Source organism: Streptomyces coacervatus, assembly GCF_029223485.1.
GTDB lineage: Bacteria > Actinomycetota > Actinomycetes > Streptomycetales > Streptomycetaceae > Streptomyces > Streptomyces coacervatus.
Genome location: NZ_JARHTP010000001.1, coordinates 1 through 858,767, shown reverse-complemented (window position 1 = coordinate 858,767; position 858,767 = coordinate 1). Strand labels below are relative to the sequence as shown.

The following is an 858,767-nucleotide window of genomic DNA, read 5'->3' as shown; positions in this document are numbered from 1 at the left end:
TTTCCCCTTGGGGGGGTGGGCGGGCATGCCGGGCGGAGCGTTCGAGTTGCCGTACGGCATGGTCCGGCTCAACCGGACAGACCCCGCACACCTGATCGGCCCATTCCCGGGACAGGGTGATCACCGGGCGGCACAATGGCGGCGACGGCCGCAGGCGTGCGCAGAAGGAGCAGAGTCGTGAGTGAGAGCCACACCCCGGGCGGGTCGGCGAGGCTGAACACCGGTGTGGCGCACAACGCGCGCGTGTGGAACTACTGGATCGGCGGCAAGGACAACTACGAGGTCGATCAGCAGGTCGGCGAGCATGTCGCCGGGATGTTCCCGATCATCCGGGAGATCGCCCGCGCGGACCGCTGGTTCCTGGGCCGTGCGGTGCGCTTCCTGGCCGAGGAGCGCGGGATACGGCAGTTCCTGGACATCGGCACGGGGCTGCCGACGGCGGACAACACCCACCAGATCGCCCAGCGGGTCGCGCCCGACGCACGGATCGTCTACGTCGACAACGACCCCATCGTCCTCGCCCACGCCCGCACCCTGCTGACCGGCACCCATGAGGGCGTCACCGACTACATCGACGCCGACGTCCACGACCCCGAGGCCATCCTCGAACGCGCCTCCCGGACCCTCGACTTCACCGAGCCGGTCGCGGTGATGATGCTGGGCATCCTCAACTTCGTGCTGGACACGGAGAAGGCGCGGGAGATCGTACGGAGGGTCATGGCGGCGATGCCCGCGGGCAGCTTCCTGGTCCTCACCCACCCCACCTTCGACGACGACCTGGGCGGCGCGGGCCAGATCCCGGCGATGAAGTTCTGGAACGAGAACGCCACCCCGCCGATCACCGCCCGCAGCGGCGCGGACATCGCCGCGTTCTTCGACGGGCTGGATCTCCTCGACCCGGGCCTGGTGTCATGCTCGCGCTGGCGCGCCGACTCGGAATCGCCCGCCGTGGTACCGCAGTTCGGCGCGGTGGCCGTGAAACCCTGACGTACGGCACCAGTTGGGCCGAGCCCGTCGAGGAGGACGTATGACCACCCTTGCCGATCCCATCCCCGGCGGGCGCCCAGGTGACGTCGAGCGGGCCGGGGCGCTCACCGAAGAGCTGACCGGGCGGGGCGTGCACGGCGTCGTCCTGGCCTACGTCGACACCGCGGGCGTCGGCCGGGTGAAGACGATCCCGACCGCGAAGCTCGCCTCGGCGGCGGCCTGGGGCGTCGGTATGTCACCGGTGTTCGACACGTTCCTGGCGAACGACTCCATCGTCTCCACCGACGTGCTGGGTTCCCCGGACGGCGATCTGCGCCTCTACCCCGACCTCGACCAACTCGTCGTCCTGGCCGGGCAGCCCGGCTGGGCGTGGGCGCCGGTGGACCGGATCACGCAGGAGGGCGAGCCGCATCCGGGGTGCAGCCGCACGGTGCTGCGCCGCGTCGTCGCCGAGGCCGCCGAGCGGCACGGCCTCAGCTTCAAGGCCGGCATCGAGATCGAGTGGGCCGTCGGGCAGGGCCCGGCGGAGGGCGGCGACTTCGTGCCCGCGCTCTCGGGGCCCGCGTACAGCGCCACCCGCCAGGTCGAACTGAGCGACTACACGGCCGACCTGCTGGCCGCGTTCGCCGCGCAGGGCGTGGACGTCGAGCAGATCCATCCCGAGTACGCGGCCGGGCAGTTCGAGATCTCGGTGGGCGCCCTCGACCCGGTCGCGGCCGCCGACCGGAGCGTGCTGGTGCGGCAGACGATCCGGGCGGTGGCCCAGCGCCACGGGCTGGTGGTCTCCTTCGCCCCCGCGGTCTTCGCACAGGGCGTCGGCAACGGCGGCCACGTCCACCTCTCCGCCTGGCGCGACGGCGTCAATCTGCACTCCGGGGGCGAGGCCCGGTACGGCATGACGGCCGACGCGGAGTCGTTCGCGGCCGGTGTGCTCGCCCGCCTCCCTGCCCTCACGGCCGTGACCGCACCCAGTCCGGCCAGCTATCTGCGGCTCAAACCCTCCCAGTGGGCAGGGGTGTTCACCGCATGGGGCCGCGAGACCCGCGAGGCCGCGGTGCGGATCGTCACGGGCACGGCAGGCCTGCGCGACCAGGCCGCCAACCTGGAGGTCAAGCCGGTCGACCTGGCCGCCAACCCCTATCTCGCCCTCGCCTGTCTCATCACGGCCGGGCTCGACGGCCTGACATCGTCCACGCCCCTGCCCGAGGAGATCACCGGCGATCCGGCCCGCCTGGAACCCGCGGATGCGGCAGCCCGGGGCGTGCGCCGCCTGCCGGTCTCCCTGAGCGAGTCCGTCGAGGAGTTCCGCAAGGACGAACTGCTGCGAGCCGCGCTCGGCCCGGTCCTCGCGGACGCCGTGATCGCCGTACGACAAGGGGAGATCGCCGCGGTCGACGGACTGGACGACGAGCGGGTGGCGGCGGCCTACCGCTGGAAGTACTGACCATGGGCGGCCCCGTCCAAGAGGCGCTCGACGCACTGGAGTTGGTGGACCACCACTGCCACGGCGTGGTCACCGCCGACCTGACCCGGGAGGGCTTCGAGGAGCTGATCACCGAGGGCGCGGCCTGGCCCGGAATCTCGTCCTTCGACAGCCCCGTCGGCGTGGCGATCCGCCGCCACTGCGCCCCACTGCTGGACCTGCCGCGCCACGCGCCGCCCGATCAATACCTGGCCCGGCGGGCCGAGTTGGGCCACAACGAGGTGCACCGCCGCCTCCTCACCGCCTCGGGCACCGGCACGTTCTGCGTGGACACCGGGTACGCGCCGGACCGCCTCACCACTCCCCCGGAACTCGCCGAGACCGCGGGCGCGACAGCGTACGAGGTCGTACGGCTGGAGGGCGTGGCCGAGACGGTGGCGGCGAAGGGAGTGGAGCCCGACGACTACGGCGACGCCTTCCAGGCGGCCGCGCTGGAGGCCGTGCAGCGGCCGGGCGTGGTGGCGGTGAAGTCCGTGGCCGCGTACCGCACCGGCTTCGACCTGGACCCGGCCCGCCCCTCGGACGCGGAGGTCACCGAGGCGGCCCGGCACTGGCTCACACGGGGCGGCCGCCTGGACGACCCCGTTCTCGTACGCCACCTGCTGTGGACCGCGGTCGACCTCGGCCTCCCCCTCCAGCTCCACACCGGCTTCGGCGACAACGACATCCGCCTGCACCGCGTCGACCCGACCCACCTCACCGACTGGCTGCACCTGACCACCGGCACCATCCCGGTGCTGCTGCTGCACTGCTGGCCGTACCAGCGCCAGGCCGCCTATCTGGCCGCGGTGTTCGAGCACGTGTACCTGGACGTGGGCCTCACCCTCCACTACGTCGGCCCGGCGCGCGCCCGGGCCGTCCTGGAGGAGGCCCTGGAGATCACGCCGTTCCGCAAGCTGCTGTACAGCTCCGACGCGTACGGTGTGGCCGAGTTCTACCGTCTGGGCGCGCTCGCCTTCCGCCGCGGTCTGGCCGGTCTGCTGCAGGACCGGGTGGACGCCGACGAACTGAGCCTGTCCGACGCGCTACGGATCGCCGAGTGGGCGGGAGCACACAATGCGCGCCGGGTCTACCGCTTTTCCGGCCCCTCCTGAAAGTATGATCAAGCAATGTCTGACATGACCGAAACCACGCCGGGCTGGCTGAGCCCCGACGACCTCGAGCTGGCACGCGCCCGTATGCCGATCCTGTACGTCGAGGCCGTGCCCGTGCGCGTCGACGACAGCGGCGAAGTCACCAGCGTCGGCCTGCTGCTGCGCATCGGCCCGGACGGGACGGTCAGCCGGACCCTGGTCTCCGGCCGGGTACTGCACCACGAGCGGGTCCGGGACGCCCTGCTGCGCCACCTGGAGAAGGACCTCGGCCCGGTGGCACTGCCCCGGATCCCGGCCTCGCTGCAGCCGTTCACCGTCGCGGAGTACTTCCCGACGCACGGCGTCACGCCGTACCACGACCCGCGCCAGCACGCGGTGTCCCTGGCCTACGTCGTCCCGGTCACGGGCGACTGCCGGCCCCGGCAGGACGCCCTGGACCTGGTGTGGTTCAGCCCGCAGGAGGCCGTCTCGGAGACGGTGCAGAGCGAGATGCCGGGCGGGCACGGGGTGCTGCTCAGGCAGGCTCTCGCCCACGTCGGCTGCTCGGTCTGAGCATCGCGCTGAACGGTGTGACGGGGCGCTCCACCCGCTCCCCGTCCACGGTGATGTCGACGACCTCGTTGTAGAACGCGAGGAGATCCCTGATCGGGCCCACGGCGGGCAGCGGCTCCGGGTAGCTCCAGACGAGGTTCGGCGGCACATCGGCCTCGCCGCGCCACGACCAGTACTGCGCCGTGCCCTTGTAGGGGCAGCCGGTGTGGTGGTCGGTGGATTCGAGCAGGTCGAGGCGGACGTCCTCGGACGGAATGTAGTAGCGGGTGGGCAGACCGGTCTCGAAGAGCAGCACGGGCCGGTGGGTGTCGGCGACGAGCATGCCGTCGACCGAGACCTGGACGTGCCGGCTGCTCGGGATGGCATCCACCCGCTTGTGCGGGTCGCGGGGGTGGATGAAGATCTCTTCCTCCTCCTCGTACCAGTGGTCCAGGCCCCTGCCGCTGCGCCGGAACCACTCGAAGGCGATGTATTCGGCCAGGTCGGCGGCCGGGAAGGTCCAGGCGGCGTTCTCCAGCAGCTCGCCGTCGGCTTCGAGGTCGTAGAAGATCTTCGATCCGGTGTGGGATCCCGTGCGCGGGTTCTTCGCGGGGCGCAGGAGGTCCTCACGTACGTCGCCTCGCGGGAAGGCGTACTGCGGTACGGGCAGCGCGGGCTCCCAGACGAGGACGGGGCGGCGGCTGTCGACGACGGTGATGTCGCCCTTGCGGCCGCGCACCCAGCGCTCGCTGGGCTCCCACAGCAGGCCTTCGGGAGTGGAGCGGAGGGACCGTTCGGTGGGGAGTGCACTCATGACCGCTCTCCTTTCCTCGGTCCATGATGAACCCCATGGACCTTGAGCCGTACCGGAGCGAACTGGTCGCGTACTGCTATCGGATGTCGGGCTCGTTCCACGAGGCCGAGGACCTGGTGCAGGAGACGATGCTGCGCGTGTGGAAGGCCCGGGACCGCTACGACGCCTCGCGCGCGGCGGTGCGGACCTGGCTGTATCGGATCGCGACCAATGTGTGCCTGACCGCGCTGGAGGGGCGGGCGCGGCGGCCACTGCCGTCGGGGCTGGGTGCGCCGAGCGAGGACCCGGGGGCGCCGCTCACGCCGGCCTTCGACATCCCGTGGCTGCAGCCGTTCCCCGATGCGCGCTACGACGTCGAGGTGCGGGCCGATCTGCGGCTGGCGCTGGTGGCGGCGATGCAGGTGCTGCCGGCCCGGCAGCGGGCGGTGCTGGTGCTGCGGGAGGTGCTGGAGTTCAGCGCCGCCGAGGTCGCCGAGCAGCTCGGGACGACGGTCGCCGCCGTCAACAGCTCGCTGCAGCGGGCCCGTGCGGCGGTCGCGGACATGGGCGACCCGGGCGAGGTTGCCGAGCCGGACGACGCCGAGGCGCGGGAGGTCGTGCAGCGGTACGCGCGCGCCTTCGAGGCGGCCGACGTCCCCGCACTGGTGCGGCTGCTGACCGACGCGGCCGTGCTGGAGATGCCGCCGGTGCCGCTGTGGTACCGCGGCCGCCGCGACTACGGCCTGTTCATGGAGCGGGTCTTCGAGCTGCGCGGGACGGGGTGGGCCACCCGGCAGCTCACCGCGGGCGGACAGCCCGCTCTTGCCGCCTACGCGCCCACGCAGGACGGCGGGCACCGGCTGCACTCACTGCAGGCGTTCACGGTGGGCGGCGGGCGGGTCGCACGGAACGTGGTGTTCGCGGACCCGCGGGTCTTGGAGGCATTCGACCTGCCTGACGAGATTTCTTCCGACGAATCTCACGGCACGCGATGAGTCCGGGCGGTGGCGCCGGTACATACCGGTGACCACCGAACGAGCAGGCCGAGAGGACATCGCCATGAGCGTCATCGTCATCGCATTCACCACTCTGGACGGCATCGTGACCGACCCGGACGGCCGCGGGGGCACACCCGGGGGCGGCTGGATGTTCCGGCACGGCCCCGAGGCGGTCGCCGGGGACAAGTTCCGGCTCGGGGCCGCCCTGGACGACGGGGTCATGCTGCTGGGTCGCACCACTTGGGAGCAGTTCTCCCGGCTGTGGCCGGGCCGCGACGACCCGTTCTCCGCGCGCATGAACGCCGCGCAGAAACTCGTCGCCACCCGCACCCTCACCGACGTCTCGGCCTGGGCGAACTCCCGGATCCTCGACGGCGACCTGGTGGACGCGGTCAAGCAGGAGCGGCGCGACGTGGTCGTCGCCGGCAGCCTGAGCGTCGTCCACACCCTGATGGCGGAGGACCTGGTCGACGAGTACCGCCTGATCACCTTCCCCACGATCCTCGGCACCGGCGACCACCTCTTCCCCGCAGGCGGCCGGCCCGTCCACCTGGAGTGCGAGTCGGCGGAGCAGACCGGTGCGGTCGTCTTCACGTGCTACCGGAGGTCCGGGCGATGACGGCACGCTTCCTCGTCCTCTACGAGACTCCGCCCGACCCCACGGCATTCGACCGGCACTACCGCGAGATCCACCTCCCACTCGCCCGCAAGCTGCCCGGCCTGCGCCGGTACACGGTCGGCCGCGAGACCACGGCCGTGCGCGGGGGCGATGCGTGCCACCTGGTCGCCGAACTGGAATGGGACACCATGGCGGAGCTGCGCGCCGCGTTCGCCTCCCCCGAGGGCCGCGCCTGCGCCGAGGACTCGGCGCGCCTGCAGGAGCTCGCGCCGGTGCGCAGCATGGTCTTCACCGTGGGCGAGGCCTGACGCCGTCCCTGGTCATGGGGGTCACGCCTGGTCCTCCGCCTTGCGCTGAGTGGTGCCGGGAGCGCCGGTGTCGCGGTGCCATTCGACGACCAGTTCGTCCTTGGTGCCGAAGCGGACCAGGTGGCGGCCGACGACGTCCTCCAGCAGGTCGAGGTGGTCGGCGTCGGTCTCCACCGAGAGCAGCAGGGCTCCCTCGGTCGCGGTGAGGGAGCCCGTCCCGTTCTGGAAGACGAGACTGCCCTCCCCGCTCTCCTCGTCCCAACTGGTCTGGCTGCGGCGGCCGAGGTGGGAGGCGAGCTGCTTGGCGTAGCGGTGGGGGCGGTCGGTTGAGACGCGGGCTTCGGAGCGGGGCATGGCGTACTCCCGGGTTCGCGGTGGGTCGGTTGGAGTCGATGGTGCCGGAGGGTCGGCCCCGATGCTCCGGTTGTCCGCCGCCGGGCACCGCAAGATATGGATTCAGCGGTGTTCGGGGTTCTCCGCGTCGAAGCGGCAGCCGGCGTCCCACTCGGAACGCTGGTTGCCGTGAGCGGGGATGCCCTTGGCGCGCTTCAGCATGGCGGCCAGATGCATCAGGTTCCAGGTCATGAACGTGGTGTTGCGGTTGGTGAAGTCGTTCTCCGGGCCGCCCGAGCCGGGGTCCAGATACGACGGTCCGGGCCCCGCCGCTCCGATCCAGCCGGCGTCGGCCTGCGGCGGGATGGTGTAGCCCAGGTGCTGGAGGCTGTAGAGGACGTTCATCGCGCAGTGCTTCACGCCGTCCTCGTTGCCGGTGATCAGACAGCCGCCGACCCGGCCGTAATAGGCGTACTGTCCCTCGGAGTTGAGCAGCGACGAACAGCTGTAGAGCCGCTCGATCACCTTCTTCGTCACCGAGCTGTTGTCCCCGAGCCAGATCGGCCCGGCGATGACGAGGATGTCCGCGTCCATCACCCGCTCGTACAGCGCGGGCCACTCGTCCGTCGCGAAGCCGTGCTCGGTCATGTCCGGGTAGACGCCGGGGGCGAGGTCGTGGTCGACGGCCCGGACCTCGGACGTCGTGACCCCGCGCGACATCATGATCTCCGCGCTCTTGTCGATCAGCCCCTGGGTGTGGCTGACCTGGGGTGACGGCTTGAGGGTGCAGTTGATGAACAGGGCGCTCAGGTCGTCGAAGCGGTACGCGTCGTCGGTCTGGGGCGATGCGGTCATGGACGCACTCCTTCGCACGGGACCGCCGGGGCGGATGCCGGGGCCGGTCCGAGCCGCGGCTCAGCAGCAGCGTCTCGCCCGGGCGGCGTTTTGTCCTGCTCTGGCGCAACGACGTAAGACACCCGTCATATCGACTCGGCGTACGCCGCGCGCCCGCAGCCCGGCCCGGGGATCCTGGAAGGATGACGATCGACGTGTCCGTGGCGCGTGTGATCCCGCTGCCGCCCGAGCAGGTGGCCGCGTACGCCATGGACTGGCACCACGACGCCGACTGGACCCAGGGCATTCGCACGGCCGAGCTGACCCGGGAGGCGGACGGCGGCGGCTTCGGCATCGGGGCCGAGGTCACCCGGACTGCGTTCTTCCTCGGCCGGCGCATCGACTACGTCCTGCGTGTGGCCGCGCACGACTTCCCGCGGCTGCTGGACATGGTGTCGGTGGCGGGCCCGATGCCCATGCACGTCACCTACTCCTTCGACCCGGACCCCACCGGTACCCTCGCCCGCATCCGGGTCCGGGGCGGCCCGGGCGGCTTCTACCGGCCGGCAACCCCGCTCCTGGCCCGCCAGGTCCGCTCCTCCCTCCGCAAGGACCTCCGTGACCTGGAGCGCAGACTCACGCAACGAACGGAACACCCGGAACCCACGGATTGAGGGGCCCCATGGCGTACGACGAAGGACTCGCCGAACGGATCCGGCAGCACCTGGGCGCCGATCCGGACATGGCCGAGAAGCGCATGTTCGGAGGCATCGCCTTCCTGCTGCACGGGAACATGGCCGTCGGTGTGAGCGGCGACGACCTGATGGTCCGCGTCGGCCCCGACGCGACGGACGCCGCACTGGCCCGACCGGGTGCCCAGCTGTTCGACATGACGGGCCGCCCGATGCGCGGCTGGGTCGTCGTGGACTCGTCCGCCCTCACCGAGGACGAGGCGCTCGCCGAGTGGATCGACGAGGGGTACACCTTCGCCGCGGGGCTGCCGCCCAAGTGAGGGCGGGGGTGCGTTCACGAGCGCTCAGTGCCGGCCTTCACCGGTGCGGGTTTCCGGATAACGGTCACCCGAACCGCGGCAGCCGGCCCTGCAGTTGCCCTGGGCCTCACCGGCCCGGCTGCCCTCCCTGCTGGCGCCAGACGGCACCGTGTTACCTTGCGCCCCATTGATCGTGAAGGTTGTGTGGGTGGGGGGCCTTTCATGAAATCGGCGCGATTCTCGCCGTCGATCGCCACGTCGGTCGCCGGGGCGCTGCTCGTCGGGATGACGGCCGCGACCGTCGTCGGTCCCGGCGCGGTCGACTCGTACGCGGCGTCGGGTACGGCGCTGCCGATCGCGCACTTCGCGCACATGGTCGTGGACGCCTCGCACGGGCACCTGTACATCAGCGGTGGCGCCGGCACCGATGGCATCGTCGTCACCGATCTCGACGGCGGCAACCCGACGACGATCAGTGGTGAGCCGGGTGCCACCGGTCTCGCCCTCTCCGCGGACGGGTCCGCGCTGTACGCGGCTCTCCCGGACCAGGACGCGATCGCGGCGATCAGTACGGCGAACCTGACCGAGTCGGCGCGTTACGACACGAGCTCGGGCACTCACCCGGACTCGCTGGCCGTCGCCGACGGGACGCTCTGGTTCGGGTACGGCACGGCGGGCGCCGGCGGCATCGGTTCCGTCGACGCGGCCGGCACGGTGAACCTCGGGCAGGATGCGGGCAGTTGGGCGGCGCCGCCGACGCTGGCGACGACCCCGACGCCCTCCGGCGTCCTCGCGGCCGCCGTGCAGACGGGCGACACCTCGGCCGTCGTCACATACTCGGCCCAGGACGGTGCGCTGACCCGGCAGGCGGCGAAGTCGCTGCCGGTGCCCGACCTGACCGACTTCGCGGTCACGGCGGACGGACAGCACCTGGCGGTCTCGTCGTGGCTGCGCGCGAGCAGCAACCGGTATCGCGTCTCGGACCTGACGGTGGACGGGCAGTTCGCCACGCCGGTGGCCGCCAGGGCTGTCGCCGTGGCTCCGGACGGCACTCTCGCCGGCTGCGGCTGCAACTACGAATTCGAGGCGTTTCCGGAAACGGGCGAGGGCTACTACCACCTGTACGAGATCGAGTCTCCGATGCGCCTGGCCGCACACGGCCTCGCCTGGGCGCCGGACGGCAGCCGGCTCTACGCCGTGACCGTGGACGCCGCCGGCGGAACACCGACGCTCCAGACAGCCCGTAACCCCGAAACCGCGTGGGTCAGGCTCTCCGGCACCTCGACCACCGCCCCGCTCGCCCCCGGCGAGGCCTATGCGTTCCGGGCGAACTTCGATTCGCCGCTCAGCCTCGGTGCCGGGGAACCCATGATTCCGGGCACCGTACGGATCACGCGCTACGACGACACCGATCCGGATGGTGTGCTCGTCCCGGACCCGACGGCCGCCCCGGCCCGCCCGCCGGTCGATTTCTTCGGCTCCTACCAGGTCTCCGGCACCGCTCCCCTCACCGGCGCCCTGAGCTTCCGCGTCGACTACTCGGGCGGCGGCCACTACGGCCCGGCCATCCAGACCTTCGACGTCCCCGTCGCGAAGTACGCGCCCACCCTGGTGCTGACCGCCCCCGACACCGGGGGCCGGGCCGCGCCGCTGACCGTCACCGGGCGGCTCGTCTGGCCGCATGCGCATGTGAAGACCGGTGCGGTGCACGTCGTCAAGACCGATCTGGCACACCCCTCGGGGTACTCGGTGGGCACCGTGCCCGTCGCCGCCGACGGCACCTTCGCCCTCCACGACACCCCGCAGATCGGCGGCGCGAACACCTACTCCTTCACCTACGACGGCGGTACGTCCTACCTCCCGGCCAGTCAGTCGGCGACGGTTCAGGTGGCCCGAGCCACTCCGGGCCTGAGCGTGACGACCGACGCGAAGTCGTACCACTCCGGCGCGACGGCCAAGGTCACCGCGCACCTGGGGACCACGCACAACTCCCGGCTCGTGACGCTGTACGCCCAGCCCACGGGCAAGTCGCGGACGGCACTCAAGAGCGGCAAGGTCGACACGCACGGCAACCTGGTCGCGTCGTACAAGATCACCCGCAACACCGTCTTCAGTGCGGCCTTCGCGGGTGACTACCGCTACGCACCGCGCACGGTGACCACCAGTGCGACCCTCACACCGACGGTCCGGACACAGATGCAGTATCCGGTGAAGACCACCGGCATCGGATCCATTACCTACCAGGTCTTCTACAAGTCCGAAGTCACCATGGGCTTCAACCTCCAGGTCACTCCCCGTCAGACCGGAGGCTGCACGTCGGTGTACGTCGAGCACTACTCCTCGGGGGCCTGGCACCAGGTCACCTCTCAGAAGTGCGTGCCCCTGTACTCCGACGGCTGGTACGGCTACGGCCGCGCTCTGAAGCTCTTTACGAGCAACGATCGTTACCGCGTCCGCGGTCTCTACACACCGCCGGCCAAGGGCGCGCAGACCGGCGGTGCGCAGAGTGGGTGGACCTACTTCACCGTCCGTCCCGGCAGGCCGTGAGGTCGAAGTCGGTGGTTTTCCTTCCACATCTCCTCGGGACGGGAGCCGCTATTGAGGCCGACTTCGGAGGTGCTGCGTCGCGGCTGCGCCCACCTTGAAGTGGGCGCAGCCAGGGACTGACCAGCACAACTACCAACTCACCGCCTGAGCGATGAAGCCACTGCGGAAGAGCTACACCCAAGCAGAACTCCGAGTCGGCTGCGGTGGCCGACCACAGGCCAATGGTGGTCATGCTGGCCCGTAGGTCCTCGATTTCGGTCGATATTCAGGACAGGAGCCTGTGCAAGACCCCGCCCCAGGCATCCATGGCCGGATGACTCCACGGCGGCGTTCCTCTGGGGGCGACTGCGCGGCTTGCGCGAGCTCTCCGACGTTGTCGAGCAGATCGCTCCGCTCCGTGTCGCCCAGATCCTCCTGGCTCAACACCGCCTGCGTCAGCGCCTTGAGCGCCTCGCCAATGTCTGAACTGCCGTTCTGAACCACACCCGCGATCGTCGAGTCGATGTTCGCGAGCTGGGCGGCGAACTGACCGCCGTTGACGGTGCTGTTGTTGAAGGTGAACGAAACCGGGGGCTGTGGTCCGATCTGCCCAGACGCCTCCGCACAGTCGGACACGCGTTGTTCCACCCCTTCCAGATAGGCCAGACCCAGCGCCATATAGGCCCGGCGCAGCGCGGCGGCATCGGCGATGGCGGGATGGTTGCAGTGGTCGGCGCCTTTGATCAACTCGCGGAAACCTGCACCCACCTCCCGCGTCAGGCCGACCAGTAGTCCTTCCACCTTCCTGCGCCAGTTCTGAACGGCAAGCTACGCCGGCGCTCCAGCGATCAGGTCGTGACCGGCATCGATCTGGTCGGCGAGGTCCAGGGTGAAGAGCCGGGCGAGCACTCCGGGGGTGAAATGTGCCACGGTTTCCCCGGAGATTCGCAGCTTCGCTCCAGACCATCCCGCGGGTGAAGTGCAGATCATCGGCCTGACGCAAGCGTTCGCCGGTGGTCTCGGGCACGGCAATCCGAACGTTGAGCGTTGCTGCGCGACACGAATGGGCAGGTCGTATTGCTCTCAATCCCGGTTCTTCCCCCTCGACGAGGGTTTCGGGAAACCGGCGGTGGGACGCAAGGTCTGCCGGTGTTCCATAGCCACGTCCAGCGGTCTCCGGCCTCGGGGGTGCGGATCTTCGGCCGGGTCCACCCCAGGGTCTGCTTCATCAGCCGGAAGGTGTGCTCCAGGTCGAAGCGCCGCAGGAACGCCTGCCTCGCCCGGGCGACGACCGGCCGCAGCAGACGGTCGACCTGGAGGCGGATCAACGTGCCCTCGATGACCGGGAGTTCGCCGGCGTGGTCGATCCACGCGGATCGGGTGGTCAGCCGCGGGTGGATGCCGTCCCAGGCCATCGCGCGGGCGGTGCCGTACCGGTCGGTGACCTGCATTGTCGCCGCCTCCGGATCGCCCCAGGTCTCCGGCTTGGCGAAGCGGAACTCCCTCCTGCGCCGGATGATCCGGGAGGGCAATCTGCCGCCTCGGTGACCCACGCGAATCGGGCCGGGCCACCGAGGATGGCCCGGGCCCGCTCGCTTACTGGTCGCCGAGCGGAATGGCCGCGAGCCGCTCCCAAGTGATCGTCTTGGCGGTGCTGTCCGCGATGACATCGACCAGCTGCACCTCGGTGACATGCAGCGGCACGTGGCTGGGGCGGACCCGGCGCAGAATGCGCTGGGCATCGTCGGAGGACGCCTGCTGGATGTGTTACTGGCGTAGCCGGCGGGTGTGCCCGTCACCACTGTCGCTTCGTGTCGTTGGTGCTCGCGTGGGGTTGTCGTTCGGCTACAGGCATCGTGGCTGCGCTCCAGCAGGTGGTGCATTCGGGAGGCCGGCCGTGTGAGGAGTGTTCCGCATGGGGGATGCAGTGGTGTCGGCCGGCGAGCCGGTGTTGCGGATCCGGGATGTATGCAAGAGCTACCGGCGGCGTCCTGTCCTGCGGGGGGTGTCGCTGGATCTCCGTGCGGGCCAGTTGGTGGGCATTGTCGGCGAGAACGGGGCGGGCAAGAGCACCCTGCTGCGCATTCTCGTCGGGGATCTCGCCGCGGACAGGGGCGTGGTGGAGCGGGTGGGAGTGCTGGGCAGTTGCCCGCAGGACGCGGTGCTCCACCAAGCCTTCTCCGTTGACCAGCATCTGAGATTCTTTCAGGCCGCTTACGGCATGGCCGGCCTGGACAGAGCTTTCGAGCTGCTGGAGCAGTTGCATTTCAGCAGCTACCGGAACGAGCGGGTGGCAGCGCTCAGCGGTGGCACGCGCCAGAAGCTCAACCTGGTCCTGGCTTTGATGCACGATCCCCAGGTGCTGCTCCTGGATGAGCCGTATCAGGGCTTCGACTGGGAGACCTACCTGCGGTTCTGGGACCTGGCGGCGGCCTTGCGGGACCGGGGCTGCGCGGTGCTCGTGGTCTCGCACCTCGCCTACGACGCCTCGCGTCTGGACACTCTCTACCGCCTTCAGGCAGGAGTGCTGCAGGAGACGGAGCAGACCGGATCGGAGGCGGTGCCGGTATGACGCGGTGGTGGTCCTGCTTCCGTACGGCCTTGCGGTTCGCGCTGATCGAGCAGGCCCGTAACAGGCTGGCGCTGCTCATCGTGGTCCTGTTCGTCCCGCTGTGGGCCACGTTGGCGTTCACGGTGGTAGCCCGTACCCCCTTGCGGTTCCGGATCCGGTCGGTCGGGCGCACGGTGGTCATGGACGGCAACATCGTGGTCCAGATCAACGGCGCACTGCAGGCCCTGTCGCTGGTCATCGCGTTCATGATGTTCGTCGCCACAGCCCGCTCCGCACTGTTCGACCAGCGACTGGTGCGGGCCGGCTATCCCCGCTCGTGCCTCGCGCTCGCGAAATGCACCGCGCTCGTTCTGGTCTCGGTCCTGGTCGCCGCCTACGCCACCGCGTGGATGCGTCTGTTCTGGCGCCCCGAGCAACCCTGGCTGCTTGCCGCGGGAATGTTCACCGGTGCTCTGATTTATGGCGGTATCGGGATCGTGCTGGCGGCTGTGCTGCGCAGCGAGCTGGCCGGCATGTTCCTCGCCATCATGATCAGCTCCATCGATCTGGTGCTGCAAAATCCCCTGGTCAACCCCAACGCAGACAGTCCCGTGGTGCGCTTCCTGCCAGCCTGCGCAGCGGTGCAGACCTCGGTGACCGCCGGCGGTCTGCAGGTGGTGCCGACCAGCTGCCTGCTGCTGGGTATGGGCTGGGCGGTGGGCATGACGGCGCTCGGCATGGCCGCCTTCGCCGTGCGGACCCGCACCCACCGCCCGCGCACGACCCAGGGAAATCTGGCGGGTGTCGAGCAGGCCGCGCCGGTGCCGTGACCGGCTTTGAGAGAGCGTCGTTTCGATGATGGACGCCACGCACGGCGGCAGCACGATCATGTAAGGGGCGGGGGCTTTCAGAGGTGCCGGAACAGAACACCGCGACTTCGGCTGCTTCACCCGTCGCATCAGCCGCGTCGGCCCGCTCTGCCGGCCCGGCGGTGGGGGACGGGGTGTCGCGTGGTAAGGCGCGCTGGGCGTGGCTGCTCAGTGACGGCGGCGAGCCGCGGAACTGGATGCTGGTCCTGGCCCCGTTGCTGGGCTGGCACGACGGTGGCTGGGCAGGCATCGAGTGGGGGCTGCTCGCGGCGGTGTTCACGGCGGTGCTGCCCACGCTGATCCTGGGATTCGGTGAACGCCGCAAGTACTGGGGCGACCGTCATGTGCGGCGGCGGCAGGACCGTATCGCGGCCGCCCCCGGGGTGATGGCCTCGGTCATCACCGGCACCATGCTGCTGTACGGGCTCCAAGCTCCCGCCGAGGTGGCGGCCCTGGTGACGGCGATGCTGTCCGTCCTGCTCGCGTTGCTGGTGATCACCTTCTTCTGGAAGGTGTCGGTTCACTCCGCTGTCGCTTCCGGCGCCCTCGCCATCCTCACGTCGGTCTTCGGCCCCTGGATGCTCGTGCTGACTCCCTTGGTGGTGCTGATCGGCGGGTCCCGTATCCGGCTGCGTTGTCACACCGTTGGCCAGGTGATCGTCGGGGTGCTGATCGGCGCGGCAGTCAGTGCACCAGTCTTCGACATTCTGAGGTGATGGGTATGAGCCGGTTCCTGGATCCCAGCCCTGCCGATCTGGTCATGGTCACGGCTGAACGGCTCGCGGACCATCCGGACGCCAACGCGACGGTCGGGGCGGTGCTGCACCTGACGGGCGCCGTGCCCGCTCTGGCCGCTCTGCGCGAGCACGTGGCCTTGCGCCTTGCCGGCCTTCCCTGTTTGCGGCATGTCCTGACCGGCGACGGGCCGACGGCACGGTGGATGCCTGCCGTCCCGGACATGGCCCGGCATGTTCGCGATGAGCGGGTGGCCGGTGAGCCGGAGGCTCTTGAGGCAACGGTGCGGCTCCTCCTGCGAGAGCCTTGGACCGAGGGGGCCCCGGCCTGGCGCATGATCCTCCTGCACGGTCACGTGCCCGACGGCTTTGCTCTGCTGTATCTCACCCACCATGCCGTCCAGGACGGCGCCAACGTAGTCACGGTCCTGGAGGCGCTGTTCGGGCCGCGGCTGCTGCCGGGAGAGTTTTCGGTGCTCACCCGGGACTTCTCCCCAACCCCTCGGCCCCGCCTTCACCAAGCCCTGCGGAGCACCGTGACCCTGATGCGCCACGCGCGGCGGCACCATCTGTGGCAATCCGCCTCGCATCCGCTGTCCAGCCGCCGTCACACGCTGTGGGCCCAGGTGCCCTCCGCCGGCCTGCGCACCGCGGCGCGCGTCAGCGGAGCCAGCACCAACGACGTCTATCTCACCGCCGTCGTGCACGCGATCACCCAATGGGCCGAAGAGGCTTGGCCCCGCGCAGTCGACGTGCCGGTCCCCGTGATGGTTCCCGTCAACCTGCGCACGCCCGACGAAGTAGGGGCGCCCGGCAACCGGCTGTTCCTGACCAGGATCGACCTGCCCGGCGGCACCATGCCTGTGGGTCGGCGGCTTGCGCGCACGAAGGCCGTCACCCCTGCCCTGAAGTCCGCCGGACACAAGACGGTGCTTCGAGCGGCTCTCACCCGACTTCCCTGGCGGCTGTTCCAGCGACTGGTGGCCGCGAGCACCGTCCCGGGCCGACTCACCGTCTGCGCCTCGTATGTCGTGGTGCGTCAGCGTCTGCACTACGGCGAGGCGGCAGTGCACCGAATCGACCCCATCATCTGCTGCCCGCCCGGCGTCCCCATGGCCGTTGTGGCGGTCAGTTACGGGGACACGACCAGCGCATGCTTCCGTATCGACCAGGCCCTCCCCGACGCCGACAGCCTTCCCGCACACTGGCGCCGGGCCCACGCGGACCTGGCGGCCACAGCCCCGCCAACCCTGGGTTCCGATCCCGCGCCCGTGGGACGCGTACTGGCCGGACGCGCCACGTCTGGGGCGCGTGCCCTGGTCACTTGGCTCGCTCGACGCTCCACAGCGGCAGGTGCTCGAAGAAGGTGACCGCCTCCTCACGCCACCTTGACCGCCAGTCGGCGGCCACCGCGGAAGCCTGCTCGGCATAGCGCCGCATATCCGTCTGCATCCTGGCCGTCACACCACGGTTCTCGCCGATCTCCCGGACGGCGGCGACGGTTTCCGCTGTGCAGGACGGGTCACCGAGTGCGGCCTGCACCACCACACGCTCGGTGTCCGAGACGGCAGACAGCAGGGCGCTGACGGTGTAGCTGTGCTTGCCGTCGCGGATGTCGGTGCCGGTCGGCTTGCCCATGGTGGCCGCGTCCCCGAACAGGTCCAGGTAGTCATCGCGCATCTGCCCGCAGATCCCCACCAGCCGCGCGTAGTCGCGCAGTTCCTGCATGAAGAGGTCTGGTTGCTCACCTGCGGCCAGGAGTCCGAGCCGCATGGGTGCGAGGATCGAGTAGCGGGCGGACTTGTAGTCGGCCACGCAGTGCAAGGTCTCCTCGCCGACGGTGGCGGTGAAGTCGCGTTCCAGGTCGATGATCTGGCCCACGAACGTGTCGGCTGCCGCCCGTGTCTGCACCTCGACCATGGCCTGCCGCACCGCGACAGGCAGCGTCGCATCGAGCAGTACCTGCAGGGACAGAGCGAGTGCGAGGTCGCCCGCGAGCACGGTGAGACCGAGGGCCGCCTGCGGGTGGCCGGGGAACCGTTCACGGTAGGCGTAGTAGGTGGAAGGGCCGCCGCGGCGGGTGGGGCTGTCGTCGATGAGATCGTCGTGCACCAGACCGTGGGTCTGCAGCAGCTCGATACTCAGCGCCGCGGCGTCCAGTCCTGCGACCGGCTCGGCAGTAACCAGACGGGCTGCCTCATGCAGCAGAACGACCCGCATCCGCTTGCCGCCCCGCAAGGACAATTCCCGCAGCAACTGCAGGCACTCCGGGGTGAAACGGCTGAACGACGGCGCATCGACCCCGGTGCTCAACGTGTCGAAGTAAGCCTCGAAGAGCGTGTTGAACCGGCGCTCGTACCCGGCGACACGATCGAGGACCTGCTCGGTCATGAAGAGTTCTCCCTGCTCGGGGTTGGGTGACACAGCTGTGGACACGTGACGGTGAGGGCTGGTGCCCCGGGGCACGCGGCCTCGGCAGGGTCAGGAGGTGTACTGGGTGGCGGTGACCGCCAGGCCGCGCAGAGCGCGGTCCGCGGCCTGCGGGAAGCCGGCCCCGTCCAGGACCTGCAGCACTTGATCGTAGCGGGAAGCGATCATCCGCTCGGTGTGCTCCCGCGCGCCGGTGTCCTGCAGGATCGTCCGCGCCTCGGTCGCCTCGCGCTCCCCCAGGTCGGCCCGGCCCACGAGGTGGCCGAGCCGCTCCCGCTGGACCTCGTCGGCGCGCTGCAGACCCAGCGCCAGCAGAACGGTCCGCTTGCCTTCCCGCAGATCGCTCAGGCCCGGCGCGCACGCGCCGTCCGGGCTGCCGAACACGTCCAGCAGGTCGTCCCTCAATTGGAACGCCTCCCCCAGCGGCAGGCCCAGCCGCGTGAAGACATCCATCGTGGCCTCACCGGCCCCGGCGACGGCAGCCCCCAGCTGAAGAGGCCGCTCGATGGTCGCGGTCGCGGTCTTGTAGTGGATGATCCGCAAGGCTGCCTCGACGTCGTCGGCGCCACGGCCGGTACCCATCACGTCCAGGTACTGGCCGTACATCACCTCTTCCAGCATCGCGTCAAACAGTCCATGCACCAGCCGCTGCCGCCCCGGCTCCAACCGAGCGGTATGCAGTAACTCCTGTGCCCACATCAATGCGAGGTTCCCCACCAGCAGCGCGCCGCCCGCACCCAGCCGCTCAGCCCGCTCGTCCTCCCCCAGCCGGGCACGCATCACGCGGTGGACCGCGGGGCGGCCCCGGCGGCTGGCCGAGTCGTCCATGATGTCGTCGTGGATGAGAGCAAAGGCCACGAACAGCTCCAAAGACGCCGCGACACGCAACACCGACGTCGCATCCCCGTCTCCGCCTGCTGCATGCCAACCCACCACACACAGCAACGCGCGGATCCGCTTCCCGCCGGCTGCCAAGAAGTCCCGCACGGTCTGCACCACCTCTGGCGGATGCCCCCGGCCCGCCGCCGAGCGGGTCTTTTCGGCCAGGAAGTCCTCAAGTGCTGCATCGACCCGGCGCTGCACTGCGCGCAGATCGATCGCTTGCGCGTCAACCACACCCGAAGTCACCGATTCACCACTCCCAACCGGGCAGTGTCAACCCACACCGGGACGGAGGAAGGTGATCGTAGGGGCTGCGCCCTGCGTCAGGGCGCTGGCGACAACCTGGGCTGTTGGCCGACCGCGTCACCCATTTGGTCTGCATGATCCGTCCAACGACCCGGACCGCTCAAGAACACGCGCGGCGCCACCGCCGACTTCGATCACCCGGCCGTCGCGGGCCCACCCGGGCGGCACACCTGCCCGCAGGTAGCGATCTGAGCCGCCGGCAGTTCCCGCGCAGTACGTGCAGACCGCTGCGTGCATCCGTGCAGCAGTCGCGCGATTACCTCGTCGTGAGGACCGGCCAGCGGTCAAAGGTCAGGAGGATGTGCCGAGTTGGGAAGAGACAGGAGATGCGGGAACGAACAGGGCTGAACACCCAGTCAGTGTGCGCCGTCCAGCCGACCCCGCTGGTCCGCCGTCAGTTCCACGTCCACCGCGGCCAGGTTCTCCTCCAGTTGGGCCGTCGACGAGGCTCCGGCCAGCGGGACGATCGGTAGGGCGCCGCCCAGTTGCCAGGCCAGGACGACCTGGTTGACGGTTGCACCGGTCTCGCGGGCCACCTCGCGCAGGGCTGTGAGGCGGGGCGGGGTGCCGGGGTGGTCGTAGTCGGCCGGGAGGCGGTCCGGGCGGACGTAGGCGCCCTTGAGGAGGGGTGAGTACGAGACCAGGGTCAAGGCGGGTTCGGCGCGCAGGTAGCTCAGCATCTCCGGGCCCACGGCGCCCAGGGTGCCGTCGGGGAAGAGGCCGCTGGGGACGTCGACGCGGGGGCACAGATAGCTGTGCTCGTACTGCAGGACCTCGTAGCCCGGCAGGCCGGCTGCCGCTGCGATGGCTCGGGCCCGCTCGACCCGCCAGACGGCCTGGTTGCTGACGCCGAGCAGGCCGACCATGCCCTCGGCGACGAGTTCCGCGAAGGCCTCGACGGTTTCGCGCTGGGGGACGGTGGGGTCGTCGATGTGGGCGTAGAGCAGGTCGAGCTTGTCGACGCCGAGGCGTTCGCGGCTGCGCTCGGCCGACTCGCGGATGACCTTGGCGGAGAGGCCCTCGGGGTTGTCGATGAAGCCGGTGCCGGGAGCGAGGGGGCGGGCGCCGAGCTTCGTCGCGATGACGATCTCGTTGCCGATGCCGCGGCTGCGCCGCCAGCGGCCGAGGAGTTCCTCGCTCTGGCCGCCCTGGCCGCCGTCCTCCCAGAAGGCATAGTTGTCGGACGTGTCGATGAAGGTGCCGCCGGCCTCGACATACCGGTCGAGGAGCGCGAAGGACGTCCTCTCGTCGGTGCGGGAGCCGAAGAGCATCGCGCCGAGCGCGATGACGCTCACCTCGCGGCGGGTGTCCGGGGCGGTTCCGATGGTGCGGTACTTCATGGGTGTTCCTCCCGTACGGGCCCGGGTTCTCGGGCACGTACGGGAGTCTTCTGCTTGAAGCGCACTTCAAGTCAAGCCTTCGCGAAGGGACCTTCCAGCGCGGCCCACTGCAGCAGCATGATCGTCTTGGCGTCGTTGATCTCGCCGGTGCGGATCATCTCCAGGGCGCGGCGGAAGGGCAGTTCGACGATCTCGATGTCCTCGCCCTCCTCGTCGAGGCCGCCGCCTTCGTGGGTGCGGGTGGAGGGGCCGTAGGCGGCGGCGTAGAAGCTGACGCGTTCGGTGACCGAGCCGGGGCTCATATAGACGTCGAAGACGTGCTGGATCTCGCCGATGGTGTGGCCGGTCTCCTCCACGACCTCGCGGCGGACGGCGAGTTCGGGGTGTTCGTCATCGTCGTCGAGGAGTCCGCCGGGGGTCTCGATGAGCATGCCGTCGGGGTGGCCGTTGACGTAGACCGGGAAGCGGAACTGGCGGGTGAGCAGGACCGTTTCGCGTTCGGCGTCGTAGAGCAGCATGGTCGCGCCGTTGCCGCGGTCATGGGTCTCGCGCTGCTCGGTGCTCCAGCTTCCGTCGGTGTGCTGGATGTCGAAGGTGGTGGCGCGCTCGACGTACCAGTGGCTGGAGAGCAGTTTCACCTCCCGCACCTTCACGCGCGGGTTGCCGGTCAGGTCGAGGCCGGTGCGGTCCAGGCCGGTGCGGCCGCGGCGGTCCGGGGTGTCGATGCCGGCTGTCATCGGAGACCTCCGGCCGTGCGTGAGTAGGTCATGGTCGCTGTTTACCACGGCCGTCGGTCAGGTCAGGCGCAGTACGTGGGCATGCCAGGCCGGCAGGTCGACGAAGAGGCCCGGGGTGAGCAGGGCGTCGCCGTCGCGGTCGTACGTCTGGTTCGTGAGGAGATCGGTGAGGTGGCAGGGGCGGCCGGTGAGGTCGGGCCAGGGCAGGGGCACTTGTCCCTGGGCGGGGGTGTCGGAGAGGTTGACGATCACGAGGTGGCGGGTGTCGGGGGCGGTCCAGCTCCAGGCCAGCAGGCCCCGGCGAGTGTCGTTGTCGGGCCAGCCGGTGGTGGCGAGCAGGTGCCAGTCGCCCTCGCGTACGGCGGCCGCGGCGGGGAGCAACTGGCCGTAGAAGGCGCGGAGTTGCTCGTCGAGCGGCTCCTGCGGGCGGCGGGAGAGGAAGACCGGTGGGCGTACCTTGCGGCCCTCGAACTGGCCCTCGTGCCAGAGCGTCGCGCCGGGCAGGGTGGCGATGGTGACGGCTACGGCACGGTGTCGGTCGGGCGGGAGGGTGGCGGCGGCGCGGGGTTCGTCGTGGTTCTCCAGGAAGCGGACCAGGCCGCGCTGGTAGGCGAGGTCGGCCTGGAGGTGGCTGCGGGTCGACTCGGCGGTCTCGTGGAGGAGGCGGTCGTAGAGCCGTTTGTCGTAGCAGTGGTCGAAGCCCTGTTGCTGCAGGGCCCATTCGAGGTCCCAGTACGCCTCGGCGACGAAGAGCAGGTCGGGGTGGCGGGCCCGGACCCGCGGGACGACGTATGGCCAGAAGTCCTCGGCGGGCGCGGGTCCGGCCCGGTCTCCCCAGGTCTTGGCGAAGACGTCGTTCATCAGCAGCATCGCCATGTCGCAGCGCACGCCGTCCGCCTGGTCGCCGATGGAGACGAGGGTGTCGACGGCCGCGGTGCGCAAGTCGTCGCTGAAGGCGTCGAGTTGGACGACGTCCTGCCAGGGAGCGAAGTAGGGATCGCGGCCGTTGGCGTAGATGTGTCCGCCGATTTCCAGGAAGGCCTGGGGCGCGCGGGTCAGGTCGTCCACCGTGCCCTTGATCAGGCGGTCGGGGTGGTCGGTGAGCCAGGGGTGGTCGGGGGCCACGTGGTTGGGCACATAGTCGAGGATCAACCGCACGCCCCGGGTGGCCAGTTGGGCGCGGGCCTCGGCCAGGCCATCGGGTCCGCCGAGGCCCGCGTCGACCACGTAGTTGCGTACGCAGTACGCGGATCCGGCGATGTCCGCCTCGGTCAGGTCGGGCAGCGCCTGACGGAACGACGCGAGCAGGGCCGTATCGCGCAGGGCGATCGCGAGGCCGGCCGGGCTGCGCTCCCAGACGCCCATCAGCCAGACCGTGTCGATGCCGGGCCGGGCGACCTCGTCCCAGACCTCGCCGGGTACGTCGCCCAGGGTGACGCGGCGTCCGTACCGGCCGCTCAACTCGCCCAGCCAGACAAGGGTGTTGATCTCGTAGATGACGGTCATGACAGGGGCTCCTCTCCACCCGCGCCCTCGAACCGTTCGTCCACCGGCTGTTCGTCCACGGACCGCAGGGACTCGCGGCCGCCGCGGTGCCAGTCGTCGGCGCTGATGGCGTGGAACAGGGTCGCGGTGGCGGCCACCAGTCCGGTCCAGCCGGTCTGGTGGGAGGCGCCGAGGCCCGCGCCGTTGTCGCCGTGGAAGTACTCGTAGAAGAGGATCAGGTCCTTCCAGTGGGGGTCCTTGGCGAACTTGGGCTGTGCGCCGTGGACCGGGCGGTGGCCGTCCTCGCCGGTCAGGAAGGTGGCGGTGAGCCGGTCGGAGATCTCGCGGGCGACCTCGTAGAGGTTCAGCCGGCGTCCGGAGCCGGTCGGGCACTCCACGGTGAAGTCGGGGCCGTGGTAGGCGTGCAGGTTCAGCAGGGCGCGGATCAGGAGGAGGTTCATCGGGAACCACACCGGGCCGCGCCAGTTGGAGTTGCCGCCGAACATGCCGGAGTCGGACTCCGCGGGCAGATAGCCGACGCCGTACGTCTGCCCGTTGACGTCGAAGTGGTACGGGTGCTCGGCGTGGTAGCGGGAGAGGGAACGGATGCCGTGCGGGCCGAGGAATTCGTTCTCGTCGAGCATCCGGGCCAGGATGCGGCGCAGCCGGTCCTCGCCGAACAGGGCGAAGAGGTAGCGGCCGTTCTCGTCGGCCGTGCCCAGGTCGTGCTGCTGGACGACGGCCTCGACGGCCGGGTGCCGCCTGATGAACTCCTTTGCTCCCTCGACCAGTTCGGGGAAGGTCCGGTCGGCCCGGCCGCCGATCACGCTGGTCGCCGCAAGGGGTATCAGGCCGACCAGCGAGCGCACCCGCAGCCGGGTGGCACTGCCGTCGGGCAGCCGCAGCACGTCGTAGAAGAAGCCGTCCTCCTCGTCCCACAGGCTGGCGTTGTCCTTGCCGATGCGGTTCAGGGCGACCGCGATCCAGGCGAAGTGCTCGAAGAGCATCTGTGCCTGCTCGACGTAGACCGGGTTGTCGACGGCGAGTTCGATGGCGATGTCGAGGAGGTTCTGGCAGTACAGCGCCATCCATGCGGTGCCGTCGGCCTGGTCGAGGTGGCCGCCGGTGGGCAGGGGGGCGCTGCGGTCGAAGACGCCGATGTTGTCGAGGCCGAGGAAGCCGCCCTGGAAGACGTTGTTGCCGTCGACGTCCTTGCGGTTGAGCCACCAGGTGAAGTTCTTCATCAGCTTCTGGAAGGCGTTCTCCAGGAAGGCTCGGTCGGCACGGCCCGTGCGGTGCTTCTCCAGTTCGTAGACGAAGAGGACCGCCCAGGCGTGGACGGGCGGGTTGACGTCGCCGAAGTTCCATTCATAGGCCGGGATCTGGCCGTTGGGGTGCAGATAGAGGCGGCGCAGGAGCAGTTCCAGCTGGCCCTTGGCGAAGCCGATGTCGACCATGGACAGGGCGAGGGTGTGGAAGGCGAGGTCCCAGGCCGCGAACCACGGGTACTCCCAGGTGTCCGGCATCGACATGACCTCGTCGTTGACCATGTGGTACCAGGCGCTGTTGCGGACGCTCGGGTCGGCGGAGAGCGGATCGACGCCGTGCTCGGCCAGCCAGCGCTCGACGTCGAGGTAGTAGTACTGCTTGCTCCACAGCATCCCGGCGAGCGCCTGGCGCACCAGTCGGCGCTCGTCCTCGCCCATGCCGTCCGGGACGACGTCCTCGTAGAAGGCGTCCGCCTCGGTCCGGCGTGCGTCCATGACGGCCGCGAACTCGCCCCACGGTTCTGCGAGTTCGGTGTCGGACAGCCGGAGCCGCACGGTCGCGCTCTCGCCGGCGGGGATGGTCAGGGTGTGGTGGACGGCGGCCTTGGTGCCGGTCTGCGCGGGGTTGACGGCCGTGGTCTCGCCGTGGACGACGCAGCGGTGGATGCCGTCCTTGACGTAGGGCGTGCTGTTCGGGCTGCCGAAGATGCGCTCGTTGTTCGTCTCGTTCTCGGTGAAAAGTGCGGGGGCGTCGGTGTCGAAGTACAGCCATCGCGGGCCGAGCTCCTCGTGGTCGGCGCGGAGGGCGCTCCCGGTGCGGTGCAGGCTGGGGACGGCGGTGCCGCCCGCCCAGGACCAGGTGTGCCGGAACCAGAGCGTCGGCAGCAGGTGGAGGACGGCCTCGTCGGGGCCGCGGTTGTGCGCGGTGATCTCGACGAGCAGGTCTTCCGGTCCCGCCTTGGCGTACTCGACGAACACGTCGAAGTAGCGGTCCTCGTCGAAGATGCCGGTGTCGAGCAGCTCGTACTCGAAATCGCGGCGGCCGCGGGCCTTGTTGGTGTCGACGAGGTCGGCGTAGGGGAACTCGCCCTGCGGGTACTTGTAGAGGTACTTCATGTACGAGTGGGTGGGCGTGCTGTCGAGGTGGAAGTAGTACTCCTTGACGTCCTCGCCGTGGTTGCCCTCGGTGTTGGTCAGGCCGAACATCCGCTCCTTGAGGATCGGGTCGCGGCCGTTCCACAGGGCGAGCGCGAAGCACAGCCGCTGCTTGTCGTCGCTGATGCCGGCGATACCGTCCTCGCCCCAGCGATAGGCGCGGGAGCGTGCCTGGTCATGGGTGAAGTACGACCAGGCGTCGCCGCCGGGGCTGTAGTCCTCCCGGACGGTCCCCCACTGGCGCTCGCTGAGGTAGGGACCCCAGCGGCGCCAGGCCGCCCGGGACGCGTCGGCCTCCGTCAGCCGCTGCCGCTCGGCGCCCACCGTGCCGCTGTCCGCCGCCATCGCCGCCTCCTTGGCCCAGCCCGGCATTGTTCCCAGACTCGGGCGTCCCGGGCGGGCCCGCAATGGGTGGGCGGCGGAGGGGGGACTTCCCTATCCGGCGGTGACGGCGGCCGCCGGTTCCGGCTCCGCGACCGGCGGATGCGCGAGGTCGTAGGCGCTCTCCGCGTGCAGGTGGACGTCGACGCCGCCCTCCTCGACCTCGGGGCGCACCCGCAGGCCCATGGTCCTGTCGAGGGCCTTGGCGATCAGCCAGGTGACGCCGAAGGAGTACGCCAGGACGGCGAAGGCGCCCACGGCCTGCTTGCCGAGGAGGCCGAGACCGCCGCCGTAGAGCAGACCGTCCACGCCGTTGGGGGCCCCGGAGGTGGCCAGCACGCCCACGAGCAGGGTGCCGGTGATGCCGCCGACCAGGTGGATGCCGACGACGTCGAGGGAGTCGTCGTAGCCGAGCCGGTACTTGAGGCCGACGGCCAGCGCGCACACCGCGCCGCCGATCGCGCCCAGCAGCAGCGCGCCGAGCGGGGAGACGGCGCCACAGGAGGGGGTGATGGCGACGAGGCCGGCGATCGCGCCCGACGCGGCGCCCAGGCTCGTCGCATGGCCGTCGCGCAGCTTCTCCACGACCAGCCAGCCGAGCATGGCGGAGCAGGTCGCGGTGAAGGTGTTCAGCACGACCACCGAGGCGGCGTTGGACGAGGTGAGCGCGGAGCCGCCGTTGAAGCCGAACCAGCCGAACCAGAGCAGGCCCGCGCCCAGCATCACCAGGGGCAGGTTGTGGGGCCGTTCGGCGCCGCCGTCCTTCTTCCAGCCGATGCGCTTGCCGAGGACGAGGATCACGGCGAGGGCCGCCGCGCCGGAGTTGATGTGGACGGCTGTGCCGCCCGCGAAGTCGATCGCGCCGAGCTTGTTGACGATCCAGCCGCCGACCACGCCCTTGCCGTCGAAGGCGAACACCCAGTGCGCGACCGGCAGATAGACCAGCGTCACCCAGATGCCGGTGAAGGTCATCCAGGCGCCGAACTTGATGCGGTCGGAGATCGCACCGCAGATCAGGGCGGCGGTCAGCGCCGCGAAGAGGGCCTGGAAGGCAGCGAACACGGAGAGCGGGATGACGGCCTTCGGGTCGTCCTTCATGACGCCGCTCATACCGAAGTACTCGGTGATGTCACCGAGGATTCCGGCCCCGCCGATCGAGTCCCCGAACGAGGCCGAGAAGCCGTAGACGACCCAGATGCAGCCGACGAGGGCGACGGAGCCGAAGGTCATCATGATCATGTTGAGGACGCTCTTGGCGGCGACCATGCCGCCGTAGAAGAGGGCGAGGCCCGGCACCATCAGACAGACGAGTGCCGTGCTCGCGAGCATCCAAGCGGTACTTCCGGTGTCCATGCGCACACTCCGCAGAGAGGTCCAGCCGAGGGAAACGGTGTTTCACGGCAGTAGACCGAAGGTGCGTTACGGGACAGCTCCATGGCTGATTAAAGCCGGGTTTCAGTGGTGGGGGCCCTGGCGCCTGTCCGGCGAGGGGATGCCTTCACGTCTCGGCGCGGCGGAACTTACGGTTTGTGGGTTACCCAGAGCAGTTCCGCCGGCCAGCGGTGTGCCCAGTCGGGCGGGTCGGTTTCGTTGTAGCCGTTGGCTGTTCCGAGTTCGGGCCGCGGCTCGATGAGGTCGTCGATGACGAGACCTGCGCCGCGCAGGACCTTGACCCAGTCGCCGTAGGTGAGTTGATAGCTGGTCGCGCCCTGGTCTTCGGCGATGGTGTTCAGCCCGAAGTAGTCCTGCTGCAGCGTCGTGGTCACGCGGCTGGCGGCTTCGTCGTAGCAGGCTTCGAACCATGGGCTGGCGACGTTGAACACCAGGCGCCCACCGCGGCGCAGGATGCGTGCGGCCTGCGGGACGGCCAGGTGCGGGGGCGCCCAGCTGAGCCCGCCGTAGTCACAGAACACCAGGTCGAAGCTGTCGGCGGCGAACGGGAGGTGTTCGGCGGCGCCTTGCACCAGCGGGTAGCGGGCCGCTCCCATCGCGCGAGCTGCCGCGGCGAGCTGGGCTTCGGACAGGTCGAGCCCGACCACGGTGGCGCCCTCAGCGGCGAGCGCCCTGGACCACTGGCCGGCACCGCAGCCGAGTTCGAGGACGCGCTTGCCGGTGACGTCGCCCAGGGCGTGCAGGTGCGCGTCAGGGATGGAGTACATGCCCCACAGCCGGGGTGCGGCGCCGATTTGCGGGTCGTGCTCGTGCTGGTAGGCGCTGCTGATCCGGTTCCAGAGCCGCCGGTTGGCGGGGATGCTGTCCACGTGCCGACTCCAGCACTGCCTGCCGGGGGCGGTCAACACGATTAGGGCACTGGCCGGCCCTCGCCTCGGTCCGGCCCCGGCTCGGCCTACGATCCGCCGGACGGGCCCTAAGGGCCTGTCCGGCGGATCAGCCCGGCGTCGCGGGCGGCCAGGACGCGCTGTACCTTGTAGCCGGCCTGATCCGCCGGACAGACCCTAGTGGTGGGGGCTGTCCCCGAACGCCGTCACCGTCAGGAAGCGGATGGGCAGTTCGACCAGCCGCTCGGGGCCGTGCGGGGCCTCGCCGTCGAACTGGAGGGCGTCGCCGGGGCGCAGGGTGTAGCTGGACTTGCCGTGGCCGTAGACCATGACGCCTTCGAGCATGTAGAGGAGCTCGGTGCCGGCGTGCTGGAAGAGCGGGAACACCTCGCTCTCCTCGGTCAGGGTGACCAGCAGGGCGTCCATCCGCTTGTGGGCGCCCCGGAGCGAGCCGAGCTGGGCGTACTCGTGGCCGACCTTGGTGCCCCTCCGGACGATGCGGGCGCCGTGCCCGGCGGGCACGAAGACCGCCTCGCGTTCGTCGTCCATGCCGCGGAACAGGGCGGTCACGGGGACGTCGAGACCGCGTGCGAGCCGGGAGAGGGTGGTGAGGCTGCACGCGGTCTGGGCGTTCTCGATCTTCGACAGCATGGCTTTGGAGATGCCGACCCGCTGTGCCATCTCACCGACCGAGAGCCCGGCAGTCTGCCGGTACTCACGGGCCCGGACCGCGATGATGCGCTCCAGGGCCTTGTCGTCGGCTTCCGCTGCGGGTTCGGGGTGCTCGCTCACCGGCGCATCCTATGCCGAGCGCCCCAGGCGGAAGCGCGAGTGGGGCTCGGCGCTGCCGCTGGCGAGGTCGGCGGCCATCGCGCCGATGAGCGGGGCGAATTTCGCGCCGTGGCCGGAGCACGGCGAGGCGATGACGAACGGGCCGTGCCGGTCGACGACGAAATCCTCGTCGGGGGTGGTGGTGTAGAGGCAGGTCGCCTCGGCCACCGAGTCGGGTTCGAGGCCCGGGAGGCGGTCGCGCACGAAGCCGCTCACGCGGGTGCGCGACGACGGGTCGACCACCCCGGTGCGGGTGCGGGCGGTGGTGGGGGTGCCGCGGTCGTGCTCGGCGACCTTGACCGCGGGCAGCGGGCCTCCGTCGCTTCCCGACGGCAGGCCGTACAGGTGCAGGTCGCCGTCCCAGATCAGGGTCGGCCACTGGACGGAGGGGTCCCGCTGCCGGAAGTGGAAGACCTGCTGCTGGGTCACCTCCAACTGCGGTAGGGCGAAGGGCAGTTCGAGCTCGGGCAGCCAGGCGCCGGCTGCGATCACCACCGTGTCGGCGAGGATCTCGCGGCGGTCGTCGGTGCGCAGCAGCACCTTCTCGGGGGTGCCCTGGACGTCGATGCCCGTGACGCGCGAGCCGATGATCGCCTCCGCGCCGTGCTCGATCGCCCGCCGTACGCAGGCCGAGACGGTCTGGTCGGCGTCGACGACGCCCGCGTCCGGGTGGTACAGCACCGGGCCCGTGATGCGGATGTACGGCCAGCGCTCCGAGGCCTCTTCCGGGCCGAGGAGTTCGTGGGGCACACCGGCCGCGGCGAGGAGATCGGCGATCGCCTTCGTGTCCCGACCCTCGCCCATGTCGAGGCCACCGGTCTTACGCAGCAAGGGAGTTGAGGCATCGTCCTGCAGTTCCCGCCACTGCTCGTACGCCTGCCCGGTCAGTCCTACGTAGAAGGGGTCGGCGTACGCCCGCCGGATGATCCGTGAGCTGCCGTGCGAGCTGCCGTGCCCGTGGCCGATGTCGTACGCCTCGATGAGCGTGACGTCGTGGCCGCGCCGGGCCAGTTGCCAGGCGGTGGCCGCGCCCATCAGCCCGGCACCTACGACGGCGATCACAGACCCTCCCCGGGGATCCAGTTGGTACCCGCGAGGGGGACGCGGGCCATGGCGGCGGATTCGATGGTAAGGGCAACCAGGTCCTCCGGTTCGAGGTGCAGGAGGTGGGCCTTGCCGCAGGCGCGGGCGAGGGTCTGGGCCTCCATGGTCATCACGCGCAGGTAGTTCGCGAGGCGGCGGCCGGCCTCCACCGGGTCGAGGCGGGCGGCGAGCTCCTCGTCCTGGGTGGAGATGCCGGCCGGGTCGCGGCCGTCCTGGTAGTCGTCGAAGTAGCCTGCCGCGGAGCCGAGTTCGCGGTACTGGGCGTCGTACTTGGGGTGGTTGTCGCCGAGCGCGATCAGCGCGGCCGTGCCGATGGCGACGGCGTCCGCGCCGAGCGCGAGGGCCTTGGCCATGTCGGCGCCGCCCCGGATGCCGCCGGAGACGACCAGCTGGACCTCACGGTGCACACCCAGCTCCTGCAGGGCCCGCACGGCTTGGGGCAGGGCGGCCAGAGTGGGGATGCCGACGTGCTCGATGAAGACGTCCTGGGTGGCGGCGGTGCCGCCCTGCATGCCGTCGACGACCACGACGTCCGCGCCCGCGTGCACGGCCAGCTTCACGTCGTAGTAGGTCCGGGTCGCACCGACCTTCACATAGATCGGCTTCTCCCAGTCCGTGATCTCACGCAGCTCCAGGATCTTGATGGCGAGGTCGTCGGGGCCGGTCCAGTCGGGGTGGCGGCAGGCGCTGCGCTGGTCGATGCCGATGGGCAGCGTGCGCATTCCGGCAACCCGTTCGGTGATCTTCTGCCCGAGCAGCATGCCTCCGCCGCCGGGCTTGGCGCCCTGGCCGAGAACCACCTCGATGGCGTCGGCGGCCCGCAGATCGTCGGGGTTCATGCCGTACCGGGACGGCAGGTACTGGTAGACGAGGTGCTTGGAGTGCCCGCGCTCCTCCGGCGTCATACCGCCGTCACCGGTTGTCGTGGACGTACCGACCTCGCTGGCGCCACGACCGAGGGCCTCCTTGGCCTGGGCGGAGAGGGCGCCGAAACTCATGCCGGCGATGGTGACGGGTGTCTTCAGGTGCAAGGGATACTTGGCGTGCCGGGCACCGAGGACCACGTCGGTGTCACAGCGCTCGCGGTAACCCTCCAGCGGATAACGGGACATGGAGGCACCGAGCAGCAACAGATCGTCGAAGTGCGGCAGTTGGCGCTTGGCGCCCCAGCCTCGAATGTCGTAGATACCGGTCTCGGCAGCACGCTGGATGGCATGAATGGTGGCTCGATCGAAGGTCGCAGACTCACGCAGACCGTGGGATGCGGGTTCCAAGGTTCAGCTCCTAACAAGCGGGTGTGGGGCGCCCCCTGCTTTTAGGGGCGCGGGGAACTGCGCGACCAGCCACATCCAGCCCGCAGCCAAATACAGCCCCCAGCGGAGCTAATAAGCCGTCGTGTTGTCGACCTTGAAGTGGTACAACTCCCGGGCCGAGCCGTACCGCCGAAACCCCGTAGGGTCCTCGTCTCGCTCAGCGGCCTTCAGCAACTCGGCCACCTCCGCGAGGTGTTCGGCCCGCATCTCCTTCTCCACGCAGTCCGCGCCAAGCGACTTCACCGTGCCGCGCACGTAAATCCGGGCCTCGTACAACGAGTCCCCCAACGCATCCCCCGCGTCACCACACACCACCAACCGCCCGGCCTGCCCCATGAACGCGCTCATGTGACCGACATTGCCGCCGACAACAATGTCCACGCCCTTCATGGAAATCCCGCACCGCGCAGACGCATCCCCGTCGATGACCAGAAGACCCCCGTGGGCGGTGGCCCCGGCCGACTGGGACGCATTGCCGCGCACCCGCACCGTGCCGGACATCATGTTCTCGGCGACTCCTGTGCCCGCGTTGCCATGCACGGTGACCGTGGCGCGCTGGTTCATCCCGGCGCAGTAGTAGCCGACATGGCCTTCGATGTCGACGGCGAGATCCTCCCGTATGCCACACGCGACGGCATGCGCACCACGTGGATTCAGCACCCTCCAGGAACCGGCCTCCGGAGCATGCAGGGCCTGGTTCAGATCCCGTACTGGCGTCTGCGCCAGGTCGATCAGCGTCGCCATACGTACACCTCTTCCGGCTCGGGTTCGAAGATGCGGGCGTTCTCGATGCCCGGCAGGACGTCCAGCGCCCGGTACTCGGAGGCCATCGCCACCCAGTCCGCCGTCTCCGCGACCAGCGCCGGCTTGCAGGCGATGGCGTCGCGGACGACCGCGAAGGAGTCGCCGGTGGACACCAGCAGCGTGTAGAAGCCGTCGAAGCGTTCGCACAGCAGCCGCAGCGCCTTCTCCAGGTCGGCGCCCTGCGCCAGCTGGTGCGCGACGAAACGGGCGCCCACCTCGGAGTCGTTCTCGCTGTCGAACTTCACGCCCTGGGCGCGCAGTTCACGGCGGATGGTGGCGTGGTTGGCGAAGGAGCCGTTGTGGACGAGGCACTGGCCGGGCCCGACGGAGAAGGGGTGGGCGCCCTCGGGGGTGACGGCTGACTCGGTGGCCATGCGGGTGTGGCCGACGCCCTGCCAGCCGGTGACCGACGCGAGCCCGAAGGACTTCGCCAACTCCACCGGATTCCCGGTGCCCTTGAGTACGGCCATGTCGGTGCCGGAGCCGATGACGGTGGCATGCGGCAGCGCATCGGCCACCGCGGTGAGAAGACCGGTGCCCGCGTGCACGACCGTCGTCGCGTCGGCCGCGACTGCGACCGCGCCCGGCAGCGCGGCCTCGGCTTCGGCGGGCGTGACCCCGAGCAGCGACACGACCTCGCGGCCCGGCGGGGACAGTCGAGGGTCGCCGTAGACCGCGACACCGGCCGAGTCCGGGCCGCGCTCCACAACCTGGCCGAGCATCGCGCTCAGCAGCTCACCGAGCCGTGGTTCCAGTGAGGGCTCACGCAGATGCAGCCCCACGATTCCGCACATCTCAAGTCCCTTCGGAATGCGGTCGGGTGATGGTCAGAAGGCGGTCAGATAGCGGTCCAGCTCCCACGGCCCGACCGTGGCATGCCAGTCGAAGAACTCCTCGCGCTTGAGGTCCGCGAAGTACCGGCTCACACCGGGACCGGCCGCGTCCAGGGCGCCGCTGATCACGTCGTCGGCCTGCAGCGCCTCCACGGCGTGCAGCAGGGTGGGCGGGAGTTCCGGGCCCTTGCCGGCCGCGCCGGGCTCGCCCGGGTCGAGGCCGCGTTCGATGCCGTCGAGGCCGGCGGCGAGGGCGGCGGCCGCGGCGAGGTAGGGGTTGGCGGCGCCGTCTCCGCCGCGCAGTTCGATGCGGTTGCCGTCGGGGACACGGACGAAGTGCGTACGGTCGTTGCCGCCGTAGCCCGCCAGGCGCGGTGACCAGGTCGCGCCGGAGCGGGTGGAGACCGCACCCGTGCGCTTGTAGGAGTTGACCGTCGGCGCGATGACGGCCTGCAGCCCCCGCGCATGCTCGACGATCCCGGCGACGAAGGAGTAGGCGAGCGCGGAGAGGCCGAGGCCGCGCTCGTCCGTGGCGTCGGGGAACGTGGGCTCCTCGCCCCGCCACAGCGACATGTGCAGGTGCATGCCCGTGCCGGTGCGGTCGGTGAACGGCTTCGGCATGAACGTGGCGGTCATGCCCCGCTGTTCGGCCAGTACGGACACCAGATACCGCAGGGTGATGACCCGGTCGGCGGTGGTGAGGGCGTCGGCGTGCTTGAAGTTCTGCTCGAACTGGCCGTTTCCGTCCTCGTGGTCGTTGGCGTAGTTGCCCCAGCCGAGGGAGTTCATGGCGCTGGAGACCGCGGTGAGGTGGTCGTACATACGGGTCAGCCCGCGGGCGTCGTAACAGGGCTGAGCGGCGGTGTCCCGGGCGTCGGCGACGCTGAGCACCCCGTGCTCGTCGCGGTTGACGAGGAAGTACTCGACCTCGGCGCCCACCGACAGGGACAGCCCCTGCGCCGCGGCCCGCTCCAGCAGCCTGCGGAGGATGACACGCGGGGCGTAGGGCCAGGGTTCGCCCTCCACGTACGGGTCGCAGTGGACGAGGGCGAGGCCGGGCTTGATGAAGGGGACAGGTGTGTACGACGAGACGTCCGGCCGGGCGATGACGTCCGGGTCGCTGGGCTGCTGGCCGAGCGCACCGGCCGCGTACCCGGCGAACCCGACGCCCTCGTCACAGAGTTCCTCGACGGCCTGAGCCGGGACGAGCTTGGCGCACGGCTTGCCGGTCAGGTCGACGAAGACGGCCAGCACGAACTCGATGCCGTCGGCGCGGACACGCTCCGCGAGATCGGGGGCGGTCACCATGGACCCCTCCTTGGGTGTCTACTGCCATGAATCACTGTTGCCTAAGAGTAGACACTCTTGGCGTTACGGGGGGATTTCCGCCAAGGAAGGTCCCGGTAAGCCGAAGGGCCGGGTACCGCCCCGAAGAGGCGGAACCCGGCCCTGGCGTGCTGTCAGGAGGCGATGGCGGACGGCTCACTGGACGTCAGCTCGCCCGGACCCCCGGAAGGGCCCCGCACCCACAGGGGCTTGAGCCGGTACGTCAGCAGGTACAGCACCGCACCCGCACCGGCCGCGACGAACATGCTCAGGTCGCCCGCGCCCGGGTACGCCTTCGAGAACGGCCCTGTGTAGAAGCTGGACTGCCAGAACGGCACTGAGGCGGCCACCCCGCCCGCCCAGGCGACGAAGCCCCAGTCCAGTACCCGGCGCCGGTCGTAGAGCTCGGCGATGCGGGACGGGTCGGAGCGGCCGCCGAGATAGAAGTCGAGCAGCAGGACGGCGGCGAAGGGGGCGATGAAGTAGGCCGTGAGGTTGAGGAAGACCTTGAACTTGGCCTCCGTGCCCGACTCGCCCCACAGGCTGATCGCATAGGCGAGCAGACAGATGACGGTGACCGCCTGGGAGCGGCTGACCGGGATCTTCAGGGTCTGGACGGAGATGGCGCCGCCGTAGACGTTGAGGAAGTTCTGCGCGAGGGCGGACAGGCCGACGGCGAGCAGGGCGGGGATCGCGAAGGGGCCGGCCAGTTCATGCAGGGCGGTGATCGAGTCGGAGCTGCTTGCGCTGCCGCCGACGACCACGCCGAGGATGCCGAGCCAGCAGATGGTGACGAAGTTGCCGAGGCCGGTGTACCAGGCGGTGCGGGTGACGACCTCGGGGGTGTCCGGCAGATAGCGGGAGTAGTCCGAGGCGAACGGCGCCCACGCCACCAGGAAGGACAGGAACCAGCCGCCGAAGGTGACCCAGCCGCCGGTGGAGCCGATGTAGCCGGAGGCCTTCGGGTCGGCGTGGAAGAGGCTGCCGCCGCGCACCACCGCGACCACGGTGATGAGGAGGAACAGCGGGGTGAGGACGTAGGTCAGCACCTTCTGGAGGTAGTTGATCATGTTGTAGCCGTAGATCGACACCACCAGCTCGGCCGCCGTGAGCACCCCTGCGCACAGCCAGAACGGCAGATGGGTCAGCTCCGCGAACGCCTTGCCGCCCAGGATGACGGTGACCGCCGCCCAGCCGACGCCGGCGAAGACGTTGATGTATGCCACGGGCAGGAAGTTGCCGAAGAAGCCGAGCGGGCCGCGGGCCTGGATCTGCTGCGGGACCCCCAGCCGCACACCCATCCGGGACATCACGGCCATCAGCAGCGAGCCGAGCGCCGCGCCGATGACGATGGCGGTGACGGCGGCGGAGAAGCTCAGCCCGAACCAGGCCGCACTGAAGCCGAGCAGGATGATCGGGAAGTTGAGGCCGGCCGCGAACCACACGAAGAACTGCGAACTCGGCCTGCCGTGCCGCTCGTTGTCGGGGATGTGGTCGACACCGAACGGCTCGACCTTGGTGACCGCGCTGCCGTAGACCGGTGCCGGTGTTCCTTCTGTCATGGCGTGCTCCTGAGGGAGAGGGTCACCACGGCAACGGCGCCGTGTGCGAGATGCCGAAGGCGGGTCCTCAATCAGCTCTTGTATGGCAGAGGACCGTAGGGAGGGGGTAAGGCGCTGTCAACACCTCGCACAAAAAAGCCTTGCGATTACCGGCTCGGCGATCAAATTCACAGGTCAGACTTGTTTCCGGGGCGTTACCCATTGACGCCCCTCACTCAGTCTCCTAGCCTCACTGCCATGGCACAGGGTGCAGTTGACGTCACACGGGCGCGCGCATTACGTTCACGTACCATGCAAGAACCCACGGGACGGGCACGGAAGCCGTTGCAGCAGACCAGCATGCAGGCCAGGGTCGCCGAAGAGCTGCGGCAGATGATCATCAGTGGCGAGCTGCCGCCGCGCTCCAGCCTGTCCGAGATGGCGTTGTCGGAGACGTTCGGCGTCAGCCGCACCCCCATCCGCGAGGCGCTGAAGCAGCTGCAGATCGAGGGGCTGGTGGAGGTGCGGCCCCGGGTCGGCACCTTCGTCGCCGTGCCGTCGCGCCGCGAGATCACCGAGTTGTTCCAGATGAAGGAGCTGCTGGAGGGTGCGGCAGCCCGGCTGCTGGCCTTCCGGGGCAATGTTCCCGAGGTGGAGCGGCTGGCGGAGAACATGCGCGAGGCCGACGAGGCCGTCCGCGCGGGCGACGCCGAACGGTACGCGAAGCTGGTCCACGAGTTCCACGACCTGATCGTCGCCGGAGCGGACAACAGCAAGCTCGATGCGCACTACCGCACGCTCATGAACCAGCTCGCCTACGCGCGCCTGGTGCGCACATCACTCGCCCAGCCGGGCCGGCTCAGCGAGTCCGACCACGAGCACCACCGCGTCCTCGACCTGATCCTCGCCAAGGACGGCGACGGCGCGGAGCGCGTGATGCGCGAACACGTCCGCCGCAGCCACCAGGCCCTGATGGCCGGCATGGACGACCGGCAGGAACAGGGCTGAAAGGTACGGGAGTCGGGCCTCAGGCGCCCGGCACCGGGAACAGCATGCAGCTGCTCGTGGCGTGCGCGAGCAGGCGGTCCGCCGGGTCGAAGAGCTGCGCCTGGGCGAGCGCGGTGCGCCGGCCGCTGCTGACGACGCTGCCGACGGCGCGGACCTTGCCCGTGTCGGCCGTGATCGGGCGCAGGAACTTCACCGTCAGGTCGAGCGAGGTGTAGGCCATGCCCTGCGGCAGGGTGGACTGGACGGCGCAGCCGGCCGCCGAGTCGAGCATCGTCGCGTAGATGCCGCCGTGCACGCTGCCGATCGGGTTGTAGTGCTCCTCGCCCGGCACCAGCGAGAACACGGCGTGGCCGTGGTCGACCTCTTCGAGGTCCATGCCGAGGGTGGCGGCGATCGGCGGCGCGGGCAGCCGGCCGGCGAGGATCTCACGGAGGAAGTGCAGGCCGGAGCCCTGCCCGACCGTGCCCGCCGAGATCGCGGGGTCGTCCCAGTCGTACGTACGAGAGCGTTCCATGCGGCTGCGCTTCCTCCTCGGCCTCCTGGGCCCTCTGACTCTGTTTCTTGAAGCTAGCTCCGTCGTCGGCTGACTGTCAATGTCGAAGCCAGGTGGCCTACGATGACGGCATGAAGTGGCTCGAGATGAGCACCGAGAACTGCACGGTCCAGCGCACCCTCGACCTGGTCGGCGAGAAGTGGACGCTGCTGCTCCTGCGCGACGCCTTCAACGGGGTGCGCCGGTTCGACGACTTCCGCCGCCATGTGGGGCTCTCCGAGGCGGTCCTCTCCGACCGGCTGCGCAAACTGGTCGCGGCCGGGATCCTGGCCGCCGTCCCCTACCAGGAGCGCGGCAGCCGGACCCGGAACGAGTACCGCCTCACCCCCAAGGGCCGCGATCTGTGGCCCGTCCTGGTGGCGCTGCGGCAGTGGGGCGAGACGTATGTCGCCGATCCCGAGGGCCCGGTCCTGGAGATCCGGCACCGCGACTGCGGCGCCCCGGTGCGCGTCGTGGTCGAGTGCCCCGACGAGCACACCGCGCTCTCCCCGACGGAGGTCAGAGTGGTGCCGGGGCCGGCGGCGCGCCCGCGGGCCTAGTGTCCGATGCCGAGCGGCGGATGTTGCCCATGCAGTACGCCCTACCTGGGCGCCTGGAAGCCGCCGATCTTCTGCTCGAGCAGTTCGGCCAGTCGCAGCGGGGTGCGGTCCTCGAACATCGGACCGATGAGCTGCACGCCCACGGGCAGACCCTCGGGGGACCGGCCTGCTGGTATGGCAGTGGCGGGCAGGCCGGGCATCGTGGCCAGACCGGCCCAGACGAGCTGGTCGAGGTACGGGTACCCGACGCCGTCGATGTCGATCCGGCGTTCTCTCGGATCGGGGTTGTGATCGTGCGGGAACGCGGGAGTGGGCGTGATGGGACACACCACCGCGTCGAACTCGGCGAAGAGCTGCCGCCAGCCGTGGCGATGGAGCTCGCGAAGGGTGTTCGCCTCTATCCAGTCGCGGTGACTGAACACCATGGCGCGCAGCCGCGCCGCATCGAGACTCTGGTCGTCCGCGCTCAGTCCGGCGGCCCGGGTCCGCAGCTGCTCGTACGCTTCGACGGGAAAACGTGCAGTGACGCTCGAAAACAGCAAGTGCGTGTAGATCAACGCGGCTTCGGTCAGACCGGGCAGCAGCGGGCTCTGCCGTTCGACGCGGGCGCCGCCGTCGACGAGCGCGTCGGCCACCCGGTTCACGCCCGCCCGCACGGCGGACCCGGTCGGAATGAGCGGATGCTCGTCGAGGACCAGGACCCGGAAGTCGCAGAGCTGCTCGTGGCGCGCGGGCGGCAGCGTCAAGTCGTGTGCCACACCGAGCGTCAGCGGGTCCGGTCCGGCCATTACGTCGAGCAGGAGCGCGAGGTCGCGGGCAGTGCGCGCCATCGGACCGACGACGGCGAGGTCACCGTCGGCCGGCAATGCCGGCGCGGGCGGCGGGACCATACCGCGGCTCGCCGCCAGCCCGAGCGTCGGCTTGTGTGCGTAGACACCGCAGAAATGTGCGGGGGTGCGCAACGAACCGCCGATGTCGGAGCCGATGGACAGCGCGCCGAATCCCGACGCCAGTGCCGCCGCTGATCCGCCGGAGGATCCACCCGGCGTGCGAGCGTGATCCCACGGATTGTTGGTGGTGCCGTAGATCTCGTTGAAGCTCTGCACATCGTGCAGTCCCAGGGGCACGTTGGTCTTACCGAGCACCACCGCGCCTGCGGCCTTGAGCCGCGACACCTGCACCGCGTCCTCGGCGGGCATGTGGTTCCGGTGCAGCGGGATGCCCCAGGTCGTGGGCAGCCCGGCGATGTTGTAGGACTCTTTGACCGTCACCGGAATGCCGAGCAGCGGCCGGTCCTCACCGCGGGCGCGCGCCTGGTCGGCACCTCGCGCGGCGGCCCGTGCACGATCGAAGTCCGGCACACAGATCGCGTTGATCGCCTTGTCGTCCCGCTCGATACGGGTGATCGCCGCGTCGGTCAGTTCCGCCGAGGTCACTTCACCGGCGCGCAAGGCGGTAGCGAGTTCTTCGGCCGTCTGAAAATTCCACTCCATGAATCCGACCGTATCGGCCACTGGGAGAGGCCATGAAATGCCGCTTCGCGCAACGGGGTTGATGTCTCAAGTTCAGTAGCTAGCTGTCGATGACCAGCCCCTTCGCCTCCAGCACGGCGGCGAGGTTGCTGACCTCGATCACGCTCTTCCCGGAGCGGTAGGCGGCGATGTAGGCGTCCTCGGCCTCGACACGCGCCTGGGACTTGCTGATCACCTCCGCCACGTCGTCGCGCCGTACCACCACCACACCGTCGGCGTCGGCGCGGACCACGTCTCCCGGGTTGACGATCTCGCCGCCGATGAGCACCGGTTCGGCCATCGGGCCGACCGTCTCCTTGACGGTGCCCTTCATGCAGACGCTGAACGAGAAGACGGGGAAGCCGAGTTCGCGGAGTTCCCGGGTGTCGCGGACGCCGGTGTCGGTGACGAGGCCGCCCAGGCCCTTGGCGACACACGCGTTGGCGAGGACGTCACCGAAGGAACCGGCTTCCGCGTACTCGCCGGCGGAGACCACGATGACGTCGCCCGGCTGGGCGTGGGCGATGGCGACCTGCAGCATGATGTTGTCGCGGGGAGCGCAGCGCACCGTGAAGGCCGGGCCGCACAGGGACATCGCGGGGTCGACCGGCTTGATCATCGAGTCGAGGGCGCCGAGGCGGCCCTGTGCCTCGTGGATGGTGGCGGCGGAGTACTTGCCGAGTTGCTCGACGAGTGCCGGGGCGGGACGGTCGAACTTGGTGTTGACGCGGATCATGTTGCTCCTTCAGCGCAGGGCCGCGCACGCGCGGGCCATGCGCTCGCATGCTTCGGTCAGGACGTCGGTCGAGGTGGCGAAGGAGATACGGAAATAGCCCGGCGAGCCGTAGGCCGCACCGTGGATCACCGCGATCTGCTCCGAGTCCAGCAGGTACCGGGCAAAGTCCTCGTCGGTGCGGATCTCCTCGCCCGCCGGGGTCCGTTTGCCTTGTACGCCCGTGCAGTTGACGAAGGCGTAGAAGCCGCCGCTGGGTGGTGTGCAGGACAGGCCGGGGATGTCGTTGACGAGTTTCACCGTCAGGTCGCGGCGCCCGCGGTAGGCGGCGACGCACTCGCGTACGAAGGTCTGGTCGCCGGTGAGTGCGGCGGCTGCCGCGGCCTGGCTGATGGACGACGGGCAGGAGGAGATCTGCGACTGGAGGGCGTTGACGGCAGTGACCAGCTCGGCGGGGCCGGCGCCGTAGCCGATGCGCCAGCCGGTCATCGCGTAGGTCTTGGAGACGCCGTTGGTGAGGAACACCCGGTCGTTGAGGCGGGGTTCGACGGCGGCGAGGCTGGGGACCTCGCCCGGCTCGTACCAGATCTCGTCGTAGATCTCGTCCGTGAGGACATGGACGTGCGGGTGGGCGAGCAACACCTCGGCCAGGGCCTTGAGTTCGGCGGTGGTGTAGGCGGCCCCGGTGGGGTTGCTCGGGGCGTTGAGGATCACCCAGCGGGTGCGGTCGGTGATCGCCGACTCCAGCCGCTGCGGGGTGAGCTTGAAGCCGTCCTCCTCCGGGCAGTCGACGACGAGCGGTGTGCCGTCGTTGGCGAGAACCATGTCCGGGTACGACACCCAGTACGGGGCCGGGATGATCACCTCGTCGCCCGCGTCCAGGGTGGCCATCAGCGCGAGGAAGATGACCTGCTTCGCTCCCCCGCCGACCGCGATCCGGCCGGCCGGAATGTCGAGTCCGTGGCGCTCCTTGAGCTTCTGCGCGATGGCGGCTCGCAGTTGAGGGGTGCCGTTGACCGGGGTGTACTTCGTGTCGCCCTGCCGGATCGCCTGGATCGCGGCGGCCTTCACATGGTCTGGGGTGTCGAAGTCGGGCTCGCCCACGGTGAGGTCGAGGATGGCGAGGCCCTGGGCCTTGAGTTCACGGACGCGCTGGGCGGCCGCGGTGCTCGGGGACGGCTTGATGCGCCGTACGCGCTGAGCGGTCGTCATCAGTCGGCCCGCCTCTCGAAGTTGAGGCCGCCCGGCACCTGGAAGGTCGGCAGGATCTCCACATGGCCGATGTTCACGTGCCGCGGGGAGCCGACCGCGAACTCGATGGCATCGGCGATATCCTCGGGCTTCAGGGACTCGTAGCCGTCGTAGAACTGGCGCTGGGCCTCCTCCATGTCGCCGAGGAGACGGCCGAAGATCTCCGTCTCCACCCGGCCCGGGCAGATCTCGGTGACCCGGATACGACGGCCGTACCCGTCGACCCGGAGCTGGCGGGAGAGCGTGTGCACGGCCGCCTTGGTGGCGTGGTAGATCGTGTTGCCGCCGAAGTTGTAGATCCCGGCGATCGAGCTGATGTTGACGATGTGGCCGCGGTCGCGCTCGACCATCCCTGGCATGAGCAGACGTACGAGGTGCAGTACGGCCTGGATGTTGACGGCGATCTGCTCGTCGACGGCGAACTCGTCGGCGGTGAGGATGTTTCCGGTGCGGGAGACCCCGGCGTTGTTGACGAGGACGTCGATGTCGAGGTCCCGCACGGTCTCGGTCAGGGCCGCGGTGTCGGTGATGTCGACGGAGTGCGGGGTGCAGCCCGTGCGCCGGGCGAGGTCGTCGAGCCGCTCGGCGTTACGGGCGATGGCATGGACCTGGAGCCCTTGTTTGGCGAGCCGTTCGACGACCACTGCTCCGATTCCGGTGGAGGCACCGGTGACCAGGGCAGTCCTGTAGTCGGAAAAGGGCATGGGGGTGTGTCTCCTACCGGGTTGAGGGGGGTTGGTTACGCGTCGCGCAGCGGCAGATGTGCCCTGTCCTGCACCCGGGACACGGCGAGCAGCGTGCCGAGGGCGGTGACGACGGCGTAGAAGGCAGGCATGTTGGTGTTGCCGGTCTTGTCGATCAGGTACGTCATCAGCAGGGGTGCCGTGCCGCCGAAGAGGGCGGCGGAGACGTTGTAGCCCAGGCCGTAGGCGGAGTAGCGGACACGGGTGGGGAAGAGCTCGACGAGCAGGATGTGGATGACGCCGGTGTGCCCGGCGAAGATGACCGCCATCACGCAGGCGCCGAGGATCGCGAGCGGGACGCTGCCGGTGCCGATGAGCAGGTAGCAGGGAACTCCCGCTATGGCCATGGCGATTGCGGCACCCGCGAGGACCTTCTTGCGGCCGATACGGTCGGAGAGGCGGCCCATGTAGGGGATCGCGAGGGAGATGGCCACCAGGCTGGTCGCGGTGACCAGCAGGCCCTGCACCTTGCTGAAGTGCAGTTCGGTGTTCATGAAGGTCGGCATGTAGCTGAACAGGACGTAGTAGCCGGAGCCGTTCATCAGTGGGATGAACAGGGCGAGCAGCATCGCGCGGCGGTGTTCGGCGGAGGAGAAGGCCTCCTTGAGGGGGTTCTTCGCGAGGCCGCCGCCTTCTTGCAGACGGGTGAAGTTGGGGGTGTCGCTGATCCGCTTGCGGATGTAGATGCCGGTGATGCCGAGCGGGATCGCGAGCAGGAACGGGATGCGCCAGCCCCACGCCTCCATGCGGTCGGCGCCGAGGCCGCTGGTCATGGCGGCGGCGATCAGCGTGCCGGTGAGCAGGGACAGGAACGAGGCGATCTGGGCGTAGCTGGTGTACTGGCCGCGCTTGCCCTCGGGGGCGTGCTCGGCGAGGAAGCTCATCGCACCGGAGGCCTCGCCGCCGACGGAGAAGCCCTGCGCGACGCGCAGCAGGATGAGCAGGACGGGTGCCGCGACGCCGATGCTCGCGTGCGAGGGCAGGATGCCGATGGCCGCGGTCGCGACACTGATCAGCATGATGACGAAGACGAGCATGCGCTGGCGGCCGATGCGGTCGCCGAGGTGGCCGCAGATGATGCCGCCGAGCGGGCGGAAGAAGAACGAGACGGCGTAGCCGATGAAGACGAACTGGACGGCGGTCGCATTGTCCGAGCCGGGGAAGAAGACCGCGGCCAGGGTGCCGGCCATGAAGCCGAAGATGCCGTTGTCGTACAGCTCGGCGAAGATGCCGACGCAGCCGGCGAGGGTGACTTTCCTGGCTGTTCTCGGGTCGACTGTGTTGGGTACCGGCTGAGCGGCGGCCACGGTACTCATGGCGTCTCCTGTCTGGAGGTGGGACGGGGAGGGGGTGCTCACGGCTCGGTGCGGGTGTCTGATCCAGGGGGTGGTGCGGGTGACGGGGGACGGGGATGTCGTCGGGTTTATGGAGGGACGGGGATGCGCAGGGCCTCGAAGACCGTGCGTACGCGTGCCTTGAGGGCGTCGACGGCGTGGCGTTGGGCGCGGTGGGCGGTCACCGCCTCGCTGATGCTGCGGCGCCGGAAGCGCAGCGACTGGCCCGGCCGGACCTGCCCCAGTGCGGACAGACCGGTCGCCGTGACGACCGCGAGGACCGGGTAGCCGGCGGTCACACCGCGGCCGCGGTGCAGGACGAGCAGCTCGTCTCCGGCAGGGACCTCCACGGCACCGACGGGGACACCGCGGGAGAGCACCTCACCGGTCGCCACCCGCCGCGGTACGTCGCCGCCAAGACGCAGCCCGATGTGGTTGCTCTGCGCGCTGACGGTGTACGGGGACCGGAAGAGCCGCTCGGCGGTGTCGCCGAACTCGGCGCGGTCCGGGCCGTCCGTGACGTCGATCGTCGCGCACGAGTCGTGGAAGCGCGGGACCGGGGCCTTCAGTCGGAACAGCGGGAGGCTGAAGTGCGGGTGGTCGAGGGGCGGGCAGGGGGTGCGTAGGCCGACTTCGTCGCCGTCACTCAGGGTGTGGCCGAAGCCGAGGATGGTGTCGGGTGCACAACTGCCTTGCAGCATCGGGGCGTTGAGGGAACCGAGCACGGCCAGGTAGACGCGGATGCCGAGCCGGATGCCGGTGATGCGGATCGTCTGGCCGGAGCGCACGGAGACGGGCTCCCACCGGGGGCGGGCGACGCCGTCCACGGTCAGGTCCGCGGGTGCGCCGGTCACGGCCACGAGCACATCGGTCGAGGGGGTGCAGCCGAAGTCCAGGGCGGTGATCTCGATCAGCGGTGCGCCCTCGTCGTTTCCGCACAGTACGTTCGCCACGCGGGCGGAGTGCTGGTCGAGGGCGCCGTTGACGGGAAGGCCGTAGCGCGAGCGTCCGAAGCGGCCGAGGTCCTGCACGGTGGCCAGTCCGGCCCGTTGAATGGTGACGGTGTCAGCCATGGGCCGCCGCCAGGGGTACGCCGACGTGGTCGTCCCACTCGTCGGGGGTGATCGGCCGGAAGCGGAAGGTGTCGCCGGGCCGGTACGGGGTCAGCGGGTCGGCGTCGAGGTCGAGCACGGACAGCGGGGTACGGCCCAGGAGCGGCCAGCCGCCGGGCGACGGCATCGGGCAGATGACCGCCTGCCGGCCCGCCACCGCGACCGATCCGGGCAGGACGCGCGTGCGTGGCGAGGCCAGGCGGGGAACGGGTTTCGGGAACGCCGGGCCGTCCATCATCGGGGCGCCCGCCGGTGCGCCGAGACATCGGACGGTCAGGTCGGCACCGGAGTGCAGCTCCACGACCTCTTGCTCGCTGAGCCCCAACTGCTGGGCCACGACGGGCAGATCGGGGCCGTGGTCACCCCCGTAGACCACGGGAACCACGAATCGCCGTGCCGCGACGGCCCGTTCGGGCCGCTCGCCGAGCCGGTCGACCTCGCGCCGCAGCACTCGTCGTACCGTCTCGTGGTCGGTATCCGCGCAGTCGAACTCGACGAGCAGCGCGTCGTATGTGGGCACGATGCCGTGCACCCCGTCCGGCCGGACCGCGTCGAAGGCGTCGGCGAGGGCGTGCACGAGCTGCCAGTCGCGCTGTGCGTCGCCGCTCACGGCGCGGGCCACGACGGCCGAGTCTCCGCAGTCGACGATCACGACGCCGCTGTTCGTTTCAGGCATCGCGTCCGTGTCAGACATCCCGGCCCTCCGATACGTCGGCATCCCGGCCGTCCAGGACGTCGGAGAGTGCCGTGATCTTGATGTCGGCGGCGAGCAGTTCCTCGCGGATGCGGTGGGCGAGGGCGATGGCTCCCGGGGTGTCGCCGTGCAGCAGTACGGTGTCGCAGCGGACGGGGAGGTCCTGGCCGCCGACGCTGCGGATGACGCCGTCGGTGACCATCCGTACGGTCCGCTCGGCGATCTCCTGCTCGTCGTGGAGGACGGCGCCGGGCTCGCTCCTCGGCACCAGCGTGCCGTCGTCGCGGTAGGCCCGGTCGGCGATCCCGACGATGCCGACGCGCAGGCCACGCGCGCGTGCCGCGTCGGCGAGTTCGCCGTCCTGGGCGAGCACGATCAGCGAGGGGTCGAAAGAGGCGACGGCGTCGGCCACCGCGGCCGCGTAGTCCGGGCGGACCGCGACCAGGTTGCCGAGCCGTCCGTGCGGGGCCATGTGCTGTACGCGCGTGCCGTGCGCTGCCGCGAAGGCCTGCAGCGCACCGATCTGATAGAGCATGTCGGTGCGGACCTCGTCCGGGGACAGGTCCATCGCGCGGCGGCCGAACCCGACGAGATCGGGAAAGCTGGGGTGCGCGCCCACGGCGACACCGCGCCGTACGCAGTGGCGGACGGTGGCGTCCATGATCCGCGGGTCGCCGGCGTGAAATCCACACGCGATATTGGCCGAGGTCAGCACATCGAGGAGCGCCTCGTCATCGCCCATGGTGTAGGCGCCGAAACCCTCGCCGAGGTCGGCCACGAGATCGACCGTGTGGGTCATGGGTTTCCTCCAGAAAAAGGAAGGGAACGGCGCCTGCAAGGCCGTCGGAAATTCATTCGTAACGCGCGGGGGCTGCCCGGCATAATATGCGCGGACTTCCCGGACGGGCGGCCGGAAATCTGCGTTTCGGTGAACGTAATCCCAACGGGACGTGGCGGCAAATATGCATTCTGCGTGACGTAATCACCGCTGGATATGACCCGCGTCACCACTGCGAGGGCCGGTCCGGCGGTCCGGCCCCTACGATGAGGCACCGCTCCAGATGGAAGGCCGCGCATGGACACCAGGCGTCTCTACTCGTTCGTCAAGATCGTGGATGCCGGGAGCATCACGCGCGCGGCCGACATCCTGCATATCGCGCAGCCCGCGCTCAGCCAGCAACTCTCGGCGCTGGAAGCCCAGTTCAAACAGCAGCTGCTGATCCGCAGCAAGCGCGGGGTCGCCCCGACCGAGGCCGGCCGCGCGCTGTACCGGCACGCGCAGCTCATCCTGCGCCAGGTCGAGCTCGCCCACGCGGCGGTCGACGTCTCCGGCCGGGCGCCTGCGGGCAACGTCTCGGTGGGCCTGGCCCCGTACAGCATGGGCGCGGCCCTCGCGCTGCCGCTGCTCAGGAGCGTGCGCAAGCGGTACCCCGACATCCTGCTGCACATCAACGAGAACTTCGGCGGCGTCATCAGCGAGGCGATCATGACGGGCCGCATGGACATGGCGTTCATCTACGGCGCCGGTCCGCTGCGCGGGGTGCAGTTCGAACCGCTGCGCACCGAGGACCTGTTCCTGATCGCCGCGCCCGGCTCGGCCGCGCCGCCCGGAGAGGGCGACGTCCCCCTGGAGGCGCTGGCCGATGTGGGCCTGCTGCTGCCCAGCCGTATCCACACCATCCGGCAGGTCGTCGAGGGCGCCTTCCAGCAGGCGTCGATGAAGCCGCGGGTGATCGGCGAGATCGAGTCGGTGCTGACCCTGGTCAGCGCGGTCGGCGCCGACCTCGGGGCGACGGTCCTGCCCCGGTCGGCGGCGCGCGCGATCCTCGACGTACGGAATCTGGTGGTACGGCGGATCGTCGACCCGGCCATCCCGGTCAAGCTGTCGCTGTGCACGTCGGACAGCCAGCCGCTGTCGGAGCCGGCGCTCGCGGTGCACGACCTGTTTCACGAACAGATACGCATTCTCGATAGCGTCACGTAAAACTTCTATTTGTTGCCCTGCAGTGCGCTGCCTAACGTTTGCGCCAATCGCCGTCATTCAATTCGTACGGCGCGGAAGGCAACAGGAGAAACAGATGCGGCAGCGTGTGCTCGTCACCCGTGTGAGCCTTCCCGGCGGGGGCCTGACCCGCCTGGCGTCCCACGCGGATGTCGTAGGTCCCGGTCCGGTGGTAGGCGGCGTGAGCGGGATCCTGGCGCTCGGCAACGACCGGGTGGACGCCGCGCTGCTGGACGCCGCAGGTCCTTCGCTGCGGGTCGTGGCGCTGGCGAGCATGGGGTACGACGCGGTCGACCAGGAGGCGGCGGCCGAGCGCGGTGTCGTCGTCACGCACACCCCGGGCGTGCTCGCCGAGACCACCGCCGATCTGACCTTCGCCCTCGTCCTCATGGCCCGCAGGCGGCTGGGCGCGGCCCGCGACTCGCTGGCCGCCGGGCAGTGGGACATGTTCCGGATGGGCGACTACCTGGGCCTGGACGTGCACGGCGCGACACTGGGCCTGGTCGGCTACGGCCAGATCGGCCGAGCGGTGGCCCGCCGGGCCCAGGGCTTCGGCATGCGGCTGCTGCACCACGACCCGTACGCCCCCGCCGACGCCCTCTCCACCGCCGTGGACCTGCCCACGCTGCTCGCCGAGTCCGACGTGGTCTCGCTGCACGTCCCCCTCACCCCGGGGACCCGCCTCCTCATCGGCGCCGCCGAACTGGCCGCCATGAAGCCCACCGCCACGCTGGTCAGCACCTCACGCGGCGGCGTCGTCGACGAGGACGCGCTCCTGAAGGCCCTGCACGACGGAGTCATCCACTCAGCGGGGCTGGACGTCTTCGAGCGCGAACCGATGGGCACCGAGCTGTCACCGCTGGTCGGCGACCCCCGTGTGGTGACGCTCCCCCACATCGGCTCGGCCACCGAGGCGACCCGGGCCGCCATGGTGGACCTCGCGGTCGACAACATCCTCCAGGTGCTCGCCGGCCGCCCGGCCAGAACCCCGCTGCCGGGCAGCGCGGCAGCGCCGGGCGGGCGGGGCCTCGCCTGAGACGCGTAGTGCGGCAGCAACAGACCGGCCATCAGACCCAGGCGTGCGCGACAGCGAAAAGGCTTCCGCCGACGAGGGCTCTGGTCCTATCGTCTGAGCCCGTGATCAGAAACGGCGTTCCGCTGCCCCCGACGGTCTACCCGCTCGCCAAGGGACGTGTGTGGGCCATGCTGGCCGGCTCTTTGGTCTTCGTCGCTGTGGGCATTGTTTTCCTGGTCGCCCACAGCACCCTGAAGATGACGGTGGCAGGGGCGCTGGCCGTGCCCTTCTTCGGGTTCTGCTCGGTGCTCATCATCCAGCGCCTGCTCCGCGCCCGACCGGAGTTGGTGCTGGACGACGCGGGAGTGGACCACGTGCGGCTGGGCCGGTTCGGCTGGGACGAGATAGCCGCCGTGCGGATGCGCGAGCAGCGGGTACGTAACGCCTCGCAGTGGTTCATCGAGCTGGTGCTGCATGATCCGGACGCCTATCTGGCTCGAGCACCCAGGCTCGTCCGCAGCACCGCGTCCATGAACGCACGACTCGGCTTCGGTCCGGCCAACATGGCCACAAACACCCTGCCGGTGCCGCCTGAGGCGGTCCTGGACGCGATGCGGCGTCACTGCCCCGGACTTGCAGTACAGCACTGAGCGCGCCCGTCGGCCGACCGCCGCCCGCGGACCGGATCGGCCGGCATCAGCGGCAAGATCCGGTCCCACACAGCAGCAGTGATCAGTAGTCGGACAGGCCGATTCGATCAACTGGTCAGCGCATCGGAGAGACGCGCGCTAGGCGTCCTGGCCGTCCGGCTGCCGGACCACCGGCCGGCGCTCGGCGGAGCGGCGGCGGCGCAGCAGCAGCCGTCTCGCGGGGCGTTCCACCGCCTCGTACAGGACCCAGGACAGGCCGAGGGACACGGCGAAGGCGACGGTGGTCACGGCCAGCCCCGCCGTCGGGCCGTAGAGCGGTTTCGTGCCGAGGAGGTTGGTCCCGGCCCGCAGTACGAGCAGGTGGACCATGTAGAAGGCGAAGGAGAGCTCCCCCAGCCGTACCAGTCGCCGGTGGCGCCACATCGAGGGCAGACCGTGCAGATCCGCGACGGCCGCCGCCGCGATGAGCAGGGCGAAGCCGACGACGGTGCAGGTGGTGGGCGCGTAGCCGTCGGTGACCTGCGGGACGAGGAAGTAGCCGATGATCGCGAGGGCGAGCGAGGCCTCCAGGCCGGGTCCGCGCCACCGGTCGAGCAGCACCAGCCGGGCGACGGCGACGCCCAGGACGAACTCGGGCAGCCGTGCGGCGGGGAGGGACGCGATCGGCTGGTCCAGCCAGTGGTGCGCGTCCACCCACGCCAGTGCCAGGACCGCCAGCACCGACACCCCGGCGAGCGCCGCCGACCCCCGGGCGCCGAGACGGCGCAGAAGCAGCGCCAGCAGCGGGAAGACGGCGTAGAAGAAAGCCTCGCAGGCCAGTGACCAGCTGACCGGGTCCAGCGTCTGCCACCAGGGGCGCCACCAGGAATGCACCAGCAGGACATTGGCCAGCCCCTGGCTCAGGGTCGGCTTCGACTGATGCGCCAGCGTGTAGGCCATGAGCAGCGCGATGGCGGCGGTGACCAGGTGCACCGGCAGGATGCGGGCGATGCGGCGGCGCCAGAAGGCGGGCGCGCGGTCGCCCGGCCGGGCGGACCAGGTCAGGACGAACCCGGACAGCACGAAGAAGAACGACACCCCGGTGGCGCCGGCGCCGAACGCCCAGTTGACGAGGGAGCCGGCCCTGCCGTCGAAATAGTGGAAGTTGTGCACGTGCAGTCCGAAGACCAGCAGCGCGGCAATCCATCTCAGCCCGGTGAGGGACGGCAGCGAGGGCGCCGGAGCGGTCGGGGCGCTCTTGGTGGAGGCGGGGGGTGCGGTGGCGGACGGCGACCGGGGCGCCCTGGTCGCCGTCGTCATCGAATCACCTGCTGGGGACTGTAGGTGCTGGGCTTGAAATGGAGCATGAAGGGGAACGTTGCCCGTTCAGCACCTTTCAATCACTCGCGTACCCAACGTCACACCAATGGGGCGCACATCGGCGCCGCAGCCGCTCAGTCCTGGTGGTTTCGCTTGCCCAGACGTTCGAGAACGGCACGCGCCATCGCTTCCTCGCCCTTGGCGTTGGGGTGCGCGGGGGCGGCGGGTGAGGTCGGCTGGAGCGGTTCGAGCCAGCGGACGTCGGGCGCCTTGCACATGTCGTGGCCCACCGTGGGCCCGTAGGTGTCGACGTACTCCGCACGGTCCCACGCGGCCACCAGGCGAAGCATCAGGTTCAGCCGCTTGCCGGTGTCCCGCAGATAGGGGAAGTCCCCTGCAGCGAACGGCACCGAGGGGTAGCAGCCGCTGCCGTCGTCGGGCAGCAGGTCGGGGTAGCCGACGACGAGCACCCGGGCGTGCGGCGCCCTGGCGTGCACGGCCCGCAGCACCGCGTCGATCTTCGGCGCCGTCCGCGCGATGTCGAGGGACAGCTGGTCGATCCCGGACGAGGAGTAGTAGCGCCGGCAGGGATCTCCCGTCGGATCCTGGGAGCTGAGCTTGGCGCAGGTGCCGATGATGGAGCTGAAACCGACGTCGTTGCCGCCGATCTGGACCGTCACCAGGTCGGTGGCCCGGTTCAGCGCGTCCAGCTGGGGCCCGTTGGTGCCCTGCGCCTTCCACATGTTCTCGGTGGTCGCTCCGCTGCAGCTCACGTCCTTGAACGCGGTCACCCTTCGCGCCGCCGCCACGATCGAGGGGTAATTGTGGTCGGAGCGGGCGCAGTTGGCGTCCACCTGCTGCGGGATGAGGGGGCCCGCCGTATAGGAGTCCCCGAGCGACACATAGCGTGTGTCCCGGCCGTACCCCCCGCCGCCGTCCGCCGCGGCCGGCGTCGTGGACGCCGCGACGAGGGCGCAGCCTCCGAGCGCCGCCCCCACCGCGATCCCCCGCCTGCGACGTCTCGCCGCTGAGCCCGAACGCGTCTCGTCCGCCATGCGATTCCTCCCCCTGAGACCCGGACGTCGCGCGGAACCGGCACCGAGAGCACGGGCATCACACGCGACGGAGTCTGTATACCGCCCGGTATGTCTCCGCGGCCAGAGGCAGGAAGCAGGCAACTGCCCTTTCCGTAGAGGGAGTCCAGCGCAGTCCGCCGATTGCACGAAGCCGAAATCCCCGGCGGTCGGGGCCGGCGGCGACTCTGCGGCGCGAGCCGAATCGACATGCCCGTTGGGTCCCCGCCCCAGGTAGGTCTATCGTCTGAATCGTGGGCCAGAACATAGGAGAGCGGCCATGATGCCGCAGGACGAAGCCGTGATCGGCTGCACGGGGAAGGTGCTCGTCGGAACCCGCGGATCCGCGGGGCCCGGCGAAATCCTGGTGCGGGTGAGAGGCGGCTCCGAGACCTTCCTCGCCTGGTCCGAAGATCCCCTGCCCACGGGGGCGACCGTGCTCGTGATCGAGTCGCGCGGATGCCGAGAGGTCGGCGTCATCGAGTGGGTGGATCCATTGGACGCGCTGGGCGGCGACACCGTCGGCGCAGACTGAGGAGTAGAAAGAAACATGTTCGGATACCGCGTTCCCGCTCCCGACGAGGCGATGTTGATCTCGGGAGGCCGGCGGGGACTGGGGGGCGCGCCGTTCCGAGTGGTGACGGGGCACGGCAAGTTCGTGCTCCCGATCTTCCGCAAGACCCGTTTCCTCACCCTTTCGATGTGCGAGTCCGAGGTCACCGAGACCTGTGTGACCCGGCAGGGCATCGCCCTGCACGTCCGCGCCGTCATCGCGTTCAAGGTCGGCAACGACACCGAGAGCATCATCAACGCGGGCCAGCGCTTCCTCTCCGACCAGGACCAGATGTCGGTGCTGACCGGCCGGATCTTCGCCGGCCACCTGCGCGCCATCATCGGCTCGATGACGGTCGAGGAGATCGTCACGGAGCGGCAGAAGCTCGCCGCGGAGGTCCTGGACACCTCGAAGACCGAGATGGCGAAGATCGGCCTGATCGTGGACTCGCTGCAGATCCAGTCGATCGACGACGGCGACGTCGGCTACATCGACGCGATGTCCGCACCGCACAAGGCGGCCATCCAGCGCCAGGCCCAGATCGCCCAGGCGCAGGCCACCCAGGCCTCGGTCGAGGCGGAGCAGGCGGCGGCCCGCAACCAGGCCGAGTACGCCCGGCAGACCGCCGTGGTCAAGGCGGAGTACTCGGCCGAGGTGGACCGCGCCCAGGCGAAGGCCTCCCAGGCCGGACCGCTGGCGCAGGCGCATGCCCAGCAGGAGGTGCTCGACGCCCAGACGGATCTGGCCCTGCGCCAGGCCAAGCTCCGCCAGCAGCAGCTGGTGGCCGAGATCGTGAAGCCCGCCGAGGCCGAGGCCGAGCGGATCAAGGTGCTCGCCGCCGCCGAGGCGCAGCGCATGAAGATCCAGGCCGAGGCGGCGGCCTCCTACGACCGGGTCGCGCTCGACCGGATGCTGATCGACCAGCTCCCGCAGATCGTGAAGGAGGCGGCCGGCGGCCTGGCGGGCGCCAACGTCAACGTCCTCAACGGCGCGGACGGCCTGGGCGAGATCGCCGCCGGACTGGTCTCCCAGGGCCTGACCATCCTCGACTCGGTCCGGCAGAACCTGAACGGCCAGGACGCCACGGAAAACCGCCGCCCCGAGGAGGGCGGCGTCAGCGGGCTGCTCCAGCTGCACTCGGGCAAGGAGCAGAAGTCGGACGACGGTCCGGTCGACGTCGAGTAGGCGCTCCGCTGGTGGTGCCGCGATGGGCCGTCTGTCGTCCGCGGCGCCGTCGTGGCTGGTGGCGCCCCGCGGCGGAGCCGCAAATCGATGCTGCCCCGCGCCCCTTAAGGGGCGCGGGGTTGCACCGGACTTCGGCAAGTGGGCGGGGCCTGCCATAACGTAGATGGTGATCACCACCTGCCCGGGAGTCCCCATGACCGGTAGCCGCCGGAAGAGACCCGCCGAAGTCTCCGACGCCATCGCGCCCCCGCGCAACGCCGAACTGGTCGTGGGCGTGGTGTCGGTGACGCTCCTGGTGGAGGTCCTGGGCGTGCTGTCCGGGTCCGAGGTGTGGCTGCTGGGGCTGCTGGTCTTCCTGCCGGGGACGGCGTCGGCGCTGTGCACCGTCCGGCAGACGGGGTTCGTCGCGGCATGGACCTCGCTGGTCGTCACCACCACCGCGCTGGTGCGGGCCCCGGCGGGCGGGCACTGGCTCGACCGGCTCCTGCTGGTGCTGTTCACCCTCGCGCTCGGTGTGACCTCCGGCTACGCCTGTCATCGGCGCATCAGGCGCGAACACGAGATGCTGCGGCTGCGCTCCACCGCCGCGGCCATGCAGCGGCACATCCTGCACCCGCTGCCCCTGGTCACCGACGACGTCCTGGTCAACGGCGTCTACGAGCCCGTGCAGGAGGACCGGCTCGTCGGCGGCGACATCTACGACGTGGTCGCCTCGCCCTTCGGCACCCGGGTGCTGATCGGCGACGTACAGGGCAAGGGGCTGGCCGCGGTGGGCGCCGCGTTCGCCGTCATCGGCGCCTTTCGCGAGGCGGCCCACCGGGAGCCCACCCTCACCGCGCTCGTCGACGCCCTGGACGCCGCGGTGGTCCGCCACAACTCCTACGCCGAACAGACCGGCGACGACGAGCGGTTCGTCACCGCGCTGATCGTCGGCGTCGACGCGGGCGACGAGGCGCAGGTCGTCAACTGCGGGCACATTCCTCCCCGGTTGATGCACGAGGGCCTGGTCACCACGCCGCCGCTGGACTCGGGTGTCCCGCTCGGTCTCGCCGAGCTGGCCGCCGAGCCCACGACCGTGAACTGGTTCGAGTTCCCGGCCGGTTCGACGCTGCTGCTGACCACCGACGGCCTCACCGAGACCCGCGCCGACGACGGCTCGTTCTACCCGCTCGACGAGCGACTGACCAAGCACCTCGGCCTCTCCCCCACCGAACTGCCCCGGGCACTGCACGAGGACGCCCGCGCGTTCACCGACGCCGACCGCAGCCACGACGACATCGCCGTCCTCACCGTCCGCCGCTCCCCGCGCCACTGAGCACGGCTGCCCCGTTGGGTCCCCCTGACCCCTCCGGTTGGCATCAGAGCTCCGCCATGCCTCCGTGCTCGGCGAGACGGCCGCGGCGAACCCGAGCTCCGGCTCCTTCTCCGCCTACACGGACCGGGCGCCCGGCCGCTGGGCCGGGTTCTCCTCTTCGGGGCTCCCTGCCGCTGCTGCGGGGAGCCCCGATGCGGGTCAACTGCCCGTATCCGGACGCGGTTTGACCAGGCCGCTCTGGTACGCGATGACGACGAGCTGGGCCCGGTCGCGGGCGTCGAGTTTGGTCATGGCCCGCTGGATGTGGCTGCGCACGGTCAGCGGGCTCAGGACGAGTCGCTCGGCGATCTCGGCGTTGGACCTGCCGTGCGCGGCCAGCGCCACGACCTCGCGTTCGCGGTCGGTCAGGGCCTTGACCGCCTCGGGCAGGGCGAGGAAGTCGTCGGTGTCCGGGGTGGCCAGGAAGCGGGTGATGAGGGTCCGGGTGGCGGCCGGGGAGAGCAGGGAGTCGCCGGCCGCGACGGTGCGGATGCTCGACAGCAGGACCTCCGGGCTGACGCCCTTGCCGAGGAAGCCGCTCGCACCGGCCCGCAGGGCCTTGGCGACGTTCTCGTCGTTCTCGAAGGTGGTGAGGATGAGGATGTGCGTCGCCGACAGCTCCGGCCGGGAGCAGATGGCGGCGGTGGCCGCCACTCCGTCGACGTCCGGCATGCGGATGTCCATGATGACCACGTCGGGCCGGTGGGTCGCGGTGAGGTCGACGGCCTCCTGTCCGTCGGCGGCCTCCGCCACGACGGTCAGGCCCGGATCCGAGTCGATGAGGATGCGGAAGGTGGCCCGCAGCAGGGCCTGGTCGTCGGCGAGCAGGACGCGGATGGTCATGTGGCGGGGCCTTCGTCGTGGCGTGAGTCGTGGCGTTCGTCGTGGCTTTCGTCTGGGCTGTGGTCGCGGCTGTCGTCGTCGGCGGCGGGGTGACCGTCGGCGTGGCCGTCGAGCGGAAGCGTGCAGGCGACCTCGAAGCCGCCATGCGGCCGGCGGCCGGCATGGAAGGTGCCGCCCACGGCGGTGGCGCGCTCGCGCATGCCGAGCAGACCGAAACCGCCTCCGGGGCCGCGGGCGGGCGCCGGGCTTTCGGCGGCGGTGTCGTTGCTGACGGTCAGGGTCAGGTGGTCGGGTGTGTAGGAGAGACGGACCTGTGCGGTGCGGGTGGCGGCGTGCTTGGTGACGTTGGTCAGTGCTTCCTGGATGATCCGGTACGCCGTCAGGTCGAGTACGGGGGTGAGCCGGCGCGCCTGTCCTTCGACGGCGACCGTCACCTGCAGTCCGGCCGCCGAGCAGGCGTCGACCAGCTCGGGCAGTTGGCGCAGTCCGGGCGCGGGGGCCAGGTCGGCGGTGTCGGTGTCCTCGCGCAGCAGTCCGACGGTTGCCTTGAGTTCGCGCAGTGCCGCGGCCGTGGTCCCGGGCAGCTTGCCGATGATGTCGAAGGCCTGCTCGGGGTGGGTGCGGGAGAGGTGGGCCGCGGTGGCGGCCTGGGCGTCGGCCAGCGTCAGATGGTGGGCGACCACGTCGTGCAACTCCCGCGCGATGCGCATACGTTCCTGGATCACCCGGTGGCGGGCCTCCTCCTCCCGTTCGCGGGCGGCGTGCTCGGCGCGGGCCGCCGCGTACTCGCGACGCACCCGGATGTAGCTGCCGAACGCCGCGGACAGCAGCACCCATGCCGCCGGGTTGACGACGGCGAGGATCAGTGAGCCGTGGAAGGCCTTGCCGAACAGCCCCGCGCCGACCATGCCGGCGGCGGCCGCCAGCGCGCTGTTCCAGGTGGTGCGGCGGGGTGTGTGCACGCTCGTGGCGTACTGCGCGACCAGGAGCGGACCCATCACCCCGGGGGTCAGGAGATAGCCGACGGCACCCAGGCCCATGGTGCACAGCAAGGCGACCGCGAGCGCCTGGAGGGGGCGGCTGCGGCGCCGGTGCAGCGCGCCGCAGGCGACGGCGGACAGGAGGAGGCCGGGCCACAGGGCCGGCCGTTCGGGCAGGACCGCCCGGGTGAGGAGGACACCGGCGACCGTGAGGGCGAAGAGCAGGACCAGCTTCGCCGCTTCGACGGCTTTCGGACGGGTCGCTGCCCGGCGCTGCCAGTTTGTGCTCATCACGCTCCGAGATGGTTCCCAAGGCAGATTACTCGCGCATCAGGTACGGGCCGGCTCCTGCGGGGCGGGCTCGACAGCTGCCGGACCGGTGCCGGGCGCGGACCGGGTGGTGAGCCCGGTGCCCTCGACGTCGACGTCGGGCAGCAGCCGGTCCAGCCACCGCGGCAGCCACCACGCCTTGTCGCCGAGCAGGGCCAGAACCGCGGGCACGAGCGCCATCCGTACCACGAAGGCGTCGAACAGCACCGCGACGGCGAGACCGAAACCAATGGTCTTGATCATGGACTCGCCAGAGCCGATGAACCCGGAGAAGACCGCCATCATGATCACGGCTGCGGCCACGACCACCCGTGCGCTGTGCCGGAATCCCGTGACGACCGCCTGCGGGGCCCGGTCCCCGTGGACGTATGCCTCCCGCATACGGGCGACGAGGAACACCTCGTAGTCCATGGCCAGCCCGAAGACGATGCCCACCAGGAAGATCGGCATCAGGCTCATGATCGGCCCGGACTGCTCCACGCCCAGCAGCCCCGCTCCCCAGCCCCACTGGAAGACCGCCACGACCGCGCCGAGCGCGGCCAGCACCGACAGCAGGAACCCGAAGGCGGCCTTGACCGGCACGAGCAGGGAACGGAAGACGACCAGCAGCAGGACCATGGCCAGGCCGACGATGACGGCCAGGTAGGGCACGAGTGCGTCCTGCAGCGCCTGCGCGACGTCGATGTTCATCGCGGTGGAACCGGTGACCTCGAACGTCGCCCCCGTCCTCCGCTCCAGGCCGGGGCGTTCCGCACGGATGCTCTGCACTAGGTCCTTGGTCTTCTCGTCGTTCGGGCCGGTGGCCGGAACCGCCGAGAACAGCGCGGCGTCACCGGCCTTGTTGAACTGTGCGGCGGAGACGGACACGACCCCGCGGGTGACGCCGACCTCCTCGGCGATCTCCTGCACGGCCGCCTTGGGATCGGCCGCGCCCCTGACGTCCGCCACGATCGTCAGCGGCCCGTTGAAGCCCGCGCCGAAGCCGTCCGCGAGCGCGTCGTAGGCACGTCGTTCCGTCGACGAGACCGGCTTGGACTCGGCCCCCGGCATGCCCATCTCCAGATGGGTGACGGGAAGGGCGAGAGCGCCCAGGCCGGCGATACACGCCACCAGCACCGCCTTCGGGCGGCGCAGCACGAACCGCGCCCACCGGGAACCGCCGTTGTCGGACCGCCCAACTGCCGGGCCCCGCTTGCGAGTACGACGGGAGAGTACGGCCTCGGGCCACATCCCGAGCAGCGCGGGGACCAGGGTGAGGGCGACCAGGACGGCGACGATCACGGCGCCCGCGGCGCACAGCCCCATCTTGGTCAGCATCGGAACGCCGACCACCGACAGTCCGGCCAGCGCGATGACGACCGTGAGGCCGGCGAAGACCACCGCGGAGCCGGCCGTGCCGACGGCAAGGCCGGCCGCCTCACACGGCTCGTGCCCGTTCGCGCGCTCCTCCCGGTAGCGGGAGACCACGAAGAGGGCGTAGTCGATGCCCACCGCGAGTCCGAGCATCGTGGCGAGCGTCCCGGTGGTCATGGACAGACCGAAGGTGCTGCCCAGCGCCATGATGGCAGCCATGCTGACCCCGACGCCGATGATGGCGGTGAGCAGCGGCAGACCGGCGGCCGCGAGGGACCCGAAGGTGATCAACAGGACTACGGCGGCGAGCGCGATGCCGATGGCCTCGGCCGAGCCGCCCGCCGCGGGCTGCTCGGCGAGCGCGGTGCCTCCGACCTCGACGGTGAGGCCGGAGGCGCGCGCCTTGTCGATGGCCTTTTCCAGGGCGGTCTTGTCGGCGTCGGTGAGGTCGTCGGCCTTCACCTTGTAGTTCACCGTGGCATAGGCGGTGGAGCCGTCCTTGCTCACCGCGCCCGCCGTGAACGGGTTCACGGCACCGGAGACCTGCGGGTCGTCGGCGGCGTCCGTCACGAGCGAGCCGATGGCGGCACGGTTGTCGGCCGCGGTCACCTTCTCCCCGTCGGGCGCGATGAACACGATCCGCGCGTTCGCCCCGTTGGCCGCCGAGCCGGGGAAGCGCTCTGCGATCAGGTCGAAGGCCTTCTGCGCCTCGATGCCGGGCATGAAGGACGTGCCGTCGTCGGAGGCGGCGGGAGCCTTGGCGGCCCCGAGGCCGACGGCGCCGAGGAGCACGGCCCACAACAACGCCACGAGCCAGCGCCGTTGGAAGGCGGTCCGGCCCATCCGATAGAGCAAGATAGCCACGAGAAACGGATCTCCAGGTCTGGGTTCGGGTGAACGACCAGCCTGGCGGGAGAAGGTGCGCCGGGGCATCGTGCCCGTGCCCGCACTCTTGCCTGGTGGCACTGCACGAGGTGGCGCGCTCATCTCCTCCTCGAGGCGGAGCACCGCATACGGCGTGGGTATGAGGGCGAGCCATTTCGCACCTTGTAGCTGGTGCGCGCGGCATCACCCGACAAGACGTAGGGTGATTGTCGAGGCACGCCTTCCGAGCGAGGAAGGGATGGCTGATTGATGCGCGACTTCGGGCAGCCGGCATCCCCGGTCGGTCGACGGACGGTACTCCTTGCGGTGGGTGGCTTGGCGTTCGGCGCCGCAGCCTGTTCGAGCGGCGGCCGTCATGTCACCGCGTCGGGTACCCGGCAGACAGGGGTCCCCCCGAGCCCGCGGTCGACGTCCGGTGTGGGCACCCCCGGAGCCCGTTCGGCACTCCCGCGCGCCACCCTCTGGCGCCCCAGCCGCGACGATGTCGATCCGCAGGTCAAACTGCGCGCCGTACAGCTCATCGAAGCTCTCGGCAGCTGGCGCACCGGAGAGCAGGGCACGGTCGCGGGGCGGAGCCGGGTGTCCGCCCTCGGGCTGGCTCCGGGCCTCGCCGGCCAGGCCGGACCGCTGTTGGCCTCCGCCGACGAGGCCGTGCTGCAGGTGGTGGACGCCCAGTACGGCGGGATCCTGACCGACACGGCCAGTGTGCTGGTGGTCTGTCGGCAGTGGACCCGCCGGGCGGACGCCGTCACTGCGGGCGGTACCACCGTGGACGTGCGGCTCAGCCGCGCGCAGCCGCGGTGGACGGTCACCGCCCTGCATCCGGCCCGCCCGGGCCCGGCGGCCTCGTCGCTGCCTCCGGCCGCACGCAAGGTGCTGGACGACTCGCGTATCGGTCTGCCGCCCGCCGCACGGGCCGACGTGCGCAGCGGGCACATCCACACCACCGTGCTGGAGGCGATGCTGCGGCTGGCGGGCACGTACCGGATGAACCTGAGCGTGATCCGCTCGGGCCATCCGCTGGACGTCTTCGGCACCTCCCGCCCCAGCGACCACCCGCACGGCCGGGCGTTCGACGTCTGGCAGATCAACGGCCGCTCCGTGGTCGACTCGGCCACCCCCCGCCGGCTGATCGAGTCGTTCATGCGTGACGCGGCGGCGACCGGCTCCTACAACGTCGGCGGCCCGGTACAGCTCGGCGGCGGCACCCTGGGACAGTTCTTCAGCGACCCCACCCATCACGACCATGTACACGTCGGCTTCCGCTCCTGATCGGCCGCCGGGCAGCCGCACCCGTCGTGCGCTGACGGGCGAGATCGTGAGGTTCGCTCTGGTCGGCGGTCTCGGCGTGGCGGTGAACTTCGCGGTGTTCAACCTGTGCCGCGCGGCCACGCACCTTCCCGTGGTGCGGTGCAGCGTCATCGGCACCAGCGTGGCGCTCCTCGTCAACTACCTGGGCTTTCGCTACTTCGCCTACCGCGACCGGGACAAGCACCGGCCGGCCCGTCAGTTCACGCTGTTCTTCGTGTTCAGCGTCATCGGCCTGGTCGTCGAGAACGGCGTGTTGTACGCGGCCACCTACTGGTTCGGCTGGGACAGCGCCCTGCAGAGCAACCTGTTCAAGGCCGTGGGCCTGGCCGCCGCCACCGGCTTCCGCTTCGGGGCGTACCGGACCTGGGTGTTCCGACCGCGGGACCCCCTGGACCAACCCGGCCCCTCTCCGTCGCGGGGCGATCCCGCAAGGACCCGTAGGCACTGACCATTCCCGTACGGAGCTGCCGCGGCCGTCGCGAACCGGTCCAAGAACCCGTTACCTCACCGGGTCGACGGCCGGGCGGGCGGGATAGGGGCGGTGGTGATCGTCATCGGGGTGCCGGTGACGGCGATGAGATAGGTGCGTTCATGCGTGCCGCTCGGGAGGGCGCGGAAACCACCGGGGGGTTCGACCACGTATTCGGCGGAGGCGTGCGGGGCCAGGCCGGCCGGACCGGAGGCGATGGTCCACCAGTTGGAGGCGCCCTGGCCGGTGCGGCTGGCGAAGTGCGGGGCGAGGGTCGTGCCCGTGATGTTGACGGCCCGTACGTCGATGGCTGTGACGCCGGCGCGCGACTCGTGCGTGGCGTAGCGGGGCGCGAGGCTCATGCGCAGGGGCGGTGGGCTTGCGGCGGCGATCGCCACGCACGCGAAGGCGGGTACGAGCAGCCCCGCGGCCACGGCGGCCTTCGCGCGGCGGCCGGTGACGCCGGGCAGACGCGGCTGCCAGGCGGTGGCGAACGCGGCGGCCGGGACGGTGGCGGCGACCGCGAGCCACAGCGGGGTCATCATCAGGAAGTAGCCGTCCTGGGAACGGGTGGCCAGGTAGAACGAGCACCAGGGCAGCACGGTGATCGCGGGGCCGAGGCGCCGGACGAACAGCAGCGTGGCGGCGAGCAGGCCGAACAGAAGCAGCAGACTGCCGTAGGAGTAGTAGTCGAGGCGGCTGCTGCCCGCGGTGAAGTAGTAGGAGATGCCCATCAGGCCCTGGCCGTGCAGGATCGCCTTCTGGTCCAGGGGCAGCAACACACCATGCAGCCAGGCGGAGAACTCCTGGACGGCGAAGTAGGCGTTGACGGCGGCCCAGGCGAGTCCAGCCGTGGCGGCATATCGGGCGATGACGGCAAGCGCCCGCCTGGGGCCGAGTTCGCCGCGTCTGACGGCGTACAGGCCGATCAGGAGGAACGGGGCGAGGAACCAGGCGAGTTGCTGGGCGGCGCAGGCGGCGCCCAGACAGGCCGCCCGCAGCACTCCGCCCGGCCCGAGACGGCCGCCGGAGCCGGTGGCGGGCCAGCGGACCGCCACGGGGATGAGGAGGGCGAGGGCCGTGATCGCCGGGTAGCCGGCGTAGGCGTAGTGGGGCAGGAAGCCGAAGCCGAGACAGACCGCGGTGGCCGCGGAGCGCCAGGGTGCCGGCAGCAGGAACCACAACAGGACCGCGGAGACGAGGAGCGCACTGGTGGTCACCAGGGTGGCGGCCGCCGTCGAGTGGACCACGGCATGCACCGGGGCGGCGAGCAGGGCGGTCAGCGGCGGGTAGCCGTAGGTGTAGTCGGCACCGCCGGACATGGTCTTGGTGATCCCGACGCGCGCAGTGCCGAAGAGCCAGGGCCAGGGTTGGCCGTAGACCGGATGGCCGTGCAGGATCTGGTTCGCGGCCTGGGCGGTCAGTACGCCTTCGTCGGTGCCCGCGTGGTCGAGCAGATAGCCGCAGGTCACCAGGGCCACAGCGGTCACCAGCACCGCCGCGTCCACCCGGACCAGGGCTCGTAGGGTGCGTACGAAGAGAGCGAGGACGGCACAGACCAGGATCGAGGCGTAGCAGACGGAGATCGCCCCAGCGATGGCCGGGCGGGATTCCATTGCGGTGGTCCAGGCCGCACGCGTCCCGATGAACAGGCTGATCGTGGCCACCAGCGTCATCCCGCGATGCAGCTGCTGGGGGCCGGCCTCCGGAACGCCGAGCACCGCGACCCGGGTCGGAGGCGGCGCCATCAGGTCCGTTCCGGCGCGATGGGCGTCCATCACGCGACCGCCTCCTCCGCCGTGTCTCCATTGGGCGGCACCCACGTGCGTTCAGCGACTCAAAACCATCTACTACAGCGTGTGGGTAAGTGCTTGACGGGAGAGGTTCCACGAGAGCGGAGGCCATCCGCCGGCGGTAGCTCCGTCGCCTGCTGGGCGGCCTTGTGGAGGGGCCGGCTTCTTCTCACCCATCTCTCACCCTACAAACCGTAGGGCCGCCCTCAGACATCCAGCAGCGCGCGCCCGAGCCAGTCGGAGGAGTGCCTGGCGCCGGGCAGGGCGTAGAAGTAGCCGCCACCGGTCGGGGAGATGTAGTCGACGAGGGGTTCGTCGATCAGGCGGGTCTGGGTGGCCTCGAACTGCCGCTTGACGTCCTGCTGGTAGCAGCAGAAGACCAGGCCCATGTCGAGGTTGCCGACGCTGTCGATGCCCCGGTCGTAGTTGTAACCGCGGCGCAGGATGCGGGAGTTGTCGGTCCTGGCCGTGCGTGGGTTGGCCCGGCGGATGTGGGCGTCCAACGGGATCGCGTTGCCCTTCGGGTCCTTGGCGTAGTTGGGGATGTCGGTCTCCGTGGCTCCGTCGAGCGGGGCGCCGGTGTCCTTGCGGCGGCCGAACATCAGCTCCTGCTCGCTGAGCGAGACCCGGTCCCAGAACTCGACCAGCATGCGGATGATGCGGATCACCTGATAGCTGCCGCCGGTCGCCCAGGCGGGTTCGCCCTGTCCCTCGCCGACCCAGATCAGACGGCTGGTCTCACGGGCGGAGCGGACGTCCGGGTTGGCGATGCCGTCCTTGAAGCCGAGCAGGTTGCGCTGGGCGCCGGTGGGGCGCGGTGCGTTCTGGAAACCGTCGATCCGCCACTTGATCTGCATGCCGCCGCGGGTGTGCTTGGCGATGTCGCGCAGCGCGTGCAGCACGGTGTCCTGGCGGTTGCCGCAGATCTGCAGGGAGAGGTCCCCGTGACATTCGGCGGCCTTCAGGTTGTCGTTGGGGAAGGTCCGCATCGGCGTGAGGCGGGTCGGCTTGGCCTTGGCGAGACCGTAGCGGTCGTCGAAGAGGGAGGCGCCGACACCGACGGTGACGGTGAGTGCGTCGGCGGGGACGACGGGGCCGAGGATGCCGTTGTCGGAGGGCGGGGCGCCCACCCCGAGGTCGGTGGGGGTGCCGCCCTCGGTGAGGAAGCGGGCCCGTTCGCTGATCGTCCTGAACAGGTCGGCCAGTTCCGTGCGGGACCGGGCGATGACGTCGAAGGAGACAAAGGTGGCCGCCGTCGGGGTGGGGGTGAGGATGCCCGCCTGGTGGACTCCGTGGAAGGGCACCTTCGCCGCGTTCGCGGTGTCCGCGGCCTGCGCCTGGGTCGCGCCGGCCTCGCTGAGAGCGAATCCCCCGCCGGCCAGGACCGCACCGGCGGCCCCGGCACCGAGCGCCGACTTCACGAAGGAGCGGCGGCCGTGACCGGCGGGGCAGCCGCCCGGCGAGGCGGGCGTTTCGGCGGACGGCATGGGGTGGTTTCCTTCCATGGGCGCGGGGTGCTGGGCGGTCATCAGGCGGCCTTCCTGATCTCCAGCAGGTCGGGGACGGGCGACAGGTCCTCCAGGAGCTGCCCGGTGACGCCGTTGATCTGGGCCCGGGTGGTGGCGTCCAGCTGGTCCACGGGGGTCCAGGTGGTGCCGTGGTGTACACCGTCGAGGAGCTGGTGCAGGCGGGCGATGTCGGCGTCGACGGTCGGCAGCAGCTTCGGTGCGCGAGTGGTCAGCAGCGGTCTCAGTACGGTGAGCAGTTCGCGGGTGCCGGCCAGGTTGGCGGTCGCGGTGGCGAGGTTGGTGCCGCTGCCCTCGTCGGTGTCGCCGGTGAGCTCGAACTGCAGGGTGTTCTCCAGGATCTCGTGGGCGCGCAGCGGCAGGTCGGAGGGGTCGAAGTCCTGGGCGGGAAACGCCTTTTGGAGCCCGGCGGCCGAGGCGACGAGCCGGCCGGCCGGGGCCTTGAGACCGGCCGCCGACTCGCCGTGCCACAGGCCGTACTCAAGACGGTGGAACCCGGCGAAGTCCTTGTCCCGCACGCCGTCCGGAAGCCCGTCGGCCCTGCCGTTGATCTTCTTGTCGAAGTCCTCGAAGGTGCCGTAGGCGGCGCCGAGGGAGGAGTAGGTGAGGTGCGCGGTGAGCCAGTCGGTGCGGGCCCTGTCGAGGTGGTCGCCCTTGATGTCGTCGTCGAGGGTCCGCGTCTGCGCGACGAGGGTGGCCAGGCCCTGGTCGACGTACGACTTGTACTGCCGGAGCGGGACGGCGAGGTCCCTCTCCGAGACCGGCACGACGGCCTTGGCGCTGCCGCCGCCGGTAACGCGGACGGCCTTGGAGGTGACGGCGGTGCCGCCGGTGGGCACGCAGCGCCAGGCGTAGGTGCCGCCGGCGACGGTGGCGACCAGGGCACGGGTGGTGCCCGGGGCCAGTCCCTCGATCTCACCGTAGACGGCACTCGTCGACGGGTCGATCAGGTACACCTCGGAGGTCTTGCCGCCGGTGTTGTGCATCTGGAAGATCTGCCGGCCCGGCTTGGGCGCGGTGAAGCCGCTGCCGCACTCCTTCTCGGAGACCGCGATCGTCTGCGCGGAGGCCGGCTTGGAGCGGCCGAAGGCGACGACCAGCGAGGCGATCACCGCCGGGACCGCGACGACGGCGACGGGGACGACCCAGGCGGGGCGCCGGAGGCTCTTCGCGGGCTTCTTCCCGGCCTTCCCCGCCGTCTCCCCCGGCTGCTTCGCCGGCTCGGGCTGTGCGGTCCGGGTCGTGGCGCGGACACCGCGGACGAACAGGGTCATGACGACGGCGAGATAGCCGACGTAGCCGATGACCTGGAGCCAGGTCATCGTCGGGGTCAGGTTGAAAACGCCCTGGACGAGGGTGCTGTACCAGGAGCCGGCGTCGACGCTGCCGCTCAGGTCGACGGCGTAGGCCGTGTTGCCCGGCAGGACGCCGCCCTCCTGGAGGTCGCGCAGGCCGTAGCCGAGGACGCCGGCGGCGATCACGATGAGGACGACGCCGGTGGCGGTGAAGAACTTCGTCAGGTTGATCTTCAGCACCCGGCGGTACAGGCCCCAGCACAACCCGCCGGCGAGGACCAGTCCGATGCCGGCGCCGGTGAGAGGGCCCGCGGACTCGCCCGCCGCCTGAGCGGTGGTCCACAGGAACAATGCGGTCTCCAGGCCCTCCCGGCCCACCGCGAGGAAGGAGGTGACGACCAGCACGCCCGCGCCCATGCCGAGTGCACCGGTGACCCTCTCCTTGATCTCACCGGAGAGGCTGCGGGCCGAGCGGCGCATCCAGAAGACCATCGCCGTGACGAACGCGACGGCGATCACGCTGAGGGTGCCGCCGAACGCCTCCTGGGCGGTCGCCGACAGGGACGCGGCGGTGAAGGTGAGAACCGCACCGAAGCTCATCGACAGGGCGATGGCGGCGAGTACGCCCGTCCACACCTGCGGCAGACGGGACTTGGCGCCGGCCCGGACCAGTGTGGCGACCAGGATGGAGACGATGAGTCCCGCTTCGAGTCCTTCTCGCAGTCCGATCAGGAAACTCGGAAACGCGTCGTCCCACATACGGCCCTTCCCCTGCCTGGTCCCGGCCGAGCCGGCACAAGTTAGCGAAGGCATGCCTTACCCATGCCCGGACCATCATGACTACACGTCTGTAGTCATACGGTCATGAAGGGGCAATGGCAGGGCAAACTCCGACGGGAGTGTGAGGCCCGTCAACCGCCGCAGGCCGCGCGGATCTTGTAGAAGGTGCTCAGATACTTCGCGTGGTACGACGCGCTGACGATCCGTACGAGTGCCTCGTCGGCCGAGCGCAGCGACGACCCGGCCAGATTGGCGCTGCCCGTGTAGACGCGCGGTGTGATGCTGCCGCCGTAGTCGCCGTCGATCAGGATCTCCTTGTTGTGCGGACGGACGTCGATTCCCGGGCCGTTGGGGATGCGGCACCTGCGGTGCTGGATGCCGGCGGCGGTGAGCTTGCTGGTGATCTTGGAGTCGCTCTCGGCGTAGATGATGTCGATCCAGCAGCCCCTGCCGCGCAGTTGGGCCAGCTTGTCCGCGACCTGGACGCGCGAGCCGTAGAAGGCGTGCACCACGATGCGGATGTCGGTCTGGTGCCGCAGCCCGTCCGTGCCGGTGTAGGCGCAGCTGACCTCGTTCAGGGCGTTGACGATGGTGTCGGTGGCCGGGTTGTTGTACGAGGCGTCGCCGCGCGGGAAGAAGAAGGCCCGGTAGGTCGAGCCGGTCGGGGTGGAGAAGTACACGTGGTTGTTGCCGCCTGCGAGGTAGCGTCCGGCGCGCTGCTTCTCGTGGTACGACGCGTAGCCGTCGTACACGGTGGGGTTCACGAAGGTCACGGCGTCGTTGAAGGACTCGACCTTGTACCAGTCGGAGAGGTTCGAGGAGGTCTGGAAGACGACCTTCGAGTAGCTGGTGCCGTCGTCGAAGGGCCCGATTTTCGAGAAGATGAAGTACTTGTTGTGGTTGTACGCCGGTGCGGGCGGGGCGACGCTCAGGCAGCCGCGCACGACGTCGTCCACACCGTCGTCGTCCTCGAACTTGTCGTCGCAGACGACGATCCAGGAGCGGGCGGCGTCATTGTTGCCCAGGCCGTCCTTGAGGGCCCGGTACACCGGGTTGTCGTACGCGACGCCTGCGGTGCCCTCATAGGTGGACTCGTCGACGATGAGCTTGACGTTGACGCCGCGCCGGTCGGCGGCGAGCAGCGCGTCGGCGACCCCCTGGTCCTGGAACTCGTACATCGAGCCGCGGATCGTCGCCCCGGCGGGCGTCGCGTCGATCAGCCGGACCAGCTGGGTGAAGATCGCGCTCTGTTGCGCCGGCGAGCCCAAGGGGTCGTTGAACACGGGCCCGTTGATCACCGGCTTGGTCAGTGCGGCGGCGGGCGTCGCGGTGCCGACGAGGAGAGCGGCCACCAGGTAGAGGACGACGGCGACGGGCGCCAGCATGCGGAAGCGGCGAGCCGGCTGCGGGCTCACGGTCGAGCGGGACATCTTCGCCCTTTCCTCGAAAGTTCGGGAGGGAGCACGGAAGCGAAGAGATCACTCTGTGCCGGGCGAGGCCACTTCGTGTGGCAGGGGTACGGCAGACGGCCGGAGTCCAGGCATTCGGAGCATTGGGGGAGCTCGACGAGTGGCGGGCGCGCACGGGCCCGGAGCGGAAACCGACGCATACGAAAAGGGCCCCCGCAGGCTTCCGCCTGCGAAGACCCTTCACACCGTCGGGACGACAGGATTTGAACCTGCGACCCCTTGACCCCCAGTCAAGTGCGCTACCAAGCTGCGCCACGTCCCGGTGCCTGTCTGACCTGGGGTTTCCCCTGGCCGAACGTGCATGGAAACCATACCGCACTCGGGTCGATGGTCGCGCATGGCTTTAATCCGGGGCCGAGAAGGGCAGCCGGCGGCGACGCTTGACCTGAAGTTTGGTTGAGGTTGCACGATCGTCGACATGACGATCACCGAGGAAATGCGGCGCACGTACGCATACGAGGACCTGCCCCGGCTTATGCGGTTGATGACGGGCGACGAGAAGCACGGCCCGGCGGCGACGTCCACGCTGGACGTGCTGTGGGTGCTGTACGACCGGGTGCTGCGGGTGGCGCCGGAGCGGATGGGCGATCCGGAACGCGACCGGTTCCTGCTGTCCAAGGGACACGGCCCTATGGCGTACTACGCGGTGCTCGCCGCCAAGGGCTTTGTGCCCGTGGACTGGCTGCCGGGGTTCGGCTCGTACGACTCTCCGCTCGGACACCACCCCGACCGCGTGCTCGTGCCGGGGGCCGAGATCGGCAGTGGGTCGTTGGGGCACGGGCTGCCGATCGGGGTCGGCACGGCGCTGGGGCTGCGTGCGCAGGGGCTGCGCGAGCCGCGGGTCTGGGTGCTGATCGGGGACGCCGAGCTGGACGAGGGCAGCAACCACGAGGCGATCGCCTTCGCGGGGCCCGCCCGGCTCGAGCAACTGCACACCGTCGTCGTCGACAACTCCTCCGCCAGCCATGCCCGGCCCGGCGGCATCGCCGCCCGTTTCGAGGCCGCGGGCTGGTCCGCGGTCACGGTCGACGGCCGCGATCACGACGCGCTCCACGCCGCCTTCACCGCTCCGCATCCCGGCCGCCCGCATGTCGTCGTGGCCCGGGTGGAGCCGAAGAACGCCTGAGTCCCGCTCCTCTTCTCCCCCCTTTCCTCCTTTGGCATCTCCTCGATCTCAAACCCTCAAGACCACAAGAAAGGCCTGGCCTTCCATGGACACCATGCGTGACCGTTTCGCCCCCGTCGTCTCACGGCTGCTCGACGAGGATCCGCGGGTCGCGGTCGTCCTCGCCGAGATCGGCAAGGACGGGTTCGCCGAGGCGCGGCGGCGACATCCGGACCGGGTCCTCAACGTGGGCATCCGCGAGCAGCTGCTGATCGGGGCCGGTGCGGGGCTGGCACTGACCGGGCTACGGCCCGTTGTGCACACCTTCGCCAGCTTCCTCGTCGAGCGGCCCTTCGAGCAGGTCAAACTGGACCTCGGGCATCAGGACGCGGGCGCGGTGCTGGTCAGCGCCGCCGGGTCCTTCGACTGGCCGGCCGGCGGATACACGCACATGGCTCCCGGGGACGTGGCCCTCCTCGACACCCTCGACGGCTGGACCGTGCACGTGCCCGGGCATCCCGACGAGGCCGAGACCCTGCTGCGGCATGCGGTCGCCGCGGGCGACGACAAGGTGTACGTGCGGTTGTCCGTGCAGGCGAACGCTGAGGGGCTTCCGGTCGACGGCCAGCGTTTCCTCACTGTCCGCGAAGGTCGCTCCGGCGTCGTCCTCGCCGTCGGGCCGGCGCTGGACGCCGTGCTCGCCGCCACGGAGGGACTCGACGTGACCGTGCTGTACGCGACGACCGTACGGCCCTTCGACTCGGCCGCCCTGCGCCGGGCCACGGAGACGGCCGGGACCGATGTCGTCCTCGTCGAGCCGTACCTGGCGGGCACGTCGACGGCGGCCGCGAACGACGCGCTCTCCGACCTCCCCCATCGCGTACTGGGCCTCGGCGTGGGCCGCCGTGAACTTCGGCGGTACGGCCGCATCGAGGAGCACGTGGCCGCGCACGGCCTGGACGCCCGGTCACTGCGGGAGCGGATCGGTGGGTTTGTATCGGGCGGGCCGGTGGCTGAGCAGGTCGCTTGAGGCGGGGGCGTCTCCGGGTGTCTGTGCGCGTCGGGTGTCGGAGAGAGCGAGCCCAGCGGGTGGATGTCCGCCGTCAGCCCGTCGTCTTCGAGCACGACCGCTCGCCGCCCCCGCACCCGGGCCCGCCGTCGGTGCGTCGGCGCGTATCAGGTTGCGTATCGCCGGTACCGAGAGCAGGGAGATCGGGATGGCGAAACTCATCGCTGCGGCGGCGAGCAGGACATGGTCGGCGCCGAGGGCCGTGGCGGCGGGGCCGGCGAGGGCCTGGCCGACCGGCATCATCGCGAGGGAGCCCGCGACGTCGTACGCATGAATGCGGTTGAGGACGTCGGGCGGGACCTGGGTCTGCACACTGGTCGCCCACATCACGCCCCAGAACGACATCCCGGCCCCGGCCAGCGCCGCCCCGGCAGCCATCGCCGGTATGCCGACTCCGGCCCCGACGGTCGCCGGGAACCCCGCGAAGGCGAACAGGGAGAGTGCACCCGCGCGCAGCATGCGGCGGGGGCGCAGGCGCAGCGCGAGGAGGCCGCCGATGACGGTACCGGCGCCGAGGGCGGAGTTGACCAGGCCGTAGGCGCGCGGGCCGTGCTGCTGCACCACCTCCGTCGCCACCAGTGGGACGGAAGGGCCCCACACGGCGATCATGTACACGCACCAGACGGCGATCACGCCCCACAGCCAGGTGCGCGCCCTGAACTCCCGCCATCCTTCGACCAGATCGGCCCGGAAGGCACTGCCGCCGACGTGTCCCATGGGGCGGCTTCCGGGGGCGAGCGGGGGGAGGCGGAGCAGCAGGAGGCACAAGGCGCTCACCGCGTACGTGGCCGCGTGGGCCGCGAAGACGCCGCCCGGCGAGGCGAAGCCGACCAGAACACCGGCGAGCGCGGGGCCGGCGAGCTGCGCTGCGGACTCGGCGATGCGTATCGCCCCGTTCGCGCCCTGGATGTCGGAGGCGAGCCGGGGGACGGTGCTCGCGACGCCCGGCTGGAACACCGCGCCCGCCACGCCGTTGACAAAGCCGATGGCGCAGACTTCCCAGAGCACGACGTGGCCGGAGTAGAAGAGCGCCGCCGCGAGGGACTGGGTACCCAGGCGCACCAGGTCGGCGCCGATCATCAGCTTCTGCGTGCTGAAGCGGTCTGCGATGACCCCGCCGAAGACCACCAGCCCGGCGAAGGCGACGGAGGTCGCGGCCATCGCGAGGCCGACCGCGCCCGCTCCGTACCCGTGCTGCAGCAAGCCCGCGGCGAGGGCGACGGGCAGCATGGTGTCGCCGAGCCGGGCGACGGCACGGGCGACGAAGAACAGCGCGAAGTCCCGCGACCACACCGGCCGTACATCCCCCTGGTGTCCCTTGCCCCCACCGGCCTCGCTGCCGGCCGCCCGGGCAGCCTCGGCAACGATGTCATCCCCTCCGGCTCCGCTCCCCGCCCGATCCCCCACCAGCCACGCTCCCCACGTCTCGGTGCCGGCCGAAGCCCCCGCCGCCCGGCTCCCACACCCGACTTCGGATCATGCCACGCGCCACCGACAACGCTCGAAGCGTTTTCGGTCCGTGGCCCCGGGCCCAGATCAGTCCGTGTCCGGACGCCCCAACTCCGGGTAGGCGTCCAGCAGTCGGGGCGGGGCCGCCTGGCGCCAGGAGTCGGCGAGGATGTCGCGCAGTTCGCCGTCGTCCTCGATCTCGGCGAGCCGGGCTCTGACCCAGGCGAACTGCGCCTCGTGGTCGGCGATCCAGAACTTGGCCGGCTCGGCCAGCACCAGTTCGTTGCGCTCCTCCTTGGGGCAGCGCACGGCGATGGAGGTCTCGTCCTCGGGCAGCGTGGCGAACATCTTCCCCGCGACCCGGAACGTGGGCATGCTCCAGGCGATCTTCTCCGTCGTGTCCGGCAGAGCAAGGCAGATACGGCGTACGTCTTCGGCATCCGGCATGCCTCGCACCGTAGCGGCTCCCACTGACAATCACCTGGTGAGGGCATCAGCCGGCTACCTGGTGAGAGCGGCGGGCCCCAGCTTCTTGTAGTAGATCGACGTCGGCCGCAGCACGCCGTCGGGGGCGGCCGCGTAGTCCGGTATCGCGCCGGTCCGGGTCCAGCCGGTCGCGCGGTAGAGGTGCTCGGCGAGGCTGTCGGTCTCGGTGTCCAGGTGCAGCAGGGTGATGCCCGCCGCGGCGGCCGCATCCTCGGCGGTGGTGAGGAGTCTGCGGCCGAGACCCTGCCCTCGGGCGTCCCGGTGCACCATCAGCTTGACCAGTTCGGCGCGGTGGCGGCTGTTGGGCTTGTCCGGGAAGGCCAGGCTCACGGTGCCCACCGTCCGCTCCCCGTCGTGCGCCGCCCACACGGCGAGCTGCCCGGCGGCAACGCCCGCGGCACGCTCCTTCCACCAGGCGAGGGCCTCCGCGCGGTCGAGCGGTGCGAGGAATCCGACGGAGGCGCCGCCGTCCACAGTGTCGACGAGGAGGTCCGCCAACGCGTCCACGCGCGCGTGCAGTTCATCGCAGTCCAGCCGGGTCACACGGGTCACGGCAGCACCACCGCCAGCACGTACCGCACGTCGTCCGGTCCTGCGCACCGGAACCGCGTCGGCCCCCACACCCGCAGCCGCAGGCAGTCCCCGGTGTCGAGGTGGTGCTCCACATCCTGTGCCGTCACGTCAAGTGCTCCTTCCAGAACCCAGATGTGCTGTTCCAGGCCGGGCACGGGCGGCCGGTCGTAGCCGATGTCGGCGCCCGCGGTCAGCCGTCCCTCGACGAGTTCGCCGCGCAGCCCGGTGTGCGGCGGTGACACGGAGCGTCGTACGAAACCGGAGGCCCGGTCCTCCCAGACCTGCTGCTCGGCGGCCGGTACCAGCAGTGCCGGCTCTGCCTCCACCTCGCTGAGCAGCTGCGACATGGTCCGCCCGTAGACGCTGCACAGGCGGTTCAGGAGCGAGGCGGTCGGGCTGATCTCCGCCCGTTCGGCCCGGGACAGCGTCGACCGGCTGACCCCACTGCGCTCCGCCAACTCCCCCAGCGACCAGCCCCGTTCGGCCCGCAGCTCGGCCAGCCGGGCCCCGAGCCGGGAGTCGACCGGGTCGGGCCCCGTCTCAGCGACGTCCTGTTTCATATTCGGGATTCTATCCCAGATACGAGAGGGCACGCCGCAGCCGTACGTGCCTGCCCGGCCGGGCGGCGGCGCCCCGCCAGATGTTGGACCTACGCCCGGGCCGCCTCGCCGAGCGCCTCCAGCACCGGCCTGATCAGCGGGTGCTCCTCCGCTCCCCGCCGCACCGCGGCGAAGACCCGGCGGGTGGGCGCGACCCCGTCCACCGGCCGTACGACCACGCCCGCGAGGTCCATGCCGCGCAGCGCCGAGCGTGGCACGAGGGCCACGCCCGCGTCCGCCGAGGCGAGGGCCACGACGGCCCGGAAGTCGTCCGAGGAGTGTTCCAGGCGTGGCTGGAATCCGGCGCTCTCGCAGGCCAGGACGACCACTTCGTGGCAGGGATTGCCGGGGTAGGGGCCGATCCAAGAGTCCTTGGCCAGGTCGGCCAGCGGGATCTCGGTGGCCTCGGCCAGCCGATGACTCACCGGGACGACCGCGTCGAAGGGCTCGGCATACAGCGGTACGTGGGTCAGGCGCGGGTCGTCGGCGGGCGGCGCCCCGCGGTACTCGACCGCGACCGCGACGTCGACCTGACGGTCCAGGACCATCGGCAGGCTGGCGTCGCCCTCGGCGTCCTGGACCCGGATGCGGATGCCGGGCGCGGAGGAAGCGAGGTGTGCCACGGCCGGAGCGACGACCAGGGCGATGCCGGTCGCGAAGGAGGCGACGGTGACCGTGCCGGCGGCGCCCGAACTGTAGGCGGCGAGCTCGGCCTCCGCCCGCTCCAGCTGGGCGAGGACCGCGTTGGTGTGGCTGAGCAGGATCTCCCCGGCCGGGGTCAGCCGTACGCCCTTGGCGCCGCGCTCGACCAGGCGGTGGCCGGTCTCCTGTTCCAGCGCCGTCAGCTGCTGGGAGACGGCGGAGGGCGTGAGATACAGCGCGGCGGCAGCCGCCGTCACCGTGCGGTGGTCGGCCACCGCACGGAGGATGTGGAGCCGCCGCGCTTCGATCATGGGATCGATTATCTCAATATGTCCGGGACCGGCCGGATCAGGCCTCCAGTTCGGCCCGTGCCGCCACGAAGGCGTCCACGGCCCGGTTGACATCGTCCGTCGAGTGCCCGGCGGACAGCTGAACGCGGATGCGGGCCTGGCCCTGCGGCACCACCGGGTAGGAGAAGCCGATCACGTACACGCCCCGCTCCAGGAGCAGCTCCGCGAGGCGGCCCGCCCTGGTCGCGTCGCCGATCATCACGGGTGCGATGGCGTGGTCGCCGGGGAGGATCTCGAAGCCCTCCTCGGTCATCCGGCGGCGGAACAGCGCGGTGTTCTCGGCGAGTCGCACGCGCAGGTCGTCCGCCGACTCCAGCAGGTCGAGCACCTTGAGCGAGGCGGCGGCGATCACCGGGGCGAGGGTGTTCGAGAACAGGTACGGCCGCGAGCGCTGGCGCAGCAGGGCGACGATCTCGGCGCGGGCCGCCACATAGCCGCCCGATGCTCCGCCGAGCGCCTTGCCCAGTGTTCCCGTGATGATGTCGACGCGGTCCATGACGCCGTGCAGCTCGGGGGTGCCGCGGCCGCCGGGGCCGACGAAGCCGACGGCGTGGGAGTCGTCGACCATGACCATGGCGTCGTAGCGGTCGGCGAGGTCGCAGATCTCGCGCAGCGGGGCCACATAGCCGTCCATGGAGAAGACGCCGTCGGTGACGATCAGTCGGCGCCGGGCGTCGGACGCGTCCTTCAACTGCCGTTCCAGATCGGCCAGATCACGGTTGGCGTAGCGGAAGCGGCGGGCCTTGGACAGGCGGATGCCGTCGATGATCGACGCGTGGTTGAGAGCGTCGGAGATCACGGCGTCCTCGGGGCCGAGCAGCGTCTCGAAGACGCCTCCGTTGGCGTCGAAGCAGGAGGAGTAGAGGATCGTGTCCTCCTGGCCGAGGAAGGCGGACAGCCGGGCCTCCAACTCCTTGTGCACCTCCTGGGTGCCGCAGATGAAGCGGACGGACGCCATGCCGTAGCCCCAGCGGTCCAGGGCCTGGTGTGCGGCGGCGACGACCTCGGGGTGGTCGGCGAGGCCGAGGTAGTTGTTGGCGCAGAAGTTGAGGACCTCGCCGGGGCGGCCGCCCGCGGTGACGTTCACGGTCGCGGACTGCGGGGTGCCGATGACGCGCTCGGGCTTGTGCAGGCCGGCGGCGCGGATCTCGTCAAGGGTGGCGCGCAGGTCGTCGCGCACGGAGTCGAACATGGGGAAGCTCCTAAAATGCCTTCGCCGAAAGGGAGTTGCGCAGTCGAGCCACGCAGTCCGGTTACGCGGTCCAGTCGAGGATGACCTTGCCGCCGCGGCCGCTCGCCGCGTCGGCGAACGCCGCCTCGAAGTCGCCGTACGCGTACCGGCCGGTGATCACGGGCGACAGGTCGAGGCCGCCCTCCAGCAGCACCGACATCGCGTACCAGGTCTCGAACATCTCGCGGCCGTAGATGCCCTTGACGGTGATCATCGAGGTGACGATCCGGGCCCAGTCGACCGGGAACTCCTGGGCGGGCAGGCCGAGCATGGCGATCCGGCCGCCGTGCGTCATGTTGGCGATCATGTCGCGCATGGCCTCGGGGCGGCCGGACATCTCCAGGCCGATGTCGAAGCCCTCGCGCAGCCCCAACTCCCGCTGTCCGTCGACAATCTGAGCCTCCGACACATTCAGCGCCAGGCTCACGCCGATCTTGCGGGCCAGCTCCAGCCGCTCCTCGCTGACGTCGGTGACGACGACATTGCGGGCGCCCGCGTGCCGGGCCACCGCGGCGGCCATCAGACCGATCGGGCCGGCGCCCGTGATGAGCACGTCCTCGCCGACCAGCGGGAAGGACAGCGCGGTGTGCACGGCGTTCCCGAACGGGTCGAAGATCGCGGCCACATCGAGGTCGACGGGCACGCGGTGGACCCACACATTGCCGGCGGGCAGGGCGACGTACTCGGCGAAGGCGCCGTCCCGTCCGACGCCGAGCCCGATCGTGGCCCGGCACAGGTGCCGCCGCCCGGCGAGGCAGTTGCGGCATTTCCCGCACACCAGATGCCCCTCGCCGCTCACGCGGTCGCCGACGTTGATGTCCTCGACATCACGCCCGGTCCCGACCACCTCACCGACGAACTCGTGCCCGACCACGAGCGGGGTGCGGATGGCCTGCTGCGCCCAGCCGTCCCAGGCCCGGATGTGCAGATCGGTGCCGCAGATGCCGGTGCGCAGCACCTTGATCAGCACGTCGCCGGGTCCGACGGCCGGCTCCGGGACGTCCGCGAGCCACAGCCCGGGCTCCGCCTTCTCCTTGACCAGCGCCTTCAACGCTACGGCTCCTGTGGGTGCGACCCCGGGTCCGGGCATGCCGAAGGCGCCCGTATCCGGGGAGAGGGGTGGAATCGCGTAGCAATCTGCCGTACGACACCACCCCGGGTCCATCGAGGTTTTCTTAACCCGCGCCGCAGCTCCGCTTCACACCCATCCCGCCCGCCTCACACCGCCCCCTTCGGGAGTGCGGCCTGGTCGAGGCGGGAGACCTGGTAGTGGCTGATGTACCAGTCCTCCCCCACCCGGGTCACCAGAACCGAGAGCTTGACCTGCAGCGCGGGCCGGTCCGTGAACGAGAACTCCACGTCCAGGTAGCCGAGGACGAGGCCGTCGGCCGGCCTCCTGGTCTCGAGGATGCGGTACGCCACCTGCAGGCCGAGGGGCTGGGAGTCGTAGTACTCGGCGATGCCCTGCCGTCCGACGCTGTAGGGGTGCAGCCCCTGGAAGACGGCGTCCTCGGTGAAGCGGGCGGCGACGCGCTCGGGTCGGTGTGCGTCGACGTCGGCCTTCCACTCGTCGAGGACCGCGCCAAGGATCGCCTTGTCGTCCGCCGTGGTGGTCATGTCCGCTCCTTGGTCACTGATCTGACGGGATGTCAATGTCCTGCGCTCATACCGCCGTCGACGTGCAGGATCTCGCCGGTGACGAACGGTGCCGTCTCCAGGAAGAGCACGCCGTCGACGATGTCGCTCACTTCGCCCATCCGACCGACCGGGTGCAGTGCGGCGAGGAACTCATGGGTCTCCTCCGCGTGCATGGGGGTCTTGATGGTGCCGGGCGAGACGGCGTTGACGCGGATGCCGCGGGTGGCGTACTCGACGGCGAGGGACTTGGTGGCGGACTGCAGACCGCCCTTGGTCAACGAGGCCAGGACGGAGGGGACGTTGGAGTCCGCGTTGTCGACCAGGCTGGTGGTGACGTTGACGATGTGGCCGCCGCCCTGCGCGAGCAGGTGCTCCACGGCGAGCTGGGTGATGTGGAAGAAACCGGCGACATTGATGCCCGTCACGGTGGCGTAGTCCTCGGCCGTGTACTCGGTGAACGGCTTGGCGACGAAGACGCCCGCGTTATTGACCAGGGTGTCGATACGGCCGAACCGCTCGACGGCGGCGGAGATGACGCGCTCGGCGGTGGCCGGGTCGGCGATGTCGCCCTGGACGGTGAGGACGTCGGCGTCGTCGACGGGGGCGATGGTGCGCGAGGTGGCGACGACGGCGTATCCGAGCTTGCGGTAGCCCTCGACGAGAGCGGCGCCGATGCCCTGCGAGGCGCCGGTGACGATCGCGACCTTCTGGTTCCTGGTGCTCATGATGACCTTCTTCCGAGGGACTGACCGGCACTAGCCGACCGGTCGACTATTTGGAAGGTAGGTCGGGTGGCTCGGCGGCGGAAGGATCGGCTTCCTTCTGTCTGATAGGCGCAGGCTTCCAGACCAGGTCAGCCCGGGAGCGTGTAAGGATCGTCGGCGGGCAGCCAGGCGTCCGGGGCGTGAATCCCGAGGTCGCCGACACGCTCGCACAGGGCGTCGACGACGGCGAGGACCCCGGCGCGGTCCTCGGCCTCGCGCCACACCAGGGACCAGGTCCAGTAGACCTTCGGCGCGACGATCTCGCGGCGGATCAGATCGGGCGGGAGCGGAGTGGTCTGCCCCTTGGGCGAGTTGAGGACCGGGCGGCGGCTGCGGCGGACGTGGTCGAAGAAGGCGGGTCCGGTGACGCCGCCGTCGGAGATACGCACCGTACGGGCCCCGGTGGACTGCGCCAGCTCTTCGGCGTACGCGTCCCAGGCCGCCCAGGCGGTGACGTCGTCGTCGATGAGGACGTCGGTGTCCCGGGCCGCCACATCCGGTACGTCGCTGCTGTCGCCGCCCTTGGCGACGGCGTACAGCCGGTCGGCGCCGAGCAGTCGGGCCCGCAGCCCGAGCCGCTTGAGGTCCTCGGTCCGTACCCAGCAGACGGCGAGGTCCAGGCTGCCGTCGGCGACCCGGGCGGCCTGGGTGTGCGACGGGGCGACCCAGGCGTCAACGTGCACCTGGGCCACCGCGGCCGTACGTGAAGTCAGGTCCGGGGGAAGCCAGTTGACGTAGCCGAGCCGTACCGACACCGAGCCGGACAGACGGCCGGCCCGGCGCTTGAGGTCGTCGGCGCGGTCCAGCAGGGCGCGGGTGTGCGGGAGGAGGGCGGCGCCGGCCGGGGTGAGGGAGACCTTGCGGCGGTCGCGGTCGAACAGCCGGACGCCCAGGTCCCGTTCGAGGGCCTTGATCTGCTGGGAGAGCGAGGGGCCCGCGATGAGCAGCCGCTCGGCAGCCCGGCCGAAGTTCAGTTCCTCGGCGACCGCGACGAAGTACCGCAGCTGGCGCAGTTCCACGGGCGCCATGGTACGCGCGCTGGGAGGCTGCGCCTATCAGCAGCGAGGCAGCCGGTCGTGGCATCGATGCTGGTCACGGGCGCACGATGAGCTCAACAACGGCGAACGGAGCGCATCATGCAAGAGTTCCTGGTCGAGATCACCACCACCGTCCCCGAGGGCACCGGCCAGGACGAGGTCGACCGGCGGCGTGCCGCCGAGGCCGTGCGCGCCAAGGAGCTGGCCGCGACCGGCAATCTGGCCCGACTGTGGCGCCCCGTGGGCGAGTTGCGCAGCATCGGCGTGTGGCGGGCCGCCGACGAGGCCGATCTCCACGAGAAGGTGCTCGGCACGCTGCCGCTGCGCCCGTGGATGACCCTCACCGTCACCCCGCTCCAGGCCCACCCCAACGACCCGGCGCGGGTCGACGGCACCCGATGAAGACAACCTCCTCCCCCTGGACCCATGTCGCCCAGGCCGCGGCGGCACTCGCCGCGGGCATGGGCGTCGGCCGCTTCGCCTACACGCCGATCCTGCCCCTCATGCACACCCAGGCGGGCCTGTCCGCCGGCGACGGCGCGAATCTGGCCACCGCCAACTACGTCGGCTATCTCGTCGGGGCGCTCGCGGGCATCCTGCTGCCCGCACTGGTCCGTTCGCGCGCCGTCCTGCGCGGATCCCTGCTGGTGCTGACCGCGACACTCGCCGCGATGCCTCTCACCCACAGCGCCGCGGCGTGGGCCGCCCTGCGCCTGCCGGCCGGGGTGGCGAGCGCCCTGGTGTTCGTCGTCGCGGCCAGTTCCCTCCTCCACCACCTGCGCGGACACCCGGCGCACCTGCCCGGCTGGGCCATCGGCGGCGTGGGCGCCGGGATCGCCCTGTCCGGCCTGCTGCTCCTGGCGCTGCGGTCCGTCGAGGACTGGCGGGTCGCCTGGTGGGCCTCGGCCGCGCTCACGGCGCTGCTCACCGTCGGCTCATGGAACCTGCGGCCGGAGGCGGCCCCGTCCGCGAACAGCGAGAAGACCGGGAGTACGGCACCCCGTACGTACCGCTGGTTCAGCGCGCTGTTCGTCAGCTACACCCTGGAGGGCATCGGCTACATCGTTGCCGGAACCTTCCTGGTCGCGGCGATCGGCCAGGGTTCCCCCGGCTGGGTCGGCAACGGCGCCTGGGTGCTGGTGGGGCTGGCCGCCGTGCCGTCCCCGGCGCTGTGGGCGCGGCTGGGACGCCGTTGGTCCCGTCCTGTTCTGCTGCTCGCCGCGCTCGTGGTGCAGGCGATCGGCATCGCGCTGCCCGCCCTGATCGGCGGAACTGCTGCCGCACTCATCTCGGCGGTGCTCTTCGGCGGCACGTTCCTGGGCATCAGCATGCTCGCCCTGGCCGCCGGAGCCCATCTGCGCTTCCCCCGCTCGGTCGCCCTGCTGACCGCCGGATACTCCGTCGGCCAGATCCTCGGCCCGCCGGCCGTCGCCCCGCTGCTGCACGACGGCTACCACCAGGCGCTGCTGCTGGCCGCCGTCGTGGTCCTCGCCGCGGCCGCGGCCGCCGCCGTGCTGCGGATCGGCTTCCCGCACCACATGGTCGTAGTACGACACACAGTCCCAGAACGGCAGCGAGAATCGACCGAGGACGCCCGGCCCGTACAGGGCCTGTCCGGCGGATCAAGGCAGCTGTAGAGGTAACGTCGCCTTGTGGCCGACCCGAGCGGGGTCCGGGGCGCGTGCCAGGCCCCGCGACGCCGGCATGGTCTGCCGGACAGGCCCTGAGGCCGGCCCCGACGCTCTCGCCCCGCACTCGGCCAACTGACGTGGAGCCGCTCATGAACACCGCACGGGACCTTGCGATCGTCGCCCTGGACGCGGCGCCCAGCCGCCAGGTCGGGCAGGGCGACCTGTCGCTCGCACTCGCGGGAGCCGAGGTGCTCGACCTCATCGAGGCCCTGGCGCTCGCCCTGGACGGTGACCGCATCCTCCCCAGCGCCCCGTCGCCCACGGGCGACCGTCTGCTGGACGAGGCCGCCTCGTCGCTCGTACGGCACGAGCCGTACGAGACGGTCGAGGAATGGCTGTGGCGCCGGGGCCGCGGGCTGTCCTCCGCCTACGTCGACGACCTGGAGCGGGTGGGGCTGACCGCCCGGCCGCGAGGGCGCCGGATTCCGCTGCGGACCGGGCGGGCCGAGCTGGTCGACTCGCCCGTCCGGCGCCGGGCCGAGGAGCGCTGGGCGTCGGGCGAGCCGGTCCTGGCCGCCCTGGCTGCCGCCGCCGGGATCCACGAGGAGCCGGGAGAGGAGCGCGAGGACCTCTCCGGTGAGGCGGTCACGACCGTGCTGGCCGCCATCGGTGACGCGGTGATGGAGCTGGAGGCCGTACGGCAGCGGAAGGCGATCGAGGACGCCGCGTTCGACAATGTCTGGCGCGGCTACTGAGCGCCCCAAAGGGGCGCGGGGCTGTATCGATATGCGGCTCCGCCGCGTGGGCGCGACCAGCCACGACGATGCCGCAGACGAAAGACGACAGATCACCGCACATCCCGCGGAGCACCCAACAGCGCCCGGCAGTTGTCCCACAGCGGGCTCAGCCGCCGGGTGTTGTTGTACAGCTTGGCGAACATCACCTGGCCCTCCAGCTGGGCCACCACCGCCTGGGCCGCCTCCCGGGTGTCGGTCACGGTGACGTCGCCGCGCTCCCGGGCCTCGGTGATCACCGCTTCGACCATGTCGACCTGCGCGTCGAAGATCTCCTGCAGCCGGCCGCGGACGGCCTCGGTCTGGTTGCTCAGCTCCAGGGTGAGGTTCCCGAACAGACAACCCGAGACGGTGCCGCAGCCCTGCTGGACGGCGCGCTGGCCGGCCTCCGTCTCCTCGAAGAGCCGCCGGAGCCGCTGCAGCGGTTCCGCGTCGCCGCCCAACACGCCTGCCCAGTCCCGCTGTTGGGCCGCCCAGTGCTCGTCGACGACGGTGAGCGCGAGGGCCTCCTTCGACTCGAAGAAGTAGTAGAAGCTGCCCTTCGGCACCCCGGCCGCCTTGCAGATCTCGGCCACGCCGAGCGCCGTGTAGCCGCGTCCCTCGATGAGCGAGCGCGCGGCTCCGAGGATCTTCTGCCTGGCGTCACTGGTGCGTCCCACGGCGCAAGTGTACGTAGGTAATAGACCGGTCGGCTAGTGAGCGGCGGCCCCGTCGGAGGCGGCCCCCGTCACAGGAGCGGGAGCCCGTCCGCCTCCCGTCGCTCCAGCCGGGCGACCAGATCGGCCGCCGACGACTTGATGGCCTCCAGACCGGGCCTGCCCCAGGGCCGCGGCTCCACGTCGACGACACACACGGTGCCGAGCACCATCCCCGTACTGTCGATCAGGGGCGCGCCCAGATAGGAGCGGATGCCGAACTCGTCGACCACCGGATTGCCCGCGAACCGCGGGTAGTCGCAGACGTCCTCCAGGACCAGCGCCTTGCGCCGGACGACCACATGGGGACAGAAGCCGTGGTCGCGGGCCAGCTCGCGCCCCAGGACCGGTTTGGTGCCGTCGGCCTTCACCACCGGCGGTGCCACGTCCGAGAGGTGCAGGCCCGCGAAGAACTGCCGGTTCTCGTCGATGAAGTTGACCATGGCGTACGGCGTCCCGGTGAGCTCGGCGAGGTGGTCCGCATAGGCGTCGAGGGCGGGGTCCGGGTGTACGGCAAGGCCCAGCTGGCCGAGGCGCCGGGCCCGGGCGGGGGCCTCCTTGTCCTCCGGGGTGAGCAGCAGACGACCGGCCGGGCGCGCCGGGTCGTATCTCATGGGCGGGCTCCGTCACTGTGGACGCAGGGCATATATGGGCTCCATGGCGGGTGTGCGGTGATCACATGTGGGCGCCATGGCTCGGCGCGTGCGCCGGGGCATGGGCGATGAGGTGCCGGACGAGGGTGAGCAGGGTCTGGACTCCGGAGCTGGAGATCCGGGCGTCGCAGCGCACGACGGGGATCTCCGGGTCGAGGTCGATGGCGGCGCGGACCTCCTCGGGGTCGTAGCGGTACGAGCCGTCGAACTCGTTGATCGCGACGATGAAGCCGAGGCCGCGCTGCTCGAAGAAGTCGACGGCCGCGAAGCACTCCTCCAGGCGGCGGGTGTCGGCGAGGATGACCGCGCCGAGTGCGCCCTCGGAGAGCTCGTCCCACATGAACCAGAAGCGCTCCTGTCCGGGTGTGCCGAACAGGTAGAGCACATGTTCCGGATCGAGGGTGATGCGGCCGAAGTCCATGGCCACCGTCGTCTCGACCTTGTTCTCGATCCCGTCGAGGGAGTCGGTCGCGGCGCTGACCGTGGTGAGCAGTTCCTCCGTGCTCAGGGGCGCGATCTCGCTCACCGCGCCCACGAAGGTCGTCTTGCCTACTCCGAACCCTCCCGCGACCAGGATCTTCAGTGCGGTGGGGAAGGGGTCAGAGCTGTCGTCGTAGTCCATCGAGCACTGCCTCCAGAAGGGCCCGGTCAGTCGGGTTGTGGTGGAACTCGGGGGGCTTGGTGGTCAGCGCCCCGCAGTCGACGAGGTCCGACAGCAGCACCTTGGTGACCACCGCCGGCAGCTTCAGTTGGGCGGCGACCTCGGCGACCGAGACGGGCGCGCGGCACAGGTCGAGCGCCTGCGCGTGCTCGGGGCCGAGGTAGCCGAGGGGGGTGGCTCCGGTGGCCATCACGTGCGACAGGAGGTCGAGCGCGATGGTGGGCCGGGTGCGTCCGTTGCTGACCGTGAAGGGGCGCACCAGCCGACCGGCCGCGTCGTCGAGCCAGGGCCCGTCGCCGACCGCCGCCACGCTCAAGGCCTCATCGCCGTGGGTTCGACGGCGTGCTGCCGGGGCGCGGTGACCAGGTAGGGGCGGACGCTCTTGACCAGCATCGCCATCTCGTAGCCGAGCACAGCCGCGTCGGCATCGCGGCCGGCCAGCACGGCGAGACAGGTGCCGGAGCCGGCGGTGGTCACGAACAGCAGGGTCGAGTCGAGTTCGACGACGACCTGCCGCACGTCCCCGCCGTCGCCGAAGCGGACCCCGGCGCTGCGGCCGAGGGAGTAGAGGCCGGAGGCCAGCGCGGCCATGTGGTCGGCGCTGTCCGGGTCGAGGCCGTGGACCGACTTCACGAGCCCGTCGCAGGACAGGAGTACCGCACTGGTTGTGTGGGGTACGCGCTGCACGAGGCCGCTCATCAGCCAGTCGAGATCGGATACATGGCCGGTCGGCGCATCGCTCGCCATGGTGGATCGACTCCTTGGGGTACGAAGGTCCGCGGGAGCGGTGGGGGCGGGGGCGGAAACGGGGGTGGAGGCAAAGGTGGTCATCCGGCTGGTGCGCTCCCGTCGTGCCGGGTGGGGTGGTCGGTGCCGCGCGCGGACGCGGGGCGCGCCTCGGCTATGTGGGCCGGGTCCATGGGCGATACGTCCATGTGCGAAACGTCCATGGGTTGCGGCGGGGTGGTGGCGGTGACGTCCGTGTGGAGAACGTCGAGACGCGAGGTCGGGAGCATGGGTGCGGCCTCTGTGTGAGCCGGGTCCAGGAGGGGACGCGACTCCATGCGCGCGGCCTGCTCCATGGGCTCCGACGCCATGTGTGTCGATGCCGTGTGTGTCGAATCCACATGGTTCGACTCCGCGTGTGGCGAAGCCATCTGTGACGAGGCCATGTGTTCCGGCTCCAGGTGCGCCGACGCCGTGTGTGCCGCTCCCGTGTACTCGGTGTACTCCGAGTGGTCCGAGTACTCCGAGTGGTCCGAGTCCAGGTTCTGCTGGGCCTCCGCCAGGCCGATGCCGCGCTGGAAGGCCGCCATCAGGCCCGGGTCGTGGCCGGCCACGTACTCGGTCTCCTGACGTGGCGCCGGGCCGTCCCGCAGCTGGGGTGCGATGTGTTCCTGGGCGCGGCGGCGCGGCAGTTGGGGCTTGCCCATGGTGCCGCGGACGGTGCCGGTGCGGGGTGTGGGCGGCGTGGCCGCGTTCTCCGCGACGAGCTGCCGGTCGTCCGGCCGGATGCCGGGCAGGGCCTCTGCGGGATTGGCCCGCTCCTCGTTGGCACCGCGCACCGGAAGCGGTACCGGTCCGCTGCCGTTCGGCACGGCGGCCGTGGGCCGCGCGGCCTCCCGCTGCTGCGCACGCGGCGGTGCGGGCGGCACAGGCGCGACGCGTGGCCCGACGGCCTCGTACCGGGGCCCGGACGACGCCTGCGGCTGGGGCTGAGGCTGCTGGGAACGCGGCGGTGCAGACGGCTCGGGCACTCCCATCAGGCCCGTGGCCCCATGCGGCTGCTGCGCTGCGCCCCCGGGAACGCCCGGTGTGGAGCCCAGCAGCCCCTGCGGTACGACGAGCACCGCCTGCACCCCGCCGTAGATGTTGGTCTGCAGGCGGACGTTGATGCCGTGCCGCCGGGCGAGCTGTGAGACGACGAACAGTCCGATGCGGCCGTCCGCGAGCAGGCTGGCGACATTGACCTGGTCGGGGTCGGCGAGCAGGGCGTTCATCTTCTTCTGCTCGCCGACGGGCATGCCGAGTCCGCGGTCCTCGACCTCGACGGCGAGTCCCGAGGTGACGAGGTTGGCGCGCAGCAGGACCTGGGTGTGCGGGGCGGAGAACACCGTGGCGTTCTCGACGAGTTCGGCCAGCAGGTGGATGACGTCGGCGACGGCGTGGCCGCGCAGGGTGCCGTCGATCGGGGGCACCAGCTTGACCCGGGAGTACTGCTCGACCTCGGCGATGGCGGAGCGCAGCACCTCGGTCATGGAGACGGGGTTGCTCCACTGCCGACGGGAGACGGCGCCACCGAGGACGGCGAGGTTCTCGGCGTGGCGGCGGATCCGGGTGGCGAGGTGGTCGACGTGGAAGAGGCCCTTGAGCAGGTCGGGGTCCTCGATCTCGTTCTCCAGCTCGTCGAGGATGGAGATCTCCCGGTGCACCAGCGACTGCAGGCGCCGGGCGAGGTTGACGAAGACCTCGAGCTTCTGTTCGCTGCCCGCCTGGCTGGAGAGCTGGGCGGCCTGTACGACGGCGTTGATGGCACCGTCGTGCGCGCGGGTCAGATCGGCGGCGAGGAGCTCGAAGTCGTCGGCGTCGTCGGGGGGACCGCTGCGCGGCTTGCGCTGGGGCGGGGCCTCGCCGCGGCGCAGCGACTCGACGAGTTCGCGCAGGTCTGCCTCGCCGCGGGCGCTGATGCGGCGCAGGGCGGCGATGCGTTCGCTCACCGACTTGGCGGCGCGGTCGGCGGCCACGGAGGCGATCAGGATTCCCGCGAGGGCCACCGCGGCGGCGCCGGCTAGCACACCCCACAGGGTGAGGCCGGGCCGTGCTCCGGTGGAGCGCACGGTGAACAGGACCGCTGCACTTGCACTCAGGGCGACCGCGATCGGTGGCAGCAAGGCGAGCCGCAGCAACTGGGGCCGTATGTGGGTCTCGGGCAGCGAGGGCACGGGACGGGCAACCGGCCGTCCGTGCCGCCCGCCCTCGCGGCGGTCTGCGCGTGCGGCCGGTGCGCGAAGGTGAGACATCGGTGTCCTCGTCGTACTGATCCGTCGGTGCCTGGGGCGCGGGCTGCGCGGTTCGGGCATGCGTTGCCCGATGGACACTCACAGTAGTCGCCAACCCATCATGTGCGGTGGGCAGTTGACAAAGTCCCACGCACAGCGTCCCGCTCTGGTATGAGGCTTCGTACGACAGACCGATAAACCCAACGGGCCGATGATCCCGCTGCAGAACGGATCGATCAGAGCTGGTCAGAAGCGGTCGCGGTGAAATGTCGAGGGCCGGGGAGCGATTGCTCCCCGGCCCTCATCGATTGCCGTTTTCCGTCCGGTCGCGGACCCCTCGGGACCGTTTCGGGACCCTCCGCGCTCTCGTGAACCCTCCCCTGAACATCACTGTCCGTGTCGACGACGGGGTGGTCTCACGCCTTCGGCTGGGTGAACCTGATGCTGTTGCCGAAGGGGTCCCTGAGTCCGCAGTCGATTCCGTACGGCCGCTCGGTGGGCTCCTCGGTGAACTCGACGCCCTTGGCCTTCAGGGTCTCGTACGTCTTGCGGCAGTCCTCGGTCCGGAAGATGAGGAAGCCGCCCGTCGCGCCCTTGGTCAGCAGCTCGCGGACCTGTTCCGCCGTCTCCTCCGACAGCCGCGGCGGGCCGGGCCGCTCCAGCAGGACCTCGCGGTCCGGCTGGCCGGGGACGTTGATGGTGAGCCAGCGCATGAAGCCGAGGTCGGCGTCGGTGTTGACCTCCAGGCCGAGCTTGCCGACGTAGAAGTCGAGCGCCTCGTCCTGGTCGAGGACGTAGATCTGCGAGTGCGTGATTGCTGTGAACATGTGCATCACGCTACGAGCCCGGCACCGCGAAAACTTATCCAAAACTGCTCCGTCGGCCGAAGGCCGGGCGGACTGTCAGGCGCTCGGCCGCATCCACGCCATCGTGAAGCACGTGGGGACGTCCAGGGCGACGGCCTGCTTGCGGTACTCCCTCGGCGAGCGGCCGACGATGTCGCGGAAGGTGCGGCTGAAGGTTCCCGGGCTGCCGAAGCCGACCTCGAAGCAGATGTCCGTGATGCTGCGGTCGGTCTCCCTGAGCAGGAACATGGCCCGCTCGACGCGGCGGCGCTGCAGATAGCGGTGCGGTGTCTCGCCGAACGTGGCGCGGAAGGTGCGGGCGAAGTGCGCCGGGGAGACATGGGCGATCCGGGCCAGCGCGGGCACGTCCAACGGCTGCGCGTAGGCCCCGTCCATCGCGTCCCGGGCGCGGAGCATGCGGCGGTTGGTCTCTTCTGCGGCGCGGCTCACCGCGCCATCACACCACGGTTCGCCGGCCGGTTCTCCGCTGGGGCCGACGGACCGCGGCTAGCCTGGTGACCGGACGGGGCCGCCGCTCGACGGCCCGAGCGGAAGGAGCCGTGATGGACCTTCGACGCGATGAGGTTCTCCTCGCCCGCCCCGGTGACCGACGGCCCGGGCCCATGACCGCGGGGATGGACCGGCAGGAGGCGTTCGCCACCGACGGAATGTGGTCGGGATTCGTCCGCACCGAACCCGGGATGGAATCGGGCTGGCATCACCACGGCGAACACGAGTCGGTGATCTACGTCCTCACCGGGGCCCTGAGGCTGGAGTTCGGGCCGGACGGCTCACACACGGTCGAAGCCGGGCCCGGTGACTTCATCTACGTGCCGAAGGGCGCCGTGCACCGGGAGAGCAACCCCTCGTCGGTACCTGCCGACATCATCGTCACCAGGGCGGGGACGGGGCAGTCCACGTTCAACGTGGACGGGCCCGCAGGGCAGTGAGGTTTCCGCCCGGCAGGTGGATCCAGCCCTCCTGCCGGGCGGCCATGCGCTCGGCCGGAGTGCCCGGCCACCGGGTGTCCCCGACCAGGACAGCGCGGGCGACCAGCGCGCAGACCAGGGCGTCGAGATGGTCGTGGCTGTCGGCACACGTCGAGCGCACGGGCTCGGGGACGGCCAGTGCCAGGCCCGCCTCGACCGCTTGAAGGATGTGCTCGCGGACCGCGCGCGCTTCGGCGGTGGCGTTCTTGTAGCTGCGGGCCGGACGGATCCCCCACAGCCGCAGCGCCGCGGCCGGATACACCTCGGCGACCTGGCCCGACCCGTCCCTGGGCACGGGGGTGCCGGCGGCCGCGAGGGTGTCCAGGAGACGGGCCGCACGCAGTGCCACGACGCCCAGCAGATCGGTGGACACCGACAGCGGAGGGCGCATCGAGGTCGCCTTCCAGGTGAGGTCGTCGGTCAGCCGGTACCGCATCGGGTCGAGCCCGGGCCGGCCGTCCGTGCGCGCCTCGAAGCGCGCCGGCGGCGGCAGCCGTAGCCCCTGATGGTGGGCCAGGACCGTCGCCACGAAGCTCGACGGCCAGCCGAGCGGGCAGTCGAGGCCGGTCTTGTCGGCGGCCCGGACCAGCGCCAGCAGGCCCTCGTCCCCTTCCGGCACGACGAACTCCGCCGCCAGGGCGCCCTCGGCACCCCACACCACACGACACACCGCGGTACGCCGTGCACTCGCGGCCAGGTCGACCCCGACCGTCACCGCCCGCACCCGCGCCTGCCTCATGCCGGGATGCTTCCCGTCGAGGTCAGCCCGCCGATACCGTCTCGGGCTCCCCCGTGCCCTCCGCGGACTGGCCGGGTACGACGCTGTCCGCGTCGGAGGAGGCCCTGATCGCCGCCTCCGTCAAGGCGTCCCCGGCCGGCCAGCCGCCGGCCGGGGCCTGGGCGACGGCACGCCACCACGGCTCGGAGGGGACGGTCTCGGCGGTGGGCTCGAAGGGCTCTCCGGGGCGGGGCACAGCGATGCGGGAGCCCGTCGCACGGGCGGCCGCGACGGTTCCCTCGCCGGGCTCCGCCCAGGGGTGCGTGGCCAGGTTGAAGGTGGCCCAGTGGATCGGCATCATCACGCCGCGCGGTCGGCCGCCCTGCAGGTCGAGGTGGGCGCGCATGCCCTCCTCGGGCGTCATGTGGATGTCGGGCCAGAAGTCGGAGTACGCGCCGATCTGGATCATCGTGGCGTCGAACGGTCCGTGCTCGGCGCCGATGTCCTTGAAGCCGTCGAAGTAGCCGGTGTCGCCGCTGTGGAAGATCCGGTGCTCGTCCCCGGCGACGGACCAGGAGGCCCACAGGGTGTGCTGGGTGTTGCGCAGGCCGCGGCCGCAGAAGTGGCGTGCCGGGGTGGCGGTCAGGGTGAGGCCGCCGACCTTGGTCGCCTCGTGCCAGTCCAGCTCGCGGATCCGGTCCACCGGCACGCCCCAGTGTTCGAGGTGGGCGCCGACGCCCAGGGGGACGGCGAACAGTGTGTCCGTGCCGGCCAGGGCCTTGATGGTGGGCAGGTCCAGGTGGTCGTAGTGGTCGTGCGAGATCACGACGACGTCGACGGGGCCGAGCGCGGCGAGCGACAGCGGCACCGGGTGCAGCCGCTTGGGTCCGACGAAAGAGAACGGGGAGCAGCGCTCGCCCCACACGGGGTCGAAGAGCACCCGCTGCCCGTCGATCTCGGCCAGCACGCTGGAGTGCCCCATCCAGGTCAGCCGCAGTCCGGTGGCCGGGGGCTTCGCGATGTCCGCGAGCGTCGTGGGATGTACCGGCACCGTGCCCTTGGGGGCACGCCGGGGCCGCTCGTCCTTGTCGAAGAAGACCTTCGCGAAGTCCAGCGTGGAACCGGAGGGCCGGGTCCGGGCGGTGCCTCCGGGGTTCTGGAAGACCCCGTCCTTGAAGTGCGGTGATCTGCGGATGCGCGCGAGGCGCTCACCGCTCGGGTCCGCGCCGAAGGCCGCGGGCTGCAGCGCGCTGAGCCCGGAGCTCAGGGAACGGAAACCGGGCACGGTACCTCCAGGTGGAGTCGATGAGGCATTCCATTATGGTCGGCACCTCCGACAACACCGGCGTCGTCCGGGTCGCTGCGGGCTCATTCCAAGGAAAGCCCAAGGATCCGGGCTCGCCTACTGCACCGCCGCACCCACCTCCCGCAGGAATGGGGCCCACCGCTTGGTGAACGGCGGATCATCGGCGTCCATTCCCGTCCCGAGGCCGTCGCGGCGGACGGTGCGCTGCGCGGTGTGTGCCGCCTGCGGCTGCTGTTGAGCCCGTTCAGCACGTTGACACAGTGTGTCCCCGATTCCAATACTGACTCGTGGTTCAGTAAATTCCGTCGTCGTTCCGCGAGGAGATCGCATGACCGCCCCCCTGATGTCGCTCACCTGGACCGACCACCTCACCGGCCGCCAGGGCTTCCTGGTGGTCGACCGGCTGGTGCGCGGCGTCTCCAGCGGCGGACTGCGCATGCGCGCGGGCTGCACCCTGGACGAGGTCGCCGGGCTCGCGCGCGGGATGACCATGAAGGAGGCACTGCACTACAACCCCCAGGGTCGCTACATCCCCCTGGGCGGCGCCAAGGGCGGCATCGACTGCGACCCGCGGGACCCGGGAGCGTACGCACTCCTGGTGCGCTATCTGCGCGCCATGAAGCCGTATGTCGAAAGCTTCTGGACGACCGGAGAGGACCTCGGTCTCACCCAGGACCTGGTGGACCGGGCGGCGGCCGAGGCGGGGCTCGTCTCGTCCATTCAGGCGGTGTATCCGCTGCTCGACGACGAGGCGACGGCGCGGCGGCGGCTCTCGGACGCGTTCGCGGTCGAAGTGGACGGCATCGGGCTCGATGAACTGGTCGGCGGGTGCGGGGTCGCCGAGTCGGCGCTCGCGGCTCTGGACCGGGCCCGGGTGGCGTACGCCGGGACGCGGGTCGCCGTGCAGGGGCTGGGCACGATGGGCGGAGCCACGGCACGCTTCCTCGCGCGCGCGGGACTCACCGTGGTCGCCGTCGCCGACATCAAGGGCACGGTCGCCAACCCCGCGGGCCTCGACGTCGAGGCGCTGCTCGCCGCGCGGGACGCGTACGGCACCGTGGACCGTGCGGCCCTTCGCCCCGACGACTGTGAACTGCCCGGCGACGCCTGGCTGTCGGCCGAGGCGGAAGTGCTCGTACCCGCGGCGGTCTCGTACGCGATCGACACCGCGGGCCAGGAGCAGATCACCGCCCGCTGGATCGTCGAGGCGGCCAACATGCCCGTGCTGCCCGAGGCGGAGGAGCTGCTGGCCGCGCGCGGGGTGACCGTGCTGCCGGACGTGGTCGTCAACTCCGGGACCAACGCCTGGTGGTGGTGGACCCTGTTCGGCGACATCGGACCGGACGCGGAGGAGGCGTTCGCCCACACCCGCCGCTCGATGCGCGCCCTGACCGAGCAGATGCTCGCCCGCGCGGAGGCCGACGGGACGACCCCGCGGGCGGCCGCGCACGCCATCGTCGCGGACCGGCTGCCGGTGATCGCGGAACGCTTCGGCTGGTACCGGTGAGGGCGGTCCGGCATTCCGCCCTTCCCTGTCGGACACCCCGTCGAACCCGCCGGACCCGCCAAGTGCTGACCTCACCCGGCACCGTCACCGGCCACGGAATAGGGTGACCGGGTGGCGAGAGTGCGGTTGAGTGTGGCCGAGCGGCGTGAGGAGTTGCTGCGGGCCGCCATCGGGCAGATCGAGGCGCGGGGCGTGGCGGCGGTCAGGATCTCCGACGTGGCCTCGTCGCTCGGTGTGAGCAACGCGCTGGTGCTGTACCACTTCTCGACGAAGGAGAAGCTGGTCGCCGCCGCGTTCACCTTCGCGGCCGAGGACGACCTCGGGCATCTGCGCAAGCTTCTCGGCCGCCGTACGACGGCGCTGCGGCGGCTGCGGTCGGCGGTGCGCTGGTACGCGCCGACGGGGCAGGCCAAGGGCTGGCGGCTGTGGATCGAGGGCTGGGCGGCGGCGCTGCGCGAGCCCGCGCTGCAGGAGGTCACCCGCGGCCTCGACAAGCAGTGGAAGGCCGCGATCGCCGAGGTCATCGCGGAGGGCGTCGCCGCGGGCGAGTTCCGCTGCCCGGATCCGCACGGCGCGGCCCTGCGGCTGACGGCCCTGCTGGACGGGCTCGCCGTGCAGCTGACGTCGTACGCCGGTGCGGTGTCGCGGGCCCGGACCCAGGAGTGGGTGGACGAGGCGCTGGCCCGGGAACTGGGGCTGGAGCGGGCGGCGTTGACGGCTTCGGAGCGCTGAGCCCCCGCACTCGACGGGGGCTCAGGCCACCTGGCCGTTCTCGGCCCGCCGAAGTGGGGGGCCGTTCTCAAGCCACGTTCAGGCCACTGTCAGGCCACCGAAGAAATCCGCATCTTGATGTCGTCCGGCGACAGGGCCCCCTTCGCCGTGACATGGTCCCCGGACGACTCGCCGCGCAGCCGGCGGCCGATCCACGGCACCAGGTACTCGCGCGCCCAATGCACGTCGTCCCGCCGGACCTCGAGGGTGCCGCGCGGCGGGAGCGGCGGCCAGGGCTGGTCGGGGTCGGCCGGTACCTCCAGGCCGAGGACCTGTCCGGCACGGAGCGCCACGCGCGTGTGCCCCTCGGGCGAGAGATGGAGGCGGTCGCCGTCCCAGGCCCTGCGGTCCTGAACGGTCTTCAGGGACCACAGGTCGAGGACGGGACAGCCGTACCGGTCGGCGATGGCCCGGACATGGCCGTTGTAGGTGGCGATCTTGCCGCGCAGGTGCTTGAGCACGGGGACGCCACGGGTGTCGAACCCGGTGGTCACCAAGACCGTGCCGGCAGCTTCGGTGAGCGGGACGATCGCCCGCTCGAAGCGCTCGGCGACCTCGTCGGGGTCGGTGCCTGGTCGGATGATGTCGTTGCCGCCCGCACAGAAGGAGACCAGGTCCGGCGCCAGTGCGACGGCCTGCGGGAGCTGGTCCTCCACGATCTGGTCGAGCAGTTTGCCGCGCACGGCGAGGTTGGTGTAGCCGAAGTCGCCCTCGGGTCGCCGGTCCGCGAGGAGTACCGCGAACCGGTCGGCCCAGCCGACGAATGCCCCGTCGGGGCCGGGATCGCCGACGCCCTCGGTGAAGCTGTCCCCCACCGCGACGTACGACCCGATCACTGATCTGCTGTCACTCTTCGAATCGTCTGTCACATCGGCCATGATTCACCTTCGAATGTGACCTACGCGACCGTAGGAAAGGGTTGACGCGCGGTGAGATAAGCCACTTCTAAAGTGTTCGCCAAGCCCGGAATAACCTTCTGATCAGGGATGTTGAGGGGTCATCGCGACACCCGTCAGACCCATCAGACCCTCCGGACGCTGAAGTCGGCGATCCGGAAATGGCTCCAAGTGGTCCGGAAGGCGAAGTGGCCACTTATGTATGGCTCCGGGTCGGTGTAGTCGAACACCAACTGCCCGTTGTTCCACCAGCGGACGGTCGAGCCGTCGGAGACGATGCGGACGCGGTTGGGTTCGTTCGGGACGAGCAGCGGCTGCGTGTAGTCGTAGATCAGTGGGCGGACCCCGGGCTCGCCGACGTAGCGGCGCAGCCTGGTCGTGGTGTTCGTGTTGGCGCCGTATCCGACGTAATACGTCTTGAGGTAGTCGTACTCGGCCAGGGCTCCGCCGCGCCGGGTGGCGAAGAGGTCGTCCGGGGAGCGGACGTCGGTGGCGTTCCAGAAGTTGTTGAGGTCGGAGACGCGGTCGTTGACCCCGCCCGCCGAGACGGGCGTGGCGGTGTACTCGATCACGTAGGGGCCTTCGAGCCGCTCCCTGAACCAGACCGTGGCACCGGCGGGTACGTCCACCTCCAGGATCCCGTGGGAGGCGGTGACGGTCCCGCCCCGTTCCAGTTCGACGACCCACTGGCCGAGACCGTGACAGAAGTCGTCGCGGGCGATGAGGCGGCGGCGGGACGCGGCACTGGCGGCGGGCGCGGGGGCGAGGGCGGCCAGGACAGTGCCGGCGGCCAGGGCTCCGAATGCTCTACGGGTGCTCGTCACGGGAGGCGGCTCCTTCGGGAGTGGTGATCGACGGCGCGGTCGGTCGCGGTGGGCGCCCAAGGACTGCGAGCAGACGGGCCGCCACCTTGCGATGGCCCTGGGCGCTGGGATGGACGGTCCCGTTGAAGTCCCCGTCGGCCGGGGAGAGCCAGTCGGTCGTGTCGACGAACTCCGTGCGGGCATCGGCGAGTTCGGCGACGACAGCGGCGATGTCGTCGGCGTGCGTGCCGTTGAACGGGCGCAGCGCAAGGATGCGGGCGTGCGGTGCGGCGGCTCGCAGCCGGGCGAGGTAGGCGCGGTAAGCCGCCCGGAACTCCGCCGAGCCGTACAGGGCGTCGTTCGTGCCCTGGTTCACGACGATCACATCGGCACGGCGGTCCGAACCAGCGCTGGAGCCCGCGTAGTTCCAGCCGTACGAGTCCGCCGCGTCCGGCACTCCCCCGTTGCCGGTCTGCGGCACGCCCTGCCTCCCGAAGCTCACCGGGCCGCTGAAGCGGACGCCCAGCCGGGAACCGGAGTTCACGGTGATGGCGGCCTCGTCGGTGATGCCCCAGTGCCCCTCGTAGGCGATCCGCCTGTCGTCGGGGCGTACGACGCCCGGCCCTTCGGAGGCGGAGACGGGCTGCTGGGCCTCGCCGAGCAGCGCGCCCGCAGCCAGGAGCACGGTCAGGACCTCCGTAGGCCTCGAAAGATGGAGAAAGCGCTTGCATCGCTACGGAGATCACTGTGTCCCAATTCCCCCGCACTGTCGACACCTCCTCACTGTCGACACCCCCTGCGGCACACGAGTCACGAGTGCAGCCGGACACACCGAAGGCCGGACCCGGGGATCGAGGTCCGGCCTTCGGCAGCGTGTCAGGCAGGTGGTTCTGGGCGGGGACGTCAGCTGACGCCGACGCCCTTCGAGCGGAGGTAGGCGACCGGGTCCACGTCGGAGCCGTAGTCCGGCGTGGTGCGGATCTCGAAGTGCAGGTGCGGGCCGGTCACATTGCCGGTCGCGCCGGAGAGGCCGATCTGCTGGCCCTCGGTCACGGTCTGGCCTGCCGAGACGGAGAGCTGGGACATGTGGCCGTACTGCGCGTAGTAGCCGTCGGCGAGCCTGATGACGACCTGGTTGCCGTACGCGCCGCCCCAGCCGGCGGAGACGACCGTGCCCGCACCGACGGCCTTCAGGGCGGTGCCGGTCGGGACGACGAAGTCGACGCCGGTGTGGTACCCGCTGGACCACATGCTGCCGGCCACGTGGTAGCCCGTGCCGATGGTGGCACCGGTCACCGGAAGCGTGAAGCCGGTGGGGGCGGACTCGGAGGTCTGGGTGGCGGTCGTCCTGTTCGAGGACGAGGACGTCTTCGAGGCGGACGGAGAAGAGGACGAAGACGTCGACGACTTGGTGGTGCTCGTCGCGGCCTTCCTGCCGATCGTCAGCTTCAGGCCCGGGTGGATCAGCGACGGGTCGTCGCCGACGGCCCGGCGGTTGTCCGAGTAGAGCTTGTGCCAGCCGCCGGTGACATGCTGCTCTTCGGCGATCTTCGAAAGGTAGTCGCCGGTGCGCACCGAATAGGTCCGCACGCCCGCATTGTTGGCGGCGCTCTTCTTCTGGGCCGCCTTCTCGGCGACCCGAAGGGATTGGACGGCCTTTTCCGAAACCGACTGGGAAGCGGACTGCGTGGTGGCGGCATGGGCGCCGGTGGCCCCCATGAGCGGGAGGGCGAGCGCGGCGCCACCGGTTCCGGCGACGGCGATGGAGCGGGTGAAGCGCTGGGGCTTCGGACGGCGGTGCTTACCCTTCGCGGGCATGACGAATTCCTCTCCGGCGCCTACGAGGTGAGCTGTCGGGTGCGGACTGGAGATGCCCGGCCGCGCAGTTGACGCGGCTTTACCCCTAGCCGTTCCGGAGACCGGAACAGGCATTTGTACCTGTGGGTCCCCCGCTCCTGCCGTTCACGGGTGAGTTCTGCGGGCACCGGGCGGCGGCAGGATTGGGCGTCCGTCCGGATTGGTGGCGAACGTAAGCGACCGGGACGCAAAGGAACAAGTGACGGTTCCCTGTGAATGCGTTTCTGTTGATCCCTTGAGAGAAAACCCGGTGACCGTGCGTGAATTCCAGGGTGTCCTGCTCACCCAAACGCCCTTGTAAGGCACGCGAATTACGTGAACATGACGCGCCACGCACGGTCACGGATATGACGCTCCTCACGCGCCTCTGCCTCTGGAGCCCCCATTCCGGAGCGAGTTGGAATGAAGGAGCCAATTCGGGCAGAAGGCTCAGATGCGACGCAGTCGGAAAACTGCCGCGTCGAGGTCGCCACGCAATCCGGTGCGCAGCCCGTGATGCAGCAATACGGCACCTCTGTGGACTTCGCCCGTTTCGCGGCATTCATACGAGGCTGCCGGGTCGAGGCCCCGCAGCCGAAGCGCCGGTACGGGTTCGCCGTAACTCTGCGCCTGGAGCCAGGCGAGGACGACCGCCTCGTCCCCGCGCACGTACTGCACCGCACTCAGCCCGCCCCGCGGAGGCCGCAGCCGGTAGAGGTCTCCGTGCTGCACCAGCGGCCGGATCTCCTTGTAGAGCCCCACCCACTCGCCGGCCTCGGCGAGCTCCTCCTCGGTCCACTGGGCAAGGTCCCCGCCGACCCCGAGCACGCCGGCCATGGCACTCACGAAGCGGAAGCGCAACGAGCTGACCCGGCCGTTGAGCTGGGTGTTCGGGCTGTCGGTGACCCAGGCCGCCATCACGCGCGCGGGGTGGATCTGGCTGAAGCCGTGCTGGATGGCGAGCCGGTCGAGCGGGTCGGTGTTGTCGGAGGTCCACACCTGGTCCGTGCGGCTCATGATCCCGAGGTCGATACGGCCGCCGCCGCCCGAGCAGGACTCGAAGGCGACGTCCGGGTGGGCCGCCCGCAGTCGGTCCAACAGGGCGTAGAGGGCGCGGACATGATCGACCCAGAGGCGCTGCGGGTAGGGCTCGCCCGGCCAGCCGACATCGGTGAAGCAGCGGTTGAAGTCCCACTTCACGTAGTCGATGGGGGCGCTGGAGAGGAGGGCGTCGAGCTGCTCCCAGAGGTATTCCTGGACGTCTTCCCGGGCCAGGTTCAGTACGAGCTGATTGCGGAATTCCGTCCGCTTTCGTCCCGGTTGGAACTGCACCCAGTCCGGGTGGGCGCGGTAGAGCTCGCTGTCCGGGTTGACCATCTCGGGCTCGACCCAGATGCCGAACTGCATGCCGAGGGCGTGCACATAGTCCGCGAGCGGCTTGAGGCCGTTCGGGAAGCGGTCCCGGTTGACCGTCCAGTCGCCGAGTCCGGCGCGGTCGCTGGTGCGCTTGCCGAACCAACCGTCGTCGACCACGAACAGCTCGACGCCGATCGCCGCGGCCCGCCGGGCGAGGGTGCCCTGCTGCTCCTCGGAGATGTCGAACTCCGTGGCCTCCCAGGAGTTGAACAGCACCGGCCGGTCCCGGTCCGCGTCCGGGATGACGTAGGCGCGCTGGTAGGCGTGCCAGGCGCGGCTCGCGCCGCCGAAGCCGCCGTCGCTCCACAGCCCGGCGAAGACGGGGGTCGTGTACGACTCTCCCGCGTCCAGGCGCAGCAGCCCGGAGTCGTCGTGACCGGCGCCGCCGGTGATCTGCACGCGCGCGTCCGGGAGTTGCGCGACCGCGATCCGCCAGGAACCCGACCAGCCCAGGGCGCAGCCGTAGACCTCGCCGTGCTCCTCGGTGGCGTCGGTGTCGAGGGCGACCCAGGGCAGGTGCTGGTGTCCGGTGTGGCCGCGGCGGCTGCCGATGATCTTCTCACCGTAGGTGAGAAGCGAGGCGGTCAGCCGGGACTCGGCGGCCCAGCGGCCGTGCAGCTGGGACAGCCGCCAGTCCTCGCGCTCGGGCAACGTCCAGGCGGCGGAGTCGGCCCGCAGCAGCTCCAGGGCGGGCCCCTCGTTGTCGAGGGTCACCCAGCGCTCTACGACGTCGTCCCGCATCCGGTAGTGCAGGGTGATCGCGAGTCCGCCGTCCCGGAAGCCGAGGCGGAGGTGGTCGCCCGCCGCCTCGTACGTCTCGAAGTGCCACTCGGTGCCGCGCCGCTCCTCGGTGCGTACGGACAGGGCTGGCCGTACGAAGCGGGGGCCGCCCTCGACCGGGTACTCCTCGCATCCGTCGAGCGGGGACTCGAAGGGCCGGTAGTCGGGCAGCGGCCGGACGGCGAGGGCCTCGGCGTCGGCGAGCGCGATGCGGGGACCCCAGTGCAGGTGTAGGAGCTCGTCGTCCTCGGTGAGGTGGACGGCGTAACTGCTGTCCGGCCCCGAGAGGAGCCACGTACGGCCATTGTCGGCAATTTCCAGCATCGAGCCCTCACACATTCGAACAGGTGCGACCAATCGCCAACATCATCAAGGGACGAGAGGCCTGGTCGCAACGCCTGTGGACAACTCATTGCCCAAGGAATCCATGTCGTATCGTCGGGAGAGTGCCCGTCGACGAGCCGCGCCGGCCGGGCGGACCGTGAGGAGCCCCCGTGACGCAGCAGATCCCGTCGACCGAGCCCGAGCTGGCCGGAGTCCGCAACTTCCGTGACGTGGGTGGGCTTTTGACCGTGGACGGACGGCGGGTGCGGTTCGGGGTGCTGTTCCGCAGCGGCCACCTCGCGCACGCGACCGAGGAGGACGCCGAGTTCCTGTCCTCCCTGGGGCTGCACACGATCTTCGACTTCCGCAACGCGGCGGACCAGAAGCTGGAGGGTCCGGACGTGGAGCTGCCGGGCGTGCGCAATGTGAACCTGCCGCTTTCGGACCCGGCGGACGGCTCCGGGTTCTGGAAGATGGTCCGGGACGGCGAGATCGACCAGCTGCGCGAGCTCCTCGGCGACGGCAAGGCGGCGAACCGCATGATCGTCTCCTACCGCACGATCATCAAGGAGCGCACCGCCGAGCACGCGCGCGTGCTGGCCTCGCTCGCCGACGACAGCGTGCCCGCCCTGATGCACTGCGCGGCGGGCAAGGACCGCGCGGGCCTGTCCATAGCCGTGACGCTGCTCGCCCTGGGCGTCGAGCGCGAGGCGATCGTCGCGGACTACCTGGAGTCGAACGCCAAGCACCGCCGCTACAAGGTGCACCGCAGCAGCAGCTCCGCCGCGGCCTACTCCCCCGAGGTGATGGAGCTGCTCGGCCCCCTGTTCGAGGCGCGCGCCGAGTATCTGATGGCCGCCTTCGACACGATCGAGGAGACGTGGGGCGATGTCGACACCTACCTTGAGCAGGGTCTGGGGCTCACCCCGGAACTCCGCGAGGTGCTGCGCGAGCGACTGCTCGACTGACCGCGCGCTCTACTTCGCACCCACCGCGAACAGCAGGTAGATGAAGGCCGCGAAGAGGTGCCCCACCGCGATGTAGATGATCAGGCGCACCCACAGGGCGCGCGGGAACTTCTCCTCCATGTCGCTCATGGCATGTCTCCGGTGATCGGGCCCAGGCACAGCGTGGCCGTGGGGCTCTGCAGAAGGGTGTGGACGAACAGGAGCTCCACGCCGTCGGGATCCTGGGCGGCGATCCGGTGCGGGGTCAGCGAGTCGAAGTGGGCGCTGTCGCCGGGGGCGAGCCGGTGCGTGGTGTCGCCGAGGCGCAGCCGCAGCCGTCCCTTGAGGACATACAGCCACTCCTCGCCGGGGTGCACCCGCACGATGTCGCCCTGGGAGCCGTGCGGTACGTGCACGCGCAGGGCCTGCATGCCGCGGCCCGGCGCGCCGGCCTGGAAGTACGTCCAGCCGCCGGCCGCGGTCGGTTCCATGTCGGCGGCGCGCACGACGGCGTCCCGGTCGGCGACCGTCTCGCCGAGCAGCTCCGACACCGTCGTACCGTAGATACGGGCGAGCGCGAGCAGCATCGGCAGCGACGGCTGACGCTGCCCGGTCTCCAGCCGGGAGAGGTGTGCCGGCGACAGCCCGGCAGTGCTCGCCGCGGCCTCCAGGGTCAGGGAGGCACGGCGGCGCAGCGCACGGAGCTGGGGTGCGACGGCGGGCAGGACCTCGTCCGGCCCGGCCGACGAACCCGCCGACGCGGGCTCGGTCTCGGGAGAGCTCATGCCCTCCATTCAGCCGGAGCCTTGCCTGTGCGGCAAATTTCTTGCCTCAGAGGCAAGAAACCTTGGATGGTCGCCGCGACCTGTGGTCTCGGGACGTCACTCGCTCTCCGTCATCGTCTGGTGTGCCTGGTGCCGTACGTCAGGGTCCGGATGCCTGCGCAGCGTCCTCAGCAGTGACCGCCATTCGTCCGGCCAGCCGAGGGTACCGGCCGTTCCGGTCACCAGTCGGACCGCGAGCAGCCCGGTGACGGTGCCGCCGTCCCGGGCCAGCCGGTCGGCCGCCTCCAGCAGCGCTGCACTGCGCGCGGGCCGGGCCGCATGCCCCCAGCCGCCCCCCAGTCGGCCCGTGACATGAAGGGCGACTGCCGTCCCCGCGCCCTCCAGCGCATCCGCCAGGTCGCGCAGCCGGCCGAGCAGGTCGGCGGGCTCCTCGGTCCGCTCGACCAACCGGCGCAGCACGTCCGCACGTTCGGCCGCCAAGAGCGGCTCCGCCGCCAGCAGGGCACCGATCGCCTCCAGCACCTCGGGCTGCTCGGCCCCGTTGAAGGACGCCGACACCAGAGTCCGCAACCGCTGCAGCGCCGGCAGATCCCGGTCCTCCAGCGCCTCGCAACCGCCCCGGGGCGTGTGCATCGCGGTCAGCAGGTCGGTCACGGCACCGTGGAAGGCGCTGCCGTCAGCCGCGCCGCCCACCGGATGCGGCAGGTCGGAGAGCGCCAGGTCACGCAGTACCCAGGCCGCGTGCTGCCAGTGCACGCGGCTGCCGAGGTCGCACACCGTGCCGGCGATCCGGGCGCCCAGCCCGGGCGCATACCGGGTCCAGGGGGCCAGCCCCCGCAGGAAGCCGTAGCCCATGTAGCCCTCGTACGACGCCAGGCCGGCGTCGTAGACCGTGTCGACCACAGCCGCGTACCCTCCGCGGTGCGCCTCGGCCAGTTCCCAGGGGCCGACTTCCACGACCGCCTGGAGCACGGCCGGGGTGTCGTCCTGTGCGGCCTCTTCCAGGAGGCGCCATGCCTCCGGCGCGCCCAGCAGCGGCGGCAGGGCACGGATGACGGCGGACCGCACATCGGGGTGTGCGTCGGGGGAACAGAAGCCGTGCGTCAGCAGCGCCACGGCCTGTTGCGGCGGCAGGAAGCGGGCCGCGAGGCGTACGGCCTCCTTGCGGGAGGTCACCTTCGCGGGCCGCTTGCCCGTCAGCAACTCCCCCAGCGCCGAGGCGAGTTCGGCGGGAGCGGTGAAGCGGGCGGCGCGGCTCGCCGCGTATACGGCGACCCGGGCCCGGTCGCCGCCGGCCTGCTCCAGGAGCACGGGCAGGACGTCCTGGGGGCGGTCGGTCCAGGCCAGCGCGGAGAGCGCCGCCTCGGCGACGACCACCTCCTCGTCGTCCTTGTGCCGCAGCGCCAGGGCGCGGCCCAGCTCCGGGAGGTGTGCGGCGGTCCGGATCACGGCGGCTCGGTCGTCCAGCGGCAGGGAGCAGTCCGCCGCTGTTCGTTCGGCGAGCCGTGCCGCGGCCCGCTGCTGGCGGGGCAGCCAGCGGTCGGCGGCGCCGAAGTCCGGCAGCGGGCGGGCGGCACCGGGGACCAGGAAGCGCCCGTGCGGCGGTGTGTCGGCGAGCAGCGCGTCCAGCAGATCCGTACGCTCGCGGGCCAGCACGCGCCGTACGGGCGAGAGGACGACTGCCGACGGCTCCTGCCCGACGATCCGGGCCACCCGTTCCCCACGGGTGGCCGGCGCGGCCAGCCACAGCTTCGCGGCCGCCTCGAACGTCATGTCGTCGCCGCGCTCCAGGGCCGTGGCCAGCATGTCCTGCACCTCGGGCATCCGCCGGGCGCGCGGTCCCAGAGCGGTGGCAAGGCCGAGCAGCAGCCGGAAGTCAGATCTCTGTGCGGCGGCCTCCAGCCAGGGGCGCAGCGCCTCGACCACCTCGTGCTCCTGGCCGCGCCGCAGGACCCGGTGCAGCGGACCGAAGTCCGGTACGCCGACCCGGCCCGCCATCCGCTCCAGGACGCCCAACGCCCAGGTCCGCAGGGCCGCATCGCTGTCCCGGGCGTGCTCGACCAACACACGCTCGGCAAGGTTCCGCAGGGCGGCGAGGCTGTCGGCCGAACAGTCCCGGGCCTCAAGGGCGCCGACGGCGATCCGGTCGAGCTGCGTGGCGTCGTCGGAAGCGAACAGGCGCGGATGCACCGCGGCGAGCGCCTCCAGCGCGGCGGCACGCACGGGATCCTGATCGTTGCGCAGACGGCCCGCTGCACTCAGCACCTCGGCCACGGCCTCCCGGCCGCCGTCCCGGGCGGCACACGCCACCACCAGCGGCCATGCTGCCGCACGGTCGCCGGGGTCGGACCGCCGGGCGGCGGCGAGCAGGGCGGACCGCGCCTCGTCGTACGGGCCGTGCGCGAGTGTGTCGAGGTCGTCCCAGAAGTCTGTCCGGCCGTCGAAGTCGGCCGCCGCCCGCCGCACTTCGGCCCAGCGGCGTTCGCGCGGGAGCAGGTCGAGAACGCCGAGCGCCGGGTCCCAGCTCGTCCCGTCCGCAACGACGGCGTCGAGGAAGGCCGCCCGCCGCCCGGGAGCCATGGCCTTCAGCAGCGCGGCGAAGTGGCCGCCTCGGTGCAACCAGTGGCGGCCCAGCAGCGGCAGCGACTCCGGCTCGGCCCGCACCAGCCTGCGCAGCACGCCGGGCGACGGCGTGGGCTCGTAACGCGGTGTGTGGCGGTCGAGGGAGACGATCCAGCGGACGAGACGCTCGGCGTCGGCGTCGGCCAGTGCGCCGAGCCCGCCGTGGAGCCCGGGCGGCAGACTGGGCGGACCGTACCGTTCCAGCAGGCCCAGGACGCCTTCGGGGCGGCGAGGCGCGAGCGCGGCGACCGTCGTGGCGTTCAGACGCCACCACTCCTCCCGCTCCCGTCCGTCGGTCCGGTCGGCCAGAGCGCGTTCGGCGTGGTCCAGCACCGGGCCGGGGTGGCGCCGGGCGAGCCGTGTCCAGCCGTCGACGGCGTGCCCGAGCCGGGGCAGTTCCCGTGCGACGAAGGGTGTGGAGCAGGCGGGCAGCAACCGGGCGGCTTCGACGTCACCCCATGCCGCGCCGAGCCGGGCCACCAGCCGCTCGGCGAGCGCGGTGCGGCCCCCGGCAACGAACACGCCGGCCAGCCGGTGCCGCAGCACGGCGGGTGCGTTGTCGTACGCCGCCTCCACCGCCTCGTCCGGCACGGGCAGGATGCGAGCGGCCCGCAGGGCATATGCGGAGACGACCGCGTCGGGGTCGGCCAGCCGCTCGGCGAGGAAGCCGGCGTCCCGGCCGACGAGGGCGGCCAGCGCCGCGAGTCGCCGCTCATAGGGGCCGCGCGCGTCGAGTTCGGTGAGGAGCGGGGCGAGTCGTCCTTCCTCCGTGAGCCGGCGTGCGGTCGTGGCGGTGAGCGCGAGGCGGGCCGGGAACGGAAGTTGTTCAAGTGCGGAGAGCAGTTGCTCCGCGGTGGTCGGCATCCGGCGATTGTGCCCGAAGGTGATCGTTCAGGCGATCGATTTATTACGTGCAGAGGCTCAGCGCCGGGGCCCGGCAGAGCCCCGGCCTGCAGGGCGGCCTACCGGTTGGCGACCGCCTGCTTGACCAGCGTCTTGCTGAAGTCCCACATGAGGCCGCCGCCGCTGTGCGCGTCGTCCATGACGGCCGTGAAGGCGTCGACGAACCGGTCCACGTCCTGCTCACCGATGATCAGCGGCGGGATCAGCTTGATCACCTCCAGGTGGTCGCCGGAGACCTGGGTGAGGATCCGGTGCCGCTGCAGCAGCGGTACGACGACCATCTGCGCGAACAGGCCCTTCCGCGCGGCCTGCAGCATCGTCCAACGGCTGCGCAGCTTCAGCGACTTGGGCCTGCCGAACTCGATGCCGATCATCAGGCCCCGGCCGCGCACGTCGGCGAGCAGCTCGTACTTGTCGATCAGCGCAGCGAGCCGCGACTTCAACTGCTCACCCGTCGCACGGGCGTTGGCAACGATCTGCTCGTTCTCCATGACCGACAGCACGGCCAACCCCGCCGTCATGGCCTGGGCGTTGGAGCCGAAGCTCGCCGAGTGGACCAGCACCCGGTCCATCGACGAGTAGACCTTCTTGAAGATCCAGTCCTTGCCGAGGGTGGCGCCGACGGGAACGTAGCCGCCGGACAGCGCCTTGGCCACACACACCAGGTCGGGCTCCACACCTTCCTCGTGCTGGTAGGCGTAGAAGTCGCCGGTCCTGCCCAGCCCCGTCTGCACCTCGTCGGCGATGAGCAGCGCTTTGTGCTTGTGCAGCAGCTGCTGGGCGGCGCGGAGATAGCTGGGCGGGGCCTCGTGCACGCCCTTGCCCTGGATCGGCTCGACGATCAGGGCGGCGACGTCGCCCTTCTTCAACTCCCTTGCCAGGGCGTCGAGATCGCCGAGCGGCACGGCCGTGTCGGGCAGCAGCGGGGCGAAGCCGTCGCGGAAGCCGTCCTCGCCGTTGACCGACAGGGACCCGGTGGTCAGGCCGTGGAAGGCGTGATCGCAGTACAGGATCCGCGGCTTCCCGGTGACGTAGCGGGCGAACTTCAGCGCGGTCTCCACCGCCTCCGTACCGCTGTTGCCGAAGAACACGCGGTCCAGGTGCGGGCTGTACGTCAGCAGCTTCTCGGCCAGCAGTCCGGGCAGCGGCTGGCAGTCGAAGCGGGTGAGGTCGGCGAGAGAGGCGTCGAGGACGTCGTGCAGTGCCTTGCGGACGACGGGGTGGTGGCGCCCCAGGCCCATCACCCCGAACCCGGCGAGCATGTCCAGGTGGTCGTTGCCGTCCGCGTCCCAGAAGTGGGCGCCCTCGGCGCGCTCGTAGACCTTGTCGAAGCCGATGGTGTGCAGCATGCGCGGGAGCTGGTGGTTCAGGTACTTGCTGTGCAGCTCGTAGCGCTCGGCTCCGCGTTCGGCCAAGAGTGCGCCGAGGTCGAACTCCTTGGTCATTCAGCCTTCTCCTTGACTTGAACGGCCGCCTCGCCGCTGTCGGCCGCCTCCTTGACGGCCAGGGTGTCCTCGGCCTCCTTGACGGCCAGACTCGCGCTGATCCGTCCGGCGACCTCCACCGGCGTGAGCCCGATGTCGGCGAGCACCTCGCCGCGCTTGGCGTGCGCGAGGAACTGCTCCGGGATGCCGAACCGCCGTACGGGGACGTCGACTTCGGCATCGCCCAGCGCCAGCGCGACCGCGGCGCCGACCCCGGAGGCGCGGCTGTTGTCCTCGACGACGGCCACCAGCCGGTGTTCGGCGGCGAGGCCCGGGAGCGCCGGGTCGACGGGCTTGACCCAGCGGGGGTCGACGACGGTGCAGGAGATCCCGCGCGCCTCCAGCAGCTCGGCGGCCTGCAGGCAGACGGGCGCCATCACGCCGACGGCGACCAGCAGCACCTCGGGGACGTCCGGGCCGCGGTGCAGGACGTCGAGGCCGCCCAGCCGGTCGATCGCCGGGATCTCCGGCCCCACCGACTCCTTCGGGAAGCGGACCAGGGTCGGCGCGTCGTCGACGGCGACGGCCTCGCGCAGCTGCGCCCGCAGCTGGTCGGCGTCGCGTGGCGCGGCGATTCTGAGCCCCGGCACGACCTGCAGGATCGACATGTCCCACATGCCGTTGTGGGAGGGCCCGTCGACGCCGGTGACGCCGGCCCGGTCCAGCACGAACGTCACCCCGCAGCGGTGCAGCGCCACATCCATCAGGAGCTGGTCGAAGGCACGGTTGAGGAAGGTGGCGTAGACGGCGACGACCGGGTGCAGGCCGCCGGTCGCGAGACCGGCCGCGGAGACGGCGGCGTGCTGCTCGGCGATCCCGACGTCCCACACGCGGTCCGGGAAGCGGGCGGCGAACTTGCCGAGCCCCACCGGGTGCAGCATGGCCGCCGTGATCGCCACGACATCCTCACGTTCCTCGCCGATCGCGACGATCTCGTCGCCGAACACCGAGGTCCAGGAGGGCCCGTTGGAGGGCGCGAGGGGTTCGCAGGTGAGCGGGTCCATCACGCCGACGGTGTGGAAGTGGTCCTCCTCGTGGGCGATCGCGGGCTCGTAGCCGCGGCCCTTCTCGGTCAGGCAGTGGATGAGCACCGGCCCGTGGAAGCGTTTCGCGCGTCTGAGCGCGGACTCGACGGCCCCGATGTCATGTCCGTCGATCGGGCCGACGTACTTCAGGCCCAGGTCCTCGAACATGCCCTGCGGGGCGAACGCGTCCTTGAAGCCCTTCTTCGCGCCGTGCAGCGACTCGTAGATGGTGTTGCCGACGACGGGCGTGCGCAGCAGCACGTCCTTGCCCCAGGCGAGCACCTTCTCGTACGAGTCCGTGGTGCGCAGGGTGGCCAGGTGGTTGGCGAGGCCGCCGATGGTCGGCGCGTACGAGCGCTCGTTGTCGTTGACGACGATGATCAGCGGCCGGTCCTTGGCGGCCGCGATGTTGTTCAGCGCCTCCCAGGCCATGCCGCCGGTGAGCGCGCCGTCGCCGATCACCGCGACCACATGGCCCTTCTCGCCCTGCACCTGGCGGGCCTTGGCGAGGCCGTCGGCCCAGCCGAGCGCGGTGGAGGCGTGGCTGTTCTCGACGATGTCGTGCTCGGACTCCTCCCGCGAGGGGTAGCCGGACAGGCCGCCCTTGCCGCGCAACTTGGAGAAGTCCTGACGACCCGTCAGCAACTTGTGTACATAGCTCTGATGGCCGGTGTCCCAGACGATGCGGTCGACGGGTGACTCGAAGACCCGGTGGAGTGCGATGGAGAGTTCCACCACCCCCAGGTTGGGCCCGAGGTGTCCGCCGGTCCTGGCCACCGCGTGCACCAGGAACTCCCTGATCTCTTCGGCCAGTTGACCGAGCTCCGCTTCGGACAGCGCCTTCAGGTCGCGTGGTCCCCGGATGTTCTCCAGAATGGTCACGCTCGGGCCCCCTTCGGTCCGTGCTGTTCAACTCACGGTGACGGCCGGCTCCCCCGCCGCGACGCCGTCCTGTTCCAGCTGTTCGGCGATCTTCATCGCCTCCTCGATGAGGGTCTCCACGATCTTCGACTCGGGTACGGTCTTGATGACCTCGCCCTTGACGAAGATCTGCCCCTTGCCGTTGCCGGAGGCGACCCCCAGGTCCGCCTCCCGCGCCTCGCCCGGGCCGTTGACCACACAACCCATCACGGCTACCCGCAACGGGACTTCCATGCCCGTAAGGCCCGCCGTGACCTGGTCGGCCAGCTTGTAGACGTCGACCTGGGCACGCCCGCAGGACGGACAGGAGACGATCTCCAGACGCCGCTGCTTGAGGTTCAGGGACTCCAGGATCTGCAGTCCGACCTTGACCTCCTCGGCGGGCGGGGCGCTGAGCGAGACCCTGATGGTGTCGCCGATGCCCTGCGACAGCAGCGCCCCGAAGGCGACCGCCGACTTGATCGTGCCCTGGAAGGCGGGCCCGGCCTCGGTCACCCCGAGGTGCAGCGGGTAGTCGCACTGCGCGGCGAGCTGCTTGTACGCCTCGATCATCACGACTGGGTCGTTGTGCTTGACCGAGATCTTGATGTCCCGGAAGCCGTGCTCCTCGAAGAGCGACGCCTCCCACAGCGCGCTCTCCACGAGCGCCTCCGGCGTTGCCTTGCCGTATTTCTGCAGCAGCCGCCTGTCGAGTGACCCGGCGTTGACCCCGATCCGGATCGGCGTGCCGTGGTCCCCCGCGGCCCGCGCGATCTGTTTCACCTGGTCGTCGAACTTCTTGATGTTGCCGGGGTTCACCCGCACCGCGGCACATCCGGCCTCGATCGCGGCGAACACGTACTTCGGCTGGAAGTGGATGTCCGCGATCACCGGGATCTGCGACTTGCGGGCGATGGTCGCGAGGGCGTCCGCGTCGTCCTGCGTGGGGCAGGCGACGCGGACGATCTGGCAGCCGGACGCGGTGAGTTCCGCGATCTGCTGCAGGGTGGCGCCGATGTCGGACGTACGGGTCGTCGTCATCGACTGCACCGACACCGGGGCCCCGCCCCCGACCGCCACCGGCCCGACCTGGATCTGCCGCGACAGGCGCCGCTCGGCGATCGGACGGGCCGGCACCTCGGGGACACCCAAGGGAATGGCGGTCATGACGTCACTCCCGGTTTCCGGAGACCGTCTCGCGCATGGCGCGCAGGGACTCCTTCAGGGACCCCATCGTGGCGAGGACGGCGGTGGGCTCGTAGCCGCAGTGCGCCATGCAGTTGGCGCAACGCGGGTCCTTTCCGCGGCCGTACTTGTCCCAGTCGGTGTCCTCGATCAGTTCCCGGTACGTCGGCACGTACCCGTCGCTCATCAGGTAGCAGGGGCGCTGCCAGCCGAAGAGCGAGTAGTTCGGGATCGCCCAGGCGGTGCACGGGAAGTCGACCTTGCCCTCCAGGAAGTCCAGGAAGAGCGGCGAGTGGTTGAGCCGCCAGCGGCGCCGGTTGCCGCCCGCGAAGGCCTTCTTGAACAGCTCGCGGGTCTGCTCCACGCCCAGGAAGTGCTCCTGGTCGGGCGCCTTCTCGTAGGCGTAGGCGGGCGAGATCATCATCTCGTCCACGTGCAGATCGTCATTGAGGAAGTTGAGCACCTCGATGATGGTCTGCGGGGTGTCCGTGTTGAAGAAGGTGGAGTTGGTGGTGACCCGGAAGCCGCGCCGCTTGGCCTCCTTGATCGCCTCCACGGCCTCGTCGAAGACGCCCTCCTTCGCCACCGACTCGTCGTGCCGCTCGCGCAGTCCGTCGATGTGCACGGCGAAGGCGAAGTAGGGAGAGGGCTTGAACTTGTCCATCTTCTTGCGCAGCAACATCGCGTTGGTGCACAGGAAGACGTACTTCTTCTTGGCCACCAACTGCCGCACGATCTCATCGATCTGAGGGTGCATCAGGGGTTCGCCGCCCGCGATGGACACCATCGGCGCACCGGATTCGAGCACCGCCCCGACGGCCTGCGCAACCGGCATGCGCTGCTTGAGCACACCCGCCGGATGCTGGATCTTGCCGCAGCCCTCGCACTTCAGATTGCACGCGAAGAGCGGTTCCAGCTCCACGATCAGCGGAAACTTGTCCCGCTTGCGGAGCTTCTGTTCAGCCAAGTACGTAGCGACCTTGATGGACTGACGCAGCGGCATGGCCATCTGGCTCACCTCCTGGGGAGCAGCAAAGAACGGTGCCATTCGACGAAAGCTGGAAGTACGGCACGAAGGACGCGGAAAGCCGATATTCCACCGCGGACCGTGCCGATTCGAACAAGTTCATGTTCAGGAGCGTCCACGACCACCCGCACGGCCGCAACCGGGCGCGCGCCGGTGCGCACGGCGCTCAGGAGCGTGGCCGCGGACTCCATGTCGACCGCGATTGCGCCGGTCGAGAGCAGATCCGACCGTTCGTGACCGCGCACGACATGATCGGAGCCGGTGAGGGGGCCGGTGTGGACGGTGCGCCCGGGCACGGCGCGCCCGAGCTCCTTGACGAGAAGGTCGGTCCCCACGCACGGAACGGTTCCGTCCGGGTCCCGGGTCTCCTCGGCGACGACCAGATCGCCGGGGTGCATGCCGGGGGCGAGCCCCGCGCAGAAGCCGGTGGCCAGCACGGCCGCCTCGCGCAGAGCGGGGTCGGCGAGGAGCCGGGTGACGGAGCGCTCGGCCGCCTTGGGCCCCATGCCCGTACGGAGCACGGTGACGGGCCCGACGGCACCGCCGCGATCCCGCCTGCGCAGGGCGAGGTGCTCGATGCCGAGCGCGCAGGCGATCAGCAGCGGGGCCGGGGCGGGCTGGGTGCTCATCAGCCCCCCTTGGCCTCGGCGAGAGGCTTCTTGGTGAAGGGCTCGCCGTTGACGTACCGGCCCAGCGCGGTGAGCGGGAAGACCTGCCGGTAGAGGTGGTAGTTGATCGAGAAGTCCCAGGGGAATCCGGTCCCGGTGAAGTACGGCTCGTCCCAGGAACCGTCGTCCAGCTGGGTGGCCGCGAGCCACTCGACGCCGCGCTCGACGGCCTTGGAGTCCTTCTCTCCCGCCGCCAGCAGCGCCATCAGCGCCCAGGCCGTCTGGGAGGCGGTGGAGGCGCCCTTGCCGCTCCACTCCTTGACGTCCTTGTAGGAGCGCAGGTCCTCGCCCCAGCCCCCGTCGTCGTTCTGGACGGACTCCAGCCAGGCCACCGCCCGCCGGATCGCCGGGTGCGAGCCGGGGAAGCCGGCCGCGACGAGGGCGGGTACGACCGAACCGGTGCCGTAGACGTAGTTGACGCCCCAGCGCCCGAACCACGAGCCGTCCGGCTCCTGCTCGGCGAGCAGCCACTCGATGCCGCGCCGGGTGCGCGGGTCGTGGGAGAGGCCCTCGACGGCCAGCATCTCCACCACGTGCGCCGTCACGTCCGCCGACGGCGGGTCGATGACCTCGCCGAAGTCGCAGAACGGCAGCCGGTTGGGGAACGGGCTGGTGTTGTCGACGTCGAAGGCGCCCCACGCCCCGTTCTTCGACTGCATCCCGAGGTTCCAGCGCACCCCGCGCCCGATGGCCTTGTCCACCCGCGCCGGGTCGTGGTGCCGGACGCGGCGCAGTGCGAGGACGACCTCGGCGGTGTCGTCGATGTCGGGGTAGTTGTCGTTGTGGAACTCGAACGCCCAGCCGCCGGGCGGCAGCCCGGGCCGCTTCACGGACCAGTCCCCGGGCCGGACGATCTCCTCGCCGAGCATCCAGTCCGTCGCCTTGACGAGCTGGGGATGGTCGGCGGGCAGGCCCGCGTCGGCGAGCGCGATGGTGGCGAGGCAGGTGTCCCACACGGGCGACTGACAGGCCTCGATCATCCGGGCCCCGTCCTCGCGCCACACGGCGAAACGGTCCAGCGACGCCAACCCCTCGCGCATCACCGGGTGCTGGAGGTCGTAGCCCAGCAGATACAGCGCGATCACCGAGTACACGGCCGGCGGCTGGATGCCGCCCCAGCAGCCGTCGTTCTCCTGCCGCTCGATGATCCAGCGCGCGGCGGAGTTCATGGCCGCCTTGCGCAGCCTGCGCGGTGCGACCTTGCGCAGCTGGTGCAGGCCCTTGTCCAGGCGCTGGAACGCGCCGTCCCAACTCGCCACCGGGGCAAGGGGCTTGGGCGGGTTCGGGTGGTCCGGGTCGGTGTGCAGCTCGTCGAGCGGGAAGGGCGCGGGCCGCACCGGCCGCTTCGCGGACACGATGGTGAGCGGCACGATCGTCTGCCGCGCCCAGCACCCGAAGTCGTAGATGTTGAGCGGCACCCACTTGGGGAAGTAGATGAGCTCCGGCGGGAGTTCGGGCAGGTCCTCCCACTTCCACCAGCCGAACAGCGCGAGCCAGATCCGGGTGAAGACACGGGCCGCGGCGATGCCGCCCCGATCACGGATCCAGCCGGAGGCCTTCGCCATGTGCGGGGCATCCGGCTCGTCGCCGGCCAGGCGCAGCGCGACATACGCCTCGATGGTGGTGGAGAGCTCGCCGGGTCCGCCGTAGAAGGTGGCCCAGGTGCCGTCCTCGCGCTGCTCGCCACGGATGAACAGCGCGGCGGCGTGCGCGGTGTCCTCGTCGAGGATGCCCAGGAACTGCCGTAGCAGAAGATCCTCGGCGTCCATGGTCACGTTCGTCTCGAGGTCGCCCTTCCACCAGCCCTGGGCGTCCTGCCGGGACAGCAGGAAGTCGGTGGAGCGTTGTACGGCGCGTACGGCGGCATCGCGTACCCCTGCCGCCACGGGGCTCGTGCTGTCGGTTTCGCTGGCCGCGGCAGCGCGGGGCGACGCGGCCCCGGTGCTTCCGTCGGTCGTCGCTGTCATGGCTTCCCCTTCGTGCAGTCGTTCACATCGTGCTGCTGTGGGTCCGCCGTCGGCCGGTGCTCGTGTTCCCGCGACACCGGCCGGCGACTACGCGAGGGCTATTCGACCGATAGTGATCATCTCTTTCGTACGACGACGAAGTCGGCGAGCGCCGTGAACCGGTCCCGCACCCGGTCGGGCATGTCGATGGCGTGCAGGGCCTCGATGGCGACGGTGTGCTGTCGGCGTGCCTCCTGCGCCGTCCACTCGCGGCCGCCCGCCTCCTCGATGAGCGCGGCGCGGAAGGCGAACTCCTCCTCGGAGAAGTTCTCGAAGTCGCTGCTCTTGGCATCCTCGGCGAGGATCTCGCCGAGCCGCTCGGAGGCGGATCCGCCCGCCGCTAGCGCGGCCACGACCGGCAGGGACTTCTTGCGCTGCCGCAGGTCGCTCCAGGTCTGCTTGCCGGTGGAGACGGGGTCGCCCCAGATGCCGAGCAGGTCGTCGACGGCCTGGAAGGCGAGACCCAGGTGGTAGCCGTACTTCTCCAGGGTGTCGGCGGTGCGGTCGTCCGCGCCGCCGAGCACCGCGCCGATGGAGGAGGCGCAGGCGAGCAGGGCGCCGGTCTTGTTGCCCTCCATCTCCAGGCACTCCTCGACGCTGACGCGGTCGCGGTGCTCGTAGGAGATGTCCTGCGCCTGGCCGTCGATGAGGGCGCGGGTGGCGGTGGTCAGGCGGCGGGTGGCGCGGCCGGCCTCGACGGTGCCGAGTTCCAGCAGGATTTCGTTGGCGAGGGCGAACAGGGCGTCGCCGACGAGGATCGCCTGGGCGGGGCCGTGCACCTTCCAGACGGTGTCGCGGTGGCGGCGCTGTTCGTCGCCGTCCATCAGGTCGTCGTGCAGGAGGGAGAAGTTGTGGACGAGCTCGACGGCCACGGCGCCGGGGATGCCGACCTCGGGTGCGGCGCCGGTGACCTCGGCGGAGAGCACCGCGAGAGCGGGGCGCACGGCTTTGCCGCCGTCCCCGTCGGCGGGGTTGCCCTCGGCGTCGATCCAGCCGAAGTGGTAGGCGGAAACGGTGTCCATGGGAGGGGCCAGGCGGTCGACGGCCGCCCGCAGTACCGGTGTGGCAAGGGTCCGGCCGCGCTCCAGGAGCGCGGTCACGTCCACCGCGTCGGCAGCCGTCTCGGCCGGGGGCACAGTGGGCACAGTCTCTCCTCTTGTTGCGGTACCGGGGGTGCGGGGACCTGCCGCATGCTGATCGAGCATCAGGCCGCCTCCTCGAACTCGAAGAGGTGACTCGGGCGGGGCCGGCCCAGGGCGCTCAGCGCGGCGTCCGCCGCACTCACACCACTGCGGACCGCACTCTCCATGGTCGCGGGCCACCCTGTGGCGGTCCACGCTCCGGCCAGGTAGAGGCCGGGGGCTTTGGTACGGGCGCCGGGCCGCAGCCGTCCGACGCCGGGGACGGGAGCGAACGTCGCCGTGCGCTCCCTGGTCACGAAGAAGTCCATCACCTCTGCGCCGCGGGTGCCGGGCAGCAGCCGCTCCAGCTCGGGCAGATAGCGCTCGCGGAGCGCTCCGACCGGCTCGTCGATCTCGTCGTGCGCCGCCGACTGGGACAGCGCGAGGTACTGGCCCTCGCGCAGCCCGGAGGCGTCGGTGCGGTCGAAGACCCACTGCACGGGGGTGCCGAGGGCCGCGAAGAACGGCCGGTTCAGCACCTTCCGGTCGTAGACGACATGCACATTGAGGATCGGCGCGGTGCCGATGTCGAGCAGCTGCTCAGGGGCGTCGAGGGCGCCCGCCGGCAGCAGATCGTGGGCCTCGCGCTGGGGTACGGCGAGCACGACCGCGTCGGCCTGGAGCGTCTCGCCGGGAACCTGAACGCTCCAACGCCCGTTCTCGTCAGTAGAGATGGAGGTGACGCGTGTACGGACCTCGGTACGGACGCCCGTGGAGTCGAGCGCCTTGCGGGCCAGCCGGTCATGCAGTTCACCCAGCGGGACGCGCGCCCAGCCGATGTCGGCCGCGCCCGGGTCGGACAGCAGACCGGTCTTGAACACCATCGCGGCGAGCCCCAGCGAGGCGTCGCCCGCGACCGCGTTGAGGGTGGCGACCCCGACCAGGTCCCACAGGGCCTCGACGGCACGCGCCGACTGACCGTGCGCGGTCAGCCAGCTGCCGAAGTCCTGGGTGTCCAGGGTCGGATCGGCGAGGTCGAGCCCCTTGAGCGCGAGCGCGGCACGGCCCACCTTGGCCCGCTCGGCGAGCGAGAGATGCGGATAGGTCGCGAGGCTGCGCCCCAGGTGCAGAGGCACCGGCAGGGCATCGCGCCGCAGCCTGCCGAGCCGCCGTCCCTCGGGCTTGTCGACGTCGAGTACGGGCACGTCGAGACGATCCTGCAGCGGCGCCAGCGCCGTCCCCTCGATGCGGTCGAGGAACCAGCGGTAGGCGGTGCAGCAGCGCAGGTACACGTGCTGTCCGTTGTCGACGGTCAGTTCGCCGCGCTGGAAGGAGAAGGCCAGGCCACCCAGTCTCGGCCTGCCTTCGATCAGGGTGACGCGGATGCCCGCGTCGGCGAGCGCGAGCGCTGCGGTGATGCCGGCGAGCCCGCCGCCGATCACGACGGCGTCCCGCCCGGGTCGTCCCGGGACGTCGGCGACCGGTTCGTCGGGCTGTTTGCCGTCGCTCATCGTGCACCCTCCCCTGCGCGACCGCCGTGGTTGAACCGTGCACGGTCGGCCGTCGCAGTCAGGGACGCCGTCCTCGTCCGGAGGGTTGCGTGCCGCTTTTCGCCGGTGGAATCACCTTGGACCGTTTTGTCCATCAGGTGCGCCTCCTGACGGTTCTCCGCGTCACATGCCGGGCGTCCAGCCCGGACAGCCCGCGGACGGCGACGTACGCCTTCTCCCGCCCGGGCAGCGAGACCCGGCCGCGCAGCACGGCCTCCGGGTCGCGCTCGATGCGGTCGAGCAGCCGGCGGTAGATGCCGGCCATGGCGGCGACGCAGGCGCCGCTGCGCCGGTCGAGCATGGGGAGCAGCCGGTAACCCTCGGCGAAAAGGGCGCGGGCCCGTCGCACTTCGAAGTGCACGAGGCCCGCGAAGTCGGAGCCCTCCGGTGGGGTCGGGCCGTTGAACCCGGCCGAGCACCCGAATTTCGCGAGGTCGTCGGCGGGCAGATAGGTGCGGCCGCCCTCGGCGTCCTCGCGGATGTCTCTGAGGATGTTGGTGAGCTGCAGCGCGAGCCCGAGCGTGTCGGCGTACTCCGGGGCGCGATCGGCGCCGCGCGCTCCCGGTTCCGTGCCGAACACGCCGAGCGAGAGCCGCCCGATGGCGCCCGCGACACAGCGGCAGTAGACCTTCAGGTCGTCCCAGGTCTCGTAGGTCTCGCCGCGGACGTCCATCAGCACGCCGTCGATCAGCTCGTCGAGCCCGTCGAGCGGGACCGGGAAGGTCTCGGCGGCATGGGCCAGAGCGACGGCGACCGGGTCGATGTCGTCCTCGGCGACCGCCCCGTCACGCACCCGGGCCAGCAGCGCCCGGGTGTCCTCGAGTCTTGCCGCCTTGACCTCGCCGGCCAGCGCGCCGTCGCCGATGTCGTCGACGCGCCTCGAAAACGCGTAGAGCGCCGACATCGCGCGGCGCTTGGGCGTCGGCAGCAGCCTGATGCCGTAGGCGAAGTTTCGGGCCTGCTGTCCGGTGACGGCCTCGCAGTAGCTGTAGGCGGCGAGTACCGGTGCGGACACGTGTTGTTCCGACTCCACGGTCCGGATCACCCCTCTCCTCGCAGAGTCACGCCCACCTCGCGCAGCAGCTGGACCTTGCCGGGCTTGGGCGGGCCGGGAAGTACGTCGTATTCCGCGGCGGCGATCGCTTTGACCGCCGCCCTTCCCCCCGCCACGAATCCCGCGAGCAGCAGCTTCAACCTGCCGTGGACGCTACCCACGAGGGGGGCGCCTTCATTCAGGAGATCGCGGGCGCGTTGTGCTTCGTATGCAACCAGTGCGCGCAACGATGCGCCCGCGGTGGGCGTGGCGAGATCCGCCTCCTGGACATGGAAGTGCTTCATGTCCTCGGCGGGCAGGTAGATGCGGTCGCGGCCGAGGTCCTCGGCGACGTCCTGCAGGTGTTCGACGATCTGGAGGGCCGTGCAGATCGCGTCCGAGAGCCGGATGCGTTCGGGGGTCGAGGTCCCGGTGACGGACAGGACCAGGCGGCCGACGGGGTTGGCCGACAGTTCGCAGTAGGCGAGCAGGTCGTCGTAGGTCTCGTAGCGGCTGACGAGCTGGTCCTGGCGGTTGGCGGCGATCAGGCCGAGGAAGGGCTCGGGGGTCAGCGAGTGGCGGCGGACGGTCAGCTGCAGGCGGCGCAGCAGGGGGTGGCACGGGACCCCGTCGAAGACCCGGTTCAGGTCGGCCTCGAAGGCGTCCAGGAGCAGCAGCCGGTCCTCGGCCTCCTTGGGCGACACGCCGAGCAGACGGGCGTCGGCGCCGCCGGGCGCCAGGTCGCCGTCGCCGATGTCGTCGACGAGACGGGCGAAGCCGTAGATGGCCATGAGGTCGGCGCGCCAGGCCTTGGGCAGGAAGAAAGGTGCCACGGGGAAGTTCTCACCCGCGGCCTTGTCGAGCGTGCCGCGCTCCGGATCGCCGGCGGGCGACAGGCCGGTTCCCGTCACCGGTGACTACCCGGGGCGGGGACGGCACATGCTGCGTTCAGCTGGGGAGTTTCCGTAGCCATTGCCGTCACATCTCCCGTTCTACACTGCCGACCCAATGCATACTATTTCGGACACGCCGCCCTGCTGTCCGTGCGGTTGTCCCGGTTGTGGGTGTCGCGCATTATCGCCCCACTTGCCGCGTTTCGGGACCGGTACAGCTTACGTTGTACAACGCAGCGAGGTTCCCCGGGGTGTCCTGCACATCACAACAACACACCGATTGGTGTCAAGATTCCTGGGGCGAGCGCCAGTTGACGTTTCCTTTGCAGACGCGGGGCCCCGCCGCAGAGGTTGCGGCGGGGCCCCGCGATCCGTTCTGGCCTGTGCGTCCAGTTGGGGGTGGACTACTTGCCGGTGAACTTCTCGTACTCCTTGAGGACCTCTTCGGTGGGCCCGTCCATGCGGAGCTCGCCGCGTTCCAGCCACAGGACACGGTCACAGGTGTCGCGGATCGACTTGTTGTTGTGACTGACGAGAAACACCGTGCCGGCCGACTTGCGCAACTCACGGATGCGTTCCTCGGAGCGGACCTGGAACTTGCGGTCACCGGTGGCCAGCGCCTCGTCGATCATCAGGACGTCGTGGTCCTTGGCGGCGGCGATGGAGAAGCGCAGGCGGGCCGCCATGCCGGAGGAGTAGGTGCGCATCGGCAGGGTGATGAAGTCGCCCTTCTCGTTGATCCCGGAGAAGTCGACGATGTCCTGGTAGCGCTCTCTGACCTGCTCGCGGGACATGCCCATGGCGAGACCGCCGAGGATGACGTTCCGCTCGCCGGTGAGGTCGTTCATCAGGGCGGCGTTCACGCCCAGCAGCGAGGGCTGGCCATTGGTGTAGACGCGGCCCTTCTCCGCCGGGAGCAGACCGGCGATGGCACGCAGCAGCGTCGACTTGCCGGAGCCGTTGGAGCCGATCAGGCCGACGGCCTCGCCGCGGTAGGCGACGAAGGAGACGCCCTTGACGGCGTGCACCTTGCGCACACCGCGCTCCTCGCCCCGCTTGACTATGCGGCTCAGGGCCGCGGTCGCGCTGCCCTTGCCGGTCTTGGCGCCGTGGACGCGGTACACGATGTGCAGCTCGTCCGAGATGACGGTGGGGATGCGCTGCTCCCCGGAGATCTGCTCAGCCACGTCCGTACCGCTCCTCCGCCTTCCAGAAGTACACGAAGCCTCCCACGAACACGACCACGGCCCAGAACAGGGCGATGGCCCAGACATGCGGGGGAAGGTTCCCGGCGCCGTATCCGTCGATCAGCGCGAAGCGCATCAGGTCCATGAAGACGGCAGCCGGGTTCACCTGGAGTGCGCGGGCGAACGCCTCGGAGCGGCCGGCCATCATGTGCTGGATGGAGAACATGACGCCGGACATGTACATCCAGGTGCGCAGGATGAACGGCATCAGCTGGGCCAGGTCCGGCGTCTTGGCGCCCATCCGCGCCACGATCAGCGCGAGCCCGGTGTTGAAGAGGAACTGCAGGAACAGGATCGGCACGATCAACAGCCAGGACAGACTGGGATAGCTGCCGAAGCCGATCACGATGACGAACAGCACGATCATCGAGAACAGCAGCTGCTGGAGCTGCTGCAGCGCGAAGGAGATCGGCAGCGAGGCGCGCGGGAAGTGCAGCGCCCGCACCAGGCCGAGGTTGCCGGAGATCGCGCGCACACCCGTCATGATCGAGCTCTGGGTGAAGGTGAACACGAAGACGCCCGTGACCAGGAACGGGATGTACACGTCCCGCGAGAAGCCGCGGCTGGCCTTGAGGATGACGCCGAAGATGAAGTAGTACACGGCCGCGTTGAGCAGCGGAGTGGCGACCTGCCAGAGCTGGCCGAGCTTGGCCTGGCTGTACTGCGCGGTCAGCTTCGCCTGGGAGAAGGCGAGGATGAAGTGACGCCGTCCCCAGAGCTGGCGGACGTAGTCGACGAGTCCGGGGCGGGCGCCGCTCACGGACAGCCCGTACTTCTCGGCGAGCTGTGCCGCCGAGAAGCCCTCGTCGGGCGACGCAGCCGCGCTCACCGCGACTGCGCCGTCATGCGTTGTGTCACTCACTGGTGGAAACTTTCGTCTTCGGGAAGGCGCTGCCCGTGCGGGCCGCGCGCTCTCAGCTTCGAGCTTGTCAGATGACGGGAGGCCGGCCCAGTCGAGTAAGCCGCCAAACGGTGCGCCACTTCATGGGCCTGCGCGGTCCGCACGATGTCGTCCAGCCTTCCCGGAAGCCGCCGAACCAGGCCCGCAGGGCCGGGCGCGAGGGGCGGCGCAGCAGGGTGAGCAGCATCCAGACCCCGAGGTAGACCGGGACCAGGAGCGCGGGCAGGTTGCGGCGGGCCAGCCAGACGCGGTTGCGGGCCACCATGCGGTGGTAGACCGCGTGCCGCGAGGGCGCGGTCGTCGGGTGGAACAGCACCATGTCGGACCGGTAGTCGATCATCCAGCCCGCGTCGAGGGCCCGCCATGCCAGGTCGGTTTCCTCGTGGGCGTAGAAGAATTCGTCCGGGAGCCCGCCGACTTCGGCGAAGACCTTCGTACGGACGGCGTTGGCGCCGCCGAGGAAGGTGGTGACCCGGGAGGAGCGCATCGGGTCGGCGGCGCGCAGGCGCGGGACGTGGCGGCGCTGGGTGACCCCGGTGTCGGGGTCGGCGATGCGGAAGCTGATGATGCCGAGCTTCGGGTCGGCCTCGAAGGCCTGGCGGCACAGCTCGGCGGTGTCGTGCTGGGCGAGGAGCCCGTCGTCGTCGAGGAACATCAGGACATCGACGTCGCGGCCGCTGGGGCCGAAGGCCTCGATGCCGACGTTGCGGCCGCCGGGGATGCCGAGGTTCTCGGGCAGCTCGATCGTACGGACGCCTTCGGGGACGTCCGGGACGGGCGAGCCGTTGCCGACCACGACCACCTCGACCCGGTCGCCGTCCTGCTTGGCGACCGAGTCGAGCAGGGCGCGGAGCTCGTCGGGGCGGTTGCCCATGGTGATGATCACCGCGCCGACCTTCATGCCGCTCACTTCAGCCTGCTGGAGGCGAGGATGGACACGAGGTGCAGCAGGGTCTGCAGCAGGGCGATGCCGGCCAGTACGGCCACGCCGAGCCGGGAGAAGAACAGGTCGCCGCGCATCTGGTCGGCGATCGCCAGAACCAGGATCAGCAGGGACGCCTCGATACCGAGGATCAGCCGGTGGAACTTGAACGCGGCGGCGGCCCGGCGGGCCAGCGCCATGCCGGAGGAGCGCATCTCGGCGGCGGCCTCCTGGACCGGGGGCTTCCCGCCCTGGTGCCGGGCGACGCCGACCAGGTCGGTCTCGGCCTTGATCAGGATCGCGCCGAGCGCGGCCAGCGTGCCGAGGAAGGCCCACAGCCAGTCGATACGGCCGCTGCCCCAGATGTCGGCGGCGCGCAGCCCGAAGCCGACGAGCACCGCGGCGTCGGTGAGGTAGGCGCCGACCCGGTCCAGGTAGACGCCGCTCAGCGAGTACTGCTTCTTCCAGCGAGCGATCTCGCCGTCGACGCAGTCCAGCAGCAGATACATCTGCACGCAGAACACGCCGAGCACGGCGCCCGCGATCCCCGGCACCAGCAGGGCCGGGGCCGCGAGCACGCCGAAGACGGTCATCAGATACGTGAGCTGGTTGGGCGTGACCCTGGTGTTCACCAGGTAGCGGTCGACCCGCAGGGACACCTCACGCATGTAGAGGCGTCCCATCCAGTGCTCACCGCTGCGCCGGTCCTTGACCCCTGCGGGGTGGACGACCGGGCGGAGTTCAGCTACCGATGGCCTTGACATAGTCGGCGTAGGTGTCCTTGATCTGGTCGGTTTTCAGGTCGAGGTGTTCGAGGATGGTGTAGCGGCCGGGCCTGGTCTCCGGGGCGAACTCCACGGCGCGGACGAACTCGTCCACCGTGAAGCCGATCTCCTCCGGCAGCACCGGAAGCCCGTGCCGGCGCAGCACCTCGGCCATGTACGCCGACTCCTCGTGCGCGCCGCGCAGATACATGGCGAAGGCGGCGCCCAGGCCGCACTGCTCGCCGTGGCTCGCGGCGCGCTTCGGGTACAGCAGGTCGAAGGCGTGGTTGATCTCGTGGCAGGAGCCCGAGGCGGGGCGCGAGTCGCCGGAGATCGACATCGCGATACCGGTGAGGACCAGCGCCTCGGCGAGCACCTGGAGGAAGGCGTTGTCCCCGATGCCGCCGGGGTGGCGCAGCACCGCCTCGCCGGCCTGGCGGGCCATGGCGGCGGCGAGGCCGTCGATCTTCTCGCCGGTGACGCGGTTGGACAGCTCCCAGTCCGCGATCGCGTTGATGTTGGAGATCGCGTCGCCGATGCCCGCGCGCACGAATCGCGCCGGGGCCTCGCGGATGACGTCGAGGTCGATGACGGCCGCGATCGGGTTCGGCACGCCGTAGGAACCGCGGCCGGCGTCGTTGTCGAGGGTGGCGACCGGCGAGCACAGGCCGTCGTGCGCCAGGTTCGTCGGCACGGCGACCAGGGGCAGGCCGACACGTGCCGCGGCGAACTTGGCGCAGTCGATGATCTTGCCGCCGCCGAGGCCCACGACCGCGTCGTAGTGGCCGGCCTTTATGTCGCCGGCCAGCCGCACCGCGTCGTCGAGGGTGCCGCCGCCGACCTCGTACCAGGTGGCACCGGGAAGCGTCGGGGCGATCCGCTCGCGCAGCTTGGCGCCGGAACCGCCGCTGACGGCGACGGCGAGGCGACCGGAGGTCGAGATGCGCTCATCGGCGAGCACGCAGGCCAGATCGTCGAGGGCACCCGGGCGGATGTCCACGACGAGCGGCGAGGGAATGAGCCGGGTCAGTACTGGCACGCGATCTCCCGTCCACGGGCGAGGTCGTCGTGGTTGTCGATCTCGACCCACTTGACGTCGCCGATCGGCGCCACGTCGATCCGGAAGCCGCGGTTCACGAGCTCCTGGTACCCGTGCTCGTAGAACTGCTGCGGGTCGGTCTCCCAGACCGCCTTCAGGGCGTCGGCCAGCTCGGGGGCGGCGTCGCCCTCGATCAGCGTCACGCCGATGTACTCGCCGGTCGCCTCGGCGGGGTCCATCAGCTTGGTGATCTTCGTCATGCCCTTCTCGGGGTCGACGACGACCTTCATCTCCTCGTCGGCGAGGGACTTCACGGTGTCGAGGGCGAGGATGATCTTCTTGCCGTCGCCGCGGGCGGCGAGCAGCGTCTTCTCGACGGAGACCGGGTGGACGGTGTCGCCGTTGGCGAGGATCACGCCGTCCTTGAGGGCGTCACGGCCGCACCACAGGGAGTAGGCGTTGTTCCACTCCTCGGCCTTGTCGTTGTCGATGAGGGTGAGCTTGAGGCCGTACTTGGCCTCCAGCGCCGCCTTGCGCTCGTACACGGCCTCCTTGCGGTAGCCGACGATGATCGCGACCTCGGTCAGGCCGATCTCGGCGAAGTTGCCGAGGGTCAGGTCCAGAACCGTCGGTTCGCCCTCTATGCCCGCGGGCCCCACCGGCACCAGCGCCTTGGGAAGGCTGTCGGTGTAGGGGCGCAGACGCCGTCCGGCGCCGGCCGCCAGCACGAGGCCGATCATGCGGGTTCTCCTTCATCGTGTACGGCGGGGGCCCCGGAGGACACCCAGAAGCGGATGCTCTCGGCGAGCACCACCAGGGCGACGGCCACGGCGAGCGCCGTGAGCGCGACCTTGAACTGCGAGGCGGTGAGCACCGCGGCCAGGACGGTGACGAGCAGCGTCCGCCCTTCGTGCCCCCCAATGGCGCGCACCAGCCAGGCCGGCGGCGCTCCGGCGTTGCCGCGGATGCGGTACACCGTGTCGTAGTGATGGTAGGCGACGGCCGCCACCAGCCCGAAAGCTGCAGGAAGGGCTCCGTTCACATCCGCTTTGGCTGCCAGGATCAGGACGGTGCCGTATTCGGCGGCGCGGAACAGCGGGGGGACGAGCCAGTCGAGAGCGCCCTTGAGAGGCAGGGCGACAGCGGCGGCCGAGGTGATGAGATAGAGCACAGCCATGCCGACGGGCAGCGCGCTGCCGTACGAGGAGGAGCCCGCGGCGGCGACCAGCAGCGCGGCACCCGGCAGCGCCACGAAGGCGCGCGAGCCGAACGGGGGCTTGGCAGGCAGCTTCCCCAGCAATGCCACAACGCCCTCGGCCAGCGGCCCGCTGTCCGCAAGGTCCGCCAGCGCCTGCGCCGCCCGGTCGGTGCGCTGCGCCTTGCGGGTCAGCGAGCGAAGGACGCGGCCCGCCGTCGTGTACGTCGCCGCGAACGCGCAGCCGATGAGCAGGACGTAGAAGGTGATCCGGGGCGTGGTGACCGCCGTCAGGACCGCGATCATCGCCCAGCGCTCACCGATCGGCAGGACGATCATGCGGCGCACCCACACCGTCCAGCCGACGCTGTCCAGCTTGTCGGAGAGGGCCGCGGTGGGGCTGGTGTTGGCGGTGGCGTCGTGGTTGGCCTCGTTGAAGGAGAAGTCGACGACGTGCCGGCAGGTCTGCAGGATCATCGCGCCGAGCGCGAGGGCCCATACGTCGTCGCCACCGCGGGCCGCGCCCAGGGCGAGGCCGGCGTAGTAGGCGTACTCCTTGGCCCGGTCGAAGGTGGCGTCGAGCCAGGCACCGAGCGTGGAGTACTGCAGGGAGTAGCGGGCGAGCTGGCCGTCGGTGCAGTCCAGTACGAAGGACGCGATCAGCAGGACGCCCGCCGCTATGAAGCCGACGCGGGTGCCGGTGGCCGCGCAGCCCGCCGCGATCAGCGCGGTGAGCAGGGAGGCGGTGGTGACCTGGTTCGGGGTCAGGCCGCGGCGGGCGCACCAGCGGGCGATGTAGCGGGAGTACGGGCTGATGCAGAACGTGGTGAAGAAGCCGTCGCGGGACTTCACGGCCGACTTCAGACGTACGGCCTCGTCGTCGACGTTCGCGACGGCCTGCCGCGCCTCGTTGCGGGACTGCGGGTCGGCGGGGACCGCGGCGACCAGGCTGCCGAGCTCCGGGCGGTGCACGTCGGCGCCGTCGGTGTCGAGGGCGGTGACGATGCGGTCGGCGAGGCTGTCGACGGCGACTGCCGTGCCGCCGCCGGCCGAGTTCTCGCGGGCCATCGCCCGGGTCAGGGCCTGGCGGCCGGCCGGCTGGGCCGTCACGGCGCCCGGGATCGCGGCGAGCGGGAAGCGGGGATCGGTCAGGCCGAGGCGCAGCGCGTGCAGATGTCCCACGAAGCGGGCGTCGACGACGGCGACTCGCTGGTCGCCCGGCGCCTGGGCCAGCAGCGCCTCGGCGTCGGCGGTGTCGGAGGCGGTCCGTACGTCGAAGCCGAGGGACCGCAGATCGCCCTCGATCGACGATCCGGGGACCGGCTGACCGGTCAGGATGGCGGTCGACAACCGAACTCACTCCCTGGGTGCCGACGCGCCGGCGCCGGTCATGTGCACGATGGGGGACGCCCCTTGGCTGGACCAGGCGGGCGGCATGTCGGCAGAGGCTATCGGATGCCCGGAGAGCGGAGTTCACCGCCCGTTCACGGGCCGATCAACGCCGTCTCCACTGGCCTTTGCCACGATCATCATCGGTGATCCGGGGTCTCGCCGACAAACCGCGCCGCCCAGATCAGGCATCCGGGACATTGGGGATCGCCGGGTGGCGTCGGCATAGGGTGGGCGACCATGACATGGCTGATCACAGGCGGAGCGGGATACATCGGGGCCCATGTGGCGCGGGTCATGAGGGACGCCGGAGAGCGCGTCGTGGCGCTGGACGACCTCTCGGCAGGGGTGCCCGCGCGGCTCCCGGCGGACGTACCGCTCATCGAGGGCTCGACGCTGGACGGCGGCCTGCTGAAGCGGGTGTTCGCCGAGTACGAGGTGACGGGTGTCGTTCATCTCGCGGCACGCAAGCAGGTCGCCGAGTCCGTGGCGCAGCCCACCCGCTACTACCGGGAGAACGTCGGCGGTCTCGCGACGCTCCTGGAGGCGGTCGCCGAGGCCGGGATCGGGAAGTTCCTGTTCTCCTCGTCCGCGGCCGTCTACGGCAACCCCGATGTGGACCTCATCACCGAGGACACCCCGTGCGCGCCGGTGAACCCGTACGGCGAGACCAAGCTCACCGGCGAGTGGCTGGTCCGGGCGGCGGGCCGGACGCACGGCATATCGACGGTCTGCCTGCGGTACTTCAACGTGGCGGGCGCGGCCGCGCCCGAGCTGGCGGACACGGGCGTCTTCAACATCGTCCCGATGGTCTTCGACCGGCTCACCCGCGACGAGGCCCCCCGGATCTTCGGCGACGACTACCCGACACCGGACGGCACCTGCATCCGCGACTACATCCATGTCGCCGACCTGGCCGAGGCGCACCTGGCGGCGGCCCGGCGGCTCGCCGACCGAAGCGGTGACCTCACGGTGAACATCGGCCGCGGGGAGGGCGTCTCCGTCCGCGAGCTGATCACCGTCATCGGCGAGGTCACCGGCGACCGCCGCCCGGCCCTGGTCGAGGCCCGCCGCCCCGGGGACGCGCCCCGCGCGGTCGCCTCTGCCGCCCGGGCCGCCGAGGAACTGGGCTGGACCGCCCGGCGCGGGGTGCGCGAGATGGTCGCATCGGCGTGGCAGGGCTGGCTGCTGCACCACGGCAGGTGACGCCACGGCAAGGGAACTGAGGGCGCCCTGACCTGCGTATCGTTTCCGCAGGTCAGGGCACATGACAACGGTGTTCAGTGCCGCGTTGCCCAGTACCCCCCACCCGTAGTTCACTGTGATCCCGGACGGAACACAGGAGGGCGGCTGTCATGGGGGCTGGGCACGATCACGGGCACGGGCACTCGCATGCCCCGCCCACCGGTACGGCCGCTGCGGCGTACCGCGGGCGGCTGCGCGTCGCGCTGTCGATCACGCTCACCGTCATGGTGGTCGAGATCGTCGGCGGCATGCTCGCCGACTCGCTCGCGCTGATCGCGGACGCCGCCCACATGGCGACCGACGCGCTGGGCCTGGGCATGTCCCTGTTCGCCATCCACTTCGCCAACCGCCCGCCGAGCGGCAACCGCACCTTCGGGTACGCCCGCGCCGAGATCCTCGCCGCGCTCGCCAACTGTCTGCTGCTGCTCGGCGTCGGCGGCTATGTCCTCTACGAGGCGATCCAGCGGTTCGTCACGCCGGCCGACACCGAGGGCGGGCTGACCATCGTGTTCGGTCTGATCGGCCTGGTCGCGAACATGGTCTCCCTGACGCTGCTGGTGCGGGGCCAGCAGGAGAGCCTGAACGTGCGCGGCGCGTTCCTGGAAGTGGCCGCGGACGCCCTGGGTTCGCTCGCGGTGATCATCTCGGCGCTGGTGATCCTCGCCACCGGCTGGCAGGCCGCCGACCCGATCGCCTCACTCGTCATCGGCCTGATGATCGTGCCCCGCACCGTCAAGCTGCTGCGCGAGACCCTGGACATCCTGCTGGAGGCGGCCCCCAGGGACGTGGACATGGTGGCCGTACGGACCCACATCCTGGAGCTGGACGGTGTCGAGGACGTCCACGACCTGCACGCCTGGACGATCACGTCGGGTATGCCGGTGCTGTCCGCGCACGTCGTCGTGCGCTCCGACGTCCTCAGCGCGATCGGCCACGAGAAGATGCTCCACGAGCTCCAGGAGTGCCTGGGCGACCACTTCGACGTGGCGCACTGCACCTTCCAGCTGGAACCGGGCGGGCACGCGGAGCACGAGGCGAAGGTGTGCCATTGAGGCAGGTGGGGCGCACCTTGGCCGGAATGCAGCCGTCCGGCGCGGCTCTGCGTCGTTAAGCCTCACAGCGCTGCCCGGACGGTTCCCCGCCGATCGCACCGGGCACGATCAACTACCGGGCCCCTCGTTCGGCGTTCGACCGGTGACGGCCGCGGCCGGCGCCGCGCGCGGGACATGCGGCACTGCCGTGAAGTGCCGGGAGTGCCGGTTTCGTACGGCAGACTTGGGGCGCGAAGACCGATGTGAAGGATGGGTATGCCGATCACACCTGCCACCGCGACGCACACTCCGTCGAGCGGCACCGCAGACGCGATTTTGCTGGAACTTGTCGACGAGAACGGCGTCACGATCGGCACCGCGGAGAAGCTCGCCGCCCATCAGCCGCCGGGGCAGCTGCACCGCGCCTTCTCCGTCTTTCTCTTCGACGAGCGCGGCCGGCTGCTGCTGCAGCAGCGGGCGCTGGGCAAGTACCACTCCCCCGGTGTGTGGTCCAACACCTGCTGCGGCCACCCCTACCCCGGCGAGGCGCCCTTCGCGGCGGCGGCCCGGCGCACCCACGAGGAGCTGGGTGTGTCCCCCTCGCTGCTCGCCGAGGCGGGCACGGTCCGCTACAACCATCCGGACCCGGACTCGGGCCTGGTCGAGCAGGAGTACAACCACCTGTTCGTCGGCCTGGTGCAGGCCACGCTGCGGCCGGACCCGGAGGAGGTCGGCGCGACGGCCTATGTGACCCCCGCCGAACTCGCGGAGCGGCACGCCAGGGACGCCTTCTCGTCCTGGTTCATGACGGTGCTGGACGCGGCCCGTCCGGCGGTCAGGGAGCTGACGGGCCCGTCGGCCGGCTGGTGACCCTCAGGCCGGGTCGGGCGAAGTACGCTGCGGTTCGGCAGCGCCCTAAAGGGGCGCGGGGCTGTGTCGATATGCGGCTCCGCCGCGGGGCGCGACCAGCCACGACGGCTCCGCAGACGACCGACGGCCCATCGCGGCACATCCAGCGGAGCGCTTAGAGCACCCGTACGGGTTTGAGCGGCAGGGCGGCCCAGATCACCTTGCCGCCGCTCGACGTGTGCTCGACGTCGCAGACGCCGCCCGCCTCCCGGGCGACCTCGGTGACCAGGAGCAGCCCGCGGCCGCCCTCGCCTCCGTGGTCGGCCTCCAGGGCGGTCGGGCGGTAGGGGTGGTTGTCCTCCACGGACACCCGCACCCACTCGGCGCCGACGGCGACCTCCACGGCGAGCATCGGCGACAGCAGCGCCGCGTGCCGGACGGCGTTCGTGACCAGCTCCGAGACGATCAGCAGCAGCCCGTGGACGAGGTCTTCGGAGACGGGCACGCCTTGGCGGTACAGCAGGTCGCGTACGGCGTGCCGCGCCTGCGGGACCGAGGCGTCGACGGCGGGAGCGGTGAACCGCCACACGCCCTCGTACGGCAGCGGATCGGCGGGCCCCGGATGGAGGGGCTCCTCGTACGCGCCGCCTTCTGGGCGTGGGCCGGACCCGCGCCCATGGTTGTCCATCGTCCGGTCGCCACCCTTGCGCTCGATTGTCACCACACGTCGAGTGTTGGTAACGACCTGCCACCCTCCGGATGACTGAACACAAGTCAGCAGGTATCGAGCACTTATGACCGTTGGCGTATGACACGGTCAGTTGTGGGACTGCTCCTGTCACGCTTGAGCCGACTTCGCGAACTCTTCGGGTTGTACGGGTTTGACGCCCCTTCTTGATCACGTGACCGGTGCGGCGGCTAGCATCCGGCCCATGGAGCCCCAGCTGCTGCACGATGTCACCGACTCGGTGGCCACCGTCGTCATCCACCACCCGGCCAAGCGCAACGCCATGACGGCCGCGATGTGGGCCGCCCTGCCACCGCTGCTCGACGCCCTCGCGGCCGACCCGGGCGTACGGGCGCTGGTGCTGACCGGGGAGGGCGGGACGTTCTGCGCCGGGGCCGACATCTCCACCCTGCAGGGGTCGCCGGAGGAGGCGCAGGGGCTCGCGGTGCGGGCCGAGGAGGCCCTGGCCGCGTTCCCGAAGCCGACGCTGGCCGCGATCCGTGGGCACTGCGTGGGGGGCGGGTCGCAGCTTGCGGCGGCCTGCGATCTGCGGTTCGCCATGGAGGGGGCGCTGTTCGGGGTGACGCCGGCCAAGCTCGGGATCGTGTATCCGGCTTCCTCCACCCGTCGGCTGGTGTCGCTGGTGGGTCCGGCCGCCGCCAAGTACCTGCTGTTCTCCGGCGAGTTGATCGACGCGGAGCGGGCGCTGCGCACCGGCCTGGTGGACGAGGTGCTGCCGCAGGGCGAACTCGCCAAGCGGGTCGCGGAGTTCACCCGGATCCTCGTGTCCCGTTCGCAGCTCACCCAGGCCGCGGCGAAGGAGTTCGCGAACGGGCACACCGACCGCGACGCGTACTGGACGGAGCAGGCACGCAGCGGCGGCGACACCGCGGAGGGCGTCGCCGCGTTCCTGGAGCGCAGGCAGCCGCGCTTCAGGTGGACTACACCAGGCTGAACCGGCTGTTGGTGCGGAACTCCTCGACAAGGTGTGCGGGCGCCTTCTCCGGGGAGCCCGCATCGTACGGCGGCTGTGGGTCGTACTCGGTCAACAGCTGGACGGCCTGGGCGTGTTCGTCGCCCGCGATCCGGCCGACCAGGGTCAGCCCCATGTCGATGCCGGAGGAGACACCGGCGGCGGTGAGGTACTTGCCGTCGGTCACGACGCGCTCACCGGTCGGCTCGGCGCCGTACTGCTTCAGGAAGTCGAGGGTGAGCCAGTGCGAGGTGGCGCGGCGGCCCTCCAGGAGCCCGGCGGCGGCGAGCAGCAGGGACCCCGAGCAGACCGAGGTCGTCCAGGTCGTGGTCGCGTCGACGGCACGGAGCCAGTCCAGGAGGGCCCCGTTCTCGATCTGGGTGAAGGTCCCGGGGCCGCCCGCCACGACGACGATGTCCGGGTGCGGTAGCTCGCCGAGGGCCTTGTCCGCCGTGACGGCGAGGAATCCCGTATCGGCGCGCACCGGCCCGGCCTGTTCGGCGACGAAGTCGACCCGGGCGCCCGGCAGGCGGCTGAGCGTCTCATAGGGCCCCACGACGTCCAGGGCGGTGAAGCGGTCGTAGACGACCATGGCGATCTGCATCGGCTTCCTCTCCATGCTCAATGAGTGGGTGCGGGGCGGAACCGGCGCCGGTATTCGGCGGGCGCCGCGCCGAGCGTCCGTACGAAGGCGCGGCGCATCGCCTCCGGGGTGCCGTAGCCGCAGGTGCGGGAGATCTCCTCGACCCCGTCGGAGGTGTCCTCCAGCAGCCGGCGGGCGTGTTCGAGGCGGACGCGGTCGACATAGCGGCCGGGCGTCATCCCGGTCTCGGTCTGGAAGGCGCGGGCGAAGTGGCGGGGCGAGAGCCGGGCGCGGGCGGCGAGCGCCTCCACCGTCAGGTCCTCGCCCGGGTGTTCCGTAATCCACTGTTGGACTTCGCGCAGCGGCTCGCGCTGCGCCGTCTGCGCGGCGAGCTGGGCACTGAACTGGGCCTGGTTTCCCGGCCGTCGCAGAAAGACGACCAGATGGCGGGCGATGGAGAGGGCGACCTCGCGGCCGGCGTCCTCCTCCACGAGGGCCAGGGCGAGGTCGATGCCGGACGTGACGCCGGCCGAGGTGGCGAGGTGTCCGTCGCGGATGTAGATGGGGTCGGGGTCGACCTCCACGGCCGGGTGGTCGCGGGCGAGCCGGTCGCACACCGACCAGTGGCTCGTCACCCGGCGGCCGTCCAGCAGGCCCGCCTCGGCGAGCAGCAGCGCCCCGGTGCACACGGAGACCAGGCGCTCGGCCCGCGGGCCGTGTTCGCGCAGCCAGGCCACCAGGCGCGGGTCGGGGCGCCGGGTGCCCGCGCCGCCCGGTACCAGCAGGGTGTGCGCGGCCGGGGCGTCGGCGAAGGAGTGGTCCGGCACCAGGGTGAGGCCGCTCGATGTGCGCACGGCCCGGCCGTCCGCGCTCACCGTGGCGATGCGGTACGTGCCCGGGCGGTGCAGCTCGGCGCCGTTGAAGACCTCCACCGGGCCCGTGACGTCGAGGCTCTGCACGTCGTCGAAGAGGACGACCAGGACGGTTTGCACGCCTTCTTGCATGCCTTCTTGCATGCCTTCGATTCTTGGCGGTCCGCATGATGGCCGCAATGACGGGCAACCCACCTTTCCTGCCATCCGGCACCCACCCCTGGAGTCCGTACCGACCAGTCGGTAACGTCCTCGTCATGACTAATGCCGCCATCGAGCCGCGCGCCGGCCGACGCTGCCACAGCATGCTCAACTCCCTGCACGCGACGCTCTACTTCTCGCCCGACCTGGGCAGGGAGCTGGGCGACCTCGGAATCACGCATCCCAGGGCCGTCAACTTCGCCGTGCGGGCGGCGGCGATGGGGCCGGTCGGACCGGGCACGGTGACCGCGGCCTTCTACAACTACAAGTACGAGCTGGTGGCCCGGCATGTGCCAGCGGTGTGGTCGGTCGCCTCCCCCGGGGACGTCCTGGCCGCACGCGCGCGTGCCGTCGACGCGACCATGCGCCGTCTGCTGGGCGAGGAGACCGTGGCGTCCGAGGAGCTGGCTCAGGCGGCGCGGCTGGCGCTGCGGGCCGCCGAGGCCTGCACCCGCTCCGCCCGGCCGCTCTACGCCGCGCACGCCGACCTGCCGGTGCCCGAGGAGCCGCACCTGGCGTACTTCCATGCCGCCACACTGCTGCGCGAGCACCGGGGCGACGGGCATCTCGCCGTTCTGATGTCCGCGGAGCTGGACGGTCTGGAGGCCGTGGTCACCCACACCGCGACCGGCAAGGGCATGGCGCCGAAGTGGGTGTTCGGCAGCCGCGGCTGGAAGCAGGAGGACTGGGACGCGGCCTGCGGGCGGCTGCGGGAGCGCGGGCTGCTGGACGAGGCGGGCGAGTTGACGGAGCGGGGCATCGCCCTGCGGGCGGAGATCGAGGCGGAGACGGACCGGCTGGACCGGGCGCCGTACGAGCACCTGGGCGCGGAGGGTGTCGCGCGCCTGACGGAGCTGGGCGCGGCCTTCGCGAAGACTGCGCTCGCCGCGGGGGCCTACCCGGCGGATCTGATCGGCAAGCGCTGACGAAGGCCGGGTGTCGTCACCCTGCCCTTCCCTGCCCCGGCCCGGGTGTTCGGCGGCGTCCCGGCCGCCACGCCCCGCCAGGGCGCCGCCCTGATCCCCGACTGTCGGTGCCACCTGCCACAATTGCGGCGCAACCTCAGTGAGAAGGCGGTACGGGATCGTGACGACACCCGGGTCCAGTGGGTCCACCAACGCAGGGTCCATCGAAGGCAGGATCGCCGAGGAGCTCGGCGTACGGGAGCGGCAGGTCAAGGCTGCCGTGGAGCTGCTCGACGGCGGTTCGACGGTGCCCTTCATCGCCCGCTACCGCAAGGAAGCGACCGAGATGCTCGACGACGCGCAGCTGCGCACGCTCGAGGAGCGGCTGCGCTATCTGCGGGAGCTGGAGGAGCGGCGGACGGCGATCCTGGAGTCGGTGCGCGAGCAGGGCAAGCTCACCGCGGAGCTGGAGGCGCAGCTCCGCGGCGCCGAGACCAAGGCGCGGCTCGAGGACATCTACCTGCCGTACAAGCCCAAGCGGCGTACGAAGGCGCAGATCGCGCGCGAGGCCGGTCTCGAACCGCTCGCCGAGGGGCTGCTCGGCGACGCGACCGTCGAACCCCTCGCGGCCGCCGCCGCGTTCGTCGACGCGGACAAGGGCGTCGCCGACCCGCAGGCCGCCCTCGACGGCGCCCGCGCGATCCTCACCGAGCGGTTCTCGGAGGACGCGGACCTGATCGGCGAGCTGCGCGAGCGCATGTGGGTGCGCGGACGTCTGGCCGCCAAGGTGCGGGACGGCAAGGAGGAGGCGGGCGCCAAGTTCGCCGACTACTTCGATTTCGCCGAGCCGTTCACCGAGCTGCCCTCGCACCGCATCCTCGCCATGCTGCGCGGCGAGAAGGAAGAGGTCCTCGACCTCGTCCTGGAGCCTGAGGAACCCACGGACGGCCCTTCGTCGTACGAGGGCATCGTGGCCGGGAAGTTCCAGATCGCCGACCGCGGTCGTCCCGCCGACAAGTGGCTGACGGACACGGTCCGTTGGGCCTGGCGCACCCGCATTCTGGTGCACCTCGGCATCGACCTGCGGCTGCGGCTGCGCACGGCCGCCGAGGACGAGGCGGTGCAGGTGTTCGCGTCGAACCTGCGCGACCTGCTGCTCGCCGCCCCGGCCGGCACGCGCGCGACGCTGGGCCTGGACCCCGGGTTCCGTACGGGTGTGAAGGTCGCCGTCATCGACGCCACCGGCAAGGTGGTGGCCACGGACGTCATCTACCCGCACGTCCCGGCGAACAAGTGGGACGAGGCGATCGCCAAGCTGGCCCGTCTCGCCAAGGAGCACGCGGTCGAACTGGTCGCGATCGGCAACGGCACGGCGTCCCGCGAGACGGACAAGCTCGCCGGTGAACTCATCACCAAGCACGCGGAGTTGAACCTCACCAAGGTGATGGTGTCCGAGGCGGGCGCGTCCGTGTACTCGGCGTCCGCGTTCGCCTCGCAGGAGCTGCCCGACATGGACGTGTCGCTGCGCGGCGCCGTCTCCATCGCGCGCCGGCTGCAGGACCCCCTGGCGGAGCTGGTGAAGATCGACCCCAAGTCGATCGGCGTCGGCCAGTACCAGCACGACCTGTCCGAGGTGAAGCTGTCGCGCTCGCTGGATGCGGTGGTCGAGGACTGTGTGAACGGCGTGGGCGTGGACGTCAACACGGCCTCCGCCCCGCTGCTCGCCCGCGTCTCCGGCATCACCTCCGGGCTGGCCGAGAACATCGTGGCGCACCGCGACGCCAACGGCCCCTTCAAGTCGCGCACCCAGCTGAAGGGCGTGGCGCGGCTCGGCCCAAAGGCGTACGAGCAGTGCGCGGGCTTCCTGCGGATCCGCGGCGGCGACGACCCGCTGGACGCCTCCAGCGTGCACCCGGAGGCGTATCCGGTGGTGCGGCGCATGGTGAAGACGTCCGGGCAGGAGGTGGCGTCGCTCGTCGGCAACACGGGCGTGCTGCGCTCGCTGAAGCCGAACGACTTCGTGGACGAGACGTTCGGTCTGCCGACCGTCACCGACATCCTCAAGGAGCTGGAGAAGCCCGGGCGCGACCCGCGGCCCGCGTTCAAGACGGCCACCTTCAAGGAGGGCGTCGAGAAGATCTCCGACCTGTCGTCCGGGATGGTCCTGGAGGGCGTGGTCACGAATGTGGCGGCCTTCGGTGCGTTCGTGGACGTCGGTGTCCACCAGGACGGGCTGGTGCATGTGTCCGCGATGTCGAAGACGTTCGTGAAGGACCCTCGGGATGTGGTGAAGCCGGGGGACATCGTCAAGGTCAAGGTGCTGGACGTCGACATTCCGCGCAAGCGGATCTCGTTGACGCTGCGGCTGGACGACGAAGCCGCACCGCAGGGTGACGGAGGCGAGCGTCGGCAGCGGGGTGCGCGTCCGCCTCAGCAGCGACAGCAGCAGCAACGTCAGGGCGGGGGCCGGGGCGGGCAGGGCGGCGGTTCGCGGCAGGCGGCGCCGCCGGCGAACAGTGCGATGGCCGATGCTCTGCGCCGGGCCGGGTTGGTGGATCCGAAGGGTAAGCGCTGAGTCTGAGCCTCCGGCGGGGGGGCCGTGGGGAACTGCGGGTCGGTTGTGGCTGGTCGCGCAGTTCCCCGCGCCCCTGAAAGAGGCGCTGCGCGCCCTTTCAGAACTAAGGTGGCCGGCGTGGTCGCATCGCACGCCGTCACCTGGACAACGGCTCCCTACGGGCCCACGGACGGGCCGTTGCGACCGTTCCGGAGCCGTACTGGATCTCGTACGAGCTGGAGACGGGTGAAGGGTTCGTGACCCGGCGGCTGATGGTCACGGCGGAGACCGAGACCAGTACCCGCACGCTCGACCTGCGGCGCGACGACGCCGGGCGGTGGACCGCGGACGGTGAACCGCTGCGTGGCGTCGACGGTGCACTCGACTGCGATCTGGGGCTGTGCCCGCTCACCAACAGCATGCCGGTGCTGCGCCACGGCCTCCATCTGGCGCCTGGTGAGCGGGAGTTCCTGATGGCGTGGGTGTCGGTGCCGGGCCTGGTGGTGCGGCCGTCGCGGCAGACCTACACCCATCTCGGCGCGCCGACGGCGGCGGCCCCGTCCGGTTCTCGTCCGGGGATGGCTGTGCGCCTGCGCTGAGCGGCTCGGCTCAGCTCTGCTCGGGAGGTCGAGCGGTGCCGTTCATCCTGGCGTGGTTCTCCGCGAGCAGCTGCTGAACGCGCTGCTCGACCTCCACGGGGTCCACCCCGAGGGAACGGCCGATGTGGACGGCCCACACCTCCGAGCGCACATTGGTCTCGAAGTCCAGGTCGGCGCGTACGTTCTCACGGGCGGCCTGGCGGTTCTGGCTCACCATCACGAAGGTGGACAGGAAGATCGCTTCCAGGCTGACGATCATGGTGAGCAGCCCGAAGGGGTACGGATCCCAGACCGCCCCCTTGCCGAACACCCCCTCGTTGCACACGATCCACACCGCGAACCACAGGGCGTGCAGATACACGAACGCCATGGTTCCGGCGAAGGCCGTGATCGCGTCAGCGATCCGGTCCTGGGTCCCGCGCATCCGTGCAACGACGTCCTGCTCGTGCACGATCCGCACGGTCGGCCGCTTCGCCGCAGAGCCCATGGCCTCCCCCTTGTCCTGGTCCTGCCCGGTGTCCGACGAGGAATCGCCGTCAGCGTACGCGGCGGACGACCATGGTCCCCGCACGGGTCCCGCACGGGTCCCGACTCGTAAGACACTTAAGTCGCGAAAGAGACGGACGGCGCGGGCGTCGAGGCCTAGCGCTCCGTAACCTTTCCGTCCGCCACCTCCAGGCGGCGGGTCACATGGACCGCATCCAGCATGCGGCGGTCGTGGGTGACCAGGAGGAGGGTGCCCTCGTAGGCGTCGAGGGCCGACTCCAGTTGCTCGATGGCGGGCAGGTCGAGGTGGTTGGTCGGCTCGTCCAGGACGAGGAGGTTGACGCCCCGGCCCTGCAGGAGCGCCAGGGCGGCGCGGGTGCGTTCGCCCGGGGAGAGGGTGGCCGCCGGGCGCAGGACGTGGTCGGACCTCAGGCCGAACTTGGCCAGCAGGGTGCGTACTTCGACCGGCTCGGTGTCCGGGACGGCGGCGCAGAACGCGTCGAGCAGGGCCTCCGTGCCGTGGAACAGCTTGCGGGCCTGGTCGACCTCGCCGACCAGGACGCCGGGGCCGAGGCTCGCGTGGCCCGCGTCCAGGGGGATCCTGCCGAGCAGGGCGCCCAGCAGGGTCGACTTGCCGGCGCCGTTCGCTCCGGTCACCGCCACCCGGTCGGCCCAGTCGATCTGCAGGGAGACCGGGCCGAAGGTGAAGTCGCCACGCCGGACCTCCGCGTCCCGCAGGGTGGCCACGACGGCGCCCGAGCGCGGGGCCGACGCGATCTCCATGCGTAGCTCCCACTCCTTGCGGGGCTCCTCGACGACGTCGAGCCGCTCGATCATGCGCTGGGTCTGGCGGGCCTTCGCGGCCTGCTTCTCACTGGCCTCGCTGCGGAACTTGCGGCCGATCTTGTCGTTGTCGTTGTTCGCCTTGCGGCGGGCGTTCTTGACGCCCTTGTCCATCCAGGAGCGTTGCATCTGGGCGCGGTCCTGGAGGGCGGCGCGCTTGTCGGCGTACTCCTCGTAGTCCTCTCGGGCGTGCCGGCGGGCGACGTCCCGCTCTTCCAGGTAGGCCTCGTAGCCGCCGCCGTAGAGGGTGATCTGCTGCTGGGCGAGGTCGAGTTCGAGGACCTTGGTGACGGTGCGGGTGAGGAACTCGCGGTCGTGGCTGACGACGACGGTGCCGGCGCGCAGGCCCTTCACGAACCGTTCGAGGCGTTCCAGGCCGTCCAGATCGAGGTCGTTGGTCGGCTCGTCGAGGAGGAAGAGGTCGTAGCGGGAGAGGAGGAGGGAGGCGAGGCCCGCGCGTGCCGCCTGGCCGCCGGACAGGGATGTCATCGGCTGGTCCAGGTCCACGGCGAGGCCGAGGGAGTCGGCGACCTCCTCCGCCCGCTCCTCCAGGTCGGCGCCGCCGAGGTCGAGCCAGCGCTCCAGGCTCGTCGCGTACGCGTCATCGGCACCGGGGGCGCCGTCGACCAGGGCCTGCGTGGCCTCGTCCATCACGCGCTGCGCCTCGGCCACGCCGGTGCGGCGGGCGAGGAACTGGCGGATCGTCTCGCCCGGGCGGCGCTCGGGCTCCTGCGGAAGGTGGCCGACGGTGGCGGTGGGCGGGGAGAGCCTGAGCTCGCCCTCCTCCGGCGCAAGGAGCCCTGCGAGCATCTTGAGCAGGGTGGACTTGCCCGCGCCGTTGGCACCGACCAGCCCGATCACGTCGCCGGGGGCGACGACGAGGTCGAGGGCGGTGAAGAGGGAGCGGTCGCCGTGGCCGGCGGTGAGGTTCTTGGCGACGAGGGTGGCAGTCATCAGGGGGTGATTCTAGCGAGCGGTGGGCGGGTGGTGCGGTGTGCCCGCTGGTCAGGGGGTACCGGGTGGGGTGGTGGGGGCGCCGGTGGGGAGGGACCTGAGTTCGGTTCCGGTCAAGGGGTTGAGGCATGTCCCACCGGTCCAGATTCACGGGGTGGCGATCCGAGTCGGCGCGTCATGAGCGCAAGGCCCCGCGCACGTCAGCGAGCCATCGCCTCCACCAGTACGCTCCCGGCCGTCCGCGCCACCACGAAGGCCTCGCCCTTCACCGCCTTGGCGTCCAGGGCGATGCGGTGGCGGCCCGGTTCGAGGACGCCGTCGAAGACCTCGTGGGTGTGGGTGCGGTAGAGGCGGTCGAGGCGGTACGCGGTGAGGCGGACCCGGCAGGGTGAGGTGACCTCGACGCCCGCCTCGCCGTCGGCCGCCACCAGGCCGGTCAGGCGGCGCTGTGCCACCGGGCTGCGGTCCAGGGCGTGTTCGATCTGGGCGACCAGCAACGGGACTATCGGGGCGAGGCCCTCGACATAGGTGACCTCGACGCCTGCCTGCTCGAAGGAGCTGCGTACGGCGGCGCGTTCCTGCTGGGTGATCGCGCGGCCGAAGGCGACGGCGCCGTAGGCGCGCAGTTCGTCGGCGTGGACACCATTGGCGTCGTGGGCGATGTCGGCGCCGATGCCGATGGTGCGCAGGGCGGCGGCGAGCTTGGCGAGCAGGGCGACTCGGGCGCCGATGAGCAGGACACGGCGGCGGGTGCCCGGCGGGTCGGCGTCGAGGAGGGCGGCCAGCGCCTCGCGGTACTCGGCGCCGTGGAAGCGGAAGGGCCCGATGCCGTGGTAGCCGTTGAGTTCGAGGTCGGCGTGTTCGTCCGTCTGCCAGGCGAAGTCCCGCCAGATGTAGTCCTCCCCTTCTTGGCCCTCCCGCTCGATGATCGCGGTGACCGCGCCGCAGGCCAGGTCCGCGCACTCGGGACAGCCGTAGATGATGTAGCGGCCGTCCGGAAGCGGTGGCTCCGCCTCCAGGAGGAGGCTGCGGACCTGTTCGCTGAAGATGGCGGGTGGGACGTCGGAGGCGAGTGGGGAGACGGCGTCGAGGTCGGAGAGCTGGAACAGCAGCGGGCGTCCGTCGACGATGAAGTCCACGAAGTCCCGGTGCACTTGGTAGTCACCGTTGGCGAGGACTCCACCGGCACGCATCGCCGGTGCCAGGCCGAAGGTCGCGTACTCGGCAGACATGCTGTGAGTATCCCCAGAGTGGGAGCTGTCTGAGCACGGCATGACACATTCCGCTAACGTCCCCGCGTGGAGAGCGCACGGAACAACGATGTCATCGTGGTCGGCGCCGGGGTCGTCGGGCTGACCACGGCCGTCGTCCTCGCCGAGCGCGGCGTGCGAGTGCGGGTGTGGACACGGGATCCCGTCGAGCGGACCACCTCTGCGGTTGCGGGCGCGCTGTGGTGGCCGTACCGGATCGAGCCGGTCGCGCGGGCGCGCGCCTGGGCGCTGCAATCGCTCGATGTGTACGAGGATTTGGCTGCGCGGCCCGGGCCGACCGGCGTACGCATGGTCGAAGGGGTACTGGGCGAGGCGGATCTCGACCGGGCCGAGGCCTGGGCGGCCGACCGGGTGCCCGGGCTGCGGGCGGCGACGGCCGAGGAGTACGCCGGGACCGGGCTGTGGGCGCGGCTGCCGCTCATCGACATGTCGACTCATCTGCCATGGCTGCGGGAGCGGTTGCTTGCGGCGGGCGGGGTGGTCGAGGAGCGTACGGTCGCCGGGTTCGCGGAGGTGGACGCGCCGGTCGTCGTCAACTGCACCGGGCTGGGGGCTCGTGAGCTCGTTCCGGACGCGTCCGTGCGGCCGGTGCGGGGGCAGTTGGTCGTCGTGGAGAACCCCGGCATCCGCACGTGGCTCACCTCCACCGGCGCGGACGGGGAGATGGCGTATTTCTTCCCGCAGCCGGGGCGGCTGCTGCTGGGCGGCACGGCCGATGAGGACGCCTGGTCGCTGGAGCCGGATCCGGCGGTGGCCGAGGCGATCGTACGGCGGTGTGCGGCGCTGCGGCCGGAGATCGCGGGGGCGCGCGTACTGGAGCATCGGGTGGGGTTGCGGCCTGTGCGGGGTGCCGTCCGGCTGGAGCGTGAACTGCTGCCCGGGGGACGGGTGTTGGTGCATAACTATGGGCATGGCGGGGCCGGGGTGACTGTGGCGTGGGGGTGTGCGGAGGAGGCGGCCGGGCTGGCTTGCCCGGCCGCGTAGCGCTCCGCGGGATGTGCCGTTGTTCGTCTGCGGCCTCGTCGTGGCTGGTCGCGCAGTTCCCCGCGCCCCTTCAGGGGCGCGGTTTCTCACGGCACGCGATGTGCGCCGCTCGGGGCGCGGACCCCCTTAAGGGGCGTGGCCTCGGATGCTGCCGACGACTTGCCGGAGGTGGCGTGGGCGAACGCCGCCGCGCCTCCGACGAAGGGGACACGAGCCGACGTACCGGACAGGTCCAGGCTGAGTGTCGGTTTGTCGGCCGGAGGGTCGATGAGGTCCTTGTCGGTGCCCGCGACGATCAGGGCGAGGCGGTGGCCTGCCGGGACGACGTGGTCGGTGGCGGCGAGATCCAGGGTGATGGTGTACGCCTGGCCCGGGGTGAGCGGGACGCCCTTGAGGTCGGAGGCGTAGTTGCCGAGGTCGGCCCAGCCGCGGCTGAACACCGTGTAGTCGACGGCCGCCTTCTTGGCCTCGGTGGCCTTGAAGCAGGCGCTGTCGCCCGTGGTGCTCGCGCCCCAGCAGGTGCGGTCGGTGAGGGTGGTGATGCCCTCGGCGGAGTCGGCGTAGTCACGGATGGTGTCGGGGCCGAGGTCCACGAGGACGGCGGAGAGAAAGGCCGTCTTCGTCGTCGGCGTTGCGGTCACGGTGACCTTGGAGGAGCCGGACAGGCGCAGGTCGTGGGTGAGGGGCTTGGTGACGAAACCGGCCTTGTCGGGGGTCGATGTGTCGATCTTCGACGCCCAGTCGGTCTCGCTGAGCTGCGGGTTGTCGGTGAAGGTCTCGGTGCCGTCGCCCTTGGTGAGGCCGAGGGTGCCGACGCCTGCCTGGGTGCCGGTGGCCGGGCGCAGGGTCGTGGTGGCCGTACCGGTCGGGGGCCAGACCTTCGAGGTGACCCACTGGTCGGGGTGGCGCTCGATGTCGGCCATGGGCGCGCGGTCGATGCCATTGTCGTAGCCGAGGAGTTCGTGGTCGAACCAGCGGTGCAGGGTGTCGACCCAGGCGCCGCGCCGGTAGTCGAAGGGGTCGACGTGGCCGGTCTGGGAGAGCCAGATCTTGCGTTCGACGCCGTTCTTGGCGAGGGCGTCCCACCACTGGCCGAAGTGCTTGGTGCGGACGTTGAGGTCCTGCATGCCGTGCACGAGGAAGACGCTGGCCTTCACCTTGCCCGCGTCCTTGACGTAGTCGCGCTCGGTCCACAACGGCGTCCAGTCGCCGGTGCGCGGGGCGCCGTCGACGAGCTTCTGCTGGACGGTGGCGCACTTGGCGCGGGCGTCGGGACTGTCGACGTAGTCGGCGAGCGAGTCGGGGCCCGAGTCGTAGAGCGCGGCGCCCTTGGCGAAGTAGTAGTCGTACCAGGAGGAGATGGCGCTGATCGGGACGACGGTTTTGAGGCCCTTCACGCCCGTCGCGGCGACGCCGTTGGCGATCGTGCCGTCCCAGCTCTTGCCGATCATGCCGGTGCTGCCGTTGGTCCAGGTGGCCTTGGCGGTCGTCGTCCCGGTGCGGGTGGTGTATGCCTTGGCCCGGCCGTTCAGCCAGTCGACGACCGCCTTCGCGGACTGGATGTCGGAGCGGCCGCCGACGTCGATGCAGCCGTCGGAGCGGTTGGTGCCGGCGAGGTCGACGCCGACGAAGGCGTAGCCGCGGGGCACGAAGTAGTTGTCGTAGAAGAGCGGCATCTGGACGACGTTGCCGTTCGCGTCGTACGTCTTCTTCTGGCTCTCGTTGCCGCGGCCGCAGCAGGAGTAGTAGGGGCTGGCGTCCATGATGACCGGTACCTTGCGGCCCTGCTGGGCGGGTTCGCGGGGGCGGACGATGTCGACGGCGACCCGGTCGGCCTTTCCGTCGCCGTCCGAGTCGAGTCCGGTGTCCACCCATACGGCCTCGCGGATGGCGTGGTCGTAGGAGTAGACGGGGCGGCTCTCCTGCGGGGCGCTGTGGGCCGCCGCGGGGGTGAGGAACGCTGCCATGAGGGCGGCGACGGCCGCCGCTGCGAGCGGTCTCCAGGTCGTGAAGCGCGTGCTTATCGGCATGCGCGGACGGTACATCGGTCAACTCCCGTGCAGAAGAGTGCAATCGGTCGCCTGCGAGGCCGGTGGGGAAGCGGAGGCGGCTGCTCATGACGGCCGAATGGCGATCGTGTGACACATGGGGCCATGGACATGCCCGGGGACACAGGGACTCAATAGGCTCCGAACAGACTTCGTACCCCTACGACTTGGAGCTTTCGTGCACCGCAGAATCATCACGCCGGGCGCACTCGCTGCCGCGTCCCTGATGCTGGCGATCCCGGCGTCGGCCGCGAGCTACTCCCCCGGCGCTCCGGGCATCGGCGACCCCTACTACCCGGACTACGGCAACGGCGGATACGACGTCTCCCACTACGACCTGCGCCTGCAATACCAGCCCGCCACCGACGAGTTGGCCGGTACGGCGACGATCCTGGCGAAGACCACCCAGGACCTGTCGAGCTTCGATCTGGACTTCCTGCTCGACGTCAGCGAGGTGCGGGTCAACGGCGCCAAGGCGTCCTTCGCGACCTCGGGCCAGCACGAGCTGGTGGTGACGCCGAAGACGCCGCTGGCCAAGGACACGCCGATCACCGTGGTGGTGCGCTACAGCGGAGTGCCGTCGACGAAGACCGCATACGGCTTCAACACCTGGCACCGCACGCCGGACGGGGCGGTCGCCGCGGACGAGCCCGAGGCGGCCTGGTGGTGGTTCCCGAGCAATGACCACCCGCTGGACAAGGCGACCTACGACGTGTCGGTGGCCGTGCCGGACGGCACCCAGGTCCTCTCCAACGGCACGCTGCAGTCGACGAGTTCGAAGCTGGGCTGGACCCGCTACAGCTGGCGCGAGAACAAACCGCAGGCGACATATCTGGCCACGCTGGCCGTCGGCAAGTTCGACATCACGACCGGCACCTCCGAGGGCGGGGTGCCGATCGTCAACGCCTACAGCAAGGACCTCGGCGACAACGACGGGGCCGCGCGGGCGAGCGTGGAGCGCACCGGGGAGCTCGTCGACTGGCTGAGCGGCTACTTCGGGCCGTATCCCTTCAGCTCGGCCGGCGGGTATGTGCCCAACACGACCACCGGGTACGCGCTGGAGACACAGACCCGCGTGTACTACAGCCCGAAGCAGTTCGCGAAGGGCGCCAACACCTCGTTGGTCGTGCATGAGCTGGCCCACCAGTGGTACGGCGACGACGTGTCGCTCAAGGGCTGGAAGGACATCTGGCTCAACGAGGGCTTCGCGAGCTATGCGCAGTGGCTGTGGTCCGAGCACGAGGGCGAGGGCACGACGCAGCAGCTCGCCGACTACGTGTACGCCTCGCACCCGGCGGACGACGCCTTCTGGAAGGTCAAGCCCGGTGACCCCGGTCCGGACAACCAGTTCGACGCGGCCGTCTACGACCGTGGCGCGCTGGCGGTTCAGGCGCTGCGCAACGAGGTCGGTGACGACGCGTTCTTCGCCATCCTGAAGGGCTGGCCGAAGGAGCATGCGTACGGCAACGCCTCGATCGCCGACTTCCAGGCCTACGCCGAGCAGGTGTCCGGAAAGTCGCTGTCCGCGCTGTTCGACACGTGGCTGTACCAGCCGGTGAAGCCTGCCGCACCTGCGGCGCGGGCTGCGTCGATCGCCGGGGCGGCGGCTCCTGTCCAGCCGAAGTCCTGGAAGAAGATCGCGGCGACCAACGACGTGCACTAGGGATTTGCCGGGTTCGGTGGTCGGGGGACTGCGGGTCGTTTGTGGTTGTTCGCGCCCACGCGGCGGAGCCGCATATCGACACAGCCCCGCGCCCCTGATCGGGCGCTCCCCTCGCCGTCTCTAGATCGGCGCCCTGGACAGGAGTTCCTCGCGGTCTATCGCCACCGTCTCCGTCGACGGCACCGTGCAGGCGTATGCACCGGCCACCGCGCCGTACAGGGCGCAGCGTTGCGGTGCCTCGCGGTTCAGCCAGCCGTAGAGGAAGGCGGCGGCGAAGGCGTCGCCCGCGCCGTTGGAGTCCACCACCGGCGCGGGCGGTGTGACGGGCGGTATACGGGTCAGCTCGTCGTCGGCCAGCAGGTACGCACCCTTCGCACCGGCCGTGGCCACGACCACCTCGGCCCGGCCGCGGTCGGTGATACGGCGCATGGTCCGCTCGGGGTCGGCCAGGGCCGCGGCGGACAGGAAGACGACGTCAGCTGCCTGGGCGAACGGCTCGTGGTACGGATTCTCGCCGTCCCAGTCGTGCAGGTCGGTGGAGATGGTCGCGCCGGACTCGGGCAGGAGCTCAAGCGCGTGGGCGCAGGGTTGGGTGATGGCGACGTGGACGTGCCGGCTCGCCCCCGCCAGCGCCCGCACCGTCGGTTCCGGGAGACGGTCGTCGGCGTGGGCGCGGCTCGTGTCGTACAGGGACAGCCGTCTGCCGTCGGGGCTGACGAGGTTGACCGCGCGCTTGGTGCCGGCGGGCTGGGGGACGGCGGTGAGGGCGATGCCGTGCTCACGGTGCAGGGCGCGGACGAGGTCGCCTTCGGGGTCGTCGCCGAGCATGTCGAGGTGATGGACGCGCAGGCCGAGGGCGCTCAGACCGAGGGCGACGAAGTCACCGGTCTGCCCGGCGCGGGTGCGGATGCCGCGCTCGATCATGTAACTGTCGGCGTACGGCAGCGGCAACTCCGGCACGTACACGATGGTGTCCACGCCTGCCCCGCCCAGCACGAGGACGTCGATGTCACGGCTCAACTCTGGGCCTCCCCATGGTCGTAGACGGTGACCTTGACACCCCGATCGATGAGTTGCCAAGGCCCCTGGCACGTGAGTGTCTGCGGGTCGTACGTGGCTGGTCGCGCCCACGCGGCGGAGCCGCACATCGATACGGCCCCGCGCCCCTTCAGGGCGCTTCCCTGCCCGTGCGCCGCCTCCACCTCCCCATGGCGTCGCGAGAGCATCACCACGGTGACGTCACCCCGGACGCAGCTGATCTCCGACATGACGCCACCGTAGGCGATGCCACTGACAGTGGCCCTGACCTGCTACTTCGTCAGCTCCGTCAGCTCCCGGTCCTCGTCCCGACCGACCCTGCGGCGGACCGCGAACCAGCCGCCGACCAGCAACGCGGCGATCACCGGGATCAGGAGCAGGGTCTTGCGGCCGACGTCGGGGTCGTTCCACATCAGGGCGAGCACCGCGAGCAGGAAGGTGATCGTGGTGATCTCCGTGACCGGGCTGCCGGGGAGGCGGAAGGTCGGGCGGGTGAGCAGGCCTGCCTTCGCCCGGCGGACGAAGACCAGGTGGCAGATCATGATGATCACCCAGGTGGAGATGATGCCCAGCGAGGCCACGTTCAGGACGATCTCGAAGGCCTGGCTCGGCATGAGGTAGTTGAGGCCGACGCCGAGCACGCAGACCGCGCAGGTGAGCAGGATGCCGCCGTAGGGGACCTGGCTGCGGTTCATGCGCGCCGTGAACTTCGGGGCCGAGCCCGCCATGGCCATCGAGCGGAGGATGCGGCCGGTGGAGTACAGGCCCGAGTTCAGGGACGACATCGCGGCCGTGAGGACCACAAGGTTCATCACGTCGCCGGCGCCCGAGATGCCGATCTTCGACAGGACGGTGACGAAGGGGCTCTCGTCGGCCGAGTAGACCGACCCCGGCAGCAGCAGGGCGAGGAGGACGACCGAGCCCACGTAGAAGAGGCCCACCCGCCACATGATCGAGTTCACCGCGCGCGGGACGACCTTCTCCGGCTCCGCGGTCTCGCCCGCGGCGACGCCGACCAGTTCCAGGGCGGCGTAGGCGAAGATCACGCCCTGCATGACGAGGACGACCGGCATGAGGCCGTGCGGGAAGATGCCGCCGTGGTCGTTGATCACGCTCAGGCCGGGGGTCCGGCCGTCGACCTTGTGCTGGGTGGCGAGCAGGAAGATGCCGATCAGCATGAAGCCGACGAGGGTGGCGACCTTGATGATCGCGAACCAGAACTCCATCTCGCCGAAGATCTTCACCGAGATCAGGTTCACGGCCAGGACCACGGCGAGGGCGATCAGGGCGAGCACCCACTGGGGAATGCTCGTGAACATGCTCCAGTAGTGCGTGTAGAGCGCGATCGCGGTGATGTCTGCGATTCCGGTCGTCGACCAGTTGAGGAAGTACATCCAGCCGGCGACGTACGCACCCTTCTCGCCGAGGAACTCGCGCGCGTACGACACGAAGGAACCGGAGGAGGGGCGGTAGAGGACCAGTTCGCCCAGCGCCCGCACGACGAAGAAGGCGAAGATGCCGCAGACGAGGTAGGCGAGCGCGAGGGCCGGGCCCGCGTTGTGCAGGCGGCCGCCGGCGCCCAGGAAGAGGCCGGTGCCGATCGCGCCGCCGATGGCGATCATGTTGACGTGGCGGGCCTTGAGGTCCTTGCTGTAGCCGGCATCGCCCGCGTCGGCGGGCGCCTGGGCCGCGTCGGTCCGGGTGGCGGCCTGTGCCGTGTGCACGGCGTCCTTGCTCACAGGTGGTTCACTCTCTGGTGCGCCCGAGCGGGTCGCGCTCGGGTGTCCGGACGTACTCGGCCGGCGCGCTGGGTGAAAGGCGCAGACCAACGCGGCACCTTCCCCCAGGTGGCGGTGCGTATGCGATGGCGTAGATCACACAGCGGCACTTCTCACAAGCCCCACGAGCCACACGAGCCCCTGGCACCCGGGTATCGCAGTACTGGTGTTACAGCGATACTGCTGCACATGACGACCGACACCGACAGCGACACCGGGGAGCCGACGCTCACGATCGACGAACTGGCCGCGCGGGCCGGCATCACCGTGCGCACGGTCCGGTTCTACGGCACGAAGGGGCTGCTCCCGCCCCCGGTGATCGGTCCGCGGCGGGTGGGGCACTACGGGCAGCAGCACGTGGCGCGGCTGGCGCTCATCGAGGAGCTGCAGCACCAGGGCATGACGCTGGCGGCGATCGAGCGCTACTTGGAGCAGCTGCCGCAGGACCTGAGCCACCATGACCTGGCCATCCACCGGGCCGTGGTGGCCTCCTGGGCGCCGGACACGGTGGCGACGGTGACGGCGGAGCAACTGCAGCGCCGGGTCGGGCGGCCGCTGGATGCGGACGACGTCGAACGGCTCACCGCCATGGGCGTGGTCCGGCCCGACGGGGACGGGTACCGCATCGACTCGGGCCTGCTCCGGCTCGCCGTCCAGCTGCTCGACGTACCCCTGTCGCAGGACGCGATCCTGGCCGCGCGCAGGGTCCTCATCGCGCACTCGCGCGCCGCTGCGCACGAGTTGTCGCAGCTGTTCAGGGTTGAGGTGTCCGAGCGGGCCGAGGAGGACGTGAAGTCCCTGTCCGCGCACATGCAGCCCATCGTGGTGCAGGCGCTGCTGACCACCTTCCAGCGGTCGCTCAAGGAAGAGGTGCACCAGTGGCTCGCCGCCTCAGAGGAAGGCCGACCCTCCTGACACATTGAGCGTCTGCCCGGTCAGGAACGCGCTGCCCTCGTCCACCACGTAGAGGAGCGTGGAGACCAGGTCGGAGGGCTCCTGGGTGCGCTGGACAGCCTGCCGGTCGCGGATGAACTCGAAACCGCCGTCCGCGCCGACCGTCCGCTCGGCGGTCGCGGTGCGCACCATGCTCGGCGCGATCGCGTTGACGGTGATGTCGTACGGGCCGAGGGCCGCCGCCAGCGCGCGCGTGAAGCCGATCAGGCCCGTCTTCGAGGCGACATAGGGAACCATCGCGGGCGGCGCGGTGAACACGGCGGCGGAGGCGATGTTGACGATACGGCCCCACCCGGCCGCCTTCAGATACGGCAGCGCGGCCTGCGTGACCAGGAACGGCGCCTCCAGGTTGACGCGCATGACCCGCCGCCAGTCCTCGGCGGTCGTCTCCTCGAAGGGCTTGGCCGGATAGACGCCGGCGTTGTTGACCACGACGTGCAGCGCGCCGAACTGGTCGATCACGCGCTCCAGTCCGGCCCGTACCTGCTCCTCGTCGGTGACGTCGCCGACCAGCTCCAGGTAGTCCAGGACCTTGCCGGCGGTCTCCGGCTGCGGGACGAGATCGAGGCCGGCGACCCGGTAGCCGCGCCCGGCGAGTGCGACGGCGAATTCCTGTCCGAGGCCCTGTGCCGCTCCGGTCACCAGGGCGGTACGCGTCTCCATGGGCCGAGTGTGATGACCCGTCAGGCGCTCGGCAAGGGTGCATTTCACTCGCTGAAACGCGTCTGTTGCCGCCTGGCCCCGAGGGGTCGACGCTGCGGGGCGACCCAGTACGGGCCGTGCACCGGCCCTGGCACCAGCCGTACGGGAGCCGTGCCCGATGACCGAGACCGAGCGTGCCGTGGACGACGCCGAGCGCGCCCGCGAACAGGGTGGCGGACTGCGTCGGTGGCGCCCGCTGCCCCGGCGGATGGTGCGGGACGAGTTCGGCGTACTGCTGGTGCTGGGGCTGCTGATCGCCGGGATCGGCATCCCGTACCCGGCCTTCCTCGACACCGACAATCTGCTCTCCACCGCGCACAACTCCGTCTATATCTCGCTGATGGCGTGCGGCATGGTCTTCGCGCTCTCCATGCGCGAGGTCGACCTGTCGGTGGGCGGCACCTATGCGATGTGCCTGGTCGTCGGGGCGCTGCTGGTGCGGGACGGGCTGGATCCGTGGCTGGCGGTGCCGGTGATGCTGGTGACCGGGATGGTGCTGGGTGCGTTCAACGCGCTGGTGACGACGCTGCTCGCGCTGCCGTCGTTCATCGTGACGCTGGGCACGCTGATGCTGTACCGGGGTGTCGGGCTCGCGCTCGCCGACGGCAAGCAGATCACCGATTTGCCGTTGGGCAACTCGTTCTTCACGGTCGCGGGCGGTGATCCCGGCGGGGTGCCGTTCGCCCTGTGGGTGCTGCTGACGGTGCTCGTCGTACTGGGCGTGGTGCTCGCCCGCACCCGCTTCGGGGCCCGGGTGCGGGCGATCGGGTCCAATCCCGACGCCGCCGCGTTCAGCGGCATCCCGGTCGTCCGCACCCGCGTCCAGGCCCTGGCCCTGTCCGGGCTGACCACGGCGTGCGCCGCCGCGCTCGCGCTCGCCTTCTACGGCGCCGGCGACCCGACGCTCGGCCAGGGCTACGAGCTGCAGGCCATCGCCGCCTGCATCATCGGCGGCACCCCGCTGGCCGGCGGACGCGGCTCGGTCGTCGGTGCGGTGGCCGGGGCGCTGATCCTTTCGGTCGTCGCCTCCGGGCTCGTGTTCTTCGAAGTACCCATCAACTGGACGTCGTTCGCGACCGGAGGGGTCATTCTCGTCGCCGTCGCTGCCGACAGCGCGCTGCGGCGCACCGGACGCCGACGCAAGTGAACACCCAGCCTGCGCAAGGCTTTTGGAGGCCCGTGATGCACGCCCGACTCCGTACGACCGCCGCCGCACTCGGCGCCCTGGTGCTGCTCGGCGCCGTCGGCTGCGGCAACAACAGCCCCGGCAAGAACGGCAAGTTGAACATGGGCATCGCGGTCGCCAACATCTCGCTCAACTTCGCCCACGAGATGGTGCTGGGCGCGCAGAGCGCGGCGGACCACGCGGGCAAGGTCGACTTCAAGGCCGTGGGCCCGCCGAACACCGACGGGCCAGCCGAGGCGCAGCTGTTCCAGAACCTCACCGCGCGCTCCAGGGACGGCATCGTCCTGGAGAACCTCGACCCGCCGATCTTCACCCGTCCCGCCGCACAGGCTGTCGACAAGGGCATTCCGGTCGTCGCTCTCGACACCTCGCCCACCGATGGCAGCAAGGTGAACTTCTATGTGGGCAACGACAATTACGCCCTCGGTGAGCTGATGGCGAAGGAGGCGCTGAAGCGGCTCGGCACCGCCCCGAAGGGCGAGATCGTCATCGGCGTGCCCAACCCCGGGACGCCTGTGCTGGACAACCGGGCGAAGGGGATCGCCGACACCTTCAAGAAGGAGGCGCCGAACGTCAAGGTGCTCGGCCCCTTCCAGACGTACAGCGATCCGGGACAGAACTACAGCTCCTGGTCGGCGCAGGTCAACGCGCACCCGAACGCCCTGGCCTTCCTGGGTGTGGGCGACGCCGACAGCTACAACCTCGCCAAGATCAAGAAGGCGGAGCACGGGAAGTGGCTGACCGCCGGCTTCGACGTCGACCCGAAGACGCTCGACGCGGTCAAGGACGGCTCGAACTTCGTCACCATCGACCCGCAGCACTTCCTCAAGGGCTATCTCTCCACGGCCATGCTGATCGACGCCGTACGCAACAAGGACGGCAAGCTGCCCCAGGGTTGGTTCCTCTCCCCCGGCGGGGTCGTGGACTCCTCCGACATCGATGAGATCATCGCCCGCCAGAAGTCCGCGACCGCGGCCTACGCCTGGTACAAGCCGACGATCGACAAGCTCCTCGCCAACCAGAAGGCCAACCTCAAACCCCTGAAGGACGCCCGCTGAGATGGCCTACGGCGACATCCTCGTGGCCCAGGGACTGGTCAAGTCGTACGGCGGGGTACGGGCCCTGGACGGCGTCGGTATCCGGCTGCGGGGCGGCGAGGTGCACGCGCTGGTCGGGGAGAACGGGGCGGGCAAGTCGACGCTGGTGCGGATCCTGTCGGGGACGCTGACGGCGGACGCGGGGACCGTGCGGTCGGCCCGGGACACCCGGATCGCCGTCGTCTCCCAGGAGTTGAGCCTGTTCCCGGACCTGAGCGTGCGGGAGAACCTCTTCCCGCTGGGGCCGCCGCGGCGCTTCGGCCTGCTCGACCGCGGCGCGATGGACCGGGCGGCCCGGCCGGTCCTGGCCGAGCTGGGACTGGACGTCGACCCGGGCACGGAGGTGGGCGAACTCCCCCTCTCCGACCAGCAGTTGACGGAGATCGCGCGGGCGCTGCTGCTGGGCCCCCGGCTGCTGATCCTCGACGAGCCGACCTCAGCCCTGCCGGCCGCTGCCGTCGACCGCCTCGAACGTGTCCTGCGCGCCCTCACCGGGCGGGGCATCGCCGTCCTGTACGTCACCCACTTCCTGGACGAGGTGATGCGCTTCGCCCAGCGCGTGACGGTCCTCAGGGACGGGCAGGTCGCGCTGCCCGGCGCCCGCCGGGCGGACGTGGACGTGCCCGAGCTGGTCACGGCCATGCTGGGCGGGCGCCCGCCGCAGCCGGCGCGCCGGACGCGGGCCGTGGTGGATCTGCCGCCGCCGGTGGTGCTGTCCGGGGTGGACGTGCCCGGCCGGCTGACGGACGTGACGTTCACCGTGCGGGCAGGCGAGGTGGTCGGGGTCGCCGGGCTGCAAGGGGCCGGCCATCTCACCGCGTTGGCGGTGGTCTGCGGGCGTACGGGGATCTCGGCGGGGCGGGTCGACGTCGGCGGCCGCGGGCTGCCCCGCTCGCTGCGGGACGCGGTGCGCGCGGGCGTCGCCTTCGTGCCGAGCGACCGCAAGCGGTACGGGCTGATGGTGGACCGGGCGGTGTGGGAGAACACGACGGCGGTGAGCTGGCTGGCCCTGGGCCGCGGCGGCGTCATGCCCTCCCGCGCCGAACTGGTCCGCCGCAGCGCCGACTTGACGCAGCGGCTGCGGCTGCGCGGCGGCCCGTACGACGTCGTGGCCCGGCTGTCGGGCGGCAACCAGCAGAAGGTGGTGTTCGCAAAGTGGCTGGCGACGGAACCGAAGATCGTGGTCCTGGATGATCCGACGCGGGGTGTCGACGTCGGCGTACGGGCCGAAATGCATCGCATCGTGGGCGAGTTGGCGGCGGGGGGCGCGGCCGTGCTGCTCGCGTCCACCGATCTCGCGGAGCTGACGGAGGTGTGCGACCGGGTGCTGGTGTTCGTGCGCGGGCGGATCACCGGCGAGGTGCACGGGGAGCGGCTGACGGAGCATGCGTTGGCGGTGGCGATGCAGCAGGCGGTGCCGGAGTCGGGCTGAGAGATACGGGGCGGGCAGCAGGCGGCGCACGCCCGGGCGTGACCACCGGGCCGCGCCCCCGCCAGGCCGACCCACAGTGTCCGCGTCAGCAGGCGATACCGGAATCAGGCCGAAAGGTGGTCGACGGGCAGCAAGCGGCACCCGCCCGGGCGTGACCACTGGGCCGAGCCCGGGTCAGGCCGACAGTGTCCGCGTCAGCGCCCTCGCCGCCGCGCACACCCGTGCGCCCATGCGGGCCATGTCGAGGCGGCGGGTGCCGCCGGTGACGGAGATCGCGGCGATCGGGCGGGGGCCGTGGTCGCGGAGGTAGACGGGGGCGGCGACGGCCGAGACGCCGACCTCGGCCTCCTCCAGGTTGACGGCGTAGCCGCGGGCGCGGGTCAGGGCGAGGTCGCGGGCGAGCTGGCCGGGGAGGACGAGGGTGCGCGGGGTCAGCCGGGGCAGGGTGCGGTGCAGCGGGCCGGGGTCGTGGGCGAGGAACAGCTTGCCGGTGGCCGTGCAGTGGGCGGGCAGCCGGCCTCCGGTGCGGGAGACGATCGGGGTGGCGCGGCGGCCGGTGATCTTCTCCAGGAAGAGGGTGTCGGTGCCGTCCGGGACGGCCAGGTGCACGTTCTCCTGCGTCGCCTCGTGCAGGTCCCCGAGGTACGGCAGCGCCGCGTCCCGCAGCTCGCGCACGGTCGGCGCCGACTGACCGAGCACGAACAGGCCGAGCCCGATGCGGTAGCTGCCCTCCTCGGTGCGCTCGACCAGGCCGAGCCGGACCAGCTCGCCGAGCAGCCGGTGCGCGGTGGGCTTGGGCAGTCCCGTGCGCTGGGCCAGCTCGGCGAGGGTGAGAGCGGTGCCGCAGTCGCCGCAGGCGCGCAGCAGCATGGCCCCGCGGGCGAGTACAGACTTCGGCGGCCGACCGTCCGTCATGGACCGATGGTCGTCGTTTCCGGGTGGGGTGACAAGGAGGGGGCGGCGCTGTCCGCGCCGGCATTGCACTACCGCAGGTAGTCACTCGCCTGGGCGCCGAGGACGTTGAGAAGAGCCAGAGCCTCGGCGCCGGGGGATCCTGGCGGCGCGCTGTAGAGCACGAGGTGCTGGTCGCGGTCCGTGAGCGAGAGCGAGTCGCAGTCGACGGTGATCTGTCCGACGACCGGGTGGCGGAAGATCTTCGTCAGCATCGGCGCAGCCTGCACGTCGTGTTGCTCCCAGAGCCGGGCGAAGTCGGGGCTGGTGTTACGGAGTTCGTCGACGAGGCCGGTCACCGCGGGATCCGTGGGGTAGCGGGCGAGGGTGGCGTGGAGCTGCATGACCACTTGGTGGCGGAACTCTGCGGTGTCGGAGATCCCGTACAGCGTCGCCTCTGCGCGCTCGGCCCCGAGGAACGCCCGGCGCGCGAGATTGCGGTCCTCGGGGGCGAGCACGGCGAAGTCCTCCATGAGCGCGGCCGCGAGGTCGTTCCACGCGAGCACCTCGAACGCGGCCGAGATCACCAAGCCGGCCGTCTGCGGCAGCCGGTCGAGGAGGGCGAGGATGCTCGGGCGGACGTCGCGCCGGTGCAGCCGGGTGCGGGCCGGCGCGGTACCCGCGAGGACGTGGAGGTGGTCGGACTCGGCGTCGGTCAGCCGCAGCGCGGCCGCGATCCCGGCGAGGACCTCGCCGGACGGGCGCGGCGCGCGGCCCTGTTCGAGCCGGACGTAGTACTCCGTGGAGATGTGCGCGAGGACCGCGATCTCCTCACGACGAAGCCCCGGGGTCCTGCGTCGCGGGCCTGAGGGGAGGCCGACGTCCTGCGGCCTGAGCCGCTCGCGTCGGCTGCGGAGAAATGCCCCGAGCTCCTGCCTGTCCATACGTGAAGTGTGCGCGCTGCCCGGCGGCGGATCGTAGTACTGGCTGTGCCTGTATCCGGTCCCGGACCGGATCGACAGTGACGGCATGACGGAAAACACCACCAGCACCGCACCCATCGGCCTGCTCACCGGCAAGGTCGTCTTCATCACCGGCGCCAGCCGCGGCATCGGCGCGGCCGCGGCCCGGCTCTTCGCCTCCGAGGGCGCCGCCGTCGTGCTCGCCGCCCGCAGCACCGACGCCCTGGACCGCATCGTCACCGAGATCCGCGCCGACGGCGGCACCGCCGACGCCGTCCCCCTGGACCTCGCCGACCGCGCGAGCATCCGCGCCGCCGTCGACCACGTCGAAAGGCTGCACGGACGGCTCGACGGCGCCTTCAACAACGGTGCCGTCGTCCAGCAGCAGCCCGGCCCGCTCGACACCACGAGCGACAAGGACATCGACGAGCAGTTCGCCGTGAACTTCCGCTCGCACTGGACCGCCATGACCGCCGAGGCCGCGCTCATGCGGCAGAGCGGCGGCGGGGCGATCGTCAACACCTCGAGCATCGGCAGCCGCCGGGCGAACCCGGCCCTGCCCGCATACGGCGCCATGAAGCGCGCGCTCAACAGCATCACCGAGACCGCCGCGGTGACCTGGGCCCCTGAGAGCATCCGGGTGAACGGCATCACCCCCGGCGGCACCGCCACGGAGATGATGGAGAAGTGGGAGGCGGCGACTCCCGGCATCATCGAGGCCAACAACGCGGCGACACCGCTCGGCCGGATGGCCGAGCCCCGCGAGATCGCCGAGGTGGCCGCCTGGCTGCTCAGCGACCGTGCCTCGTATGTGACCGGCGCGATCATCCCGGTCGACGGGGGCGCCGGCGCCTGACAGGACCGGCCCCGGCCGCTGTCCGCCGGTGCCCCCTGCCTCCCCGCGATGAGCAGTCGATCCGGCGGACCGGCCCGGCCGGCCGACGCCTACCGCAGTGGTACGTCGACCAGCAGCGGTCGCGTCAACTCGCCCGCCCCTGCGACCAGTTCGCGCAGGTGGTCGGCGTCGGCCGCGCGTACCGCGTCGACTCCGAAGAAGCCGGCTGCCTGGGTGAAGTCCAGCTGTCCCAGGTCGGTGCCGGGGCAGACGCCCGTGCCGCCCGTTGCTTCATAGGTGTCCTGGAGGGTGCGGTAGGCGCCGTTGCTCATGACGACGAACAGGACAGGGGCCGCCTGGCGGGCGGCGCTCCACAGTCCCTGCAGGCCGAACAGGGTGCAGCCGTCGCCCAGGACGGCGACGACCGGGCGGCCGGGTTCGGCGAGTGCGCGGCCGACGGCGGCGCCGATGCCCCAGCCCAGGCCGCCGCCGACGGTGTGGGTGTAGCTGCCGGGGCGGTCGAGGCGGACGAGGCGGCGGAGCAACAGGCCGACGGTGATGGCCTCTTCGACGACCACGGCGTCGGGCGGCAGACCACGGGCGACGGCGTGGGCGGCTGCCCAGGGGGCGAGCGGTGCCGGGGAGTAGGCGGCGCGGGCGGCGGACTCGGCGCGGTCGCGGTCGGCGGTGTGGCGTTCACCGGCGTGCAGGATGCGGGCCTTGGCCGTGTGGGCGGGGACGCGGTCGCGGAGGAGTTCGGCGAGGCAGTGGAGGGAGGGGGCGAGGGCTCCCACCAGTCCGGCCGCGGCGGGGAAGTTACGGCCGATCTCGTGCGGGTCCGAGTCGAGCTGGACGACGGTGAGACCGGGCGGCAGCGCAGGTCCGGGCGTGTAGTGGTGGGGCGTGAAGGCGTGCGCTCCGGCGATCAGCACGGTGTCGTACGCGGCGAGGGCGGCGCGGATCGCGTCGTGGCGGGGCGGCAGCATCCCGGCGTGGAGCGGGTGGGTGGTGGGGAAGTTGAGGCAGTCGGCCATGGGCTGGTGGTGGACGACGGCGCCGCACGTCTCCGCCGTACGAACGAGTGCGGCGAGGGCGTCCTCGCGGCCCACGCCGTCGCCCGCGACGATCGCGGGGCGGGTTGCGGCGCCGAGCAGGAGGGCGGCGCGTTCGAGGCCCGGGGCCGGTCCCGGCGGGGGTGTGGGGGTGCGGGCCGGGATCTCGACCTCGGTGTCCTCGGCGAGCACGTCCATGGGGACGGACAGGAACACCGGTCCGGCGGGCGGCCGTACGGCCAGGGCGAAGGCGCGGCGCAGGGCGAGGGGCAGGTCGTGGGCGTGCTGGACGTCGTACGTCGCCTTCACGGCGGGTGTGGCGAGGCCGATGAGGTCGCCGGTGAGCATGGGGTCCTGCTGGAGGTGGCGGCGATCCTGTTGGCCGGCAGTCACGACAAGGGGGGTGCGGGAGCGGCGGGCGTTGAGCAGGCCGATCAGGCCGTTGGCGAGGCCGGCGGCGATGTGCAGGCTGACGAAGGCGGGGCGGCCGGTGCCGCGGGCGTAGCCGTCGGCCATGGCGACGACGGCGCCCTCGTGGACACCGAGTACGTACTCGGGGCTGCCGTGGGCGTCCGCCAGGGCCGCCAGGAAAGGGAGTTCGGTGGTGCCGGGGTTGCCGAAGACGCGGTCCACGCCCTCGCCGCGGAGGATGTCCAGGACGGCGAGGGCGGGACGGTATCCCATGGGGGGCTCCTCGGGACGGGGACCTGGCGAACCGGCTCGCCGGTCAGCGTGCGGGTCCCGTGGGCCGGGGGGCAAGGGGGCCGTGTCGCTCAGCGGTATGCGCCTGCGACGAGGCCGTTCAGGCGGAAGCGGGGGTCTGGGGGCGGCAGCCCCCAGGGACAGCTCACGCGTCCGTGAACCGCTCCCCCTTCTCCGCCTTCTCCACCAGCAGCGCAGGCGGGGTGAACCGCTCCCCGTACCGCTCCGCCAGCTCACGCGCGCGTGCCACGAAGCCCGGCAGCCCGCCCTCGTATCCGTTGATGTACTGCAGTACGCCGCCCGTCCAGCCGGGGAAGCCGATGCCGAAGATGGAGCCGATGTTGGCGTCGGCGACGGACGTCAGGACGTTCTCCTCCAGGAGCTTGACCGTGTCGAGCGCCTCGGAGAAGAGCATGCGCTCCTGCATGTCCCTGAAGGGGATCTCGGCGCCTTCGCGTGTGAAGTGCTCGCGCAGGCCGGGCCAGAGCCGCGCCCGCTTGCCGTCCTCCCCGTACTCGTAGAAGCCCGCTCCCCCGCTGCGTCCGGTCCGCCCGAACTCGTCGACCATGCGGTCGATGACCGCCTCGGCGGGGTGCGTCGGCCAGGTGCCGCCTGCCTCCTCGACGGCCCGCTTCGACTCGTTGCGGATCTTCCGCGGGAGCGTGAGCGTCAGCTCGTCCATCAGGGAGAGGACCTTCGCCGGGTAGCCCGCCTGCGCCGCGGCCTGCTCGACGGACGCGGGCTCGATGCCCTCGCCGACCATCGCGACGCCCTCGTTGATGAAGTGGCCGATGACACGGGAGGTGAAGAAGCCGCGCGAGTCGTTCACGACGATCGGCGTCTTCTTGATCTGGCGGACCAGGTCGAAGGCGCGGGCGAGGGCCTCGTCGCCGGTCCGCTCGCCCTTGATGATCTCGACGAGCGGCATCTTGTCCACGGGAGAGAAGAAGTGCAGGCCGACGAAGTCGGACTGGCGCTCCACTCCCTCGGCCAGCGCGGTGATCGGCAGCGTCGACGTGTTGGAGCACAGCAGCGCGTCCGGCTCGACGATGTGCTGGATCTCCTGGAACACCTTGTGCTTGAGCTCCGGGTTCTCGAACACGGCCTCGATGACCGCGTCGCAGCCGGCCACGTCCTGCGGATCCGCCGTCGGCGTGATGCGGGCGAGCAGCGCGTCCGCCTTCTCCTGCGTCGTACGGCCCCGGGAGACGGCCTTCGCGCAGAGCTTCTCGGAGTAGCCCTTGCCCTTGGCGGCCGCTTCCGGGGACACGTCCTTCAGGACGACGTCGATGCCGGCGCGGGCGCACGAGTACGCGATGCCCGCGCCCATCATCCCGGCGCCGAGGACCGCGACCTTGCGGACCGGGCGGGGCTCGATGCCCTTGGGGCGGTTGGCGCCGGAGTTGACGGCCTGGAGGTCGAAGAAGAAGGCCTGGATCATGTTCTTCGAGGTCTGGCCGGCTGCCAGCTCGACGAAGTAGCGCGCCTCGATGACCTGTGCGGTCTCGAAGTCGACCTGGGAGCCTTCCACGGCCGCCGCGAGGATGTTGCGCGGCGCCGGGTAGGGCGCGCCGTTGGTCTGCTTGCGCAGGTTGGCCGGGAAGGCGGGCAGGTTGGCCGCGAACTTGGGGTTGGCGGGGGTGCCGCCCGGGATGCGGTAGCCGGGCTTGTCCCAGGGCTGCTGCGACTCGGGGTTGGCGTCGATGAACGCGCGGGCCTTGGCGAGCAGTTCGTCCGGGGTGGCGGCCACATCGTCGACCAGGCCGTTCTGCAGGGCGCGCTGGGGGTTGTACTGGGTGCCCTGGAGCAGCACCTTCAGGAGCGCGTCGGCGATGCCCAGCAGGCGGACCGTACGGGCGACGCCGCCGCCTCCGGGGAGCAGGCCCAGGGTGACCTCGGGGCAGCCGATCTTCGAGCCGGGCGCGTCGAGGGCGACCCGGTGGTGGCAGGCGAGGGCGATCTCGTAACCGCCGCCCAGGGCCGCGCCGTTGATCGCGGCGACGACAGGCTTGCCCAGGGTCTCGATGCGGCGCAGGTTGCGCTTGATCGCCATGCCGCCGTCGAAGAGGTCCTGCGCGGTCTCGGGGGTGACCCGGATGAGGTCGCGCAGGTCGCCGCCGGCGAAAAAGGTCTTCTTGGCGGAGGTGAAGATGATGCCGCGGATGGAGTCCTTCTCGGCCTCCAGGCGCTCGGTGACCGCTGCAAGGGAGTCGCGGAACGCGGCGTTCATGGTGTTCGCGGACTGGTTCGGGTCGTCGAGGACGAGGGTGACGACGCCGGTGCGGTCCTGTTCCCAGCGGATGGTGGTGCTCTGAGTCATGACGAGGGTCTCCGTTGAAGTCTCTGAAGTCTCTTGGTTCCGCCGGGTGTTCAGATGCGCTCGACGATCGTGGCGATGCCCATGCCGCCGCCGACACAGAGGGTCGCGAGGCCGTAGCGCTTGTCCTGGCGCTCCAGTTCGTCGACGAGGCTGCCGAGGATCATGGCTCCGGTGGCGCCGAGCGGGTGGCCGAGGGCGATCGCGCCGCCGTTGACGTTGACCTTGTCCAGGGACAGGCCCATGTCCCGCACGAAGCGCAGGACGACCGCAGCGAAGGCCTCGTTGATCTCGACCAGGTCGATGTCGTCGATGGTCAGGCCGGCCTTGGCGAGGGCCTTGCGGGTGGCGGGCGCGGGGCCGGTGAGCATGATCGTGGGTTCGGAGCCGGAGACCGCCGCCGACACGATCCGCGCGCGCGGGGTGAGGTCGTAGCGCTCGCCGACCTCTTTGGAGCCGATCGCGACCAGCGAGGCGCCGTCCACGATGCCGGAGGAGTTGCCCGCGTGGTGGACGTGGTCGATCTTCTCGACCCAGTGGTACTTCTGCAGGGCCACGGCGTCGAAGCCGCCCAGGTCGCCGATGTCCGCGAAGGACGGCTTCAGCTTGGCGAGGGAGTCGGCGGTGGTGCCCGGGCGCAGGTGCTCGTCGTGGTCGAGGACGACGAGGCCGCCGCGGTCCTTGACCGGCACGACCGAGCGGTCGAAGCGGCCCTCCTTCCAGGCCGTCGCCGCCCGCTCCTGGGAGAGCGCCGCGTACTCGTCGACGTCACGCCGCGAGAAGCCCTCAATGGTGGCGATCAGGTCGGCGCCGATGCCCTGCGGCACGAAGTTGACGGCCAGGTTGGTCATCGGGTCGTTGAACCAGGCGCCGCCGTCCGAGGCCATCGGCACCCGGGACATGGACTCGACACCGCCCGCGAGGACCAGGTCCTCCCAGCCCGAACGGACCTTGGCGGCGGCCATGTTGACGGCCTCCAGGCCCGAAGCACAGAAGCGGTTCTCCTGTACGCCCGCGACCGTGTCCGGCAGCCCGGCGGCGACGGCGGCGATCCGGGCGATGTCGGAACCCTGGTCGCCGACCGGGCCGACGACGCCGAGCACGATGTCGTCGATCGCCGCCGGATCCAGGCCGGGGAAGCGGTCGCGGATCTCGTGGATGAGTCCGACGACCAGGTCGATGGGCTTGGTGCCGTGCAAGGAGCCGTTCGCCTTGCCGCGGCCGCGCGGGGTGCGGATCGCGTCGTACACATACGCTTCGGTGCTCACTGGAAAGCCTTTCAACGAGGGTTAGCCGAGCAGGGAACGGCCGATGATCTCCTTCATGATCTCGGTCGTCCCGCCGTAGATGGTCTGGATGCGGCCGTCGGTGAAGGCCCGGGCGACGGGGTACTCGGTCATGTAGCCGTAGCCGCCGTGCAGTTGGAGGCAGCGGTCGGCGACCCGCTTCTGCAGCTCGGTCGCCCACCACTTGGCCATGGAGGCGTGCACGGCGTCGAGTCGCCCGTCCGAGTGATCCTCGATGCAGCGGTCGAGGAACGCGCGCGTGACGGCGCACTCGGTGGCCATCTCGGCCACCTCGAAGCGGATGTGCTGCTTGGTGGCGAGCGGCCTGCCGAAGGCCTCGCGCTCCTTGACGTACTCCGTGGTGATCTCCAGGAGGTGCTCGGCGGCGGCGATCGCGGAGACGGCGATGCTCAGGCGCTCCTGCGCAAGGTTCGTCATCAGATGGACGAAGGCACCGTTGAACGTGCCCAGGAGGTTCTCCTTCGGGACGCGCACATCATGGAAGAACAGCTCGGCCGTGTCCTGCGCCTTCTGGCCGATCTTGTCGAGGTTGCGGCCGCGCTCGAAGCCCTCCGCGCCGCGCTCGACGACGAGGAGGGACAGTCCGTGGGCGCCGCCCTCCGGGGTCGTCTTGGCGACGACGATCACCAGGTCGGCGAGGATCCCGTTGGAGATGAACGTCTTGGAGCCGTTCAGCACCCAGTGGTCGCCCCGGTCCTCCGCGTGCGTACGGATGCCCTGCAGGTCGGAGCCGGCGCCGGGCTCGGTCATGGCGATGGCGGTGATCAGCGAGCCGTCGCAGAAGCCGGGCAGCCAGCGCCGCTTCTGCTCCTCGGTGGCGAGGCCGGTGAGGTACGGGCCGATGACGTCGTTGTGCAGTCCGAGGGCGAGCCCGGGCGCACCCGCGCGCGTGAACTCCTCGGCCAGGACGGTGGCGTAGCGGAAATCGGACGTGCCGCCGCCCCCGTACTCCTCGGGCACGGCGAGCCCGAGGAGCCCCTGCTTGCCGGCCGCCCGCCAGGCGTGGCGGGAGACGATGCCGTCCTTCTCCCACTGCTCGTAGTACGGCAGCACCTCCCTGGCCAGGAAACTGCGCACGGTCGCGCGGAACGCGTCGTGCTCGGGGGCGAAGATCTGCCGCTTCATTCGGAGCCCTTCATGAGTTCCTGGTCCTTCAGGAGGTCGGGTACGTCCCAGTCGCGCGCCACGTCGGTGGTGTCGGCGCCCGGCTGGGCGGGGCCGGTGCGCACGGCGGTGGGGGTCGCGGAGAAGCGGGGTGCGGGCGCGGGCTGGGTGATGCCGCCGTGGTCGGTGAAGGTGCCGCGGGCGGCGAGATGCGGGTGGCGCGGGGCCTCGCTCAGCGACAGCACGGGAGCCACGCACGCGTCGGAGCCCTCGAAGACGGCCGTCCACTCGTCCCGGGTGCGGGACTTGAAGCGGGCCGCGACCGCCGCGCGCAGCTCGCCCCAGCGGGCCCAGTCCTTGCGGGCGTCGGAGTGCTCCGGGATGCCGAGAAGGCGCACGAACTCGTCGTAGAACTGCGGTTCCAGGGCGCCGACCGCCATGTGCTTGCCGTCGGCCGTCTCGTACGTGCCGTAGTACGGGCAGCCGCCGTCCAGGAGGTTGGCGCCGCGCCGGTCCTGCCAGCCGCCGGCGGCGAGCATGCCGTGGATCATCGCGGCGAGGTGGGAGGTGCCGTCGACGATGGCGGCATCGACGACCTGGCCGGTGCCGGTGGCGCGCGCGTGGTGGAGGGCGGCGAGGACGCCGACGACCAGATACAGGGAGCCGCCCGCGTAGTCGCCGAGGAGGTTGGCGGGGACGGCCGGGGGCGAGTCCGGATCGCCGATCATGCCGAGGGTGCCGGTGAGCGCGATGTACGCGATGTCGTGGCCGGCGCGGTGGGCCAGCGGGCCCTCCTGGCCCCAGCCGGTCATGCGGCCGTAGACGAGTGCCGGGTTGCGGGCGTGGCAGGCCTCGGGGCCGACGCCGAGGCGTTCGGCGACGCCGGGGCGGTAGCCCTCGATGAGGATGTCGGCGCGTGCGGCGAGGTCGAGGACGCGCGCGGGGCCGTCCGGGGACTTCAGGTCGACGATCACCGAGCGCTTGTTGCGGTTGGTGATGTCGTACTCCGTGTTGATCGCGAGTCCGACGCCGCCGGGGCGGTCCACGCGGACGACGTCGGCGCCCAGGTCGGCGAGGAGCATGGCGGCGAACGGGCCGGGCCCGATACCGGCCAGCTCCACCACGCGCACGCCGGTGAGCGGGCCGTGTCCAGGCGTCTTTGCCTCTGCCATGCAGTCCCCAGGGGTTGTGACACAACTGCTGTAACACTAGTGATGTTAGGAACAGGTTCCAGCGGACACAAGACCCGGGCGAGCAAGCGCTTAGCCAATTATCGGGACCCGGCGGCACCCGGCGGCCGGGCTCCGCACTCTTCACGCTAGCCTCGGCCACCGACAACGGCGCGTGCTGCAGACCGAGGGGTGTCATGAGCAGGCTGAACAGGACGGACCGTCCGTACGACATCGTGCTCTTCGGAGCCACGGGCTTCGTCGGGACGCTCACCGCGGAGTACCTCGCCGCGCACGCGCCGGACGATCTGCGCTGGGCGATCGCCGGCCGCAATGAGCAGAAGCTGGAGCAGCTGCGCGACCGGCTGCCCGGCACCGGGAAGGTCGGGGTGCTGCGGGCGGACGTGGGCGATCCGGCCTCCCTGCGCGAACTCGCCGAGCACGCGCGCGTGGTGGCCACGACGGTGGGTCCGTATGTGACCTACGGCGAGGAGCTCGTCGCCGCCTGCGCGGACAGCGGTGCGGACTATCTCGACCTCACCGGTGAGCCCGAGTTCGTGGACCTGATGTACGTCCGGCACGACGCACGCGCGCGTGAGACCGGTGCGCGGCTGGTGCACGCATGCGGCTTCGACTCGATCCCGCACGACCTGGGCGCGTACTTCACGGTCCGGCAGCTGCCGGAGGGGGTTCCGCTGACGGTCGACGGGTTCGTGACGGCGGACGCCACCTTCTCGGGCGGTACGTTCGCGTCGGCGCTCAACCAGTTCTCGCGGGTGCGGCCCATGCTGGCCGCCGAGCGGGACCGGAAGCGGCACGAGCCGCGCCTGGTGGGGCGGCGGGCCGGCGCTCCCACGGGGGTGCCGCGGTTCGCGAAGGAGGTCGGTGCGTGGGCGCTGCCGCTGCCGACCATCGACCCGCAGATCGTGGGCCGGTCCGCGAAGGCCCTGGAGCGCTACGGCCCCGACTTCCGCTACCGGCACTACGCGGCGGTGCGGCATCTGCCGCTCGCGCTGGGCGGGGCCGCGGCCGTCGGCGGCCTCTTCGCGGCCGCCCAACTGCCGCCCGCACGGCGCTGGTTGTCGGACCGGCTCAAGCCGGGCGACGGACCGAGCGCCGAGAAGCGGGCGAAGAGCTGGTTCAAGGTCCGCTTCGTGGGCGAGGGCGGCGGCCGTCAGGTGCTCACGGAGGTCGCGGGCGGCGACCCCGGCTACGACGAGACGGCCAAGATGTTCGCCGAGTCGGCCCTGTCACTGGCCTTCGACGACCTTCCGCCGACGGCCGGCCAGGTCACCACGGCGGTCGCGATGGGCGACGCACTGACCGAGCGCCTGCGCAGGGCCGGCATCACCTTCCGGGTCGCCGCGAGCCGCTGAACCCGCCCTACATCGACCACCCGGCCACCGTGTAGAGCATCCCGGCGATCCAGCCGACCCCCGCCAGCACGGCGAGGACCAGCGCGGCCGTCACGGCACGCTCGACGGGACGGTTGGGGTCGGCGAGGGGCTTAGGGGCGCGGTGCGTCGTCATACGGCACAGCCTGCCGACCGGTGCGCCGCGCCCACATCCGTACGGGTACTCAGTCCAGGTACTCAGACGGCATCCGGCCTCATCCGTGTTCCGTCGCCTCCCGCAACGCCTCCCGGCACAGCGCGTCCGCCCTGCGGGTCGTCTCCGGGAGGCGGTACTTCGGGGTGAGGGCCAGTACATGGGCGCAGGCGTTGTCGAGGTCCGTGCGGTGGCCGACCGACACGAAGACCGGCTTGACGCCGTCCCGGGTGCGCAGCGCGCGGCCGACCTCCTCCGAGTCCGCGAGGAGCGGTGACGTGCTGCCGCGCGAAGCGTCCGGGTCGTCGTACGTGAACGTGAAGGGGTTCTTCGCGACGCCGATCGTGGGCAGGCCCGTCAGGACGCCGAGGTGGCCGGCGAGGCCGAAGCGGCGCGGGTGGGCGAGGCCGTAGCCGTCGCAGACGACCAGGCCGGGCCGGCACGGCAGGGCGTCGAGGGCGGCGAGGACCGTGGGGATCTCGCGGAAGGCGAGCAGGCCGGGGACGTACGGGAACGAGATCCGGCCGACGGCCGTGGCTTCCGCGACGACCTCCAGGGTCGCCGCGTCCAGCACGACCGCCGCGGCCGCGACGACGTCCCGCTCGTCGTCGTAGGCCACGTCGACGCCGGTCACATGGCCCGTGCCGGGCGGCGGTCCCGGCTCGTCGAGCAGCACCCGGGTCCGGAGTTCGTCCTGTACCGCGCGGGCCTGTTCCTCGGTCGCGGGCCAGCCCGCGGGGATGCGTACGGTCGTCATGATGGGACGAGCGTACGGGCCTGCGCCGCGCCGCGTAGGCTCGCGATCATGTTCGTACTGGAGCTGACCTACACCGCCCCGCTCGATGCCGTCGACGCGGCACTGGACGCCCATGTGGCGTGGCTGGACGAGCAGTTCACGAAGGGGGTGTTCCTCGCGGCAGGGCGCAAGAACCCCCGCGACGGCGGGGTGATCATCGCCGTCGCGGACGACCGCGCGCAGGTCGAGGAGATCGCCGCGGGTGATCCGTTCCGCACCGCAGGGCTGTGCGAGTACCGCATCACCGAGTTCGTCGCGAGGATGACGGCACCGGCGCTGGAGCAGTACCGCGAGACGCTCGGCTGAGCTCAGCGTTTCCTGCCGTCCAGCGCCCGCGGTGCGCTCACTCCGCTCGCAGTCAGCACCTGGGTGCCCGAATTCGAGCCCCGTGCGTCACAGCTCCAGGCGCGCCACCCGCCCCTGCTCCCCCGCCGCCCAGCAGCCCAGGTCCGGCGTGCAGTCCACGGTGTCGTACGAGCCCGTGTCCACCGTGTGCCAGGTGCGGCCGCCGTCCGTGGTCAGGTCGGTGCCCGTGGGGCCGACCGCGAGGGCGGCCGTGCGGCTGTGCGGGAGCCAGGCGGCGCCGGAGCGGTAGGCGGACGGCGGCTCGGCGGCGGGCTGCCAGGTGCGGCCGCCGTCGGCGGTGCGGGCCGCGGCCCGCGGTGAGGACTGGTCGGGGCGGTAGTCGCCGCCGACCGCGAGGCCGTGGGTGCGGTCACGGAAGGCGAGCGCGAAGACGCCCTTGGCCGGGTCGCCCACGGGGACGGGTGTGTCGCCGGCCGTCCAGGTGAGCCCGCGGTCGGCGGAGTGCAGCACGCGCGCGCGTGCACCGCCGCCGGTGGCCAGCCAGACGTCCGACGGGCCGGAGGCGACCAGGCACTGGCCGCTCGCCGCGAAGCCCGCCTCTCCGTCCAGGGCGGCCGGCATGCCGTCGCCGGGGAGCACCTTCCAGGAGCGGCCGCCGTCGCCGGTCGACAGGATGCGGAACTTTCCGTCGACCGGGTCGCTCACGGCGAGGCCGTGGCGGCGGTCGAAAAAGGTGAGGCAGTCGTAGAAGGCCTTGGTGTCGGTGTTGCGGAAGGACTCGGTCCAGGTCACCCCGCCGTCGTCCGTGCGGTACACCCGGGAGGCCTCGCCCTCGCCGATGGCCAGCACCACGGCGCGCCGCGCGTCGAACGCCTCGATGTCCCGGAACTGCAGGTCGGAGGCGCCCGGCGGCGAGACGTTCCGCCAGCTCGCCCCGCCGTCGGTGGTGCGCAGCACGGTGCCGCCGGTTCCGGCCACCCACGCGGTGTCCCGGCTGACCGCCGACAGCCCGCGGAAGCGCACGCCACTCGCGCCGGTGTCCTTGAGTTCCCAGTGCGGCGCCCGGTGCTCCGGCTCCTGTGCCTGTGCGGGTACGGCGGTCAGGGCGGCCAGCGCCGCCGAGCACACCGCCCCCGCGGCCACCGTGCGAAACGTACGTCTCATTCGTCGCGTGTTCCCCATACGCCTCATGGCGGGCGAAGCTATCCGACGCCCCGGACCTCGTCCAGATGGCGGTCCTCGCCACAAGTGCCCGTCGAGGCACGGGAGATGGCCTCCGTCACTCCTGTGCATGAACGCGGTGACGCAGCTCACTCGAAATCGGTGTGCACGGATTGGCTGATTCCAGCGTCTCTAGCAGTGCCCGGCCCAATCCGCCCGGACGTTCGTCCAGTCGTCACAAGGGAGCAAGGCGTTGTCCACCGTCATCGAGCAGCCCGTGGAGGCCCGCCTCGTCGCCGCCGCGCCGCGGATGCCGAACATCCCGGCGAAGCTGCACTACGACCGTAGCGACCCGTTCGCGGTCCGAATGACCTTCCCCGCCCCGGCCACCCTGGAGGGCGTGGAGGTCTGCTGGACGTTCGCGCGCGACCTCCTCGCCGCCGGTCTGCACGGGCCCGAGGGCCACGGCGACGTGCGAGTGCGGCCGTACGGCTACGAGCGCACCGTCCTGGAGTTCCACGCCCCCGAGGGCACCGCCGTCGTGCACGTCCTGTCGAACGAGATACGCCGGTTCCTCGACGCCACCAGCGCGCTGGTGCCGGTGGGCCTGGAGCACCTGCAGCTGGACCTGGACCACGACCTGGCGGAACTGATCCGGGACGCGTAGCGCTCCGCTGGGTTGGGCCGATGTGGGTTGTTTGTTGTCTGCGGGGCCGTCGTGGCTGGTCGCGCCCACGCGGCGGAGCCGCATATCGACACAGCCCCGCGCCCCTTGAGGGTGTTGCCGCTCAGCGTGGTGTTCCCAGCAGGGTGTTGAGCTTGCCATAGTCCAGCCCGTCCGCCAGTGCCCCGTACGTCCCCGCCTCCAGCAGCTCCCTTGCGGCGCGGTGGACCAGTGCGTGTGCGGCCTGTGCGATGCCCGAGCCGATGCTCACGCGTGCGACGCCGAGTGCGGCCAGGTCGGCGACCGGCGGTGCGCCGGGGCCGGCCATCACGTTCAGCGGCCCGTCGATCCCGTCGACGAGGAGCTTGACCGTCCCCGGGTCGACGACCCCCGGGACGAAGATCCCGTCGGCTCCCGCGGCGAGGAACGCCGCCGCCCGCTCCAGAGTGTGATCCACTCCGCCCGTGCCCCTGAGGAAGGTGTCGATCCGGGCGTTGACGAACAGCGGCACCCCCACCTCGTCGGCGGCCTCGCGGGCGGCCGCGATGCGCTCGGACTGCTCGCCGACCGGACGCAACGGCCCCGTTCCGGCCTCGTACAGGGCGTCCTCGATGTTCACGCCGACCGCACCCGCCGCGAGCACCGCACGGATCGTGTCGGCGACGCCTGCCGGGTCCTTCGCGTAGCCGCTCTCGACGTCTGCGCTGACGGGCACGTCGACCGCGGCCGCGATGTCCGCGACGGCGGCGAGGGCGCGGTCGCGGTCCAGCCGGTCGCCGTCCGCCGAGCCCAGGGCCCAGGAGAGCCCCGCGCTGGTGGTGGCGACCGCGGCGGCACCGGCGTCCTCGATGACTCGGGCGCTCGCGATGTCCCAGGCGTTCGGCAGGACGAGCGGGCTGCCCGGGGCGTGCAGGGAGCGGAAGGTGAGGGCTCGGTCGCGGAGAGGATTCTCGGTCGTCATACGGCTCACTCAACCAGCCGCGGCCGGACGGCGGCTGGCAGAAATCCGACATCTACGTGAGGCGTCGAGGACGCGTTGCACGTGGCCGGGGACGGCTCAGTCGCCGGTCGCCGCGGGAACCGCCGTCAGGGATGCGGTCACCGCCGTGTGCACCTCGGTGACGATCTTCCGCAGCGCGGGCGCCGCCGCCCCGCTGCGCTCGGTCAGCTCCGCCACGCGCGCGTGATGGCGTTTGCGGTCCTTGCCCGGCTCCGGCGTGCTCAGCTCCGCGGTGGCGGCGAGGGCGACGACGGCCGCGTCCCGGGCGGAGACCTCCGCGACCGGCACCGGACCCTCCAGAATCTGCCGCGCCTCCTCGCGCAGCGCGTCGACGACGGCCGGCTGCGCCAGTACGTGCTCCACGCTCGGGAACACGCCGAGCACCCGCTTCTTCTCCGCCCGCAGATATCCCTCGGCGGTCAGCTGCTCCCGTACGGCGTCGAGGGTCACGCGCGCGTGCAGCGTCACCCACGTCCGCCAGCGGTGCGGCCGGGATTCGCGGACGAGTTCCAGGAGCCCGTCGAGGACGGCGTCCCCGGTGAGGGAGTCCATGTCGGCGGGCGTGGCGATGCCGTCCTCGTCGACGAGCAGACCGCGCTGGGCCAGTTCGGTGAGGGCGCCGGCCCGCACCAGGTGGTGGAGGCGGGCGGTGGCGGTGACCTCGTTCCTGTCGGTGTCCCAGGCCAGCAGGTAGAGCCGGGCGGGCAGTGAGAGCGAGCCGTCGGGCACAGGGCCTCCTTCGCGCGGTGAGGTCGGGGATCACGTTAATTCGTTGACAGCCCTTGAGCCCGCTCCTACGGTGTACAGCGGTTCTGTTGCCGTCGATTGGAGAAGGACGTTGCTCGTCTGAGGTCCTGAGACACCGTGTCACACACGTGAGGTGTGTGCGCAGCGTGCGACCTCGGCGTTTCGAGCCGTCCTGACGGAGCAGGGCCTTTTCCGTGCCCCGGCGCTCCTCGGATTCTCCTCTCCCGCTGCAGGTCTCCGGTGTCTCGATACGCGTTTGCCCCTGACCGCACCAAGCAACCGCGAGGCCCGTATGTCTACTTCCATCACTTGTACGTCCCTCTCCTTCACCTGGCCCGACGGCACCCCCGTCTTCGAGGGCCTCGACGTCGCCTTCGGCCCCGGCAGGACCGGGCTCGTCGGCGTCAACGGGTCGGGTAAGTCGACCCTGTTGAAGCTGATCGCCGGTGAACTCGCCCCGGCCGACGGCGCCGTGCGCGTCGCGGGCGAGGTCGGTTACCTCCCGCAGAACGTCACGCTCGACACACACCTGCGTGTCGACGCGGCGCTCGGCATCGCCGCGAAGCGGGCCGCGCTGCACGCCATCGAGGCGGGCCACGTGGCCGAGGAGCACTTCGAGACGGTCGGCGACGACTGGGACGTAGAAGAACGCGCGCTGGCCACGCTGGGCGAACTCGGCCTCGGCCACATCGAGTTGGACCGCACCATCGGCGAGGTGTCGGGCGGCGAGTCGGTGCTGCTGCGGCTGGCGGCGCTGCTGCTGCGCCGCCCGGACGTCCTGCTCCTGGACGAGCCGACGAACAACCTCGACCTGTACGCGCGCAGGCGGCTGTACGCGGCCGTCGAGTCCTGGCCGGGAGTGATGGTCGTGGTCAGCCACGACCGCGAACTCCTGGACCTCGTCGACCAGATCGCCGACCTGCGCTCCGGGGAGGTCACCTGGTACGGCGGCAACTTCTCCGCCTACGAGGAGGTCCTCGCCACCGAACAGGAGGCGGCCGAGCGGATGGTGCGCGTCGCGGAGGCCGACTTCCGCAAGCAGAAGCGTGAACTGGTCGACGCCCAGGTCAAGTTGGCCCGGCGCAAGCGGTACGGGCAGAAGATGTTCGAGCAGAAGCGCGAGCCGAAGATCGTCATGGGGGCGCGCAAGCGCGCGGCGCAGGAGTCCGCGGGCAAGCACCGCATCATGCACGAGGAGCGGCTCAGCGAGGCGAAGGAACGGCTCGACGAGGCGGTGGACGCGGTACGGGACGACGACGAGATCCGCGTCGATCTGCCGTACACGGCCGTGCCGCCGGGCCGTGACGTCCTCACGCTGATGGACCTGGAGCTCGCGTACGGTGCCCGCGTGGCGGGCGGGCTGGATCTGCGTGGTCCGGAGCGGGTCGCACTGATCGGGCGCAACGGCGCGGGCAAGACGACGCTGCTGCGGACGATCGCCGGAGAGCTGGCGCCGGTGTCGGGCGAGGCACGCGCGCACGTGCCGCTGCGTTTCCTGCCGCAGCGGCTCGACGTGCTCGACGGCGAGCTGTCCGTCGCCGAGAACGTGGCCCGGTTCGCGCCGGGCGCCACCAACAACCGGGTCCGGGCGCGGCTGGCCCGCTTCCTGTTCCGGGGCGCCCGCGCGGACCAGAAGGCGGCGACCCTGTCCGGCGGTGAACGCTTCCGGGCGGCCCTGGCCGCGCTGATGCTCGCCGAGCCGGCCCCGCAGCTGCTGATGCTCGACGAGCCGACCAACAACCTCGACATGGCGAGCGTGCGGCAGCTGACGTCGGCCCTGGAGTCGTACGAGGGGGCGCTGATCGTGGCCAGCCACGACCTGCCGTTCCTGGAGTCGATCGGGATCACCCGGTGGCTGCTGCTGGACGGCGAACTGCAGGAGACGACGCCGGAGGCGATCGGATAGCTCCCGATTGCGCATCTCAGGAGGGGCACAGCCTGGCAACGAGGGTTTTGCCGTCGTGGATCGGGGTTGCATGATGGCGGACCGGGCGTCGCGTCTTGGACGCCCGGTCTGCCGTCCCGCCGATTCGGAGTCCCTCCAGTGCCCAGCAAGAAGGCCCTCGTCCGCCGCCCGAGCCCCCGCCTCGCCGAAGGACTGGTGACGCACATCGAGCGGGAGAAGGTCGACTTCGATCTCGCGGTCGAGCAGTGGGAGGCGTACGTCGAGGCGCTGCGCGAGCACGGCTGGGAGACGGTCGAGGTGGACCCGGAGGACGACTGCCCCGACTCGGTGTTCGTCGAGGACACGGTCGTCATGTACAAGAACGTCGCACTGATCACCCGGCCCGGCGCCGCGTCCCGGCGGGACGAGACGGCCGGCGTCGAGGAGGCCGTCGCGCGCCTCGGCTGCTCGGTGAACTGGATCTGGGAGCCGGGCACCCTGGACGGCGGCGACGTGCTGAAGGTCGGCGACACGATCTACGTCGGCCGCGGCGGCCGCACCAACGCGGCCGGCGTCCAGCAGCTGCGGGCCGCCTTCGAGCCGCTGGGGGCGCGGGTCGTCGCCGTACCCGTGAGCAAGGTGCTGCACCTGAAGTCGGCGGTCACGGCGCTGCCCGACGGGACGGTCATCGGGAGCATCCCGAAGGTGGACCGGCCGTCGCTGTTCCCGCGCTTCCTGTCGGTGCCCGAGGAGTCGGGCTCGCACGTGGTGCTGCTCGGCGGCAGCAAGCTGCTGATGGCGGCGAGCGCACCGAAGTCGGCGGAGCTGCTCGCCGATCTCGGTCACGATCCGGTCGTGGTGGACATCAGTGAGTTCGAGAAGCTCGAAGGCTGTGTGACATGTCTCTCGGTACGACTGCGCGAGCTCTACGCCTGACGGGCGAGCCGATCACCGCTTCAGCCCCCGGGACCTGCGGGTCCCGGGGCATTCCGGCGTTCCTTGGAAGTCCTAGGAAACGTGGCCTGATCAGGGATCTTTACACCGCGCTTAACCTACGGCTTCGTAACCTACGGTTTCGTAGCCTACGATCCCGTAGGTTCCGGCGCCGCTCGCCGGTTCGTCCCCCTTTGTTGCTCGTCCCCCTGGAGTTCCCGTGACGATCACTTCCCCGCACCTCGGCAGTCCTGCCGTCTGGACCGACGCCAAGCTGCTGTACGCACTGGAAGAAGTCGTCGAGACGGAACTCAACCGGCATCTGAAGGTCGCCAAGGACTGGATGCCGCACGAGTACGTGCCGTGGTCGGACGCCCGTAACTTCCCCGGTCTGTTCGAGGACGGCGAGGCCTGGGACAAGGAGCAGTCCAAGGTCACCGAGCTGGGGCGCATCGCCCTGGTCGTGAACCTCCTCACCGAGGACAACCTCCCGAGCTACCACCACGAGATCGCCTCGCTCTTCGGCCGCGACGGCGCCTGGGGCACCTGGGTGCACCGCTGGACCGCCGAGGAGGGCCGCCACGGCATCGTGATGCGCGACTACCTGCTCGCCTCGCGCGCGGTGGACCCGGACAAGCTGGAAGCGTTCCGCATGGCCCACATGAGCGAGGGCTTCGAGTCGGACAACCGCCACTCGATGCTGCACTCCGTCGCCTACGTCGCCTTCCAGGAGCTCGCCACCCGCGTCTCGCACCGCAACACCGGCCACCAGTCCGGCGACCCGGTCTGCGACCGCATGCTGGCCCGCATCGCGACCGACGAGAACCTGCACATGGTCTTCTACCGCAACCTCCTCAAGGCGGCCTTCGACCTCGCGCCCGACCTCACCATGCAGGCCGTGCGCGACGTGATCGTCAACTTCCGGATGCCCGGCCACGGCATGCCCGGCTTCGAGCGGGCCGCCGCGCAGATGGCGATCGGCGAGGTCTACAACATGCGCATCCACCACGACGACGTGCTGCAGCCGGTCCTGCGCTTCCTGAAGGTCATGGAGATCGACGGCCTCGGCCCCGAGGGGCAGCGGGCCCAGGACGAACTCGGCCTGTTCATGGGCGGCCTGGACGCGGAGGCCCTGAAGTTCGACGAGAAGCTGGCGGCACGCAAGGCGCGGATGGCGGCGCGCGCCGCGGGCTGACGGCACACCTGACTGCGGCCCTTGACGCGGCCGGTACGCACGCGCGTACCGGCCGCGTCAGTGCGTCGTCCGCCTGAGTTCCAGCCGCTCCTTCTCCGACAGGCCGCCCCAGACACCGAAGCGTTCGTCGTTCTGCAGGGCGTACTCGAGGCAGGCGGGGCGCATCTCGCACATGCCGCAGATGCGCTTCGCCTCACGCACCGAGCTGCCCGGTTCGGGAAAGAAGAAGTCCGCCCCGGTCTGCGCGCACAGTGCCTGGGCCTGCCAGTCGAGGTCGGCCGGGATGATGGTGTCGATGTGCATGGGCGAGATCGTGCCGCGGGGCGAAAAACGTTCGATCAACGCCTCATCAACGCCGCCCCGCGGAGCCTCCGGCCACCCTGATGGTGGCGTCCCCGCACACCGCGGCGCACGGCGGCGCGCGGAAGAGAGGCCGGAAAGAACGCTCCGGCAGCGATTGTCAGTGGGCGGTGCAAGACTCGGCAGTGCAGAGAACAGGACCCTTCCGAGGAGGGCGATGATGCTCACCACCCGTTTCGTCAACGGCGCTCCCAACTGGATCGACGTCGGCACCTCCGACATCGACGGCGCCATCTCCTTCTACGGCGGTCTTTTCGACTGGCGGTTCCAGTCGGCGGGGCCCGACGCCGGCGGCTACGGCTTCTTCCAACTGGACGGGAAGACCGCGGCGGGCGGTATGCAGACCAAGCCGGAACAGGGCCCGCCGTCCTGGACCGTGTACTTCCAGACCGGGGACGCCGAAGCCACCGCCAAGGCGGCCGAGCAGGCGCACGGCAGTGTGCTGATGCAGCCCATGGACGTGATGGGCGAGGGACACATGGCGATCCTGGCCGACAAGGCGGGCGTGCCGTTCGGCGTCTGGCAGCCCGGCCGCACCAAGGGCGTCGACGTGGCGAACGAGACAGGCGCCCTGTCCTGGGTCGAGCTGTACACCCCGGACATCGCCGCGGCCGCCTGGTTCTACCACGAGACGCTCGGCCTGGAGACGGCGGCGGTGCCCTTCCCAGGTGGCACCTACACCACGGTCAACCCCGCCGGAGGCGGCGAGGACTCCATGTTCGGCGGCATCGTCCCGCTCGCCGAGGACCCGTCGGAGGACCGCGCGTACTGGCTCCCGTACTTCGAGGTCGCCGACACGGACGCCACGGCCGCCAAGGCACAGGAGCTGGGCGGCACGGTCCGCGTCCCGCCCACCGACATCGAGGGCGTAGGCCGCTTCGCCAAACTCGCCGACCCGTACGGCGCCCGCTTCGCGGTGATCAAGAGCGCGCCGCAACAGGCGTGAGGAATCGCGCCCCATAGGGGCGCGGGGAACTGCGCGACCAGCCCCCACCGGCCCGCAGTGTCACACGCACCCCCAGCGGAGCGCTCACGCGGAGGCGCGCCGTACCAAGGTGGTCGGCAGGACCACGCTGGGCGGTGCGCCGCCCGCGTCCGGCCCCGTGCTGCGACGGTCGAGGCGCCGCAGCAGCAACCGGGCCATCAGCCGGCCCATCTCCTCGATGTCCTGCCGGACCGTCGTCAGCGGCGGCTCGGCCTGCTCGGCGACGGGCAGCATGTCGTCGAAACCGATCACGGCGACGTCCTCGGGCACCCGCCGCCCGCGCTCGCGCAGTACGCGCAGGGCGCCCGCGGCGGTGAGGTCGTTGGCCGCGAACACGGCGTCCAGGTCGGGGCGGCGATCGAGGAGTTCGCGCATCGCCCGCTCGCCGCCGGCGGGGGTGAAGTCGCTCTCGACGATGAGCCGGGGGTCGGCGTCGACCATGACGTCCCGGAAGCCGTCGAGCCGGTCCGCCGCGGACGTCTGGTCGAGGGGGCCGGTGATGTGCGCGACACGGGTGCGGCCGAGGCCGACGAGGTGGCGTACGGCCTCCCGGGCGCCGCCGCGGTTGTCGCTGTCGACGTACACCACTCCGCTCCGGCCGTCGCTCCAGCCGGGCCGGCCGCCGAACACCGTCGGCACTCCGGCGTGCTGGATCAGGCCGGGCAGCGGGTCGTCGAGGTGCAGGGAGAAGACGAGCGCCCCGTCGACATGGCCCCCGGCGAGGTAGCGGCCGACGCGGGCGTGGTCGTCGCGGCCCTCGGTGAGCAGCAGCACGAGCTGGTTGTCGTGGGCGGTCAACTCCTTGCTGATGCCCCGGAGTTGCAGCGCGAAGAAGGGGTCGGCGAAGACGCGGGTCTCCGGCTCGGCGATGACCACGGCGACGGCGTCGTGCCGTCTGGTCACCAGGCTGCGGGCCGCCTGGTTCGGTACATACCCGAGTTCCTCGACCGCGCGCCGCACCCGTGCGACGAGCGGTTCGCGCACCCCGTCGCCGCCGTTCACCACCCGGGAGACGGTGGCCCGGGACACGCCCGCCCGGGCGGCCACGGCCTCCAGCGTGGGGCGCGGGGCTGTGTCGGTCACTTCGGGCTCCTGCTCCTGCTCGGCGGTTGCCGATCAGGATAGCTCCGGGCGGGCGGGGTTGTGAGAGCGCTCTCGCAGCATCGAAGCCGCTTGCGCCGGGGCGTCAAGGAGCTGCAGGCGGCTGCTTCTTCGCCCGGCTCGGCTGTACCCGCTTCGGCTCGCCCGGCATCTTCGGGTACTCCGGCGGATACGGCAGATCGCCCAGTCCGTGGTCGTGCTCGTCCCGGCGGGCGAGTTCCAGCAGGGCCTCCAGCGAGAAGCGGTGGTCGTCCATGTCCGCGTGCACATCGCCGAGTTCGGCGAAGCGCGCGGGCATGGTCGCGATGTCGAAGTCCTGCGGGTGCGCGACGCCCACCTCGTCCCAGCTCAGGGGTGCCGAGACGGGGGCGTGCGGGCGGGGCCGTACGGAGTAGGCGGAGGCGATCGTGCGGTCCCTGGCCGTCTGGTTGTAGTCGACGAAGATGCGTTCGCCGCGCTCCTCCTTCCACCACTTGATGGTCACCTGGTCCGGCATGCGCCGTTCCAGCTCCCGGCCCACCGCGATGGCGGCCCGCCGGACCTGGGTGAAGGTCCAGCGCGGCTCGATCGGCACGAAGACGTGCAGGCCGCGGCCGCCGGAGGTCTTGGGGAAGCCGCGCAGGCCGCCGAACTCCTGCAATACGTTGCGGAGTTCAAAGGCCGCACGCACCGCGTCGTCGAAGTCGGTGCCGGGCTGCGGGTCGAGGTCGATGCGGAGTTCGTCGGGGCGGTCGACGTCGTCGCGGCGCACCGGCCAGGGGTGGAAGGTGAGCGTGCCGTACTGGGCGGCCCACAGGACTGCGGCCTCCTCGGTGGGGCACATCTCGTCGGCGCTGCGGCCGCTGGGGAAGGTGATGTGGGCGGTCGGGATCCAGTCGGGCATGTTCTTCGGCGCCCGCTTCTGGAAGAAGTTCTCGCCGTTCACCCCGTCCGGGTAGCGCTCCAGGGTGGTGGGCCGGTTGCGCAGGGCGCGGAGGATGCCGGGGCCCACGGTGACGTAGTACCGCGCGAGGTCCAGCTTGGTGAAACCGCGCTCGGGGAAGAAGATCTTGTCCGGGCTGGACAGCCGGACGGTGCGGCCGCCCGCCTCCAGTTCCACCGCTTCACCCATACGGCAACGGTAGGCACACCTCGTAAACCTCGCATACCGGGCGACAAGCGGCGTATGCGAGCAGAATCGAATCCATGGATCTGCCGGTGATGCCGCCCGTGAAGCCGATGCTCGCCAAGTCGGTGGCGAAGATCCCGCCGGGCATGCAGTACGAGGCGAAGTGGGACGGGTTCCGGGCGATCGTCTTTCGCGACGGGGCCGAGGTCGAGCTCGGCAGTCGAACGGGCAAGCCGCTGACCAGGTACTTTCCCGAGGTCGTCGCAGCGCTGAAGGAGCGGGTGCCCGAGCGGTGCGTGCTGGACGGGGAGATCGTGATCGCGCGGGAGGGCCACCTCGACTTCGATGCGCTCACGGAGCGCATCCACCCCGCCGACTCCCGGGTGCGGATGCTCGCCGAGAAGACCCCCGCGTCCTTCGTGGCCTTCGACCTGCTGGCGCTCGCGGACGAGTCGCTGCTGGACGTGGAGCTGACCGACCGGCGGGCGCTGCTGGAACGGGCGCTGTCCGATGTCACCGCGCCGGTCCATCTCGCGCCCGCGACGACCGACATCGACGTGGCGCAGAGCTGGTTCGAGCAGTACGAGGGGGCGGGCCTGGACGGTGTCATCGCCAAGCCGCTCACCGGGCGCTATCTCCAGGACGAGCGCGCCATGTTCAAGATCAAGCACGAGCGCACGGCGGACGTCGTCGTCGCGGGCTACCGCTTCCACAAGAGCGGCCCGATCGTGGGGTCACTGCTGCTCGGCCTGTACGACGACCGGGGCGCCCTGCAGCACGTGGGCGTGTCGGCCGCGTTCCCCATGAAGCGGCGCGCGGAGCTGGTCGAGGAACTGGAGCCCTTGCGGATGGCGGACGCCGAGGGGCACCCCTGGGCGGCCTGGTCCGACGAGGCCGCCCATGAGACGGCCCGGCTGCCCGGCGCGCCCAGCCGCTGGTCGGGGAAGAAGGACCTGTCCTGGGTGCCGCTGAGGCCGGAGTGGGTGGCCGAGGTGGCGTACGACCACATGGAGAACGGGGCGCGCTTTCGGCACACGGCCCGCTTCCGCCGCTGGCGCCCGGACCGGACCCCGGAGAGCTGCACCTATGCGCAGTTGGAGGAGCCGTTGCGCTACGACCTGGGCGAGATCCTCGGCTGACTCCGAGCCCCTGGGCCGGCTCAGGGGCTCATGAGCACCTTGACCGCGCCGTCCTGCTTGCGCTGGAACATCTCGTACGCGTGCGGCGCGTCGCTGAGCGGCAGCCGGTGGGTGGCGAAGTCGTCGACGCCGAGGGGGTCCTCGTCCGTGAGATACGGGAGTATCTCGTCGCTCCAGCGGCGTACGTTGGCCTGGCCCATGCGGATCTGGAGCTGTTTGTCGAACATGGTGAGCAGGGGCAGCGGATCGGCCGTGCCGCCGTAGACGCCGACGAGAGAGAGCGTGCCGCCGCGGCGGACCAGTTCGATGGCGGTGTGCAGGGCGGCGAGGCGGTCGATGCTGAAGCGTTCGGTGAGCGGGCCTGCGATCTTCTGGGGCAGCAGGGCCGAGGCCTGCTGGGCCAGTCGTGCGGCCGCGCTGCCGTGGGCCTCGATGCCGACCGCGTCGATCACGGCGTCGGGGCCGCGGCCGTCGGTCCGGTCGCGGATCGCGGCGACCAGTTCCTTCTCGCTGTCGAAGCTCCTCAGGTCGTACGTCTCCACACCCTGCGCATGTGCCCGTCGTAGCCGCTCGCTGACCAGGTCCACCCCGAACACCCGCTCCGCGCCGCGCACTTGGGCGACACGGCAGGCCATGTCACCGATCGGCCCGAGGCCGAGTACGGCGACGCTGCCGCCCTCCGGGACACCCGCGTAGGAGACCGCCTGCCAGGCGGCGGGCAGGACGTCGGAGAGGTACACGAAACGGTCGTCGGGCGGCCCCTCGGGGACCTTGATCGGGCCGTACTGCGCCTGCGGCACGCGCAGGTACTCGGCCTGGGCGCCCGGCACCGCGCCGTACAGGCGGGTGTAGCCGAACAGGGCGGCGCCCATCCCCTCCCCGGTCACCTGCGTGGTCTCGCACTGCGTGGGCAGCCCCGTGAGGCACATCCAGCAGTTGCCGCAGGCGATCTGGAACGGCACCACGACCCGGTCGCCCGCCGCGAGGTCCGGCACCCCGGCCCCGACCTCCTCGACGATGCCCATCGGTTCGTGTCCGAGGATGTCGCCCGGGGTCATGAACGCCGTGAGCACCTCGTACAGATGCAGATCGGAGCCGCACAGCCCCGTCGAGGTGATGCGGATGACGGCGTCGGTCGGCTCCTGGATCCTCGGATCGGGCACGTCCTCCACCCGCACGTCCCGCTTCCCCTGCCAGGTCACAGCCTTCATGGCGTGGCGCTCCCTCCGTCGCATCGGTATGTCCGCTCCTGCGGTGCGGCCCGGGTACCCGCGGGCCCACGTCCCGAAGCAGGGCAGGGCCAATGGGCGGATTCAACGCGCGCAATCAGAACCGAGCGGGTATGGCCACCAATGAACGTATAAGCGCACAATCATTAACACGGGATGTGGTGGCCACGGTGAGTACGGAACGGATGGCGCGCCAGAGACGCGCCTCGATGACAGTGGTGCTGCTTGCCGCCACGGCGACGGCCGCCCTGGCGGCAGGCTGCACGAATGAGCACGGCCCGGCGCAGGACGGACGCGGCCGGCCGCAGACGCCTGTCCCCAACCAGTCGAAGCAGAGCGCCGGCGGCGCCCACGTACTCGCCGTGAAGATCGACAACGCGCCCGCGGCCCGGCCCCAGACAGGACTCGACTCGGCGGACGTCGTGTACGCGGAGCAGGTCGAGGGCGGGCTGAGCCGGCTGATGGCGGTGTACGCGAGCACACTGCCGAAGGTCGTCGGGCCGGTGCGCAGCGCCCGCGAGTCGGATCTGGAGCTGCTGCGCCAGTTCCACGATCCGCTGCTCGCCTTCTCCGGGGCGCAGCACAAGCTGCTGCCGCTCATCGACAGCGCGCCGCTGCAGGCCGAGCCGCCCGAAAAGGCGTCCGCCGCCTACTTCCGCGGCACCGGCAGACCCGCACCGCACAACCTCTACCTGCGCCCCGCCCGTCTGATGCCGTCGCCACCGGGCATGAACGCGCTGACGACCGGTTTCCACTACGGCGCCGCACCCGCAGGCGGCAAGCCGGAGAACACACGCACGATCCGCTATCCGTCCGCCGGCTTCACCTTCACCTGGTCCGCGAGCCTCCACCACTACCTGGTCTCGATGGACGGGCGGCCCACCGTGACGACCGACGGGAAGCGGGTGGCGCCGGCGACGGTCGTCCTGCAGTACGTGAAGGTGCGCCAGTCCGCCTTCCACGACGTCCTCGGCAACAACACGCCCTACACCGAGACGGTGGGCTCGGGGAAGGCGCAGGTCCTGCGCGACGGACGGGTCTACGACGTCAGCTGGCAGCGCGGGAAAGCCACCGGCGGCACGCAGTTCACGACGAAGGACGGCAAGCCGGTCGACTTCGCCAAGGGCCAGGTGTGGGTGGTCCTGGCGAAGGCAAAGTGATCAGCCCGGCCTGCTCATCCCTGCGCCACGAGGGGTTCCGCCGGGTTGCGGAGCCCCTCGGCCGCATCGGCGACCCGCCGGATCAGCTCGAAGAACACCGACTGCTCCGCGGCGGACAGCGGGGCCAGGAAGACCTGGTTCATCCGGGCTGTGCGCACGGTCAGCTTGCGGTGGGTGCGCACACCCTCGTCGGTGAGACGCAGCAGGAAACGGCGGCCGTCCTGCGGATCACGCACCTTGTCGAGCAGCCCGCGACGGCCGAGCCGGCTGATCACCTCGGCGATCGTCGACCGGTCGAGCCCCACCCGCTCCCCCACCGTGCGCTGGTCCAGGCCCGGCTCGGCGACGAGCGCGTTGAGGACCGCGAACTGCGGCGAGGTGATCTCCTCCGAGACCATCGTGTTCCACAGCAGGTAGTGGGCCTGCTGCAGCCGCCGGGCCAGGTGCCCGGGGTGGGTGGTGAGGTCCACCGCGGCCATGTGCGCTCCCGAGGTCGAATTCGTTTGTGTACTGAACGATACTCGGCCGGACCATCGACTGTCTGCAGGGCTGCACACACGGCTGGCCTTGCCCTTCCCCCGGGTCTTGACGCTGCGCCGCGACAGTGGCAGCGTGAAAGAAACTTCACCGAAATACTCAGTGCCCTGATTAATTCGTGACCGGGCGCTCGGACGGGATGGGGCTTCACGGATGGACAAGGTGGTCGCCACGGCCGCGGAGGCGGTGGCCGATGTGCCGGACGGCGCGTCGCTGGCGGTGGGCGGGTTCGGGCTGAGCGGTGTGCCGAACGTCCTCATCGGGGCGCTGTACGAGCGCGGTGTCGCGGGCCTGAGCGTGGTCTCCAACAACTGCGGGGCGATGGAGACCGGTCTGGCGGTGCTGCTGGCCGCGGGGCGGATCGCGCGGGTGACCGGTTCCTACATCGGGGCGAACAAGGAGTTCGCGCGGCAGTACCTGGCCGGTGAGCTGGAGGTGGAGCTGATCCCGCAGGGCACGCTGGCCGAGCGGTTGCGGGCCGGTGGGGCCGGGATTCCCGCGTTCTATACGCCCGCGGGTGTGGGGACGCAGGTCGCCGACGGCGGGCTGCCCTGGCGCTACGACGGTGAGGGCGGCGTCGCGCTGGCCTCACCGCCCAAGGAGGTGCGGGAGTTCGACGGCACGGAGTACGTGCTGGAGCGCGGCATCCGCACCGATTTCGCGCTGGTGCGGGCCGCGAAGGGCGACCGGCACGGCAACCTCGTCTTCAACAAGTCCACCCGCAACTTCAACCCCCTCGCGGCGATGGCCGGGCGAGTGACGGTCGCCGAGGTGGAGGAGCTGGTCGAGCCCGGGGAGATCGCCCCGGACGCGGTGCATCTGCCGGGCATCTTCGTGCAGCGGGTGGTGGCACTGACGCCCGAGCAGACGGCGGACAAGAAGATCGAGCAGCGGACGGTGAGCAGCTGATGGCCTGGACACGTGAACAGATGGCCGAGCGGGCCGCGCGCGAGCTGGAGGACGGGCAGTACGTCAACCTCGGCATCGGCCTGCCGACACTGATCCCGAACTACCTCCCCGAGGGCGTCGAGGTGATCCTGGAGTCGGAGAACGGCATCCTGGGCACCGGCCCCTACCCGGCCGAGGACGCCGTCGACCCGGACCTGATCAACGCCGGGAAGGAGACCGTGACGGTCCTGCCAGGCGCCTCCTTCTTCGACTCGGCACTGTCCTTCTCGATGATCCGGGGCGGGCACATCGACGTGGCCGTGCTCGGCGCGATGCAGGTCTCCGAGAAGGGCGACCTGGCCAACTGGGCGATCCCGGGCAAGCTGATCACCGGCATCGGCGGGGCGATGGACCTGGTCCACGGGGCGCGCACGGTCATCGTCGTCATGACGCACACCGCCAAGGACGGCTCGGCGAAGATCCTGGCGGAGTGCGCGCTGCCGCTCACAGGCAAGGCGTGTGTGAACCGAGTCATCACCGATCTCGGCGTGATCGACGTGACACCCGAGGGCCTGGTGTTGACCGAGGTCGCGCCCGGTGTCGCCGTTGACGAGGTCGTCGCCAAGACCGACGCCAAGCTGACCGTCGTGGAGGACCTGCTGTGAACACGGTTTACATCGTCGACGCCGTACGCACCCCGATCGGCCGCTACAACGGCGGCCTCGCGTCGGTGCGCCCGGACGACCTGGCCGCCCACGCCATCCGCGAACTCCTCGCCCGCACACCGGACTTGGACCCGTCCCGGATCGAGGACGTCTACGTCGGCAACGCCAACGGCGCCGGTGAGGAGAACCGCAACGTCGGCCGGATGGCCGCCCTGCTGGCCGGGCTGCCCACCTCTGTGCCCGGAGTCACCGTTAACCGGCTGTGCGCCTCCGGCCTCGAAGCCGTGATCCAGGCAGCCCGCGCCATCGCGGTCGGCGACGCCCATATCGCCGTAGCAGGTGGTGTGGAGTCGATGACCCGCGCCCCGTACGTGCTGCCCAAGAACGACAAGCCCTTCCCGGCCGGACACGCCGAGCTGTACTCCACCACCCTGGGCTGGCGCATGGTCAACCCGAAGATGGACCCGCAGTGGACCGTCCCGCTCGGCGAGTCGGCCGAACTGATCGCCGAGAAGCACAAGATCAGCCGCGAGCAGCAGGACGAGTTCGCGCTGGCCTCCCACCAGAAGGCGGCCGCCGCTCGGCAACAGGGCCTGTTCGAGGCCGAGTTGGCGCCCGTGTCGATCCCGCAGCGCAAGGGCGACCCGGTCGTCTTCGCCGCCGACGAGTGCATCCGCCCGGACGCCTCCCTCGCGGCGATGGCCAGGCTCAAGCCGTCCTTCCGCACCGAGCACGGGACGGTGACGGCCGCAAACGCCTCGCCGCTGAACGACGGGGCCGCCGCGCTCCTCCTGGTCGACGAGGAGGGCCTGAAGGCCACCGGCCGCGAACCCCTGGCCCGCATCTCCGCCACCGGGGTCAATGCCCTCGATCCGCACTACTTCGGCCTCGCCCCGGTCGAGGCCGTCAACCGCGCCCTGGCCAAGGCCGGCAAGACATTTGACGACCTGTCGGTACTCGAACTCAACGAAGCCTTCGCCGCCCAAGTACTCGGCTGCGTCGCCGAATGGCCGGAGTTCGACCCGGCCGTCCTCAACCCGCAGGGCGGTGCCATCGCCCTGGGCCACCCGCTCGGAGCGTCCGGGGCCCGGCTCGCCGGGACCGTCGCCCACCAGCTTGCCCGCAAGGGCAGCGGCGTCGGCATCGCCACGTTGTGCATCGGCGTCGGCCAAGGACTCGCCCTGGTCCTGGAGCGTTGAGCACCGTTTGCGACTGCGGGCCGTCCTTGGCTGGTCGCGTCCACGCGGCGGAGCCGCATATTGATACAGCCCCGCGCCCCCCTTACAGGGCACGGCACAGCCCCCCGACTTCGATGTGACCGTCAGGAATCCCCAGGAACGCCCATGACTCTCACCCAGCACGACATCGACCAGGAAATCGCCGCCGAGCACGCGGCGTACGAAAAGCGCATCGCCGACGGCGCGCCCGTCGAGCACCAGCCGCGTCGCGACTACGCGCCGTATCGCTCCTCCGTCCTGCGTCACCCCAAGCAGCCGCCGATCACCATCGATGTGACGAAGGACCCGGAGCTGGTGGAGCTGTCCTCCCCCGCCTTCGGCGAGCGCGACATCACGGAGATCGACAACGACCTCACCAAGCAGCACACCGGCGAGCCGATCGGTGAGCGCATCACCGTCTCCGGCCGGCTGCTGGACCGCGACGGCCGCCCGATCCGCGGCCAGCTGGTCGAGATCTGGCAGGCGAACTCGGCGGGCCGCTACGCGCACCAGCGCGAGCAGCACGACGCCCCGCTGGACCCGAACTTCACCGGCGTCGGCCGCACGCTGACCGACGACAACGGGCACTACCACTTCACCACCGTGCAGCCGGGCCCGTACCCGTGGCGTCAGCACGTCAATGCCTGGCGGCCGGCGCACATCCACTTCTCGCTCTTCGGCACGGCATTCACGCAGCGGCTCGTGACACAGATGTACTTCCCGAGCGACCCGCTGTTCCCGTACGACCCGATCATCCAGTCGGTGACGGACGACGCGGCCCGGCAGCGGCTGGTCGCGACCTACGACCACAGCCTGTCGGTGCCGGAGTTCTCGATGGGCTACCACTGGGACATCGTGCTCGACGGGCCGCACGCCACCTGGATCGAAGAAGGACGCTGACCTGCCATGACGAAGATCGACACAAGCCGTCCGGAGACCGTGCTCCCGACCCCGTCGCACACGGTCGGCCCCTTCTACGGCCACGCGCTGCCCTTCCCCGGCGGCGGCGACATCGCCCCGGTCGGCCACCCGGACACGATCACCGTCCAGGGGTATGTGTACGACGGCGAGGGCACCCCGCTGCCGGACGCCTTCGTTGAGCTGTGGGGCGCCGACGCCGACGGCAACATCCCCCAGGTGGACGGCTCCATCCGGCGCGACCCGGCGAGCGGCGGCTACCTGGGCCGCAACGGCGTGGAGTTCACGGGCTGGGGGCGCATCCAGACGGATGCGGGCGGCCACTGGTACGCGCGGACGCTGCGACCCGGCGCGCGCGGGCAGAGCGCGCCGTACATCAGTGTGTGCGTGTTCGCGCGCGGGCTGCTGGTGCACCTGTTCACCCGGATCTATCTGCCGGGTGACGAGGCGGCCCTCGCCGCCGACCCGGTGCTGTCGCAGGTGCCGGGCGAGCGACGCGGCACGCTGGTCGCGAAGGACGACGGCAAGGGCACATACCGTTTCGACATCCGCCTTCAGGGCGAAGGCGAGACGGTCTTCCTGGAGTTCAAGTGACTTCTGTCGGTTCCGACGACACCGGTCTGCTCGCCCCGGGGTGGGCGGGCTCCCCCGCCGCCTCCGCGACCGGCGACGCGGCCTTTCTGCAGTCCCTGCTCGACGCGGAGGCCGCCCTCACCCGGGCCCAGGCCGCTCTCGGCCTCGCTCCGGCCGAGGCGGCGACCGCGGTGACCGAGGCGGCCGACGCCGCCCGTTTCGACGTACGGTCCCTCGCCGAGCGCGCCCGTGGCGGCGGCAACCCGGTCATCCCCCTGGTCGCCGATCTGACGAAGGCGGTCGGTGCGGAGTACGGGCCGTACGTCCACCGGGGTGCGACCAGCCAGGACATCATGGACACGGCGATGATGCTGGTCGCCGTGCGCACCCTGGACCTGATCCTCGCCGACCTCGACCGCACCGAACGGGCGCTGGCCCGGCTGGCCGCCGAGCACCGCGACACCGCGATGCCGGGGCGGACGCTCACCCAGCACGCCGTACCGACGACCTTCGGGCTGAAGGCGGCCGGCTGGCGGTCGCTCGTCCTGGACGCGCGGGACCGGATCAAGGCCGTACGGGACTCGCTGCCCGCCCAACTGGCCGGTGCGGCAGGGACGTTGGCAGCCTTCGCGGTGTACGGCGCCCGGGACACGCAGGCGCTGACAGCGGCCTACGCCCACGAACTCGGGCTCCGCAGCCCGCTCCTGCCCTGGCACACCCTCCGCACTCCGATCGCCGATCTCGCCGGCTGCCTGGCCTTCGCGGCCGGGGCGCTCGGCAAGATCGCAACGGATGTGCTCGTCCTCGGCCGTACCGAGATCGCGGAGGTTGCCGAAGGCAGCGGCGGCGGCTCGTCCGCCATGCCGCACAAGGCGAACCCGGTACGGTCCACCCTGATCGCGGCCGCGGCCCGGCGGGCCCCACAGCTCGCGGCCACGCTGTACGGGTCGCTGGTCGCCGAGGACGAGCGGCCGGCCGGGGCCTGGCATGCCGAGTGGGAGCCGCTCCGGGACCTGCTGCGGCTGGTCGGGGGCGCCGCCCGCGACGCCGCCGATCTATCCGAAGGGCTGCGCGTGCACACGGACGCCATGCGTGAACACCTGGACCTCACCCACGGGTTGATCGTCTCGGAGCGGCTGTCCGCCGAACTGGCCCCCCTGCTCGGCCGCACCCGCGCCAAGGCCCTGCTCACCGACCTCGCCGGGCGCACCTACGCCGAGGGCCGCCCACTGGCCGAACTGCTCGCCGAAGAGCCCGAGTTGAAGGACATCGAAAAGGACATCAACAAGAACATCGGCCAGGACATCGACCTCGACGAGCTCACCGATCCCGCCCGCTACACCGGCTCCGCCGGAGTCCTCACCGACCGTGCACTGGAGCGACGTTGACCGAGAAACTCCTCAACCACCGTGCCGAGGGGCCCACTTCCGCTCCCCCGCTGCTGCTCGGGCCTTCGCTCGGGACGTCGTACGCCCTGTGGGACAAGGTGGCGCCCGAGCTGTCCATCACCTACCGGGTCGTCCGCTGGGACCTGCCGGGGCACGGCGGGTCCGCGCCCGGTCTGATCGGCCCGGGGGCCGGCGTCGGCGACCTCGCCGACCTGGTGCTCGCGCTCGCCGACTCGCTCGGCATCGATCGGTTCGCGTACGCGGGGGTGTCGCTGGGCGGAGCCGTAGGCCTGCATCTTGCCCTGCACCACCCGGAGCGGGTGTCGTCGCTGGCCGTGATCTGTTCGTCGGCGCATTTCAACGGCTCGAAGCCATGGGAGGAGCGGGCCGAGCTGGTGCGGCGCGAAGGCCTGGACTCGCTCGTGGCGAGTGCCGACGCCCGCTGGTTCACGCCCGGCTTCACCGTGCCGGAGCTGGTGCGGGACCAGGCGGAGGCCGACCCCGAGGCGTACGCCGCCTGCTGTGACGCGCTGGCCGCCTTCGACCTGCGCGACCGGCTGCCGGAGATCTCCGTGCGCACGCTGCTGATCGCCGGGCGCGAGGACCGGGCGACTCCGCCACCGCATCTGCGGGAGATCGCGGACGCCGTGCCGGGCGCTGCGCTCGTGGAGCTCCCGGGAGCCGCGCACCTGGCGCCGGCACAGTGCCCGCAGGCCGTGCTGACAGCCCTCCGTACCCACCTCGGCGGGGGTGCCAAGCGCGGGATGGAGGTACGGCGCGAGGTGCTCGGCGACGCGCATGTGGACCGGGCGCAGGCCCGGCAGACGCCCTTCACCGCCCGTTTCCAGGACTTCATCTCGCGCTACGCCTGGGGCGAGATCTGGACCGACCCGACGCTCTCGCGCCGCGAACGCAGCATGATCACGCTGACGGCGCTGGTTGCACACGGGCACTACGACGAGCTGGCCATGCATGTGCGGGCGGCCCGGCGCAATGGGCTCACCCCCGAGGAGATCGGCGCCGTACTGCTGCAGACGGCGGTGTACTGCGGGGTCCCGGCGGCGAACTCGGCGTTCGCGGCGGCTCAGCGGGTGCTGGCGGAAGAGGACGACCTCTAGACACCCCTGGGCACCTCTGAACAGGCCCTGAGGGTGACCCTGCTGGTCGTAGCTTCAGCAGCACCTCGCACATGCCCCCACCCCGTGCCTACGGTGGAGGCATGTCCACCATCCTGATCACCGGCGCCACCTCCGGCCTCGGCCGCTATGTCGCCTTCGAGCTGGTCCGCTCCGGACACGTCGTCCTGGCCCACGGCCGCGACCCGGGCCGTACGGAGCGGCTGGTCGAGGAGCTGCGCACGGAGGGCGACGCGGAAGGCTTCGTCGCCGATCTGGCCTCGCTGACGCAGGTGCGCGAGTTGGGCGCACACGTCGCCGACGCCCATCCCGACCTCGATGTCCTGATCAACAACGCGGGCGTGGGAGCGGGCGGGCCCGGCGCGGGGCGTGAGCTGAGCGCCGACGGCCACGAACTGCGCCTCGCCGTGAACTACTTGGCACCGGTCGTACTCACCCGCGCCCTGCTGCCGGTACTGCGCGCGAACACACCCGCCCGAATCGTCAACGTCGGCTCGGTCGGCCAGGACCCCCTCGACTTCGACGACATCGAATTCCGCCGCGGCTACGACGGCTTCGCCGCATACCGCCGCGCCAAGTTCGCCCTGGCGGCCCATACGTTCGCCCTGGCCGAGGAGTTGGCGGGCACGGGTGTCTCGGTGAACGTGCTCCACCCGGCAACGTTCATGGACACAGCGATGGTGCGCGAGGGCGGAGTCACCCCCTGGAACACAGTGGCCGACGGCGCCCCCGGCGTACTGGCCCTGGCAACCCAAGATCGGGGCACGGGCGCCTACTTCGACGGCACGAGCCCGTCGAGGGCACATGAGTCAACGTACGACAGCGCAGTACAGAAACGCCTGTCAACGGCCACAGACCAACTCCTGGCGCTGTAGCGGCTTTTGTTTTTTGGGGGCGCGGGGAACTGCGCGACCAGCCACATACGGCCGGCACTCGCCGTACTACCCGCAGCGACCGAGCTCTTCAGCGCAACCCGCGGCCGGCCTCCAGCGCCTCCTCAGCCTGCGCCACCAACCCATCCGCCCCACACGAACGAGCCAGCGCCAACCCCCGGTTCAGCTCGGCAACAGACCTCGCAGCGATCCCGTACTCGATGCGGGCCGCCGCATGCTCGTACTGACAGGGCGAGGCCTCCAGATACGCCACGGCCTGCGCCGCCAGCCGAACAGCTCGGCCTGCCGGCGGGTGTCCGCGGCGAGCCGGCCCGCTCGCACCGGGTCCTCCGAGGCGAGGGCCCGGGCGAGATCGAGGGCCCAGGGGACGAGCACCGGGTTGTGGTGACCGCGCGCGGCCACGGCCTTCTCGACCTCTTCCAGTTCGTTGATGCCGTCCTTGGTGCGGCCGACGGCGAGCAGCAGCCGGCCGCGCACGGACCGCGGGTCCGGCATCACCATGGCGGACGTGTAGGGCGGTGCGAAGCCGGTCTGGTCGGCGATCGCCCAGGCGTCGTCCACATGGCCACGGGCGAGCAGGACCTCGACGAGGTTGCAGCTGATGCACCAGTACAGGGGCAGTCCGCGGCCGACGCGCTCGGCGAGGCGCAGCGACTCGCGCAGGGAGTCCTCGGCCTCCCGCAGCCGGCCGCGCCTGCGGTGTCCGATGCCGACGTGGGCGTGGGCCAGGGCGAGGTGGCCGCCGCTCCAGCCGGCCGACTCGTAGGTGCGCAGCGCCTCGTTGTAGAGGCTCTCGGCGCGGTCGAGGCGGTCGGTGTAGGTGTAGGAGTTGGCGAGCATCAGCAGGAGTTCGATGCCCCACTCGGTGTCGGTCCAGCCGAGTCCGGGTGCGAGGCGGCCGTTGACGAGAGCGCGGTCGCACAGTTCGACGACCTCCTCGGCGTTCTCGCCGCGGAGCAGGGCGTCGAAGCCGCGCAGCATGAGCAGGGCACGCTCGGAGTTGTCGCGGCCGGTGCAGGTCGAGGCGAGGTCGGCGAGGCGCTGGGAGCGTCCCGGCGAGGTCGCCTCGCCGGCGTAGATGCCCTCCCACATGTACTGCACGGCCTGCAGCCGCATCTTGGTGGGCCCGGCCTCGTGCCGGGCGGCCTCCGCCTCGACCGTGCGGACGGCCTCCTCCATCTGGTCGTTGTGGAGGAGGGCCTGGGAGAGGCGGTAGACCGCGTCGACGCGCTCGTCGCCGTCGAGGCCGGGCATGCCGAGGGCGGACTGCAGGTGGTCGATGGTGGTGGCGGGTGCGGTCAGGAGGGTGGCGCAGCCGAGTTCGAAGAGCACGCGCGCGTGGACTTCCGGAACAGGGGGTTCCAGGAGGGCGCGTTCGAGGCAGCGGCGGGCGGCGTCGGGGGCGCCGACGGCGAGGTGTTCGCGGGCGGCCTCGCGCAGCTGCCAGACGAGTTCCTCGTCGTCGTCCGGGTGCACCTGGAGGAGGTGCCGGGAGGCCATGGCGGCGCCGAGTCCGGAGTCGGCGACGACCGTGGCGGCGATGCCGTGCATGGCGGTGCGCAGGGCGTCCGGGATGGAGTTGTAGACGGCGGTGGCGATCAGCGGGTGCACGAACTCCAGGTCGCCGTCGCCGACTTGGGCGTTCGCCGGGTCGGGTTCGGTGAGGATGCGGGCGTCCTGCAGCAGTTCGGCGCAGCGCAGTGCGTCGTCGTGGTCCATGGTGGCGAGCTGGGCGACCAGGCCGACGGAGATGCCGGTGCCGAGGATCGCGGCCGCCCAGGCGAACCGGGTGGCGTCGATGCCGAGTTCCTCGAGACGGGCGACGAGGCCGCCGCCACGGGCCGAGCGGTTGAGGGCACGCAGTTCGGCGGCCGCGCTCTCGGTCGGTTCCAGTTCGCTGTCCTGGACCTTGGCGAGGAGTTCCACCGTCTCATACGGGTTGCCGCCGGTGACGGCCCAGACCTCGCGGCAGAACGGGGCGTCGGCGTGCGCGCCGAGGGTGGCGCGGGTGAGGCCGGCGGTGGCGCCCGGAGTGAGGGCGCTCAGGGTGGCGTCGGGGCGGCCCGCGGCGGCGGCGATCGCGTCGAGGTGGCGGGCGCTCTCGCCGCTGACCTCGCCGGGCCGCCGGGCGACCACGACCAGGACGGACAGGTCGTCGAGCCGCTCGGCGAACGCGGCGAGCCAGCGCAGCGTCTCCTGGTCGGCCCAGTGTGCGTCGTCGACGAGCAGGACCAGCGGCCAGTCGCGGCGGGCCAGTCGGCGCACTCCGGCGACCAGGCCGTCGCACACGCCCTGCGGGTCGGCCTGGCGTTCGCCCGGTTCCGTTATGCCGAGGGCGGGGCCGGCGATGTCGTACCAGTCGCCGAGGTATTCGCGGGCCTCTTCCGGCATCAGCGACACCAGCGCGGGCTGCAGCAACTGCCGTACCACATTGAAGGGGACGGATTTGAGGGTCTCGCCGCCGCGGGCCGACCACACCGTGCAGTTGCGCCGTTCGGCGATGCGGCGGATCTCGGCCAACAGCGCGGTCTTGCCGATTCCCGCCTCGCCCCGGACCATCAGCAGGCTGCCCGTGGACGAGTCGTCGGCGGACAGGGTGTCGATCGCCTGCACGACGGCGGCGATCTCCTCCTCGCGCTCCCACAGGGAGGCCGAAGCGGCCTCCATGGGCCGGACCTCCGTCATCCCGCTACCTCCCCAAGTCGCCCGAATGACGTACAGACATCGAGCGTAGCCGTCCGATTGCGGAAGTGGAGGCCGGTCCGGGTAGGTGTTGCCGTGATGGGTGACAGCGGGTGCGGGCAGGCGACGCATGAAGCCGGTGATCTGCCTGTGTGAAGGTAATCGACAGTCAAAAGGCGCTGAAATGACGCTGTTTTTCGGACAACGCCGGGCCGTGCGGGACTCGTCTGCGGTACGGGCCCTGGCGGCGGGGTCGGTCGGCAATTTCGTCGAGTGGTACGAGTTCGGGGTCTACGGCTGCTTCGCGACCGTGATCGCGGCGCGGTTCTTCACTCCGCAGGGGGGCGGCGAGGCCGAGGCGCTGGTGAGGACGTATGCGTCGTTCGCGCTGGCGTTCTTCTTCCGGCCGGTCGGGGCTGCCTTGTTCGGGCGGCTGGGCGACCGGATCGGCCGGCGTCCGGTGCTGATCCTGGTGATCGTACTGATGACGGTCGCCACGACGCTGATCGGTGCGCTGCCGACGTATGCGACGGTCGGGGCCCTGGCTCCGTGGCTGCTGACGTTTCTGAGGGTGCTTCAGGGGCTGTCCGCGGGCGGGGAGTTCGGTGGTGCGGTGGCGGTGATGACGGAGTTCGCGCCGCCGGGCCGGCGTGGGCTGTACGGGTCGTGGCAGTCGTTCACGGTGGCACTGGGGCTGCTCGGTGGTGCGGGGGCGGCGGCGCTGCTGAGCTCCGTCCTGACGGAGGAGCAGCTCGGCGACTGGGGCTGGCGGGTGCCGTTCCTGCTGACGCTGCCGCTCGGGCTGGCGGCGCTGTGGCTGAGGCTGCGGCTGGAGGAGACGCCCGCGTTCCGGCAGGAGACCGAGGCCGTGAGCCCGCCGCCGCGCGAGGTGGCCGGTGCCATTGCGCTGGGCGCCGCGCGGATCATGGGCTGGGCGGCGGCCGGGTACACCTTCCTGGTCGTGCTGCCCTCGTATCTGCAGAGCACGCTCGACGCGAGCTTCCAACAGGCGCTGATCGCCACCGTGTTGGCCAACGTCGGCTTCGCGGTCACCATCGTCCCGGCGGGCCTGCTCAGCGACCGCGCGGGGCGGCGGGCGGTGATGCTGACGGGGGCGCTCCTCGTGGTGCTCCTCTCTCTGCCGCTGCTCAACCTCCTTCAGGACACGGGGACTTCGAACACCGTGAAGGGCGCGGCGGTGTTCGCGGCGGGTGCGGTGGTGGGGCTGATGGCGGGGCCGGGACCCGCGATGCTGTCCGAGCTCTTCCCCACGAACGTGCGCTACACGGGCCTGGGACTCGCCTACGCCCTTGCCAATGCCGTGTTCTCGGGCTGCGCCGGGCTCATCATTACGGAAACCGTCAAGCGGACGGGGAACGTCGACATCCCCGGGTACTACGCGGCGGCGACGTGTGCGGTGAGCGTCCTCGCCCTGGTCAAGGCACCGAAACGGAAAGCGAGTTGAGCGCATGCGGGTGATCGGCCTGATGTCGGGCACGTCCTACGACGCCATCGACGCGGCGGCGGCCGACCTGAGCCTCGCCGGTGACAGCCTCGTACTGGAGCCGCTGGGGATGGTGAGCGAGGCGTACGACGAGGAGCTGCGGGAGGTGCTCGCGGCCGCACTGCCGCCGGGCGTCACATCGCTCGCGGAGGTGTGCCGGCTCGACACGGGGATCGGGCAGGCCTTCGCGGCGGCGGCTGTGCGCGCGGACCGTGAATTGTGCGACAGCAGCGCCGAATTGGTGGCCTCCCACGGGCAGACCGTCTACCACTGGACGGACGGCGGCAAAGTACACGGCACGCTGCAGCTCGGGCAGCCCGCCTGGATCGCCGAGGCGACCGGGCTGCCGGTGGTCGCCGACTTCCGGCCGCGCGACATCGCCGCCGGCGGCCAGGGCGCACCCCTGGTCGGCCTGGTCGACCTGCTGTGGCTGCGCGGCCGCCCGGGCACCCCCGTCGCCCTCAACCTCGGTGGCATCGCCAACCTCACCGCACCCGACGGCACGGCCTTCGACACGGGCCCTGCGTGTGCGCTGATCGACGCGGCGGCGCGGGGGTTCAGCGGCGGGACCATGGCCTACGACGTCGACGGCGCGCTGGCCGCGCGCGGCACCGTCCACGAACCGCTGCTGCGTCGGCTGCTCGACGAGCCGTACTACGCGCTGCCCGCACCGAAGACGACGGGCAAGGAACTGTTCCACCTCGGCTATCTGCGGGACGCGCTCGCCGGGTTCGGGACGCTCCGGGCCGAGGACGTGGTCGCCACGCTGACCATGCTCACCGCGCGGACGGTCGCCGACGCCGTGCTCGCCCTGGGCGCCACCGAGGTGATCGTCTCGGGCGGCGGGGTCGCCAACCCGGTGCTCATGCGGATGCTGGGGCAGCGGCTGCCGGGGCCGGTGGTGCGCACGTCCGACGAGCTGGGGCTGGCGTCGGACGCGAAGGAGGCGTATGCGTTCGCGGTGCTCGGGTTCCTGACCGCGCACGGTCTGGCGGGCACCGAGCCCGGGGCCACCGGGGCACGGCATGCGAGCGTGCTCGGTTCGATCACCCCCGGCCGGGACGGACTGCGGCTGCCGCCGCCGGGTGCGCGGGCGCCGAAACGGCTGGTGGTGGCCTGAATCCGGAATCCTCTCATCCCGCTTTCACCGAGGCCTCATACGGTGGGGGCATGACGCAGGTGACTCCTCCCGGGTGGTATCCCGACCCGGGGCAGACAAGTGAGGGTCCCGCCACCGAGCGCTGGTGGGACGGCAAGGCATGGACGGACCGGACCCGCCCCGCGGGGTCGGCCGCCGTATGGGGTCCCCCGGCGCAGACGCCGACGGCCGGGGCGGATCCGGCGAGCACCGTCCCTCCGGCGGATCAGGCCTATACGGCATATCCGACCTACCCGGCGTTTCCCGCCCAGCCACCGGCCGCCCCGCGGCGCGGTCTGCGCACGGGCATTGCCGTCGGGGCGGCCGTGGTCGTCCTCGCGTGCATCGGTGTGGGCGTGTACGCGCTGGCGGGCAACGACAGTTCGGGCGGCGGCAACGTCAACTCGCAGCAGGGGCCGGGCGGCGCGGGCGGCCAGGGCGGTACCGGCGGCCAGGGCGGCCCGGGCGGCGGCAACGGCGGGTCCGGTGGCTCGGGCGGGTCGGGCGGTTCCGGTGGCTCGGGCGGGACCCAGTCGCCCGCCCCCGGCCAGTCCGATGCTCCGAAGATCGAGAGCGGTTCGGTGACCGACGCGATCAGCGGGATCAGCCTGCCCATCCCGGACGGCTGGTACGGCCAGCAGACCGGGGCGGGCGCGCAGGTCTCGTCCAATGACTCCTACAAGTGCCCCGGCGACACCACCCAGACCTGCACGAAGGGCGGGGCGTACTCGGCGCCCGCGCCGGCGTTCAAACACCAGGAGACCACCGCCGAGGCGGTCGCGAAGGCCGACATCTCGGCGAACGCCGAACAGAACTACGGCGGCAAGATCTACGGCTCGATCACCTCGCACGACGTGCTTGAGTCCAAGGCGGTCACCGTGGCCGGGCAGAAGGGCTACCTGGTCCGCTGGAAGGCGGTCACCAGCAAGGGCGCCGACGGCTATGTCGAATCGCTCGCCTTCCCCTCACCCGCGGACCCCCAGCAGATCGTCGTCGTCCGCTTCGGCCTCGACGTCGGCCAGCAGGTGTCCATGATCGACACCATCACCAAGGGCATCGCGGTGTCGACGGGCAGCGGCAACGGCCAGAAGGTGTGAACCACCCCGGACACCGGTCGGCCGGGTGGGGCTCCCCTCCGCTCAAGAGGAGCCCCACCCGGCCGGGGGTGCGCGCCGCCCCCGTCCCCACGGTGCGGCGCGAGCAGGTCACCGTCCAGTCATCCCATGGACGGCGGCCTGATTCTCAGGTGAGTCCGAGTGCCGGCAGCACTGCGGCCTCCACGAAGCCGACCAGGTAGTCGGGGTCCGCGTACTCGCCGTCCACGACGGGCCGGGCGCGCACGACGCCGAACATCTGCGCCGGGATATATGCCAGCGCCGGGTTGTCGGCGGTGATCTCACCCCGCTCCACCCCGCGCTGCAGCATCTCCTTCAGCGCGGCGATCTCCGGGTCGACGAGCGCCTCCCGCAGCGCCTTGGCGAGGTCGGCGTCCTGGGTGACGGCATGCCCGAGGGCCTGCAGCAGTTTGGTGTCGTTCAGCGACCAGCGGCCCGCGGTCCGCGCGGCCTCGCGGAGGTCGTCCGCGAGCGATCCGGTGTCGATGCCTGCGAAGCGGGCCTTGCGACGGGCGCGCAGGGCGGCGACCACGAACTGGGGCTTCGTCTTCCACTGCCGGTACAGCGTGGACTTGCTGCAGCGCGTGCTGGCGGCGACCCCCTCCATGGTGACCGCTTCGTATCCGCATTCGCGGATCTGCTCGAGGACGGCGTCGAAGAACTCCTGCTCCCGCTCGCGCGAGATCTTGGAGCGGCGCGAGGCGGCGACCGTGTCCGGTCCGTCCGCGGCCTGCGACGTCATCTGCTCTTCTCCTTCGCCTCTGGTCCCGCTCTGTTCGCTGCATCGGTTGGATCCGCCGGATCCGCCGGATCTATTCCCTGGATCCAGTGTGTCCTACCTCAATCGATACGCCAGTGTACCGGAACGGCTTCGTATCGGTACACTGCCGTATCGGAACGCTTTCGTTTCGGCACGCAAGCGTACCGATGAGTCCGGGCTCCGGCCCGGGTCTCACCACGTACCAGCACACGCACCACCGTCAGCGAAGGGGCCGGGGTATGAATGCCCGCACCGAGCCTGCAGAAGGAGAGACCGGCGCGATAGCGCGGCCTCCGGTCGTCCGTGAGTTCCTGCTCGTCGCAGGGCTCTTCCTCGTCTACAAGTTCGGCCGTCAGCTGGCGACCGGCCACACCGGTGAAGCCCTGCGCAACGCGCACCGCGTGTGGGACCTGGAACGGACGCTCCATCTGCCCGGTGAGGGCGCGGTGCAGTCGGTGCTGCTGCACAGCGACACCCTGGTGCGCCTCGCGAACACCTACTACGCGACCGTCCACTTCCCGGCGACCGCGGCCTTCCTGATCTGGCTCTATCTGCGGCGCCCGGCGCACTATGTGTGGGCCCGACGGGTCCTCGCCACGGTCACCTCCGCGGCTCTGGTGCTGCCCTTCGTCCTCCCGCTGGCGCCGCCGCGGATGCTGGCCGCCACGGGTCTCGTCGACACGGCGCACGTGTACGGGCCGTCGGTGTACGGCCCGCCCTCCTCGGACCATCTCTCGAACCAGTTCGCGGCGATGCCGTCACTGCACTTCGGCTGGGCCCTGATGGTCGCGATCGGCCTGATCGCGGCCACCCGGTCCCGCTGGCGCTGGCTGTGGCTGCTGCACCCGCTGGTGACGCTGCTGGTCATCGTGGGGACGGCGAACCACTACTGGCTCGACGCGATCGTCGCGACCGCCATGCTCGGCGCCGCGCTGGCACTGATCCGCCCCCGGACTTCGTCCGGGAGGACCCCCATCTCGCTTCGCTCGCCGCAGCGCACCGTCAGCACGGCCGGGCGCGGCAGCGAGCAGCTCGCCGCACCTGTCGCCGACGACAACGCCCTCGTAGGAGCGGACCGATGACCGCCACACTCGTCGCCGTCGCCCTGTCCCTGGTCTCCGCCGTCGCCTACGCGGCCGCGGCGGTGGCCCAGGAGCGGCTCGCCTCCCGCAGCTCCGACGCCGGCATGCTGCGCCTGCTGGGCACGGGCGCCTGGTGGGCGTCGGTCGGGCTGAACGCCGGCGCGGCGCTGCTGCACGTCGTGGCCCTCAAGTACGGTCCGCTCACCGTCGTTCAGCCGCTCGGCGCGCTCACCCTGGTCGCCGCGGTGCCGATGGGGGCGCGGGTGGCCGGACGGAAGGTCAGCGCGACCGAGTGGCGGGGCACCGCGCTGACGCTGGCCGGGCTGGCCGCACTGCTGGTCACCGCGTCCGGCTCCGCGCCCGAGCAGGTGCTGAGCCTGACCGAGGCGCTGGCGGTGGCGGGGAGCACGGCCGCGCTGATCGGGCTGCTGTCGCGGCCGGGGGCCCGGCCGGGCCTGCGGCACGCCACGGCGTCCGGGTTCGCCTCGGGCGTCGCGTCGGCGCTCACGCAGACCGTGACGGTGGCCGCGACCGACCGGTCCGGCTCCGTGCTGAGCCTGCAGGTCGTCCTGGTGGCGGTACTGGTGGCCGCCTTCGCGGTGGGCGGACTGCTGCTGTCCCAGACGGCGTACCGGGGCGGGCTCGGTGCCCCGCTCGCGGTGGTGACGCTGTCCAACCCGGTCGCGGCCTCGGTGATCGGCCTCACCATGCTCGGCCAGGGGCTGCGCGGCGGCGCGGAGGGCATACTGCTCGCCCTCGCGGGCGCGGCACTTGCGTCCCGGGGCGTCGTACTGCTGACCCGGGCAACCCCCGCTGTCGTCGCTCCGGTTGCTCCCGTCATCACGGTCGACGAGGAGCACCCGGTGGCCGCGGTCCTGGCCCTACGGCCGGAAACGGCAACTCCGGAACCGGCGTTGATACCCCGGCAGCCTTCAGATCCGGGACACCTCACACCGCTCTGAGTAAGCCGGCGGTGCGAGCAACGCCCTTTATGGGGCGCGGGGAACTGCGCGACCAGCCACGACGAACCCGCAGCCGGCCGACCACCAATCGCGGCTCTAACCCAGTCCGCGCGAGTCCTGCTTGAGCGCCGTGTCCACGGTCAGCGCCGTCGCCACGACAAGACTCAACAGCGGTTCCGGCAGCTGGTAGTGGATCTGCAGAACGTAGTTGTCCGCGGTCGTGAACATCGTCTTGGCGAGGCCTTCCCAGGTCTTGGTGATCCTGGCGACCTCGTTGTCGGCGTGATCCACGATCGCGAAATTCCAGGCCCGCCAGTTCTCCGCCTTGATCGCACCGACCTGCTGGCCGTTGGCGTCGTTCATCGCAAAGTTGATCTTCCCGATCATGTTCTGCTGAACGATCTCGCCGACGGACGAACCGTCCGGACGCGACACGAGCACACGGGACTTGAAGACCTTGGCGGGCCGGGTCAGCAGCAACTGCGGCTGGCCGTAGGCGTCGCGGATCTCCAGCCGGTGGGTCATGAACTGGTCGAGGCTGGAGACGAAGCGCGCCACCTTCTTCAGCGTGCTCTGCCCGACTTCGGTCACCGAGCCGATCTGATGGCCGTTCTGATCCATGACCGTGTACTCGTTGGTCAGCTCGATCAGCTTGGCCTTCTGGTTGACCACCAGAACCGGCTCGGTGAACAGGCTGCCGCCGCCGGGGCCGCCGGCGGCGACCCCGGCCTGCTGCTGCACCTGACGCTGCACACGCGGGTCCGGCCCGGCGGCCTGCTGCGGCACCTGCTGCTGAGGTGCCTGGTGCTGAGGTGCCTGCTGCTGGTCCGTGTTGGTGTGCTGGGTCCACTGGGTGCCGTCCCAGTAGCGGAGGGTCTGGGGCGCTCCGTGCGGATCCGGGAACCAGCCTGCAGGGGTGTTCGAATGCGTGGTCACCGGGGCACACTACCCCGGGCCCACCCGCACCCCACCAGTCCCCGCGATCCGCTGTTCACCATCCTTTACCCGACAGTTCAGCCGGCGATGATCGCCGGGTCGCTCACCCCCGGCTGCCCGTTCTCGACATGTCCGGCGAATCGCCGCAGGAACGTCGCGTCGGCCGCGGAGGTGACGGTGAGGTCGTACCAGCGCCGGCTCGCGGCGAGGTCGACGGTGTACTTCGCCGTGGCGCCGGAACGCACGGTGAAGGTCCGGGACTTGAATCCGTATCCGCCGGACAGCTTCAGACCGACCGTGCCGGAGCCCTTGTTGGTGAAGGTCAGCTCGATGTTGTCACCGCTGTGGCGGGCGGTGACCTCGGGCCCTGCCACCTTGTTCGGCCCCTTGAAGACGCGCAGGAAGCCGTTCGGACCGTGCACGGCCAGGTCGTACGAGCCGTTCGAGTACGCCGAGTTCCAGGTGTCCGAGACGGTCTTGCCGGCCTCGGTGGTGTAGCTCCACGGCCCGTCGGTGCGGTTGCCGGAGGTCACCAGGAAGGCGGCGCCCGCCTTGGCGCCCGAGGCGAAGGCCAGCGTGAACTTCCCGGAGGCCGTGTCCGCCGAACCGTCCACGTACGGGGCGTACTTGAGGGGACGCGCCGGGCGCAGGCCGGGCTCCTGCTTGGGCAGGACCGGGTTGGCCGGCGGGGTCGGCACATAGTCGGGGTGGCGGTTGTGGTCCGGCGGCTGGTAGCCGTCGGTGCCCGGCAGGGCGACCGGCTTCGTGTCCGTGCGGGAGAAGTCGAACGCGGAGGTCAGGTCGCCGCAGATGGCGCGCCGCCAGGGCGAGATGTTCGGCTCGTGCACACCGAAGCGGCGCTCCATGAACCGGATGATCGAGGTGTGGTCCATCGTCTCGGAGCAGACGTAACCGCCCTTGCTCCAGGGCGAGACGACGATCATCGGCACGCGCTGGCCGAGCCCGTAGGGGCCGGCGGGGTGGCTGCTGTTGCCCGTGAACAGGTCCGGGCCGACGTCGACCGTCGACTTGCCCTGCGCGGCGGAGCCAGGTGCGTACGGCGGGATCAGGTGGTCGAAGAAGCCGTCGTTCTCGTCGTACGTGATGAACAGGGCCGTCTTCGCCCACACCTCGGGCGAGGAGGTGAGCGCGTCGAGGACCTGGGAGACGTACCAAGCGCCGTAGTTGGCAGGCCAGTTGGGGTGCTCGGTGAAGGCCTCGGGGGCGACGATCCAGGAGATCTGCGGCAGCTTGCCGCCCTTGACGTCGGCCTTCAGCTGGTCGAAGAAGCCCTCGCCCTTGCGCGCGTCGGTGCCGGTGCGGGCCTTGTCGTAGAGCGGGTCGCCGGGCTTGGCACCCCGGTACGCGTTGAAGTAGAGCAGCGAGTTGTCGCCGTAGTTGCCGCGGTAGGCGTCCTGGATCCAGCCCCAGCCGCCGTTCGCGTCGAGGCCGTCGCCGACGTCCTGGTAGATCTTCCAGGAGACGCCGCTCTTCTCCAGCCGCTCGGGGTAGGTCGTCCAGCCGTAGCCCGCCTCGTCGTTGCCGAGGACCGGTCCGCCGCCCTGTCCGTCGTTGCCCGTGTAACCCGTCCACATGTAGTAGCGGTTGGGGTCGGTCGAGCCGATGAACGAGCAGTGGTAGGCGTCGCAGATGGTGAAGGAGTCGGCGAGCGCGTAGTGGAACGGGATGTCTTTGCGGTTCAGATACGCCATCGTCGTGGAGCCCTTGGACGGGACCCACTTGTCGTACTTGCCCCCGTTGAAGGCGGCGTGTCCGTCGTTCCAGCCGTGCGGGAGGTCCTGGATGAAGGCCAGGCCCAGATCGTCCGCGTCCGGGTGGAAGGGGAGGATGTCCTTGGTGCCGTCCGACTGGTACCAGACCGGCTTCCCGTCCTGCCGCGTCACGATCGGGCGCGGGTCGCCGAAGCCGCGGACGCCCCTGAGCGAGCCGAAGTAGTGGTCGAAGGAACGGTTTTCCTGCATCAGGACGACGATGTGCTCGACGTCCTCGATGGAGCCCGTGCGGTGGTTCGCGGGCAGCGCGGCGGCGCGCTGGATGCTGTTGGACAGTGCGGTGAAGGCCGTGGTCGCGCCCGCGAGCTGCAGGAATCGGCGCCGGTTGACTTCGGGCATGGGTGAAGGACCTCTCGCCTTGAGGATGTTCGACCGGTCGGATGTGACGGATTGCGCGCGGAGCGAGTGTTCCAAGAGCACCAAACGTCAGGGAAGGGTCTGGTGGCGTCTGTGTGAAAGTCGTCGGTACGTGAGGTGGGCCGGACATCCTGCGGCACGACGGCACGGCCCGCCGGCGGGAAGCCGGCGGGCCGTGGGCCTCAATCAGGTGTCAGCCAGGTGTCAGCTGATGAACGAGCCCGGGGCGCAGGCGCTCGCCGCCACCCAGGTGTGCGACACGATGTTGTCGTTCATGTTCTCGTTGTTGGTGAACTTGTTGCGGCCGAGGTTGTCCACGTACAGCTCGCCCGGCTTGAGGCAGCCGTACGCCCTGTCGTCGTAGTCCGCGTAGTAGTAGAAGGCCACGACATCCTTGCCGCCGACGTAACCGCTGTTCATCACGGACGACGCCCGATTCACGTCCGTGCCCTGGAAGGGGCCGAAGCCGTCGGCCCAGTTGGGGTCGCTGCCGGGGGTGACGCCGAGGAGCGTTCCGCCGCAGTCGGTGCCGTCCCAGGCACGGACGTTGCCGTCGCGGCCGTGCGAGTTCCAGTTGGCGTTGCAGCCGGGGCCCGCGTGGGCGGCGGCCGGCAGGGCGATGCCGAGGGCGGCCAGGCCGAGGGTGGCCACGGAGACGGTCAGTTTGCGCATGGCGGATTCCTGTTCTGCTGACGCCTCGTCGGAGGCGTGGGGATGGGGTGGCGATCCGCGAACGGCGTCGCGGAGCTCCGTCCGTGACGCGGGGGCACGGAAATCAAGGGGTGGGCGACGGCCCGGTCAGGTCCGGGCGGGGACGATCCGTTCGGCGCGGGCGAGGGCGTGCTGCTGCATCCGCCGGTGGGCGTCGAGGGCGTCGCCGTACTTGCCGGCCAGTTCGCCGACGTAGTGGGCCTCGCGCCGCTCCCCGACGGAGCGCAGCGAGACGGCGCGGGCGCAGGTGGCGTCGGCGACCGCGATCCGGGTTTCGTTCGCGAAGGTGCCGGCCTCCTCGGCCCGTGTCTGCTGCGCGCTGTGCTCGCGCGTGGCCTGACGTGCCGCGTCGGGGTCGGGGTAGGGGTGTCCGGCCCTGCTCATGCAGCGCGACCAGGTCCGCACCGCGCTCTTGAACTCCTTGTCGCGCAGCAGCTTGCCCACGTACAGGGGGCGCAGGTTGCTGACGGTTGCGTCGGCCCGGAACCATGCCGCCGGGTCGCCGTACAGCGTCCTTTCGGCCTCGCCGGTGCAGCCGCCGGACTGCTTGGTGATCGTGCCGCCGGAGGGCGCCCGCGTCCTGAGCAGTGCGGTGTCCCGGCCGCCGTCCAGCGCGGTGTCATAGGCGCTCTGTCGCGGGCGGGAGAGGGAGTTGCGGTAGGCGAGGTTGGGGTTGCGCAGGCGGGCGCGGTCCTCCTTGGCCATGATCCTGCTGCCGTAGCCGTGGCTGCGCGCCCACTCGACGTCGTCCTGGACATAGCCGACCGGCCGGCTCTCCTCCAGGCTCAGCGTCCGGTCCTCCCGGAAGCGGAAACCGTGCTTGGTCATGCACTGCGTGATCAGGTGCTGCTCGGCGTCCGAGATCCGCAGGTCCTCGGCGTAGGTGAGGTCCTTGACGTGCGCGGCGGCCTCGGCTCCCGCGGCCGGCGCGGTGCGGTGGGACGAGTCGGCGCCTACTGAGCAGCCTGTCAGGACGGCAGAGGCCAGTGCGGCGATCACGCCCACGGTGGCGGTCGTGCGTCGCATGGCCGCCGTCCGGCGTGGGGCGTCGGTGCGCTTCATCGGCATGCTCCCGGGGCGTGGTCGAACTGACGTGGTGCTTTCGAGCCGTTGACGCCCCGGGAGGCGCGTCCGTATGCCCCTCGGACCGCGGGTTTTTTTCTCGCGTCGGCGGTCATACGACGACGGCGCGCGAACCGTCTCCCCTGGAAGCGACCCGGTTGTCCGGGTGGCGGAATCCAGCCAACCGGCCATGGGGAGGAGAGCCGTCCGGGACTGACCGAGCAGCGGACAACAGCCCATCTCAGCACCGCGGTTGCGGGTGGGCGGCACCAGCACACCGGGCCGACCGGATTCGGACACGGCGACCCGGTCATCGCCATGTCGTCGGCGCGTTCGTCGATATCTTCTGCCGTGATCCGCGGGGCGGGTGATACGGCGATCGGGGAACGATGTTCGAAGTGCGCCTGCTGGGTCCGGTGGAGGTGTGGGCCGGCGGCCGGCGGGCCCCGCTCGGCGGCGTCAGACCCCTGGCCGTCCTGTCGGCGCTGGTCGTCCACCTGGGGGAGGTCCTCTCCACCGAGCGGCTCATCGACAACGTATGGGACGAACGGGTACCCGCCACCGCCGGCGCCCTGGTCGCCACCCATGTCTCGGCCGTGCGCCGCGCGCTGGCCAGGGTCGGCGAGGCGGAGCTGATCCGTACCCGCCCGCCGGGTTACGTCGCCGACCTCGACCCGTCGCAGGTCGACGCCCACCGGTTCGAGGAACTGCTCACCTCGGGCCGGACCTCGGCCGCGCAGGGCCGCCCCGAGGAGGCCGCCGACCTGCTGTCCGAGGCGCTGGGGCTGTGGCGCGGCCCCGAGGCCCTGGAGGGGCTCGGCCAGTCGTTCGCCCGGATCGAGGCGGCCCGCCTCGGAGAACTGCGGATCGTCGGCCAGGAGGAGTCCTTCGGTCTGCAGCTGGAGCTGGGCCGCGCCGACCGGGCGATCGCTCCCCTGCTCGCGCATGTCGCCGCACACCCTCTCCGGGAGCGGCCGCGCGGCCAGTTGATGACCGCGCTGGTGCGCACCGGCAGGGTCTCCGACGCCCTGCGCACCTATCAGGAGGGCCGCGAGGTCCTGCGCGAGGAGCTGGGCATCGACCCGGGGCCGGAGCTGCGGGCGCTGCACAAGGCGGTGCTGACCAATGACCCGGAGCTCTGGGGCCCCGGCCACCGGAGCACGGCGGAGAAACCGGCCGGGCCTTCGAAGTCCCGGGAGACCGCGCTCCGGAGCGCGCAGGGCCCGCGGCCACGGCCCGCCCCGTCCCATCTCCCGCCGGACATAGCCGACTTCGTGGGCCGCTCCGAGCAGATCGGCTGGGCCGAGTCGCTGCTGGGCGGGGTCGACGACACGGGCCGCACCGCCCCGCCGATCGGTGTGATCTCCGGACGGTCCGGCACGGGCAAGACCGCCCTCGCGGTGCACGTCGGCCACCGCACCGCCGAACTCTTCCCGGACGGCAGGCTGTTCGTGGACCTGCGGGCGGCCGACACCGCCCCGCTGCAGCCCGCCGACGCCCTCGCCCGGCTGCTGCGCGCCATGGGCGCCGAACCGCAGACGCTGCCGGCCTCGGTCGAGGAGCTGACGGGGCTGTATCGCACGCACATCGGGCACCGGCGCATTCTGCTGATCCTCGACAACGCGGCCGGCGAGGCCCATGTACGGCCGCTGCTGCCGCCCGGTCCCGGTTCCGCCGTTCTCGTCACCAGCCGCCGCCGGCTGGTCGCGCTGGAGGGCGCCGCCCATCTGGACCTGACCGTGCCCGAGCAGGCCGAGGCACTCGAACTGCTACGGCGCGTGGCCGGACCGGACCGAACGGGTGCCGAACCGGAGCGGGCCGCCGAGATCGTCTCGCTGTGCGGGCGGCTGCCGCTGGCCGTGCGCATCGCCGGAGCCCGGCTCGCGGCCCGCCCGCACTGGGTGCCCGGCCGGCTCGCCGACCGGCTGCGGGACGAGCGGCGGCGGCTGAACGAACTGCGCGCCGGGGACCTGGAGTTGCGCACCAGTCTGGAACTCGGTTACGCCGACCTCGACCCGCAGGAGCAGCAGGCGCTGCGCCGGCTGGCCCTGCTCGACCTGCCCGACTTCGCGGCCTGGATCGCCGCTCCGCTGCTGGACATCGGCACGGACGAGGCCGAGGAGGCCGTGGAGCGGCTGGTGGACTGCCACTTCATCGATGTGCTCGGCGCCGACGACACCGGCCGCAGCCGCTACCGCATCCACGACCTGGCCCGCGAGCACGCCCGTGAGCGCTGTCTGTCCGAGGAGAGCACCGAGGAGCGTACGGCGGCCGTGCGGCGGCTGGTGGAATGCTGGCTCGGGCTGGCCAAGCGGGCGGCCTCCCGGGGCCCGGGCGGGGCGGCCCGGTACTTCCCCCGGCCGGAGGCCGTGCGTCCGCTCGACGCTCTCGCCCCGCAGGCCGAGGACGAGTTGCTGGAGCGGCCCGCGGCCTGGTTCGCCGCCGAGCAGGCCTGTCTGCTGGCCGCGGCGGAGTACTGCGCCGACCACGGAATGGACCGCGCCGCCCGCGACCTGGCGGGGGCGCTGATCGCGAGTTCGGCCGCGCTGTACAACCAGTTCGACGCCTGGTCCCGCTCGCACGCCGCGGCCATCGCGGCGGTGCGCCGCAGCGGGGACGGCGAGGGCGAGGCGTGGCTGCTCACCGGGCTCGGCCAACTGCGCTACGAGCAGGACGAGTTCGAGGAGTCGTACGCCTACTTCGCCGACGCGCTGCGGCTGTTCGAGGCGCAGGGCGACATGCCGTGGGGCGCGGCGCCGGCGCTCGCCGGAATGGGTACGGCCCGCCGCGAACAGGCCCGGTACACCGAGGCGTTGGAGCTGCTGACGGCTGCACTGGAGCGGTACGGGGAGTCCGCGGACCGCGGCGCGCGGGCACGGGTGCTGTACGGCATCGGTTATGTGCACCGGGAACAAGGGCGCGGCGCGCCGGCCCGGGACGCCCTGTCGCGGGCCCTGGAGCTGTACCGCGCGGAAGGCGACCGGCACGGCGAGGGACTGACCCTGCGGTCGCTGGCCCTGTGTGACCGGGCCGAGGGGGCACTGGCGGACGCGGAGCGGCTGCTGCACGAGGCGCTGCGGATCTTCGACCGGCTGCACGACAAGTTCGGGGTGATGTACACCGAACAGTCCCTGGCGAAGACGGAGTTGCGGCAGGGCCGACTGGACGAGGCACGGGCACGGCTCGACCGCTGCCTTGCGGTGGCCCGCGAGCGCCAGGACCGGTTCGGCGAGGCGCTGGTGCTGCGCACCCTCGGCGAATGGCATCTGGCGGCCGGCGATCCCGGCTCCGCCCGCCGGCCGCTGGAGCAGGCACTGTCGATGTGGGAGGCGCTGCGCCTGCCACTGTGGCGGGCCCGCACGCTCCGGGACCTGGCCCAGGTGTGGGCAGCACACGGCAACAGCACGGCCGCGCGAACGGCCCGCACCGAAGCGATGACGCTCTTCCGGGAACTGGGCTGCCGCGAGGCACACGAACCGGCCGCCGACGAATGACCCGAACCAGCCGCAGTAGCGCAGGCCCGCGCGCTCCGGGACCTGGTCAAGTGTGGGCCGGGCACGGCGACGGGACGGCCCGCGCCGAAGCGATCGCGATCTTCCGGAAGCCGGGCTGCCGCGAGGCACGCGAGCCGGCCGCCGGCCAGTGACCCGCACCGGCTGCAGAAGTGCTGGTGAGCCGCTTGCAGGCAACCTGCAGAGCAATTGCAGGGGCCTGCCCGAGGCTGATGTTCGTGACGGACATCATCACGCTCTCCGACCCCCGGGTCGCCGCGGTCGCGGAGGCCGACTGCGGTGAACCGCTGGTCGACCTGCGCGCGGCGGGCCACCTGTGGCTCGACCCGCGGCAGGCCGACGACGACGGAAGTTACGCCCATCTGCGGTCCGGCGCGCTGCGCCGGCTCGTGCGGGCGCAGCGCCTGCTGCCGGCCGGCGTCCGGTTCCTGGTGGTGGAGGGGTACCGGCCACCGGATCTGCAGCGACGGTACTTCGAGAAGTACGCGCAGACGATGCGCCGGGCCCACCCGGACGCGGCGCCCGCACGGATCCGCGAGCTGGCGAGCGCGTACATCTCCCCGCCGGAGGTGGCGCCGCACGTCAGCGGCGGGGCGGTCGACCTGACGCTGTGCGACCGGGACGGCAGGGAGCTGCCGCTCGGCACGGAGGTCAACGCCACCCCGGAGGAGAGCGGGGGCGCCTGCCGCACCGAGGCGCCCGGCATCAGCGCCGAGGCACGCGCGAACCGGGCCGTACTGGACCGGGCCCTCACCGCGACGGGCTTCGTCAACTACCCGACCGAATGGTGGCACTGGTCCTACGGCGACCGGTACTGGGCCCTGCTGCGCCGGGCCCCGGCCGCCCGCTACGGCCCGGCCGCCCCGCCCGCGTCAACGGCCTGACCAGCCACCAAGGGCGCACAGCACGACCACACCGTAAAACCGAGGGGGAACAGCATTGGAGATCAGCACCGCCGCCTGTCCGCCATCGCCGTCGGCGGACGCCGGCCGGATGAGCCCGGGGGACTTCGACACCTTCTTCACCGCCGACATGCCACGGCTGCGCCGACGGCTGCTGGCACTGACGGGCAACCCGCACGACGCAGACGACCTGCTCCAGGAGACATATCTACGGCTCACCCGGCGCGCCCGCGCCCAGAACCTGACGCACCAGCAGCACCCGTACGCCTACGCCTGCACCGTCGCCCTCAACCTGCTCCGCGACTCCTGGCAGCACCCCTCCCGCCGCGAGCACAGCACCGACCGGCTGCCCGAGGCGGGCTGGGACGGCGGGCTGGCCTCGTACGAGGCGTCCGCGACCACGCTGGCGCTGCTGAGCGTGCTCTCCGAGAAGGAGGCCGCCGCGGTGATCCTCGTGGACCTGGAGGGCCTCAGCCACGACACCGCCGGCGAACGGCTCGGCGCCCACCGCGGCACGGTCCAGCGCAACCGCATGCGGGGCCTGGCCAAGATGCGCGCCGCGCTCGCCAACTAGAAAGCCCGTGCCGCTCCCCACGGGGGTGGGAGCGGCACGTACGTCCCCAACCGCCGTCGCCGGGCCGCCCGGTGACGACACGTCGACGAAGGAAGACTCCGTGAAGATCAGCAGCACCCGCCGCCGGACCAGCGGCGGGCTCCTGGGCGCCTCGGTCCTGGCCCTGACCGCCTTCTTCTCCGCCCCGGCGCACGCCGCCGCCCAGGACACCTCCTGCGGGGTCCTCGCGCCGGGCGCCTCCGCCACGGCACAGGCCGCCGTGAACGCAGCATGTTCGCAGATCGGCGTCTGGTACAGCTGGGGCGGCGGCCACGGCGCGACGCCGGGCGCCATCTACGGCTACTACGACGGCTCGGACCCGGACAGCCTCCACGACAACGAGCGCAAGGGCTTCGACTGCTCCGGCCTGATGCGGTACGCGTACTGGAAGGCGACCGGCAAGGACCTGCTCAACGGCACCTCGAACGACCAGTTCCACAGCTCGCAGGCCACCGCCCGCTTCTCCGCCGCGCAGGGAGCCGCCCCGCTGCTGCCGGGCGACCTGATGTTCTGGGGCAACGGGCACATCCACCACGTCGCCATGTACCTGGGCGGCGGGCAGATGGTCGAGGCGTACGAGTCGGGCACCCACATCAGAGTCGCGCCCGTGCGCACCGGCGGCGACTACGCGGGCGCGATCCGGGTCAACGGGTCGGGCACCCCGACTCCCCCGCCCGCGAACGGCGGTACGACCTTCGAGACCTGGGGCACCGGGGTGCGCACCCACTCCACGCCGAGCGTGCGCTCCGCCGTAGTGGACACCTTCGCCGGTCCGACGCAGGTGTCGGTCCAGTGCCAGCAGCACGCGGAGACCGTCACCGCCGAGGGCTACACCAACGACATCTGGGCCAAGCTGGCCGACGGTTCGTGGCTGACGAACATCTACATCAAGGGCCCGGCGTCGCTGCCCGGCATACCGGACTGCGGCGGGAGCAGCACGCCCCCGCCGTCGGGCGGCAGCAAGCCGTTCCAGACCTGGGGCACGGGGGTGCGCACCCACAGCGAGCCGAACGTGAACGCCGGCGTCGTCGACTACTTCGCGCAGCCCACAACGGTCAACGTGGTCTGCCAGGCGCACGCCCAGGAGGTCACGGCGGACGGATACACCAACGACGCCTGGGCAAAGCTGACCGACGGTTCCTGGCTGACCAACATCTACATCAAGGGCCCGGCCTGGCTCTCCGACGTGCCTACTTGCTGATCCGGAAGCGCTCAGGCTCTTGGGGGCCGCCGGGGACGGGTCTTCGGCGGCCCCCCTGAGCAGGGGCGCCGTGGTTGTGCTTCTCGGGCCGCTTCCGCCGCGCACCACAACCCTGCCGCCAGCTCAGTCGTGACCGCTCCGCCCACCACATCGACCTCACCCCGCCGCCGGCGCGCTGATCTCCCTCTTGAGGATCTTGCCGCTGGGACCCGTCGGCAGGGTGTCCACGAGCCATACCTTGCGCGGGTACTTGTACGCCGCCACCCGTTCCTTGACGAACTGCCGGAGCTCGTCGGGTGTGGCCTGCGCCTTCGGGCGCAGCACCACCGCGGCCGCGATCTCCTCGCCCAGATGTGCGTCGGCCACGCCCACCACCGCGGCCAGCGCAACGGCCGGGTGCTCGTGCAGCACCTCCTCGATCTCGCGCGGGTAGACGTTGTAGCCGCCGCGGATGATCATGTCCTTCTTGCGGTCGACGATGTACAGGTAGCCGTCCTCGTCCCGGCGCGCGAGGTCGCCGCTGCGCAGCCAGCCGTCCGGGATGGTGGCCGCCGTCTCCTCGGGGCGGTTCCAGTACCCCTTCATCACGTTCGGCCCGCGGACGGCCAGTTCACCGATGTCGCCGGGGGCCACGTCCCGGCCCTTGTCGTCGAGGAGCCGCACCTCCACGTCCTTGATCGGGGTGCCGATGGACCCGGCCTTGCGCGGCCGGTCGGGGTGGTTGAAGGTGACCACCGGGCTCGTCTCGGACATGCCGAAGCCCTCCAGCACCATGCAGCCGAAGCGCCGCTCGAAGCCGTGCAGGATCTCCACCGGCAGCGAGGCCCCGCCGGAGACACACATCCGCAGCGTGGACACGTCGGCCCCCGACGGGTGCTGGAGCAGCGCCGCGTACATGGTCGGTACGCCCTCGAAGATCGTCGCCCGGTCGCGGGCAATGGCGTCCAGCACGGTCTGCGGATCGAAGCGGGGGATCAGGGTGAGCGAGGCACCGGCGCGGACGGTCACGCTCATCGTGCAGATCTGGCCGAAGATGTGGAACAGCGGCAGACAGCCCACGACCACGTCCTCGGCCGTCATCCGCTGCACATGGACCGCGTTGACCTCGGTGTTGTGCCGCAGCCCGGTGTGGGTGAGCGTGGCGCCCTTGGGGCGGCCGGTGGTGCCGGAGGTGTACAGCAGCACGGCCACGTCCTCGCCGTCCGGCTCGCTCACCTCCGGCAGCGGCTCGTGTCCGGCCAGCAGGTCCGCGAAGGCGGCGGGCTCGACGGCCAGGTGCCGCACTCCGGCGGCGGCCGCACCCTGCGCGCCCTCGCCCGGCGCCCGGTGCCACTCGAAGAGCATTGCCGCGCCCGAGTCGCGCAGGTGGTACTCGGTCTCCCGGGTCTTCAGCAGCGGGTTCATCGGTACGACGACGGCTCCGGCGCGCAGCACGCCGTAGTACAGGACCACGAACTCGGGAACGTTGGGCAGCATCAGGGCGACCCGGTCTCCCGGTCGTACGCCCTCGGCCCGCAGCAGCGTGGCGGCGCGGGCGCTGCGCTCGTCGAGCTCCGCGTAGCTGGTGACCTGGCCTCCCAGCCGCAGCGCGGGGCGTTCCGGCTGCCGCCGTGCCGTCTCCACCAGGAACTGAGCCAGATTGGCCATGGCCGCCTCCACGAACGTCGCCGTCGAAATCCGCTGTTCACGTCGACGTCATCGTGCAGATATCCGTGGCGCCGGCCTATATGGGCTGTGACAGCGTCTGCCCTCCCGGATTGTTCCCGGCAACAAAACAGGGGCGTTACGCTGCGGGAATGATTCTCTCGGGGGTGGTCTCGGCGCTTCATGCGAGGCTGCCGGAACTGGGCGAGCGGATGGCGCAGCGTATCCGCTCGGACGTCGATGCCTACAAGGACGAGTCGCTGATCCCCTTCGACTCGCTGCGCCGCTCGTGCACCGCCAACGCGGACCTGCTCCTGGACCAGCTCGGCCGCGCGGGCACGCAGGACCCGAGCCCGGCCCGGGAGACCGGCCGCGTCCGCGCCGAGCAGGGCGTTCCGCTGGCGGACACCCTGCATGCGTACCGGATCGGCTTCGAGCTCCTGTGGACGGACATCCTCGCCGAGGCACGCAACCGTCCCGAGGTCACCGACGCCCAACTGGTGTCCCAGTCCGCGGAGGTCTGGGCCCTGTTCGGCCGCTACGCGGAGGCGGTGGCCGCGGCCTACCGGGAGACGACCGCCGAGCTGACCTCGCGGCGTCAGGCGCGCCGCTCGGCACTGGTGGAGGCGCTGTTCACCGGCGCCGTCGCCGACCGCACACTGTGGGAGGCCGCGCGCGAGCTGGGGCTGCCCGACCGTGGGCCCTATGTGGTCGCCGCGGCGGCGGCCGACGCGCCCGGCGAGGAGCCCCTGGCAGGAACGGAAGCGGCCCTGCGCCAGGCCCAGGTCCACTTCGCCTGGCGGCTGCTGCCCGACCAGCAGATCGGTCTGGCCGCCCTGCCCACGCCGACGGCGGAGAGCACCTGCCTGCGCATCCTGCGCCGCGCGGGCGCCCGCGTAGGTGTCAGCCCATGCTTTCACTCGCTGCGGGACACCCCTCAGGCTCTGCGCTTCGCCCGGCTGGCTCTGGCCGGCCTCCAGGGCACCGGCCCCGGCGTCGCACGGTTCGACGACAACCCGCTGGCCATGGTCGTCGCCGCCGCCCCGGCCGAGGCGGCGCACCTCGTGGAGGTGGTCCTCCAGCCCCTGCTCGATCTCCCGGCAGCGGAGCGTTCCCGTCTCCTGGAGACCCTGGAGCACTGGTATGCGTCCGCGGGCTCCGCCAGGGACACGGCACAGAGCCTCTTCGTCCACCCCAACACCGTCCGCTACCGGCTGCGCCGCGTCGAGGAGCTGACGGGCCGCTCCCTGTCCGATCCGCGAGCAGTGGCGGACATCGGCGCGGCGCTGCTGGCGGTCCGCCGGGCGGGCGCGTGATTCAGTGACGCCGGCCACCCGACGTGAACGCCGCATCTCCTGGGGCGTCGGCGTGGCACCGGGACTGTGACTGGCCTTGGCGTCGGTCCCGGCCCGCCCCGGGGTCATGGCCTTGGTTGCCCAACTCGTCGTCATCACCCACCAGAAGGGCATCGCCCGCATCGGCCCCTCACAGCGTTTGGGGAAGGCTCTCCATCCGGGCCGATCGGGCCCCGCTCGAAGGCCGGGTGAAATGGCGGGCGGCAGCCGGGACAAGGACCACCAGGGCGGCCGGTACCGCGTAGGCGAGACGGAAGTGACCGGTGGAGCCGAGCAGTCCGCTCAGGGCGCCGCCGGTGACGACGCCGACGTAGTTGAAGAGGTTCAGGCGTGCCAGGACCGCCTCCGAGGCCGTGGGACTCAGCCGGGCGGCGGAAGCCAGGCACAGCGGAGCCAGGACGGACGCCCCCAGGCCCACCGCCCCGGCCGCGAGAACGGCGAACGGCCAGCTCGGTGCGGCGGCCAGAGCTGCCAGGGCGCCCGCGGCCAGCAGGGCCGCGGTGCGGACGACGACGACCGTTCCGAGCTTCTGTACGAGGCGATCGGCAGCGGCTCGGCCGATGACCGTGCCCGCCTGGTAGGCCGCGTACGCCAGCGGCGCGACCGTGAGGGAGGCGGTGAGAGTCTGCCGAAGATAGACGGCCGACCAGGCCGAGACGGTGGAATCGACCACGTAGACGACCAGGAGGACCAGGCCGAACGGAATGAGCCGGACCCACAGACGGCGCCCGAGCGACGGCTGCGCGACGGCGTCCGAGGGCGGCTCGGGGGCGGGGAGGGCGTGTGTGCGCATGGAGAAGACGAGCAGCAGGACGATGCCTGCTTGCAGAGTCAGGCCGCCGGCCAGGGGCCACTCCAACCGGGCCGCCCCGGCGGTGAGCAGTGCCGCGACCACGCCGCCCACGCTCCATGCCGTGTAGAAGGAGCCGAAAACGCTGCGGCCGTAGGCGCGTTCGATCTCGGCTGCCCGGGTGTTGACGCCGACGTCGAGGGCACCGACGGCGAGCCCGAAGAGGACATACGCGCAGATGACGGCGGCCTGGCCGGGAGCCCAGCCGATCAGCACCAGCGCGGCGGCCGCCGCCACCATGGCCCCGCGCGTCGTGGCGACGGGACCGGCTCGGCGGATCGCGGCCAGCCCCAGAAAGCTGCCGCCCCCTGCCGTCAGCGCCACCGCGACCATCAACATGGTCGTGAGGAGCGGAGCCAGTCCCAGGCGCTCGGTGACAGCGGGAACGGTCGTGTACACGGCTGCGACGGAGGCACCCTGCGCGGCGAACGCGATCATGGCGACCCTTCGGGCGCCGGCCTTTGAGACTGGGCGCCCGTACCCGGCCCGGGATGATGTATTGAAGGACATGATGCTGTCGCCCCTTCATTTCCTGTGTGCGTGGGGACGGCCGGCCAGTCGATGCGGTCAGGTTGCGGAAACCGTAGCCAGGCGCGGAATGCGAACTCAGGACGCCAGGGGCCGTACAGGGGACTTCGGAGGCCAGCGAGGCGACCGGGGATGCCCGGCCGCCTACAGTGGTCGCCGAGGAGAAGGTGAGCGCCATGTCCCTTGCCCCCGACCCCGCGAACTCTCCGGGGACCAGCCGCAGCACATCGGCGACGATCCAACCGAACATCCTGTGGTATCTCGTCACGGTCGCCGACGAGCGCGGCATCGATCTGCGACCCGAGCTCGAGCAGGTCGGGCTGGACGAGACGGTCATGCGCTCCGCCGCGCTGAGGGTGTCGTACCGGCAGGGCAGCGCGGTGATCCGTCGTGCGCTGGAGCTCACCGGGGACGAGCACCTGGGGCTGAAGGTCGGAGCGGCACAGCACCTGACCGCCTGGGGCCTGCTCGGCTTCGCCCTGATGGCCGACGACACACTGCGGCATGCCATCGAGACGGGAGTGAAGTACCAGAACCTGTCCGGGGCGATGGTGGTGTGGTCGGCCGGTATCGGCGAGGAGGACGGGGCCTTCGTGCTACGCGCCGACCTCCCCGATCCGGCCACGGATCCGGCGGTCGCGGTCTTCCTGATCGAGGAGGGACTCGCCTCCGTGGTCACCCTGTCCCGGCTGGCCGTGGGCCCGGCCTTCGCGCCCAGAGTGGTGGAGTTCACCTGTCCTCCACCGCGCAGAGGCGACCGGCGCCAAAGCGACCCGTACGGTGCCCTGTTCGGCTGCCCGGTCCGCTTCGGCGCCCCGGCCAACCGCTTGGTCATCGACCCGGCCTGGGCCCGTGCCCGGATGCCCGGCCGGGATCCGGTGACCTACGCGTCGACGCTGGAGCTGCTCGACGCGCAGCTGTCCTCACGCCGTGACCAGCAGGATCTGCTGGAGGTTCTGGAGATCTCCGTCGCCCAGAGCCTCCCGATGATCCCCTCGTTCGCCGAGCAGGCACGGCGGCACGCGACGAGCGAGCGGACGCTCCGCCGCCGGCTGGCCGACTGCGGCACGACGTACGAGGCGCTCGTCGAAGGAGTACGCCGGGAACGCGTCGAACTGCTGCTGCTCCGCCCGGAACTGACGCTGCGCGACATCGCCCGCCGGGCGGGCTTCTCCGACGAACGCGCGCTGCGCCGCGCGGTACGCCGCTGGCACGGCACCTCCCCGGTCCACCTGCGTGAGCGGATGCGTGCGGATCGCTTCTGAGGCCCAGTAAGGCGTGGTCAGCGGGTGCGGATCCAGACCGTCTTCTCCCGGGTCCACTGTTCGAAGGCGTTGGTGGACTTCTCCACGCCACCGAATCCGGACTGCTTCCAGCCGCCGAAGGGGGTGGTGATGTCGCCCTCGCTGTAGGCGTTCACCGAGATCACTCCGGCCTCGATGCCGCGTGCCAGCCGGAATGCGGCATCGAGGTCGCGGGTCCATACGGAGGCGGCAAGTCCGTACTCGGTGGCGTTGGCCATGCGTACCGCCTGGTCCTCCGTGGTGAAGGTCTGGACGGTGACGACCGGGCCGAACAGCTCCTTGGTGAGGACGTCGCTGCCTGCGGGGGCGCGGGTGATCACGGTGGGTGGGTAGTAGGCGCCGCGCGCAGGCAGACCGTGGGGCAGTCCCCCGGTGTGGATCTGGGCACCGCCGGCCCGGGCGGCATCCACGGCTGCCGCGACCCGGTCGAAGGCGGCACGGTCGACGAGCGGCCCCAACTGCGTGCGCGGGTCGGCAGGATCGCCGATCACGAGTTGCCGCGCCGCCGCCGTGAACCGTTCCAGGACCTCACCGGCGATGCTCTCGTGGACCAGGACACGAGAGCCGGCGGTGCAGTTCTGCCCCATCGTCAGGAAGGCGGCCTCGATCATGTCGCCGATGAGCTCGTCGCCGTAGGCGAGTGCGTCGGCCATCAGCACCTGGGGACTCTTGCCGCCCATCTCCAGTGAGACGCGCTTGAAGTTGCTGTCGGCCGCGTCCTTGAGGATGCGGCGGCCGGTCGCGGTGGACCCGGTGAAGGAGAGCGCCCCGACGAGGGGGTCACGTGCGAGGGCCGCCCCGGCTTCGAAACCGTACCCGGGCAGCACGGTGAGTACTCCGTCCGGCAGACCGGCCTCGGCGGCGAGCACGGCCAGGTGCAGGGCCGAGCGCGGGGTCGCCTCGGCGGGCTTGACCAGCAGGCAGTTCCCGGCCGCCAGGGCGGGGCCGACCTTCCACGCGGTCATGGCCAGCGGGTAGTTCCACGGCAGGACCGCCGCCACCACCCCGACCGGCTCGCGGCTGATCAGCCCCAGGCCGTCGGGCCCGCTCGGCGCGACCCGGCCGAAGACCTTGTCGGCCGCTTCGGCGAACCAGCGGATCGACTCGATCGCGCCCGGTACGTCGCCCGTACGGCACTCGGTGATCGGCTTGCCCGCGTCCTCGCTGTCCAGCCGGGCCAGGATCTCGGCGTCGCGTTCCATCAGATCGGCCAGCCGCAGCAACACGGCAGCGCGTTCCCGGACCGGCAGCCACGACCACACCCCGCTGTCGAAGACCTGCCGGGCCCGCTCGGCGGCCTTGGCGACGTCGTCGGCGCTCGCGGCGGGAAGGGTGGTGATCGGTTCCCCGGTGGCGGGGTTGACGACCTGGAGCGTCTCGTACGTGCTGCTCATGCTTCCTCCACCAACTCCCAGCGTCCGTTGGTCTGTTGGGCCAGACCGCGGTGCCGGAGTTCGTCCAGATAGCGGGCCATGCCGCGGTCGCCGCGCTTGCGGAACAGCGGGAGGATCCTGGGCAGCAGGTTCGGTACGAGCATCGCAAGCCGCACGAGGCGGGACTCGCCGGGGCGCGGGTAGGCCTCCAGGCGGGGTTTGTCGAGCAGGCTCACCACGGCTGCGACGACGTCGGCGGGCTGCTGGGGCCGGTCCTGGAACTGCATGGAGTTGCCGCCGTCCACGGCCTCCTGACGCAGCATCCGGGTGTCGGTCGCCGACGGCAGCACCGACCCGGCCAGAATCCCCTTGCTCCGCAGGTCGAGGCCGATCGCGAGCATCGCGCCGCGCAACCCGAACTTCGAGGCCGTGTAGATCGGGGTCTCGCCCAGCGGGAAGATCCCGCCGAGGGAGACGGTGGTGACCACCCGGGCGTCCCGGGAGGCCTTCAGCAAGGGGATCGCGATCCTGGTCGCGATCAGCGGGGAGATCAGGTTGAGGGTGATCTCCCGCTCGATGCTCTCGACGCTGCGCACGTCGAAACGTTCCGCGCTGGTCATGCCCACATTGTTGACCAGCACGTCGAGGCGGCCGCAGGAGTCGGCGACCAGCTCGAACAGCCGCTCCACCTCGGCACGTTCCATCAGATCGCAGCCAACTCCCGTGTGCCCGGCGCCCGGAAGCTCCGCGGCCACCTTCCCGGCACGGATCTCGTCGATGTCGACGACCACGCAGCGGGCACCGCCTTCGGCGAAGCGGCGGCACAGGGCACTGCCGATACCGCCGGCCCCGCCGGTCACCAGCATGACCTTGTCGGAGAAGTCGAAGCCGCTCACGCCGCCGCCTCCGCGTCGGCCTCCGCGCACCGCAGGGACCGTACCGGCGGCGGCTGGCCCTCGGTACGCCAGCCCATCTCGCCCGCGACCTTGCCCAGGTACTTCACGAAGGCTCCGCTGTCGACATAGCCGGTGTGCCGGGGCGAGTCGACGAACTTGATGCCGCCGGTCAGGTCCGGCCGGTCGGCGCGGATCATTTGGGCGAACCGCTCCGCGTTCGGCAGCCGGTGCCGGGCGTCGTGGAGATAGCCGGCGATCAACTGCGCCTGGGTATCGAAGAGTTGGTACGCGCCGGAGTTGGTCTCTACGAAGCCGATGCCGAACAGGCCCTGGTGCTCGCGGGAGAACGACGACAGATACAGGTCCGGGTGCTGCTCGTCGCCGAAGTACTTCTGCGCGACCGGCACTTTGTGGACGTAGCCCGTGGCCAGCAGGATGAGATCGAAGTCGTCGCTGGTGCCGTCGGTGAAGTGCACGGTCCTGCCCGCCGTGCGGGCGATCCCGGGCCTGGCGGTGATGTCGCCGTGCTGGAGGTGGTGGATCAGCATCGAGTTGATGGCCGGGTGGGTCTCGAACAGCTTATGGTCCGGCTTCTGCAGGCCGAGGCGCGTCGGGTCACCGTTGATGATCCGCAGCAGGGCACCGAAGACGCGCTGCTCCAGCCACATCGGCAGCTTCGGGCCGCCGGCGGCGATGGTGTCCACGGGCCGGCCGAACAGGTGCTTGGGGATGAACCAGTAACCGCGCCGCATACTGATCACCGCGTGGTCCGCGCTCCGGGCCGCATCGCACGCGATGTCACACCCGGAGTTCCCCGCACCCACGACCAGGACCCGCTTGCCCCGCAGCTCCTCCGCGCCGCGATAGCCGACGGTGTGCCGGACCTCTCCGCTGAACTCCCCCGGCAGTTCGGGGATGTTGGGGTGCCACTGCGAACCCGTACACACCACTACCTGCCCGTGCACGCTCTCCCTGCCGTCGGACCGGACGACCGTCCAACTGCCGTCCGCGTTCTTCCCGACGCTCTCCACCTCGACGCCGAACTCGATGCGCTCAGTCAGCCCGTACGCTTCGGCGAACGACGTCAGATACGACAGGATCTGCCGGTGCGGCGGGTAGTCCGCGAAGTGGTCGGGCATCGGGAAACCGCCGAATCCCGACAGGGTCCTGCTGGAGATGAAGTGGGCCGATTCGTACATCGGGCTGCCGGGATTGTCGATGTCCCAGATACCGCCGGGCCCGGTGTGCCGTTCAAGGTGCGTGTACGGCAGTTTCCGCTCTGCAAGAGCCCTGGCGACCGCCAGCCCGGCAGGTCCCGCCCCGATCACACACGTGTCCAACTGGTCCAATTGGCTTTCCTTCACGGGCCTGCCTCCTCGTTCTGTTGAAGGAAACGTATTCACCCGCCGTTCACCGTGAACTGACCCACGCGGCCACGGACCGGACCTCAGCGGCCGCGCCGCCATGACATCCGTGTGCATCCGGCTCGGCGCCCTCCCGATGCCGCGCATGAGCGCCTTCGGCGGTACGGCCTTTCCGGTGAGGGGCGATGTTCCGGGCTCGCACCAAGAGCTGAACACGCGGTCGGAGGCAACACCCGGCGAGGGAACCCCGTGGGCTCAGGGCCCCGGCCGGCCCAAGGGCATCCCGGAGACAGCCGTCGTCCTTGACCAGCGCATCATCACCGGGGCTTCACTCGACTATTCCAATGGCCCACCAGGCCAATAGGCGCTCACTAGTCGCATACACCGACAGCAAGGCCGTTGAACAACAAGTCTCGGATTGGCAGGCGAGGAACGGTTGCTCAGGGCCGGAATTCGTGACCTTGTTCCGGTCTTCGTGGAGCGCCATACGCACGCCAAGCTGCATCTTCAGACGAAAACTCCGAATCCTTCTGGCCAGTTCGACGCTTGGAGAGGGTTCCCGCCATGGACGGTGACCATGATGGCGGCCTGTTGGCCGGGGCAAGGCTCCATGTGGCCGTGCAGGAGTAGGAGTCCCCCAAGCAGTCCACCTCGAACAGATCCGGCAAGCCACGAGCCCAGGAAGACTCGGGATGGATGTCGAACTCGGTGCCTTCGCCATAGGCGTGCGTGCCGGCGGGCAGGCGGAAGGACACAGCCCACCGCCCCACCAACTCGTCTGAGTCATTGGTCACCGTCAAGCGGAACAGGCCATGCCCTTGGGCTATCTCTTCTGCGAGCTTGCATTCGACCTGCCAGAGCTGCCAAAGGTGGCGATGCGCCGACCAGCACGGGGCCTTGCCAGCTCCCTTCTTCGGGTCCCCGCATCCTGTGCGTATACAGTCCGTCCGAGGGACGTTCAACAGGATTCCACCCCATCTGGTTTTGCGGAGTGCATCCAGAATGCTCTGACTGCCGCGTCGGTGACGAATTCTGCAAGGAGCCCTACACCGCGAAATCCTGCGTCCCCACCACCGACAGCAGTTCCAGCTGCTCCGCACCCGCAGAGCCGGGCGGCGCGGAGAACCACAGCAGTCGCTGCCGTCCGTCCTCACTGAACAGGTTGTGGCAGTCCAGCTCGATCATGCCGAGGGAGGGATGCACGATCCGCTTCCGGTCGACCCGGCGCAACGCCACCTCCCGCTCCTGCCAAAGCTGGTCGAACTCCCGACTGCGCCGCAGCAGCTGCGCCATAGCCCGGCCACGCCCCCGGCCCACAAGTCCGGTCCGGTGTCCCTGCTCCTCGAGCTGGGCGAGTTCGCACTCGTAGTCGACGATGACCATCGTGATGTCCGCCTCGGCGAGATCACGGCACCAGGCGGAGGCCAATCAGCTCGGGCGACTTACGGCGAATGGAGAAGGACGACTGGAGTACTGGGGCCGCCCGGTGTCCGGGGATGCCTAGGCGGACTTGGCCGTCGCGCGGACGCCGAAGTGGACGTACCGGCTGCCGTCGGCGAGGGCGTAGAACACCACGGGTATCCAGGCGTCCTTCTCGTTGCGGCGGCCGGCGAACACCGTCTTCGCCGGCGTGTGCGAGACCGGGGTCAGGTGCCAGACCAGCGGGTCGAAGGTGCCCGCCAGGCCGTCCGCGCCCTCGTACCTCAGCCGCAGCGTGCCCGGGCCGCCGTCGCCGTCGGCGATGGTCATGAGGAAGCCCTCGCGCTTGTAGCTGCCGAGGAACGGCTCCGTCTCCACGGCCAGGGGTTCGGTGGCCGGCGCGAACCCGGGCATGGTGACCCCGGCGAGTTCGGCGCAGAGCTCGCGGCAGAGCGTCTCGAAGACCTTGGGCGCAGCGCCGCCGCCGTTGGTCAGCAGGGCGATGGCGAGGCCCTTGTCCGGGATGGCGCGCAGGTAGGCGAGCTGGCCGAAGGTGCTGCCGTCGTGGCCGAAGCCGCGCGCGCCGTCCCACTCGAACAGGCCCCAGCCCAGGCCCCAGTGGGCGCCGAGGAACCACTGGTCGGGCATCTCGACCTCGCGGGTCAGCATCGCGTCGACCACGGTGGCTGGCAGCACACGGGTGCCGTCCGGCGCGGCGCCGCCGTCCACGAAGGCCCGGGCGAACCGGGCCACGTCGGCGGCGGTCGCGCTGATCCCGCCGTACGGGCCGGCCGAGCGCGGCAGCATGTTCCAGAGGGGGGTGGGGACGGGGGTCTCGCCCGGCTCGCCCATGTGCCCCATGGCGGCGCGGAAGCGCAGCACCTCCTCGGGCAGGGTCATGGTGTGCTCCAGCCCGAGCGGGGCGAGGAGCAGTTCCTTGAGCGCCTCGTCCCAGGTCTGGCCGGTGACCACCTCGACTATGCGGCCGAGGACGTTGTAGGCGGTGCTGGAGTACGACATGGTGACGCCGGGCGGGTTGGTCAGGCCGACGGTCCGCGCGCCCTCGATGTAGCGGGCCAGGCAGTCGTCCCCCCGGCCGGTGTCGTTGACGTAGTCGCCCTCGATGCCGCTGGTGTGGTTGAGCAGCTGGCGCGGCGTGATGGTCCGGGTGGCCCCGGCGTCGGCGACCGCGAAGTCGGGCAGGACGTCCGCGACCGGCGCGTCGAGGTCCAGCTTCCCGGCGTCGGCGAGCAGGACCACCATGGCGGCGGTGTAGCCCTTGCTGACGGAGCCGATCTGGAACACGGAGTCCGGGGTCACCGTGACGCCGGTGCCGGTGTGCAGGACACCGGCGGCCAGTTCGTGGATCTCGCCGCCGGCGAGCACGGCCAGGGCGGCGCCGGGGATCTGGTGGGCGGCGAGGAGTTCGCCGAGCCGGGCCTGCCAGCGGGCGGTGTCGAACGCCGGGGCGCCGTCGCTCACGCCCAGCGCACGGTTGACCGTACGGGTCACGTCGCGGTCGGTCTCTTCCAGGATCTTGGCCACCTCCTGGTCGACGAGCTTCGACACTTCCTGGCGCAGGTTTTCCGACATGCTGTCTCCCTCGTGGTGCACGGTGGAATGGCGCGGGTGGAGTGGGGCGGGTGGGGTGGGGCGGGGGCCTGCCTGCTAGTCGGCGCCGCCGGCCCGTCGGCCGACGAGCCCGGTCAGCGAGGCGACCGTCGTGCGCGGTGGCTGCCGGAGGTCGCGGTCCGGGTGCAGGACGGTGCGGAACGCGGCCCAGGCGAGCGCGCCGAGGGCGAAGCCGTAGCAGGAGACCAGCCCGTGCCCGTTCTCCTGCGCGAACCACATCGCCAGTCCGAGCACCGGTACGCCGAGCGCGAGCAGCCGGTTCTTGCGGACGGCCTTGCCGCGGCTCGTGCCCTCGTCGTCGGCACCGCCGCGCAGCAGCAGGGCCGCGGCCAGCGTCGCGCCCAGGAAATAGGTGGCGCCGGAACTGCCCGCGAAGTTGCGGGGGTCGGTGCTGTGGGAGGTCTGGCCCCACAGCTTGTCGATCTGCTCCGGCAGCAGGATGCCCGCGGCGAACAGGCCGAGCGTCAGCGGCGCACCCCAGAACCAGTCGGCGAAGGCCGCGACGGCGGCAAGAGTGGCGATGTTCCAGGCCGCCCCGCCGAAGCCGCCGTTCTGCATGAAGACGGAGGTGACCACGCGCCACCAGCCGGACTTCGACGGGTCCGCGTCGAGCGCGCCCATCGCCCCCGGCCAGCAGAGCTGGAGGGCCACCCCGGCGAGCGCGAGCCCGGTCAGGCCGACGCCGGCCCAGGGGATCCGCCGCCGGCCCAGTGTGCTCTGGCCGAGCAGGGCCAGACCGCCGTTGAACATCAGCACCATCAGTGCCGCCGTGGTCACGTTGAACAGCAGGATGTCCATCGTCACCACCCCCCTCCGAGCCGCGTCTCATTTCGGTGATCATGACAATAACGCCACCCTGGAGATTTTCAAACAGTGTTTGAAAGCGAGTCGACGCAGATCGTTAGACTGCGGCCGTGAAGCTGACCGCAGACCGGATCATCGACGCGGGGATGGCGGTATTCGCCCAGACCGGCTACCACGGCTTCTCCGTGCGCCAGGTCGCGGACCGTCTCGACGTGCACGCCGGCAGCCTCTACTACCACGTACCAAGCAAGGCCGCGCTGCTCCAGCTGATGGCCGACCGGGTGGTCCGGCAGGCGTACGAGGCCGGCACCGCCGCCCTGGCCTGCCTGCCCGCGCACGCAGACTGGCCGGCGCAGGTCACGGCGCAGGCCGTCGCCCTGCGGCAGAGCATCCGGCAGCACCCCGGCGGAGCGATCATGCTCGCCGGCAGCCCGAAGACCCTCAGCCCCGGCGCGCTCTCACTGATGGAACGGCTGCTCGCCACCCTCGCCGAGGCCGGCGTGCCCCCGGAGCACTGCGCCACCGCCGCCGACACCGTGCTCAGCCACGTCACCGGCTACGTGCTCCAGGAACAGAGCGATCCACCCGCGGTGCCAGTCACCGCCGAGGACGTCGCCGCCCTCCACCGCAGCTTCCCTCGAACGGTGGCCGCCGCGGCCGCGCACGGGCCGGACGAGAAGTTCACCCGCAGCCTGGACCTGATCTGCACCGGCATCGGGACACTGATCCGGCCGCCGTCCGAGGGGCCACCGTCCGAAGGGGCGCCGTCCGAAGAACCGGACGGCGGGAGCTAGTTCCGACGAGCGCGGCCGGGCGGGCCGAGCCGGGCGCGAAGGCACTTGAACATGACGGCCAGGACTACTACGCGCCCCCCGGCCGCTTCCCCGAGTCGACTCCGATGCGCCCCACCCGCCGGCCAGGTCAGCGCTCACCTGCGTCAGTTCCGGCATCGACAGCGCCCTCGGCACCGAACCACGCACCCGCAGTTATGACGCGCCCCTCTGCCCGCACAGCCACCGCACTCAAGGCACTGCGCTCCGAAGCGCCTTGCCCCACGGAGACACATCCCACCGACCGAGATACCGCGCGCACCGCGCCGCACCGGGTTCGAAGTTACAGATGCGTTCCGAACTCTTGACGGCAGCCTTATGACTGCGTAGACATGACTGCGCAGACAGACTGCATAGCCAGTCGCTGACGGTTCTGACATCATCGGCCCGTACATCCGGCCATCAGGAGACACCATGACGCGAGGGACGGGACGGAGCGGGAACACCGCGGCTCCGCGCAGCGTGGACGTGGCCCGCCTGGCCGGGGTCTCGCAGAAGACGGTGTCAAGGGTCTTCAACGACGAGCAGTACGTCTCCGCCGAGGTACGCCGGCGCGTCCTCGAAGCGGCCGAAGAGCTCGGCTACCGACGCAACAACGCCGCCCGGGCGCTGGCCTCCGGACGCACCCGCTCAATCGGCGTGGTGACGCTGGGCACGGCCTTGTACGGACCCGCGTCGCTCCTCATGGGTGTCGAGCGGGTCGTACGGGACACGGGCTACGCCCTGCGCGTGGTCAACACGATGGAAGGCGACCCGGCGGGTATGGCCGGTGCCGTGGACTCGCTCCTCGATCAGGGCGTGGACGGCATCGTCATCTCCGAGCCGATCGACGAAGAGGGTGCCGCAGGAGGCGATGGGAGCACTTCCCTACGCCTCGACATACCGGTCCTCGTCCTCGGTGCGCCCTCACCGGCCGCCGCGCCCCTGGTGTTGACCGCGGGAGACGGCGCCGACTTGATGGCACACACCGCCACCGAGCATCTGCTGAATCTCGGACATCTGACGGTTCATCACCTGGCGGGTCCGCAACGGTGGTTTGCCGCCCGGGATCGCCTCGAAGGATGGCGGGCCACTCTGACCGCACACGGCAGGCCCGTCCCGCCGGTCGTCGAGGGCGACTGGTCCGCCGCGTCCGGGTACCGGGCGGGACGCGAACTGGCCGAGAACAGTGACGTCACTGCGGTTTTCGCCGCCAATGACGACATGGCGATCGGTCTGATCCGCGCGCTGGTGGAGGCCGGTCTGCGTGTCCCGGAGGACGTCAGCGTGGTTGGCTTCGACGACATCCCGGTCGCCGCCTACGTGACCCCGCCGCTGACGACCGTACGGCAACCGTTCGACGCCGTGGCGCAGGAAGGACTCAAGCGTCTGGTGCACGCCATCGAGAACCCGAGCGCAGCTCCCTTGCCGTCGAGCCCCCCGCCGGTCGACCTCATTGTCCGTTCCTCGACCGCGCCACCGCCGAGCCGGACGACCCCGGCCCGCGGCGGACGCACCGCCGCCCGTTCCCGCGGGGGCGCGCACCATCCCCCACTTCCGAACGGAGGCCCGTCCACCCACCACTGACACCCCCAGTCAGCCCAGACCGCAAGAGCGCAAGGTCGGCGCGTGACCCAAGGACGAGCCGCTTGTTCCGGTCATGCCCCGCCCCTCCGAACACCCTCGCTACGCGATCGGCGCAGGGTCGTTCCTGAACCCAGCAGGCACTGAGCCAGGTTCCAACACCGTCTCAGCCTCTGGTTCGTCACCTTCTTCTTCGGCCGCGACCGCCACTTCCGCATACGGAAGAGTCGTCGGCCCCGGTCCACGAGGACGCGTACCCGGCCCTGTCGGCGTTCGAGCCTCGGTCGGCGCATCTGCGCCCCTCCTCCACCACGCTCCACACGCCCTTGTCAGGCGTGCCGCCATCTTCGCCACATGCGGGAGTTCACCATGCCCAGAATCACGTCCACATCCATGTCCGCCTCCTCCTCGTCCCTGAGTCGGCGGGGCTTCCTCGCCGCCACCGGCGCGCTGTCCCTGGCCGGCATGCTGTCCGCCTGCGGCGGCGGTGACAGCGGCGGTACGAGCGGCTCCGCCACCAAGCCGGTCAGCCAGGCCGACATCGACAAGGCCATGAAGACCCCGACCCAGCTGACGTTCTGGACCTGGGTCCCGAACATCGACAAGGAGATCGCGCTCTTCGAGAAGAAGTACCCGGCCGTCAAGGTCAAGGTCGTCAACGCCGGTCAGGGCACGCCCCAGTACACCAAGCTGCGCACGGCCCTCAAGGCGGGCAGCGGCGCCCCGGACATGGTGCAGATGGAGTTCCAGGCCATCCCGACCTTCACCATCACCGACAGCCTGCTGGATCTCCGGCCCTACGGCGCCTCCGCACTCAAGTCCACGTTCGTGGACTGGACTTGGGGCCAGGTCAGCGGCACGAAGGGCGAGATCTGGGCGATCCCGCAGGACACCGGCCCGATGGGCATGCTGTACCGCAAGGACATCTTCGACAAGCACGGCATCCAAGTCCCCACCACCTGGGACGAGTTCGCCGCGGCGGCCCGCAAGCTGCACAAGGCCGACCCGAACGTCTACCTCACCAACCTCGCCGCGAACCAGGTCGCCGCCTGGCACGGCCTGCTCTGGCAGGCGGGCGCCAAGCCGTACGTCACCTCCGGCAAGAGCGACATCACCGTCAGCGTCGACGACACCGTCTCGCAGAAGCTCGGCCAGTACTGGGGCACCCTCGCCAAGGACGGAGTGATCGGCGTCGAGCCGGACTTCACCGACTCCTGGTACGCGGCCCTCAACAAGGGCAAGTACGCCACCTGGCTCACCGGCGCCTGGGGCCCGGCCTTCCTCTCCGGCTCCGCCAAGGCCACGGCCGGCAAGTGGCGCGCGGCCCCGCTCCCGCAGTGGGACGCCGCGAAGCCCAGCTCCGGCAACTGGGGCGGCTCGACCACCGCGGTCATCCGTTCCACCAAGAACCCGATCCAGGCAGCGGTGTTCGCGCAGTTCCTCAACAGCGACCCCGCCAGCGCCAAGATGTTCGCCACCGAGCAGTTCTTCTTCCCGGCGACCAAGACCCTGCTCGGCGAGGCGAGTTTCCTCGGTGACGCGCCCGCCTTCTACGGCGGCCAGAAGGTCAACCAGGTCTTCGCCGACATCAGCGCCCAGGTCGACCCCGCCTTCCAGTGGCCGCCGTTCCTCGACCGGGTGGCCACCGACTGGACCGAGACCGTCGGCAAGTCCCTCGCCGACAAGACCGACACCGTCCGCGCGCTCGGTTCCTGGCAGTCGCGCATCACGACCTTCGCCAAGAGCCAGGGCTTCACGGTCAAGGGAGGCTGACGATGGCCACCACCACAGCGGACGCCCGCACCAAGTCCCCACCCCGCATGCGCCACGGCGCGGCAGGAGCCCTGTTCATCGCCCCGTTCATGGCGCTGTTCCTGCTGCTCTTCCTCGCCCCGCTCGGCTACGCCGCCTACCTGAGCCTCTTCCAGGAACGGTTGATCGGCGGCTCGACGTTCGTCGGCCTGGACAACTACGTGACGGCCCTCAAGGACCCGCAACTCCTCAAGGGCATAGGCCACGTAGCGCTGTTCTTCGTCATCCAGGTCCCCGTGATGCTGCTGCTGGCCCTGTTCTTCGCGCTCGCCCTGGACAGCGGTCTGTTGCGGCTGGCGCGGGTGATCCGGCTCGGCATCTTCGTGCCGTACGCCGTCCCGAGCGTGATCGCCACCCTCATGTGGGGCTACCTCTATGGTCCCGACTTCGGCCCCTTCGCCCAGATCAGCCGCCATCTCCACCTGCCGACCCCGCACTTCCTCAGCGACAGCTGGATGCTCGGCAGCCTCGCAAACATCGTGACCTGGGAGTTCGTCGGCTACAACATGATCATCCTGTACGCGGCCCTGCGTACCATCCCCGGCGAGCTCTACGAAGCGGCCGCCATGGACGGCGCCGGAGCCTGGCGCATCGCCTGGTCCATCAAACTCCCCGCACTGCGCCCGGCGTTGACCCTCACCCTGCTGTTCTCGGTGATCGGCAGCTTCCAGCTCTTCAACGAACCCAACCTGTTGATGAAGGTCGCACCGGACGTCATCGACAGCTCCTACACCGCCAACCTCTACGCCTACTCCGTCGCCTTCATCAGCCAGCAGACCAACTACGCGGCCACGGTGTCCTTCATCCTCGGGCTGGTCATCGTGATCGTGTCGTACGCCTTCCTGCTCACGGCGAACCGCAGGAGGACCGCATGACCACCGTGACGCCCACCGCCTCGGCCCCCTCCGCGCCGAAGGGGCTGCCCGCCGAGGCCCGCCCGCGGCGCCGGCCGTCGGCCCGCCGCCGCAGCACCCCGCTCACGATCGCCATGCTGGCCGTCCTGGCGTACTTCCTGCTCCCGCTGTTCTGGCTGCTGGTCGCCTCGACCAAGAGCACCCAGGACCTGTTCAACACCTTCGGCCTGTGGTTCTCGCACGCCCCGCAACTCCTGTCGAACATCAGGGCCACCTTCACCCAGGACGACGGCGTGTTCGGGCGCTGGCTGCTCAACACGGTCCTGTACGCCGGGGTGAGCGCGCTCGGCGCCGCGCTGCTCGCGGCGGCGGCCGGATACGGGTTCGCCAAGTACCGCTTCCGCGGTCACGGCGCGGCCTTCAACCTGGTCCTCGGCGCGATCATGATCCCGACCACCGCCCTGGCGATCCCCACCTACCTCCTCTTCGCCAAGGCGGGCCTGGTCAACACCCCGTGGGCGGTGATCCTGCCGTCCCTCATCAGCCCGTTCGGCCTCTACCTCATGCGGATCTACGCCGAGGACGCCGTCCCTGACAGCCTCATCGAGGCCGCCCGCATGGACGGCGCCGGAGAACTCCGGATCTTCACCACGATCGCGCTGCGGCTCCTCGCGCCGGGCCTGGTGACCGTCATCCTCTTCACCCTCGTCGCCACCTGGAACAACTACTTCCTGCCGCTGATCATGCTCAACGACCCGAACCTGTACCCCATCACGGTCGGGCTCTCCCGCTGGGCCGACCAGGCCCAGAACGGCGGCGCCGGAGCCAGCAGCGACATGCTCGCCCTCGTCGTGACCGGCTCCCTGATCTCGATCATCCCGCTCGTCCTGGCCTTCCTGATGCTCCAGCGGTACTGGCAGAGCGGCCTGGCCACCGGCGGCGTCAAGCAGTAACGCGCACTCCTCGTACCACTTCCCGTTTCCTCGGAGGTTTCCCCCCATGGCGGCTCTGCCTGCCCGTGTCCTGTTCGGTGCCGCGTACTACCACGAGTACGCGCCTGCCTACGGCTCCACCATGCAGCCCGACGAACGACTCAAGACCGACCTGGACCTGATGGCCGAGGCGCACTTCACCGTGATCCGGGTCGGCGAGTCGGTGTGGTCGACCTGGGAACCGGAGAACGGCCGGTTCGACCTCGACTGGCTCCAGCCCGTCCTCGACGGCGCTCACGAGCGGGGCATCTCCGTCATCATCGGCACTCCGACCTATGCCGCCCCGCAGTGGCTGGTCCGCCTGTACCCGGAGATCACCGCCGAGTACGCCACCGGCCGGCGCCTCGGCTGGGGCGCCCGTCAGGAGATCGACTTCACCCACCCCGCGTTCCGCTTCCACGCCGAGCGGATCATCCGCAAGATGGTGGCCCGGTACGCCGACCACCCGGCGGTCATCGGTTGGCAGGTGGACAACGAGCCGGGCCTGCACCTCCTCCACAACAATGGCGTCTTCCAGCGCTTCGTGGACCACTTGCGGGAGAAGTACGGGGACGTCGAGACCCTGAACCGTGAGTGGGGCCTGGTCTACTGGTCGCACCGCCTGTCGACCTGGGCCGACCTGTGGACGCCGGACGGCAACGAGCAGCCTCAATACGACGTCGCCTGGCGGGAGTTCCAGGCGCGCCAGGTCACCGAGTTCATCGGCTGGCAGGCCGACATCGTCCGCGAGTACGCCCAGCCCGGCCAGTTCGTCACCACCTGCATCTCGTACACCCGCCAGGGGGTGGAGGACGACGAGATGTCGGACCGCCTCGACATTGCCTCCGGCAACCCGTACTACGACATGCAGGACGGCCTGCTCCTGCCCGACCCCACTCCTGACGCCCACGAGCAGAAGTGGAAGACCACCGGCGTGTGGTCGATGTACCAGACCGCCGACTGGATGTTCTCCTCCCGGCAGGAGCCGTTCCTCGTCACGGAGACCAACGCCCAGAGCATCGGTTTCGCCTGGGACAACCGGCCCGGCTACGACGGCCAGTGGCGCCAGGCCGCCTGGGCTCTCGTCGGCCGCGGGGCCCGCATGATCGAGTACTGGCAGTGGCAGACCCTGCGCTTCGGCGCGGAGACCTACTGGGGCGGAGTCCTTCCACACAGCGGCCTGCCCGGCCGTACCTATGCCGAACTGGCCCGTCTCGGCGCCGAGTTCGACACCGCCGGCCCGTTGGTCGCCGGTCTTGAGCCGGACGCGGACATCACAATGGTCTACTCGATGCCGAGCAAGTGGCTGATGCAGAAGTACCCGCCACTCGCGACCGCCGACGGCGAACCGGACGCCGCCGCATACCACCGGTTCTTCGACCCCTTCTACCGCGGCGCCTTCGACGCGGGCCGCCAGGTCCGCATCGTCCACGCCCGCCAACTGCACGATCCGCACGGCGAGCGGGCGGGGATGACGCCGCAGGAGGCTGTACGGCGCCACCCCGTCCTGGTCGCCCCGGCCCTCTACGTCGTCGACGACTCCACACTCGAGTGGCTGGAGGCATACGCCCACGCCGGCGGCCACCTGGTCCTCGGCCCCCGCACCGGCTACGCCGACCACGAGGCACGCGCCCGGCACGAGCCGACACCCGGACGGCTCGTGGCGGCCGCGGGCATCCAGTACGACGAGTTCGGCAACCTCACACGCGACGTCCCGGTCCGCGCCGTGCCCGGCAGCCCGTTCGAGGTGCCCGCAGAGGCCACGGCCACGCAATGGATCGAGGGCCTCGCAGCCGTTGACTCCGAGGTCCTCGCCACCTACGAGCACCCGCACTACGGCCGCTGGCCCGCCCTCACCACCCGCCGCCACGGAGAGGGCCGCATCACCTGCGTCGGCACGGTGCCGGGCCGCGACCTCGCGCGGGCGCTGGCCGAGTGGCTGTCCCCGGCCCCGAGCAGCGGATGGCACGACCTGCCCGCGACCGTCACCGCGACCACCGGAACCTCACCCGACGGCCGCCGTGTCCACATCGTCCACAACTGGAGCTGGGAGCCCACGAGCGTCCCCGCCCCTGCGGACCTGTCCGACGCCCTGACGGGCGCCCCCATCTTCGCGGGCTCCGCGCTGGACCTCGGCGCCTGGGACGTACGCGTCCTCGTCTCCACCGACGCCGCCGGCACGTCGGCCCACGAAGCAGCCAACCCATCGTGATCGATCTCCCCTGAGGAGGGGCCATGCACAGAAGAAGGCTTGGACGAGCCCTCGGAACCTTCGCGGCTACATCCGCGATCCTCGCAATACCCATGGTCAGTGCACAGGCGTACAACCCGACGGGCGGGACTCTCTACCAGCTCGGCAGCGAGCCATGCCTGAAGGGGCGCGGCAACTGCGCGATCTACCCGAAGTCGGCGGAGCTGCCGAGCGGACGGCTGGTCGCGTCGTTCGAGAAGTCGACGGTCGTAACAGCGACGGGCAGCGCCGACGGGCAGACGATCCCGGTCTACAAGAGCGACGACCACGGAACGACCTGGCAGGCGCTGTCGGAGGTCAAGGCTCCCGCGTACCTCTCCAGCGACCCCCAGTACGCGAAGTACACGAGCAACTGGACCAACCCGTACCTCTACACGCTTCCCCAGGACGTCGGGAACCTGAAGCAGGGCACGCTCCTCCTCGCCGGCGTCGTGTCGGGCGACGACGCCTACTACAAGGAGCACAAGGCGGCCGACCCGAACTGGACGCCCACCAATGACGGCGACCGCAAGGACGTGGCCATCGCGCTGTACTCCAGCACCGACGAGGGCGCGACGTGGAAGGTCGTCAACGTCATCGCGACCGGCGGCTGGCAGGGCGGCAGCGCAGGCGCCGTCGGTCAGAACATCGCGGCCGCGAACACGAACAACCAGGTGGACCCCATCTGGGAGCCGTACCTGATGGTCTACAAGGGCCAACTCGTCTGCTACTACTCCGACGAGAACGACTACACCGGCTTCAACGCGACCACCGGCGCCGCCACCCTGGACCCCGCCAACGACACCGCCACGGACTCGCACGGCCAGATCCTCGCCCACCGGACCTGGGACGGCACGAGTGCCGCTTGGAGCTCCACCGTCGTCGACATCGCCGGGCTGAACCAGGACATGGGCGGCGGCAAGACGGAGATCGGCGGTGGCCGCCCGGGCATGGCAAACGTCGTCCGCACGGCGGACGGCAAGTGGATGCTGACCTTCGAGTACTGGGGCGGAGGGGCCAACACCAGGTACGTGATCGCCGACAACCCGCTGAAGTTCTACCTCGGCTCCGCCACCGGCACAGGCGTCACCTCACTGCCGGTCGACACTGGCTCCCACGCCCTCGCGACAAGCGGCAGCCCGGTCCTCATCAGGCTGCCCGGCGGACGCCTGGTCTACAACTCGGCCGGCAGCGGCAACGTCTGGGTCAACGACAGCGGGCGCAGCGACGGCACGTGGAAGGAGTACCAGACGACCTCGGCGGCCGGCTACAGCCGCAATCTGCAGTACGTCACGAGCACGGGCCGCATCGTGATCCTCAACAACCAGGGCACGTCCACCCTGAAGTTCGCCGAGGTCGACCTCGGCCACTCCGACGGCGCCTACTACCAGTTGGTGAACCGCAAGACCGACCAGGTGATCGGCACCGGCAACAAGACCAACGACGCGAACATCGGCAACGCGGATGTTCCCGACGTACGGCTGGAGGCCCCGGGCTCGGCGGCGAACGCCGACACTCAGTACTGGCACGTGACGACCGAGCCGAGCGGCGGCGTGAGCCTGCTGAACAAGTCGGGCGGCCGAGCGGCAGCCATCTGGACCGGCAATGCCACGGCCGGTCAGAAGATCGGCCAGTGGGTCGACAACAGCAACACCGGTAGCTGGAACCTCGTCAAGACCAGCGACGGGTTCTACAGACTGCAGTCCGTCAAGAACACGAGCCTGTACCTGACCGGCACGACCGCCGGGGCGCAGCTGACTCTGCAGACCGCGCTCACGGACGGTTCGCAGGACTGGGAACTCGTCCAGTAGGCCCCCTCCCTCCAGAACCTGACGAAGGACGAGGGGCGAAACACCGTCACCAGGTTCGACCATGCGATGCAGACTCTTGACGTGCGACATCTGACTGCGTAGACATGACTGCGCAGTCAGAATCTCTGCTCGCGGGCACGACCCCACACGAGGACTCCGTCCGCGGCAGGAGAGCGCCTGCCGCCCGTCACCCGACACCTCCCCCATTCCCGCACCTCATATCTAAATCTCGAACACTGGCCGATACTCCGGACTTCGACTCCGCGGTACCTCTGCCAGCACGTTTTCTCAGCAGAAGGACGGCCGGTTGTGAACACACAGCACGATGACCGCGCGAACCTCGAACCCTGCGTCATCGGGGTCGACTACGGGACGTTGTCCGGGCGGGCCGTAGTGGTCCGTGTCGCCGACGGCGCCGAACTCGCCGTCGCCGAGCACCCTTACACCCACGCCGTCCTCGACCGGCGGCTGCCCGACGGGACCCCGCTGCCGACCGACTGGGCCCTCCAGGTGCCCGCCGACTACATCGACGTCCTGCGCACCGCCGTACCCGAGGCGCTGGCCCGCTCCGGCGTACGGCCGGACCAAGTCATCGGCATCGGCACGGACTTCACCGCCTGCACGGTGCTGCCGGTGCTCGCCGACGGCACGCCCCTGTGCGAACTGCCTGGCCTCACCGGCCGGCCGCACGCCTACGTCAAACTGTGGCGCCACCACGCCGCACAGGCCCAGGCCGACCGCATCACCGCACTGGCCGACGCACGCAAGGAACCCTGGCTGCAGCGGTACGGCGGAAAGATCTCCTCGGAGTGGGAGTTCGCCAAGGCCCTGCAACTGCTGGAGGAGGACCCCGAACTCTACGAGTTGACCGACCGCTGGATCGAGGCCGCCGACTGGATCGTGTGGCGCCTGTCCGGCAGTTACGTCCGCAACGCCTGCACGGCGGGCTACAAGGGCCAGCTCCAGGACGGCAGTTACCCCTCCGCCGACTACCTCGCCGCGCTCAACCCCGGCTTCGCCGGCTTCGCGACCGACAAACTGGAGCAGCCGATCGGTCAACTCGGCGACCGAGCCGGGGGGTTGACGGCCGAGGCGGCGGCGTGGACTGGCCTGCCCGAAGGCATCGCCGTCTGCGTCGGGAACGTGGACGCCCATGTGACGGCGCCTGCGGCCACCGCGGTGGAACCCGGCCGGATGGTCGCCATCATGGGTACCTCCACCTGCCATGTGATGAGCAGCAACCAGTGGGCCGAAGTGCCGGGCATGTGCGGGGTCGTCGAGGGCGGCATCCTGCCGGGGCTGTGGGGCTACGAGGCCGGGCAGAGCGGCGTCGGGGACATCTTCGGCTGGTTCGTGCGCACCGGGTTCCCCGCGTCGTACGCCGAGGAGGCCGCCGCGCTCGGCCGCGACTCGCACGAACACCTCACCGCCCTGGCCGCCGAACAGCGGGTGGGCGAGCACGGGCTGATCGCCCTGGACTGGCAAAGCGGCAACCGCTCCGTGCTCGTCGACCACGACCTGAGCGGTGTCGTGGTCGGCCTGACGCTGTCCACCCGTCCGGAGGACGTCTACCGGGCGCTGCTGGAAGCCACCGCCTTCGGCACCCGCACCATCATCGAAGCCTTCGAGACCGCCGGCGTGCCGGTGGAGGAGCTGATCATCGCGGGCGGCCTGGCCAAGAACGCGCTGCTGATGCAGATCTATGCCGACGTCACCCGCCTCCCCCTCGGTGTCATCGACTCGGCACAGGGGCCCGCGCTCGGCGCGGCGATGCACGCGGCCGTCGCGGCCGGGGCGTACCCGGACATCCGGACCGCCGCCCACGCCATGGGCAAGGCCCGCCCTGCCGTCTACCCGCCGGATCCCGGGCGGGCCGCGGCCTACGACCGGCTGTACGCCGAATACCGGCTCCTGCACGACTACTTCGGCCGCGGCGCCAACGAGGTCATGCACCGCCTGCGCCGAATCCGCGCCCAGGCCTCCGCCTGAGCGGCACCCCCGCCCCGGTGGTCAACTCCCTTTGAAAGGAACCCTCATGGACACCGACGCCACGCCCTACCCCGACCAGGAGATCTGGTTTCTCACCGGAAGCCAGGGCCTGTACGGCGACGACATCCTGCACCAGGTCGCCGAACAGTCCCGGAGCATCTCCAAGACCCTCGGCGGTCCCGGGAAGATCCCAGTCAAGATCGTGTGGAAGCCGGTCCTCACCGACGCCGAGTCGATCCGGCGGCTGTGCCAGGAGGCGAGCTCCTCAGACACCTGCGTGGGCGTGATCGTGTGGATGCACACCTTCTCACCGGCCAAGATGTGGATCGCCGGACTCAGCACCCTGGACCGGCCCCTCCTGCACCTGCACACCCAGTACAACCTGTCGCTGCCCTGGCCGAGCATCGACATGGACTTCATGAACCTCAACCAGGCCGCCCACGGCGACCGCGAGTTCGGCCATATCGAGTCCCGTGTCGGCATCGACCGCAAGATCGTCGCCGGGCACGCCACCGACCCGAGGGTCGTACGGCGGATCGCGGCCTGGGCGCGGGCCGCCGTCGGCCGCCATGCCTCGCGCACCCTGCGCCTGGCCCGCTTCGGCGACAACATGCGCGATGTCGCCGTGACCGAGGGCGACAAGGTCGAGGCCCAACTGCGGTTCGGGTACTCCGTGAACACGTATGCCGTCAACGACCTGGTGGCCGTCGTGGACGAGGTCGAGGACAAGGAGGCAGCCCAACTCGCCGCCGAGTACGTCGAGTCGTACGACATGGTCCCCGCGCTGCGCCCCGGCGGCATCCGCCATGATTCGCTGCTGTACGCGGCCCGACAGGAGATCGGCCTGCGCGCCTTCCTCACCGAGGGCGGCTTCACCGCCTTCACCACCAACTTCGAGGACCTCGGTGGCCTGCGCCAGCTGCCCGGCCTCGCCGTCCAACGCCTGATGGCCGACGGCTACGGCTTCGGCGGCGAGGGCGACTGGAAGACCTCGGCCCTGCTGCGCACGATGAAGGTCATGGGCCAAGGCCGGCCCGGCGGCACCACCTTCATGGAGGACTACACCTACCACCTCGGCCCGGGCACCCCTCGCGTCCTCGGCGCCCACATGCTGGAGGTCTGCCCCTCGGTGGCCGACGGCCGCCCCAGCTGCCAGATCCACCCCCTGTCCATCGGCGGCCGCGAGGACCCGGTCCGCCTGGTCTTCAACGCGGCCCCCGGTCCCGCCACGGTCGTCGGCCTCTCCGACCTCGGCGACCGCTTCCGGCTGACCGCCAACACCGTGGACGTCATCACCCCCAGCGAACCCCTGCACCGCTTGCCGGTCGCCAGGGCCGTGTGGAAGCCACGCCCCTCTCTGGCGGAGTCGGCCGAGAGCTGGCTGCTCGCCGGCGCCCCGCACCACACCGTGCTCAGCTCGGCCGTCGACGTCGAGACACTCACCGACTACGCCGCCATGACCGGCGTCGAGCTGCTCACCATCGACGAGAACACCCACACCGAGCAGTTCGCCAAGGAAGTCCGCTGGAACGCCGCCTACCACCGCCTCGCCCAGGCCCTCTGACACCCGTGATCCACACGCAAGGAGACCACCGATGACCGCACGAGTCCGTGACGGCCTGCGGGACGAGGTACTGGCGGCCAACCTGTCGATCCCCCGGGCCGGTCTGGCCACGCTGACCTGGGGCAACGTGAGCGGTGTCGACCGCGAGGCGGGGGTCTTCGTCATCAAGCCCTCAGGCATCCCCTACGAGGACCTCGCCCTCGACCACCTGGTGACCGTCCGGCTGTCCGACGGCAGGGTCGTCGACGGCGAACTGCGCCCCTCCACCGACACCGAGACCCACCGCTGCCTCTATCTGGCCTTCCCCTCCATAGGCGGCGTCACCCACACCCACTCCACCCACGCGGTCGCCTTCGCCCAGGCCCGACGCGACATACCCGTCCTCGGCACCACCCACGCCGACACCTTCAACGGCCCCGTCCCCTGCACCCCTGACCTCACCGCCGACCAGTGCACGAAGGATTACGAGTACAACACCGGTCGCGTGATCGTCGACCTGCTGGAGAGCGACGACAGGCGGGCGGCCGAGGTCCCCGCCGCGCTCGTCGCCAACCACGGCCCCTTCACCTGGGGCAGCACCGCACGCAAGTCCCTGGAACACTCCATCATCTGCGAGGCCGTCGCCGAGATGGCCATCAACACTCTGACCCTCTCCCCCACCGCCCCGCCACCGCCGCACCTCCTGGCCCGCCACTACACCCGCAAACACGGCCCCGACGCCTACTACGGCAACCCGGCTCCCGAGCCCGCCGTCTGACGAGCCCTCTCCATCGCGCATGAGGCGGCTCCGACCAGCCAGGGCCGGCCGGAGCCGCCTCATGTCGAGCGAAACAGGTGCCCGTCGCAATACATGGCCGGTTCCGCCGGTGTGAACTATTCCCGCGTCACCGCATAACCAGATATTGACGGCCATCGAACCGTCAACAACACGGATTCCTCTTCCGCGAACCAGGAGTGGTCGACTCCGGGACCCCAGACAACGTAATCTCCTTGCCGCTCCAGAAAAATACTACGTTCTGGGAAATCCACGCGAAATCGGCCACTGATGAGCACCAAGAGAGCGGTCCGCTCTTCACCTCTCACCCACTGCAATCGCTCGTCACCACGTGGATGGATCCCCCACTTGACCTCTACCGCATCAGCATGGCGAGGATCATCGGCATCCTTGAAATGACCGAGCAACCATCCTCGATCCAGTGGCGCATCCTTGCCCGCATTTCCCACATACACACTCTCGTTCATAAATACAGAAGATATCAGCCGCATTGCCAATGAGAGTCCACCAATTTTACGAATACCTCGGCAACACGCCTTAGGTGCAAGGCCACGGTGAAGCGCAGCTGAGTACGCGTTCTATCGACCAGCGGTTCAGAAGTCAGGTTCCGGAATCGTTTGCCCGACCATCCCGACCCTTGCAGGGCCCCATCGGGGATCTGTCGCACCACTCTGATCGCCGGCGACCACATGCACAGGGCGCGGATTCCAGGCTCCTCATCTGCCACTATCCCGGCGACGATCGCTCCCATACTCATGGCGAGCAGCCCCATCCGATCGGGATCGGCGAAGTCCAGGAGACGCATCTGCCGTATGACAGACCGGACTTCGGCTACCTCGCCGGAGATCGTGATGCGGCCTACGCCTGGCTGACGCTCGTCAGCCCCGTTGGTTCCAGCCAGGGTTGAGGCACTCCACCCGGCACGCCTCCGCGGTCCGCGCTTCGACACCCGAGCACCCCTTATGGCCCGTCGGTGCGGCAAGCCGACAACAGCCCAGGTGGTTACGAATGACGCCGCCGTCGAAGTAGGCGCGTGTGCCGCTCTCCCCTCGCGGCGTGTTGCTGTTCATCCATCGCGCCGGAGATGCGGATCATCTGGTCTGTCAAGGCAGGCGCACCACCCGTCCATCGTGGGCACTGGACCGGGCGGCGTCCAGGACGGTGGCAGTGGCCACCGCATCCCAGGGGTCGACGGGAACAGGTCCCTTACCCCGGACTGCGGCGGCGAAGGCGGTATAGAACAGGTCCCACCTGCCGCGGTTCGAACGGATGGACTCGACAACGTCTCCGCGTCGAACCTGGCCCCAAAGGTCTTCGGGCTCGCTCCCCCAGCTGTCACCCTCGGATTGCGGGGTCGCACCGCGCATCAACGCGCGGTCCTGACTGTCCCTGTGGTCGATGACGAAGGTGCCCGTGGTCCCCGTGACGCGCAGACTGGGTCCCGCAGCACCCTGACGCCAGCTGCCCCACAGGTGGGACTGCACTCCGTTGCGATGAGTCAGTGCCAGGAAAACGTCGTCGTCGAGTCCGTCCTCGCCCTCGTGGTGGTGCATCTCCGCGTATACCCGCTCCACCGGGCCGGACAGCACCAGAGCCTGGTCGACCAAGTGGCTGCCGAAGTCGACGAGGGTGCCGCCGCCCGCGGCAGGAGCACCTGCTTCGGGGCTGAAGACCTCGAACCGGGACTCGTAGCGGAGCACGGTGCCGATTTCGCCGCTGTCCAGCAGTGTCCGCAGAGTCAGGAAGTCGGAGTCCCAACGGCGGTTCTGGTAGACCGTCAGCGGACGGCCTTGCTTCTCCGCGAACTCGACGGTCGCACGCGCCGAGGCCGCATCGAGTGCGAATGGCTTGTCGCAGACGACGGCCAGGCCCAGCTCCAGCGCCTGCCGCACCAAAGGGATGTGCGTGGCCGCGGGGGTGGAGACAACGACCGCCTCCGCGCCGGCGCGGGCCAGATCCTCCAGTGACTCGAAGGTCGGCCGGCGTACGTCCTGGGCGACCTGGGTCCGGCGCTCGGGCGAAGTGGTGACCACGCCCAGGAACTCGAATTCCGGGGCAGCTGCGAGCAGCGGGGCGTGGAAGACACGGCCGCCGAAGCCGTAGCCGATCAGTCCGATGCGTACGGGGGTGTCCAAGGGAGCTCCTCTGTCTTTCTCGGTCTTCCTTAGATGGGGAAAACGTGGTCCGGTCGGCCGGACAGGCGGGAATCGGACCCGCCCGCAGCCTCTATTTCCGCATTCATCCGTCAAGTGTGCGCCAGGTCAATGTTCCGGAGACGCAACGGTCAAAACGAGACGAGCACCGTCGGCGCCACCCAGCCGGATCCGCTGGGTTGTCCGCTCACCGCGGGTCGCGAGCCATGGGTTCTCGCCGGTGCCCGGATGGAGGACGAACTCGGGGAAGTCGCTGCTGTGGAGATGCAGACGCAGTCGGTGCCCGGTGCGCAGCCTGTATCCGGCGTGACCGAGGCTGAGCGTCAACCGCCTCGCCGGGTTCTCGATGTGTACGCGGCCATGGGCGACGAGTTCGGCGTCACCATTCGCGTGGACATCCAGCAGCTTCGCGAAGAGATGGGTGGAAGGTCCCGTGGTGGTGAGAGCAATGTCGAGGGAGACCGGGCCCGCCAGGTCGAGAGGTGCTGGGGTCGGTTCGGCGTCGAAGACCAGGACGTCGCGTCGCTTGGACCACTCGTGCAGGCGTGGGTTGGTCTGGAGGTAGGCGAAGGCGTTGGGTGCAGCCGAGGGCACCGGGTCCTCGGGGTCGTGGGTCCAGCTCGCCGCGCTGGGAATTTCGAGCGGGGTCGGGCTGAGCAGGCCGGGGGTGTCGCCGTCCGGGGTTCCGGCGTCCGGTCCCAGGTGGAGGCTCACGACCCGGCTGCCGGCTGGTGGCCAGTGAGCGTCCTTACGGAAGCCTTCCTCGCCGCCGTGGACGAGATGCCAGCGCACGCGCGGCAGGTCGGCGGGGTTGCCCTGTTGGCGCAGGAAGATGTCGAAGAAGTCGAGTGCCGGGTCGAGGTAGCCCGGCAGCAGGGCGCGGAACGCGTTCTGGTCGAGGGCGTGGTCGCGCGACTCGTCGTCGTAGGGGGCGCCGGAGAGGTGGTAGTTCTCGTGGTCGATGGCGTCGATCAGCAGGTACTGCTGGTTGGCCCAGTCGGGACGGCGGGCGAGTTCCTCGATGTCGCGCCAGTGCCAGGGGGCACAGTTGTCGTACCAGCCGACGGTGTGCAGGACCGGGACGGCCCGGTGGTCGAAGGGGTGGCCCTCGGGCCAGCGGCGCAGACGGACCTCCTCGGGGAAGGCGACGTCGAAGGAGGGTGAGCGGCGGCCCAGGGTCCGGAAGAACTCCTCGAAGGGGGCTATCAGGGGGCGGTGGCCGGGGTCCGGCTCCCATTCGTAGGTGTCGGGGCCGACGTAGTGGGTGGCCATGTAACCCAGGTGGATGCCCATCTCGACGTCCCGTGTGCCGTCGGGGTTGTCGACGACCTGGCCGAGTTCGGTGCCGGTGACGCGGGGCGCGATGGCGCGCAGTGCACGGTGTCCGCTCGCCACCGCGGCCCACTGGGTGTAGCCGTAGTACGAGTCGCCCCACATGCCGACGATGCCGTCGGACCAGGGCTGATGGGTGATCCACTCCAGGGTGTCGTAGCCGTCGTGGACCTCGTTGACGAACAGCAGGGTCTCGCCCTCGGAGCGGAACTTGCCGCGCACGTCCTGGACGGCGACACGGTAGCCGCGCCCGGTCAGGTAGCGGGCGATGAGCGGCATCGAGGCGTACGTCCCGGACTTGTCGTACGGCAGCCGGACCAGGATGGTCGGGCCGGGCTCGTCGACCGACTCACCCTCGGGCAGGTAGACGTCGGTGGCCAGCCGGACTCCGTCCCGCATCCGGACCCTGAACGGCAGGGCGGTGGGGTCGACGGGTGCGGGCGTGACGGTCTCGAAAGGCACGTTCACGGGGCAGCCTCACATGCTGTCGTGGGGTCGAGGCGCGGGCGGGAAGCCCGGCGGATTCGCCCACAGTGGCATCGCTGCCTTAGTTTTTCAATACCGACAAACAAAAGCTCGGCATCAGGAGCCTGATCGTCGCGGTGTGCGATGCTTCAGCCCATCTGATGCTCGGATCGCAGGGGAGGCACATCAGCCATGGGGCGCCCGAGTCTGGCCGCCGAGCGGCGGCAGCAGGTTCTTCAGGCGGCGAGCCGGTGCCTGGCCAGGAACGGACTGGCCGGCGCCACGCTGGAGAAGATCGCCGAGGAGTCCGGACTGAGCCGCAGCCACGTCCGGCACTACGTCGGCAACCGGGACGACCTGCTGCTCGCACTCGTGGAATGGGTACAGGAACGCGACGACCGAGCCTTCGCCACCGCCGTGGAGCAGGCCCCGCCCGAGCAGCGGCTCGGGGTCGCGATGGACCACCTCTTCGGCCCCTGGTTCCTGAGCGTGGGCGATGAGACCGCCGTCATTCTGGAGCTCATCAGGGCAGGTCAGAGCGATGAGAAGTTGCGTGAGGCGATGATGTCGGGCTACCGGCTGATGCTGGGCGCGATCGACTCGGGACTGGCCGCCGAGTTCCCGGACAGCACACCGGCCGTGCGGCGCGGCACCGCGTACGGCCTGCTGTGTCTGGCAATCGGCAACGCCGTGATCTCCGACCTTGATCGGCCACTGGGATCCGGCGGGCTGATCCGGGTGGCGGGCGAGGCCCTGGTGGCGCAGCTGGGCGCGGTCACGGCAGCGCGGGCATGACGCCTTCCCCAGGGGGGTGGGGAAACCTGGTCGTTACTTTGTCTTCGTTGACAAGGTATTCGGTCCCTGTCACTGTCGGGGAACCGCGACGAGCGGGACGGGCCCTCTTGCCGCCGCCTCGGCCTCGCGCCGCACCCCACCCCTGCCTGGGAGGCTTTCGTGTCCCCGAAGCTCCGTGCATCCCGCTTGCCGTTCCTGGCAGCCGTCCCCCTCCTGGGGCTCACGGCGTGTACCGGCGGCCAGTCGGCCGCTTCCGGCGGGAGCGCCTCGTCCGCTTCCACTCCCGCCGTGGAGGTGACCACGCCCGCGGCCAAGGGCGACATCAGCGCCCTCCGCTGGGACCTGCCCGCCGGCGAGCCCGCCAGCCTGGACTACGCACACGCCGGCGACTACAGCTCCAACGTCATGGTCGCCAACCTCTGCGACACCCTGGTCCGTATGAAGGCCGATCTCTCCTACGCGCCGGGCCTTGCGACCTCCTGGACCAACCCGAACTCCACCACCCTGATCTACAAGATCCGCGAGGGGGTGAAGTTCTGGGACGGCTCACCACTCACCGCCACCGACGTGGCCTACAGCCTCAACCGCAACCTCGACGACAAGGTCGCCTCCAACAACTTCCCCAACTTCGTCGACGTCACCTCCATCAAGGCCACCGGCCCGCTCGAGGTCACGGTGAAGTTCAAGCAGCCGGACGAGCTGTTCAACAAGGAGATGGCGGCCACCTCCGGGGTCATCGCCAAGGCCGACTTCATCAAGAAGAAGGGCAGCTCGTACGGCAAGGGCGCGAACGGTGTGATGTGCACCGGGCCTTTCAAGCTCGCGGACTGGAAGGCCAACACCAGCATCCGGCTGGTCCGCAACGACGCCTACTGGGACAAGGCGTTCCGTGCCCGCGCCGCCAAGGTCGACGTCTCCTTCGTCGCCGACACCACCAACCTGCCCCTGGGACTGAAGTCCGGCCAGCTCGACGGCGCCTTCGGCGTCCCCGCCGCCGCCCTCCCAGCCCTGGCGAACACGACGAACGGCGCCATCCACCAGGGCTCCGGCCTCAGCTCGTACCAGCTGGCCCCCAACGGCACTCCCGCGGGCAAGGACGAGCACATCCGCCTGGCCCTGCTCAAGGTGATCGACCGCAAGGCCCTCGCGACCGCCGTCTTCCGTAACAGCGCCACCCCGCTCTACACGTTCATCCCACTGTCGGGATGGGATGCGGAGGCGAAACAGACCTTCCAGAGCGCGTACGCCAAGCTCGACAAGCCCGGTTCCGGCGGTGACCCGGCCGCGGCGAAGAAGGAGCTCGCGCAGAGCCCGCTCAAGGACAACACTGTCACCATCGGTGTCCAGGCAGGCGATGCCACTGAGGTCACCACCGTCACCCTGATCCAGGAGCAGGCCCGCAGGATCGGACTCAAGGTGCAGATCAAGCAACTGCAGCCGCTCCAGTTCAACACCGCCTTCTACGACCCCAAGGCGCGGGCCGGCATCGACTTCCTGCTCACCAAGGGCTTCCTCAGCGTCGCCGACCCACTGGACTACCTCGCCCTCGGCCCGGTCCCGGACGGCCAGTTCAACTGGATCGGCTGGAACGACGCCAAGACCGCCGGTCTCATCGCCAAGGCCCGGCAGACCACGGACGCCGGCAAGCGCGCCGACTACATCGTCCAGGCGCAGGCCCGGTACGAGGCCGTCGCTTGGTCCGTCCCGCTGCTGAGCATCAACGAGGTCACCTACCTCAACAAGCGCGTCACCGGTGCCCCCCTCACCACCGCCGCGATCTTCCAGCCCTCGCTCGCCGTCATCGGCTCGGCCAAGTAAGGGGCTTCCACCATGCGCGCCGCACTCCGCACCGTCACAGGCGCTCTGCTGACCCTGCTCGCCTCCAGCCTGGTCATCTTCCTCGCGCTGGCGGCCTCGCCAGGCGACGCGGCCTCCCGGCTGGCCGGTTCCAAGGCCACCGCGGCGCAGATCGCGGTCATCCGCCACGCCAACGGCCTCGACCAACCCCTGCCGCTGCGCTACCTCCACTGGCTGAAGAGCTGCCTGCACGGCGACTTCGGGACCTCGCTCCAGTACCAGCAGAGCGTCTCCTCTCTCCTCGCACCCCGCGTCGGCCAGACCCTGGCCCTGGTCAGCCTGACCGCGCTGCTCATCATGGTCGGCGGGCTGGGCGCCGGAATCGTCGGAGCACTCAGCAGGCCCGGCTCCGCCGCCCTGACCGTCCTGTCCGGGGTCGGAGTCGCCGTGCCCTCCTTCGTCGCCGCGACCTTGCTCATCCAGGTCTTCGCCCTCTGGCTGGGCTGGCTGCCCGCGATCTCGACCGGCGTCGGCGGACTGCGCGGACTGATCCTTCCCGCCCTCGCGCTCGCCCTGTCCTGGGCTGCCTACCTGTCCCAGGTCGTGCGCGCGTCCCTGCGGGAACAACTCGGCCAGGAACACGTGGCCATCGCTCGTTCCCGGGGCCTGAGCCCGGCCGGAGTCTTCCGCCGGCACGTGCTGCGCAACGCGGCACCGGAGATCACCACCGTGTCCGGGCTCGCGGTCGCCGGACTCATCGCGGGCACGGTCGTCGTGGAGCAGGCCTTCGGCATCGGCGGCATCGGCTCGTTCCTCGTCCAGTCCGTCGCCGGCAAGGACAGCAACGTCGTCCTGGCGATCAGCCTGCTGATGGTGGCCGCCTTCATCCTCACCACCACCGCCACCGACCTCCTGCACCGCGCGCTCGATCCCCGCATCCGCGCCGCGGCCAAGACCCGCGAAGGGCAGGCCCGATGACGGCGACCGCTCTCACCCTCCCTGCGGAGAAGCCCGGCTGGAGAGGCCGCGTCGACATCCTCTCGGCCGCGCTCGGTGCCGTCATGGTCCTTCTGGCCCTCGCCGCCGTACCCGCCCCGCTGATCGCCCCGTACGATCCGACGGCGACCGACATCCTGGCCGCCAACTCCGGTCCCTCCCCAACCCATTGGCTGGGGGCCGACGATCTCGGCCGGGACGTCCTGTCCCGGCTGCTGTACGGCGCCCGACTCAGCCTGCTCGGTCCCACGCTGATCATCGCCACGGCCACCGTGCTGGGCACCGCCCTCGGCATCGCCTCCGCCTGGCTGGGCGGCTGGTTCGACGCGGTGACCAGCCGGATCCTCGACTTCTTCTTCGCCTTCCCCGGCCTGCTGCTGTCCGTCCTGGCTGTCGCCATGATCGGCACCGGATTCCTCGCCCCGGTCACCGCGCTCGCCCTCGCGTACACGCCGTACATCGCGCGCGTCACTCGCACCATCGCCGTCCGCGAACGCAACCTCGCCTACGTCGAGGCGCTGCGCAGCCACGGCCTCGGCGGCTGGGCCATCTGCCTGCGCCACTTGGCCCCGGCCGTGTGGCCGGTGATCCGCGCCCAGTCCGCGATCGCCTTCGGCTCGGCGCTGGTGGACCTGGCAGCGGTCTCCTACCTGGGACTCGGAGTCCAACCACCCTCCGCGGAATGGGGGTTGATGGTCGCCCAGGGGCAGTCGGCGCTGCTGGGCGGTGCACCTTGGCAGTCGCTCTCCGCGGGCGTGCTGATCATCTTCGTCGTCCTCGCCGTCAACACCATCGGCGAACGGACAGGCAACACGGACACGGCAGGAGCACGGGCATGAACGCGCCTACGGAAGAGCAGCCGCTGCTCGACATCGCCGACCTCCGCATCGACCTGCGGGACGGACGGACCGTGCTGCACGACGTCTCGTACGCCGTCCGGCCCGGTGACTCCCTGGGCCTGGTCGGCGAGTCCGGGTCGGGCAAGTCCATGAGCCTCAAGGCCGTGCTGCGCATGCTGCCCGCCGGGGCCCGCACAGCAGGCGGCATCAGCTTCGACGGACGCTCCGTGACCGCTATGAACCTGTCCGAGCTACGCGCTTTCCGCGCCGGCCAGGTAGCGATGATCCCGCAGGATCCGCGCACCGCCGCCAACCCCGTACGCACGATCGGCGACTTCCTTACCGAAGTCCTGGTCCGCTCGCGGGGCGTTGCACGCAGGCAGGCCGCCGAGCAGGCGATACGGCAGCTCGCCGAGGTCGGCATCCCCGACGGAGAGCAGCGGCTGCGCCAGCACCCGCACCAGCTGTCAGGCGGTCTCCTCCAGCGCGTGATGATCGCCGCGGCCCTGGCCGCCGAACCCCGGCTGCTGCTCGCCGACGAGCCGACCACCGCGCTCGACGTGACCACCCAGCAGGAGGTGATGGCCATCCTCGACGAACAGCGCCACCGGCACCGCCTCGCCATGGTGCTGGTCACCCACGACCTCGATCTGGCCGCTGCGGTCACCGACCGCATCGCCGTGATGTACGCCGGCACCATCGTGGAACTCGCCCTTTCCGAAGGTCTGCATCGCACCGCCCAACACCCCTACACCGCAGGCTTGTTGCGCTCCCGTCCGGCGGTCGGCACCCGGGCTCGCCCGGTCAGCCTTCCCGGCCGGTCTCTGTCGGCGTTCGAGGCCGGGACGGGATGCGTCTTCGCCGACCGCTGCGCCTTCGCCGAGGAGCGCTGCCGTTCGGTCCGGCCGCGACTCGAAGCACACGGCACCCACCTGGTCGCCTGCCACCGGGTGGCCGAACTCACCGCCGCCGGAAGCCTCCTGGAGACGACACCATGACCACGCCCGTTCTGGAAGCCACCGGGCTGCGCAAGGAGTTCGACGGCGGCAGGGTCGCCGTCGACGACGTGTCCCTGACCCTCCCGCCCGGCGGATCGATGGGTATCGTCGGCGAGTCCGGCTCCGGCAAGACCACCGTCGCCCGGATGCTCGTAGGCCTGGAGACCCCGACGGCGGGCACCGTCAGCATCGATGGCGAATCACTGAACACGGGCAGGTCCACCCGCCACGGCCGCGCCGAGCGGCTGAGGCGCGCCCGCCGGATCCAGCTCGTCTTCCAGGACCCGTACGCCTCCCTCGATCCCCGCCAGACCATTGGCGTGGGCATTGATGAGCTCCTGCGCCTGCACGAACCCGACCGCGACCGGCGCCGTGACCGTGCCGCCGAGCTCCTCGACCAAGTAGGCCTGGACGCCCGGATGGCACGCTCGACACCGAGTGCCCTCTCGGGCGGGCAGCGCCAGCGGGTGGCCATGGCCCGTGCCCTCGTGTCCCGCCCGAAAGTCCTTGTACTCGACGAGGCGGTCTCCGCGCTCGACGTGTCCATCCAGGCGCAGGTGCTCAATCTCCTCGCCGACCTGCGCGACGAACTCGGCATCGGCTACCTCTTCGTCACCCACGACCTCGCCGTGGTACAGCAGGTCACCGATGAGCTGATCGTGATGCACCAGGGCCGTGTCGTCGAGCGCGGCACCACCGACCAGGTACTCACCGCACCCGAACACGCCTACACCCGTGACCTGTTGGCAGCTGTCCCCCGCGAGGGCTGGCGCCCAGTCCGCCACCTGTGACACCCGTGCGCATCTTGCATCGAGACAGACGTCCGGCGTCGGCCCCCGCGAGTCGACAGCACTGAAGTGGACACGCAGCCCACCGATGCAGGCACGGCGCCACGTGACGGCCCGAGCCCATCCCGGCTCAGCCCAACAAGGGATTGCATGCTCTGAACAGGCCATTTGCCGATCCCCTTCCGTGAGACGGAAGAGGTATTGCGGCGCCGCGACGCGCTTCCGGACGATGTCGCCATCACCCAACGACGGGAGCCGCAGCCATGCCGCACACCACCGCCTTCGCCAGGAACCAGTGGTACAGCTAGCGCATCTTTCTGACCTGCGCTTATGCGAGGCGATGAGGCTGTGACCTGCTAGGACGGGTTGCAGAGGCGAGCGGAGGCAGTCAGAGGAAACCGCTCTGATTCGACCCCGGTTCGACCCGGGTCGCTCGGAGGCAGTCAGAGGCAACAGCCTCTTCAACAGGCCTCTGGAGGACCTGAGTTGACCGGTGTGGATCAAGAGTGGGACCACTCTGGCGGGGCTCTGATTCGACCTCGGTCGAGCTGCGATGGGGACGCCTGCCTCCGCTCGGGGCCAGGCTTGCGAGGGCCTCCAGGACGGCAATCCTGGAGGCTTCGCTGGCACCGATGGAGGTCGATTCCGGACACCACCCGTGGTTTTAGCGGGCCTGGGTGGCGTCCACGTCTTTGCGAGACGACCCCACCGTGACGCACAACACCCATCACGACCTCTCTCGACCAAACGCATCCCAATTCAACGGCGTTGTTCTGGGCTACGCCCAACTTCCGTCGGCCGCAACCGATCTCATTCTGCTCGGAGACCTCACCGGCCGCTACGCCACCGGAAGTTACAGCCGACTCTCCTCCGACGGCCGGACCGTGATCCCCCGCGGGGACCGCCAGGGCGCGGCCGAGCACGGACACCGGATCACCGCGGCCATCGCCTGCCACGTCGCCCGCGCCGGCGGCAGCATCGACCAGCTCACCCAACTCCTGCTGCACCCCGAGCACGAAGGCGGACGGCACACCCGCAGCATCGCGCTGCGCTCCGGGCAGACACGCGCCCTGGACTACATCCGCCGGGTCTGGAACAGCGCTTCCAAGACGATCAGCACCACCATCGCGCTGAGCTCCCGGCACGACGCGTACGAGGTTCTCGCCGCGCTGCGGGACCGCATCGAGACCACGCCCTGGCGCGGGGAGCGAGGACGGACCGCGCTGCGGGTGCTGCGGGCGCACCTGAACTTCGCCGAGACCGCGGGCGGCCCCCTGCACCACGCCAGTGAGCGGCAGACCGCAGAGGAAGCCGGAGTCTCCCGCACGACGCTGCGGGTCGTCTACGAGACGATCCTGAAGCCGGGAGGCTGGTTGCGGCGTCTGCGGGTGGGTCATGGCCGGGAGGGTTCGACCTGGTACCTGGGCAACGGCAACATCGCGGGTCACGGTGGCCCGGCTCTGTTGTCTCGTTTCCGGTCCACTCAGTTCCCCCCCGACCCGGCACTTGGGGAGTGGACCACCTCTGAGACGGCCACGACGGCCGACATCGACTCCACCGTACTCAGCCGACTCATGGGCCACGACGCCTTCGCCCACCACGCCCTCGGCAGCGCCGCCCTCGTGATCATCAGCGCCCTGCACGTGCACCCGAACCAGACGGTCATTGAGCTCGTCGGCACTACCTCGGTCTCCCGCGCCACCACCTACCGGACCCTGAAACGCCTCGCCGACCACGGCCTCATCCAGCACACCGGTGAGACCTGGACCCTCGCGCCACGTGCCCTCGAGGGCTTCGGCATCCGCCTCCCGGACGCCGACAACGACCACACCGCAGCGCCGGCACAGGGCTGGACCAAGGTCGCCAAGCAACACGGCACCTGGGGCATCGCGGCCCGGCGCAAGGCCCTTCACACGGCGGAGCGGGCGGCCTACCAGGAGGCACTGGACCGGTTTGCGGAGCACCGCAGCAGGGCTGTAGTGATCGTCCGCGACGGCCGTCAGGTCCTGGTACCCGTGCCGCGCCCCGACGAGATCCCGCCCACGTGGCACGCCCCCGACGGGCGCGTCCTCGACCCGGCCACAGGACGCCCGGCCGCCGACTGGCGGGTCGCCACAGACGGCCGGCTGATCCTCATCACCCCATCCGACCAGCGCAGTTACGACGAGCTGGCCGCCGCCCATGCCGAAGCCCTCAGCGAATGGGAGTCCGTCGCATGAACCCAGAACCCCCGGTCACCCCTGACGCGAGCGAGGCGGTGACACCCCAAGCCCTGCGCCAGCAGTACGAGGCCGGTGCCACGGTCGACGAACTCGTCACCGCCAGCGGCCTGTCCTACGGCACCGTCCTCAATCGGCTGCACGACGCAGGGACCGTCATGCGCAGCTCCTGGCAGACCCGCCGGATGCGGCAGAACCCCCATGCCCGCCAGCGACTCGCGGCCCGTCTGCGCACCCTGTACGAGCAGCACGGCGCAACTCTTACCGAACTCGCCGCAGCGGCGGGAGAGACGAGGCGGAGTGCCCGGCGCCTGCTGATCGAGGCCGGCGGCACTGTACGCACCACCCAGCAGACCCTGAGGGTGCGCGCGGCAGCCCGGGCCGCCGAACGGTACAAGGTCGCGCTGTCCCTGCGCGCACGGTACGAAGCCGGAGCCACGGTCCCCGAGCTCGCCAGGGAGCACAGCTACTCCGTCGCCACCGTTTACCGGCTCCTGCACCAAGCAGGCACCCGCATGCGGCCCCAGCACCACCACGGACCGGCCCACGACGCGAGGAAGCGGCCATGAGCCACCACGTCCTCGTGGGTGTTCCCGACCCTGCCTGGCAGACCACGAAGGCGGCCGTGCGCCATGCCGGCCGCGCTAGGGCAGCACGGGCACCCCCGTCGTCGTCCCGCTCGCCGACGCGCGCACAACACGACACCCCGACCCATTTCAGGAGATCAAGCACACGTGAACGAGAACACCCGTCACAAGACCCTGGCCGCAGCCACAGAACACGTCTGGGACGCGTTCGTGATCGTCGTCGGCATGCTCAAGGGCGGCACCGGCAAGACCACCTCGGCCTGGTTCATCGCCCTCTACTACGCCGTCGTCCTGGGCCTGCCCACGTTGCTGCTGGACGCCGACGCGACGAGCCAGTCCGCCTACGACTGGTTCAAGGTCGCCCAGGCCGCCGGCTTCGAGATTCCCGAGAACCTGGTCGTCGAGCGGTACCCGTTCGACGACATCGCCGAGTACATCCGGGTCAAGCGCGCCGAGTTCGGCGCGATCGTGGTCGACGCCGGCGGCGGCAGCGCCCGCATCTTCCACGAGGCTGTAACCGAGGCGAACCTGCTGCTCGTGCCGGTCGCCCCCACCAAGATCGAGCGCCGCAAGCTCGTGGCCACCTTCGACGAAGCCGAGCGCGCCGCCGCACGCAACGACCACGGCGTCACCGCCCACGTCGTCATGGTCAAAGCCGACGACCGCACCAGCCTGCCCAGTCGGGCAAAGGACCAACTCCTCGACCCTGACCAGGGCGAGGGCATCGGCCCGGACCGCGACGAGGCCTTCCCGCTCGCCGACACCACCATCCACTCCTGGGTCCACTACATGGAGGCCTTCGGCGAGATCCCGACCGAACTGAGCGAGTACGCCGAGCTCATGAAGGAGCTGACCGCAGCATGACCGAAAAGAACGAGAAGCTGAAGCCTCCGGCCCGCCGCGCCGGTCGCACCCTCGGCGGCGGGACGAAGAAGGCGGCTCCGCCGCCCCCTCCCCCGGCCGCCGAGCTCACCCCCGAGCAATACGCCGCCGAACAGGCCGCCACCCAGGACAACGGCCATCCCTCTGCCAGCGAGCCGCAGGCTCAGCCCACGCCTCCCGCCGTTCCCACCGAGGCGTCGGCGCAGGGCCGAACCGAGGCGGTACCCGAAGTCACACAGAGCTACGCGAAGCAGACCGCCCAGACGCCGGCCGGCTTCGTGCCGGAGCCGGCCGCCAGTTCGCCGGTTGGCGCGAAGGTCGTCGCCCCCGAGGCGGGGCCCGGTGGGGAGCCGGTGGAGCAGCAGGTGACGCCTGTAGTCCCGGCCCACGAACCTGCAGCTCCTGCGGTGCGGCCGGCGCAGCCGAGCGAACCCGCTGCGCAGCATGGCCCGTCTCCCGTCACGTCCGCGGCTGCTGGCGCGGCTCCGGCCGCCGAGGTGGCAGTTCGTCCGGCAGCTTCACCGGTCGCGGGCGGTGCCGCGTTCCCGGTGAGGACCGATGGTCCGGGATCTCACCAAGAGCAGTACGTGCGACCGGATGCAGAACCCAGCGAAGGAACGCCGTGGGCTCACGGCCCTGGTCGTCCCAAGGACATCCCCGAGACGGCCGTGATCCTCAACCAGCGCATCATCACGCGCGAGAGCCTCGACTCGTCGGTCCCCGCCGCGCTGAAGCTCAAGAAGCGGATCAAGCGCTTCGCGCTCGACAACGAACTCGACCACCTGCCCATCGGCGACATCGTCTCGGTCGCCCTGGACGAATGGCTCACCGCACGCGGCTTCTGACGCGGCGTACATCTCCCGGGGTGTCCGCGAACGCTTCTCCCGTTCGCGGACACCCGTCCCACCGACTATTCCACTAGTCGACTAGGCGGCTAGGCGGCTAGGCGGCTAGGCGGCTAGCTAGTCGACTAGTGGGCCGGACTGGAGCAGCCCATGGCCGATCTCTCGCACCACGCCCGTCAGCTGCGGGAACTGGCTGACGCTCTCGACGCGCAATCCGACCCGACCGACGACCCGTTGGCGCCTCATCCGGACACTCTGGAGGTCATCAGTGGCCGTCATACCAGTCGTGGGCAGATCAACTACGCCGTCCCCGACGCCCTCCAACTCCAGCGGCGCATCCGCCGGTACCACGCGGACCACGGCGTCCAGCACGGTGACATCGTCGCCATAGCTCTCGACGCATTTCTTCGCGCCAAGGGCTACCCTCCCGACCTCACCCCGCCCAAGGCCGAACAACAGTGATCACACCCCCGGCCCGCGAGGCCTTGCGCTGTGGGCGAGGTCAGTGAAGCCCTCGAATTGTCCAGGTGCCCAGCCTCCGAGTCTCCTCCCGCATGCGTGCATGGGTCGTTGTCGGTGGTCCCTCCTATCCTGAGTTGACCTGGACCAGGTGTGAAGGACGGAGGATCACTCCATGGGGTGGGACAACAACGCGTGGCCTCGGCCTCCCAGATCCGGCCGGGCTACGGCGGGCACTCCGGTGTCCTTCTCGAAGCACTGATCGGATGCCGCAGCGCAGCGTCCAGCAGCGGGCTGGGTTCCGGGGCGAGGCATTCGTCGACAAGGCCGTCTCCGACGCCGGCCATGTGTGGAACGACACGAAACGTGACTTCGCCATCGATGGTCAGATCGAGTTCGTGGACGCCGATCGGGAAGTCACCGGTGTCGCCGTCCTGGCCCAGGTGAAGGGCACAGAAGTCGGGTTTCGGGGCGAGACCGCGACCGAATTCAAGTTCACGTGCAAGGCCGACCACATCGCCTACTGGCTGCGGCTGGGCCGTCCGGTCGTGCTCATCTCCCGCCGGCACGCGGACGCCCGAGGACCGTGTCATCGACGGCGTGTGGAGCCGGATGCGGTTCGACATCGTCCGGTGGCTTTCGGTGGCGCCGGCGAGGCCGGTTGGATCACTCCGGGGCGGGGTCATCCGGGGGTGCCAGGTGGCTCGGCGGAAGTCGACGACGAGCTGTGGGCGGCTGTCCAGCCACTGCTGCCTCGCCGACCCACTACCGTTGCCGCGGCGGTGAGCACAAAGGATGCCGCAAGTAGTTGGCCTGTCCAACAAGGCCGCCGGTAAGGTCGTCCATGTGACAGGGGAAGAGGCGACACCAGGAAAGTCGGGAGCGGCGTCCGGCAGGCAGCAGCGCCGGAGGCACCCTGATGATCCCGGTCGTCAGCGCGACCCGGTGGGCACCCGGCGGGCCATTCTGGCCGCCGCCGGCGCGGAGTTCGCCGCCCACGGTTTCGACGGGGCCCGGGTCGTGCGGATCGCGGAGTCGGCCGGCGTCAGCCATCAGCTGATCACCTACTACTTCGGGGGCAAACGCGGGCTGTACGAGGCGCTGAGCGATCAGTGGCTCGAGGAGTCCATGCGCGTCAGCCAGGCCCGTACCTTCGCGGATGCCGCGCGGCGCTACGTCCACTGGGCGCATGAGGACCCCGCGTGGGTGCACACGCTGACGCGCGAAGAGCCCGGCACGCGCCCGCCCGCAGAGGACGAGCGGGCCGCCGAGCTGTTCAAGCACGTCGAGGAACTCCGCGCCCGGCAGGCGCGCGGTGAATTCCGGAGCGACCTCGACGTGGGGGCCGTGGCCCTCGTCTTCTTCGCCGCCTCGATCGCTCCGGTGGCCATCCCGTGGATCGCCCGTGAACTCGGCCAACAGGACCCAGAATCACCGGAGTTCATCGACCACTACGCGGAGCAGGTGGGCCGGATCGTCTCCGCGCTCGCCGAAGCGACAACAGCGACACAGGCGGCACAGGACGAGGGCTCGCCGGTGGACGGCGAGCCCCAGGACTGACGACCACCGGATCCCCGACCGGATCCCTGGGTTCCGGGAGTCCGTGCGCCGCTCAGCCGGGCGGCAGCCGCCGGGCCATCTGGAGGTGCGCCAGCTGCCAGCCGCCCGACGGGGAGCGCACCCAGACCCGGGTGACGGCGGCCTGGATGACGAACGGGGTCAGCTCGGGCACGAAGGCGACCCGCATCTCCTGGAGACAGCTGACCACGGCCGTGGTGCCGAAGCTCTGGACGGTCACGTCATGGGTGTCCACCTGACTGGTACGCCCCAGGCGTGCCGCGTACCGCAACCAGTCGTCGACGCCGTGGATGTGGCCCACCGCCGAGTGCACGATCACGCAGTCGGGATGCATCAGGTCGCGGAGCACCGGTTCCGGGTCCGGGAGGGTCTGTGCGGCGAGCCAGGCGGCCTCGGCCTCCTCGACCGTTGCGGGAGCGGAGGCGGGGACGGGGGCAGCGGCGGCGAGGTCTTTCGCCACGGTCGATGAGGTGGTCACAGCTCCAGCTCCAGGATCGGGGACTTCGACCGGGACGAACATGGGGTGAACAGACCCGCCCCGCGCTCCTCGTCGGTCAGGACGTCGTCCCGGTGGTCGGGCTCACCGGCGCGCACCCGCACGATGCATTCGCCGCAGATGCCCTGTCCACACGAGTTGGGCGCCTCGACCCCGTTCGCCAGCAGGACGTCCAGGACGCTCTGGTCCTCGGGAACGAGGTACTCCGCTCCCGTGGAGGACAGGCGCACGGTGAATCCGCCCTCCCCTCCCTCGCCGGGCTCGGCCGCGACTGGGGGCAAGGCGCTGAAGCGCTCCTTGTGCAGGGCGGACACGGGCCATCCGAGCTCGGCCGCCCGCCCCAGCGCGTAGTCCATGAACCCGCCGGGGCCGCAGACGTAGACCGCGGTCCCAGGGGCGGGGTCCCCCAAGTCGCTTCCCAGATCCAGGCGTTGCTCCGGGGGCTCGTCGTCGAAGTGGAGTGTGACCCGCGGATGGTTCTCCAGGTCGGCGAGGAACGCGGCCTCGCTCCGGCTGCGGGCGCAGTAGTGCAGGTGGTAGTCGCCCCCGGTGGCGTCGAGGCTCTGGGCCATCGACAGCAGCGGGGTGATGCCGATGCCGCCCGCGAGAAGCACGTGCCGGCGCGCGGACGTCAGGCCGAAGCGGTTGCGCGGTGCGGCGATGCGCAGCGTGTCGCCCTCGGCGAGGGCGTGCATGGCGCGTGAACCGCCGCGCGAGGCGGGCTCGTCGAGGACCGCGAGCCGGTACTGCTTGCGGATGCCCGGTGGTCCGCACAGGGAGTACTGCCGGATCAGTCCCGCCGTACCGACCTGTACGTCGATGTGGGCGCCCGGCTCGTACTCCCACAGTTCGTCGCCGTCGGCCCGTGCGAGGTCGAAGACCGCGATTCTCGGCGTGGCGTCGTACCGGGCCACGACGACCGCGTCCGTCCAGGTGGTGCTCACGTTTCGGTCACGCCCCTGCCGCCGTGGGCGCTGCCGCCCGGTCCGTCCCCGTGGGCGCCTCCGGTCGGGTGACGAGACCGGCCTCCACATGACGGACCGGCTCGCCGGGGGTGGCGACGCCGAGCGGGGTGCGTCCGGCCTCGACGTCGTCCAGCATCGTGCGCAGCATGCGCCGGAGCATGACGACGCCCTTGTCGGACGGCGCCAGGGTCTCTTCGGAGTGCTGGGTGATGGGGCCCTGTGACCGCTGGGCCTCGTAGTCGCCGGGAAAGCGCTGTTTCTCTTCGTCGCTCAGCTGCCAGCCGTCCTTGCCGTTCTGCTTGATGCCGAACATGAAGGACGTGGCCCGCTCGGGGTCGGCGGAACGGATGGAGAAGACCAGCCGGTGGTGGGTGTCGTCGGCTGGGACGACCCAGATCAGCATGTCGTTGCGGACGTCGGGGGTCGAGCGGATGAAGTCGGGCAGGGCGATGATGTTGGGCAGCATGCACTCCACCGACCACTCCAGGTCGACGGGTGCGCCACCGTCGCCCTTGGTGTCCTGGTAGCGCCAGACGTACTTCACGCCGTTGTCGGTGCGGTGGTAGGTGGTGCGCTCGGCGGCGGTGCGGTGGTCGTAGTAGTGCTCGGGGAAGCCGGTCGTGCCGGTGCCCTGGAACTGGAACCCGCTGTGGTTGGAGTGCAGCCACGCGGCGTGCACGGGGTCGACGGCGTTCTCGAACAGCTGGAGCCAGTTGTAGTCCTGCTCCAGGCCGATGACCTCGGCGCCGGGCACCATCCAGCTGGTGTGATAGCTCTCGCCCTCGCCCAGGGGTTCGAGGCTGTCGTAGCGCGGCAGCGGGGGCTTGATCTCGGGCGGGCCCATGTAGACGAAGACCAGGCCGTAGGCCTCCTCCACCGGATACCACGGCTGACGTGCGAGATTGCGGCGCTTGCCGCCGTCGAGTTCGCAGGCCTGGTCCAGGCAGTGGCCCTGCACGTCGAACTTCCAGCCGTGGTAGCAGCAGCGGATGCCGTCCTCCTCGACACGGCCGTAGAAGAGGCTGCTGCCGCGGTGCGCGCACCGCTCGAAGACGACGCCGGGGCGGCCCTGGCCGTCCCGGAAGACGATCAGGTTCTCGCCCAGCAGGCGCACTCGGTGCGGAACGTCGCTGGTCAGGGCGGTGGAGCTGGCGATCGGCTGCCAGTGGCGGCGCAGCGCCTCGCCCATCGGGGTGCCGGGGCCGACCTCGGTCAGGCGGGCGTCGTGGGAGGAGGGCTTACGGCCGTAGCCGGTTCCCGTGTCGGGCACGGTCATGTCGGTCATGTGGACCATCTCCTCGGCGTTGAGGCAGTGGGGACGCGTGTACGAGGGCCGTTCGAGGGGTCGGACAGCCCGCGGTCTAGGCTGCTTCGCGCTGTCGCGAGGCGTTACGGCGCGAGCGTGCGGCGGCTCTCCGGCACGCTCGGACAGGGACGGACAGGCACGGCGAGCGGTGTGCGCCCCTGAGGCGTTCATGCCGTTGTACGGCTCTGATGAAAAACTGTCAATGGCTCCGACCTGGTTTGATGAATTACTTGCAGACCCCTGTCGAATCGCCGGACGCTCTTGTTACGGTGACCCGGCACCGAGGTGGCGCCCCGCTCGCGGACTTGGCCGCACCTCGCGACAACACCTGAGAACGTGCCGAGCCGGCGACCGCCTCCCCGCGATTTTCCGCAGCTCCTCCAGCGCGCGTTCGCTCCAGAGCCGAAGGAGACGAGATGTCCGGACCCAGCGCAGGACCCTCCGTATGAGCGCCGGACACGGCGCCGAGTACGACTACGTCGTCGTCGGCGCGGGTACGGCCGGCTGCGTCCTCGCCGCGCGCCTGTCCGCGGACACCGGGACACGGGTGCTGCTGATCGAGGCCGGCCCGCCCGCGGACCGCGGTCTGCTCGTTCAGCTCCCCCTCGGGGTCGGGCTGCTGTCGGGACGCAAGGGCATCGGCTGGGGTTACGAGTCGGAGCCCGAGCCGGGTCTGAACGGCAGGCGTATCCCGGTCCCGCGTGGCCGGCTGGTCGGCGGCACCGGATCGATCAACGGCTCGACCCATGTCCGCGCGCACCGCCTCGACTACGACGACTGGGTCAAGTCCGGCGCGAGGGGCTGGGGGTGGGATGACCTGCTGCCGTACTTCCGCCGCTCGGAGAGCAGTTGGCGCGGGGACACCGAGCACCACGGCGGGTATGGACCCGTCACCGTGTCGACCACGGTCCGGCGAGGTGCCTTCGGCCGCCGTCTGGACCGCGCCGCCCGATCGCTGGGCATCGAGTTCCCCGACGACACCCAGAGTGGGGACCCCACCGGAGCAGGCCAGGTCGAGAACGCCATCCACCGTGGGCGACGGCACAGCACCGCCGCCGCGTACCTGCGCCCCGCGCTGCGCCGACGCCCCGGCCTCGCCCTGCTCACCGGGGTGCTGGTGGACACGCTCGTGCTCGACCGGGGACGCGTGACGGGCGTCCGTGTCGTGAAGGGCGGACAGAGCCGGGTGATCCGGGCCGCCCGCGAGGTCGTGGTCTGCGCGGGTGTCTACAACTCGCCGCAGCTGCTGATGCGTTCGGGCATCGGACCGGCGGATCATCTGCGCGAGCACGGCATCGAACCGGTGGCGGACCTGGCCGGCGTCGGCGCCAACCTCCAGGACCACCCGGCGGCTCCCGTGCTGTTCGACGTCAGGGATCCGGTGACCTTCCACGAGCACCTGCGCGTCGACCGCGCGGCGGTGGGCGCGCTCCGCTGGCTGCTCACGGGCAACGGTCCGCTGGCCGGGATGCCCGAGTTCCTCTCCGCGTACATTCGCACCCGCCCCGACCTGGACCGTCCCGACGGGTTCCTCGGCATCCTGGCCGGCGGTTTCGACGCCCGGCCGTGGTTCCCCGGCATCCGGCCGCTGAAGGACCGGCACTGCGTGGCCCTCAACGCCGTCGCGACCCCCCGCAGCCGCGGCGAGGTCAGGCTGGGCTCCGCCGACCCGGCCGCCCCGCCGCGGATCACGTTCAACCTGCTCACCGAGCCGGAGGACGTCGCCGCGCTGCGGGAGACCGTGCGCACCACGCTGGCCCTCCTGCGCAGCCCGGAGGTCTCCCCGATGATCCGGGCGGAGCTCGCACCGGGCTCCGACGTGCGCACCGACGCCGACTTCGAGCGCTATCTGCGCGAGACCGGTTACTCCGCCAACCACGCCTGCGGCACGTGCGCCATCGGAACCTCGGAGACCGCGGTCGTCGACCCCGAGCTGCGGGTGCGCGGCATCGACGGACTGCGTGTCGTCGACGCGTCGGTGCTGCCGACCGTGCCCGGCGCGAACATCAACGCCACCGTCATCGCCGTGGCGGAGAAGGCCTCGGACCTGATCCGCGGGATCCCGGCAGCCTCCAGTGCCCCGCTCCATGAGAGGACCGCGGGATGAGGGAACCGCTGTCGTACGCCATCGCGCACAAGGCGGCCGAGGCCGCGCTGGACGCGGCCCGGGCCGAGGGGGCGCGGATCTGCGTGGCGGTCGTCAACCGCAGCGGCATCACCAAGGTGCTGCTCAGCGACGACGGAGTCGGCCCCATCGGGATCGAGACCGCGCGCCGCAAGGCCTACACCGCCGCCGTCACCGGCGTTGCGACCTCGAAGTTCGCCGCTTTCGCCGCGTCACCCGCGATGGCGGTCGCGCCCGTGCACCACGTCGACGCCGGCCTCCTCGCCGTACCGGGCGGAGTGCCCATCACCGTGGACGACGGCGAGGTCATCGGTGCCGTCGGCGTCGGCGGAGCCGACGCCGAGACCGACGAACGACTCGCCTCCCGCGCCCTGGAAGGCCTGAAGGACCTGACCGCGTGAGCGGCTCTGCCATCCGTGACACCAAAGGAGAACGACCATGATCGAGGACTTCCTCGTCGTCGAGGGCGTGGCCCACAACTACAACTTCCGGCCCGAGAACTGCGTCAACCCGCACATCGGAGCGGCCATCGGCGAGCACCTCTACGGCCTGCACAAGCGGGTCAGCGGCCCCGAATACACCCTCGAACGCTCCACCTACATGCAGGGCGCGGGCGCGGACATCATCGGCCGGGCCCTGCTCGCGGAGAGCCAGACCGACGTGATCGCCTACCACGAGACGCCCATCTACGGCCACTTCCGGGACGGGGGCTCGGCGCTCAGCGTCGGCCTGGAGATGCGCGAGAAGTGGCCGGAGCGCGTGCTGATCTACGGCGCGGTGTCCCCGCTGCGCCCCGGCGCCCTGGACCGGGTGGACGAGCTGGTGGAGAAGCACCGGGTCAACGCCCTCAAGCTCTATCCGATCGACGTCGTCGAGGGCCGGGTGACCGCGCTGGACATGGGCGACCCGGAGATCTGCTTCCCGCTGTTCGAGCGGGCCCGGCAGCACGGTCTGAAGGTCGTGGCCATCCACAAGGCCCTCCCGGTCGGGCCCGGGCCGACCTCCGCCCTCGGGATGAGCGACGTGGAAGCCGCCGCGCTGGCCTTCCCCGACCTCACCTTCGAAGTCGTCCACGGCGGCATGGCCTTCGTCGAGGAGACGGCCCTTCAGCTGGAGTCCTTCCGCAACATATGGGTCAACCTGGAGGCCACGTCGTTCATGGCGGTCTACGCGCCCCGCCGCTTCGCCCAGGCAATGGGTGCCTTCCTCCAGGCCGGTGCCGCCGAGCGGATCATCTGGGCGACCGGCTGCGACGCCGTCCACCCCCGGCCGGCGATCGAGGCGTTCTGGAACTTCGAGATGCCCCGTGACCTGATCGAGGAGTACGGGCTGCCCGAGCTCACCAAGGAGATCAAGGCCGACATCCTCGGCCGCAACTTCCTGCGGATGCACGGCATCGACGAGAAGGACCTCCGCGAGCGCATCCGCGGCGACGAGTTCGACACCACCGAACTCCAGGAGCCGTGGGGCGGACGCGTCGCCCCGGTCGACGACGCATTGGCCGGTGCCCGATGACGGTCACGGAAACCCAGGTCCGCGCAACGCTCAACGAGATCCTCGATCCGTGCAGCATCACCGCGGGAGTCCCCGCCGGACTCGACGACATGGGACTCATCGGTGACATTCGCGTACAGGACGACGGCGCCGGCGGTCAGCGCATCGCGGTCACCGTCGGCGTGACCGAGCCGAGCTGCGTGCTCATCGGCTCGTTCGCGACCGAGGCCCAGGTCCGGCTCACGGCTCTGCCCGGTGTCTCCGCGGTGGACGTGCGGCTGGCGGACGACTTCGACTGGACCCCGGACAGGCTCGCACCGCACTACCGGCAACGGCTCGACGAACACCGTGAACACAAGCGTCGTGCCCTCCCCCTTCTCGCCATGACCAGGACAGGACCAGCCGTTGACCAGTGAGACCTCACAGCAGCCGCACACCTCCGACCCGACGGCCGTGGCGGCGAACAACGCCGCGGTCATGGGCCGCTTCATGGAAGGGCTCAGCCGGGCACCGCTCCCGCCCGAGAGGGTCGACCCGACGTCCGTCCGGGTGGTACGCGACATCGCCTACGACGCGGCACCGGGCGCGGACCTGCGGATGGATCTGTACCTGCCGACGTCGTCCGCGACAACCCCCACCCCCGTGATCGTATGGCTGCCAGGCGGCGGCTGGCGGCATCAACGCCGGGGCTACGGGCCCCGCTTGACCCGGCTCTTCGCCGAACGCGGATACGCCATGGTGGACATCGAGTACCGCTCCTCCGAGGTCGCCGTCTGGCCCGCGCAACTGCACGACGTACAGGCCGCGTTGGACCACCTGCACGACCTCGCGGACACCTACGGCCTGGACCCGGCGTCGATCGGCCTGTGGGGCAGCTCGTCCGGCGCGCACCTCGCACTGCTCACGGCCTTCGCCACCGACGCCGACGGTTCCCCCGCGGTGCCCGGCGTACGCGCGGTGGTGGCGGGCTATCCCCCGACCGACCTCCTCCGGCTCAATGAGGACGCGCTGCCCGGTGGAATGCTGGGCGTTGATCCCTCCGATCCGGCGTGGGGTCTGCTGGGCGGCCGGCCGTCGGACCGGGCCGTCGCTGCGGTCGAGGCCAGCCCGGCCCGGCAGGCCCACCCGCGGGTGCCGCCCGTGCTGCTCCTGCACGGCGACGCCGACCTGCTCATCGGCCCGGCCCAGAGCCGCCGCCTCCACCACACCCTGGTCGCCGCGGGCACCGAGTCCCATCTGCTGCTGGTGCACGGCGCCGACCACGGCCTCCTCAACACCGGCGCCTGGGAACTGAACCCCATGACGGCCACGGTACGGTCCTCACGCTTCCCGGACGCCGAGGGCTCCGTGCGGCTGACCCCCCAGCTGATCGAGCGCTTCTTCGACCGCCACCTGCGAACGGACCCCTGGAACACCTGACCCACCACGGCGCTACGACGACATCGGCCGCGCTCCGCTGCCACCTCGGTGACTCACCTCTCACGGCGTCGTGCGCCTCATCGTCACTCCAGGCGTCTTGTGCCGACGCGCTGTCCGATTGCCGCTCGGCGTTGTCCACCTTTCGCGGCACGTGACAAGGATCAGGGTACGACGACCCCGCCCGACACTCGCGGGCCCCCAGAACAGGACCGCAGTCCAGTACGGCGGAGCCGGGTTTCCGCGTACCGCGACCGAGGTGGGTGGAGCAAGGCGGTCAGGACGGTCTCTCTGGTCCCGACGGAGTGGACGACCCCGACCTGGTTGACGCTGTTCAGCGGCCGGGAGCGCGGGGCCGGTCGGCCAGCCAGGTGGTCGCCTTCCGCCGGAACGCGGCACAGTCCGGGCGGTGCGGCAAGGAAGCGGTCTACGACAGCACGGTCTTCCCCACCGACGGGGCGAGCGCGGGCCTGGCCGCCCTGCGCCAGGCCCTGGACGCGCCGCGGGCACTGCGCGACTACGGCATGCCCGAGGACGGCATCGCCAAAGCGCTGGGGCCGATCATGAAGGCGATCCCGGCCAACAACCCCACCCCCGTCACCCGCGAGGTGTCGCCGGAGCAACAGGCGGTCGAGCAGCGGCTCGTCGACAACGTCGTTGCCTCCTTCGACCTCTGCGAGGACCCGCGGCTGCAGGAACTCATGGCCTCCCTGGTCAAGCACCTGCACTCCTTCATCCGCGAGGTCCGGTTGACCGAGGAGGAGTGGGGGGAGGCGATCGGCTTCCTCACTCAGGCCGGTCACATCACCGACGACGTCCGGCAGGAGTTCATCCTGCTGTCCGACACCCTCGGCGCGAGCATGCAGACGATCAACGTCAACAACCAGGCCTACAAGGGTGCCACCGAGGCGACCGTCTTCGGGCCGTTCTTCGTCGAGGACGCCCCGGCGATCGAGCTCGGCGAGGACCTGGCCTTCGGCGCCCCTGGTGAGCCCTGCTGGGTCGAGGGCACCGTCACCGACACCGAGGGCAATCCGCTCGCCGGTGCGCGGATCGAGGTCTGGGAGGCCGATGAGGACGGGCTCTACGACGTGCAGTACGACGCCGGCAAGCGGGCCGGACGGGCGTACCTGTTCTCCGCGGCCGACGGCGGCTATCGCTTCTGGGGCCTCACTCCGACGCCGTATCCCATCCCCGACGACGGCCCCGTCGGCAAAATGCTCGACGCGGTCGGCCGCTCTCAGTATGCGGTGGTCATTGTTCGACTCCTGTCCGAGTGCGTCTGTCGATTGTTGTGTCTTGTACGCCGTGGCCCGCCGCGACTGCCGCTCCTGAGGAGGAGGTGGAGTCGCGGCGGGCGGCCGGGTGGCCTGGCCGACCTGCTACCCGTGTCCCGGCCCCGGCGCGTTCGTCATGCGGTCAGCCGTCGAGGGTGTGCGGGTCGTCGTCGAGATGAGCCTGGTCCACGCCGCCGTGCCCGCCCACGAGAGTGAGTGCCGCCGCCACGAGAGCAGCCACGCCACCGAGCACGAACGCCAGTGAGTAACTGCTGCTGAGGGCGTGGAAAGCGACGTCCTTGAGTGGGTTGAAGGGTATGACCTGACCGTCCGGCGAGGTGATGCTGGCCGGCACCGAGTTGGCGCCGAGCGGGCCCGATCCCACGGCGTGCACCGCCGCCTCCAGCTGCGGCTTCTGATCCGCGGGAGCATGGGCCGGAGCGGCCTGGAAAGCCGCATAAGCCTTGCTCAGGCCAGGATTGTCGGCCAGGTTGCGGGCGATCTCCTTGGCGGCCTGGCTCAGCGCGACAGCACCCATGATCGCGGGGCCGAGCGCGAACCCGAGGTCCCGGAACGTGCTCGTGGCACCGCTTGCCATGCCGGCGAGGTGGTTGGGCAACGTGTTGACCGCAACCGCGCTGATGGCGGCGAAGGCGAGTGCCGAGCCGACGCCGGCGAGGATCAGAGGCCCGACGATGGCGCCCAGTGCCCGATCGCTCGTCGGAACGCCGGCGAACCACAGCCCGCTGGCGCCGACGAGGATCAGGCCGGTGAAGAGAACCCACCGGGGGTTGTACCGCTCCAACAGCTTGGAGGTGAGGGGCAGTTGCACGAGTCCGATGCCACCGAAGAAGAGGTAGGCGATGGAGGCCTTCAGCGGGCTGATTCCCTGGATGATGGTGAGGCGGATACTGGTGGAGTACATGATCGCGAGGAAGCCGAACATCCCGATCACGGTGACCACCGAGTTCACGGCGAACGCCCGGTTCTTGAACGCGCTCAGGAGAAGGAGCGGCGCGTCCGCCCGGTTCTCCACGAAGACGAACAGCCCGAGGAGCACGGCCGCGGCGACGAACGCGATGACGATCTGCGGGCTCCCCCAGCCGCTCTCGGAGCCCTGGATCACGGCGTACAGCAGAGCGAACAGGCCAAGCGCTGAGGTGATCTGCCCCGGCCAGTCCAGGGATCGGCCCTCGGGCGAGGAGGAGTTGCGGGCGATCGACAGCGACAGGAACGCGCTCACCGCGGCGATGACGAGGACACCGACGTAGGCCCAGCGCCAGTTCGCGTTCCCGGCCCAACCGCTGTGAATCTTGGTAGAGAGGCCTGCCAGCAGCGGCCCGAGGAAACCGCCGATCGACAGCGCGGCGGCCCAGATCGCCACGCCACGCGCGCGGGTGGCGGTGGTGTGCGTGCCGGCCGCCACCATGGCGAGGCTCGTCGGGAAGATGGCCGCGGCCCCGATGCCACTGAGGAGTTGGGCAAATATCAGCAACGTCACCCGAGTGTCGGTCGAGTATGCCGAACCCGGCACCAGGACCGCGAGGGTCGAGCCGAGCGCGATGAGCGCGGCGCCCCCGACGAGCAGGCGCTTGCGGCCGAACAGGTCACCGAACACGCCGAAGCCCAGCTCCAGCGCGGCCACGGGAAGCATGAAGGCGTCGGTGATCCACGTCAGCTGGGCCGAGGACGGCGCGAGATCCTGCTGGATCAGCCCGTTGATGAGTGAAGGGACGGCGAGGGCCATCTGCGCGAGGCAGACGGCGAGAACCACCGCGACCAGGGTGCCCGAGGTCAGGGTGTATCTGCCGCCCTCTCCCTCTGCCGCCTTGGGCGAATCGATCTGAACCATGGACGACTCCTTGGCGCAATGCGCTGCTGTCGGAACCGGCGTCCGCTGCCGGACCCTGCTGTGGGTGTTTTTGTCGCGGTCATCCCGGCAACACCGCTGCCGTGCCGCCCCTGGGCCTTGCGGAGCGCCTCCGCGCCGCCGCCCTTCCACCGGACCTGATTCAGGACGCTCGGCGCGCTGGCCGACCGGCTGAGCAGCGTCAAGCTAGGAGTGACCCCAGTCACCCTCAACGGTCATGTTCATTAGACGAACAAGCCGCCGCCGACCCTCGGTCTCGACGCGCACCATCCCTGGAAGAGGGCCTTGCCGCTGCCGCCCGGAAGGAGCAGTGACTCATGACTGGGAGGCTGACGGGCAGGACCGCCGTCGTGACCGGAGGCAGTACGGGCATCGGGCAGGAGATCGCCCGCAGACTCGCGGCGGAGGGAGCGGACATCGCGGTCGCGGACATCGATCCGGCCGACGAGACGCGGGACCTCGTCGCGGAAACCGGTCGGCGATTCTTCAGCGACAAGGTCGACGTCTCGGACGAGGACGACCACGTGACCTCCGACGAATGGCGTCGCACCCTTCGCCGTCAACGTGGACGGCCCCTTCCTGGTCTCCAGGGCGTTCCTGCCCGACCTGAAGGAGTCCGGGTCGGGACGGATCATCAACATCAGTCCTCGAGCTACTGGACTCCGCCGCCTCCGTTTCTCTCCTATGTCTCCGCCAAGGGCGCGCTGAACGGATTCACCTCTGTCCTGGCCGCCAACCTCGCCGCTCACCTCATCACCGTCAACGGCGTCGCAGCGAGCCTGGTCCGGACGGCCACGGCCGCGGAGAAGACGAGCGAGTCCTTCTTAGAGCAGACCGTGCGGATGCAGAACATCAAGCGTGTGCAGATGGGGCAGATCGTCGTCGCAGACGGCGGAAGCACGCACCGCTGAGGGGGCTCTACGGAGTGGGCTCCCCCTCACCGGATCCGCACGGTAGAGCGATGGGATCACTCGATCGTGGATTCTTCCGCGGCTGGCCCGGCTGGCGAAAGCGCCGACCGACGAGACCCCGGAGCGCCGGCAGGACACCAGCCGGGCTTTGATCCCTGTACGGGCACACACGGATGATCAGGTGGCGCCAGGCGGCAGACCGACCGCCAGAGGGAATTAGTATTTTGACATAGGTTTCTTGTCATAGGTAACTTGGGATCGTGACCGGAATCAGTGAGGCTCGTCCGAGCCAGGGCGTCGACCAAGTGGCCGCAGGCCTCGTGGCGTGCCTGCCCGCGCTGAACCGGTACGTCAAACAGAGCATCGACCGGCGACTGCCCTACCCCAAGCTCCCCGAGCGGCAGTTGGCCCTGCTCCAGTACGTCGCCGAGCACGACGGCGCGACCGTCCACAAGGCCGCCGACGCTCTGCGGATGATGCCGAACAACGTCAGCGCCCTCGTCACCCGCCTCACCGACGCGGGCCTGCTGGAACGGCACCAGGACGACACCGACAAGCGCGTCGCGCACCTGCGTGTCACCGCCGAGGCCCATCAACGCATCCGCCAGGCCGAGGACGTCGCGGCGCGACAGCTCGCGGCCGCGCTGCGGACTCTCACAGACGGCGACCGCGACGCCCTCGGCTCGGCGCTCGGCGCCCTTGAGGCTCTCACCCGGCGCCTGCGCGACGACTCCGCCGCCTGACCGTTCGGTCCGGCTCCCGTACGTCTCTTGCCCTTGCCGCTGCTGTGGCAGGGCTCGGCGTGCTGCCCCCTGCACAGCCCACACACAGCTCGCCCCCACATGTCCACGCGCCCCAGCCGCGCGCCACACGTCACGAGGACAGCCCACACATGTCTGCCACCGCTGTTTCCACAGCGTCCACTCCCGTGTCCGACCCCCACCCCCGCGGTCTTCGCGCCAACCCCTGGCTGACGCTGATCGCGGTCGGGCTCGGCCTGTTCATGGTCGGCCTCGACGGCTCCGTCGTCTCGATCGCCAACGCCGAGATCGCCCGCGACCTGAGCGCCACCACCGCCGAACTGCAGTGGGTCACCAACTCCTACCTGCTCGCCCTCGCCGCTGCCCTCATCCTCGGCGGCAAGCTCGGCGACCGCTTCGGGCGCCGCACGGTCTACCTCGTCGGCGTCGTCGGATTCACCGTCGCGTCCGTCGCGATCGGCCTCGCCGGCTCGGTCGAGGGCGTCATCGCCTTCCGCGCCGTGCAGGGTCTCTTCGGTGCGATGCTCATGCCCAACACGCTGGCGTTGCTGCGTGCGGTGTTCCCGCCGAAGAAGTTCGGCATGGCGGTCGGTATCTGGGCGATGATCTCGTCCGTCGCCACCGCGCTCGGCCCGATCGTCGGCGGACTGCTCGTCCAGCATGTCAACTGGGAGTCCGTCTTCTACATCAACGCCCCCATCGGCGTGATCGCCCTGGTCTTCGGTCTCGTGGTGCTGCCGCAGTCCAGGAACGAGGCGGCGGCGAGCGAGAAGTTCGACGTGCCCGGCGTCGTACTGCTCGCGCTCGGCCTGATCGCCGTCGTCTTCGGCGTCGTCAAGGGCGAGACGTGGGGCTGGACTTCGGCCGGCACGCTCGGGGCGATCGTCGGCGGTGTCGTCGTCCTGGTCCTCTTCGGCTGGTACGAGACCCGCGTCGCGCACCCTCTCCTGCCCATGCGTCTGTTCCGCAACCCGGCCCTGACCATAGGTGTGTTCGTCACCGCGCTGAACTTCTTCGTCCTGCTCGGCGCGATCTTCTTCGTGATGCTGTACCTCCAGAACGTGCACGGCTTCACGCCCGTCGAGTCCGGTGTGCGCACCCTGCCGCTCAGCCTCGCCTCCATGGTGGCCTCGCCGCTCGGCGCGAAGCTCACCGAGAAGTTCGGCCCGCGCCTGACCATGCCGCTGGGGATGGTGCTCCAGACCGGCGCCGCGTTCACGATGCTCTCGTGGAGCGCCGACTCCTCGTACGCCGCCATGTGGCCGCCGTTCGTCGCGCTCGGTCTCGGCGTCGGCATCGTGATGGCCGCATCCTCCGACGCGATCGTCGGCAACGCCCCCGTCAAGGACGGCGGCATCGCGGGCGGCCTGCAGGCCACCGCACTCCAGGTCGGCGGCGCGCTCGGCACTTCGGTGCTCGTCTCCCTCATCAGCAGCCGCGTCGGCTCCACACTCACGGACTCACTGACCGACGCCGGCGTGCCCCACTCGGCGGCCGCCCGCTTCGAGGAGGCGAAGGACGCGGTCGCGATGGGCGTCGCCCCGGTCTCCGACGCGATGCCCGCACAGCTCAGGGCGGCCGTGGTGGAGGGCAGCCACACCGCCTTCATGAACGGCGTCCACACCGCCGTCCTGGTCACCGGCATCCTCGCCCTCGTGGGCGCCGCCCTCGCGGCGTTGGGCCTCCGAGGCCGGGAGGACGAGACCCACTAGCAGACCGAGCACGAGGCGAAGGTACCGAGCCCGGCCGCCGTCCCAGCCGCGACCGGCGTCCGGTCCTCCACCGGCATCCCTGTCAGCGGTCGTGGCGACGTCTGACAACAGATCGGCAGGCAGCGTGATACGGATCGTCACCTCCTCCGGGTCGTAGTGCAGCCGACCATCAGCTGAAGGACCTCGAACAACTGCCTGAGCAGCTGCTCGGGAGCGTTCACAAGGTTGAGTGCCAGATAGGGCAGACCGTCGAGCAGGTCCGCGTCCTCCATAGTCGGACGGGCGGGCTCGGCGGCGTCGGCTGCGTCCACCTCCGATAGGTCGGAGCGGCCGTCCGCTCGGATTCCAGTCGGTTGCAGCTCTCGCGCAGGCCCTTGGCGAACGGATCGTCGGGACCGGCGGTCTCGGCCTGGCGAAGGATGTTCGCCTGCCGCATCGAGAGTGAGTCGAGAGTGCGCTGGAGCCGGTCTCGCTCGGCCTGTGCCTGTCTCGCTGCCCGGCCATCGACGGAGTTCCGCCCCGAGCAACTCTCGGCGCTCGGGGCCGAAGACGCGGTCCGAGCGAAAGGCTGAAATCGCTTCAAGGACGGCGTCCTCGCGTAGGTACACGGTCGTGGAGTGGCCGGCGTACGCGTCGGGGCGGCCTCGGTTGTTGGCCCGCGGCTGACAGCTGTAGCAGGTGATGCCGTCGCGGTGTTTGCCGAACATCCGCCGATCGCAGGCCTGCAGAAGCATGCGCGCAGGACATGGGTGCGGCGGGTCTGCGGACGGGTGTTGAGGGCGTTGCCAGCCCGGGAGCCGCGCCGTTCCTGCCGCCGTTCGGCGGGTTCGTCGTACATCCACTTCGGGATCAGCGGCTCGTGCACCGGTTCCGGTGACCACACCCACAGCGCCGGGTCGTTGCGGGCGCCGCTGCGGCCTCGGCGAGCGCGCCGGTTGAAGGCCTGGTAGTCCGTATACCTGGGGGCGCGCAGGACCTCGCACACCACCGACTTGCTCCACACACCGCGTGCCTTCGTGGCGCCGACCGGCGGGACGAGCGGCGGGTACTTCTGCGGATCGGCGTTGAGACGGTCGACGATGGTGGCGTAGCCGAGGCGTTCGTAGTAGCGCCAGTGCGCGACCGTGATCGTCTCCGCGAGGATGCCGTCGGGCTCCAAGCGCGACTTGGTCTCGCCACGCTCGGCCTTGACGGGGTTGGGGTGGCGGTACTGCTTGGCCCGGTAGCCGTACGGAGGCTTACCGATGTTCCAGCCTTCGCGCACGTGGGCGCACAGCCCGCCCCAGGAGGTTTCGAGGGCGTTGAACACCTCGTACTCGGCGACGGACTGATTAATACGACGCTGCAGGATTTGCTGCGCTCGCCCACCGTCCAGCTTGATGGGCTCGTTCCAGGCGAAGAGCGGTTTCGCCATCGGCGTCCTGGCAGGGGAGGAGATTCCTGGGTGAGCCGCAATACCTGGTGATCGCCGACGGCCTCACGGGGAGAACCGCCACCGGGCGGTGGGCCAGGCCGGTCAAGCGGGGCTTCAGCGTGAATCCGGCCTTCGTCTGCACATGGCCGAGGTGGCGGTAGCCAAACGGGAACCGGGCGAGCAGCACGGGGGCGGGCTTGAAGGAGGCGGCGGGGTCGGCCACGTCCAGGCGGTCCTTCCCGTAGACGGGCTGCCTGCGAACGAGCGTCCACTCGTCGTCGTCCCGGAAGAGGAAGTCATGGAAGCGGCCCGTGCACGCCACGGGCCAGGTCCGACGTGCGGCCGCCCGCGAAGTGCAGGATGCTGACCCGTTCTCGAAGCCCTGCTTGCCGGCGGCTACGAAGTTCGCGCTGGGGCTGCACCCAGGTGACGCTCAAACACCTGCCGGATGCCAGACGGTGGCGAACCATTCCCAGTCGCGGGCGTCCCGCCACAGCGCCCAGTTCTCCGCCAGCCGACTGCTCTTCGCCTGCCGCCGTGCTGCTGACCGCGGCCTGCCGCATCTGGTCCTCCGTCCCCGCACGCTTCTCCCAGGATCCGGACCGCCGTGGTGGGGACTGCACTAGCGGTACGGCACCGGACGAGCCCCCGACCCGCTTGGCTCGGCGGCCCCAACCCTCCATATCCGGAGCACGTTTCATGTCCGGCGTTTCGCAGCCGGTCGACGGTCCCGACCTCGCACGGGTCCAGCGTGTCGTCAGCGAGATCCCCGGCCCGCACTCCCGTGAACCGCAGACCCGTCAGCGGAAGGTGGTGCCTGGCCGGCGTCGGCGCCGTCCTGCCCGTGTTCGTGGAGGCGACCTGTGGCGGGGTGATCGTCGATGCGGACGGCAACTCCTTCATCGACTTCGGCAGCGGAACCCCCGTGACCAAGGTCGGCGACTCCGCCGCGGACTTGGAGCGCGCGGCCTCGCAGTTGCGCCGGTCACCTGTGTGACTGTCTGTGGGGATCAGGCACGACCGACGGCCGCCACAACGTGACCGCCGACGGGACCTGGTGGAGCTCGTCGACCTGGTCCACCCGGGTGCCGTCGAGATCATGATCGCCGCAAGGTTTCCCCTCTACCGCGTCACCGACGCCTTCGCGGCACTGCAGCAGCGGCGCGCCCGAGGCGAGATCGCCCTGATCTCCTGAGCACGGCGCCCACCGGCCCCACTGCACCGTGCAGGGTCCGCCACCACGGCACGGTGCAGTGTTTCACCTGCTCGACCGGTCAGGCGTTGAAGCGGTATGAGCCCGCCCGGGCCCGGTAGACCTTGTAGGCCGCGCCTCCGGAGGTGTCGTCGCGGACGAAGGCGGCGCCCCGGGGTGCGGTGACGGGCTGGTTCTGGGTGGGGACCCAGATCTCGGCCTCGGTGTTGTACGGGACCGTCACCTTGAGATCGATCCTGCCGTCCCCACGCCGCCGCCACTCCGAGGACACCTTGCCGCGCACGGTGTCGATCGAGGCGCTGACATGGTCAAGGGTCGCGGGCGACAGGTCGGTGTCTTCGGTGCCGTTCGGGACCAGGCTGTTGACCGCAACTGCGGGGATGTACGGGCGGATGCGCAGCGTCTCGTAGGCAGTTGCGGTCGGTCTGATGCCGGCCAGGCTCTGGTAGAACCAGGTGGCAACGTTGGAGCGGTAGTGGTGGTCGACCGAGAGCCGGTCGGTCCACTGTTCCCACAGCGAGGTGGCGCCCTTGGCTATCTGGTAGACGTAGCCGGGCACGCCGGTTTGGGTGACGGCCTTGAGGGCGATGTCCGTGTAGCCGTACTCGCTGAGGATGTTGAACTCGTAGCGCGAGCCGTACATGTCGTTCTGGATGTGCTGGTCCGCTGCCACGATCCGGTCGGCGAGCAGCTTCGCGAGGGCCTTCTTGTTCTCCGTGAGCGTCTTCGTGCCGGCCAGGTGGCGCGGGTCGTCGGGGTCCAGGTCCGAGCCGGGCACCAGGTCGAACGCGATGGCCAGGGCGTTCTCGCTGGAGATGCTGCCCAGGGTGAAGTGGCCCTGTGCAGCGTCCCAGTAGTTTGCGATGAACGCCTTGCGCAGGGTGCGCGCCAGATTCGCGTAGTGGGCGGCGCGTTCTGTACGGCCGAGGCCGCGTCCCACCTCGTCCATGTAGTCGCAGAAGTGGATGTAGAAGGCGAGGCTGATGACGGCGTTGCTGCCGGGGCTCTCGGCTCCGGAGTAGGCGCCGAGGGAGGCTTCGAACTTGTAGTCGTTCTCGGCGGTGAACAGCGTCTCGTAGTACGTCAGGAGCGTGTCCTGGTGGTCGTAGAGCTCGGCGAAGAGGCTGCTGTTGCCGTAGTACGTGTGCAGTTCCCTCGGGATGACGAAGTACGCCGAGTCCCAGGCGGGCACCGCCTTCCACGCGGCGTTCCAGCCGGGGGTGTGGTCGTAGCCGTATCCGCCCTTGGCGATGGGGACGAACATGGGCAGCTGGCCGGTGGAGATCTGGTTGTCGGGGAAGTGGCGCAGCCAGTTGGTGAAGAGGGCGTTGACGTCCCAAGTGAGGGATTCGGACTCGGAGCTGGCCATGGCGTCGCCGGTCCAGCCGTTCTTCTCGCGGGACGGGGTGTCGGTGGGCTTCTGCACCAGGTTGTTCTGCTCGGCCCACTCCAGGTTGCGCTGGAGGCGGTTGAGCAGGGCGTTGTCCGTGGTGAAGGTGCCGGTGCGGGTGAAGCCGGAGCGGGCGACACCGACGGTGAGCAGGTCGGCGTCCCGCTTCGGGTCGGGGGCGCGGCCGAGGACGGCTTCGAGGTTCATGACCTCCAGGTAGCGGAAGCCGAAGTGGCTGAACTGCTGTTCCCAGGTCTGCGTGGGCCGCTTGCCGAGGGTGTAGTAGTGCGTCTGGAGGTTGGCGTCGTGCTGGAAGTTCTCCTCCTCCACGGAGAGCGGGGAGGCGGCCGTGCCGTCGCCGCCGGTGATGCGGTTGCCGCCGCGGATCCGCAGGGTGAGGCCCTCCTTGTCGGAGCGCACGTCGGTGAGCGCGAGGCGGACGAGGCCCGTCAGGATCTGGCCGTAGTCAAGGATCCAGGTCTTCGAGCCGGGCGCCGTCTCGGTGAGGGAGACCGGTTGCAGAATCTGGCTGACCAGCACCGGTTCCGCCTCGTGGGCGCGCAGGACGGCGGGTTTGAAGCCGTCGGGGATCGTCGTGGCGGGCAGTCTGCCGTGGTACTTCGGCGAAGGACTCACGCAACTGCCCGGCGGAATGAGGACGGCCGCTGGACGCCAGGCTCGGCCAGTGCGGTAGCCGACGGAGCGCCAGTCGCCCAGCTCGTGGGCTCGGCGGGCGTCGTACTTCTCGCCCGAGTAGACGGAGTCGAAGGTCGTGGGCCCGTCGGCGGCGAGCCAGTCCCGGTCCGTGACGAGCGTGGTGGCCGAGCCGTCGGTGTACGTCACGACGAGCTTCGCGCGCAGGCGCGGCTGGCCGGCGTAAGGGGCTAGCTGCCAGTACCACTCCTGGGGCGTGGTCACGCCGTACCAGCCGCGTCCGAGCTCGGCGGCGACGACGTTCTCCCGACCGGCCTCCAGCAGCGCGGTGACGTCGAAGGTGTCGTACAGGACCGTGCGGTCGTAGGTGCTCTGGTCGGTGAGCAGCCGGGGCACGTTGGTCCGGCCCGCGTTCGCTCGCCTGCCGTCGACGGTGAGCGGGGCGCCGTTGACGGTGAAGCTGACGTTGCCCGCGGCGCTCAGGTGCAGCCGGGACTTGGCGATGCGGCGCCCGCGGGGCAGGGTGAACGCGCGGCGCAGTACCGGGGCCGGGTTGGCGATGGGCAGCATGCTGTTCTTGGACGGGATGTAGGGGTTCTTGGGTGGGAAGGTGAGACCGGCGAGGGTGGCGATGCCGTTCTCGAACGGGTTGGCGCCCGTGGTCAGGTCGGCGGAGAAGTCGCGGGCGCTGGTGCCGGTCACCTCGACGCTGCGGATGGTGGCGGAGGTGCCGCCGGCGAAGCCGAAGCTGCCGTGGCGGCGGATCTGGTCGCCGGCGAGCGTGCGGCTGTCGACCTCGACGCCGTTGACGGTGGTGGTCGCGGTGAGTCCCTGGACGGCGACCTGCACGGTGTGGTCGCGGGTGGCCCAGGTGTCCTTGGTCAGCCCGGTGGATGCGGGGAGGGTGACCGTGCCGACCGGGACGCTGCGGGTGCCGGCGGTGGTGGGGTTGGTCTCGCTCTGCGGGTCGTAGTAATTGACGCCCCAGTCGGGCTCGGAGGTGCCGTCGTCCACCCAGGTGTTGCCGGCGTAGTGGCTGGTCCGCATGACCAGCTGCATGTCCTCATCGCTCTGCCGGATGGTCCAGTTGAGGCCCTCGCCCCAGGTCTTGCCGATGGGTTCGGCGCGCAGGAGCAGGGCAAGCCCGCCGGCGGCGTCGGGGCCGCCGCGGAAGACGACGGTCGCGGTCAGGTCCTGCCAGTCGTGGTCCTGCGCCTCGCGTCCGCCGATCCACCGAGCGCCCGACCAGTCCTGCTCGCCCTTCAGCAGGCCGGTCTCCCACGTCGCCGGCTCGCTCCAGGGGCCGGGTGCGCCCTTCTCGTCCCAGGTCCGCACCCGCCAGGAATACGCCCGCTCCGAGTGCAGCGGACCGCCCCTGTAAGCCACCTCGGTGCAGTTCGAGCCCGCAGTCTTGCCGCTGTGCCAGATGTCGGCCTTGCCCGGTCTGGTGCCGACCTGGATCTCGTAAGCCGTCTGTCTGGCCACTGCAGGCACCCAGCTGAACGCCGGTGCGGTCTCCGTGCCCAGGGGCGCGACTCGCGAGTTGACCTGCAGGTCGGCCGGTGCGGAACCGCGCCCGCCCGCTGCCGTCGCGCTCGCCGCCACCACGTTCGGCGCGGCGGCGAGCGGGAGCGCGGCCCCGGCCGCCGCGGCCGTCATGATGCCGAGCATGTGTCGGCGGCTCAACGCACTTCTGTTCTCCTCGGCCACGGCTCAGATTCCCTTCGTAAGCGCACCGCGCTGGAACAGGGGTGTCCCTCCCCCTGCAAGGCATTGAAACGTTTCAATACCTTCCATGTGGAAAGCTTATGGACAGGCGCGGCCGAAACACAATGGTCTGAAGCGATGACTCATCACGACCCCGTGGGTGGGCACACCCGGCCAAGGCCTCCCGCCAGGCGCGGAAGCCGGTCAGAGCGTGGACCTCGCCGAACCACAGGGTGGAGTGGGCCGCCCCCGGGGAGGGGCCGTGTTCCGCTCGTGGCCGCGCAGGTTCCGGGCGAGCCCGGACCTCGTCGTGCCGCAGGATGCCGGTCAGTCGGCCTTGGACGCCCACGCCGTCTCCACCGCGTCCGCGAGGGCCTCCCCCTTGGCGAAGCCGTAGTACGCGGCGAACTGCAGCACGATCTCGTCCATCTCCTCTTTGGTGAGGTCGCCGGAGTGGAGCGCGGCCCTAACATGCGTCTGGAGGGGGACGGGCGAGTCGTCGAGGGCGACACTGGCGACCGTGACGATCCGGCGCTCGCGCCGGGTCAGCCCGGGGCGCTGCCAGACGTGCCCGAACACGAAGTTGAGAATGCCGGCGTGCCGGTACGGCGAGTTCGGGGGCGGTGCGGGCGTGAGGTTGACGTCGATGAACTCCTCCACGCCGCGTGCGAACCGTTCGTCCCAGGCTGCGGGGCCGAGGGTGTCGTCGCTCAACTGCGGCCAGGAAGGGGTCTGTTCGCCGCGTTCGCGGTGGAGGCGGTCCCACTGCCGGGCGATGGCCCCCTCCACGTGGGACGCCTTGGGCCAACCGCAGTACACCGCGAAGTGCAGGACGAACTCCAACATGGCCTCAAGACCGATGTCGCCGCTCGCGAGTGCCGCGTGGACGTGGTCCTCGATGGGCTGGGGCGAGTCGGCGGCGGCCACGCACGTGAGGGTGACCCAGCGGCGGTCCCGGCGGCTCAGACCGGGGCGTGACCAGACCTCGCCGTAGAGGAAGTCCCGTGCGGCGCGGCCGAAGGGAGTTGTCGGCGAGGGTGGTTCATGGGTGGGCAGGACTTCTGCCAGGGTGCGGACCGCCGGGGTGTCGTCCATGAGGCCTCCTGGGGCGGGGGGGGCTCCTGCTCATGCGCGGATGAAGACGTTCTTGGTCTGGAGGAACTCGTAGAGGCCCTCCTTGCCGCCTTCACGCCCGTAGCCGCTCTGCTTGTAGCCGCCGAAGGGGGCGCCCGGCGGCTGGCCCGAGGCGCCGTTGACGAGGACGGTGCCCGACTCGAGGTGCGGGACGATGCGCTGGACGCGGGAGACGTCGTGGGTGTGTACGGCGGTGCCGAGGCCGTAGGGGGTGGAGTTGGCCAGTTCGACCGCCTCGTCCTCGGTCTCGAAGGGGATGAGGGACAGCACGGGGCCGAAGACCTCGTGCTGGCCGACCTCGCTGTGCGGGTCGACGTCGGCGAGGACCGTCGGGTCGATGAAGTAGCCGTCGCGGTTGTCCGGGGGCAGCGTGGAGGGGTCGGTGGCGTGGCCGCCGGCGATCACACGGCTGTCCTTGGCGGCGCGTTCGATCATGCCGAGGATGCGTTCGTGGGCCGCCTTGCCGATGACCGGGCCGAGGGCCGTCGTCTGGTCGAAGGGATCGCCGACGCGCAGGGCGGCGGCCGCCGCGGCGGTGGCGGTGACCACCTGGTCGTACACCTCGCGGTGGACCAGCATGCGGGTGGTGAGGTTGCAGCCCTGGCCGGAGAGGGTGTAGCAGGAGCGGACGGTCTCGGCGACGGCCTCGTCGAGGTCGGCGTCGGGGAAGACGATGTCGGCCGTCTTGCCGCCGAGTTCGAGCAGGACGGGCTTGAGGGTGTGGAGGGCCGCGTCGAGGATCTTCTTCGCGGTCGGGATGCCGCCGGTGAAGGAGATCTTCGCGACGTCGGGGTGGCGGACCAGCCGCTCGCCGGCCTCCGGGCCGCCGGGCAGGACGTGCAGCACGCCCGGGGGCAGCCCGGCCTCCAGGGCGATCTCGGCGAACCGGGCCACGGTGAAGGGGGCCAGGTCGGGGGACTTGACGACGACGCAGTTCCCGGCGGCGAGCGCGGGGGCGATCTTCATGCCGACCGACATGATCGGGCCGTTCCAGGTCAGGATGATGCCGATGACGCCGTACGGCTCGGGGACGGTGTAGTCGAGGCCCGGCACCATGCGCGGGCTGGGCGGGATGGTGGCGCCCTCCAGCTTGTCGGCCCAGCCGGCGTAGTAGCCGAACCAGCCTGCGGACAGGTGGGCCAGCCCCGCCGACGTACGGAAGGGGACGCCGAGTTCGAGGGTGTTGAGCCGGCCGAGTTCGGGCACGCGCTCCAGCATGAGCTCCTCGACGCGCTGGAGGATGCGGCGGCGCCGGTCCGGGGACATCGCCCGCCACTCGGGGAAGGCGTTCTTCGCCGAAGCGACGGCCGTGTCGACCTCCTGCGGTCCGGCGAGCAGGACGGTGCCGTTGGCGCGGGCGGTCGCGGGGTTGATGTGGTCCTGTCGGCCGGTGGACGTGGTGTCGAGCCAGGTGCCGTCGACGAGGGGGCCGGTGGTGCCGAGGTCGTGGGACAGGGATGTGGTCATGTCGGTGCCGCCTTGGGGTCGTCCGGGTGGGGCGGTGGTCAGGGCGCCGGACTCCGGTCCAGCGTCGACAGGGTGTGCGTGGTGAGGTCCGCGAGCGTCCGGGGCCGGGGAGCGCGGGCCGTGTCGGCGACGTCGAGCAGGAGGCCGACGTCCTTGCGCAGCAGCGGCAGGGCCCGGCGCAGCCCGTCGGTGTTGAAGCCGGAAGCGGCGAGGACGGCCGCGGCGCGGCTGCCCCCGGTGCCGTGCGCGAGCACCTGTGCGACGGCGGCGCGGTCCATGCCGAGGCCGTCGGCGAGGGAGAAGGTGTCCAGCGCCAGGCCGACCTGGGCGGTGAACACGAAGTTGTTGAGCAGCTTGGCGAGTTGGCCGCTGCCCAGCGGTCCGAGGTGGATGACCGGGTCGGCGAAGGTGTCGAACACCGGGCGGCAGCGGGCGACGTCCGCCTCCTGTCCGCCGGCCATGACCAGGAGCCTGCGTTCCGCGGCTGCCCCGCCTCCGCCGCTGACCGGGGCGTCCACCACGGCGATCTCCCGTTTGGCGGCCTCGTCGGCGACGCGTCGGCAGGTGTCGGGATGGATGGTGGAGTGGAGGGCGACGACTCCGCCGGGAGCCATGCCGGTCAGTACGCCGTCGGGCCGTAGGAGGACGTCCTCGACGTCAGCGTCCGCGACGACGCACAGGCACACGATGTCGCTCGCCGCCCCCAGGGCGGCCGGTGTCGCCGCCACCGTGGCAGCCGTGTCGGCGAACGTGTCCGTCGACGCGCTTCGCCGCGCCCACAGCGTCAGGGGGAACGACTCCTCGGCGATACGGCGGGCCATCGGCGCGCCCTGGCTGCCCAGTCCGATGAAACCAACCCGTGTCCCGGCGCGCGTCATAGCCGGGTGACCCAGCCGCCGTCGACGCTGATGGCCTGGCCGTTGATCCACTCGCCGGCCGGGGAGGCGAGCAGCAGCAGCGTGCCGAGCAGGTCTTCGGCGGGCGCGGACTTCTTGCCCGGGATGGCGGCCGTGAGCGCGGCGCGTGCGGGGTGGTCGGCGGGCAGGCTGCGCAGGCCGGGTTCGTTCTCGACCAGGCCGGGTGCGATGGCGTTGACGTTGATGCCGAGTGGTCCGAGCGAGCGGGCGAGGCCGACGGTGATGCTGACCAGGGCGAGTTTACTGACGCCGTAGATGCCGCCGCCCATGAAGGCGCCTGCGGAGACCTGGTTGATGATGCGTCCGCCGCCTCGCTCGACCATGGAGGCCTTCACCGCGCCCGCGCAGATGACGGCGCCGAGGACGTTGACGCGCATGACGCGGTCGAACCAGTCCGTGGGCAGGTCCAGGATGTCGACCTGGGGGATCTCGGCCATCAACGCGGCGTTGTTCACCAGGATGTCGATGCCGCCGAAGGCGTCGGTGGTCTTCGCTGCCAGGTCGGCCGCGGAGTCGCGGTCGGTGATGTCGACCTGCACGCCGAGCGCGCGCAGTCCGTCGCCGGCCAGTGTCTTGGCGGCCTGCTCGGCTCCTTCGCCGTTGAGGTCCGCGAGGACGACGGCGGCGCCGGCCTCGGCGAGTGCCCGGCCGTAGACCTGGCCGATGGCGCCGGCGCCCCCGGTGACGACGGCGACCTTGCCGTCCAGGCGGAGCCGGTCGAGTGTGCTGCTCATGGGGCATCCTTCGTCAGACGGGACAGATAGGCGTCGACATCGGCACCGTGCTCGCGCAGTTCGTCGGCGGCCTGCGGTGCGGTGAGGATGAGGAAGCGGTCCTGGGTGACGCCCTCGGCGACGAGTTCGCCGACCGAATCGGCGTCCAGGACCGGGAAGTCGGGGCCTCGGGGCGATGCCGGTTCCCCGTAGAAACTGATCTGCTCGACGATGTTGGTGGCAACGCCGGCCGGACACAGGCAGGAGACGCCGATGCCGCGCGGGCGCAGGTACAGGGCGAGCGCCTCGGACAGGCCGACGACGGCGTGCTTGGTCGCGGTGTACGGCAGGCGGTCGAATCCGTAGGGCAACAGGCCTGCCGTGGAAGCGGTGTTGACGACGTGACCGGATCCCTGCTCCAACAACACGGGCAGGAATACGAGGTTGCTGCGGACGACGCCCAACAGGTTGACGTCCACGACGCGTTGCCATGCGTCCAGGGGGATGTCCTCGACGGGGCCGACGGCCAGGATGCCGACGTTGTTCATGACCAGGTCGATGCGGCCGAAGCGGTCGAGGGCCAGTTTCCGCACCGCTTGCAGGTCGTCGAGGCTGGTCACGTCGCACTCCGAGGCGACGCCCCGGTCGCCGAGTTCACCGGCCACGGTGTGCGCCCGCTCGCCGACGAGGTCGGTGACCACGACACGTGCGCCGCGCCGGGCGAAGGCGTGGGCGGCGGCACGGCCGATCCCGCTGCCGGCGCCGGTGATCACCGCCACGGCGTTGTGCAGATCGATACTCATCGCGACGTCGTTCCTCCGCTCGCGGGTGGGAGGGCGGCTGTTCAGGGATGAAGCGGCAGGGCCGGTTCACTCGCTCCGGCCCCGGTCCCGGTCTCGCCGAGCACGGACGAGGTCGTCGAGGACACCGGGGCCTGGAGGAAGCCGACCAGGCCGTCCAGCAGGTCCCCGACATGGACGGCGAAGGACAGCACGTGGCCGCCGCGGGCCCGGGTGCGTTCACGTTCGGAGGCGGCATGCACGCCGAAGGCCAGGGCCTGCGAGGTGCGGTGGCCGCGCAACGGCTCGGGGAGGTGCGGCAGCAGGGTGCCGATCCGCTCGACGAAGTCGTTGGTGGGCTTGCTGAGTTCGGCTGAAAGGCGTTCGAAGACGTCCCGGCGGCCGTGCTGCTGGAGCATCGCGACGAAGCTGAGGTAGTGACTGCCCTCCTGTTCGCCCTGTTCCAGTACGGGCAGGAGGTGGCACTCCACCCATGTCCTGAGATCGTCCGGGCGCCGACGCGCGACCAGCAGCCTGCGTCGTTCGTTCAGCTCCGGCAGCCGGTACTCGAAGATCTCCTGGACGAGGTGTTCCTTCGTGCCGAAGTGGTACTGCACCGCCGTGTTGTTGCCGTTCCCGGCCGCCGCGCTGATCTGACGCAGAGACACCCCGTCGAGGCCGTGCTCGGCGAAGAGCCGCTCGGCGGCCAGGACGATCTGTTCCTTCACGGACGGTTGAACCACGACACCAGACTCCTTGGAGATCCGTGTTGCGCAGATTCGAGAACATCATTTCCGCATGATAGGAATCTAGTTTCGTCGTGGCGTGAAGTCAACTGCCTTAGCAGTCAGTCAGTTGGAGAAATGTTCAGGAGCCCGGCGGCGGGAACACCCGCTCACCGGTGTCCGCGCCCCTGATACCGATGGCCTCGATCGGGCACGACTCGGCCACCTCCAGCACCTCTTCGGATGCCGGAAGGGTGGCGGACCTCGCATGCCCCTGGCCGTTCTCGTCGAGTTCGAAGTGCTCGGGCGCGGCGGCGGCGCACAGCCCGGTGCGGACGCACATCCGCGTGTCGACGATGACGTTCCACCGCTCGGTCGTCATCGGACTCCTTCGACGACCAGCGGCAGGGTCTTCCAGCCGCGCACGGTCGAGGTCTGCGCCAGCTCGGCGTGGTCCCAGTCGACGTCCCAGCCGGGGAACCGCTCGAGGATCTCCTCCGCCGCGATCCGGCCCTCCAGCCGGGCCAGGGCCGCGCCCAGGCAGTAGTGGGCGCCGACGCCGAAGCTCATGTGCTGGGTGACGCGGTGGATGTCGAAGCGGTCGGGGTCGTCGAAGCGGCGGGGGTCACGGTTGGCGGCGGCCTGGATGAAGAGGACGGCGCTGCCGGCCGGCACCGTGCGGTCGTACAGCTCCACGTCCTTGGTGACGTACCGCCCGGTGAACGGCCCGGTCGGCTCGAAGCGCAGGATCTCCTCGATGGCGTTGGGGATGAGGGTGGGGTCGGCCGCCAACTCCCGGCGGGCTTCCGGGTATCGCGCCATCAGCGCGCCGAACCAGCCGATGAGCCGGCCGGTCGTCTCGTTACCGGCGCCGGCGACCACGGAGCAGTAGGTCAGGACCTCCTCGTCGGTGAGTGTGCGCGTGACGCCGTTCTCGTCCTCGAACTCGGCGGTCATCAGCTCGGTCATGAGGTCGTCGGAGGGGTGCCGCTTGCGCCACTCGATGTAGTCCTTGAAGGCGTCCGTACTGAGGATGTCCTCGTGGTTGATCTTCCCGCCGCCGTCGGTTCCCAGCGTCTCGTCGGTGTAGTCGCGGATGGCGGGCTGGTCCGCCTCCGGGATGCCCAGCAGCATGCCGATCACCCGCATCGGCATCTCGGCGCCGACGGCCTCGACGAGGTCGAACCGCTCGGCGCCGGTCACCGGCTCCAGTGCGCGTCGGCAGTAGGCCCGTACGCGTGGCTCCAGGGTGGCGATGCGGCGGGGTGTGAACACCCGGGCGAGGAGCTTGCGGTGGATGTCGTGGACGGGCGGATCCTCGAAGATGAGGGTGCCGGGCGGGAGTTCGATGTCCGCCTGGATGATCTCGAGGATGTCGCCGCGGGACGAGGAGTAGGTCTGCCAGTCCGCGAGGCCGCGCTGGACGTCGGCGTGGCGGCTGACGGCGTAGAACTTGTGCTGCTCGTTGTAGTAGAGCGGCGCCTCCTCACGCAGTCGCGCGTAGAGGGGGTAGGGGTCGCGGGCGAGGGCCGGGTCGTAGGGGTCCCAGTAGACGGTGTCGACAGTGGTCATGGACGCATCTCCCTGTGGTGTGCGGCTCACTTGAGCAGGGCGCCGGCGTCGATCGGCAGGGTGACGCCGGTGACGAAACGGGCCTCGTCGGAGGCGAGGAAGAGGACGGCGTTGCTGATGTCCAGCGATTCCACCCAGGGCGTCGGGAGCATGTGCATGCCCTGGGACACCGCCGCGAAGTCGTCGGCGGTGGGGTTCTCCAGGTCGGGGCGGAACATCCGGTAGGTGCCCTCGTGCATCACCATCGGGGTGTTCACCTGGGTGGGGTGCACGGTGTTGACGCGGATGTTGTGTGCCCCCAACTCCCCTGCCATCGTGCGCATCAGGCCCACCACTCCGTGCTTGGCGGCGATGTAGTGGCCGATGTTCGCGTAGCCCTTGAGGCCGCCGACGGAGCTGGTCAGGATGATGGAGCCGCCTCGTCCGCCCGCGACGATGTGCGGGATGGAGACCTTGGCGGACAACCAGACGCCGGTCAGGTTGACGTCGATCATGTCGCGCCAGGTCTTCTCCTCCATGGCGTCGAGCGTGGCGCCGTCGCTGCCGAGACCGGCGTTGGCCGCGACGATGTCCAGCCGGCCGAATTCGGCGACGCCGTCGTCCACGGCGGCCTTGAGCGCGTCGTGGTCGCGGACGTCCGCCTGTACGGCGTGGATGCGCCGGCCGAGTTTCTGCACCTGGTTGACGGTCTCCTCCAGGTCCTCGGGCGTGGACATGGGGAACGTGACGCCGTCGAGCTGCTTGCACACGTCGATCGCGATGATGTCGGCGCCCTCCTCGGCCAGCCGTACGGCGTGGCTGCGGCCCTGACCGCGGGCGGCACCGGTGATGAAAGCGACCTTGCCTTCGACTCGTCCGGGCATGACTACCTCGTTTCTGGGGGCGGATCTGGATGTGGTGACGGAGCACCGAGCCGAGTCACCGGTCGGCGCGCAGGAGGAGTGCGAAGAGGGACGGCACGACAGGTGCGGTGACGGCCGGAGCGAGGAGGGCGCGGACCATTCGGCACCGATCCCGCGCGCCCGCATCGGCACGAGGCTGTGAGCCTGCCGGTGGGCGGTCGCACTCACCTCGCGCGGGGCACCGCCGAAGAGGGGCGCCGAGTCGTCCGTCGGACGTCCGGCATCGGGGGCCGTCGACGACGACCATCGCCACCTGGTCGCCGAACGACCGCGCCTCACCACCGGCGAGGGGCTGGCGACGTGTGTCCGGCGCGTAGCGCCCGTTGAGCGCGTACCACTGCTCACGCCCACCCGGTTCGAGGACGTGGACGGCTAACACCGCCTGTACGCAGTCCAGTTGGAGCGCCTCCGACCCGTCGGTCCCAGCGGCCCGGGCCCACGCGACCGCACGGCGCACCAAGCAGGCGTGCAGCCGCCGGGGCGTACGACGTCGTCGATGTGTGTGCCGGTGCCGGTCAGCAGCCGCGAGTCCGACGCGCGGAGAGCGGGTGCCCGTACAGCGAGCCATGCGTCTGGCCCTCCGTTCACGCTAAACAAGTGTTCAACACGAGCACTGAACAACTGTTTAACAGCGCGGACCCGGGCCGTCAAGGACAATGAGCGGCATGACTGCGCCTCGCCGCATGGGCACCGAGAACTCCAAGACACGCCGGCTCCTGCTCGACGTCGCCGAGCGGCTGATGCTGGAGGAGGGCTACGCCTCCGTGGGCATCCGCCGGGTGGCGCGCGAGGCCGAGGTGGCGCCGGCCCTGGTCCTGTACTACTTCCGCACGCTCGACGACCTCTTCCTCGCCGTGCTCCGGCGAAGGGGCGACCACGAAGTGGAACGGGTGACCCAACTACTGGACGGCCCGCAGCCGCTGCGCACTCTCTGGCAGATCGCCAGCCACCCGGGCAACGCGCTGACCACGGAGTTCGCCGCGCTGGCCAATCACCGCAAGGCGATTCGCGCCGAACTCGCCGCCTTCGCCGAACGCTACCGCGAGGCACAACTGGAGGCCCTCACGCGCCGACTCACGGAGACGGGCACGGAGTTGCCGCCCGAGGTGTCCCCGGCCGTGCTGCTCATGCTGACGAACGCGCTGGGCCGGATCATCATGATGGAGAACACCATGGGGATGACCGCCCGGCACGCTGAAGCCCTCGCGTTCGTGGAACAGTTCCTCCAGCACCACGAAGGGGCCGTCGCGGACGCCTGAAGGCGTGCGACCGGCCAATCAAACCCCGACCGTATGGTAAGTTTTCAGGTCGCCGAGGAGAGGGAGCGCCACTGTGAGGCAGGCAAAGGCGCGGGGACCGTACGCCAAGACACCGGCCCGCCGGGAGGAGATCGTACGGGCGGCGCGCGACAGCTTCGCCGAGCGCGGCTATACCAAGGCCTCCCTGCGCGACATCGCCGAGCGGGCCGGCATCACCCACGCCGGGCTCCTGCACCACTTCCGCAACAAGGACGAACTCCTCGCCGAGGTGCTCGCCGACCGCGACTCGGAGGAGTGGCAGCAGGGCCTGGACGATGTCGACAGCCCCGACCAGCTCGAGCCCTACCTCACCCAGCTGATCCGTCACCACCAGAGGGCCCCCGAGCTGATGCGCCTGTGGATCGAGCTCGCGGCTGCGGCCTCCCGACCGGATCATCCCGCGCACACCTACTTCGTCGAGCGCTACGAACGCAGCCGCGCGCAGTTCGTCGACGGATTCCCCGACGAGAAGGCCCGCGCCAGGCTCCGCGAAGGAGTCGGCCCCGAGAACGCCGCGGTCCTCTTCCAAGCGGTACTCAACGGGCTTCAGTTGCAGTGGATCCTCGATCAGGACCTCGACATCGTGGGGCCGGTCACCGACTTCGTACGGCTGCTGTTCGAGCGGGACGACGCCGAGGATGTCGGCTGAACAGTGAGGGCACACGGCCGCACTCGGTGTCCACGGCGGTCGCGCTGCCGACCCGGGGCGACCAGGGACGCCATGCCGTTCAACGGGTAGGGCGCTGGTCCCGCACCGGGGTCCAGGTCACTCCTCCGGGGCAGGGCACATACCCGGCCCCTCTCAGACGGCAGCGCCGACCGCCGCCGAATCCGCGCTCGGCGGCGGCGTTTCGGCGCCACTGGGTCACCCCGACCCGGCAGTTGAGGAGTGGCCCGCCCCTGAGACAGGCGCGGGGGCGGACGTCTCCCTGCCTTGGCTCGGGTCCCGCCCCGGCACGGGACCCGAGCCGAGGGCCACGGTCGTGAATCCGGCCGAGCGCGGGATCGGCATGACGCTGCGGGACGGTACAACCGCGTCAACTCCGCATTCGCGGCTCCGCGGATCGCGCTGATGATCGTCCGGGACAGCACTGTCCGGCGGTGCGCCACCTCGCCGTACTCGGCGCGGATCGCATGGCTCCGGGCGACTTCCCACAGAGCGAAGCGGCGAGAGCCGGCTCGCCGTCGTCGACGGCTGGGCCGGTGCCGCCGCACGCCCGGCGCAGGAGTCAGCCCGTCTGCAGAATCTCGACCTGGTTGCCCCATGGATCGAGGACATCGACGGATCGGGACTGCCCGTCCGGGCCGCCTTCGAACTCGCCCTGGACCGTGGCACCGTTCGCGACCGCCCGTGCCTTCGCGATGTCCAGGTCCGGGACCTGGATGATGAAGCTGCCCTTCTTCTTCCAGTCGTGAGGGCCTCTCTTCAGGAGAACGAGCCCGGGCCCTCCGTTCGGAAACACCACGACATGCGCGGTCTCTCCCTGGGCGACGGCGAATTTCGCGCCGAACACCCGGCCGTAGAACGCTTCACCGGCATCGAGGGTGCCCACGTAGAGCTTGACCATGATGATGGTTCCGGTCGGCGCAGCCGAACTGTCCGAAGCCAAGCGGTTCGTCGACACACCGGTGGCCGGCGAGCCGGCCAGCCGCGCGGCGACCGCATTCCCGGTGGTCACGTGTGAGTCCGTCGCCGCTCTGGTCCCGGCGGGCGCACCGCACCCGACCGCAAGTATCAGCGGTACAGCAAGCAGAATCGCTCGTCGACGCATCAAGGAGCCTCTCCATCTCTCGGGCGAGTGTGGCGTGATCTGTGTTCGACGGCGAGCGGTCGGTCGGCGCGCGTGAACGCGACGGGACTTCGTGCGCAGCCGGAAAGGTGCGCTGGTTGCCGCCGTACGGCGCACCGACGCCGCCACCATCGTGATCCCGAGAGTTTCAATCTCTCCCAGGAGAGCGAAACTCTCGCGTGTGCGAGGAAGCTTTCAATATTCGGGAGTCTGATTCTCATCTTGGTCCGCCGACGCACTCCGGGACCGAGAGGGCCCGCCCGAATGTAACGCTCAGGTTACGAAATCACCCGGCCATCTTCCCTGCCCCTCGATCCCGGTTTACGTTCCAGCGAAAACCAACCACATGGTAACAGTTGACGTCCGGACGCAGCCATCGTCCTGATCCACGTCCAGCACTCGCGCTCCCGGCCACTCAGGCAGGTCGGACCGCCCCGGCGGGCCGCGCATCGCCGGGCCCGTCACCATCGGCACTCAGGAAGGCAGTCGACGATGACCGAACTCGCTCCCGGTTTCCTCTGGGGCGCATCCACGGCACCGCACCAGATCGAGGGCAACAACCTCAACAGCGACTTCTGGGCGAACGAGGGACGCGTCCCGGGCATGGAGCGCAGCGGCGACGCCTGCGACAGCTACCACCGGTACCGCGAGGACATGCAGTTGCTCGCGGACGCCGGGCTGAACTCCTACCGCTTCGGTATCGAGTGGGCACGGATCGAGCCGCTTCCCGGCCTGGTCTCGCGCGCCGAACTCGCCCACTACCGGCGCATGATCGAAACGGCCTTCGAACTCGGCCTGACGCCGGTCGTCACCCTGCACCACTTCACCAGCCCGCTCTGGTTCGCGGAGGAAGGCGGCTGGCTGGGCGACCGTGCGGTGGACCGGTTCCGGACCTACGTCGAGACGGTCGCGCCGATCCTCGAAGGCGTCGAGTGGGTCGTCACCATGAACGAGCCGAACATGCTGGCCATCATGATCGGCATGGCCCGGGCCTTCCAGAACCCGCAGGCCGCCGGCGAGTGGCAGAGCCCCACCCTCGACAACGAGGGCCCGCGCCCGCAACTGCCCGCCCCCGACGTGGTGATCGGCCAGCGGCTCGTCGAGGCACACCAGGCCGCGCGAACGGTGCTGCACGAGCGGACCGACGCCAAGGTCGGCTGGACGGTCGCCAACCGCGCCTTCGTGGCCCGTCCCGGAGCGGAGAACAACAAGCGGGATCTCGAATACGTGTGGGAGGACCTCTACCTGGCGGGCTCGCGCGGCGACGACTTCGTGGGCGTGCAGTCCTACTCCAGCCAGTGGGTCGACCTGGACGGCATCGAGCCCCACCCGCAGCACCCGGACAACACGCTCGTGGGCACCGCCTACCGGCCCGACGCCCTAGGCATCGCGGTGCGGCACACCGCCGAGGTCACCGGCGGCCTGCCGATCCTGATCACCGAGAACGGCATCGCCACCGGCGACGACACCCGTCGCATCGCGTACACGGGCGAGGCCCTGGAACACCTCGGCAAGGCGATCGCCGACGGGGCGGACGTCCGCGGCTATCTGCACTGGAGCCTGCTCGACAACTACGAGTGGGGCCACTGGGCGCCGACCTTCGGTCTGGTCGAGGTCGACCGCGAGACGTTCGAGCGCCGCCCCAAGCCCTCGCTCTACTGGCTGGGCGAGACCGCCCGCCGCGGCCGGATCTGACCCGCACTTCCACCGGAGGGACACACCGTGCAGATATCCGTACCCGAGGTCTCGTCCAAGTCCCTGGCCGAACTCGTCTCCCTGGCCGGGCGGCGCGCCGTCGTGACCGGCGCGGGCCAGGGGCTCGGCCGGGCCGTCGCCGAGCGGCTGGCCGAGGCGGGAGCCGATGTGCTCGTCGCGGACATCCACGACGAGCTCGCCACCGCCGCCGCCCAGGAGCTCGGCGCCCGAGGCCCCGGCCGCGCCCTGGCCGCCCACCTGGACGTCACCGACCCCGACAGCGTGGTGGCCGCCGCCGACCTCGCGGTCCGGGAGCTGGGCGGCATCGACATCTGGGTGAACAACGCCGGGATCTTCCCCAGCGTGCCCGCGCTGGAGATGTCCGCCAAGGCCTTCGACGAGGTGTTCGCGGTCAACACCCGCGGCGTCTTCCTCGGCTCCCGCGAGGCCGCGCGCCGGATGAGCGACGCCGGACACGGGGGCGTCATCGTCAACGTCGTCTCCACGGCCGGGTTCCGCGGGACGGCCCCCGGGCTCGCCGCGTACGTCGGCTCCAAGCACGCGGCACGCGGCCTCACCCGCCAACTGGCCCTGGAGTTCGCCCCGTTGGGCATCCGCGTGCTGGGCATCGCACCGACGTTCGTACCGACCGAGGGGAACATGGCGGCGGCCGCCGCGGCCGGAGTGGACGCCGACTCGTTCATGTCCGTGATGCAGCCGGGCCCGCTCGGCCGGCTCGGCGTGCCCGACGACATCGCCCGGGTAGTGCTGTTCTGCGCGAGCGACCTCTCGGCCTTCATGACGGGCAGCACGCTCCTCGCCGACGCCGGCGAGACCTCGTAACCGCGCACCGCCCCCCACTGCTCCGACGACCCGGTAGGAACCCCATGCTCTCGCCCCGCACCACCCCCACCCGCGATCTCGTCGGTCTCGACGGCCTGTGGCGGTTCGCTCTCGGCACCCGGGCCGGCGCGACCCCGTGGGCGTCGCGTCTCGCCCCACCGCTCGAAGTCCCCGTGCCCGCCAGCTACAACGACCTGTTCGTGGACCCGGAGATCCGTGACCACGTCGGAGTCGTCTGGTACCAGCGCGACGTGCGCGTGCCGCGCGGCTGGACCGGCGAACGCGTGATCCTGCGCTTCGGTTCCGTGACCCACGCCGCGCAGGTCTACGTCGACCAACGGCTCGTGGCCGAACACACCGGCGGCTACACACCGTTCGAGGCGGACCTCACCGGCGTCGTCGAACCCGGCGCCGAGTTCCGGCTGACGGTCGGCGTCGACAACCGGCTGACCAACGTGACGATCCCGCCCGGCACCGTCACGACCGGCCCCGACGGCCGCGAACGGCAGTCGTATCTGCACGACTTCTACAACTACGCGGGCATCGCGCGCCCGGTCCGCCTGTACAGCACGCCGACGACCTTCGTCGAGGACGTCACCGTCGTCACCGGACGGGACGGCACGGCCGGCACCGTCCAGTACCGCGTGGAGGCCGACGGCGAGCACGCCGACACCGTCACCGTGCGGGTGCGTGCGGTGGACGAGTCCGGCCGGACCGTCGCGGAGGGCCACGGCCCCGAGGGCGTCCTGCGCATCGAGGACGTCACGCTCTGGCAGCCGGGCGCGGCCTATCTCTACGACCTCGTCGTGGAGTTGACGGTGGACGGGGAGACCGTAGACAGCTACACCCAGCCCTTCGGCGTCCGTACCGTCCTGGTGCGGGGCACCGACTTCCTCATCAACGGCGAGCCCTTCTACTTCACCGGCTTCGGCAAACACGAGGACACCCCGGTCCGCGGCAAGGGCCACGACGACGCCTACCTCGTGCACGACTTCCAGCTGATGGAGTGGACGGGCGCCAACTCCTTCCGCACCTCCCACTACCCCTACGCCGAAGAGGTCCTGGACTTCGCCGACCGGCACGGCATCGTCGTCATCGACGAGACCGCCGCCGTCGGCCTCAACCTGGGAGTCCAGGGCGGGCTCACCGGTGTTCCGCCGACCCCCACCTTCGCGCCGGAGAACTTCGGCGGAACGACACGGGACGTCCACGCCCAGCACCTGCGGGAGCTGATCGAGCGGGACAGGAACCACCCGAGCGTGGTGATGTGGTGCCTCGCCAACGAGCCGGCCTCCAACGAGGACGGCGCGCGCGACTACTTCGAGCCCCTGGTCGAACTGGCCCGCAAGCTCGACCCGACCCGGCCCCTCACCTACGCCGCCGTCATGTTCGCGACCCCGCAGAACGACCAGATCGGCGACCTGTTCGACGTCCTGAGCATCAACCGCTACTACGGCTGGTACCTGTTCACGGGCGACCTCGCGACCGCCGAGGGGTATCTGGAACAGGACCTGCGCGGGTGGGTCCAGCGCTTCGGCAAGCCCGTCATGATGTCCGAGTACGGCGCCGACACCCAGCCCGGCCTGCACTCCGTCTGGGACACCCCGTGGAGCGAGGAGTACCAGAGCGACTTCCTCGCCATGTACCACCGCGTGTTCGACCGCATCCCCGAGTTCGTCGGCGAACACGTCTGGAACTTCGCCGACTTCCAGACCTCGCCCGGCATCCACCGCGTCGACGGCAACAAGAAGGGCGTGTTCACCCGCGACCGCAAGCCCAAGTCCGCCGCGTCCGCCCTGCGCCGACGCTGGCACGGCCTGGACGGCCGCAAGCCCGGCGAGGCCACGGCCGACTGACAGCTGCGGGGGCGCGCGGCGTCGCGCTTTCGTTGCGCAGCAGGGGGCTTCCGTTGCGCAGCACTGGGCTGCCGCTGCGCCGCGCGACCGAGAAGGCGGCCCATGCCTCGACCCCGGGACCGGTCGGCGGTACGGCATCGACCGTGCCGCCGGCATCCTCGCCCGCCGTCCCGAAGACGGCCGTCCCTGGCGCCCGTCGGCTGCCGCCACCCCTCGTGACCATGTGACAAAGGAGTCCTCATGCCTCACGCCGACCGAGACGTCAGCGTGGTGGTGCCCCCCTTGACGGTGTCGCCGCAGGACGCCGCCGGGGTTCCCACCGAGCCGCCCGCCGAGCCCGAGATCGAGGCGCCGCCGCTGCAGAAGGTCGGCAGGGACTACCTCCTCTGGCTGATGATCGCCAGTTTCGGCGCTTCCCTGGCCCTGATGGTGCCCCTCTCCTACTCGCTCGCGATGCGGATCTCCGATCTGGCGCCCGGGCACGAGGAACAGCTCGGCTACGTCACCGGGTCCGCGCAGTTCGTCTACCTGGTCCTCAGCCCGCTGATCGGCCTCTGGAGCGACCGGACCCGTTCCCGGCTCGGCCGCCGGACCCCCTTCATGATCGGCGGCGCCCTGCTCGGCACCGTCGCGCTCGTCGGAGTGGCCCTCGCACCGTCGGTCCTCCTGCTGGGCCTGGCGTGGGTCGTCGGCATGATCGGCTGGGCCACGACCGGGCAGGCCGTCCAGAACGTCCAGGCGGACCGGGTGCCCGAGGAGCAGCGCGGGCGGGTCTCGGCGCTGACCAGTGTCATGACCCAGATCGCCCCCGTGATCGGCATCGGCCTCGCGTACGGGGTGGCCTCCAGCACGTTCCTGGTGTTCCTGGTCCCGGGCGTCCTGGGTGCGGCCCTGGTGATCCTGTTCCCGGTGTTCAAGCCCGAGGGGGACTCCCGCGCGCTCGTGCGCACCAGCGGCGTGACGCTGCGGAGCGTGGTCGCCAGCTACGGCTTCAACGCGCGCAAGTACCCGGATTTCGGCTGGAACTGGCTCGGCCGGTTCGTCTTCTTCATGGGCCTGTACTTCAACACCACCTTCGGCACCTTCTTCTACGCGCAGCGGCTCGACCTTCCGGTCAAGGAGGTCGCCGGGATCGTGACGGTCATCGGAACCGTGGGCGTGATGGCCGCCGCCGGCGGTGCCATCGGGGGCGGCTTCCTCTCCGACAAGCTCGGCCGGCGCAAGCTGTTCGCCCTGATCGGCTCCGCGGTGTTCGTCGCCGGGGCGGTCACCGAGGCGTTCGCCCACTCGTTGCCTCAACTGGTCGTCGGCGCGGTGCTGATGCAGTTCGCCATCGCGTTGTTCAGCGCCGTCGACCAGGCGATCGTGTTCGCCGTCCTGCCGGACCGGGCCGAGGCCGGCCGCTATCTCGCCGTCGTCGCCTTCGCACAGAAGGTCCCCAGCGCCGTCGCCCCGCTGATCGCCCCGCTCGTCATCACCCTCGGCGTCAGCGACGGCGGCGAGAAGAACTACACCCAGCTCTACCTGATCGGCGCGGTCCTGGCCCTGGTCGGCGGCCTCATCGTCAAGTTCAAGATCAAGTCTGTCCGGTAGCGCCACCCCGGCCGGCGTCCCGAGAGACATCCTGTTCCACCGAGTTCGGAGAAGGCACAGCATGCACAACGCACCGTACGACCTGAGCATCGACAGCGGCGGTGACACCTTCCCCGTCTCGGGGCCCGCGCCCCGGCTGTCGTGGAAACCGCCGTCGGACGCGGCACGCCCGGTGGCGTACGGGGTGGAGTGCACCGTCGACGGCGAGGCGCGGCCCGCTGTGACCACTGCGGTGGGCGGGCACCGGTTCCTCCCGTGGCCGTGGGCGGCGCTGGACAGCGGCCGTCGGGTGGCCTGGCGGGTCCGGGCGCTCGGCGCCGACGGCGAGTCGCCGTGGTCGCGGTGGTCGCGGTGGCACACGTTCGAGAGCGGTCTGCTGGCCGTCGACTGGCGGGCGCGCTGGATCAGTCCCGCCGAGTCCGGCGACCGCGGATACGGCAGGCGGCCCGCATACGCGCTGTCGGCCCGCTTCCCGGTGCGGGCCGGGGTGCGCTCGGCACGGCTGTACGCGACGGCACTCGGGCTGTACGAGGCGTACGTCAACGGCGAGCGGGCCGGCACCGCCGAACTCACGCCCGGGGCCACCTCCTACGACCGTACGCTCCACGCCCAGGCCCACGACGTCACGGACGCCGTCGTCACGGGCGACAACCGCATCGAGATCCTGCTGTCCGACGGCTGGTACCGGGGCCAGGTGGGCGCCTTCCGCCAACCGGCCGGCTGGGGCACGCTGCCCGGCGCGCGGGCCGAACTCCACCTCGTGCACGAGGACGGCACACGGCAGGTCGTCCGCACCGACGGGACGTGGACGAGCGCGGAGTCGGCCATCACCCGGGCCGACCTCATGGACGGGCAGACCACCGACTTCCGCGTCGGGCCCGGCGCCGAACGGCCCGTCCTCGTGGACCGGGTCGAGGCACCCGCGATCACCTGGTCGCCGGCACCGCCGGTGCGGGTCGTGGAGTCGCGCCCCGCACAGTCGGTCCGGCGGATCGGGGACGGGCTCTGGATCGCCGACTTCGGTCAGAACGCCTCCGGCCGGATCACTCTGAGCGACCTCGGACCGGCCGGGACCCGTACCGTCATCGACTACGGCGAACACCTCGGCCCCGACGGCGACCTGACGACCGCTCACCTGGACGCGACCCGGCCGGGCCAGGCATCGATCCCCTTCGTCCAGCGCGACGAGGTGGTGTCCGCGGGCGGCGGTGAGACGTTCGAGCCGCGCCACACCGTGCACGGCTTCCGCTACGCCCGTGTCCGCCGCGACGGCGCCCCGCTCGACCCGGCGAGCCTCGTCATGCGGGTCATCCACTCCGACCTGCGCCGCACCGGCACCTTCGCGTGCGGCCACGAGGATCTCAACCGCCTTCACGAGATCGCCGAATGGAGCTTCCGCGGCAACGCCGTCGATGTACCCACCGACTGTCCGACCCGCGAACGTCTCGCCTGGACCGGCGACTACCAGGTCTTCGCCCCCACCGCGACACGCCTGTACGACGTCCTGGGTTTCAGCCGCAAGTGGCTCCGCTCCGTCCGCGACGACCAGCTGCCCGACGGCCGGATCGCCAACTTCTCGCCCGACGGACGCCGTATCAAACACCACCTCGACGACCAGTTCGCCATGATGACCGGCTCGGCCGGCTGGGGCGACGCCGTCGTCGCCGTCCCGTGGGAGCTGTACGAGTCGTACGGCGACCGGGAGGTGCTGGCGGAGAACTGGGAGGCGATGGTCCGCTGGGTGGAGTGGGCGCTCACGACCGCCCGCACGCTCCGTCACCCGTCCCGGACCGAGCGCTCGGCCGAACCGCTGCCGCACGAGCGGTACTTGTGGGACGGCTCCTTCCACTGGGGTGAATGGACCGAGCCCCGGGTGAGGGCGGCCGACGGGAGCCGTGTCGACCCGGTCAAGGACGATCCCGTCGCCTGGTTCCTGGCCGACAAGGGCGAGATCGGCACGGCCTTCCTGTACCGCTCGACGGCGACCCTGGCCCACGTGGCACGGGTGCTGGACCGTACCGAGGACGCGGACCGCTACGCCGAGATCGCCGAGCGGGTCCGCGACGCGTGGCGCACCGAGTTCCTCTCCCCCGACGGACGCACCGTCGGCGACACCCAGGCCGGTTACGTTCGCGCGCTGTCGCTCGACCTCGTCCCCGATGCACTGCGCGAGGCCGCCGCCACGCGCCTGGTCGCGCTGATCCGCACGGCCGGCACCCATCTCGGCACCGGCTTCCTCGCGACCGGCGACCTGCTCCCCGTCCTCGCCGACACAGGACACTCCGACGTCGCCTACGAGCTGCTCCTCCAGCGCACCGCGCCGTCCTGGCTGTACATGCTCGACCGCGGCGCGACCACCATCTGGGAGGACTGGGAGGGCATCGACGACAAGGGCACCGCGCACGACTCCCTCAACCACTACAGCAAGGGCGCGGTGGTCCGCTTCCTGCACACCCACGTCCTGGGCCTGCGGCAGACGCCCGGGTCGGTCGCCTGGGAGTCCTTCGAGGTCGCGCCCGTCCCGCACCCGTCCGTGCCGTGGGCCCGAGGCACGCACGAGTCCCCGCAGGGCACGATCGCCGTCGAATGGCGAACAACAGGCGACCTGCTCACCATCACGCTCGACGTCCCGCCGGCCACCACCGCACGCGTCGTCTTCCCCGACGGCACCACGGTGGAACCCCTCCCCTACGGCAGGTTCATCGCCTCCCGCCGCGTAGGGAAGGCGGGTTGAGCCGACCGGCGGGCATTCCCCGAGGACGGCGGCCCCGGAGGGCGTGCCATCAGGCGTCCCGCAGAGCCTCTCGCATCGCCGCCACCCTGGCCTGCCGCAATTCCCGGACGACGGGATGCTCGGGCGCGACCAGCTCGAACGCGTGATGGGCGCCGGGGATCGTCGTCAGCTCGCATTCCACACCGGCTTCGCCGAGGCGTCGCGCGTAGTCGACGCTCTCCTGATGGAACAGGTCGATCTCTCCGACACTGATCCACGCGGGAGCGAGTCCGCCGAGGTCCGTGCGCCGGGCCGGCGCGGCGTAAGGGCGCTCCTCCTGTTCGCCCGGAGCGTGTCCCAGATAGCTGGTCCACGCGAACCTGTTCGAGGGCACCGTCCAGGCGACGCTCACGCGGCCTTCCGTCTCCGCGCGGACGACGGTCCGGTCGTCCAGCATGGGTGCGATCAGCACCTGGAGGCGCAGACCGATGCCGCTGTCGTGAGCCCGCTGGGCGACCGCCGCGGCGAGTCCGCCGCCCGCGCTCTCGCCCCCTACGACGACCCGGCGGGGGTCGATTCCGAGCTCCTCGGTGTGGGTGAGCAGCCACTCGAGGGCCGCGTAACAGTCGTCGAGGGCGGCGGGACAGGGGTGCTCGGGTGCGAGCCGGTAGTCCGGTACGACGACGAGCGCGCCCAACTCGGCGGCGAAGGCGGACGCGACGTCGTTGAAGTGCTCGGCGGATCCGGTGACGAGCCCGCCGCCGAACAGCCACAGCAGCGCCCCGCTGGGCCGCTCCCGGCCGTCGGGCTCGTGAACCATCAGGGTGAGATGGGGGTGCTCCGGCACCGCCCGCCGGTCGGCGCGCACTCCGGCACAGACCTCGGTCTTCGCGCTGTTGATGTCCCGTGCCATCTGGAGGACGACGCCGCGCGTGACATGGGCGTCGGGAATGTCGAGCACCGGCGCCATGAAGCCGGGGTCCACGCCTGCGAGCGCCTCTTGGAAGGTGGTGGGAACGGAGCGGGACATGCTCTCTCCAGTCACGACGAGCGGGTGGTGAACGTGTGCCGGCCGGGTGGGAGCCGCAGGTCCTCCCGGCCGGGCAGGCGGAGGACGCCTTGTGCGTTTCCGGGTACGACGACCTCGACCTCGACGTCCGCCAAGGCCCTGGTCCAGCGCGCGCTCGCCGCTCCGAAGGGCGTGCCGATCCGTGCCGACACCGAGCCGAACGGTGCGGAGAGGTCGGGCGCGAACTCGATGGTCGAGTAACCGGGCGCGGCGGGGCGGATACCCGCGACCCGGCGGAACAGGAAGTCGTCGACCGCCCCGAAGGCGTAGTGGTTGAGCGAGAGTTCGCGTGGCTGTCCGTCCGGGGCGACCCCGGTCCAGGACTCCCAGATCGTGGTCGCGCCCATGTCCACCTCGTACAGCCAGGAGGGGGCGCTGTCCTGGAAGAGCAGTGTGTACGCCAGCTCCGTCTCACCGAGATCCGCCAGGACGTCGAGGAGGAACGGCCCGGAGAGGAAACCGGTGTCGAGATGGTCCCCGGCCTCGTGGATCAGCCGCACCAGATGGCGCCCGGCGGCCTCCCGGGCGTCGTCGGGCACGAGTCCGAAGGCCAGGGCGATCACGTAGGCGCCTTGCAGAGGCACGGACATACGGCCGTCCGGCGCCGTGAATTCGGCGATGAAGGCCTCGCGTATCCGGGCGGCGAGATCGCTCGTCTCCGCGGCGACGGCACCGTCGCCGAGTATCTCCGCCACCCGTGTGAGGTTCGAGACGGAGTGGAAGTAGAAGGCCGAGCCGAACAGGGCTCCGGTCGACTGCGCCGCGGCGAACAGGGAGGCGGGGTCGTCGGTGACCGTGCTGGGGACCAGCCAGTCACCGAAGTGGAAGCCGGTATTCCACAGCAGGGACTGCCGCTGCCGCACGGGGTCGTCCCCGGGAAGGTCTCGATACCGTTCCGGGATGTCGCCCTCGGCGCGCTCGCGGACCCAGTGGACCCAGCGGCGCATGGCCTCGTAGTTCTCGGTGAGGACCCGCATATCGCCGTATCGCTCGTAGAGAGCGAGCGGAAGGACGGTGATCACGTCACCCCAGCCGGCGGAGGTCTGGCCGAGACCGCCCATGCTCTCGGCGAACGAGGGGGTGAACGGGACGATCATGGGGACCACCCCCTCCGGCGACTGCGCCGCGCGTACGTTCGCGAGCCAGCGTTCCAGGAACAGGTCGACCCGGGCGTTGTTGGTGGCCGCTCGGGCGAACACCTGGATGTCGCCGGTCCATCCGGCGCGTTCGCGCTGGGGGCAGTCGGTGGGGATGGAGAGGAAGTTCGAGCGCTGGCTCCAGACCACGTTCTCGTGCAGGCGGTTGATCCTCGCGTCGTCGGTCGAGAAGCTGCCGGTCTGTTCGAGGTCGGAGGAAATGACGACGCCGACGACGTCCTCGGGAGCGAGCGGGCCGGAATGGCCCGTGATACGCACGAACCGGAACCCGTGGAAGGAGAAGCGCGGTTCGAATGTCTCCCTCCCGGTTCCGGAGAGGATCCACACGTCGGTCTGGTCCTTGTTCGCGCCCATGATGTTCTGCTGGTAGTCGCCGTTCCGGTCCAGGGACTCCGTGTGTTCGAGCACGATGGTCGTCCCGGACGCGCCGCTCGCCGTCAGCCGGAGGCGTCCCGCGATGTTCTGCCCGAGATCGACGACGAGCTCTCCCTTCGGGGTGGTGAGGATGCGGGGGTTACGGATCTCGGCGACTCGGCGGACGGGTTCGCCGATGAACGGCACGAGCCCGGTGCGTCGCGCGTCCGCGAGCCGTACCGGCGTCCAGTCGGCGTCCTCGAAACCGGGCTCGTCCCAGCCGGGGACGGCGAGCCGGGCGTCGACCTTCTCGCCGACGAAGATGTCGGAGTATCGGATCTCGCCGAACGACGAGCGGGCGGAGGGGCCCGAGGCCGCGACGACCTCCCCGTCTGCGTCGAGCTGCCACAGGACGCCGAGCCGGTCGCCGTAGTTCGCGCTGCCGCCGGTGAAGCTGATCCGACCGGCCCACCATCCGTCGGCGAGGCGGACGCCGACCACGTTCTCCCCGACACGCAGGAAAGGAGCGGCGTCATGGCTGTGATACGAGAGTCGGTGCGGATGCTCGTCGTATCCCGGGGCCAGTACGTCCTGGGTGATCTGCTGTCCGTTGACCGTGACCTCGTACACACCGTGGGCCGTGATGTACAGGCGAGCGTGCTCGGGGCGACGGCCGAGGGTGAAGACCTGGCGTACCAGGGGGCTCGGGTGCAGACGGTCCTCGACGGGCGTCCGTGGGGTCGGCGACAGCGCCGCCGTGTCACTGAGGTCGACGGGCGCTTCGCGGGTGACCGGCTTCTGCTCGGGCTCGATCCAGTCCGCGACCCAGTCGGCCGGCTCGAGAATCGTCGTGGCGAACCGGGACACGGCCCATTCACCGGGCTCTTCCTCACCGGTCCAGATCCGGACGCGCCATGTGTAGCGGCCTCGGGAGGTGAGGGTCACGCCGGGGATCACGACCGCGTGCGAGACGCTGGACGACAGTTTTCCGGTGGCGGCGACCAACGCGTCGGTGGCGGCGTCGCGGACCTCCAGCTCGCAGGCCGTCTGGCGGTCGGCGGTGCTCTCGACACGCCAGCCGAATGCCGGACTCGGCGTCCAGACGGCATCCGGCTCGCTGAGCCGCTCGACGGTGAGGTCGCGTGGAGTGGGCGCTGCCATGTGATCGTTTCTCCGTTCCTGCACTGTGCGGTCACGTCGTCTCCGGCTCACGTCCCTCACCCGGGGCCACCACGGCTGAGGGTGTGTCAGGAGACGGTCAGGCCGCCAGCCAGCAGGGCTTGCCGGTTGGCCGCGAGCAGTTCGAAGCGGTCGGCTTCGGTCTGGTCGATCTCCGTGATGTGCCAGCGCAGATGGCTTCCCGCGCGCAACGCGGCCGGGATGTCGATGTCCCCGGTGCCGATGGGAGTCTGCGGTGTGTCCCGTTCGCCCGGCCCGTCCTTGAGGTGGACGGTCACGGCGCGTTCTCCGAGACCTTTCAGGACATCGGCCGGGTCCTGGCCGGCGACGGCGGCCCAGTAGACGTCGACCTCGGCGAGGATCTCGGGGTCGAGGAGATCCCACAGCACGTCGAAGGCATGGGCGCCGCCCGGCAACCGGGCCCACTCGAAGTGGTGGTTGTGGTAGCCGAGCCGGATCCCCGCACCGGCCAGCTCCTTTGCCGCCTCGTTGAGACGGCCGGCGAAGGCACGTATCCCGTCGCGGGTCTCCAGGGATCTTTCGGTGAAGCCGTCGACGAGCCACGGAATCGGCACGAAGGCGGTGTCCGTGCCGAGGATGCGGCAGGTCTCGATCGCGGACGCCTGGCTGTCGGCCGAGACGGCGATGTGCACGGAGCTGACACCGAGGCCGGCCTCGTCCAGGTCCGCACGCAACGCCCGTGCGGAGGCGGCCAGTTCGTCGGGAGGCGTGTTCCACAACCCGAGCGCGAACGGTTCGACGTGGCGGAAGCCCAGCGCGGCAAGGCGGGCGAGCGTGCCGGGACGGTCGGCCTGCAGAGCGTCGATCACGCTGTACAGCTGGACGGCGAGGGTGCCCGGTCTCATTCTTCGTCCTCCGGTCGCGCGGCCTGCGGGAAGGTCATCCTCATGAAGGCCCGGACCGGGCCCACGATGTCGAGCTCCTCGTCGAGCAGCCACTGCAACTGCAGGCCGTTGAGCACGGCTTGGAGCAGGATGGCCGCGTGTTCGGGCGCGAGCGCCTCGTGCAGCTCTCCCCGGCCAGCCTTCCCCCGCATGCCCCGTGCGAACTGATCGCGTCCCCAGGCGTAACGCTCCACGAAGTAGCCGTGCGCCGGATGCTCCGGACGAGAGGCGGCCGCCGTGAGCTCGATCCACAGGCGCATCAGCTCGGGGGCCCTCTGGTGGTGGCGCAGCATGCCGCCGAGGTACGGCGTCAGGTGGTCCATGTCCGGGACCTTCGACTCGGCGTACCGCCTCTCCTCCGTGTCGCGTTCGGCGAGCACGGCGGCGAGCAGGTCGTCCTTGTCTCGGAAGTGGTGCAGCAGCCCGGCGTGGGTGATGCCGGCCCGCTCGGCGATGCCCCGCAGCGAAGCCTTCGTGAACCCGTGCTCCGCGAAGCTCTCGCGCGCCGCCCGGACGATCTCCGCCCGCCTGGCCGGGGTCTTGTTGTACGGGCCGCGGGCCTTGACCTGGGTCACTGTGCACTTCCCCTTCCCGGATCCCGGATCACGATCCGAAAACCTTCCAAGGCATAGATTTTCAAAACCTGATCGGAGTCTGAGCGGTGGCCGCTAGGAGCGCAAGGGGCGGCGCAGGGTGATTTCGCGCCAGGTAACGCTCTGATTACGAACGCGACCGCCACTCTTCCCGCACCTCCCGCCGGGGCTTACCTTCCGATTGAAATTCGACCACGTGGTAACTGTTCGCTTGGCAGGGCGCACCGGCGGATCCGCGACCGCCGTGCATGACCGCACCGACGCACTCACCGATGCCTCGGCTCACCAGGTTCCAGGACGAAGGAATCCACCCATGCGCATCCGCTTCTCGCATTCCCGGCCCAGGCCACGGCCGCGGCAGCGCTCGCAGGCCCTGGCGGCCGCCGTGACCGTAGCCCTGCTGGCGACGGCCACGGCGGCGTGCGACAGCACCCCGGCCGCCACGTCGAGTTCCGGCTCCGACACGACCCTCGCGCTGTCCATCCTCGGCACGCCCAACTCGTTCGACCCCGCCCAGCTCATCGAGGGCCAGCAGACCTACGTCTGGGACTCGATCTTCGACACGCTCCTTCTCCAGGACAACAAGGGCGAGCTCCATCCCGGCGCGGCGCAGAGCTGGTCGTACTCCAAGGACGGCCGCACGCTGACTCTGAAGATCCGCCAGGGCATGAAGTTCAGCTCGGGTGAGCCGGTGGACGCGAACGCCGTGCGGGCCACCCTGGAGCGCACCCTCTCGACACCGGGGCAGAGCCAGCAGGCGCTGGCTTCCGTGGCCTCCGTCGGGGCTCCTGACGCCTCGACGGTCGTCATCCAGCTCAAGCAGCCCGACTCCTCGCTGCTCAGCCTGCTGTCGACGGCGCCCGGAGTGATAGGCGACCCGAAGACCATGGCGAAGAAGTCCACCGCCCTGAACCCGGTCGGCTCGGGCCCGTACACCCTCGACACGAAGGCCACCGTCAACGGCTCGGTGTACGTCCTCAACCGGCGCGACGACTACTGGAACAAGAAGGCGTACCCCTTCAAGACGGTCAAGATCCGCGTGATCACCGACCCGACCGCGTCGGCCAACGCCCTCAAGGCGGGCCAGACCAACGCCGGCACCGCCGACGTCTCACAGCTGTCCGCGCTCAAGGCGGCCGGTTTCCAGATCACGCACGTGCAGGCGACCGCGGGCGCCTTCCTTGTGCTCGGCGACCGCGCCGGCACCAAGCTGAAGCCGCTGGGCGACCTGCGCGTCCGCAAGGCCGTCAACATGGCCTTCGACCGGCAGAAGATGGTCACACAGGTGCTGCGCGGCTCGGGCAAGGCCACCGACCAGTTGTTCAACCCGAAGGGGAAGGCCTACGACGAGGCGCTCAACCAGACGTACCCCTACGACGTCGCCGGGGCCAAGAAGCTGCTCGCCGAGGCCGGTTACCCCAAGGGCTTCTCGGTCACCATGCCGAGTCTCGTCTTCACCAAGTCCTTCGAGCCGATCTTCACCCAGGCACTCGCCGACATCGGCATCAAGGTGACCTGGGAGCCGGTACCCGCACAGCAGACCACCTCCGCCGTCGCGTCGGGCAAGTACCCGATGTTCCTGCTCGTGGAGGGTCTCAACACCGACGCCGTCATGACCAAGAGCTTCTACAGCGCCGGCGGCTTCCGTAACGTGTTCCGTTCGACCGACCCGAAGCTGTCCGGGCTGCTGGACCAGGCCGCCCGGGAACTCGACCCGGTGAAGTCCGCAGGGATCTACCGGGAGATCAACGAGTTCGGCGTCCAGAACGCGTGGCTGGCGCCCGTCTTCTACCTCGGCAGCGACTGGGCCACCAAGAAGGGCATCACCTACCTCGGCGACGGCTCCTCGACGATGTCCACCATCCGGCAGTTCGGTGTGGCCGGCTCCTCACCGTCCCGAGGGTGAGCCGCCGCCCATGACGGTCTACGTGCTGCGTCGCCTGACCGCGGGCCTCGTGCTCGCGGTCCTGGTGACCATGATCACCTTCCTGTTGCTCAGCACGTCCTTCGACGACGTGGCGAGCAGCGTCCTCGGCGGCGGCGCGACCCCGAAACAGATCGCCGCCCAGAAGGCCCTGATGGGGCTGAACCGACCCCTGTTCACCCAGTACCTCGACTGGCTCTCCCATGCCGTCCGTGGTGACCTCGGCGCCTCGTACTTCACCAGCGAACCGGTCCGCTCCGCGATCACCGCCCGACTCGGCGTCACTCTGTCGATCGTCGTGGTCGCGCTGCTCGCCACCTCGGTCATCAGCGTCGCCCTCGGCGTGGCCGCCGCCGCGCGCGGCGGCGGTGTCGATCGGTTCGCGCAGGGCGCCGCGATGATCGGCTACCTCGTCCCCAGTCTGCTCGTCGCCATCGCACTGGTCTACGTGCTCGCCGTCAAGCTGCACCTGTTCCCGGCCACCGGCTACACGGACCTCACCGAGAGCCCGACGCGGTGGGCGAGCTCCATCGCCATCCCGGTGGCCGCCCTGATGATGGGCGGTGTCGCCAGCCTGACCTCGCAGATCCGCGGCGCCATGATCGGCGAACTGCGCAAGGACTACGTCCGGACCCTGCGCACCCGGGGCATCCCCACCCGCTCCATCGTGCTGCGGCACGCCCTGCGCAACGCCGCGGGACCGGCCCTGACGGTGCTGTCCCTGGAGTTCATCCAGATGCTCGGCGGAGCTCTGATCATCGAGCAGATCTTCGCACTGCCCGGCTTCGGTCAGTACGCGTTCAACGCCTCCCTGCAGGGCGACGTGCCGATCATCATGGGCATCAGCCTCTTCGGCGTTCTGCTCGTCGTGGTCGTCAACCTCGTCGTCGATCTTCTCAACGGATGGCTCAATCCGAAGGCGAGGATGGCCAGTTGACAACGCCGAGTACACAGGCGCGCCGTCGGTCGGCCCTACGGCGTCTCCTCGCCGACCCCCAGGCAGTCGTCAGCGCGAGCCTGCTCATCGTCATCGTCCTGCTCGGACTGCTCGCACCCGTCCTCACCGACCACGGGCCCAACCAGGCGAACCTGGACGCGGTCGACGCCGGCCTCGGCGACCACGGCTATCTGCTCGGCGGGGACAAGAGCGGCCGCGACATCTACGCCAGACTCCTGTACTCCATCAACACGAGCACGGTCTCGGCGCTCATCGGCGCAAGCATCGCCCTCGCGATCGGGATCACGTCCGGGCTGATCGGAGGGTACTTCGGGCGGCGGGTACGCGGAGCCACCGAGTGGTTGTTCAGCCTGATCATGACCTTTCCCGGGCTGCTGCTGCTCATCGTGCTGATGCCGGTGACCAAGGGCGACTACAGGGCCACCATGCTGATCTTCGGGGTCCTCCTCTCCCCCGGCGTCTACCGGCTCGTACGCAATCTCGTCCTGGGCGTGAAGAACGAGCTGTACGTGGACGCCGCCCGGGTCTCCGGGCTGCCCGACCGGCGCATCCTGCGGCGCCATGTCCTCGCCGTGGTACGCGGGCCGGTGATCATCGCCACCGCGTTCCTCGCGGGCTCCTCCATCGGCGTCCAGTCCGGCCTGGCCTTCCTGGGCGTGGGCTCGAACACGGTGCCCAGCTTCGGCGCGATGATCTCCGAGGGGTTCACCAACCTGTACGAGAAGCCGCTGCAGTTCCTGTGGCCCAGCCTCGCACTCGGAATCATCACCGCCTCGCTGGTGCTCCTCGGGAACGCCCTGCGGGACGCCCTGGAGGGCGGGCGTCCGCAGCCGTCCCGGATCGTCACGGCCACCACGTACCGGCCGCCGCCCGCCACCGAGGACGCCGCGTCCGCACTTCTCACCGTCGACGACCTGGCGATCGCCTACCCGACCCCGACCGGCGAACTGAAGGAGGTCGTCAGCGGCGTCACCCTGAACGTGGCGGCCGGGGAGACCCTCGGCCTGGTCGGCGAATCCGGCTCCGGCAAGACCCAGACCGCGTTCGCCGCGCTCGGCGTACTGCCCGCGGAGGCGGTCGTCACCCGCGGTTCGATCCGGCTCGACGGCCGCGAACTGCTCGGCCTGAGCGAACGCGAACTCCGGGCGGTACGGGGAACGTCCATCGCCTACGTCCCCCAGGAACCCATGTCCAACCTGGACCCGTCCTGCACGGTGGGAGCCCAGCTCGTCGAGGGCGTACGCGCGGCGACGCCCATGTCGAGGAGCGAGGCCCGCGACCGGGTCCTGGCACTCCTCGCCCGGGTCGGCATCCCCGACCCCGAGCGCACCTTCCGCTCCTACCCGCACCAGATCTCCGGCGGCATGGCACAGCGCGTCCTCATCGCGGGCGCCGTCGCCAGCCGGCCTGTGCTGCTCATCGCCGACGAACCGACCACCGCCCTCGACGTCACCGTCCAGGCGGAGATCCTCGACCTGCTGCGCGACCTGCAGAAGGACCTGAACATGGCGGTGCTGCTCGTGACACACAACTTCGGTGTGGTCGCGGACATCTGCGGCCGGGTCGCCGTCATGCGCGAGGGCACGGTGGTCGAGACCGGCACGACGGACGAGCTGTTCGCCGCGCCCCGGCACCCGTACACACGCAAGCTCCTGGACTCGATCCTCGACGACACCGCGCTGCGCACCGACCCGCCGGCCGTCCCCGTGGACGCGCTCGAAACGGAGACCCGATGACCACACTGCTGGAGGTGAGCGACCTGTGCGTCACCTACCCCGGGTGGGGCTTCCGGGCCCGCCCGCACGAGGTTCTCCACGGCGTTTCCCTCACCGTGGGGCAGGCCGAGACCCTGGGCGTCGTCGGCGAGTCGGGCTCCGGCAAGACGACCATCGGCCGGTCCGTGCTCGGCCTCGTCCCACCCAGCGGCGGCACGGTCCGCTTCCGGGGCTACGACATCACCCACGCCGGCCGCAAGGAACGCCGCGCCCTGGCCCGCGACATCCAGGTGGTCTTCCAGGACCCGTACTCCTCCCTCAACCCCGCCCTCACCGTCGGCGACATCCTCAGTGAACCGCTGATCGTGCACGGCACCGCGGCGGGTGAGGCCCGGCACCGGGTCGCGGAACTGCTCGACCAGGTGGGGCTGCCGAAGGACGCGTCGCAGCGGCTGCCGCGGGAGTTCAGCGGCGGCCAGCGCCAACGCGTCGCGATCGCCCGCGCGCTGGCACCCGCCCCACGGCTCATCGTGTGCGACGAGCCCGTCTCCGCACTCGACCTCACCACCCAGGCCCGGGTTCTCGATCTCCTCGTCGACATCCAGCGGCGCACCGGTGTCGCCTACCTGTTCATCTCGCACGACCTCGCGGTCATCCGGCACGTCAGCCACCGGGTGAGCGTCATCCACCGGGGCGACATCGTCGAGACCGGACCAGCGGGTGATGTCACCGCCGACCCGGAACACCTCTACACCCAGAGGCTGTTGCTCGCCGCTCCGGTCGCGGACCCGGTCGAACAGCGCCGGCGGCGCGAGGCTCGGCAGCGCCTGTGACCTCATCGCCACGGGCGCGGGCGAACACCCATGGGCCGGGCCACCGGACCCCCCGCTCGAAGCCGCGGTGCACGAACTGCGGCGCCGCCGGCGGGGACCGGCAGGCCGCAAGCCGTCGTCCGCCGAGAACTGAAGACCTCGAGAACCTGCTGACAGGAAGTCCCAAGTGACCGCTTCAGAACGCACTTTCTGCAACCCGCTCGACATCGCCTACCGCTATCAGGACATTCAGTTCTCCGGCAAGGTCAGAGGCATCGAGCTCGGCGAGCCGCGGCGGAGCGTGCACCGGGAGGCAGCGGATCCGTCGATCGTGCTGTACCGGGGCCACTACTACATGTTCGTCTCGATGTCCGCGGGGTTCTGGCACTCGACGGACCTTCTGCGGTGGGAGTACCGCGCGACTTCCAAGCTCCCGGCCCTCGACTACGCGCCGGACGTCCGCGAGGTGAACGGAGCGCTCTACATCAGCGCCTCCCGCAAGGAGGACAACTGCCCCTTCTTCCGGAGCGTCGCCCCCCTGTCCGACGACTTCGTCGAGGTCACGCCGGGCACCTTCCCCTTCTGGGACCCGAACCTGTTCCAGGACACCGACACATCGGTGTACCTCTACTGGGGGTGTGACAACAAGACACCGATCTACGGAGTCCGGCTCTCCGACACATTCAACCCGATCGGCGAACCGTCCCCTCTGATCAGCTCCGATGTCCTCGCCCACGGGTGGGAACAGTTGGGCGAGGACTACGTCGTCGTACCGCCGCAGAACGAACAGGAAAGACTCGTCGCCCAGGTCACCGGCACCGCCCCCTTCATCGAAGGCGCGTGGATGACCGAGCGCGACGGAACGTACTACCTGCAGTACTCGGCGCCCGGCACCCAGCTCAACACCTATGCCGACGGGTACTACACGGCCCCGGCACCTCTGGGCCCCTTCACCTACTCGCTCGACAGCCCGTTCTCCGCCAAGCCGGGCGGGTTCATCACCGGAGCGGGACACGGCAGCACGTTCCAAGACCGGCACGGAAACTGGTGGCACGCGGCCACCATGCGCATCTCGGTCAACGACGTGTTCGAGCGCCGCGTCGGACTCTTCCCCGCGGGCTTCGACGACGACGGCGTGCTGTTCTGCAACCAGAACTTCGCCGACTACCCGATGACGGTCCCGGACGGACCGTTCGACCCGTGGACGCCCCCCGCCTGGATGCTGCTCAACTACAAGGCTGACGCCGTCGCCTCGTCCTCGGCCCCCGGCCACGACCCCGCGTCCGCCGTCGACGAGAACGTCCGCACCTGGTGGGCGGCCGCCGGCAGCGAACCGGGCGAATCCCTGACCGTCGACCTCGGTGCGAACAAGACCGTCCACGCCGTGCAGATCAACCTGGCGGACCATGAACTGGCCGACACCGCCCCGCACGCTCCGGACGGAGTGGATGTGGGCCATTCCTGGCGGGGCATCTTCCCGAGCCATCAACCGGCGGAGATCCTGATCGAGGTCTCGGAGGACGGCCGGGAGTGGACCGTCGTCCGGGACTCCCGCGGCACGGGCGCCGATGCTCCGCACGCCTTCATCGTCCTCGACCGGCCGCAGGAGACACGATTCGTCAGGGTCACCGGCGGCCGAATGCCGTTCGACGGCACCTTCGCCGTGAGCGGTGTCCGCGTCTTCGGGACGGGCGCAGGAGAGGCGCCACCCGAGGTGCGCGCTCGGGCCGCCCGTGTGGACGACCGCACCGCCCGAGTCGAATGGGACGCCGCAGCCGGAGCCATCGGCTACAACGTCCGCTACGGCCGTCACCCGCAAAAGCTTTACCACAGCTGGTTGGTGTACGAACGCACGGCCCTGGACCTGCGTTCGCTCAACGCGGGTGCGGATTACTGGGTGGCCGTCGACGCGTTCGGCGAAGCCGGCGTCACCTCCGGTGAGCCCGTGCCCACGGCGCTCAACGCCGAACTGGACGAACAAGAGGCCTGAAAGCAGCGTTGAGAAGGCGAGTTCCGAAAGGGCGGACTGAGACCGGGCTTTGATCAGCCATCACCCGCTTTTGGCCATGGTCAACCGGTACCTGCTGTGTTACGTTGCAGTCACTGTTACGTTGCCGTCATTCGGCATCGTCGCCGTAGAAGAGCGGTTCGTCATGAACAGTTACGCGCCAGTCAAAGCCATCGCATTGCAGCCCACACCGGCCGCTGTTATTCGGGCCGCCGTTGACGTCGCGCGAGACGCGTTGGGTTCCGACGTCGCCTTCGGGGCCATCGGTTCTCGCGCCGCGGAATTCCCGATCGCCTCGGCGAAAGGGATTCGCGACCCGCGGTGGAGCAGCATCGTCGTTCGACCGCACACCGGGCTCGGGGGCGAAGTCCTGGCACAGGGACGCCCTATGATCGTTGCGGACTACGCGTCGGACGCACATATCAGTCGCGACTTCGTCGAGATTGTGGCGCGGGGAGAGGGCCTGCGGGCGGTCGCCTGTGTCCCCGTGCTGGGTCCTGCGGGTGTTGAAGCGCTTCTGTACGCCGGTGCACACCTCGAAGGAGTGCTCGGCGACCGTGCGGTCACGGTCCTCGAACAGCTCAGCGCGTTCGCATCGGTGGGGCTCGAGCAGATTCGTGCGCGCGAGCTGGAACTCGAACTCGCCCGACTGCGCGAGCGGGAGCGTCTCGCCGGCCGGCTTCACGATTCGGTGGCACAACGGCTGTTCACGATCGGCGCGGTCGCCCAGGCATCTCGCGCCCAGGGCGATCCGAACGGCCTCATCGACGCGATCGAGGAGATCGAGGCGACGGCGGCGGACGCGCGCCGGGAACTGCGCGAGACACTCCTCAAGCTCCACCGTGATCCTGAGAACCTCGCATTCGACGTACAACTGGACGGTGAGCTCCGCCTGTTGGAGAACGTCACCGGTTGCACGGTGCGCGTTGTGCGGCACCGTACCTTCACCCGCATGCCGGACCACATCGCCCGACTGGTGATCGACGCGGCGGTCGAAGGAACGCGCAACGCCGTGAAGCACGGTCACGCGGGTCTCATCGAAGTCGAGATCGTGTACGACGAGGGAAGACTCTCGCTCGCGGTCAGGTCACTGGCAGTCGACGGGCCGCTGGAGCAGCCCGGCAGCGCATCGGCGACGGGGACGGGGACGGGTATCCGCACCCTGCGCACTCGCGCGGAGCGACTGGGAGGTTCGCTGCGGCTTACGGCGGTCTCGACCGGCCGGGCCGTGCTGCGGCTCGACATTCCGTACAACGATATGGCGGTTCGATGAAAGTCCTCGTTGTCGACGACCACCCGGTGGCACGCCGCGGACTGCGCGCGGTGGTGACCTCCAACCTCGGGGAATGCGAGATTTTCGAAGCCGACGACGCGACAACGGCTCTCGCTCTCGCTCACGACGAGTGTCCGGAGATGATCCTTCTGGACGCCCGGATGCCTGAGTCCATGCCACCGGAGGAGCTGTGCCGTGAACTGCGCGAGTCGCTCCCGAACGTCGTCATCGTCATCTTCACCGCCTTCGACGACCCGGAGGTCCTTCGTGCGTGCGTCGCCGCGGGCGCGAACGGGTGCCTGTTGAAGGACACTTCAGAAGTCAATATCGGCGCTGCCCTTCGAGCCCTGCTGGCGGGTCAGTTCGTGCTCGACCCGCGGATCGCCAGGCAGCTCGCCCCAGAGTTCACCAGGCGCCAGGCAAGAGGAACGGTACGGCTCACGGATCGGGAACAGGAGGTGCTCGGGCTCCTCGCGCACGGCTACTCGAACCGCAGGATCGCTCAGGAGCTCTGTCTCTCCGAGACGACCGTGAAGGGATACGTGACCGACCTTCTCCAGAAGCTGGACGCCACCTCCCGGCTGGAGGCAGTGGTCCGCGCGTACGAACTCGGGCTTGTCGCGCCCGGTGCGGAACGGGTGTGATCGCTCCGGAGGCCTGCCGGAAGTCCCTGTGGGGTTTCCAACATGGGCTGGATGAGCGCGCGTGGGACGAGGCAGATTTTTCGCGTAGCCGTCACACGACAAGGGAGTCGCCCAGAATGAACACGCAAGAGCCGTCGGCGATCGCCCGCGACGTGGAGCGCGGCAAACGCGCCGTGGAAGGCTTGTTCGAGATCATCTACGGACCGGCCGAAGGGCTCGACCGTCTCGACGAGTTCGTCGCCGAGGACTACGTCCAGCACAACCCGAACCTCGCCCAGGGACGTGAGGGGCTGAGGGAGTTCTTCACCCACATCCTGTCCCTCCCGCCGTCGGAGCGACTCGACTCCTCGAAGACGGTGACGGTCAACCTGGTCGCCGAGCGCGACCTCGTCCTGCGACACGAGATCCGCACGGACGGAGTGCTCTTCGATCTTTTCCGGGTGAAGGACGGCCTGTTGCAAGAACATTGGGACGCGTTCCGCCCGAATCCCGACACACCACCGATCTACGGGCTCTAGCGCTCCGCGCTTAAGCCGTCAGGCGATTTCCTCCTGACGGCTTAAGCAATCCTCAAAACATCGCGGACACGCTCGACTTCGAGATCTCTTGAGCGACGTCCCAATGCTCCGCGAGCTTTCCGTTCTCAACGCGCCATATGTCGACGATCGCCAGATCCGGGCTCCCGTCCGCGAATTCCATGTGCAGGTGAAGGGCAACCATCTCCCCGTCACCGATAATCCGCTTGACCGTGGCCCGGCCGCCCTTGGCCGCCTCTTCTTCCAGATATGCGATGGCGCCTTCCCTGCCTTTGCCGGCTCTGGGGTTGTGCTGGACATAGTCTTCAACGGCATACCGCTCGAAGGCTTGGCGAGCGCCATGAGCCTGAAGGGCCGAGAGGAAACCCTCGAGCACATCACGGCTCGTCGGGACGGTCATTCGTCGGCCTCCTGGTGCGACACCCGGTCAACATTGCACATTTCCATGAGTGGGCAACGATCCCGAAGCCCGGCGACAAGCTCGACAGCCGAAGACTGCGCCCCCGCCGGACATGCCGCAACGGCCATGTTCATTCAACGAACGTCTTCAACGGCGCAAGGCTGAGCAGAGGGGGCGGCACACGCCGTGCATGTCACCGGGCGCGGTACCGCGCGGGCCAGATGCCGTGCCGGCCCGGGGAGAGAATCCCCTTCGGGTCGACGGCATCCTTGATCGTCTCCGCGAAGCGCCGGTAGGCGTGGTCACCGAAGGCGAGCTGGTCCTGCGCCAGGTCCGAGAAGTCGAGGTGTGATCGGTACTCGGCGTAACCCTGCTGCCCGAGCTGCACGAGCAGTTCCTTCGCGGTGTCGATCGTCGCCCGCAGGTGGCCGGCGTCGTGCCGGTTGAAGAACATCGCCGACACGACGATCGCGGAACGCTCGTTCGTCACGAACACCTGCGCCGAGAAGTTGACGCCCGTGCGCTCGACGACCTTGTCCTTGATCTGCTGGACGACTTTCGCGACCTCCTCACCGCGCAGCGGCACGACGGGCGAGAAACCGACATGCCCCACGAAGTCGGGAAGGCTGTCGAGGATGTCGCTGCTGGGCACACCGCCGGAGATGCGGTCGATGAGCCCGGCGTCCTTGATCTCGTGCCAGTTCTCCGCCGTGTACGTCGCGAGACGACGCACCTCGCCACCCTCGATCGCGCTCCACGCCTCGCGGATCCGGCGCTCGTGCACGTCGATCACCTCGGGGTCGCCCCACAGGGCTGTACGCACGCCCCACCGGCCGAGCCCGGTCTCGTCGGCGATCGCGTCGAGCCGCTCCTCCGGCATCGCCGGGGTGCCCGGCGGCGGGATCCTGCCCTTGAACTCGGGGAAGTGCGCGTCACCCACCGTCAACAGGTCGAGCACATAGGGGATGCCGCGGAGGATCCCGTCCAACCGCAGCTCGCGCACGACGTCGATCACCTGCGCCAGCTGGTGGTAGCGCGGGACGGAGAGGTACAGCGGCGCGTACGCCTTCGGCCGGCGCTGGAGCCACACCCCCGCCTTTGTGACGATGCCGTAGTTCGACTGCGCGAACAGCGGGTCGACCACGGGCCCGAGCCCTCGCTTGTAGAGGTGCCAGGTGGGGTTGTCCTCCTGTGCGCCGAAGCCGGTGCGCAGAAGCGAGCCGTCCGCGAGCACGACCTCCAGCCCGTTCAGCGTGTTGAAGTCGGAGCCGTTCGGCAGGAACGTCTGACCGTTGTCGAGCGAGTTGCCGATGACGGAGCCCCAGCCGATGTCCGGTACGGACACGAGCAGTTCGTCGCCCTGCTCGTGCAGCACGTCGTAGAGGTCGTACCACCGGGCACCGGGCTCGACGACCGCGTACGCGAGTTCGGTGTCGACCTCCAGGACGCGGTCCATCTTGCGGAAACTGATCAGCACGGAGCCCTTGACCCGCGCCGAGGGGCCGCCGTAGCCGTTGTTGCGGCCCTGCGACGATGCCCACACCGGGACCTCGTGGCGGTTCGCGACGCGGACGATGTCCTGCACCTGCTCGGTCGTGGTCGGGAACAGGACGAGGCTCGAGTCGTACGTCCGGTCCTCCGTGGGCCAGTACGGGTCGCGGTACTCGTCGCGTTCCTCGTCGGTGACGAGCGCGTTGTCACGGCCGACGACAGCGACGAACTCGTCTCGCACGGCGTCGGGTAGCTCGAAGGGGACTGGATCACTCATGCCCGTACCTCCGTCGCGCTCAGTCGGACACCGGGAACATCGTGCATGGTTGTCTCTCCTTCTGACGTCCTCGGTCGCGGACCGACCTGCCGCTGCGAGCCTGCTCGGAGCGGCGGGTGATCGGAAGCGGGAGTGGAATTTGCCACACTGGTTTTCGAGGGACTGCGCCGCCCTGTCGTGCAGGCCTGGGGCTCGTGCTTGGCGTGGTGGGCGAGCTGCTTCTCGTCGAGGACGACGATCTCGCATCCGTCACGGCGGACCCATCCCTGCCGGGCGAAGCCCGCGAGCGACTGATTGACACTCTCCCGGGAAGCGCGCACATGCGATGCGAGCTCTTCCTGGCTGAGCCCGAGATCCACTCGGATGCCCTCCGGTGTACGGCGGCCGAACCGCTGGGCCTCGCGCAGGATCGCGCGCGCGAGCCGCGTTCCGACGTCCAGGCCGAAGACGTCGTGCAGCGCGTCGTTCTGGCGCTGCGCCCGCAGGACGAGGAGGTGGATGAAGCGCATCGCAGCCTCTGTGTGGGCAGCGAGCCAGTCGAGCATCGACCCGGTCGAGAGCTCCGCGACCCTCGCCGGGCCGAGAGTGACGGCCGTCGTGGGCTGCGGCCGCGGGTCGAAGAGGTCGAGGCTGCCCAGCAGTTCACCCGGTCCCGCGATGACGAGGATGTTCTCACGACCGTGCTCGCCGAGCCGCGAGATCTTCACTCGGCCGGAGACGACGAGATGGACGCGGATCGGGTCACCCGCCTGGAAGACCGTGTTGCGCGGGGGAAACGTGACAAAGCGCGCCCTCTCGAGGAAGTCATGTACGACGTGCTCGGGGAGTTCGTCGAGCAAGGAGGCGCGCCGGACGTCTCCGGTCGCACCCGGGGGCACCGTCACCATCGTGTACTCCGTCGTGCACGACATTCAGATCGCCGCGCCGGTGGGCAGGGATACCGAGGGTCCGCCGGCGCGGACCTGCCGTGCGGTCAGGGCGCTGTCGTGGCCGAAGATCCAGCGCATGACGTCCTCCCTGCCGGCCAGCTGGTCAGTGGTGGAGAACTCCGCGTGGCGGCCGTCGTACTGCAGCCCGAGGCGGCGGGAGAACCGCTGGATGTAGGAGGCCCGCTCGCGGCGTGCGCGGTCGTACTCCTGGAAAGCGGTGGCGACCTCGGTGAGCGGACGGTCGCGCAGCACTTCCACCAGCGCGGCCGCGTCCTCGATCGACTGGTTGCCGCCCTGCCCCACGTGCGGCAGCATCGCGTGCGCGGCGTCGCCCGCCAGCGCGACGCGGCCGCGCACCCATGTCGGGAGTGGTTCGCGGTCGTACAGCCCCCACCGGAAGGTCTTGTCGATCCGGTCGATCAGGCCCCGTACCGACTCGTTCCATCCGGCGAACTCCTTGGCCAGCTCGGCCGGGTCGCCGGGCGCGGACCAGGACTCGCGCATCTCGTCGTCCGCGGCCACGAAGGCGACGAAGTTCAGCAGCTTCGCACGGCGGACGGGAAAGGAGATGAAGTGCCGCCCCGGCCCCGTGTACAGCTGTGCCTCATGGATCGGCCAGTCGGGGAGGCGTTCGGCGGGCACGAGTCCCCGGTAGGCGATCATGCCGGAGAAGACCGGATCCGGGGCGTCCACGACGAAGGGGCGCACGGCGGAGTGGATCCCGTCCGCCCCGATCACCGCCGCCGCGGTCTCCGTGCTTCCGTCCGCGAAGCGCAGGACGAGTCCGTCGCCGTTCTCGTCCACCCCGACGAGCCGTGCCCCGAGCCGGAGCGCGTCCGGTTCCAGCCGCCAGGACAGCATGTCGATCAGATCGGCCCGGTGGATCGGCCTCGCGCCTCTCGCGTCGACCTCCGAGTCCTCGGACCGAACGCCTTCGTGGTTGTAGAAGGCCATTCTGAGCGGCTCGCGGGACTCGATCTCGCTCAGGCGGTCCGTCAGCCCGAACGAGTCGAGCACCCGCAGCGAGTTGGGAGCGAGCGACACACCCGCGCCGACCTCGCCGAGTGCTTCCGCCTGCTCGTACACCCGGACGGGGATCCCGGCATCGGCCAGCCCGGTCGCCGTCGCGAGCCCCGCGATCCCGGCGCCGATCACTGCGACGCTCTCCGCCGTACGTGCCACCACTGTCTCCATTCATCGACGACCGTGAGGGGGATGGGTGGCCGGCCTTCTCCAGAAGACCGGCCGTCTCCTGTGTCTGCGGCGGTCAGTCCTCTTCGGTGTCCTGTCCGACCGAGGCGCGCAGGAAGCCGGAGAACGTCTCCGCGGTCTGCCAGGTCAGGCTTTCGAGCTCGATGGCGTCGAGCAGGATCCGATATCCGCGGCGGTGGGCGTGGATCTCCAGTCGTTCGCCGTTGCGTGTGTAGACCTTGCGGACGCGTATGTCGGCGAACTCGTTGGAGATCCGGATCGGCGGGTCGTCGCTGTACTGGTATTCGGACATCGCGATCCCGCCTAGAGGAAGACGCCGAGGTTGGCCGTGCCGAGGATCGTGTGGTTGAGCAGCACTTCGCGTCGCCGCAGGCGCCACCCGCCCGCGTCCGAGCGCAGGGTGTCCCGGCGCTCGGCCACCAGCAGGTCGTAGTCGGTCGTGTCCCACTGGGAGCGGTGAAGCGTCAGGTAGCTCTTCACCTCCACCTCGCCCGGTCCCAGCTCTCGCACACGTACGTTGGTCACGACACGGCGGGTGCGGGAAGGCGGGTCCTCCGCCCATGCGTGCTCGGTCAGCAGCCGGTCGACGCGCAGCCGCATGCTCGCGTAGGTGTCCTTCATGTGGAACGCGTCTCGGCTGAATTCCGAGATCCCCGACGAGCGTTCCCGCGTGGTGCGGATAGGGATCAGGTACTCGAGCTCCTCCGACAGGCACGTGTCGGCCCAGCCCGTGTAGTCGGCCTCGTCAAGGAGCTCCGCCTCCCGGTACAGAAACTGCGTGCAGGACCGCTCCAGCTCCGCACCGACCAGTGGGGTACTCGTCTGTTCTACCGTCATGGCTTCGCCTTTCGCGCGGGGTCAGGAAGATATGGACGGGGCGTCGACCCGCTCGCCGCGTGAGCCGCTCTGAGCCAGGAGGCGCCGGTACTTGAGCATGCTGCGTGTCGAGTTGAGCGCGACGACTCCCGTCAGCCGCTCCTCGCGCTCGTAGAGCGCTACGAACCGCTGCTCGGCGAGCGTTCCCTCGACGATCCGGATCCGATCGGTCGGTTGCGGGACTCCCGCGATCTCGATCTTGACGCCGTACTGCTCGGACCAGACGAAAGGGACCGGTGAGTAGCTGCCGGACCGCCCGCCGTCGAGGAGGGCACGGGCGACGAACGCGCCCTGCTCCGAAGCGTTGGTCCAGTGTTCGACCCTCATGGTCTGCTCGAACAGCGGGTTGAACCACCGCGCCACATCACCCGCCGCGTAGACATCGGCGACCGACGTGGCGCAACGGTGGTCGCACAGCACCCCGTCAGAGATGTGCACGCCCGACCCGGCGAGCCAGTCGGTCACCGGCCGTGCGCCGATCCCCACGACCACGACATCGGCGTCGATCATGCGGCCGTCTCTGAGACGTACGCGCTCCACGCGCGCACCTCCGTCGAACCCCTCGGCCGACGAGCCACAGACCAGGCGCACTCCCGCGGCCAACGGAACCTCGGCACACGCGAGCGCGATCTCGGACCCGAGAATGCGTGCCATCGGAGCCGCGAGGGGCTGGATGAGCACCACGTCGCAGCCGAGTCGGCGGGCGGTCGACGCGACCTCGGAGCCAAGGAAGCCCCCGCCGACGACGGCGACGCGCGGCGAGCCCTGGAGCGCGGACCGGATCGCGAGGCAGTCGTCGACCGTGCGCAGCGGGTAGACGCCCTGGAAGAGGTCCCAGTCGCGCGGCATCCACGGTGCGCTGCCGGTCGCGATCACCAGTTGGTCGTATGCCAGCGGTTCGCCGTCGTCGAGCTCCAGTGTCTTTCCGGCCGGATCGAGGGCGCGCGCTCGCCGCCCGAGCCGCAGGTCGAGGTCGAGCGCGGCCAGCCGGTCGGCGGACAGCAGCTGGATGTCGTCCGGCGAGGCCTGTCCCCCGAGCACCGCCTTCGACAGCGGCGGACGGTCGTACGGCAGACGCTTCTCGGCTCCGACAAGCACGACCTCACCGTCGAACCCTCGATCCCGCAGGGTCTCGGCGGTTCGGATGCCCGCCAGCGAGGCGCCGGCCACGACGACGCGCCGTTGTCGGTGCATCGTCAGTCTCCCAGGTTCAGCGCACGCGCCGGGCAGTCGCGAACGGCGTGCCCGACCTGGGCCCTCAGATCCTCCGGGGGCTCGTCGACCAGAAGCTGGACGAACCCGTCGTCGTCGAGATCGAACACACGCGGCTCGGCGATGACGCAGTTGCCGTAGCCCTGACACTTCCCGCGGTCCACCAGTACTTTCATGTCTCCCGTCCCTTGCCGGCGACACGTCGCCCGTCACCAGCCGCAAAGCGCTGAGGTCGATGGAAGCCGACTGTAATGACGCTGCCCTGACGGTGAACAGCGTCCAAAGGTCGGGGACAGGTTGCTTCCTTCGGAGGGGTCACGCCGGTGGATGGCGGGGTTAGCGTCGGCGACGCTGTCGCCTGGAATCTCGACGGGGCGCCCTTCTGGAAGGGGCACCCGTTCGGCCGGCGCCTTGGAGAAAGCAAACTTGAGGAGGAACCCATGGTGGCTGCTGACCGGCAGGCCGGGACGGGCGGTTACGGCTCGCTGAACGGGACGATGCAGGCCTTCCTCTCGGAGGTCCAGAAGGATCTCGCGCAGGGGATGCTCTCGCCACGGGTGCTCAACGACCCCGACATCCACCGCGCCGAACTGGACCGCATCTTCACCAAGTGCTGGGTGTTCGTCGGACACGTCTCGGAGATCCCCAGCCCCGGCGACTACGTACTCCGCTACGTCGGCGAGGACCAGTTCATCCTGGCCCGCGACGAACAGGGAGAGATCCAGCTGCTCCTGAACAACTGCGTCCACCGCGCCTCACCGGTGTGCCGGGCCGAAAAAGGAAACACCTCACACTTCCGCTGCCCCTACCACGGCTGGATCTACAAGAACTCCGGCGAATGGAACGGCGCCCCCCACCGCGCCAAGGCATACCGCACCATCGACACCGCCCGCTGGGGTCTGCGCAAGGCACCCCACGTGGACAGCTACCAAGGGCTCATCTTCGCCTGCCTGGACCCGGACGCGGTCCCCCTGCGCGAGTACCTCGGCGACATGTGCTGGTACCTGGACGTGATCTTCGGCCTCAACGAACAGGGCATGCGAGCGGCCGGCGATCCCCACCGCTGGATCGTCCCCGCCAACTGGAAGTCAGGCGCCGAGAACTTCGTCGGCGACGCCTACCACGTCCAGTCCGCACACAGCTCGCTCGGGGACATCGGTCTCATCCCCGACAACTCGAAGTCGGTGACCGAGACCTTCCATATCGCTCTCGAGGGCGGACACGGGCTCATCGCCATCCCGAAAGCCCTCCCTGAGCCGTTCGGGGTGGGGAACTATCCGCCCGAGGTGACCTCGACCTTCGATCTGGACCGGCTCGACGACGACCAGCGCGCCTTCCTGGAGAGCGGGTACGGGGTGGTCGGCTTCACGATCTTCCCGAACCTGTCGCTCTTCCAGGCCCCTGGTTCGACGGAGGTGGGCGGGTTTCCGGCGGTCAACACCTCCCTGCGGCAGTGGCAGCCGCGCGGGCCCGAGCAGTTCGAGCTGTGGAACTGGCCCATGGTGTGGAACTCGGCCCCGCCCGAGTTCAACCAGGCCTCGTACGACGCCGCCGTTTTCAGCTTCGGGCCCTCGGGGGTGTTCGAGCAGGACGACACCGTCGTCTGGCGCGGCGGCCCCATGGTGGGCCGCTCGGCGTTCGCACGCCAGGACATGAAGCTCAACTTCCAGATGGGCCTGGACGGAATGAGCGACTACGAGCCCAGGCCCGACTGGATGGGGCCCGGCGAGGCCAGCACCTCGGCCTTCGGCGAGCGGAACCAGCGGCGCTGGTGGCAGCGCTGGAGCGAGGCACTGGCGTCGAGTTGAGGATGCGGTACCGCCGCGTCGGTCGGCGTCGGCGGCTCATCGCGGACGTGACGAACGACGCGGTATCACAACACCGATCTTGAGGAGGAGTTCATGGCGACCGTTGAACAGCGAGAGGAATCAACCAGCACGGGGGCTCGCCTGCCCGACATGGCGAGGTTCATCGACTTCCTGGAAGCCCGGAAGGCGGAGACGGAGAATCCGAAACATGCCGCGATGATCGACCTGCTCATCGAGCACTCGGTCGCCGAGGTACGCGACCACGACATCGACCGGACCATGGCGACACTGGTGGACGACTGCGTCTACCACTGCTACGGCGACCCCGTCGCGATCGCGCAGCAGGGCGGGCGGGTCGCCGACAGGGACACGGTGCGCGCCAACTACCTCCAGAACATGGCCAACGGCATGCTGGCGATGGACAGCCTCGAAGTCGAGGTCGAGCACTTCTTCATCAGCGACGACGCCATCGCCTGGGACGGCTACACACGACTTCGGCTGACTGGCGCGGCGCTGGCCGAGGCGGGCGTGCCCCTGCCGGACGGGGGAACGGCCGACGACGTCTTCGTGCACAGGTCGAGGGCGGCCGTCGTCATCCCGTTCCGCGACGGCCTGATGGTCGGAGAGGACTTCTACCTCGACGGCCAGGGCACCTTGGAAAGGGCGGCCTGACCGCCGGCGAGAAGGCTCCAAGCGCCCCCATGCAGGTGATCCACGGGGCTGGTACGCCGGCTGCGTGGATCCACGTCGAGTGACCGCGTCCCCTCAGGGGGACCGGTTCACGGCAGCAGGCGCCGCGGCCTGGGGTGTGAAGGTCCGGGCGAGGAGGTCGGCGCCGCGCGCCAGCAGGCCTACGTCCACACCGACCGCGGTGAACGTGGTGCCGAGGTCGATGCACCGTCGTGCGAACGCGGGGTTGGTGGTCAGCAGGCCTGCCGGTTTGCCGGCCGCGCGCACGCGTCCGATCGCCTCCTCCACTGCCGCGACGACGCTGGGCGCGTTCGGGTCTCCTGGGTGGCCGAGGCTGGCGGCCAGGTCGCCGGGGCCGATGAAGATCCCGTCCACGCCGTCGACGGACGCGATCCGCTCGATCTGCCCGAGGGCGCGCCGCGACTCGACCTGCACGAGGACGCACAGTTCGGTGTGCGCGAGGGCGGCGTAGTCCTCGACCCGGCCGAACCGGGTGGCCCGGGTCAGCGCCGACACGCCCCGGACCCCCGTGGGGGCGTAGCGGGTGGCGGCGACCGCCGCGCGCGCCTCCTCGGCCGACTCGACCTGCGGTATCAGCAGCGACTGCGCGCCGACGTCCAGCAGCCGCTTGATCACGACGGGATCGTTGACCGGCGGACGCACCACCGGCGAGCAGGGGTAGGGGGCGACCGCCTGGAGCTGTGAGAGCACGGTCGCGACATCGGCGTGCGAGTGCTCGGTGTCGAGCAGCAGCCAGTCGAAGCCGGCGCCCGCGACGATCTCGGCCGGGTACGGATCGGCCAGCGAGCACCACAGACCGATCAGCTGCTCGCCCCGGGAAAGCGCCGCCTTGAACGCGTTCGGCGGCAGCGGCCACTGGCCCGGCGCCGGCTGCGCGCTCACCGGAACGCCACCCCGATCGAGCCCAAGGGGCCGTAGTCGGCGTGGATGACGGTGTTCGGTTCGACCGAGACGGGCCGGGTGAAGGAGCCCGACAGCAGCAGCTGACCGGCTTTCAGGTGCTCACCGACCGCGGCGAGCTTGTTCCCGAGCCATGCGATGCCTGCCGCCGGGTGTCCCATGACGGCGGCCGAGACGCCGGACTCCTCGATCACCCCGTTCTTCGACAGCGTCGCGGCCACCCACCGGACGTCGACGTCCATCGGGCGTACGACGCGACCGCCGACGACCACGGCAGCGGCGGCGGCGTTGTCCGCGATGGTGTCGGTGATCGAACGCGGCACCTCGGTGCGGTAGTCGATCACTTCGAGGGCGGGGACGACATACTCCGTCGCCCGCAGGACGTCGTGGACGCGCAGGTTCGGCCCGTGCAGGTCCGCTCCGAGCACGAACGCGAGCTCGACCTCCAGTCTGGGTTTGAAGTAGCGGCTCGCGTCGAGAGTGGCGCCGTCGCCCACGACCATGTCGTCGGTGAGGAAGCCGTAGTCGGGCTCCGTCATCTGCGAGGCCATCTGCATGGCGCGGGACGTCAGTCCGATCTTGTGTCCGACGAGCCGGGCGCCGGCCGCCACCCGCTCCGCCGCCCAGAGTTGCTGGATGGCATAGGCGTCGACGATCTCGAGATCGGGATAGGTATGGCTGAGCTGGGTGATCGGTCGCCGGTCGCGGTCGGCCTGTATGAGGGCAGCCGCGGCTGCGCGACGTTCCGCTTCGGTGATCACAGAGGTCCTCTCAATGGCTGCGCTGTGCGGACACGGGCGGGGTCGGCAGCCAGGCCTCACCCGGCTCGACGACGAAGGTGAACTCGAGGCTGTACCAGGGCTCGGTCACGTCCGGGTCCGGCGCGGGCTCGTTCTCGTGGCGCTCATAGGTACCGATGAGGCGCTGTACGACGCCGAACTGCGCGTCGGTCTCCAGAATGGGGTCGTCGTGGCTGTAGAGCTGGGAGGCGATGGTCTTGTAACCCGGTTTGTAGATCAGCGCATGGAGATGGGCCGGCCGGAAGGGATGGCGCTTCAGCGCGGCCAGGAGATCACCCACAGGCCCGTCCGTCGGTATCGGGTAACCGGAAGGCTTGATACTGCGGAAGGCGAAGACACCTTCCGCGTCGCTGAAGAACTTCCCGCGGAGATTCCACTCGGCCTGCTCGGGATCCTGGTTCTCGTAGAGGCCAGCCGGTGACGCATGCCAGACGTCGACTTCCGCGCCGGCGACCGCGTTCCCCTCGGTGTCGACGATCCGGCCGGTGAAGAACAGCGGCGGTCCCTCGGTGGGCGAGCGGACGATCGACTCGCCGTTGTCCATCCTCGGACTGCCCTGGCGCCAGAACGGGCCGAGCAGGTTCGCCGAGGTCGGACTGTCCTCGGTGCCGTTGTTCATCAGGGAGACCAGCGTCGACAGTCCCAGTGAGCCCGCCATCAGTCTGACCTCGTTGTGGCTGGGCGTGGTGAGCCGCCCCAGCCTGGTCACGATGTCGAGGGAGGCGTCGAACTCCTTCTCGGTCAACCGTACTTCGCGGGCGAAATCGTGCAGGTGCCGCACCAGCGCCCGGACGATCTCCCTGACACGCGGATCACCGGCCCGCTCGGTCTCGGCAAGTACCGCCGCGGTGAGCTGGTCCTCGTCTTGGATGATCACGTCGGTGTCCCCTGGTGACGGTCGGCCGCCGGCCCGCGGCACGCACTGCCACGCGAGTATCCGAAGGCCCTCCGGCCCGCACAACACCACTGTTCATCCAGTGGACAACGAGGCACCGCGACCTCGACGAAGCTCCGCAGACGTTGTTCGTTCAACGGCCACCGCAGCGCCCCCGCAAGCCGAGTCCATGCACCATGGCCGGTCAGGACTTTCCACGGGCCCCGGACTCGCGTGCCCCGGCCCGGAATGTCGGCGAGCCGCCGCACGGACAGGGAGGACACCATGTCCAGCCATGACAGTACCGGCCACGCCGGGCCCGAGGTCTCGTACTGCCCTTACCCCCAGTACGCCCAACTGCGAGAGCAAGGTGTGGCCTTCGTCGAGGAGGCCAACGCCTTCATGGTCACCAGGGCCGACGACATCGACGCGGTCCTGCGTGATGTCGAGACGTTCTCCTCGCTCGACGCGCTCGGACTCCCGCCGATCGAGCCCGGGAACGAGCCGGCGAGGACCGGGTTCTATCTGATCACCAGTGATCCGCCGGAACACACCGGGCGCCGTCGCCTGGCGGCCAGGGCGTTCACCTCCCGCCGGATCGCTCCCTTCGAGCCGCAGATCCGGGCGATGTCCACGGAGCTGATCGAGGGCCTGCGCGGACGCGACGAGGTCGACTTCGTGGCCGACTTCGCCGTCAAGCTGCCCATCGCTGTCATCGCCACGGTGCTGGGCGTGCCGGAAGCGGACACCGCCGAGATGCGGCGGCTCTCGGAGAAGGTGCTCGCCTTCCTCACCTACTCACCCGACCTGCAAGGCTTCATACAGGCCTGCGAGGAGTTCGGCGCGCTCCTCGCGCCGGCACTGGAGGCGGCGGCAGGTGTCGAGGAGGAGACCACCATTCTCCATACGATCGCCGCATCCGGGCTCGACGCGGAGGACGCCACCCGGTTCGTCCTCGAGCTGCTGTTCGCCGGCAATGTGACGACCGCCGATGCCATCAGCAGCGGCGCCCGGCTGCTGGCCGAGGATCCGCCGCTGGCCGACCAGTTGCGCCAGGACCCCTCGCGGCTGGCCCCGTTCCTGGAGGAGCTGCTGCGCCTGGAGTCACCGGTCCAGGGGCTGTACCGGACCGCGACCCGTGACACCGAGCTCGGCGGCACCCCGATTCCGGCCGGCGCTCGCCTCCTGGTGAGTTTCGGCGCCGGCAACCGTGACGCGAAGCTGGCCGAACGGCCCGACGAGATCGACCTCGACCGTGTCTCGCCCCACGCCCACCTCGCGTTCGGCCGGGGAGAACACACATGCCTGGGACACGCCCTCGCCCGCCTCGAGGCACGCACCGCTCTTGAGGTGCTGCTGCGCACGGTGCCACGCTTCGAGTTGGCGATTCCACCGGAGCGGCTCGACTACCAGCCCGGCCTCAACGTAAGGCATCTGCAGTCCCTGCCGCTTCGACTGCACTGGTCCTGAAGTACTGTGCGGAGAAGCGGTTGCCGGGGCGGCCTTCCTCTGATCCTGTGCTCCGTCCGAGGCCGAGAGGCTTTCGCCGATGCGCGCACCGGAGGGCTGCCGCGGACGTCCACCAACCGTTCGCCGCCCACGATCTTGGTGTAGGTGATATGCCGCAAGGGGGAGCAGGTCCACCGGCAGCTGGTATCGAGCGGGTGGAGAGTGTGCGGTCGCCTGCGTTCGTCGGCCGGGATGTCGAGCGACGGTGGCTCGAAGAGGCACTGATCCGGCCGTCGACGAGGTTGGTGGTCATCGAGGGTGAGGCCGGAATCGGCAAGTCCCGTTTCGTGAAGGAGACCGTTCAGGCCCCGATGCCCGGCCACGAGGGTGTGCTGGTCCTGCGATGCCCCCCCGATCAGCACACCGTTCCCCCTGGGCACCCTGATCGAGGCCCTCTCACCGACTCCGCCCGACGGCGTGCGGCTCGGGCGCCTGGCCGGGGCTCTGCGGCCGCTCTTCCCCGAGTGGTCCGACTTCCTGCCCGAACCGATGCCGCCGACGGAGAGTGCCGGACTGGAGCGGCATCGCCTTTTCCGGGCTCTGGACGAGCTGTTGCGCGCGATGGGTGCCCATACGGTGGTGCTCGAAGACGCGCACTGGGCGGACGACACCACCCACGAGTTCCTGCTCCACCTGGCAACCGTCGAGGTCGACACCCCTGTCCGGGTGATCGAGACTTGGCGCAATGAGGAGCGGCCGCCCCGCGAACTGGTAGCGCGGATCCTGCGCATAGCCTCCGGCAGCACCGGACGGGTGATCCGCCTGGGCCCTCTCGACCTGGCCGGCACGGAGAGGTTCGTGGCGTCGATGCTGGGGGGTCTCGTCGCCTCGCCCCGCGTCGCCGGTCTCCTCCACCGTCGCACACAAGGTGTTCCGCTCCTGCTCGAAGACCTGATCCGGACGTTGCACGACCGGGCTCGGAAGAGCCCCGGCGAGGAGCACTGGAGCCCCGCCGGCATCGCTGCTCTGGCGCCGCCCGCCAGTCTCCGCGAGTCGGTGACCTCGCGTATGGATCGGCTCGCGCCGTCGGCCCGGCTGGTGGCCTGGGCACTCGCCGTCCTCTCCGAACCCGCCTCCGTCCCCTTGCTCTCCGTCGTTACAGGACTGGACCACCAGGCGACCAGCACAGCGGTCGACGAACTCGTCGCCTCGCATCTGCTGAGCCTGCTCGCGGACGGTGAGGTCTCCTTCAGACACGCACTGGTCCTCGACGCGGTCACCGAAGAGGTCCCGCTGGGAGAGCGTTCACGGCTCCACGCACGTGCGGCAGCGGCGTTGGGCGCGCTACCGGCCCCGCCCGTGGTCCAACTGGCGCGGCACCTGAAGCAGTCCGGCGACGCAGAGGGCTGGGCACGGTACGCGGAAGAGGTCGCCGACCTCGCCCTGGGCCGCGCCGACGACCGCACGGCGGCCGACATCCTGCTCGAGCTCGCGACCGCCGTCACCCAAAGCCCCACCGACCTGACCCGGATCGTGTCGAAGATTCCCTTTCCGGTCTTTCGCAGCGTCGATGAGTACCGAGTCGTCGTGGACGTCCTTCGGTCGGTGGCGCAGGACCGGGCGTTGCCGCGGCTGGAGCAGGGACGCGTCCGCTGGCAGTTGGCCCGCGTCCTGATCATGGCGGACCGGATGAGCGAGGCCGCCGAGGAGACCGAGCGGGTGATCCCGTTGCTTGCGGACGACCCGGTGCTCGCGGGGCAGGCGATGATCAGTCTGGTGCATCTGTCCTGGCCGAACTGGGAATTGGCGACACGGGCCGAGTGGCTGCGTCAGGCATCACAGCTCCTCGCGAACCGTGACCCGGCGTCCGAGCTGCATCTCGTCACCGATCTCGCGACGGTCCTCCTGCGATTCGGATCCGCGGAGGGCTGGACCGAAGCCGCCAAGATCCCGACACACGACATAGCGGTCCGCGACCGGCTGACCGTGGCCCGCGGCCTGGGGAACGTTGCGCACTGCGCACTGGTCTGGGGCAGATACGGCACGGCCCGCGCGACCCTGGCAGCCGCAGTCGACCTGGCAAGCACCTATGAGTACCTCCGTCTGTCCACCGGACTCGAGGCCATGGGTCTGCACCTCGACTATCTGGAGGGCTCCTGGGACGGGCTGCGGCAGCGTGCGGCGGCGCTCGTGTCCGCCGGCCGCGGAGCGGTGGGCGAGCGCCTTGAGGCCGAGATCGTGGAGGCGCGACTCCTGGCCGTGGAAGGCGACTTCGCCGAGGCGGGCCGTCGCCTGCGCACCATGCTCGATCACCCCGCCAGCCAGTTGGGCCCGGAGCTCGTGATGGAGACCCGTGCGGGGCTGGCCGAGGTCGCGATCGCCCGGGGCGAACCCGCGGAGGCCCTCTCCCTGACAGATGAGCCGTTCCGTCTGATCCAGCACACGGGGGTGTGGTTGTGGGGCGGCGATCTGGTGCGGACACGTGTTCAGGCGCTCCTGCTCACAGGCCGGAACGCGGTTGCTCGCGACATCGTCGACTCGATGGCGGTCGGCCTGGCCGAGACCCACTCCGCCGCCACCGACGCCGCGCTGCTGAGCTGCCGTGCGATGGTGGCGCGCGCCGACGGGGATCTGGCCGGCGCGCGGGAGCTGCACCACAGGGCCGCCGCCGCGTGGCGGGGGTTACCCCGACCGCATCATGAGCTGCGTGATCTCGAGGCGGCGGCCCGGTGTCTGCTCGACGATGGGCACGGGGCAGGAATCGCGGAGCTTCGCGACGTCCTGAACGGGTACTCGCGGCTGGGAGCGGTCGTCGACGGCGAACGAGTCGTCGAGGTACTGCGGACGGTCGGTGTCAACGCCCGCCCGCCGGGAAGACGTGGCGGAAGAACCGGGTACGGCACTCGGCTGTCTCCTCGCGAGCGGGAAGTGCTCCGTCTCGTCGCGGCCGGGGAGACGGACGCGGCCATCGCGGCCAGGCTGTTCAAGTCGCTCAACACGGTCCATTCACAGGTGAAGTCCGCCAAGCGGAAACTCGGGGTGTCCACCCGGGCCGAACTGGCACGCGCCGCCGCCGACCTGGTGGAGGAGGACGGCGACCAGCGCCTGGATTCGAGCGGCGGGTGAGGCCCCGTCCCGTGGTCGCACGGGGCCCCACCGCCGTCAGAACGCGCCGACCCCGTTCGGCGAGCCGAGGCCGGTCGCCCCGTCGTATCCCTTGGCTCCTTCGCAGAGATAGAGAGCCGAGCAGGTTCCGTTGCTGCCTGCCGTCACGTCGTACAGGGAGCCTTTGGGCGCCGAGTACAAGCGCTGCGCCGGATTGCCGCCGGTGTGACCGGTGCGGCCGTAGACGCCGGCGATGACGGGTGCCGCGACACTGGTGCCGCCGACGACCGACCAGCCCTGCAAGCCGTAGGAGTCGTACACCGCGACGCCCGTGGCCGGGTCCGCTACTGCGGACACGTCGGCGACCGTGCGGTTGGCGCAGGCGGAGTCCTTCTGCCAGCGGGGTTTGGCGACGAACCGCGAGCAGCCGCTTCCGGCGCCCTCCCACGAGGTCTCGGAGGCCCGGGTGCCGTCGGGGTTCAGGGTCAGCGAGGTCCCGCCGACCGCGACGACCGTGTTGAAGGCCGCCGGGTAGGAGATTCCGTAGCCCCCGTCACCACTGCTCACCGTGATCGCGACACCGGGGTGGGTGTAGTACGCGTCCTGTGCGTGCAGGGCGTCGGCGGACTCGTCGCCGCCGTAGGAGTTGGAGACGACCTTGGCTCCGAGACGAACCGCGGTGTTCACGGCGGTCCCCAGGTCGTCGAAGCTCGCGGAGTCGGCGCCGACGTAGAGGATCTTGCAGTCCGGGCAGGCGGCCGAGACCATCTCGAGGTCGAGCATCTCCTCGACGCCCCAGTTCGCGTTGGCCTCCGGCAGTGTGGAGCCGCCGTCCTGGTTCACCTGGGTGATGTCGGCCGGTCCGAGACCGAACCGACTGCGGTAGGTGTTGAGCGACGCCACCGCGTCCGGGTTCGCGTAGGCGTCCACGACCGCGACGGTAGTCGCCTTCGACGGGCCCGTGAGCCCGTACGCCGTCTGCAACTGCGTCGCGGAGAGACCGTCTTGGTAGTCGGCGGTGACCAGCGGCTGCAGGGACTGGTCGGTGGCGATCTTCACCCCGCAGGCGGTGCCGTCCGCCACCATGTCACCGCAGACCGACGCCGCCTGACGGGAGCGGTCCAGGATCGGATGGTCCTGTCCGGCCGTCGCGGACCTCGTCAGGTGCCGGGTGTCCGAGAGGTCGAGCGGCCCACGAGCGCCCGGCTCGTGCGGGGAGTCGGCGGCCCGTGAGGGGGACCGGGTACCGACCGGGGCAAGGAAGCCCGAGGGACGCGCGAGGTCGTAGACGTAACCGGCACCGGCGGGATAGTTGTACGAGACCGTGGGCGCGCCCAGCATCGCGGTGCGGCCGTCGGCGGACAGCGCGACGGACTTGCCGGCTCCGGCGAGCACCATCCATCCCGCGTACTCGGAAGGCACCAGCATCGCCTTCGGGGAGTAGCGCGCTCCTGATTGTTCGAAGACCTGGGCGGCGCCCTGCAGAGTGTTTCGGGCCGGGAGTCCGACCATCAGCACGGAGCCGTCGTACGACGCGGCCACGGAGACGGCGTCGCTGGGGTAGTCGGACTTCTGGGTCGGCTGGAGGGTCTCGCCCGTGGTCCAGCCGTCGCCCCGGAGACGATAGGCGTAGGCGAGACCGTTGCCGTGGTAGGGAGCACTGGCGATCAGCACCCTCCCGTCACCCGCGAGGGCCACACCGTTGCCGAACCGCTCGGCCGGCACACCGTCGGCGCGGGTGAGCTCGGCGGTCTGGGACCATGCGCCACCGTCCCGGTCGAAGGTGTAGACGGCACCGTTGTACTTGGACCGGCCCTTGGCGCCTACCGCGAGTCGTGAGCCGTCGGCCGAGAGGGAGATCGCGGACCCGAAGAGGTCGTTGGGCGCGGAGTCGGTGCCGACGATCTGGGTGGGGTCGGACCAGCCGCCGTCGGCCTTCGCGGAGACGAAGACCGAGCCTCGCCTCGCCTCGTCGAACTGGTCGGCGATGGCGATGGTCGTGCCGTCACCGGATATCGAGACGGAGCCTCCGAAGTCGTCGACCGTGAGACCGGGCACGGTGAGGGTGGCGCTGAGCTGCCATCCGTCCGTCCGCGTCAGGGCGAACACATAGGCACGGCCGCCCTGTTGGAACGGCGCCCCGGTCACGATCGTTCGACCGTCGTCCGAGATGGCCACCGAGAACCCGAGCTCCTGGTATCGCGTGCCGGGAACGTTGAGGACCGTCGGCTGCGCCCAGCCGGTGTGTGTCCTGTCGTAGACGTAGACAGCTCCGTTCAGGCCGTTCACGGTGGGCGCGCCCATGACGGCCCGGCGCCCGTCGGCGGAGAGCGCCGTGGACCAGCCGATCGTGGAGCCTTCGGGCGCGTCGGCACTCAGAGTGCCGTCGAAGGCACCTCTGGCCAATGCCGTCGGTTCGGCGGCCGCGATGCCGTTCACGCCGGTGGACCCGAGGATCACCACAGCGGAGACCACCAGGGCCAGGCGGGCTCTGAGACGCCTGAACTTCTTCCGCATCGTCTGCCTTTCATCGGGGCTGCCGAAAGGCTCCCGCGTGTTGCGGGCACCGGGGTATGGCAGACGTGGGTGAATGTTGGGAAACGGGGGGTGAATCAACTTGTGCCGAACGGCCGTCCCGGCTTCGCCCGGGGACCCGCCACCGACCGGGGGACGACGGCGTCCCGCAGGAGGCTGCGGACGGTCACTGCGCGGGTGTGCGGGCGGCTGCCGGGGGGTGCGCGTGGTGACGGTCCGACGCGGGCCGCCGGTGCGGGTCTTCGGGCGGATGAGGTATCACGACCGGTGGCTGCCGCTTCGCCGTAGGTACCCGCACCATCCTGCCACGCCCCGCGAGGTGGCAACCTTCCATGGGTGGACGGCGGGCTCGGGGGCGTGGGCCCGCGTGAGTCTCCGTTCACCGGCGGACGAGTCATGCCCATCTCTGCCGTCGGGAACGGGAGTTCACGCGGGCCCACTCGGAGTCGGAGAAGCCCGAACTCCTCTCAGACCCAGCCGACGACCGGTACGAACCGGTTGACCAGGTGGGTGATCTGCCCGTCGGCGTTGACGGTGGCCTGCTCGATGCCGCTCTGGCCGATGAGGCGGCCGTCGGTCCCGCGGGCGGCCTGGATCCAGTGGCACTCCAGCCTGCCGTCGTCGAGCTCCGTGACGGTCCAGAAGTGCTTGCTGTCGGCCATGCCCTTGGCCAGGTGCTCGTACACCGCCATGATCGCGGGCAGTCCGGTCGCCGGTTCCATTCCGTCGGCGAGCTCGACGACGGCGTCCGGCGCGAAGATCGCCTCAAGCTCCTTCAGGGCCTCAGGCTCGTACGCCGTACGGTCGTAGATACTGATGTAGCGGTCGATGACGGTGTCCTTCACGGGGGTTGCCCCGGTCGTCTCGGTCATGTTGGTGCCTCCGTCGTCTCTCGACTCGAACCGGAAACCCTCCGGTTCTGGACTGTGTGTTCTCTCGGGTCAGGTGGCGATCAGGGCGAGCACGGCGTCGCGTCGCTCGCGCAGCACACGCAGGCCTTCCTCGGCGGCTGCGCGGATCTCGTCCGGGCCGGCTTCCGCGGGGCCGAGCAGGGCCGTCACCGTGGCGGCCATGACCCGGTCGGGGTCGTCGACGGTGACGACGCTCGGGGCCTGCGGCCCGGTGACGGCGCCGAGGAAGCCGGTCATGAGTGCCTGCAGGGCGTAGGCCTGTTCATCGAGGGGCCAGTCGGTCCGTACCAGCCGGTGCTCGCGCCACACCGGCAGGACCGTGTACATCAGCGCTGTGGGGCCCAGCTGGTCGAGCAGTTCCACGCTGCGCGGATGCTGGGCGAGAACGCCCAACAGGTCGTCGTCGCCGGTCTGCATCGCGCGTACGAAGGGGTAGCTCACGGCGTTGCGGGCGATCTGCGGGAAGAGCACATGCGGACGGCAGATGGCCGGGTCGGCGCCTAGTGCCTGGATCTCACCCTCCAGGAAGGTCAGGAAGTCCCTGGCGAACAGCCCGAACAGAAGGTCGTGCTTGGTGCCCCAGTACAGGTACACCGTGCCCTTGCCGACGTGTGCCTTCTGCGCGATCTCGGCCACGGTCAGCCCTTTGACGCCTCGCTTGAGGACCAGATGCCGGGTCGCGGCGAGAATCCGGGCCGCCGTGGCGGAGTCGTGTTCGGCCAGTGCTGTCATCGTCGTTCCCTTGCTGTTTCGCGTGGGCCCATGGGCGCCGAGCCGGTCTCATGCCAGGGAGAGGTCGCGGTCCTTGAGCAGGCCGGCCTTGTTGCCGGTCACCATCCGTTTCAGCAGGGGGGAGATCCCTGGAGCCCGCATCCCCACGTTCAGGGCCTTGCGTATCGCCAGCTCTCTGTTGTTGGCGGGCACGAAGAACACCCGCTGGTCGAGGCCGTTCTGCTGGAACACGTCCACATGGGGGCGCAGGGTCTGTTCCCATGCGGACAGGGCATGGCGCACATCTGTGGGGTTGCGGTCCAGCATCGTACCGAGGAGGTCCGCCCCGGTGATCCCCATCGAGACGCCCATGCCGGCGTAGAGGCTGACGCACCAGGCGGAGTCGCCCACGAGTACGACCCGGCCGCGATGCCAGGTGTCCATCCGTGCCTGCTCGACCGAGTCGAACAACAGGTCGTCGGCGGTGTCGAGCGCGTCGAGCACCTCGCCCAGCAGGCGGCCGGTGGGCTCGGGACCGAACGCCGCGCGTACACGCTGGGCCGGCGTCTGGCTGAACTCTCCGTCCACGTCGTCGGTGTGGTAGTTGAGCAGCACCGTCTGCAAACCACCGTTGAAGGGGAAGACCCACATCGACCGGTTGGGCTCGAACAGGGTGGCGCCGTCGTCCGGATGGAGTTCGCTGAGCGGGCCGGGAAGCTTGTAGGCGACCGCCATGTAGTTCATCCGGTGCAGGTACTTCTCGTGTGGTCCGAACACGAGGGACCGCACGGTGGAGCGCAGCCCGTCCGCACCGACCACCAGATCGAACCGCTCCGTGACCGAGGTGTCGTCCGTGGTGTCGGTCAGCGTGACGTCCACGCCATGGGCATCCTGTTCGATACGGGTCGGCACCGTCGAGTAGCGGATCTCGACATCGTCGGGCAGCGCCATGAAGGCGGCCTCCTCGACATCGCCGCGCACCGTCATCCAGGGAGTGCCGGGCAGGTCGGCGTAACTGAGGGCACCACGCCGACGGCTCCCGGCGCGGTCGAACTCGTACTGGACGGTCCCCGGAGGGGTGCGGTTGCTCAGTTTGTCGAGGATGCCCAGGCGCTGTGCCGGGTGCCGGCCGCCACCGAACAGTGCGATGAAGTATCCGCCGGTCCGCCGGGCCGGGGACCGCTCGACGACGACCGGCGTCCACCCGATCTGCCGCAGCCGCAAGGCGGCCGCGATTCCGCTGATGCCCAGCCCTACGACGAGGGCGCGGCGTTCCTTGCTGTTCTGTGCCTCCATGCCTGTGTACCTCCTGGCATTTCGGGGTGCGTGGGCTGACCGAATTCGTCATTTGGTCAGCCCACGAGTCGGCTCATACGGGAAGCGTGACGAGGGTCAGGAAGTGGAGAGAGGCCCTGACTACATCGGCTTGATGTTGAAGTTGTGGCTGAACAGGTTGGTGGGGTCGTACTGCGTCTTGATCCTGCGGAGCCGCTCGTACTTGCCGGCGCCGAAGACGTCGGCCAGCGCGTTCTCGCCCGGCTCGAAGTTCAGGTTCACGTAGGACGTGCTCAGGTCGAGCAGCGACTTGGTCTTCGTCCATGTGTCGCGGGTCCAGGGCACGATGCGCTCACGGTCCTCGGCGGTGGTGAAGCCGACCTCGACGCCGATGTGCCACTCGGCGGCCCGTCCGCTGTACGCGGTGGCGTCGTCGTCCAGATCCTGGACGGCGCCGCCGAGCGACTGCACCGCGAAGACCTCGCGCTGGACGGCGCCGGACGAGATCTTGTCGTGGTACTCCACGGCGTGCTCAACCACACCCTCTGCGAGGGGCTGGGACAGCTCGCGCGTCAGTCCGGACTTCATGTACCAGCCCGCGCCGTAGCCGGCGATCTCATCGAAGGCCGTCTGGACAGCGCGGAAGTCGGTGGTCGCGACCGCGTCGAACAGCGGCTTGCCCACACTGCGGACCTCGCGCAGGATCTCGTCGTCCTGCTCCCCGCGGTAGACGACGTTGGCGATCATGAGGCGCTGGCCGGCGACCTGCTCGGCGAGGAACGGGAACGCGTTGGGGTCGAGGCCCAGCGCGCAGGTAATGCTCATCGTGCGGGGCGCCTGCTTCATGAGCTGCCCGAACCTGTACAGCACGTCGACGGCGTCCGACATCAGGTAGACCAACGGGCCGCCCTGGACCGGACCGAGGGGCTGCGTACTGCATTCGAACTCGGTGACGACCCCGAAGTTGCCGCCGCCGCCGCGAAGGGCCCAGAAGAGATCGGGATTCTCCTCCTCGCTCGCGTGGATGATCTCGCCCTCGGCCGTGACCAGGCGCAGGCGGACGAAGGAGTCGCAGGTCATGCCGAACGACCGCGTGAGGTAACCGATCCCGCCGCCGAGAGCCAGGCCGGCCAGTCCGGTGTGGGACACGATTCCGGCCGGCATGACCAGCCCGTGCTGGAGGGTCGCCGCGTCCACGCTGCCGAGGAGAGCGCCTCCCTGCGCGCGCACGCGCCGCGTCGTGGGGTCAGCGACGACGTTCCCCATCCTCGACAGATCCAGCGTTATCCCGTCGTCGCACATCGAGTGGCCGGGGTAGCTGTGGCCGCCACCGCGAATGGCCAGCGGCAGTTCGGCCTCCCGGGCCAGCCGGATCGCGGCGACGACATCGTCGTCGTCGGTGGCCTTGACGACCGCCAGCGGCCTGCGGTCTATGTCCCCGTTCCACAGGCTGCGCGCCGTGTCGTACGAGGGTGACGTGGCCGTGATGACGTCGCCCTTGAACACGGACAGAAAAGCGGCTCCCCCGGGGACTTTCTCGATCGAGCTCATGTGAACTCCTCTCGGCTGTGTTCTCTTGTGTCCTGATGGGCCCGGGTTCAGTGCGCCGCTTCGTGCTTCATGATGTCCGCGAGGTATTCGCCGACCATCATCGCGGTCGCGTTCGGACCGCGGGACGTGATCGTCGGGAAGATCGAGGTGTCTGCGACCCTCAGCCCGTCGATTCCGTGCACGCGCAGATGCTGGTCCACGACGGCCTGGTCGTCGGACGCCGGTCCCATCCGGCAGGTGCCCGAAGGGTGGCCACCACCGACGCGGTCGAACGCCCATTGGTCGAGCTTCTTGTCGTCGCCCACCGTCTTGGCGTCCAGCCCGACGATCGAGGCGCCGATCCCGCGCAGCCCGGCGGAGTTGAAGATCTCGAACGCCACACGGATCGCCGCACGGAAGCGAACGTGGTCCTGCGGCTCACTCAACAGGTTCCATCGAAGGTCGGGCAGCTGGTCGGGGTCGCCCGAGACGAGCGTGACCGCGCCACGGCTCTCCTGCTTCTCGACGACGATCCCCAGCATCGCGTGTCGCAGCGCGCGCGCCTGCCGTGTGACGGCCTTCGCCGAGGTGCCGCGCATAGCCTTGGCGGCTTGGACGGGGCGCGCGAAGACGTCCGTCATGCCCAGCATGTCGCTGTTCTTCGTGACGAACGGCAGGATCTCCAGGTCCGAGCCCTCGTCGGTCCAGTGGAGCACGGAGGTCATCGCACCGCGCTCGGGCTGCTTGACCAGATCGAGGCGCGAGTCCCACGCGGCGCTCACCATGGGATGGTCCGTCATGTGCCGGCCGACGCCGGGCAGGTCGTGCACGATGTCGACGCCGTGTTCGCGCAGGTGGTTCGCCGGGCCGATGCCCGAGACCATCAGCAGGTGCGGCGAGCGCAGCGCTCCGGCCGAGATGACGATCTCGTCCCCGTGGAAGACCTGAGGGCGGCCGTCGACGATGGCCTCGATGCCCACCGCGCGCGACTTCTCGGTCAGCACGCGCCGCGCGACCGCGTTGCCCACGATGGTGAGGTTCGGCCGGCCCGTCGCGGGCAGCAGGTAGGCGAGGGCGGTGCCGATCCGGCGGCCCTCGAAGATGTTCAGTGGGACGGGTCCCACACCGCCCTCGGGCCGAGGGTCGTTCTTGTCCGGGTCGGACCCGAAGCCCAGGGCGTGACAGCCGTCGTCGAACGCCGACGTGAACTCCGGGGCCCGGTCCAGGGGTTCGCGCATGACCGGGATCGGCCCGTCGGAGCCATGGGCGTCCCCGTCGAAGTCGAGGTCACGCTCCATGCGCTTGTAGTACTTCTGGACCGTGTCGAAGGCCCACTCGTCGTTGCCGAGCTTGACCCAGGTGTCGAAGTCGTCCTTGAGGCCCCGGATGTAGTAGCACCCGTTGATCGAGCTGGAGCCTCCCAGCCCCTTGCCACGCGGATAGGGGATGCGCAGGCCGGGCCGGACCTCTCCCATGTAGGCCCAGTTGTTCGGGTGCCCGGGTGCTCCGGCGGCCACGATGGCCGGGGCCAGCAGCTCCTGGGGCATCTCGTCGGCGGCCGAGTAGACCGGGCCGCCTTCCAGCAGCAGCACGGTGAGGTCGGGATTCTCGCTGAGTCTGGCTGCGAGGGCTCCGCCGGTGGACCCGGAACCCACGATGATCACGTCGAATTTTCCAGCCACAAGTCCGCTCCGTTCTCGGGTTCAGACATGCGGGACGCGCTGAAATGCGGCTCAGTCGTCCCTGTGCGGTCGCCGGCGGCTCGCGGGAAGACTCCCGGGCATCCGTCGTCGGCGACTGACTGGCAGTCAAGTCTGCCCGAATACTGACACCCGTCAGACCGCGCGTCAACCGCCACGTTCCAAGAGGATTCGCCGCGATCGACAGCCCCCGCACAGGCTCGGGCCGGGGCGTGCACGCCTCTTGACGCCGCTGGTCGGCGGGGGCATTCTGTGGCGCACTGACTGGCAGTCAGTCCCCTTCGGCGGGGCCGTGCCTCCGACCGGACACGGAACAGCTCCGCAGTCCCCGGTCGTGGTGGCGCGAGCACCCCCGTTCATCAGGCGGCGTGTGGCCGCCGACCGATCCCAGTGCCATGCGGTCTTCAGTCGATCCGTGTCGGCCCTCCCGTCGAGAGAGCGACCGCGCACGCGGTCCGGTCACGGACGAGGCAGAGGCCGGTCCGAGAATCCCGTTTCTTGAGAGCGACTGATCCCGAGGCACGTGTGAGGAGAACCCGATGGCGATTGTTGACCAGTCCAAAACCAGGATCGACGGCAGGTGGGAGATCACGTTGCGCCCAGACCTGTCTCCCGCGCACAGCGCGGTGCTGGAGTTGTCCCGGGACGGCGACGCGCTGTCGGTGAAGATCGACAGCGCCGACGGCTCGGGCACCGGCGAAGGGGTGGTGGACGGGAGCCGGCTCTCGTGGACGGGGACCTTCGGGCAGCTGCCGGCTCCGTGGCGGTTCAGCGCGGAGATCGACGGGGACGTGCTGCAGGGGCGGGCGGAGGCGGAGTTCGGGCAGTTCAGGATGATCGCGTCGATGGAGGGCGTGCGCGCCGGTTCCGATGCCCGGGTGGGGTTTCGTGAGGGCTCGGAGGCCCTTGTCGAGACGCTGACCGCGTGCGGGGTGGAGTACGTCTTCGGCTACTCCGGCGGCATGACCACCTCCGTGCAGCGGAGCGTCGTCGGGCAGGGCGTGCAGAACATGAACGCCCGCAACGAGTTGTCGGCGGCATGGATGTCGTACGGCTACAACCGCGTGAAGCGGCGGGCCGCCTCGGCGACGCTGATGTGGTGCGTCGGCTCGCTGCACGCCTCGCCGGTGGTACTCGCGGCCAAGCTCGACTCCACACCCCTGGTGTACATGCTGATGGAGAACTCGGCGGTGTGGGATCTGCGCGACGCGTTGCAGGACGGCACGGAGCTGTATTCGGCGTTCAAGCCGTTGGCGAAGTACGTCAGGCGGATCGTCGACGGCCAGGATCTGCCGCTGGCCGTGCGCCAGGCGGTGCTCGCGGCGAGCACCGGCAAGTTCGGCCCGGCGGTGCTCGACCTGACGCACGAGGCGATGTACCAGAAGACCACGGTCAAGACCGAGCCGCTCACGCTGCCGACGCCGCCCGCCGCGGACGAAGAAGCCGTACTGCGGACGATCGAGCTGATCAGGTCGGCCACCAGGCCGGTGCTGCTCGCGGGCGCGGGGATCCACATGGCCGACGCGACGGCCGAACTGCGCCGGTTCGTCGAGGCCACCGGGATCCCGGTCGTCTCCAGCGGTCCCGGCGGTCGGGGGGTGCTGCCCGACGACCATCCCCTGTACGCGGGCGACATGAGCGGCTGGGGCTACTTCGGCACCGGCACCCAACTGGCCGAAGAGGCCGACCTGTGGATCGCGGTCGGGTTCTCGTTCTCCCAGACGGCCACCGCGTCATGGTCGCTGGCCAAGCCGGAGAAGGTCGTCCACGTCGACATCGAGCAGGCGCAGCTGGGACGGATCTTCCAGCCCACCGTCGGTGTCGTCGCCGACGCCGGAAAGTTCCTGGCGCAGCTGAGCGGCCGGCTGGAAGCATCCGGCCTCCGGCGTTCGGACGGCGGCGACCCGGCCACGCTGGCGAAGATCGCGCAGGCCAAGGAGTCCTACCTCCAACTGCTGAGTTCCTTCGTCGGAGCCGACCCGATCATGCCCGCCGCCGTCGGCCAGGCCCTGGCGGCGGAGGTCCCGCCGGACACCATCCTCGTCAACGACGAGGGCTTCATGGTGCCCGGAATGGTCTTCAACGAGGACAAGTACCCGTCCGGGTTCGCCAACCCGCTGGGCTTCCACTACGACTCCCTGGGGTCGACGCTGCCCGTGGCGATCGGCGCCAAGCTCGCCGCGCCCGACCGGCTGGTGGTCAGCGTCGGCGGCGACGGCGGCTTCTACTACGACTGCGGCGACCTCTCCGTGCTCGCCGAGCGCAACCTCAAGGTCGTGTGCATCCTGCTCAACAACGGCGGCCTGTACGGCGGTCGGCGCGGCCGTGAGCACGGCGTCAACGCACTGCCCCTGACGCACTGGACGGACCTTCCCGAGGAGACCGACTACACCGCGATCGCCAGGAGCATGGGAGTGCCCGGCGAGCGGGTCGAGAAGGCGGCCGACATCGCGCCGGCGATCCGCCGCGCGATCGAGGCGGACGGCCCTTACTTCATCGAGGTGATGACGTCGGGGAGCACCCTGCACCTCTCGCTCAACGCGTGGCCCGACCCGGACCCCAAGACCATCCGCAAATTCGGCCACGGCGACCGTTCCGTCGAGGGCTCGTGGCCGAGCTGACGCGCAACGACCCGATCAGGGCCGGCCCGTGAGGCCGGTCGGCGTGGCCGCGCCGATCCGCTCACGTTGACGCTCGACAGAGGAGTACCCGCCCGTAACACGGGTCAGCGCGTCCAGCTCCGCGGCGGCATCCGTCGGGAACTTGTAGGCACTGCGAACGGAAGCCACCAGGACCTGGGCGCACATGTCGGTGACGTCTTCGACGCTGAGCCGGTCGAGGTTGTCGAGGTAGGTCACCGTGACGGCGTCGACATAGCCGCTCCAGCCGGTGAGCGCCGCCTGCAGCTGCGGCGGCGCGCTTTCCGGGCATCCCAGTGACGCGGAGATCTCGGCCAGCGCGTCGAGCCGTGCCGCCTGGAGCACCTCCCGGACCTGCTCGTCCGCGTGGCCCGTCCTCATCATGATCGCGAATCGCTCGGGGTGCAGGCGCGCGTACTCGAAGTGCCGGAACAGAAAGCCGTGGACGCGCTCGACGGCCGTCAGCTCCGTGTCACGTGGCCTCTCATAGGAGACGAGTTCTTCCCATGCCTGCCGAATGGCGGCCGCAAAGAGGCCGCGCTTCCCTCCGAAGTGGTACGACAACAGGCCGTGCGCGACTCCGGCCCGCCCACAGACCTCGTCGACCGAGACGTCCTCGTACGGCTTTCTGGCGAACAGCTCAAGCGCCGCCGCGATGAGCGCTCCGCGACGACCGACATGGGTCTCACCGACGGCGACTTCGCCGCGCACGTTCTCGGCTTGTATCGGGGGCACTCCTCGAGTGTCGCTGGTGGTCGCCACGGTGGGAATTCTAGGGCAGCGAAAACCTGTACCTGCCAAGTTCTCCCGTCAATCTGCCCTGCTTCACGCGTGGCGAGACCGACCTCGCCATCGCCAACGAAAGGAATCGGCATGAAGATCATCGCTCTCGAGGAGCACTTCCTCACCCAGGCGCTGCGGGAAGCGACCGCCGACCATCCGGTCAGCCGTCTGTACGAGGAGACGATCCCCCACTTCATCGGCCCGCTCCTCGACCTGGGTGATCGACGCCTCGCGGACATGGACGCCGCGGGCATCGACGTCCAAGTGCTCTCCCACACCGTGCCCGGCCCGGAGAGCCTCCCGGCGGACGCGGCCGTACGGCTGTCCGTGGTGGCCAACGACGCCTTGGCCCAGGCCGTCGCCGCCCACCCCGACCGGTTCGCCGGCTTCGCCGCCCTGCCCATGACCGACCCCCGGGCCGCCGCGCGGGAGCTCGACCGGGCTGTCACCGACCTGGGCTTCGTCGGCGCGATGATCAACGGCCATGTCGGCGGCCGCTACCTGGACGACGAATTCTTCTGGCCGGTGTTCGAGGCCGCCCAGAACCTCGGCGTGCCGGTCTATCTGCACCCCACCCGGCCGCCGGAGCCGGTGTTCGAGGCCAGCTACGCGGGCTTCACCCCGGTCGTCAGCGAGATCCTCGCCAATGCGGCCTGGGGCTGGCACATCGACACCGGACTGCATGTGCTGCGGCTGATCCTGGGCGGTGTGTTCGACCGCTTCCCGAACCTGCAGATCATCATCGGGCATATGGGCGAGGCGCTTCCGTCGATGATCTGGCGGGCGAACTCGGTACTCAACGCGGTCGCCGGCCTGGACAGGCCCGTCGTCGACTACTTCACCGACAACCTCTACGTCACCACCAGCGGGCTGTTCGACTACGCGCCCTTCGCGGCGGCCCTGCACGCGCTGGGCACCGACCGGATCCTGTTCTCCGTCGACTACCCCTTCAGCGGCAACACGGCGGCTCGTGAGTTCCTCGACCGCCTGCCCTTGAGCCGACCGGACAAGGAGAAGATCGCCCATATCAACACCGAAAAGCTGCTCAGGCTGGGCAAGTGATCCGCTGAACGTACCGGTCGTGAACCCGGCAAGTGGGCCCTTCCTCCGGTCGGTCACCGCCTCCGTGGTCAACTGGTCCCGATCCTGAATGAGGGTCCGTCAGCTTGCTGAAGGACCCTCTCCACCAGCCGCAGGCGCTTGGCCTCCCAGAGCCGGTCCCGCTGCCGGTGGCGCAGTTCCAGTTCGGTGTGATCGGGGTGCTCGGCGTTGGTGACGAAGCAGGTCAGCCGCATGCCGTCGGCGCCGATCTCGGCGAGCCGGGCGTCGGCGCGGATATCGCCGTCCGGCTCGACGGCCGGTGTCCCGCGGACGCATGGATCTTCGAAGGAGGACTGCCACCGCCCGCGTGGGGACTGCCGGTTGACGAACTCCTGGGTGCCGTTCCCGAGGTCGGTCGAAGCCGACTGCAATGGCCTGTTCTGATGGTGAACAGCGTCCAAAGGTCGGGGACAGGTTGCTTCCTTCGGAGGGGTCACGCCGGTGGATCGCGGGGTTAGCGTCGGCGACGCTGTCGCCTGGAATCTCGACGGGTCGCCCTTCTGGAACGGGCGCCCTTTTCGACCAGCGCCTTGGAGAAAGCAAACTTGAGGAGGAACCCATGGTGTCTGCTGACCGGCAGGACGGGACGGGCGGTTACGGCTCGCTGAACGGGACGATGCAGACCTTCCTCTCGGAGGTCCAGAAGGATCTCGCGCAAGGGATGCTCTCGCCACGGGTGCTCAACGACCCCGACATCCACCGCGCCGAGCTGGACCGCATCTTCACCAAGTGCTGGGTGTTCGTCGGACACGTCTCGGAGATCCCCAGCCCCGGCGACTACGTACTGCGCTACGTCGGCGAGGACCAGTTCATCCTGGCCCGCGACGAACAGGGCGAGATCCAGCTGCTCCTGAACAACTGCGTACACCGCGCCTCACCGGTGTGCCGCGCGGAAAAAGGAAACACCTCCCACTTCCGCTGCCCCTACCACGGCTGGATCTACAAGAACTCCGGCGAATGGAACGGCGCCCCCTACCGCGCCAAGGCGTACCGCACCCTCGACACCGCCCGCTGGGGCCTGCGCAAAGCACCCCACGTGGACAGCTACCAAGGCCTCGTCTTCGCCTGCCTCGACCCCGACGCCGTACCCCTGCGCGAGTACCTCGGCGACATGTGCTGGTACCTGGACATCGTCTTCGGCCTCAACGAACAAGGCATGCGGGCCGCCGGCGACCCCCACCGCTGGATCGTCCCCGCCAACTGGAAGTCAGGCGCCGAGAACTTCGTCGGCGACGCCTACCACGTCCAGTCCGCACACAGCTCGCTCGAGGACATCGGTCTCCTCCCCGACCTCGGAGAGTCTCTCAGCACACAGTTCCATGTCGCTCTCGAAGGCGGGCACGGGCTCATCATCACCCCGAATCTCCTGCCCGAGCCGCTCTGGGTCATGGACTACCCACCCGAGGTGGCCTCGACCTTCGATCTCGCCCGGTTGGGCGCCGGGCAGCGTGAGTTCCTGGAGTCCCGGTACGGGGTGGTCGGCTTCACGATCTTCCCGAACCTGTCGTTGATCCGGGCCGTCGCCTCTACCGAACGGGGCCGACCGCCGGTGTGCTTCACCGCTCTGCGGCAGTGGCAGCCGCGGGGGCCCGAGCAGTTCGAGCTGTGGAACTGGCCCATGGTGTGGAACTCGGCCCCGCCCGAGTTCAACCAGGCCTCGTACGAGGGCAGTGTCTTCGGCTTCAGCCCCTCGGGGGTGTTCGAGCAGGACGACACCGTCGTCTGGCGCGGCGGCCCCATGGTGGGCCGCTCGGCGTTCGCACGCCAGGACATGAAGCTCAACTTCCAGATGGGCCTGGACGGAATGAGCGACTACAAGCCCAGGCCCGACTGGATGGGGCCCGGCGAGGCCAGCACCTCTGTCTACGGCGAGAGCAACCAGCGCCGCTGGTGGCAGCGCTGGAGCGAGGCACTGGCGTCATCCTGACGAGGTTGTTCCCTGTGCCGACAGCAGCAGAAGAGCCCGCACCGTCAGCTCGTCCGGTGCGGGCTCAGCAGCGTCACCTGCCGAAGGTCCTCATGCGGTCCGTGGTGTCGTCTCGTACGGCTTGATCATGTCGTAGATGAAGTCGCCGCCGTCGCGATACGGGATTGCTCCCGTGCGGTCGAGTGCGCCCTCCATCGAGGCCGCCACGTCCTCGGGCGTCAGGTCCGGATTCGGCGGGGCGGCGGTGGTCTGGCTGATGAACGCCTCGTTGAAGGAGCCGGCCGCCGCTTCGATCACCCTGCCGGTGATCGTGCAGTCCTCATGGGCGAGCCATGCCGCGACCGGGGCTACGACTTCGGGGGTCAGCCCCGCTGACTGGTTCTGCTTGCTGGCCTCAGCGGTGAGCATGGTCTGCAGAGCCACGGTGTCGGCATAGGGCGAGATGGCGTTCGCCCTGATCCCGTGCCTTGCTCCCTCGGCCGCCAGTGAGCGGGTCAGCCCCACGACGCCCAGCTTGGCGGCGGCGTAGATCGACTGGGTGGGCAACCCGGCAAGCCCGACGCCCGAACTGACGTTGACCAGGCGCCCGTAGTTCTGCGCGGTCATATGCGGCCAGGCGGCACGGGTCATCCATATATGACCCATGAGGTGGACGCCGACGACGCGTTCGATGTCCTGGTCGGTGATCTCGTCGAACGTCGCGAACGGTGCGATGCCGGCGTTGTTGATCAGGATGTCGACCCGGCCCCAGGCGTCGAGAGCGGTGTCCACGATCGCCCGCGCGCCGTCACGCTCGGCCACCGAGTGGCCGTCACCGACAGCCTCGCCGCCGGCCTTGCGGATCTCCTCGACCACAGCCTCGGCACCGGGACCGATCTGCCCGCGCCCGTCGGGACCGACACCGAGATCGTTGACCACGACCTTCGCCCCCCGCGATGCCAGAAGCATCGCGTACGACCGTCCGAGCCCGGGGTTGCTGCCCGCACCGGTCACGATCGCCACTCGTCCATCAAATCGAAACTCGTCCGCGCTCACTTTGTCCTCCACGGTGACCTCGGGGTTGGCCGGCCCCCGGGTGCGGACGCACGACGACCTCCGACAGGCGCACATCGTGCCCGGACCGGCCGGGGGACACCCTGCGAGGCTAGGACCGTGTCACGGCTGTCACCAGCGTCCGAAGGTAGGGCACAGGGCGCTTCCTTTGGGGGGTTTACGGCGATGAACCCGCCGGGCGAGCCTCGGATCACCGCAGCCAAGGGAGCTCGCGGGACAGCTCGCCGGGAGGAGAGACAGCGTATGCCGGTGAAACGTCCGGGACGGGATGCCGTCCCCAACATGACGGACTACGACGCCGAGCGGGCCCGGTTCCGCTGGGAGGTTCCACAGCGGTTCAACGCCGTCCTGGACATCCTCGAGCGCCGGGCGGAGCAGAGCCCCGACGAACTCGCCCTGGTGACACTGCGCCGCGACGGCGGGGTCACCGCGTCGTACACCTTCCGCGAACTCAACCTGGCCAGTCGGCGCATGGGACACGCCCTCGCCGGGATCGGTGTCGGCAAGGGCGAGCGGATCTTCGTGATGCTCCCCCGGATCGCCGAGTGGTACGTGGCCCTGCTCGGCGCGATCCGGATCGGCGCCGTCCCCGTCCCCGGCACGCCGCAGCTGACCTCCCGTGACATCGAGTACCGCGTCGACCGGGCGGAAGCCGTCGCCGTCATCACGGACACTGACGGGGCGGTCAAGGTCGACAAGCTCACCGACCGCCTGCCGACGCTCGCACACCGCGTCGTCGCCGGGACGGCGCCGTCCGCCGGCTGGCACACGATGGACGGGCTGCTGGCGCGGGCGTCGGAGGGGCCGACGCCGGTGGACCCGACCGCCGCCGACGACATGATGCTCATCTACTTCACGTCCGGCACGGTCTCGTACCCCAAGATGGTCGCGCACACCCAGGCCAGCTTCGGGCTCGGCCACATGGTCACGGCCCGCTACTGGCAGGACCTCCGGCCCGGGGACCTGCACTGGACGCTGTCGGACACCGGGTGGGCGAAGGCCGCGTGGAGCAAGCTCTTCGGGCAGTGGGCCCAGGGCGCGACCGTCCTGGAGATGGACCTGGGCAAGTCCGACCCCGATCTGATCCTCGACACGATCGAGCGCCACGGAGTCACGACACTCTGCGCGCCGCCGACCCTTTACCGCTCGCTGGTCGTCGCCGATCTCGCGAGCTACGACCTCTCCCGGCTGCGCCACTGCGTCTCGGCCGGCGAGCCACTCAATCCCGAGGTGATCCGGATCTGGGAGGAAGGCACGCGCGGGCTCGTCGTCCACGACGGCTACGGCCAGACCGAGACGGTCAACGTGCTCGCCAACTTCCGCTGTCTGCCGGTACGCAGCGGGTCGATGGGCAAACCCGTTCCCGGGTTCGACGTCGACGTGGTCGACGACGACGGTGCGTCGGTGTCGGTGGGCGACGAGGGCAACGTCGCCATCCGGGTGGAGCCCGAGCGGCCGGCCGGGCTGTTCACCGGTTACTGGCGCGATCCCGACGCCACCGCCGCCGCGTTCACCAACGGCTGGTACTTCACCGGCGACAAGGCGCGCCGTGACGAGGACGGCTACTTCTGGTTCGAAGGCCGCCAGGACGATGTGATCACGTCCTCGGCGTACCGCATCGGCCCGTTCGAGGTCGAATCGGCGCTCGTCGAACATCCGGCCGTCATCGAAGCCGCGGTCGTCGGACAGGACGACCCCGACCGAACCCAGATCGTCACCGCGTTCGTGATCCTGCACCCCGACGCCGCCCCTTCACCGCAGCTCGCCGAGGAACTGCAGGACCACGTCAAGCGCCTGACCGCCCCCTACAAATACCCACGCCGGATCCACTTCGTCAGTGATCTGCCCAAGACCGTGTCAGGCAAGATCCGCCGCGGCGAACTGCGCGACCGGCTACGCGGCACCACCCAGACCTGACATCCGCCCGACCCGAGGCACGTGGAGGAGCATTCGATGACAACTGCTGACGAGGCCGCGACGCGGATCGGTGGCACGTGGGACCTCACCCTGCGCCCGGGGGCGTTCCCGCCGCGGAGCGGTGTGCTCACCCTGACCCCGGACGGCGAGTCACTGTCGGTGCGGTTCGAGACCCCGGAGGGCTCCAGCACCGGCGAGGGAGACATCAAGGGGCGGCGCCTGTCCTGGACCGTCGCCGTCGGCAGCAACCCGGCCACGCTTCGTTTCGAGGCGGAGGTCGAGGGCGACATTCTCCTGGGCCACGTCGAGCTGGGCGTCGGGCCGTTCAAGGAGCGAGCCCCGGTGGAGGCCGTGCGAGTCGGGTCGGGCGCCCGGTTGCCGTTCCGGGAGGGATCGGTCGCCGTCGTGGAGACGCTCACCGCGTGCGGGGTCGAGTACGTCTTCGGCTACACGGGTGGTGTGTCCACGAGCCTGGAGCGCAGCATCATCGCGCACGACATCAAGGACTTCAACGCGCGTAACGAGCTGTCCGCGGCGTGGATGTCCTACGGCTACAACCGCGTGAAGCGGCGGGCCGCCTCCGCGGCACTCACGTGGTGCGTCGGCGCGCTGCACGCCTCGCCGGTCGTGTACGCGGCCAAGCTCGACTCCACCCCCCTGGTTCTCATGCTGATCGAGAGCGCGGCGGCGTGGGACATGCGGGACATCCTGCAGGACGCGACCGAGCTGTATCCGGCGCTCAAGCCCCTGTCGAAGTACATCAAGCGTGTCGTCGACGGCGAGGACCTGCCGCTGGCCGTCCGGCAGGCGGTGCTCGCGGCGAGCACCGGCAAGTTCGGCCCCGCGGTGCTCGACCTCACGCAGGGCGCGATGTACCAGAGGACCACGGTCAGGACCGAGCAGCTCACGCTGCCGGAGCCGCCCGCGGCGGGCGAGACGAGCGTACGGCGGACGCTGGAGTTGATCGAGGCCGCCGAGCGGCCCGTGATCCTGGCGGGTGCGGGCATACATCTCGCCGACGCGACGGGCGAGCTTCGCCGGTTCGTCGACGCGACCGGCATTCCGGTGGTGTCGAGCGGGGCGGGAGGCCGCGCGGTCCTGCCGGACGACCACCCGCTCTACGCGGGCGACATGAGCGGCTGGGGGTACTTCGGGACGGGCACCAAGGTGGCCGAGGAGGCCGACCTGTGGGTCGCGGTCGGGTTCTCCTTCTCCCAGACGGCCACCCTGTCGTGGTCCCTCGCCAAGCCGGAGAAGGTCGTACAGGTCGACATCGAGGAGTCTCAGCTCGGCCGGATCTTCCAGCCGACGCTGGGCATCGTCGCCGACGCGAAGGCGTTCCTCGGCCAGCTCAACGGCGGGCTTGACGCCTCCGGACTGAAGGGCCGACGCCACGCAGGTGAGGTGCGGTCAGCGGAGATCGCGACAGCGAAGGACACCTACGCCGAGACGCTGAAGTCCTTCGTCGGCACCGACCCGATCATGCCGGCCGCGATCGGCCAGGTCCTCTCGGAGGAGGTTCCCGCGGGGACCATCTTCGTCAATGACGAGGGCTTCCCGGTGCCCGGGATGGTGTACCGGGAGTCGAAGTACCCTTCCGGCTTCGCGGCACCGCTGGGCTTCCACTACGCGGCGCTGGGGTCGTCCCTCCCGGTGGCGATCGGCGCGAAGCTCGCCGCGCCCGACCGACTGGTCGTCAGCGTCGGCGGCGACGCCGGCTTCTACTACGACTGCGGCGAGCTCTCGGTGCTCGCCGAGCGCAGTCTCAAGGTCGTGAGCATCGTCCTCAACAACGGTGGCCTGTACGGCGGTCGGCGCGGCCGCGAGCACGGGGGGCCCGGCTCGGTGCCGTTCACGCACTGGACCGACCTTCCCGAGACCGACTACACCACGGTCGCCCAGGGCATGGGCGTGCCGGGCGAGCGGGTGGACAAGGCGGACGAGCTCGCGCCGGCGATCCGGCGTGCGATCGCCGCGGACGGCCCGTACTTCATCGAGGTGATGACGGCCGCGAGCACGATGCACCTGCACATGGCCGAATGGCCCGACCCGGACCCCAAGACCACCCGCAAGGCGGGCCATGCCGACCTGTTCGTCGACGGCTCATGGCCGAACTGACGAACCGCTCGACATCCCGCGACCGATCTTGAGGAGGAGTTCATGGCGACTGTTGAACAGCGAGAGGAATCGACCAGCACGGGGGCTCGCCTGCCCGACATGGCGAGGTTCATCGACTTCCTCGAAGCCCGGAAGGCGGAGTCAGAGAATCCGAAGCATGCCGCGATGATCGACCTGCTCATCGAGCACTCGGTCGCCGAGGTACGCGACCACGACATCGAGCGGACCATGGCGACACTGGTGGACGACTGCGTCTACCACAATTACGGCGACCCCGTCGCGATCGAGCGGAACGGCGGTCCGGTCGCCTACCGGGACGCGGTGCGCGCGAACTACCTGGAGAGCATGGCGAACGGCTCGCTGGACATGGACGGTCTCGAAGTCGAGGTCGATCATTTCTTCATCAGTGATGAGGCCATCGCCTGGGACGGCTACGTGCGTCTTCGGCTGCCTGGTGCGGCGCTGGCCGAGGCGGGCGTGCCCCTGCCGGACGGAGGAACGGCCGACGACGTGTTCGTGCTCACGGCGAGGCAGGCCATCGTCATCCCGTTCCGCGACGGTCTGATGGTCGGAGAGGACTTCTACCTCGACGGCCAGGGCACCTGGGAGAAGGTTGCCTGACCGCTCGCCGGCCACGAGGTCGGCGGGTCCTGTTCACATACTGCCGTCCCGACGGTGCGAAGGGTCTTCGCAGGCGAAGCCTGCGGGGGCCCTTTTGCATGGCGTCGAGATCCGGGAACGCGCCCCCTGACCCAAGGCGCGGAGATCGGCGGGCGCGCCGAGCGGTTGTCGTCGAGGACGTGGTCACCAGCGGTAGTCAGGTCGTGCTGTCCACCGCCGAGTTGCGTGCCCCGGTCGCCGTCCGGCGCGCACCGGGACGGGGAAGCCGGATCAAACGCCGCGGCCCCCCTCCGCCCCCGTCGCGAGCAGTCCGTTGACCACGAGCCTCGCCAACCGCTCCGCCGTGGCCTTGAGTTGCTCCGCCGAAACGGGGTCCGGCCTGCCCAGGCGTCGCGCCAAAGGTCCTTCCAACATGCCCGAGACCGGAGGGATGACGGCGAAGAACATGACGTCCATCGGGATGGGCTCCATGCGTCCGGCGGCGACGAGCCGTTCGATACTCGGCACCATGAGCTGCAGAGTCGGAGCGATGTACTGCTCGTAGAGGTAGTCCAGCCGCTCCGTGTCGCGGGAGAACTCGTCGACGAGGACCCGTCCGATCAACGGCGTGTCCACCGCGCTCCGGTAGAAGCCGGCGATGATCAGGCGCAGTTGCTCGGCATCGTCGAGTGAGGGATCCGTCTCCGGCACGCCCGCCAGTTGCGCCTTCAGTGCAGCGTCGACCACCGCACGCCAGAAGGCCGCCTTGGATCCGTACCGGTCGTTGATGAAGTTGTGACTGACCCCCAGGCGGCCGGCCAGCACCCGTGCGGAACCGCCGTCGTACCCCAACTCGGCGAAGGCCTCGAGCCCGCGCAGCAGGATGCTCTCCTCGTCGGGCACAGCACGAGTGTCCCGGCTCGGGCGCCCCGGCCGTCGGGCGGGTTCTGTTCTGGCTCCCACCATTGTCTCCTCACCGTTCGCCCCGGACCTCTGGGACTCGCTCCCAGCTTAGGCGGCTGACCAACAGCCTACTTGACACCTGTCAGAATACGACTAATCTGACAGGTGTCAGAACGTTCGCGGCGTGAGGCAAGCAGTCGGGTCAGCCCGTTCCTCGGAGGGCCGACCCGCACGAATCACCACCGGAACCACCGCTCCCCCCCACCACGTTCGGCCTGCTCCGTCCTATGCCGGAGCAGGCCGAGCGCCCTCCGAAAGTGAGTGCCACATGACCGCACACCCCCCGCTCCGAAAGGCCCCCGACCACGTGGTGACGCTGATCGCCGCCGGGGATCCCCTCGCCGATGCCGTCGTCGCCGAACTGGACCAACACGGCGCACAGGCGCGGCGCGCTCTCGACGCGGGCCTCAGGAACGGCCTGGCAAGCCTGGACCCGGAGCCCCCCACGGCCGTAGCCGCGCTGCTGCGTCAACTGGAAACGCCCCCTTCCTGGGTCGACCCCTTGATGCTCCATCGCGGCGATGTCGCGAGCCTGTCCGTGCCCCCGATGTGGTTCCAGCTCTGCTCGCTGACCAGTGCGCTCGCGCACTCCTACGCCTCTCCTGCCACCGCACGACAGCTGGTCCGGACGGGCGGTACGACGGACATGGCTGCGCGTCGGCTCGCGGAGAGCGGTGTATGGGCACGGCAGACCGTCCGGCCGGGAGGGCTGCTCCGCGGACGGCCCGGCTACCTGGCCACCGTCGAGGTCCGGTTGCGCCATGCCCGGATGCGGGCCGACGCCGTCGAGGACTGGGACCGGGGCGCCGAGGGCCTGCCGATCGGCCAGCTCGACATGGCCCGTACGTGGCTCGGATTCACCTTCACCGCCTTCCGGGCCCTCGATGCCGTCGGCATCGGCATGAGCCCGGAGGAGGAGCACTACCTCTATCAGTACTGGTCGTACGTCGCCCATCTCCTGGGACTCGACGAGCGCCTCCACCAGGACGTCGGTGACCACGCCGGCGCGTGCCGGCTGCTGGACCTGCTGGACTTCACGACGCCCGCGCCCGACGAGAACTCGGCGACCCTGGCCTCGGCCATGATCGGTGCACAGGCCCGCGCGATGGCCGGCGCACCGGGCGTCGGGCTGTCCGAGGAGCAGCTGCGCCACCTCATCCACAGCGTGCTCCGGCGGACCTTCGGAGAGGAGTGGGGGGATCACCTGGGTATCCCTGTCGTCCCGCCCGCGACCGATCTCATCCCCCTGATCAGCCGGCTCAACCGCCAGGCCCGCTACTGGCAGACCTACTCCCCCGCCTCGGCCCAAGAAGCCCGCCGCCGAGCACTGGCGGAGCCCGCGCCGCACCTCAAGGCGGCCCTCCCTCCTCGCGCCCGCTCGTGCCGCAAAGCCACGGAAGGTGATCACACGGGCGTCCGGGCGGCCTGATTCACCTTCCCCTCCTTGCCGGCCACCACGGCCCAGCCCATGACGAGCTCCGACGACGCAGCCGTCCCGCACCGTTCAACTGTTCCCCCTCCTCTCTCTTCAGGAGTTTCGTCATGTCCCATGGATCAGCCCCCGCGTCGGACACGGCCACCGTGTCCATGCTCCCTCCCTCTGACGCACCGCCGCGTCACCGCTGGTGGATCCTCGCCGTCATAGGCGTGGCCCAGCTCATGGTCGTCCTGGACGCGACCATCGTGAACATCGCCCTGCCCTCGGCGCAGAAGGACCTGGGCTTCTCCGACGGCAACCGGCAGTGGGTTGTCACCGCCTACGCCCTCGCCTTCGGCAGCCTGCTCCTGCTCGGCGGCCGGATAGCCGACCTGTTCGGCCGCAAGATGACCTTCCTCGTCGGCCTGGTCGGCTTCGCCGGTGCCTCCGCCCTCGGCGGCGCCGCCACCAGCTTCGAGATGCTGGTCACCGCCCGCGCCGCACAGGGCGTCTTCGGCGCCCTGCTCGCCCCCGCCGCCCTGTCCCTGCTCACCGTGACCTTCACCGACGCCAAGGAACGCGCCAAGGCCTTCGGTGTCTACGGCGCCATCGCCGGCGCCGGCGGAGCCATCGGCCTGCTGCTCGGGGGCCTGCTGACCGAGCACCTCGACTGGCGCTGGACCCTCTACGTCAACCTCGTCTTCGCCGCCGTCGCCTTCGTCGGCGGAGCGCTCCTGCTCAAGCGCACCACCCGCGACAGGACCGCCACCCTCGACATCCCCGGCGCGCTCCTCGTCGGCGGCGGCCTGTTCTGCCTCGTCTACGGCTTCTCCAACGCCGAGAGCCACGACTGGAGTTCGGTACAGACCTGGGGTTATCTGCTGGCCGGTGGCATCCTGCTCGCCGCGTTCACCTGGTGGCAGACCCGCTCCACCCACCCCCTGCTGCCGCTGCGCGTCCTGCTCGACCGCAACCGTGGCGCCTCCTTCGTCTCGGTGCTGATCAGCGGCGCCGGCATGTTCGGTGTCTTCCTCTTCCTCACCTACTACCTCCAGCAGAGCCTGGGCTACACCCCCGTCAAGACCGGCCTGGCCTTCCTGCCCATGGTCGCCGGTCTCATGCTCGCCTCCACCCTCGCCACCACCGTCCTCATCCCCCGCATCGGCCCCAAGCCGGTCGTGCCGCTGGGCATGGGACTGGCCGCCGCCGGCATGGTCTGGCTCACCACCCTCGACCTCAACAGCACCTACACCACCGACGTCCTGCCCCCGCTGGTGATCGCGGGCCTCGGCCTCGGTCTGGTGATGCCCCCCGCCATGAGCCTGGCCGTCGCCGGCGTGGGTGCCGAGGATGCCGGCGTGGCCTCCGCCGCCGTCAACACCATGCAGCAGGTCGGCGGTTCCCTCGGTACCGCCCTCCTCAACACCCTCTCCACCACCGCCGTCACCAACTACCTCGACGGCCGCGACGCCAAGGACCCGATGGTCATCGCCCACGCCGGCCTGGAGGGCTACTCCACCGCCTACTGGTGGTCCGGCGCCTTCTTCGCCGCGGGCCTGGTCATCAGCGCCCTCCTCTACCGCCGAGGCGTCCCCGCGCAAGACCCGGACGCGGCACCGGTCATCCACATGTGAGTCCCGACCACGCAAGCTGCTCCCAGGGCCAAGGCGCTCTCCGGGGGCAGCTTGCGCATGTCGCCGACGCGGCGACAGGGCAGTTGGGGCCCCAGGCGTGGCACGACGAGGTCCTGTTCCACCAGCCGGAGATCCACACTCTCCTGTGCGCGGAAATCACCTGGCTGCCGGTGTCGAACTGCACTGCGGTGCCACCCTGATGGGAAGCGAAGAGGACAGCGGCGGCGCCCGCTGTCATGGGCGAACGCAGGACGGCACGGACGAGGTCCTGACCGGAGAATCTCGGCACGGACGACCCGTGGCTGGTCGTCGACGGACGTCTGAGCGGCGCCGCCGGCCACCGGGGGGCGCGAAGCCCGGTGGTGTTCAGCGCCCGGGGATGAAGCCGTGGTCGCCGCCGGGGTGGTCGGGGTCGATGGCGTGCAGAATGCGCTGCCCGATGTCGGTGAGGTGGCGGACCTGGGCCTTGGTCAGGGGGTCGAAGACCAGCCGTCTGACCTCCTGGACATGCCCCGGAGCGACGGCGAGCACCGTCTCGTACCCTTCCTCGGTCAGGGCCGCCAGGGTGTACCGGCCGTCGGTGGGGTCGGAGCTGCGGTGCACGTATCCCTTGCGTTCGAGACGGGCGACGACCTGGGACAGGCGGGAGAGCGAGCCCTCGGCGTAGGAGGCGAGCACGCTCATGCGCAGCGTCCGCTCCGGCGACTCCGACAGAGCCGCCAGCACGCCGTAGTCGAAGTAGTTCAGCCCTGCCGACCGTAGTTGTGCGTCGAGGGCGCTCTCCAGGCGCAGCATGATGCCGACCAGGCTGAGCCACGCGCGTCGTTCCTGCTCATCGAGCCATCGGGGGCCCTCTTCGGCCGGGATCTTTGTCACGCCCCCAATCTACCGTCACTTCACACTTGAAGCGAAAGACGGACCGAGATCACTTGATGCTTGAAGTCATAGCACGCTACATTTCACTTCAATGCTTAAGTGACTGCCCGGGTCTGTGCCGAGCAGCGAACTCCGTAGGAGACCGTCGTGAAGCTGCTCGTTCTCGGCGCCACCGGCGCCACCGGCCGTCTGGTCGTCGACCAGGCTCTGGCGGCCGGTCACACCGTGCGCGCCCTGGTCCGCTCCCCCCAGAAACTGGACGCCGCCCGGCCCGGACTCGACGTCGTCTCCGGCCAGGCCACGGACGCCGGCGACGTCACGCAGGCCATGGTGGGCGTGGACGCGGTGATCAGCGCCCTCGGAGCCGGCGGGGGAACCGTCATCACCGACGCGACGCGCGCGGTCATCGCCGGTGCGACCAACACCGGCGTCAGCCGCCTGGTGTACCTCTCGTCGTTCGCCGTTCTGCACGATCGGCTCAGCGGCCCGGCCAAGGCCATGGCAGGCCTGGCGATGAAGGCGATGGTCAAGGACAAGTCCGCGGCCGAGGACGCGCTCCGCGCCAGCAACCTCGACTGGACGATCGTCCACGCCGTCCGCCTCACCAACGGACCCTCCACCGGTGGCGCCAAGCCCCTCCCGGCCGGGGCCACCCTGCGCATGGGCGACACCGTCAGCCGCGCCGATGTGGCCGCCTGGATGCTGGCCGCCGTCACGGACGTCTCCACCAGCCGCCGCTCCGTCGCCATCGCCGGCTGAGCCTCCTTCCCCCTTTCGTCACATCACCCTGTTCTGATTCGGAGAACACCATGAGCGGACAGCTCGCCACCCGTTCCGCCCGCCCCAACGGCCTGGCCATCGCCGGCGGTCTGGTCGGGACCGCAGTCGTCGCCACCGCGCTCAACGCCGTCGTCGCCGTGACCGCACGCGCGGCCGGCGCCTCGGACGACTTCCAGCCGCTCCACCTCACCGCCTACGCGCCCCTCACCGTCTTCGGGGTCCTGGTCGGCGCCGCCGCCTGGGCGATCGTCCGCGCCCGCTCGGCACGTCCCGCCGGTCTGCTGCGCACCCTCGTACCCGTCATCGTCCTCGTCAGCCTCGTCCCTGACATTCTCGTCGGCGCCTCCGACAGCAAGCCCGGCACCAGCTGGGGGGCCGTCATCGCCCTGATGGTCATGCACTTCGTCGTCGCGGCTGTCGCCGTCCCCGCCTTTCGGCGATTCCTCCCCCTGGAGGGCCGTCAGGGCTGACCGCCTCCCCCAGGACAACTCCTGGTCGCGGCGATGATCGTATCGACGGAGCGGTTTGTGTCCGGCCGAGGCATTCAGCACCTGTGTGCGAATGCCTCGGTTCCGTGTAGCCGCAGGGGCGGATGAGAGGCCCACATCGATGACTGCGGTCTCCCACCACGACGTCGCCTCCGCGCGGCTTTCGTATCGAGCTACCAGCAGTTGACCGGCGCTCCGTTGTGGCCGTCCGGTCCTTCGCACGACGGCGAGACGGCCCGCCGGCTCTACGAGGACGCACCGTTCGGACTGCTCGCGCACGACACCTGCGCGGATCCGATCTTCACCTGCGCGACCACGACCGCCCAGAGGTGTTCGAGTACACCCGGCAGGAGTTCGTGCGGTTTCCGTCCCGGCTGTCCGCGGCTCCGGGAGGACAGAGCGACTGGGCGGGGTTCGTGCGATCGGTGACGGAGCGCGGGTACGCGTCCGGCTGCCGCGGCCTGAGGACCGCCAAGTCCGGCCGGAGATGCTGGACAGAAGACGTCACGATGTGGCACCTGGTGGACGCCGACGGCTCACACCACGGTCAGGCCGCCGTGTTCCGGTCGTGGACCGACGTCTCGGAGGACCGGACAGGCGGCTGATGATGTCCGACGCGTCAATGGGCCCGTAGCTGTCGGCCGGACCGTCCGCTCTCGCGAACCGACCCCCCTCCAGGGAATCCGGTCAGCGCGGACCGATGCCCGCTCCTCTTCGAGAGGCCGCTCAGGCAGCTCTACCGCATCGGCGGGCGCGGGATGACCTAGCTGTCACGCCGCGCCCGATCCGCCCATGCTCTCGGGCAGTTCGCCGGGTGACGAGCACCTCGGCGGACAGGCAACCGGCGAGCCCGTCGCGGAGGCCTGGGCCGTGTCCGCAAAGTCCCTCCCCAAGAGGGGGTGCCCCCAGCCCTGCGACGCCCGGCACGTGCTCTCGCCGCACCGGGCGAAAGCCCACGTACGTCCAGTACGAGGACTTCCGCCCGGCCTCCCCCAGCCTGCGGCCGGGGGGACCCCCAGAGCACGCACCGGATGCCGCAGGGCCCGCCCTCCGGGCGGACGACGGGACTTTGCGGACACGACCTAGCGGCGTGTGCTGCCCCCGTCCGTGACGATGAGCTGCCCGGTGATGAACGCGGCGTCGTCGGAGGCGAGGAACGCCACGACGCCCGAGACGTCGGACGGCATCTGCACCCGCTTGATGTTCTGCCCTTGCACGGCCTGCTCGAAGAAGGACTCGTCCGTGTTCTCCACGGCGGCGGCCGTCCGGACGAGACCCGCGGCGACGCCGTTCACGGTGATGTTGTGGGCGCCGAGGCCGGTGGCCAGGACGGAGGTGAATCCGTTCAGGGCGCCCTTGGCTGAGATGTAGGAGACGAAGGGCGGCGGCGCGGTCCAGTAGCTGGACGAGGTGATGTTGATGATCCGGCCCGCCCCGGACTCCTTCAGGTGCGGCAGGAACGCCTTGGCGGTCAGGAAGGGGCCGTCCACGTTGACGGCGAAGGTGCGACGCCACTCGTCGTAGGTCACGTGGTCGAAGTCGGCCAGCAGAACCACGGCCGCGTTGTTCACCAGGATGTCGACGGGACCGAGTTCGTCGCGGACCCGCGCGGCGAACCCGTGGATCGCGTCGGCGTCGGAGATGTCGACCTTGTCGCTGAGGAATCGTCGTCCGGTCTCCTCTACGAGTGTCCGCGTCCCGTCGGCCGGATCGACGTCCGCGACCGCGATGTCCGCGCCCTCCGACGCGAGCCTGCGGGCGATCTCCTGTCCGATCCCCCTACTGCCTCCGGTCACGACGGCGGTCTTGCCGGTCAGTCTCCCAGCCATGACGCATCTCTCCTCGGCCAGCGCTCGAACGGTCTCGTTCCTGGATGGTGCGCATCGACGCCGTCGACGGGGGGTGGCTTGTCCGTCCAATGAACATGTCCATTGAGCGTGACGGGGGTCACTTCCTACCTTGTCGCTACTCGCTGGTTGGTCACCGTGCCGTGCGTCCTGGTTCAGGTTTGACCGAAGAGCCACGCGGCGGAGCTCCGCGAGGGCACAGGGCCGGTTCGGCAGCGGTGCTGCCGGGATGGCCGAGCGCCGAGAGACAAGCACCCGCAGCAAGGTCCGGCGGCGAACGTCGGTTCCGAAGGCAGAGCTTTTGCGCGCAAGGAGTCGTCCATGGTTCAGATCGAAACACCCGGTGCGAAAGAGGGAGAGGGTGGCAGATACACCCTGAGCTCGGGCACGCTCGCCGCGGTGGTGCTCGCCGTGTGCCTCTCGCAGATAGCCCTTTCCGTCCCCTCGCTCATCACCGGGCTGATCCAGCAGGACCTCACGCCGACCTCGGCCCAGCTGACGTGGATCGTCGACGCCTTCTTCATTCCCGTCGCCGCGTTGGAACTGGGCTTCGGCGTGTTCGGTGACCTCTTCGGCCGCAAGCGCCTGCTCATCGGGGGCGCCGCGCTCATCGTCGTGGGCTCGACTCTCGCGGTCCTGGTGCCGGGAGAGGGATCCTCGACCGGCACCCGGGTGACGTTGCTGATCCTGGCCCAGGTCCTCAACGGCATCGGGGCCGCGGCGATCTTCCCGACGAGCCTCGCCATGGTGGCCGCCGGCACGCACACCACCGCCACCCGCGCGCGCGGCGTGGCGGTCTGGGCCTCGGCGCTTTCGGTCGGCGGCTTCCTCGGGCCGCTGCTGGCAGGCGTCGCCGCCAAGATCCACACCGGATGGGCCGGGAACGCGAACTGGCGCTGGGCCTACGTCGGTGTCCTTGTCATCGCCGTGGTGAGCGTGGTCCTGTCGCTCGCCCTCGCCCAGAACTCGGCGTCACCCGAGGGCCGGTCCATCGACTGGCCGGGGCAGATCACCGCCGCGCTCGGCCTGTTCGCTCTGCTGTACGCCGTGATCCAGGGCCCCGAAAGCGGTTGGGGGAGCCCGCAGATCGTCATCGCGTTCGTCCTCGCGGCCGTCTTCCTCGTGCTGTTCGTCTTCGCGGAGGGTCGCGTGGCCGCGCCGCTGCTTCTCCTGAGCGCCTTCAAGAACCGGGCGTTCGCCGTGAACTCGGCGGTCACCGTGATCGGTATGTTCGGCTTCCTGGCGATCATGTACTCCACCAGTATCCGCCTCACCACCATCCAGGGGTTCAGCCCGCTGAAGAGCTCCGTCGCCTACCTCTTCTTCGGAGGCATCGGCCTGGTACTGCTGCCCCTCACTTCCAGGCTGCTGGAGCGCTACAACCCCCGGTGGGTGCTCTTCACCGGCCTGGTCTTCATCGGCGTAGGCGGGCTGTGGTTCGCCGGCGTTCCGGCGAGCGACCGCGCTCTGGGCGCCATCGTCGGTCCTCTGATCCTCGCCGGCGTCGGTTCGGGACTCGCCTTCGCCGCCATGAGCGCGGTCGCGGTCAACTCGTTGCCCAACCACCTCGCCGGCATGGCAAGCGGTGCCACGAGCACGTTCCGTGACCTCGGGTTCGCCCTCGGCCCCGCGATCACGGGTGCCGTCGCGCTGGGCCAGGCCGCCAAGGAGATCGCCCGCAACGTGGCCGGCGATCCCGGCCTGAGCAAGGCCTACGCGGCTTTCCAGGCCTCCGCGGCCCATGCTCCCGCGGATCAGAAACCGCAGCTCGAGGCGGCAGTTCACGCCGTGGCCTCGGGCCCGCTGGGCGCCAACTCCGTGCCGGCCAGCATCACCACGCCCGATGGTCACGTCGTGCCCTTCAACCCGCTCAAGGACGTCGCCTTCCACGCTCTCAGCCACAGTTACTCCCACGCGTACGTGCTCGGTGGCGTGGCTGCCCTCGTGGCGGCGGCACTCACCCTGGTGGGTGCGCGCGGTGGTGTGGGCGAGACCCATCTCGACGACGACCCGCACACCCTCGACGGCTGATGCCCGGCGAACACACCGGCGCCGGGACATGAGTGACAAGTCGGCCAGGACGGCCGGAGTGCCCGTCGCGACTTCTCCTACTGGGGAGCGGCCGCGACGGGCCACGGCACACACAGAACAACGCTCAAGCGACCTACTCGGACAGGAGTCGGACCCATGACCACCACACCATCGGCACCGAGCAGTACGGACGATGCCCGTGTGCCGGAAGAGGTCGCCCAGGCGGAGGCAGCGTGGCTCGTCGCCCTCACCAAGGGCGACGAGGAGCAGCGTGCGCTCATGCTCCCCGACTGCGTGATCGTTCACGGCCCGGTCGGCAATGTCCACGACCGCGAACATTTCCTCCGCTACAACGCGTCGATGGGGGCCACCCTCGAGGCCGAGACCAGCGAGGTGACGTGCCAGGAGCGGGAAGGACGTGTCATCGTGACGTGCTTTCAGAAGATGCGCATCCGGCGCGTGCCCGACCTGCCGCCCTTCCTGGTGCAGGCCGTGGCGACGCGGGTGTGGTTCTCGACCGACGAGGGATGGCGCCTCGGTCACATGCAGCTCTCCCGGCGCCAGCCGTCGGCATGACGTGCCGGTTCCCTCGCCCCGCGGGCTACGAGGTACGAATGGGAATGCCCGGCCGCCAGCCGAGGCTCCTGGACAGTCCCAGCCCGCTCGCGACCAGCGAGGGAACCGCCGCCTGCAGTTTGATCGAGCCCGCGGCCACCACGACGGACAGGGCCGCGACGACCTTGCCGCTGCCGTCGACGATGCGCGTCGCGACCGACTCGGCCCCTTCGGTCAGTTCTTCCTTGACGACCACCGTTCCGGTCGAGCGACAGGACGCCAGTTCGCGACGGAGTTCGGTGGGCTCCACGATCGTTTTGGGAGTGAAGCGTTGCAGCCTTCCGGCCAGTACTTCATCGATGAAGGTCGGACTGCTGTGGCTCAGCAGCACCTTGCCGACACCGGAGCAGTGCAAGGGGAGCAGGCCGCCGACCTGTGACGTCAGTCCGACGGCGTGGACCGCCGACAGTCGCTCGATGATCACGGCCTGGTCGCCCTGGAGGACCGCCAACTGCACGTGCTGGCGAAGAGCCGTGTACAGGTCCTCCACGAACGGCTGCGCGGCGCTGCGGAGCGTCTCGGCGCGTGGTGCGAGTGTTCCGAGGCGCCACAGCGGCAGGCCGATCGCGAACCGGTTGTCGCTGGTGCGCTCCAGCGCGCCGGCCTCGACGAGTTCGAGCGTGAGGCGCCTGGCGGTGGCGTGCGGCATGCCGGTGCGTCTCACCAGGTCGGCGAGGCTCAGCTCGGTGTTGTTGGGGTCGAAGGCGAACAGCAGGTCCCACAGCCGGGAGCTCACCGAGCGCCCGGGTTCGTTCGCGCGAGGCATGGGCCTCTCCTTTGTCGAGCGTGATCCCGCTCACCCTACCTTCAATGTTCGTTGGATGGATAGCCCTGTTCTATCAATGCGCATTTCACCGAACCCTTGCATACAGCCAGTTACCACCTCGCTCGAGGTCCACGGGAGTGAAAGAGCATGAGCACAGAAGACGGCCCCAAGATCGCGATCCTCGGTGGCGGTATCGGGGGCCTCGCCGCCGCGGCGTTCCTTCGCGACCAGGGCTTCGAAAGTGACGTCTACGAGCAGGCGGCCGCGCTCACCGAGGTGGGCGCCGGCCTGGTGATCGCACCCAACGCCGCCCGCCTGCTACGACGCCTCGGTGTGCTGGACCGATTCATCAAGCGCGCGGTGCGCATGGAGATCGGCTGGGAGTTCCGGCGCTGGGAGAACGGCGCCGTTCTCTCCGCGGAGAACCTGGAGGAGGGGTGCGTGCGTCTGTACGGCGAGCACACCTACACCGCCCACCGTGCCGACCTGCTCGAAGCCTTGAGGTCGGCGGTACCCGAGCACTCGATCCATCTCGGCAAGCGCTGCGTCTCGGTCGAGTTCGAAGACGACCGGGCGGTCCTGCACTTCGAGGACGGTGAGACGGTCCGTCCGGACATCCTCATCGGCGCCGACGGCGTCCACTCACGTGTGCGCGGCGCCATCGTCGGGCCGACACAGGCCAGGGAGTCGGGCATCTGCGCCTTCCGGGCTCTCGTACCCGCGGAGCAGGCACCCGACTTCGCCAGGCGGCGTGCACAGACCCTCTGGATCGGCCCCGACCACCACCTCGTGCACTACCCCGTTTCCGGCGAGGAGTACGTCAATCTCGTCGCCTTCGCACCCGCCGGGACCAACAGCGTCGAGTCATGGACGGCCACCGCGACGCTCAGCGAACTGCTCGACGAGTTCGCCGGCTGGGATCCGCGTCTGGTGGAGCTCATCACGGCAGCCGACACACCGGGGCGCTGGGCGTTGCTCGACCGCGAGCCCCTCGACCGCTGGAACCGTGGAAACGCGACCCTGCTGGGTGACGCGGCCCACCCGATGTTCCCGTTCTTCGCCCAGGGCGCCGCCCAGGCGATCGAGGACGGCGCGGTTCTGGCCCTCTGCCTCGCGGCGGACCCGGACAACCCGACCGCGGCGCTGGAACGCTACGAGGAACTCCGCCGGCGCCGTACGGCCCGCCTGCAGGAGGTGTCGCACGGGCGGTCCCACATCAACCACCTTCCGGACGGCCCGGAACAGCTGGCACGCGACCTGGAGTACTCGCAGGCCGACCCGCTCCGGGCGAACGGCTGGATCTACGAGTACGACCCCGAGACCGCTGTATCGGCGTCGGCGTGACGCGGCGGCAGGCATGAAGATCACGGCCGCGGTGTCACGCGAGAACCGGGCAGTGCCCGAACTCGAGCAGGTCGACCTCGGGGACCCGAGGCCGGACGAGGTCCTGGTGCGCATCGTGGCAACAGGCATCTGTCACACCGACATCAACTGTCACAACGGTCATGGGGTCCCCGTACCTCACCCGATCGTGCTCGGACACGAGGGCGCGGGTGTCGTGGAGGCGGTCGGTGCGGGCGTCACGCGTCTGCGGCCCGGTGACCATGTGGTGCTCTCGGGCAACTCCTGCGGTGTGTGCCCCAGTTGTCTCGACGCGCGGCCCACCTACTGCCGGGAGGCGATGCGCGCGGCCTTCGGCGGGGCCCGATTCGACGGCAGCTCGCCGATCACCCAGGCCGGAGACCGTGTCGCGGCCGTGTTCTTCGGACAGTCCTCCTTCGCGACGTACGCGGTGGCGCCCGCACGCAGCGCGGTCCTCCTCCCGAAGGACGCCCCTCTGCACCTGATGGGACCGCTCGGCTGCGGCGTCGTCACGGGGGCGGGCTCGGTTCTGGAGTCGTTCAGGTTGCGCCCCGGACAGTCGATCGCGGTGTTCGGCACCGGTGGCGTGGGGCTCGCGGCCGTCATGGCCGCCCGTCTCGCCGGCGCCCGGCGTATCGTCGCCGTCGACATCAGCCGCCCCCGGCTCGAGCTCGCCGTGGAGCTGGGCGCGACCGACACCGTGCTGGGGGGCGACGGCGGTGAGGAGGCGGCACTGCGACAGATCGAGCCTGACGGATTCGACTTCGCGTTCGTCACGGCGGACGTGCCGTCCGTCTACGCGACCGCGACGACGTGCCTGGACGTCGAAGGCACGCTCGGCTACGTGGTGGCACCCGCGGGCGAGTGGGTCCCGGACACCGGCTTCCTCCTCTCCGGCGGCCGCAGGCTTCAAGGGATCATCGGCGGCTCGGCCAACCCCCACGCCTTGATCCCCCGGCTGGTCGAGTACTGGCGGGCGGGTCGGTTCCCCTTCGACCGGATGATCGAGGAGTTCTCCTTCCACGACTTCGCCAAGGCGTGGAAGGAGGCCGGTTCGGGGCGGGTGATCAAGGCCGTGCTCAGAATGCCGGAAGCCTGACATCGCTTCCGCGAACAGTCACGTCGACGCGGTGTCGATCTTTCCAGAGCGAACAAGGCGTTGACCGTCCAACGAACACAGCCGTTGTCCTCGCCCAGACCGCACAAGAGACTGCGGTACGGGCGGCCTCAGAAGCGGCCCCACCTGCACCCTTTGTCGAAACTCTCCATACGCCCAGAGAGGCGGACCATCGAATGGCAACCGCAACCGGTAGTGGACTCGTCGTGCGAACACTGCAGCGAGCCGGCGTCAACGTGGCCTTCGGCCTGCCCGGGGCGCACATCGACGGCATCCTCCAGGACGCCCTGGATGCCAAGCTCCGGATCGTCGATGTGCGCCACGAGATGAACGCCGGTCACGCGGCCGAGGGCTACGCCCGGGTCACCGGGGATCTCGGGGTCGCCGTCGTCACGGCCGGCGGCGGCTTCACCAACGTCCTGACCTCGATCGCCAACGCCTATCTGGACCGGACACCGGTCCTCTACATCGCGGGCTCCGGTCCGCTTGAGACGGACCAGGTCAACGACCAGCAGGCCGGATTCGACCAGGTCGCCATGGCCGCCCCGGTGACCAAGTTCGCGCACCGCGTCACCCGTACCGAGCTGATCCCCCGCCTGGTCGCCCAGGCGATCCGTACCGCCCTGTCGGAGCCCAGGGGCCCGGTGCTCCTCGACATCCCCTGGGACGTCCTGCGCCAGTCGGTGGACGTCGACGAGGTCGACGACTACCGCGTCGAGGTCGACGGCACCGGTGTCTCCCCCGCCGGTGCCGTCGACCGCATCGTCGATGCGCTGAGCACCGCCCGGCGCCCGGTCGCGCTGGTCGGCAAGTCCTTCGTGACCGCCGAAGCCCGGGCGCAGTTGCACGAGTTCGCCGCCCGTACCGGAGTGCCCCTCTTCTCCGACTGGGAGGGCCTCGGGGCGATCGTCGGCTCCGAGCAACACGTCGGTCTCGTCCAGACCCTGGCCACCGTCCCCGAGGACGAGCGACCCGACCTGGTCCTGCTGCTCGGTCTACGCTTCGGCATGACCACCCAGTTCGGTACGGGCCGGCTGCTTCCGAAGAGCTCCCGGTTGTTCCAGATCGACCCCGACGGGCGTGAACTCGGCCGTCTCCAGGATGTCGAACTCGGCGTCCAGGCCGACCCGGTCGGCACGGTCGGCCTGCTGAACGAGCGCCTGGGCGACGGCCCTGTGCCCTCCGGGCGCGACGACTGGCTGAAGACCCTGCGCGAGGTCTCGGCCACCCGGCGGTCCGCGCTCGCGGACGAGACCGAGCAGCACGAGGGCGCGATCCACCCGTACCTCGCCGTCCGCACGATCGCCGAGAGCGTCCCCGACCAGGCCACCGTGGTCGTCGACGGCGCTCTGACCGAGCTGTGGCTCTCCGAGACGATCGCCCTGGCGCCGCTGGCCCACTACTTGGGGCACGGCTACCTCAGCTCGATGGGGAGCACCTTCGGCGTGGCCGTCGGAGCGCAGTACGCGATCCCCGACAAGGCGACCATCCTCGTCACCGGAGACGGAGCCGTCGGCTACAGCCTCGCCGAGTTCGACACCCTCGTCCGGGCGGGGCTCCCCGTCGTCGTGATCGTCCTCAACAACCAGGCGTGGGGCGCCACCCTGCACACCCAGCAGTTCATCTTCGGGGAGAACCGCGTCACCAACAACCGCCTGGAGAACGGCTCCTACAGCGGCGTGGCACGAGCTCTCGGTGCGGACGGCGTCGACGTCACAGAGCTGGACCAGCTGCGCCCGGCGATCGAGGCGGCCCTCGCGGCCCGTCGGCCGACGTGCATCGACGTACGCGTCAGCCTCGCGCCCATTCCTCCGGAGGAGCGCGTCCTGAACGGCGGGGCTCCGTTCGGTGGCATCGAGGTCGACTCATGAGCGGCGACCCGCCCGCCGCGGACCGGCGGCGGCGATTCCTCGGGAAGACCTGCCTCGTCACCGGCGGCAGCAGGGGACTGGGCCTGGCAGCCGCACGGGCCTTCGCCCGCGAGGGCGCCCGCGTGGTCATCGTCGCGCGGGACCCCGACCGGCTGAAGACGGCGAGCGATCTGATCGGCGACGGCACGATCGCCGTGTCCGCGGACCTCTCCTCCGTGGCCGGCATCAAGGCCGCGTTCAGCGAGGTCGCCGCACGGGTGGAACGTATCGACGCCGCCTACGTCAATGCCGGGCAGGCGGGCATGAAGCGCCTCGACGACATGGACGAGGAAACCTGGGACTCGGTGTTCGACACCAACGTCAAGGGCTCGTTCTTCGTGATGCAGAGTCTCAAGCCCCTGCTCTCCCCCGGCGCGGCCGTCGTCTTCTGCGGCTCGGCGGCCGGTCGCAGGGCCAGCGCCGGGACCGCCGCCTACGGCACCAGCAAGGCGGCGCTCGAGCACCTGACCCGCATTCTCGCCGCCGAGGTCGTCGCCGAGGGAATCCGGGTCAACATCGTGATTCCGGCCGGCATGAACACCGACATCTCCGCACATACGACGGGCCTGCCGCCCGGCGGGGCGGACGCCTTCCGGGAGCGGCTCAGGCTCAGCACTCCCATGCTCCGAGAGGGAGAGCCGGAGGAACTGGCCGACGCCGTGCTCTTCCTGGCCTCGTCCGAAGCCGGCTACACCACGGGGACCGCCCTCCTCGTGGACGGTGGCCTCACCGGCTTCCTCCGCCCCTCGGCATAGCGGCGAAGGCCTCTGTCGATCACCCACAGAGCCGCAGGACCCGACCCGAGTGAGGACGACCACCATGCAGTTTCCCTTCGGTCAGCCGACGGACGCCATCATCCAGGTCGCGTACATGGTCCCCGACCTGACCGCCGGGATGCGCTGGTGGACCGACGAACTCGGCGTCGGGCCCTGGTTCGTGAACGGAAGGCTCGGCGGCGAGGGCTCCACCTACCGCGGTGAGCCGGGGAAGGCGGAGTTCACCCTCGCCCTCGCCTTCTCCGGGCACATGATGGTCGAGCTGGTCCAGACCCTCGACGACGAGCCTTCCATCTACAAGGACGCCCACGAACGCCATGGCTACGGCTTCCATCACGTCGCCAAGATCGTGCCCGACGTCCGGGAGGAGGTCGAACGTCGTGAGGCGCGCGGAGCGTCGGTACGTTTTCACGATCTGACCCCGGGCGGTGACGTCTTCTTCCTCGACGGCGGTGAGGATGGCCCGGGGATGATCGAGCTCGTCCAGGACAGCGAGATCACGCGAGGGATCTTCACATCGGCCTGGCGGGCATCGGTCGGCTGGGACGGATCGCGGCCGGTGCGCGACTTCGCGGAGTTGCTGCCGGCCTGACCGTGGGGCGGGCGAACGGCCGTGTCGGGAGGCGGCACGACGGTGTCGGGCGAGGGGTGCAACACGGCCTGCCCGGGATTGTCCGCGGGACCAGTCGGCCCGGCGCATGCTACCGCAGTTACGGCGAGACAAGCACCGTCGGCGCCGGGCACCTGTCCGGGAACCGGGGCAGCGGCGGGCGGGCGGGCCGGCAGCGCTCGGTCGGCGTCAGTGCGACGGCCGCCGGCAAACGACCGCCTCACTCCGCCCTGCGGCCATGGAGCGCGGGCGGTTCGACACTTCCCTACCGGGGCTTCGCGCCGCCCGGGGCCAACAGGCCGTCCATCACCAGTCCGGCCAGAGCCTCCGCCCTGGCGAGACGTTCTGCCCGCGGCAGATGCTCGGGGCGCCCCAGGCGCCGGGCGAGAGCCTCATGCATCAGTCCTGACACCGGAGCGGTGATGGCGAAGAACAGGACGTCCATCGGAACCCGTGCGATGCGCCCGGACGCCATCAGCCGCTCGACACTGGGCACGACGAGAGCCAGTGTCGGCTCGATGTGACGCTGGTAGAGGTAGTCCAGCCGCTCGGTGTCCCGTGCGAACGCGTCCTCCATCAGCAGGGCCAGCCGCGGTTCGTCGATGTGGATCCGGTAGAACTCCAGGACGAACTGCCGTACCACGGCCTCGTCCTCGCTTCCCGGCGGGGGCGGCGTCATGCGCGTGAGCTGAGCCCCGAGGGCGGCATCCACCACCGCACGCCAGAAGGCCGCCTTCGACCCGTAGCGGTCGTTGATGAAGACGTGGCTGACCCCCAGTCGGCGCGCCAGCTCCCGTGCCGACGCCCGGTCGTACCCCAGCTCCGCGAACGCCTCCAGGCCCCGCAGCAGGACGTCCCGCTCCGTGGGCACCGCAGGGGAATCCCCGCTGGGGCGCCCCGGGCGTCGGGTGGTACTCGCCTTGCCTCCCACGTGTCCTCCTCAGACGGTTGTACGCGTGCGCCCACGAGTCGGGGCCAGCGTAGCCACCCTGATCGGTGCATCTGCGCATCGCCCCAGATCAGCGCCTCACACGAGGGCAGATGCGGCGGCCTCGTCGGATCAGCGGTTGACATCGGCCGAGCGCCAGCTAATCTTACAGGTGTCAGTTATCGCAAGGGGGTACACACCAGCCCCCCTTCCGGCACCACGGGTTTTCCTCCCACGGGTTACGTGCACCCATCCATGGTACGAAACCGTTTCGTACATGATGGTGCTCTGTGCATCCGTGCGGGACATCCGCGCAAGGAGCCATCATGCGCAAGACCACCGTAGGCGCGGCCGCCATCGCATCCGCGCTCGTCGCCTCGCTCACCCTCGCCTCGGGGGGACCGGCCACCGCGACAGCCGCCGACTCCACCGCGACGCACAAACCCACCTCCGGACCTGGTCTGGCACAGACCGACCTTCCGGTTCTCGTCGACCCCGCCGCAGACCTCGCCGCCACCACCGACCGGCAGAACCAGTCCTGGTACGTGACCGCACAGGTGACCGCCGGGGGCCACCGGTACGGATTCCTGGCCCACTACGTGAACATCGGCGACGTCAAGAACGGGTTCGGCTCGTCGGCCGTGTCGATCATCGACCAGGACACCGGCTGGTACACCAAGTCGGAGATCCGCCTCCCCGCCGGGTCGGGTCTGTCCGACAAGCAGGGCGTGGACATCCACACGGACAACATCACCTGGACCGGCGACACCAGCGAGCAGAAGCTGCGCGCGAAGGTGCCCGAGGGGACCATCGACGTCACGCTCCGCCCGCGCGGAAACGTCCTCTACAACATGGGGACCGGGTACTTCCCGATGTTCGGCGACGCCAAGTACCCGAACTACGAGTACGCCCTCCCCACCATCGACACCTCCGGGACGCTGACGATCAACGGCCGCACCGACAAGCTCCGGGGGCAGTCCTGGCTGGACCGCCAGTGGGGCCCCCTGCCCCTCACCAACACCGCCGACCGCGCGTGGACCTGGATGAACCTCAGCCTGTCCAACGGCGACCGGATCAGCGTCTGGAACACGAAGCTGGAGAAGAAGAACAACTTCGCGACGATCCTCAAGCCCGACGGCACTCAGACCGTCGCCGAGGCGACCCTCACGCCCGACGAATCCACCCTCTGGACCAGCCCGACCACCGGAAAGACCTACCCGACGCGCTGGAAGGTCAGCATCCCCGGCGAGGACGCCAAGCTGAACGTCGTCTCCCACACCGCGAACCAGGAACTGCCGGATACCGGACCCCGCTACGAAGGCAGCGCCGCCGTCACCGGAAGCTACGACCACCGCCCGGTCACCGGCACCACCTACGTCGAGGTCACCGGCGGCTGAACGGCTGCTCGGCGGCCGGCCCTCCTGCCTGCCGCACGCCCCCCGGCGGATTCGGCCGGGCCACGGCAGGAGGGCCGGCCGCGTCGCGAGCACTCAGCGGGCGGCGCGGCCGGATGCCCTCACCTGTGCAACCCCCTTCGCGCGACTCCCTCCCGGTGAGTCCGCCCCACGCCCTGACAACCCCCGCCCCCATCGAGGGAGAGTGGACATGTCCACCGAACGTCCCGTCCCGGTCGGGACTTCATCCGCCGAGTCCGAATCCGCGCCCACCCGGCGTACCTTCATCGCGACCACCACCGCCGTCGGAGGAGCCGTGGTGATCGGCGGCCTGGCCACCGGGTCGCCCGCCCTCGCCACCGAGGAAGCGGTAGCCACCGAGGCACCGCCCAGCAGCCTGGTGTCCCTGACGGTCAACGGCGTCCGGCGCACCGTCACGGTCGACAACCGCACCTCGCTGCTGGACCTGCTGCGCGAACACCTCGACCTGACCGGTTCGAAGAAGGGCTGCAACGCGGGTGCCTGTGGCGCCTGCACGGTCCTGGTCGACGGAAGACGGGTCGCCTCCTGTCTGACGCTGGCGGTGCGGCTGGAGGGCGCCGAGGTCACCACGATCGAGGGCCTGGAAAAGGGCGGCCGCCTCCACCCGCTGCAGCAGGCGTTCATCGACCAGGACGCCTTCCAGTGCGGCTTCTGCACGTCGGGGCAGATCGTGTCCGGGGTCGGCTGCATCCAGGAGGGCCACACCGGATCGCAGGACGAGATCCAGGAGTGGATGAGCGGCAACCTCTGCCGCTGCGGCTGCTACGTCAAGATCGTCCGCGCGGTCCAGCAGGCCGCCGACCGGATGTGAGGTCCGATCCCCATGCATCCCTTCACCTACACCAAGGCCGCGGACACGCGGGAGGCCCTCGTCGCCGGTGGGCGCGGTGGGCGTTACATCGCCGGCGGCACCACGCTCGTCGACCTGATGCGGGAGACCGTCGAACGCCCCGGAGCCCTGGTCGACATCAGCGGCCTGCCCCTGCGCGAGGTCACCGTCACCGGGCGCGGCGGTCTGCGCATCGGCGCCCTGGTCCGCATGGCCGAGGCCGCCGCGCACCCCGAGGTGCGGTCCGGCTACCCGCTCGTCTCGCAGGCGCTGGAGCTGAGCGCCTCGGCCCAGCTGCGGAACATGGCCACCATCGGCGGCAACATCATGCAGCGCACCCGGTGCACGTACTTCCGTGACGTGACCGCCGTCTGCAACAAACGCGAGCCCGGCTCCGGGTGCGCCGCGCTGCACGGCTTCAACCGCGGCCATGCGATCCTCGGCACCTCCGACAGTTGCGTGGCCACGCACCCTTCCGATCTCGCGGTCGCTCTCACCGCCCTGGACGCCGACGTCCACCTGCTGGGCCGGGAGGGCGAACGCACCGTGCCCTTCGCCGAGTTCCTGCTCCGGCCGGGCAGCACCCCGAACCGCGAACAGGCCGTCCGACCGGGCGAGTTGATCATCGCCGTGGAGATCCCGGCCCACCCGCGACCACTGAAATCGGGCTATCTGAAGGTGCGCGACCGGCAGTCCTACGAGTTCGCGCTCACTTCCGCGGCGGTCGCGCTGCACATCCGCGGCGGCGTCGTTCGCGAGGCGAAGGTCGCCGCCGGCGGTGTGGGCACCGTGCCGTGGAGGCTGCCCGCCGTCGAGCGCCGCCTCATCGGCGGCCGTCCCTCCGACGGGCTGTGGGCCGAGGCGGCCGAGTACGCGGCCGACGGGGCCCGTCCCCTCGCGTACAACGGCTTCAAGGCCGAACTGCTCAAACGTACCGTCGAACGCCAGCTGCGCATCGTAGGAGGCACCGCATGAGCCAGCCACAGGCAGCGGTCGGCGCGGAGGTTCGCCGGGTCGACGCACGGCTGAGGGTGACCGGCAGAGCGAAGTACGCCGCCGACAACAGCCCCGACGGGTTCGTGCACGCGGTCGTCGTCGACAGCGGCGTCGGCAAGGGCCGTATCACCGGCATCGACACCCGCGCCGCCGTGGCCCAGGCCGGCGTCCTGAAGGTGATCAGCCACCTCAACGCGCCCAAGCTGCCGCCCCTCGCGGGGGGATACCCGCCGGGTGCGCCGCTGCGCGCCTTCCAGGACGACCGGGTCCGGTTCTTCGGCCAGCCCGTCGCGGTCGTGGTGGCGACCACGCTGGAGACGGCACAGCACGCCGCGAGCCTGGTCGGCGTCTCCTACGACGCCGAGCCTCCCTCGACCGACATGACCATCGCCGACCCCGCCGGCGACGGCCAGACCTATGCCCGAGGTGATGCCGAGGGGGCCCTGGGCTCTTCCGCCGTCCGGCTGGAGATGACGTACCAGACGGCCCGCAATCACCACAACCCGATCGAACCGGCCGGCATCGTCGCCCGCTGGGACGGCGACCGGCTGACCGTCTGGGAGAAGACCCAGTGGGTGCAGGGCGCCGTGTCGACCCTGGCCGGCGAGTTCGGCATCCCGCCGGACCACATCCGCGTCTTCTCGCCGTTCGTCGGCGGCTCCTTCGGCAGCCTCGGCCGCACCTGGGTGCACTCCGTCATCGCGGCCATGGCCGCCCGGGAGGTCGGACGCCCCGTGAAACTCGTCCTCACCCGCAGGCAGTTGTACTTCGGCGTGGGATACCGGCCCGCGTACGAGTACGGACTGCGGCTGGGCAGCGACCGGCGGGGCCGCCTGACCGCGTCGGCGCACGAGGTCCGAGCCGAGACCTCCCGCTACGAGACGTACACCGAAGAGGTCCTCAACCCCGGCCGGATGCTGTACAGCACCCCCAACGTCCACCAGACATATTCTCTGGTTCCGCTGGACGTGAGCACGCCGTGGTTCATGCGCGGCCCCGGCTACTCCAGCGGCGCCTATCCCGTCGAGTCGGCGATCGACGAACTCGCCCACGAACTGGGCATGGACCCCATCGAGCTGCGGCTGCGCAACGAACCGGCCGACGACGAGTCCAGCGGGCTGCCGTTCTCCACCCGCCGCCTGCGTGAGTGCTACCGAGCGGGCGCCCGCGCGTTCGGCTGGGACCGGCGCAGCCCCGAGCCCCGCTCGACGCGTGACGGCGACTGGCTCATCGGCATGGGGATGGCCGCCGGTGTCTACGACACCCTGCGCAGCCCGGCCCAGGCCTCGGTCAGGCTCGCCGCCGACGGCACCGCCCTGGTGCAGTCCGCGACCAGCGACATGGGCCCCGGCACGGCCACCTCCATGACCCAGGTCGCCGCCGACGCCCTCGGCCTGACCATGCGCCAGGTGACCTTCAGGCTCGGCGATTCCAGCATGCCCACGGCCCCCATCCACGCCGGCTCACTGACCATGGCCAGTGTCGGATCCGCCGTCCAGGACGGCTGCGACAAACTGCGCAAGCAGGCGATCACGCTCGCGGTCAACGACGAGGAATCACCGCTGTACGGCGCCGCGGCCGCCGACATCGTCGTACGAGGCGGCCGGCTGTATGTGAAGGACGAGCCCGCACGCGGGGAGACGTACCAGCGGCTCCTGGCTCGCAACGGCCGGACCCACTTGGAAGTGCTCGGGTCGTACGCCGGGCCCTCGGGACCTGAGCGGTTCTCGCTGTACGCGTACGCAGCGACGTTCGCCGAGGTGGCCGTCGACGCCCGGCTCGGGCTGGTACGGGTCCGGCGCATGGTCGGCGTGTACGACGCCGCACGGATCATCAGCCCGACACTGGCCGACAGCCAGGCCATCGGCGCCATGACCGGCGGCATCGGTCAGGCCCTGCTGGAACACACCATTACCGACCACCGCGACGGCCGGATCGTCAACGCCAACTTCGCCGACTACCTCGTGCCGACCCACGCCGACATACCCGAGATGAAGGCGATCTTCATCCAGGGCGAGGACTACGAAGCCGACCCCATCGGTGTCAAGGGACTCGGCGAGATCGTCATCGTCGGGGTGGCGCCCGCCATCGCCAACGCGGTCTTCAACGCCACCGGCCGCCGGGTCCGCGAGCTGCCGATCAAGCCCGAGGTCCTGCTCTGAACCCCCGGGTGGCCGCCACGCCACCGGTCACCCGGGCCCCAGGGCCGTCGCCGTACCGTCGGCCCGCCACGACCACCCACCGAACAGAGAGCCCGCCATGCTCAACATCGCGGAGACACTGCACCGCTGGTGTCGCGAGGCCCGCCCCTTCGCCCTCGCCACCGTCGTCGACGTCAGTGGCAGCTCCCCCCTGCCCCTCGGCACCGCCCTCGCCGTCGGCATGGACGGCGCCGCGGTCGGCGGCGTCTCCGGTGGCTGTGTCGAGGCGGCGGTCTACGAACTGTGCCAACAGGTCCTTGCGGACGGCGGGCCACCCACCCGCGCGAGATTCGGCTACTCCGACGACGACGCCTTCGCCGTCGGCCTGACCTGCGGCGGAGAGATCGACGTACTGGTACAGCGAGTGGTGCCCGCCGTCGAGCCCCACCTCGCCTCCGCCCTCGGTGCCGTGGCAGCGGGGCGCCCCCTGGCCGTGGCCCACGTCGTCGACGGCCCTGATGAGCTCGTCGGCCGTATCCTCCATATCCCTGCCGAGGGCGCCCACGAGGGCGCTCTCGGCGAGGAGAACGAGGACCGGGCGGTCGTGGCGCATGCCCGTGCCCTCCTCCGGGCGGGCCGCACCGCCCGGATCGAACTGGGCCGCGCCGAGGGTGAGGCAGAGAACTCGGGGGACGGTACCTGCCCGCGGCAGCTCACCGTCCTGGTCCACGTCCACGCGCCCCGACCCCGCATGCTGATCTTCGGCGCCATCGACTACGCCTCCGCTCTCAGCCACGCAGGCAGTTTCCTCGGCTACCGGGTCACCGTCTGCGACGCCCGCCCGGTCTTCGCCACCGCCGCCCGCTTCCCGCACGCCGACGAGGTCGTCACCGACTGGCCCCATCGTTACCTCGCGGCCACCGAAGTCGACCCCCGCACCGCCATCTGCGTCCTCACCCACGACGCCAAGTTCGACATCCCGCTGCTGCGCCTGGCGCTGACGCTCCCCGTCGGCTACATCGGCGCCATGGGCTCCCGACGTACCCACGAGCGCCGTATCGACCTGCTGCGGGAGGCCGGCGTCCCCGAGGACCAACTGGGCCGGCTGAACTCCCCGATCGGCTTGGACCTCGGCGCCCGCACCCCCCAGGAAACGGCGGTGTCCATTACGGCGGAGATCATCGCCCAGGCCAACCACCACACCGGTCTGCCCCTGTCGCAAGGCACCGGCCCCATCCACCGCACGGCCCACGCCGACGGCCGCCGGATCGACTCGGAGGCCGTCGGAGACAACCGGTGCCTGTCGATGCCGACGGTGAACCGCTGAGAGGCCTGGCCGTTCCGCCGCCCGGAGGACACCGTCCTCACCCTGTTGGCCTTCGACGTCAGCAGCGGCTGGACCTCGATGGCCACGGGATGCCGGTTCGACAGATCCTTCGAAGCCGTCATGACTGCGTCGACCCTCCAGACCGTATGCCCGAACCTGCCACCCGAACGCTGCAGCAGACGCCTCCTGGATGGTGCACACCGGAGCTACCGATATGGGTGACCTGTTCGTCCAATGAACATGTCCATTGAGCGTGACGGGAGTCACTTCCTACCTTGTCGCTGCTCGCCGGTCGGTCACCGTGTCGAGCGTTCTGAATCAGGTTTGGTTGACGAGCCACGCGGAGGAGCTCCGCGAAGGCCTATGGGGCGGTTCGGCAGCAGTGCTGCCGGGATGACCGCGACAGCAGCACCCACATCCGGGGCCGGCAGCGGACGTCGGTTCCGACAGCAGCGCTTCGTGCGCAAGGAGTCGTCCATGGTTCAGACCGGTTCACCCAGCCCTTTTCGTCCCCGGCGGTGTCGAGGAGACCGAACCGCACGGCAGGGGCGGTAGTCATGGCCGATGAATCCGCGACCCCGCCGGTCCCCCGGCTCGAGGTCCGCAATCTCACCAAGACGTTCGCCGGCGTCGCGGTCCTCGAGAACGCGAGCCTGACGATCGCCCCGGGAGAGGTGCACGCCCTCGTCGGGCAGAACGGCTCCGGCAAGTCGACACTCATCAAACTGATCTCCGGCGTCTACTCGGCGGATCCGGGCGGCGAGATCCTCCTCGACGGCGAGCACATCGGTCCGCCGATCAAGGCGAAGGCGCTGCACGGACAGGGTCTCTCGTTCGTGCACCAGGATCTCGGTCTCGTGCCCGACCTCTCGGTGCGCGACAACGTGCGGGTCGGCCGGCACGCGGTCAACCCGATCACCCGCCGGATCCGTACCTCCGAGGACGCCGTCGCCGTCGGCGAGACGCTGAAGTACCTCCACACCGACATCGCCCCGTCGGCCAAGGTCTCGACCCTGCTGCCCAGCGAGCGGGTCGCGGTCGCGGTCGCACGAGCCCTCCAGGACCGGACGCCCGGCACGGGCGTCGTGGTCTTCGATGAGTCCTCGCGCGCCATCCCCCATGAGGCGCTGCCGGCGTTCTACGACATGATCCGCCTGCTCACGAGCCAGGGCACGGCCGTGCTGTTCGTCAGCCACAACCTCAAGGAGGTGCTCGAGATCGCCGACCGGGCGACTGTCCTGCGCAACGGCCGGGTCGTGGAGACGGGCATTCCGACGGCAGGGCTGGACGAGGCCGAGCTGACCGGCCTCGTCCTCGGACGGGCCGCAGAGCTCGGCGACATCATGGAGACCCTGCCGCCCGCGCCCCGGCCCGAGACGGTCGAGTTCGTCGATGTCTCCGGCGGACGGGTCGAGGGCGTGAGCGCCGCCATCCGTCGCGGCGAGGTCGTCGGCTTCACGGGGACGGTCGACTCCGGCCTGTCGGACCTCGGGCCGCTGCTCGGCGGCGACCGGCGAGGCACCGGCAAGGTCAAGCTCGGCGGACGCGTCGTCGATCTGGCCCGGGCCAGGGTCGTCGACCTCCTCGACGCCGGAATCGCCTTCATCCCCGCCGATCGGCACGACAAGGGCGTCGCCCTCGAACTGACGGTCGAGGAGAACGCGACCCTCCCCCACCTGCGCAGCCGGGGAAAGCCCTGGTGGACCGGGTTCAAGTGGCAGCGCGCCGAGACCGAGGGCATCATCGAGCGGTTCGACATCCGGCCGCCGAACCCCACGATGCCCGTCGCCGCGATGTCCGGCGGCAACCAGCAGAAGGTGCTGCTCGGCAAGTGGCTCCTCGGGACGCCCGACCTGCTCGTGCTCGACGACCCCACCCAGGCGGTCGACGTCGGCGCGCGTCACGCGATCCTCACGGCGAGCCGGCAGGCCGCCGCCGACGGATCCGCGGTCATGGTCTGCTCCGCCGAGGTCGAGGACCTCGCGGCGATCTGCGACCGGGTTCTCATCCTCCAGGACGGCCGGATCGTCCGCGAGATGACGCGACCGTTCGACGCGGACACCGTTCTCTCCGCGATCTTCACCGTCGATGACGCGGCGCACGCTCTCCTCTCCGCACCGACTCCCGCAAGTGAGGCCTGATGGCAACCACACGGTCACAACCCACGATCGCCGCGGGCGCCACACCTCAGAAGACGGGCGTTCCACTCACCCGGGCGGCCACCTACCTGCTCCAGCGCTACAGCCTCGTGCTGCTCTGGATCATCATGGTGGTGCTCTTCCTGGTGCTGCTCCCGAACAGCGTCGACCTCGGAAACGCCTCGCGCGCGGTCCTGGGCCAGCAGACACCGGTGGTCTTCCTGGGCCTCGCGGTCATCACCACGATCGCCGTCGGCGAGTTCGACCTGTCGTTCGCCTTCATCTACGGCCTGGCGGGAACCGCGTTCCCGGCCCTCGTCGTCCTGCACGGCTGGCCAGTCTGGCCGGCGATCCTCGTGGCCCTCGCCGCGGCGGTGCTGGTCGGCCTCATCAACGCGGTACTCGTGGTCGTCGTCGGGATCAGCTCGATCGTCGTCACCCTCGGCACGGGGAGCGTCGCCCTGGGGATCGCGCTGTTGATGTCGAACCAGTCGAACGTGAGCGGCCTCGACCCAGGGCTCGCGCAGGTCGCGCTCGGCAGCTTCCTGGGCCTCCCGGCGGTGTTCTGGTACGGCGTCGTGCTCGTCGTCATCACCGCGTACGTCATGACCGCGACCCCGCTCGGCCGATCGATGCTGTTCGTCGGTTCGAACCCGAACGTCGCGAGGCTCGCCGGCATCCCCGTCCGCCGCATCCGCTTCGGGGGCTACCTGGTGGCCGCCCTGCTCAGCGGCGTCATCGGCATCATCCTCGCGTGCGGTGTCGGCGGGTTCAGCACCTCGACGGCCCAGGTGCAGATGATGCCGGCTCTCGCCGCGGTGTTCCTCGGCACGATCGCGGTGGTCCCCGGACGCTTCAACGCGATCGGCATGTTCATCGCCGCCTACTTCCTGCTGACGGGCATGTTCGGGCTGCAACTGCTCGGGCTGTCCGGATGGGTGACGAACGTCTTCTACGGCGCGGCGCTGATCATCGCCATCACCGTGTCGCTTCTTCTCCGCCGCCGCGCACGCGCCTGAACCGGCTCCTGCACGGCACCTCCCTGTTGACCGCCGCCCGCGGCGCAGGAGTCCTCGGCCGGTCGGCGTGCTCCTTGCCGGCTTCGAGATCGTCCTGATCGCTGTCGCGTCCCTGCTCGACGACACGGTGCGGTTCGGGACGCGCGATACGCGTCCGCCCGAACGGTGGCGAGACCTCCGAACGCCGACATGCCGTTGGCCGGCATATCCCCGTCGCCCTGTTGCGACACACCCGGGCCGGCACGGTGATGTTCCTTGCCCGCGGACGGGAAGCGCTCTGCTCTCGGGAGAGGGCCAAGTGATTACACACTCAAAGAAGAGAGGCAATCTCATGCTGAACAGGCGCAATCGGTCGCGCGAACTTCTAGCGGCCTGCACGGTGTTGGCACTCACCCTCGTCGGCTGCGGCAGCACCAAGACGGACTCGGGCTCGTCGGGAGACGCGAAGGGATCCGTTCCGGCCGCCGTCGCGGCGGCGGTCAAGTCGGCTGGACAGCCGATCGACACGTTCGCCGCGCCGGGTCCGGCCATCGACACGTCGAAGATCACCGGCGGCAAGGTCTACGTCATCGTGCCGGCGCTCGAGGTGCAGGACTTCTCGGTCGTCGCGAACGAGATCAAGACCGTGTTCTCGCGCTTCGGCGTCGACGTGGAGGCGTGCGGCACGACCGGCGGCTCGCCGGACGGCGTCGCCAACTGCCTCCAGCAGGCGATCAACGCGAAGGCCATCGGCATCGTCACCGTCGGCATCACCCAGAACACCGCCCCGAGCGCGATCGCCGCGGTCGCGAAGGCGGGTATCCCGCTGGTGAACGGCGTGACGACGTCCTCCGGCCCCGGCGACCCGAAGCTCGTCAGCTACGTGACCCCCAACTTCGTGAAGCTTCACTCCTGGCTGACCGATCAGTTCATCGTCGACTCCAAGGGCTCGGCCCATGTGCTCGCGATGCGCACGACCTCGAACGACATCACGCCGGCCTGGGCCAACGACGGTGTCGTCAAGGTGCTGAAGGACGACTGCGGCGGCTGCTCGTCGAAGGTGATCGACGTGAACACCGTCAACCAGGACAAGATCCCCACCGAGGTGTCGACGTCACTGGTGGCGGACTCCAGCATGAAGTACATCGTGGCCGGTACGAACAACTACGTCCCCGATGTCGTCTCAGGAGCGCAGGCCGCAGGCCGTAGCGCCACGAACACCCAGGTCGGCACCGTGGGCGGCTCCCTGGCCGTGATGCAGCAGCTCGGCAAGTCCCAGTGGACCGGCGCGGTCGCCGCGTTCAGCCTTCCGGCACTCTCCTGGTACCTGTCCGACTCGCTGCTGCGGCTCATGGTCGGTCAGCCGCGTGCGGGCGCGCTGGACTTCCCGTTCCAGCGTCTGTTCACGTCCGCCAACGTCACCGGCCTCGACCTCACCCAGAAGGGATGGTCGAACGGCTCGTGGTACGGCAAGGCCGACTACGTAGACGGGTTCCTCAAGCTCTGGGGCAAGAAGTAGATGACAGACGACGCAAGCATCGAGCGCAACAAACAGGTTGTCGAGGCTTTCGTCAACGACGTGGCGATCGCCAAGCGACTCGACCGTCTCGACGACCTCGTCGCGGTCGACTACGTCCAGCACAATCCACACGCCGGGCAGGGGCGAGAGGGCGTCCGTGAGTACTTCGCCGGATTCCATCGCGCACGCGAGAAGGATCTCGATCCTTCCGGGACCATCGAGGTCCACCTGATCGGCGAGGGGGATCTCGTGGTGCGTCACGAGATCCGCGTCAACGGGCTCCACATCGACATCTGGCGGGTCAGGGACGGCATGCTCCAGGAGCACTGGGACGCGTGGCGTTCGGCACCGGGTTACGACCCGCCGGCGGGCTCGTGATGGCCGGGGCCGGCCCCGGTGGGGCGGCGGTGTCGGAACCCGAGCGGCTGGCACGCAACAAGCGGCTCGTCGAGGACTTCCTGGCGGTCGCCCACGGCGATCTCGCGGGGCTGGACCGGCTCGGCGAGTTCGCGGCGGTGGACTACATGCAGCACAACCCGAACATCGGGCAGGGACTCGAGGGACTGCGCACGTTCTTCACCCACATCCTCTCGCTCCCGCCCTCCGAGCGCCTTGACCCCGCCAAGGAGCTGAAGGTGCACCTCATCGCGGAGGGCGACTTCGTCGTCCGGCACGAGATCCGCGAAGACGGGTTGCTCATCAACGTGTTCCGTATCGAGGACGGCCTTGTCAAGGAGCACTGGGACGCGTTCCGCCCGCCGCCCGGCGGCGCGATCATCCACGGTCTCGAATAGGGACTCCTGGCGCCCCGCGCACGGGCTTCTTCCGGGATTCCGATCCAACGAAGGGATTGAGCATGGCTGACGAGATCCACGATCTCGCGCGCAACAAGCAGATCGTCGCCGAGTTCTTCGAGATCGCCCACGGCACCGTGGCGGGACTGGAGCACCTCGACCGGTACGTGGCCGAGGACTACATCCAGCACAACCCGAACATCGAGCAGGGCCGCGAGGGGCTCCGGAAGTTCTTCACCTACATCCTCTCGCTGCCCCCGGAGGAACGGCTCGACCCGGCGAAGGAGATCGAGGTGAACGTCATCGCCGACGGCGAGTTCATCGCCCGTCAGGCGATCCGCGAGGACGGGATGCTGGTCGACGTCTTCCGCATACACGACGGGCTGCTCGTCGAGCACTGGGATGCCTTCCGTCCGCCGCCCGGTGGCAAGGTCATCCACGGACTCGAGTGACCGCACCCGACTTGAGCACCGGCGCCATCCGGCCCCTGTTGGAACGGATGGCGCCGGCATCTCCGCCTCAGCAACGCGGATCGACCGTGAACGTTCTCAGGGCATGGGCAGCACGGGCTTCACCACTCGGCCGGACACATGGAGCCGGGGACGCTTCGACATCGCCCTTACCCCCGCGGGAGTAAGAGGCACTGGGACTAGGAGGAGACAGGCCATGGGCGATCGAGCGACGGAGATCCGCGAGCTTGCTCCCGATCTCTTCATGATCCGGACCGGCTTCCCGCAGATCTACCTCTGGCGCGACGGGTCAGAGGTCACGATGATCGACGCAGGGTTTCCCGGGGACGAGCCCGCGCTCGCCGCCGCCTTCTCTGAGCTGGGATTCCGTACCACGGCCCTCCGGCGGCTCGTGCTCACGCATCACCATGAGGACCACACGGGTGCGGCCGCGGACGTGGCGAGCTGGGGCGATGTCGAAGTGGTCGCGCATCGAGCGGACGCTCCGATCATCCGCGGCGAGCGTCGGCCCCCGCGTCGGACGCTCACCGACGAGGAGCGCGCGGTGTTCGAGCGGCTGTCCGCCGGCATCCCACCGGCCCCTCCGTGTCGCGTCGACTCCGAGGTGGAGGCGGGAGACGTCGTCGCGATCGGGGGCGGGGCGGCGGTGATCAGCGGAGCGGGGCACACGGAGGGCAGCATCGGCCTCCTGGTCAGGGAGTCCCGCGTCCTGTTCACCGGCGACCTCATCGTCACCCTGTCGGGAGGGCCCACACTGGGCCACTTCAACGACGACGCAGCCTCGGCCCGCCGCTCCGCCGCGGCGATGGCCGCCCACGACGTCCTGCTTCTGTGCCCCGGACACGGCGATCCGGTGGCGGACCCGCAGGTGCTGAGGGGGTTGGGAGCGGCGCTGGAGTCCTCCGCACCCGGCAACCTGTAGCGTCTCGCGCAGGCGCGGCCCCCGGAGACACGCTCTGCGCCGTGATCGTCAGGGGGCCGTCTCGCGTCCAGGGGAGCTGGTCCCGCGGACCGAGGCGGTCGAGCTCGACGAGCCGTGCGCCGATGAGACCCCGGCGCGCGTCATGGCGACCGGGATCCGCCACACCGACATCAACGCGCACGCCGGGCGCGGCCTCCCCATGCGGATGCCGATCGTGCTCCGGCACACGGCCGCCGACGTCGTGGAGCGGGTGGGCACCGGCGTGGCCGGGTTCGGGCCGGCGACCATGTCGCCCTGTCTGACGGCTCGTACGGTGGTCTGCCCCGGCTGCCGCACCGGGCGCCCCGCTTAATCCCCCGAGGCCACGCTCGTCGCGTTCGGCGGCCGACGCGTCGACGGTTCGTCGCCGCTGAGCCGACAGGGAGAGCGGACCGGCGGTATGTTCCTCGGGCAGGCATCGCTCGCCACCTCTGCGGTCGCTCCGGTTCGGAGCGCGGTGAAGGTCCCGGACGACGTGCCGCTGGAACAACCCGGGCCATTGGCCTGCGGGGTGATCACCTGCGCCGGATCGGTCATCGAGGCCCTGCGGCTGCGCCCCGGCGACTCCATCGTCGTCCTCGGCCCGGCCCGCCCTCCGGGCGGACGACGGGACTTTACGGACACGACCTAGCGATCCCGGCGACGTTCGTCCCGAAGCTGATCGAGTCCTGGAGACAGGGCCGGTTCCCCTTCGGCAGGCTCGTGCGGGCCTGTCCGCACGCCGACATCGCGACAGCCTGGGCCGGCTCCATGTGCCGTCGACGACACGGCCGCTTGCGGCCGATCGGGTCACCCTCGGGAAAATGTGGGTCACCAGCGTGCGAGCCCCCTCGTGGGACACCATGAGGTGCAGGTGGGCAGCGCGCAGCGGCGAACGGCCGACCGCGTCGAGCATCTTGCCGACAGGACCGTCGTCCGGGATCGGATACGGCGTCGGGGTGAGACCCCAGAAGCGGTAACCACCGTCGGCGGCGGAGAACAGACGCGCTCGGCGAGCACGCTTTCCGGCGTCGTACCGCACGTCGTGCAGCCCGTCCCCGACGAAGAAGGGACCGAACACGGTCGCCCCGGTGACGCCCTTGCAGGCCTGGTTGTTGACGTTGATCGTCCGCATGCTCACGCCGAGGACGTGGCCCGCAACCTCACGATGCCCACTTCTCGTTGTCGGCTGGGAGTGTCATAGACCGAGCTGAAGGTCCGTGATCGACACAGGCTGTGCGGTGCGCAGGGATTCGTTGGCGGCGATGCCGACGGCCACTGCCCGCACTCCGTCGAGGTAGCCGGCGGCGCGGCCGAGCGGATCGGTGTGCAGGCGCAGGTCGCGACGGAAAATGTCCTGGAGAAGGATGGCGTCGCCACCGCCGTGCCCGCCGATCCCGTCGGGGATGACAACATCCTCTGCCCGGTTCCAGTGCTTCTGCACGACGAGGCGGTCTTCGACGGGCCGAACCTGATCAACAGCTGAAGCACCCGGTATTGCGGAGGGATCCAGGTCAACGCCGCCGTCATCATCGAGCTGGATGTGTCCCCGCTCGACGACGGACAGTTCTGCACGCCCCTGTGTGCCGTTGACCGAGACCCGATAGCCCTCCCACGGGCTGTGGGCGTTCAGGGAGTACGTGAGTGTGGCCCCGCGGCGGTAGTCGACCAGGACGGACATATTGTCCTCGATGGTGATGCCGGGCGCGAACGGGTCCTGGTCGCGGCGGTATCCGTCGTGGTGCTCGGCTTGCAGGTACAGCGCTTCGAGCCGCGGATCATCTCGGAGGTCGAGCGCGAAGGGATCCGCTCCGGCGCCGGTGCCGCGATCGGGGCGGGGTCCCATTCCGCGGGCCGCGGCGTTCGCGTCACCGTAGAAGCGCAGCCCTCCGGAGGCGTAGACGAGTTCGGGTACGTCGTCGAGCCACCAGTTGACAAGGTCGAAATGGTGGCTCGCCTTGTGGACGAGCAGTCCTCCGGAGTTGCGCTTCTCGCGGTGCCACCGGCGGAAGTAGTCGGCCCCGTGCATCGTGTCCAGGACCCACTCGAAGTGGACGCTGGTGATCTCGCCGATGACGCCACTGGCGATTACCTGACGCAGCGTCGAATTGCGCGGCGCGTAGCGGTAGTTGAAGGTCATGATGAGGTCGTTGCCGGTATCGGCGACTGCCTGGACGATGCGTCGGCACCCTTCGGCGTCAGTGGTGAGCGGTTTCTCGACGACGACGTCCGCGCCCGCGCGCAGACTGCGGTCGACCACGTCTGCGTGCGTCCGGTCGACGCTGGTGACGATGACGGTCTCGACGCGCTGCTCTGCGATCATCCGCTCGAGCGTGTCGGGGGTATAGCGGGGTAGGCGGGCGGGAGCATCGCCACCACCGGCGCGCCCGGCTTCGTTGTCGTAGAAGTCGATGCGGGCCGGGTTGGGGTCGAGCCACGCGACGATCTCCCCGACATCGGCATGCTCACCTGTCAGGGCGGCGACGTACATGCCGGCACGATGCCCGGTCCCGGCGACCGCGTAGCGGCGCCGGGGCTGGTCCGCGGGAGGTTGGGCGAACTCCCCCACCACTTGGGGACTCGCCGTCGTGCTGGTGCTCGATGCCGGCAGGGGTGCGGTCGGGTTCTGGTCCACGAGGCGGTACTCAGTCATGACTTCCTTAGCTTTCAGCGCCTCTTTGCGCATGGCCGGGTAAGGATTGATAGTTGCGTGTTGAGAACAGAAGGCTGGATCGCGTGACCTGCGACTTCACCCTGGACCAAGGTGATCACCAGTGCACTCGCCCGGCTCGATGCCCTCCCGAACCCGGCGAACGAGGCCCGGGCGGGCCTGCCCCGGGCTACCAGGAGGCCAGTGAGCCGTCCGTGTTGCGCCAGACCGGGTTGCGCCAGCGGTGGCCGCGTTCGGCGGCGGCCCGCACCGCGTCCTCGTCGATGGTGATACCGAGGCCCGGGGCGGTGGGACGGTCGATGTAACCGTCGCGGAAGGTGAAGGGCGTGGTGTCGGCGAGGTAGTCCAGCAAGCCGCCGCTGTCGCCGTAGCCGATGCCCAGTGCCTGTTCCTGGATGAGGAAGTTGGGGATCGCGAAGTCGAGTTGCAGGCTGGCCGCGAGGGCGATCGGGCCGAGCGGGCAGTGGGGGGCCACCAGGACGTCGTATGCCTCCGCCATCGCGGCGATCCGGCGGGTCTCGGAGATGCCGCCGGCGTGGCTGATGTCGGGCTGGGCCACCGCGATGCCGTCGGCGAGCACGGAGCGGAAGTCCCAGCGGGAGTAGAGCCGTTCGCCGGTGGCGATGGGGATGGAGGTGGAGCGCACCACGGCGCCGAGGTCCTGGGAGAACTCCGGCAACACGGGCTCCTCCACGAACAGCGGCAACAGCGGCTCCAGGAACGGCAGTACCCGGCGGGACATCGCCCCACTGAAACGGCCGTGGAAGTCGAGTGCCAGGTCGCGCTCCGGGCCGATGGCCTCGCGGACCGTGGTCACCCCGTCCACGATGGCGTTGATCGCGGCGGGTGCGGCGAGGGGCTCCAGCTGGCCGCAGGGGTTGAACTTGACCGCCGTCATACCCTTGGCGACCTGCGAGGCCGCCGATTCGGCCAGTTCCTCCAGAGTCTCGCCGCCGACCCAGCCGTAGACGCGCACCCGGTCACGGACGTGGCCGCCGAGGAGCTGGTGGACCGGGACGCCGTGGGTCTTGCCCGCGATGTCCCACAGTGCCTGGTCGATGCCGGCCAGGGCGCTGTTCAGGACGACACCGCCGCGGTAGAAGCCGCTCTTGGCGAGCACCTGCCAGTGCTCTTCGATGCGGGCGGGGTCCTGGCCGACCAGGTAGTCGAACATCTCCTCGACGCAACGGGCGACGGTCTGGGCCTTGCCCTCGACGATGGGTTCGCCCCAGCCGGAAATGCCCTCGTCGGTGTCGACGCGCAGGAAGAGCCAGCGCGGTTCGACGAGGAAGAGCTCGAATCCAGTGATCTTCATGGGGTGGACCTCCGGTCCTGTGCTGTATACGGCCGAGCGGGTGAGCCGGTGCGGTGTGGCGGGCGCAAGGAGTTGCCCGATCCGGGGAGAGAGACGAGCTGTGAGGAAGGGGCCAATGTGCGGGACAGCCGCAGGCGGGGCCCGTCGGGACGCGGAGGGCGGGTCGTTCCTGGAGCGAAAGAGGTCCCTCCGGAACCGGCGAGGGCGGCCTACTCCTGGGAGCTGATGCTGCGGCCACCGTCCACGAGCACGTTCTGGCCGGTGATGAAGGAGGCGTCCTCCGAGGCGAGGAAGGCGACGGCGGCGGCGATGTCCTCGGGGGTACCGAGCCGGCCCACGGGGGTGCGTGAGGCGGCGAGGGCCTTGTACTCGTCGGGCACCTCGGCCCACAAGGCGGTGGCCACGGCTCCGGGCAGGACGGCGTTGAACCTGATCTGCCCGCCGTACTCGACGGCGAGCTGGCGTACGAGGGCGTCGATCCCGCCCTTGGCAGCCGCGTACGCGGGGAAGCCCTTGAAGCCGATGACCGCGTGCACGGACGAGGTGATCACCACCGCGCCCCTGGCCGTCCTGAGCAGGGGCACGGTGGCGCGGACACCGTAGAGGACGGCGTCGAGACAGAGCCGCAACTGCTGGTGCCAGGTGGCGTCGTCCAGTTCGTGAGCCGCTCCGTGCACGTTCTGGCCGGCGTTGAGGTGGAGCACGTCGAGGCGCCCGGTCCAGGACTCGACCTCGGTGACGGCCGCGGTCCACTGACTCGGTGAGGTGACGTCGAGGCGCCGGCCCTGCGCCTGTCCTCCTGCGGCGCGGACCTCCTCGGCGACGCGCTGGGCGCCCTCGGCGTCCACGTCGGTCACGAGGACCGACGCTCCCTCCGCCGCCAGTCGGTGGGCAGTCGCCGCTCCGATGCCGGAAGCGGCCGCGGTCAGCAGGGCCGTACGGCCGGTGAAACGCGCCGCTGCGGCAACAGTCATGGCGTGCCTCCTGCTTCTGCCGGTCTGGCCGTGGAACTGCGCAGCACCAGCCGCGGCTCGGTCGGTACGACGACGTCGCTGACCGGCGCGCCCTCGATGGCTGCCACCAGGGCGTCCACTGCCGCCGTCCCCAGCTCGTACAGGGGCATGGCCACGGTGGTCAGCGGGGGGTGGAGGTGCGCGGCGACGGGCAGGTCGTCATTGCCGATCACCGAGACGTCCTCGGGGACGCGCAACCCGAAACTCCGGATCGCGGCCATCGCACCCATCGCCTGCGCGAGGGAGCTGGTGTAGAGCGCGGTGACCGGTGGGCGGCCGTCGCCGTCCACCGGGCGGAGCAGTTCCCGTGCCGCCGACCCGCCGCCGTTCTCGGTGAAGTCGCCGGACGCCACCGGCGCGGCGGACATTCCCAGCTCCGCGGCGTGCCGCAGGAACGCTTCCTTGCGGGTGTCGCTGGGGGTGATGCCCGGCGGGCCCGCGATGTGGCCGACCGCGCGGTGACCGAGGCCGTGCAGGTGATCGAGGGCGGTGACGCTGGAACGGGCCACGTCCATGGTGACGTTTCGCCCGGCCCCCTCGACCGACCGGTTGACGAAGACGTGCGGGACCGGGCTGGCGCGGAGTGCCTTGAGCAGCGGGTGACCGGGGCGGGCGGAGGCGATGAGCAGCCCGTCGACCCTGCCCTCCTGCACAAGGTCGTTGAAGGACTCGTCAGCTTCCTGTCCGTCGAAGTCCTCGGCCAGCAGGGAGAGATAGCCCAGTTCACGGGAGCGCCGGTAGGCGCCGCGGGCGATGGTGACGTACGTGGGGTTGTCCAGGGCGGGGACCAGCAGGGCCAGTGCGTGCGTGCTGGCGCCGGCCAGTGCCCGGGCCCCGGAATGGGGCCGGTAGCCAAGCGCCTCGGCGGCCTCGTGGACGCGTCGGCGTGTCTCCGGCCGCACGTTCAGGTCCTGTCTGCCGTTGAGCACCTTGGACACGGTGGCCTTGGAGACTCCGGCCCGCTCCGCCACGTCCACGAGCCTCGCCCTGACAGGCTGTTCCGCCACGTGGGTCCTCCTTCCGGGTGGGCGCCACGGGCCGCTCGGCATCTGCGGCGGGGGCGAGTTCCGGTCTGTTAACAAGCTCTTGACATCTTCTGGCGCTGCAACTTAACGTTCGCCGAAGTTCGAGTCAACCGGTTTCCCCAGACGGAAATAGCCGATACGTCTGGGCAGAGCCCCAGAAACCGGTCCATGCAGACGCAGCATTGTCAACGCCGGATACCGGCCATGGGCGGGTGCGCTACGGCGCGCCCGGGAATGTCACCGCGCAGGCGACCACCGTCGCCGTCGCGTGCGGACCAGGAAGTGGCGACACACGTGCCGGACAGCCGTGTGCGCCCGGTCCGGGACATCCGAACCAGGGCCGCGAGAGCACGGTGCCTCCCGATCGAGTCGTCCCCACGCCTTACCCCGTGCCCCTTTCCCTGCCGCTCCTCCCCGCGGCAGCTCCGCGTTCCCCATACATTCCGCACGAAAGGCTGTCCAGCTATGTCCGTCCCCACCACAGAGTCCCTCGACAGACGTCGTTTCCTCACTCTCTCCGGTGCCGCGCTCGGCGCGGCCGCGTTGTCCGGCTGTGCCGCTTCCGTCGACGACGGCTCCGGCGGCAGCTCGAAGGGCGACAGCACGACGCTCACGGTCATGTGCGAGAAGGACGACATCGACATCAAGGCCGCCCAGCAGGCACTGGGCGTGAAGATCAGGTTCCTCCAGAAGGACCCCACGAAGCTGAACGCCATGCTGGCCGCCAAGACCCCGCCGGACGTGGTGCGTGGGTTCGGAGCCACGGAAGCCCCGTACTTCGCGGCGCGCAAGCTGATGACCGACCTGGACCCGTACTTCGCCAAGAGCACGGTGCTCAAGCCCGCCGACCTCGACCCGGTCAACGACCTGTGGCGTTACGACGGCAGCAAGCAGGGCGCGGGCCCCCGCTACGGCATGGCCAAGGACTACTCGCAGGACCAGATGTTCTGGTACCGCACCGACCTGTTCGAGGCCGCGAAGCTGGAACTGCCCAGCGACACCGAGCCGCTCTCCAGCGAGGAGTGGCTGGACCTCGGCAAGCGCCTGGTCAAGCGCCGGCTGGGCAAGGTGAAGGTATACGGCATGAACATCACGGGACTCGGCTCCTTCTCCCCGCTGATGGCCATGACCGCGTCGGCCGGCGGCAGTCTCTTCACCGAGGACCTGACCTCGGTGGACTTCTCCTCCCCCGAGGCGCTCAAGGCGCTGCAGTGGTACCTGGACTACACGAAGGCCGACATCGGCCCGAGCGTCGTCAACCCGAACCCGGACGGCTGGGACTGGCCGACCTACCAGGCGGGACGGATGGCGATGGCCGGCGACGGCTACTGGTTCGGCGGAGCCATCGGCGGCGACCCCAAGGTCGCCGAGGTCTCGCGCCTGGCCCCCGCACCCCAGCTGGGCAACAGCCGGGTCAGCACCTGCTTCAGCGCCACCGGCTTTTGGATTCCGACGGAGGCCAAGAACAAGGACGCGGCCTGGAAGTTCTTCGAGTGGTTCTTCGGCAAGGAGCCCGCCGAGGGCAGGGCCGCCGCCGGCTGGGGCATTCCCACCCTGAAGTCGCTGCGCCCGAAGATGCCGCAGGGCAAGCCCTACCAGAAGCAGGCCTTCAAGGTGCAGGAGGAGGAGCTGACCCACTTCTCCGTCCTGCCGTTCACCCCGTACGCCCAGTTGACGTCCCTGGACGGGGTGATCAGCAAGGTCGTGCCGGGCGCGGTCAAGTCCGGTACCTCCGCGGGCAAGGTCGCGGACGAGCTGAACAAGCAGATGAACGACCTGCTCGCCAAGGGCAAGGAAGTGCTCGGGTGAGCACTGGACAGCTCACCGAGTCCGCTGCCGGGCCTGCTGCGCAGGGCCCGGCCGGGGCGGCGGCCACCCGGCCGCCGCGCCGGCGGCGCTCGCTGACGAGCCGCCGGGCCTGGTCGTTCTACGTCTTCGCCGGGCCCTGGGTGCTGGGGTTCGCGGCGCTGACGGCCTTTCCCCTCGGGTACGCCCTGTGGCTGAGCTTCACCAACTCCGACGGGCTGTCGCCGAACTCCCGCTTCGTGGGGCTGGACAACTACAAGGAGGTGTTCTCCGACTCGGAGACGCTGGCCTCCCTGGCCCGCACGGGAGTGTTCACCGCGACGACCGTGCCGCTGACCATCGTGGCGGGACTGTTCCTGGCAGTGCTGGTGAACCAGCCGATCCGGGGCCGCGGCCTGTTCCGCACGCTGCTGTACCTGCCCGCCGTGGTGCCGCCGGTCGGTGCCGCCCTGACCTTCAGGATGATCTTCGACCGTGACTCCGGGGCGGCCAACGGCCTGCTGGACATCTTCGACGTCAACGGTCTCACCTGGCTGGCGGACCCCTATGCCCGCTGGGTACTGATCGTCCTGACCATGTGGGGCGTGGGCAACGTCATGATCATCTCGCTGGCGGGACTGCAGGACATCCCCAAGGAACTCGGCGAGGCCGCCCGGGTCGACGGCGCCAGTGCCTGGCAGTCCTTCACCCGGATCACCCTGCCGCTGCTCTCCCCCGTCATCTTCTTCCAGGTCGTCACCGGGATCATCGCCTCGCTGCAGACCCTCGCACCGCTGCTCATCTCGCTCGACCCCACCCCGAAGGGCATCGGATCGATCCCTGAGAGCAACTCCCTCTTCATGATCCAGGTCCTCGACCAGTACCTCGTCGGCGGCCGTTACGGCTACGCCTCCGCCATGCTGTGGGTGCTCTTCCTGATCATCGTCGGCGTGACCCTCGTCATCTTCAGACTCAGCAAGGGCGCGGTCTTCTACTCCGTGGAGCCGGAGCGCGCGAAGACCAGGACCCGTACGATCGGAGGCGCCCGATGACACTCTCCCGGCGCAGTGTCGTCTACATGCTCCTGGTGAGCGTCCTCGTCCTCATGCTCAGCCCGTTCGGCTGGCTCGTGATCACCGCGTTCAAGGACTCGTCGGAGCTGAGCGCCGTCCCCATCCACTGGTGGCCGCACCATCCGAGCCCGGGCAACTTCCTGAAGGCGCTGAACGTCTGGGACTACTTCGGCTACGCCCGCAACTCCCTGACGATCGCCACCATCTACTCGGTCCTCGCGACGCTCGCCTCGGCCTGGGCCGGCTACGGCTTCGCCCGCCTCGAAGCACCGGGGAAACGAGTGATCTTCGGCGTGCTGATGGCGACGATGATGCTGCCGCAGATCTTCACCCTCATCCCGACCTACCTGATGTTCGCCAAGGTCGGCCTCCTCAACACGTACATGCCGTGGGTGTTGTGGGGCCTGTGCGGCGCCCCGTATCTGATCTTCCTGTTCCGGCAGTTCTTCAGCAACATGCCGAAGGAACTGGAGGAGGCGGCGATCGTCGACGGCTGCGGGCAGATCCGCATCTTCTGGCGGATCTTCCTGCCCCAGTCATGGCCGGTCATCGCCACCAGCCTGATCCTGTCGTTCTCCTGGACCTGGGGTGACTGGATCGCGCCCGCGCTGCTGCTGGACACCGACCGCACCACTCTCGCCGTCCAGCTCGCCACCGGCTACCGGAACGCGCACGGTGGCCAGCTCAACAACCTCGTCGCGGCAGGCACCCTGGTGTACGTCGTGCCCGTCCTGGTGCTCTTCCTGATCCTGCAGCGCGGCTTCGTCGCCGGAGTCTCCACCTCCGGACTCAAGTAACGCTGTCCACCAACGCACCACGCCGCAAAGGAACTTCGCATGACCACCACCCAGTGCTTCGGCACGTCGTCCACGGCGGTCAGGCCGTGACCGGGCGTCCCCCACTCACCCCGCAACTGGGCCGGACCCGGGTCATGGCCATCCTCCGGTCGGCCGACGCGACGGGACTGCCCGCCGTGGCCCGGGCCCTCGCGGAGGGCGGCATCACCTGCCTGGAGGTCACCCTCACCACACCGGGTGCCCTCGACGCGCTGGCCGCCGTCCGGGACGAGCTCGGGCCCGGGGTGGCGGTCGGCGCCGGCACGGTGATCACCACCGGGCAGGCCCGGGATGCGCTCGCGGCCGGGGCAGAGTTCCTGGTGGCCCCGGCCGTGGACACCGACGTGATCCGCTGCTCGACCGAAAGGAGCATCCCGTTCTACCCGGGCGCCTGGACGCCCACCGAGGTGTCCATCGCCTGGCGTGCGGGCGCCGCCGCCGTCAAGCTCTTCCCCGCGAGCACCGGCGGCCCCGCCCATCTGCGGCAGCTGCGGGCCCCGCTGCCCGACGTCCCGCTCGTCGCCGTCGGCGGAGTCGGCGTCGACCATGCGGCCGACTACCTGGACGCGGGCGCCCTCGCCGTCGGCATCGGCTCCCCGCTACTGCGCGGAGCGGACCGGAACCCGGCGGCGGAGAACCTCCAGTCCCTCGCGGAGAGGGCCCGCGCACTGCTCGACGCGATCCGGGCCACGTCCCGCCACCAGGAGGTGGGACCGTGAACGCCCCTTCCCAGCAACGCTACTTGGTGACCGTCGGCGAAGTCCTCGCGGTCCTGGCCGGGTCGGACACCGGCCCGCTGGCCGTCGGCTCCGACCTGCGTCTCGGGCTCGCCGGAGCCGAGTCGAACGTCGCCGTGGGCGTCAGCCGGCTCGGCGGGTCCGCCGTCTGGGTCGGCCGGGTCAGCGACGACTCGCTCGGCGACCTCATCCTCCGCGAGCTGCGCGCCGAAGGCGTCACCACGGTCGCCGCACGAGACCCCGCCCCCACCTCGCTGCTGCTGCGGGAACGCCGTACGGCCACGCACAGCCGCACCCGCTACTACCGCACCCGTACGGCCGGTTCCCGGCTCTCCCCGGAGGACATTCCCGAGGCCCTCGTCGCCGGAGCGGCGGCCCTGCACATCACCGGCATCACCCCGGCCCTGGGCGAGGGGCCGTCCCGGGCCGTCACCCGGGCGGTGGACATCGCTGTCGCCGCAGGAGTACCGGTCTCCCTGGACATCAACTACCGCTCCCTGCTGTGGGGGGAGGCCGAGGCCAGACGCACACTGCTGCCGCTGCTGCGCAGGAGCGACCTGGTCTTCGCGGGACCGTACGAAGGCAGGCTCATGACTCCCGACGCCGACGGACCGGAGGAGCTCGCCAAGGCCGTCTGCGACCTCGGCCCCTCCGGAGCCGTGATCAAGCTCGGCGCCGAGGGCGCGTACGCCCTCCTCGACGGACGGCCGTACCGGCAACCCGCCGTTCCCGTCACCGTGCTCGACTCGGTGGGAGCAGGAGACGCGTTCGCCGCCGGGTACCTCGCCGAACTGCTCGCGGGCGAGCCCCCGGAGCGGCGGCTGCGGACCGCAGCTCTGCTCGGCGCCTTCGCGGTGAGCACCACCGGAGACTGGGAAGGCCTGCCCCGCCGCTTCGAACTGGGGCTGCTGGAGCACCACGACGACATCGTGCGCTGAGCCTCTCCCTGCACCACGTTCGCTCAAGTACCCACCTGCTCAAGGAAATTCCAGGGACCACACGCATGCCCACGCCCACCTCCCACGACGAGGTCACTGTCCTCACCGGCTCCTACACACCCGACTCCGGCGGAACCGGCGCCGGCATCGCCGCCCTGGGACTCGCCCCGGACACCGGACGCCTGAAGCACGACACCGCAGTGCCGCCGGTGCCCGTCAACGGGGCCTCCTTCCTGGTGGCGCATCCCTCACTCGACGTCGTCTACAGCACGAACGAGACCGATCCGGGCACCGTCAGTGCCCTGGTCCGGCACCGCGACGGCCGACTGTTCCCGTCGGGCGCCCCGTTGAGCAGCGGCGGCGTGAACCCGTGCCACCTCGCCGTCCACCCGGGCGGGGGCTGGCTGCTGACCGCGAACTACGGCAGCGACACGGCGCCCGGCAGCGTGGCCGTGCACCGCCTCGACGCGGACGGACGCCTCGTGGAACTGACCGACGTCGCCGTCCACGAAGGGTCGGGCCCGGTCGCCGGACGGCAGGAAGGCAGCCACGCCCACCAGGTGCTCGTCGACCCGGCGGGCCGTTACGTCCTCGCCACCGACCTGGGCGCGGACGCGGTCTTCACCTACCGGCTCGACACCCGAGGCGGCACCCTGGAGCGGGTCGCGGTGAACCGGCTGCGCCCCGGCTCCGGTCCTCGCCACCTCGCCTTCGCTCCCGGCGGTGGGCTGGTGTTCAGCGCGGACGAACTGTCCTCGACGGTCACCTGCCACTGGTACGACGCCGGTACGGGCACCCTGACGGGCGTCTCCTCGGTGCCCGCCACGGCCGTCCAGGACGTCACCAACCAGCCGGGCGGCATCGTCGCCTCTCCCTGCGGCCGTTTCCTGTGGGTGACCAATCGGGGCGCGGACACGGTGGCCGCGTTCCATGTCACCGGCACAGCACTGTCACCGATCGACGAGATGTCCGCCGGCGGTACCTGGCCGCGCGGCCTGACCTACGCGGACGGTCATCTGCTGGTCGCCAACCAGCACAGCGGGACGCTCGTCGCGCTGCGTGTCCTGGACGACGGGGCGCTGCGGCAGGCGGGGGCGGCGCTGCCCGTTCCGTCGGTGGTCTGCGCACTCGTCCTCTGACCCGACCGTCTCGCCCCCTTTTCATGCCCGCCCCCCAACCCCCGCATGGCTTGAACGGACTCGTCCGCGCACACCGAACAGCCTGAAACAGTCAACGAAAGGCAGTCATGTCCCGCACCACTCCCGCACGCTTCACCCTCGACTCGGCGTTCGGCATCGGCGCCGTCAACCCCCGGCTGTACGGATCGTTCGTCGAGCACATGGGCCGCTGCGTCTACACCGGCCTCTACGAGCCGGACCACCCGGCCGCCGACGCCGCCGGCCTGCGCCAGGACGTCCTGGACCTGGTCCGGGAGCTGGGCGTCACCACCGTGCGCTACCCGGGCGGCAACTTCGTCTCCGGCTACCGCTGGGAGGACAGCGTGGGACCGCGCGAGGAGCGCCCGGTCCGGCTGGACCTCGCCTGGAAGACCACGGAGACCAACGAGTTCGGCCTCGGCGAGTTCATGGACTTCTGCACGAAGACCGGCATGGAGCCCATGATGGCCGTCAACCTCGGCACCCGCGGGGTCGAGGACGCCCTGCGGCTGCTGGAGTACAGCAACCACCCGGGCGGCACCGAACTGTCCGACCGCCGCGCCGACCACGGGGCCAAGGAGCCGTACGGCATCAAGATGTGGTGCCTCGGCAACGAGATGGACGGAACCTGGCAGATCGGCCACAAGACAGCCGAAGAGTACGGGCGGCTCGCCGCCGAGACCGCCCGCGCCATGAAGATGATCGACCCCGATCTGGAGCTGGTGGCCTGCGGCAGCTCGGGCACCGGCATCAAGACGTTCGCCGCCTGGGAGGCCACCGTCCTGGAGGCCACCTACGACAACGTCGAGCACGTCTCCCTGCACGCCTACTACGAGGAGATCGACGGCGACCGGGACTCCTTCCTGGCGTCCGCCGTCGACATGGAGCACTACATCGAGTCGGTGGTCGCCACCTGCGACTACGTCCGCGCCCGGCTGAAGGCGACCAAGCGCATCAACCTCTCCTTCGACGAGTGGAACGTCTGGTACCAGAAGCGGCCCAACCCGCACGCCGTGGAGGACTGGCAGCAGGCCCCGCGCCTGCTGGAGGACGTCTACACCGTCACCGACGCCGTGGTGTTCGGCTCGATGCTCATCGCGCTGCTGCGGCACGCCGACCGGGTGACCGCTGCCTCCCTGGCCCAGCTCGTCAACGTCATCGCGCCGATCATGACCGAGCCGGACGGCCCGGCCTGGCGGCAGACCACGTTCTTCCCCTTCGCCCAGGCCTCGACGTACGGGCGCGGCCGAGTGCTGCGCGTCGACGTGGACAGCCCGACGTACACCACGGCGAAGTTCGGCGAGGTGCCGCTGCTGCACGCCACCGCCGTCATCGACGACGAGACCGGCGACGTCACCGTCTTCGCGGTCAACCGCGGCCAGACGGACGCCCTGCCGCTGAACATCGACCTGCGCGGCGTCGGCGCCCACACCCTGGTGGAGCACCTGGTCCTGGCCGACAGCGACCCGGAGGCCGTCAACACCGCGGACCGGCCCGACCGGGTCGCCCCGCATCCCGCCACCGGTACCACCGTCACCGAGGGCGTCCTGCACGCCGAACTCGAGCCGCTCTCCTGGAACATGATCCGGCTGACCGGCCGGCAGGACTGACCACTCCGGCATACCGACCGCCCATGGGCCGTTGCCACCGCCGCCGTCCACGTCGCGGACACCGGCCCGGCCCATGGGCTTTCACACGGCACCCTCACACTCACGCCCGGGAAGAACCGATGACAACCGTTGCCCGACCCCTGTTCCGAGACCCCATGCACGACGGCGCGACCGACCCCACTGTCATCTGGAACCGGCGGGCCGGCGAGTGGTGGATGTTCTACACGAGCCGTCGCGCCGACGCCCCGCCGATCGACGACGCGAGCTGGATCCACGGCACCGACATCGGCATCGCGTCCTCCGCGGACGGCGGAGCCACCTGGCTGTACCGGGGAATCGCCGAAGGACTGGACACCGAGCCCGGGCGGAACACCTACTGGGCTCCCGAGATCGTCGACGAGGGAACCGAATACCACATGTACGTCAGCGTGATCCGCGGTGTTCCGACCCGGTGGCCGGGCCACGCGCGCGTGATCCGCCACTACACGAGCGACGACCTCTTCTCGTGGACCTACCGTTCCACCCTGTCGCTCTCGTCCGACAGAGTGATCGACGCCTGCGTGCTGCGGCTCCCCACGGGTGGCTACCGCATGTGGTACAAGGACGAGGCCGACAACGCGCACACCTACGCGGCGGACAGTGACGATCTGGCCCACTGGACCGTCCGGGGGCCCGTCGTGGAGTTCTCGAAGCACGAAGGCCCGAACGTCTTCGAGTTGGACGGCAGCTACTGGATGATCATCGACGAGTGGCATGGACAGCGGGTTCTACACTCCCGTGACCTGGAGGCATGGGAACCGCGCGGACTCATCCTCGACCATCCCGGGCAGGGCCCGGACGACGGGGGATACGGCTACCACGCCGATGTCGTCACCAGCGAACTCGGCGCGTTCATCTTCTACTTCTCGCACCCCAGGCGTCCCGACGGCCACTCCGGACCCCACGCCAGCCACGAGGACCGCCGGAGTTCGGTCCACGCCGCCCGTCTGCGGGTGAGCGGAGACACCCTCGTGTGCGACCGCGACGAGGTCCTTGAGGCCCCCATCCTCCCGCTCGAAGGGCCTTCGAACAGAGGAAACGAGCACTGATGCAGCCACTGCCCCGCAGCGCGGTACGCCTTCTTCCCGGCCCGTTCCTCGACGCACAGGCCACCGCCCTCGAGTACCTGCTGTCCCTCGACCCCGACCGGCTCCTCGCGCCCTTGCGGCGCGAGGCAGGCCTGCCGCCCATCGCCGAGTCCTACGGCAACTGGGAGAGCTCCGGCCTCGACGGCCACACCGTCGGGCACGCGTTGTCGGGCGCCGCGCTCATGTGCGCGGCGACGGACGACCCCCGACCGAGAGCCTTGGTCAAACGTCTGATCGAAGGCGTTGTCGAGTGCCAGGACGCCCTGGGCACCGGCTACGTCGGAGGCATCCCCGACGGTGTGCGGCTGTGGAAGCGGGTGGCCGCGGGGCAGGTGGAGCGGGACTCGTTCGAGCTCGGTGGTGCCTGGGTCCCGTGGTACAACCTGCACAAGCTCTTCGCCGGGCTGCTGGACGCCCACCGGCACGCCGGTTCGGACCTGGCGCTGACCGCCGCCCGACGGCTGGCCGACTGGTGGGACCGGGCAGCGGCGGAGATGGACGACGACACCCACGAAGCCATGCTCCGCACGGAGTTCGGCGGGATGTGCGAGGTTCTGGCGGACCTCGCCGACGTCACCGGCACGGACCGGTACGCGGCCCTGGCCCGGCGATTCCTCGACCAGTCCCTGCTCACCCCGTTGCGCGAACACCGCGACGTCCTCGACGGGATGCACGCCAACACCCAGATCGCGAAGGTCGTCGGTTACCAGCGACTCGGCGAGGTCGCCCGCGACCCCGCGCTGCGGGACGCAGCCCGGTTCTTCTGGCAGACCATGACCCGGCACCGGACGCTCTCCTTCGGCGGCAACTCCGTACGAGAGCACCTGCACCCCCGCGACGACTTCAGCTCCGCGCTCCAGTCGCCGGAAGGCCCCGAAACCTGCAACACCTACAACATGCTCAAGTTGAGCCGCGCCCTGTTCCTCGAACGGCCGGACGCCGAGGTGCTCGACCACTACGAGCGTGCGACGGTCAACCACATCCTCTCGTCCCTGCACCCGAAGGGCGGGCTGGTGTACTTCACCCCGGTCCGGCCGGACCACTACCGCGTGGTGTCGACGTCCCAGAACTGCTTCTGGTGCTGCGTCGGCACCGGGCTGGAGAACCACGCGAAGTACGCCGAGCTGGTGTACACGACCGAGGGCGACGACCTGTTCGTCAACCTCTTCATCGCCTCCCGGCTCAACCGGCCCGAACACGGCCTGGTGCTGGAACAGACCGGTACGGTCCCCTACGACGACGAGGTACGACTCGTCGTGCGCGACGCTCCCGCCATCCCTGTGGCGATCCACCTACGCGTGCCCGGCTGGCACGAGGGGCCACCCCAGGTCCGCGTCAACGGCGCGCCGCCCGAGGAGGGGCCGGCCCCGCTCACGACGCGCCACGAGCCAGGCGGACAGCCCCTGACATACGTGCGTCTTGAGCGGCAGTGGCGCGAAGGGGACACGGTCACCATGTGCCTTCGCCCACGCATCAGCGCCGAGCTGCTGCCCGACGGCTCGCCGTGGGTGTCGTTCCGCTACGGTCCCAGTGTCCTCGCGGCCGAAGGCGACCGGAACGACCTAGTCGGCCTCTTCGCCGACGACTCCAGGCTGGGGCATGTCGCCAGTGGCCCATTGCGTCCGCTGGAGAACCTGCCCGTCGTGCTCGCCCGGAGCACCTCCGATGCGGCCGCCGGCGTGCGGCGGCTCGCCCCGGACCGGTTGGCCTTCGCCCTGGATCACGTGGACGCGCGACCGGGTCAGTCCGTCACCCTCGTGCCCTTCGCAGGCATCCACGACTCCCGTTACTGCCTCTACTTCCCCCTGGCGGAACCGGAGCGGCTCCAGGAGCGGCGGGCGGAGCTCCGCGCGGCCGACGAAGCGGCACTCGCGCTGCACGACCGCACCGTCGACGCCGTTACCGCGGGCGAGCAGCAGCCCGAAAGCGACCACCGGTTCCTGGGGTACGACACGTGGTCGGGCCTCACCGACGGACTGAGGTGGCGGGCCGGCACCGGATGGTGGTCCTACCGTCTGACAGACCGGGACGGTACCGCCACCGGCCTGCAGGTGATCCACCTCTCGGACGCTCAGGCCGGGCCGACCCGTGTGCTGGTCGACGGACGAGCGCTGGGCACGATCACGCCCTCACCGGATCGCGAGGGCGAGGAGATCTCCCAGGTCCTCCCGCTCGACACGGACCGTCCCGCCGGACCCGTCAAGGTTCGGTTCGAAGCGACCGGGCCGGCGACCACCGTCCGGCTGCGCGAAGTGCGCCTGGTGCGCTGACGTGATCCACCACCCGGAAGTCTCGCTACCCCGGCCCCGCCTTACTCTCCGGCCGTCCTGAGCACCCGTGTCCGAACGCCCATGGCCGAGCACCGATACAGGAAGCGATCCGTCATGACCCGATTCCCCCGACCGATCCCCGACCGGCACCTGCGTCCGCCGATGGGCTGGAACAGCTGGGACTGCTACGGCACGACCGTCACCGAGGACGAGGTCCTTGCCAACGCTGCCTTCATGCACGACCACATGCTCGCGCACGGCTGGGACACCGTGGTGGTCGACATCCAGTGGTACGAGCCCACCGCCCGCTCCCACGGCTACAACCCCGACGCCCCGCTGGTCCTCGACGCCCATGGCCTCCAGCAGCCGGCGCCGAACCGGTTCCGCTCGGCGGCGGACGGCGCGGGATTCGGACCGCTGGCCGACCGCGTGCACCAACTCGGCCTGCGTTTCGGCCTGCACATCATGCGCGGCATCCCGCGCCGCGCCTTCGCCGCCCGTCTGCCCGTGGCAGGCACCTCCTGGACCGCCGACGAGATCGCCGACACCGACTCCGTCTGCCCCTGGAACTCCGACAACTACGGCCTGAACCACGACCACCCGGGGGCCCAGGCGTACTACGACGCGCAGGTCGCCCAATTCGCCCGATGGGGCGTCGACTTCATCAAGGCCGACGACATGCTCTTCCCGTATCACGAGCGGGAGATCGCCGCCTACGCCCGGGCCATCGCCCGCAGCGGCCGGCCCATCGAGCTCAGCCTGTCCCCCGGCACCGACGTGTCTGTCGCCCACCTAGACCACTTGCGGCAAAACAGCACCATGTGGCGCGTCTGCGACGACCTGTGGGACCGGTGGGAGGACGTGGAGGCCCAGTTCGCCCGCATGGCCCGGTGGGCTCCGTGGCAGGGCGCCGCATCGACGGGCGGCTCCGCCGCGGTCGGCTGGGCGGACGCCGACATGCTGCCCCTCGGCCGCATCGGCATCCGGGCCGAGAGAGGTGACGACCGCCTCTGCTCCCTCACCCGCCCCGAGCAGATCAGCCTGCTCACGCTGTGGCTGATCTCCCGCTCCCCACTGATGATGGGCGGCGACCTGCCCACCAGCCCACCGGAGACGATCGAGCTGCTCACCAACGACGAAGCGCTCGCCGTCCTGTGGCACAGCACCGACAACCGTGAGGTCCTCCGCGAGAAGGACCTCATCCTGTGGACCGCCCAGGACACCGACGGACGCACCCGCTACGCCGCCGTGTTCTCCCTCGCCGGCACCCCTCGGCGCGTCACCGTCCCGCTCGGCTCCCTCGGCGCCCGTCCCGATGACCACGTCCGCGAGCTGTGGACCCGCACCGACACTCCGCACGACGGCCGCAGCCTGGTCACCGACCTGCCCGCCCACGGCGCGGTACTCCTCCGTCTCGGCCAGGACATGAGGTAGTAGATGAGGTTCCCCTCCCGACGTGCGGGGGACGGCGCCGACGTCCGACTCGTCTGCCGTCGGGGGTGGTCGTGTCGAAGCTCGGTCGGAGTGGCAGGTACGGTCATACCCCCGCGGGGGCAAGCACGATGTCGAAGCGCACCCGGCTCCACGTGCCGTCGATGACGCGGCCGTCGGGTGTCGGCGTGCCGGCCGGCTGTCGTGCGAACCGCTTGATCAGTGAGTCCTTCACACCGAAGACGGTGTCCTTGCGGCCTATAGGGTCACCCTCGGGGAAGATGTGGGTCACCAGCGTACGGGCCCCCTCGTGGGACACCATGAAATGCAGATGGGCGGCGCGCAGCGGTGAACGGCCGACCGCGTCGAGCATTTTGCCGACGGGGCCGTCGTCGGGGATGGGATACGGCGTCGGAGTGAGGCCCCAGAAGCGATAGCCGCCGTCGGCCGCGGAGAACAGGTACGCCCGTCCGGCCCGCTTGCCGGCGTCGTACTGCACGTCGTAGAGCCCGTCCTCATCGGCCTCCCAGACCTCGATCCGCGCACCGGCGAGCGGATTGCCCTCGGTGTCGGTGACGGTGCCCTCGACCCAGCAGGGCTCACCAGGGGCGCCGAAGGCCAGGTCCTCGCCGAGCTCGATCGCCGGGGCGTCCTCGACGAAGAACGGCCCGAAGACGGTCGCCTCGGTGGCACCCTTGTAGGCCTGGTTGTTGACGTTGATCGTCTGCATGCTCGCGCCGAGGGTGTCGGACAGCAGGATGAACTCCTGCCGGACGTCGTCGGTGATGTGACCGGCCTGAGTGAGGAAGCCGATCGCCTCCCCCCACTCCTCCTCGGTCAACCGGACCTCGCGGATGAAGGAGTGCAGGTGTCGGACCAGGGAGACCATGAGCTCGTTCAGCCGCGGGTTCTCGCAGGCGTCGAAGGAGGCCACGACGTTGTCGACCAGCCGCTGCTCGACCGCCCGCTGCTCCGGCGACACCTCGCGGTAGATCGTGACGTCGGCACCGGCCTGGGCCGCGCCGGGATTGACGTAGGTAGCCATGACGGCCTCTTTCAGTTGACCGGATCGCCGGCCCACGCCGCCTGCAGCAGCATGGTCAGGTTCGCGTAGGTGACGGGGGTGGGGTTGTTGGCCGGGATCGCCTTCATGATCGGCCCCAGCGCTTTGGCGATGCCGTCCTCGGGCATGCCGTAGTCGCGCAGTGCCCGCGGCGCGTCCAGCGCCTGGCGCAGGGCGGCCAGGCCGGCGCTCGCATCCTTGGTGTGGAAGACCGTGCCGAAGGCCTGGGCGATACGCGACTCCGCCTCGGGCGCGTGCGGGGTGTTGAAGGCCAGGACGTGGGGCAGCACGACGGCGTGGGTCTGGGCGTGCGGGAGGTTGAACATGCCGCCGAGGACGTGGCAGATCTTGTGATGCATGCCGGAGCCGGCCGAGGCGAAGGCGACCGCGGCGAGGTAGGCGCCGTACAGCGTCTGCTCGATGCCCTCGACGCTGGTCGAGTCCTCGGCCACCGCCGGCAGGCCGGTCGCCAGTGCGCGGATGCCCTCCTGCGCCAGCGCCCGGTCGATCGGGTCGGCACGCGGGCCCCACATCGAGTCCACGCAGTGCGCCATCGCGTTCAGGCCGCTGGCGACCGTCATCTCGCCGGGCAGCGTGGTCAGGAGGCCTGCGTCGTACACGACCGACGCGGGCAGCACCTTGTCGTCCACACCGGTGGTCTTGGTCTCCCCCTCAGTCAGCCCCCAGACGTTGGTCGCCTCGGAGCCGGCGTAGGTGGTGGGTACTGCGACGATCGGCAGCCCGGTGGTCAGCGCCACCGCCTTGGCCAGACCCGTGGTCGAGCCGCCGCCGACGCTGACCAGGATGTCAGCGCCCGCGTCGGAGGCCGCCCGAAGGGCTCGCCCGGCGACCTCGACCGGTACGTGCATCACGACCTCCTCGTGACGCAGTACGAGCGGGATCTCCTTGGCGATCGGATCTGCCAGTTCCCTCTCGCGGTCCGACGCGATCAGCATGACCTTGGAACCGCCGAGTGCCTGGACCTCCGCCGCCACGGCGGCGGGCGACTCCCCGGCCGCGAACACCACCCGCTGGGGCAGGGTCTCGTGCGTGAATCTCATCGTTTGCTCCTTCGGTGGCTCTGCGGCCTCAAGCCTCGGCCAGCCATCGCGTGCCTTCGGAGTAGAGGTGCTCGACCGCCGGGCCGGTGAGACCGGGGAGCCCGTCCTTCACCATGAAACCCGCCTTGGTCTGCAGGTAGGCCAAGTGCCGGTAGCCGGTCGGAAACCGGTCCAGGAGCTCGGGATCCAACGTCAGTGAGGCAGCGGGGTCGACGACGTCGAGCCGGTCCTTCTCGTAGATCGGCTGCCGGCGCACGAGGGTCCAGCGCCCCTCGTGCCGGGAGAGGAAGTCGTAGAAGCGGCCGGTGCAGACGACATCGACCTCGACGCCGTCGATGGTCTCGCGCTGGTTGATCGTCATCTTCGTCTGGGCGATGGCCCGTTCGCCGGCGATGTCCGCGGTGTGACCGCCCAGGAAGTGGAGAATGCTGACTCCGTTCTCGAAGCCCTCACGACTGGCCTTGATGAAGTCGGTGGCACTTCCCTGGAACCACGTGGCGCTCATCCAGCCGTCGCGCGGATGCCAGACCGTGGCGAAGCGGCCCCAGTCCCCGGCATCGCGCCACAGCGCCCAGTTCTCGATGAGCTGCCGGATCTCGTGGCGGTCGTTGTCGACCTGCGACATTGTTGACTCCTTGGAAGGGTGGGGATCCCTGGTACAGGGGCCTCGTCAGAAGGACCGGAGGAACTCCTCCACCTCTCGGTGGAGCTGCTCGAGGGCCTCTGTCTCTCGGACCTCCGCCAGCCATGCCGCTCCCACCGCCGGGCTGAAAGCCGCGGCAAGGCACCACATCCAGCCGGGCAAGGCCCGGGGGCCCGGCGCACGCCGTGTCACGTGCGCCCTACGACCTCGTCGCATCGTCAGATGGGGTAGTGGCGGGATCCGGACTGGATGGTGATCCAGCGCAGCTCGGTGAACTCCTCCAGCGCGGCGCGGGAGCCGAAGCGGCCCCAGCCGCTGGCGCCGACACCGCCGAAGGGCATCTGGGGCTCGTCGTGCACGGTGGCGCCGTTGATGTGGCAGATGCCGGACTTGATCCGACGGGCGACGTCGAGTGCCGCGGCCGCGTCCTTGCCGAAGACCGCTGCGGAGAGTCCGTACTCGGTGTCATTGGCTACCGTGACGGCTTCGTCGGTCGAGTCGACCTCGATGATCGAGACCACCGGTCCGAAGGACTCCTCGCTGTAGATGCGCATGTCCGGGGTGACACCGCGCACCACGGTGGGCTGCACGAACAGGCCGTCGGCCGTGCCACCGGTCAGGATCTGCGCGCCCTTGGCACGGGCGTCCTCGATCAACGCGACCACGTGGTCCCGGGCGGCGGTGTGGACCAGCGGGCCGATCTGTGAGGCGGGGTCGCTCGGGGGGCCGACGACCAGCTTGGCGGCACGCTCGGCCAGGCGGGAGGAGAGCTCGTCGGCGACGGTCCGGTCGACGATGACGCGCTCGGTCGACATACAGATCTCGCCCTGGTTCATGAAGGCACCGAAGCTCGCCGCGGCGGCGGCCTCCTCCAGATCCGCGTCAGGGAGCACCAAGAAGGGCGCCTTGCCGCCGAGTTCGAGGACCACCCGGGTCAGGTGACGGCCACCGAGTTCGCCGATAACACGGCCGACGCGGCTGGAGCCGGTGAAGTTCACGCGGGTCACGGCGGGGTGGGCGATCAGGGCCTCGACGACGCTCGGACCGTCCTCGGGCGCGTTGCTGATCAGGTTGACCGCTCCTGCGGGCACTCCGGCGTCATGCAGCACCTGGACGATGGCGGCCTGGGTGAGCGGCGTCTGCTCAGAGGACTTCAGCACCACCGTGTTGCCCCACACCAGTGGCCACACGACGGCACGCACACCGAGGATCAGGGGCGCGTTCCACGGCGCGATGCCGACGACGACGCCGACCGGCTGACGCACACCGAGGGCGGTGAGGCCGGGCACGTCCGACGGGATGACCTCGCCGACAGCCGCGTAGGCCTGGGCCGCCGCCTCGACGAGCATGCCCTTCGCGACGTGCACGTTGAAGCCGCACCAAGGAAGAGTGGCACCCATCTCGCGGCTCATCGTGGCGACGATCTCGTCGGTGCGCTCGCCGAGCAGGACGGCCGCCCGCTCCAGGACCGACCGCCGCGCGGCCGGCGGAAGGCCCGACCACTCCGGAAGGGCGGCCGCCGCCGCGTCCACCGCGAGGTTGACATCCTCGACGGAGGCTGCCGCGACCCGCGCGATGGGTTCTCCGGTCAGGGCCTCGGTCGTCTCGAAGTAGCGGCCGTCCCTGGCCGCGACATGCTCGCCCGCGATGAGGAGGTCGCTGGTCCGGACCGCGCCGGACGTGGGTGCCTTGATCTCAGTAGCTGACATTGTTGTCGCCTCGCCTCCACAACAGCGGCGATCGTCGTCGATCGCCGCGGGAACCTTCATGTCGAACTCTCTGCCGTCGGCCGCCCGCCCTGAAGCCTCTTGTCCGTTCATCGAACAGCGGTGTGAGGGGGATGCAGCCGGCCTTCCCGGGTGTCAGGCCGGCGGCATGCGCTTGGACTGGTGCATGTGCGCCAGGCGCCAGCCCTCCGTGGTCTTCTCCCAGACCCGGGTCATCGCCTCCTGGACGGGGAAGGGCGGGAGGTTCTCGTCGAAGAAGATGTGCATCTCCTGGAGACACGTGGTGATCGCGGTGTCGCCGTGGACCGTGATGCTCAGTTCCTCGGCCTTGGCGAAGACGGTGCGGCGGCGGGTCGAGGCGAAGTGGGCGAAGGCCTCCCGGCCGTCGATCTTCCCGACCGGGCCGTGGACGACGTGACTGTCCTCGAGCATGAGGGCGATCAGCGCCTTCTCGCCCTCGACGAGAGCCGCGAGCCATGCGGCCTCCGCCTGTTCGATCGCCTGGAGGGTCGCCGTGGCTGCGGTGGACGTGGTCGTTGTCATAGGTCCAGCTCCAGAATCGGTGAGAGTGCTCGCGATGAGCAGGTGGTGAACATGCCGTCGGCGCGTTCCCGATCGGTGAGGATGTCGTCGCGGTGGTCGGGCTCTCCGGCGAGGACGCGCACGATGCACTCACCGCAGATTCCCTGCTGGCACGAATAAGGGGCGTCCACGCCATGGGCGAGCAGGACGTCGAGGACGCTCTGGCCCTCCTCGATCCCGTACTCGCCGCCGGTCCTGGCGAGTCGCACTCGAAAGGCCCCGCCGGCCTTGTGCGCGTCGGCGTCCTCGACGGGTGCAAAGCGCTCCTTGTGGATCGCTTCGGCAGGCCATCCCGCTGCGAGCGCGGAGGAGATCACGAAGTCCATGAAGCCTCCCGGTCCGCAGACGTAGATCGCCGTGTGGGGATCGGGCCGGCCGACGTCGGTGGCGCTGCCGAACCGCTGGTCGTCCGGGCCGTCGTCGAAGTGGAGCCGAACACGGGGGTTGTGCTCCAGTTCGTCGAGGAACGCCGAGTCTCCCCGGCTCCGCGCGCAGTAGTGCAACTCGTACTCCGCGCCGCTCGCTTCGAGCGCGTGCGCCATGGCCAGCAGAGGAGTGACGCCGATACCGCCGGCCACCAGCAGATGGCGGCGTGCCTCGCCCGAGATTCCGAACCTGTTCCGGGGACGGGAGATCCGCAGCCTGTCGCCCTTGCGGAGCCGATGCATCCCCAGCGAGCCGCCGCGCGACGCCGTCTCGGCCAGCACCGCCAGCCGATAGCGGGTGCGATCGTGCGGCGGCCCGCACAGGGAGTACTGGCGGACCAGCCCGTCCGCGTCGTCCACGAGTACGTCGACATGCGCGCCGGCCTCGAACTCGGGGAACTCGACGGCGTCGGGACGGACCAGGTCGAGCACCACGATCCGGGCGGTCGCGTCGCGCCGGGCGTCCACGACGGTGTCGAGCCACTCGTTGTTCATGATCGTCGCTCAGATTCCAGCGGTGGCCGGCGCGTCGGCGTCGTCGCCCGCCGGGCGCTTGCCGAGGGTGAAGAGCCCGGACTGGGTGCGGTGAACCACCGAGGGGTCGCGGACGATGTTGATCGGGTCGCGCCCCGCCTCGACGTCGTCGACCATCGTGAGCAGCATGCGGCGCAGCATGACGACGCCGCGGTCCGAGGTGGCCAGGGTCTCCACGGAGTCCAGGGTGATCGCTCCCTGGGAGCCCTGGGCCTCCGCGTCACCGGGGAAGCGGTGGCGCTCCTCGTCGGTCAGCTCGTGGTTCTGCTTGCCGTTCTGCGTGATGCCGATCACGAAGCGGACCATGCGCTCGGGATCGTTGGTGCGGATCGAGAAGAAGAGCCGGTTGGTGGTGTCGTCGGAGGGCACCAGCCACAGCAACTGGTCCGGATTGTCGGGGGTCATCTTCACGTAGTCCGGCAGGCCGAAGATGTTGGGAAGGTGCTGCTCGACCGCGAAGCCGTACTCGGTGACCTCGCCGTCCTCGCCCTCGACCTCGAATCGCTGGATGTACTTCACGCCGTGGTCGGTACGCTCGTACGTCACGCGGTCGGCGATGGTGGCCGGGTCGAAGAAGCTCTCGGGGTAGCCGAAGGTGCCGGTGCCCAGCATCTGGAAGCCGCTGTGCGTGGAGTGCAGCCAGGTGACGTGCACCGGGTCGGCGCCGTTCTCGTACATGTTGAGCCAGTTGAAGTCCGCCGGCATACCGAGGACCGCTGCGTGCGGGACCGGCCAGCTGGCGAAGTACTTCTCGTCCTCGGCGGGGTTCTCCAGCGCGTCGTAGCGCGGGAGTTCGGGCTTGAGCTCGGGCGGGCCCATGTAGACGAAGACCAGGCCGTAGCGCTCCTGGACGGGGTACCACGGCTGGCGGGCGGCGTCGCGCCTGCGCCCCAGGGCCGGCTCACACGCCTGCTCGATGCAGCGGCCCTCGACGTCGAACTTCCAGCCGTGGTAGCAGCAGCGGATGCCGTCGTCCTCGACGCGGCCGTAGTAGAGGCTGGCGCCGCGGTGGGCGCAGCGCTCGATCACGACACCGGGTTTGCCCTGTCCGTCCCGGAACACGACCAGGTCCTCGCCCAGTACGCGGGTCTTCTGCGGCAGGGCACCGGCGACGAGCGTCTCCGAGCTGGCGATCGGGTGCCAGTAGCGACGCAGGGCCTCGCCCATGGGCGTACCGGGCCCGACCTCACGCAGACGGGCGTTGTAGGAGGGCTTCGGACGACCGTAGCCGGTACCGGTGTCGACCTCTGAAGTGGTGGTCATCGTCTTTGACTCCCGTGCGGCTCGGGCGCACAGCTGGTGGCGCGTGCAGGGCTGTGGGGATCACCTGCGAGGGCACCGATCTGCGCGACCCTCGAATGAGATTGTTGATTCACATTCGCATTTCACTTCGCGGTGCGTCAAGGGTCATGTCCAGGTGTCCGCTCGGCGAGGAGAGGCCGATTTCCTGACGCTTGCGCCCCAGCTCCGAGCCGGTCGTGCACGGCTCCACCTCTGCACGGCGCTCGCTCGCCGACCCGATCGCGCCACTGCTCACGGCCCAGCAATGCCAGGCGCAGGGCCGCCGGAACGAATGCAGGCGGCGTATACGCTGAGGCGGTGAGTACCGAACCTTCACTCGATCTGCCGCCGGCGCAGCAGGCGCGCAGCCGACTGACCCAGCAGCGGATCCTGGAAGCGGGTACGGCCCTCCTGACAGAGGGCGGCACCGAGGCGCTCACCATCGCGGCCGTCGCCGCTCGAGCAGGCGTCTCGGTGGGGAGTGTCTATCGACGGTTCGGCGACAAGGACCGCCTGATCGCGGCACTGCAGCACGACATGATCGATCACTTTCGCGCCGACATCATCCGCCGCTTCGCTCCGCTGCGCACAGACCCGACCACACTGATCGCCTCGGCGGTCGCCGGGATCACCGAGACGTTCGAAGCGCACGCACGCCTGATGCGCGTCTTCATCACCGCGGGCACCACCGATCCCGCAGTGTCCGAAGTCGGGTCCGACGCCAGCATTGACTCCGGCCAGGTGTTCCGGCAGTTCCTGGAACCGATCGTGCCGGTGATCAGCGCGCCAGAGCCGGACTTGCGGCTGGATGTCACCTTTCGCCTGGTGTACGCGGCGTGCATGAACCGCGTGCTGCACGGCGAACGATTCGAGTCCGAGCGACCGCTGACGTGGCGTCAACTCACCGACGAGCTGGCGAACATTGCCTGCCTGTATCTACTGGGCGCGTCGACGGAGTGAGCTCCCGGGCTCCTTGATGCGAATGCGAGGTACGCTTCACATTCACCTCGGGCCGCGACATACTGTCGCGGGTTTCCAGCATGTCCGGAACCAGCGATGACCTGGACTGTCGACGCTCCGGGGATCCCACGGAAGACGTCCGGTCGACCACTCGGCCGCCAAGGGAAGGAACCGCCCCATGCGAGAGCCGCTCAGCTACGAGATCGCGCACGGCGCCGCTCTGGCCGCTCTGGAAGCAGGAAGGGCCGAGGGGCACCAGGTGTGCGCCGTCGTGGTCAACCGAAGCGGGGTCACGAAGGTTCTCCTCAGCGACGACGGCGTCGGTCTTCTCGGTGTGGAAACCGCGCGACGCAAGGCTTACACCTCGGCCGTGAGCGGTGTCCCGACGGCCAAGTTCGCGGCCTTCGCCGCGTCCCCCCAGATGCAGGTGGCACCTCCTCACCTGGTCGATGCCAACCTCCTGCCGGTCGCCGGCGGCGTGCCGATCGTGACGGCCGACGGCGAGGTCATCGGCGCCATCGGCGTGGGCGGGGCGGACGACGTCACCGACGACCGCATCGCGCATCACGCTCGAGACTCCGTCACGAAGATCGTTGCGTAGGCATTCCTCCCGGTCGGTGAGGCAGCGACGTCGGGCCTTGCGGCAGTCGTCGCGCGCCCTGGGCATGCCCGGAGCGCGTGTGCGCCTCGCTCAGCAACCGCCGGCCGGCCTGAAGGTGTCGCTTCCTCGCGTTGCCCGACGAGACCAGGAAACGGCCGTCGAGGAGGCGCTCCGCACGCCGATGACTCCGACGGTCCGACCCGACCCGACGCCCGCACCGGGCCGCCCGCACTCCCGCCACCCGCAAGGCAGGGCTGTTGCGCAATGCGAGGGCCGGCTGATCCGGCTTCGGTGTGCGTCAGAACATCGCCTCAATGATCCCTACGGTGCGCACAAGGTGCGGTTCGGAGCGGTCGGCACGGTGGGCGACGGCCAGTTCCACCCGCGCGTCGGCCCCGGCCAGCGGTAGGTAGACGACACCGTCGAGGGCCAACGCGGTCACGGGCTCGGGCACGACCGCGACACCGAGGCCCCCGGCCACCAAGGTGACCAACGTCGAGGTCTCGCCGACCTCGTGGCGAATGTGCGGCTCGACGCCGGCCTCGCGAAGGAGGCCCAGGACGACGTCGTACATCACCGACCGGCGGTCGGCGGAGTGCACGATCAGGTCGGCACCGGCGAGGTCCGCGGCACGCAGGCGCTTCCGGCGGGCGAGGGGATGGTCGATCGGTACGGCGACGACGAGCCGGTCTCTGCGCAGGGTGCGGACGGTGAGGGAGAGGTCGGCCGCCGGAGGGCGCAGCAGCCCGACGTCGATGGCGCCGGCGCGCAGCGCCTCGGCCTGGTCCGGCGCGAGCATCTCGCCGCGGAAGGAGAAGTCGACGCCGGGAAGCTCCTCCGTGAGCCGCCGCGAGAGCGCGGGCAGGAGGCTGTACGTCGCCGAGCCCACGCACCCGATCGCGAGGTGGCCCACCGAGCCGGCAGCGACGCGCCGTGCGTGATGGGCGGCCTCGTCGACGTCGGCGAGGATCGCGCGCGCCCGCTCGAGGTAGGCCCGGCCGGCCTCGGTGAGGTCGACGCGGCGTGTGGTGCGGTGGAGCAGCTCGACGCCCAACTCGGCTTCCAGCTGGCGGATCTGCTGGGAGAGCGGCGGCTGGGCCATGTGGAGCCGCTCGGCGGCCCGACCGAAGTGGCGCTCCTCGGCCACCGCAACGAAGTACCGCAGATGACGCAGATCCATATGTCATCCATATCAATCGAACCGGATATGCGTACTTCAGAATATCGTGGCCCGGGACTAGCGTCCCTGCCATGAGTACTTTCATCTACGCCGCGACACGGACGCCGTTCGGTCGCTTCAACGGCGCGCTGGCCGGCGTCCGCCCCGACGACCTCGCCGCCGCCGCGATCACCTCAACGCTCGCCAGGGTGCCGGGCCTCGACCACGCCGCGATCGACGACGTGGTGTGGGGCAACGCCAACGGCGCTGGCGAGGAGAACCGCAACGTCGGCCGCATGGCCGCGCTGCTCGCCGGGCTTCCGGTGAGCGTGCCCGGCACCACGGTCAACCGGCTGTGCGGCTCCAGTCTCGACGCGGCGATGACGGCCAGCCGGACCATCGAGTCCGGCGATGCCGAGGTGGTGCTGACCGGTGGCGTGGAGTCGATGACACGCGCGCCGTGGGTGCTGCCCAAGTCGGCGAAGCCGTTCCCGGCAGGCGACGTCACCGCGGTCTCGACCACGCTCGGCTGGCGGCTGGTCAACCCGCGGATGCCGAAGGAGTGGACGGTCGGCCTCGGCGAGGCCAACGAGCAGCTCCAGGAACGCTTCGGGATCTCCCGCGAGCGGCAGGACGAGTTCGCCGTCCGCTCCCACCAACTCGCCCACGCGGCCTGGGAGTCGGGCTTCTACGACGACCTGGTGGCGCCCGTCGAAGGCGTCGACCTGACCCGCGACGAGAGTATCCGACCCGGATCCACGCCGGAGGTGCTGGCCGGGCTCAAGCCATCCTTCCGTACGCCTGAGCAGGGCGGCACCATCACCGCGGGCAACGCCAGCCCGCTCAACGACGGTGCCTCCGCGGTGCTGCTGGGCAGCGAGAAGGCGGCGGCCACCATCGGGGCCGACCCGATAGCCCGCATCGTGGGCCGCGGCGTGATGGCGCTGGAGCCGCAGGCCTTCGGCTACGCCCCGGTCGAGGCTGCGAACCGCGCGCTGGCCCGGGCCGGGATCGGCTGGGACCAGGTCGGCGCGGTCGAGCTCAACGAGGCCTACGCCGTGCAGTCGCTCGCCTGCGTCGACGCGTGGAAGATCGACCCCGCCATCGTCAACCAGAAGGGCGGCGCCATCGCGATCGGGCACCCGCTGGGCGCCTCGGGCGGACGCATCCTCGCCACGCTGGCCAAGGTGCTGCGCGAGACGAAGCAGCGCTACGGCGTCGCCGCGATCTGTATCGGGGTCGGTCAGGGGCTGGCCGTCGTTCTCGAGAACTGCGGTGTCACGGAGGCGGCCCAGTGAGCAGGGCGGAGATCGTCGAGAGTGCCGACGCGGCGGTCGCCGGGATCGAGGACGGGTCCACCGTCCTCGTCGGCGGCTTCGGCCTGGCCGGGATGCCGTTCGACCTGATCGACGCGCTCATCCGACAGGGCGCGAAGGACCTCACGATCGTGTCAAATAACGCCGGCAACGGCGACGTCGGGCTGGCCGCGCTGCTGGCCGCCGGCCGGGTGCGCAAGGTGCTCTGTTCCTTTCCACGCCAGGCCGACTCCTGGGTCTTCCACGGCCTCTACCGCGCGGGGAAGATCGAGCTCGAGGTGGTGCCGCAGGGCAACCTCGCCGAGCGGATGCGCGCGGCCGGCGCCGGCATCGGCGCGTTCTACTGCCCGACCGCGGTCGGCACGCCGCTGGCCGAGGGCAAGGAGGAGCGCGAGATCGACGGCCGGAAGTACCTGCTGGAGTACCCCATCAAGGGCGACTACGCGCTGATCGGCGCGCACGTCGCGGATGCGATGGGCAACCTCGTCTATCGAAAGACCGCCCGCAACTTCGGACCGGTCATGGCCACGGCCGCGACAACGACCATCGTCCAGGTCGACCAGGTCGTCGAGCCCGGGAAGCTCGACCCGGAGGCCATCGTCACCCCGTCCGTCTACGTCGACCGGGTCGTCCAGGCGACGGCCCGTCACTACACCGTGCAGGGGGCTCGATGACCACCACGTACGCAGGGGCGCCGACGGGCGCCGACCACCGGCTCTCGATGGACGAACTGGCCGCCGTCATCGCACGCGACATCCCGGCCGGCGCCTTCGTCAACCTCGGTATCGGGCAGCCCACCAAGATCGCCGACCATCTGCCGGCCGACTCCGGAGTGGTGCTGCACACCGAGAACGGCATGCTCAACATGGGTCCGAAGGCCGAGGGCGACACGGTCGACCCCGACCTGACCAACGCCGGCAAGGTCCCGGTGACCGAGCTGCCGGGGGCGGCGTACTTCCACCACGCCGACTCCTTCGCCATGATGCGCGGCGGACACCTCGACGTCTGCGTCCTCGGCGCCTACCAGGTCGCCTTCGACGGCGACCTCGCCAACTGGACCACCGGCAAGCCCGACGACATCCCCGCCGTCGGCGGCGCGATGGACCTCGCCACCGGGGCCAAGGACGTCTACGTGATGATGACGCTCTTCACCCGCACCGGCGAACCGAAACTCGTACCGCAGTGCACCTACCCCCTCACCGGCATCGGCTGCGTCAGCCGCGTCTACACGGACTTCGGCGTCTTCGACGTCGGCCCCGACGGCGTACGGATCCGGGAGACGTACGGCGCCGAGGCCCACGAGCTCGCGGAGCGACTCGGCATCACACTGTCTTAAAGCTCGTACCCGACGGCAGTCAACATCACGAGGGACGGTGCCTGCGTTAGCCGACCCAGAAGGACTCCATCATCGCGTTGACAGTCGACGCAGTCTCCGACCGAGCCCATGGAGGGCAGCAGGCCGGAGGCGCGGGCCCGCTGGGTGAAGGTCCATGCGACCTGGATCCACCTCTGAGAGTTTGTCCAACGAGAAAAGGACTCCAACCTGCGATACCAGCTGATCCCGTGGCTCTGCCGATACTCCGGGGAGTCAACGCCCAAGTCAGTTCATCGGCAGGCCTCCCTGGAGTCCACAGACCGGCCGGAATTCGCAGGTCCTCAACTTCAAGGACACGGTGGCTTCGCGCCACCACAACACGAATGCGCGACCAAGCGTCAGGGCTGCCCCGGGGATGGTCCGGATCCCTGCCCTAGACCAAGATCCGGACCAGGAAGTGGTCCAACTGCATCCGAGTCGGCGAGCGGAGCTTCAAGAGGTCCACTGCGACCACACGGCCAGATCAGCGAGTCACCTGGGCACTGAAGTGCCGAGCGCTTGGGCCGCTCGTTCCCGGCCCCCTTCCGATCGGCGGCGCGGTCCGGCTAGCCAGGCAATGCGATGCCGAGGTGGACTGAGAGCTGTTGAAGAACCAGTCCGCCTACGGCTGCTCGGCACGAAGGCCGTTGTCCGCGCAGATCCTCGGCCACTCGGGATGACCAGCCCCTCCCCCTAGCCGAAGAACGGGAACGACTGCGGATTCGTGCCGGACTCAACAAGGTCCGGGCCATTCCGGGCCAAGGAATCAATCCTGGCCTCCACCGAGGGAATCTTTGCTGGTCAACGGATCGCCAACCGTGTACGACCAGCAGACGAAGAACCTGCCGGTGACCGCCCCTCGGCCCTCGGGTTCGGCAGCCGCTCACGCGACCAGACACACGACGTCTGATCACACTGTTGACCTGCAACAACGCACCGAATCTGGCGAAAGGAAGGCAAATTCGACCCGGATTCGACCTCGCCCCCTCCTATCGCGGCAACGACCAGCCTTGATCTGCAACTCTGCGAATTCTGCCGCTGTACCAGCCGTTCTGTTCGAGATGGAGCCGACCCGCATCCGGTATCCGGCAACCATCCGGGCGCGACATGCCGGGCGAGTCGGCCACAACCAGTCCGCCTCGCGTAACGCGCGTCGCGCTCGGGTAGGCCGGCCCGAGCGGACGCCGCTGGGGCGTAGCGCACGCCCCTCGACCGGAACGCGCCGCCGCTGGGCCTGCGCGCCCCGTAGATCGCTTCCAGGATCTCAGACCGACGCGGAGCCGACGAGCCCGGAGAAACCGCGATCTCACCGGAATGGAGAGTGAGATCCAGGGGTCCGGTTTCGTCTGTGTGGCGTAGTCCTTGGACTTCGAGCCCCGGTGCGCCGCGGAGTGGTGCGGTCCGGGGAGACGTGTTCGCTACCCCCGGTCATCAGGGTGACGGCTTCGCCCGTCAGGGTCGAGCACGGCGGGCTGTTCGGCCACCACGATGAGCCGTACAGCATGGGAGAGTCCCGCGCTGCGGACACGATCTGCTGCTGGGCCGTCGACAACTCGCGCACGAGCCGAGCCGGGTCGACCACCGGGTACCCAAGTCGCACGAAAGGTTGCGTTGTTGACTCTTCGAGGCGGTCTTTCCGCGTACGACGAAAGACCAGGCCGACGATGGCCTCGCCGGTGCGGTTGCCGCCCTCGCGGATCAGGTCCAGCACGATGGCGTCACTCGCGGCGGTCAGGATGCCGTTCGCCTCGTACCGCGAGGTGAGTTCCGTCGACCGACCCTGCTCAACCGCCTCCACGGTGTCCCAAGCGAGGGTCGTCCCGCTGAAGCGGGCTTCCAGGCTGCCCCGTTCGCCGTGGGCGCACGGGCGTCCGTCACCCCGCGCGGGGGACCTCACCGCCACCGACGACGCCAGTGTCGACCTGGACACAGAAGATGTGAACTCCCTCAACTGCCCAGCCACGGGCGAGACTTACCTGAGCACCATACAAGGGCCCTCGCGGAGGTCCATGAACTCGTTGAGGTATGGCAGTTCCGGGGCGTACCGGATGTTGCGAGAGCGCCGGCTGCCTCGCGAGGCGGCGGGGCAGCCGGCCACGCCACCCGCCTACCACCCGTCTCCTGGATGGCCCCTGCCGCCCGGCAGGTCGGTCTCAGCCAGGAACCGCCATTCCCGCGCCGTCGCGCATCAGCCGTCCCGCCTGAAGACATTTCCGCAGGACATGATCACGAAAGGCGTGCACCACCACCAGCGAAGAATCCGCTGGTGAGCCCCCTGCGCCTGGCAGTCGACCACAGCCACTCAGCGCCTCTTCAGCGGCTCATCGGTCCGACTGCTCGTCGCGCCGTCCCCGTACACGAGGCGAACCAGCACGTGACCTCACACCGCCCTGACCAGCGGCGACACGCTCAACACCCTAAAAGGGTGCGGATTCGACCCGGATTCGACCCGAGGGCCCCAGACTCCAAAACGATCAGTAGTTGACCTGCAATGATGCTGATTCTTGCCGCTGTACCGAGCATCCATCAACAGACGGGTATCACATTTGCAATTAAGTGGACATGTTTGGGCGATTAACGCTACGCAGTGAGTAGTCGCACTCGCCGTCGCCCTCTCCGGCTAACCCAAGCGCGAACCGAACAGCAGCACCACCCGGGCTACCTACTCTGGCGACTGGGGGCTGACAGAACAGGGCTCTGACCAGCCTCTTTACAGAAGTCCTTCCGCCTGGCAGAAGCCGCCTTGCCGAACCGATACAAGCCTCACGACCCTGATTCCAACCACGGCACGCGGGGCGCCGGAGCCCCGCCGACAGGGACGGGAACTGCCATGCCGCACATCACCGCTTTTGCCAGAAACCAGTGGTACGTCGCCGCCTACAGCCATGAGGTCGGCCGCGAGGAGCTTCTCGGTCGTACGATCCTCGGCGAGCCCCTCGTCTTCTACCGGACCGAGGAGGACGGCACGCCGGTCGCGCTCGCCGACCGCTGTGTGCACCGCCGGTTCCCGCTGCACGAGAAGCCCAGCCGGCTCGACGGCGACAAACTCGTGTGCGGGTACCACGGGTTCACGTACGACACGACCGGTACGTGCGTGTACGTGCCGGGGCAGAAGCGCATACCCCGCACCGCCCGTGTCGCCTCCTACCCCGTGGTCGAGCAGGACTCCCTGGTGTGGGTGTGGATCGGCGACCCGGCGCTCGCGGACGCCGACACCATTCCGCGGGCCCGGCACCTCGACGCGCCCGGCTGGGTCACCGTCCGCGGCATGGAGCCGATCGACGCCGACTACGGGCTGCTCGTCGACAACCTCCTCGACCTCTCCCACGAGACGTATCTGCACGGCGGCTACATCGGCACCCCCGAGGTCGCCGAGACGCCGATCACCACCGAGGTCGACGAGGGCGCCGGCATCGTGCGGGTCAGCCGGCACATGGACGACGCCGAGTGCCCGCCGTTCTACGCCAACTCCACCGGCATCCAGGGCCGGATCACACGCTGGCAGGACATCGAGTACCACGCGCCCTGCCTGTATCTGCTGCACAGCCGGATCGCGCCGGTCGGCGTCCTGCCGGAGGCGGACGGCAGTGACCCGAACGGCTTCCACACCGAGATCACGTACGCGATCACGCCGTCGACGGACGGCAAGGTGTACGACTTCTGGGCCGTCTCGCGCGACTGGGCGACGCAGGACACCGAGGTCACCGAGTTCATGCGGAGCAACAACCACACCGTGGTCATGCAGGACGTGGTCGCGCTCAACCTGCTGTACAAGACGCTCGGCACCGAACGCACCGGTTACCAGGAGCTGAGCATCAACATCGACACCGGCGGCCTGGCCGCCCGCCGTATCCTCGCCCGTCTGGTCGAGGAGGGCGACAAGCCCGTGGAGAAGGTCCTGTGAGCAGCAGCCCCACCGGCGAGATCTACCGCATCGACTGGCTGCCGGGCACCGACGTCCTGCACGGCACCTGTCACTGCGGCGCCGAGCACAGCGCCCAGGATCCGATCGAGATGTGGGAGTGGATGCTCGCCCACCCCGAAGGACACTCCCCCAGCGCGCCCCAAGGAAACAGCTCATGACCGTGTACGAAGCCGAACTCGTCGTCGACCGCCGCGAGTTCGCGGCCGACGGCGTGCTCGCCCTCACCCTGCGCCATCCGCTCGGCGAGGACCTGCCGGCCTGGGAGCCGGGCGCCCATGTCGACGTCGTGCTCGGGCCGGAGCTGGAGCGGCAGTACTCGCTGTGCGGCGACCCGGCGGACCGGTCCGTGTGGCGGATCGCCGTGCTGCGCGAGCCCGACGGGCGGGGCGGATCCGCGCATGTGCACGAGCAGTTGGGGCAGGGCGACAAAGTGCGGGTGCGCGGGCCGCGCAACCATTTCCGGTTGGAGTCCGCGCCTCGCTACCGGTTCATCGCCGGCGGTATCGGCATCACGCCGATCCTGCCGATGCTGGCCGCGGCGGAGGCAGCCGGCGCGGAGTGGACGCTGCTGTACGGCGGTCGCACCCGCAACTCCATAGCATTTACTGGGGAGTTGGGGCGGTACGGCGACCGGGTGACCGTCGCCCCGCAGGACGAGACCGGACTGCTGGACCTTGCTTCCGTGCTGGACGACATCCCCGACGGCACGCTGGTGTACTGCTGCGGTCCAGGGCCGCTGCTGGACGCGGTCGAGGAGCGCTGCCCGGCCGAGCGGCTGCGGGTCGAGCGGTTCTCGCCGAAGGCCCAACAGGTCGGCGAGAGCAGCGAGTTCGAGGTCGAGCTGGCGCAGAGCGGCCGTACGGTGACGGTCGCGCCGGACGTCTCCGTGCTCGACGCCGTGCGCGCCGCCGGTGTCGAGGTGCTGTTCTCCTGCACCGAGGGCACCTGCGGCACCTGCGAGACCGACGTCCTCGAAGGCACCCCGGACCACCGGGACTCGGTGCTCACCGACGAGGAGCGGGAGAGCGGGGAGACCATGATGATCTGTGTGTCCCGCTGCCGCGGAGGGAGGCTCGTCCTCGACCTCTGACGCGTCGGCCGCAGGGCTCCGCCAAAGTGTCAACAATTTCGTCAGCCGAGCCATTGACCGCGCAGGACGCGTGGCTCTAGGTTCCGTGCACGCCAGTTGGGCATTACTGTGCGGTGCGCGCACAGCCTGTCGGAACACCGTTGTCTGCACAGGAGGAGCCATGCGTCGTCTGCTCGCCGGTCTCACCACCGGCGCCTTGTTGCTCGCCGCGACGGCCTGTGGCTCGTCGGGTGGCGGCTCGTCGAGCGGGAGCACGTCGTCCGGGGGCATCACCACGGTCAAGGTAGGGCTCATCCCGATCGTCGATGTCGCGCCCCTCTATCTCGGCGAGAAGAAGGGCTTCTACGAGAAGCAGGGGCTGAAGCTGTCACCGACACTGGCGGCGGGCGGGGCCGCCATCGTGCCCGCGGTGGCTTCCGGGCAGTATCAGTTCGGCTTCTCCAACGTGTTCTCCCTGATGCTCGCCCAGTCCAACGGCGTCTCCCTGAAGGCGATTTCGAATGGGGTCGCCTCAACAGGGGTGCAGGGCAAGGACTTCGGCGCAACGCTGGTGAAGAAGGACAGCTCCATCAAGTCGGCGAAGGACCTGGAGGGCAAGAAGGTCGCCGTCAACACCCTCAAGAACGTGGTCGAGTTGTCGGTCCGGGAGTCGGTGAAGAAGGCGGGCGGCGACCCGGACAAGGTGAAGTTCGTCGAGATCCCCTTCGACCAGATGCCGGTCGCGCTGGACAAGGGACAGGTCGACGCCGCGATGGCCGTGGAACCCGCGCTCACCACCATCAAGGACCAGGGCGGCCGGGAGATCTCCTCGCCGCTGGTCGACGTGGCGCCGGACCTCACCGTCGCCATGTACTTCACGTCGACGCAGTACGCGCAGAAGAACCCGGCCGTGGTGAAGAAGTTCCGGACGGCCACCGCCGAGTCCCTCGCCTACGCGGACGCCCACCCCGACGAGGTACGCCAGATCGTCGCCACGTACACCAAGGTCCCGGCGTCGGTGCTGGCCAAGGTGACCCTGCCGAAGTGGCCGGCCGGCGCGAACCGCGCCTCGATCGAGACACAGGCCAAGCTCGGCCAGGAGTTCGGCTTCTTCAAGAAGGCGCCCGACCTCGACACGCTGCTGCCGTGAGGGGTGCGAACGCCGCCCTCGGTGCGGCCGGACTCGCGGCCTTCCTCGCCCTGGGCGAGGCGGTGCCGCGGCTCGGCCTCGTCAAGGAGGCCTACTTCCCGCCGACCAGCCGTATCGCCTCCGCCCTCGGGGACGAACTCGCCGACGGCGCCTTCTGGTCGGCGCTCGGCGACACCCTCACCGGCTGGGCGATCGGCCTCGCCATCGCGGTCGGCGCGGGTGTCGTCGTCGGCGTGCTGATCTCGATCGTGCCGTATCTGCGCGAGGCGACGGCCTCGACGATCGAGTTCCTGCGCCCGATTCCCTCGGTCGCCCTGATTCCCCTGGCGGTGCTCCTCTACGGCTCCGAACTCCGCTCCGTGCTCCTGCTGGTGGTGTACGCGTCCTTCTGGCAGGTCCTCATCCAGACCCTTTACGGCGTCCAGGACGTCGACCCGGTCGCCGAGGAGACGGCGCGGTCGTACGGTCTCGGCACCTGGGCCCGGGTCCGCCATGTGCTGTGGCCGACGGCACTGCCGTACGTCATGACGGGTGTGCGGCTCGCCGCGGCGGTGGCGCTGATCCTCGCCATCACCGCCGAACTCGTCATCGGCGCACCGGGGTTGGGCGCGCGGATCGCGGTCGCGCAGACCTCCCAGGCCGTGCCGGAGATGTATGCGCTCGTCGTGGTCGCCGGGCTGCTGGGGCTGCTCATCAACGTGGGCGCGCGTGCGGTGGAGCGGCGGGCTCTGGTGTGGCACCAGTCGGTGCGCGGGGAGGTGGCGGTGTGAGGCGTCTGCTGCTGCGGCTGCTGTTCGTGGTCGCGCTGCCCGCGGTGCTGGTCGCCGTGTGGTGGGCCGGGTCCGACGGCAGCACGGACCCGTTCTGGCCTCCCCTGCGGACGATCCTGAAGACCTTCCCGGACGTCTGGACCGGCGAACGCCTGCGCACGGACGTGGTCCCGAGCCTGCTCCGGCTCACGGCCGGCTTTGCGGCGGCGGCCGTCGCCGGCATCGCGCTCGGCACGCTCATCGGCTCCTACCGGCGGGTGCGCGCGGTGTGCGAACCGGTCCTGGAGTTTCTGCGGGCGGTGCCGCCGCCCGTCCTCGTCCCGGTCATCATGCTGTTCGCGGGCATCGGCGACACGATGAAGATCGTCGTGATCGCGAGCGGTTGTGTCTGGCCGATCCTGCTCAACACGGTCGAGGGCGTGCGCGCGGTCGACCCGGTGATGCTGGAGACGGCCCGCTCCTACGGCATCACCGGCCTCGCCCGGCTGCGCAACCTGGTCCTGCGCTCGGCGAGTCCGCAGATCTTCGCGGGCCTGCGCCAGGCCCTCTCCATCGGCATCATCCTGATGGTCATCAGCGAGATGATCGCGGCCAGCAACGGCATCGGCTTCACCGTCGTCCAGTTCCAGCGCAGCTTCGCCGTCCCCGACATGTGGACGGGGATCCTCGTCCTCGGCCTGCTCGGTTTCCTGCTCTCCGTCGTGTTCCAGCTCGTCGAGCGCCGGGTGCTCGGCTGGTACCACGGCCTGCGCGCGTCCACCCGAAGGTCCACGTGAACCTCGCGAAAGGGCGGTCCATGCTCGACGTACACGGCCTGCGGAAGGTCTACGAGCAGTCCGGCCGCCGCGTGGAGGCGGTGCGCGACCTCACCTTCACGGTCGAGGCCGGCGAACTGGTCTGTCTGGTCGGCCCGTCGGGCTGCGGCAAGACGACCCTGCTGAAGTGCGTGGGCGGACTGCTCGCGCCGACGTCGGGCCAAGTACTGCTCGCGGGAAAGCCGGTGAGCGGACCGCCGCCCGGGATGGCGTTCGTCTTCCAGGAGTACGGGCGCAGTCTGTTCCCGTGGATGCGGGTGGGCGAGAACGTCGAACTCCCCCTGAAGCAGAAGGACTTGAGCACATCCCGCCGCAAGGAGCTCGTCGCGGACGCACTGGAGTCCGTCGGCCTCTCGGACGCGGTCGGCGCATACCCGTGGCAGCTGTCCGGCGGTATGCAGCAGCGCGTCGCCATCGCGCGGGCGCTGGCGTACGAGCCCGACATCCTGCTGATGGATGAGCCGTTCGCGGCGGTCGACGCACAGACACGAGCCGACCTGGAGGACCTGGTACGGCGGCTGTGGCGGGAGCGCGGGATGACGATCCTGTTCGTCACGCACGACATCGACGAGGCCGTGTACCTCGGCGAGCGGGTCGTCGTGCTGTCCGCCTCCCCCACCGTCGTGCAGGAACAGCTGAAGGTCGATCTGCCCGACGAGCGCGACCAGTTGCACACACGGGTGGCCCCGCGCTTCGCCGAGCTGCGGACCCATGTGTACGAGCAGATCCAGGCGGCGAAGCGCGGGGACGAGCAGGACGCGGTCACGAAGTCAGATACGCCTCCACCTCGCTGAACTGGCCAGCGGGCCAGCCCGTGTTGGCGCTGACGGACAGACGCAGATAGCGCAGGTTCGTGCTCGCGGGCAGGGAGACGGTGGCCGTGTTGCCGCTCGCCGGGTCGAAGCGGTAGTCGGCTGAGCCGACCGCGGTCGAGTAGTTCGAGCCGTCCGTGCTGCCCAGCACGGTGATGGTCTGCGTGCGCGCGCCCCACGCGGACGACGGCGGCAGCTTCAGCACCAGGCGCCGGACCGCGTACGACGAGCCCAGGTCGACCGTCCAGGCCTGCGGGAAGGCGTTGTTGGTGGACTCCCAGTAGCTGTTGGCGTCACCGTCGACCGCCTTGCCGGGGGTGTAGACGTCCTGGGAGCCGGTCGCGGTGGCCGGGCGGCCCTTGGCGAGGTTGCGGCTCGGGTCCGGGTCCGGGTTGCCCTGGCCGGGCTGGGGCCAGGTCGAGCAGTCCGACCAGGTGCTGCGCCAGCCGGAGTTGCCGCCGCCGTCGGTGAGGGTGAAGGTGCCCGAGCTCGCCGGGTAGGGGCAGTTGTAGATGCCGGCGGCGCCGACGCCCGTCGCCGTGACGTTGCGGAAGGTGGCCGCGCCCTGTGCCTCGGCCTGGACGACGACCGTGCCGGTGTTCTTGACGGTCGCGCCGTCCACGGTGACGTTGCGGACGGGGTAGCCCTGCCCGCCGCCGGAGACGAACTCGAAGGCGCTGTACGGGCTGTCGGTGACCGTCGTGTTGGTGATGTCGACCGTGGCGTTGATGGCGCTGTCGTAGGAGTCGACGCGCAGCGCGCCCATCGGGTGGTTCCAGTTGGGGTTCATCGCGCCGGCGCGGACGAGCGTGTTGCCGTCGACCGTGATCGTGCCGGACAGCGGGGAGAACGGGTCGAGGAACTTCTGGTTGGAGATCGCGATGCCGCTGCCGAGGGCGTTGGTGTCCGAGACCAGGTTGTTCTTGACGGCGATGTCGGTGCCGCCGTAGATCGCGATGCCGTTGGCGAGGTTCGGCTGCGAGATGGTGTTGTTCTCGAAGCTGCTGTTCGTGTCGGCCGAGTACAGCGACCACATCGCAAGGGCGTCGTCGCCCTGGTTGCGCAGGAAGTTGTTGCGGACGCGGACCCCGCGGGCATTGCCGTTGAGGTTGAGGCCGTCGGCGGTGGTGTCGAGGATGCGGTTGTTCTCGACGACCAGGTTGTCGTTGTTGCCCATCAGCCAGAGGCCGACCTTGAGGTGCTGCAGCCACATGCCGGAGACCGAACTGTTGGGCCCCAGCGAGCCGTTGACGAAGTTGTCCGGGTTGGAGTCGACGCGCTCGGTGACCTCGCCGATCACCGCGAAGTCCTTGATGTGCACGCCTCCGGAGGAGCTGGACTGGTCGATGAAGCGGGAGGTGTGCACGACCGAGTACCAGCTGCCGGCGCCCTGCAGGGTGACGTTCTGCACGCCGCTGAGCGAGGACGTCAGCTTGTAGTCGCCCGGCGGGATCCAGACCACTCCCCCTTGGGCGGCGGAGATGGCGTCCCGGAAGGCTTGCGTGGAGTCGCCGTTGCCGCTGGGGTCGGCGCCCTTGGAGGTGACCGAGACCGAGCCGGCGGGCTGGCCGGCGGCCGCGTCCACCGGCTCGAAGTCGGCGACGTCGACGGTGACTTGGGTGCCCGTCGACTCGAAGGCGACCTTGTCGCCCGCCTGCACGCTCTGCCCGAGCAGGAGACGGGTGTTGTCGAAGAAGTGGTGCGTTTTGGCGCCGGGGATCCAACCGGTGTCGATGTACGAGTACTTGGATGTCACCGGGAGCGTCTTGGCGAGCTTGGTGCCGTTGACGTACACGTCGAGCGAGCCGGACTGGCCGTCCGGGACGCTGTAGGCGACGTTCACGGCGTTCGACGCGCGCGGCACGGTGAACTCGACGCGCTGGCCTGAGGTGAGCCGTACGGCCTGGCGTCCGGAGGCCTCGGAGGCGAGGGTGCCCTGGGTGTAGTCGGGGCCGATCTTGGTGCCGGTGGTGGTCGCCGACTCGGCCTCGACGGAGGTGAAGGGGAGGGTGGCGCCGGAGGCTGCGTGGGCGGCGGGGGCGAGGGTGACGAGCATGCCGGCGGAGAGGGCGACGACCGCGCCGATCGCCGGCATGCGCCTGACAGATCTGGTCCTGTGCATGTGCTGATCCCTTCGGGGTGGGGGTGCGGGGATAGCGGGGTGGTGGGGTGGTGCGGTCGGGTGCGCTTTCAGGCGCGCAGCCAGACCGCGGTGTCCTGCGGCAGACGGCCGTCCGGGGTCAACGGGCCGCTGGCGAGGAGGAGTTGAGTGTGGGGAGGGAGATCGGTCGGCGTATCCGCGAGGTTGACCACGCACACGGCACCCTTGGCTCGGCTGAACGCGAGCACGCCCGAGGGTGCGGTCAGCCAGGTGAGCGGCTCGTCGCCGAAGACGGGGCGGATCGTGATCGCCATGCGGTAGAGGCCGAGCATCGAGCCGGGGTTCTGCGCCTGACGGTCGACCGCGTATGACGCCCAGTCCTCGGGCAGCGGCAGCCACGGCTCCTCGCGGGAACCGAAGCCCGCATACGGTTCCCGCGAGGACCACGGCAGCGGGACCCGGCAGCCGTCGCGGCCCGGGTCGGTGCCGCCGGAGCGGAAGTGCATCGGGTCCTCGATGCGGTCGCGGGGGATGTCGGCCTCGGGCAGGCCCAGTTCCTCGCCCTGGTAGATGTAGAAGGCGCCGGGCAGGGCGAGCGACAGCAGGGCGGCCGCGCGGGCGCGCCGGGTGCCGAGGGCGAGGTCGGTCGGCGTGCCGAAGGCCTTGGTGGTGAAGTCGAAGCCGGTGTCCGTGCGGCCGTAGCGGGTCACCGTCCGCGTGACGTCGTGGTTGCACAGCACCCAGGTGGCCGGGGCGCCCACGGGCGCGTGCTCGGCGAGCGTCTCGTCGATGGACGTACGCAGCCTGTCGGCGTCCCAAGGGCAGGTCATGAAGGCGAAGTTGAAGGCGGTGTGCAGTTCGTCGGGGCGCAGATAGCGGGCGAAGCGTTCGGAGTCGGGGAGCCAGACCTCGCCGACGAAGACGCCGTCGTACTCGTCGGCGATCGTGCGCCAGGACCGGTAGATGTCGTGGAGTTCGTCGCGGTCCACGTACGGGTGCGGGTCTCGGCCCTCGACGAAGTCCGGCAGGGCGGGGTCCTTGGCGGGGAGGGCGGCCGAGTCGATGCGGACTCCGGCGACGCCCCGCTCGAACCAGAAGCGCAGGATGTCCTCGTGCTCCTGGCGGACGGCCGGGTGGGCCCAGTTCAGGTCCGGCTGTTCGGGGGCGAAGAGGTGCAAGTACCAGTCACCGTCGGGCAGTTGGGTCCAGGCGGGGCCGCCGAACTGGGACGTCCAGTCGTTGGGCGGGCGTTCGCCGTGGGCTCCGCGGCCGGGGCGGACGTGGAAGAGCTCGCGCTCCGGGCCGCCGGCGAGGGCGGCGCGGAACCAGGGGTGCCGGTCGGAGACGTGGTTCGGGACGATGTCGACGATGGTGCGGATGCCGAGCTCTCGGGCCTCGGCGATCAGCTTCTCGGCCTCGGCGAGCGTGCCGAAGGACGGGTCGATGGCACGGTAGTCGGCGACGTCGTAGCCGCCGTCCTTCATCGGCGAGAGGTACCAGGGGCTGAACCACAGGGCGTCCACGCCGAGTTCGGCGAGGTACGGCAGCTTCGACCGGACGCCCGCGAGGTCGCCGGTGCCGTCGCCGTCGCCGTCGGCGAAGCTGCGGACGTACACCTGGTAGATGACGGCGGAGCGCCACCACTCCTTCTGGGCATGGCGGGGCTGTCCCACTGTGCTTGCCTTTCTGTCGGAGGGAGGGCGTCAGCCCTTGGTGCTGCCCGCGCTGATCCCGGCGATGATGTGTCGCTGGAAGAGCAGGAACAGGGCGACCATCGGGATGCTGGCGATCACCATCGCCGCGATGAGCACGGTCAGTTGGATGTTCTGCGACAGCTGGACGAGTGCCACGCTGATGGGCTGTTTGTCGGTGTCGGAGAAGACCATCAGCGGCCAGAGGAAGTCCTGCCACACGGCCACCAGGGCGAAGATCGACACGACGCCGAGCACCGGCCGCGACATGGGCAGCACGATCGACCACAGGGTGCGCAGCTTCCCCGCGCCGTCGATCTCGGCGGCCTCCAGCACATCGCGCGGGATCTGGTCGAAGAACCGCTTGAGCAGGTAGAGGTTGAAGGCATTGGCGACGGCCGGGAGCCAGATCGCGAGGGGGTCGTTGAGCAGGCTGGTGTGGATCAGCGGCAGGTCGGCGACGGTGAGGTACTTCGGTACGACGAGGGCCTGGGCCGGGACCATGAGCGTGGCGAGGATGCCGCCGAGGATCAACTTGCCGAAGGCGGGCCGCAGTTTGGACAGGGCGTAGGCGGCGGCCGTGCAGAAGACCAGCTGGAACGCCCAGGCTCCGGCCGCCTGCACCACCGTGTTCCACAGGTGCTGCGGCAGCTGCATCAGGTCCCAGGCGTCGGTGTAGCCGCCGAGGTGCCAGTGCTTGGGAATGATGGTGGGCGGGGTCTGCGCCACCTCGTCCGGCGACTTCATCGCGCCGGTCACCATCCAGTAGACGGGGAAGAGGAAGGCGAGGGCGAAGAGCAGGACCACGCCGCTGAACACCGTCCAGTAGACGGCCCTTCCGCGGGGGCGGGCGAGCGTGGCCGGGGAGACGAGGGTCCGGGTGCTCATGTGTCCCCCTCGGTGCGGGTGAGCCGCAGATAGAGCGCCGAGAACGCGCCGAGCAGGACGAGAAGCATGACGCTGAGCGCGCAGGCGCCGCCGAAGTCGTTGTAGAGGAAGGCGTACTTGTAGATCAGGTAGAGGACGGTGACCGTGGCGTTCTCCGGGCCGCCCCCGGTGATCACGAACGGCTCGGTGAACACCTGCATCGTCGCGATGATCTGCAGGAGCATCAGCATCAGGATGACGAACCTGGTCTGCGGGACGGTCACATGCCGGATGCGCTGGAGCAGGTTCGCGCCGTCGAGTTCCGCGGCCTCGTAGAGCTCGCCGGGGATGGACTGGAGGGCGGCCAGGTAGATCAGGACGGTGCCGCCCATGTTGGCCCAAGTCGCCACGATCACAAGGGAGATGAGGGCGGTGTCGGCGCCGTTGGACCAGTTCGAGGTGGACAGGTGCAGAAAGCGCAGCGCCTCGTTGGCGAGGCCGGCCCCGGGGTCGTAGAACCACTTCCAGAGCAGGGCGCTGACCACCGGCGGGATCATCACCGGCAGATAGACCACGACCCTGAAGAAGGCCTGGGCGTGCCGGAGCTCATTGAGGACGAGGGCCATCACGAACGGGATCGCGAAGCCGATGAGCAGGGCGAGCAGGGTGAAGGTGAGGGTGTTGCGCCAGGCGGCGGTGAACTCCGGGTCGTGCCAGACGCGGGTGAAGTTGGCGGTGCCGACCCACTCGGGCGGTGAGCCCGGCGTGTACTTCTGGAAGGCGATCACGACCGCGCGGATCGCGGGATACCAGGAGAACAGGGCGAAGCAGATCAGGCCGCCGAGGAGGAAGGCGTAGGCGCGGGCCTGTTCGGCGAGGCGGCGCCGCCTCCGGTCCCCTGCCGGAGGCGGCGCCTGGACCGGACGGACGGCGACCTTGCCGACCGGTTGCCGCTCGGCCGTCTTCGTCATCGCCGGTCAGCCCCGGGCCAGGATGCTGTCGATCTTGCCGGAGGCATCCTTGAGGAGCTGGTCGATGTCGGCGTCCTTCTTGGTGAGGACGGCGGAGACGGTGCCGTCGAGGACGGAGTAGATCTGCTGGGCGTCCGGCGGCTCGATCTTCATCCGGAGGGTGTGGTTGCCGTCCAGGAAGGACTGGTAGTTCGCCACCGGCACATTGGCGTTGGCCTTCTTGACCTGCTGGTCCTTGGCGTCGGCGGCGCCGGTGAACAGGCGCGGCTCGGGCAGTCCGACCGGCGCGTCCGCCTTCTTGGCGCGGGCGTAGTCGCCGAGGAATCCCGTGCCCGGGGTGAGGAACATGTGGTCCAGCCACTTCAGGCCGGCGTGGATCTGGGCGGGCGTGTCGTGCTTGTTGAACATGTAGCCGTCGCCGCCGATGAGCGTGCCCTTGCCGCCGGGCATCGGAGCGAGGGCGAGGTCCTTGTAGTTGCCGCCCTTCTCCTTCACCAGGATCGGAATGTTGTCCGGCGCGGACAGATACATGCCGAGCTTGCCCGAACCCATCATCTGCTGGACGTCGTTGATGACCAGGAGCTGCTTGCTGCCCATCGAGTTGTCGGTCCAGCGCATGTCGTGCAGGTTCTGCAGGACGGCACGGCCCTCGGGGGTGTCGATGGTGGCTTTCTTGCCGTCGGCGCTTACGACGTCGCCGCCCTGGGAGTACAGCTCGGCGGTGAAGTGCCAACCGCCTTGGTTCTGGGCGCTGTAGTCGGCGTAGCCGACGGTGCCGTTGCCGAGGGCTGCGATCTTCTTGGCGTCGGCGCGGACCTCGTCCCAGGTCGCCGGGGCCTGGTCGGGGTCGAGGCCGGCCTTCTCGAAGAGCTTGCGGTTGTAGATCAGGCCCATCGAGTAGCCGGTGCGCGGGATGCCGTAGATCTTCCCGTCGACGGTGTAGATGTCGCGCAGCTGCTTCTGGAGGGTGCCGTAGCTCTTCAACTCCTTGATGTACGGCGTGAGATCGGCCGCCTGGTGGATGTCGACGACATGCCCCGCGTCGGTGAAGTACGTGTAGAAGACGTCCTCCATCTGCCCGCCGGCGAGCTTGGCGTCGAAGGTCTTGGGGTCCTGGCAGGGGAACGCGTCGTGGGCGACGACGTCGATGTCCGGGTTCCGCTTCTCGAAGGAGGCGATGTCCTGCTCGAAGAAGCCGCGGTCGACCTTGGCGCTCTTGGGCGGCTCGCAGTTGACGGTGATTCGGGTCTTGCCGCTCGCCGAGTCGTCGCTCGACCCGCAGGCGGACGCGGTGAGGGCAAGAGAACAGACGCTGAGCGCGACGCATGTACGGCGGAACCCGGTGCTTCTCATCGGTGGACCCCTCGTGGCAGGAGCGGTGGGCGCCGCACACTCAAGCACCGCCGACATCGGTCCGCAAGATGTCACGCGAAATTTGAAATTATTCAACAGCCGTGCGGAACTCAGGGACGAGGCACTTGGGCAGTCGACCCCCGGACCACCAACTCGGGCTCGAACAGCAGCTCTTCGGGGGTTACGGAACTGCCGCTGATCTGCGTGTTCAGCAGCTCCACGGCTGCCCTTCCCATGGCCTCGATCGGCTGGCGGACGGTGGTGAGCGGGGGTTCGGTGCAGTTCATGAACGCGGAGTCGTCATAGCCGACGACCGACACCTGCGAGGGGACGTCCAGGCCCTTGCGGCGGGCGGCCCTGACCGCTCCGAGCGCCAGGGGGTCGCTGGCGCAGATGATGCCGGTGACGCCACGGTCGATCAGCCGGGAGGCCGCGGCGTGGCCGCCCTCGATCGAGAACATGGCGCGGGCCACGTGCTCGTCGGGCAGCTCCCCCATGGTCTGCGCCGCGGCCAGCTTGCGCGCCGACGGCACATGGTCGGCGGGACCCAGCACCAGCCCGATCCGCTCGTGCCCCAGCGAGGCCAGATGCCGCCAGGCCTGCTCCACCGCCACCGCGTCGTCGCAGGAGACGCCCGGGAAGCCGAGGTCGTCGATGGAGGCGTTGACCAGCACCACCGGGACGCCCCGCTCGGCCAACTGCCGGTAGTGGTCGTGCGGGGCATCGGCCTGGGCGTACAGACCGCCGGCGAACACGACGCCGGAGACCTGCTGTTGCAGCAGCAGCTCCACGTAGTCCGCCTCGGAGACGCCGCCCTTGGTCTGCGTGCACAGCACCGGCGTCAGGCCCAGCTGGGCGAGGGCCCCGCCGATCACCTCGGCGAACGCCGGGAAGATCGGGTTCTGCAGCTCGGGCAGTACGAGGCCGACGAGCCGGGCGCGTTCGCCGCGCAGCTGCGTGGGCCGCTCGTAGCCGAGGACGTCCAGGGCGGACAGCACCGCCCGCCGGGTGGCCTCCGAGACCCCGGGCTTGCCGTTGAGCACCCGGCTGACCGTGGCCTCGCTGACCCCGACCTTCTTCGCCACCTCAGCAAGTCGTCGCGTCATGCGCGCAAGAATAGCGCAAGAAACGCAAGCGGCTTGCGTAAATGCGTCAGTCTTCCTTGTGGGCCGCCCACAGACCGCGGACGTGGCCGAGGTGCCGGGTGATCACCTCGCGCACCGCCTCCTCGTCCCGCGCGATCAGCGCATCGAGGAGTTCGAGGTGCTCCTCGGCGGAGGCCTGCAACCGCTTCGCCTCCAGCAGGGCGGTCAGTCCGTACAGGCGTGACCGCTGCCGCAAGTCCCGTACGACTTCCACGAGATGCTCGTTGCCGGCCAGGGCGAGCAGGCCGAGGTGGAAGTGCAGGTCGGCCTCGACATAGTCGATGAGGTTGCCTCTGGCGGCCGAGGTGACGATCTCCATGGCGAACGGGCGGAGCGCCTTCAGGTCGTCGAGGTCGGCGGTGGCAGCGAGGCCGACGGTCGTCGGGATCTCGATCAGGGACCGGATGTGGGTGTACTCGTCGAGCTGTTTCTCGGACACCTCGGTGACCCGGAAGCCCTTGTTCGGGACGATCTCGACCATGCCCTCCTTCACCAGCTCGAGCATCGCCTCGCGCACCGGAGTCGCGGAGACGCCCAGGCGGGGGGCGAGGGCCGGCGCCGAGTACACCTGGCCGGGGCGCAGCTCACCGGAGATCAGAGCGGCCCGCAGCACGTCCACGACCTTCTCCCGGAAGTTGGGCTTCCTGCCGCCGAGGGAAGGGATGGCAGGTCGTTGCTGCTGGGCCATGGTGGTCGTCCTCCTAGGGTCACCGGACATTATCGGGGTCGTCTACAGCACGAATCCCGCCGGGAACGGATCCTCCGGGTCCAGCAGGTACTGCGCGGTCCCGGTGATCCAGGCGCGGCCGGTGAAGCTGGGCAGGACGGCGGGGCGGCCGGCGACCTCGGTCGTGCCGAGGAGGCGGCCGGTGAAACGGGTGCCGATGAAGGACTCGTTGACGAACTCGGTGTGCAGCGGGAGTTCGCCGCGTGCATGCAGCTGCGCCATGCGCGCGCTCGTCCCGGTGCCGCAGGGCGAGCGGTCGAACCAGCCGGGGTGGATCGCCATCGCGTGCCGTGAGTGGCGGGCGTTGGAACCGGGGGCGTAGAGGTGGACGTGGTGGCAGCCGCGGATGGACGGGTCCTCGGGGTGGACGGGCTCGTCCTCGGCGTTGATGGCGTCCATGAGGGCCAGGCCCGCGGCGAGGATGTCGTCCTTGCGGGAGCGGTCGAAGGGGAGGCCGAACTGGTCCAGCGGGAGAATGGCGTAGAAGTTGCCGCCGTATGCCAGGTCATATGTCACTGACCGCCCGTCGGCCAACACCGCCTTGCGGTCGAGCCCGACCGCGAACGACGGCACGTTCCTCAGCGTCACCGACCTGGCCGCGCCGCCCTCCACCGCCACCTCGGCGACCACGACTCCGGCCGGGGTGTCCAGGCGGATCGTGGTGACCGGTTCGACGACCTCGACCATGCCGGTCTCGACGAGCACCGTCGCGACGCCGATCGTGCCGTGCCCGCACATCGGCAGATAGCCGGACACCTCGATGTAGACGACGCCCCAGTCGCAGTCGGCCCGGGCCGGCGGCTGGAGGATCGCGCCGCTCATCGCGGAGTGCCCGCGCGGCTCGTTCATCAGCAACTGCTTGATGTCGTCGCGGTGTTCGCGGAAGTACAGCCGCCGCTCGTTCATCGTCGCGCCGGGGATGGTCCCGATCCCGCCGGTGATCACGCGGGTGGGCATGCCCTCGGTGTGCGAGTCGACGGCGTGCAGGACGAGTCTGCTGCGCATGGTCCAACTCCCTCTGGATTCAGGCGAGTCCGGCGGCGACGGCCTTTTCGGTGGCCGCGCGGACGGCCGCCTCCTGTTCGGGCAGCAGCGGCATACGGGGCGGCCGGACGGGGCCGCCGCGCCGCCCGACGATGTCCATGGACAGCTTGATCGCCTGCACGAACTCCACCTGGGAGTCCCAGCGCAACAGCGGGTGCAGCTGCCGGTAGAGGCGGTTCGCGGTGGCCAGGTCTCCGTCGACCGCCGCGTGGTACAGCTCCACGCTCGCGGCGGGCAGGGCGTTCGGGTAACCGGCCACCCAGCCCTTCGCACCCGCGATCGCCAGCTCCAGCAGCACGTCGTCGGCGCCGATCAACAGGTCCAGTTCCGGGGCGAGTTCGGCGATCCGGTAGGCGCGGCGGACGTCCCCGGAGAACTCCTTGACGGCGTGGATGTAGCCCTCCGCGTGCAGCTTCGCGAGGAGTTCCGGTACGAGGTCGACCTTGGTGTCGATCGGGTTGTTGTACGCCACGACCGGCACCCCCGCCTTCGCGACCTCCGCGTAGTGGGCGAGCACCGAACGCTCGTCGGCGCGGTAGGCGTTGGGCGGCAGCAGCATCACCGCGTGGCAGCCGGCGTCGCGGGCCTGCTCGGCCCAGCGACGGGACTCCGCGGACCCGTACGCGGCGACGCCGGGCATCACGCGCTGCCCGCCGATCGCGGCGACGGCCGTCTCGACGACCTTGGCCCGTTCCTCGGGGGTGAGCACCTGGTACTCCCCCAGCGAGCCGTTGGGGACGACGCCGTCGCAGCCGTTCTCGACGAGCCAGGCGCAGTGCTCGGCGTACTGGTCGCGGTTCACGGAGAGGTCGTCGTTCAGCGGCAGCGCGGTGGCGACGAGGACTCCGCGCCAGGGGCGGTGGTCGGTCATGAGGATCCTCTCTCGGTGGGGTGAGTGTGCTCGTGGGCGAGGACGCCGAGCGGTACGGGGCGGGCGAACGGCCGCCGGGACGGGGTGAGTTCGCACCCGGCGAGCCCGGCGACCGCGGGTGCGCACATCCGGCCCTGGCACCAGCCCATGCCGGCCCGGGTCAGCAGCTTCGCGGTACGTACGTCGCCGGCGCCGAGCTCAGCCACGGCCTCGCGGACGGCGCCCGCGGTGACCTCCTCGCAGCGGCAGACGACGGTGTCGTCAGTGACCTGCTCGGTCCAGTGGGCGGGCGGGGCGTACACGGAGTCGAGCGCGGCGGCGAACTCCCGCAGCCGCGTACGGGTCCTGGCGGCCGCGGCCCACTCGCGCGGGTCCGGTGCCCGGCCCCGGAGGCGGGCCGCGGCGGAGCGTCCGGCGATGTGGCCCTCGGCCAGCGCGAGGGCCGAGCCGCCGATGCCGGTGGTCTCGCCCGCGGCCCACACGCCGGACACATCGGTACGCTGCTCGTCGTCGACGTGGACGTCCATCGCGTCGAGGCGGCAGCCGAGGGTCTCGGCGAGGTCGGTGTGCGGGAGCATGCCGTGGCCGACAGCGAGGGTGTCGCAGGGGATGCGGCGCCCGGTGCCGGGCCGGATGTGCCCTGCGCCGTCGAGAGCGGCAACCGTCACCGCCTCCAGCCGCTCGGTGCCGTGCCCCTCGACGACGGTGTGCCGGGCGAGGGTGCGCACGCGGTGGCGGGCCAACTGGGCGGCGTACCGGGCCCCTTCGGCGAGCTTGCCGGGCTGTGCCGCCAGTGCCAAGGTCCGTCGTACGAACGCCTTGGGGTCGGCGGACTCCACGAGCGCTGCCACTTCCACTCCCGCCGCGGCGAGGCCGGTCGCGACCGGGAGCAGCAGCGGCCCGGTCCCGGCGACCACGGCGATGCGTCCGGACACCGCGAGGGTTCCCTTGAGCATGGCCTGGGCGCCGCCCGCGGTGACGACGCCGGGGAGGGTCCAGCCGGGGAAGGGCAGCACCTTCTCGTACCCGCCGGTGGCCAGGAGCACGGCGTCGGCGTGCACGGCAACGGGGTCCTCCTGCTCGGGGCCGAGCAGGGCGTGCACGGTGAACCGGCCGGGGTGCCGTTCGACGAACCAGATGTGATGGTCCGTCAAGTGCCTTGCTGTGCCTGCCTTTACGTGTGTGTCCAGTCCGTCCCGCAGGCGCTCCCACGTCCGCCAGTCGTGGTGCAGCGCCTGGGGTCGGTGGGCGCGCAGTTCGGCGGCGGGCCGGCGGTAGAACTGTCCGCCCGCCTGCGCGGCCGAGTCGAGGAGCGTGACCCGCACGCCGTGCGCCGCGGCAGCCACGGTCGCGGCCAGGCCCGCCGGGCCCGCGCCGATGACGGCGAGGTGAGGTCGGTCAGTCATCGTGGCCGGTCCCCTCCTGGGTGCGGATCGCGTCGCCGGGCTGCACGGGAACCAGGCAAGCCCGTTGCCCCGGGCGGTCGTTGACGGTCACCAGGCAGTCGAAGCAGACGCCGATCCCGCAGAAGACTCCGCGCGGGCGGCCCATGGCCCGGGTCGTGCGCCACGATGTGACGCCCGCCGCCCAGAGCGCGGCGGCGACCGTCTGGCCGGGCAGCGCCTCGATCTCACGGCCGTCCAGGGTGACCGTGAAGGCGGGGCGCGGGTGGGCCTGTGCGAGGTCGAGTGGGGAGCTCACGTGGTCTCCTCGGGGGATCGGTCGGGGAATCGGTCGGGGCGGAACGGATGCAGGTCCAGGTCTGGCGTCTTCGCGGTCAGGGTCTGTGCGATCAGGTGCCCGGTACCGGTGGCGAGCCCGATGCCCGCGCCCTCGTGCCCGCAGGCGTGGAAGAGGCCGGGGACCCTGGGGTCGGCGCCGATGGCGGGCAGGTGGTCGGGCATGTACGGGCGGAAGCCTGCGTAGGAGCGGATGGCGCGGACGTCGGCCAGGAAGGGGAACAACCGGGTCGCGCCCGCCGCGAGGGCGCGCAGGGCCGGCATTGAGAACGACCGGTCGAAGCCGACCCGTTCACGGCTCGCGCCGATCAGGATCGGTCCCGCCGCCGTGCCCTCCACGACCGGCGAGGTCTGCAGCGCGGCCGAGTCGCTGGCCACGTCGGCCACGTAGTCGGCGGCGTACACCTTGTGGTGGACCATGCGCGGGAGCGGTTCGGTGACGAGGACGAAGCCGCGCCGCGGGAGAACGGGCAGGTGCGTGCCCGCGAGGGCGGCGAGGTCGGCGCCCCAGGTGCCGGCCGCGTTGACGACGGCCGGGGTGTGGATGTCGCCGTTGTCGGTGCGCACTCCTCGCACGGTCCCGTCCGCCCTGCGCAGGACATCGGTCACCGTGCGGCCGGTGAACAGGCGGGCGCCGGAGGCCCGGACCAGGTGGGCGGCGGCGAGGGCGGGCATGACCTGGGAGTCCTGCGGGTAGTGCACGGCGCCGGGCAGGCCCGGGGCGAGGTGGGGTTCGAGACCGTACAGTGCGTCGCCCGCGACGAGTTCGGCGACGACTCCGGCCGCCCGCTGCTCCACGGCGAAGCGCTCCAGCGCGATGAGGCTGCCGGGGGACGTGGCCACTACGACGCCGCCCTTGGCCTCGTACTCGATGGCCGCCCCGAGCTCCTGGGCCAGTTCGGCCCACAGGTGGTTGGAGAGGAGTGCGAGGTCGAGCTCGGGGCCGGGTTCCTTGTCGGAGACGAGGAGGTTGCCCTCGCCCGCGCCGGTGGTGCCGCCGGCGACGGGGCCGCGGTCCACGATGATGACGTCCAGGCCCGCGCGGGAGGCGTACAGGGCGCAGGCGGCGCCTGTCATGCCGGCTCCGACGACCACGACGTCGCAGGTCAGTGGCTGACTCACGTCAGTACTATGTCACATATCACTGTCGGTGGATACGGCGACGGGCAGCCGCGTTTGAATCCTCCCCTCCCTCAAGGGAGGGGATTCCTGGCTCAGGCGGCCACCTGGAGCAACGCCCCAGGTGGTCTTGTGCGTGCGGAGTTCTTGTCCCGTGGGCTCACGGTCCCGCATGCGGTGCAGGTGTGGGTGCGCTCACCCAGCGGCTGGGGGTCCCCCCACGCCCTTAAGGCAGTGGGGGAGCGTGCTTGGCTCTCGCTCCGCAGTGCGCGCAGTCCATCGTGGTGTGCGCGGGGTGCACCAGGTGCACGGCACGGCCGTGCTTGCGGCCCATCTCGATCAAGGCCTGCTTGGTGGCGCCGATGGCGGCGTCGGCGGCCTTCTTGGCCATGGTGGTCTTGGCAAGGAACTTCGGCTTGAAGTCCTCGACGGCTAAGGCGTCATGGTCGGTCACCACGGACTTGGCCCATTTGCAGCCGGTGTCCTGACACCGGCGTGCGACCTTCTTGCATGCCTTGGCGCGCAGCCGCTTCGCCGAGCCTCCCCTTGGCCTTCCTGCCTTGCTCGGCGTGCGGGAGGTCATGGGTGTCGGATGTGGTGGTGGCGGTCTCCTTCACGCCCCAGTCGATGCCGATCACCGCACCGGCCCGGCGTGCCATGGGCAGCCGGTCTTTGATGTCTTTCTGGGCCTTGGCGCGGGACTTGCCGAAGTCTCTGATGATCTGCTGCTGCGGCACCGAGGAGCCCTCGCGCAGCCACGGGGTCGCCTTGCGCGCCTCGGTCAGCATCTTGTCGAGCTGCGCCGCGCCGCACGTCCGTTTGCCCCCGGTGGCCTTGTTGCGCAGGTGCACGGCCTTGGACTTGGCCACGCACTCGTTCCACACCCACCGGCACCGATCCCACTCCGCCATCAGGGCTCCGCGGGCAGTGGACGAGACACGAAGCCGGAACGTGTATCGGGCGTGCCCCACGCCGTCCTCCGCCACGCCATCGCCCCCTCAGGTTCTGGCCTCCCGACCCCTGCCTGACGACCATACGTGCGAGATCCGCACGCCCACGCCCCCCCCTCCCACCACCATCACCCCAACCGGCGAGCTGGGGCACACGCGTTCGCATCGCCCGCTCCGCCGGGCAGGCCGCAGCGGCGCGCCGCGCCCGGGAAGCCGGATGCGGCGACGCTCCGCTTCGCCGTCACGGCATGTGATGCCTCCCCGGCGTGAACGCCGAGACCTCCACGCCGACACGGCGCACCTGCCGGCCCGGGTGGCCGCCGAGGGCCGCCGCCCCGCGACCGTGGACCTCGCCGCACTGCGCCCCGGCCTCCATCTGCGCCTCGCCCGCCCTCTGCTCCGACGAGTACAGCCTCACGCTGTCCGCGCCGGTCGAGATGGAGGGGCGGTTCGCGGGAGTCGCCGCGGCGGACGTGTATCTACGGCACTTCGAGGCGGCCGTGATGCCGATGCTGCGCCGGCTGCCCGGGCCGGCGCATCTGGTGAACGCGCGCGGGCGGGTGACGGCCTCCGCCGACCCCGCCCATCTCGCCGGATCCCTCACCAAGGGGCCCGACTTCGCCGCCGTACTGGAGCGGGCGCGACCCGCACGGTACCGCGGGCTGCGGATGGTCCCCTGCCGGGACATCCCGCTCGTCCTGGTGATCTCCGCGCGCTGACGGTAGCGGCGGTCAGAGTCTGTTCACCGGCCCTCAGACCTCGGGGGCCGGCACCACCCTCAGGTGCGCCGCCGCATGCCGGGCCTTGCGGGCCTTGGGCCGGTCGCGGCGCGTCTCCCGCAGCACCAGGGTCATGCGCGTGTACCCCATGTCCTGCAGCGTCCTGGGCGTCTCGTCCACCACGCGGCAGTCGGTGGCGCCCCAGCGCGGATCGGGGTGCGTCAGGGGGCGTACGGCGCCGTCGTGTGCCAGGGCCTGTTCGCCGACCGCGCGGATCCAGTGCGGCAGGCCGTGCCGGTAGGCGGCCTCCATGATCGGGTCCTGGGCGATGTCGCGGCGGATGGCCTGCAGCCCGTGGTCGTGGCTGTAGCGCTCCACGGCGGCGGCGAAGTGCGCCAGCATCGGCAGGCACCAGCTGGACTCGTGCTCGCCGAGGACCGTGCCCGCGTCCGGGTGGAACAGGACGAATCTGAGGAAGTTGTCGACCGGCATCGCCGTCGGATGCGGGCCCACCTCACGGAAAAGTGACGCGAAAGCATTGTTGGAGAGAACGACGTCCCAGCGGTGGTCGAGGACGACGGATGGAAAGGGAACTGCCTCCAGGAGGGCGGCGTAGTCCTGCAGATACGCCTGGGCCTCAAGACTCTCGGGGACGGGCCGCGGTGCCGGACGCTGCCCTCCTGCCTGATACGCCATCGGGAGGTCACCCCTCTTGCCTCTGCGGCCTTCACGCGGCGCCTTGATCCTGCGGCCCCGACTCAAGTCGTGTCAACTATCGTGGCATTTCGTGGTTGTTGACGGCTGAAATTGGCCACAGTTGTGGCGACACCTGGATACGAGTTCGAACTACCCGGTAATCTCCGTCGAGTTCGCGGCAACCGCTTGTGAGAAGCCTGTGAGAAACGTAGGAGATCTGTCGGTGACGGATGGCTTCGAAGGTCCGGGCACCACGGCTACGACCGCTGCGCTATCGGCCGTCGTCGCTCGCGTCACCGCGCTCGCCGACCGGCTCGGCGTGGCGCACGCGGAGGTCTTCGCCACCGGCCGCCTGTCCGCCGCCTCGGGCGTCCCCGAGCCCGTGGTCAGGGCGCTGCTGAACGGCCGGCCGGCGGGCGAACCCGACGTGCAGTCGCGGTTCCTGCAGCGGCTGGACCTGCTGCGCCGCACCCGGCTCAAGCCCAACGGGCGCAAGTACACACAGCAGGAGATCGCCGACGGCGCCGGCATGTCGCGGCAGCAGGCGGGCGCGCTGATCAACGGCGACCGACGCCCCACCATGGAGCATTGCGACGCCATCCAGCGCTTCTTCCGGGTGCACGCCGGATTCCTCACGGCCGAGGACCCCGAGGCCCTCACGGGCGCCCTGCAGAGCACCGAGCAGGAACTCCTGCACAAGCTCGCCGAACGGGAGGCGGCCGCGGCCTTGGACGACCCGCTGGAACGGCTGCTGCAGGACCACGGCGTCCGCGGGATCGCCTGGCGGGCCGCGCAACTGCCCACCGACCAGCACCGCGACAAGGTGGCGGAGTGGCTGGACATGCTCCTGGAGAGCGTCAAGCGGCCCGAGTCGTGAGCCGGGGGAGAGCTGTGGGCATCGGAAGGGAAATGCGCCGCCTGTGCGGCGAACTGGTCGCGGAACTCGCGCTGGCCGCGCCCGCACGGCCCGACGACCTGTACGGCGCGCTGTGCGCCGCGATGAGCAGGAGGCGCGGCCGGCCGGTCCACTTCCGCACGGCCGCCTTCCCGACCGGAACGGCGAGCGGGCTGTGGCTCGACATGACCGACCAGGACCTCGTCGTGATCGAGGAACGGACCGCGCCGGACCACCAGTTGGTGATCCTCGGCCACGAGCTGTGGCACATGAACGCCGGGCACTGCGGTCATCACGTCGAGGGCGCCAGGGTCGCGGCCCGCCTGCTCAGCGACGACGCGGATCTGCGGGCCACCGTCCGCAAGGTGGCCGCCCGCAGCCGTTTCGACCTGTCCGACGAGCAGGAGGCCGAGACCTTCGGCCTGCTCCTCGCCAGCAAGTGCCGCACCTGGCTGACGGGTTCGGGGCTGCGGGGGCCGGTGCAGCGCGATCATCTGGCGGGGCGGATCGAGGCGTCGTTGGGGTATCTGGGACCGCAGGGGTAACGCCCCCCGCGCACAGTGGTATGTCACATTGCATTCCATTGGTAGATGGCATCGTACTGCGGTGATGTGTGACATGGCACTGCCCTGTCATTCACGTTGCGCTACGTTCACTCGCCTCCCGCATATCCCGCTCCACCTCCCGATTCCGAGCCGTGTCCGGCCGCCCCGCGCTGGTGCCCGGCCGCCCCTCGACCAGGAGTTCGCGCCAGTGCTCCCGGCTCCAGTCGGCCGGGGCCGTGCTCGCCGTGAAGTCCTCGACCAGCGACACGAACCGCGTGGGGTCGCTGTGGAACGGGAAGTGCCCGGCCCCCTCGAAGATCTCCAGCCGGCTTCCCGGCATGGCCTCGTGCGCCCCGAACGCGTGCCGCACCGGCACCACACTGTCCCGGTCGCCCCACAGCAGCATGGTCGGCATGCCCTCGGTCAGATAGCAGCGATCGAGCATGGTGACGACCTGGCCGCGCCAGTCGACGACCGCGCGCAGGGTGCGGATGAAGGCGTTGCGCGAGGTCTCGTCCGGCAGGGCGTCCACGAGGTTGAGCAGGTCGGGGGCGTCCTGGCCGAGGTCGGTGTCCAGGAGCTTCATCAGACGCACCGCCAGCCCCACTTGCAGCCGCATCCCCGGCAACTGCAGGGTGGACAGCATCAGGTGGGCCCCGGGCAGCGAGACCAGCCGCAGCACGGGGTTGACCTCGCGTCCCACACCGCCCGCGCTGACCAGGATGAGCCGCTCGGTGCGCTCGGGGAACTGGTAGGCGAACTGCATGGCCACACCCCCGCCCAAGGAGTGCCCGACCAGGGTCGCCGACTCGATGCCGAGGGCGGTGAGCAGGTCCCGCACGCCGTTTGCGTACGCGGCCACCGAGTAGTCGGCGCGCGGTTTGTCGGAGGCCCCGTGACCCAGCAGGTCGGGGGCGATCACGGTGTGCGTGCGGGCGAGGTCGGGGATCAACTCGGCCCAGGTCGCGGAGGAGTCGCCGATGCCGTGGATGAGCACCAGCGGCGGGCCCTCGCCGGCCATGCGGAAGGCACGCCGGTATCCGTGCACCACGCGGTACTGCAACTCGAGTTCTCCGTCGCCCACCGGGCGCAGCCGTACGGCGCGCACCGGGCGCCGGTGCGGGACGTCGACCACGCACTTGCCTCCCGTTCCGTGGCCGCGCAGCAGCGGCCGAAAGCCCTTGCAATCCAGCGTAGGGCCGCTTTCCCACAAGGGATTTCGGGGACGTTTCGCCTCCGCTAAGCGGGCGAATCGGCACGGGCGCAAACCCGATTGTCAGTGGCGGGCGGCAAGCTGGAGTTGCGCCCCCTTGTGCGGGGTGTGCGCACCGACGGGTGCGTTGAGCGACGACGCCGACACGGGGAGAACCGACCGATGCACACAGCCGTACTGACCGACCGCGAGCGCACCGCCGTCCAGGCCTATCTGCGGCTCTTGCACACCGTACGAGCCGCGTTCGACGGTCCTCCCGGCTCCTCGCGACCACCCGTCGTGCCGCCCGCCGTGCTCGCCGAGGCGGAGCAGGCGCTGGCGGCCGCGGGGCTGGCGGGGAACGAGGAGGAGTTCTTCCGGCTGCTGCAGAGCTGGTGCCCGGAGCCGTGACGGCCGCCGGACGGGGGGGGTCAGGGGGCGTGCGGCACCGCGATCGCCGTCGCCACCAGCCCCCGCTGTACGGTCCAGCGGCCCTCGAAGTGGGTGAGTCGTCGGCCGTCGACCATCGGGCCGGGGACGAGGAGTTCGGCGCGGAAGCCACCGTGCAGCCGCTCGTCGGGGTCGACGAAGACCTCGATGTCGGCCTCGGTGAACTCGAGCCAGAGTCCGGTGAGGGGGAACCATGCCTTGTAGACGGACTCCTTGGCGCTGAACAGGAGCCGGTCCCAGTGGATCTCGGGGTGCTGCACGGCCAGGTGGCGCAGCCTGGCCGCCTCGGCGGGCAGGGCCACGGCGTCCAGGACGCCGCCGGGCAGCGGCCGGTGGGGTTCGGCGTCGATGCCGAGGGAGGCCAGGTCGGTGGCGCGGACCAGGGTGGCGGCGCAGTAACCGTCGCAGTGGGTCATGCTGCCGACCAGGCCGGGCGGCCAGCCCGGTGCGCCGCGTTCGCCGGGCAGGAGGGGCCGCGGCGGCACGCCGAGCTTCTCCATGGCCCGGCGGGCGCAGGCGCGTACGAGGGCGAACTCACGACGGCGCTTCTCCACCGCCTGTGCCACGACCGCCGCCTCCTCGGGGTACAGCGGCGCGGGTTCGCTCCCGTCGTCGCCGTGCACCTCCACGGCCACCACCTCGTCCGGCAGCAGCTCCTCGATCACGCGACCCCGACCTCCTTCGGCAGTACGCGGCGCAGTCTCCCCGGCGGCTGCGGCCGCTTGCGCCATTCGCGGGGGTAGCCGACGGACACCTCTTCGAAGCGGACACCCTCGTGCCAGGTGGTCCGCGGGATGTGGAGGTGTCCGTACACCATGGTCTCGACGCGGAAGCGGCGGTGCCAGTCGGCGGTCAGTTCGGTGCCGCACCACATGGCGAATTCCGGGTGCCACAGGACGTCGCAGGGGTGCCGGTCCAGCGGGTAGTGGTTGACGAGGACGGTGGGCAGGTCGGCGGGGAGGGCGGCGAGCCTGCGTTCGGTCTCGGCGATCCGGGCCCGGCACCAGGCCTCCCGGGACGGGTAGGGGTCGGGGTGCAGCAGGAACTCGTCGTTGCAGACGATGCCGGTGCCGTGCGCGTACTCCAGCCCCTGCTCCTTGGTGGTGCAGCCGTCCGGCAGGAACGAGTAGTCGTAGAGGAGGAAGAGCGGTGCGACGGCGACGGGGCCTTCGGGGCCCTCCCATATCGGGTAGGGGTCCTCGGGTGTGGTCACGCCGAGCTCGCGGCACATGGTGACCAGGTGCTCGTAGCGGGCGACGCCGCGCAGGGTGACGGGGTCCTTGGGGTGGGTCCACAGCTCGTGGTTGCCCGGCGCCCAGATGACCTTGCTGAAGCGGCTCGCGAGGGTCTTCAGTGCCCAGCGGATGTCGGACACGGTCTCCGAGACATCGCCGGCGACGAGCAGCCAGTCGTCGTCCGACTCGGGGCGCATCGCCTCGACCAGGGTGCGGTTCTCGGCGTATCCGATGTGCAGATCGCTGATGGCCAGCAGCTGTCCGGCACCACCGGCCGTCGACGTCACCTCTCGCCCCCTCCGTACACCCCGAGCACCCCGTGCGCTCACGAATGGGACCACGAGAACACATTTCCCGGTTCACCTTCAAGGCGGCATGATCGTTGAATCCGTAACACGGACGTTGCACGCGCGGCCCCTGGGAAGCCGTATGATCGCCCCAACACCACCGCCACGAAATTCCCTTGATTCAGGGGCGGTTTGGTGACCCTCCAACTCCCTTGCCCGGGCACGGGCTGCTCCGCCGTGCCCGCGAACCGTGAAAGGACGGCCCTGCATGGTCTCTCGCGTACGCGTCTGGCTCAACCGCACGTACGCGGAGAACGTCTTCTTCATGGATCAGCTGCGGCGAAATCCCAGCGATCGGGCCGTGGAGATCCATGCGACGCACGGGGATGCGGACTCCCCCGTGCTGGCCGCCGCAGACACCGCCGAACTGGAGCCTGAGGGCCTGTCCCCGGCCGCATATGTGGAGTTCGCGCTGGATCAGTGCGTGCGGCGCGGCATCGACGTGTTCGTGCCCCGGCTGCACCAGTCGGCGATCGTGGCGCACCGCGCCGAGTTCGAGGCGGTCGGTACGGCGCTGCTGGCGCCGCCGCCGGAGGCCGTGGCCGTCTTCCACGACAAGGTGATCGCCTACGAGGCCGTCCAGGCGATCGGCGTGCCGGTGCCGCCGTGGTATCGGGTGCGGACCGCCGGTGAACTCGTCGCCGCTGTCGAGGAGTTGGAGGCGGGCGGGCACAAGGCGTGCTTCAAGCCGGCATCGGGCGCGGGCGGGGTGGGCTTCCGTGTCGTCACGCGCGCTCCCTTCTCGCTCACACACCTGAGCGGCTTCCCGAGCCCCTATGTGCAGCTGGATCTGGTCGTGGAGGCGCTGCAGCAGGCCGATGAGCCCGTCGACTGGCTGGTGATGCCGCGTCTGGAGCAGCCGGAGGTGTCGGTGGACTGCCTGACCGGGCCGGACAACCGGGTGCGGCTGGCGATCGGGCGTACGAAGAACGGCCGGCGGCGCGGGTTCACGCTGCACGAGCAGTGGCTGGAGCCGGCGCGGCGTCTCGCCGAGGGTTTCGGGCTGCACTATCTGTCCAACATCCAGTTCCGGATGTTCGGTGACGAGCCGGTGTTGATGGATGTCAACACGCGGCCGGCGGGTGGGTTGCATCAGCTGTCCCTGTGCGGGGTCAACGCACCTTGGGCTGCTGTGCAGTTGGCGCTCGGGGAGGACCCCGGGGAGATGGTGCCGCCGTTCCTGGGGCAGGACTACACGGTGGTGTCGGGGCCGCGGCCGTTGCGGGCGGTTTCGCTGCCGCAGCAGCGGGTGGAGGAGGCTGAGCCGTTGTTGCCGGCGTTGCCGGCACCGGCGGTCGAGGTGGTTGACTCCGTCGGGGCTGCGGCTTCGGTGCTGCCGCTTTAGGTTGTCGGCCGGGTGCGGGTTGTTTGTGGCTGGTCGCGCAGTTCCCCGCGCCCCTAAAAACCCGCGGCCCACCCACCGGTCTGGACCAATCATGGCGTAGCACCTTGACACCTCGATTGGTCCATACCAACTTGGTTGCGCACCTTCCTGCACTCCCGAACGTCCCCATTCCTCCAGGGAGATCGCGTGCGCAACACATTCAGACGTTCCAGACGTCGGCTTCTCGCACTGCTCGGCTCCGCCGCTCTCGCGCTCGCCGGAGCCATCGCCCTTCCCGGCACGGCCCAAGCGGCCAACATCCTCACCAACCCCGGCTTCGAGTCGGGGAGTCTGTCCCCCTGGACCTGCACCGGCAACCTCGGTTCGGTCGTCTCCTCCCCCGTGCACGGCGGCTCCAAGGCCCTGCAGGGGGCGGTGACGGACAGCGACAACGCCCAGTGCACGCAGACCGTCTCCGTGCAGCCCAACACGACGTACAGTCTCAGCGGTTGGGTGCGCGGCAGTTACGTCTACCTGGGCGTGAGCGGCGGTGCCTCGAACTGGACCACGTCCCCGTCGGCGTACAGCCAGCTGTCCGTGTCCTTCACGACCGGTGCCTCGCAGACCAGCGCCACCATCTACGTCCACGGCTGGTACGCCCAGGGCGCCTACTACGCCGACGACATCAGCCTCGACGGGCCCGGCGGCGGGGGCGGCGGCTCGGACACCCAGGCGCCGACCGCGCCGACCGGGCTGACCTCCACGGGCAAGACCTCGTCGAGCGTGTCGCTGAAGTGGAACGCCTCGACGGACAACGTGGGCGTGACGGCGTACGACATCTACAGCGGCTCGAACAACGTCCTTACTGTTTCGGGTACTTCGGCGACGGTCAGCGGGCTCTCGCCGAGCACGTCCTACACCTTCACCGTCAAGGCGCGGGACGCGGCCGGGAACACCTCCGGGGCCTCCAACTCCGTGTCGGTCACGACGGACGCGGGCAGTGGCGGCGGGACCGGCTTCAAGCAGGCCGCGCCATATCTCTACGAAGGCTGGGGCGACCCGCCGAGCCCGAGCACCGTGATGAGCGCGACCGGCATCAAGTGGTTCACCATGGCCTTTGTGCTCGACTCGGGCGGTTGCACCCCCGCCTGGGACGGCAGCCGGCCGCTGACCGGCGGCGCCGACCAGTCCGCCATCAACGCCATCCGCTCCGCGGGCGGTGACATCGTGCCGTCGTTCGGCGGCTGGCAGGGCAGCAAGCTCGGCGCCAACTGCTCCTCGGCGAGTGCGCTCGCCGGCGCCCTGCAGAAGGTGATCGACGCCTACTCGCTCAAGGCGATCGACATGGACATCGAGAACTCGGACGAGTTCGAGAACGAGGCCGTCCAGGCGAAGATCCTCACCGCCCTGAAGACGGTCAAGGCCAACAACCCCGGCCTGAGGACCATCGTCACCTTCGGCACGTCCACCACCGGCCCGACCTACTACGGCAACCGGCTCATCGAGCAGGCGCAGTCGCTCGGCGCGAACATCGACGTCTTCACGATCATGCCGTTCGACTTCGGCGGCGGCTCCGACATGTACGGCAACACGGTCAACGCCGCCGAGGGGCTGAAGGCCAAGCTGAAGTCGACCTTCGGCTGGGACGACGCCACCGCGTACTCCCACATCGGCATCTCCGGCATGAACGGCCTGTCCGACCAGCAGGAGAACACCACTCCGGCGATCTGGACACAGATCAAGGACTGGTCCAACAGTCACCACATCGCGCGGCTCGCGTTCTGGTCGGTCAACCGCGACCGGCCGTGCCCGGGCGGCGGCGTGGTGAGCAACTGCTCCGGCATCAGCCAGAACAACTGGCAGTTCACCTCGATCACGGCCGGCTTCACCGGCTGAGCCGTCGTCGTCAGTGGTGTGGGGGTGCCCCGTCGGGGCGCCCCCACGCCTGCGTCAGAACCGGCCCGATCCCCGGTACAGCTCAAGCTCCCCGTCCAGCTCGACGGCGAGCACGGTGGCGTACGGATCGAGGTCGGCCTCGGCCGGCGGGTCGATCCACAGCACGCCGACCGCGTCGTGCAGCCCGCCGACGACCCGATGGGCGAGCTCGGTGCCGGTGCCGAGAACGGTGACCTTGCGGACCGCAGTCGCCAGGCCGCGGACCCCGATCTCGGCGCGGGGAACGTCGAACAGGGTGAGGTAGAGGGTGCGGCGGTCGGCGGAGAGGGTGCTGGGCCCGTAGTGGTGCCCGGCCGGGAGGCCGCGGACCGTCCCGTACACGGCGTCCGCGTGCCTCCGGATCCACTCCCCCAGGCCGTCCAGCCGTTCGACCTGCGGCTGCGGGATGGTGCCGTCCTCCATCGGGCCGACGTCCAGGAGCAGATTGCCGCCCCCGCCGATCGTCTCCGTGAAGTAACGGACCAGCTGAGCAAGCGACTTGTGGTTGTGGTCCTGGTGCTGGTAACCCCACGAGTCGTTGATCGTCAGGCACAGCTCCCAGGGGCCGTCCGGTGGGACGATCGGCGCCCCCTGCTCCGGCGTCGCGTAGTCGCCCTCGCTGAGCATGCGCGCGTTGAAGACGACGTCGGGGACGTACGACCGGATCAGCGCGGCCAACTCAGGAATGCGCCACTGCTCCTCGCTGCGGTCCCACTCGCCATCGAACCACATCAGGTCCGGCCGGTAGCGGGAGGCCAACTCCCTGATCTGGCCGTCCCGGTAGGCGATGAACCTCTCCCAGGCGTCCAGGTCCTCGTCCTCGGCCGCGACCTCGGAGTAGCGGTTGTCCTCCTGCTCCGGCGGGCGGCCCGGCTTGCGGGTGGAGGCGTAGTCGGGGTGGTTCCAGTCGGAGTGGGAGTAGTAGAAGCCGACCTTGAGGTCCTTCTCGCGCAGAGCCTCGGCGTAGGGGCCGAGGTAGTCCTTGCCGAGGTTGAGGTCGCCGTACTGCGTGTCCCACAGGGCCACGCCGTCGTGGTGACGGCTCGTCAGGACGGCGTACCTGGCGCCTGCGCGGGCGAACAGGTCGGCCCAGGCGCGCGGGTCGTACTTGGCGCCCGTGAAGCGCTCCAGCTGGGACATGTACTGGTCGTGCGGCACGATGTCGTCGTAGAACGACCAGGACTCCTGGACGCCGTCGACGGCGTAGATGCCCCAGTGGATGAAGATCCCCAACTTGGCGTCGGTGAACCAGGGTTGCATGACCATGGTTCAGGCCCTCCGCAGGCGGAGCGTCAGGATCTGGAACGGCCGCAGGGAGACGGAGACCGCTCCGTCTGCGAACTCCGCGTCCTCCAGCGGGCGTTCCAGCAGGTCGGTCACCTGGGCGCCCGCGAGCGGGAATCCGGTGCGCAGCACGCCTGTCCCGCGGCCGCCGCGGGACTCGTAGAGCCGTACGACGACATCGCCGGACGCGTCGTCCGCGAGCTTGACCGCCTCGACCGTCACGCCCTCGCCGTCGACCGAGACGACCGGCTCCGGTGCGCCCGCCGAATCCGCCACCCGGAGCGGGAGGTTGAGGGCGTAGCCCTCGGCGACCGCGTCCTCGATGCTCGCGCCGGGCAGGAGCGAGTAGACGAAGCGGTGGCGGCCCTGGTCGGCCTCCGGGTCCGGGATGCGCGGGGCGCGGACCAGGCTGAGGCTGACGCGGGTCGTCGTGCCGCCGTCCTCGCGGACCGTGCGGGAGACGTCGTGGCCGTACGTCGAGTCGTTGATGACCGCGACGCCGTAGCCGGGCTCGGCGATGTGCACCCAGCGGTGGCCGGAGACCTCGAAACGGGCCGCCTCCCAGCTGGTGTTGGTGTGGGTGGGCCGCTGGATGTGGCCGAACTGGATCTCGGCGGAGGAGTGCGGGGCGCGGATGTCGACCGGGAAGCCGGCCTTGAGGATCTTCTCGGCCTCGTGCCAGTCGATGTCGGTCTCGAAGTCGATACGGGGGCTGCCGGCGCGCAGGGTGATCGTCTGGGTGAGCTTCGAGCCCTTGCCGAAGCTGCGCTCCACGCGGATCGCGGCGAGCAGCGGGTCCTCCTCGACGACCGTCACCGCCTCCGTGGCCAGGAGGTCCGTGTAGCGGTTCTTGTAGTGCTTGTCGATGTCCCAGGCGTCCCAGTAGTTCGGGAGGTCGGTGTGCAGGCGCAGCAAGTTGCCCTTGTCGGCGAGGACTTCGCGGCCCCCGGCCCGCAGGTCGCGTACGGAGGCCAGCGTGCCGTCCGCCGCGACCTCGACCCGCACCAGGCCGTTGTCGAGCACGCGGCCGCTCACCGTGACGGGGTCCGGTACCGACTCGGCGACGAGAGCAGCGCTGCCGCTCGCCGGCACCTCGACATACGTCGGGACGCCCTCGGCCGTACGCACGACCTCCGCCCGGTCGAAGGGGCTGGTGTTGAAGACACGGGTGGCACCACCGCCCAGCGCGGCGACCGCCTCAGCAGTCAGCTCCTCCAACTCGACCGCCACCCGGGCGTATTCGGCCTCCGCCTCGCGATGCACCCAGGCGATCGAGGAGCCGGGCAGGATGTCGTGGAACTGGTGCAGCAGCACCGTCTTCCACAACCGGTCCAGCTTCTCGTACGGGTAGGAGTAGCCCGGCGCGTGCAGTGCGGCCGTGGTCGCCCACAACTCGGCCTCGCGCAGGCGGTGTTCGGAGCGCCGGTTGCCCTGCTTGGTGCGGGCCTGGGAGGTGTAGGTGGCGCGGTGCAGCTCCAGGTAGAGCTCGCCGTTCCAGACCGGGGCGTCCTCGTATTCGGCGCGGGCCTTGGCGAAGAAGGCGTCCGGGTGCTCGACGACGACCTTGGGCGAGCCCTCCAGGTCGGCGAGCCTGCGCGCCCGCTCCATGATCTCGCGGGTGGGGCCGCCACCGCCGTCGCCCCAGCCGAAGGGGGCGAGAGAGCGCGTTCCGGCGCCCTTCTCCGCGTAGTTGCGGACCGCGCGGTCCATCTCCTCGCCGCTGAAGCGGGCGTTGTAGGTGTCGACCGGCGGGAAGTGGGTGAAGATGCGGGTGCCGTCGATGCCCTCCCACCAGAAGGTGTGGTGGGGGAACTTGTTGGTCTGGTTCCAGGAGATCTTCTGGGTGAGGAACCACTCGTTGCCGGCGAGCTTGGCGAGCTGCGGATAGGCGGCGTTGTAGCCGAAGGAGTCCGGCAGCCAGACGCCCTTGGTCTCGATGCCGAAGTGCTCGATGAAGAACCGCTTGCCGTGGACGAGCTGGCGGGCGATCGCCTCTCCGCCGGGCAGGTTGCCGTCGGACTCGACCCACATGCCGCCGACCGGCGCCCACTGGCCCTTCTTCACGGACTCCTGGATGCGCGCCCAGACCTTGGGGTAGTTGTCGCGCACCCACTCGTACTGCTGGGCCTGGGAGCAGGCGAAGATGAACTCGTCGTACTCGTCGGCGAGCGAGGTGACGTTGGAGAAGGTGCGGGACGTCTTGCGCTTGGTCTCGCGGATGGGCCACAGCCAGGCGGAGTCGATGTGGGCGTGGCCGACACCGGAGATCACATGTGCACTCGCGTGCGCGGGCTTGGCCAGGACGGGCGCGAGCACCTCGCGGACGGCGGCCGCGCTGCCGGGGACGTCGTCCAGGTCGAGGGCGTCCATGGCCCGGTCCAGGGCGTGCAGGATCTCGTGGCGGCGCGGCTCGTGCTCGGCGAGGTGGACCATGAGCTCGCGCAGTACCTGGAGGTCCAGGTCGAGGTGGAAGACCTCCTCGTCGAGGATTGCGAGGTCGGCGCGCTGGAAGGTGTAGAGCGGCTTGTCGCCGGCCGTCAGGACGTCGCCCAGCGGCGTGGGCTCGGAGAAGTTGTTGGCCAGGATGTCCGGGTTGGAGGCTGCCTCGACCAGGTAGTCGATCTCCTCGCCGCCCGTCGCCGGGTTGGCGATCGGCACGTACTGGTTGAGCGGGTTGACCGCCTTCAGGGGCGTGCCGTCGGTGAGGTGGACCAGCGCCTCGGCCTGGTTGCCCGGCCAGTCGCCCACGAAGCCGAGGTCGATGACCGCCTCGACGCGCTTGCCGGCCCACTCGGCGGGCACCTGCCCGCGCATCCGGAACCAGGTCGTGCCCCAGGGCGGGCCCCACGGGGTGTCCATCGCGAAGGGCTCGTACGGGGCGGCCGCGGCCTCCTCGAACGGCACCGGCTCGCCCGGCGCCTGCCAGGCCTCGACCGCCAGGGGGACGGTGGCCGCGTAGATCGCGGGCTTGATGCGCTGGTTGTGGAGGCGCTCGGCGCGCTCCTCGATCCGGCGGCGTTCGTCGTGCATGAGAGGTCTCCAGAGAGGGAGAGGCAAGCGGGTGGTAAGCGCTTTCCGGCGGGCGACTACCTAAGGTACGCCAGACCGGGGTGGACATCGGTGTAGCCCTCGACCAGCCGTCGGGCCACATTCACGGAGTCGACCAGCGGGTGCAGCGCGAATGCCTTCACGGCCGTCGTACGGGAGCCGGACTCGGCGGCGGCGAGCACCTCCCGCTCGACCGCCTTCACCGCGCAGACCAGGCCGGTGGCATGGTCGGGCAGCGGGGCGACGGCGACCGGGTGCGCGCCGTTGGCGTCGACCAGGCACGGGACTTCGATGACAGCCTCGGTGTCGAGCACGGACAGCGTGCCGCGGTTGCGGACGTTGAGGATCAGGGTGGTGCGCTCGTCGCGGGCGATGGCCCGCATCAGGGCGAGGGCGACCTTCTCGTAGCCGCCGGAGAGGTCGTCGGCATCGCGCTCGCCGGCGCCGGCGGTCTCCCGGTTCTCTGCCATGTACGTCGCCTCACGCTCGGCGCGGGTGCGGTCCCAGGCGGCGAGGGCATGGGCGTCGGGGTTGCGCATCTCCTCGTAGAAATGGGCCTGCTGGTCACGGAGGAAGGCGCCGCGGGTCTTCTCGGCCTGCTGGTAGGCGCGGACGGCCTCGCGGTTGAAGTAGTAGTAGTGCAGGTACTCGTTGGGGATCGCGCCGAGGGACTGCAGCCAGTCGACGCCGAAGAGCTTGCCCTCCTCGAAGGAGCCGAGCAGGTCGGGGTCGGCGAGCAGCCGCGGGAGCTCGTCGCGCCCGGCGATGTGCAGGCCGCGGACCCAGCCGAGGTGGTTGAGGCCGACGTAGTCGATCCACGCCTCCTTCGGGTTCCCGCCGAGCACACGGGCGATACGGCGGCCGAGGCCGACCGGCGAGTCGCAGATGCCGATGACGCGGTCGCCGAGGTGGCGGGACATGGCCTCGGTGACCAGGCCCGCCGGGTTGGTGAAGTTGATGACCCAGGCGTCGGGGGCGAGGCGGGCCACGCGCTGGGCGATGTCGACGGCGACCGGGACCGTGCGCAGCCCGTAGGCGATGCCGCCCGCGCCGACCGTCTCCTGGCCGAGGACGCCCTCCGCCAGGGCGACCCGCTCGTCGTTCGCCCTGCCCTCCAGGCCGCCGACGCGGATCGCGGAGAAGACGAAGTCGGCGCCGCGCAGCGCCTCGTCGAGGTCGGTGGTCGCGGTCACCTCGGGTGCGTCGGCGACCTGGGCGGCCTGCTCGGCGAGGACGCGGGTCACCGCGGACAGCCGTCCGGCGTCCAGGTCGTGCAGGACGACCTCGGTGACCCGGCCCTCGCCTCTGTCGCCCAGCAGCGCCCCGTACACGAGCGGGACGCGGAATCCGCCGCCGCCCAGAATCGTCAGCTTCACGCTTGCACCTTTCCTGCCACGACCACCTCGACGCCCGCCTCCTCCAGGGAGGAGCGGGTCGCCGGGTCGACCGGCGCGTTCGTCACCACCACGTCCAGGTCCTGGGGACCGCAGACCTTCGCCATCCCCGTACCCGGAAACTTCGCCGCGTCGGCGAGCAGCACGATCTTGTCGCTCGCCTTGATCATGGCGCGTTTGACCGGCACCTCGACGACCGTCGTGTCCATCACCTGCCCGCCCGGGCGCACTCCACTGGTGCCGAGGAAGAGCCAGTCCGCGTGCAGCTGGCGCAGATTGTCCTCGGTGAGGAAGCCGACCAGGGAGCGGTACTCGCGGCGGACCATTCCGCCGAGCAGCACCAGCTCTATGCCCTCGTCGTCGGCGAGCTCCTCGTAGACCACCAGATTGCTGGTGATCACGGTGAGGCGGCGGCCGTGCAGCTGACGGGCCAGCCGGAAGGCAGTGGTGCCGATGTCGAGCAGCACCGACTGGCCGTCGGCGACCATCGCGGCGGCGTGCGCGGCTATCGCGTCCTTCTCGGCCACGCGCATCTCGGCGACCTCGGCGAAGGGCTGGTCGCCCTCCTCCACGACCGCGCCGCCGTGCACACGGGTGAGCAGACCGTCCTCCTCGAGCTTGACCAGGTCGCGCCTGATGGTGGCGGGGCTCACACCCAGCTGCTCGGAGAGGTCGGTCACAGCCGCGGGGCCGCCGGAGCGCAGGGCCCGCAGGATGAGTTGGTGTCGTCGTTCTGCCAGCACGGCGTGAACACTACTCGTCATCTTCAATCAAATCCATGCTCAGTTCTGCTCGGGTATTGACCAATCTCCTGGATCAGCGCACGATTCCGGTCATCGAAAATGACGAGTTTTGACGAGAGGGTGTGCGCGTGGACGACGACAGGCCCGACGTGCTCCTGACCGGGCTGCTCTTCTACGACCTCGTCCTCACCGGGCTCGGGAAGCCTCCGACGCCCGGCGAGGAGATCTGGACGGGCGGGATGGGCTGCGGCCCCGGCGGCATAGCGAATCTCGCGGTGGCCGCGTCCCGGTTCGGTCTGCGCACCTCGCTGGCCACGGTCTTCGGGGACGACTTCTACGGCGAGTACTGCCGTGACGTCCTGTGCGACCAGGAGGACATCGACCTCTCGCTCTCCCGCACCGCGGACGGCTGGCCCACCCCCGTCACCGTCTCGCTCGCCACCGGCCACGACCGGGCCCTCGTCACCCACGGCCAGGAACCCCCGTACTCGCAGGACGCGCTGATGGGCGACCCGCCCGAGGCGCGCACCGCCCTCGTGCACATCGAGGCCGAGCCGCGCGAATGGATCGCCAAGGCCGCCGCGAACGGCACCCATGTCTACGCCGACGTCGGCTGGGACCCCACCCAGCAGTGGTCCACCGACCTGCTCGACCAGCTGAGGCTGTGCCACGCCTTCCTCCCCAATGAGACCGAGGCGATGGCCTACACCCGCACCGACAGCGCGGTCGCCGCCCTCGGCACGCTCTCCGAACTGGTCCCGGTGGCGGTCGTCACCCGCGGCGGCGACGGCGCGGTGGCCGCCGACCAGATCACCGGCGAGTACGCCGAGGTCCCGGCCCTCGACGTCGACGTCCTGGACGCGACGGGCGCCGGTGACGTCTTCGGCGCAAGCTTCGTCGCGGCCTCGCTCGGCGGCTGGCCGCTTCAGGAACGGCTGCGGTTCGCCGTCCTCGCGGCCGGGCTGTCCGTCCGGCACCACGGCGGGGCGCTCGCCGCCCCCGGCTGGTACGGCGTCGACCGCTGGTGGCGCTCGCTGACCGATCCGGAGCTCAAGCAGGCGTACGGCTTCCTGGCGGACCGGATCCCGGCCGATGTCGGCCCGCCCGTGCAGCACGCCCCCGTCACCCCGCCCGTCGGCCCACGCGCCTTTGAACGGCGGCACTGACCCTCCACCTCCCACCTCCCCTCGCCACGTCGAACAGGAACAACAGGAGTGACCCGTGGACCTTTCTCGTAGAGGCTTCCTCCAGGCCGCCGCGCTGACCGCGGCCGCATCAGGCCTGACCGTCGCATGCGGTGGAAGCTCAGGATCGGGCGGCACCAAGAACGGCAAGGACCTCACCCTGTGGTACTGGGGTGGCGCGCTCAGCGACAAGGTGGTCGCGGAGGCCAAGACGCACTTCAGCAGCTCCGTGAAGCTGACCACCGCCTCCATCGGCGGCGACTTCAAGCAGAAGCTCACCACCACCCTCGCGGCGGGCACCTCCGTGCCCGACATCACCGGCATCAAGGGCGAGGACATAGCGTCCTTCCTGCCCAACGCCGCCCGCTTCCTCGACCTCAACGACCTGGGCTTCAAGAAGCTCTCGTCCCAGTACCTGGACTGGAAGACCAAGCTCGCCCAGACCGAGGACGGCAGGCAGATCGGCTTCCCGATCGACATCGGCCCCACCGCGCTGTTCTACCGCGCGGACCTGTTCGACAAGGCCGGGCTGCCCACCGACCCCGACAAGGTCGCCGCCCGGGCCAAGTCGTGGGAGGACTACTTCGCGCTCGGCACCGAGCTGAAGAAGAAGGTCCCCGGCACCTACCTGGTCAACAACATCAGCTCGGTGTTCACCCAGGCCGTCGGCCAGGGCACCAAGCGGTTCATCGACAAGAACAACCACTTCATCGGCGACCAGGACCACATCCGCGCCGCATGGACCACGGCGATCCGCCCCTACACCCTCGGCCTCGACGCCAAGATCAACGACAACACCTGGAACGCCGCCATCGGCAAGAGCCTGAGCACCGAACTCGGCGCGGCCTGGCACGCGCTGGACATCGAGCAGGCCGCGCCGGGCACCAAGGGCAAGTGGCGGGTGTGCGCCATGCCGGGCGGACCGGCCAACCAGGGCGGCTCCTACCTGGCCCTGCCCAAGCAGTGCCGCAACCCCGAAGAAGCGTTCAAGATCATCAGCTGGATCCTCAGCCCCGCCAACGACGCCCGCGGCTTCACCGACGCCGCCATCTTCCCCGCCGCCCCGGCCGCGTACGCGATGCCGGCCATGACGGGCCCCGACGCCTTCTTCGGCGGGCAGAAGATCATCGAGGTCTTCGGCCCGGCCGCCAAGGCCATCCCGGTCAGCTACGAGGCGCCCGCCGACGCCGCCGTGATGGCCCCCTACATGACGGAACTGACCAACATCGAGGCCAAGGGCAAGAAGCCCGACGACGCCTGGAAGGACGCGGTCAGCCAGGCCAAGCAGATCGCCCGCCGGCAGGGGGTGAGCTGAGGTGTCGTCCCCTCCGGTCACCGGTTCCGCCGAGGTGTCCCCGCGCCTCGGCGGGCCCGGCCCGGCCCGCTTCCGCCCGCGGCGCACGCCTCCCGCGGGTGCTGTGCGGCCCAGGCGCCGTGGGCTGCTGTCCCACTGGCGGCAGTACCTGGCGATCTCGCCCTTCTTCCTGGTCTTCCTCGCGTTCTCGTTCTTCCCGGTCTTCTACTCGCTGTATCTGGCCTTCCAGCGCTGGGACGGCCTGGGCGACATGCAGTTCGTGGGCCTGCAGCAGTTCAGGTTCCTGTGGTCGGACCCGGTCTTCTGGCTGTCGATCCGCAACACCCTGGTGATCTGGGTCCTGTCCACCGTTCCCACGCTGTTCGGTGCCCTGGTGCTGGCGACGCTGCTGCACTCCGTGCGCCGCTTCAAGGGCTTCTACCGCATCGCCCTCTACGTCCCGAACGTCACCTCGATCGTCGCCGTGTCGATCTTCTTCGGCGCGGTGTTCAGCAACAACTTCGGCCTGGTCAACGCGATCCTGGGCACGGTGGGCATCTCGCCCGTCCCATGGATGAGCAATCCGTGGCTGATCAAGGTGGTCATCGCGCTGCTGATGACATGGATGTGGACCGGCTACAACATGATCATCTATCTGGCCGGTCTCCAGGCCATCCCCGGGCAGATCTACGAGGCGGCCAAGATAGACGGCGCCGGGCCCGTGCGGACCTTCTTCCAGATCACCCTGCCGATCATGCGGCCGATCATCCTGTTCACCGTGGTCATCTCGACCATCAACGGCCTGCAGAGCTTCAGCGAACCCCAGGTCCTGTTCGCCAACAACGCCGCCAACGCGAACCTCGGCGGCCCCGGCCAGGCCGGCCTGACCACCCTGCTGTACTTCTACCAGTCGGCCTTCCTCAACAACGACTACGGCTACGGCGCGGCCATCGTGTGGGCCTTCTTCGTACTGATCATGGTGCTGGTCGTCGTCAACTGGCGCATCGTGCAGCGCGGGAGGAAGTCATGACGGCAACGGACACCACCCGGCCGGCGACGGGCGCGCGGCGGCTCAGGCGCCCCAAGGGCCTGACCGCGCACATCATCCTGATCCTGGCCGTCGTGATCTCGGTCTTCCCGTTCCTGTGGACGATCGTCATGGCGACCAACACCACCCGCGACATCTACAAGAGCCCGCCGAAGCTGACCTTCGGCTCCCATCTGCTGGAGAACATCCGGCATGTGCTGCACACCATCGATTTCTTCGGGTCGATGTTCAACACCGTCGTCGTCGCGAGTGTCACCACGGTCCTGGTGCTGTTCGTCGACTCCCTGGCGGCCTTCACCTTCGCCAAGTTCGACTTCCCCGGACGCAAGGTGCTCTTCGGCGTACTGCTGGGCTTCATGATGCTGCCGCTGCAACTGGCCGTCCTGCCGCAGTTCATCCTCATGTCCAAGATCGGCTGGGTCGGCATGCTCAAGGCACTGACCCTGCCCGCCCTCGCCAACGCCTTCGGCATCTTCTGGCTGCGCCAGTACATAGAGAACGGCGTGCCCGACGAACTGCTCGACGCCGCGCGGATCGACGGCGCCGGGTTCTTCCGCCAGTACTGGAACATCGCGCTGCCGATGATCAGGCCCGCGATGTCCTTCCTCGCCATCTACGCCTTCGTCAACGCCTGGAACGACTACATCTGGCCGCTCGTGGTGCTCACCAACCCCGACCACGTCACCCTCCAGGTGGAGCTCGCACAGCTCTACGTCGGCCACACCACCGACTACAGCATGGTCATGGCAGGCGTGCTCATGGCGGCCGTCCCGCTGGTCGTGGTCTTCACGATCTTCGCCAGGGGGTTCATCGCGGGTGCCACCGAGGGGGCGGTGCAGGGGAGTTGACCCGGCATGCTGTGAAGCAAGGGCACCGGACGAGAGGGGGTACACCGTGACGGACACAGCCGGCCGGAACGGCACCGCGCACGGCAAGGTGCTCGTGGTGGGCATGGACGGGCTGCGCTTCGACCGGCTGACCCGCTCGCCCGCCCATGCGCCCGTGCTGCACGGCCTGATGGCCGCGGGCGCCGTCGGCACCAGCCTGCTGCCCTACGGCGAGGCGGACGGCCGGGCCGAGCACGGGCCGTCGACCAGCATGGCCTACACCGACTCCGGGCCCGGCTGGTCGAGCATCCTGACCGGGGTGTGGCCCGACCGTCACGGGGTGACCGGCAATGACTTCATCGGCTCCGACTACGCCCGCTACCCCGACTTCCTGACGCGCGCCGCCACCGCCCGGCCCGGTCTGCGCACCGCGGCCGTGGTGTCCTGGCCGCAACTGGTCCGCCGCGGCGTCCTGGGTCCCGCCATCGGCCGGCGGGTGCGCTACAACGGCGAGTTCCGCGGCTACGCGACCGCGGACCGCAGCGTCGCCCGCACCGCAATACGCTGGCTCACCAAGCGCGACCCGGACATCGTGTTCGTGTACTTCGGCGCCACCGACGAGGCAGGCCACGCCACGGGCCCCCTCTCCCCCGCCTACGACCGTGCCCTTCTCGCCCAGGACGCCCACCTCGGGCGGCTGCTGGCGGCGATCGACGCCCGCCGCTCCGACCCCGCACGCGCCACCGAGCGCTGGACGGTGCTGGTCACCACGGACCACGGCCACCTGGACACCGGCGGCCACGGCGGCGACACACAGGCCGAACGGCAGGTCTTCGTCATCGTCGCCGAGCCCGACAGGCCCGAGCCATCGCCGAGTGCGGCCCCCGCCTGCGGCACCCGGCTCGACACACCCCGCCTCATCGACATCGCCCCCACCGTCCTGGACCGGCTCGGCATCCCCGTCGACCCCGCCTGGGGCCTGCAGGGCCGCGCCCTGCCCCGGCCCACCACACGTACTTCGGAAGGGTCATGACCGACGCACTCCCCGCCGATCCCCTGATCGCCCTCCGCCCCTGGGAGGCCCCCGAGGTGACCTCCTGGGGACGCCTCCCGATGAACGCCGTCGACCGGCGCTCCGGCGCACTCCTCCTGGACGGCGACTGGCGCTTCCAGCTGCTGTCCACGCCGGACGCGCCGGTCGGCGGTGCGTGGTCGTCGTCGTACGTCCCCGGCGTGTGGACCATGCAGTCCGCCGGCGCCGACGACCTTCCGCAGTACACGAACGTCCGTATGCCGTTTGCCGAGTTCCCGCCCGGCTCGCCCGCCGCCAACCCGACGGGCGTCTACGAGCGTGAGGTAGACGTCCCCGCCGACTGGGCCGGACGCCGGATCGTGCTCCAGGTCGGGGCCGCCGAGAGCGTGCTGCTCGTACACGTGGACGGGCGGCCCGTCGGCATCTCCAAGGACTCCCATCTGGCCGCGGAGTTCGACCTGACGGAGGTCGTGCGTCCCGGCGAGCGGTCGATCGTACGGCTGACCGTCGTGAAGTGGTCGGACGCCTCGCACATCGAGGACCAGGACCAGTGGTGGCACGGGGGCGTCACGCGGTCGGTTCTGCTGTACGCGACCGATCCCCTGCATCTGGCCGATGTGACCGTGCGGGCGTCGTACGCCGGCGAGCTGCGCATCGACTGCCGGGTGCGGGACGCGGGCGGGGCGCTGCCCGACGGGTGGTACGTCAGCGGCGAGCTGGAGGGTCAACTCTTCGCGCAGGACCGGGAGTTCGACCGCGCCAACGCCGAGGACGACCGCGTCTCCGACTTCCTCGGCGAGGCCCGCATCCAGGCCACCGTCCCCGAGGTGCGCACCTGGAACGCCGAGACGCCCGAGCTCTACGACCTCACCGTCCGCCTGCACCGCCCCGACGGAGCCGTCGCCGACACGTCGCGGCACCGCATCGGCTTCCGCGACGTCGAGATCGTCGGCCGGGACCTGCTGGTCAACGGCGAGCGGGTGTTCATCCGGGGCGTCAACCGGCACGACTTCCACCCGCTGACCGGCCGCACGGTCTCATGCGACGACATGCGCGCGGACCTGGTCCTGCTCAAGCGCTTCGGCTTCAACGCGATCCGCACCTCCCACTACCCCAACGACCCGACGCTGTACGACCTCGCCGACGAGCTCGGCTTCTACGTCGTCGACGAGGCGGACATCGAGTCCCACGACCACGCCCACGAGATCGCCGACGATCCGCGCTACCTGGGTGCCTTCGTGGACCGGGTCTCGCGGATGGTGCTGCGGGACAAGAACCATCCGTCGATCATCATCTGGTCGCTGGGCAACGAGTCGGACTACGGCGCCAATCACGACGCGGCGGCGGGCTGGGTGCGGCGGCACGATCCGACGCGGCCGATCCAGTACGAAGGAGCCGCCAAGCTCGACTGGGCGGCGACCGACGACGCCTCCGACATCGCCTGCCCGATGTACGCGCCGATCGAGGACTGCGTCGCCCACGCCCTGTCGGGCGAACAGACCAGGCCGCTCATCCAGTGCGAGTACTCGCATGCGATGGGCAACAGCAACGGCACGCTGGCCGACCATTGGGCGGCCATCGAGTCCACGCCAGGTCTTCAGGGCGGGTTCATCTGGGAGTTCTGGGACCACGGAATTCTGCAACGCGTGAGCGACGGAAGACCGGTAGGGCGCGCGGGCGCCGGACTGTATGACAACGGTGTCGTCGCGCCCGGCCACCGCTGGGCGTACGGCGGCGACTTCGGCGAGACGATCCACGACGGCGCGTTCATCGCCGACGGGGTCGTCTTCCCGGACCGCACCCCGAAGCCCGCGCTGTACGAGCACCGGGAGATCGCGGCGCCGGTGCGCATCGAGTGCTACAGGCACGAGGGCATCGTGCTCGGCAACCACCAGCACTTCCGGGGCCTGGACTGGCTGTCCGGCGAGTGGGAGCTGTCCCTCGCCGACGGCCGCACGCTGAGCGCGCCCGCCGAACTGCCCGCTCTGCGGCCCGGCGAGACGGCCGCCGTACCGCTCCCCTTCGAGCTGCCCCGCGACGGCGGCGAGGCCTGGCTGACGCTGCGCGTGACAACGGCCGAGGACCAGCCGTGGGCGCCGCGCGGCACCGACGTGTGCGCGCCGCAGGTGCGGCTGCGGGCGCCCGCCGTACGCGAGGACGCCCCCGTGGAGCGGCCCGTCGAGGTCGACGGCGAGGGCCTCCTGATCCATCCGCTGCTGACGGCCGCCCCCACGCTCTCCCTGTGGCGGGCGCCCACCGACAACGACGAGCTCGGCGGTATCGCGCCGCGCTGGCGGACCTGGGGGCTGGACTCGCTCGTCCGCAAGGTCGTGTCGGTACGGCAGGAAGGCGACCGGGTGACCGTGGACGCCGAGTACGCCGGCACGGTCGGCGTCGTACGGCACCGGCAGGTGTTCACACCGGTCGAGGGCGGCATCCGCATCGACGAGGAGGCCGAGCTGCCGGACGAGTTCCACGACGTGGCGCGGGTCGGCTCGGTCTTCGAGACGGTGGAGGGCCTGGACCTGCTGGAGTGGTTCGGACAGGGGCCGTGGGAGTCGTATCCCGACCGGAGCGTGGGAGCGCCCGTCGGCCACCACTCCCTGCCCGTCGACGAGTTGTTCACGCCGTATCTGCGTCCGCAGGAGAGCGGCGGCCGGCACGGCGTACGCCGCTTCACACTGTCCGCGGCGGACGCGACCGGCCTCGCGGTCGAACTGGACGAACCGCGCCAGGTGTCGGTCACCCGATATCGCGCCGAGGACCTGACCGCCGCGTCGCACCACGACGAGCTGGTGCCGCGCTCCGGGTGCGTGGTGCACCTGGACGCGGCGCACCGGGGGCTGGGCACGGCGTCGTGCGGCCCCGACACCTCCGCCTCGTACCTCATCCCCCCGGGTGTCCACCGCTGGAGCTGGACCCTGCGCGTTCTCTGAAACCCCCCGCGTCCTTCCCCCTTCACGTCACCTCTCACGGAGCACACGTGTGCACTTCGCATGACCACCACCAGGGCGAGGCCGCGCAGGCCGGTGCCGCACGACGCAGCTTTCTGCGCGCCACCGCGCTGCTCGGCGCCGTGGCTACGGCCGGGGTCGCCCTGCCGACCGTCGCGGAGGCAGCCGCCGCGGGCAGTTGGCGGCCCGACCCGGACAGCCGTCGCTTCACGCTCGCGGTGATGCCCGACACGCAGTACCTCTTCGACGGGCCCAGCATCGACAAGGCGCCGGTCGAGGCGTCCCTGCGCTATCTGCTGGAGCATGCGAAGGACGAGAACCTCGTCTTCCTGTCGCATCTGGGCGACCTCACCCAGAACGGCGCCGGGGACGAAGTCGCCGCGATCAGCGAGGCGTTCGGGCTGCTGGACCGCAAGGGGGTCGGCTACAGCGTCCTGGCCGGCAACCACGACGTGAAGTCGTCGACGGACGACCAGCGCGGCTCGACGCCGTACCTGGAGGCGTTCGGGCCGCAGCGCTTCAAGGGCAAGAAGACCTTCGGGGGCGCCTCGGCGGACGGCTACAACACCTACCACCTGTTCAAGGCGGCGGGTCGCGAGTGGATGGTCCTCGCCCTGGACTGGCGGCTGTCGGCGAAGGGGTACGCCTGGGCGAAGGACGTCCTCGCCCAGCACCCGAAGACGCCGGTCGTCCTCACCACGCACGAACTGGTCGTCGAGGACGACGCCTTGTCGGCGTACGGGCAGCAGCTGTGGGACCAGTTGGTCAAGGACCACGACCAGATCTTCCTCACCCTCAACGGCCACTACTGGCCGGCCGGGCGCGCGACCCGCAAGAACGCCGCGGGCAACGACGTACACCTGCATCTGACGAACTATCAGAACCGCTACTTCGGCGGCGCTGCGATGATCCGCCTCTACCGCTTCGACCTGGACCGGGGCGTCATCGACGTGGAGACGGTCTCCCCGTGGATCCTGGGCCGGGCCGCGAAGGGCCTCAACGAGCTGGAGCGGCAGGAGATCGAGCTCAGCGGCGACGCGGACCGTTTCTCGGTGGAGATCGATTTCGAGAAACGTTTCGCCGGATTCGCCCCGGTTCCTGCGCGTCCGGCCCGCCCCGCGTCCAGGATGCTGGTCCCCGGCACGGTCGCCTACTGGCGGTTCGACGGCCACGACGCCGGTACGGCGGTCGGCGGCACCGTCCGCGACCTGTCCGGGCGCGGCAACGACCTCACCCTCGTGACGGTGGGCGGCGGCGCCCTGAACTGGTCGTCCGACCACCACCCCGACCAGCCCGGCCACGGCAGCCTGGAGTTCCAGGGCTACAAGTCCCCGCTGAAGGGCGCGTACCTGAAGACGGTCGACGGCGCGCCGCTCAACTCGGCGACGTTCAAGGACGGTTACACCATCGAGGCGTTCTACCGCCTCCCCGCCGACTGGGACCCCGACCACCACGCCTGGTCCGGGATCGTCAGCCGCACCGGCACGGGCGGCGCCGCCGGCAAGACCGCCGACGACCCCGACGAGCCACTCGCCACGCTGTCGCTGTCCAACGACCGCGAGCCGCAGTGGGCGATGCGCCCGCTCAACCAGCAGGGCATCGCCACCAACTGGGGCCAGGAGACCCCGCTGGAGACCTGGTGGCATCTGGCCGTCGTCAACGACGGCGCACACACGACCCTCTACGTCGAGGGCTGCCCCGTCGTCCGCAACCCCAGGGCCACCGCGGCCGGCATCACCTCCGTCGGACTGCCGTGGCTGCTCGGCGGCTACGAGTACGCAGGCAAGATCGACCAGATCCTGCACGCCCGCCTCGGCGACGTGCGGATCGTCTCGCGGGCGCTGCCCGTCACCTCCTTCATGAACCACTGACGCCCTTCCCAGAGGACCTCCCAAAGATCATGACCGAGCAGCAGCTGCCCGCCTGGGCCGACCCGTCCGTCTCCCCCGCCCGCCTCGACGCCCAGGGTGTGTCAAGACGCCAACTCCTGCGCCGCGCAGGTCTGTTCGGCGCCGCCTTCGCGCTCGGCGGGGCCGCCACCCCGGCCGTCGCGGCCACCGGCCCCGGCTTCGGCGGCGACGACCCGCGCCTCGCCTACCTCGTCGGCGACCACCACGTCCACTCCGTCTACAGCCACGACGCCAAGTACACGTTCTCCCAGCAGGCACAGGCCGCCGCCAAGTACGGCCTGGACTGGATGGTGTTCAACGAGCACTCCAACTTCGGGCACGCCCACTACGGCGCCGCGCTGGAGCACCAGGAGATCCTCAAGGCCCGCGCCGAGAACCCGCGTCAGCTGATCTTCCAGGGCCTGGAGTGGTACATCCCGGCCGCCGAGCACTGCACGGTGTTCGCCGCGCCCGGCCCGGGCGAGGTGGATCTCCTGACCCAGTTCGAGCTCGCCTACGACGGCAAGCTCCTCGGCTACACCGACGGCTCCGCGACCGGCGCCGACACCGCCCGCAACGAGGCCCACGCCGTCAAGGCGATCAAGTGGCTGGCCGAGCAGCGCCGTTCGGGCTACGTGGACGACGTCCTCGTCCTCGCCAACCACCCCCTGCGCCTGGGCATCGACTCCCCGCACGAGATGCGCAACTGGCGGGACGCGGCCCCCGAGATCATGATCGGCATGGAGGGCGCACCCGGCGCGCAGGGTGCGGCGATCCCCGGCTGGCGCAGCTCCACCTCCATTCGCGGCGAGTACGAGAACAAGCCGTCGGCGCAGTCCTGGTCTGGCTACCCGGCCGACGCCTACCTCACCTACGGCGGCTTCGACTGGGCGACCGCAACCGTCGGCGGCCTGTGGGACTCGATGCTGGCCGAGGGCCGACTGTTCTCGATCACCACCAACTCCGACAACCACCGCACCGTCTTCGACACCTGGAAGAACGGCGACTGGCCGGCCGGCCAGAACTTCGACAACACCGGCAAGCTCCCCGACCCGGTCGACACCGACACTCCGCAGCCCGGCAGCGACTTCTGGCCCGGCGAGTTCAGCCGCACCCATGTCGGCGTGACCCGCTACGGCTACCGCGCGGTGATGGCGGGCCTGCGCGCGGGCCGCGTCTGGCTCGACCACGGGCACCTGCTCGACGGCCTCGACGTCCGTCTGAAGCGGGACTGCGACGCCGGCCGTGGCGTCACCCTCGGCGGAAGGCTGCGCGTCCGCAAGGGCGAGAAGATCACGCTGTACGTCACCGTCACGACCGCTTCCCGGGCCAACCCGCAGGGAATCCTGCCCGAGTTGGCGCACGTGGACGTGATCCGGGGCGCGGTGCGCGGCCCGGTGACCGACCTCGACACCTGGAAGGCACCGGACACCAAGGTCGTACAGACCAAGGACGTGTCCGGCCGCAAGGGGACGTACACCCTGCGCATCCCGCTGACCGCCGGGGACGAGTCCTTCTACGTCCGGCTGCGCGGCAGCGACGGCAAGCGGCACGGCGCGGGGTACCTCGGTGCGGCGATCGACCCTGACGGGCCGATTCTGCACGAGCCTGGCAACGGTGACCCGTGGGCGGACACGTGGTTCTATTCGAACCCTGTGTTCGTCGACGTGGCCGGTGCGTGAGCGCTGCGCTGGCTGTGCCGTAGGGGGTCGTCGGTTGTCTGCGGCGCCATCGTGGCTGGTCGCGCAGTTCCCCGCGCCCCTTCAGGGCGTACCGCCCGGTCACGAAGTGATCCAACCCGTCGTACCGTGGCCGCATGACCGGTGAAGAGTCGTTGCGGCCCCAGTCCCTGCTGCTCACGTTCCTGGGTGACCAGGTGCTCGGGCGGGACGTCTGTGTGTACTCGGGCAGTGTGATCGACGTCTTCGAGCGCGCGGGGGTAGGCGAGCAGGCGACCCGTTCGACGCTGACCCGGATGGTCAAGCGGGGTCTGCTGCGTCGCCAGCGGGAGGGCCGCAGGATGTACTTCGGCCTGACCGAGCACTCGGCGGCGGTGCTGCGGGACGGCGAGCGCCGCATCTGGCAGACCGGCGCGGTCAACCGGCAGTGGGACGGCACCTGGACGCTGCTCGGCTTCTCGCTGCCCGAGTCCTGGCAGCGCCAGCGCCACGACCTGCGCTCCAAGCTGACGTGGAGCGGTTTCGGCCCGCTGTTCAGCGGTCTGTGGATCGCGCCGGGTGAGGTGGACGTGGCGGAGCTGGTGTCCGAGCTCGGGCTCGCCGCCCATGTGAAGGTCTTCCGTGCGCACGCCGACGCCGGCATGGACATCGGCTCGATGATCGAGGAAACCTGGGAGCTGTCCGAACTGGCCATGCGCTACGAGGAGTTCGTGCGCCGCTGGGAGGCCTGGGAGAGCCGGCTGCCGGACGCCGACGAAGCCCTCGCGCTGCGGCTTCGGCTGCAGGCCGAGTGGCTGCAGGTCATCCGCCGCGACCCGCGCCTCCCGGTCAAGCACCTGCCGGACGACTGGCCGGCGGAACGGGCCGAGAAGACGTTCCGCGCGGTGTACGACCGGCTCACGCCGCTCGCCCGGGAGGCCTCGGAGCGCCTTCTCGACCTGGTGCCGGTACGCCCCGATCAGGCGTAGAACCGATTCATGCGTAGAACCGCGACAGGCTCTGCAGCACGGCGGCAGGCTTCGCGGCGCCCTCGATCTCGATCGTGCCGTCGACCGTGATCTGTACGCCGCCCGGCACCTCCTCGACCTCCGCGAGCTTTCCGATCAGGCGGATGCGGGAGCCCACCTTCACCGGGGAGGGGAAACGGACCTTGTTCAGGCCGTAGTTGACCTTCGTGGTGACGCCCTGGACGTCCAGGAGCTCGGTGAAGAGGGGGATGAAGAGGGAGAGGGTGAGGTAGCCGTGGGCGATGGGGGCGCCGAAGGGGCCCTCGGCGGCGCGCTCGGGGTCCACGTGGATCCACTGGTGGTCGCCCGTGGCGTCGGCGAACGTGTTGATGCGTTCCTGGGTGACCTCGATCCAGTCACTGGTGCCCAGGTCGCTGCCGGCGAGCTTCTTCAGTTCGTCGATGCCGTTGACGGTGACGCTCATGCAACTGTCCTTAAGTTCGAACGGAGTTCAAGAGAAGGGAGTTCAGGAGTTGGTGCCGTAGCGCTTGCGCACTCGGGACTTGAGGAGCTTTCCGGAGGCGGTGCGCGGGAGTTCGTCCGCGAGGACCACCGACTTCGGGATCTTGTACTTGGCGAGCTGTCCGGAGAGTGACGCGAGGATCTCGTCGGGGTCGGGCGTGGCCCCCGCGCGGGGCACGACCACCGCGCGCGGCACCTCGCCCCACTTCTCGTCCGGCACGCCGATGACGGCGCACTCGACGATGTCGGGGTGGGCCAGGAGCCGGTCCTCGATCTCGGCGGGATAGATGTTCTCGCCCCCGGAGATGATCATGTCCTTGATGCGGTCGACGATGTAGACGTAGCCGTCCTCGTCGACACGGGCGGCGTCCCCGGTGCGGAACCAGCCGTCGGCGAAGGCCGCCGCCGTCTCCTCAGGCAGCCCCCAGTAGCCGGACATCACGGCCGGCCCGCGCGACACGACCTCGCCGGTCTCTCCGGGCTCGACCTGGGTGAGGTCGGGGCGCACGACGCGTACGTCCGTGAAGTACATCGGGACGCCCGCCGAGCCCGCCTTGGCGACGGAGTTCTCCCCGTCCAGGAAGAGCACGCCGAGCGCCTCGGTCATGCCGTAGCCCTGGAGGAAGGTCAGTCCGCGTGCCTGGTAGGTCTCGATCAGCGGGGTCGGCACGGGGGCGCCGCCGCAGCTGAGCATGCGCAGCGACGACAGGTCGGCGTCCGGCCAGCGCGGCTGGCGGGCGACCTGCTCGAACATCGCCGGTACGCCGAACATGTAGGTGATCCGATGCTGTTCGACGAGGTCGAGGGTGGCGGCCGGGTCGAAGGCCTCGACCAGGACGCACGCGCCGCCCTTGAGCAGCACGGGCAGGGTGAGCACGGTCAGCCCGGCGATGTGGAACAGCGGGGCGGAGACGAGGGCCCTGTCGTCGGCGAGGAGGTCCTTGTCGATGAGGAAGTTGACGCTGTTCCAGGTGACGTTGGCGTGCGAGAGCATCGCGCCCTTGGGGCGGCCGGTCGTGCCCGAGGTGTAGAGGATCAGGCAGGTGTCGTCCGCGGCGACGGGCTCGTCGATCGGTTCGTCGGGGGATCCGGACAGCAACTCCTCGTATTCCGGGCCCACTTCGAGATACACGCGGACGTCCGTGCTGCCCGGCAGTCCGGCCACCAGCCCCGCGTGCGAGGGGCCGTAGACGAGGACCTTCGCGCCGGAGTCGGCAAGCTGGTAGGCGATCTCGGGGCCGGCGAGGCGGGTGTTCTGCGGTACGAAGATCGCGCCGAGCATGCCCGCCGCGAACAGCGTCTCCAGGAAGGACGGGTGGTTGGGTCCGAGGTAGGCGATCCGGTCGCCGCGCCTGACGCCCCGGGCGCGCAGGGCGTGCGCGAGGCGGGTGGTGCGGGCGTGGAGCTCGCCGTAGGTGAGCGTCGTGTCGCCGTGGACCAGTGCGGTGCGGTGCGGGGTCTTGCGGGCCCGGCGTGCGGGCCAGGATCCCAGTCCCTCGTTGCGCATGTCCGGCCCCTTACGGTTTGGTCAGCCCGAGCAGACGGGCGGCGTTCTCCTTGAGGATCTTCGGCTTGACCTCGTCCTTGATCGGCAGCTTGGCGAAGTCGGCGAGCCAGCGGTCCGGGGTGAGGACGGGGTAGTCGGAGCCGAAGAGGACCTTCTCCTTCAGCAGCGTGTTGGCGTACTGCACGAGCTGCGGCGGGAAGTACTTCGGCGACCAGCCGGACAGGTCGATGTGCACGCCCGGCTTGTGCGTGGCGACGGCGAGGGCCTCGTCCTGCCAGGGGAAGGACGGGTGCGCCAGGATGATCTTGAGGTGCGGGAAGTCCGCGGCCACGTCGTCCACGTGGAGCGGATTGGAGTACTTCAGGCGGATGCCGCCACCGCCCGGGACTCCGGCGCCGATGCCCGTCTGGCCCGTGTGGAACAGGGCGATCGTGCCGGTCTCCTCGATCACCTCGTAGAGGTCGTACGCCACCGAGCGGTCGTTGGGGAAGAAGCCCTGGATGCTGGGGTGGAACTTGAAGCCCTTCACCCCGTACTCCTCGACCAGCCGGCGGGCCTGCTTGACGCCCGCCCTGCCGCGGAAGGGGTCGATGGAGGCGAAGGGGATCAGGACGTCGGAGTTGGCGGCCGCGGCCTCGGCGACCTCCTCGTTCGGGACCGGCGCGGTGCCGGTCGCGGACTCGGCGTCGACCGTGAAGATCACGGCGGCCATCTTCCGCTCGCGGTAGTAGGCGGCCGTCTCCTCCAGCGTCGGCTTCCGCTTGCCCTCGACCTTGAAGTAGGCGGAGGACGCGTCGTGCAGGTCGTCGTCCAGGGAGGAGTGGCCCTTGGAGGAGACCTCCGCGTGGGTGTGGACGTCGATCGCGACGAGTTCCTCGACGTTGAGGGTCGTCATGGTGTCAGGCCTCCGGGAACTTCGGGGCGGGGACGCCGACGCTCTGCAGTTCCGCGCCGACCGAGGTGGGGAAGGCCTCGGCCAGGGTGTCGGGGGTCCAGCCGCCGTCGGCGTACGCCGCCTTGATCTCCTGCGGATGCGACCAGATTGCCACCTTGTCGCCGCCGATGCCGATGGCCTGGCCGGTGATGGAGCGGGCGGCCTCGGAGGCAAGGAACGGGACGAGGGCCGCGCAGTCCTCGGGAGTGCCGAAGCCCTCGCCCTTGCGCAGGAAGTCCGGGAAGGGCTGCCCGTTCTTCAGTGCCTCGACGTACGGCGCGAAGGCGGGGATCGTCTCGGTCATCGCGGTCGCGGCGACCGGCACGATCGCGTTGACGGTGATGTTCGCGCGGCCCAGCTCCATCGACCAGGTGCGGGCGAACGCGGCGATGCCGGCCTTGGCGGCGGAGTAGTTCGTCTGCCCGAAGTTGCCGCGCTGCCCGGCCGGGGAGCCGACCAGGATCAGCGTGCCGCCCTCACCCTGCTCGCGCATCCGGACGGCGGCGGCGCGGGCGCAGGTGAAGGTGCCCTTGAGGTGGGTGGTGATCACCGCGTCGAAGTCGTCGTCGGACATCTTCCACAGCACCTTGTCGCGCAGGATGCCGGCGTTGGTGACCAGGATGTCGAGCCGCCCGAACTCCTCCACGGCCCGGTTCACGAGCCGCTCGGCGGCCTCGGTCGTGCCGACCGGGACGACCTCGGCGACGGCGCTGCCGCCGGCCTCGGCGATGGACTTCACGGCCGCCTCGGCCACGGCCTCGTCGACGTCGTTGACGACCACGGACGCGCCATGGGCGGCGAGGGCATGCGCGTAGGCGAGGCCGAGGCCCCGGCCACTGCCGGTGACGACGGCGACCTTGCCGGTGAGATCGATGCTGGGCACGAGCTGGTCCCTTCACATGGGGTGCGGCTTCGAGATCGAAGCTAAGAGCAATAATTGTTGACGTCAATAGTTGTTGATGACCTACGGGTGCGACATGCTGGAATCTGCACGACGAACTTCGCCCCCCGGGGGCCGAGACCAGGGAGCCCGCCATCACCCGCCAGCACGCCACGAACGCAGCCTCGATCGACGCGGACGAGCCATGGATGCGTGGGCTGCACGCGGATACGGGCTATCTGCTGTACCGCCTGGGCCTGCGCTCCGGGCAGCTGTTCAACACGTTCCTGCAGGAGTCGGGGCTGCGCCTGCGCCACTACGCGGTACTGCGCTTCCTGGCCACCTCCGAAGGCACCCTGCAGCGCGAGCTCAGCGCCCGTCTCGGCTACGACCCGAGCGCGATCGTCGGCCTGGTCGACGACCTGGAGAAGCTGGGCTTCGCCGAGCGCCGCCCCTCCCCCGACGACCGCCGCAGCCGGATCGTCGTCCTCACCGAGGACGGCCGCGCCTTCCTGCGCGACACCGACGAGGCGGGCCTGCGCGTGACGAACGAGCTCCTGGAGCCACTGGAGCCGACCGAGCGGAAGACGCTGCACGCGCTGCTGCTGCGGATCGCGGAGGACGGACTCGGCTGACACCCGGCCAATGTTGTGCAAGTCATTGACGGCCGACGCGCATGTGCCTAACTTCACCGGAGTTTCGTCCCGCACCCCCCACCGGAAGGGACCCCCGTTGAAGACCCGCACCTGCCTCGCCGTGCTGACCCTCACCCTGAGCGCGGCCACCGCTCTGCCCGCGCAGGCGGCCACCGACACCCACCTGGAGGGCCAACTCCCTTCGGGCGCCGCATACTTGATGGACGTGCCCGCCGGCTGGAACGGCACCGTACTCCTCTACAGCCACGGCTACCGGCCCGCCGGCGTGCCCAACCCGGCCCAGAACTCCCCCGACTCCACCACCCGCGACAAACTGCTGGCCGAGGGCTACGCCCTCATCGGCTCCTCCTACGCCACGACCGGCTGGGCGGTGACGGACGCGGTGCCCGACCAGCTCGCCACCCTCGATCTGTTCATCCAGAAGTTCGGCACGGCCCGGCGCACGCTCGCCTGGGGCACGTCGTACGGCGGCCTGGTCACGACGACGCTGGCCGAGCGGCACGCCGACCGCTTCGACGGGTCGTTGTCGATGTGCGGCCTGGTGCAGGGCGGCGTCGCCAACTGGAACAGCACGCTGGACCCGGTGTTCGCGCTGAAGACCCTGCTCGCACCCGGCGCGGACATCCCGCTCACCGGCTTCGCCGACCAGGCGGCCGCCGGCAGCGCGGCGAAGGCGCTCGCCTCGAAGGTCTCCGCGGCACAGCAGACCCCGGAGGGCAGGGCCCGGATCGCGCTCGCCGCCGCCCTGCACAACATCCCGGGCTACAACGCCACCACACAGACCGAGCCGGGCCCCGCCGACTGGGACGGCCAGGAGGCCAACCAGTACACGGCCGTCACCGGGCTGGTGCAGCTGCCCGCGTTCAGCTGGCGGCAGGAGGCCGAGAGCCGGGCGGGCGGCGACCCGTCGTGGAACACGGGCGTCGACTACACCGCGATGCTGGGCCGGTCCCCGCTGTACAAAGAGGTGACCGAGCTCTACAAGGAGGCGGGACTGTCCTTGCGCACCGACCTCACGGCCCTGAACCGCGCACCCCGGATCTCGGCCGACCCCGCGGCCGTACGGTGGATGCGGCACACCAGCGTCTTCAGCGGCCGGCTCAGCGACCCCCAGCTCGACATCCACACCACCGGCGACGGCCTGATCCCCGTCCAGGCCGAGAGCGCCTACCGGCGGGCCGCCGACGCGGGCGGCTCCGGCGCACTGCTCAGCCAGGCGTACGTCGACGGGCCCGGGCACTGCGCCTTCACCTCCGGCGAGATGACCGGCGCCCTGCACACCCTGGAGCACCGCCTGGACACGGGCCGCTGGGACAGCTCGGCCGCCGCGCTCAACTCCCGTGCCGCGCAGGAGGACCCGACGACCGAGCCGCGGTATGTGACATACCGCCCGGCCGGCTACCCCCGCCCGTACGACCTCGCCCACCCGGGAGACGCCCGGCCATGACCCTCCGCTCCGCGCCCGACCGGCTGCTGTCCGTGCTCGCCGCGTTCGACCACGAGCACCCGGCACTGTCCCTCACGGACATCAGCCGGCGGGCCGGGCTGACCCTCACCACCGCGCACCGCCTGGCCGCCGCCCTCACCGACTGGGGCGCCCTGGAGCGCGACGAGTCCGGCGTCTACCACGTCGGGCTCAGGCTGTGGGAGATCGCGGCGCTCGCCCCGCGCGGCCTCGCGCTGCGGCAGCTCGCGCTGCCGTACCTGGAGGACCTGTACGAAGCGACGCACGAGAACGTGCAGTTGGCGGTGCGGGACGGCGGGGAGGTCGTCTACACCGAGTGGATATCCGGCCACAGTGCCGTCGGGGTGCACATCCGGGTCGGGGCGCGCTGGCCGCTGCACGCCACCGGGGTCGGGCTGGCGCTGCTGGCGCACTGCGGTCCGGAGTTCCAGGAGGAGTACTGCGCGGGCCCGCTCGCGTCCTTCACGCCGTACACCGTCACCGAGCCGGCGCGGCTGCGTCGGGTGCTGGCCGAGGTGCGGCGCACGGGAGTCGCGGTGAGCAGCCGGCAGGTCACCGACGACGCCCTTTCGGTGGCCGCCCCGGTGCGCGGGCCGGGCGGCGCGGTGGTCGCCGCCGTGTCGGTGGTGGTGCCGCAAGCCGACGCGCAGGTACCGGTGCTGGTGCCCGCGGTGCGGCTTGCGGCACGCGGCATTTCGCGGGCGCTGGGCTGGCGGCCGACGAAGGAGCCGTAGAAGCCGGGGCCGAGGTCCGGTCAGCAGTTGCCGTGCATCGGTCTGCCCGCGAACCGGTCGGTGAGCCAGTCGACCGAGTCGCCGATCGCCTGCGGGTCGCCGAGGAGATGGTCGCCGGCGTACGACGTCCACTGCGTGGCCACCCCCGCGTCGCAGTAGGCGCGGCGTGTGCCCTGGCCGGTCTCGGCGGGGATCACCTCGTCGAGGAGGCCGCGGTACTGCAGGACCGGGAAGCCGATCTCGTAGCGGGCCCCGGATCCGGACGGGCCCACGCCGACGCCGAGTCTGTTGGTGTCGGCGACCTGGCCCCAGGTGGTGCCGTCGGGGCCGTGCAGAGCGTAGAGCTGGTCGAGGGTGAGCCGGTCCTTGGTGTAGTCCTCGATGTGGGCGCCGGTGAAGCGTGCGACGGTGCCGACGGCGCAGAGCGACTCGGCGTCCTTGACGGCCGTGCGGCCCTTGTCGTTGAGGAGTCCGTCGAACGGCATGTCCGGGTGGGTGACCGACAGGCCGATGACGGCGTCCACGAGGAACCCGGCGAACCCCCCGCCGTTGAGTGCCTTCGCCACCTGCCGCAGGTCGCCCGGCACCCCGCCGGACGCCACGCCCACGACGTTCACCTCGGGGGCGTACGACTTGGCGAGCTGCGCGGCCCACAGACTTCCCGAGCCGCCCTCCGAGTACCCCCAGATCCCGACCTGCGCATCGGGGCTCACCCCGCTGCCGGGCAGCCTCGACGCCGCACGTACGACGTCGAGGACCGCGTGTCCGGCGTCGGCGCCGGAGACATACGGATGGACCTGGCCGTCCAGGTATCCGGCGCCGTCGGTCGCCGCGACGGCGAAGCCGGCCTTGAGCAGCGCCGAGAGGTTCGGGCCCTCGTAGGCGTCCTGGTACTGGCCGGCGAGCTGCTTGGAGAAGGCGCACTGCGGTCCGATGCCCAGGGTGCCGGGCACGAAGGCGACCAGGGGCCGCTCGCCCGGGCCCTGCCACGCCTCCTTGGGCACGATCACCGTACCCGCGACGGTGTCCCTCCTGCCGTGGCCGTCGGTGGATCCGTACTGCACCTTCCACGCGTTGACCGCGGTGCCGCCTCCCAGCAGGGGCAGGGAGTCGACCGTACGGCAGGCGATGACGTCGCCCGGGGCGGCGCTCGCGCTTGCCGGCGGCCGGTAGATCGCGGTGTCGGCGTCGGAGCACGGCCCGCTCGTCCCGGCCGAGGCGGTCACGGCCGGTACGGCTAATGCTCCGCCGAGCAGGGCTCCGGCTGCGAGCACTGCGACTCTCCTCTTCACCATCACAAGGTCCCTTCTGCACGGTGAGTGGGAGCCGCGAGATTACGAACGAGTAGGTGAGCACTGCTAGTTAAAGGATGACAAACCGGCACCGGCTCGGCTGTGCTCCGCTGACTAGCGCCGTATATCCCTCTCACCGGCGAGGCGCCGTCCACGGGAGCCTCGGAATACTGGAACGGCCCCCTGCCTTCAGGAGCCGCTCATGTCCCCACCGTCCTGGTTCACGCAGGTTGCCGTGCGGCTGCGCACGGCGAATCCGTACGTCGTCGACACCGCCCTCGCCGCGCTCGTGCTGTTCGCGGTCTCGCTGCAGTGGCTCTTCCCCGACGAGGGGGACGACCGGCTGACCCTGCTGGGCTGGCTGCTGGGGGCCGCGACGGCGGTGCCGCTGGTGTGGCGCAGGCGGGCACCGTTCGCCACCGCGTGGGTCGTCTCGGCGGCCACGCCCGCGATGGCGATGTACCACGCGCCACCGCCGGACGTCCTGTACGGCGGTCTCGTCGTCCTCTACACCATGGCCGCCCGCACCCCGCCCTGGCAGCGGCGGCTGATGCTGGTGGGCTGGGTGATCGGGGCCACCGTCACCATGCATTTCAAGGAGGACGCCCGGCCCTTCGAGTACGCCTTCCATCTGCTGGCGATCGCCTGCGCGTACGCGCTCGGCACGCTGGCCCGCGTGCAGCGCGCCTACACGGCCGAACTGGAGGACCGGGCCCGCCGGCTGGAGCGGGAGCGCGCCGCGGACACCGCGCGGGCCATCGCGCAGGAACGCCGCCGGATCGCCCGGGACATGCACGACATCCTCGCCCACGCGGTGAGCCTGATGGTGGTGCAGGCGGAGGCGGGGCCGGTCGTGGTGCGCAGTGATCCGGAGCGCGCGGAGGCCGCCTTCGACGCGATCGCGGCGGCCGGGCGGGACGCGATGGCGCAGTTGCGGCGGATCCTCGGGGTGCTCAAGGAGGAGCAGCGCAACGGCACTTCACCACAGCCGGGTGTGGTGGCGCTGCCCGGACTCGTGCGCCAGGTCGCCGAATCCACCGGCCTGCGCGTGGATTTGCGCACCACGGGCGAGCCGCATCCGCTGCCCGCGGACGCCGAGGTCGCCGCCTACCGCGTGGTGCAGGAGGCCCTGACCAACACCGTCAAGCATGCGTACGCTGCCTGCGCGAGTGTCGAACTCGACTGGACGGAGGACGTGTTGACCCTCACGGTGACCGACGACGGACGGGGCCCGGCGGCACCCGGCGGCGGGCACGGGCTGATCGGCATCCGGGAGCGGGCCGCCGCGTGCGGGGGCAGCGCCGAGGCCGGGCGCGGTCCTGACGGCGGCTTCCGCGTCGTCGTACGCCTGCCCGCCGCGTCGGACCGGCAGGCGGCGCTGGGGTGAGCATCCGGGTGGTCGTCGCCGACGACCAGGAACTGGTCCGCAGCGGCTTCAGCATGATCCTGGAGGCGCAGCGGGACATCGAGGTGGTCGCCGAGGCCGGAGACGGCGCGGAGGCGGTCGCGGCCGTCCAACAGCACGCACCCGACGTGCTGTTGCTCGACATCCGCATGCCGGTCATGGACGGCCTCGAGGCGGCCCGGCGGGTGTGCGCGCAGTCCTGCTGCAAGGTCGTCATGCTGACGACGTTCGACCTGGACGACTACGTCTACGAGGCGCTGTACGCGGGCGCCAGCGGCTTCCTGCTCAAGGACGTGCGCCGCGACGACCTCGTGCACGCCGTACGGGTGGTCGCGGCCGGCGACTCCCTGCTCGCGCCGACGGTGACACGGCGGCTGGTCGCGGACATCGTGCGGCGCCGCCGGGAGGAGACCGCCACCGAGGTCACCCCGCAGCGACTGGACGCCCTGACGGCCCGTGAGGTGGAGACACTGCGGCTGCTGGCCCGCGGGCTGTCGAACGCCGAGATCGCCACGACGCTCTTCGTGAGCGAGCACACCGTCAAGACCCATGTCAGCAACGTGCTGAGCAAGCTCGGCCTCCGGGACCGGGTGCAGGCGGTGATCTGCGCGTACGAGACGGGGCTCGTGATGCCGGGGGCCTCCTAGCCCCTAGCCGTCCAGTTCCTCGAAGAGGGTCAGTTGGAGGGCGCCCGGAGCTTCGAGCCGGGAGTTCAGGGAGTTCCACGGGGTGCGCGTCGGCTCGGCGAGAACCTCGGCCCCTGCGGCGGCCAGTCGTGCCGTGGCGACGCTGGAGTCGTCGACCTGGAAGGCCACCCGGATGTGCCCGGCCACACGGTGGCCCACCTCGACGTCGTCGATGAAGGCGGCGTGGTTCGGGTCGGTCAACTCCAGCGTGGCGCGGCCCGCTTCGAGGATGGTGACTCTTCCGTCGGGGGACGAAAAGGCTGCGCGCTCGGGCAGGCCGAGGATGTCACGGTAGAAGCGCAGGGCCTCGTCGTAGTCGGGTGCCGTGACGACGAGACGGAGTTCACGGACGGCGGGTTCATCGGACATACGGCCTCCTCCGGGATCGCGGTTGTTCTGCTCCCTCAACTCCGGCGACCGTACGGAGGATTCCCGCCGTCTCCCTCTCGGGAGTGAGCCGAACGTCTGCCTCCCCCGTACGACCGAGGCCTCGAAACCACTCCCTCCGGCGATCCGCCACACCCTCCGTCGCCACGAGTCTGAGGGCGATGAGAACCGACGACCCGCCGGGAGGCACCGTGCTCTCCACACTCGCCCGGGCAGCGACCCGCCGCCCGCTGACCGTCATCCTTCTGTGGGTGCTCTTCCTGCTGCTCGGCTTCGGGCTGGGGACGGGTGTCTTCGGGCGGCTCTCCGACAACGTGCCCGAGGTGCCGGGCACCGAGTCGGAGCGGGCCGCCCAGTACCTGGACCGCGTCGACCCGACGGGCGAGTCGATCACCGCCGTGGTCGAGGGCGTCGCCGTCTCCGACCCCGGTCTCCGCGGCCAGGTCGAGAAGGCCGTCGCAGACGTACGCCGAATCGCCGGGGTCGCCGCCGTGCCGGACCCGTACACGACCCGAGGCCTGACCGCCGAGGACGGACAGGCACTGATCGTCCCGGTCACGCTCAAGGGTGGTCTCGGAGACGATGCCGAGGGGCGGGCCGTGGATGCGGCGGCGGACCGCATCAAACAGATCGACGCGCCCGAAGTCCATGTCAGCGGCGGCCCGTTGCTGGGCAAGCAACTGGGCGAACGGGCTCAAGAGGACGTGAAGAACGCCGAGTTGGTCTCCCTGCCCGTCGTACTCGCCCTGCTGCTCGTCGTGTTCGGCGGGCTGCGCGCGGCCGGGCTGCCGCTGGTGATCGCGGTGAGCGGGATCGCGGGAGCCTTCCTGGCGCTGTTCGGGTTCAGCCAGGTCACCGACATCTCGGTGTACGCGATCCAGGTCACCACCATGCTGGGCCTCGGACTCGCCGTGGACTACGCCCTGTTGATGCTGGTCCGCTTCCGCGAGGAGCGCCGGAACGCCGAGTCCACCGAAGACGTCGCCGAGGCCGTGCACCGCACGGTCGCCGCGGCCGGGCGTACCGTGCTGTTCTCCGGGCTCACGGTGACCGTCAGCCTGACCGGTCTGCTGGTCTTCCCCAGCGTGTTCCTGCGCAGCATGGGCCTGGCCGTGGCCGCCGTGGTCGTCATCGACATGCTGGCGGCGCTGACGCTGCTGCCGGCGCTGCTGACCAGGTTCGGCGCGAAGATCGCCCCGGCGAAGAGCAGGCCGGAGGGCGAGGAGGGCCGCTTCTTCGCCCGCGTGGCGCGTTTCGCCGCCCGCCGCCGTATCGCCGTACTCGCCACCGTCGTACCGGCCCTGCTGTTCCTCGCCCTGCCCGTCACCGGTATGAAGATCGAGATCGGGGACGCCACGCAACTGCCGTCCAGCACAGAGGCACGGCAGCTCTACGACACCGTCGACGCGCACTTCCCGGCCGGCACCGGGGTCTCGCCGGTCACGGTCGTCGTCAAGCCGGGCACCGACCCGGCGACGGCCGACCGGATCCGCGCCCTCTCGCCGAGCGCGCAGTCCCGCGAACTGCCGGGCGGCGGGACGGTCGTACAGCTGCAGCCGTCGGGCCGGGTGGACGGCAAGGAAGCCACCGCCCTGGTGAAGCACGTGCGGGACATCCGGGGCACCGAACCGGTGCAGGTCACCGGGCCCGCCGCCCGCCTGGTCGACTTCCGCGGGATGCTCTCCGACCGGGCGCCCTGGGCCGCCGTGACGGTCCTCGCGGGCATCCTCATCCTCCTGTTCGCGTTCACGGGCTCGGTGCTGATCCCGCTGCGCACGATCCTGACCACACTGCTCAGCCTGGGCGCGGCGCTGGGTGTGGTGGTGTGGGTCTTCCAGGACGGCCACCTGGCCGGCGCACTGGGCGCCGAGGGCCTGGGCGCGCTGAGCCTGACGGCGCCCCCGCTGATCGTCGCGATCGCCTTCGGGCTGGCCATGGACTACGAGCTGTTCATCCTGGCCCGGATGCGGGAGGCCCGGCAGCTGACCGGTGACGACCAGGAGGCCGTGGTGGCCGGTCTGCGCCGCTCCGGCCGCGTGGTCACCTGCGCCGCCCTGCTCCTCGCCGTCGTCTTCGGCGCCTTCATGACGGGCGGCTTCTCGCCCATCCTGCAGATCGGCCTGGGGCTCACCCTCGCAGTCCTGATCGACGCAACGGTCGTACGGATGCTGCTGGTCCCGGCAACGATGACGCTGCTGGGCCGGCGGGCATGGTGGGCGCCGAGGCAGCTGCGGCGGGCGCACGACCGGTTCGGCGTGCGTGAAGAACCCACGAAACAGGCGGAGTTGGCGAACCGCTGACCATGCGGCTGCCCCGCGCCCTGAAGGGGCGCGGGGAACTGCGCGACCAGCCACGACGCCGCCGCAGACGATCGACACGCTCAGGCCGGCAGGCCGGCCCGCATACGCCGATCCCGCGGCGCCTCCTTCCGGTCCAAACGGGCATCCAAGAGCCGACGCGCAGCGTCACACCGCCCCGCCGACACCAGGGCATACAGCAGCGTCTCCTCGACGACTTCGCGTTGGGCGGCACTGCCGCCCACCCGCCGCAGCACCGGCAGCAGCGCGTCAAGACCGCGGGCGGCTTCCTGGAACCGCTCCTCGACCAGCGCGGCGAACGCCTCGCACAGCGGCACGATGACCTCCCGCTGCACCTCGTCCGCGCCGGAGGCATGGTCACGCAACCGGTGCAGCGCCGGCAGGTCCCCCGCGGCGGCCAGGGCGACGGCGGCGTGCAGGGCGGTGAAGGCGGTCGCCGGACGTTCCAGGACGTCCAGCGCGACCGTGTCCAGGACGTCCCCGGCGGGCAGTTCGCCCCGCCAGCTGTCGCTCAGCCGGGCCCGCCACAGCAGCGACCCCGAGTCGACCAGCGCCCGCACCCCGGTCACCACCCGGCCCGGCGCCAGCTGCGCGAACCAGCGCCTGCGCACCGCCGCCGGGTCGTCGAGGGCGAGTTCGTGCAGGGCGATGTGCCAGGAGAAGTGCGCCCGGTGGACGGCGCCCCGGCCCTGCCCGGACACCCAGCCGTCCAGCCAGTCGCGGCCCGCCTCGTGTGCGCCGGACTCGTAGTGGACGTGCGCGAGGGCGTGCACGGCGTGCCCGGAGGCCGGCTCGACGGCCAGGGCGCGGTGGGCGAGTTCCCCGGCCTCGTGCAGCCGGCCCTCCGCCTGCCGCAGGAAGGCGAGCAGCGAGGTGTGGAACCAGTGGCCGTCGTAGGCGGGGGACGTCCGCTCGACCAGCCGCAGCGCGTGGTCGTCGTCGAGGTCCGTGACGCCGGAGAAGGCGATGGTGGGCACGGCGGCGGCGAGCGCGAGCGCGTCGGCGGGGTGCGCGTCGAGGTGGCGTACGAGGGCGGTGTCCCCCTTGTCTCCGTGCACGCGGCGCGTGACCACGTCGACGAAGGAGCGCTCCCGCTCGTCGGCCTGGTCGCGCGCGGAGCGCTGCGCCTCGGCGAGGGCCCGTGGTACGTCGACGGCGGCGCCGCACTCGTGGCCGAGCAGGGCGAGGGCCGCATGGCCGAGGGCGAACCCGGGGTCGAGGGCGACCGCGCGGGCGAAGGCGTCCTCGGCGCCGGCGCGGACCTTGAGGACCCGGTTCAGGCCGGCGCGGTAGGCGGCCGCCGCCTCCGCGTGGGTGGACAGGGCGAGTCCGTGGCCGTCGACGGGACGGCGGGAGAGGCGCGGCCTGCCGGTCCTCCCCGCCAGTGGGGCGAGCAACTGCCGTGCCAGGGCGGCCGCTTGGACGCGGATCTCGGGGATCGCGGTCGTCTCCCACAGTTCGCCGCGCCGCGGGGCGCCCAATGTGAACAGGGGGCGGTCGGCGCTGCCGTCCGCGTCCAGGAGCCGCCCGTCTCGGGTGGCCACGCCCATGCCCAGCGGGCCCGAGATCGCGGCCCCGGACGCGAACAGGGAGCGCCACAGGGGGTCCTCGAACCGTCGGCCCGGTCCGGTGCAGTCGATCACCCAACCGACCTGCAGAGTACGGCCGTTGGAGAGGGTGACCACGAGTGAGCCGTCGTGCTCGACCGCGTCCGTCACCGCGCCGGTGTGCACGGCCAGCCGTCGGGCCGTACGGGCCCGGGAGACGGACTCGGCGGTGGCGGGTGCCATGCGGTGGCGGTGGGTGTTCCACAACGCGCCCTCGCGGGCGAGGAATTCGGCACGGTCCTCGGGGGTGAGGCTGTGCCAGAGGCGGGCGGTGTGCGGGCGCAGGCTGTCGAGGGCGGGCCGCCAGTCGCCGTGGGTGCGCACGGAGCGGCTGATGTGGCGGTAGACGGTACGGCGCAGGCGGCCCAGGGAGGTGTCGTCGAGGTCCTCCGGCGGGCCCATCGGGCCGGCAGGGGTGAGGGCGTGCGGCTGGGGCAGCAGGCCGCTGCGGGAGAGGGCGTGGACCGTGCGGCCGGGGCGGTCGAGGGTCAGGGCGAGGTCGACGGCGGTCAGGCCGGTGCCGACGAGGAGGACGTCGGCGGTGTCGGAGAGCGGGCCGTCCAGGGCACCGGTGGTCCAGGGCTCGGCGACGAAGCGGGCGGAGGCGCGCAGGGCGGGCGGGGCCCAGGTCGCGGACGGGGCGGCGGGGCCGGTGGCCAGGACCGCACTGTCGGCGGTGAGGTGTCCCCCGTCGGCGAGGCGGAGTTCCACCCGGCCGCCGGGGGTGTCTGTACAGCTCTCGGCGCGGGTGCGCAGCCGTCGTACCGTGACCGTGCCCTGAGCGCGGACGATGGCCTGCGCCAGGGTGTCGGCGAGGTAGGCGCCGAAACGGTAACGGGTGGCGAAGTCGGCCGCGGTGACGGCCGGTTCGCCGTGGCGGCACAGCCAGCGGGTGAAATGGCCGGGATCGTCGGGGTAGCAACTCATGCCGCCCGCGGGCACGTTGAGGCGGTGGCGCGGGTCGCGCGTGGCGTACGCGGTGCCGCGGCCCGCCTCCGGGGCCGGGTCGAGCAGGACGAGGTCGAGCGGTGTCCGGCGGCGCGCCGCCGTCTCGCAGAGCTGGACGGCGGTCAGCGTGCCCGCCGCACCCGCTCCGACGAGGGCCACGGTGTGCGGCTCGCGGACTTCGGTCACGTATACCTCCGGCGTTGGTCTTCGTTCCTTGCGCATGCTCAAGGCCCCGACCGGGCCATTCATACTCTGTTCACAAACCCAGGCGCCCGGACAACCGCGGTTTCAGGCCTTCTCACGGCCACTCCTCACAGGAATCTCAGGAAGTCGCCCGGAAATTCAAAGGATCAACAAATCTGCGCGACGCAGGATGCACCCGGAAAAGGTGGATATCCCAGGAAGGCCTGCCGTGGGCGTCTCGCACATAGTGAACCGGTTCGAGCAGCAGTCGCAGAGGTGGTCCAGGCGCGGGCTGCTCACGGTGCTCGGCGTGGCACCGGCCGCCGCCGTACTGTCCGGGTGCAGCAGTTCGGCGGGCGCCTCGACGGGGACGACGAAGTCCGACACGTCCGCGAAGGCCGCCGCGAAGAAACCCACGGTCTCGGTCACGCCCGCCGACGGCACCAAGAAGGCCGATTTCACCAGCCCGGTCGAGGTCACCGTCACCGACGGCACGCTCGCGTCCGTCAAGGTCACCGGCAACGACGGCTCCACTCTGGCCGGTTCGCTCGACGCCGCGAGGACCAGGTGGACGTCGACGAAGAACCCGTACTCGGGCACGAAGTACACGGTCTCGGCCACTCCGGAAGGCGCCTCGGCGCAGACCGCGACCTTCACCACCAAGTCGCCCGGCGAGACCTTCGTCGGCTACTTCACGCCCGAGGCGGGCTCGACGTCCGGCGTCGGCATGCCGGTCTCGATCAACTTCACGCACGCCGTGAAGGACCGGGCCGCCGTCCAGAAGGCCATCACCGTCACCGCCGAGCCCGCGGTGGAGGTGGTCGGCCACTGGTTCAGCGACACCCGGCTCGACTTCCGCCCGGAGAACTACTGGGCGTCCGGCACCAAGATCACGCTCAGCCTGCGTCTGAAGGACATCGAGGCTTCCGACGGCATCTACGGCGTGCAGCAGAAGGACGTCACCTTCCACATCGGCCGCGCGCAGATCAGCACGGTCGACCTGTCCAGCAAGGAGATGGTGGTCAGGCGGGAAGGCAAGACGATCGCCACCTACCCGGTCTCCGGCGGCAACGCCCAGCACACCACCTGGTCCGGGATCATGGTGATCAGCGAGCGGTTCAAGCAGACCCGCATGGAGTCCTCGACGGTCGGGCTCGGCGACGAGTACGACATCTCCGACGTGCCGCACGCCCAGCGCCTGACCACGTCCGGCACCTTCGTGCACGGCAACTACTGGGCGTCGACCTCGGTGTTCGGCCACCAGAACACCAGCCACGGCTGCGTCGGCCTGCACGACGCGAAGGGGGCGAACGACAGCTCCGTGGCGGGCTACAAGTTCTACGACTCCTCGATGCTCGGTGACGTCGTCATCGTCAAGAACTCGGGCGAGCAGACCGTCGATCCGGCCAACGGCCTCAACGGCTGGAACCTGTCGTGGTCGGAGTGGAAGGCGGGCAGCGCGGTTTAGCACCTTTTAACCGTTCATGGCGTGAACTCCCCCGCCCCGAAAGGACTTTCCTCGCTTTAACTCTTGACGACCCCGGTGACGGAGAGCACATTGGGCCCACTTTGAGAGCGCTCTCAAGGGCACCCCGCAGCCATCACTCCGTACCCGAGAGGCACCCCATGAGTGCAACCTCCGGCATACCCAGACGGCGACGCGCGCTCATCGCCGCACTCAGCACGCTCGGCCTGGCGGCCGTGCTCGCCACGGCCGCCACCCAGTCCGCCGACGCCTCGGCACCCACACCCCCGTCGGGCTGGTCGCAGGTCTTCCTCGACGACTTCAACGGTTCGGCCGGCACCGGCGTCAACACCTCCAACTGGCAGTACGACACCGGGACTTCGTATCCCGGCGGCGCCGCCAACTGGGGCACCGGCGAGGTCGAGACGATGACGAACAGCACCAGCAACGTCGCGCTCGACGGCAGCGGCAACCTGAAGATCACCCCGCTCCGCGACTCGTCCGGCAACTGGACCTCGGGCCGTATCGAGACCAACCGCACCGACTTCCAGCCCCCGGCCGGCGGCAAGCTGCGCGTCGAGGCCCGTATCCAGATGCCCAACGTCACCGGCAACGCGGCCCTGGGCTACTGGCCCGCGTTCTGGATGCTCGGCGCCCCCTACCGCGGCAACTACCAGAACTGGCCGAGCGTCGGCGAGCTGGACATCATGGAGAACGTCAACGGCATCAACAAGACGTGGGCGACCATGCACTGCGGTACGGCCTCGGGCGGTCCCTGCAACGAGACGACGGGCCTGGGCAATTCAACTGCATGTCCCAACACGACCTGCCAGTCGTCCTTCCACACCTACACGATGGAGTGGGACCGCTCGGTCAGCCCCGAGGCGATCCGCTTCTACGTCGACGGCGTCAACTACCAGACCGTGACGTCCAGTCAGGTGGACGCGACCACCTGGGCCAACGCCACCAACCACGGCTTCTTCGTCATCCTGAACGTGGCGATGGGCGGCGGCTTCCCGGCCGCGTTCGGCGGCGGACCGACCAGCGCCACGGAGTCCGGCCATCCGATGCTCGTGGACTACGTCCAGGTGCTGTCGGCAAGCGGCAGCGGCGGCACGACCCCGCCCTCCGGCAACCGTGACGCCTACAGCGCCATCCAGGCCGAGTCGTACGACAGCCAGTCCGGCATCAGCACGGAGACCACCTCCGACACCGGCGGCGGCTCGGACGTCGGCTACATCGCGAACGGCGACTGGGCCCTCTACAAGGGCGTCAACTTCGGCTCCACGGCAGCCACCCAGTTCTACGCCCGGGTGGCGAGCGGCGCCGCCTCGGGCGTGAGCGGCCTGGTCCAGGTGCGCCTGGACAGCGCCACCAGCACCCCCGTCGGCAGCTTCTCCATCGCCAACACGGGCGGCTGGCAGACCTGGCAGACGGTCCCGGCCAACATCAGCTCGGTGACCGGCACGCACGACGTGTATCTGACCTTCAGCAGCGGCCAGTCGGCGGACTTCGTGAATGTGAACTGGTTCGACTTCGGGCACTGACGGGAGTGCCGAGGGTGCCCCGCGCGAAAGGCCGCGCGGGGCACCCTCGTGCGGCCGGCCCCGAGGGGCGAGCTCCGTGGCTGGGGTGCTACAGCTCCCTGAACGGGCACGGGGCTGCATCCATATGCGGCTCCGTCACGGGGCGCGACCAGCCACAACGCACCCGCAGCCGAAAACGCCCCCCAGGGCAGCGTCACCGCAACTCCGCCCGAAACGCCGCCGGTGTCATCTCCGTGTGCTGCTGGAAGAACTTCGAGAAGTTCGCGGCGTCCGGGAAGCCGACCGCCGCGCCCACCCGGCCGATCGGTATGTCCGTGTGGGCCAGCAGGCGCTTCGCCTCCAGGACCACCCGTTTGTCGATGAAGCCCTTGGGGGTCTCGCCGGTGGCGGCGCGGACCGCGCGGACCAGGGTGCGGCGGGAGTAGCCGAGGGAGTCGGCGTAGGCGCTGACGCTGTGGTTGGTGGCGAAGTTCTTCTCCACGGCGTCCCGGAAGAGGGTGAAGGTGGTGTCCGACTGGCGGCGGGCCGCCTCCGCCGAGCTGGCCGCCAGATGGGCGAGGCGGAGCAGGAACGCCGTCAGGGAGTGGCGCAGCACCGCGGCGTGCAGGCTCAGCGGGAGGGTCGCGGTGTCCTCGTACTCGCGTTGGAGCTGGGCGAGGGACGAGCGGAGGCCGGCCAGTTGGGCCTCGTCGGGGTGGAGCAGGGGCGGCAGGTCGTAGCGGTAGAGGCCGGTCGCCTCCACCGTGGCACGGGGCAGGAAGCCGGGCTGCATGGCCAGGACGGTTCCGCGGTACTCGCTCGCCTCCGAGAAGCGGTGGACCTGGCCCGGGCGGATCCACAGCACATCGCCGGGCGACGCCTCGTACTCCGCGAAGTCGATCATGTGGCGGACGGGGCCGTCGTCGAAGAGCATCACGACGTGGAAGTCGATCCGGTGCACGCGCTCCAGCGGGGCCGACGACGCCTCGGCGTGCCAGGTGCGACCGGCCCCCATACGGCCGACGCGCATGCCGACACCGCCCAGACTCAGCTCGACCGGGAAAGGGAACGTTCGGATGCCGTCCACCTCACCGTCACCGTCTCCACCTTGGATGGTTCTGCCCGCCATGTCCTACTCGTGCCGCCTCGGTCGTGCCGTCGGTGTCCCACTTTCACCACAGGCTGACACACAGCGACCTTCCCCCGTAAAAGTCTGACTTTTAAGTTTGAACGCATCAGACCTGCTCAGTCGCTTCGATCGAGGACTTCTTGAAGATGAGTACGCAGACATCGGACAGCTTCGAATGGACCGAACTCGACCGGCGTGCCGTCGACACGGCCCGTCTACTGGCGGCCGACGCCGTGCAGAAGGTCGGGAACGGACACCCGGGCACGGCGATGAGCCTGGCCCCGGCCGCGTACACGATCTTTCAGAAGGTGATGCGTCACGATCCCGCCGATCCCGAGTGGACCGGCCGGGATCGTTTCGTTCTCTCCCCCGGCCACACCTCGCTGACCCTCTACACCCAGCTCTTCCTCGCCGGGTACGAGGTCGAGCTGGATGATCTGAAGGCCTTCCGGACGCACGGGTCCAAGACGCCCGGTCACCCCGAGTACGGGCACACCGCCGGTGTCGAGACCACCACCGGGCCGCTCGGCCAGGGCGTCGCCAACGCCGTCGGCATGGCGATGGCCGCCCGCTACGAGCGCGGCCTCTTCGACCCCGAGGCCCCCGAGGGCACCTCGCCCTTCGACCACACCATCTGGGCGATCGTCTCCGACGGCGACCTGGAGGAGGGCGTCTCCGCCGAGGCCTCCTCGCTGGCCGGCCACCAGAAGTTGGGCAACCTGGTCTTCCTCTACGACGACAACCACATCTCCATCGAGGGCGACACCGCGACCGCGTTCTCCGAGGACGTCCTCAAGCGCTACGAGGCCTACGGCTGGCACGTGCAGCGCGTCGAGCCCTCCCTCGGCGGCGACATCGACGTACCGGCTCTGTACGCGGCGCTCAAGTCCGCGCAGGCCGAGACCGAGCGGCCGTCCATCATCGCCATGCGCACGATCATCGCCTGGCCCGCCCCGAACGCGCAGAACACCGAGGCCTCCCACGGCTCCGCGCTCGGCGCCGACGAGATCGCCGCCACCAAGCGCATCCTCGGCTTCGACCCCGAGCAGTCCTTCCAGGTCGACGCCGACGTCCTCACCCACGTCCGTGAGGCCCTGGACCGCGGCGCCGAGGCGCATGCCGCCTGGGACAAGCAGCTCGACAAGTGGCGCGGCGCCAACCCCGAGCGCGCCGAGCTTTTCGACCGGATCGTGGCCGGTCAGCTGCCCGAGGGCTGGGAATCCGAGATCCCCGTCTTCGAGGAGGGCAAGTCCGTCGCCACCCGCGCCGCCTCCGGCAAGGTGCTGCAGGCGCTCGGCGCGATCGTCCCGGAGCTGTGGGGCGGCTCCGCCGACCTGGCCGGCTCGAACAACACCACCATCGACAAGACGTCGTCCTTCCTGCCGAAGGGCAACCCGCTGCCGGAGGCCGACCCGTACGGCCGTACCGTCCACTTCGGCATCCGCGAGTTCTCGATGGCCGCCGAGATGAACGGCATCGCGCTGCACGGCAACACCCGTATCTACGGCGGCACCTTCCTGGTGTTCTCCGACTACATGCGCAACGCGGTGCGGATGTCCGCGCTCATGCAGCTCCCGGTCACGTACGTCTGGACCCACGACTCCATCGGGCTCGGCGAGGACGGGCCGACCCACCAGCCGGTCGAGCACCTGGCCTCGCTGCGTGCCATCCCGGGCCTCAACATCGTCCGCCCGGCCGACGCCAACGAGACCGCCATCGCCTGGGGCGAGATCCTCAAGCGGCACGCCACCGACCCGGCCCCGCACGGCCTCGCCCTCACCCGCCAGGGCGTGCCGACGTACGCGCCCAACCCCGATGCGGCGAAGGGCGGTTACGTCCTGAAGGAGTCCTCGAAGGAGACCCCGGACGTCGTCCTGATCGCCACCGGCTCCGAGGTCCAGCTCGCCGTCGCCGCACGGGAGCAGCTGGAGGCCGAGGGGATCGGCACGCGGGTCGTGTCGATGCCGTCCGTGGAGTGGTTCGAGGAGCAGCCGCGCGAGTACCGCGAGCGCGTCCTTCCGCCGACCGTGCGAGCGCGTGTCGCCGTCGAGGCCGGGATCGGTCTGACGTGGTACCGCTTCACAGGTGACGCAGGACGCATCGTCTCCCTCGAGCACTTCGGCGCCTCCGCCGACGCCAAGACCCTGTTCGCCGAGTTCGGCTTCACCCCCGAGAACGTCGCCGCCGCAGCCCGGGAATCCCTGGCCGCCGCCCGCGGTTGATCCGATCGCCAGAAAGAAGATGATCAAAGTGACCGAAGCAACCGCGACCGCGGGAGCACTCAAGCGCCTGTCCGACGAGGGCGTCTCCATCTGGCTGGACGACCTGTCGCGGCGCCGGATCGAGTCCGGCAACCTCGCCGAACTCATCGAGACCAAGCATGTGGTGGGCGTGACCACCAACCCCTCCATCTTCCAGGCCGCCATCGGCTCCGGCGAGGGCTACGAGGAGCAGCTCGCCGACCTGGCCGTCCGCGGCGTGACGGTCGACGAGGCCGTACGGATGATGACCACCGCCGACGTCCGCGCCGCCGCCGACGTCCTGCGGCCCGTGTACGACGCCACCGGCGGCCGCGACGGCCGGGTCTCCATCGAGGTCGACCCGCGTCTCGCGCACAACACGCCGGCGACGATCGCCGAGGCCAAGCAGCTCGCCTGGCTCGTCGACCGCCCGAACGTCATGATCAAGATCCCGGCGACCAAGGCGGGCCTCCCGGCGATCACCGAGGTCATCGGCCTCGGCATCAGCGTCAACGTCACGCTGATCTTCTCCCTGGAACGCTACCGCGAGGTCATGGACGCCTACCTGGCAGGCCTGGAGAAGGCCGCCGCCAAGGGCCTCGACCTCTCCACCATCCACTCGGTGGCCTCCTTCTTCGTCTCCCGCGTCGACTCCGAGATCGACAAGCGTCTGACGGTTCTGGGCACGGACGAGGCCCTCGCGCTGAAGGGCAAGGCGGCGCTCGCCAACGCCCGGCTCGCCTACGAGGCCTACGAGGACGTCTTCGGCGGTCCGCGCTGGACCGCGCTGTCCGGGGCCAAGGCCAACCGGCAGCGCCCGCTGTGGGCCTCCACCGGCGTGAAGGACCCCGCGTACAAGGACACTCTGTACGTGGACGACCTCGTCGCCCCGGGCACGGTCAACACCATGCCGGAGGCCACCCTCAACGCCACCGGCGACCACGGCGACATCACCGGCGACACGGTGACCGGCGGCTACGCGCAGGCCCGCGCCGACATCGCCGCCGTAGAGGCGCTCGGGATCTCCTACGACGAGGTCGTGCAGCAGCTCGAGGACGAGGGCGTCGCCAAGTTCGAGGTGGCCTGGCAGGACCTGCTGGACGCCGTGACGAAGTCCCTGGACAGCAAGGGAGTTGAGACGGAATGACCGAGGAAGCTGTGGTCGGGCCGGCGCTCGACTGGACCAACCCCCTGCGCGACGGGCGCGACCGCCGGCTCCCGCGCATCGCGGGCCCGTCCGGACTCGTCATCTTCGGCGTCACCGGCGACCTGTCCCGCAAGAAGCTGATGCCGGCCGTCTACGACCTCGCCAACCGCGGCATGCTGCCGCCGGGCTTCTCGCTCGTCGGCTTCGCCCGGCGGGACTGGGAGGACCAGGACTTCGCGCAGGTCGTGCACGACTCGGTGCGTGAGCACTCCCGCACCGAGTTCCGCGAGGAGGTCTGGCAGCAGCTCGCCGAGGGCATGCGGTTCATCCCGGGCGACTTCGACGACGACACGGCCTTCGACCAGCTGCGCCAGACCGTCGACGACCTGGACAAGGCCCGCGGTACGAGCGGCAACTACGCCTTCTACCTCTCCGTACCGCCGAAGTTCTTCCCGAAGGTCGTCCAGCAGCTGCAGAAGCACGGTCTTGCGGACGCGCCGGAGGGTTCCTGGCGGCGCGCGATCATCGAGAAGCCGTTCGGGCGCGATCTGACCAGCGCCCGCGAGCTGAACACGCTCGTGCACGAGGTGTTCGAGCCGGACCAGGTCTTCCGCATCGACCACTACCTGGGCAAGGAGACCGTCCAGAACATCCTGGCGCTCCGCTTCGCCAACCAGATGTACGAGCCCATCTGGAACCGGTCGTACGTCGACCACATCCAGATCACCATGGCCGAGGACATCGGCATCGGCGGCCGGGCGGGCTACTACGACGGCATCGGCGCCGCCCGCGACGTCATCCAGAACCATCTGCTCCAGCTGATGGCGCTCACCGCCATGGAGGAGCCGATCGCGTTCGACGCCGAGTCGCTGCTCACCGAGAAGCTGAAGGTCCTGAAGTCGGTGCGGCTGCCGGAGAAGCTGGGCGAGCACACGGTTCTGGCCCAGTACGCGGAGGGCTGGCAGGGCGGTGCGAAGGTCCTCGGCTACCTCCAGGAGGACGGCATCGACCCCCAGTCGAAGACCGACACCTACGCGGCCATCAAACTGGAGGTGGACAACCGCCGCTGGGCAGGCATCCCCTTCTACCTGCGCACCGGCAAGCGGCTGGGCCGCCGGGTCACCGAGATCGCGGTCGTCTTCAAGCGGGCGCCGCACTCCCCCTTCGACTCCACCGCCACGGAGGAGCTCGGGCAGAACGCGATCGTCATCCGGGTGCAGCCCGACGAGGGCATGACGGTCCGGTTCGGCTCCAAGGTGCCGGGCACCTCGATGGAGATCCGGGACGTGTCGATGGACTTCGCGTACGGCGAGTCCTTCACCGAGTCCAGCCCGGAGGCGTACGAGCGCCTCATCCTGGATGTGCTGCTCGGCGACGCCAACCTGTTCCCCCGTCACCAGGAAGTGGAAGAGTCCTGGAAGATCCTCGACCCGATCGAGGAGTACTGGGCGCGGCACGGCAAGCCGGCGCAGTACCCCTCGGGCAGCTGGGGACCCGAGGAAGCCGACGAGATGCTCGCACGAGACGGACGGAGCTGGCGCAGGCCATGAAGATCGACCTGACCGACACCACGGCAAGCAAGATCAACAAGGCGCTGGTGCAGGGCCGCCGCGCCATCGGCACACCGGCCGTGGGCATGGTCCTGACGATGGTCATCGTCACGGACGAGGAGAACGCCTACGACTCGATCAAGGCGGCCGAGGAGGCCTCGCACGAGCACCCCTCGCGCACCCTGGTCGTCATCAAGCGGCACGCCCGCACCCCGCGCGACCGCATGGCGTCCAAGCTGGACGCCGAGGTCCGGGTGGGCGCCGACGCCGGCACCGGCGAGACGGTCGTGCTGCGCACCTACGGCGAGGTGTCCGACCACGCCGACTCGGTCGTACTGCCGCTGCTGCTGCCGGACGCTCCGGTCGTCGTGTGGTGGCCGGGGGACGCGCCGAAGGTGCCCGCCAAGGACCCGCTCGGCGCCCTGGCGCAGCGCAGGATCACCGACCTGTACGCGGTCGAGAACCCGCTGGAGTCCCTGGAGCAGCGGGCCCGCTCCTACGCGCCGGGCGACACCGACCTCGCCTGGACCCGGCTGACGCCGTGGCGCTCGATGCTGGCGGCGGCCCTGGACCAGGCCCGCACGAAGATCGTCTCGGGGGCCGTGGAGGCCGAGGCCGAGAACCCGGCGGCCGAGCTGCTGGCGCGCTGGCTGGAGGCGCGGCTGAACGTGAAGATCGACCGTGTGGTCACCGCGGGACCGGTCGTCACGGCCGTCCGCCTGGGCACCGAGCACGGCGAGATCGTCATCGACCGCCCCGAGGGCCCGCTGGCCACGCTCACCCTGCCGGACCAGCCCTCGCGCACTCTCGCGCTGAAGGTCCGCACCACCTCCGAACTCATCGCCGAGGAGCTCAGGCGCCTCGACGCGGACGAGATGTACGCCGTCGCCCTGCGGGGCGAGGCCACCAAGGAGAAGGTCTCCCATGTCTGACTCTTCATCCGGCTCCCCCAGGCTCACCCGGCGCCCCGAGTGGACCGCCCTGGAGGACCACCGCGCGGACACCCTCCAGCGCCCGCGCCTGCGTGAGCTGTTCGCGGCGGATCCCGCCCGCGCCGAGCGGTATGTCGTGCGCGTCGGCGATCTGCGCATCGACTACTCCAAGCACCTGGTCGACGACGAGACCCTTGCCCTGCTGCAGGAACTGGCCGCCGCCACCGATGTGTTCGGGCTGCGTGACGCCATGTTCCGCGGCGAGAAGATCAACACGACCGAGGACCGGGCGGTGCTGCACACCGCGCTGCGGGCGCCCCGGGACGCGGTGGTCGAGGTCGACGGCGAGAACGTCGTCCCCCAGGTGCACGCCGTCCTGGACAAGATGAGCGACTTCGCCGAGCGGGTCCGCTCCGGCGCCTGGACCGGCCACACCGGCAGGCGCATCAAGAACGTCGTCAACATCGGCATCGGCGGGTCCGACCTCGGTCCGGCGATGGCGTACGAGGCGCTGCGCACCTTCACGGCACGGGAGTTGACGTTCCGCTTCGTCTCCAACGTGGACGGCGCCGACCTCCACGAGGCGGTACGCGACCTCGACCCGGCGGAGACCCTGTTCATCGTCGCGTCGAAGACGTTCACCACGATCGAGACCATCACCAATGCCACGTCGGCCCGCTCCTGGCTGCTGAACGGCCCCGGCGGGCTCGGCGAGGAGAAGGCGGTCGCCAAGCACTTCGTGGCGCTGTCGACGAACGCCGGCAAGGTCACCGAGTTCGGCATCGACCCGGACAACATGTTCGAGTTCTGGGACTGGGTCGGCGGCCGCTACTCCTTCGACTCGGCGATCGGCCTGTCGCTGATGATCGCGATCGGCCCGGACCGGTTCCGGGAGCTGCTCGACGGCTTCCACATCGTCGACGAGCACTTCAAGACCGCCCCCGCGGAAGCCAACGCCCCGCTGATCCTGGGTCTGTTGGGCATCTGGTACGGCAATTTCTTCGGCGCCGAGTCGCATGCGGTGCTGCCGTACAGCCACTACCTGTCGAAGTTCACGGCGTATCTGCAGCAGCTGGACATGGAGTCCAACGGCAAGTCCGTCGACCGCGACGGCCATGTGGTGGGCTGGGAGACCGGTCCGGTGGTGTGGGGCACACCCGGCACCAACGGGCAGCACGCCTACTACCAGTTGATCCACCAGGGCACCCGGCTCATCCCCGCTGACCTGATCGGGTTCGCGCGTCCGGCGGGCGAGCTGAGCGACGAACTGGCGGCCCAGCACGACCTGCTGATGGCCAACCTGTTCGCGCAGGGCCAGGCGCTGGCCTTCGGCAAGACCGCCGACGAGGTGCGCGCGGAGGGGATCCCCGAGGAGCAGGTGCCGCACCGCACCTTCCAGGGCAACCACCCGACCACCACCATCCTGGCGAAGGCACTCACCCCCTCCGTCCTCGGCCAGCTGATCGCCCTCTACGAGCACAAGGTGTTCGTCCAGGGCGCGATCTGGAACATCGACTCCTTCGACCAGTGGGGCGTCGAGCTCGGCAAGGTGCTCGCCAAGCGCGTCGAGCCCGCACTGACCGAAGGCGCGGACGTCCCCGGCCTCGACCCCTCCACCACCGCACTAGTGGCCGCCTACCGCGACCTCAAGGAAGGCAACTGAAATGCAGATCGGCCTCATCGGTCTCGGCAAGATGGGCGGCAACATGCGCGAGCGGATCCGCCGCGCCGGCCACACCGTCATCGGCTACGACCGCAACCCCGACCTCTCCGACGCGGCGAGCCTCGCCGAACTGGTCGACAAGCTCGAAGCCCCGCGCGTGGTCTGGGTGATGGTCCCGGCGGGCGGCCCCACCCAGTCCGTCGTCGACGAGCTCGGCGGCCTGCTCTCCCCCGGCGACACCGTCGTCGACGGCGGCAACTCCCGCTGGACGGACGACGAGAAGCACGCCGAGGAGCTCGCCGCCAAGGGCATCGGCTTCGTCGACGCGGGCGTCTCCGGCGGCGTGTGGGGCCTGCAGAACGGCTACGCGCTCATGGTCGGCGGCGACAAGGAGCACGTCGACCGCCTCCAGCCGATCTTCGAGGCGCTCAAGCCCGAAGGCCCGTACGGCTATGTCCACGCGGGCAAGGTCGGCGCCGGGCACTTCTCCAAGATGGTCCACAACGGCATCGAGTACGCCATGATGCAGGCCTACGCCGAGGGCTGGGAGCTGCTGGAGAAGGTCGACTCGGTGGACAGCGTGCGCGAGGTCTTCCGCTCCTGGCAGGAGGGCACGGTCATCCGCTCCTGGCTGCTCGACCTGGCGGTCAACGCCCTCGACGACGACGAGCACCTGGACAAGCTGAAGGGCTTCGCGCAGGACTCGGGCGAGGGCCGCTGGACCGTCGAGGCGGGCATCGACAACGCAGTCCCGCTGCCCACGATCACCGCCTCCCTCTTCGCCCGGTTCGCGTCCCGCCAGGACGACTCCCCGCAGATGAAGATGATCGCGGCGCTGCGCAACCAGTTCGGCGGGCACGCCGTCGAGTCGAAGTAGGCGCGCCGTGGGGGACCTTCTCCTGGTCCGCCACGGCGAGACGGAGTGGAGCGTGTCGGGACAGCACACCAGCTGGACCGACCTGCCCCTCACCCAGCACGGTGAGGAGCAGGCCAAGTCGCTCGCTCCACTCCTCTCGCAGCGGACCTACGCACTCGCCCTGACCAGCCCGCTCGGCCGCGCCATCCGCACAGCCGAACTCGCGGGCATCCCCGCGGCCGCCGTCGAGCCCGACCTGCACGAGTGGGACTACGGCGCCTACGAGGGCATCACCACCGTCGAGATCCACCGCACCCGCCCCGACTGGAACCTGTGGACGGACGGAGTGCCGCCCGGCCCGGACGGACACCCCGGCGAATCCCCGGAACAGATCGGCCGGCGCGCCGACCGCGTACTGGCCCGCGTGAGCGCGGCCCTCCCCGACGGGGACGTGGTCCTGGTGGCCCACGCCCATTTCCTACGGGTGCTGACGGCCCGCGGGCTGGGTCTGGCCCCGGCGGACGGCCGCCTCTTCCAACTGGCAACGGGCACCGTCAGCCGCCTGTCGACCGAGCACGACCGCCCCGTCATCGCCGAGTGGAACAGCCGCCCCTGACACTCAGCCCCGCGCCCTGAAGGGGCGCGGGGAACTGCGCGACCAGCCACGATGGCGCCGCAGCCGATCGACGGCAGATCACAGCCCGCGGCAGAGCCGCAGAGGCCCCGCGGCGCAGCCGCACATCGGTACAGCCCGCGGAGCGACTAAAGCACGTCTCCGAACTCGCTCAACACCCCAGGCGGGGCAAGGGCGTTGACGTAGTGGCCCGGGCCGTGGTCGTCGAAGGAGTACTTGAACGGGATGGTGCGGGTCAGCGCCAGGCGGGTCGCGAAGAACGCCAGCGGCGCCACCACCGCGAGACCCGCCAGGCTGTCCATCTGCGGGTAGTGCAGGCCCGGTTCGGGGACCTCGGTCCAGCCCTCACCGCCGGCCCGCAGCAGGGGCTGCACGGACCGCCGGAACCCTTCGGTGACGCGGACCAGCAGCCCGCCCCAGTCCCGGTCGACGGCCGTGCGCAGGATGTCGCTCGGCAGGGTCAGGCTCTCGATCGCCGAGTCGGCGGCGAAGGTGAGCGTGGCGTCGACGGGGCCGTGCCGCCTGCGGTAGTGGAACTCGCGGCCGAAGGGGGCGTACGGGCCGACCGGCCGGGGCGGCAGGGCGGGCACCACGTCCCGGTCGAAGATGTAGCGCAGCAGCCGGTCGCGCAGCACGTAGTTGTCCAGCGGGCCGGGTGTCTCCTCGCAGGCGCGGGCCAGGTCGGGGCCGCCGACCATGGGCTGGCCGAAGGTGTAGACGCCCTTGAGCTTCTCGGCGATGTGCCGGTAGCGCGGCTCGTGGACGAGGGTGACCGCCATGACGGCCGCCATGGCGGCGCCGAGGCTGTGCCCGGTGATGTAGAGGGCCTCCAGGCCGCCGCCGCGAGTGCCCTGCTCCTCGGGGTTCAGGGACTCGCCGCGCACGGCGCGCTCCAGGGCCTCGATGATCAGATGCCGCGTGGCGCGGACGTTGCGGTAGAAACCGGCGTGGACCTCGTACTTGCGGCCCTCCAGCTCGACGGTGAGCGTCTCCGGCCGTACGTCGGCGTCGGTGAGGATGCTGATGATGTCCTCGGGCTGGGTGCCGCGGTAGCAGAGGATCGCCACCCTGCGGTCCTTGTCCTGGATCAGATAGGCGGCGGACGCGATGTACATGGCGTCCACGCGCTGCTCGAAGGCCCGGCAGTCGTTCTCCTCCAGGCCCAGCCGCGCCATGATCATGGCGACGGTCTCCACATCGCTGTGCTGCTCGAATCCGGCGTACGAGTAGGCCGAACAGGTCGCCAGCACATGCGGCACGACTCCGTCCGGGTCGGGCTGGTGCTTGTCCTCCACGAGCCGTTCCACCAGGTCGGGGTAGACCGGGAAGCTGCTCGGATCGGTCTTGGGCTTGCACGGGCGCAGCGCGGCATAGCTGGGCCCTTTGACGTATGTGTCCCGCATCTGGGACCTCCCCCGGGACGTCTGCAGGTGATGGGCCCCCACCATGGCCCCGAACCGTCACCGGGATGGAGTCGTTCCCCGGCCACGGCGGGGGCGGCGGGTGGGGCTGCTGGGGAAGGAAAGCATCCGCGGGGCGGGCACGGGAGATTACGGCTCCCTCACACGCCCGCCTGACGTGCGCAAACGCGACTCACCGTGGAATTGTTCACATGAGGCGCAAGGTGGCGCACATCGGCGCGAACCATCGCTGCGAGCGCGCCTCGGCCACCACTAGCGTGCAGGGCCCTGTCCCGTACGTATCCGTGCGTGAGGAAACGACCGATGGCCGAGACCGGGCAGCAAGAGCCGCAGTACGAGCGATACGAAGGCGGTAGTCCCGAAGCGGAACGGCTGGTGTTCGAGCAGCTCGCCGCCGAACTGATGAAGGTGCAGGTCAAGAACAGGAAGGCGGGGGGAGGCGGTATCGCCCGGACCTTCCATGCCAAGGCGCCGGTGGCCGTGGACAACGCGCGGCTGCGCTTCCACGACGATCTCCCCGCCGCGCTGCGCGTGGGGTTCGCCCAGCCGGGCGCCGAGTATCCGGCGACGGTACGGCTGTCCAACGCGAGCGGCATCCGGCAGGGCGACGGCTCGCCCGACCTGCGCGGCGCAGCCGTACGCGTGCAGGTCTCGGACGAGGAGAGCCACGACCTGTTGGCGACGAGCTATCCCGTCTCGCACGCCCGCAACGCACGGGAGTTCGTGGCCTTCGCGAAGGCGATGGCGGGTGCCAGGAGCCCGGTGCAGAAGGCGTTCGGGCTGTTCGTGAGGCTGCCGCTGGCCGTGGGCCTCGGCACCGCGAACCGGATGCGCCGCAATGTCCAGGCGGCCACCCGGCACACCGTCAATTCCTTTGCCAACGAGACGTTCTGGAGCCGCGGCGCGGTCCTGTGGGGCGAGGCGGGACCGGTGCGGTACCTGTTCCGGCCCGCGCCCGGCACGCCCGCGGCGCCCGCTCCGGACCGCCAGGACCCGGACGCTTTGCACCGGGAGTTCGCGCGCCGGTTGGCACAGGGGGACGTCAGCTACGACCTGTGCGTGCAGCGGTTCGTCGACGAGCGGCGCACTCCGGTCGAGGACGCCGCGGTGGAGTGGAAGGACGGGGTGTCGCCCGCGATCGCGATCGCCCGCCTCACCATTCCCGGCCAGGACCTGAACACCGCCGAGGCCCGCGCGACCGTCCGCCGGATCGAGGACCTCACCTTCAACCCCTGGTACACCACGGACGACTTCCGTCCGCTCGGCAACATCAACCGGGCCCGGAAGGCCGCGTACCAGGCGGCGAGCGCACACCGGCTGGGCCTGAAGTTCGTCACCGAGGAGCCGTTGCAGAACCGCATCCTGGGCCGCCCCATGGAAGCGGCCTTCGCCCTGCTGAACCGCTATGTCCCCTGGCACCGGCTGCCGTTGCAGCTGAGCCTGCTGAACCTGGTGTTCCTGCGCAAGGTGCTGCGCCGCCGCAACCTGATGGACACCGAGGTGCGCGAGGCACCGCCGAAGGCTCAGCAGGTGCCGGCGCCGATCCCGGAGCAGCTGCGCGGCGAGCGGTCGTACGACGGGACGTACAACGATCTGTCGGCCCCGAAGATGGGCGCGGCGGGAGCCACCTTCGGCCGCAACCTGAAGCCGGACTACCGCCCCGACCTCTTCGACACCCCGAACCCGGTCACCGTCAGCCGTCAGCTCCTGTACCGCGAGGCGTTCGTGCCCGCGACCTCCCTCAACATCCTTGCCGCTGCCTGGATCCAGTTCCAGGTGCACGACTGGGTCAACCACCGCCGCTACAAGCCCGGCGAGCGCAGCGTCGAGGTACCCCTGCCGCCCGGCAGCGGCCCCTGGCACAACACGCCCGGCGGGCCCGGCGAGAACGTGATGCGGTTCGCGGAGAACGAGGGCATCGAGGTGCCGGGCCGCCCGCCCATCCTGTTCGCCAACAACGCCACCCACTGGTGGGACGGCTCCGAGGTGTACGGCGAGGACGAGCAGACCGCCCGCTTCCTGCGCGAGGCCGACGGGCGCGCCGAACTCCGCCTGGAGGACGGCCACCTGCCAGGCGGCAGCAACGGTCATGTCCCGCTCACCGGCTTCAACGAGAGCTGGTGGATGGGCCTGAGTGCCATGCACACACTCTTCGCCCGCGAGCACAACGCGGTGTGCGCCGCGCTGCGCGCCGAGTACCCGTCGATGAGCGAGGAGCGGATCTACCAGACCGCCCGGCTTGTGGTCTCCGCACTGATCGCGAAGATCCACACGGTGGAGTGGACCCCGGCGATCCTCGCCACCGAGGCGATCGACATCGGGCTGCACACCAACTGGCAGGGCCCGCCGAAGAACTGGCTGAACCAGCTGGGACTGTGGCTGTTCGAGGCGCATTCGCTGGTGGGCATTCCGAAGACCCTGCCCGACCACCACACGGCGCCGTACTCGCTGACCGAGGACTTCGTCACCGTCTACCGGATGCACCCGCTGGTCCCGGACGACTTCGAGCTGCGTGAGCACCACTTCGGGCAGCGCATGGAGACGGTAAGCTTCCTGGACATCCAGGGCGGTGCGGCGGAAGCGCAGATCCGCAAGACGGGGCTGACGAACACCCTCTACTCGTTCGGCATCGCCCACCCGGGCGCGATCACCCTGCACAACTACCCGCGCTCGCTGCAGCAGTTCGAGCGGGACGGGGAGATCATCGACCTGTCGGTGGTGGACCTCGTACGCACCCGTCGGCGTGGCGTGCCGCGCTACAACGACTTCCGCGCGGGCCTGCACAAGCAGCGCATCCGCTCCTTCGAGGAGCTGACGGAGAACGCCGAGACGCTGGCCCGCCTCAAGGAGGTCTACAGCTCGGTCGACGAGATCGACACCGTGGTCGGGCTGTTCGCGGAGAACCCGCCGACCGGCTTCGGATTCAGTGACACCGCCTTCCGCATCTTCATCCTGATGGCTACGCGGCGCCTGCAGTCCGATCGCTTCCTCAACGTCGACTACCGGCCCGAGGTGTACACACCGCTCGGCATCGACTGGGTGGAGCGGGGCGGCATGAACTCCGTCATCCTGCGGCACTGCCCGGAGCTGGCGGCCCTGCTGCCGCGCGGGGCGAGCGCGTTCGCGCCGTGGCGGACGGTGCGGCCGACGAGCGACGGGGACATGCACGGGGGCCGTGAATGAGCACCGTCGACGGTCATCCGGGGCTGGCCGACCTGTTCGGCCGCCCCCTGCTCGACACGGTCTGGCACCGGCGCACCCACCGCGTCAGCCGGGGCGCCTCGGTGCCGGCCGGGTCGATGAGCTACCGCTCCCCGCACGCCCAGCAGCCGCTGTCGGAGCTGGAGGAGGCGGTGCTGATCGCCATCACCGGCTGTACGGGCCTCACCATGCCGGACCGCCCCTTCGAGGACCCCCGCGACGGCAAACCCATCATGGCCAAGCCCAACCTGACCATGGCGGGCCGCACCGCGGGCAGCCCCGACAACGCGCAGGGCACCCACTTCTTCATGATCAACGACACGGGTACGTACTACCTGCGCAAGCTGCCGCCGGCTCCCCAAGAGCCGTTCGACGCCGAGACGTTGGCGGCGCGGGCGGCGCAGTCCAAGGTGAAGGTCCTCGACCACCGGCTCGACGTTCCGCAGGACAAGCGGGACTTCCCCGCGTACCTGGACTCGAACCGCTTCCTGTCCAACCTGGCGGGGACGACGGTGTTCTTCCCGGTCGTCGACCTCTCCCACCAGTACATCAACGCGTTGATGTATCTGCTGACCCAGCCGGACGGCGCCCGCCCGACCCTCGTCGACGACCGCAACTTCTATCGCCCCGCCGGCGTGAAGAAGTGGGTCAGGAACGGCTTCCTGAACGGCGACCTGAAACTCCCGCTCGGCGCGCTCGGCCCGATGCGCACGCAGATAGAGGCGGACCTGCTCCTGCAGAACCTCATGCTCACGGCGGAGGGAATGGGCCTCGGCGCCTGGATCCACGCGTCGATGAACCCCCAAATAGCCCTGGGCGACCCGAAGTTCTCGCGCACCTATGGCAAGATGCTCGGCTTCACCTTCGTCACCCCGCGCTGGCGGCTGGCGGACGTATGGCGCTGGCACGTCCCACTGCCCAAGTACGCGACCCTGCGCTCGCACCCGGTGGGGCTCACCTCCCGGGAGGGCGAAGCCCTCATCGCGGCCGCGTGTCCGCCCGCGCACAAGTCGATGTCGGACGCGGTGGATTCGGTGATCACCTCGAAGTTCGGCTCCGGCGGCATCTACACCGACAAGGACGTCTTCACCCGCATCTACAAGGAGGACTACGGGCAGCGCTATCTCGCGGAGGCCAGCGAGTACGAGGAGCGGGTGATCGACTGCGCCCGCGACATCTGCGAGTACGTCATCCGCACGCACCGCCGCTTCCCGGCGCACACGGACGCGATCCATGTCCCGGGGATCTGGCTGCAGACCCATCACGTGGAACGGGAGTACTACGAGCGGTTCTTCGTGAACGGGCTGACGGAGACCCACCGGCGCCATGCGGAGCTCTGGGATTAGAGTCCCGCAGTGTGGAGATCAATGATCTGACGCCGGCCGAGCAGCAGGTGTGGCGGGCGTTCGCAACGGGGGCGGCGGTCGACTTCCGTGAGGAAGACGACGAAGACACGGCTGAGGGCGCGCAGTGGGGGCCCGAACGGACGGTTCGGGCAACCGTGTTGCGCGCCCTTCTGCTCAACGGGCCGCAGGAACCGGGCGAGATAGCCGCGGTCAAGCTGGCGGGAGCCCGGATCACCGGGGTCCTCGATGTGCGGTACGGCACGAGCGACTTCGCCATCCGGCTGAGCCACTGCCACTTCGACGAGGTGCCGCTGCTGTACGGCGCCCGGTTCCGGCAGCTCAACCTGAGCAACTCGGTGCTGCCGGGGCTGACCGCCGCGACCCTGCGGGTGGAGGGCGTACTGCGGCTGACGGACTGCCGGATACGGGGGCCCGTGCGGCTCGGCGGGGCACACATCGCGGGGGCCATCTTCATGGACCGGGCCGAGCTCTCGGCGCCGGACGAGACCGTGCTCGAACTCAACCACGTCACCATCGGCGACGACCTGTGGGCGCCCGGACTGCGGGCGGAGGGCGAGGTGCGCCTCAACGGGGCCGAGGTAGCCGGGTCGATCAGGCTGAACGACGCACGGCTCGACCGTCCGGGCCGCGTCGTCCTAGACGCGGAAACCCTGACCGTGCACGGCGATGTCCTCATGCGGAAAGTGCGCACGCGCGGGTGGATCGGCCTGCGAGGCGCCCACATCGGGGGCTGCCTCGAACTGTCGTACGCACGACTGTCGAACCCCGGGGACGCGGCACTACGGGCGAGCAGCTCCAGCATCGGGGAACTGTGGCTGCGGAAGGGCCCGCCCATGGAGGGCGACCTGAATCTGCGCCGCGCCCAGATCGAGGTCCTGGTCCTGGAACCGGAGATGCTGCCCACCCGGGTGTTCCTCAGCGACCTCGCCTACACCTCGCTCACCCCGCACGTACCCGCCGAGCACCGCCTGCCGATGCTGGAACGGGACGGCGACGGCTATGTCCCGTACGCCTACGAGCAGTTGGCCACCTCGTACCGCCGGGTCGGCGACGACCACGCGGCTCGTATGGTCCAACTCGCCAAGCAGCGCCGCCTGCGCACCACCCGCGCCTGGTACGGCCGCCTCTGGGGCTACGTCCAGGACGCCACCGTCGGCTACGGCTTCCGCCCGCTGCGCGCGGCCGTATGGCTGCTGTCGCTCCTCGCGATCGGCTCGATCGCCTACGCCCTGCACCACCCCCACCCGCTGAAGGCGTCGGAGGCCCCGCACTTCAACCCGGTCTTCTACACCCTCGACCTGCTGCTCCCGGTGATCTCCTTCGGCCAGGAGGAGGCGTTCGCACCGGACGGCTGGTACCAGTACCTCGCCTACGCCCTGATCATCACCGGCTGGATCCTGGCCACGACGGTCGTCACCGGCGTGACCAGAACCGTCAGCCGCCAGTGAGGCGCCGCGCGGCATGCTGCGCGGCCAGGCGCACGGGCGCGTTCTGAGCGCCGTACCCCCGATACCCCCCGTCGCGCTGGACGAGCTCGAAGAAGACCCGCCCCACGGTCCGCGTGTAGCAGTGCCGGAACTCCCCGTACGCATCCCGGTCGTAGAGGATCCCGAGCTCGCGATACATGTCCAGCTCCCCCTCCTCGAACTCGAACCGGGCGGCCAGGTCGTCGTAGTAGTTCGCGGGCATCGGCAGCAGCAGCCCCCCGGCCGCACGGAAACGACGCGCCACCGCCACCACATCCCCCGCCGCCAGCGCGATGTGCTGGGCGTGCACCGTGTCGTCGGCGGGCGCCGCGCCGACGGACAGGGCGATACGCACGCTGCCGTCGGCGTCGGTGACGGCACGGCTGCGCAGCAGACCGTACGGGTCGGCGACATCGACGCTCTCCTGGGCGGCCAGGCCGAGGACACTGCGGTGGAAGAGGGTGGCCTCGTCGAAGTGGTGCCAGGGCTGGACGAGGGCGAGATGGTCGATGCGCGTGACGCCCGTATCGGGCGCGGCATGCGGGACGTCCTCGAAGTCTGCGCGCCAGTTGGCGAGTTGGGGCCGGTCCGTCGCACAGAAGAACAACTCCGTGCCGTCGGGGGCGGCCACGGCATCCAGCAGGGCGTCCTCGCTCGCACGACGGCGCGGCAGCACGGGCGCCAGCAGCGCCTCGGCGCGACGCGCGGCACCCGCCGGGTCCGGGGACTCCAGACCGATCGCGGCGAGCCCGGTGCCGTCCCGTCGGGCGGCCGGCCCGGTGTTGACGAGCACTCGGGCCTCTCCCGCCTGCCACAGATAGACCGGCTTGCTGCGGTGCCGTGCGCTGCGGGCGAAGCCCAGCGCAGCCAGGACCGCCGAGACCGGCTCGGCATCGGGCGTGACCAGCTCGGCGAAGGCGACGCCGGTGGGAACGACGGGGGCGGGCAACTCGGCCAGCCCCACCGCCTCCTGGAGGACCAGGAGGGAGCGGTGCGCGTCCACGGCGGTCGGACCGGCCTCGGCCTGCCGGAAGACGTCGTTGAAGACCTCCAGGGAAAGCGGCCCGGAGTACCCCGTGCGCAGCACATGCCGCACAAGCCCGGCGATGTCGAAACCGCCCTGCCCCGGGAAGCAGCGGTAATGACGGCTCCACTGCAGCACATCCATCGCGAGCAGAGGCGCGTCCGCGAGCTGCAGATAGAAGATCTTCTCGCCGGGAATGTCCTCGATGCCCTTGGGATCGGACCCACGGGAGAGAATATGAAAACTGTCGAGGCAGGCACCGAGCGCCGGATGATCCGCCGTCTCGACAATGCGCCAGGCATGGTCGTACGTACTGACGTGCCGCCCCCAGGCGAGCGCCTCGTAGGCGACACGGATGCCGAAGTCCTGGGCCAGATCGGCAAGTTGGCTCAACTGCCGGGCGGCGAGGTCGTCGTCGTCGACGGCGAGCGGGGAGACACTGGAACAGACGAGCACGGTGTCCGTCCCAAGCCGCCGCATGAGCTCGAACTTGTGCCGGGCCCGCCGCAGATTACGCCCGAACTCCTCCTCAGGCACGGCCTCGATGTCCCGCATCGGCTGGTAGAGATCGATAGTGAGCCCGAGGTCGGCACAGCGGGCACGGATCTCCTCCGGGGCAAGGGGGCTGGCAAGCAGATCGTTCTCAAAGATCTCAACACCGTCGAACCCGGCCCGAGAGGCAGCCGTCAGCTTTTCGGTGAGGGAGCCACTGAGGGAAACGGTGGCAATAGACGTAAGCATGGCCCTGCTCCTTCAAACCGCCGGTACGACAGCGCCCCTATAGGGGCGCGGGGCTGTGTCAATTTGCGGCTCCGCCGCGTGGGCGCGATCAACCACAAACGACCCGCACCGTTCAAACCACCTTGCGCACCGAGCTCTCGAACCCACCCGCCATCTCCGCAATGTCCGCCAACATTCGCGCACTCTCGGGCTCCCGCCCGGTGAACAACCGAAATGCATCCGCAGCCTGAAAAACAGCCATCCCACCCCCGTCCAAGACGGCACAGCCAACCGCCCTGGCGGCACGCAACAACTCCGTCTCCAACGGCCGATAGACAACCTCGGCAACCCACAACCCGGGGTGCAGGAGCTCAGCCGGGAAGGGCAGACCAGGATGGGCGGCCATCCCGGTGGGAGTGGCGTGGACAACACCGTCGGCGGCGGCCACCAGCCGACCCAGCTGGTCAGGTGCGGCCCAGGCCGCCCGCCCTGCACCGAAGTGCCGATTCAGCCCGGCAGCAAGATCCGCCGCCCGATCGGCGAGCGCATCGACGACGGTCACGCGCTCGGCGCCCAGCGTGAGCGTGGCGTGCGCAACAGCCGCCCCGGCCCCGCCGGCGCCCAGCTGCACCACCCGCTCCAGCGAAGCATCCGGCAGCCCGCGCGCGAACGATGCGGCGAACCCCGTGACGTCCGTGTTGTGCCCCACGGCACGACCGTCCTCGAACACGACCGTGTTGACCGCCCCGAGCGCCTCGGCCTGCGGGGCGAGCGAGTCCAGGTGCTCGATGACGAGCTGCTTGCACGGATGCGTGATGTTGAGCCCGTCGAAGCCCAGGTCCCGCGCGGCCCGCACCAGGTCGCCGACCGCCTCCGGGGGCAGGCCGAGCACGTCGATGTCGATGAGCCGGTACACATAGCGCAGGCCCTGCCGGTCCGCCTCCCGCTCGTGCAGCGCCGGGCTGAGCGACGGGCCGATTCCGGAACCGATCAGTCCGACGAGATACGAGTCCTTGGCCACGGAGCCTCCTGAGCCGAGCATTAATGTACGAACTAGTACGTTAGCTATATCAGCCGGGAGGCTCCCTGGGAAGACGCCGACCGCGCCGCCCGGCCCGCCTTCTAGAATCTGCGGCACTGGCCGTACTCCCGAAGGAACCCGATGACCAGCGTCGACGAACCGGCACGACCGAACGGGCGGATCCGCGACGCCGCCCGCACCCAGGCCGAGATCCTCGACGTGGCGACGCAGGAGTTCGCGCGGGCCGGCTACGACGGCGCCCGCGTCGACGAGATCGCCGCCCGCACCCGCACCACGAAGCGGATGATCTACTACTACTTCGGCGGCAAGGAGCAGCTGTTCACAGCCGTCCTGGAGCGGGCGTACGGCGTGATCCGCGAGGCCGAGCAGAAGCTGGACGTCGAGCATCTGGACCCGGTCGCGGCCATCCGGCGCCTGGCCGAGCTGACCTTCGACCACCATGAGCAGCACCCGGACTTCATCCGCCTGGTCAGCATCGAGAACATCCACGGGGCCGAGCACATCGCCGCCTCGGAGAAGCTCGGCAGGATCGGCTCCCCCGCGCTCGACGTGATCCGCCGCATCCTGGCCGCCGGGCAGGAGTCCGGGCTGTTCACGGCCGATGTCGACGCGGTCGACCTGCACGCGATGATCAGTTCCTTCTGCTTCTTCCGGGTCGCCAACCGGCACACGTTCGGCGCCCTGTTCGGGCGCGATCTGGTCGACCCCGCCCAGCGCGAGCACTACCGCACCATGCTCGGCGACATGGTGATCGCCTACCTGACGGCGGAGCGGGCGGCCGACTGAGGCGGCGGGGCGCCACCCCTTGACACCCGGGAAACGTGGGCGCAACATCCCTACCCACCGGGACTAACTATCCAGTGGGTTAATTAGCCGCGATCCGGCACCCGCGTCTCTCCTCTTCGCTCACTCCGTTCTCTCCCGCTCACTCCACCTACGCTGGAGTTCCCTCTAAGGAGCACGCCGTGTCCGTCCCCGCCGACGCCGTCGGGCAGCCGAAGAAGGCGGCAGCCGCCGCCTGGATCGGCAGCGCCCTGGAGTACTACGACTTCTTCATCTACGGCAGCGCGGCTGCACTGATCTTCCCGAAGGTCTTCTTCGACGAGTCCGACCCGGCCACCGCGACCCTGCTGTCGCTGGCCACGTTCGGTGTCGCGTATGCGGCCCGGCCGGTCGGTGCACTCTTCCTCGGCCACTTCGGCGACCGTGTCGGCCGTAAGAAGATCATGGTCTTCACGCTGATCCTGATGGGTCTGTCGACGTTCCTCATCGGCTGTCTGCCCACCCGCGCCCAGGTCGGCGGCCTGGCGCCGGTCCTCCTGGTCGCCTGCCGCGTCCTGCAGGGCATCTCGGCGGCGGGCGAGCAGGCCAGCGCGAACTCGATGACGCTGGAACACGCGCCACCGAACAGGCGCGGCTTCTTCACCAGCTTCACGCTCAGCGGCACGCAGGGCGGCCAGCTCATCGCCACCCTGGTCTTCCTGGCCGTCGCCCAGCTTCCCGACGACCAGCTGATGTCCTGGGGCTGGCGGGTCCCGTTCTGGGCGAGCGTCGTGGTGGCCGTCGTCGGCTTCGTCATCCGCCGCAAGCTCCAGGAGACCCCGGCCTTCGCGAAGCAGGCGGCCGCCGAGGGTGTCGTGAGGCTGCCGCTGGCGGTGCTGCTGCGTGAGCACTGGGTGGACGTGCTGCGGGTGATCGGGGGCGCGCTCATCGCCTCGGTCTCCACGATCTTCACGGTCTGGGCCCTCGCCTACGCCACCAGCGACTCGGTCGGCATGTCCCGCTCCGCCATGCTGTGGGTGGGCGCACTCGCCAACCTCGTGGCACTCGCCGCGATCCCCCTGTGGGCCACCCTGTCCGACCGCATCGGCCGCCGTCCCGTCTTCCTGATCGGCGCGTCCGGCAGCGCGATCGCCATGTTCGGCTATCTGTGGGCGATCTCGACGGGCAACTACCCGCTGATCCTCATCCTGGGCATCGTCGCCTTCGGCGTCGTCTACAGCGCCGCGAACGGCGTCTGGCCCTCCTTCTACGGCGAGATGTTCTCCACCCGCGTTCGCCTGTCCGGCATGGCGATCGGCACCCAGATCGGCTTCGCCGTGGCGGGCTTCGCGGTCACGTTCGCGGCGCAGATCGCGGGCCCCGACGGCAAGGACTGGTCATCGGTGGCCCTGTTCACCGCCGCCCTCTGCGTCCCACCGCTCATCGCAGCCCTCTCGGCCCGCGAGACCCACAAGGTCCCGACGGAACACCTGGGCGAGCGAGCCGCCCAGGGTGCATCCCAGCCGGAGACAGTCACCGCCTGAGGCCCCCCGGGCACCGGATTGCCACAGCGGCTCCGGCGCCCGGGACTCCGGCATCCCCAAGCTGGCAGGACGAACCACGCTACGGTCCGGCAGCCCCCTCAAGGGGCGCGGGGAACTGCGCGACCAGCCACAACGGCGCCGCAGCCGAAAGAAGCCGCATCACAGCCCCGCGGCGGAGCCGACCAGCAGCGCCGTCCAAGCCTCGGCAACCCGCTCCAGCGCAAACCCCTCCCGAGCCTGCTCGCGCGCCACCGCCCCGGCCTCCCGCCAGGGACCCGCACCCCCGGCCTCGTCCTCCACCAGCGAGGCGATGCTCTCCGCCATGGCCTCGGAGCTGTCGTGGATCCACCGCCGGTCGTAGATCTCGTCCGCGCCGGGCCACGGCAGCAGTGCGGGTACGGCCCCGGAGGCCATCCCCTCGGCCGGGGAGAGGTGAAAGCTCTCGTCGTCGCTGGTGGACAGGACATGGCCGATGCGCCGCAGCCAGCCGGGGACGTCAGGGCCGAACTCGTCGAAGACGACGGCCCCTTCGAGCAACGGCAAGGTCTGCATACGGCGCAGGACGGCGTCGTAGTGTGCACGCTCTTCGGGCTTGTTCCAGATCCACCAGTACTCCCACGGCGGCTTCGACTTGACCGACAGCTGCCAGCGCCGGTCGCGGGCGCGCAACTTCTCCAGGACGTCAAGGCCGAGGTCGAGGCGTTTGCGGCTGGGCGCGATGCCGATCATGCCGAGTCGGAAGGGGGCGCCGGGCGCCTTGGGCCGGTCGAGCTGGTGGGTGTCGACCCAGTTGGGGATGACGGTGACCTTGGACTGCGGCCAGCCGGTGCAGGCGACTGCCCGTCGACGGTAGTGCGGGCTGACGCACACCACCCGGTCGACCGCGTCGATGTCGACCTGCCGGGGCCACTCGGCGTCCAGCTCGAAACGGTGCAGCCGCACGACGAGCCGGCTGCCGGGCCGCTTGTGGCGGCTGTACCAGACGGCCGCCGGACCACACCACTCGACGACCACCACATCGGCCCAGTCGGCGAGTTCACGGCTCGCGGCGGGGTCGTGCCGGGCAAGCGCGGGCCAGGTGTCGAGCCGTACGTCGAGGCCGGGCAGTGCGCGGAAGTGGTCGAGGAGCCGGGTCAGGAACTTCAGGTCATGGCCCGCGACACCGACCCGCAGCGGACGGGATCGGGCGGCCACGACGGCCGGTGCCGACGGAAAGGCGAGGTCGAGGTGGCTGCGCCAGCGGGCGGCCGCGCCCCGAAGGGTGTACCGCCCTGCGACCGCCCGGCAGCGGTCGGCGGCCAGGCGCCGCGCCCCGGGTTCGCGCACGGCGCGCGCAACGGCCTCGGCCGCGTCGTCGAAGGTCGCGCGCCCGGGGACGTAGAGCGGATAGTCGCTGCCGAGCAGCGCCTCGTGCGCGGGCGTCCGGTTGAGCACCACGGGCAGGCCGAGCGCCCCGAACTCCAGGACCTTGGTGGACAGTTCGAGGCTGGCGTCCAGAACGGGGTCCCGCCAGCCGAGCCCCAAGTCGCACCCGGCGGCGATGCGCATGGCCTCCTCGCGGGGCTGTCCGCCGTGGTGGCGGACGCCGGGGGCGCCGCCGCGCAGCGCCTGTGCCATGTCGGACCGGAAGTCCGGGTGCGCGGGGTCGTCGTGGATCTTGTCGCCCACGGTGTGGAGTTCGGCCCGGATGCCCTGCCCGGCGAGGAGTTCCGGGAGCCGGGTCATGGGCAGGGTGTTCCAGCGGGGCGCGAACTTACCGGTGTAGACGAGTCGCACGGGATCGTGCATCGTGTCGCCGCGCTCCGGCACGGGGAAACCCGGCTCGGGCACGGCGGGCGGGCTGAGCACGCACCGTCCGCAGGCATCCGGCACCCAGGTCTCCAGGAAGCACCGCAACTCCTCGGTCTGGCAGAGGAGTTGGGCGCAGACGGCGGCGATACGGGCCAGTTCCTCGCGCGCTTCCTCGGTCATCTCGGAAGCCGACTGCGGAATGTCCGTCAGGTAGGCCCAGATCCGCCCGTCGAAGGTGCCGTCGGCGACGACCCGGGTGACCAGCCTGCGCCCGCGCAGCACCAGCAGATCGCAGGGCTCGTCCTCGTCCAGCCGCGCCAGCAGCTGCGAGGCCTGGACCGGCGACAGGGGACGTCCCTGCTGCCCGGACACGAGCCGCTCCTCGTTCGGCCGCACGACCGTGACACCGGGCAGTCCCGCCAACGGATCCGTCAACCGCCCAGTCTGCACAGGCGACTTGAGGACCAGCCGGGTCTCGCACCCCGCCAGGGACAGCGCCTGCACCGTCGACTGGGCCCACACGGCGGAGCCGTCGATGAGGTTGAGGTCGACGTCGCCGTAGACGAGCGCCTTGATTGTGCGGGTCATGAGGGCTCCTTCCCGCGTACGGCCAGCAGGCGGTACCCGCGGCCGGACCAGCTGCCGGGCGGCGCGCCGGTCAGATACAGCGACCGGTGGACGAGAAGCGGGCGCAGTTCGGGTACGAAGGTGTAGTCGTCGTCGGCCGGGGTGTGGCCCAACGCATCTGCGCCCGACCACTCCTGAGCTGTCATCAGGTCGAGCAGGAGGGTCCCGGCACGTTCCTCGGACAGGTCCGTCCAGTCGGCGATCCAGGATGCGGCGGGCGGACCCTGGTGCACCGCCACTCCGGAGGCTGCCAGTTCGTCGAGGTCGAGGCTCGCCGGCTCGGGCACGATCACCTCGGCCGGCCGGTGGTGCTGGCCGAGCACATACGCGGTGAGCGCCGCCACGTCATCCCGGTCCCGCGGATCGGCGACGACCGCGACGCGACGCCCGGCCAGCGGGTCCGGGCCGCCGACCAGCCGCGCCAGCTCCGCCAGCCGCACACGGGTGCTGTCGTGACGGAACGCTTCCCGGAGCCGTTCCCTGCCTTCGGCGGCAGGGTCGAGCCGGGAGAGCCGTACACCCGTGTCCGCGTCGAGGACGGCGTCCCAGGCGAACTCCGCCAGTCCGGGAGCGCCCGTGGCGGGAGCGTCCCGCCACAGGACGGCCGACCGGCCCAACGCCCTTGCCTCGGCGAGGAGTTCGGCCAGTCGCCGGTCCAGGTCCGGTGCCAGGCCGGTGCCCACGAGCGACCAGGGGCCGCTCTCGCCCGTGCAGGCGCTCAGCTGCACGACCACCGCGTCCGGGTCGGTGCGCTCGACGAGCAGGCGTCCGTCGTGCGGCAGGAGACGGTTGACAATCGCGTCCGGCGCGAAGTCCTCGGCGGTGCGGTCGGTGAGGATACCCGCGATCACCAGACGGTCGCGGGGAGTCGAGGAAAGGGCGCGGTGGGCGAGGTGGAGGCGGCCGTCGACGACGGCATCGTCCCGCTCAGGGGCCCGTTGTGTCCCGCCGGGTGCCCGTCCGGCTGCCTGCCGTCGCCCGCGCCACAGCCCGTACAACTCGCCCGGCAGCCGGACCGCCCCGCGGCGCGGCGCCCGCGCCGCTGCCACCAGGGCCTTCCCGACCCGGAGCGAGGTCGAGCCCTCCAGCATGGCCACGCGCGCCTCCAGCACGCCGACCCGGTCCCGGGCCGCCCGCAGAGCGGACGCCAGCTGCTCCTTCTCCCGTACGGCGGCGGCCAGTCGCTCGGCGGCGGAGTCGTCGCGGGCGGCGTCGAGGGCGCGGGCGGTCTCCTCGGCCGTGTGTTCCAGGTCGAGCGCCCGGGCCCGTACGGCACGGGAGACGAAGTCGGCGAGGACGTACTCGTCGGCGATGCGCAGCGCGGTGGCGAGGCCGTCCGACTCCACCGGGCTGCCGAACCAGTCGTGCGACGGCAGGAGTTCGTCGGTGCAGACGAAGACCGCGCCCGCGTGCAGATGCGCGTAGTCGAGGGCGGCGGCGCGCAGGACCTGGCACTGGTGGGCGACCAGGTCGTCGAGGAGCCGGTGGTAGGGCAGTTCGGGTGCACGGTGACCGAAGAGGAGCAGGCCGCGGCCGCCGGGGCGCATCCGTGCCAGGACGGCTCGGCAGTGCTCCTCGTCGCCGTGCAGGCCGGGGTCGGGGCCGTAGGAGAGGACCACCAACTCACCCTTGCCGACCGCCTGTTCGCCGTCCCGCAGCTCGACTCCGGGCGGCAGGTGCAGATAGGGCGCGAGGCGCAGGCCGCGGCCGGCCGTCGCGTCCACGACGGTGGTGACGCCGTCCAGATGGGGGCGCAGCAGATCGGTGAGGCGCATCAGCGGGTCCTCGTGAAGACGTGGAAGCCGACCAGGTTCTCGCGGAAGCCGTACGGCTGGAAGCGGGTGTGGGTCAGGCCGAGGGGTTCGATTTCCCTGCGGTAGGCGGCAGTTGGGCGGTGCAGTATGTAGGTGCCGCGTGCGGTGCGCCCGGTCGTGTCCTCGTCGGTGAGGATCAGTCGTCCGGTCACGCGCACGAGCGAGGCCAGGTTGCGCAGGGCGGCCGCCCACTCGGCGTCGTCCAGGACGTGGAAGAGGACGTCCACGCACAGGACGAGGTCGTACGGCCATGGGCTGCGGAAGTCGGTGAGCGCGGTGACCGTGTAGCGCGGGCCGCCGCCCTCGGTGCGAGCCTGCGCGATCGCCTCGGGGCTGGCGTCGAAGGCGTCGACGCAGTGGCCGCAGCGGGCCAGGCCGCGGGCGAAGTGCCCTTTGCCGCAGCCGGCGTCGAGTACGAAGAGGGGGGCCTCGGGGCTCGACAGATCGCCGATCAGGGTGAGCAGGGCGCCGAGGCGCTGCGCGTAGAAGATCTCGTTGCCGGGGCGGTCCAGGCCGATGTGGCCGCCGGAGGCGAGGTCGTCGCGTTCACGGTGGCGGGTGTCCCAGTACCGGTGGGAGCGGGTGCGGTGGTCAGTCATGGCTCTCCAGCCAGTGCGTGAGCACCCGGGCGATACGGGGGCCGGACCTTCCGTCCCACAGGGGCGGGGCTTCGGCGGGGGCGGGCGCGGAGCCGTTCAGCACCTTGTGCAGGGCGGGTGCCAACTCGGCAGCTGTGACCAGGCGGTTGGTGCCGTGGGTGACGGTCACCGGGCGTTCGGTGGTGGTGCGCAGGGTCAGGCACGGGACGCCGAGCACCGTGGTCTCCTCCTGGACGCCGCCCGAGTCGGTGATGACGGCGGCGGCGCCACGGACCAGGCTCATGAACTCGACGTAGCCGAGTGGTTCGAGCAGATGGACGCCCGGCGCGTCGGCGAGTCCGGCGGCGCGCAGTGCCGCCGCCCCGCGCGGGTGCAGGGGTACGGCGAGGTCGAGGTGGGCGGCGGACTCGGCCAGGGCGCGGGCCGCCGTGCGGGCCGCCTCGGGGTCGTCGACGTTGGCGGGGCGGTGCAGTGTGACGACGCCGTAGCGCTCGGGCAGGCCGCAGGCGGTGCGGGCGGCGGCCGGGTCGAGGCGGTCCAGATGGGTGAGCAGGGTGTCGATCATCGGGTTGCCGACGAAGTGGACGCGGCCGGGATCGACGCCCTCGCGGGCGAGGTGGCCGACGGCCTCCGGGCTGGTGGCGAGGAGCAGCTCGGCGAGCTGGTCGACCAGGCGGCGGTTGACCTCCTCCGGCATCGCCATGTCGAAGCTGCGCAGGCCCGCCTCCACATGGGCGACCGGGATGCCGAGCTTGGCGGCGACGAGGGCGGCGGCGAGGGTGGAGTTCACGTCTCCGTAGACGACGGTCAACGCGGGTGCGCGGGCCGTCAGCTCGGCCTCCAGCGCCACCAGCAGGTCGGCGGTCTGCCGGGCGTGGCTGCCGGAGCCCACGCCGAGGTCGGTGTCCGGCTCGGGCAGGCCGAGCTGGCGGAAGAAGACGTCCGACATCCGCTCGTCGTAGTGCTGGCCGGTGTGGACGAGGACCTGCTCGCAGCCCGCGGCGCGCAGGGCGGCGACGACCGGGGCGGCCTTGACGAAGTTCGGCCGGGTGCCGACGACGTGGAGGATGCGGCCGTTCATGCGGTACCCCTTCGGTCGTGTCGGCCCCCCGGAAGTTCACCGTGCCGCCCTACCGTGACCGCATGCCGCGACGTCTCCCCCGCGCCCTCCTCCTGGCCGCGTCCGTGGCCTGGGGCGAGATGCGTCACGATCCCGCCCGGGCGGCGCTGCTCGCCGTACGACTGCTGCCCGCTCGGCTCCGGCGGCGGGTGCGGCCGGTCGAGCGGAGGCTCGGTGCGCGGGCCCGTACGGTCGGGCCGACCGCGGTGCCGTCCGCGGCCCGGGTGCCCGCGCCCGCCGAACGGGCGATCCGGCCCGTGCCGGGGCGGGTACTGCATCTGGTCACCAACGGGCTGCCGTTCCAGCATGCCGGATACACGGTGCGCACGCAGAAGCTGGCCGAGGCGCAGCGGGCGGCGGGCCTCGATCCGCACGTCGTGACGCGCATCGGGTTCCCGGTGGCGCAGGGTGTGCTGGACGCCCGCCCGCTGCAGCTGGTGGGCGGGGTGCCGCAGCACCGGCTGCTGCCGCGGGTGCTGCCGTACGGGCAGGGGGCGGTGCTGGCGCGCAACGCCGAGCTGGCCGGGCGGCTGGTGGAGCGGCTGCGGCCCGCCGTGCTGCACGCGGCCACCGACCACGGCAACGGGCGGGTGGCGCTCGCCCTGCGCGAGGCCTACGGGCTGCCCGTGGTCTACGAGGTGCGGGGCTTCCTGGAGGAGACCTGGCTGACCCAGGCGCCGGGGCGGAGTCCGCAGGATCCCGTCTACCGCATGCGGCGCGAGCTGGAGACGTACTGCATGCACGAGGCCGACCTGGTGCTGACGCTGGGCGCGGCGATGAAGGCGGAGATCGTGGCGCGCGGGGTGCCCGAGGAGCGGGTGCTGATCTCGCCGAACGCGGTGGACCAGGCGTTTCTGGCCCCGCTGCCGGACGGGGCGCCGGTGCGGGCCCGGCTCGGCATCGCGCCGGACGATCTGGTCGTGGGCACCGTCAGCAGTCTCACCCCGCACGAGGGCATTGGCACCTTGCTCCATGCGGGTGCCGAGCTGCGGCGCCGGGGTGTTCCGCTGCGGCTGCTGATCGTCGGCGAGGGCCCGGAGCGCGCCGCACTGCAGCGGCTGGCCGCCCGGCTGGGCCTCGGCGACGGCGTCGCCCTGTTCACCGGCCGGGTGCCGCATGCCCAAGTGCGGGAGTTCCACGCGGTGTTGGATGTGTTCGCGGTGCCGCGCACCGACGAGCGCGTCTGCCATCTGGTGACCCCTCTCAAACCGGTCGAAGCGATGGCGAGCGGTCTTGCCGTGGCCAGTAGTGATCTCACCGCAATGAGAGAACTGATCGAACCCGAAGTGAACGGTCGGCTAATTCTCCCCGAATCGTCCCTTCTCTGGGCAGATGCGCTCGAAGATCTGCTTTACAGTCAAAAGTGGCGGACCCTGTTGGGAGCGTCCGCCCGCGCGCTGGTCGCACGTGAACGCACCTGGAAGCGGGTCGCCGCCACGACCCGTGAGGCGTATTGCGCACTGGGATGCGCCTAGACCCGAACAGACCCGATTCCCGATTCCGACCACCGTCCCAACTCCTATCGCAATCCCCATTCCATCGAGTCCTGCCTGAGGCTGGGTGAATCCCTATGCAGGTCGAACAGGCCGTATCGCTCGGGGAAGCAAGCGAACAGCTCGGGGAATCAGCACAGGCCGACCACGTCGAACTGGCGGTGATCGGCCTCGGTTACGTGGGACTGCCGCTCGCGCGGGAGGCGTCGTCGGTCGGCCTGCGCGTCGTGGGCCTGGACCGTGACGCCGATGTCGTCGCGGCACTCAACTCCGGCCGCTCGCACGTCGGCGACGTCCCGGACGAGGACGTCCGCAGAATGCGGGAGGCCGGTTTCACCGCGTACACGGACGACGCCTGTCTGGCCCGTGCGCAGACCGTCGTCATCTGTGTGCCGACCCCGCTGAGCGGGGACGGCGGGCCCGATCTGAGCGCCGTGACATCCGCGGCGACATCGGTGGCGGGCAGGCTGCGGCCGGGACAGCTCGTCGTCCTGGAGTCGACCACCTATCCGGGCACCACCGAGGAGGTCGTACGGCCGCTGCTGGAGGAGTCGGGGCTACGGGCCGGCGAGGACTTCGCGCTCGCCTTCTCGCCGGAGCGCATCGACCCCGGCAACACCACGCACTCCCTGCGCGAGGTGCCCAAGGTGGTCGGCGGATGCACCCCGTCCTGCGCGGTGCGGGCGGTCGCCTTCTACGGCAAGTTCATCGACACCGTGGTCCAGGCGAAGGGCACCCGCGAGGCCGAGATGGCCAAGCTGCTGGAGAACACCTACCGGCATGTGAACATCGCCCTGGTCAATGAACTCGCCATCATCAGCCGCGAGTTGCACATCGACGTCTGGGACGCGATCCGCTGCGCGGGCACCAAACCGTTCGGCTTCCAGGCGTTCCGGCCGAGCGCCGGCGTGGGCGGCCACTGCATCCCCATCGACCCCAACTACCTCCTGTACAAGGTGCGTTCGTCGCTCGGCTACGACTTCCGGTTCGTCGAGCTGGCCCAGGAGATCAACCGGCGCATGCCCGAGTACGTCGTGCGCCGCGCCCAGGACCTGCTCAACAGCGCCGGCCGGCCCCTGCACGGCTCCCGGGTGCTGCTGCTCGGCGTCACCTACAAGCCGGACGTGGCCGACCAGCGGGAGAGCCCGGCCGTGCCGGTGGCCAGACTGCTGCGGGAGCGGGACGCCGAGGTGTCCTTCCACGACCCGTATGTGCCGCTGTGGTCGGTCTCCGGGACGGACGTCCCGCGCGTCGACGACCTCATGGCGGCCGCCCGCGACCACGACCTGACCATCCTGCTCCAGGACCACTCCGCCTACGACCTGCCCGCCCTCGCCGACCAGGCCCGCCTGCTGTTCGACACCCGGGGGCGCATCTTCCACCCGGACGTCGAGCGCCTGTGAGCTGCCCGGCGACCGCCAAATCCCTCCCCGTCACCCGGAGTTGAAAGGTGCCCTGATGCGGATACTTGTCGTCACCGTCGTGCACCACCCCGAGGACGCACGCATCCTGCACCGGCAGATCGCCGCCCTGCGGGAACGCGGACACCGGATCGTGTACGCCGCACCCTTCGCGGCCCGAGGCGTGGCGCCGCGCGCCGACGTCGAAGGCATCGACCTCCCCCGGGCCGCCGGCCGAGACCGCGGCGCGGCGCTGCGGGCGGCCCGTGCGCTGCTCGCCGAGCGCGGCCCGGAGGCGGATGTCGTCCTGCTGCACGACCCCGAGCTGCTGCTGGCCCTGCCCGGCACACTGCGTCGCTGGCGGCGGACCGGGCAGGCCCCGGTGACCGTCTGGGACGTGCACGAGGACACCGCGGCGGCACTCACCATGAAGCGCTGGGTGCCACGGGCGATGCGGCCGCCGCTGCGGCTCGGCGTGCGTGCCGCCGAAGGCCTGGCGGAGCGGCATCTGCGGCTGTTGCTGGCCGAGGACGCCTACCAGGCCCGCTTCCGCCGCACCCACCCGGTCGTCCCGAACCTCGCGACCCCGCCGCCCGCCCCGCCCGAGCCACCGGGCACCGAACGGATCGTCTATCTGGGCCACTTGTCACGGGCGCGCGGCGCACTGGACCTCATCGAGACGGCGGCGCTGCTCGGGCCCGCCCTGCTCGTCGAGGTGATCGGCGCGGCGGACCCGGATGTGCGGGATGCACTCGCCGCGGCCGACCGGGACGGCGTGCTGCGCTGGCACGGCTTCCTGCCCAACGACCGCGCGCTCGCCCTCCTCCCCGGCGCCCTGGCCGGCCTGTCCCTCCTGCACGACCAGGCCAACTACCGCCACTCGCGCCCGACCAAGGTCGTCGAGTACATGGCCTACGGCGTCCCCGTCGTCACCACGCCCACCCCGCTGGCCGCCGAACTCGTCCAGCGCCACGGCTGCGGCCTCGTCGTGCCGTACGAGAACCCGCCGGCCGCGGCACAGGCCGTACGACGCCTGGCCGCTGATCCCGAACTCCGGCTGCGTGCGTCGCGCCACGGCAGCGAGGCCGCCCTCGCCCGCCTCGACTGGCAGCACAGCGCGGCGGACTTCGCGGACCTGCTGGAGGCCTGGGCCGGGGAGTCCTCCCGTCCTACGCTCGTGGGTGACGGGGCTCGTAGAGGCCGACCTCGCCGCCGCCCGGCAGCCGGAAGCCGGTCACCCGGCCCCAGCGTGCCTCCTGCAGGGGCCGCGTGAACTCCACGCCCTTCTCGACGAGTTCGGCCGTCGTCACGTCGATGTCGTCGCACATCAGCATCAGTTCGTGCGACGGCTCACCCTCGGCCGGGTGGAAGGCGACCTCGGCGGGCGGCGCCTTGAAGATGAGCCAGCCATGGCCGGCGTCGACATGCGCCCAGCCGAGGACATCCCGGAAGAAGGCCCGGTCCGCCTCGGCGTCGCGGGTGTAGATCACCACATGTGCACCATTGATCATGTATGGAGGCTAGTGGCTGCCCGGCCCGGGGTACGGCAAGCGCGGCACGCGGACCGTCATGCCGGGGCCGCGGCCACACAGAACTCGTTGCCCTCCGGGTCGGCCATCACGACGTGATGTCCGTCGAACTCCCCCAGGACGCTGCCGCCCGCCTTCACCAGGCGCTCGGCCTCGGCCCGGATGCGGGCCCACCGCTCGTCGGGGCCGCCGCCTCCCGGCACCCGGACGTCGATGTGCAGGCGGTTCTTCGCCGTCTTGGGCTCGGGGACCTTGAGGATGGACAGCCGGGGGCCGGCGCCGTCGGGATCGCAGAGCCAGGCGCCGTCGTCCGCCGAGTCGTCGTCCGGCAGGTCGAACTGCGCGAGCCACTCCTCGCGCGTGGTGAAGGGAGCGGGCGGCGGCTCGTCGACATAGCCGAGCGCCGTCTTCCAGAACCCGGCGAGGAGCCGCGCGTCCGCGCAGTCCAGAGTGAGATCGAAGGTAGCTGCCATGCAAGGACCGTACTGCGCACCACTGACAGTCGGCCCGCGGCCGCGGCTGCCTGATCAGACGTTCGACCAGCCCCGCTCGCACAGCACCAGCCGGTAGCCGTCCGGATCCTCGATCGTGACGCCCCACTGGTTCCAGTAGGGATTGGGCGACGGCACCCGCTTGCCGCCGTGCTCCTCCAGCCGGGCCACCAACTCGTCCGGCACCGGCCCGTCGACGTAGACGACGAGGAGGTCCTCCTCGGTGGGCCGGGGCTCGACGGGGCGGGCGGGCTCGTGGACGAGCTCCAGATGCCAGTCCGCGTCCGGCCAGCCGAGCATCAGCAGGTCGTGCTCGCCCGGTTCGGAGCCGCCCTCCGCCCGCCACACCACGCTCAGTCCGAGCCCCTGCGCCCAGAACCGCTCGGCGGCCGCGAGGTCCCTCGACGGGCGGGCGACACGGATGTGGCTGCGGCCGTTGACCGGCATCGGGTCCTCTTCCTGAGTAGCGGCATCGGACTTCGCAGCCTAGGCAGTCCGCGATCGACGGACCATCGGTCGTCCGCCCTGCACCCCCGGTCCTAGGACCCGGTCGACGCCCGCGCGAAAGGCGCTGTTGAGGCATTGCGCGCACTGCGGTAATCATGAGGAGCCTCCGCGCGCTCCGGCCGGATTCAGGGGCGGCCGGGGTGCGCGGACCGAGCGTTGACTATCGTTGCCCGATCAAACGAACGGGTGGCGAGAGGTGGGCGAGGACGTGGCGGGGGCCGGGTGGATACGGGTGCCGGTCGGCGACGACGCGGCACGGTGGGCCACCCGTGGGCGCAGCCACAAGGTGCTCCTCGTCGTCCACAACGTGACCGCCGCGACCCGCCTGCTCGACGTCCTGCCGCTCTTCCACGACGACTTCAGGGTGCAGCTGCTGGTCACCTGCCCGGGGTCGTCGGCGTTCCGGGCGGGCGTCACCGAACTGCTGGACGGGACCGGGGTGCCCGTACTGCCGTGGGAGCAGGCGGTCGAGACACCGGTCGCGCTTGTCGTGTCGGCGAGCTTCGGCGGTCAACTCCGGGCACTTTCCGGCGTATTGACTGTCTTGTCACACGGTGTCGGATACACTAAGAGACTGCCGACACCCGACACCCGACACCCGACACCCGACACCGGGCAGCGGTCGGGAACGGTCGGATCCGGTCTTCGGGATGTCGCCGGAGTGGCTCCTCGACGAGTACGGCAAGCCGCTCGCGGACGCGCTCGTCCTCTCCCACCCCGAGCAGTACGAGCGGCTGCGCACCGTCTGCCCCGAGGCCGCACCCACGGCCGTGCTCGCCGGGGATCCCTGCTGGGACCGCATGCTGGCGGCCCTCCCCCACCGCGACCGCTACCGCCGCGCCCTCGGGGTGGGCCGGGGGCAGCGCCTGATCGTCCTCAACTCCACCTGGAACCCCGAGTCGCTCTTCGGCGACGGCGGCGGCGATGACGTACTCCCCTCTCTCCTCCCCCGTCTGACCTCGGAGTTCCCCGCCGACGAGTACCGTCTCGCGGCCGTCCTGCACCCCAATGTCTGGCACGGTCACGGTCCCGGCCAGATCCGCGCCTGGCTCGACCGTGCCCGCCGCGCCGGACTGGCGCTGATCGATCCCCTGGACGGCTGGCGGCAGGCGCTGCTCGCCGCCGACGCCGTGATCGGCGACCACGGCTCCGTCACCTACTACGCCGCCGCCCTCGGCACCCCGGTCCTCCTCGGCGCCGCACCCCTCGCGGGACTGGACCCCGATGCCCCGGTCCACGCCTTCGTACGCACCGCACCCCGCCTCGACCCCGCACGCCCCCTGCGCCCGCAGCTCGACGCACTCGTCGACCACCACCAACCCCCGCCCGAACCGGCGGAGTTGGTCAGCTCCGCACCCGGCGAGTCCGCGGCCCGGCTGCGACGGCTCTTCTACGACCTCATCGGCATCCCCGAACCGGACGCGCCCGCCCGTCTCGAACCGCTCCCGCTCCCGCCGTACGAACCCCCGGCGCACACCGTCCCGTTGCTGGTGCTCACCCGCCTGCTCGGCTCCGGAGAGGTCTCCGTGACCCGGTACGCCGGACCGCACCCGGCACCGGACGGAGAGGGCGAGGCCCACACGGCGGCCCACGAGGACACCCGCGAGACCGACCAACTCGCCCTGGCGGACGTGGTGTTCCGGTACGGCGACGAGAACGACCCGCGCTTCGTATCCCCCGCCCATTGGACGGCGGAGGTCCTCGACCGTCATCCGCACTGCGCGCTGGCCGCCTACATCACCGGCCCCGGCTCGTGCGTTCTCCGCACCCGCGCGGGCGCGTCGGTCCGCCTGGATGCCGGACCCGGTGCGGACGCCGATCCGGCCGCGTACGCCTCCGCCCTGCATGCCTGGCTCGCGGCGGGCAAGTCGCTGGAGGAGCTGGCCGGGCAGGGGCTGACGGTCCGCATCGGGAACGTGGCCCACCCCGTGCGGCTCACTCCGGCGTGACGCACCGCTCCCGCAGTAACCGCAGCCATGCCACCTGGTACTCGGCGTTCTCCCGCCCGAGGGCCGCAAGGGCCTCGTCGATCAGTGGCCGGGCGGTGTCCGGCTCGGCGCCGTCCAGGTGGGTTTCGGCGAGGTCGGTGAGGGTGCGGGCGGTGTTGTAGGCCTCGCCGCTGTCGCGGAAGAAGCGCAGGGCGCGTTCCAGTCGCAGTACCGCCTCCTCGCGGCGGCCGAGGCCGCGCAGTGCGCGTCCCCGGTGGCGTTCCAGCAGGGCCCGGGCGCGTGGGAGGTCGGCGGCGCCCTCGTCGGCTGGGCCGATGCCGTCGAGGATGTCGTACGCCTCCTCGAAGCACGCGTACGCCTCCTCGAACCGCCACTGCCGCAGCCGCAGCAGTCCGAGGAACTCGACCGCAGAGGCGTGGCCGCGCACATGACCGGCCGTCTGCTCGGCCCGGGCGGCGGCGAGCGCTTCGGGTTCGGCCTCGTCCCAGCGGCGCAACTCCGTGAGGGTGTGGGCGAGTTGGGCGTGCAGGGCGCCGGCCGTGCGGGTGCCGGGGAAGTGCTCGTCGGCGGTGCGTGCTCCGGCGCGCAGCGCGGGCAGCAGGACGTCGTGGTGGCCGGCCTTGAGCTGGAGCGGCCACAGCGCCTGGCAGAGCAGGACGACGGTGTCCCGGTCCTGGAAGTCCTCCGCCGCGTGCACCGCCTCGACGAGACCGGGCGCCTCGGCGGCCAGCGCGGCGACGGCCGCGCCCCGGTCCGGGAAGGACACGGGCGAGTCCGCGGAGGGGACCCGCCAGCTCTCGGGCAGTGCGGCCCGGGCCGCTCCAACGGCCAGGTCCCGGTAGCCGGCGACGACCCGGGTGACGGCCGCCGAGCAGGCCGCGACGCCGTCGAGGGCGGCAGCCGTGTGCTCGGCGTGGGCACGGACGGCGGGGCGGTAGCGGTAGCGGCCGGTGTCGGTGCGCTCGATGAGCAGGGCGTCGGCGAGTTCGTCCAGGAGCCGGGCGGCTTCGGCCTCGTCGAGGTCCGCGGCGCGGGCGGCCGCGGCGGGGTCGAGGGCGGGCCAGTCGCGCAGGGCGGCGAGGCGGTAGAGACGGGCCGCGGCGGGTGTGAGCAGGCGGTACGAGTCCTCGGCGGCGCCGCGGACGGGGTCGTCCTGCGGCCCGGGGGGCGGCTCGGTGTCCGCGGTCAGACGGGGTGCCGCGGCGCGCAGGGCGTAGGGCGAGCCGGCGCAGCGGTCGAGGACCGTGGGCAGCGTGGCGCGGGCCGCGCTGATGGCCGGCTTGCCGACGAGGTCGGTGAGCAGCCGCACGGCGTCCCGCCGGGCGAGCGGGCCGACCGGGATGCGCAGGGCGTCCAGGCCGGTGAGCGGCTGCCGGGCGACGACGATCGTGAACACACCGGGCGCCGAGGTCAGCAGCGGCCGGAGCTGGGCGGCGGACCGGGCGTGGTCGAGTACGAGGAGCAGCCGCCTGTCGGCCAGACAGCGCCTCAGGAGCTCCGCGCGGTCGGCGGCGGCCGGGGGTACCTCCTCGTCGGGCAGGCCGAGTCCGCGCAGCAGGGCGCCGAGGACCGCTTCGGGCGCGCGGGTGCGCAGGTCGGCGTAGAGCTGACCGTCGGGGAAGCGGGCAGTCTGCCGCCAGCCCCAGTGGATGGCGAGGGTGCTGGTGCCGATGCCTTCGGGGCCATGGAGGAGAGCCAGCCGGGGACGTCCGGCGAAGGCGCGTGTGGCCTCCTTGTCCAGGAGTTTCAGGGCCTTTTGACGGTCCGTGAAGAAGTGCGGTGCGGTGGGCAGGCAGGGACGGTCCGGCCCGGATCCCGTGCCGGGAGCCCGTACACCTCTGGCGAACTGCGCCCAGGCATGCGCCAGTTGTGGATCGCCCTGCACTCGCTCGTGCACCAGACGGGCCACGTCGTCCAGTTGGCCCGGGGTGGTGGGGGCGGCCACCTCGCGCCCGGCGATACGGCGGACCAGACCGCCGGCCGACTCCCAGGCCCACTTGCCGGCTTCGTTCGCCATGCCCGATCCGACGGCTCCGAGCACCGCGCCGATGGCACCAAGCGAAACCGGATCCACCATGCCGTGCACTCCCCGTCTTCCGATCGCCACGCCGCCCGCAGTGATCAACCCTAGCCGCAGTCACGGGAGATGAAGGGAGATGACAGAGGTTCAGCCCGTGTTGGCACCCTTGGGAATGCCGTACGTCCGCTCCACCTTCAGGCGCACCACCAGGCGTCGGTCGCGGACCATCGCGGCACGGTAGTCGTCCCAGTCCGGGTGCTCGCCGAGGACGTCTCGGTACAGGCGGATCAGCTCCTCCACCGTGTCGTCGTGCGGGTCCTTCGCGACGGGTGAGAGATCGGCGGTTCCCTCGACGACCGTGTAGGCCCGGCGGTCGGGGGTCGACACGTGGTACGACGCCCGCGCGTCCCGGCGCAGGTTGCGGGTCTTCGCCCGGTCGTCGGTGACGGAGATCCGGACGATGCCCTCGTCCGGGTAGTAGTGATGGCTGACGTTCGACAGCTGGGGCCGGCCGTCGCGCTTGAGAGTGACCAGCACGCCGCTGCGTCCGTCGGAGAGCAGCTCGAGCAGTGTGTCGTGAGTCATACCCGGTCAACCTGACCGACCGATCCCGGCATTCCCGGATGGACAGCCGCTCAGGTAGACACTGTCTACGGCCAGCTGGTAGACAGTGTCTATGGGTGAATCGGAGAAGGGTGAGACGGGTGAGAAGGGTGAGACGGGTGAGACGGGTGGGACGGGTGAGACGGGTCTGCGGGACCGGCTGGTCGACGTCGGTGTGGATCTGGTCGCCCGGGAGGGGGCACAGGCACTGACCCTGCGGGAGATCGCCCGCCGGGCGGGCGTCTCGCACGGGGCGCCCCGCCGCCACTTCCCCACCCACCTGGAGTTGCTGTCCGCCATCGCCCGCCGCGGCTTCGCCGAGCTGGCCATGCGGGCCGCGGCGGCGACCGGCGACGGCACGGCGCCCTCGCGCGAGCAGCTGACGGCGCTGGGGCGGGTCTATCTGGAGTTCGCCGTCGGCAACCGCGGCATGTACGAGTTGATGTTCCGTCACGATCTGCTGGAGAGCGGCCACTTGGGTCTGCGCGACACCAGCCTTCCGCTGTTCGGGCGTCTGGTGGAGCTGGTCGGGCGGACCCGGCCCGACGCGGACGCCCGGCTAGTCGCGGGCGCGCTGTGGGCGAACCTGCACGGCATCGCCCAGCTGTGGGGCTGGGGCAGCCTCCAACTCGCCACCGGCGCCGACGACTTCGTACCCCTGTTGCGATCGGCCCTCGACGCGCATCTCGGGGAGGACGGCGCATGAGCCCGCACCGCGCCCTGACGCTGGCGAGCAGCGTGGCCGGGGCCGTGATCGTCGCCCTGGACGGCACGGTCCTCACCGTCGCGCAGCCCACCCTGCAACGGGATCTGGGCGCCTCCTTCGCGGAGGTCCAGTGGACCAGCACCGGCTATCTCGTCGCGGTGGCGGGCCTACTGGTCTTCTCGGGGCGGCTCGGCGACCGGTACGGGCATCAACGGGTGTTCGCCATAGGGATGTTGGGCTTCGGGGCGACGTCGGCGGGCATCGGTCTGGCGCCGGGTGTGGGCTGGGTGATCGGTCTGCGCGTCGTGCAGGGTGTGTTCGGGGCGTTGCTGCAGCCGGCCACGCTGGGGATGCTGCGGGCCTCGTTCCCGCCCGACCGGCTGCGGATGCCGATCGCCGTGCGGGCCGGCGCGATCGGGGTGGCGGCCGCGGTGGGGCCCGTGCTGGGCGGGGCGCTGGTGGCCGGGCCGGGCTGGCGGGCGGTGTTCTTCCTCAACGTCGCACCAGCACTAGTCTTCGGTCTGCTCGCGCTCATGCTGAGCGGCCCGCGCCCCCAGGGCCTGTGTCAGAAGTCCCGCCTGGACATACCCGGCGCGCTGCTGCTCGCGGTGACGCTGGCCTGTCTGGTCCACACCCTGGTCGCACTGCCGGACGGCGGATGGACGGCGGCGAGCGCGCTCGGTCCGGTGTCGGCCGTGGTCGCGGGTGCCGGCTTCGTACGGCATGAACGGCGGACCACGAGCCCGCTGCTGCCGCCGGACATCGTGGGCTCGGCGGCCGTGGGTTCCGCGCTCGGCATTCTGGTCGCCGCGTCGGCCGCTCTGCACGGCACGCTCTTCGTGGCCACCTTCCTGCTCCAGGACACGCTCGGTCTCGACCCGGTGCACATGGCGCTGCTCAGCCTGCCGCTCGCGGCGATGATGATCCTTGCCGCGCCGGGGTGCGCGATGCTGCTGCGCCGGGCCGGGGCCCGCCGTACGACCGTGGCGGCGATGGCCGTCCTGGCCGCCGGGATCCTGGTGCTGGGCCGGGCCTCGGGCACGCTCGCGTTCTGCACCGGGTTCGCGCTGCTGGGGGCCGGGTTCGGCACGGTGATGGTGGCGGCCACCCATGTCGTCGTACGACAGGCCGCCGTCGGGTCGGCCGGGGTGGCGGGCGGGCTGCAGCAGACCGCGATGAACGTCGGCCCGGCACTGGGCGTGGCCGCCGCGACGACGCTCATGGGGCTGGGTCATGGGCAGGCGCTGCCGCTGCTCGTCCTCGCCGTGGTGGCCGTGGTCGGTGCGGTGGCGGGCCGTGCGCTGCCGGAACGTTCCGCCGAAACGATCAATCATCGTCAACCGGGGGACCTCGTCCGCGTTCCTGAGCGACGATGAAGTCTGACACCTCGACCAGGCGGGTCAGGGAAGTCCGCTGCGGCTCGGCGCGCCCGAAGGGGCGCGGGGAACTGCGCGACCAGCCACAGAGGTGCCGCAGACGACTGACGGTCTGTTCGCGGCACCCACAGCGGAGCGATTCGCGTTCGGAGGAGAGCGATGGCACAGCTGCGACAAGAGGTCGACCCGGGCGAGGCCGGGCTGGACGCCAAGGCGTTGGACCGCCTCGACCAGCACTTCGCCCACTATGTCGACGAGGGACGCCTGCCCGGCTTCCTGGTGGCCGTGGCCCGCGGCGGACGCGTCGCCCACCTCACCGCCCACGGCCGGCGCGACATCGCGGCGGGTCTGCCCGTCGAGGCCGACACCCTGTGGCGGATCTACTCCATGACCAAGCCGGTCACCTCGGTCGCCGCGCTGATCCTGGTGGAGGAGGGCCGCCTGTCGCTCGACGACCCGGTCGCCCGCCACCTCCCGGCCTTCGCGGACCCCCAGGTGTACGAGAGCGGAACCGGCGCCGGCGTCCGGACCCGCCCGGCCGCCCAACCCCTGCTGATCCGGCACCTGTTGACCCACACCGCGGGACTGACCTTCGCCTTCTACCACTCCCACCCGGTCGACGCCCTGTACCGCGAGGCGAGCCTGGACTCGGCGGTGCTGCCGGGCTCGGACCTGGCCGGGACCGTCGCCGCGTACGCGCGCCTGCCGCTGCAGTTCGAGCCGGGCACCCAGTGGAACTACTCGGTCGCCACCAATGTGCTCGGCAGAGTCATCGAGGTCGTGTCCGGGCAGCCCCTCGACGTCTTCTTCGCCGAGCGCATCCTCGGCCCGCTCGGCATGACCGACGCCGGGTTCTGCGTCACGGACGAACAGGCCCCGAGACTCTCCGAGTTGTACGGCGAGACCGACGCCGGGGGCATCGAGCCGATCGCCGGGCTGCCACTGCGCGGCGGACGGCCCCGCTTCCTGTCCGGCAGCGGCGGCCTGGCGGCCTCCGCGCACGACATCCACCGCTTCATGGAACTGCTGCGCCGCCGCGGCGAGCTCGACGGCGTACGCCTCCTGGCACCCGAGACGGTGGACCTGATGACCCGCAACCACCTTCCCGGCGGCGCCGACCTGCGCGCCTTCGGCAGCCGCCCGGCCCATGACGAACCCGGCAACGACGGCGTCGGCTTCGGCCTCGGCGTCTCCGTCGTCATCGACCCCGAACGCACCCAGGCTCCGTCGGGCCTGGGCACGTTCGGCTGGAGCGGGGCGGCGACGACGACCTTCTGGGTGGACCCGAGCCGTGATCTGACCGTGCAGTTCATGACGCAGGTCCGGCCGAAGTCGTCACTGAAGCTCTTCCCAGACCTCAAGCGGCTGGTCCACGAGGCGGTCGTGGACTGAACCCCGTCGGCCGGCGGACCGGCGGTGCCGGCGAGGTGGCGTGCGAGGCCGTTCAGGACAGGTGCGCCACCGCGTCCAGGTGCGGCAGGACGTGGTCGAGCCGCTCCCGCTTGGTGCGCAGATAGGTGATGTTGCTCTCGCACGGCGGGATCAGCAGCGGGACGGTCTCGGCCACTCGGATGCCGTGCCGCACCAACGCCTCCCGCTTGCGCGGGTTGTTGGACATCAGACGCACCGAGTTCACGCCCAGGTCCTGCAGGATCTTGGCGGCTACGCCGTAGTCGCGGGCGTCCACCGGCAGCCCGAGCGCGACGTTCGCCTCGACGGTGTCCAGGCCCTCGGCCTGCAGGGCCATGGCCCGCAGCTTGGCGAGCAGACCGATGCCGCGGCCCTCGTGGCCCCTCAAGTAGACGACTATGCCGCTGCCTTCGGCGACGACGGCCTTCAGCGCGGATTCGAGCTGGTCGCCGCACTCGCAGTGCTGGGAGCCGAACGCGTCACCGGTCAGGCACTCGGAATGCAGCCGGGTGAGAACGCCCTCCGTGCCGATGTCCCCGTGGACGAGGGCGACTTGCTCATCGCCGCGATCGTGATCCATGTAGCCCACCGCCCGGAATTGCCCGTACACCGTGGGCAGCGGGGCATTCACAATGCGTTCCACGCCCGTGCGCTGTGGGGACTTCTTGCCGAGGACGCCGATTTTATCTGTCATGATCTGATTCCTAAGCAGAGACGAAAGGCCGTGAAGAAATGAGTGGTTCGGGCGCGCGTACGGCGGCATACGGGCTGGTGCCGACGGACACTACGGAAGAGGTACGGACCAGGGCGGCGGGTGTCTCAACGCAGGTCGCCGTCCTTCCGGTCGGGAGCTTCGAACAGCACGGTCCGTTCCTTCCGCTGGCGACCGACACGCTCGTCGCCTGCGCCGTGGCCCGGGAGATCGCCGCGGCGTACCCGGTGCACCTCCTTCCGCCGGTGACCATCTCCTGCTCGCACGAGCATGCGGCCTGGCCGGGAACCGTCAGCATCTCCTCCGTGACCCTTCACGCGGTGGTAGGTGACATTGCACAGTCGCTCCGCCGCTCCGGCGTCGACGCCCTGGTGGTGGTCAACGGGCACGGCGGAAACTACGTACTGGGCAACGTCGTTCAGGAATCCTCGGCCCGCGGCGAGCGAATGGCACTGTTCCCGGCCGCGGAGGACTGGGAAGCGGCGCGGCAGCGGGCGGGGGTGGCCACCTCGCTGCTCACCGACATGCATGCGGGAGAAATCGAGACCTCCATCCTTCTGCATGCTCACCCCGAATTCCTCCGGCCCGGTTATGAGACCTCCGATTTCGTCGCGGACGACCGGCGTCATCTGCTCACCCTCGGTATGTCCGGCTATACCGATTCGGGCGTCATCGGACGCCCTTCGCTGGGTTCCGCGGAAAAGGGGAAGGAACTGCTGGCCGCCCTCGCGGATTCCTTCGGAGCGTATTTCTCACTCCTCACCTCGGCGGACGATTCCGACGGGGAATCGGGAGAGACGGAGAAGGCCGGGAGTGCGCGCGGGTAGTCCCGTTCGCGGGCGGGTTCCGGGGCCGGCGCCGCGGCCGTCCCGGAACCCGCCCGCAGGCCCGTGTACCAGCGGGCGACGAGGACGACGAGGCCCGGCAGGGCCGCCACGAAGCTGAGCACGCCGTACACGACGGAGACCGCCACCCCGCTGCTCGCGCCGAGCCCCGCCGCGCCGAACGCCCAGGCGGCGACGCCCTCGCGGGGGCCGAAGCCGCCGACGTTCAGCGGCAGCCCCATCGCGATCAGCGCAAGGACGGCGAGCGGCAGCAGCGCGGCGACCGAGGCGCCGGATCCGGCGACCCGCGCGGCGAGCACGAACATCGCGATGTGGCCGGCCAGGACCAGCAGCGACGAGACGACGACGCCAGGCCAGTTGCGACGCGACAGCAGTCCCTCGCGCGCCTCTGCGAGCGCCGCGTGCAGCGCCCGCCCGCGGCGGGAGGGCGCTGCGTTCATCCGCAGCGCGACCACGACGGCGAGCGCCCCCACCGCGGCGAGCGCGACGAGCGGCGCGAAGTCCCGTACCTCGCCCAGCACCGGCGACGGCATCGTCAGCAGCACCGCCCCGCCGACGACGGTCAGCGCGACCTGCCCGGCGACCCGTTCGAGGACCACGGAGCGCACGCCGCGGCCCATGTCACCGGAGCTCTGCCCGTGCCGCACCGCCCGGTGCACATCGCCCAGGACACCGCCGGGCAGGGCGGCGTTCAGGAACAGCGCCCGGTAGTAGTCGGCGACGGCCGGGCCGAGCGGCAGCCGGATCCTGAGCCCCCGGGCCACCAGCGCCCACCGCCAGGCACTGAGCACGGTGGTGACCACCCCGATCAGCAGCGCCGCCAGCAGCGTCGGCGCATCGATCCGCCGCAGCCCGTCCAGAAGCACCCCGGTACCGAGGCGCCACAGCAGTGCGCCGAGGATGACGACGCCGGCGACGGTGCCGAAGTGGGTGCGTACGGCAGAGGAGTTGAGACGGGGCAGGACCGAACGCCACCACGACGCACCAGGCGTGGCCTCGGGCCGCGCCGAGGAGACGATCACGCCGATACGGGCGCTGGAGACGGCCGCACCGGTGGGCGGCACGGACACGACGCCGCCGGGCCGCGTCTCGACGGCCGTACCCGTGGACGCCGCAGACCCGACACCACCGGAACGCACCTGTGCGGCAACACACGCTGCCGGCACAGACCCGACACCACCAGGGCGAACCCCGGCAGCCGCACCCGCAGGCGACACGGACGAGCCGTCTGCGGGCCGCACCTCAACACCCGCATCCGCCGGCGCAGCAGCTGCCATGGAGCCCGTCGGCTCGTCCACGGTCACGCCCGCCGACGTCACGCTGTCGACCCGCGCCTGGACGGGCAGGCGGCGCCCGGCCCGTACCCCCTGTTCCCGCGGCGCGCGCGCCACGTACGCCCTCACCGTCTCCACGCTCATGACGCCCCGCCCGTCGGCCGCGACAGTGCCAGCAGGTCGCTGTGGTGGACCACGACGTGCAGCTCGCCCGCCTCACAGGCGGCCATACGTTCCTGCAGATACCGTTCTGCACGGGCCTTCAGCTCGGGGCGCTCCTCGACGGCCGCACCCACCCAGCCGCGCAGCCACTGGGCCGTCAGGGCGGCCTGGTCGGGGCCGAGCCGCCACGGGCTGGGGTTGACCCGTACCGTCGCGCCCCGTTCGGAGAAGGCCTCGCAGGCCACCGTGATCGCGTCCGGGCCGAGCAGTCCGCCTCGGCGCTGGTGGGCGTTGAACGCCTCGGTGATCTCCTCGTCCATCGGGTCGGACGGGGTGAGTTCGACGCGTCCGGCCACCGAGAGCGTCAGCAGGGCCGGGCAGCCGGCTCCGGTGCAGGCGTCGGCAAAGGTCTCGATCTCCTCGCGGGTGAGGACGTCGAGGAGTGCGGACGCCGTCACCAGCGAGGCTCCGGCCAGGGCGTCCGGGGTGAGCCGGGCGACGTCGCCGCGGCGCGTCTCCACACTGACCCGGCTGCCGTCGGCGGCGGAGCGCGGGGAGGCGACGGCCGCGAAGTGCAGGAGGTAGGGGTCGCGGTCGTGCAGGATCCAGTGCTGGGCGCCGTCGAGGCGGGGGGCGAGCCAGCGGCCCATGGACCCGGTGCCGCAGCCCAGGTCGTGGATGGCCAGGCCGGCCTTGCCCGGCTGGTTGGCCAGCCGGATCCGCAGCGGGTCGAGCAGTTCCTGCGCCCGCGCCGCGGCGTCGGCGGGCTCGCGCAGCTCCAGCCACTCGGGGGCATAACGGGGCGGCTCCTCGGGCCCGGTGTCCCGCAGCCGCACGGTGGCGCGCTCCCCGGGGCGGGGGGCGGGGCCGGCGCCGGGGATCACGGAGTCCGCCGGCCGGGAGCCGTCCCGGTCCGCCGGTTCGGAGCCGTCCTGCGGCCCGGGCTGGGCCGGGATCTTCCCGCCGATCTGTGCCGTCCTGTTCATGCGGCCCTCCTGGGTTCGCTCGGCAGCCGGCCGAGTACTCCGGCAAGGCTTCGGGCCGTCGTCGCCCACCCGTCCAGGGCGGCCCGTCGGCCCCGGGCGGCGGCCTTCAGCCGGCGTCGTACATCGGCCTCGCCGAACCAGCCGCGCAGTTCGGCGGCGAGGGCGGCGGGGTCCTCCGGCGGGACGAGGATGCCGGGGACACCGCCGTCGGGGGCGCGTCCGACCGCCTCCGGGAGACCGCCGACGTCCGTGGCCAGCACGGGGATGCCGCGCGCGAGGGCCTCCGTCACCGCCATGCCGTACGTCTCCGCGTACGAGGTGAGGACCATGAGGTCGGCGGCGTTGTAACTGGCGTCGAGCTCGGCACCGGCCTGCGGGCCCGCGAGCTCGATGCGGTCCTCCAGGCCGTGCTCCTTGATCAGCAGCCGCAGATGGCCGACGTACTCGGGGTCCTGCCCGAGCCCGCCGACGCACACGCAGCTCCACCGCAGGTCGGCCGCCGCGGCCAGCGCCTGCACCAGCCGGTGCTGCCCCTTGCGCGGGGTCACCGCGGCCACGCACAGCAGCCGGGAGACGCCGTCGGTGCCGGAGGCGAGGGGTGCGATGTCGGCGCCGGGGGCGGCGACATGGACCCGCTCGGGGGCGAGGCCGTGGTGGGCGACGAGGCGGCGTACCGCCCAGTCGCTGGTGGCGATCACGGCGGGCACGGCCCGCAGCACATCGCGCTCCTTGGCGTCCAACTCGGCGGCCACGGCGGGCTCCAGGCCCGTCTCGTCGCCGAGCGGAAGGTGCACGAGGACCGCGAGGTTCAGCCGCTCCGTCTCCGGGACGACGATCTCGGGGACACCGCAGGCGACGATCCCGTCCAGCAGGACGACCGTTCCGTCCGGCAACTCCCGCAGCGTACGCGCGAGTTCCGCCCGGGCCGCCGCCCCCGGCCGGGGCCACTCGCCGGCCACGGCGTGCTTGTGCACCTGCCAGCCGAAGCCGGGCAGGTCCAGGCTGACCCGCCGGTCATAGGCGTTGCCGCCGCTCGGCGCGGCCGGGTCGTCGACGCCGCCCGGCATGACGAAGTGCACGGAGCGCAGGGACATGGGGATGATCTCGGCGTTCTTCAGGGCGGAGTTCTGTACCGGCACATAGCCGAGAGACGGCCTCTCCCCCTTCCCCGGGGGCTGGTTCACCTTCTCCAGGGTCACATCGGTCACAGGGCACGCTCGTAACTCGCCCAGGCGATGTGCGACTCGTGCAGGGTCACGGAGATCCCCGCGATGCCCTTGGCGCCCTCGCCCAGCGCGCCCTTCTCGATGCGCTCGGCGAGCCGGTCGGCGATGACCTTGGCCAGGAACTCCGTGGAGGTGTTGATTCCGGCGAAGTCGGGCTCGTTGTCGAGGTTTCTGTAGTTCAGCTCGCTGACGACGGCGCCGAGTTCCTGGGTGGCGAGTCCGATGTCGACGACGATGTTGTCGTCGTCCAGCTGCTCGCGCCGGAAGGTGGCGTCCACCAGGAACGTCGCTCCGTGCAGGCGCTGCGCGGGTCCGAAGACCTCGCCGCGGAAGCTGTGGGCGATCATGATGTGATCGCGGACGGTGACACTGAACAACGGACGACCCTCCAGGTGCGGCGCCTCTGCTCCTCCGGCCGTTGGCCGCCGGAGGATGCCGTGTAGTACGGCTCTTCGCTTTCCCGCGTTCAGCCGAGTCTCACTCTTTTCTCAGGTCAGACCGTTTCGGGGTACCTCACACGGTGACACAGCGCGGGAATCTCGCCGGATGCCAGCCTGGGCATCACCTCCGGTAGCTCTTCGAACGTGCTTTCCCCTGTGATGAGTGCGTCGAGTGCCGGGTCGGCGAGCAGGTCGAGGGCGAGGGCGAGCCGGTCGGCGTAGCTGCGGTTCGCGCGCGCCGGGGAGACGGTGCCGACCTGGCTGCTGCGGATCGTCAGCCGCCGGGAGTGGAAGGCCTCGCCGAGCGGGAGGCCGACCTTCCGGTCGCCGTACCAGCTCAGTTCGACGACGGTGCCCTCGGCGGCCAGGAGTTCCAGAGCGCGGGCGAGGCCCTGTTCGGTGGCGCTGGCATGCACGACGAGATCGCAACCGCCGAGCGCGTCCGCAGGCAGGGCGAAGTCGACGCCGAGGGCCTCGGCGGTCTTGGCGCGGGCCGGGTCGGCGTCGACGAGCTGCACACGTACACCCGGGAAGCGGGCCAGCAGGGCGGCCACCGAGCAGCCGACCATGCCGCCGCCGACCACGGCGATCCGGTCGCCGACCAGCGGCGCCGCGTCCCACAGGGCGTTCACGGCGGTCTCCACGGTCCCGGCGAGGACGGCCCGCTCTGCGGGGATGTTCTCCGGTACGACCGTGACGGCGGAGGCCGGGACGACGTACCGCGTCTGGTGCGGGTACAGGCAGAAGACCGTACGGCCGACCAGCGCGTCCGGCCCCTCCTCGACCAGGCCGACGCTGAGGTAGCCGTACTTCACGGGTGCCGGGAAGTCGCCCTCCTGGAACGGCGCCCGCATGGCCGCGTGCTGGCTCTCCGGGACGCCGCCGCGGAAGACGAGCGTCTCCGTGCCGCGACTGACTCCCGAGTAGAGCGAGCGCACCAGCACTTCGCCCGGCGCGGGTTCCGGCAGGTCGACGCTCCGAATCTCGCCGAGACCCGGACGACTCAGCCAGAACGCGCGTGCGATGCGGTTCATCCGGCCTCCTCCTGAACGATCTGGAAGTTGTTCACGTACCGAGGTGTGCACAGGCCGCGCACAGTACGCGGCGTTGATCGACTTTGTCATACGGCCGGAGGGTGTGCGGTGGCCCTGAACAACACTTACGACGCAAGGCTGGTCCAGCAGGAGACCGCTGTGGGAGCGGGCGTTCAGATCCTGTTGCTGGCCCTGCTCGGAACGGCGATCGGCATGGGGCCGGCGGGCTGGCTGACCGGCCTCGCCTTCGCCGTCGCCAGCTGGGCGGTGCTCTCCCGGGCACTGCGCCGCTCCCGGCTGCGCTCCTTCGGCCCGGCCAACAGGGTGACCCTCGGCCGGGCCACTCTGGTCGGCGGTGTCACGGCCCTGGTGGCGGACTCCTTCGAGAGCTCCCCGCCGGTCACCCTCTTCGTCGGCCTGACGGCCGTGGCCCTGATCCTGGACGGCGTCGACGGCAAGGTCGCCCGCGCCACCGGCACCTCCACCCCCCTGGGCGCCCGCTTCGACATGGAGGTCGACGCGTTCCTGATCCTGGTGCTCAGCGTGTACGTGTCGATGCAGCTGGGCCCGTGGGTCATGCTCATCGGCGGCATGCGCTACGCCTTCGTCGCCGCGGCCCGCGTCTGGCCGTGGCTGAACGCCTCACTGCCGCCGAGCACCGCCCGCAAGACGGTCGCCGCGATGCAGGGCATCTGCCTGCTGCTGGCCGCCTCGGACTACCTTCCGCACTCGGCGTCCCTGGCGGTCACAGTGCTGGCCCTCGGCTCGCTCATCTGGTCCTTCGGCCGGGACGTCCTGTGGCTGCGGCGGACGTCGAGGGTCCGGGACGGCGAGGTGGAGGAGATGCTGGAGCTGGAGTCGGAGCGCGCGACGGTGGCGTCCTGAGCAACGCTCACGCCCCGATCGGGAACCGGTACACGGTCGACTCCCTGGCCTCGAACCCGAGCCGCTCATAGAGCCGGTTGGCCGCCTCGCGGTCCGGCCGGGAGGTGAGGTCGAGGGTCCGGGCACCGGCTTCCCGGGCACAGGCCAGGAAACGGTTCAGTAGCGCCCTAAAGGGGCGCGGGGAACTGCGCGACCAGCCACGACGGTGCCGCAGACGATCGACAACTGATCGCGGCCGTCCCCGCGGAGCGGGGCAGCTGCCGCAGCAGCCGGCCGAACGCGTCGACGAGTTCCTGGTCAGCCGCACGGGCGATCTCCACCACGATCTTCATGGCGGCGACCCTACCGGCGGGGCAACAGCCGCACGGCGCGGCCGCCGGTCCGATTTGACAGAGCGTCGGAAGCTGCCTAAAACCTAGCCACATGACATTCATTTTCAAAATGAGCTCGGCCCGGTAATGCGGGTCGCGTTCGTCGGCAAGGGCGGCAGCGGCAAGACCACCCTGTCAGCGCTCTTCTCCCGTCATCTGGCCCGCTCCGGCGAGCCGGTACTCGCCATCGACGGCGACATCAACCAGCACCTGGCCGAGGCCCTGGGGCTCGACGAGGACCACCTGGACGCACCACCCCTGGGCGCCCATCTGCCCGAGATCAAGGACTACCTGCGCGGCACCAACCCCCGCATCGCCTCCCGCGAGGCAATGATCAAGACCACCCCGCCCGGCCGTGGCTCCCGCCTCCTCCGCCTCCTCGGCGACGACGAACTCCATGCACGCCACGTCCGGCGCGTGGGCGACGTACCGCTGATGGTGACGGGCGAGTTCGACGAGGGCGATCTGGGGGTGGCCTGCTACCACTCCAAGCTCGGCGGGGTCGAGCTCTACCTCAACCATCTGATCGACGGCCCCGGCGAGTACGTCGTGGTCGACATGACGGCGGGCGCAGACGCCTTCGCGTCGGGCCTGTTCACCCGGTTCGACATCACGTTCCTGGTGGCGGAGCCCACCCGCAAGGGCGTCTCGGTCTACCGCCAGTACCGCGACCACGCCCGCGAGTTCGGGATCCGCATCGCCGTGATCGGCAACAAGGTGACGGGCGAGGACGACCTGCTGTTCCTGAAGGAGCAGGTGGGCGACGACCTCCTGACCCACCTGGTCCACTCCCCCTGGGTGCGAGCGGCCGAACAGGGCCGCACGGAGGGCGAGTCGGACACCTTGGAGCCGCACAACCGCCATGCCCTCGACGTCCTGCGCCAGGCGGTCGACGCCGGCCCCAAGGACTGGCCCGCCCTCCACCGCCACGCCGTCGAGTTCCACCTGCGCAACGCCCGCGCATGGGCGGACGAGGCGACGGGCCTGGACCTCGCACACCAGGTGGACCCGGACTTCGTCCCGGGCCCGACGGCTCTGAACTGACCACGAAACCGACTGCGAAATCAATCAGGAGAACCCCTCACATGTCTCTCGACGTCTCCCCGAAGCTCCTCGCCGAAGCCGAGTCCGGTGACATCCGCGAGGAGGACTTCGTGGACACGGTCCGCACGTCCCTCCCCTACGCCTACGACCTGATCGCCTCCCTCGCCGCCGAACTCGAGGGCGGCACCGCCGAGTTCACCGACAACCAGACCCCTCCCCCGTCCGAGAAGGAACGCGGCCAGCTGCTGCGCGCCCTCGCCAGCGACGCCATCCGCGGCAGCCTGGAGCGGCACTTCGGCATCCGGCTGGCCTTCCAGAACTGCCACCGGGTGGCCGCCTTCCGGCCGGAGGCGCGCGGCGGACAGACGTACGCGCGGTTCACCTCGGTGCGCGCGCAGGTGCTCAACCAGTCGCCGGAGTTCCGGGACTGCTGACCGGCGCACGCCCTGCCGGCCGGTTCGGCCAGAAGGTCTCAGCAGGTCAGAGGATCCCTTCGGCCGGGTCCTTTCGGCCTCCTCCAGGTCAGAGGATCTCTTCCTCCTCGGGGATGACAACCTGATCGATCATGGCCTGGATCTTCTCGGCCGGCAGGGCGACGGCCATCGCCCAGTAGTAGATGACGAGGCTGAAGCCGGCGGTGACCACCATGTCCCACCACAGCGGGAACCACGGGTGCTTGAGAGGCCCGAAGTCGCTGAGGTAGACGATCAGGCCCATGCCGACCAGGTAGGCGGGCAGCCACTGGGCGGCATGCATGTCCAGCTCGGGGGTGATCGGGTTCATCTTGAACACCCGGTTGGCGACCAGGATGACGTAACCGATGAGAATGGCGACGCCGAGCTTCCAGTCGGTCGTCCAGCCCGACCACAGGATCAGCAGGTTGGCGACGACAAAGGCGAGCGGTGACATCCAGCTGCCGCCGGGCAGCCGGTAGGGGCGGTGTGCGTCCGGCAGCCGGTTGCGGAACACACCGAAGGACAGCGGGGCGCCCGCGTACATCAGCACACTCGCGCTGGTGATCAGACCGACCAGGGAGCGCCAGCTCGGGAAGGGCAGGAAGCAGATGCAGCCGATCACGAAGGCGGTGATCAGGCCGACCCAGGGGACACCGCGCCCGTTGGTCTTCTCGAACGCGGACGGCACGTAGCCGTTGCGGCTGAGGCCGTAGGAGACCCGGGAGGAGCCGGTGATGTAGATCAGGCCGGTGCCGCCGGGGGAGATCACCGCGTCGAGATAGAGGATCGTGGCCAGCCAGCCGAGGCTGATGAGCGTGGCGACCTGGGCGAACGGTCCGCTCAGGGCGTTGAACGCGGAATTGGCCCACGTATGGCCGATCTGGCCCGGGGGCAGCGCGGCGAGGAAGACGACCTGCAGCAGGATGTAGATGATGATGCCCAGGATGATCGATCCGATCACCGCCCGCGGGATGTCCCGCTTGGGGTGGGCGCTCTCACCGGCCAGCTGGTCGGCCTGCTCGAAGCCCAGCAGGGCGAAGATGATGCCGCTGGTGGAGACGGCGGACAGGATGCCCTTGGCGCCGTAGGGGTTGAATCCGTCGGCCGCCGTGAAGTTGCCCGTGTGGAATGTAGCGATGGCGAAGACGAAGATCGTCAGCAGCGGGACGCCGACCTTCCACCAGGTCGCCGCGCTGTTGGTGCGGGCCAGCAGCCGGATGCTGAGGAAGTTGATCGCCGTGATGACCGCCATCAGTCCGACCGCGACGGCGATGCCGGACCCGGTCAGGACATGCTCGCCGCCCTTGATCTTCTCCCAGCCGTGCGCCCAGGAGTAGTGCTGGCCGTACGTGATCATGGCCAGCACCTCGATGGGTGCCACCGTGGCGGCCTGCAGCCAGGAGAACCAGCCGAAGGAGGCGCCGGCGGCGCCGCCGTAGGCGTAGTGCGGGAAGCGGGCGGTCCCTCCGGACACCGGATACATTCCGCCGAGCTCGGCGTGCACCAGCGCCAGGATGAGGATCGCCACGCCGCCGATGGCCCAGGAGATGATCGCCGCCGGGCCGGCCGCCGCAAGGGCGCCCTGGGCGCCGAACAGCCACCCGGACCCGATGATCGATCCCTCCGAGGCCCAGATGAGGCCGATGAAACCGATCTCACGCTTCAGTCCCGGTTTGTGGGTTCCCGGAATGGGCGCCTTTTCTGATACGGCCATGCCGCACACCCCCTCGTAGGGTGATGTTCATCACTATCGTGCCATGATGACGCGAACTCGCCAGTTCAGCTGTGGGCAAAGCTCCGAAATCTGTTCGCGAGACCAAGAAATCCCTCTCGGCCGGGTCCGTGGTCCGCCGACCGCGTCAGGCTGCCCTCCGCCCCCTCTCCCGATGCGCCCGCACTATCTCCGCGTACCGTCGTCCGCTCCCCTTGATCGTGCGGGCCTGTGTCCGGTAGTCGACGTGCACGAGGCCGAACCGCTTGTCGTACCCATAGGCCCACTCGAAGTTGTCCAGCAGCGACCAGGCGAAATAGCCCGCCAGCGGGGCACCCCTGCGGGCGGCGGACGCGCAGGCCGCAAGGTGCCGCTCCAGGTAGTCCTGGCGTTCCGGGTCGTCCACCGTCCCGTCCGGGCGTACGACGTCCGGGTAGGCGGAGCCGTTCTCGGTGACGTACAGGCGCCGGGCGCCGTACTCCTCGGTGAGACGCAGCAGAAGCGTCTCGATGCCGCTCGCGTCGATCTCCCAGTCCATGCCGGTGCGCGGGACGCCGAGCCGGCGGACCGAACGGATGTGGGGCGCGGGGGCGGTGGGGTCGTCGGCGACGGTGGCCGGCATGTAGTAGTTCAGGCCGAGCCAGTCGAGCGGGGCCGCGATCGTCGCCAAGTCCCCTGCCCGCTCGGGGAGTTCGACTCCGTACACCTCACGCATGTCGGACGGGAAGCCGCGGCCGTGCACCGGGTCCAGCCACCAGCGGTTGACATGGCCGTCCATGCGGCGGGCGGCCCGGACGTCCTCCTCGCGGTCGGTGGCCGCGTGGACCGTGGAGAGATTGGTGACCAGGCCGACCTCGGCGGTCGGGGCCGCAGCGCGGATCGCCTGCGCGGCGAGGCCGTGACCCAGCAGCAGGTGGTAGGAGGCGCGGACAGCGGCTGTCAGGTCGGTCAGGCCGGGCGCCATCCTGCCTTCCAGGTGACCGATCCAGGCCGAGCAGAGCGGCTCGTTGAGGGTGGCCCAGTGCGATACGCGGTCGCCGAGGCGTTCGGCCACGACGGAGGCGTACTCGGCGAACGCGAACGCGGTCTCCCGCTCCGGCCAGCCGCCCCTGTCCTGGAGGGTCCCCGGCAGGTCCCAGTGGTAGAGAGTGACGGACGGGGTGATGTCCGCCGCCAGCAGACCGTCGATCAACTCGTCATAGAACGCAAGCCCCTTGGGGTTGACCGGACCGTCGCCGCCGGGGACGACGCGCGGCCAGGCAATCGACAACCGATAGGCGTTGGTGCCCAGTTGGCGCATCAGCCCGATGTCCTCGCGCCAGCGGTGGTAGTGGTCGCAGGCGACGTCGCCGTGGTCGTTGCCCGCGATCTTGCCGGGGGTGTGCGAGAAGGTGTCCCAGATCGACGGCGAGCGGCCGTCCTCCGCGACGGCTCCCTCGATCTGGTAGGCCGATGTGGCCGTGCCCCACAGGAAGTCGTGCGGGAAGGCGGCGAGGTCGATGCGGTCGGACACGTAAGTCCCTTCGAAGGGGCGGGAGTTGGTCACTTGACGGCTCCTGCTGTCAGCCCGGCGACGAGGTAGCGCTGCAGCAGCAGGAAACCGGCCACCACGGGCACGCTGACGACCAGCGAGGCGGCCATGATCTGGTTCCAGTAGACGTCGTTGAGGGTGGAGTAGCCCTGGAGGCCGACGGCGAGGGTGCGGGTGGTGTCGTTGGTCATGACGGAGGCGAACAGCACCTCGCCCCAGGCGGTCATGAAGGCGTAGACGGCGACTGCGACGATGCCGGGGATCGCGGCCGGTACGACGACGCGGAACAGCGCGCCGAGCGGTCCGCAGCCGTCCACCAGGGCCGCCTCGTCCAAGTCCCGTGGCACCGAGTCGAAGTACCCGATCAGCATCCAGATCGAGAACGGCAGGGAGAAGGTCAGATACGTCAGGATCAGGCCGCCGCGTGAGCCGAACAGGGCGATGCCGGTGGCGTTGCCGATATTGACGTAGATGAGGAACAGCGGGAGCAGGAAGAGGATGCCCGGGAACATCTGCGTGGACAGGACGGTGACCGTGAAGACGCGCTTGCCGCGGAAGGAGTAGCGGCTGACGGCGTACGCGGCGAACACCGCGATCACCACCGAGCAGACCGTCGCCGAGCCCGCCACGATCAGCGAGTTCACGAAGTAGCGCGCCAGCGGGACCGTCGACCAGATGTCGATGTACGGGCGGACGGTCAACCCGCTGGGCAGCCAACGGAATTGGCCCGTCACGTCGGCGAGCGGCTTCAGCGAGCTGGAGACCATGACGTACACCGGCACCAGCACGAAGCCGGTGAGCAGGGTGAGGAAGATCCGCCGGGACCAGAGGAACGAACTCGGCGGCGCCATCGGTGACTTGGCCATCCGGGATTCAGACATCGGCCGTCCTCCGTCCGCGCGAGGTGAGCGCCAGATACCCGCCCGTCACCAGCAGCAGGAACAGCAGCAGGAGTACGGACATCGCGGAGCCGGTGCCGAAGTTCCAGGTGACGAAGGACGCTTGGTAGATATGGACCGAGATGAGGTCCGCGGCCTCGGGAGCGGCCTTGCCGAACAGGACGTACGGCGTGTTGAAGTCGTTGAACGTCCACAGGAACAGGACCAGGATCAGCACCTGGTTGACGGGACGGAGCGACGGCAGCGTGATCCTTCGCAGCTGCTGCCACATCCCGGCGCCGTCCAGGGCCGCGGCCTCGTACAACTCCCTTGGAATGTTCTGGAGTCCGGCCATGACGATCAGGAAGGCGAACGGCCAGCCCTTCCACACCGACACGGTGAGCAGGGCGTAGAAGCTGTTGTCGCCGATCAGCCAGAAGGACGGTTTGTCGGTGAGGTGCAGCTGGTCGTGCAGGACGTGGTTCACCAGGCCGTTGTCGTGCTGGAACATGAACACCCAGGTGATGACGGCCGCATAGACCGGCAGGGCGTACGGCACCAGGAACAGCGCCCGCAGCAGTCCGCGGCCGGTGAAGGTGTCCTGCATGTAGACCGCGGCCGCCGTGCCGATCAGCCAGCACAGGCCGACCGACAGCAGAGTGAAGGCGACGGTGACGAAGAAGGAGTGCAGCAGCGCCTCGCCGACGGGGGCGTCGAAGTCCACCGACACCTTGTAGTTGCCGAGGCCGGTCCAGGGCGCGGTGCCCCAGTCACGGATGTAGAACTGCGTGAGCTCCTTGAAGCTCATGACGATGCCGATGACCATCGGCACGAGGTGGACCAGGAGTTCGAGAAGCAGGGCGGGCAGCAGGAGCAGGTACGGGAGTCCGATACGGCGGATGCGGCCGGGGCGGCGGCGACGCGGTTCAGCTGAAACCGCCCCGCCGGAACTCCCCTGCACCGAAGGCTCCTTGAGTGCAGTGGTGGTCATTTTGCTCACTTCGCCGGCATCTGCTGCTGGGCCTTGTCGAGCTTGGCCTTCACCGAGTCGGTGGTGATCGCGCGTCCGGCGGCGACGTCGGCGAACAGGTCCTTGACTGCCGTGCCGACCGCCGTCTCGAACTGCGACTCGTCCGCCACCTGCGGAAGCGCGGCGGCGCTGGTGGCGAGGGTGCTCTTCAGCACGGCGTTGGACGGGGTGTTGAAGGCGGCGTCGCTCTGTGCGGCCTTGACCGGCGGGATCGAGCTGTACGCCGTGTTGAGGATCTTCTGCTCGGCGTCGCCGGTCATGAACTTCACGAACTTCGTGGCGCCGTCGAGGTTGTGGCTGTTCTTGAAGACGGCCAGGTTGATGCCCGCGACCATCGAGTTGACCTGGGCGCCGGTGCCGGGGGTGCCGGACTGCACGGGCACGGGCGCGATGCCGTACGAACTCTCGCTCATGCCCTGGGACTTGAGGTTGGCGGCGGCGGACTGCCACAGCAGCATGGCCTGCTTGCCCTTGGCGAAGTCGCTGACGGACTGGTTCTGCGCGTACTCGGCGTCGCCGGTCGGGATGACCTTGTCCTTGGCCATCAGGTCGACGTACTGCTTGACCGCGGTGACCACACCGTCGTTCGTGAAGTCGGGCTTGCCGTCCGCGGTGAAGAAGTCGGCGCCGTGCTGCTTGGCGAAGACGAAGACGTGGTGGATGTTCTCCGCGAGGTTCGAACCCTCGGCGCCCAGCGGCGACTTGCCCTTCGCGGTGATCTTCTTGCCGTCGGCGATCAGTTCGTCCCAGGTGGCCGGGGGCTTGGAGATGCCGGCGTCGGCGAAGATCTGCTTGTTGTAGTAGAGGGCGTAGGCCATCGAGTACAGCGGTATGGCGGCCGGGTCCTTGCCCTCGGCGCCGGTCGAGCCGAGGGCAGAGTCGACGAAGCGGTCCTTGCCGCCGATCTTGGCGAGGTTCTTGGCGTCCCAGGGCAGCAGGGCGCCCGTGGCCTGCAGCGATGCGCTCCAGGTGTTGCCTATGTTGAGCACGTCCGGGCCCTGGCCGGAGGTGGTCGCGGTGAGGATGCGGTTCAGCAGGTCCGACCAGGGGACGACCTCCAGCTTCACCTTGATCCCCGTCTGCTTCTCGAACTTGTCGAGTTCGGGCTGCAGGACCTTCTTGTCGACGGCGATGCTGGCGCCCTGGTTGGAGGCCCAGTACGTGAGCGTCTTCGGCGAGTCGTCTGACCCGCCGCCCGTCGACGAACCGCCTCCGCAGGCCGTGGCGGCAAGGGCGAGTGACATGGTGACGGCGCCTACGGCCGCGGCTCGGATGCTGCGCATGGCTCCCGGTGTCCCTTCAGGGAATGCACTCATGACCTGATTGCACTCATGACTTAATTTAGGACGTGAGTTAAACCTCAAGGGGTGAGCTCGTCAAGGGGTGCGGCAACCCTTGTGGAACTCCGGTCCCACCCCTTGACGCGCCCGTTCGGGCAGTTGAAGCATTCAGCGGCGAGAGAGCGCTCCCAAACCCCACCCCGTTCACTTCCTGAACAGGAGAGCCGCCCCATGCCCCTGCCCGACATAGGCCGCAGAACCGTCCTCGGCGCCGCCGCTCCCGCAGTGCTGGCCCTGTCCGGCCGTGCGTCGGCCACCCCGTCACCGGCCCGGAAGCCGCGGCTCCTCCCCGGCGGCGGCGACCTCGGCCCGAACGTCCTGGTCTTCGACCCGTCCACCCCGGGCATCCAGGCCAAGCTGGACGAGGTGTTCAAGCAACAGGAGTCGGCACAGTTCGGCACCGGCCGCTACGCACTGCTGTTCAAGCCCGGCACCTACAACGGCCTGAACGCCCAACTCGGCTTCTACACCTCGATCATGGGCCTGGGCCTCTCCCCCGACGACACGACCATCAACGGGGACGTCACGGTCGACGCGGGCTGGTTCAACGGCAACGCGACCCAGAACTTCTGGCGTTCGGCGGAGAACCTGGCCCTGGTCCCGGCGAACGGCACCAACCGCTGGGCGGTCGCCCAGGCCGCCCCCTTCCGCCGTATGCACATCCGCGGTGGCCTCAACCTCTCGCCCACGGGCTACGGTTGGGCAAGCGGCGGCTATATCGCGGACAGCCGTATCGACGGCCAGGTCGGCCCGTACTCGCAACAGCAGTGGTACACCCGGGACAGCGCGATCGGCAGCTGGCTCAACGGCGTCTGGAACATGGTGTTCTCCGGCGTCCAGGGCGCCCCGGCACAGAGCTTCCCGAACCCGCCGTACACCACGCTGGACACCACCCCGGTCTCCCGCGAGAAGCCCTTCCTTTACGTCGACGGCGCCTCCGACCTCCGCGTCTTCCTGCCGGAGAAGCGCACGAACGCCCGCGGTGTCACCTGGGGCAACGGCACCCCGCGAGGCACCTCGCTGCCGTTGTCGCAGTTCTACGTCGCCAAGCCGGGCGTGTCCGCGGCCACCCTCAACCAGGCGCTCACGCAGGGGCTCCATCTGCTGCTGACGCCCGGGATCTACCACCTCGACCGCCCGGTCCAGGTGGACCGGGCGGGCACGGTCGTCCTGGGCCTGGGGTACGCAACTCTCGTACCCGACAACGGAGTTACTGCCCTGCGCGTCGCCGACGTCGACGGCGTACGCCTGGCGGGATTCCTGATCGACGCCGGACCGGTCAACTCGCCCACACTGCTGGAGATCGGCCCGCGCGGCGCCTCCCGCGACCACTCCGCCAACCCCACCACCGTGCAGGATGTGTTCGTCCGCATCGGCGGCGCGGGCGCCGGCAAGGCCACCACCAGCATGGTGATCAACAGCCGGCACACCATCGTCGACCACACCTGGGTCTGGCGCGCCGACCACGGCGACGGAGTCGGCTGGGACACCAACCGGGCCGACTACGGCATCGTCGTGAACGGCGACGACGTGCTGTGCACCGGCCTGTTCGTGGAGCACTTCAACAAGTACGACGTGCAGTGGTACGGGCAGCGGGGCCGCACGATCTTCTTCCAGAACGAGAAGGCCTACGACGCCCCGAACCAGGCGGCGATCCAGAACGGCGCGGTGAAGGGCTACGCCGCCTACAAGGTCGGCGACGGCGTCACCGCGCACGAGGGCTGGGGCCTGGGCAGTTACTGCTTCTACAACGTCGACCCGACGATCGTGCAGCACAGCGGTTTCGCCGCGCCGAACCGGCCCGGCGTGCGCTTCCACGATCTGCTGGTGGTGTCCCTGGGCGGCAAGGGCCAGTACGAGCACGTCATCAACGACTCGGGCGCGCCGACGTCGGGTACGTCGACGGTGCCGTCCACGGTGGTGTCGTATCCATGACCCGAGGGGCGGCCCCGCCCGCGTACGGGTGGGGCCGCCCTGTCGGTCACCGGACCGGCGTCACAGCCGGCGCCGGTGCATGGCCGGTGGGACGGGCCGTGAAGGTGCCGCGGCCCTGCGTCCGGCTGCGCAACCGGGTTGCGTAGCCGAAGAGTTCGGCCAGCGGCACGGTGGCCCTGACCACCGCGGCGCCGCCGCGCGCGACCGAGCCGGAGACCCGGCCGCGGCGGGCGGCGAGGTCGCCGAGCACACCGCCGACGGCGTCCTCGGGGACGGTGACCGTGACCTCGACGACCGGTTCCAACAGGACCATCGCGCAGGCGCGCAGGGCCTCGCGGAGACCGAGCCTGCCCGCCGTGCGGAAGGCCGTGTCCGAGGAGTCCTTCACGTGCGTCGACCCGTCGGTGAGCGTCACACGCAGGCCGGTCACCGGGTTGCCGCCGAGCGGTCCCTCGGCGAGGGCGTCACGGCAGCCGGCCTCGACCGCGCGGACGTACTCCTGCGGCACCCGCCCGCCGACGACGGCCGAGCGGAACTCGAAACCCTCCTCCAGTGGCTCGACATCGAGGACGACATGCGCGAACTGCCCCGCCCCGCCGTCCTGTTTGACGTGCCGGAAGACCAGCCCGGACACCCCGCGGCCGACCGTCTCGCGGTAACTCACCCTCGGACGGCCGACGTTGGCCTCCAGCCCGTGGCCGAGCCGGAGTTTTTCCACCGCGACCTCCAGGTGCAGTTCGCCCATCCCGGACAGCACCGTCTGGCCGGTCTCCGGGTCCGTGCGCACGACCAGGGAGGGGTCCTCCTCGGCCAGCCGCGCAAGTGCCGAGGCCAGCTTTCCGGCATCGGTGGACCTGCGGGCCTCGACGGCCACGGAGACCACCGGCTCGGCGACGCCCGGCGGTTCGAGCACGACCGGGGCGCCGGGGGCGCACAGGGTGGAGCCGGCGCGGGCGGACTTCAGCCCGGCCACGGCGACGATGTCCCCGGCGACCGCCCGGTCCACCTGGACGTGCCGGTCGGCCTGCACCCGCAGAATCCGCCCGATCCGCTCGGTGCGGCGCGCGCCCGCGTCCCACATGGCATCTCCCTTCTCGATCGTTCCCGAATACACCCGCAGATACGTCAGCCGCCCCGTCGGGGTGGCATTCACCTTGAACGCCAGCGCAGCGAACGGCGCCGCCGGATCGGCCGCCCGCTCCTGCTCCGTACCGTCGAACGTGCCTCGTACGGCGGGCACGTCCAGCGGCGAGGGCAGATACGAGACCACGGCGTCGAGCAGCGGTTCGATCCCGCGGTTGCGGTAGGCCGAACCGCACAGCACCACCACGCCGTCGCCGCTGCGGGTCAGCTCCCGCAAGGCGGCAGCCAGGGTCTCGGCGGACAGCGCCTCCCGCTCGACGAACTCCTCCAGCGCCGCCGGATGGAGTTCCGCCACAGCCTCGTCCAGCAGCCTTCGGCGCCGCTGCGCCTCCTCGCGCAGTTCTTCCGGTACCGGCCCCTCCACGGCCGTGTCGCGTCCGTCGGCCCAGACCAGCGCCCGCATGCGGACGAGGTCGACGACACCGACGAATGCGCCCTCCGCACCGATCGGCAACTGCACGACCAGCGGCGCCGGATGCAGCCGTTCCCGGATCGACGCGACGGCCGCGTCCAGGTCGGCGCCCGCGCGGTCCAGCTTGTTGACGAACGCGATCCTCGGCACACCGTGCCGGTCGGCCTGCCGCCACACGGACTCGCTCTGCGGCTCGACCCCGGCGACGGCGTCGAAGACCGCGACGGCCCCGTCGAGCACCCGCAGTGAGCGCTCCACCTCGTCGGCGAAGTCCACATGCCCGGGCGTGTCGATGAGGTTGATCCGATGGCCGTCCCAGGCGCAGCTCACCGCCGCGGCGAAGATGGTGATGCCGCGATCGCGCTCCTGCGGGTCGAAGTCGGTGACGGTGGTGCCGTCGTGGACCTCGCCGCGCCGGTGCGTGGTTCCGGTGGCGTACAGGATCCGCTCGGTGACGGTGGTCTTGCCGGCGTCGACGTGGGCGAGGATGCCGAGGTTGCGGACGACGGCGAGGGTGTTGAGGTTGGTGCGCACGGCCCGTTGGCCTTTCTGGTGATCGTGAGATCGGAGTTGGGCTGCGCGATTCCCGGGCTGTACGGGTCTGACCACGGCACGCCGGTGATGACGGCAGGCCGGGTCGCGTCAGACGTTCGCCACGGGCATCCGGTACCGGCCGCGCAGCGGGCACCGGACAAAGGGGGACACGAGGATCACCTCGTGCTGTGCGCAGGGGACGACGACCTCGGTGCGGTAACGCACAGCCGTCCTCCCCTCGCTCGTCCGGGCGTCACGGCGACGCCCGGTGCGTGGCGAGTGTAGGGAACACGAAGGAGGCGGGGCACCGGATTTTTCGGCGGCACGCGGCAAATGAACTTTCCTGGAACGGCCGGAACTTATCCACCGCGCCACTAGTTTCTACGGTGCTGTAGATCTATTACGACACCGCACACCTGGAGTTCTCATGGCCCTTTGGGACCGCATCAAGGAATCCGCGTCGACGATGCAGACCCAGCTCGTGGCAAAGAAGAACGACCTGAAGAGCGGCGCCTTCCGCGACGCCAGCATGGCGATGTGCGCCCTGGTCGCCGCCGCCGACGGCACCATCGACCCGGCCGAGCGGCAGCGCGTGGCCCAGTTGATCGCCACCAACGAGGTCCTGCAGAACTTCCCCGCCGACGATCTGCGCCGCCGCTTCGAGGAGAACCTGAACAAGCTGACGACGGACTTCGCCTTCGGCAAGGTCAGTGTGCTGCAGGAGATCGCCAAGGCGAAGAAGAAGCCCGCCGAGGCCCGCGCCGTCATCCAGATCGGCATCGTCATCGGAGGCGCCGACGGCGACTTCGACAAGACGGAGCAGGCCGTCGTGCGGGAGGCGTGCTTCACCCTCGACCTGCCGCCGCACGAGTTCGACCTCTGACTTCACCTACACGGGTGGTTTGACGTCGCGCTGAACCGGTGAGGCGCGTGGGATGTCTCAGCCCCACACCACACCCGTAATCCAGGTAGGACACGCACCCGACAGCGCAGGTTCCCCACGCGGTGTGCAGCACGGCCGGGTAGAACGGCGCGACGCCTACTTCGACAACGCGAAGTACCTGGCGATCGTGCTGGTGGCGATGGGCCACGCATGGGAGCCGCTGCGGGACGGCAGCCGGTCCGTCACCGCGCTCTACAACCTCGTCTACGCCTTCCACATGCCGGCGTTCATCGTGATCTCCGGCTACTTCTCCCGTGGTTTCGACGCAAGCCCGGCGAAGATCAGGCGCCTGGTGACCGGCATCGCCGTTCCGTACGTCGTCTTCGAGACGGCGTACACCCTCTTCACCCGCTGGACCGACGGCGTCCCGGACCGACCGATCACGGTTCTGGACCCCTTGTATCTGACGTGGTTCCTGGTCGCGCTGTTCATCTGGCGGCTGACGACCCCGATCTGGCAGAAGGTGCGGTGGCCGCTGCCGGCGGCGCTCGTCGTCGCGATGCTGGCGACCGTCTCCCCGTCCATCGGCAACGATCTCGATCTGCAGCGTGTGCTGCAGTTCCTGCCGTACTTCGTGTTCGGCCTGTGCCTGCGGCCGGAGCACTTCCGGCTGGTCCGCCGCTGGAAGGTGCGCGTCCTGGCCGTGCCGGTGTTCGTCTGTGCGCTCGCCGCGGCGTACTGGGCGGTGCCGCGGATGACCGGCGCCTGGTTCTTCCACCGCGACAGCGCCGAGGAACTGGGCGCGCCCGCCTGGTACGGGCCGGTGATGACGCTGGCCTCCTTCGGCTGCTCGATGGTCCTGGTCGCCTGCTTCCTCGCCTGGGTGCCGGGGCGCCGCCTGTGGTTCACGGCACTGGGCGCGGGCACGCTGTACGGCTACCTGCTGCACGGCTTCGTCGCCCAGGGATCCGGGTTCTGGGGCTGGTACTCCCCGGGCTGGATCCACGGGCCGCTCGGCGAGATCACCGTCACGCTCGTCGCCGCCGCGGTCGTGACCGTGCTGTGCACACCGCCCGTCCGGCGGATCTTCCGCTTCGTCGTGGAGCCGACCATGGAGTGGGCGTTTCGACGGGACACGAGGTCCCCCCGGCCTCCGGAAACGCAAAAGACCCCTGCTGAGCAGGGGTCTCACTGGTGTCCGAGGGGGGACTTGAACCCCCACGCCCGATAAAGGGCACTAGCACCTCAAGCTAGCGCGTCTGCCATTCCGCCACCCGGACCAGGTGTCTGCCGCCTGACCGGGGGTGTTCCCCGCGGCGACGTGGACAACAATACCAAGGTTTCGGAGCGCCTTTCACCTGCATATCCGCCCCTCCAGCGCCGGCTCGGGAGGGCCGGGCAGGGGCCGGCAGGACGCGTCACCGGAGGTGATCGGGCGACTACGGCGATCGGCCGGATCGCGTGGCTTCGGGGCCGGCCGGGCGGCGCCCTCGGGACGGGGACGCCACCCGGCCTGCGGTCACGGCATGAGGTGGTAGTCCGGGAAGTTCCCCGGCAACCGCTCCCCCGCCGGGCCCTGCGTCACGGCGCGCACAAGCAGCTCGCCGCCGACGAACGCGCCGCGCCAGGACGCGCCGAAGCCGCCGAACAGTTCATCGCGGTCGCCGCGCGAGCGCGGCTTGCCATGACCCACCTTGAACGCACGGATCTGCGGGGCCAGCCGGTCGAAGGTCGCCCGGTCGTCCGTGGACAGCGTGGCCACCAGCGCGCCGTTGGAGGCGTTCATCGCGGCCAGCAGCTCCGCCTCCGTGTCGACCAGGACGATGGTGTCGACCGGCCCGAACGGCTCCGCGTGGTGGAGGGGTGACGACGGCGGCGGGTTGAGGAGCGTGACCGGCTGGACGTACGCCGAGGTGTCCTGGCCGGGCAGGAACCGGCCGTCGGCCTCGCTGCTGCGGTGCAGCGGGACGGCGCCTCGGTCGATGGCCTCGGCGACCTGGTCGCGCAGTTCCTTGGCCTTGGCCGCGTTGATGACCGGTCCGAAGTCCAGCGCGGGGAACGGGTCTTCGGCTTGCTCGACGGCGAGCGGGTGTCCGACCCTGAGCGTGCGCACCGCCGGGAGGTACGCCGACAGGAACTCGTCGAACAGCTGCCGCTGGACGACGAAGCGCGGGTACGCCGTGCAGCGCTGCTTGCCGTAGTCGAAGAGCTTGGGTACGACCGCCGTGAGCGCGTCCCAGTCCGAGTAGTTCCAGATGCCCCAGGTGTTGAGTCCTTCCTGTTCGAGTACATGGCGCTTGCCGAGGTCGGCGACGGCCGTGGCGACCGCCGCGCCGGTGTCGCGGCCGCCGACGAAGGAGACGCAGCCGATCTCCGGCGCCCGCACCAGCGCCTGGGACAGCTCGCCCCCGCTGCCGCTGACGAGGGTGGCGGGAATCCCCTCGCGGGCGGCGAGTGCACAGGCCAGGGTCAGACATGCGACGCCACCGTCGGTCGGGGTCTTGGCGATCACCGCGTTGCCTGCCAGTGCCTGGACCAGCATTGCGTGAACGAGCACGCTCATCGGATAGTTCCAGCTCGCGATGTTGGACACCGGGCCGTCCAGCGGGGCCCGCCCGTCGACCATCGGGTCGATGCCGTCGACGTACCAGCGCACGCCGTCGATCGCCCGGTCGACGTCCGCCTGCGCGAGCCGCCAGGGCTTGCCGATCTCCCACACCAGGAGCAGCGCCAGCAGTTCGCGGTGCTCGGTGAGGGCGTCGAGGGTGGCCGCGACGCGGGCGCGGCGCTCGTCGAGGGGGACGTGCCGCCAGGCGCGGTGCTGGTCGAGCGATGCGCGCACGGCCTGGTGGGCGGTGTGGCGGTCCAGGCGGGGCGGGCCGACGATGGGGCTGCCGTCGACGGGGCTGGTGGCGGGCAGCGTCCGGCCGTCGGCCTGCCAGGCGGAATGCCAGAGGTTGAGGACGCGGTCGTCCTGGAAGGCCTCCGGGGCGACGGACAGGCAGCGCTGCCAGGCGTCGGCCCAGGACGTGCCCGACTTGAGGGTGAGGGTTGTTGCCATAGGGGTTTCTCCGCTCTCGGTGCACAGTCGGGGGCGGGGGGTGCATGGCTCGTCGCGCGCGGGCTCGCACTGCCGTGCGCGGACGTCGTACGAGGGACGCCGTGACGCGCGCGTGGGCGCGTCACAGTCGCCTCACATCAACTATGAGCGGCCGCGCGCCCGTGTTCGAGACAGGCGAGCACAAGTTTCGCCGTCTCGGTCGGTGTGTTTCCCACACTCACCCCGGCCGCCTCCAGCGCCTCCTTCTTTGCCTGCGCGGTGCCGGAGGAACCGGACACGATCGCGCCGGCGTGACCCATCGTCCTGCCCTCGGGGGCGGTGAATCCGGCGATGTAGCCGACCACGGGCTTGGTGACGTGCTCGCGGACGTATGCGGCCGCGCGTTCCTCGGCGTCACCGCCGATCTCTCCGATGAGGACGATCAGTTCGGTGTCGGGATCTTCCTCGAAGGCGGCCAGGCAGTCGATGTGGGTGGTGCCGACGACTGGGTCGCCGCCGATTCCGACGCATGTGGAGAAGCCGATGTCGCGGAGTTCGTACATGAGTTGGTAGGTGAGCGTGCCGGACTTGGACACCAGACCGATGCGGCCCGGCTTGGTGATGTCGGACGGGATGATGCCCGCGTTGGACTGGCCGGGGGTGATCAGACCGGGGCAGTTGGGGCCGATCAGGCGCATGCCCCTCGACTTCGCATACGCGTGGAAGGCGACGGAGTCGTGGACGGGGATGCCCTCGGTGATGACGACCGCGAGGCCGATACGGGCGTCGGCGGCCTCGATGACGGCCGCCTTCGCGAAGGCGGGCGGCACGAAGACGACGGTGACGTCGGCGCCGGTCGCCCGTGTGCCGTCGGCGACCGACCCGAAGACGGGGACCGTACGGTCGTCGAAGTCGACGCTGCGGCCCGCCTTGCGCGGGTTGACGCCCCCGACGACGTTCGTGCCGGCCGCGAGCATGCGCCGGGTGTGCTTCATGCCCTCGCCGCCGGTCATGCCCTGGACGAGAACCTTGCTCTCCTTGGTGAGATAGATCGCCATGTCGTCCCGTCTCCTCAGTTTGCGGTGGCGAGTCGGGCGGCACGGCTTGCGGCGCCGTCCATGGTGGTGGCCTGCTGGACCAGGGGATGCGCCCGCTCGTCGAGGATGGCGTGGCCCCGGGCCGCGTTGTTGCCGTCGAGCCGCACGACCAGCGGCTTGGTCAACTGGACGGCGTCCAGGGCCTGCACGATGCCGTCGGCGACCGCGTCGCAGGCGGTGATCCCGCCGAAGACGTTGACGAAGACCGACTTCACGGCCGGGTCGGACAGGATGACGGACAGCCCGTCCGCCATGATCCGGGCGGAGGCGCCGCCGCCGATGTCGAGGAAGTTGGCGGGGCGTGCGCCGCAGCCCGCGACGGCATCGAGGGTCGACATGACCAGGCCCGCGCCGTTGCCGATGATGCCGACCTCGCCGTCCAGCTTGACGTAGTTGAGGCCCTTGGCGGCGGCCGCCGCCTCCAGCGCGTCCGCGTGCTCCACATGGTCCGCGCCCCAACGTGCCTGTCGGAAGCGGGCGTTGTCGTCGAGGGTGACCTTGCCGTCGAGGGCGAGAATCTGCCCCTGCTCCGTCCGCACGAGCGGATTGACCTCGACGAGGACGGCGTCCTCTCGGACCAGGACCTCCCAGAGCCGTACGAGGACGTCGACGGTCTGCGGTGGCAGTCCGGCCGCCTCGGCGATCTCACTCGCCTTCGCCGAGGTGACGCCCTCGGCCGGGTCGATGTGGATTCGGGCCACTGCCTCGGGTCGGCTTGCGGCGACCTCCTCGATCTCCATGCCGCCCTCGGCGGAGGCGATGGCGAGGAAACGGCCCGCCGCACGGTCGAGCACATAGGAGACATAGAACTCGCTCTCGATGTCCACCGGTTGGGCCAGCATCACCTTGCCGACCGTGTGGCCCTTGATGTCCATGCCGAGGATCTGCCGTGCAGTGAGCTCCGCGGCGGCCGGGTCGGCAGCAAACTCCACACCGCCCGCCTTGCCACGCCCACCGATCTTGACCTGGGCTTTCACCACCACTCGCCCACCGAGCCTGCGGGCGATCTCGCGTGCTTCCTTGGGCGAGTCGGTGACCTCGGCCCTCGGCACCACGATGCCGTGTTCCTCGAAGAGTTCCCTTGCCTGGTGTTCGTACAGGTCCATTTCGGCTCCTGTCTCAAAAGTGCGGCACGCCCCCTGGACACCACCCACCGGATGCGGGATAACAAGCTTCATACAGTATTCGTCGACTGTATGCAATGTACCGCGAGAGCGTTCCAACCCCCTACGAAGGGACAGGACTTCGCCATGCCCGACGACACCCAGGACGTGATTTCCGGTGGTCATCTCGTTGCCAAGGCACTCAAGGCCGAGGGGGTCGACCGCATCTACACGTTGTGCGGCGGCCACATCATCGACATCTACGACGGCTGCGTCGACGAGGGCATAGAGGTCGTCGACGTCCGCCACGAGCAGGTCGCCGCCCATGCCGCCGACGGTTACGCCCGCCTCACCGGCAAACCCGGCTGCGCGGTCGTCACCGCGGGTCCGGGTACCACGGACGCCGTCACCGGTGTCGCCAACGCCTTCCGCGCGGAGTCCCCGATGCTGCTCATCGGCGGCCAGGGCGCGCTCACCCAGCACAAGATGGGGTCCCTGCAGGACCTGCCGCACGTCGACATGATGACGCCGATCACCAAGTTCGCGGCGACCGTCCCGGACACGGCCCGGGCGGCGGACATGGTGTCGATGGCGTTCCGGGAGTGCTACCACGGCGCGCCCGGCCCCTCCTTCCTGGAGATCCCGCGCGACGTCCTCGACGCCAAGGTGCCGGTGAGCAGGGCGCGCGTGCCGAAGGCGGGCGCCTACCGCGCCTCGACCCGCTCGGCCGGCGACCCCGACGCCATCCAGAAGCTCGCCGACCTGCTGGTGCACGCCGAGAAGCCGGCCATCCTGCTGGGCAGTCAGGTGTGGACGACCCGCGGTACCGAGGCGGCCATCGAGCTCGTACGGACCCTCAACATCCCGGCGTACATGAACGGCGCCGGCCGCGGCACCCTCCCACCGGGCGACCCGCACCACTTCCAGTTGTCGCGCCGGTACGCCTTCTCCAACGCCGACGTCATCGTGATCGTCGGCACACCCTTCGACTTCCGCATGGGCTACGGCAAGCGGCTGTCGCCGGACGCGACCGTCGTGCAGATCGACCTCGACTACCGCACCGTCGGCAAGAACCGCGACATCGACCTCGGCATTGTCGGCGACGCGGGGCTCGTCCTGAAATCGGTCACCGAGGCCGCCTCCGGGCGCATCAATGGGGGCGCCGCCAAGCGCAAGGAGTGGCTCGACGAGCTGCGCGCCGCCGAACAGACCGCCATCGAGAAGCGGCTGCCGAGCCTGAAGTCGAACGCCTCACCGATCCACCCGTACCGCCTGGTCAGCGAGATCAACGACTTCCTCACCGAGGACTCCATCTACATCGGCGACGGCGGCGACATCGTCACGTTCTCCGGTCAGGTCGTGCAGCCCAAGTCGCCCGGACACTGGATGGACCCCGGCCCGCTCGGCACCCTCGGCGTCGGCATCCCCTTCGTGCTCGCGGCCAAGCAGGCACGGCCCGACAAGGAGGTCGTCGCCCTCTTCGGCGACGGCGCCTTCTCGCTCACCGGCTGGGACTTCGAGACCCTCGTCCGCTACGACCTCCCCTTCGTCGGCGTCGTCGGCAACAACTCCTCCATGAACCAGATCCGCTACGGCCAGGCCCAGAAGTACGGCCTGGAGCGGGAGCGGGTCGGCAACACCCTCGGCGACGTCCACTACGACAAGTTCGCGCAGATGCTGGGCGGTTACGGCGAGGAGGTCCGCGACCCCGCCGACATCGGCCCGGCGCTGCAGCGTGCCCGTGAGTCGGGCAAGCCGTCGCTGATCAACGTCTGGGTCGACCCGGACGCGTACGCCCCCGGAACCATGAACCAGACCATGTACAAGTGAGGTGGCCTTCATGACTGGAAAGCCGACCAAGGCCCTCGCAGGCATCCGCGTCCTCGACATGACCCACGTCCAGTCCGGGCCCTCCGCCACCCAGCTGCTCGCCTGGCTCGGCGCGGACGTGCTCAAGCTGGAGGCGCCGACCGGTGACATCACACGCAAGCAGCTGCGCGACCTCCCGGACGTCGACTCCCTCTACTTCACGATGCTCAACTGCAACAAGCGGAGCATCACCCTCAACACCAAGACCGAGCGCGGCAAGGAGATCCTCACCGAGCTGATCCGGCGCTCCGACGTCATGGTCGAGAACTTCGGGCCGGGCGCGGTCGACCGCATGGGCTTCACCTGGGAGCGCATCCAGGAGATCAACCCGCGTATCGTCTATGCCTCCATCAAGGGGTTCGGGGACGGTCCGTACACCAACTTCAAGGCGTACGAGGTCGTCGCGCAGGCCATGGGCGGGTCGATGTCGACCACCGGTTTCGAGGACGGGCCGCCGCTGGCCACGGGGGCCCAGATCGGGGATTCGGGCACGGGCGTCCACGCCGTGGCGGGGATCCTCGCGGCGCTGTTCCAGCGGGAGCACACCGGGCGCGGTCAGCGGGTGAACGTGGCCATGCAGCACGCTGTGCTCAACCTCTGCCGGGTGAAGCTGCGCGATCAGCAGCGCCTGGCCCACGGCCCGCTCGCTGAATATCCCAACGACGACTTCGGCACTGAAGTTCCCAGGTCCGGAAACGCCTCCGGCGGCGGTCAGCCCGGATGGGCGGTCAAGTGCGCGCCGGGCGGGCCGAACGACTACGTGTACGTCATCGTGCAGCCCGTGGGCTGGAAGCCGCTGAGCGAGCTCATCGGCCGGCCGGAGCTGGCCGAGGACCCCGAGTGGGCGACGCCGGAGGCCCGGCTGCCCCAGCTCAACAAGATGTTCCAGCTGATCGAGGAGTGGTCCTCGACGCTGCCCAAGTGGGAGGTGCTGGAGCGGCTCAACGCCCACAACATCCCGTGCGGGCCGATCCTGTCCACCAAGGAGATCATCGAGGACGACTCGCTGGTCGCCAACGAGATGGTCGTCACCGTCCCGCACCCCGAGCGCGGCGAGTTCACGACGGTGGGCAGTCCGCTCAAGCTCTCCGACTCCCCGGTGGACGTGACCAGTTCACCCCTGCTCGGCGAGCACAACGAAGAGGTCTACATCGGCGAACTCGGCCTCGGCGACGAGGAACTGCGCCTGCTCAAGTCGAACGGAGTGATCTGACGTGATGGCCGAAGACCGGGAGCTGAGGGTGCGGTCGCTCCTCGACGCTGTGCGGGCCGAGGGGCGGACCGCGCTCACCGCACCCGAGGGCAAGGTGATCGCCGACTCGTACGGGATCGCCGTACCCGGCGAAGAACTGGCGACCGACGTCGAGGAGGCCGTCTCGTACGCGGCGCGCTTCGGCGGGCCCGTGGTGATGAAGATCGTCTCCCCGGACATCCTGCACAAGACCGACGCCGGCGGCGTGATCGTCGGCGTCGAGGGGGCCGCGGACGTCCGGGCCGCGTTCCACGAAATCATCGACAACGCGCGCGCGTACGACGCCTCTGCGCGCATCGATGGCGTGCAGGTCCAGGAGCTGCTCCCGCAGGGCCAGGAGGTCATCGTCGGCGCGGTGACGGACCCGACGTTCGGGAAGGTCGTGGCCTTCGGGCTCGGCGGGGTGCTCGTCGAGGTCCTCAAGGACGTCACGTTCCGGCTGGCGCCCGTGAGCGCCGACGAGGCGCTGTCCATGCTGGACTCCATCCGGTCGGCGGAGATCCTGCACGGGGTGCGCGGCCGGGCGGGCGTGGACCGGTGGGCGATCGCCGAGCAGATCCGCCGGGTCTCACAACTGGTCGCGGACTTCCCGGAGATCGCGGAGGTCGACCTCAACCCGGTGATCGCCACCCCGGAGGGCGCGGTCGCGGCGGACATCCGCGTGATCCTCGCCGAGTCGGTGCCGAAGCCTCGCCGCAGGTACACGCGCGAGGAGATCCTCATCTCCATGCGCCGCCTGATGCAGCCATCGTCGGTTGCCGTCATCGGTGCCTCAAACGAGCAGGGCAAGATCGGCAATTCGGTGATGCGCAACCTCGTCGACGGCGGCTTCGCCGGGGAGATCCATCCGGTGAACCCCAAGGCCGATGACATTCTGGGCCGCAAGGCGTACAAGAGTGTCACGGACGTTCCCGGTGAGGTGGATGTGGCGGTCTTCGCCATCCCCGCCAAGTTCGTGGCCTCGGCCCTGGAGGAGGTGGGACGCAAGAAGATCCCGAACGCCGTACTGATCCCCTCCGGGTTCGCGGAGACCGGCGAGCACGAACTCCAGGAGGAGATCGTCGCGATCGCCGAGCGGCACGGCATTCGCCTCCTGGGCCCGAACATCTACGGCTACTACTCGACGTGGCAGGACCTGTGCGCCACGTTCTGCACGCCGTACGACGTCAAGGGGGGTGTCGCGCTGACCTCGCAGTCGGGTGGCATCGGGATGGCCATCCTGGGCTTCGCACGCACCACGAAGACGGGCGTGTCGGCGATCGTGGGCCTGGGCAACAAGTCGGACCTGGACGAGGACGACCTGCTGACCTGGTTCGGCGAGGACCCGCACACCGAGTGCATAGCGATGCACCTGGAGGACCTCAAGGACGGCCGCGCCTTCGTGGACGCCGCGCGCGCGACCGTGCCCAAGAAGCCGGTCGTGGTGCTCAAGGCAGGCCGTACGGCGGCGGGCGCGAAGGCCGCCGGCTCGCACACCGGGGCGCTGGCGGGCGACGACGCCGTGTACGACGACATCCTCCGGCAGGCCGGTGTCATCCGGGCTCCCGGGCTGAACGAAATGCTGGAGTACGCGCGCGCGTTGCCGGTGCTTCCCGCTCCCCAGGGCGACAACGTCGTGATCATCACCGGGGCCGGCGGCAGCGGCGTACTGCTGTCGGACGCGGTGACCGACAACGGCCTGTCCCTGATGGAGATCCCGCCGGACCTGGACGAGGCCTTCCGGAGGTTCATCCCGCCCTTCGGGGCCGCGGGCAACCCGGTCGACATCACCGGGGGCGAGCCGCCGTCGACGTACGAGGCGACGATCCGGCTGGGCCTGGAGGACCCGCGCATCCATGCGCTCGTCCTCGGCTACTGGCACACCATCGTCACTCCCCCGATGGTCTTCGCGGAGCTCACCGCGCGCGTGGTGGCCGAGTTCCGGGAGCGCGGCATCGAGAAGCCCGTGGTGGCCTCCCTCGCGGGCGACGTCGAGGTCGAGGAGGCCTGCCAGTACCTCTACGAGCGCGGGGTCGTGGCGTACCCGTACACGACCGAGAAGCCCGTGGCCGCGCTGGGCGCGAAGTATCGCTGGGCGCGGGCGGCGGGGCTGTTGGGGGGCGGTTCATGACGTGAGTGAACGGCGGGGTCGGCCGACAGTGCGGTCGGCCGGCCCCGGGGACCCGTGCGCACGCGAAAGGCATTGGACAGGGGGCGCTGGCCAGAGCTTTCGATGCAAGGGGTGCTGAGCGATGACAACCACCGACTACTCGACCTTCGTCCCCTACAGGGAGGTGACGGATCGCAACGGCCGCAAGTACCGCATCGGTGAGTCCGATACGGACATCATGGGCCGAACACGCAAGTGGATGGTCGTCCTGCCCTGGGTGGGCATGATGGGCATCAGCTCCGCCGAGTACGCGTTCACCTCGGCCGAGGACACGCTCCACGAGGCCCACCTGTGGAGCAGCGGACACATCTTCTGGCTGATGGGCGTCTGGGTGTTCTTCCAGGCGGCCGTGGCCTTCCCCGCGGGCCGGCTGCGGGAGAGCGGCAGACTGCCCGCCCGTACGGCGATGATGATCGGCGCCGTCGGCACCGTGCTGGGCTATCTGTCGCTGGCGTACGCACCGGACGTGGCCGTCGCGTATTTCGGCTTCGGCATGTGCAGCGGCATCGGCGCCGGCCTCGTCTACGCCACCTGCGTGAACATGGTCGGCAAGTGGTATCCGGAGCGCAAGGGCGGCAAGACGGGCTTCGTCAACGGCGGTTTCGCCTATGGGTCCGTGCCCTTCGTCTTCCTGTTCACCTCGTACATGGATCTGAGCAACTACCGGACCGTGCTCGCCTGTGTGGGCATCGGGCTGTGCCTTGTGGTGGCCGCGGCCGGCTGGTTCTTCAAGGACCCGCCGAAGAACTGGTGGCCCGCGCATGTCGACCCGCTGAAGCTGACCGACGACCCGAAGATCCGCCGGGCACTGGAGAAGAACCCGCCGGCGGTCAAGCAGTACACCCCGAAGGAGGCCGCCCGTACGCCCGTCCTGTGGATGATGTGGTTCTGTCTGCTGTGCACGGCCGGCATCAATATCTTCGGCATCGCCTTCCAGGTGCCGTTCGGCAAGGACATGGGGTTCGCCGGCGGGATCGTGGCCACGGCGATGTCCCTGAAGGCCATCGTCAACGGCACCGGGCGCGGTGTCATCGGCTGGATCTCCGACCGCCACGGCCGCCGCAACACGCTGATCGTCGTCTGCATCGTGCTCGGCACGGCGCAGTTCGGCGTGCTGGTCTCCGGCCAGATGGGCAGCATGCCGTTCTTCCTGTTCTGCTCCATGGTCTCCGGTTTCGGCGGCGGGGCGATCTTCCCGCTGTTCGCCGCCATGACGGCGGACTACTTCGGCGAGAACAACAACGCCACCAACTACGGAATGGTCTACAGCTCGAAGCTGATCTCCGGGCTCGTCGGCTCCGGCCTGGGCGCCGTCGTCGTCGGCGCGTGGGACTACCACGGCGCGTTCGTGCTGGCCGGTTCCATCGGCCTCGCCTCGGCGGTGCTGGCGCTCTTCCTGAAGTCCCCGGGCAGGCCGAAGGCCCGGCGCATCGTCCCCAACCCGCACCCGCTCGGCGAGGAGATGGCCTGACATGACCGCGGACCCCATCGCAGCCGGCAGCTCGTCGGCAGACCCCGACGCCGCACACCGTCCCTACCGTGAAGTGACCGACTCGCGCGGCCGTGTCTACCGCATCGGCGAGACCGACCGGGACATCCTCGGCCACTCCCGCCAGTTCATGGTGTATCTCCCGTGGATCGCCATGATGGCCATCAGCGTCTTCGAGTACGCGTACGGCTCAGCGGAGGACACGCTGTCCCACGCGCACGGCTGGACGCAGTCCAACACCTTCTGGATCCTCAGCGTCTGGGTGTTCTTCCAGGCCGGCATCGCCTTCCCGGCGGGCTGGCTGCGCGAGAAGGGCATCCTGACGGCCCGCAAGGCCATGTACGTCGGCTCCGGGATGTGCCTGGTCGGATTCCTCGCCCTGTCGCATCTGAGCAATGTGTGGCTGGCGATTCTGGGCTTCGGTGTCATCGGCGGGCTCGGCGCCGGCCTGGTCTACGCAACCTGCATCAACATGGTCGGCAAGTGGTTCCCCGAGCGCCGCGGCGCCCGCACCGGCTTCGTCAACGGCGGCTTCGCGTACGGGTCGCTGCCGTTCATCTTCATCTTCAACTACGCCTTCGACACCGGGAACTACCACCGCGTCCTGGACCTGATCGGCTGCTACATCATGATCGTGGTCTTCGGGTGCGCGTTCTTCTTCAAGGACCCGCCGAAGAACTGGTGGCCCGCGGACATCAACCCGCTGACGTTCTCGGGAACCCGGAACAGCGCGCCGAGCCTCACCAAGAACCCGCCCGCGACAAGGCAGTACACGCCCAGGGAAGCCATCAGGACGGGCATGCTGCCGCTGATGTGGATCTCCATCGTGATGACCGCCGGAGTGTCGATCTTCGGGATCTCCTTCCAGGTGGACTACGCCAAGGAGGTCGGCTTCGGCCCGCTGGTGGCGGCGTCCTCGATGGGTGTCATGGCGGTCATCAACGGCGTCGGCCGCGGTGTCGTGGGCTGGCTGTCCGACAAGTGGGGCCGCAAGTCGACCCTGGTGTTCGTCATCGTCGTCCTGGGGATCGCCCAGTTCGGTGTGATCCTGGCGGGCGAGATGAAGAGCGAATGGCTGTTCCTGTTCTTCGCCTTCCTCTCCGGCTTCGGCGGCGGCGCCTTCTACCCGATGTTCGCGGCGCTCACCCCGGACTACTTCGGGGAGAACTACAACGCCACCAACTACGGGCTGGTGTACAGCGGCAAGCTGGTCAGCGGTCTGTTCGGCGGCGGCCTGGGCTCCATGGTGGTCGCAGCCTGGGGCTACAACGGGGCGTACGCGCTGGCCGGCGGCGTCTCGATGATCGCGGCGGCGATCGCATTGCTGCTGCGACAGCCGGGGCACAGCAGTTCGGATGCGCCGGCTCCCCAGCCGCAGCCCGCCGGTTGAGGGGTGACGGCACGCGCGCGTGAGGCGGCCCTCCCCGGGTGCGGGGAGGGCCGCCTCATGTGTGCGCTCCTACGGCTTCCTGATGGGGTGTCAGCACTTCTCCCGCAGCGAGTGCAGGTACTCGCTGGAGCGGCGCGCGAACGTGAACGACTCGGCCGGCTGGTCGTGTTCGGTCTGCCAGTGGTGGGCGAGGCGCTCGCCGCGCAGCCGGGTCACGGCGGAGATGAAGCGCTGGTAGTCGATGTCTCCGTCGCCGACGTCGACCATGCGGTAGCCGAACTGGTTCGACGGGTCGCTCACTCCGTCCTTGACGTGGAAGAGCGGGTAGCGGTGGGGCTGCCTGAGCACATAGTCGAGGGGTTCGAAGGGAGCGGGGCTGCCGTCGGGCCGCTTCGAGAAGCGGAACTGGCCCGCGTACGCCCAGAAGATGTCCATCTCCAGGTACACGAGGCCGGGATCGGTCTCGGCAAGCAGTACGTCGTAGAGACGGACCTGGGGATTGTCGGTGGCGAACGCGAACTCGTCGGAGTGATTGTGCTGGTAGAACTTCATGCCGCGGGCCTTCGCCGCCGCGCCGTAGGCGTTGAACTCCTCGGCGGCCCGCTTCCAGGCGTCGACGGTGTTTCCGTAGCGGCCCGGACCCGATGCGGTGCCGATGTGCTTGAGGCCGAGGGCCTCTGCGTCGTCGAGGACCTTGGTGAGATTCTGGGCGAAGGTGTAGGCGTTCGGGTCGCTGGAGTAGTAGCCGACGTGGCTGCCGATCGGGGTCAGCCCGTGGTCCTTCGCCAGCCGCCTGAGCCGGGCGAGGGTGATGGGGCCCGCGGAGCCCTGGGTGTATCCGGCGAACTCGACCTCGTCATACCCGTATTTCTCCAGCTCGGCGAAGACGGGCGCGAAGCCCAGCGTGGAGACCTTGTCGCGCAGGCTGTACAGCTGGATGCCGAGCCGGCCGGGCGGCAGGACGGGACGTCCACCGCCGACGGCTGAGGCTTCGGCCGCGGTGGCGGGGGTCGTGGCGGCGCCCAGCAGCGCGGCGGCGGTGGCGCCCGCGGCCACGCCGAGCATGCCTCGTCTGGTGAGGCGGTGGGTGAGTTCGGGGTCGGTCTGGGAAGTGCGGCTCATGCCTGGAACTCCTCGGTGTCGGAGGGCGTTGTCAGTGGTGAGTGCTTCACTTGTGACCAGTCGGAAAAGACGGGTCCTGCGGGACCGGTCAGGCGAGACCGGCAAGTTGGAGCAGGAGTGACTTCACATCGGTGGCCGCAAGGCGGTCACCGACAGCGCGGGGGGTGGAGCAGATGAGGAGCGGACCGTCGTCGTCGCTCGCGGGAAGGCGGCCGTGGCTGCCTCGAATAGGTGACGGGTCGAGGGGCACGACCGCCATCCGGTAGCGCAGGCCCAGCTTCTTGCGGGCAAGCGCCGCTGCCGCCTTGACCTTGACGTAGGGGTCGAGCGGATCCATGAACAACTCGACCGGGTCGTAGCCGGGTTTGCGGTGGATCTCGACGAGCTGCGCGAAGTCGGGCGCGCGGTCGTCGTCGAGCCAGTAGTAGTACGTGAACCAGGCATCCGGCTCCGCCACGGCGACGAGCTCGCCGGAGCGCGGATGGTCGAGGTGATGGGTCTTCTTGCCCTCGTCGTCGAGGAGTTGGTCGACGCCGGGCAGGTCTGCCAGTGCTGCCCGCGTGGCCTCCAGGTCCTCGGGGCGGCGCACGTAGACATGGGCGATCTGGTGGTCGGCGACCGCGAAGGCGCGGGACGCCATCGGGTCGAGGTACTCCATGCCGTCCTGCGTGTGCACTTCGAGGAGGCCGGCGCGACGCAGGGCCCGGTTGATGTCGACGGGGCGGTCGGCTCGCGTGATCCCGTACTCGGACAGTGCGACGACGGTACGGCCCTCGGCGCGGGCATCGTCCAGCAGCGGGGCCATGGCGGCGTCGAGGTCGGCGGCCGCCTTCAGGGAGCGCGGGTCGTCGGGGCCGAAGCGCTGCAGGTCGTAGTCGAGGTGAGGGAGGTAGCAGAGCGTCAGATCGGGATGCCGGGTTCGCATGATGTGGCGGGTCGCGTCGACGATCCACCGGCTGGAGACCAGGTCCGCGCCGGGGCCCCAGAAGTGGAAGAGGGGGAAGGTGCCGAGTCTGTCGGTGAGTTCGTCGTGCAGGGCCGGGGGCCGGGTGTAGCAGTCGGGTTCCTTGCGGCCGTCGGCGTAGTAGATCGGACGGGGGGTGACGGTGATGTCGGTGTTGGCGCCCATGGCGTACCACCAGCAGATGTTGGCGACCGTGTAGCCGGGGTGGGCGCGGCGGGCGGCGTCCCAGAGTCTGTCTCCGGCGACCAGTCCGTTGTGCTGCCGCCACAGGAGCACGTCGCCGAGCTCGCGGAAGTACCAGCCGTTGCCGACGATGCCGTGCTCCGAGGGGTGGGTGCCGGTGAGGAAGGTGGACTGGGCGGCGCAGGTGACGGCGGGCAGCACGGTGCCGAGTGCGGCGCGGGAGCCGGACTGGGCGAGCGCCTTGAGTCGGGGCATGTGGTCGAGCAGACGGGGGGTGAGGCCGACGACGTCGAGGACGAGTAGCGGGGTGGGGTCCGGACCGGTCCGCCCGGGGCCGGGGGTGGTCTGTTCGGTTCCCGTGGCTGCTTGATGGGCGCTCATGGGAGTTCCTTCAGGCCGAGGTCGGTCAACAGGTCGCGGGCGAGGGCGAGTTCGGCGGCGATGCCGTCGGCGAGCTGGGTGCGGCCTCGGGGCCGCAGGTCGGATGGCAGGGCCTGCCAGGTGTAGGTCTCCCCTTCGAGGTGGCGGGTGAGCGGGTGCGGGCCGCCGACAAGCCGGGTCAGTGCGGCCTTGAGTACGGGAAGAGTGGAGGTGAGGGGCGCGACGGGGGCCGCGTGCAGCGGAACGTGGAAGTGGGCGCGCCAGGGGGCCGCGTCGGGCAGGGCGTCGGATTCGAGGGCCTCGCCGAGGTCGTCGGTGCCGCGCAGGCCGGCGGGGGTGGCCGTGCGGGTCTGGTGCAGGAAACGGGGTTCGTCGAAGGCGGCGAGGGCTGCGCGGACCTCGCTGCGATGGGGGTGTTCGGCGTGCAGGGCGGCTGAGAGCTGGGATTTGACGACGGGGACGCGGGCCGTGGTGAGCGCGTCCAGGGCGGTGTGCGGATCTTCGAAGGAGGTGGCGAGATGGCAGGTGTCGACGCAGATGCCGATGCGGTGGTGGGCGATCGCGGTGAGCGGGGCGAGGGCGTCGCCGATGGTTTCGACGACGCAGCCGGGTTCGGGTTCGAGGCCGACGCGGATGGAGCGGCCGGTCAACGCGGCGAGGGCGTCGAGGCGTTCGGCGAGAGTGGCGAGGGACGCGTGGGCCTTCTCTGCCCGGCCCTGGTCATAGGCGGTGCGCCAGGCCAGGGGCAGCGTCGAGATGGTGCCCTCGGTGATGTCGTCGGGGAGGAGCCCGGCGAGGACGCGGGCCAGGGCGGTGGTGTGGTCGAGGCGTTCGGGATCGGCCCAGTCCGGGCTGTACACGCGGTATTTGACCTCCTCGGCGCCGAAGCCCTCATAGGGGAAGCCGTTGAGGGTGACGACCTCGAGGCCGCGCCGGTCGAGTTCGGTGCGCAGGCCGCGCAGGGCGGACGGGTCGGTGACGAGGGTGTGCGCGGCGTCCTTGGCGAGCCACAGGCCGATGCCGATGCGGTCGCGGCCGAGGCGGCGGCGGACGGGTTCGCAGTGGTCGCGGAGCTGTGCGAGGACGCCGTCGAGGGTTTCCGCCGGGTGGACATTGGTGCAGTAGGCGAGGTGGACGGTCGAGCCGTCGGGGTGGCGGAAGCGCATGGCTCACGCCCCGCCGCGCAGGACGGAGTTGCCTTCATGGGTGGCTTCCGTGACTGTCACGTCAAGGTTCAGGCGGCCACTGGTCCCATAGAAGGCGACGGGGTTGCGCCACAGCACCCGGTCGACCTCGTCCTCGGTGAAGCCCTCGGCCAGCATCAATTCGCCGACGCTGCGGGTCTTGAGGGGATCGCTGCGGCCCCAGTCGGCGGCGGAGTTCACGAGCATCTGCTCGGTCCCGTACGCGCGCAGGATGGCGACCGTCCGTTGCTCGTCCATCTTGGTGTCGGGATAGACGGAGAAGCCGAGCCAGCAGCCGCTGTCCTTGGCCTCCTTGACGGTGGTCTCGTTGAGGTGGTCGACCAGGACGCGGTCCGTGACCAGTGCGGACTCCCGCACGACGTCGAGGGTGCGGCGCAGGCCGGCGAGCTTGTCGCGGTGCGGGGTGTGGACGAGCGCGGGCAGTTCGTGGTCGGCGGCGAGCTGGAGCTGGGCGGCAAGGGCGGTGTCCTCGGCAGGTGTCATCGAGTCGTAGCCGATCTCGCCGACGGCGACGACCTGGTCCTTGACGAGATAGCGGGGCAGTTCGTCGAGGACGGGCAGGCAGCGTGGGTCGTTCGCCTCCTTGGGGTTGAGGGCGAGCGTGCAGTGGTGGGCGATGCCGTGCTGGGCGGCGCGGAAGGGTTCCCAGCCCAGGAGGGAGTCGAAGTAGTCGAAGAAGGAGGCGGGTGAGGTGCGGGGCTGGCCGAGCCAGAAGGCGGGTTCGACGACGGCGCGGACGCCCGCGGCGCGCATGGCCCGGTAGTCGTCGGTGGTCCGGGACGTCATGTGGATATGGGGGTCGAAGATGCGCATCAGGACTCCTTGGCGTCGCTGTCGCGCGCGCCTTGTCGGGCGGCCGGCGCGGGTGGGGTGGCCGTGGGGTCGGTCAGGGTCAGGACGCGGTACAGGTCTTCGGGCACGGGACGGCCCGCGGCGGTGCGTTCGGCGGCGTAGTCGCCAAGCATCCGGGCGAGTTCCACGTCCGCGTGGGCGCGCCGGTCCAGGTCGGTGATCTCGTCGACGGGCACACCGGTGAACAGGCACTTCAGGACGGCATGGCGCCAGTGGTGGGGGGCGAGGTGCCGGGCGGCGTACGGGCCGACGGCGGCGGCGAGGAGCCTGGTGTCGTTGGTGCGCAGGGCGTCCTCGACGAGCGGGAGGGCATCGGGGCCTGCGACGAGGTGGGGCAGGGCGTAAAGGACGGCGCGGCGCTCGGCGGCGGTGCCCTGGAAGTAGACGCGGGTGACGGCGTCCGTGCCGGCGCGGGCGGCGTGCAGGATCAGCACACGGGCGGCGTCGGCGTGTTCGGGGCCGCACCGGCGTCCGGCCTCGGCGAGGCGCAACTCCCATACGGTGACGGGCCCGTGGATGCCGGGCTGGGCGGCGGCCTCGTCGAGGGCCCGGTCCAGCCAGTCACGGGCGGCTCCGCCGAGACGTGCCATGAGGTGGCCGTGCAGGTCGGCCGGCGGGGCGAGGGCGGGGCTGGTGCCCCTGAGGTCTGCCACGGGGGTGTCCCAGGCGGAGTGCGGGTGCGTCATGAGGTGCTGCTCCCTTCGGGGGTGGCGGAGGGATCGCCGTGAGGTGGGGCGAGGCCGGACGGATCGGCGGCAGTCCTGGCCGCTCGGCGCAGGAACGGGAGGGAGTGTTCGGCGAAGTGGGGGCCCGCGTGGGAGTGGCGGGGCAGTTCGACGACGGTCAGGCCCTGGTAGCCGGTCGCGGCCAGGGCCGCGAGGACGGGCGGGAAGTCGATCTCCCCGTCTCCGAAAGGGAGGTGTTCGTGGATGCCGCGGCGCATGTCCTCGATCTGGACGTGCCGCAGCCAGGGTGCTGCGGCGCGCACGCAGTCGGCGGGAGAGAGGGATTCGAGGCACTGGCAGTGACCGATGTCGAGGGTCAGACCGAGGTGCTCCGGGGCGCCGAGGGTGCGGCGGAGCCGGTGGAAGTCGGCGAGGGTGGCCAGGAGGTGGCCCGGTTCGGGCTCGACGGCGAGGGGCACGTCGGCGGTGGCGGCGGCGTCAAGGACGGGGTTGAGCGCCTCGGCCAGGCGTTTCCACGCCGTGTCGGTGTCCGTCCCCGGCGGTGTGAGCCCGCTGAAGCAGTGCACGGCGTGGGCACCGAGATCGGCGGCGACCTGGACCGCGCGGCTCAGCAGGCCGACGCGTCGGGCCCGGTCGTCCGGATCCGGGTCCAGCAGCGAAGGGCCGTGCTTGCGCCGCGGGTCGAGCACATAGCGCGCGCCCGTCTCCACGGTGACGTCCAGCCCGAGCGCGTCCAGCCGCCCGGCAAGCCGGTGGGTGCGAGCGGTGAGGCCGGGTGCCAGCGGGTCGAGGTGCATGTGGTCGAGGGTCAGCCCGACGCCGTCGTAGCCGAGGTCGGCGAGCAGGGCGAGGGCGTCGTCGAGACGGAGGTCGGTGAGCCCGTTGGTGCCGTAGCCGAAGCGGAGGGAGGTGGCGGGGTGGGGGCGTCGGGGTCGGTTGCTCGCCCCGCTGTTGTCCAGACGCGGGCGCCGGGTTTCCGGGCTCATGTGACGCTCACCGTCCTCGCGAACTTTCTGCCGAGCGGAGCGAGAGCCGCGATGAGCAGGGCGGTGGCGTCGGCGCCGGAGCGTGCGGTGAGCGCGGCCTGGAGGGGGATCGTGGCGCGGATGCCGCCGGTGACTGCTCGTTGGGTGAGTGGGGGTGACGGGTTGAGGGTGGCGTGGAAGTAGGGGCGGGCGGCGGTGGCTGCGTAGGCGGCGGCCAGCGCCAGGCGCAGAGCTGCGGCAGCGGGTTGCGGTGCGGGGCCGTCCTCCGGCCGACTCCATGGGCCGGCACCGGATGCGAGGCGGTTGCGGGCGGCTGCTTCCCGTCGGCCCGCCGGAGGTCGGGGAGTCCGGCGTGTGACCAGCCGGGTCAGCAGGCCGGTGGCGGCGAGGGCGGCCAGGGGTGCCACGGGCGAGCCGCCTCTCGTCTCCTGGCGGGACACGGCCGTCACCGCGAGGGTGTGCGTGCCGAGGAGTGCCGCGGAACCCAGCGCCTCACAGGGGCGGCCCGTTGTGGCGGCGGCACCGAGGAGCAGGTCCAGTCCGCGGGCCGCGGCCATGGCCACAGGTCCTGCCGGGGTGTGCTTCAGGGCGAGGTCGTATGCCCAGACCGTGGCCGCGAGGGGCGCGGCGACTGCCAGTGCCGGGCGGCCTGCGCGGGCGGCGAGGGCGAGTCCGGCCCCGGTGAGGGCGCCGGCCGTGGACAGGGCGGCGGTCGGGTGGATACGGCCGGAAGGGAGGGGACGGTGGGGGCGTTCGGCGGCATCCTCCTCGCGGTCCGCCCAGTCGTTGAGGGCCATGCCGGCTTCGTAGAGGCAAAGGGAGGAACCGATGGCGAGCAGGGTGCGGTGGTTCGGGGTCGCGGCGGTCGCTGCCGCGCCGGCGAGGGCGTCCCCCGGAACCGTGAACAGGGCCGGCAGGCGCAGGAGTTCGGCCCAGGCGAGCCTGCGGTTCGGGAGGTCGGGGCTTCTCCGCTCCCGGCTCGGCACCCTGCCCGCCGCGACGGCCCCGCCCGCTTCGGAGGCCCGCCGCGCCGTCACGGCGCCCCCGCTCACCTCCCCTCCCCCAGTCGGCCGGAACGATCGGCACGACCGGAACGGCCGGAACCATCACCCCGCTCGCCCCGATCACCGCGCACACCGCGCTCACCCCGATCACCCGCAGACTCGTCGTCCCGCACCCCCGCCAATCGCCCGGCAAACCACGTCAGCGCCGCATACTGCTCCGCCAACGCCGAAGGACCTTCCCCCACCGGATCCTTGAAGTAGAAGCCGAGCTCGCCGAGTGGGCCGGACAGCCCCGCCTCCTGAGCGCGTGCCACCAGGCGGACCAGGTCGAGTACGAGAGGGGCCGCCAGCGCCGAGTCGCAGCCCTGCCAGATGGTCTGGAGGATCATGCGGGTGCCGAGGAAGCCGTCGAAGGCGATGTGGTCCCAGGCGGTCTTCCAGTCGCCGAGTGCGGGGACGTCGTCGATGTGGACCTCGCCCTCGGGGGTCGTGGCGAGGGTGTCGGCGAGGACGCGTTCCTTGCCTGCGTTCTTCGCCGCGGCGGCGGCCGGGTCGGCCAAGGCGGCGCCGTCACCTCCGCCGAGCAGGTTGGTGCCGGACCAGGCTCGCACCGCCAGGGCGCGCTGCGTGAACATCGGGCCCAGGACGGAGCGCAGCAGCGTCTGGCCGGTTTTGCCGTCGCGGCCCGCGTACGGCAGACCGCTCGATACCGTCGCGGCCGCGAGCGCCGGGTGGTGCAGGCCCGTCGACGGGGTGAAGTTGACGTAAGGGCAGCCCGCGCGCAGGGCCGCCGCCGCGTAGAGGGAGCTGGGTGGCAGGGTCCGGCCCGTGGCCGGGGGCTCGGTGGAGGCCACGTTCACCACCACCGCCCCGGCCAGGCGCAGTCGTCGTACGAACTCGCGCATGTCGGCGGCGAAGGAGGTGATCAGCTCCTCCTCGGTCCGCGCATCGCCCGCCACGGGACCGCCCGGTCGGATCTCCCCGTCGGCGGCGGCCAGTTCGGAGGCGACCGCGGTGGGGAGGCCGGGCGGGAGGACGCCTCCGGCTGCGAGCGCCTCCGCGCGTTTGGCCAGGGGGCAGTCCAGGGTGTCGTGTCCGCCGAAGACGAGGGCAGCGAGGGGCGGCAGCCCGGCCCCGGCGAACAGGGGCGTCTCGGTGACCAGGCCCGTCGGCGCGTAAAGGCTCGCGGTCACGGCGGCCCAGCCCGCTACGACGGTGGTGGCGACGGAGCCGCGGGCGCCGATCAGCCATACGCCGACGCGCTGTTGGGAGACGGAAACGGAATCGGACGCGGACATGGGCAGCCTCCTTGTCGAACGCGTCGTGAGTGGGCCCCAGAGGAGGGAGCCCCAGAGGAGGGGAAGACGGCGGGCGGAGGTCCGGCGTCCCCCGCCCGCCGCCGCTCAGCTGCCCTTGACGGGCAGTTCCTTGATCCGGATGTTGCGGAAGGACACCTGGTCGTCGGCTCCGTGGTTCTGGATGCCGATGTGTCCGTCACGCAGGCTCCGGGCCGGATCGGTGCCGGTGAAATCGTTGATCTTCACGCCGTTGAGCCAGACGCGGAGGCGTTCGCCCTCCACGCGGATCTCGTACGTGTTCCACTCCCCCGGCGGGTTCAGCGCTCGGTCGCGCTTCTTCAGGTCGGCGGACTGGAAGCCGTAGACGGACCCTGTGGTCTTCTCGGGTACGTCGGTGGCGTCGATCTGGATCTCGTAGCCGTTGTTCACGGCCGACCACGGGTCGTCCGAGGGCGGGAAGCCCACGAACACACCGGAGTTGTCGTCGCCGTCCGCACCGGCCATCTTCCAGTCGAGCTTGAGCGAGTACGAGGCGAAGTCCGACGCCGCGTACCAGAGCAGGCCCATGCCGCCCGACGAGGTCAGTGTGCCGTCGTCGTCACGGGCGAAGGTGCCCGGGCCTGCCTGCTTCCAGCCGTCCAGGGAGCCGCTGTCGAACAGCGTGCGATAGCCGTTCTCCGCACGGCAGTCGGCCTGCGCGTCGCCGATCGCCCAGCGGATGCCGCCCAACAGGTGCTGCCGGAAGGCGGGTTCGGTGTACGACTCCTTGGTGTGGCCGCCGCCGGTGTAGAAGGCGCGGCCGCCCTGATAGTTCTGGCACCAGGCGATCGGATGGTCGCCGTTCATGGTGCCGCCGGTGTACGAGGACTCGTCGAGCGAGGCCAGGACATGGACCCGGTCGCGGGGATCGGAGCGGTAGTTGTACCACTCGTCCGTGCGGTTCCAGGTCGGCCCCAGTCCCGAGGTTGCCGGGTGGGCGCGGTCCTCGACATTCACCGTCGCGGGCTGGATCGCCGGGTGCGACTGGAAGTAGGCGCCGACCAGGCCGCCGTAGAACGCCCAGTCGTACTCGGTGTCGGCGGCGGCGTGGATGCCGACATAGCCGCCGCCGTGCCGGATGTAGCCCTCGAAGGCGTTCTGTTGGGCCACGTCGAGCGCGTCTCCCGTCGTCGACAGGAACACGACCGCGTCGTAGCGCCGCAGGTTCTGCGCGGTGAACGCCGCCGCGTCCTCGGCCGCATCGACGGCGAAGCCACTGCTCTCGCCGAGCTGTTTCACCGCCTCGACGCCGTCAGGGATGGAGTCGTGCCGGAATCCGGCCGTCTTGGAGAAGACCAGCACCCGCTTGCCCTCGGCACTGTGTGAGACGGCCGGACCCGAGACGCAGCCGAGGACCAGCGCGGCACCCACAACAGCGGTTGCCAGTCGCGCAGTTGAGCGCATCACGATCGCCTCCCCTTAGCCGGTGGTGAAGGTGAAGTCGTCCACGTCGAACAGTGCGCCCGAGCCGCCCTTGAAGACCAGGTAGAGCGTGGTCGTGCCCCTCGGTGCGCGGGACAGGTCGGTGCTGACGTCCTGGAAGTTCTCCCAGCCGCCGGTCACCGGGACGCTCGCCTTGCCCAGCAGGGTGCCGGTCGAGGAACCCGCGCGGACCTCCAGCGTCCCGCCGGCGCCCCCTGACGCGACCCGCGCCGTGATCTTCGTGGCGTTGCTCAGGACGTACGGCGTGAAGGAGATCCAGTCGCCGTTGTCGATGTCGCCGACCGTCCTGCCGCCGTGCGCGGTGCCCTTGGTGATGACGGAGACGCCGGAGGCGTTGCCGAAGTGCTCGGCCTGGCGGTGGCGGGGCTGCAGGACGCTCTGGTCGTGCGAGGTGAGCGGGGCCTGACCGCCGCCTCCGCCGTCGGTGTACTCGGCGTCGAGGACTCCGAAGATGTTGGCGTCCTCGTCGTGGCCGCCGTCGGCACTGGTCTGGATGGTGCCGGTGCAGCCGTTCGCCGAGGTCTGCGGGTGGCCGTGCGTGTCGTGGCCCAGGATGAAGGTGACCTTGACCTTGGAGCAGTCGACGGCCGCACCGTCCTCCGGGTCGGTGACCTTCACCTTGAACGGGATCGGGTCGCCGAAGCTGAACAGCTTCCCGTTCTGGGGGAGTTCGAGCGTCACCTTGGGTGCGGTGTTGCCGACGACGATCTGCACGCTCGCACTGCCGGTGCGGCCGGAGGGGTCCTTGGCGGTCAGGGTCGCGGTGTAGGTGCCGTTCTTCTTGTACTTGTACGTCGGGTTCGGCTCCGTCGACCTGCCGCCGTCGCCGAAGTCCCAGCTGTATGTGACTGCGTCGCCGTCCTGGTCGGACGTGCCCGCGGAGGAGAACTGCACCTTCAGCGGCGCCTGTCCGGAGGTCCTGCTCGCCGCCGCCTGCGGAACCGGTGAGTGGCCATCGGTGGCGTTCTCGATGCGGTACAGGGCCGAGTTCTCGTTGCCGCCGAACCACGCGGTGCCGTAGTCGAGGACGTACAGGGCGCCGTCGGGGCCGAAGGCCATGTCCATCACCTGGGTGCCCTTCCACGGGAAGGCGTTGATCGACTGCACTGTGCCGCTGCCGTCGCTGACGATCCGCTTGATCCAGCGGCGGCCGAACTCTCCGGCGAAGAAGTTCCCGTCGTACGCCTCGGGGAACTTCACCGGCGAGTCGAGCGAGGCGTCGTAGTGGTAGACCGGGCCGCCCATCGGGGATTCCGAGCCGTCGCCGAACTCCGGTACGGACGGGCCGTTGTACGGGATCCAGGCGGGCTGGGCCGGGGGCAGGTCCGTGAGGCCGGTGTTGTGCGGGGAGTTGTTCTTCGGGGCGTTGCAGTCGAAGGAGGCACCGGACGTCTTGGTCGCGAAGTCGTAGTCCACATATGGGTCGTTGGCGCCGGTGCAGTAAGGCCAGCCGAAGTTGCCGGGGCCGGTCACCCGCGCGAACTCGACCTGGCCGGCGGGGCCACGGGCCGGGTCGGCGGCGCCCGCGTCGGGGCCGTAGTCGCCGACGTAGAGGATGCCGGTCTTCTTGTCGACGCTGAAGCGGAACGGGTTGCGGAAGCCCATCGCGTAGATCTCGGGGCGCGTCTTGTCGGTGCCGGGCGGGAAGAGGTTGCCGTCGGGGATCGAGTACGAGCCGTCGGCGTTCACCTTGATGCGCAGGATCTTGCCGCGCAGGTCGTTGGTGTTGCCGGCCGAACGCTGGGCGTCGAAGGCCGGGTTGCGGTCGGCGCGCTCGTCGATGGGGGTGTAGCCGTCGGACTGGAAGGGGTTGGTGTCGTCGCCCGTCGACAGGTACAGGTTGTCCGCCGCGTCGAAGTCGATGTCGCCGCCGACGTGGCAGCACAGGCCGCGGGAGGCCGGGATGTCGAGGATCTTCGTCTCGCTCGCCGTGTCGAGGGTGCCGTCGGTCTTCAGGACGAAGCGGGAGAGGCGGTTGACGCCGTCGAAGGGCGCGAAGTCGGCGGCGGTGCCGGTTTCGGGGGCGTCGCCGGCCGGGGTGTTCAACGGCGGTGCGTAGTAGAGGTAGATGAAGCGGTTGGTGGCGAAGTCCGGGTCCACGCCGACGCCTTGCAGGCCTTCCTCGTCGTGGGAGTAGACGTCGAGCTTGCCCGCGAGGTGTGTGTTGCCTGCCGCGTCGGTGATGCGGAGTTCGCCGTCGCGCGAGGTGTGCACGACCGAGCGGTCCGGGAGGACCGCAAGGGACATGGGCTCGCCGACCTCCGGCTCGCCCTTGGCGAGGGTGACCTGTTGGAAGTCCTCCGCCGCAACGGTCCCCTCGTCGGCGACGGCTGCGCCGGCCTGGGGTGCGGTGAGGCTGAGCGACGCGCCTGCGAGGAGTGCGGCGCCGAGCACGGCGACGGCTCTGCGGAAGCGTCGTCTGTGGGTCTCGATTCTGGCGGTGCTGGTGGTGCGGTCGTTCCCGTGCACGGGTGCCTCCAGAGTGGGGCCGGTTGTACGGGCGGGTGCAGAACGCCGGGATGCGCCGTCATCCCGGAGATGCCAGACGGGTCGGTCAGTTGCCGAACGCCGCGTCGAAGGAGGCCGACGGCGGCTCGAAGTCGTATGCCTTCAGTCGGGTCAGGGCCTCGGGTGCGCCTTGGAGCCGGTCCATGCCGGCGTCCTCCCACTCGACCGAGATCGGGCCCTGGTAGTCGATGGAGCGCAGCATCCTGAAGACGTCCTCCCAGGGCACGTCGCCGTGGCCGGCGGACACGAAGTCCCAGCCGCGGCGCGGGTCGCCCCAGGGAAGGTGGGAGCCGAGGCGGCCGTTGCGGCCGTCGAGGCGTTTGCGGGCCTCCTTGCAGTCGACGTGGTAGATCCGGTCGCGGAAGTCCCACAGGAAGCCGACCGGGTCGAGGTCCTGCCACACGAAGTGCGAGGGGTCGAAGTTCAGACCGAAGGCGGTTCGGCCGCCAACTGCCGCCAGAGCGCGGTGAGTTGTCCAGTAGTCGTAGGCGATCTCGCTCGGGTGGACCTCGTGTGCGAATCGCACGCCCTCCTGGTCGAAGACGTCGAGGATCGGGTTCCAGCGTTCGGCGAAGTCCTCGTAGCCGCGCTCGATCATCGACGCCGGGGCGGGCGGGAACATGGCGACCAGGTGCCAGATGGCGGAGCCGGTGAAGCCGACGACGGTGTCGACTCCGAAGGCTGCCGCGGCCCGCGCGGTGTCCCGCATACGGTCCGCCGCGCGCCGCCGCACCCCTTCCGGGTCTCCGTCGCCCCATACCTCGCCCGGCAGAATGGCCTGGTGGCGTTCGTCGATGATGGCGTCGCAGACGGCCTGCCCGACCAGGTGGTTGGAAACGGCCCAGCACTTGAGGCCGTACTTGTCCAGCAGTTGGTGCCTGGAGTCCAGGTAGGAAGGATCCGTCAGCGCCTTGTCGACCTCGAAGTGGTCGCCCCAGCAGGCGAGTTCCAGTCCGTCGTAGCCGAAGTCGCGGGCGAGGCGGCAGACCTCCTCCAGTGGCAGATCGGCCCACTGGCCGGTGAAGAGCGTGAACTTACGCGGCATTTCTCCGAACCTTCCTCGGACGGCGCTTCAGACGGCTCTTCAGACGGCGACGGTCGTGTAGACGGAGTTCTTCTCGGCGCTCTCCTCCACCGCTGCCAGCACGCGCTGCACCTGCAGTCCGTCGGCGAAGGAGGGTTCGGGTTGGCGGCCCTCGGCGATCGCGTGGACGAGGTCGCGGGCCTGGTGGACGAAGGTGTGCTCGTAGCCGAGGCCGTGGCCCGGCGGCCACCAGGCGTCCAGGTAGGGGTGGTCGGGTTCGGTGACGAGGATGCGGCGGAAGCCGGCGTGCGCACCGGGCTCCGTACCGTCGTGGTACGACAGCTCGTTGAGGCGCTCCAGGTCGAAGGCCAACGAGCCGCGCTCACCGTTGAGTTCGATGCGCAGGGCGTTCTTGCGGCCGGTCGCGTAGCGGGTGGCCTCGAATGAGGCGAGGGCGCCGGAGGTGAAGCGGCCGGTGAACAGGGCGGCGTCGTCGACGGTGACCTGTCCGGTACCGGCGGACGAGACGGCGGACAGGCCGCTGGTGGCGCCTACGGGCAAGGGGCGTTCCCGTACGAAGGTGTCCGTCAGGGCGGACACCCCCGCCAGCCGCTCGCCCGCGACGTACTGCGCGAGGTCGACGATGTGCGCGCCCAGGTCGCCGAGCGCGCCCGAGCCCGCCAGCTCCTTACGCAGCCGCCAGGTGAGCGGGAACTCCGGGTCCACGAGCCAGTCCTGAAGGTACGTCACCCGGATGTGACGCAGGGTGCCGAGCCTGCCCTCGGCGACCATGTTCCGGGCGAGCACTGTGGCGGGAACCCGCCTGTAGTTGAATCCGACCATCGCCAACTGGCCACGTCTGTACGCCACTTCGGCCGCCACGGTCATGGCGGAGGCCTCCTCGACGGTGTTGGCGAGGGGCTTCTCGCACAGTACGTGCTTGCCGGCGGCGAGGGCGGCCAGGGCGATCTCGGCGTGGCTGTCGCCGGGGGTGCAGATGTCCACGAGGTCGATGTCGTCGCGGGCGATCAGGTCCCGCCAGTCGGTCTCGGCCGCCGCCCAGCCATGCCGGTCGGCAGCCCGGCGCACGGCGTCCGCGTCGCGCCCGCAGATCGCGGCCAGGACCGGGCGACGGGGCAGGTCGAAGACGCGGCCCACGGTGCGCCAGCCCTGGGAGTGGGCGGCGCCCATGAACGCGTAGCCGACCATGCCTATGCGCAGCGGCGGCTTCGCGCCCTCGGATCCGTCCGGCTGCTGGGGCTGTCCCATACGGATGTCCTCCTCGTCCTCGTGGTGATTGCGCCGTGGGGGGTGCGGGGCGGGGTGCGTCAGCGGAAGCCCGTGGGCATGTACTGGTCGACGTTGTCCTTGTCGACGACGGCCGAGTAGAGCGTGATCGACGCGGGTATCTCGAACTCGGCCATGCCGCTGACGCCCTTGCCCTGGCCCAGCGCGCGGGCCAGGTCGACGGCGGACGCGGCCATCGTCGGCGGATAGAGGACGGTCGCCTTCAGGACGCCGTTGTCCTGCTTGATGGCCTGGAAGGCGGAGAGCGCGCCCGCGCCGCCGACCATCAGGAAGCCTTCGCGGCCGGCCTGCTCGATGGCGCGCAGGGCGCCCACGCCCTGGTCGTCGTCGTGGTTCCACAGGGCGTCGAAGTTGGGCTGGGCCTGCAGGAGTTGGGCCATCTTGGCCTGTCCGGACTCGACCGTGAACTCGGCGGCCTGACGGGCCACCTTCTTGATGTTGGGGTAGTTCTTCAGCGCGTCGTCGAAGCCCTGGGTGCGCTGCTTGGTCAGCTCCAGGTTGTCCAGGCCGGCCAGTTCGATGACCTTGGCGTTCGACTTTCCCTTGAGTTTCTCGCCGATGTAGGTGCCCGCGTTGAGGCCCATGCCGTAGTTGTCGCCGCCGATCCAACAGCGGTACGCCTGTGGGGAGTTGAAGACCCGGTCGAGGTTGACGACCGGGATGCCCGCGCGCATCGCCTTCAGCCCGACCTGGGTGAGCGCCTTGCCGTCGGCGGGCAGCACGACCAGGACGTCCACCTTCTTGTTGATGAGGGTCTCGATCTGGCCGATCTGTGCGGCCGTGTCGTTGGAGCCCTCGGTGATCTCCAGGGTGACGTCGGAGTACTTCTTGGCGCGGCTCTTGGCGTTGTCGTTGATCGCGTTGAGCCAGCCGTGGTCGGCCTGCGGGCCTGCGAAACCGATGGTGACGTGCTTGCCGGGCTTGTCGTCGGCGGCCGACTGGTCCGATGCGGCCGGGCTCTCGTCCTTGGTCTCGTTACTCGTGCAACCTGCGAGCAGAGCGGCGGTGGAGAAGGCTGCGGTGCCGAAGAGCAGCCCTCTGCGGCTGGTGGTAGGTGACATTGCACCGGCAGTGGTATGTGACATGTGACTGACCCTTTCCTCAGGTCGTGCTCGCGGTACGGCGCTGGACCAGCACGGCGGCCACGATGATCGCGCCCTTGGCGATCTGCTGGACGTCGCTCTGCAGGTTGTTCAGGGCGAAGATGTTGGTGATCGTGGTGAAGATCAGGACGCCGAGCACGGAGCCGGTGATGGTGCCGCGCCCCCCGCTGAGCAGCGTGCCGCCGATGATCGCGGCGGCGATCGCGTCCAGCTCGTACAGGTTCCCGTTGGTGTTCTGGCCGGAGCCGGACAGGATGATCAGCAGGAAGGCGGCGATGCCGCAGCACAGCCCGGACAGCAGATACAGATAGAGGCGCTGGCGGCGGACATCGATGCCGGCCAGCCGGGCCGCCTCCGCGTTGCCGCCGACGGCGACCGTGCGACGGCCGAAGGTGGTGCGGTTGAGGATCAGCCAGCCCAGGACGGTCACGACCGCGAAGACGATGACCAGCGGCGGGATGCCGAGCACATACGAGTCGCGCTCGCCGAGGTCGAGGATGCCGGTGACGGTGACGATCTGCGTCTTGCCGTCGGTGATCTGCAGCGCGAGGCCGCGCGCCGAGGCCAGCATGGCGAGCGTGGCGATGAACGGGACCATTCCGCCGTATGCGATGAGCAGTCCGTTGACCAGGCCGCAGCCGATGCCGACGATCAGCGCGGTGAAGAGGATGCCCGCGAAGCCGTACTCCTGGGTGGCCACCGTCGTCGCCCACACGGAGGAGAGGGCGACGATCGCGCCGACCGACAGGTCGATGCCGCCGGAGGTGATGACGAAGGTCATGCCGACGGTGACGACGCCGATCACCGAGGCCTGGGTGAGGACCAGTTGGAGGTTGCGGGTGTCCAGGAACTCGTCGGGCTTGGTGATCCCGCCGATGAGGATCAGCGCGACGAGGACGCCGAGGAGGGAGAGGGTGCGGACGTCGGCGTGGGCCAACAGACCGCGCCAGACGGGGAGTTGGCCGACCGAGGGCACCTTGTCGGTGTTGTCCCGTGGCGGGGAGGCGTGCTGCGTCATGACGCCGGGCTTCCTTCCATGACCAGGTCGAGTACGCGGTGTTCGTCGAGCTCGCGGGCGGGCGCGCTGTGGACGACGCGGCCCTCGCGGAGCACCAGGACGCGGTCGGCGAGGCCGAGCACCTCGGGGACCTCGCTGGAGACCAGCAGCACGGCCAGGCCCTCGTCGGCGAGGCGGCGGATCACCGCGTACAGCTCGGCGCGGGCGCCGACGTCGACGCCTCGGGTCGGTTCGTCGAGCAGCAGGACGCGGCAGCCGCGCAGCAGCCAGCGGGCCAGTACGGCCTTCTGCTGGTTGCCGCCGGAGAGGGTGCGGATCGGCACGGACGGGTTGTCGGGCCGCAGCGACAGCTCGCGCGTCGCCGCCCGCGCCGCCCCCTTCTCCGCGCCCCGGTCGATCCAACCCCCGTGCGAGAAGCGGGACATGGAGGAGACCGAGACGTTCCGGGTGACGGACTCCAGCATCAGCAGGGCCTGCGCCTTGCGCTCCTCGGGGGCGAGCCCGAGCCCGGCACGGACGGCGGCCCGCACACTCCCCGGCCGCAACACCCGCCCGTCGACGCGGACTTGACCGGCACTGGGCTTGCGGGCGCCGTAGATCGTCTCCAGGATCTCCGAGCGTCCCGAGCCGACCAGCCCGGCGAGACCGACGATCTCGCCCGGCCGCACCTCCAGGTCGAAGGGCGCGAACTCCCCCTCCCGGGCCAGCCGTTGGACCTCCAGCACGGGCGCGCCGTTGGCACCCGAGGCCGGCCGCTCCGGGAAGATGTACTCGACATTGCGGCCCGTCATCAGCGCGACCACCTCCCGCGTCGGCGTCGACTTCGCCGGCAGTCCGCCCGCGACCGCGCGCCCGTCCTTCAGCACGGTCACCCGGTCGCCGATGCGGCGGATCTCCTCCAGGCGGTGGGAGATATAGACGACCGCGACCCCTTCGGCGGTCAGGTCGCCGACGATGCGGAAGAGGTTGTCGACCTCGTCCGGGTCGAGGGCGGCGGACGGCTCGTCCATCACGATGAGCCGTACGTCGTGGGAGAGCGCGCGGGCCATGGACACGATCTGCCGGTGGGCCGCCGACAACTCCCCGACGAGCCGGGCCGGGTCGATCTCCGGGTGCCCAAGTCGCTTGAGCAACAGGCCTGTTGATGCCCGGGCCGTCTTTCGCCGTACGACGAAACCGGCGGCCGTCGGCTCATGGCCGAGGTGGACGTTCTCGGCCACCGACAGGTGCTCCACCAGGTCGAGTTCCTGGTAGATGGTGGCGATGCCCAGGCGCATGGCGGCGATCGGCGAGCGGAGGGTGACCTCCTCCCCGTGCCAGCGGATGGTGCCGGTGTCGGGCTCGTGGGCGCCGGCCAGGACCTTGATGAGGGTGGACTTGCCGGCGCCGTTCTGGCCGAGCAGGCAGTGCACTTCGCCGGCCTGGACGTCGAGGTCGACGCCGTCGAGGGCCCGGACTCCGGGGAACGACTTGGTGATGCCGGACATGCTGAGCAGCGGTGATTCTGGTGCCATGAGGTCCCCTTGGCGGGCGTGCGGGCCGGTTTCAGGGCGTTTTCGGGCAGGCGTTTTCAGAGCAGGGCGAAGCAGGACGCCGTACTGGTGATCTTCAAAGGGGGGTTGGTTGCGCGGGCGAGAACGGGTTGGTCACGCGGGCGAGAAGAGGTGGTCGCTGATGAGGCGGGCCGCGCCGATCACTCCGGCGGTGGGGCCCAACTCCCCCAGCACGATGGGCAGGTTGCCCGTCGCGAGGGGCAGCGACTGGCGGTAGACCTGGGTGCGGATCGCGGCGAGCAGGGTGTGGCCGAGGCCGGTCACCCCGCCGCCGATCACCACCAGGCCGGGATTGAAGAAGGAGACCAGTCCGGCGATGACCTGGCCGGTCCGGTTGCCGCCCTCGCGGATCAGGTCGAGGGCGGTGGCGTCACCGGCGGCGGCCGCGGCCGCGACGTCGACGGCGGTGAGGGTGCCGTTCGCGGCGAGCCGCGAGGCGAGTTCCTCCGACAGCCCCTGCTGGGCCGCTTCCACGGCGTCCCGGGCGAGGGCCGCCCCGCTGAAGTGGGCTTCCAGACAGCCCCGGTTGCCACAGGCGCACGGGCGGCCGTCGGGCACGGCCTGGATGTGCCCGATGTCGCCCGCACTGCCCGTCACCCCGCGGTGGACCTCACCGCCGACGACGATGCCGCAGCCGATACCGGTGCCGATCTTGACGCACAGGAAGTCGCCCACGGAGTGTGCGACGCCCGCGTGCATCTCCCCCATCGCCATCAGGTTCACATCGTTGTCGACCATGACCGGGCAGCCGAGTTCCTGGCTGAGCGCCTCCCGTACGGGGAAGCCGTCCCAGCCCGGCATGATCGGCGGAGCCACCGGTACGCCCTCGGGGAAGCGGACCGGTCCGGGGACGCCGATGCCGGCGCCGTCGAAACCCTCCGCGAGCCCCGAGTCCTTCAACTTCGCTGCCATGGACAGGACTTGCTCGAAGACCGCGACCGGGCCTTCGCGTACGTCCATGGGCTGGTTGAGGTGTCCGAGGATCTCCAGTTCGGCGTTGGTGACGGCGACGTCGACCGAGGTCGCGCCGATGTCGACGCCGAGGAAGCGCAGTTCCGGGTTGAGCCGGATGTTGTGGGAGCGGCGGCCGCCGCGGGAGGCGGCGAGTCCGTCGGCCACGACCAGGCTCGTGTCCAGCAGCCGGTCCACCTCCACGGCCAGCTTGGACCGTGACAGGTCGACCTGATCGCCCAGCTGTGCACGGGAGTTGGGCCCTCCGTCACGCAGCAGCTTGAGCAGCTTGGCCTGATGGGCGTTCGCGGGTCGCGCCGTCATGCGTCTCACGAGCCCCTCCCCGCCTCAATCGGCCACCATTGTTCGGGCTTTCGAGGGGAACGTAGCAGCGGTCGCCGAACCTGGGAAGAATCTGTGCACGAATTGCTGCCGACTTTCTCCACTGACAGGACAAAGGGTGGGGTCAGGACTTGGCGCGGTCGTGATACGACCGCCGCGTGTGCTCCGTGTGCTCCCGCATCAGCTGTGTGGCCCGCTGCTCGTCACGGTCGGAGATCGCGGCGATCAGCTCCCGGTGCTCGGTCCAGGACTGCTGTCCGCGCTGCCGGGCGATCGGCGTGTAATACCAGCGCACCCGGCGGTCGACCTGGGCCGCTAGTTCGGCGAGGACCGCGTTCCCGGCCAGCTCCATGATCTTCGTGTGGAAGCGGGCGTTCATCGTGACGGCGCCGTCCACGTCGTCCGCGGCGACGGCCTTCTCGCCCTCGGCGCACAGCTCCTGAAGCACCGAGATGCCGGCGCTGCCCGCGTTGGCGGCGGCGAGCCGGGCCGCTTCGGCCTCCAACAGCGTGCGGACGGTGAGGAGTTGGTCGGCCTCCTCCTCCGTGGGCTCGTGCACGAACGCGCCCTGGGCGGGCCGCAGATCGACCCACCCCTCGGTGTTCAGCCGCTGCAGCGCCTCGCGCACCGGCTGGCGGGACACACCGAGGTGGCCTGCGAGTTCGCTCTCGACGAGGTGCTGGCCGGGCTGCAGGGCGCGCGTGGTGATCAGTTCGAGGAGCGCCTCGTAGACGCGGTCGCGCAGCGGGCCGGGCCGTTCGAGCTTGGGCACTGCGCCCTGCGGCAGTCCTGTCGACAACATCGGTCGGTCCCCCTTCTGAGCGGCGCGGAGCAACTGCAGCCGAAAAGCCAGTATGGATTGTCTTTCGTCTACAGTCTACGGCGCACAGCGGCCAGTGGTACGGGGGGTCGACTGCGTCACATCGGGCCGAAGCCGCAGGTCACGGGCAGCGGACGACCTGTCCGGCGTACGACAGGTTCCCGCCGAAGCCGAACAGCAGCACCGGGTCCCCGGCGGAGACGGCGCCCTGCTCGACGAGCTTGGAGAACGCGAGCGGGATGCTCGCCGCCGAAGTGTTCCCGGACTCGGCGACATCCCGTGCGACGACGGCGTTGACGGCACCCAGCTTCTCGGCGAGGGGCTCGATGATGCGCAGGTTCGCCTGGTGCAGCACGACTCCGGCGAGGTCCTCGGGCGCGAGCCCGGCGCGTTCGCAGGCCTTGCGTGCGATGGGCGGCAGCTGGGTGGTCGCCCAGCGGTAGACGCTCTGCCCCTCCTGGGCGAACCGCGCGGGCGTGCCCTCGATCCGTACGGCGTGCCCCATCTCGGGCACCGAGCCCCACAGCACGGGCCCGATTCCGGACTCCTCACCCGGAGCGCAGGCCTCGACCACGGCGGCCCCCGCACCGTCGCCGACGAGCACGCAGGTGGTGCGGTCGCTCCAGTCGGTCACGTCGGACATCTTGTCGGCGCCGATGACCAGCGCCCGGGTCGAGGCGCCCGCCCGTACCGCATGGTCGGCGGTGGCCAGGGCGTGGGTGAACCCGGCGCAGACGACGTTGACGTCCATCGCGGCGGGCGAGGGGATGCCGAGCCGGGCGGCGACCCGGGCGGCCATGTTGGGCGAGCGGTCGACGGCGGTGGACGTGGCGACCAGCACCAGGTCGATGTCGCCGGGCGCGAGGCCCGCGGCCGCGAGCGCCTTGGCGGCGGCGTGCGCGGCGAGCTCGTCGACCGGCTCGTCGGGTCCGGCGATGTGGCGTGTGCGGATGCCCACCCGGGACGTGATCCACTCGTCACTGGTGTCGACCAGGCCCGCCAGGTCCTCGTTGGTGAGTACCTTGGCGGGCTGGTAGTGGCCGACGGCGGCGATGCGCGAGCCGTTCATTGGGTGGTCCCCCTCGTTGCCTTGGGTAGCGGGATCCACCAGTCTGATCAGTGACTCACCGGTACGGCGGCAGCCGAGGCGACAGGATTCGGGCGCCCGGGTTGTCGGATTCTGTCATCCGCCCGGGGCGAGAAGGGGACGCCCTGACACCTACCGAACAGTCACCCGGTGAACAGCTTCGTCGCCTTCTGTACGAGTTCGTACACCCCGTAGGCGAGCGGTGCCCCCACCCACAGCCAGGCGAAGGCGATCAGCGGGCGCCGGTCAGGCGGACTCTGGCTGCTGTCGTTCGACATCGACGGTCTCCTCCCTGGGAGCGGGGATGTGGTGGCGGGCGTTGACGGGCCGGACGAGCTCGTTGGCGACGAAGCCGACGACGAGCAGACCGATCATGATGATGAAGGAGAGCTCGTACAGCGACGAGCCGCTCTTGCCGGCGTTCTTCTGGTGGTCGGCGATCCAGTTCACGATCAGCGGTCCGAGGACGCCGGCGGTGGACCAGGCGGTGAGCAGCCGGCCGTGGATGGCGCCGACCTGGTACGTCCCGAAGAGGTCCTTGAGGTAGGCGGGAATGGTCGCGAACCCGCCGCCGTAGAAGGACAGGATCACCATCGCGCACAGGATGAACAACGGCTTCGAGGAGTCACCGAACAGGGCGATCAGCCCGTACATCACCGCGCCGAAGCCCAGATAGACGCGATAGATGTTCTTGCGTCCGATCAGGTCCGAGGTGGACGACCAGCCGATGCGGCCGGCCATGTTGGCGGCGGAGAGCAGTGCCACGAAGCCGGCCGAGGCCGACAGCGTCACGGGGGTCGAGGTGTCCTTGAAGAAGTCCTGGATCATCGGGGCGGCCTTCTCCAGGATGCCGATGCCCGCGGTCACGTTCATACAGAGCACGACCCACAGACACCAGAACTGCGGTGTGCGGATGGCGCTGTTCGCGGAGACCTGCGGCCCCTGGACAACGCTCGGTGCACCCGCGGTGCCTGCACGGTCCTCGCCGCGCGGCACCCGCACCAGCAGCACGCCCAGCGACATGAAGACGGCGTACGACAGCCCGTGCACCAGGAACGCGAGCGCGATCCCCGAGCTGTCGGCGCCGAACGACGCCAGCATCTGCGCCGACCACGGCGAGGCGATGAGTGCGCCGCCGCCGAAGCCCATGATCGCGATGCCGGTGGCCATGCCGGGCCGGTCGGGGAACCACTTGATCAGTGTGGAGACGGGCGAGATGTAGCCGATGCCGAGGCCGATCCCGCCGACGAAGCCGTAGCCGAGGACGATCAGCCAGTACTGCTCGGTGGCCGCGCCGAGCGCGGAGATCAGGAAGCCGGACGAGAAGCAGACCAGGGCGACGGTCATCGCCCAGCGCGGCCCGTTGCGCTCGACCAGCGTGCCGCCGAACGCCGCGGACAGGCCCAGCATGACGATGGCGAGCTGGAAGGGCAGCGCGCTCTGCGTTCCGCTGAGGCCGAGCGAGGACTCCAGGGGCGGCTTGAACACGCTCCAGGCGTAGGCCTGGCCGATGGAGAGATGGACGGAGAGAGCGGCGGGGGGAACCAGCCAGCGGCTCCAGCCGGCCGGTGCGACAGGGGGACTCATGATCCCGAACGTAAGGGAACGGCAAGGGAGTTGAGAAGGCGGCGCGTCGACCGTATGCGATGAACGGTATGCCGGGCGCGCCGAGCGGTCGTACCGACCGGTTTTCCGAACCGTGCACGAACCCTTGCTGCCCCCATCGCCATACTGTAGACAATATTCAGTCGACAGTGTTCGGCAGAGTTCGACTGTGCGGCCATCTCCGCGGTATCCCTCGACCGAACGGAGCTCCCTCGTCATGAAAGTCGCAGTTCTCGGCGCCGGTGCGATCGGCGCCTACGTCGGTGCCGCGCTCCACCGCGCCGGCGCCGATGTGCATCTCGTCGCCCGTGGACCGCACTTGGCGGCCATGAGGCAGCAAGGAGTCCGGGTGCTCAGCCCGCGCGGCGACTTCACCGCGTACGCCCACGCCACCGACGACCCGGCCGAGATCGGCCCGGTCGACTACGTCCTCCTGGGCCTGAAGGCCAACTCGTACGCGGCGTGCGGGCCGCTGATCGAGCCCCTTCTGCACGACACCACGGCGGTGATCGCCGCCCAGAACGGCATCCCCTGGTGGTACTTCCACCGGCACGGCGGCCCCTACGACGGCCATCGCGTCGAGAGTGTGGACCCGGACGGCGCGGTCAGTGCGGTGCTCGCGCCTCAGCGGGCCGTCGGATGTGTCGTCTACGCGGCCACCGAGCTCGAAGGGCCGGGTGTCGTACGGCACTTGGAAGGCACCCGGTTCTCCATCGGTGAGCCCGACCGGAGCGTGTCGAAGCGCTGCCTGGAATTCAGCGAGGCCATGCAGGCCGGAGGGCTCAAGTGTCCCGTCGAGCCGGAGCTGCGGGGCGACATCTGGGTCAAGCTGCTCGGCAACATCTCCTTCAACCCGATCAGCGCCCTGGCCCGCGCCACCATGCGGCAGATGTGTCTGCACGGCGGCACCCGCAAGGTCATCGAGACCATGATGGCCGAGACCCTTGCCGTCGCCGAGGCGCTCGGCTGCGAGGTCGGCGTCTCCATCGAACGCCGCCTGGCCGGCGCCGAACGCGTCGGCGACCACCGCACCTCCACGCTCCAGGACCTGGAGCGCGGCAAACCGCTCGAACTCGACGTACTCCTCGCGGCCGTCGTCGAGTTGGCGGAGATCACCGGCGTGGAGGTGCCCACCCTGCGCACCGTGCACGCCATCTCGGACCTGCTCGCGCTGAGGAGCGCCGCATGAAATCTGGGGGCCTCACATGAGGAAACGGCAACCGAAGACCTACACCCGATTGACGCACCCCCTCGTCCGCGACTCCCGCAACGAGCCATTCCGGCCGGCGAGTTGGGAGGAGGCCCTGGACCGGGCGGCGCGCGGCCTGGAGCGCGGCCGCGGCGCGTTCGGCATGTTCTCCTGCGCCCGCGCGACCAACGAAATGAACTACGTGGCGCAGAAGTTCGCGCGGGTCGTCATGGGCACCAACAACGTGGACTCCTGCAACCGCACGTGTCATGCGCCGAGTGTGGCCGGCCTGAGCTCCGCCTTCGGCTCCGGCGGCGGCACCTCCTCGTACGAGGAGATCGAGCACACCGACGTGATCGTGATGTGGGGCTCCAACGCCCGCTTTGCGCACCCGATCTTCTTCCAGCACGTCCTGAAGGGGATCAGGAACGGCGCCCGGATGTACGCCGTCGACCCGCGCCGCACCTCCACCGCCGAGTGGGCGGAGAGCTGGCTCGGCCTCAACGTCGGCACCGACATCCCGATGGCACACGCGATCGGCCGCGAGATCATCCACGCGGGCCTGGCGAACGAGGCGTTCATCGAGCGGGCCACCAGCGGCTTCGAGGAGTACAAGAAGCTCGTCGAGCCGTGGACGCTGTCCCTCGCCGAGAAGGTGACGGGCGTACCGGCGCGCGCCATAAGGGAGTTGGCGCACGCCTACGCCCGTGCCGAGCGCGCCCAGCTGTGCTGGACCCTCGGCATCACCGAGCACCACAACGGCACGGACAACGTCCGGGCGCTGATCAACCTCTCCCTGCTGACCGGCCAAGTGGGCCGATACGGCGCCGGTTTGCAGCCCCTGCGCGGCCAGAACAACGTGCAGGGCGGCGGCGACATGGGCGCGATCCCCAACCGCCTCCCCGGCTTCCAGGACCTCCTCGACCCCGACTCCAGGCTGAAGTTCGAGTCGGCCTGGGACACCGTCATCCAGCCGCACTACGGGCTGAACCTGACGGAGATGTTCGAGGCGATGGAGGAGGGCACGCTCAAGGCCGTCTACTGCATCGGTGAGAACCCGGCCCAGTCGGAGGCGGACAGCGAGCAGGCCGTACGGCGCATGAAGCAGCTGGACTTCCTGGTCGTGCAGGACATCTTCCTCACGAAGACGGCCGAGCTCGCGGACGTGATCCTGCCCGCGACCGCCGGCTGGGCGGAGACCGACGGCACCACCACCAACAGCGAACGGCGGGTTCAGCGGGTCCGGCGTGCGGTCACCCCGCCCGGCGAGGCCCGCGAGGACATCGACATCATCTGCGAGCTGGCTGCGCGCCTGGGTCACGACTGGAAGTACGCCGACGCCGAGGCCGTCTGGAACGAGCTCAGGTCCGTCTCGCCGGACCACTACGGGATGACGTACGAGCGCCTGGAGGAGCAGCAGGGCATCCAGTGGCCGTGCCCGAGCACCGACGAGCTCGAACCGACGTATCTGCACGGCCGGTTGTGGGAGAAGGACCCGGTCAGGCGCGGCATGCCGGCGCCCTTCGGGATCGTCCGGCACGATCCGCCGGTCGACCTCACGGACGAGGAGTACCCGATCCGGCTGACGACCGGGCGGCGGCTCGACTCGTACAACACCGGTGTGCAGAGCGGCGGTTTCGCCTCCCCGCTCAGGCGCGGCGAGTACGTCGAGCTGTGCCCGGAGGACGCCGAGCGGTACGGGGTCGTGGTCGGCGAGGAGGTGCAGGTGTCCTCACGGCGGGGCTCGGTCGTGGCGCCCGTATGGGTCGACACGGCTCTTCGGCCCGGGCTCGCCTTCATGACCATGCACTTTCCCGACGAGGTGGACACCAACCAGCTGACGATCGAGGCGAACTGCCCGATCGCGGGGACGGCGGAGTTCAAGGCGTCGGCGATCCGGATCGACAAGCTTCCGGTTGCGACCATCGTGAGGTGACGTAAGTGGATCTGCACTTCGGCGACAGCAAGCCGACGGACGACGAACGGGCCGCCGTGGACGCCCTGTTGGGCCCTCCCGAGTCCTCCTGGGAGGGCGCGGACCGTACAGACGCCGACCTCAGATGGGCTCGCGGTGGCCGCGAGGCCCGGGAGCGGCGCGACCTGCTGTTGCCGGGGCTGCACGCGATCAATGACCGGATCGGCTGGATCAGCGAGGGCGCCCTCGACTACCTGTGCCGTCGGCTGACCGTGCCCCCGGCGGAGGCGTACGGCGTCGCGACCTTCTACGCGATGTTCTCGCTCAAGCCACGCCCGGCGACCGTGCTGCACGTGTGCACGGACCTGGCGTGCGCGGCCGCCGGAGTGCCCGGCCTGTGCGCCGGGATCGAGGCACGGCTGGGGCCGGGCAGTGGGGTGAGTGTCGAGCGCAGCCCCTGTCTCGGCCTGTGCGAGCGGGCTCCGGCGGCACTCGCGATCAAGGCGGGAGACCCGGTGCGTACGGCGGTGTCGGCACCGGCGACGGTCGAGGCGGCCGTACTCGCCGCGAGTGCGCCCGACTCGGCGCCGGAGGAACCGCCGGCCGCGGCAGCCGTACCGCAGACGGGGCAGGACGGCCTCCTTCTGTTGAAACGCGTCGGCGTCGTCGACCCGTCGAGTCTCGACGACTACCGCGCCCACGGCGGCTACACGGCCCTGCGCCGGGCCTTCGAGCTCGGCCCCGCCGGGGTCATCCGCGAGGTGACCGACTCCGGCCTGGTCGGCCGCGGCGGCGCCGCCTTCCCCACCGGCCGCAAATGGCAGGCCACCGCGTCGCAGCCCGACCACCCGCACTACCTGGTGTGCAACGCGGACGAATCCGAGCCGGGCACCTTCAAGGACCGCGTGATCATTGAAGGGGACCCGTATGCGCTGGTCGAGGCGATGACGATCGCCGCGTATGCGATCGGTGCGCACCAGGGGTACGTGTATCTGCGGGGCGAGTACCCGCGGGTGCTGCGTCGCCTGGAGCACGCGATCGCGCAGGCACGCGCGCGTGGCTTCCTCGGCGACGACGTCCTGGGCCAGGGCTACGCCTTCGACATCGAGATCCGGCGCGGTGCGGGCGCGTACATCTGCGGCGAGGAGACGGCCCTGTTCAACTCGATCGAGGGCTATCGGGGCGAGCCGCGTTCGAAGCCGCCCTTCCCGGTGGAGAAGGGCCTGTTCGGCAAGCCCACGGTCGAGAACAACGTGGAGACGCTGGTCAATGTCCTGCCGATCCTGACCATGGGTGCTCCGGCGTACGCGGCGATCGGCACCGGGAGGTCCACCGGGCCGAAGCTGTTCTGCGTCTCGGGCAGCGTGGACCGGCCCGGCATCTATGAGCTGCCGTTCGGCGCCACGCTCGGCGAGCTGCTCACCGAGGCCGGCGTACGGGACCGTCTGCGGGCGGTGCTGCTGGGCGGCGCGGCGGGCGGCTTCGTACGGCCGGACGAACTGGACATCCCCCTCACCTTCGAAGGCACTCGGGAAGCGGGCACGACGCTCGGTTCCGGAGTCGTCATGGCCTTCGACGACACGGTCCCGCTGCCCCGGCTGCTTCTGCGTATCGCGGAGTTCTTCCGCGACGAGTCGTGCGGGCAGTGTGTGCCGTGCCGGGTCGGGACCGTGCGCCAGGAGGAGGCGCTGCACCGGATCGCGGAGCGCACGGGCGCGGTAGCCGCCGGCGACATCGCTCTGCTCAGGGAAGTCGGCCGCGCGATGCGGGACGCCTCGATCTGCGGTCTGGGGCAGACCGCGTGGAACGCCGTGGAATCCGCCATCGACCGTCTGGGGGCGTACGAATGACCGTGACACCGCTGGGGATCCCGCGCCGGCTGCTGGAGTTCACCGTCGACGGGGAGCCGGTGCGGGCGCCCGAGGGTTCGACGATTCTCGACGCCTGCCGGGCGGCCGGGAAGGACGTGCCGACCCTGTGCCAGGGCGACACGCTCACCCCCAAGAACGCCTGCCGTGTCTGCGTCGTCGAGGTCGAGGGCGCCCGCACGCTCGTCCCGGCCTGCTCCCGCAGGGCCGAGCCCGGTATGGAGGTGCGGACGGACACCGAGCGCGCCCGCCACAGCCGCAAGATCGTCCTCGAACTTCTCGCCTCCTCGGTCGACTTGTCGACGACTCCACAAGTCGCCGAATGGATCAAGGAGTACGAGGCGAAGCCGGACCGTTTCGGCCCGGACGCCGCCCGCCTGGGCGAGGAACCCAAGGTCGACAACGATCTGTATGTGCGCGACTACGACAAGTGCATCCTCTGCTACAAGTGCGTGGACGCCTGCGGCGACCAGTGGCAGAACACGTTCGCCATCTCGGTCTCCGGCCGCGGCTTCGGCGCCCGGATCGCCGTCGAGCACGACGCCCCGCTCACCGACTCGGCGTGCGTGTACTGCGGCAACTGCATCGAGGTCTGCCCCACGGGAGCGCTGTCGTTCAAGTCGGAGTTCGACATGCGCGCGGCCGGCACCTGGGACGAGTCGGCACAGACGGAGACGACGACCGTGTGCGCCTACTGCGGAGTGGGCTGCAACCTCACTCTCCACGTGCAGGACAATGAAATCGTGAAGGTCACCTCCCCACACGACAACCCGGTGACCCACGGCAACCTCTGCATCAAGGGCCGCTTCGGCTACCAGCACGTACAGAACCGGGACTGAGACACGACATGGGACGAGTCACGGAACGACGCAAGGTGATCCGCATCCGGGACGGGGCCATCTCCACCCGCCCGGACACGCTGGTCGCCGAGGAACCGCTGGAGATCAGGCTGAACGGCAAGCCGCTCGCGATCACCATGCGCACCCCGGGCGACGACTTCGCGCTGGCCGCGGGCTTCCTGGTCAGCGAGGGCGTCCTCGCCGAGCAGGGCGATCTGCAGAACATCGTGTACTGCGCGGGAGCCACGGTCGACGGCTCGAACACGTACAACGTGGTGGATGTGCGGACCTCGCCGGGCGTGACGATCCCCGACATCACCCTCGAACGGAACGTCTACACCACCTCGTCCTGCGGGCTGTGCGGCAAGGCGAGCCTCGATGCCGTACGCACGACGGCCCGCTGGCCGATAGCCGACACTCCCCCGGTCCGCGTCGAACCCGAACTCCTCGCGAGCCTCCCCGACCGGCTCCGCGCGGCCCAGCGGGTCTTCGACCGGACCGGGGGTCTGCACGCGGCGGCCCTGTTCACGGAGGACGGCGAGCTGGTCGACATACGGGAGGACGTGGGCCGGCACAACGCGGTCGACAAGCTGGTGGGGCGTGCCCTGCAGAACGGCGACCTGCCGCTGTCCCGCAGCATCCTCCTGGTCTCGGGCCGGGCCTCCTTCGAGCTGGCGCAGAAGGCGGTCATGGCCGGGATCCCGGTCCTGGCGGCGGTCTCGGCGCCCTCGTCGCTGGCCGTCGACCTGGCCGCGGAGACGGGCCTGACCCTGGTGGGCTTCCTGCGGGGCGCCTCCATGAACGTGTACGCGGGCGAGGACCGCATCGCTCTGCGGACCGCGGCCGCCCAGGGGTGAGGGGCTCTCCGCGACACGGCGGCGGGGCCCGGCCGGCGGGGAGCGCCCCCTGCGCCGGCCGGGCCGGAACCGTGCCGCCCGGCCGTACGGACCTCCCGTAGAGCCGTGACGACGTACGGAAATCCAGTACGGCCGAAACAGGGACAGAACCCCACGCTGTCCCTATCGTGAGAAGGGCCCGCACGGGGGAGGGCCCATGGCGCCACGACCGCTGCCACAGCTGCCGCAGTACGACACGGACGCCGTCACACGTCTGCTGTGCGCGCACGCGCATCTCGACGAGAACTTCGCGCTGGACGCGCTGGACGAGTTCACCGGGGACCGTCTCAAAGCCGTCGGGCTGCCTCTCGGGATCAATCTGGTGGCGCTGGTGCGGCACGCGGCGGCGGCGCAGTTACGGCGCAGACGGCGGGACCGCCTGCTGACGGTGCTGCTGGTGGCGATGGTCGCCGCCGTGCCGGGTGGCGTCCTCGCCCTGGTACAGGGGCAGCGGTCCGCCGCGGTGGCGCTCGGTGCCCTGCTGGTGGGTGCGGGCGTCGTCGCGGCGGGGGTCGTGCACCGGACCGAGCACTCGGCCTGGGTGGCGGCCCGCACGGTCTTCCGCGACCCCGGCAAACCCCTGAGCCAGGCTCCTCCTCTCGACCGAGCCACCGAGGACCGGCTCACCTCGCTGCGGCAGATGAACGTGGTCCCCTACGACGCGAGCGTCGAGGCCCGCAACCCCTTCGTGGGCAGCGGCATCAAGATCCGGGAGAGCGTCTGGGCACCGATCGACGTCGGTACGGCGGCCGCCGGGAAGACGATCAAGCCCTTCGACGCGGTGGCCCTGCACGGCTTCCTGGCCCGGGAGATGACGACGATCACCGGCCTGACGGAGCTGCGGGCCCGCAACCGCCTGTACATCCGCGGCCTGCATGTGAGCCATGTCGGCCGGCAACTGCTGCCGGACCCGCTGAAGGCCCCCAACTCCCGTATCGACAAACAGCTTGTACAGGCCGGGGCGAACCAGGCGGGCGCGGCCATGGCGACGTATCTGAGCCTGGAGATGGTGGGCCGCGGCGGCCGCTATGTGGTGTCCGTGCATCTGCGGGCCAGGCTGCTGCAGACCCGGCTGTCCTGGGAGGTGGCCGCGTACGTACTGCCGCCCCTGCAGGAGGAGTTCAGCCGGGTGGCCGCACTGCCGCTCGGCGGTTTCGAGGAGTGGTGGCTGCTGGTGCGGATCACGCTGGCGAACTGGCGTGTCCTGCTGACCGGAGCACCCGGCCGCATCCGGCACCGCCGGGTCCGGCGGGTCCGGCACGCGCGGGCTCTGGAGAAGGACCGGCGGGACATCTCGAAGTACCACGTGGTGTACGACTACGGGGCATTCGACAGCCTCCGCGAGCGTGTATCGGGCATCACCATGGCCTACAACGAGGTCATGGATGCCACGGACGCCTTCCAGCGCATCCACGAGTCCGTGATGATCGCCACGGAACGGTTCCTGCGCGCCCACAACGTGGACACGGCGGCCCTGGACAAGGTGCGGACCGTGATCAACAACCAGAACAACTTCGCCGGTCCCACCTGGGGCAACTTCGGCAACGACGGAAAGTTCGTCATGAACCAGTACCAGGCGTCCCCGGCGGGCGGCGGGCAGGGATCCCCTGGGCAGCAGGGCCAGCAACCGCAGCAGCCGGCCAACCCGCACACCTGAGCCGGGTGTCAGGATCCCGAGACGGAGACATCGCGATGACCACGAACAACTTCTCCGGCCCCACCTTCGGCAACTTCGGCGACAACGGCACGTTCCACATGAACGCCCCCGTCAACGCCCCCGCCGCGCAGAGCTCCGATCCGGTGGCCCTGGCCGCCGAGCTCATCCGCCAACTACGCGCAGAGCAGCCAGAGTTGGCTCCGCAGGCCGAGCAGGTCCACCGTGAGCTGGTGCGCGCCGGCGAGCACAACCGGCAGGCCGACCAGGGCCGTATCCGCGGCTGGCTGGAGACGATCCAAGCCGGTTCGACCACCACCAGCGGGGTGCTGGCCCTGGTGTTGTCGCTCGGCCGGGCCGTGGGGCTGCCGATGTAGTCGGCCCGGCGGGCTCACCCCGCCCGCGGTCAGTGTTCGCGCACGACCGCCCGGGCGAGGCCGAGGTCGACCTCCAGGCCCGCGCGCAGCGGCACCGTCTGGCCCGGCGCGACCTGCTGGGCGGTGCCGTCGCTCCGGCGGGTGCTCCAGGTGGTTCCGGTCCGGTTGGCGAGCCCGTACTTGCCGGGCTTCTGCGGGTGTTCGACGAGTTCGGCGACGAGGCCGTCCGGGCCGTAGCGGTGCCGGTCGGGTTCGGCCTGGAGGTGGTGGGCGTACACCTTCGCCTTGTGGCGCAGCCGAAGATGCCGTTCCACCTTGGGCATACGGGTGGTGACCACGAGCCGCGGGGGCAGCATGAGCGTGTGCCGGCAGCGCCAGCACACCCCCGGTTTCGTCTCGCGCGGCTCCGTCAGGTTCTGCTTGCCGCAGTCGGCGCAGACCACGATGGTGTCGCGGACCTCGCTGAGCGCGTGCCTCCACTGGGTCTCGCGGACCCGGTGCGAGGCGTCGCGCAGGCCGTCGGTGAAGTTCTGCACGAAGAGCTTCTGCAGCACCGGCGGGATGGTGGGCCAGGTCAGCAGGACCGTGCGGTGTTCGTCGGGGTCGGGGCAGTTGGCGTCGTTCTCGGGATCGAAGACGAACACCGGACGCTTGCCGAACAGCCGTCGCTCGGCGGCCTCGTCGAGGCAGTTGATGTCCAACTCGGCGCGCCCCTTGAGGGGGTGATGGTTCGTCAGCAGCATGAAGAGGAGCACGGAGAGGGAGTGCAGGTCGGTCTGGGTGCCGGGCATCGCACCCGGGTCGCCGCGGACCAGCTCCGGCGCCATGAACTCCATCGTGCCGGCGATGCCGGTGACCTCGCCCTCGCCCACGGCGTTGTCGTTGTCGCAGACCAGGACGTCGCCGTTGTCCGGGTCGAAGAAGAGGTTGCCGTAGGAGATGTCCCGGTAGGCGATGCCTTTGGAGTGCAGCGCCTGGTACGCCTCGACCATGTGCAGGCCCGCGGTCACCAGGGCCAGCGGGGAGGTGTCCAGTTCCCGGCGGAAGAGGTCGGGCAGGCCGCGGAAGCGTTCGGGGCGGATGTCCATGAGGTAGCCGAAGCCGCTGCGGGGCCCGGTCACCATGGCCTGCGGCCACAGGAACCGGTCGTCGGTGAAACCGCGGCCGACGAGGTTGTGGACGATGTCCCACTGCTCCGCGGTGGCGCAGCCCGGGTAGTACCACTTGAGGGCCTTCTCCCCCATCGCGCCCTTGACCTGGTAGACCTCGCCCTGGCCGCCGGAGCCGAGCAGGCCGGAGACCACCATCTCCTCCCCGTCCTCGGTCGTGAGCCGGGTACCGGTGGCCAGCATGCCGGACATCAGTCCTCCTCTTCGCGTCCCCCGTGCGGAGGCAGTGTTCGCCGGTTGCGGGCGACGACGGCCGTGGTGTCGTCGCCGGAGTACCTGCCGGCCTGGGCCAGCCATCCCTGCAGGGCCTCGTCGACCGCCGCCGGGCCCTCGGCCGTGATCCGCCGGTCCACGTCCCTCACGAACCGCACGAAGCCGTCGCGTTCGGCGAAGCTGTTGGACAGTCCGTCGGTGGAGAGGGCGACCATGCGGGGCAGCCGGCCCGGATCGCCCGGCAGCGCGCAGTGCACCCGCATCAGCTGCCAGGCGCGGCGGCTGCACATCGACTCGGTGTCGTCACCGAGTTCGGGGCGGGCGGGGGTCAGCGGCTGGGTGAGGGATCCGTCGTCGTCGACGACCACCAGGTCCCCGTCGCCCAACTGCCAGGCTGCGAACAGGCCGTCGGTGAGCACGACACCGATCAGGGTGGTGCCGAAGGGGCGCAGCGACTCGTACAGACGGGGCTGTTCGCCCAGTGACTCCCCGTCGGTGCCGAGGACCTGGCGGCGCCATTTGAGGACGAGTTCGCGCGGCATGCGGTCGTGGGCGTCGGTCCACAGCCGGCGGAATCCTCCGGGGCCGCTCCCGGCGGCGGCCCGGGCCCGCACGGCGAATTCGATGCCGCTGGCGGTGAAGACCTCCACCGCGTGCCGGGAGCCGACATGGCTGCGCGGATGGACGGGTGCGCCGTGGCCGTCGGCCACCGCGAACACCAGGTCGCCGTCGGAGGTGACCCGGACGGCACTGGAGTCCTGGTTGCGCCGTTTGGCGGGGCCCTGCGCCGACTGGTAGAGCACGTCCCAGTACTTCTCCTCGCGCAGCACGGTCACCACACGTCGTCGTCATCGTCGTCATCGAGCTGGGGCGGCGCGTAGGCGGGGGCGAGCTGTTTGCCGCCGCTGCCGGAGTCGCCCGAGACGACCGGCTGGGAGGCGGCCTTCACGGCGGCGGTGGAGGCCCAACGGATCGCGGCGGCCAGCTGTTTGGGGCTGTTCGCGTCGAGCACCGGCAGCTCGGGGTTGGCGAGGAACTCCTGCAGGACCGAGCGGTCGGCATCGCCGCCGATGGCGATGGCGACGCGTACGGCCTTGCGGCCCCAGGGGGTCGCGTCGATGGCCTTGAGTCCCTCGCGCCAGTCCTCGTCCAGCGGCTGTCCGTCGGACACCAGCGTCAGCACGGGTTTGAGGGCCCGCCGGGGCATGGGCGGCGTCTCCAGTTCGCGGGCGACCGCCTTGAGGGCGTCGCCGAGGTTGGTGCCGCCGTCGACACCGACCTCCTGCCAGGTGAACTGCTCCACCGGGACGGGTGTCGCAACGTGCCAGCGGGGTGTCGCGGAGAACGTCAGGACTCGCACCATCAGCTGCGCGGACGGCTGGTCGTGCGCCACCGCGCGCATCTCCGGAATGGCCTCGCGGATCGCGTAGTTGACGGTGCCGATCTTCTCGCCGCTCATCGAGAAGGACACGTCCAGGATCCAGATGAAATGGACCGGACGGCTCTCCATGGGGCCGCCGGGAATATCGCTCACTCTCGTGTCCTCTCCCTGACGCCGTGAACGGGTTCGCCGCCTCGGCCTACGCCGGCCACCCCACCGTCAGCAACACGAGCGTGCCGGTGGTCACCAGCGCCGACACGACGAACAGGCCCAGCACCAGGCGGCGTCCGCGCGCCGTGTGATCCGGTACGAGACTCATCGCCGGCTCCCCCGATTTTTCCTGTGCAGGCCCACGGTAGACCTCTCGGCGCGGGCCGTCATGGGTTTGCTCCGGCGTCTGTGAGCAGGGATTTCACTGGCAGCCCGGTGGTTGCCAGCAGCCACAGAAGTGGCGCGGCGGCATGTCGTCCCTCGCTCTCCAGGGCGTCTGCGCCGGTGGCCGCGCGGGCGCTGACGGCCCAGTAGCGCACCTTCCCGAAGTCATGGCCGAGCCCCAGGACGAGATCGCCCAGTCCCACCCCGGCCAGCCAGGTGTCGAGCGGGTCGCGGGGCCGGGGTATCGAGTGGTCGAGCCGGTCGAGCGCGTCGCGTTTGGTGACCACCGCGGCGACGGGGGTGCGGTCGCGCCGGCGGGACATCTCCGTGAACTCGCCCACCAGCCGGTCGTACGTCTGCTTGGGGCTCTCGGGCGAGGGGCGGGCCTCGACGGCGTACGGGGCGCCGGCTCCGTCGATTCTGCGCCGCACGTCGGGCACGGCGAGGACGTCCGCGACGAGGACGACGGCGTCGGCGTGGGCGAGGTACTGCTGCCGGCGTACGGCGTCCGCGTCGTCGTAGACGCCGCCGTGCGGGTCGTAGAGGTAGAGCAGTCTGCGGCGCCGGCCGCAGCCGATCTCCAGCATATAGGCGCGGGGCTGGGCCGCGGTGGTGCCGAGCACCCAGCCGCCCGTGTCCAACTGGCTTTTCAGCTGCTGGAGTTGGCGCCGGTCGTCCAGGGTGGCGCAGTTGGCGGTGAGCAGGCCGGCGCGTTCGAAGGAGGTGATCCCGGCCAGCATGGCGGCCATCAGCATGGTCTTGCCGGAGGAGGTGCCGCCGACGATCGGGATGTGCACGAGCCGTGCGGAGCCGAGCGAGGGCGGCAACGCACGGGCGCAGTACGGGCATTCGGCGGATTCGCGCGGTCGGCGGCCAGGAAACGCGGCGTTCAGGCGGCGGCCGCAGACGCACACATGCACGAAGACCCCGAACCGGCCCGGGTGCAGGCTGCGGTGGCGTTCATTGCAGCCGGGGCAGCGGTGGACGGGGAGCGGGATCGGCCGGTAGCAGCCGGGGTAGGGGCACTTCATCCGTACGCCGCGCGCCAGCAGTCGGGCCCGCTCCAGCCCGCGCAGTGCCTGCACGCACGCGCCGCGACCGGCACATACGAGGGTCAGCAGTGCGGCGAAGCAGGTCAGTACGGCGAGCAGGTACGCCACGGCGGCGAACGTGCCCGCCAGGGCCCCCACGGCGAAGCCCGGGCTGGTCAGGACCAGTCCGGCCCTGCTGAACGGGTTGCTGCCGCGCCGGTGCGAGGGCCACCGGCCGCGCAGGAGGTTGAGCGCGTCGTTGCCCAGCCACTCGCCGAACAGCAGCGTGTTGAGCAGGGCGGCGCCCGCCCCGACGGCCGAGACCACATCGGTCTGCAACTGCCCCGCCCAGTAGGACAGATGGGCGGACTCCTCCGGCACCGGCGGCAGGATCCGCGGGTCGGGCTCCTGGGCCCGCCACGGTCCCAGGCCCGCGGCGATCGAGCCGAGGGCCCGCCAGGCCGCCGCGGGTGCCGTGCACAGGACGACGAAGGCGGCGACGAGGGCGCTGTAGCCGAGGTAGCCCCAGAGCAGCCACTTGAGAAGGATCAACTGCCGTCTCCTTGCGGGTACTTCGGGCCCCGGCGGAAGAGCCGGCCGCCCCGACGGCCGGATCGTCCCGGCCGCAGCCACTCCTCGAAGGCGCGCACCCGGTCCGGGCCCGCCCGCTGCACTTCGCGGGTGGTCTCGGCGAGGTCCTGCGGTGTCCTGGCGCGGACCGCGGGACGCAGCACCTCCGCCAGGAGTGCCGTACGGGTCCGCTCCCAGGCGGGGTTGAGTCCGGCGCCGCCGGTCCATGCCACGAAGCAGGCCGCGGTGTAGGCGGGCGACACGCGCAGCCGGTCGCGTATGGCGTCGGAGCGCCCCACCCGCAGATAGCCGTCGAGCAGGGTCTCGTCCCCCGAGGCGAGCAGCCGGTCCAGTTCGCCCGGCGGGGGCTGCCGGGAGAGCAGGGCCCCGGCGACGGTGTCGGCGATGCGCTCGGCGACAGCCGGTTCCAGCGGCCGGGCGGCCCGGCAGTGGGCGAGGGCGGTGGCGGTGAATCCGGGCTCTGCCGTGCCGTCGGCGATCCGTCCGGCCAGGGCGAGCAGGTTGAGCGCGGCGCGTTCCCGGGGCCCGAGTTCTTGCGGGAGATGCCGCAACAGATCGGCGGCGAGCCGGGGCGCTGCGGGATCCTGGACGGCTGCGTCGAGCGCGGCGCCTTCCCCGGGCCCGACATCCTGCGGGAGATGCCGCAACAGATCGGCGGCGAGCCGGGGCGCTGCGGGATCCTGGACGGCTGCGTCGGGCGCGGCACGTTCCCCGAGCCCGACATCCTGCGGGAGATGCCGCAACAGATCGGCGGCGAGCCGAGGGGCTGCGGGGTCCTGGGCGGGTGCGTTGAGCGCGGCGGCGACGAGATGGGCCGCGATGCCGGACGACGTCAGCCACGACGGGGCCAGTTCGACCGCGAGGTGTCCGGCCTCGACCGTGGTCGGGGCGCCCTCCGGCCAGACCAGCCGGTGCGCGGTGCGCAGCACCGCTCCGTCGCCGAGGTGGTCGTCGCCCGCGGCGGTGACCAGCGCGTGGAAGGTGCGCAGCCGGTCCCCGCCGCCCGGCTTGCGGGCCAGGTCGCCCATGCGCAGGTACGGGCAGTCGCTGAGGTCCGCCGCGGGGACGACTGCGAGCAGTGCGGCGGCGAGCCGTGCGGGATCGTCACCGCGGGCCGCGGCCTTCTCGGCCGCCTCGACGACGGCCTGGGAGAGCTCCGGCCGGTCGGCCAGCACGTCCCCGAGGCCGGCCGGCCGCGCCCCTGCGAGCAGCGCGCCCACCACGGCGCGGACCAGGGCGGGACGGGCGGCCCGGGTGTCCACGCCGAAGGTGTCGGCCAGGACGAGCAGCCCGAGGAACCGCTCGAAATCGCTCTCGTCGCAGGCCGTGAGGGCGGCTCGCAGGTCGCCCCGCAGCCCCTCGGCGGCGGGGGTGCCGGCGAGGCCGGGGAACCGGGCGGCCAGCCGGGTCAGGGCCTGCCACTCCGCGGGCGTCCGTGGGTCGCCGCCCGCCGCGACCGTGGTGAACAGGCCCTCCAGGAACGGGACTTGCTGCCCTGCGCCATGCCGGGCCGCCCAGTCGGCGGCCGCCGTCCGCCCGGCCGAGTCGAGCGGGATGCCCTGCGCGGCGGCCGCCGCCGCGAGCCGCCCGGGATCGAAGGCTCCGTCCGCACCGTCCCCGGGCAGCGTCCCGGCGGCCTCGAACAGACGAGGCCGGCCGGCCAGCCAGACCGCCGCGGCGAGGTCGGCCCAGGGATCGGGGCGGGCGGGGGTCGAGGCGCCGCCGGTGCAGTCGTGGACCCGGTAGCGCGGGTCGCGGGTCGCGCCCGCGAGGTCGAAGTCGGCGTCCGGGAGCACACCCACCAGGTGCTGCCGGGCCCGGTCCGGGCGGCGGGTGTACGACGTGAAGGTGAGCCGCTGCGCCTCGTCGTGCGGCACGACGGCACTGGCCAGCGCGATCCACTGGACGACGGCGTACGCGTCGCGTTCCACGACGATCACCTGGGGCGGCTCGGCCCGGCACAGCAGTTCCCGCACTTCGGCCAGGAACGCGGGCAGCCGCTGGGCACGGGAGCGGGCGAACTCGGCGAGCCCTGCGGTCTCGAACCATCCGCCCGGGGGCAGTTCCTCGGGCTCGCCGCCGCGCGGGGTGCGGGTGCGCCAGCCCGGGGACCCCCACAGGGCGACGGGCAGCAGACCGCCGGGCAGCGCACTGCCGTCCGGGTACCACACGGCGTGGGCGTGGAAGTTGCCGTAGCGGCCGCTGTGGTCGACCCCGGTGTACACGCTGCGGCACAGCAGCCGGCTGCCGTCGGTCAGCCGGGTGTGGGTGAACGCCGGGGGAAAGGCGCCCAGTTGCTCGTCGGTGGGGCGGCGCGGAGCGGTACGGGGGGCCTCGTAGCCGATGATCTGCTCGATCTCGCCGAGGAGCCGGCGCGGGACGGTGTCGCCGACGGCGGTGAAGCGGAAGCCGGAGCCGTCGGGGCCGGGTGGCGCGGAGGTGTAGTGGAGGTGGGCGAGGCTCACTCGGCGACTCCCCTGGTTCGTCGGTTCGTCCTGCGGACGGGCAGCAGGCCCTGCTCGGCGAGGAGCCACAGCAGGGGGTCCTCGATACGGACGGGCTGGGGGCCGCCCGGGGGTGCCTTGTCCGGGGCGCCGGCCGGGGGCGGCGCCCCGAGCGCCGAGAAGCCGAAGTAGGACACGCGGGAGAAGTCCCGGTCGAGGCGGCGGCAGAGTTCGCCGCCGTCCCAGCCGATCAGCAGCGAGCGCACCTCTTCGTGGACGGCCAGCCGGTCGCTCTCGTGCAGTACTCCGTCGTCGTGGCGGGCGTTGGCGTGCAGCGGCGAGTGGGCCGGCAGCAGCGGGCGGACCATGTCCGTCTTGGTCAGCGCGACCGCCAGCGGGGTGTGCAGCCGGCCGCCCGAGCCGCGCCGCCCGTGGCTGCGCAACTGGGTGGCGACGTCGGCCGCGATCCGCTGCTGCGGGGCGGGCTCGAACGGCAGCAGCGGGCCGCTCGCCGACAACTCCTCACGGACGGACGGGAGTTGCAGGGGGTCGATGAGGAGGATGATGCCGTCGGCCGCGGCCAGATATCCGGTGTAGCGGTTCATCGCCTCGATGCCGCTCAGATCCTCGCCGGCCGCGTCGAAGAAGACGAGCGCGGTGTGCCGGGTGCCGGTGCCGCGGCGGCCGCCGGGCAGGCTCAGCCGATACAGCAGCGGGTCGTTGAGGGCGCGCGCCGCCGTGGTGGTGGGGTCCGGCATCAGGCCCAGGTCGTAGAGGTCGCGCTCCAGGTCCCGGTCGCGGGTCTGGGTGTCGCCGCCCATGGCGGCGACGGCGGCCCGGAAGGTGTGGCCCACCCGGTGGCGCAGCTCGTGCATCAGGACGGTGACGCAGGTGCTCTTGCCGACGGAGACCGCCCCGACCAGCGCGATGATCCTGCTCTCCTGGTCGCAGTAGTCGCTCGGGAAGTCGCTGTGGCATTCCTTGCAGACCCGGGTGGGAGTGGGGACGGCGCAGTCCGGACAGGGGACGCGCCCGCCCCGGGGTCGCAGTCCCCGCCGCGGGTGGAAGAGCGGCCCGCGCACCGCGGCCTGGGCGCCGATCGCGGGCCCCTTGAACGCCTCCCAGACCTCGTCGCGCACGGGATCGCAGGCCCGGCTGACACTGCCGCCGCCCCGGGACAGACACCGGTAGGGCAGTGCCGAGGCCGCGGCCCGGGCGAAGCAGTACGGGCAGATGACGTCGGTCATGTCAGCGCACCACCAGTCGCTCCCACGGCGGCTCGATCAGCCGCACGGACTCGGCACCGGGACCGAGCAGAAAGACCCGCAGGGCGTACGGCGGCCCGGCACCGCCCAGAGTGACCTCGATGTCACGCGGCACCAGCCGGCCGATGCCCAGCTCGGAACCCGACAGGCGCAGCAGGGTCGTACCGTCCCACGGGGACCGGGGGCGGGGCGGGTCCGACCCGGGCGGTCCGACGCCGGGCCGGGCGACGAGCACGACATCGGGCAGGACCACATCACGGAGGTCGGCCGGGGCGCAGTCGGCGCGGACGGTGATCCGGCGTTTGGCCCCGCTCCACCAGCTGGGCTTGCGTACGTCGTATGTGACGGTGAGGTCGGCCGGAAGTCGGAAGCTCGCGGGGGCCGCCGCGATCACCACGTCGGCGTCGGGCGGCACGGGCTCGATGTGGAAGTCGGCAGGAGCCGTGGTCACGGCGAACTCCAGGGCGCTGCGCCGGTAGGCGGCTCTGGTGATGATCCGCCGGGCCTGGGCTCCCGACTGGGTCCAGCGCAGCTCCACCCGGTCGGCGCGTTCGGGCCACTCGAAAGTGACCCGCACCTGTTCGGCGGCGACGCGCCGGACCCTGAAGTTCCGGACGGGCGCGGTGAGTTCGACGACGACCGACGCTCCGGTGGTGGCCCGCTCCTCGATCACGCTGACGGCGGTCAGCCGGAAGCGCATGCCGCGCCGCGGCGGCAGCAGCTCGACGCCGTGGGGCAGTGCCGTCGTCTCCCACTCCAGCGGGTCGGGCAGCTCCCGGACCGGCAGATCGAGTCCGGCTGCGGGCAGCGGCTTGTCGTAGAGCCGCACCTGGGATCCCTCGGCGCCGTCCCAGCCGACGGCGATACGACCCGGGCGCGGGCCGGTCGTGACGAACAGCCGGGTGACGGGGGCGGGCCACCACGGCACGGCGGCCCGGGCCACCACGCCGTCGGAGAGGGTTTCGCCGCCGTCGGGCAGCCGGTAGCGGCAGCGGATCAGATAGCGGTGCTCACCGGGCGGCACCGGTCTGTCGTCGAAGCCGTTCCCGTCCACCGCCACCCGGAAGGAGCCGCCTCGGGCTTCGAGCCGTTCGACCTGTACGGCGAGCGCGGCCGGCGGGGTGCGCCAGATCACGCTCACCCGGTCCCGGGCCTCCTGGACGCGGACGTTCTCGACCTCGGGCGCGTACCGCACCGGCGCGCCCAGCAGCGCGGGCCCGTCGAGTTCATGGCCTTGGACGGGCAGCACCACGTACTGGACGGTCTCGCCGGGGGTGACGTCCGCGTCGGTGAACGCGGGTCCCGGCGCACGGACGGCCAGCAGCATCCACGGTCCCGCCGCGCCACGGCGCCTGAGCACCCGATGGGGTCCGTCGCCGGGCCACTGGACACGGACTCCGCCGCCGACCGGCACGGCGGTCGGGCGCCGGGCAGGGTCCGGGTCGGCCGCGGTGCGCAGCAGGCCCGCGACGGCCGTGGAGTCGTCCACGGCGGCCCGCGCGGCCTCCAGGTAGAGCGCGGCGGCTGCGTCCGGGTCCCTGGCGTCCTCCAGTTCGGCCGCACGGGCGAGCAGCGCGTCGAGCCTGCTGTCCTGGTCCGCGATGTCGAGGACGAGCCGGCTGAGGCCGGCGTCCCGGCCCGGTTCGCCCAGCCGGACCGCGCAGTCGAAGGCCCGGCGGATCCGCCCGGCGCGCCAGGCGTCGACGATCTCCTCCGCGGCTTCCCTGCGGTCGGCGGTCGGGTGCGGTTCGTGCGCGGTGGCGTGAGCCAGCGCCTCGGCCTCCCAGGTGTCCACGCCCAGCGACGTCACGTCGTCGGCAGTGGGCGCCTGCGAACCGGTCCGCAGCAGGTGGAGGAGTTCGTAGAGGACGACCCGGCGCAGGGCCAGGGGGTGCGAGTCGAGGATCCGCGCGTAGTGGGTGAACAGCAGGTCGACGGTCGCGGCCTCGACGTCCGTACGGCCACGCCAGCCGTCGCGCGCCCGCGCCAGGACAAGGTGGTCGACCCGCGACCAGCGGCTCGTACGGCCCGGCACATGCAGCCCGTCGAGCACCCGGAAGCGGACCCGGCCGCTGGGGAAGAGCGCGTCGGCGGCGTGCCGCAGGCCCAATGCGCGCTGCAGGGCGAACAGTTCACGGGCCTCGGGGATCAACGGCGAGCGGGGCATGGGAGGAACTGCTTGCTGCAGTCCCAGCAGGGCCCCGAAGGCTTGCGGCATCGCTGCGTCCCCCAACGTCGATACCCCAGAGTTGCCATCTCACCAGATCGCCGTCCTGGGTGTCGACGCTTTCGACAGCCGCGACCGGCGCCGCGGCCGGGCGCGTGTGAAACCGGGAAACGCCTGGTGAGAGCGGGGTTCATGGGATCCGCCGCGGCTCGTTCAAGCGATCGTGAAGGTCACCTCGTCCACGCTCACGACCTTCCCCAGCCGCGGGAAGTCCAGCCGCACCGACGCCTCGTGCTCGGCGGCCGTGAACGCGGCCATGGCGTCCTCGACGAAGACCAGGTCGTAGCCGAGGTCGAGGGCGGCGCGGGCGGTGGACTCGACGCCGAGGTTGGTGGCGATACCGCCGAGGACGAGGGTACGGACGCCGTGTTCACGCAACCGCTCGTCCAGGCCCGTGCCCTGGAAGCCGCCGATCGTACGCTTCACGACCTCGATGTCGCCGTCCCGGGCGAGTCCGGCGACCAGGCCGCTGCCGGGCGGCTGTTCGGCGACGCCGGGCCGTTCGACGCGGACGAGGACGACGGTCGCGCCGGCCGACCGGAAGGCGTTCGCCAACTCCTCGGCGGCGGACAGGACTTCGGTGCCTTTGCGGGGCTCCACGGGCAGCGCGACGATCCGGTCCATCAGATCGACGAGGACGAGGGCGCTGCGCGCGGGATCAAGGGCGAGGGGTCCGATCATGACGGAACGTTATCGGCCGTCAGCCCTCCGTACCGGAGATCCGGGCCAACAGGCCCATGAGCCGGTCGCGTTCGGCGGCCGAGAGCGGCGCGAGCAGCTCGTCGTTGGCCGCGCGCGCCGCGCGCTCGCAGCGCTTCAGCAGGCGTGCGCCCTGCGCCGTGAGCGACACCGCGTTCTTGCGCCGGTCACTGGGGTCCGGTTCGCGTACGACGTGCCCTGCGGACTGCAGGTCGTTGAGGACACCGACCAGGTCCTTCGGGTCGAGCTGCACACTGCGCCCGAGGTCGGCCTGGGCGACGGGGCCGAGGTCGCGGACGGCGGAGAGCACCACGTGGTGCCACATCTTCAGCCCCTCCACGGCCAGCGCCTCGGCCACCAGCGCCCGGCCATGGGCGGCGGCGCGGCCGAGCAGCCAGCTGGGGAGGGAGCGGATCGCGGCGAGGGGGGCTTCGGGCATGCCGACAGCCTAGCGAAAAGCCGTTGGACTTCCCAACGACTCCCGGATACCGTTGGGCCTCCCAACGATTCCTGGAGGTGTTGATGCGCCGCGTCCGCTACGAATCCACCGGCAGCCCCTTGCTCCTGGAGGAGGCCCCGGCTCCCTCGCCCGGCCCCGGTGAACTCCTCGTCCGCTGCGAGGCCGTGGGCGTCACGCTGCCCGTCGTCCGCAAGGTCACCGAGGCCGCCGAGCCCGTCCCGCTGGGCGGGGAGATCGCCGGCGAGGTCGTGGCCGTCGGTGAGGGCGTCACCCGATTCCACGCGGGCGACCGCGTCACCGGGCTGTGCTTCGGGCACGGTTACGCGGATCTCGCGCTTCTGCACGAGGCCATGGCCTCCCCCGTGCCGGACTACGCCTCGGCGGTCGACGCGGTCGCCCTCGTCCGCAGCGGCCTCGTGGCCCTCGGCGCACTGGCGGCCGCGCACCCCGAACCGGGCGAGACGGCGCTGGTCACGGCCGCCGCGAGCGGAGTCGGCCACCTGGCCGTGCAGTTGGCCAGGGTGCGCGGCGCGGCCCGGGTGGTGGGCGCCGTGTCCGCCCCGGGCAAGGCCGGCTTCGTACGCTCCCTCGGCGCCGACGACGTCGTCCCGTACGACGCCGACAGCTGGGGAGATCCCGTCGACTACGCATTGGACGCGGTCGGCGGCGAACTGCTCACCCCGGCGATCGCCGCACTCGCCCCGGGCGGGCGACTGGTGGCCTACAGCTCGGGCGGCGGGACCATCCAGGCGTACGACCTCCTCGTCGGCGCCAAGTCCGTGATCGGCTTCCAGATGGCGCGGATCGCCCGCGGGAAGCCGGAGTTGTACGAGCACTGGCGTCAGGAGCTGTGGCGACTGTTCGCGGAGGGTGCGCTGAAGCCTGCCGTGCACGGGGAGTTCGCGCTGGAGGACGCGGCGAAGGCGCATGCGGTGATCGAGTCGCGGAGCAACCTGGGCAAGGTGGTGCTGCGGCCGTGAAATCTGGCACCCCGCGCGTGAAATCCGGCCCCGCGCCACTGGCATCTGGCGCCGCGCACCTGAAATTTGGCGCCGTGCGCCGCAAATCTGCATCTATGCGTCAGCCCTGACGCCCCGTCACCACCCATCCGGCGTAGTCCGCGGCCACGGCACACACCCGGCGGCAACTGGCTCGTTGTGTTCGGTGAGTTCAACGGGTCGCAGCCGGTGCGACCCGTCGTCCAAGTAGGAGCCAAGTAGGAGCAAGTAGGAGGCAGTCACTTGGATGCCGGCACCACCCTGCTCGGCTCGTTACTGGCGGCCACAGGCGTGCTGGGGGCAGCCGCCGTGGCGTATCTGGGCAAGCGCGGGGAGAACGCGCTGAGCGGCTACTCCAGCCTGACCGACAAGCTGCAGACCGAGCGCGACCGACTGGAACGCCAGGTCGCCGAACGGGACTCGCGCATCAGCGAGTTGTCCTCGTTACATGCCGCCGACCAGTCGGAGATCGCGCGGCTCAGGCTCGACATCCACCGACTGGGAGGTGCGCCGTGAGGTCCCGTTTCGAGCGGCTGCTCGCGCCGCGCTGGCGCAGTGTCTTCCTCGTCTGCGTGCTGATCGCGCTCTCCGGGATCGCCGTGATCCTGTGGGCGCGCATCGACGCCGGAGACCGCCGCGCCGACCAGATGCAGGCCGAGGCCGACCGCCGCGGCAAGGCCGTGTCCACGCTCGCCGCGGACGTCCGCGCCCTGCGCGCCCAGGTACAGGCCGGGGGTGGCACCCCGGCCGCACCCGACCCGTCCGAGGCGGTCGACGACCTGCTCGCCCGGGTCCGGGTGCCGGCGGCACCGCCCGGCGCACGCGGCGCGAAGGGTGAGCGTGGAGCCACCGGTGCGAGCGGTTCGGCCGGCGCAGGCGGGCCGCGCGGCGAACCCGGCCCGTCGGGGCCACCGGGGCCCGAAGGTCCGGAAGGCTCCCCGGGCCCGTCCGGTCCGCCCGGCGAGCCCGGTCCCACGGGGGCCGACGGAGCCGCCGGCCCCGAGGGCCGCTCGGGCATCGAAGGCACCCAGGGTTCTCAGGGCACCCAGGGGCCGCAGGGCGAGAAGGGCGACCCCGGCCCCCAGGGCCCCCCGGGCCCCGCCTGTCCCGACGGCTACACCCTCCAGACCCCCGCCACCGACCCGGACGCCCTGGTCTGCCGCAAGGCGGGCGCGGCCGCTCCGGCGCCGAGTCCCGGTCCCGCGGCCGTACTTCCGATCCTGCCGGCGCTGCGCCGCCGCGATCCCGGCGAGTAGCTGCACGGTTCTTGTGAGGCTCCGGAGGCCCAACTAGCCTCTGTGGTGCGCCCATTGGACGTTGGATGTCCTGATGTCCAGTCTATTTCCAGACTGTTGAAGGGCAGGTTCGCACCATGCCGGCAAGTCTTCGCACACGTCTGAGAGCCATCGTCACGGCGGTCGTCGCCACAGCGGCCCTGGCGGCATCGCCGAATCCCGCGCACGCCCAACCCCCCACCCCGAACGCCGACTTCGAGCAGCAGATCATCTTCAAGGCGTCCCAGGACCCCGGCTACGCCTGCTTCCGCATACCGGCCGTCGTGAAGACCGCCGACGGCACGCTGCTGGCGTTCGCCGAGGGCCGGGTGCACAACTGCGGAGACGCAGGCGACATCGACATCGTCCTCAAGCGCTCCACGGACGGCGGCCGCACCTGGGGCCCGCTCCAGGTCGTCACCGACGGCGGCGGCGACACGCACGGCAACCCGGCGCCGGTCGTGGACCGCGAGACGGGCCGCATCCTGCTGGCCGAGACGTACAACACGGGCCGTGCGGACGGCTCCAGTTGCCAGGTGCCGTGCGACCGCACCCCGCACCTGCAGTACAGCGACGACGACGGGCAGACCTGGTCGCAGCCGCGCGATCTGAGCGACGAGATCCTCCCCGCCGACTGGAACTCCTGGTACGCCACCGGTCCCGTGCACGGCATCCAGCTGACCCGTGGCAGGCATGCCGGCCGGCTGGTCTTCGGCGTCAACACCGAGACATGGAACGGGAGTCGGGTCACCGCCAACCATGCGGCGCTGATCGTCAGCGACGACGGCGGGGACCACTGGCGGATCGGTGCCACGGACTCCTGGCCGATCGCGGACGACGGCACCTTCCGGCAGAAGCCCTCCGAGGTCACGCTCACCGAACGCGCCGACGGCTCGGTCCTGGTCAGCGGCCGCGAGCAGGACGGCACCGACCTCGGCCATCGCACCCAGGCGGTCAGCCGCGACGGTGGCGACAGCTTCGCCACCCCGTTCCGTGATCTCCCGGACCTGTACACGCCCCAGGTGCAGGGCTCGATGCTGCGCGTGGGCGACCGCATCCTGCTCGCCTGCCCCGGAGACCCCGACCGCCGCCGGACCATGATGATCCGCTCCTCGTACGACGGCGGACGCACCTGGGACAGCGTGGACCGCGGCACGGTCGTCACCACGGACTGGTCGGGCTACTCCGACATGGCGCGGATCGACCACGACACGGTGGGGCTGATGTACGAGGGCGGTGCCGTCGACGCGCGCGACGAGATCCGCTTCGCCCGCTTCACCGAGGACTGGCTGCAGCCGCGCCGCGGCCCGGACCCGACCACCGTCGACCGGGCCCCGTACGCCAGGCCCGCGGCCGTGCTCGGCGGCGCCGAGGAGACGGACGGCGTGTTCGGCGGGGCGCTGGAGTTCGACGGCACCGACGACGCCGTACGCCTGCCGTACAGCGACGAACTCCCCCTCGGCACAAAGGACTTCACGGCGTCGCTGTGGTTCCGCTACACGGCCACGAGCGGGGAGCAGCCGCTGTTGTGGATGGGCGGCATCGGGACCACGCAGCCGCAGGTCTGGCTGCGCGGTGAACCCGCGAGCAACCGCATCCAGGGGTTGATCACGGTGCGCAACGGAGCGGCGGCCCCGCAGTCGGCGTCCGTCCGCACGAGCGGGTCGTACAACGACGGGCAGTGGCATCATCTCGCCCTGCGCCGCGGCGGTGGACAACTGACTCTGTTCATCGACGGTACGGAGCTCAGCACCGCCGACGTGCCCGGTTCGGTCAGCCGCAACTCGCCGTTCGGCGTGCACATCGGGCAGCGCATGGACAGCCGGGCCTTCTTCACCGGTGCGATCGACGATGTGCACGTGTGGGACCGTGCGTTGAGCGGCGAGGAGCTCGCCGCACATGACGCGTCCGCGAAGGGCACCGTCCTGTGGCTGCCCATGGACCATGTGAGCGGCAGCCACTAACGTCCCGTGGGTGCCCGACGACGCACGAGCACGACAGCGGACGGGAACCGGCCTCGGCCTGCTGCTGGCCCTGGTTCTCGGAGCCGTGCTGCTCACCGCCCTCCCGCACCAAGGCGAACGGGAGGGCGGCGCCTGTACACCGCACAGGGTCGCCTCGTGGTCGGCGGACTCCCGGCTGACCGGCGAGTTCGCCCGCTACGGGGACGACGCGGCCCGCAGCGACGACTGGACCGGCGGCGACGGCACCCATTCGGTGCGGTTGCCGGACGGGCGGGTGCTGTGGCTGTTCTCGGACACCTATCTCGGCCAGGTGCACGGCCCGCCCAATCCGGTCGGCGAGTCGTACGCCTGGCGGGACACCTCGGCCCCGCTGGTGCGCAACTCGGCCGTGGTGATGCGCGGCGGCCGGCTGCAGAGCACGCTCCCCGCCCCGCTCTTCCCCGACCCGGCGCCGAACCAGTGGCGCTGGCCGGTCGCGGCCCGGGTCGAGCCGCGCTCCCCCGGGTCGTCCGAGAAGGTCGTGCGAGTGCTGCTGTGGGTGCGGACGGCCGGGCAGTCCCCGTGGATCTACGGGGTGCCCACGGCCACGGAGGTCGCCACCCTCTCCCTGCCCGACCTGAAGGTCGAGTCGGTCGTGAAGGTGGTCGACCAGAGCCTGGTTCCCGATCCGTCGCGTCGGATCCTGTTCGGTACGACGCTGGTGGAGAAGGGCGGCTGGACGTACGTCTACGGCGGCGACGACGGGCAGGCGGCGTCCCGGCCGGCCTCGTCGGCGTATGTGGCGCGGGTGCCGGAGGGACGGCTCGGGGAGCCGGCCGCCTGGCGGTACTGGAGCGGGTCGGGGTGGGGCCTTGGGCCGAGACCGCTGAGCGGTACCCAGGTGGGCAGCGCGTTCTCGGTGGTCCGGACGGGCGGGACGTATGTGCTGTTCACGATGGCCACGGGGACAGCGGGGCTGACCACCGTGACCTCGTACTGGGCCTGCTCCCCCACCGGGCCCTGGCACGGTCCGACGAGGAACTTCAGCCCCTCTCTGCCGACGGCCGGCGTCGCCGCGTACAACCCGCAGGTGCATCCCGAGCTGAGCGGCGACGGGCGGCTGGTGCTCAGCTACGACGTCAACTGGCTGGAGACGACCGGGGCTTCGGCGAGCATCAACGCGGATGTGACCCTGTACCGACCGCGGTTCGTGACGGTGCGGCTGGCGCGGGCACAGTGACCTCGCCGGCCTCCTCGCGCGGGTCCTGCAAGCGGCGCTTGGCGATCACCGCGCACACCATCAGCTGCATCTGGTGGAAGAGCATCAGCGGCAGCACGGCCAGCGAGGCGTGCGCGCCGAACAGGACGCTCGCCATGGGGAGGCCGGAGGCGAGGGACTTCTTGGAGCCCGCGAACTGGATGGCGATGCGGTCCTCCCGGTTGAAGCGCAGCGCCTTGCCGCCGTACCAGGTCAGGGCCAGCATCACCGCGAGCAGCACGGCCTCGACGACCAGCAGGCCGCCGAGCCGGAGCGGGCTCACCTGGTGCCAGATGCCCTGGACCATGCCCTCGCTGAAGGCGGTGTAGACGACGAGGAGTATCGAGCCGCGGTCGACCAGCCCGAGGACCTTCTTGTGCCGGGCGACGAAGCCCCCGATCCAGCGCCGCAGCACCTGCCCGGCGAGGAACGGCACCAGCAGCTGCAGCACGATCTGCACGAGCGAGTCCGCCGAGAACCCGCCGGCGCTGCTGCCCAGCAGCGCTGCGGCGAGCAGCGGCGTGACGACGATGCCGACGAGGGAGGAGAAGGAACCAGCACAGATCGCGGCGGGCACATTGCCGCGGGCCATCGACGTGAAGGCGATGGACGACTGAATCGTCGACGGGACGAGCGTGAGGAACAGCAGGCCCTGGTAGAGCGGGTGGGTCAGGAGGACCGGGACCAGGCCGCGGGAGGCCAGGCCCAGCAGCGGGAAGACCACGAACGTACAGGCCAGGACGGTGCCGTGGAGCCGCCAGTGCTTGAGCCCGTCCAGCGCCTCACGCGTGGACAGCCGGACGCCGTACAGGAAGAACAGGAAGGCGATCGCTGCCGTCGAGGCACCGGAAGCCACGTCGGCCGCCGCCCCGCGCGCCGGGAACAGCGCCGCGAGGCCGACCGTCCCGAGCAGCAGCAGGATGTACGGGTCGATCGGCATCCAACTCGGCCATTGCAGGCGTTTCACGGTGCTCCACTAACTTGTCTGCGGTCGTCGGCGGTCCGGGATCTGTCCGGGCCCGGAGGGCCCCCGTTCATCGTCCTCTCCCGGCGGCCGATCGGGAATCCGTCATACCGCTCTGACTGCCATCGCGATATGCGATAACCAGCTACCGTTGTCCGTATGTACGACCCCTCTCACCTGCGTACCTTCCTGGCGGTCGCGCAGACGCTGAGTTTCACGCAGGCCGCGCGGCGCCTCGGGCTGCGGCAGTCGACGGTCAGCCAGCATGTGCGGCGGCTGGAGGACGCGACCGGACGGCAGCTGTTCTCCCGGGACACCCACTCCGTGGAGCTGACGGAGGACGGCGAGGCGATGCTCGGGTTCGCGCGCCGGATCCTGGAGGTGCACGAGCAGGCTTCGGCGTTCTTCACGGGCACGCGGCTGCGCGGCCGGCTGCGCTTCGGCGCCTCGGAGGACTTCGTGCTGACCCGGCTGCCGGAGATCCTGGAGGGCTTCCGCTACGACCATCCCGAGGTCGACCTGGAGCTGACGGTCGAGCTGTCGGGCACACTGCACGAGCAACTGGCGGCCGGAAAGCTCGACCTGGTGCTGGCCAAGCGGCGCCCCGAGGACCCGCGCGGCGAGCTGGTCTGGCACGACGAGCTGGTGTGGATCGGCGCGGAACGGCTGCGCCTTGAGCCGGACCGCCCGGTTCCGCTGATCGTCTTCCCGCCGCCCGGCATCACCCGGGCCCTGGCCTTCGAGTCCCTGGAACGCCAGGGCCGGCCCTGGCGCATCGCCTGTACCAGCGGCAGCCTGAGCGCGCTGATCGCGGCGGCCCGCGCGGGCCTGGGCGTGATGGCCCACTCCCGGGGCCTGGTCCCGCCGGGCCTGGTCCGCGTCCCCGACCGCTTCGGCCTGCCCGAACTGGGCCGGGTCGACTTCGTCCTGGTGCACGGCACGCGCCGTACCGCGGCCCAGGGCGCGGCGGACGCCCTGGCGGCGACGATCCTGGCGGGCGGGGACCGGCTGCAGCGCAGGCGAAGTGGTTAGCGGGGCCGAGGCCGGTACGTCAGCTGCTTCACGTTGCGCAGATACGGCGTCGCCTCGACGTGCTGGACGCCCTCCAGGTGGCCGAGGGGGCCGCTGACGTAGTCGTACAGGTCGGAGGTGCTTCTGACGACCGCTGTCGCCGTGACGTTGGTGGGGCCCGCGGTCGCGGAGACATGGGCGATCGGGGCGTGGGCGGCGAGCGCCTCGCCCACGGAGTGGAGAGCGGCGGGGGCGACGGTGAGCCAGAGGGCCGCCATCATGGGGTGGCCGACGGTCTCGGCGTGGTACTCGCAGTCGATGTAGATCGCCCCGGAGGCGATCAGAGTGGCCAGGCGTCGCTTGACGGCGGACTCCGAGCGGCCGGTTGCGCGCTGGAGCTCGGGGTAGGTGGCGCGGCCGTCGCGTTCGAGGACGGCGAGCAGCGGTTCGTCCTCCGGGTCGATGCGGGCGGGGCCCGGGTCGGGCACGGGATCGGGGGTGAGGGCCTCGATCTGGTCCGGGGCGAGCGCCGAGAACTTCTGCAGCCAGCCCTGCGGGCCGCCGAAGAAGCGGTGCAGCTTTTGGTACGCGCGGATCTCCAGTAGGCGTGGGGTGCGCGGGAGCTTGCCCAGCAGCAGGTCGTCGCGGTCGCCGGCGTTGCGCGGCCGGGTGCCGAGCACGATCTCGGTGCCGCCGGAGGCCAGCCCGATCCAGCTGGTGTCGGGGCGCTTGGCGAGCGCCTCCGCGATGGTCTCGGCGCTGTCGGGGACGCAGCGCAGCCGCAGCGTCCAGTGGTCCAGGCCGAGCGCGTCGCTGTCCAGGACCGCGACGACGCGCAGGCCGCCCTCGGCGCACAGCCGCCGGTAGCGGCGCGCGACGGTCTGGTCGGAGACGCCGAGCACGGCGCCGATCCGGCTGAAGGAGGCCCGGCCGTTGACCTCCAGCGCACTCAGCAGTTGCAGGTCGAGCTTGTCGAAGACATCGGATTCCATCTCCATCCTAGCCACTCCTGTCGGATTCCGCCGCAAAGCGCCTGACTTCCGTTGCGATCTGCCGCTCATCGTCCATCGTACGGAGAGTTGCGCATCCGACGTACACAAAGCACAGGAGTTGAGGACATGCGTACATGGGGGCCGCTCACGGCCATGTGCCTGAGCACGTTCATGTTGTTGCTGGACGTGACCATCGCGGTGGTCGCGCTGCCGGACATGGCGGGGTCGCTGCATGCGTCGCTGAGCGATCTGCAGTGGGTGATGGACGGCTATGCGCTGGCGCTGGCCGCGCTGCTGCTGGGCACGGGCGCCGCGGCCGACATTCTGGGGCGGCGGCGGGTGCACGTCGTGGGCGTGGTGGTGTTCGCGTCGGCCTCGCTGCTGTGCGGGCTGGCGGGCGGGCCGGGGATGCTGATCGCCTCCCGTGCACTGCAGGGTCTCGGCGGGGCGGCGATGCTGGCGACCACGCTGCCGCTGCTGGGCTCCGTCTACCAGGGAAAACAGCGCTCGGTGGCGCTCGGCGTGTGGGGCGCGGTCAGCGGCGCGGCGGCCGCGGTGGGGCCGGTGCTCGGCGGGGTGCTGACGGACGGGCCGGGCTGGCGGTGGATCTTCTACGTCAATCTGCCGGTGAGCGTGGTCGCGGTGTGGCTGACGCTGAAGGCCGTACCGGAGTCGCACGGCTCCCGTGGCCGGCGCATCGACTGGGCGGGCACGGTGACGTTCGCGGCTTTCGCGGGCGGGCTGACGTACGGGGCGGTGCGGGCCGGGGAGCACGGCTGGGGCGAGACGGGCACCCTCGTGGCGTTCGCGGCGGCCGTCGTGGCGCTGGTCTGCTTCGTCGTCGTGGAGCGGCGCGGCGCCGATCCGCTGCTGGATCCGCGGCTGTTCCTGAAGCCGGGGTTCTCCGTCGTGATGGTGGGCGCGCTCGCCTTCAACGCGGGGGCGTTCGGTCTGATGGCGTACGACTCGATATGGATGCAGTCGCTGCTCGGGATGAGCCCGGTGCGCGGTGGACTGGTCTTCGTGTGGATGTCGCTGTCGGCGTTCGTGGTGGCGGCGGCCGGCGGGCGGCTGCTGCACGGGGTGCCGGCGCGGATCACCGTCGGGGGCGGGCTGCTGCTGGTCGGCTCGGGGCAGTTCTGCATGACGGGGCTGGAGGCGGGGTCGACGGCTTCTGCGCTGGCGCCCGGGCTGGTGCTGATCGGTGTCGGTACGGGACTGGTGGCGCCCGGCATCGCGGGCGCGGCGCTGGCCGCCGTACCGCCGGAGCGGGCCGGGATGGCGGGCGGCGCGGTCAACACCTTCCGGCAGCTCGGCCTGGCGCTCGGCATCGCCGTATACGGCACCGTGCTGACCTCGCGCATGCAGGACACGCTGCCGCACGACGCGGCGCACGCCCTCGCGGGCGGGGCGGCCGGGGCACTGCGCGGCGGTTTCTCCGAGCATGCGCTGCGGTCGGCGTTCGCCTCCGGGCTCAACACGTCGGCGGTGGTGGCGGGGCTGACCGCGACGGCCGCGGGAGCGCTGGTGATCGTTCTGGTCAGGACGGCGCGCCCGACCCGGACAGAAGTAACGGAATCTCCCGCTCCGGCGCTGACAGAGGAGAGGACGGCGCCCCTCGGACAGGGCCGCTGACGTCGGTTTGGGCCGGTTACCAGGTCGTACAGATTCGGTGGAGATTACGGGACCGAAACTTACTCAACCGTCAGTTTTCTGTCCGACCCTTCCGGATGTGAGCGCATTTTCCGGCCGTGACCAGCCTGTACCTGAGCACTGCTCGGATTCGGCCCCCCTCCCGCCCTGTCGCCGTGTGGGGTAGCTTTCACGCCCTGTGCGGAGTAGCACTCAAATCGGGCACTCAGGAGCGGGGAGCGGGGTTTGCGCGAGTTCACCAACCCTCCGTTGACGTTGTCACCGCCGGTGGGCGGCCTGGCCGACGTCGTCTTCGAGCGTGCCCAGGAAGACCCGCTGCACATCAGCCTCGGCCGCAAGGACGACCAGGGGCAGTGGCGCGACGTGACGGCAGCCGAGTTCCGCGACGAGGTGCTGGCCCTCGCCAAGGGGCTCCTTGCACGGGGCATCCGCTTCGGCGACCGGGTCGCGATCATGTCCCGTACCCGCTACGAGTGGACGCTCTTCGACTTCGCGTTGTGGACGATCGGCGTCCAGGTGGTGCCGATCTACCCCACCTCCTCCGCGGAGCAGTGCTTCTGGATGCTCTACGACGCCGAGTGCTCGGCGGCGATCGTGGAGCACGAGGACCACGCGATGACGATCGCCACCGTCATCGACCGGCTGCCGCAGCTGCACCAGCTGTGGCAGCTGGACAACAACGCCGTGCAGGAGCTGTACGACGCGGGCGCGTACCTCGACGACGAGGTGGTGCACCGGCACCGCCAGGCGGTCACCCCCGACTCGACCGCGACGATCATCTACACCTCGGGCACCACCGGCCGTCCGAAGGGCTGTGTCATCACGCACGCCAGCTTCATGTACGAGGCGGACACGGTCGCCGAGCACATGGAGCCGGTATTCCACTCCAAGAAGGGCGACGAGGCGGCGACGCTGCTGTTCCTGCCGCTCGCGCACGTCTTCGGGCGGATGGTGGAGGTCACCGGGATCCGCCACGGGATCCGCTTCGGCCACCAGCCTCAGATGAACGCGGCCACTCTGCTGCCCGACCTGCAGGCGTTCAAGCCGACGTTCATACTCGCGGTGCCGTACATCTTCGAGAAGGTCTTCAACGCCTCCCGCCGGAAGGCCGAGAAGGACGGCAAGGCCGGGCCGTTCGAGAAGGCCGTCGAGATCGCCGTGAAGTACGCGGACGCCGTCGAGGCGAAGGCCTGGGGCATCGGACCCGGCCCGTCGGCGGGCCTACGCGTGCAGCACCAGCTGTTCGACAAGCTTGTCTACTCCAAGCTCCGGGCCGCGATGGGCGGCCGTATCCGCAACGCCATCTCGGGCGGCTCCGCGATGGACCGCCGGCTCGGCCTGTTCTTCGCGGGTGCGGGAGTGCAGATCTACGAGGGCTACGGCCTCACCGAGTCGACGGCGGCCGCGACCGCCAACCCGCCCGAGCGCACCCGCTACGGCACCGTCGGCCAGCCCATCCCGGGCGTCACCGTGCACATCGCGGACGACGGCGAGATCTGGCTGCACGGCCCGAACGTCTTCCAGGGCTATCTCAACAACCAGAAGGCCACCGACGAGACCCTGCACGACGGCTGGCTCGCCACCGGCGACCTGGGCGCCCTCGACGAGGACGGCTTCCTCACGATCACCGGCCGCAAGAAGGAGATCCTGGTGACCTCCGGCGGCAAGAGCGTCTCCCCCGCTCTGCTGGAGGAGCGCGTCCGCGACCATCCGCTGGTCAACCAGTGCATCGTCGTCGGCAACGACCGCCCGTACATCGCCGCCCTGGTCACCCTCGACCAGGAGGCCGTCGAGCACTGGCTGACCATGCGCGGCAAACCGCAGATGTCGCCGGCGCAGCTGGTGCGGGACGCCGACCTGGAGACGGAGGTGCGGCGCTCGGTCGTCGCCGCCAACACCCTTGTCTCACAGGCCGAGTCCATCCGCACCTTCCGGATACTGGCCCAGCCGTTCACCGAGGAACACGGTCTGCTGACCCCGTCCCTGAAGCTGAAGCGGAAGGCCATCGAGAACGCCTACGCCAACGAGGTCGAGGCGCTGTACCGGGCCTGAGCCGGCCCGAGCCGGTTCTGACGCTCCGTCAACTGATGTTGATGCGGAAGAGCTTGTCCGATCCGTCCGGCTGGTTGCCGTTGTTGTCACAGTTGGTGGTCGACAGCCACAGCTGATCGGCGCCCGGCACCTTGGTCACGGTCCGCAGCCGGCCGTACGTTCCCACGTAGTACGCGGTCGGTGTGCCGACGCTCTCGTTGTCGCCGTTGATCGGGATCCGCCACAGCCGCTCGCCGCGCAGGGACGCCATGTAGACGACGTTGCGGACGATGGCGATACCGCTGGGCGAGGCCTCGGAGACGTTCCAGGTGGCCTTGGGGTTGGTCATCCCGGCGGTGCTGCAGGTGCCCTCGCAGATCGGCCAGCCGTAGTTGGCGCCCGGCTTGATCAGATTCAGCTCGTCCTTGGAGCTGTTGCCGAACTCCGCTTCCCACAGGCGGCCGTTGCGGTCGAAGGCGAGGCCCTGCGGGTTGCGGTGGCCGAGGCTGTAGACGTAGTTGCCGAAGGGGTTGCCGGGGGCCGGTTTCCCGTCCGTCGTCATGCGCAGGATCTTGCCGTTGAGGGAGTTCTTGTCCTGCGCCAGGTCGGGCGTCTGGGCCTCGCCGGTGGAGACGTAGAGGTAGCCGTCGGGGCCGAAGGCGAGGCGGCCGCCGTTGTGGTAGCGGTTCTTCTTGATGCCCTGGAGCAGGACCTTGTAGTCGCTGAGCGCGGTGCCGTCGTAGGTCATACGGACCACGCGGTTGCCCTCGGACGCGGTGTGCATGAAGTAGACGTAGTGGTTGCTCTCCCACTTGGGGTCGACGGCGACGCCGAGGAGACCGCCCTCGCCGTTGGTGGTCACGGCGCCCGGCACCGTGCCGACCTGCGTCCTCGCCCCTGCCTTGGTGACCTTCCAGACCCGGAAGTCGTCCCGCTCGGTGACCAGCGCGGTCTGGCCGTCGGGCATCCAGTAGGTGCCCCAGGGGATCGTCCAGCCCGAGGAGAGCGTGGAGATGGAGGACGGGACACCGCCGTCGGTGGCGCAGGCCTTGGTGGTGAAGGCGGCGGTGTTGCTCTCCGGGGAGACGTTGCCGGCCGCGTCGCGGGCGACGACGTTCAGGGAGTACGGGCTGTTGCAGGCGAGCCCGGTGAGCGTGGTCGAGGTGCCGCTCGTGACGGACTTGTAGACGGTGGTGTCGCTGCGCACGTCGTACGCGACGACCGCCCGGTCGTCCGTCGAGGCGCCCCAGGTCAACTCGGCGGTGTTGGCAGTGACGTTGGCGGCCGAGAGCGTGCCCGGCTTGGTCGGCGGGGTGGTGTCGGAGCTGGGTTTGGTGGTGCAGTCGACGACCGGGCTGGCGGAGGAGGTGTTGCCGGCCGCGTCTCGGGCGATGACGGTGAGGTTGTAAGTGGTGTTGGGAGCAAGGCCGGTGAGCGCCTTGCTCGTCGAACTGCCGGGCGCCTCACCGATCTTGTTGCCGTGCTCGTAGATGTCGTACGCCGTGACGCTCACGTTGTCGGTGGAGGCGCCCCAGGCCAGGGTGAGGCCGTCCTCGCCGATGTCGGAGCAGCTGGGCTGTCCGGGGCGGGTGGGGGCCTGCGTGTCGGCCGCCGTACCGACGCTGATGCGGTCGAGGTTGGGGCCGCCGTTGGCGGTGGTGGCGGTCGCGCGGATCTTGTTGGTGCCTTCGGCCAGCGGGACGTTGACGCTCTTGGTGGCCCAGGTGTTCCAGTCGGCGGTGGCCGGGAAGGAGACGCCGGAGGCGACGACCGTGCCGCCGACTGAGATGTCCATCGGGCGGTCGGTGGCGGTCCCGTTGGCGTACCGCAGGGTGACCGAGGCGGTGCCCGCGGAGGCCGCGCTCACCGTGAACTCGACGGACGAGCCCTTGACGTTGGTGTAGTCGACGAAGCCGGTGCCCGTGTAGCCGGTGTGGTTGGTGGCCACCGTGCCCTGCGCGATGGTCGCGTCCTCGGCCTGGTAGTCGGTGGCCGCGAGCGCGGTGCCCTGGCTCAGGCCGGCGAGGGGCAGGGCTAGGGCCACAGTGAGGCCGTACGGCAGAACTCTCTTGAGATTCATGGATGTTCCCCTTGTTTCGCCTCAGCCCGTGTACTGGGTGAAGACCTTGAGGTAGTCGTACGGCTGCTGCGACACGCCGCTGCACGAGTCGCCGTCGGTGCCGGAGCCGCAGGGCCGGTCACGGTTCACCGACCAGTAGGTGAGGCGCCCGATGTGGTGCTGCTGGGCGTAGGCGAGCATGGTCTTGAAGTCGGCGACGCGGACGCGCTCACCGGAGTCGTCGGTCTTGCCGTTCATGGACGACAGGCCGATATGGGCGTAGGCGGTGGCGTCGCTGTAGCCGTAGGCGGATTTGGCCCGTGCCTTGAGGCCCTCCATGGCCTGGGTGGTCAGGGTGCCCATGTTGGTGGTGCCGCCGCCGAAGTCGAACGGCATGATGCACCAGACGTCGTTCGCGAGGCCGGAGCCCGCCGCCCGCTTGATCATGTCGACGCCGGTGGAGTCGGGGCCGGTCGTCGTCGTGCCGAAGGTGATGACGGTCTTGAGGCCGGGGTTGTCGGCCTTCACCTTCTTCAGTGCGTCGACGACGCGCTGGCGCACGGTGGCGTTCGACCACTCGGTGTTCTCGATGTCGATGTCGAGGGCCTTCAACTTGTAGGCGTTGATGACCTTTTGGTAGGCGCCCGCGAGCGCGGAGGCAGTGCTGCACTTCTCGCCGAGCTTGGCCCCGCTCCAGCCGCCGACGGAGACGATGACGTCACCGCCGGCCCCCCTGATCGCGTTGATCTTGGACTGGTCGTTGCCGCCGGTCAGCGGGCGTGAGCCGTCCCACTTGGGGTTGCAGGTGCCGTCGGAGAGGATGAACGCCATCGTGAACCACTTGACGCCGGTCGCCGACATCACCGAGGTGGGGCTGGGCGGGTTGCCCCAGCCGAGGTACTCGTAGGGGGCGACGGCGAAGCCGGGTGAGGCGGCCGCCGTCCTGAGGCTGTTGACCGGGTTCACACGGATCAGCCGTGTTTCGCCCGGCCGCAGCGTCGCGCTGTACGAGTCCGCGATCACGCCCTTGTGCGAGCCGGACCAGAGGTCCGTGACATCACCGGAACCGGTGAAACCCACCTGCGACCAGTTCACAGCGACCGTCGTGCTGCCGGATGTACCGGTGTTGAACAGTGCGACCACATAGGCGCCGCTGTTTTCGCGTTTGCTCCAGACCTGCCTGACACCACTGTTCACCACCCGTTTCGCGGCGACGCCGTCCTGATCGACGCCGATCAACCGGTCGTTGGTGAGCATCGCCTTGTCGACGGAGTCGAGGTGGGTGAGGTCGGTGCCGAGCAGCAGCGGCGAGGCCGCCATCGCCCACAGCGTGAAGTGCGAGCGCCGCTGGTCGGCCGTCAGGCCCGCCTGGTCGCCGTTGCCGACCTCCAGGGAGTCCAGGTCGTTCCAGCCGCCGGGTCCGGCGTACGGCTGCCAGGACGCCGCCGTGTTGAAGCGGGCGGAGACGTGCGACCAGTCGGTGAGCGGATAGCCGCTGCCGTTGGAGCCGGGACCGCAATAGCACTCCACGTCGCCCTGGGTGCGCCAGCTGTTGGCGAGCTTGCGCCAGGTGGGGGCGTCGGCGATTGCGAGGTTGTTGGAGAGCGCGAAGTTGATGGGCCGTCCGGTGGCGCGCAGCGCCTTGTCCCAGGCCTGGACGTCGGGGATGTCCTGACTGCCCACGCCGTCGATCTTCAGGTAGTCGACTCCCCAGGAGGCGAACTGCTTCGCCCACGAGTTCACGAACTCCTGCGCGCCCGGCTTGGAGTAGTCGATGTAGTACATGTTCTTGCAGTTGTAGTTCTTCTCGGTCTTCGAGGTGTCCGCGATGTCCTTCGCGCGGTACGACGTGCCCTCGATCGGGGTGTTCTTCAGCACCGCGTTCTTCGCGATGCCGGGCGTGACGTAGAAGCCGAACTTCAGGCCCTTGGAGTGGACGTAGTCGGCGAGCGCCTTGATGCCGCCGGGGAACTTGGCGGTGTCGACGGCCCAGCGGCCGTAGTTGTCGACGACGAACCCGTTGGAGTCGCACTTCTGCCAGAAGTCGTCGAGATTGACGTGGACGAAGCCATGGTCATTCAGGCCGCCGGCGACGAGCGCGTCGGCCTGCGCCTTGATCTTCACCTCGGTCGGCCAGCGGCGCACAAAGCTCCAGCTGCTCCAGCCCATGGCGGGACGGGCCGACTGCCCGTTGTCGGAGTAGGTGCTCATCGTCGCCGCCGGTGTGGCATACGACGTACCGATCCATGCCTCGTCGATCCGCAGCCGCTTGTAACGTGCCGTATCCGTGGAGGCCGCCCAGGTGGTGTCGACCTCCAGGCGGACGTAGCGTGCATTGGCCGCGGTGAGGTCAATTCCCTGGACTCCACGGCGACTTGGGAGCTGCCCGGTCTTGACCGCGCTCCCCCAGGTCGAGCCGTCGTTGCTGAGGTAGACCTTGTAGTCCTTGATCCGCGCCGACTGCTCGGTGGCAGAGCGGGCGTAGGCGACGGAGTCCTCGCGCTGGTTGAGGCCGATGTACTGGACCTTCTTCGCCGAGCCGAGGTCGAAGGTGAGGCTGACCGGCAGGGTCTTGTTGTTGTCCCAGTAGGTGAGGTAGTCGCCGTCACCGGCGGCCGAACCGGCGTGGCCGATCGCGGAGGCACTCGCGGTCGTCCTGACGCCGGTGAGGATGCCTTGCCGTCCGGCCGTGGCGACCTTGAAGACGGTGTCGTACGGGTCCCAGTCGCCCAGCCCGGTCAGGGTCAGCACTCCGCCGGACTGCGACCACGAAACCGCCTTGCCCGTACGGAGGTTGGTGACGGAGGCGATGCGGTACCCGTTGTCGCGGATGCGCAGGGTGCTGGTGCTGGGCGGGGTCAGGACGTGGATGTACTGCCGGTTCGGGTCGCCCTTGGCGATGGTGGTGACACCGTGCGCGCCGTCGTTCCAGAAGCCGGGCTTGAGGCCGCCGTACATGTAGCCGCCGCCCTCGGTGCCGCGCAGGGACTCCCAGATGGGGTCGAGGTAGGAGTCGGCGAAGGTGTTGAAGGAGGCCTGGTTCGCCGGGAACTTGCCGTTGACCTGGGCAGTCTCGGCCATCAGCGCCTTCACCGAGGAGCCCGCGTTGGTGATCAGCCGGCCGAGGGTGAGCTTCTTGTCGACGGACGGATCGGAGCCGTCGTACCACCACGCCCCGGTCGAGGGCAGCTTGAAGTCTGCCTCGGTCAGGCGGGGCTGTGCCGTGTAGACGGCCTGCGGGTAGTCGTACGACGGGGTCATTCCCGTCTTCTGCTCATTGCTGATCATGTCCATGATCGGCGTGTCTTCGTTGTTGTTGCTGAGCGTGTAGTTCGGGCGCTTCTGTTGAATCTGCTGGTAGAGGTTGTGGCTCTCCCAGTACGCGTTGTCGTTGTCGATCCAGAAGCCGCCGAGGTCGGGGTAGCGGTCCATGACCTCGAAGAAGTTGTCGTAGCTGAACTGCCCGAAGCCGTCGCGGGTGGTCAGGTCGACGTTCTTGCCCTTGTAGGCGGAGTAGGCGGCCGAGTCGAGCCACTCGTGGCCGCCCTCGTCGTGCCACTGGGGGTCGTCGGTCATGTAGAGGACGACCTTCATGCCTTTCGCCTTGGCCGCGGCGATCAGCTCGCCCAGGAAATCGCGCTTGGTGGAGCAGGATCCGGGGATCTTGGACGGCCACGGCCGGGCGTAGCCGAGACGGCTGTGGAAGGTGGCGAGGACGAGATACTGGGTGTGCAGCTTCTGTGCCTCGTTCACCCAGTAGTCCGGTGTCCAGCCGCCGCTCGTGACGTCGTTCTCCCAGGCGGTGCAGCTGGTGTGGGCGGGTGCGGTGCGCAGGCCCCAGTGCAGGAAGAGGCCGCCGACGGAGGCACGGAGGAAGTCCTGGCGGGGGTTCTCCAGGTCGAGCGGCTTCACCGCGCCGCCGGCCTTCGCCTTGGCCGCCGTACCGCAGTCCTGGCTGCCCGAGACGCGCAGCGCACCCCCGGATGTGTTGTGACTGTCCGTCAGGCATGATCCGGTGACGTCCTGGAAGCCCACGTCGAAGGGCGAGTTGCTGCCCTTCTGGGCCGTGAAGCGGGTGAAGCGGATGCCGCTGGCGGCGTTGGCGATGACCGCCGGGCGGCCGTCGTTAGCGGCGAACTTCACCGAGCTGTCGGTGAATTGGACGTCGTCGGCGTTGTGCAGGTACCAGCCGTAGGCCGGGCGGGCGCCGATGGCCTTGGGGTTGTAGTCGTTCGGGTCGTTGCTCGGCACGGAGGTGGACATGGTGCCGCTGCCGCCGGGGACCGTGATGTCGACCTTGTTGAAGGTCACGCCGGTGATCCGGTGGCCGGTCTCGCCCCACAGGGTGGGGCTGAAGGAAGGAGTGCTGCCGGTTGCCGTGATGTTGTCGTACGTGATGTTGCTGATCGATCCGACACCCGGGCTGTTCCCGCACCGTTTCCGCGTGCCGATCTTCTGCATGATCGGCGAGTGGACGTTCGTCATCGTGATGTCGCGGTAGTGGACGTCGGAGATCTTGGCGCCGTCCATCGACACCATGCCGAGGCCGGACTTGTCGGCGCCGTCGATACGGATGTTGTCGAACTGGTAGTCCGAGAAGTCTCCGCAGGTCTCGGAGCCGAACATCAGGGCGTTGCAGCACTTCGCGCCGAGCGTCGAACCGCTCACCCGCACATGGCCGTTGGGGAGCTTGGCGCCGAGGGCGTAGTCGCTCTTGAAGACCAGGGCGTCGTCGTTGGCGTGGATGGTCGCGTTGGTGATCGTGGCGTCGGTCGTCGAGATGACGTTCCAGCCGTCGCGGTCGCTCGCGGTGTCGATGGTGAGGTGGTCCGACGTCACGTTCTTGCAGCCGTTGATGAGGGCCGCGAAGTGGCCGCCGCGGCGCAGGGTGAGGCCGTCGCCGATCCTGAGCCCGTCGCACCGGGTGAGCGAGATGATCTTGTCTGCCTCGCCGGACTTGGGGTTGCCGGTGATCAGGTTGCCCATGCCGTCGATGACGCCCTGGCCGACGAAGCCGATGTCGGTCAGCCTGTCGCCGTAGATCATCGCGTCGTGGAAGTGGCTGTGCCCGTAGTCCTGGTAGGCCTCGTACGGGTTGGACTCGGCCTTGTCGTAGGCGTTGGCGCCCGAGCCCTGGATCGTGGCGCCCTTGTCGACCTGGAGCGTCACATGACTCTGCATGTGGATGGTGTTCTTGGACTTGTAGGCGCCGGCGGGGAAGCGGACGATGCCGCCGCCGTTCGCCGAACTCGCCGCCGTGATCGCCTTGTTGATGGCCGGGGTGTCGTTTGCGGAGCCGTCGCCCTTGGCGCCGTAGTCACGGACGTCGTAGACGGCGGCGGTGCGTGGGGTGGTGTGCGGGGCCGCGAGCGCGGCGGGGTGGGCGAGTCCGAGGACGACGGCGATGACGAAGAACACGATCGCCGCCGCCCCCTTCCGCCGTGCGGTGGGGGGTCTCATATGACGGTTCCTCAGACGAGTTGGTAGCCGCGGAGATTGGTGAGCAGGAGGTACGTGTCCTGCAGTGACCCGGAGGTGTCGCCGAGGGAGCGGTAGATGCCCCACTTCGGGCGCACGCGGTCGGCCAGGAAGGTGTCGACGCCGGTCTTCGAGGCGTCGACGACGGTCGAGCCGCCGGACTTGAGGATCCAGCGGACCGAGCCGGCCGAGCCGTCGCCGACCTTGATCTGGAAGTCGACGTCGGTCCATTTGTCGTGCAGTGGGTCCAGGTCGGTGCGGCCGACGAGGATGTCGTCGATGGCGAGTTTCAACTCGATGGTCTGCTTGCCGTTCACCCGGCGCAGGGACTGCACGACGATCGGCGAGGTGCCGTTGCCCGGCTGCTTCATCTGCATGATGTGCGAGAAGGTGGTCGTCGCCTTCAGCGTGCTCGGGATGTACATCGAGTACGTGAGCCGCCAGGTCTGGCCCTGGGTCCACTTGAGGTAGTTGCTGCCGCTGCCGTTGCGCAGGCCCGTGACCTCCTGACGCTGGCGGTCGGTCGAGGTGTCGCGGTCGACGGTGTGCATGTTGAAGCGCCAGTTGTTGCCGGTGGCGAAGATGTGCGGGTGCCCGGCGGGGTGCGAGTCGGCGCGGTCGTCCTCGATCGTCTCGAACGCGCCGAGACCGTCGCTGCTCGCGGACGGGGCCCACTTCTGCTGCCAGGAGGCGGCGTGGGCGGCGGTGGCCGGCAGACCGACCGCGGCCCCGGCCGCGCCGCCGAGGGCGGCACCCAGCAGCCCCCTTCTGGATGTGCTCATGCCACTAATCACCTCGCAGTTGTTCGTTCATGATCAGGAAGGCGCCCAGGCCGTGGAAGTCGTTGGTGGCCCGGGTGCGGGCGACGTAGTACGCGTAGTCGCCGACGTTCGTGCCGATGGAGATGTCGGCCAGGTTGGTGCGGCCGTCGGAGCCGACCGAGAGTTTCGCGAGCACACCCTGGTAGCCCCGGCGCGCGACATCCGCGTAGTGCGGATCGAGGTAGTGCTGCTGGGCGCCGCGCGAAAGGGCGTAGGTGAACATGCTGGAGCAGGACGTCTCGGTCCAGTTGTCGGGGCGGCTGCCCTTGTCCATGACCTGGAACCAGCGCCCGGTCGCCGGGTCCTGGTACCTCTCCAGGCCGGCGGCCAACTTGCGTAAGATGCCGAGGAGTTGGGCCCGGCGCGGATGGTTCGCGGGGATCGCGTCCAGCACATTGACGATCGCCATCGAGTACCAGCCGACGGCCCGGCACCAGTGCTCGGGGGCGAGCCCGGTCTGCGGATCCGCCCAACTCGCGCTCTTGGACTCGTCGTAGGCGTGCTTGAGCAGCCCGTTCGCGACCTGGAGATGGCTTCCGTAGACGTAAAGCTGCTTGGCCGCCTCGTCGTTCGTGTACGCGCTGTCGCCGAACTCCTTGCCGTACTCGACGAGGAACGGGTTCACCATGTAGACGCCGTCCGACCAGAGCTGGTGGGCGCGGCTGGAGTTGTCCGCGTGCCAGAAGCCGCCGTCGCCGGTGCGCGGGTAGGTGGCCAGGCGGTCGAGGATCTTCTTCGCCGCCTTGCGGTAGCGGTCCTGGCCGGTCTCGTGGTGCAGGAGCACCAGCAGCCGGCCGGCCTGCATGCTGTCCAGGCTGTTGAAGGACTGGTCGATGGAGCCGTCGCTCTTCACGAACCGGTCGACGTAGCTCTTGATGTAGGCGAGGTAGCGGGCGTCGTGGGTGCGCTGGTAGGTGAGGTACTGGCCGTAGAGGTAGAGGCCGACCGGGTAGGACCAGCCGCCTATCGTGCTCGGGGTGTAGCGGGCCATGGTGGAGTCGACGACGGCCACGGACCAGTCGGGGGCGGCCTTGTTACGGTGAACGGGCGCGGCCACGGCCGCAGTTGGCGGCGGTGCGGCGGCCGGCACCGTGGCCAGGGTCGCGGTGACGAGGGCGAGCGTCGTCAGTGCCGTCCGCAGACGTCCGGGGGTCATGTTCCTCCCTTTCGGTAGGTGTATGCGGGCTCGTCGCGCGGCCCCTGCACGAGATCGCGTACGAGATGGTGGTCGGGGGCGTGCCGGCAGGCGGGGTCGGTGCGGCCGGCGTCGCCGGTGAGCGCGTGGGCCTGGCAGCGGCAGCCGCCGTGGTCGGTGGTGCGCAGGGCGCAGCTTCGGCAGGGGTCGGGCATCCAGGACTCGCCGCGGTAGGCGTTGAAGGTCTTCGACTCCCGCCAGATCCAGGCGAGCGGGTGCTCGCGCACGTTCGGCGGGTCGAGGTCCGGCAGGGCGGCCGCGGCCGGGCAGGGCAGGACCGTGCCGTCCGGGGCGACGGTGAGCGAGACGGCGCCCCAGCCCCCCATGCAGGGCTTCGCCGTGACGTCCACCCAGTCCGGGGCGACCCACACCAACTCCATGGATCCGTCGAGGAGTTCACGCCAGCGGGCCACGGAGACGCGGGCCCGCTCGACCTGTTCGCGGGTGGGCAGCAGGGCCGCGCGGTTGCCCAGTGCCCAGCCGTGGAACTGCGTGTGCGCGAGCTCGATGCGGTCGGCGCCCCAGGACAGACCGAGGGCGATCAGGTCGTCGAGGGCGTCGAGGTTGGCGCGGTGGAGCACGATGTTCAGGCCGAAGGGAAGGCCGGAGGCACGGATCAGCCGGGCGGCGCGCTCCTTGGCCGCGAAGGAGCGGGCGCCCGCGATGCGCTCGGAGGCCCGCGGATCGGCATGCTGCACCGACAGCTGGACGCTGCGCAGCCCGGCGTCGGCGAGTACCGCCGTGCGCCGCTCGCTCAGGCCCACCCCGCTGGTGACCAGCTGGGTGTAGAGGCCCGAGCCGTCCGCGGCCGCGACGATACGCGACAGATCGCGTCTGAGGAGAGGCTCACCGCCGGACAGATGTGTCTGTACGACGCCCAGGTCGGCGGCCTGCCGGAACACGTCGGACCACTGCCCTGCAGCCAACTCCCTTGACCGACCGATCAGTTCGACGGGGTTGGAGCAGTACCCGCAGCGCAGCGGACAGCCGTGGGTGAGTTCGGCGAGCAGCGCCCAGGGGGCCTGGACGGTCATATGAGCCAGCCCTCCTTTCTCAACGCGGCGAGGAAGCCTGGGACTTCGCCGGCGACGGGCGCGCCGGGGTACCGTTCGCCGAGCTCGGCGACGATGTCGCCCACCGCGCGCGTGCCGTCGCAGAGGCGGACGACCGGGCCCGCGCTGCCGCGCAGCACGACCACCCGCTCGGGAAGCAGCAGCAGATCGGTGTCCCGCACCCGGTCGTGGCGCAGGACGACACCGCGGGAGAGCGCCGGACGCCAGGTCATGTCCTGCCCTCCTTCGCCGCGCCCGCCGCGCCTGCCCCGTCCACCGCGTCCAGCAGCGACCACAGCACCTCGCACTTGAACTCCAGTGCGGCCAGCGCGCGTTGCTGCTGCTCGGGGGTGCGGGCCAGGTCGAGGACCAGGGCGAGGGCCTCGGCCCCGTCGCGGCCGCCCTGGTCGATGCGGGTGCGGAAGTAGGCGAGGCCGTCGGGGTCGATCCAGGGGTAGTGGCGCTCGAAGGCGGCGATACGGGTGCGCATCAGGCCGGGGGCGGACAGCTCCGTCAACGAGGCGGCGATCGCGTCCAGGGCCGGGTGCAGCCGGCAGAAGTTGACGTATCCGTCGACCGCGAGACGCACGCCGGGCAGCACCCGGGAGCCGTCCCACAGTTCGTGGCGGTGCAGACCGGCCGCCTCGCCGAGGCGCAGCCAGCGCTCGATCCCGCCCTCCCCCTCGGCCGTGCCGTCGTGGTCCTGGATACGGCGCAGCCAGGATCTGCGCAGCTCGGGCCGGTCCAGCTTGGCGAGGATCAGGGCGTCCTTCACGGGGATGTGGCGCTGGTAGTGGAAGCGGTTGGCGATCCAGCGGCGCAGCTCCGCCGGGGCGAGTTCGCCGCGGTGCATCCGCAGGTTGAAGGGGTGGCGGTCGTGGTAGCGCTCCGCGGCGACGGCGCGCAGCCGCTCGGTGAACTCGGCGGTTCCCGAAGCGGCGGCGCCGTCGACACGAAGGGGTGTCGCGGTCATCGTGCGGTCGCCGTGCGGCCGGTCAGCGGTCGCCGAGGGCATAGGCGGTCACTTCGAGAGCGGTCTCCACCACTGCATAGCCAGGGCTTTGCCAGAGGTTTTCATCCGATGTCTCACGCATCTCCTGGAGGGGCTGTTCCGTCCGGAGGGCGTGAAGGAGCGTCTCATTCATGCGGCTGTGCCTGCTTTCCTGAGGGGTGGGGGGGTTAGGGAGGCCCTGACAGGCGCTAGGTGTTCACATGCATGCACCGAGTTCATGAACTCGTTCGGTGGCGCGATCCAGAGTTGCGGGAGGAAGGGCCGCCGTCAATGGTCCGGACCGAAGACGTCGGATGCATTTCCGGACAATCCCCGGATCCATCAACTGACTCGTCGGTCAGTTCGGACGGATTCTCCCGTCAGGAATGCATGACAGCCCGTGATCGTTGACGATAGGAGTGCCACCTGACGACAACCGTAAGGATCAAGAGCTCGTGAGCAGCAAGGTCCCCCCGATCATCCTCAACAACGGCGTCGAGATGCCCCAGCTGGGCTTCGGCGTCTGGCAGGTGCCGGACGACGAGGCGGAGCGGGCGGTCGCCACCGCGTTGGAGGCCGGGTACCGCAGCATCGACACAGCGGCGATCTACGGCAACGAAGTGGGCACCGGCAAGGCGATCGCCGCCTCCGGCGTCCCCCGCGAGGACATCTTCCTCACCACGAAGCTCTGGAACCGCGACCAGGGCTACGAATCCACACTGCGCGCCTTCGACGAGTCGCTGGACAAGCTCGGCCTGGAGTACGTCGACCTCTACCTGATCCACTGGCCGACCCCCGCCCGGGACAAGTACGTCGACTCGTACAAGGCGTTCGAGAAGCTGCACGCCGACGGCCGTATCCGGGCGATCGGCGTCTCCAACTTCGAGCCGGACCATCTGCAGCGGCTGATCGCCGAGACATCGGTCATCCCGGCGGTCGACCAGATCGAGCTGCACCCGCACCTGCAGCAGCACGCGGCCCGCGAGTACCACGCGGAGCAGGGCATCGCCACCGAGGCCTGGTCTCCGCTCGGCTCGGGCAAGGGCCTCCTGGAGGTCCCGGCGATCGTCGCCATCGCCCAGAAGCACGGCCGCACCCCGGCCCAGGTCGTGCTGCGCTGGCACCTGCAGCTGGGCCTGGTCGTGATCCCCAAGTCCGTGACGCCGTCCCGGATCAAGGAGAACATCGAGGTCTTCGACTTCAGCCTGGACACCGAGGACCTGGCCGCGATCAGCGCGCTCAACGAGGACCGGCGCCTGGGGCCGGACCCGTCGACGTTCAACATGGCCTGAGATCCGTTCGACGCTCGTGCGAAGCCGTCCTGTCGGTCAACTCCCGTACCGAGGGCCTCAGTCGCCGCGCACGTCGGCGTAGACGACCTCGAACTCCTCCAGTCCGGTCACCGTCACATGCGCCTTGGCCGCCCCTTCGTGTCGGGCCGCCGCCTGGCCGGCGCGGGACGCGGCCAGCGAGTCGCGGTCGGTGAACAGGACTCCGACCAGGCCGCGGCCGCGCTGCCGGTCGATGAGCAGCGACGCCCGGGCGAAGCCCTGGAGCGTCTCCAGCCGGGGAATCACGGTCGCGCGGAAGGTCTCGCCGAGCAGATCCGCGTCCGCGGGGTCCAACTCCAGCCTGCTGACGCGCAGTCCGCCGCCCGCCCTCGGCTGCTGGGCCTGGTGGAAGACCACGGCCTCGTAGTTCTCGACCGCGGTGGTCGCGGCGAACGGCTCCAGAAGCGCCGAACGCCTCTCCCGCATGACCTCGTCGCTGTTGCGCCGGGCATCCTCGGACTCCCACCAGCTCGCCGCCAGCAGGGTGCCGATCTCCCGGTTCACGAAGATGCCCGCCCCCCGGTACCCCGGACGCTCTTCGAGCAGGTCCCGCCCCTGCGAATTCAATGCCCTGATGGCCGAGTCGATCTTCGTGGGATCGCCGGTCGCGTAGATGGTGCGTACGAACATGACGCCTCACCTCCCATAATCCGGGCGAATTTCCGGAATGTTGGCTATCGCCCAGTCTTCTCCTGCGGGCAAATGCCCGCAATGAGGGCGGTGGAGAGAAGCGCGGAGAGAAGTCCGGACCAGGGGGGTTGACGAGGCCATGCAAAGGGGACCACCTTGTACGGCACCCGAGTAAGGAAACTTTCCTAACAGAAGGGTCCCCCACAGTGCGCATACGAACACTGACCCTCGCCGCGGCCTCCGGGGCCGCACTGCTCGCCGCCGGAGTGCTGCCGGCGAACGCCTCCGGCACCGCACGCCCCGCTTCCGCCCAGGAGGGCTCGGTCAGCGCCGCCGACCTGCTCGCCAAGGTGAATTCCTGTTCGCAGATCTCCAACGGCAAGTACAAGACCGACGACGAGACCTCGGCCACGATCCCCGTGTGCGGCAAGAACGGTGCGGTCTTCTGGAAGGCCGACATGGACATCGACTGCGACGGGCAGCGCACCACGAACTGCAACGAGGACCGCGACCCCTGGTACCAGGACGACACGGCCTTCCACCAGTCCAACGGCAAGCCGCTCAAGGCGGAGTCGCTGCCCTATATCGTCGTGCCCAGCTCCAGCAGCATCTGGAAGTACTCCAGTTCCGGGATCAAGGGCGGCGGCGTGGTCGCCGTGATCTACAACAACAAGGTCGAGTACGCCGTCGTCGGCGACACCGGCCCGACGAAAATCATCGGCGAGGCCTCGTACGCCACCGCCAAGGCCCTCGGCATCGACCCCGACCCGGCGACCGGCGGGGCCGACTCCGGCGTGACGTACATCCTGTTCAAGAACTCGCAGGTATCCCCCATCGAGAGCCACAGCGCGGCGGTGACGCTCGGGGACCAGCTGGCGAAGAAGTTCCTGCAGAACAACTGAAGCAGTCAGCAGCCCAACTGCCCCTTCATGACGGTCGGTTGGGCTGCTCACATGGCGTGGACAGCCGTGTGCACCGTGTGTGCCGCCAGCACGAACACATCCGGCCGGTGGTGGACGCTCGCCTTGTCGTCGGGGTCGAGGAGCCGGTCGAGGGTGGCGCGGTCGTCGGCGTCGAGGTGATCACCGAGGGCGTCACGAATCCGGGAGAGGGAGGCGGCGACATAAGCGCGGGCCCGGTCCTTGGCCGGGGCGGGCAGGTCGAGCAGGAACGTGCGGGTGCCGGTGGGCCGGAGGCCGGCGGCGGACATCAGCGCCGGCCAGTCCTCGGCCTCGGCGACCGCACCGGGCAGGCTCGCCCGCATCTCGGCGAACCACTCCTCCTCCACCACGTCGAGGCGGGCCTGCAGGCCGGGGCGGCCGATCCCGATGTCGCGCGGCAGGAAGCGCGCGGGCAGACCGCCCTCCATGATCGCCAGTGTGCCGCCGGGCGCGAGCCGAGCCGCGAAGGCGGCGAGGGCGGCCCGCTGGTCGCCGAGGTGGTGCAGGCTGCGGCTGGCCCACAGCAGATCGGCGGGGTAGTCCAACTCGTCGAGCACGCGCGGCAGTTCACCGGCAAGGGTGCCGAAGCGGTCCCCGACGCCCAGCCGCTCGGCCCGCGCGCGGGCCCGTTCGAGGAGCGGCGCGGAGCCGTCGACCGCGACGACCCGCGCCCCCGGGAAGGCCTCGGCGAGCAGACAGGCGACGACCCCGGGCCCGCTGCCCGCGTCGACGATCAGCCCCGGTTCCGTCTGCTTGTCGGTCAGCCAGGCCATGGCCCGTTCGTACAGCGACGTGAACAGCTCCGCCTGCGATTCCAGCAGCGGGGCCATCTCGGCCCAGTCGATGTCGGTGTGGTCGTGGACGTGCGTGCCGTGGTGGTGATTGCCCTGGTCCTGGTTGCCGTGCTGGTGGTGTCCGTGCGCCATGGTGGTCAGCCTCTCTCCGGGTGCGCCCCAGCGTGCGCCGACGCACCGCGGGAGGGCCAGCACTGTTGCCGTCATGGCAAAAACCGGCGGCAAAAATCAGATGCGCGCTGCCGACCGGGTCACCCACGATGGCCCGATGGACGACGAACTGGTGGAGCGCTTCCTCGCGGACGGCTTCGTGAAGATCGAGGGGGCGTTTCCGCCACGGGTCGCCGAGGACTGCGCAAGGCTGCTGTGGCAGGAGACGGGGTACGACCCCGAGGACCCGGGCACCTGGAAGGACCCGGTGGTCTGGGTGCCCGGCATGGGGCAGGGACCGTTCGCCGCGGCCGCCAACTCCCCTGCCCTGCATGAGGCGTTCGACCTGCTGGTGGGCGAGGGCCGCTGGCAGCCGCGCTACGGACTGGGCAGCTTCCCGCTGCGCTTCCCGCACGAGGAGGAGCCGGACGACGCGGGCTGGCACATAGAAGGCAGCTATCTCCCGGAGGGTGCCACCCTGTGGCACACCAACCTCCGCTCGCGGGAGCGCGCCCTGCTGATGCTGTTCCTGTTCAGCGAGGTCACCGAGGCCGACGCCCCGACCCGCATCCGGGTCGGCTCACATCTCGACGTGCCTGCGGTACTGGAGCCGTACGGCGACGAGGGCGCCTCCTTCATGGAGCTCGGCCCGAAGGTCGCGGCGGCCTCAGCCCACCGCCCCCTCGCCCACGCCACCGGCAGCCCCGGCGACGTCTACCTCTGCCACCCCTTCCTGGTACACGCAGCCCAGCCGAACCACGGCACCCGCCCCCGCTTCATGGCCCAACCACCGCTGATGCCGAAGGTCCCATACGACCTGAACCGCCCGGACGGCAACTACTCAGCGGTGGAGTTCGCAATCCGCCGGGGCCTGACCCGAGAGGGGTGACCCCGGCGGTTTTAGGGGCGCGGGGAACTGCGCGTCTTTTAGGGGCGCGGGGAACTGCGCGACCAGCCACAACCGGCCCGCAGCGAATAACTCACCGAACCCGGCGGAGCCTAAAGCGCCGGATACGCATTAGCCATCAGCTGCTGAAACTGCGCAGAGAACCAGTGCCCCGACAGCGGAGCGTTGGGCAACGCACCCGACATGTTGTTCCCGTTGCGGGCATTGCCCGTATACGTCGGGTCGCACATCCGGTCGAAGCCCTTGCCCTCGTCGTTGGCGATGGCACTGCTGGACCCGTCGGACTCCCCCGGCGGCTTCATCCACACATACGCATCGATCCCGCTCGCCGGACTGGCCTGCGGACGCTCACCGAGACCGGCCCCGGACTGGTTGCACCAGTTCCCGACGTGGATCCGCCGGTCGTAACGGCCACCGTCGACATACGTGTCCACGCTGGTCGTCGGACCGGGACCAGCCGGCCGCGCAGTGCCGCCCCAGCCGTTCCTGGACGTGTCGATCAGCATGCCGATGCCCGAATTGAAGCCGACGGAGACCAGTTCGTTCCGCATGGCCTGCGCATACGACAGCTCATCGACGTACCGGTTCCAGTCGACCCACTTGGACTGGCGCACGGAGGTGCCATTCACCGTGTCGTTGATGGTGAAGTGGTCCTCCTTCAGCGCGCTGTAGTTCGCCGTGTTGGTGATGAACCCCTGCACATCGTCGACGGTCGCACCCTCACTCGTCGCCGCCTGCTTGAACAGGTTCGCGGCGGGCGCGAAGTTGTCGTCCCAGCCGAGCCAGCCGTGGTGGCCGGCGTCGATGTAGTTGTAGACGTTGGGGATCGCGCCGAGCTTGGCGAGCGCGTAGCCGACGCCCTTCACATAGTTGCCGTTGGCGAGCATGGTGTCGCACTGCGGGGTGGCCGTCGCCCGGCTGCCGGTGTTGGTGACCAGGTTGGGCAGCGAGTCGATCTCGATGGTGGTGACGATCCGCAGCGAGCTGTACTTGCTGTCCGCGAGGATCGCCGCGATCGGGTCGATGAACTGCGTCTTGTACTTGTCGATCTCCGTCGGACCGAGCTCGCCGTTGGACGCGAGAGCCGCGCAGTCACGCCCCGGGAGGTCGTAGACGACCAGCTGGACGACCTCCTCGCCGCTGCCCTTCTGCGCGAGGGCGGCGTCGAGGTGGGCGCGCAGGCCCATGCTGCCGTTCGCGCCGTTGATCGCGGCGATGCGGTCGAGCCAGATGCCGGTGGGCTGGTTGGAGACGCGGGTGCCGCCCGGCTCGGCGGCGGCCTTCGCGGACCACTCGGGGTTCACATACACCTTGGCGCCGCTGTACGGGTTGTCGACGCGACTGCCCGTGCCACCGCCACCGCCGCCCCCTCCTCCGCCACCGCTGCTCCCGTCGTCGACGTTGCAGGTGACGCCGTCGAGGGTGAAGGTGGTCGGCAGTGCGTTGGTGCCGCTGTACGACCCGTTGAAGCCGAAGCTCACCGAACCGCCGGTGGCAATCGTCCCGTTGTAGGTCTCATTGGCCGCGGTGACGTCCGCACCGCTCTGGCTGACCTTCGCGTTCCAGTAGCTGGTGACCTTCTGGTTGCCTGCGTACGACCACTTCACCGCCCAACTGCTCTTGGCAGCACTGTTGTTGGTGACCGTCACGGCGGCGGTGAAGCCGGTGTCCCACTGGTTCTGCACCTTGTAGTCGACGGTGCAGGGGACGGCTTGTATGCCGACGTCGCCGGGAACGACGGCCGTCGCGGTCCCGGCGGTCCCGGCGACCAGCGCCAGGGCGGCGAGTATCGCTGTTCTGGTACGGCTCATGAGTGCGGGTTTCCTTCTCCGTAGCGTGTTGTCCGTGGCTTGTAGTTCGTGGCTCGTAGTCCGTGGCTTGCAGTCCGTGCGGGACTTACGGGTTGACGGCACGCAGGTGATCGCGCAGCCCGATGCCGTACGACGTGGGAGTTCCGTCGTAGTTGGAGATGAGGGAGGGACCGGAGGAGCAGTCCCAGGTGTTCCAGGTCCAGCCGAGGTAGGACAGGCCCCGGTCGTCGAACCACTTCATGACCTGGTCGACGAAGGAGTGCGAGCAGGTGTTCTCGCCGATCTCCCCGGCCACCAGCGGCACTTGGGCCGCCACGGGCACGAGGGTGGAGTTCCAGCAGCTCTCGCTCGCGCAGGTGTTGAAGTTGTACACGTGGTAGGCGGCGACGAGATTGCCCGTCGGGTCGGTGGGCTTGTACGTCAGCCACTGGCTCAGGTCATTGGAGTACGCGAGACCGCCGGCCATGATGACGTTCCTGGCGCCGGTGCCGCGCACAGCGTCGACCAGGTCCTGCATCCCGGCGACCTGATAGCCGATGCCGGGGCAACTGCCCCCGTCCTTCCAGCACTGCCACGCCTGGGTGGTCGTGGAGGTGGCCCGGTCCGGATACGGCTCGTTGAACAGGTCGAACACCACACCCTGATCGCCCTTGAAGGTGTTGGCCACCGAGGACCAGAACGACGGGGTGTACTGCGCGTCCGGCATCGGCTTCTGGCAGGTGGCATGTACATCGGAGCAGCCCGCCGAGTTGCCGGTGTACTGGCCGTAGGTCCAGTGCAGTTCGACGATCGGGGTGAGTCCGTGCGCCTCGACTCGGGTGACCAGGTCCTTGACGGCGCCCACGTAGTTGGCACCGCCGTACTCGGGCTTGATGTTGGAAAGGCCGAGCCAGCACTCCTCGTTGAGCGGAATGCGGACCGTGTCGGCCTTCCAGTCGGCTATCGCCTTGATGGCGGCGTCATCGACCGGCCCGTCCCAGATGCCGTAGCCCTGCACGCACATGAACTCGCCGCCGGACCGGTTCACGCCGAGCAGCCGGCGCGTCGCACCCGAGGCATCCACGAGCTTGTTACCGGAGACGTGCAACGCGGGTGCCGTGCCCGTCGCGGGCGGCTCGGTCGGAGTCGGCGAGGGCTCCGAATCGACGTTGCACGTCGTCCCGTTGAGCTTGAACGACGTCGGTACGGCATTGCTCCCCGACCCCGGCCAGGAGGCGAGGAACCCTGCGCTGACGCTCGCGCCCGTGGCCAGCGAGCCGTTGTAGCTCTCGTTGGCCGCGGTCACCGTCGTACCGGACTGGGACCACTTGGCGTTCCAGCCCTGGGTGACCTTCTGGCCGCCTGCGAAGTCGAAGCTCAGGCTCCAACTGCTCACGGCCGCCGTGTTGTTGGTGATCTTCACAGCGCCCTGGAAGCCGGTGTCCCACTGGCTGGTGACGGAGTACTCCACCGAGCAGGCGGGCGCCGCTCCCTGCGCCGTGACGACCGGCACGGTCATGGCCCCAACAAGGCCGACCGCCCCGGCGACAACTAAAAGTACTGAACGCGGGGGATGTCGCATGAGCGACTCCTTGCAGCTCAGGCGCGCCGTGACGGCCGCGTCGACTGATGGAATCGCTCCCACTGGTGTCAACGAAGCTAGCGCCAAGTGACAGCAATGGACAGGGGAGTCACAGAGTTTGCTGACTTTCCCTCAACTAAAACCCTTCTAAAACCCGTCGAATCTTTTCGACTCTTCAAGCACCTTGACCACCTTCACCCCCGTCCCCACTATGGGAGCGCTCCCACTGGTTCAAGGCTTGTTGCTCCTCCCTCCCCCACTGTTTCGAGCCGCAAGGAGGAACCAGCACATGCACCCCAGAAGGAGACGCAGAGGCACCCGACGGCTGTGGACCGCCGTAGTGGCGGCCCTGGCCCTCCCGCTCACGATGCTCGGTACCGGCACAACTCCCGCCCAGGCGGCGGCACTTCAGTGCAGCGTCGACTACAAGACGAACGACTGGGGCTCCGGCTTCACCGCGGATCTGACCATCACCAACCGCGGCACGGACGCCATCAACGGCTGGACGCTCACGTACGCCTACAGCGGCAACCAGAAGCTCAGCAACGGCTGGAACGGCACCTGGTCCCAGTCCGGCACGGCGATCACCGTGAAGGACGCCGGGTACAACGCCGCGATCGCCGCGGGCGCCGCAGTCTCCACCGGCGCGCAGTTCAGCTACAGCGGCACCAACACCGCCCCCACCAGCTTCACCATCAACGGCACCACCTGCGCCGGTGCGCACCAGCCGCCGGTCACCGTGCTGACCAGCCCCACCGCGGGCGCGGTCTACACACAGGGCGACGCGGTCCCGCTCGCGGCCACCGCGGCCGCGGCCGACAACGCGACGATCAGCAAGGTCGAGTTCTACGACGACACGACCCTGCTGGGCACGGACACCAGCGCGCCCTACACGCTGTCCGCCTCCGGTCTGGCCGTGGGCAGTCACTCGCTGGTGGCGAAGGCGTACGACAGCCTGGGCGCGTCCGCGGAGTCGACGCCCGTCGGCATCACGGTCGCCTCGGGTCCCGCCGTGGTGGCCTCGCCGGCCCAACTGGGCGTCCAGCAGGGCAGGACGGGCACGTACGCGGTGAAGCTGTCGACGCAGCCTTCGTCGAATGTGACCGTGACGACGGCGCGCGCGAGCGGCAACAGCGGGCTGTCGGTCACCGGCGGCGCGACGCTCACGTTCACGCCGTCCAACTGGAGCACGGCGCAGACGGTGACCATCACCGCCGACTCCTCGGGCACCGGTGCGGCGTCCTTCGAGTCGACGGCGACGGGGCTCAGCAAGGCGACGGTCACCGTGACGGAGCTGGCCGCCTCGAAGGCGTACGACGCCCGCTTCCTGGACCTCTACGGCAAGATCACCAACCCGGCGAACGGCTACTTCTCGCCCGACGGAATCCCCTACCACTCGGTCGAGACGCTGATCGTCGAGGCCCCGGACCAGGGGCACGAGACCACGTCGGAGGCCTACAGCTACCTTCTCTGGCTGCAGGCGATGTACGGCAAGGTCACCGGTGACTGGTCCAAGTTCAACGCCGCGTGGGCGCTCATGGAGAAGTACATGATCCCCACCCACGCCGACCAGCCGACCACCTCCTTCTACAACGCGTCGAAGCCGGCGACCTACGCTCCCGAGCTGGACACCCCGGGCGAGTACCCGGCGAAGCTCGACACGTCGGTCCCGGTCGGCTCCGACCCGATCGCCGGCGAGCTGAAGAGCACATACGGCACGGACGACGTGTACGGCATGCACTGGCTGCAGGACGTCGACAACGTCTACGGCTACGGCGACACGCCCGGCGGCACCTGCGAGGGCGGGCCGACGGCGAAGGGGCCGTCGTACATCAACACCTTCCAGCGCGGAGCGCAGGAGTCGGTGTGGGAGACGGTGCCGCAGCCGACCTGCGACGCCTTCAAGTACGGGGGCACGAACGGGTACTTGGACCTGTTCACCGGTGACTCGTCGTACGCCAGGCAGTGGAAGTACACCGACGCCCCGGACGCCGACGCACGTGCGGTGCAGGCCGCGTACTGGGCGGACGTGTGGGCGAAGCAGCAGGGCAAGGGCAGCGATGTGTCGGCCACCGTCGGCAAGGCGGCGAAGATGGGCGACTATCTGCGGTACGCCATGTACGACAAGTACTTCAAGAAAATCGGCAACTGCGTCGGCCCGTCCGCCTGCGCGGCCGGCACCGGCAAGGACGCCTCGCACTATCTGCTGTCCTGGTACTACGCCTGGGGCGGCGCGACGGACTCCAGCGCGGGCTGGGCATGGCGGATCGGGTCGAGCCATGTGCACGGCGGCTATCAGAACCCCTTGGCCGCCTATGCGTTGAGCTCTTACGCCGACCTGGAGCCGAAGTCGGCGACGGGTACCTCCGACTGGTCCAAGTCGCTGCAGCGGCAGCTGGAGTTCTACCAGTGGCTGCAGTCGTCCGAGGGCGCCATCGCGGGCGGCGCGACCAACAGCTGGCAGGGGCGGTACGCGACCCCGCCGGCCGGTACGTCGACCTTCTACGGCATGTACTACGACCAGCAGCCCGTCTACCACGACCCGCCGTCCAACCAGTGGTTCGGGTTCCAGGCCTGGTCGATGGAGCGGGTCGCCGAGTACTACCAGCAGACGGGGAACGCCGCGGCGAAGGCCGTCCTCGACAAGTGGGTCAAGTGGGCGCTGTCCAAGACCACGGTCAACCCGGACGGCACCTATCTGATCCCGTCCACGCTCCAGTGGTCGGGCCAGCCCGACACCTGGAACGCCTCAAGTCCCGGCTCCAACAGCGGACTTCACGTCACCGTCGCCGACTACACCAACGACGTCGGGGTGGCCGCCGCGTATGCCAAGACCCTGACGTACTACGGCGCCAAGTCCGGTGACGCGACCGCCAAGTCGACGGCGAAGGCGCTCCTCGACGGCATGTGGAACAACTACCAGGACAGCCTGGGCATCGCCGTCCCGGAAACGCGTACCGACTACAGCCGGTTCGGGGACGCCGTGTATGTCCCGAGCGGCTGGAGCGGCAAGATGCCGAACGGTGACGCGATCAATTCGTCGTCTTCCTTTGCCTCGCTGCGGTCCTTCTACAAGAACGACCCTGCCTGGTCGAAGATCCAGAGCTATCTGGCGGGTGGGGCGGCGCCCTCGTTCACGTATCACCGGTTCTGGGCGCAGGCGGACATCGCTCTGGCCATGGGCTCGTATGCGGAGCTTCTTGAGTAGTCGCTCCGCGGGTTGGGCCGTTGTTTGACTGCGGGTCCATTTGGGCTGGTCGCGCCCGCGCGGCGGAGCCGCAAGTCGATACAGTCCCGCGCCCCTTAAAAGGGGCGCGGGTACCGCAACGCCCGGTGTTCACATCCCCCACATCCAGGAAGGACCCCCACCGTGCGAAGAACCCGCACCCTCACGGCTGTGCTGGCTCTCGCGGCCGGCTTACTCGTGGGCAGTCCGCCCGCCCTCGCCGCGAGCACCCCCAAGAGCACGCTCGCCGCCGACACGTACACCTGGAAGAACGCCCGGATCGACGGCGGTGGCTTCGTTCCGGGCATCGTCTTCAACCGGAGTGAGAAGAATCTGGCCTACGCGCGCACCGACATCGGCGGCGCCTACCGCTGGCAGGAGTCGTCGAAGACCTGGACGCCGCTCACGGACTCGGTCGGCTGGGACGACTGGGGGCACACCGGGGTGGTGAGCCTGGCCTCCGACTCCGTCGATCCGAACAAGGTGTACGCGGCCGTAGGGACGTACACCAACAGCTGGGACCCCGGGAACGGCGCCGTGCTCAGGTCCTCCGACCGGGGCGCGAGCTGGCAGAAGGCCGACCTGCCCTTCAAGCTCGGCGGCAATATGCCCGGCCGGGGCATGGGCGAGCGGCTCGCGATCGACCCGAACAAGGACAGCGTGCTGTATCTGGGCGCGCCCAGCGGCAAGGGTCTGTGGCGGTCGACGGACTCGGGCGTCACCTGGTCGCAGGTGACCGACTTCCCCAACGTCGGTAATTACGCGCAGGATCCGAGCGATACGAGCGGGTACGCGAGCGACAACCAGGGGATCGTCTGGGTCACCTTCGACGAGTCCACCGGTACGTCGGGAAGCGCCACGAAGACCATCTACGTCGGGGTCGCCGACAAGGACAACGCGGTGTATCGGTCCACGGACGCGGGGGCCACCTGGACCCGACTGGCCGGGCAGCCCACCGGCTACCTCGCCCACAAGGGCGTCCTCGACGCCAAGAACGGCTATCTCTACCTCGCCTACAGCGACAAGGGCGGCCCGTACGACGGCGGCAAGGGCCAGTTGTGGCGGTATGCGACGGCGACCGGGACCTGGACGAACATCAGTCCCGTGGCGGAGGCCGACACCTACTACGGCTTCTCCGGCCTGACCGTCGACCGGCAGCACCCGGGGACCGTGATGACGACGGCCTACAGCTCCTGGTGGCCGGACACGCAGATCTTCCGTTCCACGGACAGCGGCTCCACCTGGACCAAGGCCTGGGACTACACGTCGTACCCCAACCGCTCGAACCGCTACACGATCGACGTCTCGTCCTCCCCCTGGCTGACCTTCGGCGCGAACCCCTCGCCGCCCGAACAGGCCCCGAAACTGGGCTGGATGACGGAGTCGCTGGAGATCGACCCGTTCAACTCCGACCGGATGATGTACGGGACGGGCGCCACGCTCTACGGCACCGAGGACCTCACCAAGTGGGACAGCGGGGGCCAGTTCACCGTGAAGCCGATGGTGCAGGGGCTGGAGGAGACGGCGGTCGACGACCTCGCATCTCCCCCGTCCGGAGCTCCCCTGCTGAGTGCTCTCGGTGACATCGGCGGCTTCCGGCACACGGACCTGACCAAGGTCCCGTCGATGATGTTCACCTCGCCGACCTTCACGACGACGACCAGTCTGGACTTCGCGGAGACCAACCCGAACACGGTCGTACGGGTCGGCAACCTCGACTCCGGGCCGCACATCGCGTTCTCGACGGACAACGGCGCCAACTGGTTCGCGGGGACGGATCCTTCGGGCGTCAGCGGCGGCGGGACGGTGGCCGCGGCGGCGGACGGCAGCCGGTTCGTGTGGAGCCCGGCGGGCACGGGTGTCCAGTACACGACGGGCTTCGGCTCGTCCTGGTCGGCGTCGAGCGGTATCCCGTCCGGGGCGGTCGTCGAGTCGGACCGGGTGGACCCGAAGACCTTCTACGGCTTCAAGTCCGGGAAGTTCTACGTCAGTTCGGACGGCGGCGCGACCTTCACGGCGTCCGCGGCGGCCGGCCTCCCGAGCGGTGACAGCGTCCGTTTCAAGGCGCTGCCCGGCACGAAGGGTGACGTATGGCTGGCGGGCGGCGCTTCCGACGGCGCGTACGGACTGTGGCACTCCACGGACGGCGGGGCGAGCTTCACCAAGCTGTCCGGCGTCGAGCAGGCCGACACGATCGGCTTCGGCAAGGCGGCGACGGGAGCCTCGTACCAGGCCCTCTACACCAGCGCGAAGATCGGCGGCGTCCGCGGCATCTTCCGCTCTACCGACAAGGGCGCGAGCTGGACACGCATCAACGACGACGCCCATCAGTGGGGCTGGACGGGCGCGGCGATCACCGGTGACCCGCGGGTGTACGGCCGGGTGTACGTCTCCACCAACGGCCGGGGTGTCATCTACGGCGACACCTCCGACACGAGCGGAGGCGGCGACGGCGGGGGCGGAGGCAGCACGGACCCGACACCCACCGGCGCCTGCACGGTGACGTACAAGATCACCAACCAGTGGTCGGGCGGCTTCCAGGCCGACGTCCAGCTCACCAATACGGGTGGGAGCGCCTGGAGCGGCTGGTCACTCGGCTGGTCCTTCGCGGACGGCCAGCGGATCACCCAGCTGTGGAACGCCGACTACACCCAGTCGGGCGCGGCGGTGACCGCGAAGAACGTGAGCTGGAACGGCACTGTGGCGGCCGGTTCGTCCGTGGGCTTCGGGTTCACGGGGAGCTGGTCGGGGGCGAACACGAAGCCGACGTCGTTCAGGCTGGGCGACCAGACCTGCACGGTCGGCTGACTGGGCCGAATGGTGACGGCGGGTCATTCCCGAGTTGCGGAGCGCAGATCACCACCTGAACCTGATCAAGGAAGCTCTCAGCCCTGCCGAAAGGACAGTGATGTCGCAGGCACCACGCAAGTCGAACCGCGCTCGTGTCGCGGCGGTCCTCGCCGCCCCCGTAATCGCCCTGACCCTCATGGCGCCGTGCGCCTCTGCAGCTCCGGCACCCGCCAAGTGCGACGGAACCATCCATGTGTCCCTCCTGGGCCACCAGACGTGCGTCTCGTCCAAGGGCGACAGCGACTCCTCAAATGGCGGTCTTTCCGGCCTCCTCGGTGTCGTGACCGGTCTCGTGGGCGGCCTGCTCGGCGGCCTGCTGGGCGGAGGCAAATAGCCAACTCCGTCGGCTGACCCGGTTCAGGGATTCAGGCGGTCGCCCGCCGTGCGGGCGACCGCCTTGGCGTCGGGGTGTGTACACCGTCGGCCTCGGTGCCGTCGCCATCCCGTCGCCGATGAAGAAGCTGGGGTGGGGCGGCTGCTTGCAGGCCGTGTTCTGCCAGGCCAGGGCCGTGCGGTACTGCGTGTCGTGCAGCAGGGTCGTGAACGCCGTTCGCGGCCGTGGACCAGAGGATCTGCCCGTTCTTGGTGGTCCACAGGCCGCTGCCGTCCGTTGAACATGGTCAGGTACTCGGGGCCTACGAGCACGTAACCGCTGGAGTTGCGGTGATCGGCGGAGGAACTGCCGATCACGGTCCCCGTCCCGTCGACCGTGCCGTCCGCCGTCTTCATCGCGAGCTCGGCCTTGCCGTCACCGTCGTAGTCGTACACCTGGAACTGCGTGTAGTGCGCGCCCGAGCGGATGTTGCGGCCCAGGTCGATACGCCACAGCCGGGTGCCGTCGAACTTGATGCCGCCGGCCGGTGGAGTGATGGGGACGTCCTTGTAGCCGGAGCGGAACTGGACGGCGTGCTCCGAGTCGCCCTGCTCGACGCCGTTCACGATGGCACCATCGGTCGCCGCCGCTTACCGCCGCATCGCCCTGCCTTCACGCCAACTTGGCGTACCTTCGGGCCAGTTGGGCCACCGTTCGGGCGATGCACTCGCGTAGTTCGGGCGGCTGGAGCACCTCGATGTCCGTGCCCAGGCGCAGAAACTCACCGTGCGCATGCTCGACGGACTCGATGCGGACCCGGGCGACGGCCCAACCGTCCTCGTCCGTACGGCAGTTGACCGCCCTCGGCAGCCGCATGCCCGGTGCCAGCCGGACCAGTGCCTCGCCGCGGTACAGCCGGTCGTGGAAGTCGCGCTGGTACGCCGTCCAGTACGCGGCCAGGTCGAAGCCGTCCGGGCGGGTGAACTCATCGTCGGAGGCGGTGAGTTGGAGGATCTGGTCGACGCGGAAGGTGCGGGGCCCCGGGCCCGCGACGACGTACCAGCGGCCGGCCTTGAGGACCAGTCCGTACGGTTCCAGGCGGCGCTGCACGTCGGTGGGCTCGGCCCAGCGGCGGTAGAGGACGTTCAGGACGCGGCTGTTCCATACCGCGTCGGCGACCGCCGGGAGATACGGCGCCTCCTCGGCGTCCGCGTACCAACCGGGCGCGTCGAGGTGGAAGCGGCCGCTGATCCGGTCGGCGTGGGCGCGCAGCTCCGGTGGCAGGGCGGCGCGGACCTTGAGCTGGGCGGCGGCCAGGACCGAGCCCAGGCCGAGTTCGGCGGCCGGGCCGGGGGCGCCCGCCAGGAAGAGGGCCTCGGCCTCGTCGGCGGTGAGGCCGGTCAGCCGGGTGCGGTAGCCGTCGAGCAGCCGGTAGCCGCCGGCGTGGCCCGCGTCTCCGTACAGCGGGATGCCCGCCGCGCTCAGCGCCTCCACGTCCCGGTAGACCGTGCGGACGGAGACCTCCAGCTCCTCGGCGAGCTGGGCGGCGGTCATCCGGCCCCGGGTCTGGAGCAGAAGCAGGATCGAGACGAGTCGGCTGGACTTCACTGACACATGGTGTCAGTGAAGTCGGCCTAGCGTCTCGCCATGGCCATCACGGAGAAACCACGCTTCAGGGAGAAGCTGCTGACCGTACCGCCGCCCATCGAGGTGGCGGGACGGCACATCAAGCGCTACCACGTCACCGCAGACCCGGCCGGCATCGCGCCGGAGGTGGAGAAGGCGGCGTACGAGATCCTCCCGGAGCTGCTGCCGGAGCCGGACGGCACTGCGCCGGCGACGTTCGTCGTCGTTCACAGGGGAAACGACGACGGCGCGTACATCAACGCCTACAGCTGGGTGTGGGACAACGTCCTGCACTACGCGAACGCGGCGGCCGGCCAGCCGATGACCGGCTGCCCGGACCGCGACCCCACTCACTTCATCAGGCCCCGACTGCCCTGGATGGGCTGCGTCTTCGAGCTGCCGCCGATCCTGCACGAACGGGATGCCTGGGTACGGCACATGCTCGCCCCCGAAGTCCCGGACCTGGACGCCTACCTGTCCGACTCCCTGCCCGCAGGAACCACTGGAGACCGCTCATGAGCAGCCCGCACGACTTCGACTTCTTCCACGGCGAGTGGGAGGTCGCGAATCGCCGCCGCACGGACTTCCTCGACCCGGACAGCGGCTGGGTGGAGTTCCCGGGCACGAGCCGCTGCTGGCCGCTGTTCGACGGGGCGGCGAACGTCGACGAGATCGACATGCCGTATCTGGGAGCCAAGGGCGCGACTCTTCGGCTCTTCGACCGGGAGACCGAGGCGTGGTCCCTGAACTGGGCCGCCAGCCGCAGCGGAAAGCTGTTCCCGCCGGTCGTCGGGCGCTTCGACGGCGGTCGCGGCGAGTTCTACGGCGACGACACGCACGAAGGGAAGGACGTCCGGGTGCGGTTCGTATGGGCGGGCATGTCCTCCGCCTCCGCGCACTGGGAGCAGGCGTTCTCCGTCGATGGCGAGGAGACGTGGGTGACCAACTGGACGATGGACTTCAGCCGCCCGGAGGCTGCCTGACTGCCTGGTCGACCGCCGGCTTCCTGAAGGCCCGGAGGCTGAACTCCGGGTCTGCGCGCGGCCGTTCCTGGTCGGGCAGGGCTGCCAGCCGTGACACGAACCGTTCGGTGAGCGGGTCGCCGGGCGGCAGTCGGGTGAACCAGCCGCGCCGCAGATCGGCGGCGGTGCGGCGGGGGCTGCGGCCCTGACCGCGGCCCGGGAAACGGGCCTGCCCCGCAGGGTGCAGACGGTGCGCGGCGGCGTACGACTCCACGAGCGGGGCGGCGTCCGGGGCAGGGCGGCGCGGGCGGGCGGCGAGGACGGCGTCGATGTCGCTGCCGACGTCGTGGGCGGCGGCCTTGTCGACGGTGGTGACGTACACACCGCCGGGCCTGAGGACGCGGGCGCACTCGGCGACGACGGCGCGGACGTCCTCCGGCTCGTCCAGGAGGTGCAGCAGCCAGACGCTGGTGACCGCGTCGAAGGTCCGGTCGGCGAACGGCAGCCGGCGGCTGTCGGCCAGCAGGACCGAGCCGGGCAGGCGCCCGGCGGCCATCCGGGCCATGCCGTACGTCAGGTCGGCGCCCGTCACCCGGGTGGCGGGCCGCGCGGCCACGAGGCGCCGGGTGACGATGCCGGTGCCGCAGCCGACGTCGAGGAGCCGGCCGGTGGCTGCGGGGATCAGGCCCAGTACGGCGTCCGCGGCTGCCTCGGCCCTCGGTTCGCCGCCGCGGGTGGTGTCGTACGCAGCGGCTTCCTTGTCGTAGTCGAGCACACGGATCAGTGTGCCCCGTGTCCCGGTGCCAGATCCTCGACCTTGCGCGCGAGCTCGAAGTCCAGCTCGGTGACGGCTCCGCCCACGCTGTGCGTGTTCACGGACAGCGAGACCGTGTTGTAGCCGAGGGTGAGGTCGGAGTGGTGGTCGAGCTCGTCCTGGACCTGGGCGATGTGGATGACCATCGCGGTGGCCGCGAAGTGCGAGCCGAGCCGGTAGGAGCGGGTGAGCCGGTCGTCTTCGGCCGACCACCCCGGCAACTCGGCGAGCCGGTCCTCGATCTCCTTCTGCGACAACGGTTCCACGGGCATGGCCTCGCTCCTTCCTCGGCACGGGGTGCTTCTTCAGCGTGCCACAGCAGATGACTGCGGTCCTGGTCACAAGGGTTCCCGGGGTCCGGCCGGGGACACCTCGGGACCCCTCGGAGTCACTGATGCAGGCGCTCCGCCGCCAGGTCGTCCGCGATGGCGGCGATCCTGGCCCGGCCCTCGACCTGCTCGACCCACTCGTGCGGCAGGCCGACGTCTCCGTGTACCGCGCCGACGAGGTTGCCGCAGATGGAACCGGTGGAGTCGCTGTCGCCGGAGTGGTTCACGGAGAGCAGCAGGGCGGCCTCGACGTCGGGCTCGGCGAGGGCGCAGTAGACGCCGATGGCGAGGGCCTGCTCGGCGACCCAGCCGGCGCCGAGGTTCTCGACGTTCCCGGCCGTCGGCCGTCCCTGCGCGGCCAGGTCGAGGGCCCCTTCCAGGGCGGCCGTCGTCTCCTCGTGGCCGGGGTGACGGGCCAGCAGCCGGAGCGTGCGCACCACCGCGCCCTCCAGGGAGTCCCCCTCGACGACGTACGCCACGATCGCGGCCAGGGCGCCCGCCGCGTAGTAGCCGGTGGGGTGGCCGTGGGTGATCTGGGCGCCGCGGGCGGCCATCTCGAAGGCCCCGCCGGGGGTGTTGATCAGGCCGAAGGGGGCCGAGCGCATCACCGTGCCGCAGCCCTTGGAGTCGGGGTTGACCTGCCCCGGCTTGCCGTCCAGCTTGAGCATCGGGTCGGGGTGGTACTTCTGGGCGACCCCGGAGAGGCAGGCGTTGCCGGGCGCGCGGCGGGCGTACAGCCAGGGCTCGCTGATCAGACCGCCCCTGGGGGCGTCCTGCTCCGGACCCGGCTTCGACTGGGTCTCCAGCCAGCGCTCGTACGCCTCGCGCAGCATCTGCGCCCAGGCGCCGCCGATCCCCCTGATCCGCTCCCGGGCGTGCGCCTCGATCAGGGCCTCGACGGTGAACAGCGTCATCTGCGTGTCGTCGCTGATCAGGCCCATCGCGCCGTACGCACCGGGCACGAATCCGGTCACCCCGCGTTCGCCGTGGACCGTGCGGATGCGGTCCAGGGACAGAAACTCGATCGGGTAGCCGAGGGCGTCCCCGACCGCGCCGCCCAGCAGACAGCCCCGCACTCTGGCCCGGTACACCGCGGCGGTCTCCAAGGTCGGGTTCTTCTGCCGCCAGGTCATGATCTGCGCTCCTCGACTACGGTCGTACGTATGACCATTGTCGCGACGGGAACCAGCGCCTCGGCCACCGCCCCCAACGACAAAGGCGTCGGCCCCCTGCTGCGGTCCTGGCGGGAGCGCCGCCGGGTGAGCCAGCTGGAGCTGGCGCTGCGGGCGGACTCATCGGCGCGGCACATCAGCTTCATCGAGACGGGCCGTTCGCGGCCGAGCGAGGAGATGGTGCTGCGGCTGGCCGAGCATCTGGATGTCCCGGTGCGCGAGCGCAACGCCCTGCTGCTGGCGGCCGGTTACGCCCCGCACTACCCGGAGACCCCGCTGGACTCCCCCGCGCTGGACGCCCTGCGCCAGGGCATGGAGCGCCTCATCCAGTGCTACGAGCCCTACCCGGCGCTGGTGGTGGACTCGGTGTACAACGTGGTCGCGGCCAACCGGGGCGTCATGATGCTCATGGAGGGCGTCTCGGAGTCCCTGCTCCAACCCCCGCTGAACGCCATGCGGTTGACGCTGCACCCGGACGGTCTCGCGCCCCGCATCCGCAACCTGCGCGAGTGGCGCGGGCATCTGCTGGCACAGATGGAGCGGGAGATCGCCCTGCACCGCTCGGCACCACTGCGGGCGCTGCACGCGGAGGTCGCGGCCTACCCGGTGCCGGAGCGGGAGCAGAAGCCGGAGCACAGCGGCGAACCGGCCGAACCGGTCCCCTATTTCGCGCTGCCGATGCAGATCGAGCACGAGGGCCGGACACTGTCCTTCATCTCCTCCATCTCCACCTTCAACACTCCCATGGATGTGACGGTCGCCGAGCTGGCCATCGAGACGCTTCTCCCGGCCGACCCGGCGACGGTCAAGTACCTTCAGTCGCTGACGCCCTGACGGCCCGCGTGGCGAGCGCCTCACCGCCGATCCCGTGAGACTGTCGGCGGAACATGAAACACTGCTTCGCGCATTACTTCGGCGCGTAGGGGAGGCGTGGCGTGAGTGAGCGGCGTCCCGCGCCCACTGTGGGCCAGGTGGTGCTGGGCAGGCGCCTGCAGGAGCTGCGGGAGGCTGCCCGGCTGAAGCGCGAGGAGGCGGCGCGCGTCCTGCGGGTGGCCCCCGCGACCGTACGGCGGATGGAGATGGCCGAGGTCGCCCTGAAGATCCCGTACGTCCAGGTGCTGCTGGAGACGTACGGCGTCCCGGACGACGAGGCGGCGGCGTTCGTCGCGCTGGCCGAGGAGGCGAACCGGCCGGGCTGGTGGCAGCGGTTCCACGACGTGCTGCCGGACTGGTTCAGCCTGTATGTGAGCCTGGAGGGCGCCGCCACCATCATCCGCTCCTACGAGCCGCACTTCGTGCCCGGGCTGCTGCAGACCGAGGAGTACGCACATGCGGTGATGGAGGCGGGCACAGTCGGGCAGACCGGACCCGAGACCATCGAACGGCATGTGTCCCTGCGGATGGCCCGGCAGCGGCTGCTGGACCGCCCGGACCCGCCCCATCTGTGGGTGATCATGGACGAAACGGTTCTGCGGCGCCCGGTGAGCATCCGCGGCGAGGTGATGCGCGACCAGCTGGACAAGCTGCTGGAGTTCGCCGAACGGGACCGGGTCACGCTGCAGATCGCCGAGTTCAAGAACGGCCCGCACCCGGGGACGTACGCGCCCTTCACACTGTTCCGCTTCGGCGAGCCCGAGCTGCCCGACATGGTGTTCACCGAGTACCTGACCGGGGCCCTGTATCTCGACTCGCGCAAGGAGGTCTCCGCGCATCTGGAGGTCCTCGACCATATGACGGCCGGTGCCGCGTCGGCCCAGCGCACGAAGAAGATCCTGCGGGAGTTCCGCGAGGAGTTCTGAGTCACGCAGCACCTTTCCCACTCCGAGGAGAAGACACCGCATGACCGGATCCGATGCCGCACCGCAGATCGACACCAGCCGGCCGCACCCGGCCCGTGTGTACGACTGGTGGCTGGGCGGCAAGGACAACTACCCGGTGGACGAGGAGCTGGCCCGCAGGATCCTGGCCGTGGACGGCACGGTGGTACGCGGGGCGCGCGCCAACCGCCGGTTCATGCACCGGGCCGTCCGCACGGCTGCCGAGGCCGGGATACGCCAGTTCCTGGACATCGGCACCGGCATCCCCACCGAGCCCAATCTGCACCAGGTGGCGCAGGAAACCGCGCCGGAGTCCAAGGTGGTGTACGCGGACAACGACCCGATCGTGCTCCGCCACGCCGAAGCGCTGCTGCGCGGCACCGCCGAAGGCAGCACGGACTACGTCCACGCGGACGTGCGGGACATCGACACCCTGCTCGCGCGGGCCGCCGAGTCCCTGGACCTCGCGCAACCGGTCGCGCTGTCACTGGTGGCGCTGACCCACTACCTGGGCGACGAGACCGACGGCGACGACGTCCACGGCCTGCTGCAGCAGTACGTCGCAGCCCTCGCCCCGGGCAGCTACCTGATCCTTTCGCAGGTCACCCCCGACCTGAACCCGGAGGCCATCGCCAAGGCGGCCGGCGCCTTCCGGGCCGGCGGCACCCCCTTCTACCCCCGCCCGATCACCGAGTTCCAGCGCTTCTTCGAGGGTCTGGAGCTGCTCGGCCCCGGTGTGATCCCGGTGACCGGGTGGCGCCCGGAGGCCGAGGACGTGGCGGCTCAGGCGGAGGGCATCGTGCCTGTGTACGCGGGAGTCGCCCGCAAGCCCTGACGCCTTCCCCGTGCACCCGTACGGGTGCCTGAACAGGTGCGCTCCCTTGCCCGCCCCTAGCGTCGAAGCACAGGGCGAGCAAGGGAGCGAGGCACGTGGCCGACACGCGAATACCGCCCACCGAGCCGGGAGCGGCCCTGCTGCGCGCCGGACGGTTTTTCCGCCCCGGCACACCCGCCCCCGACCTGCACAGCATCGCTCTGACCGGCGGACGCGAGGCGGACGCCTTCTATCGGGACCGATGGAGCCACGACAAGGTCGTGAACTCCACGCACGGCGTGAACTGCACGGGCTCGTGCCGCTGGAAGGTGTACGTCAAGGACGGCATCATCACCTGGGAGACGCAGCAGACGGACTATCCGAGCGTCGGTCCCGACCGCCCCGAGTACGAACCCCGCGGCTGCCCGCGCGGCGCCGCCTTCTCCTGGTACACGTACTCGCCGACCCGCGTGCGCCACCCGTACATCAGGGGCGTCCTGCTGGAGCTGTACCGGGAGGCGAAACAGCGTCTGCAAGACCCCGTGCTGGCGTGGGCCGACATCCAGAACGACCCCGAGCGCCGCCGCCGTTACCAGCGGGCCCGCGGCAAGGGCGGTCTGGTGCGGGCGAGTTGGGACGAGGCGGTCGAGCTCGTCGCCGCCGCGCACGTCCACACCATCAAGACGTACGGCCCCGACCGCATCGCCGGGTTCTCCCCCATCCCGGCGATGTCGATGGTGTCGCACGCCGCGGGGGCCCGTTTCCACTCGCTCATCGGCGCCCCGATGCTCTCCTTCTACGACTGGTACGCCGACCTGCCCGTGGCCTCCCCGCAGGTCTTCGGCGACCAGACCGACGTACCGGAGTCGGGCGACTGGTGGGACGCGGCCTATCTGATGATGTGGGGCTCGAACGTCCCGGTCACCCGCACCCCCGACGCCCACTGGATGGCGGAGGCCCGCTACCGCGGCCAGAAGGTCGTGGTGGTGGCGCCGGACTATGCGGACAACGCCAAGTTCGCGGACGAATGGCTGCACCCGCACCCGGGCACGGACGGCGCGCTGGCGCTCGCGATGGGGCATGTGATCCTCAAGGAGTTCTTCGTCGACCGCGAGACCCCTTTCTTCGCCGACTACGTACGGCAGTTCACGGACCTGCCCTTTCTGGTCACGCTGGCCGAGAAGGACGGCGGCCACGTCCCCGCCAAGTTCCTGCGCGCCACCGACCTCGGGCAGCGCGGCGAGGGCGCCGAGTGGAAGACGGTCGTGCTGGACGCGGCAAGCGGCCGCGCGGTCGTCCCGAACGGGTCCCTGGGCTTCCGCTGGACGGAGTCGGGCAAGGGGCGCTGGAACCTCGAACTCGGGCTACTGGAACCGCAGTTGACCCTCTACGGCCATGAGGCGTCCGGAAGCGTCGAGGTGCTGCTCCCCCGCTTCGACACCGAGGGCGGCGAGCACGGCCAGGGACGCGGCGACGTCGTACGGCGCGGTGTTCCGGCAACCCGGCTGGGCGGCAAGGGCGGCCCCCTGGTGACGACGGTCCACGACCTGCTCCTCGCCCAGTACGGCGTCCACCGCACCGGCCTCCCGGGCAGCTGGCCCGCCTCCTACGAGGACGCGGAGGCGCCAGGCACCCCCGCCTGGCAGCAGGTGCACACGTCCGTACCGGCGGCCAAGTGCATAAAGATTGCCAGGGAGTTCGCGCGGACGGCCGAACGCTCCAAGGGCCGCTGCATGATCCTCATGGGCGCCGGCACCAACCACTGGTTCCACTCCGAGACGATCTACCGCGCCTTCCTCGCCCTGCTCCAGCTGACCGGCTGCCAGGGCCGCAACGGCGGCGGCTGGGCGCACTACGTCGGCCAGGAGAAGTGCCGCCCGGTGACGGGGTGGGCGACGCTGGCGGCCGGGTCGGACTGGTCGCGGCCGCCGCGCCAGATGATCGGGACCGCGTACTGGTTCCTGAACACCGACCAGTGGCGCTACGACCGGTTCACGGCCGAGGTGCTGGCGTCGCCGCTCGGCGAGGGCCGGTTCGAGGGGATGACGGGCGCGGACTGCCTTGCGCTGTCGGCGCGTTCGGGGTGGATGCCGTCGTATCCGACCTTCGACCGCAGTCCGCTGGAGCTGGGCGAGGTCTTCGGCGACCCGGTGGCCAAGGCGGTGGCCGAACTGCGCGCCGGGACGCTGAAGTTCGCCTGCGAGGACCCGGACGCCCCGGAGAACTGGCCTCGTGTGCTGACCCTGTGGCGGGCCAACCTGCTCGGCTCGTCGGCCAAGGGCGCCGAGTACTTCACGAAGCATCTGCTGGGCACGCACTCGTCGCTCAGCGCCCAGGAGGCCGGCCCCGGCGAGCGGCCGCGCGATGTGATCTGGCGGGACGAGGCGCCCGAGGGCAAGCTCGACCTGCTGCTGTCCCTGGACTTCCGGCAGACCTCGTCCACGCTGCTGTCGGACGTCGTGCTGCCCGCCGCGACCTGGTACGAGAAGCACGACCTGTCGTCCACCGACATGCACCCCTACGTGCACTCCTTCACCCCGGCCGTGGACCCGCCGTGGCAGGCGCGCACCGACTTCGACACCTTCAAGGCGCTCGCGGAACGACTGAGCGAGCTGGCCGTCGATCATCTGGGGGTGCGCAAGGACCTGGTGGCGACCCCGCTCCAGCACGACACTCCCGGCGAGATCGCCCAGCCCGGCGGGGTCGTACAGGACTGGAAACGCGGAGAGTGCGATCCGGTGCCCGGCAGGACCCTGCCGAACCTGACCGTCGTGGAACGCGACTACACCGCAATCGGCAGGAAATTCACGGCACTTGGGCCGCTTGTGGAGGAACTCGGCCTGCCCGCCAAGGGGATCTTGCTCAAGCCGGACGAGGAGGTCGAGCGGCTGCGGGAGTTGAACGGCACCGGATACCAGGGCCGCCCCTCCCTCGACACGGCGGTGAAGGCCGCGAACACCATCCTCGCCCTGTCCGGCACCACCAACGGGCGCCTCGCCACACAGGGTTTCCGCACCCTGGAGGAACGCACCGGGCAGGAGATGGCGCACCTGGCCGCCGAGCACGAGGGCAAGCGGATCACCTACGCCGACACGCAGGCCGCCCCCGTGCCGGTGATCACGTCACCGGAGTGGTCGGGCAGCGAGTCCGGCGGCCGCCGCTACACCGCCTTCACCCTCAACACCGAGCACCTCAAGCCCTGGCACACCCTCACCGGACGCCAGCACTTCTTCCTCGACCACGACTGGATCCACGAGCTGGGCGAGGCGCTCCCCGTCTACCGGCCGCCGCTCGACATGAACAAGCTGTTCGGCGAGCCGGTCCTCGGCCCGGACGGGCAACGGGAGGTGACGGTCCGTTACCTCACCCCGCACAACAAGTGGTCCATCCACTCCGAGTACCAGGACAACCTGTTCATGCTCGCCCTCTCCCGCGGCGGCCAGAACATCTGGATGTCCCCGCAGGACGCCGAGGCGATCGGCGTCCGGGACGACGACTGGATCGAGGCGGTCAACCGCAACGGTGTGGTCACCGCCCGGGCGGTCGTCTCGCACCGCATGCCGGTCGGCACGGTCTATATGCACCACGGGCAGGAGCGCACGGTGAACGTCCCGAAGGCGGAGACGACCGGCAGGCGCGGCGGCATCCACAACTCGCTCACCCGGCTGATCCTCAAGCCGTCCCATCTCATCGGCGGATACGCCCAGTTGTCGTGGGCCTTCAACTACCTCGGCCCGACGGGCAACCAGCGCGACGAGGTGACGGTCGTCCGCCGCCGCAGCCAGGAGGTCGAGTACTGATGCGTCCGATGGCCCAGATCGCCATGGTCATGAACCTCGACAAGTGCATCGGCTGCCATACCTGCTCGGTCACCTGCAAACAGGCGTGGACCAACCGGCAGGGCATGGAGTACGTCTGGTTCAACAACGTCGAGACCCGCCCCGGACAGGGCTACCCACGCCGCTACGAGGACCAGGACAGGTGGCGCGGCGGCTGGGAGCTCAACCGGCGCGGCGCGCTGAAGCTCAAGGCCGGCGGCCGTCTCCACAAGCTCGCCGGGATCTTCGCCAACCCCAGGCTCCCGGAGATCAAGGACTACTACGAACCCTGGACCTACGAGTACCGCAATCTCACCGACGCCCCGCTCGGCGACGACTACCCCGTGGCCCGCCCCGTCTCCCAGCTCGACGGCAAACCGATGAAGATCGAGTGGTCCTCGAACTGGGACGACAACCTCGCGGGCGCTCCGGCGTACGGCGACCTCGACCCGATGGTCGAGCGGACCCGCAGGCAGGCCTCGGACAAGGTGAAGTTCGAGTTCGAGCAGACCTTCATGTTCTATCTGCCGCGCATCTGCGAGCACTGCCTCAACCCGTCCTGTGTGGCGTCCTGTCCGTCCGGCGCGATGTACAAGCGGGCCGAGGACGGCATCGTCCTGGTCGACCAGGACCGCTGCCGGGGCTGGCGGATGTGCGTGACGGGATGCCCGTACAAGAAGGTGTACTTCAATCACCGCACCGGCAAGGCCGAGAAGTGCACACTCTGCTATCCGCGGGTGGAGGTCGGGCTGCCGACGGTCTGCTCGGAGACCTGCGTGGGGCGGCTTCGCTATCTCGGGGTCGTGCTGTACGACGCCGACAAGGTGACCGCGGCGGCTTCGGTGCGGGACGAAAAGGCCCTGTACGAAGCCCAGTTGGGGGTCTTCCTGGACCCGGCCGAACCCGCGGTGCGGCGGGCGGCCGAGGAGGCGGGGATCCCGTACGACTGGCTGGAGGCGGCCCGCCGCTCCCCCGTGCACGCGCTGATCAGCAAATACAGGGTGGCGCTCCCCCTCCATCCCGAGTACCGCACCATGCCGATGGTCTGGTACATCCCGCCGCTGTCGCCGGTGGTGGACGCGCTGACGGAGACCGGGCACGACGGGGAGGACGCCGGGAACCTGTTCGGTGCCATCGACACCCTGCGCATCCCGCTGGAGTACCTGGCGGAGCTGTTCGCCGCCGGCGACACGGCCCCGGTGCGCGCCTCGCTGGAGAAGCTCGCAGCGATGCGCTCCCACATGCGGGCGGTCAACCTGGGTGAGGAACCCGACGAGGCGGTCACGGCCGCCGTCGGCATGACGCCCGCCGAGGTCGAGGAGATGTACCGGCTGCTGGCGATCGCCAAGTACGAGGACCGGTATGTGATCCCGACGGCCGCCGTCGGGGACGCGCGCCGCCTGGAGGAGTCCGCGCTCCCGGAGGGCTGCAGCCTCGACTACGAGGGCGGGCCGGGCATGGGCGGCGACGGCCCGTTCGGCCAGGACTCGGGACGCAGGCAGCTGCCGCTGGTGTCGGTGGAGAACTTCCACGCCCTGCGCAGACGCCAGACCACGGACGATGCGAAGGAGACCTGATGCCCTCGGACGCCGTGCTGTACCAGGCGGCAGCGCTCTGCCTGACCTATCCCGACGACGACTTCCGCGCCCGGCTGCCCCTGCTGCGCGAAGCGGCCCCGCAGCTGCGGGAGTTCACCGACCACGCGGCCGTCACCCCACCCCAGGAACTGGCCGCCCACTACGTCCAGGTCTTCGACTTCAAGAACCGGCACAGCCTCTATCTGAGCTGGTGGCGGGACGGGGACACCCGGCGGCGCGGTATGTCGCTGGTCCGCTTCAAGGAGGTCTACCGCGCCGCCGGCCTGGAGTTCACCGGCGAGGAACTGCCCGACTTCCTGCCCGCGGTGCTGGAGTTCGCCGCCCGCACCGGCGACACGGGCCTCCTGACGGAACACCGCGAGGGCCTGGGGCAGCTCCGGGCCAGGCTCACCGACTTCGGCACACCGTACGCATCCGTCCTGGATGCCGTCTGCGCCACACTGCCCATCGCACACACAGGAATCCGCACATGACCACACTCCTCTGGGGCGTCCTGCCGTACGTGGCCTTCGCCCTCCTCGTCGCCGGCCTGGTCTGGCGCTACCGCTACGACAAGTTCGGCTGGACCACGCGTTCGTCGCAGCTGTACGAGTCGAAGCTGCTGAACATCGCCTCCCCGGCCTTCCACTACGGCATCCTCTTCGTGCTGGCCGGCCATCTGGCGGGCCTGTTCGTCCCGAAGTCGTGGACCGACTCGATAGGCGTCGGCGAGCACACGTACCACCTGTTCTCGCTCTACGGCGGCACGGTGGCCGGTGTGCTCGCGGTCGCCGGCGTCCTGCTGCTCGTATACCGCCGCCGCACGCACGCCCCGATCTTCCGGGCGACGACCGTGAACGACAAGCTCATGTACGCCGTCCTGCTCGCCGCCATCGCCATGGGCATGGCCGCCAAGCTCGCCCACACCTCCGGTGACGGCTACAACTACCGTGCTTCCATTGCCCCTTGGGCCCGCAGCCTGTTCACCCTCCAGCCGAAGACGGACCTGATGGCGGGCGCACCGGTGCTGTACCGGGTCCACGCGGTGATCGGCACGGCGCTGATCGCCCTGGTGCCGTACACCCGCCTGGTGCACATGTTCAGTGCGCCGGTGCAGTACCTGTTCCGCCCGTACGTGGTCTACCGCAGCCGCGACCCCAGGCAGTTGGGGCCGCGGCCGGAGCGGCGGGGCTGGGAGAAGACGGGCGCCTGACGCCTACGCTGCGCCGCCCTTCGTGTCGCGTTCCTCGTCGACGATCTCGGCGTCGACCACGCCCTCCTCGTCCTGTGGTGCGGTGTGCTGTTCGGTGCCGCTGCCGGTGGAGCCCTGGTCGGCCTGGGCGTACATGGCCTGGCCCATCTTCTGGCTGACGGTGGCGAGTTTCTCGACGCCGGTGCGGAGTTCGTTGGTCTCGGCGTTGCGCTCCAGGAGCCCCTTCAGTTCCGTGGCCGCTTCCTGGACCTCCGTCCTGGTGTCGGCGGGGATCCGCTCCTCGTTGTCCCGGATGAACTTCTCCGTCTGGTAGACGAGCTGTTCGGCCTGGTTGCGGGTCTCGGCGGCCTCGCGGCGCGCCCGGTCCTCCTCGGCGTACTGCTCGGCCTCCCGCATCATGCGGTCGATGTCGTCCTTGGGAAGCGCCGAGCCGCCGGTCACCGTCATCTTCTGCTCGCGGCCGGTGGCGAGGTCCTTGGCCGACACGTGCATGATTCCGTTCGCGTCGATGTCGAAGGCGACCTCGATCTGCGGGACCCCGCGCGGGGCGGGCGGCAGCCCCGTCAGGTCGAAGACGCCCAGCTTCTTGTTGTACGCGGCGATCTCGCGCTCGCCCTGGTAGACCTGGATGCCGACCGAGGGCTGGTTGTCGGTGGCGGTGGTGAAGATCTCCGAACGCCGGGTCGGGATGGTCGTGTTGCGCTCGATGAGCTTCGTCATGATGCCGCCCTTGGTCTCGATGCCGAGGGACAGCGGGGTGACGTCGAGCAGGAGGACGTCCTTGACGTCGCCGCGGATGACGCCCGCCTGAAGGGTCGCGCCGACGGCCACGACCTCGTCGGGGTTGACGCCCTTGTGCGGGTCCTTGCCGGTGAGTTCCTTGACCAGGTCGGTGACCGCGGGCATCCGGGTCGAGCCGCCGACGAGGATGACGTGGTCGACCGCGGCGAGCTTGATGCCGGCGTCCTTGACCGCCTGGTGGAAGGGGGTCTTGCAGCGGTCGAGGAGATCGGCGGTGAGCTCCTGGAAATGGGCGCGGGTCATCTTCTCGTCGAGGTGCAGCGGCCCCTCGGCGGAGGCGGTGATGTAGGGCAGGTTGATCGTCGTCTCGGACGAACTGGACAGCTCGATCTTGGCCTTCTCGGCGCCCTCGCGCAGCCGCTGCAGGGCCATCTTGTCGTTGCCGAGGTCGATGCCGTTCTGCCCCTTGAACTTCTTGGCCAGGTACTCGACGATCCGCTGGTCCCAGTCGTCGCCGCCGAGGTGGGTGTCGCCGTTGGTCGCCTTGACCTCGATGACGCCGTCGCCGATCTCCAGGAGCGACACGTCGAAGGTGCCGCCGCCGAGGTCGAAGACCAGCACGGTCTGCTCCTCGCCGCGGTCGAGGCCGTAGGCGAGGGCCGCGGCCGTCGGCTCGTTGATGATCCGCAGGACCTTCAGGCCCGCGATCTCCCCGGCCTCCTTGGTCGCCTGCCGCTGCGAGTCGTCGAAGTACGCCGGTACGGTGATCACCGCGTCCGTGACGTCCTCGCCGAGGTAGGCCTCCGCATCCCGCTTCAGCTTCTGCAGCACCCGCGCGGACAGCTCCTGCGCCCGGTAGCGCGTGCCGTCGATGGCGCCCTGGTCCGGGAAACGCCAGCTCGCGTCGCCCATGTGCCGCTTCACCGAGCGGGCGGTCCGCTCCACGTTCGTCACTGCCTGCCGTTTGGCGACCTCCCCGACCAGCACCTCCCCGTTCTTGGCGAAGGCCACGACCGACGGTGTGGTCCTGGCCCCCTCCGCATTCGCGACGACGGTGGGTTCGCCGCCCTCCAGCACGGCCACCACCGAGTTCGTGGTCCCGAGATCGATCCCGACCGCACGTGCCATCTCCGTCCCCTTCCGCCAGGGCACTCCTCAGACTCCAGCACAAAACTTGAGTGCAGGAATGTCAATGCCGCGCCCGCTTTCCGGGCGCGGCATCGAAGGGAGGCCGGGGTCAGGCGAGCTTGGCCGACAGCGTGATCGTCGTGCCGGTGAGGGCCTGGCTGACCGGGCAGTTCTTCTTGGCGTCCTCGGCGGCGGAGACGAACGCGTCGTTGTCGATGCCGGGGACCGTGCCCTCGACGGTGAGGTGGATTCCGGTGATGCCCTCACCCGGCTGGAAGCTGACGTCGGCCGAGGTGATGAGCTTGGTGGGCGGGGTGCCGGCGCCGTTCAAGGCGTGCGACAGCGCCATGGAGAAGCAGCTGGAGTGCGCGGCGGCGATCAGCTCCTCGGGGCTGGTCTTGCCGTTCGCGTCCTGAGAACGCGAGGCCCACGTGACCGGCTGCGCCTCGATGGCACCGGAGGAGTCGAAGTTGACGACACCGCTGCCCTCGATCAGGTTGCCTTCCCAGACGGTGTGTGCGGAGCGCGTGGTTGCCACGGTGAATCCTTCCGAATCCTGGGTGTTCCTTGGGGTCCCATCCGATCACATTCCGGCTCACCGCAGCCGGATTTCAGGCGGCCCGCTCCTGCTCTCCCTCATCGGTGACCGGCACCTGAGGACCGTCCGCCTCCCGCAGCCAGCGGCGCAGTACCCGGTGGACGTGCTCGGCGCCCACGATGTCGCGCCCGTCCTCGACCGGCTCGGAGAGGGCGACCGGGGAGAGCAGGAACGGTCTGCCCTGCGCGCCGCCGAGCCCGCCGTGCGAGCCGATCTGCTCCTCGAAGGCGAGGACCTCGCCGTCGGCCGGGTCATGGAAGGAGTTGACCATGATGTCGGCGGTGTGCGGGAAGGAGTGGGTGCGGCGCACGGCGTCGGCGGCGCCGGGGCCGAATGCCTCCAACGGGCCCGGCCCGTCACCGAGTCGGCCGAGCGGGATCTCGGCGCCGTACGCACCCAGCACGACCCCGCCGTGCTCCTCGCTGCGGACGAGCAGGAAGCCGATGCCGGGATGGTTGGCGAGGGTCGTCAGCAGCGCCGGATGGCGGGCGTCGATCTCCTCCTTGGTCATCCGGTGCGGCACGTCCGGGAAGGAGACCAGGCCGAGGTTGCCGGAGGCCAGCACGAGCGGCTCCGAACGGCGGCGGGAGGGCCGGTGCTGCTCCCCGCCCTCCTCGACGGGCCGGCGCAGCGCCGCGCGCACGGCCGCACGGGCCTCGGCCCCGCTGTGCGTGCGCTGCACCTTGCGGGGCACTGGCAGCCCGCAGCCGGCCCGCACCAGCTCGCCGAGGCCGAGGCCGTAGCGGGCGCGGAAGGTCTCGCCGGGGCTCTGGCCGTGGTCGGACAGGACGACGATCCGGTACGGCCGCGGGGCGTGCTCGGCGACGTTCGCGATCAGCGCGAGGGCGCGGTCGAGGCGTCCGAGGACCTTCTCGGCGTCGCGGCTGGCCGGCCCGGAGTGGTGCGCCACTTCGTCGTACGCCACCAGGTCGGCGTAGACGGCGGTGCGTCCGGCGAGCATGTCGCCCATCACGGCGGCGACGACGACGTCCCGTTCGACGACGGTCGCGAAGGCGCGGACGAAGGGGTAGAGGCCGCCCCGTGCGACGCGCGGGCGCTGCCTGCGGACCCGGGCCCGGGTGGACTCGCCCATTTCGCGGCCGACTTCGGCGACGAAGGACATGGCGGTGCGCACGGCGTTGGCCGGGTCGGAGAAGTAGGCGAAGTAGCCCGCCCGGGAGCGGTTGTCCCGGCCGCGGCGGCGGGTGGCGATGGACAGCACCAGGGCCTGCTCGTCGGCGCCGCCGCTGAAGAGGTTGCCGCGGCTCGCGCCGTCGGCGGTGAGGAGGCCGCCGTCGCCGGTGTGCTCGACGGCGCGGCGCTGGAGTTCGGCGGCACTGGTCGGCCGGTTGCAGACCATCACCTCGCGGCTGTCCTTCTCGTACCAGCGGAACGCCGGGACGTCGTGGTTGCTGCCGTGCAGGATGCCGAGCTGGCTGGCGCCGGTCTGGCTGGACCAGTCGGTGCGCCAGGGGGTGAGCCGGTGGCTGCCCTCCAGCCACCTGGCGACGGTGGGCAGCAGGCCCTTGCCGACCGCGGCCAGGAGTACATCGTGGCCGACGCCGTCGAGTTGCAGGAAGACCGTGCCCGGGGCGGACGGGCTCGGCGGCAGACGTCTGCGGCGGCGGTCGGCGAGGCGGTAGAGCCGCCGCCGGTACGCGTCGTCGTCGCGCACGGCCAGGGCGGCGCCGGTAGCGGAGGCGACGGCGGACATCACGGCGGCCACGACCACGGCCGTCTCGGGAGCCGCCTCGGCGCTGCTGGACGGGTTGAGCCGCAGGGCGACCAGCAGCAGCGACCCGTTCAGGACGAAGACGAGCAGCCCCAGAACCAGCGCCGGCACGAGCAGCAACAGCCGTACGAGCAGCGGCCAGACGAGGGCCGACAGCACACCGAAGGCACCGGCGCCGAACGCGGCGGTGACGGCGATGTGGGTGGCGCTCTCGCCGTTGGCGGACTGGAGCCGGAAGTCGGGCAGGATGCCGGCGAGCACGAGCATGGTGAGAGTGGAGACCGCCCACACGGTGACGCTCCGCCCCATCTGACTGGCGACCCGCCGCCAACGCCCGCCACGCACGCCCGCCCACCTCACGTCCTGGCCCGTCGTCGGTGCGAGCCTGTACTTCAGACTGTCACAAGGGTCCGACAACGGGGTCCGACAACGGGGTCCGTCACCTGAGGACCGGGCGCCTCAGCGCCCGTCGTATCCGGCGGTCGGCATGGACAGGCGCCGATGCACCCGCGCCTTCATCTGGGCGTCGTAGCAGGGCTCCTCGAACCCCACCGTCTCCACCCGCACCCCGCGCCGAGCGCACTCCGCAGTGAACTCCTCGACGGACGACAGCGCGCTCTCCAGCACCCGGCGGCTGGGTGCCACGAACAGATCGATCCCCGGCCGTACGCCGTCCCACAGCACGCAGTGGTCGGCCCGCACTCCCCGCACCAGGAGCTCCCGGCTGACGATGTAGCCCCGCTCGGCGGCCCAGCGGGCGCACATCGCGTGCTGGCTGCGAGAGTCCACCAGGAAGGGATCGGCGTCCAGCTCCTCCAGCGGCGTCAGACTCGCGATCGCCGTGACCCGCACCGGTCCCATGGCGTCCCCCTCACCTCTGGGTTTCGGCGCCGACCATACTCCTGCCCGTAGGCTTCGGGGGAGTCGCGCGAAGGAGGCAAAGGGGTGCCGGTGGAGATCACCTGGTGGGGTCACGCGACCTGCACGGTCGCCGACTCGGACGTGCGCCTGCTCACCGACCCCCTGTTCGCCCAGCGCCTCGCCCATCTCCGCCGCCGTCGCGGCGCGCTGCCGCCGCCCGGCGCCTGGCGCGCGGACGTGGCGCTGGTGTCGCATCTGCACGCCGACCACCTGCACGTTCCGTCGCTGGAGCGGCTAGCCGAGGGCACGCGCCTGCTGGTGCCCCGAGGCGCACCCCGGGCGGTGCCGGGGCTGCGCCGGCTCACCCACCTCAGGGTGAGCGAGGTGGCGCCCGGGGACCGGGTGACGGTCGGCGACGTGGTCGTACGGGCCGTTCCCGCTCGGCACGACGGGCGGCGGCTGCCACTCGGACCGCATCGCTCCCCCGCTCTCGGCTATGTCATCGAGGGCGAGGCGCGCACGTACTTCGCCGGGGACACCGGGCTGTTCGACGCGATGGCGGAGGAGGTCGGGCCGGTCGACGTGGCGCTGCTGCCGGTGGGCGGCTGGGGACCGTACCTCGGCGAGGGGCATCTGGACGCGGGGCGGGCGGCCCGGGCACTGGCCCGGCTGGCGCCGCGCAGTGCGGTGCCGGTGCACTACGGCACGTACTGGCCGATCGGGATGGACGCCGTGCGCCCCCATGAATTCCACGCGCCCGGCGACGAGTTCGTGCGCCTCGCGGCCGAGCACGCGCCGGATGTCGCGGTGCACCGGCTCGGGCACGGGGAGAGCGTGCGCCTGGAGGTCGCGCGGTGACATGGCTTGCCGCTACGGCGAAGATCGTGCCTCCGGAGTCCACCCAGCAGGCGATCGGCTATCCGTCGCTGTTTCTGCTGGTGCTGTTCGGGGCGCTGGTGCCGGTGATTCCTACGGGGGCGCTGGTGAGTTCGGCGGCCGTGGTGGCTTTTCACCAGACGGCGCCGTTCGCGCTGGCGCTGGTGTTCGTGACGGCGTCGCTGGCCGCGTTCCTGGGGGATGCGGCGCTGTACTGGCTGGGGCGCCGGGGGATGCGGTCGAAGAACGGGTCGCGGTGGCTGGAGGCGATTCGGGCGCGGGCGCCGGAGGAGCGGCTTGCGCAGGCGCAGTCGCGACTTGCCGAGCACGGGGTGGCGGTGCTGGTGTTGTCCCGGCTGGTGCCGGCCGGGCGTATTCCGGTGATGTTGGCTTGCCTTGTGGCCAAGTGGCCGTTGCGGCGGTTTGCTCGGGGCAACTTGCCGGCGTGCCTGGCTTGGGCTGCGACGTATCAAGTGATCGGGATTCTGGGTGGTTCGCTGTTCCCGGAGCCTTGGGAAGGTGTGGTGGCGGCGGTTGCTTTGACCGTGGTCATCAGTGTGGTGCCGAGTTTGTGGCGGCGGGTTCGGTCTGCCGGGTGACGGTGCGTTGCGGGGTGCGGGTGCGTGGGGGTTGATCGCGCAGTTCCCCGCGCCCCTTCAGGGCGCTACAGGACCCGGGAGGCTCCAATTGGGAGGTCCCATAGGTCACCGCGGTCCAAGCCTGCCTTCTCCCAGGCCGCACGGACACGCGTGAGCGGTTCCAGGACCGGTTCCGCCGACAGTACGAACGTCGCCCAGTGCATCGGGGCCATTCTGCGTGCGCCCAAGTCCTGGGCGGCCCTTACCGCCTCCTCCGGGTCGCAGTGGACATCGCTGAGCCACCAGCGCGGGTTGTAGGCGCCGATCGGGAGCAGGGCGAGGTCGATGCCGGGGTAGCGCTCGCCGATCCGTGAGAACCAGTGGCCGTATCCCGTGTCGCCCGCGAAGTAGATGCGTCGGCCGTCGGGAGCCGTGAGGATCCAGCCGCCCCACAGCGTGCGGCAGGCGTCGGTGAGGGTGCGCTTGGACCAGTGGTGGGCGGGGACGAAGTCGAGGCGGACGCCGTGCAGTTCGGCCGCCTCCCACCAGTCCAGTTCTGTTACGGCGGTGAAGCGGCGGCGGTGGAACCAGCGGCCGAGCCCGGCCGGGGCGAACACCGGGGTGTCGCGCGGGAGTCGGCGCAGGGTGGGGGCGTCCAGGTGGTCGTAGTGGTTGTGGCTGATGACGACCGCGTCGACGGGCGGCAGGGATTCCCAGGAGACTCCGACCGGGGTGATGCGGGCCGGGGTGCCCAGGATGCGGCGGGACCAGACCGGGTCGGTGAGGATGGTCAGTCCACCGATCCGGACGACCCAACTGGCGTGTCCCGCCCAGGAGACGGCGACGGTGCGGGCGTCGACGCGGGGCAGCGGGGCGGGTTCGAAGGGGAGCCGGGGGATGTCGGCCAGGCCTTCGCGCCCGGGGCGGATGGAGCCCTCGCGGGCGAAGCGGGCCATGGCTTTCAGGCCGGGCAGCGGGGCGGTCAGGCGGTCGTGGAAGGTGCGCGGCCATACCCGGCGCCCGCCCGGCGGGCGGGGTTCGGCGAGCGGCGGAAGGGCGGGCGCGAACCCTGGCCGGGATGCCGCTGCGTCGGCATCCCGGGTGGTCGTACTCGTGCTCGTGGTGGTGGTCGACTCGGACTGCTGCGTCATCGAGGAGGCTCCCATCGCTGAGCGTCGTCGCGGAGATCGTCGAAGACCGACTTCACATGACTCAACGCGCGTTGCACATGTGGCAGTTCCAACGGCGTGGGTGAAGTGAGACATTCCGCGCGTTCCTCGTCCGTACGGCCCAGCAGCGGACCGGTGGACAGACGGACGCGCAGGGCGCCGAGTTCGTCGCCGAAGCGGTGGCCGCCGGGCGCGGGCATGCCGAGCCGGGTGGCGAGGAAGTCCTCCAGTTCCTGTGCGTCGCTCACTCCGTGCGCGGTGAGCGCGGAGCGCAGCGGGCCGAGGTCGGCGTAGAGATGGCGGCCGGCCTGCGGGGGACGGGACAGGGCGCCCGCCGCGACGACCGCCAGGTGCACGGCCGCGGCCACGCGCGCGTGCAGGCGCACGGTGGCCGCCATGCGCACGGTGACCGGCTCCGGCTCACCCAGCGCGTACGCGGCCGGTGCGGCGACCGGGCCGGCGATACGGGCGCCCAGCGCGGTGAGCACGTCGAGCACGCGCGCGTGGAGGTCACGGCCCGTCTCGCCCGCCGGGAAGCGCGCCACCGCGGCCGGCCAGCCGGGCGGCAGCAGCGCGCCCGCCAGGTCGGTGACGACGGTGACATGGTCGGGCAGCATCTCGGCGGGGCTGAGCAGCACGGTGTCGTGCGGGGCGTGCAGGGTGTCGCGCCAGGTCTCGTCGCTGACCAGGTGCAGTCCCTCGCCGGCGGCGGCCTCGACGCACTCGTGCAGGAACTCGGGCGGGGCGACCGTGGCGGTGGGGTCGTCGGCGACCGACAGCACGAGCAGCCGTGGGTCACCGCCCTCGGCGCGCACCCTGCGCACGGTCTCCAGGAGGGCGTACGGATCCGGGACGCCACCGCACTCGGCGGGCGTCGCCACATGGAAGAAGGGTCTGCCCAACAGGCGTGCGTACGGCGCCCACCAGGCCGCGCAGGGCCTCGGCACCAGGACGTCGCCGCCGACCGCGGCGGTCAGCGCGAGCAGCAGGGCGGGGGCGCCGGGGCCGGCGGCCACGCGGTCGGGTCCGGCGGCCAGGCCGCGCCGCTCCCAGTAGCCGCACGCGGCCTCGATCAGCTCGGATCCACCACCGATCGGCTCCCCCTCGGCCCGTACGGCGGCCGCGGCGAGCACGGCGGTGAGTTCGGGCGGCACGGGCAGCCCGTCCCCGGGGAGCGGGGGCCCGTAGCGGACGGGGCCATGGCCTTCCGGGTCCGTCCGCCGCATGCGTACCTCCGCGCAGTCCCTGTGCCGTGTCCGTCGCCGTGCTCCGCGTAACCAGAGTGCCGCTGCCGCAGGGGAGCGCGCTCGGGTTTCGCCGGTCGCACCGCGGGTCAGCGGTACCGGACGGAGCCCCTGAGGCACAGCCGGTAGGTGGCGGCGCCCACCGCACCCGCGATCAGGATGCCGCCGGCGACGAGGGCGGGCACGGAGTCGGTGAAGCTGCCGCCTGCACCGGCCTCCACCCCGTGCTGTATTCCGTTCTGCACTCCGGGCTCCACCCCGTGGTCGACCCCGTGCTCCATCCCGTGCTGTGTTCCGTTCTGCGTGCCGTCCTGCGTCCCCGCGCCGCCGCAGGAGTCGGGGGCCGGCTCGGTGCAGGGCCGGCCTTCGCCGTGGCCGCCGCCACCGCCGCTGTCGCCACCGCCGATGTCGCCGACTCCGACATCACCACCGCCCCCGTCGGTGTAGCCGCCTCCGACATCGCCGCCACGCCCACCGTCGCTGCCGACACCGACGTCACCGTGCCCGCCACCGCCGCCGCTGTCACCACGCCCACCGCCATCACCACCGTCGCCGCTCACGTGGAACGGGGCGCTCCACGCCTTGCCCTGTCCGCCGGGCGCCGCCGCGCAGGTGGCGTCGACGGTGGCGGGCGGCGGGCCGCCGGTGGATCCGCAGGCGACCGAGACGGTGACGCTGCCGCCCGGGGAGACGGTGCTCGGCCCGACCCCCGCGGCAGAGTCCGCGTAGGCGGCGCCGGCGAAGCCGAGCGTGGCACCTGCCAGGGCCGCGACGGACAGAACGCTGGTGGTGCGAGGCATGGGGAGGGCTCCTTCGACGGGCGACTTCTCGGGAGCACGGACTCGTGCCCCGTAGCCCATCACAGCCCGCCCGTCGGCCAGGCGCGCGCGGCCGAGCCCCATTCGCGCTACAGGGACGGCCGAGCGGGTGACAGGGCCCGTACCTCGGCCTCGGTTCACGGACGTCAGTTCATGAGCGCGGCCAGGTCCCTCTCCAGCCCCCTCCCCCGCCGCTCGACCACGGCCGCCGCCACGTCCGACAGCTTGCGGCTGCCGCCCTGCGAGATACGGCGCAGCACGCCGAACGCGGCGTCCCAGGCCGCGGCGAGGGCGACCGCAGTCTCACCATCCGCCTCCAGCAGCAGCCGTCCGTCCCGGTGCACGCCACGCCGGCGGCGGTACGCCCGAGCGGCGAGCCGCGCACGACGGTCCTGGTGGTCCTCCAGCTGGGGGCACCTCCCACGCCCTTGAGGCAGTGGGGGAGCGCTGAGCGCCCCGCCACGCCGCCAGACCCGCCGAGGCGCCGGCTCCCGCTCCTCGCCGAGGCCACCCGGCACGCGGCCGTGCCGGACCTCCTGGACGCGATGACCACGGCCCCGCCGGCCCCGGACGCCTTCGGCCGGACCGCGACGGGCGCCCCGGCACCCCCGGCACCCCGTCCTCGTAGAGGCGAATGTCACCTCACTGCTGTGCCTGCCCCTGAAGGACAGGGGCGCGGTGCGCGGGGTGCTCACGCTCTTCCGTTGCGGGCCCCGCCAGGCGTTCTCGATGGCGGAGGCGCAGGCGCAGGCGCAGGCGCAGGCGCAGGCGATGGACATGATGTCGCGCCATCTGGCGCCGGCTATGCGGCCTCGCGCATGATCTGGTCGCGCATCCGCATGCAGCACCGGCTGATCAGCCGCGACACATGCATCTGGGAGATCCCGAGCTGCTCGGCGATCCGGCTCTGCGTCATGTCGCCGAAGAACCGCATGTACAGGATGGCCCGCTCCCGCTCGGGCAGCGCGGCCAGCCGGGGCTTGACGGCCTCGCGGTCCACGACCGTGTCCAGCGCGGGGTCGGGCGAGCCGAGGGCGTCGCTGAGGGAGTAGCCGTCCTCGCTGCCGGGCAGTTGGGCGTCGAGCGAGAGCGCGGTGAAGCTCTCCAGCGCCTCCAGTCCGACCAGGACGTCCTCCTCGCTCATCTTGGCGTACTCGGCGATCTCCGCCACGGTCGGCCTGCGGCCCGGGATGGTCTGGGAGAGGTCCTGGGCGGCGAACCGGACGCGGTTGCGCAGGTCCTGGACCCGGCGGGGTACGTGCAGGGTCCACATGTGGTCGCGGAAGTGCCGTTTGATCTCGCCGGTGATGGTGGGCACGGCGTAGCTCTCGAAGGCGTTGCCGCGTGCGGGGTCGTACCGGTCGACGGCCTTGACCAGGCCGAGGGCGGCGACCTGCCGCAGGTCCTCGAAGCTCTCGCCACGGCTGCGGAAGCGTCCCGCGAGGCGTTCCGCCATCGGCAGCCAGGCCTCGACGACCTGCTCGCGCAGCGTGTCGCGCTGCTGGCCCGCGGGCAGCGCGACGAGTGTGCGGAAGGCCTCGGCGGTGTCGGGGGCGTCGTCGTGCGGGTGGTGCTTCGCGCTCGCTTTGGTGGGCATGGTGCGTCGCAACTCCCTTGAAGGTGCTCTGGGGTGGACGGTCACCGTGGGGGTGCGGCCGCTCGATCGGGACAGGCGCGGCCGGGGCGGCTCGGGGCCGCTCCCACGGTCGTGCCTCCTGTCCGAAGCACTGAAACTGCGCCTGCCCCGGGCTCTCCGCCACAAACACCCGCGCATGATTTCGGGAGCCCACCGGGTGATCTCCCCGGCTCGGAAACGCCGTTGATCGGCAGGTCACCGGCGCATAGGTTCCGTGAACATGACGAACGTACGGATCGGTGTGATGTACGACCGCGACTGGGCACCGGAAGAGCTGCCCGGGTTCGCGCGGCGGGCCGAGTCGCTCGGGGTGGACGACCTGTGGGTGGTCGAGGACCTGGGGTGGAACGGCGGAGTGTCGGCGGCGGCCGTGGCACTGGGAGCCACGGAACGCATCCGGGTGGGCATCGGCATCGCCCCCGCCCCGCTGCGCAGCCCGGCGCTGCTGGCGATGGAACTGGCCACGCTGGCAAGGGTGTTCCCGGGGCGGCTGGTGGCCGGGATCGGGCACGGTGTGCGGGAGTGGATGGCCCAGGTGGGCGTCGCGCCGCGCTCGCCGCTGGCCCTGCTGGAGGAGACGATCGCCTCGGTGCGTGCACTGCTGCGCGGCGAGCGGGTGGAGCTGGCGGGACGCGAAGTCCGCCTGGACGGCGTCCGGTTGGTGCATCCGCCGGCCGAGGTGCCGCCGGTGGTCGCGGGTGTCGTACGCCCCCGCTCGCTCGAACTGTCCGGCCGGGTCGCGGACGGCACCGTGATCACCGAGGGCCACGGCCCCGGCGACCTGGCGAACAGCCGCGCGCTGACCGCCAAGGGCGGCGCCGCGCCCGACCACACCCTGACCGTGTTCGCCTTCGCCTCCGTCGGTGACGATCCGGGCGAGGTGGCCCGCGCCCTGCAGCCGCACATCGAGGGTCACGCCGCCTGGCTCGGCCGTCCGCAGGACGAGGTGTTCACCGTCTCGGGATCTGCCGCGCAGGCCGCCGAACGGATCGGCGACCTTGCGGCGGCCGGCGCGGACACGGTCGTCCTGCGGTTCGCGGGCGCGGAGTCGCTGCGGCAGCTGGAGGCCGTGCTGGGGGCGGTCGGGCGGCGGGGCTGAGGATCAGCGGGGAGAAGGGTGACGGCGTCGCTTCCGGCGCGAGTGCCTGGCCGGGTTCGTTCCTGAAGCAACGGCTCGGACCGGGCGCTGCGGGTTGTGCAGGACCGGGAGTGGCACTGTCGCGCCGAGTGGGTCGGCCGGGGCGTCATCGCTCGGGTCGGCCTTCTTCATGGGCAGCAGTAGCTCCTCGTAACGGCCCAGTGCGAGCACCATGCCGAGCATGAGAAGCGGGATGATCACCGCGAGCAGTGCCATGGCCGTTTCCTCCCCGAAGATGTGCGTGGGGGGCGCGTGTCGGGTTCCCGTCTTTCGGGACGCAAACCCTGTGTCGGTCTCAGATCTTCGGGTACGCGGTGTCCACCCCCGAGGATCTGGAGGGCGTCATGCAGCGAGGCAGTGACCGGCTGAGTGTCCACCGCGACGAGGAGATGAAGCACGAACTTCAGGGGCTGCTCCGGTCCGGGCACCCCACGCGGACCGAGGAATGGCACGACCCGGAGCCGACCGCCGAGGACGATCCGGAGGTCGCGGGCGGCCCGATCACACCAGGACGCTCCCGCGCGTCCCTGGCCGCCATCCGCACGGAACTGGCCCGGCACCTGAGCCGCCACGCGTTCCCCGCAGGCCCCCGCGAACTCGCCCGCGCCCTGCGCCGGGCGTACGCGCCCGATGCCCTGATCGACCCCGTGGAGCGACTGCCCCGCGCGGCGCGCTACACCACGGCCCAGGAACTGGCGGAGGCGCTCGTCGGGGCCGGGCGGCAGCGACGGGCATAGACCGCGCAGGGCGGCACCCTGCGGCGGGATTCAGGTGCGGGGCGTCGCGGACTCCCCGCACCGGCGTTCCCGGGCGCCTTCGCGGGTACGGCCCGCGGCCACCATGCGCCGCGGATTGCGGCGCAGATACTCGCCCTCCAGCTGGGCCATACGATCGTTGTGGGCCCGCAGCGCGTCGGTCGAGCCGTAGAGCAGTGTGTCGTGGCGCGTGCGGTGGATCGTCTCCAGCTCCTTCATGAGCTGCTGGTCGTCCAGCCGGCTGGGGTCGACTCCGGTCATGGTGGTACCCCGCTCGTCGTATTCGTCCATGCGGTCCGGGTACCCGCCCGGTGGGCACAGTCCCAAGGGGCATCCCGGGGGAGCCATGGATCTCGCCTTCCTGCCTCCACTCTACGAACATCCCGGGCCCCGGGCCCTGCTTTCCACCGCCGGTCGGCCCATTCAGCCCGTCCGGCCGCCCGCTACCGCACTCGCTCCACACGCCGCTCGTCCCACACCGGCTCGGCGGTCTCACGCACCCGGCCGTCGCTGCCGAAGACCAGATAGCGGTCGAACGAGCGCGCGAACCAGCGGTCGTGCGTCACCGCGAGCACCGTGCCGTCGAAGGCCTCCAGGCCCTCCTGGAGTGCCTCGGCGGACTCCAGGTCGAGGTTGTCGGTCGGCTCGTCGAGGAGCAGGGCCGTGACGCCCTCCAGCTCCAGCAGGAGGATCTGGAAGCGGGCCTGCTGACCGCCGGAGAGTCGGTCGAAGGTCTGTTCGGCCTGGTTGGTGAGCTCGTAGCGGCGCAGGCGGGACATCGCCGCGCCCCGGTCCTGGGAGTGTTCCTGCCAGAGGATGTCCAGCAGCTTGCGGCCCTGGAGCTCGGGGTGGGCGTGCGTCTGCGCGAAGTGCCCGGGCACGACCCGCGCGCCCAGCTTCCACTCCCCCGTGTGCGCCACCTCGTCGCCGGCCAGCAGCCGCAGGAAGTGCGACTTGCCGGAGCCGTTGGAGCCGAGGACGGCGACCCGTTCGCCGTAGAAGACCTCCAGGTCGAAGGGTTTCATCAGGCCGGTGAGCTCAAGTCCCTTGCAGGTGACGGCCCTTATGCCGGTGCGGCCGCCCTTGAGGCGCATCGTGATGTCCTGCTCGCGCGGCGGCTCGGGGGGCGGGCCCGCCTCCTCGAACTTGCGCAGCCGGGTCTGCGCGGCCTGGTAGCGGGACGCCAACTCATGGCTGATGGAGGCGGCCTGACGGAGGTTCAGGACGAGCTTCTTCAGCTGGGCGTGCTTCTCGTCCCAGCGCCTGCGCAACTCCTCGAAACGGGCGAAGCGTTCGCGCCGGGCGTCGTGGTACGTGGCGAAGCCGCCGCCGTGCACCCAGGCGTCGGCCCCGGCCGGAGAGGGCTCCACCGACACGATCTTCTCCGCGGCGCGGGCGAGGAGTTCGCGGTCGTGGGAGACGAAGAGGACCGTCTTGCGGGTCTCCTTCAGCCGCTCCTCCAGCCAGCGCTTGCCGGGCACGTCGAGGTAGTTGTCCGGCTCGTCGAGCAGCAGCACCTCGTCGGTGCCGCGCAGCAGAGCCTCCAGCACCAGCCGCTTCTGCTCACCGCCGGACAGCGTGCGCACCTGCCGGAACTGCGCCTTCTCGTACGGCACCCCGAGCGCGGCCGTGGTGCACATGTCCCACAGCGTCTCCGCCTCGTAGCCGCGCGCCTCGGCCCAGTCGGCGAGGGCCTGCGCGTACTGCAGCTGGGCCGCCTCGTCGTCGACGGTCATGATGCCGTGCTCGGCCTTGTCGACGGCCTGCGCGGCCTCGCGGATCCGGGGCGGCGCGACCGACACCAGCAGGTCCCGTACGGTCGTCTCGTCCCGTACGGACCCCACGAACTGGCGCATCACGCCGAGGCCGCCACTGACGGTGACCGAGCCGCCGTGCGGTTTCAGCTCGCCGGAGATCAGCCGCAGCAGCGTCGTCTTGCCCGCGCCGTTGGGCCCGACGAGGGCCACGACGGCCCCTTCGCCCACCCGGAAGGACACATCGCCGAGCAGCGCCCTCCCGTCGGGGAGGTAGTACTCGAGGTGCGCGGCTTCCAGATGTCCCATGAGGAGGCATTCTGCGGGCCGCGGCGGGGGTCGGGCAAACGCTTATGCGGTTTCGCCGAGGGGGCGCCCCGCAGGTCCGCCCTCGCCGGCCGGGGCCACCATGGCGCCCTCCCACGACAGGGCCTTCCAGCCGTCGGCGGGCGAGCCCTCCAGGATCACCACGCCCGTGTTGGCGAGAGGGCGGGCGGCGGCGAAGGGGACGTCGACGTTGTCGGCGCGGGCCGCCGTCCACATGCGGATCGCCGCGCCATGGCTGACCATGGCGACCGTCCCGGCGCCGCTGCCGGCGGCCTCCGCGATCACGGCGTCGTAGCGGGCGAGCGCTTCGGCGCCGCTCTCGCCGCCGGGCATCCTGAGGTCCGTGTCCCCGGCCGCCCAGGCGAACACCGTCTTCATGTAGAGCGCGCCGTGCTCCGAGTCACCGGGCAGCATCTCCAGGTCGCCCGCGGTGAGCTCGCGGATGCCGTCCCGGACCAGGACGCCGAGGCCGCGGGCGGCGGCGAGCGGGGCGGCGGTGAGCTGCGTACGCACCATGGTGGAGACGTACAGGGCCTCGATGTCCTCGCCGGCGAGCGCCTCGGGGAGGGCGGCCGCCTGCTGCTCGCCGAGTGCGGTCAGGCCCGGTCCCGGGATGGCGGTGTCGAGCAGCGAGTCGACGTTCGAGGGGGTCTGACCGTGGCGTATGAGGAGCAGACGCATGCAGGGATCCTCCGGGTGTCGAATTGCTGCCGCCGGTGCTGCCCGCCGGACAAGAAACGGGCACTTCAGGGTACCCGGCACCACATGAGCCCCGATGTCGACCTCACCGTCCCGAAGCCCGGCCCGCACCCCCTGCGCCACCGGCTGCTGGCGCTCGACAGCCGTCTCTTCGAGTTCGCCGCCGAGCGGAACTGGCCGGCCGCCGAGTCCGTGCTGCCCCGGCTGAGCCGGAGCGCCAACCACGGTGTGCTGTGGTTCGCCGCGGCGGCCGCGATGGCGGCGAGCCGTACCCCGCGGGCCCGCCGGGCCGCCGCCCGCGGTCTCGCCTCGCTCGGCCTGGCCTCGCTGACCATCAACACGCTCGGCAAGCGCTCGGTGCGCCGCCCCCGGCCCGTCCTGGATCCCGTACCGCTGGTGCGGCAGCTGAAGCGGCAGCCGATCACCACGTCGTTCCCGTCCGGTCACTCCGCGTCGGCGGCCGCGTTCGCGACCGGCGTCGCGCTGGAGTCCCCGGCCTGGGGTGCGGTGGTGGCCCCGGTCGCCTGGTCCGTCGCGCTCTCCCGCGTCTACACCGGGGTGCACTTCCCCAGCGATGTGCTCGCGGGCGCGGCCCTGGGCGCGGGCGCCGCCTTCGCCGTACGCGCTCTGGTGCCGACGCGCACCCGGCTCGTGCCGCCGGCCCGGCCCCGCGCCTAGGTCCTGTCGTCAAATTCCCGTCGTCCGCCCGGAGGGCGGGCCCGGCGGCGGCGATGGGGGTCCCCCCGGCTCGAGCGAAGCCGAGAGTGGGGGAGCGTGCGATCGCAAGGCGCCGGAGCGCCCTCGTGGCGGAGCCACGCGGGCGGTTCGGCAACGCGGCTGGGGGTCCCCCCACGCCCTTAAGGCAGTGGGGGAGTGCGTGCCAGACGCCGCCGGGCAGGCGGGAATTTGACGACAGGGCCTAGGTCCCGGTGCTGCCGGACGGCGCCGGGCTGGTGGTCGTGGCGAACACCGCCTCGGGGACCGCCGACCGGGTGCGCGCCCTGCAGGCCGGTCTGCCCGGGGCCGAGGTCGTGGAGTGCGAACCGGCCGACGTACGGGCCGAGTTGGCGAAGGCGGCCGCCCGCGCGCAGGTCCTCGGCGTGTGCGGCGGCGACGGCACGGTCAACGCGGCCGCCGAGACCGCCCTGCGGCACGACGTGCCCCTCGCGGTCCTGCCCGGCGGCACACTCAACCGCTTCGCCCACGACCTCGGCGTGGAGGGCGCCCGCGACCTGACCCGGGCCGTCCAGCGGGGCGAGGCCGTGAAGGTCGACGTCGGCCGCTTCGCCTGCGACGGCAAGCAGGGCATCTTCCTCAACGCCTGCTCCCTGGGCGCCTATCCGGAACTCGTGCGCGAACGGGACCGCTGGTCGAAGCGGATCGGCGGCTGGCCGGCCGGAGTGCTCGCGGCGCTGCGGGTGCTGCGCGCCGACCGGCACCCGCTGGAGGCGGAGTTCCGCGGCCGGGCGAGGCCGCTGTGGCTGCTGTTCGTCGGCAACGGCACCTACCACCGGATGGGCCTCGCACCCGGCCGCCGACTCGACCTCGCGGACGGCCAGTTCGACGTGCGGGTGGTGCACGGCGGCCGCCGGCCCGCGCTGCGACTGCTCGCCGCCGCCGTCGCGGGACCGCTCACCCTCCCCCACTCTCGGCTTCGCTCGAGCGGGGGGACCCCCATCCCCGCCCATGCGGCGGTCCAGGTCAACCGGCTGCACCTGACCGGTGTAGAGCCGGGCACGCTCCTCGCCTACGACGGAGAAGTCACCGAGGTGGACAGCGAGATCACGCTGGAGAAGCTGCCCGAGGCACTCACGGTGTACCGCCCGACCACGCCTTCCTGATACCCCGTCAGTCCACATGGCAATACTCGGGGTCTCATCATTCGACATGCAGGCGTACGGTGATTCCGTACCGTCGACACGTCGAACAGGGGAGTTCAGCCATGTCGAAGCCACAGGAGACCGCCGTCTACACACACGGACACCACGAGTCCGTGCTGCGCTCCCACACCTGGCGGACCGCCGCCAACTCCGCGGCCTATCTGCTCGGCTCCCTGAAGCCCCACATGAAGATCCTGGACATCGGCTGCGGCCCGGGCACCATCACCGCCGACCTGGCGGCACTGGTTCCCGAGGGGCACGTCACCGGCGTCGACCACGCGCCGGGGATCCTGGACCAGGCTCGGGCCACGGCCGCCGAACGGGGCCTGACGAACGTCGACTTCGCGGTCGCGGACGTACACGCCCTGGACCATCCGGACGACACGTTCTGCGTGGTCCACGCGCACCAGGTGCTGCAGCACGTCGGCGATCCGGTGCAGGCGCTGCGCGAGATGGTGCGGGTGACGAAGCCGGGCGGGTTCATCGCCGTCCGCGACTCGGACTACGCGGCCATGACCTGGTATCCCGCGTCCCAGGGGATGGACGACTGGCTGGATCTCTACCGACGGGTGGCCCGCGCCAACGGCGGCGAGCCGGACGCCGGCCGGCGGCTGAAGTCCTGGGCACTGCGGGCCGGACTCACCGACATCACCACCACCTCCGGCACCTGGACCTTCTCGACGCCGCAGGAGCGGGCGTGGTGGAGCGGGCTGTGGGCGGACCGGACACTGGCTTCGGCGTACGCGGAGCGGGCCACGGCGGGCGGGCACGCGACCGTGGAGCAGCTGCGGGAGGTGTCGGACGCCTGGCGGCAGTGGGGAGAGCAGGAGGACGGCTGGTTCAGCGTCCTGCACGGCGAGATCCTGTGCCGCAAGGAAGCCTGAACGACGGTCACGGCCCCTCCTCCACAAAGGAATAGGCCGCCCAGGGGCCGGTGAGTTCGACGTGCATTCCCGGTACGTCGTTCTTCGCCCGGTCCACCAGTTCCACGAATTCCTCGGAGTCGCCGCGCGGCACCAGATAGGCGGCGTTGAGCACGTTCCGGACCGGCGCTCCGGACGGCACGGAATTCTGCGGGGCGTGCAGCCGGGAATCCTCGGCGTACGAGGAGAGCGTCTTGTGCAGTCGGCTCGCGAAGGTCTCGGCCTGCTCCGCCGGCCTGACCGCTTCGGACGGCTCGGCTTCGGTGTACGCCTTGACGCCCCATTCCACCCGCCCGTCCAGCCGGTCGAGGGCGTGCCGGAAACCGTCCTCGCGCGCCTCCATCATGACCCGTACGCCGCTGTCGTCCCGGAAGACCGTGCCCAGCCGCAGGGGCAGGGGTGTGGTGACGGCGGTGAGCGCGTCGATCACGCTCTGGTGGAGGCGGGCGGTCCCGGTGAGCCAGTCCAGGTCCTCCAGATGCGCGCGGAGCGGGGCTTCGGCGAAGTCCTCCTCCGGCACATGGCTGACCACGGCGACGAGGCCGTGATGGGTCAGCTTTCTGGGCGGGTCGCCCGCCACGCCCGTCAGCTGGGCCTGCAGGGCCGCGCCGAAGGGCCGGCAGACGGCGTAGACGTACCGAAGTCCGGTCATGAGCCCTCCTCCTGGGAGCGGCCGGCCGCTCAGGCAACTCGACGGAGGCGACGGCGAGCCGCGGCTTGACGGTGAGGAGTTCAATGTCGAGCGGGCTGATCCGGTTCTTCAGTCTCCTCCTCTTCGGGCTTCGAGCAAGCCGTACGGCAGCGCCCCTCACCGCACGACCGCCCCCTCCACCAGCAGTTTCCCGGCCGCCGCGATCGACTCGGCGTCGATGCCCGCGGCGTGCAGCTGCTGGTCCGGGGCGGCCGAGCCCGGCATCGTACGGACGGCCAGGCGCACCAGCCGCGGCACGGGACGCCCGTCGAGGAACGCGTCCAGGACGGCGTCGCCGAGGCCGCCCTCCTCGTGGTGGTCCTCCACGGTGACCAGGCAGCCGGTGTCCTCGGCGGCCCGGCGCAGGGTGCGGCGGTCGACGGGCTTGACCGAGTAGAGGTCGATGACGCGGACCTGGATGCCGTCGCGGTTCAGCGCGTCGGCGGCGGCCAGCGCCTCGGCCACGGTGACGCCCGCCGCGACCAGGGTCAGCCGGTCGTGGGCGGACGAGCGCAGCACCTTGCTGCCGCCGATGGGGAACTCCTCCTCGGGGCCGTAGATCACCTTGCTCCCGCCGCGCGAGGTGCGCAGATACCGGACGCCCTCGCAGCCCGCCATCGCGGCGACGAGCTGCGCGGTCTGGTTGGCGTCGCACGGGTACAGCACGGTCGAGCCGTGCACCGCCCGCATCATCGCCAGGTCCTCCAGGCCCATCTGGGAGGGCCCGTCCTGGCCGATGGCGACGCCCGCGTGCGAGCCGACCAGGTTGATGCCGGCGCCGCTGACGGACGCCATGCGCACGAAGTCGTACGCGCGCGTCAGGAAGGCCGCGAAGGTGGCGGCGTAGGGCACCCAGCCGCGCGAGGCGAGGCCCACCGCCGCCGCGACCATCTGCTGCTCGGCGATGTAGCACTCGAAGTACCGGTCGGGGTGCTCCTTGGCGAAGAACTCGGCCCGTGTGGAGTCGCCGACCTCGCCGTCGAGGACCACGATGTCGCCGCGCCCGGTACCGAGCGCGGCGAGCGCCTGCCCGTAGGCGTCGCGGGTGGCGACCTCCTTCCCGTCGGTTCCCTTGTCCCAGCGGGGCAGTTCGAGGTGCCCGGCGCGCACGGCGTGCAGCATGCGGGTGGCGGTCGGCTCGTGGACGTGGACACGGAGGTCGCGGGGGCCGCCGAGTTCGGCGATCGCCTCGTCTGCGTCGGGCAGGGGCTTGCCGTGCAGTCCCTCACGGTCCTGGGCGGAGGCGACGCCCTTGCCCTTGAGGGTGCGGGCGAGGATCACGGTCGGCTGCCCGGTCGTCGAGACCGCCTCGCCGTACGCGCGGTCGACGGCAGACACGTCGTGCCCGTCCACCTGGACGGTGTGCCAGCCGAAGGCCCGGAAGCGGCGGGCGTAGGCGTCGAGGTCATGCCCGTGCCGGGTCGGTCCGCGCTGTCCCAGCCGGTTCACGTCGACGATCGCCGTGAGGTTGTCCAGATGCTCGTACGCCGCGTGCTCGGCGGCCTCCCAGATCGACCCCTCGGCCAGCTCGCTGTCCCCGCACAGCACCCACACCCGGTACCCACTGCGGTCAAGCCGCTTGCCGGCCAGCGCGATGCCGACGCCGACGGGCAGCCCCTGGCCGAGCGACCCGGTGGCCGTCTCGACCCATGGCAGCCTGCGCGGCGTCGGGTGCCCCTCCAGCCGGCTGCCCAGCTTGCGGAAGGTGATCAGCTCGCCGTCCTCGATGGCGCCGGCCGCCTTGTAGGCGGCGTAGAGCAGGGGCGAGGCGTGGCCCTTGGAGAGCACGAAGCGGTCGTTGCCGGGGTGGGCGGGCCGGTCGAAGTCGTAACGGAGGTGGTTCGCGAGCAGTACGGCCATCAGGTCCGCGGCGGACATCGAGGACGTCGGGTGTCCGGACCCCGCGGCGTCGGCCGCGCGCACACTGTCCACACGCAACTGCTGGGCGAGCTCGACGAGTTCGGCGGTGTTCATGAGTCTCCTTCCGCGGGGGTGTGGGGGCGTCACACGGACCGCACGATCAGATACGGGAAGTAGTCGGCCGGGTTCAGCAGGATGACGTCGTACGGAGCCTTCCGCGTCCCCCTGGTCAGAGCCGCCAAACGTCCGCCGGTTTCCGCTCCGGGCGCCGGGTACCCGGAGCGCACCAGCCCGCACGCCCGGGAGCCGCGATGAAACTCCACCGCCCCGTCGTCTCCGTCTACGGTGCACCCGTCGGCCGGGCCCGGCCACGGACTGACACTTCGGGCGGACGATGTGGAGGAGTACGGGACCGCCCGAAACGATCGGAAGCGATCTCCTCGCCCGGCCGCCCCAACTAGGCTCGTCCCCATGGACATTCTGGGAGCCACGCTGCGCGTATGCGTCGACGACCTGGAGACCGCGGTCCCCTTCTACGAACGACTCGCGGGCGGCAGAGCCCTCCGCTTCGAACGCGGTGGTGTCCAGGTGGCCGCCATCGGCTGCTTTCTGCTGATGAGCGGCCCCGCGGAAGAGCTGGACCTGCTGCGCAAGGTCTCCGCGACGATCGCCGTCAAGGACGTCGAGGAGGCCCACCAGGTGCTCAGCGGCCTCGGCGCGCACATCCTCGCCGGCCCGGTGGAGACGCCGGGGGGCCGCAATCTGCTCGCGATGCACCCGGACGGGACGGTGTACGAGTACGTGGACCGCAACCAGTAGTGGTCCCTACGCCTCCGGCGGCCGCATCCGAAAGTCGTAGTGCGCCGGGAGCGGCTCGTCGCTGAGCCTCGCCCAGAGGCGGCCGATGGCCTCCGCGCCCTCCCGCAGGTCGGCGACCTCGAAGCCCGCGCGGAAGAGGTCCCGCGCCGCCTCCGGCTGCCCCTCCGCGAGCAGCAGCCCGGCCTCGATCAGCCGGAACCGGCCGCGCTCCCGGGTCCCCGGATGCAGCCGCTCCCAGATGCCGCGCGCCTCGGCCGTGCGGCGTACGGCGAGCAGGGCCTCGATGGCCTCGCGGCCCAGCGCGGCCGTGGCCGCCGTCCAGGACGCGCCGTTGTCGCGCCGTTCGTGGCACAGGTCGTCGAAGGCGTCGGCGTACCGGTCCGCGGCCCGCTCGTGGTTGCCGCTCTCCTGGTCGGCGACGGCAAGACAGCGGAGCAACGGCCAGAGGGACGGGGCGAGTTCGAGGGCCCGCTCCCAGCTGCGCACCGCCTGCGCCCGGTCGCCGCCGTGCCACTGGGCGACTCCGAGGTGGTACTCGGTGAGCGGGGTCGCGGGCGCGGTCTCCAGCATGTCCCGCCAGTGCGGGGCGACCAGTGTCCCGCCGGGCGGCCGCACCCGGCGCGGCTCGGGGAAGGATCCGGCGCGCAGCAGTTGCAGCCAGGGCTCCTGCGCCTCGCCGAGCGTGCTCTCGCCGAAGGGAGTGCCGGGCAACTTCCAGTCGGCGCGCAGCACTTCGAGCGCGCCCCAGCCGGAGCCGACGGCGAGGACCTCACCGGGTTCGGTGTCGGCGTGCGGCTTCCAGGCGGCGTGGGCGGCGTCGACGTCGGCGCGCGGCAGGGCGGCTTCGAGGCGCGCTTCCACCGCGTCGGCGGCTTCCGGTGAGCTCAGCGGGCCGTAGGCCTCCAGCCACGACACCTCGCTCTCCGCCTCCAGCGGTACATGCTCCAGCTGGGTACGGGCGAGCCCGGCCTGGATCTCGCAGTAGCCACCCGCGCCGGGTTCGGTGAGCCACTGCTGCCAGCGGCGCCCGCCGGGCCCCTTCCCCCAGACGAAGAGCTTGCGTCCGCGCAGCAGATCGGTGGAGGTCTGCACCAGCCCGTGCCCGTCCTCGTCGAGGGCGGCGATCCAGCGACGTCGCGCGTCGGGCAGGTCGTAGAAGTAGTCGGCGACGTAAGGGAGTTGCTGTATCGCAGCGCACGACGGTGCGGGCACCTTCTGCAGACGCCGCTCGTACCCGAACTGCCAGGCCTTCTCCGCAGGCGCCAGCACCCGCCGCTCCTCGGGTACGGCGATGTTGGACCACCAGTAGGTCGGCACCGGCCGCTCGTGCGGGTTGCGGATGCGGACGCCGACGTAGAGGAAGTCGGAGTCCTCCGGCAGCCAGAGGTCGATCTGGAAGGGCAGGTCGCGCAGGCGTTCCCACTCCCACAGGCGGAGCATTTCGCCGCCGTCGGGGGCGGTGACGCGGGCGGCGTGCAGCGGGGAGCAGGAGAGGGTGGTGTGGCCGGTGGCGCCGATGTTCCACTCGATGCCGCCGGAATACCAGGCGCCGTTGAGGGCGAAGTTCGCGGGCTGGAACACCGGGTTGCGGTAAAGGAGTTCGCGGCCGGTCGGCTTGTGGAAGAGGGAGGCGACACGACCGCCCAGACCGGGCAGTACGGTGGCGCGCAGCCGTTCGTTCTCGATCACCAGGGCGTCGAGCTCCCGGGGCTCGCGCGCCCTGCCGTACCCGTCCCGGACCCGCACCGGCAGCAGGCTGCGCAGCGGCTCGTAGCCCGCCTGCCGAGCGATGTCCCGCGGCAGCTCGTCCCGGTCGCGGTCGTCGATGCGGTGGACCTCGTGCAGCAGCCGCAGCGGGGGCAGTGGATTGTCCGGCCCCAACTCCGCGGCGGGCAACGTCAGTACCTCACGTCGGATGGTCGTCACGATCACCATGGAAGCCGCTCGCCCATGAGCTGACCAGGGGACGTACCGGTCAGGATTCCGCAAAGCCGGACGGGAGCCCCGACCCGGCAGAGGTCAGCTTCGGGCCCGCATCTCGGCGGTGATCGCCCAGCGCTCGTGATCCCGCCAGGCCCCGTCGATGTAGATCATCTTCGGTGAGAAGCCCTCAAGACGGAAGCCGCAGGAGCGGGCCAGGGCGATCGAGGCGGCGTTCTGCGGCTGGGCGTTGATCTCCAGCCGGTGCAGTCGCATCGGCCCGAACGCGTACCCCACCACCAGGTCCAGCCCCTCCCGCATCAGCCCGCGCCCGACGGCATGCGCGAAGGCGCCGTAGCCGAGTGCACCGCACTGGAAGCCGCCCTCGACGATGTTGTTGATGTTGATGAACCCGGCGATGGCTCCGTCGCCCTCGGCGCCGCCCTTCTCGCAGACGAGGAACCCGGCCTTGGTCGGGTCCTCGATCAGCCGGCCCGCATACGCGGTGTACGCACCCGCGGTGTCCGGCGGGAACAGCCACGGGTGGTGCAGGTCCTTGCTCTCGCGGGCACGGGCGGTGAACTCGGCACCGTCCTCGTAGGCGAAGTGACGTATACCCACGCGGGGGCCTTCGGCAAGGAAACCGGATGCGGTGTGCGGCATCCCGCCACCCTACGGCGCCCCGAAGGGGCGCGGGGCTGTATCGATATGCGGCTCCGCCGCGTGGGCGCGACCAGCCACGACGATGCCGCAGCCAAAAGACGACCCTGGACCCCGTTACGCACGGTGCCGCCCACCCGCAGGGTGCCTCAGCCACCGAGCACGGGCAGCTCCAGCACCCCGGCGTCCCCCGGCGCACTGACCACGGTCACCCTCTTGATCCCCCGGTTGCCGAAGTACGCGTCGTCGCTCGCCGCGATCACAAATTGCAGCCGGTGCCCCTTCTGGTACCGGTGCACGATGCCCGGCAGGGTCACGGTGAAGCTCCTGGTCACGTCCGGCACCCGGACCGGTGCGACCAGCCGGTGCACCAGCGTCTTGGTGCCGTCGGGCGCGATGTCGTACAGCTTGGCGAACAGAACGAGCCGGTCGGCGGCATTGTCGGAGTGCCGGCTCCGCGCGGCCTGCGGGGAGACGACCCGGAGCGTGGCCCGGGGCGCGCCGACGACGTCGACGGTGCGGGTGAGCGGTTCGCCGGTCCAGCCCAGGTAGGTGCCCTCGGTGTCGAACGGCGCCGGGTCCTGCACCCCGGCGATCGCGGCCAGCGAGCTCTCCGAATGACTCGTCGGGGTCAGCCGATTGGCGTACGTACGGCTGCCGCGCGCCACCTTCGTGCTGTTGTCGACGAGCTTGCCGTCACCGGACAGGTAGAGCGTCCGACCGAGGGCGGGGAGACGGTCGGCCGTGGCGTATCTGTGGCCGGGGTCGGTGATCCAGTCGCGGTAGTAGGCGACGGCCGGTCCGGTGTCGGTGTGCTGCCTGCGCAGATAGCGGTCGAACCAGGAGAGGATCCGCCTGCCGACATAGCTTCTGTCCAAGTCGCCCTGGATCAGGTTGAGTTCACCGTCCGCCGGATCGGTGACTCCGCCGCTGTGCCCCCAGGACTGCCAGATCATCTTGGCGGGTGTGCCCTGGGCCTTGAGTGTCCTGTACGTCGCTGTCGCCTCGTTGAGGTTGAAGAGGCTGTCGACCTGCCCCTGGACCAGCAGGGTGGGTGCCTCGACCCGGTTCAGATACGACGCCGGGGAGACGCTGTGGAGGTAGGCGAGCAGCTCGGCGGTCGGGCCGGCGCGGTAGCTGCCGGAGTTCAGCGCGCGGATGGTGGCACAGACCTTGGTGACGAAATGCAGACAGGTGAGGGAGTTGATCCGGGACGGGTCGAGGTTCGGCTGTGCCAGCAGCTGCCTCTCGCCCATGAGGTAGAACCCGTTGGTCCACTGCCATTTGAAGGCACCGGGGACGGTGCCGTCGGCGTTGTTCGGGTCCAGTGCGTAGGCGAGGTTGTTCCAGGTGTTCAGGGGGACCAGCGCGTCCACGCGGTGGTCGACGGCGGCCGTCGCCAGCTGGATGGCCCCGCCGTACGAGCCACCGACCATGCCGACCCGCGGGTCGCCGGTGCCGTCCAGGGTGACGAAGTCGGCCCTGGTGCCGTCGTCGGCGGCGCGCTTCCCACCCAGGAAGTCGATCAGCCGGGAGGCGGCCGTGCCGTCGATGCCCGGGTCGTCGAGCGAGATCAGGCAGCCGGAGTTGCCGAAGCCGAGCCCGGAGTAGATCAGGGACACATAGCCGCGCGAGGCGAAGGCCTTGCCGATGCCGGCGGTCGAGTTCTCGGACTTGCTCCCGCCGAAGCCGTTGGTGGCGAGCACGGCGGGGGCGCGGTGGGCGCTGTCGACGCCCGCCGGGCGGTACAGGTCGGCGTCGACCGTGCAGCTGCGGCCGCCCGCCTGGACGGTGAACTTCAGTGCGGTGACGCTGTATCGGCCTGCTGCGGCCACGGGAGCGGTGAGTGCCTGGGGGGCGGCGAGCGCCGCGCCCAGGGCGAGGGCGAGCGGAGCTCGGGTTCTGAACACGCGTCGGGACACTGAGACCTCCACACTCAGGGGCCTCCAACTCAGGACAGCCCTCCTTACCGACCCGTAAGTTATGACCGGTTGTCATGGTGTGACACGTGTCAACCATGGTCAATCGCCCAGACGAGTGTTCCTGACGGATATTCAGTGAATACGGTTTCAGCGGAGGGCGGGCCGGTCGAGCGTCAAGGTACCCGCGTCGGCGTCGAGCTCGGCCGTCGCACCGAAGGGGATGGTCAAAGCCCCGGCACAGTGGCCGAATCCGAACTCCTCGACGACGGGGACTCCGAGGCCGCCGATCCTGTCGACGAGGACGGGACGCAGCGCCTCGTAGGGACCGCACCTGTCCCACGAACCGAGCGCGACGGCGGCGACACCGTCGAGCCAGCCGGTGCGCAGGAGTTGGGTGAGCATCCGGTCGATGCGGTACGCCTGTTCGCCGACGTCCTCGATCAGCAGCAGGCCGCCGCGGGCGCCGGCCCGGGCGTGCGGCGTGCCGAGGTCGGAGGCGAGCAGGCTCAGGCATCCGCCCAGCGTGACGCCCCGGGCCCGGCCGGGGACCAGCGCCGTGCCGCCGGAGGTGACGGTGCGGACCGACTCGGGAGCGAACAGGGTGGCCCGCAGGTGTTCCTGTGCCCGCGCGTTCTTGATGAAGTCGACGCCCGCGGCCGCCGGCCCGTACAGCGTGACCAGGCCGAGCCGCGTGGCGAACGCCTGGTGCAGCACGGTGACATCGCTGAAGCCTACGAACACCTTCGGCCCGGCGGCCCGCATCGCCTCCCAGTCGAGCAGATCGACCATCCGCTGTGCCCCGTACCCGCCCCGGGCGCACAGCACCGCGTCCACCGACGGGTCGCACCAGGCGGCCTGCAGATCGGCGGCCCGGTCGGCGTCCGTGCCCGCCAGATAGCCCAACTCCCCGTGCCGGTCCAGCACATGGGGTGCCACCACCGGGTCGAGGTCCCACCCCCGCAGCACATCGAGCCCGGCCTGCACCCGCTCCTCCGGCACCGGCCCGCTGGGCGCGACGACGGCCACCCGGGCGCCGGGGGCGAGCCGGGACGGCCGCAGGAGTTCTCTCATTTGGTCAGCTCCAGGATGGGGATGGAGTGCGGATTCAGCCCGAAGACCTGGGAGTACAGGGAGAGTTCGGACTCCAGGACCCGGATCATGGTGTCGGCCCGCCGGAATCCGTGCCCCTCCCCCTCGAAGGCGATGTAGGCGTGCGGCACCCGTCTGCCCTCCATCCGTGCCAGGAACCGTTCGCACTGCGCGGGCGGGCAGATCACGTCGTCCAGGCCCTGCAGCAGCAGAAAGGGCGCGGTGATGCGGTCGGCGTGCTCGACGGGCGACCGCTCCGTGTACCGGCCGGGCACCTCGGCGCGCGGCCCGACCAGGGTCTCCAGGTACTGCGACTCGAAGTCGTGGGTCTCCCCCGCGCCCCAGCCGGCCAGGTCGAGTACGGGATAGATGATCGTGCCGCAGGCGTAGACATCGGTGGCGGCGAGGGAGGCGGCGGCGGTCCAGCCGCCCGCGCTGCCGCCGCGGATCGCGAGGCGGTCGCGGTCGGCGGTGCCCTCGTCGGCGAGGGCGAGGGCGACGGCCGCGCAGTCCTCGACGTCGACCACGCCCCACTGCTCGCGCAGCCGGCCCCGGTACTCACGCCCGTGCCCGGTCGAGCCGCCGTAATTGACCTCGGCGACGCCGATGCCCCGGGAGGTGAAGTAGGCGATCCCCAGGTCGAGCACGAGCGGCGCCCGGCTGGTGGGGCCGCCGTGCGCCCAGACGACGTACGGCGGAAGCTCGTCGCCGGGCGAGACGCAGCGGGGGTTGTGGGGCGGGTAGATATGCGCGTGGATGTCGCGTCCGGCCGGTCCGGTGAAGGTGCGGATCTGGGGCTCGGGGTAGCAGGCGGGGTCCACGGAGTCCTCGTGCTCGGCGCCGATCACGCGGGCCCGTCCCGTGCGGCTGTCGAGCTCGACCACCTCGTAGCCGGTGCGCGGGCTGGCCCCGACGGCGACCACCCGCTCGCCGTGCACCGCGAGGGTGGGCCCGAACTCGGTCCACGGACCGGCCGCGTCGACGACCTCGCCGGTCTCCGGGTCCAGTATCCCGAGCACGGTGGCGCCCCGGCCGTGCACGACGGCGATCAGGCCGCTGTCCAGCGGGGCGAACCAGCTCTGCCCGAGCTTCCACAGCGGCCCGCCGAACTCCTCCTCGCGCGGGCAGAGCGGGGTGCCGTCGCGGTAGAGGTTCCACCAGCCGGTGCGGTCGCTGGCATGGAGGAGGGAGCCGTCTGGGGCCCAGTCCACCTGGGCGATCGACTCGTCCGGTCCCCCGGCGACCGTACGCGCCTGCCGCAGGGTGCCGTCGTCACCGACGTCGGCGACGATCAGCTCCGTGCCGTCCCATGGCATACGGGGATGGTCCCAGGCCAGCCAGGCCGCGCGCCGCCCGTCGGGCGAGAGGCGGGGACCGGTGACGAACCGGTGCCGGTCGTCGGTGAGTTCGCGTACGGCATCCCGGTCCTGGGCCGCCGAACCGTCCAGCGGCACCGCAGCCAGAACGCGGCGCACATCGGTGGGGCCGTCACCGGTGAACTCCTCCAGCACGCACCACACTTCACCGCGCCCGGGCAGCAACTGCGGCTCCACCCAGCGCAGTCCGCCGCCCACGAGGGAGACGGGGGTCAACGGCTGTGGTTCGCCGTCGAGTTCGTACCGGTAGAGCCGCTGGTCAGCGAAGTTCACGAACACCACGAGCGGCCGGCCGTCCACGACCGTCCCGGCCCAGGGCTGTCCGCCGTACTCGATGACGCGGCTGCGGACGTTCCAGGGTGCGGGCAGCACCTGCTCCTGCCGGCCGTCGGCACTCCGCCGCACCAGGGTTCGACGGCCGCCCTCGGCGGGCCGCGGCTCGGTCCACCACGCCTCGTCGCCGACGAAGCCGACGTACTCGGGGTGCCCGTCGTGCGTAGCGGCGAGCGCCGCGTCGATGGGCGAGGGCCAGGAACCGTACGGCAGCGTCTGCACGTTCTCCCCCAACTCGCCTAGGCCGTCCGCAGATAGCGGTCGAGGACGCGGACACCGAACTGGAGCGCCTCGACCGGGACCCGCTCGTCGACCCCGTGGAACATGGCCCGGTAGTCGTAGCCCTCCGGCAGCTTCAGCGGTGTGAACCCGTAGCCGGTGATGCCTAGCCGCGCGAACTGCTTGGCGTCCGTGCCGCCCGACATGCAGTACGGCACCACGTGCCCCTCGGGCGCGAACTCCTCGACGGCGGCACGCATCTTCGCGTACGTCGGCGAGTCCACCGGCGCCTGGAGGGCCACCTCATTGTGGTGGAACTCCCACTCCACGTCGGGTCCGGTGAGCCGGTCGAGGGTCGTGCGGAACTCGTCCTCGCCGCCGGGCAGATACCGCCCGTCGACGTACGCGACGGCCTCCCCCGGGATCACGTTGACCTTGTAACCGGCGTCCAGCATGGTCGGGTTGGCGCTGTTGCGGACGGTGGCCTCGACGAGCTTGGCGGCCGGGCCGAGCTTCGCGAGCAGCCGGTCCACATCGTCAAGGCCGTCCTCGATGCCGTACAGCGCGGCGAGTTCGTTCAGGGCCGCACGCACGGTCGGAGTCGGCCGCAGCGGCCACTGGTGCTCACCGATGCGGGTGACGGCGGCGGCGAGGCGGGTGACGGCATTCTCCCGGTTCACCTGGGAGCCGTGTCCGGCGCGTCCGCGCGCGGTGAGTCTCAGCCAGCCCGTACCGCGCTCACCGGCCGCGATCGGATAGATCTGCCGCCCGCTGCCGTCGTGGAACGTGAAGGCCCCCGCCTCGCTGACACCCTCGGTACACCCCTCGAAGAGCCCCGCGTGCCGATCGGCGAGGAACCCGGAGCCGTCCCGGGCACTGTCCTCCTCGTCGGCGGTGAACGCGACGACGATGTCACGCCGGGGCCGCACGCCCTCCCGCGCCCAGCCCCGTACGACGGCGAGGATCATCGCGTCCATGTTCTTCATGTCGACCGCACCACGCCCCCAGACGACCCCGTCATGGATCTCCCCGGAGAAGGGGTGCACGCTCCAGTCCTCGGCCCGGGCCGGCACGACGTCGAGATGACCGTGGAGGAGCAGGGCGTCGGCGGACGGGTCGGTCCCCTCGATACGGGCCACGACATTGGCCCGCCCCTTGGTGCGCTCCAGGAGAGCGGGTTCGAGTCCGGCCCCCGCCAGTTGCTCGGCCGCGTACTCGGCGGCGGGCCGCTCCTGGCAGTCGCCGCCGCCGCGGTTGCTGGTGTCGATACGGATGAGGTCGGAGGTGAACCGGACTACCTCGTCCAGAGCCTGCTGGTCAGCCATACTGCTCCTCCACTGCGGCCGAGACGATCGTGGTGACCGCCTTGAAGGTACGGATCCCCTCGTACATCGTCCCGCTGGTGTACGCCACCTTCCGCTCCCCGGTCCGGCCGACGCCCGGCACGACGGTGGCGGCCATGGCGAGATGCTCGGCGTCGAATTCGAGGGCGACGGTGAACGGCCCTGCCTGGACTGGCTGGTGACGCACCGCCAGCCGCGCCGCCTCCTTGGCGGCGGCCCGGACGTCGGATGCGGTCCTGGCCGGGGTGCGGCACACGGCCGCGTACCGCGACACATGGTCCTTGACCGCGACCTTCAGCGCCTCGGGCGCGTACCCGAGGGCGTCCTCGCAGGCCACGTCGTCACCCGTGACGAGGACGACGGGCACCCCGTACTCGGCGACGACGTGTGCGTTGAGCAGCCCCTCACTGGCCCGTACGTCGTTCAGCCAGACCCCGGTGATGGAGTTGGCGAGGTAGGTGTGGGCGAGGACGCCCTCCATGCCGGCGCCCGCGTGATAGCCGACGAAGGCGATGCCGTCCACGTCGCCGTGCTGCACGCCCTCCACCATGGAGAGGGACTTGTGCCGCCCGGTGAGCATCTCGGTGCGCTCGTCCAGCCGTTCCAGCAGCAGATTGCGCATGCTCCAGTGGGCCTCGTTGACGAGGACCTCGTCCGCCCCGCCGTCGAAGAACCCCAGCACGGCGGCGTTGACGTCCGAGGTGAACATCGAGCGGCACCGCTCCCACTGCGGTGTCCCCGGCAGCACGTCGGCCGGCCAGGTCACCCCAGTGGCACCCTCCATGTCGGCGCTGATCAGGATCTTCATGGTCCGTCACGTTACGCGCCACGAGGGGAACGGGCCAGGAAGCCAAGGAGTCAGAGCGCGCGGCCGAACAGCTCCAGCAGCGCCGCCCAGTGCCGCTCGGTCGCCTCGGCGCTGTACATCGCGGTGTCGGCCTGGGTGAAGCCGTGATGCGCCCCGCCGTACACCTCGCCGCGATGACGGACCCCGGCCGCGGTGAGCGCCTTGTCGAGGCGGTCGATCTGTTCGGCGGGGTTGGTGGCGTCCTGGTCGGCGTGGCCGAAGTAGAGCTCGGCGGTGATGCGGTCGGCGAGCAGGTGGGGGCTGTCGGGGGCGTCGGTCGCGAGGTACGCGCCGTGGAAACCGGCTGCGGCGGCGACCCGGTCCGGGTAGGTGCCTGCCGTGCGCAGGGCAAGGCCCGCACCCATGCAGTAGCCGGTGACGCCCGCCGGACCGTCGGTGGTCAGCGGGGACTCTGTCAGCCAGTCGAGGTAGACGGCGGCGTCCCGCATGGCGGCCTCCGGGGTCAGGGTGCGCGCGTGCGGGCCCAACTGCTGGATGATCTCCGGGCGTTCGGCGGGGTTGATGAACTCGGGGAGTTCGACGAGCGGTGCGCGGCCGGAGCGGTGGAAGACATTGGGGACCAGGACCGTGTAACCGGCCGAGGCGAGGCGGTCGGCCATCGACATCAGGTGGGGGCGCAGGCCGAAGGCGTCCATGTAGAGCAGGACGGCGGGGTGTGCTGTGTTGTCGTCGGGGTGGGCGAGGTAGGCGTCTGCGGTTCCGTCGGGGGTCGGGATGTCGACGGATGTTCCCTGTACGGCGGTCATGGGACGGTGTCTCTCAGTTCTCTCGGGTCGCGGCGTCGGTCAGTTCCTTCACACGGGCGGCGGAGACCGGGATGCCGGGCGTCTCGAAGAACCAGCGCGCGCCGTCCTCCTGGCTCAGCCCCTCCGGCCGCTCCGCCATGTACGGCTGTACGTACACCGGGGTGTCCGGCTGGCTGCGCCAGCTGTCGGCGAGCGTGCCGATGTCCACCGCGTCGTAGCCGAGGAGATCCAGCAGCTCGGCGGCCTCCGCCTTGGCCGCCGGGTCGTCTCCCGCGACGGGCAGGGCGCTGCGGTCGGGGGCGCCGGCCGGGCGGGCGCTGGTGAACAGCCGCCGGAAGTCGATGTTGTTGAACGCCTTGACCACCCGGGAGCCTGCCAGCTGCCGCTGCACCAGGGCGCTGGAGGTCAGCTCGCCCGCATCCAGCTCGCCGAGGCGGCCGTCGCGGTCCGGGTAGTAGTTCATCGTGTCGATCACCGTCCGGCCCGCCAGAGCGTCGGCAGGGAGGCGGTCGTAGGCCTTCAGGGGAACGGTGGCCACGACCAGGTCAGCGGCGCGTGCGGCCTCGGCGGGCGTGGCCGCACGGGCGTGTGCACCCAGCTCGCCGACAAGATCGGCGAGCGTCTCGGGGCCGCGCGAGTTGCTGAGGACGACATCCAGTCCGGCGGCGACGGCCAGCCGGGCCACCGCACCGCCGATCATGCCGCTGCCGATGATTCCAAGAGTCCTGCTCACCGTGGCGCACCTCCGCGTCGTATGTGAAACTGAGTGTCACGCTAGCCACTGGGTTTCGACACTGCAAGCCAGGGTCGGCGGAAGGTTAGGATCGGCGAGTGACCGGAGCAGCGCGCACGAAGACGAGGGACATCGCCCGGGCCGCCGTGCGGGCCGAACTCGCCCAGGTGGCCTTCGAGTTGTTCCGCCGGGAAGGCTTCGACAAGGTCACCCTCGACGACCTGGCGGCGGCCGCCGGGGTGTCCCGCAGCACCTTCCTGCGCTACTTCGGCACCAAGGAGGACGCGGTCCTCGGCGCCTTCGAGGGGCAGGACCGGCGGGTCGCCGACGCCCTGCGTGCCCGCCCGGCCGAGGAGGACGAGTGGACGGCCCTGCGGCACGCCCTGGACACGGTGATCGAGCGGTATCGCGTGGACCCGGCCGGCTCCCTGGAGACGACCCGGCTGGTCCGCGACACCCCGGCCCTGTGCGCCCGGCACCTGGAGAAGCAGTACAGCTGGCGCCCCGCCCTGTCCGGGGCCCTCGCCGAACGCGCCGGTACCGACGGGCCGACGCTCGCCCAGTCGGTACGGGCTGCCGCCGCCCTGGACTGCCTGAACGTCGCCCTCGACCACTGGCTCGCCTCGGACGGCCGCCTGAACCTGGTCGAGCTGCTGGACGAGGCGTTCGCGTCGCTCGCGGCGGGGTGATCAGAGGGGGACGGCGATCGCGTTGAACGTCGTCTCCGGTGTCTGCGGGCTGGTGAATCGGGCGTTGACCAGATACAGACGACCGCCGAACTGAGCGGCAGTCGTGGGGACGTCGAAGCGCGGGTCGGTGATCGTGCGGCGCAGGGTGGCCGTGGTGGCCCTGGCGTCGAGGTCGAACACGCTGATCAGGTTCAGGCGGTTCTGTACGACGTAGAGCGTGCGGCCCATGCGCCACAGGCCGTCGCCGTTGACGACCGTGTCCGCGCCCACCAGGGATATCTCCGTGGCGTACCCGGTCCTGAGGCTGACGTTGTACAGCTTGCCGGGCGTGCTGCTGACGACGATCAGGCCGTGGCCGTCGGGGGTGGGGACGATGCCGTTGGCGTTGGTGACGTCGGGCGTCTGCACCCAGTCGCCGGTCAGCGGCAGGGCACGCACCTCGCCGTCGCGGCCGCGCGGTACGCCGTACAGGACTGCGTCGCGCGAGTCGGTGAACCAGGCGCGGTCACCGAGCAGGGCGACGTCGTTGATGAAGTGCCCGGTTTCTTCGGTCAGTTGCTGCGTGGTCAGGAGGCGTACGGCTTGCTGCCGATCGTGATGCCTTCGGGGAGCCAGCCGTCGGGGAGCGGGTGGGGGGCATGAGCGAAGGCCTCCATGGCATCGGTTTCGTTGACAACTGCCGCAACAACTACGTTGGCCATTCGGCGAGTTGACAACGAACCGGTGCCTCTGGGGGTTCCCTGAACCCCGACCACCACCCCCGTCACATGGCGCGCCCGGCCACCAGCCACTTCGACGGCAGCTCGATCCGGTTGCCGTCAGGTCCGAACTCCGTGGTGGCCAGCGGGAGTTCACCGCTCGCCAGGACGGTGAGACCGGCCGCACGCAGATATTCGGGCACGGCGTCGTCGGCCACTTCACCGGGGGCGATGCCGTGCTGGAAGATCGGTGCGAGCTTGGGCGGCGGTCCGGTGGGGCTCTGCGCCAGACCCATCAGCAGGGGCTTGGCGGCCTCGGAGAGTTCGACGAGGAAGACCCGGCCCCGCTCGCCGACGAGCGCGGCGAGCCCGTCCACCATGGGCTGTCTGTCGTCCGGTTCGGCCTGGTGGAGGACGCCGCGCATATAGACGTTGGCGTCGCCGAGTTCGGCGTGCAGCGTCTCCGTCTCGCTCTTCTCGACGGCGTCCAGCACGCGGTACGTCGCCTGCCCTGCGGGGTCGGCGTGCTGGGCGTGGTCGAGGGCGGCGGCGGACAGATCCGCGCCGACGACGCGCCTGAAGCGGTCGGCGAGGAAACGGGTCTGGGTGCCGTTGCCGCAGCCGAGGTCCACCATCGCCAGACCGGGGTCGGCGAGGTGCGGCTCGAACAGGCCCAGGTGTATGCCGACGGTCAGGGCCGGCTCCGCGTCCCAGAACACGGCCCCCTGCTCCTCGGGGGCCTCACGCCAGAAGCCCTCCCAGGCCTCCCGGTACCGACTCGTCACGCTCATGACCGACTCCCCAGGGTGCGACGTACGGGTCCGTCTCAAGTGACGGGCGAGTACGGTCTACCGCGCCCTGGTCACGGCTACAAGCGCGTCGCGCATTCCTTCACTCCGCATTCGAGCGGCGTGCGCCCCCGGGCGCCTCTCACGCCCCTGGTGTGCGGTCAGCGCGTCCCTGTTGTGCGGTCAGCGCCGGGGCAGGGTCAGTTCGAACCAGACGGTCTTGCCGGCCTTCGTACGGCTGGTGCCCCACTCGCGGGCGAGGGCGCTGACCACGCGCAGTCCGCGCCCGAACTCGTCAGTCGGACCGGCGCTGCGCAGGGTCGGCAGGTCATGGTCGTCGTCGTCCACTTCGCACAGCAGGGTGTCGCCGCGGACGAGCCGCAGTTCGACGGGGCGGCTGTGGGAGTGCCGTACGGCGTTGGTGACGAGTTCGCTGACCAACAGCTCGGCGTTGTGGGCGAGTTTCGCGAGCCCCCAGTCGTGGAGCTGCTCGCGGACGACGGCACGCGCGCGGCCGACCTCGATCGGGTCGAGGGCGAGGCGCCACTCGGCGACGTCGTCCGCCTCGACGCCGTTGAGCCGGGCCATCAGCAGGGCCACGTCGTCCTTGCGGCCGCCGCGCGTGTTGAGGGCGCGGATGATGGAGTCGCAGGCGTCGTCCATGGACGCGGCCGGGTGGGCGGCGGACTCGCTGAGCGTCGCGAGGCCCACACCGATGTCCTCGCCGCGCACCTCGACCAGTCCGTCGGTGCACATCACGATGCGGTCGCCGGGCTCCACGCGCACGCGTACCGCTTCGAAGGGCACTCCGCCGACGCCGATGGGCGCGCCCGTCGGCAGATCGAGCAGCTCGCTGCGGCCGTCCTCGGCACGGACCAGTACGGGCGGGATGTGCCCGGCGTTGGCGATGTGCAGCTCGCCCACGATCGGGTCGTAGACGGCGTACAGACAGGTCGCGAGGTAGGTGTCGCCGAGGCGCTGCGCGAGGTCGTCGAGGTTGCGCAGAAGCTGGGCGGGCGGCAGGTCGAGGGCGGCCATGGTCTGCACGGCCGTACGCAACTGGCCCATCATGGCGGCCGAGTTGAGGCCGTGCCCCATGACATCGCCGACGACGAGGGCGGTGCGGGCGCCGGGGAGCTTCACCGAGTCGAACCAGTCGCCGCCGACCCGGCCCAGCAGCGTGCCCGGCAGATAGCGGGTGGCGATGTCGCAGCCCGCCATGCGCGGCGGGATGTGCGGCAGCATGCTGTCCTGGAGGGTCTCGGCGACGCTCTCCTGGTACGTGTACATGCGCGCGTTGTCGAGCACGAGGCCTGCGCGGGCGGCGAGTTCGGCGCCGGTGACCCGGTCCATGTCGTTGAACTCGACGCGCTCCGGGTGGCGCAGCAGGATCATGAAGCCGAGCACCACATTGCGTGCTTTCAGGGGCACGATCAGCATGGAGCGGTTGTTGATGAGCGGCCGGATGTCACGCTTCTCGAACTGCGAGGCGATGGCGTGGCCCATCTCCTCGCTGATGCGCGGTACGAGGACGGGCTGGCCGCTGGTCATGCACTGGAAGAACGGCGTGTGCGCCGGGAACGGCATGGCCTCGCCGACCGGCACGACGTCGTCCCAGCGGCCGGGTTCGTCGGTGTGCTCGACGGCGACCCGGTGCCACATGGTGGTGGTGTCCGGAACGCCGTCGGGGAACCCCTCTCCGGCGACGACCTGTTCGCGCAGATAGGTGCCGGCGACGTCCGTGAAGCGCGGCACGACGGCCTTGCTGACCTCGATGATGGTCCGGGAGAGGTCTAGCGAGGTGCCGATCCTCCCGCTGACCTCGTTGAGGAACTCCAGGTGTTCGCGTACGGCGGCGTACTCGAGGTCCTCGCCCTCGTCGGCGAGTTCCCGTGACACCGGCAGGCCTTCGGCCGCCGCCCGCGCGGCCCGCTCACGACGGGCCCTGCGCTCGACGCGCCGTGGCACACCCCAGTCGGGGGTGACGGGCACCCGGTCGTTCTGGCTGAACTCCAGTACCGGATAGCCCAGTTCGAGGACTTGCGCGACGATGCGGGCGCTTTCGTCGACGCTCATGCTGGGCAGGATCTCGGGCAGCCGGCGGGCCAGTTCCTCGGCGCCGGGGAAGTCGGTGTGCAGGGCGAAGCCGGGCGCGATCCGCTCGAACGCCAGGTCCCCTTCGCTGCCGTCGGGTTCGTCCTGGCGGAGTCCGGCGGTGTCGGCGGCGAGCACCAGCAGCCGCTCGTATCCCGGGCCCACCAGGGGGTACGCCCACCACAGCACATCCACGCGCGCGTGGGCGTCGTCGCGGTCGGGGACGGTGAGGCGGGCGCGGCCGGCGGCCGGGTAGGAGAGCCTGCCGTCGAGGGATGATTCGAGGTCGGGGCCGAGTCCGTCGTACGCCGCGTACGCCCCGTACGGGGTGATGTCCTCGTCCTCCTCCGGCAGTGCGCCGGAGACGGGCAGCAGGTCGACCGCCGAGCGCCCTATTGCGTCGTCCTTGGGGACTCCGAACAGCCGGCCCGCGCCCCTGCTCCAGTGGGAGACAAGGCCGTCACGGTCCACCACGACCACGGCCAGCGGGATACGGCCGGCCGCGGCGAGCTCCGTCGCCGCGCCGTTCCCAGCTCCGAGGCTGGGAGGTGCGTCCCTCTCAATGCCACGGTCGGTGCCATTTTCCATGGCCCGGACCCTCCCTCCCCACGGCTCCGCAAGATCTGTGCCGCCTGCTCAACCGTACGGCTCCGGCCGGTGGTGATGTGCGGCAATGCGGGAATTGGTACGGCGGGACGGCCCCCGCGCGCGGGGGCGTGCGCCGGAGCGCCTGAGACCGCGTCAGTCTTCGTGCGCCAACTGCAGGTCCCGCTCGGTCCGTCCGCCTCCCGCGACCTGGAGCACGGTGGCAACCGGCGGGTAACCGGCGGCGATGACGGTGTACTCGCCGGAGGACAGGTCGACGAACCGGAACGTTCCGTCGAGGCCGGTGGTGAGCGTGTCCACGACGTTGCCCGCCGCGTCGAGCACCGTCACGCGCGCGTCCTCGACTGGCCGCCCACCGCTCGCCCGCACGGTGCCGCGCAGCACGGCGCCGCCCGCGAGTTCGACGTCCCGGCGGGTCTCCCGGGAGGCCTGGACGGTGACGGGGAGCGCGGCCGGGCGGAGGGCGGGCGCGCTCGCGGCGAGGGTGTACTCGCCGGCCATCAGCTCAGTGATGACGTAACTGCCCTCGGGTCCGCTGCGGGTGGTGGCGACGACCTCGCCGCGCACGTCGGTGAGCGTGACCGTGCCATTCCGTACGGGGGTGCCGTCGGCGGTGCGTACGTTACCGGCGAGGCGTCCGGCGCCGCCGAGGACGACGTCGAGTTCGACGGGGTGCTCGCCCACGGTGACGGAGACGGCCTGCGGCTGGTGCCCGCCCGCGGCGGCGATGAGGACGTACGCCCCCGAGCCGGGCGCGGACAGCGCATACCGCCCGTCCTCGCCGCTCGCGCCCCGCCCGATCTGCTGCCCGGTCACATCGATGAGGGTGAGCGCGGCACGCAGGACGACCGTTCCGTCGGGGTGCTGCACGGTGCCGCAGACGGGGATTGCGGCGCCGTATGGCGAACGGGCCTGCGGTACCTGGGGGTTCGCGGTCGCGGGTTCCGGTTCGGCGGCGTCGTAGGACACCAGTGGTTTCTCCTTGAGGAAGAACGCGATGAGCAGGCCGAGGGCGAGCACCGGCACGAGGTAGAGGAAGATCCGGGGCATGGCGTCGGCGTACGCCCGGATGTAGTCGTCGCGCAGCGGCGCGGGCAGCGTGTGGACGAGCTGCGGAGTGATGGACTCCGGATCGGGTAGCGGTCCACCCGCGCGCGTGGGGAGACGCTTCGCCAGGGCGTCGGTGAGCCGGTCGGCGAACAGGGTGCCGAAGATCGCGGCGCCGACGCTTCCCCCGATCTGCCGGAAATAATTGTTCGCACTCGTGGCCGTGCCGAGGTCGGCGGGGCGCACGGAATTCTGCACAGCCAGGATCAGCACGGGCATCACCATGCCGATCCCGGCGCCGAGGACTGCCATCCAGATGCTGTAGTGCAGCCGGGGCGTGTCGACTTCGAGGCGGGACAGCAGCCACATGCCGACGACGGACACGGCGCTGCCGAGGACGGGGTAGATCTTGTAGCGCCCGGTGTGGCTGATGAGTTGCCCGGAGACGATCGAGGCGCCGACGATGCCGCCCATCATGGGCAGCATCAGCAGTCCCGACTCGGTGGCGGAGGCCCCGTCGACCATCTGCAGGAAGGTCGGCAGATAGCTGGCGGCGCCGAACAGCGCGACGCCGATCACCAGGCCCACCAGGGCGGTGACGTTGAAGACGGAGTCCCTGAACAGCCGCAGTGGGATGAGGGGTTCGGCGGCGAAGTGCTCGGCGACGAGGAAGAGGACGGTGGCGGCCACCGCTCCCGCGCCGAGGCCGAGGATCGTCCGCGAGTCCCAGGCGTACTCGGTGCCGCCCCAACTGGTCAGCAGGACGAGGCAGGTGGAGGCGGCGGCGAGCAGCAGCGTGCCCAGGATGTCGAGCCGCGGCTTGCCCTGGGGCTTCGGGAGCTTCAGTACGGCGGTGACGACGGCCAGGGTGACCAGGCCGAAGGGGACGTTGAAGTAGAAGCACCAGCGCCAGGAGAGGTGGTCGGTGAAGTACCCGCCCAGCAAGGGGCCGGCGACGGACGCGAGGCCGAACGCCGCGCCGATCAGGCCCATGTACCGTCCGCGCTGCCGGGGCGGCACGATGTCCGCGATGATCGCCTGCACCCCGATCATGAGCCCGCCCGCGCCGACGCCCTGGACGGCACGGAAGGCGATCAGCTGGTCCATGCTCTGTGCCCGGCCCGCGAGCGCGGCGCCGATCACGAAGACGACGATGGCGAACTGGAAGACGCCCTTGCGGCCGAGCAGGTCGCCGAGCTTGCCGTAGACCGGCAGTCCCACGGTGGCCGTCAGTAGGTAGGCGGTGATCGCCCAGGACATCCTGTCCAGGCCGTGCAGCTCGCCGACGATCTTCGGGAGCGCGGTGGCGACGATCATCTGCTCCAGGGCGGCGAGCAGCAGCGCCAGCATCAGCCCGAGGAAGACCAACCGCACCCGGCGCGGGCTCAGTTGGACCGGTACGGCCGAGGCGGCGACGGGGGTGTGCGGGTGCGACGCGGGCGGTTCGCCCCGCAGTTCGCCCTGCACCAGAGTGCTCCCGCCCACGTACCGCTCCCCTCGTCGCGCTGCCACACAGTTCCGCTCAAGGGGGCAACTACGGGCAAGCGCGACGAGTTACGGCAGACCGGCGTGGCGCAGGGAGATCCACTCGATCCGGTGAGAGCCTGCGAGAGGGGCAACGCCCCCCGAACGCCGGGGGCTTACTTCTCGACCTCGGTGGCCAGCTTCGCGAGCACCGCGTCGTAGATCCGGCCGAGGCCCTTGGGCGCGAAGGTCTTCTCGAAGAAGCCGCCGATCCCGCCGGCGCCGTTCCAGACGGTGGTCACGACGACGCGGGACTTGCCCTCGCCGGCCGGGGTGACCCGCCAGGTGGTGACCATCGAGGAGTTGCGGTCCTTCTCGACCAGCTCGCCGTCGGTGGGCTCGCTGACCTCCAGGAGGCAGTCGCGGACGCGCTTGCTGGTGGCCTGGAGCTTCCAGTGGACGAGGGTGCCCTCGCCGTCGCCGCCCTCACGCACCTCGTACTCGCTGAAGTGCTCGGGCAGCACCTTCGCGCGCGTGCCGCTGTAGTCGGCGAGGGCGTCGAACACCTTCTCCGCGTCTGCCGCGACGACCCGCTCGGTAGTGGCCTCGACCTGCGCCATTGGGTTCCTCCAGGACTTGCTTCTCTCGGGGTTGGGGCAAGCCAACCACCCCCGCCCACGGCCGCCCAAATCGGGGTACCCCAGGGGCGCCCTCGGGGTGTCGCCGGGCGCCCGAAGCGATCAGAAACAGGCCTTGCACGGTAATTCGAACACGTGTTTCACTCTGGGGCAGCGCTACCGAGGAGGCGTCATGCGGTGGGAGAACCTCACAGTGGAGTCCGGCGGTCACAGCCGGGCGGCCGACGCCACCCTGTTCGGCGCGGACGCGGTGGTCAGCCGTACCTTCGACACGCCTGAATTCCGTGGAATCACCTTCCACGAGGTGCGGGCCCGCTCGATCATCAACCGGGTGCCGGGCGTCTCGCGCATGCCCTTCGAGTGGACGGTGAACCCGTACCGCGGCTGCTCGCACGCGTGCGAGTACTTCACTGCATGACCCTATTGAGCCCGGGAGGGCCGATGCTCAGCACCCCGAACGCGGACAAGGCCTGGAAAGGCATGACGAGGTCATTCCCGACCCTGGAGGCGCCAGGCCAGTATGCCGCCCCGGGCAAGGCGGAGAGGACGGCTTACGCCGTGCTGCTGCATGGACCGGCCGCGCGCTCAGGCGGCGCCGACGCGAGTCAGTGGCTGCTGCTGCGCGACCGCACAGCGAAGCGCCTGTAACCGACGCACCAGCAGCCACACTTCAGGAACGCGTCAGCCGCCCAAGACGCCGTCGAGGTAGTCCTGCACCAGCCCGTACAGGCCGCGCGAAACCAGCCTGCGGACAATCGCCCTGCGAGGCCCAGACGCCCCCTGTGACTTCCCTGACGCTCACCGGGGCGTTTCCGTGTGTGCGCTCAGGTCAGCACAGGCCGTCTGTGTCGTCGAGGCTTCGCCGACTGGAAGTGGCCGACGGTCGTACGACGCACCGTTCGACGGTACACGTTAAAGATCATGGGCCTGTTGCGAAAGTGACGGTGTCAGTCGCCGTTGAAGACGAGGTACCGGTGGGCCTTGCGGTCGACTTGGGCAGTCAGGGCCAAGATTTCGTGCACCGCCCCGGCTTCATCGGTGGTTGATCCGCCCGCCAGGTCCCGGAGTTCCGGGACGAGGACTTTAAGCGCCGCCGCGATCCCGGACTGCATGCTCGTACGCCGTCCCGACTGCGACCACCTGCCCATCCTGCCGGCCCCGGAGGCCGTACGGGATCTGGTCCTGGCGCTTTGCGCGCGGGTGAGTGCCTGACCTCAGTCCGCCAGATCCACCCGCACCGTCAGCAGCCCCGCCCCGATCGCCCGCACCGCCACGCTGTTCAGCGACCGCAGCGCGCGCAGGCGGGCGATCGGGTCGTCGTCCGGCAGGAGATGGGCCGTGCCGGTGTGTCAGCGGCCCCGGATGCGTACCCGTACCCGGGGACCGGCCCTGATGTTGCGCACGTACTGCGACCGCTCCCCCGAACTCCGACACCAGCCAGAACGAGTGGCCGACCCGGCGCCCACCGACCGGGGTACGGCGGGGCAGGCCGGAGCTGCGCCCCGTCGTTTCCAGCAGGGTCTGCAGCGGCAGACGGCGCATCACGGCATTGAGCGGGCGCTGGAAGGCAGTGACGGCCCGGTACTTGCTCTCGGCGTTGCGTGGCAGGGGTTCACCGTCCGGTGACTGGGATCAGGGCGTGCGGGTCTTCAGCGTACGGAGGAGGGCGGCGAAGGCGGCGGGGCGGCGTTCCGGAGGCGGGCCGAGGGGCGGTCCGTCGGTTGCCGGTCGCCGCCCCTCGGGATCTGTGGCCGGTGGTCAACCGGCGGGTGCGAGCGGGACTTCGTCGTGCAGGCCGACGCGGCGCACTCGTTCGCACGGCTCCCTTTCGGCGCGGCGCCACCGGTGGTTCGTGTAGGAAGCGATGTGCAGTTCCCGCGGTACGGGCTCGCCCCCCCAGGCACGGGTGCTCGTCGATGCGCGCCGTCACCCCGCTTGAACTGGGCGCTCTCCTTGCGCAGGGCTACGAGCTCGGCCGGTTCGTCGGTGGTGAGCCGGTCGTCGCGCTCGCCGGCGTCCGCCTCGGCCTGCCGGATCCAAACGGTGGGCGGCGGAGTAGCGCAGGTGCTGCTCGACGGTGACGATCTGGCCACCGTGTGACGGGTGAAGAACTCCTCGACGCGTGGAAGCGTTGCGGGTCAGGAACACGTAGCCGACATGTTCGTTGATCCGCGTCAGCGGTCCCGGCGCACCCGTCAGGAAAGACTCCACTGCTGGCTCGTCGCGCCTGTGCCCGTTTCTTGCGCCACGGCCGCCCCGTTGGTGGTCGAGGCGTTCGCGACACTGATTTCCAGGTCGCTGCCCACGCCGGCGAGCATGTAGGTGCTGCCGGTGTAGCTGCCGACCAGGTCGAGGAACCACTGCTGGTTGGTCCCGCCGTTACAGGTCCATTGCTCCAACTGGACGCCGGTGTCGGTCGAATGGCTCGGTACGTCCAGGCACAGGCCGCTCTTCACACTCTTGAGCGTGTAGATGTTGTCCGCCACCCGCGTGAGCGTCCACTGCTGGTTCGTGCCGCCGTTGGACGGCCACTGGATGATCCTGGCGCCGTTCGCCGTGGAGCCGCTCGACACGTCCATCAGCAGGGAGCTGTTGACGTTCTTCAGGGTGTGGACGCCCTCAGCGGGGATCCCGCTGCCGGCCGTCCAGGTTCCCGCCGAGGTGTCGAGTGACCAGGTGGGGTACTGGCCGAGGTTCACCGTGGTGCCCCTGATGGTCAGGGGCAGCCAGATCAGTTTCGACGCGCCGAGGTCGGAGGTGTTCCAGCGGTCGCCGGCGTAGATGTAGGTGGTGCCGGAGGAGCCCTGGACGGTGATGACGTTCGCCGTCTGGCTGCCGTAGGTGTGGGTGCCGGGCGCGGCCAGGTTCCGGAACGACGACCAGGGGCCGCCCAGTGACGTGGCGGTGGCGTAGATGTTGTCGTTGAGGCTCCAGCCCGTCAGGCGGGAGCCGAAGACGTAGTAGGTGCCGTCCTTCTTGATCATGGCGGGGGCCTCGACGCTGCCGCTGCTGCCGCTGCTGCCGAGCACCGCCACCGCGCTGTCCACGGACAGGTAGTCGGCGGACAGTTTGTCGATGCGCAGGCCGTTGTTGCGGTCCTCGCTCAGCAGGTAGCCGGTGCCGTCGGTGTCCTGGAACAGGCCGAGGTCACGGCTGACGTTGCCCAGCGGCCGGAAGCTTCCCCGGTAGGTGTAGGGGCCGCACGGGGTGCTGCTGGTCGCCACGCCGACCTTGGCCTCGGAGTAGTTCTTGCTGTCGATGTGCATGTACATCACGTATGTGCTGGTCGACTTGTTGTAGATGACCTTGGGTCGCTCCACGATGCGGCTGGGGCCGAGGTCGCCGCTGCTCTGCCGGCTCAGCGCCTGGCCCTGGTAGGCCCAGTCGGCGAGATTGGTGGAGGAGTAGCAGGCGATGTCCTGGAAGGACGTGTCCGACGAGGTCTCGCCGGTCTTGTCCTCGCCGAAGCCGTACCAGGTGTTGCCCACCTTGATGATGCCGAGGCCGTGCAGCTGCAGGGTGTTGCCGTTCTGGTCGGTGCGTGCGGCACCCGTGGTGAACGACACCGTGGCCGCGTGCGCCTCGGTCGCCGGAAGCAGCAGCGCCGCAAGGCCTCCCAGGAGGGTCAGGAACGCTGCGGCCCCGCGCCACCATCGGCCGGCGGGCGGCCGGGGAACTCCCTTGAACATGTGCGTCCCTCTCGGTCGAGGTTTGACGATCCGTTGGTGTCGCGGGGACCAATGAGAGTCGTGGCACGTTCGTGGCGTCAAGGATCGCGTTCGAGTTTGTTTAATTCGTGACCGGCTCTGGGGGCGCCTAATGAGGCTCGCAGGTGTCACAAGTCACCCGTACCGTCCGGGATTTCGGACATGTGGGGGCGGATGCGAGGGGTTGACCTTTGGGTCGGGCGAGGCGTAGAAACTTCGCGACGGTCAGAATCTGTTACTTGCTGGTTGAGTTTGTTGGAAACCGTATCCAAGCGAGGTGGACCGACTGTGAACTTGCCAGGGCGTCAGGAACCTTCCCGCCGCGGGGTGCTCAAGGGCGCGGCTGTCACCGCCGCAACGGCCGCGCTGGGCATCGGCAGCACATATCCGGCCGCAGCCGCAGACGCCTCGGTCACCGCGACATCGCTCGACGGCACCACCAGCATCACCATGTCGCTGACGGGCGGCTCGCTCCAGTGGTCGGCCCGGCGTAACGGCGCGACAGTCGTGGCCAGTTCGGCCATGGGGCTGCGGCTGAGCGACGGAACCACCCTCGGCACCGACGCCGTTCTGACGAACTATCAGCACTGGCACGTCGACACCACCTGGAACCCGTTGTACGGGCGCAACGCGACTGTCTCCGACGCCTACCAGGAGATGCGCTGGAGCCTCCGGGACAACCGGACCTCCATCAACTTCGGTGTCCAGATCCGGGCCTACGCGACCGGCGTCGCGTTCCGTTACGTCCTGCTGGACCCGGGCACCGCCACCATCGCCGGTGAACTGACGACGTTCGTCTTCCCGGACGGCACACTCGTCTACAGCGCACGGGACGAGGACGACTACAACCCGGTCGCGCCCGGCTCCATCCCGTCCACCGGAACCTCATCCACGGACACCGGTCCCCTGACCGACCTCCCCCTCACCGCGACCTACAGCAGCGGGCTCATCGCCTGCGTCTGCGAGTCGGCCCGCACCAACTACCCCCGCACGATGCTCAGTTCGGTCTCCGGACAGCCCAACACCCTCGCGGCGTACCTGATGCGGCACACGGCCCGCGGCTCGGGACCGGTCCAGACGACCTCCGCCGTCACCACACCGTTCGCCACGTCCTGGCGCGCCGTGGTGATCGGCTCCACCCACGCCGAACTGGTCGACAACGCGGAGCTGGTACTCAACCTGGCCCCGGCCGGCGCCCTCGCCGACACGTCGTGGATCAAGCCGGGCAAGGTCTTCCGGTGCAATCTGACCACCGCGGACGGGCTGGCGGGCGTCGACTTCGCCGCCGCCCGCGGCCTGCAGTACATCGAGTACGACTCGGGGTGGTACGGCCCCGAGCACACCTCGACCGACGCCACGCAGCCGATCCCCGCCATCGACATGCCCAAGGTCATCTCCTACGCCGCCGGCAAGGGAATCGGCGTCTTCCTCTACGTCAACCCCATGGCCATGAGCAGCTCGGACAGCCTGTTCGCCCTGTACCGGAGCTGGGGCGTGGCGGGCGTCAAGCTGGGCTTCATCAACGACGGCACCCAGGCGATGACGAACCAGATCATCGCCTGGGCCAGGACGGCGGCGACGCACAAGCTGCTGATCGACATGCACGACGACGTGCGGCCGTTCGGCTACGAGCGGACCTATCCCAACTGGATCAGCATGGAGGGCGTGCGGGGCAACGAGCACTTCCCGACTGCCACCCACAACGTCACCCTGCCCTTCGCCCGCAACATCGGCGGGCCGATGGACTACACCATCTGCTACGGCCAGTCCCGCGACCGGACGACGAACGTCCACCAGATGGCGATGGCCGCCGTGTACTACCAGCCCCTGAACTTCCTGTACTGGTACAGCACCCCCTCGCAGTACTCCACCCCTTCCAACTGGCCCGGGCTGCCCTGGTTCGACGCCATCCCCACCGTCTGGGACCAGAGCCGGACCCTCGCCGGTTCGATCGGCGAGTACATCGCCGTCGCCCGGCGCAGCGGCACCACCTGGTACCTGGCGGCGATGACCAACGAGACCGCCCGGACCCTCTCGATCCCGCTGTCCTTCCTCGGTAGCGGCACCTACACCGCCACGATCTACGCCGACGGAACGCCGGGCAGCAGCCCGTACCAGACCCCCGTCGCAGTGAGCACACGGACCGTGACCTCGTCGACCACGCTGCGCGTCGCGATGGCCCCCGCGGGCGGCCAGGCAGTCGTCCTGAGTCATGGATGAGCGGCCGTAACCAGGGATTTCGCCGGATCGGGGCTGGTCCGCAGGGGGTGTCCGCTCCCCTGCACGCCCTACGGCACCCAACTCGACGTCCTCGTCCACCGCAGCGGGCGACGTCGTGGCCCGTTTTGCGGCAGCAGTACGGTCCATCTCGGCGAAGAACGGGCGACTGTCCATCGACCGCGCCAACTTCAAGGCCCCAGACCACGGGACTACATCGGATGCTCATAGTGCAAGGACCCCTCAAAGGACAGAGCCAGGATGCCGGGGTTCTCCATGGTGTGGACGACGGGTGCAGGATCGGAGGCGAGGGTGACCTCGCCCGGGGCTCGCAGTTGGGCGAGGGTCAGTCCGGCGGCCTGAGCTGTCTCGGCACAAACAGGGGCCACACGGGCGAGCGAACCCTCACCGTCCGGGTGTGGTTCACCTACGAGAACGGTGGTCGGCAGGTTGTCGTCGGCGATGCCCGCGCGAGGGCACAAGTCGCGCGATACGCCGAGGACTCCGGGGCGGTGCGTGGAGGATCGCCAGGGGCTCGGAGGGTGAGGGTGGACAGGCGGGTGCCGTCGTCGAGTGCGTGGGAGTCGCCCTTCAAAACCCGGACAGCGAAGACGGGCGGGGGCTCGGCCTGATCCGGGAGTTCCGCGAGCACGTCAGCGTCTCTGCGAGCAGGGTTCGGGGCGGATCCGGCGAGCCACCGACCAGACCGGTGGCTCGGCATGACGCGGTCCAGTCGGCGAGCGCCGGCTGGGCCCGCACCGTGGCATGACCGTCCGACCCCGCTTGCCGAGCTTCGCCAGCGGTTCCGCGCATGGCACGACCCGATCCCTGCGTTGCTTGACGCGACCCGGCCCGGCGCCGTTCTCCACCACGACGTCAACGAACTCCCCATCCCGCTGCCTTCGTACACGGTCGGCCGGGTCGCACTGCCAGGCTTTGGAGGTCGCGGTCACCCTGGCCGCGGCCCTCGCCACCGAGTACACCGTCGAAGCCGCGCTCGCCCGTTACGACGCCGAACACCGCCCGCACGGCCAGGCAGCCGACCGGGCGGCCCGGGAGTCTGGGCGGATGGGCCAGCAGGTTTCCTGCGCAATGCGGCCCTGCAGCTGATGCCTTCCCCCGCTCGATGCGCATGATCCTGCGGCACCACGGCTGGGTGCTACCACGCCTGACCCGATCGGAGGACCGGTGCCGCCCTGCACGGTAGCCGGTCCGGGACCATCGGCGCCTGGCGCGTAGACATGCCATGTTTGCGCGTGGGTAACCGGCAGATTTCTAGATACAAACGGAGAAAAGCGCAGCCGGAAGGTGCTTTTCATCCCTGCACACCCGTTGACACGGGCATGGCGAGTGCCGCAGTTTCATGCGTGACATCAGGCACACGCAGCCAAAGGGTCTCCGAGAGGATACGGGAGCCGAAAGCGGCACACGGCGGTGCTGCCGTACGGGAACGGAGTGAGGACATGGCGTCGGGAAACTGCTCCACCGCAGGCCCCCTGGAGTCCGCACACTCTGTCGCAGTTCGCAGCGGGTGACGCTCTCCATCCACTCGGCTCCTGCTGCAGACATCGTCGCCCGCAAGCCGTGGCGCCGCGTCAGCTCTGAACGACCAAGCAATCGCTCTCCCGTCGCCGAAAGGTTCGAGATGGCTTCCTCTGTCAGTAGACGGCGCCTCCTGCAAGTAGCCGGGGCCACCGCCGCCGCCTCTGCCACCGGATCCTTCATCGGCGCATCCCCCGCCCAGGCGGCCATCCCTTCCACAAGGGCCGACATCGGGGTCTCCGCATATCCCTTCGAACTCGGCCAGGTCCGGCTCACTGCGAGCCGATGGCTGGACAACCAGAACCGTACGCAGAACTACCTGCGGTTCGTCGATGTCGACCGGCTGCTGTACAACTTCCGCGCCAACCACCGGCTGTCCACCAACAGTGCGGCTGCCGCCGGCGGTTGGGACGCGCCGACGTTTCCCCTCCGCACCCACGTCCAAGGGCACTTCCTCACGGCATGGGCGCAGCTGTACGCCGTGACCGGGGACACCACCTGCCGGGACAAGGCAACCCACATGGTTGCGGAGTTGGCCAAATGCCAGGCCAACAACAGCGCCGCCGGTTTCAACGCCGGGTACCTCTCCGGCTACCCCGAGTCCGACTTCACCGCTCTTGAGCAGCGGACCCTGACCAACGGCAACGTGCCGTACTACACCATCCACAAGACCCTCGCCGGCCTCCTGGACGTATGGCGCCACATCGGCAGCACACAGGCCCGGGACGTGCTGCTCGCCCTGGCGGGATGGGTCGATTGGCGCACCGGCCGACTGAGCAGCCAGCAGATGCAGGCCATGCTGGGAACGGAGTTCGGCGGCATGAACACCGTGCTGACCGATCTCTACCAGCAGACAGGCGACGCACGGTGGCTCACCGTCGCTCAGCGCTTCGACCACGCCGCGGTGTTCGACCCCCTGGCGTCCAACCAGGACCAGCTCAGCGGACTGCACGCCAACACCCAGGTACCCAAGTGGATCGGGGCCGCCCGGGAATACAAGGCCACTGGCACGACCCGCTACCGCGACATCGCCTCCAATGCCTGGAACTTCTGCGTCAATGCGCACACCTATGCCATCGGCGGGAACAGTCAGGCGGAGCACTTCCGCGCGCCGAATGCCATCTCCGGCTATCTGAACAAGGACACGTGCGAAAGCTGCAACACCATCAACATGCTCACCTTCACCCGGGAACTGTTCACGCTGGACCCGGACCGGGTCGCACTGTTCGACTACTACGAGCGGGCCTGGCTGAACCAGATGATCGGCCAGCAGAACCCGGCCGACGACCACGGCCACGTCACCTACTTCACCCCGCTCAACCCGGGAGGCCGGCGCGGTGTGGGCCCGGCGTGGGGCGGCGGCACCTGGAGCACCGACTACGGCACCTTCTGGTGCTGCCAGGGCACGGGCCTGGAGATGCATACCAGGCTGATGGACTCCGTCTACTTCCACAGTGACAACACCCTGATCGTGAACCTGTTCGTGCCCTCGGTGCTCAACTGGTCGGAGCGCGGGATCACGGTCACCCAGACCACGTCGTACCCCGTCGGCGACACCACGACCCTGCAGGTCACCGGCAGCGTCAGCGGAACCTGGGCGATGCGCATCCGCATCCCGGCCTGGACCTCCGGGGCCACCGTCAGCGTCAACGGCGTCGCGCAGAACATCACCACCACGCCCGGCAGTTACGCCACCCTGAGCCGCTCGTGGACCTCCGGCGACGCGGTCACCGTCCGCCTGCCCATGCGGGTCGTCATGCGAGCAGCCAACGACAACGCGAACGTCGCCGCGATCACCTACGGCCCGGTGGTCCTGTCCGGCAACTACGGCGACACCGCGCTCAGCTCCCTCCCCACGCTGTACACGTCCTCGATCACCAGGACCAGCAGCAGTTCGCTCGCCTTCACCGCCACCGCCAACGGATCCACCGTCAACCTGGGCCCGTTCCACGACGCGCACGGCTTCAACTACACCGTCTACTGGAACACCAGCGCCACCGCCCGTCTCGCCAACGTGGGCAGCGGTCTCCTGCTGGGCATCCAGAACATGTCCACGGCCGACGGTGGCCGCGCTCTGCAGTGGTCGGACAACGGCACCGCCGACCACAACTGGCAAATGATCACCGACGGAAACGCGGTCCGCTTCCGCAACGCCCACAGCGGCAAGGTGCTCTGCGTCTTGAACATGTCCACGGCGGACGGCGCGACCGTCCTGCAGTGGTCGGACAACGGCACCGCCGACCACAGATGGACGCTGCTCGACCAGGGTGACGGGACCTGCAAGATCCGCAACGTGAACAGCGGGAAGTTGCTCGCCATCGCGGACAACTCCACCGCTGTCGGCGCATTCGCGGTCCAGGACGCGGACGACGGCACTGCCGACAACCGGTGGCGCATCTTGGGGAACTAGGGGCTGTTGCGAAAGCAGAGCTTTTAATTCTTCTCCGTCATTCCACTTTGCTCGACACTTCGACCTTCGTCCGAAATGCCGAACATGCCGAGGTCGAGCCACACCGTATCGACAGTCCGGGCAGCCTCCGACGGGGCAAACCGGAACCGCTTACTCAAGGATTGCGAGGCCCCCATGCACATAACAGGTTTCAGCCGTAGACGTCCGTCTGCGGTGCTCGCCGCCGCGGTTGCGGCCCTGGTCTCTTTGGCGGCGCTGCTCGTCGCAAGTCCGGCCCAGGCGGCCACCACCGGCGCCTTGAAGGGTGTCGCTTCCGGTCGGTGTCTCGATGTGCCGGGAGCCAGCCAGACCGACGGCACGAACGTGCAGATCTGGGACTGCACGGGCGGGTCCAACCAGCAGTGGATGCTCACCGACAGCAACCAGCTGACCGTGTACGGCAACAAGTGCCTGGACGTCCCGGGCCACGCCACCACGGCCGGGACCAAGGTGGAGATCTGGTCCTGCAACGGCGGTGCGAACCAGCAGTGGCGGGTGAACACCGACGGCACGGTCGTCGGCGTGGAGTCCGGGCTGTGCCTGGACGTGTCGGGCGGCGGTACGGCCAACGGTACGGCGGTGCAGCTCTGGAACTGCACCGGCGCCGGCAACCAGAAGTGGACCGGCCTGTCGGGGACGTCCAACTCGTGTGCTCTTCCGTCGACGTACCGGTGGACCTCGACCGGTCCGCTGGCGCAGCCGGCCAACGGGTGGCTTTCGCTGAAGGACTTCACCACCACGACGTACAACGGCAAGCACCTGGTCTACGCGACGTACTCCGACGGCAACTGGCACTCGATGGGCTTCAGCCCCTTCACGAACTGGTCGGACATGTCCACGGCCACCCAGACCGCGATGAACTCGTCCGCCGTGGCGCCCCAGGTGTTCTACTTCGCACCCAAGAACATCTGGGTGATGGCCTCTCTGGGGTGGGGCACCGCCTGGCCCTTCACCTACCGCACGTCCAGCGACCCCACCAACCCCAACGGCTGGTCCGCGCCGCAGGCGCTGTTCACCGGCAGCCTCCCCAGCGGCGGCCCGATCGACCCGACCCTGATCGCCGACGACCAGAACATGTACCTGTTCTTCGCCAATGACAACGGCAGCATCTTCAAGTCGACGATCCCGATCGGGAACTTCCCGGGCAGCTTCGGCTCCTCGTACACCACGGTCATGACCGACACGGTGAAGAACCTGTTCGAGGCGCCGCAGGTCTACAAGGTTCAGGGTCAGAACCAGTACCTCATGATCGTCGAGGCTCGCGGTGCGAATGAGGACCGCTTCTTCCGTTCGTTCACGGCTTCCAGCCTGAACGGTCCGTGGACCGCACAGGCCGCCACCGAGAGCAACCCCTTCGCAGGCAAGGCCAACAGCGGCGCCACCTGGACCAAGAGCATCAGCCACGGTGACCTGGTCCGCAACAACCCCGACCAGACCATGACCATCGACCCCTGCAACCTGCAGTTCCTCTACCAGGGCCTGGACCCCAACACACCGAGCACCACCCCCTACGAGAGGCTGCCGTACCGGCCGGGCCTGCTCACCCTGCAGCGCTGACCGTGCACATGATTCCGAACTCGTGACCGTGCCCCAAGGCCCGCACAGCGGCTTCCGCTGTGCGGGCCAGGAAGGACCCCCTCCATGGTTTCCCTGCACACACGGTTGCTGCGTCTCCTCACAGCCACCGCGCTGACGCTCTCCGCCTGCGTCACCGCCTCCGCCGGCGCGACCGCCGAGGCCGCACCGGGCAGCCCCGCGCTCACCCCGCCACTGGGCTGGAACAGCTGGAACAGCTTCGGATGCGGTGTCGACGAGACGCAGGTCCGCCAGGCCGCCGACGCGATGGTGTCCTCGGGTATGAAGGACGCGGGCTACCGGTACGTCGTCGTCGACGACTGCTGGTTCGATCCGCAGCGTGACAGCGCGGGCAACCTGCGGGCCGACCCGACCAAGTTCCCCAGTGGGATGAAGGCGCTCGGGGACTACATCCACAGCAAGGGGCTGAAGTTCGGCATCTACGAGGCGCCCAACGAGCGCACGTGCGCGCAGGGCGTGGGCACCTACCCCGGCTCCACCGGCAGCAAGGGCCACGAGGCCCAGGACGCCGCCACGTTGGCCTCATGGGGCGTGGACTACCTCAAGTACGACTGGTGTTCCTCCAGCGGCACCCTGGACCAGCAGGTCGCGCAGTTCACCCTCATGCGCGACGCCCTGCGCGCCACCGGGCGGCCGATCGTCTACAGCATCAACCCCAACAGCTTCCACGCCATCACCGGCGCCACCTACAACTGGGGCGAGGTCGCCGACCTGTGGCGGACGACCGAGGATCTGCTCGACATCTGGCAGAACGGCAACACCAACAGCTACCCGATGGGCGTGGGCAACGTCCTCGACATCGACGCGCCGCTGGCCGCTCAGTCGGGTCCGGGTCACTGGAACGACCCAGACATGCTCGTAGTCGGCCGTCCCGGTCTGTCCCTGAACGAGTCCCGCTCCCACTTCGCCCTGTGGTCGCTGCTCTCGGCCCCCCTCATCGCAGGCAACGACATCCGGACCATGTCCAGCGACGTGAGCGCGATCCTGCGCAACTCTCGCCTGTTGGCGGTCAACCAGGACTCGCTCGGCGCGGGCGGGCGCCGGGTGCGCGACGACGGTGACACCGAGGTGTTCGCCAAGCCCCTGTCCGACGGCTCGGTCGCCGTGGGCCTGTTCAACCGCGGGAGCGGCACCGCGACCGTCACCGCCACGGCCGCACAGGTCGGCCTCACCGGAGGGCCGTTCACCCTCACCGACCTGTGGACCGGCGGCACGTCGAGCACCTCCGGCCAGATCTCGGCAAGCGTCCCGGCGCACGGTGTCGCCGTGTTCAAGATGACCGGCGGCAGCCCGCTGGCCTCCACTACCGCACGCCTGCGCGGTACCGGGTCCGGCCGCTGCCTGGACGTGGATCGCGCCTCCACCACGGCCGGGACGACGACGCTGATCTGGGACTGCCACACCGCCGCCAACCAGCTGTGGACCACGTGGGCCGGAGGCGAGATCCGCGTCTACGGCGACAAGTGCCTGGACGCCTCCAACCAGGGCACCACCAACGGTACGCCGGTCATCATCTGGCCCTGCAACGGCCAGGACAACCAGAAGTGGACCACGCAAGCCGACGGGTCGATCCGCAACGTCCACGCCGGGCTGTGCCTGGACGCCCAGCAGGCAGGAACCGCGAACGGGACCTCAGCCATCCTGTGGACCTGCAACGGCCAGAACAACCAGAAGTGGACCGCGCTCCCGTAACCCGCCACCCCCGCCCGCGCAGGCAGATGCCCGATCGGAAGAGGGCAGTCCCAAGACAGCAAGTCACGCTGCGGGGACTGCCCTCTCGCGGGACCGCCCATCGCCGTAGTCACCGCCCGGACCTCTGACCGCCCAGCCAGCTCAACAGCGGGTTGATGCGGCCGTCGCCGCAGTCGCCCTGCCCGATCTCGCCGGTGACCAGCGGGCTACTCCGCGATGACCGGGGCGCTCTGGCTGTTCCAGCAGGACGCGGTGTTACACGCGTTGAAGCCGGAGGAGTGCCAGCACGCGGCCAAGTTGCCCTTGGGATCACCGGGCCTGTACTGGTTCCACTGCGCTCCACCAACCACCTCTTGGGCAGCACGATGAACCCCCAGATGTCGTCGGTGCGCTTGACCACCGTCAACGCCATCCCAAGGACGCGGTGGGCGAAGTCGACCAGCTGCCCGACGTAGCCGCCGTCGGCCCGCACCTCCGTGAGCCTCCAGTGCCGTTCGCGCAGCGGTCGCCCGAGAAGCGCGTGCATCCGGCGCCTGTGCGCGCCGGATGCACGTTTCTTTCGATCCTCTGTCAGGAGGGGGTGATCTGCCACTGCTGCTGGGGGATGGCGGTGTAGGTCCACTGGTTGATGGCGGCTCCGTCGGCGGTGGAGCCGCCGTCGACGTTGAGGGAGAGGCCGCTGAGCCGGTTGGTGAGGAGGTAGTAGCCGTCGCCGGTGGGGGTGATGGCCCACTGCTGCTGTGGCGCGCCGGCGTCGCTCCAGATGTCGGCGGTTCCGCCGTCCACGCGGGAGAGTCCGCCGATTTCCATGAGCGTGCCGCTGTTGACGTTGCGGATCTTGTAGTAGCCGCTGTCGGCCGGGACGATGGTCCACTTCTGGTTGGCGTGGTTCTGCCAGGGCCACTGCAGGATGGCGGTGTTGTTCGCGGTCTTGGCGCCAGAGACGTCGGCAACCTTGCCGCTGTGGCGGGTGACGAGGCGGTACACCGTGCCGTCGCCGGGGAAGAGGGCGGAGACCAGGGCGGGTGTCGCGGTGCGGCCGCCGATGCGCAGGTTGCCGATGTTGGCGTAGCCGCCGGTGCCTGCGGTGACCTGGATGCGGACGAAGGCGGCGTTGCGGGCGGGCCATTCGACGACTTTGGTGGTGCGGTCACCGGCCCAGCGGGCGGTGGCGACCTGGGTGAAGGTGGTGCCGTCGGTGCTGGTCGAGATGGTGCAGGCGGTGATGTCACCGTCGGTGGTGTTGCTGCGGTTCCACTGCTTGGGCAGGTACTCCAGGGTGGAGATGTTGCTCCACACTCCGCCGAGGTCGATGGTGATGCTCTGGGGCAGCGGGAGGCTCCAAGTGGACCAGCAGGTCTCGAAGTTCTTGTCGCTGAGGCCGTCGATGGCGTTCATGGGGCCTTCGCCGGTGTGGTAGTCGGTGGCATAGGCGGCCACGGGGGTGACCGGGTGTTCGGCTCGGAGCATCTGGGCGGGCAGGGGCGGCCGGGAGGTGTCGGGACCGCTCCAGGCGGCGCCGGCCTCGGAGAGGCGGTTGACGATGTTGGTGTCCAGCACACCGTTGCGGTTCGGCGGGCAGTTGAGGATGAACGAGGTGTACTTGGGCTCCAGATCCGCCAGGTGCGACAGGATCGCCGCCTTGCTCATCGGATCGGACGTGGGCGTCGCCGGGTGCCAGAACCACCCGTTGCTGATCGTCTGGCCCTGCAGCGATGCGTAGGTGTTGCCTGCCGGTGAGCTGATGCCGAGGGGCTCCTCGAAATAGATCGCGTCGCCGAGGTAGGGCACCGACAGCCCGCCGTGGTCGATCATCACGATGTCGGGCTGCAGGGACTTCACATGTTCCCTGATGCGCTGGTAGGGGACGGCCTGCTGGCCCATCTGCCAGGCGTAGCCGTCGGTGACGAACATGTCGATGGTGCCGTAGTTGGTGAGCAGTTCGGTGATCTGGTTGAGGATGTAGGTGATGTCGCCGGGCTGGATGGCCTGGTCGGAGGCGACTTTGTGGCGGGTGTCGTAGGCCTGCACGTTGTAGGTGCGGTCCCAGATGGAGAAGTACAGGCCGACCTTCAGGCCCTGGGACCGGAAGGCGGTCACGTACTGCGCGACAACGTCATGCTTGTAGGAACTGTTAGAGACGTTGTAGGTGTTGTAGGCGCTGGGCCACAGGCAGAAGCCGTCGTGGTGCTTGGTGGTCAGGACCCCGTAGCTCATCTTCGCCGCCGCCGCGGCCGCCGCCCACTGGGCGCAGTCGACTGCCGTGGGCGCGAACAGAGCCGGGTTCTGGTTCGGGGCGGCCCACTCCTGGTTGGTGAACGTCCCCATGTTGAAGTGGTTGAACATGCCGAACCGCATGTTCACCAGGTTGCTGAGATTGGTCTGCAGGTCCGCAGCGGCCGCCTGAGGGAGCAGGCGGGAGAAGCCGGGAGCCACGGACAACGCGCTCGCGGCCACAGCGGCACCCGCGGAGCCCAGCAGGGTACGACGGGACAGTCTTCCTGACGACATGGGTGTACTCCCGGGTGTTGGGCGGCTCTGATACGTCGGGGCCCACGGCCCGAAGGGCTTCAGGCCGCGACCCTGCCTCTGGGCTCCGAGTGCCGGACGTTACGCATGAAGTTCGATGACGTAACTGCTCCGTGTCAACAGGTAAGTGGATGAAAGTAGACAGGCGACGGGCAGAAGAGACCATTTTGTTAGCTTTAGCGGCTATTCAATCTGCTGAAACATGCCATGTTTCAGCAGATGTTCAGGGCGCGAAGCCTCGCCCCACGCGGCCAACCCACGCTGCAGCCCCCGCAAGGGCGTTCACCGTCCCATGACGTGAGAGGGCGTGAGAGGTCGACGGTGACAGGGTCCACTAAATGAGTACTACTCATTTTGGGAGGGTGGTCATTGGCTGGGCTGGCCGCAGTCGGTCGATCGCCGTGATCAACAGCGCTTTCAGCTGGTGTGATTCTTCGCGGAGGGTGGCACGCGCAACGCCGTCCCCGACGCTCTATATGTCATCCGTGTTGCGCCAGTGAAAAAATAGATATGCCTATCACCTTGACTGCGTCGGCATCCTGCACCGATAAATGCAACTCATAGGAAGCCAGGGGGGGTTGGAGGAGGGACACCACGGATGAGACCCCTACGCATCGGCGCGGGGACGGTCAAGGCACTCGCAGCGGCGGCGGTCGTCTTCGCGGCCGTACTGCCCGCTCAACCCGCCTACGCGGCCACGACGAACTTCTACGTCGACCCTGTCAGCGGTAGTGACAGCAATTCAGGAACCAGCCCCGCCACAGCGTTCAGGACCATCCAGGCCGCCAAGGCTGCGGTGCGAGCCGTGAATGCGAGCATGTCCGACGACATCATCGTGAACCTGCGCGGAGGTACCTACCCCCTCACCAGCCCGATCTCCTTCGGTACCAGCGACTCGGGCATGAACGGCCACACGGTCATCTACCAGGCGTACAACGGCGAGACGCCCGTGGTCACCGGCGGAAAGTCGATCACCGGCTGGACCGCGGCCACCAACGGCGAGTACAAGGCGTCCGTGGGCAGCCTCAACTTCCGGCAGCTGTACGTCAACGGGGTCCGCGCCACCCGGGCCCGCTACCCCGACCTCGGCTCGGACTTCCAGCTGCAGGGCAGCGACAAGACCAACAAGCTGCTGAAGGTGCTCAGTTCGCAGGTGTCCAACTGGGACCACCTGAGCCAGGTGGAAATGATGCTGGAGACGCAGTGGGGCGAGAGCTACCTGCGGCTGAAGTCGGTCAGCTCCGCGGGCGGCAGCGCCGACGTGTCGATCCAGGACCACGAGGCGGGCATCCTGTTCCCCCGCCCCTTCCCGGTTCTCTCCAACGGCTCTCCCCTGCACTTCGAGAACGCCCACGAATTCCTCAACGAACCGGGCGAGTTCTACGTCGACACGGCCGCGCAGACCGTCTACTACAGGCCCCGCCCAGGCGAGGACATGTCCACGGCCACCGTGCAGGCACCCACGGTGCAGACGCTTTTCGACATCAAGGGCACCAACCTCGACAGCCCCGCCCATGACCTGCGCTTCTCCGGGATCACCTTCACCCGGACCACCTGGATGGAGGCGACGAACAACGGCTACCTCAACGGCCAGGGCGGCAACTACAACCTGTCGGCCGACACCTCCAACAAGCAGTACGTCGGCCGTCCGCCGGCCGGGGTCCAGGCCTCGTACGCCGACCGCGTCTCCTTCACGGGCAACACCTTCACGCAGATGGGCTCCACCGCCCTGGACCTGCACCACGGCGTGCACGACAGCACCGTGACCGGCAACGTCATCCACGACATCGCGGGCAACGGAATCATGGTCGGCAAGTTCTCCGACCCGACCGTGGAGTACCACACCGTCTACAACCCGCCCACCTCACCGGCCGGTGAGGACGCCCGGGAGGTGGTCAAGAACGTCACCGTCAAGGACAACCTGATCACCCGGATCGGTGAGGACTATCTCGGCACCGCGGGCATCAACGCGGGCTTCGTCAACAGCACCACCATCGACCACAACGACATCTCCGACACCCCGTGGGCCGGTATCTCGCTCGGCTGGGGCTGGCAGTCGGCGGCCAACGCCGAAGGCAACAACAGCATCAGCTACAACCGCATCGGCAACGTGATGAACCGGCTCTGCGACTCCGCCGGCGTCTACCACCTCTCCAACGACCCCGGCACCGTCATCAACGGCAACTACGTGCACGACGTGATACGGGTGCCGTCCGCGTGCGGCTCGGCCGTGTCCGGGCTGTACATGGACGAGGGGTCGAACAACATGACCCTGTCGAACAACGTGCTGTCCCACACCGACGGATTCATCAACCAGAACGTCAACGGCTCCAACGTCACGCTCACCAACAACACGACGTCCGGAGACTCCGTGATCAAGGCCTCCGGTCTTGAGTCGGCCTACCAGGGCCTGGCGGCGAAGCTCAACCTCGCCTACAGCAAGCCGGCGTCCGCCTCCTCGGTGAACGGCTCCGCCTGGGACGCGGCCAAGGCCAACGACAACAACAGTGCCACCGGCTGGTCGCCGACCGGGAGCGACACCTCGGCCTGGTGGCAGGTCGACCTGGGACAGGCCTACCAGCTCGGACAGTTCTCGCTGACGGCCCGTCAGGACCTGGACCAGTCCGAGACCCGCGGCAACTTCGAGATCCGGGCCTCCAACGACCCGTCCTTCGGCACCTACACCGTCGTCGAACGCCAGACGAGCACCCTGCCGCTCGCCTCGACACTCACGGGCAACATCGACGTCCGCCAGAAGTTCCGCTATGTGCGGGTCGCCAAGACCGACGGCGCGTACTTCTTCATCGCGGACTTCAGCGTGCAGCAGGCCGGCGGGGCGCTGGAGGACGCGACCGGTACGCCGACCATCAACCCCTCGACGAACTACACGATCAAGAACGTCAACAGCGGGAAGTTGATGGACGTGTACCAGAACTCCACCGCCGACGGCGGGAGCGTCATCCAGTGGCCGAGCAACGGTGGCGCCAACCAGCAGTGGAACATCGTTCCGGTCAGCGGTCAGCTCTACAAGATCGTGAACAGGAACAGCGGCAAGGTCCTCGACGTCAACGCCTCCAGTCACTGGAAGGGGACCGCGCTGCAGCAGTACACCTACGGCGGCAGCAACAACCAGCTGTGGTACTTCGAGCCGACCAGCGGTGGGTACGCCATCCGCAACTTCGAGAGCAGGCAGGTCCTGGAGGTCGGCGGCGGATCGACGGCCGACGGAGCCGCCATCAGTCAATGGATGCCGCTGAGCCAGTCCAACCAGGCTTGGACGATCCAGTGACAGGGTGACCCGACTGTCGGCGGATCCGCTCGCCCGGACGCGTGCGCCCGCTCTCAACCCCCGTCAGCCCGCCCCAGAGCCCACGGCCAACCCGGTGGGGGCACGGCTTGCTGTCCCTGTAACGATGAACAAGGAGTACATGGTGCCTGCCCTGCTCATTTTCCGAAAACTGCGCCGGGAGGTGGTTGTCTGCCTGGCCGCGGTGGCGCTCGCCTGCACCGGCCTCATCGCCTTCAGCGGCGCCTCGCAGGCCGCTGCCCAAGGGCCCTGCGACATCTACGCGGCGGGCGGCACGCCGTGCGTCGCGGCGCACAGCACCACCCGCGCGCTGTTCGCCTCCTACAACGGCCCGCTCTACCAGGTGCAACGGGCATCGGACAGTACGTTGCATGACATCGGACTGCTGTCGGCCGGAGGTGTCGCCGACGCCGCAACGCAGGACTCGTTCTGCGGGGGCACCACCTGCACCATCACCCGCGTCTACGACCAGACCGGCGGCGGCAACAACCTGGTCTACCAGGGACCCGGCGGGACCGGCGGCGCCGACACGGCGGCCACCGCGACCACCGAAGCGATCAGCGTGGGTGGCCAGAAGGCGTACGCGCTCTACATCAAGCCCGGCAACAGCTACTTCGCCTACAACTCCGCCGGGGGCGTGCCGACCGGCAGCTCACCCGAGGGCGAGTACATGGTCACCAGCAGCACCCACGTCAACAACGGCTGCTGCTTCGACTACGGCAACACGGAGATCGACCACAAGGCCGACGGCAACGGCGCCATGGACGCGATCAACTTCGGCACGGAATGCTGGTTCGGCAGTTGCAGCGGAACAGGGCCGTGGGTGCAGGCGGACCTGGAGAACGGCCTGTTCTCCGGCGGCAGCAAGACGTGGAACCCCAACCAGGTCTCGCAGACCAGCCGCTTCGTCACCGCAATGCTGAAGAACAACGGCACCACGCAGATGGCGCTCAAGGGCGCGAACGCCCAGTCCGGGAGCCTGACCCAGCTCTATAGCGGCGCACTGCCCGGCGGATGGAACCCGATGCACAAGCAGGGGGCCGTCATCCTCGGCAGCGGTGGCGACTGCTGCCAGACCAACCGCAACGCGAGCGCAGGCACCTTCTACGAGGGCGCCATGGTCAAGGGCTACCCCTCCGACGCCACCGACGCCGCCGTCCAGGCCAACATCGCGTCAGCCGGATACAGCACCAGCACCACCACCCCCTTCACCCCGGGCGCGAAGGTCTCGTTGCAGGCAACCACCTCCTGCTGTACCGGCGACTACCTGCAGCACGACCCCAGCGACGACAAGGTCGTGATCGCGCCGGTGACCTCCAGCAGCCCGGCCACCGACAAGGGCGACGCCACCTGGATCGTCCGCGCCGGCCTGGCCAACAGCAACTGCGTCTCCTTCGAGTCGGCCAACGCTTCCGGCAAGTACCTCAGGCACTACGCCTTCCAGCTTCACCTGCAGCCCGACGACGGCTCCAGCCAGTTCGCCGCCGATGCCACCTTCTGCCCCAAGCCGGGCAACAGCGGCACCGGTTACTCCCTGCAGTCCTTCAACTATCCGGCCAAGTACATCCGCCACTACCGATTCACCGGCTACGTGGCAAGCAACGGCGGTACCAACGCCTGGGACACCACGTCGTCGTGGACCCAGGACACCAGCTGGCTCGCCGGCGCCCCCTGGAGCTGACGAACAACGAAAGTGTCGACGCACCCCACTATGTTCGCAGAGTCGGACGGCGTCCGAAAAGTCGAACACCGGGGTTCGTCGACGCCTCACCGCACAACCCACCTCGTGAAGGAGCATTTCATGATCAAACCACCGTGGATACGCAGCGTCAGACGCGCGCTGCTCGCGGCCGGTGCCACCGTCGCACTCGCCGCCGGCCTGCTCACCGCCACGACCACCACCTCGCAGGCCGCCACCCAGCAGCCATGCGACATCTACGCCGCAGGCGGCACTCCCTGCGTTGCCGCACACAGCACCACCCGCGCCCTGTATGCGACGTACAACGGCCCGCTGTACCAGGTCAAGCGTGCCTCCGACAACGCGACCAAGGACATCGGCCTGCTGAGCGCCGGCGGTGTCGCCGACGCCGCCCAGCAGGACTCCTTCTGCGCGAACACCAGCTGCGTCATCACCGTCATCTACGACCAGTCCCCCAAGGGCAACAACCTCACCCAGGCACCCGGGGGCGGAGCCGCCGGCGGGCCGGACAACCTGGCCAACGCCTTCGAGGCGCCGGTCACTGTCGGCGGACACAAGGCGTACGGCGTCTACATCGCCCCCGGCACCGGCTACCGGAACAACAACACCAACGGCATCGCCACCGGCGACCAGCCCGAGGGCATGTACGCGATCTTCAACGGCAAGCACTTCAACGGCGGCTGCTGCTTCGACTACGGCAACGCCGAGACCAACAGCCTGGACACCGGCAACGGCCACATGGAGGCCCTCTACTTCGGCAACAACAAGGGCTGGGGCTGGGGCAGCGACAACGGCCCCTGGGTCATGGCCGACCTGGAGAACGGCCTGTTCTCCGGGGTCAACCGCGGATTCAACGCCAATGACCCGAGCGTCGACCACCGGTTCCTGACCGCCATGCTCAAGGGCGGCGCGAACCAGTGGGCCCTCCGCGGCGGCGACGCCCAGTCGGGCGGCCTGTCCACCTTCTACAACGGAATACGCCCCACCGTCTCCGGCTACAACCCGATGCACAAGGAAGGCGCGATCATCCTCGGCATCGGAGGTGACAACAGCAAGTGGGCCCAGGGCACCTTCTATGAAGGCGTCATGACCTCGGGCTACCCCTCGGACGCCACCGAGAACGCCGTACAGGCCAACATCACCGCCGCCGGCTACGACGGCGGCTCGACCAGCACCGGCTCACTGACCCCCGGCTCCCGGATCTCCCTGAAGGCCACCACCTCGCCCTGCTGCACCTCGCACTACCTGCGCCACAACGACGCCGACACCAAGGTCGTCATCTCCAGCATCAACTCCACCAGCTCGGCCACCGACAAGGCCGACGCCACCTGGATCGTCCGCGCGGGCCTGGCCAACGCCTCCTGCCTGTCCTTCGAGTCCGCCAACAAGCCAGGCCAGTTCCTGCGCCACTTCAACTACCAGCTCAACCTGAACTTCGACAGCGGCTCCAGCGCCTTCGCGCAGGACGCCACCTTCTGCCCCACCGCGGGCAACAGCGGGGTCGGCACCTCCCTCCAGTCCGTCAACTTCCCGACCAAGTACATCCGTCACTACAACTACACGGCCTACATAGCGAGCAACGGCGGTACCAACGCCTGGGACGCCACGAAGTCGTGGGCCCAGGACACCAGTTGGCTCACCGCATCTCCCTGGAGCTGACAGCAGCCGAGCCTCTCTGAGCGCCTCCAGCAGCGAGCACTGCAGTCCTGCACAAGCGCGTGGAGGCCGTGCTCGCTCAGGCCCGGCTGCGCTACCAAGACGCCGAGGCCCGCCGTGCCGGCCTGCCGCCGAACGTGGCCGCACGGGTCACCTCCATCGACCCCGAGGCGACCACCGTCGAACTCGTCAACCTCTCACCCGAGGCCGAGCGCACGGTGATCGTCCAGGCCGGCGCCTTCGCCGAGCACACCATCACCACCGTCCGCTACACCACCTGCTGCTGACGATCGGCGTCCGCACCGAAAGGACCCTGACCTCGCGATGACACTCGCAGTCCGTTACAAACCCGTCACCTCCATCATCCGCCAGGTGTCAGCAGTGCTTGCGATGGCTTGCTCCGCAGCGCTGCTGACATCCCTCACGACGCCGACCCCGGCCTCGGCCGCGACCCAGGCGACGTACTACGTCGCCCCCAACGGCGACGACGCCAACGCCGGGACGATCACCGCACCGTTCAAGACCCTGCAGCACGCCCGGGACGTCGTGCGCACGGTCAATCGCAACATGACCGGAGACATCAACGTCTATCTCCGCGGCGGCAACTACCCGGTGACCAGCACCATCGACTTCACCTCAGCCGACTCCGGAACGAACGGCCACCATGTCGTGTACGCCGCCTACCAGAACGAGAAGCCGGTGCTGAACGGAGGCGTTCAGGTGACCGGCTGGAGACAGCACAGCGGGAACATATGGAAGGCCACGCTCAACCGCGACCACAAGCTCCGCGCCCTCTACGTCAACGGCAAGCGCGCCCAGATGGCCTCGAAGACGATCAACTCGGCCGGATGCTACGGGACCTACACCGTCACGGCCGGCCAGGCGCCCTGGGCCTGGGAGTCGGGTTCGCAGTGCGACGGGGCCAAGTACAGCCTCTCCGATCTGCCCGCCGTCGCGTCCAACCAGGACGATGTCGAGATCGCGTCGGCGTCGACCTGGAACACGGCGATCGTGGGCGTACGTCAGATCACCACGAGCTCGGACGGCGCCAATCGCGTGGCCCTGTTCCAGCAGCCGGGTGCGGCCATCGCCCAGGGGTCGCCGTACGGCAAGTTCAACCCCGGCGGCAGCCACACCTTCATGAACGCGTACGAGTTCCTGGACCGGCCGGGCGAGTTCTACTTCGACAAGACGAATCACACGCTGTACTACTACAAGGCCGGCTCCGAGGACATGACCACGGCGAAGGTCTTCGCGCCGAACAACGTGTCCACCCTCCTCAAGATCGCCGGCACGTCCACGACCGACCACGCGCGGAACATCACCTTCTCCGGGCTCACCGTCGAGCACTCGGACTGGAATCTGGTCGACGTCGCGGGTTCCGTCTTCCGGCAGGGCCAGCAGGGCAACGCCAGCTCGACCGTGTACTCGAGGAAGAACTTCCACGCGTACACCTACCGCAACGTCGACCTGCCGCCGGGGATCATCCAGATCGAGAACGCGGACGGGATCGTCCTGCAGCGCAATACGGTGCAGCACACCGGCGCCGACGGGATCACCCTGGCCAACGACGTGACGGACTCACAGTTGACCGGCAACTACACCAATGACATCGCCGGATCCGCCATCACCGTGGGACATCCCCAGCACGTGTACATCGGGGACTACACCTCGACCAACCACGAGAAGTACCCGGTGAACGTCGAGGGCGTCTGCAAGAACATCACCGTCACAGACAACTACCTCTACGACAGCGCGGTCCTGTTCCAGGGGTCCAGCCCTGTATCGGCGTACTTCGTCGATTCCCTGTCCGTGCAGCACAACCGGATCGAGAAGTCCCCGTGGGCGGGCATCACCCTCGGCTGGGGATGGTGGAACTTCGACGGATCGACGAACTCGATCCGCCCCGGCGTGCCGACCACCACGGCAAGGAACAACACCATCAGCCACAACCAGATCGTCGACACAATGCAGGTGCTCGGCGACTCAGCGCCCATCTACACGCTGGGCAGCCAGCCTGGAACCGAAATCAGCAACAACTACATCCAGGGCGTTCCGGCCGGCCACAAGTACGGGATGCACCCCGACGAAGGCTCCGCCTACCTCAACGAGCACGACAACGTGCTCGACGTCGACCCGGGCGTGTACTTCGCCATCAACTCCGGCACCTGGGGCCGGCAGCACGACCTGAGCATCACCAACACCTACGGCACAGTGAACAAGATCGCCAGCAAGAGCGTCCCCAACAGCACCATCCAGGACGTGCGCGCGTACTCGGACAACGTGTGGCCGTCACAGGCGTACGACATCGCCGTGAAGTCCGGTCTGGAGGACGCCTACAAGGACCTCGTCCCCGAGAGCAACCTGGGCCTGCAGGACTACGCCCTGCCCGCGAGCACGTTCACCGGCAAGGGCGTGTCGTCCATCCCCGTCCGCACCCTCGGTGATGCGGCCAGGACGCTCTGGTTGGCTCCCTCCGGTACGACGACGTTCGCCGTCGGCCCCACCATGACGAAGGCAGCCGGAACCGCGACGACCATCAACGTCCCACCGACGGTCGGCGACTACCGCCTCTACGTCGTGGACGCCCGGGGGAACGCATCCCCCGCCTCGAAGTCGCTCGTACGGCAGCGTTGGGCCTACGTCGACGACAAGGACTCCACTCCCACCTACTCCTCCGGCTGGTCGAACTGGAACGACTCGCAGGACTTCAAGGGATCCGAGAAGTTCACGAACAGGGCGGGCGACTACGTCCAGTACTCGTTCACCGGCTCGGGCGTGCGGTATCTCAGCATGAAGCAGCCGAACATGGGCAAGGTCGACGTCTACATCGACGGCGCCGTGGTGCAGTCGGGCATCGACGCCTATTCCTCGACGGTGACGAAGCAGGTGCCGCTGTTCGAGAAGACGGATCTCGCGGCAGGACCCCACACGATCAAGGTCGTGTGCACCGGAACCAAGAACGCGTCGGCTTCCAACACCGTCTGCGCGCTGGACGCGTTCGCCTCCATCCCCTTCCCCTCCAAGAACGCGTTCTACAAGGTCCTCAACAAGAACAGCGGCAAGACGATCGACGTCTCGGGCGGATCGACCTCCGCCGGGGCGAATGTCCTCCAGTGGAACGACACCGGAGCGCAGAACCAGCACTGGCGGTGGGTCTCTGTCGGTGACGGCAGCTACGAGATCGTCAACCGGAACAGCGGTCTGTTGCTGGACGTCACCAGCGGGTCCACCACGGATGGCGCGACCATCGTCCAGCAGCTCGACAACAACGGTGCGAGCCAGCACTGGACACTGATCGCCAGTGGGAACGGCTACTACAAGATCAAGAATGTGAACAGCGGCAAGCTGCTCTCCGTGTCCGGCTCCTCGACCGCAGCAGGCGCTCAGCTCGTTCAGACGACGGACACGAACGCCGACAGCCAACTGTGGCAGGCGGTGAACCTGGACTGACCCCCTCCGCGCCACGGGTCGCACACCCCAACTCACCCGCCTCGGTGTGCTGCTGCGGCGGACCAAGGGAGGCGAAGGACCCGAGGGACGGTCCTTGCGGACGCGGGCCGGCACCGTCCCCGTGAACCTCTGCCACCGCGTACTCGCATCGGAATGCACCTCCCTCAGATGTGATGGCTCTCAACCAAGGACGGACATCGTGGACATCACCAGAAGACAGCTCGGCCGGCTCGCCGCGGTCGGCACCGGGGCTCTCCTCCTGCCGGGCCTGCTGCCACCGAGCGGGGCGGCGGCGGCCACACCACCGGCCGGTACGTGGGGCGATCAGGGCGACGGCACCTACGTCAACCCCGTCCTCCCGGGCGACTTCAGCGACTGGGACTGCATTCGGGTCGGCTCCGACTACTACGGCATCACCAGCACGTTCGGGTACTCGCCCGGCGTGGCCGTGCTGCACTCGAAGGACCTGGTCAACTGGCGCACGCTCGGCGGCGCGGTGGGTGATCTCACCAGCATCGGACCAGCGCTGAACTGGGACCGGATGAACCGCTACGGCCGTGGCGTGTGGGCCGGGGCCATCCGCTTCCACGCGGGCCGGTACTGGGTGTACTTCAACACGCCCGACGAAGGCTTCTTCATGTCGTCGGCCCCGTCGCCGGCCGGGCCGTGGGATCCGCTGACGGCGGTGTGGCGGACCTCCGGCTGGGACGACCCGTGCCCGTTCTGGGACGACGACGGCCAGGGATACCTGGTCACCACGCACTACTCGGACGGCTACAAGATCCACCTGTTCAAGCTGTCCGAGGACGGCAAGTCACTGGTCGGCCCGTCCACGGTCATCCACCAGTCCCCGGGCAGCGAGGCCAACAAGCTGTACAAGATCAACGGCCTCTACTACCACCTGTACAGCGAGGTGAAGTCCGAGGGCCGGGTGCTCATGATGAACCGCGGCTCCAGCCTCACCGGCCCGTTCGAGACCAAGCAACTGGAGCACGTCAACACCTCGGTGGACCGCGAGCCCAACCAGGGCGGGCTGGTCCAGGCTCCGAACGGCACCTGGTACTTCGTGACCCACCACGGCCACGGCGACTGGGAGGGACGGCCGCTGTCCCTGCTGCCGGTGACCTGGGTGGACGGCTGGCCGATCCTGGGCCAGGTGGGCGCGGACGGCATCGGCAACATGGTGTGGACGGGCCAGGTGCCCGCCGGCGGCACCCCCGGCCTGCCGGTCCACGCGCTGCCTTCCGTGGTGACCAGCGACCTGTTCACCGACACCCGCATCAAGCCGCAGTGGGAGTGGTACTACCAGCCGCGCGCGGACCACTGGTCGTTGACCGAACGTCCCGGCTACCTGCGGCTGAAGGCGTTCGCGCCGCTGGCAGCCGACAACCTGACCAAGGTGGGCAACACCCTCACCCAACGGGTGCTGCGCAATGCGGGCGGCGCGACGGTGACCGTCCGCCTCGAACTGGACGGCCTCGCCGACGGCCAGCACGCCGGGCTGTGCCACTACGCGGCCACCTACGCCGGGCTGGGCGTCCGGCGCTCGGGGACCACCACCACGCTCGCGCACAACGTCGGCGGCACCCTGACCAACGGTCCGGCGATCACCCAGAACGCCGTATGGCTGCGCACCTCCTGGGACGTCAGCGGAGTCAGCCGGTTCTCCTACAGCCTCGACGGGAACACGTTCACCTCGTTCGGCGGCACTTACCAGCTCACCTGGGGCGGCTACCGCGGTGACCGGGTCGGCATCTACACCTACAACCCCAACGGCACCGGCCACGTCGACGTCGACTCGGTGCAGTACACCATCGCACCCACCAGGGCCTACAAGTGCGTCAGCGCGCGCAGCGGCAAGGTCGCCGACGTCTCCCGCGCCTCGAATGCGGACGGCGCCACAGTCCTGCAGTGGCCCGACACCGGCAAAGCGAACCAGCACTGGGCCTTCCAGTCCACAGCGGACGGCTACCACACCATCACCTGCGTCGGCAGCGGCAAGGTGCTCGACGTGGCAGGGTCCTCGACGGCGGACGGCGCGCCGGTCGTGCAGACGACCGCCGACGGCCGCACGAGCCAGCAGTGGCAGCTGCGCCCGCAGAGCGGCGGCGAATTCGTCCTGGTCAACCGCAACAGCGGCAAGGTGCTCGACGTCAAAGGGGGCAGCACGGCCGACGGCGCCGCACTGATCCAGTACCGCGACGTCGGCAGCTCCAACCAGCGATGGACCTTCCACCGCGTCACCGGCTAGGGACAATGCGGTCTGCCCTGGGTCTGATGGAGCCGGGGCGCTGGAGAATTGACCGTACCAGCAGTCTCCGGAGGCCGTCATGCCCCGCAGCTCTCCGCCCTGGAGGCGTACTTGCCTGTTTTACGGGCATGCCCGACACGGATAACAGCACCTGGAGGCCGCTCGACTCCCGCGGGGACTGCAACCCTGGGCACCCCGCGCCCGCTCCGGATGCGGGGTGGCGACATCGTGGATCGCCGTGTTCCTCTCCACCATGCCCAACAGCCGCATCAGCGTGAGCGGATCGTCGGTCTCGACCCCTCGATCAGCATCCAGCCAGCGCTTCATCGCCCCCCGGCGACCGCCGCGCTGTCCCGCAGGAACCCCGCGAAGGCCTCGGCGGCCGGGGTCAGGGCGTGGTCGCTCATGCGTACCAGGAGGATGCGGCGCACCGGGGCCGGGGGCAGGAGCGGCAGGACGCTGACGCCTCCTCGGATACCTTCCAGGGCGAGGGTGGGGGCGAGGGCGACGCCGATGCCGGCGGCGACCATGGCCTGGGCCTCCTGGTAGTCGTGGGCCTCGTAGGCGATCTGCGGCTCGAAGCCGACCGCGCGGCAGCTTCGGGTGAGAGCCTCGGCCACCGGGTGGTGGTCGGCACGGGTGATCCACGCATCGTCGGCGAAGTCGGCGAGGGCGGCCGAAGACCGGCCGGCGAGAGGGTGGTCCTTGCCGACCAGGAGTGCCGGAGGGTCGTCGACGAGCGAGGTGACGACGATGTCCTCGCGGTCGATGCGATTCCAGTCGTAGTCCCACATCAGGGACATCTCGATCTCGCGGTTCTCCAACATTGCCCACAGCCCCGCGATTCGGGCGCTGCGCACCGTCAGCCGTACGTCGGGGTGTGTCTGGCGAAAGGCGATCACTGCCCGCGGGAGGAGGGAAGCGCCGACGGTGGGGAAGGTTCCGACGCGGAGCGTGCCCGCTCGCAGTCCCGCGAAGTCGGCGAGTTCGTTCTCCGCGGCCGTCAGTTCACGCTCGATCCGCTCTCCCCGCTCGGCCAGCGCGCGCCCCGCGTCGGTGAGTGTGACGCCCCGCGCATGACGCTCGAGGAGCGGTTGCCCGGCCTCCGCCTCCAGGCGGCTGACCTGCTGCGACACCGCTGACGGCGTGTAGTTGAGGGCTCGCGCGGTCGCCGTGACCGAACCCCGCCTGGCGACCTCGGTGAACAGCAGGATGCGCCGGACATCGAGCATCTCGCCACCTCCAGCATTTACTTCAACTTAATACCCATGCAGATTTCCGAGATTGTACTTCACGCTCTCCGCACCCACTGTGGATCGCACCGGGCACGGAAGTGCCGTCGGGGTTTCCACAAGGAGTCTGTTGTGTTGCGTCTGCAGGGCGAGATGATCCGCGGAGGTACCAGCAAGTGCTGGATCTTCGACCACCACGACGTGGTGGCGACCGGCGTGGACACCGACACCCTGCTGCTCGCCGCTTACAACGCCGCCGACCCCCGCCAGATCGACGGCGTCGGCGGTGCCTCCTCCACCACCTCCAAGGCGGCGATCGTCCAGGCCTCGACGAAGTCCGGCGTCGACGTCGAGTACGCCTTCGCGCAGGTCGGCATCGGCGACGAGCGCGTGGAGTGGGCCAGCAACTGCGGCAACTGCGCCACCGCCGTCGCCCTGTACGCCGTCCACAACGGCCTGGTACCGCTCACGTCGGACTCCACGACGGTGCGGATGCTCAACATCAACACCGGCGCCCGGCTCAGCGGCACCATCCCCACCCCCGGGCGGGCCGCCCCCGACGCGGGGACGGCCCGGGTGCCGGGCACCGCCGCGCTCGGGGTGCCGGTGCTCCTCGGCTTCGAGGATCCTGCGGGTACGTCGACCGGCAGGGTCCTGCCGACCGGCCACGCCCTGGACACCCTGACCGGGAGCATCGGCACCGTCGAGGTGTCCCTGGTCGACGCCGGCGCCCCTGCGGCGTTGTTCGAGGCCAAGGCGTTCGGACTCGACGGCACCGAGTCCCTCGGCGACTTCGCCTCAACGGTGCCCGCCCTCACCGTGCTGCGCAGGCAGGCCGCCCTGGCCATGGGACTGGCCGAGGAGACCGACCCCGTCAGCCACGCCGTCCCGAAGGTGGGAGTGGTCGCCCGTCCTGTCGCCTACCGCACGACCGATGGCACACACGTCCCACAGGACGAGTACGACCTGGCCGTGCGCATGGTCTCCATGCACGCCCCCCACCCGGCGATCGGCCTCACCTCGGCCGTCGCCGTGGCCACCGCAGCCGCCATCCCCGGCACCCTCGCCCACCGCGTAGCCCGGCAGACCGCCGATGGGACCTTGCGCCTGGGCACCCCGGCCGGTGTCATCACCGCCCGAGCCGTCCCAGCAGCGGAGGGCGCCTCCCCCACGGTGCTGCTGCACCGCGCCGCCCGCCGTATCGCCCGAGCCGAACTCCTCGTTCCCGTCCTGGAAGGACGCCCCGCATGAGCCGCAACGACGCTGCCCCGGGTACCGTCAACGCCCCACCCAGCCGCCTGCGCCGGCTGCTGTCCCTGCTCTACGTCCAGTGCCTGATCGGCGTCCTGGCCGGGGCAGCCGTCGGCTGGCTGTGGCCTTCCTTCGGAGCCGATCTCAAACCCCTGGGCGACGGGTTCATCGCGCTGGTCCGCATGATGATCGCGCCCGTCATCTTCTGCACCGTCGTCCACGGCATCGCCTCCATGGGCAACGCGCGCGCCGTCGGCCGGGTCAGTCTCAAGGCGCTGATCTACTTCGAGGTCCTGACGACCGTCGCCATGGTGATCGGTCTGGTCGTCGTGAACGTCGTCCAGCCCGGCAGCGGGCTGCACGTCGACCCCTCGACCCTGTCGACCAAGGGGCTGCCGCCGGAGGCGACCGCGAGCCACGACAGCGTCGCCGCTTTCGTCCTCTCCACGATCCCCGACACCCTGCTCAGCGCGCTGACCGGCCACGAGATCCTGCCCGTGCTGCTGGTCTCGGTGCTGTTCGGCTTCGGCCTGAACGCCGCCGGCGAGGCGGGTGCGGGGATCACCCAAGGCATCGAGAAGCTCTCCAAGATCCTGTTCACGCTCATCCGGTGGATCATGCGGCTGGCCCCGATCGGCGCCTTCGGCTCCATGGCCTTCACCATCGGCAACTACGGCCTGGACACCCTGCGCCACCTCTTCCTGCTGGTCGGCTCCTTCTGGCTCACCGCCCTGTTCTTCGTCCTGGTTGTGCTCGGCGCCGTCATGCGCTTCAACGGACTGCGGCTGCTGCCCTTCCTGCGCTACATCAAGGAGGAGCTGCTGATCGTCCTGGGCACATCGTCCTCTGAGCCGGTGCTGCCGCGTCTGATGGCCAAGCTCCAGCACGCGGGCGCCTCGAAGCCGGTCGTCGGGATCACGCTGCCCGCCGGGTACTCCTTCAACCTCGACGGCACCGCCATCTACCTGACTATGGGCTCGGTCTTCCTCGCCCAGGCCCTCGGCATCGACCTCAGCCTCACCCAGCAGCTGTCCATGCTCGCCATCATGCTGCTCACCTCCAAGGGCGCGGCCGGTGTCACCGGCTCCGGGTTCATCGCCCTGGCGGCCACCCTCAGCGCCGTCCCGCACGTCCCCGTCGCCGCCCTCGCGCTGATCTTCGGCATCGACCGCTTCATGTCGGAGGCCCGAGCCCTGACCAGCGTGGTCGGCAACAGCGTCGCCACTCTCGCGGTGGCCAAGTGGGAGGGACAGCTCGACGAGGAGCGCGTCAAGGCCGTCCTCAGTGGCGCCCTCCCGTTCACCGCCGGGCCCGAGGGTGACCACACCCCCGAGCCGCAGGCAGAACCGACACCCGACGCGAAACCCGACGGGGTCGAGGAAACCGACCCGAAGACGGCGACCGGGACGGACCGTGAGCCGGTGCCCGTCGCCGGCTGACACACCCCACTGACGGCCGGTCCGGAGCGTCGGCTCCGGACCGACCCCCTTTTCAGGTTTCCTCGAAGCCCCGTCGCCCGGCCGCCGGCGACGGCGTCACCATGACGGCCGATGACATCGGCACCGTCAATAACCCGTCCGGTGCCCGCCCGTCGTCTGCCGACCGGGCCGGCAGACGACACTCGGCGGTCGAGGTTCAGCGCCTCTCACGTACCAGGTGGACGAGCGTCCGGCTGCGGGTGCGCCGGTACTTCTGCGACAGGAAGAGCCGTTCCCGCACGACGTTCGTCGAGCAGGTGCGGGCCTGTCCACGCGCCACCGCCGTTCCAGTACCGGGCTGGCGGGCTGGCTGCGGTCGATCGCTATCGAGCTCGGCGTCCCGCCGCACGGCTGTGCCGCCGACTGCGGCTGACCGCGGGCCGGACGCGGCTGCTCAGCCTGTTGACGGCGCCGGCGTACCGGACCGTGCGCCGCGGGTACTGGGGGCGGACGAGTTCGCCTTCCGAAAGGGCTGCACATACGGCACCGTGCGCCCCCAACGCCCTCGAAGTCGTTGATCGCCGGCACCTGCTGCAGAACCTGTCCACCGCCGCGGAGAAGACCTGCCACCAGCACCGCGACTGCCTGCGCAAGCGGTCCGAGGAGGAGCCGGTGGCCGAGGTACCCGAGGTCGCCCCGATGCTGTCACCGCCCGCGGAACTGCCCTGCACCCAGATCATCGAACGCACCCGCCACCGCTACGAGGACATGCACCGCCTGCTGGAGAAACGCTGGACGATCAGCGCGTGGTCGATCAGTCTGACACCGACGAGTATTCAGGTCGGCCCGATGGTCACCAGCGCGCCGCCGAAGAGGACCAGGTACACCACAGGCAGCAGCCCGATGGTCACCTCCCCTTGCCGTTCACGGCGAAGGTTGTTGTCATTGTTGAAGGCTCCGAGGGTGACGGACTGGGCATTCATCTCCTGCTCATTCCGCACGGCGGAGCCATCAGTCCTTCGGTGGCGCCGTGCTCTCCCGTACGGTGAGGGTCGTCGCGATCTCCAGCCCGGTCTGGGGTGCTTGCTCACCGCGGCCGAGGGTCAGTGCGAGTTCGGTCGCCGCGATGGCCATCTCGGTCAGCAGCTGGTGGACGGTGGTCAATGGCGGGTCCACCCACGAGACCGCCCGCAGGTCGTCGAAACCGACCACGCTCAGGTCCTCGGGAATGCGCAGGCCGGCTTCGCGCGCGGCCTGGTAGACCCCGAGCGCCAGGAGGTCGTTCGCGGCGAAGATCGCGGTGGGGCGGTCGGGCCGGGACAGCAGGTCGCGCGCCGCGGTGTAGCCGTCCTCCCGGGTGAGCTTGGCTTGGACCACGAGGTCCGGATCGGCCGGCAGACCGGCGGCCTTCAGCGCCGAGCGGTAGCCGTCCAGCCGGGCAACGCAGCACAGCACGTCCTGCGGTCCGCTGATCATCGCGATGCGGCGATGGCCCAGCTCGGTCAGGTGGCGGGTCGCGGCCCGGCCGCCGGACCAGTTGGTGGCGCCGACGGAGGGGACGTCGTCCGGCAGTTCACGGGTCGGACCGAAGACGACGAACGGAATGCCCTTCGCCTGTAGCTGCTCGCGCTCGGCCTCGGAGAGCTGCGCCACCGACAGCACGCAGTTAGGGCGGCGGGCCACGGTGTCGTCCCAGGCTGGAGCGGGCGAGTCGTGCAGGCCGAAGCGCGAGACCATCAGCCCCACGCGGTGCTTGCTGGCCACCCGCTCCACGCCCCGGATGATCTCCACGGCCCACATGCTCTCCAGCTCGCGGAACACCAGCTCCACCACGTTGTTGCGGTTGGCCCCCGAAAGCTTGCGGTAGCCGTACCGGTCGACCAGCTCCTCGACGCGGGCACGGGTGCCGGGCGACACCCCCGACTTGCCGTTGAGCACCTTCGAGACGGTCGGAACCGATACGCCCGCCGACTCGGCGCTGTACGCGATCGGTTGCGGCGTGGGGTCGAGGGCTGTGTCGCGCCCGAGCGTGTCGTGGCGCGGCAGGCGAGGATGTGTTCGCCGACGGAAGAGGGCGTCCGCTGTCGATCGCCTGGGTGACCGCGGATGCCGCCTACGGCCAGGAGTGGCGCTTTCGCCGGATGCTGGAAGAAGCCTCAGTCGGCTACGTGCTTGCCGTCCCGAAGTCCCAGCTGGTGCCCCGCTTTGGCCGGATCGACCATCTCTTCAGCCAGGCGCCGGATGAGGCGTGGGAGCAACGTTCGTGCGGCGACGGCGCCAAGGGCCCGCCCGGTGCGCGGATCACCGAGGCTCACGGCCCCCATCTGGCAGGGCATCCTCGCTGAGCGCCGCCACTCAGTGACCTCGTGCAATCCAGTCGGCGAGGTGGGGAGCTTCAGCGCCGATGGTGGTGGGCTGTCCGTGCCCGGTGCGCGCTTCCGTGGCCGGTGGCAGCACAAGGAGGCGGTCCCGGATCGAGCGGATGATGGTCGGGAAGTTCGAGTACGACCGACCGGTCGCTCCTGGACCCCCCGCAATCAGCGTGTCGCCCGTGAAGACGGTGTTGAGCGAGGGCAGGTACAGGCAGATGGCCCCGGGCGTGTGCCCAGGGGTGTGCAGCACTTGCAGTTCCGTGCCCGCGACGGGGATGCGCTGGTTGTCGGAGAGGTAACCGCCGGGGTCGTGGTCGGGGTGGGTGTGCTTCCACAGCAGCCGGTCGTCCAGGTGGACGAGGACGGGCGCGCCGGTGGCCTTGGCGAGGGCGGGAGCCGCGTTGATGTGGTCGTTGTGGGCATGGGTACACACGATGGCGGTCAGACGGCGGTCTCCGACGGCACGGGCGATGGCCTCCGCGTCGTGGGCGGCGTCGATGACGACCGCCTCGTGGTCGTCGCCGACGATCCAGACGTTGTTGTCGACGTTCCAGGTGCCGCCGTCCAGACTGAAGGTGCCTGAGGTGATGACGTGCTCGATGCGGACGCCGGTCATCACAGCATCACCACCGAACGCAGGACGTCGCCCCGGTGCATATGGACGAAGGCGTCCTCGACCTCGTCCAGGGCGATCGTCTCGGTGACGAAGGCGTCCAGGTCCAGCCGACTCTGCAGGTAGAGGTCGATGAGCATCGGGAAGTCGCGGGAGGGCAGGCAGTCGCCGTACCAGGAGGACTTCAGGGCTCCGCCGCGGCCGAAGACGTCCAGCAGCGGCAGCTCGAGCGTCATCTCCGGGGTGGGCACCCCGACCAGGACCACCGTGCCGGCGAGGTCGCGGGCGTAGAAGGCCTGCCGGTAGGTTTCCGGTCGGCCGACGGCCTCGATGACGGTGTCGGCGCCGAACCCGCCGGTCAGCTCGCGGATCGCCTCGACCGGGTCGGTCTCCTTGGAGTTGACGGTGTGGGTGGCGCCCAGGCTCTTGGCGGTGGCCAGCTGGCGGTCGTCGATGTCGACGGCGATGACCTTGGCCGCACCAGCCATATGGGACCCGACGATCGCGGCATCCCCGACGCCACCGCAGCCGATGACGGCCACCGTGTCTCCTCGGCCGACGTTGCCGGTGTTGATCGCCGCGCCGATGCCGGCCATCACCCCGCAGCCGAGCAGACCGGCCGCGGCCGGTGAGGCGGCCGGGTCGACCTTCGTGCACTGCCCGGCGGCGACCAGCGTCTTCTCGGCGAAGGCTCCGATACCGAGGGCGGGCGAGAGCTCGGTGCCGTCCAGGAGAGTCATCTTCTGTGCGGCGTTGTGGGTGTCGAAGCAGTACTGGGGGCGTCCGCGCCGGCAGGCGCGGCAGCGGCCGCACACGGCGCGCCAGTTGAGGATGACGAAGTCGCCGCGTTGGACGTCCGTCACTGAGGGGCCGACTTCTTCGACGACGCCGGCCGCCTCGTGCCCGAGGAGGAAGGGGAAGTCGTCGTTGATGCCCCCGTCGCGGTAGTGCAGGTCGGTGTGGCAGACACCGCACGCCTGGACTTTCACCCCAGCCTCTCCCGGGCCCGGGTCGGGCACGACGATCGTCTCGACGGCTACCGGCTCGCCTTTGGCGCGGGCAACGACACCGCGTACATGGTGGGGCATGGAGGTGGTCCTCTCGCTGTGCGCTGTGGGTGGGTGGGACGGGGTGCGGTTGCCGGAGGTCACCTTGCGGGCCGCACGGTGACGGGGAGCGCTGCCCAGGAGCGCAGGGTGTTGTTGAGATGGCGGCGGGGTTCGGTGAGCTCGATGCGTTCCACGCGGCGGGCGAGGGCGGTCAGCAGGGCCTCGGCCTCCAGGCGGGCGACGTGCTGGCCGACGCACTGGTGGATGCCCATGCCGAAGCCGACGTGGCCGGAGGGGTCCCGGGTGAGGTCGAAGCGGTCGGCATCGAGCCAGCGGGCCGGGTCGCGGTTGGCGGCGCCGAGGAACATGAGGATCTTCGTGCCCTCGGGGATGAGGGCGCCGGCAATGGTGACGTCGGTGGTAGCGGTACGGAAGAAGGTCTGCACGGGTGACTGCCAGCGCACCGCTTCGTCGAACGCCACACGTGCCAACTCGGGTCGCTCGCACAGTCGTTGCCACTGGTCGGGGTGGGTGGCGAAGGCGTAGAGGGTGGCGGCGAGGCCGTGGACGGTGGTGCCGACGCCGGCGGTGAGCAGGGAGCGCACCACCAGGGGTGCCTGGGTGTGCGTGAGGTCGCCGCGGTCGGCGGCTGCCCAGATACGGGAGCCGAAACCGTCCTCGCTCAGCGCCTCGCGGGCGCACTGGGCGTTCACCCAGGCCGACAACTCGGCCGCCCTGTCAGCGTCGGCCTTAACGAGGTCGTTGGCCGGCCCGAAGGCGTTGAGGGCCATGTTGCCGTAAGGCAGAAGGTTGTCCCGTCCCTCGGGCCCCAGCCCGACGGCGTCGGGGAACACACGTAGCGGAAACGCACTGGCCAGGTCCGTGAAGGCGTCGAACTGCCTGCCCCGGTCGGCCAGTACGGTGTCGACGAGTTCCTCGGCGACCGTCTGCCACGTCGCGCGCAGTTGCCGCAGGGCGGGTGGTGCGAGGATCTCGCGCAGGACACGGCGCGGGGCGTCGTGGTGCGGCGGATCGGCTTCCAGCAGCAGGCTCGGCGGCTGCCAGGGTTTCTCGTGACGGAAGTTGGCCAGTCCGACGCCGGCGGCGGACTGGAAGGTCTGCCAGTCGACCAGGGCGGCGTGCACCTCGCGGTAGCGGGCCAGCGCGTACACGTTGTAGCGGGTCAGGTGGACGACGGGACCGGCTTGCCGCAACTGCTGGTGCAGCGGCTCGGGTTGTGCCAGATGTTCGGCGGCGAAGGGGTCCGCGTCACTCGTGGGGAGCGAGAAGGCCGGGGCCGGTGCGTGGGTCATGGCGGCTCCAAACGGAAAAGGGCACGAGGCACGGGGGCATGTCTGCGGGTGCTGCTCAGAGGTCGAGGACTAGGCGGTCACCGCGGGAGCGGGACACGCACGGGAGCATGCAGTCGTTCGCGGCCCGTTCGTGGTCGGCGAGGATCGAGTCCCGGTGATCGGGCGTCCCTTCCAGCACCGGCGTGAGGCAGGTGCCGCAGGTTCCCTGCTCGCAGGAGGACAGGACGTCGGCTCCCACCTGTCGTATGGCGTGCAGGACGGAGGTGTCCGGCATGACCGTCACGGTGCGGCCCGTGCGGCGTAGCTCCACCTCGAAGGCGGTCTGGTGGACGGGCTCCGGCAGGGCGCCGGCGGTGCGCTCGGTGCGCAGGCTGTACGGCGGCCAGGCGGCGCAGGCCAGCTCGACGGCCGCCAGCAGCGGCGCCGGTCCGCAGCAGTAGACCTTGGTGCCGGGATCCGGGGTTTCCAGCCACGGGGCCAGGTCCAGAAGGCCGCACTCGTCCTGGGGGCTGATGTGCACTCGGTCACCGTGGGCGGCCGACAGTTCCTCGCGGAACGCCATCGAGGCACGGCTGCGGCCTCCGCCCGTCCTCAACGGGCTGGATGACGGAGTTCTCGGGCATCGTGCACTCCTGTTCTCTGGGCTTCCTCCCGCTCAGCCGGAGCGAGAGGTCTTGATCAGATCCGCTGTGCCGCTTCCTGCCAGCGCGGATCTGGAGCGGCTCCGGCCCGCCTGGGGCGGACACAAGCGCGCTGTTCCGCCCGGGGTCCTTTCCGTACACCGGGCGGGGTCTGTGGCTGCTACAAGGAGGCCCGCAGGCCGTGCAGGACACGGGAGAGCAGGGCCGTATCCAGCTCATTGGCCTCGACGGCGGTTCGCCCATCCGCGTGCCACTGCGCGAGTCGTTGGGGCCAGGTGGCCTCGGCGTGCATGGCTTCGGTGCGCATGTCCGCCAGGGCCAGATCGGTTTCTATGCGGAGCCGTACGAGGTCGGCGGGCGTCATCCGCAGGGCGCGGACGGTGATCGCGCCCTCGGCGCGGCGAGGTACGGCCGGCTCGACGCACCGCTCCGGATCGGCGACGCCCGCCAGTTCGTCTTCGGGCAGTAGCCGTACGGTCAGCACGGTGAGACCGCCGGCTCCGCCCAGACGGTCTTGCCCCAGCGCATTTCGTCGTAGCCCCAGCGGTACGAGAGCGCGTCGACCAGCACCAGGCCGCGCCCGGTCTCATCGCCCTCGGCGACCAGATCCATTCTCGGCAGGGCGTGGGATCTGTCGGTGACGCCGATCCGTACGAGATCGTCCTTGACGCGCCGGACGGATACCCGGACCAGACGGCACGAGGTGTGGCGGACCGCGTTGCCCACCAGCTCGGAGACGATCAGTGTGCCCGCATCCACCAACTCGGCTATGCCCCAGGTGTTCAGCGCGCCCGAGACAAGGCGCCGGGCACGGCGGGCGGTCTTGGGCTCGCACGGGAGGGTTTCGGTGTAGCCGGGCGGTCCAACTGCGGTGGGTCTGGTCATGACGCTCACGGGGCCGTCTCCTCGGGGCTGGGATGTTCCGCTCGCAATGGGGGATGAGCGGGACTCCTCCACTCCCGCCGAGGGGAGCCTGGACCTGCCCGGCGACGCCAACGACCGTACGGAGAGCTGGAGTTTGGCCTCAACGAAATTGCGGAGAATTGCGCAACGTCATCCCAGGGAGGTGATCGCCGACTCGATCAAGGCGCGGGCGGCGTTGCCGTGGACGGCCATCTTCGTCAGCTCCCCGAACGCCTTGCGGTAGTCAGCGAGTTCACGCGGCTGCACCACATTGACCTCGGCCGTGAGGGTTTCCACGACACTGCGTGTGCCGTCATGGAGGTAGAACGCCTCCAGCGGCCACATCGTCCGTTGCGCGGTGAACGGGATGACGCCCAGCGATACGGAAGGAAGCGGCATCACGGTCAGCAGATGCCTCAGCTGTCCCGCCATCGTCTCGGCGTCGCCCACGCGATAGCGCAGCACGCACTCCTCCATGAGCACGACGAACCGGTGGCCACCCTCGTACAGGAACCGGCTCCGGGCGACTCGGGCCGCGACAGCCTCGGAGATGTCGTTGGGGGTGCCCTGGAAGTCGGTGATGGCCTCCATGAGCGCCGTGGCGTACGCGGGTGTCTGGAAGAAGCCGGGCACGACGTTGGACACGTACGCGCGCGTGACGCCGCTCTGCGCGTAGCGGTCGTTGATGTCCTCCTGCGTCTTGCGCATGCCGGTCCGGTGGCTCCTGCGCCACTCCACGTACATCGAGTCGACGCCGCGGGCCGTGGCGATCAGGTCGTCGGCCTGTCCGGCATAGGTGTGCCTACGGTCCACTCCTTGTTCAGTGCCGGTCTCATGGTGCGCGTTGTCTCCATCGTCAACTGCTGTCCCGTGAGGGGGGGTTTCGCCTCGCTTCGATGGTCTCAGGCCCCACCGACAATGACATGTCCATGTTGTCCCGGTTTCCCCAAGCCAGGCCCTGGGGATGTCATGGCTGCCCCTCCCCGGGGGCCTGCGACGTGTCCGGGCCCGTGCCAGCAGGCGCCAGTGGCCCGCCCGAGGCCTTGCGGGAGTGCATGCACTTGCGTGTACTGCTTCGCCCGCAAGACGCACAGCTATCTGGACCTCGACACGGGGCTCGACTTCGACTCCCAGATCGTGGTCAAGGTGAACGCCCCGGAGTTGCTGCGCCGCCAGCTCGGCTCGCGCCGCTGGCAGGGCGAGCACATCGCGATGGGCACGAACGTGGACTGCTATCAGCGCGCCGAGGGCCGCTACCGGCTGATGCCGGGCATCCTGTCCGCCCTGCGCGACCACGCCAACCCCTTCTCGATCCTCACCAAGGGCACGCTGATCCTGCGCGACCTCGACCTGCTGGTGCAGTCGACGCAGGTGACGGATGTCGGCATCTCGGTGTCGGTCGGCTTCACCGACCCCGAGCTGTGGCGCACGGTGGAGCCGGGCACGCCGGCCCCGGAGCGCCGCCTGGACGTGGTCCGCACGCTCGCCGAGCACGGCCTCGGGTGCGGTGTGCTGATGGCCCCGGTGATCCCGTTCCTGAGCGATCAGCCCGCCCAACTGCGTTCCGCCGTACGGGCGATCGCGGCCTCCGGGGCCACCTCTGTCACCCCGCTGGTGCTGCATCTGCGCCCCGGCGCCCGCGAGTGGTTCATGGCCTGGCTGGCCCACCACCACCCGCACCTGGTGCGCCGTTACGAGCGCCTGTACGCGGACGGCTCCTACGCCCCCAAGTGGTACCAGCGGCGGATCACCCGTCAGGTCCACGACCTGGCCCAGGAGTACGGGATCGGCCCCACGCGCGCGGGGATGCCACGGCGGATCCGGCCACCGGAGGCACCCGAGCCGGCGATGTCCGAACCGACCCAACTCACGCTCATTTGAGAGCATTCGAGCGCATCCCGCGACCCGATTGGGTCAAGTCTTGCCAGAACGAGTTCTTCCGGAGCGGCTTTCCGGGACGATGCGGCGTGGACCGTGGGACTCGCGGTCCGAAACCCTCCGTCCTGGGAGGACTCAATGAGAAAACGCGCAGCCGTGCTGTGCGGTGCCGCCGTCGTCGTGGCCGGTAGTTTCTCGGCCTTCCCTGCCGGCGCGAGCACCTCGCAGACCCCGCAATCCGCTCCCGCCGCGAAACTGACCTGGAAGAACTGCGCCACCACGAACTATCCGACGCTGCAGTGTGCGTCGCTCAACGTTCCGCTCGACCACCAGAACCCGCACGGGCAGCAGATCACGCTCGCGCTCTCGCGCGTGAAGCACACCGCGCAGAAGAGCCAGGGCCCGCTGCTGGTCAACCCGGGCGGTCCCGGCGGCAGCGGCCTCACGCTCGCCGGATTCGTCGCGTCGTCGCTGCCCAAGGCGGTCGCGGCCCAGTACGACGTCATCGGCTTCGACCCGCGCGGGGTGGGCAAGAGCAAGCCCGCCCTCGACTGCAAACCAGGGCACTTCAACCCGGTGCGCCCGGACTCCGTGCCGAGCACTCCGGCCCTGGAGAAGGCCAACCTCGACCGCGCCAAGTCCTTCGCCGCCGCCTGCGGCACAAAGTACGGGGGCCTGCTGCCGTACATCAACACCATTCAGGCCGTACAGGACATGGACTCGATCCGCGCGGCCCTGGGCGCCCGGCAGACCAGCTACTTCGGCTACTCGTACGGCACCTACCTCGGCGCCGTCTACGCCAAGCTCTTCCCCCAGCGCGTGAAGCGCCTGATCCTGGACTCGATCGTCGACCCGACCGGTGTCTGGTACGACGACAACATCTCGCAGGACTCCGCCTTCGACGCCCGCCAGAAGGCCCTCATGGCCTGGATCGCCAAGTACGACTCGACGTACAAGCTCGGCACCGACCCGGCCAAGATCGAGGCCAAGTGGTACGCGATGCGCAAGGCGGTCGCCAAGAAGCCGGCCGGCGGCAAGGTGGGGGCCTCCGAGCTGGAGGACACCTTCGTCCCCGGCGGCTACTACAACGGCTACTGGCCGCATCTGGCCGAGGCGTTCGCGGCGTACGTGAACGACAAGAACTCCGACCCGCTGGTCGAGGCGTACCAGAACTTCGCCGCCGTCGACGCGTCCGGGGACAACGGCTACAGCATCTACGCCTCGGTGCAGTGCCGTGACGCCTCCTGGCCGCGCGACTGGAACCAGTGGCGCAAGGACAACTGGGCGGTGTACGAGAAGGCGCCGTTCATGGCATGGAACAACGCCTGGTACAACGCGCCGTGCGCCTTCTGGCCGACGGACTCGCTGAAGCCGGTGCACATCGCCAACGACAAGCTGCCGCCGGTGCTGTTGTTCCAGGCGACCAACGACGCGGCCACCCCGTACGAGGGCGGCGCGACGGTCCACCGCCTGCTGGCCGGCTCGAGCTTCGTGGTCGAGCAGGGCGGCGGGAACCACGGCATCACGCTGAGCGGGAACGCCTGCCTGGACAAGTACCTGGCTGCGTATCTGTCCGACGGCACGGTGCCGCGCAGCGGCGGCGCGATCGACGCGGTGTGCCCGAAGACGCCCGACCCCAAGCCGCTGAGCACGAAGGCGGCCACGATGTCGGCGGGGCCGTCCGGGTCCACCGACGGCGCCACGCTGCACGGACTGCTCGGCTTCCGCCGCTGAGCACCCGGCGACATCGAGGTCCCGTCGGGGGCGTTGTCAGACCCATGGTCCACGATGGACGCATGAGTGAGCTGACCAGGATTACCGCCCCCGACGGGGTCTTCCCCGCCGCCCAGTACAGCCACGTCGTCATGGGCACCGGGCGTTTCGTCGCGATCGCCGGCCAGATCGCGTTGGACGAGGACGGCAAGCCCGTCGGCGCGGGCGACCCCGAGGCCCAGGCCCGCCAGGTCTTCGAGAACCTCCGACGCTGTCTGGCCGCCGCCGGGGCAGCCTTCGACGACATCGTCAAACTCACCTACTTCGTCACGGACATGGCGCACCTGCCCGCGATCCGCGCGGCCCGCGCCGTACACATACCCGACGACAGGCTCCCCGCGGCCTCCGCGGTACAGGTCGCCGCGCTGGCCCGCCCGGAGTTCCTCATGGAGATCGAGGCGTTCGCGGTCGTGGGCGAGTGAGCAGCCTGCAGGGTCGGGAGTTGACGGACCGACAGCCCCACCCGTAGGCCTGCGTCACCTCTGCTTCGGGATCCGTGACAGCGCCCGCACCGCCGCCTGAGCGAGCGCCGGGTGGGCGAGTGCCTCGTTGAGTACGGGTCTGGCGCGGGCGTCCTCCAGGTCGCCGAGCCCCTCCACACAGGCGAGCGCCACCCGCCGGTACGGATCGTGCGGGCGCAGTCTGCGCTCCAGTGTGGTGATCAGCGCAGGCACGGACTCGGGGGCGCGCAGCTCCGCAAGGAGCCGGACCGGGTGCAGCGCATAGGCGACGCGCAGCTCGTTGGTGGCGAGGGCGGCCGCCGCGCGGGCGGTGCGCGGGTCGTCGAGGCGGGCGAGGGCGTGGGCCGCGGAGGCACAGCGCTGCGGATCGCGATGGTTCAGGAACAGGACGAGGGACTCGAAGGCACGCCGGTCGCCCGCAAGCCCCAGCCGGAACGCGGCCAGCTCCCTGGCCCACAGCGGCTGCCCGGGCTCGGTGAGCACCCGCGCCAGCTCGTCCGGGTCGCCGGTCGCCACGAGACGGTCGTATGCGGCGGACGCTCCCGACTCCTCCCGTAAACGCTCCGTGAGTGATCGCAACTCTTCGTCCATGACACCGAGATTAGAGGGGATGCCGATCTCTCGGGACGTACATCACAAACACGGGGACTAGCGCGCTCGTTACCCGCCGGTTAAGCTCAGACGAGCGAGTTACCCACTCGCACTTGCTTACGGCGGCCTGGTGACGCAGCCGTCGTAAGAGCAGTCGGTTCGGTACATCAGGTACCGCAGCACGACCCGGCCACGGGACAGGGCCGGTCGGATTCCCCACCGTTCGCTCCAGGCGTGTGCGCGCCCATGGCGACGGCAGGCACCGGGCGTGTGCGCTTGCAGCCCGGCAACACCCGCATTCCTTTTCACGCACCCGGTGCGCCACGGCTTCGACCTCGGTCGGGCCTCCCTCGGCGCACCCGGGCGCTCTCCCAGTCGTCACCCTCATGCCTGGAGTCCCGCGATGGCCACTCCCCTGTCCCACACCTCTTCCTCTCCGCTCACGACCATTGCCGTCGTCGGCCTCGGCACCATGGGCACCGGTATCGCCGAGGTCCTCGCCAAGGCCGGCCGCGAGGTCGTCGGCATCGACATCAGCGAGGCCGCGGCCGCCAAGTCCGTCGCCGCCCTGGAGGCCGCCACCGCCCGCGCCGTGGAGAAGGGCCGGCTGACCGAGCAGGAGCGCGCGGACGTCCTCGCCCGCGTCCGCACCTCCACCGACCTGCGGGCCGCGGCCGACGCCGACCTCGTCATCGAGGTGGCCCCCGAGTCGTACGAGATCAAGCACCAGATCTTCCGTGAACTGGACGCCATCGTGCGCCCGGAGACCATCCTCGCGACGGGCACCAACGCCCTGTCCGTGACCCGTCTCGCCGCCGACTCGGCGCGTCCGGAGCGCGTGCTGGGCCTGCACTTCTTCAACCCGGCGCCGGCGATGAAGCTGGTCGAGGTCGTCTCCTCGGTGCTGACCGCGCCGACGGCCGTCACCGCGGTCACCAACCTCGCTCTCGACCTCGGCAAGGAGCCCGTCGCGGTCGGCGACCGGCCCGGGTTCGTCGCCGACGGGCTGCTGTTCGGCTACCTCAACCAGGCCGCCGCGATGTACGAGGCGAAGTACGCCTCCCGCGAGGACATCGACGCCGCGATGCGGCTCGGCTGCGGTCTGCCCATGGGCCCGCTCGCCCTGCTCGACCTGATCGGCGTCGACACGGCCCGTACGGTCCTGGAGGCGATGTACGCCGAGTCCCACGACCGGCTGCACGCCCCCGCCCCGATCCTCAAGCAGCTCAGCGAGGCGGGCCTGACCGGCCGCAAGTCGGGCCGCGGCTTCTACACCTACGAGGCCCCCGGCAGCGCCACCGTCGTGCGGGACTCGCTGACGCCGCTGGAGGGCGCCACCCTGACCCCGGGCCGCGAGGTCCGCTCCGTCGGTGTCGCCGGCTCCGGCACCATGGCGTCCGGCATCGCCGAGGTCTTCGCCAAGGCCGGGTACGAGGTCGTCCTCGCCGCCCGCAGCGAGGAGAAGGCGCAGACCGCCAAGGCCCGTATCGGCAAGTCGCTTTCGCGCTCCGTCGACAAGGGCCGGATGACCGCCGAGGCCGCCGCGCAGACCCTGGACCGGATCACCGCGGCGGGTTCGTACGAGTCCTTCGCGGACGTCGACCTGGCCGTCGAGGCGGTCGCCGAGGACCTGGAGATCAAGCAGCAGCTGTTCGCGACGCTGGACAAGGTCTGCAAGCCGGGCGCGGTCCTGGCCACCACGACCTCCTCGCTGCCCGTCGTCGCCTGCGCCCGCGCCACCTCGCGCCCGCAGGACGTGATCGGCATGCACTTCTTCAACCCGGCGCCGGCGATGAAGCTGGTCGAGGTCGTCCGTACGGTCCTGACGGCCGAGGACGTCCACGCAACGGTTCGCGAGGTCTGCGCCAAGATCAAGAAGCATGCGGTCGACTGCGGTGACCGGGCAGGCTTCATCGTGAACGCCCTGCTCTTCCCGTACCTCAACAACGCGATCAAGATGGTGCAGGAACACTATGCGTCTCTTGACGACATCGACGCGGCGATGAAGCTGGGCGGCGGCTACCCGATGGGCCCCTTCGAGCTGCTGGACGTCGTCGGGCTCGATGTCTCCCTGGCGATCGAGAAGGTCCTGCACCGCGAGTTCCGCGACCCGGGCCTGGCCCCGGCGCCGCTCCTGGAGCACCTGGTGGCCGCGGGCTGCCTCGGCCGGAAGACGGGCCGTGGCTTCCGCGAATATGCCCGCCGCTGACGGCGACGGCGACTGGTTCAGAGGCGAGACGGACTGGGGCGGACTGCTCGGCCGCGCTGGAGGACCCCCGCCCGCGCAGGGTGGGGGAACCCCCGTACATGCGCATCAAGCTGCGCACATGCAGTACGTTCGGGTCATGTCCCAGCCCGCCAAGTCCTCACGTACACCAGCTACGCCCGACGCGCCGGAAAGTGCCGCAGGCAGTCGCGCGGCCGCCCAGCGGCTCAAGATGCGCCGAGAACTGGCGGCCGCGGCGATGGAGCTGTTCGCGACCAAGGGGTACGAGGCGACCACCGTCGACGAGATCGCGGCCGCGGCCGGGGTCGCGCGCCGCACCTTCTTCCGCCACTTCCGCTCCAAGGAAGAGGCGATCTTCCCCGACCACGACGACACATTGATCCGTGCGGAGGCGGTGCTCAATGCGGCTCCCCCGCACGAGCACCCGCTCGACACGGTGTGCCGCGGCATCAAGGAAGTCATGCGGATGTACGCGGCCCGGCCGGAGATCTCGGTCGCCCGCTACAAGCTGACGCGTGAGGTGCCCACCCTGCGCGAGGCCGAGATCGCCTCGGTGGCGCGCTACGAACGCCTCTTCACCCGCTATCTCCTCGGCCACTTCGACGAGCACGCGCATGACGACGACGCCAACGACGACCCGCTGCTGGCAGAGGTCGCCGCGTCCGCCGTGGTCACCGCCCACAACCACGTCCTGCGGCGCTGGCTGCGGGCCGGCGGCCAGGGCGACGTGGAGGCCCAGCTGGACCACGCCTTCGCGATCGTGCGCAAGACGTTCGGGACGGGCATCGGCGCCGGGCGCACGACGGCCGCCCCGAAGCCTGCGGCTCCGGCCACGGTCTCCACCCAGGGCGAGGTCCTGGTCACGGTCGCCCGCACCGACGCCCCGCTGGACGAGGTCATGCGGACCATCGAGCAGGCGCTCAAGGAACGCTGAAGCCTCTCCACGCCCTGTGATGACGGCCACCCTTCGGGGTGGCCGTTTTGGCATGTCGGAGCCCCTTTTCAGGCATCTTTCAACCCTCGTTCGATCGATCATCGCTCATTTGTTACGTAAAGATTTCACCTGAGGGCAATCTCTGGCACTCAGTGCCTTGCGGGGTGACACGCGGTGTCATACGTTGAATGTGTCCGGGCGGCCGGCGTGCAGAGACCATTCGCACGTCGGCTGTCCCCTCAAGCCAATGGCTTGCGCGCCCGGACGCCTGCGTCACAGGCAACCTCCCGCGCCACAAAGCGCTGCCGAACAGCATCACCGCCGAACCGACGGCACTTCCCAAAACCCTCAGCAGCACACCGACGTAACCCTCAGCACCCCTCCCTCAGGGTGCGTATCGCCGGAGGCAACACCGTGACCACGAAGGACATCCTGGACGCGATCCAGTCGCCGGACTCGACTCCGGCCGACTTCGCCGCTCTGCCGCTCCCCGAGTCGTACCGCGCGATCACCGTGCACAAGGACGAGACGGAGATGTTCGCGGGCCTGGAGACCCGCGACAAGGACCCGCGCAAGTCGATCCACCTCGACGACGTGGCGCTGCCCGAGCTCGGCCCGGGCGAGGCCCTGGTGGCCGTCATGGCCTCCTCGGTCAACTACAACTCGGTGTGGACCTCGATCTTCGAGCCGCTGTCGACCTTCGGCTTCCTGGAGCGCTACGGCCGCCTCAGCGAGCTGACCAAGCGGCACGACCTGCCGTACCACATCATCGGCTCCGACCTCGCGGGCGTCGTCCTGCGCACCGGGCCGGGCGTCAACGCCTGGAAGCCGGGCGATGAGGTCGTCGCGCACTGCCTCAGCGTCGAGCTGGAGTCGTCCGACGGCCACAACGACACGATGCTCGACCCCGAGCAGCGCATCTGGGGCTTCGAGACCAACTTCGGCGGTCTCGCCGAGATCGCGCTGGTCAAGTCCAACCAGCTGATGCCGAAGCCGGACCATCTGAGCTGGGAGGAGGCCGCCGCTCCCGGTCTGGTCAACTCGACCGCCTACCGGCAGCTGGTCTCCCGCAACGGCGCCGGCATGAAGCAGGGCGACAACGTCCTGATCTGGGGCGCGAGCGGCGGACTCGGCTCGTACGCCACGCAGTTCGCGCTCGCGGGCGGCGCCAACCCCATCTGCGTCGTGTCCTCGCCGCAGAAGGCGGACATCTGCCGCGCGATGGGCGCCGAGGCGATCATCGACCGCAACGCCGAGGGCTACAAGTTCTGGAAGAACGAGCACGAGCAGGACCCGCGGGAGTGGAAGCGCTTCGGCAAGCGCATCCGCGAGCTCACCGGCGGCGAGGACGTCGACATCGTCTTCGAGCACCCCGGCCGCGAGACCTTCGGCGCCTCCGTCTACGTCACGCGCAAGGGCGGCACCATCGTCACCTGCGCCTCGACCTCGGGCTACAACCACGAGTACGACAACCGCTACCTGTGGATGTCCCTGAAGCGGATCATCGGCTCGCACTTCGCCAACTACCGCGAGGCCTGGGAGGCCAACCGGCTCGTCGCGAAGGGCAAGATCCACCCGACGCTGTCGAAGGTCTACTCCCTGGAGGAGACCGGCCAGGCGGCCTACGACGTGCACCGCAACCTCCACCAGGGCAAGGTCGGCGTGCTGTGCCTGGCCCCCGAGGAGGGCCTCGGCGTGCGCGACGAGGAGATGCGCGCCAAGCACATCGACGCCATCAACCGCTTCCGCAACATCTGAGACACCCGGGGTCATAGATGACTGAGCGTCAGCCCGCCGAAGGCAAGCGGGAGAAGGACCGGCCGTGGCTCATGCGCACGTACGCCGGTCACTCCACGGCCGAGGCGTCCAACGAGCTGTACCGGCGCAACCTCGCCAAGGGCCAGACCGGCCTGTCGGTCGCGTTCGACCTGCCGACGCAGACCGGCTACGACTCCGACCACATCCTCGCCCGCGGCGAGGTCGGCCGGGTCGGCGTGCCGATCGCGCACCTCGGTGACATGCGCCGGCTGTTCCAGGACATCCCCCTGGAGCAGATGAACACCTCGATGACGATCAACGCCACCGCCATGTGGCTGCTGGCGCTCTACCAGGTCGTCGCCGAGGAGCAGGGTGCGGACATCACCCAGCTCCAGGGGACGACCCAGAACGACATCGTCAAGGAGTACCTGTCACGGGGGACGCATGTCTTCCCGCCCGGCCCCTCCCTCCGTCTGACGACGGACATGATCGCGTACACGGTCTCCCACATCCCGAAGTGGAACCCGATCAACATCTGCAGCTATCACCTGCAGGAGGCGGGCGCCACGCCGGTCCAGGAGATCGCGTACGCGATGTCCACGGCGATCGCGGTCCTCGACGCCGTCCGGGACAGCGGTCAGGTGCCGGCCGAGAAGTTCGGTGACGTCGTCGCCCGTATCTCCTTCTTCGTGAACGCGGGCGTCCGCTTCGTCGAGGAGATGTGCAAGATGCGCGCCTTCGGCCGCATCTGGGACAAGGTCACCCGCGAGCGGTACGGCATCGAGAACGCCAAGCAGCGCCGCTTCCGCTACGGCGTCCAGGTCAACTCCCTCGGTCTGACCGAGGCGCAGCCGGAGAACAACGTCCAGCGGATCGTGCTGGAGATGCTGGCCGTGACCCTCTCGAAGGACGCACGCGCGCGTGCCGTCCAACTCCCTGCCTGGAACGAGGCGTTGGGCCTGCCCCGCCCCTGGGACCAGCAGTGGTCGCTGCGCATCCAGCAGGTGCTGGCGCACGAGAGCGACCTGCTGGAGTACGAGGACATCTTCGAGGGCTCGCACGTCATCGAGGCGAAGGTCGCGAAGCTCGTCGAGGAGTCCCTCGCGGAGATCGAGCGGATCCAGGAGATGGGCGGTGCGATGGCCGCCGTCGAGTCCGGCTACCTCAAGTCGCAGCTCGTCTCCTCGCACGCCGAGCGCCGCGCTCGTATCGAGTCCGGTCAAGAGAAGATCGTGGGCGTCAACATCTTCGAGACGACCGAGCCCAATCCATTGACCGCGGATCTCGATACAGCCATCCAGACAGTCGATCCAGCTGTCGAGGCCCGAGTCATCTCCTCGCTCCAGCACTGGCGTGACACCCGCTACCAGCCGCCCTTCAACCATCCGCGCCCGTGCAAGGCGCTGGAGAAGCTGAAGGAGGCCGCCAAGGGCACCGGCAACCTCATGGAGGCCACCCTGGAGTGCGCCCGCGCCGGCGTCACGACCGGAGAGTGGTCCGGGGCCCTGCGCGAGGTGTTCGGCGAGTTCCGGGCCCCGACGGGCGTCTCGTCCGCGCCGGTCGCCGTCCCCGCCGAGGAGGGCTCGGCCATGGCCGATGTCCGCCGCAAGGTCGACCTGACGGCCAAGGACCTGGGCGTCGGCAAGCTGCGCTTCCTGGTCGGCAAGCCCGGCCTGGACGGGCACTCCAACGGTGCCGAGCAGATCGCCGTGCGGGCCCGTGACGCCGGGTTCGAGGTGGTCTACCAGGGCATCCGGCTGACGCCCGAGCAGATCGTGGACGCGGCCCTCGCCGAGGACGTGCACGCGGTCGGCCTGTCGATCCTCTCCGGCTCGCACGCCCAGCTGGTCCCGGATGTACTGGAGCGGCTCCGTGTGGCCGGTGCCACAGATATACCGGTGATCGCCGGTGGCATCATCCCCAATGGTGACGCCGAGCAGCTCAAGGCCGCCGGAGTGGCCGCCGTCTTCACCCCGAAGGACTTCGACATCACCGGAATCATCGGCCGCATCGTCGACGAGATCCGGAAAGCGAACAAGCTCGACCCCCTGGAGGTCCCCGCATGACCACGCCCGTCAACCGTCTGCGTCCGCGACGCTCCTGCCTCGCGGTCCCCGGAAGCAACCCCCGCTTCCTGGAGAAGGCGCAGGGCCTCCCCGCCGACCAGGTCTTCCTGGACCTGGAGGACGCGTGTGCCCCGCTCGCCAAGCCCGAGGCGCGGCACACCATCGTCAAGTTCCTCAACGAGGGCGACTGGACCGGCAAGACGAGGGTCGTGCGCGTCAACGACTGGACGACCGAGTGGACGTACCGCGACGTCGTCACGGTCGTCGAGGGTGCCGGCCAGAACCTCGACTGCATCATGCTGCCGAAGGTGCAGACGGCCCAGCAGGTCGTCGCCCTCGACCTCCTTCTGACCCAGATCGAGAAGACGATGGGCTTCGAGGTCGGCAAGATCGGCATCGAAGCGCAGATCGAGAACGCCCAGGGCCTCAACAACGTCAACGAGATCGCGACGGCCTCCCAGCGCGTCGAGACGATCATCTTCGGCCCGGCCGACTTCATGGCGTCGATCAACATGAAGTCGCTGGTCGTGGGAGAGCAGCCGCCCGGCTACCCGGCGGACGCCTACCACTACATCCTGATGAAGATCCTGATGGCCGCCCGTGCCAACAACCTCCAGGCGATCGACGGCCCCTACCTGCAGATCCGCAACATCGACGGCTACCGCGCGGTCGCCCAGCGCGCCGCCGCGCTCGGCTTCGACGGCAAGTGGGTGCTGCACCCGGGCCAGGTCGAGGCGTCCAACGAGATCTTCTCGCCCTCGCAGGAGGACTACGACCACGCCGAGCTGATCCTGGACGCGTACGACTACTACACGTCCGAGGCGGGCGGCAAGAAGGGCTCCGCGATGCTCGGCGACGAGATGATCGACGAGGCCAGCCGCAAGATGGCCCTGGTCATCTCCGGCAAGGGCCGTGCCGCCGGCATGCAGCGCACGTCGAAGTTCGAGATCCCGGAGGCCTGAGCGCGATGCAGTTCGGACGCACCTACGAGGAGTTCGAGGTCGGGGCGACGTACAAGCACTGGCCGGGCAAGACGGTCACGGAGTACGACGACCACCTGTTCTGTCTCCTCACCATGAACCACCACCCGCTCCACATGGACACCAACTATGCGGAGAAGACGACGGACTTCGGCAAGAACGTCGTCGTCGGGAACTACATCTACTCCCTCCTGCTCGGCATGAGCGTGCCGGACATCTCCGGCAAGGCGATCGCCAACCTGGAGATCGAGTCGCTCAAGCACGTGGCGCCGACCTTCCACGGCGACACGATCTACGGCCAGACGACCGTGCTCGACAAATGGCCGTCGAAGTCGAAGAACGACCGCGGGATCGTCTACGTCGAGACCAAGGGCTACAAGCAGGACGGCACGCTGGTCTGCGTGTTCCGCCGCAAGGTGATGGTGCCGACCGAGACGTACATCAAGGAGCGCGGCGGCGAGCAGCCGGGCCGCCCGGAACTGAAGCAGCAGGAGAAGTAGGCCATGGCCCGTCTCGCCCAGACCGCCGGTCTGACCGACATCCAGCAGGAGATCCTCTCCACCGTCCGCGACTTCGTGGACAAGGAGATCATCCCGGTCGCCACCGAGCTGGAGCACCGCGACGAGTACCCGCAGCAGATCGTCGACGGCCTCAAGGAACTCGGCCTGTTCGGCCTGATGATCCCGGAGGAGTACGGGGGCCTGGGCGAGTCGCTCCTCACCTACGCCCTGTGCGTCGAGGAGATCGCCCGCGGCTGGATGTCGGTGTCCGGCATCATCAACACCCACTTCATCGTGGCGTACATGCTCAAGCAGCACGGCACGCAGGAGCAGAAGGACCACTTCCTGCCGCGTATGGCGGCCGGCGACATCCGCGGCGCCTTCTCGATGTCGGAGCCGGGCCTCGGCTCGGACGTGTCCGCCATCACCTCCAAGGCGGTCAAGGACGGCGACGAGTACGTCCTGAACGGCCAGAAGATGTGGCTGACGAACGGCGGAACGTCAAGTCTGGTCGCCGTACTCGTCCGAAGTGATGAAGGACACCCCGAGGGCACCGCGCCCCACAAGTCGATGACGACCTTCCTCGTGGAGAAGGAGCCCGGCTTCGGAGAGGTCCGCCCCGGCCTCACCATCCCCGGGAAGATCGACAAGATGGGCTACAAGGGTGTCGACACCACCGAGCTGATCATGGATGGCCTGCGGATTCCGGCCAACCGTGTGCTCGGCGGCGAGACCGGCCGAGGTTTTTACCAAATGATGGACGGGGTCGAGGTCGGCCGTGTGAACGTGGCGGCGCGTGGCTGCGGCGTCGCTCAGCGTGCGTTCGAGCTCGGCGTCCGGTACGCCCAGCAGCGTCACACTTTCGGCAAGCCGATCGCCCAGCACCAGGCCATCCAGTTCAAGCTGGCCGAGATGGCCACCAAGGTCGAGGCCGCCCATGCAATGATGGTGAACGCGGCACGCAAAAAGGACTCCGGGGAACGAAACGACCTTGAGGCTGGGATGGCGAAGTACCTCGCCTCCGAGTACTGCAAGGAGGTCGTGGAGGACTCCTTCCGGATCCACGGCGGCTACGGCTTCTCCAAGGAGTACGAGATCGAGCGCCTCTACCGTGAGGCCCCGATGCTGCTGATCGGTGAAGGTACCGCCGAAATCCAGAAAATGATCATCGGTCGCAGGTTGCTCGAAGAGTATCGGTTCCAGGGCTAGATGTCCGGATACGGGGTGTTTTCTTGGAGAAGAAGATCACACCCCGTCAGCACTCTTCGGCCGCCGACTCGGCTTCCTGGCTTGCCCAGTTGCGGCCCGCGACCGGTACGATCCCGGGAAAGCCGCCGTCCCCCGTTACAGCGCGGCATCATCCGCTACGAAGGTCATCCATGCCCCACAGCCAAACCTCTGCACCACGCGACAGCCGGGCCGGCGTACGCCTCGCGCGCGGAGCATCGCCGTGGCTTCTGCCGACCGTCGCCACCGCAGCCCTCAGCCTGGCCCGTGCGCGCCGCTCCGGCGTCGCCAAGGCCGTGGCCGTGCCCGCCACCGCGCTCGCGGCGGGCATGCTGTGGTTCTTCCGCGACCCCGAGCGCGAGATCGCCCCGGGCCGGGTCATCTCGCCCGCCGACGGTGTGGTGCAGAGCATCATGCCGTGGAAGGACGGCCGTACCCGCGTCGCGATCTTCATGAGCCCGCTCAACGTCCATGTCAACCGGGCGCCGCTCTCCGGCACGGTGACGTCGGTCGAGCACATCCCGGGTGGGTTCGTGCCGGCGTTCAACAAGGAGAGCGAGAACAACGAGCGCGTAGTCTGGCATTTCGACACCGAACTCGGCGACATCGAGATGATCCAGATCGCTGGTGCGGTGGCCCGCCGCATCGTCCCCTACATCCCGCAGGGCACGAAGGTCGAGCAGGGTGACCGGATCGGTCTGATCCGCTTCGGCTCGCGTGTCGACATCTACCTGCCCGAGGGCGTGGACGTCGCGGTCGAGGTCGGTCAGAAGACCGTGGCTGGGGTGACTCGCATTGACCGTGATTGATCCTGATACCCAGGCGGGCTGGGTGCCCGAGGCCGACGAGGTGGACGAAGAGGAGGAGATGCCCCTCTCTCTCCGCCTCTCAATAGCGGACACCCTCACCCTCGGCAACGCCACGTGCGGCTTCATGGCGGTGTACTTCACCACCACCGGCATCCTGATCCCGCACCTCACCGGCGACCAGGAGACCGGCATGGCCCGCCACAGTGCGGCCACGGCGGTCATCCTGATGCTGTGCGCGGCGGTCTTCGACCTCTTCGACGGCCTGGTGGCGCGCAAGCTGCGCTCCTCCCCCATGGGCGCGGAGCTGGACAACCTGTCGGACCTGATCAGCTTCGGGCTGGCGCCGGCGTACTTCGTCCTCGTCTACGGCATGGTCGCGGACGACGCGCATCAGCGGGTGGCTGCGGTCGGGGCAATCGTGGTGCTCCTGGCCGTGGTGCTGCGGCTGGCCAGATTCTCGTGCGTGACCGTCCCGAACGGCATGTTCCAGGGCATGCCCTCGCCGTTCGGTGCGCTGACGGTGGTCTCGATCGTGCTTCTCGAGCTGCCCTTCGTGGCGACGCTCCTGGCGATCCTGGGCACGGCCTGGCTGATGGTGAGCCGGGTCGAGTACCCGAAGCCGCGGGGTCGTCTCGCGGTGGCGATGTTGTCCTGGATCGTCGTGTCGATGGGTCTGCTGGCGGCCTGGGCATTCGACGCCCCGAGCGGCCAGCTGCTGCTGCAGACGGGGTGCGCGCTGCAGCTGGTCACCGGTGCGGTGATTCCCCTGTTCGCCACGGCTCGCCGGGTGAACAACTTCCGTGACAATCGGCGTGAGGCGCGGGCGGCGCAGCCGTAGCACTGCGTTGGCTTGGGCCCCGGACCCGGTTGGGTTCGGGGCCCTTTGCTGTGCCTGCACCCGGCGCTGGTGCCACCGTCCCTGGGGGCTCCGCCCCCAGACCCCCGTTTCGGCCTGAACGGCCTCGTCCTCAAACGCCGGACGGGCTGAAAGATCAAACCCCGGCCGGCGAAAAAGATCAGGCCAGGCCAGCGAAAATCAGCCCCTCCGGCGTTTGAGGAGCGGGGGTCCGGGGGCTGGCCCCCGGGATGGGACGGGTAGGGGCGGCGGGGGCGAGAAAAGTCCGGCCTCAGCTCAGGAAGTCCCGCGCGATCTGCTCCGCCACCCGCTCCAGGATCGGCCCCGCATCCGAGATGCACTTCGCCACGTCCGGCTCGACGGACGTGAGCGGGTATGCGCGGCGGATGCCCGCCCGGCCCAGGGACTCCGGCTGCAGCGCGAGGCGGCCGCACACGGCGACGACCTCCTTGTCCGCGGCGCGGGCGGCGGCGGCTACGCCGGCCGGGGCCTTGCCGTGCAGGGTCTGCTCGTCCAGGGAGCCCTCGCCGGTGATCACCAGGTCCGCCCACTCCAGCGCCGGCGCAAAGCCGAGCACGTCGAGCATCACCTCGATACCGGGGCGGAAGCGGGCGCCCAGGAGGAGGGCGCCGTAGCCGATGCCGCCCGCCGCGCCCGCACCCGGGGACGCGGCGAACTCCGCCGCCTTCGCGCCGACGGCTTCCTCCAGCACCTTCGCGTAGTGCGCGAGGGCCCCGTCCAGGGCCTCCACGTCGTCCGGGGAGGCGCCCTTCTGCGGGCCGTAGACGGCGGGCGCGCCCGTCGGGCCGGTCAGCGGGTTGTCGACGTCGCTCGCCAGGACCAGTTCGACGGAGGCGAGACGGGGGTCCAGGTCGGACAGGTCGGCGGAGGCAAGTTCGCTCAGGCCGCCGCCGCCCGGCGGGACCGGCTCCCCGTCGACGTCGAGGAAACGTGCGCCCAGCGCGGACAGCATTCCGGCGCCGCCGTCGGTGGTCGCGCTGCCGCCGACGCCGAAGACGATCGTGCGCGCGCCCGCGTCCAGCGCGGCCCGCAGCAGTTCGCCGGAGCCGTATGTGGACGCCGTGAGCGGTGCGAAGACGCCGGCCGGCAGCCGCTGCAGCCCGCTGGCCTCAGCCATCTCCACGACCGCCGTGCCGGCGCGCAGCGCGAACGCCGCCGTCACCTCGTGGCCCAGCGGCCCCGCGACGCGCACCTCGCGCCGCTCGAAACCGGCCGCGACCGCCGCGTCCACGGTCCCGTCGCCGCCGTCGGCCACGGGCAGCGACTCCACCGGGAGGTCCGGCACGACCCGGCGCAGCCCGGCCGTCACCCGCTCGGCGACCTGCACGGCCGTCAGCGACCCCTTGAACTTGTCCGCGGCGATGAGCACGCGCTGTGTCACCTGTTTCCCCTTGCTCTCCGGGCCTCGCGCACGTCAAGGCCAGTCGCGCCGCTGCGACCTTAACCGGAGGACGCCCCCGCCGTCATGCCGTGACCGGAGCCTGGGACGGTGCCGGGGGCTTACTGGGGGCCTGCTGTGCGCGCCTTGTCGAATCCCGCGCGGCCCGCGCCCAAATTGGGTAAACCTTCAGCTATGACCCCTGTGGGCACTGAGCCAGAGCTCGCGGACCGCATCCTCGGGGGCTGGCTGGGCCGGATCTCGGGCAACATGCTCGGCAAGCCGGTCGAGCAGGGCGACCTGTGGACGCGGGACCGTATCGACCAATACCTGCGGCAGGCTGCCGCCCTGCCCCTGACCGACTATCTCCCCGAGCCCGCCGACGAGAGCGCAGGCTTCGAGCTGCGGCCCGAGTGGCGCCAGTGCGTGCGCGGCCGTATCCACGGCAGCTGCCGTGACGACGATGTCGACTACGCGATCCTGGGCCTGGACCTGCTGGAGACGCACGGCTTCGGTTTCAGTACCGAGCAGGTGGGCGAGCTGTGGCTGCTGCGGCTGCCGTATCTGCAGACCTTCACGGCGGAGCGGGCCACGTACCGCAATCTCGCCAACGGCCTCAAGCCGCCGCTGACGGCCACGTTCGACAACCCGTACCAGGAGTGGATCGGCGCCCTGATCCGCGCCGACATCTACGGCTGGACCTGCCCGGGCACCCCGCGCCGCGCCGCCTCGCTGGCCCGCCGGGACGCGGTGCTGTCCCACACGGGCAATGGCGTGTACGGCGCGATGTGGGCGGCGGCGCTGATCGCGGCGGCATTCACCGCGCCGACCGTGCGGCACGCGGTCGACCAGGCCCTGGCCGTCATCCCGGCGAGCAGCCGGCTCGCGCGTATCGTACGGCGGGTCGTCTCTCTCCACGACACGCGGATGACCTGGGAGGACACGCTCACGACGGTGGCCGAGGAGACCGCCGGGCTCGGCTGGATCCACACCATCCCGAACGCCGCCGTACTCACCGCGGGCCTTCTGTACGGCGACGGCGACTTCACCCGCACCATCACCCTCACCGTTCGCGGCGGCCTGGACACCGACTCCAACGGCGCGACCGCCGGCTCGGTGGCCGGCGTACTGACCGGGGCGGACGCGATCCCGGCGCAGTGGAAGGAGCCACTGGAGGACACCGTCCGCAGCGCGGTGTTCGGCTTCGACGGGGTGCGGATCAGCGAGCTGGCGGAGCGGACGGTGCAGCTGGCGGAGGCGGAGATCTAGCGGGGCGAGCTGGTTACCCTTCCTCAATGACCACCACGCCAGACTTCGCCACGTACATCGCCGGGCTGCCCCGTATCCTCGCCGGAGCCGCCGCCCTCTTCCGCGATGCCGAGGGCCGGGTGCTGCTTGTCGAGCCCAACTACCGTGAGGGCTGGGCGCTTCCGGGCGGCACGATCGAGTCCGACGACGGCGAGACCCCGCGCCAGGGTGCGCGCCGCGAGACGCTTGAGGAGATCGGGCTCGACCGCGAACTGGGGCGGCTGCTGGCCGTGGACTGGGTGTATACGCCGAGCTGGCCGCCGCTGGTGGCGTACCTGTACGACGGCGGGGTCCTCGGCGAGGACGATCTCAAGGCGATCCGGTTGCAGGAGGAGGAGCTGTTGTCCTGGCGGCTCGTCCCCCGCGAGGAGCTCGACGACTACCTGCTGGGCACCCTCGGCCCCCGCGTCCTGGCTGCCCTGGACGTCCTGGCGGAAGGTGTGGGGACGGCCGAGCTGGAGAACGGGCAGCGGGTGGCCTGACCGGGCGTCGACTCACCCCACGGGGTCGCGGGGCTTGACGTCCGCCTCGCGCAGAACCTCGTCCCGAATATCCGTTCGCCCCACTCGGTGGGCCGCCTTACCCTCGGTGACATGACCAAGCCCCTCGTTGCCATCCTGAGCGGCGCCGGGATCTCGACGGACTCCGGAATCCCCGACTACCGCGGCCCGGGCGGCCTGTGGCGGAAGGATCCCGAGGCCGAGAAGCTCGTGACGTACGAGTACTACATGGGTGATCCGGAGATCCGGCGGCGGTCGTGGCAGATGCGGCGCAAGAGCCGCACGCTCAAGGCCGAGCCCAACACCGCGCACCGGGCCGTGGCCGAGCTGGAGCGGGCCGGTGTGCCCGTGCGGGTCATCACGCAGAACGTCGACGGGTTGCACCAACTCGCCGGGATGCCTGCCCGCAAGGTGCTCGAACTGCACGGGTCCGCACGGAGTTTCGTGTGCACCGGCTGTCATGCGCGCGGGCCCATGGAGGACGCCCTCGCCCGGGTCGAGGCCGGGGAGGAGGATCCGCCGTGCCTGGAGTGCGGGGGGATCCTCAAGTCGGCGACCGTGATGTTCGGGGAGCGGCTCGATCCGGTGGTGCTGGGTGAGGCCGTCGCGATCACCAAGGCGTGTCAGGTGTTCCTCGCCGTGGGGAGCAGTCTTCAGGTGCAGCCTGCTGCGGGGCTTGCCGGTGTCGCCGCGGATCATGGGGCGCGGCTCGTCATCGTCAACGCCGAGGCGACGCCGTACGACGAACTCGCCGATGAAGTCGTACGCGAGCCGATCGGGACTGCGCTGCCGAAGCTGTTGCGCCGACTCGGCACGGAGCAGCCCTAGGGGCGGATTCCGTCGCACGCGATGGGCAGCTGCCGCGGTCCCCGCAGCACGGCGTTCTGGCGGTACGGGGGCGGGTCCTCCAGCAGGCGTGGGTTTTCCAGTCTCCGGGCCAGTTCCGACAGGGCGAGCTGGGTCTCCAGTCGGGCGAGTGGTGCGCCGAAGCAGCTGTGGATGCCGCTGCCCAGGCCGAGATGCTGGATGTCGCCGCGGTCCGGGTCGAAGCGGTCCGGGTCCGCGAAGCGCTGGGGGTCTCGGTTGCCGGATGCCAGGACGAGCCAGAGGGAGGCGCCCTTGGGGATGGTGACGCCGCGGACCTCGATGTCGGCGAGGGTGGTGCGCTGGGGCACGAGTTGCACCGGTGGCTCGAAGCGCAGCAGCTCCTCGACGATGGGTACGGCCAACTGCGGATCCGTACGAAGTCGGTCAAGGACTTCGGGATGGCGTAGCAGGGTCAGCATTCCGTTGGTGATGAGGTTGACCGTGGTCTCGTGGCCCGCGATCAGCAGCAGCGCCGCGGTGCTGAGCAGTTCCATGGTGGTCATCGGGCCGTCCTCGCCCTTGGCCGTGGCCAGTTGGGAGAGCATGTCGTCGCCGGGATTCCTGCGGCGTTCCTCGATCAGGCCGGCCAGGTACATGCCCAACTGCATCCGGGCGTCGTGCGCGCCCTTGCCCCGCTCGGTGGGGTCCGCGTCCGGGTCGGGGTCCAGGCTCGCCGCAAGGGTGTCCGCCCAGGTGTGGAAGCGGGCCTCGTCCTCGCGCGGCACCCCGAGCAGCCGGCAGATCACGGTCACCGGGAAGGGGTACGAGAACTGCTCCACCAGGTCGATCCGGCCCGGGTCGCCGATGCCGTCGATGAGCCCGGAGACGATGTCGTGGAGTTCTGAGCGCATCCCGTCGACGCGGTGCGGGGAGTGCGGCGGGCCGAAGGGACGGTTCGTCATGCGTCGCATGCGGTCGTGTTCCGGCGGGTCGAGCCGTAGGAACCCGGGCGGCAGGGCGCTCTCCTCCTGGGCCGGCTCGGCCAGCGGGTCGCGGGTGGTCGAGGCCAGATTGCGGGCGTCGGAGCTGATCCGGGGATCGTGCAGGAGGCTGCGGATCTCGTAGTAGGTGCTGATGACGTACGGCCCGCCGTCGTCGTGGTGCACCGGCGCCTTCCGCAGCTCTTCGTAGATCGGGTACGGGTTGGCGCGGTTGGCGTAGTCCAGGATCTGGTGCAGCAAGGATTGCGTCATGGCGGGTCCTCGTGGCCGTACGGGTCAGTGCGCGGGGGTGAAGGTCATCCGGCGGTCGGCCGGCGCGTATCCGCCGAGGGTCACGGTGGGGCCGTGGGTGGGGACCGACGGGTCGGGGAAGTCGGCGTCGAGCGGCCGCTGTCCGTCCGAGGTCCGGTCGACCGTGGGGAATGCCGGCGGGAACGGCGCGGTGGTCTCGATCAGCTCCTGGTAGAAGGGCAGCCATCTGCCGTGGTCGAAGGCGACCGCGCCGATGACGCGCCCCTGGTATCCGTAGACGCCGAGGAACCGGTGGTCCTTGAGCGATCCCTGCGAGACGAGGATCTCCGTCCCCAGCGACGGCACCCCGACCGACTTGATGTTGACTCCGAACTGCGAGGACCAGAAGGCCGGCACCTCCAGATGGGGGATCCGGTCGGTGCTCTCGCTGAGCATGTTGTGCGCCGCGATCCCGGCCTGGGTGACGGCGTTGCCCCAGTGCTCCAGGGACAGGAACTGGTAGCCGAACAGGGGGTGCGGGCAGCGTGCGACGTCGCCCGCCGCGTAGATGTCGTCGGTGACGATTCCGCGGATGTCGAAGGCGCGGCAGCCGGCGTCGCAGGCGATGCCTCGGGGGCCTGCCCCGAGTCCGGATCCGGCGAGCCATTCGGTGTTGCGGGTGGCGCCGAGCGAGACGATCACCACGTCGGTCTCCACGGTGGAGCCGTCGGACAGCTGCGCGGCGCGCACCCGTCCCGAGGCGTCGCCCTCCAGCGCGGTCACCATGACCCCGCACCGCAGGTCCACACCGTGCTCGCGCTGCATCTCGGCGGCGACCGCGCCGACCACGCCGCCGAGTGCACCGACCAGGGGCGCCGCGCCGCGCTCGGCGACGGTGACGGCGAGGCCGCGTTCGCGGCAGGCGGAGGCGATCTCCGAGCCGGTGAACCCGGCCCCGATGACCAGGACCCGTTTGGGTCCCGCGTCGAGCCGCCGTGCGAGCGCGGCGCTGTCGTCGCTGGTCCGCAGCACGAAGACGCCGTCGAGTTCCGCCTCGGCCTCGTGCGGCCACGGTCGCGCCCGGACCCCGGTGGCGATCAGCAGCCGGTCGTAGGGCACCTCGTCGCCGTCTGCCAGCCGCACCCGCCGTGCGGCCATGTCCAGGCCGGTGGCCGCGACGCCCAGCCGCCAGGTCGCCTCGACGGACCGGAGCCTGGGGAGCGCGGTGTGGTCGGCGCTCGCCCTGCCCAGGAGCACCTGCTTGGAGAGCGGGGGCCGGTCGTACGGCTCGTGGGGCTCGTCGCCGATCATGGTCAGGGAGCCGACGAAGCCCTCGGCCCGCAGGGTTTCGGCAGCGCGCAGGCCGGCCAGCGACGCGCCTACGACGACGATGCGGCCCTCGCGTTTGAGGCGTTCCAGGGAGCCGTCACCGAGCACCGGACACCGCCTCGGCCGGTACGTCCACGGCATCGACGAGGATGGCCTGGACCGGGCAGGCCGCGGCGGCCTGGGCCAGCTTCGCGCGCTGTGCCTCGTCGGCCTCCGGGTCGTACAGCAGCGCCTCCTCGCCGTGCATGGCGAAGATCTCGGGGGCGAGGAACGCGCACTGCGCATACCCCTGACAGCGGTTCAGGTCGACGGCAATCCTCACCACGGGATCGGTCCTCTCCAAGGGCCCGGTCGGTCCCCTGCGACCACCCTCCGTGGCCGGAGGTGATGCGGCGACGAGAGGGAGACCGTTCGAGTGAGCGGTGCGGTCGGCTCAGGCCGATGCGGCCGGCTGTGTCCGGGCGGGCCGCCGGCTCCGCAGGATGTTCACGCTGAGGAGCAACGCCCAGGCCGGGAAGACCAGTTCGGACCAGGGCACGTTTGCCCCCACCACGAGCAGCGCAAGGCCCGCCAGGTAGCCGATGGCGACGAGTGGGCGCGGGAGGACGCCGCGCCGGCGGCCGATGGTCGAGGTCGTGATGATGAACACCGCCGCCATCCGCAAGGCGTACGTGGTCAGCAGGACGTAGACGAAGTGCCGGCCGAAAGGAGGATGCTGCTGACTCTCGTCGAGCACCGTTCCGGCCGCTGCGGCAGCCCCGAACAGGGTGGCGACGAAGACCAGGCCGCTGCCCAGGAACACGGTGGAGAAGAACCGGTCCTCGCTCTCGCCGCCCTGCTCGCGCAGGGCGCCCATGAACCACAGGAAGGCGATCCCGGCGAACGGCAGCAGCTCCAGCGCCGTCCGCACGGCACTGCGTTGTCCGGCATCGACGGTGGGGTTGTCCGCGCCCGTGCCGTCGGGCAGAGCAATACGCACCAGCACGATCGCCGCGGCCATCAGGACCGCGAACACCACCCCGGCCACCCCGGCGGCCCAGGGTGTCGCGAGGCTCTCGTGCCTTCGCTCCATGGTCTCTCGCTTTCTGCCCGGTCTCCTCTTCCTACAGACACCAGCGATCCAGGGACTCGCGCCACCGGGGTCACTCGGGAGGAAGACCGCGGTGCGCCATACGGGCCATGGCTCGGCCCACGTCCACCTGAACCACCCGCACGCCCGCTTCCTGCAGCGCGGTGCAGGTCGCCGGGTCCGGCGAGGCGTCGGTCACGACGGCGTCCAGGTCTTCGGGGCCGCAGATCTTGACCATGCCCGTGCCGGGGAACTTGGTGCTGTCCGCGAGGAGCGCCACCTTCTCGCCGGCGGCGATCATGGCGCGCCTGGCGGGTACCTCGGCGACCGCCGTGTCCATGACCTGACCGCCGGCGCGGACACCGCAAGCTCCCATGAAGAGCCAGTCGGCGTGCACCTGGCGGAGGTTGTCCTCGGCCATGAAGCCGTCCAGCATGCGCGATTCGCGGATGACCATGCCGCCGAGCAGCATCAGTTCGACGTTCTCGTCCTGGACGAGTTCCTCGTACACCCCGAGGTTGTTGGTGATCACGGTGATGCGGCGCCCGTGCAGGTGGCGGGCCAGCCGGTGGACGGTCGTGCCGGAGTCGAGGATGACCGACTGGCCGTCCTCGATCATCATGGCGGCCCGGGCGGCTATCGCGTCCTTCTCGGACACCTGCGCCTGGGCGGCCTCGGCGAAGGGCGCGGGATCCTCCTCGATGACGGCTCCCCCGTGGACCCGGGTGAGCAGCCCGTCCTCTTCCAGTTTGAGGAGGTCACGACGGACGGTCGCGGCGCTGGCCCCCAGTCGGCCGGAGAGGTCCGTCACGGTGACGGTACCGACGGATCTCAACGCCTGCAGGATGAGTTGGTGTCGTTGTTCGGCCAGCACACAACGGACCCTACACGGCGCGGTGTTGGCCCTGCCGAGCCGCTAGAACAGCGCCCTTCCGCTCTCGAAGTCCAGCAGACGCTGCTTGCGGTCCAGGCCGCCGCCGTAGCCCGTCAGGCTGCCGTTGGCGCCGACCACGCGGTGGCAGGGGACGATGATGCCGATCGGGTTCCTGCCGTTGGCGAGGCCGACCGCGCGGGAGGCCGACGGGTTGCCCATGGCGTCGGCCAGATCGCCGTACGAACGGGTCTCGCCGTAGGGGATCTTGCGGAGTTGGTCCCAGACGCCGCGCTGGAACGCGGTTCCGTGCAGGCGTAGTTCGACGGTGAACTCCTTCAACTCGCCTGCGAAGTAGGCCTTCAGCTGCTCCTTCGATTCGTCGAAGAGCGTGTCGTCCCGGAGACCGAACGTCTCCTCCGGTGGGCGGTGGCGCTGGTCGGTCATGTAGAGGCCGCACAGAGTGCCCTCTTCGGCCACCAGGGTCAGGGGTCCGTACGGACTGTCGATCACGGTGTGATGCTTCGTGGAGGTCATGGTGAACGTCCTTATACCGGAAGGAAGTTGATCGGGTGGCTGTCGGTCGCCCAGAGGTACTGGACCGCGTACGCCCGCCACGGGCGCCAGGCCGATGCGCGGGCGGTGAGGGCCGCCGGGGTGGAGGGGAGGCCCAGTTCCTGGGCGGCGCGGCGGATTCCGAGGTCGGTGGGGAGGAAAGCGTCGGGGTCGCCGAGGGCGCGCATGGCGATGACGTCGACGGTCCAGGGGCCGAAGCCGGGGAGGGCGAGGAGCCGGGTGCGGGTTTCGGGCCAGTCGCTCTCCGGGCCCAAGTGGATGGTTCCGTCGGCGAGTTGGCGTACGAGGGTGGTGAAGGTGGTGCGGCGGGTGCGGGGCATGGCCAGGGATTCGGGGTCGAGTGCGGCGAGTGCCTCGGGGGTGGGGAAGAGGTGGGTGAGGGCGCCTTCGGGGTCGTCGAGCGGGTCGCCGTGCGCCGTGACCAGGCGGGACGCGTGGGTGCGGGCCGCGGCCGTGGAGACCTGCTGGCCGAGCACGGCACGTACGGCGAACTCGGCCTCGTCGACCGTGCGCGGGACGCGTCGGCCGGGGGCCTTGTCGACCAGCGGGGCGAGGAGGGGGTCCGTGCGGAGCTGGTCGTCGATCGCGACCGGGTCGGCGTCCAGGTCGAGCATGCGGCGGCAGCGGCTGATGGCGACGGGAAGGTCGCGCAGGTCGCTGAGGGTGAGGCGGCAGGCGATGTGGTCGGGTTTCGGGGCGAGGGCCGCGATGCCGTGGCCGTACGGGAGGCGGAGGGTGCGGCGGTAGGCGCCGTCCCGCCACTCCTCCACGCCGGGTACGGCGGTCGCGGCGAGGTGGCCGAAGAGGTTGTCGGGGTTGAGCGGGGTACGGAAGGGCAGGCGGAGGGTGAGCGTGCCCGGGGTGGCGGCCTGCGGGTTCTTCTTCCTGGGCAGCCGGGCCCGCAGTTCGCTCGGGGCCAGGGCGAAGACCTCGCGCACGGTGTCGTTGAAGGTGCGGATCGAGGAGAAACCGGCGGCGAAGGCGATCTCCGCCATCGGCAGCGGGGTCGTCTCGATCAACAGGCGTGCGGTCTGGGCGCGTTGGGCGCGGGCCAGGGCGAGGGGGCCGGCACCGAGTTCGGCGAGCAGCTGGCGTTCGATCTGCCGGGCGCTGTAGCCGAGGCGGGCGGCGAGGCCGGGGACGCCGTCCCGGTCGACGACGCCGTCGGCGATCAGGCGCATGGCGCGGGCCACGAGGTCGGCGCGCTGGTTCCACTCCGGGGAGCCCGGGCTGGTGTCGGGGCGGCAGCGCTTGCAGGCCCGGAATCCGGCCTGCTGGCAGGCGGCCGCGCTCGGGTAGAAGGTCATGTTCTCGGGCTTGGGCGGTACGACCGGGCAGCTGGGCCGGCAGTAGATGCGGGTGGTCAGGACCGCCGTGAAGAACCATCCGTCGAAGCGGGCGTCCTTGGACTGGACGGCACGTACGCAGCGCTCTCGGTCGGTGTGCATCCCGTTCTGCATGCGTCCAGCATCGGCGATGGGGAGGGCCGGGGCTGGCGGGAATCCGACATCAACCTTGTCTGGGCTGGAGCGGTCCGGATCACCCTACGCTGCCTTCCATGACCCAAGACGGGCAGCAAGAGCGGCAGGGGCGGCAGCGGATGTGGCCGTTGTACGCGGCCGGGTTCACCACCGCGTTCGGTGCGCACGGTATCGCCGCGAATCTCGGGGGTGCCGGAGAGGGCGCGGTCACCTCGCTGCTCGTCCTGGGCGGGCTGCTCGCGCTCTACGACGGTGCGGAGGTGCTGCTGAAACCGGTGTTCGGCACGGTCGCCGACCGGGTCGGGGCGCGGCCGGTGCTGCTCGGCGGGCTGGTGGCGTTCGCCGCCGCGTCCGCGGTGTACGTCCTCGCGGACAGCCCGGGGTGGCTGTGGGCCGCGCGGCTCGGGCAGGGGGCGGCGGCGTCCGCGTTCTCGCCGGCCGCTTCCGCGCTGGTGGCCCGGCTCAATCCGGCGGCGAAACACGGGCGGGTCTTCGGGAGCTACGGCTTCTACAAGTCCGTCGGCTACACACTGGGGCCGCTGCTCGGCGGCGTGCTGGTGTGGGCGGGCGGGCTGCGGCTGCTGTTCGCCGTACTTGCGGTGCTCGGTGTCGCCGTCGCGGTGTGGGCACTTCTCGCCGTACCCGTCGTACCGCCGCTCCCCCGCGCCCGGCAGACCGTGCTGGACCTGGCGCGTCGGCTGACGGACCCGGCGTTTCTGGTGCCGACGGCCGCACTCGCGGGGGCCACCGCCGCGCTCTCGGCCGGGGTCGGCTTTCTGCCGGTGTCCGGTGCGGTGGCGGGGCTGGGGACGGTGGCGACGGGCGCCGCGGTGTCGGTGCTGGCCGGGTGCGGGGCGGTCGTACAGCCGCGCGCGGGGCGGGCACTCGACGCGGGGCGGCTCACCGCGGGCACAGGACTCACCGCCGGCCTGCTGCTCGCGGCAAGCGGCCTGGCCTGCGCGATGGTGCCCGGCCTTACCGGCGTCCTCCTCGCCGCCGCCCTCATCGGCACCGGCACGGGCCTGATCACCCCGCTCGGGTTCGCCACCCTGGCCTCGACGGCCCCGCCGGAACGGCTCGGACAGACGATGGGCGCAGCCGAACTCGGGCGTGAACTGGGCGATGCCGGCGGCCCGTTGGTGGTGGCGGGGGTTGCGGCTGCTACGACCCTGACGTACGGGTTCGGGGCGTTGGCGGTGGTGTTGGGGTGTGTGGCAGTGGGGGTTGTGGCGGGGGTGCGGAGGGGGATCGCTGGGGCGCGTTGAGGCGGGAGCGGGGCCGACCCGGATGACGGGCTCACAGACGCCGTCCGCCCTCAGGAAGCACTCGCCTTACGTCAGCACGCTCCCCAGCAGCTGCAGCAGATCCCCCGTCGCGTCCACCGCGCCGAGTGCGGGCAGGACCCCCAGGGCCAGTACCGCTGCGGCGATCAGGCGCAGGTGGGGCGGCGGGGCCGTCTGCAGGGCGGCGACGCGGCGGGTGACGGCGCGGTCGGAGAAGTGCAGGGCGCAGCCGGGGTTGTGGGCGACCAGGGCGGCTCGGGCCAGGGCCCGTGCGGTGGTCCGGCGGTCGCCCACCGCGTCGGCGGCGTCTTCGTCGGCCCAGCGCTCCACGAGGTAGGCGACCGTCGTACGCACGGGGGTGAGCAGCGGGTTCGCCGCCGCGGCGAGGGTGACAGCGAGGACGAGCAGGGCGTGGCGGTGGGTGAGGTGGGCGCGCTCGTGGGCGAGCAGGACGCGGCGTTCGGCGGGGCGCAGCGCGGCGAGCATCGCGGAGGTGACGAGGATCCGGCCCGGGCTTCCGGGTACCGCGAACGCCTGCGCGGTCGGCGAGGCCGCGACGACGAGTTCGGTGCCGTCCGGGTGGCCCTCGCACAGGCGGTGCAGGGTGCGGCGGGTGGCGCGTTCGGCGCGGACCGCCCGCAGGACGCGGCAGGCGGCGACCGTGAGGACCGCGAGCGCCGCGAGAGCGACGGTTTCGGGGACCGGATCGGGCAGGACCCGGCCGTCCTCACGGGCGTCGGCGACGACCGGCGGGGCCTGGCCGACGAGCGTGACGGTCAGCAGGACCAGGGCCCAGGTGGTGGCGCCCGCGGCGAGGACGGCGGCCACGGTCAGGGCGCGGGCCGCCGGAGCGGGCGCGAGGCGCAGGCCGACCTGCGGACTGACGACGGCGAGCAGCAGGGACAGCAGGAGCGGGGTGTAGACGTCGATCCTCATGGCCCGCTCCGCCTCCCTCTCCTGCTGCTCGCGTTGGTGCTGCGCCTCCGGTCGAAGCCGACGCGCCTCATGAACCCCCTACCGGTGACGCGGCCGCCGCCTCACGCGCCGCTCTCGCCGAGGAGGGCACGCAGTGCGGCCTCCTCCGCCGGGCTCAGGCCCGTGACGAACTGCTGCAGCGCCGCTATCGGATCGGGGCCGCGGTCCAGGGCCTGGTGCATGGCCTCGGCGGTCATCTGCGCCGCGTTCTTCAACGGGCGGTAGGCGCCGCGCCGGCCGTCGGCGTCGCGCAGGACGAGGCCCTTGTCGTGCAGTCGCCGCAGGATCGTGTGCACGGTGTTGTAGGCGAGACCGCCGCCGAGGTCGGCCTGGATCTCGGCCGGGGTGAGCGCCCGGTCCGTCGCCCACAGGGTGGCGAGGACCTCGCTCTCCAGCTCGCCGGGGCTGCGTCGCTCGGCCCTGCTGCGAGGAGTCGTGCCTGCCATGGCCACCACCTTACGGTGTGTAGGGACCGGCGGTCACCAAGTCGTACCCGACCCTTACCCGGCTCAAGTTTCACCCCCACCTACAACCTGTAGGGTGAGATCAACCCTACAACTTGTAGGGCCGGATGGGTGAAAGATGACGAGGACCTCCGACGCCGCCCCGACCAGCGCCACCCGGCACGGGCCGCCGCCGAGCGGCCGCCCGCCGTGGCGCACGGCGGGCGAGTGGTGGCTCGCGGCCGTGGCGGCCGCCTTCACACTGCTCCAACTCGCCCTGGTGCGGACCGGGATGGGCCTGGGCTGGGACGAGACGGTGTACGTCAGCCAGGTGAGCACACACGCCCCGGCGGCGTTCTTCAGCGCACCGCGCGCCCGCGGAATCACCCTGCTGGTCGCCCCCGTCGCCTCCTGGTCGTCGTCCACTGCACTGCTGCGGGTGTACTTGGCGGTCCTGTCGGGGCTCGGTCTGTACTGGGCCCTGCGCGCCTGGCGGGGGCTGTTCCCGGTACGGGTGCTCGCGGCCGGCGGCGCACTGTTCGCGTCGCTGTGGATCACCCTCTTCTACGGTCCGCAGGCCATGCCCAACTACTGGGTGGCCGTGGGCGCGTCGGCCACCGTGGGCTTCTTCCTGCAGGCCCGGGCCGACCGCAGCCGGCGCGGTGCCCTGTGGGGCGTGGCCGCGGGCGCTGCGCTGATGGCGTGGATGCGGCCCACGGACGCGGTCTGGTGCACGCTTCCCCTGCTGGCGCTCGTGCTGTTCGTCCGCCCCCGACGCCAACTGCGGCTGCTGCTGGCCCTGGTCGCGGGCCTTGCGGCGGGGGCCACCGAGTGGATCGTCGAGGCGTACGCCGACTACGGCGGCGTCGGCGCCCGGCTGTCCGCCGGCTCCCGCATCCAGGGCGGCCTGGGCCTGCACAACGCCGTCGTCGACCAGTTGCGCAGCCTCGGCGGGCGCGCGCTGTGCCGCCCGTGCACCGGGGCGATTCCGAGCGCGCCGGTGATCGCCTGGTGGTTCGTCCTGCCGCTGCTCGCCGCCGTCGCGCTGGTGATCGCGGTGCGGGCCCGCCGTACGACCGTCACGCTGCTGCCGCTGGTCTGTGCCCTGACCGCGGCCGTGCCCTATCTCTTCCTGATCGGCTATGCCGCACCCCGCTTCCTGCTGCCCGCGTACGCGCTGCTCGCGATCCCGGTCGCGGACGCCCTGGCCCAACTGGTCACCGCGCCGGCCGGGCGCCGGCGGACGGTGGCCGTGACGCTGGTGGCCGTGGGAATCGCGGGCCATCTGGCCGTGCAGTTCGCCGTGTTGGAGCGCGCCGTGTCCCGGACCACGGCCGAGCACCGGGTCTGGGTCCGTACCGCCGCCGACCTGCGCCGTCTCGGGGTGCGCCCGCCGTGCCTGGTCACCGGGGGCGACTCCGTTCCGGTCGCCTTCGACGCCGGCTGCGCCTCCGCACACACCGGCGGCCACGACGCCAACACCACCGGCGCGGCCCTCGCCCGGACCGCCCGCACCATGCCGGTCGTCCTCCTCACGACGCACCGCGTCCACCCTCCGCCCTACGCCCGCACCTGGCAGCCGCACCGCGTGACGGGCGGCTATGCGTACCTCGCTCCTGCTGCCGTACAACAAGCAGAACGGCACCACGCATGAGTGCCCAGGTCACCACCTCGGTGGCCGTCGGCAGCCCAAGCGGCCTCGGCGAAGCGCCCCAAAGGGGCGCGGGGCTGTATCGATCTGCGGCTCCGCCGCGGGGCGCGACCAGCCACAACGATGCCGCAGACGAAAAACGACCCATCGCGGCCCATCCTGCGGAGCGCCTCGCTCCGTGGCAGACCGTGGCGGCGCTCGTCGTGGCCGCGGGCGCCGTCGGGCTCGCCGCGCGGCACTGGGCGGTGCTGGACTCGGCCGCCGACCGGCTGGCCGTCGCCGACCGGGGCTGGCTGCTGCTGGCGGCGCTACTCACCCTGCTGACCTGGGGGTGTGCGGCGCTTGCGCAGCAGGGGGCGGTGCGGGAGGTGCTGCCTGCCGGGCGGCTGGTGACGGTGCAGTTCGCGGCGTCCGCGGCGAACCATCTGCTGCCCGCCGGGCTCGGGGCGGGCGCGGTCAATCTGCGGTTCCTGATGCGCTGCGGGCTGGCACCCGGCCGGGCGGCCACGGCCCTCGCGGTGAAGTCGACCGCGGGAGCCCTCGCGCGGCTCGCCCTGATCGCGGTGCTCGCCCTGGCCTGCCCCGGCGTTCTGCAGCTGCCGTCGGTGGGCGGGCCGAAGCTGTTGGTCGGTGCGCTGGTGGCGGTGGCGGTCCTGCCCGTAGCCGTCCTGCTCGTGCGGCGGAAGGGTCTGCGGCGGGTACTGGCCTGCGCGGCGGCCGACGTACGCGCGGTGCATGAGAACCCGCGGCGCGCGGCGGCCCTGTGGGGCGGCTCGCTGGCCTTCGCGGCCCTGCACACGGGGGTGGTGATCGCCGTCGTCCACGCCCTGGACGTACCGCTTCCGGCGGGGCGGGTCGCGCTCGCCTATCTCGCCGCGAGCAGCGCCGCCGTCCTGCTGCCGACCCCGGGCGGTCTCGGCTCCCTGGACGCCGCGCTCGCCTGGGCGCTGACCACGGCCGGCGCCCCGGGTTCGGCGAGTGTGTCGGCCGTGCTCGGCTACCGGTTGCTGACCGTCTGGCTGCCGCTGGTGCCGGGGCTGGCAGTGCTGGCCGGGCTGGTGCGTACGAGAGCCCTGTGACAGAACGGCAGTCAGGATGCGTTGAGGTTTCCGGTCACAGCGTCGGCCGTATGACATCAGATACGTCTGGGACAACTGAGGCCACTGCGGCGTATGCGCACGGCACCGCCGCCACACCGCCCACCCGCCGCCGATCGCGCCTGCGTTTGAACAAGGTTCCCGAAGTCACCGTATATTTCTGGGTGATCAAGGTGTTGTGCACGACCGTGGGCGAGACGGCGGCCGACCTGCTGATGAGCGCGCTGCTCGCGGTGGTGCTGGTCGTCCAGTTCCGTACGAGCGCCTATCGCGCCGGTGTGTACTGGCTCGCCGTCGCCCTGATCAGCGTCGTCGGCACCCTCGTCAGCGACAACCTGACCGACAACATGGGCGTGCCGCTGGAGACCACCACCACGGTGTTCGCCGTGCTGCTGGCAGTCGTGTTCGTCGCCTGGTACCGCAGCGAGCGCACCCTGTCCATGATCGCCGTGGCGCGCTTCTGGCTCGGCCTGGACGCCGTGTGGAGCTTCTGGATCGCTTACGTCCTGACCCGCCCGCTGGGCGCCTCGGTCGGCGACTACCTCTCCCAGCCCACCGGGGACGGCGGACTGGGCCTGGGCACCGTGATGACGAGCACACTGTTCCTCACGGTGATCCTCGGCCTGGTCGTCTTCCTCGCGATCACCCGCAAGGACGTCACCAAACCCAACGGACAGGAGCTACAGACCGCATGACCCATCAACCCCCCACACAGGCGGCGGAGTCGACAGTCCTCACGGACGTCGGCGCCGCCGCCGGCCGTAGTGACGTACTGAAGAAGCTCCCCGAGGTCACCCTCGCCTTCTGGATCATGAAGATCGCGGCGACCACCCTCGGCGAGACGGCCGGCGACCTCTTCTCGCAGACCCTCAAGCTCGGCTACTTCCTCACCACGATCGCCCTGTTCGCGGTCTTCGTCGTGACGCTGGTCGTCCAGCTCAGGTCGCGGCGCTACAACCCGTTCTTCTACTGGACCGTCATCCTGTCGACCAGCATGGCCGGCACGACGATGTCCGACTTCATGAACCGCGACGCCAGCTCCAAATACCTTTCGGGCGGCGCCACTTCGCTGGGCTGGGGCCCGCAGGGCCTGGGCATCGGCTACCCGGCGGGCGCCGCGATCCTGGTCACGATCCTGATCGTCATCTTCGCCGTGTGGAAGCTGACCGGGATGACGTTCGTCATCCGGGACATCGTCAGCTTCCGCGGGGAGGCGCTGTTCTGGTCGGCGATCCTCGTCTCCAACACGCTCGGCACCTCCATGGGCGACTTCCTCTCCGACAGCTCCGGCCTCGGCTACGCCGGTGGCGCGCTGCTCGTGGGCGGGGTGCTCGCCGTACTCGTCGCCCTGATGAAGGTGCCCGCGGTGCCGAACGTGCTGCTGTTCTGGTTCGCGTTCGTGCTCACCCGGCCGCTCGGTGCGACGGCCGGCGACTTCCTCACCAAGCCCGTCGCCAAGGGCGGCCTCGACCTCGGCACAGCGGGTTCGTCGGCCGTACTGCTGGCCGTACTGATCGGGCTGATGGGGTACGCCCACGCACGCGAGCGCCGTCCCGCGGAAGCGGTCAGCCGGACGGCAGTCTGACCACGAAGCGCGCTCCAGGGGTGAGTCCGGGGTCGTAGGAGACCTCGCCCCCGGCGGAGCGGGCCAGGCGCCGCGCCAGCGGCAGCCCCAGGCCCGCTCCGCCGTGACCGTCGTCCGGGTCGGCGCGGCGGCCGGGCTGGAAGAGCTGTCCCGCGAACTCGGGCGGCACGCCCGGTCCGTCGTCCGTGACACAGATGCGTACGCCGCCTGCGTCCCGGTCCGCGCGCAGGGTGACGCTCGACTCGGCGTACCGCAGGGCGTTGGCCAGGAGCGGGCTGACGATCCGTTCGAGGAGGGCGTCCTGCACGCCGGCCTCCAGCCGCCCGTCCGTGCCGTCGGCGCCATCGGTGCGTTCGGCGGCGTCGACCGTGACGGTCACATGGCCGGGGACGTCCGACTGTCCGGCGAGGCGGCGCAGGGTGGGCAGGACCGGGGCGGTGCCGGGGGCGGCGCTGGTCGCGTCCTCGCGGGCGCTGGTCAGGAGGGTGTCGCAGATGGTGCGCATCGACTCGGCGGCGTCGGCGATCGTCTCGTGCACGGCCCTGGTCTCGGCCGCCGTGCGGGGGCGTGAGCGATACCAGTCCAGCTCGGCGACGATCCTGCTGAGCGGGGTGCGCAGCTCGTGCGAGAGCTCTCCGGTCAGCTGCCGCTCATGCCGCAGCACCGCGCGGATACGGTCCAGCAGGGCGTCCAACGACGCGCCCAGACGGGCCAGTTCGGCCGGGCGGTCCGCGCTGCCGAACCGTTCCTCGGAGGCGACCGCGCTCCACTGCGTCGCCTGGTCGGTCATCGTTCCGACGGGACGCAGCGCGCGTCCCACCGCCAGCCGGGTCAGGGCGTAGGTGCAGGCGAGCATCACGGCGTCCAGGGCGAACGAGCCCAGCAGCAGGGCGTCGGCCGAGCTGTTGTACGGGGCCAGGTCCAGGGCCGTGACGATGGTGGCCGCGTGCCGTGCGCGGGGTACGGGCTCGGAGCACAGCCGGACGGGGCTCATCCCGTGGCCCGAGGCAGTGACGCACTGCCGTCCGCCGTCGCGGGCCAGGCCTTCGGCGATGTGGGTGAGCCGGCCGCCGGAGGTCGGCTGCTCCAGCAGGCGCGGGCCGGCGTAGATCCACACGTTCGCGTCCAGGAGCCGGTCGTTGACGGTCTCCAGGACCCGTACCCGTTTACCGCCTGTGTCGACGGTGGTGGCGACGGCGGCGGCCCGGGTGCGCAGTTCGTCGTCCGCCTGGCGTCGCAGGTGGTGACGGACCATGGTGTTGAAGACGACGGTGAGGATCACCATGAGGAGCGCGGCTGTGGTGAGCGCGACCAGGGAGAGCCGGCCGCGCAGGGTGCGGGGGACGAGCCGGGGGACGAGCCGGGAGCGGGGCGCGGTCATGACAGCCGGTGTCCGATTCCACGCGCGGTGCCGATCGTCACGTCGCTGCCCGCCTCGCGCAGCTTGCGGCGGAGCCGGGTCAGGTACTGGTCGAGGGTGTTGTCGCTGACCTGGGCGCCCTCCGGCCAGCCCGCCCGGACGAGGTCACGACGGCTCACGATCTCCCCGGGGGCCGCCATCAGGGGGGCCAGGAGCCGGAACTCCGTCGGCGTGAGGTCGACCTCGGTTCCGCGCACGGTCAGGCTGTGCCGCACGGCGTCCAGGACGAGGTCGCCGGTCGCGGGACGGGGCGGGGGCGCGGCGCGTTTGAGTGCCGCGCGCAGCCGGGCGGCGAGTTCCACCAGGTGGAAGGGCTTGGGCAGATAGTCGTCGCCGCCCGCCGAGAACCCGGACAGCCGGTCGGTCAGACCATGACGTGCGGTGAGGAAGATGACGGGGGCCATGAACCCGTTCGCCCGCATCGCCTGACACACGTCCCGCCCGTCCGCGTCCGGCAGTCCGACGTCCAGCACGGCCGCGGCCACCTCGTCCCCGGCCAGCCGCAGCGCGGTCGCACCGTCGGCGGCCGGCACGGTGGCGAAGCCCTCGTCCCGCAGCCCGCGCAGCAACACGTCACGCAGAGCGTGATCGTCCTCGACGACCAGGATCTTGTGGCGCATGGTCCTCCATCGGGGGTCGTGCGTCGGTGGTTGTGCGGTGGTGGTTTGTGGGTTGGTGGTTTGTGGGTTGGTGGTTGTGCGGTGGGCTGGCGGTGTGGGTCGGACGTGGGGGCGGGGTGGGGGTTCCTGGAACGGGGTTCCTCAAGCGGGGTCCTGGGACGGGGTTCCTAGGGCCGTGGCGGGTCGGGAGCGTCCGGCGCCGTACCCGCACCAGGGGGCGCTCCAGGACCACCGCGCCCCGTCAACTCCCCGGGCAGCCACCGGGCCGAGGCCCACGCGCACAGGCCCAGCCATGCGGCAGCCAGCAGCCAGCCGGCGATGACATCACTCACCCAGTGCACCCCGAGGTACACGCGGGTGGCGCCGACCGCGGCCGCCCAGCACACCGCCAGCGTGCAGGTCGTGCGGGCGAGATCCGGGCGGGCCCGGCGGGTCACCGCCCAGCACAGCAGACCGGCCGTGAGGGCCGAGGTGGTGGTGTGACCGGAGGGGAACGCGAAACCGGACACATGCGTCGCCCAGTCGGCAGGGGCCGGGCGGGCCCGCGCGAACAGCTCCATCAGGCCGGTGCGGATCAGCTGCCCGGCGACCAGCACGACCAGGGCGCCGACGGCGGCCCGGAGCCGCTCACCCGCGGTGCGCCCCGCAATCACCCCGGCGATCACGACGACCGCGTACGGCCAGGGGCCCGTCCCCGTCGCGGAGATCCCGCGCGCGAGCGCCACCGCCTCCGGGGGCCGGTGCGCGAGTCCCCACGCATGGGCCGCCGCGTCCCCCGGCAGCGGAGCACCGTGGCGCACGGCCACCGCGATCGCGAGGGCGGCGAACAGGAGGGCGCAGACGACGGCGAGCGGCAGCGGCCCTCGACCGCTCCCGTTTGCGTTCGGCGCTCCACCGCTCCGGTTCACACTCGGCCCTTGTCCGCTCGGGTTTACGCTCGGCCCTCGACCGCTGAGGTTCACACTCGGCCCTGGACCGCTCTGCTGCACACGCGGCCGCCCGGCAGGGTCACGTGCCCGCGCATGCCGCACCGCCCACCGCCGTCCTTCCGCGGCGACCGGTCCACGCACCGAACGCGGGGCTCCCCGCACAGCCTCTCCACCACGCCCGGCACCTCCGGACCCGGCGGGACCCTCGCCACGCCCGCGATCACCACCAGACTCGACGGCACTCCGGCTGCCGCGCCCGCGATCACCACCAGCCCCGACCACACCCCCGCCGTACCCCTGGCCACCACCGGACCCGACCGCACTCCCGCTGTCGCGCCCGCGATCACCACCAGACCCGACCGCACCCCCGCCCCGCCCGTCCCCGGCCGGCTCCGGCCCCGTCATGAAGCCGTCACCAGCGGCCTGAGCGGGGTGTCTGCCATCCGCCCGACGAGTGGGGCGGCGCGGTCCGCCTGGAGCATGAGGAACCAGGCGAGGCCGGCCCCGAACGCCAGGCCGACGGCGACGTCGTGCGGATAGTGCACGCCGACCCAGACCCGGGAGACGGCCATCAGGACGGCGGCCAGGGCCGCAATCCGGCCCAGGCGACGGTGGGCGAGCGCCAGCGCCACGGCGGCGGCCCCGGCGATCACCGCGTGGTTGCTGGGGAACGACCAGTCGCCCGCGCCCGGGCACGCCTCGACCGTCGCGGTGTGCAGCGTCCGGCAGGGTCTGCGCTCGGCGAAGGCCGCCTTCACCAGCACATCGACGACGTAGCAGACGACCACGACCACGGGTGCCGCCAGCGCCCGGACCATCCGTGCCTGCCCCGCGCTGCGGGCCCGCCACCAGGCGGCGAGCATCAGCGCGCCGAACAGTGCGAGGCCGTAGTCGGACCAGACGGCTATCACGCTGTTCACCGCGTGCGGGGTGTGGCGGGCGAGGCCGGTGATCCAGGTGTACAGGCCGCCGTCCACCGAGGCACCGCTGAACGCGAGGCCGGTCACGAGGAGGTCCCCTCGGAGGCACGGCGGGCACGCGCGCGCCGGGCCTCCAGGGCGATCGGGGTCAGGGAGACGACGACCACGAGCGCCACCAGCGGTAGCAGATAGCGGTCGACGTTCGGCACCGAGGAACCCAGCGCGTAGCCGCCCAGCACCAGGCCGACCGTCCACACCAGACCGCCGATCACCTGCCACACCGTGAAGACCCGCACCGGCACGTCGAGCGCCCCGGCCAGCGGGTTCAGCACGGTGCGCACGACCGGCACGAAGCGGGCCAGGACCACCGCCTTCGCGTGCCCGTAGCGTTCGAGCAGTTCCTCGGCCCGCGCCGCGCCCTCGTGCAGCTTCTTCGCGCGGCTTCGGGCCAGGAGTGCGCGGCCGCCCCGCCGCCCGAGCCAGTACCCCGTCTGGGCACCGAGCAGCGCGCCGACCACGGCGGCTGCCAGCACCGGCCCGAGCGACAGATGCACGGATCCGTGGACGCCGGGGACGCACAGCAGCCCGGCCGTGAACAGCAGGGAGTCGCCGGGCAGGAAGAAGCCGACCAGCAGGCCGGTCTCGGCGAACATCACGAAGGCGATACCGAGCGCGCCGAAGGCGGACAGCAGGGATCCGGCATCCAGAACGTTCACCGCTTGGGCGACGGCAAACTGGGCAGCTGCCACGGTGGCGACCCCTCTCATACTGGTACGTGGACGGAGCGGGCACAGACCCGCACCGAGCGACTACAGTCATGTAGACCGTCTACCGAACTGTAGACGAGTGAGAGCCGAGGAGTGTTCCCATGCCCGAGGGGCAGATTGACGAGCCGGCTTGGCGCCCGGTCGACGGGCGCACGGACCGGCGGCCGTCCGGCGAGCTGGAGGCGAGCGTGCTGGCCGCGCTGTGGGCCGCCGGCGGACCTCTCACGCCCGGCGCGGTCCAGCTGGAGCTCGGCGGCGGCCTCGCCCGCACCACGGTGACCACGATCCTCACGCGCCTGCACGCCAAGGGTGCGGTCACCCGCGCGCGCTCGGGCCGCGGCTACGCGTACGCCCCGGCCCAGGACTCCCCCGGCCTCACGGCCCGCCGTATGCACGCCGAGCTCGACAAGGACGAGGACCGCGGCACCGTCCTCGCCCGCTTCGTCTCCGATCTGAGCCCGGAGGACGAACGGCTCCTGCGCACGCTCCTGGAGGGCGGCCCGGCGGCCGGCGACGACACCGTCTGAACGTCGCCGTAACGATCTTGCTGACGGCTGCACCGCGTAGGCTGGTCGACTACGGACCGGACCGGCGGCCCCCTGGAGGAATCCCGTGATCTACGCCGTGTGGCTCCCGCTGCTCGTGCCGTTCCTCGCCGTGCCCGTGGCCCGGCGTGGTGCCGAGCACTTGCCGCCGCGGACGGCCGCCCGGGTGCTGACGGCTCTCTCACTGGTTCTCGCCCTGTCCAGTACGGCCGCGCTGGGCATGCTCGCGCTCGCCGGCGCCCTGCGTATGTCCGTCGTGGCCGAGGCCGCCCACCTGTCCCCGCATCTCCTGGGCGACGGCTCGCCCGCCACCGTGCCCGCCGCGCTCCTGGCCGCCCTCGCGCTGACGGTTCTCGGTGTCCTGGTGCTCGACCGGACCTGCCGCCACCTGCGTGAACTGCGTGCCGCGCACCGGCAGTCCGGCAGCGGGGCGAGCGCCGGCGATCTCTGTGTGCGGCACGACGACCGGCCCGATGCCTACGCCCTGCCCGGGCGGCCGGGCCGCATCGTGGTGACGACCGGAATGCTGCGCGCCCTCAGCGCCGGGGAGCGCGAGGTGCTGTTCGCCCACGAGCGCGCCCACCTCGCCAGCCGCCACCACGTCTTCCTCGCGGCCGCCGAGCTCGCCGTCGCGCTGCACCCCGCCCTGCGCGGCCTGCGCGCGCCGCTCTCGTACGCGCTGGAGCGCTGGGCCGACGAGTCCGCGGCGCAGGCGACGGGCGACCGCGCGCTCACCGCCCGCGCCGTCGGCCGCGCCGCCCTCGCGGCCCGCGCGACAGGCCCTTCGGCACGCCCCCGACTGTCCCTGACGGCGACGGCGGGCCCGGTCCCCCGCCGTGTCACCGCCCTCCTGACCACACCCGTGCCCGCTGCCCGCCGGCTCCCCCGCGCCCTGGCCTGTCTGCTCCTGGCCTGCGTGGCCGTATCGGCGACGGCGGTGCTGGACGCGGCCACCGATCTGCACGCCGGCATCGAGATCGCCCAGGGGGAGCAGGGGCCCGCCGCCGGCGGGCGGTGACTGAACTTCGATGGTCCAGTGGTCATGACGACCGACGGACCCGTTCGACGAAACGCGTCACGAGGTCGACGTAATCGTCCTGGCGAACCACGGGGGGGCTTTCCGTGCCCTTCGACAGCAGGGCGGGCCCGGTGCAGCCGGAGAGGGGATCGAAGGTCGAGATCTTCTTCCTGGTGGCCGTCATCAGCGGCCGCAGCTCGGGACGTGTGGCGGCCAGCCCGAGTGCGGTCGGGGCTACGAAGGAGTTGGCGGCGATTTCCCGACGACCTCAGGGGCAGGAGTAGCTGACGGTGCCCTCCGCCTCGATCGGGGCGCTTGTCCTGTCCTGGTGCAGGACCTGGAGGCGGGCGGTGCCCCGGAAGCGGCCGGGGCCGCGGACCGTCCACTGGAGGTGGACGGTGATCCTGGAGTCGCCACGGCCGGCCTCGTGGACCAGTTCACCGGAGTCGTGTCCGTCGCTGCGCAGCCAGCGGTATGTCACCGGACCGCCGTGGCCGTCGGTGGTCAGGACCCCGATGACGTCGGCGGTCTGGCCGCAGTGCAACTGCCCGGCGGGCGCCCGGACCTCGGCGGCCGTGACGGTCGGTCCGGCGGACGGGCGCAGGAGCAGCAGCCAGACCACGACGGCCAGGGCTGTCAGGACCACGGTCGCCCCCATCCAGGCCCGTGACCGGCGACGGCGGGTCGGCGCCGCGGCGGCAGTCCGCTCCCAGAGCGCACGCAGGGACTCCTGCTCGGCGACGGGGATGCCGGGGCCGAAGCGCAGCAGGATGTCACCGTCCCCGGCTGCCACGGAGTCCGTCAGCGGGGCCGACTCGGGCCCTGGGCCGGGGATGCGGTTCCGCCTGCCCAGGACCGTGGCCTGGTCGTCCGGGGCAGCGGGGCGCGAGACGTGGTCGAGGCGGCCGGGGGGCATGGCCGTCGCGTCGATCCGGGGGTCGGCCGATACCTCGCCCTGTACGGCAGCCTGTACGTCCCTCTCGCCTGCTGCGGCCTGCGCGTCCCTCTCGCGTACAGCGGCCCGTACGACGTCCGACTCGCGTGCGACGACCCGTACCTCCGTCCCGGCGCCCGGTGTCGCGGGCTTCCGTGCGACGGTCGCCTCCCTTGCCGCGGCCGGCCCGTCCTCCGTCGCCGCCAGGGTGAAGTCCGCAATCGCCGCAGCCGTGGCGGCGCGGAGGGCGGTCCGTTGCAGGAAGTCGGCGGGGAGCACCGTACGCCCGGCGACGAGCACGGCACGGGCGGCGGCGAGGCCTTCGGACTCGGCGGTGGCGGCGCACCGGGCGAACAGGTCCGCCGCCGGTGTGCCGGATGCCGCCCAGGTGGTGGCGAGTGTCCGGGCGAGGGCGGCCCACGCCGTGATGTCGGCACGCCGGGCGGATGCCGCGGGCGTGTGGTCGCCCAGCGCGGTGCCCAGCGCCGACTCGGCGAGCAGGGCGGTGCCGTCCGGGGCGAGGACGACGCTGCTGGCTGTGAGCGATCCGTGGGCCAGCCCGGCCGCGTGCAGGGCGAGGAGCGTCTGCGCGGTCTCGTTGAGGACGCTCGCCACGCTGCCCGCGTCCGGCCGGGGACCGTCGCTGGCCGCGACGTCCTCAAGCGTGGGCAAGGGCGGGCGGGCGGTGATCAGCCACACGTCACCGGCCTCCGCCACCAGGTCGACCGTGGCCGGTACACCGGGCAGCCGGAGCCTGGCCACGGCGAGCACCGCGGTCGCCAGCCGCTCACGCGCGCCCTGAGGTGCCAGCAGGGCACGGTCGATCCGCAGCGCCCCCGGCGACGGCGCGTCGCCGTGCTCCGGACACAGGGCGTACCAGGTGCCCCAGCGGGCGTCACGGGACCAGCCCGAGAACGGGCGCCCGGCAACCCCGGCGGCTGTCGTCATGTCGGTCTGCTCTCCTGGGTGCACGGCAGGGGCCGGCGGTTGTCGTGGATGCTCAGCACGGTGGCGCGTCCATGGCGGCCGTCTGCGTCCCGTTCGCGGACTCCGGGCTGCTCGTGAGGGCGACGTTCCAGGTGCCACGGCACGGGTGGTTCGAGAAGTCCGCCGTGAAGGTCACCGTGTACTGCGTGCTGCCCGACAACGTTCGCGACTGGGAACCGTAGGGCTCGTCGGGTGTGCCGGCGTAGAAGTCCGCCGTCAGTGTCAGGGGTCCGGCGCCGCTAGTCGTGACGGTGACGTCGGCGGTCATCGTGCTGGGGTTCTGCCCGCGGTGCCAGGAACCGATGACGATCGTGACCGTGCCCGGCGTCGACGGATCCGGAGCCGCGGTGGTCGGAGGCGAGGAGGTCGTCGGCGGTGTGGTGGGCGGGGTCGGGACGTCCGACGGGTCGCCCGGCGACGGGTCCGCCGAGGGGATGACGGAGGGTGATCCGCCGGCCGTCGGCGTGGTCGGGTCCGGCGAGGCGGACGCCGAAGGGGACGAGGTGGCGGGCGAGCCGGTGCCACCGGAACCCGTCGGCGTGGAACTGGCCGCTGTCGTGGTCGTGTCGTGCGTACCGGCGGTCGCGGCGGTCACCCCGCCGACGACCAGCGCCAGCGCCGCCGCCCCGGCGGCCGCCTGCCAGCCACCGCGCTTGAGCCGGCCCAGTACGGTCAGGGCACTCGTGGCCTCGTAGACGGCCGGTGCCGTGGCGAAGGGGAACAACAGGGCTGCCAGGGCGGCGAGTTCGGCGAGCCTTCGGCGGCCGCGCTCCTCCCAGCCGGGGCCGTACCCCTCGGTGGCGGCCCGCTCCAGCTCGGTGAGGAACGCCTCGATGCCGGGGCGGTCCGCCGGGTCCTTGGCCATGCCCTGGCGCAGCAGGCCGCGCAGCGGGCCGGGTACTTCGCCCAGTGCGACGGGTGCCCGCAGGTGCTGCAGGCGCAGTGCCGTCACGTCGTCACCGGTGAACGGCCGTCGGCCGGTGAGGGATTCGAAGAGCACCACCGCCGCCGCGTACACGTCGCCCGCCGGTCCCGCGGGCTCACCGCGCCACTGCTCGGGCGCCATGTAGGCGGGCGTGCCGGCGGCTTCCGTCACCCGGCCGACGCGTACGGCGATGCCGAAGTCGGCGAGGGCGCTCGACCCGTCGGCACGGACCAGCACGTTCTCCGGCTTGTAGTCGCGGTGGACCACTCCGGCCGCATGGGCCGCGCCCAGCCCCAGCAGCGCCCCCTTCAGCAGGACCAGGGCGGCCTCCGGGCCGGTCGCCCCGTGCGCGCGCAGCAGCTCACGGAGACTGACTCCGTCCACCGCCTCCATGACGATCGCGGCACCCCGGCGCGCCTCGACGTACTCGTACAGGCTTACGACACACGGGTGCCGGAGGTCGCCCAGCAGCCGTGCCTCGGCCCGGAAGCGGGCCAGGAACTCCTGGTCGGCGCGGAGCCGGTCGCTCAGGTACTTGATCGCCACGGGTACGCCCGTCGCCGCGTGCCGGGCCAGTACGACGCGTCCGCCGGCGCCCTCGCCGACCGTCCGCACGGCCGGGTAGCCGGGCACGGCCCAGTCGTCGTCGCCCGTTGCCCCGGCGCCGTCCGCGATGCCCGTCATGCCGCACCCTCCACGGCAACGGCGGACACGGGACCGCCACCGGTCCGGTGCCGCCGCCTCAGCCGGCGTATCAGCCGGCGCATCGGCGCAGCCCACACCGGGGATGCCACCAGACCCACCACGACCCCCACGATCACCGTGTCCCACGGCGGGGGCACCCGCCCCTGCAGCAGATCCCCGAGCCGGGAACGCCAGGCCAGCAGGGCCAGGACCAGGAAGCCGTACGTCCCGACGACGACCGCGAGGCCGTAGGCGGCCATTCCCGTCTGGCGCGGTCCGGGGCGGCGGCCCGCCCGCAGGTCCTGCCAGAGCCCCTTGCGGAAGTAGGCGCTCGCCTCCTCGCGCAGCCGTGGCACGCGCAGCGCGTCGGTCAGCGCCTGGTAACCGTCCAGCGGCATCAGGGGGTTGAAGTTGTAGAGGGTGTTCAGGTACAGCCCGAAGGCCAGCTGGAACAGTACGGCCGAGACCGGACCGGCCGGGAGGCAGGCGGCACCCACCGCGCACCAGCCGGCCAGCGCAGCCGTGGAGAGGGGCCCCGACAGTGCCACCACGACCCGTGACCAGCGGGAGCCGAACCACATGTCGCTGGTGTCCACGAAGGCGAACGGCATCCCCATCATGAGCAGGAACCCGCCGCGCCGGACCTTGCGGCCGTACGACTTCACGGCCAGGGCGTGCGTCAGCTCGTGGATCACCAGGGCCGAGACGTACCCCGCTGCCAGCGCGACCGGGCCCCAGACGCCGGCGCCGCCGAAGTCCAGCAGGTGCTGCCGTCGCTGTGCCCTGAAGAACGCGACGAGACCCCCGACGACCGACAGCCAGCCGAGCGTCACCCCGGTTCTGGTGAACAACCGCCAGCCGAACGCGCCGTACAGGCGGGTCACGGCGCCGTCGAGGCCCGGTACGGAGATCTCCAGTTTCAGCAGGGCCCGGTACAGCGCCCGCCCGGCCCGCCGCCAGCCCCCGGTCTGCTCCTGCTCGGGGCGGCCGGGCAGGCCGCGCAGCAGTCCCGCGTCCGCGAACGCCGCCAGCGCGGCCTCGATCCGCGGCAGCGCCAGCTCGCCGAAGCGGTCCGCGTACGCGAAGAGCAGGTCCCGTACGGTGTTCTCGCCGTCGACGGCGTTCCAGAGGAACACCTCGCGCTCGTCCAGCCGCAGATACACACCGGTACGCGTGTTGCTCAGCACCCAACCGGGTTCCCCGCGGTCCGTGGGCACCTGCTTGAGCGCCCACCCGGAGCGGCGGCGGGGTCGCGCGGTGAGGGGGCCGGTCGCCTCCGGCACCTCCTCGTCGGCGGTGGTGGGCAGTTGAGTCAGCTGAGTGCCGACGACCATGGTGCGTGAGCCGACCCGGGCGTCACGGGGCTGCTCGAACACCAGGCGGACGTCACCGATGGACAGCTCGGTGCCGTCGGCGAGGTGCGCCGCGCCTCCGTGCAGGTCCACTCCGCCGACCGCCGTGCCGTTGAACGAGTCCAGGTCCTCGATCCGGAAGCCCGCCCCGGTCCGAACGATTCGGGCATGTCGGCGTGACACGCTGTCGTCGGACAGGACGACGTCGTTGTCCGAGCCGCGGCCCAGCGTCGTCACCGGGCCGGTCAGCGGTACGAGCAGCGCGGGGTCGTCGATGCCGCGCAATTGGGGCGCGGCGAACGACGTCGGCGCCGCACCGCGGCGGAGCGTGCCGCAGTGCAGGCAGTACGGGAAGTCGCGCCGTACGTGAACGCGACACACATGGCACAGCATCAGAGTCGGCCCGCTCAGGAGCCGCTGGTGAACGTGGAGCCCGAGAAACCGCCGCCGGGCGCGGCGGTGCCCGGACCGGAGGGCGACAGATGCGTACCGATGCCGTCGGCGCCGGGGGCGGTCACACCGCCGCGGACGCTCTCGGATCCGCCGAGAATGCCTCCTCGACCACCGCCTTCACCGCCTCCGGGCTCACCACCGCCACCGGGGCGCCGACCGGTGTTCTCCTGACTGCCGCCGCCGTCGCCTTCACCACCGCCGCCGGGTTCACCACCGCCACCGGGCCGGCGGCCGGTGTTCTCCTGACTGCCGCCACCACCGCCTTCACCGCCGCCTCCGGGCTCACCACCGCCACCGGGGCGCCGACCGGTGTTCTCCTGGCTGCCGCCACCGTCGCCTTCACCGCCGCCGCCTTCGCCCCCGCCACCGCCGCCGGAGGGGCCGCCGCCGTGTCCGTGACCGGAGCCCTCCTCGCCGCCACCGCCGTCGCCACCACCCCCGGGGCCACCGCCCTCGCCACCACCGGATGACCCGCCGTGTCCGTGGCCGGAGCCCTCGTCACCGCCGCCTCCGCCACCACCTTCGCCGCCGCCACCTTCACCGCCACCGCCGCCTTCGCCCCCGCCGGGCCGACGGCCGGTGTTCTCCTGGTCGCCGCCACCGCTGCCGCCTTCACCGCCACCGCCGCCCTCACCGCCGCCGCCTTCGCCCCCGCCGTCTCCGCCTTCACCGCGGTCGTGGATGCCGCCATGACCGAACTCACCGGCGTCGCCGCCACCGTGACCGCCGCCGAAGCCGCCCTCGCTCCCGCCGTGGCTCCCGAAACCGCCGAAGTCCCCTTCCGCACCGCCCCCGCCGTCAAAGCCCCCTGAGCCGCCGAGGCCGCTGTCAGAGCCGCCGCCGAAACTCCCGAACTCCCCGAAGCCGCCCGCACTCCCGCCGAACCCCTCCGCGCCTCCACCGCCGAGGCCTCCGAAGTCATCCGATCCGCCTTCGCTCCCGAACTCCCCGAACTCGGCCCCGGCCGGGCCGAACCCGCCACCGTCATGCCCCACGCCGTCCACGGAGGCGCCCGGGCCGTCGAACGACCCGAAGTCGCCGAAGCCGCCCGGACCGCCCGGGTCGCTCACCGGGCTGTCCGGGCCGCCCAGGGCCGCGTTGTCGAGCTGACGGCCGATGAGGCTGACGCTGTCGGACGCACCCGGGTCGAGCGCGCCCGCCTCGGCATCAGGTGCCCCGTGCTCGACCGGCCCGTGGTCGACGGACACCTCGTGCTCGACCGGCGCATGGTCGACCGACACGTCGTGGTGCGTCAGTGCGTGGGCCGCGCCGCCGAAGAAGAGGGACGACTTGGACAGCCTCGCGTGGAGTGCGGCCGGCCCGTCCGCGGTGCCGGATTCGACCCGAAGCGCGCGGAGCTCGGCGACCTGCCCGGTCGTCAGGCCAAGTCTTCGTGCCACCTCGCCGGGGTCGCCGTCGAGTTGCTCCCGGAATGCCGGGTCGACAGCAAGGCGGGTCATGGCATCGCGAAAGGCGTGGTCGGTCATGTCCTCAAATCTCCGTCGGTCTGGGCGTGTTGATGCCGATTCCGGCGGAGTCGGGGACCCCCCTGGCCGATGGCGGAGTGCCATTTCCGGCCATCCCCACCGAAGCATGCAGGAAGGTTATAGAGGCGCCACCCCGACCCGCGCAAGGCCTGGATCGGCGCATCCCTGCTGGACAGGGCCTCGGCGCGGCAACCGCCCGCACAGCAGGAAGCGCGTGCCCTTCACCCATCCCATGGCATGCCCCCGACAAATCTGTCACGCTTCAGCGATCGCTCCAGCGATACACGCAGCCCACTGCCGCCCCGAGGCGCATCCCAGCCGACCGGGTGGCACCGAGCAGGCCGGAATCCCGGCCGCCGCAAAGGAGTTCCGCGTGAGAAAGACCCCCCACAGATCCATTGCCCTGCGCGCACTGGCCGTCGCCGCGCTGGCCGCCATATCCCTGCCCGCTGCCCCCGCGGCAGCGGCGCCGCCCGCCGCCCCGTCCGCGGCCGCGGCCTGCACCCCGGCCCAGGTGGTCACCAACGGCGGCTTCGAGAGCGGTACTTCGCCCTGGACCCAGTCGTCGACGAGCGTCATCACCAGCCGCTCCGGCCAGAGCGCCCACGGCGGCAGCAGCTTCGCCTGGCTGGACGGGACGGGCGGCACCCACACCGACAGCCTCTCGCAGAGCGTCACGATCCCGGCCGGGTGCAGCACCGCCACTCTCTCCTTCTGGCTCCACATCGACACCGACGAGACGACCTCGTCCGTCGCGTACGACAAGCTGACGGCGAAGGTCGGCGGTACGACGCTGGCGACGTACTCGAACCTCGACGAGAACACCGGGTACGTGAAGAAGACGCTCGACGTGTCCGCGTTCGCGGGGCAGACCGTGAGCCTCGCCTTCACCGGCACCGAGGACTCCAGCCTGCAGTCGAGCTTCGTCCTCGACGACATCGCCCTCGACACCTCCGGGGGCAGCACCCCGCCGGCGGACTCCACACGCACGCCCGCCGCGCCGTCGTACACCGTCAGCCTCAGCAGCAACACCAGCGGCACGGTCTGGACCGGCCACGAGAGCACGACCTTCACCAACGCATCCTCCACCGCGCTGAGCGAGGTGTACCTGCGGCTGTGGGACAACTACCACGGCACCTGCGACGCGATGCCGATCACGGTCAGCAACGTCAGCGGCGGTACGGCCGGCTCGCTGTCGGTCGCCTGCACGGCCCTGCAGATCACCCTGCCGACACCCCTCGCGCAGGGGCAGTCCGCCACGATCGGCTTCGACCTGGGCATCACCGTGCCGAGCGGCGCGGACCGGTTCGGCCACGACGGGGCGTTCAGCTTCATCGGCAACGCGCTGCCCGTGCTGGCGGTCAAGGACGGCTCGGGCTGGCACCTGGACCCGTACACCAACAACGGCGAGTCGTTCTACTCCCTGGCCGCCGACTTCAAGGTGACCCTCGACCACCCGAGCACCCTGCTGGTCCCGGCCACGGGCACCTCGACCGACACCCCCGGCTCCAGCGGCCGCACCGTCACCACCGCGACGGCCTCCAAGGTGCGTGACTTCGCCTGGGCGGCGGGCCCGTTCACCAAGATCTCAGGCACCTCGACCGCCGGAACTGCCATCAACGTCTACTCCGTCTCCGGCATCAGCTCCTCCGACGCCCAGTCGATGCTCAGCACGGCGAAGACGGCCGTCGACGCACACGCCGCCCGCTTCGGGGCCTATCCCTACGGCGAGCTGGACGCGGTGATCGACAACAACTACTGGTTCGGCGGCATGGAGTACCCGGGCTTCGTCCTCGACCTCGTCAGCACCACCGCACTCACCCACGAGATCGGTCACCAGTGGTGGTACGGCATCGTCGGCGACGACGAGTACAACAGCCCCTGGCTGGACGAGGCGTTCACCGACTACGCCACCGATCTGGCCCTGGGCAAGACGGGCACGAACTGCTGGAACAACGTCTCCTGGTCCTCCTCCGCGGAGAAGATCACCAACTCCATGGCCTACTGGGACGCCCACTCCTCCCGCTACTCCACCGTCGTCTACGGCTACGGCAAGTGCGCCCTGCACGACCTGCGGCGGGTCCTCGGCGACACCGCCATGGCCAACTTGCTGAAGAACTACGCCACTTCGCACTGGTACGGCGTCTCGACCACGGCCGAGTTCAAGGCGGCTGCACAGGCCGCCACGACCACGGACCTGACGTCGTTCTGGAGCACCCACCGCATCGACGGCTGACCACGCCGTCCTGATGCTCCGTCAGCGGGTCTGCGCGGCAAACGCCTCGTAGGCCCGCTCGTCGAAGAGCACGAACCGGACCTCCTCGACCGCCGTGTCCGCGGCCCGCACCGTCTCCACGGCGATGCGGGCCCCGTCGTCGATCGGCCAGCCGTAGATGCCCGTGGAGACGGCCGGGAACGCGACCGTACGGGCGCCGAGTTCGTCGGCGACGCGCAGTGACTCCCGGTAGCAGGAGGCGAGCAGCTCGGAGCGGTCCTCGGTGGCCGACCAGACCGGGCCCACGGTGTGAATCACAAAGCGTGCGTCCAGGTCGCCCGCCGTGGTGGCGACCGCCCGGCCGGTGGACAGGCCCTTGCCGTACTGCGAGGCGCGCAGTTTGCGGCACTCCTCGAGGATCGCGGGACCTCCGCGCCGGTGGATGGCGCCGTCGACGCCTCCGCCGCCGAGCAGGGAGGAGTTGGCGGCGTTGACGATCGCGTCCGCGCTTTCGCGGGTGATGTCGCCCTTGGCGAGTGTGATGGTGGGCGTCATGTCTGCCTCAGCCTCCTCCAGACGGCCTTCGCGGCGTTGTGCCCGGACATGCCGTGTACCCCCGGCCCCGGCGGGGTCGCCGACGAGCAGATGAAGACGGCCGGGTGGGGGGTGCTGTACGGGGACAGGGAGAGTTTGGGGCGCAGCAGGATCTGGAGTCCGGAGACCGCGCCGGAGGCGATGTCGCCGCCGACGTAGTTGGCGTTGCGGGCGGCGAGTTCGGGTGGGCCCGCGGTCGCGCGGGCGAGGACGCGGTCGCGGAACCCCGGGGCGAAGCGCTCCAGTTGGCGCTCCATGGCGTCCGTGAGGTCTCCGGTCCAGCCGCTGGGGACGTGGCCGTAGGCCCAGAAGACCTGTTTGCCCGCGGGTGCGCGGGTGGGGTCGACGACACCGGGCTGGACCGTGATCATGAACGGCTTCTCGGGCGCACGGCCCTCCCGGGAGGCCGCACGCAGGGCGGCGCCGACCTCCGCGCTGTTCGCGCCGATCTGCACCGTGCCCGCGACACGGGCCTCCTCTGCGGTCCACGGCACCGGGCCGTCCAGCGCGTAGTCGACCTTGAAGACTCCGGGGCCGTACTTGAAGCGCTCGTAGTAGCGGCCGAAGCCGGCGATGCGGGCCAGGGCGGTGGGTGAGGTGTCGAAGACGTACGCGCGGGCGGGCGGCAGGTCGTCGAGGCGCTTGACCTCGTAGTCCGTGTGGACCAGGCCGCCGAGGTCCTTGAGATACGCGGTGAGCGCGTCCGAGATGGACTGGGAGCCGCCGCGGGCCACGGGCCAGCCGCGGGCGTGGGCGGCCAGAGCGAAGACCAGGCCGACGGCGCCCGTGGCGAAGCCGTCGAGCGGGGCCATCACATGCGCCACGAGGCCCGCGAACAGGGTCTTCGCCCGCTCGTCCTGGAAGCGGCGGGTCAGCCAGGTCGACGGGGGCAGTCCGACCAGTCCGAAGCGGGCGAGGGTCACCGGGTCGCGCGGGAGCGCGGTGCGCGGCAGGGACATGAAATCGCGAGTCAGGGTGTCCCACTTGGGCAGGAACGGCGCGACCAGTCTGCGGTACGCGCCCGCGTCCCGCGGGCCGAAGGACGCGGCCGTCTCGGCGACCGAGCGGGACAGCACGGCGGCCGTGCCGTCGGTGAAGGGGTGCGCCATGGGCAGCTCGGCGTGCAGCCATTCGAGGCCGTACCGCTCCAGGGGCAGGGCGCGGAACGCCGGCGAGTTGATGCCGAGGGGGTGGGCCGCGGAGCACGGGTCGTGCCGGAAGCCGGGCAGGGTGAGCTCTTCGGTGCGGGCTCCCCCGCCGACGGTGTCGCGGGCCTCGAACACCGCCACGGAGAAGCCGCGGCGGGCCAGCTCCACGGCGGCCGTCAGTCCGTTCGGCCCCGCACCCACTACGACAGCATCGAGCATCGACGGCACCTTCGGACCCCTTCGTCAGCCGATGGCCTCTGAGGATCAGGATAGGCCGGGGCACTGACAGTCACCGGCGGTGGGTGACCCCTCGGACGGTGGTCTTCGAGGTCAGACGGTGTCCCACAGAATTCCCGCCACCCGGCGGGCCGTGGCCGCGTCGCGGGCCGCCGTGAACGGCAGGACGTTGCCTCCGGTGATACGGAACGGCTCCCCCGTGCGCGTCAGGTGCGCGCCACCCGCCTCCTCGACCAGCAGGATGCCGGCCGCATGGTCCCAGGCGGCCTCCCAGGAGAAAGCGACCGCATCCAACTCACCGCGGGCTATGGCGAGATACTCCAGGCCGGCCGAGCCGCAGACACGGGGCGCCACGCCGTCGGTCCACAGGCCGACCAGAGCGCTCTTCTGCTCGTCGGTCGTGTAGTCCGGGTGGGAGGTGGCCACTTGGAGGTCCCGGCCGCGGGCGGGCGCACCGGCGTACAACCGCTCGCCGTTGAGGAAGGCGCCCTGGCCCCTTGTGGCGGTGGCGAGTTGGTCGCGAGCGGGAGCGTACGTCCACGAGGCGAGCAGCACTCCGCGCCGGGCGAGCGCGACCAGTGTGCAGAATCCGGTCTCGCCCCGCACGAACTGGCGTGTCCCGTCGACCGGGTCGACTATCCAGACCGGGGCGTCGCCCTGAATCGCCTCGTACGTCGCGGGGTCGGCGTGCACCGCCTCCTCGCCGACCACGACGGAACCGGGCAGGAGGCTGCCGAGGACCTCGGTCAGGTACTGCTCGGCGAGGCGGTCGGCGTCGGTCACCAGGTCGTGCGGTCCGCTCTTCTGGTCGACCTCGTGCGCGGCCAGCCGGCGGAAGCGGGGCATGATCTCGGCCGCGGCGGCCTTGCGGACCGCCTCCTCCACGTCGGCCGAGCGCTGCGCGAGAAACTCGTCGATGGTTTCCATGTGTTCGATCATGGCTCCATGAGAGCACGCGCCACTGACAATCCCCACCCGCCCGGTGGATCCCGAGCGGAATCGGCATGAACTCCGGGTGCGCGATCAGCGGCCGACCGCGTACCCCTGCATGCCCCGCGGGTTCGCGGCCGCCGACAGGACGCCGGTCCCCGGATCCCGGGCGACCGCGCACAGCCGGCCTTCCGACCAGGGGCCACCGACGGTCACGTCATGACCGCGGCGCCGCAGCTCCTCGACGACACCGGCATCCATGCGGGACTCGACCGTCACGCTTCCCGGCCGCATGCCGCGCGGATAGAACGACCCCGGGAACCCGTCGTTGTGCCAGTTCGGGGCGTCGATCGCGCCCTGCAGGTCGAGGCCGCCGCGGACCTGTGCACGCAGGGCGACGGCCAGGAAGAAGTGCAGTTGCCACTGGTCCTGCTGGTCCCCGCCGGGCGTGCCGAACGCCATGACCGGGACGCCGTCACGCAGGGCGATGGAGGGCGTGAGGGTGGTGCGGGGCCGGCGGCCGGGCGTCAGCGAGTTCGGCAGGCCCTCCTCCAGCCAGGTCATCTGCAGCCGGGTGCCGAGCGGGAAGCCCAGTTCGGGTACGACGGGGTTGGACTGCAGCCAGCCGCCGCTGGGCGTGGCCGCGACCAGGTTGCCCCAGCGGTCGACGACATCGAGGTGGCAGGTGTCGCCGCGGGTGGCTCCGTCGGCGGCGACCCCGGGCTCGCCCGACGCCCGGGCCACGGTCGGCTCGCCGGCACCCATCGGATCGAACCCGGGGTCGTCGGTGGCGACCACGTGCGCGTGCCTGCTGAGACGCGGGGTGCGTCCGCCGGGGCTGCCGGGGCGGAGCTCGTACGAGGCCTTGTCGCCGACGAGGCCGCGCCGGGCCGCGTTGTAGTCCGCCGACAGCAGCTCGCCGAGCGGGACCTCGGCGGCGTCCCCGTACCAGGCCTCCCGGTCGGCCATGGCGAGCTTGCAGCCCTCGATCAGCAGGTGGACGTAGTCGGCGGACCCGTATGCGGGCAGCTCGGGCGGGAGCAGCGCGAGCTGCTGGAGGAAGGCCGGGCCCTGGCTCCAGGGGCCGGCCTTGCACAGGGTCCAGCCGTTCCAGTCGTACGTCGCCGGTGTCTCGTAGCCGGCGGACCAGCCGGCGAGGTCGGCGGCCGTGAGCGTGCCGGTGTGGCGCCGGCCGCTGGTGTCCATGGTGGGCCGTCCGGCCTGCCGTATCAGGGCCTCGGCGATGAACCCGGAGCGCCACACCTCGCGCGCGGCCTCGATCTGTGCGACCCGGTCGCCGGCCCCGTCGACCTCGGCGAGCAGTCGCTTCCAGGTGACGGCGAGGGCGGGGTTGCGCAGCAGCTCGCCGGGGCGCGGGGCCTTCCCGCCCGGCAGATAGAGGTCCGCCGAGGAGGTCCACTCCGTCTCGAAGAGCTGCCGTACGGCCTCGACCGTCGCGCCGACGTTCTCCACGGGCGCGTGCCCGTGCTCGGCGTACCCGACGGCGTACTTGAGGACGTCGGCGAGGGGCTTGGTGCCGTGGTCGCGCAGCAGGAGCATCCAGGCGTCGAAGGCGCCGGGCACGGCGGCGGCCAGCGGCCCGGTGCCGGGCACGAGGTCCAGGCCGAGTGCGCGGTAGTGCGCGACGGTGGCCCCGGCGGGCGCGACACCCTGGCCGCACAGCACCCGCACCTCGCCGCCCGCCGGGGCGAGCAGGATCGGCACCTCACCGGCCGGGCCGTTCAGGTGCGGCTCGACGACGTGCAGCACGAAAGCCCCCGCCACGGCCGCGTCATACGCATTGCCGCCGTCCTCCAGCACGGCCATCGCCGACTGCGAGGCCAGCCAGTGGGTGGAGGACACCATGCCGAAGGTGCCCTGGAGGGTCGGCCGGGTCGTGAACTGCATCGCTCACCTCTCTGTTCGCTCGCTCGGTCCGAAGCATGCACAGCTACGGAGCATTGCATTCCACCGCGAGCGCCCTACGAAGATTTTGCGAACTCGCGGGGACTGCATGAACCGCCTCCCACCTGTATGAAGTCCTCTTTGTCCACCCGTGCTGAGGGCCGGTAATCCCGTGTTCACCGACCTTCTCTTCCTAGGCGTTCTACGCGCGTGGTGTCATGCCCACGCTCACCCACCCCCCACGTGGGCATCAACTCGACTAGGAGTCACGCATGCTGTGGAAGGTCATCGGCCGCGCAGGTGTCGCCCTGGCGGCCGGCGCCGCCGTCGTCGCCACCGCCGTCCCCGCGAACGCCGCGAGCTACTCCGCGTTCGCCTTCTCGCAGAGCGGCGGCCAGCCGGACATCTACAACTTCATCAACTCGGCCACCACCTCACTCGACATGACCATGTACGAGCTGGAGGACACCACGGCTGTCAACGACCTCATAGCCCTGGAGAACAAGGGCGTCACCGTGCGGGTGATCCTCGACCGCCAGCACAAGACCGCCAACAACTCGGCGTACACCGCCCTGACGAACGCGGGCGTGGGGGTGGTGTGGTCGTCGTCGAGCTTCGTCTACACCCACCAGAAGACGATCACGGTGAACGGCACCAAGTCGCTGGTCCTCACCGGCAATCTCACCTCGCAGTACTACGCGACCGGCCGTGACTACGGCGTCTTCACCGACGACACGCGTGACGTCGCCGCGATCGAGAAGGTCTTCAACGCGGACTACGCCGGCACCTCGATCACCCCGACCGACGGCGACCACCTGCTCTGGTCCCCCACCGACTCCCGCAGCCGTCTGCTGTCCGTGGTCAACGCCGCCACCAAGACGCTGGACGTCGAAGAACTGGAGTTCAGCGACAGCACGGTGGTCGACGCCATCGCGGCGCGAGCGAAGGCGGGCGTCACCGTGCGGGTGGTGCTGGAGAGCCCGTCCAGCTACTCCAGCGAGGTGTCCGAGATCGAGGCGGCCGGCGGCACGGTCGTCGGCTACTCCGACCCCAACGGCTTCTACATCCACGCCAAGGCCATGGTCGCCGACTACGGGCTGTCCACCCAGGAGGTGGAGGCCGGCTCCATGAACATCAGCAGCAACTCCCTGTCCAACAACAGGGAGTTGGGCATCATCCTCACCGGCACCGGGGTGGCCCAGTCCGTGGCCACCACCGTCGAGACCACGTTCAACAGCGACTACGCGGGCGGTACGGCCGCCTAGAACCCGTCGGGACGGTGCTGGTCGCGGCTGCTCGCCGAGCAGGTGCGACCAGCACAGCCGCGCGCCGGGGCCGTCGGTCAGAACTCCGAGGTGCGGCGATCACTCGAACCGGTGATCCCCGCCGCGCGGCGCCACCAGCCCCGACTCGTACGCGAACACCACCAGCTGGGCCCGGTCCCGTGCCCCCAGCTTCGTCATCGCCCGGCTGACGTGGGTCTTCGCCGTGAGCGGGCTGATGACCACGTGTGCGGCGATCTCCTCGTTGCTCAGCCCCCGGGCGGCCAGGGCCGTCACCTCGCGTTCGCGGCGGGTCAGGCAGTCCAGGCCGGGAGCCGTAGCCCGGTCCGGTGGGCGGGAGACGAACTCGCCGATCAGGGTGCGGGTGACCGACGGGGAGAGCAGGGCCTCCCCGTGGGCCACGACCTCGATGGCCTGGAGGAGGTCGGCCGGTTCGGTGTCCTTGAGGAGGAAGCCGCCGGCGCCTGCCCGCAGGGCCTCGAAGACGTACTCGTCGAGGCCGTAGTTGGTGAGGATCACGACGCGCACGGCCGCCAGAGCGGGGTCGGCGGCGATCCGGCGGGTCGCCTCGATGCCCGTCATCACCGGCATCTGTACGTCGATCAGCGCGATGTCCGGCACCTGCGCGCGCACCAGCGCCAGGCCCTGTTCGCCGTCCGCCGCCTCGCCGACCACCTCGATGCCGTCCTCGGCATCCAGCAGCGCCCGGAAGCCGGCGCGCATGAGCGCCTGGTCGTCGACGAGCGCGACCCTGATCATCCCGCCTCCCCCAGCGGCAGCCGGGCCCGCACCTCGAAGCCGCCCTCCGCGCGCGGTGCGGCGTGCAGGGTGCCGCCGAACGCCGTCACGCGTTCGCGCATGCCCGTGAGACCGACGCCGGGTGCGGGCGGGCGGTCCGGGTCGGCCGTGCCGTCGTCCTCCACTCGTATCGTCAAGTCGTCTTCTCCGTAGATGAGTTGGACGCCGACCTTGGCGGGTCCCGCGTGCCGGGCCGCGTTGGTCAGGGCCTCCTGGACGATGCGGTACACGGCGCGGTCGAGCGTCGCCGCCAGAGGCCGTTCGTCGCCGGTCACCGTCAGCTCCACGGCGAGGCCCGCCGCGCAGGCCCGTTCCACCAGCAGCGCGGGCGTGCCGGTCGGCTCGTCGGTGCGCAGGATGTCCAGGGTGGCCCGCAGTTCGCGCATGGCCTCGCCGCTCGCGTCCTGGATGGCGAGCAGCGCGGGCGGTATCTCCTCGCCGCGCTTGCGGGCGAGATGCACCGCGACTCCCGCCTGGAGCTTGACGATCGAGATGCTGTGGGTGAGCGAGTCGTGCAACTCGCGGGCTATGCGCAGGCGTTCCTCACCCGCACGGCGCAGGGCCGCCTCCTCGCGGGTGCGTTCCGCCTCCAGGGCGCGCTGTTCGGTCTGGCGCAGATACGCCTGCCAGTTGCGGTCCGCCATGCCCGTGATCACCGCGGCCAGGAACCAGCCGGCGAGCAGCGCGCTTCTCTCCACCACGTCCTCGGTCGTCGGACCGGTCGTGGCATACGCCGCCAGGAACACGCCGCTCGCGGCCGCCGCGTACCCGCGGTGGCCGACGCGGGCCGCCGTGTGCACGGCGGCGAAGACGGGCAGGGCGGACACGGGTCCGGGGTGGGCGTGCAGGACGTACGCGCCGCTGCTCGCCGTCGCCACGGCCAGCACCGCGCGGGGAGCCGTGCGGTAGCGGGCCAGGGCGGCCGAACTCACCGCGATCAGCGCGTAGTCGACGGCGGTGGTGTCCGCGTCGAAGGCGGCCGCGGTCATGACGAGGGCGCCTACGACGACCGCGAGGGCCGCGTCGGCGAGGTGCCTGTGCAAGACCGGGTGCCCACTCATGTCACGCACAGTAGACGGCCGCACCGACAACGGCGTCAGACCTGTGGACGGCTCCCCGGCTACTCCCCACGCAGTAGTGCCCGGTCCCTTCGGCCCCGCGGTCGCAGCGCGGACTGCCTCCGGCCGTACGACGACCGCAGCCGCCCCCGGGGCGCACGCTGCTGCCCATGTCCACAGCCTTCCGCTTCACCGAACCGCCGCCGCCCAAGGCGGCCACCGGCCGCGTCGCCGAGGTGTACGCACAGCTCGCCCACGACTTCGGCATCGACAAGGCGGTCACCTTCGTGGTGCTGTCCTCGGCGCCCGAAATCCTCGCCCCCGCCTGGGCGTTGATGCGAGAGTCGCTGATCGCCGGGGCGGGCAGCCGCACCGGCAAGGAGCTCGCCGCCTACGGAGTGTCGCGCGCCAACAAGTGCCCGTTCTGCGTGGACGCGCACACGGTCCTGCTGCACGCCACCGGCGACCACGCCCTCGCCGAACGCCTGGCCCGGGGCGAGCAGCCGGAGCGTGCGGAGCACGCGCGGGTGCTCGCGTGGGGGCAGCACACGCGCGTGCCGGGCGCCGGCCTGATGCCGTACCCGTTCCCGCGCGAGCACGCCCCTGCCTACATCGGCACCGCGCTCGCCTTCCATTTCATCAACCGGATTGTGTCGGCCCTGCTGACCGAGCAGTTGCTGCCGGGCAACGTGCAGCGGCTGCGCCCGGTACGGAGCCTCGCGGGCCGTTCGCTCGCCAGGACCGTACGCCGCTGCGCCGTGCCCGGCGCGGCCCTCGCCCTGCTCGACGATCCGGCCCCCGGGCCTGCGTGGGCGGCCGGCACGACCGTCGGTCCGGCCTACGCCGCGCTCCGTTCGGCGACCGCGGCCGGCGCGGGCCTCCTCGACGCCGACGAACAGGCCGTCGTACGGGAGGCTCTGTGGGACTGGGACGGCTCGCATCCGCCCCTCGCGTGGGCCGCGCTCCCGGACCGCCGAGAGCATCCCGGCGCGCGCCTCGCCCTGCTGGCCGCCCTCGCGCCGTACCGCATCACCCAGGAGGACGTGACGGCCTGGCGCCGGCCGGAGCACACCGACCACTGCCTCGTGCACCTCGTCTCCTACGGCGCCTTCGCCGCCGTGGACCGTATAGAGAGCTCATTCAGTCTGCACGCCGCCCGGGAGACGTCATGACCGCGATCGCCGGCATCCGCCGGGGCCACGACCCGGATCGCCGCCCGGCCGGCCTCGCGAGGGCATGCGGTCGGCGTCGACATCTCGGCGCCGCTGCTGCGCACGGCCCAGAAGCCGACGGCCGGGCCCGCCGACATTGACTCAGCAGTAACCGCGCGAGCACGGAGCGAGTTGACACTTCCGTCTCACAGGGACTCATGTGAGACTGGCGCCCCGTCCGCAGTGCGGACCCCCCGACCGAGCAGTCCGCACACCGTCCCCCACCGAAAAGTGTGTCGTGCGCGATTTCCCTCTGCCGCTCGCTCTGACCGCGCGTCTGTCCCCGGTCGTCGTGCTGGCCGCGGCCGGCTGGGCACTGTCGTCCGGCCCCGCGACGACGACCGCCGAGCACAAGGATGCGCCGAAGACCGGCGGCCAGTCGGCCTCCGCGCCCTCCACCACCGCGGAGTCCAAGGCGTACGGCGCCGCTCCCGCACCGTGCGGCAGCGTGGCCGAGAAGACACTCAAGTCGCTCGTTCCGGGCGCCAAGACGGCAGGCAAGGAGCTCCGCTCGACGGACGCGAAGCTGCGCCGCACCTGCTCCTGGAACGCGCTCAAGGGCTACGACTACCGCTGGCTCGACGTCTCCTTCGAAGTCATGAACTCGGACGAAGCGGCGCAGAAGACATATAAGGATCGGATTACGGAGAAGAGCGGCGGAGGGGCGGTTCCCGGACTCGGTGACCAGGCCTACTCCGTCGTCAATCTCACCACCGAGGACAAGCAGCAGACGCGTGAGGGCATGGTGTTCGCCCAGGTGTCCAATGTGCTGGTGGTCGTCACGTACAACGGCAGCGACTTCGAGACGAAGAAGGCGCCCAGCACGGACGAGATCAACAAGGGTGCCATCGAGGCGTCGAGGGATGCCGTGACAGCGCTGAAGGGCAGCCAGAACCAGTAGGGCCGGCTGCCCTCCGACGACTCAGGACTCGGACGGCTCAGGCCTCCAGGCGGTCCTTTCCGCGCAGCAGCATCAGCACCACGTACAGCACCATCGAGGTGCCGAGCCCGACCGCCCAGCCGTAGTCGGCGAGCGGCTTCAGCGCCGGGATCGGCCGCCCGTCGATCAGCGGCTTGAGGCTGGCGCCGCCGACGGCCAGGACACCGCCGGCCACGAAGGCGACGACGGCCCGCCAGTTCCAGCCGCCCTCGTACCAGTAACGGCCGCCCGTACGGTACAGGTCGACCAGGTCCAGCTTGCCGCGGCGCAGGATCCAGTAGTCGGCGATGAGAATGCCGGCGACCGTGCCGAGCAGACCGCCGACCAGGCCGAGCCAGGTGAAGATGTAGCCCTGCGGGTCGGAGTACAGCTTCCACGGGAAGATCAGCACGCCGATGACGCAGGTGGCGAGGGCGCCGGCCCGGAAACTGACCTTCCGGGGCGCGATGTTGGAGAAGTCGAAGGCCGGCGAGACCAGGTTGGCCGCGATGTTCACGGACAGGGTCGCCACCAGCACGGTCACCAGCGCGAACAGCAGACCGAAGACGTTGTCCGTCTTGGCGGCGAGCTGTACCGGGTCCCAGATCGTCTGCCCGTACACGGCCTGCGAACCGGAGGTGACCAGCACGGAGAGGAACGCGAAGAGCGTCATGGTGGTGGGCAGGCCGAGCGCCTGACCCCACGTCTGCGCCTTCTGGCTCTTGCCGTAGCGGGTGAAGTCCGGGATGTTCAGCGACAGCGTGGACCAGAAGCCGATCATGCCCATGAGGGACGGCCAGAACAGCTTCCAGAAGGCGCCGCCCCAGCCGAGCTTGGAGGGCTGGTCGAGCAGCGGGCCGAAGCCGCCGGCCTTGTTGCTCATCCAGATCAGCATCACGATCGCGCCGACGATGACGAAGGGCGCCGCCCAGTTCTCGAAGCGGCGGATCGTCTCCATGCCCCGGTAGATGATGGCGACCTGGATGACCCAGAAGATCGCGAACGACAGCCACATCGTCCAGGCGTAACCGCCGACCTTCCCGGCGTCGGACCAGCCGTTGCCGATCAGCTTCCCGGCGAGGAAGTAGATCGCCTCGCCGCCGATCCAGGTCTGGATGCCGAACCAGCCGCACGCCACCAACGCCCGTACGACGGCGGGGAGGTTGGCGCCTCGGATACCGAAGCTGGCCCGCGCGAAGACCGGGAAGGGGATGCCGTACTTCGGTCCCGCGTGCCCGGTGAGGAGCATCGGGATCAGCACGATCACATTGGCCAGGGCGATGGTGAGCACCGCCTGCTTCCAGTCCATGCCGACGGCGATCAGACCGGAGGCCAGGGTCCAGGAGGCCGTGTTGTGGGCCATGCCGACCCACAGCGCGGAGAAGTTGTACGTGGTCCAGGTGCGCTTCTCGACGGGGACCGGCAGCAGGTCCTCGTTCGCGTACGGGCCACTGGGCAGCGGGGACCCGGGGGCGATCTCCACGCGTCCGTCGTCGAGGGTGACTTGGGCTGTCGGCGGTATGGCCGTGGGAGCGGTGTCGGTCATGGGCAGGCCAATCAATCAGGGGTGGGTCCGGAAAGGCCGTGCGGGCCGGCGGGGCCGGGGAAGGGCGGGTGCGTTCCCGCGTCGTTCGGTGCGTGCTCTCGGCGTGCCGGGCGAAGGCCCTCGTAGCGGAGCTACTTGGGTCTTCGCCCGGTGCGCCGAGAGTGCGTGCCGAACGACGCGGGAACGCACCCGCCCTTCCCCGGCCCCGCCACCCCCTCCCCGGGGACGGCCGGGGAGGGGAGAACTGGAGTGGGGGGATGGGGAGTTGAGCGGTTGGATACGAGGGCTTACGGAAGTCAGGCGTTGATGGCCGGGATGACCTCCGCGCCGTACGCGTCGATCGTGGTCTCCTGCGCGTCGTGCATGTCGTACACGGCGAACTGGTCGACGCCCAGCTCACGCAGGGCGTTCAGCTTCTCGATGTGCTTCTCGACCGGGCCGATCAGGCAGAACCGGTCGACGATCTCGTCGGGTACGAAGGCGGTGTCGGGGTTGTCGGCGCGCCCGTGGTGGGAGTAGTCGTACCCCTCGCGGGCCTTGATGTAGTCGGTGAGTTCCTCGGGGACCTGGGCGGAGTGCTCGCCGTACTTGGAGACGAGGTCGGCCACGTGGTTGCCGACCATGCCGCCGAACCAGCGGCACTGCTCGCGCGCGTGGGCGAGTGCTTCGGGCGAGTCGTCCGCGGTCACGTAGGCGGGCGCGGCGACGCAGATCCTGACGTCGTCGGGGTTGCGTCCGGCGGCGACGGCCGCGTCCTTGACCGCCTTGACCATGTACTCCGTCAGATACAGATCGGCCAGCTGGAGGATGAAGCCGTCCGCCTCCTCGCCGGTCATCTTCAGGGCCTTGGGGCCGTACGCCGCCATCCACACCGGCAGTTCGGCGCCCGGCTTGATCCACGGGAACTTGATCACTGTGCCGCCGAGGTCGGCCTCGTCGCCGCGGCCCAGCGCCCGGATGACCTTCATGGCCTCGCTGATACGGGCCAGGGTGTTGGGCTTGCGGCCCGCGACGCGCATCGCGGAGTCGCCGCGGCCGATGCCGCAGACGGTGCGGTTGCCGAACATGTCGTTGAGAGTGGCGAAGGTGGAGGCGGTGACCTCCCAGGTGCGGGTACCCGGGTTGGTGACCATCGGGCCGACCGTCAACTTGGTGGTGTTCGACAGGATCTGACTGTAGATCACGAACGGTTCCTGCCACAGCACCGCGGAGTCGAAGGTCCAGCCGTAGGTGAAGCCGTTGCGCTCGGCACGCTTCATCAGGCTGACGACCTTCGAGGCCGGCGGGTCGGTCTGCAGGACGAGTCCGAAGTCCATGTGCGCCACTCCTAGTTGAGGTACTGACAGGTGGAGCGCGGGGTGTAGACGCCGTGACCGGCGCGTCCGGTGTACTCCCGCTCGTTGATGACGAGTTCGCCGCGCGAGAGCACCGTCTCGACCCGGCCGGTGATGTGCTTGCCCTCGTAGGCCGAGTAGTCGACGTTCATGTGGTGCGTCTCGGCGGAGACGGTCTGCTCGGCGTTCGGGTCGTAGATGACGACGTCGGCGTCGGCGCCCGGGGCGATGGTGCCCTTCTTCGGGTACATGCCGAACATCCGGGCCGGGGTGGCGCAGGCGATCTCGATCCAGCGGCGGCGGCTGATGTGCCCGTCGACGACGGCCTGGTGGAGCAGGTCCATGCGGTTCTCGACGCCCGGGAGGCCGTTGGGGATCTTGGAGAAGTCGCCGCGGCCGAGCTCCTTCTGGCCCACGAAGCAGAAGGGGCAGTGGTCCGTGGAGACGACCTGGAGGTCGTTGGTGCGCAGGCCCTGCCAGAGCTTGGCCTGGTGCTCCTTGGGGCGAAGGGGCGTGCTGCACACGTACTTCGAGCCCTCGAAATCGGGCTCGGCGAGGTTGTCCGTCGATAGGAACAGATACTGCGGGCAGGTCTCGCCGAAGACGGGGAGCCCCTCGTCGCGCGCCCGCGCCAGCTCGGCCACTGCCTCCATGGCCGAGACGTGCACGACGTACAACGGCGCACCCGCGACCTGCGCGAGCTTGATGGCGCGGTGGGTGGCCTCGGCTTCGAGCAGGGCCTTGCGCACCTCGCCGTGATAGCGCGGGTCGGTCTCGCCGCGGGCCAGCGCCTGCTCCACCAGCACGTCGATCGCGATGCCGTTCTCGGCGTGCATCATGATCAGGCCGCCGTTGTCGGCGGAGCGCTGCATGGCGCGCAGGATCTGGCCGTCGTCGGAGTAGAACACCCCGGGGTAGGCCATGAACTGCTTGAAGCTGGTCACGCCCTCCTCGACCAGCAGGTCCATCTCCTTGAGCGTCTCCTCGTTCACATCGGAGACGATCATGTGGAAGCCGTAGTCGATCGCGCAGTTGCCCTCGGCCTTCGCGTGCCAGGCGTCGAGGCCCTCGCGCAGGGAGTGGCCGACGCTCTGCACGGCGAAGTCGACGATCGTGGTCGTACCTCCCCAGGCGGCGGCCCGGGTGCCGGTCTCGAAGGTGTCGGAGGCGAAGGTGCCGCCGAACGGCAGCTCCATGTGGGTGTGGGCGTCGACGCCGCCCGGGATGACGTACTTGCCGGTGGCGTCTATCACCCGTTCGGCACTGAACGCCTCGGCCGCGGGCGTGCCGGAGGCGGCCAGGGCGGCGATGCGGCCGTCCTCGATGAGGACGTCGGCGTGTAGTTCGTCGGAGGCGGTGATGACAAGACCGCCGCGGATGACGGTACGGCTGCTCATGCTTTTACACTCCGCTGGTTGTGTCGAAGAGTGCGGGTCAGTTGTGGCTGGTCGCGCAGTTCCCCGCGCCCCCAAAAGCAGGGGCGCGGGACTGCCCGTCGACTTGTTACGGCGCCGTCAGCGGGGCGTACGCGTCCGGGCGGCGGTCTCGGAAGAACTGCCAGCGGTCGCGGACCTCGCGCAGCTTGGCCAAGTCCAGGTCCCGCACGACCAGTTCGGTCTCCTTGTCGCTCGCCACCTCGCCTACGAACTGGGCCTCCGGGTCCACGAAGTACGAGGTGCCGTAGAAGTCGTTGTCGCCCAGTTCCTCGACACCCACCCGGTTGATCGCCCCGACGAAGTACTCGTTGGCGACGGCGGCCGCCGGCTGCTCCAGCTGCCACAGGTAGGCGGACAGACCGCGCGAGGTGGCCGACGGGTTGAAGACGATCTCGGCGCCTTCCAGGCCCAACGCCCGCCAGCCCTCGGGGAAGTGGCGGTCGTAGCAGATGTAGACGCCGATCTTCCCGACGGCGGTCTCGAAGACCGGCCAGCCGGCATTGCCCGGCCGGAAGTAGAACTTCTCCCAGAATCCCGGCACTTGGGGAATGTGGTGCTTGCGGTACTTGCCGAGGTACGAGCCGTCCGCGTCGATCACGGCGGCCGTGTTGTAGAGGACGCCGGGCTGCTCCTCCTCGTACATCGGCAGGATCAGGACGAGGCCCAGTTCCTTGGCGAGCGCCTGGAAGCGCTTGACGATGGGGCCGTCCGGGATCTGCTCGGCGTACTCGTAGAACGCCTTGTCCTGGACCTGGCAGAAGTAGGGTCCGTAGAACAGCTCCTGGAAGCACAGGACCTGAGCACCCTGCGCGGCCGCGTCGCGGGCCGCCTGCTCGTGTACCTGGATCATCGACTCCTTGTCGCCCGTCCACGCGGTCTGGAAGAGGGCGGCACGAATCACTCTGCTCATCGGGACCTCCGGTCGCTCGGTGTGCGAGAAGACTAGGAAGTCCGAAAACCGGCTTTGAGTTGCAGCGTGTCACGTCTGCGGGCATGCGGCGTGTCACGGTGTCACCCTCTTGTGGGCCCATGTTTCACCGCCGTTTTCCCAGGTCGTGGCATGTTTCAGCCCTGTTGCGCGTCGTGCGCGAGGAGCGCGATGTGCACCGAGGCGGCCTGCTCGAAGTCGTCGAGGTCGACGCCGAGCCGCCCCTGTATGGCCTCCAGGCGGCGGTACAGGGCCGGCCGGGAGACGTGGTGGAGCTGGGCGGTGCGGGACTTGTTGCGGCCGGTGGCGAGGTAGGTGCGCAGCACGGCCAGCAGGTCGTCGTCCGCCGAGCACAGCAGCCCGTCCAGCTCCCGTTCCGCGAACGACTGCACATACGGATCGTCCCGCAGCAGCCGGATCAGGCCCCGCAGATGTACGTCCTTGAGGCGTACGACGGCCGGGAGGTCGAGGGCGGCCGAGGAGTCGGCGACGGCGTCGGCGACGTGCTGGGCCTCGCGCAGCCCGGCCGGCACATCGTCCCAGGCGATGCGCGGGTCGGCGGCGGCCACCACGGTCTTCGGCGACCCTGACTCGGTGCGCAGCCGGGCCGCGAAGTGTGCGGTGAGCGCGGCCGCGTCCTGGTCGCGGGCGAGGCTGAGCAGGACGGCGGTGGCTTCTTCGGCGAGCTCGGCGACGAGCCCGGACAGCCCCAGCATCCGTAGTACGCGGTCCAGTTGGGCGGGTTCGCCGTCCCGCACGACCAGCGGTACGAAGGTGCGCCGGTTGACCGGCAGTCCTGCGGCACGCGCGCGTGGCAGCAGCTGCCTGGCCGGTACGACGCCGCTGACCAGGTCGGTCAGCAGGCTCTGCGCGGACTGCTCCTCCCAGGTGTGTGCCGAGTTGCCGCCGAGCATGCGGTGCAGGACGAGGGCCTCGGCGGCCCGGTCGGCGAGGAGGCGTCCGGTGGCGGTGTCGCCGCGGTGGCCGCACAGCATGATCTGGCCCCAGCGCTCGCCGCGCCCGGCGAGTTCGGCGCGGATCCAGCCGTCGCCCTCGCTGCCGCCGGCCTGCCGGGAGATGCGCTCCCAGTCGCGCAGCACGTCGTCCACTGCGGGCCGCTCCCCCGCCGTGGCGAGCACGCGGTGGGCGAGGTTGGTGACGACGACCGGGCAGGCGCTGTGCTGGGCGATCTCGTCGAGGAGCCGTTGCAGCGGGGCGCCCGCGGTGATGAGCCCGGTCAGAGCCGTGCGTACGGACTCCGAGAGGCTCACGGCGGCGAACTTCCGCCGTACCAGCCGGGCCTGGACCTCCTCCGTCAACTCCGCGAAGGGGAAGGGCCGGTGAAGGACGACCATCGGCAGCCCGCACCGCTCGGCGGCCCGGCGCATCACGTCCGGTGGCGCCGGAAAGGCCCGCCCCAGGCCGAGCACGACGGCCGCGGCCTCCGCGCGGTGCAGGGACTGGATGTATTCGGCCTGCTTCTCCTCGTCGCCCGCGAGCAGCACTCCGGTGGTGAGCACCATCTCACCGCCGCTGAGCATCACGCCCACGTCGGGCGCCTCGGCGACATGCACCCAGCGCACCGGCCGGTCGAGCTGGGCCGCGCCGGCCACCACCTCGGGCTCCCCGGCCAGCACCCGTTCCAGGGTCAGCACCTGGCGCACCGACAGCGCCGGTTCGAGGGTCCCGAAGGTGGTGGTCATGGCGATCGTCCCTTGCTCGGTGCACTACTGCGTAAGGCTCCTCAGAGCGCGTTCGAGGATCGCGGCGCCCTCCTCGGCCTCCGCGACCGTCAGGGACAGCGGCGGGGCGATACGCAGGGCGCTGGTGTTGTGGCCACCGCCCTTGCCGATGAGCAGCCCGTCCGCGCGGGTCGCTTCGAGGACGGCGGACGCCGCGTCCGGATCGGCCTCGTCGGTCCCCGGTTTGACCAGCTCGATGCCGAGCATCAGACCGCGGCCGCGCACCTCCCGCACGTTCGGGACCTGCGCCGCGACGGCCCGCAGCCGCTCGATGAGCAGCCCGCCGACGCGCCGGGCGTTGCCCTGCAGATCGTGTTCCAGCAGGTACGTGAGGTTGGCGAGGCCCGCCGCCATGGTGATCTGGGTGCCGCCGAAGGTCGAAATGCTGTTGGCGTCCAGGCAGTTCATGATCTCGGCGCGGGCGACGACACCGCCGATGGAGCTGCCGTTGCCGATGCCCTTGGCGAAGGTGAGCATGTCCGGCGGGCCGCTCCTGCCGTGCGCCTGCCAGCCCCAGAAGTTGTCGCCGGTGCGGCCCCAGCCGGTCTGCACCTCGTCGGCGATCCAGAGGATGCCGCGCTCGGCGAGCACCTCGCGGAAGGCCGCGTAGAGGCCGTCCGGCCCGGAGGTGAAGCCGCCGACGCCCTGGATGGGCTCGGCGATCAGGGCCGCGGGCGGGCGGGTGTGGCCGAGCAGGTCCTTCAGGTCGTCGACACAGGCCGCGATGAACTCGTCGTCGCTCAGCCCCGCGTAGGGGCCCCGCGTCCGCACACCCCCGTGCACGTACAGCGTCTGGAGGGGCGACAGCGAAGTGGGCGACCAGCCGCGGTTGCCGGTGATGCCGACCGCGCTGAAGGAGCGGCCGTGGTAGCTGTTGCGCATCGCCAGGATCGTGTTGCTCTGCCGGTAGGTGGTGGCGAGCAGCAGGGCGGTGTCGTTGGCCTCGGTGCCGGAGGTGGTGAAGAAGACACGGGCGTCCGGGATGCCGCTCAACTGGGCGATGCGCTCGGCGAGTTCGACCATCGGGCGGTTCAGGTACAGGGTCGACGAGTGGAGGATCCGCCCGGCCTGTTCGCTCACCGCCTTGGTGACCTCGGGCAGCGCGTGCGCGGTCATCGTGGTCAGGATGCCGCCGAAGAAGTCGAGGTACTTGTTGCCTGCGGCGTCCCAGACATGGCGGCCCTCGCCATGGGTGATCTCCAGGGGGTCCTCGTAGTAGAGGGCGAGCCAGTCGGGCAGTACCGACTTGTGGCGGGCGTAGAGGTCGGTCACGGCTGCACCAGTCCTTCGTAGGCGTCGGGTCGTCGGTCACGGTAGAACGCCCACTGCTGCCGCACTTCCTCGATCACGTCGAAGTCGAGGTCGCGGACGACGAGTTCCTCGGTCTTGTCGCTGGCCCGCTCGCCGACGAACTGGCCGCGCGGGTCGACGAAGTAGGAGGTCCCGTAGAAGTCGTTGTCGCCGTACTCCTCCTGGCCGACCCGGTTGATCGCGGCGATGAAGTACTCGTTGGCGACGGCCGCGGCGGGCTGCTCCAGCTGCCACAGATGGGCGGACAGACCGCGCGAGGTGGCCGACGGGTTGTACACCAACTGGGCCCCGTTGAGCCCGAGTTGCCGCCAGCCCTCCGGGAAGTGGCGGTCGTAGCAGATGTAGACCCCGACCCTGCCCACGGCGGTGTCGAAGACCGGCCACCCCACATTGCCCGGCTTGAAGTAGTACTTCTCCCAGAAGCCCTTGACCTGCGGGATGTGGTGCTTGCGGTACTTGCCGAGGAAGGTGCCGTCGGCGTCGATCACGGCCGCGGTGTTGTAGTAGAAGCCGGACTGCTCGACCTCGAAGACCGGGACGACGATCACCATGCCTGTTTCGCGCGCGAGCTCTTGCATACGACTCACGGTCGGCCCGTCCGGCACCGGCTCGGCCCAGCGGTAGTGCTCGGGTTCCTGGACCTGACAGAAGTAGGGAGCGTTGAAGACCTCCTGAAAACCGATGATCTTCGCACCCTGGCGGGCCGCCTCGCGGGCGTGCTCCTCGTGTTTCGCCACCATGGACTCGGTGTCGCCGGTCCAGGTGGCCTGGACCAGAGCGGCACGTACGACGTTGGCCATGAGCTGCTCCTTCGGCGGGACGTCAGAGCCTCTACGCCCGTAGATGAGGCCGTAGAGGGATGAACGTAAGCCTCCGGGAGAGCCTTGCCAAGACCATCGCCGTTAACCCGCGGAGTCGATCACGTTTCGCACTCCTGTGGGGGAGCGGAGGGGCCGGCGGGAGGGGGGACGGGGGTGTGTCAGGCGGTGAAACCGGCGACCCGGAGGGCGTGCACCAGATCCCAGTGTCGCTCGTCGGAGACGCCTTTCGCGGCCTCCACCAGGAGCGGTACGAGGGTCCCCGGGTCGGGCTCGGCGCTGCGGGCCGCCTCCTCGGGGGTGCGGACGCGGACGTAGGCGTCGAGCAGCGCGCGCACCTCTCGGTGGCGCCCCTCGGCGGCCAGCCCCAGTACGGCCTGTCCGATCTCGGTGGCGGGCCGTGCGACGCCCTGCCGCAGGATCTGCTCACCGTCGGGTCCGCGCCCGGCCGCGACCAGGGCGTCTGCCGCTGCCACGAGCCGGTCGGCGGGCAGCGAGGCGGCCTCCCACAGCAGGGTCGCCCAGTCGGCGCCGAGCCCGGCGCGCTGCAGCCCGGCGGCGAGCAGCGGGAAACGCGCGGCGGGCCAGTAGGCGGCCTCGACGAGCAGCGCATGCGCCTCGCCGCTGTGCCCCTCGGCCCGCAGCCGCACCAGCCTCTCCACGGTCCCGGCGACCTCCCGCGGCCCCGCCGTGTCCAACGGCTCGGCCGTCGGCTGCTGCGGCCCCTCCGCCACCTCGGCGGCCCCCGCGAACCGCGCCCCCCGCGGACTGCGGCCGGTGGCTTCCGGAGCGGGCAGGACGGGTGCGGCGGTCGGCGGCACGGCGACGGGCGCGGCCTCTTCCTCGGCCATACCGGCGAACCGGGCACTGCCCCGACGACGCTTGCGCTGCTTGGAGGTTGGCGGTTCGGGGGCCGGGGGTTCGGGAGCGGGCTGTTCCCGTACGGGCTGCGGCGCGCCGGAGGATTCCGGGCCGCCCCCGGGATTCATGGCGTCTGCGTCGCGCTGCTGGGGTGCGCTCGGAAAGCCGCCGTCGTACGAGGCCGGGCGCGCCGCCTCGAACGGGGCACGGTGCTGTGACGTGCCGGGGGCACCGCTCTCGTAAGGGGCGCGCTGCGCGGCCGACGGCTCGGGGGCGTACGAGCCGCTGCGCACCCCCGCAGGACCGGAGTCCTGAGCCCCTGGCCGCAAACCCGCAGGACCACGGCCGTACGAGTCCACCGGCTGCGCCCCACCCGGGGCGGCCGCCTCGTGAGAGCCGCGCTGCGCGGCCGACGGCTCGGGCGTGTACGAGCCGCTGCGCACCCCCGCCGGACCATGGCCATACGAGTCCACCGGCTGCGCCCCACCCGTGGCGGCCGCCTCGTGAAAGCCAGGGCGCGCCGGTACAGGACCGGAGTCCCGCGGCCCTTGGTCCGCCCCCGCAGGGCCACGGCCGTACGAGTGGATCTGCTGCGTCGCTCCTGAGGCACCGGTCTCGTACGGCGCCTGCCGCCCGTCCGCGGCGCCGGGATCGTAGGTGCCGCGCTGTTGCGGGAAGCCGGAGTTGTAGGCCTCCGGGGCGCCCGGGCCCGTGTCGGCCGACGGTGCCTCGTCCGGTGCGAACTCCCTGTCGATGCGGTAGACCGCGCCTTCCGCGATGCGCGCCCGGCGGATCGCCGCCGCCTGGCCGCCTGCCGACCGGTGGTCCAAGTCGGCCATCCGGGAACGGAGTTCGGCGCAGCGGGCGGTGGCCCGTTCGTGGTCGTCGCGGGCCCAGGCGAGGTCGAGGCGGACGGCGTCGGCCTCCTGCCGGGTGGTGGCGGAGGCGAGCAGCCGGCCCAGTTCCGCCTGGCGTTCGGCGGCGTAGCGCTGCTCGCGGAGCATCACGTCGAGCCGGTCCCCGAGGGCCTCCCGGCCGCCGGGCCGGGCGTCGTACGCGGCGAGCGCGGCGGAGTGCAGCCCGCGGGCCCGCTCCTTCTCCTGGGCCGCGGCACCGGGGCCGTACTCCGCGGCCAGGTCCTGCAGGACCGACTCCAGCACGTCCCAGGGCGGCAGTTCACGCCCCTCGAGACAGGCTCGCATGCCGTCGGGGTCGCGCTGCCAGAACACCGCGCACCAGCCGCCGCCCTGATCCAGGCGCGCCAGCAGGCCGTTCAGGTAGTTCACGAACTCCCGTACCCGGCCCGGGAGTTGATCCAACGCCATCGCCCAACTCCTGCCAGACCGGAGTACTCCGGTCCGTTAGACAACACGAGCCGTGTTACGGGAGCGCTACGAGAAGTTTTCGGACGGGACGCAGAGTACGCCCTTCCTGCCGGAACGTGACGTGCGCGTGGCCGGAATCACGCGGCTCGCGCAGCGACCGGCGCACAGGCCCCCGCGAGTTCGTCCATCGACAGACCGAGCGCGCGGGCCAGCGCGGCAACCGTGAAGAAGGCCGGCGTCGGGGCGCGGCCCGTCTCGATCTTCCGCAGGGTCTCCGCGGAGATGCCGGCGTCCGCCGCGACGTCCGTCATGCTCCGTCCGCCGCGGGCCTCGCGGAGCAGTCGCCCGAGCCGCTCGCCGCGTTCGCGCTCTTCGGGGGTGAGAGGGGTGCGTACCATGCCGTCATTCTAATACCGGTATAGTAATTGGCATGGTGGAGCTGAAGACAGACACATCGATCGACGCCATGTACGAGGCGGGGCAGGTGGTCGGGCGGGCCCTGACGGCCGTACGACACGCTGCCGACGTGGGCGTCTCCCTGCTGGAGCTGGACGAGGTGGCGCGCGGGGTGCTGCGGGAGGCGGCCGCGGGCTCGCCCTTCCTCGGCTATCGCCCCTCCTTCGCCCCGGTCCCCTTCCCGGCCGTCATCTGCACCTCGGTGAACGACGCGATCGTGCACGGCATCCCGACCGGTTACCGGCTGCGCGACGGCGACCTGGTCTCCGTCGACTGCGGCGCCGAACTGGGCGGCTGGGTCGGCGACTCGGCGACCAGCTTCATCGTGGGCGAGCCGCGCCCGGCGGACGTGCGGCTCATCGAGACGGCGGAGCGTGCGCTGGCAGCGGCCATCGAGGCGGCGGTGGTCGGCAACCGCATCGGCGACATCGCGCACGCGATCGGCTCGGTGTGCCGCGGGGCGGGCTACGGCATCCCGGACGGCTTCGGCGGACATGGCATCGGGCGCCATATGCACGAGGACCCCGGGGTGCCGAACGAGGGCCGTCCGGGGCGTGGCCTCCCCCTGCGCCACGGCATGGCCCTCGCCATCGAGCCCATGCTCATCATGAGCGGCCGGGACGACTACCACGCGGCGGCGGACGGCTGGACCCTGCGCACGAACGACGGCTCGCGCGCGGCCCACGTGGAGCACACGGTGGCGATCACGGACGCCGGGCCGCGGGTCCTCACCGAGCGGGAGCAGCCGCCCGGGAGAGCACGGCGGGCCGGCTGACGGCGGGCGGACTCCCGGCCTCGGCCGCGTGCGTCGGGCACCGCTACCCGCGGGCGCACTCCCTCGGTGAGCTGCGACTCCGCCCGGCGGGTGAGGGTTCCGCTGCGCCGCCTCATGGCGTCCTGTGCCACGTTGCTGCCGCCCCCGGTGTCCTGGACGTGCCCCCTTCCGGTGGTCGTGCGAAGGTGGTGTGACCCGGCTCTGTGGGGGCACCCGACGGGCCGGCACGTCGATCAGCGAGCGCGTCCCGGGCCGCCCGTCGGGACGCCGGAACGGAAAGCCATGACCAGCGGCTTCAGTGGACCTGAGGGCTACGACCCCTTCGGAGAATTCCTCGCCCGCTTCTTCAGCGGCCCACGCCCGGGCCCCCGGCAGATCGACATAGGGAGGCTGCTCAGCCAGCCCGCCCGGGAACTGGTCCGCGGGGCCGCCCAGTACGCGGCCGAGCACGGCAGCCGGGACCTGGACACCCAGCATCTGCTGCGGGCCGCGCTGGCCAGCGAGCCGACCCGGAGTCTGCTCAGCCGGGCCGGCGCGGATCCCGACTCGCTGGCGTCGGAGATCGACGAGCGCTCCGGCCCGGTCCAGCACACCCCGGAGGAGGCGCCGCCGCCCACCTCGCTCTCCCTCACCCCCGCCGTCAAGCGGGCCCTGCTCGACGCCCACGACCTGGCGCGGGCCAGCGGCGCCGGTTACATCGGCCCCGAACATGTGCTCAGCGCCCTGGCCGCGAACCCCGACTCGGCCGCCGGGCACATCCTCCACTCGGCCCGTTACGCGCCCACCTCGCTGCCACCCGAGACTCCGGACACCGCGCAGGCCCGTACCGAGCACGCGCGCGCCACCGGCACGCCCACCCTGGACAAGTACGGTCGCGACCTCACCGACCTGGCGCGGCAGGGCCGTATCGACCCGGTGATCGGCCGGGACGAGGAGATCGAGCAGACCATCGAGGTGCTGTCGCGGCGCGGCAAGAACAACCCGGTGCTGATCGGTGACGCGGGCGTCGGCAAGACCGCCATCGTGGAGGGGCTCGCGCAGCGCATCGCCGACGGGGACGTGCCCGACGTGCTGATCGGGCGGCGGGTGGTCGCCCTGGACCTGACCGGCGTGGTCGCGGGCACCCGCTACCGCGGTGACTTCGAGGAACGCCTCAACAACATCGTCGGTGAAATCCGGGCGCACTCCGACCAGTTGATCGTCTTCATCGACGAGCTGCACACGGTCGTCGGCGCCGGCGGGGGCGGTGAGGGCGGGGCGATGGACGCCGGCAACATCCTCAAGCCGGCGCTCGCCCGCGGCGAGCTCCACATCGTCGGCGCCACCACGCTGGAGGAGTTCCGCCGGATCGAGAAGGACGCGGCGCTGGCCCGCCGCTTCCAGCCGATCCTGGTGCCCGAACCCTCCGTGCCGGACACCATCGAGATCCTGCGCGGCCTGCGCGACCGCTACGAGGCCCACCACCAGGTCCGCTACACCGACGAGGCCCTGATGGCCGCCGTGGAGCTGTCCGACCGCTATCTCACCGACCGCCGCCTCCCCGACAAGGCCATCGACCTCGTCGACCAGGCCGGCGCCCGGGTACGGCTGCAGTCACGGACCAAGGGCACGGACGTACGGGCCCTGGAGCGCGAGGTCGAGCAGCTCAACTGCGACAAGGACCAGGCGGTCGCCGACGAGCAGTACGAGCGGGCGACCCAACTGCGCGACCGCATCACGGAGTTGAAGCAGCGCATCGCGGACACCGCAGGCGGTGACGAGGCCGACGAGGGGCAGCTGGAGGTGACCGCCGAGGCGATCGCCGAGGTGGTGTCCCGGCAGACGGGCATTCCGGTCGCCAGCCTCACCCAGGAGGAGAAGGAGAAGCTGCTCGGCCTGGAGGAGCACCTCCACAAGCGGGTCGTCGGGCAGGAGGAGGCGGTCAGTGTGGTCGCCGAGGCAGTGATGCGCTCCCGCGCCGGGCTCGCCAGCCCCGACCGGCCGATCGGCAGCTTCCTGTTCCTCGGGCCGACCGGCGTCGGCAAGACCGAGCTGGCCCGCGCGCTCGCGGAGGCCCTGTTCGGCAGCGAGGAACGCATGGTCCGCCTGGACATGAGCGAGTACCAGGAACGCCACACCGTCAGCCGCCTGATCGGCGCCCCGCCCGGCTACGTCGGCCATGAGGAGGCGGGCCAACTCACCGAGGTCGTACGCCGCCACCCGTACTCACTACTGCTGCTGGACGAGGTCGAGAAGGCGCACCCGGACGTCTTCAACATCCTGCTCCAGGTCCTCGACGACGGCCGTCTCACCGACTCCCAGGGGCGGACCGTCGACTTCACCAACACGGTCATCGTGATGACCAGCAACCTCGGCTCCGAGGCGATCACCCGGCGCGGCGCCGGCATCGGCTTCGGGGCGGGCGGTGCCGACGCCGACGAGGAGGCACGCCGCGAACAGATCCTGCGCCCGCTGCGCGAGCACTTCCGCCCCGAATTCCTCAACCGCATCGACGAGATCGTCGTCTTCCGCCAGCTCACCGGCGACCAACTGCGCCAGATCACCGACCTGTTGCTGGAGAAGACCCGCCGCCTGCTGCACGCACAGGGCATCACGGTCGAGTTCACGGCCCCGGCCGTCGACTGGCTCGCCGAGCGGGGCTACGAGCCCGAGTACGGAGCCCGCCCACTGCGCCGCACCATCCAGCGCGAGGTCGACAACCAGTTGTCGCGGCTGCTGCTGGACGGGCGGGTGGCGGAGGGCGGCCGCGTGACGGTGGACGTCGAGGGCGGCCAGCTGACCTTCGGCACAGAGGATCTGCCGACCGCCCCGGAGTTGTGACCGGGCTGGGCTGCACCGCCCCGATAGGGGCGCGGGGAACTGCGCGACCAGCCCCCACGCACCCGCAGACGACTACGGCGCCGGCTGGACCACTTGCGCCGACCCACCACCACGCCGCACAGTCTCAGCGGCTGCCAGCCACTTCCCACCAGGCAACCGCTGCACACCCGTAGCCGCCCCGATCTCAGGGTTCAGCTTGAACGAATGCCCGATGGCCTCGAGCTGAGCTCGCAGACCCCCCGCACTCGTGTCGTTGTACAGCGCAGGCTCCAGCTCGGTCTGCGCAGCGTTCCGCTGGCTGGCGCGCGGCGCCGCGATCGCGTCGACAAGCGGCTGCCCCCGGTCCAGGAACTCGGTCAGTACCTGAAGCACGGTGGTGATGATTGTGGCCCCACCCGGCGAACCCAGCGCCACCACCGGCCTGTTGTGCTTGTCAAGGACAATCGTCGGCGAGATCGACGACCGCGGCCGCTTGCCCGGCCCCGGCAGGTTCGGGTCGTGCACGGCCGGGTTGGCCGGGGTGAAGGAGAAGTCCGTCAGCTCGTTGTTGAGGATGAACCCGCGGCCGGGCACGGTGATCGCGCTGCCGCCGGTCTGCTCGATGGTGAGCGTGTAGGAGACGACGTTGCCCCACTTGTCGGCGACGGTGAGGTGCGTGGTGTTCTCGCCCTCGTACGTCGTCGGGGCCGCCGTTCCGCCGGAGGAGCAGGCGGCCGGGTTGCGCGGGTCGCCGGGCGCCACCGGGCTGGTGAGGACCGCGTCGTCCTTGATCAGGCACGCCCGCGAGTCGGCGTACTTCTGCGAGAGCAGTTCCTTCGTCGGTACGTCCTCGAAGGCGGGGTCGCCGACCCAGCGCCCGCGGTCCGCGAACGCGATCCGGCTGGCCTCGATGTAGTGGTGCAGGTACTGGACCTCGCTCGCCTTGGAAAGGTCCGTCTTCTCAAGGATGTTGAGGGCTTCGCCGACGGTCGTGCCACCGGACGAGGAGGGCGCGATGGAGTAGACGCCGAGCCCGCGGTACGAGGTCTTGGTGGGCGCCTGGAGCTTGGCGCGGTAGGCCGCGAGGTCCTTGTCGGACAGCTTGCCCGGGCGGGCGTTCCAGCCCGAACCCGGGTCGACGGGCGGGGTGTTCACGGTGCGGACGATGTCGTCGCCGAGATCGCCGTCGTAGATCGCGCCGACGCCCTTCCTGCCCAACTCCTCGTAGGTGCGGGCGAGATCGGGGTTCTTGAAGGTGGAGCCGACCACCGGGAGCTGTCCACCCGGCAGGAACAGCTTGGCCGTGTCCGGGAAGTAGCGGAACCGGGTCTCGTTCGAGGCGGTCTGCGTGCGGAAGGTGTCGTCGACGGTGAAGCCGTCGCGGGCGATCCGCTCGGCGGGCTTCAGCACCGTGCCGAGTCTTCTGCTGCCCCAGTTGTCGAGCGCCGTCTGCCAGGTGGCCGGTGTGCCCGGCGTGCCGACGCTCAGGCCGCTGCTGACGGCGTCGGCGAATGCAAGGGGTTTGCCGTTCTCCACGAAGAGGTTGGAGTCGGCGGTCAGCGGCGCGGTCTCGCGGCCGTCGATCGTGTGCACCGTACGGGACTTGGCGTCGTAGTAGACGAAGTAGCCGCCTCCGCCGACACCGGAGGAGTAGGGCTCGGTGACGCCGAGAGCGGCCGCGGTGGCGACGGCCGCGTCGACCGCGTTGCCGCCCTTCTTCAGGACCTCGATGCCGGCGGCGGAGGCGTCCGCGTCGACGCTCGCGACGGCTCCGCCGTAGCCGACGGCGACCGGAACTTTCGCCGGGGTGCCGCTCGTTGTTGCGGCGGGTGGCGCCGCCGCCCCCACCGACACCATGGCGGCCGAGACCGCCAGGACCGACAGTTTCCGTGCGACAGGGCGACGCATCCGCACCTCCAGTGAGGGACCGTTCGCGCAGCTTAATCCAAGGACATGTCCTCGTCAGGACCGTCTCGAACACGGGTTTGCGTTGGCCCGCTAGCATGCGCGCCCATGAATGACGACGTGCGCAATATCGTCCTGGGCGTGGTGGCGGCCGGCATCAGTGCCACGCTGGGCTGGCTGGCCCGGACATATCTGTGGAAGCGAAGGCTCCGCCGCAAGCAGGCATTCTTCGGACTGCCCGACAACGCCGAGTCACTGCTGGTGGTGAACCGCGGCGCCGGCGGCCCCGAACTGTCGGTGATGCGCTACGACGTGTTCGCGCTCCTCGAGCTCGCCGCACTGATCAAGGACTGCAACGCCCATGCGCAGATCCTCCCGCACGATGCGGCCCGGCAGGGCTTCGGCGAGCGCACCGAGTTCTGCGTGGGCGGCCCGGCGTCCAACCGCCGTATGGCGGCGCACCTGTCCTCCCTGCTGCCCGGTGTGCGGGTGAACGTGGACGCCGAACCGAGCCCGGACCGGGGCGCCTTCCAGGTCGGCACCGAGCGCTATCGCGTTCAGCCCGGCAAGGAGGAATACGCGCTGCTGGCCCGGCTGACGGTGGACCAGAGCCCGAACGCCCGCCCGGTCTTCCTCTTCTGCGGCCAGACCGCCATCACCAACCAGGCCGCCACCCGCTACCTCGCCCGCAACCACGAACGCCTGGCCCGCAAGCACGGCAACAGCTCCTTCGTCCTGCTGCTGAAGGTCGTCAACTCGCAGGCGTACGGCCCGGACGTCGTCGAGCTGGTCGCGGACGTGACGCGGGCGGCACAGACGGAGCTGCCGGCGGCTGCAACTCCCCGCAACTCGCACCGCTCCTCCTGAATTCATTCACACGCCAACAATCGTTACTCCCACGTAACTTACCGACGGGTTACTTCCGGTAAGGGGGTGAGGTTACCGTCTGGTCACTTTGCACTGACACAAGTGAGGAGTGACCCGTGGGACACCATCGCAAGGCCCTGCGTACGACCGCCGTGGGCGCCGTCTCCGCGACTCTGATCGCCGGTAGCGCCCTCGGGCTGGCCCCCACCGCACAGGCGGCGGACGCCGTCCGCTTCGTGGACATCACAGGCGACGGCGGCACCGTCCTCAAGGCGAACGTCATCACGCCCGCGGGCGCCGACGGCACACACCGCTACCCGCTGCTCGTACTCCCCACGAGCTGGGGCCTGCCACAGGTCGAGTATCTGGCCCAGGCCCAGAAACTCGCCGACTCGGGCTATGTCGTGGTCAGTTACAACGTGCGGGGCTTCTGGCAGTCGGGCGGCGAGATAGAAGTGGCCGGCCCACCGGACATAGCCGACGCATCCAAGGTCATCGACTGGGCACTCGCCAACACCCCGGCGGACTCGAAGCACATCGGCATGGCGGGCGTCTCGTACGGCGCGGGCATAAGCCTGCTCGCCGCCGCGCACGACCAGCGCATCAAGGCGGTCGCCTCCCTCAGCGGCTGGGCCGACCTGATCGACTCGATCTACTCCGGCCGCACCCAGCACGTCCAGGCGGCGGCCCTGCTGGACGGTGCGAGCCTGGTCACCGGCCGTCAGAGCCCCGAAATCCGGGAGATCTTCGACAACTTCTACGCCTCCAACCTCTCCAAGGAACAGGAGATGATCGATTGGGGGAAGAAACGTTCGGCCGCTACATACGTGGACCAACTGAACAAGAACGGCGCCGCGGTCATGATGGCCAACGCCTGGGGTGACACGATCTTCCCGCCCAATCAGTACGCGGACTTCTACGAGAAGCTGACCGGCCCCAAGCGGCTGGAGTTCCGCCCCGGCGACCACGCGACCGCCGAGCTGACCGGGCTGTTCGGACTGCCCAACGACGTATGGACCGACACCGAGCGCTGGTTCGACCACTACCTCAAGGGCGAGGACAACGGCATCAACCGCGAGGAGCCGGTCCAGCTCAAGTCCCGTTCCACGGGCGGCTACGAGGGCTATCCGGACTGGAAGTCGCTCGCCGCGACCAGCCGGAAGATCGACCTCGCCGGCACGACCACGATCCACACCAACGTCGACTCCGGGGCGGACGGCGGCATCGTCTTCCTGTCCAGCATCCTCGACCAGGTGGCCAAGATTCCCCCGATGGCCTGGATCCCCCTGCTCCCCCGCCGCTGGGCCGCCGTATGGCAGTCGGAGAAGTACGACACCACCCAACAGATCCGCGGTACGGCCGAGTTGCACACCACAGTCACCCCGACCAAGGAGAGCGGCACCCTCGTCGCCTATCTCTACGACGTGGGGCCGCTCGGCCTCGGCAAGCTGGTCAGCAACGCGCCGTACACCTTCCACGGGCGCACGCCCGGAAAGCCGTTCGGTCTCGACCTGGATCTGTTCTCCACGGCCTACGACGTCCCGGCAGGGCACCGGCTCGCCCTGGTCGTCGACACGGTCGACCCGCTCTACATCGAGCACAACCCGTCCGGCGCTCAGCTGACCTTCTCCTCGCCCGCGAACGACCCGTCGTACGTGTCGATTCCGCTGCGCAAGCAGTGATCTCCGGCTGCCGCCGTCCGGGCATGGCTCTGTCGCTCAGTGCTGGAGGATCTTGGAAAGGAAGTCCTTGGCGCGCTCGCCGCGCGGGGCGGTGAAGAACTCCTCGGGGGCGCGGTCCTGGACGGCACGGTCCTCGACGGTGCGGCCGTCGGCCATGAAGACGACGCGGCCGACGGCCGAGCGGGCGAAGCCCGTCTCGTGGGTGACGACGACCTTCGTCATGTCCTGCAGGACATGCAACTCCCCGTAGTACTTGTTGACGTCATGCAGTTCGATCAGCGGATCGACGGCCATTCGCAGCCCTACTCACTCTCAGCTGTGTCGTGGTGGCCGCAAACTATCCGGGCGAGAGTTGACTTACCTCACGACACGCACTTTTCGGGCATAAGCCGTATTTACGTCGATCTTAGGTCGGTGGTTCATGGCCTCACGGGTTCATGTCTCCGCGACCTCGCCGTACAGCTGCGAGAGCTCGGGAACCCCGCTGGCGGCCCACTCGTGCCCTGAGGTCAGCACGTCGAACTCGCGGCCCGAGGCCAGCCGTACGACGGGCTGGCCGTCCGGCCAGATCTCCCAGGCGGCGCCGGGCACGGTGCGCACGATGACGGTGCCGAGATAGAGGCCCGCGTCGTTCCCGAGCCAGTGCAGCACCTCCGGGTCGTCCCGCCAGCGCGGCAGCAGCTGGTCGAGTGCCTCCAACGAGGCGGCGGAGTCGTCGAGTTGGACGCCCTCCCGGGACGCCTGGGAGCGGAGCAGTTCGCACTCGGAGAGGAGTTCGGCGATTCCCTCCGGGTCGGGGATGCCGTGCTTCTCATGACGGTGGCCCAGAAAAGGGATCTTCATACCTTCCAGCGTGTCATTCGCACCGGCGTACGCACCACAGGCGCGCGGGCGGTCACTTCGGGGCTATTTCGCGTCGAGTCCGTGCATGGCTCGTTGACGGGTGTCTGTCGTCTCTCTAGCTTCGCGATGCGTCTTTCGTCCCACCGGTGAGCGGGAGGAGTCGGCCGTGCGTCGACATGTGCGGGGATTCGCGGTTGCCATCGTCTCGTTCGCCATGCTGGCGCCGGCCGCGGCGGCACGGGCGGCCGACGGCGACAGCGCGGAACCGCTGCCGCTGGAGCGGTTCTTCAACAGCACTGCGGTCAGCGACGCCGCCCGTCCGGGTCTGGCGGACTTCGACGGCCTGGGTGCCTCCCTGCCTGCGCAGGACCTGACGGCCGCGGGCTGGGCACCCGGCCGCGCACTCACCGTGCAGGGGGCCCGGCTGACCTGGCCGCGGCGGCTACCGGGCAAGCCGGACAACGTACTCGCCGACGGACAGACCGTGCGCGTCGGCGGGCGCGGCGACGCGCTGGCCTTCCTGGTGGCGGGCACGGGCGGGGCCGACGTGAGCGGCACCGGCTCGGTCTCGTACCGGAACGGCACCCGCTCCTCGTACACGCTGACCGCCCCCGACTGGCGCACCGGCCCGCTCGCCACGAAGGCGGTGGCGCTGCCGCACATCAACACACCCGCCGGTCAACTCGCCGAGCAGGCACGGCTGTACGTCGTGACGGTGCCGCTGGTGCGGGGGCTCCAGGTCGCCTCCGTGCAGCTGCCGCGCGCTGCCGGTCTGCATGTCTTCGCGCTGGCCGTGCGGGGGGCGGACCGGGGCTGGACCGGCAGTTGGGCGGCCGCGACCTCCGGCATCCCGGCCGTGGGGCCGTGGAGTGACCGGACCGTGCGGCTGGTGGTGCACACCTCGGTGGGCGGGCCGCGGGTACGGCTGCGGTTCGACAACACGTTCGCGGCGGCGCCGGTACGGATCGGGAGCGCGACGGTGGCCGTGCAGAAGGAGGGCGCGACGGCGCGGGACGTGCCGGTGCGGCTTGCCTTCCGGGGTGCGGCCGGGGTCGAAATCCCGGCCGGGGCACAGGCGTTCAGCGATCCGCTCGGCTTTGTGGTGCCCCCGGACGCGAATCTGCTGGTGAGTTTCCATCTGCCCGGCACGGTGACGGCGGCACCCGTGCACCAGCTCGCGGTGCAGCGGTCGTATGTGAGCGTGGCGGGCGACCACACTGCGGAGGGCTCCGCGGCGGCGTACACCAAGGTCCTGACCAGGTGGCCGCTGCTGACCGGAGTGGACGTGAGCGGCGGGCCGGGATCGGTGGTGCTGCTCGGGGACTCGATCACCGACGGGGACCGGTCCACGACGGACGCGAACCGGCGGTGGCCCAATGTGCTGGCCGCACGGCTGCTGAAGCAGCATGTGGTCCCGCACTATGGCGTGCTCAACCAGGGGATCTCCGGAAACCGTGTGGTCACCGACCGGTATCCCGGCGACGGCGTCTCCACGGACCTGGCCGGAGTCAGTGCCCTGCACCGGTTCGACAGGGATGTCCTGGCCCAGACCTCGGCGCGTACGGCGATCGTCTTCGAGGGTGTGAACGACGTGCGGGGGCAGACCACGGCGGCGCAGATCGTCGCGGGGCTGCGGGAGATCGCGGACCGCGGGCATGCGCGGGGCCTACGGATGCTGGCCGGCACGATCCTGCCCTGCGAGGGCGAGGTGCGGTGCACGGCCGCCGTCGAGGCGGAGCGCTCCGCGGTGAACGCGTGGATCCGGGGCTCGGGGGTGTTCGACGCCGTGCTCGACTTCGATGCGGCGTTGCGGGATCCGCAGCATCCGACGCGGATGCGCTCCGCTTACGACAGTGGGGATCATCTGCACCCCGGTGATGTGGGGTTGGCTGCGATGGCCCGATCCGTGGATCTGCGCGCTCTGGTGCCGTGACCGCCTGGGGGCTGCGCCCCCAGACCCCGCTTCGGCCTGAACGGCCTCGTCCTCAAACGCCGGACGGGCTGAAAGTGGCTGAGGCGGCCTCGTCCGTGCACGCCGGACGGGCTGGAAGTGGCTGAGGCGGCCTTATCCGTACACGCCGGACGGGCTGAAAGTGGCTGAGGCGGCCTTATCCGTGCACGCCGGACAGGCCGGAAGTGGCTGAGGCGGCCTCGTTCGTGCACGCCGGACGGATTTGGAGGTAGTGCTCTACACCTCCAGGTCGACCACCACCGGTGCATGGTCCGACGCGCCCTTGCCCTTGCGTTCCTCGCGGTCGACGTAGGCGTCGGTGACCGCCTTGGCGAACGGGTCGTTGCCGTAGACCAGGTCGATGCGCATGCCTCGGTTCTTGGGGAAGCAGAGCTGGCGGTAGTCCCAGTACGTGAAGGGGTGGTCGTACTTGAGGGGGCGCGGGACCACGTCCGAGAGGCCTGCCTCGCGCAGGGACGCCAGGGCCGCGCGCTCGGCCGGGGTGACGTGGGTGAGGCCCTCGAAGGCCGCCACGTCGTAGACGTCGTCGTCCGTCGGGGCCACGTTGTAGTCGCCCAGGACCGCGAACGGGCGGCCGCCCGCCGCGTCGTCGGCGACGGCCGCCTTGAGGGCCTCGAACCACTGGAGCTTGTAGGCGTAGTGGGGGTGGTCCACCTCGCGTCCGTTCGGCACGTACACCGACCAGACGCGGACCGGGCCGCAGGTCGCCGAGATGGCGCGGGGCTCTTCGCTGCCGTCGTACCCGGGGTCGCCGGGCAGGCCCTTGGTCACGTCCTTCAGGCCGACGCGGGAGAGCACCGCCACGCCGTTCCACCTGCCGGTCGCGTTCACCGCCGCTTCGTAGCCCGCCTCGCGCAGCTGGTCGAAGGGGAACTGGTCCTCGGCCAGCTTGGCCTCCTGGAGGCACAGCACGTCCGCGCCGCTGCTCTCCAGCCAGGCCAGGAGCCTTGGCAGGCGGGCGGTGATCGAGTTCACGTTCCAGGTCGCGATGCGCATGCCTCACAACCTACCGGGCGGGTCTGACAACGCCGCCCCGCCCGCCGTCCATGGGCCCTCCTCAGACCTCCGCCGAGTCTCCCGGCGTCAGCCGCAGGTGTTCCGAACCGCCGAGCGCGCCGATCTGGCGGTCGTAGATCGGGCGGGCGAGGTCCGTGAGCAGGGCGTCGTGGATGTCGTAGGCGCGCTGCGGCTTGACCTCGCGGACGTAGTCGATGACCTCGGAGATCTTGCTCCAGGGGGCCTGCACCGGGAGCATCAGCGTCTCGACCGGGTGGTCGGGGACGGTGAGGGCGTCGCCGGGGTGGAAGACCTTGCCGCCGTCGACGAGGTAGCCGACGTTCGTGATGCGCGGGATGTCCGGGTGGATGACGGCGTGCAGCTCGCCGTGGACCTGGATGTCGAAGCCCGCGGCGGTGAACGTGTCGCCGTGGCCGACGGTGTGCACACGGCCCGGGAAGGCGGCAGAGATCTGCTCCGCGACGGAGGCGAGGGTCCAGATCTCGGCGGCCGGGTCGGCCTCCATGGCCGCCCGCAGCCGGCCCTCGTCGAAGTGATCGGGGTGCTCGTGCGTGACGAGGATCGCTTCCGCACCGATCGCGGCGTCCTGCTCGGTCAACCCGCCGGGGTCGAGGACGAGCGTGCGCCCGTCCTTCTCGAGACGGACGCAGGAGTGCGACTTCTTCGTGAGCTTCATGGCTCCCATCCTGCCCCGTTCACGGGGAGTCCGGGCGGCTGAGACTGGTGCTTCTGCTGCCCGGCTGACGATCACTCGGGAACCGGTGGGTGATCACTCGGGTGATCACTCGGTGGGGGTCGTTTCCTCTCTTATGACCTGCTGGGCCACCTTGAACGCGCTGTTCGCCGCCGGTACGCCGCAGTAGACGGCCGCCTGCAGCAGCACCTCCTTGATCTCGCTCGGGGTGAGGCCGTTGCGCAGGGCGGCGCGGGTGTGGAAGGCGAGTTCGTCCAGGTGGCCGCCCGCGACGAGGGCGGTGAGGGTCACGCAGCTGCGCGAGCGCCGGTCGAGGCCGGGGCGGTCCCAGATCTCGCCCCATGCGTACCGGGTGATGAACTCCTGGAAGTCCCCGGAGAACTCGTCCGCCTGCGCCAGCGCCCGGTCGACGTGCGCGTCGCCGAGCACCTCGCGGCGGACCTTGATCCCGGCGTCGTAGGGGTCAGGGCGGCCGTTCGCCGGTGCGGGCACGACGGGCGCCGGGGCTATCTCGGCGATCGGCGCGGGCAGCTGGGGCTGCGGAGGCGGTGCGAGTACGGACTTGACGGGGGCCGCCGGGATGGCGATCTGGCCGGTCGACGACTCGACGTAGCCGGGCTGCCAGGCGGTGGAGAAGTGCCGGACCAGCAGGTCGGTGACGGCGACGGGCTGCTCCACCGGCACCAGGTGGGAGGCGCCGGGGACGACGGCGAGGCGCGCGTCGGGAATGCCGGCGACCAGGGTGCGGGCCTCGGCGGGCCCGGTGACCTTGTCCTCCGAGCCGACGAGGACGAGGGTCGGCACGCCCACCCGGCCGAGTTCGGGCCGTACGTCGAACGCCGCAAGGGCCTCGCAGGCGGCGATGTAGCAGCCGGGGTCCGTGGTGCGGACCATCTGCACGGCCCAGTCGGTGATCGCGGGCTGCGCGGCGGCGAACCCGCCGGTGAACCAGCGGTCGGGGGAGGTACGGGCTATGGGGTCGAGTCCGTTCGTCCGCACTATCACCCCCCGCTGCCGGAACTCGTCGGCCGTGCCGAAACGGGGCGAACTGGCGATCACCGCGAGCGAGGCGAGCCGCTCCGGGTGGCGCAGGGCCAGCTCCAGACCGATCGCACCGCCGAGCGCACAGCCCGCGTAGCCGAAGCGCTGTACGCCGAGCCCGTCGAGCGTGGTCAGCAGCCGGGAGGCGATTTCGCCCACCGAGCCCACGGGGTACGCGGGCGCGCCGCCGTGCCCCGGCAGATCGAAGCGGAAGACGCGCCACTGCTTCGTCAGCTCGGGCACCTGGCGATCAAACATGTGCCACGTCGTGCCGAGGGAGGGACCGAGGATGAGGACCGGGGCGTCTTCCGGGCCGTCGAAGCGGTACTGGAGGGCAGGGGTCTTCGTCTCACTCACCGCTCCACGCTAACCGCCTTTTCTTGCCTTCCGGACGCGGGGCCCCACGTCCTTACACCTGGCTCCCGCGGATCACCGGTGAACCCTCACACCGCCTTCACCGGATGCCGGGCCAGCGTGTCGAAGGGGCGGTGTGCCGAGGGCGCGGTGCGTCGAAAGGGCGGTTCTGCGCGTGCGTCCTGCTTGTGCGCCCTGCGTGTGCAGGATCACTCAGAGGTCGCTCGGTGTGCCCAGGCCGGTGAGGGCGCCCACCGGGTCGAGGTCCGGGGTGCCGCGGGGCCACCAGTCGTCGTGGCCCGGCTCCGACTCGTAGGCGTACCACAGGCCGTCGCGGCCGAGGCGGAGCTGGACGTGGCCGCGGGGGTGGGTGAGGTGGTTGCGTCTGGGTCTGAAGGCCGGAAGGTCTGCGGCGAGGAGGAGAGGGCGGGCGCGGTCGAAGCGTCCGGCCGGCGGGTCCCAGGGTTCCTCGAGGACGGCGAGCCCTTCGAGGCCGCCCTGCCGCCAGGCGGCGACCGCGCGGGCCAGCTCGGCGGGGGTGCGGCCCGCGGCGGAGGCGAGCGAGGCGTAGAGCGCGCGGGTGCCGGCGGTGAGGCCGGAGCCGGGACGGGCGGCAGCGAGCCGGACCGCGTCCTGCCACAGCGTCAGCTCCGCCACCGGGTCGCGGCCGGTGCTGAGCAGGGCATGGGCGCGGGCGGCGGCGTCGGTCGCCAGTTGGTCCAGCGCGAAGGGGTCGGGGCCGCCCGGGGCCGCCGGGTAGACCGGGGGTTGCTCGGGGTGCGGCGGGACGGGCAACGGCGTCGGGAGCGGGGGGAGTTGGCGCGGCAGGAGGGCTTCGGCGGCACGCACGCCGGGGAGCGGGGCCGGTTCCTGCTCCTGGGCGGCGCGGGCCGCGCGGGCGGCGCTCAGCCGGGAGAGGGCGTCGAGCAGCTCGCGTTCCCCGCGGCCGCGCAGCAGGAGCAGTACGAAGGGGTCGGCGTCGAGCAGACGCGCCGTCTGGTAGCAGAGGGCGGCGGCGTGTTTGCAGGGGTGACCGTGGTCGGGGCAGCTGCAGTGCGGGTCGAGGTCGCGCGGGCCCGGCAGCAAGGGCACTCCGCAGTCGGCGAGGGACTGGGGCAGCTCCTTGTCGAGCAGCGCCGCGATGTGCCCCGGCCGCTCGGCGGCGGCGTCCAGGAACCGCGCCCAGTCGGCGTCGTCCAGCGTGCGCAGCCGCACCTGCACGCGGTACGGGCGCGGGCGGCTGCCCTGCACATACGCGAGCACGAGGCCTGGCGTCACCGTGATGGCGTCCACATGGCCCTGCTCGGCATAACTCCGGCCACGCGCCAGCCGCTTGGCGTCCAGCGCCCCTTCTTCCAAGGCCGCGACCCAGGCATTGCCCCACCACGTCTCCGCGAAGCGGGCGTCGTCCGGGGAAGCTGAGGTGGCCGGGGTGGCCGGGGCGAGGGAGGCACGGGACGGGAATGCGGGGAAGGTGCGGCGCAACTCGCCGTCGCGGGCGGGGGCGGCCATGGAGTGGTGTCGGAGGGTGGTGGAGCTGGTCGGCGAGTCGGTACCGAGGGGGGCCGTGCCGGGGAGGTGGGCTTCGGCGGGGGGCTCGGCGAGTCCGGCTGCCCGCGGACCGTCGCCGGGCGTGGGCATGGACGTGGGCATGGGCATGGAGGCGGACGCGAACGTGGACGTGGACGTGGACGTCCGGGGATCCGAACTCCCTTCCCGTGCAGTGTTGTTGTCGTCGTGGGCCACTTCCGGCTCGGCCGCCGAGGAAGGCATACGGAAGGCATCGGCGAGGAACTCCCTCAGGTCCCGCGCCTGGACGCCGACGGCACGGCGGGGCGAACCGCCGCGGCTTCTGTCGGCCGCCGACGCCGCCCGCCGCGGCCGACGCCCGGCCTCGGCTCGGGCACGCTCGGCGTCCTCCCGAGCCTGACGCGACTCCGCCCGCGCGGCACGCAACGCTTCGCGCGCGACATCAGCGGGGCGCGCGCCGGCAGGGTCTGCTTCCCCACCCTGAGGCCGCGTCCCCCTGCCCGGCATCGCACCGCTCGCCTCCGGCGCCACGTCCGGCAGTGCGGAACGCGGCGCCTCACTCGGCCGGTCCGGCGAGGCGGGCTTCGACGCCCCGCCGGAGCACTCGCCACTCGCTGCCGCGCCGGAGGCCCTGCCCGAGGTGCCCCTGGACAGCAGATCGTCCGCCGCGTCGTCCGATGCGAGATCAGGAGCCACTGCGTCCGCAGTTCGGCCCGTACGACCGCCGCCAATGCCAGGCCGAGCGGCCCCTGCCGCCCCAACAGGCCCGTCCGCGTCTACTTCCCCGCTGGACGCAATGCCCGACACACCCCCGCCCAAGCCTCCCGAACCCGGACCGGGGACCACAGCGTCGACAATCCGCTCCGCAGCACCTCCACCCACCCCACCCCGCACAGAAACCGCCGCCCCAGCAGACCCACCCCCGTCCGCCTCCACATCGGACGCCATCTCCGAAGCGTCCCCACCCGAGCCCCCCAAGCCCCGACCGGGCACCACAGCGTCCACAAACCGCCCCGCGACACCTCCACCCACCCCACCCCGCACAGAAACCGCCGCCCCAGCAGACCCACCCGCATCCGCCTTCGCATCGGACGTCATCTCCGAAGCGTCCCCGGCCGTGATCCCCGACACGGCACGAGAGGTCATGGCATCCGTCAACCAATCCCCTGTGCCACCGTCTATGCCACGCCGCGCAGAGACCATCGACGCACCCGGCCCGCCCGCATCCGCATTCCCACCGCGACCGGACGTCACCCCCGAAGCAGTCCCGCCCGAGTCCCTCGTCTCCGAAGCCCCCGAAGCATCCGTACCCGAGCCCGTCGAAGCGGGGCCGGAAGCCACGGCATCCGTGAGCCCTCCCGTCGCGCCCGCGCTGCGTCTGGTGGACATCGCCCGGCGCAGCGCAGCACGGGCGGCATCACCGGGCCGTGGCTCGCCGCGCTCGACGCCCTCAGGCGCCCCGGAAGCCTCCTGTTCGGGAACCTTCTCCGTCACCGCCTTCTGCGCCGCATGATTGGCAGGCATCGGCTGCTGCTCCGCACTCCGATCCGGCGCCGGCTCCTGCCCCTCAGCCCTGGGCTGCCCCGGTCCCCCGCCCGCGGGCTTCTCCCGCTGCCGGGCCTCCCTCAGCGCCCGGCGGGCCTCGTCGGCCGGGCCGGGGGTCATGTCGGCCTCCGGAGGGACACCAGGTCGGTGAGCTCGCGGTCGGTCAGTTCCGTGAGGGCCGACTCGCCGGAGCCGAGGATGGCGTCGGCCAAGGCCCGCTTGGACTCCAGCATCTCGGCGATACGGTCCTCGACCGTGCCCTCGGTGATGAGGCGGTGGACCTGGACCGGCTGGGTCTGGCCGATGCGGTAGGCGCGGTCGGTGGCCTGTTCCTCGACCGCCGGGTTCCACCAGCGGTCGAAGTGGATGACGTGGCCCGCGCGGGTGAGGTTCAGGCCGGTGCCGGCCGCCTTGAGCGAGAGGACCAGGACCGGGGTCGCGCCGCTCTGGAAGCGGTCCACCATGCGCTCGCGCTCCGGGACCGGCGTGCCGCCGTGGAGCAGTTCCACGGGAACCGCTCGGCTGGCCAGGTGCGCGGTGATCAGGCGGGCCATTCCGACGTACTGGGTGAAGACGAGTGCCGAACCGTCCTCCGCCAGCAGCGTGTCCAACAGCTCGTCGAGGAGGGCGAGTTTGCCGGAACGGGCCAGTAGACGGTCGGCCTGGGTCCCTTCCTCCTTGAGATACAGCGCGGGGTGGTTGCAGATCTGCTTCAGCGCGCCGAGCAGCTTGAGCACCAGGCCCCGGCGTGCGATGCCGTCGGAGGTCTCGATGGCAAGCATGGACTCGCGTACCACTGCCTCGTAGAGGGCCGCCTGTTCGCGGGTGAGCGGCACGGGGTGGTCCGTCTCCGTCTTGGGCGGCAGCTCGGGGACGATGCCGGGGTCGGACTTCTTGCGGCGCAGGAGGAAGGGACGGACCAGACGGGCCAGGCGGGTCACCGCCTCCTCGTCCTCGCCGTTCTCCACCGCGCGCGCGTGGCGGGCGCGGAAGGACTTCAGCGGGCCGAGGAGTCCGGGTGTCGTCCAGTCGAGCAGGGCCCAGAGCTCGGAGAGGTTGTTCTCCACCGGGGTTCCGGTGAGGGCCACGCGCGCGGGGGACGGGATCGTGCGCAGGGCCTTCGCCGTCGCCGAGTACGGGTTCTTGACGTGCTGCGCCTCGTCCGCGACGACCATGCCCCAGCGCTGTTCGGCCAGTCGCGGTGCCGTCGTCCGCATCGTGCCGTAGGTGGTGAGGACGAAGCCGCCGGTCACCTCCTCCAGGGTGCGGTCCGGGCCGTGGAAGCGGCGGACGGGGACGCCGGGTGCGAACCGGGTGATCTCCCGCTGCCAGTTGCCCAGGAGGGAGGCCGGGCAGACCACCAGGGTCGGCTCGCTGCGGGCGCGCTTCAGGTGCAGCGCGATGAGCGTGATCGTCTTGCCCAGCCCCATGTCGTCGGCGAGGCAGCCACCCAGGCCGAGGGTGGTCATGAGGTCCAGCCAGGCCAGGCCCCGGAGTTGGTAGTCGCGGAGGGTGGCATGCAGGTCCGCGGGCGGTTCGGCGGGGCGCAGCCCGGCCGTCAGGCGGTCGCGCAGGGCGGCCAGGGCGCCGACCGGTACCGCCTCGACCGTCTCGCCGTCCACCTCCGCGCTGCCGCTGAGCGCGACGGAGAGCGCGTCGACCGGGTCGAGCAGGCCCAGTTCGCGCTTGCGGGCCTTGCGGACCAGGGCGGGGTCGACCAGGACCCAGCGGTCCCGCAGCCGCACGACCGGGCGGTGGGCCTCGGCGAGGGCGTCCATCTCGGCCTCGCTGAGCGGGTCGCCGCCGACCGCCAACTGCCAGCGGAACTGGAGGAGTTCCTCGCTCTCGAAGAAGCCGGTGCCGTCGGTCGCGGAGCCCGGCGCCGGCCGTACCACCGCGGCCGCGCTGAGGTCCTGGGCGAGGTCCCGGGGCCAGTGCACGGCGACCCCGGCGGCCGCGAGCCGGGTCGCCGCCACGCCGAGCAGTTCGCCCAGCTCCTCGTCGTACAGCGCCAGGACGTCGGGCACGTCCTGCTCGGAGAGCCGGTCGAGCGGCGGCCAGATACGGGCCGCTCGCCGCACGGCGAGGGCCGCGTCCACGCGCGCGCGTGGGCCGAACGCCGCGTCCGCCTCGCCCGCCCACAGGGCCGCCGCGTCGGCGATCAGGGTGGGGTCGGCGAGGCTGTGCACCTGGACGATCGCGGCGCCCGCGGTGCGCACGCCCTCCTCGCCGTCGAACAGCTCGTACGCCGACAGGTCGAGGCGGAGCGAGATGCGCACGCCCGCGTCCATGCCGGCGGCGACCTCGGCGGCCCAGTCGTGGGCGTCGGGCAGGCGCTGCGGGCGGCGGTCGGCGAAGGGCCTGCCGGAGGCGTGCGGTGCGGCGGGGGTGCGGGGGAGGGTGTCGGCGACCGCGTCCAGGAAGGAGCGCATCAGCGCCTCCGGCTCGGGCAGCCGGAGCGGGCCCGGTCCGGGCAGCGGGACGGCGTGGCCCTCGTACGGCAGGGCCGCGGCGACCGACCGGATGTGCGCGATGTCGTCCGGGTCCAGGGGGCCGGCCCGCCAGGCGTCGTGGCCGGTGGCCGTCAGGCCGGGCAGCAGGCGTCCGCGGGCGATGAGCCTCAGCGCGTGCAGTGCGGCCGCGCCCCAGCAGGCGGTGGCGGGGTGGGCGGCCGGGTCGCGCCGGGCGCGGACGAGATGGGGCAGGGCCTTCCCGACGGGCAAAGACAGCGCGGGGGCGGTCCTGCGCCGCGCTCCCGCGCCATGCCGTCGTACGACGGTGAGCTCGGTGTCCCCGGCGGGCAGTGGGCCGCCCTCCGGGTCCCAGAAGGCGATCCGGCCGTCCCTGGGCAGCGGGGCGGGCAGGAAGACGGCCGCAAGCCGGACGGGCACGGACTCCTCCGCACCCGGCTCCCGCTCCCCCGCTCGCCCGGCCACCGCAGCCGTGTCGCCCATACGACCTGTCACCTCCCGCCCGTGTGTCGGATCAGATGTCTTCGACTCTACGGGCGGGGTCTGACAATCGGCTCCGGTGGCGGTCCCGGGGCCCGTTCCGTCACGGAACCGTGCGGGAGACGACGTAGAAGAACGGGTTGTTCCGGTTCCCCAGGCTCATCATGACGTACTGGGTGGGCTTGGGCGCCTTCTGCTTGTGGACCAGGCCGTACCAGGGGCCCGGGCTGGTGAAGTCCCAGCCGGTGATCTTCTGGTCGCGCGCGCTGATGGTGATGTCGCCCCGCTTCAGGTCGGCGCGGGTGACGCCCATGTCGTGGAGGAAGACGTCGAGGTTCCGCAGGGGCGTCTGGAACTGGACGTAGAGACGGCTGGTCTTCCAGTTGTTGGTCTCGTAGCTCGCGACCTTGCCCGACGGGTGCGGCATCGGCACCTGGTAGAGGCGGCGCTGCACCTTCGACGGCCAGCCCTTGGTGAGACCGGTCGCCGCGTACTTGGCCTCCTTGTCCTTGCCGCTGTCGCGGCTCTGGTTTGCGGAGATCACCAGATAGCCGGCCGGGACGCCGATGAGCAGCCCGATGATGAGCAGGGTGAGCGCCCGGCGGCGGATCTTGTGACGGCGGTCCTCGGCCGGCCGGAGCGGCTCGTCCGGGGGCAGGGACTGACGCGGCAGTGCGGCGGTCATGCGGTGTCCCGGGTGGAGCGGCGGGTCTCCACGTACCGCTCGTAGCGCTCGTACCGCTCGACCCGGCGTCGCTTGGCGCGGCGGAAGCGGCGGGCGACCAGACGGGCGAGGTCGGCGGCGCCGACCATGCCGGCCTCGGGGCCGAGCTGGGCGCGGGCGATACGGGCCTCGGGACGGTAGCCGCGGCCGGTGAGCTGACGCTTGAAGGCGTCCCGTGCGGGGCCGATCAACAGGTCGTCTGCCGCGCTGACGCCGCCGCCGATGACGAAGCAGGACGGGTCCAGGGCGGCCGCCAGGTTGGCGATGCCGACGCCGAGCCACTGTCCGATGTCCTGCAGCAGCTCGATGCACATGGCGTCGCCCTCACGGGCCAGCTCGGTGATCATCGGGCCGGTGATGTCGGCGATGTTGCCCTTGACGTGCTCGATGATCCCGTACGCCACCGGGGAGTCGGCGGCGGCCAGCTCCTTGGCCTCGCGGACCAGCGCGTTGCCGGAGCTGTACTGCTCCCAGCAGCCGCGGTTGCCGCACGGGCAGCGGTGGCCGCCGGGCACGACCTGCATATGGCCGAACTCACCCGCGACGCCGTACTTGCCGCGCTTGACCTGGCCGTCCTCCAGGATCGCGCCGCCGATGCCGGTACCCAGCGTGATCATGACCAGGTGGTCCTCGCCGCGGCCCGCGCCGAAACGCCATTCCGCCCACGCGGCGGCATTGGCGTCGTTGTCGACCAGCACGGGCACGGCGAGCCGGCCCGCGAGGCGGTCCCGGAGGGGCTCGTTGCGCCACGACAGGTGCGGGGCGAACAGGACGCGGTTGCGGTCGGCGTCGACCCAGCCGGCCGCGCCGATGCCGACGGCGTGCACGTCGTGCCGGTCGGAGAGGTCCAGGACCAGTTCGACGATGGTGTCCTCGACGACCTTGGGGCTCTTGGACTTGTCCGGGGTCTCCGCGCGGAGCTTCTCCAGGATGTTGCCGTCGGCGTCGACGACGCCCGCCATCACCTTGGTGCCGCCGATGTCGATGCCGACCGTTGGCACGCGGGGTGCGGTCAGGTGCGAGCGGCGCTCCCGGGTGCCGACGGTTCGGAGCGCCGGGGCGCGGCGGGAGCCTATGGGGGCGGTGAAGTTGCCGTAGGTGCTCATCAAGGCCCGATTCTGCCGCACGCTCACGCTGAGTGCCGAGCGGGGGAGCAAAGGGGGGTACGCAATTGATGTTGGGTGCGGGTTGTTTGTGGCTGGTCGCGCAGTTCCCCGCGCCCCTTAACGGGCATGGTGCAGTTCACGCCGACTGGATTGTCCTGACATTGCAACCAACTCGACAAGGAGGTGCAAAAACGGTCAGGACCGCGAGAACGCCGCGGTCATGACCGCACAAGCAGCTGGAACTCGAAGGAGTAACGGGTCGGCCGGTACGTGTGGGTGCCGTACTCGACCGCTCTGCCCGTGTCGTCGAACGTGACGCGTTGCATGGTGAGGAGTGGGGCGCCCTCGGTTTCGGCGAGGCGGTCCGCCTCGGCGGCGGTGGCGGCGCGGGCGCCGATCGTCTGGCGGGCGCTGTGCAGGGTGATTCCGGCGGCGCGCATCATGCGGTAGAGGCCCGTCGCCTCCAGCTGTGCGGTGTTCAGGTCGAGCAGGCCCGGCGGGATGAAGTTGCACAGGTACGCCATCGGTTCGCCGTGCGCGAGGCGGAGGCGCTCCACCCGGTGCACGTCGCTGTCCTCGGCCACGTTGAGGGCGGCGGCGACCTCGGCGGTCGCCGGGACGACCGTGTTGACGAGCACCCTGGTGGCGGGGCGCTGTCCGGCCGCCTCCAGGTCGTCGTAAAGGCTGGAGAGCTCCAGCGGGCGTTTGACCTGGCTGTGCACGACCTGCGTGCCGACACCTCGGCGCCGCACCAGGAGGCCCTTCTCGACGAGGGACTGGATGGCCTGGCGGACAGTGGGCCGGGACAGGCCGAGCCGTGCGGCCAGCTCGATCTCATTGCCCAGCAGGCTGCCGGGGGTGAGCGCTCCGTGCTCGATCGCCGCTTCGAGCTGCTGGGACAGCTGGAAGTACAACGGCACCGGAGAACTCCGGTCCACACTGAGTTCGAGCGACACGGTCGGGTCCACTTCTGGTTTCGGCACGGGCCGAGCGTAGCTCCACGAGTTGTTGACGGGAAGTTGTGTAGTTCGATTGTCCGGACATAATCCGAGGGGGCAACGGCAGGAACCCACGCCTCTGGCCTGCAGTGATGCACCAAACCGCCCCCGCGGAGCGACTTCCACGGGGGCTATTTTGTGGCCCGGGGGACAAATGGGGGACAACCCGTCAGGCAGCGTCCGAGGCTTCGCCTGGAGGAACCGAAGGCAAGACGAGGTAAAGGTGGGGCTCGTCGTCGCTGGTCTGATCCCCAGTCGTGGCCCCAGCGGGGGGATCCTCCCGGGTGGCCTGCTCGATTGCCTTGCGGCGCGGTACGAGGTCGACGGGTGCGTTGGCTGCTGCCTGCTCGAACTGCGGCATCAGTGAGGTGTAAGTGTCGGCGGTGAGCTGGTAGCTGCTGTGGCCGAGTAGGGCCTGGATGGCCTTCATGGACAGGCCGGCGGCGAGGCTGAGTGATGCGGCGCAGTGCCGTAGGTCGTGGAGTCGGATCGGGGGCAGGCCGAGGCGTTTGATGAATCGTTCGAAGGCTTGGGAGACGTTGCTGGGGTGGTGGGGTCGGCCGTCGGCTTGGGTGAAGACCTTGCCGGAGTCGTTGTAGGGGCCGTACTTGCTGGGGTCGTCTCGGTGCTTTTGTTCCCACTCGGCTCGTTGGGCTTGTTGTACGTCGCGCCAGGCGGTCAAGAGGGCGAAGGTCGCGTAGTCGAGGGTGACGGCGCGTTTGCCTGCGCGGCTCTTGGGGGTGTCTTCCCATACCTCATAGGAGGAGTTGGTGGAGAGTTGCTCGACGATCCGGGCGACGCCTCGGGTCATGTCGACTTCGCTCCAGGGCAGGCCTGTTGCTTCGCCGCGGCGTGGAGCGCGGAAGGCCATGAGGTGCCACATGATGTACATGGGGTGGTCGACTGCGGCGTCGAGGAATTCGCCGGTCTGGTTGGGGGTCCACACCATGACGGGGCTGGGTTTTTCGCCGGTGAGCTTCCAGCGGGCGACGCGTTCGTCTGTCCAGACGAGGGCTTCGGGGCGTTCGTACTTGGGGAGGGTGATGTGCTTCGCCCAGTTCTCGGTGATCAGTTTTTCGGTGACCGCGTCGCTGAGGGCTGCGGCGAGGGTGTTCTTGTATTTCCTTTGTGTGCCGGGGCCGGTGTTGCGGCGGGGCTTGGTGCGGGCCTCTTTGAGGGCGGCTTTGGCTGCGTCCCACCGCTGGCGGAAGTGGCGGGGGCGGGGTGCGGGGGCTTGTTTCCACGCTCGGTAGGCGTCTTCGCATTCGGCTTTGGCCTGCTGGGCGGTGATCTGGTTGGCTGCCTTGACCTCGTTGAAGGCCCAGACCTGTTTGAACATCTCCTGGATGTGGCGCTCGCGTAGTTCGCGCATGGCGAGGTGGCCGAGCGCGGGTATGAGGATGCGGTCGATGCAGTCGCGGTACTCCTCGCGGGTGCCGCGCTTGAAGTCAACGCGCTTGTCGAGCCAGCGGTTGAGGTAGGCGGCGACGGTTTCCTTGGAGTCGACGTCGATGCCGTCGGTGGCTTCGTCCCAGAGTTTTTGTGCTGCTTCCTTGGCTGCCTTGGAGGTGGGGAAGCCACCTTTGCGGGGTCGGCGCCGCTTGCCTCCGGGGCCGTCGGGGAGGTTGAGGTAGTAGTACCAGGAGCCGTGATCCCGCTTGTCCAACTGGGGGCATGCGGAGCCGAGTTCTCGGACTTTGGGCGTGCCGTTCACGTTGAGGATCGGCTGGCCTTGGTCGTCGAGTTTCGGTTCGGTGCACTTACACCGGCGGTAAGTGGTGCCGTTGAACACGCGGGCTCCCTGGTTTGGGCTGGATCTTCCGTACGTGTCCTGATCTTGCTGTAGCGAAGGAGACGCTTCCTTGGGCGCCGTATGCTTCCTGCCAGGTGGCGCGGGGAAGAGGGATGTGACCACCTTTGTCCTCATCTGTAATGACCGTGCAGCGCACTCGTTCCGAGGGGCGCCGTGGCGGGATGTCGGTCGAGGAAGTGAGGTCCCTGCCGGCTGCGGTGAGTGTGGTGACGGCGGCTCGCGCGTTGGGGATTGGTTCGGACAAGGCGTACGAGTTGATCAGGGGCGGCGCGTTCCCGGCGCAGACGATTCCACTGGGGCAGACGCAGAAGGTGTCGACGGCGAGCTTGTGGAAGGCGCTGGGGATCACTCTGGATGTGTAGCCACCTATGCGGCCCGGGCGTCGCGTCGTTTTCGCACGTCCGGGCTCCTCTTCCGCCTCACTCCAGCGTGGGTGTAATTGGCGGCGAGTCAACTTGCCCCGTACAGGTTGCTATGATCCGCGTCACATGCGACAGCAAGCGGTGCCCACTGGCCTGCAAATATCGCGTTAAGGCTGGCCAGTTCACGGGATCTTACGCATGCATGGCTCCAGACCCGGATATACATTGGCCTATGTCAGGTCTAAGGAGCTCCTAACGCGTTGTCGGCGCGAGGGGTCGCAGGTGCGAATAATTGATCGGAGTCTGCTGCGTGGGACGGTTGTCGGGCTACGTGCGCGCAGGGGTGGTGCATCCGCAGGAGGCGCCGTTGCTGCGGGAGGCCGTCACGCTGCTGCTCGGTGGCGATTCGGAAGCCGAGGCGACGCGGTGGCTGACGAGCAAGGGCATGCTGACCCCTCGCGGCAACGAGTTCCGCCGTGAAGTTCTGCACCGCCTGCTGGTCAATCCGCGGCTTGCGGGTCTGAATGAGAACGGCGAGCCGATCGAGGGCTGGGACGAGCGGGTTCTGGAGCCGGACGTCTACATGCGTCTGCAGGATCTGTTCGTGGAGCGCAGCGAGAAGCGCGGCACGCCGCGTGAGGCGCACGAGTACCTGGTCACCGGCGGGTGCGCGGTGTGCGACGAGTGCACACAGGGCATGATCGGCAGCCGCGCCCACGCTGAGGCCCCGCCGTCCTATAAGTGCGACGGCTGCGGAAGAACCCGCATCAACGCCGAGAAGCTCGAAGACTTCGTGGCCGAGCACGTTCTGGCTGAACTGCTGAAGCCGGGGGCGCGTGAGCGGCTTGAGCAGTTGCAGCGTGACATCGAGGCGGAGATTGCCCGCTTGAAAGAGCACATTGCGGGTGCCGACGAGCGGTTCGCCGGCATCGGCGATCTGTACGGGCGCGGGCTGATGGTGAAGGCCGCGTTCGTCGCCGCGCAAAGGGCCAGCAAGGAAGATCTACGGACGTCCAAGGTGCGGCTGAAGCACCTGGAGCAGATGACAGACCTGCCGATCGGTGACGTGCACGACCTGGTGGCCTGGTGGCGTACGGCCCCGTTCGCGTCGAAGCGGGGCCTGGTGCTGCTGGAGATCGAGCACGTGCGGGTTGGGCGGGCGGAGGGCAGTCAGGTCCCGGAGAAGCGGGTCCTGCTCGACTGGCGCCAGCCTGTCAGCTGAACCAATATCGCGACTTCGTTGGCGACCAGGGCGGGGGCCGCACCCCGGTCGGTGATCGCGAACGCCCCTCAGTCGCTACATGCCCGGGATAGCGGAGGGCATGGCCCGCTGAGCGAGGTCTCCGGGTGCAACGATCATGAGCCGGGTGTTGTCGCCCAGCCTCTGCAGAGCCACGAACTCGACTTCGGTCTCCTCGTGCTGGTGCGGCAGGTAGAGGCGGCGGCGGTCGCCGTCGGGGTGGGTGACGGTGGTGACGTCGTCGTCGAGGATTCGGCGGGCGACCGGATCGGCCTGCCTGATGTGGTCGCAGACCTGGCTGAGGCGTGCGTCGTCCGGGTTCGCTTTGTGCGCGAGGCGCAGTTGTGAGGCCATGGGCTTGGCCCAGGTCTCCTCCCAGTCGATGAGCTGCAGGCGCGCTTCGGGGAAAGTGAGCGCCCAGATCATGACGTTGATGCCGTGCAGCATCCACGGGTAGTCGCGGGCAGCAGCCTCGTTGAAGACGCGTACGTCCCAGCTATGGGTGTAGGTGTACGCGGGATATATCTGACTGTGGACGATGGCCGCACCGACGGGGTCGATGGAGCTGGCGTCCGAGTGCGGGAGCGGTGGCGGTTCGCAGCCGTTGGCCTCCAGCCACAGGTGGGCGCGTTGCGCGCTGTCCAGGCCGAGGACGCGCACGATCCGCTCCAAGAACTCGTCGCCGACGTGATCGAGGACGCCGCGCTCCAGCTTTCCGTACCAGCCCTCGGTCACGCCCGTGAGTTCGGCCAGGTCCCGTTGGGTGAGGCCTGTGCGGCGGCGCGCGCCGTAGCGGGCGGTGAATCCGGGCACGGCGTGCGGGTCGCGTGATTCGCGCCATGACTTGAGCATGCGGGTGATCGGAGGCAGGTTCCGCGCCATGAAGGTGTAGAGCTCCCCTGAAGTAAAGAACAGGAAAAGTATTAGGAAACCCTAACGCAACTTATACGCGTGTCCGACTTGAGGGGCCTGCCGTACAAGACATGCATATTTATGCTCATTCCAGACATTCCGACACCTCGGATAGGCGATAACCCGTACTCACAGTGCCGGTTGTGCGGGTACCGGCACGCCTAGAACCGGCCTAACGGGCTGGAATCCGGGCAATGTGTGGCACCGCCGCCGGGGTCACCCTCCTCGACGGCCCCCGTCGCCCCCGATCTCCGCCCCACCGGGCAACGAGCCGTGGGCGGACATTGCATCGACGACGATCCCAGAGGTGTCAGGCATGAGCGTCTTCATCACCGGCGGCAACCGAGGCATCGGCTACGCCATAGCCACCGAGCTTGCCGAGGCCGGCCACAACGTGACCGTCACCTACCGCTCCGGCGAGCCCCCCGCCCATTCCTACCTTCCGGGCCAGGAGCACACCGGGGGCCGCTTCCTGGCCGTGCGATGTGACGTCACCGACCCTGAGCAGGTCGACATGGCGTTCAAGCAGGCCGAAACCGAGCACGGCCCCGTCACCTCCCTCGTCTCCAACGCGGGCATCACCCGTGACGGGCTGCTCGCCCGCATGAGCGAGGACGACTTCACCGCCGTCCTCGATGCGAACCTGACCGCCGCCTACCGGGTCGCCAAGCGCGCCCTGCCGGGCATGCTGCGCGCCAAGGGCGGCCGGATGGTGTTCATTTCGTCGGCGACCGCAATGCACGGGGAGGCCGGACAGACCAACTACGCCGCCTCCAAGGCCGGGCTGATCGGCCTTTCCCGCTCGATCGCCCGCGAGTACGGCTCGCGCAGCATCACCGCGAACGTCGTCGCGCCAGGGCTGACCGCCACGGACATGGCCGCCGCTCTGCCGGAGGACCGCATCAAGGCACTGCTCGGGCAGATCCCGCTCGGCCGTCTCGGGCAGCCCGAGGAGATCGCACGCACCGTGCGGTTCCTCATCGACGGGGGCTCCTACATCACCGGCGCGGTGATCCCGGTCGACGGTGGCGCGGGAATGGGGCACTAGCAGGTGACCGTATCGAGGCAGCCCGATAGGGGCTGCGGGGGAAGCCGGAGGCGAGGCCGCGAGGCGACACGGCGGCACTGCGCACAAACTCAGAAAGGGGCAGCCGGCCTACGCACTGCCGGGACAAGGGGGCCGGGGTGATCGACGTCGACCGCATTCTGGCGCTTGCAGCGCAGCCGACCCGGACAGGATCGGGCCGCGGCCGCGATGCGGACCGCATGGCCGCGCTGGCCGGACTCGCAGGCAGGCGCAAGGCGCTGGCCCGGCCTGTGGCGTGGTCGGCGGCCCTGTGCGCTGAGCATGCCGGGGGGACAGGGCTCAAGGCGCCGGGCGGCGAGCGGGCGGCGGCGCGGGTGTGCAGGGCGTGCCCGATCCGCAAGGAGTGCTTCGCCGTTCCCGTCTCGGGGGCGCCTCCGCAGGTGCGGGCCTGGCGCGAGCAGCTGGACGAGTAGTCGTAGATGGCGCTGATGGGCGTCGGGATTCCCCGGCGCCCATCAGCGTTTCCGCATGTCAGAGCCCGCTTACGAACGTGGTCGAGGTCACGTTCGCGCGGCATGCCGGGAGTGGACACCCCCTTCACGCATAGTAGAATTAACTCAAGAGATGAGGGAGAAAGAAACCTCATCAGCACCACTTGGAGCCCGAAATGCAGCGCGTCCTCAAGATGAGCCAGGTCCACCGCAACCCGCGCCAGCCGCGCGAGTACTTCAGCGAGGACGCGCTGAACGAACTGGCCAACTCCATCGACACGTACGGCCTGATGCAGGCCATCGAGGTCCGTCCCGACAACGAGAAGGGCGGCTACGAGATCGTCGCCGGTGAGCGCCGCTGGCGCGCCCACCAGATCCTCGGCCGCACCAAGATCCGCGCCACGATCACCTCGGAGAAGAACGAACTCCAGCGGTTCAAGCGGTCCATGAGCGAGAACGTCACCCGCGAGGACATGACCCCGTTCGAGGAGGCGCACGGCTACCAGCGCATCCTCGACGAGGAGGAGGGCGCGACCATCGAGTCCGTGGCCGCCGACTTCGCCAAGACCACCACCTACGTGAAGCTGCGCCTGGCCCTGCTCGACCTGCGCATAGAGGTCCAGGAGCTTGTGCAGGACGGGAAGATCGGCACGCAGGCGGCCGTGCAGATCGCCGCCCTCAACCTCGCCAACCAGGGCTCTGTCCTCAGCAAGTTCGTGCGCGGCGAGTTCGCCTCGGACAACGAGATCGTGCACTTCGCCTACGCGATGAAGCAGCAGCAGGACCAGGCCGTCCTCATGGTCGTCGAGGAGATGACCGAGGAGCAGCGCACCGAGCGCGCTGCCGCGCAGAAGAAGACCCGCAGCACGCTCGACAAGATCGAGCAGGTGCGGGCGCTGCTCGACGAGATCGGCAAGACCGAGCCGCTGAAGCTCGCCGAGACCCTCGAGACGCAGGTCGGTGCACGCCTGGAGCAGCTCGACCGGGTCGCCGAGTCGCTGACCAAGGCCCGCTTCCAGCTCAAGCAGGCCAAGGCACACGCCGAAGCCCGCGAGCTCGTCACGGTCAACCCGGAGGCCGAGGCCGACCACAGCGCCGAGCAGGCGGACGCCGCCGCCGAGCGCGAGGCTGTCGCGGCCTGACCGGCCCAGTTCCGGGGGTGCGGGCAACCGCGTCCGCACCCCGGCCGGCGCGGTCACAACCTCCGCGCCGCCTTCTTCCCCATAACCCCGTCACTCCACAGGAGCCAGGTTCGTCATGCGCTACAGCGCGCCCCTCACCCCCGCCCAGGCCGAACAGCTCGGGAAAGACGTCGGAATGATCGTCGCCTTCGCCGCGAGGGCCCTCAACCACATGCACGGCACGAACATCGACCGCCTCATTCAGACCTTCACGTCCTCCAACGCTCTGGAGGTCACCGCGGCCCGCTACTTGAAGGCCCTCGAGGGCGGCCACACCCCAGGCGAGGCGGCAGGCCGAGCCGGGACCGCACTCGTACACGACTGGGCGGACGCCGTCCTCGAAGCAGCTGCGGCTGCGCGGTCAACCCAGATGCCCGGCGGGAGCCACCAGGCGGATGCATGACCACCGGAAAGTGCTGGACGCAGATGAGGCGTGCCGATTTCGACGCAACGGCCCCCCAAGAACTGCCCGTACAGGCGGGCCCCGCTCGGATCGCTGCCGTACCCGACTGGTTCGGCACCGCCGCCCTCTTCGGCGACACCGTCCCTGACCGCACCCCGCGTCGGTCCGGCCGCGAGCAGCCGGGCGACGTCGACGGTCAAGAAGAACTGTTCTGACACCCGCGCACCTGCAAGGAGGCGCCGGGGAAAGCCCCGCACGTTATGGCGCTGTGGGCTCGCCGCCCGGTTTCCGAGCAGTGGCTTGGCGCGCTCTGCGGTCCCGCAGTCGCGGGAATAGATACCAGACGGCCACTACTGGCGCTGCCGTCACCGCAGTGCGCCACCAGCCCGTATAAATGCCCGCGAAGATGGTGACGATGGACATGAAGACAGTGAACGCTGCCCAAATCATGAGCCACTGAGCCGCTTTGACCACTCGTCCCCCTTGTTGCATAGCGTAATCGTACGCATGAGTCACTCATTGGAGTGATCGCTGGGTACGAGGGCGGCCTTCCTCGTGATCCTTAACTCTGCGACGAGACGCAGGAGTTCACAAGGAAGGCTGTGGTTATGAGTGTGCTGGCGCAGGTCGGCGAACAAGGCGTGTTCGCGGAACTGTCACGCTTTCGGACGGCCTCCTACGGGTGCCTGTCCGCGCGGGCAGATGCGTTCTTCGAACTGACCGATGCACTGCTGTGCGCGGACGGGCCGGTCAGGACACCGGTCGAGCTGTCGCTGATCGCCGAGCATCAGCGCAGCTACGGCTCGCTGTACGGCGCGTCGAACCACGGCCGCCTGGACGTGGACCGGCTGCGGGACCTTCTGGCGTCGATGCCACCACCGTCCACCGCGTCAGACCACACTTGCTGATCCTGGAGCGCACGCCCCTCGTGAACGCGGCCCGCGCGGCAGGCGTCACATCCCTGGTGTGCGGCAGCGGCCCGTCGCCGAGGCCGCTTCTCCCCGAGTGGCGATGGCTCGGCTGGACGCTCACCGAGCACATTGAGCATCTCGACGCCGATCCCGGGCCGCAGGCAGAGCCCGTGCAGGAGGGCCTGTTCACCGCATAGCGTCTTGAGGCGTCGTGGCGGAGATCACTTGCGGGGAGTGGACACCCCCACCGTGAATAGTAGAATTAACTCATGAGGTGAGGGCGTAGCCCGCACCGGCCAACCGCCAAAAGAGGAGCAGATGCTCGCCACCCCGACAATCATCGACGCCATTACCGTCACGGGCGCCCACGCCCTGGAGTGCGGCGAATGCGAAGGCGGCGGCACCGTCACCTACATGCACGGGCCGTACGAGCACACTCGCGAGTGCGACACCTGTCACGGCACTGGCCGACACCTCCCCTGCCCCGCATGCAGCGACGGCACCAGCCCCGACACGGGCGACACCTGCCCCACCTGCGAAGGCTTCGCAGCCCTCATCTGACCCAAAATAGGCCACTACCCAAAAGGAGCTTCGATGATCCTCGGAAACTCACTCACCGCGGAAGCCCCGGTCTCAAGCAGTAAGACCAACACGACCATCAGCCCCGACGGCACGATCCGCCTCGCCATCACCTTGCATGACGGCGCCATCCAGCACTTCGAGCACCCGCCCGCCGGCACCTGCACGGACTGGCGGGTCGCCGAACTCGAAGCCCTCGACTCGGGCTTCACCTTCGACGAGCCCGTCACCGAACAGTGGGGCCACGCACTCACCCTTATCGCCAGCAACTCCCTTACCTGAACGGCCAGGAGGCCAGCATGGAAGACTTCGAGAAGCACACCGGCGTGACGCTCGCCCGGGTGACCCCCAAGGGCATGCTCCGCCCGTTCGGCGAAGTGCGCGGACATGCCACCGACCCCATCAGTGGACAGAGGCTCGTGATGGTGCAGTGGCCCGGCGCACCCAAGCCCCTCCCGTACGAGCCCGACGAGCTCGCCATCGTCGACTGACCCAGAAATAGGTCAGTGCACATCTTCGTGTTAGGTTCTGAGTGATGTCAGGCCCTGGCACGGCCCGACCATCCATCCACACCTCCGGACGGGCAGCGACCCCCCGCGCCCCGCCCGCCCGGAACGGCTCGTCAGATACGAGCCACCCCTCCGGCCGGGACCCGCACCCCCCTGCGGGTCCCGGCCAACCCATGGAGCAACCAACATGCCTGCCCTGAACAACCACCACGACATGCGCCACACCAGCCACGACGACGCCCTTTACGAGGCCCTCGTCCTCGAGCGATACGGCCGCTCCCTGCAGGAAATCCTGTGGGAGGAAACGAAGCGCCCGCTGCCCGAACTCCTCAAGGAACGCCACCGCCGCCCCGCGCTCCCGGCCCCGCCCGCCGTCCGGCGCCAGCCGCGACCGGACCCGGACGCCGCCGCGCACCTCGCCGCCCTCCTGGAGGCCGACGTCCCGCGCCACAGGCGGGCCGCGTGACCGAGGAACAGTTCCGCCGGCACGTCCGCAAGATCGCAGCCCTCCGCGGCTGGACTCTCACCTATCACACCCACAACTCGCAGCGCAGCGACGCAGGATGGCCCGACGAGGTCTACGGACATCCCAGGGCCAAACGCATCATCTTCGCCGAGTTCAAGTCCGACACCGGACGTATACGCCCCGCTCAGCGCGACTGGCTCAAGCACTTCGCTGCCTGCGGCCTCGAAACCGCACTGTGGCGGCCCAAAGACCTCGACCACATCGTGAACGTCCTCGCCCCCGACGGCCCCCGCGCCCAACTACCCGACAACTTCTGACAAAGGAAGCAGACCCCGTGCACGACCGCCCCAAGCAGCACTCCGAGATCCCTCCGATGCCCGGAGCCACGTGGTGCAACTCCTGCGACAGTTGGTTCAACCCCATCACCAACACCTGCCGCTGCAACAACCGCTGACCACCCCAGGGAACAACCGCCATGAATCACTCTGCTCGCGCGACCAACCACACGACGGCATCCTCCGCGCCCCTCGGCCCGGACCGCGAGCAGAGCACCCCCACGCCAGGCACCGGCACCGAACTGGCCTTCGCCGAAGTCGCCCGCCTGGCCAACGAACTGTGCGAACACCTCTCCGACAACCAGTGGCGCACAGCAGCCCGCATCCGGGAACTCGCCGAAGCCGCCCTGCCGACCACCGGAGACCGCTGAATGCACGCCCGCTTCGAATCCCTGCCTGCCCCAACCCGCAGCCAGGAGGCGTACGACACCGCCATGGCCCTGCGCGAGCGGCCCGGCCAGTGGGCGCACATCGACAGCCACCCCAACCTCAACCGGGCCACCAACCAAGGCCACCGCATCCGCACCGGCAAGATCGCCGCGTTCCGCCCCGCCGGCGCCTTCGAAGCCCAGCCCCGCAGCGCGGGCGACGGCACCGCCGACGTCTATGCCCGGTACGTCGGCTCGCTCGCCAAGCAGGAGCTCGAAGACCGGCCGTGACGCCCGCTGGGCCGTCGCCACTCTCCGAACCGTTCTCCGGGGGCCATGCGGCCCGTCCGAGCCCGCGTACGCCCTCGTACGCAGAGACCTCAAAGAGCGTGACGACCATCTCCATCGAGATCGCCCTCGCGGCCAACAACACGTGCAACGACTTCGCCGGGCTGGCCGCCAGCGAGACTGAAGGAGCGCAATGGTCCCGCGAGTTCCACCGTGCACCAGGATCCGACCTTGCCCACATCGCGATCCACGGCGGAGTCATAGAAGTCGGCACCACCGAGGCCGCGCAAGCTGGCACGTAGCCGGGTGAGCGGTGCTGTCGGCCCCGGCGCGGGCCGGTCTTGGCAGCAGACGGCACAGGGCGAAGAGGGGGCACGGATGCGGCGAGTCCCGCCGGTACGGTGCTCCAACTGCGAAGTGATCGCGCGACTCCTGAATGCAGGAACGCGGCGCTCAGCGCGCACCGCGCGAACTGCTGGCGGCTCACACCGCGGAGCGGAGGGACTCGCCGGTTGACCACGGGCGAGCCGTCCGCCACCAGCTTGTTTGGCCCCTTTCTGGGCCCGGGCCACAAAGCGCCCGGAAGGGGACGGAGTTCTTCTGGTGTTGCCCGAGGAGCTACCGGCCTTGGAGAACCCTGTCGAGCATGAGCTTCTGCTGCTGATAATGGCGCCAGGTTGGGGAGCACTGGGGCAGTGTCGGATGGTGATCACGTGGACGGAGAGGGAGGCCAGCTGCCCCGAGGCGGACTGCGGGTGCGAGCTGACCGTAACCAAGGCGGCCCCGCTCACCTACACCGGTCGGCGGAGCCCGACGAGTGGCTGCGGCAAGGTCATGGTGATGACGTCGGAGTGAAGCGGGCCGCTTGGAGCCGCAGTTCTGCCATGCTGAGGCTGCCTGCCCCGGTGGACTCCCCCGTGCCACCGGGGTGGGCTTAGAACTCCTAACGAAATGATCTTCGAGGTGGTTGGATCACTCCGGGACCAATGATCCGGGGGTGCGGGATGGCTCGTCCAAAGCCGTGGGAAGTCGACGACGAGCTGTGGGCGGTCATAGAGCCGCTGCTGCCCAAGGTCGAGCGCCGGACCCGGCATCCTGGGCGCAAGCGGCGTCCGGACCGGCTGGTGTTCCAGGGCATCCTGTTCGTGCTGCACACCGGGATCTCCTGGGAACACCTGCCGCAGGAGCTCGGCTTCGGGTCGGGGATGACCTGCTGGCGGCGCCTGGCCGAGTGGACCGAGGCCGGCGTGTGGTCCCGGCTGCACGAGGTCCTCCTCGCCAAGCTCCGCAGCGCGAACGCCCTGGACTTCTCCCGGGCGGCCGTCGACGGCTCCCACATCCGCGCGTTAAAGGGGGCTCCAAGACCGGACGAAGCCCCGTTGACCGGGGCAGGACGGGCAGCAAGCATCACCTGATCACCGACGCCACGGGCATCCCGCTCGCCGCCACCCTGACCGGCGGCAACCGCAACGACGTCACCCAGTTGATCCCCCTGCTCCAGGCCGTGCCGCCGGTGCGGGGCAAGCGCGGCCGGCCCCGGCGCCGCCCGGACGCGGTCCTCGCGGACCGCGGCTACGACCATGACAAGTACCGCCGCCTGGTCTGGGACCTCGGCGTGAAACCACTGATCGCCCGCCGCGGCACCGAACACGGCTCCGGTCTGGGCACCCAACGCTGGGTCGTGGAACGCGCCTTCGCGCACCTGCACTGGTTCCGCCGCTTACGGATTCGCTGGGAGATACGCGACGACATCCACGAAGCATTCCTCACCTTGGGATGCGCACTCATCTGTTGGAGGCGTCTCACCCCACGACGGCAGACGGCCCCTGTACCGCATGGGCCGTGAACTGTAGAGGCTGGTCAGTGCACGCGTTCACCGCACTCTGCTGGGAACAGGGCGGCGCTGGGCGGCAGTTCGGCTGGACGCCGTCCCGTCACCCGCAGGCACGCTTCAGCAGAGCCGTCCACGGGTGGGTATTCGAGGGCAACCTCATCCAGCACGGCGATCTCGCCGCCGACGTGTAGTTCCGCCGCGTGCACGCCGCTCGGGAAACAGCCGGCCAGAGCCCCGAAGGCTGCCGTGTCATTGCTGTCGGCGACGCACTCTCGGATCTCGAAACGCCAGTGTTCGGCCGCATCGGCAAGCAGTGCCCTGCCCCGCTTGCCCAGTCCAGCAAGGAGAGCTGAGCGAGCTCGCAACTGATGGGCGATGGCGCAGCAGATCGGGACTGCTGTGCCGTAGGACGTCGTCACCCGCGTGTACTCGCCGTGGGGATAGGACGACAGGGCCTCATCGACCAGCCCCAACGCGGCGTCCCGCGCCGCCGGGTGACCCTGCTGCGCGATGTCCAGGAGCAGAGGGGTCGCGACCGCGGCCGCAGGAGACACCGCGGCACTGTGGCCCTGGACGATTCCGCCGCCGCCGAGCAGCGAACTGGCCTCAGCCGCCTCCACCAGGTTCGCTGCATCCGCCAGCGCGCGCAGACCGCGGGCGGCACGAGCCGGTTCATACCAGTCGGGATGGCCCGGTATGGCACCCCAGTCCACCGCGTTGATCGCATCCAACACGACAGCATCCTTGCACCTGGCTGCTGCCCACTGCCCCAGGGCCCGACGATGCCTTGTGAGTCATTCCGTTAGGAGTTCTTAGAGCGCCCGGCAGTAGGCGCGCTGGGCGGCTCTTCGGGCACCCCGGCAGCAGAGCAGCCACGAGCCCAGGTGATCACGGAGTTGTCTACGCTCAGTGATCACCGGTGGCTCATGCCTGTCCTGTAATTACGCCTGCTCGAACCGCTGTGGGACCAGAAGCGCGGCCGCACGAGAACGTTGGCCGCGCCGGGTTCAGGGGCAGGTGGCGGTTGCCAACCACCAGGCTGCGGAGAAGCGGACGCCGTCGGGGTGTTCGTACGGACGTAGTGCGGTGGTGACCGCGTCCAGGGCCTGGTTGACGGTCGTGCGGTCGGCGCCGTGCAGTTGGTGGCGCACGGGTCCGGAGCTGAGGAAGAACGTGGCCGCGTCGGCGGCGTCGCGGCCGTAGATCATTGGCACGGTGACGGGTGTCGTGGTCACGTCGTGGAAGCCGGCTTGGCTGAGCACGTGGTGGATCCGGGGCGGGTCGGCCAGGGAGAACATGCCGGGCGCGTCGTCCGGGTCGGACGGCGTTGGCGGGTGTCCCAGAAGGGCGGTCACCGGTGCGGTGAACCAGTCGTTGCGGTGCATGTCCTGCGGGCAGACGAAGGCGAGTCGGCCGCCGGGTCGCAGCGCCCGAAGGATGTTGGTGAACGCGGCGACGGGATCGGCGAAGAACATGATCGCGCCGCGGCTGATGGCCACGTCGTACGCGGCCTCGTCGAAGGGATGGATCTGGGCGTCGCCTTGCTGGAACTGCACGTTGCCGATGCCTTGTTCGGTCGCGGTTGCGCGGGCCCTGGCCAGCATCGGCGCGGACAGGTCGATGCCCATGGCACGACGTGCCCGGCGGGCGGCCAGCCGGGTGGTCTGCCCGGTTCCGCAGCCGATGTCGAGCACCTGCTGGTCTTCGGAGAGGGCGGCTGCAGCGAGCAGTGGATTGTTGACCCCGCCCACCGCCGCGTCCCACCGGTCGGCGTGATCGGCCCAGTGGTGGCCTTCGTAACCGTTCCATGCTTCGGCCTGTTCGGTGTTCACAAGGGGATGGATGGTCATCTGTGACGCCTCCTCAGGGATGCGAGTGTGTATATGGGTTCAGCCGGCGGCCGCAACGGCGCGGCCGACCGTGGCGGGCGTGCGGGCTGCGGCACGCAGCCGGGCCAGGGACACCAGGTGCAGGGCGACCGCGAGCGGGACCGCCGTGGTGGGGATGAGGGCGAGCGGCAGCAGCGCGACGGGCGCTGTTGTCGGGGTCACGTGCGGCAGGGGGCTCGGTCCGACTCCGGCGAGGAAGCCGAGGCTCACCGCCACGACCAGGTCCACCAGGCCCATGATGTTGAAGGACAGCGCCCCCGACCAGTGGGTGCCGCGGGCCAGTCGGGGCGTCACGAACGGCGCAGACACGCCGACCGCCATGTCGCCGAGGCCGGCCGGGATAGCGAAGACAGCGGGCAGCTTGCCGAGCGCCGCTACGACGAGGAAGACCACGCCGACCACCCGCACCGTCTGCGGCAGGGCCAGCCGGGCCGGGGTGGCGGGGTCGGTGAGGATGCGCAATCACCGGGACGAGGGTGGCCAGCAACGCGACGGCCAGGGCGCCACCCGCGGCGAGGCCGATCCACGGCCGGGAGGTTGGTGGGGTCCTGCCGGTACGCACCGGCTGCGGCGAGCAGGCCGGCCGCCACGATCCAGCCACTCCACGCCGCCACGGCCCCCGCCGCGATGGCCCGGCCGCGTGCCAGACCCGCGGCGATCGCTCCCTGGTACAGGACGGCGCAGGTGGTGGCGGGGATCCCGATCACCCCGACGAGGACCAGCACCCATACATTGCTCGGCAGCACATCCATGGCAAACTCTCTCGGCTGGCGAACGATCTGTTCGTTTCCGAACACCCTGTCCGAGTATCGTTTCGGGTAGCGGGCGCCCGTCAACAACCAATCCGCGGCAGGGATCCGCTACCGAACAGGGCACGGTGGGGTGTCCGGAAATTCAGGGAGGCCGGCATGGCAGGTCAGGACCGTCGCGTTCGGCGCACGCGCCGAACCCTGCACGACGCGCTGATCGAGCTCGTCCTGGAGCGGGCCTACGAGCGCATCACCGTGCAGGACATCCTTGATCGGGCCGATGTCGGCCGGTCGACCTTCTATGCGCATTTCCGCGACAAGGACGCGCTCCTGGTTGCCGGTTTCGACGAGATGCGAGAGGAGCTACGACGCGAGCTCGACGCGATGTCGCCCAGCACCCCGCCGTCCGACCCCGCGCGCCCGGCGGCGATCATCTTCGAGCACGCCTACCGCCACCAGCGGGTCTACCTGGCGCTGTGCGGCAGGCAGGGCGGCAACCTCGTGTACCGGCACCTGCACCGCCTGATCGGTGACCTGGCGCGCGAGCACCTGCGACCGCACCTCGCCGCCGCCGGAACCGAGCTGCCCGCCGAGGTGGTCGCCGAGTTCTATACCAGCAGCGTCCTGGCCCTGCTGGCCTGGTGGGTCGACCAGGGCTTCCCGCGCGACCCCGACTGGCTCGCCCGCGCGCACCAGACGCTGGCCGTTCCCGGCCTGCTCGCGGCCCTGGGCCAGCCAGGCCCAGCGCCGGCTGCCCACCCGTGAGCACCCGGCGGCGACCGCCTTGATTACGACGCGACGGCAGCAAGCCAGGCCACACACCCATCGCAGCCGACCGTAGACATCGGCCCGCCTGCGCCAGCAGCCGCGGACGCAACAGGCCGCATCTGGATCCTCATTCGCCAGTCCGCTGCCGACCACCGGCCCCGGGGCGCCCACTCCGGGCCGGAGGACACGGCACTCTCGGGAGGCAAGGAGCAGATCCAGTGGCGGGGCTGTCAGAGTTCCGGCTCTTCCTGATCACTGGGGGACTCGTGCCTGCCATCATGCCTGCTCAAACCGCTGTGGGACCAGTTCGTGGCGCTGCTGCCCGAGCACGTCGACACCCACCCGCTCGGCTGCCACAACCCGCGCATCCCCGACCGGGTCGTCTTCGATCACATCATCGCCGCTGGTGCACGGCTCCGGCTACGAGGGCATCGCGGGCCCCGGCTGCTCGGACCGCACGATCAGACGCCGCGTCAAGTACGGGGCCCAGTTCGGGAAAGCCGAGCAGATCCACGCGCTCGCCGTGCAAGCGTACGACCGCATGATCGGCCTGTCGCTTGACGAACTGTCCGTGGACGGCTGTAACACCAAGGCCCCGTGCGGCGGCGAGGCCGCCGGCCGCTCCCCCGTGGATCGGGGCAAGCAGGGCCTGAAGCGGTCGGTGGCCACAGAGGCCGCCGGCGTCCCGCTCGGCATCGTGGTGGGCCAACCGCCACGACTCACCGCTGCTCGTGCCCACCCTCAAGGCCGCCGACGAGCAGGTCGGCGGCCTTCCCGACCAAGTCAACGTGGACCTGGACCGCGGCTACGAACGGCTTCGGCAAGCTGCGGCGCTGCACCGAAAAACGCAGCCGCGTCGTGGACTTCTACCTCTACCTGTCCGCGGCGATCGTCACACTGCGTATGCTCGTCCGCCGCGCGCCGCCGCGCTACCGCTGGGACGGCCGCCCCACTACCAAGCGCCTGAAGTGACATCTACTGCCGGGCGCTCTTATCTGCCTGGCCGCGAACACGTCGCTGGCCAGGAGGCCCGTCCGCGGGAAGCTCCGTTTCCACGGCAGAGGTTTTATCCGGCTTCGTCCTTCAGGCGGGCCGGGTCCAGGACGGTGATGCGGCCGCGGGCCAGGCGCAGCAGGTCGCGGTCGGCGTACTCGCGCAGGACTTTGGTGCAGGTCTCGCGTGAGGTGCCGGCGAGGGCGGCGAGCTGTTCGTGGGTGAGGGCAATCTGCGGGTGGCGGGTGCCGGGCCGCAAGGGGCCAGCTGGTGGCTGGGCGGTGGTGAGGGTGACCAGGGTGGTGGCGATGCGCTGGGCGACGGACTTGAAGACGCTGTCGGACAGGCGCTGTTCGAGGTCGGCGAGGCGGCTGCCGAGGATCGCCGTGATACGGGCGGAGATGCGGGCGTCGGACAGCAGGAGACGGTGAACATCAGCGCGGCTCATCACGCACACGACCGCGTCGTCGAGGGCTTCGGCGTAGTTGTCGTGCATGCGCTGCCCGAGGAGCACCATCTCGCCGAAGATGGTGCCCGGTGTGATGATCGCGGTGGTCAGTGCCCGGCCGTCGGCGGAGACGCGGAAGATGCGTACCCGGCCCTTTTTGAGGATGAACAGCACCTCGCACGGCTGGGTCGGGGAGTACAGCATGTCCCCGGCCGTGTAGGTCTTCATCGGTGCGGCGGCGGCGATGGCCTGCATTTCCTGCTCGGACAGGTCGCAGAAGATGTCGACCTCGGCCAGGCACCAGGTCTTCTCGGCGTCGAGACCGGCGTCGATCATGTGGTGTGTCTCCTCGCGGCGTCCCGGTGCCCAGGGTGGTGGCGCGGCGCCCCACGCCGGGCTGGCCAGCGCGTCGGCGCCCTCGGCCAGACAGTAGGGCACCGCAAGCCCGTCCGGAGTGCTGCCGCGCAGGGCAGCACCCGGCGGCGGTATGCCCGGGCCATCGGCCTGTGCAGGTGGTATCGGCGTCATTCTCCGGCCGGGCCCGTCCGCCTGCCCATCACCTGCGCGATGTAGGAGAAGGCCAGGCCGGCCAGCAGCCCGAAGACCACGTGGGCGCCGAGGCTGGAGCGGGTGACGGCGTTCCATTCGAAGACCGGCATGCCCAGGTTGGCGGGCATGATCCACAAGGCTCCGATGACCCACCAGACGGCGCCGTAGGCCAGGCCAAGGACGACGGCGGGTGCCATCTTCTGGGCGAACTGGCCCAACAGCACGCCGAAGGTAGTGCCGGCGAAGACGGCGATGGCCAGGTGGATCAGCCAGCCGACGAAGGTATTCGTAGAGCCGAGGAGACCGGCGATCATGGTGATGATCGCGGTGTCCATCGTCGGTCTCGACACCGAGAACCAGATGCCCATCCCGACGCCACCGACCACGCCGGCCGCGGCGCCCCATACGGCGTGGACCGGAATGACGGCGGTTCTTGGGGATACCTGCACGGTGGTAGCCATCATGGGAATCCTCTCCTGCTGCGGGATCCTGCTTCCGCTCCGACGCTAGGACTGACGGGGTGCGCAGGTATGTGAGGGCGCTTACGTACGCGTCGGTAGGTGATGCGGCGATCCGGGGACGTCTCGGTGATCAACAGCGGCGATGAGAACCGGTCTGAGCCTGGCGGTGGCCATGCGGGGGGTCTCCGGAGACCGCGAGCCATGGCGCGAAGGGTCCGCTGCTGCATCGGCAAAGACCTGCGCGACCTGGAGCGCAAGCTGCTGGAGCCGCCGCAGTCCGCGAACGCCTGACTGGTTGTCCGGCAGGAGTCGGGCCACCGGTCTCTGGCTGATCAGTCCTCGCAGGCCGTAGTGCACCATGGCATCCGGGTGCGCTGAGCCCTCTCACCGACGGTGGAACCGACCAACTGATGTCCTGAGCGAGTCAGCCCGAGCTCTTCTTGGGCCCCGCGAACTTTTCTTGGCTGCATGTGTCGATCGCGGGCGAGGCCCGTTCGTAGTTGGGTGAGAGACGGGAAGTGCCCGCCCATCACGAGGAGCACCACCATGACGAAGTACATGTTGTCCGTCCACAGCGTCGAGGGCGAGGCTCGCACTCCGATGACCGACGAGGAGATGCAGCAGTCCCACAAGCAGCTCGGCGTCCTTGAGCACGAGATGAAGTCGTCCGGCGCCTGGGTGTTCTCCGGCCGCCTGCACGGGCCCGACACCGCGACCGTCGTGCGCATGTCCGGGAACGAGGCGCTGACCACCGACGGGCCGTTCGTGGAGTCGAGGGAGCACCTCGGCGGCTTCTACATCATCGAGGCCCAGGACCTCGATGCCGCCCTCGCCCTGGCGTCGAAGGTCACCGAAATCATCAAGGCGCCGATCGAGGTCCGTCCCTTCGCGGACACATCCGGAGCCTGACCTTGCCGGTCGTCGACGAGGCCGCGGTCGGCCGGATCTTCCGCGAGGAGTCCGGCCGGTCGGTGGCTGCCCTGATCCGCGTCTTCGGTGACATCGACGTCGCCGAGGATGCGGTGCAGGAGGCGTTCGCCGTCGCCCTGCGCACGTGGCCGGGCGGCGGTCTGCCGCCCAACCCGGGCGGCTGGATCACGACGACCGCCCGCAGGCGTGCCATCGACCGCCTGCGCCGTGAGGCGCGTGAGCGTGAACTGCTCAGCAAAGCGGCGGCGCTCGCGCTCGGCACCGACGATCCCGGCATGCCCGACGAGGTGGGCCCCGTGCAGGATGACCGGCTTCGCCTCATCTTCACCTGCTGCCACCCGGCGCTCTCCACCGAGGCGCAGGTGGCGCTCACCCTCCGGCTGCTGGGCGGCCTGTCCACGAAGGAGGTCGCACGGTCCTTCCTGGTGGCCGAACCGACGATGGCGCAACGTCTCGTGCGGGCGAAGCACAAGATCAAGGCCGCCCGCATCCCCTACCGCGTGCCGGAGGATCACGAGCTGCCCGGCCGCCTGCGCCCCGTGCTTGCCGTCGTCTACCTCGTCTATAACGCCGGGCTGACCAGCCCGGCAGAACAGGGGCTCTGCCCTGAGGCGATCCGGCTGGCACGGACCCTGGCGACGCTCATGCCCGATGAGCCGGAGGTGGCCGGCCTGTTGGCGCTGTTGCTCCTGACCGAATCCCGTCGCCCGTCGCGCATCCGGTCCGACGGCTCGCTGTTGCTGCTCGGTGAGCAGGACCGCAGCCGATGGGATCGGGCCCTGATCGAGGAGGGTCAGGCGATCGTCCGACGGTGCCTTCGCCGCAACGAACCCGGTGTGTATCAGCTCCAGGCCGCCATCAATGCCGTACATGCGGACGCTGCGACCTTCGAGCGGACCGATTGGCCGCAGATCGTCGCCCTGTACGACCAGTTGCTTACGCTCGCCCCCACGCCGGTCGTGGCCCTCAACCGCGCCATCGCCATCGGTGAAGTGCACGGCCCCGCTGCCGCACTGGCTCTGGTGGACGAGTTGGACCTGGACACCTACCACGCCTTCCACGCCACACGAGCCGATCTGCTGCGGCGGCTGGGCCGGAACAGCGAGGCCACGGCCGCCTACGAGCGTGCGGCCGCCCTGGCACCGACGGACGCCGAGCGGGACTTCCTCAGGCTGGGTGGCCGAGACGCACGCTGAGCAAACCGGTGACTTCGCCGGATCCGCAGGCTCCGATCCGGCCCATGCCGATAGGACTCGACCCTGATCTTCTCACCAGGCCGCGATGCGTCGTCCGAAGCCACCCGACCGGAGAACCCTGCACCCCGGCACCTACTACTTGGCCATCCTCACCCACAGCAAACCTCAAGCCCGGGCGACGACTACCTGGGGCCACCCGCCCGCCGGCGGACCAGTGGGTGGAGCCGGATGAGCGGACAGTCGGTCCGTCGAGGAGACTTTGTCCGGCATCCGGCGACAGGTCTATGAGCTCGGCCAGGCATCGTTGGCCGGACGGGCTCACGCGTTCAGCGGCTGGCCGGTTTCCAGGAGGGTCTTGAGTCCGCTCAGGACGCGCATCCATCCGGTGCCAGCGACGCGTGCGGCTGTCTTGGGGGACTCTTCGAGGTGGTCGTGCATGACGGTGAGCAGGCAGATGCGGTCCTGGTCGGGCTCGATGTGCCAGGTCACGCGGCTCGACTGCTCGGCCGCGAGGTCGGGGTCGTAGAGACCGCGATAGCCGACGACGAGTCGGTGCGGCGGGTCGGCGTCCAGGACAGTCTCGTCGCCCCACAGGGCGGAGCGGTCCGGCGAGTGGTAGCGAAACGGTGAGCCGATCTCGCCCGTCGTCTCGACGCGGGCGCCATAGAGGTACCGGGAGCTCAGTTCAGGCTCGGTGATCGCGTCCCAGATCTGGTCCGCGCTGGCGCGGATGAAGACGTGGTAACGCTGCGGTGCGGGCCGGGATGCGGTGGTCATGTCTCCTCCTTGTGTGGTGCTGTGTGCGTCAGGGGTCCGGGGCGCCTCACTCGGCTGCCTCGGGCACCGGGGCGGGGCGGGCATCGGTCGCGGGCGCGGGTGGTGGTGCCTGGCCGCGGGTGTTGGTGGCGCGCAGGGCGATGAGGGCGGCGGCAAGGACGGCGATGCTGCTGGCGAGCAGGGCCCTCTGGAAGCCTGCGGTGAGTGCTTCCGGTCCGGGAGTGTGACCTGTCAGAAGGTCGTTGGTGCGGGCAGTGGCGAGGGCGGAGAATACGGCCAGGCCCAGTGCGGAGCCGATCTGCAGCGAGGTGTTGAGCAGGCCGGCGGCGAGTCCGGCCTTGTCGGCGGGCACGCCGGCGTTGGCGGCGGTGGTGACGGTGACGAAGACGGCGCCGAGCCCGATCGACATGATCACCAGGCCGGGCAGCAGATCGGTGGGGTAGGAGCCGTGGACGGGGACGCGGGAGAGGTAGTACATGCCGCCGGCGGCGATGAGCGCGCCGACGACGATGACGGCCCGGGTGCCGATCCGCGGGATGAGCTGTGTGGACACTCCGGCGGCGATGACGATGCCGACGGTGACGGGGAGATAGGCGGAGCCGGCCTGGATCGGCGAGTAGCCGAGCACGTTCTGCATGTAGAGGGTGAGGAAGAAGAACAGCGAGATGAAGCCGGCGAAGGCGATCAGCTGGGTGGTGTCGGCGGCGGCCAGTCCCTTGATGCGGAAGATGGAGAACGGGAAGAGCGGGTTTCGGCTGCGCCGTTCGTTGTAGACGAATACGGCGAGGAGGACGCCGGCGGTACTGAGTTCACCGATGGTGTGGGCGCTGCCCCAGCCGGCCTCGGGCGCTTTCACGAGCGCGTAGACGAGCAACAGCATGCCGCCGGTGACGAGGAGCGCGCCGAGGACGTCGAAGGTGGCCAACCGGGCGCGGCGCCGCCGGTTCGAAACGAGGCGGAAGGCGCCGGCGACCACGAGGACGCACACGGGGATGTTGACGAAGAGCACCCAGCGCCAGCCGGGACCCTCCGAGAGCACGCCGCCCAGGAAGACGCCGACGGCTGCGGCAAGCCCGCTGATCGCTCCCCACACGCCGAGCGCCTTGGTCCGGTCGCGGCCCTCCGTGAAGGTGGTGGTGAGGATCGACAGCCCGGCGGGGCTCATCATCGCCGCGCCGAGGCCCTGGACGACGCGGGCGCCGATGAGTATCCCGGCGTTGGCGGCGAGCCCGCCGGCCAGCGAGGAGACGGCGAACAGGCCAGTGCCGGCCACGAGCAGGCGGCGGCGCCCGAGCAGGTCGGCCGCGCGCCCGCCGAGCAGGAGGAAGCCGCCGTAGGTGAGGACGTAGCCGCTCAGTACCCATTGCAGGCTCTGCTGCGAGAAGTCGAGGTCGCGCCGGATCGACGGCAGCGCGACGTTCATGATTGAGGAGTCGACGATGTCCAGGAACTGGACCGCGCACAGGAGCAGCAGCGTGAGCCCGCCGCGGCGGGTCGCGAGAAAGGACGGTTCAGGGATGGTGGGCGCCATGTCGGGAGACCTCCGGTGGGTCCGCATGAGCATTAAGTTAGCTAACTCACTAACACTCTGGGACACTAACAGGCATGGGCCACTGTTGCTATGCTCTGAGTGAGATGACTGACTCACATCAACGTGATCGCGCCGGCAAGCGGGAGCGGCTCGTCGCCAGTGCCGGTGAGCTCCTGCACCGTCAGGGCGTATCGGCGACCACACTCGCCCAGGTCGCGGAGGCGGCCGACGTCCCGCCCGGCAACGTGTACTACTACTTCAAGACCAAGGACGCTCTGGTGAGGGCGGTCGTCGATGCGCGGATCGACGAGGTGCGCACCATGCTCGGCTCGTTCGACGCGCAGCCGGACCCGGGCACCCGCCTCAAGGCGCTCACGCGCCAATGGGTCGAGATGCGCGACCTCGTCGCGCGACACGGCTGCCCGCTCGGCACCCTCTGCTCAGAACTCAGTGGACGCGACGACGGACTCGACCGTGAAGCGGCGAAGATGATGAGCCTCATCCTTGACTGGGCGGAGGACCAGTTCCGCCAGATGGGCACACCCGACCCGCGCGACCTGGCGGTCAACCTCTTCGCCGGCGTGCAGGGCGGCGCGCTCCTCGCCAACACGTTCCGGGATCCCGACCTCATGACCAGCCACGTACGTCATCTTGAGCACTGGATCGACTCGCTGTCGTAAACAGCGGCACAGCCCCATCACGTGCGCATCAACCGTGCGCCGTCCTTGCTGTTCCGGCCACTCCGGGCGAGCGGTCAGTTGCCTCGAGGGCCAGCCAATTTGGTCGGCAGGGTGCGGGCGTAGGCGGCGGCCTGTGAGATCCAGTCGTCGAGCGCAGGCCCGGCCAGTGCGTCGGGTGCGACGAACACCATGGACTTCATGGTCCGGCCGGTGAAGTCCATGGGCCGCACGCCCGGGCGTTCCAGCGCCTCCGTGCTCGCGTCCGGGCCTAGCCTGATCATGAGTTCGTCGTGGACGATGCCGCAGAACATGTGGCCGCGCAGCAGGAACGCGAGTCCGCCGAACATCTTGCGTTCGCTGATTTCATCGGCCAGTGGCAGCGATTCCCGGACTCGCTCGGCCAGGGCCTCGTCGTAGGGCATCTATGCCTCCGGTGTGTCGGCAAGGTGGTCGGGCAGGCCGAACAGGGGGAAGAGGGCGGGGTCGGTGAAACCTGTGATCTCGGCGATCGCACCGCCGTCGACGGTGAGAACCATGATCCCGTACGCGGTGGCTCTCGTCCCGCTCGGATCGCGGACGTAGGCGGCAAGGGCCGGCTGGTAGTTGGCCCGGGTGGGCATGAGTGTGATCCGGGTCAGGTCGCCGCCTGCCGGGACGGTGGCGAGGAACGAGGCGATCGCGGGCCGCCCGCGGTAGGCCATCGGGTAGGGCGGCATGGTCAGCAGCGCGTCGTGGCTGAGCAGTGCGACCAGCCCGTCGACGTCGCCGGCCTGCCAGGCGGCGGTGAACCGCTCGACGAGCACCGACTGCTCGGCCCGGGTTGGCGCCGGGCCGCCGCCGCGCAGGCGTCCGCTCGCGCGATGCCGGTCCAGGGTCGCGCGCGCCCGCTGCAGGGCGCTGTTCACCGAGGCGCTGCTCGTGTCCAGGAACGCACTGGTTTCGGCGGCGGAGAACCCGAGGACGTCGCGCAGCAGCAGTACCGCCCGCTGCCGGGCCGGCAGGAGCTGCAGGGTGGCGAGGAAGGCCAACTGGACGCTCTCACGCAGCTCGTAGCGGGCCGGCGGGTCGTTGCGGTCGTCGAGCAGAACCAGCAGCGCGTCGGGGCAGGGCTCCAACGCGACCACCTCCACGTCGTCGGCGTCGGCGGGTGGCGGGGGCTGCGGCCGCTCCGCGAGGGGACTGGTGTGGGACCGGGTGCGGGCGGTGAGGCAGCGGTTGGTGGCGATGCGGTACAGCCATCCCCGTACCGACGAACGGCCTTCGAAGGCGTCCAGGTGACGCCAGGCGCGCAGCAGCGCCTCCTGCATGACGTCCTCCGCGTCCTGGACCGAGCCGAGCATCCGGTAGCAGTGCACATGCAATTCCCGCAGATGGGGGCCGACCAGCGCCCGGAAGGCGTCCTCGTCGCCCGCGCGGGCCGCCGCCAGCAGTTCATCCTCGGCAAGGCCGCCCTGGGGCGACGGCTCGCCGGTCACCGCGTCCATCCGCTCACGCTACGCCCGGCCAGGGCAATCACCCGGCTCCGCCGAACCGGTCCGGCAAGGGGATGTCCGCGCTGTGGGGCGTGCGCCGCGGCCAGGTCAGCCACCCTGGGCCATGACGGTGCGAAGAGGTTCGGCATCGTAGATCAACTCGCCGCGGGCGATCTTCCCGTCCTCGATCTCGAGGATCTCCGCGGAGGTCATCGGCGGCACCGGCAGGCTCATCTCCCAGTCGATGATCGAGCACACGCGGCTTCCGTCGACGAACTGGTGACGGACGGTGAAGCGGGTGACCATCGGGCCGGCCTGGGCGGCCATAGCCCGGTAGCCTTCGGCTGATTCGAACCTGGCCACCGGCCCCCGGAACACGAAGTCGGCCGCCAGCGGTACATCGCTGAAGTCGCCTTTCCCGCTGGTCCACGCCTCGTAGTAGGCGTCCACGATTTCCTGGACGGTCATGATTCCTCCGGTTGAGAGGTCGAAGGACCAGGCACAGCAGGTCCCTACCTGTACAGACCCCGAGGAGTGCCTCGAATTCATCGATCGGTTCCAAGGCACGTGGTGACCCCGGTAGTCGCTCACCGGTGGCGCTGCGCTTCGCTATTGCTGTGACCGCGTAGGTTCGCCGGTTTGGTGGTCGTGGCGGTTGGATGTGCGGTGACGTCCGATCCGACCGCTGGAGGCGCGGTAGCCGAGCCTGTCCGTGTGCGCAGACTGACCGACCAGGAGGGGCAGAAGCTGCAGCAGATCGTGCGCCGGGGCAGCACCAGTTCCGTGCGCTATCGGCGCGCGATGATGCTGCTGGCTTCGGCCGGCGGGAACCGGGTGCGGTGCAGGCCGACGAGGACACCGTCCGGGACGTCATCCACCGGTTCAACGAGATCGGCTTGACCTGCCTGGACCCTAAGTGGGCGGGAGGCCGTCCCCGCCTGCTCAAGCCTGACGACGAGGAGTTCGTCGTGGCGACGGCCACCACCCGACCGGCCAAGCTCGGCCAGCCCTTCACCCGCTGGTCACTGCGCAAGCTGGTCGCCTACCTGCGCAAAGTCCACGGTCGGGTCATCCACATCGGCAGCGAAGCGTCACGCTGCCTGCTCGCCCGCCGGCATCACCTTCCAGCGCACCAAGACGTGGAAGGAATCCCCGGACCCCGAGCGTGACGCCAAACTGGACCGGATCGAGGAGGTCTTGGACCGCTTCCCGGACCGGGTCTTCGCCTTCGACGAGTTCGGCCCGCTCGGCATCCGCCCCACCGCGGGCTCGGGCTGGGCTGAACAAGGGCGTCCCGACCGGCTGCCCGCCACCTACCACCGCACCCATGGAGTGCGCTACTTCCACGGCTGCTACTCGGTCGGCGAGGACACTCTGTGGGGCGTCAACTGCCGCAGGAAGGGTGCGGCCAACACGCTCACCGCTCTGAAGTCCATCCGTGCTGCCCGCCCGGACGGCGCCCCGATCTACGTGATCCTGGACAACCTGTCCGCCCACAAAGGCGCCGACATCCGCCGCTGGGCGAAGAAGAACAAGGTCGAGCTGTGCTTCACCCCGACCTACGCCTCGTGGGCGAACCCGATCGAGGCCCACTTCGGACCGCTGCGGCAGTTCACCATCGCCAACTCCCACCACCCCAACCACACCGTGCAGACCCGAGTCCTGCATGCGTACCTGCGCTGGCGCAACGCCAACGCCCGCCACCGCGACGTCCTGGCCGCCGAACGAAGTGAACGCGCCCGCATCCGCAGCGAGAAAGGTATCCGCTGGGGCGGTCGGCCCCTGTCAGCGGCGGCCTGAGCCGGCGGGAAGGTGAGTCACCGAGATCGTTTGGCGGCGGTTGCCCGATAGCGTTCCAGCACGCCGATGGACAGTGCTGATGCGGCCATCAGCCCGAACACGACCGAGCTCGAACCACCGCCGTTATGGCGCTCCCAGATACGGAAACCGACCAGCAGGACAACGACTGCGAACAGCACGACCTGTATCCACCTGATGGTCACGGCCCGCTGGCCGTGACCATCAGCGTTGCTGTCTCTCTTACGCACCGGAGCTCCTCTGTTCCTTCAGTGCGCCGACTGTACTGGTGCAGGAAGCCATCGATACGACCCAACCCGGTGAACCTTCGCGGTCACAGCACTATGTGACGCTTCGAGGCCGGTCTGTCCTTTCCGCGATCAGCAGGGCGTAGCCCAGAACGCCGTCGGCCACGGCGTCGCGGGCCGCTTGAAGGACGGCTGGTGCCGCCGTCAGGTCGACGCCTGCGGCGGCGAGTCGGTCGGGAGCAGTCAGGCGCAACAGGTTCAGCCGGGCCTCGATCTGGTCGATCATGCGGGTCATGGCCTGATCGTGGCGTTCAGTACGGACGACACGCAGTCCTGCGCCCTTCAGGATCTCGGCGTACTCGGCGAGCGGGCGGGCATCCGCGATGCAGGCGATCCGCGCGCCGAGCGTGGACAGCTCCGGCGGGAGCCGGTCGGGGGCGGCGGTGACGTCGGTGATGCCGACCCGGCCGCCGGGGCGCAGGACGCGGGCGAACTCGGCAGCGGCCCGCGTCTTGTCGGGGAAGGTGCACAGGGCGCACTCGCACACCACCGCGTCGAACGACTCAGCCGGGTAGGGGAGTTGCTCGGCGTCGCCGGTGGTGAAGGCGACCCGGTCGGCGAGACCGGCGGCCTGGGCAGCTCCACGGGCGAGGGCGGTGTTCGCGGCGGAATAGTCCACACCCTCCACCCACACTGCGTGGGCGTCGGCGAGGAGCAGCGCCGTGGTGCCGCGGCCGGAGGCCACGTCCAGGACCCTGCTGCCCGCCGTCAGCCCCAGGTGGCCAGCGAGGCGGCGGGTGAGCGCGGCGCCGCCAGGGTGGTAGGAGTCGCCGAGCAGCAGGGCCACGACGTCGCAGGAGTACGCGGCGGCGCAGCAGGCTTTGAGGTCCTCGTTGGCCGTCGGCACGGGGTCGTTGTCCGGGCCGGGCGGAGTCATCGCGGCCCCTCTTTCGCCGCGGTCTTGGAGCCGTAGGGGGTGTCGGCCAGCCGTTCCTGGAGTGGCAGCGCATTCGGGACGACGTTGGCAACGGGGACGCCAGACATGGCCGTGCGGATCTCTTCTCGGTAGCCGACGGAGTTGTAGGCGCAGAAGGGGATCAGCCGCCCGTCCGGGGTGATCTCCTCGACGCAGCACTTCATCAGCTGCTTGACGTTGAGGGTGTAGGGGTCCTGGAAGTCCTGTACCACGATCATGAACGCTTTGTCGTTGAGGTCCTTCACGGCCTGGGGCAGGTCGATGCCACAGTCGTCCGCGCAGTCCAGGGCCTTGGCGGTGGCGCGGAGTTTCTCCTCGGTCGTGGTTGTGCCCATGAAAGCGGACGCGGACCAGAGTTTCTCCAGTGCCTCGCGGATGCCGGTGTCGGGCAGGACTCGGTTGGTGACGTAGTCGAGGTAATCCTCGACATGGAGCAGCCTGGGGATGGGGACGATGGTGCGGTTGCCTGGCTCGCCGTCTACCAGGAGATAGGTGATGGAGCGGCAGGTGGGGAAGCAGCAGGGGACGGGGAAGAAGTCGCCCTTCTGGAACCAGCCGGGCCGCTGCTCGCCGATGAGCTTGATGACATCCGGGTTCGTGAGCCGGTCCAGCGGGTCGAAAGCGACATGGCGGCCGGAGTGGGTGACCGGCTGGAAGGCCACCGAGCGTACGGCGGGGTGGTCGATGCCGTACTCGATGATGGCGCCCAACTCGTGCTCGTTGAGGCCGCGTTCGACGGCAGCGGCGAGGGTGACGGTGAGCCCGGCCTCGGCGCAGTTGTCCAGCGCCCGCTGCTTGAACGTGCGCAGGTCGCGTCCGCGGATCTCCCGGTGGGTGCGCTCCTGGAAGCCGTCGAACTGAAGGTAGATGTTCACCGACTTGCCGGGAACCTGGTTGCGCTTGCCGAGCTCGGCGACGAACCGCTTGTCGGAGGCGAGCCGGATGCCGTTGGTGTTGAGGATGACGTTCTTGATCGGGCGGGTCTGAGCGAGGTCGATGAAGTCCAGGATGTGTTTGTGCATGGTGGGCTCGCCGCCGGAGTACATCACCACCTCCGCCTCGCCCTCGGAGGCCACAAACGTGTCCAGCATGCGGGCGCACTGCTCGTGGGTGATGGAGTAACCGTCGTTCTGGTGGCCGGAGTCGGCGAAGCAGATCGGGCAGTCCAGGTTGCAGCCGGTGTTGACCTCGATGATGCCCAGGCAGGCGTGTTGCTTGTGCTCCGGGCACAGCCCGCAGTCGCTCGGGCAGCCGTCCTTGACCTCGGTCTGGAAAGTGAGGGAGATGGTGCCGGGCTTGTTGAAGCGGGCCGAGGACAGGTACTCCTCGGCGTCCCCGTACACCAGGGCCTCGAACTCGCCGTGCTCACGGCAGCGTTTACGCAAGAAGACCTTGTTCTCGCGGATGTTGACCTGGGCGTCGACGGGCGTCTTGCACAGCGGGCAGATGGACTTGGTGAACTCCACGAACACCTCGTCGCGGTCCACCTTGCGCTGGGGCGCGGGTGCTTGGGTCATCCGGGGCTCCTCCATTCGCATGGCGGCCGGGCTCCTTGGCCAGGCCGGGTGCCGCGACCTGCCGCGGCGGTCTGGGTGACCGGCAGAAGAGCACAGCCGGTCACCGGATGTCATGGACGACACCCCACGCCCTTACCCTGCGGCCTGCCTTGGCCGGCCGCGTCGGACGGCAGGGGCGGGGCTACGGATGGGCAGCAGTCCTCCGGCCCGGCACCATGGCGGCGACGGCCCCGGCGCCGCAGGATGTGGACGACTGCGACGAGTACCACCACGGCTCCCACGGTGATCAGCCAGAGGTCGCGCAGTGCCCCGCCGACGGCACCGAGCGCCCGCCGGCCACGAGCAGCGGGCCCGCGCGCGGCACAGCACCCTGAGCAGCCCGGCGCCCACGGCTGCTGTCGTATCGCTCAGGCCGGAGTCTTCAAGGGGTTTGGGCATCAGGAATCGGCCTCCTCCATCACAGCGCGGGACTCACGGCTTGCAGGCTCGGCAGGCGGCGAAGGGCGCCTGCGTACGCCGCGCAGCAGCAGCCCCGCATAGACCAAGGTCAAGGCGTCCTGGACGAGGACGAACCAGCTCAGCCGTTGGAAGAGGTAGCTGCCGAAGCAGCCGCAGTTGGCGACCGTGAGCTCGCGTGCGAACGCCTGCACGGCCAGGAGCGACCACACCACTGAGACGGCGGTGAACACCCACACGGGAGGAAGTGCCTTCGAGCGCGGTCGGGCCAGGAGCCCGACCCCGCACACCAGCTCGCCCGCGATCAGCGCCACGGCCAGAGAGATGGCGGCGGCGCCGGTCACCAGCCCATATGCGGCCAGAATCCCGGGCATGCGCCCGAGGGAAGCGAGCTGGCCGAGCGCCATCGCCGTATACACCGCACCCAGCACGATCCGCAGCACCATGATCTGAACGCTAGGCGCGGGCGGGAGCCGAGAACTGTAAGCGCGCTCACCGAACCGGCACCTCATCCGCGCGAACATCAGCAGCACGGGAGGCGGGTTTCCTGCCCGTTTTCCGTATCCCGCGTGGTCGGGAGGCGCCAGGTGAACGAGCAGCAGCGGCCCAGGCCGGGAGCAGTCGTTCCGTTCCCGGGCGCCCTACCTGTTCGAGCCGGTCCTCGCGCTCCATCCGAGTCCGTAGGTGGCGGTCTTCCTCACTCCGGTCAACCTGCTGCTCGCGCGGTCGTCGCAACGTTGGTGGGCCGCAGCGGCGCGGTCGCCGCCTTCGCGGCCCGGCGGGCGGCCTCGTGCCGACAGCCCGGACGCAGGACCGGATACGCGCAACTGCTTGGCGTACTCCCGGTGTTCCTGCTCGTCCTGGGCACCGGCACTGCCGCCGCGCTCCTGCCGGTGCTGATCCTGATCCCCCTGTGCCCGGTCGTCTATCCGCTCACGCTGGTGATGCTGACCGGCACGCGGGTGTGGCGCGCAACCCGGATCGGCCGACCGGCCGGAGGAACGAGCCGCGCAGACGACGCAACGTTCGAGATACCCCATCAGATCCCCGGTACGAAGTGATCTGTCCCCCGGGCTGAACTGACCAAGGAGACCAGTCATGGCGCAGGACACCGATGTCGTGGTGATCGGGATGGGCGTGGGCGGTGAGCACGTCGCCGAGCGGCTGGCCGAGGCCGGGCTGGACGTGGTCGGGGTGGAGGCGGAACTGGTCGGCGGGGAGTGCCCGTACTGGGCCTGCATCCCGGGCAAGATGATGATCCGCGCCGGCAACCTGCTCGCCGAGGCCCGGCGCATCCCGGGCATAGCCGGGCAGAGCGAGGTCGTCGCGGACTTCGCCCCTGTCGCGGCCCGGATCCGCGACGAGGCGACGGACGACTGGAACGACCAGGTGGCCGTGGACCGGTTCACTGGCAGGGGCGGGCACTTCGTCCGCGGACGCGCCCGCCTGACCGGCCCCGGCCGGGTGGAGGCCGACGGGCAGGTGTTCGCCGCCCGGCGCGGGGTGGTGCTGGCGACCGGCAGCCGCCCGCAGATTCCGCCGGTGCCAGGCCTGGGCCAAGTGCCCTACTGGACCAACCGCCAAGCCATCGCGGCCAAGCAGCCGCCCGCTTCGCTGCTGGTGCTCGGCGGCGGCGCCGTCGGTGTCGAGCTGGCCCAGGCTTTCGCGCGCTTCGGCACGGCGGTGAGCGTCGTCGAAGCGATGGAAGGGCTGCTGCCCGCCGAGGAGCCCGAAGCCGGCCGGCTGCTCGCCGACGTACTGCGCAGGGAGGGGATCGCGGTACGGGCCGGCGCCCGGGCCGCCGGTGTGCGCCATGCCGGGGACACCTTCCGGCTCACGCTGGACGGTGCCGAGGAACTGACCGGACAGCACCTGCTGGTGGCCACCGGGCGGCGCGCCGATCTCACCCGTCTCGGCGTGGAGAGTGTCGGACTGGATCCGCATGCCCGTGGCCTGCCGGTGGATAGGCAGATGCGCGCGGCGGACGGTGTCTGGGGCCTCGGCGACCTCACCGGCCGCGGTGCGTTCACGCATGTGGCGATGTACCAGGCCGAGATCGCCGTCCGCGACGTCCTCGGCGAGCCGGGCCCGGACGCGGACTACCGCGCCCTGCCCAGGGTCACCTTCACCGATCCCGAGGTCGGCTCCGTGGGCCTGACCGAGCACGCGGCCCGCGAGCGGGGACTGCGGGTGCGTACGGGCATCGCCCAGGTGCCGTCCTCGGCGCGCGGCTGGATCCACAAGGCCGGCAACGACGGCGTGATCAAGCTGGTGGAGGACGCGGAGCGCGGGGTGCTGCTCGGTGCCACCTCAGTAGGACCCGCGGGTGGCGAGGTGCTGTACGGGCTCGCCGTGGCGGTGCACGCCGAGGTCCCGGTCGACCGGCTCCGCCACATGATCTACGACTACCCGACCTTCCACCGGGCCATGGAGGACGCCCTCGCCGACCTCGTCAGGTGAGAGCCGCGCGCCGCTCCGCCTCCGCCTTGACCACCGCGAGGGAGTACGCGACGGTCGCCTCCCAGCGCGGGGCGACCAAACTGCCCCACCACTGGCCGGCCCCCCACAGATCCGTACCGAGCTCACCGGCGTACTCCAGCCAGGTACCCGGCCCCCGCTCGCTGAGCTCGAAGGATTCCGTGACGGCCGGGACGGGGCCACGGACCAGGCGGAAGTCGACCCGCTCGGGACGGGTGAACCGCACCGTCTCCACCGTCGTCGCCGTCAGCCGCCCGCCCGCCACCGGGGTGTGGTGCGCGGCGAGCACCATGTCACTGCCTTGTTCCAGCACACGCACCTTCTCCTGCATCGCCCGCGTGGTCCGCCCCAGATACGGCTCGGCGATCACATCGAAGACCACCTCGCGCGGAGCTTGGATGGCGATGGTCTGCGGCCCCAGCGGGCGACTGCGCCGGCCCATGCCCACGTCCAACGACAGCGCCCCGGTGACCAGTCCCAGATACCCGGCCGCGCCCGCGCCGCCCACCGCAGTCGCCACCGCCAGTTTCGTCGGCCATCCCATGTCCCGCTCCTTCTCCTCCGCTCCGGCCTCGTTCCGTCCAGGGCCGACGCTACGGCCAACGGGCCCCGGTGATCGGTGAGCGCGCTCACCTTCAGACCGCGGGTCGGCCCTCTACCGTGAACCCAGCACCTTCCGCGCTCGGAGAAAGGCCGCCCACGTGCCCGTGCCCGTGTCCGATCTCAGCGACAGCCGCGCCGCGACCAACGCCCTGCTCGGGGCGCTGAAACGGGATCACTGGGGATCTCGCGCCGTCGTGCGGTTCCTGGGGCAGGCCGCCGACCGGTCGGCGCGGCAGGCGGCACGTCGCCCCCGGGCACTCGTGCAGATCACCACCCTGCACTGCCTGCTCCTCGCCCTCGCCCTCGCCCGGCAGCAGCGGCCGGGGCCGCGCTGGGTGGCGGCCAGCTGGACCCTCAGCGTCCTGCACCTGGGCCTCCTCGAAGAGCGCGACCGGCTCTCGCCCGCCGACGCGCTCACCCTCCTGCGCGGCAACCTCCCCGCCACGGTCCTGGGGGCGAGCCACTGGTCCGGTGGACTAGCGATCGCCCTCGACCTGGCCGACGGCCGCCTGGCCCGTCATCAGCGCACCGTGTCCCCGTTCGGCGACTACGCCGACTCCGTCGCCGACGCCGCGTTCTGGACCTGGCTCGTGCTGCGGCACGAACCCAGCCGTACGGTACGGGCCGCGGCGATCGCCGCATGGGCGGTACCGGTCGCCACGGTCACCGCGATCAGCGTCCGCCGGGGCACGATGCCCGAGCGGCCCCGCCCTGCCTTGCTACGCCCGGCCGCCGCGATGCAGGGCATCGTCGCCCTGCGCCACTTCCTGCGGCGCTGATCGGCCGCCAAGTGGTGCTCCCTGCGTCCGGTGTGCTGTGAGGGAGTGATGTGCGAGGGGCGGGGCCGCGACTGGACCGCTTTGCCATGGAACAGGTCGGCGATCCGTGCCAGGCGCGTGCGGGTTAGCCGCCGTCCTCCGGCCGTACCTCGACGGTGACGCCGTTCCAGAAGGCGACATGGTTCTTGATCTTCCTTGCGAGCGGGGTCGGGTGCGGGTAGTACCAGGCGGCATCCGGATTGACCTGCCCGTCGACCGTGATCGTGTAGTAGCGGGCGAGCCCCTTCCACGGGCACAGCGACTTCGTGCGGCTCTCGGCGAAGTGCTCACGGCGCAGCGACTCGGGAGGGAAATAGTGATTGCCCTCGACCACGCGGGTGCGCTCCGCCTCCGCGAGCACCGCGCCGTGCCACACAGCACGGATCATGATCTTCCACCTCCGGGCAGGCCATAGGAATCCATGTCAGGACGCTAGAGCGCCGGACCCAGTGCCGACGGTGACGCCGCTTACAGTCCGGAAACCTATGCACCCGACGCCCAGCCGTCGTCTGGAAGGGTCATTACGAGAGCGAGAAGCGTGCGGCGGGGCGGGAACGTCGTCATCGGTTGTACGGGCGCTCCTGGTCGGCCGGGGTGTGCGAGGAGTCCCGGTCGGCGGGGGTCTTGGTGGGGCCGGTGGGGTGGGGGGGGCGGGGG

738 protein-coding genes, 2 tRNA genes, 21 pseudogenes and 1 riboswitch are annotated in these 858,767 nt (G+C 70.3%); of the genes and pseudogenes, 355 read left to right on the top strand and 406 right to left on the bottom strand.

The window, feature by feature from the left end:
• Positions 1 to 177: 177 nt before the first annotated feature.
• The 4 genes from P2Q00_RS03800 to P2Q00_RS03785 are packed head-to-tail and all read left to right on the top strand — an operon-like array spanning position 178 to position 4,116.
• A complete protein-coding gene (locus tag P2Q00_RS03800) occupies positions 178 to 987 on the top strand; it encodes an SAM-dependent methyltransferase (protein ID WP_275769412.1) in 810 nt (269 codons plus the stop codon).
• A gap of 40 nt (positions 988 to 1,027) precedes the next feature.
• Positions 1,028 to 2,431 (top strand): glutamine synthetase family protein, encoded by a 1,404-nt coding sequence (locus P2Q00_RS03795; RefSeq protein WP_275769410.1) that lies wholly within the window; start codon positions 1,028 to 1,030, stop codon positions 2,429 to 2,431.
• Positions 2,432 to 2,433: 2 nt separating this feature from the next.
• Positions 2,434 to 3,564: an amidohydrolase family protein gene (locus P2Q00_RS03790; protein ID WP_275769408.1), complete on the top strand. Its 1,131-nt coding sequence runs from the start codon at positions 2,434 to 2,436 to the stop codon at positions 3,562 to 3,564.
• A gap of 15 nt (positions 3,565 to 3,579) precedes the next feature.
• Positions 3,580 to 4,116 (top strand): NUDIX hydrolase family protein, encoded by a 537-nt coding sequence (locus tag P2Q00_RS03785; RefSeq protein ID WP_275769407.1) that lies wholly within the window; start codon positions 3,580 to 3,582, stop codon positions 4,114 to 4,116.
• On the opposite strand, the gene P2Q00_RS03780 is transcribed toward P2Q00_RS03785, so the two are convergent.
• Positions 4,079 to 4,909, bottom strand: coding sequence for a DUF427 domain-containing protein (locus tag P2Q00_RS03780; protein ID WP_275769404.1), 831 nt, complete (start codon positions 4,907 to 4,909; stop codon positions 4,079 to 4,081). The genes P2Q00_RS03785 and P2Q00_RS03780 overlap by 38 nt on opposite strands.
• Before the next feature lie 35 nt (positions 4,910 to 4,944).
• Here P2Q00_RS03780 and P2Q00_RS03775 point away from each other — a divergent pair, with 35 nt between their 5' ends.
• From P2Q00_RS03775 to P2Q00_RS03765, 3 genes are all read left to right on the top strand, one after another.
• The gene (locus P2Q00_RS03775) at positions 4,945 to 5,883 is read left to right on the top strand and encodes a sigma-70 family RNA polymerase sigma factor (protein WP_275769403.1); all 939 of its coding nucleotides are present in this window, start codon (positions 4,945 to 4,947) and stop codon (positions 5,881 to 5,883) included.
• Positions 5,884 to 5,947: 64 nt separating this feature from the next.
• On the top strand, positions 5,948 to 6,505 hold the full coding sequence (locus P2Q00_RS03770) for a dihydrofolate reductase family protein (protein ID WP_275769401.1): 558 nt from the start codon (positions 5,948 to 5,950) through the stop codon (positions 6,503 to 6,505).
• Complete coding sequence (locus P2Q00_RS03765) at positions 6,502 to 6,813, top strand: EthD family reductase (protein WP_275769400.1); 312 nt, start codon at positions 6,502 to 6,504, stop codon at positions 6,811 to 6,813. The genes P2Q00_RS03770 and P2Q00_RS03765 overlap by 4 nt, the downstream gene beginning before the upstream one ends.
• A 21-nt stretch (positions 6,814 to 6,834) precedes the next feature.
• On the opposite strand, the gene P2Q00_RS03760 is transcribed toward P2Q00_RS03765, so the two are convergent.
• Together P2Q00_RS03760 and P2Q00_RS03755 are read right to left on the bottom strand one after the other, a co-directional pair.
• Positions 6,835 to 7,167, bottom strand: coding sequence for a DUF2218 domain-containing protein (locus P2Q00_RS03760; protein ID WP_275769397.1), 333 nt, complete (start codon positions 7,165 to 7,167; stop codon positions 6,835 to 6,837).
• Between the two features lie 102 nt (positions 7,168 to 7,269).
• On the bottom strand, positions 7,270 to 8,001 hold the full coding sequence (locus P2Q00_RS03755) for a flavodoxin family protein (protein ID WP_275769394.1): 732 nt from the start codon (positions 7,999 to 8,001) through the stop codon (positions 7,270 to 7,272).
• Between the two features lie 182 nt (positions 8,002 to 8,183).
• Between P2Q00_RS03755 and P2Q00_RS03750 the strand changes: the two genes are divergently transcribed.
• The 3 genes from P2Q00_RS03750 to P2Q00_RS03740 all read left to right on the top strand — a co-directional run bounded on the left by P2Q00_RS03750 (position 8,184) and on the right by P2Q00_RS03740 (position 11,518).
• Entirely contained in the window at positions 8,184 to 8,654 is a 471-nt protein-coding gene (locus P2Q00_RS03750) for an SRPBCC family protein (RefSeq protein WP_275769392.1), read from the top strand.
• Positions 8,655 to 8,662: 8 nt separating this feature from the next.
• Entirely contained in the window at positions 8,663 to 8,992 is a 330-nt protein-coding gene (locus P2Q00_RS03745; RefSeq protein ID WP_275769390.1) for a TfoX/Sxy family protein, read from the top strand.
• A gap of 201 nt (positions 8,993 to 9,193) precedes the next feature.
• The gene (locus tag P2Q00_RS03740; protein ID WP_275769388.1) at positions 9,194 to 11,518 is read left to right on the top strand and encodes a YncE family protein; all 2,325 of its coding nucleotides are present in this window, start codon (positions 9,194 to 9,196) and stop codon (positions 11,516 to 11,518) included.
• Between the two features lie 228 nt (positions 11,519 to 11,746).
• Here the strand turns inward: P2Q00_RS03740 and P2Q00_RS03735 are convergent, their stop codons facing one another.
• Both P2Q00_RS03735 and P2Q00_RS03730 read right to left on the bottom strand, forming a co-directional pair.
• Positions 11,747 to 12,298, bottom strand: coding sequence for a hypothetical protein (locus P2Q00_RS03735; RefSeq protein WP_275769385.1), 552 nt, complete (start codon positions 12,296 to 12,298; stop codon positions 11,747 to 11,749).
• Positions 12,299 to 12,654: 356 nt separating this feature from the next.
• A pseudogene (locus tag P2Q00_RS03730) lies at positions 12,655 to 12,999 on the bottom strand (NF041680 family putative transposase); the annotation flags it as partial.
• A 413-nt stretch (positions 13,000 to 13,412) separates the two neighbouring features.
• Between P2Q00_RS03730 and P2Q00_RS03725 the strand changes: the two are divergent.
• The 4 genes from P2Q00_RS03725 to P2Q00_RS03710 all read left to right on the top strand — a co-directional run bounded on the left by P2Q00_RS03725 (position 13,413) and on the right by P2Q00_RS03710 (position 17,021).
• On the top strand, positions 13,413 to 14,069 hold the full coding sequence (locus P2Q00_RS03725; RefSeq protein ID WP_275769382.1) for an ABC transporter ATP-binding protein: 657 nt from the start codon (positions 13,413 to 13,415) through the stop codon (positions 14,067 to 14,069).
• A 29-nt stretch (positions 14,070 to 14,098) separates the two neighbouring features.
• Positions 14,099 to 14,878, top strand: a complete 780-nt coding sequence (locus tag P2Q00_RS03720; protein ID WP_275769380.1) for an ABC transporter permease — start codon at positions 14,099 to 14,101, stop codon at positions 14,876 to 14,878.
• A gap of 173 nt (positions 14,879 to 15,051) precedes the next feature.
• Positions 15,052 to 15,633, top strand: coding sequence for a phosphatase PAP2 family protein (locus P2Q00_RS03715; RefSeq protein ID WP_275769377.1), 582 nt, complete (start codon positions 15,052 to 15,054; stop codon positions 15,631 to 15,633).
• A 5-nt stretch (positions 15,634 to 15,638) separates the two neighbouring features.
• Entirely contained in the window at positions 15,639 to 17,021 is a 1,383-nt protein-coding gene (locus P2Q00_RS03710; RefSeq protein ID WP_275769374.1) for a wax ester/triacylglycerol synthase domain-containing protein, read from the top strand.
• Here P2Q00_RS03710 and P2Q00_RS03705 read toward each other — a convergent pair.
• The 15 genes from P2Q00_RS03705 to P2Q00_RS03635 form a co-directional block, all read right to left on the bottom strand.
• The gene (locus tag P2Q00_RS03705) at positions 16,972 to 18,042 is read right to left on the bottom strand and encodes a polyprenyl synthetase family protein (RefSeq protein WP_275769371.1); all 1,071 of its coding nucleotides are present in this window, start codon (positions 18,040 to 18,042) and stop codon (positions 16,972 to 16,974) included. The two genes, P2Q00_RS03710 and P2Q00_RS03705, sit on opposite strands and share 50 nt — an antisense overlap.
• 90 nt (positions 18,043 to 18,132) lie before the next feature.
• Positions 18,133 to 19,209, bottom strand: a complete 1,077-nt coding sequence (locus P2Q00_RS03700; RefSeq protein ID WP_275769369.1) for a polyprenyl synthetase family protein — start codon at positions 19,207 to 19,209, stop codon at positions 18,133 to 18,135.
• Between the two features lie 416 nt (positions 19,210 to 19,625).
• On the bottom strand, positions 19,626 to 20,609 hold the full coding sequence (locus P2Q00_RS03695) for an aldo/keto reductase (protein ID WP_275769367.1): 984 nt from the start codon (positions 20,607 to 20,609) through the stop codon (positions 19,626 to 19,628).
• A gap of 71 nt (positions 20,610 to 20,680) precedes the next feature.
• Complete coding sequence (locus P2Q00_RS03690) at positions 20,681 to 21,346, bottom strand: NUDIX domain-containing protein (RefSeq protein WP_275769364.1); 666 nt, start codon at positions 21,344 to 21,346, stop codon at positions 20,681 to 20,683.
• A 57-nt stretch (positions 21,347 to 21,403) separates the two neighbouring features.
• Positions 21,404 to 22,852: an alpha-amylase family protein gene (locus P2Q00_RS03685; RefSeq protein ID WP_275769362.1), complete on the bottom strand. Its 1,449-nt coding sequence runs from the start codon at positions 22,850 to 22,852 to the stop codon at positions 21,404 to 21,406.
• Positions 22,849 to 25,599, bottom strand: a complete 2,751-nt coding sequence (locus P2Q00_RS03680; RefSeq protein WP_275769361.1) for an MGH1-like glycoside hydrolase domain-containing protein — start codon at positions 25,597 to 25,599, stop codon at positions 22,849 to 22,851. Before P2Q00_RS03680 ends, P2Q00_RS03685 begins: the two co-directional genes overlap by 4 nt.
• 90 nt (positions 25,600 to 25,689) lie before the next feature.
• Positions 25,690 to 26,988 carry an ammonium transporter gene (locus P2Q00_RS03675; RefSeq protein WP_275769359.1) on the bottom strand — a complete coding sequence of 433 codons (1,299 nt, stop codon included), beginning with the start codon at positions 26,986 to 26,988 and terminating at the stop codon, positions 25,690 to 25,692.
• 167 nt (positions 26,989 to 27,155) lie between these two features.
• Entirely contained in the window at positions 27,156 to 27,896 is a 741-nt protein-coding gene (locus P2Q00_RS03670; RefSeq protein ID WP_275769356.1) for a class I SAM-dependent methyltransferase, read from the bottom strand.
• Positions 27,897 to 28,091: 195 nt separating this feature from the next.
• A complete protein-coding gene (locus P2Q00_RS03665; protein ID WP_275769354.1) occupies positions 28,092 to 28,706 on the bottom strand; it encodes a helix-turn-helix domain-containing protein in 615 nt (204 codons plus the stop codon).
• Between the two features lie 9 nt (positions 28,707 to 28,715).
• A complete protein-coding gene (gene solA / locus P2Q00_RS03660; protein ID WP_275769351.1) occupies positions 28,716 to 29,807 on the bottom strand; it encodes an N-methyl-L-tryptophan oxidase in 1,092 nt (363 codons plus the stop codon).
• Positions 29,804 to 31,123, bottom strand: coding sequence for an FMN-binding glutamate synthase family protein (locus P2Q00_RS03655; RefSeq protein WP_275769349.1), 1,320 nt, complete (start codon positions 31,121 to 31,123; stop codon positions 29,804 to 29,806). Before P2Q00_RS03655 ends, solA begins: the two co-directional genes overlap by 4 nt.
• A gap of 108 nt (positions 31,124 to 31,231) precedes the next feature.
• Positions 31,232 to 31,906 carry a GltB/FmdC/FwdC-like GXGXG domain-containing protein gene (locus P2Q00_RS03650; RefSeq protein ID WP_275769346.1) on the bottom strand — a complete coding sequence of 225 codons (675 nt, stop codon included), beginning with the start codon at positions 31,904 to 31,906 and terminating at the stop codon, positions 31,232 to 31,234.
• Entirely contained in the window at positions 31,894 to 32,760 is an 867-nt protein-coding gene (locus P2Q00_RS03645; RefSeq protein ID WP_275769343.1) for a class II glutamine amidotransferase, read from the bottom strand. The genes P2Q00_RS03650 and P2Q00_RS03645 overlap by 13 nt, the downstream gene beginning before the upstream one ends.
• Before the next feature lie 33 nt (positions 32,761 to 32,793).
• The gene (gene glnT, locus P2Q00_RS03640) at positions 32,794 to 34,107 is read right to left on the bottom strand and encodes a type III glutamate--ammonia ligase (RefSeq protein WP_275769340.1); all 1,314 of its coding nucleotides are present in this window, start codon (positions 34,105 to 34,107) and stop codon (positions 32,794 to 32,796) included.
• Between the two features lie 152 nt (positions 34,108 to 34,259).
• Positions 34,260 to 35,687 carry a purine-cytosine permease family protein gene (locus P2Q00_RS03635; RefSeq protein WP_275769338.1) on the bottom strand — a complete coding sequence of 476 codons (1,428 nt, stop codon included), beginning with the start codon at positions 35,685 to 35,687 and terminating at the stop codon, positions 34,260 to 34,262.
• A 291-nt stretch (positions 35,688 to 35,978) separates the two neighbouring features.
• Here P2Q00_RS03635 and P2Q00_RS03630 point away from each other — a divergent pair, with 291 nt between their 5' ends.
• Complete coding sequence (locus P2Q00_RS03630) at positions 35,979 to 36,674, top strand: GntR family transcriptional regulator (RefSeq protein ID WP_275769337.1); 696 nt, start codon at positions 35,979 to 35,981, stop codon at positions 36,672 to 36,674.
• Positions 36,675 to 36,693: 19 nt separating this feature from the next.
• Here P2Q00_RS03630 and P2Q00_RS03625 read toward each other — a convergent pair whose 3' ends face one another.
• The gene (locus tag P2Q00_RS03625; RefSeq protein ID WP_275769336.1) at positions 36,694 to 37,188 is read right to left on the bottom strand and encodes a PaaI family thioesterase; all 495 of its coding nucleotides are present in this window, start codon (positions 37,186 to 37,188) and stop codon (positions 36,694 to 36,696) included.
• A 110-nt stretch (positions 37,189 to 37,298) separates the two neighbouring features.
• Here P2Q00_RS03625 and P2Q00_RS03620 point away from each other — a divergent pair, with 110 nt between their 5' ends.
• Complete coding sequence (locus P2Q00_RS03620; RefSeq protein WP_275769334.1) at positions 37,299 to 37,766, top strand: winged helix-turn-helix transcriptional regulator; 468 nt, start codon at positions 37,299 to 37,301, stop codon at positions 37,764 to 37,766.
• Between the two features lie 41 nt (positions 37,767 to 37,807).
• Here the strand turns inward: P2Q00_RS03620 and P2Q00_RS03615 are convergent, their stop codons facing one another.
• The 8 genes from P2Q00_RS03615 to P2Q00_RS03580 form a co-directional block, all read right to left on the bottom strand.
• Complete coding sequence (locus tag P2Q00_RS03615) at positions 37,808 to 39,259, bottom strand: amidase (protein WP_275769513.1); 1,452 nt, start codon at positions 39,257 to 39,259, stop codon at positions 37,808 to 37,810.
• 79 nt (positions 39,260 to 39,338) lie between these two features.
• A complete protein-coding gene (locus P2Q00_RS03610) occupies positions 39,339 to 40,013 on the bottom strand; it encodes a 4-carboxy-4-hydroxy-2-oxoadipate aldolase/oxaloacetate decarboxylase (protein WP_275769333.1) in 675 nt (224 codons plus the stop codon).
• Positions 40,014 to 40,022: 9 nt separating this feature from the next.
• Positions 40,023 to 41,222 (bottom strand): aspartate transaminase, encoded by a 1,200-nt coding sequence (locus P2Q00_RS03605; protein WP_275769330.1) that lies wholly within the window; start codon positions 41,220 to 41,222, stop codon positions 40,023 to 40,025.
• Positions 41,222 to 41,965, bottom strand: coding sequence for an SDR family oxidoreductase (locus P2Q00_RS03600; RefSeq protein WP_275769329.1), 744 nt, complete (start codon positions 41,963 to 41,965; stop codon positions 41,222 to 41,224). The genes P2Q00_RS03605 and P2Q00_RS03600 overlap by 1 nt, the downstream gene beginning before the upstream one ends.
• Before the next feature lie 35 nt (positions 41,966 to 42,000).
• Positions 42,001 to 43,320 (bottom strand): MFS transporter, encoded by a 1,320-nt coding sequence (locus P2Q00_RS03595; RefSeq protein WP_275769328.1) that lies wholly within the window; start codon positions 43,318 to 43,320, stop codon positions 42,001 to 42,003.
• 107 nt (positions 43,321 to 43,427) lie between these two features.
• Positions 43,428 to 44,411: a 5-oxoprolinase subunit C family protein gene (locus P2Q00_RS03590; protein WP_275769327.1), complete on the bottom strand. Its 984-nt coding sequence runs from the start codon at positions 44,409 to 44,411 to the stop codon at positions 43,428 to 43,430.
• Positions 44,404 to 45,144, bottom strand: coding sequence for a 5-oxoprolinase subunit B family protein (locus P2Q00_RS03585; RefSeq protein ID WP_275769325.1), 741 nt, complete (start codon positions 45,142 to 45,144; stop codon positions 44,404 to 44,406). Before P2Q00_RS03585 ends, P2Q00_RS03590 begins: the two co-directional genes overlap by 8 nt.
• Positions 45,137 to 45,943 carry a LamB/YcsF family protein gene (locus tag P2Q00_RS03580; RefSeq protein ID WP_275769324.1) on the bottom strand — a complete coding sequence of 269 codons (807 nt, stop codon included), beginning with the start codon at positions 45,941 to 45,943 and terminating at the stop codon, positions 45,137 to 45,139. Before P2Q00_RS03580 ends, P2Q00_RS03585 begins: the two co-directional genes overlap by 8 nt.
• Positions 45,944 to 46,219: 276 nt before the next feature.
• Here P2Q00_RS03580 and nac point away from each other — a divergent pair, with 276 nt between their 5' ends.
• The 3 genes from nac (at position 46,220) to P2Q00_RS03565 (ending at position 48,811) form a co-directional block, all read left to right on the top strand.
• Positions 46,220 to 47,128: a nitrogen assimilation transcriptional regulator NAC gene (gene nac, locus P2Q00_RS03575; RefSeq protein ID WP_275769321.1), complete on the top strand. Its 909-nt coding sequence runs from the start codon at positions 46,220 to 46,222 to the stop codon at positions 47,126 to 47,128.
• Between the two features lie 94 nt (positions 47,129 to 47,222).
• Positions 47,223 to 48,182: a 2-hydroxyacid dehydrogenase gene (locus P2Q00_RS03570; RefSeq protein ID WP_275769319.1), complete on the top strand. Its 960-nt coding sequence runs from the start codon at positions 47,223 to 47,225 to the stop codon at positions 48,180 to 48,182.
• Positions 48,183 to 48,283: 101 nt separating this feature from the next.
• Complete coding sequence (locus P2Q00_RS03565) at positions 48,284 to 48,811, top strand: STM3941 family protein (protein WP_275769317.1); 528 nt, start codon at positions 48,284 to 48,286, stop codon at positions 48,809 to 48,811.
• A gap of 138 nt (positions 48,812 to 48,949) precedes the next feature.
• Here P2Q00_RS03565 and P2Q00_RS03560 read toward each other — a convergent pair whose 3' ends face one another.
• A complete protein-coding gene (locus P2Q00_RS03560; RefSeq protein WP_275769315.1) occupies positions 48,950 to 50,110 on the bottom strand; it encodes an acyltransferase family protein in 1,161 nt (386 codons plus the stop codon).
• 134 nt (positions 50,111 to 50,244) lie between these two features.
• The gene (locus P2Q00_RS03555; protein ID WP_275769312.1) at positions 50,245 to 51,165 is read right to left on the bottom strand and encodes an SGNH/GDSL hydrolase family protein; all 921 of its coding nucleotides are present in this window, start codon (positions 51,163 to 51,165) and stop codon (positions 50,245 to 50,247) included.
• 301 nt (positions 51,166 to 51,466) lie between these two features.
• On the opposite strand from P2Q00_RS03555, the gene P2Q00_RS03550 reads away from it, so the two are divergent.
• The 3 genes from P2Q00_RS03550 to P2Q00_RS03540 all read left to right on the top strand — a co-directional run bounded on the left by P2Q00_RS03550 (position 51,467) and on the right by P2Q00_RS03540 (position 54,236).
• Positions 51,467 to 51,718, top strand: a complete 252-nt coding sequence (locus tag P2Q00_RS03550) for an NfeD C-terminal domain-containing protein (RefSeq protein ID WP_099934556.1) — start codon at positions 51,467 to 51,469, stop codon at positions 51,716 to 51,718.
• Between the two features lie 15 nt (positions 51,719 to 51,733).
• Positions 51,734 to 52,921 (top strand): flotillin family protein, encoded by a 1,188-nt coding sequence (locus P2Q00_RS03545; RefSeq protein ID WP_275769310.1) that lies wholly within the window; start codon positions 51,734 to 51,736, stop codon positions 52,919 to 52,921.
• 193 nt (positions 52,922 to 53,114) lie between these two features.
• Positions 53,115 to 54,236 (top strand): PP2C family protein-serine/threonine phosphatase, encoded by a 1,122-nt coding sequence (locus tag P2Q00_RS03540; protein WP_275769308.1) that lies wholly within the window; start codon positions 53,115 to 53,117, stop codon positions 54,234 to 54,236.
• 198 nt (positions 54,237 to 54,434) lie between these two features.
• On the opposite strand, the gene P2Q00_RS03535 is transcribed toward P2Q00_RS03540, so the two are convergent.
• From P2Q00_RS03535 to P2Q00_RS03525, 3 genes are read right to left on the bottom strand one after another with little or no spacing between them, the layout of a single operon-like run.
• On the bottom strand, positions 54,435 to 55,118 hold the full coding sequence (locus tag P2Q00_RS03535; protein ID WP_275769306.1) for a response regulator transcription factor: 684 nt from the start codon (positions 55,116 to 55,118) through the stop codon (positions 54,435 to 54,437).
• Positions 55,115 to 56,389, bottom strand: a complete 1,275-nt coding sequence (locus P2Q00_RS03530) for a sensor histidine kinase (RefSeq protein WP_275769510.1) — start codon at positions 56,387 to 56,389, stop codon at positions 55,115 to 55,117. Before P2Q00_RS03530 ends, P2Q00_RS03535 begins: the two co-directional genes overlap by 4 nt.
• A gap of 39 nt (positions 56,390 to 56,428) precedes the next feature.
• The gene (locus P2Q00_RS03525) at positions 56,429 to 58,645 is read right to left on the bottom strand and encodes an MMPL family transporter (protein ID WP_275769303.1); all 2,217 of its coding nucleotides are present in this window, start codon (positions 58,643 to 58,645) and stop codon (positions 56,429 to 56,431) included.
• 438 nt (positions 58,646 to 59,083) lie between these two features.
• On the opposite strand from P2Q00_RS03525, the gene P2Q00_RS03520 reads away from it, so the two are divergent.
• Both P2Q00_RS03520 and P2Q00_RS03515 read left to right on the top strand, forming a co-directional pair.
• The gene (locus tag P2Q00_RS03520) at positions 59,084 to 59,938 is read left to right on the top strand and encodes a hypothetical protein (protein WP_275769302.1); all 855 of its coding nucleotides are present in this window, start codon (positions 59,084 to 59,086) and stop codon (positions 59,936 to 59,938) included.
• On the top strand, positions 59,913 to 60,425 hold the full coding sequence (locus tag P2Q00_RS03515) for a GtrA family protein (RefSeq protein WP_275769300.1): 513 nt from the start codon (positions 59,913 to 59,915) through the stop codon (positions 60,423 to 60,425). The genes P2Q00_RS03520 and P2Q00_RS03515 overlap by 26 nt, the downstream gene beginning before the upstream one ends.
• 56 nt (positions 60,426 to 60,481) lie before the next feature.
• Here the strand turns inward: P2Q00_RS03515 and P2Q00_RS03510 are convergent, their stop codons facing one another.
• The 5 genes from P2Q00_RS03510 to P2Q00_RS03490 all read right to left on the bottom strand — a co-directional run bounded on the left by P2Q00_RS03510 (position 60,482) and on the right by P2Q00_RS03490 (position 67,571).
• A complete protein-coding gene (locus tag P2Q00_RS03510) occupies positions 60,482 to 62,224 on the bottom strand; it encodes a hypothetical protein (RefSeq protein ID WP_338059289.1) in 1,743 nt (580 codons plus the stop codon).
• Between the two features lie 221 nt (positions 62,225 to 62,445).
• On the bottom strand, positions 62,446 to 63,726 hold the full coding sequence (efeB, locus tag P2Q00_RS03505; protein WP_275769298.1) for an iron uptake transporter deferrochelatase/peroxidase subunit: 1,281 nt from the start codon (positions 63,724 to 63,726) through the stop codon (positions 62,446 to 62,448).
• A 41-nt stretch (positions 63,727 to 63,767) separates the two neighbouring features.
• On the bottom strand, positions 63,768 to 65,819 hold the full coding sequence (efeU, locus tag P2Q00_RS03500; protein WP_275769296.1) for an iron uptake transporter permease EfeU: 2,052 nt from the start codon (positions 65,817 to 65,819) through the stop codon (positions 63,768 to 63,770).
• Positions 65,820 to 65,971: 152 nt separating this feature from the next.
• Positions 65,972 to 67,270 (bottom strand): phospholipase D-like domain-containing protein, encoded by a 1,299-nt coding sequence (locus P2Q00_RS03495; protein ID WP_275769295.1) that lies wholly within the window; start codon positions 67,268 to 67,270, stop codon positions 65,972 to 65,974.
• Positions 67,271 to 67,497: 227 nt separating this feature from the next.
• A tRNA-Pro gene (locus P2Q00_RS03490) sits at positions 67,498 to 67,571 on the bottom strand.
• Between the two features lie 156 nt (positions 67,572 to 67,727).
• Here P2Q00_RS03490 and P2Q00_RS03485 point away from each other — a divergent pair.
• Together P2Q00_RS03485 and P2Q00_RS03480 are read left to right on the top strand one after the other, a co-directional pair.
• Positions 67,728 to 68,435, top strand: a complete 708-nt coding sequence (locus tag P2Q00_RS03485; RefSeq protein WP_275769293.1) for a thiamine pyrophosphate-binding protein — start codon at positions 67,728 to 67,730, stop codon at positions 68,433 to 68,435.
• Between the two features lie 85 nt (positions 68,436 to 68,520).
• Positions 68,521 to 69,444 carry a transketolase family protein gene (locus tag P2Q00_RS03480; protein ID WP_275769292.1) on the top strand — a complete coding sequence of 308 codons (924 nt, stop codon included), beginning with the start codon at positions 68,521 to 68,523 and terminating at the stop codon, positions 69,442 to 69,444.
• On the opposite strand, the gene P2Q00_RS03475 is transcribed toward P2Q00_RS03480, so the two are convergent.
• The 10 genes from P2Q00_RS03475 to P2Q00_RS03430 form a co-directional block, all read right to left on the bottom strand.
• Entirely contained in the window at positions 69,382 to 70,776 is a 1,395-nt protein-coding gene (locus P2Q00_RS03475) for an MFS transporter (RefSeq protein WP_275769505.1), read from the bottom strand. The genes P2Q00_RS03480 and P2Q00_RS03475 overlap by 63 nt on opposite strands.
• 243 nt (positions 70,777 to 71,019) lie before the next feature.
• The gene (locus tag P2Q00_RS03470) at positions 71,020 to 71,379 is read right to left on the bottom strand and encodes an MmcQ/YjbR family DNA-binding protein (protein ID WP_275769291.1); all 360 of its coding nucleotides are present in this window, start codon (positions 71,377 to 71,379) and stop codon (positions 71,020 to 71,022) included.
• A 54-nt stretch (positions 71,380 to 71,433) separates the two neighbouring features.
• Positions 71,434 to 71,970, bottom strand: coding sequence for a GNAT family N-acetyltransferase (locus P2Q00_RS03465; protein ID WP_275769290.1), 537 nt, complete (start codon positions 71,968 to 71,970; stop codon positions 71,434 to 71,436).
• Positions 71,967 to 72,551 carry a helix-turn-helix domain-containing protein gene (locus tag P2Q00_RS03460; RefSeq protein ID WP_275769289.1) on the bottom strand — a complete coding sequence of 195 codons (585 nt, stop codon included), beginning with the start codon at positions 72,549 to 72,551 and terminating at the stop codon, positions 71,967 to 71,969. The genes P2Q00_RS03465 and P2Q00_RS03460 overlap by 4 nt, the downstream gene beginning before the upstream one ends.
• A gap of 89 nt (positions 72,552 to 72,640) precedes the next feature.
• Entirely contained in the window at positions 72,641 to 73,543 is a 903-nt protein-coding gene (locus P2Q00_RS03455) for a LysR family transcriptional regulator (protein WP_275769288.1), read from the bottom strand.
• A 37-nt stretch (positions 73,544 to 73,580) separates the two neighbouring features.
• Positions 73,581 to 74,774 carry a glycine C-acetyltransferase gene (locus tag P2Q00_RS03450; protein ID WP_275769286.1) on the bottom strand — a complete coding sequence of 398 codons (1,194 nt, stop codon included), beginning with the start codon at positions 74,772 to 74,774 and terminating at the stop codon, positions 73,581 to 73,583.
• Positions 74,775 to 74,835: 61 nt separating this feature from the next.
• Entirely contained in the window at positions 74,836 to 75,864 is a 1,029-nt protein-coding gene (tdh, locus tag P2Q00_RS03445; RefSeq protein ID WP_275769284.1) for an L-threonine 3-dehydrogenase, read from the bottom strand.
• Between the two features lie 167 nt (positions 75,865 to 76,031).
• On the bottom strand, positions 76,032 to 76,430 hold the full coding sequence (locus P2Q00_RS03440; RefSeq protein WP_275769283.1) for a YybH family protein: 399 nt from the start codon (positions 76,428 to 76,430) through the stop codon (positions 76,032 to 76,034).
• Positions 76,431 to 76,462: 32 nt separating this feature from the next.
• Positions 76,463 to 77,176, bottom strand: coding sequence for an SDR family NAD(P)-dependent oxidoreductase (locus P2Q00_RS03435; protein WP_275769281.1), 714 nt, complete (start codon positions 77,174 to 77,176; stop codon positions 76,463 to 76,465).
• A 128-nt stretch (positions 77,177 to 77,304) separates the two neighbouring features.
• On the bottom strand, positions 77,305 to 78,243 hold the full coding sequence (locus P2Q00_RS03430; RefSeq protein ID WP_275769280.1) for a LysR family transcriptional regulator: 939 nt from the start codon (positions 78,241 to 78,243) through the stop codon (positions 77,305 to 77,307).
• Between the two features lie 108 nt (positions 78,244 to 78,351).
• On the opposite strand from P2Q00_RS03430, the gene P2Q00_RS03425 reads away from it, so the two are divergent.
• The 3 genes from P2Q00_RS03425 (at position 78,352) to P2Q00_RS03415 (ending at position 80,638) form a co-directional block, all read left to right on the top strand.
• Positions 78,352 to 78,654, top strand: coding sequence for a muconolactone Delta-isomerase family protein (locus P2Q00_RS03425; protein ID WP_275769278.1), 303 nt, complete (start codon positions 78,352 to 78,354; stop codon positions 78,652 to 78,654).
• 59 nt (positions 78,655 to 78,713) lie between these two features.
• The gene (locus tag P2Q00_RS03420; protein WP_425579677.1) at positions 78,714 to 79,889 is read left to right on the top strand and encodes a YbfB/YjiJ family MFS transporter; all 1,176 of its coding nucleotides are present in this window, start codon (positions 78,714 to 78,716) and stop codon (positions 79,887 to 79,889) included.
• Between the two features lie 143 nt (positions 79,890 to 80,032).
• A complete protein-coding gene (locus P2Q00_RS03415; RefSeq protein WP_275769274.1) occupies positions 80,033 to 80,638 on the top strand; it encodes a GOLPH3/VPS74 family protein in 606 nt (201 codons plus the stop codon).
• 92 nt (positions 80,639 to 80,730) lie between these two features.
• On the opposite strand, the gene P2Q00_RS03410 is transcribed toward P2Q00_RS03415, so the two are convergent.
• The 8 genes from P2Q00_RS03410 to P2Q00_RS03375 all read right to left on the bottom strand — a co-directional run bounded on the left by P2Q00_RS03410 (position 80,731) and on the right by P2Q00_RS03375 (position 86,980).
• Positions 80,731 to 81,336, bottom strand: coding sequence for a TetR/AcrR family transcriptional regulator (locus tag P2Q00_RS03410; protein ID WP_275769273.1), 606 nt, complete (start codon positions 81,334 to 81,336; stop codon positions 80,731 to 80,733).
• A gap of 68 nt (positions 81,337 to 81,404) precedes the next feature.
• The gene (locus tag P2Q00_RS03405; RefSeq protein ID WP_275769271.1) at positions 81,405 to 81,986 is read right to left on the bottom strand and encodes a GAF domain-containing protein; all 582 of its coding nucleotides are present in this window, start codon (positions 81,984 to 81,986) and stop codon (positions 81,405 to 81,407) included.
• A gap of 61 nt (positions 81,987 to 82,047) precedes the next feature.
• Positions 82,048 to 82,647, bottom strand: a complete 600-nt coding sequence (locus tag P2Q00_RS03400; protein WP_275769268.1) for a GTP-binding protein — start codon at positions 82,645 to 82,647, stop codon at positions 82,048 to 82,050.
• Positions 82,625 to 82,996, bottom strand: coding sequence for a DUF742 domain-containing protein (locus P2Q00_RS03395; protein WP_030936141.1), 372 nt, complete (start codon positions 82,994 to 82,996; stop codon positions 82,625 to 82,627). The genes P2Q00_RS03400 and P2Q00_RS03395 overlap by 23 nt, the downstream gene beginning before the upstream one ends.
• A gap of 2 nt (positions 82,997 to 82,998) precedes the next feature.
• Positions 82,999 to 83,433 (bottom strand): roadblock/LC7 domain-containing protein, encoded by a 435-nt coding sequence (locus P2Q00_RS03390; protein ID WP_275769267.1) that lies wholly within the window; start codon positions 83,431 to 83,433, stop codon positions 82,999 to 83,001.
• Between the two features lie 80 nt (positions 83,434 to 83,513).
• The gene (locus tag P2Q00_RS03385) at positions 83,514 to 85,706 is read right to left on the bottom strand and encodes a sensor histidine kinase (protein ID WP_275769264.1); all 2,193 of its coding nucleotides are present in this window, start codon (positions 85,704 to 85,706) and stop codon (positions 83,514 to 83,516) included.
• Positions 85,707 to 86,101: 395 nt separating this feature from the next.
• Positions 86,102 to 86,512, bottom strand: coding sequence for a VOC family protein (locus P2Q00_RS03380; protein ID WP_266963214.1), 411 nt, complete (start codon positions 86,510 to 86,512; stop codon positions 86,102 to 86,104).
• 75 nt (positions 86,513 to 86,587) lie between these two features.
• Entirely contained in the window at positions 86,588 to 86,980 is a 393-nt protein-coding gene (locus P2Q00_RS03375; RefSeq protein WP_275769261.1) for a helix-turn-helix domain-containing protein, read from the bottom strand.
• A gap of 113 nt (positions 86,981 to 87,093) precedes the next feature.
• Here P2Q00_RS03375 and P2Q00_RS03370 point away from each other — a divergent pair, with 113 nt between their 5' ends.
• Positions 87,094 to 87,480, top strand: a complete 387-nt coding sequence (locus P2Q00_RS03370; protein WP_275769258.1) for a cupin domain-containing protein — start codon at positions 87,094 to 87,096, stop codon at positions 87,478 to 87,480.
• Here the strand turns inward: P2Q00_RS03370 and P2Q00_RS03365 are convergent.
• Together P2Q00_RS03365 and P2Q00_RS03360 are read right to left on the bottom strand one after the other, a co-directional pair.
• Complete coding sequence (locus tag P2Q00_RS03365) at positions 87,452 to 88,258, bottom strand: DUF429 domain-containing protein (RefSeq protein ID WP_275769255.1); 807 nt, start codon at positions 88,256 to 88,258, stop codon at positions 87,452 to 87,454. The genes P2Q00_RS03370 and P2Q00_RS03365 overlap by 29 nt on opposite strands.
• 22 nt (positions 88,259 to 88,280) lie before the next feature.
• Complete coding sequence (locus P2Q00_RS03360; protein ID WP_275769253.1) at positions 88,281 to 89,522, bottom strand: MBL fold metallo-hydrolase; 1,242 nt, start codon at positions 89,520 to 89,522, stop codon at positions 88,281 to 88,283.
• 349 nt (positions 89,523 to 89,871) lie between these two features.
• On the opposite strand from P2Q00_RS03360, the gene P2Q00_RS03355 reads away from it, so the two are divergent.
• Together P2Q00_RS03355 and P2Q00_RS03350 are read left to right on the top strand one after the other, a co-directional pair.
• Positions 89,872 to 91,050, top strand: a complete 1,179-nt coding sequence (locus P2Q00_RS03355; RefSeq protein WP_275769252.1) for a glutamate dehydrogenase — start codon at positions 89,872 to 89,874, stop codon at positions 91,048 to 91,050.
• A gap of 111 nt (positions 91,051 to 91,161) precedes the next feature.
• Positions 91,162 to 91,782 (top strand): TetR/AcrR family transcriptional regulator, encoded by a 621-nt coding sequence (locus tag P2Q00_RS03350; RefSeq protein WP_275769251.1) that lies wholly within the window; start codon positions 91,162 to 91,164, stop codon positions 91,780 to 91,782.
• An 89-nt stretch (positions 91,783 to 91,871) separates the two neighbouring features.
• Here P2Q00_RS03350 and P2Q00_RS03345 read toward each other — a convergent pair whose 3' ends face one another.
• The 5 genes from P2Q00_RS03345 to P2Q00_RS03325 all read right to left on the bottom strand — a co-directional run bounded on the left by P2Q00_RS03345 (position 91,872) and on the right by P2Q00_RS03325 (position 97,876).
• Positions 91,872 to 92,657 (bottom strand): SGNH/GDSL hydrolase family protein, encoded by a 786-nt coding sequence (locus P2Q00_RS03345; RefSeq protein WP_275769498.1) that lies wholly within the window; start codon positions 92,655 to 92,657, stop codon positions 91,872 to 91,874.
• Between the two features lie 185 nt (positions 92,658 to 92,842).
• Positions 92,843 to 93,541 (bottom strand): DUF6250 domain-containing protein, encoded by a 699-nt coding sequence (locus tag P2Q00_RS03340; protein WP_275769249.1) that lies wholly within the window; start codon positions 93,539 to 93,541, stop codon positions 92,843 to 92,845.
• The gene (locus P2Q00_RS03335) at positions 93,525 to 94,205 is read right to left on the bottom strand and encodes a GDSL-type esterase/lipase family protein (protein WP_275769247.1); all 681 of its coding nucleotides are present in this window, start codon (positions 94,203 to 94,205) and stop codon (positions 93,525 to 93,527) included. The genes P2Q00_RS03340 and P2Q00_RS03335 overlap by 17 nt, the downstream gene beginning before the upstream one ends.
• Before the next feature lie 218 nt (positions 94,206 to 94,423).
• Positions 94,424 to 95,338 carry a M23 family metallopeptidase gene (locus P2Q00_RS03330; RefSeq protein WP_275769244.1) on the bottom strand — a complete coding sequence of 305 codons (915 nt, stop codon included), beginning with the start codon at positions 95,336 to 95,338 and terminating at the stop codon, positions 94,424 to 94,426.
• A 2-nt stretch (positions 95,339 to 95,340) separates the two neighbouring features.
• A riboswitch (cyclic di-AMP (ydaO/yuaA leader) is annotated at positions 95,341 to 95,510 on the bottom strand.
• Between the two features lie 296 nt (positions 95,511 to 95,806).
• The gene (locus P2Q00_RS03325; protein ID WP_275769242.1) at positions 95,807 to 97,876 is read right to left on the bottom strand and encodes an alpha-galactosidase; all 2,070 of its coding nucleotides are present in this window, start codon (positions 97,874 to 97,876) and stop codon (positions 95,807 to 95,809) included.
• Positions 97,877 to 98,046: 170 nt separating this feature from the next.
• Here P2Q00_RS03325 and P2Q00_RS03320 point away from each other — a divergent pair, with 170 nt between their 5' ends.
• Positions 98,047 to 98,844 (top strand): tyrosine-protein phosphatase, encoded by a 798-nt coding sequence (locus P2Q00_RS03320; RefSeq protein ID WP_275769239.1) that lies wholly within the window; start codon positions 98,047 to 98,049, stop codon positions 98,842 to 98,844.
• 9 nt (positions 98,845 to 98,853) lie between these two features.
• Here P2Q00_RS03320 and P2Q00_RS03315 read toward each other — a convergent pair whose 3' ends face one another.
• The 21 genes from P2Q00_RS03315 to P2Q00_RS03220 all read right to left on the bottom strand — a co-directional run bounded on the left by P2Q00_RS03315 (position 98,854) and on the right by P2Q00_RS03220 (position 123,443).
• Complete coding sequence (locus P2Q00_RS03315; RefSeq protein ID WP_275769237.1) at positions 98,854 to 98,973, bottom strand: DUF6126 family protein; 120 nt, start codon at positions 98,971 to 98,973, stop codon at positions 98,854 to 98,856.
• Positions 98,970 to 99,608 carry a helix-turn-helix domain-containing protein gene (locus P2Q00_RS03310; protein ID WP_275769235.1) on the bottom strand — a complete coding sequence of 213 codons (639 nt, stop codon included), beginning with the start codon at positions 99,606 to 99,608 and terminating at the stop codon, positions 98,970 to 98,972. The genes P2Q00_RS03315 and P2Q00_RS03310 overlap by 4 nt, the downstream gene beginning before the upstream one ends.
• Before the next feature lie 96 nt (positions 99,609 to 99,704).
• Positions 99,705 to 103,094 carry a hypothetical protein gene (locus tag P2Q00_RS03305; protein WP_275769232.1) on the bottom strand — a complete coding sequence of 1,130 codons (3,390 nt, stop codon included), beginning with the start codon at positions 103,092 to 103,094 and terminating at the stop codon, positions 99,705 to 99,707.
• 98 nt (positions 103,095 to 103,192) lie between these two features.
• Entirely contained in the window at positions 103,193 to 104,578 is a 1,386-nt protein-coding gene (locus tag P2Q00_RS03300) for an aspartate aminotransferase family protein (RefSeq protein ID WP_275769229.1), read from the bottom strand.
• The gene (dxs, locus tag P2Q00_RS03295) at positions 104,575 to 106,524 is read right to left on the bottom strand and encodes a 1-deoxy-D-xylulose-5-phosphate synthase (RefSeq protein WP_275769228.1); all 1,950 of its coding nucleotides are present in this window, start codon (positions 106,522 to 106,524) and stop codon (positions 104,575 to 104,577) included. The genes P2Q00_RS03300 and dxs overlap by 4 nt, the downstream gene beginning before the upstream one ends.
• Before the next feature lie 27 nt (positions 106,525 to 106,551).
• Positions 106,552 to 107,709, bottom strand: coding sequence for a flavodoxin-dependent (E)-4-hydroxy-3-methylbut-2-enyl-diphosphate synthase (gene ispG / locus P2Q00_RS03290; RefSeq protein WP_275769225.1), 1,158 nt, complete (start codon positions 107,707 to 107,709; stop codon positions 106,552 to 106,554).
• A 4-nt stretch (positions 107,710 to 107,713) separates the two neighbouring features.
• Entirely contained in the window at positions 107,714 to 108,736 is a 1,023-nt protein-coding gene (gene hpnH, locus P2Q00_RS03285; RefSeq protein ID WP_275769224.1) for an adenosyl-hopene transferase HpnH, read from the bottom strand.
• Between the two features lie 5 nt (positions 108,737 to 108,741).
• Positions 108,742 to 109,383: a phosphorylase family protein gene (locus P2Q00_RS03280; protein ID WP_275769223.1), complete on the bottom strand. Its 642-nt coding sequence runs from the start codon at positions 109,381 to 109,383 to the stop codon at positions 108,742 to 108,744.
• Entirely contained in the window at positions 109,383 to 111,389 is a 2,007-nt protein-coding gene (gene shc / locus P2Q00_RS03275) for a squalene--hopene cyclase (protein ID WP_275769220.1), read from the bottom strand. Before shc ends, P2Q00_RS03280 begins: the two co-directional genes overlap by 1 nt.
• 116 nt (positions 111,390 to 111,505) lie before the next feature.
• Positions 111,506 to 112,633: a polyprenyl synthetase family protein gene (locus P2Q00_RS03270; RefSeq protein WP_275769219.1), complete on the bottom strand. Its 1,128-nt coding sequence runs from the start codon at positions 112,631 to 112,633 to the stop codon at positions 111,506 to 111,508.
• Positions 112,633 to 114,060, bottom strand: a complete 1,428-nt coding sequence (gene hpnE, locus P2Q00_RS03265) for a hydroxysqualene dehydroxylase HpnE (protein ID WP_275769217.1) — start codon at positions 114,058 to 114,060, stop codon at positions 112,633 to 112,635. Before hpnE ends, P2Q00_RS03270 begins: the two co-directional genes overlap by 1 nt.
• A complete protein-coding gene (locus tag P2Q00_RS50910) occupies positions 114,057 to 114,194 on the bottom strand; it encodes a DUF6380 family protein (RefSeq protein ID WP_369293665.1) in 138 nt (45 codons plus the stop codon). Before P2Q00_RS50910 ends, hpnE begins: the two co-directional genes overlap by 4 nt.
• Positions 114,194 to 115,144: a presqualene diphosphate synthase HpnD gene (gene hpnD / locus P2Q00_RS03260; protein ID WP_275769214.1), complete on the bottom strand. Its 951-nt coding sequence runs from the start codon at positions 115,142 to 115,144 to the stop codon at positions 114,194 to 114,196. The genes P2Q00_RS50910 and hpnD overlap by 1 nt, the downstream gene beginning before the upstream one ends.
• Positions 115,141 to 116,043: a squalene synthase HpnC gene (gene hpnC / locus P2Q00_RS03255; RefSeq protein WP_275769211.1), complete on the bottom strand. Its 903-nt coding sequence runs from the start codon at positions 116,041 to 116,043 to the stop codon at positions 115,141 to 115,143. The genes hpnD and hpnC overlap by 4 nt, the downstream gene beginning before the upstream one ends.
• 386 nt (positions 116,044 to 116,429) lie before the next feature.
• Positions 116,430 to 117,212 carry an ABC transporter ATP-binding protein gene (locus P2Q00_RS03250; protein ID WP_275769209.1) on the bottom strand — a complete coding sequence of 261 codons (783 nt, stop codon included), beginning with the start codon at positions 117,210 to 117,212 and terminating at the stop codon, positions 116,430 to 116,432.
• Positions 117,205 to 118,134, bottom strand: a complete 930-nt coding sequence (locus tag P2Q00_RS03245; RefSeq protein WP_275769206.1) for an ABC transporter permease — start codon at positions 118,132 to 118,134, stop codon at positions 117,205 to 117,207. The genes P2Q00_RS03250 and P2Q00_RS03245 overlap by 8 nt, the downstream gene beginning before the upstream one ends.
• A gap of 67 nt (positions 118,135 to 118,201) precedes the next feature.
• Complete coding sequence (locus P2Q00_RS03240) at positions 118,202 to 119,074, bottom strand: glycosyltransferase family 2 protein (RefSeq protein WP_275769496.1); 873 nt, start codon at positions 119,072 to 119,074, stop codon at positions 118,202 to 118,204.
• Positions 119,075 to 119,079: 5 nt separating this feature from the next.
• Positions 119,080 to 119,859 carry a CDP-alcohol phosphatidyltransferase family protein gene (locus P2Q00_RS03235; RefSeq protein ID WP_275769204.1) on the bottom strand — a complete coding sequence of 260 codons (780 nt, stop codon included), beginning with the start codon at positions 119,857 to 119,859 and terminating at the stop codon, positions 119,080 to 119,082.
• Entirely contained in the window at positions 119,837 to 120,898 is a 1,062-nt protein-coding gene (locus P2Q00_RS03230) for an iron-containing alcohol dehydrogenase family protein (protein WP_275769202.1), read from the bottom strand. The genes P2Q00_RS03235 and P2Q00_RS03230 overlap by 23 nt, the downstream gene beginning before the upstream one ends.
• Complete coding sequence (locus P2Q00_RS03225) at positions 120,886 to 121,638, bottom strand: phosphocholine cytidylyltransferase family protein (RefSeq protein WP_275769200.1); 753 nt, start codon at positions 121,636 to 121,638, stop codon at positions 120,886 to 120,888. The genes P2Q00_RS03230 and P2Q00_RS03225 overlap by 13 nt, the downstream gene beginning before the upstream one ends.
• Complete coding sequence (locus P2Q00_RS03220; RefSeq protein WP_275769197.1) at positions 121,635 to 123,443, bottom strand: DUF5941 domain-containing protein; 1,809 nt, start codon at positions 123,441 to 123,443, stop codon at positions 121,635 to 121,637. Before P2Q00_RS03220 ends, P2Q00_RS03225 begins: the two co-directional genes overlap by 4 nt.
• Before the next feature lie 279 nt (positions 123,444 to 123,722).
• On the opposite strand from P2Q00_RS03220, the gene galE reads away from it, so the two are divergent.
• The 3 genes from galE to idi all read left to right on the top strand — a co-directional run bounded on the left by galE (position 123,723) and on the right by idi (position 126,628).
• A complete protein-coding gene (gene galE / locus P2Q00_RS03215; RefSeq protein ID WP_275769194.1) occupies positions 123,723 to 124,688 on the top strand; it encodes a UDP-glucose 4-epimerase GalE in 966 nt (321 codons plus the stop codon).
• Between the two features lie 149 nt (positions 124,689 to 124,837).
• Complete coding sequence (locus P2Q00_RS03210) at positions 124,838 to 125,779, top strand: cation diffusion facilitator family transporter (protein WP_275769191.1); 942 nt, start codon at positions 124,838 to 124,840, stop codon at positions 125,777 to 125,779.
• Positions 125,780 to 126,034: 255 nt separating this feature from the next.
• A complete protein-coding gene (idi, locus tag P2Q00_RS03205; protein WP_275769188.1) occupies positions 126,035 to 126,628 on the top strand; it encodes an isopentenyl-diphosphate Delta-isomerase in 594 nt (197 codons plus the stop codon).
• Between the two features lie 154 nt (positions 126,629 to 126,782).
• Here the strand turns inward: idi and P2Q00_RS03200 are convergent, their stop codons facing one another.
• Positions 126,783 to 127,295: an ATP-binding protein gene (locus P2Q00_RS03200; protein WP_275769494.1), complete on the bottom strand. Its 513-nt coding sequence runs from the start codon at positions 127,293 to 127,295 to the stop codon at positions 126,783 to 126,785.
• Positions 127,296 to 127,539: 244 nt separating this feature from the next.
• Between P2Q00_RS03200 and P2Q00_RS03195 the strand changes: the two genes are divergently transcribed.
• Positions 127,540 to 128,289 carry an enoyl-CoA hydratase/isomerase family protein gene (locus tag P2Q00_RS03195; RefSeq protein WP_275769185.1) on the top strand — a complete coding sequence of 250 codons (750 nt, stop codon included), beginning with the start codon at positions 127,540 to 127,542 and terminating at the stop codon, positions 128,287 to 128,289.
• Here P2Q00_RS03195 and P2Q00_RS03190 read toward each other — a convergent pair.
• On the bottom strand, positions 128,276 to 128,911 hold the full coding sequence (locus P2Q00_RS03190; protein WP_275769491.1) for a DJ-1/PfpI family protein: 636 nt from the start codon (positions 128,909 to 128,911) through the stop codon (positions 128,276 to 128,278). The genes P2Q00_RS03195 and P2Q00_RS03190 overlap by 14 nt on opposite strands.
• 17 nt (positions 128,912 to 128,928) lie before the next feature.
• On the bottom strand, positions 128,929 to 129,906 hold the full coding sequence (locus P2Q00_RS03185) for a GlxA family transcriptional regulator (protein ID WP_275769182.1): 978 nt from the start codon (positions 129,904 to 129,906) through the stop codon (positions 128,929 to 128,931).
• A 113-nt stretch (positions 129,907 to 130,019) separates the two neighbouring features.
• Here P2Q00_RS03185 and P2Q00_RS03180 point away from each other — a divergent pair, with 113 nt between their 5' ends.
• The 3 genes from P2Q00_RS03180 (at position 130,020) to P2Q00_RS03170 (ending at position 134,021) form a co-directional block, all read left to right on the top strand.
• Positions 130,020 to 130,889, top strand: a complete 870-nt coding sequence (locus P2Q00_RS03180) for an SCO6745 family protein (protein WP_275769180.1) — start codon at positions 130,020 to 130,022, stop codon at positions 130,887 to 130,889.
• Positions 130,890 to 131,049: 160 nt separating this feature from the next.
• Positions 131,050 to 133,443, top strand: coding sequence for a Tex family protein (locus P2Q00_RS03175; protein WP_275769177.1), 2,394 nt, complete (start codon positions 131,050 to 131,052; stop codon positions 133,441 to 133,443).
• A gap of 125 nt (positions 133,444 to 133,568) precedes the next feature.
• Positions 133,569 to 134,021, top strand: coding sequence for a putative glycolipid-binding domain-containing protein (locus P2Q00_RS03170; protein ID WP_338059292.1), 453 nt, complete (start codon positions 133,569 to 133,571; stop codon positions 134,019 to 134,021).
• 10 nt (positions 134,022 to 134,031) lie between these two features.
• On the opposite strand, the gene P2Q00_RS03165 is transcribed toward P2Q00_RS03170, so the two are convergent.
• The 3 genes from P2Q00_RS03165 to P2Q00_RS03155 form a co-directional block, all read right to left on the bottom strand.
• Positions 134,032 to 134,508 (bottom strand): DUF1003 domain-containing protein, encoded by a 477-nt coding sequence (locus tag P2Q00_RS03165; RefSeq protein WP_275769174.1) that lies wholly within the window; start codon positions 134,506 to 134,508, stop codon positions 134,032 to 134,034.
• 155 nt (positions 134,509 to 134,663) lie between these two features.
• Positions 134,664 to 136,304, bottom strand: a complete 1,641-nt coding sequence (abc-f, locus tag P2Q00_RS03160; RefSeq protein WP_275769171.1) for a ribosomal protection-like ABC-F family protein — start codon at positions 136,302 to 136,304, stop codon at positions 134,664 to 134,666.
• Positions 136,305 to 136,504: 200 nt separating this feature from the next.
• Positions 136,505 to 137,536 (bottom strand): oxidoreductase, encoded by a 1,032-nt coding sequence (locus P2Q00_RS03155; RefSeq protein WP_275769169.1) that lies wholly within the window; start codon positions 137,534 to 137,536, stop codon positions 136,505 to 136,507.
• 66 nt (positions 137,537 to 137,602) lie between these two features.
• Between P2Q00_RS03155 and P2Q00_RS03150 the strand changes: the two genes are divergently transcribed.
• The gene (locus P2Q00_RS03150) at positions 137,603 to 138,559 is read left to right on the top strand and encodes an FAD-dependent oxidoreductase (RefSeq protein WP_275769166.1); all 957 of its coding nucleotides are present in this window, start codon (positions 137,603 to 137,605) and stop codon (positions 138,557 to 138,559) included.
• An 86-nt stretch (positions 138,560 to 138,645) separates the two neighbouring features.
• Here P2Q00_RS03150 and P2Q00_RS03145 read toward each other — a convergent pair whose 3' ends face one another.
• Positions 138,646 to 140,589, bottom strand: a complete 1,944-nt coding sequence (locus P2Q00_RS03145; RefSeq protein WP_275769164.1) for a Xaa-Pro dipeptidyl-peptidase — start codon at positions 140,587 to 140,589, stop codon at positions 138,646 to 138,648.
• A gap of 196 nt (positions 140,590 to 140,785) precedes the next feature.
• On the opposite strand from P2Q00_RS03145, the gene P2Q00_RS03140 reads away from it, so the two are divergent.
• Complete coding sequence (locus P2Q00_RS03140; protein WP_275769161.1) at positions 140,786 to 142,270, top strand: M1 family metallopeptidase; 1,485 nt, start codon at positions 140,786 to 140,788, stop codon at positions 142,268 to 142,270.
• A 120-nt stretch (positions 142,271 to 142,390) separates the two neighbouring features.
• On the opposite strand, the gene P2Q00_RS03135 is transcribed toward P2Q00_RS03140, so the two are convergent.
• The 3 genes from P2Q00_RS03135 to P2Q00_RS03125 are packed head-to-tail and all read right to left on the bottom strand — an operon-like array spanning position 142,391 to position 145,047.
• Positions 142,391 to 143,290, bottom strand: a complete 900-nt coding sequence (locus P2Q00_RS03135; protein WP_275769158.1) for a PfkB family carbohydrate kinase — start codon at positions 143,288 to 143,290, stop codon at positions 142,391 to 142,393.
• A complete protein-coding gene (locus tag P2Q00_RS03130) occupies positions 143,287 to 143,538 on the bottom strand; it encodes a hypothetical protein (RefSeq protein ID WP_275769156.1) in 252 nt (83 codons plus the stop codon). Before P2Q00_RS03130 ends, P2Q00_RS03135 begins: the two co-directional genes overlap by 4 nt.
• 42 nt (positions 143,539 to 143,580) lie before the next feature.
• Entirely contained in the window at positions 143,581 to 145,047 is a 1,467-nt protein-coding gene (locus P2Q00_RS03125) for an amino acid permease (protein ID WP_275769154.1), read from the bottom strand.
• A gap of 228 nt (positions 145,048 to 145,275) precedes the next feature.
• On the opposite strand from P2Q00_RS03125, the gene P2Q00_RS03120 reads away from it, so the two are divergent.
• Positions 145,276 to 146,001: a MerR family transcriptional regulator gene (locus P2Q00_RS03120; protein ID WP_275769151.1), complete on the top strand. Its 726-nt coding sequence runs from the start codon at positions 145,276 to 145,278 to the stop codon at positions 145,999 to 146,001.
• Here the strand turns inward: P2Q00_RS03120 and P2Q00_RS03115 are convergent.
• Positions 145,978 to 146,703, bottom strand: a complete 726-nt coding sequence (locus P2Q00_RS03115; protein ID WP_275769147.1) for an SDR family NAD(P)-dependent oxidoreductase — start codon at positions 146,701 to 146,703, stop codon at positions 145,978 to 145,980. The two genes, P2Q00_RS03120 and P2Q00_RS03115, sit on opposite strands and share 24 nt — an antisense overlap.
• Positions 146,704 to 146,860: 157 nt before the next feature.
• On the opposite strand from P2Q00_RS03115, the gene P2Q00_RS03110 reads away from it, so the two are divergent.
• The 3 genes from P2Q00_RS03110 to P2Q00_RS03100 are packed head-to-tail and all read left to right on the top strand — an operon-like array spanning position 146,861 to position 150,457.
• Positions 146,861 to 147,889 carry an ABC transporter permease gene (locus P2Q00_RS03110; protein ID WP_275769144.1) on the top strand — a complete coding sequence of 343 codons (1,029 nt, stop codon included), beginning with the start codon at positions 146,861 to 146,863 and terminating at the stop codon, positions 147,887 to 147,889.
• 35 nt (positions 147,890 to 147,924) lie between these two features.
• Positions 147,925 to 148,986 carry a sugar ABC transporter substrate-binding protein gene (locus P2Q00_RS03105; protein WP_275769141.1) on the top strand — a complete coding sequence of 354 codons (1,062 nt, stop codon included), beginning with the start codon at positions 147,925 to 147,927 and terminating at the stop codon, positions 148,984 to 148,986.
• Position 148,987: 1 nt separating this feature from the next.
• Positions 148,988 to 150,457, top strand: a complete 1,470-nt coding sequence (locus P2Q00_RS03100; RefSeq protein ID WP_275769138.1) for a sugar ABC transporter ATP-binding protein — start codon at positions 148,988 to 148,990, stop codon at positions 150,455 to 150,457.
• Between the two features lie 174 nt (positions 150,458 to 150,631).
• Here the strand turns inward: P2Q00_RS03100 and P2Q00_RS03095 are convergent, their stop codons facing one another.
• Together P2Q00_RS03095 and P2Q00_RS03090 are read right to left on the bottom strand one after the other, a co-directional pair.
• Complete coding sequence (locus P2Q00_RS03095) at positions 150,632 to 151,372, bottom strand: IclR family transcriptional regulator (protein WP_275769135.1); 741 nt, start codon at positions 151,370 to 151,372, stop codon at positions 150,632 to 150,634.
• A 68-nt stretch (positions 151,373 to 151,440) separates the two neighbouring features.
• A complete protein-coding gene (locus P2Q00_RS03090; protein WP_275769132.1) occupies positions 151,441 to 152,292 on the bottom strand; it encodes a helix-turn-helix transcriptional regulator in 852 nt (283 codons plus the stop codon).
• A gap of 85 nt (positions 152,293 to 152,377) precedes the next feature.
• Between P2Q00_RS03090 and P2Q00_RS03085 the strand changes: the two genes are divergently transcribed.
• Positions 152,378 to 153,166, top strand: a complete 789-nt coding sequence (locus P2Q00_RS03085) for an SDR family NAD(P)-dependent oxidoreductase (RefSeq protein ID WP_275769131.1) — start codon at positions 152,378 to 152,380, stop codon at positions 153,164 to 153,166.
• An 89-nt stretch (positions 153,167 to 153,255) separates the two neighbouring features.
• Here the strand turns inward: P2Q00_RS03085 and P2Q00_RS03080 are convergent, their stop codons facing one another.
• The 5 genes from P2Q00_RS03080 to P2Q00_RS03060 all read right to left on the bottom strand — a co-directional run bounded on the left by P2Q00_RS03080 (position 153,256) and on the right by P2Q00_RS03060 (position 160,799).
• Positions 153,256 to 154,881 (bottom strand): thiamine pyrophosphate-binding protein, encoded by a 1,626-nt coding sequence (locus tag P2Q00_RS03080; protein WP_275769129.1) that lies wholly within the window; start codon positions 154,879 to 154,881, stop codon positions 153,256 to 153,258.
• A gap of 163 nt (positions 154,882 to 155,044) precedes the next feature.
• Entirely contained in the window at positions 155,045 to 157,219 is a 2,175-nt protein-coding gene (locus P2Q00_RS03075; RefSeq protein ID WP_275769127.1) for a 3-hydroxyacyl-CoA dehydrogenase NAD-binding domain-containing protein, read from the bottom strand.
• A gap of 50 nt (positions 157,220 to 157,269) precedes the next feature.
• Positions 157,270 to 158,484, bottom strand: coding sequence for an acetyl-CoA C-acetyltransferase (locus P2Q00_RS03070; protein ID WP_275769124.1), 1,215 nt, complete (start codon positions 158,482 to 158,484; stop codon positions 157,270 to 157,272).
• 21 nt (positions 158,485 to 158,505) lie between these two features.
• Positions 158,506 to 159,648: an acyl-CoA dehydrogenase family protein gene (locus tag P2Q00_RS03065; protein ID WP_275769121.1), complete on the bottom strand. Its 1,143-nt coding sequence runs from the start codon at positions 159,646 to 159,648 to the stop codon at positions 158,506 to 158,508.
• Positions 159,645 to 160,799, bottom strand: coding sequence for a CaiB/BaiF CoA transferase family protein (locus P2Q00_RS03060; RefSeq protein ID WP_275769118.1), 1,155 nt, complete (start codon positions 160,797 to 160,799; stop codon positions 159,645 to 159,647). The genes P2Q00_RS03065 and P2Q00_RS03060 overlap by 4 nt, the downstream gene beginning before the upstream one ends.
• 194 nt (positions 160,800 to 160,993) lie before the next feature.
• Here P2Q00_RS03060 and P2Q00_RS03055 point away from each other — a divergent pair, with 194 nt between their 5' ends.
• On the top strand, positions 160,994 to 162,172 hold the full coding sequence (locus P2Q00_RS03055; protein ID WP_275769116.1) for a saccharopine dehydrogenase family protein: 1,179 nt from the start codon (positions 160,994 to 160,996) through the stop codon (positions 162,170 to 162,172).
• A 7-nt stretch (positions 162,173 to 162,179) separates the two neighbouring features.
• On the opposite strand, the gene mmpA is transcribed toward P2Q00_RS03055, so the two are convergent.
• Positions 162,180 to 162,326, bottom strand: coding sequence for a morphogenic membrane protein MmpA (gene mmpA, locus P2Q00_RS03050; protein ID WP_275769115.1), 147 nt, complete (start codon positions 162,324 to 162,326; stop codon positions 162,180 to 162,182).
• A gap of 79 nt (positions 162,327 to 162,405) precedes the next feature.
• Complete coding sequence (locus tag P2Q00_RS03045; protein ID WP_275769113.1) at positions 162,406 to 163,101, bottom strand: endonuclease V; 696 nt, start codon at positions 163,099 to 163,101, stop codon at positions 162,406 to 162,408.
• A gap of 48 nt (positions 163,102 to 163,149) precedes the next feature.
• Between P2Q00_RS03045 and P2Q00_RS03040 the strand changes: the two genes are divergently transcribed.
• Positions 163,150 to 163,446, top strand: coding sequence for a YciI family protein (locus tag P2Q00_RS03040; protein WP_275769111.1), 297 nt, complete (start codon positions 163,150 to 163,152; stop codon positions 163,444 to 163,446).
• Positions 163,447 to 163,533: 87 nt separating this feature from the next.
• Here the strand turns inward: P2Q00_RS03040 and P2Q00_RS03035 are convergent, their stop codons facing one another.
• Entirely contained in the window at positions 163,534 to 164,610 is a 1,077-nt protein-coding gene (locus P2Q00_RS03035) for a WD40/YVTN/BNR-like repeat-containing protein (RefSeq protein WP_275769109.1), read from the bottom strand.
• Positions 164,611 to 164,860: 250 nt separating this feature from the next.
• Between P2Q00_RS03035 and ssgD the strand changes: the two genes are divergently transcribed.
• On the top strand, positions 164,861 to 165,274 hold the full coding sequence (gene ssgD / locus P2Q00_RS03030) for a spore wall synthesis regulator SsgD (RefSeq protein WP_275769107.1): 414 nt from the start codon (positions 164,861 to 164,863) through the stop codon (positions 165,272 to 165,274).
• 121 nt (positions 165,275 to 165,395) lie between these two features.
• On the opposite strand, the gene P2Q00_RS03025 is transcribed toward ssgD, so the two are convergent.
• Complete coding sequence (locus P2Q00_RS03025; protein WP_275769105.1) at positions 165,396 to 166,232, bottom strand: isocitrate lyase/PEP mutase family protein; 837 nt, start codon at positions 166,230 to 166,232, stop codon at positions 165,396 to 165,398.
• 96 nt (positions 166,233 to 166,328) lie between these two features.
• Entirely contained in the window at positions 166,329 to 167,000 is a 672-nt protein-coding gene (locus P2Q00_RS03020) for a GOLPH3/VPS74 family protein (protein WP_275769104.1), read from the bottom strand.
• Between the two features lie 310 nt (positions 167,001 to 167,310).
• Between P2Q00_RS03020 and P2Q00_RS03015 the strand changes: the two genes are divergently transcribed.
• The 3 genes from P2Q00_RS03015 (at position 167,311) to P2Q00_RS03005 (ending at position 171,031) form a co-directional block, all read left to right on the top strand.
• Positions 167,311 to 168,924, top strand: a complete 1,614-nt coding sequence (locus P2Q00_RS03015) for an ABC-F family ATP-binding cassette domain-containing protein (RefSeq protein ID WP_275769102.1) — start codon at positions 167,311 to 167,313, stop codon at positions 168,922 to 168,924.
• 138 nt (positions 168,925 to 169,062) lie between these two features.
• Positions 169,063 to 169,839 carry a dimethylargininase gene (ddaH, locus tag P2Q00_RS03010; RefSeq protein WP_275769100.1) on the top strand — a complete coding sequence of 259 codons (777 nt, stop codon included), beginning with the start codon at positions 169,063 to 169,065 and terminating at the stop codon, positions 169,837 to 169,839.
• Between the two features lie 217 nt (positions 169,840 to 170,056).
• Positions 170,057 to 171,031 carry an acyl-ACP desaturase gene (locus P2Q00_RS03005; RefSeq protein WP_275769098.1) on the top strand — a complete coding sequence of 325 codons (975 nt, stop codon included), beginning with the start codon at positions 170,057 to 170,059 and terminating at the stop codon, positions 171,029 to 171,031.
• 57 nt (positions 171,032 to 171,088) lie between these two features.
• On the opposite strand, the gene P2Q00_RS03000 is transcribed toward P2Q00_RS03005, so the two are convergent.
• Entirely contained in the window at positions 171,089 to 171,334 is a 246-nt protein-coding gene (locus P2Q00_RS03000) for a WhiB family transcriptional regulator (protein ID WP_275769096.1), read from the bottom strand.
• Positions 171,335 to 171,551: 217 nt separating this feature from the next.
• Between P2Q00_RS03000 and P2Q00_RS02995 the strand changes: the two genes are divergently transcribed.
• On the top strand, positions 171,552 to 172,337 hold the full coding sequence (locus P2Q00_RS02995; RefSeq protein WP_275769488.1) for a VOC family protein: 786 nt from the start codon (positions 171,552 to 171,554) through the stop codon (positions 172,335 to 172,337).
• Between the two features lie 84 nt (positions 172,338 to 172,421).
• Here the strand turns inward: P2Q00_RS02995 and P2Q00_RS02990 are convergent, their stop codons facing one another.
• Both P2Q00_RS02990 and ligD read right to left on the bottom strand, forming a co-directional pair.
• Complete coding sequence (locus P2Q00_RS02990) at positions 172,422 to 173,459, bottom strand: LacI family DNA-binding transcriptional regulator (RefSeq protein ID WP_275769094.1); 1,038 nt, start codon at positions 173,457 to 173,459, stop codon at positions 172,422 to 172,424.
• 103 nt (positions 173,460 to 173,562) lie between these two features.
• Positions 173,563 to 174,588 (bottom strand): non-homologous end-joining DNA ligase, encoded by a 1,026-nt coding sequence (ligD, locus tag P2Q00_RS02985; RefSeq protein ID WP_275769092.1) that lies wholly within the window; start codon positions 174,586 to 174,588, stop codon positions 173,563 to 173,565.
• 74 nt (positions 174,589 to 174,662) lie between these two features.
• Here ligD and P2Q00_RS02980 point away from each other — a divergent pair, with 74 nt between their 5' ends.
• The gene (locus tag P2Q00_RS02980) at positions 174,663 to 175,724 is read left to right on the top strand and encodes an ATP-dependent DNA ligase (protein ID WP_275769090.1); all 1,062 of its coding nucleotides are present in this window, start codon (positions 174,663 to 174,665) and stop codon (positions 175,722 to 175,724) included.
• A gap of 20 nt (positions 175,725 to 175,744) precedes the next feature.
• Here P2Q00_RS02980 and P2Q00_RS02975 read toward each other — a convergent pair whose 3' ends face one another.
• Positions 175,745 to 176,935 carry a zinc-dependent alcohol dehydrogenase gene (locus tag P2Q00_RS02975; protein ID WP_275769088.1) on the bottom strand — a complete coding sequence of 397 codons (1,191 nt, stop codon included), beginning with the start codon at positions 176,933 to 176,935 and terminating at the stop codon, positions 175,745 to 175,747.
• A 203-nt stretch (positions 176,936 to 177,138) separates the two neighbouring features.
• Between P2Q00_RS02975 and P2Q00_RS02970 the strand changes: the two genes are divergently transcribed.
• Positions 177,139 to 178,113, top strand: coding sequence for a DUF3048 domain-containing protein (locus P2Q00_RS02970; RefSeq protein WP_275769087.1), 975 nt, complete (start codon positions 177,139 to 177,141; stop codon positions 178,111 to 178,113).
• A 14-nt stretch (positions 178,114 to 178,127) separates the two neighbouring features.
• Here P2Q00_RS02970 and P2Q00_RS02965 read toward each other — a convergent pair whose 3' ends face one another.
• Positions 178,128 to 178,592 (bottom strand): MarR family winged helix-turn-helix transcriptional regulator, encoded by a 465-nt coding sequence (locus P2Q00_RS02965; RefSeq protein WP_275769085.1) that lies wholly within the window; start codon positions 178,590 to 178,592, stop codon positions 178,128 to 178,130.
• Positions 178,593 to 178,803: 211 nt separating this feature from the next.
• On the opposite strand from P2Q00_RS02965, the gene P2Q00_RS02960 reads away from it, so the two are divergent.
• From P2Q00_RS02960 to P2Q00_RS02925, 8 genes are all read left to right on the top strand, one after another.
• Positions 178,804 to 179,559, top strand: coding sequence for a CoA transferase subunit A (locus P2Q00_RS02960; protein WP_275769083.1), 756 nt, complete (start codon positions 178,804 to 178,806; stop codon positions 179,557 to 179,559).
• Positions 179,559 to 180,203 carry a CoA transferase subunit B gene (locus P2Q00_RS02955; protein WP_275769081.1) on the top strand — a complete coding sequence of 215 codons (645 nt, stop codon included), beginning with the start codon at positions 179,559 to 179,561 and terminating at the stop codon, positions 180,201 to 180,203. Before P2Q00_RS02960 ends, P2Q00_RS02955 begins: the two co-directional genes overlap by 1 nt.
• A complete protein-coding gene (locus P2Q00_RS02950; RefSeq protein WP_275769079.1) occupies positions 180,200 to 181,402 on the top strand; it encodes a thiolase family protein in 1,203 nt (400 codons plus the stop codon). Before P2Q00_RS02955 ends, P2Q00_RS02950 begins: the two co-directional genes overlap by 4 nt.
• A gap of 144 nt (positions 181,403 to 181,546) precedes the next feature.
• Entirely contained in the window at positions 181,547 to 182,320 is a 774-nt protein-coding gene (gene pcaH / locus P2Q00_RS02945) for a protocatechuate 3,4-dioxygenase subunit beta (RefSeq protein WP_275769077.1), read from the top strand.
• Between the two features lie 6 nt (positions 182,321 to 182,326).
• The gene (gene pcaG, locus P2Q00_RS02940) at positions 182,327 to 182,932 is read left to right on the top strand and encodes a protocatechuate 3,4-dioxygenase subunit alpha (protein WP_275769075.1); all 606 of its coding nucleotides are present in this window, start codon (positions 182,327 to 182,329) and stop codon (positions 182,930 to 182,932) included.
• Positions 182,929 to 184,299, top strand: coding sequence for a 3-carboxy-cis,cis-muconate cycloisomerase (gene pcaB, locus P2Q00_RS02935; RefSeq protein WP_275769074.1), 1,371 nt, complete (start codon positions 182,929 to 182,931; stop codon positions 184,297 to 184,299). Before pcaG ends, pcaB begins: the two co-directional genes overlap by 4 nt.
• A complete protein-coding gene (gene pcaDC, locus P2Q00_RS02930; protein ID WP_275769072.1) occupies positions 184,296 to 185,417 on the top strand; it encodes a bifunctional 3-oxoadipate enol-lactonase/4-carboxymuconolactone decarboxylase PcaDC in 1,122 nt (373 codons plus the stop codon). The genes pcaB and pcaDC (P2Q00_RS02930) overlap by 4 nt, the downstream gene beginning before the upstream one ends.
• 101 nt (positions 185,418 to 185,518) lie before the next feature.
• Positions 185,519 to 186,310: an SDR family NAD(P)-dependent oxidoreductase gene (locus P2Q00_RS02925; RefSeq protein WP_275769070.1), complete on the top strand. Its 792-nt coding sequence runs from the start codon at positions 185,519 to 185,521 to the stop codon at positions 186,308 to 186,310.
• Positions 186,311 to 186,398: 88 nt separating this feature from the next.
• Here P2Q00_RS02925 and P2Q00_RS02920 read toward each other — a convergent pair.
• Positions 186,399 to 189,013, bottom strand: a pseudogene (locus P2Q00_RS02920) (ATP-binding protein).
• A 181-nt stretch (positions 189,014 to 189,194) separates the two neighbouring features.
• On the opposite strand from P2Q00_RS02920, the gene P2Q00_RS02915 reads away from it, so the two are divergent.
• From P2Q00_RS02915 to P2Q00_RS02905, 3 genes are read left to right on the top strand one after another with little or no spacing between them, the layout of a single operon-like run.
• Positions 189,195 to 190,475: an MFS transporter gene (locus tag P2Q00_RS02915; RefSeq protein ID WP_275769069.1), complete on the top strand. Its 1,281-nt coding sequence runs from the start codon at positions 189,195 to 189,197 to the stop codon at positions 190,473 to 190,475.
• 4 nt (positions 190,476 to 190,479) lie between these two features.
• Positions 190,480 to 191,634 carry an anhydro-N-acetylmuramic acid kinase gene (locus tag P2Q00_RS02910; RefSeq protein WP_275769068.1) on the top strand — a complete coding sequence of 385 codons (1,155 nt, stop codon included), beginning with the start codon at positions 190,480 to 190,482 and terminating at the stop codon, positions 191,632 to 191,634.
• 50 nt (positions 191,635 to 191,684) lie between these two features.
• Entirely contained in the window at positions 191,685 to 192,749 is a 1,065-nt protein-coding gene (locus P2Q00_RS02905) for a DUF2510 domain-containing protein (RefSeq protein ID WP_275769066.1), read from the top strand.
• Positions 192,750 to 192,894: 145 nt separating this feature from the next.
• Here the strand turns inward: P2Q00_RS02905 and P2Q00_RS02900 are convergent, their stop codons facing one another.
• On the bottom strand, positions 192,895 to 193,509 hold the full coding sequence (locus P2Q00_RS02900; RefSeq protein ID WP_275769065.1) for a TetR/AcrR family transcriptional regulator: 615 nt from the start codon (positions 193,507 to 193,509) through the stop codon (positions 192,895 to 192,897).
• 257 nt (positions 193,510 to 193,766) lie between these two features.
• On the opposite strand from P2Q00_RS02900, the gene P2Q00_RS02895 reads away from it, so the two are divergent.
• Both P2Q00_RS02895 and P2Q00_RS02890 read left to right on the top strand, forming a co-directional pair.
• Complete coding sequence (locus P2Q00_RS02895) at positions 193,767 to 194,609, top strand: phosphatase PAP2 family protein (protein ID WP_275769064.1); 843 nt, start codon at positions 193,767 to 193,769, stop codon at positions 194,607 to 194,609.
• Positions 194,606 to 195,571: a DMT family protein gene (locus P2Q00_RS02890; RefSeq protein WP_275769063.1), complete on the top strand. Its 966-nt coding sequence runs from the start codon at positions 194,606 to 194,608 to the stop codon at positions 195,569 to 195,571. Before P2Q00_RS02895 ends, P2Q00_RS02890 begins: the two co-directional genes overlap by 4 nt.
• Before the next feature lie 96 nt (positions 195,572 to 195,667).
• Here the strand turns inward: P2Q00_RS02890 and P2Q00_RS02885 are convergent, their stop codons facing one another.
• The 4 genes from P2Q00_RS02885 to P2Q00_RS02870 all read right to left on the bottom strand — a co-directional run bounded on the left by P2Q00_RS02885 (position 195,668) and on the right by P2Q00_RS02870 (position 200,430).
• The gene (locus tag P2Q00_RS02885) at positions 195,668 to 196,507 is read right to left on the bottom strand and encodes an LURP-one-related family protein (protein WP_275769062.1); all 840 of its coding nucleotides are present in this window, start codon (positions 196,505 to 196,507) and stop codon (positions 195,668 to 195,670) included.
• Positions 196,508 to 196,584: 77 nt separating this feature from the next.
• Positions 196,585 to 198,639, bottom strand: coding sequence for a phosphocholine-specific phospholipase C (locus P2Q00_RS02880; protein WP_275769060.1), 2,055 nt, complete (start codon positions 198,637 to 198,639; stop codon positions 196,585 to 196,587).
• 222 nt (positions 198,640 to 198,861) lie between these two features.
• Positions 198,862 to 199,329 carry a hypothetical protein gene (locus P2Q00_RS02875; RefSeq protein WP_275769058.1) on the bottom strand — a complete coding sequence of 156 codons (468 nt, stop codon included), beginning with the start codon at positions 199,327 to 199,329 and terminating at the stop codon, positions 198,862 to 198,864.
• 126 nt (positions 199,330 to 199,455) lie between these two features.
• The gene (locus tag P2Q00_RS02870) at positions 199,456 to 200,430 is read right to left on the bottom strand and encodes a hypothetical protein (RefSeq protein ID WP_275769057.1); all 975 of its coding nucleotides are present in this window, start codon (positions 200,428 to 200,430) and stop codon (positions 199,456 to 199,458) included.
• Positions 200,431 to 200,819: 389 nt separating this feature from the next.
• Between P2Q00_RS02870 and P2Q00_RS02865 the strand changes: the two genes are divergently transcribed.
• The 4 genes from P2Q00_RS02865 (at position 200,820) to P2Q00_RS02850 (ending at position 206,658) form a co-directional block, all read left to right on the top strand.
• Positions 200,820 to 203,924: an AfsR/SARP family transcriptional regulator gene (locus P2Q00_RS02865; protein ID WP_275769055.1), complete on the top strand. Its 3,105-nt coding sequence runs from the start codon at positions 200,820 to 200,822 to the stop codon at positions 203,922 to 203,924.
• Positions 203,925 to 204,160: 236 nt separating this feature from the next.
• A complete protein-coding gene (locus P2Q00_RS02860; protein ID WP_275769054.1) occupies positions 204,161 to 204,826 on the top strand; it encodes a M15 family metallopeptidase in 666 nt (221 codons plus the stop codon).
• A gap of 55 nt (positions 204,827 to 204,881) precedes the next feature.
• On the top strand, positions 204,882 to 205,418 hold the full coding sequence (locus P2Q00_RS02855; RefSeq protein WP_425579675.1) for an RNA polymerase sigma factor: 537 nt from the start codon (positions 204,882 to 204,884) through the stop codon (positions 205,416 to 205,418).
• A gap of 100 nt (positions 205,419 to 205,518) precedes the next feature.
• Positions 205,519 to 206,658 carry a C40 family peptidase gene (locus tag P2Q00_RS02850; protein WP_275769052.1) on the top strand — a complete coding sequence of 380 codons (1,140 nt, stop codon included), beginning with the start codon at positions 205,519 to 205,521 and terminating at the stop codon, positions 206,656 to 206,658.
• A gap of 156 nt (positions 206,659 to 206,814) precedes the next feature.
• Here the strand turns inward: P2Q00_RS02850 and P2Q00_RS02845 are convergent, their stop codons facing one another.
• Positions 206,815 to 208,305 (bottom strand): long-chain-fatty-acid--CoA ligase, encoded by a 1,491-nt coding sequence (locus tag P2Q00_RS02845; RefSeq protein ID WP_275769050.1) that lies wholly within the window; start codon positions 208,303 to 208,305, stop codon positions 206,815 to 206,817.
• 164 nt (positions 208,306 to 208,469) lie between these two features.
• Here P2Q00_RS02845 and P2Q00_RS02840 point away from each other — a divergent pair, with 164 nt between their 5' ends.
• The gene (locus P2Q00_RS02840) at positions 208,470 to 209,618 is read left to right on the top strand and encodes a PucR family transcriptional regulator (RefSeq protein WP_275769485.1); all 1,149 of its coding nucleotides are present in this window, start codon (positions 208,470 to 208,472) and stop codon (positions 209,616 to 209,618) included.
• A gap of 169 nt (positions 209,619 to 209,787) precedes the next feature.
• On the opposite strand, the gene P2Q00_RS02835 is transcribed toward P2Q00_RS02840, so the two are convergent.
• On the bottom strand, positions 209,788 to 210,945 hold the full coding sequence (locus P2Q00_RS02835) for an MFS transporter (protein ID WP_275769049.1): 1,158 nt from the start codon (positions 210,943 to 210,945) through the stop codon (positions 209,788 to 209,790).
• Between the two features lie 266 nt (positions 210,946 to 211,211).
• Here P2Q00_RS02835 and P2Q00_RS02830 point away from each other — a divergent pair, with 266 nt between their 5' ends.
• On the top strand, positions 211,212 to 212,300 hold the full coding sequence (locus P2Q00_RS02830; protein ID WP_275769048.1) for an AraC family transcriptional regulator: 1,089 nt from the start codon (positions 211,212 to 211,214) through the stop codon (positions 212,298 to 212,300).
• A 17-nt stretch (positions 212,301 to 212,317) separates the two neighbouring features.
• Here P2Q00_RS02830 and P2Q00_RS02825 read toward each other — a convergent pair whose 3' ends face one another.
• The 6 genes and pseudogenes from P2Q00_RS02825 to P2Q00_RS02800 form a co-directional block, all read right to left on the bottom strand.
• Complete coding sequence (locus P2Q00_RS02825; RefSeq protein WP_275769047.1) at positions 212,318 to 213,733, bottom strand: aldehyde dehydrogenase family protein; 1,416 nt, start codon at positions 213,731 to 213,733, stop codon at positions 212,318 to 212,320.
• A complete protein-coding gene (locus tag P2Q00_RS02820; RefSeq protein ID WP_275769046.1) occupies positions 213,730 to 214,608 on the bottom strand; it encodes an SDR family NAD(P)-dependent oxidoreductase in 879 nt (292 codons plus the stop codon). The genes P2Q00_RS02825 and P2Q00_RS02820 overlap by 4 nt, the downstream gene beginning before the upstream one ends.
• On the bottom strand, positions 214,605 to 215,972 hold the full coding sequence (locus P2Q00_RS02815) for a flavin-containing monooxygenase (RefSeq protein WP_275769045.1): 1,368 nt from the start codon (positions 215,970 to 215,972) through the stop codon (positions 214,605 to 214,607). The genes P2Q00_RS02820 and P2Q00_RS02815 overlap by 4 nt, the downstream gene beginning before the upstream one ends.
• A gap of 1,044 nt (positions 215,973 to 217,016) precedes the next feature.
• A pseudogene (locus tag P2Q00_RS02810) lies at positions 217,017 to 217,262 on the bottom strand (MmyB family transcriptional regulator); the annotation flags it as partial.
• A gap of 210 nt (positions 217,263 to 217,472) precedes the next feature.
• Positions 217,473 to 218,984, bottom strand: a complete 1,512-nt coding sequence (locus tag P2Q00_RS02805; protein WP_275769044.1) for a serine hydrolase domain-containing protein — start codon at positions 218,982 to 218,984, stop codon at positions 217,473 to 217,475.
• Between the two features lie 75 nt (positions 218,985 to 219,059).
• Positions 219,060 to 219,821, bottom strand: a complete 762-nt coding sequence (locus P2Q00_RS02800) for a hypothetical protein (RefSeq protein WP_275769482.1) — start codon at positions 219,819 to 219,821, stop codon at positions 219,060 to 219,062.
• A gap of 116 nt (positions 219,822 to 219,937) precedes the next feature.
• On the opposite strand from P2Q00_RS02800, the gene P2Q00_RS02795 reads away from it, so the two are divergent.
• The 10 genes from P2Q00_RS02795 to araD all read left to right on the top strand — a co-directional run bounded on the left by P2Q00_RS02795 (position 219,938) and on the right by araD (position 234,208).
• Positions 219,938 to 220,621, top strand: coding sequence for a TetR/AcrR family transcriptional regulator (locus tag P2Q00_RS02795; protein ID WP_275769043.1), 684 nt, complete (start codon positions 219,938 to 219,940; stop codon positions 220,619 to 220,621).
• 450 nt (positions 220,622 to 221,071) lie between these two features.
• Entirely contained in the window at positions 221,072 to 222,223 is a 1,152-nt protein-coding gene (locus P2Q00_RS02790; RefSeq protein ID WP_275769042.1) for a LacI family DNA-binding transcriptional regulator, read from the top strand.
• A gap of 366 nt (positions 222,224 to 222,589) precedes the next feature.
• Complete coding sequence (locus tag P2Q00_RS02785) at positions 222,590 to 223,993, top strand: ABC transporter substrate-binding protein (RefSeq protein WP_275769041.1); 1,404 nt, start codon at positions 222,590 to 222,592, stop codon at positions 223,991 to 223,993.
• Between the two features lie 2 nt (positions 223,994 to 223,995).
• On the top strand, positions 223,996 to 224,907 hold the full coding sequence (locus P2Q00_RS02780) for a carbohydrate ABC transporter permease (RefSeq protein WP_275769040.1): 912 nt from the start codon (positions 223,996 to 223,998) through the stop codon (positions 224,905 to 224,907).
• On the top strand, positions 224,904 to 225,839 hold the full coding sequence (locus P2Q00_RS02775; RefSeq protein WP_275769039.1) for a carbohydrate ABC transporter permease: 936 nt from the start codon (positions 224,904 to 224,906) through the stop codon (positions 225,837 to 225,839). The genes P2Q00_RS02780 and P2Q00_RS02775 overlap by 4 nt, the downstream gene beginning before the upstream one ends.
• Before the next feature lie 46 nt (positions 225,840 to 225,885).
• A complete protein-coding gene (locus P2Q00_RS02770) occupies positions 225,886 to 228,069 on the top strand; it encodes a beta-galactosidase (protein ID WP_275769038.1) in 2,184 nt (727 codons plus the stop codon).
• A gap of 23 nt (positions 228,070 to 228,092) precedes the next feature.
• Positions 228,093 to 229,898 carry an RICIN domain-containing protein gene (locus tag P2Q00_RS02765; protein ID WP_275769037.1) on the top strand — a complete coding sequence of 602 codons (1,806 nt, stop codon included), beginning with the start codon at positions 228,093 to 228,095 and terminating at the stop codon, positions 229,896 to 229,898.
• A gap of 309 nt (positions 229,899 to 230,207) precedes the next feature.
• Positions 230,208 to 231,887 carry a ribulokinase gene (gene araB / locus P2Q00_RS02760; RefSeq protein ID WP_275769035.1) on the top strand — a complete coding sequence of 560 codons (1,680 nt, stop codon included), beginning with the start codon at positions 230,208 to 230,210 and terminating at the stop codon, positions 231,885 to 231,887.
• A 46-nt stretch (positions 231,888 to 231,933) separates the two neighbouring features.
• Positions 231,934 to 233,451: an L-arabinose isomerase gene (gene araA, locus P2Q00_RS02755; RefSeq protein WP_275769033.1), complete on the top strand. Its 1,518-nt coding sequence runs from the start codon at positions 231,934 to 231,936 to the stop codon at positions 233,449 to 233,451.
• Positions 233,452 to 233,482: 31 nt separating this feature from the next.
• On the top strand, positions 233,483 to 234,208 hold the full coding sequence (araD, locus tag P2Q00_RS02750; protein ID WP_275769031.1) for an L-ribulose-5-phosphate 4-epimerase AraD: 726 nt from the start codon (positions 233,483 to 233,485) through the stop codon (positions 234,206 to 234,208).
• A 116-nt stretch (positions 234,209 to 234,324) separates the two neighbouring features.
• Here araD and P2Q00_RS02745 read toward each other — a convergent pair whose 3' ends face one another.
• From P2Q00_RS02745 to P2Q00_RS02735, 3 genes are all read right to left on the bottom strand, one after another.
• On the bottom strand, positions 234,325 to 234,693 hold the full coding sequence (locus P2Q00_RS02745; protein ID WP_275769029.1) for a cupin domain-containing protein: 369 nt from the start codon (positions 234,691 to 234,693) through the stop codon (positions 234,325 to 234,327).
• A 636-nt stretch (positions 234,694 to 235,329) separates the two neighbouring features.
• Positions 235,330 to 236,361 (bottom strand): Gfo/Idh/MocA family protein, encoded by a 1,032-nt coding sequence (locus tag P2Q00_RS02740; RefSeq protein ID WP_275769028.1) that lies wholly within the window; start codon positions 236,359 to 236,361, stop codon positions 235,330 to 235,332.
• Positions 236,362 to 236,487: 126 nt separating this feature from the next.
• Positions 236,488 to 238,179 carry a CocE/NonD family hydrolase gene (locus P2Q00_RS02735; protein ID WP_275769027.1) on the bottom strand — a complete coding sequence of 564 codons (1,692 nt, stop codon included), beginning with the start codon at positions 238,177 to 238,179 and terminating at the stop codon, positions 236,488 to 236,490.
• A 189-nt stretch (positions 238,180 to 238,368) separates the two neighbouring features.
• On the opposite strand from P2Q00_RS02735, the gene P2Q00_RS02730 reads away from it, so the two are divergent.
• The 13 genes from P2Q00_RS02730 to P2Q00_RS02670 all read left to right on the top strand — a co-directional run bounded on the left by P2Q00_RS02730 (position 238,369) and on the right by P2Q00_RS02670 (position 250,941).
• Positions 238,369 to 238,971, top strand: coding sequence for a TetR/AcrR family transcriptional regulator (locus P2Q00_RS02730; RefSeq protein WP_275769026.1), 603 nt, complete (start codon positions 238,369 to 238,371; stop codon positions 238,969 to 238,971).
• Between the two features lie 159 nt (positions 238,972 to 239,130).
• Positions 239,131 to 240,789 carry an ABC transporter substrate-binding protein gene (locus tag P2Q00_RS02725; RefSeq protein WP_275769024.1) on the top strand — a complete coding sequence of 553 codons (1,659 nt, stop codon included), beginning with the start codon at positions 239,131 to 239,133 and terminating at the stop codon, positions 240,787 to 240,789.
• 12 nt (positions 240,790 to 240,801) lie between these two features.
• Complete coding sequence (locus P2Q00_RS02720) at positions 240,802 to 241,746, top strand: ABC transporter permease (protein ID WP_275769022.1); 945 nt, start codon at positions 240,802 to 240,804, stop codon at positions 241,744 to 241,746.
• Complete coding sequence (locus tag P2Q00_RS02715) at positions 241,743 to 242,603, top strand: ABC transporter permease (RefSeq protein WP_275769021.1); 861 nt, start codon at positions 241,743 to 241,745, stop codon at positions 242,601 to 242,603. The genes P2Q00_RS02720 and P2Q00_RS02715 overlap by 4 nt, the downstream gene beginning before the upstream one ends.
• Positions 242,600 to 243,601 carry an ABC transporter ATP-binding protein gene (locus tag P2Q00_RS02710; RefSeq protein ID WP_275769020.1) on the top strand — a complete coding sequence of 334 codons (1,002 nt, stop codon included), beginning with the start codon at positions 242,600 to 242,602 and terminating at the stop codon, positions 243,599 to 243,601. The genes P2Q00_RS02715 and P2Q00_RS02710 overlap by 4 nt, the downstream gene beginning before the upstream one ends.
• Positions 243,598 to 244,392: an ABC transporter ATP-binding protein gene (locus P2Q00_RS02705; protein WP_275769019.1), complete on the top strand. Its 795-nt coding sequence runs from the start codon at positions 243,598 to 243,600 to the stop codon at positions 244,390 to 244,392. Before P2Q00_RS02710 ends, P2Q00_RS02705 begins: the two co-directional genes overlap by 4 nt.
• A 707-nt stretch (positions 244,393 to 245,099) precedes the next feature.
• Entirely contained in the window at positions 245,100 to 246,608 is a 1,509-nt protein-coding gene (locus tag P2Q00_RS02700; RefSeq protein WP_275769018.1) for a winged helix DNA-binding protein, read from the top strand.
• Complete coding sequence (locus tag P2Q00_RS02695; RefSeq protein WP_275769017.1) at positions 246,605 to 247,177, top strand: helix-turn-helix domain-containing protein; 573 nt, start codon at positions 246,605 to 246,607, stop codon at positions 247,175 to 247,177. The genes P2Q00_RS02700 and P2Q00_RS02695 overlap by 4 nt, the downstream gene beginning before the upstream one ends.
• A gap of 165 nt (positions 247,178 to 247,342) precedes the next feature.
• Positions 247,343 to 248,059, top strand: coding sequence for a ParA family protein (locus tag P2Q00_RS02690; RefSeq protein ID WP_275769016.1), 717 nt, complete (start codon positions 247,343 to 247,345; stop codon positions 248,057 to 248,059).
• Positions 248,056 to 248,922 carry a hypothetical protein gene (locus P2Q00_RS02685; protein ID WP_275769014.1) on the top strand — a complete coding sequence of 289 codons (867 nt, stop codon included), beginning with the start codon at positions 248,056 to 248,058 and terminating at the stop codon, positions 248,920 to 248,922. Before P2Q00_RS02690 ends, P2Q00_RS02685 begins: the two co-directional genes overlap by 4 nt.
• Positions 248,923 to 249,072: 150 nt before the next feature.
• Complete coding sequence (locus P2Q00_RS02680; RefSeq protein ID WP_275769012.1) at positions 249,073 to 249,384, top strand: hypothetical protein; 312 nt, start codon at positions 249,073 to 249,075, stop codon at positions 249,382 to 249,384.
• A gap of 92 nt (positions 249,385 to 249,476) precedes the next feature.
• Entirely contained in the window at positions 249,477 to 250,217 is a 741-nt protein-coding gene (locus P2Q00_RS50905; protein ID WP_369293664.1) for a DUF4365 domain-containing protein, read from the top strand.
• Positions 250,177 to 250,941, top strand: coding sequence for a TetR/AcrR family transcriptional regulator (locus P2Q00_RS02670; protein ID WP_275769009.1), 765 nt, complete (start codon positions 250,177 to 250,179; stop codon positions 250,939 to 250,941). The genes P2Q00_RS50905 and P2Q00_RS02670 overlap by 41 nt, the downstream gene beginning before the upstream one ends.
• Before the next feature lie 52 nt (positions 250,942 to 250,993).
• On the opposite strand, the gene P2Q00_RS02665 is transcribed toward P2Q00_RS02670, so the two are convergent.
• The 3 genes from P2Q00_RS02665 to P2Q00_RS02655 are packed head-to-tail and all read right to left on the bottom strand — an operon-like array spanning position 250,994 to position 253,705.
• Positions 250,994 to 251,437, bottom strand: a complete 444-nt coding sequence (locus tag P2Q00_RS02665; protein ID WP_275769008.1) for a YybH family protein — start codon at positions 251,435 to 251,437, stop codon at positions 250,994 to 250,996.
• Positions 251,434 to 252,399 carry a PDR/VanB family oxidoreductase gene (locus P2Q00_RS02660; protein ID WP_275769007.1) on the bottom strand — a complete coding sequence of 322 codons (966 nt, stop codon included), beginning with the start codon at positions 252,397 to 252,399 and terminating at the stop codon, positions 251,434 to 251,436. The genes P2Q00_RS02665 and P2Q00_RS02660 overlap by 4 nt, the downstream gene beginning before the upstream one ends.
• 7 nt (positions 252,400 to 252,406) lie before the next feature.
• Positions 252,407 to 253,705, bottom strand: coding sequence for an aromatic ring-hydroxylating dioxygenase subunit alpha (locus P2Q00_RS02655; RefSeq protein WP_275769005.1), 1,299 nt, complete (start codon positions 253,703 to 253,705; stop codon positions 252,407 to 252,409).
• Positions 253,706 to 254,171: 466 nt separating this feature from the next.
• Between P2Q00_RS02655 and P2Q00_RS02650 the strand changes: the two genes are divergently transcribed.
• The 6 genes and pseudogenes from P2Q00_RS02650 to P2Q00_RS02625 form a co-directional block, all read left to right on the top strand.
• A complete protein-coding gene (locus P2Q00_RS02650; protein ID WP_275769003.1) occupies positions 254,172 to 255,833 on the top strand; it encodes a GMC family oxidoreductase in 1,662 nt (553 codons plus the stop codon).
• Complete coding sequence (locus tag P2Q00_RS02645; RefSeq protein ID WP_275769002.1) at positions 255,830 to 256,252, top strand: GlcG/HbpS family heme-binding protein; 423 nt, start codon at positions 255,830 to 255,832, stop codon at positions 256,250 to 256,252. Before P2Q00_RS02650 ends, P2Q00_RS02645 begins: the two co-directional genes overlap by 4 nt.
• 37 nt (positions 256,253 to 256,289) lie before the next feature.
• The gene (locus P2Q00_RS02640) at positions 256,290 to 257,366 is read left to right on the top strand and encodes an amidohydrolase family protein (RefSeq protein ID WP_275769000.1); all 1,077 of its coding nucleotides are present in this window, start codon (positions 256,290 to 256,292) and stop codon (positions 257,364 to 257,366) included.
• Entirely contained in the window at positions 257,363 to 257,761 is a 399-nt protein-coding gene (locus tag P2Q00_RS02635; protein ID WP_275768998.1) for a metal-sulfur cluster assembly factor, read from the top strand. Before P2Q00_RS02640 ends, P2Q00_RS02635 begins: the two co-directional genes overlap by 4 nt.
• Entirely contained in the window at positions 257,751 to 258,764 is a 1,014-nt protein-coding gene (locus P2Q00_RS02630) for an alpha/beta hydrolase (protein WP_275768996.1), read from the top strand. The genes P2Q00_RS02635 and P2Q00_RS02630 overlap by 11 nt, the downstream gene beginning before the upstream one ends.
• A gap of 560 nt (positions 258,765 to 259,324) precedes the next feature.
• Positions 259,325 to 260,002, top strand: a pseudogene (locus tag P2Q00_RS02625) (dioxygenase); the annotation flags it as partial.
• A gap of 178 nt (positions 260,003 to 260,180) precedes the next feature.
• On the opposite strand, the gene P2Q00_RS02620 reads toward P2Q00_RS02625, so the two are convergent.
• Positions 260,181 to 261,890, bottom strand: coding sequence for an MFS transporter (locus P2Q00_RS02620; protein ID WP_275768995.1), 1,710 nt, complete (start codon positions 261,888 to 261,890; stop codon positions 260,181 to 260,183).
• A gap of 335 nt (positions 261,891 to 262,225) precedes the next feature.
• Here P2Q00_RS02620 and P2Q00_RS51075 point away from each other — a divergent pair, with 335 nt between their 5' ends.
• The 3 genes from P2Q00_RS51075 (at position 262,226) to P2Q00_RS02605 (ending at position 265,292) form a co-directional block, all read left to right on the top strand.
• Positions 262,226 to 262,819: an SDR family NAD(P)-dependent oxidoreductase gene (locus P2Q00_RS51075; RefSeq protein WP_275768994.1), complete on the top strand. Its 594-nt coding sequence runs from the start codon at positions 262,226 to 262,228 to the stop codon at positions 262,817 to 262,819.
• A 269-nt stretch (positions 262,820 to 263,088) separates the two neighbouring features.
• Positions 263,089 to 263,562, top strand: a complete 474-nt coding sequence (locus tag P2Q00_RS02610; RefSeq protein ID WP_275769477.1) for a MarR family winged helix-turn-helix transcriptional regulator — start codon at positions 263,089 to 263,091, stop codon at positions 263,560 to 263,562.
• A gap of 149 nt (positions 263,563 to 263,711) precedes the next feature.
• Positions 263,712 to 265,292, top strand: a complete 1,581-nt coding sequence (locus P2Q00_RS02605) for an MFS transporter (RefSeq protein WP_275768992.1) — start codon at positions 263,712 to 263,714, stop codon at positions 265,290 to 265,292.
• A 217-nt stretch (positions 265,293 to 265,509) separates the two neighbouring features.
• On the opposite strand, the gene P2Q00_RS02600 is transcribed toward P2Q00_RS02605, so the two are convergent.
• Positions 265,510 to 266,706: a serine integrase family protein gene (locus P2Q00_RS02600; RefSeq protein WP_275768991.1), complete on the bottom strand. Its 1,197-nt coding sequence runs from the start codon at positions 266,704 to 266,706 to the stop codon at positions 265,510 to 265,512.
• 784 nt (positions 266,707 to 267,490) lie between these two features.
• Here P2Q00_RS02600 and P2Q00_RS02595 point away from each other — a divergent pair.
• Together P2Q00_RS02595 and P2Q00_RS02590 are read left to right on the top strand one after the other, a co-directional pair.
• Entirely contained in the window at positions 267,491 to 267,703 is a 213-nt protein-coding gene (locus P2Q00_RS02595; protein WP_275768990.1) for a hypothetical protein, read from the top strand.
• A gap of 6 nt (positions 267,704 to 267,709) precedes the next feature.
• Positions 267,710 to 267,901, top strand: a complete 192-nt coding sequence (locus P2Q00_RS02590; RefSeq protein ID WP_275768989.1) for a zinc-binding dehydrogenase — start codon at positions 267,710 to 267,712, stop codon at positions 267,899 to 267,901.
• Between the two features lie 79 nt (positions 267,902 to 267,980).
• Here the strand turns inward: P2Q00_RS02590 and P2Q00_RS02585 are convergent, their stop codons facing one another.
• The 10 genes from P2Q00_RS02585 to P2Q00_RS02540 form a co-directional block, all read right to left on the bottom strand.
• Positions 267,981 to 271,649, bottom strand: coding sequence for a family 78 glycoside hydrolase catalytic domain (locus tag P2Q00_RS02585; protein ID WP_275768987.1), 3,669 nt, complete (start codon positions 271,647 to 271,649; stop codon positions 267,981 to 267,983).
• A 348-nt stretch (positions 271,650 to 271,997) separates the two neighbouring features.
• A complete protein-coding gene (locus P2Q00_RS02580) occupies positions 271,998 to 272,765 on the bottom strand; it encodes a carboxymuconolactone decarboxylase family protein (protein ID WP_275768985.1) in 768 nt (255 codons plus the stop codon).
• A 30-nt stretch (positions 272,766 to 272,795) separates the two neighbouring features.
• Positions 272,796 to 274,271 (bottom strand): aldehyde dehydrogenase family protein, encoded by a 1,476-nt coding sequence (locus P2Q00_RS02575; protein WP_275768984.1) that lies wholly within the window; start codon positions 274,269 to 274,271, stop codon positions 272,796 to 272,798.
• A 38-nt stretch (positions 274,272 to 274,309) separates the two neighbouring features.
• Positions 274,310 to 275,149, bottom strand: a complete 840-nt coding sequence (locus P2Q00_RS02570; RefSeq protein ID WP_275768983.1) for an NAD(P)-dependent oxidoreductase — start codon at positions 275,147 to 275,149, stop codon at positions 274,310 to 274,312.
• The gene (locus P2Q00_RS02565; RefSeq protein ID WP_275768982.1) at positions 275,146 to 275,922 is read right to left on the bottom strand and encodes an SDR family oxidoreductase; all 777 of its coding nucleotides are present in this window, start codon (positions 275,920 to 275,922) and stop codon (positions 275,146 to 275,148) included. Before P2Q00_RS02565 ends, P2Q00_RS02570 begins: the two co-directional genes overlap by 4 nt.
• On the bottom strand, positions 275,919 to 276,704 hold the full coding sequence (locus tag P2Q00_RS02560; RefSeq protein WP_275768980.1) for an SDR family oxidoreductase: 786 nt from the start codon (positions 276,702 to 276,704) through the stop codon (positions 275,919 to 275,921). The genes P2Q00_RS02565 and P2Q00_RS02560 overlap by 4 nt, the downstream gene beginning before the upstream one ends.
• 41 nt (positions 276,705 to 276,745) lie before the next feature.
• Positions 276,746 to 277,423, bottom strand: coding sequence for a TetR/AcrR family transcriptional regulator (locus P2Q00_RS02555; RefSeq protein ID WP_275768979.1), 678 nt, complete (start codon positions 277,421 to 277,423; stop codon positions 276,746 to 276,748).
• A gap of 124 nt (positions 277,424 to 277,547) precedes the next feature.
• Positions 277,548 to 277,787 (bottom strand): ferredoxin, encoded by a 240-nt coding sequence (locus P2Q00_RS02550; protein WP_275768977.1) that lies wholly within the window; start codon positions 277,785 to 277,787, stop codon positions 277,548 to 277,550.
• Positions 277,784 to 278,977, bottom strand: a complete 1,194-nt coding sequence (locus P2Q00_RS02545) for a cytochrome P450 (RefSeq protein ID WP_275768976.1) — start codon at positions 278,975 to 278,977, stop codon at positions 277,784 to 277,786. Before P2Q00_RS02545 ends, P2Q00_RS02550 begins: the two co-directional genes overlap by 4 nt.
• Before the next feature lie 26 nt (positions 278,978 to 279,003).
• On the bottom strand, positions 279,004 to 279,840 hold the full coding sequence (locus P2Q00_RS02540; protein ID WP_275768975.1) for a mycofactocin-coupled SDR family oxidoreductase: 837 nt from the start codon (positions 279,838 to 279,840) through the stop codon (positions 279,004 to 279,006).
• Here P2Q00_RS02540 and P2Q00_RS02535 point away from each other — a divergent pair.
• From P2Q00_RS02535 to P2Q00_RS02525, 3 genes are all read left to right on the top strand, one after another.
• Entirely contained in the window at positions 279,839 to 280,021 is a 183-nt protein-coding gene (locus P2Q00_RS02535; protein ID WP_275768974.1) for a hypothetical protein, read from the top strand. The two genes, P2Q00_RS02540 and P2Q00_RS02535, sit on opposite strands and share 2 nt — an antisense overlap.
• Positions 280,022 to 280,544: 523 nt before the next feature.
• A complete protein-coding gene (locus P2Q00_RS02530) occupies positions 280,545 to 281,138 on the top strand; it encodes a TetR/AcrR family transcriptional regulator (protein ID WP_275768973.1) in 594 nt (197 codons plus the stop codon).
• 73 nt (positions 281,139 to 281,211) lie between these two features.
• Entirely contained in the window at positions 281,212 to 281,826 is a 615-nt protein-coding gene (locus P2Q00_RS02525; RefSeq protein ID WP_275768972.1) for a TetR/AcrR family transcriptional regulator, read from the top strand.
• 580 nt (positions 281,827 to 282,406) lie between these two features.
• On the opposite strand, the gene P2Q00_RS02520 is transcribed toward P2Q00_RS02525, so the two are convergent.
• On the bottom strand, positions 282,407 to 282,856 hold the full coding sequence (locus P2Q00_RS02520) for a VOC family protein (RefSeq protein WP_275768971.1): 450 nt from the start codon (positions 282,854 to 282,856) through the stop codon (positions 282,407 to 282,409).
• Between the two features lie 603 nt (positions 282,857 to 283,459).
• Between P2Q00_RS02520 and P2Q00_RS02515 the strand changes: the two genes are divergently transcribed.
• From P2Q00_RS02515 to P2Q00_RS02490, 6 genes are all read left to right on the top strand, one after another.
• Positions 283,460 to 284,662 (top strand): glycoside hydrolase family 1 protein, encoded by a 1,203-nt coding sequence (locus P2Q00_RS02515; protein WP_275768970.1) that lies wholly within the window; start codon positions 283,460 to 283,462, stop codon positions 284,660 to 284,662.
• Between the two features lie 27 nt (positions 284,663 to 284,689).
• Positions 284,690 to 285,505: an SDR family NAD(P)-dependent oxidoreductase gene (locus P2Q00_RS02510; protein ID WP_275768969.1), complete on the top strand. Its 816-nt coding sequence runs from the start codon at positions 284,690 to 284,692 to the stop codon at positions 285,503 to 285,505.
• 44 nt (positions 285,506 to 285,549) lie between these two features.
• Positions 285,550 to 287,361, top strand: a complete 1,812-nt coding sequence (gene uidA, locus P2Q00_RS02505; RefSeq protein ID WP_275768968.1) for a beta-glucuronidase — start codon at positions 285,550 to 285,552, stop codon at positions 287,359 to 287,361.
• 53 nt (positions 287,362 to 287,414) lie between these two features.
• Positions 287,415 to 287,588 carry a hypothetical protein gene (locus P2Q00_RS02500; RefSeq protein ID WP_275768967.1) on the top strand — a complete coding sequence of 58 codons (174 nt, stop codon included), beginning with the start codon at positions 287,415 to 287,417 and terminating at the stop codon, positions 287,586 to 287,588.
• 13 nt (positions 287,589 to 287,601) lie between these two features.
• Positions 287,602 to 288,954: an MFS transporter gene (locus tag P2Q00_RS02495; RefSeq protein WP_275768966.1), complete on the top strand. Its 1,353-nt coding sequence runs from the start codon at positions 287,602 to 287,604 to the stop codon at positions 288,952 to 288,954.
• Between the two features lie 61 nt (positions 288,955 to 289,015).
• Positions 289,016 to 291,688, top strand: coding sequence for a family 78 glycoside hydrolase catalytic domain (locus P2Q00_RS02490; protein WP_275768965.1), 2,673 nt, complete (start codon positions 289,016 to 289,018; stop codon positions 291,686 to 291,688).
• Positions 291,689 to 291,737: 49 nt separating this feature from the next.
• Here P2Q00_RS02490 and P2Q00_RS02485 read toward each other — a convergent pair whose 3' ends face one another.
• From P2Q00_RS02485 to P2Q00_RS02470, 4 genes are all read right to left on the bottom strand, one after another.
• Complete coding sequence (locus P2Q00_RS02485) at positions 291,738 to 292,697, bottom strand: alpha/beta hydrolase (RefSeq protein WP_275768964.1); 960 nt, start codon at positions 292,695 to 292,697, stop codon at positions 291,738 to 291,740.
• 11 nt (positions 292,698 to 292,708) lie between these two features.
• Positions 292,709 to 295,408 (bottom strand): alpha-L-rhamnosidase, encoded by a 2,700-nt coding sequence (locus tag P2Q00_RS02480; RefSeq protein ID WP_275768963.1) that lies wholly within the window; start codon positions 295,406 to 295,408, stop codon positions 292,709 to 292,711.
• A gap of 86 nt (positions 295,409 to 295,494) precedes the next feature.
• The gene (locus tag P2Q00_RS02475) at positions 295,495 to 296,292 is read right to left on the bottom strand and encodes a sugar phosphate isomerase/epimerase family protein (RefSeq protein WP_275768962.1); all 798 of its coding nucleotides are present in this window, start codon (positions 296,290 to 296,292) and stop codon (positions 295,495 to 295,497) included.
• Complete coding sequence (locus P2Q00_RS02470) at positions 296,289 to 296,906, bottom strand: TetR/AcrR family transcriptional regulator (RefSeq protein WP_275768960.1); 618 nt, start codon at positions 296,904 to 296,906, stop codon at positions 296,289 to 296,291. The genes P2Q00_RS02475 and P2Q00_RS02470 overlap by 4 nt, the downstream gene beginning before the upstream one ends.
• A gap of 331 nt (positions 296,907 to 297,237) precedes the next feature.
• Here P2Q00_RS02470 and P2Q00_RS02465 point away from each other — a divergent pair, with 331 nt between their 5' ends.
• The 8 genes from P2Q00_RS02465 (at position 297,238) to P2Q00_RS02430 (ending at position 306,776) form a co-directional block, all read left to right on the top strand.
• A complete protein-coding gene (locus P2Q00_RS02465; protein WP_275768958.1) occupies positions 297,238 to 298,830 on the top strand; it encodes an ABC transporter substrate-binding protein in 1,593 nt (530 codons plus the stop codon).
• Positions 298,831 to 298,840: 10 nt separating this feature from the next.
• Positions 298,841 to 299,785, top strand: coding sequence for an ABC transporter permease (locus P2Q00_RS02460; protein WP_275768957.1), 945 nt, complete (start codon positions 298,841 to 298,843; stop codon positions 299,783 to 299,785).
• Positions 299,782 to 301,542: a dipeptide/oligopeptide/nickel ABC transporter permease/ATP-binding protein gene (locus P2Q00_RS02455; protein WP_275768956.1), complete on the top strand. Its 1,761-nt coding sequence runs from the start codon at positions 299,782 to 299,784 to the stop codon at positions 301,540 to 301,542. The genes P2Q00_RS02460 and P2Q00_RS02455 overlap by 4 nt, the downstream gene beginning before the upstream one ends.
• Complete coding sequence (locus P2Q00_RS02450; protein ID WP_275768955.1) at positions 301,539 to 302,354, top strand: ATP-binding cassette domain-containing protein; 816 nt, start codon at positions 301,539 to 301,541, stop codon at positions 302,352 to 302,354. The genes P2Q00_RS02455 and P2Q00_RS02450 overlap by 4 nt, the downstream gene beginning before the upstream one ends.
• A gap of 166 nt (positions 302,355 to 302,520) precedes the next feature.
• Positions 302,521 to 304,323, top strand: coding sequence for a family 43 glycosylhydrolase (locus P2Q00_RS02445; RefSeq protein WP_275768953.1), 1,803 nt, complete (start codon positions 302,521 to 302,523; stop codon positions 304,321 to 304,323).
• A gap of 49 nt (positions 304,324 to 304,372) precedes the next feature.
• Positions 304,373 to 305,614: a GAF domain-containing sensor histidine kinase gene (locus P2Q00_RS02440; protein WP_275768951.1), complete on the top strand. Its 1,242-nt coding sequence runs from the start codon at positions 304,373 to 304,375 to the stop codon at positions 305,612 to 305,614.
• Positions 305,611 to 306,258, top strand: coding sequence for a response regulator (locus P2Q00_RS02435; protein ID WP_275768949.1), 648 nt, complete (start codon positions 305,611 to 305,613; stop codon positions 306,256 to 306,258). Before P2Q00_RS02440 ends, P2Q00_RS02435 begins: the two co-directional genes overlap by 4 nt.
• 116 nt (positions 306,259 to 306,374) lie before the next feature.
• Positions 306,375 to 306,776 carry a nuclear transport factor 2 family protein gene (locus P2Q00_RS02430; protein WP_275768947.1) on the top strand — a complete coding sequence of 134 codons (402 nt, stop codon included), beginning with the start codon at positions 306,375 to 306,377 and terminating at the stop codon, positions 306,774 to 306,776.
• Between the two features lie 52 nt (positions 306,777 to 306,828).
• On the opposite strand, the gene P2Q00_RS02425 is transcribed toward P2Q00_RS02430, so the two are convergent.
• The 8 genes from P2Q00_RS02425 to P2Q00_RS02390 all read right to left on the bottom strand — a co-directional run bounded on the left by P2Q00_RS02425 (position 306,829) and on the right by P2Q00_RS02390 (position 313,367).
• Positions 306,829 to 307,194, bottom strand: coding sequence for a nuclear transport factor 2 family protein (locus P2Q00_RS02425; RefSeq protein WP_275768945.1), 366 nt, complete (start codon positions 307,192 to 307,194; stop codon positions 306,829 to 306,831).
• A 193-nt stretch (positions 307,195 to 307,387) separates the two neighbouring features.
• Complete coding sequence (locus tag P2Q00_RS02420; RefSeq protein WP_275768943.1) at positions 307,388 to 308,962, bottom strand: FAD-binding oxidoreductase; 1,575 nt, start codon at positions 308,960 to 308,962, stop codon at positions 307,388 to 307,390.
• Complete coding sequence (locus P2Q00_RS02415; protein ID WP_275768941.1) at positions 308,959 to 309,849, bottom strand: Crp/Fnr family transcriptional regulator; 891 nt, start codon at positions 309,847 to 309,849, stop codon at positions 308,959 to 308,961. The genes P2Q00_RS02420 and P2Q00_RS02415 overlap by 4 nt, the downstream gene beginning before the upstream one ends.
• 24 nt (positions 309,850 to 309,873) lie before the next feature.
• Complete coding sequence (locus P2Q00_RS02410; RefSeq protein WP_275768940.1) at positions 309,874 to 311,073, bottom strand: FAD-dependent monooxygenase; 1,200 nt, start codon at positions 311,071 to 311,073, stop codon at positions 309,874 to 309,876.
• Positions 311,074 to 311,158: 85 nt separating this feature from the next.
• Positions 311,159 to 311,395, bottom strand: a complete 237-nt coding sequence (locus tag P2Q00_RS02405) for a dihydrodiol dehydrogenase (RefSeq protein WP_275768939.1) — start codon at positions 311,393 to 311,395, stop codon at positions 311,159 to 311,161.
• A gap of 11 nt (positions 311,396 to 311,406) precedes the next feature.
• The gene (locus P2Q00_RS02400; protein ID WP_275768937.1) at positions 311,407 to 311,940 is read right to left on the bottom strand and encodes an aromatic-ring-hydroxylating dioxygenase subunit beta; all 534 of its coding nucleotides are present in this window, start codon (positions 311,938 to 311,940) and stop codon (positions 311,407 to 311,409) included.
• A 21-nt stretch (positions 311,941 to 311,961) separates the two neighbouring features.
• Positions 311,962 to 313,173, bottom strand: a complete 1,212-nt coding sequence (locus tag P2Q00_RS02395; RefSeq protein ID WP_275768935.1) for an NAD(P)/FAD-dependent oxidoreductase — start codon at positions 313,171 to 313,173, stop codon at positions 311,962 to 311,964.
• Positions 313,174 to 313,175: 2 nt separating this feature from the next.
• Positions 313,176 to 313,367, bottom strand: a complete 192-nt coding sequence (locus tag P2Q00_RS02390) for a ferredoxin (RefSeq protein ID WP_275768933.1) — start codon at positions 313,365 to 313,367, stop codon at positions 313,176 to 313,178.
• Between the two features lie 264 nt (positions 313,368 to 313,631).
• On the opposite strand from P2Q00_RS02390, the gene P2Q00_RS02385 reads away from it, so the two are divergent.
• Together P2Q00_RS02385 and P2Q00_RS02380 are read left to right on the top strand one after the other, a co-directional pair.
• Positions 313,632 to 314,999, top strand: a complete 1,368-nt coding sequence (locus P2Q00_RS02385) for an aromatic ring-hydroxylating oxygenase subunit alpha (protein WP_275768931.1) — start codon at positions 313,632 to 313,634, stop codon at positions 314,997 to 314,999.
• Between the two features lie 93 nt (positions 315,000 to 315,092).
• Positions 315,093 to 315,671 carry a nuclear transport factor 2-like protein gene (locus tag P2Q00_RS02380; protein ID WP_275768929.1) on the top strand — a complete coding sequence of 193 codons (579 nt, stop codon included), beginning with the start codon at positions 315,093 to 315,095 and terminating at the stop codon, positions 315,669 to 315,671.
• A 93-nt stretch (positions 315,672 to 315,764) separates the two neighbouring features.
• On the opposite strand, the gene P2Q00_RS02375 is transcribed toward P2Q00_RS02380, so the two are convergent.
• The 3 genes from P2Q00_RS02375 to P2Q00_RS02365 are packed head-to-tail and all read right to left on the bottom strand — an operon-like array spanning position 315,765 to position 318,287.
• On the bottom strand, positions 315,765 to 316,592 hold the full coding sequence (locus P2Q00_RS02375; protein WP_275768927.1) for an aldolase/citrate lyase family protein: 828 nt from the start codon (positions 316,590 to 316,592) through the stop codon (positions 315,765 to 315,767).
• Entirely contained in the window at positions 316,589 to 317,371 is a 783-nt protein-coding gene (hpaH, locus tag P2Q00_RS02370; protein WP_275768925.1) for a 2-oxo-hept-4-ene-1,7-dioate hydratase, read from the bottom strand. Before hpaH ends, P2Q00_RS02375 begins: the two co-directional genes overlap by 4 nt.
• Positions 317,372 to 317,381: 10 nt before the next feature.
• Positions 317,382 to 318,287 (bottom strand): dioxygenase family protein, encoded by a 906-nt coding sequence (locus tag P2Q00_RS02365; protein WP_275768923.1) that lies wholly within the window; start codon positions 318,285 to 318,287, stop codon positions 317,382 to 317,384.
• Positions 318,288 to 318,569: 282 nt separating this feature from the next.
• Here P2Q00_RS02365 and P2Q00_RS02360 point away from each other — a divergent pair, with 282 nt between their 5' ends.
• Together P2Q00_RS02360 and P2Q00_RS02355 are read left to right on the top strand one after the other, a co-directional pair.
• Complete coding sequence (locus tag P2Q00_RS02360; RefSeq protein ID WP_275768921.1) at positions 318,570 to 319,754, top strand: cytochrome P450; 1,185 nt, start codon at positions 318,570 to 318,572, stop codon at positions 319,752 to 319,754.
• A 456-nt stretch (positions 319,755 to 320,210) separates the two neighbouring features.
• A complete protein-coding gene (locus P2Q00_RS02355; RefSeq protein ID WP_275768920.1) occupies positions 320,211 to 322,859 on the top strand; it encodes an ATP-binding protein in 2,649 nt (882 codons plus the stop codon).
• Positions 322,860 to 322,895: 36 nt separating this feature from the next.
• On the opposite strand, the gene P2Q00_RS02350 is transcribed toward P2Q00_RS02355, so the two are convergent.
• The 6 genes from P2Q00_RS02350 to mftG all read right to left on the bottom strand — a co-directional run bounded on the left by P2Q00_RS02350 (position 322,896) and on the right by mftG (position 331,482).
• A complete protein-coding gene (locus tag P2Q00_RS02350) occupies positions 322,896 to 325,355 on the bottom strand; it encodes a S53 family peptidase (RefSeq protein ID WP_275768918.1) in 2,460 nt (819 codons plus the stop codon).
• A gap of 485 nt (positions 325,356 to 325,840) precedes the next feature.
• Complete coding sequence (locus tag P2Q00_RS02345; RefSeq protein WP_275768916.1) at positions 325,841 to 326,245, bottom strand: nuclear transport factor 2 family protein; 405 nt, start codon at positions 326,243 to 326,245, stop codon at positions 325,841 to 325,843.
• Positions 326,246 to 326,314: 69 nt separating this feature from the next.
• Positions 326,315 to 327,016, bottom strand: a complete 702-nt coding sequence (locus P2Q00_RS02340; RefSeq protein WP_275768915.1) for a TetR/AcrR family transcriptional regulator — start codon at positions 327,014 to 327,016, stop codon at positions 326,315 to 326,317.
• A 48-nt stretch (positions 327,017 to 327,064) separates the two neighbouring features.
• Positions 327,065 to 328,291 (bottom strand): FAD-dependent monooxygenase, encoded by a 1,227-nt coding sequence (locus P2Q00_RS02335; protein ID WP_275768913.1) that lies wholly within the window; start codon positions 328,289 to 328,291, stop codon positions 327,065 to 327,067.
• A gap of 120 nt (positions 328,292 to 328,411) precedes the next feature.
• Positions 328,412 to 329,821, bottom strand: coding sequence for an FAD-binding oxidoreductase (locus tag P2Q00_RS02330; RefSeq protein WP_275768912.1), 1,410 nt, complete (start codon positions 329,819 to 329,821; stop codon positions 328,412 to 328,414).
• 47 nt (positions 329,822 to 329,868) lie between these two features.
• The gene (gene mftG, locus P2Q00_RS02325; protein ID WP_275768911.1) at positions 329,869 to 331,482 is read right to left on the bottom strand and encodes a mycofactocin dehydrogenase MftG; all 1,614 of its coding nucleotides are present in this window, start codon (positions 331,480 to 331,482) and stop codon (positions 329,869 to 329,871) included.
• 557 nt (positions 331,483 to 332,039) lie between these two features.
• Between mftG and P2Q00_RS02320 the strand changes: the two genes are divergently transcribed.
• A complete protein-coding gene (locus tag P2Q00_RS02320) occupies positions 332,040 to 334,121 on the top strand; it encodes a thiamine pyrophosphate-binding protein (RefSeq protein WP_275768909.1) in 2,082 nt (693 codons plus the stop codon).
• A gap of 15 nt (positions 334,122 to 334,136) precedes the next feature.
• Here the strand turns inward: P2Q00_RS02320 and P2Q00_RS02315 are convergent, their stop codons facing one another.
• A complete protein-coding gene (locus P2Q00_RS02315; protein ID WP_275768908.1) occupies positions 334,137 to 334,874 on the bottom strand; it encodes a TetR/AcrR family transcriptional regulator in 738 nt (245 codons plus the stop codon).
• Positions 334,875 to 335,012: 138 nt separating this feature from the next.
• Between P2Q00_RS02315 and P2Q00_RS02310 the strand changes: the two genes are divergently transcribed.
• Positions 335,013 to 335,984, top strand: a complete 972-nt coding sequence (locus tag P2Q00_RS02310; RefSeq protein ID WP_275768906.1) for an amidohydrolase family protein — start codon at positions 335,013 to 335,015, stop codon at positions 335,982 to 335,984.
• Between the two features lie 68 nt (positions 335,985 to 336,052).
• On the opposite strand, the gene P2Q00_RS02305 is transcribed toward P2Q00_RS02310, so the two are convergent.
• Positions 336,053 to 336,394 carry a hypothetical protein gene (locus tag P2Q00_RS02305; RefSeq protein WP_275768905.1) on the bottom strand — a complete coding sequence of 114 codons (342 nt, stop codon included), beginning with the start codon at positions 336,392 to 336,394 and terminating at the stop codon, positions 336,053 to 336,055.
• Between the two features lie 188 nt (positions 336,395 to 336,582).
• Between P2Q00_RS02305 and P2Q00_RS02300 the strand changes: the two genes are divergently transcribed.
• Positions 336,583 to 337,950 carry an aromatic ring-hydroxylating oxygenase subunit alpha gene (locus tag P2Q00_RS02300; RefSeq protein WP_275768903.1) on the top strand — a complete coding sequence of 456 codons (1,368 nt, stop codon included), beginning with the start codon at positions 336,583 to 336,585 and terminating at the stop codon, positions 337,948 to 337,950.
• A gap of 90 nt (positions 337,951 to 338,040) precedes the next feature.
• Here the strand turns inward: P2Q00_RS02300 and P2Q00_RS02295 are convergent, their stop codons facing one another.
• Positions 338,041 to 338,952: an SDR family NAD(P)-dependent oxidoreductase gene (locus tag P2Q00_RS02295; protein ID WP_275768902.1), complete on the bottom strand. Its 912-nt coding sequence runs from the start codon at positions 338,950 to 338,952 to the stop codon at positions 338,041 to 338,043.
• Between the two features lie 294 nt (positions 338,953 to 339,246).
• On the opposite strand from P2Q00_RS02295, the gene P2Q00_RS02290 reads away from it, so the two are divergent.
• From P2Q00_RS02290 to P2Q00_RS02280, 3 genes are read left to right on the top strand one after another with little or no spacing between them, the layout of a single operon-like run.
• Positions 339,247 to 340,920: an acetate--CoA ligase gene (locus tag P2Q00_RS02290; protein WP_275768901.1), complete on the top strand. Its 1,674-nt coding sequence runs from the start codon at positions 339,247 to 339,249 to the stop codon at positions 340,918 to 340,920.
• A gap of 36 nt (positions 340,921 to 340,956) precedes the next feature.
• Complete coding sequence (locus P2Q00_RS02285) at positions 340,957 to 343,038, top strand: thiamine pyrophosphate-binding protein (RefSeq protein ID WP_275768899.1); 2,082 nt, start codon at positions 340,957 to 340,959, stop codon at positions 343,036 to 343,038.
• A gap of 42 nt (positions 343,039 to 343,080) precedes the next feature.
• Positions 343,081 to 343,659: a nuclear transport factor 2-like protein gene (locus P2Q00_RS02280; protein WP_275768897.1), complete on the top strand. Its 579-nt coding sequence runs from the start codon at positions 343,081 to 343,083 to the stop codon at positions 343,657 to 343,659.
• A 270-nt stretch (positions 343,660 to 343,929) separates the two neighbouring features.
• Here P2Q00_RS02280 and P2Q00_RS02275 read toward each other — a convergent pair whose 3' ends face one another.
• Positions 343,930 to 344,541: a TetR/AcrR family transcriptional regulator gene (locus tag P2Q00_RS02275; RefSeq protein ID WP_275768895.1), complete on the bottom strand. Its 612-nt coding sequence runs from the start codon at positions 344,539 to 344,541 to the stop codon at positions 343,930 to 343,932.
• A 328-nt stretch (positions 344,542 to 344,869) separates the two neighbouring features.
• On the opposite strand from P2Q00_RS02275, the gene P2Q00_RS02270 reads away from it, so the two are divergent.
• Together P2Q00_RS02270 and P2Q00_RS02265 are read left to right on the top strand one after the other, a co-directional pair.
• On the top strand, positions 344,870 to 346,030 hold the full coding sequence (locus P2Q00_RS02270) for an oxygenase MpaB family protein (RefSeq protein ID WP_275768893.1): 1,161 nt from the start codon (positions 344,870 to 344,872) through the stop codon (positions 346,028 to 346,030).
• A 113-nt stretch (positions 346,031 to 346,143) separates the two neighbouring features.
• Entirely contained in the window at positions 346,144 to 347,652 is a 1,509-nt protein-coding gene (locus tag P2Q00_RS02265; RefSeq protein ID WP_425579662.1) for an MFS transporter, read from the top strand.
• 366 nt (positions 347,653 to 348,018) lie between these two features.
• Here P2Q00_RS02265 and P2Q00_RS02260 read toward each other — a convergent pair whose 3' ends face one another.
• Entirely contained in the window at positions 348,019 to 348,528 is a 510-nt protein-coding gene (locus P2Q00_RS02260; RefSeq protein WP_275768891.1) for a MarR family winged helix-turn-helix transcriptional regulator, read from the bottom strand.
• A gap of 147 nt (positions 348,529 to 348,675) precedes the next feature.
• Here P2Q00_RS02260 and P2Q00_RS02255 point away from each other — a divergent pair, with 147 nt between their 5' ends.
• The 3 genes and pseudogenes from P2Q00_RS02255 to P2Q00_RS02240 all read left to right on the top strand — a co-directional run bounded on the left by P2Q00_RS02255 (position 348,676) and on the right by P2Q00_RS02240 (position 350,401).
• Positions 348,676 to 349,287: an NAD(P)-dependent oxidoreductase gene (locus tag P2Q00_RS02255; RefSeq protein WP_275768889.1), complete on the top strand. Its 612-nt coding sequence runs from the start codon at positions 348,676 to 348,678 to the stop codon at positions 349,285 to 349,287.
• Between the two features lie 50 nt (positions 349,288 to 349,337).
• The gene (locus P2Q00_RS02250) at positions 349,338 to 349,778 is read left to right on the top strand and encodes a DUF6069 family protein (RefSeq protein WP_275768887.1); all 441 of its coding nucleotides are present in this window, start codon (positions 349,338 to 349,340) and stop codon (positions 349,776 to 349,778) included.
• 201 nt (positions 349,779 to 349,979) lie between these two features.
• Positions 349,980 to 350,401 (top strand): annotated as a pseudogene (locus tag P2Q00_RS02240) (MEKHLA domain-containing protein).
• Positions 350,402 to 350,878: 477 nt separating this feature from the next.
• On the opposite strand, the gene P2Q00_RS02235 reads toward P2Q00_RS02240, so the two are convergent.
• Positions 350,879 to 351,625: an SDR family NAD(P)-dependent oxidoreductase gene (locus tag P2Q00_RS02235; protein ID WP_275768884.1), complete on the bottom strand. Its 747-nt coding sequence runs from the start codon at positions 351,623 to 351,625 to the stop codon at positions 350,879 to 350,881.
• A gap of 339 nt (positions 351,626 to 351,964) precedes the next feature.
• On the opposite strand from P2Q00_RS02235, the gene P2Q00_RS02230 reads away from it, so the two are divergent.
• Together P2Q00_RS02230 and P2Q00_RS02225 are read left to right on the top strand one after the other, a co-directional pair.
• Positions 351,965 to 353,674 carry an MFS transporter gene (locus P2Q00_RS02230; protein ID WP_275768882.1) on the top strand — a complete coding sequence of 570 codons (1,710 nt, stop codon included), beginning with the start codon at positions 351,965 to 351,967 and terminating at the stop codon, positions 353,672 to 353,674.
• A gap of 156 nt (positions 353,675 to 353,830) precedes the next feature.
• Entirely contained in the window at positions 353,831 to 354,250 is a 420-nt protein-coding gene (locus tag P2Q00_RS02225) for a nuclear transport factor 2 family protein (RefSeq protein ID WP_275768880.1), read from the top strand.
• 25 nt (positions 354,251 to 354,275) lie between these two features.
• Here the strand turns inward: P2Q00_RS02225 and P2Q00_RS02220 are convergent, their stop codons facing one another.
• Complete coding sequence (locus P2Q00_RS02220; protein WP_275768878.1) at positions 354,276 to 355,055, bottom strand: IclR family transcriptional regulator; 780 nt, start codon at positions 355,053 to 355,055, stop codon at positions 354,276 to 354,278.
• A 147-nt stretch (positions 355,056 to 355,202) separates the two neighbouring features.
• Here P2Q00_RS02220 and P2Q00_RS02215 point away from each other — a divergent pair, with 147 nt between their 5' ends.
• The 5 genes from P2Q00_RS02215 to P2Q00_RS02195 all read left to right on the top strand — a co-directional run bounded on the left by P2Q00_RS02215 (position 355,203) and on the right by P2Q00_RS02195 (position 360,812).
• Complete coding sequence (locus P2Q00_RS02215) at positions 355,203 to 356,399, top strand: FAD-dependent monooxygenase (RefSeq protein ID WP_275768877.1); 1,197 nt, start codon at positions 355,203 to 355,205, stop codon at positions 356,397 to 356,399.
• A 13-nt stretch (positions 356,400 to 356,412) separates the two neighbouring features.
• A complete protein-coding gene (locus tag P2Q00_RS02210; RefSeq protein WP_275768875.1) occupies positions 356,413 to 357,516 on the top strand; it encodes an NAD(P)-dependent alcohol dehydrogenase in 1,104 nt (367 codons plus the stop codon).
• A gap of 194 nt (positions 357,517 to 357,710) precedes the next feature.
• Positions 357,711 to 359,405, top strand: a complete 1,695-nt coding sequence (locus tag P2Q00_RS02205) for a thiamine pyrophosphate-binding protein (protein WP_275768873.1) — start codon at positions 357,711 to 357,713, stop codon at positions 359,403 to 359,405.
• Entirely contained in the window at positions 359,402 to 360,199 is a 798-nt protein-coding gene (locus P2Q00_RS02200) for an SDR family NAD(P)-dependent oxidoreductase (protein WP_275768871.1), read from the top strand. Before P2Q00_RS02205 ends, P2Q00_RS02200 begins: the two co-directional genes overlap by 4 nt.
• A 64-nt stretch (positions 360,200 to 360,263) precedes the next feature.
• Entirely contained in the window at positions 360,264 to 360,812 is a 549-nt protein-coding gene (locus tag P2Q00_RS02195) for a VOC family protein (RefSeq protein WP_275768869.1), read from the top strand.
• Between the two features lie 283 nt (positions 360,813 to 361,095).
• Here the strand turns inward: P2Q00_RS02195 and P2Q00_RS02190 are convergent, their stop codons facing one another.
• Entirely contained in the window at positions 361,096 to 361,701 is a 606-nt protein-coding gene (locus P2Q00_RS02190; protein ID WP_275768867.1) for a TetR/AcrR family transcriptional regulator, read from the bottom strand.
• 383 nt (positions 361,702 to 362,084) lie between these two features.
• On the opposite strand from P2Q00_RS02190, the gene P2Q00_RS02185 reads away from it, so the two are divergent.
• The 14 genes from P2Q00_RS02185 (at position 362,085) to P2Q00_RS02120 (ending at position 375,998) form a co-directional block, all read left to right on the top strand.
• Entirely contained in the window at positions 362,085 to 363,155 is a 1,071-nt protein-coding gene (locus tag P2Q00_RS02185; RefSeq protein WP_275768865.1) for a lipocalin-like domain-containing protein, read from the top strand.
• Positions 363,156 to 363,363: 208 nt separating this feature from the next.
• Positions 363,364 to 364,005 (top strand): (2Fe-2S)-binding protein, encoded by a 642-nt coding sequence (locus P2Q00_RS02180; RefSeq protein WP_275768863.1) that lies wholly within the window; start codon positions 363,364 to 363,366, stop codon positions 364,003 to 364,005.
• Positions 364,006 to 364,017: 12 nt separating this feature from the next.
• Positions 364,018 to 364,998 (top strand): FAD binding domain-containing protein, encoded by a 981-nt coding sequence (locus P2Q00_RS02175; protein WP_275768861.1) that lies wholly within the window; start codon positions 364,018 to 364,020, stop codon positions 364,996 to 364,998.
• Positions 364,995 to 367,181, top strand: coding sequence for a xanthine dehydrogenase family protein molybdopterin-binding subunit (locus P2Q00_RS02170; protein ID WP_275768860.1), 2,187 nt, complete (start codon positions 364,995 to 364,997; stop codon positions 367,179 to 367,181). The genes P2Q00_RS02175 and P2Q00_RS02170 overlap by 4 nt, the downstream gene beginning before the upstream one ends.
• 97 nt (positions 367,182 to 367,278) lie before the next feature.
• Positions 367,279 to 368,487, top strand: coding sequence for an XdhC family protein (locus P2Q00_RS02165; protein ID WP_275768859.1), 1,209 nt, complete (start codon positions 367,279 to 367,281; stop codon positions 368,485 to 368,487).
• 557 nt (positions 368,488 to 369,044) lie between these two features.
• Positions 369,045 to 370,628: a sugar ABC transporter ATP-binding protein gene (locus P2Q00_RS02160; RefSeq protein WP_275768857.1), complete on the top strand. Its 1,584-nt coding sequence runs from the start codon at positions 369,045 to 369,047 to the stop codon at positions 370,626 to 370,628.
• On the top strand, positions 370,628 to 371,644 hold the full coding sequence (locus P2Q00_RS02155; protein ID WP_275768856.1) for an ABC transporter permease: 1,017 nt from the start codon (positions 370,628 to 370,630) through the stop codon (positions 371,642 to 371,644). The genes P2Q00_RS02160 and P2Q00_RS02155 overlap by 1 nt, the downstream gene beginning before the upstream one ends.
• 331 nt (positions 371,645 to 371,975) lie before the next feature.
• A complete protein-coding gene (locus P2Q00_RS02150; protein ID WP_275768855.1) occupies positions 371,976 to 373,142 on the top strand; it encodes a sugar ABC transporter substrate-binding protein in 1,167 nt (388 codons plus the stop codon).
• Positions 373,143 to 373,520 carry a nuclear transport factor 2 family protein gene (locus tag P2Q00_RS02145; protein ID WP_275768853.1) on the top strand — a complete coding sequence of 126 codons (378 nt, stop codon included), beginning with the start codon at positions 373,143 to 373,145 and terminating at the stop codon, positions 373,518 to 373,520.
• The gene (locus P2Q00_RS02140) at positions 373,478 to 373,936 is read left to right on the top strand and encodes a nuclear transport factor 2 family protein (RefSeq protein ID WP_275768852.1); all 459 of its coding nucleotides are present in this window, start codon (positions 373,478 to 373,480) and stop codon (positions 373,934 to 373,936) included. The genes P2Q00_RS02145 and P2Q00_RS02140 overlap by 43 nt, the downstream gene beginning before the upstream one ends.
• 62 nt (positions 373,937 to 373,998) lie before the next feature.
• Positions 373,999 to 374,388: a nuclear transport factor 2 family protein gene (locus P2Q00_RS02135; protein WP_275768851.1), complete on the top strand. Its 390-nt coding sequence runs from the start codon at positions 373,999 to 374,001 to the stop codon at positions 374,386 to 374,388.
• Positions 374,389 to 374,602: 214 nt separating this feature from the next.
• Positions 374,603 to 375,328 (top strand): MBL fold metallo-hydrolase, encoded by a 726-nt coding sequence (locus tag P2Q00_RS02130; protein WP_275768850.1) that lies wholly within the window; start codon positions 374,603 to 374,605, stop codon positions 375,326 to 375,328.
• 142 nt (positions 375,329 to 375,470) lie between these two features.
• The gene (locus P2Q00_RS02125) at positions 375,471 to 375,680 is read left to right on the top strand and encodes an alcohol dehydrogenase catalytic domain-containing protein (RefSeq protein ID WP_275768848.1); all 210 of its coding nucleotides are present in this window, start codon (positions 375,471 to 375,473) and stop codon (positions 375,678 to 375,680) included.
• Between the two features lie 87 nt (positions 375,681 to 375,767).
• Positions 375,768 to 375,998, top strand: coding sequence for a hypothetical protein (locus tag P2Q00_RS02120; protein ID WP_275768846.1), 231 nt, complete (start codon positions 375,768 to 375,770; stop codon positions 375,996 to 375,998).
• Positions 375,999 to 376,226: 228 nt separating this feature from the next.
• Here the strand turns inward: P2Q00_RS02120 and P2Q00_RS02115 are convergent.
• The 5 genes and pseudogenes from P2Q00_RS02115 to P2Q00_RS02095 form a co-directional block, all read right to left on the bottom strand.
• Positions 376,227 to 376,481, bottom strand: a pseudogene (locus tag P2Q00_RS02115) (hydroxyquinol 1,2-dioxygenase); the annotation flags it as partial.
• Positions 376,482 to 376,544: 63 nt separating this feature from the next.
• Positions 376,545 to 378,032, bottom strand: a complete 1,488-nt coding sequence (locus P2Q00_RS02110) for a Gfo/Idh/MocA family protein (protein ID WP_275768844.1) — start codon at positions 378,030 to 378,032, stop codon at positions 376,545 to 376,547.
• A 154-nt stretch (positions 378,033 to 378,186) separates the two neighbouring features.
• On the bottom strand, positions 378,187 to 379,332 hold the full coding sequence (gene dgoD / locus P2Q00_RS02105) for a galactonate dehydratase (protein WP_275768842.1): 1,146 nt from the start codon (positions 379,330 to 379,332) through the stop codon (positions 378,187 to 378,189).
• A 209-nt stretch (positions 379,333 to 379,541) separates the two neighbouring features.
• Positions 379,542 to 380,306: an SDR family NAD(P)-dependent oxidoreductase gene (locus P2Q00_RS02100; RefSeq protein ID WP_275768840.1), complete on the bottom strand. Its 765-nt coding sequence runs from the start codon at positions 380,304 to 380,306 to the stop codon at positions 379,542 to 379,544.
• Complete coding sequence (locus tag P2Q00_RS02095) at positions 380,303 to 381,352, bottom strand: LacI family DNA-binding transcriptional regulator (protein ID WP_275768839.1); 1,050 nt, start codon at positions 381,350 to 381,352, stop codon at positions 380,303 to 380,305. Before P2Q00_RS02095 ends, P2Q00_RS02100 begins: the two co-directional genes overlap by 4 nt.
• Positions 381,353 to 381,835: 483 nt before the next feature.
• On the opposite strand from P2Q00_RS02095, the gene P2Q00_RS02090 reads away from it, so the two are divergent.
• The 10 genes from P2Q00_RS02090 (at position 381,836) to P2Q00_RS02045 (ending at position 394,337) form a co-directional block, all read left to right on the top strand.
• Entirely contained in the window at positions 381,836 to 383,179 is a 1,344-nt protein-coding gene (locus P2Q00_RS02090; protein ID WP_275768837.1) for an extracellular solute-binding protein, read from the top strand.
• A complete protein-coding gene (locus tag P2Q00_RS02085) occupies positions 383,176 to 384,207 on the top strand; it encodes a carbohydrate ABC transporter permease (protein ID WP_275768836.1) in 1,032 nt (343 codons plus the stop codon). The genes P2Q00_RS02090 and P2Q00_RS02085 overlap by 4 nt, the downstream gene beginning before the upstream one ends.
• Positions 384,204 to 385,025 (top strand): carbohydrate ABC transporter permease, encoded by an 822-nt coding sequence (locus P2Q00_RS02080; RefSeq protein ID WP_275768834.1) that lies wholly within the window; start codon positions 384,204 to 384,206, stop codon positions 385,023 to 385,025. Before P2Q00_RS02085 ends, P2Q00_RS02080 begins: the two co-directional genes overlap by 4 nt.
• A gap of 53 nt (positions 385,026 to 385,078) precedes the next feature.
• Positions 385,079 to 385,783 carry a bifunctional 4-hydroxy-2-oxoglutarate aldolase/2-dehydro-3-deoxy-phosphogluconate aldolase gene (locus tag P2Q00_RS02075; RefSeq protein WP_338059287.1) on the top strand — a complete coding sequence of 235 codons (705 nt, stop codon included), beginning with the start codon at positions 385,079 to 385,081 and terminating at the stop codon, positions 385,781 to 385,783.
• Positions 385,780 to 386,739: a sugar kinase gene (locus P2Q00_RS02070; RefSeq protein ID WP_275768831.1), complete on the top strand. Its 960-nt coding sequence runs from the start codon at positions 385,780 to 385,782 to the stop codon at positions 386,737 to 386,739. The genes P2Q00_RS02075 and P2Q00_RS02070 overlap by 4 nt, the downstream gene beginning before the upstream one ends.
• Before the next feature lie 65 nt (positions 386,740 to 386,804).
• Positions 386,805 to 387,878 (top strand): lactonase family protein, encoded by a 1,074-nt coding sequence (locus P2Q00_RS02065; protein WP_275768829.1) that lies wholly within the window; start codon positions 386,805 to 386,807, stop codon positions 387,876 to 387,878.
• 107 nt (positions 387,879 to 387,985) lie between these two features.
• A complete protein-coding gene (gene arfA, locus P2Q00_RS02060; protein WP_275768827.1) occupies positions 387,986 to 389,506 on the top strand; it encodes an arabinosylfuranosidase ArfA in 1,521 nt (506 codons plus the stop codon).
• Positions 389,507 to 389,625: 119 nt separating this feature from the next.
• Positions 389,626 to 390,594 (top strand): glycoside hydrolase family protein, encoded by a 969-nt coding sequence (locus tag P2Q00_RS02055; protein ID WP_275768826.1) that lies wholly within the window; start codon positions 389,626 to 389,628, stop codon positions 390,592 to 390,594.
• Positions 390,594 to 392,903 carry a glycoside hydrolase family 127 protein gene (locus P2Q00_RS02050; RefSeq protein WP_275768824.1) on the top strand — a complete coding sequence of 770 codons (2,310 nt, stop codon included), beginning with the start codon at positions 390,594 to 390,596 and terminating at the stop codon, positions 392,901 to 392,903. The genes P2Q00_RS02055 and P2Q00_RS02050 overlap by 1 nt, the downstream gene beginning before the upstream one ends.
• Positions 392,904 to 393,017: 114 nt before the next feature.
• A complete protein-coding gene (locus tag P2Q00_RS02045) occupies positions 393,018 to 394,337 on the top strand; it encodes a glycoside hydrolase family 27 protein (RefSeq protein WP_275768822.1) in 1,320 nt (439 codons plus the stop codon).
• A 103-nt stretch (positions 394,338 to 394,440) separates the two neighbouring features.
• On the opposite strand, the gene P2Q00_RS02040 is transcribed toward P2Q00_RS02045, so the two are convergent.
• The 7 genes from P2Q00_RS02040 to P2Q00_RS02010 form a co-directional block, all read right to left on the bottom strand.
• Positions 394,441 to 395,379, bottom strand: a complete 939-nt coding sequence (locus tag P2Q00_RS02040) for a dioxygenase family protein (protein WP_275768820.1) — start codon at positions 395,377 to 395,379, stop codon at positions 394,441 to 394,443.
• An 11-nt stretch (positions 395,380 to 395,390) separates the two neighbouring features.
• Positions 395,391 to 396,458, bottom strand: coding sequence for a maleylacetate reductase (locus tag P2Q00_RS02035; RefSeq protein WP_275768818.1), 1,068 nt, complete (start codon positions 396,456 to 396,458; stop codon positions 395,391 to 395,393).
• A 28-nt stretch (positions 396,459 to 396,486) separates the two neighbouring features.
• A complete protein-coding gene (locus P2Q00_RS02030) occupies positions 396,487 to 397,083 on the bottom strand; it encodes a nuclear transport factor 2 family protein (protein ID WP_275768817.1) in 597 nt (198 codons plus the stop codon).
• 236 nt (positions 397,084 to 397,319) lie between these two features.
• A complete protein-coding gene (locus P2Q00_RS02025) occupies positions 397,320 to 398,810 on the bottom strand; it encodes an aldehyde dehydrogenase (protein ID WP_275768816.1) in 1,491 nt (496 codons plus the stop codon).
• 153 nt (positions 398,811 to 398,963) lie between these two features.
• The gene (locus tag P2Q00_RS02020) at positions 398,964 to 399,371 is read right to left on the bottom strand and encodes a nuclear transport factor 2 family protein (protein ID WP_275768814.1); all 408 of its coding nucleotides are present in this window, start codon (positions 399,369 to 399,371) and stop codon (positions 398,964 to 398,966) included.
• Positions 399,368 to 400,330: a PDR/VanB family oxidoreductase gene (locus tag P2Q00_RS02015; RefSeq protein WP_275768812.1), complete on the bottom strand. Its 963-nt coding sequence runs from the start codon at positions 400,328 to 400,330 to the stop codon at positions 399,368 to 399,370. Before P2Q00_RS02015 ends, P2Q00_RS02020 begins: the two co-directional genes overlap by 4 nt.
• Positions 400,331 to 400,339: 9 nt before the next feature.
• On the bottom strand, positions 400,340 to 401,632 hold the full coding sequence (locus P2Q00_RS02010; RefSeq protein WP_275768810.1) for a Rieske 2Fe-2S domain-containing protein: 1,293 nt from the start codon (positions 401,630 to 401,632) through the stop codon (positions 400,340 to 400,342).
• Positions 401,633 to 401,968: 336 nt separating this feature from the next.
• Between P2Q00_RS02010 and P2Q00_RS02005 the strand changes: the two genes are divergently transcribed.
• Both P2Q00_RS02005 and P2Q00_RS02000 read left to right on the top strand, forming a co-directional pair.
• Positions 401,969 to 402,610 (top strand): TetR/AcrR family transcriptional regulator, encoded by a 642-nt coding sequence (locus P2Q00_RS02005; protein WP_275768809.1) that lies wholly within the window; start codon positions 401,969 to 401,971, stop codon positions 402,608 to 402,610.
• Between the two features lie 178 nt (positions 402,611 to 402,788).
• Positions 402,789 to 403,211, top strand: a complete 423-nt coding sequence (locus P2Q00_RS02000) for a GlcG/HbpS family heme-binding protein (RefSeq protein WP_275768808.1) — start codon at positions 402,789 to 402,791, stop codon at positions 403,209 to 403,211.
• Positions 403,212 to 403,509: 298 nt separating this feature from the next.
• Here the strand turns inward: P2Q00_RS02000 and P2Q00_RS01995 are convergent, their stop codons facing one another.
• On the bottom strand, positions 403,510 to 404,391 hold the full coding sequence (locus P2Q00_RS01995) for a LysR substrate-binding domain-containing protein (RefSeq protein ID WP_275768807.1): 882 nt from the start codon (positions 404,389 to 404,391) through the stop codon (positions 403,510 to 403,512).
• Positions 404,392 to 404,462: 71 nt separating this feature from the next.
• On the opposite strand from P2Q00_RS01995, the gene P2Q00_RS01990 reads away from it, so the two are divergent.
• The 10 genes from P2Q00_RS01990 (at position 404,463) to P2Q00_RS01940 (ending at position 415,563) form a co-directional block, all read left to right on the top strand.
• Positions 404,463 to 405,668: a thiolase family protein gene (locus tag P2Q00_RS01990; RefSeq protein WP_275768806.1), complete on the top strand. Its 1,206-nt coding sequence runs from the start codon at positions 404,463 to 404,465 to the stop codon at positions 405,666 to 405,668.
• Positions 405,665 to 406,360 (top strand): 3-oxoacid CoA-transferase subunit A, encoded by a 696-nt coding sequence (locus P2Q00_RS01985; RefSeq protein ID WP_275768805.1) that lies wholly within the window; start codon positions 405,665 to 405,667, stop codon positions 406,358 to 406,360. The genes P2Q00_RS01990 and P2Q00_RS01985 overlap by 4 nt, the downstream gene beginning before the upstream one ends.
• Entirely contained in the window at positions 406,357 to 407,022 is a 666-nt protein-coding gene (locus tag P2Q00_RS01980; protein ID WP_275768804.1) for a 3-oxoacid CoA-transferase subunit B, read from the top strand. Before P2Q00_RS01985 ends, P2Q00_RS01980 begins: the two co-directional genes overlap by 4 nt.
• 2,848 nt (positions 407,023 to 409,870) lie before the next feature.
• A complete protein-coding gene (locus P2Q00_RS01970; RefSeq protein ID WP_275768802.1) occupies positions 409,871 to 410,944 on the top strand; it encodes an aromatic ring-hydroxylating dioxygenase subunit alpha in 1,074 nt (357 codons plus the stop codon).
• A complete protein-coding gene (locus tag P2Q00_RS01965; RefSeq protein ID WP_275768800.1) occupies positions 410,941 to 411,123 on the top strand; it encodes a hypothetical protein in 183 nt (60 codons plus the stop codon). Before P2Q00_RS01970 ends, P2Q00_RS01965 begins: the two co-directional genes overlap by 4 nt.
• Positions 411,120 to 412,055 carry a PDR/VanB family oxidoreductase gene (locus tag P2Q00_RS01960; RefSeq protein ID WP_275768799.1) on the top strand — a complete coding sequence of 312 codons (936 nt, stop codon included), beginning with the start codon at positions 411,120 to 411,122 and terminating at the stop codon, positions 412,053 to 412,055. Before P2Q00_RS01965 ends, P2Q00_RS01960 begins: the two co-directional genes overlap by 4 nt.
• Positions 412,056 to 412,215: 160 nt before the next feature.
• A complete protein-coding gene (locus P2Q00_RS01955) occupies positions 412,216 to 413,184 on the top strand; it encodes an ABC transporter substrate-binding protein (RefSeq protein WP_275768798.1) in 969 nt (322 codons plus the stop codon).
• On the top strand, positions 413,181 to 413,954 hold the full coding sequence (locus P2Q00_RS01950) for an ABC transporter permease (protein ID WP_275768797.1): 774 nt from the start codon (positions 413,181 to 413,183) through the stop codon (positions 413,952 to 413,954). Before P2Q00_RS01955 ends, P2Q00_RS01950 begins: the two co-directional genes overlap by 4 nt.
• Entirely contained in the window at positions 413,951 to 414,730 is a 780-nt protein-coding gene (locus tag P2Q00_RS01945) for an ABC transporter permease (protein WP_275768796.1), read from the top strand. Before P2Q00_RS01950 ends, P2Q00_RS01945 begins: the two co-directional genes overlap by 4 nt.
• 20 nt (positions 414,731 to 414,750) lie before the next feature.
• The gene (locus P2Q00_RS01940) at positions 414,751 to 415,563 is read left to right on the top strand and encodes an ABC transporter ATP-binding protein (protein ID WP_275768795.1); all 813 of its coding nucleotides are present in this window, start codon (positions 414,751 to 414,753) and stop codon (positions 415,561 to 415,563) included.
• Here P2Q00_RS01940 and P2Q00_RS01935 read toward each other — a convergent pair.
• The 13 genes and pseudogenes from P2Q00_RS01935 to P2Q00_RS01875 all read right to left on the bottom strand — a co-directional run bounded on the left by P2Q00_RS01935 (position 415,532) and on the right by P2Q00_RS01875 (position 430,120).
• Positions 415,532 to 417,703, bottom strand: coding sequence for a discoidin domain-containing protein (locus P2Q00_RS01935; RefSeq protein ID WP_275768793.1), 2,172 nt, complete (start codon positions 417,701 to 417,703; stop codon positions 415,532 to 415,534). The two genes, P2Q00_RS01940 and P2Q00_RS01935, sit on opposite strands and share 32 nt — an antisense overlap.
• Before the next feature lie 68 nt (positions 417,704 to 417,771).
• Entirely contained in the window at positions 417,772 to 419,355 is a 1,584-nt protein-coding gene (locus P2Q00_RS01930) for a glycoside hydrolase family 13 protein (RefSeq protein ID WP_275768791.1), read from the bottom strand.
• 30 nt (positions 419,356 to 419,385) lie between these two features.
• Complete coding sequence (locus P2Q00_RS01925; protein WP_275768789.1) at positions 419,386 to 420,261, bottom strand: carbohydrate ABC transporter permease; 876 nt, start codon at positions 420,259 to 420,261, stop codon at positions 419,386 to 419,388.
• Positions 420,258 to 421,211, bottom strand: a complete 954-nt coding sequence (locus P2Q00_RS01920) for a carbohydrate ABC transporter permease (RefSeq protein WP_275768788.1) — start codon at positions 421,209 to 421,211, stop codon at positions 420,258 to 420,260. The genes P2Q00_RS01925 and P2Q00_RS01920 overlap by 4 nt, the downstream gene beginning before the upstream one ends.
• A 6-nt stretch (positions 421,212 to 421,217) precedes the next feature.
• Positions 421,218 to 422,564 carry an ABC transporter substrate-binding protein gene (locus tag P2Q00_RS01915; protein WP_275768787.1) on the bottom strand — a complete coding sequence of 449 codons (1,347 nt, stop codon included), beginning with the start codon at positions 422,562 to 422,564 and terminating at the stop codon, positions 421,218 to 421,220.
• A gap of 110 nt (positions 422,565 to 422,674) precedes the next feature.
• Positions 422,675 to 423,670, bottom strand: a complete 996-nt coding sequence (locus P2Q00_RS01910) for a LacI family DNA-binding transcriptional regulator (RefSeq protein WP_275768786.1) — start codon at positions 423,668 to 423,670, stop codon at positions 422,675 to 422,677.
• Between the two features lie 46 nt (positions 423,671 to 423,716).
• On the bottom strand, positions 423,717 to 424,397 hold the full coding sequence (locus P2Q00_RS01905) for a GntR family transcriptional regulator (protein ID WP_275768784.1): 681 nt from the start codon (positions 424,395 to 424,397) through the stop codon (positions 423,717 to 423,719).
• A 42-nt stretch (positions 424,398 to 424,439) separates the two neighbouring features.
• On the bottom strand, positions 424,440 to 425,441 hold the full coding sequence (locus P2Q00_RS01900) for a proline racemase family protein (RefSeq protein WP_275768782.1): 1,002 nt from the start codon (positions 425,439 to 425,441) through the stop codon (positions 424,440 to 424,442).
• Positions 425,442 to 425,460: 19 nt separating this feature from the next.
• The gene (locus P2Q00_RS01895; protein WP_275768780.1) at positions 425,461 to 426,351 is read right to left on the bottom strand and encodes a dihydrodipicolinate synthase family protein; all 891 of its coding nucleotides are present in this window, start codon (positions 426,349 to 426,351) and stop codon (positions 425,461 to 425,463) included.
• Positions 426,348 to 427,757 (bottom strand): FAD-dependent oxidoreductase, encoded by a 1,410-nt coding sequence (locus P2Q00_RS01890; RefSeq protein ID WP_275768778.1) that lies wholly within the window; start codon positions 427,755 to 427,757, stop codon positions 426,348 to 426,350. Before P2Q00_RS01890 ends, P2Q00_RS01895 begins: the two co-directional genes overlap by 4 nt.
• Complete coding sequence (locus P2Q00_RS01885; RefSeq protein WP_275768777.1) at positions 427,750 to 428,052, bottom strand: (2Fe-2S)-binding protein; 303 nt, start codon at positions 428,050 to 428,052, stop codon at positions 427,750 to 427,752. The genes P2Q00_RS01890 and P2Q00_RS01885 overlap by 8 nt, the downstream gene beginning before the upstream one ends.
• Positions 428,049 to 429,212, bottom strand: coding sequence for an NAD(P)/FAD-dependent oxidoreductase (locus P2Q00_RS01880; RefSeq protein ID WP_275768776.1), 1,164 nt, complete (start codon positions 429,210 to 429,212; stop codon positions 428,049 to 428,051). Before P2Q00_RS01880 ends, P2Q00_RS01885 begins: the two co-directional genes overlap by 4 nt.
• Positions 429,213 to 429,304: 92 nt before the next feature.
• Positions 429,305 to 430,120 (bottom strand): annotated as a pseudogene (locus tag P2Q00_RS01875) (RNA-guided endonuclease InsQ/TnpB family protein).
• A gap of 325 nt (positions 430,121 to 430,445) precedes the next feature.
• Here P2Q00_RS01875 and P2Q00_RS01870 point away from each other — a divergent pair.
• A pseudogene (locus P2Q00_RS01870) lies at positions 430,446 to 430,878 on the top strand (hypothetical protein); the annotation flags it as partial.
• A 33-nt stretch (positions 430,879 to 430,911) separates the two neighbouring features.
• Here P2Q00_RS01870 and P2Q00_RS01865 read toward each other — a convergent pair.
• Positions 430,912 to 431,574 (bottom strand): MmyB family transcriptional regulator, encoded by a 663-nt coding sequence (locus P2Q00_RS01865; protein WP_275768775.1) that lies wholly within the window; start codon positions 431,572 to 431,574, stop codon positions 430,912 to 430,914.
• Positions 431,575 to 431,797: 223 nt separating this feature from the next.
• On the opposite strand from P2Q00_RS01865, the gene P2Q00_RS01860 reads away from it, so the two are divergent.
• Both P2Q00_RS01860 and P2Q00_RS01855 read left to right on the top strand, forming a co-directional pair.
• On the top strand, positions 431,798 to 432,451 hold the full coding sequence (locus tag P2Q00_RS01860) for a helix-turn-helix domain-containing protein (RefSeq protein ID WP_275768774.1): 654 nt from the start codon (positions 431,798 to 431,800) through the stop codon (positions 432,449 to 432,451).
• A gap of 32 nt (positions 432,452 to 432,483) precedes the next feature.
• Positions 432,484 to 433,014, top strand: coding sequence for a toxin-antitoxin system, toxin component (locus P2Q00_RS01855; RefSeq protein ID WP_275769468.1), 531 nt, complete (start codon positions 432,484 to 432,486; stop codon positions 433,012 to 433,014).
• Between the two features lie 91 nt (positions 433,015 to 433,105).
• On the opposite strand, the gene P2Q00_RS01850 is transcribed toward P2Q00_RS01855, so the two are convergent.
• The gene (locus P2Q00_RS01850; RefSeq protein ID WP_275768773.1) at positions 433,106 to 434,149 is read right to left on the bottom strand and encodes an alpha/beta fold hydrolase; all 1,044 of its coding nucleotides are present in this window, start codon (positions 434,147 to 434,149) and stop codon (positions 433,106 to 433,108) included.
• Between the two features lie 240 nt (positions 434,150 to 434,389).
• Here P2Q00_RS01850 and P2Q00_RS01845 point away from each other — a divergent pair, with 240 nt between their 5' ends.
• Complete coding sequence (locus P2Q00_RS01845; RefSeq protein WP_275768772.1) at positions 434,390 to 434,617, top strand: hypothetical protein; 228 nt, start codon at positions 434,390 to 434,392, stop codon at positions 434,615 to 434,617.
• Positions 434,618 to 434,637: 20 nt separating this feature from the next.
• Here the strand turns inward: P2Q00_RS01845 and P2Q00_RS01840 are convergent, their stop codons facing one another.
• A complete protein-coding gene (locus P2Q00_RS01840) occupies positions 434,638 to 435,321 on the bottom strand; it encodes a 4'-phosphopantetheinyl transferase family protein (protein ID WP_275768771.1) in 684 nt (227 codons plus the stop codon).
• Positions 435,318 to 436,178, bottom strand: coding sequence for a metallophosphoesterase family protein (locus P2Q00_RS01835; protein ID WP_275768770.1), 861 nt, complete (start codon positions 436,176 to 436,178; stop codon positions 435,318 to 435,320). The genes P2Q00_RS01840 and P2Q00_RS01835 overlap by 4 nt, the downstream gene beginning before the upstream one ends.
• A gap of 268 nt (positions 436,179 to 436,446) precedes the next feature.
• On the opposite strand from P2Q00_RS01835, the gene P2Q00_RS01830 reads away from it, so the two are divergent.
• Both P2Q00_RS01830 and P2Q00_RS01825 read left to right on the top strand, forming a co-directional pair.
• A complete protein-coding gene (locus tag P2Q00_RS01830) occupies positions 436,447 to 437,583 on the top strand; it encodes an ATP-grasp domain-containing protein (RefSeq protein WP_275768769.1) in 1,137 nt (378 codons plus the stop codon).
• 186 nt (positions 437,584 to 437,769) lie between these two features.
• Entirely contained in the window at positions 437,770 to 439,458 is a 1,689-nt protein-coding gene (locus P2Q00_RS01825; RefSeq protein ID WP_275768768.1) for a carbohydrate binding domain-containing protein, read from the top strand.
• A gap of 54 nt (positions 439,459 to 439,512) precedes the next feature.
• Here the strand turns inward: P2Q00_RS01825 and P2Q00_RS01820 are convergent, their stop codons facing one another.
• Genes P2Q00_RS01820 through P2Q00_RS01805 form a run of 4 tightly spaced genes read right to left on the bottom strand, consistent with a single transcriptional unit; the run spans position 439,513 to position 445,966 of the window.
• A complete protein-coding gene (locus P2Q00_RS01820) occupies positions 439,513 to 440,763 on the bottom strand; it encodes an alpha-L-fucosidase (RefSeq protein WP_275768767.1) in 1,251 nt (416 codons plus the stop codon).
• Positions 440,764 to 440,766: 3 nt separating this feature from the next.
• The gene (locus tag P2Q00_RS01815; RefSeq protein ID WP_275768765.1) at positions 440,767 to 443,811 is read right to left on the bottom strand and encodes an alpha-mannosidase; all 3,045 of its coding nucleotides are present in this window, start codon (positions 443,809 to 443,811) and stop codon (positions 440,767 to 440,769) included.
• A gap of 56 nt (positions 443,812 to 443,867) precedes the next feature.
• Positions 443,868 to 445,205, bottom strand: coding sequence for a 6-phospho-beta-glucosidase (locus tag P2Q00_RS01810; RefSeq protein WP_275768762.1), 1,338 nt, complete (start codon positions 445,203 to 445,205; stop codon positions 443,868 to 443,870).
• Positions 445,202 to 445,966, bottom strand: a complete 765-nt coding sequence (locus P2Q00_RS01805; protein ID WP_275769466.1) for a DeoR/GlpR family DNA-binding transcription regulator — start codon at positions 445,964 to 445,966, stop codon at positions 445,202 to 445,204. Before P2Q00_RS01805 ends, P2Q00_RS01810 begins: the two co-directional genes overlap by 4 nt.
• 128 nt (positions 445,967 to 446,094) lie before the next feature.
• Between P2Q00_RS01805 and P2Q00_RS01800 the strand changes: the two genes are divergently transcribed.
• From P2Q00_RS01800 to P2Q00_RS01760, 9 genes are all read left to right on the top strand, one after another.
• Positions 446,095 to 447,132 (top strand): carbohydrate kinase family protein, encoded by a 1,038-nt coding sequence (locus P2Q00_RS01800; protein WP_275768761.1) that lies wholly within the window; start codon positions 446,095 to 446,097, stop codon positions 447,130 to 447,132.
• 55 nt (positions 447,133 to 447,187) lie between these two features.
• Positions 447,188 to 448,465: an ABC transporter substrate-binding protein gene (locus P2Q00_RS01795; RefSeq protein WP_275768760.1), complete on the top strand. Its 1,278-nt coding sequence runs from the start codon at positions 447,188 to 447,190 to the stop codon at positions 448,463 to 448,465.
• Between the two features lie 124 nt (positions 448,466 to 448,589).
• Complete coding sequence (locus P2Q00_RS01790; RefSeq protein ID WP_275769464.1) at positions 448,590 to 449,474, top strand: carbohydrate ABC transporter permease; 885 nt, start codon at positions 448,590 to 448,592, stop codon at positions 449,472 to 449,474.
• Positions 449,471 to 450,340, top strand: a complete 870-nt coding sequence (locus tag P2Q00_RS01785; protein ID WP_275768759.1) for a carbohydrate ABC transporter permease — start codon at positions 449,471 to 449,473, stop codon at positions 450,338 to 450,340. Before P2Q00_RS01790 ends, P2Q00_RS01785 begins: the two co-directional genes overlap by 4 nt.
• 46 nt (positions 450,341 to 450,386) lie before the next feature.
• Positions 450,387 to 451,352: an alkaline phosphatase family protein gene (locus P2Q00_RS01780; protein WP_275768758.1), complete on the top strand. Its 966-nt coding sequence runs from the start codon at positions 450,387 to 450,389 to the stop codon at positions 451,350 to 451,352.
• Positions 451,349 to 454,288 (top strand): glycoside hydrolase family 2 TIM barrel-domain containing protein, encoded by a 2,940-nt coding sequence (locus P2Q00_RS01775; RefSeq protein WP_275768756.1) that lies wholly within the window; start codon positions 451,349 to 451,351, stop codon positions 454,286 to 454,288. Before P2Q00_RS01780 ends, P2Q00_RS01775 begins: the two co-directional genes overlap by 4 nt.
• Positions 454,289 to 454,335: 47 nt before the next feature.
• Positions 454,336 to 456,177, top strand: a complete 1,842-nt coding sequence (locus tag P2Q00_RS01770; RefSeq protein ID WP_275768754.1) for a LamG-like jellyroll fold domain-containing protein — start codon at positions 454,336 to 454,338, stop codon at positions 456,175 to 456,177.
• A gap of 29 nt (positions 456,178 to 456,206) precedes the next feature.
• Positions 456,207 to 457,877 (top strand): PHP domain-containing protein, encoded by a 1,671-nt coding sequence (locus P2Q00_RS01765; RefSeq protein WP_275768752.1) that lies wholly within the window; start codon positions 456,207 to 456,209, stop codon positions 457,875 to 457,877.
• A 134-nt stretch (positions 457,878 to 458,011) separates the two neighbouring features.
• Complete coding sequence (locus P2Q00_RS01760) at positions 458,012 to 458,842, top strand: PaaX family transcriptional regulator (RefSeq protein ID WP_275768750.1); 831 nt, start codon at positions 458,012 to 458,014, stop codon at positions 458,840 to 458,842.
• 7 nt (positions 458,843 to 458,849) lie between these two features.
• On the opposite strand, the gene P2Q00_RS01755 is transcribed toward P2Q00_RS01760, so the two are convergent.
• From P2Q00_RS01755 to P2Q00_RS01740, 4 genes are read right to left on the bottom strand one after another with little or no spacing between them, the layout of a single operon-like run.
• On the bottom strand, positions 458,850 to 459,305 hold the full coding sequence (locus tag P2Q00_RS01755) for a MaoC family dehydratase (protein WP_275768748.1): 456 nt from the start codon (positions 459,303 to 459,305) through the stop codon (positions 458,850 to 458,852).
• Positions 459,306 to 459,347: 42 nt separating this feature from the next.
• Positions 459,348 to 460,850, bottom strand: a complete 1,503-nt coding sequence (locus P2Q00_RS01750) for an acyl-CoA synthetase (RefSeq protein ID WP_275768746.1) — start codon at positions 460,848 to 460,850, stop codon at positions 459,348 to 459,350.
• 10 nt (positions 460,851 to 460,860) lie between these two features.
• Positions 460,861 to 461,745: an amidohydrolase family protein gene (locus tag P2Q00_RS01745; protein WP_275768745.1), complete on the bottom strand. Its 885-nt coding sequence runs from the start codon at positions 461,743 to 461,745 to the stop codon at positions 460,861 to 460,863.
• Between the two features lie 4 nt (positions 461,746 to 461,749).
• Positions 461,750 to 462,667 carry an SDR family NAD(P)-dependent oxidoreductase gene (locus P2Q00_RS01740; RefSeq protein ID WP_275768744.1) on the bottom strand — a complete coding sequence of 306 codons (918 nt, stop codon included), beginning with the start codon at positions 462,665 to 462,667 and terminating at the stop codon, positions 461,750 to 461,752.
• 206 nt (positions 462,668 to 462,873) lie between these two features.
• Between P2Q00_RS01740 and P2Q00_RS01735 the strand changes: the two genes are divergently transcribed.
• The 3 genes from P2Q00_RS01735 to P2Q00_RS01725 all read left to right on the top strand — a co-directional run bounded on the left by P2Q00_RS01735 (position 462,874) and on the right by P2Q00_RS01725 (position 465,519).
• Positions 462,874 to 463,299, top strand: coding sequence for a MarR family winged helix-turn-helix transcriptional regulator (locus P2Q00_RS01735; protein ID WP_275768742.1), 426 nt, complete (start codon positions 462,874 to 462,876; stop codon positions 463,297 to 463,299).
• A gap of 97 nt (positions 463,300 to 463,396) precedes the next feature.
• Positions 463,397 to 464,767 carry an alpha/beta fold hydrolase gene (locus P2Q00_RS01730; RefSeq protein ID WP_275768741.1) on the top strand — a complete coding sequence of 457 codons (1,371 nt, stop codon included), beginning with the start codon at positions 463,397 to 463,399 and terminating at the stop codon, positions 464,765 to 464,767.
• Positions 464,764 to 465,519: an IclR family transcriptional regulator gene (locus P2Q00_RS01725; RefSeq protein WP_275768739.1), complete on the top strand. Its 756-nt coding sequence runs from the start codon at positions 464,764 to 464,766 to the stop codon at positions 465,517 to 465,519. Before P2Q00_RS01730 ends, P2Q00_RS01725 begins: the two co-directional genes overlap by 4 nt.
• A 20-nt stretch (positions 465,520 to 465,539) precedes the next feature.
• On the opposite strand, the gene P2Q00_RS01720 is transcribed toward P2Q00_RS01725, so the two are convergent.
• On the bottom strand, positions 465,540 to 466,811 hold the full coding sequence (locus tag P2Q00_RS01720; RefSeq protein ID WP_425579685.1) for a lipase family protein: 1,272 nt from the start codon (positions 466,809 to 466,811) through the stop codon (positions 465,540 to 465,542).
• A gap of 202 nt (positions 466,812 to 467,013) precedes the next feature.
• On the opposite strand from P2Q00_RS01720, the gene P2Q00_RS01715 reads away from it, so the two are divergent.
• Both P2Q00_RS01715 and P2Q00_RS01710 read left to right on the top strand, forming a co-directional pair.
• Positions 467,014 to 468,198, top strand: a complete 1,185-nt coding sequence (locus tag P2Q00_RS01715; protein WP_275768737.1) for a sensor histidine kinase — start codon at positions 467,014 to 467,016, stop codon at positions 468,196 to 468,198.
• On the top strand, positions 468,195 to 468,863 hold the full coding sequence (locus P2Q00_RS01710) for a response regulator (protein WP_275768736.1): 669 nt from the start codon (positions 468,195 to 468,197) through the stop codon (positions 468,861 to 468,863). Before P2Q00_RS01715 ends, P2Q00_RS01710 begins: the two co-directional genes overlap by 4 nt.
• 3 nt (positions 468,864 to 468,866) lie before the next feature.
• Here the strand turns inward: P2Q00_RS01710 and P2Q00_RS01705 are convergent, their stop codons facing one another.
• Complete coding sequence (locus P2Q00_RS01705) at positions 468,867 to 469,271, bottom strand: VOC family protein (protein WP_275768735.1); 405 nt, start codon at positions 469,269 to 469,271, stop codon at positions 468,867 to 468,869.
• A gap of 209 nt (positions 469,272 to 469,480) precedes the next feature.
• Here P2Q00_RS01705 and P2Q00_RS01700 point away from each other — a divergent pair, with 209 nt between their 5' ends.
• Positions 469,481 to 471,589, top strand: coding sequence for an MMPL family transporter (locus tag P2Q00_RS01700; RefSeq protein ID WP_275769462.1), 2,109 nt, complete (start codon positions 469,481 to 469,483; stop codon positions 471,587 to 471,589).
• A gap of 80 nt (positions 471,590 to 471,669) precedes the next feature.
• Here P2Q00_RS01700 and P2Q00_RS01695 read toward each other — a convergent pair whose 3' ends face one another.
• Positions 471,670 to 474,384 (bottom strand): FAD/NAD(P)-binding protein, encoded by a 2,715-nt coding sequence (locus tag P2Q00_RS01695; protein ID WP_275768734.1) that lies wholly within the window; start codon positions 474,382 to 474,384, stop codon positions 471,670 to 471,672.
• Between the two features lie 190 nt (positions 474,385 to 474,574).
• On the opposite strand from P2Q00_RS01695, the gene P2Q00_RS01690 reads away from it, so the two are divergent.
• Positions 474,575 to 475,813, top strand: coding sequence for a L,D-transpeptidase (locus tag P2Q00_RS01690; protein WP_275768733.1), 1,239 nt, complete (start codon positions 474,575 to 474,577; stop codon positions 475,811 to 475,813).
• A 158-nt stretch (positions 475,814 to 475,971) separates the two neighbouring features.
• On the top strand, positions 475,972 to 477,357 hold the full coding sequence (locus P2Q00_RS01685; protein WP_275768731.1) for a glycoside hydrolase family 16 protein: 1,386 nt from the start codon (positions 475,972 to 475,974) through the stop codon (positions 477,355 to 477,357).
• 193 nt (positions 477,358 to 477,550) lie between these two features.
• On the opposite strand, the gene P2Q00_RS01680 is transcribed toward P2Q00_RS01685, so the two are convergent.
• On the bottom strand, positions 477,551 to 478,465 hold the full coding sequence (locus P2Q00_RS01680; RefSeq protein ID WP_275768729.1) for a helix-turn-helix transcriptional regulator: 915 nt from the start codon (positions 478,463 to 478,465) through the stop codon (positions 477,551 to 477,553).
• 146 nt (positions 478,466 to 478,611) lie between these two features.
• Between P2Q00_RS01680 and tkt the strand changes: the two genes are divergently transcribed.
• Genes tkt through P2Q00_RS01645 form a run of 7 tightly spaced genes read left to right on the top strand, consistent with a single transcriptional unit; the run spans position 478,612 to position 487,469 of the window.
• Positions 478,612 to 480,687, top strand: a complete 2,076-nt coding sequence (gene tkt / locus P2Q00_RS01675; RefSeq protein ID WP_275768727.1) for a transketolase — start codon at positions 478,612 to 478,614, stop codon at positions 480,685 to 480,687.
• A 19-nt stretch (positions 480,688 to 480,706) separates the two neighbouring features.
• Positions 480,707 to 481,852 carry a transaldolase gene (tal, locus tag P2Q00_RS01670; protein WP_275768726.1) on the top strand — a complete coding sequence of 382 codons (1,146 nt, stop codon included), beginning with the start codon at positions 480,707 to 480,709 and terminating at the stop codon, positions 481,850 to 481,852.
• Positions 481,849 to 483,402 carry a glucose-6-phosphate dehydrogenase gene (zwf, locus tag P2Q00_RS01665; protein WP_275768725.1) on the top strand — a complete coding sequence of 518 codons (1,554 nt, stop codon included), beginning with the start codon at positions 481,849 to 481,851 and terminating at the stop codon, positions 483,400 to 483,402. Before tal ends, zwf begins: the two co-directional genes overlap by 4 nt.
• Positions 483,399 to 484,334, top strand: coding sequence for a glucose-6-phosphate dehydrogenase assembly protein OpcA (gene opcA / locus P2Q00_RS01660; protein WP_275768724.1), 936 nt, complete (start codon positions 483,399 to 483,401; stop codon positions 484,332 to 484,334). Before zwf ends, opcA begins: the two co-directional genes overlap by 4 nt.
• Positions 484,327 to 485,997 (top strand): glucose-6-phosphate isomerase, encoded by a 1,671-nt coding sequence (pgi, locus tag P2Q00_RS01655; protein ID WP_275768722.1) that lies wholly within the window; start codon positions 484,327 to 484,329, stop codon positions 485,995 to 485,997. Before opcA ends, pgi begins: the two co-directional genes overlap by 8 nt.
• A 1-nt stretch (position 485,998) precedes the next feature.
• Positions 485,999 to 486,874: a phosphogluconate dehydrogenase (NAD(+)-dependent, decarboxylating) gene (gene gnd, locus P2Q00_RS01650; RefSeq protein ID WP_275768721.1), complete on the top strand. Its 876-nt coding sequence runs from the start codon at positions 485,999 to 486,001 to the stop codon at positions 486,872 to 486,874.
• Between the two features lie 7 nt (positions 486,875 to 486,881).
• Positions 486,882 to 487,469, top strand: a complete 588-nt coding sequence (locus tag P2Q00_RS01645; protein WP_275768719.1) for a histidine phosphatase family protein — start codon at positions 486,882 to 486,884, stop codon at positions 487,467 to 487,469.
• 146 nt (positions 487,470 to 487,615) lie between these two features.
• Here the strand turns inward: P2Q00_RS01645 and P2Q00_RS01640 are convergent, their stop codons facing one another.
• Positions 487,616 to 488,890 carry a lipase family protein gene (locus P2Q00_RS01640; protein WP_275768718.1) on the bottom strand — a complete coding sequence of 425 codons (1,275 nt, stop codon included), beginning with the start codon at positions 488,888 to 488,890 and terminating at the stop codon, positions 487,616 to 487,618.
• A 321-nt stretch (positions 488,891 to 489,211) separates the two neighbouring features.
• Between P2Q00_RS01640 and P2Q00_RS01635 the strand changes: the two genes are divergently transcribed.
• The 3 genes from P2Q00_RS01635 to P2Q00_RS01625 are packed head-to-tail and all read left to right on the top strand — an operon-like array spanning position 489,212 to position 494,924.
• Complete coding sequence (locus tag P2Q00_RS01635; protein ID WP_275768716.1) at positions 489,212 to 492,091, top strand: peroxidase family protein; 2,880 nt, start codon at positions 489,212 to 489,214, stop codon at positions 492,089 to 492,091.
• Positions 492,088 to 493,455, top strand: a complete 1,368-nt coding sequence (locus tag P2Q00_RS01630) for a hypothetical protein (RefSeq protein ID WP_275768715.1) — start codon at positions 492,088 to 492,090, stop codon at positions 493,453 to 493,455. Before P2Q00_RS01635 ends, P2Q00_RS01630 begins: the two co-directional genes overlap by 4 nt.
• An 11-nt stretch (positions 493,456 to 493,466) precedes the next feature.
• Entirely contained in the window at positions 493,467 to 494,924 is a 1,458-nt protein-coding gene (locus tag P2Q00_RS01625) for a translocation/assembly module TamB domain-containing protein (RefSeq protein WP_275768714.1), read from the top strand.
• Here the strand turns inward: P2Q00_RS01625 and P2Q00_RS01620 are convergent.
• Both P2Q00_RS01620 and P2Q00_RS01615 read right to left on the bottom strand, forming a co-directional pair.
• The gene (locus P2Q00_RS01620; RefSeq protein ID WP_275768712.1) at positions 494,911 to 496,707 is read right to left on the bottom strand and encodes a bifunctional sugar phosphate isomerase/epimerase/4-hydroxyphenylpyruvate dioxygenase family protein; all 1,797 of its coding nucleotides are present in this window, start codon (positions 496,705 to 496,707) and stop codon (positions 494,911 to 494,913) included. The genes P2Q00_RS01625 and P2Q00_RS01620 overlap by 14 nt on opposite strands.
• 112 nt (positions 496,708 to 496,819) lie before the next feature.
• The gene (locus tag P2Q00_RS01615; protein WP_275768711.1) at positions 496,820 to 497,707 is read right to left on the bottom strand and encodes a shikimate dehydrogenase; all 888 of its coding nucleotides are present in this window, start codon (positions 497,705 to 497,707) and stop codon (positions 496,820 to 496,822) included.
• A gap of 141 nt (positions 497,708 to 497,848) precedes the next feature.
• On the opposite strand from P2Q00_RS01615, the gene P2Q00_RS01610 reads away from it, so the two are divergent.
• Together P2Q00_RS01610 and P2Q00_RS01605 are read left to right on the top strand one after the other, a co-directional pair.
• Complete coding sequence (locus P2Q00_RS01610; protein WP_275768709.1) at positions 497,849 to 498,514, top strand: TetR/AcrR family transcriptional regulator; 666 nt, start codon at positions 497,849 to 497,851, stop codon at positions 498,512 to 498,514.
• Positions 498,515 to 498,693: 179 nt separating this feature from the next.
• Positions 498,694 to 500,034 carry an MFS transporter gene (locus tag P2Q00_RS01605; RefSeq protein ID WP_275768708.1) on the top strand — a complete coding sequence of 447 codons (1,341 nt, stop codon included), beginning with the start codon at positions 498,694 to 498,696 and terminating at the stop codon, positions 500,032 to 500,034.
• 159 nt (positions 500,035 to 500,193) lie between these two features.
• Here the strand turns inward: P2Q00_RS01605 and P2Q00_RS01600 are convergent, their stop codons facing one another.
• The 4 genes from P2Q00_RS01600 to wecB are packed head-to-tail and all read right to left on the bottom strand — an operon-like array spanning position 500,194 to position 505,946.
• Positions 500,194 to 502,413 (bottom strand): glycosyltransferase, encoded by a 2,220-nt coding sequence (locus tag P2Q00_RS01600; protein WP_275768706.1) that lies wholly within the window; start codon positions 502,411 to 502,413, stop codon positions 500,194 to 500,196.
• Complete coding sequence (locus tag P2Q00_RS01595; protein ID WP_275768704.1) at positions 502,410 to 504,227, bottom strand: amino acid adenylation domain-containing protein; 1,818 nt, start codon at positions 504,225 to 504,227, stop codon at positions 502,410 to 502,412. The genes P2Q00_RS01600 and P2Q00_RS01595 overlap by 4 nt, the downstream gene beginning before the upstream one ends.
• Entirely contained in the window at positions 504,227 to 504,865 is a 639-nt protein-coding gene (locus P2Q00_RS01590; RefSeq protein WP_275768702.1) for a class I SAM-dependent methyltransferase, read from the bottom strand. Before P2Q00_RS01590 ends, P2Q00_RS01595 begins: the two co-directional genes overlap by 1 nt.
• On the bottom strand, positions 504,858 to 505,946 hold the full coding sequence (wecB, locus tag P2Q00_RS01585; RefSeq protein ID WP_275768700.1) for a non-hydrolyzing UDP-N-acetylglucosamine 2-epimerase: 1,089 nt from the start codon (positions 505,944 to 505,946) through the stop codon (positions 504,858 to 504,860). The genes P2Q00_RS01590 and wecB overlap by 8 nt, the downstream gene beginning before the upstream one ends.
• A 62-nt stretch (positions 505,947 to 506,008) precedes the next feature.
• Here wecB and P2Q00_RS01580 point away from each other — a divergent pair, with 62 nt between their 5' ends.
• The 3 genes from P2Q00_RS01580 to P2Q00_RS01570 all read left to right on the top strand — a co-directional run bounded on the left by P2Q00_RS01580 (position 506,009) and on the right by P2Q00_RS01570 (position 510,151).
• Positions 506,009 to 507,460 (top strand): glycosyltransferase family 4 protein, encoded by a 1,452-nt coding sequence (locus P2Q00_RS01580; protein ID WP_275768698.1) that lies wholly within the window; start codon positions 506,009 to 506,011, stop codon positions 507,458 to 507,460.
• Between the two features lie 95 nt (positions 507,461 to 507,555).
• Positions 507,556 to 508,881 (top strand): nucleotide sugar dehydrogenase, encoded by a 1,326-nt coding sequence (locus P2Q00_RS01575; protein WP_275768696.1) that lies wholly within the window; start codon positions 507,556 to 507,558, stop codon positions 508,879 to 508,881.
• A 55-nt stretch (positions 508,882 to 508,936) separates the two neighbouring features.
• A complete protein-coding gene (locus P2Q00_RS01570; RefSeq protein WP_275768694.1) occupies positions 508,937 to 510,151 on the top strand; it encodes a glycosyltransferase family 4 protein in 1,215 nt (404 codons plus the stop codon).
• Here P2Q00_RS01570 and P2Q00_RS01565 read toward each other — a convergent pair.
• The 3 genes from P2Q00_RS01565 to P2Q00_RS01555 are packed head-to-tail and all read right to left on the bottom strand — an operon-like array spanning position 510,048 to position 511,345.
• The gene (locus P2Q00_RS01565; RefSeq protein ID WP_275768692.1) at positions 510,048 to 510,389 is read right to left on the bottom strand and encodes a VOC family protein; all 342 of its coding nucleotides are present in this window, start codon (positions 510,387 to 510,389) and stop codon (positions 510,048 to 510,050) included. The genes P2Q00_RS01570 and P2Q00_RS01565 overlap by 104 nt on opposite strands.
• Before the next feature lie 56 nt (positions 510,390 to 510,445).
• Positions 510,446 to 510,880, bottom strand: coding sequence for a VOC family protein (locus P2Q00_RS01560; RefSeq protein WP_275768690.1), 435 nt, complete (start codon positions 510,878 to 510,880; stop codon positions 510,446 to 510,448).
• A gap of 54 nt (positions 510,881 to 510,934) precedes the next feature.
• Positions 510,935 to 511,345, bottom strand: coding sequence for a VOC family protein (locus tag P2Q00_RS01555; protein ID WP_275768689.1), 411 nt, complete (start codon positions 511,343 to 511,345; stop codon positions 510,935 to 510,937).
• A 710-nt stretch (positions 511,346 to 512,055) separates the two neighbouring features.
• Between P2Q00_RS01555 and P2Q00_RS01550 the strand changes: the two genes are divergently transcribed.
• A complete protein-coding gene (locus P2Q00_RS01550) occupies positions 512,056 to 513,354 on the top strand; it encodes a hypothetical protein (protein ID WP_275768687.1) in 1,299 nt (432 codons plus the stop codon).
• On the opposite strand, the gene P2Q00_RS01545 is transcribed toward P2Q00_RS01550, so the two are convergent.
• Positions 513,341 to 515,431, bottom strand: coding sequence for a tetratricopeptide repeat protein (locus tag P2Q00_RS01545; RefSeq protein WP_275768686.1), 2,091 nt, complete (start codon positions 515,429 to 515,431; stop codon positions 513,341 to 513,343). The genes P2Q00_RS01550 and P2Q00_RS01545 overlap by 14 nt on opposite strands.
• Positions 515,432 to 515,521: 90 nt before the next feature.
• Positions 515,522 to 515,959, bottom strand: coding sequence for a PPOX class F420-dependent oxidoreductase (locus P2Q00_RS01540; RefSeq protein WP_275768684.1), 438 nt, complete (start codon positions 515,957 to 515,959; stop codon positions 515,522 to 515,524).
• 91 nt (positions 515,960 to 516,050) lie between these two features.
• Here P2Q00_RS01540 and P2Q00_RS01535 point away from each other — a divergent pair, with 91 nt between their 5' ends.
• The 3 genes from P2Q00_RS01535 (at position 516,051) to P2Q00_RS01525 (ending at position 519,451) form a co-directional block, all read left to right on the top strand.
• Positions 516,051 to 516,683 carry a TetR/AcrR family transcriptional regulator gene (locus tag P2Q00_RS01535; protein ID WP_275768682.1) on the top strand — a complete coding sequence of 211 codons (633 nt, stop codon included), beginning with the start codon at positions 516,051 to 516,053 and terminating at the stop codon, positions 516,681 to 516,683.
• The gene (locus P2Q00_RS01530; RefSeq protein WP_275768680.1) at positions 516,680 to 518,059 is read left to right on the top strand and encodes an MFS transporter; all 1,380 of its coding nucleotides are present in this window, start codon (positions 516,680 to 516,682) and stop codon (positions 518,057 to 518,059) included. Before P2Q00_RS01535 ends, P2Q00_RS01530 begins: the two co-directional genes overlap by 4 nt.
• A 159-nt stretch (positions 518,060 to 518,218) precedes the next feature.
• A complete protein-coding gene (locus P2Q00_RS01525) occupies positions 518,219 to 519,451 on the top strand; it encodes a serine hydrolase domain-containing protein (protein ID WP_275768679.1) in 1,233 nt (410 codons plus the stop codon).
• A gap of 52 nt (positions 519,452 to 519,503) precedes the next feature.
• On the opposite strand, the gene ribA is transcribed toward P2Q00_RS01525, so the two are convergent.
• Positions 519,504 to 520,163 carry a GTP cyclohydrolase II gene (gene ribA / locus P2Q00_RS01520; RefSeq protein WP_275768677.1) on the bottom strand — a complete coding sequence of 220 codons (660 nt, stop codon included), beginning with the start codon at positions 520,161 to 520,163 and terminating at the stop codon, positions 519,504 to 519,506.
• Between the two features lie 38 nt (positions 520,164 to 520,201).
• Between ribA and P2Q00_RS01515 the strand changes: the two are divergent.
• Positions 520,202 to 520,861, top strand: a pseudogene (locus tag P2Q00_RS01515) (creatininase family protein); the annotation flags it as partial.
• On the opposite strand, the gene P2Q00_RS01510 reads toward P2Q00_RS01515, so the two are convergent.
• The 5 genes from P2Q00_RS01510 to P2Q00_RS01490 form a co-directional block, all read right to left on the bottom strand.
• Positions 520,834 to 522,330, bottom strand: coding sequence for a lysylphosphatidylglycerol synthase transmembrane domain-containing protein (locus tag P2Q00_RS01510; protein ID WP_425579686.1), 1,497 nt, complete (start codon positions 522,328 to 522,330; stop codon positions 520,834 to 520,836). The pseudogene P2Q00_RS01515 and the gene P2Q00_RS01510 overlap by 28 nt on opposite strands.
• 110 nt (positions 522,331 to 522,440) lie before the next feature.
• Positions 522,441 to 523,448: a class I SAM-dependent methyltransferase gene (locus tag P2Q00_RS01505; protein WP_275768675.1), complete on the bottom strand. Its 1,008-nt coding sequence runs from the start codon at positions 523,446 to 523,448 to the stop codon at positions 522,441 to 522,443.
• A complete protein-coding gene (locus tag P2Q00_RS01500; RefSeq protein ID WP_275768674.1) occupies positions 523,445 to 524,656 on the bottom strand; it encodes a glycosyltransferase family 4 protein in 1,212 nt (403 codons plus the stop codon). The genes P2Q00_RS01505 and P2Q00_RS01500 overlap by 4 nt, the downstream gene beginning before the upstream one ends.
• Entirely contained in the window at positions 524,653 to 525,051 is a 399-nt protein-coding gene (locus tag P2Q00_RS01495; RefSeq protein ID WP_275768672.1) for a 6-pyruvoyl trahydropterin synthase family protein, read from the bottom strand. The genes P2Q00_RS01500 and P2Q00_RS01495 overlap by 4 nt, the downstream gene beginning before the upstream one ends.
• Before the next feature lie 116 nt (positions 525,052 to 525,167).
• Positions 525,168 to 526,148, bottom strand: a complete 981-nt coding sequence (locus P2Q00_RS01490; RefSeq protein ID WP_275768671.1) for a dehydrogenase — start codon at positions 526,146 to 526,148, stop codon at positions 525,168 to 525,170.
• Positions 526,149 to 526,256: 108 nt separating this feature from the next.
• On the opposite strand from P2Q00_RS01490, the gene P2Q00_RS01485 reads away from it, so the two are divergent.
• A complete protein-coding gene (locus P2Q00_RS01485) occupies positions 526,257 to 527,033 on the top strand; it encodes a CDP-alcohol phosphatidyltransferase family protein (protein ID WP_275768670.1) in 777 nt (258 codons plus the stop codon).
• Positions 527,034 to 527,200: 167 nt separating this feature from the next.
• Here the strand turns inward: P2Q00_RS01485 and P2Q00_RS01480 are convergent, their stop codons facing one another.
• Complete coding sequence (locus P2Q00_RS01480; protein WP_275768669.1) at positions 527,201 to 527,365, bottom strand: hypothetical protein; 165 nt, start codon at positions 527,363 to 527,365, stop codon at positions 527,201 to 527,203.
• 126 nt (positions 527,366 to 527,491) lie between these two features.
• Here P2Q00_RS01480 and P2Q00_RS01475 point away from each other — a divergent pair, with 126 nt between their 5' ends.
• Positions 527,492 to 528,448, top strand: a complete 957-nt coding sequence (locus P2Q00_RS01475; protein WP_275768668.1) for an ATP-binding protein — start codon at positions 527,492 to 527,494, stop codon at positions 528,446 to 528,448.
• A gap of 41 nt (positions 528,449 to 528,489) precedes the next feature.
• Entirely contained in the window at positions 528,490 to 528,882 is a 393-nt protein-coding gene (locus P2Q00_RS01470; protein ID WP_275768666.1) for an SCO5389 family protein, read from the top strand.
• Positions 528,883 to 528,970: 88 nt separating this feature from the next.
• On the opposite strand, the gene P2Q00_RS01465 is transcribed toward P2Q00_RS01470, so the two are convergent.
• The 5 genes from P2Q00_RS01465 to P2Q00_RS01445 all read right to left on the bottom strand — a co-directional run bounded on the left by P2Q00_RS01465 (position 528,971) and on the right by P2Q00_RS01445 (position 535,336).
• Positions 528,971 to 530,617, bottom strand: a complete 1,647-nt coding sequence (locus P2Q00_RS01465; RefSeq protein WP_275768664.1) for an APC family permease — start codon at positions 530,615 to 530,617, stop codon at positions 528,971 to 528,973.
• Positions 530,618 to 530,762: 145 nt separating this feature from the next.
• Positions 530,763 to 532,127: a GH1 family beta-glucosidase gene (locus P2Q00_RS01460; protein ID WP_275769459.1), complete on the bottom strand. Its 1,365-nt coding sequence runs from the start codon at positions 532,125 to 532,127 to the stop codon at positions 530,763 to 530,765.
• A gap of 29 nt (positions 532,128 to 532,156) precedes the next feature.
• Positions 532,157 to 532,996 carry a carbohydrate ABC transporter permease gene (locus tag P2Q00_RS01455; protein ID WP_275769457.1) on the bottom strand — a complete coding sequence of 280 codons (840 nt, stop codon included), beginning with the start codon at positions 532,994 to 532,996 and terminating at the stop codon, positions 532,157 to 532,159.
• Positions 532,997 to 533,018: 22 nt separating this feature from the next.
• Entirely contained in the window at positions 533,019 to 534,014 is a 996-nt protein-coding gene (locus P2Q00_RS01450) for a carbohydrate ABC transporter permease (protein WP_275768662.1), read from the bottom strand.
• A gap of 5 nt (positions 534,015 to 534,019) precedes the next feature.
• Positions 534,020 to 535,336 carry an ABC transporter substrate-binding protein gene (locus tag P2Q00_RS01445; RefSeq protein WP_275768661.1) on the bottom strand — a complete coding sequence of 439 codons (1,317 nt, stop codon included), beginning with the start codon at positions 535,334 to 535,336 and terminating at the stop codon, positions 534,020 to 534,022.
• 228 nt (positions 535,337 to 535,564) lie between these two features.
• Between P2Q00_RS01445 and P2Q00_RS01440 the strand changes: the two genes are divergently transcribed.
• The gene (locus tag P2Q00_RS01440; protein WP_275768659.1) at positions 535,565 to 537,328 is read left to right on the top strand and encodes a pectate lyase-like domain-containing protein; all 1,764 of its coding nucleotides are present in this window, start codon (positions 535,565 to 535,567) and stop codon (positions 537,326 to 537,328) included.
• A 46-nt stretch (positions 537,329 to 537,374) separates the two neighbouring features.
• Here the strand turns inward: P2Q00_RS01440 and fusA are convergent, their stop codons facing one another.
• Positions 537,375 to 539,417, bottom strand: a complete 2,043-nt coding sequence (gene fusA / locus P2Q00_RS01435) for an elongation factor G (protein ID WP_275768658.1) — start codon at positions 539,415 to 539,417, stop codon at positions 537,375 to 537,377.
• Between the two features lie 427 nt (positions 539,418 to 539,844).
• Here fusA and P2Q00_RS01430 point away from each other — a divergent pair, with 427 nt between their 5' ends.
• Both P2Q00_RS01430 and P2Q00_RS01425 read left to right on the top strand, forming a co-directional pair.
• On the top strand, positions 539,845 to 540,300 hold the full coding sequence (locus P2Q00_RS01430; protein WP_266962873.1) for a tellurite resistance TerB family protein: 456 nt from the start codon (positions 539,845 to 539,847) through the stop codon (positions 540,298 to 540,300).
• A gap of 52 nt (positions 540,301 to 540,352) precedes the next feature.
• Complete coding sequence (locus P2Q00_RS01425) at positions 540,353 to 541,531, top strand: acyltransferase family protein (protein ID WP_275768655.1); 1,179 nt, start codon at positions 540,353 to 540,355, stop codon at positions 541,529 to 541,531.
• Here P2Q00_RS01425 and P2Q00_RS01420 read toward each other — a convergent pair.
• The 4 genes from P2Q00_RS01420 to sucC all read right to left on the bottom strand — a co-directional run bounded on the left by P2Q00_RS01420 (position 541,493) and on the right by sucC (position 545,543).
• Positions 541,493 to 541,580 (bottom strand) — tRNA-Leu (locus P2Q00_RS01420). The genes P2Q00_RS01425 and P2Q00_RS01420 overlap by 39 nt on opposite strands.
• 239 nt (positions 541,581 to 541,819) lie before the next feature.
• Entirely contained in the window at positions 541,820 to 543,361 is a 1,542-nt protein-coding gene (locus P2Q00_RS01415) for an aldehyde dehydrogenase family protein (protein ID WP_275768653.1), read from the bottom strand.
• Between the two features lie 137 nt (positions 543,362 to 543,498).
• Complete coding sequence (gene sucD / locus P2Q00_RS01410; RefSeq protein ID WP_275768651.1) at positions 543,499 to 544,398, bottom strand: succinate--CoA ligase subunit alpha; 900 nt, start codon at positions 544,396 to 544,398, stop codon at positions 543,499 to 543,501.
• Positions 544,399 to 544,412: 14 nt separating this feature from the next.
• Positions 544,413 to 545,543, bottom strand: a complete 1,131-nt coding sequence (sucC, locus tag P2Q00_RS01405; RefSeq protein WP_275768649.1) for an ADP-forming succinate--CoA ligase subunit beta — start codon at positions 545,541 to 545,543, stop codon at positions 544,413 to 544,415.
• Positions 545,544 to 545,687: 144 nt separating this feature from the next.
• On the opposite strand from sucC, the gene P2Q00_RS01400 reads away from it, so the two are divergent.
• The 5 genes from P2Q00_RS01400 to P2Q00_RS01380 all read left to right on the top strand — a co-directional run bounded on the left by P2Q00_RS01400 (position 545,688) and on the right by P2Q00_RS01380 (position 553,689).
• Positions 545,688 to 547,370 (top strand): thiamine pyrophosphate-binding protein, encoded by a 1,683-nt coding sequence (locus tag P2Q00_RS01400; protein WP_275768647.1) that lies wholly within the window; start codon positions 545,688 to 545,690, stop codon positions 547,368 to 547,370.
• A gap of 10 nt (positions 547,371 to 547,380) precedes the next feature.
• On the top strand, positions 547,381 to 548,622 hold the full coding sequence (gene frc / locus P2Q00_RS01395) for a formyl-CoA transferase (RefSeq protein ID WP_275768645.1): 1,242 nt from the start codon (positions 547,381 to 547,383) through the stop codon (positions 548,620 to 548,622).
• Between the two features lie 4 nt (positions 548,623 to 548,626).
• A complete protein-coding gene (locus tag P2Q00_RS01390) occupies positions 548,627 to 550,771 on the top strand; it encodes an acetate--CoA ligase family protein (RefSeq protein WP_275769456.1) in 2,145 nt (714 codons plus the stop codon).
• A 121-nt stretch (positions 550,772 to 550,892) separates the two neighbouring features.
• Entirely contained in the window at positions 550,893 to 552,281 is a 1,389-nt protein-coding gene (locus tag P2Q00_RS01385) for an OFA family MFS transporter (RefSeq protein ID WP_275768644.1), read from the top strand.
• Between the two features lies 1 nt (position 552,282).
• On the top strand, positions 552,283 to 553,689 hold the full coding sequence (locus P2Q00_RS01380; protein WP_275768642.1) for an OFA family MFS transporter: 1,407 nt from the start codon (positions 552,283 to 552,285) through the stop codon (positions 553,687 to 553,689).
• 90 nt (positions 553,690 to 553,779) lie between these two features.
• On the opposite strand, the gene P2Q00_RS01375 is transcribed toward P2Q00_RS01380, so the two are convergent.
• The 20 genes from P2Q00_RS01375 to P2Q00_RS01280 all read right to left on the bottom strand — a co-directional run bounded on the left by P2Q00_RS01375 (position 553,780) and on the right by P2Q00_RS01280 (position 577,153).
• Complete coding sequence (locus tag P2Q00_RS01375; RefSeq protein ID WP_275768641.1) at positions 553,780 to 554,811, bottom strand: sugar phosphate isomerase/epimerase family protein; 1,032 nt, start codon at positions 554,809 to 554,811, stop codon at positions 553,780 to 553,782.
• Positions 554,812 to 554,899: 88 nt separating this feature from the next.
• Entirely contained in the window at positions 554,900 to 556,339 is a 1,440-nt protein-coding gene (locus P2Q00_RS01370) for an alkaline phosphatase family protein (protein WP_275768640.1), read from the bottom strand.
• Positions 556,336 to 557,505: a metabolite traffic protein EboE gene (gene eboE, locus P2Q00_RS01365; RefSeq protein ID WP_275768639.1), complete on the bottom strand. Its 1,170-nt coding sequence runs from the start codon at positions 557,503 to 557,505 to the stop codon at positions 556,336 to 556,338. The genes P2Q00_RS01370 and eboE overlap by 4 nt, the downstream gene beginning before the upstream one ends.
• Before the next feature lie 3 nt (positions 557,506 to 557,508).
• Positions 557,509 to 558,357, bottom strand: a complete 849-nt coding sequence (locus P2Q00_RS01360; RefSeq protein ID WP_275768637.1) for a TatD family hydrolase — start codon at positions 558,355 to 558,357, stop codon at positions 557,509 to 557,511.
• Positions 558,357 to 559,082, bottom strand: a complete 726-nt coding sequence (locus P2Q00_RS01355; protein ID WP_275768636.1) for an EboA domain-containing protein — start codon at positions 559,080 to 559,082, stop codon at positions 558,357 to 558,359. The genes P2Q00_RS01360 and P2Q00_RS01355 overlap by 1 nt, the downstream gene beginning before the upstream one ends.
• Positions 559,079 to 560,068, bottom strand: a complete 990-nt coding sequence (locus tag P2Q00_RS01350; protein WP_275768634.1) for a sugar phosphate isomerase/epimerase family protein — start codon at positions 560,066 to 560,068, stop codon at positions 559,079 to 559,081. The genes P2Q00_RS01355 and P2Q00_RS01350 overlap by 4 nt, the downstream gene beginning before the upstream one ends.
• The gene (locus tag P2Q00_RS01345) at positions 560,065 to 561,120 is read right to left on the bottom strand and encodes an SCO3242 family prenyltransferase (protein ID WP_425579679.1); all 1,056 of its coding nucleotides are present in this window, start codon (positions 561,118 to 561,120) and stop codon (positions 560,065 to 560,067) included. The genes P2Q00_RS01350 and P2Q00_RS01345 overlap by 4 nt, the downstream gene beginning before the upstream one ends.
• The gene (locus P2Q00_RS01340) at positions 561,117 to 562,370 is read right to left on the bottom strand and encodes an inositol-3-phosphate synthase (RefSeq protein ID WP_275768632.1); all 1,254 of its coding nucleotides are present in this window, start codon (positions 562,368 to 562,370) and stop codon (positions 561,117 to 561,119) included. The genes P2Q00_RS01345 and P2Q00_RS01340 overlap by 4 nt, the downstream gene beginning before the upstream one ends.
• Before the next feature lie 105 nt (positions 562,371 to 562,475).
• Positions 562,476 to 563,813 carry a ThuA domain-containing protein gene (locus P2Q00_RS01335; RefSeq protein WP_275769451.1) on the bottom strand — a complete coding sequence of 446 codons (1,338 nt, stop codon included), beginning with the start codon at positions 563,811 to 563,813 and terminating at the stop codon, positions 562,476 to 562,478.
• A 15-nt stretch (positions 563,814 to 563,828) separates the two neighbouring features.
• Complete coding sequence (locus tag P2Q00_RS01330; protein ID WP_275768631.1) at positions 563,829 to 566,321, bottom strand: carbohydrate-binding protein; 2,493 nt, start codon at positions 566,319 to 566,321, stop codon at positions 563,829 to 563,831.
• A gap of 85 nt (positions 566,322 to 566,406) precedes the next feature.
• On the bottom strand, positions 566,407 to 567,405 hold the full coding sequence (locus tag P2Q00_RS01325; RefSeq protein ID WP_275768630.1) for a sugar phosphate isomerase/epimerase family protein: 999 nt from the start codon (positions 567,403 to 567,405) through the stop codon (positions 566,407 to 566,409).
• Positions 567,406 to 567,444: 39 nt separating this feature from the next.
• A complete protein-coding gene (locus tag P2Q00_RS01320) occupies positions 567,445 to 568,653 on the bottom strand; it encodes a Gfo/Idh/MocA family protein (RefSeq protein WP_275768628.1) in 1,209 nt (402 codons plus the stop codon).
• Between the two features lie 59 nt (positions 568,654 to 568,712).
• Positions 568,713 to 569,753, bottom strand: coding sequence for a substrate-binding domain-containing protein (locus P2Q00_RS01315; RefSeq protein ID WP_275768626.1), 1,041 nt, complete (start codon positions 569,751 to 569,753; stop codon positions 568,713 to 568,715).
• 40 nt (positions 569,754 to 569,793) lie between these two features.
• Positions 569,794 to 570,813: an ABC transporter permease gene (locus P2Q00_RS01310; RefSeq protein ID WP_275768624.1), complete on the bottom strand. Its 1,020-nt coding sequence runs from the start codon at positions 570,811 to 570,813 to the stop codon at positions 569,794 to 569,796.
• Positions 570,810 to 572,327: a sugar ABC transporter ATP-binding protein gene (locus tag P2Q00_RS01305; protein ID WP_275768622.1), complete on the bottom strand. Its 1,518-nt coding sequence runs from the start codon at positions 572,325 to 572,327 to the stop codon at positions 570,810 to 570,812. The genes P2Q00_RS01310 and P2Q00_RS01305 overlap by 4 nt, the downstream gene beginning before the upstream one ends.
• Before the next feature lie 132 nt (positions 572,328 to 572,459).
• Positions 572,460 to 573,641 carry an ROK family protein gene (locus P2Q00_RS01300; RefSeq protein ID WP_275769448.1) on the bottom strand — a complete coding sequence of 394 codons (1,182 nt, stop codon included), beginning with the start codon at positions 573,639 to 573,641 and terminating at the stop codon, positions 572,460 to 572,462.
• A gap of 142 nt (positions 573,642 to 573,783) precedes the next feature.
• On the bottom strand, positions 573,784 to 574,461 hold the full coding sequence (locus P2Q00_RS01295; RefSeq protein WP_275768620.1) for a GntR family transcriptional regulator: 678 nt from the start codon (positions 574,459 to 574,461) through the stop codon (positions 573,784 to 573,786).
• Between the two features lie 139 nt (positions 574,462 to 574,600).
• Positions 574,601 to 575,548: a beta-ketoacyl-ACP synthase III gene (locus tag P2Q00_RS01290; protein WP_275768619.1), complete on the bottom strand. Its 948-nt coding sequence runs from the start codon at positions 575,546 to 575,548 to the stop codon at positions 574,601 to 574,603.
• Between the two features lie 161 nt (positions 575,549 to 575,709).
• A complete protein-coding gene (locus tag P2Q00_RS01285) occupies positions 575,710 to 575,844 on the bottom strand; it encodes an MFS transporter small subunit (protein WP_266962832.1) in 135 nt (44 codons plus the stop codon).
• Complete coding sequence (locus P2Q00_RS01280) at positions 575,813 to 577,153, bottom strand: OFA family MFS transporter (RefSeq protein WP_275768614.1); 1,341 nt, start codon at positions 577,151 to 577,153, stop codon at positions 575,813 to 575,815. Before P2Q00_RS01280 ends, P2Q00_RS01285 begins: the two co-directional genes overlap by 32 nt.
• Positions 577,154 to 577,388: 235 nt before the next feature.
• Between P2Q00_RS01280 and P2Q00_RS01275 the strand changes: the two genes are divergently transcribed.
• The 7 genes from P2Q00_RS01275 (at position 577,389) to P2Q00_RS01245 (ending at position 585,909) form a co-directional block, all read left to right on the top strand.
• Positions 577,389 to 578,360 (top strand): 2-dehydropantoate 2-reductase, encoded by a 972-nt coding sequence (locus P2Q00_RS01275; protein WP_275768613.1) that lies wholly within the window; start codon positions 577,389 to 577,391, stop codon positions 578,358 to 578,360.
• Between the two features lie 16 nt (positions 578,361 to 578,376).
• A complete protein-coding gene (locus tag P2Q00_RS01270; protein ID WP_275768612.1) occupies positions 578,377 to 580,296 on the top strand; it encodes a molybdopterin oxidoreductase family protein in 1,920 nt (639 codons plus the stop codon).
• Positions 580,297 to 580,301: 5 nt separating this feature from the next.
• Positions 580,302 to 582,125 (top strand): NADH-ubiquinone oxidoreductase-F iron-sulfur binding region domain-containing protein, encoded by a 1,824-nt coding sequence (locus P2Q00_RS01265; RefSeq protein WP_275768611.1) that lies wholly within the window; start codon positions 580,302 to 580,304, stop codon positions 582,123 to 582,125.
• A complete protein-coding gene (locus P2Q00_RS01260; RefSeq protein ID WP_275768609.1) occupies positions 582,122 to 582,982 on the top strand; it encodes a 2Fe-2S iron-sulfur cluster-binding protein in 861 nt (286 codons plus the stop codon). The genes P2Q00_RS01265 and P2Q00_RS01260 overlap by 4 nt, the downstream gene beginning before the upstream one ends.
• An 8-nt stretch (positions 582,983 to 582,990) precedes the next feature.
• Complete coding sequence (gene fdhD / locus P2Q00_RS01255; RefSeq protein WP_275768608.1) at positions 582,991 to 583,839, top strand: formate dehydrogenase accessory sulfurtransferase FdhD; 849 nt, start codon at positions 582,991 to 582,993, stop codon at positions 583,837 to 583,839.
• A gap of 196 nt (positions 583,840 to 584,035) precedes the next feature.
• Positions 584,036 to 585,535, top strand: coding sequence for an AbeC-like domain-containing protein (locus P2Q00_RS01250; protein ID WP_275768606.1), 1,500 nt, complete (start codon positions 584,036 to 584,038; stop codon positions 585,533 to 585,535).
• A gap of 35 nt (positions 585,536 to 585,570) precedes the next feature.
• Positions 585,571 to 585,909 carry a hypothetical protein gene (locus P2Q00_RS01245; RefSeq protein ID WP_275768604.1) on the top strand — a complete coding sequence of 113 codons (339 nt, stop codon included), beginning with the start codon at positions 585,571 to 585,573 and terminating at the stop codon, positions 585,907 to 585,909.
• Between the two features lie 29 nt (positions 585,910 to 585,938).
• Here P2Q00_RS01245 and P2Q00_RS01240 read toward each other — a convergent pair whose 3' ends face one another.
• The 9 genes from P2Q00_RS01240 to P2Q00_RS01200 all read right to left on the bottom strand — a co-directional run bounded on the left by P2Q00_RS01240 (position 585,939) and on the right by P2Q00_RS01200 (position 597,743).
• Entirely contained in the window at positions 585,939 to 587,270 is a 1,332-nt protein-coding gene (locus tag P2Q00_RS01240; RefSeq protein WP_275768603.1) for a protein kinase domain-containing protein, read from the bottom strand.
• The gene (locus P2Q00_RS01235) at positions 587,270 to 588,130 is read right to left on the bottom strand and encodes a protein phosphatase 2C domain-containing protein (RefSeq protein ID WP_275768602.1); all 861 of its coding nucleotides are present in this window, start codon (positions 588,128 to 588,130) and stop codon (positions 587,270 to 587,272) included. The genes P2Q00_RS01240 and P2Q00_RS01235 overlap by 1 nt, the downstream gene beginning before the upstream one ends.
• Entirely contained in the window at positions 588,124 to 588,801 is a 678-nt protein-coding gene (locus P2Q00_RS01230) for a vWA domain-containing protein (protein WP_275769447.1), read from the bottom strand. Before P2Q00_RS01230 ends, P2Q00_RS01235 begins: the two co-directional genes overlap by 7 nt.
• A gap of 248 nt (positions 588,802 to 589,049) precedes the next feature.
• Complete coding sequence (locus P2Q00_RS01225) at positions 589,050 to 590,630, bottom strand: TRAFAC clade GTPase domain-containing protein (RefSeq protein WP_275768600.1); 1,581 nt, start codon at positions 590,628 to 590,630, stop codon at positions 589,050 to 589,052.
• Positions 590,627 to 593,134: a GTPase-associated protein 1-related protein gene (locus P2Q00_RS01220; RefSeq protein ID WP_275768598.1), complete on the bottom strand. Its 2,508-nt coding sequence runs from the start codon at positions 593,132 to 593,134 to the stop codon at positions 590,627 to 590,629. Before P2Q00_RS01220 ends, P2Q00_RS01225 begins: the two co-directional genes overlap by 4 nt.
• Positions 593,131 to 594,360, bottom strand: coding sequence for a TRAFAC clade GTPase domain-containing protein (locus tag P2Q00_RS01215; RefSeq protein WP_275768597.1), 1,230 nt, complete (start codon positions 594,358 to 594,360; stop codon positions 593,131 to 593,133). The genes P2Q00_RS01220 and P2Q00_RS01215 overlap by 4 nt, the downstream gene beginning before the upstream one ends.
• A 1-nt stretch (position 594,361) precedes the next feature.
• Complete coding sequence (locus tag P2Q00_RS01210) at positions 594,362 to 596,545, bottom strand: hypothetical protein (protein WP_275768595.1); 2,184 nt, start codon at positions 596,543 to 596,545, stop codon at positions 594,362 to 594,364.
• A gap of 213 nt (positions 596,546 to 596,758) precedes the next feature.
• Entirely contained in the window at positions 596,759 to 597,286 is a 528-nt protein-coding gene (locus P2Q00_RS01205) for an isochorismatase family protein (RefSeq protein WP_275768594.1), read from the bottom strand.
• Positions 597,287 to 597,305: 19 nt separating this feature from the next.
• A complete protein-coding gene (locus P2Q00_RS01200; protein WP_275768593.1) occupies positions 597,306 to 597,743 on the bottom strand; it encodes a MarR family winged helix-turn-helix transcriptional regulator in 438 nt (145 codons plus the stop codon).
• 83 nt (positions 597,744 to 597,826) lie between these two features.
• On the opposite strand from P2Q00_RS01200, the gene P2Q00_RS01195 reads away from it, so the two are divergent.
• From P2Q00_RS01195 to P2Q00_RS01175, 5 genes are all read left to right on the top strand, one after another.
• Complete coding sequence (locus P2Q00_RS01195) at positions 597,827 to 598,744, top strand: quinone oxidoreductase family protein (protein WP_275768591.1); 918 nt, start codon at positions 597,827 to 597,829, stop codon at positions 598,742 to 598,744.
• A gap of 261 nt (positions 598,745 to 599,005) precedes the next feature.
• Positions 599,006 to 599,278 carry a hypothetical protein gene (locus P2Q00_RS01190; protein ID WP_275768589.1) on the top strand — a complete coding sequence of 91 codons (273 nt, stop codon included), beginning with the start codon at positions 599,006 to 599,008 and terminating at the stop codon, positions 599,276 to 599,278.
• On the top strand, positions 599,275 to 600,018 hold the full coding sequence (locus P2Q00_RS01185; protein WP_275768588.1) for a collagen-like protein: 744 nt from the start codon (positions 599,275 to 599,277) through the stop codon (positions 600,016 to 600,018). Before P2Q00_RS01190 ends, P2Q00_RS01185 begins: the two co-directional genes overlap by 4 nt.
• Before the next feature lie 116 nt (positions 600,019 to 600,134).
• The gene (locus tag P2Q00_RS01180; protein ID WP_275768587.1) at positions 600,135 to 602,000 is read left to right on the top strand and encodes a sialidase family protein; all 1,866 of its coding nucleotides are present in this window, start codon (positions 600,135 to 600,137) and stop codon (positions 601,998 to 602,000) included.
• A gap of 10 nt (positions 602,001 to 602,010) precedes the next feature.
• Positions 602,011 to 603,219 carry a DUF5005 domain-containing protein gene (locus P2Q00_RS01175; protein WP_275768585.1) on the top strand — a complete coding sequence of 403 codons (1,209 nt, stop codon included), beginning with the start codon at positions 602,011 to 602,013 and terminating at the stop codon, positions 603,217 to 603,219.
• On the opposite strand, the gene P2Q00_RS01170 is transcribed toward P2Q00_RS01175, so the two are convergent.
• A complete protein-coding gene (locus tag P2Q00_RS01170; RefSeq protein ID WP_275769445.1) occupies positions 603,155 to 604,177 on the bottom strand; it encodes a bile acid:sodium symporter family protein in 1,023 nt (340 codons plus the stop codon). The genes P2Q00_RS01175 and P2Q00_RS01170 overlap by 65 nt on opposite strands.
• A gap of 183 nt (positions 604,178 to 604,360) precedes the next feature.
• On the opposite strand from P2Q00_RS01170, the gene P2Q00_RS01165 reads away from it, so the two are divergent.
• Positions 604,361 to 605,233, top strand: a complete 873-nt coding sequence (locus P2Q00_RS01165; protein WP_275768583.1) for a LysR substrate-binding domain-containing protein — start codon at positions 604,361 to 604,363, stop codon at positions 605,231 to 605,233.
• Here P2Q00_RS01165 and P2Q00_RS01160 read toward each other — a convergent pair.
• A complete protein-coding gene (locus P2Q00_RS01160; protein WP_275768581.1) occupies positions 605,230 to 606,210 on the bottom strand; it encodes an Lrp/AsnC family transcriptional regulator in 981 nt (326 codons plus the stop codon). The two genes, P2Q00_RS01165 and P2Q00_RS01160, sit on opposite strands and share 4 nt — an antisense overlap.
• Positions 606,211 to 606,330: 120 nt before the next feature.
• On the opposite strand from P2Q00_RS01160, the gene P2Q00_RS01155 reads away from it, so the two are divergent.
• Positions 606,331 to 607,839, top strand: coding sequence for an MFS transporter (locus tag P2Q00_RS01155; protein ID WP_275768579.1), 1,509 nt, complete (start codon positions 606,331 to 606,333; stop codon positions 607,837 to 607,839).
• Positions 607,840 to 608,082: 243 nt separating this feature from the next.
• Positions 608,083 to 609,909: an AMP-dependent synthetase/ligase gene (locus tag P2Q00_RS01150; protein ID WP_275768577.1), complete on the top strand. Its 1,827-nt coding sequence runs from the start codon at positions 608,083 to 608,085 to the stop codon at positions 609,907 to 609,909.
• A 28-nt stretch (positions 609,910 to 609,937) separates the two neighbouring features.
• On the opposite strand, the gene P2Q00_RS01145 is transcribed toward P2Q00_RS01150, so the two are convergent.
• The 8 genes from P2Q00_RS01145 to P2Q00_RS51260 are packed head-to-tail and all read right to left on the bottom strand — an operon-like array spanning position 609,938 to position 621,638.
• Complete coding sequence (locus tag P2Q00_RS01145) at positions 609,938 to 611,968, bottom strand: PQQ-dependent sugar dehydrogenase (protein WP_275768575.1); 2,031 nt, start codon at positions 611,966 to 611,968, stop codon at positions 609,938 to 609,940.
• A gap of 21 nt (positions 611,969 to 611,989) precedes the next feature.
• Entirely contained in the window at positions 611,990 to 617,407 is a 5,418-nt protein-coding gene (locus P2Q00_RS01140; protein WP_275768573.1) for a glycosyl hydrolase family 28 protein, read from the bottom strand.
• An 11-nt stretch (positions 617,408 to 617,418) separates the two neighbouring features.
• Entirely contained in the window at positions 617,419 to 618,207 is a 789-nt protein-coding gene (locus tag P2Q00_RS01135; RefSeq protein ID WP_275768571.1) for a polysaccharide lyase family protein, read from the bottom strand.
• 4 nt (positions 618,208 to 618,211) lie between these two features.
• Positions 618,212 to 619,402, bottom strand: coding sequence for a glycoside hydrolase family 88/105 protein (locus P2Q00_RS01130; protein WP_275768570.1), 1,191 nt, complete (start codon positions 619,400 to 619,402; stop codon positions 618,212 to 618,214).
• The gene (gene pqqE, locus P2Q00_RS01125) at positions 619,399 to 620,475 is read right to left on the bottom strand and encodes a pyrroloquinoline quinone biosynthesis protein PqqE (protein ID WP_275768569.1); all 1,077 of its coding nucleotides are present in this window, start codon (positions 620,473 to 620,475) and stop codon (positions 619,399 to 619,401) included. The genes P2Q00_RS01130 and pqqE overlap by 4 nt, the downstream gene beginning before the upstream one ends.
• Entirely contained in the window at positions 620,472 to 620,726 is a 255-nt protein-coding gene (gene pqqD, locus P2Q00_RS01120) for a pyrroloquinoline quinone biosynthesis peptide chaperone PqqD (protein WP_275768568.1), read from the bottom strand. Before pqqD ends, pqqE begins: the two co-directional genes overlap by 4 nt.
• Complete coding sequence (gene pqqC / locus P2Q00_RS01115; RefSeq protein ID WP_275768567.1) at positions 620,723 to 621,466, bottom strand: pyrroloquinoline-quinone synthase PqqC; 744 nt, start codon at positions 621,464 to 621,466, stop codon at positions 620,723 to 620,725. The genes pqqD and pqqC overlap by 4 nt, the downstream gene beginning before the upstream one ends.
• A 22-nt stretch (positions 621,467 to 621,488) precedes the next feature.
• The gene (locus tag P2Q00_RS51260; RefSeq protein WP_500691953.1) at positions 621,489 to 621,638 is read right to left on the bottom strand and encodes a pyrroloquinoline quinone precursor peptide PqqA; all 150 of its coding nucleotides are present in this window, start codon (positions 621,636 to 621,638) and stop codon (positions 621,489 to 621,491) included.
• A gap of 301 nt (positions 621,639 to 621,939) precedes the next feature.
• Between P2Q00_RS51260 and P2Q00_RS01110 the strand changes: the two genes are divergently transcribed.
• Complete coding sequence (locus tag P2Q00_RS01110) at positions 621,940 to 622,776, top strand: aldo/keto reductase (protein WP_275768565.1); 837 nt, start codon at positions 621,940 to 621,942, stop codon at positions 622,774 to 622,776.
• Between the two features lie 57 nt (positions 622,777 to 622,833).
• Here the strand turns inward: P2Q00_RS01110 and P2Q00_RS01105 are convergent, their stop codons facing one another.
• A complete protein-coding gene (locus P2Q00_RS01105) occupies positions 622,834 to 623,445 on the bottom strand; it encodes a hypothetical protein (protein ID WP_275768563.1) in 612 nt (203 codons plus the stop codon).
• A 206-nt stretch (positions 623,446 to 623,651) separates the two neighbouring features.
• Between P2Q00_RS01105 and P2Q00_RS01100 the strand changes: the two genes are divergently transcribed.
• Positions 623,652 to 624,347, top strand: coding sequence for a glycoside hydrolase family 75 protein (locus tag P2Q00_RS01100; RefSeq protein WP_275768561.1), 696 nt, complete (start codon positions 623,652 to 623,654; stop codon positions 624,345 to 624,347).
• Between the two features lie 47 nt (positions 624,348 to 624,394).
• Here P2Q00_RS01100 and P2Q00_RS01095 read toward each other — a convergent pair whose 3' ends face one another.
• A complete protein-coding gene (locus P2Q00_RS01095; RefSeq protein WP_275769443.1) occupies positions 624,395 to 625,312 on the bottom strand; it encodes a class I SAM-dependent methyltransferase in 918 nt (305 codons plus the stop codon).
• A gap of 136 nt (positions 625,313 to 625,448) precedes the next feature.
• Here P2Q00_RS01095 and P2Q00_RS01090 point away from each other — a divergent pair, with 136 nt between their 5' ends.
• Positions 625,449 to 626,219 carry a phytanoyl-CoA dioxygenase family protein gene (locus P2Q00_RS01090; protein ID WP_275768559.1) on the top strand — a complete coding sequence of 257 codons (771 nt, stop codon included), beginning with the start codon at positions 625,449 to 625,451 and terminating at the stop codon, positions 626,217 to 626,219.
• Between the two features lie 110 nt (positions 626,220 to 626,329).
• On the opposite strand, the gene P2Q00_RS01085 is transcribed toward P2Q00_RS01090, so the two are convergent.
• The gene (locus P2Q00_RS01085) at positions 626,330 to 628,048 is read right to left on the bottom strand and encodes a glycoside hydrolase family 6 protein (RefSeq protein ID WP_275768558.1); all 1,719 of its coding nucleotides are present in this window, start codon (positions 628,046 to 628,048) and stop codon (positions 626,330 to 626,332) included.
• An 85-nt stretch (positions 628,049 to 628,133) separates the two neighbouring features.
• Entirely contained in the window at positions 628,134 to 629,609 is a 1,476-nt protein-coding gene (locus tag P2Q00_RS01080; protein WP_275768557.1) for a cellulose binding domain-containing protein, read from the bottom strand.
• 289 nt (positions 629,610 to 629,898) lie between these two features.
• Between P2Q00_RS01080 and P2Q00_RS01075 the strand changes: the two genes are divergently transcribed.
• The 3 genes from P2Q00_RS01075 (at position 629,899) to P2Q00_RS01065 (ending at position 636,019) form a co-directional block, all read left to right on the top strand.
• Positions 629,899 to 632,817, top strand: coding sequence for a glycoside hydrolase family 48 protein (locus P2Q00_RS01075; protein WP_275768556.1), 2,919 nt, complete (start codon positions 629,899 to 629,901; stop codon positions 632,815 to 632,817).
• A gap of 162 nt (positions 632,818 to 632,979) precedes the next feature.
• Positions 632,980 to 635,643 (top strand): cellulose binding domain-containing protein, encoded by a 2,664-nt coding sequence (locus P2Q00_RS01070; protein WP_275768555.1) that lies wholly within the window; start codon positions 632,980 to 632,982, stop codon positions 635,641 to 635,643.
• Between the two features lie 100 nt (positions 635,644 to 635,743).
• Positions 635,744 to 636,019, top strand: coding sequence for a hypothetical protein (locus P2Q00_RS01065; protein ID WP_275768554.1), 276 nt, complete (start codon positions 635,744 to 635,746; stop codon positions 636,017 to 636,019).
• Here the strand turns inward: P2Q00_RS01065 and P2Q00_RS50895 are convergent.
• The 3 genes and pseudogenes from P2Q00_RS50895 to P2Q00_RS01055 all read right to left on the bottom strand — a co-directional run bounded on the left by P2Q00_RS50895 (position 635,933) and on the right by P2Q00_RS01055 (position 637,606).
• Complete coding sequence (locus P2Q00_RS50895) at positions 635,933 to 636,190, bottom strand: rhamnogalacturonan lyase family protein (RefSeq protein ID WP_369293666.1); 258 nt, start codon at positions 636,188 to 636,190, stop codon at positions 635,933 to 635,935. The genes P2Q00_RS01065 and P2Q00_RS50895 overlap by 87 nt on opposite strands.
• Positions 636,191 to 636,288: 98 nt before the next feature.
• A pseudogene (locus tag P2Q00_RS01060) lies at positions 636,289 to 636,630 on the bottom strand (rhamnogalacturonan lyase family protein); the annotation flags it as partial.
• 40 nt (positions 636,631 to 636,670) lie between these two features.
• Complete coding sequence (locus tag P2Q00_RS01055; RefSeq protein WP_275768553.1) at positions 636,671 to 637,606, bottom strand: helix-turn-helix transcriptional regulator; 936 nt, start codon at positions 637,604 to 637,606, stop codon at positions 636,671 to 636,673.
• Positions 637,607 to 637,645: 39 nt separating this feature from the next.
• Between P2Q00_RS01055 and P2Q00_RS01050 the strand changes: the two genes are divergently transcribed.
• Both P2Q00_RS01050 and P2Q00_RS01045 read left to right on the top strand, forming a co-directional pair.
• Positions 637,646 to 638,143 carry a hypothetical protein gene (locus P2Q00_RS01050; RefSeq protein ID WP_275768552.1) on the top strand — a complete coding sequence of 166 codons (498 nt, stop codon included), beginning with the start codon at positions 637,646 to 637,648 and terminating at the stop codon, positions 638,141 to 638,143.
• On the top strand, positions 638,140 to 638,607 hold the full coding sequence (locus P2Q00_RS01045) for a hypothetical protein (RefSeq protein ID WP_275768551.1): 468 nt from the start codon (positions 638,140 to 638,142) through the stop codon (positions 638,605 to 638,607). Before P2Q00_RS01050 ends, P2Q00_RS01045 begins: the two co-directional genes overlap by 4 nt.
• Here the strand turns inward: P2Q00_RS01045 and P2Q00_RS01040 are convergent.
• The 3 genes from P2Q00_RS01040 to P2Q00_RS01030 all read right to left on the bottom strand — a co-directional run bounded on the left by P2Q00_RS01040 (position 638,585) and on the right by P2Q00_RS01030 (position 640,862).
• Positions 638,585 to 639,361, bottom strand: coding sequence for a class I SAM-dependent methyltransferase (locus P2Q00_RS01040; RefSeq protein WP_275768550.1), 777 nt, complete (start codon positions 639,359 to 639,361; stop codon positions 638,585 to 638,587). The two genes, P2Q00_RS01045 and P2Q00_RS01040, sit on opposite strands and share 23 nt — an antisense overlap.
• 5 nt (positions 639,362 to 639,366) lie before the next feature.
• Positions 639,367 to 639,672, bottom strand: coding sequence for a 4a-hydroxytetrahydrobiopterin dehydratase (locus P2Q00_RS01035; protein WP_275768548.1), 306 nt, complete (start codon positions 639,670 to 639,672; stop codon positions 639,367 to 639,369).
• 116 nt (positions 639,673 to 639,788) lie between these two features.
• Complete coding sequence (locus P2Q00_RS01030) at positions 639,789 to 640,862, bottom strand: ADP-ribosylglycohydrolase family protein (RefSeq protein WP_275768546.1); 1,074 nt, start codon at positions 640,860 to 640,862, stop codon at positions 639,789 to 639,791.
• Positions 640,863 to 640,892: 30 nt separating this feature from the next.
• Between P2Q00_RS01030 and P2Q00_RS01025 the strand changes: the two genes are divergently transcribed.
• The 7 genes from P2Q00_RS01025 (at position 640,893) to narI (ending at position 650,140) form a co-directional block, all read left to right on the top strand.
• Positions 640,893 to 641,735, top strand: coding sequence for a helix-turn-helix domain-containing protein (locus P2Q00_RS01025; protein WP_275768544.1), 843 nt, complete (start codon positions 640,893 to 640,895; stop codon positions 641,733 to 641,735).
• Between the two features lie 101 nt (positions 641,736 to 641,836).
• Positions 641,837 to 642,700: a Sco1979 family transcriptional regulator gene (locus tag P2Q00_RS01020; protein WP_275768542.1), complete on the top strand. Its 864-nt coding sequence runs from the start codon at positions 641,837 to 641,839 to the stop codon at positions 642,698 to 642,700.
• A gap of 40 nt (positions 642,701 to 642,740) precedes the next feature.
• Entirely contained in the window at positions 642,741 to 643,553 is an 813-nt protein-coding gene (locus P2Q00_RS01015; RefSeq protein ID WP_275768541.1) for an SAM-dependent methyltransferase, read from the top strand.
• Positions 643,554 to 643,648: 95 nt separating this feature from the next.
• Entirely contained in the window at positions 643,649 to 647,332 is a 3,684-nt protein-coding gene (locus P2Q00_RS01010) for a nitrate reductase subunit alpha (protein ID WP_275768540.1), read from the top strand.
• Positions 647,332 to 648,927 carry a nitrate reductase subunit beta gene (gene narH, locus P2Q00_RS01005; protein ID WP_275768539.1) on the top strand — a complete coding sequence of 532 codons (1,596 nt, stop codon included), beginning with the start codon at positions 647,332 to 647,334 and terminating at the stop codon, positions 648,925 to 648,927. The genes P2Q00_RS01010 and narH overlap by 1 nt, the downstream gene beginning before the upstream one ends.
• A complete protein-coding gene (gene narJ / locus P2Q00_RS01000; protein ID WP_275768537.1) occupies positions 648,927 to 649,421 on the top strand; it encodes a nitrate reductase molybdenum cofactor assembly chaperone in 495 nt (164 codons plus the stop codon). Before narH ends, narJ begins: the two co-directional genes overlap by 1 nt.
• The gene (gene narI, locus P2Q00_RS00995) at positions 649,418 to 650,140 is read left to right on the top strand and encodes a respiratory nitrate reductase subunit gamma (protein ID WP_275768535.1); all 723 of its coding nucleotides are present in this window, start codon (positions 649,418 to 649,420) and stop codon (positions 650,138 to 650,140) included. Before narJ ends, narI begins: the two co-directional genes overlap by 4 nt.
• A 3-nt stretch (positions 650,141 to 650,143) precedes the next feature.
• Here the strand turns inward: narI and dnaK are convergent, their stop codons facing one another.
• From dnaK to P2Q00_RS00975, 4 genes are all read right to left on the bottom strand, one after another.
• Entirely contained in the window at positions 650,144 to 652,009 is a 1,866-nt protein-coding gene (dnaK, locus tag P2Q00_RS00990; RefSeq protein WP_275768533.1) for a molecular chaperone DnaK, read from the bottom strand.
• Between the two features lie 109 nt (positions 652,010 to 652,118).
• On the bottom strand, positions 652,119 to 652,547 hold the full coding sequence (locus P2Q00_RS00985) for an OsmC family protein (RefSeq protein ID WP_275768532.1): 429 nt from the start codon (positions 652,545 to 652,547) through the stop codon (positions 652,119 to 652,121).
• Between the two features lie 73 nt (positions 652,548 to 652,620).
• Positions 652,621 to 654,648 carry a phage holin family protein gene (locus tag P2Q00_RS00980; RefSeq protein ID WP_275769441.1) on the bottom strand — a complete coding sequence of 676 codons (2,028 nt, stop codon included), beginning with the start codon at positions 654,646 to 654,648 and terminating at the stop codon, positions 652,621 to 652,623.
• 150 nt (positions 654,649 to 654,798) lie between these two features.
• Positions 654,799 to 655,200, bottom strand: a complete 402-nt coding sequence (locus tag P2Q00_RS00975) for a hypothetical protein (protein WP_275768530.1) — start codon at positions 655,198 to 655,200, stop codon at positions 654,799 to 654,801.
• Between the two features lie 84 nt (positions 655,201 to 655,284).
• On the opposite strand from P2Q00_RS00975, the gene P2Q00_RS00970 reads away from it, so the two are divergent.
• A complete protein-coding gene (locus tag P2Q00_RS00970; protein WP_275768528.1) occupies positions 655,285 to 656,058 on the top strand; it encodes an MBL fold metallo-hydrolase in 774 nt (257 codons plus the stop codon).
• A complete protein-coding gene (locus tag P2Q00_RS00965; RefSeq protein WP_275768526.1) occupies positions 656,055 to 656,675 on the top strand; it encodes a DedA family protein in 621 nt (206 codons plus the stop codon). The genes P2Q00_RS00970 and P2Q00_RS00965 overlap by 4 nt, the downstream gene beginning before the upstream one ends.
• A 65-nt stretch (positions 656,676 to 656,740) precedes the next feature.
• Here P2Q00_RS00965 and P2Q00_RS00960 read toward each other — a convergent pair whose 3' ends face one another.
• The 4 genes from P2Q00_RS00960 to P2Q00_RS00945 all read right to left on the bottom strand — a co-directional run bounded on the left by P2Q00_RS00960 (position 656,741) and on the right by P2Q00_RS00945 (position 660,403).
• Positions 656,741 to 657,805 (bottom strand): MBL fold metallo-hydrolase, encoded by a 1,065-nt coding sequence (locus tag P2Q00_RS00960; protein ID WP_275768525.1) that lies wholly within the window; start codon positions 657,803 to 657,805, stop codon positions 656,741 to 656,743.
• Entirely contained in the window at positions 657,802 to 659,049 is a 1,248-nt protein-coding gene (locus P2Q00_RS00955; protein WP_275768524.1) for an aminotransferase class I/II-fold pyridoxal phosphate-dependent enzyme, read from the bottom strand. Before P2Q00_RS00955 ends, P2Q00_RS00960 begins: the two co-directional genes overlap by 4 nt.
• A 107-nt stretch (positions 659,050 to 659,156) precedes the next feature.
• Positions 659,157 to 659,867, bottom strand: coding sequence for a hypothetical protein (locus tag P2Q00_RS00950; RefSeq protein ID WP_275768523.1), 711 nt, complete (start codon positions 659,865 to 659,867; stop codon positions 659,157 to 659,159).
• A gap of 164 nt (positions 659,868 to 660,031) precedes the next feature.
• On the bottom strand, positions 660,032 to 660,403 hold the full coding sequence (locus P2Q00_RS00945) for a hypothetical protein (RefSeq protein ID WP_275768522.1): 372 nt from the start codon (positions 660,401 to 660,403) through the stop codon (positions 660,032 to 660,034).
• Between the two features lie 127 nt (positions 660,404 to 660,530).
• On the opposite strand from P2Q00_RS00945, the gene P2Q00_RS00940 reads away from it, so the two are divergent.
• A complete protein-coding gene (locus P2Q00_RS00940; protein WP_338059290.1) occupies positions 660,531 to 660,707 on the top strand; it encodes a hypothetical protein in 177 nt (58 codons plus the stop codon).
• On the opposite strand, the gene P2Q00_RS00935 is transcribed toward P2Q00_RS00940, so the two are convergent.
• Positions 660,688 to 661,482, bottom strand: coding sequence for an RNA polymerase sigma factor SigF (locus P2Q00_RS00935; protein ID WP_275768521.1), 795 nt, complete (start codon positions 661,480 to 661,482; stop codon positions 660,688 to 660,690). The genes P2Q00_RS00940 and P2Q00_RS00935 overlap by 20 nt on opposite strands.
• Positions 661,483 to 661,741: 259 nt before the next feature.
• Between P2Q00_RS00935 and P2Q00_RS00930 the strand changes: the two genes are divergently transcribed.
• Positions 661,742 to 662,620: an LLM class flavin-dependent oxidoreductase gene (locus P2Q00_RS00930; RefSeq protein ID WP_275768519.1), complete on the top strand. Its 879-nt coding sequence runs from the start codon at positions 661,742 to 661,744 to the stop codon at positions 662,618 to 662,620.
• Between the two features lie 3 nt (positions 662,621 to 662,623).
• Here P2Q00_RS00930 and P2Q00_RS00925 read toward each other — a convergent pair whose 3' ends face one another.
• Positions 662,624 to 662,875, bottom strand: a complete 252-nt coding sequence (locus tag P2Q00_RS00925; protein ID WP_275768518.1) for a hypothetical protein — start codon at positions 662,873 to 662,875, stop codon at positions 662,624 to 662,626.
• A gap of 128 nt (positions 662,876 to 663,003) precedes the next feature.
• Here P2Q00_RS00925 and P2Q00_RS00920 point away from each other — a divergent pair, with 128 nt between their 5' ends.
• Entirely contained in the window at positions 663,004 to 663,396 is a 393-nt protein-coding gene (locus P2Q00_RS00920) for a DUF2795 domain-containing protein (RefSeq protein ID WP_275768516.1), read from the top strand.
• A 30-nt stretch (positions 663,397 to 663,426) separates the two neighbouring features.
• On the opposite strand, the gene P2Q00_RS00915 is transcribed toward P2Q00_RS00920, so the two are convergent.
• The 3 genes from P2Q00_RS00915 to P2Q00_RS00905 form a co-directional block, all read right to left on the bottom strand.
• A complete protein-coding gene (locus tag P2Q00_RS00915) occupies positions 663,427 to 663,705 on the bottom strand; it encodes a DUF6158 family protein (protein ID WP_275768514.1) in 279 nt (92 codons plus the stop codon).
• 152 nt (positions 663,706 to 663,857) lie between these two features.
• Positions 663,858 to 665,477, bottom strand: coding sequence for an ABC-F family ATP-binding cassette domain-containing protein (locus P2Q00_RS00910; RefSeq protein ID WP_275768513.1), 1,620 nt, complete (start codon positions 665,475 to 665,477; stop codon positions 663,858 to 663,860).
• Positions 665,478 to 665,519: 42 nt separating this feature from the next.
• A complete protein-coding gene (locus P2Q00_RS00905) occupies positions 665,520 to 666,176 on the bottom strand; it encodes a histidine phosphatase family protein (protein ID WP_275768512.1) in 657 nt (218 codons plus the stop codon).
• 84 nt (positions 666,177 to 666,260) lie between these two features.
• Here P2Q00_RS00905 and P2Q00_RS00900 point away from each other — a divergent pair.
• From P2Q00_RS00900 to P2Q00_RS00890, 3 genes and pseudogenes are all read left to right on the top strand, one after another.
• Positions 666,261 to 666,869: pseudogene (locus P2Q00_RS00900) on the top strand (phosphatase PAP2 family protein); the annotation flags it as partial.
• A 239-nt stretch (positions 666,870 to 667,108) separates the two neighbouring features.
• Positions 667,109 to 668,035 (top strand): annotated as a pseudogene (locus P2Q00_RS00895) (diacylglycerol/lipid kinase family protein); the annotation flags it as partial.
• 101 nt (positions 668,036 to 668,136) lie between these two features.
• A complete protein-coding gene (locus P2Q00_RS00890; protein ID WP_275768511.1) occupies positions 668,137 to 668,958 on the top strand; it encodes a class I SAM-dependent methyltransferase in 822 nt (273 codons plus the stop codon).
• Positions 668,959 to 668,965: 7 nt separating this feature from the next.
• Here the strand turns inward: P2Q00_RS00890 and P2Q00_RS00885 are convergent, their stop codons facing one another.
• The 3 genes from P2Q00_RS00885 to P2Q00_RS00875 form a co-directional block, all read right to left on the bottom strand.
• Positions 668,966 to 669,649 (bottom strand): GvpL/GvpF family gas vesicle protein, encoded by a 684-nt coding sequence (locus tag P2Q00_RS00885; protein ID WP_275768510.1) that lies wholly within the window; start codon positions 669,647 to 669,649, stop codon positions 668,966 to 668,968.
• Positions 669,650 to 669,805: 156 nt separating this feature from the next.
• Entirely contained in the window at positions 669,806 to 671,662 is a 1,857-nt protein-coding gene (locus P2Q00_RS00880; RefSeq protein WP_275768508.1) for a transketolase, read from the bottom strand.
• Between the two features lie 29 nt (positions 671,663 to 671,691).
• On the bottom strand, positions 671,692 to 671,871 hold the full coding sequence (locus tag P2Q00_RS00875; RefSeq protein ID WP_275768506.1) for a hypothetical protein: 180 nt from the start codon (positions 671,869 to 671,871) through the stop codon (positions 671,692 to 671,694).
• 148 nt (positions 671,872 to 672,019) lie between these two features.
• Here P2Q00_RS00875 and P2Q00_RS00870 point away from each other — a divergent pair, with 148 nt between their 5' ends.
• On the top strand, positions 672,020 to 672,367 hold the full coding sequence (locus P2Q00_RS00870; protein ID WP_275768504.1) for a VOC family protein: 348 nt from the start codon (positions 672,020 to 672,022) through the stop codon (positions 672,365 to 672,367).
• A gap of 6 nt (positions 672,368 to 672,373) precedes the next feature.
• On the opposite strand, the gene P2Q00_RS00865 is transcribed toward P2Q00_RS00870, so the two are convergent.
• The 9 genes from P2Q00_RS00865 to P2Q00_RS00825 form a co-directional block, all read right to left on the bottom strand.
• Positions 672,374 to 674,302, bottom strand: coding sequence for a DUF5107 domain-containing protein (locus P2Q00_RS00865; RefSeq protein WP_275768503.1), 1,929 nt, complete (start codon positions 674,300 to 674,302; stop codon positions 672,374 to 672,376).
• An 84-nt stretch (positions 674,303 to 674,386) separates the two neighbouring features.
• Positions 674,387 to 674,950 carry a GNAT family N-acetyltransferase gene (locus tag P2Q00_RS00860; protein WP_275768502.1) on the bottom strand — a complete coding sequence of 188 codons (564 nt, stop codon included), beginning with the start codon at positions 674,948 to 674,950 and terminating at the stop codon, positions 674,387 to 674,389.
• Between the two features lie 146 nt (positions 674,951 to 675,096).
• A complete protein-coding gene (locus P2Q00_RS00855) occupies positions 675,097 to 676,869 on the bottom strand; it encodes a CocE/NonD family hydrolase (RefSeq protein ID WP_275768501.1) in 1,773 nt (590 codons plus the stop codon).
• A gap of 147 nt (positions 676,870 to 677,016) precedes the next feature.
• Complete coding sequence (locus tag P2Q00_RS00850; protein WP_275768499.1) at positions 677,017 to 677,940, bottom strand: S66 peptidase family protein; 924 nt, start codon at positions 677,938 to 677,940, stop codon at positions 677,017 to 677,019.
• Positions 677,937 to 679,901 (bottom strand): S9 family peptidase, encoded by a 1,965-nt coding sequence (locus P2Q00_RS00845; protein WP_275768497.1) that lies wholly within the window; start codon positions 679,899 to 679,901, stop codon positions 677,937 to 677,939. Before P2Q00_RS00845 ends, P2Q00_RS00850 begins: the two co-directional genes overlap by 4 nt.
• 5 nt (positions 679,902 to 679,906) lie before the next feature.
• Positions 679,907 to 681,211, bottom strand: a complete 1,305-nt coding sequence (locus P2Q00_RS00840; protein WP_275768496.1) for a M20/M25/M40 family metallo-hydrolase — start codon at positions 681,209 to 681,211, stop codon at positions 679,907 to 679,909.
• Positions 681,204 to 682,037, bottom strand: a complete 834-nt coding sequence (locus P2Q00_RS00835) for a M55 family metallopeptidase (RefSeq protein WP_275768494.1) — start codon at positions 682,035 to 682,037, stop codon at positions 681,204 to 681,206. The genes P2Q00_RS00840 and P2Q00_RS00835 overlap by 8 nt, the downstream gene beginning before the upstream one ends.
• A gap of 50 nt (positions 682,038 to 682,087) precedes the next feature.
• Complete coding sequence (locus P2Q00_RS00830; RefSeq protein ID WP_275768493.1) at positions 682,088 to 682,843, bottom strand: dienelactone hydrolase family protein; 756 nt, start codon at positions 682,841 to 682,843, stop codon at positions 682,088 to 682,090.
• A gap of 13 nt (positions 682,844 to 682,856) precedes the next feature.
• Positions 682,857 to 683,576: an NADPH-dependent F420 reductase gene (locus tag P2Q00_RS00825; protein ID WP_275768492.1), complete on the bottom strand. Its 720-nt coding sequence runs from the start codon at positions 683,574 to 683,576 to the stop codon at positions 682,857 to 682,859.
• A 98-nt stretch (positions 683,577 to 683,674) separates the two neighbouring features.
• On the opposite strand from P2Q00_RS00825, the gene P2Q00_RS00820 reads away from it, so the two are divergent.
• Positions 683,675 to 684,265, top strand: a complete 591-nt coding sequence (locus P2Q00_RS00820; protein ID WP_275768490.1) for a TetR family transcriptional regulator — start codon at positions 683,675 to 683,677, stop codon at positions 684,263 to 684,265.
• Here P2Q00_RS00820 and P2Q00_RS00815 read toward each other — a convergent pair whose 3' ends face one another.
• The 5 genes from P2Q00_RS00815 to P2Q00_RS00795 all read right to left on the bottom strand — a co-directional run bounded on the left by P2Q00_RS00815 (position 684,266) and on the right by P2Q00_RS00795 (position 691,582).
• Positions 684,266 to 684,703, bottom strand: a complete 438-nt coding sequence (locus tag P2Q00_RS00815) for an SMP-30/gluconolactonase/LRE family protein (RefSeq protein WP_425579680.1) — start codon at positions 684,701 to 684,703, stop codon at positions 684,266 to 684,268.
• A 325-nt stretch (positions 684,704 to 685,028) separates the two neighbouring features.
• Positions 685,029 to 685,754 (bottom strand): class I SAM-dependent methyltransferase, encoded by a 726-nt coding sequence (locus tag P2Q00_RS00810; RefSeq protein ID WP_275768488.1) that lies wholly within the window; start codon positions 685,752 to 685,754, stop codon positions 685,029 to 685,031.
• A gap of 180 nt (positions 685,755 to 685,934) precedes the next feature.
• Entirely contained in the window at positions 685,935 to 688,433 is a 2,499-nt protein-coding gene (locus P2Q00_RS00805) for a SpoIIE family protein phosphatase (RefSeq protein WP_275768486.1), read from the bottom strand.
• 153 nt (positions 688,434 to 688,586) lie between these two features.
• Positions 688,587 to 690,983, bottom strand: coding sequence for an MFS transporter (locus tag P2Q00_RS00800; protein ID WP_275768485.1), 2,397 nt, complete (start codon positions 690,981 to 690,983; stop codon positions 688,587 to 688,589).
• A 155-nt stretch (positions 690,984 to 691,138) separates the two neighbouring features.
• A complete protein-coding gene (locus tag P2Q00_RS00795; RefSeq protein WP_030936919.1) occupies positions 691,139 to 691,582 on the bottom strand; it encodes an SRPBCC family protein in 444 nt (147 codons plus the stop codon).
• 190 nt (positions 691,583 to 691,772) lie between these two features.
• On the opposite strand from P2Q00_RS00795, the pseudogene P2Q00_RS00790 reads away from it, so the two are divergent.
• A pseudogene (locus P2Q00_RS00790) lies at positions 691,773 to 692,006 on the top strand (Rv2578c family radical SAM protein); the annotation flags it as partial.
• A gap of 35 nt (positions 692,007 to 692,041) precedes the next feature.
• The gene (locus tag P2Q00_RS00785) at positions 692,042 to 692,248 is read left to right on the top strand and encodes a hypothetical protein (RefSeq protein ID WP_275768484.1); all 207 of its coding nucleotides are present in this window, start codon (positions 692,042 to 692,044) and stop codon (positions 692,246 to 692,248) included.
• Between the two features lie 299 nt (positions 692,249 to 692,547).
• On the opposite strand, the gene P2Q00_RS00780 is transcribed toward P2Q00_RS00785, so the two are convergent.
• The 3 genes and pseudogenes from P2Q00_RS00780 to P2Q00_RS00770 form a co-directional block, all read right to left on the bottom strand.
• Complete coding sequence (locus tag P2Q00_RS00780; RefSeq protein WP_275768483.1) at positions 692,548 to 692,712, bottom strand: hypothetical protein; 165 nt, start codon at positions 692,710 to 692,712, stop codon at positions 692,548 to 692,550.
• A gap of 102 nt (positions 692,713 to 692,814) precedes the next feature.
• Positions 692,815 to 693,208 (bottom strand): annotated as a pseudogene (locus P2Q00_RS00775) (nitroreductase/quinone reductase family protein).
• Positions 693,209 to 693,795: 587 nt separating this feature from the next.
• Positions 693,796 to 695,289, bottom strand: coding sequence for an RICIN domain-containing protein (locus tag P2Q00_RS00770; protein ID WP_275768482.1), 1,494 nt, complete (start codon positions 695,287 to 695,289; stop codon positions 693,796 to 693,798).
• Positions 695,290 to 695,595: 306 nt separating this feature from the next.
• On the opposite strand from P2Q00_RS00770, the gene P2Q00_RS00765 reads away from it, so the two are divergent.
• Positions 695,596 to 697,527 carry a glycoside hydrolase family 97 protein gene (locus P2Q00_RS00765; protein WP_275768481.1) on the top strand — a complete coding sequence of 644 codons (1,932 nt, stop codon included), beginning with the start codon at positions 695,596 to 695,598 and terminating at the stop codon, positions 697,525 to 697,527.
• A gap of 209 nt (positions 697,528 to 697,736) precedes the next feature.
• Here P2Q00_RS00765 and P2Q00_RS00760 read toward each other — a convergent pair whose 3' ends face one another.
• Both P2Q00_RS00760 and P2Q00_RS00755 read right to left on the bottom strand, forming a co-directional pair.
• Positions 697,737 to 697,913 (bottom strand): hypothetical protein, encoded by a 177-nt coding sequence (locus tag P2Q00_RS00760; protein ID WP_275768480.1) that lies wholly within the window; start codon positions 697,911 to 697,913, stop codon positions 697,737 to 697,739.
• Positions 697,914 to 697,951: 38 nt separating this feature from the next.
• Positions 697,952 to 698,245: a TIGR02679 domain-containing protein gene (locus P2Q00_RS00755; protein ID WP_275768479.1), complete on the bottom strand. Its 294-nt coding sequence runs from the start codon at positions 698,243 to 698,245 to the stop codon at positions 697,952 to 697,954.
• 28 nt (positions 698,246 to 698,273) lie between these two features.
• Here P2Q00_RS00755 and P2Q00_RS00750 point away from each other — a divergent pair.
• The 4 genes and pseudogenes from P2Q00_RS00750 to P2Q00_RS00735 all read left to right on the top strand — a co-directional run.
• Positions 698,274 to 698,731: pseudogene (locus P2Q00_RS00750) on the top strand (FAD-dependent oxidoreductase); the annotation flags it as partial.
• A gap of 438 nt (positions 698,732 to 699,169) precedes the next feature.
• Positions 699,170 to 701,476: a beta-L-arabinofuranosidase domain-containing protein gene (locus P2Q00_RS00745; RefSeq protein WP_275768477.1), complete on the top strand. Its 2,307-nt coding sequence runs from the start codon at positions 699,170 to 699,172 to the stop codon at positions 701,474 to 701,476.
• Between the two features lie 174 nt (positions 701,477 to 701,650).
• Positions 701,651 to 703,072 (top strand): non-reducing end alpha-L-arabinofuranosidase family hydrolase, encoded by a 1,422-nt coding sequence (locus P2Q00_RS00740; RefSeq protein WP_275768475.1) that lies wholly within the window; start codon positions 701,651 to 701,653, stop codon positions 703,070 to 703,072.
• An 84-nt stretch (positions 703,073 to 703,156) separates the two neighbouring features.
• Positions 703,157 to 704,803, top strand: coding sequence for a glycoside hydrolase family 27 protein (locus P2Q00_RS00735; protein ID WP_275768474.1), 1,647 nt, complete (start codon positions 703,157 to 703,159; stop codon positions 704,801 to 704,803).
• A 570-nt stretch (positions 704,804 to 705,373) separates the two neighbouring features.
• Here P2Q00_RS00735 and P2Q00_RS00730 read toward each other — a convergent pair.
• The gene (locus tag P2Q00_RS00730) at positions 705,374 to 707,314 is read right to left on the bottom strand and encodes an RICIN domain-containing protein (RefSeq protein WP_275768473.1); all 1,941 of its coding nucleotides are present in this window, start codon (positions 707,312 to 707,314) and stop codon (positions 705,374 to 705,376) included.
• A 616-nt stretch (positions 707,315 to 707,930) separates the two neighbouring features.
• Between P2Q00_RS00730 and P2Q00_RS00725 the strand changes: the two genes are divergently transcribed.
• The 6 genes and pseudogenes from P2Q00_RS00725 to P2Q00_RS00700 all read left to right on the top strand — a co-directional run bounded on the left by P2Q00_RS00725 (position 707,931) and on the right by P2Q00_RS00700 (position 719,698).
• Positions 707,931 to 710,621, top strand: a complete 2,691-nt coding sequence (locus P2Q00_RS00725; RefSeq protein ID WP_275768472.1) for an RICIN domain-containing protein — start codon at positions 707,931 to 707,933, stop codon at positions 710,619 to 710,621.
• Between the two features lie 124 nt (positions 710,622 to 710,745).
• Positions 710,746 to 712,320 (top strand): alpha-L-arabinofuranosidase B, encoded by a 1,575-nt coding sequence (locus P2Q00_RS00720; RefSeq protein ID WP_275768470.1) that lies wholly within the window; start codon positions 710,746 to 710,748, stop codon positions 712,318 to 712,320.
• Between the two features lie 120 nt (positions 712,321 to 712,440).
• Positions 712,441 to 713,997 (top strand): alpha-L-arabinofuranosidase B, encoded by a 1,557-nt coding sequence (locus tag P2Q00_RS00715; protein ID WP_275768469.1) that lies wholly within the window; start codon positions 712,441 to 712,443, stop codon positions 713,995 to 713,997.
• A 71-nt stretch (positions 713,998 to 714,068) separates the two neighbouring features.
• A pseudogene (locus P2Q00_RS00710) lies at positions 714,069 to 714,275 on the top strand (hypothetical protein); the annotation flags it as partial.
• A gap of 43 nt (positions 714,276 to 714,318) precedes the next feature.
• Positions 714,319 to 717,447 carry an RICIN domain-containing protein gene (locus tag P2Q00_RS00705; RefSeq protein WP_425579681.1) on the top strand — a complete coding sequence of 1,043 codons (3,129 nt, stop codon included), beginning with the start codon at positions 714,319 to 714,321 and terminating at the stop codon, positions 717,445 to 717,447.
• Between the two features lie 199 nt (positions 717,448 to 717,646).
• Positions 717,647 to 719,698 carry a family 43 glycosylhydrolase gene (locus tag P2Q00_RS00700; protein WP_275768465.1) on the top strand — a complete coding sequence of 684 codons (2,052 nt, stop codon included), beginning with the start codon at positions 717,647 to 717,649 and terminating at the stop codon, positions 719,696 to 719,698.
• A gap of 323 nt (positions 719,699 to 720,021) precedes the next feature.
• On the opposite strand, the gene P2Q00_RS00695 is transcribed toward P2Q00_RS00700, so the two are convergent.
• Positions 720,022 to 720,930, bottom strand: coding sequence for a LysR family transcriptional regulator (locus tag P2Q00_RS00695; RefSeq protein ID WP_275768464.1), 909 nt, complete (start codon positions 720,928 to 720,930; stop codon positions 720,022 to 720,024).
• Between the two features lie 132 nt (positions 720,931 to 721,062).
• Here P2Q00_RS00695 and P2Q00_RS00690 point away from each other — a divergent pair, with 132 nt between their 5' ends.
• Positions 721,063 to 722,181 (top strand): PrpF domain-containing protein, encoded by a 1,119-nt coding sequence (locus tag P2Q00_RS00690; RefSeq protein WP_275768463.1) that lies wholly within the window; start codon positions 721,063 to 721,065, stop codon positions 722,179 to 722,181.
• Positions 722,178 to 723,620, top strand: a complete 1,443-nt coding sequence (gene dctA, locus P2Q00_RS00685; RefSeq protein ID WP_275768462.1) for a C4-dicarboxylate transporter DctA — start codon at positions 722,178 to 722,180, stop codon at positions 723,618 to 723,620. Before P2Q00_RS00690 ends, dctA begins: the two co-directional genes overlap by 4 nt.
• A 196-nt stretch (positions 723,621 to 723,816) precedes the next feature.
• On the opposite strand, the gene P2Q00_RS00680 is transcribed toward dctA, so the two are convergent.
• The 3 genes from P2Q00_RS00680 to P2Q00_RS00670 all read right to left on the bottom strand — a co-directional run bounded on the left by P2Q00_RS00680 (position 723,817) and on the right by P2Q00_RS00670 (position 725,645).
• Positions 723,817 to 723,939, bottom strand: a complete 123-nt coding sequence (locus P2Q00_RS00680) for a hypothetical protein (protein WP_275768460.1) — start codon at positions 723,937 to 723,939, stop codon at positions 723,817 to 723,819.
• Between the two features lie 496 nt (positions 723,940 to 724,435).
• The gene (locus tag P2Q00_RS00675; RefSeq protein WP_275768459.1) at positions 724,436 to 724,582 is read right to left on the bottom strand and encodes a hypothetical protein; all 147 of its coding nucleotides are present in this window, start codon (positions 724,580 to 724,582) and stop codon (positions 724,436 to 724,438) included.
• 28 nt (positions 724,583 to 724,610) lie between these two features.
• Entirely contained in the window at positions 724,611 to 725,645 is a 1,035-nt protein-coding gene (locus P2Q00_RS00670; RefSeq protein ID WP_275769437.1) for a LacI family DNA-binding transcriptional regulator, read from the bottom strand.
• Between the two features lie 32 nt (positions 725,646 to 725,677).
• Here P2Q00_RS00670 and P2Q00_RS00665 point away from each other — a divergent pair.
• Positions 725,678 to 725,887, top strand: a pseudogene (locus P2Q00_RS00665) (IS701 family transposase); the annotation flags it as partial.
• A 67-nt stretch (positions 725,888 to 725,954) separates the two neighbouring features.
• On the opposite strand, the gene P2Q00_RS00660 reads toward P2Q00_RS00665, so the two are convergent.
• The 7 genes from P2Q00_RS00660 to P2Q00_RS00630 form a co-directional block, all read right to left on the bottom strand.
• The gene (locus P2Q00_RS00660) at positions 725,955 to 726,587 is read right to left on the bottom strand and encodes an MBL fold metallo-hydrolase (RefSeq protein ID WP_275768456.1); all 633 of its coding nucleotides are present in this window, start codon (positions 726,585 to 726,587) and stop codon (positions 725,955 to 725,957) included.
• Positions 726,587 to 727,672, bottom strand: coding sequence for an S-(hydroxymethyl)mycothiol dehydrogenase (locus tag P2Q00_RS00655; RefSeq protein WP_275768454.1), 1,086 nt, complete (start codon positions 727,670 to 727,672; stop codon positions 726,587 to 726,589). Before P2Q00_RS00655 ends, P2Q00_RS00660 begins: the two co-directional genes overlap by 1 nt.
• 59 nt (positions 727,673 to 727,731) lie before the next feature.
• On the bottom strand, positions 727,732 to 728,946 hold the full coding sequence (locus P2Q00_RS00650) for a cytochrome P450 (RefSeq protein WP_275768453.1): 1,215 nt from the start codon (positions 728,944 to 728,946) through the stop codon (positions 727,732 to 727,734).
• Between the two features lie 55 nt (positions 728,947 to 729,001).
• Positions 729,002 to 729,508, bottom strand: a complete 507-nt coding sequence (locus tag P2Q00_RS00645) for a flavin reductase family protein (RefSeq protein WP_275768451.1) — start codon at positions 729,506 to 729,508, stop codon at positions 729,002 to 729,004.
• A 239-nt stretch (positions 729,509 to 729,747) separates the two neighbouring features.
• Positions 729,748 to 730,071: a hypothetical protein gene (locus tag P2Q00_RS00640; RefSeq protein ID WP_275768449.1), complete on the bottom strand. Its 324-nt coding sequence runs from the start codon at positions 730,069 to 730,071 to the stop codon at positions 729,748 to 729,750.
• Positions 730,065 to 730,472 carry an ATP-binding protein gene (locus P2Q00_RS00635; RefSeq protein WP_275769435.1) on the bottom strand — a complete coding sequence of 136 codons (408 nt, stop codon included), beginning with the start codon at positions 730,470 to 730,472 and terminating at the stop codon, positions 730,065 to 730,067. The genes P2Q00_RS00640 and P2Q00_RS00635 overlap by 7 nt, the downstream gene beginning before the upstream one ends.
• Before the next feature lie 168 nt (positions 730,473 to 730,640).
• Positions 730,641 to 731,456, bottom strand: coding sequence for a DUF5753 domain-containing protein (locus P2Q00_RS00630; RefSeq protein WP_425579688.1), 816 nt, complete (start codon positions 731,454 to 731,456; stop codon positions 730,641 to 730,643).
• 81 nt (positions 731,457 to 731,537) lie between these two features.
• Here P2Q00_RS00630 and P2Q00_RS00625 point away from each other — a divergent pair.
• The 3 genes and pseudogenes from P2Q00_RS00625 to P2Q00_RS00615 form a co-directional block, all read left to right on the top strand.
• A pseudogene (locus P2Q00_RS00625) lies at positions 731,538 to 732,371 on the top strand (radical SAM protein); the annotation flags it as partial.
• A gap of 135 nt (positions 732,372 to 732,506) precedes the next feature.
• Positions 732,507 to 734,102, top strand: coding sequence for an alpha/beta hydrolase (locus tag P2Q00_RS00620; protein ID WP_275768447.1), 1,596 nt, complete (start codon positions 732,507 to 732,509; stop codon positions 734,100 to 734,102).
• A gap of 62 nt (positions 734,103 to 734,164) precedes the next feature.
• The gene (locus P2Q00_RS00615) at positions 734,165 to 734,563 is read left to right on the top strand and encodes a RidA family protein (protein WP_275768445.1); all 399 of its coding nucleotides are present in this window, start codon (positions 734,165 to 734,167) and stop codon (positions 734,561 to 734,563) included.
• Between the two features lie 54 nt (positions 734,564 to 734,617).
• Here the strand turns inward: P2Q00_RS00615 and P2Q00_RS00610 are convergent, their stop codons facing one another.
• Complete coding sequence (locus tag P2Q00_RS00610) at positions 734,618 to 735,193, bottom strand: adenylosuccinate lyase (protein ID WP_275768443.1); 576 nt, start codon at positions 735,191 to 735,193, stop codon at positions 734,618 to 734,620.
• 403 nt (positions 735,194 to 735,596) lie between these two features.
• Here P2Q00_RS00610 and P2Q00_RS00605 point away from each other — a divergent pair, with 403 nt between their 5' ends.
• The 9 genes from P2Q00_RS00605 (at position 735,597) to pssA (ending at position 746,532) form a co-directional block, all read left to right on the top strand.
• Positions 735,597 to 737,402 carry a 3-hydroxyacyl-CoA dehydrogenase family protein gene (locus P2Q00_RS00605; RefSeq protein ID WP_275768441.1) on the top strand — a complete coding sequence of 602 codons (1,806 nt, stop codon included), beginning with the start codon at positions 735,597 to 735,599 and terminating at the stop codon, positions 737,400 to 737,402.
• Between the two features lie 136 nt (positions 737,403 to 737,538).
• Positions 737,539 to 738,354, top strand: a complete 816-nt coding sequence (locus P2Q00_RS00600; protein ID WP_275768439.1) for a TetR family transcriptional regulator — start codon at positions 737,539 to 737,541, stop codon at positions 738,352 to 738,354.
• A 414-nt stretch (positions 738,355 to 738,768) separates the two neighbouring features.
• Positions 738,769 to 740,112, top strand: a complete 1,344-nt coding sequence (gene ccrA, locus P2Q00_RS00595; RefSeq protein WP_275768437.1) for a crotonyl-CoA carboxylase/reductase — start codon at positions 738,769 to 738,771, stop codon at positions 740,110 to 740,112.
• Positions 740,113 to 740,129: 17 nt separating this feature from the next.
• Entirely contained in the window at positions 740,130 to 742,178 is a 2,049-nt protein-coding gene (locus P2Q00_RS00590; RefSeq protein WP_275768435.1) for a protein meaA, read from the top strand.
• A complete protein-coding gene (locus P2Q00_RS00585; RefSeq protein ID WP_275768433.1) occupies positions 742,175 to 743,140 on the top strand; it encodes an HpcH/HpaI aldolase/citrate lyase family protein in 966 nt (321 codons plus the stop codon). Before P2Q00_RS00590 ends, P2Q00_RS00585 begins: the two co-directional genes overlap by 4 nt.
• Positions 743,141 to 743,145: 5 nt before the next feature.
• Entirely contained in the window at positions 743,146 to 743,658 is a 513-nt protein-coding gene (locus tag P2Q00_RS00580) for a MaoC family dehydratase (protein WP_062716551.1), read from the top strand.
• 3 nt (positions 743,659 to 743,661) lie between these two features.
• Entirely contained in the window at positions 743,662 to 744,867 is a 1,206-nt protein-coding gene (locus tag P2Q00_RS00575; protein WP_275768428.1) for an acyl-CoA dehydrogenase family protein, read from the top strand.
• A 170-nt stretch (positions 744,868 to 745,037) separates the two neighbouring features.
• The gene (locus tag P2Q00_RS00570) at positions 745,038 to 745,694 is read left to right on the top strand and encodes a phosphatidylserine decarboxylase (RefSeq protein ID WP_099932426.1); all 657 of its coding nucleotides are present in this window, start codon (positions 745,038 to 745,040) and stop codon (positions 745,692 to 745,694) included.
• Positions 745,695 to 745,716: 22 nt separating this feature from the next.
• Positions 745,717 to 746,532 (top strand): CDP-diacylglycerol--serine O-phosphatidyltransferase, encoded by an 816-nt coding sequence (pssA, locus tag P2Q00_RS00565; RefSeq protein ID WP_266525837.1) that lies wholly within the window; start codon positions 745,717 to 745,719, stop codon positions 746,530 to 746,532.
• Positions 746,533 to 746,821: 289 nt separating this feature from the next.
• Here pssA and P2Q00_RS00560 read toward each other — a convergent pair whose 3' ends face one another.
• Complete coding sequence (locus tag P2Q00_RS00560; RefSeq protein WP_275769429.1) at positions 746,822 to 747,940, bottom strand: glycerate kinase; 1,119 nt, start codon at positions 747,938 to 747,940, stop codon at positions 746,822 to 746,824.
• 204 nt (positions 747,941 to 748,144) lie between these two features.
• On the opposite strand from P2Q00_RS00560, the gene P2Q00_RS00555 reads away from it, so the two are divergent.
• The 3 genes from P2Q00_RS00555 to P2Q00_RS00545 all read left to right on the top strand — a co-directional run bounded on the left by P2Q00_RS00555 (position 748,145) and on the right by P2Q00_RS00545 (position 750,585).
• The gene (locus tag P2Q00_RS00555) at positions 748,145 to 749,218 is read left to right on the top strand and encodes an ADP-ribosylglycohydrolase family protein (protein WP_275768426.1); all 1,074 of its coding nucleotides are present in this window, start codon (positions 748,145 to 748,147) and stop codon (positions 749,216 to 749,218) included.
• A gap of 26 nt (positions 749,219 to 749,244) precedes the next feature.
• Entirely contained in the window at positions 749,245 to 749,739 is a 495-nt protein-coding gene (locus tag P2Q00_RS00550) for an NUDIX domain-containing protein (protein WP_275768424.1), read from the top strand.
• A gap of 111 nt (positions 749,740 to 749,850) precedes the next feature.
• Entirely contained in the window at positions 749,851 to 750,585 is a 735-nt protein-coding gene (locus tag P2Q00_RS00545; protein ID WP_275768422.1) for an SIR2 family NAD-dependent protein deacylase, read from the top strand.
• Here the strand turns inward: P2Q00_RS00545 and P2Q00_RS00540 are convergent.
• The 7 genes from P2Q00_RS00540 to P2Q00_RS00510 all read right to left on the bottom strand — a co-directional run bounded on the left by P2Q00_RS00540 (position 750,582) and on the right by P2Q00_RS00510 (position 757,101).
• Complete coding sequence (locus tag P2Q00_RS00540; protein ID WP_275768421.1) at positions 750,582 to 751,817, bottom strand: cytochrome P450; 1,236 nt, start codon at positions 751,815 to 751,817, stop codon at positions 750,582 to 750,584. The genes P2Q00_RS00545 and P2Q00_RS00540 overlap by 4 nt on opposite strands.
• Before the next feature lie 24 nt (positions 751,818 to 751,841).
• Positions 751,842 to 753,266 (bottom strand): NAD(P)/FAD-dependent oxidoreductase, encoded by a 1,425-nt coding sequence (locus tag P2Q00_RS00535; RefSeq protein ID WP_425579682.1) that lies wholly within the window; start codon positions 753,264 to 753,266, stop codon positions 751,842 to 751,844.
• A complete protein-coding gene (locus P2Q00_RS00530; RefSeq protein WP_053747430.1) occupies positions 753,223 to 753,447 on the bottom strand; it encodes a ferredoxin in 225 nt (74 codons plus the stop codon). Before P2Q00_RS00530 ends, P2Q00_RS00535 begins: the two co-directional genes overlap by 44 nt.
• 111 nt (positions 753,448 to 753,558) lie before the next feature.
• Positions 753,559 to 754,197, bottom strand: a complete 639-nt coding sequence (locus P2Q00_RS00525) for a hypothetical protein (protein ID WP_275768418.1) — start codon at positions 754,195 to 754,197, stop codon at positions 753,559 to 753,561.
• Positions 754,198 to 754,267: 70 nt separating this feature from the next.
• Positions 754,268 to 755,068 carry a DeoR/GlpR family DNA-binding transcription regulator gene (locus tag P2Q00_RS00520; protein ID WP_275768416.1) on the bottom strand — a complete coding sequence of 267 codons (801 nt, stop codon included), beginning with the start codon at positions 755,066 to 755,068 and terminating at the stop codon, positions 754,268 to 754,270.
• Positions 755,069 to 755,110: 42 nt separating this feature from the next.
• Positions 755,111 to 755,602 (bottom strand): methylated-DNA--[protein]-cysteine S-methyltransferase, encoded by a 492-nt coding sequence (locus P2Q00_RS00515; RefSeq protein ID WP_275768414.1) that lies wholly within the window; start codon positions 755,600 to 755,602, stop codon positions 755,111 to 755,113.
• A gap of 11 nt (positions 755,603 to 755,613) precedes the next feature.
• A complete protein-coding gene (locus tag P2Q00_RS00510) occupies positions 755,614 to 757,101 on the bottom strand; it encodes an AlkA N-terminal domain-containing protein (protein ID WP_275768413.1) in 1,488 nt (495 codons plus the stop codon).
• Between the two features lie 140 nt (positions 757,102 to 757,241).
• On the opposite strand from P2Q00_RS00510, the gene P2Q00_RS00505 reads away from it, so the two are divergent.
• Positions 757,242 to 758,387 (top strand): MFS transporter, encoded by a 1,146-nt coding sequence (locus P2Q00_RS00505; protein ID WP_275769426.1) that lies wholly within the window; start codon positions 757,242 to 757,244, stop codon positions 758,385 to 758,387.
• A gap of 66 nt (positions 758,388 to 758,453) precedes the next feature.
• On the opposite strand, the gene P2Q00_RS00500 is transcribed toward P2Q00_RS00505, so the two are convergent.
• Together P2Q00_RS00500 and P2Q00_RS00495 are read right to left on the bottom strand one after the other, a co-directional pair.
• Positions 758,454 to 759,341, bottom strand: a complete 888-nt coding sequence (locus P2Q00_RS00500) for a M48 family metalloprotease (RefSeq protein ID WP_275768411.1) — start codon at positions 759,339 to 759,341, stop codon at positions 758,454 to 758,456.
• A 101-nt stretch (positions 759,342 to 759,442) separates the two neighbouring features.
• Positions 759,443 to 759,826, bottom strand: coding sequence for a BlaI/MecI/CopY family transcriptional regulator (locus P2Q00_RS00495; RefSeq protein WP_275768410.1), 384 nt, complete (start codon positions 759,824 to 759,826; stop codon positions 759,443 to 759,445).
• 136 nt (positions 759,827 to 759,962) lie between these two features.
• Between P2Q00_RS00495 and P2Q00_RS00490 the strand changes: the two genes are divergently transcribed.
• The 4 genes from P2Q00_RS00490 to P2Q00_RS00475 are packed head-to-tail and all read left to right on the top strand — an operon-like array spanning position 759,963 to position 764,156.
• On the top strand, positions 759,963 to 761,477 hold the full coding sequence (locus P2Q00_RS00490) for a hypothetical protein (RefSeq protein WP_425579683.1): 1,515 nt from the start codon (positions 759,963 to 759,965) through the stop codon (positions 761,475 to 761,477).
• On the top strand, positions 761,474 to 762,553 hold the full coding sequence (locus P2Q00_RS00485) for a lysylphosphatidylglycerol synthase transmembrane domain-containing protein (RefSeq protein ID WP_275768409.1): 1,080 nt from the start codon (positions 761,474 to 761,476) through the stop codon (positions 762,551 to 762,553). Before P2Q00_RS00490 ends, P2Q00_RS00485 begins: the two co-directional genes overlap by 4 nt.
• A 50-nt stretch (positions 762,554 to 762,603) precedes the next feature.
• Positions 762,604 to 763,266, top strand: a complete 663-nt coding sequence (locus P2Q00_RS00480) for a COG4705 family protein (protein WP_275768407.1) — start codon at positions 762,604 to 762,606, stop codon at positions 763,264 to 763,266.
• Positions 763,263 to 764,156 (top strand): COG4705 family protein, encoded by an 894-nt coding sequence (locus P2Q00_RS00475; RefSeq protein ID WP_275768406.1) that lies wholly within the window; start codon positions 763,263 to 763,265, stop codon positions 764,154 to 764,156. Before P2Q00_RS00480 ends, P2Q00_RS00475 begins: the two co-directional genes overlap by 4 nt.
• On the opposite strand, the gene P2Q00_RS00470 is transcribed toward P2Q00_RS00475, so the two are convergent.
• From P2Q00_RS00470 to P2Q00_RS00450, 5 genes are all read right to left on the bottom strand, one after another.
• Positions 764,137 to 765,537, bottom strand: a complete 1,401-nt coding sequence (locus P2Q00_RS00470) for a sensor histidine kinase (RefSeq protein WP_275768404.1) — start codon at positions 765,535 to 765,537, stop codon at positions 764,137 to 764,139. The two genes, P2Q00_RS00475 and P2Q00_RS00470, sit on opposite strands and share 20 nt — an antisense overlap.
• Complete coding sequence (locus P2Q00_RS00465; RefSeq protein WP_275768402.1) at positions 765,534 to 766,196, bottom strand: response regulator transcription factor; 663 nt, start codon at positions 766,194 to 766,196, stop codon at positions 765,534 to 765,536. The genes P2Q00_RS00470 and P2Q00_RS00465 overlap by 4 nt, the downstream gene beginning before the upstream one ends.
• A gap of 167 nt (positions 766,197 to 766,363) precedes the next feature.
• A complete protein-coding gene (locus tag P2Q00_RS00460; RefSeq protein WP_275768401.1) occupies positions 766,364 to 767,104 on the bottom strand; it encodes a phosphatase PAP2 family protein in 741 nt (246 codons plus the stop codon).
• Positions 767,105 to 767,526: 422 nt separating this feature from the next.
• Positions 767,527 to 768,132, bottom strand: a complete 606-nt coding sequence (locus P2Q00_RS00455) for a phosphatase PAP2 family protein (RefSeq protein WP_275768399.1) — start codon at positions 768,130 to 768,132, stop codon at positions 767,527 to 767,529.
• On the bottom strand, positions 768,129 to 768,794 hold the full coding sequence (locus P2Q00_RS00450) for a DedA family protein (RefSeq protein ID WP_275768398.1): 666 nt from the start codon (positions 768,792 to 768,794) through the stop codon (positions 768,129 to 768,131). The genes P2Q00_RS00455 and P2Q00_RS00450 overlap by 4 nt, the downstream gene beginning before the upstream one ends.
• 119 nt (positions 768,795 to 768,913) lie before the next feature.
• On the opposite strand from P2Q00_RS00450, the gene P2Q00_RS00445 reads away from it, so the two are divergent.
• The gene (locus P2Q00_RS00445) at positions 768,914 to 769,339 is read left to right on the top strand and encodes a BlaI/MecI/CopY family transcriptional regulator (protein ID WP_275768397.1); all 426 of its coding nucleotides are present in this window, start codon (positions 768,914 to 768,916) and stop codon (positions 769,337 to 769,339) included.
• Between the two features lie 85 nt (positions 769,340 to 769,424).
• The gene (locus P2Q00_RS00440; RefSeq protein WP_275768395.1) at positions 769,425 to 770,375 is read left to right on the top strand and encodes a M56 family metallopeptidase; all 951 of its coding nucleotides are present in this window, start codon (positions 769,425 to 769,427) and stop codon (positions 770,373 to 770,375) included.
• A 268-nt stretch (positions 770,376 to 770,643) separates the two neighbouring features.
• Here P2Q00_RS00440 and P2Q00_RS00435 read toward each other — a convergent pair whose 3' ends face one another.
• Genes P2Q00_RS00435 through P2Q00_RS00425 form a run of 3 tightly spaced genes read right to left on the bottom strand, consistent with a single transcriptional unit; the run spans position 770,644 to position 775,638 of the window.
• Positions 770,644 to 772,257 carry a hypothetical protein gene (locus P2Q00_RS00435; RefSeq protein WP_275768394.1) on the bottom strand — a complete coding sequence of 538 codons (1,614 nt, stop codon included), beginning with the start codon at positions 772,255 to 772,257 and terminating at the stop codon, positions 770,644 to 770,646.
• Positions 772,258 to 772,309: 52 nt separating this feature from the next.
• A complete protein-coding gene (locus P2Q00_RS00430) occupies positions 772,310 to 773,905 on the bottom strand; it encodes a serine/threonine-protein kinase (protein ID WP_275768393.1) in 1,596 nt (531 codons plus the stop codon).
• On the bottom strand, positions 773,902 to 775,638 hold the full coding sequence (locus tag P2Q00_RS00425; protein WP_275768392.1) for an FHA domain-containing protein: 1,737 nt from the start codon (positions 775,636 to 775,638) through the stop codon (positions 773,902 to 773,904). The genes P2Q00_RS00430 and P2Q00_RS00425 overlap by 4 nt, the downstream gene beginning before the upstream one ends.
• Before the next feature lie 101 nt (positions 775,639 to 775,739).
• Between P2Q00_RS00425 and P2Q00_RS00420 the strand changes: the two genes are divergently transcribed.
• The 4 genes from P2Q00_RS00420 (at position 775,740) to P2Q00_RS00405 (ending at position 779,433) form a co-directional block, all read left to right on the top strand.
• Positions 775,740 to 776,180 (top strand): hypothetical protein, encoded by a 441-nt coding sequence (locus P2Q00_RS00420; protein ID WP_275768391.1) that lies wholly within the window; start codon positions 775,740 to 775,742, stop codon positions 776,178 to 776,180.
• A 6-nt stretch (positions 776,181 to 776,186) separates the two neighbouring features.
• Complete coding sequence (locus tag P2Q00_RS00415) at positions 776,187 to 776,522, top strand: hypothetical protein (RefSeq protein ID WP_275768389.1); 336 nt, start codon at positions 776,187 to 776,189, stop codon at positions 776,520 to 776,522.
• 174 nt (positions 776,523 to 776,696) lie between these two features.
• Positions 776,697 to 777,230: a hypothetical protein gene (locus P2Q00_RS00410; RefSeq protein WP_275768387.1), complete on the top strand. Its 534-nt coding sequence runs from the start codon at positions 776,697 to 776,699 to the stop codon at positions 777,228 to 777,230.
• A 340-nt stretch (positions 777,231 to 777,570) separates the two neighbouring features.
• The gene (locus P2Q00_RS00405; protein WP_275768385.1) at positions 777,571 to 779,433 is read left to right on the top strand and encodes a M1 family metallopeptidase; all 1,863 of its coding nucleotides are present in this window, start codon (positions 777,571 to 777,573) and stop codon (positions 779,431 to 779,433) included.
• A 21-nt stretch (positions 779,434 to 779,454) separates the two neighbouring features.
• On the opposite strand, the gene P2Q00_RS00400 is transcribed toward P2Q00_RS00405, so the two are convergent.
• The 4 genes from P2Q00_RS00400 to P2Q00_RS00385 form a co-directional block, all read right to left on the bottom strand.
• Positions 779,455 to 779,967: an O-acetyl-ADP-ribose deacetylase gene (locus tag P2Q00_RS00400; RefSeq protein ID WP_275768384.1), complete on the bottom strand. Its 513-nt coding sequence runs from the start codon at positions 779,965 to 779,967 to the stop codon at positions 779,455 to 779,457.
• Entirely contained in the window at positions 779,964 to 781,373 is a 1,410-nt protein-coding gene (locus tag P2Q00_RS00395) for a phytoene desaturase family protein (protein ID WP_275768383.1), read from the bottom strand. The genes P2Q00_RS00400 and P2Q00_RS00395 overlap by 4 nt, the downstream gene beginning before the upstream one ends.
• A gap of 111 nt (positions 781,374 to 781,484) precedes the next feature.
• Positions 781,485 to 782,330 (bottom strand): inositol monophosphatase family protein, encoded by an 846-nt coding sequence (locus P2Q00_RS00390; RefSeq protein ID WP_275768381.1) that lies wholly within the window; start codon positions 782,328 to 782,330, stop codon positions 781,485 to 781,487.
• Positions 782,331 to 782,414: 84 nt separating this feature from the next.
• Positions 782,415 to 784,229: a gamma-glutamyltransferase family protein gene (locus P2Q00_RS00385; protein ID WP_275768379.1), complete on the bottom strand. Its 1,815-nt coding sequence runs from the start codon at positions 784,227 to 784,229 to the stop codon at positions 782,415 to 782,417.
• 269 nt (positions 784,230 to 784,498) lie between these two features.
• Between P2Q00_RS00385 and P2Q00_RS00380 the strand changes: the two genes are divergently transcribed.
• A complete protein-coding gene (locus P2Q00_RS00380) occupies positions 784,499 to 785,491 on the top strand; it encodes a phospholipase D-like domain-containing protein (RefSeq protein WP_275768378.1) in 993 nt (330 codons plus the stop codon).
• Positions 785,492 to 785,590: 99 nt separating this feature from the next.
• On the opposite strand, the gene P2Q00_RS00375 is transcribed toward P2Q00_RS00380, so the two are convergent.
• Together P2Q00_RS00375 and P2Q00_RS00370 are read right to left on the bottom strand one after the other, a co-directional pair.
• On the bottom strand, positions 785,591 to 786,268 hold the full coding sequence (locus tag P2Q00_RS00375) for a response regulator (RefSeq protein ID WP_275768376.1): 678 nt from the start codon (positions 786,266 to 786,268) through the stop codon (positions 785,591 to 785,593).
• Positions 786,265 to 787,368, bottom strand: a complete 1,104-nt coding sequence (locus P2Q00_RS00370) for a sensor histidine kinase (RefSeq protein ID WP_275768375.1) — start codon at positions 787,366 to 787,368, stop codon at positions 786,265 to 786,267. Before P2Q00_RS00370 ends, P2Q00_RS00375 begins: the two co-directional genes overlap by 4 nt.
• Before the next feature lie 167 nt (positions 787,369 to 787,535).
• Here P2Q00_RS00370 and P2Q00_RS00365 point away from each other — a divergent pair, with 167 nt between their 5' ends.
• The gene (locus P2Q00_RS00365; protein WP_275768374.1) at positions 787,536 to 788,537 is read left to right on the top strand and encodes a carboxymuconolactone decarboxylase family protein; all 1,002 of its coding nucleotides are present in this window, start codon (positions 787,536 to 787,538) and stop codon (positions 788,535 to 788,537) included.
• Positions 788,538 to 788,814: 277 nt separating this feature from the next.
• Positions 788,815 to 789,477: a hypothetical protein gene (locus P2Q00_RS00360; protein ID WP_275768373.1), complete on the top strand. Its 663-nt coding sequence runs from the start codon at positions 788,815 to 788,817 to the stop codon at positions 789,475 to 789,477.
• 37 nt (positions 789,478 to 789,514) lie between these two features.
• Here the strand turns inward: P2Q00_RS00360 and P2Q00_RS00355 are convergent, their stop codons facing one another.
• The 9 genes from P2Q00_RS00355 to P2Q00_RS00315 all read right to left on the bottom strand — a co-directional run bounded on the left by P2Q00_RS00355 (position 789,515) and on the right by P2Q00_RS00315 (position 801,194).
• Positions 789,515 to 791,041: an NCS1 family nucleobase:cation symporter-1 gene (locus P2Q00_RS00355; RefSeq protein ID WP_275768372.1), complete on the bottom strand. Its 1,527-nt coding sequence runs from the start codon at positions 791,039 to 791,041 to the stop codon at positions 789,515 to 789,517.
• Between the two features lie 296 nt (positions 791,042 to 791,337).
• Positions 791,338 to 792,357: a TIGR03842 family LLM class F420-dependent oxidoreductase gene (locus P2Q00_RS00350; protein ID WP_275768371.1), complete on the bottom strand. Its 1,020-nt coding sequence runs from the start codon at positions 792,355 to 792,357 to the stop codon at positions 791,338 to 791,340.
• Between the two features lie 11 nt (positions 792,358 to 792,368).
• Positions 792,369 to 793,772, bottom strand: coding sequence for a dihydropyrimidinase (gene hydA, locus P2Q00_RS00345; RefSeq protein ID WP_275768370.1), 1,404 nt, complete (start codon positions 793,770 to 793,772; stop codon positions 792,369 to 792,371).
• 106 nt (positions 793,773 to 793,878) lie between these two features.
• A complete protein-coding gene (locus P2Q00_RS00340) occupies positions 793,879 to 794,721 on the bottom strand; it encodes a nitrilase-related carbon-nitrogen hydrolase (RefSeq protein ID WP_275768369.1) in 843 nt (280 codons plus the stop codon).
• A gap of 155 nt (positions 794,722 to 794,876) precedes the next feature.
• On the bottom strand, positions 794,877 to 796,442 hold the full coding sequence (locus P2Q00_RS00335) for a PucR family transcriptional regulator (protein ID WP_275768367.1): 1,566 nt from the start codon (positions 796,440 to 796,442) through the stop codon (positions 794,877 to 794,879).
• 24 nt (positions 796,443 to 796,466) lie between these two features.
• Positions 796,467 to 797,753 (bottom strand): aspartate aminotransferase family protein, encoded by a 1,287-nt coding sequence (locus tag P2Q00_RS00330; protein WP_275768366.1) that lies wholly within the window; start codon positions 797,751 to 797,753, stop codon positions 796,467 to 796,469.
• A complete protein-coding gene (locus P2Q00_RS00325) occupies positions 797,750 to 798,592 on the bottom strand; it encodes a nitrilase-related carbon-nitrogen hydrolase (RefSeq protein WP_275768365.1) in 843 nt (280 codons plus the stop codon). The genes P2Q00_RS00330 and P2Q00_RS00325 overlap by 4 nt, the downstream gene beginning before the upstream one ends.
• A 179-nt stretch (positions 798,593 to 798,771) precedes the next feature.
• Positions 798,772 to 800,796, bottom strand: a complete 2,025-nt coding sequence (locus P2Q00_RS00320) for a hypothetical protein (RefSeq protein WP_275768363.1) — start codon at positions 800,794 to 800,796, stop codon at positions 798,772 to 798,774.
• A 137-nt stretch (positions 800,797 to 800,933) separates the two neighbouring features.
• Positions 800,934 to 801,194, bottom strand: coding sequence for a helix-turn-helix domain-containing protein (locus P2Q00_RS00315; RefSeq protein ID WP_275768361.1), 261 nt, complete (start codon positions 801,192 to 801,194; stop codon positions 800,934 to 800,936).
• Positions 801,195 to 801,226: 32 nt separating this feature from the next.
• Between P2Q00_RS00315 and map the strand changes: the two genes are divergently transcribed.
• Positions 801,227 to 802,027, top strand: a complete 801-nt coding sequence (gene map / locus P2Q00_RS00310) for a type I methionyl aminopeptidase (protein ID WP_275768359.1) — start codon at positions 801,227 to 801,229, stop codon at positions 802,025 to 802,027.
• Positions 802,028 to 802,309: 282 nt separating this feature from the next.
• Entirely contained in the window at positions 802,310 to 804,847 is a 2,538-nt protein-coding gene (locus P2Q00_RS00305) for an ATP-dependent Clp protease ATP-binding subunit (protein WP_275768357.1), read from the top strand.
• A 72-nt stretch (positions 804,848 to 804,919) separates the two neighbouring features.
• Here the strand turns inward: P2Q00_RS00305 and ggt are convergent, their stop codons facing one another.
• On the bottom strand, positions 804,920 to 806,734 hold the full coding sequence (gene ggt, locus P2Q00_RS00300) for a gamma-glutamyltransferase (RefSeq protein ID WP_275768355.1): 1,815 nt from the start codon (positions 806,732 to 806,734) through the stop codon (positions 804,920 to 804,922).
• Between the two features lie 105 nt (positions 806,735 to 806,839).
• On the opposite strand from ggt, the gene P2Q00_RS00295 reads away from it, so the two are divergent.
• Positions 806,840 to 807,598: a hypothetical protein gene (locus P2Q00_RS00295; RefSeq protein WP_275768353.1), complete on the top strand. Its 759-nt coding sequence runs from the start codon at positions 806,840 to 806,842 to the stop codon at positions 807,596 to 807,598.
• A gap of 116 nt (positions 807,599 to 807,714) precedes the next feature.
• Positions 807,715 to 809,280, top strand: a complete 1,566-nt coding sequence (locus P2Q00_RS00290) for a CocE/NonD family hydrolase (protein WP_275768352.1) — start codon at positions 807,715 to 807,717, stop codon at positions 809,278 to 809,280.
• A 36-nt stretch (positions 809,281 to 809,316) separates the two neighbouring features.
• Here the strand turns inward: P2Q00_RS00290 and P2Q00_RS00285 are convergent.
• Positions 809,317 to 809,508 (bottom strand): annotated as a pseudogene (locus P2Q00_RS00285) (amino acid ABC transporter ATP-binding protein); the annotation flags it as partial.
• Between the two features lie 207 nt (positions 809,509 to 809,715).
• The gene (locus tag P2Q00_RS00280; RefSeq protein ID WP_275768351.1) at positions 809,716 to 810,123 is read right to left on the bottom strand and encodes a DUF6278 family protein; all 408 of its coding nucleotides are present in this window, start codon (positions 810,121 to 810,123) and stop codon (positions 809,716 to 809,718) included.
• Between the two features lie 214 nt (positions 810,124 to 810,337).
• Between P2Q00_RS00280 and P2Q00_RS00275 the strand changes: the two genes are divergently transcribed.
• Positions 810,338 to 812,056 carry an SGNH/GDSL hydrolase family protein gene (locus tag P2Q00_RS00275; protein ID WP_275769422.1) on the top strand — a complete coding sequence of 573 codons (1,719 nt, stop codon included), beginning with the start codon at positions 810,338 to 810,340 and terminating at the stop codon, positions 812,054 to 812,056.
• Positions 812,057 to 812,311: 255 nt separating this feature from the next.
• On the opposite strand, the gene P2Q00_RS00270 is transcribed toward P2Q00_RS00275, so the two are convergent.
• The 9 genes from P2Q00_RS00270 to P2Q00_RS00230 form a co-directional block, all read right to left on the bottom strand.
• Positions 812,312 to 813,091, bottom strand: coding sequence for an exodeoxyribonuclease III (locus tag P2Q00_RS00270; RefSeq protein WP_275768350.1), 780 nt, complete (start codon positions 813,089 to 813,091; stop codon positions 812,312 to 812,314).
• 61 nt (positions 813,092 to 813,152) lie between these two features.
• Positions 813,153 to 813,788 carry an MBL fold metallo-hydrolase gene (locus tag P2Q00_RS00265; RefSeq protein ID WP_275768348.1) on the bottom strand — a complete coding sequence of 212 codons (636 nt, stop codon included), beginning with the start codon at positions 813,786 to 813,788 and terminating at the stop codon, positions 813,153 to 813,155.
• A gap of 105 nt (positions 813,789 to 813,893) precedes the next feature.
• Entirely contained in the window at positions 813,894 to 815,204 is a 1,311-nt protein-coding gene (pcaDC, locus tag P2Q00_RS00260; protein ID WP_275768346.1) for a bifunctional 3-oxoadipate enol-lactonase/4-carboxymuconolactone decarboxylase PcaDC, read from the bottom strand.
• 210 nt (positions 815,205 to 815,414) lie between these two features.
• Positions 815,415 to 817,427, bottom strand: a complete 2,013-nt coding sequence (locus P2Q00_RS00255) for an SWIM zinc finger family protein (protein WP_425579684.1) — start codon at positions 817,425 to 817,427, stop codon at positions 815,415 to 815,417.
• A gap of 965 nt (positions 817,428 to 818,392) precedes the next feature.
• Positions 818,393 to 821,230, bottom strand: coding sequence for an SCO1167/SCO6262 family helicase (locus tag P2Q00_RS00250; RefSeq protein ID WP_275768344.1), 2,838 nt, complete (start codon positions 821,228 to 821,230; stop codon positions 818,393 to 818,395).
• A 100-nt stretch (positions 821,231 to 821,330) separates the two neighbouring features.
• Positions 821,331 to 821,912 carry a sugar kinase gene (locus P2Q00_RS00245; protein WP_275768342.1) on the bottom strand — a complete coding sequence of 194 codons (582 nt, stop codon included), beginning with the start codon at positions 821,910 to 821,912 and terminating at the stop codon, positions 821,331 to 821,333.
• Positions 821,909 to 823,057: an ROK family glucokinase gene (locus tag P2Q00_RS00240; RefSeq protein WP_275769417.1), complete on the bottom strand. Its 1,149-nt coding sequence runs from the start codon at positions 823,055 to 823,057 to the stop codon at positions 821,909 to 821,911. Before P2Q00_RS00240 ends, P2Q00_RS00245 begins: the two co-directional genes overlap by 4 nt.
• 218 nt (positions 823,058 to 823,275) lie before the next feature.
• Positions 823,276 to 824,013, bottom strand: a complete 738-nt coding sequence (locus P2Q00_RS00235) for a GntR family transcriptional regulator (protein ID WP_275769415.1) — start codon at positions 824,011 to 824,013, stop codon at positions 823,276 to 823,278.
• A gap of 211 nt (positions 824,014 to 824,224) precedes the next feature.
• The gene (locus tag P2Q00_RS00230; protein WP_275768339.1) at positions 824,225 to 825,847 is read right to left on the bottom strand and encodes a site-specific integrase; all 1,623 of its coding nucleotides are present in this window, start codon (positions 825,845 to 825,847) and stop codon (positions 824,225 to 824,227) included.
• Between the two features lie 140 nt (positions 825,848 to 825,987).
• On the opposite strand from P2Q00_RS00230, the gene P2Q00_RS00225 reads away from it, so the two are divergent.
• Positions 825,988 to 826,230 carry a DNA-binding protein gene (locus P2Q00_RS00225; RefSeq protein ID WP_275768337.1) on the top strand — a complete coding sequence of 81 codons (243 nt, stop codon included), beginning with the start codon at positions 825,988 to 825,990 and terminating at the stop codon, positions 826,228 to 826,230.
• Between the two features lie 310 nt (positions 826,231 to 826,540).
• Entirely contained in the window at positions 826,541 to 827,452 is a 912-nt protein-coding gene (locus tag P2Q00_RS00220; protein ID WP_275768334.1) for a recombinase family protein, read from the top strand.
• A gap of 75 nt (positions 827,453 to 827,527) precedes the next feature.
• Here the strand turns inward: P2Q00_RS00220 and P2Q00_RS00215 are convergent, their stop codons facing one another.
• On the bottom strand, positions 827,528 to 828,352 hold the full coding sequence (locus tag P2Q00_RS00215; RefSeq protein ID WP_275768331.1) for an MmyB family transcriptional regulator: 825 nt from the start codon (positions 828,350 to 828,352) through the stop codon (positions 827,528 to 827,530).
• A 346-nt stretch (positions 828,353 to 828,698) separates the two neighbouring features.
• Between P2Q00_RS00215 and fabG the strand changes: the two genes are divergently transcribed.
• The 16 genes from fabG (at position 828,699) to P2Q00_RS00135 (ending at position 836,786) form a co-directional block, all read left to right on the top strand.
• Positions 828,699 to 829,430, top strand: a complete 732-nt coding sequence (fabG, locus tag P2Q00_RS00210; RefSeq protein WP_275768328.1) for a 3-oxoacyl-ACP reductase FabG — start codon at positions 828,699 to 828,701, stop codon at positions 829,428 to 829,430.
• Positions 829,431 to 829,567: 137 nt separating this feature from the next.
• On the top strand, positions 829,568 to 829,882 hold the full coding sequence (locus tag P2Q00_RS00205; protein WP_275768325.1) for a hypothetical protein: 315 nt from the start codon (positions 829,568 to 829,570) through the stop codon (positions 829,880 to 829,882).
• 194 nt (positions 829,883 to 830,076) lie between these two features.
• Entirely contained in the window at positions 830,077 to 831,042 is a 966-nt protein-coding gene (locus P2Q00_RS00200; RefSeq protein WP_275768323.1) for a ParB/RepB/Spo0J family partition protein, read from the top strand.
• Positions 831,043 to 831,157: 115 nt separating this feature from the next.
• Positions 831,158 to 831,484 (top strand): hypothetical protein, encoded by a 327-nt coding sequence (locus P2Q00_RS00195; protein WP_275768320.1) that lies wholly within the window; start codon positions 831,158 to 831,160, stop codon positions 831,482 to 831,484.
• A complete protein-coding gene (locus P2Q00_RS00190; RefSeq protein WP_275768318.1) occupies positions 831,481 to 831,699 on the top strand; it encodes a hypothetical protein in 219 nt (72 codons plus the stop codon). Before P2Q00_RS00195 ends, P2Q00_RS00190 begins: the two co-directional genes overlap by 4 nt.
• A gap of 393 nt (positions 831,700 to 832,092) precedes the next feature.
• Complete coding sequence (locus P2Q00_RS00185; protein ID WP_275768316.1) at positions 832,093 to 832,392, top strand: transposase; 300 nt, start codon at positions 832,093 to 832,095, stop codon at positions 832,390 to 832,392.
• Positions 832,386 to 832,592: a hypothetical protein gene (locus P2Q00_RS00180; protein ID WP_275768314.1), complete on the top strand. Its 207-nt coding sequence runs from the start codon at positions 832,386 to 832,388 to the stop codon at positions 832,590 to 832,592. Before P2Q00_RS00185 ends, P2Q00_RS00180 begins: the two co-directional genes overlap by 7 nt.
• A 121-nt stretch (positions 832,593 to 832,713) precedes the next feature.
• Entirely contained in the window at positions 832,714 to 832,956 is a 243-nt protein-coding gene (locus tag P2Q00_RS00175; RefSeq protein WP_275768312.1) for a hypothetical protein, read from the top strand.
• 33 nt (positions 832,957 to 832,989) lie between these two features.
• On the top strand, positions 832,990 to 833,256 hold the full coding sequence (locus tag P2Q00_RS00170; protein ID WP_275768310.1) for a hypothetical protein: 267 nt from the start codon (positions 832,990 to 832,992) through the stop codon (positions 833,254 to 833,256).
• A gap of 17 nt (positions 833,257 to 833,273) precedes the next feature.
• Positions 833,274 to 833,465 carry a hypothetical protein gene (locus P2Q00_RS00165; protein ID WP_275768308.1) on the top strand — a complete coding sequence of 64 codons (192 nt, stop codon included), beginning with the start codon at positions 833,274 to 833,276 and terminating at the stop codon, positions 833,463 to 833,465.
• A 205-nt stretch (positions 833,466 to 833,670) separates the two neighbouring features.
• Positions 833,671 to 833,949, top strand: a complete 279-nt coding sequence (locus tag P2Q00_RS00160) for a hypothetical protein (protein WP_275768305.1) — start codon at positions 833,671 to 833,673, stop codon at positions 833,947 to 833,949.
• Positions 833,946 to 834,266 carry a VRR-NUC domain-containing protein gene (locus tag P2Q00_RS00155; protein ID WP_275768302.1) on the top strand — a complete coding sequence of 107 codons (321 nt, stop codon included), beginning with the start codon at positions 833,946 to 833,948 and terminating at the stop codon, positions 834,264 to 834,266. Before P2Q00_RS00160 ends, P2Q00_RS00155 begins: the two co-directional genes overlap by 4 nt.
• Positions 834,267 to 834,424: 158 nt before the next feature.
• On the top strand, positions 834,425 to 834,655 hold the full coding sequence (locus P2Q00_RS00150; RefSeq protein ID WP_275768299.1) for a hypothetical protein: 231 nt from the start codon (positions 834,425 to 834,427) through the stop codon (positions 834,653 to 834,655).
• Positions 834,656 to 834,943: a hypothetical protein gene (locus P2Q00_RS00145; protein WP_275768297.1), complete on the top strand. Its 288-nt coding sequence runs from the start codon at positions 834,656 to 834,658 to the stop codon at positions 834,941 to 834,943.
• A gap of 98 nt (positions 834,944 to 835,041) precedes the next feature.
• The gene (locus tag P2Q00_RS00140) at positions 835,042 to 835,242 is read left to right on the top strand and encodes a poly-gamma-glutamate hydrolase family protein (protein WP_275768295.1); all 201 of its coding nucleotides are present in this window, start codon (positions 835,042 to 835,044) and stop codon (positions 835,240 to 835,242) included.
• Positions 835,243 to 835,944: 702 nt separating this feature from the next.
• Positions 835,945 to 836,786, top strand: a protein-coding gene (locus P2Q00_RS00135) for an IS5 family transposase (protein ID WP_275768292.1) whose coding sequence is annotated in 2 segments (ribosomal slippage) — positions 835,945 to 836,271 and positions 836,274 to 836,786 — 840 coding nt in all. Because the reading frame shifts where the segments join, the coding sequence is not laid out codon by codon here.
• Positions 836,787 to 836,800: 14 nt separating this feature from the next.
• Here P2Q00_RS00135 and P2Q00_RS00130 read toward each other — a convergent pair.
• From P2Q00_RS00130 to P2Q00_RS00120, 3 genes are all read right to left on the bottom strand, one after another.
• A complete protein-coding gene (locus P2Q00_RS00130) occupies positions 836,801 to 837,508 on the bottom strand; it encodes a hypothetical protein (RefSeq protein ID WP_275768289.1) in 708 nt (235 codons plus the stop codon).
• A gap of 273 nt (positions 837,509 to 837,781) precedes the next feature.
• Positions 837,782 to 838,624 carry a class I SAM-dependent methyltransferase gene (locus tag P2Q00_RS00125; RefSeq protein WP_338059285.1) on the bottom strand — a complete coding sequence of 281 codons (843 nt, stop codon included), beginning with the start codon at positions 838,622 to 838,624 and terminating at the stop codon, positions 837,782 to 837,784.
• Between the two features lie 39 nt (positions 838,625 to 838,663).
• A complete protein-coding gene (locus P2Q00_RS00120; protein ID WP_275768287.1) occupies positions 838,664 to 839,125 on the bottom strand; it encodes a DUF8737 domain-containing protein in 462 nt (153 codons plus the stop codon).
• Positions 839,126 to 839,139: 14 nt separating this feature from the next.
• Here P2Q00_RS00120 and P2Q00_RS00115 point away from each other — a divergent pair, with 14 nt between their 5' ends.
• Positions 839,140 to 840,177: a TetR/AcrR family transcriptional regulator gene (locus P2Q00_RS00115; protein WP_275768285.1), complete on the top strand. Its 1,038-nt coding sequence runs from the start codon at positions 839,140 to 839,142 to the stop codon at positions 840,175 to 840,177.
• Between the two features lie 273 nt (positions 840,178 to 840,450).
• Positions 840,451 to 841,152, top strand: a pseudogene (locus P2Q00_RS00110) (IS5/IS1182 family transposase).
• A gap of 94 nt (positions 841,153 to 841,246) precedes the next feature.
• Here P2Q00_RS00110 and P2Q00_RS00105 read toward each other — a convergent pair.
• Together P2Q00_RS00105 and P2Q00_RS00100 are read right to left on the bottom strand one after the other, a co-directional pair.
• The gene (locus tag P2Q00_RS00105; RefSeq protein WP_275768283.1) at positions 841,247 to 842,149 is read right to left on the bottom strand and encodes a Crp/Fnr family transcriptional regulator; all 903 of its coding nucleotides are present in this window, start codon (positions 842,147 to 842,149) and stop codon (positions 841,247 to 841,249) included.
• Complete coding sequence (locus P2Q00_RS00100; protein WP_275768280.1) at positions 842,146 to 842,634, bottom strand: hypothetical protein; 489 nt, start codon at positions 842,632 to 842,634, stop codon at positions 842,146 to 842,148. The genes P2Q00_RS00105 and P2Q00_RS00100 overlap by 4 nt, the downstream gene beginning before the upstream one ends.
• A gap of 543 nt (positions 842,635 to 843,177) precedes the next feature.
• On the opposite strand from P2Q00_RS00100, the gene P2Q00_RS00095 reads away from it, so the two are divergent.
• A complete protein-coding gene (locus P2Q00_RS00095; RefSeq protein WP_275768278.1) occupies positions 843,178 to 843,540 on the top strand; it encodes a YciI family protein in 363 nt (120 codons plus the stop codon).
• A 2-nt stretch (positions 843,541 to 843,542) separates the two neighbouring features.
• On the top strand, positions 843,543 to 844,757 hold the full coding sequence (locus P2Q00_RS00090) for an RNA polymerase sigma factor (RefSeq protein WP_275768276.1): 1,215 nt from the start codon (positions 843,543 to 843,545) through the stop codon (positions 844,755 to 844,757).
• A gap of 318 nt (positions 844,758 to 845,075) precedes the next feature.
• Here P2Q00_RS00090 and P2Q00_RS00085 read toward each other — a convergent pair whose 3' ends face one another.
• Positions 845,076 to 845,534 carry an SRPBCC domain-containing protein gene (locus tag P2Q00_RS00085; protein WP_275768273.1) on the bottom strand — a complete coding sequence of 153 codons (459 nt, stop codon included), beginning with the start codon at positions 845,532 to 845,534 and terminating at the stop codon, positions 845,076 to 845,078.
• 46 nt (positions 845,535 to 845,580) lie between these two features.
• A complete protein-coding gene (locus P2Q00_RS00080; protein WP_275768271.1) occupies positions 845,581 to 847,065 on the bottom strand; it encodes an MFS transporter in 1,485 nt (494 codons plus the stop codon).
• 104 nt (positions 847,066 to 847,169) lie between these two features.
• On the opposite strand from P2Q00_RS00080, the gene P2Q00_RS00075 reads away from it, so the two are divergent.
• A complete protein-coding gene (locus P2Q00_RS00075; protein WP_275768269.1) occupies positions 847,170 to 847,745 on the top strand; it encodes a TetR/AcrR family transcriptional regulator in 576 nt (191 codons plus the stop codon).
• A gap of 74 nt (positions 847,746 to 847,819) precedes the next feature.
• Here the strand turns inward: P2Q00_RS00075 and P2Q00_RS00070 are convergent, their stop codons facing one another.
• The 3 genes from P2Q00_RS00070 to P2Q00_RS00060 form a co-directional block, all read right to left on the bottom strand.
• A complete protein-coding gene (locus P2Q00_RS00070; RefSeq protein WP_275768267.1) occupies positions 847,820 to 848,167 on the bottom strand; it encodes a TfoX/Sxy family protein in 348 nt (115 codons plus the stop codon).
• Positions 848,168 to 849,229: a sigma-70 family RNA polymerase sigma factor gene (locus tag P2Q00_RS00065; RefSeq protein WP_275768265.1), complete on the bottom strand. Its 1,062-nt coding sequence runs from the start codon at positions 849,227 to 849,229 to the stop codon at positions 848,168 to 848,170. It abuts the gene before it with no gap.
• Between the two features lie 96 nt (positions 849,230 to 849,325).
• Positions 849,326 to 849,685, bottom strand: coding sequence for a nuclear transport factor 2 family protein (locus tag P2Q00_RS00060; protein WP_275768262.1), 360 nt, complete (start codon positions 849,683 to 849,685; stop codon positions 849,326 to 849,328).
• Positions 849,686 to 849,883: 198 nt separating this feature from the next.
• Here P2Q00_RS00060 and P2Q00_RS00055 point away from each other — a divergent pair.
• Positions 849,884 to 851,017 (top strand): annotated as a pseudogene (locus P2Q00_RS00055) (IS630 family transposase).
• A gap of 17 nt (positions 851,018 to 851,034) precedes the next feature.
• On the opposite strand, the gene P2Q00_RS00050 reads toward P2Q00_RS00055, so the two are convergent.
• The 5 genes from P2Q00_RS00050 to P2Q00_RS00030 all read right to left on the bottom strand — a co-directional run bounded on the left by P2Q00_RS00050 (position 851,035) and on the right by P2Q00_RS00030 (position 854,657).
• Positions 851,035 to 851,265 carry a hypothetical protein gene (locus P2Q00_RS00050; protein WP_275768261.1) on the bottom strand — a complete coding sequence of 77 codons (231 nt, stop codon included), beginning with the start codon at positions 851,263 to 851,265 and terminating at the stop codon, positions 851,035 to 851,037.
• A 91-nt stretch (positions 851,266 to 851,356) separates the two neighbouring features.
• A complete protein-coding gene (locus P2Q00_RS00045; protein ID WP_275768259.1) occupies positions 851,357 to 852,199 on the bottom strand; it encodes a class I SAM-dependent methyltransferase in 843 nt (280 codons plus the stop codon).
• On the bottom strand, positions 852,196 to 853,755 hold the full coding sequence (locus P2Q00_RS00040; protein ID WP_275768256.1) for a radical SAM protein: 1,560 nt from the start codon (positions 853,753 to 853,755) through the stop codon (positions 852,196 to 852,198). The genes P2Q00_RS00045 and P2Q00_RS00040 overlap by 4 nt, the downstream gene beginning before the upstream one ends.
• Positions 853,756 to 853,865: 110 nt before the next feature.
• Positions 853,866 to 854,159: a mercuric ion transporter MerT gene (merT, locus tag P2Q00_RS51255; protein WP_500691971.1), complete on the bottom strand. Its 294-nt coding sequence runs from the start codon at positions 854,157 to 854,159 to the stop codon at positions 853,866 to 853,868.
• A 33-nt stretch (positions 854,160 to 854,192) separates the two neighbouring features.
• Positions 854,193 to 854,657 (bottom strand): MauE/DoxX family redox-associated membrane protein, encoded by a 465-nt coding sequence (locus P2Q00_RS00030; protein WP_275768251.1) that lies wholly within the window; start codon positions 854,655 to 854,657, stop codon positions 854,193 to 854,195.
• Between the two features lie 291 nt (positions 854,658 to 854,948).
• Here P2Q00_RS00030 and P2Q00_RS00025 point away from each other — a divergent pair, with 291 nt between their 5' ends.
• Positions 854,949 to 855,272, top strand: a complete 324-nt coding sequence (locus P2Q00_RS00025; protein WP_275768249.1) for a hypothetical protein — start codon at positions 854,949 to 854,951, stop codon at positions 855,270 to 855,272.
• Positions 855,273 to 855,309: 37 nt separating this feature from the next.
• The gene (locus P2Q00_RS00020) at positions 855,310 to 856,671 is read left to right on the top strand and encodes a dihydrolipoyl dehydrogenase family protein (RefSeq protein WP_275768247.1); all 1,362 of its coding nucleotides are present in this window, start codon (positions 855,310 to 855,312) and stop codon (positions 856,669 to 856,671) included.
• On the opposite strand, the gene P2Q00_RS00015 is transcribed toward P2Q00_RS00020, so the two are convergent.
• A complete protein-coding gene (locus P2Q00_RS00015; RefSeq protein WP_275768245.1) occupies positions 856,664 to 857,233 on the bottom strand; it encodes an SRPBCC family protein in 570 nt (189 codons plus the stop codon). The genes P2Q00_RS00020 and P2Q00_RS00015 overlap by 8 nt on opposite strands.
• A 157-nt stretch (positions 857,234 to 857,390) precedes the next feature.
• On the opposite strand from P2Q00_RS00015, the gene P2Q00_RS00010 reads away from it, so the two are divergent.
• The gene (locus P2Q00_RS00010; RefSeq protein ID WP_275768243.1) at positions 857,391 to 858,071 is read left to right on the top strand and encodes a CDP-alcohol phosphatidyltransferase family protein; all 681 of its coding nucleotides are present in this window, start codon (positions 857,391 to 857,393) and stop codon (positions 858,069 to 858,071) included.
• Positions 858,072 to 858,195: 124 nt separating this feature from the next.
• Here P2Q00_RS00010 and P2Q00_RS00005 read toward each other — a convergent pair whose 3' ends face one another.
• A complete protein-coding gene (locus P2Q00_RS00005; protein WP_275768241.1) occupies positions 858,196 to 858,498 on the bottom strand; it encodes a DUF427 domain-containing protein in 303 nt (100 codons plus the stop codon).
• Between the last annotated feature and the right edge of the window lie 269 nt (positions 858,499 to 858,767).

Excerpts from the sequence above, each read along its gene's own strand:
- P2Q00_RS03145 (WP_275769164.1), bottom strand. The coding sequence starts at position 140,589 with ATGCCGATAAGCACGCGCTTCACGACCTGGAGACCGCTCGCAGCGGCG.
- P2Q00_RS01535 (WP_275768682.1), top strand. The coding sequence starts at position 516,051 with ATGGGTGAATCGGAGAAGGGTGAGACGGGTGAGAAGGGTGAGACGGGT.
- P2Q00_RS02100 (WP_275768840.1), bottom strand. The coding sequence starts at position 380,306 with ATGACTGTTGCCGCAGCGGCGCGTTTCACCGGCCGTACGGCCCTGCTG.
- P2Q00_RS01430 (WP_266962873.1), top strand. The coding sequence starts at position 539,845 with ATGGCCCTTTGGGACCGCATCAAGGAATCCGCGTCGACGATGCAGACC.
- P2Q00_RS03420 (WP_425579677.1), top strand. The coding sequence starts at position 78,714 with ATGGGCGTCGGCCGCTTCGCCTACACGCCGATCCTGCCCCTCATGCAC.
- P2Q00_RS00045 (WP_275768259.1), bottom strand. The coding sequence starts at position 852,199 with ATGACTCCGCCCGGCCCGGACAACGACCCCGTGCCGACGGCCAACGAG.
- P2Q00_RS03300 (WP_275769229.1), bottom strand. The coding sequence starts at position 104,578 with ATGACCAAGGAGTTCGACCTCGGCGCACTCTTGGCCGAACGCGGAGCC.
- P2Q00_RS02080 (WP_275768834.1), top strand. The coding sequence starts at position 384,204 with ATGACACTCTCCCGGCGCAGTGTCGTCTACATGCTCCTGGTGAGCGTC.
- P2Q00_RS00215 (WP_275768331.1), bottom strand. The coding sequence starts at position 828,352 with ATGGCGCGGAACCTGCCTCCGATCACCCGCATGCTCAAGTCATGGCGC.
- P2Q00_RS02050 (WP_275768824.1), top strand. The coding sequence starts at position 390,594 with ATGCAGCCACTGCCCCGCAGCGCGGTACGCCTTCTTCCCGGCCCGTTC.
- P2Q00_RS02635 (WP_275768998.1), top strand. The coding sequence starts at position 257,363 with ATGACGGTCACGGAAACCCAGGTCCGCGCAACGCTCAACGAGATCCTC.
- P2Q00_RS01075 (WP_275768556.1), top strand. The coding sequence starts at position 629,899 with ATGCACCCCAGAAGGAGACGCAGAGGCACCCGACGGCTGTGGACCGCC.
- P2Q00_RS03645 (WP_275769343.1), bottom strand. The coding sequence starts at position 32,760 with ATGTGCGGAATCGTGGGGCTGCATCTGCGTGAGCCCTCACTGGAACCA.
- P2Q00_RS00830 (WP_275768493.1), bottom strand. The coding sequence starts at position 682,843 with ATGACCGCCGTACAGGGAACATCCGTCGACATCCCGACCCCCGACGGA.
- P2Q00_RS01445 (WP_275768661.1), bottom strand. The coding sequence starts at position 535,336 with ATGCGCAGCATCCGAGCCGCGGCCGTAGGCGCCGTCACCATGTCACTC.
- P2Q00_RS00725 (WP_275768472.1), top strand. The coding sequence starts at position 707,931 with ATGAGACCCCTACGCATCGGCGCGGGGACGGTCAAGGCACTCGCAGCG.
- P2Q00_RS02640 (WP_275769000.1), top strand. The coding sequence starts at position 256,290 with ATGATCGAGGACTTCCTCGTCGTCGAGGGCGTGGCCCACAACTACAAC.
- P2Q00_RS01995 (WP_275768807.1), bottom strand. The coding sequence starts at position 404,391 with ATGGATCTGCGTCATCTGCGGTACTTCGTTGCGGTGGCCGAGGAGCGC.
- P2Q00_RS01925 (WP_275768789.1), bottom strand. The coding sequence starts at position 420,261 with ATGAGCACCCGGACCCTCGTCTCCCCGGCCACGCTCGCCCGCCCCCGC.
- P2Q00_RS02915 (WP_275769069.1), top strand. The coding sequence starts at position 189,195 with ATGACGCTGTTTTTCGGACAACGCCGGGCCGTGCGGGACTCGTCTGCG.
- P2Q00_RS02110 (WP_275768844.1), bottom strand. The coding sequence starts at position 378,032 with ATGCGCAAAGAGGCGCTGAAAGCTAAGGAAGTCATGACTGAGTACCGC.
- P2Q00_RS01285 (WP_266962832.1), bottom strand. The coding sequence starts at position 575,844 with ATGTCGAACGACAGCAGCCAGAGTCCGCCTGACCGGCGCCCGCTGATC.
- P2Q00_RS01465 (WP_275768664.1), bottom strand. The coding sequence starts at position 530,617 with ATGGCCGTATCAGAAAAGGCGCCCATTCCGGGAACCCACAAACCGGGA.
- P2Q00_RS01320 (WP_275768628.1), bottom strand. The coding sequence starts at position 568,653 with ATGGGACAGCCCCAGCAGCCGGACGGATCCGAGGGCGCGAAGCCGCCG.
- P2Q00_RS02000 (WP_275768808.1), top strand. The coding sequence starts at position 402,789 with ATGCGAGAGCCGCTCAGCTACGAGATCGCGCACGGCGCCGCTCTGGCC.
- P2Q00_RS00495 (WP_275768410.1), bottom strand. The coding sequence starts at position 759,826 with ATGGCAGGCACGACTCCTCGCAGCAGGGCCGAGCGACGCAGCCCCGGC.
- P2Q00_RS00850 (WP_275768499.1), bottom strand. The coding sequence starts at position 677,940 with ATGAGAGAACTCCTGCGGCCGTCCCGGCTCGCCCCCGGCGCCCGGGTG.
- P2Q00_RS02010 (WP_275768810.1), bottom strand. The coding sequence starts at position 401,632 with ATGACCACCACTTCAGAGGTCGACACCGGTACCGGCTACGGTCGTCCG.
- P2Q00_RS03060 (WP_275769118.1), bottom strand. The coding sequence starts at position 160,799 with ATGGCAGAGGCAAAGACGCCTGGACACGGCCCGCTCACCGGCGTGCGC.
- P2Q00_RS02790 (WP_275769042.1), top strand. The coding sequence starts at position 221,072 with ATGACGCGAGGGACGGGACGGAGCGGGAACACCGCGGCTCCGCGCAGC.
- P2Q00_RS01530 (WP_275768680.1), top strand. The coding sequence starts at position 516,680 with ATGAGCCCGCACCGCGCCCTGACGCTGGCGAGCAGCGTGGCCGGGGCC.
- P2Q00_RS03745 (WP_275769390.1), top strand. The coding sequence starts at position 8,663 with ATGGCGTACGACGAAGGACTCGCCGAACGGATCCGGCAGCACCTGGGC.
- P2Q00_RS00015 (WP_275768245.1), bottom strand. The coding sequence starts at position 857,233 with ATGGGATGGCCGACGAAACTGGCGGTGGCGACTGCGGTGGGCGGCGCG.
- P2Q00_RS00275 (WP_275769422.1), top strand. The coding sequence starts at position 810,338 with ATGCTGGCGCCGGCCGCGGCGGCACGGGCGGCCGACGGCGACAGCGCG.
- P2Q00_RS01050 (WP_275768552.1), top strand. The coding sequence starts at position 637,646 with ATGGCCATCACGGAGAAACCACGCTTCAGGGAGAAGCTGCTGACCGTA.
- P2Q00_RS03280 (WP_275769223.1), bottom strand. The coding sequence starts at position 109,383 with ATGAGCACCCAGCCCGCCCCGGCCCCGCTGCTGATCGCCTGCGCGCTC.
- P2Q00_RS02565 (WP_275768982.1), bottom strand. The coding sequence starts at position 275,922 with ATGAGCAGCACACTCGACCGGCTCCGCCTGGACGGCAAGGTCGCCGTC.
- P2Q00_RS03570 (WP_275769319.1), top strand. The coding sequence starts at position 47,223 with ATGCGGCAGCGTGTGCTCGTCACCCGTGTGAGCCTTCCCGGCGGGGGC.
- efeB (WP_275769298.1), bottom strand. The coding sequence starts at position 63,726 with ATGCCGTCCGCCGAAACGCCCGCCTCGCCGGGCGGCTGCCCCGCCGGT.
- P2Q00_RS00335 (WP_275768367.1), bottom strand. The coding sequence starts at position 796,442 with ATGACCACCACCTTCGGGACCCTCGAACCGGCGCTGTCGGTGCGCCAG.
- P2Q00_RS01555 (WP_275768689.1), bottom strand. The coding sequence starts at position 511,345 with ATGCCGGTCAACGGCCGCAGCCACATCCGTGTCGCCCGCCCGTCGAGG.
- P2Q00_RS03315 (WP_275769237.1), bottom strand. The coding sequence starts at position 98,973 with ATGAGCGACATGGAGGAGAAGTTCCCGCGCGCCCTGTGGGTGCGCCTG.
- P2Q00_RS02550 (WP_275768977.1), bottom strand. The coding sequence starts at position 277,787 with ATGACGACCGAGCGGTGGAACGTCATCGTCGACACGCGGATGTGCGTC.
- P2Q00_RS03750 (WP_275769392.1), top strand. The coding sequence starts at position 8,184 with ATGACGATCGACGTGTCCGTGGCGCGTGTGATCCCGCTGCCGCCCGAG.
- P2Q00_RS03485 (WP_275769293.1), top strand. The coding sequence starts at position 67,728 with ATGACGATCACCGAGGAAATGCGGCGCACGTACGCATACGAGGACCTG.
- P2Q00_RS00410 (WP_275768387.1), top strand. The coding sequence starts at position 776,697 with ATGCCCCACGCCGTCCACGGAGGCGCCCGGGCCGTCGAACGACCCGAA.
- P2Q00_RS02045 (WP_275768822.1), top strand. The coding sequence starts at position 393,018 with ATGACCCGATTCCCCCGACCGATCCCCGACCGGCACCTGCGTCCGCCG.
- P2Q00_RS01865 (WP_275768775.1), bottom strand. The coding sequence starts at position 431,574 with ATGGCGTATCAGGCAGGAGGGCAGCGTCCGGCACCGCGGCCCGTCCCC.
- P2Q00_RS03235 (WP_275769204.1), bottom strand. The coding sequence starts at position 119,859 with ATGTCAAGGCCATCGGTAGCTGAACTCCGCCCGGTCGTCCACCCCGCA.
- P2Q00_RS02655 (WP_275769005.1), bottom strand. The coding sequence starts at position 253,705 with ATGACCGACATGACCGTGCCCGACACGGGAACCGGCTACGGCCGTAAG.
- araD (WP_275769031.1), top strand. The coding sequence starts at position 233,483 with ATGACCGCACGAGTCCGTGACGGCCTGCGGGACGAGGTACTGGCGGCC.
- hpnH (WP_275769224.1), bottom strand. The coding sequence starts at position 108,736 with ATGGCCATGCCGCTGCGTCAGTCCATCAAGGTCGCTACGTACTTGGCT.
- P2Q00_RS00305 (WP_275768357.1), top strand. The coding sequence starts at position 802,310 with ATGACCAGCGGCTTCAGTGGACCTGAGGGCTACGACCCCTTCGGAGAA.
- P2Q00_RS02120 (WP_275768846.1), top strand. The coding sequence starts at position 375,768 with ATGTTCCTCGGGCAGGCATCGCTCGCCACCTCTGCGGTCGCTCCGGTT.
- P2Q00_RS02745 (WP_275769029.1), bottom strand. The coding sequence starts at position 234,693 with ATGAACGAGAGTGTGTATGTGGGAAATGCGGGCAAGGATGCGCCACTG.
- P2Q00_RS00340 (WP_275768369.1), bottom strand. The coding sequence starts at position 794,721 with ATGAGCAGAGTGATTCGTGCCGCCCTCTTCCAGACCGCGTGGACGGGC.
- P2Q00_RS01165 (WP_275768583.1), top strand. The coding sequence starts at position 604,361 with ATGTACGACCCCTCTCACCTGCGTACCTTCCTGGCGGTCGCGCAGACG.
- P2Q00_RS01260 (WP_275768609.1), top strand. The coding sequence starts at position 582,122 with ATGACCGTGACACCGCTGGGGATCCCGCGCCGGCTGCTGGAGTTCACC.
- P2Q00_RS00200 (WP_275768323.1), top strand. The coding sequence starts at position 830,077 with ATGCAGCGCGTCCTCAAGATGAGCCAGGTCCACCGCAACCCGCGCCAG.
- P2Q00_RS00785 (WP_275768484.1), top strand. The coding sequence starts at position 692,042 with ATGCTCAGCACCCCGAACGCGGACAAGGCCTGGAAAGGCATGACGAGG.
- P2Q00_RS01270 (WP_275768612.1), top strand. The coding sequence starts at position 578,377 with ATGAGGAAACGGCAACCGAAGACCTACACCCGATTGACGCACCCCCTC.
- pgi (WP_275768722.1), top strand. The coding sequence starts at position 484,327 with ATGTCTGACTCTTCATCCGGCTCCCCCAGGCTCACCCGGCGCCCCGAG.
- P2Q00_RS03620 (WP_275769334.1), top strand. The coding sequence starts at position 37,299 with ATGAAGTGGCTCGAGATGAGCACCGAGAACTGCACGGTCCAGCGCACC.
- P2Q00_RS00735 (WP_275768474.1), top strand. The coding sequence starts at position 703,157 with ATGGTTTCCCTGCACACACGGTTGCTGCGTCTCCTCACAGCCACCGCG.
- P2Q00_RS03775 (WP_275769403.1), top strand. The coding sequence starts at position 4,945 with ATGGACCTTGAGCCGTACCGGAGCGAACTGGTCGCGTACTGCTATCGG.
- P2Q00_RS01140 (WP_275768573.1), bottom strand. The coding sequence starts at position 617,407 with ATGAGACCCCCCACCGCACGGCGGAAGGGGGCGGCGGCGATCGTGTTC.
- P2Q00_RS02130 (WP_275768850.1), top strand. The coding sequence starts at position 374,603 with ATGGGCGATCGAGCGACGGAGATCCGCGAGCTTGCTCCCGATCTCTTC.
- P2Q00_RS01695 (WP_275768734.1), bottom strand. The coding sequence starts at position 474,384 with ATGCGCAAGGAACGAAGACCAACGCCGGAGGTATACGTGACCGAAGTC.
- map (WP_275768359.1), top strand. The coding sequence starts at position 801,227 with ATGGTGGAGCTGAAGACAGACACATCGATCGACGCCATGTACGAGGCG.
- P2Q00_RS00380 (WP_275768378.1), top strand. The coding sequence starts at position 784,499 with ATGCTGTGGAAGGTCATCGGCCGCGCAGGTGTCGCCCTGGCGGCCGGC.
- P2Q00_RS01470 (WP_275768666.1), top strand. The coding sequence starts at position 528,490 with ATGTCTCTCGACGTCTCCCCGAAGCTCCTCGCCGAAGCCGAGTCCGGT.
- P2Q00_RS02210 (WP_275768875.1), top strand. The coding sequence starts at position 356,413 with ATGAAGATCACGGCCGCGGTGTCACGCGAGAACCGGGCAGTGCCCGAA.
- P2Q00_RS02225 (WP_275768880.1), top strand. The coding sequence starts at position 353,831 with ATGACCACCACACCATCGGCACCGAGCAGTACGGACGATGCCCGTGTG.
- P2Q00_RS03710 (WP_275769374.1), top strand. The coding sequence starts at position 15,639 with ATGAGCCGGTTCCTGGATCCCAGCCCTGCCGATCTGGTCATGGTCACG.
- P2Q00_RS01595 (WP_275768704.1), bottom strand. The coding sequence starts at position 504,227 with ATGCGCCTCACCGATCTGCTGCGCCCCCATCTGGACGGCGTCACCACC.
- P2Q00_RS01130 (WP_275768570.1), bottom strand. The coding sequence starts at position 619,402 with ATGACCCCCGGACGTCTGCGGACGGCACTGACGACGCTCGCCCTCGTC.
- P2Q00_RS02465 (WP_275768958.1), top strand. The coding sequence starts at position 297,238 with ATGCGCATCCGCTTCTCGCATTCCCGGCCCAGGCCACGGCCGCGGCAG.
- P2Q00_RS00610 (WP_275768443.1), bottom strand. The coding sequence starts at position 735,193 with ATGGACGAAGAGTTGCGATCACTCACGGAGCGTTTACGGGAGGAGTCG.
- uidA (WP_275768968.1), top strand. The coding sequence starts at position 285,550 with ATGCTCTCGCCCCGCACCACCCCCACCCGCGATCTCGTCGGTCTCGAC.
- P2Q00_RS01980 (WP_275768804.1), top strand. The coding sequence starts at position 406,357 with ATGACCACCACGTACGCAGGGGCGCCGACGGGCGCCGACCACCGGCTC.
- hpnE (WP_275769217.1), bottom strand. The coding sequence starts at position 114,060 with ATGAGCGACGGCAAACAGCCCGACGAACCGGTCGCCGACGTCCCGGGA.
- P2Q00_RS00385 (WP_275768379.1), bottom strand. The coding sequence starts at position 784,229 with ATGCAGTTCACGACCCGGCCGACCCTCCAGGGCACCTTCGGCATGGTG.
- P2Q00_RS00080 (WP_275768271.1), bottom strand. The coding sequence starts at position 847,065 with ATGGCGCCCACCATCCCTGAACCGTCCTTTCTCGCGACCCGCCGCGGC.
- P2Q00_RS00590 (WP_275768435.1), top strand. The coding sequence starts at position 740,130 with ATGACTGAGCGTCAGCCCGCCGAAGGCAAGCGGGAGAAGGACCGGCCG.
- P2Q00_RS01415 (WP_275768653.1), bottom strand. The coding sequence starts at position 543,361 with ATGGCAACAACCCTCACCCTCAAGTCGGGCACGTCCTGGGCCGACGCC.
- P2Q00_RS02135 (WP_275768851.1), top strand. The coding sequence starts at position 373,999 with ATGGCTGACGAGATCCACGATCTCGCGCGCAACAAGCAGATCGTCGCC.
- P2Q00_RS01375 (WP_275768641.1), bottom strand. The coding sequence starts at position 554,811 with ATGAGCCGCACTTCCCAGACCGACCCCGAACTCACCCACCGCCTCACC.
- P2Q00_RS00245 (WP_275768342.1), bottom strand. The coding sequence starts at position 821,912 with ATGACCGCCGCACTGCCGCGTCAGTCCCTGCCCCCGGACGAGCCGCTC.
- P2Q00_RS00955 (WP_275768524.1), bottom strand. The coding sequence starts at position 659,049 with ATGCGGCGGACGGACCCGGAAGGCCATGGCCCCGTCCGCTACGGGCCC.
- P2Q00_RS03390 (WP_275769267.1), bottom strand. The coding sequence starts at position 83,433 with ATGGCGAGCGATGCGCCGACCGGCCATGTATCCGATCTCGACTGGCTG.
- P2Q00_RS01755 (WP_275768748.1), bottom strand. The coding sequence starts at position 459,305 with ATGAGCGTCACCGTCAACGGCATCGACGAACTGAAGAAGCTCGCCGGC.
- P2Q00_RS02650 (WP_275769003.1), top strand. The coding sequence starts at position 254,172 with ATGAGCGCCGGACACGGCGCCGAGTACGACTACGTCGTCGTCGGCGCG.
- P2Q00_RS02290 (WP_275768901.1), top strand. The coding sequence starts at position 339,247 with ATGCCGGTGAAACGTCCGGGACGGGATGCCGTCCCCAACATGACGGAC.
- P2Q00_RS01155 (WP_275768579.1), top strand. The coding sequence starts at position 606,331 with ATGCGTACATGGGGGCCGCTCACGGCCATGTGCCTGAGCACGTTCATG.
- P2Q00_RS03045 (WP_275769113.1), bottom strand. The coding sequence starts at position 163,101 with ATGACGACCGTACGCATCCCCGCGGGCTGGCCCGCGACCGAGGAACAG.
- P2Q00_RS03385 (WP_275769264.1), bottom strand. The coding sequence starts at position 85,706 with ATGTCTCACCTTCGCGCACCGGCCGCACGCGCAGACCGCCGCGAGGGC.
- P2Q00_RS01390 (WP_275769456.1), top strand. The coding sequence starts at position 548,627 with ATGGCCGAAGACCGGGAGCTGAGGGTGCGGTCGCTCCTCGACGCTGTG.
- P2Q00_RS03085 (WP_275769131.1), top strand. The coding sequence starts at position 152,378 with ATGACGGAAAACACCACCAGCACCGCACCCATCGGCCTGCTCACCGGC.
- P2Q00_RS03065 (WP_275769121.1), bottom strand. The coding sequence starts at position 159,648 with ATGAAGCGGCAGATCTTCGCCCCCGAGCACGACGCGTTCCGCGCGACC.
- P2Q00_RS02900 (WP_275769065.1), bottom strand. The coding sequence starts at position 193,509 with ATGACGTCGCAGGCCGCGGACGGACCGGACACGGTCGCCGCCTCGCGC.
- P2Q00_RS00375 (WP_275768376.1), bottom strand. The coding sequence starts at position 786,268 with ATGATCAGGGTCGCGCTCGTCGACGACCAGGCGCTCATGCGCGCCGGC.
- P2Q00_RS00930 (WP_275768519.1), top strand. The coding sequence starts at position 661,742 with ATGACGAACGTACGGATCGGTGTGATGTACGACCGCGACTGGGCACCG.
- P2Q00_RS02195 (WP_275768869.1), top strand. The coding sequence starts at position 360,264 with ATGCAGTTTCCCTTCGGTCAGCCGACGGACGCCATCATCCAGGTCGCG.
- P2Q00_RS02160 (WP_275768857.1), top strand. The coding sequence starts at position 369,045 with ATGGCCGATGAATCCGCGACCCCGCCGGTCCCCCGGCTCGAGGTCCGC.
- P2Q00_RS02180 (WP_275768863.1), top strand. The coding sequence starts at position 363,364 with ATGTCCACCGAACGTCCCGTCCCGGTCGGGACTTCATCCGCCGAGTCC.
- P2Q00_RS02955 (WP_275769081.1), top strand. The coding sequence starts at position 179,559 with ATGGCCTGGACACGTGAACAGATGGCCGAGCGGGCCGCGCGCGAGCTG.
- zwf (WP_275768725.1), top strand. The coding sequence starts at position 481,849 with ATGACCGAGGAAGCTGTGGTCGGGCCGGCGCTCGACTGGACCAACCCC.
- P2Q00_RS02540 (WP_275768975.1), bottom strand. The coding sequence starts at position 279,840 with ATGCCCGGACGAGTCGAAGGCAAGGTCGCTTTCATCACCGGTGCCGCC.
- P2Q00_RS03075 (WP_275769127.1), bottom strand. The coding sequence starts at position 157,219 with ATGACTCAGAGCACCACCATCCGCTGGGAACAGGACCGCACCGGCGTC.
- P2Q00_RS02460 (WP_275768957.1), top strand. The coding sequence starts at position 298,841 with ATGACGGTCTACGTGCTGCGTCGCCTGACCGCGGGCCTCGTGCTCGCG.
- P2Q00_RS01705 (WP_275768735.1), bottom strand. The coding sequence starts at position 469,271 with ATGTCCGATGAACCCGCCGTCCGTGAACTCCGTCTCGTCGTCACGGCA.
- P2Q00_RS01525 (WP_275768679.1), top strand. The coding sequence starts at position 518,219 with ATGGCACAGCTGCGACAAGAGGTCGACCCGGGCGAGGCCGGGCTGGAC.
- P2Q00_RS01890 (WP_275768778.1), bottom strand. The coding sequence starts at position 427,757 with ATGACTGACCGACCTCACCTCGCCGTCATCGGCGCGGGCCCGGCGGGC.
- P2Q00_RS01085 (WP_275768558.1), bottom strand. The coding sequence starts at position 628,048 with ATGAGCCGTACCAGAACAGCGATACTCGCCGCCCTGGCGCTGGTCGCC.
- P2Q00_RS00540 (WP_275768421.1), bottom strand. The coding sequence starts at position 751,817 with ATGACGCAATCCTTGCTGCACCAGATCCTGGACTACGCCAACCGCGCC.
- P2Q00_RS00085 (WP_275768273.1), bottom strand. The coding sequence starts at position 845,534 with ATGACCACCGCATCCCGGCCCGCACCGCAGCGTTACCACGTCTTCATC.
- P2Q00_RS01610 (WP_275768709.1), top strand. The coding sequence starts at position 497,849 with ATGACCAGCGTCGACGAACCGGCACGACCGAACGGGCGGATCCGCGAC.
- P2Q00_RS00675 (WP_275768459.1), bottom strand. The coding sequence starts at position 724,582 with ATGAATGCCCAGTCCGTCACCCTCGGAGCCTTCAACAATGACAACAAC.
- P2Q00_RS02975 (WP_275769088.1), bottom strand. The coding sequence starts at position 176,935 with ATGAAGGCTGTGACCTGGCAGGGGAAGCGGGACGTGCGGGTGGAGGAC.
- P2Q00_RS01735 (WP_275768742.1), top strand. The coding sequence starts at position 462,874 with ATGCGTGGGCTGCACGCGGATACGGGCTATCTGCTGTACCGCCTGGGC.
- P2Q00_RS03790 (WP_275769408.1), top strand. The coding sequence starts at position 2,434 with ATGGGCGGCCCCGTCCAAGAGGCGCTCGACGCACTGGAGTTGGTGGAC.
- P2Q00_RS02580 (WP_275768985.1), bottom strand. The coding sequence starts at position 272,765 with ATGGACGACACCCCGGCGGTCCGCACCCTGGCAGAAGTCCTGCCCACC.
- P2Q00_RS01195 (WP_275768591.1), top strand. The coding sequence starts at position 597,827 with ATGCGCCGCGTCCGCTACGAATCCACCGGCAGCCCCTTGCTCCTGGAG.
- P2Q00_RS00125 (WP_338059285.1), bottom strand. The coding sequence starts at position 838,624 with ATGACCATCCATCCCCTTGTGAACACCGAACAGGCCGAAGCATGGAAC.
- P2Q00_RS01830 (WP_275768769.1), top strand. The coding sequence starts at position 436,447 with ATGGTCTCTCGCGTACGCGTCTGGCTCAACCGCACGTACGCGGAGAAC.
- P2Q00_RS03015 (WP_275769102.1), top strand. The coding sequence starts at position 167,311 with ATGTCTACTTCCATCACTTGTACGTCCCTCTCCTTCACCTGGCCCGAC.
- P2Q00_RS02015 (WP_275768812.1), bottom strand. The coding sequence starts at position 400,330 with ATGAACAACGAGTGGCTCGACACCGTCGTGGACGCCCGGCGCGACGCG.
- P2Q00_RS00615 (WP_275768445.1), top strand. The coding sequence starts at position 734,165 with ATGAGTGAGCTGACCAGGATTACCGCCCCCGACGGGGTCTTCCCCGCC.
- P2Q00_RS00185 (WP_275768316.1), top strand. The coding sequence starts at position 832,093 with ATGAGTGTGCTGGCGCAGGTCGGCGAACAAGGCGTGTTCGCGGAACTG.
- P2Q00_RS02910 (WP_275769068.1), top strand. The coding sequence starts at position 190,480 with ATGCGGGTGATCGGCCTGATGTCGGGCACGTCCTACGACGCCATCGAC.
- P2Q00_RS00770 (WP_275768482.1), bottom strand. The coding sequence starts at position 695,289 with ATGTTCAAGGGAGTTCCCCGGCCGCCCGCCGGCCGATGGTGGCGCGGG.
- P2Q00_RS02570 (WP_275768983.1), bottom strand. The coding sequence starts at position 275,149 with ATGACGCGCGCCGGGACACGGGTTGGTTTCATCGGACTGGGCAGCCAG.
- P2Q00_RS03755 (WP_275769394.1), bottom strand. The coding sequence starts at position 8,001 with ATGACCGCATCGCCCCAGACCGACGACGCGTACCGCTTCGACGACCTG.
- P2Q00_RS03080 (WP_275769129.1), bottom strand. The coding sequence starts at position 154,881 with ATGGGATACCGTCCCGCCCTCGCCGTCCTGGACATCCTCCGCGGCGAG.
- tkt (WP_275768727.1), top strand. The coding sequence starts at position 478,612 with ATGAGTACGCAGACATCGGACAGCTTCGAATGGACCGAACTCGACCGG.
- P2Q00_RS02300 (WP_275768903.1), top strand. The coding sequence starts at position 336,583 with ATGGTGTCTGCTGACCGGCAGGACGGGACGGGCGGTTACGGCTCGCTG.
- P2Q00_RS03200 (WP_275769494.1), bottom strand. The coding sequence starts at position 127,295 with ATGGACAACCATGGGCGCGGGTCCGGCCCACGCCCAGAAGGCGGCGCG.
- nac (WP_275769321.1), top strand. The coding sequence starts at position 46,220 with ATGGACACCAGGCGTCTCTACTCGTTCGTCAAGATCGTGGATGCCGGG.
- P2Q00_RS01315 (WP_275768626.1), bottom strand. The coding sequence starts at position 569,753 with ATGTCACCTACCACCAGCCGCAGAGGGCTGCTCTTCGGCACCGCAGCC.
- P2Q00_RS03155 (WP_275769169.1), bottom strand. The coding sequence starts at position 137,536 with ATGTCTGCCGAGTACGCGACCTTCGGCCTGGCACCGGCGATGCGTGCC.
- P2Q00_RS01095 (WP_275769443.1), bottom strand. The coding sequence starts at position 625,312 with ATGGCGCACGGACACCACCAGCACGGCAACCAGGACCAGGGCAATCAC.
- P2Q00_RS02170 (WP_275768860.1), top strand. The coding sequence starts at position 364,995 with ATGAGCCAGCCACAGGCAGCGGTCGGCGCGGAGGTTCGCCGGGTCGAC.
- P2Q00_RS01960 (WP_275768799.1), top strand. The coding sequence starts at position 411,120 with ATGACCGTGTACGAAGCCGAACTCGTCGTCGACCGCCGCGAGTTCGCG.
- P2Q00_RS00545 (WP_275768422.1), top strand. The coding sequence starts at position 749,851 with ATGACCAAGCCCCTCGTTGCCATCCTGAGCGGCGCCGGGATCTCGACG.
- P2Q00_RS03550 (WP_099934556.1), top strand. The coding sequence starts at position 51,467 with ATGCCGCAGGACGAAGCCGTGATCGGCTGCACGGGGAAGGTGCTCGTC.
- P2Q00_RS00160 (WP_275768305.1), top strand. The coding sequence starts at position 833,671 with ATGCCTGCCCTGAACAACCACCACGACATGCGCCACACCAGCCACGAC.
- P2Q00_RS02435 (WP_275768949.1), top strand. The coding sequence starts at position 305,611 with ATGAAAGTCCTCGTTGTCGACGACCACCCGGTGGCACGCCGCGGACTG.
- P2Q00_RS00250 (WP_275768344.1), bottom strand. The coding sequence starts at position 821,230 with ATGGGCGACACGGCTGCGGTGGCCGGGCGAGCGGGGGAGCGGGAGCCG.
- P2Q00_RS02685 (WP_275769014.1), top strand. The coding sequence starts at position 248,056 with ATGACCGAAAAGAACGAGAAGCTGAAGCCTCCGGCCCGCCGCGCCGGT.
- P2Q00_RS01325 (WP_275768630.1), bottom strand. The coding sequence starts at position 567,405 with ATGCCGCGTAAGTTCACGCTCTTCACCGGCCAGTGGGCCGATCTGCCA.
- P2Q00_RS50910 (WP_369293665.1), bottom strand. The coding sequence starts at position 114,194 with ATGGACAAAACGGTCCAAGGTGATTCCACCGGCGAAAAGCGGCACGCA.
- P2Q00_RS01970 (WP_275768802.1), top strand. The coding sequence starts at position 409,871 with ATGCCGCACATCACCGCTTTTGCCAGAAACCAGTGGTACGTCGCCGCC.
- P2Q00_RS03545 (WP_275769310.1), top strand. The coding sequence starts at position 51,734 with ATGTTCGGATACCGCGTTCCCGCTCCCGACGAGGCGATGTTGATCTCG.
- P2Q00_RS02670 (WP_275769009.1), top strand. The coding sequence starts at position 250,177 with ATGCCGCAAGTAGTTGGCCTGTCCAACAAGGCCGCCGGTAAGGTCGTC.
- P2Q00_RS01425 (WP_275768655.1), top strand. The coding sequence starts at position 540,353 with ATGTCTCAGCCCCACACCACACCCGTAATCCAGGTAGGACACGCACCC.
- P2Q00_RS02895 (WP_275769064.1), top strand. The coding sequence starts at position 193,767 with ATGAATGCCCGCACCGAGCCTGCAGAAGGAGAGACCGGCGCGATAGCG.
- P2Q00_RS00435 (WP_275768394.1), bottom strand. The coding sequence starts at position 772,257 with ATGACGACAGCCGCCGGGGTTGCCGGGCGCCCGTTCTCGGGCTGGTCC.
- P2Q00_RS00890 (WP_275768511.1), top strand. The coding sequence starts at position 668,137 with ATGTCGAAGCCACAGGAGACCGCCGTCTACACACACGGACACCACGAG.
- P2Q00_RS02320 (WP_275768909.1), top strand. The coding sequence starts at position 332,040 with ATGGCGATTGTTGACCAGTCCAAAACCAGGATCGACGGCAGGTGGGAG.
- P2Q00_RS03195 (WP_275769185.1), top strand. The coding sequence starts at position 127,540 with ATGGAGCCCCAGCTGCTGCACGATGTCACCGACTCGGTGGCCACCGTC.
- P2Q00_RS02680 (WP_275769012.1), top strand. The coding sequence starts at position 249,073 with ATGGCCGATCTCTCGCACCACGCCCGTCAGCTGCGGGAACTGGCTGAC.
- sucD (WP_275768651.1), bottom strand. The coding sequence starts at position 544,398 with ATGGCGATCTATCTCACCAAGGAGAGCAAGGTTCTCGTCCAGGGCATG.
- P2Q00_RS00240 (WP_275769417.1), bottom strand. The coding sequence starts at position 823,057 with ATGAGCACCTACGGCAACTTCACCGCCCCCATAGGCTCCCGCCGCGCC.
- P2Q00_RS00390 (WP_275768381.1), bottom strand. The coding sequence starts at position 782,330 with ATGATCGAACACATGGAAACCATCGACGAGTTTCTCGCGCAGCGCTCG.
- P2Q00_RS01935 (WP_275768793.1), bottom strand. The coding sequence starts at position 417,703 with ATGCACAGGACCAGATCTGTCAGGCGCATGCCGGCGATCGGCGCGGTC.
- P2Q00_RS03035 (WP_275769109.1), bottom strand. The coding sequence starts at position 164,610 with ATGAGACGTACGTTTCGCACGGTGGCCGCGGGGGCGGTGTGCTCGGCG.
- P2Q00_RS01570 (WP_275768694.1), top strand. The coding sequence starts at position 508,937 with ATGCGGATACTTGTCGTCACCGTCGTGCACCACCCCGAGGACGCACGC.
- P2Q00_RS03090 (WP_275769132.1), bottom strand. The coding sequence starts at position 152,292 with ATGGACAGGCAGGAGCTCGGGGCATTTCTCCGCAGCCGACGCGAGCGG.
- P2Q00_RS03450 (WP_275769286.1), bottom strand. The coding sequence starts at position 74,774 with ATGTTCGACTCCGTGCGCGACGACCTGCGCGCCACCCTTGACGAGATC.
- P2Q00_RS02065 (WP_275768829.1), top strand. The coding sequence starts at position 386,805 with ATGCCCACGCCCACCTCCCACGACGAGGTCACTGTCCTCACCGGCTCC.
- P2Q00_RS01210 (WP_275768595.1), bottom strand. The coding sequence starts at position 596,545 with ATGCCCCGCTCGCCGTTGATCCCCGAGGCCCGTGAACTGTTCGCCCTG.
- P2Q00_RS01080 (WP_275768557.1), bottom strand. The coding sequence starts at position 629,609 with ATGCGACATCCCCCGCGTTCAGTACTTTTAGTTGTCGCCGGGGCGGTC.
- P2Q00_RS02905 (WP_275769066.1), top strand. The coding sequence starts at position 191,685 with ATGACGCAGGTGACTCCTCCCGGGTGGTATCCCGACCCGGGGCAGACA.
- P2Q00_RS00635 (WP_275769435.1), bottom strand. The coding sequence starts at position 730,472 with ATGACCAGACCCACCGCAGTTGGACCGCCCGGCTACACCGAAACCCTC.
- P2Q00_RS01160 (WP_275768581.1), bottom strand. The coding sequence starts at position 606,210 with ATGGAGATGGAATCCGATGTCTTCGACAAGCTCGACCTGCAACTGCTG.
- P2Q00_RS02960 (WP_275769083.1), top strand. The coding sequence starts at position 178,804 with ATGGACAAGGTGGTCGCCACGGCCGCGGAGGCGGTGGCCGATGTGCCG.
- P2Q00_RS03740 (WP_275769388.1), top strand. The coding sequence starts at position 9,194 with ATGAAATCGGCGCGATTCTCGCCGTCGATCGCCACGTCGGTCGCCGGG.
- wecB (WP_275768700.1), bottom strand. The coding sequence starts at position 505,946 with ATGAACGGCCGCATCCTCCACGTCGTCGGCACCCGGCCGAACTTCGTC.
- P2Q00_RS03100 (WP_275769138.1), top strand. The coding sequence starts at position 148,988 with ATGGCCTACGGCGACATCCTCGTGGCCCAGGGACTGGTCAAGTCGTAC.
- P2Q00_RS03240 (WP_275769496.1), bottom strand. The coding sequence starts at position 119,074 with ATGAAGGTCGGCGCGGTGATCATCACCATGGGCAACCGCCCCGACGAG.
- P2Q00_RS00170 (WP_275768310.1), top strand. The coding sequence starts at position 832,990 with ATGATCCTCGGAAACTCACTCACCGCGGAAGCCCCGGTCTCAAGCAGT.
- P2Q00_RS00660 (WP_275768456.1), bottom strand. The coding sequence starts at position 726,587 with ATGACCGGCGTCCGCATCGAGCACGTCATCACCTCAGGCACCTTCAGT.
- P2Q00_RS00975 (WP_275768530.1), bottom strand. The coding sequence starts at position 655,200 with ATGGGACCGGTGCGGGTCACGGCGATCGCGAGTCTGACGCCGCTGGAG.
- P2Q00_RS02270 (WP_275768893.1), top strand. The coding sequence starts at position 344,870 with ATGACCGCACACCCCCCGCTCCGAAAGGCCCCCGACCACGTGGTGACG.
- P2Q00_RS02495 (WP_275768966.1), top strand. The coding sequence starts at position 287,602 with ATGCCTCACGCCGACCGAGACGTCAGCGTGGTGGTGCCCCCCTTGACG.
- P2Q00_RS02925 (WP_275769070.1), top strand. The coding sequence starts at position 185,519 with ATGTCCACCATCCTGATCACCGGCGCCACCTCCGGCCTCGGCCGCTAT.
- P2Q00_RS01145 (WP_275768575.1), bottom strand. The coding sequence starts at position 611,968 with ATGAATCTCAAGAGAGTTCTGCCGTACGGCCTCACTGTGGCCCTAGCC.
- P2Q00_RS03460 (WP_275769289.1), bottom strand. The coding sequence starts at position 72,551 with ATGAAACAGGACGTCGCTGAGACGGGGCCCGACCCGGTCGACTCCCGG.
- P2Q00_RS02235 (WP_275768884.1), bottom strand. The coding sequence starts at position 351,625 with ATGGCTGGGAGACTGACCGGCAAGACCGCCGTCGTGACCGGAGGCAGT.
- P2Q00_RS01715 (WP_275768737.1), top strand. The coding sequence starts at position 467,014 with ATGTCCCCACCGTCCTGGTTCACGCAGGTTGCCGTGCGGCTGCGCACG.
- P2Q00_RS01335 (WP_275769451.1), bottom strand. The coding sequence starts at position 563,813 with ATGCGCTCAACTGCGCGACTGGCAACCGCTGTTGTGGGTGCCGCGCTG.
- P2Q00_RS03400 (WP_275769268.1), bottom strand. The coding sequence starts at position 82,647 with ATGGACTACGACGACAGCTCTGACCCCTTCCCCACCGCACTGAAGATC.
- P2Q00_RS00715 (WP_275768469.1), top strand. The coding sequence starts at position 712,441 with ATGATCAAACCACCGTGGATACGCAGCGTCAGACGCGCGCTGCTCGCG.
- P2Q00_RS02185 (WP_275768865.1), top strand. The coding sequence starts at position 362,085 with ATGCGCAAGACCACCGTAGGCGCGGCCGCCATCGCATCCGCGCTCGTC.
- P2Q00_RS00805 (WP_275768486.1), bottom strand. The coding sequence starts at position 688,433 with ATGGAAAATGGCACCGACCGTGGCATTGAGAGGGACGCACCTCCCAGC.
- P2Q00_RS01300 (WP_275769448.1), bottom strand. The coding sequence starts at position 573,641 with ATGACGGCGCGACCCGCGAACGCCCATCAGGCCAAGCTGCTCAAGCTG.
- P2Q00_RS02340 (WP_275768915.1), bottom strand. The coding sequence starts at position 327,016 with ATGACAGCACTGGCCGAACACGACTCCGCCACGGCGGCCCGGATTCTC.
- P2Q00_RS01855 (WP_275769468.1), top strand. The coding sequence starts at position 432,484 with ATGCGCCGCCTGTGCGGCGAACTGGTCGCGGAACTCGCGCTGGCCGCG.
- P2Q00_RS01540 (WP_275768684.1), bottom strand. The coding sequence starts at position 515,959 with ATGACTCACGACACACTGCTCGAGCTGCTCTCCGACGGACGCAGCGGC.
- P2Q00_RS02715 (WP_275769021.1), top strand. The coding sequence starts at position 241,743 with ATGACGGCGACCGCTCTCACCCTCCCTGCGGAGAAGCCCGGCTGGAGA.
- P2Q00_RS00835 (WP_275768494.1), bottom strand. The coding sequence starts at position 682,037 with ATGAAGATCCTGATCAGCGCCGACATGGAGGGTGCCACTGGGGTGACC.
- P2Q00_RS02090 (WP_275768837.1), top strand. The coding sequence starts at position 381,836 with ATGTCCGTCCCCACCACAGAGTCCCTCGACAGACGTCGTTTCCTCACT.
- P2Q00_RS51075 (WP_275768994.1), top strand. The coding sequence starts at position 262,226 with ATGACTGGGAGGCTGACGGGCAGGACCGCCGTCGTGACCGGAGGCAGT.
- P2Q00_RS01725 (WP_275768739.1), top strand. The coding sequence starts at position 464,764 with ATGACCCTCCGCTCCGCGCCCGACCGGCTGCTGTCCGTGCTCGCCGCG.
- P2Q00_RS00810 (WP_275768488.1), bottom strand. The coding sequence starts at position 685,754 with ATGAGCGTGACGAGTCGGTACCGGGAGGCCTGGGAGGGCTTCTGGCGT.
- P2Q00_RS03380 (WP_266963214.1), bottom strand. The coding sequence starts at position 86,512 with ATGTTCACAGCAATCACGCACTCGCAGATCTACGTCCTCGACCAGGAC.
- P2Q00_RS00905 (WP_275768512.1), bottom strand. The coding sequence starts at position 666,176 with ATGCGTCTGCTCCTCATACGCCACGGTCAGACCCCCTCGAACGTCGAC.
- ggt (WP_275768355.1), bottom strand. The coding sequence starts at position 806,734 with ATGCGTCGCCCTGTCGCACGGAAACTGTCGGTCCTGGCGGTCTCGGCC.
- dnaK (WP_275768533.1), bottom strand. The coding sequence starts at position 652,009 with ATGGCACGTGCGGTCGGGATCGATCTCGGGACCACGAACTCGGTGGTG.
- P2Q00_RS00355 (WP_275768372.1), bottom strand. The coding sequence starts at position 791,041 with ATGACCGACACCGCTCCCACGGCCATACCGCCGACAGCCCAAGTCACC.
- P2Q00_RS02710 (WP_275769020.1), top strand. The coding sequence starts at position 242,600 with ATGAACGCGCCTACGGAAGAGCAGCCGCTGCTCGACATCGCCGACCTC.
- P2Q00_RS00395 (WP_275768383.1), bottom strand. The coding sequence starts at position 781,373 with ATGCTCGATGCTGTCGTAGTGGGTGCGGGGCCGAACGGACTGACGGCC.
- P2Q00_RS03780 (WP_275769404.1), bottom strand. The coding sequence starts at position 4,909 with ATGAGTGCACTCCCCACCGAACGGTCCCTCCGCTCCACTCCCGAAGGC.
- P2Q00_RS03680 (WP_275769361.1), bottom strand. The coding sequence starts at position 25,599 with ATGGCGGCGGACAGCGGCACGGTGGGCGCCGAGCGGCAGCGGCTGACG.
- P2Q00_RS01400 (WP_275768647.1), top strand. The coding sequence starts at position 545,688 with ATGCCCGACGACACCCAGGACGTGATTTCCGGTGGTCATCTCGTTGCC.
- shc (WP_275769220.1), bottom strand. The coding sequence starts at position 111,389 with ATGACAGCGACGACCGACGGAAGCACCGGGGCCGCGTCGCCCCGCGCT.
- P2Q00_RS01760 (WP_275768750.1), top strand. The coding sequence starts at position 458,012 with ATGACCGGTGAAGAGTCGTTGCGGCCCCAGTCCCTGCTGCTCACGTTC.
- P2Q00_RS01310 (WP_275768624.1), bottom strand. The coding sequence starts at position 570,813 with ATGACGCAGCACGCCTCCCCGCCACGGGACAACACCGACAAGGTGCCC.
- P2Q00_RS00065 (WP_275768265.1), bottom strand. The coding sequence starts at position 849,229 with ATGGACGCGGTGACCGGCGAGCCGTCGCCCCAGGGCGGCCTTGCCGAG.
- P2Q00_RS01380 (WP_275768642.1), top strand. The coding sequence starts at position 552,283 with ATGACCGCGGACCCCATCGCAGCCGGCAGCTCGTCGGCAGACCCCGAC.
- P2Q00_RS03095 (WP_275769135.1), bottom strand. The coding sequence starts at position 151,372 with ATGACGGACGGTCGGCCGCCGAAGTCTGTACTCGCCCGCGGGGCCATG.
- P2Q00_RS01550 (WP_275768687.1), top strand. The coding sequence starts at position 512,056 with ATGTCGCCGGAGTGGCTCCTCGACGAGTACGGCAAGCCGCTCGCGGAC.
- P2Q00_RS00950 (WP_275768523.1), bottom strand. The coding sequence starts at position 659,867 with ATGCCTCGCACCACCAGCGTTCTGTCCGTCGCGGCCCTGGCAGGTGCC.
- P2Q00_RS01545 (WP_275768686.1), bottom strand. The coding sequence starts at position 515,431 with ATGGTGGATCCGGTTTCGCTTGGTGCCATCGGCGCGGTGCTCGGAGCC.
- pcaG (WP_275769075.1), top strand. The coding sequence starts at position 182,327 with ATGACGAAGATCGACACAAGCCGTCCGGAGACCGTGCTCCCGACCCCG.
- opcA (WP_275768724.1), top strand. The coding sequence starts at position 483,399 with ATGAAGATCGACCTGACCGACACCACGGCAAGCAAGATCAACAAGGCG.
- P2Q00_RS00550 (WP_275768424.1), top strand. The coding sequence starts at position 749,245 with ATGACCACCACGCCAGACTTCGCCACGTACATCGCCGGGCTGCCCCGT.
- P2Q00_RS00580 (WP_062716551.1), top strand. The coding sequence starts at position 743,146 with ATGCAGTTCGGACGCACCTACGAGGAGTTCGAGGTCGGGGCGACGTAC.
- P2Q00_RS02040 (WP_275768820.1), bottom strand. The coding sequence starts at position 395,379 with ATGGCTACCTACGTCAATCCCGGCGCGGCCCAGGCCGGTGCCGACGTC.
- P2Q00_RS02165 (WP_275768859.1), top strand. The coding sequence starts at position 367,279 with ATGCTCAACATCGCGGAGACACTGCACCGCTGGTGTCGCGAGGCCCGC.
- P2Q00_RS02730 (WP_275769026.1), top strand. The coding sequence starts at position 238,369 with ATGGGGCGCCCGAGTCTGGCCGCCGAGCGGCGGCAGCAGGTTCTTCAG.
- P2Q00_RS02870 (WP_275769057.1), bottom strand. The coding sequence starts at position 200,430 with ATGAAGCGCACCGACGCCCCACGCCGGACGGCGGCCATGCGACGCACG.
- P2Q00_RS00910 (WP_275768513.1), bottom strand. The coding sequence starts at position 665,477 with ATGGGACATCTGGAAGCCGCGCACCTCGAGTACTACCTCCCCGACGGG.
- P2Q00_RS01350 (WP_275768634.1), bottom strand. The coding sequence starts at position 560,068 with ATGAGCCCGGAAACCCGGCGCCCGCGTCTGGACAACAGCGGGGCGAGC.
- P2Q00_RS03270 (WP_275769219.1), bottom strand. The coding sequence starts at position 112,633 with ATGCTCGATCAGCATGCGGCAGGTCCCCGCACCCCCGGTACCGCAACA.
- P2Q00_RS01640 (WP_275768718.1), bottom strand. The coding sequence starts at position 488,890 with ATGCGGGACACATACGTCAAAGGGCCCAGCTATGCCGCGCTGCGCCCG.
- P2Q00_RS00030 (WP_275768251.1), bottom strand. The coding sequence starts at position 854,657 with ATGGTGCTGCGGATCGTGCTGGGTGCGGTGTATACGGCGATGGCGCTC.
- P2Q00_RS03105 (WP_275769141.1), top strand. The coding sequence starts at position 147,925 with ATGCACGCCCGACTCCGTACGACCGCCGCCGCACTCGGCGCCCTGGTG.
- P2Q00_RS02965 (WP_275769085.1), bottom strand. The coding sequence starts at position 178,592 with ATGGCCGCGGTGGACCTCACCACCCACCCCGGGCACCTGGCCCGGCGG.
- P2Q00_RS03560 (WP_275769315.1), bottom strand. The coding sequence starts at position 50,110 with ATGACGACGGCGACCAGGGCGCCCCGGTCGCCGTCCGCCACCGCACCC.
- P2Q00_RS00720 (WP_275768470.1), top strand. The coding sequence starts at position 710,746 with ATGAACAAGGAGTACATGGTGCCTGCCCTGCTCATTTTCCGAAAACTG.
- P2Q00_RS01340 (WP_275768632.1), bottom strand. The coding sequence starts at position 562,370 with ATGTCCGCGTCCGATTCCGTTTCCGTCTCCCAACAGCGCGTCGGCGTA.
- P2Q00_RS01895 (WP_275768780.1), bottom strand. The coding sequence starts at position 426,351 with ATGACCGACCACCGCCCCTGGCGCGGAGTCCTCGTCGCCACCGCGCTG.
- P2Q00_RS03040 (WP_275769111.1), top strand. The coding sequence starts at position 163,150 with ATGTTCGTACTGGAGCTGACCTACACCGCCCCGCTCGATGCCGTCGAC.
- P2Q00_RS00195 (WP_275768320.1), top strand. The coding sequence starts at position 831,158 with ATGCGCTACAGCGCGCCCCTCACCCCCGCCCAGGCCGAACAGCTCGGG.
- P2Q00_RS03330 (WP_275769244.1), bottom strand. The coding sequence starts at position 95,338 with ATGCCCGCGAAGGGTAAGCACCGCCGTCCGAAGCCCCAGCGCTTCACC.
- P2Q00_RS02205 (WP_275768873.1), top strand. The coding sequence starts at position 357,711 with ATGGCAACCGCAACCGGTAGTGGACTCGTCGTGCGAACACTGCAGCGA.
- P2Q00_RS00190 (WP_275768318.1), top strand. The coding sequence starts at position 831,481 with ATGACCACCGGAAAGTGCTGGACGCAGATGAGGCGTGCCGATTTCGAC.
- P2Q00_RS01440 (WP_275768659.1), top strand. The coding sequence starts at position 535,565 with ATGCCCCTGCCCGACATAGGCCGCAGAACCGTCCTCGGCGCCGCCGCT.
- P2Q00_RS00270 (WP_275768350.1), bottom strand. The coding sequence starts at position 813,091 with ATGCGCATCGCGACCTGGAACGTGAACTCGATCACCGCCCGCCTGCCA.
- P2Q00_RS00420 (WP_275768391.1), top strand. The coding sequence starts at position 775,740 with ATGCGTACCGATGCCGTCGGCGCCGGGGGCGGTCACACCGCCGCGGAC.
- fdhD (WP_275768608.1), top strand. The coding sequence starts at position 582,991 with ATGGGACGAGTCACGGAACGACGCAAGGTGATCCGCATCCGGGACGGG.
- P2Q00_RS03795 (WP_275769410.1), top strand. The coding sequence starts at position 1,028 with ATGACCACCCTTGCCGATCCCATCCCCGGCGGGCGCCCAGGTGACGTC.
- P2Q00_RS02835 (WP_275769049.1), bottom strand. The coding sequence starts at position 210,945 with ATGATCGCGTTCGCCGCGCAGGGTGCCTCCGTCGCAGCCGTGTACACG.
- P2Q00_RS01505 (WP_275768675.1), bottom strand. The coding sequence starts at position 523,448 with ATGAACAGGACGGCACAGATCGGCGGGAAGATCCCGGCCCAGCCCGGG.
- P2Q00_RS03510 (WP_338059289.1), bottom strand. The coding sequence starts at position 62,224 with ATGGACGCCCATCGCGCCGGAACGGACCTGATGGCGCCGCCTCCGACC.
- P2Q00_RS50905 (WP_369293664.1), top strand. The coding sequence starts at position 249,477 with ATGCGTGCATGGGTCGTTGTCGGTGGTCCCTCCTATCCTGAGTTGACC.
- P2Q00_RS00570 (WP_099932426.1), top strand. The coding sequence starts at position 745,038 with ATGCCCCACAGCCAAACCTCTGCACCACGCGACAGCCGGGCCGGCGTA.
- P2Q00_RS03130 (WP_275769156.1), bottom strand. The coding sequence starts at position 143,538 with ATGTCGGAGATCAGCTGCGTCCGGGGTGACGTCACCGTGGTGATGCTC.
- dctA (WP_275768462.1), top strand. The coding sequence starts at position 722,178 with ATGAGCCGCAACGACGCTGCCCCGGGTACCGTCAACGCCCCACCCAGC.
- P2Q00_RS01240 (WP_275768603.1), bottom strand. The coding sequence starts at position 587,270 with ATGTCCGGCATGCTGGCCACCGGTACCCGGCTCACGACCGAGGACGGG.
- P2Q00_RS01045 (WP_275768551.1), top strand. The coding sequence starts at position 638,140 with ATGAGCAGCCCGCACGACTTCGACTTCTTCCACGGCGAGTGGGAGGTC.
- P2Q00_RS01750 (WP_275768746.1), bottom strand. The coding sequence starts at position 460,850 with ATGCGCAACGAGGGACTGGGATCCTGGCCCGCACGCCGGGCCCGCAAG.
- efeU (WP_275769296.1), bottom strand. The coding sequence starts at position 65,819 with ATGTGGGACGACGCGTTTCCGAGTTTCCTGATCGGACTGCGAGAAGGA.
- P2Q00_RS00070 (WP_275768267.1), bottom strand. The coding sequence starts at position 848,167 with ATGCCCTACGACGAGGCCCTGGCCGAGCGAGTCCGGGAATCGCTGCCA.
- arfA (WP_275768827.1), top strand. The coding sequence starts at position 387,986 with ATGTCCCGCACCACTCCCGCACGCTTCACCCTCGACTCGGCGTTCGGC.
- sucC (WP_275768649.1), bottom strand. The coding sequence starts at position 545,543 with ATGGACCTGTACGAACACCAGGCAAGGGAACTCTTCGAGGAACACGGC.
- P2Q00_RS01370 (WP_275768640.1), bottom strand. The coding sequence starts at position 556,339 with ATGAGCGCCCATCAAGCAGCCACGGGAACCGAACAGACCACCCCCGGC.
- P2Q00_RS03440 (WP_275769283.1), bottom strand. The coding sequence starts at position 76,430 with ATGACCACCACGGCGGACGACAAGGCGATCCTTGGCGCGGTCCTCGAC.
- P2Q00_RS00475 (WP_275768406.1), top strand. The coding sequence starts at position 763,263 with ATGACCCATCAACCCCCCACACAGGCGGCGGAGTCGACAGTCCTCACG.
- P2Q00_RS03705 (WP_275769371.1), bottom strand. The coding sequence starts at position 18,042 with ATGACCGAGCAGGTCCTCGATCGTGTCGCCGGGTACGAGCGCCGGTTC.
- P2Q00_RS01105 (WP_275768563.1), bottom strand. The coding sequence starts at position 623,445 with ATGTTCGTACGCACCATCTACGCGACCGGCGATCCCACGAAGATCGAC.
- P2Q00_RS00510 (WP_275768413.1), bottom strand. The coding sequence starts at position 757,101 with ATGCAGAACGGGATGCACACCGACCGAGAGCGCTGCGTACGTGCCGTC.
- narJ (WP_275768537.1), top strand. The coding sequence starts at position 648,927 with ATGCCCTCGGACGCCGTGCTGTACCAGGCGGCAGCGCTCTGCCTGACC.
- P2Q00_RS03625 (WP_275769336.1), bottom strand. The coding sequence starts at position 37,188 with ATGGAACGCTCTCGTACGTACGACTGGGACGACCCCGCGATCTCGGCG.
- P2Q00_RS02560 (WP_275768980.1), bottom strand. The coding sequence starts at position 276,704 with ATGAGTATCGATCTGCACAACGCCGTGGCGGTGATCACCGGCGCCGGC.
- P2Q00_RS00060 (WP_275768262.1), bottom strand. The coding sequence starts at position 849,685 with ATGACCGTCCAGGAAATCGTGGACGCCTACTACGAGGCGTGGACCAGC.
- P2Q00_RS03535 (WP_275769306.1), bottom strand. The coding sequence starts at position 55,118 with ATGACCATCCGCGTCCTGCTCGCCGACGACCAGGCCCTGCTGCGGGCC.
- P2Q00_RS01685 (WP_275768731.1), top strand. The coding sequence starts at position 475,972 with ATGAGTGCAACCTCCGGCATACCCAGACGGCGACGCGCGCTCATCGCC.
- P2Q00_RS02350 (WP_275768918.1), bottom strand. The coding sequence starts at position 325,355 with ATGCGGAAGAAGTTCAGGCGTCTCAGAGCCCGCCTGGCCCTGGTGGTC.
- P2Q00_RS00840 (WP_275768496.1), bottom strand. The coding sequence starts at position 681,211 with ATGGCTGACCAGCAGGCTCTGGACGAGGTAGTCCGGTTCACCTCCGAC.
- P2Q00_RS01015 (WP_275768541.1), top strand. The coding sequence starts at position 642,741 with ATGACCGGATCCGATGCCGCACCGCAGATCGACACCAGCCGGCCGCAC.
- P2Q00_RS02395 (WP_275768935.1), bottom strand. The coding sequence starts at position 313,173 with ATGCACCGACAACGGCGCGTCGTCGTGGCCGGCGCCTCGCTGGCGGGC.
- P2Q00_RS02310 (WP_275768906.1), top strand. The coding sequence starts at position 335,013 with ATGAAGATCATCGCTCTCGAGGAGCACTTCCTCACCCAGGCGCTGCGG.
- P2Q00_RS01385 (WP_275768644.1), top strand. The coding sequence starts at position 550,893 with ATGACAACCACCGACTACTCGACCTTCGTCCCCTACAGGGAGGTGACG.
- P2Q00_RS01455 (WP_275769457.1), bottom strand. The coding sequence starts at position 532,996 with ATGGCGCCGCCGAGTTCGTTCCTCTGGTCCCGGCGGATCTTCCTCACC.
- P2Q00_RS02970 (WP_275769087.1), top strand. The coding sequence starts at position 177,139 with ATGGCGCGCCAGAGACGCGCCTCGATGACAGTGGTGCTGCTTGCCGCC.
- P2Q00_RS03425 (WP_275769278.1), top strand. The coding sequence starts at position 78,352 with ATGCAAGAGTTCCTGGTCGAGATCACCACCACCGTCCCCGAGGGCACC.
- P2Q00_RS02600 (WP_275768991.1), bottom strand. The coding sequence starts at position 266,706 with ATGGCGAAACCGCTCTTCGCCTGGAACGAGCCCATCAAGCTGGACGGT.
- P2Q00_RS00935 (WP_275768521.1), bottom strand. The coding sequence starts at position 661,482 with ATGCCCACCAAAGCGAGCGCGAAGCACCACCCGCACGACGACGCCCCC.
- P2Q00_RS03210 (WP_275769191.1), top strand. The coding sequence starts at position 124,838 with ATGGGGGCTGGGCACGATCACGGGCACGGGCACTCGCATGCCCCGCCC.
- P2Q00_RS00490 (WP_425579683.1), top strand. The coding sequence starts at position 759,963 with ATGACGAGGACCTCCGACGCCGCCCCGACCAGCGCCACCCGGCACGGG.
- P2Q00_RS03055 (WP_275769116.1), top strand. The coding sequence starts at position 160,994 with ATGAGCAGGCTGAACAGGACGGACCGTCCGTACGACATCGTGCTCTTC.
- narI (WP_275768535.1), top strand. The coding sequence starts at position 649,418 with ATGACCACACTCCTCTGGGGCGTCCTGCCGTACGTGGCCTTCGCCCTC.
- P2Q00_RS00315 (WP_275768361.1), bottom strand. The coding sequence starts at position 801,194 with ATGGTACGCACCCCTCTCACCCCCGAAGAGCGCGAACGCGGCGAGCGG.
- P2Q00_RS02865 (WP_275769055.1), top strand. The coding sequence starts at position 200,820 with ATGTTCGAAGTGCGCCTGCTGGGTCCGGTGGAGGTGTGGGCCGGCGGC.
- P2Q00_RS00740 (WP_275768475.1), top strand. The coding sequence starts at position 701,651 with ATGCACATAACAGGTTTCAGCCGTAGACGTCCGTCTGCGGTGCTCGCC.
- P2Q00_RS02605 (WP_275768992.1), top strand. The coding sequence starts at position 263,712 with ATGTCTGCCACCGCTGTTTCCACAGCGTCCACTCCCGTGTCCGACCCC.
- P2Q00_RS02360 (WP_275768921.1), top strand. The coding sequence starts at position 318,570 with ATGTCCAGCCATGACAGTACCGGCCACGCCGGGCCCGAGGTCTCGTAC.
- P2Q00_RS01305 (WP_275768622.1), bottom strand. The coding sequence starts at position 572,327 with ATGGCACCAGAATCACCGCTGCTCAGCATGTCCGGCATCACCAAGTCG.
- P2Q00_RS02620 (WP_275768995.1), bottom strand. The coding sequence starts at position 261,890 with ATGGTTCAGATCGATTCGCCCAAGGCGGCAGAGGGAGAGGGCGGCAGA.
- P2Q00_RS01845 (WP_275768772.1), top strand. The coding sequence starts at position 434,390 with ATGCACACAGCCGTACTGACCGACCGCGAGCGCACCGCCGTCCAGGCC.
- P2Q00_RS03115 (WP_275769147.1), bottom strand. The coding sequence starts at position 146,703 with ATGGAGACGCGTACCGCCCTGGTGACCGGAGCGGCACAGGGCCTCGGA.
- P2Q00_RS00655 (WP_275768454.1), bottom strand. The coding sequence starts at position 727,672 with ATGCCCCACCATGTACGCGGTGTCGTTGCCCGCGCCAAAGGCGAGCCG.
- P2Q00_RS01170 (WP_275769445.1), bottom strand. The coding sequence starts at position 604,177 with ATGCCGATCGACCCGTACATCCTGCTGCTGCTCGGGACGGTCGGCCTC.
- P2Q00_RS01915 (WP_275768787.1), bottom strand. The coding sequence starts at position 422,564 with ATGAGAAGCACCGGGTTCCGCCGTACATGCGTCGCGCTCAGCGTCTGT.
- P2Q00_RS03495 (WP_275769295.1), bottom strand. The coding sequence starts at position 67,270 with ATGTCCCGCTCGACCGTGAGCCCGCAGCCGGCTCGCCGCTTCCGCATG.
- P2Q00_RS00020 (WP_275768247.1), top strand. The coding sequence starts at position 855,310 with ATGGCGCAGGACACCGATGTCGTGGTGATCGGGATGGGCGTGGGCGGT.
- P2Q00_RS03365 (WP_275769255.1), bottom strand. The coding sequence starts at position 88,258 with ATGAGGCAGGCGCGGGTGCGGGCGGTGACGGTCGGGGTCGACCTGGCC.
- P2Q00_RS00585 (WP_275768433.1), top strand. The coding sequence starts at position 742,175 with ATGACCACGCCCGTCAACCGTCTGCGTCCGCGACGCTCCTGCCTCGCG.
- ligD (WP_275769092.1), bottom strand. The coding sequence starts at position 174,588 with ATGGGTGAAGCGGTGGAACTGGAGGCGGGCGGCCGCACCGTCCGGCTG.
- P2Q00_RS03310 (WP_275769235.1), bottom strand. The coding sequence starts at position 99,608 with ATGAGCTCTCCCGAGACCGAGCCCGCGTCGGCGGGTTCGTCGGCCGGG.
- P2Q00_RS00515 (WP_275768414.1), bottom strand. The coding sequence starts at position 755,602 with ATGACCTCCACGAAGCATCACACCGTGATCGACAGTCCGTACGGACCC.
- P2Q00_RS03435 (WP_275769281.1), bottom strand. The coding sequence starts at position 77,176 with ATGAGCACCAGGAACCAGAAGGTCGCGATCGTCACCGGCGCCTCGCAG.
- P2Q00_RS02485 (WP_275768964.1), bottom strand. The coding sequence starts at position 292,697 with ATGTCCCGCTCCGTTCCCACCACCTTCCAAGAGGCGCTCGCAGGCGTG.
- P2Q00_RS03760 (WP_275769397.1), bottom strand. The coding sequence starts at position 7,167 with ATGCCCCGCTCCGAAGCCCGCGTCTCAACCGACCGCCCCCACCGCTAC.
- P2Q00_RS02830 (WP_275769048.1), top strand. The coding sequence starts at position 211,212 with ATGTCCCTTGCCCCCGACCCCGCGAACTCTCCGGGGACCAGCCGCAGC.
- P2Q00_RS03630 (WP_275769337.1), top strand. The coding sequence starts at position 35,979 with ATGCAAGAACCCACGGGACGGGCACGGAAGCCGTTGCAGCAGACCAGC.
- P2Q00_RS02490 (WP_275768965.1), top strand. The coding sequence starts at position 289,016 with ATGCACAACGCACCGTACGACCTGAGCATCGACAGCGGCGGTGACACC.
- P2Q00_RS02175 (WP_275768861.1), top strand. The coding sequence starts at position 364,018 with ATGCATCCCTTCACCTACACCAAGGCCGCGGACACGCGGGAGGCCCTC.
- P2Q00_RS02775 (WP_275769039.1), top strand. The coding sequence starts at position 224,904 with ATGACCACCGTGACGCCCACCGCCTCGGCCCCCTCCGCGCCGAAGGGG.
- P2Q00_RS02430 (WP_275768947.1), top strand. The coding sequence starts at position 306,375 with ATGAACACGCAAGAGCCGTCGGCGATCGCCCGCGACGTGGAGCGCGGC.
- araA (WP_275769033.1), top strand. The coding sequence starts at position 231,934 with ATGGACACCGACGCCACGCCCTACCCCGACCAGGAGATCTGGTTTCTC.
- P2Q00_RS03470 (WP_275769291.1), bottom strand. The coding sequence starts at position 71,379 with ATGCCGGATGCCGAAGACGTACGCCGTATCTGCCTTGCTCTGCCGGAC.
- P2Q00_RS02055 (WP_275768826.1), top strand. The coding sequence starts at position 389,626 with ATGACAACCGTTGCCCGACCCCTGTTCCGAGACCCCATGCACGACGGC.
- P2Q00_RS02285 (WP_275768899.1), top strand. The coding sequence starts at position 340,957 with ATGACAACTGCTGACGAGGCCGCGACGCGGATCGGTGGCACGTGGGAC.
- P2Q00_RS00265 (WP_275768348.1), bottom strand. The coding sequence starts at position 813,788 with ATGAAGCTCACGAAGAAGTCGCACTCCTGCGTCCGTCTCGAGAAGGAC.
- P2Q00_RS02765 (WP_275769037.1), top strand. The coding sequence starts at position 228,093 with ATGCACAGAAGAAGGCTTGGACGAGCCCTCGGAACCTTCGCGGCTACA.
- P2Q00_RS00695 (WP_275768464.1), bottom strand. The coding sequence starts at position 720,930 with ATGCTCGATGTCCGGCGCATCCTGCTGTTCACCGAGGTCGCCAGGCGG.
- P2Q00_RS02575 (WP_275768984.1), bottom strand. The coding sequence starts at position 274,271 with ATGACCACATCCCTGTCCCACGACCTCGGCACCACCGGCCCCCTCGTC.
- P2Q00_RS01630 (WP_275768715.1), top strand. The coding sequence starts at position 492,088 with ATGAGCACCGTCGACGGTCATCCGGGGCTGGCCGACCTGTTCGGCCGC.
- P2Q00_RS00600 (WP_275768439.1), top strand. The coding sequence starts at position 737,539 with ATGTCCCAGCCCGCCAAGTCCTCACGTACACCAGCTACGCCCGACGCG.
- P2Q00_RS01590 (WP_275768702.1), bottom strand. The coding sequence starts at position 504,865 with ATGACTGACCACCGCACCCGCTCCCACCGGTACTGGGACACCCGCCAC.
- P2Q00_RS02645 (WP_275769002.1), top strand. The coding sequence starts at position 255,830 with ATGAGGGAACCGCTGTCGTACGCCATCGCGCACAAGGCGGCCGAGGCC.
- P2Q00_RS02805 (WP_275769044.1), bottom strand. The coding sequence starts at position 218,984 with ATGTCGGAAAACCTGCGCCAGGAAGTGTCGAAGCTCGTCGACCAGGAG.
- P2Q00_RS02330 (WP_275768912.1), bottom strand. The coding sequence starts at position 329,821 with ATGAGCTCGATCGAGAAAGTCCCCGGGGGAGCCGCTTTTCTGTCCGTG.
- P2Q00_RS03165 (WP_275769174.1), bottom strand. The coding sequence starts at position 134,508 with ATGGGCTCTGCGGCGAAGCGGCCGACCGTGCGGATCGTGCACGAGCAG.
- P2Q00_RS03025 (WP_275769105.1), bottom strand. The coding sequence starts at position 166,232 with ATGACGACCGAGAATCCTCTCCGCGACCGAGCCCTCACCTTCCGCTCC.
- P2Q00_RS00535 (WP_425579682.1), bottom strand. The coding sequence starts at position 753,266 with ATGCCGTGGACGTACCGGCCGAGGCGGTGTCCGGTGCTCGGTGACGGC.
- pqqC (WP_275768567.1), bottom strand. The coding sequence starts at position 621,466 with ATGACCGCGACACCCCTTCGTGTCGACGGCGCCGCCGCTTCGGGAACC.
- pqqE (WP_275768569.1), bottom strand. The coding sequence starts at position 620,475 with ATGACCGTCCAGGCCCCCTGGGCGCTGCTCGCCGAACTCACCCACGGC.
- P2Q00_RS00165 (WP_275768308.1), top strand. The coding sequence starts at position 833,274 with ATGGAAGACTTCGAGAAGCACACCGGCGTGACGCTCGCCCGGGTGACC.
- pqqD (WP_275768568.1), bottom strand. The coding sequence starts at position 620,726 with ATGACCTGGCGTCCGGCGCTCTCCCGCGGTGTCGTCCTGCGCCACGAC.
- P2Q00_RS02515 (WP_275768970.1), top strand. The coding sequence starts at position 283,460 with ATGACCGAACTCGCTCCCGGTTTCCTCTGGGGCGCATCCACGGCACCG.
- P2Q00_RS03355 (WP_275769252.1), top strand. The coding sequence starts at position 89,872 with ATGACCGCCCCCCTGATGTCGCTCACCTGGACCGACCACCTCACCGGC.
- P2Q00_RS00650 (WP_275768453.1), bottom strand. The coding sequence starts at position 728,946 with ATGACCCACGCACCGGCCCCGGCCTTCTCGCTCCCCACGAGTGACGCG.
- P2Q00_RS02450 (WP_275768955.1), top strand. The coding sequence starts at position 301,539 with ATGACCACACTGCTGGAGGTGAGCGACCTGTGCGTCACCTACCCCGGG.
- P2Q00_RS01785 (WP_275768759.1), top strand. The coding sequence starts at position 449,471 with ATGACGGCAACGGACACCACCCGGCCGGCGACGGGCGCGCGGCGGCTC.
- P2Q00_RS02020 (WP_275768814.1), bottom strand. The coding sequence starts at position 399,371 with ATGACAACGACCACGTCCACCGCAGCCACGGCGACCCTCCAGGCGATC.
- P2Q00_RS02875 (WP_275769058.1), bottom strand. The coding sequence starts at position 199,329 with ATGCGCAAACTGACCGTCTCCGTGGCCACCCTCGGCCTGGCCGCCCTC.
- P2Q00_RS01575 (WP_275768696.1), top strand. The coding sequence starts at position 507,556 with ATGCAGGTCGAACAGGCCGTATCGCTCGGGGAAGCAAGCGAACAGCTC.
- P2Q00_RS02695 (WP_275769017.1), top strand. The coding sequence starts at position 246,605 with ATGAACCCAGAACCCCCGGTCACCCCTGACGCGAGCGAGGCGGTGACA.
- P2Q00_RS01475 (WP_275768668.1), top strand. The coding sequence starts at position 527,492 with ATGCGGGTCGCGTTCGTCGGCAAGGGCGGCAGCGGCAAGACCACCCTG.
- P2Q00_RS02150 (WP_275768855.1), top strand. The coding sequence starts at position 371,976 with ATGCTGAACAGGCGCAATCGGTCGCGCGAACTTCTAGCGGCCTGCACG.
- P2Q00_RS03635 (WP_275769338.1), bottom strand. The coding sequence starts at position 35,687 with ATGACAGAAGGAACACCGGCACCGGTCTACGGCAGCGCGGTCACCAAG.
- P2Q00_RS00915 (WP_275768514.1), bottom strand. The coding sequence starts at position 663,705 with ATGGACGAATACGACGAGCGGGGTACCACCATGACCGGAGTCGACCCC.
- P2Q00_RS01820 (WP_275768767.1), bottom strand. The coding sequence starts at position 440,763 with ATGGTCATGCAACCCTGGTTCACCGACGCCAAGTTGGGGATCTTCATC.
- P2Q00_RS00865 (WP_275768503.1), bottom strand. The coding sequence starts at position 674,302 with ATGGTGATCGTGACGACCATCCGACGTGAGGTACTGACGTTGCCCGCC.
- P2Q00_RS00295 (WP_275768353.1), top strand. The coding sequence starts at position 806,840 with ATGAATGACGACGTGCGCAATATCGTCCTGGGCGTGGTGGCGGCCGGC.
- P2Q00_RS01480 (WP_275768669.1), bottom strand. The coding sequence starts at position 527,365 with ATGAAGATCGTGGTGGAGATCGCCCGTGCGGCTGACCAGGAACTCGTC.
- P2Q00_RS03695 (WP_275769367.1), bottom strand. The coding sequence starts at position 20,609 with ATGAAGTACCGCACCATCGGAACCGCCCCGGACACCCGCCGCGAGGTG.
- P2Q00_RS03225 (WP_275769200.1), bottom strand. The coding sequence starts at position 121,638 with ATGATCGGCCTCGTGCTGGCGGCCGGCGCCGGACGGCGTCTGCGCCCC.
- P2Q00_RS03610 (WP_275769333.1), bottom strand. The coding sequence starts at position 40,013 with ATGATCCGCGTCAACACCAAGTTCGACCGTCCCGCCCCGGCACTCGTC.
- P2Q00_RS03785 (WP_275769407.1), top strand. The coding sequence starts at position 3,580 with ATGTCTGACATGACCGAAACCACGCCGGGCTGGCTGAGCCCCGACGAC.
- P2Q00_RS03595 (WP_275769328.1), bottom strand. The coding sequence starts at position 43,320 with ATGAGTACCGTGGCCGCCGCTCAGCCGGTACCCAACACAGTCGACCCG.
- P2Q00_RS51260 (WP_500691953.1), bottom strand. The coding sequence starts at position 621,638 with ATGAATGAGACGCTCCTTCACGCCCTCCGGACGGAACAGCCCCTCCAG.
- pcaH (WP_275769077.1), top strand. The coding sequence starts at position 181,547 with ATGACTCTCACCCAGCACGACATCGACCAGGAAATCGCCGCCGAGCAC.
- P2Q00_RS00960 (WP_275768525.1), bottom strand. The coding sequence starts at position 657,805 with ATGACGCAGCAGTCCGAGTCGACCACCACCACGAGCACGAGTACGACC.
- P2Q00_RS00730 (WP_275768473.1), bottom strand. The coding sequence starts at position 707,314 with ATGTCGTCAGGAAGACTGTCCCGTCGTACCCTGCTGGGCTCCGCGGGT.
- P2Q00_RS02400 (WP_275768937.1), bottom strand. The coding sequence starts at position 311,940 with ATGACGGTAGAACAGACGAGTACCCCACTGGTCGGTGCGGAGCTGGAG.
- P2Q00_RS00745 (WP_275768477.1), top strand. The coding sequence starts at position 699,170 with ATGGCTTCCTCTGTCAGTAGACGGCGCCTCCTGCAAGTAGCCGGGGCC.
- P2Q00_RS00485 (WP_275768409.1), top strand. The coding sequence starts at position 761,474 with ATGAGTGCCCAGGTCACCACCTCGGTGGCCGTCGGCAGCCCAAGCGGC.
- P2Q00_RS02380 (WP_275768929.1), top strand. The coding sequence starts at position 315,093 with ATGGCGACCGTTGAACAGCGAGAGGAATCAACCAGCACGGGGGCTCGC.
- P2Q00_RS02025 (WP_275768816.1), bottom strand. The coding sequence starts at position 398,810 with ATGTCAGCTACTGAGATCAAGGCACCCACGTCCGGCGCGGTCCGGACC.
- P2Q00_RS02475 (WP_275768962.1), bottom strand. The coding sequence starts at position 296,292 with ATGAGACCGGGCACCCTCGCCGTCCAGCTGTACAGCGTGATCGACGCT.
- P2Q00_RS01230 (WP_275769447.1), bottom strand. The coding sequence starts at position 588,801 with ATGGAGAGCCGTCCGGTCCATTTCATCTGGATCCTGGACGTGTCCTTC.
- P2Q00_RS03675 (WP_275769359.1), bottom strand. The coding sequence starts at position 26,988 with ATGGACACCGGAAGTACCGCTTGGATGCTCGCGAGCACGGCACTCGTC.
- P2Q00_RS01090 (WP_275768559.1), top strand. The coding sequence starts at position 625,449 with ATGGACGACGAACTGGTGGAGCGCTTCCTCGCGGACGGCTTCGTGAAG.
- P2Q00_RS03120 (WP_275769151.1), top strand. The coding sequence starts at position 145,276 with ATGACGACCGACACCGACAGCGACACCGGGGAGCCGACGCTCACGATC.
- P2Q00_RS01580 (WP_275768698.1), top strand. The coding sequence starts at position 506,009 with ATGCCGCGACGTCTCCCCCGCGCCCTCCTCCTGGCCGCGTCCGTGGCC.
- P2Q00_RS01245 (WP_275768604.1), top strand. The coding sequence starts at position 585,571 with ATGACCACGAACAACTTCTCCGGCCCCACCTTCGGCAACTTCGGCGAC.
- P2Q00_RS01635 (WP_275768716.1), top strand. The coding sequence starts at position 489,212 with ATGGCCGAGACCGGGCAGCAAGAGCCGCAGTACGAGCGATACGAAGGC.
- P2Q00_RS03540 (WP_275769308.1), top strand. The coding sequence starts at position 53,115 with ATGACCGGTAGCCGCCGGAAGAGACCCGCCGAAGTCTCCGACGCCATC.
- P2Q00_RS02800 (WP_275769482.1), bottom strand. The coding sequence starts at position 219,821 with ATGGACATCCTGCTGTTCAACGTGACCACGGCGGCACTGATGGTGCTG.
- P2Q00_RS02890 (WP_275769063.1), top strand. The coding sequence starts at position 194,606 with ATGACCGCCACACTCGTCGCCGTCGCCCTGTCCCTGGTCTCCGCCGTC.
- tal (WP_275768726.1), top strand. The coding sequence starts at position 480,707 with ATGATCAAAGTGACCGAAGCAACCGCGACCGCGGGAGCACTCAAGCGC.
- P2Q00_RS03185 (WP_275769182.1), bottom strand. The coding sequence starts at position 129,906 with ATGCAAGAAGGCATGCAAGAAGGCGTGCAAACCGTCCTGGTCGTCCTC.
- P2Q00_RS03690 (WP_275769364.1), bottom strand. The coding sequence starts at position 21,346 with ATGACAGCCGGCATCGACACCCCGGACCGCCGCGGCCGCACCGGCCTG.
- P2Q00_RS02215 (WP_275768877.1), top strand. The coding sequence starts at position 355,203 with ATGAGCACAGAAGACGGCCCCAAGATCGCGATCCTCGGTGGCGGTATC.
- P2Q00_RS00470 (WP_275768404.1), bottom strand. The coding sequence starts at position 765,537 with ATGACCGCGCCCCGCTCCCGGCTCGTCCCCCGGCTCGTCCCCCGCACC.
- P2Q00_RS00500 (WP_275768411.1), bottom strand. The coding sequence starts at position 759,341 with ATGAGGATCGACGTCTACACCCCGCTCCTGCTGTCCCTGCTGCTCGCC.
- P2Q00_RS00505 (WP_275769426.1), top strand. The coding sequence starts at position 757,242 with ATGTGGCCGTTGTACGCGGCCGGGTTCACCACCGCGTTCGGTGCGCAC.
- P2Q00_RS02155 (WP_275768856.1), top strand. The coding sequence starts at position 370,628 with ATGGCAACCACACGGTCACAACCCACGATCGCCGCGGGCGCCACACCT.
- P2Q00_RS00860 (WP_275768502.1), bottom strand. The coding sequence starts at position 674,950 with ATGCCGCACACCGCATCCGGTTTCCTTGCCGAAGGCCCCCGCGTGGGT.
- P2Q00_RS01035 (WP_275768548.1), bottom strand. The coding sequence starts at position 639,672 with ATGCCCGTGGAACCGTTGTCGCAGAAGGAGATCGAGGACCGGCTCGCC.
- P2Q00_RS00780 (WP_275768483.1), bottom strand. The coding sequence starts at position 692,712 with ATGCAGTCCGGGATCGCGGCGGCGCTTAAAGTCCTCGTCCCGGAACTC.
- abc-f (WP_275769171.1), bottom strand. The coding sequence starts at position 136,304 with ATGACTGCCACCCTCGTCGCCAAGAACCTCACCGCCGGCCACGGCGAC.
- P2Q00_RS00400 (WP_275768384.1), bottom strand. The coding sequence starts at position 779,967 with ATGACGCCCACCATCACACTCGCCAAGGGCGACATCACCCGCGAAAGC.
- P2Q00_RS01205 (WP_275768594.1), bottom strand. The coding sequence starts at position 597,286 with ATGATCGGACCCCTCGCCCTTGATCCCGCGCGCAGCGCCCTCGTCCTC.
- P2Q00_RS00555 (WP_275768426.1), top strand. The coding sequence starts at position 748,145 with ATGACCCCTGTGGGCACTGAGCCAGAGCTCGCGGACCGCATCCTCGGG.
- P2Q00_RS02530 (WP_275768973.1), top strand. The coding sequence starts at position 280,545 with ATGACTGCGCCTCGCCGCATGGGCACCGAGAACTCCAAGACACGCCGG.
- P2Q00_RS02030 (WP_275768817.1), bottom strand. The coding sequence starts at position 397,083 with ATGTCGCAGGTCGACAACGACCGCCACGAGATCCGGCAGCTCATCGAG.
- P2Q00_RS02770 (WP_275769038.1), top strand. The coding sequence starts at position 225,886 with ATGGCGGCTCTGCCTGCCCGTGTCCTGTTCGGTGCCGCGTACTACCAC.
- P2Q00_RS02265 (WP_425579662.1), top strand. The coding sequence starts at position 346,144 with ATGTCCCATGGATCAGCCCCCGCGTCGGACACGGCCACCGTGTCCATG.
- P2Q00_RS03110 (WP_275769144.1), top strand. The coding sequence starts at position 146,861 with ATGACCGAGACCGAGCGTGCCGTGGACGACGCCGAGCGCGCCCGCGAA.
- P2Q00_RS01355 (WP_275768636.1), bottom strand. The coding sequence starts at position 559,082 with ATGACGCACCCGCACTCCGCCTGGGACACCCCCGTGGCAGACCTCAGG.
- P2Q00_RS01905 (WP_275768784.1), bottom strand. The coding sequence starts at position 424,397 with ATGGCCCAGCAGCAACGACCTGCCATCCCTTCCCTCGGCGGCAGGAAG.
- P2Q00_RS02145 (WP_275768853.1), top strand. The coding sequence starts at position 373,143 with ATGACAGACGACGCAAGCATCGAGCGCAACAAACAGGTTGTCGAGGCT.
- P2Q00_RS00920 (WP_275768516.1), top strand. The coding sequence starts at position 663,004 with ATGCAGCGAGGCAGTGACCGGCTGAGTGTCCACCGCGACGAGGAGATG.
- P2Q00_RS00005 (WP_275768241.1), bottom strand. The coding sequence starts at position 858,498 with ATGATCCGTGCTGTGTGGCACGGCGCGGTGCTCGCGGAGGCGGAGCGC.
- P2Q00_RS03530 (WP_275769510.1), bottom strand. The coding sequence starts at position 56,389 with ATGAGCACAAACTGGCAGCGCCGGGCAGCGACCCGTCCGAAAGCCGTC.
- P2Q00_RS02720 (WP_275769022.1), top strand. The coding sequence starts at position 240,802 with ATGCGCGCCGCACTCCGCACCGTCACAGGCGCTCTGCTGACCCTGCTC.
- P2Q00_RS03325 (WP_275769242.1), bottom strand. The coding sequence starts at position 97,876 with ATGCTGGAAATTGCCGACAATGGCCGTACGTGGCTCCTCTCGGGGCCG.
- dgoD (WP_275768842.1), bottom strand. The coding sequence starts at position 379,332 with ATGAAGATCACTGGATTCGAGCTCTTCCTCGTCGAACCGCGCTGGCTC.
- P2Q00_RS03415 (WP_275769274.1), top strand. The coding sequence starts at position 80,033 with ATGAACACCGCACGGGACCTTGCGATCGTCGCCCTGGACGCGGCGCCC.
- P2Q00_RS03555 (WP_275769312.1), bottom strand. The coding sequence starts at position 51,165 with ATGGCGGACGAGACGCGTTCGGGCTCAGCGGCGAGACGTCGCAGGCGG.
- P2Q00_RS00105 (WP_275768283.1), bottom strand. The coding sequence starts at position 842,149 with ATGACGCCGATACCACCTGCACAGGCCGATGGCCCGGGCATACCGCCG.
- P2Q00_RS00320 (WP_275768363.1), bottom strand. The coding sequence starts at position 800,796 with ATGGCGTTGGATCAACTCCCGGGCCGGGTACGGGAGTTCGTGAACTAC.
- P2Q00_RS01910 (WP_275768786.1), bottom strand. The coding sequence starts at position 423,670 with ATGACGCGACGACTTGCTGAGGTGGCGAAGAAGGTCGGGGTCAGCGAG.
- P2Q00_RS01200 (WP_275768593.1), bottom strand. The coding sequence starts at position 597,743 with ATGCCCGAAGCCCCCCTCGCCGCGATCCGCTCCCTCCCCAGCTGGCTG.
- mmpA (WP_275769115.1), bottom strand. The coding sequence starts at position 162,326 with ATGACGACGCACCGCGCCCCTAAGCCCCTCGCCGACCCCAACCGTCCC.
- P2Q00_RS01450 (WP_275768662.1), bottom strand. The coding sequence starts at position 534,014 with ATGACCACCACTGCACTCAAGGAGCCTTCGGTGCAGGGGAGTTCCGGC.
- P2Q00_RS01490 (WP_275768671.1), bottom strand. The coding sequence starts at position 526,148 with ATGAACCGCATCGCACGCGCGTTCTGGCTGAGTCGTCCGGGTCTCGGC.
- P2Q00_RS01920 (WP_275768788.1), bottom strand. The coding sequence starts at position 421,211 with ATGACGAAGACGGCCGAGCGGCAACCGGTCGGCAAGGTCGCCGTCCGT.
- P2Q00_RS03190 (WP_275769491.1), bottom strand. The coding sequence starts at position 128,911 with ATGCAGATCGCCATGGTCGTCTACGACCGCTTCACCGCCCTGGACGTC.
- P2Q00_RS03180 (WP_275769180.1), top strand. The coding sequence starts at position 130,020 with ATGACTAATGCCGCCATCGAGCCGCGCGCCGGCCGACGCTGCCACAGC.
- P2Q00_RS00755 (WP_275768479.1), bottom strand. The coding sequence starts at position 698,245 with ATGCCGAGCCACCGGTCTGGTCGGTGGCTCGCCGGATCCGCCCCGAAC.
- P2Q00_RS01275 (WP_275768613.1), top strand. The coding sequence starts at position 577,389 with ATGAAAGTCGCAGTTCTCGGCGCCGGTGCGATCGGCGCCTACGTCGGT.
- glnT (WP_275769340.1), bottom strand. The coding sequence starts at position 34,107 with ATGGTGACCGCCCCCGATCTCGCGGAGCGTGTCCGCGCCGACGGCATC.
- P2Q00_RS03650 (WP_275769346.1), bottom strand. The coding sequence starts at position 31,906 with ATGGCGACGCTGATCGACCTGGCGCAGACGCCAGTACGGGATCTGAAC.
- P2Q00_RS00095 (WP_275768278.1), top strand. The coding sequence starts at position 843,178 with ATGACGAAGTACATGTTGTCCGTCCACAGCGTCGAGGGCGAGGCTCGC.
- P2Q00_RS03765 (WP_275769400.1), top strand. The coding sequence starts at position 6,502 with ATGACGGCACGCTTCCTCGTCCTCTACGAGACTCCGCCCGACCCCACG.
- P2Q00_RS01815 (WP_275768765.1), bottom strand. The coding sequence starts at position 443,811 with ATGCACGACGAACGCCGCCGGATCGAGGAGCGCGCCGAGCGCCTCCAC.
- P2Q00_RS02385 (WP_275768931.1), top strand. The coding sequence starts at position 313,632 with ATGGTGGCTGCTGACCGGCAGGCCGGGACGGGCGGTTACGGCTCGCTG.
- P2Q00_RS01030 (WP_275768546.1), bottom strand. The coding sequence starts at position 640,862 with ATGACCTGGCGGCAGAAGAACCCGACCTTGGAGACCGCCGCGGTGTAC.
- P2Q00_RS01680 (WP_275768729.1), bottom strand. The coding sequence starts at position 478,465 with ATGGCGGGCAGAACCATCCAAGGTGGAGACGGTGACGGTGAGGTGGAC.
- P2Q00_RS02345 (WP_275768916.1), bottom strand. The coding sequence starts at position 326,245 with ATGACCGAGACGACCGGGGCAACCCCCGTGAAGGACACCGTCATCGAC.
- P2Q00_RS01295 (WP_275768620.1), bottom strand. The coding sequence starts at position 574,461 with ATGTTGTCGACAGGACTGCCGCAGGGCGCAGTGCCCAAGCTCGAACGG.
- P2Q00_RS01250 (WP_275768606.1), top strand. The coding sequence starts at position 584,036 with ATGGCGCCACGACCGCTGCCACAGCTGCCGCAGTACGACACGGACGCC.
- P2Q00_RS01955 (WP_275768798.1), top strand. The coding sequence starts at position 412,216 with ATGCGTCGTCTGCTCGCCGGTCTCACCACCGGCGCCTTGTTGCTCGCC.
- P2Q00_RS03770 (WP_275769401.1), top strand. The coding sequence starts at position 5,948 with ATGAGCGTCATCGTCATCGCATTCACCACTCTGGACGGCATCGTGACC.
- P2Q00_RS00605 (WP_275768441.1), top strand. The coding sequence starts at position 735,597 with ATGGCCACTCCCCTGTCCCACACCTCTTCCTCTCCGCTCACGACCATT.
- P2Q00_RS02785 (WP_275769041.1), top strand. The coding sequence starts at position 222,590 with ATGCCCAGAATCACGTCCACATCCATGTCCGCCTCCTCCTCGTCCCTG.
- P2Q00_RS02415 (WP_275768941.1), bottom strand. The coding sequence starts at position 309,849 with ATGGTGACGGTGCCCCCGGGTGCGACCGGAGACGTCCGGCGCGCCTCC.
- P2Q00_RS03725 (WP_275769382.1), top strand. The coding sequence starts at position 13,413 with ATGGGGGATGCAGTGGTGTCGGCCGGCGAGCCGGTGTTGCGGATCCGG.
- P2Q00_RS02425 (WP_275768945.1), bottom strand. The coding sequence starts at position 307,194 with ATGACCGTCCCGACGAGCCGTGATGTGCTCGAGGGTTTCCTCTCGGCC.
- P2Q00_RS02280 (WP_275768897.1), top strand. The coding sequence starts at position 343,081 with ATGGCGACTGTTGAACAGCGAGAGGAATCGACCAGCACGGGGGCTCGC.
- P2Q00_RS03600 (WP_275769329.1), bottom strand. The coding sequence starts at position 41,965 with ATGCCCTTTTCCGACTACAGGACTGCCCTGGTCACCGGTGCCTCCACC.
- P2Q00_RS01990 (WP_275768806.1), top strand. The coding sequence starts at position 404,463 with ATGAGTACTTTCATCTACGCCGCGACACGGACGCCGTTCGGTCGCTTC.
- P2Q00_RS03515 (WP_275769300.1), top strand. The coding sequence starts at position 59,913 with ATGTACACGTCGGCTTCCGCTCCTGATCGGCCGCCGGGCAGCCGCACC.
- P2Q00_RS01765 (WP_275768752.1), top strand. The coding sequence starts at position 456,207 with ATGACCGAGCAGCAGCTGCCCGCCTGGGCCGACCCGTCCGTCTCCCCC.
- hydA (WP_275768370.1), bottom strand. The coding sequence starts at position 793,772 with ATGAGCAGCCGTACCGTCATCCGCGGCGGTCTTGTCATCACCGCCTCC.
- P2Q00_RS02220 (WP_275768878.1), bottom strand. The coding sequence starts at position 355,055 with ATGCCTCGCGCGAACGAACCCGGGCGCTCGGTGAGCTCCCGGCTGTGG.
- P2Q00_RS01940 (WP_275768795.1), top strand. The coding sequence starts at position 414,751 with ATGCTCGACGTACACGGCCTGCGGAAGGTCTACGAGCAGTCCGGCCGC.
- P2Q00_RS00325 (WP_275768365.1), bottom strand. The coding sequence starts at position 798,592 with ATGGCCAACGTCGTACGTGCCGCTCTGGTCCAGGCCACCTGGACCGGC.
- P2Q00_RS03580 (WP_275769324.1), bottom strand. The coding sequence starts at position 45,943 with ATGACCCACACGGTCGATCTCGTGGCCGACCTCGGCGAGGGTTTCGGC.
- P2Q00_RS01560 (WP_275768690.1), bottom strand. The coding sequence starts at position 510,880 with ATGGCAGCTACCTTCGATCTCACTCTGGACTGCGCGGACGCGCGGCTC.
- P2Q00_RS01025 (WP_275768544.1), top strand. The coding sequence starts at position 640,893 with ATGACCATTGTCGCGACGGGAACCAGCGCCTCGGCCACCGCCCCCAAC.
- P2Q00_RS01900 (WP_275768782.1), bottom strand. The coding sequence starts at position 425,441 with ATGCGCAGCAGACTCGTCCTGCACGCCGTCGACTCGCACACCGAGGGC.
- narH (WP_275768539.1), top strand. The coding sequence starts at position 647,332 with ATGCGTCCGATGGCCCAGATCGCCATGGTCATGAACCTCGACAAGTGC.
- P2Q00_RS02980 (WP_275769090.1), top strand. The coding sequence starts at position 174,663 with ATGGATCTGCCGGTGATGCCGCCCGTGAAGCCGATGCTCGCCAAGTCG.
- P2Q00_RS03430 (WP_275769280.1), bottom strand. The coding sequence starts at position 78,243 with ATGGCGCCCGTGGAACTGCGCCAGCTGCGGTACTTCGTCGCGGTCGCC.
- P2Q00_RS02250 (WP_275768887.1), top strand. The coding sequence starts at position 349,338 with ATGAGCGGACAGCTCGCCACCCGTTCCGCCCGCCCCAACGGCCTGGCC.
- P2Q00_RS02390 (WP_275768933.1), bottom strand. The coding sequence starts at position 313,367 with ATGAAAGTACTGGTGGACCGCGGGAAGTGTCAGGGCTACGGCAACTGC.
- P2Q00_RS00370 (WP_275768375.1), bottom strand. The coding sequence starts at position 787,368 with ATGAGTGGGCACCCGGTCTTGCACAGGCACCTCGCCGACGCGGCCCTC.
- P2Q00_RS00040 (WP_275768256.1), bottom strand. The coding sequence starts at position 853,755 with ATGACCCAAGCACCCGCGCCCCAGCGCAAGGTGGACCGCGACGAGGTG.
- P2Q00_RS00145 (WP_275768297.1), top strand. The coding sequence starts at position 834,656 with ATGCACGCCCGCTTCGAATCCCTGCCTGCCCCAACCCGCAGCCAGGAG.
- frc (WP_275768645.1), top strand. The coding sequence starts at position 547,381 with ATGACTGGAAAGCCGACCAAGGCCCTCGCAGGCATCCGCGTCCTCGAC.
- P2Q00_RS03405 (WP_275769271.1), bottom strand. The coding sequence starts at position 81,986 with ATGAGATACGACCCGGCGCGCCCGGCCGGTCGTCTGCTGCTCACCCCG.
- ispG (WP_275769225.1), bottom strand. The coding sequence starts at position 107,709 with ATGACCGCCATTCCCTTGGGTGTCCCCGAGGTGCCGGCCCGTCCGATC.
- P2Q00_RS00980 (WP_275769441.1), bottom strand. The coding sequence starts at position 654,648 with ATGGGGCGGAGCGTCACCGTGTGGGCGGTCTCCACTCTCACCATGCTC.
- gnd (WP_275768721.1), top strand. The coding sequence starts at position 485,999 with ATGCAGATCGGCCTCATCGGTCTCGGCAAGATGGGCGGCAACATGCGC.
- P2Q00_RS00445 (WP_275768397.1), top strand. The coding sequence starts at position 768,914 with ATGCCCGAGGGGCAGATTGACGAGCCGGCTTGGCGCCCGGTCGACGGG.
- P2Q00_RS03000 (WP_275769096.1), bottom strand. The coding sequence starts at position 171,334 with ATGCACATCGACACCATCATCCCGGCCGACCTCGACTGGCAGGCCCAG.
- P2Q00_RS00175 (WP_275768312.1), top strand. The coding sequence starts at position 832,714 with ATGCTCGCCACCCCGACAATCATCGACGCCATTACCGTCACGGGCGCC.
- P2Q00_RS00575 (WP_275768428.1), top strand. The coding sequence starts at position 743,662 with ATGGCCCGTCTCGCCCAGACCGCCGGTCTGACCGACATCCAGCAGGAG.
- P2Q00_RS02845 (WP_275769050.1), bottom strand. The coding sequence starts at position 208,305 with ATGGCCAATCTGGCTCAGTTCCTGGTGGAGACGGCACGGCGGCAGCCG.
- P2Q00_RS00880 (WP_275768508.1), bottom strand. The coding sequence starts at position 671,662 with ATGAACACCGCCGAACTCGTCGAGCTCGCCCAGCAGTTGCGTGTGGAC.
- P2Q00_RS03685 (WP_275769362.1), bottom strand. The coding sequence starts at position 22,852 with ATGACCGTCATCTACGAGATCAACACCCTTGTCTGGCTGGGCGAGTTG.
- P2Q00_RS03615 (WP_275769513.1), bottom strand. The coding sequence starts at position 39,259 with ATGGAGTGGAATTTTCAGACGGCCGAAGAACTCGCTACCGCCTTGCGC.
- P2Q00_RS03480 (WP_275769292.1), top strand. The coding sequence starts at position 68,521 with ATGGACACCATGCGTGACCGTTTCGCCCCCGTCGTCTCACGGCTGCTC.
- P2Q00_RS02705 (WP_275769019.1), top strand. The coding sequence starts at position 243,598 with ATGACCACGCCCGTTCTGGAAGCCACCGGGCTGCGCAAGGAGTTCGAC.
- P2Q00_RS00280 (WP_275768351.1), bottom strand. The coding sequence starts at position 810,123 with ATGAAGATCCCTTTTCTGGGCCACCGTCATGAGAAGCACGGCATCCCC.
- P2Q00_RS01565 (WP_275768692.1), bottom strand. The coding sequence starts at position 510,389 with ATGATCAATGGTGCACATGTGGTGATCTACACCCGCGACGCCGAGGCG.
- P2Q00_RS01290 (WP_275768619.1), bottom strand. The coding sequence starts at position 575,548 with ATGAACGGCTCGCGCATCGCCGCCGTCGGCCACTACCAGCCCGCCAAG.
- P2Q00_RS00365 (WP_275768374.1), top strand. The coding sequence starts at position 787,536 with ATGTCCACAGCCTTCCGCTTCACCGAACCGCCGCCGCCCAAGGCGGCC.
- P2Q00_RS02825 (WP_275769047.1), bottom strand. The coding sequence starts at position 213,733 with ATGAGCAGCACGTACGAGACGCTCCAGGTCGTCAACCCCGCCACCGGG.
- P2Q00_RS02995 (WP_275769488.1), top strand. The coding sequence starts at position 171,552 with ATGCTCACCACCCGTTTCGTCAACGGCGCTCCCAACTGGATCGACGTC.
- P2Q00_RS01065 (WP_275768554.1), top strand. The coding sequence starts at position 635,744 with ATGTCGCAGGCACCACGCAAGTCGAACCGCGCTCGTGTCGCGGCGGTC.
- P2Q00_RS00100 (WP_275768280.1), bottom strand. The coding sequence starts at position 842,634 with ATGATGGCTACCACCGTGCAGGTATCCCCAAGAACCGCCGTCATTCCG.
- P2Q00_RS00465 (WP_275768402.1), bottom strand. The coding sequence starts at position 766,196 with ATGCGCCACAAGATCCTGGTCGTCGAGGACGATCACGCTCTGCGTGAC.
- P2Q00_RS00620 (WP_275768447.1), top strand. The coding sequence starts at position 732,507 with ATGAGAAAACGCGCAGCCGTGCTGTGCGGTGCCGCCGTCGTCGTGGCC.
- P2Q00_RS00925 (WP_275768518.1), bottom strand. The coding sequence starts at position 662,875 with ATGGCACTGCTCGCGGTGATCATCCCGCTTCTCATGCTCGGCATGGTG.
- P2Q00_RS00870 (WP_275768504.1), top strand. The coding sequence starts at position 672,020 with ATGGACATTCTGGGAGCCACGCTGCGCGTATGCGTCGACGACCTGGAG.
- P2Q00_RS00430 (WP_275768393.1), bottom strand. The coding sequence starts at position 773,905 with ATGACGGGCATCGCGGACGGCGCCGGGGCAACGGGCGACGACGACTGG.
- P2Q00_RS02480 (WP_275768963.1), bottom strand. The coding sequence starts at position 295,408 with ATGGCAGCGCCCACTCCACGCGACCTCACCGTCGAGCGGCTCAGCGAG.
- P2Q00_RS00705 (WP_425579681.1), top strand. The coding sequence starts at position 714,319 with ATGACACTCGCAGTCCGTTACAAACCCGTCACCTCCATCATCCGCCAG.
- P2Q00_RS01745 (WP_275768745.1), bottom strand. The coding sequence starts at position 461,745 with ATGACGACCCTCAACGTCGAGGAACTCGTCGCGATCGACGTCCACACC.
- galE (WP_275769194.1), top strand. The coding sequence starts at position 123,723 with ATGACATGGCTGATCACAGGCGGAGCGGGATACATCGGGGCCCATGTG.
- P2Q00_RS03590 (WP_275769327.1), bottom strand. The coding sequence starts at position 44,411 with ATGGCTGACACCGTCACCATTCAACGGGCCGGACTGGCCACCGTGCAG.
- P2Q00_RS01600 (WP_275768706.1), bottom strand. The coding sequence starts at position 502,413 with ATGACCCGCACAATCAAGGCGCTCGTCTACGGCGACGTCGACCTCAAC.
- fabG (WP_275768328.1), top strand. The coding sequence starts at position 828,699 with ATGAGCGTCTTCATCACCGGCGGCAACCGAGGCATCGGCTACGCCATA.
- P2Q00_RS02880 (WP_275769060.1), bottom strand. The coding sequence starts at position 198,639 with ATGCCCGAAGTCAACCGGCGCCGATTCCTGCAGCTCGCGGGCGCGACC.
- P2Q00_RS02230 (WP_275768882.1), top strand. The coding sequence starts at position 351,965 with ATGGTTCAGATCGAAACACCCGGTGCGAAAGAGGGAGAGGGTGGCAGA.
- P2Q00_RS02035 (WP_275768818.1), bottom strand. The coding sequence starts at position 396,458 with ATGAGATTCACGCACGAGACCCTGCCCCAGCGGGTGGTGTTCGCGGCC.
- P2Q00_RS01360 (WP_275768637.1), bottom strand. The coding sequence starts at position 558,357 with ATGCGCATCTTCGACCCCCATATCCACATGACGTCCCGGACCACCGAC.
- P2Q00_RS01775 (WP_275768756.1), top strand. The coding sequence starts at position 451,349 with ATGACCGACGCACTCCCCGCCGATCCCCTGATCGCCCTCCGCCCCTGG.
- P2Q00_RS02125 (WP_275768848.1), top strand. The coding sequence starts at position 375,471 with ATGGCGACCGGGATCCGCCACACCGACATCAACGCGCACGCCGGGCGC.
- P2Q00_RS02405 (WP_275768939.1), bottom strand. The coding sequence starts at position 311,395 with ATGTCCGAATACCAGTACAGCGACGACCCGCCGATCCGGATCTCCAAC.
- P2Q00_RS00225 (WP_275768337.1), top strand. The coding sequence starts at position 825,988 with ATGACCGTGCAGCGCACTCGTTCCGAGGGGCGCCGTGGCGGGATGTCG.
- P2Q00_RS03605 (WP_275769330.1), bottom strand. The coding sequence starts at position 41,222 with ATGACGACCGCTCAGCGCGTACGGCGCATCAAGCCGTCCCCGAGCACC.
- P2Q00_RS02545 (WP_275768976.1), bottom strand. The coding sequence starts at position 278,977 with ATGACCACTGTCGACACCGTCTACTGGGACCCCTACGACCCGGCCCTC.
- P2Q00_RS03455 (WP_275769288.1), bottom strand. The coding sequence starts at position 73,543 with ATGATCGAAGCGCGGCGGCTCCACATCCTCCGTGCGGTGGCCGACCAC.
- P2Q00_RS01135 (WP_275768571.1), bottom strand. The coding sequence starts at position 618,207 with ATGAGCACATCCAGAAGGGGGCTGCTGGGTGCCGCCCTCGGCGGCGCG.
- P2Q00_RS02200 (WP_275768871.1), top strand. The coding sequence starts at position 359,402 with ATGAGCGGCGACCCGCCCGCCGCGGACCGGCGGCGGCGATTCCTCGGG.
- P2Q00_RS03370 (WP_275769258.1), top strand. The coding sequence starts at position 87,094 with ATGGACCTTCGACGCGATGAGGTTCTCCTCGCCCGCCCCGGTGACCGA.
- P2Q00_RS01620 (WP_275768712.1), bottom strand. The coding sequence starts at position 496,707 with ATGCTTACGTCTATTGCCACCGTTTCCCTCAGTGGCTCCCTCACCGAA.
- P2Q00_RS02335 (WP_275768913.1), bottom strand. The coding sequence starts at position 328,291 with ATGGAGGCACAGAACAGCAAGGAACGCCGCGCCCTCGTCGTAGGGCTG.
- P2Q00_RS01215 (WP_275768597.1), bottom strand. The coding sequence starts at position 594,360 with ATGACCGACGTCATCTGCCCGTACTGCTTCGCCCGGGCCGCGGCCTCG.
- idi (WP_275769188.1), top strand. The coding sequence starts at position 126,035 with ATGCCGATCACACCTGCCACCGCGACGCACACTCCGTCGAGCGGCACC.
- P2Q00_RS00350 (WP_275768371.1), bottom strand. The coding sequence starts at position 792,357 with ATGGACTTCGGACTCGTCCTGCAGACCGACCCGCCGGCCTCGAAGGTC.
- P2Q00_RS00885 (WP_275768510.1), bottom strand. The coding sequence starts at position 669,649 with ATGACCGGACTTCGGTACGTCTACGCCGTCTGCCGGCCCTTCGGCGCG.
- P2Q00_RS01280 (WP_275768614.1), bottom strand. The coding sequence starts at position 577,153 with ATGAGTCCCCCTGTCGCACCGGCCGGCTGGAGCCGCTGGCTGGTTCCC.
- P2Q00_RS02535 (WP_275768974.1), top strand. The coding sequence starts at position 279,839 with ATGACTACCTCGTTTCTGGGGGCGGATCTGGATGTGGTGACGGAGCAC.
- P2Q00_RS01180 (WP_275768587.1), top strand. The coding sequence starts at position 600,135 with ATGCCGGCAAGTCTTCGCACACGTCTGAGAGCCATCGTCACGGCGGTC.
- ribA (WP_275768677.1), bottom strand. The coding sequence starts at position 520,163 with ATGACAGATAAAATCGGCGTCCTCGGCAAGAAGTCCCCACAGCGCACG.
- P2Q00_RS00150 (WP_275768299.1), top strand. The coding sequence starts at position 834,425 with ATGAATCACTCTGCTCGCGCGACCAACCACACGACGGCATCCTCCGCG.
- P2Q00_RS00480 (WP_275768407.1), top strand. The coding sequence starts at position 762,604 with ATGACATCAGATACGTCTGGGACAACTGAGGCCACTGCGGCGTATGCG.
- P2Q00_RS00645 (WP_275768451.1), bottom strand. The coding sequence starts at position 729,508 with ATGGCGTTCCGCGAGGAACTGTCGGCCGCCCACGGTGACCGAGTGCAC.
- P2Q00_RS03585 (WP_275769325.1), bottom strand. The coding sequence starts at position 45,144 with ATGTCTGACACGGACGCGATGCCTGAAACGAACAGCGGCGTCGTGATC.
- P2Q00_RS02420 (WP_275768943.1), bottom strand. The coding sequence starts at position 308,962 with ATGAGTGATCCAGTCCCCTTCGAGCTACCCGACGCCGTGCGAGACGAG.
- P2Q00_RS03305 (WP_275769232.1), bottom strand. The coding sequence starts at position 103,094 with ATGCCGACCACCGCGGAGCAACTGCTCTCCGCACTTGAACAACTTCCG.
- P2Q00_RS00795 (WP_030936919.1), bottom strand. The coding sequence starts at position 691,582 with ATGGCGCAGGTCGAGGCCACTACCGAGCGGGTCGTCGCGGCAGACGCG.
- eboE (WP_275768639.1), bottom strand. The coding sequence starts at position 557,505 with ATGCGCTTCCGCCACCCCGACGGCTCGACCGTCCACCTCGCCTACTGC.
- P2Q00_RS00525 (WP_275768418.1), bottom strand. The coding sequence starts at position 754,197 with ATGGAGCGAAGGCACGAGAGCCTCGCGACACCCTGGGCCGCCGGGGTG.
- P2Q00_RS00075 (WP_275768269.1), top strand. The coding sequence starts at position 847,170 with ATGACTGACTCACATCAACGTGATCGCGCCGGCAAGCGGGAGCGGCTC.
- P2Q00_RS02780 (WP_275769040.1), top strand. The coding sequence starts at position 223,996 with ATGGCCACCACCACAGCGGACGCCCGCACCAAGTCCCCACCCCGCATG.